At 41.1% G+C, this 650,463-nt stretch carries 591 protein-coding genes, 4 tRNA genes, 1 other RNA gene, 1 pseudogene and 1 riboswitch; of the genes and pseudogenes, 262 read left to right on the top strand and 335 right to left on the bottom strand.

From position 1 onward, the window contains the following. The 3 genes from HZA77_08235 to typA form a co-directional block, all read right to left on the bottom strand. Positions 1-531, bottom strand: a 531-nt coding sequence (locus HZA77_08235; protein ID MBI5375409.1) for a hypothetical protein, incomplete at its 3' end; no start/stop codon positions are given. A 79-nt stretch (positions 532-610) separates the two neighbouring features. Then, positions 611-2,299: a S8 family serine peptidase gene (locus HZA77_08230; protein MBI5375408.1), complete on the bottom strand. Its 1,689-nt coding sequence runs from the start codon at positions 2,297-2,299 to the stop codon at positions 611-613. A gap of 153 nt (positions 2,300-2,452) precedes the next feature. Continuing rightward, a complete protein-coding gene (gene typA / locus HZA77_08225) occupies positions 2,453-4,249 on the bottom strand; it encodes a translational GTPase TypA (protein ID MBI5375407.1) in 1,797 nt (598 codons plus the stop codon). A 310-nt stretch (positions 4,250-4,559) separates the two neighbouring features. On the opposite strand from typA, the gene HZA77_08220 reads away from it, so the two are divergent. Then, positions 4,560-4,745 (top strand): hypothetical protein, encoded by a 186-nt coding sequence (locus HZA77_08220; GenBank protein MBI5375406.1) that lies wholly within the window; start codon positions 4,560-4,562, stop codon positions 4,743-4,745. Positions 4,746-4,940: 195 nt separating this feature from the next. Here the strand turns inward: HZA77_08220 and HZA77_08215 are convergent, their stop codons facing one another. The 4 genes from HZA77_08215 to HZA77_08200 all read right to left on the bottom strand — a co-directional run bounded on the left by HZA77_08215 (position 4,941) and on the right by HZA77_08200 (position 6,856). Further along, entirely contained in the window at positions 4,941-6,005 is a 1,065-nt protein-coding gene (locus tag HZA77_08215) for a Fic family protein (protein ID MBI5375405.1), read from the bottom strand. A 32-nt stretch (positions 6,006-6,037) separates the two neighbouring features. After that, positions 6,038-6,208: a hypothetical protein gene (locus HZA77_08210; protein MBI5375404.1), complete on the bottom strand. Its 171-nt coding sequence runs from the start codon at positions 6,206-6,208 to the stop codon at positions 6,038-6,040. Positions 6,209-6,287: 79 nt separating this feature from the next. Further along, positions 6,288-6,611 (bottom strand): nucleotidyltransferase domain-containing protein, encoded by a 324-nt coding sequence (locus HZA77_08205; protein ID MBI5375403.1) that lies wholly within the window; start codon positions 6,609-6,611, stop codon positions 6,288-6,290. Next, on the bottom strand, positions 6,584-6,856 hold the full coding sequence (locus tag HZA77_08200; GenBank protein MBI5375402.1) for a hypothetical protein: 273 nt from the start codon (positions 6,854-6,856) through the stop codon (positions 6,584-6,586). Before HZA77_08200 ends, HZA77_08205 begins: the two co-directional genes overlap by 28 nt. A gap of 240 nt (positions 6,857-7,096) precedes the next feature. Between HZA77_08200 and HZA77_08195 the strand changes: the two genes are divergently transcribed. After that, on the top strand, positions 7,097-8,587 hold the full coding sequence (locus HZA77_08195; protein MBI5375401.1) for a DUF4062 domain-containing protein: 1,491 nt from the start codon (positions 7,097-7,099) through the stop codon (positions 8,585-8,587). Positions 8,588-8,648: 61 nt separating this feature from the next. Here the strand turns inward: HZA77_08195 and HZA77_08190 are convergent, their stop codons facing one another. The 4 genes from HZA77_08190 to HZA77_08175 form a co-directional block, all read right to left on the bottom strand. Then, on the bottom strand, positions 8,649-8,846 hold the full coding sequence (locus tag HZA77_08190) for a hypothetical protein (GenBank protein MBI5375400.1): 198 nt from the start codon (positions 8,844-8,846) through the stop codon (positions 8,649-8,651). A gap of 72 nt (positions 8,847-8,918) precedes the next feature. Beyond that, positions 8,919-9,185 carry a hypothetical protein gene (locus HZA77_08185; GenBank protein MBI5375399.1) on the bottom strand — a complete coding sequence of 89 codons (267 nt, stop codon included), beginning with the start codon at positions 9,183-9,185 and terminating at the stop codon, positions 8,919-8,921. A 145-nt stretch (positions 9,186-9,330) separates the two neighbouring features. Then, on the bottom strand, positions 9,331-10,623 hold the full coding sequence (locus tag HZA77_08180; protein MBI5375398.1) for a TIGR04013 family B12-binding domain/radical SAM domain-containing protein: 1,293 nt from the start codon (positions 10,621-10,623) through the stop codon (positions 9,331-9,333). A 19-nt stretch (positions 10,624-10,642) separates the two neighbouring features. After that, positions 10,643-12,199, bottom strand: a complete 1,557-nt coding sequence (locus tag HZA77_08175; GenBank protein ID MBI5375397.1) for a glycosyltransferase family 39 protein — start codon at positions 12,197-12,199, stop codon at positions 10,643-10,645. 69 nt (positions 12,200-12,268) lie between these two features. On the opposite strand from HZA77_08175, the gene HZA77_08170 reads away from it, so the two are divergent. After that, positions 12,269-13,441 carry a class I SAM-dependent RNA methyltransferase gene (locus HZA77_08170; GenBank protein MBI5375396.1) on the top strand — a complete coding sequence of 391 codons (1,173 nt, stop codon included), beginning with the start codon at positions 12,269-12,271 and terminating at the stop codon, positions 13,439-13,441. A gap of 2 nt (positions 13,442-13,443) precedes the next feature. On the opposite strand, the gene HZA77_08165 is transcribed toward HZA77_08170, so the two are convergent. The 3 genes from HZA77_08165 to HZA77_08155 form a co-directional block, all read right to left on the bottom strand. Beyond that, positions 13,444-13,743, bottom strand: coding sequence for a 4Fe-4S binding protein (locus tag HZA77_08165; GenBank protein ID MBI5375395.1), 300 nt, complete (start codon positions 13,741-13,743; stop codon positions 13,444-13,446). Then, positions 13,740-14,825: an acetyl-CoA synthase subunit gamma gene (locus HZA77_08160; GenBank protein MBI5375394.1), complete on the bottom strand. Its 1,086-nt coding sequence runs from the start codon at positions 14,823-14,825 to the stop codon at positions 13,740-13,742. Before HZA77_08160 ends, HZA77_08165 begins: the two co-directional genes overlap by 4 nt. Positions 14,826-15,006: 181 nt before the next feature. Continuing rightward, the gene (locus HZA77_08155) at positions 15,007-18,384 is read right to left on the bottom strand and encodes a PAS domain S-box protein (GenBank protein ID MBI5375393.1); all 3,378 of its coding nucleotides are present in this window, start codon (positions 18,382-18,384) and stop codon (positions 15,007-15,009) included. A 288-nt stretch (positions 18,385-18,672) separates the two neighbouring features. Here HZA77_08155 and HZA77_08150 point away from each other — a divergent pair, with 288 nt between their 5' ends. Further along, entirely contained in the window at positions 18,673-20,913 is a 2,241-nt protein-coding gene (locus HZA77_08150; GenBank protein MBI5375392.1) for a sodium-translocating pyrophosphatase, read from the top strand. A 50-nt stretch (positions 20,914-20,963) separates the two neighbouring features. Here HZA77_08150 and HZA77_08145 read toward each other — a convergent pair whose 3' ends face one another. From HZA77_08145 to glgB, 4 genes are read right to left on the bottom strand one after another with little or no spacing between them, the layout of a single operon-like run. Then, positions 20,964-22,361, bottom strand: coding sequence for a virulence factor family protein (locus tag HZA77_08145; GenBank protein ID MBI5375391.1), 1,398 nt, complete (start codon positions 22,359-22,361; stop codon positions 20,964-20,966). Next, positions 22,358-24,931, bottom strand: a complete 2,574-nt coding sequence (mprF, locus tag HZA77_08140) for a bifunctional lysylphosphatidylglycerol flippase/synthetase MprF (protein ID MBI5375390.1) — start codon at positions 24,929-24,931, stop codon at positions 22,358-22,360. Before mprF ends, HZA77_08145 begins: the two co-directional genes overlap by 4 nt. Before the next feature lie 13 nt (positions 24,932-24,944). After that, on the bottom strand, positions 24,945-27,371 hold the full coding sequence (locus HZA77_08135; GenBank protein ID MBI5375389.1) for a DUF3536 domain-containing protein: 2,427 nt from the start codon (positions 27,369-27,371) through the stop codon (positions 24,945-24,947). A gap of 3 nt (positions 27,372-27,374) precedes the next feature. Then, positions 27,375-29,285 carry a 1,4-alpha-glucan branching protein GlgB gene (glgB, locus tag HZA77_08130; GenBank protein ID MBI5375388.1) on the bottom strand — a complete coding sequence of 637 codons (1,911 nt, stop codon included), beginning with the start codon at positions 29,283-29,285 and terminating at the stop codon, positions 27,375-27,377. Positions 29,286-29,517: 232 nt separating this feature from the next. On the opposite strand from glgB, the gene HZA77_08125 reads away from it, so the two are divergent. From HZA77_08125 to HZA77_08115, 3 genes are all read left to right on the top strand, one after another. After that, positions 29,518-32,022 (top strand): hypothetical protein, encoded by a 2,505-nt coding sequence (locus HZA77_08125; GenBank protein MBI5375387.1) that lies wholly within the window; start codon positions 29,518-29,520, stop codon positions 32,020-32,022. Positions 32,023-32,337: 315 nt separating this feature from the next. Then, entirely contained in the window at positions 32,338-33,711 is a 1,374-nt protein-coding gene (locus HZA77_08120) for a cytochrome ubiquinol oxidase subunit I (GenBank protein ID MBI5375386.1), read from the top strand. 10 nt (positions 33,712-33,721) lie between these two features. Beyond that, a complete protein-coding gene (locus HZA77_08115; protein ID MBI5375385.1) occupies positions 33,722-34,846 on the top strand; it encodes a hypothetical protein in 1,125 nt (374 codons plus the stop codon). 12 nt (positions 34,847-34,858) lie between these two features. On the opposite strand, the gene HZA77_08110 is transcribed toward HZA77_08115, so the two are convergent. The 11 genes from HZA77_08110 to HZA77_08060 all read right to left on the bottom strand — a co-directional run bounded on the left by HZA77_08110 (position 34,859) and on the right by HZA77_08060 (position 55,855). Then, positions 34,859-35,278 carry a CoA-binding protein gene (locus HZA77_08110; GenBank protein ID MBI5375384.1) on the bottom strand — a complete coding sequence of 140 codons (420 nt, stop codon included), beginning with the start codon at positions 35,276-35,278 and terminating at the stop codon, positions 34,859-34,861. 54 nt (positions 35,279-35,332) lie between these two features. Continuing rightward, positions 35,333-44,911 carry a S8 family serine peptidase gene (locus HZA77_08105; protein MBI5375383.1) on the bottom strand — a complete coding sequence of 3,193 codons (9,579 nt, stop codon included), beginning with the start codon at positions 44,909-44,911 and terminating at the stop codon, positions 35,333-35,335. 283 nt (positions 44,912-45,194) lie between these two features. Continuing rightward, positions 45,195-45,593 (bottom strand): putative toxin-antitoxin system toxin component, PIN family, encoded by a 399-nt coding sequence (locus tag HZA77_08100; GenBank protein MBI5375382.1) that lies wholly within the window; start codon positions 45,591-45,593, stop codon positions 45,195-45,197. A 7-nt stretch (positions 45,594-45,600) separates the two neighbouring features. Further along, a complete protein-coding gene (locus HZA77_08095) occupies positions 45,601-45,783 on the bottom strand; it encodes a hypothetical protein (GenBank protein ID MBI5375381.1) in 183 nt (60 codons plus the stop codon). 151 nt (positions 45,784-45,934) lie between these two features. Then, a complete protein-coding gene (hisD, locus tag HZA77_08090) occupies positions 45,935-47,227 on the bottom strand; it encodes a histidinol dehydrogenase (protein ID MBI5375380.1) in 1,293 nt (430 codons plus the stop codon). A 10-nt stretch (positions 47,228-47,237) separates the two neighbouring features. Beyond that, positions 47,238-48,491 (bottom strand): UDP-N-acetylglucosamine 1-carboxyvinyltransferase, encoded by a 1,254-nt coding sequence (gene murA / locus HZA77_08085; GenBank protein ID MBI5375379.1) that lies wholly within the window; start codon positions 48,489-48,491, stop codon positions 47,238-47,240. Then, positions 48,476-49,405, bottom strand: coding sequence for a peptide chain release factor N(5)-glutamine methyltransferase (gene prmC, locus HZA77_08080; protein ID MBI5375378.1), 930 nt, complete (start codon positions 49,403-49,405; stop codon positions 48,476-48,478). The genes murA and prmC overlap by 16 nt, the downstream gene beginning before the upstream one ends. Before the next feature lie 48 nt (positions 49,406-49,453). Continuing rightward, positions 49,454-50,524, bottom strand: coding sequence for a peptide chain release factor 1 (gene prfA / locus HZA77_08075; protein MBI5375377.1), 1,071 nt, complete (start codon positions 50,522-50,524; stop codon positions 49,454-49,456). 149 nt (positions 50,525-50,673) lie between these two features. Then, positions 50,674-50,883 carry a 50S ribosomal protein L31 gene (gene rpmE / locus HZA77_08070; GenBank protein MBI5375376.1) on the bottom strand — a complete coding sequence of 70 codons (210 nt, stop codon included), beginning with the start codon at positions 50,881-50,883 and terminating at the stop codon, positions 50,674-50,676. Positions 50,884-50,986: 103 nt separating this feature from the next. After that, positions 50,987-52,243 carry a transcription termination factor Rho gene (gene rho, locus HZA77_08065; protein ID MBI5375375.1) on the bottom strand — a complete coding sequence of 419 codons (1,257 nt, stop codon included), beginning with the start codon at positions 52,241-52,243 and terminating at the stop codon, positions 50,987-50,989. 714 nt (positions 52,244-52,957) lie between these two features. After that, positions 52,958-55,855, bottom strand: a complete 2,898-nt coding sequence (locus HZA77_08060) for a hypothetical protein (GenBank protein ID MBI5375374.1) — start codon at positions 55,853-55,855, stop codon at positions 52,958-52,960. Positions 55,856-56,103: 248 nt separating this feature from the next. On the opposite strand from HZA77_08060, the gene HZA77_08055 reads away from it, so the two are divergent. The 3 genes from HZA77_08055 to HZA77_08045 all read left to right on the top strand — a co-directional run bounded on the left by HZA77_08055 (position 56,104) and on the right by HZA77_08045 (position 59,558). Continuing rightward, on the top strand, positions 56,104-57,252 hold the full coding sequence (locus tag HZA77_08055; protein MBI5375373.1) for a hypothetical protein: 1,149 nt from the start codon (positions 56,104-56,106) through the stop codon (positions 57,250-57,252). Between the two features lie 180 nt (positions 57,253-57,432). Further along, on the top strand, positions 57,433-58,137 hold the full coding sequence (locus tag HZA77_08050; protein ID MBI5375372.1) for a response regulator transcription factor: 705 nt from the start codon (positions 57,433-57,435) through the stop codon (positions 58,135-58,137). Next, a complete protein-coding gene (locus tag HZA77_08045) occupies positions 58,134-59,558 on the top strand; it encodes a HAMP domain-containing histidine kinase (GenBank protein MBI5375371.1) in 1,425 nt (474 codons plus the stop codon). The genes HZA77_08050 and HZA77_08045 overlap by 4 nt, the downstream gene beginning before the upstream one ends. A gap of 171 nt (positions 59,559-59,729) precedes the next feature. Here the strand turns inward: HZA77_08045 and HZA77_08040 are convergent, their stop codons facing one another. Continuing rightward, positions 59,730-61,157 (bottom strand): nitrogenase component 1, encoded by a 1,428-nt coding sequence (locus HZA77_08040; protein ID MBI5375370.1) that lies wholly within the window; start codon positions 61,155-61,157, stop codon positions 59,730-59,732. A gap of 171 nt (positions 61,158-61,328) precedes the next feature. Between HZA77_08040 and alaS the strand changes: the two genes are divergently transcribed. The 4 genes from alaS (at position 61,329) to HZA77_08020 (ending at position 65,338) form a co-directional block, all read left to right on the top strand. Then, positions 61,329-63,974 carry an alanine--tRNA ligase gene (gene alaS / locus HZA77_08035; GenBank protein MBI5375369.1) on the top strand — a complete coding sequence of 882 codons (2,646 nt, stop codon included), beginning with the start codon at positions 61,329-61,331 and terminating at the stop codon, positions 63,972-63,974. Continuing rightward, the gene (locus tag HZA77_08030) at positions 63,971-64,954 is read left to right on the top strand and encodes a SurA N-terminal domain-containing protein (protein MBI5375368.1); all 984 of its coding nucleotides are present in this window, start codon (positions 63,971-63,973) and stop codon (positions 64,952-64,954) included. The genes alaS and HZA77_08030 overlap by 4 nt, the downstream gene beginning before the upstream one ends. A 92-nt stretch (positions 64,955-65,046) precedes the next feature. Next, positions 65,047-65,208, top strand: coding sequence for a hypothetical protein (locus HZA77_08025; GenBank protein ID MBI5375367.1), 162 nt, complete (start codon positions 65,047-65,049; stop codon positions 65,206-65,208). Beyond that, positions 65,195-65,338, top strand: coding sequence for a hypothetical protein (locus HZA77_08020; protein ID MBI5375366.1), 144 nt, complete (start codon positions 65,195-65,197; stop codon positions 65,336-65,338). The genes HZA77_08025 and HZA77_08020 overlap by 14 nt, the downstream gene beginning before the upstream one ends. Before the next feature lie 7 nt (positions 65,339-65,345). Here the strand turns inward: HZA77_08020 and ybgF are convergent, their stop codons facing one another. From ybgF to tolQ, 6 genes are read right to left on the bottom strand one after another with little or no spacing between them, the layout of a single operon-like run. Continuing rightward, entirely contained in the window at positions 65,346-66,164 is an 819-nt protein-coding gene (gene ybgF / locus HZA77_08015; GenBank protein MBI5375365.1) for a tol-pal system protein YbgF, read from the bottom strand. Positions 66,165-66,213: 49 nt separating this feature from the next. After that, positions 66,214-66,777 (bottom strand): peptidoglycan-associated lipoprotein Pal, encoded by a 564-nt coding sequence (gene pal / locus HZA77_08010; GenBank protein ID MBI5375364.1) that lies wholly within the window; start codon positions 66,775-66,777, stop codon positions 66,214-66,216. Positions 66,778-66,801: 24 nt separating this feature from the next. Further along, a complete protein-coding gene (gene tolB / locus HZA77_08005) occupies positions 66,802-68,136 on the bottom strand; it encodes a Tol-Pal system beta propeller repeat protein TolB (GenBank protein ID MBI5375363.1) in 1,335 nt (444 codons plus the stop codon). Next, positions 68,133-68,987 (bottom strand): TonB family protein, encoded by an 855-nt coding sequence (locus HZA77_08000; GenBank protein MBI5375362.1) that lies wholly within the window; start codon positions 68,985-68,987, stop codon positions 68,133-68,135. The genes tolB and HZA77_08000 overlap by 4 nt, the downstream gene beginning before the upstream one ends. Beyond that, the gene (tolR, locus tag HZA77_07995) at positions 68,988-69,401 is read right to left on the bottom strand and encodes a protein TolR (GenBank protein ID MBI5375361.1); all 414 of its coding nucleotides are present in this window, start codon (positions 69,399-69,401) and stop codon (positions 68,988-68,990) included. After that, positions 69,398-70,123 carry a protein TolQ gene (tolQ, locus tag HZA77_07990; GenBank protein MBI5375360.1) on the bottom strand — a complete coding sequence of 242 codons (726 nt, stop codon included), beginning with the start codon at positions 70,121-70,123 and terminating at the stop codon, positions 69,398-69,400. Before tolQ ends, tolR begins: the two co-directional genes overlap by 4 nt. A 229-nt stretch (positions 70,124-70,352) precedes the next feature. On the opposite strand from tolQ, the gene HZA77_07985 reads away from it, so the two are divergent. Then, positions 70,353-71,327 carry an ROK family protein gene (locus tag HZA77_07985; GenBank protein ID MBI5375359.1) on the top strand — a complete coding sequence of 325 codons (975 nt, stop codon included), beginning with the start codon at positions 70,353-70,355 and terminating at the stop codon, positions 71,325-71,327. A gap of 116 nt (positions 71,328-71,443) precedes the next feature. Here HZA77_07985 and HZA77_07980 read toward each other — a convergent pair whose 3' ends face one another. From HZA77_07980 to HZA77_07960, 5 genes are all read right to left on the bottom strand, one after another. Then, positions 71,444-72,292 (bottom strand): PocR ligand-binding domain-containing protein, encoded by an 849-nt coding sequence (locus HZA77_07980; protein ID MBI5375358.1) that lies wholly within the window; start codon positions 72,290-72,292, stop codon positions 71,444-71,446. Positions 72,293-72,300: 8 nt separating this feature from the next. Continuing rightward, positions 72,301-72,489 (bottom strand): ferredoxin, encoded by a 189-nt coding sequence (locus tag HZA77_07975; protein ID MBI5375357.1) that lies wholly within the window; start codon positions 72,487-72,489, stop codon positions 72,301-72,303. Then, the gene (locus tag HZA77_07970) at positions 72,486-73,844 is read right to left on the bottom strand and encodes an FAD-dependent monooxygenase (protein ID MBI5375356.1); all 1,359 of its coding nucleotides are present in this window, start codon (positions 73,842-73,844) and stop codon (positions 72,486-72,488) included. Before HZA77_07970 ends, HZA77_07975 begins: the two co-directional genes overlap by 4 nt. A 162-nt stretch (positions 73,845-74,006) precedes the next feature. Next, positions 74,007-74,387 carry a hypothetical protein gene (locus HZA77_07965; GenBank protein MBI5375355.1) on the bottom strand — a complete coding sequence of 127 codons (381 nt, stop codon included), beginning with the start codon at positions 74,385-74,387 and terminating at the stop codon, positions 74,007-74,009. 144 nt (positions 74,388-74,531) lie between these two features. Next, complete coding sequence (locus tag HZA77_07960; GenBank protein MBI5375354.1) at positions 74,532-75,239, bottom strand: OmpA family protein; 708 nt, start codon at positions 75,237-75,239, stop codon at positions 74,532-74,534. Between the two features lie 199 nt (positions 75,240-75,438). Here HZA77_07960 and HZA77_07955 point away from each other — a divergent pair, with 199 nt between their 5' ends. After that, positions 75,439-76,257 carry a coproporphyrinogen III oxidase gene (locus tag HZA77_07955; protein ID MBI5375353.1) on the top strand — a complete coding sequence of 273 codons (819 nt, stop codon included), beginning with the start codon at positions 75,439-75,441 and terminating at the stop codon, positions 76,255-76,257. Between the two features lie 20 nt (positions 76,258-76,277). Here the strand turns inward: HZA77_07955 and HZA77_07950 are convergent, their stop codons facing one another. Beyond that, positions 76,278-77,177, bottom strand: coding sequence for a universal stress protein (locus HZA77_07950; protein ID MBI5375352.1), 900 nt, complete (start codon positions 77,175-77,177; stop codon positions 76,278-76,280). Positions 77,178-77,566: 389 nt separating this feature from the next. Between HZA77_07950 and HZA77_07945 the strand changes: the two genes are divergently transcribed. Further along, positions 77,567-80,488, top strand: coding sequence for a PAS domain S-box protein (locus HZA77_07945; GenBank protein MBI5375351.1), 2,922 nt, complete (start codon positions 77,567-77,569; stop codon positions 80,486-80,488). 14 nt (positions 80,489-80,502) lie between these two features. Here HZA77_07945 and HZA77_07940 read toward each other — a convergent pair whose 3' ends face one another. Continuing rightward, entirely contained in the window at positions 80,503-81,609 is a 1,107-nt protein-coding gene (locus tag HZA77_07940; protein ID MBI5375350.1) for a 6-phosphofructokinase, read from the bottom strand. 156 nt (positions 81,610-81,765) lie between these two features. Here HZA77_07940 and HZA77_07935 point away from each other — a divergent pair, with 156 nt between their 5' ends. The 3 genes from HZA77_07935 to HZA77_07925 all read left to right on the top strand — a co-directional run bounded on the left by HZA77_07935 (position 81,766) and on the right by HZA77_07925 (position 83,770). Beyond that, positions 81,766-82,290 (top strand): pyridoxamine 5'-phosphate oxidase family protein, encoded by a 525-nt coding sequence (locus HZA77_07935; GenBank protein MBI5375349.1) that lies wholly within the window; start codon positions 81,766-81,768, stop codon positions 82,288-82,290. Between the two features lie 5 nt (positions 82,291-82,295). After that, entirely contained in the window at positions 82,296-83,327 is a 1,032-nt protein-coding gene (locus HZA77_07930; GenBank protein ID MBI5375348.1) for a zinc-binding dehydrogenase, read from the top strand. A 98-nt stretch (positions 83,328-83,425) separates the two neighbouring features. Continuing rightward, on the top strand, positions 83,426-83,770 hold the full coding sequence (locus HZA77_07925; GenBank protein MBI5375347.1) for a hypothetical protein: 345 nt from the start codon (positions 83,426-83,428) through the stop codon (positions 83,768-83,770). Positions 83,771-83,827: 57 nt separating this feature from the next. Here the strand turns inward: HZA77_07925 and HZA77_07920 are convergent, their stop codons facing one another. From HZA77_07920 to HZA77_07880, 9 genes are all read right to left on the bottom strand, one after another. Next, the gene (locus HZA77_07920) at positions 83,828-84,646 is read right to left on the bottom strand and encodes a hypothetical protein (protein ID MBI5375346.1); all 819 of its coding nucleotides are present in this window, start codon (positions 84,644-84,646) and stop codon (positions 83,828-83,830) included. Between the two features lie 73 nt (positions 84,647-84,719). Then, on the bottom strand, positions 84,720-86,021 hold the full coding sequence (locus HZA77_07915) for a right-handed parallel beta-helix repeat-containing protein (protein MBI5375345.1): 1,302 nt from the start codon (positions 86,019-86,021) through the stop codon (positions 84,720-84,722). A 107-nt stretch (positions 86,022-86,128) separates the two neighbouring features. Beyond that, positions 86,129-86,212, bottom strand: a tRNA-Leu gene (locus HZA77_07910). 49 nt (positions 86,213-86,261) lie between these two features. After that, the gene (locus tag HZA77_07905) at positions 86,262-87,488 is read right to left on the bottom strand and encodes an ABC transporter permease (protein ID MBI5375344.1); all 1,227 of its coding nucleotides are present in this window, start codon (positions 87,486-87,488) and stop codon (positions 86,262-86,264) included. 24 nt (positions 87,489-87,512) lie between these two features. Next, positions 87,513-88,238: an ABC transporter ATP-binding protein gene (locus HZA77_07900; protein ID MBI5375343.1), complete on the bottom strand. Its 726-nt coding sequence runs from the start codon at positions 88,236-88,238 to the stop codon at positions 87,513-87,515. Between the two features lie 9 nt (positions 88,239-88,247). Further along, a complete protein-coding gene (locus HZA77_07895) occupies positions 88,248-89,399 on the bottom strand; it encodes an efflux RND transporter periplasmic adaptor subunit (GenBank protein ID MBI5375342.1) in 1,152 nt (383 codons plus the stop codon). A 121-nt stretch (positions 89,400-89,520) separates the two neighbouring features. Then, entirely contained in the window at positions 89,521-91,644 is a 2,124-nt protein-coding gene (locus HZA77_07890; protein MBI5375341.1) for a hypothetical protein, read from the bottom strand. Positions 91,645-91,680: 36 nt separating this feature from the next. Next, on the bottom strand, positions 91,681-93,804 hold the full coding sequence (locus HZA77_07885) for a hypothetical protein (GenBank protein MBI5375340.1): 2,124 nt from the start codon (positions 93,802-93,804) through the stop codon (positions 91,681-91,683). A 10-nt stretch (positions 93,805-93,814) separates the two neighbouring features. Further along, positions 93,815-94,639: a sugar phosphate isomerase/epimerase gene (locus HZA77_07880; protein MBI5375339.1), complete on the bottom strand. Its 825-nt coding sequence runs from the start codon at positions 94,637-94,639 to the stop codon at positions 93,815-93,817. A gap of 117 nt (positions 94,640-94,756) precedes the next feature. Here HZA77_07880 and HZA77_07875 point away from each other — a divergent pair, with 117 nt between their 5' ends. Both HZA77_07875 and rpsU read left to right on the top strand, forming a co-directional pair. Then, positions 94,757-96,940: an LUD domain-containing protein gene (locus HZA77_07875; protein MBI5375338.1), complete on the top strand. Its 2,184-nt coding sequence runs from the start codon at positions 94,757-94,759 to the stop codon at positions 96,938-96,940. A 241-nt stretch (positions 96,941-97,181) separates the two neighbouring features. After that, complete coding sequence (rpsU, locus tag HZA77_07870; GenBank protein MBI5375337.1) at positions 97,182-97,385, top strand: 30S ribosomal protein S21; 204 nt, start codon at positions 97,182-97,184, stop codon at positions 97,383-97,385. A gap of 81 nt (positions 97,386-97,466) precedes the next feature. On the opposite strand, the gene HZA77_07865 is transcribed toward rpsU, so the two are convergent. From HZA77_07865 to HZA77_07850, 4 genes are all read right to left on the bottom strand, one after another. Continuing rightward, positions 97,467-98,453: a phosphotransferase gene (locus HZA77_07865; protein ID MBI5375336.1), complete on the bottom strand. Its 987-nt coding sequence runs from the start codon at positions 98,451-98,453 to the stop codon at positions 97,467-97,469. A gap of 8 nt (positions 98,454-98,461) precedes the next feature. Then, positions 98,462-99,217, bottom strand: a complete 756-nt coding sequence (locus tag HZA77_07860; protein ID MBI5375335.1) for an MBL fold metallo-hydrolase — start codon at positions 99,215-99,217, stop codon at positions 98,462-98,464. A gap of 125 nt (positions 99,218-99,342) precedes the next feature. Next, complete coding sequence (locus HZA77_07855; protein MBI5375334.1) at positions 99,343-99,579, bottom strand: hypothetical protein; 237 nt, start codon at positions 99,577-99,579, stop codon at positions 99,343-99,345. 160 nt (positions 99,580-99,739) lie between these two features. Continuing rightward, a complete protein-coding gene (locus tag HZA77_07850) occupies positions 99,740-100,120 on the bottom strand; it encodes a MerR family transcriptional regulator (protein ID MBI5375333.1) in 381 nt (126 codons plus the stop codon). A 212-nt stretch (positions 100,121-100,332) separates the two neighbouring features. Here HZA77_07850 and HZA77_07845 point away from each other — a divergent pair, with 212 nt between their 5' ends. Both HZA77_07845 and HZA77_07840 read left to right on the top strand, forming a co-directional pair. Continuing rightward, positions 100,333-101,472, top strand: coding sequence for a PIG-L family deacetylase (locus tag HZA77_07845; GenBank protein MBI5375332.1), 1,140 nt, complete (start codon positions 100,333-100,335; stop codon positions 101,470-101,472). 21 nt (positions 101,473-101,493) lie between these two features. Continuing rightward, positions 101,494-102,846 (top strand): NCS2 family permease, encoded by a 1,353-nt coding sequence (locus tag HZA77_07840; GenBank protein ID MBI5375331.1) that lies wholly within the window; start codon positions 101,494-101,496, stop codon positions 102,844-102,846. Between the two features lie 22 nt (positions 102,847-102,868). Here HZA77_07840 and HZA77_07835 read toward each other — a convergent pair whose 3' ends face one another. Both HZA77_07835 and HZA77_07830 read right to left on the bottom strand, forming a co-directional pair. Beyond that, complete coding sequence (locus HZA77_07835) at positions 102,869-103,966, bottom strand: extracellular solute-binding protein (GenBank protein MBI5375330.1); 1,098 nt, start codon at positions 103,964-103,966, stop codon at positions 102,869-102,871. A 75-nt stretch (positions 103,967-104,041) separates the two neighbouring features. Continuing rightward, on the bottom strand, positions 104,042-104,524 hold the full coding sequence (locus HZA77_07830; GenBank protein MBI5375329.1) for a hypothetical protein: 483 nt from the start codon (positions 104,522-104,524) through the stop codon (positions 104,042-104,044). 480 nt (positions 104,525-105,004) lie between these two features. Between HZA77_07830 and HZA77_07825 the strand changes: the two genes are divergently transcribed. The 12 genes from HZA77_07825 (at position 105,005) to HZA77_07770 (ending at position 118,437) form a co-directional block, all read left to right on the top strand. Beyond that, the gene (locus tag HZA77_07825; protein MBI5375328.1) at positions 105,005-105,799 is read left to right on the top strand and encodes a hypothetical protein; all 795 of its coding nucleotides are present in this window, start codon (positions 105,005-105,007) and stop codon (positions 105,797-105,799) included. Between the two features lie 47 nt (positions 105,800-105,846). Then, entirely contained in the window at positions 105,847-108,111 is a 2,265-nt protein-coding gene (locus HZA77_07820) for an ethanolamine ammonia-lyase (GenBank protein MBI5375327.1), read from the top strand. A 151-nt stretch (positions 108,112-108,262) separates the two neighbouring features. Next, complete coding sequence (locus HZA77_07815; protein MBI5375326.1) at positions 108,263-109,045, top strand: hypothetical protein; 783 nt, start codon at positions 108,263-108,265, stop codon at positions 109,043-109,045. A gap of 28 nt (positions 109,046-109,073) precedes the next feature. Next, complete coding sequence (locus HZA77_07810; GenBank protein ID MBI5375325.1) at positions 109,074-109,868, top strand: ABC transporter ATP-binding protein; 795 nt, start codon at positions 109,074-109,076, stop codon at positions 109,866-109,868. After that, the gene (locus HZA77_07805; protein MBI5375324.1) at positions 109,858-110,886 is read left to right on the top strand and encodes an ABC transporter substrate-binding protein; all 1,029 of its coding nucleotides are present in this window, start codon (positions 109,858-109,860) and stop codon (positions 110,884-110,886) included. Before HZA77_07810 ends, HZA77_07805 begins: the two co-directional genes overlap by 11 nt. A 10-nt stretch (positions 110,887-110,896) precedes the next feature. Then, on the top strand, positions 110,897-111,925 hold the full coding sequence (locus HZA77_07800; protein ID MBI5375323.1) for an iron ABC transporter permease: 1,029 nt from the start codon (positions 110,897-110,899) through the stop codon (positions 111,923-111,925). Between the two features lie 51 nt (positions 111,926-111,976). Further along, positions 111,977-112,984: a MoxR family ATPase gene (locus HZA77_07795; protein MBI5375322.1), complete on the top strand. Its 1,008-nt coding sequence runs from the start codon at positions 111,977-111,979 to the stop codon at positions 112,982-112,984. A 1-nt stretch (position 112,985) separates the two neighbouring features. Then, a complete protein-coding gene (locus HZA77_07790) occupies positions 112,986-113,861 on the top strand; it encodes a DUF58 domain-containing protein (GenBank protein MBI5375321.1) in 876 nt (291 codons plus the stop codon). A gap of 51 nt (positions 113,862-113,912) precedes the next feature. Then, the gene (locus tag HZA77_07785; protein ID MBI5375320.1) at positions 113,913-115,478 is read left to right on the top strand and encodes a hypothetical protein; all 1,566 of its coding nucleotides are present in this window, start codon (positions 113,913-113,915) and stop codon (positions 115,476-115,478) included. 23 nt (positions 115,479-115,501) lie between these two features. After that, positions 115,502-116,617 (top strand): VWA domain-containing protein, encoded by a 1,116-nt coding sequence (locus tag HZA77_07780; GenBank protein ID MBI5375319.1) that lies wholly within the window; start codon positions 115,502-115,504, stop codon positions 116,615-116,617. A 29-nt stretch (positions 116,618-116,646) separates the two neighbouring features. Next, positions 116,647-117,402: a hypothetical protein gene (locus tag HZA77_07775; GenBank protein ID MBI5375318.1), complete on the top strand. Its 756-nt coding sequence runs from the start codon at positions 116,647-116,649 to the stop codon at positions 117,400-117,402. Between the two features lie 15 nt (positions 117,403-117,417). Then, the gene (locus tag HZA77_07770) at positions 117,418-118,437 is read left to right on the top strand and encodes a VWA domain-containing protein (GenBank protein ID MBI5375317.1); all 1,020 of its coding nucleotides are present in this window, start codon (positions 117,418-117,420) and stop codon (positions 118,435-118,437) included. A 31-nt stretch (positions 118,438-118,468) separates the two neighbouring features. On the opposite strand, the gene HZA77_07765 is transcribed toward HZA77_07770, so the two are convergent. Genes HZA77_07765 through HZA77_07755 form a run of 3 tightly spaced genes read right to left on the bottom strand, consistent with a single transcriptional unit; the run spans position 118,469 to position 121,594 of the window. Further along, positions 118,469-119,350 carry a hypothetical protein gene (locus tag HZA77_07765; protein MBI5375316.1) on the bottom strand — a complete coding sequence of 294 codons (882 nt, stop codon included), beginning with the start codon at positions 119,348-119,350 and terminating at the stop codon, positions 118,469-118,471. Between the two features lie 33 nt (positions 119,351-119,383). Beyond that, positions 119,384-119,956, bottom strand: coding sequence for a DUF2284 domain-containing protein (locus HZA77_07760; GenBank protein MBI5375315.1), 573 nt, complete (start codon positions 119,954-119,956; stop codon positions 119,384-119,386). 3 nt (positions 119,957-119,959) lie between these two features. Next, complete coding sequence (locus tag HZA77_07755; protein MBI5375314.1) at positions 119,960-121,594, bottom strand: glycosyltransferase family 39 protein; 1,635 nt, start codon at positions 121,592-121,594, stop codon at positions 119,960-119,962. 182 nt (positions 121,595-121,776) lie between these two features. Between HZA77_07755 and HZA77_07750 the strand changes: the two genes are divergently transcribed. Genes HZA77_07750 through HZA77_07730 form a run of 5 tightly spaced genes read left to right on the top strand, consistent with a single transcriptional unit; the run spans position 121,777 to position 125,032 of the window. Further along, on the top strand, positions 121,777-122,817 hold the full coding sequence (locus HZA77_07750) for a type IV pilus twitching motility protein PilT (protein ID MBI5375313.1): 1,041 nt from the start codon (positions 121,777-121,779) through the stop codon (positions 122,815-122,817). Positions 122,818-122,841: 24 nt separating this feature from the next. After that, a complete protein-coding gene (locus HZA77_07745) occupies positions 122,842-123,996 on the top strand; it encodes a PilT/PilU family type 4a pilus ATPase (GenBank protein ID MBI5375312.1) in 1,155 nt (384 codons plus the stop codon). 54 nt (positions 123,997-124,050) lie between these two features. Next, a complete protein-coding gene (locus HZA77_07740) occupies positions 124,051-124,368 on the top strand; it encodes a hypothetical protein (GenBank protein MBI5375311.1) in 318 nt (105 codons plus the stop codon). Then, positions 124,361-124,618 carry a hypothetical protein gene (locus tag HZA77_07735; protein ID MBI5375310.1) on the top strand — a complete coding sequence of 86 codons (258 nt, stop codon included), beginning with the start codon at positions 124,361-124,363 and terminating at the stop codon, positions 124,616-124,618. Before HZA77_07740 ends, HZA77_07735 begins: the two co-directional genes overlap by 8 nt. Positions 124,619-124,633: 15 nt before the next feature. After that, the gene (locus HZA77_07730; protein MBI5375309.1) at positions 124,634-125,032 is read left to right on the top strand and encodes a YjbQ family protein; all 399 of its coding nucleotides are present in this window, start codon (positions 124,634-124,636) and stop codon (positions 125,030-125,032) included. Between the two features lie 361 nt (positions 125,033-125,393). On the opposite strand, the gene HZA77_07725 is transcribed toward HZA77_07730, so the two are convergent. The 5 genes from HZA77_07725 to HZA77_07705 form a co-directional block, all read right to left on the bottom strand. Beyond that, positions 125,394-126,068: a thioredoxin domain-containing protein gene (locus HZA77_07725; GenBank protein ID MBI5375308.1), complete on the bottom strand. Its 675-nt coding sequence runs from the start codon at positions 126,066-126,068 to the stop codon at positions 125,394-125,396. Positions 126,069-126,105: 37 nt separating this feature from the next. Then, complete coding sequence (locus HZA77_07720; GenBank protein MBI5375307.1) at positions 126,106-126,657, bottom strand: hypothetical protein; 552 nt, start codon at positions 126,655-126,657, stop codon at positions 126,106-126,108. A 6-nt stretch (positions 126,658-126,663) separates the two neighbouring features. Beyond that, entirely contained in the window at positions 126,664-126,918 is a 255-nt protein-coding gene (locus tag HZA77_07715) for a hypothetical protein (GenBank protein MBI5375306.1), read from the bottom strand. Between the two features lie 137 nt (positions 126,919-127,055). Further along, positions 127,056-127,832, bottom strand: coding sequence for an enoyl-CoA hydratase/isomerase family protein (locus HZA77_07710; GenBank protein ID MBI5375305.1), 777 nt, complete (start codon positions 127,830-127,832; stop codon positions 127,056-127,058). Between the two features lie 35 nt (positions 127,833-127,867). Then, positions 127,868-128,482, bottom strand: coding sequence for a DUF799 family lipoprotein (locus tag HZA77_07705; protein ID MBI5375304.1), 615 nt, complete (start codon positions 128,480-128,482; stop codon positions 127,868-127,870). A gap of 129 nt (positions 128,483-128,611) precedes the next feature. Between HZA77_07705 and HZA77_07700 the strand changes: the two genes are divergently transcribed. Continuing rightward, the gene (locus tag HZA77_07700) at positions 128,612-131,266 is read left to right on the top strand and encodes an FAD-binding oxidoreductase (GenBank protein MBI5375303.1); all 2,655 of its coding nucleotides are present in this window, start codon (positions 128,612-128,614) and stop codon (positions 131,264-131,266) included. 171 nt (positions 131,267-131,437) lie between these two features. Here the strand turns inward: HZA77_07700 and HZA77_07695 are convergent, their stop codons facing one another. The 3 genes from HZA77_07695 to HZA77_07685 all read right to left on the bottom strand — a co-directional run bounded on the left by HZA77_07695 (position 131,438) and on the right by HZA77_07685 (position 133,497). Continuing rightward, positions 131,438-131,680: a DUF2442 domain-containing protein gene (locus HZA77_07695; protein MBI5375302.1), complete on the bottom strand. Its 243-nt coding sequence runs from the start codon at positions 131,678-131,680 to the stop codon at positions 131,438-131,440. 115 nt (positions 131,681-131,795) lie between these two features. Next, positions 131,796-133,118 (bottom strand): hypothetical protein, encoded by a 1,323-nt coding sequence (locus HZA77_07690; GenBank protein MBI5375301.1) that lies wholly within the window; start codon positions 133,116-133,118, stop codon positions 131,796-131,798. Between the two features lie 31 nt (positions 133,119-133,149). Continuing rightward, positions 133,150-133,497 carry a hypothetical protein gene (locus tag HZA77_07685; GenBank protein ID MBI5375300.1) on the bottom strand — a complete coding sequence of 116 codons (348 nt, stop codon included), beginning with the start codon at positions 133,495-133,497 and terminating at the stop codon, positions 133,150-133,152. Positions 133,498-133,635: 138 nt separating this feature from the next. Here HZA77_07685 and HZA77_07680 point away from each other — a divergent pair, with 138 nt between their 5' ends. Together HZA77_07680 and HZA77_07675 are read left to right on the top strand one after the other, a co-directional pair. Next, complete coding sequence (locus HZA77_07680) at positions 133,636-134,064, top strand: hypothetical protein (GenBank protein ID MBI5375299.1); 429 nt, start codon at positions 133,636-133,638, stop codon at positions 134,062-134,064. Between the two features lie 115 nt (positions 134,065-134,179). Further along, positions 134,180-135,613: an Ig-like domain-containing protein gene (locus HZA77_07675; protein ID MBI5375298.1), complete on the top strand. Its 1,434-nt coding sequence runs from the start codon at positions 134,180-134,182 to the stop codon at positions 135,611-135,613. Between the two features lies 1 nt (position 135,614). On the opposite strand, the gene HZA77_07670 is transcribed toward HZA77_07675, so the two are convergent. The 10 genes from HZA77_07670 to HZA77_07625 all read right to left on the bottom strand — a co-directional run bounded on the left by HZA77_07670 (position 135,615) and on the right by HZA77_07625 (position 145,501). Then, positions 135,615-136,421, bottom strand: coding sequence for an alpha/beta hydrolase (locus HZA77_07670; protein ID MBI5375297.1), 807 nt, complete (start codon positions 136,419-136,421; stop codon positions 135,615-135,617). An 18-nt stretch (positions 136,422-136,439) separates the two neighbouring features. Continuing rightward, positions 136,440-139,523, bottom strand: a complete 3,084-nt coding sequence (locus HZA77_07665; GenBank protein MBI5375296.1) for an efflux RND transporter permease subunit — start codon at positions 139,521-139,523, stop codon at positions 136,440-136,442. Then, positions 139,523-140,695, bottom strand: coding sequence for an efflux RND transporter periplasmic adaptor subunit (locus HZA77_07660; GenBank protein ID MBI5375295.1), 1,173 nt, complete (start codon positions 140,693-140,695; stop codon positions 139,523-139,525). Before HZA77_07660 ends, HZA77_07665 begins: the two co-directional genes overlap by 1 nt. After that, positions 140,692-141,171 carry a MarR family transcriptional regulator gene (locus HZA77_07655; protein MBI5375294.1) on the bottom strand — a complete coding sequence of 160 codons (480 nt, stop codon included), beginning with the start codon at positions 141,169-141,171 and terminating at the stop codon, positions 140,692-140,694. Before HZA77_07655 ends, HZA77_07660 begins: the two co-directional genes overlap by 4 nt. A gap of 288 nt (positions 141,172-141,459) precedes the next feature. Beyond that, a complete protein-coding gene (locus HZA77_07650; GenBank protein ID MBI5375293.1) occupies positions 141,460-142,458 on the bottom strand; it encodes an inorganic phosphate transporter in 999 nt (332 codons plus the stop codon). A gap of 48 nt (positions 142,459-142,506) precedes the next feature. Beyond that, a complete protein-coding gene (locus HZA77_07645; GenBank protein MBI5375292.1) occupies positions 142,507-143,127 on the bottom strand; it encodes a DUF47 domain-containing protein in 621 nt (206 codons plus the stop codon). A 31-nt stretch (positions 143,128-143,158) separates the two neighbouring features. After that, entirely contained in the window at positions 143,159-143,572 is a 414-nt protein-coding gene (locus HZA77_07640; protein ID MBI5375291.1) for a biopolymer transporter ExbD, read from the bottom strand. A gap of 44 nt (positions 143,573-143,616) precedes the next feature. Further along, positions 143,617-144,024 (bottom strand): biopolymer transporter ExbD, encoded by a 408-nt coding sequence (locus tag HZA77_07635; protein MBI5375290.1) that lies wholly within the window; start codon positions 144,022-144,024, stop codon positions 143,617-143,619. Then, positions 144,024-144,710 (bottom strand): MotA/TolQ/ExbB proton channel family protein, encoded by a 687-nt coding sequence (locus tag HZA77_07630; GenBank protein MBI5375289.1) that lies wholly within the window; start codon positions 144,708-144,710, stop codon positions 144,024-144,026. The genes HZA77_07635 and HZA77_07630 overlap by 1 nt, the downstream gene beginning before the upstream one ends. 59 nt (positions 144,711-144,769) lie before the next feature. Beyond that, complete coding sequence (locus HZA77_07625; protein MBI5375288.1) at positions 144,770-145,501, bottom strand: energy transducer TonB; 732 nt, start codon at positions 145,499-145,501, stop codon at positions 144,770-144,772. Between the two features lie 355 nt (positions 145,502-145,856). On the opposite strand from HZA77_07625, the gene HZA77_07620 reads away from it, so the two are divergent. Further along, complete coding sequence (locus HZA77_07620; GenBank protein MBI5375287.1) at positions 145,857-147,089, top strand: tetratricopeptide repeat protein; 1,233 nt, start codon at positions 145,857-145,859, stop codon at positions 147,087-147,089. Between the two features lie 96 nt (positions 147,090-147,185). Further along, positions 147,186-147,545, top strand: a complete 360-nt coding sequence (locus HZA77_07615) for a hypothetical protein (protein MBI5375286.1) — start codon at positions 147,186-147,188, stop codon at positions 147,543-147,545. A gap of 389 nt (positions 147,546-147,934) precedes the next feature. Here the strand turns inward: HZA77_07615 and HZA77_07610 are convergent, their stop codons facing one another. The 11 genes from HZA77_07610 to HZA77_07560 all read right to left on the bottom strand — a co-directional run bounded on the left by HZA77_07610 (position 147,935) and on the right by HZA77_07560 (position 161,982). Beyond that, the gene (locus HZA77_07610) at positions 147,935-148,330 is read right to left on the bottom strand and encodes a M67 family metallopeptidase (protein ID MBI5375285.1); all 396 of its coding nucleotides are present in this window, start codon (positions 148,328-148,330) and stop codon (positions 147,935-147,937) included. Between the two features lie 3 nt (positions 148,331-148,333). Next, a complete protein-coding gene (locus tag HZA77_07605; GenBank protein ID MBI5375284.1) occupies positions 148,334-148,573 on the bottom strand; it encodes an NIL domain-containing protein in 240 nt (79 codons plus the stop codon). 28 nt (positions 148,574-148,601) lie between these two features. Then, positions 148,602-148,877 (bottom strand): MoaD/ThiS family protein, encoded by a 276-nt coding sequence (locus tag HZA77_07600; protein ID MBI5375283.1) that lies wholly within the window; start codon positions 148,875-148,877, stop codon positions 148,602-148,604. A gap of 21 nt (positions 148,878-148,898) precedes the next feature. Beyond that, positions 148,899-150,125 carry a threonine synthase gene (locus tag HZA77_07595; protein ID MBI5375282.1) on the bottom strand — a complete coding sequence of 409 codons (1,227 nt, stop codon included), beginning with the start codon at positions 150,123-150,125 and terminating at the stop codon, positions 148,899-148,901. Between the two features lie 199 nt (positions 150,126-150,324). Further along, on the bottom strand, positions 150,325-151,800 hold the full coding sequence (locus tag HZA77_07590; GenBank protein ID MBI5375281.1) for a glycosyltransferase family 39 protein: 1,476 nt from the start codon (positions 151,798-151,800) through the stop codon (positions 150,325-150,327). 181 nt (positions 151,801-151,981) lie between these two features. Continuing rightward, positions 151,982-154,648 carry a response regulator gene (locus HZA77_07585; protein ID MBI5375280.1) on the bottom strand — a complete coding sequence of 889 codons (2,667 nt, stop codon included), beginning with the start codon at positions 154,646-154,648 and terminating at the stop codon, positions 151,982-151,984. Positions 154,649-154,650: 2 nt separating this feature from the next. Further along, on the bottom strand, positions 154,651-155,748 hold the full coding sequence (gene cheB, locus HZA77_07580; protein ID MBI5375279.1) for a chemotaxis-specific protein-glutamate methyltransferase CheB: 1,098 nt from the start codon (positions 155,746-155,748) through the stop codon (positions 154,651-154,653). 29 nt (positions 155,749-155,777) lie between these two features. Then, a complete protein-coding gene (locus HZA77_07575; protein ID MBI5375278.1) occupies positions 155,778-157,931 on the bottom strand; it encodes a hybrid sensor histidine kinase/response regulator in 2,154 nt (717 codons plus the stop codon). A gap of 64 nt (positions 157,932-157,995) precedes the next feature. Further along, complete coding sequence (locus HZA77_07570; protein MBI5375277.1) at positions 157,996-159,441, bottom strand: CHASE3 domain-containing protein; 1,446 nt, start codon at positions 159,439-159,441, stop codon at positions 157,996-157,998. 20 nt (positions 159,442-159,461) lie between these two features. Further along, on the bottom strand, positions 159,462-160,487 hold the full coding sequence (locus HZA77_07565) for a chemotaxis protein CheW (protein MBI5375276.1): 1,026 nt from the start codon (positions 160,485-160,487) through the stop codon (positions 159,462-159,464). 10 nt (positions 160,488-160,497) lie between these two features. After that, positions 160,498-161,982, bottom strand: a complete 1,485-nt coding sequence (locus HZA77_07560) for a hypothetical protein (GenBank protein ID MBI5375275.1) — start codon at positions 161,980-161,982, stop codon at positions 160,498-160,500. A gap of 326 nt (positions 161,983-162,308) precedes the next feature. On the opposite strand from HZA77_07560, the gene HZA77_07555 reads away from it, so the two are divergent. The 5 genes from HZA77_07555 (at position 162,309) to HZA77_07535 (ending at position 169,804) form a co-directional block, all read left to right on the top strand. Then, positions 162,309-162,860, top strand: coding sequence for a hypothetical protein (locus tag HZA77_07555; GenBank protein ID MBI5375274.1), 552 nt, complete (start codon positions 162,309-162,311; stop codon positions 162,858-162,860). A gap of 112 nt (positions 162,861-162,972) precedes the next feature. Then, positions 162,973-164,841, top strand: coding sequence for an asparagine synthase (glutamine-hydrolyzing) (asnB, locus tag HZA77_07550; GenBank protein ID MBI5375273.1), 1,869 nt, complete (start codon positions 162,973-162,975; stop codon positions 164,839-164,841). Beyond that, positions 164,838-166,727 carry a hypothetical protein gene (locus tag HZA77_07545; protein MBI5375272.1) on the top strand — a complete coding sequence of 630 codons (1,890 nt, stop codon included), beginning with the start codon at positions 164,838-164,840 and terminating at the stop codon, positions 166,725-166,727. Before asnB ends, HZA77_07545 begins: the two co-directional genes overlap by 4 nt. Positions 166,728-166,834: 107 nt before the next feature. Continuing rightward, positions 166,835-169,138: a vitamin B12-dependent ribonucleotide reductase gene (locus HZA77_07540; protein MBI5375271.1), complete on the top strand. Its 2,304-nt coding sequence runs from the start codon at positions 166,835-166,837 to the stop codon at positions 169,136-169,138. 9 nt (positions 169,139-169,147) lie between these two features. Continuing rightward, positions 169,148-169,804, top strand: coding sequence for an N-glycosylase/DNA lyase (locus tag HZA77_07535; protein ID MBI5375270.1), 657 nt, complete (start codon positions 169,148-169,150; stop codon positions 169,802-169,804). Positions 169,805-169,886: 82 nt separating this feature from the next. On the opposite strand, the gene rnpB is transcribed toward HZA77_07535, so the two are convergent. The 12 genes from rnpB to HZA77_07475 all read right to left on the bottom strand — a co-directional run bounded on the left by rnpB (position 169,887) and on the right by HZA77_07475 (position 186,686). Beyond that, positions 169,887-170,263: RNase P RNA component class A (rnpB, locus tag HZA77_07530), an RNA gene on the bottom strand. Positions 170,264-170,409: 146 nt separating this feature from the next. After that, positions 170,410-170,928, bottom strand: a complete 519-nt coding sequence (locus HZA77_07525; GenBank protein MBI5375269.1) for an NYN domain-containing protein — start codon at positions 170,926-170,928, stop codon at positions 170,410-170,412. A 9-nt stretch (positions 170,929-170,937) separates the two neighbouring features. Further along, on the bottom strand, positions 170,938-173,820 hold the full coding sequence (locus tag HZA77_07520; protein ID MBI5375268.1) for an NTP transferase domain-containing protein: 2,883 nt from the start codon (positions 173,818-173,820) through the stop codon (positions 170,938-170,940). A 99-nt stretch (positions 173,821-173,919) separates the two neighbouring features. Continuing rightward, complete coding sequence (locus HZA77_07515) at positions 173,920-174,768, bottom strand: ABC transporter permease (protein MBI5375267.1); 849 nt, start codon at positions 174,766-174,768, stop codon at positions 173,920-173,922. A gap of 4 nt (positions 174,769-174,772) precedes the next feature. After that, positions 174,773-175,744, bottom strand: a complete 972-nt coding sequence (locus tag HZA77_07510; protein ID MBI5375266.1) for an ABC transporter permease — start codon at positions 175,742-175,744, stop codon at positions 174,773-174,775. Between the two features lie 19 nt (positions 175,745-175,763). Further along, positions 175,764-177,410: a peptide-binding protein gene (locus HZA77_07505; protein MBI5375265.1), complete on the bottom strand. Its 1,647-nt coding sequence runs from the start codon at positions 177,408-177,410 to the stop codon at positions 175,764-175,766. Beyond that, positions 177,410-177,736, bottom strand: a complete 327-nt coding sequence (locus tag HZA77_07500; protein ID MBI5375264.1) for a septum formation initiator family protein — start codon at positions 177,734-177,736, stop codon at positions 177,410-177,412. Before HZA77_07500 ends, HZA77_07505 begins: the two co-directional genes overlap by 1 nt. A gap of 173 nt (positions 177,737-177,909) precedes the next feature. Continuing rightward, complete coding sequence (gene hcp, locus HZA77_07495) at positions 177,910-179,196, bottom strand: hydroxylamine reductase (GenBank protein MBI5375263.1); 1,287 nt, start codon at positions 179,194-179,196, stop codon at positions 177,910-177,912. A gap of 113 nt (positions 179,197-179,309) precedes the next feature. Beyond that, on the bottom strand, positions 179,310-181,178 hold the full coding sequence (locus tag HZA77_07490; protein ID MBI5375262.1) for a PAS domain S-box protein: 1,869 nt from the start codon (positions 181,176-181,178) through the stop codon (positions 179,310-179,312). Positions 181,179-181,423: 245 nt separating this feature from the next. After that, the gene (locus HZA77_07485; GenBank protein ID MBI5375261.1) at positions 181,424-182,917 is read right to left on the bottom strand and encodes a hypothetical protein; all 1,494 of its coding nucleotides are present in this window, start codon (positions 182,915-182,917) and stop codon (positions 181,424-181,426) included. A 166-nt stretch (positions 182,918-183,083) separates the two neighbouring features. Beyond that, entirely contained in the window at positions 183,084-184,898 is a 1,815-nt protein-coding gene (locus tag HZA77_07480) for an ABC transporter ATP-binding protein (GenBank protein MBI5375260.1), read from the bottom strand. Then, positions 184,899-186,686 (bottom strand): ABC transporter ATP-binding protein, encoded by a 1,788-nt coding sequence (locus tag HZA77_07475; GenBank protein MBI5375259.1) that lies wholly within the window; start codon positions 186,684-186,686, stop codon positions 184,899-184,901. Between the two features lie 188 nt (positions 186,687-186,874). Between HZA77_07475 and HZA77_07470 the strand changes: the two genes are divergently transcribed. Then, complete coding sequence (locus HZA77_07470) at positions 186,875-189,097, top strand: PAS domain S-box protein (protein MBI5375258.1); 2,223 nt, start codon at positions 186,875-186,877, stop codon at positions 189,095-189,097. Here HZA77_07470 and HZA77_07465 read toward each other — a convergent pair. Both HZA77_07465 and HZA77_07460 read right to left on the bottom strand, forming a co-directional pair. Beyond that, the gene (locus HZA77_07465; protein ID MBI5375257.1) at positions 189,094-189,912 is read right to left on the bottom strand and encodes a tryptophan synthase subunit alpha; all 819 of its coding nucleotides are present in this window, start codon (positions 189,910-189,912) and stop codon (positions 189,094-189,096) included. The genes HZA77_07470 and HZA77_07465 overlap by 4 nt on opposite strands. Before the next feature lie 279 nt (positions 189,913-190,191). Then, positions 190,192-190,770, bottom strand: coding sequence for a tetratricopeptide repeat protein (locus HZA77_07460; protein ID MBI5375256.1), 579 nt, complete (start codon positions 190,768-190,770; stop codon positions 190,192-190,194). A 188-nt stretch (positions 190,771-190,958) separates the two neighbouring features. On the opposite strand from HZA77_07460, the gene rplM reads away from it, so the two are divergent. From rplM to HZA77_07445, 3 genes are all read left to right on the top strand, one after another. Beyond that, positions 190,959-191,399 carry a 50S ribosomal protein L13 gene (gene rplM / locus HZA77_07455; protein MBI5375255.1) on the top strand — a complete coding sequence of 147 codons (441 nt, stop codon included), beginning with the start codon at positions 190,959-190,961 and terminating at the stop codon, positions 191,397-191,399. A gap of 20 nt (positions 191,400-191,419) precedes the next feature. Then, positions 191,420-191,815 (top strand): 30S ribosomal protein S9, encoded by a 396-nt coding sequence (rpsI, locus tag HZA77_07450; GenBank protein MBI5375254.1) that lies wholly within the window; start codon positions 191,420-191,422, stop codon positions 191,813-191,815. A 306-nt stretch (positions 191,816-192,121) separates the two neighbouring features. After that, positions 192,122-192,877: a hypothetical protein gene (locus HZA77_07445; GenBank protein ID MBI5375253.1), complete on the top strand. Its 756-nt coding sequence runs from the start codon at positions 192,122-192,124 to the stop codon at positions 192,875-192,877. A gap of 45 nt (positions 192,878-192,922) precedes the next feature. On the opposite strand, the gene HZA77_07440 is transcribed toward HZA77_07445, so the two are convergent. The 5 genes from HZA77_07440 to HZA77_07420 form a co-directional block, all read right to left on the bottom strand. Then, positions 192,923-193,198 carry a helix-turn-helix transcriptional regulator gene (locus HZA77_07440; GenBank protein MBI5375252.1) on the bottom strand — a complete coding sequence of 92 codons (276 nt, stop codon included), beginning with the start codon at positions 193,196-193,198 and terminating at the stop codon, positions 192,923-192,925. Continuing rightward, positions 193,195-193,551 (bottom strand): type II toxin-antitoxin system RelE/ParE family toxin, encoded by a 357-nt coding sequence (locus HZA77_07435; GenBank protein ID MBI5375251.1) that lies wholly within the window; start codon positions 193,549-193,551, stop codon positions 193,195-193,197. The genes HZA77_07440 and HZA77_07435 overlap by 4 nt, the downstream gene beginning before the upstream one ends. 403 nt (positions 193,552-193,954) lie before the next feature. After that, positions 193,955-195,070 (bottom strand): rod shape-determining protein RodA, encoded by a 1,116-nt coding sequence (gene rodA / locus HZA77_07430; GenBank protein MBI5375250.1) that lies wholly within the window; start codon positions 195,068-195,070, stop codon positions 193,955-193,957. 16 nt (positions 195,071-195,086) lie between these two features. Continuing rightward, positions 195,087-196,082: a signal recognition particle-docking protein FtsY gene (ftsY, locus tag HZA77_07425; GenBank protein ID MBI5375249.1), complete on the bottom strand. Its 996-nt coding sequence runs from the start codon at positions 196,080-196,082 to the stop codon at positions 195,087-195,089. 25 nt (positions 196,083-196,107) lie between these two features. After that, positions 196,108-197,250, bottom strand: coding sequence for a pyridoxal phosphate-dependent aminotransferase (locus HZA77_07420; GenBank protein MBI5375248.1), 1,143 nt, complete (start codon positions 197,248-197,250; stop codon positions 196,108-196,110). Positions 197,251-197,580: 330 nt separating this feature from the next. Between HZA77_07420 and speD the strand changes: the two genes are divergently transcribed. Continuing rightward, the gene (gene speD, locus HZA77_07415) at positions 197,581-198,054 is read left to right on the top strand and encodes an adenosylmethionine decarboxylase (GenBank protein ID MBI5375247.1); all 474 of its coding nucleotides are present in this window, start codon (positions 197,581-197,583) and stop codon (positions 198,052-198,054) included. 61 nt (positions 198,055-198,115) lie between these two features. Here the strand turns inward: speD and HZA77_07410 are convergent, their stop codons facing one another. Then, positions 198,116-198,613, bottom strand: a complete 498-nt coding sequence (locus HZA77_07410; protein ID MBI5375246.1) for a hypothetical protein — start codon at positions 198,611-198,613, stop codon at positions 198,116-198,118. Continuing rightward, complete coding sequence (locus HZA77_07405) at positions 198,606-198,917, bottom strand: UPF0175 family protein (protein MBI5375245.1); 312 nt, start codon at positions 198,915-198,917, stop codon at positions 198,606-198,608. Before HZA77_07405 ends, HZA77_07410 begins: the two co-directional genes overlap by 8 nt. 113 nt (positions 198,918-199,030) lie before the next feature. On the opposite strand from HZA77_07405, the gene HZA77_07400 reads away from it, so the two are divergent. After that, the gene (locus tag HZA77_07400) at positions 199,031-199,234 is read left to right on the top strand and encodes a hypothetical protein (GenBank protein MBI5375244.1); all 204 of its coding nucleotides are present in this window, start codon (positions 199,031-199,033) and stop codon (positions 199,232-199,234) included. Between the two features lie 55 nt (positions 199,235-199,289). Here the strand turns inward: HZA77_07400 and elbB are convergent, their stop codons facing one another. From elbB to HZA77_07365, 7 genes and pseudogenes are all read right to left on the bottom strand, one after another. Beyond that, positions 199,290-199,955: an isoprenoid biosynthesis glyoxalase ElbB gene (gene elbB / locus HZA77_07395; protein ID MBI5375243.1), complete on the bottom strand. Its 666-nt coding sequence runs from the start codon at positions 199,953-199,955 to the stop codon at positions 199,290-199,292. Positions 199,956-200,010: 55 nt separating this feature from the next. Next, the gene (gene gatB, locus HZA77_07390; GenBank protein MBI5375242.1) at positions 200,011-201,453 is read right to left on the bottom strand and encodes an Asp-tRNA(Asn)/Glu-tRNA(Gln) amidotransferase subunit GatB; all 1,443 of its coding nucleotides are present in this window, start codon (positions 201,451-201,453) and stop codon (positions 200,011-200,013) included. A gap of 6 nt (positions 201,454-201,459) precedes the next feature. Continuing rightward, on the bottom strand, positions 201,460-202,899 hold the full coding sequence (gene gatA / locus HZA77_07385) for an Asp-tRNA(Asn)/Glu-tRNA(Gln) amidotransferase subunit GatA (GenBank protein MBI5375241.1): 1,440 nt from the start codon (positions 202,897-202,899) through the stop codon (positions 201,460-201,462). A 74-nt stretch (positions 202,900-202,973) separates the two neighbouring features. Then, a complete protein-coding gene (gene gatC, locus HZA77_07380; GenBank protein MBI5375240.1) occupies positions 202,974-203,261 on the bottom strand; it encodes an Asp-tRNA(Asn)/Glu-tRNA(Gln) amidotransferase subunit GatC in 288 nt (95 codons plus the stop codon). A gap of 250 nt (positions 203,262-203,511) precedes the next feature. Beyond that, positions 203,512-204,021, bottom strand: a pseudogene (locus HZA77_07375) (ORF6N domain-containing protein). Positions 204,022-204,176: 155 nt separating this feature from the next. Then, positions 204,177-204,851, bottom strand: a complete 675-nt coding sequence (locus HZA77_07370; GenBank protein MBI5375239.1) for a methyltransferase domain-containing protein — start codon at positions 204,849-204,851, stop codon at positions 204,177-204,179. A gap of 1 nt (position 204,852) precedes the next feature. Then, positions 204,853-207,366, bottom strand: a complete 2,514-nt coding sequence (locus tag HZA77_07365) for an AAA family ATPase (protein MBI5375238.1) — start codon at positions 207,364-207,366, stop codon at positions 204,853-204,855. Positions 207,367-207,559: 193 nt separating this feature from the next. On the opposite strand from HZA77_07365, the gene HZA77_07360 reads away from it, so the two are divergent. From HZA77_07360 to HZA77_07320, 9 genes are all read left to right on the top strand, one after another. Beyond that, positions 207,560-208,429, top strand: coding sequence for a phosphate/phosphite/phosphonate ABC transporter substrate-binding protein (locus HZA77_07360; GenBank protein MBI5375237.1), 870 nt, complete (start codon positions 207,560-207,562; stop codon positions 208,427-208,429). Then, complete coding sequence (locus HZA77_07355; protein ID MBI5375236.1) at positions 208,426-210,717, top strand: response regulator; 2,292 nt, start codon at positions 208,426-208,428, stop codon at positions 210,715-210,717. The genes HZA77_07360 and HZA77_07355 overlap by 4 nt, the downstream gene beginning before the upstream one ends. A 58-nt stretch (positions 210,718-210,775) precedes the next feature. Next, a complete protein-coding gene (locus HZA77_07350) occupies positions 210,776-212,068 on the top strand; it encodes a 3-deoxy-D-manno-octulosonic acid transferase (protein ID MBI5375235.1) in 1,293 nt (430 codons plus the stop codon). Beyond that, a complete protein-coding gene (lpxK, locus tag HZA77_07345) occupies positions 212,065-213,174 on the top strand; it encodes a tetraacyldisaccharide 4'-kinase (GenBank protein ID MBI5375234.1) in 1,110 nt (369 codons plus the stop codon). The genes HZA77_07350 and lpxK overlap by 4 nt, the downstream gene beginning before the upstream one ends. A 97-nt stretch (positions 213,175-213,271) precedes the next feature. After that, entirely contained in the window at positions 213,272-213,610 is a 339-nt protein-coding gene (locus tag HZA77_07340) for an acyl carrier protein (GenBank protein ID MBI5375233.1), read from the top strand. Then, the gene (locus tag HZA77_07335; protein MBI5375232.1) at positions 213,603-214,304 is read left to right on the top strand and encodes an SDR family oxidoreductase; all 702 of its coding nucleotides are present in this window, start codon (positions 213,603-213,605) and stop codon (positions 214,302-214,304) included. The genes HZA77_07340 and HZA77_07335 overlap by 8 nt, the downstream gene beginning before the upstream one ends. Beyond that, positions 214,304-215,653, top strand: a complete 1,350-nt coding sequence (locus HZA77_07330) for an AMP-binding protein (protein ID MBI5375231.1) — start codon at positions 214,304-214,306, stop codon at positions 215,651-215,653. The genes HZA77_07335 and HZA77_07330 overlap by 1 nt, the downstream gene beginning before the upstream one ends. Then, entirely contained in the window at positions 215,650-216,699 is a 1,050-nt protein-coding gene (locus HZA77_07325; protein ID MBI5375230.1) for a hypothetical protein, read from the top strand. Before HZA77_07330 ends, HZA77_07325 begins: the two co-directional genes overlap by 4 nt. Then, the gene (locus HZA77_07320) at positions 216,696-217,649 is read left to right on the top strand and encodes a polysaccharide deacetylase family protein (GenBank protein ID MBI5375229.1); all 954 of its coding nucleotides are present in this window, start codon (positions 216,696-216,698) and stop codon (positions 217,647-217,649) included. The genes HZA77_07325 and HZA77_07320 overlap by 4 nt, the downstream gene beginning before the upstream one ends. Positions 217,650-217,729: 80 nt before the next feature. On the opposite strand, the gene HZA77_07315 is transcribed toward HZA77_07320, so the two are convergent. From HZA77_07315 to HZA77_07305, 3 genes are all read right to left on the bottom strand, one after another. After that, positions 217,730-217,969 carry a type II toxin-antitoxin system HicA family toxin gene (locus tag HZA77_07315; protein MBI5375228.1) on the bottom strand — a complete coding sequence of 80 codons (240 nt, stop codon included), beginning with the start codon at positions 217,967-217,969 and terminating at the stop codon, positions 217,730-217,732. Further along, positions 217,966-218,193, bottom strand: a complete 228-nt coding sequence (locus HZA77_07310; protein MBI5375227.1) for a type II toxin-antitoxin system HicB family antitoxin — start codon at positions 218,191-218,193, stop codon at positions 217,966-217,968. The genes HZA77_07315 and HZA77_07310 overlap by 4 nt, the downstream gene beginning before the upstream one ends. A 132-nt stretch (positions 218,194-218,325) precedes the next feature. Further along, a complete protein-coding gene (locus HZA77_07305; GenBank protein ID MBI5375226.1) occupies positions 218,326-219,891 on the bottom strand; it encodes a hypothetical protein in 1,566 nt (521 codons plus the stop codon). A 244-nt stretch (positions 219,892-220,135) separates the two neighbouring features. Between HZA77_07305 and HZA77_07300 the strand changes: the two genes are divergently transcribed. From HZA77_07300 to HZA77_07250, 11 genes are all read left to right on the top strand, one after another. Further along, the gene (locus tag HZA77_07300) at positions 220,136-221,029 is read left to right on the top strand and encodes a lysophospholipid acyltransferase family protein (GenBank protein MBI5375225.1); all 894 of its coding nucleotides are present in this window, start codon (positions 220,136-220,138) and stop codon (positions 221,027-221,029) included. A gap of 1 nt (position 221,030) precedes the next feature. Continuing rightward, entirely contained in the window at positions 221,031-222,116 is a 1,086-nt protein-coding gene (locus HZA77_07295) for a glycosyltransferase family 9 protein (protein MBI5375224.1), read from the top strand. Further along, complete coding sequence (locus tag HZA77_07290; GenBank protein ID MBI5375223.1) at positions 222,113-222,697, top strand: HAD family hydrolase; 585 nt, start codon at positions 222,113-222,115, stop codon at positions 222,695-222,697. The genes HZA77_07295 and HZA77_07290 overlap by 4 nt, the downstream gene beginning before the upstream one ends. A 1-nt stretch (position 222,698) precedes the next feature. Continuing rightward, positions 222,699-223,736: a hypothetical protein gene (locus HZA77_07285; protein ID MBI5375222.1), complete on the top strand. Its 1,038-nt coding sequence runs from the start codon at positions 222,699-222,701 to the stop codon at positions 223,734-223,736. Beyond that, positions 223,718-224,215, top strand: coding sequence for an adenylyltransferase/cytidyltransferase family protein (locus tag HZA77_07280; GenBank protein ID MBI5375221.1), 498 nt, complete (start codon positions 223,718-223,720; stop codon positions 224,213-224,215). Before HZA77_07285 ends, HZA77_07280 begins: the two co-directional genes overlap by 19 nt. Positions 224,216-224,249: 34 nt before the next feature. Continuing rightward, a complete protein-coding gene (locus HZA77_07275) occupies positions 224,250-224,420 on the top strand; it encodes a Trm112 family protein (GenBank protein ID MBI5375220.1) in 171 nt (56 codons plus the stop codon). Between the two features lie 22 nt (positions 224,421-224,442). Then, positions 224,443-225,243, top strand: coding sequence for a glycosyltransferase family 2 protein (locus HZA77_07270; GenBank protein ID MBI5375219.1), 801 nt, complete (start codon positions 224,443-224,445; stop codon positions 225,241-225,243). Beyond that, positions 225,194-226,285: a glycosyltransferase family 4 protein gene (locus HZA77_07265; protein MBI5375218.1), complete on the top strand. Its 1,092-nt coding sequence runs from the start codon at positions 225,194-225,196 to the stop codon at positions 226,283-226,285. Before HZA77_07270 ends, HZA77_07265 begins: the two co-directional genes overlap by 50 nt. Next, positions 226,282-227,457, top strand: coding sequence for a glycosyltransferase family 4 protein (locus HZA77_07260; protein MBI5375217.1), 1,176 nt, complete (start codon positions 226,282-226,284; stop codon positions 227,455-227,457). Before HZA77_07265 ends, HZA77_07260 begins: the two co-directional genes overlap by 4 nt. Continuing rightward, positions 227,454-228,524 carry a polysaccharide deacetylase family protein gene (locus HZA77_07255; protein MBI5375216.1) on the top strand — a complete coding sequence of 357 codons (1,071 nt, stop codon included), beginning with the start codon at positions 227,454-227,456 and terminating at the stop codon, positions 228,522-228,524. The genes HZA77_07260 and HZA77_07255 overlap by 4 nt, the downstream gene beginning before the upstream one ends. Before the next feature lie 114 nt (positions 228,525-228,638). After that, positions 228,639-229,523 carry a hypothetical protein gene (locus HZA77_07250; protein ID MBI5375215.1) on the top strand — a complete coding sequence of 295 codons (885 nt, stop codon included), beginning with the start codon at positions 228,639-228,641 and terminating at the stop codon, positions 229,521-229,523. Here HZA77_07250 and HZA77_07245 read toward each other — a convergent pair. Together HZA77_07245 and lptF are read right to left on the bottom strand one after the other, a co-directional pair. Continuing rightward, positions 229,520-230,659: a glycosyltransferase family 4 protein gene (locus HZA77_07245; GenBank protein ID MBI5375214.1), complete on the bottom strand. Its 1,140-nt coding sequence runs from the start codon at positions 230,657-230,659 to the stop codon at positions 229,520-229,522. The genes HZA77_07250 and HZA77_07245 overlap by 4 nt on opposite strands. A 7-nt stretch (positions 230,660-230,666) precedes the next feature. Further along, positions 230,667-231,863: an LPS export ABC transporter permease LptF gene (gene lptF / locus HZA77_07240; protein ID MBI5375213.1), complete on the bottom strand. Its 1,197-nt coding sequence runs from the start codon at positions 231,861-231,863 to the stop codon at positions 230,667-230,669. A gap of 318 nt (positions 231,864-232,181) precedes the next feature. On the opposite strand from lptF, the gene HZA77_07235 reads away from it, so the two are divergent. From HZA77_07235 to HZA77_07205, 7 genes are all read left to right on the top strand, one after another. Continuing rightward, the gene (locus tag HZA77_07235; GenBank protein ID MBI5375212.1) at positions 232,182-232,625 is read left to right on the top strand and encodes a hypothetical protein; all 444 of its coding nucleotides are present in this window, start codon (positions 232,182-232,184) and stop codon (positions 232,623-232,625) included. A 104-nt stretch (positions 232,626-232,729) separates the two neighbouring features. Next, the gene (locus tag HZA77_07230) at positions 232,730-232,969 is read left to right on the top strand and encodes a type II toxin-antitoxin system Phd/YefM family antitoxin (GenBank protein ID MBI5375211.1); all 240 of its coding nucleotides are present in this window, start codon (positions 232,730-232,732) and stop codon (positions 232,967-232,969) included. Then, positions 232,953-233,366: a type II toxin-antitoxin system VapC family toxin gene (locus tag HZA77_07225; GenBank protein MBI5375210.1), complete on the top strand. Its 414-nt coding sequence runs from the start codon at positions 232,953-232,955 to the stop codon at positions 233,364-233,366. The genes HZA77_07230 and HZA77_07225 overlap by 17 nt, the downstream gene beginning before the upstream one ends. A gap of 51 nt (positions 233,367-233,417) precedes the next feature. After that, complete coding sequence (locus HZA77_07220) at positions 233,418-234,746, top strand: alpha-amylase (GenBank protein ID MBI5375209.1); 1,329 nt, start codon at positions 233,418-233,420, stop codon at positions 234,744-234,746. A gap of 105 nt (positions 234,747-234,851) precedes the next feature. Beyond that, positions 234,852-235,181: a nucleotidyltransferase domain-containing protein gene (locus HZA77_07215; GenBank protein MBI5375208.1), complete on the top strand. Its 330-nt coding sequence runs from the start codon at positions 234,852-234,854 to the stop codon at positions 235,179-235,181. Beyond that, positions 235,178-235,336, top strand: coding sequence for a hypothetical protein (locus HZA77_07210; protein ID MBI5375207.1), 159 nt, complete (start codon positions 235,178-235,180; stop codon positions 235,334-235,336). Before HZA77_07215 ends, HZA77_07210 begins: the two co-directional genes overlap by 4 nt. Positions 235,337-235,403: 67 nt before the next feature. Next, a complete protein-coding gene (locus HZA77_07205; protein ID MBI5375206.1) occupies positions 235,404-236,138 on the top strand; it encodes a hypothetical protein in 735 nt (244 codons plus the stop codon). 628 nt (positions 236,139-236,766) lie between these two features. On the opposite strand, the gene fdhF is transcribed toward HZA77_07205, so the two are convergent. From fdhF to HZA77_07175, 6 genes are all read right to left on the bottom strand, one after another. Beyond that, a complete protein-coding gene (gene fdhF / locus HZA77_07200) occupies positions 236,767-238,806 on the bottom strand; it encodes a formate dehydrogenase subunit alpha (protein ID MBI5375205.1) in 2,040 nt (679 codons plus the stop codon). Continuing rightward, positions 238,806-239,603: a 4Fe-4S binding protein gene (locus tag HZA77_07195; GenBank protein MBI5375204.1), complete on the bottom strand. Its 798-nt coding sequence runs from the start codon at positions 239,601-239,603 to the stop codon at positions 238,806-238,808. The genes fdhF and HZA77_07195 overlap by 1 nt, the downstream gene beginning before the upstream one ends. Before the next feature lie 224 nt (positions 239,604-239,827). Then, on the bottom strand, positions 239,828-240,247 hold the full coding sequence (locus HZA77_07190) for a hydrogenase iron-sulfur subunit (GenBank protein MBI5375203.1): 420 nt from the start codon (positions 240,245-240,247) through the stop codon (positions 239,828-239,830). Further along, the gene (locus HZA77_07185; protein ID MBI5375202.1) at positions 240,237-243,224 is read right to left on the bottom strand and encodes a CoB--CoM heterodisulfide reductase iron-sulfur subunit A family protein; all 2,988 of its coding nucleotides are present in this window, start codon (positions 243,222-243,224) and stop codon (positions 240,237-240,239) included. Before HZA77_07185 ends, HZA77_07190 begins: the two co-directional genes overlap by 11 nt. Positions 243,225-243,242: 18 nt before the next feature. Further along, the gene (locus tag HZA77_07180; protein MBI5375201.1) at positions 243,243-246,188 is read right to left on the bottom strand and encodes a tetratricopeptide repeat protein; all 2,946 of its coding nucleotides are present in this window, start codon (positions 246,186-246,188) and stop codon (positions 243,243-243,245) included. A gap of 100 nt (positions 246,189-246,288) precedes the next feature. After that, on the bottom strand, positions 246,289-246,966 hold the full coding sequence (locus HZA77_07175) for a hypothetical protein (protein MBI5375200.1): 678 nt from the start codon (positions 246,964-246,966) through the stop codon (positions 246,289-246,291). Positions 246,967-247,122: 156 nt separating this feature from the next. Between HZA77_07175 and HZA77_07170 the strand changes: the two genes are divergently transcribed. Continuing rightward, complete coding sequence (locus HZA77_07170) at positions 247,123-247,395, top strand: hypothetical protein (protein ID MBI5375199.1); 273 nt, start codon at positions 247,123-247,125, stop codon at positions 247,393-247,395. Between the two features lie 206 nt (positions 247,396-247,601). On the opposite strand, the gene HZA77_07165 is transcribed toward HZA77_07170, so the two are convergent. The 4 genes from HZA77_07165 to HZA77_07150 all read right to left on the bottom strand — a co-directional run bounded on the left by HZA77_07165 (position 247,602) and on the right by HZA77_07150 (position 251,201). Then, positions 247,602-247,772: a 4Fe-4S binding protein gene (locus tag HZA77_07165; GenBank protein ID MBI5375198.1), complete on the bottom strand. Its 171-nt coding sequence runs from the start codon at positions 247,770-247,772 to the stop codon at positions 247,602-247,604. Further along, on the bottom strand, positions 247,756-249,099 hold the full coding sequence (locus HZA77_07160; protein MBI5375197.1) for an NAD(P)/FAD-dependent oxidoreductase: 1,344 nt from the start codon (positions 249,097-249,099) through the stop codon (positions 247,756-247,758). The genes HZA77_07165 and HZA77_07160 overlap by 17 nt, the downstream gene beginning before the upstream one ends. Before the next feature lie 103 nt (positions 249,100-249,202). Further along, positions 249,203-249,760 (bottom strand): L-2-amino-thiazoline-4-carboxylic acid hydrolase, encoded by a 558-nt coding sequence (locus tag HZA77_07155; GenBank protein ID MBI5375196.1) that lies wholly within the window; start codon positions 249,758-249,760, stop codon positions 249,203-249,205. Positions 249,761-249,875: 115 nt separating this feature from the next. After that, positions 249,876-251,201 (bottom strand): NAD(P)/FAD-dependent oxidoreductase, encoded by a 1,326-nt coding sequence (locus HZA77_07150; GenBank protein ID MBI5375195.1) that lies wholly within the window; start codon positions 251,199-251,201, stop codon positions 249,876-249,878. A 244-nt stretch (positions 251,202-251,445) separates the two neighbouring features. On the opposite strand from HZA77_07150, the gene HZA77_07145 reads away from it, so the two are divergent. The 5 genes from HZA77_07145 to HZA77_07125 all read left to right on the top strand — a co-directional run bounded on the left by HZA77_07145 (position 251,446) and on the right by HZA77_07125 (position 257,407). Further along, positions 251,446-252,261: an MBL fold metallo-hydrolase gene (locus HZA77_07145; GenBank protein ID MBI5375194.1), complete on the top strand. Its 816-nt coding sequence runs from the start codon at positions 251,446-251,448 to the stop codon at positions 252,259-252,261. 38 nt (positions 252,262-252,299) lie between these two features. Further along, positions 252,300-253,724, top strand: a complete 1,425-nt coding sequence (locus HZA77_07140) for an aldehyde dehydrogenase family protein (protein MBI5375193.1) — start codon at positions 252,300-252,302, stop codon at positions 253,722-253,724. Position 253,725: 1 nt separating this feature from the next. Continuing rightward, positions 253,726-254,322: a CDP-alcohol phosphatidyltransferase family protein gene (locus HZA77_07135; protein MBI5375192.1), complete on the top strand. Its 597-nt coding sequence runs from the start codon at positions 253,726-253,728 to the stop codon at positions 254,320-254,322. Positions 254,323-254,396: 74 nt separating this feature from the next. Continuing rightward, on the top strand, positions 254,397-255,791 hold the full coding sequence (locus HZA77_07130; GenBank protein ID MBI5375191.1) for a magnesium chelatase: 1,395 nt from the start codon (positions 254,397-254,399) through the stop codon (positions 255,789-255,791). Beyond that, entirely contained in the window at positions 255,788-257,407 is a 1,620-nt protein-coding gene (locus HZA77_07125; GenBank protein MBI5375190.1) for a VWA domain-containing protein, read from the top strand. Before HZA77_07130 ends, HZA77_07125 begins: the two co-directional genes overlap by 4 nt. A gap of 64 nt (positions 257,408-257,471) precedes the next feature. Here HZA77_07125 and HZA77_07120 read toward each other — a convergent pair whose 3' ends face one another. Continuing rightward, entirely contained in the window at positions 257,472-258,353 is an 882-nt protein-coding gene (locus HZA77_07120; GenBank protein MBI5375189.1) for a 4Fe-4S binding protein, read from the bottom strand. A 194-nt stretch (positions 258,354-258,547) separates the two neighbouring features. On the opposite strand from HZA77_07120, the gene HZA77_07115 reads away from it, so the two are divergent. Then, on the top strand, positions 258,548-259,615 hold the full coding sequence (locus HZA77_07115; GenBank protein ID MBI5375188.1) for a bifunctional phosphoglucose/phosphomannose isomerase: 1,068 nt from the start codon (positions 258,548-258,550) through the stop codon (positions 259,613-259,615). A 70-nt stretch (positions 259,616-259,685) separates the two neighbouring features. Here HZA77_07115 and HZA77_07110 read toward each other — a convergent pair whose 3' ends face one another. The 7 genes from HZA77_07110 to HZA77_07080 all read right to left on the bottom strand — a co-directional run bounded on the left by HZA77_07110 (position 259,686) and on the right by HZA77_07080 (position 267,110). Next, positions 259,686-260,111, bottom strand: coding sequence for a hypothetical protein (locus tag HZA77_07110; protein ID MBI5375187.1), 426 nt, complete (start codon positions 260,109-260,111; stop codon positions 259,686-259,688). 24 nt (positions 260,112-260,135) lie between these two features. After that, positions 260,136-261,443, bottom strand: coding sequence for an outer membrane protein transport protein (locus tag HZA77_07105; protein ID MBI5375186.1), 1,308 nt, complete (start codon positions 261,441-261,443; stop codon positions 260,136-260,138). 298 nt (positions 261,444-261,741) lie between these two features. After that, the gene (locus HZA77_07100) at positions 261,742-262,056 is read right to left on the bottom strand and encodes a 4Fe-4S dicluster domain-containing protein (GenBank protein MBI5375185.1); all 315 of its coding nucleotides are present in this window, start codon (positions 262,054-262,056) and stop codon (positions 261,742-261,744) included. Then, the gene (locus HZA77_07095) at positions 262,053-263,369 is read right to left on the bottom strand and encodes an NAD(P)-binding protein (protein ID MBI5375184.1); all 1,317 of its coding nucleotides are present in this window, start codon (positions 263,367-263,369) and stop codon (positions 262,053-262,055) included. The genes HZA77_07100 and HZA77_07095 overlap by 4 nt, the downstream gene beginning before the upstream one ends. 47 nt (positions 263,370-263,416) lie before the next feature. Continuing rightward, positions 263,417-264,403, bottom strand: a complete 987-nt coding sequence (locus HZA77_07090) for an electron transfer flavoprotein subunit alpha/FixB family protein (GenBank protein MBI5375183.1) — start codon at positions 264,401-264,403, stop codon at positions 263,417-263,419. Positions 264,404-264,425: 22 nt separating this feature from the next. Next, entirely contained in the window at positions 264,426-265,175 is a 750-nt protein-coding gene (locus HZA77_07085; GenBank protein ID MBI5375182.1) for an electron transfer flavoprotein subunit beta/FixA family protein, read from the bottom strand. 108 nt (positions 265,176-265,283) lie between these two features. After that, entirely contained in the window at positions 265,284-267,110 is a 1,827-nt protein-coding gene (locus HZA77_07080) for a long-chain fatty acid--CoA ligase (protein MBI5375181.1), read from the bottom strand. 132 nt (positions 267,111-267,242) lie between these two features. Between HZA77_07080 and HZA77_07075 the strand changes: the two genes are divergently transcribed. Next, complete coding sequence (locus HZA77_07075) at positions 267,243-267,596, top strand: PilZ domain-containing protein (GenBank protein MBI5375180.1); 354 nt, start codon at positions 267,243-267,245, stop codon at positions 267,594-267,596. Between the two features lie 126 nt (positions 267,597-267,722). On the opposite strand, the gene HZA77_07070 is transcribed toward HZA77_07075, so the two are convergent. From HZA77_07070 to HZA77_07045, 6 genes are all read right to left on the bottom strand, one after another. Beyond that, complete coding sequence (locus HZA77_07070; protein ID MBI5375179.1) at positions 267,723-270,119, bottom strand: PKD domain-containing protein; 2,397 nt, start codon at positions 270,117-270,119, stop codon at positions 267,723-267,725. A gap of 404 nt (positions 270,120-270,523) precedes the next feature. Beyond that, positions 270,524-271,396 carry a helix-turn-helix transcriptional regulator gene (locus HZA77_07065; GenBank protein ID MBI5375178.1) on the bottom strand — a complete coding sequence of 291 codons (873 nt, stop codon included), beginning with the start codon at positions 271,394-271,396 and terminating at the stop codon, positions 270,524-270,526. Positions 271,397-271,742: 346 nt separating this feature from the next. Then, on the bottom strand, positions 271,743-272,216 hold the full coding sequence (gene greA / locus HZA77_07060) for a transcription elongation factor GreA (protein ID MBI5375177.1): 474 nt from the start codon (positions 272,214-272,216) through the stop codon (positions 271,743-271,745). A gap of 28 nt (positions 272,217-272,244) precedes the next feature. Further along, positions 272,245-272,994, bottom strand: coding sequence for an ABC transporter ATP-binding protein (locus tag HZA77_07055; protein ID MBI5375176.1), 750 nt, complete (start codon positions 272,992-272,994; stop codon positions 272,245-272,247). Positions 272,995-273,004: 10 nt separating this feature from the next. Then, a complete protein-coding gene (locus HZA77_07050; protein ID MBI5375175.1) occupies positions 273,005-273,787 on the bottom strand; it encodes an ABC transporter permease in 783 nt (260 codons plus the stop codon). Between the two features lie 108 nt (positions 273,788-273,895). Next, the gene (locus HZA77_07045; protein MBI5375174.1) at positions 273,896-276,007 is read right to left on the bottom strand and encodes a sulfatase-like hydrolase/transferase; all 2,112 of its coding nucleotides are present in this window, start codon (positions 276,005-276,007) and stop codon (positions 273,896-273,898) included. Between the two features lie 229 nt (positions 276,008-276,236). Between HZA77_07045 and HZA77_07040 the strand changes: the two genes are divergently transcribed. From HZA77_07040 to HZA77_07030, 3 genes are read left to right on the top strand one after another with little or no spacing between them, the layout of a single operon-like run. Then, complete coding sequence (locus tag HZA77_07040; protein MBI5375173.1) at positions 276,237-277,664, top strand: sulfatase; 1,428 nt, start codon at positions 276,237-276,239, stop codon at positions 277,662-277,664. Further along, positions 277,664-278,476: a CDP-alcohol phosphatidyltransferase family protein gene (locus tag HZA77_07035; protein ID MBI5375172.1), complete on the top strand. Its 813-nt coding sequence runs from the start codon at positions 277,664-277,666 to the stop codon at positions 278,474-278,476. The genes HZA77_07040 and HZA77_07035 overlap by 1 nt, the downstream gene beginning before the upstream one ends. 25 nt (positions 278,477-278,501) lie before the next feature. Continuing rightward, positions 278,502-279,479, top strand: a complete 978-nt coding sequence (locus tag HZA77_07030) for a glycosyltransferase family 2 protein (GenBank protein ID MBI5375171.1) — start codon at positions 278,502-278,504, stop codon at positions 279,477-279,479. A 65-nt stretch (positions 279,480-279,544) separates the two neighbouring features. Here the strand turns inward: HZA77_07030 and HZA77_07025 are convergent, their stop codons facing one another. The 5 genes from HZA77_07025 to HZA77_07005 form a co-directional block, all read right to left on the bottom strand. Then, a complete protein-coding gene (locus HZA77_07025) occupies positions 279,545-280,576 on the bottom strand; it encodes an Ig-like domain-containing protein (GenBank protein MBI5375170.1) in 1,032 nt (343 codons plus the stop codon). Between the two features lie 5 nt (positions 280,577-280,581). After that, the gene (locus HZA77_07020; GenBank protein MBI5375169.1) at positions 280,582-281,127 is read right to left on the bottom strand and encodes a pyridoxamine 5'-phosphate oxidase family protein; all 546 of its coding nucleotides are present in this window, start codon (positions 281,125-281,127) and stop codon (positions 280,582-280,584) included. A gap of 222 nt (positions 281,128-281,349) precedes the next feature. Beyond that, on the bottom strand, positions 281,350-281,610 hold the full coding sequence (locus HZA77_07015; protein ID MBI5375168.1) for a sulfurtransferase TusA family protein: 261 nt from the start codon (positions 281,608-281,610) through the stop codon (positions 281,350-281,352). Positions 281,611-281,770: 160 nt separating this feature from the next. Then, positions 281,771-282,583 (bottom strand): molybdopterin-synthase adenylyltransferase MoeB, encoded by an 813-nt coding sequence (gene moeB / locus HZA77_07010; GenBank protein MBI5375167.1) that lies wholly within the window; start codon positions 282,581-282,583, stop codon positions 281,771-281,773. A 107-nt stretch (positions 282,584-282,690) separates the two neighbouring features. Next, complete coding sequence (locus tag HZA77_07005; protein MBI5375166.1) at positions 282,691-283,260, bottom strand: rubrerythrin family protein; 570 nt, start codon at positions 283,258-283,260, stop codon at positions 282,691-282,693. A gap of 505 nt (positions 283,261-283,765) precedes the next feature. Between HZA77_07005 and HZA77_07000 the strand changes: the two genes are divergently transcribed. The 4 genes from HZA77_07000 (at position 283,766) to HZA77_06985 (ending at position 287,482) form a co-directional block, all read left to right on the top strand. After that, positions 283,766-284,491, top strand: coding sequence for a hypothetical protein (locus tag HZA77_07000; GenBank protein ID MBI5375165.1), 726 nt, complete (start codon positions 283,766-283,768; stop codon positions 284,489-284,491). A gap of 82 nt (positions 284,492-284,573) precedes the next feature. After that, positions 284,574-285,341 (top strand): 4Fe-4S dicluster domain-containing protein, encoded by a 768-nt coding sequence (locus HZA77_06995; GenBank protein ID MBI5375164.1) that lies wholly within the window; start codon positions 284,574-284,576, stop codon positions 285,339-285,341. Positions 285,342-285,362: 21 nt separating this feature from the next. Continuing rightward, a complete protein-coding gene (gene hybB, locus HZA77_06990; GenBank protein ID MBI5375163.1) occupies positions 285,363-286,577 on the top strand; it encodes a Ni/Fe-hydrogenase cytochrome b subunit in 1,215 nt (404 codons plus the stop codon). Between the two features lie 35 nt (positions 286,578-286,612). Next, positions 286,613-287,482 (top strand): hypothetical protein, encoded by an 870-nt coding sequence (locus tag HZA77_06985; protein ID MBI5375162.1) that lies wholly within the window; start codon positions 286,613-286,615, stop codon positions 287,480-287,482. Positions 287,483-287,509: 27 nt separating this feature from the next. Here the strand turns inward: HZA77_06985 and HZA77_06980 are convergent, their stop codons facing one another. The 3 genes from HZA77_06980 to HZA77_06970 are packed head-to-tail and all read right to left on the bottom strand — an operon-like array spanning position 287,510 to position 291,088. Next, positions 287,510-288,094, bottom strand: coding sequence for an archaemetzincin family Zn-dependent metalloprotease (locus HZA77_06980; protein MBI5375161.1), 585 nt, complete (start codon positions 288,092-288,094; stop codon positions 287,510-287,512). Continuing rightward, positions 288,078-289,436 carry a sigma-54-dependent Fis family transcriptional regulator gene (locus HZA77_06975; GenBank protein MBI5375160.1) on the bottom strand — a complete coding sequence of 453 codons (1,359 nt, stop codon included), beginning with the start codon at positions 289,434-289,436 and terminating at the stop codon, positions 288,078-288,080. Before HZA77_06975 ends, HZA77_06980 begins: the two co-directional genes overlap by 17 nt. Before the next feature lie 23 nt (positions 289,437-289,459). Beyond that, entirely contained in the window at positions 289,460-291,088 is a 1,629-nt protein-coding gene (locus tag HZA77_06970) for a HAMP domain-containing histidine kinase (GenBank protein MBI5375159.1), read from the bottom strand. Between the two features lie 192 nt (positions 291,089-291,280). Between HZA77_06970 and HZA77_06965 the strand changes: the two genes are divergently transcribed. From HZA77_06965 to HZA77_06955, 3 genes are all read left to right on the top strand, one after another. Further along, positions 291,281-292,894, top strand: coding sequence for a hypothetical protein (locus HZA77_06965; protein ID MBI5375158.1), 1,614 nt, complete (start codon positions 291,281-291,283; stop codon positions 292,892-292,894). A gap of 72 nt (positions 292,895-292,966) precedes the next feature. Beyond that, positions 292,967-293,037: transfer RNA gene (locus HZA77_06960), tRNA-Gln, on the top strand. 28 nt (positions 293,038-293,065) lie between these two features. Beyond that, on the top strand, positions 293,066-293,593 hold the full coding sequence (locus HZA77_06955) for a pyridoxamine 5'-phosphate oxidase family protein (GenBank protein ID MBI5375157.1): 528 nt from the start codon (positions 293,066-293,068) through the stop codon (positions 293,591-293,593). On the opposite strand, the gene HZA77_06950 is transcribed toward HZA77_06955, so the two are convergent. Continuing rightward, entirely contained in the window at positions 293,590-295,377 is a 1,788-nt protein-coding gene (locus tag HZA77_06950; protein ID MBI5375156.1) for a tetratricopeptide repeat protein, read from the bottom strand. The genes HZA77_06955 and HZA77_06950 overlap by 4 nt on opposite strands. A gap of 208 nt (positions 295,378-295,585) precedes the next feature. Between HZA77_06950 and HZA77_06945 the strand changes: the two genes are divergently transcribed. The 5 genes from HZA77_06945 to HZA77_06925 are packed head-to-tail and all read left to right on the top strand — an operon-like array spanning position 295,586 to position 300,517. After that, positions 295,586-297,238, top strand: a complete 1,653-nt coding sequence (locus tag HZA77_06945; protein ID MBI5375155.1) for a methylmalonyl-CoA mutase family protein — start codon at positions 295,586-295,588, stop codon at positions 297,236-297,238. A gap of 43 nt (positions 297,239-297,281) precedes the next feature. After that, the gene (mce, locus tag HZA77_06940; protein MBI5375154.1) at positions 297,282-297,683 is read left to right on the top strand and encodes a methylmalonyl-CoA epimerase; all 402 of its coding nucleotides are present in this window, start codon (positions 297,282-297,284) and stop codon (positions 297,681-297,683) included. Then, complete coding sequence (locus HZA77_06935) at positions 297,683-298,762, top strand: mannose-1-phosphate guanylyltransferase (protein MBI5375153.1); 1,080 nt, start codon at positions 297,683-297,685, stop codon at positions 298,760-298,762. Before mce ends, HZA77_06935 begins: the two co-directional genes overlap by 1 nt. Positions 298,763-298,789: 27 nt before the next feature. Beyond that, positions 298,790-299,035 carry a hypothetical protein gene (locus HZA77_06930; GenBank protein ID MBI5375152.1) on the top strand — a complete coding sequence of 82 codons (246 nt, stop codon included), beginning with the start codon at positions 298,790-298,792 and terminating at the stop codon, positions 299,033-299,035. A gap of 27 nt (positions 299,036-299,062) precedes the next feature. Next, positions 299,063-300,517, top strand: a complete 1,455-nt coding sequence (locus HZA77_06925; protein ID MBI5375151.1) for a hypothetical protein — start codon at positions 299,063-299,065, stop codon at positions 300,515-300,517. Positions 300,518-300,520: 3 nt separating this feature from the next. Here the strand turns inward: HZA77_06925 and efp are convergent, their stop codons facing one another. Further along, the gene (gene efp / locus HZA77_06920) at positions 300,521-301,078 is read right to left on the bottom strand and encodes an elongation factor P (GenBank protein ID MBI5375150.1); all 558 of its coding nucleotides are present in this window, start codon (positions 301,076-301,078) and stop codon (positions 300,521-300,523) included. A gap of 285 nt (positions 301,079-301,363) precedes the next feature. Between efp and HZA77_06915 the strand changes: the two genes are divergently transcribed. From HZA77_06915 to rny, 12 genes are all read left to right on the top strand, one after another. Next, positions 301,364-302,356, top strand: coding sequence for a hypothetical protein (locus tag HZA77_06915; GenBank protein MBI5375149.1), 993 nt, complete (start codon positions 301,364-301,366; stop codon positions 302,354-302,356). A gap of 57 nt (positions 302,357-302,413) precedes the next feature. Then, a tRNA-Val gene (locus HZA77_06910) sits at positions 302,414-302,485 on the top strand. Between the two features lie 88 nt (positions 302,486-302,573). After that, on the top strand, positions 302,574-304,493 hold the full coding sequence (gene thrS / locus HZA77_06905; protein MBI5375148.1) for a threonine--tRNA ligase: 1,920 nt from the start codon (positions 302,574-302,576) through the stop codon (positions 304,491-304,493). Positions 304,494-304,555: 62 nt separating this feature from the next. Continuing rightward, positions 304,556-305,038: a translation initiation factor IF-3 gene (locus tag HZA77_06900; protein ID MBI5375147.1), complete on the top strand. Its 483-nt coding sequence runs from the start codon at positions 304,556-304,558 to the stop codon at positions 305,036-305,038. 152 nt (positions 305,039-305,190) lie between these two features. Next, positions 305,191-305,388 (top strand): 50S ribosomal protein L35, encoded by a 198-nt coding sequence (gene rpmI / locus HZA77_06895; protein MBI5375146.1) that lies wholly within the window; start codon positions 305,191-305,193, stop codon positions 305,386-305,388. Between the two features lie 21 nt (positions 305,389-305,409). Further along, the gene (gene rplT, locus HZA77_06890) at positions 305,410-305,769 is read left to right on the top strand and encodes a 50S ribosomal protein L20 (protein MBI5375145.1); all 360 of its coding nucleotides are present in this window, start codon (positions 305,410-305,412) and stop codon (positions 305,767-305,769) included. Between the two features lie 115 nt (positions 305,770-305,884). After that, on the top strand, positions 305,885-306,916 hold the full coding sequence (gene pheS, locus HZA77_06885; protein ID MBI5375144.1) for a phenylalanine--tRNA ligase subunit alpha: 1,032 nt from the start codon (positions 305,885-305,887) through the stop codon (positions 306,914-306,916). Next, positions 306,913-309,315, top strand: a complete 2,403-nt coding sequence (locus tag HZA77_06880) for a phenylalanine--tRNA ligase subunit beta (GenBank protein ID MBI5375143.1) — start codon at positions 306,913-306,915, stop codon at positions 309,313-309,315. Before pheS ends, HZA77_06880 begins: the two co-directional genes overlap by 4 nt. Before the next feature lie 289 nt (positions 309,316-309,604). Further along, on the top strand, positions 309,605-309,871 hold the full coding sequence (locus tag HZA77_06875; GenBank protein ID MBI5375142.1) for a hypothetical protein: 267 nt from the start codon (positions 309,605-309,607) through the stop codon (positions 309,869-309,871). Between the two features lie 9 nt (positions 309,872-309,880). After that, entirely contained in the window at positions 309,881-310,189 is a 309-nt protein-coding gene (locus HZA77_06870) for a cell division protein ZapA (GenBank protein MBI5375141.1), read from the top strand. Positions 310,190-310,556: 367 nt separating this feature from the next. Continuing rightward, positions 310,557-311,123 carry a 5-formyltetrahydrofolate cyclo-ligase gene (locus HZA77_06865; GenBank protein ID MBI5375140.1) on the top strand — a complete coding sequence of 189 codons (567 nt, stop codon included), beginning with the start codon at positions 310,557-310,559 and terminating at the stop codon, positions 311,121-311,123. 19 nt (positions 311,124-311,142) lie between these two features. Continuing rightward, a complete protein-coding gene (gene rny, locus HZA77_06860; protein ID MBI5375139.1) occupies positions 311,143-312,714 on the top strand; it encodes a ribonuclease Y in 1,572 nt (523 codons plus the stop codon). Positions 312,715-312,721: 7 nt separating this feature from the next. Here rny and HZA77_06855 read toward each other — a convergent pair whose 3' ends face one another. Continuing rightward, positions 312,722-313,531 (bottom strand): GTPase domain-containing protein, encoded by an 810-nt coding sequence (locus HZA77_06855; protein MBI5375138.1) that lies wholly within the window; start codon positions 313,529-313,531, stop codon positions 312,722-312,724. A 180-nt stretch (positions 313,532-313,711) separates the two neighbouring features. On the opposite strand from HZA77_06855, the gene HZA77_06850 reads away from it, so the two are divergent. The 18 genes from HZA77_06850 to HZA77_06765 all read left to right on the top strand — a co-directional run bounded on the left by HZA77_06850 (position 313,712) and on the right by HZA77_06765 (position 328,513). Further along, entirely contained in the window at positions 313,712-314,491 is a 780-nt protein-coding gene (locus tag HZA77_06850) for a biotin--[acetyl-CoA-carboxylase] ligase (GenBank protein MBI5375137.1), read from the top strand. 130 nt (positions 314,492-314,621) lie between these two features. After that, entirely contained in the window at positions 314,622-315,581 is a 960-nt protein-coding gene (locus HZA77_06845) for a KpsF/GutQ family sugar-phosphate isomerase (GenBank protein MBI5375136.1), read from the top strand. Positions 315,582-315,604: 23 nt separating this feature from the next. Beyond that, entirely contained in the window at positions 315,605-316,120 is a 516-nt protein-coding gene (locus tag HZA77_06840) for an HAD-IIIA family hydrolase (GenBank protein ID MBI5375135.1), read from the top strand. A 14-nt stretch (positions 316,121-316,134) separates the two neighbouring features. Further along, positions 316,135-316,773 (top strand): LPS export ABC transporter periplasmic protein LptC, encoded by a 639-nt coding sequence (lptC, locus tag HZA77_06835; GenBank protein ID MBI5375134.1) that lies wholly within the window; start codon positions 316,135-316,137, stop codon positions 316,771-316,773. 48 nt (positions 316,774-316,821) lie between these two features. Beyond that, on the top strand, positions 316,822-317,400 hold the full coding sequence (lptA, locus tag HZA77_06830; protein ID MBI5375133.1) for a lipopolysaccharide transport periplasmic protein LptA: 579 nt from the start codon (positions 316,822-316,824) through the stop codon (positions 317,398-317,400). Positions 317,401-317,420: 20 nt separating this feature from the next. Continuing rightward, complete coding sequence (gene lptB / locus HZA77_06825; protein MBI5375132.1) at positions 317,421-318,134, top strand: LPS export ABC transporter ATP-binding protein; 714 nt, start codon at positions 317,421-317,423, stop codon at positions 318,132-318,134. Between the two features lie 8 nt (positions 318,135-318,142). Then, positions 318,143-319,588: an RNA polymerase factor sigma-54 gene (gene rpoN / locus HZA77_06820; protein ID MBI5375131.1), complete on the top strand. Its 1,446-nt coding sequence runs from the start codon at positions 318,143-318,145 to the stop codon at positions 319,586-319,588. An 18-nt stretch (positions 319,589-319,606) separates the two neighbouring features. After that, the gene (gene raiA, locus HZA77_06815; GenBank protein MBI5375130.1) at positions 319,607-319,948 is read left to right on the top strand and encodes a ribosome-associated translation inhibitor RaiA; all 342 of its coding nucleotides are present in this window, start codon (positions 319,607-319,609) and stop codon (positions 319,946-319,948) included. A 12-nt stretch (positions 319,949-319,960) separates the two neighbouring features. Then, on the top strand, positions 319,961-320,428 hold the full coding sequence (locus tag HZA77_06810; GenBank protein ID MBI5375129.1) for a PTS sugar transporter subunit IIA: 468 nt from the start codon (positions 319,961-319,963) through the stop codon (positions 320,426-320,428). A gap of 6 nt (positions 320,429-320,434) precedes the next feature. Beyond that, entirely contained in the window at positions 320,435-321,427 is a 993-nt protein-coding gene (hprK, locus tag HZA77_06805; protein ID MBI5375128.1) for an HPr(Ser) kinase/phosphatase, read from the top strand. 1 nt (position 321,428) lies between these two features. Beyond that, entirely contained in the window at positions 321,429-321,848 is a 420-nt protein-coding gene (locus HZA77_06800; GenBank protein ID MBI5375127.1) for a PTS sugar transporter subunit IIA, read from the top strand. Between the two features lie 15 nt (positions 321,849-321,863). After that, positions 321,864-322,358, top strand: coding sequence for a PTS sugar transporter subunit IIB (locus HZA77_06795; GenBank protein MBI5375126.1), 495 nt, complete (start codon positions 321,864-321,866; stop codon positions 322,356-322,358). Positions 322,359-322,397: 39 nt separating this feature from the next. Next, positions 322,398-323,108, top strand: a complete 711-nt coding sequence (locus HZA77_06790) for a PTS sugar transporter subunit IIC (GenBank protein MBI5375125.1) — start codon at positions 322,398-322,400, stop codon at positions 323,106-323,108. Then, positions 323,101-323,874, top strand: coding sequence for a PTS system mannose/fructose/sorbose family transporter subunit IID (locus HZA77_06785; protein MBI5375124.1), 774 nt, complete (start codon positions 323,101-323,103; stop codon positions 323,872-323,874). Before HZA77_06790 ends, HZA77_06785 begins: the two co-directional genes overlap by 8 nt. A gap of 10 nt (positions 323,875-323,884) precedes the next feature. Continuing rightward, positions 323,885-324,157, top strand: coding sequence for an HPr family phosphocarrier protein (locus HZA77_06780; protein ID MBI5375123.1), 273 nt, complete (start codon positions 323,885-323,887; stop codon positions 324,155-324,157). Between the two features lie 78 nt (positions 324,158-324,235). Further along, positions 324,236-325,990 (top strand): phosphoenolpyruvate--protein phosphotransferase, encoded by a 1,755-nt coding sequence (gene ptsP, locus HZA77_06775; protein MBI5375122.1) that lies wholly within the window; start codon positions 324,236-324,238, stop codon positions 325,988-325,990. Between the two features lie 56 nt (positions 325,991-326,046). Beyond that, positions 326,047-327,201, top strand: a complete 1,155-nt coding sequence (locus HZA77_06770; GenBank protein MBI5375121.1) for a methionine adenosyltransferase — start codon at positions 326,047-326,049, stop codon at positions 327,199-327,201. A gap of 55 nt (positions 327,202-327,256) precedes the next feature. Further along, a complete protein-coding gene (locus HZA77_06765; GenBank protein MBI5375120.1) occupies positions 327,257-328,513 on the top strand; it encodes an adenosylhomocysteinase in 1,257 nt (418 codons plus the stop codon). A gap of 58 nt (positions 328,514-328,571) precedes the next feature. Here the strand turns inward: HZA77_06765 and trxA are convergent, their stop codons facing one another. After that, entirely contained in the window at positions 328,572-328,895 is a 324-nt protein-coding gene (gene trxA / locus HZA77_06760; protein ID MBI5375119.1) for a thioredoxin, read from the bottom strand. 101 nt (positions 328,896-328,996) lie between these two features. Here trxA and HZA77_06755 point away from each other — a divergent pair, with 101 nt between their 5' ends. From HZA77_06755 to HZA77_06745, 3 genes are read left to right on the top strand one after another with little or no spacing between them, the layout of a single operon-like run. Further along, the gene (locus HZA77_06755; GenBank protein ID MBI5375118.1) at positions 328,997-329,932 is read left to right on the top strand and encodes an AAA family ATPase; all 936 of its coding nucleotides are present in this window, start codon (positions 328,997-328,999) and stop codon (positions 329,930-329,932) included. 5 nt (positions 329,933-329,937) lie between these two features. After that, positions 329,938-331,080: a DUF58 domain-containing protein gene (locus tag HZA77_06750; protein MBI5375117.1), complete on the top strand. Its 1,143-nt coding sequence runs from the start codon at positions 329,938-329,940 to the stop codon at positions 331,078-331,080. Positions 331,081-331,082: 2 nt separating this feature from the next. Beyond that, positions 331,083-333,236, top strand: coding sequence for a DUF3488 domain-containing protein (locus HZA77_06745; protein ID MBI5375116.1), 2,154 nt, complete (start codon positions 331,083-331,085; stop codon positions 333,234-333,236). Positions 333,237-333,246: 10 nt separating this feature from the next. Here the strand turns inward: HZA77_06745 and HZA77_06740 are convergent, their stop codons facing one another. Next, complete coding sequence (locus HZA77_06740) at positions 333,247-334,290, bottom strand: GDP-mannose 4,6-dehydratase (protein ID MBI5375115.1); 1,044 nt, start codon at positions 334,288-334,290, stop codon at positions 333,247-333,249. A gap of 190 nt (positions 334,291-334,480) precedes the next feature. Here HZA77_06740 and HZA77_06735 point away from each other — a divergent pair, with 190 nt between their 5' ends. The 5 genes from HZA77_06735 (at position 334,481) to HZA77_06715 (ending at position 339,260) form a co-directional block, all read left to right on the top strand. Continuing rightward, positions 334,481-335,380 (top strand): hypothetical protein, encoded by a 900-nt coding sequence (locus tag HZA77_06735; protein ID MBI5375114.1) that lies wholly within the window; start codon positions 334,481-334,483, stop codon positions 335,378-335,380. 30 nt (positions 335,381-335,410) lie between these two features. Then, the gene (locus HZA77_06730) at positions 335,411-335,902 is read left to right on the top strand and encodes a hypothetical protein (GenBank protein ID MBI5375113.1); all 492 of its coding nucleotides are present in this window, start codon (positions 335,411-335,413) and stop codon (positions 335,900-335,902) included. A 139-nt stretch (positions 335,903-336,041) separates the two neighbouring features. Further along, the gene (locus HZA77_06725; protein MBI5375112.1) at positions 336,042-337,157 is read left to right on the top strand and encodes an MSMEG_0568 family radical SAM protein; all 1,116 of its coding nucleotides are present in this window, start codon (positions 336,042-336,044) and stop codon (positions 337,155-337,157) included. Further along, a complete protein-coding gene (locus HZA77_06720) occupies positions 337,154-337,852 on the top strand; it encodes a response regulator transcription factor (protein MBI5375111.1) in 699 nt (232 codons plus the stop codon). Before HZA77_06725 ends, HZA77_06720 begins: the two co-directional genes overlap by 4 nt. After that, the gene (locus tag HZA77_06715; protein ID MBI5375110.1) at positions 337,845-339,260 is read left to right on the top strand and encodes a HAMP domain-containing protein; all 1,416 of its coding nucleotides are present in this window, start codon (positions 337,845-337,847) and stop codon (positions 339,258-339,260) included. Before HZA77_06720 ends, HZA77_06715 begins: the two co-directional genes overlap by 8 nt. 77 nt (positions 339,261-339,337) lie before the next feature. Here HZA77_06715 and HZA77_06710 read toward each other — a convergent pair whose 3' ends face one another. Genes HZA77_06710 through HZA77_06695 form a run of 4 tightly spaced genes read right to left on the bottom strand, consistent with a single transcriptional unit; the run spans position 339,338 to position 345,010 of the window. After that, positions 339,338-340,897, bottom strand: a complete 1,560-nt coding sequence (locus HZA77_06710) for an NAD(P)H-hydrate dehydratase (protein MBI5375109.1) — start codon at positions 340,895-340,897, stop codon at positions 339,338-339,340. A 10-nt stretch (positions 340,898-340,907) separates the two neighbouring features. Further along, positions 340,908-341,294, bottom strand: coding sequence for a RidA family protein (locus HZA77_06705; GenBank protein ID MBI5375108.1), 387 nt, complete (start codon positions 341,292-341,294; stop codon positions 340,908-340,910). Next, positions 341,287-343,494 (bottom strand): bifunctional (p)ppGpp synthetase/guanosine-3',5'-bis(diphosphate) 3'-pyrophosphohydrolase, encoded by a 2,208-nt coding sequence (locus HZA77_06700; GenBank protein ID MBI5375107.1) that lies wholly within the window; start codon positions 343,492-343,494, stop codon positions 341,287-341,289. The genes HZA77_06705 and HZA77_06700 overlap by 8 nt, the downstream gene beginning before the upstream one ends. Beyond that, positions 343,487-345,010, bottom strand: a complete 1,524-nt coding sequence (locus HZA77_06695) for a transglutaminase domain-containing protein (protein ID MBI5375106.1) — start codon at positions 345,008-345,010, stop codon at positions 343,487-343,489. The genes HZA77_06700 and HZA77_06695 overlap by 8 nt, the downstream gene beginning before the upstream one ends. Before the next feature lie 111 nt (positions 345,011-345,121). Between HZA77_06695 and HZA77_06690 the strand changes: the two genes are divergently transcribed. The 3 genes from HZA77_06690 to HZA77_06680 all read left to right on the top strand — a co-directional run bounded on the left by HZA77_06690 (position 345,122) and on the right by HZA77_06680 (position 346,204). After that, entirely contained in the window at positions 345,122-345,370 is a 249-nt protein-coding gene (locus HZA77_06690; protein ID MBI5375105.1) for a DUF2007 domain-containing protein, read from the top strand. A gap of 102 nt (positions 345,371-345,472) precedes the next feature. Then, complete coding sequence (dksA, locus tag HZA77_06685) at positions 345,473-345,901, top strand: RNA polymerase-binding protein DksA (GenBank protein ID MBI5375104.1); 429 nt, start codon at positions 345,473-345,475, stop codon at positions 345,899-345,901. A gap of 30 nt (positions 345,902-345,931) precedes the next feature. Further along, a complete protein-coding gene (locus tag HZA77_06680) occupies positions 345,932-346,204 on the top strand; it encodes a hypothetical protein (protein ID MBI5375103.1) in 273 nt (90 codons plus the stop codon). Positions 346,205-346,236: 32 nt separating this feature from the next. Here HZA77_06680 and HZA77_06675 read toward each other — a convergent pair whose 3' ends face one another. Continuing rightward, the gene (locus tag HZA77_06675; protein MBI5375102.1) at positions 346,237-346,977 is read right to left on the bottom strand and encodes a hypothetical protein; all 741 of its coding nucleotides are present in this window, start codon (positions 346,975-346,977) and stop codon (positions 346,237-346,239) included. Between the two features lie 117 nt (positions 346,978-347,094). On the opposite strand from HZA77_06675, the gene HZA77_06670 reads away from it, so the two are divergent. The 17 genes from HZA77_06670 to HZA77_06590 all read left to right on the top strand — a co-directional run bounded on the left by HZA77_06670 (position 347,095) and on the right by HZA77_06590 (position 365,088). Beyond that, positions 347,095-348,600, top strand: coding sequence for a HAMP domain-containing protein (locus tag HZA77_06670; protein ID MBI5375101.1), 1,506 nt, complete (start codon positions 347,095-347,097; stop codon positions 348,598-348,600). Between the two features lie 11 nt (positions 348,601-348,611). Next, on the top strand, positions 348,612-350,969 hold the full coding sequence (locus HZA77_06665) for a sigma 54-interacting transcriptional regulator (GenBank protein MBI5375100.1): 2,358 nt from the start codon (positions 348,612-348,614) through the stop codon (positions 350,967-350,969). A gap of 13 nt (positions 350,970-350,982) precedes the next feature. Continuing rightward, complete coding sequence (locus tag HZA77_06660) at positions 350,983-352,161, top strand: hypothetical protein (GenBank protein ID MBI5375099.1); 1,179 nt, start codon at positions 350,983-350,985, stop codon at positions 352,159-352,161. Between the two features lie 255 nt (positions 352,162-352,416). Then, positions 352,417-352,854, top strand: coding sequence for a hypothetical protein (locus HZA77_06655; GenBank protein MBI5375098.1), 438 nt, complete (start codon positions 352,417-352,419; stop codon positions 352,852-352,854). Positions 352,855-353,250: 396 nt separating this feature from the next. Next, entirely contained in the window at positions 353,251-353,904 is a 654-nt protein-coding gene (locus tag HZA77_06650) for a c-type cytochrome (GenBank protein MBI5375097.1), read from the top strand. 110 nt (positions 353,905-354,014) lie between these two features. Then, on the top strand, positions 354,015-355,202 hold the full coding sequence (locus HZA77_06645; protein MBI5375096.1) for a U32 family peptidase: 1,188 nt from the start codon (positions 354,015-354,017) through the stop codon (positions 355,200-355,202). Positions 355,203-355,208: 6 nt separating this feature from the next. Next, positions 355,209-356,696 carry an SDR family oxidoreductase gene (locus tag HZA77_06640; GenBank protein ID MBI5375095.1) on the top strand — a complete coding sequence of 496 codons (1,488 nt, stop codon included), beginning with the start codon at positions 355,209-355,211 and terminating at the stop codon, positions 356,694-356,696. After that, on the top strand, positions 356,686-357,774 hold the full coding sequence (locus HZA77_06635; protein MBI5375094.1) for a hypothetical protein: 1,089 nt from the start codon (positions 356,686-356,688) through the stop codon (positions 357,772-357,774). The genes HZA77_06640 and HZA77_06635 overlap by 11 nt, the downstream gene beginning before the upstream one ends. 2 nt (positions 357,775-357,776) lie before the next feature. Then, positions 357,777-358,373: a YceI family protein gene (locus HZA77_06630; GenBank protein ID MBI5375093.1), complete on the top strand. Its 597-nt coding sequence runs from the start codon at positions 357,777-357,779 to the stop codon at positions 358,371-358,373. After that, the gene (locus tag HZA77_06625; protein ID MBI5375092.1) at positions 358,373-359,050 is read left to right on the top strand and encodes an alpha/beta fold hydrolase; all 678 of its coding nucleotides are present in this window, start codon (positions 358,373-358,375) and stop codon (positions 359,048-359,050) included. Before HZA77_06630 ends, HZA77_06625 begins: the two co-directional genes overlap by 1 nt. Beyond that, positions 359,019-359,801 (top strand): ABC transporter ATP-binding protein, encoded by a 783-nt coding sequence (locus HZA77_06620; GenBank protein ID MBI5375091.1) that lies wholly within the window; start codon positions 359,019-359,021, stop codon positions 359,799-359,801. The genes HZA77_06625 and HZA77_06620 overlap by 32 nt, the downstream gene beginning before the upstream one ends. Further along, on the top strand, positions 359,801-361,021 hold the full coding sequence (locus HZA77_06615) for an ABC transporter permease (protein MBI5375090.1): 1,221 nt from the start codon (positions 359,801-359,803) through the stop codon (positions 361,019-361,021). Before HZA77_06620 ends, HZA77_06615 begins: the two co-directional genes overlap by 1 nt. Before the next feature lie 71 nt (positions 361,022-361,092). Continuing rightward, complete coding sequence (locus HZA77_06610) at positions 361,093-362,061, top strand: glycosyltransferase family 2 protein (protein ID MBI5375089.1); 969 nt, start codon at positions 361,093-361,095, stop codon at positions 362,059-362,061. Positions 362,062-362,151: 90 nt separating this feature from the next. After that, a complete protein-coding gene (locus tag HZA77_06605) occupies positions 362,152-363,453 on the top strand; it encodes a nodulation protein NfeD (protein MBI5375088.1) in 1,302 nt (433 codons plus the stop codon). 16 nt (positions 363,454-363,469) lie between these two features. Then, a complete protein-coding gene (locus tag HZA77_06600) occupies positions 363,470-364,225 on the top strand; it encodes a slipin family protein (protein MBI5375087.1) in 756 nt (251 codons plus the stop codon). A 168-nt stretch (positions 364,226-364,393) separates the two neighbouring features. After that, positions 364,394-364,774 carry a HEPN domain-containing protein gene (locus HZA77_06595; GenBank protein ID MBI5375086.1) on the top strand — a complete coding sequence of 127 codons (381 nt, stop codon included), beginning with the start codon at positions 364,394-364,396 and terminating at the stop codon, positions 364,772-364,774. Beyond that, entirely contained in the window at positions 364,753-365,088 is a 336-nt protein-coding gene (locus HZA77_06590; protein MBI5375085.1) for a nucleotidyltransferase domain-containing protein, read from the top strand. Before HZA77_06595 ends, HZA77_06590 begins: the two co-directional genes overlap by 22 nt. Positions 365,089-365,110: 22 nt before the next feature. Here the strand turns inward: HZA77_06590 and HZA77_06585 are convergent, their stop codons facing one another. The 6 genes from HZA77_06585 to HZA77_06560 form a co-directional block, all read right to left on the bottom strand. Further along, positions 365,111-366,361: a hypothetical protein gene (locus HZA77_06585; GenBank protein ID MBI5375084.1), complete on the bottom strand. Its 1,251-nt coding sequence runs from the start codon at positions 366,359-366,361 to the stop codon at positions 365,111-365,113. A 168-nt stretch (positions 366,362-366,529) separates the two neighbouring features. Continuing rightward, complete coding sequence (locus tag HZA77_06580) at positions 366,530-367,822, bottom strand: hypothetical protein (protein ID MBI5375083.1); 1,293 nt, start codon at positions 367,820-367,822, stop codon at positions 366,530-366,532. A 31-nt stretch (positions 367,823-367,853) separates the two neighbouring features. After that, positions 367,854-368,225 (bottom strand): DUF5615 family PIN-like protein, encoded by a 372-nt coding sequence (locus HZA77_06575; GenBank protein MBI5375082.1) that lies wholly within the window; start codon positions 368,223-368,225, stop codon positions 367,854-367,856. 12 nt (positions 368,226-368,237) lie between these two features. Further along, entirely contained in the window at positions 368,238-368,474 is a 237-nt protein-coding gene (locus HZA77_06570; GenBank protein MBI5375081.1) for a DUF433 domain-containing protein, read from the bottom strand. A 165-nt stretch (positions 368,475-368,639) separates the two neighbouring features. Continuing rightward, positions 368,640-369,020 (bottom strand): hypothetical protein, encoded by a 381-nt coding sequence (locus HZA77_06565; protein MBI5375080.1) that lies wholly within the window; start codon positions 369,018-369,020, stop codon positions 368,640-368,642. After that, positions 368,998-369,786, bottom strand: a complete 789-nt coding sequence (locus HZA77_06560) for a DUF4065 domain-containing protein (protein ID MBI5375079.1) — start codon at positions 369,784-369,786, stop codon at positions 368,998-369,000. The genes HZA77_06565 and HZA77_06560 overlap by 23 nt, the downstream gene beginning before the upstream one ends. Positions 369,787-370,337: 551 nt before the next feature. Here HZA77_06560 and HZA77_06555 point away from each other — a divergent pair. After that, positions 370,338-374,351, top strand: a complete 4,014-nt coding sequence (locus tag HZA77_06555) for a beta-propeller domain-containing protein (GenBank protein ID MBI5375078.1) — start codon at positions 370,338-370,340, stop codon at positions 374,349-374,351. A 464-nt stretch (positions 374,352-374,815) separates the two neighbouring features. Next, a complete protein-coding gene (locus tag HZA77_06550) occupies positions 374,816-376,018 on the top strand; it encodes a thrombospondin type 3 repeat-containing protein (protein MBI5375077.1) in 1,203 nt (400 codons plus the stop codon). A gap of 65 nt (positions 376,019-376,083) precedes the next feature. Here HZA77_06550 and HZA77_06545 read toward each other — a convergent pair whose 3' ends face one another. The 6 genes from HZA77_06545 to HZA77_06520 all read right to left on the bottom strand — a co-directional run bounded on the left by HZA77_06545 (position 376,084) and on the right by HZA77_06520 (position 381,794). Then, the gene (locus HZA77_06545) at positions 376,084-377,214 is read right to left on the bottom strand and encodes an ATP-binding protein (protein ID MBI5375076.1); all 1,131 of its coding nucleotides are present in this window, start codon (positions 377,212-377,214) and stop codon (positions 376,084-376,086) included. An 81-nt stretch (positions 377,215-377,295) separates the two neighbouring features. Further along, on the bottom strand, positions 377,296-378,036 hold the full coding sequence (locus HZA77_06540; protein MBI5375075.1) for an NAD-dependent deacylase: 741 nt from the start codon (positions 378,034-378,036) through the stop codon (positions 377,296-377,298). Position 378,037: 1 nt separating this feature from the next. After that, positions 378,038-378,265, bottom strand: a complete 228-nt coding sequence (locus tag HZA77_06535; protein MBI5375074.1) for a type II toxin-antitoxin system HicA family toxin — start codon at positions 378,263-378,265, stop codon at positions 378,038-378,040. Then, positions 378,262-378,465 (bottom strand): type II toxin-antitoxin system HicB family antitoxin, encoded by a 204-nt coding sequence (locus HZA77_06530; protein MBI5375073.1) that lies wholly within the window; start codon positions 378,463-378,465, stop codon positions 378,262-378,264. The genes HZA77_06535 and HZA77_06530 overlap by 4 nt, the downstream gene beginning before the upstream one ends. An 83-nt stretch (positions 378,466-378,548) precedes the next feature. Then, a complete protein-coding gene (locus HZA77_06525; GenBank protein MBI5375072.1) occupies positions 378,549-379,391 on the bottom strand; it encodes an MBL fold metallo-hydrolase in 843 nt (280 codons plus the stop codon). Between the two features lie 6 nt (positions 379,392-379,397). Next, the gene (locus HZA77_06520; protein ID MBI5375071.1) at positions 379,398-381,794 is read right to left on the bottom strand and encodes a DNA internalization-related competence protein ComEC/Rec2; all 2,397 of its coding nucleotides are present in this window, start codon (positions 381,792-381,794) and stop codon (positions 379,398-379,400) included. Positions 381,795-381,953: 159 nt separating this feature from the next. On the opposite strand from HZA77_06520, the gene HZA77_06515 reads away from it, so the two are divergent. Together HZA77_06515 and HZA77_06510 are read left to right on the top strand one after the other, a co-directional pair. Beyond that, positions 381,954-382,634, top strand: coding sequence for a response regulator transcription factor (locus tag HZA77_06515; protein MBI5375070.1), 681 nt, complete (start codon positions 381,954-381,956; stop codon positions 382,632-382,634). Next, positions 382,631-384,355 carry a HAMP domain-containing protein gene (locus HZA77_06510; protein MBI5375069.1) on the top strand — a complete coding sequence of 575 codons (1,725 nt, stop codon included), beginning with the start codon at positions 382,631-382,633 and terminating at the stop codon, positions 384,353-384,355. Before HZA77_06515 ends, HZA77_06510 begins: the two co-directional genes overlap by 4 nt. A gap of 15 nt (positions 384,356-384,370) precedes the next feature. On the opposite strand, the gene HZA77_06505 is transcribed toward HZA77_06510, so the two are convergent. Together HZA77_06505 and HZA77_06500 are read right to left on the bottom strand one after the other, a co-directional pair. Then, the gene (locus HZA77_06505; protein ID MBI5375068.1) at positions 384,371-384,433 is read right to left on the bottom strand and encodes a hypothetical protein; all 63 of its coding nucleotides are present in this window, start codon (positions 384,431-384,433) and stop codon (positions 384,371-384,373) included. Positions 384,434-384,551: 118 nt separating this feature from the next. Beyond that, positions 384,552-385,142 (bottom strand): isochorismatase family protein, encoded by a 591-nt coding sequence (locus HZA77_06500; protein MBI5375067.1) that lies wholly within the window; start codon positions 385,140-385,142, stop codon positions 384,552-384,554. Between the two features lie 459 nt (positions 385,143-385,601). Between HZA77_06500 and HZA77_06495 the strand changes: the two genes are divergently transcribed. The 9 genes from HZA77_06495 to HZA77_06455 all read left to right on the top strand — a co-directional run bounded on the left by HZA77_06495 (position 385,602) and on the right by HZA77_06455 (position 393,539). Continuing rightward, positions 385,602-385,811: a hypothetical protein gene (locus HZA77_06495; protein ID MBI5375066.1), complete on the top strand. Its 210-nt coding sequence runs from the start codon at positions 385,602-385,604 to the stop codon at positions 385,809-385,811. Further along, the gene (locus HZA77_06490) at positions 385,798-387,135 is read left to right on the top strand and encodes a putative porin (GenBank protein MBI5375065.1); all 1,338 of its coding nucleotides are present in this window, start codon (positions 385,798-385,800) and stop codon (positions 387,133-387,135) included. The genes HZA77_06495 and HZA77_06490 overlap by 14 nt, the downstream gene beginning before the upstream one ends. A gap of 22 nt (positions 387,136-387,157) precedes the next feature. Next, positions 387,158-388,207: a phosphate ABC transporter substrate-binding protein PstS gene (gene pstS, locus HZA77_06485; GenBank protein MBI5375064.1), complete on the top strand. Its 1,050-nt coding sequence runs from the start codon at positions 387,158-387,160 to the stop codon at positions 388,205-388,207. Positions 388,208-388,241: 34 nt separating this feature from the next. After that, positions 388,242-389,147, top strand: a complete 906-nt coding sequence (locus HZA77_06480; protein ID MBI5375063.1) for a hypothetical protein — start codon at positions 388,242-388,244, stop codon at positions 389,145-389,147. A gap of 166 nt (positions 389,148-389,313) precedes the next feature. Further along, positions 389,314-390,210, top strand: coding sequence for a phosphate ABC transporter permease subunit PstC (gene pstC, locus HZA77_06475; GenBank protein ID MBI5375062.1), 897 nt, complete (start codon positions 389,314-389,316; stop codon positions 390,208-390,210). Positions 390,211-390,217: 7 nt separating this feature from the next. Next, positions 390,218-391,066: a phosphate ABC transporter permease PstA gene (gene pstA, locus HZA77_06470; protein ID MBI5375061.1), complete on the top strand. Its 849-nt coding sequence runs from the start codon at positions 390,218-390,220 to the stop codon at positions 391,064-391,066. After that, the gene (pstB, locus tag HZA77_06465; GenBank protein MBI5375060.1) at positions 391,048-391,806 is read left to right on the top strand and encodes a phosphate ABC transporter ATP-binding protein; all 759 of its coding nucleotides are present in this window, start codon (positions 391,048-391,050) and stop codon (positions 391,804-391,806) included. The genes pstA and pstB overlap by 19 nt, the downstream gene beginning before the upstream one ends. A gap of 13 nt (positions 391,807-391,819) precedes the next feature. Continuing rightward, on the top strand, positions 391,820-392,485 hold the full coding sequence (gene phoU / locus HZA77_06460) for a phosphate signaling complex protein PhoU (protein ID MBI5375059.1): 666 nt from the start codon (positions 391,820-391,822) through the stop codon (positions 392,483-392,485). A 193-nt stretch (positions 392,486-392,678) separates the two neighbouring features. Further along, positions 392,679-393,539: an N-carbamoylputrescine amidase gene (locus tag HZA77_06455; GenBank protein MBI5375058.1), complete on the top strand. Its 861-nt coding sequence runs from the start codon at positions 392,679-392,681 to the stop codon at positions 393,537-393,539. A 23-nt stretch (positions 393,540-393,562) separates the two neighbouring features. Here HZA77_06455 and HZA77_06450 read toward each other — a convergent pair whose 3' ends face one another. The 3 genes from HZA77_06450 to HZA77_06440 are packed head-to-tail and all read right to left on the bottom strand — an operon-like array spanning position 393,563 to position 394,945. After that, complete coding sequence (locus HZA77_06450; protein ID MBI5375057.1) at positions 393,563-393,937, bottom strand: hypothetical protein; 375 nt, start codon at positions 393,935-393,937, stop codon at positions 393,563-393,565. Continuing rightward, a complete protein-coding gene (locus tag HZA77_06445) occupies positions 393,930-394,601 on the bottom strand; it encodes an MtnX-like HAD-IB family phosphatase (GenBank protein ID MBI5375056.1) in 672 nt (223 codons plus the stop codon). The genes HZA77_06450 and HZA77_06445 overlap by 8 nt, the downstream gene beginning before the upstream one ends. Further along, positions 394,580-394,945, bottom strand: coding sequence for a helix-hairpin-helix domain-containing protein (locus HZA77_06440; protein ID MBI5375055.1), 366 nt, complete (start codon positions 394,943-394,945; stop codon positions 394,580-394,582). Before HZA77_06440 ends, HZA77_06445 begins: the two co-directional genes overlap by 22 nt. Before the next feature lie 155 nt (positions 394,946-395,100). On the opposite strand from HZA77_06440, the gene HZA77_06435 reads away from it, so the two are divergent. Further along, positions 395,101-395,367 carry a hypothetical protein gene (locus HZA77_06435; protein MBI5375054.1) on the top strand — a complete coding sequence of 89 codons (267 nt, stop codon included), beginning with the start codon at positions 395,101-395,103 and terminating at the stop codon, positions 395,365-395,367. Between the two features lie 16 nt (positions 395,368-395,383). Here HZA77_06435 and secF read toward each other — a convergent pair whose 3' ends face one another. The 8 genes from secF to HZA77_06395 all read right to left on the bottom strand — a co-directional run bounded on the left by secF (position 395,384) and on the right by HZA77_06395 (position 402,389). Next, positions 395,384-396,427 carry a protein translocase subunit SecF gene (gene secF / locus HZA77_06430; GenBank protein MBI5375053.1) on the bottom strand — a complete coding sequence of 348 codons (1,044 nt, stop codon included), beginning with the start codon at positions 396,425-396,427 and terminating at the stop codon, positions 395,384-395,386. Between the two features lie 21 nt (positions 396,428-396,448). Continuing rightward, the gene (secD, locus tag HZA77_06425; GenBank protein MBI5375052.1) at positions 396,449-397,999 is read right to left on the bottom strand and encodes a protein translocase subunit SecD; all 1,551 of its coding nucleotides are present in this window, start codon (positions 397,997-397,999) and stop codon (positions 396,449-396,451) included. A gap of 74 nt (positions 398,000-398,073) precedes the next feature. Further along, positions 398,074-398,418, bottom strand: a complete 345-nt coding sequence (yajC, locus tag HZA77_06420) for a preprotein translocase subunit YajC (GenBank protein ID MBI5375051.1) — start codon at positions 398,416-398,418, stop codon at positions 398,074-398,076. A 1-nt stretch (position 398,419) separates the two neighbouring features. Further along, complete coding sequence (tgt, locus tag HZA77_06415) at positions 398,420-399,535, bottom strand: tRNA guanosine(34) transglycosylase Tgt (GenBank protein ID MBI5375050.1); 1,116 nt, start codon at positions 399,533-399,535, stop codon at positions 398,420-398,422. Continuing rightward, positions 399,516-400,574: a tRNA preQ1(34) S-adenosylmethionine ribosyltransferase-isomerase QueA gene (queA, locus tag HZA77_06410; GenBank protein MBI5375049.1), complete on the bottom strand. Its 1,059-nt coding sequence runs from the start codon at positions 400,572-400,574 to the stop codon at positions 399,516-399,518. Before queA ends, tgt begins: the two co-directional genes overlap by 20 nt. 86 nt (positions 400,575-400,660) lie before the next feature. Continuing rightward, positions 400,661-400,888: a DUF2905 domain-containing protein gene (locus HZA77_06405; GenBank protein ID MBI5375048.1), complete on the bottom strand. Its 228-nt coding sequence runs from the start codon at positions 400,886-400,888 to the stop codon at positions 400,661-400,663. Next, positions 400,888-401,487 (bottom strand): epoxyqueuosine reductase QueH, encoded by a 600-nt coding sequence (locus HZA77_06400; GenBank protein ID MBI5375047.1) that lies wholly within the window; start codon positions 401,485-401,487, stop codon positions 400,888-400,890. Before HZA77_06400 ends, HZA77_06405 begins: the two co-directional genes overlap by 1 nt. Further along, on the bottom strand, positions 401,484-402,389 hold the full coding sequence (locus HZA77_06395; protein ID MBI5375046.1) for a radical SAM protein: 906 nt from the start codon (positions 402,387-402,389) through the stop codon (positions 401,484-401,486). Before HZA77_06395 ends, HZA77_06400 begins: the two co-directional genes overlap by 4 nt. Before the next feature lie 151 nt (positions 402,390-402,540). On the opposite strand from HZA77_06395, the gene HZA77_06390 reads away from it, so the two are divergent. Beyond that, on the top strand, positions 402,541-404,127 hold the full coding sequence (locus HZA77_06390) for an amino acid permease (GenBank protein ID MBI5375045.1): 1,587 nt from the start codon (positions 402,541-402,543) through the stop codon (positions 404,125-404,127). A gap of 40 nt (positions 404,128-404,167) precedes the next feature. On the opposite strand, the gene HZA77_06385 is transcribed toward HZA77_06390, so the two are convergent. Further along, the gene (locus HZA77_06385; GenBank protein ID MBI5375044.1) at positions 404,168-405,409 is read right to left on the bottom strand and encodes an anion transporter; all 1,242 of its coding nucleotides are present in this window, start codon (positions 405,407-405,409) and stop codon (positions 404,168-404,170) included. A gap of 279 nt (positions 405,410-405,688) precedes the next feature. Between HZA77_06385 and HZA77_06380 the strand changes: the two genes are divergently transcribed. The 6 genes from HZA77_06380 to HZA77_06355 all read left to right on the top strand — a co-directional run bounded on the left by HZA77_06380 (position 405,689) and on the right by HZA77_06355 (position 411,031). Further along, the gene (locus HZA77_06380; protein MBI5375043.1) at positions 405,689-406,090 is read left to right on the top strand and encodes a hypothetical protein; all 402 of its coding nucleotides are present in this window, start codon (positions 405,689-405,691) and stop codon (positions 406,088-406,090) included. Positions 406,091-406,169: 79 nt separating this feature from the next. Then, positions 406,170-406,367, top strand: coding sequence for a hypothetical protein (locus HZA77_06375; protein ID MBI5375042.1), 198 nt, complete (start codon positions 406,170-406,172; stop codon positions 406,365-406,367). A 236-nt stretch (positions 406,368-406,603) separates the two neighbouring features. Continuing rightward, positions 406,604-409,018, top strand: coding sequence for a GAF domain-containing protein (locus tag HZA77_06370; protein ID MBI5375041.1), 2,415 nt, complete (start codon positions 406,604-406,606; stop codon positions 409,016-409,018). Between the two features lie 48 nt (positions 409,019-409,066). Next, positions 409,067-409,807: an NAD-dependent deacylase gene (locus HZA77_06365; protein MBI5375040.1), complete on the top strand. Its 741-nt coding sequence runs from the start codon at positions 409,067-409,069 to the stop codon at positions 409,805-409,807. 5 nt (positions 409,808-409,812) lie between these two features. Next, positions 409,813-410,553 carry a class I SAM-dependent methyltransferase gene (locus HZA77_06360; GenBank protein MBI5375039.1) on the top strand — a complete coding sequence of 247 codons (741 nt, stop codon included), beginning with the start codon at positions 409,813-409,815 and terminating at the stop codon, positions 410,551-410,553. Between the two features lie 88 nt (positions 410,554-410,641). After that, a complete protein-coding gene (locus HZA77_06355) occupies positions 410,642-411,031 on the top strand; it encodes a sulfite exporter TauE/SafE family protein (protein ID MBI5375038.1) in 390 nt (129 codons plus the stop codon). 96 nt (positions 411,032-411,127) lie between these two features. On the opposite strand, the gene HZA77_06350 is transcribed toward HZA77_06355, so the two are convergent. The 4 genes from HZA77_06350 to HZA77_06335 all read right to left on the bottom strand — a co-directional run bounded on the left by HZA77_06350 (position 411,128) and on the right by HZA77_06335 (position 415,456). Then, positions 411,128-412,294, bottom strand: coding sequence for an ATP-binding protein (locus HZA77_06350; GenBank protein MBI5375037.1), 1,167 nt, complete (start codon positions 412,292-412,294; stop codon positions 411,128-411,130). Positions 412,295-412,372: 78 nt separating this feature from the next. Continuing rightward, the gene (locus HZA77_06345; GenBank protein ID MBI5375036.1) at positions 412,373-412,873 is read right to left on the bottom strand and encodes an HIT family protein; all 501 of its coding nucleotides are present in this window, start codon (positions 412,871-412,873) and stop codon (positions 412,373-412,375) included. 153 nt (positions 412,874-413,026) lie between these two features. After that, a complete protein-coding gene (locus tag HZA77_06340; protein MBI5375035.1) occupies positions 413,027-414,787 on the bottom strand; it encodes a 3-hydroxyacyl-CoA dehydrogenase family protein in 1,761 nt (586 codons plus the stop codon). A 99-nt stretch (positions 414,788-414,886) separates the two neighbouring features. Then, positions 414,887-415,456, bottom strand: coding sequence for a nitroreductase family protein (locus tag HZA77_06335; protein ID MBI5375034.1), 570 nt, complete (start codon positions 415,454-415,456; stop codon positions 414,887-414,889). A 162-nt stretch (positions 415,457-415,618) separates the two neighbouring features. Here HZA77_06335 and HZA77_06330 point away from each other — a divergent pair, with 162 nt between their 5' ends. From HZA77_06330 to HZA77_06310, 5 genes are all read left to right on the top strand, one after another. Then, a complete protein-coding gene (locus HZA77_06330) occupies positions 415,619-416,674 on the top strand; it encodes a methylenetetrahydrofolate reductase (GenBank protein ID MBI5375033.1) in 1,056 nt (351 codons plus the stop codon). Between the two features lie 4 nt (positions 416,675-416,678). Next, positions 416,679-417,764: a GAF domain-containing protein gene (locus tag HZA77_06325; protein MBI5375032.1), complete on the top strand. Its 1,086-nt coding sequence runs from the start codon at positions 416,679-416,681 to the stop codon at positions 417,762-417,764. Positions 417,765-417,901: 137 nt separating this feature from the next. Then, positions 417,902-418,825 carry an ABC transporter ATP-binding protein gene (locus tag HZA77_06320; protein MBI5375031.1) on the top strand — a complete coding sequence of 308 codons (924 nt, stop codon included), beginning with the start codon at positions 417,902-417,904 and terminating at the stop codon, positions 418,823-418,825. Next, on the top strand, positions 418,822-419,610 hold the full coding sequence (locus tag HZA77_06315) for an ABC transporter permease (protein ID MBI5375030.1): 789 nt from the start codon (positions 418,822-418,824) through the stop codon (positions 419,608-419,610). The genes HZA77_06320 and HZA77_06315 overlap by 4 nt, the downstream gene beginning before the upstream one ends. Before the next feature lie 15 nt (positions 419,611-419,625). Continuing rightward, positions 419,626-420,825 (top strand): FAD-dependent monooxygenase, encoded by a 1,200-nt coding sequence (locus HZA77_06310; GenBank protein ID MBI5375029.1) that lies wholly within the window; start codon positions 419,626-419,628, stop codon positions 420,823-420,825. 20 nt (positions 420,826-420,845) lie between these two features. Here the strand turns inward: HZA77_06310 and HZA77_06305 are convergent, their stop codons facing one another. The 15 genes from HZA77_06305 to HZA77_06235 all read right to left on the bottom strand — a co-directional run bounded on the left by HZA77_06305 (position 420,846) and on the right by HZA77_06235 (position 440,022). Beyond that, positions 420,846-422,258: an FAD-dependent oxidoreductase gene (locus HZA77_06305; GenBank protein ID MBI5375028.1), complete on the bottom strand. Its 1,413-nt coding sequence runs from the start codon at positions 422,256-422,258 to the stop codon at positions 420,846-420,848. After that, positions 422,258-423,436: a DegT/DnrJ/EryC1/StrS family aminotransferase gene (locus HZA77_06300; protein ID MBI5375027.1), complete on the bottom strand. Its 1,179-nt coding sequence runs from the start codon at positions 423,434-423,436 to the stop codon at positions 422,258-422,260. The genes HZA77_06305 and HZA77_06300 overlap by 1 nt, the downstream gene beginning before the upstream one ends. An 11-nt stretch (positions 423,437-423,447) precedes the next feature. Beyond that, positions 423,448-424,113: an acetyltransferase gene (locus HZA77_06295; GenBank protein ID MBI5375026.1), complete on the bottom strand. Its 666-nt coding sequence runs from the start codon at positions 424,111-424,113 to the stop codon at positions 423,448-423,450. 11 nt (positions 424,114-424,124) lie between these two features. Then, positions 424,125-425,459, bottom strand: coding sequence for an FAD-dependent oxidoreductase (locus tag HZA77_06290; protein ID MBI5375025.1), 1,335 nt, complete (start codon positions 425,457-425,459; stop codon positions 424,125-424,127). A 9-nt stretch (positions 425,460-425,468) separates the two neighbouring features. Further along, positions 425,469-427,370 carry an alkaline phosphatase family protein gene (locus HZA77_06285; GenBank protein MBI5375024.1) on the bottom strand — a complete coding sequence of 634 codons (1,902 nt, stop codon included), beginning with the start codon at positions 427,368-427,370 and terminating at the stop codon, positions 425,469-425,471. Then, the gene (locus HZA77_06280; protein ID MBI5375023.1) at positions 427,363-428,379 is read right to left on the bottom strand and encodes a radical SAM protein; all 1,017 of its coding nucleotides are present in this window, start codon (positions 428,377-428,379) and stop codon (positions 427,363-427,365) included. Before HZA77_06280 ends, HZA77_06285 begins: the two co-directional genes overlap by 8 nt. A 73-nt stretch (positions 428,380-428,452) precedes the next feature. Then, positions 428,453-429,619, bottom strand: a complete 1,167-nt coding sequence (locus HZA77_06275) for a glycosyltransferase (GenBank protein MBI5375022.1) — start codon at positions 429,617-429,619, stop codon at positions 428,453-428,455. 2 nt (positions 429,620-429,621) lie between these two features. Beyond that, positions 429,622-430,758, bottom strand: a complete 1,137-nt coding sequence (locus HZA77_06270; GenBank protein MBI5375021.1) for a VanZ family protein — start codon at positions 430,756-430,758, stop codon at positions 429,622-429,624. Positions 430,759-430,773: 15 nt separating this feature from the next. Further along, positions 430,774-431,304 (bottom strand): S24/S26 family peptidase, encoded by a 531-nt coding sequence (locus HZA77_06265; GenBank protein ID MBI5375020.1) that lies wholly within the window; start codon positions 431,302-431,304, stop codon positions 430,774-430,776. A gap of 2 nt (positions 431,305-431,306) precedes the next feature. Next, positions 431,307-435,167: a PKD domain-containing protein gene (locus tag HZA77_06260; GenBank protein ID MBI5375019.1), complete on the bottom strand. Its 3,861-nt coding sequence runs from the start codon at positions 435,165-435,167 to the stop codon at positions 431,307-431,309. Next, entirely contained in the window at positions 435,155-436,252 is a 1,098-nt protein-coding gene (locus HZA77_06255; GenBank protein ID MBI5375018.1) for a hypothetical protein, read from the bottom strand. Before HZA77_06255 ends, HZA77_06260 begins: the two co-directional genes overlap by 13 nt. Before the next feature lie 11 nt (positions 436,253-436,263). Beyond that, on the bottom strand, positions 436,264-437,625 hold the full coding sequence (locus HZA77_06250; protein ID MBI5375017.1) for a radical SAM protein: 1,362 nt from the start codon (positions 437,623-437,625) through the stop codon (positions 436,264-436,266). A gap of 132 nt (positions 437,626-437,757) precedes the next feature. Then, positions 437,758-439,479: a hypothetical protein gene (locus HZA77_06245; GenBank protein MBI5375016.1), complete on the bottom strand. Its 1,722-nt coding sequence runs from the start codon at positions 439,477-439,479 to the stop codon at positions 437,758-437,760. A gap of 73 nt (positions 439,480-439,552) precedes the next feature. Beyond that, entirely contained in the window at positions 439,553-439,723 is a 171-nt protein-coding gene (locus HZA77_06240) for a hypothetical protein (GenBank protein MBI5375015.1), read from the bottom strand. Between the two features lie 53 nt (positions 439,724-439,776). Continuing rightward, complete coding sequence (locus tag HZA77_06235; GenBank protein ID MBI5375014.1) at positions 439,777-440,022, bottom strand: PqqD family protein; 246 nt, start codon at positions 440,020-440,022, stop codon at positions 439,777-439,779. A gap of 173 nt (positions 440,023-440,195) precedes the next feature. Between HZA77_06235 and HZA77_06230 the strand changes: the two genes are divergently transcribed. From HZA77_06230 to HZA77_06195, 8 genes are all read left to right on the top strand, one after another. After that, positions 440,196-441,302 carry a glycosyltransferase family 9 protein gene (locus HZA77_06230; protein MBI5375013.1) on the top strand — a complete coding sequence of 369 codons (1,107 nt, stop codon included), beginning with the start codon at positions 440,196-440,198 and terminating at the stop codon, positions 441,300-441,302. Next, the gene (rsmA, locus tag HZA77_06225; GenBank protein MBI5375012.1) at positions 441,289-442,158 is read left to right on the top strand and encodes a ribosomal RNA small subunit methyltransferase A; all 870 of its coding nucleotides are present in this window, start codon (positions 441,289-441,291) and stop codon (positions 442,156-442,158) included. Before HZA77_06230 ends, rsmA begins: the two co-directional genes overlap by 14 nt. A 2-nt stretch (positions 442,159-442,160) precedes the next feature. Beyond that, a complete protein-coding gene (gene kdsB, locus HZA77_06220) occupies positions 442,161-442,892 on the top strand; it encodes a 3-deoxy-manno-octulosonate cytidylyltransferase (protein ID MBI5375011.1) in 732 nt (243 codons plus the stop codon). Continuing rightward, positions 442,889-444,502 carry a CTP synthase gene (locus tag HZA77_06215; protein MBI5375010.1) on the top strand — a complete coding sequence of 538 codons (1,614 nt, stop codon included), beginning with the start codon at positions 442,889-442,891 and terminating at the stop codon, positions 444,500-444,502. Before kdsB ends, HZA77_06215 begins: the two co-directional genes overlap by 4 nt. Positions 444,503-444,612: 110 nt before the next feature. Further along, positions 444,613-446,880, top strand: a complete 2,268-nt coding sequence (locus HZA77_06210) for an NADP-dependent malic enzyme (protein ID MBI5375009.1) — start codon at positions 444,613-444,615, stop codon at positions 446,878-446,880. A gap of 146 nt (positions 446,881-447,026) precedes the next feature. Continuing rightward, on the top strand, positions 447,027-448,391 hold the full coding sequence (locus HZA77_06205) for a DEAD/DEAH box helicase (protein MBI5375008.1): 1,365 nt from the start codon (positions 447,027-447,029) through the stop codon (positions 448,389-448,391). A gap of 195 nt (positions 448,392-448,586) precedes the next feature. Beyond that, positions 448,587-451,157 carry a cation-translocating P-type ATPase gene (locus HZA77_06200; protein ID MBI5375007.1) on the top strand — a complete coding sequence of 857 codons (2,571 nt, stop codon included), beginning with the start codon at positions 448,587-448,589 and terminating at the stop codon, positions 451,155-451,157. 83 nt (positions 451,158-451,240) lie between these two features. After that, on the top strand, positions 451,241-452,557 hold the full coding sequence (locus HZA77_06195; GenBank protein ID MBI5375006.1) for a DEAD/DEAH box helicase: 1,317 nt from the start codon (positions 451,241-451,243) through the stop codon (positions 452,555-452,557). A gap of 309 nt (positions 452,558-452,866) precedes the next feature. Here HZA77_06195 and HZA77_06190 read toward each other — a convergent pair whose 3' ends face one another. From HZA77_06190 to HZA77_06180, 3 genes are all read right to left on the bottom strand, one after another. Beyond that, complete coding sequence (locus HZA77_06190) at positions 452,867-453,409, bottom strand: arginine decarboxylase, pyruvoyl-dependent (GenBank protein ID MBI5375005.1); 543 nt, start codon at positions 453,407-453,409, stop codon at positions 452,867-452,869. Between the two features lie 140 nt (positions 453,410-453,549). Beyond that, a complete protein-coding gene (locus tag HZA77_06185; protein ID MBI5375004.1) occupies positions 453,550-455,067 on the bottom strand; it encodes a radical SAM protein in 1,518 nt (505 codons plus the stop codon). An 89-nt stretch (positions 455,068-455,156) separates the two neighbouring features. Then, a complete protein-coding gene (locus HZA77_06180) occupies positions 455,157-455,447 on the bottom strand; it encodes a GIY-YIG nuclease family protein (GenBank protein ID MBI5375003.1) in 291 nt (96 codons plus the stop codon). Positions 455,448-455,561: 114 nt separating this feature from the next. Here HZA77_06180 and HZA77_06175 point away from each other — a divergent pair, with 114 nt between their 5' ends. Further along, positions 455,562-456,011: a VOC family protein gene (locus HZA77_06175; protein MBI5375002.1), complete on the top strand. Its 450-nt coding sequence runs from the start codon at positions 455,562-455,564 to the stop codon at positions 456,009-456,011. Between the two features lie 16 nt (positions 456,012-456,027). On the opposite strand, the gene HZA77_06170 is transcribed toward HZA77_06175, so the two are convergent. The 5 genes from HZA77_06170 to HZA77_06150 form a co-directional block, all read right to left on the bottom strand. Next, positions 456,028-456,381 carry a cupin domain-containing protein gene (locus HZA77_06170; protein ID MBI5375001.1) on the bottom strand — a complete coding sequence of 118 codons (354 nt, stop codon included), beginning with the start codon at positions 456,379-456,381 and terminating at the stop codon, positions 456,028-456,030. Between the two features lie 174 nt (positions 456,382-456,555). Further along, positions 456,556-456,924 carry a VOC family protein gene (locus HZA77_06165; GenBank protein MBI5375000.1) on the bottom strand — a complete coding sequence of 123 codons (369 nt, stop codon included), beginning with the start codon at positions 456,922-456,924 and terminating at the stop codon, positions 456,556-456,558. A 13-nt stretch (positions 456,925-456,937) separates the two neighbouring features. Then, entirely contained in the window at positions 456,938-458,152 is a 1,215-nt protein-coding gene (locus HZA77_06160; protein MBI5374999.1) for a hypothetical protein, read from the bottom strand. 101 nt (positions 458,153-458,253) lie between these two features. Then, on the bottom strand, positions 458,254-459,939 hold the full coding sequence (gene ettA / locus HZA77_06155; protein MBI5374998.1) for an energy-dependent translational throttle protein EttA: 1,686 nt from the start codon (positions 459,937-459,939) through the stop codon (positions 458,254-458,256). Positions 459,940-460,069: 130 nt separating this feature from the next. Beyond that, a complete protein-coding gene (locus HZA77_06150; GenBank protein ID MBI5374997.1) occupies positions 460,070-460,579 on the bottom strand; it encodes an RNA-binding protein in 510 nt (169 codons plus the stop codon). Between the two features lie 506 nt (positions 460,580-461,085). Here HZA77_06150 and HZA77_06145 point away from each other — a divergent pair. The 3 genes from HZA77_06145 to HZA77_06135 all read left to right on the top strand — a co-directional run bounded on the left by HZA77_06145 (position 461,086) and on the right by HZA77_06135 (position 462,282). After that, the gene (locus tag HZA77_06145) at positions 461,086-461,289 is read left to right on the top strand and encodes a cold-shock protein (GenBank protein ID MBI5374996.1); all 204 of its coding nucleotides are present in this window, start codon (positions 461,086-461,088) and stop codon (positions 461,287-461,289) included. Positions 461,290-461,423: 134 nt separating this feature from the next. Further along, on the top strand, positions 461,424-461,591 hold the full coding sequence (locus HZA77_06140; GenBank protein MBI5374995.1) for a hypothetical protein: 168 nt from the start codon (positions 461,424-461,426) through the stop codon (positions 461,589-461,591). A 247-nt stretch (positions 461,592-461,838) separates the two neighbouring features. Then, entirely contained in the window at positions 461,839-462,282 is a 444-nt protein-coding gene (locus tag HZA77_06135; GenBank protein ID MBI5374994.1) for a DNA-binding protein, read from the top strand. A 76-nt stretch (positions 462,283-462,358) separates the two neighbouring features. On the opposite strand, the gene HZA77_06130 is transcribed toward HZA77_06135, so the two are convergent. From HZA77_06130 to HZA77_06090, 9 genes are all read right to left on the bottom strand, one after another. Continuing rightward, the gene (locus HZA77_06130; protein MBI5374993.1) at positions 462,359-463,390 is read right to left on the bottom strand and encodes a radical SAM protein; all 1,032 of its coding nucleotides are present in this window, start codon (positions 463,388-463,390) and stop codon (positions 462,359-462,361) included. Positions 463,391-463,546: 156 nt separating this feature from the next. Next, on the bottom strand, positions 463,547-463,804 hold the full coding sequence (locus HZA77_06125; protein ID MBI5374992.1) for a hypothetical protein: 258 nt from the start codon (positions 463,802-463,804) through the stop codon (positions 463,547-463,549). A 261-nt stretch (positions 463,805-464,065) separates the two neighbouring features. After that, complete coding sequence (locus HZA77_06120; GenBank protein ID MBI5374991.1) at positions 464,066-466,720, bottom strand: CBS domain-containing protein; 2,655 nt, start codon at positions 466,718-466,720, stop codon at positions 464,066-464,068. Beyond that, complete coding sequence (tsaE, locus tag HZA77_06115) at positions 466,717-467,199, bottom strand: tRNA (adenosine(37)-N6)-threonylcarbamoyltransferase complex ATPase subunit type 1 TsaE (protein ID MBI5374990.1); 483 nt, start codon at positions 467,197-467,199, stop codon at positions 466,717-466,719. Before tsaE ends, HZA77_06120 begins: the two co-directional genes overlap by 4 nt. Positions 467,200-467,201: 2 nt before the next feature. After that, the gene (locus HZA77_06110) at positions 467,202-468,467 is read right to left on the bottom strand and encodes a competence/damage-inducible protein A (protein MBI5374989.1); all 1,266 of its coding nucleotides are present in this window, start codon (positions 468,465-468,467) and stop codon (positions 467,202-467,204) included. A 43-nt stretch (positions 468,468-468,510) separates the two neighbouring features. Continuing rightward, positions 468,511-469,497: an energy transducer TonB gene (locus tag HZA77_06105; protein ID MBI5374988.1), complete on the bottom strand. Its 987-nt coding sequence runs from the start codon at positions 469,495-469,497 to the stop codon at positions 468,511-468,513. A gap of 6 nt (positions 469,498-469,503) precedes the next feature. Then, positions 469,504-470,262 (bottom strand): ABC transporter ATP-binding protein, encoded by a 759-nt coding sequence (locus HZA77_06100; GenBank protein MBI5374987.1) that lies wholly within the window; start codon positions 470,260-470,262, stop codon positions 469,504-469,506. After that, entirely contained in the window at positions 470,240-471,055 is an 816-nt protein-coding gene (locus HZA77_06095; GenBank protein MBI5374986.1) for an ABC transporter permease, read from the bottom strand. The genes HZA77_06100 and HZA77_06095 overlap by 23 nt, the downstream gene beginning before the upstream one ends. Then, complete coding sequence (locus HZA77_06090) at positions 471,030-472,016, bottom strand: ABC transporter substrate-binding protein (protein MBI5374985.1); 987 nt, start codon at positions 472,014-472,016, stop codon at positions 471,030-471,032. Before HZA77_06090 ends, HZA77_06095 begins: the two co-directional genes overlap by 26 nt. A 117-nt stretch (positions 472,017-472,133) precedes the next feature. Here HZA77_06090 and HZA77_06085 point away from each other — a divergent pair, with 117 nt between their 5' ends. Then, positions 472,134-473,087 carry a hypothetical protein gene (locus tag HZA77_06085; protein ID MBI5374984.1) on the top strand — a complete coding sequence of 318 codons (954 nt, stop codon included), beginning with the start codon at positions 472,134-472,136 and terminating at the stop codon, positions 473,085-473,087. 205 nt (positions 473,088-473,292) lie between these two features. After that, on the top strand, positions 473,293-474,807 hold the full coding sequence (locus HZA77_06080; protein ID MBI5374983.1) for a DUF1566 domain-containing protein: 1,515 nt from the start codon (positions 473,293-473,295) through the stop codon (positions 474,805-474,807). Here HZA77_06080 and coxB read toward each other — a convergent pair. From coxB to HZA77_06020, 12 genes are all read right to left on the bottom strand, one after another. After that, a complete protein-coding gene (gene coxB / locus HZA77_06075; protein ID MBI5374982.1) occupies positions 474,755-475,657 on the bottom strand; it encodes a cytochrome c oxidase subunit II in 903 nt (300 codons plus the stop codon). The genes HZA77_06080 and coxB overlap by 53 nt on opposite strands. 9 nt (positions 475,658-475,666) lie before the next feature. Then, complete coding sequence (locus tag HZA77_06070) at positions 475,667-475,996, bottom strand: cytochrome C oxidase subunit IV family protein (GenBank protein MBI5374981.1); 330 nt, start codon at positions 475,994-475,996, stop codon at positions 475,667-475,669. A gap of 8 nt (positions 475,997-476,004) precedes the next feature. Further along, positions 476,005-476,628: a cytochrome c oxidase subunit 3 gene (locus tag HZA77_06065; GenBank protein MBI5374980.1), complete on the bottom strand. Its 624-nt coding sequence runs from the start codon at positions 476,626-476,628 to the stop codon at positions 476,005-476,007. Beyond that, positions 476,588-478,210, bottom strand: coding sequence for a cytochrome c oxidase subunit I (ctaD, locus tag HZA77_06060; GenBank protein MBI5374979.1), 1,623 nt, complete (start codon positions 478,208-478,210; stop codon positions 476,588-476,590). The genes HZA77_06065 and ctaD overlap by 41 nt, the downstream gene beginning before the upstream one ends. Then, positions 478,203-478,979, bottom strand: a complete 777-nt coding sequence (locus tag HZA77_06055; protein MBI5374978.1) for an SCO family protein — start codon at positions 478,977-478,979, stop codon at positions 478,203-478,205. Before HZA77_06055 ends, ctaD begins: the two co-directional genes overlap by 8 nt. A 1-nt stretch (position 478,980) precedes the next feature. Continuing rightward, entirely contained in the window at positions 478,981-479,760 is a 780-nt protein-coding gene (locus tag HZA77_06050; GenBank protein ID MBI5374977.1) for a tetratricopeptide repeat protein, read from the bottom strand. A 7-nt stretch (positions 479,761-479,767) separates the two neighbouring features. Continuing rightward, the gene (gene secA, locus HZA77_06045) at positions 479,768-482,362 is read right to left on the bottom strand and encodes a preprotein translocase subunit SecA (protein MBI5374976.1); all 2,595 of its coding nucleotides are present in this window, start codon (positions 482,360-482,362) and stop codon (positions 479,768-479,770) included. A 126-nt stretch (positions 482,363-482,488) separates the two neighbouring features. Continuing rightward, positions 482,489-483,106: a class I SAM-dependent methyltransferase gene (locus tag HZA77_06040; protein MBI5374975.1), complete on the bottom strand. Its 618-nt coding sequence runs from the start codon at positions 483,104-483,106 to the stop codon at positions 482,489-482,491. A 1-nt stretch (position 483,107) separates the two neighbouring features. Continuing rightward, positions 483,108-483,434, bottom strand: a complete 327-nt coding sequence (locus tag HZA77_06035; GenBank protein MBI5374974.1) for a nucleotidyltransferase domain-containing protein — start codon at positions 483,432-483,434, stop codon at positions 483,108-483,110. Positions 483,435-483,642: 208 nt separating this feature from the next. Beyond that, positions 483,643-485,448, bottom strand: coding sequence for a tetratricopeptide repeat protein (locus HZA77_06030; GenBank protein MBI5374973.1), 1,806 nt, complete (start codon positions 485,446-485,448; stop codon positions 483,643-483,645). Between the two features lie 245 nt (positions 485,449-485,693). Then, a complete protein-coding gene (locus tag HZA77_06025) occupies positions 485,694-486,011 on the bottom strand; it encodes a TRL-like protein family (GenBank protein MBI5374972.1) in 318 nt (105 codons plus the stop codon). 183 nt (positions 486,012-486,194) lie between these two features. Then, the gene (locus HZA77_06020; GenBank protein ID MBI5374971.1) at positions 486,195-488,012 is read right to left on the bottom strand and encodes a diguanylate cyclase; all 1,818 of its coding nucleotides are present in this window, start codon (positions 488,010-488,012) and stop codon (positions 486,195-486,197) included. Between the two features lie 152 nt (positions 488,013-488,164). Between HZA77_06020 and HZA77_06015 the strand changes: the two genes are divergently transcribed. Further along, positions 488,165-489,154, top strand: coding sequence for an ABC transporter ATP-binding protein (locus HZA77_06015; GenBank protein ID MBI5374970.1), 990 nt, complete (start codon positions 488,165-488,167; stop codon positions 489,152-489,154). Positions 489,155-489,165: 11 nt separating this feature from the next. On the opposite strand, the gene HZA77_06010 is transcribed toward HZA77_06015, so the two are convergent. Continuing rightward, the gene (locus HZA77_06010; GenBank protein ID MBI5374969.1) at positions 489,166-490,374 is read right to left on the bottom strand and encodes a threonine ammonia-lyase; all 1,209 of its coding nucleotides are present in this window, start codon (positions 490,372-490,374) and stop codon (positions 489,166-489,168) included. A 101-nt stretch (positions 490,375-490,475) separates the two neighbouring features. Here HZA77_06010 and mutL point away from each other — a divergent pair, with 101 nt between their 5' ends. After that, a complete protein-coding gene (gene mutL, locus HZA77_06005) occupies positions 490,476-492,236 on the top strand; it encodes a DNA mismatch repair endonuclease MutL (protein ID MBI5374968.1) in 1,761 nt (586 codons plus the stop codon). Between the two features lie 42 nt (positions 492,237-492,278). Next, positions 492,279-493,574: an alpha/beta fold hydrolase gene (locus tag HZA77_06000; protein MBI5374967.1), complete on the top strand. Its 1,296-nt coding sequence runs from the start codon at positions 492,279-492,281 to the stop codon at positions 493,572-493,574. Positions 493,575-493,594: 20 nt separating this feature from the next. Here HZA77_06000 and HZA77_05995 read toward each other — a convergent pair whose 3' ends face one another. Genes HZA77_05995 through corA form a run of 4 tightly spaced genes read right to left on the bottom strand, consistent with a single transcriptional unit; the run spans position 493,595 to position 499,005 of the window. Then, a complete protein-coding gene (locus HZA77_05995) occupies positions 493,595-495,286 on the bottom strand; it encodes an ABC transporter substrate-binding protein (GenBank protein ID MBI5374966.1) in 1,692 nt (563 codons plus the stop codon). A gap of 5 nt (positions 495,287-495,291) precedes the next feature. Beyond that, entirely contained in the window at positions 495,292-495,945 is a 654-nt protein-coding gene (locus HZA77_05990) for an SCO family protein (GenBank protein ID MBI5374965.1), read from the bottom strand. 31 nt (positions 495,946-495,976) lie between these two features. Then, positions 495,977-497,941, bottom strand: a complete 1,965-nt coding sequence (locus tag HZA77_05985) for a hypothetical protein (protein MBI5374964.1) — start codon at positions 497,939-497,941, stop codon at positions 495,977-495,979. Beyond that, entirely contained in the window at positions 497,938-499,005 is a 1,068-nt protein-coding gene (corA, locus tag HZA77_05980) for a magnesium/cobalt transporter CorA (protein ID MBI5374963.1), read from the bottom strand. Before corA ends, HZA77_05985 begins: the two co-directional genes overlap by 4 nt. 112 nt (positions 499,006-499,117) lie before the next feature. On the opposite strand from corA, the gene HZA77_05975 reads away from it, so the two are divergent. From HZA77_05975 to miaA, 6 genes are read left to right on the top strand one after another with little or no spacing between them, the layout of a single operon-like run. Further along, complete coding sequence (locus tag HZA77_05975) at positions 499,118-499,339, top strand: DUF433 domain-containing protein (GenBank protein ID MBI5374962.1); 222 nt, start codon at positions 499,118-499,120, stop codon at positions 499,337-499,339. A 56-nt stretch (positions 499,340-499,395) separates the two neighbouring features. Then, positions 499,396-499,674, top strand: coding sequence for a hypothetical protein (locus tag HZA77_05970; GenBank protein ID MBI5374961.1), 279 nt, complete (start codon positions 499,396-499,398; stop codon positions 499,672-499,674). Continuing rightward, positions 499,671-499,895 carry a DUF2283 domain-containing protein gene (locus HZA77_05965; GenBank protein MBI5374960.1) on the top strand — a complete coding sequence of 75 codons (225 nt, stop codon included), beginning with the start codon at positions 499,671-499,673 and terminating at the stop codon, positions 499,893-499,895. The genes HZA77_05970 and HZA77_05965 overlap by 4 nt, the downstream gene beginning before the upstream one ends. A gap of 30 nt (positions 499,896-499,925) precedes the next feature. Further along, a complete protein-coding gene (locus tag HZA77_05960) occupies positions 499,926-500,441 on the top strand; it encodes a MogA/MoaB family molybdenum cofactor biosynthesis protein (GenBank protein ID MBI5374959.1) in 516 nt (171 codons plus the stop codon). Further along, positions 500,441-501,631 (top strand): MFS transporter, encoded by a 1,191-nt coding sequence (locus HZA77_05955; GenBank protein MBI5374958.1) that lies wholly within the window; start codon positions 500,441-500,443, stop codon positions 501,629-501,631. The genes HZA77_05960 and HZA77_05955 overlap by 1 nt, the downstream gene beginning before the upstream one ends. Next, on the top strand, positions 501,576-502,529 hold the full coding sequence (gene miaA, locus HZA77_05950; GenBank protein ID MBI5374957.1) for a tRNA (adenosine(37)-N6)-dimethylallyltransferase MiaA: 954 nt from the start codon (positions 501,576-501,578) through the stop codon (positions 502,527-502,529). Before HZA77_05955 ends, miaA begins: the two co-directional genes overlap by 56 nt. Here the strand turns inward: miaA and lon are convergent, their stop codons facing one another. The 11 genes from lon to HZA77_05895 form a co-directional block, all read right to left on the bottom strand. Beyond that, entirely contained in the window at positions 502,530-504,926 is a 2,397-nt protein-coding gene (gene lon, locus HZA77_05945; protein ID MBI5374956.1) for an endopeptidase La, read from the bottom strand. It lies immediately after the preceding gene. Positions 504,927-504,988: 62 nt separating this feature from the next. Beyond that, positions 504,989-505,423 carry an Hsp20/alpha crystallin family protein gene (locus tag HZA77_05940; protein ID MBI5374955.1) on the bottom strand — a complete coding sequence of 145 codons (435 nt, stop codon included), beginning with the start codon at positions 505,421-505,423 and terminating at the stop codon, positions 504,989-504,991. A gap of 63 nt (positions 505,424-505,486) precedes the next feature. Then, the gene (locus HZA77_05935) at positions 505,487-506,656 is read right to left on the bottom strand and encodes a nicotinate phosphoribosyltransferase (GenBank protein MBI5374954.1); all 1,170 of its coding nucleotides are present in this window, start codon (positions 506,654-506,656) and stop codon (positions 505,487-505,489) included. Further along, positions 506,656-507,168 (bottom strand): ATPase, encoded by a 513-nt coding sequence (locus tag HZA77_05930; protein ID MBI5374953.1) that lies wholly within the window; start codon positions 507,166-507,168, stop codon positions 506,656-506,658. The genes HZA77_05935 and HZA77_05930 overlap by 1 nt, the downstream gene beginning before the upstream one ends. A gap of 20 nt (positions 507,169-507,188) precedes the next feature. Continuing rightward, positions 507,189-508,643: an RtcB family protein gene (locus tag HZA77_05925; GenBank protein MBI5374952.1), complete on the bottom strand. Its 1,455-nt coding sequence runs from the start codon at positions 508,641-508,643 to the stop codon at positions 507,189-507,191. 25 nt (positions 508,644-508,668) lie between these two features. Then, positions 508,669-509,094, bottom strand: a complete 426-nt coding sequence (locus HZA77_05920; protein ID MBI5374951.1) for an archease — start codon at positions 509,092-509,094, stop codon at positions 508,669-508,671. Between the two features lie 151 nt (positions 509,095-509,245). Next, positions 509,246-510,226, bottom strand: coding sequence for a DUF4921 family protein (locus HZA77_05915; GenBank protein ID MBI5374950.1), 981 nt, complete (start codon positions 510,224-510,226; stop codon positions 509,246-509,248). 9 nt (positions 510,227-510,235) lie between these two features. Continuing rightward, entirely contained in the window at positions 510,236-510,976 is a 741-nt protein-coding gene (gene pyrF, locus HZA77_05910; protein MBI5374949.1) for an orotidine-5'-phosphate decarboxylase, read from the bottom strand. Between the two features lie 201 nt (positions 510,977-511,177). Beyond that, positions 511,178-511,768, bottom strand: coding sequence for a hypothetical protein (locus HZA77_05905; protein ID MBI5374948.1), 591 nt, complete (start codon positions 511,766-511,768; stop codon positions 511,178-511,180). 41 nt (positions 511,769-511,809) lie between these two features. Beyond that, a complete protein-coding gene (locus tag HZA77_05900; protein ID MBI5374947.1) occupies positions 511,810-512,115 on the bottom strand; it encodes a hypothetical protein in 306 nt (101 codons plus the stop codon). Beyond that, positions 512,096-512,380, bottom strand: a complete 285-nt coding sequence (locus HZA77_05895) for a BrnT family toxin (protein ID MBI5374946.1) — start codon at positions 512,378-512,380, stop codon at positions 512,096-512,098. The genes HZA77_05900 and HZA77_05895 overlap by 20 nt, the downstream gene beginning before the upstream one ends. Before the next feature lie 299 nt (positions 512,381-512,679). On the opposite strand from HZA77_05895, the gene accC reads away from it, so the two are divergent. The 3 genes from accC to coaBC are packed head-to-tail and all read left to right on the top strand — an operon-like array spanning position 512,680 to position 515,910. Then, the gene (gene accC / locus HZA77_05890; protein MBI5374945.1) at positions 512,680-514,182 is read left to right on the top strand and encodes an acetyl-CoA carboxylase biotin carboxylase subunit; all 1,503 of its coding nucleotides are present in this window, start codon (positions 512,680-512,682) and stop codon (positions 514,180-514,182) included. Between the two features lie 16 nt (positions 514,183-514,198). Next, positions 514,199-514,699: a biotin/lipoyl-binding protein gene (locus tag HZA77_05885; GenBank protein ID MBI5374944.1), complete on the top strand. Its 501-nt coding sequence runs from the start codon at positions 514,199-514,201 to the stop codon at positions 514,697-514,699. A gap of 2 nt (positions 514,700-514,701) precedes the next feature. After that, entirely contained in the window at positions 514,702-515,910 is a 1,209-nt protein-coding gene (gene coaBC / locus HZA77_05880; GenBank protein MBI5374943.1) for a bifunctional phosphopantothenoylcysteine decarboxylase/phosphopantothenate--cysteine ligase CoaBC, read from the top strand. A 427-nt stretch (positions 515,911-516,337) separates the two neighbouring features. Here coaBC and HZA77_05875 read toward each other — a convergent pair whose 3' ends face one another. From HZA77_05875 to HZA77_05855, 5 genes are read right to left on the bottom strand one after another with little or no spacing between them, the layout of a single operon-like run. After that, positions 516,338-516,811, bottom strand: coding sequence for a signal peptidase I (locus HZA77_05875; GenBank protein MBI5374942.1), 474 nt, complete (start codon positions 516,809-516,811; stop codon positions 516,338-516,340). After that, positions 516,792-517,712 carry a hypothetical protein gene (locus HZA77_05870; protein ID MBI5374941.1) on the bottom strand — a complete coding sequence of 307 codons (921 nt, stop codon included), beginning with the start codon at positions 517,710-517,712 and terminating at the stop codon, positions 516,792-516,794. The genes HZA77_05875 and HZA77_05870 overlap by 20 nt, the downstream gene beginning before the upstream one ends. Continuing rightward, positions 517,709-518,002 (bottom strand): PqqD family protein, encoded by a 294-nt coding sequence (locus HZA77_05865; GenBank protein ID MBI5374940.1) that lies wholly within the window; start codon positions 518,000-518,002, stop codon positions 517,709-517,711. Before HZA77_05865 ends, HZA77_05870 begins: the two co-directional genes overlap by 4 nt. Positions 518,003-518,039: 37 nt before the next feature. Continuing rightward, the gene (locus HZA77_05860; GenBank protein ID MBI5374939.1) at positions 518,040-519,119 is read right to left on the bottom strand and encodes a radical SAM protein; all 1,080 of its coding nucleotides are present in this window, start codon (positions 519,117-519,119) and stop codon (positions 518,040-518,042) included. Positions 519,120-519,179: 60 nt separating this feature from the next. After that, positions 519,180-522,209 (bottom strand): S8 family serine peptidase, encoded by a 3,030-nt coding sequence (locus HZA77_05855; GenBank protein MBI5374938.1) that lies wholly within the window; start codon positions 522,207-522,209, stop codon positions 519,180-519,182. 364 nt (positions 522,210-522,573) lie between these two features. On the opposite strand from HZA77_05855, the gene HZA77_05850 reads away from it, so the two are divergent. The 6 genes from HZA77_05850 to HZA77_05825 all read left to right on the top strand — a co-directional run bounded on the left by HZA77_05850 (position 522,574) and on the right by HZA77_05825 (position 529,591). Further along, positions 522,574-523,806, top strand: a complete 1,233-nt coding sequence (locus HZA77_05850; GenBank protein ID MBI5374937.1) for a TIGR00300 family protein — start codon at positions 522,574-522,576, stop codon at positions 523,804-523,806. A 32-nt stretch (positions 523,807-523,838) separates the two neighbouring features. Beyond that, positions 523,839-524,636 carry an amidinotransferase gene (locus tag HZA77_05845; GenBank protein MBI5374936.1) on the top strand — a complete coding sequence of 266 codons (798 nt, stop codon included), beginning with the start codon at positions 523,839-523,841 and terminating at the stop codon, positions 524,634-524,636. A gap of 23 nt (positions 524,637-524,659) precedes the next feature. Beyond that, entirely contained in the window at positions 524,660-525,814 is a 1,155-nt protein-coding gene (locus HZA77_05840) for an acyl-CoA dehydrogenase family protein (GenBank protein ID MBI5374935.1), read from the top strand. A gap of 17 nt (positions 525,815-525,831) precedes the next feature. Next, positions 525,832-527,166: an acetyl ornithine aminotransferase family protein gene (locus HZA77_05835; protein ID MBI5374934.1), complete on the top strand. Its 1,335-nt coding sequence runs from the start codon at positions 525,832-525,834 to the stop codon at positions 527,164-527,166. Positions 527,167-527,181: 15 nt separating this feature from the next. Beyond that, positions 527,182-528,669 (top strand): aldehyde dehydrogenase family protein, encoded by a 1,488-nt coding sequence (locus HZA77_05830; protein ID MBI5374933.1) that lies wholly within the window; start codon positions 527,182-527,184, stop codon positions 528,667-528,669. A gap of 205 nt (positions 528,670-528,874) precedes the next feature. After that, complete coding sequence (locus HZA77_05825; protein MBI5374932.1) at positions 528,875-529,591, top strand: response regulator; 717 nt, start codon at positions 528,875-528,877, stop codon at positions 529,589-529,591. A 23-nt stretch (positions 529,592-529,614) separates the two neighbouring features. On the opposite strand, the gene HZA77_05820 is transcribed toward HZA77_05825, so the two are convergent. Both HZA77_05820 and HZA77_05815 read right to left on the bottom strand, forming a co-directional pair. Continuing rightward, positions 529,615-530,913, bottom strand: a complete 1,299-nt coding sequence (locus HZA77_05820; GenBank protein MBI5374931.1) for a CCA tRNA nucleotidyltransferase — start codon at positions 530,911-530,913, stop codon at positions 529,615-529,617. Between the two features lie 107 nt (positions 530,914-531,020). Further along, positions 531,021-531,890 carry an RNA polymerase sigma factor RpoD/SigA gene (locus HZA77_05815; protein ID MBI5374930.1) on the bottom strand — a complete coding sequence of 290 codons (870 nt, stop codon included), beginning with the start codon at positions 531,888-531,890 and terminating at the stop codon, positions 531,021-531,023. Between the two features lie 89 nt (positions 531,891-531,979). Here HZA77_05815 and HZA77_05810 point away from each other — a divergent pair, with 89 nt between their 5' ends. Next, positions 531,980-532,312, top strand: a complete 333-nt coding sequence (locus tag HZA77_05810) for a divalent-cation tolerance protein CutA (GenBank protein MBI5374929.1) — start codon at positions 531,980-531,982, stop codon at positions 532,310-532,312. 2 nt (positions 532,313-532,314) lie between these two features. Here the strand turns inward: HZA77_05810 and hslU are convergent, their stop codons facing one another. From hslU to topA, 5 genes are all read right to left on the bottom strand, one after another. Further along, entirely contained in the window at positions 532,315-533,682 is a 1,368-nt protein-coding gene (hslU, locus tag HZA77_05805) for an ATP-dependent protease ATPase subunit HslU (protein ID MBI5374928.1), read from the bottom strand. Between the two features lie 14 nt (positions 533,683-533,696). Further along, entirely contained in the window at positions 533,697-534,236 is a 540-nt protein-coding gene (gene hslV / locus HZA77_05800; GenBank protein ID MBI5374927.1) for an ATP-dependent protease subunit HslV, read from the bottom strand. A gap of 23 nt (positions 534,237-534,259) precedes the next feature. Beyond that, positions 534,260-535,159, bottom strand: a complete 900-nt coding sequence (gene xerC, locus HZA77_05795) for a tyrosine recombinase XerC (GenBank protein MBI5374926.1) — start codon at positions 535,157-535,159, stop codon at positions 534,260-534,262. Positions 535,160-535,248: 89 nt separating this feature from the next. Further along, complete coding sequence (gene trmFO, locus HZA77_05790) at positions 535,249-536,598, bottom strand: methylenetetrahydrofolate--tRNA-(uracil(54)-C(5))-methyltransferase (FADH(2)-oxidizing) TrmFO (GenBank protein MBI5374925.1); 1,350 nt, start codon at positions 536,596-536,598, stop codon at positions 535,249-535,251. After that, complete coding sequence (topA, locus tag HZA77_05785; protein ID MBI5374924.1) at positions 536,564-538,990, bottom strand: type I DNA topoisomerase; 2,427 nt, start codon at positions 538,988-538,990, stop codon at positions 536,564-536,566. The genes trmFO and topA overlap by 35 nt, the downstream gene beginning before the upstream one ends. 222 nt (positions 538,991-539,212) lie before the next feature. On the opposite strand from topA, the gene HZA77_05780 reads away from it, so the two are divergent. From HZA77_05780 to HZA77_05750, 7 genes are all read left to right on the top strand, one after another. After that, the gene (locus HZA77_05780) at positions 539,213-540,211 is read left to right on the top strand and encodes a PASTA domain-containing protein (protein ID MBI5374923.1); all 999 of its coding nucleotides are present in this window, start codon (positions 539,213-539,215) and stop codon (positions 540,209-540,211) included. A gap of 17 nt (positions 540,212-540,228) precedes the next feature. Beyond that, complete coding sequence (locus tag HZA77_05775) at positions 540,229-540,882, top strand: ribulose-phosphate 3-epimerase (protein ID MBI5374922.1); 654 nt, start codon at positions 540,229-540,231, stop codon at positions 540,880-540,882. Further along, positions 540,883-541,518 carry a hypothetical protein gene (locus tag HZA77_05770; protein MBI5374921.1) on the top strand — a complete coding sequence of 212 codons (636 nt, stop codon included), beginning with the start codon at positions 540,883-540,885 and terminating at the stop codon, positions 541,516-541,518. Next, complete coding sequence (locus tag HZA77_05765; GenBank protein ID MBI5374920.1) at positions 541,518-542,180, top strand: hypothetical protein; 663 nt, start codon at positions 541,518-541,520, stop codon at positions 542,178-542,180. The genes HZA77_05770 and HZA77_05765 overlap by 1 nt, the downstream gene beginning before the upstream one ends. Positions 542,181-542,447: 267 nt before the next feature. Then, positions 542,448-542,834 (top strand): hypothetical protein, encoded by a 387-nt coding sequence (locus HZA77_05760; GenBank protein ID MBI5374919.1) that lies wholly within the window; start codon positions 542,448-542,450, stop codon positions 542,832-542,834. A gap of 258 nt (positions 542,835-543,092) precedes the next feature. Further along, positions 543,093-543,494, top strand: coding sequence for a carboxypeptidase regulatory-like domain-containing protein (locus tag HZA77_05755; GenBank protein MBI5374918.1), 402 nt, complete (start codon positions 543,093-543,095; stop codon positions 543,492-543,494). 193 nt (positions 543,495-543,687) lie between these two features. Continuing rightward, on the top strand, positions 543,688-544,089 hold the full coding sequence (locus HZA77_05750) for a hypothetical protein (protein ID MBI5374917.1): 402 nt from the start codon (positions 543,688-543,690) through the stop codon (positions 544,087-544,089). 31 nt (positions 544,090-544,120) lie between these two features. Here HZA77_05750 and HZA77_05745 read toward each other — a convergent pair whose 3' ends face one another. Genes HZA77_05745 through HZA77_05710 form a run of 8 tightly spaced genes read right to left on the bottom strand, consistent with a single transcriptional unit; the run spans position 544,121 to position 550,385 of the window. Beyond that, positions 544,121-544,534 carry a F0F1 ATP synthase subunit epsilon gene (locus HZA77_05745; GenBank protein MBI5374916.1) on the bottom strand — a complete coding sequence of 138 codons (414 nt, stop codon included), beginning with the start codon at positions 544,532-544,534 and terminating at the stop codon, positions 544,121-544,123. A gap of 6 nt (positions 544,535-544,540) precedes the next feature. Beyond that, positions 544,541-545,959: a F0F1 ATP synthase subunit beta gene (gene atpD / locus HZA77_05740; GenBank protein ID MBI5374915.1), complete on the bottom strand. Its 1,419-nt coding sequence runs from the start codon at positions 545,957-545,959 to the stop codon at positions 544,541-544,543. Between the two features lie 38 nt (positions 545,960-545,997). Continuing rightward, positions 545,998-546,861 carry an ATP synthase F1 subunit gamma gene (gene atpG / locus HZA77_05735; protein MBI5374914.1) on the bottom strand — a complete coding sequence of 288 codons (864 nt, stop codon included), beginning with the start codon at positions 546,859-546,861 and terminating at the stop codon, positions 545,998-546,000. Positions 546,862-546,879: 18 nt separating this feature from the next. After that, on the bottom strand, positions 546,880-548,400 hold the full coding sequence (locus tag HZA77_05730; protein MBI5374913.1) for a F0F1 ATP synthase subunit alpha: 1,521 nt from the start codon (positions 548,398-548,400) through the stop codon (positions 546,880-546,882). Positions 548,401-548,439: 39 nt separating this feature from the next. After that, positions 548,440-548,979: an ATP synthase F1 subunit delta gene (gene atpH / locus HZA77_05725; protein MBI5374912.1), complete on the bottom strand. Its 540-nt coding sequence runs from the start codon at positions 548,977-548,979 to the stop codon at positions 548,440-548,442. Further along, positions 548,976-549,566, bottom strand: a complete 591-nt coding sequence (locus HZA77_05720; GenBank protein ID MBI5374911.1) for an ATP synthase F0 subunit B — start codon at positions 549,564-549,566, stop codon at positions 548,976-548,978. The genes atpH and HZA77_05720 overlap by 4 nt, the downstream gene beginning before the upstream one ends. Before the next feature lie 9 nt (positions 549,567-549,575). Next, positions 549,576-549,995, bottom strand: coding sequence for an ATP synthase F0 subunit B (locus HZA77_05715; GenBank protein ID MBI5374910.1), 420 nt, complete (start codon positions 549,993-549,995; stop codon positions 549,576-549,578). A gap of 6 nt (positions 549,996-550,001) precedes the next feature. Then, complete coding sequence (locus HZA77_05710; protein MBI5374909.1) at positions 550,002-550,385, bottom strand: hypothetical protein; 384 nt, start codon at positions 550,383-550,385, stop codon at positions 550,002-550,004. Between the two features lie 228 nt (positions 550,386-550,613). On the opposite strand from HZA77_05710, the gene HZA77_05705 reads away from it, so the two are divergent. Genes HZA77_05705 through HZA77_05695 form a run of 3 tightly spaced genes read left to right on the top strand, consistent with a single transcriptional unit; the run spans position 550,614 to position 554,659 of the window. Next, positions 550,614-551,756: an alanine--glyoxylate aminotransferase family protein gene (locus HZA77_05705; GenBank protein ID MBI5374908.1), complete on the top strand. Its 1,143-nt coding sequence runs from the start codon at positions 550,614-550,616 to the stop codon at positions 551,754-551,756. A 17-nt stretch (positions 551,757-551,773) separates the two neighbouring features. Continuing rightward, a complete protein-coding gene (locus HZA77_05700) occupies positions 551,774-553,351 on the top strand; it encodes a phosphoglycerate dehydrogenase (protein ID MBI5374907.1) in 1,578 nt (525 codons plus the stop codon). 15 nt (positions 553,352-553,366) lie between these two features. Further along, positions 553,367-554,659 carry an adenylosuccinate synthase gene (locus HZA77_05695; GenBank protein MBI5374906.1) on the top strand — a complete coding sequence of 431 codons (1,293 nt, stop codon included), beginning with the start codon at positions 553,367-553,369 and terminating at the stop codon, positions 554,657-554,659. Positions 554,660-554,773: 114 nt separating this feature from the next. Here HZA77_05695 and HZA77_05690 read toward each other — a convergent pair whose 3' ends face one another. The 15 genes from HZA77_05690 to HZA77_05620 all read right to left on the bottom strand — a co-directional run bounded on the left by HZA77_05690 (position 554,774) and on the right by HZA77_05620 (position 567,820). Beyond that, the gene (locus tag HZA77_05690; GenBank protein MBI5374905.1) at positions 554,774-555,469 is read right to left on the bottom strand and encodes a YggS family pyridoxal phosphate-dependent enzyme; all 696 of its coding nucleotides are present in this window, start codon (positions 555,467-555,469) and stop codon (positions 554,774-554,776) included. Between the two features lie 15 nt (positions 555,470-555,484). Next, entirely contained in the window at positions 555,485-556,150 is a 666-nt protein-coding gene (locus tag HZA77_05685; protein ID MBI5374904.1) for a septal ring lytic transglycosylase RlpA family protein, read from the bottom strand. Beyond that, a complete protein-coding gene (locus tag HZA77_05680) occupies positions 556,113-556,559 on the bottom strand; it encodes a hypothetical protein (GenBank protein MBI5374903.1) in 447 nt (148 codons plus the stop codon). Before HZA77_05680 ends, HZA77_05685 begins: the two co-directional genes overlap by 38 nt. A gap of 330 nt (positions 556,560-556,889) precedes the next feature. Next, positions 556,890-557,357 carry a ribonuclease H-like domain-containing protein gene (locus tag HZA77_05675; GenBank protein ID MBI5374902.1) on the bottom strand — a complete coding sequence of 156 codons (468 nt, stop codon included), beginning with the start codon at positions 557,355-557,357 and terminating at the stop codon, positions 556,890-556,892. Between the two features lie 33 nt (positions 557,358-557,390). Next, positions 557,391-558,890 (bottom strand): NADH-quinone oxidoreductase subunit N, encoded by a 1,500-nt coding sequence (locus HZA77_05670; protein ID MBI5374901.1) that lies wholly within the window; start codon positions 558,888-558,890, stop codon positions 557,391-557,393. Further along, positions 558,891-560,642: an NADH-quinone oxidoreductase subunit M gene (locus tag HZA77_05665; GenBank protein MBI5374900.1), complete on the bottom strand. Its 1,752-nt coding sequence runs from the start codon at positions 560,640-560,642 to the stop codon at positions 558,891-558,893. 23 nt (positions 560,643-560,665) lie between these two features. Beyond that, positions 560,666-562,747, bottom strand: coding sequence for an NADH-quinone oxidoreductase subunit L (gene nuoL, locus HZA77_05660; protein ID MBI5374899.1), 2,082 nt, complete (start codon positions 562,745-562,747; stop codon positions 560,666-560,668). A gap of 5 nt (positions 562,748-562,752) precedes the next feature. After that, positions 562,753-563,055, bottom strand: coding sequence for an NADH-quinone oxidoreductase subunit NuoK (gene nuoK / locus HZA77_05655; GenBank protein MBI5374898.1), 303 nt, complete (start codon positions 563,053-563,055; stop codon positions 562,753-562,755). A gap of 13 nt (positions 563,056-563,068) precedes the next feature. Then, positions 563,069-563,590, bottom strand: a complete 522-nt coding sequence (locus HZA77_05650; GenBank protein MBI5374897.1) for an NADH-quinone oxidoreductase subunit J — start codon at positions 563,588-563,590, stop codon at positions 563,069-563,071. A 5-nt stretch (positions 563,591-563,595) separates the two neighbouring features. After that, positions 563,596-564,159 carry an NADH-quinone oxidoreductase subunit I gene (locus HZA77_05645; GenBank protein ID MBI5374896.1) on the bottom strand — a complete coding sequence of 188 codons (564 nt, stop codon included), beginning with the start codon at positions 564,157-564,159 and terminating at the stop codon, positions 563,596-563,598. Between the two features lie 13 nt (positions 564,160-564,172). Continuing rightward, complete coding sequence (gene nuoH / locus HZA77_05640) at positions 564,173-565,330, bottom strand: NADH-quinone oxidoreductase subunit NuoH (GenBank protein MBI5374895.1); 1,158 nt, start codon at positions 565,328-565,330, stop codon at positions 564,173-564,175. Beyond that, positions 565,327-566,454, bottom strand: coding sequence for an NADH-quinone oxidoreductase subunit D (locus HZA77_05635; GenBank protein MBI5374894.1), 1,128 nt, complete (start codon positions 566,452-566,454; stop codon positions 565,327-565,329). Before HZA77_05635 ends, nuoH begins: the two co-directional genes overlap by 4 nt. 36 nt (positions 566,455-566,490) lie before the next feature. Then, positions 566,491-566,946, bottom strand: a complete 456-nt coding sequence (locus tag HZA77_05630) for an NADH-quinone oxidoreductase subunit C (protein MBI5374893.1) — start codon at positions 566,944-566,946, stop codon at positions 566,491-566,493. A 2-nt stretch (positions 566,947-566,948) separates the two neighbouring features. Further along, entirely contained in the window at positions 566,949-567,437 is a 489-nt protein-coding gene (locus HZA77_05625) for an NADH-quinone oxidoreductase subunit B (protein ID MBI5374892.1), read from the bottom strand. Then, on the bottom strand, positions 567,428-567,820 hold the full coding sequence (locus HZA77_05620; protein MBI5374891.1) for an NADH-quinone oxidoreductase subunit A: 393 nt from the start codon (positions 567,818-567,820) through the stop codon (positions 567,428-567,430). Before HZA77_05620 ends, HZA77_05625 begins: the two co-directional genes overlap by 10 nt. Before the next feature lie 235 nt (positions 567,821-568,055). On the opposite strand from HZA77_05620, the gene HZA77_05615 reads away from it, so the two are divergent. Then, positions 568,056-570,278, top strand: a complete 2,223-nt coding sequence (locus HZA77_05615; protein MBI5374890.1) for a PAS domain S-box protein — start codon at positions 568,056-568,058, stop codon at positions 570,276-570,278. 3 nt (positions 570,279-570,281) lie between these two features. Here HZA77_05615 and HZA77_05610 read toward each other — a convergent pair whose 3' ends face one another. Continuing rightward, positions 570,282-571,268 (bottom strand): NAD(P)H-quinone oxidoreductase, encoded by a 987-nt coding sequence (locus HZA77_05610; GenBank protein MBI5374889.1) that lies wholly within the window; start codon positions 571,266-571,268, stop codon positions 570,282-570,284. Positions 571,269-571,397: 129 nt separating this feature from the next. On the opposite strand from HZA77_05610, the gene HZA77_05605 reads away from it, so the two are divergent. From HZA77_05605 to HZA77_05585, 5 genes are all read left to right on the top strand, one after another. Beyond that, complete coding sequence (locus tag HZA77_05605; protein MBI5374888.1) at positions 571,398-571,646, top strand: ribbon-helix-helix protein, CopG family; 249 nt, start codon at positions 571,398-571,400, stop codon at positions 571,644-571,646. Then, on the top strand, positions 571,643-572,050 hold the full coding sequence (locus HZA77_05600) for a putative toxin-antitoxin system toxin component, PIN family (protein ID MBI5374887.1): 408 nt from the start codon (positions 571,643-571,645) through the stop codon (positions 572,048-572,050). The genes HZA77_05605 and HZA77_05600 overlap by 4 nt, the downstream gene beginning before the upstream one ends. A 588-nt stretch (positions 572,051-572,638) precedes the next feature. Continuing rightward, complete coding sequence (gene rdgC, locus HZA77_05595) at positions 572,639-573,808, top strand: recombination-associated protein RdgC (GenBank protein MBI5374886.1); 1,170 nt, start codon at positions 572,639-572,641, stop codon at positions 573,806-573,808. Positions 573,809-573,817: 9 nt separating this feature from the next. Then, on the top strand, positions 573,818-576,091 hold the full coding sequence (locus tag HZA77_05590) for an RNA-binding transcriptional accessory protein (protein ID MBI5374885.1): 2,274 nt from the start codon (positions 573,818-573,820) through the stop codon (positions 576,089-576,091). Positions 576,092-576,188: 97 nt separating this feature from the next. Further along, positions 576,189-576,860: a DedA family protein gene (locus HZA77_05585; protein MBI5374884.1), complete on the top strand. Its 672-nt coding sequence runs from the start codon at positions 576,189-576,191 to the stop codon at positions 576,858-576,860. 58 nt (positions 576,861-576,918) lie between these two features. On the opposite strand, the gene HZA77_05580 is transcribed toward HZA77_05585, so the two are convergent. The 4 genes from HZA77_05580 to HZA77_05565 form a co-directional block, all read right to left on the bottom strand. Further along, positions 576,919-577,320, bottom strand: coding sequence for a hypothetical protein (locus HZA77_05580; protein ID MBI5374883.1), 402 nt, complete (start codon positions 577,318-577,320; stop codon positions 576,919-576,921). A 106-nt stretch (positions 577,321-577,426) separates the two neighbouring features. Continuing rightward, positions 577,427-578,527 (bottom strand): redox-regulated ATPase YchF, encoded by a 1,101-nt coding sequence (gene ychF, locus HZA77_05575; protein MBI5374882.1) that lies wholly within the window; start codon positions 578,525-578,527, stop codon positions 577,427-577,429. A 64-nt stretch (positions 578,528-578,591) separates the two neighbouring features. Next, complete coding sequence (locus tag HZA77_05570; GenBank protein MBI5374881.1) at positions 578,592-579,047, bottom strand: transcriptional regulator; 456 nt, start codon at positions 579,045-579,047, stop codon at positions 578,592-578,594. Between the two features lie 59 nt (positions 579,048-579,106). Next, a complete protein-coding gene (locus tag HZA77_05565; GenBank protein ID MBI5374880.1) occupies positions 579,107-582,205 on the bottom strand; it encodes a diguanylate cyclase in 3,099 nt (1,032 codons plus the stop codon). Between the two features lie 146 nt (positions 582,206-582,351). On the opposite strand from HZA77_05565, the gene mnmA reads away from it, so the two are divergent. Further along, complete coding sequence (gene mnmA / locus HZA77_05560; protein ID MBI5374879.1) at positions 582,352-583,452, top strand: tRNA 2-thiouridine(34) synthase MnmA; 1,101 nt, start codon at positions 582,352-582,354, stop codon at positions 583,450-583,452. A gap of 110 nt (positions 583,453-583,562) precedes the next feature. After that, on the top strand, positions 583,563-584,894 hold the full coding sequence (gene rimO, locus HZA77_05555) for a 30S ribosomal protein S12 methylthiotransferase RimO (protein ID MBI5374878.1): 1,332 nt from the start codon (positions 583,563-583,565) through the stop codon (positions 584,892-584,894). An 88-nt stretch (positions 584,895-584,982) separates the two neighbouring features. On the opposite strand, the gene HZA77_05550 is transcribed toward rimO, so the two are convergent. From HZA77_05550 to HZA77_05540, 3 genes are all read right to left on the bottom strand, one after another. Beyond that, a complete protein-coding gene (locus tag HZA77_05550; GenBank protein MBI5374877.1) occupies positions 584,983-586,695 on the bottom strand; it encodes a right-handed parallel beta-helix repeat-containing protein in 1,713 nt (570 codons plus the stop codon). A 141-nt stretch (positions 586,696-586,836) separates the two neighbouring features. After that, positions 586,837-587,223, bottom strand: a complete 387-nt coding sequence (locus tag HZA77_05545) for a prepilin-type N-terminal cleavage/methylation domain-containing protein (GenBank protein MBI5374876.1) — start codon at positions 587,221-587,223, stop codon at positions 586,837-586,839. Positions 587,224-587,229: 6 nt separating this feature from the next. Next, positions 587,230-587,832 carry a methyl-accepting chemotaxis protein gene (locus HZA77_05540; protein MBI5374875.1) on the bottom strand — a complete coding sequence of 201 codons (603 nt, stop codon included), beginning with the start codon at positions 587,830-587,832 and terminating at the stop codon, positions 587,230-587,232. A gap of 201 nt (positions 587,833-588,033) precedes the next feature. On the opposite strand from HZA77_05540, the gene ald reads away from it, so the two are divergent. The 4 genes from ald to dusB all read left to right on the top strand — a co-directional run bounded on the left by ald (position 588,034) and on the right by dusB (position 591,962). After that, entirely contained in the window at positions 588,034-589,146 is a 1,113-nt protein-coding gene (gene ald / locus HZA77_05535; protein ID MBI5374874.1) for an alanine dehydrogenase, read from the top strand. Between the two features lie 141 nt (positions 589,147-589,287). Further along, positions 589,288-589,818 carry an HNH endonuclease gene (locus HZA77_05530; GenBank protein MBI5374873.1) on the top strand — a complete coding sequence of 177 codons (531 nt, stop codon included), beginning with the start codon at positions 589,288-589,290 and terminating at the stop codon, positions 589,816-589,818. Next, positions 589,819-590,982 carry an 8-amino-7-oxononanoate synthase gene (bioF, locus tag HZA77_05525; GenBank protein ID MBI5374872.1) on the top strand — a complete coding sequence of 388 codons (1,164 nt, stop codon included), beginning with the start codon at positions 589,819-589,821 and terminating at the stop codon, positions 590,980-590,982. It begins immediately after the preceding gene. Beyond that, positions 590,979-591,962 carry a tRNA dihydrouridine synthase DusB gene (dusB, locus tag HZA77_05520; GenBank protein ID MBI5374871.1) on the top strand — a complete coding sequence of 328 codons (984 nt, stop codon included), beginning with the start codon at positions 590,979-590,981 and terminating at the stop codon, positions 591,960-591,962. Before bioF ends, dusB begins: the two co-directional genes overlap by 4 nt. Positions 591,963-592,039: 77 nt before the next feature. Here the strand turns inward: dusB and HZA77_05515 are convergent, their stop codons facing one another. The 4 genes from HZA77_05515 to era all read right to left on the bottom strand — a co-directional run bounded on the left by HZA77_05515 (position 592,040) and on the right by era (position 596,552). Next, positions 592,040-592,714, bottom strand: coding sequence for a hypothetical protein (locus HZA77_05515; GenBank protein ID MBI5374870.1), 675 nt, complete (start codon positions 592,712-592,714; stop codon positions 592,040-592,042). Between the two features lie 306 nt (positions 592,715-593,020). Next, positions 593,021-594,307 carry an Nramp family divalent metal transporter gene (locus HZA77_05510; protein MBI5374869.1) on the bottom strand — a complete coding sequence of 429 codons (1,287 nt, stop codon included), beginning with the start codon at positions 594,305-594,307 and terminating at the stop codon, positions 593,021-593,023. 7 nt (positions 594,308-594,314) lie between these two features. Further along, positions 594,315-595,580 carry a CBS domain-containing protein gene (locus tag HZA77_05505; protein MBI5374868.1) on the bottom strand — a complete coding sequence of 422 codons (1,266 nt, stop codon included), beginning with the start codon at positions 595,578-595,580 and terminating at the stop codon, positions 594,315-594,317. Between the two features lie 39 nt (positions 595,581-595,619). Further along, positions 595,620-596,552, bottom strand: a complete 933-nt coding sequence (gene era, locus HZA77_05500) for a GTPase Era (protein ID MBI5374867.1) — start codon at positions 596,550-596,552, stop codon at positions 595,620-595,622. Positions 596,553-596,632: 80 nt separating this feature from the next. On the opposite strand from era, the gene HZA77_05495 reads away from it, so the two are divergent. Beyond that, positions 596,633-597,484, top strand: coding sequence for a carotenoid biosynthesis protein (locus tag HZA77_05495; GenBank protein MBI5374866.1), 852 nt, complete (start codon positions 596,633-596,635; stop codon positions 597,482-597,484). Positions 597,485-597,487: 3 nt separating this feature from the next. Here HZA77_05495 and HZA77_05490 read toward each other — a convergent pair whose 3' ends face one another. Continuing rightward, on the bottom strand, positions 597,488-597,847 hold the full coding sequence (locus HZA77_05490; protein ID MBI5374865.1) for a cupin domain-containing protein: 360 nt from the start codon (positions 597,845-597,847) through the stop codon (positions 597,488-597,490). Between the two features lie 110 nt (positions 597,848-597,957). Further along, positions 597,958-598,653, bottom strand: a complete 696-nt coding sequence (locus HZA77_05485; GenBank protein ID MBI5374864.1) for a ComF family protein — start codon at positions 598,651-598,653, stop codon at positions 597,958-597,960. A gap of 106 nt (positions 598,654-598,759) precedes the next feature. Between HZA77_05485 and HZA77_05480 the strand changes: the two genes are divergently transcribed. Then, positions 598,760-599,968 carry a 2,3-bisphosphoglycerate-independent phosphoglycerate mutase gene (locus tag HZA77_05480; protein MBI5374863.1) on the top strand — a complete coding sequence of 403 codons (1,209 nt, stop codon included), beginning with the start codon at positions 598,760-598,762 and terminating at the stop codon, positions 599,966-599,968. A gap of 11 nt (positions 599,969-599,979) precedes the next feature. Here HZA77_05480 and HZA77_05475 read toward each other — a convergent pair whose 3' ends face one another. From HZA77_05475 to gap, 13 genes are all read right to left on the bottom strand, one after another. Then, the gene (locus HZA77_05475; protein ID MBI5374862.1) at positions 599,980-600,897 is read right to left on the bottom strand and encodes a peptidoglycan DD-metalloendopeptidase family protein; all 918 of its coding nucleotides are present in this window, start codon (positions 600,895-600,897) and stop codon (positions 599,980-599,982) included. 155 nt (positions 600,898-601,052) lie between these two features. Continuing rightward, the gene (locus tag HZA77_05470; protein MBI5374861.1) at positions 601,053-602,855 is read right to left on the bottom strand and encodes a tetratricopeptide repeat protein; all 1,803 of its coding nucleotides are present in this window, start codon (positions 602,853-602,855) and stop codon (positions 601,053-601,055) included. An 8-nt stretch (positions 602,856-602,863) separates the two neighbouring features. Further along, positions 602,864-603,703 (bottom strand): lipoate--protein ligase family protein, encoded by an 840-nt coding sequence (locus HZA77_05465; GenBank protein ID MBI5374860.1) that lies wholly within the window; start codon positions 603,701-603,703, stop codon positions 602,864-602,866. Between the two features lie 183 nt (positions 603,704-603,886). After that, positions 603,887-605,368 (bottom strand): aminomethyl-transferring glycine dehydrogenase subunit GcvPB, encoded by a 1,482-nt coding sequence (gcvPB, locus tag HZA77_05460; protein ID MBI5374859.1) that lies wholly within the window; start codon positions 605,366-605,368, stop codon positions 603,887-603,889. A gap of 3 nt (positions 605,369-605,371) precedes the next feature. Continuing rightward, the gene (gene gcvPA, locus HZA77_05455; protein ID MBI5374858.1) at positions 605,372-606,724 is read right to left on the bottom strand and encodes an aminomethyl-transferring glycine dehydrogenase subunit GcvPA; all 1,353 of its coding nucleotides are present in this window, start codon (positions 606,722-606,724) and stop codon (positions 605,372-605,374) included. Next, positions 606,721-607,116, bottom strand: a complete 396-nt coding sequence (gcvH, locus tag HZA77_05450) for a glycine cleavage system protein GcvH (protein MBI5374857.1) — start codon at positions 607,114-607,116, stop codon at positions 606,721-606,723. Before gcvH ends, gcvPA begins: the two co-directional genes overlap by 4 nt. An 88-nt stretch (positions 607,117-607,204) precedes the next feature. Next, on the bottom strand, positions 607,205-608,311 hold the full coding sequence (gene gcvT / locus HZA77_05445) for a glycine cleavage system aminomethyltransferase GcvT (GenBank protein ID MBI5374856.1): 1,107 nt from the start codon (positions 608,309-608,311) through the stop codon (positions 607,205-607,207). Between the two features lie 23 nt (positions 608,312-608,334). Next, positions 608,335-608,691, bottom strand: a complete 357-nt coding sequence (secG, locus tag HZA77_05440; GenBank protein ID MBI5374855.1) for a preprotein translocase subunit SecG — start codon at positions 608,689-608,691, stop codon at positions 608,335-608,337. Position 608,692: 1 nt separating this feature from the next. Then, positions 608,693-609,460: a triose-phosphate isomerase gene (locus HZA77_05435; GenBank protein MBI5374854.1), complete on the bottom strand. Its 768-nt coding sequence runs from the start codon at positions 609,458-609,460 to the stop codon at positions 608,693-608,695. Between the two features lie 3 nt (positions 609,461-609,463). Next, entirely contained in the window at positions 609,464-610,648 is a 1,185-nt protein-coding gene (locus HZA77_05430; protein MBI5374853.1) for a phosphoglycerate kinase, read from the bottom strand. 105 nt (positions 610,649-610,753) lie between these two features. After that, positions 610,754-611,470, bottom strand: a complete 717-nt coding sequence (locus tag HZA77_05425) for a DNA alkylation repair protein (protein ID MBI5374852.1) — start codon at positions 611,468-611,470, stop codon at positions 610,754-610,756. A 21-nt stretch (positions 611,471-611,491) separates the two neighbouring features. Beyond that, positions 611,492-611,959 (bottom strand): hypothetical protein, encoded by a 468-nt coding sequence (locus tag HZA77_05420; GenBank protein ID MBI5374851.1) that lies wholly within the window; start codon positions 611,957-611,959, stop codon positions 611,492-611,494. Between the two features lie 269 nt (positions 611,960-612,228). Continuing rightward, complete coding sequence (gene gap / locus HZA77_05415) at positions 612,229-613,227, bottom strand: type I glyceraldehyde-3-phosphate dehydrogenase (GenBank protein ID MBI5374850.1); 999 nt, start codon at positions 613,225-613,227, stop codon at positions 612,229-612,231. Between the two features lie 111 nt (positions 613,228-613,338). Between gap and HZA77_05410 the strand changes: the two genes are divergently transcribed. The 6 genes from HZA77_05410 to ccoS are packed head-to-tail and all read left to right on the top strand — an operon-like array spanning position 613,339 to position 618,665. Further along, positions 613,339-614,742, top strand: coding sequence for a cbb3-type cytochrome c oxidase subunit I (locus HZA77_05410; GenBank protein ID MBI5374849.1), 1,404 nt, complete (start codon positions 613,339-613,341; stop codon positions 614,740-614,742). Further along, the gene (locus HZA77_05405) at positions 614,742-615,980 is read left to right on the top strand and encodes a cbb3-type cytochrome c oxidase subunit II (protein ID MBI5374848.1); all 1,239 of its coding nucleotides are present in this window, start codon (positions 614,742-614,744) and stop codon (positions 615,978-615,980) included. The genes HZA77_05410 and HZA77_05405 overlap by 1 nt, the downstream gene beginning before the upstream one ends. Positions 615,981-615,989: 9 nt before the next feature. Continuing rightward, on the top strand, positions 615,990-616,154 hold the full coding sequence (locus tag HZA77_05400) for a cbb3-type cytochrome c oxidase subunit 3 (GenBank protein ID MBI5374847.1): 165 nt from the start codon (positions 615,990-615,992) through the stop codon (positions 616,152-616,154). Next, positions 616,120-616,314, top strand: a complete 195-nt coding sequence (locus HZA77_05395) for a hypothetical protein (GenBank protein ID MBI5374846.1) — start codon at positions 616,120-616,122, stop codon at positions 616,312-616,314. Before HZA77_05400 ends, HZA77_05395 begins: the two co-directional genes overlap by 35 nt. A 25-nt stretch (positions 616,315-616,339) precedes the next feature. Continuing rightward, positions 616,340-618,514: a cation-translocating P-type ATPase gene (locus HZA77_05390; protein MBI5374845.1), complete on the top strand. Its 2,175-nt coding sequence runs from the start codon at positions 616,340-616,342 to the stop codon at positions 618,512-618,514. 1 nt (position 618,515) lies between these two features. Continuing rightward, positions 618,516-618,665: a cbb3-type cytochrome oxidase assembly protein CcoS gene (gene ccoS / locus HZA77_05385; GenBank protein MBI5374844.1), complete on the top strand. Its 150-nt coding sequence runs from the start codon at positions 618,516-618,518 to the stop codon at positions 618,663-618,665. 166 nt (positions 618,666-618,831) lie between these two features. On the opposite strand, the gene HZA77_05380 is transcribed toward ccoS, so the two are convergent. Then, entirely contained in the window at positions 618,832-620,994 is a 2,163-nt protein-coding gene (locus HZA77_05380; GenBank protein ID MBI5374843.1) for an IPT/TIG domain-containing protein, read from the bottom strand. Between the two features lie 164 nt (positions 620,995-621,158). Between HZA77_05380 and HZA77_05375 the strand changes: the two genes are divergently transcribed. Together HZA77_05375 and HZA77_05370 are read left to right on the top strand one after the other, a co-directional pair. Further along, positions 621,159-622,190: an aldo/keto reductase gene (locus HZA77_05375; GenBank protein MBI5374842.1), complete on the top strand. Its 1,032-nt coding sequence runs from the start codon at positions 621,159-621,161 to the stop codon at positions 622,188-622,190. After that, on the top strand, positions 622,187-622,927 hold the full coding sequence (locus HZA77_05370; protein ID MBI5374841.1) for a rhomboid family intramembrane serine protease: 741 nt from the start codon (positions 622,187-622,189) through the stop codon (positions 622,925-622,927). The genes HZA77_05375 and HZA77_05370 overlap by 4 nt, the downstream gene beginning before the upstream one ends. A gap of 119 nt (positions 622,928-623,046) precedes the next feature. Here HZA77_05370 and HZA77_05365 read toward each other — a convergent pair whose 3' ends face one another. Beyond that, positions 623,047-623,814, bottom strand: coding sequence for a hypothetical protein (locus HZA77_05365; protein MBI5374840.1), 768 nt, complete (start codon positions 623,812-623,814; stop codon positions 623,047-623,049). A gap of 21 nt (positions 623,815-623,835) precedes the next feature. After that, positions 623,836-625,137 (bottom strand): DNA recombination protein RmuC, encoded by a 1,302-nt coding sequence (rmuC, locus tag HZA77_05360; GenBank protein ID MBI5374839.1) that lies wholly within the window; start codon positions 625,135-625,137, stop codon positions 623,836-623,838. Between the two features lie 364 nt (positions 625,138-625,501). On the opposite strand from rmuC, the gene HZA77_05355 reads away from it, so the two are divergent. The 3 genes from HZA77_05355 to HZA77_05345 are packed head-to-tail and all read left to right on the top strand — an operon-like array spanning position 625,502 to position 626,534. Further along, positions 625,502-626,095, top strand: a complete 594-nt coding sequence (locus HZA77_05355) for an HNH endonuclease (GenBank protein ID MBI5374838.1) — start codon at positions 625,502-625,504, stop codon at positions 626,093-626,095. Then, positions 626,092-626,283 carry a hypothetical protein gene (locus tag HZA77_05350; protein ID MBI5374837.1) on the top strand — a complete coding sequence of 64 codons (192 nt, stop codon included), beginning with the start codon at positions 626,092-626,094 and terminating at the stop codon, positions 626,281-626,283. The genes HZA77_05355 and HZA77_05350 overlap by 4 nt, the downstream gene beginning before the upstream one ends. After that, positions 626,280-626,534 carry a hypothetical protein gene (locus tag HZA77_05345; GenBank protein ID MBI5374836.1) on the top strand — a complete coding sequence of 85 codons (255 nt, stop codon included), beginning with the start codon at positions 626,280-626,282 and terminating at the stop codon, positions 626,532-626,534. Before HZA77_05350 ends, HZA77_05345 begins: the two co-directional genes overlap by 4 nt. An 8-nt stretch (positions 626,535-626,542) precedes the next feature. Here the strand turns inward: HZA77_05345 and HZA77_05340 are convergent, their stop codons facing one another. The 3 genes from HZA77_05340 to HZA77_05330 all read right to left on the bottom strand — a co-directional run bounded on the left by HZA77_05340 (position 626,543) and on the right by HZA77_05330 (position 635,608). Then, positions 626,543-627,598, bottom strand: a complete 1,056-nt coding sequence (locus tag HZA77_05340) for a hypothetical protein (protein ID MBI5374835.1) — start codon at positions 627,596-627,598, stop codon at positions 626,543-626,545. Beyond that, entirely contained in the window at positions 627,595-632,709 is a 5,115-nt protein-coding gene (locus HZA77_05335; GenBank protein ID MBI5374834.1) for an RHS domain-containing protein, read from the bottom strand. The genes HZA77_05340 and HZA77_05335 overlap by 4 nt, the downstream gene beginning before the upstream one ends. 310 nt (positions 632,710-633,019) lie before the next feature. Then, entirely contained in the window at positions 633,020-635,608 is a 2,589-nt protein-coding gene (locus HZA77_05330) for a PAS domain S-box protein (GenBank protein ID MBI5374833.1), read from the bottom strand. Between the two features lie 230 nt (positions 635,609-635,838). On the opposite strand from HZA77_05330, the gene HZA77_05325 reads away from it, so the two are divergent. Beyond that, positions 635,839-635,911 (top strand) — tRNA-Phe (locus HZA77_05325). Between the two features lie 221 nt (positions 635,912-636,132). Here HZA77_05325 and HZA77_05320 read toward each other — a convergent pair. The 4 genes from HZA77_05320 to HZA77_05305 are packed head-to-tail and all read right to left on the bottom strand — an operon-like array spanning position 636,133 to position 639,425. Beyond that, positions 636,133-636,366 (bottom strand): hypothetical protein, encoded by a 234-nt coding sequence (locus HZA77_05320; protein ID MBI5374832.1) that lies wholly within the window; start codon positions 636,364-636,366, stop codon positions 636,133-636,135. Positions 636,367-636,422: 56 nt separating this feature from the next. Beyond that, positions 636,423-638,090 (bottom strand): DUF4900 domain-containing protein, encoded by a 1,668-nt coding sequence (locus HZA77_05315; protein ID MBI5374831.1) that lies wholly within the window; start codon positions 638,088-638,090, stop codon positions 636,423-636,425. Positions 638,091-638,125: 35 nt separating this feature from the next. After that, positions 638,126-639,028, bottom strand: coding sequence for a prepilin-type N-terminal cleavage/methylation domain-containing protein (locus HZA77_05310; GenBank protein ID MBI5374830.1), 903 nt, complete (start codon positions 639,026-639,028; stop codon positions 638,126-638,128). Positions 639,029-639,032: 4 nt separating this feature from the next. After that, positions 639,033-639,425 (bottom strand): prepilin-type N-terminal cleavage/methylation domain-containing protein, encoded by a 393-nt coding sequence (locus tag HZA77_05305; protein ID MBI5374829.1) that lies wholly within the window; start codon positions 639,423-639,425, stop codon positions 639,033-639,035. An 84-nt stretch (positions 639,426-639,509) separates the two neighbouring features. Continuing rightward, positions 639,510-639,585, bottom strand: a riboswitch (cyclic di-GMP riboswitch). Between the two features lie 495 nt (positions 639,586-640,080). On the opposite strand from HZA77_05305, the gene HZA77_05300 reads away from it, so the two are divergent. Next, complete coding sequence (locus tag HZA77_05300) at positions 640,081-641,565, top strand: hypothetical protein (protein MBI5374828.1); 1,485 nt, start codon at positions 640,081-640,083, stop codon at positions 641,563-641,565. A gap of 10 nt (positions 641,566-641,575) precedes the next feature. Here the strand turns inward: HZA77_05300 and HZA77_05295 are convergent, their stop codons facing one another. After that, positions 641,576-642,562, bottom strand: coding sequence for an aldo/keto reductase (locus tag HZA77_05295; protein MBI5374827.1), 987 nt, complete (start codon positions 642,560-642,562; stop codon positions 641,576-641,578). Positions 642,563-642,598: 36 nt separating this feature from the next. After that, a complete protein-coding gene (locus tag HZA77_05290; GenBank protein MBI5374826.1) occupies positions 642,599-644,518 on the bottom strand; it encodes a hypothetical protein in 1,920 nt (639 codons plus the stop codon). 141 nt (positions 644,519-644,659) lie between these two features. Between HZA77_05290 and HZA77_05285 the strand changes: the two genes are divergently transcribed. Continuing rightward, on the top strand, positions 644,660-645,493 hold the full coding sequence (locus HZA77_05285) for a coproporphyrinogen III oxidase (protein ID MBI5374825.1): 834 nt from the start codon (positions 644,660-644,662) through the stop codon (positions 645,491-645,493). Positions 645,494-645,528: 35 nt separating this feature from the next. Here the strand turns inward: HZA77_05285 and HZA77_05280 are convergent, their stop codons facing one another. From HZA77_05280 to obgE, 6 genes are all read right to left on the bottom strand, one after another. Continuing rightward, a complete protein-coding gene (locus tag HZA77_05280; GenBank protein ID MBI5374824.1) occupies positions 645,529-645,993 on the bottom strand; it encodes a 23S rRNA (pseudouridine(1915)-N(3))-methyltransferase RlmH in 465 nt (154 codons plus the stop codon). A 13-nt stretch (positions 645,994-646,006) separates the two neighbouring features. Next, the gene (gene rsfS / locus HZA77_05275; protein ID MBI5374823.1) at positions 646,007-646,423 is read right to left on the bottom strand and encodes a ribosome silencing factor; all 417 of its coding nucleotides are present in this window, start codon (positions 646,421-646,423) and stop codon (positions 646,007-646,009) included. Between the two features lie 32 nt (positions 646,424-646,455). Continuing rightward, positions 646,456-647,142: a nicotinate-nucleotide adenylyltransferase gene (locus tag HZA77_05270; GenBank protein MBI5374822.1), complete on the bottom strand. Its 687-nt coding sequence runs from the start codon at positions 647,140-647,142 to the stop codon at positions 646,456-646,458. Positions 647,143-647,150: 8 nt separating this feature from the next. Next, entirely contained in the window at positions 647,151-648,407 is a 1,257-nt protein-coding gene (locus HZA77_05265) for a glutamate-5-semialdehyde dehydrogenase (GenBank protein ID MBI5374821.1), read from the bottom strand. An 11-nt stretch (positions 648,408-648,418) separates the two neighbouring features. After that, on the bottom strand, positions 648,419-649,558 hold the full coding sequence (gene proB, locus HZA77_05260) for a glutamate 5-kinase (protein MBI5374820.1): 1,140 nt from the start codon (positions 649,556-649,558) through the stop codon (positions 648,419-648,421). Beyond that, positions 649,545-650,463, bottom strand: a 919-nt coding sequence (gene obgE, locus HZA77_05255) for a GTPase ObgE (GenBank protein MBI5374819.1), incomplete at its 5' end; no start/stop codon positions are given. The genes proB and obgE, both read right to left, overlap by 14 nt.

The raw sequence follows: 650,463 nt of genomic DNA, 5'->3' as shown, positions 1-650,463 counted from the left end.
TTCGCCAAGAAGTTTTTCAATCTCTCTTTTGAGCTTAATCATAATGACGCTGTGCCAGCCCGGTATCTGGTCACTCTTGATAAAATCCTTTGACTGCATGGCAATGAATATGTCCGCTTTGTCGAGCTTAGGTCTTATCTCGCGAGGTCCCGGCGAAAACATGGGACACCCCGACATCTTCTCAAGCCCGGGGCAAGGTCCGAAACGAAGTCCTGTTTTTTTCACATAGTCGTCGGAATAAGTGAACATGTTCCTGCACATCTCGCGAATCCTCTGGTCTGTTATTACGAGCTCGGGCGGAAGCCAGTCAACTTTGCCGACAAATTTCCCTCTTGCTTTATCAAGGGAACTTACAAACTCCGGGCTTATCATTTCTTTTAGCTCAGGATACTTATCGAGGATCTTTTTCTTTTCCCTGTAGATTGAAATCTTTTTTGCATTACTACTGTATTTCCTGAATATGTCCGTGTCCGTGACTATAGAGTCATGTATTGCTTCTATCCCATAAGCTATCTGCGGCTCTCCTCTCATATACAGACCTCCAAAATTTATTTTTAAGTTAATTAACTGTAATAAAAAAATCAGAAAGTTGAAAGCAGATTTTGCGGATTTATGGTTTTACTTTGATAGAAAGCTCTTTGGTGATCTCTTTTCCTGGGACACCGCTGTCAGATGCTTTAACAGTAAATGTGTAAATCTGACCGGAAGTTATCTTTGCAGGCTTGCCGCTGATAACTCCGCTCTTGCTCATGGTAAGACCTGAGGGGAGTAACCCGCTTCCGTCAACTATGCTCCAAATCAGCTTATCGCTCTTGCCGGAAGCATTTAATTTAGCGATGTATTTTCTATCCGCCTTTGCCGCTGGAAGTTTTTCCGTTGTAATGGACAGGGCATATTTAAGAGCTGATACGCCGTTGGGAATTCCGTAGCCAAAAGAATTGTCAGGCGAGCTGCTTCTGTCTGATGTGTTTAATATTGCTTCTCGTATCTTGTCCTGAGTCCAGTCAGGGTGGGCTTCAAGCAGAAGTGCTGCAAGCCCTGCGACAAGCGGCGTTGCAAATGATGTGCCGGTTTTATAAAGATATTTATTGTTGTTATTCGGGTCAGCGCAGTATGTTTCAAAACCTCTTGCGACTACGTCCGGTTTTACTCTTCCATCATAAGTAGGACCGCTTCCGCTGTCTTGCCACAAATCCCCGTTTACTTCCACTGCACCTACGGCAATAAGATGTTTTCCATCCGCCGGCGGCATAAGATTTCCGTTTCCCGCAGAATTCACAACGAGAATCCCTTTTTCTGCTGCAATGTTTGCGGCTTTGGTAACAGTTGCTGTCTCGCCGTCAAGGTCCTCAAATGTATAAGATGAACCATCTTCAAAATCATAATAACCAAGGGAACTGCTGATTATCTCCGCTCCCTTCTCATCAGCCCATTCAACTGCCTCAAGCCAGTAGTCCTCTTCAACAGGAAATTCGCTCGCCATATCCTCTGTCTTGGCAAGAAGATATTTAGCGTTATAGGCTGGACCTATCAAATTTCCCTTTTTAAACCCGCCTATCACTGAAAGGACTTCAGTGCCATGAGCATCCTGACCTCCATAGTCTCCCGCTTCATCCGCAGTTTCCCCGTCATCATTTACAAAATCATGTTCATCTATTACTTTAACTGATTTTAATGCTTCATGCGTTGTTTTGAACCCGGAATCAATGACGCAGATTATAACGCCTTTGCCTGAGTATCCCATGTTCTGAAGCGCTGTCACATTTATCTGTTTGAGCTGGCTCTTTGACGAACCGTAAGGAAGCCTGCCTTGTAGGGTGTTTTCGCCTGAGTCTATTAAATTTAGCTGTTTCTTTGGGGGATTGATTATCTTAACTTCTTTGACAAAGGGGAGCTGCTCTATCGCATCAATAATCTCATCTGTAGCTTCTATACTTATTCCATTAAGCCATCTCGTGGTTGCTCTATGCCTTGCGCCTAAAGCAATGACCTTATCAACATAATATTTATTTACGGGGAGATCCCGCTCATCGGCAATATTTGATGGATTTACCTTTGCACGCCTAGCGCGCACATTTTGAGGAAGGCTTTTTACATAGCTTTCTATATCACTTGCAGAAACATTGCCTTTGTCTTTGAAGAACACCCATGTGACAACTGTATTTCTTTTTATTTCAATGTGTTGAGCTGATGTTACAAATGTAATACAATAGCCTAAAAAAAATACCAATAAGCAGATTTTAATTAGATTAATTAAAGAAATATTTCGATGCGTTGCATGGGGGTGAATTGTGATCATTTTTTTCATCCCAATTTTTTACTTCGTCATCCTCGCTTCTTATTTCTGAATCCCAACTTCTTACTTTGTCATCCCCGCGAAAGCGGGGATCCAGAAATTAATAAAAAGAACTGGATTCCGCATCATGTGCGGAATGACATAAAAATAATTTTATTAATTTTTCCTGTTTGCTTCAAGCACCTTTTTTCTAAGTCTCACTGCAAGAGGCGTTACCTCTACAAGTTCATCTTCTTTTATGAACTCTATTGCCTGCTCAAGGCTCATGAGCTTTGGCGGCACTAAAAGTAGATTTTCATCAGAGCCGGATGCCCGCAAGTTAGTAAGCTTTTTCTCTTTTGTAACGTTAACATAGAGGTCGTTGTCCCTTGAGTTCTCACCGACAATCATCCCCTCGTAGACCTGCGTGTTCTCTTTTATGAAAAGATTGCCGCGGGGCTGAAGGTGGAAAAGCGCATAAGTGGTGCTTCTCCCCGGTCTGTCCGCTACAAGTGCACCAGTGTAGCGTTTTGTGATATCCCCCTGCACAGGCTCATATCCGTCAAAAAGATGGTTAAGAAGACCGGTGCCTCTGGTATCAGTTAAGAATTGCGAACGGAAACCTATCAATCCCCTTGAAGGTATCCTGTATTCAAGCCTTACTCTTCCATGTCCGTTGTTCTGCATCTTCAGCATCTTGCCGCGCCTTATTCCAATCTGCTGTGTCACAACCCCTATAAAATCTTCAGGCACATCTATGACAAGAAGCTCCATTGGTTCGTTGACTACTCCTTTTATTTCCTTTGTGATTGTCACCGGCATTGATACTGAAAGAACGTAACCTTCCCTTCTCATCATCTCAACAAGGATTGCAAGCTGAAGCTCACCTCTCCCCATTACATTGAAAGAGTCGGTGTTGCTGAAATCAACCCTTATTGACACATTATATAAAAGTTCTTTTTCAAGCCGTTCACGCAGATTCCTTGATGTGACATATTTTCCTTCCTTACTGGCAAATGGAGATGTGTTAATGGAAAAGACCATTGATATGGTAGGCTCATCAACTTTTATCCTCGACAGAGGCTTCGGGTTTTCAGCATCCGTAATGGTGTCACCTATATTTATCCCTTCAATCCCTGAAAGCGCCACAATATCACCGACAGATGCTGAAGTGAGAGCAACTCTCTCAAGCCCCTGGAACCCATAAAGTGATGTTATCTTTGTCTTAGCTGCTTGCTGCTCATGGCCTGAAGTAAAGGCGACATTGTCACCTACCTTAATAGTGCCTGAAAAAATCCTTCCAATAGCAAGCCTTCCGACATAATCATTATAATCAATATTGGTGACAAGAAGCTGAAGCACAGCGCTATCATCCCCTTCAGGCGCAGGTATTGTTTTGATGATCAGTTCGAACAATACTTTGAAATCATTTGAGCTGTCATCAAGCGAAAGCTTGGAAATCCCAAGCCTTGCATTTGTATAAATTACAGGGAACTCAAGCTGTTCTTCAGTTGCATCAAGGTCAATGAAAAGATCATATATCTCGTTTAAGACTTCCTGTATCCTTGCATCAGGCCTGTCTATTTTATTGACTACGACTATAGGCTTAAGATTGAGCTCAAGGGCTTTTTTAAGGACAAACCTTGTCTGAGGCAGAGGTCCCTCCGAGGCATCCACAAGAAGGAGAACTCCGTCAACCATCTTAAGGGTGCGCTCCACTTCGCCGCCGAAGTCTGCATGTCCCGGTGTGTCGACTATATTTATTTTGACACCGCAATAGTTAATAGCAGTGTTCTTTGCCATTATGGTAATGCCTCTTTCGCGCTCAAGGTCGATGTTGTCCATCACGCGCTCTTTCACTACTTCATGGGAGTTGAATATCCCGGATTGACGAAGCATTACATCCACAAGTGTTGTCTTCCCATGGTCAACATGGGCAATAATAGCTATGTTCCTTAAATCTTCACGTTTCACATTAATTCCTCTTGTATTAAATTAAACCTGCAATTGGCATCAGCATTCAATTATGCCGTGCATCAAAGGAGCAGACTTTTGGGTTTTATCTGAGGGTCTTTAATTCTGGCCGTAGAGAATCACATCTATTTCAAAAAAGCAACACTTCTCTTGGCTATAAAGAAAATTTGACAAAAAAGAGCGCTCCTTGCCACGATAAGACTAGACGGTGTACACATGAAACAGTTAAAATGCTATAATGTAATAAGCGGAGGCTAAAATTCATCTGGAGCAAGGGAACTCTAATCAATCAATAAAAGGAGAAATTCCAATGGCGATGAAAGTTGAAATCAAGGACAACAAGCTTTATATAGAAATTGACATGGACACCCCTCCGAAACCCTCAGCATCCGGAAAAACCCTTGTTGTTGCAAGTACGAGGGGAAATACTGTCACCACTGCAAAAGTAAACGAGAAGCCTGTCATAATCGGATTGAATGCCTATATCAAACCTTAAGAAGAAGATGCTTATCCCCCCTGTTTTCCGTAGGGGCTGTTCCCTAAACATACCTGATATCTTTCCATTTTCTCTGTAGGGACTGTTCCCCAAACAGTCCGTTTATTCTTTTTCTTCCTATGTCAAATCTTTCTCAATTCCTCTTTCCGTAGGAATCGTTTACATCCTCACTGTAAAACACAGAAAACATGTTTATTAAACAATCTTCCTGTATCTCGTGCTTCTTCCCTGCCCAATCTGCTCAATTTTTTTAAGCTGAAGTAATTTTGTCAGCACTTGATTTATGGTTGGTCGAGCGATATTTGTATGATTTGCAATCTCTCTTGGGGTTGCTTCTTCTACTGATAATAAGTAATTCCATACAGCCAATTGCTTTGGTGAAAACAATTTTTCGATATTTTCCCTGGACAGCAAAGCCACAGCCATTTCTGATTGCTTTAGAATGATGTCCAGAAAAAAATGCAGCCACGGAGTAATGTCTTCCGAGCCTGACTTAAACGTCTTTTGACTTTGACGAAGCGATAAATAATAATCAGGTTTGTTGTCCTCAATCAATTTTTCATGGGATACATACGGCATATATAAATAACCTTCCTTTAGCATCAAAAGATTGGTCAAGACTCTTGAGAGCCTTCCATTGCCGTCCTGAAACGGATGGATATTTAAGAACTCCACACTAAAATTGGCAACTATTAAAAGCGGATGGTGTTTTTTCTCAGCGACTGCATTTTGCATCCACTCTACCAACTCCTGCATTTCTTTAGGAGTCAGATATGCTGAAGTGGTATCGAAAAGCACACCAACGGATTTTCCGTCAGCGTCGATCATCTCTACTTTATTTTCAATCTTTTTGTAATCGCCCCTGTGGCGTTCATCTTTTTCAACGTGTTTGAGCAATTCATTATGAAAATGCTTAACAGTGCTTTCTGTAAATTTAATATTTTTCCATGAATTGAAAACATTTTCCAACAATTCATAGTATCCTCGTACTTCCTGCTTGTCCCGGTCAGTAAACTTTTGTACTGAAATACCACGCATTAATTTTTCAACATCTTCATCAGATAATCTGGCGCCTTCAATGCGGGTAGAAGCACCGGTTGAAGTAATCAAAACAGAACGCTTAAGACGTCCCAATATTTGCGGGCTTAACCGCGCTCCAGCTATCCACTGACCTTTTAACTGGTCAATTTGAGTGATTTTCGACCATATTTCAGATGGAATATTGGTTAATCTGGCGTCTAATTTATTGGTTTTATTCATGATATATAATCTTCTATTTTAACTATATAAGATTATATAAGATTAATTGGAGAAGTCAATTTATTGGAACGTATGGGTGCTTTTCCTTTTCCCATCCCTTTTTCTTCTTTGCCATCCCCGCTTCTTATTTTGTCATCCCCGCGAAAGCGGGGATCCAGTATTCTCTCTCTTCCCGTAGGGTGCGTTCCCTGAACGCACCGCATATTTTCCCGTGTTTCCTGTAGGGACTGTTCCCCGAACAGCCCGCTTCTTCTTTTTCAATCCCTTGTTCATCAGCAATATTTATTTTTTCAGTATCTTCTTCCCTGTTCGCTTTATTTCCTCAGCCATCATTCCGCCATTATAAAAGTCTTCAGGCCTGAAAGGCAGAGGCTCAATGCGGGTGTCTATTTTTCTTCTTAGCGGGACAATCCTACGACGGTCATCAAACCTGTTGCCACTGAACGATTCAGAAACCAAAGCAATATCTATATCGCTTTCTGCCTTTGCTGTTCCCTTTGCATATGATCCGAATATTATTGCTTCAGTAATTCTGATATTGTTTTTCTCAAGCTCTTTGATATATCTCTTCGCTATCTTTATGATTGAATCTGTTTCAAAAGCCATTGTTTTAGATACTCTATTTCAGCAATATATTTTGCTGTAAATTTTTTTGTGCATTTTTTCTTAAATAAAAATCTCTCATCCGGATATCTTGCCTCAAGATTGAAATCCGTAATTGTCTCAAGAAGTGCTATCTGTCCGAAAAATAATGCATATGTATAGTCTCTTTTTTCAAAAAGGTGGTTAACTACCTGCCAGTCAGCTTCAGCAGATTTTATCCAATAATTGATTGCTTGTTTGTTATCCATCTTCAATTTTTAAATATAGCACAAAAAATCAAAATTAGGAAAGCTGTTTTCAAAAGGTATCAATGAGTTGTCTGTCCCCCGAACAGCCCGCCCCTCTCATTCTTTTAATTCCGTTCCTTTGGTATTGATAAATTTTCTTTTTGCATGTTAAAGTATTTTAGGTTTTTAAATGGAAGAGTATCAGCTAAAAATTTCATACTTCAAACTTCAAATTGGCTTGTGGTACTTAGGACAAATGACATGAATCCCATTCGCATCTTTATCAGCAGTGTGCAAAAAGAGTTTGCCGAGGAGCGCAAGGCGTTGCGGGAATTTCTCCGGGGAGATCCTCTTTTGCGGCGCTTCTATGATGTTTTTCTTTTTGAAGATATGCCTGCTATTGATAGACGGGCAGACGAGGTCTATCTCCAGGAAGTTGAACGATGCGACATTTACGTAGGACTCTTCGGGATGGAATACGGAAAGGAAGACGACAAAGGTTATTCTCCTACCCATAGGGAATTCGACCTTGCAACGAAGAGCGGGAAACACCGCCTTATTTTTGTCAAAGGCGCTGACGATGGCGGCAAAGCCCCAAAAATGCAAAGCCTTATCAAGGCGGCGGGAACCCAGGTGGTAAGGCGTCGCTTTGTCAGCGCTGCAGAGCTAGTCACCGCAATATACGGAAGCCTTGTTCAATACCTTGATGAACACGAATTGATTCGTTCAGCTCCCTTTGATGCCTCTTTCTGCAGAAATGCCACCATGGCCGACCTGGATGAAGAGAAGATACATACATTTCTGAGTCAAGCCCGACAGGCCAGAGGCTTCCCGCTGTCCGAAGAATCCACATCCATGGAAGTCCTTACTCATTTGAATCTCCTTGATAAAGAAAGGCCGAGCAATGCAGCAGTCTTGCTCTTTGGAATACAGCCGCAGCGCTTCCTTATTTCTTCCGAAATCAAGTGCGCCCATTTTCATGGTGTTGAGGTAACCAAGCCTATTCCCTTTTACCGTATTTACAAAGGAACAGTCTTTGACCTGGTAGATCAGGCTGTTGATTTTGTGCTCTCCAAAATCAATCTTGCTGTCGGAACCCGCGCCCAGAGCGTTCAAGCTCCCGTGGCTTACGAGATACCTCCTGAAGTGATTCGCGAAGCCATTGTCAATGCTGTGGCACATCGGGACTATACAAGCAACGGAAGTGTGCAGGTGATGCTCTTTGCGAATCGGTTGGAGGTCTGGAATCCCGGTACCCTTTCACCGCCTTTGACTCTTGCAAAACTGCGAAAGCCCCACGGCTCCGTTCCCTGTAATCCCTTATTGGCCGAGCCGCTCTATCTTACCAAATACATTGAACGTATGGGCACTGGAACAGGTGATATGATCAAGCGCTGTCGTGATGTCGGCCTTGACGAACCGGAGTTTGCCCTTACAGACGGCTTTGTGGTTACTATCCGAAGAAAGCCTGAACTCGCCTTCAAAGCTGTCGGCGGGATTACCGGGGAAGTCACCGGGGAAGTCACCGGGGAAGTTCAGCGGCTCCTGGCGGTATTGGTTGGAGAGATGAAACGTAAAGACATCCAGGAGGCTTTGGCTCTCCGGCATGAAGATTACTTTAGAGAGGCTTATCTTATTCCGGCGCTGACTGCCGGTATGATCGAGATGACAATTCCCGGCAAACCCACAAGCAGCAAACAGAAATACCGCCTCACCGAAAAAGGGAAACGAATCTTGAAGGAGAAGGAGTGAAGTTTAATGGGAAAAGCAGTGAATTAGACACAAGTAAGCTTTTGATTTTTCAAGACGGTACTTAATCTTCATTGTCATCCCCACTTCTTATTTTGTCATCCCCGCGAAAGCGGGGATCCAGTATTCTCTCTTCCCGTAGGGTGCGTTCCCTGAACGCACCGCATATTTTTCCATTTTTCTTGTAGGGACTGTTCCCCGAACAGTCCGCTTCTTCTTTTCCAATCCCTTGTTCATCAGGTCTTATCCTCACACTTTCCATCAGGATCATGTGAAAAGGTAATAGATCATGCGCATCGCAATCCCCTTTACTCAGGGTCTCTCATTCCTACACCTATAAACAGGTCGGAATCAGAAAAGAAGATTCGCTTAATGGCGTTTCAGGCAAACTGTATTCGTCTTCTAACTTTTTTAATATTCCTTTGGCAAGCAATGAGGACTTTACAATATTTCTGCCTGTTTCAGTCGTAATTATGAATATTTCATCAGGTGTGATATGTGGGTTGTTTACAACGCCTAGATAATAAATTGTTTCAGTTATTATCTGTGGAGTTGTGCCAATAATAAATATGAATGTTTCTTTATATCCTGTCTTTTTCATGCGCCTAATATACTGTTAAGCAATCTACATGATAAGAAAAACAATATTTCCGCAATATTTTTAATTAGCGTCATAAAATATAAGAAATGTTGCTTGTTTGGAATCAAAGACAAAAAATAGAATAAAATGCAATATATTTTTTTACTTAGCTCTGCTTTATCTGAGTATTTTGGAGATATTCTGCAATCTTGCCTGCCATTTGCTCCTGTGCCTGCCAGTCGCCGAAAGCTCTGCCTGATGGCATGAAGCTGTTTACTGCGGCGATGACTTCAGGGCTCACCTTCCCTGCTGGTTCGTTGGCAAACGGGGTTGCGGGGAGAGGTGTGAATGTGTGGGCATGGATGGTTGCATCCATATCTACAAGGTCGCGCATGACTTTTATGGTATCTTGTATGTCATGCGCTGTTTCTCCGGGCATTCCAAAGATGAAATCAACTATCACCATCTTTCCCGCTCCTTTTATTATTCTCGCTGCATTATAGATGTCATCAACAGTATGTCCGCGCCTGCATCGCTCCAGCATTCTTTCACTTCCTGACTGCGCGCCTATAGCAAACCTGTTGTTGTGAGTAAATCGCGTTATCAGTTCCATGCTTTCAGTTGTCACATGCTCTGGTCTTATCTCTGATGGAAAAAAGCCAAAGATTATGCGCCCTGATTTGCCTGATATTTTTCTCACACCTGAGAGAAGCTCATAAATCTTCGCCAAATTGACCTTCCGTCCGTCGGGAGAGCCGTATGAAAGAGCATCGGGCGAGATGAACCTGAATGTTTTCCTCTTCAATTTTTTCATAATCTCAACATACTCAAAAATTGTTTCAACACTCCGGTGACGCGGTTTGCCGGGGAAAATATTCGGCGTCTGACAGTATGAGCAGGAAAACCTGCATCCTCTTGTGATTTCGATTGGTCCGATCTTATTGTATTTCACTGAAAAGGGGGTGAAGCTGTCGAGCTCGAGCGGCGGACGGTGGGCATTGTAACAGACATTTTTTTTATCATCTATATATGCGATCCCTTTTACATCACTTAAGTTCCCATCATTTTTAATTGCGCTAACAATGTCCCGGAGAGTCCCCTCACCTTCCCCCAGCGCTACGACGTCAAACCCCATTGCAAGTGTTCCGGCTGGAGCTCCAGTGGGATGCGGTCCCCCTGCAATACAGTGAATATGCTTTCCATGATCTTTTCTGAGCTTATTAAGCATTCTCTTAATATCCCAGAGCTGGGTTGTGAAAAAAGAAAAACATAGAATGATTTTTTCATGGGATTTAACAAGTTTCTCTGTTGTTTTATAAAGCACATCTTCATCATAGGGGAATACAATATCTATATCCTGCAGCAAGTCTTCACAGCACTCAATGCTACCTGCAAGGGCGTTTATTCCATATCTGTTTTCTTTATTGTAATAAAAAAGAAGTGCAGTATTTTTTTTCACGTCTGTTGATGTTTATATTTCAGGTGGCTTTGTGATCTGCCGGGAAGAGATTTCTGGTTTCTATTGGCAATGCTTCCGGCTTGCATATTATGACCCAGCGGTCAAATGAGAGTTTTGATTGTTTAAACCCTACGCCTGCAAGACGAAGCTCATTGCAAACATAGGCAACAGACTTTACACCCTCGCATATTATCACATGCTGGCGATTTGAAAGAGCGATTTCTTTAATCTCGCTCTTAAGATTTTCAGGCATTACAAAACATGGATAAGGCTTCTTTTTCTTTGTGACCATTTCAAGATTTTCCAGTCCATAGAAGCTCAGCCCTTCATAGTATTCATCGAGAACAATAAACTCATAATTATTAGAACCCGGTAATGATACTGCAATATCACGCCAGAAAGACCTCATGTCCCTCTCTGATGGATAATAAGCCGCTGCCAACTTAAACCCAATCAAAAGGATTACCCATGTTCCAACAAGAACAACATGCTTCGGGAATAATCCGGGACTTCTTTCCTTTTGAGTCTCTAAAGTAACAAGGCTTAGTTTCCTTGCAGTTGCCAGAGAAATAGCAGGGAACAATGGGAGCAAGTAAAGCGGAAGCCTTGAGTTTGCTGCGAGGAGTATAATGAATGGTACAACAAACCATGACATGATAAAAAGGTTCACCGGATTTTTCCTGAAGTCCAGCCACCATGATTTTGGATTTATAAAACACCTCCGGCGCAGAGCGTCTGAATACCATATAAACGACCAGGGAAGAGTACCAAAGAGAAGAACCGGAAGATAAATAAAGGCACCTCTGACGCCCGGGTTCCTGTTATATTTTTCTGAAATAGTTCTCCCTACAACCTGATTGTCAAAGAAATAAGCGATTGCACCGGCCTCTTCCTTGCCTACCATGAAATACCACGAAAGACCGAGGACGCTGAAGATTGCAAAACCTGCCAAGGCCCAGGTGGTTATAAAATATTCGCGCAACTTCCCCCGGAAGAGAAGAAAGGCGAACATACCGGCGGCAGGTATTATGGCTGCAGGCCCCTTGCTGATAAAACCCAGACCAAAAGACGCGCACATAAGGAGTTTCCACATAGATATCTTCGAGGCACCCGGCTTTACGCTTTGCCAGAAAAAGAAAAAGGCAAGAGTTGTCCAGAGAACAAGCGGTGTGTCAGGAGTCACGATGTTTGAAGCAGCAAAGGGAATTATGGTTGTACAATATATTACGCCCGCTATAGTCCCTTCCCTCTTCCCCCACATAGATTTTCCAAGCAGGAAAACAATCACCGTAGTAAGCACAAAGCAAAGTGCTGTGAATGCCCTTGCTCCCAATTCATTTTCACCTAATGCGAACATTCCCGCTGCAATGCCCCAGTAAAGAAGAGGCGGCTTTTCAAGCCATGTCTCGTCATTTAATTTTGGGATAAGGAAATCCCCGGAGCTAAGCATTGTTTTTGCAATTGGGATATAGAACCCCTCGTCAGGGGACCATATTCCTCTGGTCCCCTGAAAAGAGAATGCCAGCACTATCACCACTAAAATCAGTGCAACAATATGTTTTCCTTCTATCACCATTGTAATTTTCCGCCTCTTATGTTCTTATAATTTTTAAATCTTATATAACTATGAGCCTTTTGTCCATATATGCAAAAAAACAAAATCATAATCACATGCGCAAGGAACATTGAGACCTTCCTGAAATCGGAGCTCGCCGTTCTTGGCTTTCCTGTAATCAACACAGCCATAGCTCATGTTGAGACAGAAGGAACAATGGACGACACAATGACGTTCAATTTCCATTTGAGGACAGCCCATCGCGTACTTTTCCTCATATCGGAATTCACAGCCGAGGACCCGGATGAGCTTTACAGAAAATTATTCAAGCTCGATTGGGAAAAATATATTTTCGAGGACGGTTATATAAGCATCACATCTTCAGTTGATAACCCCTATATCAAAGACTCAAGGTTTGCGAATCTTAAATGCAAAGACGCCATCGTTGACCGCATTAACAGGAAATCAGGACAGCGTCCGGATTCAGGTCCTCTGAGAGACCGGGCTGTCATCCATTTATACTGGAAGGAAAATGAGTGTGCTGTTTATCTCGATACCTCGGGCGAATCTCTTTCAAAACGGGGATACAGAAAAATCCCATTAAAAGCTCCGATGCAGGAAACCCTTGCATCAGCCGTTCTTATGGCAGCCGGTTGGAAGGGAGACGGGAATTTTGTAAATCCAATGTGCGGCAGCGGAACACTTGCAATCGAGGCGGCTCTGATTGCGCTTAACAGGGCGCCGGGACTTTTACGGAACAATTACGGGTTCATGCACATTAAAGGCTTCAATGAAAAACTCTGGAATGAGCTTCGCAAAAAAGGAAAAGCCGGCTCGTTAAAAACCCTCAAAGGAAAGATAATCGCAACTGATAAAGACAGGCAAGCCGTCAATGCAGCAAAAAATAATGCTGAAACTGCGGGAGTAGCCCATCTCATAGATTTTGATGTCTGCGATTACGCTGACACTCATCTGCCTGAAGTATCTAAAGATAGTCGAGGAATGGTCATCTTCAACCCTGAATATGGAGAGCGTCTCGGTGACATCAATAAGCTTGAGGCAGTTTATGAGGGGATGGGGGATTTTCTCAAACAGAAATGTAAAGGATACATGGGATATATTTTTACGGGAAACATGGAACTTGCGAAAAAAATTGGATTAAGGGCAAAAAGACGAATCCCGTTTTTTAACAGCACGATTGAGTGCAGACTTCTTGAATATGAATTGTATGAAGGAAGCAGGGACACAAAAAAGGTCAAATGATTTTAGTTCTCAGCCTTTTCCCCGCAACTGCATCCACATCCGCAGGAAGGCTCCCCTCCGCTTATCATGCCGTTTATGATTGCAGCCGCACAGCCAACACCGGCTTTTACAGAAATTGCCCCAAAGGCACAGTTCATTTCGCAGGCGCCGCACTCCATACATAAATCAATGTCAGTGATAGAGGCTTTTTTATTTCCATTTATCATAAAAACCCCGTGAGGACATACCTCCGCACAAATGCCGCACCCTTTGCACAATTCAGGAGAATACTTAAGCGTTGATACATTTGAGATATATTTCATAAAATCTCCATCTGTTCGAGTTTAACCGCGGCGAGCAGGATTATGGATACTACTGCCACAGAAATATATACAGGCATTGCATATTTAATTTCCTTTTTTACTCCTGAGATGTTTGTAAATGTAGTTGCGCCTGTAAACTGTAAAAATATGTAGGAACTTGCTGCCGGATAAAAAATGTATGCAAGCATGTCAGCAGCTATTCCCATATTGGCCGGAACAAAGAATTCAGATTTCACATAAATAGCAGTCATTATAATTCCTAATATCCATCCTTTGACTGCAAATGACCTTGAAGGGATTAATGGAAGAAGAAGCGGCGTTACAAAGCCTCCCGATAAAACTGAAATCAGGCCAAGCATAATAAAGGGCATGCCGAAGGTCATAGCATTCGTTATAGAAAAGCCTGCTCTTCCTACTCCGAACAAAACAACTATTGCCGCAACATATATAAGATATTTTTGAAAGACGAGGCTCAGCTCCATAGGAGTAAGAACCAATCTGTCAGTGAATCCAAATCTCACTGTCCGCATTTCTCTTGTAGCTTTGTAACCTGCTTCAACATAAGAGATAATATCAGTTGCACGCACAGGGCCGTAATAAACATTAAATCCGGTCTTCTCCTTGATGACATGCGCACTTATGCCCGGCGCTCCAAGCTGAGGAACAATTATTCTTCTATGCGATACTACTTTATCAAGCTTATGCTCTGTTATCCTCTTTATCAGTTCTTCGGTTCCGAATGTCCCCTCCCCTGCCGCGCACCAGACATTGATACCTTTTGTGTCTATGACAAGGATCCATCCATTCATGCCATTAAGTGCACTGCGGAGTTTGTTGAAGCTCAATTTATAATTGGCGCTTACAAACACATCTGATTCTGCATCAGGAGAGCCGACGGCGTAAATTCCCGGTTCAATTTTATAATTCATCCTGAATGAATTGAACCTGCACGAGATTTCTCCAAGATAATCCTTATAAGAGAGTTTTGTAGTGACTCTCGGTATATTACCGGCTGGTGATTGGAGATTCCCGCAAGTACAGTCCGGCAGTCTTTTTATCTTATCTGTTAGCGCTGTATTCATGATTTTGTTATATACATCATTCTATTACAATAATCCATTGCCTTTACTTTTTATTTCTGTTTTTAAAATGTAAATTGAGATTGCTGAAAAAATGGTCTTTGCGAGCAAAGCAATCTCGCTCTAGGGAACATGGATGGAAAGAGATTCTGGAGAAAAGCTGAAAAAATATAGCAGATAATTGTTAAGGGCTATCTATCAATTCTCTGACTCTTTCGTATAATAAAAATGGCTTCAATGGCTTTGAAATAAAATTTAACTTTTCTTCATCAATTCCTTTTCTTTCCAGAATATCGCTTGTGTAGCCGCTAAGAAAAAGAACTTTGACTTTTGGCGTTATTTTCCTGATTTCATCAAGTGCTTCCTTCCCGTTCTTCTTAGGCATTATTACGTCTAGAATTACAAATTGTATCTGTTCCTTATTGTTTCTGAACTTTTCAACTGCATCCTCTCCGTTAACTGCCGGAATAACTCTATAGCCTGCTTCCTCCAAAACTGTCTTAGTCATATTTCTTACTTCTTCATCATCTTCTGCCAGGAGTATTGTTTCTGTCCCTTTTTTTAATGGTTCTTCTGCTGGCTTGATGACTCCATTACCGTTTATGTGATTTGATAAAGGGAAATATATTGTAAATGTCGTTCCTCTGCCTGGTAAACTGTTAACTTCTATAAAGCCATTATGCTGTTTTACAATTCCATAGACTATAGAAAGTCCCAGCCCGGTACCCTTTCCTACTTCTTTTGTTGTAAAGAAAGGATCAAATATGTTTTGCTGATTCTCTTCATCAATTCCTGCTCCTGTGTCTGCAAAGCACAAAAATGCATACTCACCCGGTTTCCCGTTTCCGCGACTTCTCATAAAACTTCCATCTAATTCTGTATATCCTGTTTTTATTGTTATACTCCCCCCTTCCGGCATTGCATCACGGGAATTGGTGCTAAAATTCATTAATATCTGCCATATCTGATTTCTATCAGCATCAATAAATAAATCGTTTTTATTGCTCTCAAATACCAATTCAACATCCTCACCAATTATTCTTCTCAGAAATTTTTCATTACTTTTTACTATTTCATTCAGGCTAACTGTTTCCAGAGATATTATCTGTTTCCTGCTGAAGGCGAGAAGACCGTTAATGAGACTTGCTGCCTTCTGGCATAGATTAAGTATCAACTCAGTGTAACTTTTTGTAAGTTCATCTTCTCTTCTTTTTCTGGATAGAAGATCTGCATATCCTATAATCGCAGTAAGAACATTATTAAAATCATGGGCAATACCCCCTGAAAGCCTTCCTATTGCTTCCATTTTCTGAGAATGACGAAGTTGATCCTCAAGTTGTTTACGCTCAGATATATTTTGTATAATACAGTCAACATAGGTACCACCTTCAATGTTTTTCCTTGCAATAGCCGAGAATGAAGCCCAGAATTTTTTTCCTTTCAGTGTCATAAGCTCCACTTCTTCACAGTTGATTAAGCCATTTTTCTTGAAATTACTATCCATTGATTTCTGCTGTTCTTTATTAACAAGTATAAAATCTCCTTTTCTGTGTTTTAGAAGTTCCTCTTTTGAACCTGCCTCAAGCATCTTAACGAGAAAAGGATTCGCTTCTGAAAAGTATCCGTCCAAAATACGGCAGATCCCGACGGGGAGATTGTTAATGAGGTCTTCGTATTTTTTCTGAAGTTCAATCTGAATTTGTTCTGCACGCTTTCGTTCAGTAATATCCTGAATAGTTCCCGCTATCCTGATCGGATTCCTGTCTCTGTCAAAGGTCGCTTCAGCCTGTCTGTTGATATATTTTAAAGTACCATCCGGTAGAACTATTCTGTAATCTATAGAATAAGTGTTCGTTTTTGTTAGACTATCACCAATAGTGTCATGAACATGCTCAACATCATCAGGATGCATGTATCTTGTGAAAAGATCATAAGTGAATTCAGCTTCATGGGGAGATAAATTAAAAATTGAATATACTTCTTCAGAGCAGGCAATTATATCGGTTTCGCTGTTCCATTCCCAGTTTCCGATCTTGCTAATACGCTGAGCTTCCTTCAGGCTTTCTTCAGTTTTCTTAAGGTTCGTAATATCTGTTGATATGCCGCATACACCGTATGGCGTTCCTGAAGTGCTGCAGACAGGGACTTTAATTGATATATAATTGTGAAGTCCGTCATCCTCCTGTATAGTTTCTTCAAATTCTATCGGGCTATTAACCTCTAATACACGACGGTCATTTTCTATGAGCTTTACAGCTATATTCTCAGGGAAAAAATCATAGTCACTTTTACCTATTATCTCCTCTTTTGAATGTTTATATAATTTTTCTATTTTGCGGTTTGCAAGAAGGTATTTCCCATTTATATCTTTCATATAAATAGCAGCAGTCGTGTTATCAATAATTGCATTAAGCCTGACTTCACTCTCTGTGAGCAGGGTTGTCCGCTTATTGATTTCACTTGTCATCTTGTTAAAAGAGCTGGAAAGCTCTCCTATCTCATCACTTGTTTTAACTGGAATAGTAACATCATAATTTCCTTGGGTTAAGCTTTCTGCAGCCATCGAAATTCTCTTCAACGGGACAACCATAAATCTGTAAAAGATGAAAAGAAGAGCTATAACAAGTCCGGAAACAATAGAACCTGATACTATCGCAGCATGTCGCAACGCAAGCACAGGTTTTAATATTTCTTCCGCATCTATCTCAACAAGGAGTACCCATTTCATTGATGGCAGCAGCATAGCAGAGCCTGCAACTTCAACCCCACGGTAATCTTTGTAAAATCCGGTGAACTCTTTTCCGAATTTCAGTGCCTGCTCCACAGGTATCGTATCAACCCGTTGCTTCAGGATGGCATCCTTAACGAATATGGAATCAGTAAGCATCAATTTATCATTATTAACGATATACACTTCCATAGATTTCATTCTTTTCTCAGAAGTAATTGCACCTAAATCTTTTGACAGTGCTCCACTTAGCAGACTATTAAGTACGTTCAAATCTATGCGGTTTGCAATTACACCAACTTGCCTGCCATTAGTCTTGTTTATAACAGGAACAGCAGCAATAAGCTCATATCTATTAGATTTTTCATAAGTGCATACAGAATTACTACCTGTTTTTATTTTGTTAAAAAAACTCTTTTCTGTTACATCCTTCCCTATATCCGCACTGTCGCTTGATGCCACTATACGTCCATCCAGAGAAATAAAGTCGATTGCCTTAATAGTTCTCTCTGCATCAATATCATTCTTTGAAAGATACTTATTTAGAATCGCTGAATCTGCTGGTTTTCCGTTACTTATTTTATCAAACTCCGCTATGATCGAATTATCATCTGAAAAACGTTCTACTCTGCTTTTCACTCGTTGCATAAATTGGTAAACTTGGGTTTCGTAAGCTTCAGCCAGCATAGAAACATTATCAAGTATTTGATTTTTTATATATTTTTTATTTGTGTAATAAGTAATAAAGTAAATAACAATGATTGGGATAATAATGACTAAAACAGCCAGAATTGCTTTATGAAGAAGTTTTAGTTTAATCCATTTTTTTGTCATCAGATATTTCCTAACAAATATTATAAACTCTTATCGATGTTAAAACCTTACCATTTTAATCTTTTTTTTGATGTGCGAATTGTTACACGTCATTATTCTTTAAGCAGTTAATAAAGAGACTGAAAATTCCCACATTTTTGTTTTGACTTTTTCTCTTCAGGATATTATACAGCATCCTCTTTTACAGATTGTTTTAGGGTAGAAAATCACATCGTGAGATTCTAAGTTAATCCATTAATATGGGAGATATGAGATATGATTGATTTAGTACCACAGGCAGCAAACTTAATGATTCAGGCGACGAAATCAGGGAGCGAGAATTCACTTCTTTTTATCGCGATCGTACTGATCTTCAGCGCCATCGGACTCGGTTTTTCAGCATATCTTGCAAGCTGGGTCATGAAAAAGGACACTGGAAAACCTGAAATGATGAAAATCAGCGATGCCATCAAACAGGGCGCTGAGGCGTTCCTCCGCAGGCAGAACGCGACTATCATCTACCTCGCAATAGCGGTTACCGTACTGATTTTTGTTCTTTACGGGTTTGTTCGCAGCCATCATGATTTTGATCCGGTACCCACTGCCCTTGAACTTGCGTTCTGGGTTTCCCTATCTTTTATATTCGGTGCAGGATGTTCGCTCATAGCCGGCTATATAGGAATGTGGATATCAATCAGGGCAAACATAAGGACAGCTTCAGCGGCATTGAAGAGCCTTAACGACGCACTTCAGACAGCACTAAGGGCTGGAGCAGTATCTGGACTTTTAGTTGTTGCAATGAGTCTTCTCGGTGTCGGCGGTCTTTACGCAATACTCCTTTCTCTCGGCAAAGATCCAATCCATATACCATTAATGATAGTGGGCTACGGATTCGGTGCATCATTCGTTGCTCTTTTTGCACAGCTTGGAGGCGGAATTTATACTAAGGCTGCAGACGTAGGAGCAGATCTTGTAGGAAAAGTAGAAGCAGGAATCCCGGAAGACGATCCCCGCAACCCCGCAGTTATCGCAGACCTTGTTGGCGACAACGTAGGCGATTGCGCAGGCAGGGGCGCCGACCTCTTCGAATCAACAGCGGCTGAAAACATCGGCGCAATGATATTGGGAGCAACTCTGGCAACAAGGGCTGAAGCAGGCGGATTTCCATTCGCCCTCGGTTCAATAGCAGTCATGATGTTCCCTCTTATTTCCCGCGCCTTCGGAATAATCGCATCAATTATTGGCATAATGGCAGTAAAGATGGATAAGGAAGAAAAACTTGACCCTATGCAGGCGTTGAACCGCGGTTATTATATAGCCGTCGTTATAGCAATGGCATTGTTCGGACTTTCATCACGCTGGCTGCTTTACAGCAATGAAGCGCCTGATGCATGGTGGCACTTCTTCCTCTGCGGAGTAATCGGGGTTTTGACATCCGTTGCCTTCGTATTCATCACACAGTATTACACAGAGCATAAATACAGGCCTGTACAGGAAATTGCAAAGGCATCGCAGACAGGCGCTGCAACAAATATAATAACAGGAATATCAGTCGGGCTTGAATGTACCGCTCTTCCGACGATTGCAATCTCGGCAGCGATACTTTCATCATACTATATCGGGTTGAATGCTTTCCCTGTAGATGCAGCCGGACATGGAGTAAATGCAGGACTTTTCGGAACAGCAGTCGCAACAATGGGTATGCTTGCAACAGCAGCATTCATCCTTGCAATGGACACCTTCGGACCTATCACTGACAATGCAGGCGGAATAGTAGAGATGAGCCGCCAGCCTGAAGCAATCAGGAAAAAAACTGACAGGCTCGATGCAGTAGGCAATACTACAAAGGCTCTTACAAAAGGTTATGCCATAGGTTCAGCGGCTCTTGCTGCATTCCTTCTCTTCTCTGCATACATGGACGAAGTAAAGCTTTATTCCGGCAAGGAAGAATCATTCCCCTTTAAAGTTGATATAAGCAAACCTGAAGTTTTTGTAGGCGGTCTTTTGGGGGCAATGCTTGTGTTTCTCTTCTCGTCTCTTGCCATCCGTGCGGTTGGACGTGCAGCATACGCTGTCATAGGCGACGTCAGGGCACAGTTCAAGGAAAAACCGGGCATAATGAATTTCACGCAGGAACCTGATTATGGAAGATGCGTTGACATAGTCACAAAGGCAGCGCTTAGAGAAATGGTTCTCCCTGGATTGCTTGCAGTGTTCATGCCTATTACTGTAGGGTTGATATTCAGGATGTTTATCACCAGCGTTGATCCGCTCATTGCCGCAGAAGCCGTTGCAGCGCTTCTTATGGTAGGCACCATAGTAGGAATACTAATGGCTACATTCCTGAACAACGGTGGAGGCGCATGGGACAATGCAAAGAAATTCATCGAAGACGGCCATTATGGCGGAAAAAAATCAGATGCTCACAAGGCAGCAGTAGTCGGCGATACAGTTGGCGACCCATTCAAGGATACAGCGGGACCTTCACTTCACGTCCTGATAAAGCTCCTTTCAACAATAACACTGGTTCTGGCACCGCTGTTTATTTAAATAATTAACAGACCTTACAAAGGGCAGGAGTATAATTATCCTGCCCTTTTTTATTTTAATTCATTTAGTATTGAATCAGCGATGAATTGGTAGTTGCCGCCGAAATGATGTCCACCTTCAAGGCGCATCGGTTTTGCTATAGCTATGTCTATATCTCTGCAAAGAGAATCTTTCTCTTCATCTCCGTAAAAGCAAAGTATTTTTATATTCTTTATTTTCTTAAGCTCTGGAAGAAGGGGGTGCAAATTTAACTGCGGAGATAACCCTATCCAGTCAGTGATATGAAACTCAAAATCAGCAGTATGCTCCGGACCAAGAAGAGCTATCAGCTCTATCTTCTCCGACACTTCAGAGGAAAGCCTTGTTATCATAAATGGAATGACATCAGCTCCAAGCGAGTAGCCGACAATCACTATCCGCTCTTTTCCCCATAAATTAAGATAATGCTTTATTATCCTTTCAAGATCATTGGCAGCAATCTCCGGATTCTTTGGCTTCCAGAAATACTGAAGGGAATCAACTCCTGCGACAGGGATACCTTTTGCAGCAAGTGCACCGGCAAGCTCACGGTCAATCCCGGCCCAACCGCCGTCGCCTGAAACCATTATAGCCATTCTTTTTCCTGATTCCGGGATTGACGGCATAACTTCAACAACAGGAAGATCGCTTATGTCTCCGGATTCTGATTTTTCAACCATCTGTTTAGGTTTATTGAATAAACCTGTAAACGCCTCCTTAAACTGCGGCATCCAGTTTTTGGGTACAGAAAAACCATGCCCTACATTAGGAAGTGATATTAATTTCCCCTCTCCAACCTGCTTTACAAATAGCTCGGTAGCTTTAGCATCGCAAACCATGTCAATTTCTCCCTGAAGAGCAATCCATGGTGTTTTAAGTTCATGGAAAGGAAGAAATGAATAGCCTTTCCCCTTTGGACCAGACTTCCATTCAAGTCCGCTTCCGCGGCACAATGGCCTGTCAAGAGGGAGATCAGGACAGAAGCCGAGGCTTATGGCACCCTGGAATGTACCTGTTGGGGCCTGAACAAGGACAGCATAAACAAGGGTAGCACCCGATGAATAACCGACAAGGACTGGCGGTTCATATTTAGGAAAATCATAATGTTTTTGAATGAATTTACTCAGCAATTCAAAATCAGCGGCAGGATAAGAACATTTTTCATCTGTGTTCCTAAGCTCTTTCATGTAATGCGTGATGTCTATTCCCACAACAATAGCGTCAAGTGCTGAAAGCGACTTCGCCATATCTATAACACCAAGATTCCATCCCCCATCACCCGAGACAAAAAGAACAACATGTGATGGCTTCAGGGAATTGCGGTAAATCATTACATTCCCAAAGCGCCCGAATTTCAATGTTTCTTCACCCGCATAGGCTGTCGCTGAAAGAATGAAGAAGCTAATTAAAAAATAAATCAACCGTCTCATTTTGAAATAACCCCCTTTATCCCCCCTGAAACCAGTGCAGCAATATTAGCAAGAACCCTCGGAAATGCAAGACCACCTGGCGATGCAAGATATCGCGGTGACCATTCTGGATGAAATTTTTCCTTATACTGGCGAAGACCCTGGAAATTGTAAAAGTGTTCTCCATGTACGAATATCAGTGCTCCCAGGCGGTTCCATAACGGCGAAAGCTTTCTGTTATTGAAACCTGAAAGAGGCGCCATGCCAAGGTTAAACCATGCATAACCTTCTTTTTTCCCCCAGAGCATGAGAGACACGAAAAGATAATCCATTACGCCGGGAGGAGCATTTGAATCATATCTCATAAGGTCTATGGTTAGTTCTTCTTTGCCAGCGCTTTCAAAAACATTTGCAAAGGCAACAACCTGTTCTTCTTTTTTTACTATGACTGCCGGGAATTCCATTATGTATGACTCATTAAAATAACCGAGGGAAAATCTTTTTTCCCGGGTATTTTTTTCAGCAAGCCATGAGCTGGATATTTCCCGAAAGCGCGGCATTATCTGGATTACGTTTTCAATGCCTAAAATCTCAAATGACCATCCCTCCTTCTCCAGTTTATTATGGGTGTGCCTCAGTCCCTTAAAATCTTTTCCTTCAAGAGAAAACTCCGTCAGATTAACCCTCCCCTCTTCTCCAAGCTTATAAAACGTTAGCCCAAGCTCAATATATAAATAAAGATTCTCATCGCTTATCTGGTAAAAGACCGGCCATGCATTGAAATAATCAGACTTTTCACGGAATCTCCAGACAAGCTCAGCTTTTTCCTCTTCATCTCCTACAGGATCACCTAACGCAATCCAACTGTTTCCTTCTACAGCGTACATAATAAAAGCTCTGCCGCTTTCGCTAAATAGAAAAGACTTATCACCAAGAAGTGCTAGATTTGCGGATGCGTTTTTTGCATTTTTAACAATGGCGCGTACACTGCTCATCTTTTCCTGTTCAGGAAGTTCAGGTAGAGGTTTTGATGAACGGAACAAACTCGCAGCACCGAAAAAAAACGCAAGTCCGATAACACCGGCGATTGCACGAAGCGAGCGCGGCGCATCACCGGACAAGCTGAACTGCCACCAAAGTTCATTGGAATATTCAACATGCTTATGTGAAAAAAGCAGCAGCCAAACAGATGCTATAAGAACTACTATTATAGAGGCCGTCCAGGCAAAGGTAAAACGCTGGCGTAATAGTGAAGTCTTGCGGTAAAAATTTCTGCGGCAGGGGATAAGCGCTGCCAATACAAGCGTCAGCAGAATCGCTTCTTCATAGTCGAATCCTTTAACAAGTGAAAAAATAACACCTGCGGAAAGGAGCACTGCGGTGATTAAATAGGCAGCATCAAGCCTGTGAAAAATACCCCATGCGATAATAAGCAGAAGCAACCCGGCAATACTCCCAAGAAAATGAGATATCTCAAGTAGGGGGAGCGGTACTAAATCCTTAATCCATGTTAACCGCCAGTCAACAGATGGTATCGCTCCGGAAAAGAGAAGAACTGCTCCCGATACAAACGTTGCGACAGCAAGTAAATGTGGAACGAAACCCGGCAGGATATTACCCATGACACCGGAAAACCGTTTTACCTCCTCTTTTCTCTGATATAATTCATAAGCTCCAAGCATAAAAGCTGCCGCTGCAAATGGCATAAGATAATAAATCGCCCTGTATGCCATAAGAGCTCCAAACACTGTTGAAGCATCAGCATAGCTTGTAAAGAAATAAAGCATTATTGATTCGAACACTCCGATTCCTCCGGGGACTTGGCTTACAAGTCCTGCAATCTGGGCTAACATGAATATGGCAAGAAACTTCTGAAATGTCATGCCGGTGCCTGAAGGAAGAAGGATATAGAGTGTCCCTCCTGCGATCATCCAGTCCAGAGATGAAACTGCAAACTGTGCAATTGCAAACCTGACTGACGGGATTGGGAAATCCCATTCTTTTATCCTGATAGGGGCTCTTCTTATTATGAGACATACGAGAAAATAACAAATAACAACCGACAGGAAAAACAGGCCAAGAAGTTTAATTGAATTAAATGGAAGAGATGCAATTGATGGCGGCAGTTGGATCGGCTCCGTAAGAAATACCGTACCACCCACAATAAGGAATCCAAGCCAGAAGGTTATAGTGTTAAATGCAACGATGTTAGCGATTTCTATGGCTGTCAATCCCCACCCCGAGTAAAGTCTGTAGCGGACAGAACCTCCTGTAAGCGCAGCAAGCCCTATATTATTACTGAATGCATATCCTATAAACGATGCTGCTGATATCTTTGGATAAGGAAGGCTGTTCCTGATGTATCTGAAAGAAAGAGTATCGTAAAACGTCAAAACAAAATAGCTTACAGCAGTAAGGCCGATGGCAGATAGAATAATCATGCCCGGAAGTTCCTTGAAGCTTTTCAATATCTCGCTATAGTGGTATTTTTGAAGCTCGCCGTGAATAACAAAAAGTGCTGCAGTAAATAATATTATACCTGCCAATGGGGCAACAGTACGCGCAATATTTTTTCGTACATTTAATTCCATGATTTTTTATTTTCTATTCTATATTTACATCAAGGTAATCTCCGAGGCTTTTAAAACGCGTTATCCAGACAGTTGCTTTCCTGTCATTCTTTTCCGCCCTGTTTTTCATCTCTCCTGATTTCTGTCTCCATATCTTAAAGCAAATGTTCTGCGCTTTCCAGAGATCAAGTATAAGCGGAAGTCCATTCAGCAATTTTATTACTTCTTCTATATTCTCCATTAAGCTGATATTTTCTGCGTCCTTTGATAATTTTCCCATGAGTTCGCTTATTTTCATGTTTGCAGCGAAACTTAATGTTGTGCCCTCAATCTCAAGATCAAGCTGCTCTATTTCTGAGATAGCGTTTTTAAGATCTTCAATGTCCGGCATTTTGCTCTCAAGAACTTTCTTCAGCTTACAGTTTAAAACATGTTCTACTGCAGTATAGATACCTTTTGGCAGTTCCATCCTGCTTTTTCTCAGATAGTGGACTATGGGAGAATAATATTCAAATATCTGATGGTAATAATCATCAATCTCTTCTTCAGTGTCTTCCATTATCTGCTGCAAGACAGCCTGCTGTTTGTCTTTAAAGAGATGCTTCAGCGAATAGGTTTGCAGGCCAAAATTGCTGTCAATGAGATTCAGGACTTTTATTATGTTCCCGCTGTCAAAAGCAGCTCTTACCTTACTGCAGATTTCGATATACTCATTTGCTGTCATATCCGTGCTTATTCCGCAAAGAAGATTATGGTCTCCGGGATGCACAACAGCAAAACTTATCTCGCTCTTATCCCAGGTGATTTCACATTGCAGCAGAGCCTGTCCGGCTGCATATTTCAGCTTGCCTTTATTAAGTTTATCATTTGTCTTCGATGTAACATTGTAGCAGTATATTTTTGCTTCTTCAGGATAGTCCTCAAATAGTGACGTTATTGTATAGTGTGCAGCTACCCTTAAAAGATCGACGCGAGCTGTCTTTACGAAATTTCCATAAACATGTTTTGCATTCCCGTATTTGACTATATTGCTCGGGACATGCGAAAGTTTCTTCGCGAAAAGTGATTCCAATGATGCGCCTGAAATGCTCTCGGCAAGCTGCATAGCGCGGTCTGCATATTGGATGATCTGGACGGTTTCAATCCCTGACACTTCATCAAAAAACCACCCGCAGCTTGTGTACATGAGCATGGAATGTCTTTCCATCTCAAGCAGTTTGAGAACTATTGATTTTTCATTATCTTTGAGTTTTTTTCTTGCATGCCTTTTGAAAAAATTCTCCACATTGTCTTCACTGCGATTCAATATTACCCAGATATAGTCATCACGGGCAGCAGATGCGGACTCAAGGTATTTGGAAATTCCTGTTTCGTATACCGGTATTATCTTGTTTCTCAGCCAGTCGAGAGATTCCCTGAGAGGCGCCCGCCATGCCTGGTTCCATTTGCTGTGCATCCCCGTGTTACATCCGCAGTTGCTTTTCCAGCGTTCAACACCATGAGCACAGCTCCACGAAGAATTCTCGTATATCTCGACCTCATGGTTAGGAGGGTTTATTTCCAAAAATTCCCCGTAGACAGTAATCTTAGCCAGATTGTGCGACTCAATGTAACGAAGACAATAAGCTAGAGCCATATCCCCGAAACGGTGATGATGACCATATGATTCCCCATCAGTAGCAACATGTGACATCTCAGGTGTATGGTTATGTTCAGAAAATACGGAGCAAAGCCTTTTTGCAAACCCTTCACCATTATTAAGCAGTCCCCCGAAGGCAACTTCCTGTGCTATTTGTCCACTGTAGAAAAAGATATTCATGTTTCTTCCCGAAGGGAGCCTGCATACATAAGGCATCCTGGGGTCGATGCTTCCCCCGCTTACATCACGCCATTTTTCATCTCCAATCCTTCTGACCTGCTTTGCCTGACGCGGGGACAATATGGTGAATATAATCCCCTGCTCAGCCATAATATCGAGGCTTTCAAGATCTACTGCTGTTTCTGCCAGCCACATCCCCTCAGGTTTTCTTCCAAAACGGTATTCAAAATCCCTGATACCCCAAATAACCTGCGTCCGTTTATCCCTGGTGTTTGCAAGAGGCAGAATCATATGGTTATAGGTCTGTGCTATGGCTGAGCCATGTCCTGAATAGAAGGTCCTGCTAAGGATGTCAGCTTCAATTATCGCACTGTAAATCTCAGGATTATTTCTTTCCATCCATGTAAGAAGAGTCGGTCCGAAGTTAAAGCTGATTTTCGCATAGTTGTTCACCATGTCTATTATCTTCTCTTTTTCATTAACTATGCGGGAGGCTGTGTTTGGAGCATAGCACTCGGCTGTTATTCTTGCGTTCCAGTCATGGAATGGATGAGCGGACTCCTGTTTCTCCACTTCGTCAAGCCAGGGATTTTCCCTTGGAGGCTGATAAAAATGGCCATGTATGCAGATATAGCGGTTCATGTTTTATCCGGAATGTTTCATGAAAATCACAGCAAGCGGCGGAATCGTCAAAGAGACCGAAAAACCATGCCCGTATGAACTATCTTTACCGGCATTGACACCGCCTGAATTCCCGTTATTGCTTCCTCCGTACTCCGAGCTGTCGCTGTTAAGTACCTCTTTCCAAAACCCTTCCCTTGGAACTCCGATTTTATATCCTGTCCGTGTTACAGGAGTAAAATTACAGATCACAAGCACCAGGTCATTTACAGTCCTGCCCTTCCTGATGAAACTTATTATGCTCCCTTCCCAGTCGCTGAAATCCACCCATTCAAAACCCTCCCGATCTGCATCAAGTTCATACATCGCAGGTTCAGCCCTGTATAAACGGTTTAAATCCTGCACCCATCTTTGTATCTGCTGATGTTTTTCATATTCAAGAAGATTCCAGTCCAGGCTTGTCTCATGATACCACTCGCTCCACTGGGCAAACTCACCGCCCATAAAGAGAAGCTTTTTCCCTGAGTGGCCGTACATATAGCCAAAGAGGAGGCGGAGGTTTGCAAACTTCTGCCAGTAATCACCCGGCATTTTTCCTATGAGAGAGCCCTTCCCGAAAACAACCTCATCATGAGAAAGGGGTAAAAGAAAATTTTCAAAGAATGCATACCAAATGCTGAAAGTAAGCTGATTATGATGGTGCTTTCTGTGGATTGGGTCTTTTGTAAAATACTCGAGCGTATCGTGCATCCATCCCATATTCCATTTCATGCCAAACCCAAGACCCCCGACATATGTAGGTCTTGACACCATAGGCCATGCGCTGGATTCTTCAGCTATCATCTGGACATCAGGGTAATCGGAGTAAACAGCTTCATTCAACCGGCGTAAAAAATAAATTGCCCCGAGGTTTTCCCTTCCGCCATAATGGTTAGGCACCCATTCCCCATTTTCTCTCGAATAATCTAGATAAAGCATTGAGGCAACCGCATCCACTCTGAGCCCGTCAATATGGAATTTATCAAACCAGAAAATAGCACTGCTCACAAGAAATGCGCGAACCTCGTATCTATCATGGTTGAATATGTAACTTTTCCAGTCAGGATGAAAACCCTGTTTTGGGTCGGAATGTTCATAAAGATGAGTCCCGTCAAAATAAGAAAGCCCATGTTCATCTCCGGGGAAATGCGAAGGCACCCAGTCAAAGATAACTCCAATGTTATGTTTGTGAAGAGAGTCGATAAGATACATAAAATCCTGAGGGGTCCCGTATCTGCTTGTTGGTGCAAAATAGCCTAAAGACTGATAACCCCATGAGCCGTAAAACGGATGCTCTGTTACGGGAAGAAATTCAACATGTGTGAATCCCATAGAGCTGACGTAATCGGGAAGATAATCCGCCATTTCACGATATGTGAGAGGACGGTTTCCATCTTCTGGCACCTTGCGCCATGAGCCGATGTGAATTTCATAAATAGACATGGGAGCATGGATTGAATTGGCAGCATGCCTTTTTCCCATCCATTCTGCATCATCCCATTTATAATTTAAGTCCCATATTACTGAAGCGGTTTTAGGAGGAGTTTCATAAAGTAATGCAAAAGGGTCTGCCTTACTGACTCTGTAATTATGGTAATGGGATTTTATGTGATACTTGTAAATATCGCCTTTACCGATACCCGGAATAAAACCTTCCCATATACCGGAGCTGTCAGACCTTGAATAAAGCCTGTGCGATTTGTTATTCCATCCATTGAAATCTCCGGTTACAGAAACTGTAGATGCATTTGGCGCCCAGACTGCAAAATAAGTCCCGGGAGTCCCGTCATCTATGCAAATGCGTGCACCAAGCTTTTCATAAAGTTTGAAATGATTGCCTTCCTTAAAAAGGTAAACATCATCATCTGTTATAAAAGAAATTTTCCTGACATTCACCTTTTTATTCTCCTTAGTTTAAACTGGCTTGCATGGTTAAACTTTATAACAGTAATTACGCTCTCCGTTTTGTGCATATAAAATTATTATTATTTTATTCTATTAGTTTATCACTATTCAAGGTTTAAAGCCTCAACACAATAGCAGAGCTTTAAGTTTAATTAACATTTAAAAATTCATATGACGACAAAGAGTCCGCCTATAAGCCAACCTTAACCCGGGAGGTAATCCTATGCTTATACTTCAGCAGAGAATTCAAAGATTTTCCTTATTGTTTTCCATTTTATTTATTTTTATCTCATTATGCATTTCATCAACAGTTCATGGCAGCGGACTGACATCTCCCGTTACACAGAAGGTATATGGTGGAAGGATAAACTGGATTGATGCAGCACCAATAAGCTCTACAACTACAAGAATTTTCATTTCTACAGAAAGCGCAAATTCTATGTTCTATGCCGATGTCGACCATTCAGTGATAACACCTACGTACAGTGCATTTCAGCCTGTGCCTGACATGGACAGTGATGACGGTTATGGGAAAAGTATTACTTCCTTCGCAGCCGATGGAAACTCGGGATATCTTTTTTCAATCAATGATGGGAAGCTTCTAAGCTGTTCAACCACAGCAGGGACAATCAATACGATAGTTGACAGCAATGCCCAGTCTGTAACTGTTTACAACAGCATGCTTTTCTATCTCGTAATGGAGGGAAACATCAAGCTCCATTTCGGGTCCATAGCAGGAAACGGGACCTTCACCGAAAGCGTTTCAAGTCCCATTGATGTCGGCAGCGGCGGCGCCCCTGCAGGTGTGCGGTTGCTCGTAAATCCGGCCACCAGTTTAGTCTATATATTTCAGCCCGGCACATCCCCCAAAATATATGAGTCATCAGAAACGTATAGCTCGTTGACTTCAGGGAGTACATTTTCAATGCTGCCGGTTGTTGATCTTGGGAGTGAAAGGGATTACAGGGCATTCGGCATAGGTCCTGACGGGAGGATATTTGTCGGTGCACAGGAATCTGTCGAGCCCGCACAGACAAAATTCATTGCTTACACAGATGATCATGGTGCTACATGGCATTCTGTCTTTACAGGTATTGGCGGAACATCCGGAAGTAATATTGCCGCGGGCGGAACGGCTGATGCTTATTACGTGTATTTCGGCTCAGCCGTGAACACAAACAAAGGAGAAGACGGAAGCTGGCATGCAATGCCTAACGGTGGAACAAGTGAGACGCATTCAAATGACGGTGCTGTTTTTGCTGACCCTAATAACAGTAATGTAATCTATCTTACCACTGACCTGGGAATCGGTGCTTCAATTAACAGTGGCGTTGATCTCATCGAAATAGATGATGGCGTTGAAGCAGTTCAGGTAAATGATTTTGATATGAATAGCGACAAGACCATCGGATGGCTTGCTTCAAAAGCAGGAATCAGACAGGTCAAAGATTATAATGCTTCTTCTCCGACATGGACGACCTTTTTTCCCAACAATGACGGCTCGCCATATTATTCCATTGCAATGGATAAAAGTGACACGTCGGGAGGAACAGCATATGCCGGTAATGTGCGGCTTTATAGAACTTCTGATGCCGGCTCTACCTGGAGCATGATCTTTTCTACTGAAGAAACGGCTTACAGCGGAACATTTAATTACAACAGCCGCGTCGCAAGTGTTGCCATTCATCCTGACAATCCGGATGTTGTCGTTGTAGGCATCAATTCTTCTTCAAGCGGAGTAAAGGGAGGCATACTTATAACTCAGGATGCAAGCTCGGTGGATCCTTCATGGGCGATGGTTGACACAGGAGTATATAACGCTGAAGTCAAAGATCTGCTCATTGTCAGTGACAGCGGTATCACCACAACCATATATGCAGGGTGCGAATATGTGAACGACGGTGTCACTTCCTCTTATGGAGTAAAGACTATTAACTACGATGTCCCAAGCGGGATTTCAACCTTCAGTAATGATATGGTTTCATCTGAAACAGAAACAAACATCACAAACTTCGGAGCCAACAGCCTTGCAATAAATTCGAACGGCGATGTCTATGCAGCCGGAGGCAACAGCACCAATGAACCACGGATTTATGTCATGGCAGTAGGAACAACAACATGGAAGATGATGAACACTGACGGACTGCCGCTCAACAGGAGCGCAACTGCTGTAACAATAGGAAAAGACTCATCTGACAATGAAACTCCTTATATTGCTGTCGGAGAAGATATTTACTATTATGACGGGGCATCATGGGTGCTAGGCTATGAATATCCTGTTGGCACTGACATTAACGTCCTTTACTGGGACGACCTGCTGGTAGGAACAGGGACAGGTCTTTATGCGCAGACTACTGAGCAGACAGATCTGCCTGACCTAAAAGCCGGCTCCATCAAGGTATCATCAAAAGTGAAACGTAAAATAACCTCAAAAGTTCGTGCTGTTGTAAAGAACATCGGGACTGCCGCAGCAGCATCAAAAGTAAGCTTCTACCTTTCTTCCAATAATTCTGATGCGGATATGGATAATGATACTCTGCTTGCAACCAAATCAATTGGAAGCATATCAGCAAACAAAAGCAAGACCGTTGTTTTGAAATGGAAACCGGCGAAGAATCTGAAACCCGGAAAATACTATCTGAAAGCTGTCTGCGACAGCGCTTCTTCAATTGAAGAGATGTCTGAGAATAACAACACAGTCGTATCGAATAAAATTACTGTAAAATAGCTATAACGCACCATCCCTAAAAAAGTTCCCTGCACCTCTGTACAGGGAACTTTTTTTTGTGTTCCTATCATTATCTATTTGTCATCTTATCTTATTTAATGTTTCTTATTTTTAACAATATTTTCTTAAATGAAACAAAAAAACTGGCTCCCAATACCCCTTCCTCCTAACTATCTGTTTTAAAATACAAATATTCATGGTTCAAATTGGCAACAAATTTGCAAGGGCTGTATAGAATATTCCTATCTATAATATTCGCATGGCATTATTGAGAAGTATGTTAATCAATTAAATTATAAACTGGAGGAAGAGAAAATGCATTATCCCTGGTGGTATGTTCCCTTTCTAACATCCCCGATGCTGATTGCAGGTGTTTCTGTGTTTCATGTTTTTGTTTCCATGTATGCGGTAGGAGGAGGTTTGTTTCTTGCAGCCGAGACTCAATACGCCTACAAAACCGGGAACCGGGCTTATTTAAGTTATTTAAAAGATCATGCATGGTTCTTCATTCTTATAACAGCTGTTTACGGCTCCATAACCGGTGTAGGAATATGGTGGACAATCGGCCTTGCTTCTCCCCTTGCTACGGAAGCATTGATTCACATATTCGTATTCGGCTGGGCAATGGAATATGTTTTCTTTGTTCTTGAGATCGCTTCGGCATTCATCTTTTATTATTACTGGGACAGACTTAGCTCAAAAACCCACCAGACAATCGGGTGGATTTATGGAATCTCTGCATGGATAAGCCTTGTTCTTATAACAGGTATCACAGCCTTTATGCTTCACCCGGGAAACTGGCCGGCAGACCAGTCCTTCTGGTCTGCGTTCCTTAATCCGCAGTTTCTGCCGCAGACAATTGCACGAACCGGAGGTTCACTTCTTCTGGCATCGCTTTATGTCTACATGCATGCTGCATTTCGCCTAAAGGATAAGAGTCTGCAGGGGCTAATAAGCACGCGCTCCACAAAGCCGGGTCTTCTTGGCGCCATACTTGTAACAGTTGGAGGACTCTGGTGGTTTGCTGCACTTCCTGAATCAGCTAAGGCAGCGCTTGCAGCAGCAAGCGTTTTAAATGTGCTCATGGTACTCATATTCCTCCTGACCATAGTTGTGTTCATTATGCTTTATCTGGGGCCATTCAGAAACCCGGGGTGGATAACACCCGGATTTGCTATCTTGCTTTTCACTTTCGGTCTCGCTGCAACAGGAACAGGAGAGTTCATAAGGGAAGCAGTACGCAAACCTTTTGTTGTCTATGATGTCGTTCTCAGCAATCAGATTCTTCCATCTGAGATACCGAGCTTGAAGAAGAATGGCTATCTCGAAGGAGGAGTATGGACAAAAGCTTTTATTGCAAGCTATTACCCTTCTGCGCTCAATCCTGAAGGACAAATAAACGAAGCAGAGCTTTTGAATCTTCCCCAAAGCGAAAGGATAAAAATCGGAGAAGTCCTTTTCCAGTACCACTGTAACGACTGCCATGCAGCAGGCGATGGTTATTCTGCTGTTGGACAAGTTACACGCGGCTGGACACCTGAAATGACATTAACCCTTTTAAGGCATCTTGATCAGGCGCACTTTTTCATGCCTCCCTTTGCCGGTACAGATGAAGAAGCAATGTTGCTTACAGATTACATTCAATCAATTGCAAAACCATTTCCTCAGGGCTTGCCCCGTGAGAATTAGGAGATAGACGATGATGACTATGACACTTCTTGCACCTGACAATGCACTTGGGTTTCCCGCACCTTACTGGTTTATTGTTTTCTTCAAGGTACTCGGTTTCACACTCCACATGGTACCGATGAATATATGGTATGCAGGGATTATAACCATGCTCCTCCTTAGAAAGTTTGGAGGAGAAAACGGTAAACGACTAAGTGACCGCGTTCTTAATGCAATGCCGGTTATAATTTCAATTGGCGTAAATTTCGGTATAGTCCCGCTTCTCTTCACACAGGTCGCTTATTACAAGGTCTTCTACCCTGCTACAATACTTATGGCATGGCCCTGGTTCAGTATTTTTATACTGCTCACAGCGGCATATTACGGAGTCTATTATTATGTTGTGGGGCTTCGAAGCGGAACCATGACCGGAATAAAATATGCGGTAGGCTGGGTTTCCGCAATTTCCTTCATGCTCATCGGGTTTCTTTTTGCAAACAGCTTCAGTCTAATGACAAACATCGGGGCATGGGAAGCGCTGTGGAAAGCTAACAGCATTGGCGGGGCATCTCTTGGAACTGCTCTAAACATCGGTGACCCTGTCCTTATACCACGCTGGCTCATGATGTTCGGACTTGCCATTACGACAACGGCAGCCTACGTAATAATTGATAGCGGCTTTTTCGCGGGAAGCGAAAAAGATAATTACAAAAAATGGACATCTGATTTTGCGCTTAAAATGTATCTTGTCGGGATTTTATGGTTTGCCGCAGCAGGCTCATGGTATTTTTTCGGCGCCATTAATCCGGCTGTCAGAGCTCACCAGCTTGGAGGTAACTTTTTTATACTCACAGCTTTAACTGCCGTTGCACCCGGAATACCTTTCATTTTGATTTTACTATTCCGCAAATCACTGACAAAGGGGAAGGCATTGGCAATCGGTCTTGCACAGTTTATTGTGCTCGCCTTAAATGCCATAAGCCGCCAGATTGTTCAGAACAAGGAATTATCAGCATATCTTGATGTAACTGGAGAAAAGGTGAACATTCAATGGAGCCCGCTTATAATTTTCCTTATTCTTTTTGTGATAGGTGTAGGAATTGTCGTGTGGATGGTAATGCAGGTTGCAAAGAGTCCAAAGAAGGCAGAGGCATAATTGATTGCCTGATTAATCTCTTTCGGGGAAGACCTTTACGTATTCTTTGTACAGGCATTTGTCCTGTATAAAGATAATGCCTTCTTTTTCTGCGAGTTCGCGGGCGGTATCGCTTACGATGCCTTCCTGCAGCCAGATGACGTCTATGTCGCCTTTTATCTTTCTTCTTTCTATAGCTTCTTTCACAACTTCAACTGCTTCCTCAGAGGGACGGAAAACATCAAGGATGTCTATCCGCTCAGATATGTCACTTAGGTTCTTATGGCATTTAATGCCAATGATCTCATCTGCTGAAGGATTGATTGGAACCACATTGTAGTCCTGCGATACGAAATAAGCAGGGACAAGCTGCGCCGGTTTGTCAGGGTTCTTAGACATCCCGTAAACTGCTATGGTCTTTGACTTCTCAAATATTTTGCGAAGGTTTTTCATTTGATTGTTTCTATCCTGCTCAAGCTCATAAGCAATAACATAAAAACAATCAAGCTATTTTTTCTTCAAAATATTTATCTTCTTACTGTTGCTCGTTCCGTAAATTGTCTTAATGTAAATATCTTTCTTGCCTATTGATGTTCCAGTGGGGACTTTAAATGTAATCACGTCATTGTTCCAGGATTTCCAGACAATCTTTTTTCCGCCAAGATAGAGTGAACGTTTGCTGTCGGCATCTTCATCTCTGCCAAAGTTCTGTCCGCTTATTGAAACAACCTGTCCTTGTTTAGCCTTGCTTGGAACTGTTGTAATCTTTGATAAGCTCTTCTTGATGTAATATTTTATTGTTTCAACAGACGGGTTCCCACTTTCATCTTCTACAGAAACATTATAATTTCCATACTTTAACCATGGCACCTCAATTGATATTTCTGTGTCAGTCCAGTTCAATACATTACATTCAGAAGATTTTCCGCTCTTGGTGAAATAGACCTTCCCCTGTTCAGACCCAAAACACTGCCCGCTTATTACAACTTCCTCGTATGCGTATCCCTGAGTTTTATCAATTGAACTTATCTGCGGCCGTTCACATCCCCCTACGATTAATTGCTTCTCAATAGTGGCACCACCGCAATCATTAAAAGCAGTCATAGTAACCGTATAAACTCCATGACTCGCATATTCGTGAGAAGGATTCATATCTTCGCTCGGTTCACTATAATCACCAAAATCCCACAGGCAGGAATCATGCTCCGGAACAGAATTATCCCAGAAGTTAACAGTCATAGTTTCAGTAATAACCTCATGATCAAAATCTGGATTGATAATATCTGCCAAAGCCTCCATATCAACATTCCATACATCATTAGCGGAAGTCCATTTTGTAGTTGTCTCTCCGCTATCTAAACAATACTCATTATTCTCACTCTTATCCCAGTAAACAAATGACAGCATATCGCCCTGCTCTGCCCCTTCATCAACAGAAAGCGTACTTGGATTGTCACCATAAACTTTGACAGAATATTTTCCCTCAGAACAAACCGTGCCAGCACCCAACAATAATAGGGGATTCTTCTCATCAAACACCGCCATCTCATCCCCAATTTCTGCGTAATCACTGCTGTATGACCTCAAATCCCCCCAGAATGTAACAAAACTGCCTGACGTTGTTGGTATAGTAAAGTGCTCAAGCTGCGGATTAGATATTGTTAACGGGATAACTTCTAGATTGTTATCTTCATCACATTCGATAATTGCACTGCCGCTGTCGGCAAAAACGATAAGATAATGATATTCACCAGATGGGATTATTGCCTGGTCTGACAGGAATTTGCTTGAGCCAGCTGAAAGGGCGGTCACGTGAAATACTTTAAGAGTATAGTCGGTTAAATCTTTCTTGTTGTCCTTTGATAGATATACCGTAACATCAAAAGATGCTGCATCTGCAACGCAGTTTGTTTTGTCATTTAGCACAGTGATGGATATGTTCTCAAAGCTTCCCATACAAGTTGAATTATTAAAGCTGATATTTAATATCTGTAAATCAGGCCGTTCATCAGTATTCTTCTCAAACACGGCATCAATAGTATGCTCTAATGTGACATAATTGAAGGTATATTTGTTATTAGCTAATTCAACTGGGCCGCCATCTACCTTCACTTCTTTTACATGATAACCTTCAAGTGAGGTAATCGTAAATTCCTTATTATTTCCGTAATCTATCGGAATCTCCCCTGAAGGAGATATTGAACCGCCGACTCCGGCAGTTGCCTTAATAATATGTTTATCTATTTCAAATATAGCATCTATCGTATGCGGTGCGGTGACATAACTGACGGTATACTTGTTATCAATTAATTCAACCGGTCCACCATCTACCTTCACTTCTTTTACATGATAACCTTCAAGAGTGTTAATTGTGAATTCCAGATCATTACCGTAATCTACAGAAATCTCTCCTAACGGAGATATTGAACCTCCTGTACCAGCAGTCGCAGTAATGATATTCTGAATAGATTCAAAACTTGCATCTATTGAGTAATTCGCGGAAACGTCATTAAATGTGTATTTGTTATTTGTTAATTGCACAGGGTTGCCGCCAACTCTTACTTCTTTTATTTTGTAGCCGGTTAAGGGTGAAATTGCGTATTCCTGCGATTCACCTTTCTCAATAATTGTATCCCCGGATGGTGATATAGAGCCACCTTCACCTACAGTCGCATTTATGGTAAATGTTTCTGTCTTATAAATGTAGTTCCCATTGAAATTTATAATGCCACTTATTGGCGCAGAATAATTATTATAATCGTATTCTCCTGCATATCCGCCTAATTTAAAAATATATCCATTGCTTTCAACAACCGCTGCGTTTGCAAATCCTGAGGGGAATTCACTGGTTAAAGTTTTCCACTCACTCAATGTTCCATCTAAATTAACCTTGGCAGCAAAAACATTTTTATTATACATACTCCCTGTCCAGCCGCCCATGACAAAAATATATCCATTGTTCGCCACTGCCTTATGTGCTGTTAAAGGGGAAGGTAATGAAGGAATGTTAACTGTGTCCCAGTCACCTAACGTGCCATTGTTGTTAATTTTAGCTGAATAAACTTTTGATTGATAACTATCTGATTCACCACCTATTACAAATACATATCCGTTGCTCACTACAGCCGCATGGCTACTTAATGGTTTTGGTAAAGGAGGAATATTTTTGTTTGTCCAATCGCCAATTGTACCATTGGAATAAATTGGGGCCGAGTAGACAGCAGTGTCATTTTGGGTGCCGTCTGAATATCCTCCTATCAGAAAAATATATCCGTCATTCACTATTACTACGTGATTACGCACCCCTTTAGGTAGAGATGTTGTAGGATTCCAACCCTCTATTATATTTGATGTGTTTACTTTTGCAGAATAAACATAGTCACAGGTACTTGCCCCGCCATAAGTTCCACCTAAAACAAAAATATATCCATCGTTCATTACAGCTGCATGCGCTTGTGGTGCATACGGTAAAACAGAATCACTTAAAGACGTCCAGTCTCCTAATGTTCCATCGGCATTAACTGTTGCGGTGGAAATTTCATTATTATATTTGCCATCATTAGAATATCCACCTAAAACAAAGATATAGCTGTTGTAAGCGACAGCTGCATGACCATACAGATAATGTGATGTTATATTCTTAGTTATGCTCCACTCACCAAGAGATCCACTTTTTGTAAGAGTTTTTGTTTGAGGTGAAGGCTTAGTATATCCAGAAACTTTGTTGTAAGTTATAGTATAGTCACCTACAGTAACATCAGAAACAGACCATGAAGTTCCTTTGCCGGTAAATGGGCCATCAGGTCCGTCGATAGTAAATGATGCCTTATCAATATTATTCGTAACATTTATTGCCCCAGCGTCATCAGAAACTGAATAACCTTTTTGAGTTATAGTGACAACCTTCCCTTCAACATTTATATGGCCGGTTCGTCCAGTCGTATTGGTGTTAGTAACTACCTCATAATTTATATTTCCATTTCCACTTCCGGCTTTATTGTCCAAACTTATAGTTATCCATTCTGCATCGCTCACTACAGACCAATCACAACCATAAGTCGCCGTTACAACAATTGTCCCTGTTTCTTTCTTGTACTTAAACGCTTGGCTATCCGGAGAGATCGTAATCAAAGCTTTGCATGGGTTAACAGCGGTAGTAAAAGTCCACACGCTTCCGCTAAACTGCTCACTCTTTGCAGATTTAACCCCTGAAGTAACATTAACTGAATAAGAAGTGTCGTATGAGAAGTCTTTGTTTGGGTTAATAACAGCAACTCTTGTTGAACTTGTATAAGTCACAGCAGACTCGACTCCTGCAATAAAGAGATTTAATTTTGTTATTGTCGAAGCATTCATATCTTCAGAAAAAGTTATCTCAACATTCCTTGATATATCAACTTCGGCTTCACCTGAAGCGGGCGACTTATTTATTATTCTTGGACCGGACGGTATAAAGCTTACAGAAATTGTTGCAGTTGAAACATTCCCTGCTATGTCTTCTGCTGTTACTGTAATATTATTTGAGTCTTCCTGTAAATCAGCGGAGAATGTCCAATTTGATAATGACCCTGTATTTGACGCACCAGTGTTTATACTAATTGATTTTAACCCTGAACCTCCGCTATCAGAAGCAGTCCCGGAAATGGTGATAGGAGTTTTAGAACTTTCATACCCTGATTTTGGGGAAGATATGTTGATTGCAGGAGCAACATTATCTATTTTTATAGAATCTGTACATGTATCTGATATGTTGCCTGCGAGATCTCTAAACCATACATATACATTCTTTGTCGTGCCATCTCCACTTAATGAGTAATTGCTTATTGTATCATTAAAAGATTTTGATGAAGTGACTGTATTCCATCCCGGATTATCTAAACTCGGAACAGATGAAGCATTAGAGATAAAATAACCTGTAATCCCTATATTATCATAGGCTGATAATTTTACTTTAACCGAAGAACTGTTCGTATATTCATCATTATCATTTAGGCTAACGTAGCCTGATGGTTTGCTTGTTTCTTGGGTAATATTTAATGTGACAGTAACAGATATTTGTGCAGGACTGCCATTTACTGTAGCAGATATATTGACTGTATCATTATATGGACTACCCTGTTGAGTTAATCCAGTAATATCAACAGTCATCTGGATTGATCCTGAACCGGTACTTTCTTGAGGTTTAATAGTTAGCCATGGACTGGGGCTGTTGCCGGTTGTGGATGCGGTCCAGTGTATGGAATCATCCCCCGTAACTGTTACAGTCAAATATTGTGACCCCGGATTTTTTGAACCCTCTGCCGCAGAAAAAGATACGTTTTGCTGGTCAGCTTTTATTGAGGCAAGCGCTTTGACTTCAAAAGGCCCATAGTAACTAACATTATTGTCTCTTGCTTCATGAGATTCACTAACACTGTCAACTTTAGCAATGAAATACTTAGTTTTCCCAATGTCTTCTTTAATAAATGTGTAATCATAAGATTTTGAAGTCGCCTTCCCGGTGCCCAGAATTATTAGCCCTTTTTCGCCAAGCTTCTTACTAAAATCTGCTGAATCGTTTCCTATATAAAATGCTATCTTGTTATCATCTGCACAACCAGCACCAATATTATTAATTCGTGTTTTCCATTTTGCATTCTGCCCTTCATAAAAAGGAGGTGCAGAATTATTATCAGTATTTAAGGAAGGTGAATCAGGCTTTAAATCAGGATTGCCATCACAGAATTGGATCTGCAAGTATGGTGCATAACTTCCTTCTTCACTTGAAAAAAGCACATAATTAGCATTTAAATTATATTGCTGTAATGCTATTCCACAGTCATAGCTATATTGTTTCCAATCCTCCATTTTAGAAGTAACATCAAATGAAATCCACGCCCCCTCATCAGAAGACGACAAAGGTTTATTACAAATACTGTGCGTTGAAGGCTTATTATCATAAGTTATAGTATCTTCTTTCCATCCTTGATCAGCTGATCTCGCTTCTATTTCTATTGTACTGCTACTACTAATATTGCTTACAACAAATGTCTTCAGGTAAACCTTCAATTCAGCTTTAAGAATAGATTTCCCAGCTATTTTTTTATTAAGGTCATCAAATTGAATAAAAGCAATGCAATCTCTATACTCTCCAACTTTTAACGTCGTATCTGTACCATGATTCTGTGTAGTCCCTCCAGCTGTAACCCATGCATCGCCTTTCGTATTTATTATAGTATCAGATGTTGTATTATCCTTACCAACAATCAAAGTAACTGGAATAGGTTTTGATGAACCATTCGCACCTATTTCTTTTATTGTTATATTTCCGTTATGTGTTCCAATTGATTGGCCTGATGCATCAATATCAACCTGTAATGTATATGGCGCGGTTCCAGATGCTTTTGATAATATAATCCAACTTTGATCTTTCGTTGCAGTCCAAGATAAACTTCCTGCTCCGTCGTTCGTAATTGATATGAATTGTGGATCTGGATTTTCCATATTATAGGTCGCAGTAACAGATATATTCTCTGGCGAAACTTTTAAAACAGGAACATGGGATGATGTGGTAGTGTTGTCAACGTAAACATAAATTTCTTTTTCGTCACTAAAGCCTTCTGCATTTTCCCCTTTAACCTTAAGCCATATTTGCTGTTTGTTAGTTAATCCCAATCCATAGCTCTTGGTATCAAATTTTGTACTCCAATTATTAGTGCCGTCATTAGTTCCATTACCTATAAAATCATAATTGCCATTAGAAGGATTTCTATAATAAAACTTAACGCTGTCAGCTATTCCTGTTGTAGAAGCAGTTAAAGTGTATTGACTTGAAATAGTACTTCCTTCAGATGGTGCTGAAAAATATGGGATAATATGAGTCGTATCCCAGAAGAGTTTGTAAAGTGCGCCTATATGGCTAATTGCCTTTGGTATTACCTTGTGATAGTTTTCTTTTACATCGGAATCAGATATATCACCCCAATTATGTGTTATTTGTACCTCATAAATGTCCTCTGATTTAGGAGAATCCAATTGGCTTTTGTATTCTACTCTGAAAAAGTATCCTTCTTTCATTTGGTTAATTATAGAAGAACTAAATAATATTTTACATCTCGATGGGCTTGTTGCATAATCACTACCCAAATTTAATTTTATTCCTGTTTTGTCATATGATCCTTTATAAAGAGTTACAGTCTCAGATTTAAAACCAACATTTTTTAGTTTTATATATCCCGCCCATCTTTTTGAACCATTTTGAGATGAAATCTCAAATGAAAAACTACCATCTAAATTATTTCCGTTTATGTCTGTATTATTGCCGCTTACGTCATCGCTATCAAAATACTGACTATATTGTGCTAACTCGTAAAATAAATTTTTTAAATAACGTTCGTCTTTTTTATATGCATCAGTTCCAGGTGCACTAAGGCGATTTTTATAGTCTGCGATTGTTTGATTTGTTAAACTTTCAATATAATTTTGAATATTGTCAGAACTATTTTTGAAATACTCCTCATAACTATCATCACCAACTAAAGTCTCAGAACTATTATGCCCATCGTTGTGTGTATGAGCTGGCACACTCATATCTGCCAAAAGATGAACCATTCTTCCAAGATAATAATATGCAAAATCTGGTTCGTTGTTTTTATAATATTTTACCACGTAATCTTTCCAGTATTTTAATGCTTTATGTCCTGCATTTTTGTGATTGTCATATCCTGTATCATCTCCATTTTTATCAACTTCCCAAAAATGATTATAAAATATGTCTGCATGCCACCAATCTGGACCAGAATTAATTACATACGTCCCACTATAGTATCCAGTTCCATCTACGGGATTATAAAGGTCCTCTTCTTGGGCACCTTCTAATAAATAGTTACCAATTTCAGGGTGTGCCCCATCTTTAAGGTTATCTGAATCATCATAATCAGTATACTTGTGCTTATAGTCGGTGCCATTCTTCTTTAAGAATTTGTCAAATTCGGTTTTCATTTCCTGACTAAAGTTAACATCTTTAAATTTATTGTATGCTTCATAAGCAAGCAGTTCGTGCATAGGCGAATTATCTAATGGACCGATTGAATATTTTATTGAAACCTTATTATCTTCAATTAATATATTGCTCCGAATTGTTCGGGAGTTATTTGAAATATTCTGCTCACTTTCAACCTGACTCACTTGGCAAAGTATTTTGTAAAATGCCCCTTGAGATGAAGTATCAGGTATCCATTCGGTCTTAAAGGTGATGCTTTCGTTAGGATTCAACTGTGCTATTTTTTTCTCTTCTCCTAAGGGTTTTCCGTTCTGGGAGATATTGACATTCAGATTCTTCTCAATGAAATTACCCAAGTTTTTTACTGTTAAAACTATATATGCTTGCTCACCAACGTTAATGACTGCCGGTTCAATGATTGCTTGTATTATCGCTACATCATGTACTTCAATACTTGCAGCAGTCATCGCTTTTTCAATATCAAGGCGACCTGAACCATAGATATCGTCATAGCCCTTTTCACCAAGGTCCATAGAGCTGTCACTAAGAATCTCCGCAACCTGAACATTCGATAAATTAATATTCTTCGATAATGTTAACGCAGCGGTTCCTGAAACAATTGCAGATGATAGAGATGTACCATTGAAACTCCCGTAAGATTGTTCTTCATTTGTACTGAAAATATCAACACCGGGGGCTGAAAGCTTAATATAGTCGCCATGATTAGATAAACTCCAAGCTTTGTCTGATTGGTCTGTTGCCGCAACTCCTATGACATTCGGATATGCTGCCGGATACAGTGGTTCATCTGTCCCTTCATTTCCCGCCGCAGCAATGAGAACACAATTACTGGAATAAGCATAATCTACTGCGTCATTAAGCAGCTGGGAATATCCGTAGCCTCCGAGAGAGAGATTAATCACTCTTGCCTTGTTATCCGCAGCATAAATTATTGCCTCGGCAGTATCTGAATATGTCCCCTCGCCGGAAGCGCTTATAACCTTAAGAGGCATAAGACTGCTGTTCCAGGATACTCCAGACACTCCTTCCTTATTATTACCTACTGCTCCTATTATGCCTGCAACAGCAGTGCCGTGACCGTTATCATCTGAAGGGTCTTTGTCATCATTTGCAAAATCATACCCTGCAATGAGATTGGCTTTTAAGTCAGGATGTGTAAGCTCAACTCCTGTGTCTATAACTGCAACAATAACATCAGGCCTTCCCGTTGTAATATCCCAGGCTTTTTCTGCCCCAATCTTCTGCAACGCCCACTGTTTTGGATAATATGTGTCATTGGGAACTGCCATTATCCTGGCAATATAGTTAGGCTCAGAAACTTCTATGATATTATGCTTTTTAAAGTTCTCAGATACTACAAGAGGGTCTTCACCGTCGGCAAGCTTAAGGATATAGTAATTAAGTTTCTTGATGCTTTTAATTACAGATGCACCTCTATCTTTTATGAAAGAATCTATCTCTTTCTGTGGAACATCTTTTTTGAACCTGAGAAGAAGCTGATCTGAAACATATTTTATTTCCCTTCCAGTTGAAAGGTTTTTATATGTCCTCGCTTCAAGCTTTGAAGAATCTTGTACTTTTGAGATATTGGAAGAAGGTTTACTTGCAGAGATATCTCTTCGTTTTGCCTCTTGGACGGGTGGCTGTTTATTCTGCTCGTCTGAACGTGCACTTCCTCCGCCGTTCTTCTTGACAAAAACACTTACCTTCTTAATTACAAAATTATCCTTATCATCCTTTGCAAACGCAATCACCCAGTTCCCGGCAATCTTCTGAATCCCCTCTTCAAGGGAAAGCCCTTCAAACTTTATAGTAATCTTATCCGTAATACTCTCATCAACCTCGATATCAATCCCTGATTTTGCTGAGATAGACTTGAGCAGGTCTTTTACATAGGCATCCTTGGCATCAACGGATAGCTTGTTATCTTTTAAATCAAGCTGAGAAACACCCAAAGATAGTGTGGGTTGTTCTACTGCAAAGGAAAGTTGCGAAGTCAGAAAAAGAGATGACAGAAGAAGAAAAAACAGAAGGGGGATTATAAAATTATATTTCGAATGTTTATTATTCTGAAATACCCCCAACCCATTACCCCCGGTAACAAGGTTTATTAAAGACTACGTCAGGTAAAAGTAAATATATTATTTTGTCAACTAAAAAGAGTTTTCTAATTAATGCAATATAAATGCCATTTTACAGAACAGTAAATAACTTATTGATTATCAGCAAGATATAGAGATGTTAAGAATGTTGGTTTTTGCAATTATGTCTAAAAATACGACACTTTTATAGTTCTAAGCAAAAAAGTGTTTAGATTTTCGACAGAATTTATGCTCTTAGATTTCTCAAATATTTTGCGAAGGTTTTTCATTTGGTTTTGATAAACTCCCCAGGAGTGACTATCCCAAAATCAAATACTAATCCGGCTATATCAAGCAAATCATTATCCCCTGTAATTAAATAATCAGCACCAGCAGTTTTACAACATTCAAGCAACATATTATCTTCCGGATCTCTGCATATAGAAATCCTTTTAACCGGGTGGACAATTTTAGCTTTCGAAACAATTGCAGCAATTCCAGAAATAAGCGCTCGAAACTGTTTACGATCAATCTTCCCTTCTGCTTCAAGAGACAAGGGAACTCCTCGATATTCTATTAACAACTCAGGAGACACATAAATCTCAGAACTATTCAATATTTTTTTAACTGCCTTTTCAGGTACACCGCCAAAGGCAAATGCAGAAATGAGAACACAAGTATCTATAACGACTTTACTTCTTTGCGTAAATTTTTCTCCGTATTACTTTTACCGACTGTTCTATATCTTTCATGGTAAGTTTAGTTTTCTTAAATGCCTCTTTGGCAATGTTAAAAGCTGCATCGAGTCTTTCTTCAGGCGAAAGAACAGACAATAGATAATCTTCAGGGTTTATTTTTTTAATAGAAGTTCTCATTATTTCAAACCCTCCTTAACTTTTTGATCTATTCAAAAAAAATCCACTTAATATTTTATAATAATATTTTTACTCTATTATGAAAAGAAAAAAAGTTTGACTGTTTGCAAATTAATATTATTTCTCAAAACATCTTATAAAGATAATCGTTTCATTTATCAATCCTCACCTTCACCGACATTGCATGGCCTACAAGACCTTCGGTCTCCGCGATAGCGATGGCTGTGCCTGAAAGGTTATCGAATGCTTTTTTCCCGAGATAGATGATGCTTGTCTTTTTTGTAAAATCATCAACTGAAAGCGGTGATGAAAAACGCGCTGTGCCGCCGGTTGGAAGGACATGATTTGGACCAGCCACATAATCCCCTATAGGCTCTGGAGAATAGGACCCGAGAAACATTGCCCCCGCATTCTCGACCATTGAGGAAACTTTTACAGGGTCTTTCACCATAAGTTCAAGATGCTCAGGAGCGATTGTATTTGCAACTTTCAGAGCTTCCTCAATTGATGGAACTGTAATAACTGCGCCAAATCTTTCGAGTGATTTCGATGCAATCTCCCGCCTTGCAAATCCCTTTAATCTTTTCTCCAATGATTTATGAACTTCCTTTGCAATCCTTGAAGATGTTGTTATGCAGGTCGCCGAAGCATTCTCGTCATGCTCAGCCTGCGATATCATGTCCCAGGCGATAAAATCTGAGTCCGCACTTTCATCAGCGACAATCACAATCTCTGTCGGGCCTGCAATCATGTCTATTCCCACAGCCCCGAAGACCTGTTTCTTTGCAGTGGCAACAAAGATATTTCCCGGACCCACAATTTTATCCACTGCCGGAATCATATCAGTACCATAAGCCATAGCAGCTACAGCCTGCGCTCCTCCTGCCCTGTAAATCTCGTCAACACCGGCAATGTCTGCCGCTGCAAGCACATAAGGATTCATTCCGTCTTTTGACGGAGGAGTACACATTATAATTTTTTCAACGCCCGCAACCTTTGCAGGTATTGCATTCATAAGAACTGATGAAGGATAGGCTGCCTTTCCTCCCGGAACATATATTCCAACAACAGCAAGAGATGTGATTTTTTGTCCCGTAATAGTGCCGTCTTTTTCTTCATAAATCCATCCGGAACGAAGTTCTCTCATGTGGAAAGCCTTTATACGCACTGCCGCTCGTTTAAAGTTTCTTATATCATCAGCAGGAATTCTGCTTACAGCTTCTTTTATCTCATCTTTAGTTACGAGAAGGTCTGAAGATTTTTTGATTATGACTTTATCAAAAGCCCGCGTATATTTGATCACAGCCTTGTCGCCGTTTTTCCTCACATCAGCAATAATCCGGCTCACGCTCTGTTCAATCTTTTTATCCTCTTTGTATTTCCTGGATTTCAATGCTTTTATAAATGCGTCGAATTCCCTTGAACCTGATCTGATTGTCTTCACCGGAATCCCCTTATGATATTCTTTTTATACGGGCACCAAGACCCTCAAACTTTTTTTCTATTTTCTCATAACCGCGGTCAATATGATAAATACGTTGAACAAGCGTGTCTCCTTTTGCTGCAAGCCCGGCTATTATGAGGCTTGCACTTGCTCTTAAATCTGTCGCCATTACCGGAGCACCTTTAAGGCTTTTCACTCCCCTTACAACAGCAGTATTCCCGTTAATAGTTATATCAGCACCCATGCGGAGAAGCTCGCCGACATGCATGAACCTGTTCTCAAAGACTGTCTCTGTAATAACGCTTACACCCTCTGCCAATGACATCAACGCCATGAATTGCGCCTGCATGTCCGTTGCAAATCCCGGATATGGTGAAGTTTTAATGTCAACAGATTTTAACCCTCCGCCATTCTTGAGAGTTATCCAATCTTCTCCTTCTGTAACATTTGCACCTGATTCCCTGAGTTTATTGAGAAGAGCCGTGATATGATTCGGTACGCATTTTCTGACAGTGACTTCACCGCCTGTTATAGCTGCGGCAACAAGAAATGTCCCTGTCTCAATCCTGTCCGGGATCACATCCCATTCCAGGGGTTTTAATTTCGCTCTTCCGGTCACTTCAATTCTCTCGGTCCCTTCCCCGCTTATTTTCGCTCCCATTTGCCTCAGCATTCCTGCAAGGTCACCTATCTCCGGCTCGCATGCTGCATTTTCTATGACTGTCTTCCCCTTAGCAAGAGCGGAAGCCATAAGCACATTTTCTGTCCCCGTAACAGTCGGCATGTCAAAGGCGATATGGGCGCCGGCAAGTCGTCCTGCTGTCGCATCAACATACCCGTTCTCAAGTTTGATTTTCCCTCCAAGCTGTTCCATGCCATGAAGGTGAAAATTGATGGGCCTTGCTCCTATCGCGCACCCTCCCGGAAGCGATACTTTGGTTTTCCCGTATTTTGCAAGCAGAGGACCGAGGACCAGAACTGATGCCCTCATAGTCCTTACAAGATCATAAGGCGCATCAAAGCAGTTTACAGCAGATGTATCAATCTCGATGGTGTTTGTATCAGTCCATTTTACCTTTGCGCCAAGATGCTGAAGCAAAAGCCTGAATGTTTCAATGTCCCTAAGATGTGGAACGTTTCTTATGACTGATTTGCCTCTGGTAAGCAATGAGGCTGCCATAGCAGGAAGGGCTGAGTTCTTTGCCCCGCTTATAAGCACTTCACCGTTCAACTTCTTGCCGCCGGTCACTACGATTTTTTCCACGTCTCCAATGCCCTTTCTTTGCCGGAATAATCATTAATAAATTTTGTTGAAATATACTTTCCGCAGGAATCTATTATTTTAATAAGCTCTTCTTTCTGGCTCTCACCTGTTTCAATCAGAAGCATCCCGCCGGGCATTAAATATTCCCACGCAGACCTGATTATCTTCTCAATTATCTCCGTTCCTCCATCTCCTCCATCAAGAGCAACCCTCGGTTCCCATTCAGATACTTCCGGTTCAAGCCTGTCAATCTCAACGGAAGATATATATGGAGGATTGGCAACGATTATATCAAATGCCTTCCTCTTTTCAACAAGACTGTCGCTGAAAGCCTGGAAAATATCCGCTTCAACAAAGAGGATATTACCGTAAAGATTATCTCTTTGCACATTAATTGATGAATTGAGTTTTGCAATTTTCAATGCGCCATAGGAAATATCGGTGGCAACTACGTGAGCAGACCTCAGTATATTCTTAATGGTAATTGCTATTATCCCTGAACCGGTTCCCACATCAAGGATTCGCAAAGACCGCCCTTCGCTCTCTGCGTTTAAGAAAAGTTTTTCAGCATCAACGACTATGGTTTCTATCAGGATTTCTGTCTCGGGCCTGGGAACAAGGACTTCATCATTTAAAACAAAGTCTCTTGACCAGAATTCCTGCTTGCCCGTAATGTATTGGATGGGTTTTCTCTGCAGCCTTTGAACAAGAAGTGATTGGAACTCTTCCAGCTCTTTTTCAGAAAGTATTTTCTCAGGGTTGCTGTATAAATAAATCCTTTCTGCATGAAGAACCTTGCAAAGGATAAGTTCGCTGTCGAGTCTTGCTGAACTTATCCCTGCAGATTGGAGCTTTGCTGATGCATTTTTAAGGACTTCAGAGATGTTAAAAAGCATATTAGTAATAATGGTCAAAAAAACAAGATTGCTTCGCTCTCGCTCGCAATGACTTCATTGGCAGATTTACACAGCTGTCTGCTGTAACAGTTCAGTCTGATATGAAGAGATAAGTGCGTTCACTATTTCATCGATCTCTCCATCAAGTACAGCATTCAATTTATGAAGAGTAAGCCCGATTCTATGGTCAGTAACACGTCCCTGAGGGTAATTATATGTCCTTATCCTCTCGCTTCTGTCACCTGTGCCGACCTGGCTTTTTCTCGTCTTTGCAATCTCGTCCTGCTGTTCCTGTTGCATCCTCTCAAGGAGCCTTGCACGCAGAATCTTTAATGCCTTTGCCTTGTTCTTATGCTGTGATTTTTCATCCTGGCAGCATACAACCGTATTGGTCGGTATATGTGTAACCCTTACTGCAGAATCAGTGGTATTGACGCTCTGCCCTCCAGGGCCTGATGAACGGTAAACGTCAATTTTTAACTCTGTCGGGTCTATGTTGATTTCGACATCTTCAGCTTCAGGAAGCACTGCAACCGTTACTGTTGATGTATGTATTCTCCCGCCTGCTTCAGTTAAGGGAATTCTCTGCACCCTGTGAACGCCGCTTTCAAACTTCAGAAAGCTGTAAACTTTTTCGCCTTCAATAAGCGCTATTATTTCCTTAAACCCTCCTATCCCGGTTGGATTGGAGGTTAATATCTCTACTTTCCATTTTTTCTTTTCAGCAAACATGGTGTACATCCTGAAAAGATTCGCCACAAAGAGCGCTGCTTCATCTCCGCCTGCCCCTGCTCTTATTTCAAGCAGTATGTTTTTCTCATCATTGGAGTCCTTGGGAAGCAACAAAATCTTAAGTCGTTCGGTTATTTCATTGACTGACTGTTCGAGGATGGATATCTCATCCTTTGCCATATTTCTAAGCTCTTCATCATTCTCGGTACGAAGAAGTTCTTTATTGTCATCAAGCTGTTTCTTTATTTTCTTATATTCCCTGTAAACATCTACTATCTTGGATAATGCTGCCCGCTCTTTTGAATACTGGGTAAAAGCATTCCTGTCCTGATGAACAGACGGATCGGAAAGCAGATTCCCCAATTCTTCGTAGCGTTCTTCTGTTTTGTCTAATCTATCAAACATTTATATAATATTGTATAATGTGATTGTTTATAGGAATAACCTGTTTATCTATAATAAAAAAAAGGAATAAGGGAGCTAACCTTTTCCTTTTGTTTGAGGAGCTGTTACAGCTTTTAAGACGTGAATGAGGATAGGATTTATCTCTACTGTCAATCCTGTTTATCCTTCTTATATTTCCTCTTAAACTTTTCTACCCTTCCGGCTGTATCAACAAGCTTTTGCTTGCCCGTATAGAAAGGATGGCATCTTGAGCATACTTCTATGTGTATGTCCTCACGCGTTGACCTTGTTTGTAGGATTTCACCGCATGCACACTGAATTCCGGTTTCCGCGTATTTTGGATGAATATCTTTTTTCACTTAAATTTCCTCCTATCCAGCTTTTTACCCCTACTAACTGGCTGATTGTTTTGTTTTGACTGTTTTATTTATACTAATAAAATTCTCTTTTCAAGAAAAAAAATCAGGTGTTCATAGAATTAAGGAATTCCTTATTGCTTTTCGTTGCCTTCATTTTTTCACACAGAAATTCCATTGCATCAACAACTCCCATTGGATTGAGGAACTTCCTCAATATCCATATCTTGTTAAGTTCTTCTGCTTCAATAAGGAGCTCTTCTTTTCTCGTTCCGGATTTAGTCATGTCAATTGCAGGATAAACACGTTTATCAACAAGTCTCCTGTCGAGGTTTACTTCCATGTTGCCCGTGCCCTTAAATTCTTCAAATATGACATCGTCCATCCTGCTGCCTGTATCTATAAGGGCAGTAGCTATGATGGTAAGACTTCCTCCCTCTTCAATATTACGTGCAGCTCCAAAAAACCTTTTTGGCCTTTGAAGCGCATTGGAGTCAATACCTCCGGAAAGTATCTTTCCGCTTGGCGGCTGAATGGCATTATGTGCCCTTGCTAATCTTGTAATACTATCAAGAAGAATAACAACATCCCTCTTATGCTCAACAAGCCTCTTTGCCTTCTCTATTACCATGTCAGCTACCTGCACATGTCTTGTCGGAGGTTCATCGAATGTTGAGCTCACAACCTCTCCCCTGACTGAACGCTCCATGTCGGTAACTTCCTCCGGACGCTCATCTATAAGAAGCACTATCAGAACGACCTCCGGATGATTATTCGTGATGCTGTTGGCAATAGCCTGAAGAAGCATTGTTTTCCCTGTTCTCGGTGGAGCAACTATAAGTCCCCTCTGTCCCTTGCCTATCGGAGTCAGAAGATCCATTATCCTCATTGACATGTTGTCTTTTACTCCCTCAATCTCAAGCTTTATCCTTTCCTGAGGATAGAATGGAGTCAGGTTGTCAAAAAGTATCTTATCCTTTGTTGCTTCGGGCGGTTCATAGTTGATTGCTTCAACCTTTAAAAGCGCAAAATAACGTTCCCCTTCTTTCGGAGGTCTTATTTGTCCTGCTACAGTATCACCTGTACGGAGGTCAAATTTCCTTATCTGCGACGGAGACACATAGATGTCGTCAGGACCGGGCAGATAGTTATAGTTAGGGGAGCGGAGAAACCCGAACCCATCAGGAAGTATCTCAAGGACTCCCTCACCATAAAGCAGACCATTCTTTTCTATCTGGGCACGCAGAATTTCAAAAATAAGTTCCTGTTTTCTAAGCGTGCTTACACCGTTAATTCCAAGCTTTCTGGCAGTTGAGCTTAACCCAGCTATAGTCATTTGCTTTAATTTACGGATATCGAGCATGGCATTTTCGTCGGTTCCTACGAACATGACTTCATCTGTCTTCGTACCGTTGTTCTTCGCTCCGTTGCTCTTCACTTCGTTGTTTTTCGCTTCGTTGCTCTTCAGCCCGTTTTCTCCATTATCTTCTTTGCTCTTTTTTACATCCTTGTTGTCAACCCTTGCCATAAACTTGATCCTTTCGTAATTACAAATTATTACCTTTTTTCTTTCCTGAATTGAAACACCCTGCCAGCATACAATAGCTTCGCCTCATCGTTTTAAAACAACTACTTTCCCGCCAATCATCATTTATCTTTCAGCATGATATGTAATGGCCACACTTTCAATAATCCGGAACATTATCAACTCTCCAGGTTAATTGCCGGGATATTATTCACAGATTGGTAATGTTTTAACCATGATGGCAGGCAACTTGCCTTTAAGTGCTTCGCAATGTTTAAAGGAATTTTTTAACTTCAAATCACTAACTCTTAATATTATTCCCGAATATTTTGGTGGGCTTCTGAATTGTTTTTTTTAAATTTGCCTAATTTTTAAATTACTTTTTTTTATTTGTTAATTTTCTGGGATCTAAATAGAAGGTTTTCCAAGAACATTATTTATACTAATCGCTTATGATTTTTTTGTCAATCAGATTTTTTTAAATTTTTTAAAACGCTCCCCTATTCGGTCAATTACATGTCAGATAATAATAAATTTTTTTTACCAGAAATATCACAGTAAATCAAGACGGTCTATAAGATCGTTAAGCCTCATTATGTATTCCTCGACAGATTCATTCTTAACAGGCAGTTTCCTGTTCTTATTAGCAATCTCAATTTCATGCTGTTTCAACAACTCGCCTGCCTCAATAATCCTTTTCTTTGCTTCAGTCGTATCTTCTTTCCCTGAATAAAGCCCGTCAACAGAAGAGTTAATCAGCTCTGTTATATCTTGTTTCCTGTAAAAGTCGCTTATCTTATTGTTTATTTCATCTATTGTTTTCATTTCATATTCTACGCTCGATGAAAGTCCTGCCGGATACACTCTTACATCATTTATATATATACGGCTGAATTCTCCCTCTAACCCAAAAACAAGAGTAAGGTTAGCAGTTCCTGCTGGAGCAAAAAACCTTTTTTCTATTACCCTTGAAGCTTTCGAAGGTTGCAGCTCTGATTTTTCATAAACCAGCAGTTTTCCTTCTTTGTTTAAAAACGCAGCTGATAGGGTTACGTCCGGAAGCTGATCTCCTGATAAAAACTTTGCCACAGAATAAAGAAGACTGTTAAAGATGCTGAAAATGCCCTTATTCCCGGTAGTAGAAGGCTCAGTACGGTAATCTACCCTGCAAATATAATCGGTGTTTCCCTTTTCTATCTTCCATGGAAGGCGCAGAACTGTATTTGTACTGGTCTTTTTGTTTTCCATCTTCAGAGAGTCAATGTCAGGAATTTTTCCGGAATAAATAAACTCCTTACCTGGCCCTGGCGCCAGTTTATGGAGAGTCCTTAACATGTTTTCGCTTAGTTCCTCTGATGTCCTGTGTTTTTCAAGAGACTCAATTGAAGAAGTTTCAAGTTTCAGTTTAGAAGCAAGAAACTGCTGTTCCGCACCAATCTGTACAATAAGTGTTCCATATCTCTCGATATGCATAGGGATATAAGCTCTTTGGGCTGTGAAAACAATTTTCGCAGAGCTATCATTCAAGACGTCAAGAGCATATATACCCATAGAGCTATCTATGCCGAGGCTTTTCATATCAACATCAAGAGTGAAATCAATAACTGAATCGGATGTATTTAAGATTGTAAAAAACAAGTTCTTCTTTATTGTACCAAACCTTTCTACGTTAAGAGCAGTATGAGATGCTGAAGCATATGTTACCGGCTCCCATCCGGCATCAGAAACAAGCCGGGTAAGCGGTATATATTTTTTGTAGAAATGTCTTAGCCTTTCATATTTTCCCGGATCCCTGAAAGGGTAAGTCCCGGGGAATACCCCGAAGGCAAGGCATTTATTAAATCTTTTTTCGATTTCCTGTTCATTCAGGTTCCCTTCAACAAGACCCGGGTCTATAAATGACAAAGTCTTGTGGAAGGAAAGACCGCGCAGGTAATGGAAATGCTCTGCCGGCTGGTCGGTAGTGTATTCACCTGCACCGATTATATCAAAGAGATGTGCGCAGAAAGTCTGCACCGGAGCCCATGTATTCCCAAGCATAAGTCCGCCGTAATCATGAGTTCGCCTTGAAATCTCTGAAAAAAGCTCATAGACTTCCAGTATGCCAAGCCTTACCGGTCGTCCTGTCTTATAGCTGAATACAAGTGGAACATCAGCCGTCCTGAAATGTTCCCTCTTGTAGTCTTCCTTAAGTGACCACCACCATGGAACTATGGAATCTAAATATTCTCCGTAAAACTGTCTCGCTGCCTGAGGAGTTGTCTCCTCCCAAAAATGTGCGCGGTCAAGCGCAAACCTGCCTAGAGAAAGCTCCGGATCAGGATTTGAAAAAAAATACGGTTTATAACGTCCTATGGACAACAAGCCGTTTTCATCCTCAATTGCAGATTTAAGAGCTGTATCCACATAATTCACATTTCCCCTTAGTGTGGGATATTCTTTTTCCTTTGCCAAAGAATCATCCTTGATTTTCTTTATTATGACATCATAGGAAATGTTTTCAGGGATACTGCTCTTAGAATTTCTATCACCCCATCCAATGCCTGAACCATATGGTTCCTGATAATAAAAGAAATTGATCCCATAATAAGCATCAAAGAAGATAGTCTCATCACATGTAGAATCAAACATAAGCCCGAAATCCAGCGGCCATTTCATAAGATTCCGCTCATTCCACGCAAACCATATTCCTTCTCTTGTATTGCGTTTCCTGAATAATTCTGGAAAAAAAGAAAAATATTTGTTTGCAGCAGCGCGTAAACCCCATTCCGTATTGGTTGAAAAAATAATAAAACTGAATGAAGCGGATGAAGGAAACTTCTCCGTATCTTCGCTCATACCAAGATCGAATTCAATAAAATAACCGTCTTTCTCAGAACAGCCGATCCTGAATATTCTTGGAGAGTTAAGAGGTATAGCATAGGAAACACTGTTACTCCCAAAAGCCAGCGACGAATAAGGATACTGCGAAAAGAACCGCTCATCTCCGAGTTTAAACCAGTTTGAATATACTTCATCTGTGTCAACAACTCTTGATTTTGAAAGGCTGTCATACCAGCGTGCATTGACCACTTGAAAAGGGAGTGAAAACCTCAATATTGCCGCCCGATCTTTTCTGTCAACAGACGTTAAAGTCCCTGAAACAGAAATATACCCTTCTTCTGATATTAAATTGCAATCAATCCTGAAGTTGTTACTTATGCCTTTTAACGACAGTCCTTTTTCAGAGGAATCATCTATGCTCATCTCCACAGGAGTGAACTTTTCTTCAGGAAGACCGGAACTCCTACCTCTCCCCATATCCCTGAGATAAACTAAAGACCTGTCATGCTCAATGGGGATGTTATCTCCATTTGTTCGGACAATGCCGAGGTTACCGCTTTCGGAAAGATATAACTCCAGGTTCCCGCCTGTCAGACAGATTTCTTCAGGGAATGCATTATTAGTCAATATATTCAGAATCAGACAAAGTAAGATATTGACTAAGAAAAAATGCTTTTTGAAATATTTATTCATTTATATACTTATTAGATCAAAGAAAAATATAGGTTATAAAAACATAGAATCTCTAAGTAAGAGCTGCACAATTTTTACAAAGATTCTATATTATTTTACAAAATCTTCATAGCTCATATAGAAATAATAGTATAACATTCATACATTAAAGAATAAAATTTAAACTAAGGAGATTAATCAGTATGAAGACGGCATTAAGACTTAAAGTACGGTTCTGTTTTCTATCATGCTTCACAATGTTATTAGCATCGTTCCTTTTTTGCATTCCGTTGGTTTATTCTGAAGAAGGCAAACCCGCAGGCGGAACCGGAGCAATGGAGATGAAGGATATGGACATGTCCGGTGCCCAGCAGACTAAAACTATGGAAGGCATGCCCGGAATGGCAGGTATGTCGCACGGCGAAGGCGACATGATAATGGATGACAAAATGGTTGAAGAGATGAGACAGGCAATCCCGCAATTAAAAGGTAAGACAGATGCAGAAATACGCGCAGGCATGGCAATGATGCCCAAAGATTATGAGGCATATATCAGCGACAAGAGCCTTAAGGGAGATATAGGAGTCCTCGTAGTAGCGCACGGTGGAGGTAAAGTATGGGACGAAACACTTATTAATGCAGTAAAGCCGATTGCCAGCGCATTTCCGACTGTAATCGGTTTTGGAATGTGCATGCACAACTCAACTCACATGCAGGCAAGCGTTAACGACCTTGTTGCAGCAGGCGCAAAGAAGATAATAGTAGTTCCCACAGCTCTTAATGAGAATACATCACTTGACAGGCAGTGGGCATATATATTCGGAAAAAGCAACAAAGCCTCCTATGCAACTGTCCCGCAGATAAAGACCGAAGCAAAGATAGTAATTGCATCGGAAATGAACGACAACCCCCTTGTCTCTGAAATCATGATTGACTTTGCAAAGAAGATAAGCACAGATCCCAAAAATGAAGTTGTCTATATCGTCGGTCATGGCCCTGAAGATCCTGCTGACAATGCAAAAGTACTCGAAGTAATGGGCAGAATTGCTAAAGAAGTTAAAAAAGACGGCAACTACAATGATGTCAAATGCATTAATCTCCAGGATGACGCCCCAAAGGAAATAAGGGCTGGAAACGTGCAAAAGCTCAGAAAGATGATAGAAGAAACAAACAGCAAGAAACTTCAGCCGCTGATCATTGCACTTCTTATGTCATCCCGCGGGATTCAGCACAAAATAAAATCTGACCTTGCCGGACTTGAATACAAGTCCTATCTTGAAGGAATGTCAACACATGAGAATTTCACAAGATGGGTTCATGAAGTAATACAGGATGAAATAAAGAAGAATTAAACAGCTTAGAAAGTCAATCTGCTTTAAAGGCGGGGAAAGACATCAATCTCTCCCCGCCTTTTTATTATAAATATTTCAGTTTCCATTCGCAGTTCTTTGATTTAAAATATGCTTCATATATGATATGTGAAGATTCTACTTGCTGTAGTATGAAAAACCATGAGGGGAGAGATATCTACTATGACAGATAAAAAAGTCCTGATAATCGATGATGATAAAAAACTTTTCTCCATGGTAAAGAATTATCTTGAAAGAGATGGTTATATTATCTCAGGGGCTTTTGACGGTGAGACAGGTCTTGACCTTTCTCAGAAAGATAACCCTGACCTCATCATCCTCGATCTTATGCTACCGAAGATCGATGGCCTTGAAGTCTGCAGAGAAATAAGAAAGAAATCAAACGTCCCTATACTGATCCTATCTGCCCGGGGGGAAGAAACTGACGTAGTTGTAGGTCTTGAAGTAGGAGCAGATGATTATATAAGCAAACCTTTCAGCCTAAGGGAGCTTTCTGCACGCGTAAGGGCGCTGCTCAGGAGATCAGGCAAGACAATTCAGAAAGAAAAGAGCAGAAATGATATTTTAAAGTTTAAAACTTTTTCAATTAATCTCAAAAAACATGAGGTGATAGTTGATGAAGAAAAGATTGAACTTACGGCGACTGAGTTTGCACTTTTAACTTTACTTGCCTCAAACCCGGGACGCGTTTTTACACGAGACCAGCTTCTCGATGAGATCCGCGGCAGAGAACTCACTCCATTTGACCGCTCCGTTGACATACACATAAGTCATCTAAGACAAAAGATAAACGACACTGCCAAAGAACCGGTTTACATTATTACTGTCTGGGGAGTAGGTTACAAATTCTCGGAGCCGGAGGAATGATCAGAGTCAGCATCTTCTGGAAAGTGCTGATTGCATTCTTAATGTACATAGTACTTTCCAGCGGCGTAATACTTCTTATATATCGCTTTGCAGAAACTCCCGAATCCATATCCAGAGAAATCCGTACATCACTTCAAAATGATGCTATTATCCTTGCGGCGAAAGCAGCGGAAATCATATCTATATCCGGTGAAACTTACCATAATGCACTACAAAATAATATTGTACTTAAGAAACTTATTTATGATTGCGGCAAGCCCGCACGCATAATAGACATGGATGGACAGACAGTTATAAATGAAATGCCTGACAATAAAATTATTTCGCAATATCTCAGCGTCGAAAAAATCTCATCTATCATTTCTAAAGGAATAATGATTGAAGGAGGTCATAGTGGCTGGTTCAGAAGCACCGTAGATATATCTGTCCCTATATCAATAGGCAGGCAGCCGGTGGCAATACTTCAGGTATCGTATCCCAAAACCAACCCCCAAAGACTTCGCGGCAATCTTCTTTTTGGAATTCTTGTAGAAACTATCACAATATGTATCCTTGCTTACTTTATGTCAAAGCTTCTGACAACTCCGGTAACAAAGTTAAGGGAGGGAACTAAAAAAATGGCTGAGGGAGCGCTTGGCTACCAGGTTGATATAAAAAGCATGGATGAACTTGGTGAACTTGGAAGAAATTTCAACGAGATGTCAATAAGGATTTCAAATATGGCGAAAGCAAGGATGGAGCTCACAGCAGATATTTCTCATGAACTTCGTTCACCACTTGCAAGGATCAAAACCGCATCTGAAATGCTTATGGCAGATGCCACCGATGAGGATGACCGCAAGAATTATCTGAAACTAATAAATGATGAAGTAGATGAACTTAATCTTCTCATAGGAGACCTGCTTGAACTTTCAAAGCTTGAATTAGGAAAAACCAAGCTTGATCTGTGGCAGGTAAAGATAGATGACCTTGTACGTGAAGTTGTTGCAAAAGCAATGCCCACGGCATTAACGAATGGATTAAAGATTAATCTGCAATGCGATGAGAATATTCCCCTGGTTTTAATTGATGGAAGAAGAATCGGAAGGGCTATTAGCAATATCATTGACAATTCCATGAAGTTCGTAAACTCCTATGGAGTCATTGATATAACTGTGTTGAAAAAAGAAGACAGTGTAGAAATAAGTATTGCTGACAATGGTACCGGAGTTTCAGATAACGAGATGGGCGAGATATTTGAAAGATTCTACCGCACAGACAAATCAAGAAACCGCGAGACAGGAGGAAGCGGATTAGGTCTTGCCATAGCAAAACAGATAGTGGAAATCCACGGCGGTAAGATATGGGCAAAAAGGGCTGAACCTGGCGGTCTAAAAGTTATCTTCTCCATTCCATACAACATCTCACTTCCTAATGTTTAGAGGCAATTTTTAATCATTCCTGTTTCTTTTTTTGTGTCATCCTTATTTTTTTATGTCATCCCCGCGAAAGCGGGGATCCAGAAATAATGACAAAAACTGGATTCCGCATCAAGTGCGGAATGACAACGGTGTATTAGTGTTTGGATACCTTACAGCTTGCTTCGGGATTGTTCATTCATTTAAATACTCTGCAAGCTTATCAAGAATCAGGGCCCTTGGAGACATTACCGCCTTTGCCATCTGGCTCGCAAATGATAGAGCTCCTTTAAAACCGAGGTGCGGACCTGTTGAGCCATAATTATTAAGAGGCATAGAGGGGATGTTCAAAGCCATTATCCTGTTATTCACCATCCTGTTGCCAAGAAACAGATCGACTTTTGTTTCCTTTAAAAACTTTTCCTGTTCGTGTAGATTCTGTCCCGCAAAGATCTGAAAATCTTCGCCGTACCCATCAGTAATTTCCTTTAACCTGAAAGCGGTATTTTTATCAAAGTGATATAATGAAATACCTATTGGTTTCATACCTGTTTCAATACACAAATTAAGAACTGCAAGTGCTCTTTCTGAACCTCCTGCGATGAAAGCTCGTTTTCCATTTAAGAGCTCTTTGTATTTTTCAATCTCTCTATTTGCTGAATCTGCTTCATCGTTTACAACTTTCTCCCCCTTCCCCGCCATCTCTGCTATCGAACCAAACCATTTCCTGCTTTCACCTATTCCCAATGGCTGGAGGCCTGAGACATAATCCATTTTAAATTTTTCTTTCATCATCCCGGCAAAGAAATTCCCACCTGACCCACAAATCACCGCATTAAAAGATGATTCTGCCGCTTTCTCGATCTCATCAATCGAAGAATAATATGGCATATAGGAAGGAACTATATCCATCCGCGAAAAAACTCTGTTGAACTCGTTCATGTCAGCGCGGGTTACTGATGCCATGTTTATGATGTTAACTGCGTCGTTTTTTACTTCAGGCACTCTAAGCATCTCTATAAGTTTCTCATAGGCAAGACTATATCCCTTTCGCCAGTCTGCGCTTTTAAGCCCTTCACAGTTAATCCCTTTAACAGTGCATCCGGTTTTCTTTTCAGCCCGCGCTGCCACTGAAGCGACATCATCTCCGGTTATTGAAGTGGGGCAGGTCCTGAAAACCCATATCACCCTCGGGGAAATCCGATTCGTGATTTCAACTATGGCATCGAAGAGCTTCTCTTCTCCCCCGAATATAATGTCCTGCTCGTTTATGTTTGTAGTGTACGCCTTGTGCTCAGAAGGATCTGAGATTTCAGGGGCGAGATATTGGATCTCTCCACCAAGGAATGAAACTATGTTCCTGTTCATAGAGCATCCTATCGGACCATGGACAAGACAGATGCTTCCCTTTATCCTGTAAAGAAGCGTATATGCCGCATACATGGGGCAAAGACTCATGATCGGAGTGTTTAACGACTGACAGGATTTCCTGTTTACGTAAGTCACGTCCTCGGAAAGCATCAAGCGGAGAAAATCACTCACCTTCCCCGAAAACGTTCCCGTCCGCGCATCACCCGCAATTCCACAGTGATGCCTTCCTTTTTCATTGTCATAATCATGCATTTTTATTCATCATCCAAACAAATACCATTTTTTGATTTTTCTAATAGTTATATGAAAGAAAGGCTTTATTCAAGAGCAAGGTTTCCCCTTGACTCGGGGGTGTTTTTCCATTACAGCATTCTCCGTTCAAATGAATATAAAGATAGGGACTGAATTTAAGGATATAGAATGTTGACAGGCAAAGATGTAAGGCAAAGTTTTCTGACATATTTCGAGGAACGTGGACACAAAGTGCTCTCTTCATCCTCTCTCGTTCCCCAGAAAGACCCTACCCTGCTTTTTACCAATGCCGGAATGGTACAGTTCAAGAGCATATTTCTCGGCGAAGAAGTAAGGGATTACAAGCGGGCAACGACAGTGCAGAAATGCGTCCGCGCAGGGGGAAAGCACAATGACCTTGAAGTCGTAGGCAAAACAAACCGCCACCATACGTTCTTTGAAATGCTCGGAAATTTCTCATTCGGAGATTACTTCAAAGAACAAGCGATAGAGTTCGGCTGGGAACTGCTGACTGATGTTTTAAAACTCCCCAAAGACAGGCTCTGGGTTACAGTCTATAAAGATGACGATGAAGCGCATAAACTCTGGGCGACGAAGATGGGAGTCCCGGAGAGCAGGATTGTCGGAATGGGAGAAAAAGACAACTTCTGGCAGATGGGGGACACAGGGCCATGCGGTCCATGCTCGGAAATAATAATAGACCAGGGTCCGGGAACAGGATGCGGAAAACCTGAGTGCGCATTGGGCTGTGACTGCGACAGATACCTTGAACTCTGGAACCTTGTTTTCATGCAATTTAACCGAAGTCAGGAAGGCATACTCACACCTCTTCCCAAACCAAGCATCGACACAGGAATGGGGCTTGAAAGAGCTACAGCTATACTTCAGGGAGTGGGCTCTAACTTCGACACCGACCTATTTAAACCACTTATAGAAACAGTATGCAGTATCGCAGGGTGCAAATATGCTGTTGACCCGGTAAATGATGTTTCAATCAGGGTCATCATTGATCATGCAAGGGCAGCGACCTTTCTTATATCAGATGGAGTGCTCCCGTCCAATGAAGGGCGCGGATATGTCCTGAGGAGGATACTTCGGAGAGCACTTCGTCACGGGAAGATGCTCGGTATCGAAAGGCAGTTTTTCAGCGAACTCTGCCTCGGCGTAATTGATTTCATGTCAGAACCCTATTCAGAACTGCTCGGGGCAAAAAGTTCAATCACAGGTATCGTACAGAACGAGGAAAAGAAATTTGCTGCAACTCTGACACAGGGTTTGGAAATGCTTCATTCATTAATAGAGGAGCTTAGAGGGAAAAGCAGAGATATAAACAGATTCCCCGGAGAAATGGCTTTCAAACTTTATGATACTTACGGATTCCCAATTGATCTCACAGCAGAGATACTGAAAGATTTCCAGATTGACATTGATTATGAGGATTTTGCCCATCACATGGAAGCACAAAAGTCAATGGCGCGGAAATCACGTGACGCCAAAATGGGGGAATCCTCTCAGGAAGCAGTACGCAAACTCCTTGAGGGAGTAAAAGAGACACTTTTCCTCGGATATGAAAAAAATATAGCTGACGCATCAGTGGTTAAAATAATAAAGGATGGCAAAACTGTAAAATCAGTCAATAAAGGCGAGAAGGCTGACATTATTCTGGATGCCACCACTTTTTACGGCGAATCAGGTGGTCAGGTTGGCGACACCGGGACAATCTTTTCAAACGGAACTCTCTTTACTGTAACGAGTGCAATAAAACCATTCGGAGGAATAATAATACATCAGGGTACTGTAACAGAAGGTTCACTCACCGAAGGGATGAAGGTAACATGCAATATAGATGAAGAAAGACGCGGGAGCATCAGACTCAATCACACTTCTACACACATACTCCATTCGGCGCTGAAACAGATAATCGGCTCACATGTAAATCAGGCAGGTTCCCTTGTAGCGCCGGACAGGTTCAGATTCGACTTTACGCATTTCTCAAGACTTGAGGATGATGAGCTTGAGCAGATTGAAGAGCTTGTTAACAAGGTAATAAGAGAAAACCTTCCTGTCAAAACAGACATAATGAAGATAGAAGATGCTATAAAAGAAGGGGCGACAGCGCTCTTTGATGAGAAATATTCTGACACAGTGCGTGTGGTAAAGGTCAACACTTTCAGCCGCGAACTATGCGGAGGCACCCACATAAACGCTACAGGGGATATTGGATTCTTTAAGATAATCTCTGAAAAAGCGGTAGCAAGCGGAGTACGCAGGATTGAGGGCTGTACAGGGAAAGAAGCATATGCTCTGGTTAAAGGCCTGGAAAAGAAAATAGATAATATCGCGGGCCTTCTTAAAACAGGAAGGGAGAATGTCTTAGAAAAAATAAGCAAGCTTCTTGAGACGCAAAAGAAACTTGAAAAAGAAATCGAATTCCTGAGGGCATCAGGGTCAAAACAGAGTGTTGCAGGTTTTGCAGATATGAAAAGAGAGATAAACGGCATACAGGTAATTACAGGGAAAATCCCCTGCTCATCAATACAGGAGCAGCGCACATTAACTGAAGAAGCTTTAAGGAAGATTGCCTCAGGTATAGTTGTAAGCGGTGCTGATTTTGATGGAAAGGTCTCGATCATTGGAGCTGTATCAAAGGACCTTACAAACAGATTCAGCGCATCAGATATGGTAAAAACAATCGCTCCAATAATTGACGGAAGCGGAGGGGGAAGAGCAGATTTTGCACAGGCTGGAGGTAAAAATGCCGCAGCACTTGACGCTGCGCTAAATAAAATATACGAAATCATTGAAAATAAAAAATGATTAAAAAACCAAAATACCATTTTTTCCTATTCTGCTGTCCCATACTTCTATTCCTGTCGCTATTCGTTTCTTTCAATGCAAGCGGCGCAGAGGTTATTGACAGAGTAGTGGCAGTGGTAAATGACGAACCTATAACCCTGATTGAGCTAAAGAGGGAAAGTATCCCGCTCCTTGCTGCCATTAAAGATGACCCTGAAGGAGATGCAAAAAAAGAAAAGATTAAAAAAATAGAAGAGAAAGTTCTAGATGAACTGATAGATCAAAAACTCCAGCTGCAGGAAGCAAAAAGCATGGGAATTTCAGTTGGAGATGAGACAGTTAATCTCGCTATGGAAGACCAGAAAAAATCATACGGTCTTGATGATGATCAGTTTATTCAATCCTTGAAGCAGGAAAATGTAACTTTGGAAGATTTCAAGGAACGCATAAGACAGCAGCTCACCATTATGTCGCTTCTCAATGCTAATATAAAACCAAAGGTAGTAATTACTTCAAGCGAAATAAAAGATTATTATGATAAAAACATCGATTTATTCACAACCGAAGGAAGTGTTACTCTTGATCAGCTCGTCATCATTCACGACAAAGAGGAAGTGCAGAGCAATGATGTTTTTGAAAACAAGATAAAGGAAATCCTGGTAAAATCAGAAAATGGAGCTCCCCTTGAAAATTTTGAAAAGGAATATGAAACACAGTTTTCCCTTATAAGATTCCAGCACCTCGGGGAGTTCAAGAAAAATGAGTTGTCTGAGGATTTCAAGGACGCATTTAATCTTAAATCAGGCGAGACTATGCTGATAAGAACTGAAAAAGCGTACCATATCGTCAAGCTTATAAGCCGGAAAGGGGCATCAGTAAAGCCTTTCACGGTAGCAAGCGAGGAAATAAAAGACATCATATTCAGCAAAAAAAGTGAAAAAATCCTCAAAAACTATATAGAGTCTTTACGCAACAAAGCATATATTGAAAAACGTCTCTAAACATAATCAGCAAGCATTCGCCTTAGATGATTTAAATACCTGTTGCATTAAAGTTTTTGTATATCGTATAATGAAACAAACGGAGAGATGAATTGGTAGACTGGATCGGAAAAACTCTTATCTGCAAGATATGCGGTATGGTAGTACGGGTTACCAAGGTAAATGACCCCAAATGGGGTTCAGGACCGAGCCTTGTATGCTGCGGAACAGAAATGACAGTTAAAACAATACTTGACGAAAATGCAGAAAGCTAAAGAAGCAGATTACGTTTATTCAGAGGGAATGCGCCTCAAATGCGAGGTCTGCCAGAGAGAGATTGTTATTCTAAAGGTAGGGAAAGGCCCTGTTTATTGCTGCGGCAGGCCAATGCAGCCTGTAGAGTGAAATTAATTTACTTTCCACCCCCAGCCTTAAGCTCTTCACCTGCAGTCCTGGCTTCTTCAGTTTTTGGGAACTTATCAATAACTACCTGAAAAGCATCTTTTGCAGCGTTCTTGTCCCCTTTCGCCATAAAGGAATATCCAATTTTAAGATATGCTGCCGGAACTTTTGGTGAATCGGAATAGTTTTTAAGGAGTTTCCCGAACTCTGTTATCGCTTCATCATACTTGCCTGAAGAAAAATAACATTCCCCAAGCCAGTACTGGGCATTTGCAGAGTTTTCACCGCCAGGATTTTCTTTTAAATACTTTAAAAAATCATCAATAGCTGCCGGGTATTGTGAATTCAAATAATTATTATAGGCATCCTCATAAACCTGTTCTTTAACAGATAGATTGCCGCTATCATCTTCGTTTGCAGACATCCCCTGTGTTCCAGAGCGATTCTCCTCGCCTTGCTGATGCGAGAGCAGCTCTATTGCAGAAATCCTTGCGTTTAAATCATTTACCTGAACTTTGATGTCTTTCATCTCCTGGCTAATCTTTTCGTTCATTTCATTCATACTGCCGGGTTTGCTTATCTCTCCCTGCAAATTTGAAATTTCGCTGAAAAGCTTGTCCATGTCAGCTTCAATTCTGGCATGCTGCTTTCTTATAAAATCCGACATTTCATTAAAATCTTTTTTCAAAGCCTCAACATCAACCCTTGAGGCCTTCTCCTCGACTCTCTTAAGCCGTGAATCAATAGATCCAACATTCTGCCCCATAACATCAACATCCTGCTTCAAGGCGCACGAAGTAAGCAGAAAAACCGGGACAGACAGAAGCAACAGGGAAACCCTTTTATTATTTTTTGTCTTCACAGAATCAATTGAGTTTTTATTTCACTACAAAATGTGCACGCCTGTTTTTTGCCCATGCTATTTCGCTATGACCGGAATCAAAAGGTCTCTCTCTGCCATAGCTGATTGCATCTATTCTTGAAGAGTCTATGCCTAAGGTAACAAGATAATTTTTCGCAGTATTTGCCCTCTTGTCACCGAGCACCAGATTGTATTCAACTGTGCCGCGCTCGTCGCAGTGCCCTTCAATGATCAGTGAGGCTGATGGATTAGATTTCATTACTGCCGCATTAGCTTCAAGTTTCTTCATTGATGAGTCTGTGAGATCATATCTGTCATAGTCAAAAAAAACATCCTGGAGTTTGCTTTCTATTTGACGCTTAAGATCGCTTTTCAATGACTCTTCATCAATCGCAGCTTCCTTTTCTTCAACCTGTGTCTCAGCAGGCTGCTCTTTTGCTTCTTCTTTTACAGCCTGTTCAACGGGTGCAGCCTCCTCCTTTACAACCTGTTTTTTTGTACATGACGACATGAATAAAAGCGGCAAAAAGGCTGATATAAATAGAACGATTAAAAGGCGATCAGGCTTCCTGTATAGCATATAAATTACCTCCCTTTAAGAGTTTCAATGTGAATAGCGATATGGCGACCAATGTGGTGTTATCTCTTTCCCGCCGCTTGTTCCGATCTTGCGTTGGTTTCCGCCATCGGCAGTCATTACAAATATTTTATACTCTCCTTCCCTGCTTGATGTAAAGACAATATATCTTCCATCAGGCGACCATGATGGAGACTCATTATCCCCTGAATTACTGGTCAGATATTTTATCCCGTTTCCTGCAGGGCTTATCATAGCAATATCGAATTTATCACCTGTTTTTGCTGTAAAAACTATTTTGTCGCCATTCGGCGACCAGTCCGGTGAAGTATTATAATTTCCGCTATAAGTTATCCTTTTAACATCGCTGCTGCTCAAATCTATAACAAAGATCTGCGGTGTTCCGTGACGGTTCGAATTGAAGGCAATCTTTTTCCCATCCGGAGACCATGTCGGCGAAACTTCGATATATCTGCTTTTTGTAATGTTTGAAACCTTTCCTGTTGCAACATCAAGCAGATATATGTCTGAATTCCCGTCAATACTCAATGTAATGGCAACCTTACTGCCGTCAGGCGACCAGTCTCCCGGCAGGCAAAGACTCCCAGGCACATTGACCTTTTTCTCAGTTCCTGAGACGAGGTCAACAATATATAGCGCCGATTTCCCGTTCCTGTATGCATTATAAATAACCTTTGATCCATCGCTGGACCATATCGGGGTTGTCATTATGCTTTTACAGTTCGTTACAACTTTTGGATTTTTCCCATTATAATCAGAAATAATAAGATTTCTTATTCCTTTTTTCTCCGACACATAGGCTATCCTTGTTTCAAATGGACCCCTGATACCGCTTATCTGGTCAAGTATCTCATCGCAGAAACGATGCGCCATCCTCTCATAGTCTTCTTCTCTTCCATTATATCTTCTCCCCACAATAAAACGTTCTTCAACTACATCATAGAGCCTGAACTCAACTGCCATTTTACCGGAAGAATTTAAGACTTTGCTTGCCACAAACAACGACACACCTTCTTTCTTCCATTTTAAGATGTTTTGTTCAATCGTAAAAGCATTATCTTTGGTATTTTCATTTTTCCTTACTATGAAGAATCCGGAAAAGTCAAGGTCGTCATTCATAACTATTCTCATCTTTTCCGGAAGGTCTGGCCTTGCCGGAGTTCCTTCCATTTCAACCCGTCCTATAACAACAGGAATTTTTCTTGAATATGGAGATGTAATATCAATATATACCTTCTCAGTATATCCATCAATTGCGGGATAAAGGCAGAGAACAATTAATATACAAAAATATAAGAACTGTTTTTTTCTGGTCATTTTGTTCAATTTATTTTTTATCATTCCGGAGTAAACCTCACCCCTATATCCAATGTATCAACTTTAAATCCTTCCGGGAGAGGAGGCAGAGGATTGGCCTTTAAAATTGCCCTCATCGCAGACTCATCAAACAATGTACTTCCCGATTTTTTTTCAAAGGACTTTTCTATTATCTCTCCATTTTTGCTTATCTTTACTGAAATTACCACGGACATTGATTTAACATCCATTCCCGGGATATCCGGAAGTATCCATGACTCTTTTATCTTTGACCATATCCTGTCATAATAAAGTTTATACCTTATATCATCCAGAGTAACATCGCCTCCAGACATTCCAGTTCCTCCACCGCCTGCATTACCCGCAGCCCTTCCCTTTTCTACCTGCTGGCTCACCTTGTCGATCTTGCTCATTATTCGGTCCATATCATCTTCAGTCCTTGCCACTTGTTCTGCAGCACTTTCCTTTTTCTCCTGAGATTTTTGTTTTACGGACTCTGACTTCTTAAGGTCTTCTTTTTTTTTCTTTGCCAGCAATGAAACAGCGGACTTTTTCGGTTCCTCCTTTTGAGGCAGGATTTTTTTAACCTCTTTTATCTTTATATTCTTCTCTTCGTTGGCTTTTGGAGGTGCTTTCTTTTCAGATTCAGGCATGCCGCCAGTCTGTACGGCAATTTTTTCCGGCCCTCCCGGCGCGGCTCGCTCCTTCACACCCGCCATGTTTATTATGTTTACAGAAATGGATTTGAAGGGCTGGTAATATCTGTTTTCAAAACCTGACGAATATATTAGCAGAATGAGGAAAACTGAATGCAGAAGTATAGATGCGATAAGACCTTTTTTTTCTGTTGTCAATGCCGGCCATTTTTTTCTCATTCATTTTCTCTGACCTTCCTGTTCTTCTTCTGTCACCATTCCGAGCCTCGTTATCCCTGCACTTCTTGCCATAGCCATTATTCTGACTACAAAGCCATAAGGGACATCTTTGTCAGAACGGAGGAAAAGGTTCTCTCCTTTCCTGTCGGAAGCAAGCTTTTCAAGTTTTCCAGGAAGCTCATCAATAGTTACGGGAACCTTGTTAAGGAATATTTTCCTGTCCTTGGTTACGCTCAATACAAGTTCTTCCTTGCTGAGCTCTATATTGTTTTTTGCATTTGCCTCTGGAAGGTCCACATCAACTCCCTGAAAAAGCATAGGCGCCGTGACCATGAATATTATAAGAAGAACAAGCATGACATCAACGAAAGGCGTTACGTTTATTTCCGACAGCGTTGTCATGTCAGATTTCATTGGTTCCATATCTCAGGTCTCCTTGAGTCTTCCATGAGGTAACGCTTAATAATATTCAAAAAATCCGAAGAAAAGCTGTCCATCTCATTTGAGATGACTTTAACTTTTCGCAGGAGGTAATTGTATGCCACAACCGCAGGTATAGCTGCTCCCAATCCGACAGCAGTCGCGATGAGTGCCTCCGATATACCCGGAGCAACAACCGCAAGCGATGCCGAACCTTTCAGCCCGATTCCGTGGAAGGAAGTCATAATGCCCCATACAGTTCCAAAGAGTCCGATAAAAGGCGCTGTACTTCCTGTCGTGGCAAGGAAAGTCAGCGAGCCTTCAAGCTTGGTTATCTCTGAGACACAGGCGCGTCGAAGGGACCTGCCGATATTATCTATTCCGTCAACCCGGCTTGCAACTGCAGCCGGTGAAACCATGCTCTCAAGATTCCCTTCGTGTTTTCCCAGGGAAGCTGTGTTAATCCTCTTGAACTCCTGATATCCTGTATGGAATACATGCGCTATAGGTGAGTGTTTGAACTGGAAGATATTGTCATCAACTACATTGAGGTCCTTGCTCTTCCAGAAAAGTTCAAGAAATTTCTCACTGTCTTTTGACGCCCTTCTGTACGTAATGCTCTTGGAAAAAATTATTGCCCATGAAATTATTGAAAATGCTAAAAGCGCAAGCAGGACTATTTTAACAACCGGACCTGCTTTCAAGACAAGTCCTATAACGCTTCCTTCTGCGCCAAAACCAGTATCAAGTCCGAACATATTATTCCCTTTCGTTTTCTTGTTCATTATATTTGTAACTGAAACAACTCTTCAAGTCAATTGTGAAGATGGATTAGTGATGAAGATGAATAAAACACAGTTCCTTGACATCGCAAACACCCTCTGTTAATGATTCATTAATGATTCAAGCAACAATTTAATCATCTCCGGAAAAATTATTTGCTTTATGATAACTCAAAATAAAAAAAAGAAACACCTTGTCGCAGCCATTGATTACGGCGGCACGAAGATACTTGCCGGAATAATCGACGACAAAGGAAAAATCATTTCAAGCAGGAAAGTCCTGACTCCGGACAATGTAAGCAAAGAAATAATAATAAAAACATCTGCGAATCTTCTAGAAGAAGTCTGCCGCGAGTCTGAAATATCAGTACAGGACACACTCGGCATAGGAATTGCCGCTCCGGGAATAGTAAGCTCAAAGAGTGAAATGCTCCTCTATGCTCCTAACTGGAAAATAAGAAACTTTGACTTTAAAAAGATATTTGAAAAACGCTTTGGAGTAAAAGTCCGTGTTGCAAATGACATTAACGCCGCCGCTGTTGCAGAACTTAATCTTGGACATGGAAAGCGGGAGAAAAGTTTTTTCTGGATTACCATAAGCACCGGCATAGGAGGTGCTCTTGTGCTGGATGGAAAACTTATAACCGGAAAACGCGGACTTGCCGGCGAGATAGGTCACATTAATATAAAAGAGAACGGACCTCTGTGTAAATGCGGAAAACGCGGATGCCTTGAGGCAATTTCAAGCGGACCGGCCATCCTTAACACTGCCATTGAAAGAATCGGTACACATGGGAAAAAGAAAAACACAAGGCTTGAATTAGCCGGGTTAACCACCCAGAAAATTGTGGAAGCCGCAAACAAAGGTGATAAACTGGCCTACGAAATAATTAATGAAACTTCCCGCGAGATAGCGAGAGGGATTTCATATATCGTAAATCTCGCTGATATAGATCTTATGGTGCTTGGAGGGGGTGTGATTCTGAAAAACCCGCTAATGTTCAGACTGATCAAAAAGCATATCAGAGGATTTATCTACGAAGCAGATAAAAGGGATTTTCGCCTTACCCTTCCAAAATTCGGCTACGACTCATGCCTGATAGGAGCTGCATCACTGATATTGTTTGACGGAAAGTAATACCTTTAGATAATCTATTATGGTTTTAATTTAGTATTCTGTAAGTTAGTTAAAGCTGGGGCAGTCTGCAGGAGAGCGCCTGAAGTTTGAAGCGAAACGCAGACTGCCACAGCTTTCTAACTCTTGGATTCCAGTTCCTTTATTCTATCCTTCAATTCTATCATCCTGAGTTCCCTGCCAACGAACAATTTATTTATTCTTTCAAGCTCAGTGTTTTTCTCCTCCAGTTCTGCTGTACGTTCCCTGACCAATGTTTCGAGGTGATCGCGATATTTTTTCAGTTCTTCCTCCGCCCGTTTGCGCTCGGCAATCTCCTCAAGCAACTTCTCATTCGCAATCTCCAAAGCATTCTTAGCTTCAACTGCTTCTTTCATCAAGGTTATAGCGGCAATGCGGGATGCAGCCAATTCCTCATTGGTTTTATTTAATTCTGCTCTTGCTTCAATCTCTTTTAAATTCTTTAATCCGACATTTGCTATCAGCTCAATAAATCCTTTTATGAAATCAAGATATTGATTGAGTTTCTCTTTTGTCCAGATTGGGACTTTCTCGACTGCCTCCAAATATGTTTTTTCATCAAAACCAAATGCTTTTGCTTGCTTTTTATAGAAATCAAGATCCGGTTTTTCCAGAAAGAACTGGCCTGTAAAGAAATTCCCTAAATGCTTGCCATCAATGATTATTGGAGCTGCGTTATCAATCATACCATGTGGACATTGATAGCTGACTGCAGGGTTTGCTTCATGAAGATGTGCAATAATGTATTTGTCGCTTTTAAGGCATTCTTTTTCAGATTGGGGATTTACCCTGTGAAATTTAGTGCATATATCCTGCCAGGCAACAGCTGTAAGGATTTTACCGTCATTATCAATAATTGCTGAAGGAAATGAATAAATTAAATTTAGCTTTTCCTGCAGTTCCTGGAATAAAATAACATCGATTATATCTTCTAATTTGTAATCCATAGTGCCTCTTATCTTACAGAAATTGCATCGCAGGGGCAGACATCCGGGCAGACAAGGCATCTTGTGCAAAGGTCAGTTGACCATTCTATCTTTTCATTCACAAGACGCAGGGCATTGTAATCACACATATCAACACAACTTAGACAAACAACACACTTTCCTTTATCTATACATATCTTTCTGTTATCTGTGCTCATTTTTTATTCATCTCCTCTGATCTTTTCTTAAGCATTTCAACTAGCATCCGCACCTTTGGAGATTTTAATTCTGAAGGATTTACTTCAAGGAGTTTCTTATCCATGTTCTTTATAAATTCATTTGGTGTACCAAACTCATCGTCGCAGCCTTCAAGATGAGGAATGACCATTTCTTCGTTAAAAATGGAGAACAACTCGTTCAGCTCCTCCTCTTCAAGAGCATGCATGAAAGTTGAGAAATCATACTGCCTTTTTGCATTCTTTACAAACCTTCCCCACCATGCATGATAAGCATTAATTGCTTCAGCGCTGCCATTGCCATTTAGAATAATCGCTATTGCACCTGCTGCTTTTGCCGCAACCGCCATCGCCCCTGTCCACTGCGTTTCTATTGTAAATGCCGTATCTCCGAGAAAACTCATTCCTTTTACCTCATCAAAAGGATTTGCAATCGGAGAGTCAACGGGGAGGAAATAGGCGAATTTTGTCGATCTCTTTGCCTCATTAAATGGTTTAGCACATGCATCATAACTCTTTAAAAAATCTAAGAAATTATCAAATATTTTCTGCGGGCTTCCAGAGGCATGATCCTGCAATCCGCTATCCTGTATAACTGCAATAACATACATTTCCCCGTCACCGAGATAAGCTGTTATGGCAAGCGTGTTTGGACCTGAAAACTTTTTATTGAGATACATGTTATGGAATACCGGGTTAAAAAGCTCTCCCTTCGAAGTCTTGCTGATGTCAAATTCCTTTACGCGGGCCCCTACTATCCTGTGCACTCCCCAATGCTCTTTTCTTACCCCTGCAAGCCTTGAAATTTTAGACCTGATACCGTCTGCCGCAACAAGATGTTTGAATTTAACCGTTCTCCTGTTCTTATAGCTGTCCTCAACAACTATCGCTTCTGCCCTGCCTGTATTTTTGATTATTTCAACTATTTCCTGGCTATAAAATATGCTTACTCCAGCATCTATTGTTTCTCTTTCAAGTTTTTCTATCCAGTAAACATAGTCGATGCGGTAATTGGTTGGGAAGATCGAACGGAGAGTAAGAGCGTGTTTCCCGGGCGAATAAGTGGCAAACCCGTATATCTCATTCTTTACGCTATGCTTATCAAGTGAGAATCCACTTTCAGTAAAATAAATTTTCTTCTCGTCTACTTTTATTTTATTGGGCTGAAGGGAAAGCATCTCCATTATGCCGGGATTAATGAATTTTGCCTCAGGCTTCCTGTCAAAGACAGCTACTTTAATCCCCTGCTCAGCAAGCTTCTTTGCAGTCATTAAACCGCAGGGACCTGCCCCTGCGATGCAGACATCATATTGAAGATTTATATTTTTCTGATTCATATCCATTTCACAATTCACATTATATTTCAAAAAATGATTACCGGAAATAAACTTATTAGGCAACTGATTTTAGTGTTCGCCAAAGAGAAGACGTTAAAGACAAAAACAAAAAGCTGATGTCTTATAATACAGGCATCAGCTTTTTGTTTTTTTTGAACTAACCTACATCATCCCCTTGCTCAAATCGACTTTCTTCCAGGTGTCCCCTTCTTTCACTTCGACTGACGAAGGAACAATGATGCCGGTGGCATCATTAAGCTCACCGGTTACTTTAACTGTCTTTGACATATAAGCTGACAGCGCAGGTGCAGGTGCTGCAAGGACATGAAGCTTCTTTGTGGAGTCATCCATAACTGCAACAGGTACACCTGATTTTGCACAGGTTACCGCACAAGAGGCATGTCCTTCCCCTTTTGCTCCCATTTTCGAGAAGCATTTGGTGTCAACGAGCTCGCCAGTGATTGTAACTTCTGCCGCATAAATCAACGCTGTAAATAACACGAACATCACAGCAACGAATAATGAAAATAATTTTATATTCATTTCCTTTCACCTCCTCTGTCAAAAAAAATAGTATATATATCCACTCTGTCAATAGGAATCGAAGATGTAAAATAGGAATACCGGGGATATGAATAAAAAGGCAGGGTGTTTGCCCTGCCTTTCAACTGATTCAATAAACTGAGACTATGATTGATTTGCTTCTTCCTTCGGAACAACCACTATCTCCACACGCCTGTTCATCTGTCTTCCTTCAGGAGTATCGTTGCTTGCCACAGGGAAGCTCTTGCCATAGCCGATTGTAGTAATGCGTTCAGAAGCAACGCCTTCACCGAGAAGGACGTTCTTCACTGAATTTGCCCTGTTTTCAGAAAGTTTTTGATTATAATCATCTGTTCCTACACTGTCTGTGTACCCTTTTATAACAACCTTAGTATCAGGGTATTTTTTCAAGATACCTGCAATTTCTCTCAGATTATTGAAGGCGCCTGCCTGAAGTGATGAGGAATCAGTTGCAAAAAGGGCATCTCCCTTCATATTCACTATTAAGTTATTCCCCTCGCTTTTAACAGAAGCCTGCTCTGTTTTCATCTGGTCTATCTGTGACTGCTGATCATTCATTTTTGCTGTAACAGTCTGAAGCTCCTCTTTCTGATTCTGCATCATACGCCCTATCAGACCGCCTCCAAGGGCACCAACTCCCGCACCTATTGCAGTCCCTACACCTGTATGTCCTGTGGCAGCACCAATAATCGCTCCTGCACCTGCACCGACTCCCGCACCTATTGTTGCTCCTTTAACTTCATCCCGCTCCCATGCCGCTTTCATGCTCTCGCACGCTGTAAGTGCAAACGCAACAAGAAGAACACACACAATCTTTTTCATAGCCTTCATACAATTTCCTCCTTATTTTTCACTACCCCTAAAATTTATTTTAATATTAAGCGTCTAAAAAAACAATATGTCATCACAAATATATTTTAGAATTGATATTTATACAAGACACATTGACTTCTTTATCAGCAGAATGCTAATTTTATACAGTGATACTATTAGTATTTACAGAAGTAATAATTTTTCAGGAGTAGTCTTTATGAACTCAAATAGCTTCCATGACAATGCGGCAAATTACAAATTACTTTTTGACGGTCTGAGGGAAAAAGCACTTTCAAGAGTTTTTGCAATCGAAGATTCAGACAAATATGAAAAAAAGATTTTTGAGAGCACCGGCGGAGCCACCACTCTTTCAATAATAAGGGGAAAAGTATTTGAAAAAATAAGCATATGCAGGGGAGAAAAAGAGCGCGAGATTCCTAAGGATGCAGAAATTCCTGACAACATGAAGGATGTAAAAAATTTACCCGGTGGAAAAGTCTATATGCAGGTTTTTGAAATCTGTTCGCACATGATGAATCCTAAAGTTCCCGTAGGTACATTGAGCTTGCGTTATAGATCAAGTTCAAACGGACGTACCGGCGGTGGCACTGACCTTTCTCCTTATATTCCGTTCAAAGAGGATATAGAACTCTTCTCCGGTAATTTCAAGAAGGTGTGCGCAAACTTCTCCAAAGATTATGACAACCTTAGAGAAAACCTGAAAAAGACTTTCTGGCTTAAATACCGGAATGAACCAAGAGGAGGCCTTGCAGGCATTGCATTTGATCTGCCGGCACAGGAGTTTGATTTTATCCAAACTGTGGGGAACACATTTATAGACACTTATTTCAACATAGTTGAAAAAAGAAAAACAGAACATTATACGGAAGAAGAAAGGAATTATTTGCTTTTCAGGCGGGGCAGATGGGTAGAATTCAATCTCATTGAAGATGAAGGCTTCAAATACGGGCTTGAAATAGGTGTAAACCCGGAAGTTATGATTCTACAAACCTTACCGCCTTCAGTAAAGTTCTAACCATCTTATTTTGTTTAGCATCAGCCCCTGACTGTCATTACAGGAATGTGAGAAGTACGCACAACACGCTCAGCTACACTCCCCATGACCATGTGGGCCAATCCTTTTCTCCCGTGAGTACCCATAATTATCATGTTGCTTCCTGTTTCATCAGCAACCTCGTTTATTTTCTGATGGGGATCACCCCTCTTAATAACAGTATTTATATTTCTGTAACCCGCCCCTCTGCCTTTCACAAGCACAGCAAGCTTTGTCACAACCTGTTCATCTATTTTCTCAATCAAACTTTCTTCGGAATAATAGTCGCTGAGATAGTAAGGATAATAGGAAACAGGTTGGTTCACAAAAAGAACTGTTATTTCGGAATTAAAGAAACTGCCTATTTTCAACGCCACATCAAATGCCTTCTCCGACATTTCTGAAAAGTCAACAGGAACCAGGATATTGTTTATATTGTAAGATTCAACAGCGATCTTGTGGTCAAGTTTTACAGTTAATACCGGAACTTTTGACTCCCGTATCACCTTTTCAGCCACACTTCCAAGAAGCATATGACTGAATCCATGTCTCCCGTGAGTACCCATAACTACCAAGTCTATATCTAATTTTTCAGCAAGCAATGCTATCTCTGATGAAGGGTACCCCTGTGTGACTATGACATCAATTTCACCGACTCCATCTATTCTCGGAGCATACATGCTTCTTATCTTCTCTTCCAGTTCGCGCTTGATATCATCGAAATAAATTTTGGGATAAATATTGGCTGTATACAATGGATCCGTAATCTGTGGATCTGATATTATATGGGTCAGATAAATTTTAGCACCCTTTCCTTTACCGAAAAAAAGGGCAAGCTTAAAAGCACTTTCCGAACCTTCTGAAAAATCAACAGGGACCAGAACATTTTTGAATATTTCCATGGCTATCTCCTTATTAATTTATCAACATTTAACTTCTTTAGGCTCGACATTCCTCTCTTTTACAGTTTCCATATTTTTTTTAGTTTTTTTGTTCTCTATTATGAATTTAAAGAACTTTGCAGCAGATTTCAACCTTAATAAACGGTCAGCAAAAAGAGATTTCAGAAGACTCAATTTTATATTCCTATTTCATAATACAAAGAAGACAGATTTTGTCATCTATGAGAATAAAATGTCATTATAATACCAGATAAAATTCAAAACGTCTTTCCATTTTAATAACTAATTACACATACTTATCTTTTTATGACATCTCAGGGTTGGCAGCTATTTTGCAATAGCAGTTCAAAGGTGGAGCTGTTTTTATTTTTTATAAATTTAATTATCTGATGAAACATAAAGAGAATTACATAATATATGCTGTAACCATAGCCATAATTATCATATCGCTATTCTCTTCATTCAATATATACAGGCAAACAAGATCAGAATCACTGAGGCAGTTTCAAGTTTCACAGAAGTTAAAAGCAATTTATGTTTCAAGTACGGTCAAAAACGCTTTTACTTATTTGACCCGGGATCTATCTCATTTTGCAGTACATCTGTCAGAGGAACCTCCAGAGGGACCAGAACGCTTTAAAAGAGATATAGATACATTTATTAATAACAATAGACGGGCCATTGGACCTGACAGAATAATAATAACAACCATCATAAGGAATGAAAACGGGCATGTTATATACCCTGCTAGTATCACACAAACTATAACAGAACACCTGCCTAAGATTTCTTCATTAAAAAACAATGCAGGGCTGAATGCTGTTCCAGTTATAAGCACTTTTTTCTATGATTCCTCAACTGGTCCAGAAAAAAAAGACATACCAAAAACAGAGTTCCTGATCACATCGCCAATGCAGAAAAAAATAAATGGGAAGTGGCAGTGCATTGGCAGTATCTCTTTTTTAATTGATGTAAAAAACTTTATAGAGTCCTACATGCCTCCATCAGGAATTGTATCAAAAAATGATGATTTCTTTATTCTGGATGATGAAGGGAGTCTTATATACAGCTCTGCCAATCAAACAATGGTAGCAAGGAATGTACTTCACACTGAAGAAAAATGTTTCAGATGCCATACGTCATTCAATACTTTCAAAGATGCTTTTTTTCTTAAAGAAGGATCAGGCAAATATGAGATGAAAGACCATTCAACGAAGTTTGCCGCCTTTATTCGAAGCGATATTCCTTCATCCCATCTTCATATAGTCATAAAAGGGGACCAGGAAAAAACGACAGCTTTTATTTCCAAGAATTTCAGAGATATCACAGGACTTGCTTTATTCGTAATCATTGGCGTCATAGGAGGATCGATAGCAGTTTCAAAACTCAATTCCAGAAGACTGTGTCTTAAAGCGGATGCCGTACGCATGAATGAAATGAGAAAAGCAAAAAAAGAATGGGAGGACACTTTTGATTCCATCAAGGATTATATAATAATTGTTGATGAAGATAATATGATTTCAAGGGCAAACCGCTCATCTCTTGATAAATTCGGATTTAATATCATAGGCAAGAACATCAGCAATATAATACCGAATTCAAAGGATAACCATTTAGAGACTTCTCATATCCTATCCCGCAAAAGAGCGGGAATAACTGCTGATGAGGCTGAAAACGAAATAGCAATATCCGAAGGGACATATAGCGTTTCATCATATCCGATTTATGAAAACGACAAAAAAGTAAACAGAGTAGTTCACATAATGAAAGACATAACAGAGAAAAAGAGACTTAAAAATCAGATTGTCGAATCTGAAGAAAAATATAGAAACCTGTTTGAACACGCCATGGACGGGATTGTCATAATCAACAGCAATGACTCTGATATAATAGACTGCAATGGTATGTTCGAGACAATTACCGGGTACAGAAAAGATGAACTGCTCGGAAAAAACATGAGCTTACTTTTAACCGAAGTCCCGGATGCATATGAAAACTATCTGAGATGTATAAACGAAAGTTCAGAAGGATGTGCATGCGATATAACGCTGAAGAATAAAAATGGCAATGATGTGATTGTCGAGGTCAATGCAAGTACTTTGAAATACAGCGGGCATGAAGCAATAATAATCATCATCAAGGACATTACCGAGAAAAAAGAACTTGAAGAATTATTACTCCAGGCAGAAAAAATGTCTGTACTTGGAGAAATGATATCTGGAATTGCCCACGAACTCAACAATCCATTGACAGGGGTTATGGGATACTCGGAACTGCTGCTCAGCTATAATCTTGACTCAAAGATAAAGAATAAAATTGAAAAAATTCATAATGAATCCTTAAGGTGCCGGAAGATCGTTCAGAACCTTCTGACATTTGCAAGAAAGCATAAACCTGAAAGGAATTACGTTGATATAAACCGGCTGTTAAGAAACTCTATTGATCTTAAATCATACGATCTGAGAGTAAGCGGCATAAACGTAAATACAGAGTTTGACGAAACCCTGCCAAAGACTATGGCTGACCCGCACCAGCTCCAGCAGGTATTTCTCAACATCATCAATAATGCCCAATATGCCATGCTTGATTGTGAAATCGAACGGGTGAAGACACTAAGGCTCAGGACATCTCTGCATAACGGACAGATATTGATTTCAATATCAGACAATGGCCCCGGCATATCAAAGCAAAATCTCAGAAACATATTCACTCCTTTTTTTACGACAAAGGAACCCGGCAAGGGAACCGGACTTGGCCTTAGCGTTTGCTACGGGATAATAAAAGAACATGATGGAGAAATATCTGCCAGCAGTACTGACCATGAGGGAGCCACATTCACTATGACTCTGCCTGTCATATCTAAAGACACTTCTCTGGAATACGACAGCTCCGGAAATGAGAATAACCAATTACTTGCAGCCCATAAAAACATCCTTGTAATCGATGATGACGAAATAGTGTCTTCATTATTATACGATCTTCTCAAAATGCAGGGTCACGAAGTTGAAGTAGCGAGAAATGGAAAGTCCGGCATTGATATGATTATGAAATCAGAGTATGACCTTATACTCTGTGATATAAAAATGCCGGTTATGAACGGACAGAAAGTCTATAATGCTCTGGTTGATATACGACCTGACCTTCTTTCAAAGTTTCTGATAGTAACAGGCGACACGATAAATCCGAACGTAAATCAGTTCATCCTTAACAACAACATCCCAAATATTGAAAAACCATTTGATCAAAAAGAGCTGCTTGATAAAATCAATGGCATATTAGCGCAGTCGTGCCATCCTATCCTGCTCTCATAGTCTGACTCCAGCCTTTAGTCTCCCATGCATGTTCCAACTGACCTTGCTGTCTTTATAAGCACAGATTTTGGATCAACAAGCTTGAGTCTTTTAACAGCTTTTGAAATCGGCACAGACACGATGTCGTCACCTTTTATAGCAACCATATTACCGAAAGATTTCTTCATCAGAAGATCCACTGCATAAGACCCGAACCTGGTGGCGAGTATTCTGTCATATGCTGAAGGGACACCTCCTCTTTGAAGATGACCCAGCACAGCAACCCTTGTTTCAAGTCCTGTGAGTCTTTCAATTTCATCTCCGACCCTGTTACCAATTCCGCCAAGCCTTACCGGATCAGGGCTGTCCTTTATAACTTTTTTAACCACCATGATTCCGCCTTTTGGTTTGGCCCCTTCAGCTACAACTACAAGGCTGAATTTCTTCCCGGTTTTTGACCTGTAAGTCACCCATTCACAAATGCTTTCTATGCTGAATGGGATCTCAGGTATCAGAATGATATCTCCTCCGCCTGCAAGTCCTGAATGAAGCGCTATCCATCCCGCATATCTTCCCATGACTTCAACCAGCATTACGCGATGATGCGACTGCGCCGTCGAATGTATCTTATCTATAGCCTCAGTTGCTGTTTCAAGGGCAGTGTTAAATCCGAAGGTATAGTCTGTCTCGCAAAGGTCATTATCAATGGTCTTTGGTATTCCTACGATCGGAATCCCCTTTTTAAAAAGTTTCAGTGCTATCTGAAGAGTCCCGTCTCCGCCTATACACAAAAGCGCATCAAGCTGAAGCTTCTTAAAGTTGCATACAGCATCATCGGATTTGTCCATAAAAACCAGCTTGTCACCTCTTCTGACTGGATGGCTGAAAGGATTCGCCTTATTGGAAGTCCCAAGGATCGTACCTCCTTCAGTAAGTATGCCCGAGACATTCATGAAAGTTAAATCCCGGGTCCTCATTTCCATTAGCCCCTGATATCCATCTTCGATACCAACGACTTCTATTCCAAAATCATTGATAGCCTTCTTGGCTACAACCCTTATAACAGCATTAAGACCCGGACAATCTCCGCCACCGGTAAGCACGCCGACTCGTTTAATTCCTCCATTATTTTTCACGTCCATCTCCTTTCAAATAATCATAAAGAAAAAGATAAAATATTTTACCACACTCTGTCGGGGGAAACAAAATCTTTCGGTATACATTAGCGGTTTAACTTGACAGACACCTGTAATTGTTGCCATTCTAAACTATCGTAAAAAGTTCACGGAGGGGTTTAAATGGAAAAATTACATGTTCCAAGAATTGACGGAAGCCTCAGAAAAGCAATGGAGTCCAGAGGAATAAAAATTAACGATAAAATGACTCCTGTATCAGTTAAAAAAGCAATAATAAAATATATGGATGAACATACGGTGATACATCTCGGAACATGCAGTAATAATATTCCGAGGGTGACTCCCATAGAGTTCAGAAACAAGGGGCTTAGAATATACCTCTTCTCCGAAGGTGGAGTAAAAATCAACAACATAAAAAAGAACCCCAAAGTTTCTGCGTCTATTGCAAACCACTATGACCGGAAATCAGATTATTTCAGTTCCCGCGGAATTCAGCTCTGGGGAAAAGCAAAGGTTTACGGCAAGGACGAAAACAGGAAAATCTTCCTTGAATGTATAAAATTAATGGGGATAAAGGAAAAGAGTCTTCCCCCGCTTTATCCTTACAAAATCATAGTGATAGAGCCGGAAAAAATCAGATACCAGGATGCAAGGAACGGATACTGGTTTGTAACGTGGGAAAAATAACTACTATGAAAGCTGCTTATATAAATAATCATGGAACATCAGAGTGTATAAAGTACGGAGAACTTGATAAGCCAATAACCGGAAAAGATGAAGTCCTGATAAAGGTAAGCCATGCAGCACTTAATCACCTTGACATATGGGTGAGGTCAGGCATTCCCGGAATAAGTGTATCATTCCCGCATATACTTGGCTCTGACGGCTCAGGTACAGTAGAGGAATGCGGTGCGGAAGTGACAGGGATCAATCAGGGAGACAAGGTTGTTATTGACCCCGGGATATCATGCGGAAAATGCGCGTACTGCAGAGCCGGAGAACACAGCGAATGCTCATCTTTCCACCTCATAGGCGAGCATATCGACGGAACCTTCGCAGAGTATGTGAAAGCGCCTTCAGTCAATGTTCATCCTGCCCCGCGCCATCTCACCATGGCAGAAGCGGCAGCATTTCCGCTTACATTTCTTACAGCGTGGAGAATGCTCATAACAAAAGCAAAGCTCATTCCGGGTGAAAGCATACTTATAATGGGGATCGGTGGTGGAGTTGCGACTGCGGCTCTTCAGATTTCAAAAGCAATCGGTGTAAATGTTATTGTAACCTCCGGAGATGATGAAAAAATTAAAAAAGCCCTGGGATTGGGCGCTGCTCACGGAATAAATTACAGGAAAGAAGATGTCTTCAAACGGATAAGAGAGATAACTCTAAAAGAATGTGTTGATGTTGTCCTTGATAACGTTGCAGGCGATACATGGGAAATATCCCTGAAGTGCCTTAAAAAAGGAGGCAGACTTGTAACCTGCGGCGCAACTACAGGAGGAATAGCCAAGACAGATGTCCAGCGCATTTTCTGGAATCAGCTCACAATCTACGGCTCTACAATGGGAACAAGAGGAGAGTTCAGCAGCCTGCTTCAATTTATGAATGCCACGGGGACTAAACCCATAGTCGACAGGGTGTTCCCGCTAAAAGACGCAGCCATTGCCCAGAAGCACATGGAAGAGGCAAAACAATTCGGGAAAATAGTACTTCAGACAGAGTAAGAATAAAGATAAAAAATAATTTAATCTGCTTTTTAGCTTGACTGAGTCGACGCTTCTTATATAATTTTAAAAGTAATCTAAATAATGGAGGAAATGCTGTGAGATTGAAAGCTCTGATAGTTTTTACATTAGCGTGTGCGTTTCTTGTTCAGCCTTTGATTTTTTCGCTTGCAGAAGCAAAGACATATTCTGAAACACAGGGTCTGGAAAAAGTTTACTGGACAACAGGAAGTGTTCTGATGACTCCGGTTTGGTTCGGCGTAAAAACACTCTACACAGGATTAGGAGTAGCAGCAGGTGGAGTCGAAATGATTGGAACATTGGGTATAGCACACAAAGATGCTACAAGGCTTCTTAAGAACTCGGTAACAGGCGACTGGTATGTCCCGGCAGATTATCTGATGGGGAATAAGAAGACTCTTGATATTTACGGTCACGAATAAGTTTATTTTCATTACAAACAGAAATCCCCAATCTCATAAGAGTTTGGGGATTTTTTTTTAACCAGATTCGGCTTCGATAAGTTTTTTTTCCCAGAGTTCACATAATTCATTGTATTCTTTATTTGCCAGAGTCTTAAGCCCCTTGAGATGATCCGGCACCTTTTCAGATAAAAGTACTTTCCTTTGATAGGGTTTGGGACCGTGGAAGTGTACTATCTTTGCCGACGAGTAGTCACCCCAGTAGGGCTTCCAGTTGTATTCAACGCCAAGTTTATCCCATTCCGGTCTCTTCCACCACTTTTTATAAAACATATGATATGCGGTCTGGTCCCATACCTTTCCTGCGAGACGTTCTATGTTCTTTACGGTAAAATCCCTGAATTCGTTGTCGCACTCCCTGAGATTTTTCAGATTCATCAACATAACGCCTGTATTCATCTTCCTGTAATTTTTAATATCAAATTCAGGTGCAACGGCAAAAAACCTTGGAGTCAGTCTTTCCAGGTAATCTTCAACTTTATTTAAAAACATCACATCCACATCAGTATATAAAACATATTCATCTTCAATCCCCATTTGAAGTGTAAGTCCGGGAATCTCAATCCGCAAAAATGCTCCTGCTCCCACAGTAAGATAATTCATGTCTTTCTTCTTTTTACCAATCCCGCTTAACTGATCATATAGAGATGTCCGGCAAGGTATGATTGTAACATCTTTCTTTCGCAGCCATTCTGTCAGGGAATTCTCATCACCATCATAGAGAAAATAAGGGGAAAGCTTTGTACATTTTGAAGCAGTGTGAACTGCCACTTTCAGCATCTCTGAATAATGGGCAAACTCATGCGATGCCTGATTAAGAGCAAAGAACCATTTCATTTAAGTTTCGTCTCTCTCCTGCTAATCCTTATTAGCGATGTGTATTTTCAAGTTTTGTTGAAACCATTGAGTTTTATCTTTTATCATTTTTTAAAAGTCTGTGGATGGGATTTAATCCCTTAGAAATTGCAATCGGGCCCACACCTAACCTGAAATCAGAACGGGCAAAATCACAACTTACTCCAGTTGCCTGTTTGAAAGTCCCACCTTCATAAATACCGTTCTCTCTGCCGTCAGTAGCAGTATTCCCATAGATTTCAGAGTTTGTAACAGTTACCCTGTTGTAGCTGTCTTTGTTGCTATAGAAGTAAATAGCGCCGCCGCTGCCAGCAGCAATATTTCCGGAGAGGGTGGAGTTAGTAACACTCACGTAGCTTTCGTCATTGCTGTCGCTGTCGCTATAGCAGTAAATGCCACCGCCATTTTTGAAAGCATAATTTTCTAAGATGGTTGAACTGGCAACTTTTATAACGCCAGCGCAGTAAATACCCCCGCCATTTTCTCTGCCGACAGTATTCTCGGATATGGCAGATTTTGTAACAGTCACGTTTCCGAAGCTGCAAATCCCGCCTCCGCCGCTGTAGCCGCCTGCATAATTTCCAGAGATGGTTGAGTTTGTAATAATTACATTGCCTGAGCAGTAAATCCCTCCTCCCCTGCCTTCAGCAGAGCTGTTCCCATAGATGGTGGAATTTGCAACAGTTACACTGCTGACATAACAGTAAATCCCTCCGCCGCTTACAGCAGCAGTGTTCCCGTAGATTGTTGAGTTTGTAACAGTTACCCTGGTGGCATCGCAGTAAATAGCTCCGCCGTCAGTTGCACTATTATCAAAGATGCTGGAACCCGCAACAGTTACTCTGCTGGCATTGCAATAAAAACCGCCGCCGTCAGTTGCACTATTCCCGTAGATAGCAGAGTTTGTAACAGTTACCCTGCTGTCTATGTAGTTTTCCTTGTCGCTATAGCAGTAAACCCCTCCGCCAATTTCAGCTTTTCCATTTTTTATAGTAATGCCGTCAAGCACCAAAGCAGCACCTTTAGTGTTTGTATAGTCGAACACACCATTTTTATAATCTCCATCCAGAATAACGTCATTATGCGTCAATCCTTTTTTTGCTTTAATGATTAAGTCATGTTTTTCTTTGTCAAAGAATTTAAAAGTTCCTCCACCGTCATCTGTAGTCTTATAAGTTCCGGCATCCAAAATAATAGTGTCATCCTGACCGTTCAGAGCTGCGCTCTCCAAAGCAATTCTAAACTGAGCGGCATTACTTACATTAAATGTTTTAGCTGAAACATATGAGGGGGATAGTGATAAAAGAATGAATAAAATTGAAAAAGTGAATGAGATTTTTGTTTTCTTTAAAACCATTTAGTCTCTATCAACAAAAGGAATCGCTAATGAACTAACCAACAATATAATAAATTATTCTAAAAGGAAAGCCTGTTAGGATTTGCTGACTCATTGTTTTACTTCAATGCCGAAGGCGGGACTCGAACCCGCAAGGGATTGCTCCCACTAGACCCTGAACCTAGCGTGTTTGCCAGTTTCACCACTTCGGCTTATTGCTTGAGCGTGTATTTAACGGCTTTTCGTGAGTTTGTCAATCTTCTACTCGTATCTCAGCGCTTCGATGGGATTTAGCTGCGAGGCACGCTTTGCCGGATAGAATCCAAAAAAGATTCCTACTCCTGCAGAGAAGGTAAAAGCAAGCACTATGGCATTTGCAGAAATTATAAGCGGCCACTTGAGATAGCCTGAAACAATTGCAGATATGCTTACCCCGAAAACAGTGCCTATAAAACCGCCTACAAGCGAGAGCACTACCGCTTCCGTGAGAAACTGAAAAAGTATATCCACATCCTTGGCACCAATCGCCATACGTATCCCTATCTCCCTGGTGCGCTCTGTCACGGAAACAAGCATTATATTCATTATGCCTATGCCTCCCACGAGCAATGATATAGAGGCTATGGCGCCCAGCAGCAATGACATGGTTGCAGCCATCTTTGTTGCGACACCTGCCATTTCCGCAAGATTCACTACAATAAAATCCTGCTCTTTACCACCACCGATGTGGTGTCTTTGAATTAAAAGATCATTTATCTGCTGTTCAGCTGCCTTGAGCTCTTTGCCGGAAACAGCCTGAACCATTATTATACCGATAACATTTGGAAACTGTGAAACCACTATCCTTTTCTGTGCAGTAGAAAGAGGGATATATATTAAATCATCCTGATCCTCTCCCATGAGATTCTGCCCCTTTGGCTCAAGAACACCTATGATCGTAAATAGCGTCTTGTTTATCCTGATAATCTTCCCAATCGGGTCCTCGCCGACAAACAGGTTGTCAACAACCGTCTTGCCAAGTATGCAGACTTTTGCCGAACCATCAATGTCGGACTGAAGTAACTTTCGTCCTTCAGATATTTCCCATGTCCGCAAATCAAGCATGTCAGGTGTAATACCCATTACGACTGTGTTCCAGTTAAGATTTGAATAAACTACCTGAGTTGCCGCCCTTACCTGCGGTGCGACACCGGAAACCGCAGAACACTCATCTCTAATTGCTTTTGCATCGTCAAGTGTAAGTGTTGGTGTAGAACCCATTCCCATCCTCGCTCCGCCGCTCGTAACAGAACCGGGACGCACGATAAGGATATTCGTCCCAAGACTTTCTACTGTCTGGGCAAGCTTTGTCTTTGCACCGTTGCCTATAATAACAAGCGCTATAACAGCGCCGACTCCGATTATTATCCCAAGCATAGTCAGGAATGACCGCAATTTGTTAATCCTTAACGCGCTTAATGCCAGCCTTATATTTATCAAGAAATACATCTGCTATTCTCCCTGACTGCTCCCCTACTCGTCTTCCCACAAAACAGTATTCTCTGCTCTGGTATATGTTCCTTCATCATTTATTATCATGCCGTCCATGAAGCTTATCCTTCTCTTGGAATAGGCAGCGATATCAGCCTCATGGGTTACCATTATTATGGTTATCCCCTTTTCTGTGTTAAGCTTTGTGAAAATATCCATAATCTCGCGGCTGGTTTTCGTATCGAGATTGCCCGTTGGTTCATCAGCAAGTATGAGCGACGGTCTGTTAACGAGAGCCCGCGCAATAGCAACCCTTTGCTGCTGACCTCCTGAAAGCTGGTTAGGGAAATGTTTTGCCCTATCCTCAATACCAACCGCCTGCAATGCTTCAAGTCCTCTTTCCTTTATCTCCTTAGCACTTGTATGGTTATACACCAGAGGAAGTCCTACGTTTTCAATTGCCGTAGTGCGTGAAAGAAGATTGAATCCCTGGAATACAAAACCAACTTTTTCATTTCTAAGCTTGGAGAGAGCATTTCTTGAAAAAGAACTTACATCTATTCCCTCAAAGTAGTATTTCCCTTCTGTCGGAACGTCAAGGCACCCAAGGATGTTCATAAACGTAGATTTGCCGGAGCCCGATGCGCCTGTGATTGACACAAATTCTCCTTTTTCTATGGAAGTATTTACTCCTTTTAAGGCTTCCACAGAGTATTCTCCTATGCGGTAGATTTTTGTGAGATTTACTACTTTTATCAATTCATCCATGACAATATTTTATTCCTTGTAGGTCGCATCTACGATTACTTTGTCATCCTCTTTTAGATCACCGCTTATAATCTGCGTATAAACATCATCAGTAACACCGGGTTTAACATCAACAGAAAATGGATTGCCCTCTTTTCCCATCTTCCACACCTTGTAGCCATATTTTTTCTTTATCTCCAGATTTTTTGCCATTTGCTCCCGCAACTCCTTTGGGATAAAACGTAGGGCTGAATTTGGAACTCTCAGTACATTGTCTTCGATGCTCGTGGTGATGTTCACGCTAGTAGTCATGCCTGGTTTTAAAATCAAATCCGGGTTGCTTACATCAATCACTACATCATAGGTAACGACGTTCTGTACAGTAAGCGGAGAGTTCCTTATCTGTGATACCTTCCCGTTGAATGTCCTCTCCGGATATGCATCTACGGTAAATTCAACATCCTGTCCGACAGAGATTTTCCCAATATCTGCTTCATCAACATTGGTATTAATCTTCATTCTTGTAAGATCTTTTGCTGCCACGAACAATGTAGGCGTCTGCATACTGGCGACTACTGTCTGTCCCACATCAACATTTCTCGTCACTATTATCCCGTCAACAGGAGAAATTATATTTGTATATTTAAGGTTTGTCTTTGATTCATCAAGCGCCGCCTTCAATTGATCTATCTGAGCCTTTGACACTCCTATCTGGGCTGCTGCTGAATCATAAGCTGTGCGTGCATCATCAAGCTCCTTGTCTGAAGCAAAGCCGGTTTTGTTGAGAGCTTCCATCCGCTTAAGAGTCTTTTCCGCATCTTTAAGCGTAATCTCATTTTTTTTCAGATTTTCTCCTGCAAGGTTAAGATTAAATTTCGCCTGATCAACGCGTGCCTGATAAATAAGGGGGTCTATCTTTGCGAGCAGTTGTCCCTGTTTAATCTGGCTGTTAAAATCAGCAAAGAGCTCGCTTATTTTCCCTGACACCTGGCTCCCTATAAGAACCTGCACTTCGGGATTCACGGTACCTGTAGCAGAAACTTTCTGTACTATCCTGCCTTTAGTTGCAGAAGCGAAGGAATACTGCACATTTTCCTTCTTCTTCCTGCCAAACATCAGGAAACCTCCGCCTGCTAAAACTGCAATTACAATTACTGCGATAATCATTCTGCTCTTCTTCATTTCATTTTCCTTTTAATATTGATCTTTGATTTTCTTGAATCATACTCCAATTTAAAAAATAGCAATAAAATAAATTGTAAAGTTTATGAAGACAAACCATGACAAAAGATATCATAGGTATTTACATGAACTTACTATCAAGATATTCTTTAATTTCCTGTGAGCTAAAAAAAATTTCATTTGTTTTGTCCTTTACCCCTTCATATATTTTTGTTCTATCAGAAATGCCATATCTCTTATTTGAAGCCCACCCTTTAACATCATTAATATAATTGTCCAGCCTCCTATAGTAGAGTGCCCTGTATTCAGGCCTGTCTTCTGATATATCATATAAAGAGTTCTTTATTCCCATAAAGGAAGTACCCAATCCTCTGCCTAAACCATAATAATAATCTCCTATATATTCCTGCGGGAATGAAACCCATTTATGTCCGTTATCAATTTTAGCTATAAAACAATAAAACATCGTAACATTGACCATCGCCTCCCCGTATCCTTCGGCAAAGCTCGATGCATATTTTTCCGGAAGAAGCAGAATAATTTCACCTGCCTTCTTTTTAAAACTTTCATAGCTTGCGGAGACAAAACCAAGCTCTCTGAAGCATATACGCTGATAATCCTCATTGGCAAGAGAGTCAGCCATACGTACATATTCTTCAATATCCCGGCCTTCCTTCAGGAATCTGTAACCTTTATTCTCAAAATAACCTTCAATAATCCTTTTATACCTATTCCCCTGATTCTTCGAGACAGAACCAACAACATCTTCAAGCCTGTAATCCCTCACACCGGCATAAAACCCAAGAAGCTGATAAACATTATATTTTTCTTCATCACTATATTTCTCAAACCTTCGTATGGCATCATCAAATGATGAAGATCCATCAAGTGCATAGTTAACAGCCCGCTTCTCATAGCCATACATTGTGTATCCCTTGGTAATAAAAGAAGTTCCAAGAGATGAATAATCCATAAGCCGTACATTCGAGGTCAGACAATAAAGGAGATTTAGAACAAGAAGGATAAGAGCTATCATCTTCACCGACCGTTTCCCTGACCTCCACAACCTCTGGAAGACCATAGCAATAAAAGCAAACATGAACGGAAAGAAAGGAATGAAATAACGGTAGAAGTTGAGCTTGTTATATAGAACATTACTACCCGGAATAAAATCCGGAACATCAAATGCGCTGAGAAGAACCATCATGATAAATGATAAAGAGCTCATCAAAATCAGAAGTTCAGGTGTAAGCTGTTTTTTATCAAGCCTGAATCTTTCTCCCGGAACAAGGGCCCTGCATGCAGAGTAAATGTTTTTACGCTCTAAAAAAAGGACTGCCATAAAGGCTGCAAGAAACACTAAAGTATATTCATAAGACATTATGCCTGGTTTTATGGAGGATTGGTCCCAAAACTTGAAATAGAAGGAATGGGGAATAGAAATTACAAGATCTTTAAATTTCTGCAGATATCTTCCCATTTCAGGAGAAGGTATAAAAGGCTGTTCATGAACAAGGACGATATATTTTTTTACTATAAATATTTTATAGAGAAGAACTCCGAGACCTGCCGGGAAAAGAATGAAAAAAAGAACAAGAAACTTCACTATGTGATAGCTTCTTTTTATAAGATAAACGGAAAGAAGCGACACCGCAAGGACTGCTGCAAATGAATAGCCGTAAAACAGTGATAATCCGCCTATAAAACCGCATAGTAAAGTTTGAAGCGGCTTGAAATTCGCTCTCCCCTCTTCATCAGAGTCATAAATGAGATTTCCTATGAGAAAAAGAAATAGGATATAAAAAAAACTCATCTCCGTGTGAAGCCCCCATCCTATAATATTGTTAAGAGAGAAATATGGAGGTGACATGATGTATAGCAGTGAAAAGACAACGGCAGATTCAGTCCCGCAATATTTCTTAAGAAACAGGTACCAGAGGGCCAGGGCCGGAAGGGAGAAAAGGATAAGGTCAAGCAGTTTAAGCGCAAATAACGAGTCGCCGAGCAGAATGAAAAAAGGGGCATAGAGTAGCGCATTGACAATATGACCTCCATGACCTCCGGTATAGTAGTAAAACATAAGAGGCAATCTGATATTTCCGTCTTTTACATCATGGGCAAGGAGGGAGAGAGGCCTCTCCTCATACATGTCAGAATAATCTGTTGCAAAAAGTATGAGAGAAATGCGAAGGACAAGGAATAAAAGGAGCATGATTAACAACAGCCTGTTGTTTGTTTTTCTCATTTATACACCTTTATTTTTAAAATATATCACAGGCATTTACATGAACTCTTTCTCAATATACTCTTTAATTTCCTGTGAGTTAAAAAAAATTTCATTTGCCTTGTCCTTTACCCCTTCATATATTTTTGTTTTATCAGAAACGCCGTATCCCTTATTTGAAACCCACTTTTTTACGTCATTAACATAATTGTCCAGCCTTTTATAGTAGAGAGCCCTGTATTCGGGTCTGTCTTCCGATATATCATATAAGGAGTTCTTTATTCCCATAAAGGAAGTCCCCAACCCTCTGCCTAAACCATAATAATAATCTCCTATATATTCCTGCGGGAATGAAACCCATTCCTGACCGTTATAAACTTCAGTTATAATACAATGAAACATCGTTTCATTGATCATCGACTCCCCGTATCCTTCGGCAAAACTCGATGCGTATTTTGCCGGCAGAAGCAGAATTATTTCACCTGCCTTCTTCTTTAACTTTTCATAGCTTCCGGACACAAAACCGAGCTTTCTGAAGCATATACGCTGATAATCCTCATTGGCAAGAGAGTCAGCCATACGTACATATTCTTCAATATCCCGGCCTTCCTTCAGGAATCTGTAACCTTTATCCTCAAAAAACCCCTCAATAACCCCTGTAAGCTTCTCCCCATGATTTTTCGAAACAGCGCCAATAACCTCTTCAAGACTGTAATTTCTCATACCGACAGTTTTCCCGAGAAAATTATAAACATTGTATTTTTCACCATCGCTGTATCTGTCAAACCCTCTTAAAGCATCATCAAATGATGAAGATTTATTCAGGGTCGATACAACAGCTCGTGACTCATAACCATGCAATGTGTATCCCCTGTTAATAAAAGAAGTCCCAAGTGATGAATAATCCATAAGCCGTACATTCGAGGTCAGGCAATAAAGGAGATTTAGAACAAGAAGGATAAGAGCCATCATTTTTACTGACCTTTTTCCGGACTTCCATAATCTCTGAAAAATCACAGCCATCAATGCAAACATGAACGGATAGAAAGGAAGGAGATAACGATAGAAGTTGAGCTTGTTATACAGGATGTTACTCCCCGGAATAAAATCAGGGATATAAAATGCGCTGAGAAGAACCATCATGATAAATGATAAAGAGCTCATCAAAATCAGAAGTTCAGGTGTAAGTTGTTTTTTATCAAGCCTGAATTTTTCTGCCGGAACAAGGGCCCTGCATGCAGAGTAAATATTTTTACGCTCCAAAAAAAGACCTGCCATAAAGGCTGCAAGAAACACTAAAGCATATTCATAAGACATTGTGTTTGAATCTATGGAGGCTTCGTCCCAAAACCTGAAATAGAACGAATGCGGAATTGAAATTACAAGATCCTTAAATTTCTGCAGATATCTTCCCATTTCAGGAGAAGGTATGAAAGGCTGGTCCTGAACATGGACTATGTATCTTTTCACAATGAATATCTTGTAGAGAAGAACTCCAAGACCTGCCGGGAAAAGAATGAAAAAAAGAACAAGAAACTTAACGATGTGATAGCTTCTTTTTATAAGATAGACGGAAAGAAGCGACACAGCAAGGACTGCTGCAAATGAATAGCCATAAAACAGTGATAACCCCGCGATGAAACCGCATACTAAAGTTTGAAGCGGCTTGAGATTAGCTCTCCCCTCTTCATCAGAGTCATAAATGAGATTTCCTATGAGGAAAAGAAAGAGGATGTAGAAAAAACTCATCTCCGTGTGAAGCCCCCATCCTATAATATTGTTAAGAGAGAAATATGGGGGCGACATGATGTATAGGAGTGAAAAGACAACGGCAGATTCAGCCCCGCAATATTTATTAAGAAACAGGTACCAGAGTGCCAGGGCTGGAAGGGAGAAAAGAATAAGGACAGTCAGTTTAAGGACAAATAAAGAGTCTCCAAACAGAATGAAAAAAGGGACATAGAGCAGTGCATTGACTACGTGGCCGCCATGTCCTCCGGTATAGTAATAAGCCATAAGCGGCAGTCTGATATTTCCGTCTTTTACATCGTGGGCAAGAAGGGAGAGAGGCCTCTCCTCATACATATTAGAATAATCTGTTGCGAAAAGTATGAGAGAAATTCGAAGGACAAGGAATAAAAGGAGCATGATTAATAAAAGTCTGTTGTTTGTTTTTGTCATCTATGAGCCATCATTCAGAAAGTGAGAACATTTTTCTGATATCTTCGTATGCTATGCCATCAAGACCGTTTGAGCGCTTCACTTCCAGTGTAAGAGCTCCCCTGTAGCCAGTCTCATTCAGTGTGTCTGCGATTTCTTTCCAACTTATGTTTCCTGTCCCCGGATGCATGTGTATATCCTTGTCTCCAAAATTATCGGACACATGAGTGTTAATAAGGTAATCCCCTGCTATCTTGATGCTTTCAACAGGTTTCTCATAAAGGTTGGCATGTCCGAAATCAATGCACAGCCTTAAAAATGGAGAGGAAAACTCATTAACCAGATTAACGATATCTTTTACAAGTACCGTCCTCTGGGTGTTTTCAAGAGCTAAAGTAGTCTTGTTTGCTTCTGCCTCTGGAATAAGTTCCGTAAGACTTTTCCGCAACCCATCCAATTCTGATTCCCTGTTTTCGCCTTCGCGCAGATCAGCATGAAGAACAGCAATCCCTGCTCCTGTGGCAGTCATTGTCCGCATGGTTTCCTTTAACATTCTTACTGCCTCAATTCTTTTTTCCTCTCTGGTATCCGTAAGATACAACCATTCTCGAACCGGCATATTGGCATCAGCATTAAAATGATAAGTAAATATAGGCACGTGATAAGAATTGATTCTCAATCCTCCGGCAGCTATCTCCCCGAAAACTTTTTTTACATTCCCCTTATCAGAGATATCGAAATGCGGTTTCATGCACCAGAGTTCGATGTCCCTGTAGCCTAAAGAAGCTATCTCTCTGATATGCGACTCAATCAAAGGCTCTGATACATAAAAATGTGTGGAGAAGCATATTTTCAACGGGAATTCCTCTTTCATCATAATTAAAAATTACACAAACCAACTTAATCTTGCAAGGAGGCGAACTATTTATTAACATCACCCCTGAAGTTCACATTTTAAAAACATATAAAACTTATGCATGGAAAAACAAAGAAGCACAAAGAATATAATAAAAAATGCCGCGCTGCAATATCTAATCCGGTATTGAGGGAAGCGATTGAAAGGACTGCTGCGAGGTTTTCGGAAAACAGGGAGAAAGCCCTTGCAGGGATGACTGATTATGAACAGGTGCGTGACAAAGCAAGGGAAATAAAAGAGCGCTGCATAGCCAACCTTGATGAGAACATCCGGCTATTCGAACAAAAGGTGAGAGAAGCCGGAGGAACTTTCTTTTTTGCCGCGGACAGTTCTTCTGCATGTGGTTATATAATCAGCCTGCTTCACGAGCGCAATGTAAAGTCAGTTGTCAAATCCAAATCACTTGTCACTGAAGAAATCGGGCTTAACAGCGCCATCGCCAAAGCAGGAATGAGGGTAGTAGAAACTGACCTCGGAGAATGGATTGTCCAGCTCCGGGGAGAAAAGCCTTCACACCTTATAGCTCCTGCCATACACCTTACGGCGGAAGAGATAGCTAAAACATTCGGAGAAGTTGAAGGAAGGCAATTAAGCTCAGACCCGAAGGAGCTTGTCAATGTTGCAAGAAAAAGGTTGAGAGAAGAGTTTATAAATGCAGGAGCCGGAATCACAGGCGCTAACTTCCTTCTATCCGACACGGGAACGGTTGTAATAATATCAAACGAAGGAAATGCAAGACTTGTATCAAGCCTGCCACCATTGCACATAGCCGTAGTCGGAATGGAAAAAGTCATAGAGAATATGGAGGAAGCTGTTCCTCTCATAAAACTTCTGACAAAGAGCGCAACCGGACAGGCTCTTACAAGTTATGTGTCATTCATTACAGGACCAAGCCGGACCGCTGACATAGAACTAAACCTTACACTTGGTGCCCACGGCCCTGAAGAAGTGCATGTCGTGCTTCTTGACAATGGCCGGAGTAAATTGGCAAAAGACAAAGAATTTTCCGAAGCCCTTTGCTGCCTCCGGTGCGGCGCATGCCTCAATGTATGTCCTGTGTTCAAAGCCATAGGGGGACATGTTTTCGGAAGCACCTACATGGGAGGCATAGGTGCAATCCTCACATATTTTCTTGAGGCACCCCGCGAGGCAAGGGAACTTATATTCTCATGTACCGGGTGCAGTGCATGTGCAGATGTGTGTCCGGTAAAAATCAACATACCGGAGCTTCTCCTTAAGCTCAGAGAAAAGCTTGCAGATGGCGGAGATTTAGGCTGGTTCAAGAAGCTTTTTTTCAGGGAAATAATGACTGACAGGAACCGTTTCGAAAATGCTATGAGACTTGCCGCATTATCGTCTTCACCATTCAAAGACAATGAAAACACCATCAGGCACCTCCCACTCTTTTTTTCAGGGATGACGCAATTCCGGACTCTTCCTGCAATAGCATCAGTCCCTTTCAGAAAGCGTTTTGAAAAAATCAGGCAGGAAGGAGATGCCGGAGAGGTCCTGTTTTTTCCCGGATGCCTGATAGAGTTTGTTTATCCGCATATTGGCGAAAAAATCATAAAACTTCTTAACAGCAGAGGAATACGAGTTGTTTTCCCCGATGGGTTACTCTGCTGCGGTTATCCGCTTATAGCATCGGGCGACATATCAACAGCCCGGCAGATTGCCATTAATAACATAAACTTACTGTCCCAAAGTTCAGGGAAAATAATAACTGCCTGTCCAACCTGCCTTGAAGCATTAAGTAAAAAATATGCAGAACTGTTTTCATCTGAAAAAGGTCCTGAAAAGGAAATAGAGAAAAAAGCCATAGAGATGATAGCTCAAAGAGGTATTGATATAACGCAGTATCTTGTAAATGATTTAGGATTTAAAACAGATGCAAAGTTAAACCATACAATTACTTATCATGACCCTTGCCATATGAGCAGAAAGCTCAATATAACCGATGAACCTCGTCAAATCATAAAAAGTTTTAACAGCACTGATTTCATTGAAATGGACAACCCCTGCGAATGCTGCGGTGCCGCAGGTTCTTTTGCGCTTGAATATCCTGCCGCCGCAGAAGCAATCCTTGATAAAAAGCTAAAGACCATCGAAGCAACCGGTGCTGAGCTTGTAATTACAACATGCCCGGGTTGCATAATGCAGATTCAGGGAGGGTTAAAAAAGGCAGGAAAAGATACAAAAGTAATGCATCTTATTGAATTAATTGACCAGTTTATAATCTAAAATATTTTTCTTGAATTATTTTTTGTTTATATATAGAGTGCATTTAGGGGTATAAAAGAGCGGGATTTACCAATTCTTATCTTTATACAATATTAATTAATCCTCCGTACCAGAGAGGGGGGAGACTGCTAATATAAAAAAATATTGGGTTGTCAGCTATAAAAGGCAATGATTTGTTCGCATTTTAGTGTAACAGATTTTAAAACTAATTTAAAAATCAAATAAAAAGGGGTGAGTATTTTTGGGTAATGTTCTTTTTAAAATTGAAGTGAATGGCAATCTTGAAAAAGCCCTCGGAAAGATGAAAAGGGAATTCAAGAAAGGCAACATTTTAAATGAGATAAAAAAGAAAAGTTTTTACGAAAAACCCAGTGAGCGCAGACGCAGGAAAGCAAGAGAAGCAAAAAGAAAAATGAGCAAGAAGTATGGCGAAATCACCGGGTAAAGTTTAACCTTTAGTCAATTCATTAAAAGAAAAAGGCAGATGCTGATTAAGGCATTTGCCTTTTTTATTTACCATTTTTATTTACCATAGAGAGTATTTATCAAAGATTTCTCCAATCTCTGACATTTGAGAGTTGATGACGGGATTTTGCCTCACATATGAGAAAGTCGTTGGAATATATTTTACATACCTGTCATTGCCCTTTTCCACTTTCTGAAAAGCAAATGTGCCTATCGCCTTGATGTTTCTCTGTATTGATGCAAGATGAAAATAGTAAATGAAGGATTTGAGATCGTTAACAGGCCAGCCTGATTTTTCCCTCCGCTCCACATAATAATTTGTCATAGACTCTACGAATTCTTTATCAAGCTCCATATATGAATCCCTTAAAAGTGAAGCAAGATCATACTGGGGAAGTCCTATTCTCGCATCCTGAAAATCAACCATGAACAGTCCGGCTGATGTTACCATCAGATTTCTTGAGTGATAATCCCTGTGGCAAAAGACCTTTTCAGGGTAAGCAGCAAGCTCTGTGCTCAGTCTTATAAAGCTGTCGTTTAATACCTTACTATCTGCACCGCTTATTTCTCTTCCGCAGAATTTCTCAATATAGTTATGCCTGAAGAAATTAAGCTCATACATAAACTTCTCAACATCAAACTGAAGAGTAAAGGCTACGCATCGCTCATTCTTTCCAAGCTTCGCCTTCGTTTGCATCTTAATGATGATATCCACAGCCTCACTGTAAAGCTTCTTCTTCGCCGACGGTTCAGCCGTGAGCTTCATCTCCATTGTGACATCACCCAGATCTTCGAGCACAACAATCCCCTTCTCTTCGATTATGCGTGAAATTTCCGGAACAGGAAGGCCTTTCTTTTTCAGGAATTTCTGGACTTCGATGAAGTTTAGCGATGAAGAGCTAAACTCTCCGGGATAAATCATCAGAATATAAGTTTTGCGTCTTCCATCTTCATCAAAGGACATGCGCACAAACTTCCTGTCTGATGCGTCTCCCTTGAGTTCGACAAATTCAGGCGAGCTTACATTCCCGGGCAGAATGCCTTTCATACTCTTTCTTATATCTTTAGTTCTTCGACAAGCTTCTGAACTATCTTTTTCCCGTCTCTTTTCACTGACATTCCATGGCTTGGAAGGACTGAGTCAAACTGGTAATTTAGCAGTTTACCGATATTTTTAACAGCCATATCCCAATCCATACATGCCTGTTTGCCGGGAGAATTAAGTTCCTTGTGGGAATTTGACCCTAATGCGCCCTTCCCTGACATTGTATCACCGGCTATAAGAGCTATCCCTTTGACAAGGAGACATATGTTCCCTCTTGTATGTCCTTCGATATGTATTATCTCTATTTCCTCATTGAATTGCTGCCTGTCCTCAAGGGCTATATCAACCTTGCATGGCTCAACATTAAAATACTGATAAAGATGCTCCGGGACAAACTCCGGTTTTGGGAGAGATTCTCTTCCTTCAATTATCGCAATATCATTTTTATGGGCAGCCACTTTGACGTTCAACTCATTCTTGAGAACTGCAAGATTGCCTATATGATCGCCATGGCAATGAGTGCAGATAATAGAATCAACCTTATAGTTGTTTTTTCTTAAAAATTTTACTATTGCAGACCGTGAGCCTTTCCTCAGGAACTCAAGCTGCTCTTTAGAAAAATTTATCCCTGTCTTTACAAAATAATCTATCACCTCTGTAGGGAGGGGTTTCATTCCGGTATCTACGAGAACTTTCTCTGTTGCACCATCTATATAAAACACCTTCGTTGTTCCGAGCTCTATTTCAAATATTCCATGTATGCTCATAAACCCCGCCATAGAAAAAAAGCAGGGAACTTCTAAAAAGCCCCCTGCTTCAAGTTTATATTAATTTTTTCTCATTAGTTGAAGAAATTTGCTCCAACAAATTCCCCTGATTTATTTCTCTTGAGTTACTTTGTTTTTAAACCTTCAAGAGCTTTTAATGCCATCTGAAGGAATGGTTTAGGAGTAATTTCTTTCACAGCTTCGAGGAACATATCTTCTGTAACAGCACCACCGTCGCCGGCTTTCTTTGTAAGTGTTTCAAGAAGGCGCTTCCTTGTCATTTCCTGAAATGGTTTTGGTGAACCTTCAATAGATTTATCAAACATCGCTTTGCTGTTCTGCTGCCAGTTAAAATCTGCCATCTCTCATCTCCTTATGTTAGATTCCACTTAAATAAAATATTTAGTTTAATATTTTAGAATTTCTCCATTTTGTCAAGAAAAACAAAATGTGAATATAAATTATTATACCATACACAATTAACGGAATGTCACTTTATAAAAAATGAGTCTCAAAATTGAGTTAGTCTATAATATCTCCATCAGGGATCACGCTTTTGGGTTTGATCATTTCTATTCTTTTCATGTAATCATCAATCTGATCAATAAATCTGTTGAGCTCCTGCATTTTACTTAAAGCATTCTTCTTTTGTTCTGCAAGTTTTTCCAGCATCTTCTGTTTTGGTTTTTCCCTGCTCGGGTCAGTCTGAAAAAGAAAACGTATCTCCCGTATTTCTTCAAGCGTCAATCCCATGCACTGCAAATCTTTTATTGTCTTTACGAGAAATGCTGTTTTGTTGTTATAATAACGGACTTTGCCATCAACGCGGGACAGGGCGTCAAGAAGGCCAATCTGCTCATAATAACGGAGAGTTCTTGGGCTTATTCCTAAAAGGTCCGCCATCTCCCCGATTTTATATAATTTTTTTTCTGCACTACACATATTCTCAGTCCTGAAAATTAATTATAGTATACTTCGATAAGCTTACCTTTAGAAAAGATTCTGTCAAGATACCCTTAAACAGAACTTCTTGACATAAAAAAGAGCCTCGCCTAATAATAATGCACTATATGCGGCATTTAAATAAAATAACCTTTTTAACGTTACTCCTCCTTTTGATTAACACAGATGTTTCGTCCGCAGATCCTAAAATACTTTTTGATGAATCACAGGAAAAACGTGAACAAAGAAGGATACTGGTTATCGCACCTCATCCTGACGACGAGACCATCAGCTCTTCAACGGTAATATCTTATGCAGTAAAAAACAATCTGCCGTTAAAAATAGTGATAATGACTAACGGAGATCTTTTCCTTTGGGGGAAGAGAGCTTTAATAAAAGACGTGGATGGCAACGGCTCGGTGACTTTCATCGACTATGGATATACAAGGCAGAGAGAAGTTATAACTGCGCTTTCTAACTACGGCGTCAACAAAAACGACATTATTTTTCTGGGCTATCCTGATTCCTTTCTCTGGGAGATATTAAACAGAGACTTCAATGATTTCTATTTAGATTTCAAAAGCGGGATTATTTTTGAAAAAATATTAAGTGTCAACCTTCTCAAATACTCACCATATAATAACACCTACCATGAAAAGAGATTTCCTTCTGAAAAAACTCTTTACAATGCAGATTACATAACAAGGGATTTGAGTTCAATAATAGAAGAATTCGCTCCAACAGATATCTTCGTCACCCATGAACTTGACACCCACTCAGACCACAGAGCAACACCAATTTTTGTAAGGAAAGCCATCAGCCATCTGACCGAAAGCGGGAATGCTTCTGCCGCAAAGATAGCTGTTCACCGCTTTCTCGTGCATTTCAATTACCATGACAACGTAGAAGACATGGGAGAATATCCCGATCCAGATTCTCCTGAACTTATGACAAGGGATATCTTGAATAAATGTCTGCCTGTTGACTGGGACAAAACTGCAATGGGTTCAGCTCCTACTTCAAAGATGCCTTTGAGCCGCGAGTTTAAGAATCTGAAGCTGAAAGCAATAGATACTTGTTATTCCCAGATGACCGGCATCAGCATACAGACTGAGTGCGACAGGGAGAAATATCTGTTCCTGCACCAGTTCGTAAAGGAAAACGAAGAATGGTGGGACTGGCCTGTTGATTATCCCCTCCCCTTCGATTATTATGATTCGTGGGGGATAATAAAAAAGGGTAAAGTTTATTACCACGGATTTTATAATTTCTTCAAATATTATCTCTATGACCGCTTCAAGATAACGCAGTAACAGGTACTAATAAAACGGAGGATGCCTGTGTTAGAAAATCTTTTCAGAATAAGCGAAGCAGGCTCTACCATAAAAAAAGAAATCACAGCCGGAACAGTTACATTCATGGCTCTCTCCTATATCATATTCGTTCAGCCAGCTATTTTGAGCAATCCCAATGGACCGGGAATGGACTTTGGCTCAGTAATGGTTGCAACCTGCATAGCCAGCGGCATCGCAACCCTTCTCATGGGGTTCATGGCAAATTATCCTATAGCGCTCGCACCTGCAATGGGGCATAATTTTTTCTTCGCCTTCACGGTCTGCGGAGCGGCAGCCTACGGAGGTATGGGATATCCCTGGCAGGCCGCCCTTGGAGCGAATTTTCTTGCCGGCGCTATCTTCATAATCATATCAAGATGGGGAGTACGTGAAAAACTGCTTATAGCAATTCCTGGCTCTCTGAAGCATTCCATTGCCGTAGGAATAGGACTTCTCATAGCATTCATTGGATTCCAGTGGGGCGGAATAGTAGTCGCAACACCCGGAACAATGGTCGGTATCGGAAACCTTAAAGCCCCACATGTCCTTCTTACCATAGGAGGAACAATTCTTATCGCGATGCTGATGGCACTTCGCATTAACGGCGCCATCTTCTGGGGGATACTTGCCTCTGCGGTTGCCGGTATCCCTTTGGGTATAGTGAAATATGGAGGGATAGTAAGTCTTCCGCCATCGATCTCCCCCACATTGTTCAGACTCGATATTATTGGTGCCTTTGCGCAAAAAGGTTTTTTAACCGTAATATTTGTCCTTCTTCTCCTCGCCATGTTTGATACTGTGGGCACTCTTGTTGGCGTAGCAGAAAGAGCAGGACTCATGAAAAATGGAAATCTTCCGCGGGCGCAGCAGGCATTGCTTGCAGATGCGATAGGGACAACGAGCGGGACACTGCTGGGGACTTCAACTGTAACCTGCTACATAGAAAGCGCTGCCGGAGTTTCAGAGGGGGGACGCACCGGTTTTTCAAATATGATAACCGGGTTACTTATGTTCCTGTCACTCTTTTTTTACCCGCTTGTAAAAATGATCGGAGGCGGGTACGAAGTTTCACAGGGAAAGATTATTTACCCGGTACTTGCTCCTGCACTCATTATCGTTGGAGTCCTTATGTTCCAGAGTGTGACAAAGATAAACTGGAACGACATAACAGAAGCCTTCCCATCTTTTCTGACTATGACAGTCATGCAGTATGCTTTCAGCATAACCGAGGGGATATCCTTCGGCTTCATCTCCTATTGCATACTTAAGCTCGCTTCCGGCAAAGGGAAAGACGTCCACTGGATGATTTATCTCTTCTCAGCCCTGTTCCTTATGAAATATACATTTTTATAATATATTTTTTGTCCCTTCACATTTACTTGGTTCTTAGTTTTTTCGCATCTTCCCACATCTCGCCGAAAGCTTTTTCAGTCTCCTCGCTCATAACACGCCAAATGGCAACTGTTTTAAAATATTCATTATCGCCGACATGGAAAAGCGTCTTCTCAGTTGGTGTTACAAGCGTATCAGCATTATTTACAACCGGCGAGACACCAAGCGACTTTACGACATTGGCCTGATTCTTTGGTGACAACTCAAAATTTATCCATTCCTCGCACAGTTTCTTTTTCATCCCGGTAGCAGCTTTTGTAATACACCAGTAGTCAATCCAGGCTGTCCCCCCCTCTTTTGGGCTTGCAATCAGCCAGTGTCCGCCTTTCATATTTGCCTGCTGCGCCGCAAATCCCCATGTCGTGGCAAGAGAGAGCTGCGGGAATTCATCCGGGTTTGCTTCACCATCCCAAAGGCTTTTTGCATTTTTTGCAAGGATGTTTAATTTATCCTGAATCTTCTTACGGTCAAGTTTAGCAATATCAAATATCTGGTCATAGTTATAACCAAGGGAAAGTGCTGTAATCCAGATATTGCATTTATGGAAATTATTGTTTATTGTATATTTGCCTGCATACTCAGGTTCCCAAAAAATATTCCAGCTCTCCGGCGCTTTTTTTACAACATTGGTATTGTATGCAAGTCCGTAGGGACCACAATTGTAAGGAACCCCATACCGCTTACCATTATGTATCAGGGACTGATCTTTAGCAAAGAATAGCAGTAGATTTTTAAGGTTCGGAATATTCTTCTCATCTATTGGAGAAAGCAGATAATCACCGTCTTTAAAGCAATAGAACCTTGGTGTTTTTGCTAAATCTGCCGGTGGAGAGATCAGATCAGCAGTCCCATTCTTTGCTGCTTTGTAAAATTCATCCTGATCAGTAGGATTGTATATCTCAACGGTAAGCGCTGTATTATATTTCTTTTTAACCAATTCCTTAAACTCATTAACATATGGTTCTGCATAGCCGGCCCAACACGTTATCCTTAATGTCTCAGCACATAGATTTGAACTGACAGGTTGAAGAGTGAAAAAGAGAGCAATAAATACAACCAGCAAATAGAATATTTTTTTCATATTTCCCTCCCCCGTTTTATTCTGCATCCCATATTTACAACACTTTTTATCAAATGCCGTAATCTATGTAATTACTCATCTCTGGGGCGACAAAGGGAAAGTAGGTTTGTTTCGATACTCAAGATACTTTTCTACTTTTTTCTTTTCATCCTCTGATATATTCGCACCGTCTTTTTTGCTCATCTTCTCAGTAACCTCTTTGGCTTTTCCATCTGTTTCATGGTACGAACTTATTCTGTCGAGCGGATGACATTTACTGCATTTATCCTCGAAAACTTTGCGATCAGGATCTGCCAGCATTTTTACAATTGCATCAGATTCTTCACTGGAAACCTTTACTCCATGTTCCATCGTCATTCTTCTGACTACATCTATCCAATACGTTTTTGATTCATGTCTTTTCAGTGCCTGTTCCTTGTCATGGCATTTAGTACATTTGGTTAAAAAAATTTCATAAGGAGAACTTTGGACTGCTTTTTCTTCAGCATAGCCAATCAAAAAACAAACAAAAAGAAATGCCATTAATGTACCTAACAAACAAATCTTCTTCATTTCCATCTTCCCCCTCCTCCTGGTTAATAAAACTATTCCATCAAACAGCTTCTTCTCGAGCTCACATTGCTTTGATTTTTAAAAATCTTAATTTGACAATTAATCAACAATATATTTCCCAACTTTTTAATTTCAATTGTAACAGGTCATTATTATTAATCACGATGATGTAATTTGGATGGTTTACATAACAAACATCTTTTAATCTGACAAAAATGGTCTTCATTTTTACGGAAGATTACTCATCCTCATATTAATAAATTGAAATATCCATTGACGATTCAAATGGACAGGTTTAAATTGTAGCCTAGAAGAGAAAAATAACCGGGGGGTTGTTTTTGATTCTAATCAAATTTATCCAATTTATTTTCCATCAGGGAAATCCACAAAAAAACAAACTAACTCAATCTAACTATACCCTTAAAAGTTAATAAAGATTTTTATTTTCTAATTGCTGATGTAACCATCAAACTGAGGAGGGGTGATATGATCCGATCGTTGAAAAAAATCTTTATCTGCTTGTCTGTTTTCCTGTTGTTTTTCTCCATAACGCCTGTTGCTATCGCTGAAGAAGAAGCCGCAGAAGAAGACAGGCCAACAGCTAAGATGTCCTTAGGGTTCTATTCAGATTACATATGGAGAGGTTATGCACTGGGGCATGACAGCCTGGTCATCTTCCCTACCATCACGATATCTTATAAAGGTTTTTCCATGAATATGTGGGGCGACATGGATACAAACTACGAAGGTACGGGAGAGAAAGAATGGTGGGAAACAGACTGGGTATGGACATACAGCAACAACTTCGACATGTTGAACTATACATTGGGATATATTTATTATGATACAGACGCAGGCAATACACAGGAGCTTTATCTTACGCTTGGACTTAGCACTCTGCTAAATCCTACTATCAGCGTATACAGAGACATAGAGCTTGGAGAAGCTTATTATTGGAACTTTGCGGTATATCAGAATATACCTTTCCCGGTAAAAACCAGCCTGACTGAAGACTGGTCCTTTGATGTCGGCGGTTGGGTCAGCTATATGCACAGACCTGGAAATTTCGGAACATCCAACTATGAAGCAATGCATGACGGAAATGTATGGGCTGCTCTTAATATCCCAATTAACAAGTATGTGACCGTGGTGCCAAGCATGAACTACTCTTTCCCGCTCAGCGATAAAGCAAAAAATGAAATCAAAGCTGGAAGTGTTACCGGACAAAAAGGACATGATGAATTCGTCTATGGAGGTGCGGCTATAAACATAGCTTTTTAACTCTGTTAGGTATTCTATTGGGGGAGGCATATGTCATGAAAAAACTGATGCGAAATATATTGATAGCAAGCCTCGCTTGCTTCTTTTTTCTCTCACTGAGTACTCTCTGTAGTGCAGTATCAATAACAGATGTCAAATCCGGAGAAGATATATTCAAATATATTGAAAGGATTAAAGGGAAATTCGACCAGACGCTTTACAGGCAGATAATAGGCGCTGCAAACGCATTTAAAGAGGGGGATGAAGCAATCGGTGTTGCCGCTGATAATGAAAAAAGCAGGGGTAATGCAAGAAAGCTTCTAGCTAATACAAAAATAAAAGATCTTCACGAACATCCGCTGCTTGCTGACACGTTACAGAAATTCATTTGGGATACCACTGATAATGCTGCCTATGAAAAGATCAATGGCTGGACTATGGGGGAACTCAAGAATTTCATACTCACAAAATCCGAGTCCGAGATCAAAGGAATCATGGGAGGATTGAACAGCGAAATCATAGGTTGCGTTCCAAAGCTTATGAGCAACAAGGAACTGATATCAGTAGGCCAAAAAATATTTAACCCTCTGCCGGGAAGCAAGATAGGCGCCAAGGGTTATATGGGAGCAAGGATACAACCCAATTCACCGACAGATGATCCTGATGATATTCAGTGGCAGACTTTTAATGCGTTTTCTTTCGCCGTCGGAGATGTAGTTCTTGGAACCAACCCGGTGGACGGTTCAAAAGAAGCCTGTGCAAAGATTCAGAAAGCTCTAAAGGATGTAATTGTTACCTTCAAGCTTGAAGACACTCTTCCATGGTGCGTTCTTTCGCATGTTGATGTCCAGAGCGCAGTCCGCAAAGACAACCCTGAGCTTGTTGATTTCTTGTTCCAGAGCCTTGCAGGTACAGATGATGCCAACAAGACTTTTGATGTTTCAGTTGAAAAGATGATAGGCCATGCTAAATCGCGTGCCGGCCAAAAATACGGGCTATATTATGAGACAGGCCAGGGATCTGATTTTACAAACGGAGCTGCCAACGGTGTGGATATGGCTGTTCTTGAATCAAGAAAATATGGATTCGCACGCGGGCTGAAACAGGAGCTTGCAAAGGTACAGCCCAATGGAGCCTGGACACATTTTAACGATGTGGCTGGATTCATCGGCCCTGAAGTATTCAGGACACGCGAGCAGCTTGTCAGATGCTGTCTTGAAGATATAACTATGGGAAAACTGCATGGGCTGGCGGCAGGTCTTGATATTTGCTCAACCCTGCACATGCCTGTCACTCTTGATGACCTTGACTGGTGCATCGACCAAATCATGCCGGCTAATCCCGCATATCTGATGGCCCTTCCGACAAAGAACGATCCTATGTTAAGCTACCTCACAACGGGTTATCAGGACCATGTCCGTCTTCGTAACAAGTTCGGTTACAAAGTAAACGACGCGATGTGGGACTTCTTCAAGAAAATACAGATAATTGACAAAAACGGGAAATATACCGAACACGCCGGAGATCCGCTTTGGGTATATTACCAGTTCTGCCTTGCAAAGGGCGACACAAGGTCAAAAGACGAAATCTATGCTGAAGGACAGAAGAAGATAAATGAGGTTCAGGGCTGCGCAGTTGATTTAGCAATCGGACATGGTAAGAATGTCGCGGACATGAACCCGGTATTGAAGAAGAGACTCTATGGTCTTTATGAAGATGCCAAAAAATGCCTCTGGTCCGAGTTTACTCCTGATTTTATAAAGACCATTCCCAACCCGATTCAGATTGCAACAATGTCCAAGGACAGAGAGGATTATGTTGCACATCCTCCAACCGGCGAAAAACTGAATGAGCAGGCTGTTGCAAGCCTTGAAAAGCTTAGAGATTCATGGGGTGGAAAAGATCCTGATGTGCAGATAGTGATTTCTGACGGTTTAAGCGGAAATGCCGTCATGGATCCGGGACATATTGCACCTTATCTAAAGGAATTGAAAAAAGAATTAAAAGATGCCGGGTACACTGTTGATGAAAAAACCGTAGTAGTTATAAACGGCCGAGTCAGAGCCGGTTATGAAATAGGCAATGTACTTTTCGGAAAGTCAGATCCCGCTAAACCCAAAGCAGTTCTTAACATCATCGGGGAAAGGCCGGGGACAGAGCATCACAGCTTCTCAGTCTATATTGCTGCGCCAAAAGCTGATGTTTGGGCAGAAAAGAAATGTGACCACGACATAGTCAAGGTAGTCTGCAACATTGCTGATACTGCATTAAAACCGGAATTAGCTGCCAAAGAAACAGTTAGGCTGCTAAAAGGAATGACAGAAAAGATTTGATACGGTTTTTTGTGGTTCAGTAATTTAATCTTGAACTCAAAGGGCAGAAATAAAACCTGCCCTTTGAGTTGTCTTTTACAAATCAATAAGAAAGAAAATATCCGGCTAACAGAATAACGGCATGCTGAGTGTGTTTTCACCGGGCATAATTATGGAAATCAAACAGCCTTTTGATATCAATGGACATAAGACTCCGCCCTTAAATGAAAAGATCAAACTTTATATATCATCTCTCTTAAGGGTACCATTCTACCGCTACGGTGAAATAGGAAACCTGCTTTATACAATAGGAAAAAATATCCTCGACGGAGTCATACTATATACAATGTTCACAATGGCTGAAGAAGACCTTAAAGTCGCAGCGATTTTAGGAGTCGTTGTTAAATACGCTTATCCCGGTATAACCATGATAAGCAGCACATATACGTCCGGGTTCATTGACCGGCTCGAGGCTTTTAAAGAAATAAAAACACAGATAAGTAAACTGATAAAGGTTCATTTTGGAATAGCTTTTGGACAGGCTCTTGGTGCCGTATTCTTGCTGTCATGCTTCCCTCCCGTATTTAAATATCTTTTTAATGACATCACATTCAAGAGTCATCTGCTCATTGTTATTTATTTTCTTCATCATGTCTGTGACGGCTCTGCACAAATCATTGAAGGGAGAACATGGTTTAAGATTATAGAGATAAAAATAAGGAAATGCGAACTTACAGACCTTTCCCAGCACTTCTGGGTTATTTATACCACATCACAGAATTTTCAGCTTCTGCTGGGTCAATTATTCTTATGGAGTGCATTATGGGTGACAAGTTCTTTTACCGGTCATCTTTCATCTCACATAATGTCGGTTATAGTTTTCCTGGGTTTTATACTTGTAGCTATATCGAAGTTCATTCTTCCAATAACATATAAATTAAAAATATGTTCCTGACTTTAATAAATTATTTTGCCCATACTTTATGATTAAATTAGAAAACATACATTTCTCAATTGAAGAAAAGAAAATACTAAAAGGAATCTCAGCTACCTTCGAACCCTGCATGATTCATGGCATAATTGGTCCAAACGGCTCAGGAAAGTCAACCTTGCTGAAGAATATCTGCAGAATATGGGAGCCTGAATCAGGCGCTGTTTTTATCAGCGACAGGGACTATCGAGCGTTATCAAGAAAAGAACTGAGCAAGCTGATTACTCTTGTCCCGCAGAATACCAGCATAAGCTTTCCGATCACTGTCTATGACATAGTCAGCATGGGACGGAATCCGCACCTCGGGCGATTTGAAGGACTAAAGAAAAAAGACCGTGAGATCATAGAAAAGGCCCTGCGTGAAACCGACACTTATGAACTAAAAGACCGGAACAGCAATGAGTTGTCTGGTGGTGAGTGCCAGCTCTCGGTTATCGCCCGTGCTCTTGCCACAGAAGCATCAGTAATCCTACTTGATGAACCTACTTCCGACCTTGATATCAAACACACGCTGGCAATCATGGAATTGCTTGGCACTATAAAGAAGATAAATAAAACGATCCTTCTATGTGTCCATGATCTGAATCTAGCCAGACGGTATTGCGATACTATTACGATTATCAATAATGGGCTTATTTATTATCATGGACACCCATCTGAGGCATTTTCAAAAGAAAACATCGTAGAGGTCTTCGGAGTTGATGTTGATGAGATCAGAAGCAGCTCAGGATGTTTTCTTAATTTTTATTCTTATAAAACTAAAAAGACAACTACTGATGACAATTAAAAAAATGGCTGTTTGTGCCTGCATGATTCTATTAATCGCGGCATGCCGTCCTCAGGAGAGCCAGGATAATAAGGGGACTCTCTCCCCTCCTGCCCCGCTCGAAATGAGCAGCCTTAAAGAAGCTTTAAGTTATGCGAGAGGAGTAGTTCAGGATAATGAATGGCCCAGAACAATAAAGTACAGCTATGAAATGTATGACTTTAAAACTGACACTTTCAGCCTTGAAGATAAAACTTTCAATATGAAGCGTAAACCTCTGAGAATAGTACCTCATGCTGTCGGTGTGGCAGATATTTTGTGGGCCATATGTCCCCGTGAAAGAATATTGTCCTTTAACGAATATTCAGCAGACCCGGATTTCTCATTTATCTCAGATGAAGTGAGAAAAAGCGGCAATATCTTCCGCTCAAAACAAACTGAACTTATTATAGGCCTCAATCCTGATATAGTTTTCACGGTATTCTATTCTGACTCATCTTTTAAAGATAAATTGAAACAGGCAAATGTTCCCTTCTTTGACCTCGGTTATTTCGGGACTATTAGCTCCATAGAATCCCAGATTCTCCTTTTAGGCAGGATTATAGGAGAGGAAGGAAATGCAGAAGCACTCATAAAAACAATGAATGAAAAGATAGCGGATCTTAAAACAAAATTGCCGCAGATGAAAAGCCGGTTGAGGGTCTTATATTATGATGAAGGAGGATATATCCCGGGAAAGTCTTCTAATTTCACTTCTATATGCGAGTTAATAAATGTCATTAATGTTGGAGAGGAAAAGGGAATCAAATCATGGTCACAGATAGATTTTGAAACCCTCCTTAAATGGGACCCTGATATTATAATTGTCCCTGAGGGAAGCAGGCTCAAGGAACAGCTAACGGCAAACAAGATTCTCTCTCATGCAAAGGCGGTAAAGGAAAATAAAATCTATTATGTCCCCGGTGTCTATTTAAGGGTTGATTCACAATTTATAATTCTGAGCGCAAATCTTCTTGCAGGGATTGTTTATGAAAGATGATTTCAGGATTTTGCCAAATAAAGAATTTGTTCTGTTAATAATCCTTGCCGGGATTCTGCTGCTTGGTTTTTTTCTGGAGATTTCCTCAGGAGACTGGAAGATCGGTCTCGATAATTTATTTAAAATAATCTTTACCAAACTTGGACTTCTCTCATCCGACATAGATCAGGTAGAGGCAACAATCGTCTGGGACGGACGGATGCCGCGCGTTCTTGTAGCCTTCTTGGTTGGATTCTCTCTTGGCGTTGCGGGAACAATTACGCAGGGTATATTCAAAAACCCTATGGCAAGCCCCGGCGTTATTGGCATTGATTCAGGCGCAGCATTAGGTGCGGTAATAGCCATCTATCTGGGGTTTTCAGCGTTCTCTGTATTAGCGCTTCCTTTATGCGCCATACTCTTTTCCTTAATAACGCTGATTTGCGTTTATCTCATTGCGACATCGAATGGGCATACTTCAGTTTCAACTCTGCTGCTTGCAGGAATCGCACTTAATCTGATCTTTGGCGCCCTTACTTCTTTCGTTATTTCATTAAGCACGAGGGAATTTGATGTAGGCAGGGTGATCATCACATGGCTTATGGGAGATATGAATAACCGTTCATGGGAGCATGTACAGATTGTTTTTCCAAGCACAGCCTTGGCACTTTTAGGAACAACTTTTTTCATCAAGGACCTTAACATATTAATGATAGATGAGGAAACCGCTGCCAATCTTGGCGTAAACACAAAGCTTTCACGCAACGCTCTTCTTCTTTTTTCATCAATACAGACAGGCGGGGCTATCGCTGTTTCGGGGACGATAGGTTTTGTCGGTCTTATAGCACCGCATATAATGAGAAGTATCGTTGGGCCGGACAATAAAAAACTTATTTTCTTTGCAGGTCTGTTAGGCGCGGTTTTTATCATTTATGCTGACCTTTTTGTCAGATTGATAGTGAAAGTGGATCTGAAAATCGGCATACTTACCTCTTTGATGGGAGGGCCGTTTTTTCTCTATCTGCTCGTAAAATACAGAAAGAGGTTTGAATACATGTAATATAACTGATATCTTTATAATCATAGTATAATCAAAGGGAACGGAAAAAATATGACTGGGCCCGATAAAGAAAAACGCTTCAATAATTATGCAGCGAAGATCAGTGCAATCAAGGCTGAAATCGGCAAGGTAATTATCGGGCAGGAAGAAATGGTGGATTTAATGATCCATACTCTCCTGTCCAAAGGCCATATACTGCTGGAAGGTGTTCCGGGTCTTGCGAAAAGCCTTGCAGTTGAAACATTCGCAAAAGTGGCTGGTATGAATTTTATAAGGTTTCAGTTCACTCCAGACAAGATGCCAAGCGATATAACAGGCACAATGGTTTACAATGAAAAAGAACAGAAATTCAACTATTACTTCGGTCCCATATTCTGCAACATATTCCTGGCTGACGAAATAAACCGGGCTTCGCCAAAAGTACAATCTGCTCTTTTACAGGCAATGCAGGAAAAGGAAGTAACCGTGGAGTGCATGAAATACCCTATACCCACTCCATTTATGGTCCTGGCAACACAGAATCCCATAGAGCAGATAGGCACATATCCGCTGGCTGAAGCCCAGGTAGACCGTTTCATGATTAAATACGATGTAGATTATCCGGAAATAAATGATGAAAGGAAACTGATTGTCAGAAAGAATTCAAATTTTGAAGAATTGAAAGCTGATGTAAAGCCTGTTACATCGCCGGCAGAAATCATCGATATCCAGAAAATAATCCATGATGAGATAAGTGTCTCTCAGAACATCATGGATTACATGCTTAACATATGCACTGTCACACGTCCTCCTGAAACATACAAAGGACAGAAGATCAAAAATGATATTTATAATTACATAAGGCTTGGCGCCTCGCCGCGCGCGACTGAGTTTCTGCTGGCTGTCTCAAAGTCATTAGCTTTTTGCCAGGGACGTGATTTCGTAAATTTCGAAGACGTCAACAAGTATGCTGTACATGTTTTAAGACACCGTATTTTGCTCAACAGCAATGCGGTCTCAAAAGGTATAACGGCTGAATTCATTGTCAACGAGGTTCTTAAAATGACAAGGCCTTACTGAAATGGAAACCATAAAGTCTGAACAGCAGCTTTTCTCCAAAAAAGAACTTCTGGAGATATTTCTAAATCACAGGGTGAATTCACCATTCCCGGGAGACTGGGAAAGCATATTCAGAGGTTCAGGTTATGAATTCTGGTCATTGAGAGAACTTGAACATGGAGATTCATTTAGGAACATAGACTGGAAGGCAACTGCCAAAAGCGGCAAATACTATGTCAGGGAATATCTTGCCGAGAGCTATTTCACTTTAATGATCCTTTATGACATCAGCAAATCTGTATCATTTGGAAGAAAGGAATTGCTTCAGGCCAATATAGCCGTATCTCTCGCCTACAGCGCGATAAAAGGGAATAATGGATGCGGGTTAATAATGTTCGCTGATGACTTGATAACCTATATCCCACCCCGAATGGGAATGCCTCATTTCATGGACATTCTAAATGTTATATCACGTACAGAGCCGGTTGATTGCCCTATTACCAACATAGACCGTGCATTGACAAAACTTATAAATGAAGTCCCTGAAAGCCTGTCATTCATTCTTTCAGACTTTATGTATCCGGTTAATTGCAAATATAATTTCCATAGAACAACTCATGGTACCAGCAAGCATGAGGTTAAAGCCCTTCAGATAGTCGAGGATTTCGAGACAGAACTCCCCTCAGATTCCTGCGGGATTATAGCATTTAAAGATTATGAAAGCGGGCATACCATGCTTCTTGATCTCAACAAGTGGGAATCTTTTAATGAAAAGATGAGACTGCATATTGAAGAAACGAAATACAACCTTGATACTTCCGGAATTGACTCAATAGTAATCAGGCCAAAAGATAATTTCAGGCAAAGAATCGATAGCTTCATGAGAAAAGCCATCTAATTTTTTTATGTAAATGATATGAAATATTATAAATGTAATAAAAGAGATAGCGTGAACCTGATTGTTATCTTTGCTTCCATCCTTTTTATTTTTATAAACATCAGTTTATCTGAAGCTGTTTCCCATTTTAGCTCTGACATAAAAGCAAAGAGATTTCCTGCTCAGATAGAATTCAATGATATATGGTTTTATAGCTCTGATGGTTCCAAAGTCATACCTGATATCGATACTGAATGGATCACAGTTGTCTTTCGTTCCCGGTCAGGAGGCGCTGATTATACGGAAGACATAGATGAAAGGAAGAATCAGGTCATAAACAGGGCTAAACCCCTCATAAAGGAATATAATGAACTCAAAGACTTCTTTTATGACATCAATATAGCTGAAGATGCCTGTTTTTTCAGGATAGAGAAGAATACATCAAAAAATTCACTAAAATCCCTTATCCAAAAGCTTAACGAAAATTCCGACGTAGATTATGTGCATCCCGCAATCAGATTAAATGACACAACCTATGGATTCTTTAACGCCATTAATTTGAAATGGAAAACCGGAGCCGGCAAGAATAGCCAGGACCTTCTAGCAAGCAAACTTCATTCTCTATATGAAGAGAAGAACAATATCTACAGGGTAAATATTTTTGAGATTCCCTTCTTTAAAGCGGTCAACTTTTTCGCAGAAGACATAAATGTTGCGGAAGCTTCGCCCTACCTGGTCAAGCTTGAGCCATCTCTCAGATTAAAACTCTCTCTTGGCATTAATGGGGGCAATTTAGGAGATGCAATACCATTTACTCTGACTGTAGCTTTCTCTGATTTTATAAAGATCGATCCAAGCTCGATTGCAAATATCAATTTAAAACCGAATGAGATTCAAAAAGAACTTTTTGACATAGAGTTTGACACTTATGATTATGCCAAAGCTGCCTTAAAAAGCCCCATTGTTATCACAGGCAGGATGAGATTTTATGCTCCGGGCGAATTCGTAATACCACCGGTAAATATAACTTATACCTGCACAACCTGTTCAGACACACAGGTTAGGACTTCCATGACAGAAGCCATAATATTCAAGACAGCGTCTATAGTCTCAACCAAAGAGCCTGAAAGAAAGCTGATAATACCCACTAATGATTTACCTCAGAATTTTGACATTGAAGACTATGTCCTGAAGGCAAGAACAAGCTTATTGATTTTTGCAGTCTCCATATTAGCAGTTTTTTTATTGATTGGATGGATTTGGAAAAGACAGAAAGACATAAGGGCAGAAGATATTCTGTTAAAAAAACTAAAACCTGATGCTCTGATTTTAGAAAGGCTAAAAACACTTCTTAATATCACACCGCCAAAGCCTCACTGGCTCTATATAAAAGAGATCATCAATCTTTTAAGAGAATATCTTGTTGCCAGATACAATATACCGCAGGAACCTTTTGGCGGAAGCGGAAGCACCTTCTTTGAATCAGTAAGGCATATGATTCCGGGGAATAAGATTAAAAACGTAAAAACAGTCCTGTACGAAACAGACAACATAATTGCCGCTGAACTTAAGGAATACGGTGAAATAGATAAATTCAAATCAGATATGGCTGAGATTATAAATATAAATGAAAGCTAATTACTATAAACCTGTAAAAGCCTATGACAGATTTAGATATCCAGTATCCATTGGCGCTTCTGCTTTTACCGGTTATTCCGGCAGTTATTTATTTTAAAAGAAGTAAGACATCAAAAACCGGCTTTGCCGGAGTCTATCTCTTAGATAAAAGCCTCGCCCCCGGTTTTATAAAAAGGAACCTTGAGGACTTTCTGTTATCTCTTTTAATGATTGTGTCTGTGTTTTCCATAGCTAATATCCAATATTCCAGTTTCTGGCAGGAGGCATATCTTGAGTCAAAATGGATAATGATAGTTCAGGACCTCTCTGGCTCGATGAACAGGACCGGCGGCGTATCAGGGGAAGAGACTCTTGGAGATATAGCTATTAACGGCGCAGAGGACTTTATTGAGCTAAGACAGAAAGACGACCTTATCGGATTAATCGCATTTTCGAGCTATGCCAAATTAATCGCACCTCCCACGTCTGACAAAGAAATCCTGAAAAAGAAACTGGCCCTCCTGACAAGAGGTTCAGATTCAATCGTATTCAGGGAACTTTCTGCAGGAGGAGCCACGAACGCATCTTACGCAGCCTGGCTCGCTTTGTCAGTTTTCTTCATGCTCCTTCCAGAAGACAGCCAGCCCAGCTTCGAAGAAATAGACGGGTTCAGATATACCCTGCTTGGTGAAACATTGAGAAAAGTGAAAGTTCCTGACAGATTACGAAAAATAAATTTCGGGCAGGGAATGGCCATAATACTTTTCACTGACGGACGGATTGAAGCAAACAAGAGTGATGAAGATATCAAAAAAGGACTTCCCAACTTTGCCAATGTCGTGAAATTAACTAAAAGTCTCGGGGTCAGACTATATATTATAGCAGTAGAGGGAGATGTTAATGAAGAGGTTAAAAATGCCATGTATGACGCTGAATCAGGGAGCGATCCGGGTGGACGTATATTCTATATGCCCAGGATAGTGAGCACAGAAAAGATAAGGCTGATCTACAATGAGATAAATGAAATGGAGAAGAACAGGTTATTGGTAAAAATAATCAAAAAGAAAAAAGAGACAAGATGGGCATTAATATTTACAGGAATGATAATAGTGATTTCATATTCTTTCATGCGGTTGACACCATGGTTTAAGAAGTTTTAACCTTTAAAATAATTTATGGTGGAATGCATATGAAGATAAATTCAAAACTCTGGCTGCCGGTAGCTTCCGCTTCACTGTTCGTGATTTTAGGCATTTATGAATTTATCCAGTACCGGAGTTTCAGCAATCTTGAAGCACAGTATATTGAACTGGGCAAAGGGATAAGAAAGGCTGACAATATCAGAGATGATAAAGAGGCAATAACTATTTACAGCAACCTCAAACCATCTATACATGAAGTCCAATTAAGGATTCTGCAGAGACAGTGGGCAATTGCGCAGGATATGCTCCATCAGATTAAGATGGCCAAGGACAATCCCATCCTTGAAAAGAGTGTGCCTGACATGATTAATTCATTGAAAAACCATCTTGATATTATGAAAGACGGATGCAGCTCTCTGCTTGGTAAAGAAAAGGATTCCCCTCAAAGCCGCATCTCATGGCAGGTCTATAATCTTTATGGCGCTGTAAAACTGTTAAACGCATTTATAGTTTTAGAAACTGAAAGGAACACTGAAAAGGCGCAGGGTATGATGAAAGACGCAATTGCTGATTTAAAGTCAGCCATTGCAAGCGTTGACATGTCGGACGGTCCGTCTGTTGAGAAAAACATTCCCCGCTGGAATCTCGAACTTCTATATGCAAACCAGTACGTCAAACAATATGAAATGCTCAAAAGTGATAACGAAGGACGTCTTGAGCTTAAGGATAATCTTGAAGCTTTGATCCCTGAAAGAGGCGGATATGCGCCGGGCGAACCACTGGAACTTCGAATCGAAAAATAGAATTCTCAAATAAAAATGAGACTCGGAAATATCTATTATCTTCTGTTCCTTTTGATCATCCCGTTATTCCTGTTTTTTTCCATAATGAACTACAGGAGCTCAAATAAATGGCTCCTTTCTTTTTCCGGCGAGAAAAAAAACATCAGGTTCTTCATTCTTCAGACCATACTCATCAGCCTGCTCATTGCAAGTTTCAGCCTATCACTTGCAGAACCGGAGTTTCAGTACCCTAAAACTTATTTTAATCGAAGCAATCTGGAAATAGTACTTGGTATAGATGTTTCAAAATCAATGCTTGCCGAGGATGTATATTTCCCGGCTCAGGCCAAGAAGCTTTTTACTATTCCCAACAGGCTCAACTCTTCAAGGTATTTTGCACTTGATATATTATCCAGCCTGCATGGAGAGAAGATAGGCGCCTATATGTTCGCCAGCAAAGGGATTGAGATTATCCCGTTCACAACTGATTATTCGTACTGCATGTATATTTTAAAACACATCAAGGATTCAGATATCACTATCCCGGGAAGTGATATCGGTGAAGCAATAAAAACCGGCATATCCATGATTGGCAACTCTGATTTTCATGGTGTGAAGGTCATGATTCTCATATCTGACGGAGAGGACATAAGCATGGATAAATCTTCCCTTTATGAATCTGCGAGGCTTGCTGCAAGCCATGGGATAAGGATATACACAGCAGGCATTGGAAGCGGAAATGATGTTTTAATACCAATAAGAAATGAAGGGATGGAAGGGATCAGCAGCTATTATATAAACGAAGACGGCTCATATATTAAAACATCATTAACAGAGGAAACACTTAAAAACATCTCGAATATAACAGGCGGGGAATATGTCCGGGTAGACAATGAAAAAGCACTGGATGAATTAATGAACTATATTTTACATGAAGCTAAGAAGATGGAAGAAACCAAAAGCATTGAACTTGAATGGATTGGATTATCTCCATTCCTGATTCTTGCCGGGTTGTTTTTTCTTATTGCCTCAATATGCACAGAACGTTTCTTGTAATTTACATCTTATAATTTACAGACGAGCAATACTATTTCACCTGACCTTCTTCCGGTATAAGCATCACTACTTCTGCCGTTGCACTCAGATAGGTTTTTGGGTCCCCCGGAGGGCTTATCTGTCTTGTTTTTTTATAGTAAAACACTTTCGCCTCTTTTATGAATTTGAGATTAGTCAGTCCGTCAGCCCGGTCCCCATATAATCTGAAAGCCTCCATTTTCAATGCCCTTATTGCTTCATCCTTAGTGACAAAGTTTTGAGGATATTCATTATCTAAAATGATCTTTCCCAGGATTCTGAAATTCTTATTGAACAATTCTTCAGAAGAAATGACAGGAATATCAATAAAGGATTTTTCAGCAATGCTGCTCACTGCCGTATTTTGACCTGAAGCAGGCGATATCTGCCCGGAACCCGCATCAACTGTCTTGCCTGTTTTTCTGGATTGTGTCAGCACATCTGCTGAGGCTTTTTCATACAGGTCATTATCACTTGAAAACAACCTTGTCTTCTTGCTATATTCTACATTCGCAATACCCTGAGCCATACTCCCATAGCGCTTAAAAGCCTCTAATTTCAGATACTGCTCTGCTTTTTCTTTTGAAATCCCTTCTTCCGCAGGGCTCTTGATGCTTACTTCTCCCAGAAAAACCATGCCTTTATTTACTACATCCTCATCTGAAAGCAGAGGAACAGTTTCCGGTGAAGTGATCTTTGTTACCTTTCCCTCCCCGATTAATTCTTCCTTGCTGACATATGGTATATGCGCCTGGACAGGTTCCTGTTGTTTAGCATCATCAAATATCAGGGGCGAACGGAATACTATGGGAGAACGAAACTCTTTTATTGAACAGCCAGAAACCATCAACAGAGGAAACAATATCAGCACTGATCTGACAAGTGACTTTTTCATAATATCCTCCATTTAGCATAGTCTAAAATTTCGTCATGAAATTTCACCTCTGACTAATACAGCACCGGTCCAGTTTACCTTATCTTTATGAAATGCACTATCAAGATTTAAACTTTTAAGTATGGCAATGACATCTATACCAATTGCTTCCATTGAGGTTCGCGCTTTATCAGGATACCTGCATTCTTCACCTGTAAATCCCGCACACTCTTCGCACAGGCTGCAATTACCTCCTATCACCCCCCATAAGTCTTCTGCCTTAAAAAAGCCTTCGAGGTATTTTTCCGTTTTAAGTATAATATCATGGAGCTTCAATTTAGTTCTTATGAGCCCCGATTTATCATTCTGCACATCTATATTTTCTGAATACTGAATAAGGATGACATTGTTAAAACCCACAAGCTTTTCTTTTACTTCTGCAATAGTACCAGTATTTGGCGGACAAGTTAAATGTTTATTGTAACAGCCGCACACATTCTCATAACAATACTTTCTTATCTTTTCATCAGGGACAAGAAGGTTAGATGTGATGAACCGGCAGTTTGTAGCTCCCAGGGCTTTAATATAGGAAATGATATTTTCACCGGTAAATGATACTTTTCCCATAAACTACATATTCCTCTTCCATATGCTGTGTTCGCCAAATAGTCCGGTACATGAGAAGTTGCTCCGGATATAATCATCAAGGATTTTGCTTCCGCTCTGCTGAGAGCTGGTTTCACCTGATTCATTGTTCCATAAAACAATATATTTAACTTTTTGCATTTCAATGTCTCTTATTATCATCTGCTGAACCGGCTCTGTAGTTACAATCCCGGGGTGCAGGTCATGGAATTTTGTAGCGCTGTCGCGGTTCGAAAGGAAATAAACCATAATATCGCTGATAAACGATTTGTCATGCCTGTAGTTTCCTACAAATATCTTTTCACCCTCAGGGACATTACTCTGGATGAATTTTATCATATCCTGATAATCCGACTCGTTTTTATCACGTAAATATATCCCTTTGGCTCTTTCAAGTTCAAACGAGCCATTTTGATTTGTAAACACGGCTCTTCGTATTTGAATAGATTTTTTGTATAAGGGATTAATGATAATCAAAAGAGCTATAAGACTTGCCAGGATAGAGAATAATATTTTATTTCTCTTACTCTCTTTTATAAGGAAGATTAAGACACAGAGGATTATTATTGCAGGCATCATGGTTGAAAAGACATGCGCTTCATCAGACCTTACTACAGCATGATTTAAAAGCAATATACCAAGAAGCAACAATATTATCACCCTCCATGTATTGCTTTTTCCCAGAATATCTTTTTTTCCCCGCACCATTGATATGAGTATAAATGCCGCGAGGACATATTCCAAAAATGGGAAATAAAATGGCACTCTGCTTATGGTTTCGAAGATAAATTGCCATGGCAATGATATTCCGCTGCTGAAATATCTTGAAGGGTCAGGAATCGGGAATGGATACTGCAAAGCTCTTGACTGGGGATAAATACTAAATGGGAAAACGACAAAATCATAGACAAGGTCATGAATAGGGACAACCCTGAAAAAGTATACCAATGGGATAAGCGCGATCATCATGCCTGCCGGCATAAAAGAAACAATCTTTAATGTGTTTGATACTCCACTTGCCATATTGCCATTTAATTTTTCAGCCTCATTATGAATAAAGGCAAAGATTGCGAGGAATTCCGCTATAAAAGCATAACCCCCGATATCATAACGAAACAAGATTGCCATCCCCAGCATTGCTCCGCTAACCAGCAAGCATCCCCGTTGTTTGCCATCGATGTATAAGAACAGACACAGCACACTTAACATGACAAAAAGCAGAGCAGACGGAACAGCATTGCCATAGAATCCGTATGCGCCTATGTGTATTAGAGAAATAAACCAGGCAAGTAAAGCAAACCGGCGTGGGAGGATTTTATCTGCTATCAGATAAACTGTCAGCGACAGAAATGATAATATAATCACGGAAGCAATGCGTTCAACTATTACGGTTACGCTGAATATTTTGAATAGCAATGCAACAAGATAAAGTTGTCCGGGGGGGAAATTAGAAAAGAAATCCTTATAGGGAATATCTCCATTCATTATTCTTGCAGACGTATATACCATCAAACCTTCATCATAATGTCCCAGATCCAGGTCTATCCCGATTGACAGGTACACAAGAGAGATTGCGAATAACAGAAATAACAGGAAATATTTTCTTTTAAAGTTCATCATAATGACTCTATTTTTACTTAGTTCCGGATGTATAACCTTACTTCCCACTCCGTGTTTAAGTCAAGGCTTGTTAAATTAAGTGATGAATTAATAAAAAGCCTTCTGAATTTAATTGACAACTACTCTTTCAATTCTTTAAAAATTTATGATATTCTAATAAAAATACCTGGAGGAAACATATTATGGATATATCGGAACTCCTTATTTTCGCAAATCAGCAGGGAGCATCAGACCTTCACTTAAGTTCCGGTGAAGTCCCTATGCTGAGAATACACGGCGATATTGAAAAACTCGAGATGCCTCCCCTTGCCCAGGAAGATGTTCATAACCTCCTCTATGATATATTCAATGACCATCAGAGAAAAACCTTCGAGGAGCTGCACGAAATAGATTTTTCAATCACAATGAAAGATATAGCCCGCTTCAGGGTCAATGCCTTTGTTCAGAATAGAGGAGAGGCGGCGGTATTCAGAACAATCCCTACTAAGATTCTTTCCCTTGAAGATCTCGGACTTCCAAAGGTTTTAGCAGAACTCTCAAGAAAAGAGAAAGGGCTTATCCTTGTTACAGGCCCCACCGGAAGCGGCAAATCAACTACGCTGGCAGCTATGATAGACCTTATAAACACAGAGCTTAAAGGACATATCCTTACAATAGAAGACCCGATAGAGTTCGTTCATCAAAGCAGAAACTGCCTTGTAAACCAGCGTGAACTCGGACCCCACACCCACAGCTTTGCAAATGCATTAAGGTCTGCGCTCCGTGAAGATCCGGACATCATCCTCGTCGGCGAAATGCGCGACCTCGAGACAATTCAGCTTGCGCTTACGGCTGCAGAGACAGGGCATCTTGTCTTCGGCACCCTGCACACATCAAGTGCTCCTAAGACAGTTGACCGCGTTATTGACGTCTTCCCCGCAGCGCAACAGGCGCAGATACGTTCCATGTTCTCAGAATCAATCCAGGCAGTTATAACCCAGACACTCCTTAAAAGAAGAGATGGAAAGGGACGCGTAGGCGCGTTCGAGATAATGACAGGAACACCTGCCGTACGTAACCTCATAAGAGAAGGCAAACTTTCCCAGATTCCTTCAATTATACAGACAAGCCAGAAATACGGTATGCAGACTATGGAAATGGCGATGAAGGAGCTGCTTGCACGAAACCTGGTCTCAAAAGCTGAGGTTGAGCCTTTTCTTAATAATAATATGACGCCAAGTTGATCATTATCCTTCCGGAGGACTATCATGAAAATACAAGAACTGCTTGAGGAAATGATAAGACGGGATTCCTCTGATATCTACATAACTGCTGAACTTCCTCCAATGTACAGGACTGAGGGCATCACTGAGCGATGGGGAGACAAAGAGTTAACATTTGATGATACTAAGGCTCTTGCATATGAAGCAATGAGCGACAGGCAGATAGCGGAGTTTGAAGTTTCAAAAGAAATGAATCTCGCCCTTTTTTACCCGGAGCTTGGAAGATTCAGGGTAAATATCTTTTACCAGCGCGGCAACGTAGGAATGGTCATAAGGCAGATCAAACTTGAGATTAAAACAATAGACGACCTCAAACTCCCCTCCATACTTAAAGACATTATCATGACTAAACGCGGCCTCGTATTGGTGGTTGGCGCAACCGGTTCAGGTAAATCCACGACCCTTGCCGCAATGATTGAACACCGTAATGCCAATTCGCCGGGACATATAATATCTATAGAGGACCCGATAGAGTTTGTCCATCCGCACAAGAAATCTGTTATCACTCAGAGGGAAGTCGGCTTTGATACGCATTCTTTCGGAGATGCGCTCAGAAACACTCTAAGGCAGGCACCAGACGTAATACTTATTGGTGAAATAAGGGACGTTGAGACAATGGAAGCAGCCATAACATTTGCGGAAACAGGGCATCTCTGTCTTGGAACGCTCCACGCAAACAATGCGAATCAGGCAATTGAAAGGGTAATCAATTTCTTCCCAATAGAGAGACATCCACAGGTTTATCTCCTGCTTTCACTTAACATCAGAGCCATAGTATCACAGCGGCTTATTCCAACCATAGACGGCAAACGGGCAGCAGCAATGGAAGTATTGCTCGATACATCGCGGGTAAAAGACCTGATCCTTAAGGAAGATATAGGGACATTGAAAGATGCAATGGCAGGTGGCAACCAGGAAGGCATGCAGACATTTGATCAGTCGATCTTCAACCTCTATAAAGATGGAAAGATATCTTATGAAAATGCGATCGCCTATGCCGACAGTGCAAATGACCTGAGGCTCCGCATAAAGATGGATTCCATCCAGGATGAACAGCAGCAGGAGCAAGCTCAGGGTAAACCGGGTGAGAAGAAAGAGCCGGCATTCAGGATAAAGAAGGACGACCCCTACTCAAGATAATGTATACAAAACTACAAACAGGTTGGGAAAAACCTGACAAGACAGGAAAGATAAATGTCAAGAATAGTTGACTTTGTTGTTATCCTTGATGACGGGGTGCGAAAAAGACATTATCATGAAACCAAAGAAGGTAGAATTGCTTATTTTACTGTCCAACTGGAAATTAAAGTCAAAAATGAATGGGAACCAGTTATTAGATATGACTGTTCTCATCAGTTTTCCCATATGGACAAATATGATATAAAGGGTAATAAAATAAAAGTAATATTAAATCTTAGCTTTGAAAGTGCTTTAACCTATGGAGACTGGGATATTAATGAGAATTGGGTTAGATATAAAGAGGAGTTTTTGAAAGGAGTTTTAAATGAATAATTATAAAGAATTTATAACAATGCTTTCTTCAGAATTTAACAGATATCTAATGGAAAATGAGAAGCTAGCAAAGAAAATTCCTGTCAATGCTATGATAATATTTCAGGTTGATGGTGAAGAGGAATTTAATAAATGGCATAAAGATGTATCCTTAAAAAATAAGGAATCAGGTCAGCCAGTTATATTTCTTAATGTAAAAAAGTGGAGAACACATTCGTCCATTGAAGAACTAAGTATGGCAAATCCTTAAATTCATAGTTGGAAATTGCTAAAAAAAATAACTGTCAGGAGCAAGCAACGGAACGAGTTAATCGACATAACAAAGGAAGTTATGTCGGCGGTCAAAGAATCAAAAGTAAGGAGCGGCATCTGCTCTGTTTATATCCCTCACACAACAGCAGGGGTCACTATAAATGAAAATGCAGACCCATCCGTAAAAGCAGATATCATAAGTGAGCTTAACAGACTCATCCCATTATCAGGCAGATTCACCCATTCCGAGGGAAACTCGGATGCCCATGTAAAAGCATCTCTTGTTGGCTCATCAGTAAACGTAATAATCGAAGATGGCAGTCTCCTCCTCGGAACATGGCAGGGTATTTACTTCTGCGAATTCGACGGAAGCAGAACACGGACAGTGTATATAAAAATCATCAGCGGATAAATAACAGCTTCAGAGATTAACACTTCATATTCAGGTAAATCATTTATACGTACTACGAGGCTTGGCAGTCCTGCTTAGGCTTCAAACTTCAGGCGCCTGCCGCAGAACTGCCAAGCCTGTTATTCCCGGTTAAAATGATCTTTGATGATTTTGAAATGAACAATCCCGCCAAATAACTGCAAAGCATCAAAATGTTAATACAATGCTGTCATCCCGCACTTGATGCGGGATCCAGTTTTACTCATTATTTCTGGATCCCCTCTTTCGAGGGGATGACAAAAAAGAAAAGGGGATGACAAAATATAAAGATATAAAGAACTGATAACAGAATAAGAAAAACGGATAACAAATAACATTTAAATCACTTCGCTACGTCCAGCTTCTGGACTGACTGCTCGGCCTTAGTCTCGATCTTATTCTCAACCTTATTAGCTTTTGCAAGGGCTTCGTCAATGGCTGCCTTGAATACTTCGTATGGTTTTGCGCCGAGGATGCTGGTTTCGCCAATGATGAAATTCGGTGTTGCGAGGACTCCAAGCTTTTTTCCTTCTTCTATCTCTGCATTAATCATGTCCAATACTTCCTTGCTGTTCATGTCTTTTTTGAATTGCTCCATGTCGAGATTAAGCTCTCCTGCATACGCCAGAAGATCTTCCATCTTAAGTTTTCTCTGGTCTTTGAACAGCAAGTCATGCATCTCCCAGAACTTCCCCTGCTTCAGAGCAGCCACCGATGCCTTTGACGCATTCATTGCATCTTTATGAACAAAAACCGGCAGTGGAAACTGCTTATAAACAAACTTTATCCTGTCCCCGTACTCAGACAGTATCTTATTCACTGTCGGCTGAACCTTTGCACAATAGCCGCACTGAAAATCTGAATACTCATAAATCGTAAGCTGTGTGCCGGAACACTTTGACGGAGATGTCAAAGAACAGAAGCTTTCTTCTGCAAAGCAGGTTGACATAACATTAACTAAAACAAAAAATATCAGGCAGCCTAAAATATTTAGTGCAAACTTTGCTCTTGATCTCACTTTACAGACCCTCCATTTGTTAGATTATTCTGATAAATTATTCTGATAGATTATTTTGAATATTTGTAAAAAGTTCTTTTTCAAGCTCTCCCGTGGATTCACATTTTTTCATAAAGCCCATTCCCTGTTCATCAGGATCTCGAATAGCCAGAGATATGCACGGGGTGTATGAAGCATATGTCGCATAGTTTGCCGAAATCACCAATGCCATGCCTTCCTGCCGTTCATCTGCCAGTATTGCGACCTTCGTCTTCATCCTGTCGTATGTCCAATTCAGATCAGGACGTCCGCAATCACAATAATCTTTTATTCCGCGCCTTTCAAATGTTCCATAATAATAAGATTTATCTATTTCAAGCCAGTTAGTCTCGATTTTTCCCGGAACACCTGAGTCACTTATAATTTCAAAACCTCTTTCCTGCAAGGCTTTTAACACCGCATTATGTAACAGTGCCTTATCATTTTTATATACCCTTGAAAACTCAAACTGATGTTTTTCAGGAGGTCTGCCTACAGGAATGCAGGCTGCTAATAGAAAATGCGCGACAATTATTACAACTGCCACTAATTTCGCTTTTGTTTTAAACACAGACTGTTACCAGATTACTCTGAATAAAAGAGATATCAATACAACAGTTATGAGAGCCGTATTTAAAAGAAAGAATGGCATAAAGATGATATTTTTTTCCTTTATTCCAACAAGCACCGGTATTTTCCAGGAAACAAGGACCACAGCAGCCGTAATGACAATAGCCAGAAAAATCGCCACAGTTAACAAGGCATAAAAAGCAACGAAGAAGATTATAACAATCCCGGCAACAGACATTAATGCAAGTTTTATCCAGCTCATAATTCTCTCATATTAGTTTTATTCAATTAGTTTTATCTAATTATTAGTTTGGCAGTTCCCGCAGCAGGCGCATGAAGTTTTAAGCCTAAGCGGGGACTGCCAAACCTTTTGTTAGGTCATCATTAAACTGTATTATATCAGCGGTAAAATTTCTTCTTGTCCGCTTTCTCTTTTTTCTCGAATGCACGACGCAGTTCTTTTGATTCTTTTGTATCAAGATAATACTGGAGAAGCATGTCATGTGACATTCGAGCCATTCCAGCTACGCCGTTGTGCATGGCAAAGAATGATGTCTTTATTGCAGCGAGAGCCTGCGGTCCCCTTTTTATAAGCTCCCCACACCATTCATTTACACGCTCATCAAGCTTTTTGTATGGCACAACGTCGTTTACCAAACCCATTGTAAAAGCTTCCTGTGCACTGTACTTGCGGTTTAGCATCCACATTTCCTTTGCCTTTTTTCTTCCCACAACTTGCTCAAGATACCATATGCCAAAACCCGCATCATAGCTTCCCATAGCAGGGCCAACCTGCCTGAATATGGCTTTATCTGATGCTATTGATAAATCACATATAGCCTGAAGCACATTGCCGCCGCCCACAGCATAGCCGTTAACCGCCGCAATCACAGGCTTTTGAATCTTGTCTATAAGCTCATGAAGATCGACTATTGGCATTGTCGCCCCATAGTGATAGCCGATTTTTTCAGCTTTTTCTCCGCCTATACAGAAAAACTTATCACCTGCCCCGCGAAGCACTGCTGCTCGAACTGTCTTATCTTTCCTTACATCTGAAAAAGCATCAATCATCTCCTCAACAGTTTTCACCCTGAACATGTTCCCTTTTTCAGGTCTGTTGATTATTATTTTGGCTATGCCCCCAGACTTCTCATATTTTATGTCTTCATATTCCATTATCTTATTACCTCCACAAAATGCCTATGCGTGCTCTATTTTATACCGTCTGTCATCTCGCCGGCTATTGAAGAGCAGAGTTCCCATGACGTAAGTTCAAAAGACTTTTTACTCAGGCTTATAAGCGATGTAATGGGCGATGGGAAAAGACTTGCCCACTCAAAAGGTACAGTCGGGAAAGTCCCTCCAATATTTTTGAGACTTCTTGCGCTTTTCCAAACCGTATTGCCTGTCGCCGCATCTACGATGTTGATCTCTACCTCAACAGTTACAACTGAATAAAGTACCATGTACAATGCATCCTGCCTTTTTACAGCGCCAAAGAGAATCAAATCTGCGCCAAGCATTTTCCCAAGTTCCTGAGGAGTAAGCTTTTTTATGTCATCAGTAGTAAATATCCCCTTAGAGTCAAGAATGGAATCAATTTTCCAAAGCTCAATATCTTCGAGCTTTGCAGTTGATAATGCTCTGTAAAAATTATTCCTTATCATTGCTGCCGCATCAGGATGGGAAGAATAGTTTTCAAAAGGGAGTATAGCCATTTTAACCTGTTGTCCGCCTTCACAGTATGGCAAAAGCGGAGAAGCCGTCTTTTTCCCCGCCGTCGTGCAGGAGGAGGCTAAAATTGCAAAGGCTATTGTAATCAGCATTAAGCGTTTCATAGTTTTTTATTATACCACAAAAAAAGACTTTTTAAACTATTGTCTCTCTATTTGACAAAAGACATCCTTGAATATAAAAGTTATATGTTCATAAGTGATAAGAAAAGGAGACTGCTGATGTTTGAAGAGCTTAAGAATATCGTAGGTGAAGATGACGCTGCATTCGACTCAAATGAGTTAAAGCAGTACAGCCATGACATGGCTTCAATACCCCGTGTTTTCAGGAAACTCGCAACTTCAATGGCTGACGCTGTCGTGCGCCCTCAGTCAACAGAGGAAGTAAGCGCCATCATGAAGTTCGCCGCTGAACGGAAAGTCTCTGTTATTCCGCGCGGCATGGCATCATCTGCCCTTGGAGGTGTAATACCCACCAAAGGCGGCATAATAATAGACATGACCAAGATGAACAGGCTCATAAAGGTGGACAATGCGAATGAAACTGCCGCAGTTGAGGCAGGCATTGCATGGCAGAAACTTGATCTTGAGCTCAAAAAACATGGCCTCTGCGTAAAATCCTATCCTACCAGCGCCCCATCAAGCACTGTCGCAGGTTGGATATCGACCGGAGGTTTTGGCGTAGGCTCTCTTCAATACGGGCACATTCGAGAGCATATAAAGGGGATGACCATAGTAACACCTGACGGAAAGATAAAAGAACTTACTGTACCCGCTGACAATGAATTGATAAATGCGCTTGTTGCAACTGAGGGAGAAATTGCCATAATCACGGAAGTAATATTAAGCCTAAGAAAGCTTCCTGAAACAACGGCAACACTACTGCTCGAATTCAAAGACGATTCGTCACCTTTAAAATTCATGAATGAAGTCACAGCTTCCGGCATAGCGCCTTACTTTATGAAGTTTGAAAACAGCGCTTCATCAAAAGCAAGGGGAGAGCTTGAGTCCGAAGCCGGTCATAAAATAGAAAACTCAACTGTTATAGTCCGTTTCGAGGGAAACAACTGCGAAGATGTTCTGGCAAAAACAAAATCCATCGCCGGCAAATACGACACAATTGAGCATGATGCAGATACAGCATCGCACCACTGGGATGAACGTTTCTATCCAATGAGAGTAAAAAAGAAAGGTCCGTCTCTTCTTGCCGCAGAATTTATCGTATCATATGATTCACTTGAAAAAGTAATTAATGAGACAAACTCGTTATTCAAAAAGCGCGGCATAGAAGTAATGACCGAGGTTCATATCATTGCCCCCAAGAAGGCGCTTGTGATGGCAACCTATCTCACAGATGAACGAAAAACAGAAAAATACATAGAGCATCTGTTGATTATAGACTCTGCCCTCAAGATTGCTTTTAAACACGGCGGCATGCCTTACGGCACCGGAATATGGAATGCGATATATATCAATAAGAGATTCAGCTCAAAAGAGCTTGAATCTTTAAAGTCACTAAAGAAAAAATTAGATCCTAGCTCTATCTTAAATCCGGGGAAGTTTTTCGAGTTCAGGACAAAGTTCGGTCCTGTCCTGCCATTTCTCCATTCCCTTGGAATGATGGGAGGAGGAAAGCTTGCAAGTTTAGGCCTTAAAATAATGGGACCATCAATTGAAGGAAAACTTGAAGGTGATGCGCCTAGCGGTTTGAAAGATATAGAAAAACATGCGCAGGATTTATGGAGCTGTGCCAAGTGCGGATTCTGCGTTGCAGTGTGCCCCACATTTGAAGAAATAGGATGGGAGGGTTTGACTGCTCGCGGAAAGATTCACACTGTAACTGAAGCGCTTAAAGGTGAAAACCCTGAGTTTTCCAAAGAGTTTGTTGAGAGGGCATATCAGTGCACCACATGCGGAGCATGCAGAGAAGTATGCCAGACCGGTATCGAAACCATCGAGCTCTGGGAAAGTATGAGGAAGATGTTCTGGGATATGAAACTAGGTCCCCTTGAACAGCATGAGGCATTGATAAAGAGTATCAAGAACTATGACAACCCATTACAGCAGCCCCGCACAGGCCGCGACAGATGGATGCGCATGGCAACAAAAGAAGGCAGAGTAAAAGAGAAGATAAAAGACATCTCAAAAGACAAAGCTTCTATGCTTTACCACGTTGGGTGCATAGGGTCATTTGATGCCAATGTAAAGGAAGTCGCATACAACACCGCCTTCATACTTCAGTCAGCAGGGGTTGATTTCGCAGCCCTCGGAAAAAAAGAGCTTTGTTGTGCCAGCACATTGAAAAGAGTGGGCGACGGCGAGTTTGACAATGTAGCAAGGAAGACCCTTGACCTTTATAACAGCTTAGGTGTGGAAACAGTCGTTACATCATGCTCAGGCTGTTACAAGACATTCAAAGATGACTACCCTCTTCTTGGAGATGTGAACTTCAAGGTGAAACATATAATCGAAGTCCTTGAAGAACTTATCAACGAAGGCAAACTCAAATTCAAGAAAGACCTCAACATGAAGGTCACCTATCATGACCCTTGCCACCTCGGACGCCACACTAAACTTTTCGAACCACCGCGCAATGTCATAAAAGCGATTCCCGGCATCGAGCTTGTCGAGATGGAAAGGAATAGGGAGAACTCCCGCTGCTGCGGAGCAGGCGGTGGATTCAGGATCGCCTACCCTGACGTGCAGGCAAAGATCGCTGTAAAGAGGGTACAGGATGCGGAAGAAACCGGCGCAAGTGCAATCGTCTCAGGCTGCCCATTCTGCTATGCAGGAATCCAGACAGCCATAGGTGCAACAGGCTCGTCTTTAAAGATGATGGACATCACCGAGATAGTCGCAATGGCACTGGAAGAGTGATCTGTTGTTGGCAGATTGAAAGTTCAACTTTCAATTTGCCAATAGTTGAAATTAAATAGGCGCTGTCCATATTTTTTTTCTCCAATAGAAATGCAATATCTGTGGTTGTTAGCCCTGCACGCTGAATGATTCATAGAAAAGGGGACGCAACCCTATTTTCTGTTTTCTCTGTTATGCCTGCACAGAGCGAGACCATAGAGTATCGGGTGCAATATCAATATTCCCCGGCCATACCACAGTACCATATTGGACAGACGCCTTGAAGAATAGCGGAGAGTTAAGGAGTTTGACAAAAGGCTTTTTATCTAAAAAAGGTTTCATATCAAATAATCGTTTCTCGCCATTTTCAAAAACAAGTTCTAAAGTATAATCATCACGAGTTTTTACACTGATGACATCAAGTAGTGCTTCCACAATATTCTCCGCTAATTAAACGGGCGCTGTCCCTATTTTCTTAATAGTATGTAATTTCTTCATCCAATACTTTTTACAAAAAAGGGTTGCGTCCCCTTTTTAAAATGTATTTTTTTCATCCAATACTTTTAATTATCTCTTTTATCTCGTCTGCTGATTTTTCAATGCCGGCGCCGAGGCTTAGAAGCTCTGAGACCTTATCAAGCGTTATCTCTGAAGCCATCAGCATAAAGAGAGGGCAGACGCCAAGAGTATAAGCAAGGGCGTTAAGCTCCTCGCGGCTTGCATCACTTGTTGAAAAGACTTTTTTATTTGGAGCCCAGGCACTAAAAGACGACGCGGCTTTCTCACCCCATGCATCGCTATATGGCTCGACATTGTCAGCTCCGCTCTGAGAAAGGGATGTCACTGCATCTTCAACCTCTGCGAATGTTTTCCCCTTCCCTGCTATCGCCTTTGCAACCTGCACTGGTTCAAGCCCAAGCTTTGCGGAAAGCTCTAAAACTCTTCCTGCATCAGCAGAAGAAAAGCCAGCAGCTTTAAGCTTTATCGCTGAAGCTAAATCTGTAAGTAAAAATCCCGGTGCATCCACTCCGTCAAGTGCGCATGCCTGCGGGGATTCATTGTATTTTAAAAATGTATTGCAGTTATAGGGACACGCAAAGCAGCCTATCATGCGGTGGATTGATGGCGCTGCCCATGATGCGGTCTCTCCTGCCCCGATTGCTTCCGAACAGGCAAGTATCCCATACTTTCCTTTAATGCTTCCGCTTATTATCTCTTTCTTTAAGCCTGCGCAGCCATCAATAAAATCCTGCGACGATTCTATCTCGATCAGACCAAGACCTCTGAATGCAACCGCCTTCAAATTCTTTGCGCCGAAAACTCCTGCTATATTCCATTTGTCCGCAGTGCCCCAATAGTTATGGCAAAGCTGTGCTGCCTTTGAACCGTTCTCCCCTGCAACGCCGATTGAAATAACCTGCACAAGGTCCTCTGCCATGTCTTTGCGCAGAGCTTCGGTGATCTCCCAAGTTGATTTTCCCCAGTACTGGCCGGCATCATTCAGGTCACCGATCTCATCATGGAGCCAGAGATAAACAGGCTCTTCAGACTTTCCTTTTATAACGACAAAATCAAAGCCTGAGAGTTTAAACTCCATACCGCCATTAAGCAGTATTGGGAAATGCACAACCTCGCCATTCAAAGGACTCTTGCATGTAACTATCGCAGCCGCTCCTCCGGGAAAGAGCGTGCCTGTGAATGGTCCACAGCCAATTACTATTGGGTCATCACTTTCATATTCTTTATAAAGAGCGAGATTTGCCTTAGCTCCGCCAATATGGCTATTAAAGAAATCAGCTCCGCATCCTTTCTCGTTCACTTCTCCTTCACTCAAATCTACTATCAGGATCCTGTCATTATATAAGCCGGGCATTTGAATCCTCCGTTTTTTTATTAATTAATGTTTATTCCTTAAGCAGTGCGCCTGTGGGGCAGAATCTCACGCAATTGTATTCTTCGGCGTTAGCGCATAGATCGCATGTAGGCCTGATAAGTATAGGCTTTGCTGAAGCGCTCTCCGAGCCGCCTGATGAACCGCTTCCCGGTTTCTTGCTTTCAATCCCCTCGGGCTTTCCAATCAGTATGTCATCTTTCCTTTTCACCATTATGCCAAAGTAGTTCTTCTTCTCAGCACCCCTGTAAATCATAATACTTGATGAAAGCGTAGTGAAAGCATCATCATGGTAGTACCCGCAAGCCATCTCGCAAGAAAGACAGGCAATGCATTTTCCCGGATCAACTTTAAGTGCCATCTTAGTCCCCTTGTCTTTATAAATTTAACACCCTGAAGATAGCCGTTTTATATTAAAAGACTTAAACCATAGTCAATACGAAATATTGGAAATTTAAGGTAAATTGTAATATGCTATAAGAAAATATTAAGAGGATTTATGCCTGAGACAATCTTGAAAGCTTGTGTAGTTGATGACGACGACTTAATGCAGATGGTTATAAGGGATTATCTGATTTCAGAGGGATTCTCGTCTGTAAATGCTAAAAGCGACATTACACACCAGTGTTCTTTCTTCAAAAACAGGGAAACAACTTGCCCAAAGAATGAGCCATGCAAAAACCTTCTAATACTTGATAACAGACAGGTCTTTTCAGAAGGTATTCAATTTCTCGAATACATTGACAACATAAAATGCTCTTGCTCCAGGACCTTCAAGATACTATATACCTCAGATACTATTTCGAGAGACAGCCAGAAAATGTTGGATGAACTTGGAGTAAGACTTGTAAAGAAAACCATGAACCACAAAGAAGATCTTTTTCCGGTAGTAACTGCTTACAGAAAATGGCTGAAACAGAATCATTGATGTTTTAAATTAAATGGACTATCTTGTACTTAACTAAAAAAAATGATTTAAACTTTTTGAACTTTATTCTAAAAGATATTTAAGTAACTAAAATCTCTTCTAAGGAGAAGTACTAATGATAAAAAAGCAAACTCTCTTGTCAATTATTATGGCACTGGCTTTTTCACTGATTCTTTTTTTGCCAAACGTATATTCAATGCAGGGTACCGGAAGCGGTGGTATGGGCGGTGGCATGTCAAATGGATCCGGCAATGGGGATATGAGTGGTGGAATGGGACAGGGGTCTGGTGGTGGAGATATGGGAAGTGGTATGGGTCAAGGATCTGGCGGTGGAGATATGGGTGGCGGCATGAGCGCTAAAAAGAAACCGATGGTCATGAGTGTAAATATTTCTCCAAAGAAAACAATTGTACCTGCCGGAGAAACAGCTATTTTTACCGTGACAGTTAAAATTAAAAACAAAGCAAGCAAGAAAGTCATATGGTCTGTTACAGGGGGCAGTGCCAATGGAACCATAGCTGCCAATGACCTGACTTCTGCCACTTACACGGCACCGGCGGAAGTTACCGAACCGAGGACAATTAAAATAGTTGCCAAAAGTAAAATGAGTAAAATGAAGAAATCAATAGCTATGGTCACACTTATTCCGGCAGTATCGAGCGGAGACACCATCACCATTTCCAATTTTGCTTTCAGCCCTGTCAACCTGGGCGCAGTTCCCGGAGCAGTAATCACAGTGACTAATGAAGATGAATTTACTCATACCGTGACAAGTGCTTCAAAGCCGCTTAATTATACGAAAGGTTCTGTAAAAGGGATTTCATTTGACACAGGCTCGTTCATCAACACAGATGGAAGCAAAACAATAGAAATTCCTGTCACCGCTACCGTTGGCACTGTAATTCCTTATTTCTGTACTGAACATACGAACACAATGACAACCAAAAATGGGTTTATCACAATAGTCAATCCCGCAGAAATAACTATTTCTGTATCTCCTGAAAATGCCACAATAGAGTCAGAAGGTACTGCTCAATTTACAGCAACCATAACAGGAACGCTTGACGAGGTTGTTACATGGACCGTTGACGGAGGAGATGCCAATGGAACAATCGATACAAGCGGACTTTATACTGCGCCTGTTCTGACAACAACAATGAAATCAGCCGTTGTAAGGGCAACGAGCAATGCTGATCCAGCGCAATCCTCAACAGCCTCAGTTACCCTTGTCCCAACTATAACTAACGGGGATACGATAACAATCTCCGGATTGACGTTCAGCCCTGTAAACCTCGGAGTATCACCAGGAGCAGTAATCACAGTTACTAATACTGTTGGTTTTGACCACTCTGTGACAAGCGCATCTGAACCGGAGGTTTATACCAATGGAGCCGTTAACGGTATTTCATTTGATACAGGACTTTTCTTAAGCTCAAGCGTTACAATTGAGATACCTGTTACAGCAACAGTCGGCACTGTTATCCCGTATTACTGCTCACAACATATGAGCTTAATGACACCTAAGAATGGTTTTATCACTATAAAGTAAATTATAACAACTTATAAACTGTATTTAAAACAGACGGGGAAAATACCAGGGCAATATGCCCGATATAATCGAAGGATATCTCTTTAGAGTCCGGAGCAATCGAATTTTCCGGCGGCAGTATTATGTTGTCAAAGGTACTCCAAATCGAGAACATCTTTATATTGCCGGGGAGTCTCTTTTCATTTAAATCTTTTAAAAATGAACTTCCTGTCTTCATTTCACCACAGCACTTACCAATATGGAGTCCGGCCAATGCAGTGCCAAGGTGCGGGCTTCCGATCGTTATGAGCTTTCCTATCACACCTGCATCCGGTGAATTTACAGCATAATATCTCGCTGCTATTCCTCCCATACTGTGGCAGACCATATCTATTTCTTCGATGCCGCAGGATTTTATTTCCTTGACCTTTGCTGAGATGAGTCCGGCAAAATGCTCTATGGATGCAAATGGGGGACTTAGTGTGATATCAAAAATATTTTCAATACCTCTTCTTCGTAAATAATATTTCATAGGAATAAGCATGGAGCGGTTATGAATATAGCCGTGTATCAGCAATACTCCCTTTCGCTTTTTATTTAGTTTAGCCTGCGGTTTTACGCTGGAGTCGAATATCCCGAATGGGTAAAGAAGTATGGCAGCCGTTACCGAGACAAACTCACCAAAGATTCCCAGAATGATTTTGAGAGGATGAAAGGCATGATGCTTATTTTTTTTAATCGCAAGTCTGGAGCAGATTATAATTTTTACGACAAAAGAAAGACATGTCCAGATGAAACAGCCAATTATAAAAAAGAGCAAAACTCTCATTTATTTCTCAGGTATTCTTCAGGATAAAGTTTTTTTCCGGGAAAAGAACCTTTCTGTAACTGTATCAAGGACTGAATAAACAGCAGGCACAACAACGAGTGTAAGCATCATCGATGTCAACAGCCCGCCTATTATTGAAAGAGCCATGGGCGCCCTGAATTCAGAACCCGGAGCATTGCTGAGAGCAACCGGCAGCATACCCAGTATCATGGCAAGTGTTGTCATAAGAATAGGACGAAGCCTTGCCGGACCTGCCTGAAGTATTGCATCTTCCTTTTTAAGCCCTCTGCTCCGAAGTGTATTAGTATAATCAACAAGAAGTATGGCGTTCTTCGTAACAAGCCCGAGGAGCATTATTATGGCAAACATCGTCGACATGGCAAAATGCATACCAAATAAAAAGAGGGTAATGACCGCACCGACTATAGCAAGCGGAAGTGAGAGCATTATGGTGAAGGGATGAACGAATGAATTAAACTGGGATGCCAGCACCATGTATATGAATAAAATTGCAAGGATAAAAGCCTGGCCCAATGTTGAAAAAGCCTCTCCCATTCTTTCGGCCTGCCCTCCAAAACCCATCTGGTATCCTGGTGGAAGCTTGATGTCGGTGATCTTCCCCTTTATGTCCTTTACCACAGCACTCAAAGGGATGTCTCTCAGCCATGACTGAACCAGCACTTCCCTTTGCCTGTTTTTCCTTCTTATCTCCGTAGGTCCTTCTTTCTGGTCTATGGAGGCAATCTCTCCCAGCGCAATATCACGGCCGCCTTTAAACTGCTGCCTGAAAGAAATATTTTCAATGTCCGCAGTGCTGTCACGGTCAAGCTTAGCAAGCCTTACTCGTATGTCATACTCCCTGTCGCCTTCCCTGTACTTAGACGGGACTATCCCTTCGATCATGGACCTTAAATTAGTTGCCACCATTCCGGTGCCAAGACTCATGTCGCTTGCCATATCCCTGTCAATGCTGACTTCAAGCTCGGGACGTCCTTTTTCAAATGATGACGACACGTCAACAGTGCCGTTCACGCCTCTGACGATGGGGAGAAGTTTCTGTGAGACATCAGAAAGGACATTAAAATCCTCCCCCCGCACATAAATGCTTACAGGGGCTTCCTGGCCTTCATCCATAGTCCTGCTGTTTACCATTATCTTGTCTGCCGGAAGGTCCGAGAGGGCAACTCTTATCTGTTCTTTGATCGCTTCCTGGGTAAGTCCGGACTTTCTCTCTCCCTTCTTTGTGCAATATACATCAAGGTGCGCATTGGTGACGTCATTAAGCTGGCCGATGGCCGTGAATATCGTTATCACATCCGGGTTTTTCTTTATAAGTTTTTCAGCAGCCGTTGCAATACCGTTAGTCCTTTCAAGTGATGTTCCGGGGGGCATTTTGATGGTAACGCTTATTTCTCCCCTGTCCTCGGCAGAAAAGAACTCCACTCCAATGAAGGGAAGAAGGACAAGGGAGCCTATAAAAATCCCCATTGCGCCGAGTATGACTGTTTTTTTATTAGCCAGTGTCCATTTAAGGATTTCCCTGTATTCATTGTCGAGGGCTGAATAAAATTTTTCAAGCTTGTTTGAAATCCTGGTAAAGAATGTGTCCTTCTCTTTTTCCTCTTTTGAAAGAGGACGCATGAAATAAGCCGAAAGCATTGGATCAAGAGTGAAGGAGACAAAGAGCGAGACCATGACCGCAAAAGCCGCTGTCAACCCGAAGGATTTGAACCATTTCCCGATCATGCCGGTCATAAAAGCTATCGGAAAGAAAACCGCGACGATACTGAAGGTGGTAGCCATGACCGCAAGGCCTATCTCGGCAGTCCCGAATGAAGCTGCCTCCTTGGGCGACATCCCCTCCTCCATGTGACGGAAGATATTTTCCCTCACCACTATGGCGTCATCTATGAGAACACCCACGATAAGGGACAATGCCATGAGCGTCATTATATTTATTGAAAAGCCCATCACATACATGAAAAAGAAAGTCGTGATAAGCGAGGTTGGCAGCGAAAGAGCACATATCACAGTGCTTCTCCAATCATGCATAAACAGAAAAACAATAAAGACCGCCATTATGACGCCTACAATGATAGATTCCCTTACATTTGCCACATCCTGTTTTACAAGCAGGGAATCATCCCTGATGACAAAAACATTATAGTCCTCGGGAAGCAGTTTCTTAATGTCGCTGATCTTGCTGACAATGTTGTCGCAAAGAGCAACCGTGTTTGAACCGCTTTGTTTTTTTATTGCCATTGAAACCGCATCAACACCATTTATCCTTGCTATTCCCCGCAGATCCTTGAAACCGTCAACAACCTCGGCAATGTCTCTCATATAAACCGGAACATTGTTGTTCTCGGTGATTATTATGTTCCCGATCTGATCTATGTTCGTAAATTCACCCTGAGTCCGGACGACTATCTCTCTTGATTCATTGTCGATTCTTCCTGCAGGGACATTCACGTTCTCGCTTTTAAGGGTTGAGATGACCTGCTGTATCGGAATGCCGTAAGCCTTCAGTCTGCCCTGCCTCAGGTTGACCTGCACTTCACGTTCAAGTCCTCCAACCATCTCAATGGATGCAACATTCTCGATCTGTTCGATTGCAGGTTTTATGACGTTTTCTACACTGTCTCTTATCTCAGATGACGGGCGCGGTGCAGAAACACCAAGCCACATGACTGGCCTTGATGCCGGGTCTAATCTTTCGATTACAGGCTCTTTGACCTCTTCCGGAAGCTGGGCTTTCTTTTGGAATACCTTTTCCCTGACTTCAATGCTTGCCAGCTTTATTGGGATCTCAAATTCGAATTCGAGGACTATCCTTGACATTCCTTCAGTTGTTATGGAGCTTATGTTTTTTATGCCGTTAACCGCACTCACCGCTTCTTCAAGAGGCTTGGTAACGGTTGTTTCCACTTCCTCCGGGCTGGCACCCGGGTATAATGTGGTCACAGTAACGAATGGCGGCGAGATATCAGGAGTTTGCTCAACATTAATATAGGCTATTGAAACAACTCCAAGCACCATGAGTGCAACGATCATCATCGCCGCGAAAACCGGGCGGTTTATCGATATATCAGAAAGGACCATCAGACAGAACCTTTTCTGATGCTTGCCTGATCGTAGAGGCTTGCCTTGTTTGACGTGACAACTTCTTCACCTGACTTAATCCCTTCAATTACCTGTATCATGTCACCATAACTCACCCCGGTCTTTAACTGCCTCATGTTTGCCTTCCCGCCGTTAAAGACAAAGGAATACTCCTTACCTTCTCTTTTCATGACCGCATCGCGAGGTATCATGACTGTGTTCTTTATGGTGCCCATATCGATCTCAATTTCAGCAAACGAACCTGACCTTAGCCTCATACCGCTGTTTTCAACTTCTACTTCGCAAACAGCTGACCTTGAAAGCTGGTCAAGACCGGGAGAAATCCTTTTCACCTCGCCGGCAAACTTTTCATTTCCCATGGAAGACACCGAAACCAAAGCAGGCATCCCCTCCTTAAGAACCTTTACGTACTTTGCAGGGACATTGATCCGTACTTTTACGACGCTAAGGTCTTCAACCCTGAACAGCGGTACTGAACTGCCTCCGTTTGAAGAATAGACCATGGCACCCATATCATAATTTTTCCTTGTTACAACGCCGGCTATTGGAGACCTTATCCAGCAATTTGAGAGATCCTGCTTGGCAATATCAAGCTGCGCCTTGCGGGAGTCATTTGCCTGCGCCTCAGAAAGCGAAAGGGAAGCCAACGATGACCTGTAATTATCGAGGGACTTTTCAAATTCCTGGTCTGAAAGCATTCCATTTTTTTTCAGGGTCTCTGCTCTCTGATATTCATTCCTTGTCCTTTCTATGCTTGCCTTTGCCTTCTCAAGGTCTGCCTGTGCGACCTTAAGCGCTGCTTCAGCCTCTTTAACCTTCAAGTCAAGCTCCTCATGCTCTATTATCGCAAGGACCTGGCCCTTCCCGACTGCGTCCCCAATATCAACATTCACCTTTTCAATTTTTCCTGAAGCTTTTGTATATATGTCAACGCCAGCATTTGGACAAACATCTCCCGATATTGTGATTACGTTTCTTATATCACCGTTTACTGCGCTTACAGTCCCGACTACAATCCTTGAGTCTTTTGATGTTGCGGCCATTCCCTGTCCTTCTATAACCGACTTATAAACCCTGAAACCCAAAAATAGAAATGCGATAACAGAAACCGTAATTATGATTTTTTTTCTTCTGCTACCAGCGATTGTCATTGTTTAGCCTCCGTTGTTTTCTGGTATTTCTGTTTTATGTTGGTGCTTAAACGTTCAAAAGTATCTATGAGAAGCATCTGGTCGTCTTCGTTAAGCATGCGAAGCATGGTTTCAATCCTTTCCCTGCGGACCTTCCAGAGCAATGATGATGTTGAGGAGCCCTTCTTGGTCAGGCTTACATTCACTATCCTCCTGTCAGTATTGTCCTTTCCTCTTTTGACGAATCCGTCGCGCACCATGCGGTCAATTATCCCGGTAAGCGTACTCATATGAATTCCCATCCAGACCTTCAGCTCGCTCATGGTTGCTATTTTCTTCTCTCTCAAAAACATCATTGCTATGAACTGAGCCTCTGTGACCTTGAAATCGGAAAAACGATACCGGTCCTTTTCGCGGATTATGGAAAAAAAGTCCCTGAAGGCTTTTTCAAAGCGCTCAGTCTTCCCGCGGAAACCATTGTTATTATTTTTTTTCATGAATTCAAAATTATTATTTTAGTTGAGTTTATAGCCGTGCTTGGCAATACAAATATTATTCATCACAAATAGTTTGTCAAGCAAAATACTTTTCGCAAAATGTAAAAGTTATGGAGCTGCCTTTTAATTCTGATTTTTTGGTTTGTCATTCCGCACTTGATGCGGAATCCAGATTTAGTCATTATTTCTGGATCCCCTCTTTCGAGGGGATGACATAAAAAAGAGGTGATGACATAACAAGAACAGAAGATGACAAGAAAAAGATGCGTGAATTACAGGGAGAATGTCTTACGGAAGGACTGCATTCAGGAACAAGTAAATCAATGCGGCAAAGACTGCTGATGCGGGCAATGTAAATACCCATGCATATATTATCTTCTTTCCGATGCCCCATCTTACGGCTGAAAACCGGCGTGCCGAACCTACGCCCAAAACACTTCCTGTTATTACATGCGTTGTGCTTACTGGAAGCCCGAGAAATGCTGCAAAGAAAAGAAGACCCGAAGCTGATGTTTCTGCCGCAAACCCGTGTACTGGCTGAAGCTTTATCAGGTTCATACCAAGCGTCTGTATGACCTTCCATCCTCCAAGCGCGGTTCCCAAAGCTATGGTAAGAGCACAAAGCAGAATTACCCATACCGGCACATCAAGCGTTGTCTGGACGCCTGCAGAAACAAGAGCCATCGTTATCACTCCCATTACCTTCTGTGCATCGTTTGTACCATGGCTTAATGCCATAAAACTCACGGAAATAAGTTGAAGTTTTCCAAATATGCTGTTAACTTTTCGCGGGGCCCAGTTTGCAAACATCTTATTAAGTACGCGCATTAAGATAAGTCCGAATAGCATTCCAAGGACAGGCGAAATAAGAAGTGCAAGGAATATCGGGGTAAGACCCTTGATATTTAAAACTCCCATGCCATGACCTATTACTGCCGACCCCATAATCCCTCCTATGAGAGCGTGCGAGCATGAAATCGGCAAGCCAAATTTTGTTAGTGCGATAGTCCATATTGCCGCGCCTATCATAGATGCGAGGATTACTTTTGCATCAAGGATAGAAGGGTCAACTATCTTGCCTGCAATACTTTTTGCCACCTTAGTGCTTACAAAGGCTCCAACGAAGTTCAATGTGGCAGAAAGGACTATGGCTTGTATTGGAGAAAGAACACGCGTTGAAACGACAGTGGCAATCGCATTGGCAGAATCGTTCCATCCATTTGAAAAATCGAAAACAAGGGCTGCTAATATTGTTAAGGCGAGAAGGAATAAAGTATAGTCAATCACAACGCGTATAATATTGAAGGTCTGATAATTTTATTTGCCGCCTGCAAATTATGCATTTTTAAGAACGATTCCTTCGACAACATTTGCGACATCTTCACACTTGTCAATTGCAGTCTCAAGATTCTCATAAAGTTCCTTCCACTTTATAACTTCAAGCGGCGGAAGATTATCAGAAAAAAGCTTGGCAACAGATTCACGAAGAAGAGCATCCCCCTCGTTCTCAAGGCGATTTATCTCAATGCAGGAATTAAGAATCTGTTCCGGTTTTTTGATGTTTTTAAGTTCAGTTATTGCCTTTGCTACTTCATTGACAGATTTCACAAGGACATTTACAAGCGCTTTTGCTTCCTCTGTAGGCACTTGCACATTGTATAATACCATCCTTGAAGCTACTGCATCAATGTAATCCAGAATATCGTCGAGGCTTTTGATAAGGGAGTAAATATCCTCTCTGTCAAGAGGAGTGATAAAAGTGAGGTTTAACTTTTCTATGGTGCTGTGGGTTATTATATCCCCTTCATGCTCAATTTCCTTGATATGACTCGACTTTGAGACAATATCCGTATAATCATGTATAAGCTGTTTTAGCAAATCAGCGCCAACTACAACGTTCTTGGCGCCTTTTTCAAAAAGATCGAAAAATTTCTGTTCTTTGGGGAAGAGCTTCAATTATGGGAAATCTGCCTGTTTTAAGAACGTGTTATTTCTTTTCAGTTATAATGGCTATGGTCTTTACACCTGCTGCCTTACATATATCCATAACCTCTATTATACTGCCGTATATAAGTGAACCAGCCGCCTTAATGAATACTGTCTTGTCATCCCTTGTTGAAAGCATCTCGCGGAGCTTTCCTTCGAGTTCCGCACGAGCAACGCCTTCCGAGTTAACGTCAATTGATGAATCAGGTCTTATACTTACAACCAGGGTTTTCTTTTTGTCCTCTTTGTCCGGTTTCTTCTGGCTTGTACTTTTTTCCGGAATATTGATGTCTATCCCCTTTTGCATCAAAGGGGTCACCACCATAAAGATAACAAGCAAAACAAGAACTATATCAATAAGGGGAACAACGTTGATTTCGTTTTTTACCCCTTTGCCGCCTACATCCATACTCATTTTACATTCCTCCGCACAGCACTATGTTTAAAAAAAAGGGATTACTACCCTTTCTTTTCAGTCATCAGACCAACTTCCTTAATGCCCGCATTTTTACAAATATCCATTACTTCCATAATCTTGTCGAATGTCAAAGTCTCATCCGCTTTGATATAGAGGGATTTTTCCTCTCTGTTGCTGAACAGCCCTGTAAGCTTCTCTTCAAGTCTGTCAGTTGAGGCGATTTTGTCAGATTCAAGGTACATCTGACCATCCCTCTTTACCGTTAGAGTAACCTTGACCGCTTCCTTTTTAGTGGCTGAAGCCGCCTTTGGAAGCCTTACATCCACTCCCTTCTGAAGAAGAGGAGTTACAACCATGAATATAACAAGAAGCACAAGGCATACGTCAATTAGCGGTACAACATTTATATCGGACTTGACATTCTTTGTCCCGCCGGCTTCCATTCCCATTATTTAGTCGCCTCCTTGAGAAGATAATCAACGAGTTCAGATGAAGAGTTATCAATCTCAACAACATAGTTTTCTGTCTTGGTAATGAAGAAATTGAAGAAAACAACCGCAGGAATTGCAACACCAATACCGAGCGCTGTTGTAACAAGAGCTTCAGCTATACCTGCTGATACGGTAGCAAGTCCGCCAGAGCCGCTCGTTGCCATAGCCTGGAATGAATTGATGATTCCAAATATAGTTCCAAAAAGTCCGACAAATGGAGAAATACTGCCTACTGTTGCAAGTCCGCCTGTTCCTTTTTTAAGCCTTGCTACTTCTACTGCTGTTTCCCTCTGGATAGCCCTAGATGCAGCCTCAATCTTATCTTCAGAGGTCAATATCTGCTGAAGATTGGAAGATCCGCCCTCATTCAGCTTAAGTTCTTTCAAACCTGCGGCAACAACTCTTGCAACATGGCTTTTAGAAGCTTCTTCAGCCATAGGAAGAACTTCTTTTAGCTTGCCGGACTTGAAAGAGCTTGCAGATTGTGCAATAAAAGTTTTTGTCTGTTTCTTAGCCTGGTAGAATGTCCACCATCTTTCTGCAATAATGGTAAATGCATAGATTGAGCTACCGGCTAAGATAAAAACAACCGTCTTGGCAATAAGCCCCATACTTGTCCACATTTCAAGAAACGAAAACTGCATTTTAAAACCTCCTTTTAACTATATTTATTTATTTTATCCCTTAGCCCTTGGAGACAGTTCTAATTGAGCTTGAAAATTATCGGCGCATTATAATATACGCGGACCGCTTTCCCGCCAGCTATGGCAGGTGTAAACTTCCACTGGAGAATCGCCTGTACAGCAGCTTCCTCAAGGCCTATTCCCCTTGCTTTCGGCGGAACTACGGTCAATACTTTCGCACTTTCAACATTTCCTTTGGGCCCTATGACAATCTGGAGAATTACCGTTCCCTCAACACCTGCTTTAAGAGCAAGCTGAGGATAAACAGGATTTACTTTATCTTTTGGCTCAGGCTTTGTCATATCTGCCGTTATTATTCTTGGAGGCTCGATATCAAGCTCTGATTTAGCTTCAGGTGCTATATTACCCATAAATGCTGATCCTGCCGCACCTCCTCCTCCTCCAGTTGCTCCGCCTATTACCCCAAAACCACTACCACCTGCCTGTACCGGCTCAGAAGGTCCTGATGAAGGTGCATCAATGACAGGTCCCTGATCAACCCTTGCTGCCTCGACTTTAGGAGCAGCAACCTGCTGCGGAGCTGAGGCTGCAGGGGGGGGGGGAGGCGGGGGTGGAGCTGAAGGCGCCACCAGAGTTACCTTTACTTCTTTCTCTATCATCTGTGGAAACAATATTGGTATAGCTATTATAGTTCCAATTACAATGCCGTGGATAAGAAGCGAAACAGGAGCCATATACCATCTTTTACCATCCTGGCCGCCTTCTCCCGACTCTACAAGAGTGTCGAACACTAATTCGCCCTCCTTTCATATCTATTCTTTTTATTAATATTTATAGGATGTTTTGGAAAGAGTTTTTTTCGAAAATTGACATACATATCTTTTTCAAGATCAAGACATTCTTTTTCAATATCTTCCATATATGATATCTTCAATATAGTTATCTCCCTGAGCGGAATTCCTTATGAGAGTCGAGTGTCTTGTATATGTTTTTTATTCTTTGTCAATAAAAAAAACTACAGTATGCGTGACATATAAATGAGATATCTTATAGGTACTCCGGCAATACAAAAATCTTGACAGTACACCTCATGAAATATACAAACACCACATATTTTAGCAAGAAACTTTATTAAGGAGAGATACCATGTTGATAAAGAAATTCTCATCGCTCACTGTTGTTCTGTCTGTTCTGATTATTACAATTGCTATAGCAGGATGTGGAGACAAAAAAAAGAAAGAATTTGACGCACACATGAAACAGGGTGAAAGCTTCTATGCCCAGGGAGATTTTGAAAAAGCCATCGACGAATTCAAAAAATCTGCGGAGCTTATGCCGGCATCAGCAGATGCGAACCAGAACATAGCAGTATGTTATTCCAACCAGTTCCTTGCCATGAAAAGCCCGACAGAACATGAAAAGTGCGTAAATCTCGCTGAGAATGCTATCGCTTATTATAAGAAGACTCTCGAGCTTGATCCTGCAAGGGCAGAATCGCAGTTCAATATATCAAATGAATATGCAAAGATAGCATCGATGTTCATGGATGACGGAGACCTCGCTGAGGCACGGACATATTTTAAAAAGAAGATCGAGGTAGATCCTGCCGGTGCAGATGCTTATTATACGCTGGGTGTAATAGACTGGGGTCTTTGCTTTGCAGTACAAAAGCCTGAAGGACTTTATGGAATTGATGAATATGTAGATAAACTTGCAGCAAACGATACAGCGATTTCGGCAATTTCGAAAAGCGCAAAAATAGACAAGGTCAAGGCTGCTGAACTTGCAAAAGCTCTCAAGGCACCTGAGACAGATGTTGTAAAATCAATAAGCAAAGATTCTCTCATTAAACAGCTTAAAGAGATAAAGGACATAAAAGATGATCAGGTAAACAAGGTACTGGAATGTATCGGGACTTCACCAATCAATATGCTGAAATGCATAACAGAGAAGGCGCCTGATTTAAAATTTTCTCTGGCGAAACAGGCAAGAGCTATTCTGTCGAAAAATGTACGCAATATGTCAGACTATATCTCGTCAACTGTCGGGATATCAAAGGATCAGGCTGGCAAAGGTATTGAAGAGGCCGTCAATCATCTAAAGCTTACTGCCATAGATGACGGGTTTACATCAATTAAAAAAGCTCTCGAGATCAATCAGGAATCTCCTGACTACTACCAGTATATGACAATGCTCTATGTTGAAAAAATAAAAATAGAGGACAACAAGAGTGCCATTGATGAGGACTCAAAGAACGCGGAAATCAATTTCCAGAAGGCAAGCAGGCTCCGCGACAAGAAAAAAACCGATGCTGACGTGGAAAAAGAAGTCAAAATGTTCCGCGAGCAGTTAAAACAGCTTCTTGCTAAAAAGAAGTAAAACGCAAAAAAAATATTCCCCCTTTATTCCATTCTTCACAAAGGAGTAAAGGGGGATTGCTTTTTATAGCGATTTTGTAGTAATATGTTCACTCAAATGAAAAAATCACTGCTTATAATAATAAGTTTGCTCTCTCTCTCGTTTGTTTCCTGTTCAAATAGTGTTCCCTATATAAAAAATGACAATTTTGTTAAGCCTAATATCTGGGATGCACCGGAAATTAAAGTCAAGAAGCTTTCAGAGGAACAAAAGAAAATCTATTCAGAGCTAGGTGCCCCTTCCTATATCCTTGTCTATAAAGAAGCTGTTTCCGGAAGAGAAGAACCAAGAGCAGTACACGAATGGATTTATGAAAAAAACGATAATCTTCTCTGGTTCGTTGACGGAATACTTACAGACAAGATAGCAGTTGAAGTGCCCGGATTGAGAAAGGGCATATTCTCCTGGCAGCAGTAGCTTAGCAATAGGGGACGAGCAATAGGGGACGCAACCCTTTTTCTTGCACAGCAGTAACTTCGATAATAATCGGTTTGACAGATTCTCCATCAGGAGTAGTTTAGCTTGGCAGTTCCCCTCTGGCACTAAACAGCAGGTGCCTGCCGGGGAATCTGCCAAGCTAAAAAAAATCTAACCAATAATATAGCATGTCTGTTTTTTAGGTAATTCGTCTCTTATTTAGCGGTGGCTGCCTGCATAGGAGCGCATGAAGTTTTAAGCGAAATGCAGGCTGCCGCCGCTCAAAGATTGCATACAGTTTTATAAATAACTTTTTAAAAGACAGATAATCAAAAACTCATACTGTTTCAAACTTCTCTTCCCTGATCAAGAAAAAGGGTTGCGTCCCCTTATTTGGTTTCAAACTTCTCTTCATTGTATGCTCCGTTCTCTATTGTAAAAAGCCTGATCTGCGGCGCATCCTGGTTTGCCAGACAGACTATCATGTAATGGCAGTTAAAATATGCAAGGGCGATATCTTTTGAGGATGGCACTGGTTCTCCTTCCGGATGGGAGTGATAAATGCAGAGTAATTCAAGATGTTCATCATCGAGCCGTTTTAAAAGGCTGTATTGCTCAAGAGGGTCAGACTGGTATGAAACTTCGCTTTTATCTTTATTGGTAAGCCTTACAGATTCTGAAACTTCTCTTCCCTTCCCTATCAGGACTCCGCATCCTTCAAGGGGATATTCTTCTTTAAGATGTGATATTACTTCATCAATGATACTGCGGGGTATTACAAGCATACTCTATTCAACTACATCTCCCTCTATGGGATATACGTCTACACCCCAGCTTTTAAGGGCATCTATGGCTTTTTCTATCTCATCCATGGCGCCGGATATCTCAATATCCACCCATCCGGTATTCTCTTCAAACAGGGCTTTTCGCAGATTTGGGACAACCTCAAAATCCTTTACAAGACGGTAGATGATCGGTTCCTTTATTATCTCCCCTTTAAATACCAATCTCGCCTTGAAGACAGACATAGATTTTCTCCTTCCGGGTTGAACGTTATCAGCCTCCGGCTATTGCCGGTACTATTGATAACTCATCACCTTCTTTAACAGCAGTCTCGGTTCCATTCAGGAAGCGGATATCTTCCTCGTTGACAAAGATATTTACAAATCTCCTTATCTTCCCGTCATCATCGCAAAGTCTTCCCTTAATGCCGCTGTATTTTTTCTCAAGGTCGTCAATCACTTCCGCAACGTTCTTCCCTTCAGCATCAACGATCGCCTGCTGTGAGGTAAGTTTCCTCAGCGGCGTAGGTATTCTTACTTTTACTGCCATTTCAAGCTCCTTATAAAAAACTTATTTTTTTATCGCTGCTTCAAAATCGCGCAGATGCGGGTCTATCCTTATGGGTTTATGGAGAGCTCCTTCTACTGCCTCCTGTGTCTTAAGGCCGTTTCCCGTGATATACGCAACCGTTACTTCATCTTTTTTTATCTTACCATTTTCCGCAAGTTTTTTCAGCACTGCAATCGTGACTCCTCCTGCTGTCTCAGTAAAAATACCTTCCGTGGACGCAAGAAGTTTCATGCTATCTACTATCTCACTGTCATTTACAGTTTCGAAAACACCGCCGCTTTCTTTTACAGCTTTCAATGAATAATATCCGTCAGCGGGATTCCCTATGGCAATTGACTTTGCTATTGTATTAGGTTTTACTGGTTTTATGAATTCAGTGTTATTCTTATAAGCCGTCGCAACAGGCGAGCATCCTTCAGCCTGCGCTCCGTTCACTTTTATATCTGCACTGTCAATCAGACCCAGTTTCAGGAACTCATTGAACCCCTTACGTATCTTTGTAAGAAGCGAGCCTGATGCAACAGGAACAACGACCTGGTCAGGCGCCTTCCATCCTAACTGCTCTGCTGTTTCATAGGCAAGAGTCTTCGAGCCTTCTGCATAGTAGGGTCTGATGTTTATATTCACAAAGGCCCAGTTATATTCTCCTGCAACCTCAGTGCAAAGACGGTTCACATCGTCGTAATTGCCGTTGACAGCCACCAGAGTGGGGTTATAGATGAGGCTTCCGATTATTTTTCCTGCCTCAAGGTCACCGGGTATGAACACAAAGCACTTTAGCCCTGCTGCCGCTGCATTTGCAGCAACTGAATTTGCAAGGTTTCCAGTCGATGCGCAGGCGACCGTGTCGTAGCCGAATTCCTTTGCCTTTGAAAGAGCTACGGCAACTACCCTGTCTTTAAAAGACAAGGTCGGATGGTTGACAGCATCATTCTTTATATATAGCTCGTTAAGTCCAAGAAGCTTTCCGAGGTTGTTGGCTTTTATCAGCGGAGTAAATCCTGAGTTAGCTCCGACAACATCTTTCCCGCTTACAGGGAGAAGGTCGAGGTACCGCCAGAGGCTATTAGGTCCTTCAGTTATGCTTTGGCGGGATATTTTACTCCCGATATATTCGTAATCATAGTTGACTTCCAAAGGACCAAAACAGAACTCGCAAACATGTATTGCTTCGGCAGGGTATTCATTTTTGCATTCCCTGCATATAAGCCCTTTAATCTTACTCATTCCCGCTCCTTAAAAAAAATCATATCTTTACTTTATAAACCAATTTTTATCCGGATACCCAGAATGGCGAATTGAGGTATTCTTGAATATTTAATATAGCCTGCGTTGTCAATATAAATCTTTTATCATGTGCCAGCAAACAGACTATGTCCCTGATGGATGCGGAAGATAAGAGATGTATCAGAATAAAGTAAATGTTTTAACTGTAAGTATTAAATAATAATTCAAGCAATATTGTTTGAATAAAATTAAAAGCTAATAATTGGAGCGGCAGGATAGAAGATAGACAGTCTGCTGACAGGGATAATATGGCCTCTGAAACAGGTATTAAAAAAAGAGGAGAAAGGAAAATCCATATTCTCTGGGTTTCGTACCAATACACTCCACCTAAAGTAATTACCAGGAGTGTCAATACAGAGATGAATACAGTGTAACCCATATATTCATTTCCGGGATGTGATTTTCTGAACTTTTTTGAAATATAGACAAAGAATATGCCTGTTGAAGCAAACCCCATAAAAGTGAAATAAGCTGCGAAATCAGATATCCTGGTGACAACAAGACTCTCAAAATATTTCCAGCCAACAAAAGGGACTTTCATGAATCGCATATTGTTTACCACTGCTGTTGTTAAACATTCTCTGATATTGAATCCGGTCAGATAATATATGAAAAAATAAATTGTCATGAACGTCATGGATACTATCAAAAGATCAAGGAAGAGCATCCCGGCTTTCCGTATGTCCCTGCGTAAATAAAAAAGTGAAATGAAAAAGAAGAACAACACAAGATATATGCCAGAAAAAGTCATGAATAAGGATATTGCAAGGAAAATCCCTGTCAGAATAGATGAGAGGAAGAAATGTTTTTCCTTAACAAGATAATAAAGGAAAAAATAAAAGGTCCATATTGAAAAAAACATAAAAACCCCATCCATACAAGTGGCGCTGTATATGACTATCGAAGGGGTAAATGCCCATAAGAGAATACCAAATCTGCTTGCTGCTTCTGAAAGAACAAGCTTGAATATCAGGTAAACAGGTATCACGCTGAGTGCGCTTATAATAATCGCTATTAAAGAAGCTGATAACGCACTCCAATTCAGGTACTTTAATATTGCATACATAAAAATATCAGGACCCGGAGGATGTGTGCACCCATGGATTGAGAGCTGAGGCATCAGCGATACATAATCATGCAAAAAACTTTTTATATCATTTATTTTAACTATATCGCGGCAATATCCTGTCGGCGTTGAACGTTCTTCCGCTGTTTCTGAAAAAGGATGGGGGATTGCATGCCAGAATCCACCGCGCGTTGAAGCAAGCGATACATTGAATATAAGAATCACAATAAATAAAAAAGCAATAAACCCGGTTTTTTTTAATGTATTAAGATAATTTCTCTGCCATAAAAATGTAGTTGCCATGAAAATAGCAGTGCATAAACTTATATACCTTAATATAAAGTGCCATTGGTTATCCGGCTCAAAACGCATATCAAAGACAAGGATGTAGTGGAAATTCACTCCGAATATCAAAGGGATTAGATACAGGTATAAGAAAGTTGCAGAGCCGATTATCAGAAAAGACTTCAAGACTACGGATTGTCTTGCAATCGGGCAGTCATTATTCCGGGTAAGTGGTTTTTCTATATTACCAAAGTCAGAATTCATTATCTATTAACTGGATAATGTTAAACAGAATAATTTTTCAGTAAATCTTCTGTCAACCGGGCTGGGGAATGGTAAGATCAATCAATTGAGCGTATCTAAATTCATCATTACCCTACAGAGTGATATAATGTCAATAGGTAAATTGCATCTTTTGAAACATCGCAAGAAATCTTAATTTCTGTCACGTTCTCTTGGAGTAAACATTGAGGAAAGAGGTGACTACGACGGGATCGAACTGTGTTTCGGAACATCTCTTAAGTTCGCTATAAACCTCTTCCATTGCTTTGCCTTTCCTGTAGGGTCTATCAGAACTCATTGCATCTACAGAATCTGCGACAGCAAGAATCCTTGCAAAAAGTGGAATATCTTCACCTTTCAGACCCTCTGGGTAGCCTTTACCGTCATATGATTCATGATGGTGTTTCACTGCAGGAATTATATTTTTAAGCTGTTTGAGCGACGAAAGTATGTCAGCACCCTTCCCAGGATGTTGTTTAATCATATTCATCTCTTCATCAGTCAGTTTTGTCGGCTTGTCGAGAATAGATTCATAAGTACCGATCTTTCCAACATCATGGAGAATTGCTGCCAGCTCGAGATCCTTAAGCTCGGCCTCGGAAAGTCCCATATCTTTCCCGACATCAATAGAATACTTTGTGACCCTTTCTGAATGACCTGATGTCCAAGAAGACTTTGCGTCAATGGCATATGAAAGAGATTTTACGGTTCCAATGAAAAGCTCTTCCATGTCGGTTATAAGCCTCGCATTTTCCAGCGCAACACTTATCTGTGAGGCAAGTTTTTCCAGAGTTTGAAGATGCGGTGTCGTAAACGCTGCCGGTCTTTTTGCACCAACTGATAGAATCCCTATCACAACACCTTTAACTGTGAGTGGAATTCTCACATGCGACATGAATCCTTCCTGTATAAGGGTTTTTTCAAGAAAAAGAGGTTCTTTATTCTCCATTAAATTTGCAATGTACTGCGGTTTTCGTGTATCAATGATTTCCGATGCATTCGTTGCCCCGAACGGCACCAATGACCCTTTTTTTAGGGAAAACAATCCGAATCCCGAAGCAAAAACAAAACTCTTCTTTTCCTTGTCAATAAGAAAAATAGTGGTTTTATCACAGGGGATTATTTTTCCTATTATTCGCGTGGAAGTTTCAAGAATCTCTTCCGGTGAAAGTGTGGAGAGTATACTTTTGTCTATATCATGCATAACCTGTATGGTTTCTATCTTGTGGGAAAGCTCCATCGTCTTATGCATGGTATCGCTGAACAGCCTAGTCTGTTCAAGTGATTGTGACACCTCATCTGATATAGTCTGAATAAGCTTGCCGCCTCTTTCTGTAATTTCCCTGTGCTCCCGGTAAACATTTATCAACAAACCAAGCCGCTGTTTACTGATATTCAGAAGCGGGATTATTTCGATCTCCTTTGCATCATTCAGCCATTCCATCTTTTCCGGATCCCATAATTTTTTCTTTGCACTGGAAGATTTCTGAAAATTCACATCAAGTAATTCCGGTTTCCCGGTTCCCAGTGCCTTTTTTAATAATTCTTCGTCTTCTGAAAGGTTCTCACTTCTGAATATAGGAAGCATGCTTTTTATCAGTCCCTCTGAGGATTGCGGACGAAATTTTCCTGCCACAGCATCCCATAAATAGAAAAGTGAAACATCGCATTTTACTATGTCACAGCAGCATTTAACTACAGATTTAGAAAGTTCATCAATATCAACAGTGTTTGCAGTGGCTTCAGAAAGAGCGAGTAAACTCGCTGTTGTCTCAATTTCATTCTTTAATTTTTTTTCAGCCTTCTTCCTTTCCGTTATATCCCTGATGAGACTAATAGAATTCCATGTGCCGTTTACATTTATTCCCGCAGTTGAAACCTCGACAGGAAACTCCGAACCATCCTTGCGGCAGGCAAATCCTTCTATGGCTTTGTCGGCACCGCGTCCGATTCCAGTCTTGAAGAAAACATCAAAATACCTTTGTATTGAATCCTTGTTTCTTTCAGGGATAATAAGTTGAGTAATATGTTTTCCAATAGCTTCAGATGCTGAATAATTGAAGTACTCCTCTGCTTTTGTGTTCCATAAATAAACCATCCCGGGAGCTTCCAGGCAGATTACTGCATCATTTGCAGATTCAACTGCACCACGAAACCTTGCTTCGCTTGCTCTTAATTCATTTTCAATCCGTCTTCGTTCTGCAATCTCTACAGTCAATGAAGCAGTCCTCTTTTTAACTTTCTCCTCAAGTACATCGTTGAGAAGCTTAAGTTCTTCCTGCATCTTATTAAGTTCCCTGTTCTGTATTATAGCATTCTCATATGTCGCAAGAAGGAGGTTCATAGTCTGACTCCTTCCGGCACGTACAGTATAGTGTTTTCCCTTGTATGTAACTTCAACACATTGTTCCGCAGGATTGTTGCGGAACTGGTCCGGGCTTCTTAGCAGCGAACAGATTTTTGAAAGGAGATACTCCGTGTCGTACGGCTTGGTCACATAGTTGTCAGCTCCTGAATTAAGCCCTCTGATTATGTCTTCAGGTTCCGTAAGCTGTGTAAGAAGTATGACAGGCATGTCTTTTAACGTTTTATTCTGTCTTATCTGCCTGCACATCTCATAACCGTTCATTAGAGGCATCAGGATGTCTGCAATAACAATGTCTGATTTGTGTTGATTTAGCATACCGAGTCCTTCAGCCCCATTTCCGGCAACCTTTACAACGAATCCCTGTTCCTCAAGCATATTTTTTAATACTGCAGATTGAAGCTCACTGTCTTCAACTAAGAGAATTTCCTTCCCCTTAATCTCCTTCTCTTCAAATTTCTGCATAATTATAGACTCCTATCATTTTTTTTGTTAACAAGAGTTAAAATCGCTCTTGCGATCTCATCAACCGGTAAAACATACTGTGCAGCGTCAAGCTCTATAGCATGTTTAGGCATGCTGAACACGATGCTAGTCTTCTCATCCTGTGCAATGGTAATCCCTCCAGCATCCCTTATTGCCTTCATGCCATCAGCACCATCCCGTCCCATCCCGGTAAGAAGGACTCCTATTGCGGAACTCCCGAATTGCTGTGCCATTGAATGAAACATAACTGTCGCTGAAGGACGGTGCCCGTCAACCGGGGATTGAGAGGAATATCTGAACTTCCCTTCTGAATCTATGATAAGATGAAAATTCTCCGGAGGAAAATAAACGTGCCCGGGCAACGGGAGCTCCCCCTGCCTTGCAATTTCAATCTTGACTTTACTCATTCCCTGAAGCCATTCCACAAAACCAAGCAGAAACCCTTCGCTAATATGCTGCACACACATAACAGGAAGAGGAAAATCCGATGGAAGTCTTAAAAGAATACGTTGCAGAGCATTTGGGCCGCCAGTTGACGTTCCAATGCCGAGAATCTTAGGAACAGTATATCCGGGAACAGCGATTATGGGTTCTGTTGTTTCAAGTCTCTTTAAAGGTTTCTCTCTTTTTTTTCTGAATACCTTAACACCTGAGAGTATTCTGATTCTGCTGATAAACTCTGCTGTCTGCTTCATATAATCTTCCTCGAGCCCGCTGCTCGGCTTCGGAAATACATCTACTGCACCTGCTTCTATAAGTTTAAAAACATTCTCAGATTCCTTTTGAACTGATATACTTATAACCAGTATTGGGCGGGGATATTCCTCCATCACTTCTTTTGTAAGCGCAAGTCCGTCGATTATCGGCATATGAAGGTCAGTGCAGATAACATCAGGGTCAACAATCGGAATAAGTTTTAGCGCCTCTTTTCCGTTCCTTGCAGTCCCAACAACCCTTATGTCAGGTGCTGCATAAAGCATTCTTTTCATGATAACGAGTGCCAGGGGGGAATCATCCACCAGGAGAACTTTTATTACCCGTATCTGTTCTTTTCCTCTCACATCATCCCATTCATTCATTATTTGGTCACCTCAATTTGTCTCCTCTTCTAAATAAGCCTCTTCAGCGTATCCAGGAGGATTTTTTGCTCAAATGCCGGTTTTGCTATATAGGCATTTGCTCCTGCCTCGAGCCCTCTTTTCTTGTCCTCATCTGACGCAAGCGTTGTAACGAGTATAACCGGCATCTCACTGCATTTCGTGTCACGGCGTATTTTTTCAGTAAGCGTCAGACCATCCATATTGGGCATCATGACGTCTGAAACTACAGCATCGAACCTGCGGAAAGCAAGTTTGCTCAGAGCATCCATCCCGTCAACAGCCGTGACAACCTCATATCCTGCGCTTTCAAGTATCCGTTTTTCCTGTGTCAGCGTTGTAATAGAATCCTCAACAAGCAGGACAACATGTTTTTTCAGCTCTTCTGCCATCTCTCCGGACTCCGGTTTTTTTGTCATCATAAAACCCCTTCTATTTCTGAAGACTTTTCTCATATCATGCGGATTCAGCACCATACACAACTCTCCGCTCCCAAGCATTGTAGTCCCTGAAATATTGGGAACATGCTTTAAAAGCGGATTATGAGGTTTAAGAACAATTTCCCGTTCATCTAAAATAGAATCAACTATGACGCAGAACTGATCATCAACTACTGAAATAATAATACAATCCAGACGCTCATCAATTTTTGCACTTTTACTGCCATTGATTTCAAGTATATCTGACAACCTTGCAGCGGAAACAGAATGACCGTCAATACTGACAGTTTCGCTCCCTTCTATTGAAAAAAAATTCTTCCCGGAAATCAGCCGGCAGTACCGGATAAACTCAACCGGAACAGCGAAAAGCATTTCATTCGCAGTAACAATGATTGCCCTTACAGTGGCAAGAGTTATTGGAAGTTTAATCTTTATGGTGCAGCCGGAGCCCTGCTTGCTCAATACTTCAATAGTTCCCTTAAGCTGTTCAACGTTGGTACGTACAACATCGAGTCCAACTCCGCGTCCCGATATTTCGGTTACGAATGAGCTTGTTGAAAAGCCCGAAGCAAATATTATTGACTTTATCTCTTCAGGCGTCATTTTTTCGACCTCATCTGCGGTATACAGTTTCTGCTTAAGGGAATTGTGTTTTATCTTCTCAATATCAAGTCCACTGCCATCATCTTGAATCTCAATAAAAATGCTGTTATCCGTACGAAATCCCCTGAGCGCTATCGTACCCTTTCTGTTTTTACCCATTTTTTCGCGTACATCCGGAGATTCGATACCATGATCCACTGCGTTACGAAGTATATGCATGACGGGATCCTTCATATCCTCGATCACTTTTTTGTCAGCCATTGTCTCACCACCTGTTATTTCAAACTTAATCTCTTTCCCGTACTCCCTCTCCATATCCCGCACCATTCTCGGGAAAAGGTTAAAAAGAGAGTTTAATGGAATAAGTCTGATATTACGTATGCCTTCTTCGAGTTCAGCCGAGACAAGCTCAAGCTTCGCATCATTCTCATATGCCGCATCTCTAAGCTTTTTTAAAGTTAATAGCACTCCGCCTGTCATTTCGTTTATACCCTGCAGCCAGCCTCCTTCCTTTCTCAGAACAAGACTTGAAATATCATCCAGCATCTCTAATGCGTGATTAATTTCAGCAAGGAAATGAGCCATTCTTGTCTTTAATACTGTGAGTTCCTCTGAATATGTCATGAGTCTGTCTAATCTTTTTGTCTCAACCCGAACGGTATCAACACGGTATCTATCAATACGGTATCCTCCCTCCTCATTTGACACTGTCAGCTCTTCAATATGCGGAGCATTGGTTTCTTTTTCAGCTCCACTTTTTAAAAGTTCTATTACCCCTGAAAGATCAACGCCTGAAGGCTCACCTGTAACCGCTTCATTAACTATCTTTCTAACTGCATCTATCCCGCGAAATATGATGTCAACAACAGACTGATCAAACTTCGTCTCCCCGTTTCTTACAGAGCCTAAGATATCCTCGAATCGGTTGGTTATCAGCTCTACATCTTTGACACCCACCATTCTAGCAGCCCCTTTGATGCTGTGCGCTTCACGGAATATAACTTCGAGAGTTTCCTTGTCATCAGGGTTAGTCTCAAGCTGAATGAGTCCCTTTTCTATCCCCTGTATATGCTCCTCTGATTCAACCCTGAAAAGCTCGCGAAGTTCTTTGTCTTTGATCATATCTGCCTATTCGCTATATTCAAAATTTCCAATCGCAGCTTTATCTTCCGATCTCCCGTCCGATTTAAACAAGTCTAAGCAGTTCCGATGACGACTCGTTAATCCTTTCTAATCCGATCTTTGTCTGTGTTAATCCAGCCGCAGTTTCTTTAGCTCCTGCATTCAGGCTGTTCATTGATTCCACCACCTGTCTTATTGCTGCTGCCTGCTGAGTTATGTTCAGAGTAATTTGTTTGAAATTTTCAAAGTTGCTGTTAATTGATTCCTTTACCCCTTTAAACATCTCAGTCGTTCTTTCAGCAACCCTTGTACCTTCATCAATTGTTTTTGTACCGTCCTCCATTGCCATGATAGTAGAATTCGTTGCCTTCTGAATATCAGCAACAATGTCATTCACTTTTTCAGCCGCTTTTTTCCCCTGGTCTGCCAGCTTTCTTACCTCCTGTGCAATGACATTGAATCCCTTTCCATGCTCCCCTGCACGGACTGCCTCCACTGCTGCATTGATGGCAAGCATGTTTATCTGCCCTGCTATATCAGTCACAAGTGTGGCAATACCGCCTATCTGTGCAGTCTGCTCACTTAGTTTCAATACCTGTTTCGAAACCTCGTCTGCTTTATCTCTTATGGAACTCAACCCTTTAACTGTCTCTTCAACAGTATTAAGACCATCCTCTGCAAGCTTTATCACATATTTTGTCGCTTCTGCCGCAGTCTCAGCCTGCTCTGATACTTTGCGTGACGATGTATCAAGCTCCTCCATTGTAATAGCAGTTTCGCTCACAGATGCTGCCTGAGCAGATGCAGTTTTTTCATGCTCAGTCGCGGTAACCGCTATTTCTTCAGCGGCAGAGTTAACATTGCTCAGGGACTCCTTTACACTTCTTGATATCCAGCCGGAAACAACGACAGCACAAATGATGGCAACAACTATTGAAAAGAGTAGTCCTGCAACAACAATAATATTATGAAGACTGATGGCAGAGTTTGCCTCTTCTTCCTCCCTGTTAAGGGTTTTATTTTTTTCTTCCCTGAACTCACGGACAATAGGCTTTATTTTGTCAAATATAGTCTTAGTATGGGCTTTATTAGCTTCAGCAGCTTCGTTGTATTTCCCATCATTTACAAGGGCAATAATCTCTTTTGCCTTTACATCAAATTCCCTGCATAAATTAACAGCATTGGCAAATTTTTCTTTCTGCTCGGGTTCTTTTATCTCGCCTGCCCTTTGCGAAATTGCTTTAATTTCTTCGAAAGCCTCATTATAGGTATCAATATTGCTCTTCTCATGGAAAAGAATGTATCCACGAAGTGTTCTTGCCATCTCTGAAGAGTAAATTTCCAGATCGCTTGCAAGAGTGGCATCGTTCGCAGAACTGATAAGAGCTGTCAGAGAATCCGACACTGTGACAACGCTCGAATAAATGAACATCGCAGATACAGCAAATACAAGTATCATAAGAATGTTGCCTAAAAATATCCTTTGGCTAAGTTTCATCTTACGAAACATTATTAATATCCTCCTTGTTTTTAAACGTTCCCGTTCACTATAAGCTCTCCATTTGAAATTATCCGGTCAAAGTCTATTAAACTTATAGTCCTTCCATTTAACTCCACAGTACCTGTTATATATTCGTTATCCATGTATTTCACAGCCAAAGGGGGAGATGTGATATCCGAGCTCTGAATTGATATTACCTCTGATACTTCATCTATTAAAATTCCAATATTGAGACCATTGTTTTCAACAACCATAACCTTAGTAATAACAGCAGATGGAGATGCCGGAATATTCATTTTCCCCTTCATATCTACAACGGTCAACACTTCGCCGCGAAGGTTAATATTTCCTGCAATATGAGAAGGACAGCAGGGTACAGGTGTTATGCTTTTAACCTCAGTAAACTCGCGAACTAAATTAAGATTCACAGCAAAGAACTCGTTCCCAAGACGGATGATGGCAAACGCTGTTGCTTCTGATACGTCCGTGTCTTCCATCTGTTGCAGAAGATTCTGGGTTCTCTTGTGAAGCAGCTTCAATTCATCAGGCGTTGCTTCCGGAAAAAAATGAGGATGGTCAGTCTGAAGTTCTTCAAGTTCTTCCACAGAGATTTCATAAGGCAGTTCGGTGTGATTTATCAGATTATTCAAATCAAGCAGCATTATGATCTCATCTTCAACCTTCGCCCCTCCTTCCAAAAAATGGGGGCTCGGTTTCCCTTCAGACATAAGCTGCGGGAGCCCCTCGATATCAGCAGAACTAATATCCTGCACCTGCAAAACATCATTAGCGACAATGCCAAGCATTATGTCCCTTATTTCAATCACTACAACAAAGTCAGTAATATAATAGCGGCGGGGTGTATGACCGAACCTTATCGCAAGGTCTATTACAGGAACTATTCTTCCGCGCAGATTGAAAACACCTATCATGCAGGTGGGCACTTCTTCTATGTATGTGATAGCTGGAAGGTTTACGATTTCGCAGACGAATTCACTTTTCACACCGTATAATGAACCGCCATAACGGAAAATAAGATATGAAATTTGCGTCATGCTTTGATCACTACTCCTTCGATTGAGACAAAATGCGTCGTACGTAATCAATAAGCTCTTTTGCTGTCATATGCTCATAAGGTTCAATAGTTGAATTTTCTGGAAGAAGCATAAGTGTTTTAAGCGCTGTTTCACGGAGTCTTCTTGCCCTCTCAATATACCTTTGAATTTCATAAATATCCGCAAGTTCAAGGTAAGCTGGTATATGTGCCTGATTAAGATATATTACTTTTTTAAGCTCATTCTTCGACTCTTCAAGTTTCCCTCTCTGCCGGGCTATATTCGACATCATGTAATGAGGTTCTGCTGCAAGTCTGTCAGACTCAATAGCCTTTCTTAGGAAAAAAAGGGCTCTGTCATAATCCCCCATATTTGCCCTGGCCGATCCAATAAGATAAAGGGCATAATAATTGTTGGGCTCTTCGATAAGCACTGATTCAGCTTTTTCGATTGCATCCTTGTAATTCATTTCCCTGTAAAGCAGAGATGCCTGCGATAAGAAGTCAGGAATAAATGATTGAAGTTTTTTCTTTTCTTTGAACTCAACGATTTTGCTTGAACTTGTCTTCGGATCTTCATGCATCAATACTTTTTGAGGAAATACTTTAGGTAATTCTGCGGATGCCGCTTTAGTCCGGCTTTCTGCAGCCTTCTCATATACGACAGATTCATCGAAAACCCTTGTTTTCAGGGGATCCATATTAACCGAGAAAAGCTCACCATGCCCTGTGATAAGATACCCGCTTTCATTTAAACTATTAGCCAGTTTTTCAGTTATTGTAGTAATTGCCTTTTTGTTATAATAAATAAATACATTGCGGCAAAGTATTAGGTCCATATCGTGAATACCGTTTTCGATGCTCGGAAATTTATCCCTGAGTAGGTCGCAGAAAGAGAAAGTTACCATCTGTCTAATGCCATCATTAATCTGGAACGTATTCTTCTTCTTAGAAAAACACTTCTTCTCCATATTCTCCGGCATAACCCGAAATGACCACCAGCCGTAACTGCCTGATATCGCTTTGGCAAGAAACTCTTTTTTTATGTCAGTCCCAAGAATCGTGATTTCCCAACCATTAAGACTTTGCTTCATCTCATTGAGAAGAATCGCCAAAGAATATGCTTCCTCACCTGTCGCACAGCCGGCGCTCCATATGCGCAATTCTCTGACCTTTTTTCTTCGCTCTATCAAAGCCGGCAGGATCTTCCCTGATAAAAGTGAAAACTGTCTTTTATCGCGGAAGAAATAACTCTCCCCTACAGTAAGCAGCACTGTCAGTTCACGCCATTCATCACTTCTGCTATTTGAAATTTCATTCTTCAGTAAAAGATAGTACTCTTCCGGAGTGACTAATTTATAGAATTCAATTCTAGACTTTATGACTTTTGAGAATTTTTCATGGTCGTGGTCTCTAAATTCCAGACCCGTATTTTTGGTTATCAGTTCTTTAATATTACTAAGTAGCTCTGCATCTAACACTTCATATTTGCTCATCAACTTCATCTTTTGCCAACTCTATCAGTTATATTTAAGTATTATGCATATTATTATTCTATTCCTCTTTTATTAATTAATTTAGATAAATAATAGCTCCAATATGTAACTTGTCAACACCTTTAGCATCTTTAGTTAAATTATTACATGTTATTTCTCAGTATTTCATTTTCATATATATTCATGATTTTTTAACAATTAGTTTGCACATTGACTACTTGGCGTATCAGGGTTTGAGGAATATATTCTCTATCTATTTTCTATACCTTGACATATAAATGGAAAGCCTTTATGAGTAATTTAAAATTTATATTTTTTTGAAAGAAATGCGCACATCTATAAAATACGCTGTACTTAGCCTGACAATATGCCTTATTGCCTGCGGATGTTCTCTGTTCAAAGGGAATGATGCAGGGGTTGAAAAACCTGATGGATTAGCAACGATTGCTATACTCCCTGCGGGCATAGAAATAAACAAATTTGTAATGGATAAAGACTATTCAAACTGCCAGGATGTTGTTTGTCTTGCCTCGCTTATAGATGGGGCAGCGCCGTACTATATCAACAGCGGAGCAAACGATATTCTTTTCTGCGACTTTAAGAGCAAGGCTTCCTCTCAATCGTTCAGCGTTGAAATTTACAAGACTAACTTCATATCAGATGCAAGGACGTTCTTTGACAATGCAACCAGTGTAAATGCAAGTCCCCTTGACGGGATTGGCAAAGCGGCAAGGCTAGACGAAGGACTCATTGGCACTTACCGCATCGAAGCATACAAAAAAAACTATTTTGTACGAATAACCACCTCATCAAAAGATGAAACCATGAAAGATGAGATAGTGAAGTTTGCAAAAGAAGTAGTCAGCAAATTTCCTTAAATATCTTTTCAGATTTCCGCTTTCTCGTGAATTGCTTCAGTCGCTTTAAAATTTGTACTTTTCCAAAAAAAACCTGCTAAACTAAATCAATATATTTTTATCTTAAATTACTATGTGCGGAATATCAGGCCTATACTATTTTAGTAAAACAGCCAAAGCTGACAAAAATATTGCTCTCTCTATGTCGGCAATGCTTCGCCACCGCGGGCCTGACGAGGAAACAAATCACACAAGCGGCAACATTTCACTTTCAAGCAACAGGCTTGCAATAATCGACCCTGCAAACGGAAGACAGCCCTGTTTCAATGAATCAAAGAAAATCATCTCTGTTTTTAACGGCGAGATATACAACTTCAGTGAAATCCGCTCATTGCTTATGTCCAAAGGGCATGTATTTCATTCAAATTCTGATTCCGAAATCATCCCCCATCTCTACGAGGAACATGGTGAGGAATTCGTAACTAAATTGAGGGGAATGTTTGCCATCGCCCTTTTTGATGAAAGTACAAACAGGTTCATCCTTGCGCGGGACAGGATAGGAATCAAACCTCTCTACTATACAGCTTCAAATGAGCATGTAGTTTTCGCATCAGAAATAAAAGCTTTGGAAAAATTTCCGGGTTTTAACCGGGACATTAACCATTCTTCAATCATTGACTATTTCTCTGCCGGATACATTTTGAACCCAAAAACAATCTATGCATCAGTTAATTCAGTCCGTCCCGGCCATATCATAATCGCTGATAACGGAAAGCTTATAGAAAAAAAATACTGGGAACTCTCACCTTCAGAGTCACCGCTATTAAAAGACGATATGATTGAAAACGAGCTTTTAAGAATATTGGATGGTTCTGTGGCAAGTCATATGCAGAGCGATGTACCTCTCGGTGCTTTTTTAAGCGGAGGCCTTGACTCAAGCATGGTCGTCTCCCTTATGCACAACAAATCAGATGAGCCGGTAAACACTTTCACAGCCAACCTCTGGTATCTGAATAGAAGCGAGACAGATGCAGCAATACAAATGAGCAGGCTCTGCAAAACAAACCAACAGGAATTAAAAATAGACAAGTCCGTGATACCCGAAATCATTTCCATTGTAGCTCACATGGATGAGCCTTTTGCAGATTCATCAATCGTACCGGCATACCTCATCTCCCGCGAAGCCGCAAAAAAAGTGAAAGTTGCACTCTCAGGCGACGGAGGCGATGAAAACTTTGCCGGCTATCCCAGCTACAAGGCTGACAAGATAAGAAGCTACCTCGCCATGATTCCTCTCATAACACCTATGAGCGGGGCGGCCGGCGAAATCATAAGCTACGTCAATGCTGATAGAAGGATAAATAACTTTTTTTCCGGAATCCGGATGGAGACTGCAAGAGCGCACTGCCACTGGAGGACTGTATTCCCCGCTCATGAACTTGATATACTTTTAAACAGCGATTTAAAGAATATCTCCAAAGGCTATGCTGCTGAACAGTCCTTTATCAAACATTACCGGCAACTTGACCCTAAAAATGATGATGAAGACATATTGAATAATCTTATGGCATTGGATATAAAAACATGGCTCGTTGATGACATACTCAAGAAAGTCGACATGGCGAGCATGGCAAATTCACTTGAGGTGAGAGTGCCCTTCCTTGACAGCGAATTCGTTGAGTTTGCGGCAAGTGTTCCTTCAAGGCTTAAGCTTCACGGATTCAAAAGCAAATATATTCTGAAGAAAGCTGCAAAACGTTTTATACCGGTCAATATAATCAACATGAAAAAAAGCGGTTTCAACATGCCGCTAAAAAGACTCATAAGGGAAGATTTGAAGAGATTAATCACAGATGTAGTCCTCGATGAAAGCTCAAAAAAAGACCCGCTGATTGATTTTAAATTCACAGAAAAGCTCTTAAGCGAGCACCTGAAAGGACATAAAGACAACAGCCAGAAGATCTGGACCATTTTCTCTTATCATATATGGAGGGCGCATTGAAATCAAAAGCCCTCATATTCCTCACAATAGCGTCAGTCTTCATAATTTTCAGACTATCAATACTTCTTACATCCCTTGACGTTATATATGATTCAGAAGAGCTTTACCGCGGAGCAATAGCAAAGGAATTAATTACCGGAAGGATACTTCCTCTTTTTGATTATCTTTATACTGATTACGAAGGGGGCTCGCTTATCATGGGAATGGCTGCTGTTCCCTTTTTCCAGCTCTTTGGCGAATCATATTTTGCACTCAAGCTTGTGACGTTCATAATCTCGCTTGTTATTTTCACGCTCTGGTATTTTCTGCTTTTGAGATATTTCGGCAAAATTTGCGCCTTATGTTTTTCAGCCATCGCTATATTTCCGGCGCCGGGACTGCTCAAAATCTCACTTACATCATGGGGAAATCATTTTGAAAGCCTCCTCTTTACAACTGCGGCACTTTCCCTTTTACTTGCGGCATATGAAAAAGAAAAAAAACGTGCAGACTTTTCTTTGATTATCTTTTTCGCAGGACTCATAATTGGCACAGGGATATTTTTTTCCTACTCCATTGCGCCTCAATTGGCGGCTCTTTTTTTCTCTATTCTTGTCATTAATTGGGGGGATTGGAGGTTCTTAAAGAAAAGTATTTTACCTTTGCTGTCGGGCGCTATCTTTGGTTTCCTGCCGGGCATTTATTTTAATCTTACGCACGACTTTGCAGGATTCAGGATCAAAGGAAAGTCCATCTCCCAGCTATTGGCAGAGAGCAGTGAGAGCACATCGTCACTAGCGCGCTTAAAGGATTTTTTTATAAATATCATCCCCTCTTCCCCCTGCTACAACAGCGACAGCATAATAGACATACATTCTCCACAGCTATTGACCGCTTTTTTTTATTTCATATCAATCCTGATACTAGTAAAGGTAGTAAAGGGGACGCAACCCTTTTATAAACTCCTTAAAGAGAAAAAGAGTGAAAGCAGAGGAGCTATTATTGCGCTCTTTCTGATATTCTACATTGCTTTTTTCGCGCTCACCTACTCTTTGACATCATTTCAAATAGGCCAGGGATATAAGGACTACTTCGGATTCAGATACATGGCGCCAATCATGTATGTCTTCAGCATTGCCATGGCAATCTCAGCTTCGAGCCTCATAGCAAACAGATTAAAATGGAAAAAATGGGCAGGGATAATGCTGGTGGCACTTTCTGTATTGCTCAACATTAATTATGACTTCAGATTTTTAAATTTTAAATCTCCTACAAGCGCTCTTTCATATAAAGGATATAACTATTTCTGGCTTGGGCAGGTAGTTACATTCAGATATGGATTTAATGACCTTTCCCATTTAATAAAACTTTCTGAAAATCTAAATCTGGGAGCAAGAGAGGAGTACACAGAAGGACTCGGGTTCAATTATGGATGGGTATTCTTGTCCCGGGTTTCCGAGGAAACTCCAAAGCTTGCAGCGGCACCTTCTGAACTTAGAAATTATTTCTACAAAGGGCTGGGGGAGAGTTTTTCATATTATACAGGTGAAAAAAGCAATATGAACACACTTCTAAAATTCGCAACGGAAACAATACCTGAAATGAACAGACCGTATTTTTACAATGGATTTGGGAAGATTTTTTCATTCAACGTCAGAGAAAATTATGAAAAGTTCTTCAGCGGTTTTACTGAGCATAATGCCGCCGTCTCATTTTTTGAAGGAGTCGGTGAAGGGATTGCTGAAAATAACGGCTTTAACAGGGAGACCATCAATGAAAATATTCTAAGCTTCTCCCCTGACAGTATCAGCCCTGACCTTATCAGTGCAGCAAATAAAGGGGCTTTATCAAGACTTCAAAACGCCCTTATGGTACCTAAAAATAATCTCATAGCGGATACCAACTAATTAATTGACAGCCGACATATTGTGCTGTATATAATTTGTAGACACTATATATTGTAGTTATCCAATTTTATTTCATATTTAAACCGGCAGTGGGGGAGGGAAACAGTATGTTCTCAGAGAATGCCTTGACAGTACTCAAGCGCCGTTATCTCAGGAAAAACGCAGACGGGGAGGTAATCGAAGAACCTGATGACATGTTCCGCAGGGTCGCCAATACCATAGCCGCGGCTGAGAAACTTTACGGCAAGAGCAAGAAGGAAGTGGAGAAGACTGCGGAGAGTTTTTACAACATGATGATCAACAAAGAGTTCATGCCCAACAGCCCTACCCTCATGAATGCAGGAAGGGAGCTTGGACAGCTTTCAGCCTGCTTTGTTCTTCCTATTGATGATTCAATGGAAGGAATATTCGAGACAATAAAGAATACTGCAATCATTCATAAGACCGGCGGCGGAACGGGATTCTCTTTTTCAAGATTGAGACCTGCAAATGATGTTGTTGCCTCAACCAGCGGGATATCAAGCGGTCCGATATCATTCATGGAAGTATTCAATGTTGCAACTGAGACAATAAAACAGGGGGGCACGAGGCGGGGAGCCAACATGGCGATACTGCGAGTTGACCATCCTGATATTCTCGATTTCATTTCATGCAAGAAAGATAATAACAGGCTTAATAACTTTAATATATCAGTTGCAGTCACAGAGAGGTTTATGGAAGCAGTAGAGATGGATGAGGAGTACGACATTATAAATCCACGTTCCAGAAAACCTGTCAAAACGCTTAACGCCAGAAAAGTCTTTCAGATGATAGTGAACCTTGCCTGGAGGAATGGAGAGCCGGGGATAATATTCATAGACAGGATCAACAGGGACAACCCGACACCTGAACTCGGCGAGATAGAGAGCACAAACCCATGCGGTGAACAGCCTCTTCTCCCATTCGAGTCATGTAACCTGGGCTCAATAAATCTTTCCAGATTCGTGACCGACGCCAAAGGCGAGCCGTCAATAGATTACGGCAGGCTCAGTGAGACAGTGCAGACAGCCGTACGGTTCCTTGACAATGTCATAGATGTAAACAAATACCCTCTTTCAGTAATAGAGGAGATAACAAAGGGGAACAGGAAGATAGGGCTTGGAGTCATGGGATTTGCCGACATGCTCATTCAGCTTGGAATATCCTACAGTTCCGATGCAGGGATAAAAACCGGCAGAGATGTAATGAAGTTCATAAAAGATGAAAGCTTGAAGGCATCAACAAGGCTTGCCGTTGAGCGGGGCTCATTCCCAAATTATGACAAGAGCAAATTCAAGGAATCAGGAATACCGTTGAGGAACGCCACCCTGACCACCATCGCTCCCACAGGAACGATAAGCATAATAGCTGAATGTTCAAGCGGGATAGAACCTCTATTTGCCATTTGCTATTACAGAAACGTCATGGACAATGATAAACTTGTTGAAGTGAATCCCACGTTCTTAGAAGCTGCAAAGAAGATGGGATTTTACTCCAAAGAACTGATCGAGCAGATTGCAAAGGAAGGAACTCTCAGGAACATAAAAGACATACCTGATGAGATAAGAAAGATATATGTGACAGCACATGATATCACGCCTGAGTGGCATATAAAGATGCAGGCCGGATTCCAGAAATACACAGACAATGCTGTTTCAAAAACTGTAAACTTCCCGAAGGCAGCAACACAGCAGGACATTGAAAAAGCCTACCTCACAGCTTACAAGTTAGGCTGTAAGGGCGTTACAGTTTACCGCGACGAAAGCCGCGACGCCCAGGTGCTGAACATTGGCGAAAAATTAGCAAATAAAAAAGAACTTGCACCAAGACCGCGCCCCCATATGACATCAGGGTTTACAGTAAAAAACAAGATAGGCTGCGGCAATCTCTACGTCACTGTGAATGCCGACGAGAATGGTATATGCGAAGTCTTCACCAACACAGGCAGAGCCGGCGGATGCCCGAGCCAGTCCGAAGCCACAAGCAGGCTCATCTCCCTTGCGTTGAGGTCCAACATCGACATTGATGAGATTATCGAACAGATGAAAGGGATAAGATGTCTTTCCTGCATAAGGAGCGACAACAGGGAAGCCAACGGAGGAAAGAAAATCCTCTCTTGCCCTGATGCAATAGCCTGGGCAATACACCAATCAATTTCAAACGGCAGAAAGCCGGCCAAAGAGCAGGAAGAAACGCAAAAGGGAAAAGAAAAACAAGTAGAGGCGGAATTGGTTACAGGACCTCAGGCAGCTCAGATGGCTGAGGCTGTTATAGTATCAGATTCGACATCAATGCAGATGAGTTATGTCCCCTGCCCTGACTGCGGAAGCTCCCTTGAGATGGAAAGCGGCTGCGTTGTATGCAGGTCATGCGGATATTCAAAATGTCATTAAATAAATAAAATGATTAAAACCCATAGCGCTGTGCATCAAAGCCTTTTGGAAGATTACAGCCAAAAGAAGCTTGAAATAAAGGGGAGGCTTGCAGAGTTTAAAAAACGGGGAGAATCCTCTAACAAGGAAATCTTCGAAGAGCTTGCCTTCTGCATATTGACAGCAAATGCAAGTGCAAAGATGGGGCTGCGCTCAATAGAAGCGATAAAGCCGGTTCTTTATAACGGAAGCTCTGAAGATATAAGTCAGCACATCAAAGGGAAACACCGCTTCTGGAGGGTCCGTCCGAAATTTATTTTCGAGACGCGAGAATATCTTAAAGAAGAATTCAGTTTTAACCTCAAAGAGATATTAAAATCATCAAAAGACAGGGAAGACCTGCGGGATTTTTTTGCCGCAAATAAAAGAATAAAGGGAATCGGTTACAAGGAGGCAAGCCATTTTTTAAGAAACATCGGTTACAGCGGATATGCCATTCTGGATAAGCATATACTTAACTGTCTTAGGGAATTCGGCGTGATCAATGGTGAGAAGAAGCCTGCCAATAAACCCTCTTATCTTGAGATAGAAAAGAAGATGCGCCACTTCGCGGAAGAAATTGACATAGATATGGATGAGCTTGATCTTCTCCTCTGGAGCAGGCAGACCGGCGAGATATTAAAATAAAGGGGACGCAACCCTTTTTCTGGCTTAAGTGCAAAGCAGGGATTGCCAAAATGCCCCATAAAATATAAGCAGAATTTTCAAAAAAATGGAGAGGGCAATAAGCCGGGTTCTGTAATACCAGTCGCCTGATATTGCAGCCATCTATCTTGGCTCAATGTCGCCATTGAGCTCTAGCGGCCTACCCGAAACAGTAAGCATAAAGCTTAAGGACGGGCGATCCTTGCTGTTTCTTATTTGGCCTTTCTCCGGGTGGGGTTTGCCATGCTGTTCCAGTCACCTGAAACACGGTGAGCTCTTACCTCGCCATTTCACCCTTACCGTGCTTACGCCCGGTGGTATATTTTCTGTGGCACTTTCCTCGGGGTCGCCCCCACTTCGCGTTACGAAGCACCCTGCCCTTTGGAGCCCGGACTTTCCTCCACCGGTTTTAACACCAGCAGCGGCTGCTTGCCCTCTCCACGTATACTAAATATCCATTTACTCTTTTATGTCAACAGATTAAATAAAATAGGAACAGCGCCCATTTTTAACTTATGTAAAATTGCAAAATTAATGGGCGCTGTCCCTATTTTACCCCTAAAATTTTAAAAGGGTTGCGTCCCCTTTTAAAATTTTTCCAGCTTCGCCTTCCTCTGCCTCTCCTTCTTGGGAAGTTTATTTCCATTCCCTTTTTTCTTTGTTATTCTCTTTGTATCATAGATGTTTCCATCATCATAATCCTCAAACTCATCATCGAGTGCCGCGGCAAGCTCCATCCTGTCTATGAATTCCCCTGAAGTTATGGCAGTGCATCCTAAAGAGGAACAACGGGAAATAAGATCATTATCACTGGTGACAATTACATATTTCCCCTTCCCTGAAGCTGCCATACGGACTATGACATCATCTGCTTTTTCACCATGCCTTGAATACAGGAGATCTATTCCGCTTATCCGGTCCCTGCTCTCTGAGTCGGCTCCGGAATTCTCTCCGTCAAAAACAACCACTACATTTGAACCTTTTACTTTCTTGTATGATGCCAGCTTTTTTATAATGTCATTTCTCAGATTTTCTAAACTATCCCTGTCAAGCGAACCGAAGGCTCCAATCAGATTGTAGCCGTCAATAAGCAATATAGCAGTCATGACCTTTCTTTACTCCTTGCTTAATTTTTCTATCCTTTTAAGTTCTTCCACTGAATTTATACCGGCTATTTCAAAAGCATTTTTTGTTTTTACAACGTTTACATTTTTCCCTCCCTTTTTTAAAAGCCCGGCTATGTCCGTGAGATAGTATTCATGCTGTGAATTATTATCATTAAGTTTTTTAAGCAGATGGAACAGTGTGTCCGCCCTGACGCAATATATGCCGCTGTTTATCTCCTTTATTTTTTTCTGTGAAGACGTTGTGTCCTTCTCTTCCACAATCCTGCTGAAATCACCTTTACTGTCCCTCACAATCCTTCCGTAACCAAATGGGTTTAGAAGATCAGCAGTCAATATGGAGAGCTCTGTTCCTGAACTAAGGTGCGAATTCAAAAAACTAATTATTGTTTTTTTACTAAGAAGCGGAACATCCCCGTAGAGAATCAGTACATTCCCATCAAACTTTTTTAGAGCCTTTTCTGACTGCATGACCGCATGGCCTGTGCCAAGCTGTTCCCTTTGCATGGCGTAGCTAATCCCATTCGAGCCAATCTCTTTTTTAACCATATTCGCCTTGTAACCAACAACCACTACAACAGGGTCTATGCCGCAATCTTTTGCAAGCTTTATGGAATATGAAAGCAATGGTTTTCTATTCAGCTTATGAAGTACCTTGGGCAGAGGGGATTTCATCCGTGTTCCCTTCCCTGCAGCCAGTATTACACAGGCTGTTCTTGTTTTTAGCTTAGACTCTTCAATGAACCTTCTTCCTTTTTCTGTAAGCTTAGCGGAACCATCTGCACCCATTGAAATAAATCCTTCTTTTTTTACCGAATCATCAATGACCCGTGAAAAATATCTGATCTCATCGGGACTCATAGAGTTTTTAAGTTCCTTTTCAGAAAGCCCACCATAATAAAGAATATTAAGAATCTTCCCCTGTATAATGGCATTCGGTTGAGTCAATGACTTAAGTAAAATCCCTGCAATATGTGATATGTTCTCTCCTGCACTGCACATCTTCCCGGAAATTGATTTACTGCATTTAACGGTAATCTGGGTTTTTTCTTCGGTACCTGAATTCCTTATATAAAGAGCGCCGCAATTCCTCCCTTTCTCATCTGACAGGCTGTAATAAATAAGATCCGGTTCCTCAGCTTTTCTTTCTTCCGAAATGCGGTTCAAGAAAAGGGTTGCGTCCCCTTTTAACACTGCTTTCGCTGCTTGTTTGAGCTTCATTCTTAAGCCGCTATCGTGAGTAAACTTTTTGCGGTCCGAGTAATAAACATAAAATGTTTTTTTATAGCTCTCTTCAAATGGGTGCCTGAGCATTGACAATCTTTTTTCCTGAGATTTTCCGGCAGTTGCTGCGACATCTGCGGCAAATGAATTCAATGCCGCTTTTATCCCGTTTCCGGTAAAGACAGGAAGAACCGCTGAATCTAAAGTCTTAAGGAGTCCCATTGTTATGGCGTGGCCGCTCTCTTCGTAAGCCAATCCGAATCTTATCTTCTTCCCATAAAGAAGACCGGCAAATCTCTTATTTCTCTCGCCAGAAAATAAAACCCCGCTTTTATTTAAAACATCTGAAAGGTGAAAAGCGCTCATTCCTTTACCGTTCTTTACATTGACAAGATAATCAGAAATATATTTTTTCTCTTTTTCCGAAAGACCAAGTGTTTTCCAATTATCTAATATTTCTTTTATAAAATGACAAATGCTGTAAAATAAAATCCATTTATCGCCTATCCCTGTAACTGTATTTTTAAATCCCAATGCCTCCGCATAGGATGTGATTTTGACATCAGACTCTATAGTGTTCAAAACCGGAAGCACGTCCCGCTTATCTTTAGCACCTCTGAAATATCTGCCGCTAAGATACCTGCAAAGCAGAGCTGCGTTTTTATCACCGCTCATCAAATAAATTGAATCACTGGCAGGATTGTAATCAAGACGCATGAAGCGATCGCCATCGCCATCAAAAACCACGCCGGAGAGGATAGTCTTACCACTTTTTATCTCTTTCTTGAATTTGTAAGCTTCGCTGTAAATACTGTGGACAATCTCAGGCGCGTCATTGATATTATCTTTGATATTCTCTTTCATCCATTCTTTTTTTCTTTCAATCTCAGTTACACCGCACCCTTCGTTTACAGGTTTAGTTAGGTCTCCGGCAGTTTCTGTAACTCTGCCAAACCCCGCGCTTTTAAATATCTCTTCTGATATTCCGGAATAAGCGCCATTCGATGAATCTATGGAAATGGAATATTTTGAAACTAATGACGGCGATTCAATCCAACTGTTCTGAGGCGAAAGTAAAAAACCCTTAAAGCAGGCAATCGCTTCCCTGCTCATGTCTGTTACCGAAGCTAAAGCTTTTATCCTCTTCACCTTAGAATAATCTGTTTTATAGATAAGCCTGCTGAACTCAGCTTCATCAGAGGGGAGAAGCTTCATTCCAAGAGGAGCAAGAAAAATTTTTATGCCGTTCTGCTCCGGAGGATTGTGCGATGCAGTTAAAACAACAGAAGCTTTTGCTCCACTGTATTGCATAAAAATAACCGCAGCAGGAGTAGGGACTATTCCTATGGTGATTATTTTTTTTATAGCGCGGGAAAGCCCTCTGATAAATGGATTTACAACCATTCCTTCTTTATCGCGCGGATCCCAGCCAACCACTATGGAATCGCTGCTTAAAAGGAATTTCCTGTTTAAAAGAAATTTGCCAAGGCAATATCCATAAAGCTCGGCGAACTCCTCTGTGATTACACCATGCTCAACGTAAGCTTCAACTGGAGATAAATTTTTTACCCGAGCTGAATCTGATCTAAGAACCAGACCTCTTACACCATCCGTACCCTGAAGTCTTTCAGGCAGTTTTATTTTTTTCATATATCCTTTGCTATTCTCTATTTTACTGGCTTGGCTGCTCCTGCGGCAGGCACCTGCTGTTCAGTGCCGGAGCGGGGACTGCCAAGCCACAAATCACTATTAAATATTAAGTCTCGGGTCAAGCGAATCGCGTATTCCCTCGCCAAGAAGATTGTACGACAAAACCGTTATAAGTATTGCAAAGCCCGGAAACAGTGAAAGCCACCAGGCAATCTCGATATTATCTTTTCCTTCGGTGAGTATGTTCCCCCAGCTTGGAGTAGGAGGTTGTACACCGATGCCAAGGAAGCTTAAGGCAGACTCTGTCAGCACTGCCGCAGCAACTCCAAGCGTCGCAGACACAAGCACCGGAGCCATTGCATTTGGCAGGACATGGTTGAACATGACCTTAAGATTGCTTGCCCCAATCGCCCTTGCAGCCACGACAAAGTCCCTTTCCTTGAGACTCAAAAACTCGGCCCTCACAAGCCTTGCCACACCCATCCACCCTGTAACTCCGATGACTATCATTATGTTGTATATGCTCGGTTCAAGGATTGATATCACTGCAAGTATGAGGAAAAAAGACGGAAAACAGAGCATGATGTCAACAACTCTCATCACAAGCGAGTCAACCCATTTTCCGTAGAATCCCGATATACTTCCAAGTATAACGCCTATCAATGTCGCAATGCCTACAGCCACAAAACCGACTTTAAGTGATATCCTTGAGCCGTAAAGGATTCTCGTAAAAACATCCCTTCCAAGTTCGTCTGTACCGAATATGTGGGCCCTGCTCGGAGGATTCAATATCTGCGTCACATCAATATCATCAGGAGAATAGGATGAGAGATAGGAGGCAAAGATAGAAACTACAAACAGGACTATCACAACTCCTGCACCAAGCAGTGCAAGCCTGTTCTTAGTAAAGTTACGCCAGAATATTTTTCCGAAACTCTCGCCGCCCATTTTTTTAAAGCCTTATTCTCGGGTCTGCCAATGCATAGCTTATATCAGCTATGAGATTCCCCACAAGCGTGAGGAATGCCCCGATCACCAGCTCTCCCATTATCACAGGGTAATCCCTCGACATAACTGCCATATAAAAAAGCTGTCCCATACCGGGAATAGCAAATATCGTCTCGAATATAACGCTCCCTCCTATCAATCCGGGAAGTGAGAAACCAAGTATTGTGATTACAGGAAGAAGTGCATTTCGTAAAGCATGTTTCCCGATGACAGTTCTTTCCTCAAGACCTTTTGAACGGGCTGTTGTGATGTAATCCTGCCTTATGACTTCGAGCATGTTTGAACGCGAATATCTTGAAAGTCCTGCAAACCCTCCAAAAACTGAAACAAAAAGAGGAAGGACGATATGCCTGCCAAGGTCCAGCATTTTTCCTATAAAAGTCATGTTATCGTAATCAATCGATTTTAATCCGGAAATCGGAAGCCACCCAAGATTCACCCCGAATAAAATCATCAGAAGGAGCGCCAGCCAGAATGTAGGCACTGCAAAACCAAGAAACACGATTACAGTGGAGATTTTATCAAACAGCGAATACTGATAGGTTGCGGAAAAGACTCCCAGCGGTATGGCTATGAGGACAATTATAAAAAGAGAAATGGTGTTTATTCCTATCGTTATCCATATCCTCTCGTTTATCTTGTCAATGACAAGCCTCCTGTCAGGGGAGAATGACCTTCCGAAATCAAATTTGACTATCCGTTGCAGCCAGTCAAAGTATTGCAGATGAAGCGGCTTGTTAAGTCCGTATAGCTCCCTTAACTGCTGCTTTGCCTGTACAGAGGCCTTGGGATTAAACTCTGTGGCAAGGTCTGTGGGTTCTCCCGGAGCAAGATGAATCACTATGAAAGAGATGAGTGTGATCCCGAACAGCAAAGGAATCATGGCGCCAAATCTTTTTATTAGATATGTTCCCATTTGTGGATGAGAGGATAAGTCAGGGAGTCATTTCAGTAAATTTCTGAAGTTCTTTAGGGACGAACCATTTAATAAAATTATAATTGATACCGGCTGGTTCCGGTTTAATATTCTTGAACCGCGCACTTATTGCAGGGAGAGAGTCGGGTACGAATAAAAAAACATAAGGCTGCTCATCGGCAAGGATTTCCTGTATCCGTCCGTAAGCTTTTTTCCTTTCATCCAGATTGAAAGTTGATCTTCCTGCTTCAAGGAGCTTATCAACCTCAGGATTGCTGAAAGAAATAAAATTCAGTTCATCAGGTCCTGTTTTGCTCGAATGCCATACATCGTAAAGGTCAGGCTCTATGGGTATGGACCAGCCGAGGATAATAGCCTCAAAATTCTTCTTGTGTATGAAATCTTTAAGGAATGCCGCCCACTCCACTATTCTTATCTTCACATTGATTCCTACATCCTTAAGATTTTTTTGTATGATTTCTGCTGTGCGGGCCCTCATTGAGTTTCCCTGATTTGTTATGATTGTAAATTCAAATTTTTCCCCATTCTTTTCAAGCAGACCATCGCCGTCAATATCCTTCCATCCGGCTTCAGCGAACAGTAATTTTGATTTTTGCGGATTATATGGATATTTGTTAACATTTGGATTGTTAGCCCACATATCTGAGCGGTACGGACCTACAGCTTCAGTTGCCAAGCTCAGATTTACCCCGTCTATTATCTCTTTTTTATTCACGGCATAACTTATTGCCTGCCTTACCTTCTTATCCTTGAACTTTTCATCCTTCAGGTTAAAACCCAGAAAAGTATATCCAAAAGAAGGATAACGGAATTTTTGAAAGTTATTTTTAAACACCGGGGAGTCGGTCTGCCTTGAATACTGAAGCGGTGTTAATCCCATCTCATCAACACCTCCTGCCTGAAGTTCCAGAAACATTGTCTGGTTGTCAGGGATTATCCTGTAAATCACACGGTTTATATAAGGTCTTCCTTCAAAGTAATCATTGTTTGAAACAATGACTATCTTCTCGCCTGTTTTCCATTCTTTAAATTTGTATGGTCCCGTTCCTACGGGATTACGTCCGAATTCAACGTTGCTTATATCTTTTCCTTCAAGTAGGTGTGCCGGCAGTATCCACGTTGACCAGGTTATAAGGGCAGGAGCAAATGGTTTGTCATAGGTAACTTTAAAGGTATAGTCATCCGGAGCTTCTGCTTTTTTGACACGGAGAAAATCACCGCTGTAGGCAGTAGGTGTTTTCGGATCAATCATCAGCTTATAGGTGAACATCACGTCTTTTGAAGTGAAAGGAACTCCGTCATGCCACTTGACATTCTTTCTGAGATTGAATGTGATAGTAAGGCCGTCTTCAGAAACTTTCCATGAGTCCGCAAGTGCGCCTTCAATAATGAGGTCCTTATTGTATCTGACAAGTCCGTTATATATCAGGTCGGCAATCTCGTGGGATGCGCTGTCCGAGGCAATGTGAGGAAGCAGTGTAGAGGCATCTCCTATTGAGCCTTCGATTATTGTATCTCCATATGCAGGCTCATAGACCTTTCCTTCCTGTGATGGAGAAAGTGCGGATTTGTTTTCCTTACGGCAGGCACCAAAACCTATCAATAGAATCAAAACCGCAAATGCGGCCACAAGTCTATGCTTCATCATTTCCCTGTACTCTTCATTTTAATGACTATCTCGCCGTCTTTTACCAAATCAAGTTCCTCTCTTACTACTTTTTCAGTCCAGAACGGATCCTTTTTTGCATTGTCAATTTTCTTCGCAAGAATGGTATTTTCATTTCTGAGCTGATCTATCTTTGACTGAAGCTCAACCCGTTTTGTTTCCAATTCTTTGATTTTGAGATAACCGTTGTCACCTGCAAAAAAGAGGACGGCTATTATTACAACATACGCAAGCAGCACACATACTACCACGCGTGATTGTGCGCGCCTTACAGCACTTCTTAGTTTTTTTACTTTACGGGCCACTTTATAAGTTCATATAAAATTATTTGTTTATTTTAGATGGTTATTAAAAGAACTGTCAAGGTAAAGAAAAAACAAAAAAAACCGGCGTCGTTATATATTCACGACGCCGGCATGTTCACCCTCAGATACTCCCTTTTTTGGGTACAAATGAGGGCCGGGGGTCCCCATATTTTTTACTTTTTGAGTATTGCCTTTAAATCTTCCTCCGGAGTCGTAATAAGCTTTAAGTCAAATTTGTCCTGAAGAACCTTAACTACGTTAGGCGTCAGGAATGCAGGAGGCGTAGGTCCGAGTCTCATACCCTTGATGTTAAGTGAAAGGAGTGTAAGAAGAATTGCAACAGCCTTCTGCTCATACCATGACAGTATCAGTGACAGAGGAAGGTCGTTGACACCGCAGTTGAAAGCGCCGGCAAGTGCCACGGCAACCTGAATCGCGCTGTACGCGTTGTTGCATTGTCCGATATCGAGAAGCCTCGGTATCCCGTCTATTGTCCCAAAATCCTGTTTGTTGAAACGGTATTTCCCGCAGGCAAGCGTAAGTATCACGCAGTCCTTGGGAACCTGTTCCGCAAATTTCGTGTAATAATTTCTTCCAGGTTTTGCACCGTCGCATCCTCCGATCAGGAAGAAATGCTTAATCTTCCCTGCCTTAACAGCTCCGATTACCTTGTCCGCAATGCCGAGGATCGCAGTGTGATGGAAACCTGTCATTATCTTTTTGCCCGGCGCTTCAGCGAGAGGCTGTGTCTTCAGAGTTCTTTCAATTAATTTTGAGAAATCATGCCCCTGAATATGGCCTTCTTTTGATGCGGATGTAACTCCCATTGTGAAAAATCTGTCTTTGTAAGATTCTTTTGGAACCTGGATACAGTTGGTTGTTGCAAGTATCGTACCCGGAAAAGCGTCGAATTCTTTAAGCTGGTCCTGCCATGCTCCGCCGTAGTTGCCGACAAGATGTTTGTACTTGCGGATCTCAGGATAAGCGTGAGCCGGAAGCATCTCTGTGTGAGTGTATATATTGATTCCCTTCCCTTCTGTCTGCTTTAACAGCTCCTGGATATCAAGCAGATCATGACCGGTGACAAGTATTCCGCGTCCAGCTTTTGTACCTGTATCAACTTCAACCGGAGTCGGATTGCCAAAACGCTCGCAGTGGGCTTTATCAAGCATCTCCATAGTTTTCAGGTTCATCTGCCCGCATTTGAGTACCATATTGAGATGGTCTTCAAGGTCGAAGTTCACATTAGTGAGGGTTGTGAATAAGGCTTCGTGCATGAATGCATCCACCTCAGGGTCAGTCTTCCCAAGTTTCTTTGCGTGCCATGCATATGCCGCAATACCTTTCAAACCGAAAATAAGAGTTTCCTGCAATGATTGAATATCGGGATCTTTCCCGCACACACCGGCGACAGTGCAACCTGTCCCTTTTGCCGCTTGTTCGCACTGGTTACAGAACATAATATTTCTCCTCTTTAAGAGTATGGTTTTTTATTCAGCGTTTATCCGCCACTGTGGTTGAATATATAATTAAGAGATAAAGTCCGGTATGACCTAAGTCATAAACCTTTTTTTTATTTTTTAACGTAGCCGTAAAGCTTTTCAGCGCATTCAGGACAGATGCTGTGAGTAAATTCAGCCTCGCTATGTTCTGAGATATATGATTCAACCATGTTCCAGTATCCACTGTCATCGCGAATCTTCTTGCAGGAAGCGCAGATTGGAATCAGCCCGCTAAGTGTTTTAATGTTTGCAATGGCACCCTGCAGGTCTGTTATCAGTTTCTCGCGAACTTGAGTTTCTTTTTTCTGCTTTGTAATATCCTGCGCCACGCAGATTATAGCAAGAGCTTTTCCGTCATCATCGCGCATTATGGAAGCGGAAAATGAAACAGGTATACTATTCCCTTCTTTAGTACGGTACTCAGTTTCCTTGTTCTGGATAATCCAGTATGTGTCATCATCTTTTGTCTCAGTTCCGTTAAAAGGCAGTTTTACAGGAAAAATTGTGCTGAGTTTTTTCCCTATAAGTTCACCTTCCTCATATCCAAGCATTCTGTATAGTGCCGGATTGGCATTTGTAATGAATCCGGTAGTTGATATTACAACAAGGCTTTCAGCCATAGAGCTGATTATATTCTCAACATATTCCTTTGAAACAGTTTTTTCAGAAATAGATGCAGCCATCTGGTTAAATGCATCCGCCAGTTCTCCGATCTCATCATTTCTTTCAATATTCACGCGGGATGAAAGATTCCCTTTTCCCATTAATATTGCCGCTTCCTTAAGTTTTAATACCGGCCCGATAATCTGTTTCACTAAAAAAATAAAGACAGAAATAACTATTGTTATTATGATAACTACTAAAACACCTATCCCTGTTTCTATTCTGCTGATACTGCTGCTCATGCTGATGATTTCACCCTCAATCTCCTTTTCCTCATTTGTAATATGAATATCCATTTTCTTAGAGAAGGCAGAGGAAAGAGGTTCTATATTGTTTTTGAGATACTCCAGCGCTTCACCGGTTTTTCCTTCCCTGGCAAGGGAGAGTACTATCACTTTCCTCTCTGTTAAAATGCCGTACTCTTCATTAAGTTCTGAAAGAAGCTCGACCTGCCGGCGGCAAAGTACCTCATTTTTATCTTTCAAATCATCTGCAATTTTCTTCCATCTTGCAATAATCGAGCTGCACCTCCCGGAAAATTCATTAAGCTCAAGTTTATCTTCAGTTGATCCAGTGGCAATAAAATCAAAAAGACTCTTTACCTCTCCGTTGACCTCACGCTGAAATCTTTCTGCGAGTATGGTCATCAATAAATCAGGATACATATTTTTTATTTCCAGCCGCAAAGCAGGTGAAAGGAGTATGCCATAGTTACCTGCAAGGGTTTCAAGATTCATTAGCCGTTCAAGAGAGACTGTTTCGCGCACAGAAACGAGCATCTTCATTTTAGAAGAAAGAACATCATAAATGGGTGCTGTTTCCATGTAGAAGGCTTTTATAGCATCATCCTTTTTTGCCTGTTCAAAGAGTGCAATGGATTTATCCCCTGCCTGTTCAACGGAAGAGTACATTTTTTCAATATCATCTAGCGGCATATATGGATTGTTGAAATAATCATAATCCTCTTCTTTTCTGTGAGTATCGATTCGTTGTTTCCATAAATTCATTATTCTTCCAGCTTCACTTCGCAGTTGTTCCATCTCCTGTCTGTGTTCTTGATTACCTGTTAATATAAAATGAGAATATTCTGAGATGTAGAGTTCAAAAATAACTGCGCATCTTTCGGCATGTATAAGTTCCTCTGCTGACTGGTGAAATTCTCTGACTTCGCCTCCAATGCTTCTGTAAAAGGAAACAGCAAACAGAAGGAGGATAGCTATTAGTATAACCAGAGGAAAGAATATAAGATAACTTCGAGTTTTCAGCGACAGTCTCATCTTCTACATCCGGAATATTTTTTTGTCATCTATATCAACATTATATCAGCGATGAACTGAAATAAATAATTATTTCTTATTCAAATAAGAACATTTTAATACAGAAAATCAAGTTATATTTTAAAATTGACGCCAGTTAACAAAAATAGTCATCTTAGAAATGTAGAATAAGTTTATTTAGGAATGATAAATAAAAAAAGCCGGAGCAATCTGCTCCGGCTTCAGAAATCTGCAGCTTGGATAAATCAGTTCTTCCTCTTAGCTATCGCCGAATCAAGAGCCATATAGAGAGCTTCAATTATATGGTGCTGATATTTTCCAACCGGCACACCATTATATATTACTTTTGTCTTCCCCTGCTCCATGACTCTCACATAGGGAACCGACCAGTCGGGGTAGTCAATGGGATCATCTATATTATACTGGTCGAAGTTTTCATAGTTCTTCATTGCATGATGCATCAGCGTATCCGAGTTTTCTGCATGGAATTCTATAGGAAGTCCTATGGCAAAATCATAACCTTCTTTGATCGCATCCCAATAAGCCATGTTCGTTCCATAAATGTATCCGGCTTTAACTGATCCCCAGAAATCCAGCTCTGTACCGGTATATTTTCCTTTCGGGTTCCAGTAGGGGTCAGCAAATTCATCCTGGCATCTGATGACTTTCGATTTACTGAATTTATACTTGGACACCATCTCCTTAACAGAGTCAAAAAGCGGATCAGAATATATTGGAGCGTTCTCAAGCCATGCTTCCCATTGAAATTTACCCCACGGCATCCCATGGAATGTAACTGCAACCATTACGCTTGAGCCTTCAGGTATGGCATCAAGCCTGTCCTTCAGCATATCAAGGAATGCCTGACGCGCCGGCTGGAAATTACCCATCTGCGGCGCAATTATAATTTTTACTTTCTTGTTATGCTCTTTTTCCCATTCCTCTATATATTCGAAAGCATGGTAGAAGGTGGAATTAAAATCTTCGAAATGCGAGTAAATCGCGAGAGGTGAAGCAAGTATTATAGTTTCGCACCCTTTATCAAGAAGATCGTGCAGAGTTTTTTTCATATCCCAGTGGAGCAGACTGCAGGCTGCACCGACTTCAACATTTTTATATTTGGCTTTTATCTTGTCAAAGGCTCCGTTGATTATCTTAAAGGATGCCTCCCAGTGAGGGAGCCTTCCGTTTCCCTGTTTTATGCCATGTCCGTAATAATAAAGACGCGACTTGTTTGCAACTTTACCGCATGCTGAAGGCTCTCCGCTTAAGCGGCCTGTGAAAAGAAAATAGCCGTGATCAAGATATATCTGCCCTGAAGGCGGCACCCATACGCATTTACCTGCTTTATAGAGTTCAATGTAGGGAGTACCATCAACATCGCGGTCATTTCCAAAGGCATCTTCAAGATGTGTCGGAACGAATTCCTTCCTTGCATGCACATGATGGGGATCAAGAAGAGCAACCCCTTTGTCCTTTAATGCAAGAAGGTTAAAAGGCCATGGAACAACTACTTTGAATATCTTGATTATTATATTGTGGAAAAAAGCATGGCTGTGTTTATCAGGCATTATAAGACCGCCGACAAATACGCCTACTTTACCCACAGGGGTCGTATCCTGTTTCTTGTAATATTGGAAATAATCAGGCTCAAGCCGCCTGTTTTTATACTTGAACATTCCAAAAAGGAACCCTACAAGAACGATCAAACATCCCAAAATACTCAGTACAATAATCATCCTCCAAACCTCCATATTGTTTTCACTGGTTGTATCCTTAGCGTCCGGAACAGTTCAAAATTTCGTTCAATATAACAAAACAAAGAAACATGACAAGATAAAACAAATGACAATTTGTAAAATTCTTGTAGACGATGTCTCAGTCGATACATCGTGCCTTTATCTATCAGGCACCTTCGGCAACCTGGCTGTCTGCAACGCCTCCCTGAAGCCTGTAAAGCCTGTAATAGATCCCTTTCTTAATAAGCAGTTCCTCATGCGTTCCTAATTCCCTCAATTTTCCCTTGTGCATGACTGCAATCCTGTCCGCATCGCGTATAGTCGAAAGACGATGTGCGATTATAATAGATGTCCTGCCCCGCAAGAGCTCTTTTAATCCCTGCTGTATGAGATGTTCTGTTTCAACGTCTACATTCGATGTTGCTTCATCGAGGATAAGTATCTTTGGATTAAATGCAAGGACTCTTGCAAATGAAAGAAGCTGTTTTTCTCCGCTTGAAAAATTATTTCCTCTTTCAGAGACGTGTTCTTTCAGTTTTGCAGGGAGCTTCTCTATCACCCTATCTGCTTTAACTGTTCTGACGCACTCTTGAAGTCTTTCAGTAGTTATGTCATCGTTCGCAAGCCTGAGATTCCCTTCAATGTCTCCTGAAAAGAGGAAAATATCCTGAGGGACTATCCCTATGTTCCGCCTCAACCAGTCTTTTTTAATTTCCCTTATATCCACTCCGTCTACATATACATTCCCTTGCTCGCATTCGTAAAAACGGAGAAGGAGTTTCAGGAGTGTTGATTTACCTGCCCCGGTTGCACCGACAATTGCTACTTTCTCTCCCGGAGATATATTGAGGCTGAAATCCCGTATAACAGGGTCTCCTCCATTATATGCGAAAGTCACGTTTCTGAATTCAATCTCTCCCTTCAAACCTTCCACTACTCCTACGCTTTCATCTGTTTTTTCTTCCTCTTCATCAAGTAGTGAAAGAACACGTTCTGAAGAAGCCATGGCCTGCTGCATGATCGCATACTTCTGTGAAAGGTCACGTATAGGGACAAAGAATTTCTGGACATATTCTATAAAAGCCACGAGCACGCCAAAACTTATTGCATTCCTTAAAATCTCACCTCCGCCATACCAGATGATGAGAGCCACAGAAACTGACCCTATAAGTTCCACAAACGCATAGAGGAGCGCATCATAGATAACAGACTGCATGTTTCCTTTGCGGAGCTCATTATTATAGTTCTGGAATTCTTCGAAATTTCTCTTCTCTCTGCGAAAGAGTTTCACTATTTCAATTCCTGAAAGGTTTTCTTCGAGATAAGAATTTACAAGGGCTGTTTTCGTTCTAATCACCCTGTAGGCCTTTCTTCCTTTCACCCTGAAAAAAGCTGCAAGAACCGCAAGGAATGGAAGAACCGTGAACATCACAAAAGCAAGTCGCATATTGAGCATGAGCATTGCCACCATGATACCGGCAAGCATTATAAAATCACCGGCAAATGAAGCTATCCCGGCGGTGAACATCTCATTTAGATTCTCCACATCGCCTGTAAGTCTTGTTACGAGTCTTCCCACCGGGTTTTTATCAAAGAATTTCAGAGGCAGGCGCTGGACATGCGTGAATAGAACTGTACGAAGGTCCAATATTATTTTCTGTCCGGCAATCTGGAGCAGATATTGCTGAATGAAAGTAACTATATATTGCAAAATGAGTATGCTGAAGAAGAGCACCGCAAGTACATTAAGTCCCTTCAGTTCCCCCCTGGCTATATTATTATCAATGGCTGTTTTTATAATATAAGGCTGTAAGAGCTGTAATACTGCGACAACAGGAAGGATGCACAGCGATATAATAATAAGCCACTTATGGGGCGCTACATATACCCAAAGCCTCTTCATCAAATTAGAGTCGTAAGCTTTTCCAAGCTCATGTTCCTCTAATATTGATCCCCCTTCTCCTCCGTGCACTCCAGACATCTACAGCTCCTCCATTTCCTCAGTGAGAGCCTGACGGGTATAAAGTTTGAAATAAGTACCCCGCTTTTGCATCAGCTCTCCATGTGTTCCAAGTTCAGCAAGCTTACCATTGTCAATGACCGCTATCCTGTCAGCATATTTTAAAGGTGATATTCTGTGCGTTATCACGATCGAAGTTTTCTTCTTCAGGATGTCGCGAAGATTCTCCATTATATTCCTCTCCGTATGCGTATCAACGCTTGAAAGAGAATCATCAAGTATCAGAATATTTGGATCGCATACCAGCATTCTCGCAAGTGTGAGCCTTTGCCTTTGTCCTCCTGAAAGGGTAACACCTCTTTCTCCGACTCTTGTTTCCATGCCATCAGGAAACCCTTCTATGTCCTTCAGGAAGTCAGCGATCTCAGCGGCCTTAGCAAGCATATCAGGGTTCATTCCTCCATTCCCGTTATCAAGACCATACCCGATATTCTCCCGGATACTGTTGTGAAAAATAAAACCCTCCTGAGGAATGTACCCTATTGATTTCCTTAAAGACGCAACCGGAACTTTTGTAATATCTTTGCCATCTATATAAACTGCCCCTTCAGGCACCTCGATAAGCCTTGTTATCAGTTTTGCAAGCGTCGTCTTTCCTGATCCGGTAGGACCTACAATGACAAGTGTTTCTCCTTCCTTTATTGTAAGAGATACACCGTCTATCACATTCCTGCCCGGCTCATTGCCGCTGTCGTCTGACGGTGAACCATAAGAAAAAGTGAGGTCTTTTATCTCAATGTCTCCTGACAGGATTGCGCTATCATTTTCACTTTCATCATCAGTAATAGTGGGGATTTCATCAAACACCTCGCAAACCCTTGCGAATGAAGCCAATCCTCTCTGAATCAAAGTGAATATCCAGCCAAGCGCTATGGAAGGCCATATAAGCATTCCAAGATATGTGTTAAACGCAACGAAATCCCCGAGAGTTATCTCTTTGTTTATCACCATGGCTCCCCCCTGCCACAAAACTATAAGGGTTCCGACACCGCTTAACATGCCCATAAGAGGAAAAATAAGCCCCATATATTTAACGAGCTTAAGCCTCATACTGTAATATGACTTGTTATAATCTATAAACCTTCTGTAATTCTTTTCCTCCTGAACAAATGCTTTTATTGTCTGAATACCGCTAACTGTTTCCTGAGATATATTACTGATTTCACCAAGCATGTCCTGCGTTTCCCTTGATATGGAATACATTTTGGGAGTAACTTTCTTGACAACAAGCACAATGAGCGGAAGCGGTATAAGGGAAAGGAGTGTTAGCCTTGGGCTTAGACTAAACATCGCGCAAAGAGCAACAATATATGTAAAGCACGTACTTATTATGGTGAGAATGCCAAATCCTATAAACATCTTTATAGTGTTCAGATCATTAGACGCCCGCGATATGAGATCGCCTATTCTGAATTTGGAAAATCCCTTAGGTGACAATCTTAAAAGATGTCCGAATATATCCCTTCTCAGGTCATATTCCATATAACGGCTTGCACCAAAAAGGAAATATCTCGAGATGAGCCTGAACAGAAAACCTGAGCACGCAAGAATAACTATAATAAAAGCATAGTAGGACACACCATGAGCTGACGATGTTGGATTCTTCAAACTTTCAATGGCAATTTTTAAAGCCCACGGGATTGCAAGGTTAGAGGAATCGAATATAAGGACGGCAATTATACCGCAAACAAACCACCACCGGTATATATAGAGACTATCCTTCAGCTTTGAGTAATACTCTTTTTTCATAACCCCTTCTTAAATCATAGAAATAAACAAGATTATCCAAAATTGGAATTCGAAAAACTTTGTATAGATAGATTACTTTTTAAGTTTATTCAAGAGAATCAACAGAAAAAAACTGAAGTAACTAAGCGGAGTGTCGAAACACCAAACCTCGGGTTGGTCAGTATATTAATTAAGAGCAAGTTAAACTTATGAATGAATTTACTTTTATCTTATTTTTAGCATTCCAGGTTTTCTTGGGGACCTATGTTTATATTTCAAATCCTGAAGCTAAAGAAAATAAACTTTTCAGTTTCTGGGTTGTTTCAAATATCATTGTTTCTATTATAAGATTATATTGGCAGACCATTCCTTTCCAGAACACCAACTCCATTCTTGTCCCTATATATATTTCAATATTAATGATTTCAAACAGCCTGATAAGTTTTCTGGTTTTCGTAAGTTTATTCTGCAAAAGATATGTCCATAATAATAGATATATATATCCCCTGGCCATATCATCCGGATTAATATCAGCACTGATATTCCTCGACTATTTCAATGGATGGGGATTGATATCCAACGGCATAACAAAGGACGACTTTTCCTATCCAATAATGAACGGGAAAATGTTCTTTATTGTCCCGGTTGTAATGTGCCTTGCCTATGCCATGATTTTACTGGTAGGTATAAAAGCAGTCTGCGAGAAGGACAGGAAGGATAGAGGTAAAATAGCTATAGTACTGATGGGGATTTTTACAGTTTTCATCGCAAATACTTTATCTTCTTTTCCCTATAAACTTACAACGCGCTGGGTAGCTCATCTTTGTGAATTGCTGCTTATTATAATATTTTCCTATTACCTTGAAAAAAACGAGCTGTTTTCTTTTACCCAGTTTGCCCTTGATAAGACTTTCAACAGCCTCGATGACCTTTTTATCATAACTGACAAAGATGGTAAAATCGTCAAAATAAATCAAAGTGCTCTGGCATTGTTTAATAACGGTTATTCAAATATGCACAGTTTGAACATTTCTGATTTTTTTTCTGCTATTAAAAACACCCATAATGAAAAAATCATTCATGAGATTGAATGTTGCTTGAAAAACCAGAAATGCGACTCCTGCTCATATGAACTCCAGACAGGAAATAAGCATTATTATCTTTCTGCATCAAGGATAAAAGATGATAAGAAATTTTATGGTTTTAATATATTTGGAAAAGACATTACCCCTATAATCGAATCAGAAAAGCAAACGGAGAAATCAAAGAATTATCTTGAAAATATAATAGAAGCTTCAGTTGACTGCATAATGATTACTGACAGCAAGGGAATTATCGCAAAATGTAACGAAACTGCACAAAAACTTTCCGGATACAGTAAAGATGAGATTTTAGGAATGCGCCCAATGGATTTTATCCCGGCCGATGAAAAATATTATATAGAAGGAGCACAAATAATCGAGAAGCTCCTCAATAACAAAGAGCCGGCAATATGGGAATCTGCAATTCAGACAAAAAATGGAGATATAATCCCGGTAGAATGGAGTTTGAACTATTTTTATGATGAAAATGGGATTATAATGGGAAGCATAGGGATTTGCAGAGACCTTAGAGAAAGAAAGATGCTGGAATCACAGCTTATGCAGAATTCCAAGCTTGCCGCCCTGGGGCAGTTATCTGCAGGCATTGCCCATGAGATAAACAACCCTCTTGCCGGTATTCTTGGTTACAGCCAGTACCTTCATAAAAAAATAAGTGAAAATACAGAATCCGGTCTAACTAAAGAAGAACTGGAAAAAATCGCTGAAAGAATGAAAGGCCTGGAAAAGGAATCACAGAAATGCAAACAAATCATTGAAAACCTCTTGAAATTCTCAAGACCTGCTGACAAAGGAGATAAGGGAGTTCTTTACCTTAATGATGTCATTAATGAGACTTTAGAAGTAATTGAGCACAACCTCTTCATAAAAAGAATAACGGTAGAAAAACACTATACAAATGATATCAAAAAAATATACGGCAACAATTTTGAGCTGCAGCAGGTTTTTACAAATCTGTTTATGAATGCATTGCAGGCAATGCCTGATGGAGGAACAATTACAGTTTCTACCGGTAATGTCCCTCATACCAATCAAAATGAAGAAATGGTTTATGCATGCATCAATGACACCGGAGAAGGTATTGATAAAGAACATCTTCAAAAGATATTCGATCCATTTTTTACTACTAAACGTCCAGGCAACGGGACAGGCCTTGGGCTTTCAGTTAGCTATGGTATAATTAAGAAGCATGAAGGCAATATTGATGTAGTTAGCGTAAAAGGAACAGGCACGGTTTTTACTGTTACTTTCCCGGCTTCTGAAAAAAATGAATTTAATACACTAATCCATTCCGGCTCTTCAGATTTACATGTCGTAAATCAAAGATTCTAAACAGACTCCTTCTTTGCTTCCAGATATATCCCGGAAACTAATTGTTTCGTAAATTCACCGACTCTCTTAACAAGCGAAGGATTATCCAGGTTATTCTCAATTACCTTTATAATGGCACTACCCACTATGACGCCTTCCGCCATTGAAGCAACCTGGTTTACCTGTTCAGGAGTAGAAATTCCAAAGCCCACGCAAACAGGAGTTTTTGTAACTTTTTTAATGTCTTTAATGTTTTTACTTAATTTAAAACTTAAGCTTGCCCTTGCCCCTGTAACACCTAAAACGGAAACATAATATATGTAGCCGTGACTTGCCTTGCTTACCCTTTTTATTCTTCCATGATTGCTTGTAGGAGCAAGAAGAAATATTGTGTCAAAAAAATACCTCTCTGCTATTCCGATAAAATCATCTGCCTCATCAGGAGGAAGATCAGGTACAATTATCCCATCTACTCCTGCTTCCTTAAAATCACGAATGAAACGTTCAATGCCATATTTAAGGACTGGATTAAAGTAAGTCATTATTACAAGAGGAGTAACCATTTCTTTTTTGATAGATTTCAGCATTTCGTAAATCTTCTTAACAGTCGTTCCGCTGTTAAGCGCCCTTACCCCTGCCTTCTGGATTGTCGGACCATCAGCGATTGGGTCTGAAAATGGAATCCCAAGCTCTATAATATCAGAACCACTTGACTGTAACTCAAGCAGCAGTTCTTTTGTGATATCCAGGTTTGGATCGCCTGCTGCTATATATGGAATAAAGGCAGCTCTTCCTTCTACTTTAAGATCGTTAAACTTTTCAGTTAGTCTGCTCAACTTGTATAATCCTCCGGATGTAATGCAACTTGTAATAAAACATCTAAGATTTTATGGAAAAAGTGTTGCCTTGCACTAATATGTGGCAAATCGTATCTAACTCTGAAATTACATGAAACTTAGGCATGAATTCCACCAGATAATCACAGGATTTACACAGGTTCTGGGGATAGTTAAATCTATTTTTTAAGAGCATATCATCCATTTAATATCAATACGTTAATAGCATCAACATAATCCATTAGTTTTAACCTGCGAATAGAGGGAATCTATAATTGATTATTTACCGATCTTTCCGGCAATATCCATAAGCAGCTTCTGTATCTCTCCAGCCCTCTGATCATTTGGAGCAATCTTTAAATATGACTCCCAAACTTCTTTTGCTTTGGGATAATTCTTAAGGTCATAATAATAAACAACTCCAGCATTATACCGTGAATTTACATGCATTGGATTTGACGCAGCAGCCTTTTCAAATTCCTGTACCGCTTTGTCATAGTTGCCCATATTTCTGTAACAGATGGCAAAGTCTGTCCTTACATCAGCATCGTTAGGTATCTTCTCAAGTGCCTTCTCGTACTCAGTAATAGCTTTATCAAACTGACCGTTGTCAAAATAAGCGTTCCCAAGCTGAACCCTTAACTGCGAATTCTCAGGATCAGTCTTAATAAGTGATTGAATATGGTCTATCACCTGTGCAATCTCCTGTGAAGGAACTGAAGGGCCTGAAGGATTAGCAGGTGCTTCCATATTGGTTATATCTGTTTCCGTGCTTTTAAAGTATCGTGGGATAGTTACAGCTGCCAGTATTCCCATGACAAATGCCAATATACCTACTACTATTGTTTCTGTTTTCATTAAAAGCTCCTTAAAAATGGACTTATGTCAAAAAAATCCGCGAGAACAATAAATTGTTAACTACCTCAAAAAAAGTTATAAGTCGAGATGAATTTGATATCTTAAGAGCATTAACCCCTTGACAAATATCTATTACAGATATAAATAGCGTCAAACAAATTAGAAACTTATTTTAGGAATTACTTATCATGACTAAGGCATATAGAACAATTCTGGCAAAAAAAGAAGAAGTTGAAAGAAAGTGGTATGTTATAGATGCTCAGGACAAGGTATTAGGCAGGCTGGCAGCAAAGATTGCAGTAATACTGATGGGGAAAAACAAACCAATTTATACACCTAGCGTTGATACAGGGGACTTTGTAGTGGTAATCAATGCAGAAAAGATAAAGCTTACAGGCACTAAATGGGATGATAAGATGTATTATCATCATTCTGGATGGATAGGCGGACTTAAGGAGTTGACAGCAAAAGAGATGCTTGTAAGACACCCTGAAGATATCATAACTCTAGCTGTTAAAAGAATGCTGCCAAAGAACAAGCTCGCAAGCGTTATGCTAAAGAAACTCAAGGTTCATGTTGGTCCGGAACATTCTCATCAGGCACAATCACCTGAACAACTTGAAGTCTGATAACAATTAAGAGGAGCAGAATTTTGGAGACACTTTCTTTTTACGCAACAGGCAAAAGAAAAACCGCAATTGCAAGGGTGTGGTTAAGACAGGGTAATGGAATAATAAAAGTAAACAGGAAAAAGTTTGAAGATTATTTCCCAACAGAAAGCTTAAGGTCAATGGCTTTAAGTCCCTTCAAATCATTTCCAGAAAAAGATAATTATAATCTTCTTATAACAGTTCGCGGCGGCGGCGTTTCCGGTCAGGCAGCAGCAGTAAGACACGGGCTTGCCAGAGCGCTTGTAAACTTCGATGCAGCTTTGAGGGGCCCTCTTAAAAAAGAAGGGATGCTGACACGTGATCCCCGTGAAGTTGAACGTAAAAAATACGGCCGTCCGAAGGCTAGGAAGAGGTTTCAGTTCTCGAAACGTTAAGTTTCAATTTATCAATTCAGAAAGCAGCACTGTATTATTTCAGTGCTGCTTTTTTTATTTCATGCGGATGCAATATTTGGTGTGATGCTTTGTCAGCGTCCGGTTAGCAATCCTCACATACAGAAAGTATGCTCCGGTATGCTAATCCTCCGCTTCCTCGCCTGCCACTCAAATCTCGCATCCTTAAAAAATGTTATTCCATGTTTGCTTCAGATAATCCAAGTATTTTGGAACAAACAATGAAAACTAACAAATTGAAATGAATGTCAATTTTTGTTAGCATCAAAAAATTGATTTTAGAGTATTATGGATAACGAATATATCAAACCACTGAGAGAAGTTAACTCTGCATGTATCTTACCGGATAACCTTGATACTACAGTTTGGCGTTATATGGATTTTTATAAGTTTGCTTCGCTGATAAAAGATTCTGCACTCTACATGAGAAGGGCTGACCTATTAGAGGATAAATTTGAGGGAACTTATTCAAGACAACAATTGCTTGACGATAACGATTGGCTTAAGTCTCGTGGCTATCCAGATCTTATTAATACAGAGGAAAAATCTAGGACTAAGAGGAGAAAGAGTGTTTATATCAGTTCTTGGTGTGTCAATGACATTGACTTAGACCTTATGTGGAAAGCGTATGCAAGAAATCCACCAGGAATAGCAATCAAAAGTACAGTTAGAGCTTTACAGCGGGCATGTGACAATGACAAAGCAATTGAGTTTTGGCCACTGGATATATCAAGTGTAAAATATGTAAATCATGCAGGAGGTCAATATCTCAATTATCCTGGAATCCCAGAGATTTTTTTTACCAAAGATATTCATTTTCGTCTCGATAAAGAATTGCGAATTGTCTGTTGGCAACCCCGTAGTGAACCAACTCCAGAGTATATTTTATTGCCTGTTGTGCTTTCTGATTTAATTAATTGTATTGTTGTAGGTTCGAAAACTAGCGAGAAACAGATTTTAAACATTAAAGAAATTTTAGACAACGCTGGACTCAATACAACGCCTATTGAGTTCTCTCGATATGACAGAGAGCTAATGGAATAGCGATTCAGAATTCCTTATAGACAAGCTTAAGGTAATTCTATTTTCTCATGCAATCTTTACCTGCAGGTGTTTGCCTAAGGCTTCAGCGACACGCTCTAATGTTGAGAGTTTAATGTCTTCTGCGTGATTCTCAATCCTTGAAATTGCAGTTTTTTTAGTTTTAAGCCTGCGTGCAAGCTCTTCCTGCGTAAGTCCTGCTGCTTCCCGAGCCTGACGGAGAATAACACCAACCTTAAACTGCTCATACCCCTCATCAAATCCTTTGGCAAACTTCTTATCCTTCTTTTTTCTTTCAATTATATATTTTTTCAAATCACTCATGTTTTTGATCTCCTTTTTAAATAATCTTTTCTATACGATTCTGCCCTGTCAATTTCAGACCTTGGAGTCTTCTGTGTCTTCTTCATAAATCCATGTGTCAAAACAACCACAGAGTTTCCATCAAAAAAACAAAATACACGGCAGGCATTTGAGCCGAATTGTGTCCGGCATTCCCAAATTTCTTCAGTGCCAACCAGTTTCTTAAAATAAACAGAAGGCACAACATCCAGGTCTTCCATCAAACTGAGAACCCATGCTACCTTTTGCGCAGATTTACCAGGCAAAGAATCAAGAAAATCCTGAACCGGGCATTTCCCGTTAGGTGTTTTGTAAAAAACAATATTCCGTTTCACAAAACATGGTTAACATACACGTTAACTTATTTCAACAATTTTCTGGATCCCGGGTCAAGCCCGGAATGACAGAATTTTTCAGTCCGTTCGGGGAACGGACCCTACATTTTTTTCTATCAAAGGCGGCAAGGAAGAATCTGTATATTTGTTATTGGCGAATTCGGAATTTGGATGGCAGACGCGAAAGTGGACGGCGAGCATACCGGAGTGTACTTTTCTGTACATGAGGATTTGCGAGCTGGTCACTTACAAAGCATCACGCCAAAGCCCGCATTCGCTATCCGAGCCCGCAGTCAAAAGTAGACCGATGCGGCAAGAAGAAAGCGACGCAGTCGTACTTTTCTGTACGTCGAGGAGCTGACGACGAAGCCAACGAAGGTATACGAATGAATGAGGGCTCGGCCTATCGCATGTAGCGGTGAGAACGTATGCTGAGAATAAGCCCCACCGCCCCCATAGTCGTAATCATCGCCGACCCCCCATAGCTAAAGAACGGGAGCGGAATCCCCACAATTGGCATAAGCCCAATAATCATTGAAATATTAACTATTATCTGGAATGTAAGCATTGCCGCAACCCCAAAAGAAAGAAGTGCGGCACTCTTGTCACGCGATTCGCACGATGTCTTGAGAAAAAGGAAAATCAGAGATGAGAAGAGTAAAATTACTGCAGCTACTCCGACAAAACCCCACTCTTCAGCAAAAACGGAAAATATGAAATCAGTGTGGCTTTCAGGGAGAAATCTCAACTGTCCCTGGCTCCCATGCAGATAACCTTTCCCCCAAATTCCGCCTGAGCCGACTGCAATTTTTGATTGTATTATGTTATAACCGCTTCCGCGCGCATCGCTTTCAGACCCTAGAAGCATGAGAATTCTCTGTTTCTGATAATCCTGAAGGAAAAACCACATCACGACTGCACTCGCCGCAAGAGCAAATAAACCGCTTATAAACACTCTTTTTTTCAAACCTACTAAGAGAAGATAGGCAAAAAATATTGCCAATACAGAGATCGCAGTTCCAAGGTCCGGCTGAAGGAGTATGAAAAGAAAAGGTATTCCGGTGAAAATGCCCGGCATTAGAATATCTCTGAATGAAAGGGCTTCATTCTTTTTAATATCCGAGAAATATCTCGTAAGCACAATAACAAGAGCAAGCTTTACTGCTTCAGAAGGCTGAAGACTGAAACCTCCTATTTCAAGCCAGCGTCTTGACCCTGACCTAACTGCCCCGAATATGAAAACCATAATTACCATAAGAACCACGACGCCGTAAATTATATACGCCAATTTAACTACAACGTGATAATCAAGAAGGGCAAGACAGAAAGCAAGAGCTAACCCGAACCCGAACCATATGAGCTGCTTTTCCCAGTAATTATCTGCTGAAGGAAACAGTTTTATCCCGGCAAGCTCGGGCATATAAGAAGAGCTGTATATGGTAGAGATCCCGGCAGCAGCAAGTATGACTACAACAAGAAGGATCTTCCACTCAAGATGTGAGATTAACTCTTTAAACAATTTTAACCACTCTTAATCAGTCAAAAAGTGCTTCTGCAAATAAACGGCCATCGAAGGGCTGTAAGCTGTCGATATCCTCGCCTACGCCTATGAATTTGACAGACACACCCATCTCTCTCACAAGCGGCACAATCACTCCTCCCTTGGCAGTCCCGTCAAGCTTGGTCATGATAACTCCAGTCAGCCCGATTTCATCCTTAAACATCCGTGCCTGTGAGATTACATTCTGCCCTGTCGTGGCGTCAACAACCATTATTATTTCGTGCGGTGCATCAGGCATGGCTTTTCCGATGACCCGTTTCATTTTTTTTAGTTCTTCCATTAGATTTTTCTTAACGTGCATTCTCCCTGCCGTGTCAACTATCAGAACATCCACACCGCGCGAAACTGCAGATGCCACGGAATCAAATGCCACAGAAGAGGGGTCTGCACCTTCTTTGCCTTTAACCACTTCAACCCCTGCCCTCTCCCCCCATATTTCAAGCTGTTTGTCGGCAGCAGCTCTGAACGTATCTCCGGCAGCAAGCATCACCTTCTTGCCGTCATTGAGGAACCGCTGTGCCAGCTTTCCTATGGTAGTTGTCTTTCCCACTCCGTTGACACCGACAATCATTATGACATAAGGCTTTGAGCCGGTAACATCTATATGTCCTTCATAGGAAGAAAGCATTTCTCCAAGTTTTTGTTTTAAATAAGATTTGACCTTGTCCGCATCTTTTACATTTTCCATCACCACATATTTTCTAAGCTCTGACACAAGCTGGTTTGCTGTGACTGCGCCGATGTCGGAAAGCACCAATATCTCCTCAAGCTCCTCATAAAACTCATCATCCAGCACTCTGCCCGGAAAGATCACCTTCTCTATCTTTGATGCTATCTCCCTGCGTGTTTTCTTAAGACCTTCCTTTATCCTTCCAAAGAAACCGTTTGCGGCAGGCTCATCATTTTCAAGAATCCCGTTCTGCTTTACCTCATCATCTTTATCTTTTCTTCCAAAAATCTTATTAAACATCTCTCTGTTCAACCTCCTCTTTTGCTCAGATTGCGCTCAGATACTTTTTAATTCTTTCCATCCCCTCTCCTATATTTTCAATGGAATTTGAATAGGAGAACCTTATATATCCTTCGCCGTTAGAACCAAAATCAATTCCCGGAGTGACCGCAACACCTGCTTTGTCCAGAATATCAAAAGCAAACCTGTAGGAATCACTCGTAAATTTTTTTGCGTTTGCAAAGACATAAAATGCGCCTGTTGGCTCTACTGTGATTCCAAAGCCAAGCTCTCTCAGCTTACTTATCATAAATTTTCTTCGGGTATTAAGCGTCTCTACCATTTTTTTAACATCCTCACCAGCATCGCGAAGCGCCGCGATTCCCGCCCATTGCGCAAAGGCAGAAGCAGATATGAAAAGGTTCTGCTGGAGCTTTTGCATGGGGCGCAAAAATCGTTCCGGTGCAATCACATAACCTAGCCTCCATCCCGTCATAGCATATAGTTTTGAAAACCCGTTCACGACAAAGGCATTGTCAGTGACTTCAAGTATGCTGTGTTCCTTCCCTTCATAAACAAGTCCGTGATAGATTTCATCAGAAATAATTAACCTTCCCATCGCCGCCACATCTTCCATCTCCTTAATCCCGATTATACATCCGGTTGGGTTGGAAGGAGAATTCAGCATTATTGCCTTTGTTGCCTGGCTCAGCTTCTTTTTTATTTCCTGAGGTCTGTAAGTGAAACCATCATCTTCATAAATATTCACACAGACCGGAACACCGCCTACAAATTTAACGAAATTCGGGTAACAGGAATAATACGGATTGGGAAGTATGACTTCCTCCCCGGTTTCAAGCATGGCTCCGAAGATAAGAAGCATTGCGGGAGATGTTCCTGAAGTGATTATCACTCTTGCCGGGTTAACGGAAACACCATACTTTGAATGATAATCTTCTGCAACGGCTTCCCTGAGCTCGATCAATCCCTGACTATGCGTGTAATGGGTCTCCCCGCGGCGGATCGCACTTATACCAGCTTCTGTTGCAACTCGCGGAGTATCAAAATCAGGTTCTCCAACTTCAAGATGGATTATGTTTTTTCCCTGCCGTTCCAGTTCTTTGGCACGTTCTAAAACATCCATCACGATAAACGGAGTAATTTCTTCAGCTCTTTTGGAAATAGACATGCTATTAACTCTTCCCTTTAACTTAAGCTTATCTCAGGCTGATTAGCAGCTATCATGAACAGATTTTCAAGTCAATGGACATGAACCTGAACAAGAGTTTTTTTGGCGCCAAAAAACTTTTTTTGCTCAAAATCATTTTTTACTTCACATCCTGAAAACACTTTCTGTTATAATTATAAAAATTATGGGGAAAGTGATGAATTTTTTATTGACATTGAGAGAGAATCATTTAAACAGCACTTCTCTTTTCTCATTTTTTTTGTATGGACCCGGAGAACTTGGTTCTCCGCTTTTAACCAATTCACAATTTTTCTAAGGAGGGGTGAATAGATGGTAGGATTCGGACCGCATCTTACCCTTGATGGTTACGGCTGCAGCAGGAGAAAGCTCGAAGATCTGGAGCTGATATATTCTATCCTGGAAGAGTTTCCGTCAAGTATCGGTATGACTAAAATCATGCCACCCTATGTGTTTAAGTACAATGGATTGAAAGCTGAAGACTGGGGTATTTCTGGGTTTGTGCTAATCGCCGAAAGCCACATCAGCATCCACACTTTTCCATGTAAAGATTATCTTAGTCTCGATATCTTCTCATGCAAGCTCTTTGATGTGGAAGGGGCAGTAAGCTACATCACCAATGTTTTTGACATCAAGAAATTCGACAAGAATGTCTTTGAGAGAGGTCTTGAGTTCCCAAAGGACATCGGATTATCAACAAAGGTTGTGAACGAACAGAGAAGAAGGATTCTGCCTTTCAGCGAATTCCAGAGTCAAAAGAAAAGCGTAAAAGACAAAAAGGGTTAGCTGGGAAAAAACTTTCAGCAAAAGGAAAACCCCTTCCTGCGCAAGGAGGAAGGGGCTTTTTTTATGGAATGTCTTTTATGGAATTAACCGGCGAATAAAACCCGCAACCAATCATTCTGTTTAATATTGAATCTGCCTCTTTTAGAGTAATATTTTTTACATTCACAGCCTTTTTAAGAATACCAAGTGTGCCAGTAAGTTTCACTTTCAAGTAATTTGCTTCATATCTTGCAGCCTTGTCATCACAGGCAAATACAAGCTCTCTCGTCTTTGCAACGGCAATGCTCGATGCTTCACCAAGACCAAGCGAAATGGAAAGTGATTCAAAAAGATTTTTTTCTTCTTTTCCACTTAAAGCTATCTCCTTAATCCATCCATCTCTTACAGCATTTCTTATTTCTGCAAGTTCCGTATAGCCTTTTTGAAACCCCTTCAAAATTTCTACTGAAACAAAATCTGTAATATAAGAAGTATTTGCATAGATGCTTTTAACAATATTAAATGAGTCTGAAAGTGCAAAATTGGAAAGCACACAGCAGTCAAATATAACTTCAGGCATTTGCAAAATCCCGGGATATTTCTTTCATGTCCTGTACATTAAGAGATATACCTTGTTCTTTTAAATAGGTTCTTGCACTGATTGGATCAATACCTAAAACCTCAGAAAGTTTTCCAAGACTGATAAATCCTTCAGCATATGACTTAACTGCAACTTCTCTTCTCTCTCTCAATGCATCCGTCTTCATGTAAGAAATATCAACCGCTTTTCTCACAAGCTCGCCGAGAGTGCTCCTGTTTTTTTTAGCATGGAGCGTCAATTTCTTATGCTGCTCATCACTAAGTATAATATTAGTCCTCTTCATAGCTTCCTCCTATATGTGTAGCTATATACACATATTATATTTATGTTTTTCAGATAGTCAATATATTTGCGGAGCACAATAAAAAAGGCAAAAGAATTGAAAAGGGATATGTTATGCAGGAACATGAAATGGCTTGGCAGTTCCGCTTTGGCACTGAACAGCAGGTGCCTGCCGCGGAACTGCCAAGCCATCAAGTTACCTCAGATATTTTCTTCGTGAATACGAGATGCAGTATATTATCTGGCAAATTTAAGTTTTGGATGGAAGACAAGGAAGTAGACAGTGAGCAATACCGGAGTGTACTTTTCTGTACATGAGGATTTGCGAGCTGGCTACTGACGAAGTATACCGCCAAAAATTAAATTTGCCCAACTAGCAGAGGGCGAGGACTTCGTTAACGAGCTTCTCCACCCCCTCATAAACCTGCGATATTCTCGTCGCCATCATATAAGCCGGTGTTGAAACTATCTTGTTCACCCTGTCAACGTGGAATCCGGTCACAGGACATTCGAAGTTGATACTGCCCATCTTCTCGATATTAGCACCCGTAGCCTTGTCTGTCCCTATTGTGAGTTCCGGTTTTTCTTTTTCCCCTTCGAATGCTTTTGCAACGATGACAGGTGTTATGCAGATTGCTCCAAGAGGTTTCTTAGCGCGGACAACTTCCCTTATGAGCCTTGCTACGTCAGGATTAAGTTTGCACTTCTCCCCGTCAAAGGCATAAGTCGAAAAATTCTTGGCAGAGCCGAACCCGCCGGGAATGACAAGTGCATCTATGTCAGAGACTTTCACATCTTTTATATTCTTAATATTGCCGCGGGCAATGCGCGCTGCCTCAACAAGGACATTACGCGTCTCGCCTTTCGCTTCCTGTCCTGCAAGATGATTTATAACATGATGCTGCGGAATATCGGGAGCCATGCAGATTATCTCTGCACCCGCCTTGTCAAGGGCAAGCATGGCGGAAACAGATTCATGTATTTCAGCCCCGTCATAAACTCCGCATCCTGAAAGAAGCAAACCAACTCTCTTTGCCATTGTCAGTTCCTCCTTAATTTAAAAATGAATTTAAAAAAGAGTTTTAAAAAGGCTTCTATTTGTTTTTTAAAGCCTCAAGCTTCTGCTTCATTATGGTGTTCACCATCGCAGGGTTTGCCTTTCCCCCTGTCTGTTTCATCACCTGTCCCACAAGGAAGCCCATAACCTTGTCCTTGCCGCTTAAATACTGTTCAACCTGAACGCTGTTGCCTGCAATCACCTTTTCAACGGCAGACTCAATGGCAGAGCTGTCGCTTACCTGCTCAAGCCCCTTTTCTTTTATCACATCTGCCGGGGATTTTCCGCTTCTGTACATCTCTTCGAAGACTGTTTTCGCAGCAGTGCCGCTTATCACACCTTTGTCAATTGAAGTCAGCATTGCCGCAAAATCCTGCGGTGTCACCTTCAGGTCTTTTATGTCTTTTCCTTCTTCATTCAGCAATCTCAGCAGTTCCCCCATTACCCAGTTGCTCGCTTTTTTACTGTCAACATAAATGGAAACTACTTTCTCATAATAATCAGCAAGCTGTTTTGATGAAGTAAGGACTCCGGCATCATATTCCGGCAAATTATATTTTGAGATGAACCGCACCCTTTTTTCAGCCGGCAGTTCCGGCAGAGATGCCTTAGCCTGAGACAGCCACTCATCGCCGATCTCCATGGGAACAAGATCAGGCTCGGGGAAATATCTGTAGTCATGGGCCTCTTCCTTGCTCCTCATTGACAAAGTTATCCCCTTCCCTGCATCCCAAAGGCGCGTCTCCTGAACTATCCTTCCTCCATCATCAAGGACATCTATCTGCCTTGTAATCTCATACTCAAGCGCCTTCTGGAGGTTCCTGAAGGAGTTCATATTCTTAAGTTCAGTTTTCGTACCGAGTTCTTTTTGTCCCACAGGTCTTACAGATATGTTTGCATCGCACCTAAGACTTCCCTCTTCCATGTTGCAATCGCATACCTCAAGATATAAGAGTACGATCTTTAGCTCCGTAAGATATGCCTTAGCTTCTTCAGGCGAGCTTATATCAGGCTCGCTTACAATCTCCATTAGCGGAACACCCGTCCTGTTAAGGTCCACATAGCTTCCGCCAACAACGCCCTCATGGATGTTCTTGCCGGCATCCTCTTCCATGTGAACCCTTGTTATCCCAATTCTTTTTTGTTTACCGTCAACGGATATATCAAGATAGCCATGCTCTGAAAGAGGTTCCTCGAATTGCGAGACCTGATAATTCTTAGGAAGGTCCGGATAGAAATAGTTCTTCCGCGCAAACCTGCTTCTGTTATTGACCTTGCAATTTAGGGCAATAGAAGTCTTTAATGCCATGTTAACCACTTCCTTGTTTGTGACAGGGAGCACTCCGGGCATTCCGATGCATACCGGACAGGTCTGCGAATTAGGCTCTGATCCGAATTGGGTAGAGCATTTGCAGAAAATCTTTGAGCGCGTCAGCAACTGCGCATGAACTTCAAGTCCTATTACTGTTTCGTATTGCATAATTGTCTATATCTCCGGCTTCCTGTCTTTTATTCCTAATGCCTGCTCTGCGGCATAGGCAGTGCGAAGCACGTTAACTTCATCAAAATGTTTTCCAATAATCTGAAATCCCACAGGAAGGCTCTTCCCATCAAACCCGCAGGGCATTGACAGCGCAGGCACTCCTCCAAGATTCGCTGAAATGGTGAATATATCTGAGAGATACATCTGCAATGGATCGCTTGCCTTCTCGCCGATTTTAAATGCAGTAGTCGGCGCAGTCGGAGTCGCAATCACATCAACGGTTTTAAAGGCATTGTCAAAATCCTGCTTTATAAGCGTCCTTACCTTCTGCGCCTTCCTGTAATATGCATCATAATAGCCTGAGCTTAATGCGTACGTGCCAAGCATTATCCTTCTTTTCACCTCTGCGCCAAAACCCTCTGCCCTTGTCTTTGAATACATGTCTATCAGGTCTTCTGCTTTCTCAGTCCTGTAACCATATTTTACTCCGTCATAACGGGCAAGGTTCGACGATGCCTCGGCAGTGGCAAGTATGTAGTATGTGCTTATGGCATAATCAGTATGCGGAAGAGAGATTTCAATTAGTTCGGCTCCCCGTTCTTCCAGCTTCTTTATGGCAAGCCTGACGTTTGCCTCCACCTCAGCGTCTAGCCCTTTTATAAAATATTCTTTCGGAACCCCCACTTTCATTCCCTTCATGTCGCCTGTAAGTCCTGCGGTATAATCAGGTCTTTCAAAGGGAACAGAAGTTGAATCAGATGGATCGTAAGCTGAAATGACATTCATCATTATTGCGCAGTCGCGGACATCCTTTGTCATGGGACCTATCTGGTCAAGTGATGATGCAAACGCCACAAGCCCGTATCTTGATACAGCGCCGTAAGTAGGCTTTAGTCCAACTATTCCGCAGAATGACGCAGGCTGTCTTATTGAGCCTCCTGTGTCAGAGCCTAAAGCTGCTATACATTCGTCTGCCGAGACACTTGCCGCAGATCCACCGCTTGAGCCGCCTGGTGCGCGTTCAATATCCCATGGATTTCTTGTGGTATGAAAGGCTGAATTTTCCGTTGAAGAACCCATGGCGAACTCGTCGAGGTTAGTCTTTCCGCAGATAACTGCACCTGCGCCAATGAGTTTCTTTGTAATAGTTGCATCATATGGAGGATAGAAGTTTGACAATATCTTAGACGAGCAGGTCGTCCGCTCCCCTTTTACGCACATATTGTCTTTAAGTGCGATTGGTATCCCTGAAAGAATCCCCTGCGGAACGCCATTCTTTATCTGCCTTCTGGCATATTCTTCAAGGACTGTGACATAGGCTTTTATCTTGCCGTCAACTGATGAGATTCTCTCCATGACTGAGCTTAAAAGTTCCGACGGAGATATTTCCTTTTTGTCGAGAAGTGTCCTTAGCTCCCAGATTGTCTTATTGTATAATGCCATAATAATTAGATCCTTTTAAACCACAGAGGTCGCAGAGTAATATTTTTTCTCTGTGCTCTTAGTGGTTCATTTTCTCACTCGATTATTTTTGGTACTTTGAAAAATCCATTTTCCTGCACCGGAGCATTTTTGAGTGTGTCCTCTCTTGGAAGCGACACTCCAACCTCGTCGGGTCTGAACACATTCTTCATGTCAATGACGTGCGATGTAGGTTCAACTTGCGAGGTATCAAGCTCGTTCATCTTCTCAATGTAGCTGATAATGGAATCAAGCTGGCTTGTAAGTTCTTCAATCTCTTTACCGTCGAACTTCAGCCTTGCAAGCTTTGCAACATGTTCAACATCTTTAATAGTTAATTTCATCAAATGCCCTTAAATATAAATAATAATGAAGTCAGTTTTATAACCGTCATCGGTTATGATTTCAAGGGATTTTTATCATTTCCAAACGAGTGTACCAAGTGTTGCCTTGCTTAATTTCTTTTCCGCTTACTCTGTTTTGGTTTTTCCGGCGCAGTGGGAAAGAGGCATTAATAAGCATCTCCCTTACACCGCCAATGGTCAACTCCAGACAGATAAATATGTTTCTTCTTTACCATATACTTTATAAGTTTCACTTTTCTCTCAAAAAGCCTATTTTCCTTTTGGGTCTTTCCGGCGGAGACATCAATTGACGAATAGCATCGAAAACTACCTTAAATTGTGTATCATACTTCTTCTCAAGCGTCTCTATCTTTCGTGCAAGTTCTTTATGAGTGGACAACATCTCCCGCAATTTAACAAAAGCTCTCATAACTGCTATATTTACCTGGACCGCTCTTTTACTGCGAAGGACACTTGAGAGCATTGCCACCCCTTGCTCTGTAAAAGCATATGGAGTTGCACGACGAATACCACCCCAACTTGAAGTCACAAATTGTGACTTCAAGTTTATAAACTCCTGATTCGTAAGTTGAAACATAAAGTCTTCTGGGAATCGCTCAATGTTACGTTTAACAGCCTGTATTAAAACTTTCGGTTCAACATCTTAAAGCTCAGCAAGGTCTATGCTCAACAAAACCCTATGCCCTCGAATAGTATGTATTTTGCCTTCTATTACTTCTTGCTGCACAATAAGCTCCATAATTTATCTCTCCATTTATTTTCTTGCTGTCAGCCACCTACAAGTCAGCTTTCCGATATGCATTTTAAGTGTAAATAAATCTAAAATTATTCAAATTGGCAAGAAAATATTTGCAGGAAAGTATTAGATTGAATCTTTATTTGTTTGGATTGTCGTTACTTCGCAAACACCAGAAAATACTGGTAGGGCAGGAAATAGAAGTCTGCGTAAAGTTTGAATCCTGCATCGGTTATCTCTTTTACAATATCTTCACGCGCAATCCTCATCGAAACCGGAGGACCCTCCGGAGTTTCCCTCTTCTGGAAATCCACTATGACAAGCCTTCCGCCAGGCTTAAGGTATTTCATCAGGAGACTAATATAGGCATCTCTATTCCCAATATGATGGTATGTATCGCAAATAAAGATTAGATCAACCGACGCTTCAGGGAGCATCGGGTCATCAGGTTTGCAGAGGACAGGGGAAACATTATCAAGTTTTTCTTTTATCACTCTTTCACCGAGATAATCTATCATTCCCTTCTCAATGTCGCAGGCGTAAACCTTACCATTTTTACCAACTGCCTTTGAAAAAAATCCTGTAAAATATCCCGAACCTGCCCCTATATCTGCAACAACATCTCCATCCTTTATCACGAGTGATTCAACAACCCTTTGAGGCATCTGCCATGTCCCGCGGTCAGAGCTTTCGAGCATCTTTATATAACCATCCAGAGAGCGAGGCGGGTGTTCAGTATTGTGAATTGACTGCTGGGCAAAAAGTGGACATGTCAACAATGTAAAAAAGCTTACTGTGATTACTGCAAACCATAGCGCATATCTTTTTCTCATTTCAGCCCTTTCTTTTTTTGTTTTGGGTGCCTCCTCTAACCGGCTCATCATCCTTATCATTCTTTTCTGCATCACGCGGTTTCACACTCTTTGCAAACTTCTTAAGTTTCTCGTATATAAAATAATTTATTGTATCTTTCTCAAATGTCCCATCTTTCTTTTTTCTCCCTGCTTTAACGCCTGTGAGTATCTCAATCCCCTGCTCTATGTTATCAACCGCATAAATGTTAAACTTCCCTTCTTCAACTGCTTTTACAACATCATGCCTTAACATCAGGTCATTGACATTGCGCCTCGGGATCATCACTCCCTGCTTGCCGTTAAGCCCTTCCTTCCCTCCAAAAGATACACAGACATCGAAAAAACCTTCTATCTTCTCATTCACGCCGCCTATGGGCTGGACATCGCCTTTCTGGTCAACCGAGCCGGTCACGGCTATGCTCTGTTTTATGGGAACATCTGAAAGGCTTGAAAGCAGAGCATATAATTCAGTGCTTGATGCGCTGTCTCCGTCAATTCCGCTGTATGACTGCTCGAAGCAGATGCTTGCATATAGATTCAACGGCATATCCTGTGAGTATTTCTCTCTCAGATAACCGGTAAGGATCAAAACTCCCTTGTCATGCGTGCTTCCGCTTAGTTTAACTTCTCTCTCGATATTGACTATCCCTCCCTGCCCCACCGAGACTGCTGCGCTTATGCGGGAAGGCTTGCCGAAGGAATAAGCCCCCATTGAATAGACAGCAAGGCCATTCACCTGCCCCACTTTCTCACCTTCGCAATCTATGATGATTATCCCTTTATCTATCATCTCCTGTATCTTGGTCTGCATGAGGTTGTGTCTCTCTATGGTGTTGTCTATCGCCTCATCAATATGGACTGCCGTTATTATCTTGTCCCCTTTCTGTTTTCTCCAGTAATCTGCCTGAAGGAGAAGGTCTTCTATCTCGCTGAACCGCGTTATCAGCTTTCCTCTTGCCCCTGCCCTTCTCACCCCGTATTCGATTATCCGTTCAAGGGCATCAGTCTTTAAACCTGCAAGGTTTTTGTTACTGCACATCTTTGCAACGACAGAAAGGAAAAGAGTGATGTTCTTATTGTTAAGATCCATCTGCGTGTCAAACTCAGCCTTTATCTTGAACACCTTCCGGAAATCCTCCTCGTAGCTGTACAGGAGTTCATATATCTCGCTGTCGCCGATCATGATGACTTTTATGTTAACTTCGATTGGCTGAGGTTTTATGGCAAGCGACTCCATCTGGAAAATCGAGGGAGTTGACTGGATATCGAGCTTTCCTGTCTTAAGCACTCTTTTTAAAATAGGCCAGACCATCGGGTTCATAAATACATCATTCGCATTCAGTACAAGATATCCTCCGTCCGCCCTTAAAAGCGAGCCAGCCTTTATATTCATGAAACTGCTGAACCACATCCCTGAACGGGAAACATCTCGCTCGATAGTACCAAAAAGGGTCGCGACTGTCGGAGACGGCTCTATTATTATTGGACAGCCTGCGTCTTTAGAATTGGTGAGAAGAAGGTTGATATCATATTTAAGAAAAGGGTTTATAGGAACCTCTTCCGACATCGATATGGGCATTGCTGCTTCCTGCTGCTGGCGAGTCTCCTGCGCAGATTTAAAGAGCTCTATGTCGTTCAATATGCTTTCTTTCAATTCATGAAGATACTCATTGACGCAGTATTCATGTCTTGTCTCCCTGACCTCCTCAAGCATACCGTCAATAACATGGACACAGCTTTCTCTTTCTATTTCTTTTAACCTCTCACCCAGCTCCATGTTGAGTTTTGTTATTTTATTAAATATCTTTCTCAGCCCCTCTTTTAACTCAATGTATCTGCCTTCCATTTTTTCAAACTTCGCGCTTTCAATTTTCCCTTCATCAGCCATGGCCTCTACATGGGAAATGGGATAAGGCTTGCCGTCTATCATAAACAAAAGGTCCGGGACCGTCATCTGGCCTAGCTGCACCTGTCCGATAACAAATCCTTCACTCTTAATGTCACTATCAAACTGGTTAAAAATCTTTTTGTTTTCCTCTTCAAATTGTTTTGCAACCTGCTGTTTCCTTTTTACTATGCTTTCGCCCTCGAATATCTGTGAAAGGTTTTTCCTTAAAAACGAGATGATGTCCTTCATAGATTTCGCGAATTTCGCGCCTTCACCGGCAGGCAATGTGATGAGCCTTGGATGGTCATTGTCCTTGAAATTATTCACATAAAGGCGGTCAAAAAGAGGTCCGCATTTTGGACGCATCTTTTCAAGGATTTTTCTGACAGTTGTCCTGCGGCCGGTACCGGTAAGTCCGGTCACAAAAATATTATATCCGGAGCTGTAAAGCTCAAGTCCGATTTTAAGCGCCTTAAGGGCGCGATCCTGCCCGATTGTTCCTTCAGCCGGCTCAAGTTTTTCAAGCCCCTCGAAGTTGCCCCCTTTAAGATTACATTTCCAGTAAAGCTTGTCTTTCGAAAGCCTGTATTTTGCGGGAATTGTCATTAATCATCCCTCCTTGTCTTTTTTTATACAATGGAAGCCTCGAAATGTCATCCATAAATGATTTTTGATAGCATTAAGACCATTAAAATATTTTATATGTGACATCTATAAGCAGAGAGGATATTTTTGTTTTTTTTATAATTTGGTTATGTATAATAATTTTCATTTTTTCATAAAAATAAAAGGAGTTCAGATGTACCGGATAATTGCAGTTATAATGATTTTTCTTTTTTCTGGCGTATCATATGCAGCCGAACTCAGGATCGGACTCATACCAGAGCAGAATGTTTTTAAACAGAGCGAAAGATACAAACCTATCGGAGATTACATAGAAAAGAAAACAGGTATAAAAGTGCAATTCACCATTATTTCCCGCTACGGCAACATAATAGACAGGTTTAAGAGCGAGAAGATGGACGGCGTTTTTTTCGGGAGCTTCACAGGAGCCATGGCAATCAGCATGCTAGGTGTTGAACCTCTTGCAAGACCAGTGAATCTTGACGGCACGTCAACCTACCGCGGCTATATAATTGTAAGGAAAGACAGCGGAATAAAATCAGCACCCGACATGAAGGGGAAAAGACTGGCATTCGTAGAAAAAGCAACAACCGCCGGATATGTATTCCCCATGGCATACTTCAAGGAGCACGGCATAAATAACATTGGAACCTACTTTAAGGAATATTATTTCGCCGGAAGCCATGATGCTGCAATAGATGCAGTTTTAGACGGTAAGGCTGATATCGGCTGTGTAAAACATTCAATGTTCGACCGTGTATCCCGTGCTAATCCAAGGGTTGCAACTGAGCTTATCATCATTGCCGAATCACCTGATGTGCCTTCAAACGGTCTTTGTGTGAGAGGAGACCTTGATGAGAGCATAAAGAAGAAGCTTCATGACACATTAATCGGAATGGACAATGACCCTGAAGGGAAGAATGTGCTTGGCAAATTTGAAGCCATAAAATTCATATCTACGACTAAAGATGACTATGCTCCTGTTTTTGATATTGCGCTGAAAGCAGGGATTGATATAAAAAATTACAACTACAACAACGAATGAAAAAAAAGATTTTTTTATCTCTCTTTGCCGTTTTTTTGATTTTTTCAGCCGGAGCGGTTATTGTAACTCTTTATATCAAGAACACTACTGCATCGCTCAGCTCTCTTTTAAAACTCCATGAAATAGAACACTTAAGGCAGGACCTCGTGATAAACATACAGACTGTTCAGTCGGACCTTTATACTGTTCGCACCCCGCTTGCGCAGAACCTTGATTCCATCATAAAAAACGTTACTTCTCTTGATAATGCTATTAACAACTGCAGTTCATGTCATCATTCGACTGAGATAACAAATAAGATTGAACAGATACAATCGCTCTGTGATGAATATAAGAATGAGCTGAGTTTTTATATCACCGCCTCTGCCAACATGGAACGGATAGACAAGCTGAAAATGGATGCCGCTGAAGTTGGCAACAGGCTTCTTTCCCTCACTCAGGAAATGACATTTAATGCAAGCAACAGGCTCCAGCAGATGACATCAGAGGCATTGATAAAAATCGAGGATGCAAAAATAATTCTTTTTGCAACTCTTATATTATCATCACTGCTTATCATATCAGTATCAGCATACCTTATCAGGTTTATCACGCGTCCGGTGTCTGAACTGCTGAATGCTACCAGGATGATCGCGTCAGGGAAACTTGGGTTTACCATCGATTATCAGGACAGCACCGAGTTCGGCGAGCTTGCCAGGAACTTCAACACCATGAGTGTCGCGCTTAAGGAGAGCTATGACAGCCTGCATGAACAGCAGCAGCAGATTGCAGAGAGTGAACGAAAATTCAGGACACTTTCCGAATTCGCCTATGACTGGGAATACTGGATAAATGAGAAAAAGGAAATAATCTTCATGTCCCCTTCCAGTGAAAGAATAACCGGATACAAGCCGGAGGAATTCATCGAGAATCCCAGACTCATAAATGAGATACTCCATATAGAGGATGCAGATACCTACAGAAAGCACCTTGCGAGCTTTGACGGTCCCCAGCATGAGACAATGGAATTCCGCATAATTACAAAAGACAGCGGGACCAAATGGATTTCCCATATCTGCAGCCCCATATTCACCGGCGATAAATTCCTTGGAAGGCGCGTAAGCAACAGGGACATTACCGACACTAAAAGGCTTGAGGAGCAGCTTATCCAGTCGCAAAAAATGGAGTCTCTTGGGCTTCTGGCAGGAGGTATCTCTCATGGGTTTAACAACCTTCTGACTGTTATAATCGGCTATACGAATTTACTGGAAAAAGAGCTTGAAGGCGGCAACGAAAGGATAAAACGCTTTATCGGCGAAGTGCTAAGTGCCTCAGAAAGGGCGCAAAACCTGACATCAAGCCTGCTGGCATTCAGCCATAAACAGATAATAAGACCACAGAGGATAAACCCAAATGATGTAATAAAGAACATATCAAAGCTCCTTGAGAACATAATAGGCACTGATATCGAACTAATAGTGAACTGTTCAGATTCGGATTTCCTTATATTTGCAGACCCTCATCAGCTTGAGCAGGTCATAATAAATCTCGTGACAAATGCCAGGGATGCAATGCCAAACGGAGGAAGACTTGCAATCGGGACAACACCAGTTATACTCAATGCCGAATATACATCCAAGTTTAATTCAAAACCCGGATTATATGTAATGCTGTTTGCAAGCGATGCAGGGTCAGGAATAGAAAGCAAAGCCCTTCCGCATATTTTCGAGCCTTTTTTCACGACCAAAGAGGATAAGGGAACAGGGCTGGGGCTTGCCATTGTTTACGGCACGGTAAAACAGCATGGAGGATTTATAGATGTGTATACTGAAAAAGGATGGGGAACAACCTTTAAGATATATTTGCCTGTGCTTGAAGAATTCAAAGGCAAAGCCTATGACGAACCCGGGCTTTCGAAATTCCAGGCTGATTTCAAGGGGAATGAAACAATACTCATAACAGAAGATGAAAGTTCTGTGAAAGGTTTTTTAAAAGACGTCCTCGAAGTTTACGGTTATAAGGTCATTCTCGCCAATGACGGACTTGAGGCTGTCAAAAAATATAATGACAATAAGGGCTCAATTGATATGGTTATCCTGGATGTGGTTTTGCCAAGGAAAAACGGCAAAGAGGTTTATGATGATATAAAGTCCGTTGACCCTGAAGCAAAAATTCTTTTTGTGAGCGGCTACACACAGGACATTCTCACTTCAAAGGGGATATATGAAGAGGGTCTTGATTTCATACCAAAGCCGCTCCATATGCGAAACCTCATGCTGAAGATAAGGTCTATTCTTGACCGGCAATAATTATAACCAATAGTCATAAAATGATCATTTAATGACCGGAAAACTTAATCTCTGAACTATGTACATAATATACGAAATACTGACATGGCTTTTTTTTATCATTTCCCTCCCATATTTTGCCTTTAAATATGTGACAACGGAAAAATACCGGGCAGGGCTAAAGCAGAGGCTCGGATTCATTCCACCGCAAAAACCTAAAAAACCGGGTGCAAAACGTGTCTGGATACATGCTGTCTCTGTCGGGGAAACAATGGCAGCAATGTCGCTTGTAAAAAACCTAAAAGAAAAACATACCAATATTGAAATAATATTTTCCACTACGACCCTGACAGGGAACAAAACGGCGAAACAGAAACTCCCGGAAGCCGACAGCATAATTTATTTCCCGCTTGATTTCTCATGGGCTGTAAAAAGGGCCTTAAAAAAAGTAGCTCCAGACATTTGCGTTCTCATCGAAACCGAGATATGGCCTAATTTTCTGCGTCTCTCCCGCAAAGCCAATATACCTGTAATCATATCAAACGGCAGACTTTCTGAGAATTCCTGCCACGGATATATGAAACTTGGAGCTATAATAAAAAGGATTTTGCAGGACATCTCGGTTTTCAGTATGCAGTCTGAGTCTGATGCAAAAAGGATAAAAGAGATTGGCGCACCGGCAGACAGAGTCGTTGTTACAGGAAATCTCAAATTCGATCAGGCAGTAATATCTGCCCGCAAGGTTGACAGCATATCAGTATCTCAGACTTTCAGGATACCGCCGGAAAAATTCAAGCTCGTCTTCGCAAGCACACATAAAGGGGAACATGATATCTTAATCGAAGTTTTCTTGCGCCTTCAAAAAGAGTTCAAGGATATATTTCTTGTCATTGCGCCCCGCCATCCTGAAAGATTTTCTGAGGTTGACGCATTACTCAAATCAAAAGGGCTGAATTATGTACGCCGTTCATGGCTTGTTGATGCGCATCAAAATAAGCATGATGTACTGCTCATTGATTCCGTCGGCGAACTATATATGATATTTGCCGCCTGCGATCTCGTCTTTATGGGAGGAAGCCTTGTCTCCACCGGAGGGCATAACCTTCTTGAGGCTGCTGTTTTCAACAAACCTGTAATCTTTGGACCATACATGCACAATTTCAGGGACATCGCGGGAATAATTCTTGAAAGCGAAGCAGGCATTCAGGTTAAAGATAAAGATGAACTCATGAAAAAATTAAAATCTCTTTTAAGCGGACGAAGCGAAGTTATAAGAATGGGAGAAAATTGCCACAGGGTATTTGAAAAGAATCTTGGAGCAACTGAGCGTAATGTGGATATTATAGAAAAACTTTTAGGGATAGCGAAATGAGTTTCATCAATTTTTACAATAGAGCCGCCTCCGGAAAGGATAAAAGCCTGTCTGCAAAGGCTTTGACAAATATACTGGCGCCGGCAGGTTTTGTGTATGCCTCTGTGCCTGCTATAAAGGAATTCCTTTACGGCAGGGACATACTCAAAAGCAAAAAAATGCCTGTCCCTGTTATTTCTATCGGGAACATCTCATGGGGGGGCACCGGCAAGACTCCTGCAGTTATTTCCATATCAGAATTGTTTAAGAAGAACTCTATTCCCCATGCAATCTTAAGCAGGGGGTATGGAAGCAGCGGAAGTTCTGATGAAACAGTTGTCATTTCAGACGGAAACAAGATCCTTCAACATCCTCCCATTGCCTCAGATGAAAACTATCTGATTGCAAAAAACCTGCCAGGTGTTCCGGTCATACAGGGAAGGGACAGATGCGCAAGCGGGAAAATAGCAATCGAACGGTTTAACAGCGAATGCCTCATACTGGACGACGGTTACCAGTACCTTAAGATGAAACGCGATTTAGACATCATGCTCTGGGACAGCAGGATTTTTCCTTCTGATGTACGCCCAATACCTGCCGGGAACCTGAGGGAATTTATTTCTGCTTCCTGCAGGTCTGATATAATCATCCTTACGAAAACAAACCAGATGGGGAAACAAGCGATGGCATGCGACTTGTTCTTCACAAGGATGACGCAGGGGAAACCAATCTATCATGCTCTGCACGAGACTACCGGTGTCGTTGAATATGGGAATGAAAACCGCACCATAAAAAGCAGCGAGCTTGCCGGTAAAAAAACAGTGGCCTTCTGCGCCATTGCCGACCCTGATTCTTTTTTTTCCACTGCATCAGAAACAGGAATCTCAATAACTGAAAGCATTGCATTCAGGGATCACCACAATTACACCGAAGACGACGTCGCAATGCTAAAAAAAGCCGTTGAAAAATCCGGAGCGGAATTACTGATAACAACTGAAAAAGACATCTGCCGAAACAGTGAATTGCTTAAAAAAGCAGGCACGCTTCTTTATCCTAAAATAAGATTCCGCGCTGTGGAGAATAAGTTTTTTGAAGACAGTATTCTCAGAGCCGCAGGGAAATACTAAGCAAGATATGACCGGAATTAATTGCGGATTTCTTGCTTTGAAATAAGCTATAGAATATGATTAAAAAAATATATGATTGCAATGAAGGGGAAACGCAATGGTTAACAAAGAAAAAATAATTGAAACAATTTTCAATGTCATTGATGAAATTAATCTGGAATTTCCTGAAGATAACCGTCTGGAAAAATCGGTTGATACGGTTTTGTTTGGCAAATCAGGAAAATTAGATTCATTAGGTCTTGTCAATTTTATTGTAGCAACTGAGCAGCACATAGAAGAAAATTTCAATGTTCTGATATCATTGACAGATGAGAAAGCCATGTCTCAGAAAAACAGCCCTTTTAAAACCATTGGAACGCTCGCCGATTACATAGCCCTGCTCATTAATGAGTCATCAAATGAGGAGCCATCACTTGGGGAGCCATCAAATGAATGACAAACAGGTAATGGTCATCACAGGCACGCGAAAAGGGATAGGAAAGTATCTGGCGCAATATTATGTCAAAAAAGGTTTTATAGTTTTTGGATGCAGCCGCGGACCGGTTGACTATGAATTGGAGAACTATCATCATTTTTGCCTGGATGTGTGCGATGAAGTGAAGGTAAAGAAGATGTTCTCAGAAATACGCAAGTCCTGCGGGTCGATCGATGTTCTGATAAACAATGCGGGCATCGCTTCAATGAACCATATCCTTTTGACGCCGCTTAAAACAGCAGAGAACATTCTTAAGACGAATGTATTGGGGACTTTTCTGTTTTCCCGTGAAGCGGCAAAACTGATGCAGAAAAAAAAGCGCGGCAGGATAATCAACTTTGTGACATTCGCTATCCCGTTTAAACTGGAAGGCGAGGCGATTTATGCCGCTTCCAAAGCAGCCGTTGCAACGCTGACAGAAGTGCTCGGCAGAGAGTTTGCCGACTTTGGCATCACGGTAAATGCCGTAGCGCCCCCGGCAGTCAAAACAGATTTGATCCGCGGTGTACCGGAGGAAAAACTGGACAAACTGCTAAGCAGACAGGCAATACACAGATACGGCGAATGTTCTGAAGTGGCAAATGTCATAGATTTTTTTATCAAACCTGAAAGCGATATGGTTACCGGGCAGATTGTTTATCTCGGGGGCGTTTAATGTTCATAGATTTCCTGATAGACGCCTTCAATTCCAATAAGCAAAAGAATGCTTTAGTGTGGCAGGATAAGACCTTTAGCTATGAATATCTTCTTGACCGTGTAACATATTGGCAGAATTTCATCAAAGATGCAGGGATAAGGCCGGGAACAATAACAGCCATAGTGTCAGATTTCACTCCAAACACTATCGCCCTTCTCCTCGCCATGATCGAACACCGCCTGATAATAGTCCCGCTGACAGAAACCGTCATAACAAAGAACCCGGATCTTTTAGGAATCGCACAAGCCGAGATATTATTTTCAGTATCAAAAAGCGACAGCGTAGAAACCAAAGCCCTTTCTCATGTTCCGGATCATGATTTCTTCACTAAAATAAGGCAATCGGAGCATCCTGGATTGATACTTTTTTCATCAGGCTCAACGGGAAAAAGTAAGGGCGCTGTCCATGATTTTTCTAAACTTCTTTATAAATTCAAAATCAAGAGAGCTCCTCTCGTATTAATCAATTTCCTGCTCTTCGATCACTGGGGTGGACTGAATACGATGTTATATGCACTCTCAAACGGCGGAACGCTCGTCACGGTTCAAAACCGTAACCCTGAAGAAGTGTGCAGGCTAGTGGACAAGTATAAAGTTGAACTTCTACCTACATCGCCGACTTTTCTAAACCTGCTTCTTTTAAGCGAGGCTTATAAGAGGCATGACATGAGCAGCTTAAAAACAATTTCTTACGGCACGGAACCGATGCTCCCAAGCACCCTGAAAAAAGTGAAAGAAGTTTTTCCAAAGACAAAATTGCTTCAAACTTACGGGTTAATAGAACTGGGAGTGTTACGCTCTCAGTCTAAGAGCGATGAATCGCTTTGGGTAAAGGTCGGAGGAGAAGGTTACGACACCCGTGTAGTGAACGGGATACTCCAGATCAAGGCGGATTCTGCGATGCTTGGTTATCTCAATGCGCCAAGCCCTTTTACAGATGACGGATGGTTTGATACTGGAGACTCTGTAGAAGTTGACGGTGAGTACATAAAGATCCTTGGAAGAAAATCTGAAATGATCAATGTAGGCGGAGAAAAGGTGTTTCCTGCAGAAGTGGAAAGCATTATTCAGGAAATGGACAATATCTCTGATGTAATAATTTATGGCGAGAAAAATCCAATAACCGGAAACATCGTATGCGCCAAGGTCAGTCTTATAAAAGATGAAGACCAGAAGGAAGTAATCCGCAGGATAAAGAAACATTGCAGGGAAAAGCTACAGAGCTTTAAAGTCCCGGTCAAAATCCAGATTATCAAAGATACACAGCACAGCGAAAGGTTTAAAAAATCAAGAAATGTCATAGTATGAAAATTGCTAAAATAGAGCCCGCCAGAATAGATAATTTTTTGGATTTCAATAAAAAGAGTTTCCCGGAACGAAAAAACACCAGCGAAAGATTTAAATATCAGTTCATCGAAAATCCTCTTCTTCAGGACAAGGAACACCCGCATGGATATCTTTGTTACAATGATAATGATGAAATAGCAGGCCAATTCATGGCAAGCCCTTTTGAGTTCCATTTATCAGGAAGAGATTACAAAGGTTATTTTGGCTGCGATTATTACGTATCAGAAAATAGCAGAGGCATCTCCGGCGCTGTTTTAGCATGTAAAGCCATCAGGAGTTACCGCCCTTATTTCGCAATTGGACTTACAGAAACTGCCAAAAAAATACACCTGTCTCTTGGGACCAAAGTGTTAGGGAATTTAAGGAAATTCATCTGGGTAAGAAATCTCATCAATCCATTGTTAATTACAGCAAAGCTCTATTCAAAAGAAGGGGCAAAAGAGGGATATTATAAAAACCGCAGATCACCGGAAAAAATATCATCCTATGGTGAAGAATTTGTATTGGCGGATAATTCAGATGGTTGGAATAATTATCATTGGACTGACACATTGGAGTTTTCCCGCTCGCCGGAATTTTTGAAATGGCGTTTTTTCGGGACTCTGAAGGGTTACTATTTTTATCTCTCAAAGAAATCTAAAAACCAGTCTTATTTTGTTGTCAGAAAATCAATGTGGAGAGGGATGCAATTTCTCCTGCTCCTTGATTATAAAGTCCCATATCAGGATGAGAAAGCATTCCTCGCAATCTTAAAAGCTTCTAAGTTATTGGCAAAAGAGCTTGGCTGCGACGGGGTCATTACATTCAGCTCGCACATGTTTTTCGATCAAGGTCTGAAAAAGAGTTTCTTCTTTAAAATAGGAAATCAAAATCTGATTCTTACCAATGCTGATATAGATTCGCGCGAAAGCTCTATAAACAAACGAGAATTCGTATACGCCACTATTGCTGATTCTGACATAGATTTCGATTTTGATGAAGGATTATGCGAATACGGTTTTAAATGAAAAAGATCATAAAAAAGATTTTAAGGGAGTCTTTCAGTTGTCTTGTCTTCTACTCCGGTATTTATTTATTGCGGCTTTTTTTCAGCAGAAAAAAAATAACCATATTAAATTATCATGACATCAGCTCTAAGGATTTTGAACGCCATGTAAAATATCTGACAAAGCGCTTCAACATAATCACTCTAAAGCAATGCATTGATAATCTTAAATCTGAAAGAATCCTGAAAAATGGTCTGGCCATTACGTTCGATGACGGGTATCAGTCTTTTTATCACGACATATTTCCTATCTTGAAAAAGTATTCTGTTCCGGCTGCGGTCTTTTTAACCACGGGTCATATAGATTCCAAACAGCTTTTCTGGTTTGATGCGCTGAAGATTCATTTTCAGGAAAATGGTCCAAAGATATTTGAAGACATATTAGGTATTAAGGAAAATAGTTTCGATCCCATAATCAGCTACATCAACAGATTAGATGAAAATGAAAAGACGAGAAAAATCGAAGCGATGTTAAAAGAGATAAAGATAGACCGTTCTGACAAATCGCGGGACTACCAGATCTTAACATGGAAACAGATAGATGAGATGAGAGGAAATCTTGTCTCTTTTGGGGCGCATACAGTGACACATCCGGTCTTAAGCAGGATTCCGGCAGAGAAAGCGGAAACAGAAATTCTACAATCAAAAAAACTATTGGAAGAACGTCTTGCCGCGTCTATTGAATTTTTCGCCTACCCTTTTGGCAGCGAATCAGACTTTAATGACAAAACAGCAGAGCTTGTCAGGAAAGCAGGGTTTATCTCAGCCCTTACTACTGTTAACGGAGATTGCAACACCGGCGATGACCTCTTTCGATTAAACAGAAAGGTAGTTGACGGAGGATTCAGTATCCCCAGCCTTGCAGCCAAGATTGCAGGACTATGGATCCCCTTGACACGAAAAGGTATATAAGCGGTCTGCTAAAGATAATGTTTATTTAGAATTAACAATGGTTCTTGGCACTGCCGGAAATACTGACCATACTATTAAAGCTACTTCTTGTTAAAAGCATTTAGAAAATCTTCTCTTGAAATCGCGGCTTGATTGCAGATTGTTCTTAGCGTAGAAGATTTTATCTTTGGATGATTAGGCATTGTTAAGGGGGTCTTAGTTCCATCTGAATTCTGGCGTATCATAGAAATATGTTCTTTTTCACGAACAATAATGAAACCTAATGCCTCCAAAGCTTTAACTACCTGCCTTTTGGGAGCATCTATAGGAAACTTTGTCATCTGATAGGAATGCCTGTCTCAGCTATAAAAGCTTCAAGGACCGGTGGGTCTACATCAAGGACATCTGCGCCAAAACTTTCGATATGAAAACGGATTGCAGATTTTATGTCATTAAGCGCTTCATCGTAAGTATCACCTTCTCCAACGATAACACCCTTCATTCCTAAAGGATAAGCAATGTAACCGTCAGGATGTTTTTCTACAATAATCTTTAACTGCTTCATAATGTTCAAACCCTCCTGGAGTTTTGTTTATAATTTACATAATAAAAAATAATTCTGTCTTTTTCAATTCTTATATTATATTTTCATCAACTTCCTACCAGAATGGTTGCTGAATCAATTTGGTTCCGGTTCTCATTTGCCTGTTTTTACTTCAGTCGTTCTCAGGATATGTTGTTGGTTATTTTCGTCTACGTAATATAGTTCGTATTGATAGTGATTATTCTTCTTAACCTTCTTGTCTGTAAATTCATAGGTTGAGCCATGTGTAATACTTCCGGCTGGTTTTATCTTCTTGCTTAGAAGTGTCTTTCCCGTAGATGATTGATTTTTATTTGTAGAGCTGCCATTAGTTTTAAAAGATTTTTTAACAACCAGAAAGTTTGTTACTTTATCTTCGCGCAAAGTATCCCATTTTATTTTTACAGACTTTTTGTTGGCTGAAGTTTTAAATCCAAGCAGCTCAACCTGAGCAGGCTCCCCAAGATCTAAATTGACTTTAGAAAGTCCAGAAAGTGATTCGACAGTACAGTAAGCTTGAAAAGGTGAACCATAACATTCTACATGAAGACCTGTATTCAAAATATAATCTTTATATATATTTGTAATGCGAGGGCTTCCCCATGAGACACCTAAAACTTTAATATCTGCTGTTGAGGAAATATCCAGAAAATAAAGCATGGTTGCATTTGAAGTATAATAACCAGTACTAAAATATTCATTTGATTGAACCATTAAAGCAACATTGTCACTTAGAAAATCAATTGAGTTACTGTAACCGTTAGTATTGTCAGGAAAATCAGTAAATTCATTAATCTTTTTAATTTTAGATGGATCAGATACATCGAGGGCAACTAACACAGGACTATGAATGTTCTTTGTGCCGGCTAGATAGGCATAACCATTTTTAATTTGTAGATCAACAAGGTATAGTGAGTCGTCAAAATCATATTCCCCAAGAAAATTTATATGAGTTCCATTGTTAATTTTAAAAACTGAAAGAACATACGGATAATTTTCAACCTTCTTCACCCACAACACATACATTCTGTCTCCGATTAGCCTAAAAACTGTGATACTAGCCATCGCATCATCAACTGTCTTGCTAGCAACTTCAACCGGTTCAGCAGGATCGCTTATGTCATAGACATTTATTTTTTCTCCATCTGATTTATAGAAATATTTCCCACCAATTGCAGAGGTAGCATGTATATCATTATAGTCATCCGTAACTTTAATTAATGAACTATCCCAGCTATTAATTTCAGTAAGCGCAGGAAGAGAGGAAAGATTAAATATCCTCATATTGAATGGAGAATAGTTATATAAAAGAAATAGATAGTCTCCATATACACTCATATAATCAGGCTCGCCGTAATCCGATGATTCATAGATTTTCTCTGCCTTCTGTCCATCATTAAGCTTGTAAATTGTAAGTTTTACATTCTCAGGCCAAGGAGATTCAATCATTTCTCCTTCCCATGCAATCAAATAATCTTTATAAAAGCCCGATTCTGAAACCCATGAATGATCTGACGAGGGGTAAAGAAAATCTGAAAGAAGACTATCATCATAATATGCCGTACTATATACTGCTACACTGTCCTTTAAATCTGTCTTCGAGCCTAATTCAATATTGCCGGCATAACAAAGGGAGGAGATTGAACAGACTAAAACAACAAGTAATATTTTTTTAATCATGTTTTTAAATATTGAAGTGAAGTTTTAAATTACTTTATCTTTAATTAACTTTATTGCCTCTTTTTAACACTGTCAATCCAAAAGTGAAATTATTATATAACAAAACTGTTTTTTATCTGGTGAGACACTAGCCTTTGCGGCAACTTTCTCAACCACTGCTCTTTAATTAACAATAATTAACAATTGATTAACTTCCCTTCCTGAAATATAAAAGCCTTTTAATAATCTCTGGGTTTTTCTCTATATGTTAAACAAAATACTTTTAAATTTTGGCATATTGGTAATAAGGACAATTGGATTGCTTCCTTACAGGTTGACGTATTGTCTTTTCCCATTCATTTCCCGTATCACCTATTTACTTGCATCAAGGCACCGGAAAATAGCGATTAAAAATATTAAAGCTTGCTTCCCGGACTCAATGTCAGATGAAAAAGCAGATGAGATTGCAAAAGCATGTTTTAAAAACCTCACTCTCATGTTCCTTGACCTATGCAGGATGCCGCGCATAACAAAAGATAATTTCAGAGAGTATATTCATTTTGAGGGACTGGAAAATATCCATGAGGCTGAAAAGCGCGGGAAAGGAATTCTTGTCTGTACAGGGCATTTCGGAAGCTGGGAGCTGCTGCCTCATGCATGGTCATTATATCATGGGCGTCCCGCCCATGTCGTAGTCCGCCCCCTTGACAGCAAGGTTGCTGACAAGGTCTTGTCTTATTTCAGGACATTTACAGGCAACAGGCTTATTGCCAAGAAAAAGGCCCTCATGCCAATAATGAAAGCCCTTGCAACAAATGACGTAGTGGGCACTCTCCATGACCAGAACGTGAAAAAGCGTGAAGGGATATTCGTTGATTTTTTCGGCATGAAAGCTTGCACGACTTTTGCCCCTGCACTCATAGGCTTAAGAACCGGCGGCGCCGTTATACCGGCTTACATAGTGAGAGAAGGAATAAACAGCTATAGAATCATCTTTGAAAAAGAAGTCACCGCTCCACGGGGAATGGAAAAAGAAGAAGCGATATTTTATATTACACAAACCATTACAAAGAGCCTTGAAAACATGATAAGGAAATATCCTGAGCAGTGGTTCTGGGTACACAGGCGCTGGAAAACAAAGCCTGCTAAAAGTGATTAAGATGATTGATAAAAACAAAATAAAAAACATCTACATCAGGGAATCTAACTGGGTCGGCGACGCGGTGATGACGCTCCCTTCCCTTCGCGCAATCCGCAGGCATTTTAAAAATGCAAAAATAACAATAGGTGCAAAAAGCACCATAACACTTCTTCTTGGTTCAAGCGGCTTTGCAGATGACTTTGTCCAGATTCCACATCCTGTAGAAAATGGGAAGAAGCTTAAAAAATGGAAAACTGTTTTTGCGGAAAGAAAAAGGAAATATGACTATGGGATCCTTTTTACAAACTCATTTGAATCTGCCCTCGAGCTTAAACTAATGGGAATACCGGTGCGCGCAGGATATGACACCGACGGACGAGGATTCCTCCTGAACGAGACTGTCTCAGCAAGCGACAAAATAAAAAGCCTCCATGAGGTGGATTATTTTATAAATCTCACTCAAAGCCTTGGAATACCTGTTGAGGACAAGACCGTAAGCTTAACGCTTAGCGACAATGATATAAAGTTTGCCGATGATTTTTTCAGCTCGAACGGTCTTAACGGAAAGCTGGTAATAATACTTCATCCGGGAACATCCACGTTTCAGCGCTCATGGCACTCTGAGAGGTATTCAACTCTATGCAACAATCTAATAGATAAATACGGTGCATCGGTCCTTATAATCGGTGCACCCGAAGACAGCCGCACCGCATATGACATTGCATCAGGGATAAAGAGTCCCGTAATAGACACGACCGGAAAATTCAACATTTGCCAGTCTTCGGCCCTGATAAAAAAGGCAGGCCTTTTCATAGGCAATGACAGCGGGCCGATGCACATTGCCGCTTCACTTAATACCCCGGTTGTTATAATATTCGGACCTGGAAATCCTGAAAAGACAAAGCCGTATACATCTGCCGAGCTTTACATACAGGTAAAAAGGGAATATCCTTGCAGGCCATGCAGGCAAAGATTTTTTGAGGAATGCAAGCCAGCTTCTTCGGGAAGACCTGAGTGCATCGAGTCAATAACTGTGGAAGACGTGATGGAAGCATGCGATACAATGATAAATAAAATGTCAGAAAGCATTAAAGGGAGAAAATGAAGACAAAGACCAATAATATCGCGGTGTTCATTGACCGTGACGGGACACTTACAGTCGAGGGAGGATATATCAATGACCCCAACAGGCTCACCCTTCTGCCGCGAAGCGCAAGGGCTATCAGGCTGCTCAATAAAAACGGGATAAAGGCAATACTTGCAACAAACCAGGCAGGGATTGCACGCGGGTATTTCGATGAACCTACACTGAAAAAGACGCTTGAAAGACTCAATCTTCTTCTCGCCGTTGAAGGGGCATACCTTGACGGGATATATTACTGCCCCCATCATCCTACGGCAGGCAAACCTCCTTTCAGGAAAAAGTGTTCCTGCAGGAAACCTCTGCCTGGAATGCTCACAAAAGCTAAAAAGGATTTCAACCTTGACTTGTCTCGCTGTTTCGTAATAGGTGATAAGGGGTCTGACGTATCCCTTGCAAGAGTGGTAAATGCAAAGGCAATAATAGTCAAAACAGGATATGGCGAAGGGGAAATAGAGTTGAACGGCAGCAAGAAAATAAGCGCCGATTTCATAGCCGACGATCTCCTTGATGCAGTTGAATGGATAATTAACGGAATAAAATAATATGATACCAACAAGCAGACTTAAACAGATATTATCAGGATTCAGCAAAAAGAAAATCGCGGCAGTAGGCGATTTTATCGCAGATGAATATATCTACGGCAACACAAGCCGTGTTTCAAGAGAAGCGCCTGTATTGATCCTCAAATTTGACCAGAGGGATGTGTTTCCCGGAGGATGCGGCAATGCCTGTTTCAATCTTCATGCCCTCGGAAGCAGGGCCATCCCATTCGGCGTGATCGGGAAAGACACCCCCGGTAAAAGGCTTTTAAAACTCCTTGAGTCAAATGAGATAAATACTGACGGAATGATTGAAGACCTATCAAGGATGACTACAAGGAAAGCGCGGATACTTGCCGGCAGTCATCATACTACAAAACAGCAGGTCATCAGGATCGATTATGAGACTGAAAAGGATATAAATCCAGGTGTTGAAAAGAAACTTATCCGTTCATTAGAAATGATTATCCCCAACATTGACGCCCTCCTTGTGTCAGATTACGGACTCGGGACAATCACAGATGGAGTGAGGGAATTCATAAACTCCGCCGCGGCAAAGAAGAAAATAATAGTGACTGTAGATTCCCGTTTCAGCCTCCATAAATTCACCAATGTGACAGCGCTCACACCAAATGAATCCGAGGCATCTGAAGCTTCCGGGACGGAGATCGGAGATGACACAAAGTCCCTTCTCGAAAGCGGGGCCAAGCTTATGGAAAAAACAGATGCCGATTCCCTGCTTATCACAAGGGGAAGAAAGGGGATGTCGCTCTTCAAAAAAGACGGAAGCGTCTTCGACATACCCGTTTACGGCACAGATGAGATAGCTGATGTCACAGGAGCTGGAGATACGGTTATAAGCACATTTACCCTTGCCCTTGCATGTAATGCATCTTTTGAGGAAGCGATGCTTCTCGCAGACCTTGCAGGCGGGATAGTTGTAATGAAGAGAGGGACTGCCACTGTATCAGCAGACGAACTTATTGAGGCAGTTGACGACACAGACAGAAGGCCGGTAATTCGATGTCTAAAGAAAAAATAAAAACACTTTCAGAGCTGGAGCAGATTGTCGCATCGATTCGTAAAGACAATAAGGGCTCGAAGAATGAAAGAAAGACGATCGTCCTTGCCAATGGATGTTTTGATATCCTTCATGTAGGTCATGTGAGATACCTTGAAGGGGCAAAACATGAAGGGGATGTGCTTATCGTTGCATTAAACAGCGACTCTTCATCGCGGGCTTTAAAAGGTGAAGGGCGTCCGACGACTACACTTTCCGAGAGAATGGAGATAATAGCTGCATTTGAGTGCGTTGACTATGTCACATGTTTCGAGGAGACCAACGTAGTTTGCGTCCTTCTTTCACTGAAGCCCGATGTTCATGCAAAGGGGACAGACTACACGGTTGATACGGTCCCTGAAAGGGAAACCGTGAAACAATACGGCGGAAGGATCGCCATAGTAGGAGATGAAAAGAACCATTCATCAACAGACATATTGAACACCATGAGGAATTTATAAATTCTAATTTAATTTTTTTAACTGGAGGTATTGCATGGCAATAGATAAAGAATTGCTCGACATTTTAGCCTGTCCTCAGTGTAAGGGGGATATATACCTCAATAAAACCGGAGACGGACTTATATGCGACAAATGTAAGCTTATGTACGAGATAAGAGATGATATTCCCATTATGCTTCCCGAAGAAGCAAAGAAGATTGACTAACCATTTTTACAAACCCTGACAAGTGATTCCGCTTTCTCCAAAACTCAGTGTTACTATCATTACATTTAACGAGGAAAAGAATATAGAAAGATGCCTTGAAAGCGTCAAATGGGCAGATGAAATAGTAGTAGTTGACTCATATAGCACAGACCTTACCGTTGAAATATGCCGCAGATTCACAGACAGGATCTATCTTCATAAATTCGAAGGCCACATAGAGCAGAAAAACATCTCCCTTTCCTGCGCCGCAGGAGAATGGGTCCTTGCAGTTGATGCAGATGAAATAATCAGCGACTCATTACGTGCAGAGATTAAAAAAGTACTTTCTTCGCCTGATTCATTTGACGGTTATCATATAAATCGCGAGAATTACTATCTCGGCAAAAGAATAAGGCACAGCGGCTGGAGCCCTGATTACAAGATAAGGCTTTTCAGAAAAGACAAAGGAATATGGAGCGGCGTAAATCCTCATGACAGCATCATGCTAAAAGGAAAATCGGGCAGGCTTGAATCCCCTATCCTCCATTATTCATATCCTGATCTTTCTCGTCATTTTGCGACAATCGATTTCTTTACAAGCATAACTGCCCGTGAATATTTCAAATCAGGCAAGTGCTGTAAGTTGTCCGACCTTCTGTTAAGGCCCAAGCTGGCATTTTTGAAAAAATATTTTCTGAAGTGCGGCTTTCTTGACGGCATAAGAGGCATCATGATTGCTTTGACGACTTTTTTCTATGTCTTTTTAAAGTATGCAAAACTATGGGAGCTTGGGATTGCTAAAAATACTTCACATAAACGCGGAGATGGAACTTCGCGGAGGTGAGCTCCAGACTATTCTTCTCGCAGATAAGCTTGAGAGGAAAGGCCATTCCTCTCTAATCCTTTGTCAGCCGGGAAGCGGAACTGAAAAAGAATCAGAAAAAAGAGGCGTTAAATTTAAAACAATTTTAATGCGCTCTGACATGGATTTCCCTGCTGCCCTCAAGATTTCCAAAATTGCAGGATTTTATTCAGCCGACATAATCCACTCCCACAACCCGAGGGCTCTGGGCATTTCTTTTCTTGCAAGGATTGCCGGATGCGGCATAAAGCATGTCCATACAAGGAGGGTAGATTTCCCGTTGAAAAGCAGATTTTTTTCAAGGCTCAAATATAGCAGGTGCCCCGAGATGATAATAGCTGTCTCCGAATCAGTGAAAAAAGTCCTTATGAACTCCGGAATAAATGGAGAAAAAATCAGAGTAATCCCAGGAGGAATAGACAAGAACAGGTTCCAGCCGGGTCGTTCCGGAGCGTCCCTTCGCAGTGAGTTCGGAATACCTGATTCTTCATTCATAATTGGAAGCACCAGTCATTTCTCAGCTCACAAGGGGCACATATTCTTAATCGATGCCATGCCTGAAGTAATAAATGTCCATCCTGATACATTTCTATTTCTTGTTGGCAACGGTGAGCTTGAAGATGATTTAAAAAGCCATGCATCATCACTCGGGATAGGAAGACATGTCATATTCACGGGATTCAGGGATGATATAGAGCAATTCCTGCCGCAGATGGACATTTTCGTATTTCCCTCTTTCGAAGGGGAAGGCTCTCCCTCTGCTTTAAAGGAGGCCATTCTCTCCGGAATACCTGTAATAGCTTCAGACATTACACCGGTAAGGGAAATAATATCTCACAATGTAAACGGCATACTTGTTGAGCCCAGCAATCCTTCAGCCATATCTTTTGCAATAAAAAAGCTCATGACAGATGAGAATCTCAGAAAAGAGCTTGTTAAAAATGGATTGGAGCTATCATGCGGTAGCTTCGGCCAAGAGCAAATGGTAAGTGCAGTAGAAAATCTATACTACGAAATTTTATGAAAATTGCATTTGTCCAACCAAAATATTCAAGAATAGGCGGCAGTGAAAGATATCTTTATAATTTAACAAAAGGCCTTTTAACATTAGGAATGGACATACATATCTTTGCCTCACGATTCGAGGAATCCCCTCCTCTGGGAATCACATGCCACACTGTGGAAACAATCAATGCTACGAGAACCACATTTCTCCTTTCCTTTCTTAGAAACAGCGCGTCTATGATTGAAGATATCAACTTTGACATTGTCCAGTCTGCCGGAAAAACAATGCCCGCCGACATATACAGGCTTGGAGGAGGTTTACATGACGATTTTTTACAGCATAAACCAACCGGCAGTAAATTAGACTGGCTTTCCCCGTTTCACATTGCTGTACGCAGAATAGAGAAGAAAATATTCAGGGAAAAGAATTTCAGTAAAATAATCGCCATATCCCGCAGAGTAAAGTCCCTTCTTATGGTTAAATATGAAGTCCCGGGATGTGATATTAAAAAGATATATAACCCTGTAATGATCTCAACTCTGAATCAGGAGAAAAAAGAAGAGGCGAGAATGTCATTCCGCAGAAATAACAGAATTCCAGAAGACAGTCTCTGCTTTCTGTTTATTGCCGAAAATTTCAAACTGAAGGGGCTAAAGGAACTCATAGAGTCCTTCTCGCACCTCCCCGAAGAAAAAAGAAAGAAAGCATTTGTTATTGTTTCAGGAGGAGGAAGAGCAAATCATTACGAGAAGTTGCTTTGTAACATGGGATGCAGAGATTCCTTCCTTTTCACAGGAAGGATAAAATATGGGATTGAAGATATATATTCAGCAGCAGATGCACTTGTACACCCCACTTATTACGATCCTTTTTCCAATGTCTGCCTTGAGGCAATGGCATCCGGACTTCCTGTAATCACTACAAAGATAAACGGATTCTCTGAGATTATAGAAAGCGGCCGCGAAGGTTTTATTGTAAACTGTGCCCGCGACACAGGAGAAATCAGTTCAGCAATGTCATTGCTTTTTAACAGAGAGAAAAGAGCTGAGTTGTCTAACACCGCTGCTCAGCGGGCAAAAGAATTTACTATGGAAAAGCATATAAAAAGTCTGATACCTATATATGAAGATACGGTCCGGAAGAAAGACAAACTAAAAAGGGTAAAGGTAAAACGCCGGCATACGCTATGATACCGATACTGACTTATCACTCAGTACGCCATAAGGATGTTATCACTCCTGACGCATTTGCTGACCAAATGTACTTCCTATCAAAAGGCGGATATCATTTTTTATCCGCAGATGAACTCTACCATGGACTTCTGGATTCGAATCTCCCTTCCAAAAGCATAATGATAACTTTAGATGACGGCTATTTTGATCTATACAGCAGTGTATTTCCGATCTTAAAAAAATACGACATTAAAGCGACTGTATTTGTCATAACTTCAAGGATAAGAACAGGTGAAAACGAGTCAGTTACGGCACGAGAATCGCATATCCGATATTTGCTATACAGTGAGAAGAAAAGCGGGTTTCTGTCGCCGGAAAACATATTGGAGATGCAGAGCTCAGGTCTTGTGGACTTTCAATCTCACTCCCACAATCATGTGATGCACTTTGGTTCAGACAAGATACATTCTTTTTACAACCCTGATAAATACCATCACTGGAGTATTCATTATGCATGCGAAGGAAAGATAAAACTGGGCACACCTCTTTATCGCCTCTCCCCATCCCTTGCATCTCCACGGTATATACCTGACATAAGATTATCCGACGAGATTGTCAGATATACCGCTACTTTGCCAAATAAATATTTTTATGAAAAAGAATGGAAACAAACTGAAAAAATGCTTGATTCAAAGATGGAGTTCCTGCTGGAATCAGAGAATTTTGAGGAAGGAAAGTTCGAAACAGATGAAGATGCATATAAAAGAGCATTGGATGACCTCTCTCTCTCAAGGAATGCTATCAGGGAGATTACGTCTAAGGATATGGAATATCTCGCCTGGCCATGGGGGATATATTCTCCGTTCGGGTACAAGGCATCTCTGGACGCAGGATTCAAGCTTACATTCAGCCTTGATAGGAAAGGACTCCTCGAAAAAAATGAGATTACGAGATTCACAGTGAAAAAAAGAGATGTTGAATGGCTTGAAAAGAAATTAGCAAGTTTATCCGGCGGATTCATGCCCAAGATGCTCTCACTTATAAAAAAGAAAAAAGAAAAGAGACTCTGGAACCCGCAAAGATAAAATGATTTTTACTTAATCTACACAATATTAACATTTTCTATCTTGACGTACAGGATTGCGTTGATTATCTCATTTCTCATCATCAGTTAATAATCATTATTTGGAGGAATTCAAATGGAAGCTAAATGCGTTACATGCAGCAAGGATATCCCAATCCATGAAGCAATGGAGTTAAACGAAAAGTATTTCTGCTCTTCCACATGCCTCGGCAAATACAGAGAGCAGATAGGAGAGAGACAGTTCGACAAGGAGAGCCTCGCCACTTTCGAAAAGAAGCAGGCAACCGGGTGGATACCTGAAAGGGCTTTAAAGTACATTCATATGTGCCAGAGCTGTAATAAAAAACTGCGGGAAACATGCAAGAGCCTTGAAGCAGTATCGGGTGTCAATCGTTTCAAAATTGCAGAATCAGAAGGAATGCCATGGTGCTGCCATGCCCGCTTCAATATCAGTTCTTCCATGGCAGACGGCACAGTCCCCCTTTCATCTGTCATAAAAGTGCAGAAGCTTGCAGAAGAGCTGGCAAAGAATCCGGAAAAGGTAAAGACAATGGTAAAGCACGATACGCTTAAAAAGAAGCTTCTTAAAGAAGACAAGCTTCACGGCATAACAACCGTGCTCTATGACCTTGCTTTCGGAGAATTGGCGAAGAACACCGATTATAAGAATCCCGGCGGAACACCTCCTAAAGTCGAGGGAGAGCACATGTTCCATTATGCCGCATGCCTTGAATGCGACCCGATATTCGGCGCTGAATGCGAGGAGCAGGCTATTGAAAAAGAGCTTAACGAGTGCGTTGAAAAGGTAGAGGCTATGACCAAATCCCTCTGGTGCAAGCATGCGCTTCATTCAATGTCTGCTCTTAACCTGAATAAAAACGTAGATGATAACAGGCTTCAGGGCTTAATCAGATTCGCCGAGAAAGTCGCAGAAGAAAAAGGACATCCCGGAGTCACTACCAGCGATATGTTCATAGCAATGGGAAGGGCTGTTTCTTAAATCAGCTTTTTGTAAAGCTCAATATGCTCGTCGGCTTCACGCCCGGGTGAAAATAATTTCATAGCCCTTATACGGGCTTTTTCTCCCATTTGTCTGCTAAGCGATTGAGCTTTGAGGACTTCCGCAATGCGATTTTCCATTTGCCCAATGTCATCTGCCACATATCCGCTCACACCGTTTTCTATTATCTCACTGGCTGCGCCTGTATTCAATGCAATGACAGGTGTACCGCAAGCCATTGCCTCAAGCACAGTCCTCATGCTTCCGTCGTTTCCTTCGGCAAGCACTACGGCTGCTGACATCACCTTGTATGCAGAGGGAAGCTCTTCTTTCAGATAACCGGTAAATATCACAGAACGTCCCATCAAAGTTCTTTTTACAAGACTTTTTATTTCCTGAAGCAATTCTCCCTTCCCTACCAGCATAAGCTTTGAATCGGGTACTGACTCTTTTATTTTCCTGAATGCTTCCACGATTTCAGTGTGCCCGCGCCCTTTTTTAAATCTTGCCACAAACCCTATTATTCTGTCGTCTTCTGAGATTAAAAATTTGTTTCTGAAGTTTTCTATTTCTTCCGCATTTTTTTCAGGATTGAACCTGTTAAGCTCTACTGAAGAACGGATTACACCAACATTCCCCGGCTCAATATTGAAATTCCCGATGACGGCATTTCTATGTTTTTCTGATATGCAGATTATTTTTTTTGCCATTTTCCCATAGAGCAGGCGATAGTCAAAGCGCTTAGCTGTAAGCCTTGTGTTATGAATCGTTCTCACAATCCGGGGTTTCCTTTTCGAGATGGCAGACGCAATAAAGCTTACCCAGTGGTCATGGGAAAGATGGCAATGTACTATATCGATTTTCTCGGCATCGATAATCCTGGAGAGTTTTATTGCCTGCAAAAGCGAAATAGGAAAAACGCCTCTTGGCGACAGGTCTATTTCCTGAATAACTTTGAGACCTTCATCATTAAAACGCATAAAGATATTCCCATGCGATACTGGCGAAGCAACAGAGAGTCTTATCTCATTCCTAAGGGACAGAGCCTTAGCAAGGACAAGTACCGGCTGAGCAGCCCCGGTAAGGTTGCTTACACTTATCGTATGTAGAACATGTATCTTGGTGTTATCCTTCACCGCAAATTTAAAAATCCTTCTGTCCGATAATTTTCTCGTTAAACCTCTCAATAGCAGCGCTCATCTTTTGCGATATTTCAAGAATCCATGAACTGCGGTCACGTGCGACTCTCATGAAGAGATAGATACCTATGGAAAAGAAAAGGACATTCGGGAACCACGAGCTTACAGCAGGATCTATAATCCCCTCCTCCCCCATTCTCTTGCCGCCCATAAACACAATGAAAAAAACCATCATTAGCAGTATGCAAATAAGGTAGCTAGGCTCCTTGCCGCTCCTCTGGAAAAGGATCCCGAAAGGAACTCCAAGGATTCCAAATACAATACACATGAAAGGGATTGCAAACTTCTGGTTAAGGCTCACAAGAATACTATTGTATTCTCTGGTTGATGGTTTATATTTTGCCAATTCATCCAAAAGCTGTGAAACGTACATCATCCTGTAGGAGCCGGTCTTTTCGCTTCCCAGTTGTTTTGTAAGGTCAAGCCTGAAATCAAAATCATCAAATTTAACCATTCTGTATTCCTGCCCTACATCACCTCTTATGTGGATAGAGCCGTCCTGAAGTTTAAAAACAACCTCTGATTCTTTGGTACCGGGAACAACCCAGCCTTTTTTCGAGAAGATCACCTTTTTGTGCTGATCATCCCTGCTGTCAGAGAGTAGGACGCCTCTCATTTTTCCATCTGACTCGACTCTTTCCGCATAAATGACAAGCCCTTCGCTAACTTCATTAAATGACATCGGCTTGATTCCTATAGTCGCGTTCGAATGCAAAACATCAAGCGACAAGGCCTTGAACCCGTCATAAGCGCGTGGCGATACCTCAACCATAATCAGCGTTGAAAGCACCCAGCATATGAGTGAGAAAATAAATACCGGCCTCGCAATCCTGTACAGGCTTATGCCTGATGCTTTAAGCGCCTCTATTTCACGGTCTGATGAAAGGCGGACCATAGTGGCAATGACGCTGAAAAAAAGCGCTATGGGGATTATAAACCCGAGAAACTGAGGTATGAGATACGAGATAAGAAAAAGCATATTGAAGAACCCGGCTCCCCTGTTAATCAGAAGCTCCATGAGATTTGCAAGGTTGCCAAGTATAATGAGCATTGTAAAAATCATAAGGATGGACAAAAAAGGAACAGCAAGCTCGCTCATTATGTAGCGGTCAATGACTTTCATTTGGAATTTCAATCTCATGCAAGTAAAATCCTAGTTTAATTTAAGTGTGTTAATAAACCATTATTTTCCGTTTTATACAATGCAAAAGTCAATTGATAAGATGACAAAGCTTATTGAAAGGATTTGCAAAAACAGTGAACTTCTTTATTTGTCAATTTCGCTTGCCGGATTTATTATCAGGAAGGTATAATCACAAGATACTATCGTATTAAATAAAATTATATAGCATTAAGGAAACACCTGAAAGAAGTGACAATAAAATAGTTGCAATAATCAGATTTGATTAAAAAATACAGGTTATTTTTTTGCAATCAGTAATTTAAAAAAGGAGCATATATGTTAAAAAAAATCATGGTAGTTTTGCCTGCTTTATTTATTGCCGCCTTTTCATCATTTTTTCTTTTGCCAGCTGAAGGGCAGGATGTTTCGGTAAATGCTTCAGATATTAAATTTACTCCACCGGATTCTGTTGTCGCTGGAACACAGGTAGTCATATCTATACCTGTCTATAATCTCAAAAAAGATGACACAGACGAGAGTAAAGACGCAACTGCCGACATCAAAATATATTTAGACAATAAGGAAACTAAGCTTGGCTCGTGGACCGGCACTATCCCGGCTCAGAGCGGCATGGATCTCGGTATTGATTGGGACACTACAGCAGTCAATCCCGGTTATCATGCAGTGATAGTTGACATAATCAATATCAAACCCAAAGATTCTAATCCGGACAATAACCAGGCCATAACCAACAACTATCTTATTTATTGGAGAAGATAGGGAAAGAGAAATAACTATTTTCCATGATATGATTATTTGAAACTCTTGACACACTGTACAGAATAGCGTACATTACTGTACAGATACAATCAGGAGAGAAAAATATGAAAACTGTAAATTTTACTGAGTTCCGCAAAAATGCGTCGGAATTGTTATCCGTTGTTGAAGGAGGAGAAAACTTGTTGGTACTGCGACATGGTAAACCCATAGCTGAAATATTACCGGTCGCACCATCCGCAGAAGGTACGCCATCATGGAAACGGCGAGGCTTGCGGCTCGTTGCCAAGGGGGCTGCTTTGGCTGCTGCTATCATAGAGGAACGAAGAGGTGAAAACGTTCTTTGACTCATCTGCATTCGCCAAGCGTTATGTTGAAGAGAGTGGAAGTCCAACAGTGGATTTGCTCTGCCAGAATTCTACAGAATTAGCACTCAGCGTGCTCTGCATCCCTGAGATAATTTCAGCATTAATGCGGCGATCCCGGGAAGGAAACCTTTCGCATCGGGAATATGCAGACGCAAAACAGTACTTTTCTCAAGACATCCGTGACGCAATTATCATTAATATAGTTCCGCAAGTGTTATCCAAATGCACTAAGATTCTGGAAGATAACCCAGTTCGCGCTGCAGATGCGCTGCACATCGCGTGCGCCCTTGAATGGAAAGCAGAATTGTTTGTTTCCGCAGATAAAAGACAGATTTCTGCAGCTAAGAAATCTGGATTGCATACAAAGCTTGTATGAATTCATTAGAAATCAGAGAATTCTCTCATTATTAATTAGAAAAGAGTAATCATGTCGGATGTAATCCTGCACGCCTTTGACTGGCATTATGGAGATATAGAAAAAAACGCACCAAAGATCGCGCAATACGGATATGGAGCGGTCCTCATTCCACCGCCCCTATACAGCGACGAGAATGGCAAAGAATGGTGGCAGCGATATCAACCTAAAGATTACCGGATTCTTCGCTCAGCTCTTGGAAATAAGAATAACCTTAAAAAAGCCATAGATGCTTTGCATGAAGCCGGGGTGCGAATTTACGCTGACATTGTCTTTAATCACATGGCTAATGAGAAAGGAAGCAGACCTGATCCCTTCAACTTTCCCGGCGAGCAAGCACTTAAGCGATATACGAGTAAAGAGGAGAAGGAATCCTTTGAGGCAGACCGTCTCTATGGAAAACTCTATGAAGGGCTGTTTTCACCGCAGGATTTTAATCCTGATGGAGACATTAGCAACTGGAGCAACCCTGATGAGGTTATGGAAGGCAGACTTGGAGGTCTTCCGGATCTCGACCTTAATGACTGGATCGTACTTCAGCAGCGGACATGCCTGAAATCATTAAATGACCTTGGATTTGACGGCTATCGTGTAGATGCCATGAAACATATGCCCATCGAGCATCTGGAGCGCGTATTCAACACAGAGGACATGCGGGGAAAATTTATCTTTGGAGAGACTCTCACTTCTAATGACCAGGAAGAAGCACTGTTTCTTAATCCCCTTCTAAAAGTAACATCATTCCCTTGTTACGATTTTCCGCTTCAGGAAACATTGCGTAGAGTTTTCTCACAATCAGGTTCACTTCGTGAGCTTTCTGATCCGGCAGCTTTTGGTCAGGCCCTCCCCTGGTACAGGGCAGTTACCGTTGCCATTACCCATGACATTCCGAATAACGATGGATTTCGCGGACTTGCTTTACAAGCGCAGGATGAGTATCTTGCCAATGTCTATCTGCTTGGACGCGATGGCGGCGTTCCGCTTATCTACTCAGACAATAATCAAAGCGCACAAAAATATCGTGAAGACCGAGACCGCTGGGCTAATGCGTGGATGCGTCAGGATATTACATCAATGATCCGTTTTCATAATGCTGTTCATGGAACTCCCCAGCGGTCTCTTTTCGAAGCAGATGGTTTTTTTGTCTTTTGCCGCGGTGACCGCGGGATTGTTGCAATCAACAAAACAGATGAGTGGCAGCACCCTACCATCTGGACATGGGGTCTTCGCCATGGAACCTATTCATCCCAGATACACGAATACCAGATGGAACTAAGCGGCGATACATTTACTTTCGCCATCCCCCCGCGCCAGGCCCAGATGTGGCTTTATAGGGGTTAGCAAGAAAAACAGTAGTGAATTCCACGCTCAAAAGGTATAATTGTCGCATATAAAGGTATTGAGGACATGGCTAAGAGAAATGATAAATAATAATGTTTGAATGCTATGAATGAAAAAGACAAATTAATAATCTCAGAATTTAAAAATAGGCTTTCTCCGGATTTGCAATGCCGCGTAAAACGTCTAATTGTTTTTGGTTCCAGAGTTCGCGGTGATGCAGAGGAAGATTCAGACCTTGATGTAATTGCATTAGTTGATGAAAGGGCTACAGATATAGAAAAAAAACTTGAAGATACTGCATATCAGGTTATGTGGGACTTTGATTTCAAACCATTTATATCTTTAAAAGTATTCTCTGAAGAACAGTTTTATGATGCTCTGAAAAAAGGATTCTCTTTTTATCAGCATGTAGAAAGAGAAGGAATTTCTCTATGACTGAGGAAGTAGAAAAACTTATTAAGAAAGCAGAGCATGCGATTGAAGTAGCTGAGGATGTTAAACGCAGACTCGCTGAGTTACGTTCAGGCGCTGTGAAGGCCATATTAGACGATGCTGTGTTTGCAGAGATACGTGAACGTTTCGAAAAATGAATGGAAATAAAAAAACTGATAATTCGAGACTTGACTCTTTTTCTTTCTCTCAGACATTGGAGGCATCATGGGTAGAGATGAAGGAATAGAATTCACCCTCCCCACCATTCCTTACTTCTATCATGATATCGTCGCAAGGATTATTCCCGGTATGATTCAGCTTGGGCTTATTACCTATCTCTGCATCTACCATTCAGCAGAATGGGTGCAGAAACTTAACCTGAAGATCTTGCTTGATACCTCTCAGTTCGCGGTTGCAGTGATCTTAATAGCTAGCGCATACTTTATTGGCGTATTCTTCGAGGGTTGGATGTTGATTGGTAACATAATGGTACGCGGACATATCTTGAGACTTTATCATTTTGCTTTTTCGAGCGCTCTCAAAAGCACACGCCGGAATTTTAATGTCGCTGGTAATATGGACATAAATGAAGTGGCCATACTAACCGAGGAAACATCCTCGATTCTTGAAAGCTACGAACCGCTTGCACCGCATTTCTTTGCGCGGGCAACACGTTTTCTTGCCGAAGCCAAGATGATGCTCTATTCCGCCCTTGCCATGCCAACTGCTATAATCGTTGTTGGCATCACGACTGGACACTGGCAACCGCCTGGTGGTGACGCCGGTATTGCTCGCGGCATTGTGTTATTTCTACTCTTCGTAGCCGCTGCATTTGCTCGGCAGAGGAGACGTGCGGTCGAAATTCTACGATGCGTCCAGTATTTAGCCCTGCGTCCAGAGCCAGCTGAAGTGGGACAACGGGCACGCACAACGTGGACAAGAATTGTGAGGAATCTCTGAATTATAGTTCAGATGATGTTGAGAAAACAGCTCCAATGACGTCAGTCCATTTATGATTGATTGACGATTTCAAAATTCATTGCGAATGTTAGATATTTTTGTTCCTTGCTGATAAAAAAGAAATGGAGGAATAGGGTCTTTAATTTCATTGTTTCACTTATTTCCCTTCACATCAAATGCTTTTTTAGCATTTGAGCGGCAAGCACTACAAAGATACCCTTCTAAAACACCCCATTAATTTTTAAGAGATTCTTCTCCTTCTCTTCGTTCAAGGATCACAATGACACCACGATATTTAAAATCAGTCAAATATTTTCGATTGAAAAAAACTGGATTCCCTCTTTCGAGGGAATGACAATAAAAAACTTGAGATGACAAAGTGCTTTTCAGCAAATTCAAGTTTTGTGTGGAAGACGAGGAAGTGGACATCCTTTTTTTTGCAAATGCGGGATTTGAGCGTCAGGCGAGGAAGCGGAGGATTAGCATACCGGAGCATACTTCTGAGTATGTGAGGATTGCTAACCGGACGCTGACAAAGCATCACGCCAAAGCCTGAATTTGCAAAAGTGAGGATTTGCGAGCCGGTCACTGACAAAGTATAACACCAAAAATTGAATTTGCCACCCTGTCAGGATTTTTTAATCCTGACAGCAGAAACCTTAAACTCCGGTATCTTCGCGATTGGATCCAAATGTCTTCCCGTCAACACATTCGCCGCTTCCTTCGCAAAATGAAATGGCATGAAAACCACTCCCTCTCTAATCCCTTCAGTTACCTTTGCCTTAACCTTAACCGAGCCGCGCCTTGATTCAACTTCAACATATTCACTGTTTTTTATTCCAAGCTTTTCTGCGTCCGCGGGATTTATTTCAAGGAATGCCCTGTTTACTTCAGCATTAAGTGATGGAGACCTGCCGGTCATGGTGTTTGAATGAAAAAGAAAATAGAGTCTTCCAGTAGTTAAAATAAATGGGAAATCATCATCAGCCCGCTCTGCAGCTTCTTTAAATTTTATATCAAATATCTTCCCCTTCCCTCTTGTAAATTGCGTCAAGTGGAGAACAGGTGTTCCCTTATGGGTCTCTGAAGTGCATGGCCATTGTAAGCTCTCGCGTTCAAGACGTTCATAGGTTATCCCTGCATACTGAGGAGTAAGAGAGCGCATCTCATCGAATATTTCTTCTGCTGTTTTAAAATCAAACCCCTTTGCTTTAAATGCTGATGCAAGCAGATTGATAGCCTCCCAATCCGCCTTTGCCTCACCCGGCGGATTAACTGCTTTTCTCACTCTCTGCACTCTTCTGTCTGTGTTTGTAAATGTCCCTTCTTTCTCTGCAAAGCATGCGGCAGGAAGCACAACATCTGCAAATTCCGCAGTCTCTGTCATGAATATGTCCTGCACTGCAAGGAAATCAAGGGATTTAAGGGCGTGCGCCACGTGGGTTGAGTCAGGATCCGTAACTACCGGATTCTCTCCCATTATGAACATGGATTTTATTTTCCCCTCCCCTGCTTCCCCCATCATCTCAGTCAAAGTTATTCCATTCTGCGCCGGTATTTTACACTGCCAGACAGACTCAAACTTTCCGCGCAATGAGCTATCTGTCACTGCCTGGTAACCTGGGAGGAGATTAGGAAGCGCCCCCATGTCGCAGGAGCCTTGAACATTCTGGTGTCCTCTTAATGGATTCACGCCTGTACCTGGCTTTCCAATATTCCCTGTAACCATAGCGAGATTTGCAAGTGCGCGTACATTATCAGTGCCTGTTATATGCTGGGTTATTCCCATAGAATAGATGATGGCAGATGGTTTGTTTTTGGAATAAAGAATCGCAGCATTGACAATATCTTCTTTTTTAAGACCTGTTATCTTTTGAGCCTCTTCCGGTGTATAATCTGCAACCGATGCCTTTAACTCATCAAATCCTTCAGTCCTCGCATCTATAAACTCCTTGTCCATCAACCCCCCTGAGAGAATAACATGTATCATGCTATTTATCAGCGCGATGTCGCTGCCGGGCTTATGCTTTAAATGAAGCGAGGCAAAGCGTGAAATGGGGATATTGCGGGGGTCAGCTACTATTATTTTGCACCCATTTTTTAATGCCCGGTATAACCTTGTGGCAACCAATGGATGCTGTTCAGTTGTGTTGGAGCCAATGATAAAGAGGCATTTTGACTGCTCAAGGTCGGGTATTGAATTGGTCATGGCGCCGCTTCCAAAAGAGCCGGCAAGACCTGCAACTGTCGACGCATGGCAAAGCCTTGCGCAGTGGTCTACGTTATTAGTACCAATCACTGAGCGGACGAATTTCTGGAAGAGATAATTTTCCTCATTGGTGCATTTTGCAGAACTTAAAAAACCGGTTGAATCAGCTCCATACGCTTTGATTGTACTTCCTATCTTTTCTGCAATCAAAGAGACCGCCTCATTCCAATCAGCTTCAACAAAGCTCCCATTCTTTTTTATGAGAGGTTTTTTAAGGCGCTTTTCATTATGGATGAACTGGTGGATATTCCACCCCTTTATGCAAAGCCTTGCATCGCTCACAGGATGGGCGGGCTGTGGAAGTGCTTTTGTGATTTTGCCTCCGGCTGCCTCGAGAAGAAGTCCGCAGCCGCAGCCGCAATAGACACACGTTGTTGGAACCCATTTTACCAGAGCCATCAGTCGCCCTCCTCTTTTATGCTTTCAATAAAATCAAGAGGGCATTTTTCATCAATTGACGCGCCGGGGATATATTTAAAGTCACGGATAAAATCCCTGAATACTTTTTTATGGATCAATCTCAACGGTATATCTACCGGGCATGCCTCTTCGCACTTTCCGCAGTCTATGCATCTGCCTGCAACGTCAACTGCCCGTGCAAGATGGAAAATGGGAAACTCAGGAGGCAGTTCACCTTTCTCGACAACATCCGCTTCCTCAAGACAGCAAGCCTTGCATATACAGACAGGACAGACATTCCTACACCCATAACATTTTATGCACCTTGCGAAATGCTTTGACCAGAATTCCCATCTTTCCCTGCTGGTACTGGATTCAAGCGTATCAAGGGTTTCATCTTTTAAAAATCCCTTCCCTTCCTTAACTTTAACAACAAGATCATCTTTCCAGTCGCAGGCGCATTTATCACGAAGCTCTTTAGAGCAATCAATATCAATGAGAATTACGTCATCCATATTGATATGTTGAAGTTTATGTAGCTCAATTACCGCGGCTTTTTCGCAAGGACGGAGAACTACACCGACCGGAGAGCTGTCATCGCGCGCATCAATGACCGATGCAAGCATCTTTTCTATCGGGTACCTCCGTTCGTCGAGGCAGATATTTGAAACTTCATCAAGGTTCTGAGCCGTGATCTGAACGGGAATGACATTAATGCCATTTTTTACTATGGCAAGCACAGAGCCTGCCTTTCCGTCTTTTATCAGCGAAGTTATTTTTTCTCTTATCTCATCCATGTTTTTGAGTTTCTATTTTATCATCTCATTTTTTTTCTTGTCATCCTCGCGAAAGCGGGGATCCAGAAATAAAAACAACTAATCTGGATTCCGGATCAAGTCCGGAATGACAACTTAAATTCTTATCTCATCCATACTAGATATTTTCAATTTGCGTTATATAAGGCTTGGCATGTCCCTCGTCAGGCACCTGCTGTTTAGTGCCAGAGAGGGACTGACAAGACTTATTCTTTCTTATTTCCTTGCTTTATCTCTTTCACCTTATCTGAAATCTTTTGTATCACCTCTGCAAATTTTATCCCTTCTGAGGCTGATATCCATTCGAGATGTAAAGCTCCGTCAGGCAAACCAATAAATCCCAACACTCCTTTAAGGACTTTCATCCTTTTTTCAGCCATCAGGTTTCCAGCGTTGTAATGGCACTCTCCCGGATGGCATCCTGCAACAAGCACTGCCTTTGCTCCCTTTTGGAAAGCTTTCAATATATAATGCGGCGAGATTGAACCTGTACACATGACCCTTATGAGAAGAACATCTGCCGGATACTGTATCCTGCTCACACCGGCAAGGTCAGCCCCTGCGTAACTGCACCAGTTACAGGTAAAGGCTATTATTGAAGGAGTTTTTTTATCTTCAGATTTCAAAGGCGCCCTCTATCTGTCTCATAATCTGTGATAACTTAAAATTTTTAAGCAGGTTCGCACCGGACGGACAGCATGCCGCGCATGTGCCGCACCCCTTGCATTTATTTTCATCTACGCGGCAGACCTTCATCCTATCATCGAAATATACCGCCTCGTAGGGGCAAGTCTTAAGACATTTGAGGCATCCTATACATATATTCTCATCAATGAAAGAAATCACGCCTCCACGGATTACTTTTTCCTTTGAAAGAATGGTCATTGCCCTTGATGCACATGCGAGCCCCTGAAGCATTGATTCTGTTGAGCTCTTGGGGGCATGGGCAAGTCCGCATATAAATACCCCGTCAACCGAAGTGTCAACCGGTTTAAGTTTTGCGTGCGCTTCTAAAAGAAACGAATCTTCGTTGACCGGGATCTTGAAAACCCTGCTTAACTCCTTGCATCCTTCGCTCCCTTCGATGCCTGTTGAAAGTACGAGAAGGTCTGCGGTTAACGACACATCAGCCATAAAAGTAGTATCAAAAATATCAATATGAAGTTTTTCCTCTGCTCTTACCTGAGGCTCATTTTCCTCTTCAAATCTCATGAATCTCACGCCAAGCTCCCTTGCCCTTGTGTAAAGTTCTTCTTTCTTTCCATAGGTGCGCATATCCCTGTAAAGGACATAGATGTCTGTCTCCGGCATAAGGCTTTTAGCCATGATCGCGTTTTCAACTGCCTGCGTACAGCACACCCTGCTGCAATAGGGCTTATCCTTTGAGCGGGAACCAACGCACTGCACCATCACAATATTTTTAAATTTCCTGTGGGCAAGTCCATTGGAAAGAAGGACCTGTTCAAAATCACTTTGCGTTAAAACCCTTTCATCTTCACCAAGCATATATTTCTTTGGGCGGCATTCCCTTCCGCCAATTGCTATCACTGCGGCACCATGAGAGAGAGCTATCTCTTTTCCATCCTGCGTTTCTATGACAGAATGAAAATTCCCAATTGAGCCTGAGAATTCTTTGATACCGGCTTCGGTCAGGACTTCTATGTTCCTGCAATTCCGGAGCTTATCTATAAGCGCTGTCACCATATCAGCGGGGTTTCTTACATTTGATGAGATTTTCCGTTTAAGCGAATTCCCGCCAAGCTCTTTTTCTCTTTCAATGAGGACAACGTCAACACCCTGCTCAGCCATAGCTATGGCAGCACTCATTCCGGCAATGCCTCCTCCGACGACAAGGCACCTCTTTTCAACGTCTGCGCTTGTCTCGTTCAAAGGCTCAAGACGCATTGATTTATTTACAGCCATGTTGATAAGTCGCATCGCCTTGTTTGTTGCTTCTTCAGGGTTCTCGCGATGTACCCATGAGCAGTGGTCCCTTATGTTTGCCATCTCAAGCAGATACTTGTTAAGGCCTGCCTCCCTTATCACTTCCTGAAAAAGAGGCTCATGCGTACGCGGACTGCATGAAGCGACCACAATCCTGTTTATCATGTTCTCAGCAATAAGCTCCTTCATTCTTCTTTGCCCGTCCTCGGAACAGAGATAAACATTCCTCTCAACTACTTTCACAAATGGATGCTTTGCCACTTCAGTCTCAAGTTTTACAACATCAATTACGCCGGCTATATTGCTTCCGCAGTGGCATATAAGAACCGCTACTCTCGGCTCATTATAAATTTCTCCGCTTTCAGGTGGATAATTTTTCTGGTCAGTCAGAATGCTGTCTGCGCCGGATAGCAATGCTCCTGCAAGTGCGGATGCAGCGCCTGCCTCTATTACGGTCTCAGGGATATCCATTGGCTCCCGTGCTGTCCCGCAAAGATAAATGCCATCCCCAAATCCCCATAAGCTGTCTTTTGACGAAGAGTTAGACAATTCAGCCGGATAATCTGCCGACGATTCTATCCCTGTTGAAAGGACTACCATGTCAAATTCTTCTTCGCTTACCGAACCATCAGGGAGACAATATTGCAAAAGCAGGTTCTTGCTGGAAGGTACCTCCCGTATCTTAGATATGTTCCCTCGCCTGAATGATATTCCGTATTGGTCCCGTGCACGGTTATAGTATCTTTCGAATCCCTTTCCATATGTTCTAAGGTCAGTATAAAAAACAGAACATTCAACTTTCCCCAGTTTTTCTTTTAAGAGGATAGATTCTTTTATGGCATACATGCAGCAAACGGATGAGCAGTGGGGAAAGCCATTATTCTTGTCCCTTGAACCTACGCACTGTATAAACGCAACCTTCTCCGGGTATTTTTTATCTGAAGGTCTAAGGACTTTTCCTTTAGAGAATCCGCTGGCGCTAAGCATCCTCTCGATATGTCTGCCTGTTACGACATTCTCGTAAATACCGAATCCAAGCTCTTTTCTAAGATGAGGGTCAAACAGACGGTAGCCGCTGCTTACGATCACAGCACCGGCATTGATCTCGATCTCTTCTTCTTTTTCGTTTAGATATATGGCTCTCGCCTTGCAGGCTTTGGCACACTTGCCGCAACGCGTGCAGGCGGCTGAGTCTATGGCATAACAGTTCGGAGTTGACTGCGGGAAAGGGATATAAATCGCTTTCCTTTTTGACAGCCCCATCTCATATTCATTGTCAACCTCAACAGGACAGGCTTCAACGCAGTCTGCACAGGCAGTGCATTTCTCCTGCCTTACAAAGCGGGGCTTTTTTAAAACTTTTACGCAGAAATTCCCCGGCTCACCGGTGATTTCCCTTATCTCGGAAAGAGGCAATATTGTAATCTTAGGATGACGGGCGCACTCTGAAATCTTCGGGCCAAGTATGCACATTGAGCAGTCATTTGTCGGAAAGGTCTTGTCGAGCGATGCCATGTTGCCGCCGATGGATGAGGATTTTTCTAAAAGGTAAACCTTATAACCCATCTCGGCCAGATCAAGGGATGCTTGTATTCCCCCAATTCCTGCACCGGAAACAACGACTGAGCCGACAGGTTTCTTGCCACCTATGCCTGACATTGGAAAGTCCCGGGAAAGTTATCTTCCTTCCTGAACAAGATTGGACCAGAAATAGGGATGTGAAAACGATATCGAGTGCGGCCCTGTATTATCATTGTAGTTTGAATCGCGTACTTTCTTTTTAGCAAGCCGTAATGCCTCACCTTTATTTAACTGGTATTTTGTATCTTTTAATGTCTTGTAAAATTCCTTTAAAAGTTCAAGGGAAGAGAATTTGTTTCCTTTCCAGTATGGATAGATAACACTCTTAATCCCCGAGCTTAGGACAGAAGATACAAGTCCCAAATAATTATATCTCTCACTTTTGCTGCTACTCTTAAATTCTGAATCCGTAAAAAGGGCAACCGCTGAGTTCCCCTTCATAATGCTTATCTCATCTCCGTTTAATATTTCCTTGCTGTTCTCTTCATCGAGGATAAGTCCTGTCTCAAAATTAGTGTCTACGCTGATATTGGCTGGAATCTGAAACTGTAATATCCTGCATCCGGAAACCGCATCTGCGATTGCTGACTTCGAAGGAATTTCTATGTTTTGACTTCCCCCTTCGGGAGCAAATATTTCTGAGAAAGCCTTAAATCTGGCATCTTTATCTTCGCCAACCATACAGAAGTCGCTTGTAAACTTTATATCCTGCTCAGGCTTTTCTGAGAAATAAACACCAAGAGGCGCATATATTACCGAGAAACCATCAAGCAGATAAACAGAGTCAGAATATTCTGCAAGTATGCTGCTGTCGCTTCTTTCCATATTTCCTGCCTTTTTTACGAGAAGCTCGAAGGGAAGATTGATGAGCGAGCCGGTAGGTTCGATGAGCAGTACCTTTTTGTCGAGGATGTAATTTTCAACAGGAGTTATAAGAGCGCCATAAAGTTCCCCGGCTTTTTTCAAATCAAATTCTCTCAATGTCCTGTTTATCCAGTCTGATTCGCCGAGTACTGAAACTTTTTTGAGAGGCGCGAGGACTTCATCTACAAGGTTGTCTATTTTTTCTTTCGAAGACGCCAGTTTTATAAGTCTTAGATCTTCTTTTGTAATTATGAAAACAAAACAGGAATTCCCCTTAAATATATATTTAATGAGTATTTCGTCATTTGCATTGATCGCATTTTTTCTGATGTTGAAAGAAGAGAATTTTTCAAAATTCTCACCTGCCAGCGTACTGATGGCTTTTGAAGATATTTCTGTCATATCCTGATAGGACTCAACTTCACTGTATAGATAAGCTGCTTCTGCATATTTTTTCTCTGCCTTGCTATCATAAAGTCTCAAAAGCAATTCAACAATATCTGACACAATCTGATTTCTTTTCCTGTCAGGTAGATAAGTTGAAGAAATCCCATGCGATGAATCCTCCATGGAATTTACTGCCGACAGCATGTTAACAAGCGCCTCTTCATTCCTGTTTTTAGTCCACAGACACATAGCGATTCCATATTTCGCTCTCCAGATGATCTGTCCGTTCAATGCTTTATTCCCTGTGTCCAAAGCTGACTTATACATCCTTTCAGCATCTCCATACATTCCGGAAGCAAAATAGCAATCTCCCATATCGATCTTGGCCATTGCTTCTCCCGACGAATCATTCATTTCCTTGAATATGGCTTCCCCTCTCATAAAGAAGTTCAACGATTCAGGCAGGCTTTTTCGTGCAAGATAATACCTTCCCAATGCACAGAGAGCGTTTGCTTCTCCCGATGAATTTTTCTCTTCTATTGCTATTTTGTCCGCAGCCTTCAGCATATCTTCTGATTCTGAAATGCCATCTATGGCAAGAAGGTTTCCAAGCCTTATCATTGCCTCAGATTGCATATGCTTATTTTCAGTTCCTTCAAGTTTTTTAAGTACATCCCTGTACACAGACACCGCTTCATCAAGACGGCCTTCACTTTCGAGTGAAAGACCATTTTGCAGAATGGATTCATCAATTACTGAGGGTACTGATGGCACTGAGGGTACTATGAATGCTTGTGTTACTTCTTCCTTTTTTTCTTCAACAGGTGCTGGTTGCGGTACTTCTATCTTCTTTTTTTCCTCTATTATCTCTTCAGATATTTTAGCTTCCAGAGGTACGGTGATTGGGGGAGCCATTGCTTCCGGCGCTGCAGATTTCTCCTTTTGCGGTGCGGGCACTTCTATTGTTTTCGTTAATTCTACAACAGCCTCAAGGAGATCCTCCATTCCACTTTTATCGCCTGCCTTATCTTTTAAGCTTATGATCTCAAGAAATTTCTCCTTTGCCTCCTTTGTGCGCCCCATTTCTTTATAAAGGTAGGCGATATCAGTCAAAACATCCATCTTAGAGCTATTGTCTTTTTCTTTTGTATAGATAGAAAGCGAATCATTATAAGCTTTGAGAGCCTTGTCATAATCTTTTAGCTTCTTATGGGCTTTAGCCAGATTGTAAAGGTTAAACGCCTCGTTCCCAATCCTTCCTGATTTTTTCTCAAGCAGGGCCGCTTTCTCAAAATTATCAGCCGATTTTTTATAATCGCCTGATTTCCACAAACTTACGCCTATGTTTGTCAGCATGTCTCCTTCTGTTCCGGTATCATGGAGTTCCTCCGAGATTTTCAATGCTGAACTGTAATTTTCAATTGCTTTTGCGTAGTCTCCGGATTCGTCGTAGGCATTGCCGATATTTCCAAGTACAACAGCTTCAAAATCACGATTGTTATTTTTGCGGTAAACTTCAAGCGCCTTTTGCCATGATTTAATTGCGCTCTCATAGTCTTTTTCCCTGAAATATTTTGCCCCATCACTGAAGCTTTCATCAGCATTTGACTGCTTGAAAGCACTCAGTGCATCTTCGAATTTACCCTGCTCTATAAGGGTCTTAACACTTCCTTTAAGTACTGGACTTTCTTTAGTTGCTTTATTTGCAGACTCCTTCTGCGCAAAGGACAAAGCCGGAAGCAAAATAAAAGAAACAACTGCTGCGATTAAAAAAACCTTATATGTTTTCATATCCTTATTTTCTTAAACCATCTTTCAAATTAAGATTGAGTAATAGACGCGAAAATTGCACTTTTCATACCTTTTACTAAGCTTGCTTGTCAAGTGCGGTTTATAAGGCCTTTATAAGACCTGCAAGGCCGAACACAGTTGATACCAAACTTCCGGTACTTAAAGCAGAAAATATCGGAGCCGCTTCTTTCCTGACAACAAAGAGCCTTGTAAGTGAGATCAGAAATATTGATGCAAATATCAGCACAATCAGATATGCCCCCGGTCCTCTGTGTTCGAATATTGCCCTGTTAGCCCGCGCAAGGCCAGTCAATATCCAACCTGTCATAATAAATGGAAATGCAACCTGCAGATGAAGCGGGATCTTGTCAGTGACCTTGAATTCGAAATCGAGAATTATAAGGTAGAGAAACGTTATTATAAAAGCGAATGGCAAATCCTCAAACCTGACCCAGAATAAAGGGTGTTCAGCATTAAACGGGCAAAACATTGTGTCAGGCGCAGGCAGAACTATCCTTTCAAGTGTTTCCTCCACTGACCAGCAGGAAAGCCCTAAGAACATACCGAGGTATCCCTGTTTCAGGGTTGTGAGCCTGCATCCGTACCATCCCAGAAAAATCGCCATAGAAAAGAAAAACAAAAGGACAAAGGATGTGAGCATATTGTTTATTGCAGTGACCTTTGTAAATATTGGTTCTATTAAAAACTGAACAATAAAGAGGCTGAAAAAGCAGGTAAAATTATATCTCCTGACGCTCATATTATCGAAGTCAAACATATAACCCTCCTGAATCTCAATTTGTTTACAAAACTATATGATAAAAGGCATGCATCTGCAACTTCGAATCCGATAACAATGCGTCCCTCGCATAATAATAAATTGAAAAGGACTCAATATATGTTAAAATATAAATATCAATTAAGGAGGTAAATTATGAAAAAAATATTGATAAGCTTTATGGCATTAACATTCGTGCTGTCTTTCTGCCTGCCTGCCATTGCGGATGAGTATTCTGAAAGAAGCGACGAAACTCTTCATCCCTTCAAGGTTGCAGCTTATGCAATCTATCCGGCAGGCTATCTTCTTGAGAATCTGGTAGTAAAACCAATGCATTGGATTGGTCACCTGCCATTTATAAAAGATATTTCAGGGCATGAAGCCTTCTCAAACGAAGGCTTATGGAGCAATGTTGAAGACGAGGAGTAAGAAAAGTCACAGATTTTTATTTTAGTTTAAATTATTGTGTACTCATTCCGATGAAACGAGCACTTTTCAACGTGAGAAAAATAAGAGTACACAATGAAAACATTTTTTATTAAATACAGGAAAAAGGATTTTTCAGATCTTCTTATCTATACAGCAGAACTGCTTACCCTCATCTGCCTGATATCGATCTTTATCCTTACCTTCTTCTAGAGTTCTAAGGCGCCCGTAACACAGATAGCAACACAATCACCGCATAGAGTACAATCTTCTTCCCTGACTATAACAATCTCTCCTTCAAGAAGAAGCGCCCCGAACTTACACTCGTCAACGCATGTACCGCATCCAATACAGGATTCTGTCTTAACTTTTACTGCCATGTTCTTTCCCTCCCGTTGCCTGCTCCCTCATTTTTTCGACTATTGCCCTTATATGGTGCATATTAAGTTCTCTGTACATTTTTATCTTCTGAAGTATCTCCGGCTTTACCCCGTCAACGCTGTTCATGAAATTCATGAAATTAATAGGACTCTTATAAGGGTTAAGCTCGCCCACAAAATGCATATCAGTAGTAAACTTCAGCATGTAATCCAGTTCCTCATCGTTGAAGAATGGATACATGAACGCAGTCTTTGCATAGTCAGCCTGCCACTGAGGGTCTTTAAGCCAGAGGAATGAATTGTTCCAGAAGCGTTCATATTCCTCAAAACCCTTCTTTCCGCTGAGCTCATCGCACACCGCATTTCCGCCTCTGTAACCGCAGACAAGCGCTCCCTGTACAAGAGTTTCAGCAAATCCTATGGTTTCCCCAAGCATCAGTATATTGCCTTTATAGGGTACCTTTACCGGCTCATACATTGCAACGCTGCACCCGCGTCTGTCGAGAACGCTTGAGTTTTTAAACCACTTGGCAAAGCGGCTTTGAGTCATAAAATGTTTTACAACCTCATCCGAAAGTTTTCCGGGCATTCCGGCTCCTCCGCCGACCTTCCACTGGTTCTCACCGAATGCACTTGGAACCATGTAGATCATTCCGGGAACTTTTGTATAATCTGCGCCATGAAAACGAATCCATGCAGGAGGAAGTGGAATATCAACATTGGAGACCGTATATTCAATGGACGGCCCCTTTGCATAAAAATAGCGCCCTTCGTTGAATCCAAGGGACCTGCCGATTTTTGACTGTAAGCCGTCTGCACCTATGAGTTTCCTGCCGCTGATACAGAATTCTTTGTCTTTTGTCTTTACTCTTACTTCTGCTCCTTCTTTCGTGTTCTTAGCTTCCATTGCGAGAGTGGAAGTCATGAAACTCACACCGCAGTCCGCAGCTTCTTTTAAGAGATCTGCAAGGAGCGTATCCATGTCAAAACAAACACCAAGGGGTTTTTCAAGGCGGTGCATGTGAAGCCTGTGGCCTGAGGGTGAAAAGACAAAATAATCATAAAAGTCTATTTTGCCGCCAGTATATTTCACTTCAAAGTCTGCTTCCTTGAAATGCCAGTACGATGCTCCCATCCTGTTTCTGAAAGTAACGGTCTCACCGTTCATCCCTTCCGAGTTATGGAACATCCCTGATGAGGCACGGCAATAATCAGAAATCCTGGGGCGTTTTTCGATTACAAGCACAGACAGGCCTCTTTCAGCCGCTGTTTTCGCTGCCATCAAACCGCATGGTCCGGCACCGACAATCAGCAAATCATAATCCATGCATTTCCTCCCCATAGGTATAAAGAAATGATGTAAAAAGAAAGAAAGATTCCGGCAGGTTTAGCTCCCTGCCGGAATCCGGATATTTAACGAAATATGATTTTTACTTCTTTTTTAAAACCAGGCACATCTTGCAGTATTTTGCTCCGCGTGCAAGACCTTCCTGAACTGTGCCGTCAGGATTCTTTTTCTCTGCATGGTGCGTCCATTCGAGCTTTGGATTAAGTCCTCTCATGAATCCTTCATCATGTGCTTTGGAGATAATTTCGCACATATACTTTGAACCTTCAGGCCATACTGATTTCCATGAATCATGGATAAAGCAGAAAGGAACATGTGATTCACTTTCGTTCTCAGAGAATTTAATTCTCTCAATATCCATTCCTGCTGCGCCAACATGGCTGTGAACATTGGCATATATATCCCTTAAGGCAACTGCCACGTTTATTTCATCTTCCCTGCCTGCCCATCCGAGTTCCTTCTTGTATCTTTCACCTTCCTCTTGTCCGAATTTGGAAAAAGCCTGGCAAAGTACATCAATTGCCTCTCTTCCATACTTTTCGAACATTGCCTTCACGATGATTGCCATCCATCTTCCATCTTTCCAAACTGCTTCTTTTGCAAATGCCTGGATCTCCGGGGAAACTTCAAAGTCTGCCACGTTAAACCTCCTTTAATTAATGGTTATTTCTTTACACGTTTTAACAAGGGCAACTGGCATCATGTTTCTTCTCACCACATTCCCTTTTGTTAACACTCTTTTTTATATACAAATACTATTCTTTTTTTGCAAACTGTCTTTTTTGCTCTATGAGCTTTGCTATGTCCTGCATGGTAATCTTCCTGAACATAGATGCTTTTTCTGCCATCTCAGGTTTTATATTCTCAGAAGTAAGAATTAACTCGAACAGCTTATTTACCTGCTGGTAGGGGTCATGAATACCTTCGAATGTCCTTCCATCAACAAGTCCGAAGAGATAATCAAGTTCAGCATCAGAGAAGAATGGGTAAAAGAATCCTATTTTCAGGTAATCTGCCATGCTCTGGGGATTCTTGTTCCAAAGAAATGAATTCTTCCAGAAATCCCTGTAGCTGTCACATCCCTTTTTGCCGTCAAGCTCATCAGCAGCAGCAGAGGCAGCCCTGTAACCGCACATCATCGCCCCCTGGTACATTGTTTCCGCAAAGCCTGCGCTGTCACCGGCAAACATGAATCTTCCCTTGATGGGATCAGCCATTGGAGTGATCAGATGCACTACGGCGCCCGTATAATCCACTATTCTGGCATCCCTGAACCAATCGGCAACAAGGTCTTTCCCGAAAAACTCATCAAGGAATATCTTGCAATACTTGCCTGGATTAACCCCGCTTATGCCAACGTAATACCTGTCGTTGCCGCCGCTGCAAGGTGCAACATAGAGCACTCCGCCGCCGCGTGAATAAGTTGAGCCATAGAATGTTACAAACGCCCGGTTCTCAAATGGGAATTTAACATTTTCCATAGTGTACTGAAGAGAAGGACCTCTCCCGAAAACGACTCTTTCCTTCATTGCTCCTGTACTTTTCGCAAGAGAAGATTTCAATCCTTCAGCAACCACAGCCATGCTTCCTTCCAGAATCGTTTCACCTGAATCATGTTTTACCTTTACACTGACTCCTGTTTCTGTATTTTCTCCGGATACGGCAAGAGATTCATCCATTACAGAAACACCCGCCCTCAAGGCTCTTTCCGCAAGGGTATCAAGAATTATCTGATTGTCAAAAAGATGATAAAGGGATTTTTTTGTATTATGAACATGGATTTTCTTTCCATTCGGTGAATAGCTTATGGAGTCGTATATCTTTTCAAAGGTACCGGGAACTGAAATATCAAAGCTATTTTTTTCGAAAACAATCTTTGTGTTTCCGCGCGTCTCCTGAAGTGAAACATTCTCTCCGTTAAATCCCGGAGTATCAACGAGCATGCAGGTGTTAGCACGCTTTAGCTTTGAGCCAAGTTTTCTCCGCTCTATAAGGGCAACATTAAGCCCCCTGTTTTTTGCTGTGATTGCAGCAATAGTGCCTGCTGGCCCGGCTCCGACTACTATAAGGTCATATTTCATTCAACAAATACTTGCCATAGTTAAATTTTAAATATAATAAAAAGGCATTAACAAAGCTTCAGTCGATTCGAACAAATCGATTTTTTAAACAGCCCGTATATAGGGACAAATTTTTAAAAAGTCAAACAATTAACATGGATGAAAAACCATATAAAAAAACTTTACCGCAGAGTTCACAGAGAAATAATACTCGGTGTTCTCTGAGGTTCAATCATTTTGTAGAATCTTAAAAAGATAGGAAATCATGTCATACATAAAAACAGCAAATATCGATGAAGTCCTAAAAATAGAAATGCAGAGCACAGTTTTTGGAATACCTTCAAAAATCCTGCGCGTATCTGCTTATTACATTGACGGACTCCTTGTAGATACCGGGTTCCAAAAGATAGACAAAAAATTAAAAGAGCTTTTTTCCGACAGGCCATTGCACACAATAGTGAACACCCACAATCATGAAGATCATTTCGGCGGTAATCATCTCCTTACTTCCGTATATAGAGCAAAAGCTTTTGCACACCGAGATGCAATGGAACGGATAAGGACTGCACCTCGTGAATTTCCTGTTTCAAACGGCCTCTGCTGGGGATTGCCGAAACCTTCTCCTATAAGCGAAATAGGGAAGATTGTGGAGACTGATAAGTTCAAGATAGATGTGATAGAGACTTTCGGGCATTCCAGGGGACACATCTCTTTATACATAAGAAAACGCGGCTGGATAATAGGCGGAGATATATTCTTAACAAAGAGGCCTCGTTTTTTAAGGATAAGCGAGAGCGTGGCAGGAACCATAGATTCACTTGAAAAGCTCATCAAACTGAATCCTGAAAAATTCTTCTGTGCGAGCGGCAAGGTGCTTGAAAACCCGATGGCAGATATCAAAGCCAAGATTGACTATCTTAATGATTGCAGAGAAAAAATCCTGGCTTTTCATAAACAGGGAGTACAACCAGAAGAAATAAGGGACAGGGTATTGGGCAAGGAAGAATCTTTTGCAAAAATATCGCGCGGTTATTTCTCAAAAATAAATTTTGTGAATGATATATTAAAAGACAGTATTTGATAGCCTAATCTATTTTTTGAAAATATGGAGGCTTGCTGATGGTATTCAAAAACAAGATGCTCATAGGAAAGAATTGGATATCAAAGAAAAAGACTTTTAACGTAACAAATCCTTATAACAATGCTCTTCTTGCAAAGGTACCGGCAGGCGATGGAGAGGATGTTTCAAATGCAGTTGATACTGCTGAGAAAGCCTTTAAATCATTCTCAAACTTTCCCGCGCACAAAAGAGCCGCCATACTTGAAAATACTGCAATCCTTCTCACAAAGCATCAGGAAGAGATTGCCAAGACAATAGCCCTTGAATCAGGAAAAGCAATCACTTACGCAAGGGCAGAAGCAGCAAGAGGGATTGAGACCTTTAAGTTTGCATCAGAGGAAGCCAAAAGGATCCACGGTGAAATCATCCCTATGGATGCGTCGCCTGTAGGCGAAGGCAGATTTGGATTTTATGTCCGAGTCCCCAAAGGGGTAATAGCCGCCATATCGCCTTTTAACTTTCCGCTAAACCTTGTAGCCCATAAAGTTGCCCCTGCAATCGCCGCAGGAAACTGCGTTGTACTCAAACCTTCCTCTGCGACTCCATTAACCGCTTTAAAGCTTGGCGAACTCATGCTTAAAGCCGGACTTCCTGCAGGTGTGCTGAATATTGTTACAGGAGGCGGTGGAAGTGTCGGAGATGCTCTTGTAAAGCATGATGGGATTTCAATGGTCACATTCACGGGGAGCATGCCTGTCGGAAAAAGGATAAAGGAGATTTCAGGGCTCAAGTTTGTAACCTTAGAGCTTGGTTCAAACTCCGCTGTGATAATTGACAGGGATGTTGATTATGCAAAAGCCATACCGCGCATAATAGTGGGAGCATACTATAACTCAGGACAAACCTGCATTTCCGTCCAGCGAATCTATGTACACAAAAGCCTATATAAAAAATTTACTGAAGATTTCAGGGAAGCAGTGAAAAAAATAAAGGTCGGAAACCCAATGGATGACAAGGTGTTGTTCGGACCAATGATAGAGGAGAAAGAGGCCGTAAGAACCGAGGAGTGGATTTCAGAGGCTGTACGGTCTGGTGCAAAACTTCAGACGGGTGGAAGGAGAAAAGGAGCTGTTATTGATGCGACTTTTCTGTCTGATACAACACATTCCATGAAGGTCATAAAAGACGAAGTATTTGCACCTGTGGCATCTGTGATGAAATTCGATGAATTTGATGAGGCGATGACAATGGCAAATGATTCCATATACGGACTTAACGGCGGCATATACACAAACAGCATAAGCAGAGCAATTCAGGCCATTAAAGAATATAAAGTTGGAAGCCTTATGATAAATGATATTCCCACATACAGAGTTGACCATATGCCTTACGGGGGAGTGAAGGCAAGCGGCCTTGGAAGAGAAGGCCCTCGCTTTGCAATAGAAGAAATGACAGATATAAAAATGGTCAGCATCTCATATTAATGTGTTTACAAAGATTCCTTCAAGTCTGCCAAATTTAATAACTGCCGGAAGGATGCTGCTTACCCCGCTGGCAGTTATTTTCTGCGCAAGAGCGGTGATATTGAAAGAAGCTTTCTCAGCATTAGCAGGGTTGTTTGTTTTTATTATTATCGTCGGTTCTGATATTGCAGATGGCGTAATTGCCAGGAAGCTCTCTCTTACAACAACTGAAGGAGCGCACTTTGACATATTAGCGGACTTCTTTTACAGATTCTCGCTTCTCCTTCTTTTTTGCCTTACAGGGAAAACAAGCTTCTTTCTTCTAACATCTTTTTCTTTGTTATTTGTTTTTTTTATAACCGGATACTGCCCCTTCAGGCTGTTAACCTCAGAAAAACTTCTTCTCTATTCCGGAAAATCAGTGCCTGTGCTTATAACAGTTCTTCTTGGTCTCTTGATTACAGATGACTGTTTCCAGTTTCCATTGTTTTTGAATACAATTATAAAAAAACTTGAAGCGGTTATTTTAGGTATGACAATCATTTCAATCATGATTAAACTTTTCTGCCGCGGGAATAGAGATTCAGTACCCCTTTTGCGTTTGACAAAACAATATTAAAATAATTAGTATTTTATAACTTTACAGCTTTATATGAAATTATTTTTCAAACAAACTCTGGAGAAATCATATTAATGAAAAATGTAAAAACAATAGGTGAACTAAAAGCATCCGGGTACGTTTCTAAACCTATCCGCGAGGAAATGCGTTTTAATCTTATAAGAGCTCTCAAGAGCAAAGAGAGACTTTTCCCCGGAATTATAGGCTATGATGAGACTGTAATCCCTCATCTCGAAAATGCGATATTGTCGGGGCATCACATGATTTTCCTCGGCGAGCGCGGACAGGGAAAAACCCGCATGATAAGGTCTCTCACAAATCTTTTGGATCCTTTCATTCCGGTCATTGCAGGCTGCGAGATAGGAGATGACCCTTTAAGGCCAATATGTGCCGAGTGCTGCGAGAAAGTAAAAAAAGATGGTGACAATGTTAAGATAACATGGCTGTCACGCGAGAGCAGGTACTCGGAAAAACTTGCTACCCCTGACGTCTCCATAGCAGATTTAATCGGAGAGATAGACCCTATAAAAGTGGCCGAAGGAAGATATCTTTCAGATGAACTCACTATCCATTTTGGACTCATCCCCCGCACGAACAGGGGAATCTTCGCGATAAACGAACTCCCTGACCTTCAGGAGAAAGTCCAGGTTGGACTCTTCAACATAATGGAGGAGGGAGATGTCCAGATAAAAGGCTATAAAATAAGACTCCCCCTTGACATCTGTATCGTGGCAAGCGCAAATCCAGAAGACTACACTAGCCGTGGAAGGATAATAACTCCCCTTAAAGACCGCTTTGAGTCACAGATAAGAACTCATTACCCGAAGGATCTCGAAACAGAAATATCTATAATGGAGCAGGAAAAAACCACGTTCGCAGACAGGCCCAAGGATAATGTTCCGCAATTCATAAAGGATATCATCGGAGAATTGACATTCACAGCCCGTCATAGCCCTGAAGTAAGCCAGAGATCCGGGGTAAGCGTTCGTCTTACTATTACTAACTATGAAAACATCTTAAGCAATGCTGAGAAAAGAGCAATATTAAACGGTGAAAATGAAATCGTTCCCCGTATAAGCGATTTTCATGCCCTTTATGCATCCACAAACGGGAAACTCGAGTTTGAATATATGGGTGAAGACAAGAAAGACAGTGACATTATCCAAAAAATAATAACAAAGGCGGTAAGGAAGGTCTTTGACAGGCACTTTACTCCTGAAAAACTTTCAAAAGTTGTCGACTGCTTCAAAAACGGATGGGTTGTTGAAGTATCGGACACTATGCCATCCTCAGAATATCTTGAGTGCCTTTCAAAGATCGACGGGCTCAAAGAAAATGTATCGCAACTTGTAAATGGTTCAGCAAGCAATGGCATAATCGCATCAAGCGTTGAATTTATCTTCGAAGGCCTGCATCTTTATAATAAACTTAACAAGAACGAAGCCGGAGGCAAAATAATCTACAAATGAAAAAATTCCATTACTCAGAGTGGGACGGAACTCAGGCTGAGACCGACTTTAATGAAGATGCCCTGTTCAACGAGTTCGCAGAGTTCCTTCTCAAAGAAGGCGACATAAATGCAGCTCTCCAATGGATGATAATCCAGTATCTGAATGAACATCCTGATATCAATCTTATGTCCATGGATGAGTACACAGACTATCTGTCATCCCTCAAAGAGGAATACTTCAAGCAGTTCAACATGGACTATGCTTTAGATGACATAGAAAAGGAAATCAGCGATATCTTAGGGGAAGAAATCAAGGATCTTGAGAAAAAGCATAAAGGCTCACAGCGAGAACTGGCTGAGCAAAAGTTCTGGATTGAAAACCTGCCTAAGCCTCTGAGTAAATCAATTGAATCGCTTAAATCACATGAGTTTAAAAGCGCAAAAGCAAAATCATCATTTGAAAAACTCCTGAGAAAGCATGAAGATCTGCGTCAGCTTGAGGATTTTCTCGACCAGCACAAAGATGATTTTTATGGCGAGAATCCGGTCAACTTTGATGAAGCTGTAGAGATAATGAAAGAATTTAAACGCCTTGAAAAACTTCAGGCTGATATGAAAAAAGGAGATTTTCTGCAGATAAACATTGAAGATATGAAGTTCTTTCTTGACCCTGCTCTTGCAGAGATATTCGAGTATCTTCAGTCAACGGTGAATAAGCTTGAGAAAGCGGGCTACCTTAGCACAGAGGGAGGAATCAGCCTTACTCCCAAGGGAATAAGAAAAATAGGACAGACTGCACTTGAAAGCATTTACTCAAATCTCAAGAAAGACCAGTTCGGCATCCATGAAACCACAATCTCAGGAGTGGGGACAATAAAACCGGATTCTATTAAGAAATACGAATTTGGGGATCCTTTTAATATACATATAGGCGCAACCCTCATGAACTCCATAAAGAGAGAGGGCTCGGGTAAATCATTAAGAATAAGCGACCGTGACTTTGAGGTTTACGATGTTGACTATACTACACATTCAACCACTGTTCTTCTTATAGACATGAGTTTTTCCATGGCATGGAGTGGAAGGTTTACTGGTGCCAAGAGGGTTGCGATTGCACTTGACCATCTCATAAGCACCAAATTCCCGAAAGACAATTTTTACATAGTCGGCTTTTCCTCAAGGGCAAGGCTCATAACAAAAAAAGAATTGCCCCATCTTATGCTCGTTGACGGAAGCCGCGATATGGGGAATGCCTTCACGAATCTCCAGGATGGTTTAAAGCTCGGCTCAGAGCTTATTGCAAGACACCGTTCAATAAACAAGCAGATAATTCTCATAACAGACGGACAGCCTACTGCGTATTATCATAACAGCCAGCTTCACTTTGAGTGGCCGATGGGATTTGGAGGAGTCAGCCCGCGGGCATGCAGGGAAACTTTAAAGGAAGTCAACCGCTGTACAAAAAGCGATATAGTTATAAACACCTTCATGTTGGACAGCACTCCTTCCCTTCAGGCATTCATTCAGGAAATGACAAGAATCAATAAAGGACGGGCTTTTTACACATCTCCATCAGACCTTGGAAAATTCATATTAGTTGATTATGTGGAGAAAAAGAGGAAAAAAGTAAGTTAAAAAAAGGAAACGGCAGGAAATTTAATTCTTCCTGCCGTTCTTTTTTCAAAAGAATTTGCTATTCTTACATAATCTTGTCGTGCAACGGCTTAATCCCAAGTCTGTTTATAAGATGATACAGATGTTCATGGGGGCCTGCCTCTGTTTTGATAAGGTCAACTGATGCTTCAATAGCTTTCATAGCTGTCTCAAGAGGCTCATTCTTGAAAAGTTCTTTGCCGTCTGTATGCCACCTTCCAAACCTTCCCCCGACAAGCACCCTTACTCCCTGACGTTTATTCTTGATTGCTCCAACAGGACAAGCCTCTACACATGCTCCGCAGATAACGCAGGAACGCCTGTTTATCTTAAGCTTATCATGCTTGATAAGAATCGCATCATCAGGACATGCCTCTATGCATTTACCGCACCTTGTACATGCTTCCTGGTCAACTTCCGGTTCAATTACTCCGTACATTCCGAAATCTTTTGTCTCGGCGGCTGAACAGTTGTTGGGACATGAAGAAATTGAAACAGTAAAAAAATTGTGCGGCATGAACGGCTCATCTGTCTTATCAGCAATTATTTCGGTCAGTTTTATCTCTTCAAGTTTGTCTTTGACCATTTTGCCGACTTTTTTGACATCTATTACCTGACGGGGACATCCAAAGAATCTCTGGTGGCACATCTCTACACGATAAAGCACCGGACCTTTGTTAAGTGTTATCTCCGGATCAACATCATCATCGGTTTTCCCTTCCTCGCGGGCACAGCATATTTTTTTCTTATAGCTGTCGCCAAGCATCTCAAAATAAGCATCCCTTGTCTCGTTGACCTCATCCATAGTTACTTTTTTACTTTTCTTTGCCCGTGCCAGTTTTTCTGCATAAAGAATCGTCATATTCTTTATGACTTCCGGTACAGGGATCATGTCCACAACTTCTTTTGCCTCTGTTTCCCATTCCATAACTTAATCCTCCTTTAATATTTTGTTTATTTAAAAATTAGCAATATAGAACAATCAATAGAAAATTATGGTTAATATGTAAAATTGTTTTTACAATTATTTAATAATATTTTCTTAAACTGCTTACTTGACGCAATGTATTCCCCCTGCTATTTTCAAATCACAAATAATAGTTTTCCAATGGGAGGCGAAAAATGCCGGAGAAATTGTTAAATAATCTTAAGGGAATACATAATATTGACATTGACAGCATGTATAAAGAACTTGATGGTCTGCCCCAAAACTTTACGGACGAGCTACAATGTACGGTCCCGGTTGAATACGGAAAAGCTAGAAATATTCTTATCGGAGGAATGGGGGGCTCAGGTATAAGCGGAGATATCATTGAAACAATAACAGCGAATTCTCTAAATATACCATTAAGGGTAGTAAAGGATTTCTATATTCCTTCCTTTGTTGACAGTTCAACACTGGCAGTTATAATCAGCTACTCCGGCAACACTGAAGAGACCCTTGCATTATTAGATGAATGCATAAAAAGAAAATCCAAAATCGTGGCGCTGTCAAACGGCGGCGAGTTAAAAGAAAAAGCATCAAAGCTTTCGATTCCCTATATCAAAATAAACGACAGTCTAATGCCACGTACTGCCATAGGGAATCTTCTCAACCCCCTACTCCATCTATTTGCTTCTCTTTTTCCGGGATGTATCAATACAGAAGACATTAAGGCAACAAGGAACACTCTAAAAAAACTTCGTGAAATGTACACCCTCTCATCTCCATGCCCTGAAAACAGGGCAAAGAAATATGCAGTGAGCATTATGGACAAGAGAATATTTGTTCTAGGTTCCGAGAAACACACGCGGGCAGCTGCGCTGCGCTGGAAAACCCAGATAAATGAGAATGCAAAGCTCAATATTTTCTTCAATACATTCCCGGAACTTTGCCACAATGAGATAATAGGCATAGCTGATGATCCTGAAAAAAACAGAGCTAATGTAATATTTGCCCTTCGTTCAAAAGCTGAAAGTCCTTCACTTAGAAGGTCAATAGATGTAGCGCTTGAGATAATGAGGAACTCCGGGTCTGCAATAATTGAAATATCCAATGACGAGGAGTCAGTTCTCTCTTCGATTATGTCTCTCTGTTACCTCGGTGACTGGACAAGTTATTATCTCTCAATATTACGAGGCGTTAATCCCACGCCTGTCACATGTATAAATATGTATAAAAAATTGAACAAGGAAAGAAGCGGCAAATAGCTAATTAAGATAAAAAAAGCAGGGCAGACTATGCGGCGAGCCTGCCCTGCCGGGGTGGGGGGTTGCTGCTCTATTTTACACGTTTGTATTTAACATAGTCTCCTATCGGATCACCTGTATCATCATCTCTATACTGCATCTTGATAAATTTCTTTCCCTTTTCAATCAATTTAATTTTTACCGTGTCGCTTGTAGTAAGGCTCTGTGTGCCTATTAGATTTATATCAGCTGTCTTACCACTCACGCCAATCGTACCTGTAAAAGTCAATGGCAGTACATTCGTTCCATCAAGTAAAGTCTGTATCGAACCTGAAATATCACTACCTTTCTGTGTTATTGTGTAAACAATGGTGTACGGATCAATTGTTCCTTTAAATTTCCCTGCAAATGGTTTTGCCGGTTTATACCTGTATGAAGGATCCGCAGCATGTATACCTGCAGAGGTCAAACAGAAGACAACTAATAATACTGCAACAACCAAACTTCTATGCTTCATAAAAACCCTCCCGTTAGTTTCCAGTTAAAATTTATAACTCACACTCATTGATGCCAGATTTGCAAACGATTTATACTTTGCTTTGAAATCGAACATATTGTTGAATCCTGCTTTTGCTGTATGCGTTGACGCAGTGTTAAAAAATAAAGCCATATCAGCGATGTCAAATTTCCAGTTTCCCATTTTATAACCTACCCCAAGAGTGACAGCATGCTTATCGGAATCCGGGACAAGAGGGTCAAGTCTATTATTCCTTATCGCAGTCGGATCATAAGCGTAGCCTGCACGCAAAGCTACAGAATCATTCAGTTTGTATTCCATCCCTGCCCTGTAAGTTATTGTGTCTTTCCAGTGCGAGCCAAGACTGATCCTGTTGTCTGCCTTTTCGGCAAACCGTATTCGCAGAGTGTCAAACTGCGACCAGCCGCGCCAGTCAAGATCAAATTCTAAAGTTAAATCTTTAAATCCGCTGTAAGATACACCTGCAAGTAATTGCGGAGGCATGGTAATCTTGGTCTGCACCTCTGAATTTGCTGTTGTTGCATTTATAATTGCCACCAGCGGATGAATCGTGCTGTCTGAATGCTTGAAATCAGCTTCACCAAAATATCTTACCCTCACAGGAGACCTGTAGGAAACTCCTATTTTCCAATCATCATTCACCTTGTAAAGAAGACCTAAATTTACTCCTGCTCCTCCCCCGTCTCCCTTAAGTTTTGAATGTCCTTCGACTCCATCTAATGCACCTTTCGGGACAATAGGGGAACCGTTAGCCTCAGCAAGATTCTTATAAACAAGCCTGCTGTTAAGCGTGACATCTGAATAGACTCCTATAGCCCCTGCAGCGACGGAAAGATTTTTATTGACCTGCCAGGCAATGACAGGGTTGAAGTAAAATGTCCTCAGCATTGCATAAGTAACTATATGTCTTCCAGGCCAGTCGCTTTGCCAGTCTGAAGCAAGTCCATAGGGCTGATAAAAACCAAAACCTGCTGAGATTTTGTCATTTATTTTTTTGGTAATATAAAAATATCCGGGAGTATCAACCCTGTCCTTATTGGAACTCTTTATTCCGGTTCCCGGCTTATGGTAAGTTGTTTTTACAGTTACAAGGGTTGTCCCAAGGGTCGCATTCGTTCCGTCAAGCTGGGTAATGCCGGCTGGGTTATAAAAGATGGCTGATGGATTGTCAGCACGTGCAGCAAACGCGCTTGCTCCCCCCATCGCTTCTGCATCCTGCTCCCCTATAATAAAACCATTGGCATATGAATTTGTTGAATAGGAACAGAAAACGAAAAAAATAATTAATGGAATAAGATATTTTTTTGACATATATTGCCTGCATACGCAAAATCCATGCCACTAGAAATAACGCCTCATGCCATCTAAGATTAGCTGATTATACATGATATTATGATGTTTATTTAAACTTATTTTTCAAAACATGCTATGAGGGAATACAATTTGTTGACGAAATAGTACGGTTTTTGACGCACCAAACTTATCAGGATAATATTTCTTAAACAATTTAAACGTATATTTGAGGTATACTTTTCAATGGCTTGGTTGCTCCAGCGGAAAGCACCTGCTTTTCAGTGCTGGAGCTGGACAGCCAAGCCATTAGGATTTATCAACCAAATCTGTAACAAACCCCCATGCCACCCTGAGGGCAACGCCAGTCAATTGCATTATCTGTGCAGGCAACGCGGCATGTCCCGCATTCAAGACAATTCTCAAAGGACACATGCACTTCAGTATGTCCTTCTTCAAGTTCGTAAACCTTTGCCGGGCATATTGTAAGGCATATGCGGTTAGTAGTACATTTTTTGCAAATCTCGTTGTCTACCTTTATATGGCTCTCCTTCGCAGGATTATACTTTACCGTAAAAAGCTTATCTTCCAGAGTAAGTTTTTTGGGTTCTTTTAAGGCTTCTTCTATATTCATAGCAGTACCTTTCTCGCTTTATTCATATCCCACATCATCTTAATAAATTTCACATCCATAATCAAGCCGCCTATAACATCCTTTCTTATTTCCACCTTCGAACGTTCGCTTATGGTGAAGTAGTCAACCATACTCTGGACCATTGTTGTGGGATAATCATTCAGTACCTGCGGATTAGCATGGAGGAATTTCGCTGCACGTCTGAAATTTTTCATATCTTTCATCACAAAACTGTCATTAAGCTTTTCTTTATAAAGAGAAAGAGTTTCAGCAGAAAAATCACCTTTCTGTTTTGCAATTATCGCAGTCTCTCCTGCCATCACACCAGATGCCATGGCAAGATTTGAGCCTTCATGATAGTGAGAGGTATTGACAAATCCGGCACTATCGCCAACCAGCATTATTCCATGCGAAACAAGGTCAGGCAGTTTGTCATATCCGAATTCTGGTATCATGTGGGCTGAATATTCTATTGTCTCACCGCCGCGCAGCAGATTTTTAACAGAAGGATGTTCTTTGAACTTATCAAGCACTTCATTAGGATTAATATTCTTGTGGGTAAAATCTACAATCGAACAGGAAATCCCGACTGAAAGGCTTTCCTTGTTAGTGTATATAAACGCACCGCCTACCATTCCCTCAACTGCCTTACCGAAGAATTCAATTGCTACCCCCTCATTCCCGGCAAGCGCAAATCTGTCATTGATTATTTCAGAAGGAAGAGCTATTACCTCTTTAACCCCTGTCACCATATCATGCGGCTCAGGCTTTTTCTTTAGCCCTGCTTTTTCTGCAAGAAGAGAGTTTGCTCCTTCTGCGCAGATAATAACATCGGCATACATGGGACCTTCCTTGTCCGTCACTACACCTATTATCTTATGCCCCTCTTTAATGACATCAATCACTGTAAATCCGCTGAAGACAAAGGAATTCTCATTGAATATCGATTCAGTTTTTTCTGAAAACCACCTGTCAAACTTGGATCTAAGAACAGTGAATGTATTATTATAAGGAGGCTTGTTATATTGCTCTGTTTTAAGCTCCACTGCGAGCTGACTGTCCTCTGTGAGGTATGAAAACTTCCTGCTTATTACATTCCGCTCAACAGGAGCCTCTTCCCAGAAATTCGGTATCAGCTTGTTGAGAATGGTGGTAAATAGAATACCTCCGAAAAGGTTTTTTGAACCGGGATATTCCCCGCGCTCGATCACTGCAACATCCATCCCTGCCTTTGCCATCGTATACGCAGCGCACATTCCTGAAGGCCCGCCTCCAACGACTATGGCATCGAATTTCAAAGTTTCTTCATCCATCTCGCTCTCCTATTTTTTCAACCCTTCCAGGTATTCCTGCTAAAGTATCAGCCTCCGACAGCTTTCTTGATTTCAGCCTTCAGGGCAGGGACAACTTCAAACAGGTCTCCTACTATGCCGAAATCTGCAATCTGAAAAATCGGCGCTTCCGGATCCTTGTTTATTGCTACAATGCACTTTGAAGATGACATTCCTGCCAGATGCTGTATTGCACCTGAAATACCGCAGGCAATATAAAGGGTAGGTGAAACAACCTTTCCCGTCTGCCCGACCTGGTCAGCCTGGCTTATCCATCCGGCATCAACAGCAGACCTTGACGCACCGACTACTCCTCCGATTGCATCAGCGAGTTCCTCAAGCACTTTAAATCCTTCAGGACCCTTCATTCCTCTTCCGCCTGCTACTATTATAGAAGCTTCTGTAAGGTCAAGCTTTCCGGCAGCTCCGGCAACAACTTCTTTTACCTTTGCCTTGATGCTGTCTGCGCTTATATGGGCATCTATCTTTTCAATTGCTGCACTTTTGGATTCATCTTTCTGAGGTACAGGAAAAACATTAGGCCGCAATGTCACTATAAAAGGAGCCTTCTTAGACTTTACCTTTACAAGGCTCTTGCCGCCATAAACCGGCCTTGTAGCAACGACAGCTCCATCAGCCACCTCAATCCCGATTGCATCAGTTGCAGATGCTGTTCCCAGCGCTGCAGCAACAGCAGGGGCCAAATCTTTTCCCATGAATGATGCCGGCATTAGAACGCAACCCGCATCGTTCTTTTTCACTGCTTCAACAACAGCGGCTGAATATCCGGCCGTAGAATAAAGCTTAAGGACTTCATTGTCAGCTACTACTATCTTGTCTGCACCGTATCCTGCAAGCTCTCCTGCGATTCCTTCAATTCCAGAACCAACCACAAGAGCAACCACCTGCCCGCCAATCTGTGATGCTATATTCTTAGCAGCACCGATAACTTCATAGGCGCTTTTTTTGAATTTTCCGTCTCTCTGTTCTGCAAATACAAGTATATTAGCCATCAGATTCTCCTCCGATCTCTTTTAATCATAGTACTTTAGCTTCAAACTGGAGTAATTTTACAAGCTCAGGAACTGCATCAATGCCCTGCCCTACTATTCTGCCGCCTTTTCTTGCAGGAGGTATTTCCATCTTTAAAACTTCAATACACTCCTCTGCAGACTGTGCATCTTTTTCAACAAGGCTCTTTTTCTTTGCTGCCATTATACCTTTAAGTGAAGCATATCTTGGTTCATTCAATCCCTTTTGCGCTGTGAATATAGCAGGCAATGTTGTCTCAACGACTTCTTCGCCTCCCTCAATCTGGCGTCTTGCAACTGCTTTGCCGTCAGCTATCTCAAGTTTTGTTATTACACTCACACAAGGAATTCCTAAAAGCTGGCCCACCATAGGTCCTACCTGCAGGTTATCATAATCAACAGCCTGCTTTCCCATAAGGATAATATCTGCATTAAGCTCCTTAAGACCTGCCGCTAGAGCCTGCGCAGTGGCAAGTGAATCAACCGGCTTTGCTGCGCACTTGAGCAGAACGGCACGGTCTGCTCCCATGGCAAGTGCATTCCTTACTACAGGCTGTGCATCGCTTGAATCAAGGGTAAGGATTATAACCTCTCCGCCTGATTTTTCCTTTATACGCAATGCTTCTTCTATTGCATACTCGTCATATGGATTGATTACATACTCAATTCCGCTCTCATCAATAGTTTTTCCGTTAGAACTCACACGGATTTTCGCCGCTGTGTCCGGCACGCGTTTCATACAAACAACAATGTTCACGGGCGTCCTCCTCTCTTGGTGAAATCACATTTTTTTCTTATAAAGCAAACAGTTGTAAAAGTTCCGCACGCTAATTATAATAAGGGTATTTAAATGTCAATCCTAAACTCAATCAAACCCTTCATAGATACTTTCTATAAGATATCCGTACTTTTCAGATATGATTTTTCTTCTTAGTTTAAGTGTAGGTGTAAGCTCTCCCCCTTCCACAGAGAAATCATTTTCTAACAGTCTGAAGCTTTTTATTTTCTCATGGCTTTCAAGATTACGGTTAATATCTGATATAAGAGATTTGTATAGTGCCGTAACAGACTGGTTATTTAAAAACTCATTATTATTGAGAGCACTGAGTCCAAGCTGCTGCGCCTTCCCGGATATAAATTTTTTCTCGGGTACTATAAGAGCAGAAATGAATTTCCTTCCGTCTCCAATTATTGCAGCATTTGCAATCATGCTGTTTTCTGTCAGCAAATGTTCCAATTTTTGTGGAGCTACGTACTTGCCGCTCGATGTCTTTATAAGCTCCTTAATCCTGTCATTTATTGTAATGTAGCCGTCTGTGTCTATAAAACCAGCATCCCCTGTATGAAGCCATCCTTCTTTGTCTATAACCTCTGATGTTGCAGTTTCATTCCTGTAGTAACCTTTCATTATCATGGGCCCGCGGATAAGGATCTCATTGTTCTCAGCGATTTTAATTTCTGCGCCTTCAACCGCCTCCCCCACTGTTCCTATCTTTATTCTATCCTTTCTGTTCAGAGTTACTGCACAGCAAGTTTCAGTAAGGCCATATCCTTCCTGTATTACAAGCCCAAGGTTCCTGAAGAAAGTTGCAACATCCCTGCGCAGCGGTGCACCTCCGGATATCAGTATCCTGATATTCCCGCCCAGTTTTTCCCTGATCCTTGAGTAGATAAGTCTGTCAGCTATGAAGTGTAATACCCTCAGCAAAAGTGCAGGAACTTCACCTCTATCAGCTGCGCTGTTCCATCGCTCTCCGATCCTAATTCCCCATTCAAGAAGTGCCTTTGCATACCCATCTTTAGCAGCATCACGAATCGCAGAATAAAGTTTGTCATAAACCCTTGGCACACCTACGAGAAGAGTCGGTTTTATTTCAACAAGGTTTTTTGCCAATGCCTCCATTGTTTCAGAATAGGCAATAGTTCTTCCGCTAAATATTATGAAGTAGTCAACAAGACGTGCAAGGACATGGCTTAATGGAAGAAAGGATATTATGCTGTCATTCTCTTTGGTTTCTATCGCCTTATAAAGACCATCTATTTCTGAAACTATATTTCTGTTTGTTATAACGACACCCTTTGGCTGTCCTGTCGTGCCTGATGTATATATTATCGTTGCATCATCATCTGCACTTATTAGCAAGGCTGCTTCATCGATTGAGAACTCACCTTTCTCAACTTCAGCAAGTCCCATCCTGTAAACGGAGTCGTAAAAAAACAAATTAGGTATTTCCTTTCCAATATCATTAGGCTTCTCTGCAATAATAAATTTAGTTTCTTTTAATACCTCTGAGTTTGTCTCCATTATCTTCCTGTATGACCTGTAATTCGAGAGAAGGAAGAATTTAGGAGCGCATTGATTGATTATGTAGGTCAGCTGTTCATTGGTAATGCTCTTATAAAGAGGAATATCAACAACCCCCAATGCCAGACATGCCAGATCACAGATTATCCACTCAGGTGAGTTAGCATGAATGATAGCAAGCCTGTCTCCTTTTGAAGCGCCGATTTTTTTAAGACCTGCCGCAAAAGCAGAAACACGAAGCAGGAATTCATTATAGCTGATAGAATGATATTTATTAACATGTTCATAAAGAAGCGCCGATTGCACTGCATGTTTTTTGGCAATGTTTATAAACCGTTTTATTGGAATGTCATTTAGAATCTGTGAATCGTTAATGTTTTTTTCCATATTATATACAGGGAAAGTTAATTATCAGAATTGGCAGGTAATATAGATGATAAGAAGGTTTCTGAAAAGAAGTTTTTTAAAATTGCTCGATATTGTTGACAAAACTTGGATATGACAAGTAAAATAACTATTATGGATTTTCCAAAAACAGAATCGCATGACCGCAGAAGATATCCGCGTATTAAATCAATCAACCTGTTGTACTATAATTTCTTTGACCAGAAGGAATTTGACAAACGTCAGGGAATAGCAAAGACGGTAGATATAAGTGAATGCGGAATGCTTATTGAATGCGGTTATCCATTCCCTCTTCACTCGATTTTGGAAATCTCTGTAGCCCTTGGAGAAAAGCTTATCTCAGTCAAAGGGGAAGTTGTAAGGGCTATGATTACTGAAGAAAAAACATACCTCCTCGGACTTGAGCTCACACCGCTCTCAGAGGCGGATAAAGAGGAAATGATAAAGTATATCAAGGGAAATCTTTAAAATCCTTCAGTTCTACAGAATTGACAGGCTTTTTCTAAAATAAACCCAAATAAAATAAAAAAGAGCCGGTATTTTTTTATACCGGCTCTCTTGTTTATATATTCTTGTTACTTTAAATCAGACCTCTTAATCGCAGTAGTTTGGATCAAGCGGATCAAGACTGTCAATCCAAGCGCCTATTCTTGCCACAGCGTCAGCTGGTACTCTGGCACCTGACGGAGGCATATCGCCGCTTGCAATCTCCTGATAGAGAAGGCTTGCCGCAGCGTCGCCGGGGACTATGTTTGGACCGTTAGGACCGGGTGTCGCTGTTGTTGCACAACTAGTAAGAGTCACACCGCCAAATGAGCCGTGACAGCCAACACAGTAGTGGTCAAAAACCGGCTGTACATCGCAGTTATAGGTCAAAGTTGAGCTCGCAGGATCAACTGTTATTGTCACAGATGCCTGAGCTGAACCGCCTGCATTGTCCGTTACGCGGAGCGTTGCAATGTAAGTCCCGTCACATGAATAGGTATGTGTCGGGTTTGCTATGTTGCTGGTCTTGCCGTCGCCGAACTGCCAGTAGTAAGCATCTATTGTCCCGTCTGTGTCGCTCGCTGTTGATGTAAATGCAACTGCTAACGGCTCTAAACCTGATGTTGGCGTGGCAGTAACTGAAACTGTTGGAATCTGGTTAGGTGTCAGTATTTTCTGAATGCTCCCTCTCAATACGTTCAGAACACCACCGACATATTTCTGCTGTGTACAATCAACAATCAGATCATCTGTTTGCACTTTGCCTGAGCAACCATCCATCCTTGAAAGGAGTTTGTTAGCCTGGTCGAGGGCTTTGTTATAATCAACAGGAGTAGTTTTGGCAACCCATTTAGGTCCGTGGCAGGTGTAACAAGAAGGTCCGATATCACCCCTCAGATTCTCTCCGTGGCAACCTGCACAGTTTACTTCAGGATACCTAAAGCCCGGCCTGTGATATACGCCATTATTGTTTACAACATGCTTTGTGTCATAACCACCTGGGTTTTCTCCTATATCTTTACCATCATACTCACTTTTATTTTGAGCCCAGAGGTCCATATCTTCAAAACTTACGCCAAGGTATTTCCCTACATCTTTTACGTTTGTAAGAAGAGCACCGCGGCTTCCAGTACCTGATTTCAACGCTGAATCTGGAAGGTCATTGATTACATTAATTAGTCCTCTAATCTGGCTAATTAACCCGGGGGTGTAAATTTCAGTTGTATCCAGAACAGCTGATGGGAGTGTTCCTACTTTCGTGAATCCGCCGCTTACAAATATCCGTCCGTCATCAAACTGGATTCCGCTGAACTCGTCCCTGCCGTCCCTCATAAGACCGGAAAGAAGCCATATCCCTGTTTTGGGGTCATAGACTTCCGAGCTTGTCTGGAACATAGTTGGCCATCTTCTTTGCAGGTCTGTTGATACGCCGCCTGATATAAGGACATTGCCGTCAAGGAGAAGCTGTCCGCCAACATCTACTCTCTTTTTGTACATCGAACCTGTTGCAGAGAAAGTCCTTGTTGCAGGATCATAGATTTCGCACTCAGGACTAATGTTTCCCCTTTCCGTGTTATGTTGATCATTATAGTAGCTTCCCGGAATCAGTACCCTGCCATCCCTCATTTTAACGCCAACCTGTGCAAGATGTGGGAATAATGAAGGACCAACTGCTGTGAAACTGTTGTCTGCAGGATTGAATATCTCTGCCAGAGTTGTGGGCCATACAGTGCTGATACCGACTGTTCCGCCGGTAATTAAAACTGTTCCATCATTAAGAAGAGTTGCGCTATGGGCATTTCTCGGTGTTGTCATGTTGCCGACAACTGAGAATGTCCCTGTTGCAGGGTCATAAATTTCCGCAATTGACAACGGCAGTGTTACCGTTGAACTTGCACGGTCGCCGCCGCCTGCTACAAGCACCCTGCCGTCATTAAGGAGAGTTATTGTCGGGCTTCTGCGGGCAACGCTGATTGAACCTGTAAAGGTCCACGTGTTTGTTGCCGGGTCATAAAGCTCTGCACTTTTAAGAACATGAGAACCCACAGTCGTACCTGTTACCGCATCCCTTCCGCCTACTACGAGGACCTTGCCGTTATTCAATGTAACCTGGGCATGGGACCATCTCTTTATGTTCATAGGAGCCGCAGGCGTAATCGTGTTTGTTGCCGGGTCATAGATATCAACCGTTGCAGTAAAATCATAAAGCTTCCAGGCGCCGCCAGTGAGTAAAATTCTTCCATCCTGAAGCTTTGCAGTCCTGTGTATGAAACGACCCATACTCATGTTCGGACCTACTGTGAAATCGCCGCGGTCACAGGTTCCCGGCGCTTCTCTCACTATGTAAGTCGTATTTCCAATAAAATCATGACATCCAACACAGCCGTCAGGAGCACGACATACTGCGTTGCTTGTGTCACTGCTTAAAAGAAAAGCAGCAGATATCAAGGCAACGCCGAAACAAAAATAGATCATAATACTTTTAATCTTAATCCCCTTTATCATTTGTATCCCTTTCTCCTTAATGTGGAGTTAAAGTTACATTTTCGAAAAACTACGGTCAGTCAGTTTAAATTGAACCAACACTAGAAATCACGATGTTTCTGGAAAAGTCAGTTTTACTGTTTCTCACCCCCTTTCCAATAGCTCGTTGATATGAAAAAAGATATGCAACTTAAAAGTCTCTCAGAATTCTATGCTCTGCCTTCCATTAGAATCCAGACCAGTACCCATATATAGATGCTATAAACAAAGCACTTATTCAACCAGCGGATTGCTCTTCTCTTGCTCTAAATTGCTATAATGCAATAATGAGCAAAATCGCAAAACCAGCTTCAATACGCAAAACTATCACTGTGTTAAGTAGAGCCATGTCATAACTTGCAGAATATGCTCTTTAGGATCAGTCTTTATGGGCAGATTGATAAAAGGATTTGCTCTATGTTCTCGCAGAACAATGCTACAGCCAGTATTTTAAACGCTATGCGCCTAAAGTTCCCGGGAGAAACATTCAGATGGTCTTTGAAAAGACTTGTAAAATGAGACAATGAGTGAAACCCTACCTCAAAGGCAACTTCTGCGATTGAAAACTTTTTATCTTTTAACAGCTCTTTGGCTTTCTCTATCCTTACATTGTTTAGATAGTCCTTAAAACAAATCCCTTCACTCTTCTTAAAGATTCGGCAGAAATGAAATTTGCTTATGCAGGCAATACCTGCAATATCAGCCAATGCAAGAGGATCGCTGTAATTGTCTTCAATATAAGCTTTTGCCCGCTCTATTCTATTATCATCATTTAGATTTAGGTTATCTGTATTGTCTGTGTTATTATTATTTATTGATATCTCTTTAAGATGGCGCAGAGAAGAATAGTTATATCTCCTCTCTCTGTTTTTGGGAGTGTTACAGAAAAGAGCGCTGATTTTGTTGATAGCCCTTTCAAGGGCTATGGATTTTTCAAAAGGCTGCTCTAAAACATCTCTTACCCCATGTCTGAAAAGATTTAACAATGTTTCCTTGGGGATTTCTTCACATAGTGTAACAATTACTGTCTGAGGAATAATGCTTTTAATCTTTTTAATACATTCAACACAATGGTCAGATATAACGCGCTTTTGAAAAACTATCATAGACAGATTGCTTACAGAAAGAGCGCCTTCAAGACAGAGACCGCTTTCCTCAACAAAAAATTCATGCTGGTCATTCAAGGCATTTATCTGGGGATAAAATCTCTTAAGCTCATCTCCCACAAAGATAACCCGCAGTTTTCTGTTGCTTTTCATCCCCTCACCTCTTTTCTCTGTAGAAAGGACATGACTAGTACAGCGCAAAACACGCATTATTTTTAAGCAATAGAGTAAGAGCAGGAATATGATCTAATAAAACATCATGAATATGGATTCAACGAACGCTCATTTAGGATATAAGCAAAGAATGTGCCATTCGAAATGATTTAAATAAAAAGCAATGTTTCAATAAGTTATAAACCTGCAAGAATAGAAAAAGATAAAAAGTGTCAGCTTTTCAGAACACTTTTTTGATGATTCACTTAACCATTTGATTTGTAAAGAAAATTTTTGTTCAAATTCCCGACAGTTTTTAACTGTTCAGGATTGATCAGTTTTAAACTTATTCACCAAAATATATATTTTTAATCTCATATTCAAAAATGCCCCCCGGAGCATTGACTTTTACAACTTCTCCTATTTCCCGTTTAAGTAATGCTCTGGCTATTGGGGAATTAATGGATATTAGTCCTCTCTCAATGTCGGTTTCATATTCACCTACAAGTGTATAAACACGTTTCTCTCCGCTATCAACATTTATGAGATCCACAGTCGCACCAAATATAACAGACTCCGAATCGAGCCCTTTCGTATCTATTATCTGAGAACTGCTTAATGCTCCTCGAAGTTCATTTATTCTTCCTTCGATAAAAGACTGTTTTTCTTTTGCCGAATGGTATTCCGCATTTTCTTTTATATCTCCATGAGCTCTTGCTTCAACGATATCCTGAACAATCTTCGGACGATCAACTTTTTCCAGCAGTTCAAGCCTTTTTTGAAGTTCCTCGTACCCTTTTTTTGTTATAGGTTTCCTCATTCATTGTCTCCTGACATTCAGTTAAGTTTTAAACCGTGCATCTTAAATATTCTTCAATTATTTTGTTGGCATCTCCGGATGCCTTAATAAATCCATTCTCTATCCACAAAGCGCTTGTAGAAAATTTTGTGACCATGGACATATCATGGCTTACGATTACTATTGTTTTTCCCATCGATATGAATTCACTTATCTTGATCTTGCATTTCTCGCGGAACGCAGCATCACCCACTGCAAGAACTTCATCAATAATGAGTATATCCGCGTCAACATGGGCAGCTATGGAAAATCCAAGCCTTGCGCGCATCCCGGATGAATAGTTTTTTACCTGCAAATCCAGGAATTTCTGAAGCTCTGCGAATTCTACAATACTGTCAAATCGCTCCCTGATTGTTGAAAGCTTGAGCCCAAGAATTGCACCGTTAAGAAATATGTTCTCCCTGCCGGTAAGCTCCGACCTGAATCCTGCACCAAGTTCTAAAAGCGCTGATATGACACCTTCAGTTCTTATGCTCCCCTCATCAGGGATAAGAGTTCCTGCAATCATCTTAAGCAGAGTACTTTTACCTGCACCATTCTTCCCAATGATGGAAATTATCTCTCCCTTTTTAATAGTAAGGTTTACATCGCGAAGGGCCCAGAAATCTTCTTTTTTATCATTTGACCTCAGCATATTGAGAACTAAGGTTCGTACAGTACCTGATCTTTGTTTTATCTTGTGGTTTAGAGTGAACTTAATCCCCAATCCCTTTGCTTCTACAGCAATATTATTGTTCATAGCGTTACGCTCATATAAATTTAAGCATTATTCTTTCATTTCTTAAGAAGAAAGCCATGCCGCTGAAATATATCAGGAGGGTCACAACTCCGGTAAAAATCATATATTGCATTTCAGGAGGTGGTGTACCGAGAAATACCGTCCTGTAAAGACTCACAAAGACGGCCATTGGATTGAGCATATAATAATGGTATATTTTTGCAGGTACTTTAGAGTATGGATAAATAACCGGGGTGAGATAAAACCATAACCTCATAATAACACCTTGCAACCTCTGCACATCAGTAAATAGAACGTTTAGATGCGAAATAAATAAACATACACCGTAAATAAAAAGAAACTGGAAAAAAAGGATAAGCGGAAAAAGGAATATATTTGCCGTAAATGAAACTTGATAGTACATGATGAAAAGAAGGAGAAAGATAAGACTTAGCAAAAGTTCAATCATTCTCGCAATCACATCTGCAAGAGGGAATAGTTCCCGCGGCATTTTTACTTTTCTTATGAGATTAAAATTCCTCGTCAGCGAAGTAACTCCTGTAGTTGTGGATATTTGAAGGAAATTCCATGAAAGTATCCCTGTAAGAAGAAAAACCGAATAATTCTCAACTTTAAATTTCACGATCACAGAGAACACAAACAAATAAATCAACATGCTCAAAAGAGGCTCAAGCAGTGACCAGAAATAACCAAGAACTGACCCCAGATACTTTTCCTTGAGGTTTGCAGTAACTATGATCCTCAGAAGGTCATTATATTTGATGAGCATCTTTATTCTTGAAAACACATTCATATTTTAATTAAATCTCCGCCAGATTAGTTAGCATAAGGGAAATTTATAACAGCAAATATCCGCTTAGTCAAAAAGGATTTGAACACTGCAATTGAAACAGGCAAGACATTACTGAACATATCCAAGCGATTTGAGCACCTTTGCCTTTTCGTCTGAAACTTTTTTGCCGGGTTTTACTTGTGCAGGTTTATATTTATTTTTCCATTCCTCAAGTTTGCCGGTAAGATTCGCTACAACATCAGAATGTTTATCAGCTACATTGTTCACTTCGTACCTGTCAGTCTTTGCATCAAAAAGTTCAATACCGCGTATTTCATTTATTAAAAGCCTCCAATCTTTTGTCGTAACTGAATATTCAGGAACTTTTAAAAACTGGACTTTCTGTTTTTCGTCAAAGTCACGTCTCTGGCCAAAAAGCGCTTCCTTTGGCAAATACTGTTCTCCACGAAGAAGAGGAGCAAAGCTTTTTCCATCACATTTGAATTCGCCGCGCCCGCCAAACAAATCAGTAATAGTTGGAGCAATATCAACACTTTCAACAAGCTCATCGACAACTCTTCCCCCCTTAAGCATACCATCCCATTTTATGATAAGAGGGATATACATATTCCCTGAATTCAGAGTTTCACCATGGTCATAAACATAATTGAATTTATCCAGCAGTTCATTAAGGGCCTCTCCATGGTCAGCAGTAATTATTATTAATGGCGCTCCGGATTCTTGCGGGATTTTCTTTTCAATATACCTTACAAGCCTGCTGACATATAAATCAGTATAGTTTATTTCCCCGTCGTAGAGAGAGCTCATATAATCAGTTCGCTCAATCGAGAATTTTTTCTTGTCGTTTATGAAGCCGTGGTCTTTATTTTTTTTAATATAACCCTTAAAACCGGAATTGAATTTTGAATTGTATTTCTTTGGAGGAACATATGGCCAGTGAGGATCCCAGAAATGAACCCACATAAAAAAATCCTTGTCATAATTTCTGTCTATCCATACCTTTGCACGGTTGTAAGCATTGTGTGCGTTAAATTCCTCATGCTTCATTTTGGTTTTATCCTTCATGCTGTTGAAAGGATAGTTTTCATAATCAAATGCAGGCCAGCCGAGAGCCTCCGGATAAAGCAATACCCTGCTCGTAATCGCCGCAGTTGCAACTCCGTTCTTTCTAAACCAATCCTGCAGGTAACTAAGAGAAGGGTTTGAAACATCCATCCCATTTTTCAAAAGACCGTGCGTCCTCGGATATGCCCCTGTCATAATGGATGTATGGGCTGGATCGGTTGTAGGCATATCTGTATAAGCCTTAGCAAATATTATACCCTCACTTGCTATTTTTTTAAGTTCCGGAGTTGTTTCTTTATTGTAATTATATCCGGGGATGCTTAGATGATCACCTCTTGTTGTATCCATTGTAATAAGAATAATGCGTTTGTGAGGTTTCTTTGCCTCTTCTTCTAAATGAATTCTGCCAACATAAGAAGCAGCAATATATGCACAGGGAATCAATACAATTGCGAGCACTGCTAAAATAACTTTTAGCTTATTATGGCTAAAAATAAATTTAGCCAGAAAAAACATCATTGCGAAGGAAAAAATTATATATATGGCTATAGCGGCAAAAGACAGCGGGCCATAGGGTTCAAGACTGATTAGTGAAAATTTAGGTAATGCAGAAACAAAGGCAAAAGTTAAAAAAGAAAGATGAAATACAATATTTATTTCTTTCCCATTTTTAATTTTAAACGCCAGGAGCCACGACAGAACCGCTCCTACTATAAAAAACGATATAGAATAACAGAGAAAAAGAAAAAGGATCCTTGTTATTATTATATCCCAGTCAGGTGTGATAGCTGTGAAATGGACCATCTGGAAGATTTGCGGGTCATAGAGAGCGTCATAGACTCCCAACATAATCCCGCCGATAAGGAAAAGAAGTCCTCCTGTAAAAATATTGATATATATGTTATTTAATCCAGCAACGAATGGCTCGCATGTCTTTCTTATTACATTGTAAAGCCATAAACCATTACCTGAGATCAATTGTCTAATCAGTAAAACAACTGCAACTACCCTGATTATGTTTGCGTAAGATAAACTAATCTTAATTCCCAATAGCTTTAAATTGTCACCATTACTGAAAATACTATAGATTAGGGCAATAATTAAAACAGCACTAACGATGTTTAAAATTCTACCTACAACTTTTTTGACATTCATTCTCTTAATTACCTTTTGTTAAATTGCGCAGAATATTTTTTCCATTGAACTCTTTGATTATATTCAATTCTAATTTTCTTATACAACCCAACTAAGATTACTATTAAAATAAAACTGCTTTTGACTCAACCGCAGATTGTTGGTATAAGAAATGATTACAGTTTTTCTACTGGTATTCGCAGCACAAACTGATGCCATACCATTAACTTTAAAATAAGGTTTTCATAAAATGAAGCGGAATGTCAAATTGTTATTTATATTTTTTCCCATACTGTTCTCCATAGTTCAATGTTCTCCCCCAAAAACCAATGAGCTAAACGTTATAATAATATCAATTGATGCTCTCAGGAGTGATCATATATCAGGGTATGGATATAGCCGTCAAACTACCCCTAACATAGACGCTTTTCTCAAAAAATCAACAATATTCACTGAAGCTGTTACTACTTATCCCAAAACAGCAGCAAGCATGGCGTCAATGCTGACAGGTCTTTATCCTTATCATCATGGTGTAAGAAAGAATGCCGGCGACAAGCTGAGTAAAAGCATTAATACTCTTCCTCAATTATTAAAAGATTATGGATACACAACAGCCGCATTTGTAAGCAATGTTGTCCTCAGGGCGAAGTTGTGCGGATATAATAAAGGGTTTGATCTTTATGATGACACTTTAACTTCCAAGGAACTGAACAGAGATTTTTTTGAAAGAAAGGCTGATGATATGTTTGCAACCACATCATCCTGGCTTAAAAAAAACAAAGACAAGAAATTTTTCCTCTGGGCACATTTTATAGATCCCCATGGCCCCTATACTCCACCAGCGCCATATGACACGCTCTTTAAAGCTTCTGATAAAAAGCCGGTTGATATGAATCTTATACCTGCATATCAGAGAATTGGGAATAACAACGATGCAAATAGTTATATTGATCTTTACGATGGTGAAATAGCATATATGGACTATAACGTGGGACAGTTGTTGAAAACTATTGATGACCTTGGGTTGAAGAACAAGACTATCATAATATTCACTGCAGACCATGGAGAAAGCCTCGGCGAGCATAATGATTACTTCGAACATGGCAGGCGTGTTTATGAATCATGTGTCAGAATTCCATTGGCTATCAATCTCCAGGCAATTATTCCTGAAGGAAGGAAAATTGATAGCGAGGTGCAGATTATTGATATCTTCCCAACCATCCTTGATATGCTTAATATCAGAAAAGCTGATGACATTGACGGGAAAAGTCTGCTGCCGGTTATTAGAGAAAAGAATCCGGTTAGAGAATATGCTTTTCTGGAATCATTTAACCAGTACAAGCCGCCTACTGTTCCAAAAAACATCGCGTTTTATAAAGCCATCAGGACACCAGATTGGAAATTTACTGTCTCGATAGACAAGTCAGGTAAAATTGTAAACGAAGAATTATTTAATCTGAAAAATGACCCTGATGAAACTAAGAATATTGCTGAAAAAAACAATAATGAAAAAACTACGATGAGAAAAGAATATGACAAAATGATTGATTCACAGAAAAAAAATCTGTTAGAAAGAATGCTTCTTTTATTTGGTTTTGGAAAAGAAAAGAAAGAAACTGTTAAATCCATAGAGAAGAACGATATAAAAGCTCTGAAGAGCCTTGGGTATGTTCAATAATGACAAGCAACACTAAGCAAAAATATACATATAAAGATATTAAAGCGACATATAAAACCGCAGATGCTGTGTGGACCGTCTTTGCAGTGGATCCTTTGGTAACTCCAATAATATATCTTGTTTCCAATTTTACAAAGCTTTCTCCAACTTTTTTCACATTCCTGGGTTTGTTTCTTTCAGCAATATCATCATCCTGCTTTATACAGGGAACAAAACCATATCTTATTGCAGGCGCTATTTTATTTGAACTCGCATTCTGGAGCGACTGCATAGATGGAAAATTAGCAAGACTAACCGGGAATTCCTCAGCAGGAGGAGCATTTTTCGAACTTCTTTTTGACCAGTTCCGGCTGCTGTTGATTGTTTTAGGAATCGCATATGGACAGTTCAGGATTACAGGGGATTATGTTATAATAATAATGAGCCTTGTATATATCATATTTCATTTCTTCTGGATGTCTTTATGGTATATTTATACAAAAGCAAACAAGATACGGCTGCTAAAATATAACCCCAGTTATACTGAAGATCCCACATTGTCTTTCAAAAAGAAGCTTATAATGAAAAATATCAAGCCAAAAGGATTAAGAAATATTATTGGCTTCTATGCTCTGAAGCACAGAGTCCTCTCAAGATATAGCTCTGTAGAGATAGACACTATTGTATTTATATTCGCACCTATATTCCTTGAACCAAAAACAGGATTTATCATTGGCATAATTTTATGGACTGCTTTAACTATTTTCAAAGTACTGGATTTCAGCTTAACCATAAACAAACCGCCTAAGTTCATGGATGAATCTGAAACCTGAAACAAACATAAAATCTTTTAATATAATGAATAAAAAAATCTTGGTAAGCGTCATTGTCTGCACATATAACCGCGCACAGCTTTTCAAAAACTTCCTTGAATCTTTTTTCTCTCAGGAAGGGGATTTCCCTGACTGCGAACTTATTATAGTTGATAACAATTCAAGAGATGAGACCAAAAAAGTCTGTGAGGAATACGAGACGAACAAGAAGATAAATGTGAAATACCTGTTTGAAACAAAGCAGGGTCTCTCCTATGCAAGGAACCTGGCGGTACAAAATGCCTCAGGTGATGTATTGGCTTTTATAGATGATGATGTATCGGTTGACAGTAAGTGGCTTAATATGGTGAAAAAACTTTCGGATTCCTACATGCAATATGCTGCTTTCGGAGGCAAAATAGTTCCTCTATGGGAAAATATGAAACCAAAATGGGTCAGCTTTGAAGGGAAATATCCGGTAATCCAGAGTGTCTTTCCTTCCCATGATTACGGAGATGAGATATGTGAATACCCTATAAAAACCCAGAAAAATCCAATAGGTGCCAATATGATATTCAGGAAGTTTGTATTTGAAAAATACGGATATTTCAGAGAAGATCTTGGCGTTTACGGCACTCAGAATAAAAGTTGCGGATTATGTGAAGATACTGAATTTGTATGGAGGATCTTGGGTAAAGGAGAAAAAGCCCTTTATTATCCTCCTGCAGTTATTTATCACTATGTACCTTCAGAGCGCTCATCCAAAACATATATAAAGAACTGGTATTACCGTTTGGGTGGTTCATTAACGCGGATAAAGCACAACTACTATGACAAGGAAAACTATGTAAGGCTTTGGGGAACGCCGCTTTGGGCTTTTAGAAAACTTGTTAAGCCGGCTTTTTTACTTATATTTTCCGGAAACTCTGAAAAAAGATTTTTCTACAAGCTATATTTCTATAGAATGCTTGGGAGTATATCAGAGTTTTCTTACCATTTCATGAATAAAGAAAAAAGAACATAAAGCATAATCTGAAAAAAGTAAAAACGCATTATAACCTCTCGCAGATATTCTGCTTAATCTTAAATCTAAGGTTCCGTCGGCAAAACTGCATTTATAATGACTTGCAACTTTGCAGACCTCACTCCTTTCTTCGTACTCTTAAAAACTATCTCCCCTATGTTTTGTCCTGGTTGAAGTGTCCCCGTATCGATGATAGAAAGAGTCACATTGGATGATGGTGTCGTATCGCTGATAGGATCAATGTTTATCCATGAAGGAATCTTTGAAACCTGCCATCCTATTCCATCTCCTGAACTAGACAGTACAGAAAACTGACGGTTATAATTTAAATCCTGACCGATTGTAACAGTTCCAAGATTAACGAGAGGTTCTATTCCAGAAAGTATTAGTTTATCAATTACCTTAACCGTTGAAACACCTTCCCTGGTTTTATCAAACTCACTTCTCGCAACGATAGTAATATCACCTTTAGGTTTTGAAGAAGGAGCTGTATAAGTTACTTTTTTCCCAGACGATGGTTTTATCTTACCTGCTTTATCACCATCTGGTTCTTCTCCATTTAAAAGGAGATGCCACGTAACATCAGAGCTAGCACTTCCTTTCTTAGTAACTGAAGCCGTTAATGTCTGTTTCTTATTAAACAAGATGTTAAAACTAGATGGCTTAACAGACACATTAAGCACAGCCGGAAAATTATATACTGTCACCTTCTTTGAAGCAGTCTTAGAGTTGTTAGCAACACTTGTAGCCTTGATCTTAACATCAATTGCTTGTACTTCAACAGTAGAAGTAACACCAAGCTCTTCAGCTATAACTTTTGTGTAAGTAATTGCTGACGGAGCTGTATACAGTCCTGTTTCATCTATAGTTCCATTATCTATGCCATCAATGCCGCTTATTGACCATGTAACGTCTTTGGAAGTTTTTCCTGTTCTCTTTACAACAGCGTTAAATTGCAAAGTATTCCCAATTTGAACGCTTGAAGGTCCTGCTTTAATAGAAACTGATTTAACCTTTGATTCTGCATTATAAACAAAAAGAGAATTTACACATAAGAGCAAACCCAAAGTAAAAATAATCTTCCATGATTTATTCATTTATTTTACTCCCTATACCATGTGACATACCTGTAACCAGCTCTGAGATGCTGGTAAGTAGCTTTATCAGGTACGATTTTTATAAGTTTGTAATTAAAACTCTTGGGCAATTCCGTAATACCTAACTGCTTTAAAACATTTTCCGGTTTTATAACTCTTAAACCCTCTTCGAATACAGAAGGGTTTGAATCTCTGGTGCAAACTTCCGCAGTACCCCATACCTGAAGTCCTCTTGCACTAAAAAAATCTTCAAGAGGTTTATAAACTGAAGCAATGGAATATGAAACCTTTGGATTATCCTTCAGATTTGCAAATTTCCCGCCTCCCTCAGAGATTATATAAACATTCATCCCTTCGCTATGATATTCAAGAGGCGTCGAACGTGGAATATTATCCTTGCAGGTTGCAAGATGAAGTACATTATTTGCTGCAAGATAATGTTTAATTACCTTTTCTACCTCTTCAGCCGTAGGATTTTTAAGTTCAATTCCGCTTTTTTGAAATGCCGCAATTTCAAATTCAGTAGCTTTTGCAACAGTAACACGGGCCATAAACTACTCCTCCTATGATATTAAAGAGCTACTTCTTTTAGATTATAGCCAAAACAACTTTTTTCTCAATAGCAAATGAAAGAAAATTTACCATCTAAATATATTATTTTTGAAATATCAGAAATTTAGAAATAAGGAAGGGGCTTAAAGCTGCGAAGTTCCTTTAAGCCCCTTGAGTCACTCTCTAATGAGAGAGAATAGCCATTGTTATGTAAAGCCGTATTACTGTTTTTGTATTACAAGGCGGTATATATCGCCATTATGAGGTTCCAATGTTAAAACCTTATGCCCTTCTTCCTGAACGCTCCGTGGTACATTCTTTACCGGCTCACCTTCTTTGAGGAAGACTTCTAACACATCGCCTTCGCTAAGGCTTTCCAGTTTGAGCTTCGTTTTCACAAAAGTAATCGGACATGTATCTTTTGTAATATCTATTGTGTCTGTTATTAACAAGTCCTTTTTACCTTTCCTTTTTGGATTCATCCAGTAGCTTATTATTTATACCGAGGTATTGACTCTGTCAACCATAAATTTATTTTATTTTATTATACTTTATATATCAAAGAGTTAAACTACATTACTTCGTGTCTTTAAGTATTGCCGCTAGCTAATGAAATGCATATATGACACTAACTCCTTGAGTTCACGATTCATTTCTTATGCCGCAAAACTGGACATAGTCAACTAAGGCTTTGATAGTTGGTTTTTCTCCGCACAAAGGACAATCCGGATCTTTTCTTATCCTGACCTCACGAAACTCCATTGTAAGTGCGTCATACATTAAAAGTCTGCCTATAAGAGGTGAACCAATATCAAGCAAAACTTTTATTGTTTCAATAGCTTGAATAACACCAATTATCCCTGGTAACACTCCAAGCACTCCTGCTTCCTGACAACTTGGAACAGCACCTGGAGGAGGAGGCTCAGGATAAAGACATCTGTAGCATGGTCCGGCATCAGGCTTAAAAACTGTAGCCTGACCTTCAAAACGGAATATACTCCCATGAATATTTGTCTTTCGTGTAAGATAGCAGGCATCATTTATAAGATATCTCGTAGGGAAATTATCAGTCCCATCGAGAACAATATCATAATCTTTTATTATTCCCATTATATTAGATGAGTCCAGGCGCTCTTTGTAAGTTATCACATTTACATCATCATTTAACCCTAAAACAGTTTCCTTAGCGGATTCTACCTTAAGTTTACCAAGGTCATGGGTAGAATGAATAATCTGTCTCTGAAGGTTACTTAACTCCACTATGTCAGCATCTATAATACCTATTGTTCCAATGCCGGCTGCTGCAAGATAGTATATGGAAGGCGAACCAAGACCTCCGGCACCTACAACGAGAACTTTCGATTCAAGAAGTTTTTTTTGCCCTTTACCGCCAACTTCCGGCAATATTATATGCCTGCTGTAACGTTCAATCTGTTTTTCTGAAAAACCTGCCATAGATAACCCGGTTATTAGAGTTTGTTATAACTTAAGGAAACGGCTACAAACCACAATCTTTTATTTTTGTCAAGAGTGAGGCACTAAAACATATAACCTTATAGTAATCAATAATTCTCACTATGAATCTCAAAATAAGCCTTCGGATGTGAACATGCCGGGCATTTATCAGGTGCACTTGCAGAAGATTGAACGTAACCGCAGTTTCTGCATTTCCATGAGGTTTCGGTATTCTTTCTAAAAACCATGTCAGAGGCAATATTCTCTAGAAGTTTATTATAGCGTTTCTCGTGTTCTATCTCAACCCTTGCTATCATCAAGAATGCCTTTTTAACCTCCTGAAACCCTTCCTCGCCGGCAACTCTCGCAAACTCAGGGTAAAGCGTAGACCACTCCATCTTCTCTCCTTCGGCAGCAGCTTTCAGATTTGCCAGTGTATTTCCAAGTGAAACAGGATAAGAAGCATTTACAACAGCCTCCCCTTCTTCAAGTAGTCTAAAGAAAACCTTAGCATGTTCCTTCTCATTATCAGCTGTTTCCAAAAATATTGCTGATATCTGCTCATATCCTTCTTTCTTTGCAAGACTCGCATAATAAGTATAACGGTTTCGCGCCTGCGATTCTCCGGCAAACGCTGCAATCAGATTTTTTTCAGTCAATGACCCCTTAATTCCCATTTCTCAAATCCTCCTACGCATTTTCTATTAACAGTAAGTAATTAACCCGTATACAGTGGCCATTAAATTAATAGCGTTACTGAAGATAAACTGTCAAATCTTATTTTAGATGTTATTTGAAAAAATATACCAGAATATTTTCGTCATATCATATCTTCTGTCACTGTTTAAAATTTTCAAAGCCGATGGTGTTGAATTATTCAACTATCACTATATACAAATTCAACAGCAACTAACAATTTGAAATATCAAGTCATTAACGTACTTATTAAATTGTTGCTAAAATCATATGTAGAATTACTCAACACTTCTTCCTATTGAAAAAATCCATTCTCAGCAACACGACAATTCGTTTAATTTCTTAACACTTTGAATATCCATGGAAAAAAATGCTTTTGTATTCAACTTCTTTTCAGCAAACAGATTAGGCATGTTATTTGCACTATGTAAAAGCAGAAGCAGAAACAAATAACAACTTAAAATGGAGAGAAAGGAGGGGATTACAATGGTAGTATTACTCGTAGTAGCAACCATCATTATGTTTGTGCTGGTCGATCTTGCAATTCAGTCATATGAAGCAAAAAAACAGGGAAAACTTGTTTATGCAGGTGAGAAAAAAGCATTTGTCTCTGAAGAAATTCAACTGACAGGGTCAACAAGGGGAATAAGGGGATTCAGCGAGAACAGTTACAGAATCCCGATGGGAGTTTTTTTCCACAAGGGACATACATGGGCAAATATTCTTATTTCCGGATACGTTAAGGTTGGAATAGATGACTTTGCTCAGCGCAGTTTAGGGAGAATTAATGAAGTCGATCTTCCGCCTATTGGAAGAGAAGTAAAACAGGGTGAAAAGGTCTTTTCAATCAAACAGGGAAACAGAAAAGCGGTTTTTCAGTCACCTATAGACGGAGTTGTATGCAGTGTTAACCATATGTTGCTGGATCAGCCGGATGCAATTAAAAAGGATCCTTATACTTACGGTTGGCTCTGTGCCATAAAACCCAGCAACCTGAGTGAAAATATCAGGAGCATGAAAGTAGCTAAGGAAGCAGCTCTCTGGCTAAAGGGCGAAGTTCAGAGATTCAAAGAAACAATGATGGCAAGAAGCTTAGGACTTTGTCCTGACTTTGCTACGATTCAGGATGGCGGAGAGATTATTGACGGGCTTCTTGAATATCTCGATGACGAAAGCTGGGCTATTTTCGAGAAAAACTTTTTAAAGAGCTGAGCAGAATGAAAGACAGTGTTAATTGATGACCGGGCTTTTAGGAAACTGAGGAATATGCTGATAGGTGAAAGGAGGTGGCAAGATGAAGTCACTGTTGATTGACACCACAAAGTGTGTAGGATGCCTTGAGTGCGTTGGAGCATGCAAGAGGGCAAATAATCTCCCCGAAGGAGACACTGAAGAACTTTCATGGAAGACATATACAGTTGTAAAGGAATTCAAGGGGATCTATGTAAGAAAGTTGTGTATGCATTGCAGCAATCCAAGCTGTGCATCAGTATGTCCTGTCGGAGCTTTGCATAAGACAAGCGCTGGACCTGTTGTTTATGACGAGGATAAATGTATAGGCTGCAGATACTGCATGGTGGCCTGCCCCTTTAGTGTTCCAAAATATGAGTGGAGTAATCCTCTTCCGAGAATAAGAAAATGCATATTCTGTGCAGAAAGGCTTGCTAAGGGATTGCAGACTGCATGTGCTGAAGCCTGCCAGTATGGAGCGACAACATTCGGTGACAGGGAAGCGCTTCTTGAAGAAGGAAGATCAAGGATTGAAGCAGAGCCGGATAAATATATCAATCAAATATACGGAGAAAATGAAGTAGGAGGTACTTCTACGATGTTTCTCGCCGGAGTTTCTTTCAGCGAACTCGGGTTCAGGACAGACCTGGCAAAAGATCCTATGCCCATGCTTACATGGAAAGTATTATCCATGATTCCAGATATAGTAATCATGGGAGGAGTCATTATGGGCGGGATTGCCTGGTTAACAAACAGGAAAAACGAGGTGAGCTTACATGAATTGATGGAGAAAGATAAAGAAAAATCACTGAACAAAAAGGATAGCAAGTAGCAATAAACCATCTGGAGGTTGATGACCATGAAAACAATACAATTTCCCAAGCTTACATTCTGGAGGGGTGTTATAGCTGTCATCATGCTTCTTGGCATCTACTCTACGGGATACAGGTTCATAAAAGGGCTTGGAGCTTCTACAGCTCTGAGTGACCAGTTCCCGTGGGGCCTGTGGATAGGGTTTGATGTGCTTTGCGGTGTAGGCCTGGCTGCAGGCGGATTTACAATAACGGCTGCGGTCTACATATTTAACATGAAAAAATACAAACCCATAATAAGGCCCACTGTTCTGACTGCATTTCTTGGCTACATCCTTGTATCCACAGCCCTTCTTTATGACCTGGGGAAACCATACAATATCTGGCATCCTCTGGTTATGTGGAATCCGCATTCCGTAATGTTTGAGGTAGCATGGTGCGTAATGCTTTATTCCACTGTGCTTGCTCTTGAGTTTCTCCCCATAGTTTTTGAGAAGTTCAACATGGAACGTCCATCGCGTATACTGAGGAAGATTTCCATACCGCTCGTAATTACCGGGTTTCTTCTTTCCACTCTTCACCAGTCATCGCTTGGAACATTGTTCCTCATAGTTCCGGAAAAGCTTAACGGGCTCTGGTATTCACCGATTTTGCCGCTCTTTTTCTTTGTTTCAGCAATTGCGGCAGGATTGTCCATGGTAATATTTGAATCGTTCCTGAGTAACCGTTTTTTCAGGAAGGAACTTGAAATTGACCTTCTTGAAGGAATAAGCAGGGTAATAGTGGTAGTCCTTGGCTGCTATTTCGTATTAAAGATTCTGGATATCACCCATAGAGGGGTGCTACCTCTTCTTCTCGTCCCAGGAATGGAACGCTCGCTTTTCCTTGCAGAAATATTTATAGGCGTAATCATTCCTTTTATCCTGTTTGCAATGCCAAAGGTCAGGATTAACAAAAAAGGACTGTTTATATCAGCGTTCATGGTAGTAATAGGTTTTGTCATGAACAGAATGAATGTCAGTATCACCGGTATGGCTGCATCATCAGGGGTTGATTACTTCCCTACATGGATGGAGATATCAATAACAGCTTTCATCGTAGCAATAGGGTTTGTCGTATTTGCACTTGCAGTTAAGTATCTCACGATCTTTCAACCTGCAAAAAGTGAAGAGTCCACGGAAAAGTTTGAGGAATATACGACTGAATTTTTACAGGACGAAACTGCGGGGACAATCGCGTCCTATCCAAAAGTATAAAGCTAATCTGGTCTCAGGAACCGTGAGTAATGTTTATGAAAAACATCAAGGAATATGATGATATAAAAGCTCAACATGGCGGACAGATAATTCCTGACGGCGAATTGAAGTGTATCTGGATGTCCGCGGGGCAGATAGCATACAAACTGTGCGATTATGATTACAATTGCAAGTTCTGCCCATTCAATATCGCTTTTAGTGATGCAGCCGAATACTCAACGCTTGGGGATATTATTGCAGAATCTGAGAATAAATACATCGAGGTCGATACTCTGGAACATATAAAAAACAGCAAGACTCATTATTACACAGACGACGAAAAAAAATATTTTGGAGAACTCTTCAGATTTAAGATTGTGAATGACTTCTACTACTATAAGATCCACTCCTGGGCTGACTTAAGTGACAATAAGCTAGTCATAACAGGAGTGGACAGTTTCATCTGTAAATTTCTATACCATATAAAAGATGTAATTTTGCCTCATAAAGGAAGTGTTGTTCTTCAAGGACAGCCATTCTGCTGGATATTCGACGAGTATGGAACGATTACTGCTCTTTCACCGGTCAGCGGGTTAGTACACATTGTAAATGAGAATCTCATCAATAATTTTTCTGCTATTCATAACGATCCTTACGGCTCCGGATGGATTATGAAAATAAAGCCTTTCGAAATAGAAAAAGACATAAATAATCTTTTTCCGGGCAAAGAGGCTGCGCCACTATTTGTCTCCCATGGAAAGCAGATAATAGATCATTTACTGGCCGGGCATAAAAAGCAAATAGTTAGAAACCTCAGCAGAAAGACTACTAACAACAGAGGACCTCAGCACAATAACGTATTGACTGAGGAAATATTCAAAAGTTTCCTGCACGTATTTAACAGTCTAAGGATGGAAGTTAACTGAACTGAAGTTCCATGTCAGTTGTCAGGTTTAAATGTGTGGAGCTTCACAGGCTGACATCGTGTTTTCTAACAGTTCTTTGCATGAACTGCACAATTCCATATTTTTAATATCGATATCTTCCACATAGGTGGATGACTTCATTACACACATATAGTCATCGCAGTGCAGAAGGCCGAAGTTATGAGCTATTTCATGTATCGCCTCTTTGCAGATTCTTTCATTCAACAACACATTGTTCTCAGGCAATCCGTAAAACTCATTCCTCAGCCTAAAACTTGAGATAACCGAAGCAGGTCCGTCTAATTGTGCCTCTCCGAAAACAAATGTCAGTATTGGCATAAACAGATCAAGCTCTGTTATTCCTAAAATCTTTGTCCCTGTTCCTGTTGTTCCTGCCGTTTCATCGAGTTTTGCAAGCATTACAGAAGACCTATACTGATTGCGCCTGTCGTCATAGGCATCCGAAACATCAATTTTGAGATCTGATACGATAGTGTCAATTCTGAACGTGTCATTAACAACCTCAGCAACATAATCGATATCGAGATGAACAGGAAGGTTTATAGGTACAATCTTGATAAGGGACATTTGCCTATTACTGTTCTGAAACATTCTCTCTGGTCAATTCGTATTTTTTGATTTTATTGTAAAGTGTCACCCTGTCGATTTGTAATGTTTCAGCCGCGTGAGTTATATTCCAGTCTGTACGGTTGAGTATTTTCAATATGTGGTTTTTTTCAATGTCCTCAAGCGTGTCTGTACAGAGTGCAGAAGCACCTGGAATGATTTGGAATGGTAAATCTTCACTTCTTATTAATGGGCCTTTACCTACGACCATTGCTCTTTCTACTGCATTTTCTAACTCCCTGACATTCCCCGGCCAGTTATAACGTACAAGGATATCCATTGCATCAGGCGTAATTCCGGTTATATTCTTATGCATTGATATAGCAAACTTTTTAATGAAGTGCTGGGTGAGAACAGGAATGTCGTTTATTCTTTCCCTCAATGGAGGAAGGAATATTGAAAACACGTTAAGCCTGTAATAGAGATCTTCTCTGAAAGTACCATCCTTTATTGCCTTCTCCAGATCACTATTTGTTGCTGCTATGATTCTGAAGTCCACATTTATTGTTTCGTTTCCCCCCAGTCGCGCAAACTGTTTTGTCTCTATGACCCTGAGAAGGTCTACCTGTGTCTTTAAACTGATATTCCCGATTTCATCAAAGAATATAGTCCCTCCATGTGCCAGCTCTAATTTCCCTTTTCTTCTGTATTGCGCACCTGTAAACGCCCCTTTTTCATGACCGAATAGTTCGCTCTCAAGCAGAGTATCCGGAAAAGCAGCGCAATTTATAGTAATAATAGGGAAATAACGTCTTGAGCTTTTGCTGTGGATTGCCTTAGCCACAAGCTCCTTTCCTGTACCGCTTTCCCCTCGGATCATTACAGTAGAATCAGTTTTTACAACCATATCCACAAGGCCGAATATTTTTTGCATCGCCGGACTTTCGCCGATTATTTCATCATAATTGGACAACTCCTCGATTTTTTCCCGGAGTTGTATGTTCTCAGCTATGAGCTCTTTTTGTTTTATCGCATTGCGGATTATGTGGTTCAAATCATCAGGATCTATTGGCTTTGTAACATAGTCAAATGCACCTGATTTTAAAGCCTGCACTGCCGTTTCTATTGACGCATAAGCGGTCATAAAAATAATAGTAATACTCTTGTCTATTTCGTTTATGCGCTTTTGCAATTCCATTCCATCCATACCCGGCATTTTAATGTCGAGAAGGATTATATCCCATGGGTTTTCCTGGAGTTTTTTCAGTACTTCTACGCCATTTTCAGCAGCTTCAACTCTGTAGCCGTCTTCCTTAAACCAGTTGTAAAGGGAATTTCGTACGGAAAATTCATCATCAACTATCAGTATCCCAATATTTTTAGTCATATATTTTTCAGCTCCTGTTTTTTTCAGACAACATGGTCAATTATGTCATGTTCTCCGACAGATAAATTTGTCGGAAGAACAATAGTAAAAGTTGTCTCTTCATTGATTTTTGAATAAACGTTTATATCTCCATTGTGTTTTTTAATTATTCCATAAACCACAGACAGCCCAAGTCCAACGCCTGAACCATCCTTTTTTGTTGTAAAAAAAGGCTCAAAAATATTTGGGATTATCTCTTCAGGAATTCCCACTCCCGTATCAGTTATATTTATCCTGACCTGATTTTCTTCTTTAAAAGGCAATACTTCTATTGTGATTGTACCTCCTACAGGCATCGCTTCAACAGAGTTTATCAACAAAGCTATAAATGCCTGCTGGATCTGGTTTGAATCGCATGCCAAATAGTAATCTGAATCAGGTAATTTTTTCACGACTTTTATATTTTTTATCTCTAGATGATGATTTACGAGAGCAATGCTTTTCTCTATTATGCTTTTTATATTTTCCCTGGAAAAGTTGACTGAAGAAGACTTTGCGAAAACCAGAAGATCTTTTACTATTTTACCGCAACGTTTGGACTCGCTTTCAATTATTTTCAGAAATTCGAGTATGGAGGGGTCATGTGACCCAATATTGACCTTTTCAAGCTTTCTCATAAGCAGTTTTGTATACGTTAAAATGCCGCCCAGCGGATTATTTATTTCATGTGCAACGGTAGCTGAAAGCTTCCCAAGAGACGCCATCTTCTCCATTTGGACTATATGTGACTGAGTTTTCTCAAGCTCTTCGGTTTTTTCCTTCACTCTTAATTCAAGGCTTTTTGACCAGTTTGTAATTTCGTTATAAGCCTTCTTCAGTTCCGTCATCATAAAATTAAAGGAATTGGCCAGTTCACCTATTTCATCATCAGACTTCACATCAATCCTATAATCAAAATTTCTTTTAGATATTTCCTGTGTACCTATGGTAAGTTTCTTTACGGGGTTATGGACCATTATCCAGATGAACACACCGGATGCCATTGCTACCGACAGGATAAAAAGAAGCGCAAAATATATCATCTTGGTCTGGCTTTCGCTGATATTTTTATCAACCTGTTCAAGTGACATTTTAATGTCCAGGACTCCGAGAATTTTTGTTTCCGGGGGATGGGCATGGCACGGGGCATTTGAACAGTCAGGAGCATTTTCAATCGGGTTTATAAGTCCTAACACCCTATGTCCGTTTGAAGAATTAAATATCCTGGTACGGTTTGTTGATGAAAGGGCTGCTTTAGGTATTTTCTCGCTATGACAGATGTTGCAGGCCTCTGCCTTCATATCAACAGCGCGTCCGTTCTCATCTTTATTGCCTGAAAACATTACAATCCCTTTTTTATTGTATATCCTTATCCCATCCATTCCAGAAAGACTGCTCAGTGTTGTTATTATCTGATCAACATCCTCTTTCTGATTCTTAAGCATGCTGTATCTTGTGGAATTTTTTATAAGATCACTTGATCTGTTCGCACTTGCGATTATTGCGGACATGAGATGATCGGTGTTAAGTTTAAGGTTGATGTACATGTACAAGGAAAACAATACGACAAGGAGAAGCATAAGCAGGAAGAACAGCTTGAAGCTTAAAAGTCTCGTAAATCTTGTAGAGAGCATTTTCTCTACCTTCAGCAATAGTTAGAATTTCATCATAATTACAAAATATTATAACTTATAGTTTATATGATAACACTATGAATTTCCAATGCAAGCAGTCTGTCATTTTTTTTAATGTGTAAACAATTCTATTGCCCCATCGAAAAGAGTAAGGATATAATTCCCTGACTTTTAAGAGCTGTCAAAACACTAATGACTATTCCCCTGAAAGATAACAAGGCATTTTTAATACTGGCATCAGTCACACTGGCTGTACGTCTGCTATTCTCATGGCTCGATATGTCTTTCCTGCTCAGCAGGGTTGTTGATGATGCATTCTATTATTTTAAGACTGCCCATTACATAGTAACAGAAGGCATATCAACTTTCGACGGGATAAACCTGACCAATGGCTATCATCCGCTCTGGATGTTATGCATACTCCCTGTTTTCTTCTTCACAAAGGGAAGCGCGGAACTTTCAATTCACCTTGTCATGACATTGCAGGTAATATTGCTCGGAGGAATTCTTTTTCTTTTTGGAAAAATCCTATACAGCAGGTTCGGTTCGCCTTTCCCTCTTATAGGTCTCTCTGTTCTCCTGTGGCCACGTTTCCTAAGCCAGACAGAATACGGACTAGAAGCTGGTCTTCTGATATTGTTCCTCCTTATCTCTTCATCTTATGCCCTGAATAACAGGATATTCACTTCTCAGCAGGATAATGGAAAATTTATTTGGTTTGGAATCATTCTTGCCTTAGTTTTTCTCGCAAGGCTTGATTCTGTCTTTTATCTGTTATCTGCTGCCATTTATATTCTGTCAGGCATATTTGTAAGAAGCATGGGAACCCACTCTCAATTAATTAAACCCGGTCTGTTTAAGAAAATTCTGCTCATATTCATCCCGGCTTCATTAATTCCGCTTCCTTATCTGGCATGGAACTATTTTACATTCGGACATCTTACCCCAATAAGCGGAAGCCTTAAACATTCATTTCCTGTTCCAACATTTAACCCGGATTACGTCATACAGTTCTCTGAATTTTTCATTATCGTTATAATAGCATTTGCTTTTCTGGCAGCACTTTTCTTCAATAAGAACAGTATTTCTAAGTTTATCCCTGACGAAGATTACCGCGCTGTCCTGACAGTACTCGCCCTTTATGTGGTTATCCATTTCTTTGATACGATTTTCTTCATGAAATGGGCTGTATTCAGGTGGCATTTTGCAGGATATACAGTATTTCTCATCCTTGTCCTGCCTGTGCTGACAGGCATTGCCGAAAGTTTTCTCAAGAATTCTTTTAAGATAAGCTTGCCACAGAGTGCCAAAACATCATTATTATACGTGATCGTAGTGTCAGCCTTAGTATTTCAGGTCTTCTCAATAAGAAGGTCAATCGATAACCAATTACAGTATGAATGCTATAAGGAAGCCCTGTGGATGAAGGAAAATACGGGTAAAGATGATATCTTCATGCTGGAAGATGCAGGTATAATTGCCTATTTTTCCGAGAGAAAGGTTATTAATATCGATGGTGTTATAAATAATTTCGAGTTGCAGGACTATTTAAAAAGAAGGGAATTTCAAAAATACATACATGATAAAAAAATAAAATATTTTGTGCACCATGCATTCTGGAACAATCCGGAAATAAGAAGCGGCAAATATGACAATTACATATTTACAAGTTTCAGCCATCTTTACAATGTCCCGGGCGGGACAATCAAATTTAAACGGTCAGATGAAATCTACCGTTCTCCTGAGTATGACCATTTTGGAGAGAAAACCGTATTAATCATCTGGAAGATACCGGAAACAACTTAATAGAACATATATTAGAGTGATTGACAAAAAGGCTTTGCTATCTTATAAACTGCCCACAATTTTTAATGCCTTTGGGGGATCGTCTAATGGTAGGACTGCAGACTCTGAATCTGTCTATCTAGGTTCAAATCCTAGTCCCCCAGTATTAACCTTTTCCAAAAGGATGAGATTATGCCAAAGATAAATGTCCCGAAATTCTCAGAAAAACTCCGAGATATACTCAAAAAAAATGGAATCACATTAAAGGAAAAAATCACTACGGAAGATTTTGAGAAAGAGGTTGTCCGCTATCTGGATAAAAATAACGTTCTTCATCTTGGTACAACTTACCGTGATGTCCCTAGAGTCACTCCCATAGAGTATAAGCATGACGGTCTCATAATTTATATGTTTTCAGAGGGAGGCGGAAAATTCGTAAACCTCAGCAAAAATAAAAAAGTCGCAGCATCAATAGCCTCACCGTATGCCCCTAAGAAAGATTTTTTTGGAGCAAAGGGCCTGCAAATATGGGGAAAGGCAACAGTTTATTCCAGAAAGTCAACACCTGCAAAATTCCGTGAATGCCTGAAGATAATGAAAATAGATGAATCCAGACTTTCCCCGGATTTTAATTACAGGGTAATTAAAATTGAGCCGGAAACGCTTCGCTACAGAAATACCCGTTCAGGTTACCGGGGAATAACATGGAGTAAAGATTAATCAGGTTTAACGGACTTTACCTTTTTCAATATCTCTGCAGCTTCATCATTTCGTCCTTCTTTTATATACACGTCGGCAAGGTTATAATACGCCATTGCATATTTGGGGTCTCTGTTTAGAGCCATCAGGAAATTAAGTTCAGCCTTTTCCATGTCCCCCATGTTCATAAAGACTATCCCGAGATTATTGAATGCCTGCGGATACCGGTTGTCCAGCTTAATTGCATTTGAAAATAATTCCATGGCTTTTTGCTTGTCACCATTCTTAAAAGAGATAACACCCATGTTTATCATAGAGTTATAATAAACAGAATAAGCCGGGTCATCGTAATATGTCATGTACTTTAAGGCATTCCCGTACTCCGCATAGGCTAATTCATCTTTGCCTAAATTGCTGTATACCTGGGCCAGATCATAATGTACTTCCGCATATTCCTTGTTTATATTGATAGCCTTTAGAAGCTCTTTCTCAGCTTCAGGGAACTTTTCTTCTCTTAAGAATACATGCCCCAGATTTGCATGAACACGAAATTTTCCCGGGGATTTTTTTACCGTATCAGTCCATATCAGATCAGCGCTCTGCCACACTTCCAGACGGCTTAAAGTCAAAGCGGAGAAAATGACAATAACTACAAAGATAATAGCCGCAGGGGAATATTTAACAAAACCTCTGGCCTGGTTCTTTCCTGACGTTGTTGCCAATATGCCGGCAATTAAAAATGAAACAGAAATGAGAGGGAAATAAAGCCAGCGTTCTGACATGTAGTCACGCAGACGTATAAAAAGATGCGGCGAAAAAGAGATCAAAAAAAATAAAATTGAAAACACAATAAAAGGATTTTTCTTTCTCACATAAAACACTGCTGCAATCATGAAAGTTAAAACAATGAGTCCAATAAAAAATCCCGAATCAATGGGCGTTGTGATGTCTGAATAATCAGGATCGAAATTAAGATTAACAGGGAATAACACCTTGAAAACAGATTCAGCCAATACGTATATTTCTGTCATAAGCTGAACTATTATATTTCTTGAAGTTCCATCAGGGCTGGCCCCGCTTAAAAGTGAAGCCTTCCTTAAAAGGACAGTCGCGATTGGAATAAAAAAGAACGGAAGTATTGGAATAAGATTTAACTTCTTATTATCTCTCAAAAGAAAAAAGAAAATAACCGCAATGAGTATCAAAGGACATATGGCCGCTATCTCCTTGCTTGCCAGAGAAGCAACATATGCCAACAAAGAGAAACCATAGAAGAACCATTTCCATTCACCTTTGTTTTCTTCAAATGAAATGTAAAGCAGCACTGACAAAAGGAGAAACATGGTATAAAGGAGTGACGACCTGCCGGAAACATAGGTTACAGATTCCGTGGCGAGTGGATGTACAAGAAAAAACAAAGCCCCTGAAAAAGACACGATGTTCTTATTAAGAATCGTAAGTTCACCATATGTTGTTCTTAACAGTTTCTTCAGAACAAAAAATATCAGCGAACAGTTTATAGAATGAATGATCAGATTGCCTATATGAAAGCCTGCCGGTGAATTCCTGGATATCTCATAATTCGCGGCAAAGCTTAATCCAAGCAATGGCCTGGAAATAAATATCCCCATATTATGAAAAAAAACACTTATACCCCAGTTACTGCTGCTATTAGAGGAAATGAAAAGCAGATCATCGAAAAGAAAGGGAACCTTAAGGGACGTCCTGTAAAGGATAAAACATGCAGTAAACAAAAGTATAACCGCAGCAATCGTACTTGTAGCATTTAACCTTTTATCAGTCATCAGACCTGCAATTATTTTTAAATTTTTACAATGAAGTCCCCCGGAATAAACCGGGAGATTTTTCATATATAAGTTTTTTAGGACTATTGGGTTTGCACCCGCAAATCATATTCATCCCTTGACTGGGCTTTTTCTTTAATATACAAAATTTAATGATTTGCAATAACATAAAGACGCAGAAAGGAGAAATAATAAAGTGCCTGATGATATAGATGAGATAAAAAAACGACTTGATAAATGGGAAGGTAAAATAAATAAAAGCAAGCAGAAAGATCTTCTTACGCCGCGCAATACAACGTCCCATATACCCATAAAACTTCTTTATACCCCCATTGATTCAGAAGCCATAGATTATGACCAAAATATCGGAGAACCCGGAAGCTTTCCATTCACCAGAGGGATACAGGAGACAATGTACCGCGGGCGTCTCTGGACAATGAGGCAGTATGCAGGGTTCGGTGACGCGGAGGAATCCAACAAAAGGTACCGCTACCTGCTTGACCACGGGCAGACAGGGCTTAGCATTGCTTTCGATCTGCCTACCCAGATGGGTTATGATTCCGACCACCAAATGTCCAAAGGAGAGGTAGGGAAAGTCGGGGTTGCCATTGATTCGCTGGAAGACATGGAAATACTTTTCAATGAGATCCCTCTTGATAAAGTAAGCACATCAATGACTATAAATGCCACTGCAAGCATCCTTCTTGCCATGTACATGGCTGTTGCTGAAAAACAGGGAGTAAGCGCAGGCAATATTTCAGGGACCATCCAGAATGACATATTGAAAGAATACGTTGCCCGCGGGACTTATATATTCCCGCCAGCACAATCGATGAGGATCATTACCGACATTTTTTCCTTTTGCAAGGACACCCTGCCAAAGTTCAATACCATCAGCATCAGCGGATACCATATAAGGGAGGCAGGCTCGTCTGCGGTCCAGGAGGTTGCATTCACGCTTGCAGACGGAATTGCTTATGTTGATGCCGCGATTAAAGCAGGTCTTGATGTAGATATATTTGCACCGCGTCTATCCTTCTTTTTCAACGTGCACAACAATTTCATTGAAGAAATAGCCAAGTTCCGCGCAGCCCGCAGGCTTTGGGCAAAAATAATGAAAGAGCGTTTCGGGGCAAAAGATGCCCGCTCCTGCATGCTGAGGTTCCATACCCAGACAGCCGGATGCACCCTTACTGCCCAGCAGCCATACACGAATATAGTGCGTGTAACAATCCAGGCGCTTGCAGCAGTGCTGGGCGGGACTCAATCCCTTCATACTAATTCCATGGACGAAGCACTTGCACTTCCTACCGAGGAAGCTGTCCGTATTGCCCTTCGCACCCAGCAGATAATCGCCTACGAATCAGGTGTCACCAACACGGTTGATCCTGCCGGCGGGTCATATGCAGTTGAATCCATTACGAGCGAAATTGAATCCAGGGCAATGGATTACATCAAAAAAATAGACGATATGGGCGGTGTGTTGAGAGCCATTGAAGCAGGATTTATTCAGAAAGAGATTCAGGACAGCGCCTATAATTATCAGAAAAGCATAGAAAATAAAAAGCAGATCATAGTAGGTGTAAACGAATTTACCATAAAGGAAGAGCCTAAGGTAAATATACTCAAAGTAAACCCTCAGATAGAAGAAAAACAGAGGGCCCGTCTTTCAGCGTTAAGAAGCAGGAGAGATAACAAGAAAGTTGAATCCGCACTTACAGAGATAGAAAGATGCGCTAAAGGAAGCTCCAACCTTATGCCAGCAATATTAAATGCCGTAAGAAATTACTCAACTCTTGGGGAAATCTCCGGATGCCTGAAAAAGGTTTTTGGAGAATACAAAGAAGTTTTAACAATATGAAGCAAAGGCAGCCTTTAATCTGCGACTTAACCTGGAGTTTGGCGTGAAACTTAACCGGATAGATCACATTGGTATAGCAGTAAACAGTATCGAAAGCGCAGGGAATTTCTTTTCGGAAATACTAAGCCTCAAACCCTACGACGTTGAAATAATAGAATCGCAAAAAGTAAGAGTCATGGCATTCCAGATAGGCGAATCAAAAATAGAAGTATTAGAAGCAATCAGCGATGAAAGCCCTATTAAGAAGTTCATTGAAAAAAAGGGGGAAGGTATTCATCACATAGCTTATGAGGTTGATGATATCAGGGCTGCCCTTGCAGATCTTGAGAATCAGGGTGTTTCTCTTATAGATAAAACACCGCGAAACGGGCTTCACGGCACTAAGATCGCATTCATACACCCTAAAAGCTCGGCTGGAATACTTACCGAACTGGTAGAGAGATAATGAGTGATGCTTATGCAGTTATAATGGCAGGCGGCAAAGGAACCCGTTTCTGGCCGTTAAGCACCGGAGATACACCCAAGCAGTTCTTAACCCTGATTGGAGAAGAGAGCCTTCTCCAGACAACTGTAAAAAGAGTAGAACCGCTTTTTGACAGGAAAAATATCTTAGTTATAACCAACAGAAATCATCAGGCTATTGCCAGAAAGCAGCTTCCGCAACTTCCGGCAGAAAATATAATCTGCGAGCCTGAGGGGAAGAATACTGCTCCCTGCATAGGTCTTGCAGCAATCCACATTCTGTCACGTTCCGGCGACGCAGATTGTACGATTATCCCTTCTGACCATATTATCAGGGAACCACATATATTGCGCTCGACCTTAAAAGCCATGCTAGGCACGATGAAAAGAATTGACGGGTTATATACAATCGGATTCAAACCTCTTTACCCGGAAACAGGTTACGGTTATATCAGGGCAGGAGCAGTAATAAAAAAAGTCCGAAGCTATGACGTACATAAAGTTAAGGAATTCACCGAAAAACCATCTGTCCAAAAGGCACGTAAATTCATCAAATCCGGAAATTATTTCTGGAACAGCGGTATCTTTGGATGGAGAGCCTCAACAATAATGATGGAATTTGCCGAGCATTGCCCTGATCTTTTCATCTCTCTTGAGAAAATCAAGAAATCCATAGGAACCGTAAAGTACAATGAAGTGATTTCAAGAGAATACAAAAAAATCGAGAACATTTCGATCGATTATGCCATACTTGAGAAATCTCAAAAAACAATGGTTATCCCGTCAGCGATGAACTGGACAGATATTGGAAGCTGGGATGCTCTTGAAAATATTTATCCTAAAGACAAGTCACGCAATGTTTCACGCGGAAAAAATCATTTCATCAATTCTGAAAACTGTATTGTATTCAGTTCCGAAGGATCCATCGTACTGCTTGGCGTAAAGGACCTTATTGTTGTAAAATCAGAAAACAAGGTGTTTGTCTGCGGCAGAGGCAAATCGCAGGATGCAAAACAGGCTGTAGAACATCTAAAAAAAACTGGAATGAAAGAAATACTGTAAGCCCAATAAATAAAGGCTGGATTAATTTTGAGAAGTTCAAAAGGTTTTCTTATTATACTTCTTGCACTTGATTTTATTTCATCCCTTATGGCAGGTGCCGGTTATCTATATATTAAAGATGAAACCTTAAACGATGTTGGGAACTACCTGACCTATTACTGGAGCCAAATATATACATTTCTTCTTGGGTACCCTCTTCAGGTATTGATATTAATCTCCGCCACTGCAATAGTAGCATATTTACTGGAGTTCTTCGGATTCAAGGTTAGATAACCTCTAACTCTAAACCCAAACCTCTATATGAACAGGAAACGTCATCCTATTAAAATAAAAAATCTCGCAGGAAATATAACCATAAGCATCATAGTTATAATAATAATGGTTTATTTCTGGTATAATCCATTTGCAATTAGAAAATCCCGCAATGCCGGCGCACCATCCTCACCTACCCTCACATCTCCAAATCTCCCTTCTGTCCCATCAATCAAAAGGGAGACAAATACCCAACAGTTGCCGGGAGTATCTCCGGAAGGGTCAGCAACAGAAAACAAAGATGGGAGCTTTGCTTTCGATGAGCGCTATGAACTCGAATACAGGAAGGGTCTTCTTCTTTTTCAGAACGGGAACCTTGAAGACGCAGTATCTTCTATACAGAAAGCCCTTGAAATCAGAAAAACAGAAGAAGCTGAAGAAAGTCTTCAGCAGGTATATATACTCATGGGACTTAAAATGACCAACAACAGAAACTTCATTGAAGCTCATAAGTATTATGATCTTGCAATCAATATAGCTCCAAAAAAAGATATTATCCTGGCCAAGGCTAATACCTATCTTCTCGAGGGAAAATCTGAAGAAGCCATTTCATTCCTTGAAAATTATATGTCTGTCTTTGAAAATGATCCTGATTTCCTCGTTGTCATCGGAAGCACTGCTCTTGAGAACGGAAATATCGAAAAAGCTTACGATCTTATGGAAAAGGCTTTTTTGCTCAATCCTGTTAATCCTAATTTAGATAGCCTCAGAAAAAGAATTGAAAATGCCACAGGTATCGGCAGTTCAATGCTTGAATACGGAAAAACGATAGCTTCTATAAAATCAGATAAAGAGACAAATAAGCTTACAGAGGACTTTATCTACTCTACATGTGGGGAGACCGTTAATCAGCTTAAATTCTACTATCAGTTCACAGTAAACAATAAGGTTTTGCTTTATTTAACTTCCTCGCCAGATGCTATAAACCTTAACAGCGATAATATATATGATGCTCCGGGTTATGCGAATCAGATCATCTTGTCCGGAGATTCGATAGATATTCATAACAGTGTACTAAAATCCAGGCTTAAATACCTTGTAGCTAAAAATATTTTTTCTAATTATTCTGATTTGCCTGCCGGGAATCTGCTCTATGAAGGAACAGCTTTAAAAATTTCCGGTTCATTAGATCTGTCAAATGAAGGAGTATCCCTGCAACGAATAGCGGAAATCTCCAGACTTTCGGAAGTATTATCTCTTTACTCTCTTCCACAGGACAAAGAAAAGAAACGTATTTACAGACTGCTGGCCCTTTCCTTCGTTGATTACATCGAATCCAATTATACTCCGGCAGCCCTTGGGCAGATAGCTGCATCCTTTAAAAGCGGAGTAACATTTCAGTTCGCTGTAAGTTCAGTCATTAAAAAAGGACAAGACGCTATGCTGCAAGAATGGCTGAGGTTTATTAAAATGTATACCGGTGCAACGATTAAAAGATTTTAATAACTACTCTCTACTAATATATTCTTTAGACCTCGTATCAATTTTCAGTTTGTCTCCCTCTTTTATAAACAGGGGAACCTTTACTACCAAACCTGATTCAAGTGTTGCACTTTTGGTAACATTACTTACAGTATCGCCTTTTATGGCAGGTTCTGTTTCTACTACTTTCATTACAACATTAAGAGGAATATCGAGACTTATAGGATTCCCTTCGAAGAAAAGAACACTGCACTGGTCACCCTCCTTCAGAAACCATTTGTTCTCTCCTACTTCATTTTCTGAAAGGTGAAACTGATCATAATTTTCAATAACCATAAAATGGTATTGTCCAGAATCAGTATAAAGATATTGGACAGGCTTCTGTTCAAAATCCGGGACATCAAATTTTTCGCCTGAGTTGTAAACCCTTTCAATTACGGCTCCGGTTCTTATGTTCTTCAGTTTAGCTCTTATCGTTGCACCTCTTCGCGCCATCTTGGTGTGCTGAATATCGACAATCTCAAATAGCCCTTCATCAAGCTTGAGCTTCATCCCTTTTCTGAAATCTGCAGTTGAAATCATTTAAAGCCTCCTAAACTCCATAGATATGTTCACTGTTTACTGAATAGCGTGGGTTTCTTTAGCAAATTTACAATCAATGTCAAGAAGAACTGATACTGAACATATTGAATTGAATATATATGAGGAACCGATTGAGACAAATGATACAGATTTTTATCCATATAAGAACTATGGTAAACCGATATTAGGATAAAGCACTCAAAAATGGTATATTACCTCGATTTATTTTTAAGAATGTTCTATTTTATTGGTACCAAATCAATACTTCAAAAAAGGACGAGCGACATGAAATTTCTTAGTGTGGCAATTTTGATTACTGCCATACTGTTCTCAAATCAAGCCTCAGCAGATAAAAATAGTCTCAGAAACAAATCCGACAGCTATATTACATACTCTCTTTCCAATGGGCAAGTTTACAGGATTAAAGCAAAAAAAGGTGCAAAACCCAAAAACATAAGCAAGGCACTTGACAGTATAGCTGAAGGAAACAATGATAACAGACTTAATGTATCACCCAATGGCAAGTGGCTAGTATTAAATTCTGAACGCTTTGAGCCTGACTGTATTGGATGGGCTTGCCTTTCTATTGTTGACAGTAAAGTGAAATCTGGAAATGCTGTTAAGGTCAATGGAGATGTTATACACACTGACGGATTCAATGTTGTTGCCTCGTCAGGCAATCTTATAATCTACTCTGGTGACAGCGGGCCACACACGCGTGATTTATGGGCGGTTTCCCGTAAATCCAGTAAGAGCAGATGGAAAACCCCTGTCCTTCTCACAGAAGATTCCCCATATGATTTCAATACGCAGCCTGCTATTTCGAATGATGGGGAAAAAGTAGTCTTCGACGGCGGCGACGGGCCTTACGGAGCACCCGGAACCTCAATATGCGAAGTCTCAACTGATGGTTCTGACTTCAAAGTAGTTATCACACCTGACGATATCCCTGCAGGGTACGTAGACTCAGGTGATAATGCCCTTCACCATCCGGACTATGTATCAGACGGAAGTATTATATTTGAATCAAGCTGGAATGGACAGCAAATCTGGAAACTTTCTCCCGGATCTGAAGAACCGGTACTTATCAGCGTGGATTTTCCTAACGACAACTCTCCATGTGTATTGAACGATGGGAGAATAACATCATTATGGGTCGATAGGAATGGAGGTTATAGTTTCCATGAGATAAAGGTAATGAATCCTGATGGCAGCCACTATAAAATGGTTCTTAAAAACATTGATATCTTTGACATAGGAATTGGCTGCGGGAAATAACTTCAAAAAATCTTATAGACATTTACACTCGTCTTTAGTATAAAAATGTCGATTTTCAGGCGCGTAGCTCAGCGGGAGAGCGCTGCCTTGACACGGCAGAGGTCAGGGGTTCGAAACCCCTCGTGCCTAAAAGCAAACAGATCATAACAGAAATTTTACATATAAGGTGATTAGATCAGAGGGGATCCATGGAGGAAATGGAAGAGATAAGCAGTTTATGATGGAAATCGAAATATCTTTGCTTGACGGGAAAAAGGTCAGGGCTCCTCAGGGAAAATCAATTCTGGAAATACTTACCACACAGAATCCCAAGCTTTTAAAAAATGTAGTTGCCTGTCGGATTGAGGGCAACCTATATGATCTTTCATATATTCCCGAAGGAAATTCTGAAATTTCCCTTATTACAGCAGACTCTGAGGAAGGAATAGAGATTCTACGTCACAGTACATCTCATGTAATGGCACAGGCTGTAACGGAGTTGTTTCCTGGCACAAAGGTTGCTATAGGCCCTGCAATAGAAACCGGTTTTTATTATGACTTTGAGAAGGATGAAGCTTTTACGCCCGAAGATATTGCAAAAATAGAGTCAAAAATGTCGGAAATTATAAAGAGTAACATTCCTTTTGCAAAAAATATCAGTAAAAAAGAAGATGCCTTACAGCACTTCAGAGGCAAAGGAGAAAATTACAAAGTTGAAATCATTAATGAAATCGAAGACGACACAGTATCTCTCTATCAGCAGGGAAGCTTTATAGACCTTTGCCGTGGTCCGCATATTCCGGCTACTTCATCAGTAAAATTCTTTAAACTTCTGAGTTCTGCCGGAGCGTACTGGCGCGGGGATGAAAAAAATAAGATGCTCCAGCGTATTTACGGAACCGTGTTCCCCACAAAAGAAGCCCTTGAAAAATATCTGAACTTCCTTGAAGAAGCAAAAAAGCGGGACCACAGAAAACTAGGAAAAGAGCTTGATCTTTTTACAATAAGCGATGATGTAGGGGCAGGCTTGGTAATCTACCTTCCCAATGGAGCTTTACTGAGACACGTCCTTGAAGACTTCGAAAAGAGAGAACATTTGAAGCGTGGATACCAGCTGGTAATAGGCCCGCAGATATTAAAGCTCGACATGTGGAAGAAATCCGGCCACTACGACAACTACCGGGAAATGATGTATTTCACAAAAATAGACGAGCAGGAATATGGCATTAAGCCAATGAACTGCCTTGCCCACATGCTTGTTTATAAGTCTAAGCTAAGAAGCTACCGTGACCTCCCTCTTAGACTTTTCGAACTAGGGACTGTCCATCGGCATGAACGTTCAGGCGTACTTCATGGCCTTATGAGAGTGAGAGGATTCACACAGGACGATGCACATATACTTTGCATGCCGGAACAGCTTGAAAGTGAAATAGTTGCAATACTTGATTTTGTAGACGACGTAATGAAAATATTCGGATTCGAGTACCATCTCGAAATAAGCACAAGACCGGGAAAATCCATAGGATCAGATGAAACATGGGAGAAAGCTACCTCTGCCCTCAAAGGGGCATTGAAGGCGAAGAATCTTTCCTATGAAATATGTGAAGGTGAAGGTGCTTTCTATGGTCCGAAAATAGATATTAAGCTCAAAGATGCACTCGGCAGGTCATGGCAGTGCGCCACAATACAATGCGACTTCACATTACCAGAGAGATTCGACCTTACCTATGTGGCGAGCGATGGCACCTACAAAAGGCCGGCAATGCTCCACAGGGTAATTCTAGGTGCGATGGAAAGATTCATGGGGGTTCTCATCGAGCATTTTGCCGGAGCTTTTCCAGTATGGCTTTCCCCTACGCAGGTTAAAATCATGACAGTGACCGATGCTGTAGATGAATATGCTGTAAAAATAGAGCAGATGCTTAAAACCAACGAAATACGCTGTCAGCTCGATCTCAGAAATGAAAAGATTTCCTTTAAGATAAGAGAGGCGCAGTTAGCTAAAGTCCCCTATATGCTTATAATCGGGAAAAAAGAGATGGAAGAGGGAAATGTTTCTCTAAGACTTAGAGGAGGTGCAACACCGGGAACAATGTCAATTGATGACTTTATAGAAAAAGTTAAAGATAATATTAAAAAGAAAATGATTAACCCTTAATTAAGGAGGTGTATAACATCAAAAAATATTCCAGAGAAGTTGATAAAGTAAGAATTAACCAGATGATAACTGCAAAGGAAGTGAGGTTGATTTCTTCAAGCGGAGAACAAATGGGAATTTTTTCTCCCAGCGTTGCAATCAAAATGGCTGAAGACGAAGGATTGGACCTTGTCGAGATATCGCCTGATGCAGTTCCACCCGTATGTAAGATAGTTGATTATGGAAAACACAAATTCAGGCAGAAAAAGAAACAGCACGAAGCAAAGAAAAAGCAGAAGGTAATCCTTGTAAAGGAAATAAAGCTTAAGCTTAAAACAGAAAAACATGACATCGAGTTCAAGGAAAAACATATCGAAAGGTTTCTTGCCGACGGGAATAAAGCAAAAGTGAGGTTGTCGCTTTATGGACGCGAAATGGTACTCCTGGACAGGGGTATTGAAATATTGAATAAAATAGCGGAAGAGCTGCAGGATATTGCGGCAGTCGAACAACCTCCGGTTGTAGAAGGAAAACAAATAATAATGGTACTCGCTCCGAAAAAATAATATCCATCATTTAATATAGAAGCTTTTCAGAATAAAGTCATAGTAAGAAAATAAATATCTTTCCAGGCAAAAAGCATATAATAAAAACTTTTCCGCTTGACTTTTATGAGTATTTTCTTCTATATAGACCGTCTTTCAGGAGATAAATAATAATGCCTAAACTGAAAACTAAAAAATCAGCGGCGAAAAGGTTTAAATTGACAGCATCAGGCAAGGTGAAAAGACACACTGCCTATGGAAGTCATATACTTACAAGCAAAACAAGGAAAAGAAAAAGAGGCTTGAGAAAAAACAATTTAGTGTCATCAACTGAAGCAAAAAATGTTAAGATGATGATACCTTACAACTAAAAGAGTTGGAGAGGGCATAAGATGCCGAGAGCAAAAGGTGGTTTTAAAACAAGACGTAGAAGAAACAAGCTGTTAAAGCTTGCCAAGGGGTACTGGAACACTAAAAGCAGTGCTTATGCAAAGGCAGCAGAACAGCTTTTAAAAAGCTTAACATACTCTTACCGCGACAGAAAAGTGCGGAAAAGGGATTTCAGACAACTCTGGATAACCAGAATTAATGCTGCCGCAAGAATAAACGGGATAAGCTACAGCAAACTGATGAACGGGCTTAAAAAAACAAATGTAGAAATAGACCGGAAGATGCTTGCAGAGATAGCGATAAAAGACCCGTCAGCATTTACAAAAATTGTTGAAACTGCCAAAACAGCATCAGGAAACTGATTTTTCATTTTTTTTATTTGGCTTTTCAGCATCATTTCGGATAAAATATTTTCCCAATTTCAAGATGAAGGCTAATTGTTTTAGCCTTTGTTTACCTTCCGCGGGACTTTAAAATATGGAAAAACTTGTAAAGCAGCTTTCAGAGGAATTTGACAAAGAATTAAAGCAGGTAGGCTCTGAAGAAGAGATTGAAAAACTTCGGGTAAAGTACCTGGGAAGAAAAGGCAGAATAACCGAGCTTTTAAAATCACTTAAGAATCTTTCTGATGACGAAAAGCGGACTATAGGAAGTCTTGTCAACCAGCTTAAAAACAGTGCATCAGAACAAATCGACAAACTAAGTTCCGAAATCAGAAAACGTCAGATAGAAGAATCTGAAAAGAAATCTGCAATAGATATTACACTCCCCGGCAGAACACTCCCTTCAGGAAGCCTTCACCCCATATCTATTGTAATGGAAGAGATCGTGAATATTTTCGGTGATATTGGATTTGTAACAGAAGAAGGACCCGAGGTTGAGCTTGATTACTACAATTTCGAGGCTCTTAACATGCCGGCAGATCATCCTGCCAGAGATATGCAGGATACTTTTTACATAAAAAATGACGTTCTTTTAAGAACACATACTTCGCCTGTCCAGATAAGGACCTATTTGAAAAAGAAACCTCCAATAAGGATTCTTGCGCCGGGAAAGGTTTTCAGAAGGGATGCCGATATATCGCACACGCCTATGTTTCATCAGGTAGAGGGATTCTATGTAGACAATAATGTTTCATTTGCAGATCTAAAAGGAACTCTTGAATTCTTTTTTCGCAGGATTTTCGGCAAAGGGACTAAAATAAGGTTCAGACCAAGCTTTTTCCCTTTCACTGAACCCAGTGCAGAAGTTGATGTTTCATGCGTAATATGCGGCGGTTCCGGATGCAGGGTATGTAAGAATTCAGGGTGGATTGAAATTTTAGGCTGCGGGATGGTACATCCAAATATTTTTGATATCGTTGGTTACGATAAAAACAAATACACCGGTTTTGCATTTGGTATGGGCGTAGAGAGAATCACGATGCTTAAATATGGAATCGACGACATAAGGTTGTTCTATGAAAACGATATAAGATTCTTAAAACAGTTTCAGGCTGGGATAAAATGAAAGTATCATGCAAGTGGTTAAGAGAGTTTGTTGATATTCCTTTTGACAATAATGAACTGGCAAAGCGGATAACCATGGCCGGCCTTGAAGTGGAAGAGATTGCATGGCAGGCGCAGAATATCAGCAGGAATATTCTCGTAGCAGAGATAGTTTCAATAGAACCGCATCCATCATCAGAAAAACTTAAAATATGCAAAATAAACACAGGGAACGAAACCGTTACAGTTGTATCTGGGGCACCTAACATATCAATGCATGCAAAAGTTGCCTTTGTATCTCCGGGAACGCAATTAGGCAGCAAGAAAAAAGTCGAAAAGATAACCATATTGGGAGTAGATTCCTGCGGCATGTTCTGCTCTGAGGAAGACCTTGGGCTAGTAGATGAATCATCGGGGATAATTATTCTTTCTGACTCCATTAAACCAGGAGAAAAAGCATCGGAACATATTGAGACTGAAGATGCCATAATGGAAGTCGCAGTTACTCCAAACAGGCCTGACTGCCTCAGCATAATCGGTATAGCAAGGGAAGTAGCTGCCCTGACAGGAAACAGTCTGAAACTCAACAAAATCAAGCTTCCCGAAATCGGGTTAAGGTCATCTGAATTCATATCTATCACTATAGAAGCACCGGATCTTTGCACTTCGTATACAGGCAGGGTAATAAAAAATATTAAAGTTGAAAAATCTCCTTCATGGATGCAGCGCCGGCTTAAAGCATCAGGGATAAGGAGTATTAACAACATAGTTGATACCACAAACTACGTGCTGATAGAAACAGGCCATCCTTTGCACGCCTTTGACTGTAATACCATAAAAGGCAAAAAGATAATTGTTCGAAGATCAAGAGAAGGCGAAACGATTGTTACCCTTGACGGTACTGAAAGAAAACTCAGCGAAGGAATGCTTTTAATAGCCGACGAAAAAGGGGGTATTGCCATAGCAGGAGTAATGGGAGGAAAAGATACTGAAGTTACGGATAGAACCTCTGACATACTTATAGAAAGCGCATATTTCATCCCTTCCAGCATACGAAGAACATCAAAAGCTCTTTCACTCTCAACAGAAGCATCATACCGGTTTGAAAGAGGAGCAGATCCTGAAATTCTTGAATTCGCATCTGACCGGGTATCCCAAATGGCCGCTATGCTTGCAGGGGGGAAAATCTGCTCAGGAATAGTGGGGGAAACTATAAAAAAACATCAGAGCAAATTTATCCACCTTCGTGATGAAAGATTAAGCAGCATTCTCGGTATTAAGATACAGCGGGAAAAAATCATGAGCATTCTTCAAAATCTTGGAATGCAGGTAAAAACTCAAAACGAAGGCGGATTGAGTGTCTCTCCTTCTTCCTACAGACATGACATAGAAAATGAAACTGACATAATAGAAGAAGTAGCAAGGATAAACGGCTATGAAAAGATACCATCCCTTAGCCCGGTTATAACATCAGAACTAATTGGAAAAGAAGATAACCGGCGGACAGCAGCCAGAAAACTAAAATCAGAGCTCGTTAGAATGGGATTTAATGAAGTCATAAACTTCAGCTTTATCAATCCTTCAGATGCCGCAAAACTTGGGATTGATAGTGAAAAAGCAGTTTCAATAAAAAATCCGCTTTCTGAAGAGCAGAGCATCATGCGTACATCACTTTTAGCAGGATTAATTTTAACCGCCTCATTAAATACAAAAAGATATAATCCTGACCTCAGGATTTTTGAAACAGGAAAAGTCTATCTCCCTGACAGTGCAGCTGATCTTCCGAATGAGCGTCTTTATCTTTCAGCTCTAATAAGCGGTAAAGCATCTTCTGCAAGCTGGCTGGAAAAGCCACGGGATGCAGATTTTTTTGACCTTAAAGGGGCTATTGAAACATTAGCAGATGCCAGAGGAATACATATAAAATTTGAGCCATTCACTCACAACATACAGTTTCTCTCCATTGCTGAATCTGCAGACATAATCGTTAACGGGACTAAATGCGGATTTGCAGGGAAAATAAGCAAAGATTTAATTGAGTTGTTTGAATTGAAAGCACCCGCATATATTTTTGAAATAGATCTTGACTCTATTGAGTTTCCCGACAGGAGCTTAATAAAGTTCTCTCCCCTTTCCAAAATTCCTCCCTCCTACAGGGATATCGCAGTTGTTGTTCCAGATAACATCTCATCCAAAAAGATTATGCAGTGTATAGCGGATGCAGGGGGTAAAATTCTCGAGGCAGTTACTCTGTTTGACCTTTATAAAGGCAAACCGGTTGCAGATGGTAAAAAAAGCCTGGCCTTTTCTCTTACATTCCGAGGAAAAGAAAATACTCTGACTGATCAGGAAATATCAGAAACCATGAAATCAATACTGAATTCCCTTGAGAAAGATTTAAAAGCTGAAATCAGAAGCTGATCCTAGCCTGGCATTCCGCAAGAATACACAAATCTCAGACCAAACAATTTCATATTTGTTTAAATTTCTTCTATATACGAACATAGCACGCTTCCAGATGGTTGTCGTACATATGTTCAGCTGCATCTTGACTTTTGATTCCCCTCCTATATTATTGCCTCAATAATTTAAGGTTAACTTATTGAAGTTAAGAGAACAGAAACATTTTTGTATCTCTGTTCTCGCTTGTCAGATTTATTTTTTTATGATTAAAACAATCAAACACTTACATGAAGGAGTTTCCTGAAAAATGCAACAAATAGAACTTTTAGAAGAAAAGGTAAAAAAATTAATCGATGTTGCAAATAATTACAAAGAGGAAACAGTGAGGTTGAAGGAAGAGATAGAAAGTCTTAAAAGAGTAATAGCCAAACATGAAAACGATATCTCCAGCAATAACGGATTTAAGGAAAAGCTGCTTGCCGTTGAAAAAGAAAAAGAAATTTTGCTAAATGAAAAAAATATGGTAAAATCAAATATAGAAAAAATACTGCAGGATATTGAAAACATAATTTAAATAGCGCAGATGGAAAACAGTATTTTAAACAAAAAAGAAATACAGGTAGATATTTTTGGCAAAACATACACATTGATGTATGAAGGAGACCATAAATATCTTATGGATGTTGCATCCTATGTTGATGAAAAAATGAAGGGTATTTCAAGCGGAGCAAATATAATAGACTCTTTCAAGGTTGCTGTACTTGCATCGCTTCAAATTGCCGAAGAACTTTTCAATGCAAGAAAAGAACTTAACCAGAAAGCACAAGCAGGTGATGAAAGGACTGCCGCTCTTCTGGACTTGATTAACAAGAATATTAAGGAATTTGAATGACAATTACAGGGATAATCCAAAAAAAACAGAAACAATTTTTAAGAAGAGGATAAGATAAAATCCCTGCAGGTGAAGAAAGACGTGAAATAGATTTGAAGAAAATTATTATTAAAAAAAGGTGATAAAAAAGTTGGAGATTTTAATCAATATAAACAGTGATTTGACTTTGCGAACAGAATTGAAGAAATTTCGCAAAGGACTAATTTCTCTCACCTTTATTTGCATACCAGATTTAACACAAAACTGGTCTGCTTAATTTTCTTCCTACTTTTTCTACCTGCTGTTTATTACATCTTATCATCCAGAGTAAAATAGTTTATTGGGAATATTTAATTTGCAATCTGGCAAAAAAAACATACGGACTGCAATGAAGCAGCTGAGATTAGACTTAGACTATGGGGAACGAGTAAAGCTTTCAGATGAAATATGTAATAAAGTCCTCAAACTCAGCATACTGAAGAAAGCTGATATTATAGCTTGTTACATTGCAAAACCGGAAGAAGTTCAAACTGAAAAACTTATATTAAAGCTTTTGGATATGGGGAAAAAAGTGGTAATTCCTAAAGTCAATCCGGGAAACAAAGGGATTGAGTTCTATTATTTAAAATCCTTTCATAGCGAATTGGAGAAGGGATATCATGGAATAATGGAACCAAAAACTTTGCTGAAAAAACTCGGGGTAAAGAGTCATATAGATTTTGCCATAGTACCATCCCTGGCCCTTGATATAACAGGAACAAGGATAGGGTTCGGTGGCGGGTATTTTGATCGTTTTTTTTCTCCCGCCCCGGAGAGAACTACAATATGCGGCATAGCCTTCGATTTTCAGATATTGGACACACTCCCGTCAGATCCTCACGACATCAATGTGGATCTGATAGTAACTGAAAAAAGGACTATTAATTGCAGTCTCAAACACAAATCAATCAATTAAAGCTGATAGGAGGAAATTAGTGGACCAGTATATTCAGTATATATTTCTTGCAATCGGAGTAATCGCCGGGATTGCAGTTTCCTGCCTGTTTTATTTTACAAACAGGAAAAAATTGGAAAGCAGTCTCGAAGCATCAAAACAAGAAACTGAAAAAATAATAAAGGAAGCAAAGAGAGAAGCAGAATCAGTCGTCAAAGAAAGCAAGATTGAAGCAAAAGAGATAGCCATAAAGGCAAGGAGTGACTTTGAGAAAGAAACAAGGGAGCAGAAGAAAGAGCTCCAGATACTTGAAAAAAGATTGATACAGAAAGAAGAGAATATTGACAGGAAGATAGATTTCCTCGCGAAGAAAGATCTTGATATTCAATCCAAGGAAAAAGAGATCCTGTCAAAGAAAGACGAACTGAAAAAAGCTGAGGAAAATCTTAATACAGTGACTTTCGAATGTAAAAGAAGGCTTGAAAAGATCTCCGGGTTAAGCGCCTCAGATGCAAAAAAGATGCTTATAGACAGCATAAAGGAAGAGGCTGAGCATGAAGCAATGAAATTCGTAAGGAAAATTGACGACGACGCAAAGGAAAATGCGGCAAGAAAAGCAAGGGAAATAATAGCGACGGTTATCCAGAGAACAGCGTCAGAGTATGTTGCCGAAACAACAGTGTCGGTAGTTGACCTGCCATCTGATGAAATGAAGGGAAGAATAATAGGAAGAGAGGGACGCAATATTAGGGCCTTCGAAATAGCAACAGGGGTTGATCTTATAATCGACGACACTCCTGAAGCAGTAATCCTTTCTGCCCATGATCCGGTAAAAAGAGAGGTTGCAAAGAGGACTCTTGAGAAACTTATAAGTGACGGAAGGATTCATCCGGGAAAAATCGAAGAAATCATCAAGAAGGTACAGGATGAAGTAAATGAAGATATAAAAAAGGAAGGAGAACAGGCATGTTTTCTCCTTGGGATACACGGACTAAACAATGAGCTTGTAAAGCAGCTCGGCAGGCTGAAATATAGGACAAGCTACGCACAGAATGTTCTCGAACATTCTAAGGAAGTTGCTTCACTTTGCAGTATGATGGCGTCAGAGCTGGGACTGGACTCAACACTCGCAAAGAGGGTTGGTCTTCTTCATGATATAGGCAAGGCTATTGACCATGAGATAGAGGGTTCGCACGCTATTATTGGAGCAGAAATGGCTCAGAAGTTTGGTGAGTCATCAATCGTCGTTAATGCCATTCAGGCCCATCATGAAGAAGCCTCACCTCAAAGCCTTGAAGCTATCCTTGTACAGGCAGGAGATGCACTTTCTGCTGCAAGACCCGGAGCAAGGAGAGAGATGCTGGAATCTTATATCAAACGCCTGGAGAAGCTGGAAGAAATAGCCTACTCCTTTAAAGGTGTTGAAAAATCATTCGCTATACAGGCAGGACGTGAGATCAGGATAATAGTTAATAATTCTGACCTCTCCGATGATGAAACTTACATGCTGGCCAGGAATATAGCTAAGAAGATAGAAAAGGAGCTTTCTTATCCCGGACAGATTAAGGTTACTGCTATAAGAGAAACAAGGGCAATTGAGTATGCAAGATAAAATCAGTTTACTGGCCTGATTTCATTATCTTCCATTCAATATCGATCAGGACCTTGACAAGCTGATTTAAAGTACGGCGGGCATCAAAGATCTTTTCTTCAAGATCTATTATGTCCTTTTGCAAATCGATACCCGGGGTTTTTGCTGCTTCAGTATTAAGCTTTGGTATCTCTGGTTCTTTTTTATCAGATATATTTTCAATTATCATCGGAGGCTGCTGTACCGGAGTTGGTCTCAATGTTTGGGCTTTATCAATAGCAGATTTAGATATTGACTTCAATGTATCAAAAACACCTTCCCCATTTATGGCCGATGCCTGTATAAAAGGGAATCCCATAGGATTAAGAATAGCATTCATTTCCTCAATTGAAGTTACATTTTCAATATCCCTCTTGTTGAATTGGAATACAATCGGAATGCTATTATAATCAAGGCCTATGTCACTTAAATTTAATTTTAAATTTTCAAGGCTTTCAAGGTTAGACTCTATCTGATTCTTTTGTGAATCTCCTACAAAGACCAGTGCATCTACTCCCTTTAAGACAAGCTTTCTTGTAGAATTTAGCTGCACCTGACCCGGAGTAGTATAAAGCTGTATTTTTACGTTAAGGCCTCTTATCTGCCCCAAATCCATCGGCAACAAGTCAAAAAACAATGTCCTGTCGCTTTCTGTCATCAGAGAAATTAGTTTTCCCCTTGTTGAGGGATCGCTGTGGTTATATATATATTCAAGATTAGTTGTCTTTCCTCCTCTTGCTGTTCCATAATAAACAATCTTCAGTATAACCTCATCAGAAGAATAATTATAGATTGCCATAAAATCTCACAATAGAATTCCTGTTATATTTTTTAAATGCTATTTTCTTTTAAATTATGAATTATGCAAAGTCAAATCCTTGATATTAATGAACGCGAAGTAATTTCGGTATGTATCGTGGTTGAAAAAGTTATTTATTACTTATAATATACATATACTTTAAATGATAAACAATACTCGATGGACATACAATACATTAAAGAACGAATAGCATTAAATCCCTTTGCAAGCAGCTTCCATCATTTTGCTTCAATAGATTCTACAAATAATAAGGCAAAAGAGCTGGCCGAGTCAGGTTTTCCGGACTGTACTGTAGTCATTGCAGATTCACAGACTTCCGGGCGTGGAAGGATGAAAAGGCAATGGTATTCACCTAAAGGTGAAGGTATATATATATCATTAATTCTAAGACCTTCCCTTCCCTCTTCCAAATATTATTTCTTCACAATGCTCCCATGTATCAGCGCTGTAGAGGCAATCTCAGAATGCACAGGGTTAAAATGCGGAGTGAAGTGGCCAAATGACATATTTATAGCCGGCAAAAAAACAGGCGGGATACTGACTGAAGCATCTTTAAAATATGATAAAATAGATTTTATAATCTGCGGGATAGGCATAAATGTTAACATTGAACACTTTGAGGGGCAATTTCTGCATCCACCAACTTCTCTTTTCCTTGAAACAAAAGAGAAAACAGCCATTGAAGCCCTTATCGCATCATTTATTAATTCATTCTACAATCATTATAAATTGCTCCTTTCAAAGAACGGAGAAGATGAGGTCAGATCCATCTATAGAACTTATTCGCTCTGCCTGGGCAAAAAAGTCAGGTTAATTGACGGAGAAAAAATTATCGAAGGGAAAGCAGTCGATATCGATGAACAAGGATATCTTCTTGTAAAGTGCCAGGATGAGAACATACTGAAATTTTCCACTGGTGATCTGTTTATTCTGGATTAAATAAAACCATAAATTATCCCTCAAACCTTGTAAAAGCTCGTTTTGCACTCCCCTAAATAGCTTGACATAAACAAAAAAATATTATTAAATTTCAACGAATTTAACCACCTTACCAATATCTAGTTAAATCATGAGTATAGGAAAAGCAAAAGAAGTTTTAAAAATTGAAGCTGAAGCAATTCTCAATCTTATTGATAAACTTGATGAGTCATTCAATAAGGCTGTCGAAGCGTTATATAACTGTAAAGGGCGTGTTGTAGTTACAGGCATGGGAAAATCCGGTTTGATAGGCGGCAAAATTGCGGCAACCTTTGCAAGTACCGGAACTCCGGCATTCTTTTTGCATCCTGCCGACGGTTCTCATGGCGATATTGGAATGGTAGTTAAAAATGATGTAATGCTCGCCTTATCTAACAGCGGTGAAACCCGGGAAATTAATGAGATAATCCCTGTAATAAAAAGACTTGGGATAAAGCTTATTTCCCTTACAAGCAATCCATTATCTGCTTTAGGAAAACAGAGCGATATTGTTCTGAATATCCATGTAAATAAAGAAGCATGCCCTCTCGGTCTTGCTCCAACAGCAAGTACAACTGCCGCGCTGGCAATGGGTGATGCACTTGCAGTAGCCCTCCTTGAAAGAAGAGGATTCAAGAAAGACAACTTTGCTTTTCTCCATCCTGGCGGCACATTGGGAAAGAAACTCATTTTAAAAGTGAATGACATCATGCATTCTGACGGAGAAATACCATTTGTACTAGCTGATTCTTCTGTTAAGAATGCAATTTATGAAATAACATCGAAAAAACTTGGTCTGACAATTGTAACAGACGGCAAGAAAAAAATTAAGGGCCTGATCACAGACGGCGACCTTCGTCGCGCCATGGAAAAGCATCCAGATATAATGAGAAAAAAAGCGTGTGAAATTATGACGATGAACCCAAAAACCATCAAACCTGACGCTCTTGCTGTTGAAGCCCTGCAAGTCATGGAAAAATACTCTATCACCTCACTCATAGTATCCCTCAATGGTAAACAAGCTGAAGGAATAATTCATCTGCATGATATATTAAAGTCAGGAGTTGTCTGAAATTGGCCATTAAACTTCCTGAACTGAAAAAAAAGGCTAAAAAAATCAAACTGTTGATTGTTGATGTTGACGGCGTTTTAACAGACGGGAAAATAATATTTGACAGCACCCAGCGAGAGATAAAAGCATTTGACGTAAAAGACGGACATGGAATAAAAGCTGCACATCGATTTGGATTGGAAGTAGCTATAATAACCGGCAGAAGTTCTTCTATTGTTGACCAGCGTGCTTCTGAACTTGGAATTAAGACAGTAATACAGAAAGCTCTCGATAAGAAGTCGGCTTTTAACAAAATCCTTGAATCAACTAAATTAAGCACAGAAGAAATAGCATACATTGGAGACGATCTGCCAGACCTGCCGGTATTGCGCAGAGTCGGTTTATCAGTAGCTGTTTCTGATGCAGTACAGGAGGTTTTAGAATCAGCTGACATGGTGACTAAACGCTATGGCGGAAGCGGAGCTGTGCGGGAAGTAATAGATTTTATTCTTAAAGCTCAGGGGAAATGGGATACTTTGATGGAAAGGTATTATGCGTAATATCCAGGTGAAACATGCAGGGATCTTATATAAAAAAATTTAAGTACCATTTTCTCACTGTTTTCACTTTACTGTTAATTGCCACACTATTCAGTGTGTTCATACCGGGAAGAGTTAGTGAAAAGAAGGTAACTGTTCCTGCCACACTTCCACAAACTGAAGTTCCTTCTATAAGCATAAAACCGCTCAAATTTTCCCAGGCAACGACAGAATATCCAAGATTTTCCTTATCAGCTGAAAAAGCTGATTTCTATCAGGACAAAAACAACGGGGTTCTTAATAATTTCAAGATTGTTTACACATATGAAAAGGGGAAAAAGATTACCATTTCAGGGTTAAAGGCAAGAATAAATGCTAAAATCAATGATGACATGACAATGGGGCTTGGCAATTCCGACATATACTGCGATGCACCAATTACTGCTGTGTCAACAAGCGGTTTGAATTTTACAACTGAAAATCTGAAATGGAGCGGTGGTGAAGGGATTGTGACAACAGACGGACGAGTATCTCTTTATGGAGAAAATTTCAGAATTGACGGGAAAGGAATGAAGGCAGTTTTGAAGGATGAAAAAATAGAACTTTTATCGGATGTCGAACTGACTGTCTCTCCGAGTGCAGTTAAGAAATTCAGCAAGAATGGTTTAATTTAAATTTTTTTTGTATTATAATAGTATCACAAATATAAAATGGATGAGGACATGACAAATTTAAAAAGAATTTCTATCGCGGGCTTTACGGTTCTAATCATGCTTTTTACATTAACCGGAAGAACAGAAGAAAAAAACTCCATAATGGATATGCTGGGGAAAGGTTCAGACAAAGATATCCCAATAAAAATAACATCAGATAGAATGGAAGCATATAACAAAAAAGACCTTATAATATTCTACGACAATGTTAAGGCAATTAGAAGTGACACGACCCTTCTTGCAGACAGAATGGACATTTATTTAAATCAAAAAGATAAAAAAATCGAAAAAATCGTTGCGCTCGGAAATGTAAGAATTAATCAGGAAGATAAGAATGCAACAGCTGAAAAGGCGACATATTTTGATAACACGCAGGAAATTCTTTTAGAGGGAAGCCCCCAAGTATGGCAGAAAGGTAATGTGCTTAAAGGCAACAGCATAAGCATGCATCTCAATGAAGATAGAATAATAGTGAACTCCGCAGATGTTCAAATTAAGCCTAAAAGCATGAAGAATGCGCCTGGCATGGGGAAATCCAAGAAAGAGACAGGGAATAAAGAATCAGACTCAGAGGAAGGTGCATTGTGAGCCAGGTTAAAACGCTTAATATAAAATCTTTAAATAAAACATACGGCAACAGGAGAGTAGTTGACGATGTTTCGATGGAAATAAGAAACGGTGAAGTAGTGGGACTTTTGGGGCCAAATGGAGCGGGAAAGACTACGACATTTTACATGGTGGTAGGCCTTATAAAGCCTGATGGCGGAGAGATACTCCTAAATGGCGATGATATCGCATCACTTCCGATGTATATGAGAGCAAGACGCGGCATAGGTTATCTGCCGCAGGAGTCTTCAATATTTAAAAAGCTTACTGTAGAAGAGAATTTCTCTGCTATACTGGAGATGCTTCTGATACCCGAAGACGAGAAGGAAGAACGATTAAAAATGCTGCTAGAGGAATTAAGCCTTTCTCATCTGGCAAAAAGTAAGGCATACACATTGTCTGGGGGCGAAAGAAGAAGAGTTGAGATAACAAGAAGTCTTATAACAAATCCACATTTCATTCTCCTAGATGAGCCATTTGCAGGAATAGAACCCAAAGCAGTGGATGAAATACAACAGATAATCTGCAACCTAAAAAATAAAGGCATTGGCATAATAATAACCGATCACAATGTAAGAGAAACACTAAAAATAACTGATAGGGCTTACATAATCAGTGACGGTAAAGTAATAGAGCATGGTATCCCGGATGCAATAGCAAAAAGCGAGAATGTTAAAAGAATTTATCTTGGAAATAATTTTGAACTTTTTAACTGATAAAAACAATGGCTCTTGAAGTAAAGCTTCAGCTAAAGCAAACTCAGAAGCTTGTGATGACAACAGAGCTGAGACAGGCCATCGAGCTTCTGACACTCTCGAGGCTTGAACTGCAGCAGATTATAAAGGAAAAACTTCTTGAGAATCCTGTTCTCGAGGAAACGACTGAACCTGTATCTGAAGAGGAAGCTCTTCCAATCAGTGAAGAAGAGATTTTTCTTCCGGCTGATAAAGTTCACAAGGATGATCCCACATCTGACAAACCTCTTAACGAGGTAGACTGGGAATATTTTCTTCAGTCATATCATGAAAATTATGGAACAAATCTGAGCTGTGATTTTTCTGAAGACAGTCCCAATCTAGAAAATATAATTGCTTCCAAGGAAACATTAAGCGAACATTTACATAAGCAACTCGCCCTTGTAGTATCTGATGATGAAGAAAGCAAAATAGGAAGCTTAATAATCGGGAATTTAGATGAAAACGGATTTCTTTCAATGACTCTCGATGAAATGGCTCAGCGCTATACCCTGGACAGGGATAAGCTTCAACATGTCCATTCCTTGTTCAGAAACTTCGATCCTGACGGTATTGCGGCTGAAAATATCCAGCAATGTCTCATAATACAATTAGAAAACAGGGAAGATTACAACCCCCTTGCCATGGAAATATTGACGAATCACATGGAAGATCTAAAGTCCCTTAATCTCAAGAAATTGGCCGATATCTGCGGAGCAACGGAAGAAGATATACGAACCGCTCTTTATGTCATTAAAAGCCTTGATCCAAGACCTGCCAGGAATTTTGGAGGGGAAGAAACCCGTTACATACAGCCTGATGTATTTGTTGTAAAAGTTGACAACGAATATGTTGTCCATTTGAATGATGATGGATTTAACAACCTTAAAATAAGCCAATCATATAAAGAAATGATTCATAAACTTAACTCTCATAACAAGGAGGCAAAAGATTATCTTGAACAAAAAATGCGCTCTGCGGTATGGCTTTTAAAGACAATACAACAGAGACAAAGGACTATTTATAAAGTTGCAAAAAGCATAGTAAGGAAACAAAGAGATTTTTTCGAACAGGGAATTTCATATCTTAAACCTATGGTATTAAGGGAAGTAGCAGAGGATATTTCTCTCCATGAATGCACTGTAAGCCGTGTTACAAACAATAAATATATGCACACTCCTCATGGTATATTTGAACTTAAATTTTTCTTTACAAGCGGCATTACAGCTGGAGACGGAGATAGTGTTTCTTCAAAATCCATAAAAAACATGATTAAAGATATAATCCAGAATGAAGATAAATCAAAACCTCTGAGCGATGAAAAAATAGCGCAGATTCTTGCCAGTCAAAAATTATATATAGCAAGGAGAACAATAGCAAAATACAGAGAAGAACTTAACTTTTTGCCTTCGAGCAAGAGAAAGAAAATTATCTGACAACGACATGGAGGATTTATGCAAATAACAATCAAGGGAAGACATATAGAATTGACCCCGGCCTTAAAAAATCATGTCACAAAAAGGGTAGAAAAACTAAAAAAATACACTGATAATATTCTAACAGTATCAGTAATTTTAAGTGTAGAGAAATACCGGCACATATCGGAAATAAACATACATGTAGATGATCAGCTTTTTGTCAGCAAAGCAGAGACTGATGACCTTTATGCTTCTGTAGACCAGTGTATTGAGAAATTAGACACACAGTTGAATAAGCGTAAGGCACGTTACTCATCATCAAGAAAGAAAGAACGCTCCGATGAAGCTGAAGGTGAGGAAACAGCTGACACTGAATAAAAAAGAGACATTATGAAAATTTCTAATGTGCTGAAAGAGGAAGCAATCTTGCCAACAATGGCTTCCAGGAACAAAGCAGAAATTCTCAAAGAGCTTTCTTCTCATCTCGTCTCAATTTTCAAGATAAAGGAAACAACAGATACTCTTTTTAAGATTCTTGAGTCCAGAGAAGAACTTGGCAGTACCGGTATTGGAGATGGGATTGCTATCCCGCATGGGAAAGTCCCGAGTATCGACGAAGAACTTCTTATAGTTGGAAGGTCAAAGGATGGTATAGATTTTAATGCGATGGACAGTAAACCTGTACATCTCTTTTTCTTACTTGTTGGACCTGAAAATGCAGCGAGCATGCACCTTAAGGCTTTAGCTAAACTTTCAAGGATTCTCAGTAACCCTACACTAAGAAACAAACTGTTGAATGCAGAAAGCAAAAATGAAATGTTCACTCTTCTTGCCGACGAAGATTCAAAATATAGCTGACCATTCATGAAGAAATTTATTACAGTAAAACAGTTTTTTAATGAAACAAAAGAAGATCTTAATCTCAGTATCCTATGTGCAAAAAACAGTCTAAGAAATAAGATCAGCAATTACCACATTCAAAAGCCTGGACTTGCTCTTGCAGGATATCTTGAAAATATAAAAAGTGAGACAGTAAGCATTTTAGGCAACACAGAAACATCTTACTTAAAGACGCTGCCGGCAGGTAAATGCAATGATTCTCTAAGAAAGCTTCTTAAACTTCGCCTTGCCTGCATAATAATATCTAACAGCAATCCTCCTCCCTGCGATCTTCTGGGCATAGCTTCAAAAACCAACACCCCTGTTATGTGTTCAACTATCAACTCCACAATTCTTATCTCCAGGCTTCTCAATTTTCTCGAGGAAAAACTGGCAGAATCAATTACCCTGCATGGAGTGCTTGTAGATGTTTTTGGAGTTGGAGTTCTTTTACTCGGGAAAAGCGGCGTCGGCAAAAGTGAGATCGTTCTCGACCTGGTGGAAAAAGGCCACCGTCTTGTATCTGATGACGTAGTTGTAATCAAGAAAACAGGAGAAATGACGCTTCTCGGTTCCAGTCCGGAAAGCATCCGTCACCACATGGAGATAAGAGGACTTGGTATAATAAACATAAAAGACCTTTTCGGAGTTACATCTATACGTGACAGCAAGAGAATAGAGATCGTAATTGAACTTGAAGAATGGGAGTTGGAAAGTCAGTACGAAAGACTCGGGCTTGATACGCTTTATGCTGACATACTCGGGATAAAAATACCAAAAATTCTTATGCCTGTTGCTCCAGGAAGAAACATGTCAATGATAATTGAAATTGCTGCAAGAAACTATCTTTTGAAGAAAATGGGTTATAATCCGGCTGAAGAATTGAACAGAAAGCTGCTAAACAAAATCATCGAAGAAGAAAAGAGTCTTACAGCTGATTCAAAGCGCAGAAACAGTAAGCAAAATAAGGAGAATTAACTTGGTTGGAGCAATAATAGTTACACACGGAAACCTAGCTGCTGAGCTTATTAAATCCGCTGAAATGATACTTGGAAGGCAAAAACACTTGCTGTCTGTTTGTATCAAGCTAAACAACGGGGAAGAAGATATAGTACACGCCATCAAAAAAGCTATCTCTGATGTTAAATCAGAAGAAGGTATTCTCATATTTACTGATATGTTTGGCGGTACACCTACTAATCTGAGTCTTTCTTTCATGGATGAAGGGAAAATTGAAGTGGTTACTGGCGTCAATCTCCCAATGCTTATTAAATTCCTGACCGAGAGGGAACATAACCCGCTTCAGAAGCTCGTTTCTTTCTGTAAACAATACGGGAAAAAACATATCATGGTTGCCTCTGAAATACTTGGTCAGCAAAAAGAAGAACATAACAACTGATCTGATTCTTTCAAAATGCATTTCTCTTTATTCAGAGTTGATGACCGTCTCATTCACGGTCAGGTAGTGGAAGGCTGGGCAAGGCCTCTTTCGGTTACTACGATAATTGTAGTAAATGACCGTATAGCTAGTGATGCGTCTCAAAAGCTAATATTTGAATTTGCAGTTCCTCCAGAAATAAAAACAATTTTTTCAACCATTGACAACATGGTTAATGAGTTGCCACTGATCGAAAATGAGAACTCTCGAACTATAATTCTTTTCTCCACTATAGATGACGTATACAGACTTGTGGATAATGGCTTTAAACTTGACAAGCTAAACCTGGGAGGGATGAGATCTGTTGAAAATAAAATGAAGCTTTCTCAAACGGTTTTTGTAAGCGCTACAGAAATTAAAACACTTAATATGCTTCTCAAAATGGGAATAGACATAAACATACAGTCAGTTCCTGGAGAGAAACAAAAAAACCTTAAAGAACTTTTTGCCAAGAAGCACCTTCTGGAATAGTTTTCTGCATGAAATAGTTTTTATAACCATTAGTAGACTATGATAAATGAAATAATTGTTGCTGTTATATTGGGAAGCATAATAGCTCTTGACCGCACAGCCGTTCTCCAGCTGATGATTTCACAGCCAATAGTTGCGTCACCAATAATCGGCTATTTTCTCGGTAATCCCATTCTCGGTCTGCATGTTGGAGCTGCAACTCAGCTCATATGGTTGCCATCACTGCAGATAGGTGCAGCCATAGTCCCCAATGCCTCTGTAGCTGCAATACTTATCACTTCTGCATCAATAATAATTATGCAATTCCCTGAAATGAGCGGCATTACAAGCATGTCTATATGCGGAGCTGTTTTTTTATGCGTAATCCCTTTGCTTTCCATCGAAGAAAAAGCTGATATGCTCGTAAGGAAGAATAACTACATCTGGGTTGAAGCAGCAATCAAAGCTATCAAAAGAGACGACCTGTCTTTAATAGGGGTATACAACCTTGGCGGAATACTTTTCTTCTTTTTAAAAAACATGGTGTTCTTGGCAGTCTCATTGTCATTTCTGATCTTATTGTTGCCAAATATTTTAACTCATCTTCCAAAGGAAATCATTTCCTCTTTTTCGCACCTATTCAGGCTCCTCCCGGTAATAGGAGTAGCAGTCATACTGAAAAACCTTCTGATAAAGAAGTTTTATTATTATTTTATAGCCGGTGCCTGTGTTCAGATAATAATAATTTTATTGATGCTCAGATATGGATAATAAAAGAAATATAACATTTTTTGATATTTCATTAATTGCTTTGCGGTCCCTTTTCATTCAGGCAAGCTGGAATTTCAATAAAATGCAGTCTCTTGGTTTTCTCTATACCATTTCAGGAGCCCTGAAAAAAATAGCTTCAAGCCCAAGCACATTGAACAAAATGTTTTTAAAACATATAGATTTTTTCAATACAAACCCATATTTTTCTTCTGCTATTGCAGGAGCAGTCGTTAAATGCGAAGAAGATCTTTCCCTTAATAATGTATCTAAAGACGACCCTGATTCTATCAAAGCTTCCCTCATGGGGCCGTTTGGCGCTATAGGTGATTCGGTTTTTTGGGCAACTCTCAGACCTCTTGTCTCGGTTATAGCCCTTATAGTTGCACTTCGCGAATCAATCCTCTCAGCATTCTTATTCCTGATACTATACAACATCTTCAGCCTGGGATTTAGATTCTATGGCGCATTTGCAGGTTATAAATCAGGGAAGGACATTATTTTTGATGTTAGAAGAATGAATTTATATCATGTGCTCAATGAGGCAAAAATGCTTATGGCAATCCTTCTTGGAGTCTGTATTCCGTTGATATGCAGGAGTACAACGTTTAAATTTATTGATTCAGGATTTCTATTTAACATGTTAATAGTGCTTTCAGCGTTTCATCTTATTTATTTTTTACTCTCAAAAAACATCTCAGCCAAAGCAGTAATATATATAATCTTACTCTTGTGTTTAATCTGGGAATATATTTTTCCTTTATTATAAGGGGGGGAACTTGGAAAAAAAAGTGGTTAAGCTTATTATCAGGAACAAACTTGGTTTGCATGCAAGAGCCGCAGCTACCTTGGTGAAACTTACCAACAAGTTTTCATCAAAAATAGAGATTGAAAAGGATGGCCAATCAATTAATGGTAAGAGTATTATGGGAGTGATGATGCTTGCAGCAGCCAAAGGGAATTCGGTAACAGTAACAGCAACCGGTACGGACAGTGAATCAGCAATTAGTGCCATACAGGAGCTTGTGCATAATAAATTCGGAGAAGAATAGATTGCCCTTGCAATTTTCTCTAAAACGTATGAGAAATATATTTTTTTGGGTCAATACAGTATTTAACCATCAGAAAACATGGATGACTTTATAAAAGGGATTGCTGTTACATCTGGGATCGTAATTGGCGAGGCATTTATCCTCGACCAGACGATTAATCATGTACCCAAACATAATATCAGTGGAAATGATATAGAGAAGGAAATTGCGCGCCTTGATACAGCTGTGGAAGTTTCCGTACATCAGCTTGAAGAGATCAAATCCCGCGTTGAGGAAAAACTTGGATATCAGCATGCACTTATCTTCGAAGCTAAGATCCTGATGCTTAAAGATGAAACTGTTCGAGATAAAACTATAAAAAGAATAAAAGGACAGAAAATCAACTGCGAATGGGCTCTTGATGAGGCAATAAGCGAATTGATAGAGATATTCTCCGGTTTTGATGATGAATACCTGAAGGAAAGAAAAACCGACATAGGAAATATCAGGAGCAGGATACTTTCCAACCTTGCCGGTGTTTCACATATAGGTATTAGCGATATAAAAAAGCCTGTCATAGTAATCGCTCATGATCTGGCGCCTGCGGATACTGCGTTAATGCACAAAGAAACCATACTTGGTTTTGCAACCGATGTAGGAGGGAAAACCAGTCATACAGCCATAATGGCAAGAAGCCTTGAGATACCTGCTGTTGTTGGGTTAAAAAATGCAACAACTAAAATCCAGAGCGGCGATCGTCTCATTATTGATGCAAATTCAGGGGATGTAATAATCAATCCGGATGAACTCACACTTCAGAAATATGAAGAAAAGAAAAGAAAATTTGATGAACTCCAAAAGACTTTTTTATCGCTTCATGATCTTCCTGCAGAAACCGCTGACGGGTTTAAACTTAAGATATTTGCCAATATTGAACTCCCTGAAGAAGCTATAGCCGTTGATAGTTACGGAGCTGACGGAATCGGCCTTTACCGGACCGAATTCCTATATCTCAACAGATTGACAACCCCTGATGAAGAGGAACAGTTCAACAACTACAGAAAACTGGCTGAAACGATGTATCCAAAGCCTGTCACCATCAGGACATTTGATCTTGGCGGAGACAAGTATTTATCCCAAATGCAGATGGCGGAGGAACTTAACCCTGCAATGGGGCTTCGTGCTATACGCTTCTGTCTTGAGCAACCGGAACTTTTTAAAACCCAGCTCCGTGCTATTCTGAGGGCAAGCCATTTTGGCAATCTAAGAATTCTATTCCCGATGATATCAGGAATTGGAGAACTTAGAAGCGCAAAAAGTATCCTTAATGAATGCAGAAAAGAACTGCAAAGTGAGGGAAAACAATTCAATGACAACATTGAAGTTGGAATAATGATAGAAGTTCCCACGGCCGCAATTATTGCAGACATTCTTGCCAGAGAAGTAAATTTTTTCAGCATTGGAACAAATGACCTTATACAGTATTGCCTTGCCATAGACAGAGTAAATGAGAAGGTCGCCTACCTCTATGAACCGCTTCATCCTGCAATTCTTCGCCTCATAAGCAACATAGTATCATCAGCCCACAGGATGAACATACCTGTCTGTCTCTGCGGTGAAATGGCTGCCGAACCGATATATGCTTTTCTGCTGCTCGGGTTAGAGATTGATGAACTGAGCACAAACCCTATCTCAATACCAAATATAAAAAGAATACTGCGCAATTCCAAGCTTGAAGATGCAAAAAATGTAGTTTCCAGAATCCTTACTATGAGCAATGCAGAAGAAATCAGAAGTCATATTAATACTTTTCTATGTGAAAAATTTCCCGAAGATTTTTTTCTAATTGACTAACAACTTTAACTTATACTATGAGCTAAAACCTTTAACCAGAAAGCAGGAGAATAAACGTGAGCAAGAATAATTATCTTTTTACCTCAGAGTCAGTAACAGAGGGACATCCAGACAAGATAGCAGACCAGATATCAGACGCTGTTCTTGACAGCTACTTGAAAAACGACCCTAATTCAAGGGTTGCCTGTGAAACTTTAGTAACAACAGGCATAGTCTTTGTGGCAGGAGAAATCACTTCAAATTCCATCGTGGACGTACCTGCTGTTGTAAGGGAAACAGTGAGGGAAATAGGTTATGACAGAGCGAAATACGGGTTTGATTGCGACACATGCTCTGTAATAACGTCGATAGACAAACAGTCTCCAGATATTGCGATGGGTGTGGATGAAAAGCCGGGGCATCTTCAGGGCGCAGGAGACCAGGGAATGATGTTCGGGTATGCATGCAATGAAACCCCTGAACTTATGCCAATGCCTATATTAATGGCACAGAAACTTGCAATGCAGCTTTCAAAAGTAAGAAAAACCGGTGAACTTAATTTCTTGAGACCGGACGGGAAAACTCAGGTCACAGTCGAATATGAAAATGGCATTCCCAAGAGGATAGATACAATCGTTATCTCATCCCAGCACAGTGCTGATATTTCCCCCAAAGAAATGCGTCCATACATCATAGAAAAGGTGATAAAGCCTATTATACCGGCAAACCTCATTAACCTGAATGACTGCACTATTCATGTTAATCCGACAGGGAGGTTTGTAACAGGCGGACCAATGGGGGATTGCGGACTTACGGGAAGGAAAATAATCGTAGATACCTACGGCGGGAAAGGTCATCATGGCGGTGGTGCATTTTCAGGAAAAGACCCATCGAAGGTTGACCGTTCAGCAGCATACATGGCAAGACATATTGCAAAAAACATTGTTGCTTCCGGTCTTGCTTCACATTGTGAAGTCCAGGTCGCTTATGCGATCGGCGTTGCCGAACCGGTTTCAATAATGGTGGAAACATTCGGAACAGGAAAGATTTCTCAGGATAAGCTGATCGAACTCGTAAGGAAACATTTCGACCTTACCCCGTCTGGTATAATAAAATATCTCGACCTGAAACGTCCAATATACAAAAAGACTGCGGCATACGGGCATTTCGGTAGGTTAGATCCGGAGTTCACCTGGGAACGGACTGATGCAGCTTCGAAATTAAAACCATAGACATAAGACATAACTAAATAGAGTTCTGAGTTTCTAAAAAGACAGGAGGAATATGTTGAAATACCACGTAAAAGACTTGAAGCTTTCAAAACTTGGTGACTGCAGGATGGAATGGGCTTTCCAGAATATGCCTGTGCTTGACCAGATAACCAAAAGGTTTGCAAAGGAAAAACCATTAAAAGGCCTGAACATAGCGGCTTGCCTTCACGTAACCACTGAAACAGCAGCATTGATGGTTGCCCTAAAAGCAGGAGGTGCAAAAACATTTCTCTGTGCATCAAATCCCTTAAGCACGCAGGATGATGTCGCGGCAGCTTTGGTAAAATCACATGGCATTCCGGTGTTTGCCATAAAGGGAGAGGACAAGAAAACTTATTACAGCCACATTAACAGCGTACTTGATTCGAACCCGGTTATTACAATGGATGACGGCGCAGACCTTGTGTCTGAAATACTCTCTAAAAGGAAAAATCTCCTTCCAAAAATTCTTGGAGGGACTGAAGAAACAACAACAGGAGTCATCAGGCTCCGCAGTATGGCAGCAAAGGGCGTTCTCCAGTATCCGATATTCTCTGTGAACGACGCCCAGACAAAGCACTTATTCGACAACCGCTACGGCACCGGACAAAGCTCGATAGACGGCATGCTGAGAGCCACCAACAGGCTGATGGCTGGATCTCGCTTTGTAGTGGCAGGTTATGGATGGTGCGGCAGAGGAGTTGCAATGAGAGCAAGAGGCATGGGTGCAAGAGTAATAGTCACTGAAATCGATCCAATTAAGGCGATTGAGGCTGTTATGGACGGATTTGATGTTATGACTATGAATGAGGCGGCAAAAATAGGAGATATGTTCATAACCCTTACCGGCGATATCCATGTAATAGATGTACATCATTTCAATGCAATGAAGGACGGAGCAATTGTTGCAAATTCAGGGCATTTCAATGTAGAGATAAATCTTGAAGCTCTTGAGAAAATGAAGAAGAAGAAAAGAAACATAAGGCCCTTCGTCGAAGAATACACCCTTAAAAATGGCAGGAAGATAAACATACTGGGAGAAGGAAGGCTTATTAATCTTGCTGCTGCTGAAGGACATCCGTCAAGCGTCATGGATATGAGTTTTGCCAATCAATCCCTAGGTGTTGAATACCTTGTCAAGAATGCGTCAAAGCTTGAGAAAAAAGTCTATCCTATGCCTGAATCGATTGATAAAGAGATAGCAAGACTCAAACTCATTTCAATGGGAATAAAAATTGATAAGCTCACACCTCAGCAGGAAAAATACCTTAATTCATGGGAAATGGGAACCTGATATAAGAAAATAAGAATACAAGAAAGGGGCACATTAAAAATGTGCCCCTTTCTTTTTATTACAGATGCTTATCTATCATAACTGAAAGCGCTGTCTTAGGTTGCGCTCCTATAATCTGGTCTACAACCTGTCCACCCTTGAAGAGGAGTAATGAAGGGATGCTTCTGATACCGTACTTCATTGCTAATGACTGGTTATCATCAACATTAACTTTCGCAACTTTTATCTTTCCGTCATATTCGTTTGCGATTTCAGATACTATGGGAGCAACCATCTTGCAGGGTCCACACCATGTTGCCCAGAAATCCACCAGCACAGGAACAGCAGATTTTAAAACCTCAACTTCAAAATTGCCTTCGTTTGCTTCTATCTCTTTCCCCATCACCTATCTCCTTTTTCTTAAATAAGACATATCATTTTTTTGAAAACTTGCTTTAATAGTTTAATTTATATAATTAATAACCCATTATTAATATTCAAGCAATGGATAGTAATATAAAAATTGAAGCTCTCATTGACAACATTGAGAGAGTCCTCATCGGAAAGCGTGAATGCGTTAAGCTCGTAATTGTCGGGCTTATTGCACGGGGACATGTGTTAATTGAAGATGTTCCCGGTGTAGGGAAAACAACGCTTGCAAGGGCACTTGCAAAATCCATAGACTGCAGTTTCCAGAGAATACAGTTTACGCCCGACCTCCTCCCCGGGGATATTATTGGTATCTCTATATTCCAACAGCAAAGTGGACAGTTACTCTTTAAACCTGGACCAATATTTGCCAGCGTCATTCTTGCCGACGAAATAAACAGAGCAACTCCAAGGACTCAAAGCAGTCTACTTGAAGCAATGAACGACTTCCAGGTGTCAGTGGATGGAACGACTCACAATCTCCCCAATCCTTTCATAGTTCTTGCCACACAGAACCCAACAGAATTTGAAGGAACCTACCCTCTTCCTGAATCACAGCTTGACCGTTTTCTTATGCGGGTAAAAATAGGATATCCTGATTTAGAACAGGAGATGAAGATACTTTCATCCCACAGTTCATCCTCCCCGCTTGATGATTTAACTCCTGTTCTTGATGCTGAGGATATTCTCGGTCTTCAGAAGGCTGCTGAAAAAGTGCATATTGACAAAAGCCTTATGGAATACATTCTTAAGATTGCTGCAAAAACAAGGGAATCTAAGTTCCTCGAACTTGGGATAAGCCCCAGGGGCTGTTTGAACCTTTTCAGGGCCTCAAAAGCTCTTGCACTTGTTGAGAAGCGCAACTTCTGTATCCCGGACGATATTAAAAAACTCACTTTGCCGGTTCTCCTGCACCGCCTCATAACAAAAAACGGCAGAAACCTCGGTGTTACGCAGGATGCTCAGGAGATACTACTGGACATACTTGAAGAGCTGCCAATACCCGAATAGAGAAAATGCATTTATCTGTTCAATCAAGAAGGCTCACATTCACAAAGGAAGGTAAAATATATTCTTCACTTTGTATTGCTGTAGGAATAGCTGCAATAAATACCGGGTCAAACTTATTGTTCCTTGTGCTCGGAATGATGCTGAGCATCATAGTTACTTCCGGGATTATGTCAGAAACAGGGTTCAGGCAAATCTCCATAAGACGAAATCTTCCGAATCACATCAAATGCATGGAAACAATACCTCTAAGATATGAAATAAGAAATGGGAAAAAGTTGTTCCCTTCATTCTGCATTTTCCTAAGAGACTCTGTACCCGGAAAACCAGAAATGTTTATTCCCAAGATAGGTCCTGGAGAAAGAATATCTGCGATAAGCGAAGTTTCATTCCCAAGAAGAGGACGGATAAACATAACTTCCTTTACCATTGGGACATCCTACCCTTTTGGTTTTTTTGAAAAAGAAAAAAAAGCAATTCAAGAATCTGCTGCAATAGTATTGCCGGTTATAAAAAAAGTTTCCAGCAAAAACCTCAATATTGCAGAGTATGGTTCTTTCTCATCACCTAGAATTAATAATTTAAGAAATGAGGCTGAACTATTTAGGGGGCTCAGAGAATACAGAACAGGCGAAAACCCTAAGTTGATACACTGGAAAAGCGCAGCAAAATATCAGGTACCCATGTTAAAGGAATACGAATCTCTTCCTTCTTCAAGAGTAATTGTCATACTCGACACCCTGTTGCCGTCAGGAATGAAAGAAACTGAAGAAAGCGGGATAGCCTTTGAATCTGCTGTCTGTCTTTGCGCATCATTAGTAGCAGATTTGTTTCAAAGGAAAATAGATGTGTCACTTAGTTTATTAAAACGTTCTGAAACTGCTTTTAATGTTAACTCAAGCTTAGATAAAACCATTTCAGGTATCCTTGAAGATCTTGCGCTTGCAGAGCCTGATTATTACGATACAGATCCGCAAGGCTCAAACTATTCTTTCGAAAACTCTATATCTAACTTTTCAAGTTTATATATCATCTGCCTTACTTCGCATTCAGAAAATATACTTAGGAAAAAGCTCACCGGACGAAATGTCTCTGCCCTTTTTTTCAATATGGGAAACACTGACCTCCGTACTCATTTTTACCCGTATTAAATATGGGACTTAACAAAAGCCTGAATATTACAACTTATTTAATGGTATTATGTTCATTATCCGCACTTGCCATTGCTGAAAAATCATGGTTGCTTTTTATCGTATCAGTTGGGATTTTAATTCTTTCATTGTTTAGACCCGTTAACAAAGCAACGGCATCCATACACAATGCTAACCCTATTGTTTTAATAATTGTATGCCTGATTATGGCATCAACAGATTACGCAGTTATTTCAGGATCGATTCTTCTTTCATTATCACATTTTTTGCTTCTATACCTGCTTTTGCTTTTATTTAAGCCGGAAATCGGAAGACAATATTGGAGCATATGCCTTATAAGTTTCATGAATCTTCTTGTAGCTGCATCAGTTTCAGACAATTTTTATTTTTCCATCTGTTTCATACTTTATCTTCTCGCAGCTGTATTCACACTTATACAATTCAAAATACTATCTGATATAAGGATAAACTTTAAGTTTATCCCGTCCTCCATTAAATCCAGATTTAATCTATATGATTTGACTCCGGAGATCCTGGTTAAAACCAATCCACGGAGGCTCAGGATCATAGACCGATTTTTTCTGGCGAGCACACTTTTTGTTCTCACTTTTACATTCATATTCACAATCTCATTCTTTCTCATTTTCCCCAGGATTGGTTTAGGTTTCATGATGAGTAAATTCGGAACAGCCGAAAAAATATCAGGCTTTTCAGAACAAACTCAGATTGGAGACATAGGTAAAATACTTGAAAACCCTAAGATAGTCTTAAGAGCCATAATAAGCCCGCGGATTCCTGCTTCCCAATTGCGATGGAGAGGTCTTGCATATGATCTATATAAGGATAACAGATGGCACAGAAGCAGTATTTTAAACAGAAGTTACAGGCCTATTGTTTACAACAATACTGTTTTCAAGCCCAATCTAACTTCGAATAAAGGAGAAATAATACAACAAACCATTTCTCTTGAAGCAATAGACTCAGAAGTAATATTCGCATTGTATCCTGTGATTTCATTATCAAACTTATCCGGAAACATAAAAGGCATTTTTAACGACAGCTCTTTATCATTGTTCACTCCATGGCCCCACTATTATTTTCTTAGTTATAAGGCTGAAAGCTCATCTGACGGGGTAATGCATGTCACTCTTTCAAAGCAGGAACGCGCGGCATATACAGACACAAAGCATATTGACAGCCGCATCAAGGAACTGGCAATAAATATTACTTCCGGGATCAATGATGATTATTCAAAGGTAAAGAGCATAGAAGACTACTTAAGAAAAAAAATGAGATATACGCGTGATCTTCATAGAATTTCAAATTCAACTGACCCGCTTTATGAATTCATCTTTTTAAGCAAGGAAGGACATTGTGAATATTTCGCAACAGCCCTTACTCTCATGTTGAGATCTGTTGGCATTCCTGCGCGTTACGTAAATGGATTTTACGGAGGAGAATGGAATGACTATGGTGAATATTACATTGTAAGACAGGAAGATGCCCATTCATGGGTTGAAGCTTATATTGAAAATCAGGGATGGGCAGTTTTTGATGCAACACCATCCTTGCCGGATTCAAACCCATCATCTTACTTTCTATCATCCTTATTAATGTTTCTCGACAGTATTAAAATGGCATGGAGTAATTATGTCGTTGATTATGACCTTAAGATGCAAATTAATGCTGCTACAGGAATGAGTATCAAAATGAATGAATCATATAAAAACATAAGGTCCTATCTGAACGACTTTCTTGGACAGGCAGTTAGTACGATAAAAAGTTTGTTTTATATTCTTGATACATCATACGCTACACCATTTAAACTTCTCATATTTATTGTGTCACTTTTAATCATCATATTATTCCTTTATTTCATCGCTGCGTCAGTAAGGAAAAATAAAACAACCGTATCAGACGTCTCTTTTTACAACAAACTGGTCTCTATTTTTGAGAAGCAGGGTTACAAGAAAAAACCATATATGACCGGATACGATTTTTTTGAATCACTTGAAGGAATAAACCCTCATGTCAAAGAGAAAGCAAGGATCATCATCAATTGGTTCTATAAGTTAAAATATGGACAGGTGCAAATTTCAAAAACAGAAATAGCGGAAATAGAAGGATTACTGAAAGAAATATCTAAATCCGTATAAAAGAACTTTTTCAAAAAACAGATATATTTCCTTTCACCCAACTGATTATTCTTTTCACGCCTTCTTCAGGTGAAATTGCAGGCTTCCATTTAAGAGTCTTTTTGATCTTGGTTATATCAGAGATATACACTTTCTGGTCACTTGGACGCCAGTCGCTGTAAGAGATTTTACTTCTCATCCCGGTTTCTTTTTCCAGAATTCCAAGAAGTTCAATAAGAGACATGGTATTTTCCGGTCCACCGCCGGTATTAAAAACCGCATGAGGAATACTGCTTTCAATAAACGCATCATATGCCTTAACAACATCGGTAACAAAAAGAACATCTCTCACCTGCTTCCCGTCGCCATAGATAGTAATCGGAGCACCCTTAAGTGTGGCAATACTAAACCATGCAACCCATCCCTGGTCTTCAACTCCAAACTGCCTTGTCCCGTAAATACAGGACATCCTGAATACTCCGGTACGGATTCCATACTGATAGGCATAATCCTGTACGTAGAGATCGCCGGTAAGTTTTGAACAGCCATAGGGCGTGTGTTCGCAAAGATCTATCGAAAAGGTTTCAGTTATTCCCCTTATCTTCTTTTCATTAAAGGCATATCTTGTCTTTAGTTCCTTAACATTTATTTCATTCACATTATGACCGTAAACCTTATTTGTCGAGCAGTATACAACTGTCGGCTTTCTGCGGCTCTTTCTGGCCGCTTCCAGCACAGTAAAAGTCCCCGTAGCATTTACAGAAAAATCCGGAGCAGGATTAACAACAGATGTCGTAACAGCAGTTTGAGCAGCAGCATGGAGGATTACAGACGCATCTTTTGCAAGTTTTTCAACAAGAGATGAGTCACGGGCATCTCCCTTTATTAACTTAACTCCTTTTATTTTTTTAAGATAGTTCCAGTTATATGAAGCATTTTTATCGCTTTTTCCCAATAACTCAGCTCTGGATAAATTGTCGAGAACCACAACATCTTGACCTTTTCCTGCAAAATACTCAGCCGCATGGCTGCCAATGAATCCGGCACCTCCTGTCACCAATGTATATCCACCCATAATAAGCTCCTTTTTTTCTTTCTTTTAACGGCAAAGGCTGATTTGCGACTTAATTCTTTTTGTAAAGTTTCTTAATTTTACCAATGAATTACTAAATTTACAAAATATAAATATTTAATATACATTTCATTTCTATATATACCCTCAAAGCACCCTATACAATTACTTTAATGATGGAGGTTATAGGCTAATGGCTACTATCAAACAGATGCGTGAAAGGCCAATTAAATTAAAGGCTATTTTCGTAACAGCAGTATCTCTTGTCTGGATATTCGGAACGATAGCTTTAGGACACATAATAATGGTCATAATCAATAAGGACTATCCGGATTTCAAGTGGACTTTCGGACAGATAATGGCTGTGACCGGCTTTCTCTGCATAGCAGCGACAAAATGGATGAAGCAAGACGGATGGCAAAGTTTTTTTGGAGTAATAGGCGGCACATTCATGTGGACAGCATTTGAATACGGCCTTATCTACGGCTCCGAAAGGCTCGGTGTATCCTATGCCTACAACGGAAGTTACCCTGAATACAGACTCATGGAGTGGACAGTAGGTCTGCTTGTAATGGTCTGTATGTACCTCATGTATCAGGAAAGCGTAAGGTGCAATTTATTTTGTTATCTCAGAAAGAAACTACATCTTATGAGAGGAGTACTTGCAACCGGCAAAATAGATAACTACGGTCCCCGTACTGCATTCGAATATATATGCACAACATGGTTCTTCTATGTTCTTCTGATGCTTGCCTATGACGAGCAGATATTCGGAGCACATGGTAAATTCACGTATATGTGCTTTTACTGCTCCTTTGCAGTTGCGTTTTATCTTGTATACAAAATCTTAAACTACGACAAATTCGGGCCAAACATCCGCTATGCAATCCCAACAGTTATGATATTCTGGAATGACATTGAGATACTGGCAAAATGGGGAATGCTTAAGGAACCCTGGGTCCATATAAACTGGCCTATAATGTTCGCTATCTTCTCTGGTTTTTGTATTTCAACATATCTTATTTACAAGGACCTTAAGGCGCGCAGAGCGGCGGCAGAGGTTATTGTTCAGGAAGATATGACAACAATATAATCTCATTGATATTGAAGCGGGAGGAAAAAAGTGAAAGCGAAAAATATAACAACCGTATTTGGTTTAATGCTGTTAATAACAATATGCCTGTCAGCTTCGAATATCAGGGCTGAGGTTTTAACCGGTGTAGTTATTGAAGGAGACAGCATGTTTAACGGGACTACGTCACCGCAGACAAAACCATATAATCAGCCCTACACGGATGAAGAACTGAAGAAGGTAAAATTCAGTGCTGAGCGCGGAAGCAAGCTGTTAATTCTTACAAAAGAAGGCCAGCTATACTACCCTACGCCAAAACAGGGTGTAATGCCTGCACAGACTCCAAATGCACCGAGAATAACGAGAGTTTTTGGAGCAACTGTCAATACTAAAGGACTTTTTAAGTGGCTTACTCTTGTCCATGTAGTGGGTCATGAAGTCGAAGTAACGGGAGAAACCTATCCCGGTTATGCAGGCATCAAGGGCTTCCACATAGAAACAATCAAATGTGACGGAGCAGAGAAGTATTTTCAATTGAAATAGTTTATCCGGATCCGGCAATATACGGTGTTTATAAGTTATTGCCGGATTTTTTTGTTTATTATTATCACCGTAAATATCTAAAACAACACTTCTCATTTATTCCTTGACAAACCCTCTGTAATTCAGATTTTTAAAGACCATGAACAGCAATATTGATAAATATCCTGAAATGGATATCAGAAAATTAAAAATTGATCTTCAATCGTATGGAGTGCACTGCGGTGAAGGAACATCAGGAGGAAGAGCCAGTGGCGCAGGCCCTGCAGGGAGCATGACTTTTCTAATTGGCCGCACCCAGATAAATGCTCCTTTTGCCGAGCACACCGGAAGACAGAGTTCCTATAAATTAGAAAAAGATGGAAATGGTGCTTTTCTTAAAAATGGAGATTCAATTGTCTCAGAAGTTAATCTTATCTCCCCTCCCCTTTTCTACGGAATGAAAACTGAATCAGGAACTTCATACAAAAAAATCGCCCTGCTTCATGGAATGGATTGTCTTGCTACAACATTAATCCAGAAATGTGATTTCTGGGCACAGGGGGAAAAGTGCAGGTTCTGTGCCATAGAATTTTCACTTGCATGCGGAACTACAATAGCTGAGAAAACTCCTCAGGACATCGCAGAAGTCGCTGCATATGCCAAACTGCATGACGAAGTCAGCCATATAACTCTTACATCAGGTTCCTTAAATGATCATTCTTCGCATATTAATTATCTTGCAGAATCTATCCGTATGATTAAAGATTCATCATATTTACCTGTACATGTTCAGATAATTCCTAACAATGACTTAAGCTCATCTCTTCAAAAGCTTAAACAAGCCGGTGCAGACACCATTGGCATACATATAGAAAGCTTCGATGACAGAGTGAGAGAGAAAATGACTCCTGCAAAAAGTTTAATATCAGTTGCAACATTTAAAGATGCATGGAAAGAATCGGTTTCACTTTTTGGGAAAAATCAGGTAAGCTCTTTTATAATAACCGGTATTGGTGAATCCTTTCAGTCAGTCATTGATGGAAGCGAGATGCTTGCTGAAATTGGGGTATATCCTTTTGTTTTGCCACTTCATCCAATCCCGGGGACAGAAGCTTTTGAATTGGGAACGCCTGATCCAGATTATCAGGATAAGGTTTATAGAAAAGTATCTGCTATTACAAAAAAATACGGCCTTTCTTCTGAGCGTTCAAAAGCGGGCTGCGTTAGATGTTCTGCCTGCTCAGCAATGAAAGAGTATGAGGAAACATTGTCATGAAAAACAAAATACTTATAATTGAAGACGATGAAAAACTTGTAAGGAATATCAAAGAATACCTTGCAGACGAGGAATTCGACATATCTTCAGCACCAAACGGTGAAAAAGGGATAGAACTTTTCAGGCAAATATCTCCTGAACTCATCATACTTGACCTTATGATGCCAAAAATGGGAGGGCTTGATGTCTGCCGTGAAATAAGAAAGACAAGCTCTGTCCCAATAATCATACTCACTGCAAAAGGAGACGAGACCGACATTGTTGTCGGGCTTGAAGTCGGTGCCGACGATTACCTTACAAAACCATTCAGCATGAGAGAACTTCTTGCAAGGATCAAGGCTGCCCTGCGCCGTGCAAACCGGATGAACAACGCTGACAGCAAACCTGAAATTATCAGGTTCTCATCTTTCTCCATTAACATCCCAAAGTGTGAAGTAATTAAAGACGGGAAACCAATAGTCTTGACCCTTACAGAATTTAACCTGCTTAGGCTTTTCTGCTCGAACCCGGGGAAAGTTTTCACTAGAGACCAGCTTCTTGACATAGTCCGAGGAAAAGAGCTTACACCATTTGATCGGGCCATCGATTCCCACATAAGTCATCTAAGACAAAAAATAGAGAATGACCACAGACATCCCTCTTACATAAAAACCATATGGGGAATCGGTTACAAGTTCGAATCTGAAAATGATTAAGCTCAATACTATTTACAGTAAAATTGTCCTCGCTATTTTTATATATATTATAATCATTTCAACCATAATTTTATCTTTCACCGCATTGCTGAGGAAAGCTACCGATGACCCTTCTTTTTATAAAAAAGAGACAAGCCGTGAGATTCAACTTATTGGCCATCTTCTTCAGAAAAAAATCAGAGTTGAAAACGGATCCATAACAAACAGGGATGAGATAGAATCATTTCTTGAAAATATAGCAACAAGAACAAGTTCCGATTTCAGGATCCTTTTATCGAATGGGAATGTTCTTCTCACAGTATTTGCCGACAAATCGCACTCCATACCTTTCTCTGAAGAAAACATCACCACACTCATTGATGAGATAAACAGCTCAGGCTCTGCACGCAGATATTTAATGAAACCAAAAGGAGAAATACTCTTTTCTACTATTTTAACATCGCAGAATGAAAATATAATTTTACTCCAGGGAAAACATCAGGCCTATTATCCTGAGGAAAGAAAATATTTTGTCTGGGCAATGCTGATAACATCCATATTGGTATTGACCCTCATGGCATTTCCCATATCCAGGAATATAACCAATCCAATAAAAGAAATAATAGGGGCATCGCAAAAAATTGCAGACGGCGAATTCGGTTATACTGTCAATGTTAAATCGGGAGATGAAATAGGAGTGCTTGCCAGTAATTTCAATGTAATGTCGGAAAAACTTGCAAAACTCTACCAGCACAGACGAGAGCTTGTCGCAGATATCTCTCATGAACTCCGTTCCCCTCTTACCAGGATACAGACTGAAGCAGAGATCCTGATCGATAAAAAACTTGACCGCGAAAAGACCGAAAAATACTTAAACGACATCTCTGAAGAAGTGAAAAGCATGGATAATCTTATTCGTGATCTGCTTGATTTTTCAAAAATGGACCTGGGACAGTGTGAATTCGATTTCCAGACAATCGACCTTGCATCTGTAATAGAGGCATCAACTGATAAATTCGAAACTATAGCAAAGCAGAAGGACATCAGGATTGGATTCAGCCAAAAACCATCAACATCACTCTATATAAAAGCGGATGAACCAAAAATCAGACAGGTATTGTCGAACATTATTTCAAATGCCATACGTCACACCGAACAGAACGGGAATATTTTCATCAGTGTTGAAACAGATGGAGCTAATGCAAAAGTTACAGTAAAAGATACAGGGCATGGAATTCCTGCTGAAGACCTGCCGAGAATATTTGAACGTTTCTACAGAGTTGACAAGTCAAGAAGCAGAGACTCCGGAGGAAGCGGACTGGGCCTTGCAATCTCAAAAAAAATAATAGAATTTCATAAAGGCAGAATATGGGCAGAAAGTTCTCTCGTTAATGGAACATCAATTATTTTTACCATACCATTGATATAACTTACAGCGGAATAAAACAACACGGGACACAGCGCTTTTCTCTGAGTTCTCTGTGGTTAATTTTTATTCAAAGAAAATCATTTAAGGCATTCCTTAATAGCTTCCGGTATATACTCTATTATATCCCGTGCAATCAAAGAAATCTCCCCTGTTGCAGAAGCAGCCATATCACCCGCAAGTCCGTGGATATATGTACCGGCATATGCTGCATCTCCAGGCTCTATCTTCTGTGAAATGAGACCGGCTATAACACCAGTAAGCACATCTCCGCTCCCTCCTGAAGCCATGCCGGGATTTCCGGTTGGATTAATATAAGCAAACCTTCCGCATTTTGAGATAATGGAATTTTTCCCCTTTAGCACCACAGTAACATTATATTTGGAAGCTACTTCATTGCAGATTTCTAATCTTCTTGCCTGAACCTCTGATGACTGGATACCGGCCAGACGAGCCATCTCTCCGGGATGTGGCGTAATGACAATCTCTGCCTTTGTGTTTTTTAATATTTCAGGATTTTTTGCAACAAGGTTAATCGCATCTGCATCTAACACAACCGGAATATCTACTGATGAAAGTATAGAGGATAGAAATTCCAGCGTCTCATTATTAGTTCCTATCCCAGGGCCTATCGCTATAACGCTTTTGTTTTTTGCAAATTGCAGAAACTGTTTAACACCTTTGGGAGATAAGGTTCCATCTTCGGTTTCAGGAAGCGAAAGTGACATAGCTTCAAGAAGTCCGCATTCCATTACCATGTCAAGACTCTGTGGTACAACAACCGTTACCAGCCCGGCACCGCTCCGAAGTGCTGCATTGGCCGCCATGATCACTGCACCGCTCTTTCCCGGTGAGCCGCCCACTATTAGCAGATGGCCAAAATCCCCCTTATGTGCATCTCTTTGTCTTACGGGAATGAGTGATGCCACATCTTCCTTTTCAATAAGATTTATATTAAAGCTAGTACCCTTTACAACTTCATCAGGTATACCTATATCTGCAATCTCAAGATGTCCGTAAAGTGAGGCCGCCGGATAAACAATGGAAGATACTTTGGGCAAACCTAAGGTCACTGTCATAAAAGCATGTACAGCCGGTTCGAAAACCTCACCTGAATCGGATGACAGCCCTGAAGGAACATCAATTGATACAACCTTTGCGGAAGTTCTATTAATAAGCTCTATGACTTCACCATAAAATCCCTTTACCGGCCCGTTTATGCCTGTCCCGAATATGGCATCAATTATAATATCCGCTTCCTCTAAATTGCCGAGGCTCTTTCCAATCAGGTCTTTCGAATTCTTTAACTCGGCAACCCTGATTTCTTCAGTTCTTGCTCGTCTATAATTTTCAAGTGCATCGCCTTTAAGTTCTTTTTCATCTGCAAGGAGAAAAATCTGGAGAGAAGGGCATTCTTTGGAAAGTAAACGGGCGACTACCATGCCATCACCGCCATTATTACCTTTGCCGCATACAACAACAATATTCTTATCGTGTAGTGGTCCCAGATACTTCCTGACAGCATGTGCAACTCCCTGCCCTGCATTTTCCATCAATGTAATCCCGGGAATTCCTCTCTCATCGATAGTGATCCTGTCAATCTCACGCATCTGACTGCCTGTGGCAACCGGCATAGTCATAAGCCTCTCCTCATTTAATTACAGCTATTGCATCTATCTCTACAAGGCTTCCTTTGGGAAGATTAGAAACCTCTACGGTAGCTCTTGCCGGAGGGTCTATTTCAAAGAATTTTCCATAGACCCCGTTGAATTTCTCGAAATTTTTAAGATCATTCAAATAGACAGTTGTCTTTACAACATCAAAAAGGCCAAGGCCTGAATAAATGAGGATATTCTCTATATTTTTTAGGACTCTTTCAGTCTGCTCCTCTATTCCACCGGAGACTATCGATCCTGTGCCTGGATCAATCGGTATCTGGCCTGAGATAAAAAGGAATCCGCCCGCTGTTACAGCCTGCGAATATGGTCCTATTGCTGCCGGAGCATCCTGACATTTAATAATTCTTAATTTACTCACTTTTTAAACCCTCCGTATTGATTGAACTCTCAGAAATCCCTGCCCTTTCAACATCAACAACACCATCCAAATCTTTTATTGTCAGCAATGCCTTGTTCAATTGTTTCACATTCTTTACTTCGATCACAAAAGTCATTACAGCATTGCCATGTTCAATGGTAGTAACATTTGCGGAAACTATATTTATATTATTTCCTGAAATTATTGCAGTTACCTTTGCCAGTAACCCTTTTTTGTTCTGAGAAGTTACACAAACCTTGACCGGACGTGTAGTTTCAATCTTAAGGTCCCACTCTACATTTATTCTCCGAGCTGGATCTATATCTATTTTGTTTAACAGGGCACAGTCATCTTTGTGTACTGTCACTCCTCTTCCTCTTGTAATGAAACCCTTTATATTATCACCCGGAACCGGACTGCAGCACTTTGCAAATCTTATTAGAATATTGTCAATTTCCTTGATCTTTATTCCTGCAGAGTCATCCTTCCTGATAATTTTTTTTATCTTGTCCTTGAACTTTTCGTAGCTGGATTCTTCATCGCCTGCCGCCTTATCAATTTTCGCATCAGGAAGAAGCTTCTGCACAAAGGCATTAGGAGATATTTTTCCATAGCCGGCCGCAATGAACAAATTTTCAGGTTTTGTATATCCTACGCTGCTGCAGGCCTTTTTGAAATCATCAGTATCAACTGCTTTGGAGAGACTGACATCATACTTCTTCAATTCCTTTTCAATAAGCGTCCTGCCAAGGTTCAAGCTCCTTCCTGACTCTTCCTCTCTCAGGAAAACCTTGATCTTGTTCTGCGCCCTCGATGTAATGACAAAATTGAGCCAGTCTTTGCTTGGATAGCGGTTTTGTGCAGTAAGTATTTCGACTGTGTCTCCGCTCTTCATCTGGTATTTTAAGGGAACAATCTTTCCATTCACCCTTGCACCGGTACATCTATGGCCTACATCGGTATGGATGGAATAAGCGAAATCAACCACTGTCGCTCCTCTTGGAAAACATTTAACCTCTCCCTTAGGAGTGAACACATAGACCTCTTCCGTAAAAAGCTCCTGTTTCAGGCTTTCCATAAATTCCTTCGGATCTTTAAGATCCCTTTGCCAGTTCAGGATCTGCTGAAGCCAGTTGAATTCGTCTCCTTTAACTTCTGCAATGTTTTTCCCTTCCTTGTATCCCCAGTGAGCCGCAATTCCTCTTTCAGCCACTTCATGCATCTGATCAGTCCGGATCTGTATCTCTATTCTGTTTCCGCTCGGTCCCATGACTGTAGTGTGAAGCGACTGATACATATTCGGTTTTGGCATGGCTATGTAATCTTTGAACCTTCCCGGGATCGGGGTCCAGAGGGAGTGAACTACTCCGAGTGCTGCATAACAATCCTTGATTGATTTGGTAATTACCCTGAACGCCATGAGGTCATAAACTTCATCAAAGCTTATGTGTCTGCGCTGCATTTTCTGGTAAATGCTGTAGAGATGCTTGGGTCTTCCTTCAACCCGCAGGATAAGGCCGGCATTGCTGAGATGATTATAAATAATATCTCTTACTTCTTCTATATACTTTAACCGTTCCCTTCTTTTCTTCCTTACATTTTTGGCAAGTTCATAATAAAGATCAGGCTTAAGGTATCTAAGCGATTCATCTTCAAGTTCCCATTTCATCCATCCTATACCAAGCCTGTTGGCAATCGGTGCGTATATCTCAAGAGTTTCCTGTGCAATAAGCTTTCGTTTTGTTTCAGAGAGGTACTGCAATGTTCTGATGTTGTGCAGTCTGTCTGCAAGTTTAATCAAAACAACACGAATATCCTTCGCCATGGCAATAATCATCTTCCTGAAATTCTCACTCTGCCGCTCCTCAAAGGACTTGTATTCAATCTGTCCTATCTTGGTAACTCCATCAACGAGCAGCGCAACTGTCTGGTTAAACATTGCCGTTATCTCTTCGAGTGTAACCGGTGTATTTTCTATGGTATCGTGGAGAATGCCTGCCGCAACCGTATCCATATCCATTCTGAGATCGGTAAGTATTGATGCTACTTCAAGAGGGTGAGAAAGATAGGGCTCTCCAGAGGCACGCAACTGGTCTCTGTGTGCTTTAGCTGCAAACACATATGCCTTCCGTACTATGGTTTCATCCATTTCCGGTATATATGTGTTCATCTTCTCTATAAGGTCTTCACATCTAATCATAACTAACCTTTAAAACTTTTATCCCTGAGTTATCAATAAAATTAATTATCCCTATCTGGGAGAAAATGTCACCATCTGCGAGAATAACATGAGTCGCGTCAGCAGGGAACTGTTTAAATGTAGGATCAACCGCAATCCATTTACCGATATAAACCTCACACCATGCATGATACATAAATCCGCTTCCCTCTTCAGGATAAACAATCCCGGTAACAATCCTGCATGGAACAGATCCTGCACGCATTATTGCAGAAAATAGATTTGCATTTGACTGACATTCACCCTCTCCGCTCTTTAAGGTATCAAGTGCCGTAAAATTTTCAGTCATGCTCGTTCCTATGTTGTCCTTTTGCCATTCAAGACCAGACCGGATAAATCTTACTGAATCATTGCCGGATTTTCCTAAAATGTCAGCTGCTATTTTTTTTATTTTTTCATTGTCGCTTTGGATGAACTGGGTCGGTTTCAAATACTGCTGATAAAAAGTTATTGGAAGCACAAGAGTCTTAAAAGTTCCAACTTTAGGTTTCACTATTTCAACTGTTACTGATTTTTTACCCCCTGATCCTGATTCATATTCTTCGGAAGAAACGGTCTGATAATCCCTTTCCGGAATCTTTGCTTTGTTTCCGAGACCGCAGAATTGGATTTTAATGGTATTTGTCCTTGAAGGTTCCTCTATTTCCTTATCTGTCTTGACCTGGGCAAGCTTAAGAAACTGACCGGCATGCATTGTTGAGTCAAGTCGTTTGGCGTTATTTTCATTGTCAGCTATAAGCTCGAATCCTTCAAAAGACTCTTCCTTGATTATATCTCCATTTGCGCTAACCCATGATGTTGATTTAAATCCACCTATCTCTTCATATACCGGAAAGACCTTCAGTTTCTTTCCGGAAATCTCAATTTCACCTTCATCACCAACGCGGACACTCATGGCAGCTATCTTTTTCATTGGCTGGAAATAGACATTCCCATCATATTTTGTCCCCGGTTTTATTCCTTCCCTGATAGACTTAATTTTAAAAGAAACAGAGGAGAAAAGCGGTCCACTGATATCTTCTCTGCTAACTTCAGTTTTGCCGCCGGTTTCAATGACGGTCTGCATTGTTTTTCCGTCAACACTCCCTGTCAATGAAATGCGATTTGCACCGGCATTTAAAACATACGTAAAACCGGTAAGATTATAATTATTATCCATATATACTTGTTCGCTTATTGATGTCTGCTGTGAAATCCCGGGCTCAGTCTGCATACTCACTACTCCATAAGATTTACACATATAACCTCCTGACATCCGGGCTCCAATGCTGTGAAGATACCCTAGTTTATTCCCCTTGAAATAAAATCCAAACCACTGATCTGAAAAGATTTTTAGATCTGACGATTGTTCATTATGTTCTGACTTGGTTTGAATTGGCTCTACACTTTCATTGTTGCTTCCTTTGCTGCATGAAAGAATAAAAACGCATGTCACCATTAAAAGAAGAATCTTTTTATATATCAGCAAGTTTTTCATTTCAGCCTATTTTAAATTCTAATTTAAAAAGAGGTATTTTCAAGATAAACATGCTTTGGCTCATATTGACAAGTGGTAACTTTTAATTGTACTTTTAAATCAGGAGACATTATGGACCATCATTATAAAGATATGGTTGAAATATTTAATACGACTGAAGAGAGTGAATTTTTAGTACTAAAGTCCTTGCTCGAAAGTGAAGGGATAAGTCTCGAATGTCAGTCAAACAAGGTCCCTCAATTCCCTGTAAATATTGACGGGCTGGGGTTAATAAGGATTTTTGTAAAAAAAGAAGATGCCGTACGTGCCAGGAATATACTGAAAGCAGAATTCAATAAGAAACTCAGCAAGAACGATTGAAACATCAAAATAATGGAGAATTTCTGAAAAATTTATTTATTGACAGACCATATGCTATACAATACTATTGTGTTACTTTATTATTAAGAGCGGAGAGTTAGAATGCCTGTAAAAAAGAAGAAAAAAGTAGTGAAAAAACCAAAGGTGATTGTAAAAGAAAAGAAACAATCCCTTGATAAGTACTCTGAAATAAAGAAGATACTCGAATTGAGAAAGTCTGAAATTTTGAAAGATGTAGAAGGAGCATTCAGTTCAAGTCTTCATTCTGAAACAGAGGCATACCCTGATTTAACAGACCTCGCTAGCGCAGAATCAGACCGGAATTTTACAATCAGGATAAGAGAGAGAGAAAGAAATCTTCTCAAAAAAATAGACCAGGCATTGGAACAAATAAGAAATGGAAATTTCGGGATCTGTGAAGGCTGCGGTGAGGAAATTGGTATAAAACGTCTTATGGCAAGGCCTGTAGCAACGCTCTGTATTAAGTGTAAGACAGAAGCTGAAAGAGAAGAAAAGGCAAGAAACCTCTGATAACTAACTTTCGTTCGCCGGTAATAGTATATGGATACAGAAATCCTTAAAACCATTCAAATTACCATTCCGCTCTGGCAAATATCTCTTTTTCTTCTTTTAGCCGCTATTTTAATGCTCATGGGGCACAAAAAAATAGCTCTTGCGGCATGCTATGCCTTTTCACTTTACTGGATATTCGGACTGAACAGACCGGAACTTCTGAAGCAATTTTCCAACTCGACCTTACTCATGGGAATTTATCTTGCAGCAGGAATAATTGTCGTATTCCTGTTGCTTATAACTTTCCTTATTAAAGAGTAAGAAGTATAAAATCCATTAGTTTTCCTGAAATATCAGACAACATCTCTTAGGTTAACTAATTCCTCTCGGGCCGGGAACTTCAAAATATTTGATAGTTGACTGGCATTGCCTATGACGATCTTTTTTCTGACGACCAGGTTCATGCACCCGTAAGGTGCAAAATAATCATTGAGCTTTTCCATAAACCGCTTACCTTCATCCTCCTCAAAAAGCCAGAAGATGAGATTAATAAAATTAGTTATCTTTTTCTTTTTTATAACAGCATACTCTACAAGCGGATTCCTGTCGTCCTCGTATGTGTCTGTGATTTCATTATACTTCAATTTACCGGCAATTTTTTTAAACTGCGATATTATCTGATCACGTTTTTCAAGTTGAAGATCAGGAAAGTCAAACGTTAGTTGTCTTGCTATTTCTTCTTCCTGAACAGATATGGAAACTACACTCATCATTACAAACTCGCCGGCTACCTCATATTTACTAAGCGCTGTGATATTTCCATGCGAACGTTTAATTGCAAAAGAGTTCTGATTATCCCTTGCATTGAAAAAAACTGTTTTAACCGGTTCACTCAAAGGAACCTCAGAAGCTAACGTTTCATGCTGTATATAAAGCTCGACCACATTGTGATTTGAATGCATATTAATTATAGAAGTCCTGTCGTTCTGGCAAATTTCAATATATTGACCTGATTGGAGCGCAGTCTCATACTGGGGGCAGGAATCAAATGGCGTAAATGCGAATATTTCATTACAATCAGCACATCGGAACAAGCGTATCATCTGGTATAAATTTTTATTGTTATATTTTTTATAATTTTATGTCATTATTTTACCCGTAGTCAACAAAAACAGTTTTAAAATTTAAAACTAGAAAAACTTGGTTTGAAAATGGCCATAAAATTCCGCAAAGGATATCAGCAGAAACTTGCTACGAGAACGATATTAGTTTTTGTAGTAAGTGTAATAATTATATACTTCATAGCCGGATATCTCTTTTATTACATAAATCTTAATGAGCTTGATAAGGACTTCGGTAAAAAACTTATAAGAGTTGCTGATGCAGCATCAGAGGAGATAACCCCGTACAGCATTAAATTATTAAGTCAGGCTTCACTTTCTGAAGCTGACAACAACAGGCTTGTTAAGAGACTGACACCAGTCATGAAATCCGGCGATATTGAAGACATCACAATATTAAATATAAAGCAGGTAACAGTTTTTGACCTTATACATCCTGAAATGTCTGGCGCGAGAAATCCCAATACTTATGCATACAGGGAAGAGATAGAAAAAGCATTTAAAGGCATAGCTTCCTATTCCCCATTGTACAGAGGACAGGATGGACATCTTTATAAATCAGCTTTCCATCCTTTAACAAGCGAAAAGGGGGAAGTAGAATTCGTTATAGCTGTTGATGCCAACCCGCAGTTTCTGCAGCTTATTGATGATATTCTTAAATGGATAGCCATTTCAGGTGCTGCAAGTTTATGTGTAACAGTGTTCCTGAGCCTGCTGTTTGCCAACACTGTTGTAAAAAAAGTCAGGAAACTTGAGCAGGTTGCTACTCAGATTAAAGACGGCAATTTTAATGTCTCAATAGACTCGAAAGGCGACGACGAAATAGACCAGCTTGCTGAAACATTTAACCACATGATTAGTTCAATAAGTAAAAAGATTGAACATAATGCAAGGCTTGCAGCTATTGGTGAAATGTCTGCGGGTATTGCGCATGAAATCAGAAACCCGCTCGGGAGCATCCAGATTTACATGGATATCCTGAGAAAAAAGCTCGAAAGCAACAAATCTGATTCTGAAATTTGTGACAGGGTTTCAAAAGAAATAGAGACGCTAAACAATTTCATAACAGAGTTTCTTGTTTTTTCCAGACCTCCTTCTCTGGATTTGAGGAAACATCCGGTACACTCACTTATAGACGAAGTAACATCGCAGCTGCCAATTTCTCCTGAAAAAGACAAAATAGAAATCATAAAAGAATATACTGAAGAGGAAGCGATTATAAACATTGATAGAGATCAGATAAAAAGAGCATTGTTTAACGTATTCATAAATTCCATTCAGGCAATGAAGGGTAAAGGAACAATAACAATTCAGACGGGACGTTTAAATGGAGCTTTGGAACCATTTAATGAGGCTGATGGTAATGGTCAGGAAGAGGATAGCAACTTTTTTTGTATTAAAATAAGAGATAACGGCCCGGGCATTGATGAAAAAAACATAAATAAAGTCTTTGATCCTTTTTTCAGCACAAAGAATGGAGGAACCGGGCTTGGTCTTTCAATTACTCAAAAGATAATTAAAGAACATAACGGAGAAATAAAAATATTCTCCGCAGGTACTGGCACGGAAATTGCTATGTATTTGCCTATATGGTAGATAATTAAATTATGAGCTTACAAAATACAATACTTTTGGTCGACGATAATAAAAGCTTCAGGGAAGGACTGTCCATCTCACTGAAAGATGAGGGATATTCAATTCAGGAAGCTGAAAGCGGCACGTCTGCACTAGAGATACTTAAAAACAAGCGGCCGGATATTGTAGTAGCTGATATCAGAATGCCTGAAATGGATGGCATCGAACTGCTCAAAAAGATGAAGGAACTTGAAGTTGACTCTCCCGTGATAATAATGACTGCCCATGCCTCAATTGATGTTGCAGTAGAGGCAATGAGGCAGGGAGCATTTGATTTTATAGAAAAACCTTTCCGTGCAAAAGACCTTGAGCTAAAGATTAAAAAAGGGCTGGAAAAGCTCTCCCTGCTGAAGGAAGTCAAGAGACTCTCAAGGGAAAATGAGTACCTCAAGATGGAGGCAAAAAGCCGTTACAATACTGATGAGATAATAGGGAATAGCGAGAAAATGCAGGTTGTTTATGCTCTCCTGGAAAAAGTCTCATCCAGCAACTCGAACGTGCTTATATTAGGGGAAAGCGGAACTGGAAAGGAACTTGCGGCAAGAGCTATTCATTACAAGAGCAGCCGCAGTACAAAACCTTTTATAAAAATAAACTGCAGCGTCTATCCTGAAGGCCTTCTTGAAAGCGAACTTTTTGGACATGAGAAAGGATCATTTTCCGGGGCATTGAAATCAAGGATAGGAAGATTCGAGATGGCGGACGGAGGAACAATCTTTATCGACGAGATAGGAGATGTAACACCACAGGTTCAGATTAAGCTTCTTCGTGTTCTTCAGGAAAAAGAGTTTGAAAGGATAGGAGACAATAAAACCCGCCATGTTGATGTTAGGATAATAGCTGCTACAAATAAAAACATCGAAGAATTAATAAAAAAGGGGGAATTTCGTGAGGATCTTTATTACAGGCTTAACGTTATTTCAATTCATCTGCCGCCGTTGAGGGAAAGGAGGGAGGATATCCCTCTTCTCGTAAATCATTTTATTGAAAAATGTCAGGGAGAAAACGGACCGGCAAGAAAAAATAAAATCATCTCTATTTCTCCGGAAGCTCTAGAAGAATTAAAAAAATATAGCTGGCCCGGCAATATCAGAGAGCTTGAAAATGTTATTGAAAGAGCAATTGTCATGGCTGAAGGGTCAGTTATCGAAATCCACGACCTGCCTCTGGGAATTAAGTTATCTTCTTTAACAGCACCTCCATATAGCAAAACAGATGACTCCAGCCTTACAGACGCCATAGAAGGTTATGAAAAAGAGCTGATAGGAAAAGCATTCAGCAGCTGTAATGGGGGAATTTCCAAAACTGCAGATGTGCTTGGTGTGGAGCGTAATGCGCTCCGGTATAAACTGAAAAAATATGGATTCATCATGCTCTTCATTGCCGCACTTACCTTCTTATTCCCTGTAAAAGTTCTATATGCCGGCAACGTTGATATTAAAAATAAATTAGATATCCTGTGGAGTAAAATATCAGAAGCAAAGGTGAATATTGGTAATATTGAAAAAACACAAATCGGAATAGAGAACAAGTCAGTTGCAATCTCTGAAAATATAGAAATAATCAAAAGAAACTCCCCTGGAATAAAGTTTACAGCGGGAAGCAAACTCGATCCTCTTTTAAATGAAATAAACTCATTGTCAAAGGAATACTCATCCCTCCAGAAAAGGAAATCTACAGTCAGGAAAAATATTATCTCCTATGCCCATGAATTTCAAAGTCTTGGGAATATTCGTTTGAAGGAACTGACTGTAGAATTTGAGAATCTAGAAAACCTGGAGGACCCAAATATCAGAAAGAAAACTCTCATCGAAATTCTGACACTTGAAAAGCAGATAAGTGAAACAGGTAGTCTTATCGCAGACAAAGTTGCCAAAAAAGACTCTGAAGACATTAATATAAGCATAAAAATGTCAGATGATGAAAACGACATTGATGAAATCACTGAAGATCTGGAATATCTTGATGATAACATCAATGTTCTGTTAAAATCCTTACAAAATCTTCATAATGAACTTGATTATTTATACACAGCCAAAGACGCCAAGATAAGGATGCTGGGAATAATAAAAAAATTACAGGCTGGTGACCGTTTCAGCCCGACTGAATCGATAAATGCATCTAATATACAGAATGACATCGATGAAATTGACATGCATATAAACGGAATAAAAAAAAGTATTTCAGGTTATGAGCATCAGTTAGCTGAATTGAAAACAATATCGATCAAATTGAATTCGCGTATCACGAACCTTACGGGACCAAAGACTGAAACCCATAGCGAGAGCGACTTTACTAACAACCCTCATAACAAGCAGAATGTCCGCTAAATAAGACAATAATATGGCCAAAAATCATTTAATAATCCTGTCCCTATTTTTGCTTTTTCCTATTTTCGCTTATGCAGATGAAGCTGATAATTTCAGATTTTATGGGGATGCATCTTTAGAATTTGCATATGACTCCAATATTGAAGGAGCAACGGATCATTCGATACCCGGAGAAACAAATAATAACCTTGAAGATTTTCTGACAGTTACTGATTTAAACTTTGGAATCATTAAAAGTTTCAGCAGCAAAATAAACTTAAATGCATCATTTTCTGAAATAGAAAAATTTTATTCTGATGAATATCTAGAAAATTCAAACCGTCATATAGGCGAAATAGATTTGAATATCCCTATCTCGAAATCCCTGAAACTTACACTCAATGACCGCGCCATGTTTCACAGTCAACCCAAGGAAGATCTTCACGATTTTTTCGCGAATTTTGCAACATCTTCCCTTAGTTATGACATAAACAGGGAGATTACCGTGTCTGCCGGTTATCTGAACCGCTTTAAGAAATATCCAAACAATAAAAAATGGAATTTTACGCGCGACTCCTTTTTTCTGCAGACAAGATACCAGTTTTCCCAGTCCTTCTGGGTCACCGGGACATACGAAGGCTCTCTTTACCGCGGCAACAACAATCTTTTCTTTGAACGCGAGGAACAAAATGAGCTTGAAAAAGAGGAAATATCACTGTTCAAGGGGAAAACCTCAAAAGGACATGAACATCAGATCATCTTAACTGTAAACAAAATATTAGAGAAGGGAAGTCTTGTTAACTTTAAATATCGTTTCGTTTCAAATTCCGTTAATGACATTACCAATGTGCTTGAAGACAGGGAGCTTGCTGAATTCGAAGGCATATTAGCGTATGAAAACGATGAACAGGATTTCAATTATACACTTAACGAAGCAACACTTATTCTTTCTATCCCTCTTCCGGAAAAGCTGACCCTTGACGTCATTATGCTTTATCAGTTCCAGAATTTCGACGGCGATGCTTTTGGAGAAGAAGTTAGTCGTACAAGAAGGCTTGACAGACTTGCCGTAGCCGACATATCTCTTTCCTATAATCTGATGGATAACCTGGCCATTGCACTCCGTCAGGCATTTATTAATAACGAGTCCAATTATCCAGAGAAAGAGTATTCCAGAAACTACACTTCAGTGAATTTCAAATATTCGTTCTGAAAAAGTTTTTTCATTTAGAAAATAATTTTTCTTCAATAAGTTTCTCCTGATTTTCTCAGTCAAAATTATCAGCTTAATTAATCCCTTTATTTTCATGCCATTATGGCATCACTTTATAAATCCTCACAGGTGGTATGGTTCTTGCTCTAATGCAACTTAATAAAATCTTAAAGATTATTAGAAAGATTTAAAACTGGTACGCAGGAATGAAACAAGGATGTTTAAGAAGTGACCTTTAACAGAAAGGGCAAAATTATGAAAAGAAAATTAGTAGAATGTGTTGTGTTTGCATTTATACAATTGGTATTGACCACAGGGTTTTCAGTCATCCTTACAAATTTATGGAAAGCCTATTATCCCAAAAATAATGTGCAACACCAGCGTGTTGAGAAAAGGCATCCAAAAGAATCTAATACTTTCGCATCCGGAAGCAATGAAACTGTTATTTCAAGTACTGGTCTTAAGAAACCAACAAGATTAAGCAAAACCAAAGAGGATTTCCCATTAATTAAATATGTAGCAGGGCTGTTTTCGCAAAAAAAAGTTCCCACATCTCACGAGAGTATAGTTGCACTTTCCTTTTATTGCACTGATTGCCACAGGAAATCATCAGATAACGCAACATCACAATTAAATACTTATTATTATGATGTTTCATCTTCAGAGGAAAACTCAATTGATAACAATGGCTAGAAAATGCCTTCAGATTATATAATGAATGAAAAAAATTTTTCATATGAAAATTTTTTTTCACACATGAAACACCCCGATAAATGTATCCTTATTAGTCAATGAATAAATATTAAATTATTTCAAATAGATCTCATAACCTACTCTTAAATCTTAAGCTGGCATGATAATTGCTAATGATGACTATATAGGTAAACTTTCATGATAACTAAAAAAAATAAACTCGGGATTGGCAACTTCCTAAATATTAAAATAAAGGATCACTACCCCCCAACCGGTGATCAGGTAGTTGCCTTCCCGAGTGTTGTTACTGACAACAGAAATCTGAAACACAAATTTGGGGTAAATAAGTCGCATGGGGGTAGAGAGAAACAATAACCTTTATTTTGGAGATTGGAAATGGACACTAAGAAAAGAAACATTTTGGGAGCTTTAGCGGTCGTTCTATTATTAGTAGCAGCAATTACTCTTACGCCACTTATCATGAACAAAGTATCAGCTAAATGCGACAAAGGGATCACTACCGGTAAAACTCTTTTTCAGGCAAACTGCTCTAGCTGCCATACAAGTTTGAAGCAAATCAGAGGTGAAAGCAAAGGGGAATTCACTAAAACCGTACTCAATGGTTCAACTGAAGGAGCCGGTGAGAGTTCCGGTGAAGCTGGAGAAGCAGGAGAAAGTGCAGGTGCAGATATAAGCGGCTCAATGCCTTCTTTTAAAGGAGTGCTTACCAGACAGCAGATAGCGAAGATATGGATGTATGTCAAAAATCCTAAAAAGGCATGTTCTGGCGGTGGCGGCGGCGGACCGGTCGCAAATCCAACTTATGACGCCGACATAAAGTCTATTCTTTCTTCTTACTGCATATCCTGTCACAAAGGTGCATCGCCATCAGCAGGAGTGAAACTCGACACTTATGCAGATGCAGTTGCAAATGCAAGTGCCATGAAAACCGCTGTTGACGCAGGCACAATGCCGCCAAGCGGATCTTTAGCAGCTGATCTTGTAACAACTATAGATAACTGGGTAAACAACGGGACACCGCAGAACTAAGCATCATAATTTAAAATAAACACTAACAGGGGGGAGAAACAATCTTCTCCCCCCATTCTTCTTTCTTACAATTTGAAATACTAAAATTTATTTTGTAGATGAAAGAAAAAATGAGAATAACGCTACCAACTACGTTTGAGAAAAGCTATGCTGACAGCATAGCAGAGATAAACAGCAAACGTGACAGGGAAGACAACCAAATAGCCGAATTTTACGGCAGCATGCAGACATCTGTATTAGGCTCAGCAAGACCTTCCAAGTACCTTCCCTCCCCTTCATACATAGAGCTGAAAAAACATATAGAGTATATTGAAAGCCTTGGGATTGAGTTCAGCTATCTTGCAAACGCTCCATGTCTGGGAAATATAGAATACTCCGGTAATGGACGTCTTGAGATAGAAAGCTTTCTTTCAAGACTTTCTGATGCCGGCGTAAAACAAATGGTCATCACCATTCCATATCTTATGGAGATAGTCAGGGAAAAGTTTCCCCACATAAAAATTGCTGCATCATCCATCTGCTACATATCCAATTTAAAAATTGCAAAACGTTTCGAAGAGCTTGGGATTGAAAGGATAGTCATAGACCCAGATAAGAACAGAGATTTTAAAACACTAAATAAAATCTGCTCATCCGTATCATCTGAAATTGAGGTCATAGCGAACCATACCTGTATTCACCATTGCTCATACGAATATTATCATTACAGTAACACCGGACATGGGAGTCAGAAGTTCAATGGTGAAGCAGAAAAACCATACAACCAGTATAATCTATTAGCATGCACGCTGAAAAAACTTGAATCACCCTGGGAATTCCTTGCATCTCCGTGGATAAGGCCTGAAGATACTGATTTTCTTGCAGACGCAGGTGTTAAATGGATCAAACTTGCGGGGAGGGGTTCATCACCGGAAGCTCTTCTTGAATTAGCCGGAGCTTATGTAAAAAAGGCTTACAAAGGAAATCTCATCCCATTTCTTGGCTGGTGCCACTGGAACAGTTTCAGAAAAACAGAAGAAGGAAATACACTTCCGTCACTTGAGATTAAGCTTGATCCCTTGAAACTTAACGGCTTCATGGACAAATTCCGGAACGGCTACTGCTGCGACGATGGGTGCGATACCTGCGACTATTGTAAAAAAACGGCATTGGAAGCCATAACATATGACTCTGAACTGATAAAGCTGTATGGAGCTGAACTGGCATCAAGGATTGCAACAATCACAAAATCCGTATTTGCAACCGACGCCCATTATAATCAGGAAGAAAGAATTCCAAAGCTAAAGGTAATCAAATAAAACGGCATGGCAAAAACATTTTTCATAACAGGGGCAACAGGACTTCTTGGCAGCAGCATAGCACAAAGGCTGCTCAGGGATTCCAACCGCATCATATTCCTTGCAAGAAGCAAAGATAAAATAAGCGCATATGACAGGATAATTGATGCTATCAGTTTCTGGGGGAATAAACCTGATATATCAAGGAACCACAGAATCGATGTCATTGAAGGTGATGTAGATGCAAAAAACTTCGGCCTGAGTAAAAGCGATATCTCATTAGTCAAAGACTCCTCCCCTGCATTGATACACTGCTCGGCATGCACATCCTTTGACGAAAGAAACCGTGAAGCCACTTTTAAAACCAATCTCGAAGGCACTCATAATCTTCTTGAGCTGGCCATTGAGACAAACTGCAGAGAATTAAACTATGTAAGCACTGCATATGTTGCAGGAGATACGGACAGGAGATTTTTTGAGGATGACCTGGACATGTCTCAAAAGTTCAACAATTCATACGAGGAATCAAAATTCGAAGCCGAGAAACTTTTGCGGCATTTTCATAATAAGACAAACATCAGTTTAAACGTCTTCAGACCATCTATAATAATGGGTGACTCTGTTTGCGGAAAAACTTTCAATTTCAACGGACTTTATACTTACATCAGAGCAATATCTGCAATAGGGAAAAAATATTCCTGCAAAGACGGCAAGATCCCTTTGCGTCTTGAATGTAATAAGAATACCGTCAAGAACATCGTTCCCGTAGATTTTGTCTCCAGAGCAGTGTCAGAAATTGTAAAATCAGAAAGCGAAAGAGGATTGCGGACATACCATCTTACGAACCCGAATCCTCCAACACTAGAGCGGCTTAACAGCACACTCCATGAGATACTTGGATTGGCAAAGCTTGACCTGATCTCAGAATCAGGCAATGGGGAAAAATGTCTTTCAAAACGGGAAATGCTCTTAAAGAATTCAATCAGCGCTTACAGACCTTATCTCTTCAACGAACCGGAGCTTGATCTATCGCAGACGAGTTTTATTCTTAAAGAAAAAGGAGTGTTATTCCCTTCCACAGATAAAAAATACTTTTTTCTGATCATAAACTATTTCATGAACACTCTCGGAAAGGAGCTTAATTTGTGCACATCGCTTATAAATAACTTTGAAATAATGATGAACGCTTATATCGGCAAAGAGGTAATCCCCGGGTTATCCTCTCTCACACAGGAATTTGTTCTTACTCTGAAAGATACGTGTAAAAGTTACCGGATAAAGATTGAAAATGGCAGGCTTAAAGCATTTGATTTTAACATACCGGAGAGAACATGTTTCAGGTTCATCACTTCCAGCGCAACATTTGAAAACCTTCTGGAAACAAAAATCCGCCCGCAAGATGCTTTCTTCAAAAAAAAGATAGAGATAGAAGGCTCAGTAATTGAAGCTTTATCGCTTTCCACTGTATTTGAAAAGTTCTTCCAGATATTCAGGGAACAAATGAATGCTGCTTAACTGGCGAAACTGCGAAAAAGATGAATGGTTAAGACACATAATTTCCATCCACTTTAACCATTCTTTCGGCACACCCTACTGGATTAAGAAAGAATCCGAGCTAGGAATAAATGCCGTAAAGGAAATACAATCTGTCGAAGACCTCTACATCCTTGGACAGACACCTGAAGAGGACCTTGCAATCACACCAGTTGAAGAATTCATGCCGAAATATTTTGCGGACAATAAACCCGCTTTTTTCACTGCTGAAAGCGGCGGGACCACAGGCATAATAAAAACCACAGCATACAGAGTTGATGAATTCAGGGCTGCGTTTTCAGATTTTTTCAGGGTTATCGCATTAAGCCGGAATTTCCCCGGCCACCTCAACTGGCTTTTCGCCGGGCCATCGGGTCCGCATATAATATACAGATCTGCGATAGACATGGCTGTAAGTTTTGGATCCATGCAGCCTTTTGCAATTGACTTTGACCCGAGATGGGCAAAAAAACTGCCTCACGGTTCCATGCCATTTGAAAGATACCGGGCGCACATACTGGAACAGGCTCTTCGTGTTATACACATTCAGAACATAGGCATACTCTTCAGCACTCCCGATCTTGCAATAGCCATTGGAGAAGCTATGCATCCCCTCAAGCGAAACCGCATACGGGGAATCCATATCGGAGGACTTCCACTTACTCCGGAATCTTACGAAAAAATAGAAGCTCTATTCCACAATGCTGTTATAATACCTGGTTATGGTAATACACTCTTCGGTCTTACCCTTGAGATAGAACCACATGACAAAGATTACAATGTAGTGTATTATCCTCCCGGACCACGGCTTATAATAGATATATGCGATTTAACAGATAGCCGGAGGATGAAGAAAACAGATTATGGCAAGCGAGGAAGAGTAGTGGCACACAGACTGGATGAAGCTTTTTTCATTCCAAATCTTATTGAAAGAGATTCGGCAGTGCGCATGGACCAGAAAGCAGTATGTACATCGCCGTTGGATGTGCAGGATGGAATACAAAATCCTATGCCTGCAGCTGACTACAGGGAAAACTATATACAGGAAGGATTGTATTAATAATGAAAATCCCGGAAAAAGTATTTAATACTCTTTTTTTTCTGCCAATTGTTATTTTTCTGGCATCGCAGGCTTATGCCGGCGAACCAGTAAAATTCACCTTCACGTCACCGGAAAGCAAAGTAGTATTCGAGGGAAGCTCGACATTTCATGACTTTGACGGCAAAGCATCTGAAATCTCCGGTTTTGCTGAAGGCGACATAGAAAATCTTGAGGATACCTCAAAAGGGACTTTTGAAGTCAAGGTCGTATCAATGACAACAAACCATGAAAAACGCGACAGTAACATGATGGAAGACATGGCGGAGAAATTATTCCCTGTAATTTCATTTAATCTTACGAGGATAGCAATTCTTAAAAAACCTGCTTCCGAAAGCGACCATTATCTTGTGAAAATAAGCGGAGAGCTGGCTATGCATGGAGTAAAAAAAGACATTGCATTTCCTGCGACAATGTCACTCTCCGATAAAGCAATAAACCTTAAAGCCTCCGTACCTCTTTCGCTCAAAGATTTTGACATCAAGCCAAGAACTTTTCTTTTCATGAGTGTGAAAGACCAGATCAAAGTTGATTTTGACCTGACAGGTGTCAGAATCTGATGTTCGATGAAAGAGTAAGCCTGAAAAAAGACTCTCTTGATATTGCCCTTAATATTGATGGAATAATCTCCTACCCGGAAAATGGCAAATGCACCAAATCAGCGTGCATCTTTCCACCTCATCCGAAACTTGGCGGAGATATTGACAACAATGTCGTTAAAGCGATATCAGAATTGCTAGTTTCAAATTCATTTTTCACAGGCCGTTTTAACTACAGGGGAGTTGGCAAGAGCGACATGGAAGTCTCAGGCATCTCATTATACGATTACTGGAGCGCTCTTGATGCACGGGGAGATTTTAGCAGCATAATATCCGATTCACAGTTTACTACCCGTGAAATCATGCGCCTCTCCGGAACTGAATCAGTAGCCATTGCCGGCTACTCCTTTGGCACCATGATTGCAGCAGAGCTTTGCCGGCAGGAATATGTATCTTCATGCGTTCTCATATCCCCTCCTGTTTCCATTTATGATTATTCTTGTCTTTCAGGTTTTAATGGTAAAATTCTTTTTATAGTTGCAGAAAATGACCTTGGTGTCACGAAAGAGGAAACTTTAGCTCTCATGGAAAAACTCGGGCTTAATGGCACATTGGAATTAATCCCCGGTGAAGATCATTTTTACAGAGGGTCTGAGGAAAAAATCTGTGAATTCATCTCAAAGTTCATCTGCTCCTGATATAAGCATAAAAATAGAGCTTGTAAAAAAAACATATGACAGCATAGTTGCACTTGATTCCCTTTCTCTTGATATTCACACCGGAGAGATAATCGGATTACTCGGGCCGAATGGAGCCGGAAAAACCACTCTACTCTCAATCCTTTCAGCCGCGATAAAACCATCAGATGGTTCGGTTCATATTTCAGGAATAGATATACTAAAAAATCCCCGGCAGATTAAATCGCTCATTGGGATAGTACCGCAGGACATATCCCTTTATAATGAACTCACTCCCGATGAAAATATTTATTTCTTCTCACGTATGTACGGAGTAAGTGGAAAGAGCCTCATAGAAAACGCACAGAGGCTGCTCAGATTTGCCGGGTTAGAATCAAGAAAAGATGACCGTATAAAAACCCTTTCAGGCGGGATGAAGAGACGTATCAACTTTGCCTGCGGACTTGTAAATTCTCCAAAGATCCTCCTTCTCGATGAACCCACAGTAGGCATTGACCCGCAGTCAAGGGAGCACATATACGCAATGATAAAAGAGCTTAAAACAAGCGGTGTGACAATATTGCTCGCAACCCATTATATAAGCGAAGCTGAGGCATTGTGCGACCGCATTGCCATAATAGACAAGGGAAAGATATTGATGGTTCACACCATCAATGATTATTTTGAAATGTTCAGAGAAAAACTGGAACTAACGCGAATCGATATGGAAAAAATATTCCTCTATGTAACGGGGAAGGAACTTCGCGACTAATGAAAATCTTTTTCATAATGCTGAAAGAATTCAAACTCCTTTTGCGCGACCGCATGTCAATACTGCTTATGACGGCAGTCCCGATAGTTGTAATATCAGTTGCGGGAATCGCTTTAAGCGGCATTTACGGGAAAACCGGCTCCGGATTTAAAATCTATCTTCCTGTTGTTGACCTTGATAAACGCAAGCTTTCCGGAATGCTTCCTGAGATCCTGAGAAAAAGCGGGATATTCACAGTTGAAATGGTCTCAGAAGATGAAGCATACAGGCTTGTACGTGATACCAATAAAGCTGCTGCCGCCCTCATAATTCCGAAAGATTTTACAAAAAACTGCCTCATGGGAGAAAAGCAGAAGCTCATTCTTCTCACCGACCCTGCCAAGGCAATCGAGATAAGCGCAGTCAAAAGCGCATTAAAAGAATTCGAATCAAGAATTTCACTGACACTTCAGTCAATGAAAAACATAAAATTATCAACGCTTCCTCTTTTGTTTTCTCTTAATCCAGAGCTCACTGCATCAAAATTCAAATCCATGATGGAGAAGGAATATTCAGGTTCACTGGTACTTGAAGAGGAAAACCTGACAGGGATAAAAAAGAACCTCACATCTTTTGATCAAAATGTCCCGGGCTTCAGCATCATGTTCGCCATGTTCGGAATGCTTTATGGCTTCTCGGAAAGCGTATTTAAGGAACGTGATGAAGACAGGACTTTGAGAAGATTTCTTTCGGCTCCGGTAGGAATAACTTCCCTTCTTGCCGGAAAACTTATTGCAAAGATAACAACCGGTTTTTTCCAGATGATGATATTGTTTGCCTTCGGGTACTATGCCTTTGACATGTCGCTCGGCAATTCCCTTGCAGGGATCGTTATAACTGCGCTCGGCATTTCATTCAGCGCAGCATCTATCGGGCTATTTGTTTCCAGCATATCAAATACAAGGGAGCAGGCGCGCTCCATGGGAACACTTGTTATCCTCACCCTTTCAGGTCTCGGCGGATGCTGGTGGCCTCTGTTTATAGAGCCGTCATGGATGCAGAAGCTTTCATATATTGCCATGCCTGCCTGGGGGATGAACTGCTTTTACAACTTCATGCTGCGCGGCAAAGATATAGCCGGCTCTGTTTATTATCTTGCCGGGCTTTATGCATACGGCGCAGTTATTTTGATAGCAGGGCTCGTCATTTTTTCAAGATGGGACGAAAGACGCCTGCTTTAAGTTCTGGACTTTTTGTACCTTTCAAATATATCCTATTTTCCACAATTAATTTCTTTTAAAAGAAAACATTAATGAACACAGAGCAAAAAACTTATGACCTTTCTCTGGTTATCCCTGTCTATAATGAAAGCGATAACATTGAGCCACTTGCAGGCATGATTGATGCAAGCCTTAAAAACACTCCCCTAAACTATGAGGTCATCTTCATTGATGATGGCTCTGATGACGGAAGCTGTGAGATACTGAAGAAGATCTGCAATAGCCGCACTAATTACAAGCTTATAAGATTCAGGAAAAACTTCGGACAGACTGCCGCCATTGCAGCGGGCTTTGATTATGCAACCGGTAAAATAATCATAACTTTAGACAGCGACCTCCAGAACGACCCTAAAGACATCCCGGCGCTTCTTAAAAAAATGGATGAAGGATATGATGTTGTGAGCGGTTGGCGAAGCAAAAGACAGGACAACCCGATTACGCGCAACTTTCCTTCTGCCATTGCAAACTGGATAATAGGGATTGCAACTGGGGTAAAACTCCATGACTACGGATGTACGCTGAAAGCATACAGGCGTGAAATAATAAAAGATGTTTGCCTCTATGGAGAACTTCACCGTTTCATCCCTGCCCTTGCCTCTTTTGAAGGAGCAAGTATCGGAGAGATGCCTGTAAAACACCATGCGCGCATTCATGGAAAAAGTAAATATAACCTGTCGAAGACGTGGCGCGTGCTCCTTGACCTTCTCACAGTGAGTTTCCTGAGGCGCTACCAGACAAGACCTCTTCATATATTCGGAAGGATCGGCTTAACTTCGTTCTTCATAGGTTTTGTGATTTCAGCCTATCTCACGTTCCAGAAACTTATATACCACATACAGCTTGCAAACCGCCCCTTGCTTATTCTTGGCGTCCTGCTTCTGCTTACAGGCATCCAGTTAATAAGCCTTGGCATAGTGGCTGAAATGCAGACAAGGACATACTTTGAATCGCAAAAAAGACCCATCTACAGAATAAAAGAAATAATCGGAAATCAGGATTAACTCTAATCCCTGCTGTTGACTATCATTTACTATTATTGACTATCTCTGCTTCTTCTCTTACTATATTTAAAGATATTAAATTTATAAAATATGAAAACAAATATAAACAGAGCTTATTTTATAATATTTCTTTTTCTCACCACCCTGCTTCCGCAGATAACATATGGAAGCACTGTTGATGTCATAAAAATTGACGGCATAATAAATCCGGTAGCAGCAGATTTCATCGGACAGGCAATAAAGCAGGCATCAAATGACAGCGCAGAATGTCTTGTAATAGAGCTTGATACGCCGGGTGGACTTGTAGAGTCAACAAGGCTCATAATCAAAGACATGATCGCATCGGATGTGCCTGTGGTTGTCTATGTCATGCCGGGAGGTGCAAGGGCAGCCTCAGCCGGCACATTCATAACCATCGCAAGCCATATTGCAGCAATGACCCCGGGAACGCACATCGGCGCCGCACATCCTGTAAACATGCAGGGAGGCGAAGATGAGAAATCCACGATGTTTAAAAAAATAGAAAATGACATGGCAGCTTATATAAAGAGCATGGCAACTCAGAGAGGCAGGAATGCGGAATGGGCTGAAAAGGCCGTAAGGGAAAGCGTTTCAATAACCGCAGAAGAAGCTCTTAAGAACAACATAATTGACCTGATATGCAAGGACACCAAAGAATTACTTGAAAAGATAAACGGCAGAAAAGTTATAATCAAAGAAAAGGAAAGGATACTAAATACAACCGGAGCTTCAATCACTCGTATTGAGATGAGCTTCCAGCAGAAATTCTTCAACGTAATATCAGACCCGAATATCGCATACATTCTTTTTCTTGTAGGTCTTGTGGGAATATACTTCGAGCTTCAAAGTCCGGGGCTGATATTCCCGGGAATAGCCGGGGTCATATCTCTTATCCTCGCATTCTTTGGTATGCAGACACTTCCCATTAATTACGCAGGGCTTGCGCTAATCATATTTGGAATTTTTCTTTTTATTATAGAACTATATGTCCCAAGCTACGGGCTTCTTACAACAGGAGGCGTGATCTCATTTGTCCTCGGCTCTATGATGCTTATTGACACCCCCTATCCATTCCTCAGGATATCATTAGGTGTTATAATTCCTGTAGCCCTTGCCATAGCGGCGATATTCTTTTTTGTGGTCGGTGCCGTTATAAGAGCGCACAGGGCTCCTGTAAAGACAGGCTACGAAGGGCTTATCGGAGAACATGGAACAGCAGATACTGACATACTGGAACATGGCAAGATATTAGTTCATGGCGAGATATGGGATGCGGAAAGTGATGAGCCAATAAAAAAAGGAGACGAGATCGAGGTTACCGGAAGTGCCGGAAGTGAAAGAATGGTCCTTAAAGTAAGGAAAAAATCATAACTCAGGAGGTGTCGTTATGTTGGCTAATATACCGGGCATAGGCATATTTTTTATAATCGTAATTCTCTACTTTCTCATGGCAATCAAGGTATTGAAGGAATATGAGAGGGCTGTCATATTCAGGCTTGGCAGGATAATAGGCGGGAAAGGCCCGGGTGTTATTTTTGTTTTCCCTGTAATAGACACAATGGTAAAGATAGGACTGCGTGTAGTTACAATGGATGTTCCTCCGCAGGATGTAATCACGAAAGATAATGTCTCCATCAAAGTCAATGCCGTAGTTTATTTCAGGGTAATGGATCCTAACAAGGCGGTTGTCGAAGTTGAAAATTATCTTTATGCAACCTCACAGCTTGCACAGACAACATTACGTAGTGTGCTTGGCCAGTCAGAGCTTGACGAGCTTTTATCCCACCGCGATAAGATAAACCATGAACTTCAGGAGATCCTCGATAAACGCACCGATAGCTGGGGTATCAAAGTCTCCGGCGTAGAAGTAAAACACATAGACCTTCCGCAGGAAATGCAAAGAGCAATGGCAAAGCAGGCAGAGGCGGAAAGGGAAAGACGCGCCAAGATAATCAACTCCGAAGGCGAATTCCAGGCAGCGGAAAAACTCTGTGATGCAGCGAGAATGATTCAGGAACAACCTGCCGCGCTTCAGTTGAGATATCTCCAAACCCTTGTAGAGCTTTCATCATCGCACAACAACACTACCACAATAATGCCAATACCGGTTGATCTCTTAAAAGGTCTGCTGGAGAAAAAATAATAACCGGTTTATTTTTATTATATGCGAGCGGTGACAGCCTGCATTTCGCTTCAACCTTCAGGCGCTCATTGCAGACCGCCACCGCTTGCAAATATATCCTATCAGTAAGTAGAATTTGAGATATTTATCTTGCATAATTTCTAAGTAAATTTAGAATTAAATAAAATTATGGTAAATATTAAAAAACAAATCGATTTATGGAAAGCTGGCGCAGCAGAGGATTTGGCCGCTGCAAAACAGCTTGTCGAAAATAATAAAGTACGTCATGGTTTGTTTTTTGCTCATCTTGCCACTGAAAAACTTTTAAAAGCCAATATCAGCAATAAGACAAATGATCTTGCACCAAGAATTCATAATCTTGCCCGGTTAGCTGAATTGGGAGGTATTTCCTTAAATTCAGATCAACAGGATTTTTTTGCAGAACTTAACATCTTCCAAATAGAGGGCAGATATCCTGAGTTATTAGCACAACCACCATCAACCAAAGAAGCATATAAATATATTGAAAGAACTGAGGAGCTTTTTCAATGGTTAATGAATCTGTTGTAAAAATAATCATAAAATATCTTCAGGCAGTTGAAAACAGCGGAATAAATGTTTCCTTTGGTGTTGTTTTTGGTTCACAGGTAAAAGGAAATAATGATGAATGGAGTGATATTGATCTTATCGTAGTTTCGCCAAAGTTTGACGGCACTCGCAATCGTCAGGATGTGACACTACTTTGGAAGATAGCTGCAAGAATCGACAACCGCATTGAACCAATTCCATGCGGCGAGAAACAATGGCAGGAAGATGATGTAAGCATTATTATAGAAATTGCTCGCCGCGAGGGTGAACATATTGATATTCCCGAAGCAGCATAACACTCATTACTGAGATAAATACTCAAACTTCCTTTTTCAAGAAATCTACAAATTCACTATTAAAGCCACCTAACCAGGGCTTTATTTCTCTTGCTCTAAAAATACTTTCAAATTTTGGCAACAATAAATCTCCGCCCGATTCGCGTTTATCACAGACAATTAACTTTTTTATTTGCTCCTCTCTGTTACTCAATATGTTTAGTATAATATCCTGTTGATACCTATCTGTTAGCGGCATACTCCAACCTACTATAACGACAGCATCTGCATGTAATAAAGCATTAGAAACATCTTTATCCGTTTTCCGGAAAAGCGGATGGCTTCTGATTTTGTTTGGAGCAGGTGGTACAATAAGAGGGATCAAGTTTATTTCTGTATTTTTTGGAAAATGAAGCGGAGGATAATTCCAAGTCTTGTTATAAGCAACAATAGAATTTTCACCATTTTCCAAAATTATAATACCATTCTCATGATTCTTACCAAATCGCCAAGATAAGGAACCATGAGGTTTAAGCACGTTAACTTTGCTTTTTTGAGGTTTTTCAGTAAATTTATTTGCAATATTAACATTTCCAGAACCGCATTCAATATCCTCTTCAGGTCGTGAATAGTACTCAAAATTGTAGCTCCCATAACCATCTCTCGGCAACCATAACTTCTTTTGATAAAGTGCTTTTTCAAGCCAGAGATCATAATTAAAAGAAATAAAGGTATGCTCCACATTGTCAGTGCTTGCAACAAACTCGCTGAGTGTATGGTGCGCCGCATTAGAAAAACTTTTCTGCAAATCCTTATCCAAATCCAAATGATAGAATAATCCGTTTATCATATATTGAAGACGAGCATGCGTTTGGTCAGCTGCCGTGTTTTTTCCCTTTTTTTCCATGTATGCTTCTACTTTGCTAAAAACATCTTCAAGATTTGCCATTCTCCTTTTAGAGTCACTCTTAAATGCTGCCTTATAATTATTTATGATTTCTATGAGTTCTTTATTTAGGAGACTGCTTTGCTGCTCTGTCATTTCTGGATTGTTCCTAGGATTCACAAATTGTTCATTTAGTCTCTCTATGGCACCCATTTTTATGCCAAGATTTTCAACTTCGAAATTCTGGGGAAAAGCTCTTGCTTCCTCTGTAAAAGCAAAAGCAAGTAAAAAGCTTTTATTACTTTCATCAAGCAAATCAATGGCCTTCTCAAAAAAATTAGCCATAACAGGCACCCTTTCATTAATGCTTGCTGAAGCCCCCGCTCCAAATATGTATACTATTTTCAAAGACGTATCTTTCTTTCCAATTTTTCTTACCCTGTTACATGAATATTCAATACGCTCTATTATTTATTGCACTCATGCTAAGTCAGACGGTCTAAACTGTTTAAATTACAACCCTTTAAAAGTAGCTTCTCTATTTGTTACACATTCAAGGTTGCATTCCGGATATTATTATTTAGAAGCTTTTTTTGAATTATACTCATAGGGACCTAAATCAATTGCCTTGCCTATGATTCGCTTGTTACCGTCCTTATCTATTTTCAATGCTTTTAATATTGATTTATCTTTGATTAATTTTTTAAATGTCTGTGAGGTAGGACTTAAGCCCTTATTAATTGCAATGGAGCCTTTCCCTAACCGGAAATCAGAATCTGTGAAGTTAAGGTCACCTTCATTAGGCTGGATGTTGTTCTTCTTGATAATTATATAAGATGATTCATGTCTAAGTTTTTCATAATCAACATAATTGTTTTGTACTAAACTATCTCCCTTAAAATAAATATCTGATGAATTATCAGAAAAAATATTATTTATGAATATACCATAGCCATAAATTCCACCGCCACGTTCATAGCTGTCATCGTAATCAGCATTATTACCAGAAATAGTTGAGTTTGTAATGATTACATTTCCTTTTGAGTAAATTCCACCACCATAGGTGGAGTAGTAGACTTCGTCGCCGTAGTAATCTTCATCGTCGACATAGTAGGCATTATTTTCAGATATAGTTGAATTTGTAACAGTTACATTACCCTTAGCGTAAATCCCCCCACCGTAACCTTTCGATTGATAGTCATCACCGATCGCATTATTTTCAGATATAGTTGAATTTGTAACGGTTACATTACCATTAGCATAAATCCCTCCACCATAGGCAGAGTCGAAGATATCATAATGAAAACCAACAGCATCATTCTTAGATATAGTTGAGTTTGTAACGGTTACATTACCCTTAGCGTAAATTCCACCGCCATAGGAGTTGCCGTAGCCACGGTCAGCAACATTTCCTGTTAAAATCAAATTTTTTATGATTACGCTATTTTCAACATATATGCCACCACCGCAAGCAGAGTTATCACTATTTCCATTTTTAACAGTCACACTTTGTATTGTTAAAGTTGATTCCATGCTATTTTTATACCAAAACACGCGATTTGTATTATCACCGTCCATAATTACATCATCTGCAGTCAACCCATTCTTAGCTTTGATAGTGAGACTATATATTTCATTATCAACAAATTTAAAAGTTCCCTGTCCGTCATCTGTTGTCCTATAAGTTCCGGCAGCCAAAATGAGTGTGTCATCTTCTCCATTTAAAGCGGCATCTTCAAGTGCTTTGCGAAACTGAGTTGTGTTACTGACATTAAATGTTTTGGCTGAGACATAACTGGAAATAAACAATAAGATAATGAGGAATAGAAATGAGACGGCATGTTCAGTCTTTATTTTGCGTGAGTTCACTTTTTACCTCCGCTGACAACAAATTTAAACTTCAAGATCTTTTTACTTTATGATGATGCAAACGATAACGACCTTCAGACAGCACAACAATCAATCCGGGATCATCTATAAAGTCTTTTTCAACTTCTTTCAATACAGATTGCACATCTTTGGCAATAAGGGGGATATTTAACAGCTTGTAGCGAAGTAAAACAATGCGTCCTTTTCCAGCTAACCGTCCATGCTCAATAATACCGCCAAAATCTTTATCCGCAGTAATCAGAATTCTTTTTTCAGAATTGGCTTTAGCAAGTATAACCTCATCCGGCTTTCCATCTAATTTTATTTCTTTGACAGTTGCAACATCATAGCCTGATTTTTTCAGAGCTTTGATTATATCTACATGGATATTTTCATCTGCCAATAAACAAAGCACTTATTTTGCTCCGGCAGATATTGAATGAATTTCTTCACCTTCGAAATTTCTGGCAGCATAATCGAGGGCTGAAAGAATACCTTCGCGAGTAAGCGTTGGATAACCATGAAGGATGTCTTCAATTGACATACCTGATGCAAGACACTGGAGAATAAATGCGACAGAAATCCTTGTTCCCTTAACTACAGGTTTGCCTGAAAGAATTTTCGGGTCACAGATTATCGTTTCTTTCTTCATATTTTCATTCCTTCCTGATGAAGGTTATATATTCTCACTAAATCTACTACTATGTTATCAATTGAATTTTAACTGTCCACAAATATATTTAAAACAGTCACAACCCCCTCACAATCTCCGGAAGTATCTCACCTGATTTGCCAATTGAAGAATCCTAGGCGAAGGTTAACGACTTTTTAAATATTCCTTTATTCTTTCACGGTCTTCGTTTTTCTGATCAGCCTTGAAATATATTTCAATAAATTCAACTTTTAGTGCATCAGCGTAAAATGCATAAATAACCCTTATCCCGCTTTTTGCCCCTCTTCCCTTCAAAGCTTTGCAGGCGAATTTCTTGATTTTGCAGATTAATATTTTGTTTGTACAAAATCCATGAATTGGAAAGATACTCTGGTTATCAATTTTCTTAAGGTGGAAAAGTTCAATGGCATCGCGTTTTACAACTTGTAAATCAGATTCGAGGGTTTTGAATCTTTTTAGCAACTTCTTCAAATCTCTTTTGAAGGAGTCGGTCTCATAATATTCAAGCCTCGTCGTCTTTTCCATAGTCACGTACTGAAGTCTCAGCGGTACGGTAAAAAACCGACTCGTAATCTAATGTCTTCCCATTCTCCACGCTTATCCACGGGACATCTTTATGGGAAAGATTGGATAATTCAGTTGCAGTAAGGTCTGAAAGCCGTTGCAATTCCCAATCAATATGTTCCATTTCCTGACCATTAAGAATGCTTAAATCCGGCTCTATCTCAGGGTTTATCAGATATTTGACCTGCATATGCTGATAAAATTTACTTTTTATTTTTTCTACTTCACCTCTCTTCATCATATCTTCAATGAATCTCTCAAACAAAAGAGGTGTTGGACCATGATGGTTTTTTAAATACACCAAACCCATTAATTGTTCTTCATATTTTTCATAATAGTCAAAGTCAATGAAGTAAAGCAGCTTGTATAAAACCGTCATTCCAACATTTGGCTTTCCGCCCACCTTCCTGAGAATATAGAGCAATACCTGTTTAAATTTATCTGCTTTTTCCTGTGGCACGCTTATTCTTATTTCTTTTATATCTTCCTTTGTCTGCTTTTTGCCTTTTTTAATTTTCACAACAACAGAAGATTCCTTTTCATTTATAAAATCGCCTGATGTAATACCAAAGAGGTCTGCCAGTTTTTTTGCTTCGGAAACAGTTAACTCCCTGTCTCCTCGCTCTATTTGAATATAGGTAGGTCGAGAGATGCCTAACAAAGATGCTAAATTTTCCTGTGTCAGATTGCGTTTCTTGCGTAACTGCTGAATAAACTTTGAAGACATAATTTTTTTACCATCCCAAGCTTTATTGACACATCCTTAAGTTTCTTGCCTGTTGTTATAATAATTAATGTCCAATTACTTGTCAATATTAATGTAAAGAATACTTTACAACACCCTCACAATCTCCGACAGTATCTCACCAGATTTGCCTCGAAGGGAAAGATCAACGGTGTCGGAGATCGGTGTTTCATCGTAATTGATTTCGACTACATAGGCGCCATGCTCTTTAGCCATCATGGCAAAGGATGCCGCAGGCTGGACAAGCGCCGAAGTCCCGACTGAGAAAAAAACATCGCAGGCTTCTGTTATTGAAATACCTCAGGAGTTGCAAGCTCCGCTATCTTCAGACACTTGTCGAGCTCTCAGCATCGCACAACAACTCCACAACCATAATGCCAATACCTATAGACTTGTTCAAAGGCTTGCTGGAAAGGAAGAAGTAATTTCTAATAGCTTTTTGATTAAAAGAATAAAAAAAAGCTTAAAAAATAATTGACTGTTATAGTCGTAGCCATTAACATGTTTTTACTGTCACTCCAACAGTACAAAATATGAAAAAAATATTTCTATTCTTTCTTTTGTTGTCTTTATCTCCATTATTTACTGCATCGGCAATAGACTTCCTTCCTCTCGGTTATTATGGGGGCAATCCCTTTGACATGAAATTAGACGGGAATTATGCATACCTCGCAACAGCAAACGGTCTTACTATAATAGATATTTCGAATCCTTCGGTGCCGGAATTACGCTCGGCAACAACTGTTTATAAAACCGCTCTTTATCATCTCGATGTGAAAGACGCCATCGCATATCTTACTGGAGACGATTCAAAACTGACAATTATTGATGCTTCTGACTCTTTAAAGCCAATAGTTAAAGGTTCACTTGACACCACGGAAAAGCCAAACAGTGTTTTCGTATCCCAATCTACTGCCTATTTAGCCGAGGGGGCTTCTGGTCTTGCAATAATAAATGTGAAAAATCCATCATCTCCAAAATTGCTGTCTCAATATGACACGGGTGGAGGTGTAGCAGATGTTTTTATAGAAAATTCCTTTGCTTATATCGCAGACGCGCAAAAGGGATTAGTTATAGTGGATGTCAGCGACCCATCGTCGCCAAAACATCTATCAACATTCGCAGTAATCGACGACTATTCACAACAAGTTTCTTTGACAAAGATTTTTGTGTCAGACAATAAAGCCTTCGTTACGGGTTCGAGCACGCTGTTCATTATTGACGTCAGCAACCCTGAATCACCTGCAATGCTTGGCAGTTATAGATATGATTACAGTTCTTATGATTTTTGTGTGTCAGGCAACAGAGCTTATATCTTATCAAACGGGTTAGACATTGTAGATATAACAAACCCTGCTTCTCCTCAGCATGTTTATACTTACTCTACCTATTCCTCACAGTGGTCAAATATTGAAATTGCGGGCTCAAAGGCTTATATCACCAACGATAGTTCTCTTTCTATTGTTGACATTTCAAATGTTTCTATAATTGATCCTAAAGGACTTGTTAAAATAGACACTTCTGGGGGAGTGAGAGATATTAAGGTTTCAGATAATATTGCATATATTGCTCAGGGAAGTTATGGTCTCACTACTTTCGACCTCAGCAATCCATCCTCCCCTGTCCAACTCGGTCAATATGATACATCAGGCTATTCATCCAGTATAGATCTAGCAGGGAAAACCGCTTATCTTGCCGACTATTATGATGGAGTAAAGATTTTCGACGTAACAGACCCATCCATTCCAGAACTTCGTGGAGCTATTGATGTCTTTGGCTATGCTTATGACATCCATGTATCCGGCGGAAAAGCGTATGTGGCAGATCTTCAAAATGGACTTAAAATAATTGATGTCAGCAACTCATCATCTCCGGCTCTATTAGGCTCACTCCAATTAACAGGTAACTCCGAGGCCGTTTATGTTTCAGGCAATATTGCCTATTTTGCCAACGGAAGTGACGGGCTTAAAATAATAGACATAAGCAATCCTGCTTATCCTCAATTAATATCCTCATACGATACTACCGGGTATGTTTATGCTGTAGAAGTGTCAGGGAATATCGCTTATGCAGCTTGCGGCTATGCAGGATTAAGGATATTGGATGTAAGCAATCCTTCTTCTCCTGTCCTTCTAGGTTCATATATTCCGTCAGGACAGATAAGAGAAGTTTCAATCATAGGGAATATGGCCTGCCTCTCTGAAGATTTTATACATTTTCTGGTATTGGACATAAGCAATCCTTCTTCACCGGTATTGCTTGGAAGCAATTCACCTTTGATTGAAAACGGTAAATACTACGCTGGCATAAGAAGTGTTTATGCCATGAATAACTCGCTTTGCGTTGCCGCAATTGCAGGTGGACTTGCCATAATGGATATCTCTACCCCTGCAGCACCTTCACCTTTAGCTTTATATCGTTGTTCAGGCCTGGCTCAGGATATAGTTGTTTCGGAAAGCAAAGCCTATGTCGCTGTCGGGCAAGGAGGATTGAATATATTTGACACTAAAGACCTGTCTAATCCAAAATTTGTCGGTTCCTATAACATATCAAGCTTTGAATATGATTACAACGAAGCAGACAACCTGGATATCTCAGGAAATACTGTCTATCTTCAGACAACAGACTATGGCATCCTTATAATTGATGTCAGCAATCCTTCATTACCATCGTTAATAAGTTCTTTTAATAATGATGGATGGACATTTAACGATGTGACCGTATCAGGCAATACACTCTATGCAACCTACTCCGACAATGGCGGAACAAACGGGCTTGCAGTTATTGATGTAAGCAACCAGTCATCTCCACAGCTTTTAGTAACATATCAAATACCATCGACGCCTGGCCAGGTCCAAGTCAGAGGCACAACTGCTTATGTTGTCTATGATAAGAGCTTTGCAATTCTCGATGTCAGCAACCCTTCATCACCTTCATTAATAGCCTCATACAGTACAAGCAGTCCAATTTATGATATCTTTGTTTCCGGCTCATTTGCATATATTGCATGCGGCTCAAAATATCCTAATGGTTCTGAATACTCTCATGGGGGATTGGAAATAATAGACATCAGCAATCCTCTTTCACCAGCACTCACTGGCTATTATCATTCACCGGCCTATAATCATGGATTATACGTTTCAGGAAATACCGTCAATCTTGTCAAAGAAGACGGCACTCTTTTATTAATAGATGTATCGAATCCCGCATCTCCAGAACTCACCAGTAGCTATACATCCCACATCGGCATGACTAAATTATATGTTTCCGCCTCAATTGCTTACATAGCAGAAAAATCCTGGGGAGTAGAAATAGTCGACCTGTACCATAACTATTCATATCCAACACTAACTGGTTCTTTCAATTATTCAACTGATGTTTTGGATGTAGATATTTCAGGGAATATTGCCTATGTTGTAGACAATAAAGGGCTCAATGTACTCGACATCAGTGAAGAAACTTCGCCACAGCTTCTTGGTTCCTATGAAAGCTATTACAACATACGGGCTGTCTATAAGTCAGGTAAATATGCTTATTTAGCAGGGGGATTAAAAATAATAGATGTAGAAAATCCCGCCACTCCTACGCTAACAGGAGAATATTCTTCTCCCTATGCATATGATGTTTTTGTCTCAGAAAACACAGCATACATTATTGATGAACATAAGGGATTGCTCATAATTGATATAAGCGACCCAGAATCCCCGCAGCTATTGGGGCAATATATGAGTTGGGGGATGAGAGGAGGAATCATAGTCAAAGACAACATAGCTTACATAGCTAACAATAATTACGGACTTCAGATTATAGATGTAAGCGACCCTTCATCACCTGAACTGTTATCTTCATTTAAGTTAAGCGGCAGCACCAAATCACTTTATGTTTCCGGCAAAACTACATATATAGGTTGGACTAAATATCAGGGAGTAGGACAGTGGACTGTTGGCATTTCGGTAATAGACATAAGCAATCCCGGCAGTCCTGAACTGATTAGCAACTTAGATTTAGCTGTTGGCAGCGTAGATGGGATGTATGAATCGGATAATATACTCTATCTAGCCTGCGGCGCTGATGGTTTATTGGCAATAGATGTTTCGAATCAACTACAGCCATCGATTATTGGTTCTTATGATACTTATGGTTACGCACAGCGCGTTGTTGTAAAAAATAAAATCGTCTATATTGCCGACGGCAGCGGAGGTCTTCAGATAATAAAAATCACTGATGATGGCGGATTTTTTTCATCATTCAGGGCAAGACAAGTAAAGAACAAAGTAACCATTAATTGGGAAACTGTGTCAGAGACAGATTGCAAAGGGTTCGACATACTTAGAAGCACTTCAGAAAATGGCAAGTTTAAGAAAATTAATAAACATCTAATTCATGCCAAGAAAAAAACATCCTCAGGCGCAAACTATAAATTTACAGATAAAAATGTAAAATCAGGAAAGTCTTACTGGTATAAGATCAGGACAAAATTCAATAATAGAACTTCTGAATTATCTGCCCCTGTTTCAGTTGAAGTAGTAAAATCCCAGACAAAATAACAAAGATTTTCTTACAGCGTTTTAACAATCTCCGGAAGTATCTCACCTGATTTGCCGCGAAGGGAAATGTCAACAGAGTCTGAGATTGGCGTTTCATCGTAATTGATCTCGACTACATAGGCGCCATGCTCTTTAGCCATCATGGCAAAGGATGCAGCAGGCTGGACAAGTGCAGAAGTCCCGATAGAGAAGAAAACATCGCAGGTCTCTGTTATTGAAATACCTCAGGAGTTGCAAGCTCCGCTATCTCCAGACCCTTGTAGAGCTTTCAGCATCTCACAATAACACAACCACCATAATGCCCATACCGGTTGATCTCTTAAAAGGTCTGCTGGACAGGAAAGAATAAATATTTGCCGGAACATTACTGAGCAAAATTAGCAAAAGAGTTGCAATCTGTATTTATTACTCATAATATTCTTATAAAGCTGATGTTTTAGCATTCATTCCACAATAGGAGTTTTATGAGTAATAGTAAGTCATTATTACTGTTCTTGATTGCTATAGCGATATTTTTACTACCATCCTCTTCTTATTCAAACAATAACGCAATCACGGCGATGTCTGAGGTTAATAATAATGATAAAGACAATGACAGCATAAAAAACGATTCTGACAATTGCCCCGATATTCCAAATCCCACTCAGGCAGATCAGGACAATGACGGCATTGGTGACCCATGTGATCCGGATATTACTACAATTACTCTTGCTCCTGTTGCTGAAGGAACTTTATATTCAGGTCGTGTTGCCTATGGCTCTTCCTCTACCAGCTCAATGAGTGGTTGTGAGGATGTCCATGTTGGTACTGTAATAAGAGAAGGCATTGAACTCTTTCAATCTAATTGCTGGGATGCATGTGTAATTAATAACAGTTATGGGATAATTGAATTTGATATTTCAAGTCTAAGCTCATTGGTTACCGGAACATTTACCGCAGAATTAATGTTATATGGTACTTCTGGAAACGGCGGTATTTATGTTACTAGTTTAACCGAAGATTCAGAAAAGCAAACGTTATCTATAAGTATGCGTATGTACGAAGGTGAATACATTGGGAATTTATCTGTAGTTCCTGTTGATTATACACCAAAACTCCACTATATAGATGTTACTGACGCCTTAAATGATGACCTGTTACTGCTATCTTCCAACTCTTATTCTGGCTTTTACCTTAGTCCTCAGAGAGACACTGTTTATGTACCAGGAGTTGGTCATCCATGTTATTACGGAGCCAATGCTAATTTTTATACATCTTCTGATGGTTCCACAAAGGCGCCAAAATTGAGAATCTCCACAACAAATGCAATTAAACTCCCTGACCTGTTGGCAAAATCTGTAAAATGTCCAAACACATTTAAAAATGGGAAAAGTGCGATTGTAAATACCGTAATCAAAAACATAGGCAAGGCAAACAGCACTCACTCAAAAGTTAGTTTCTATTTATCAGGCAATGACAATAAATCAGTTGATGGTGATGAATTGCTTGGTAAAAGAAATATCAAAACCATTAAAAAGAATAAGAGCACAACTATACACTTCAAATGGAAAGTAAATGAAACCCCCGGCACATACTATATAAAAACAGTCTGCGACAGCGAGAATAACGTAATCGAATCAAATGAAGAGAACAACATCAGCGTATCAAAGCAGATAACGATTAACTAGCTACAACCCTCTCACAATCTCCGGCAGTACCACACCTGATTTACTAAGCAAAAATTAGTTCTGTACTATGTAATGAAATCCAGATAATTCTCCCGGTTCACAACCATATATGACGCCTCAGGATAAGCTTTGAGCCATTCTTTAGGCGGACGAGGCTTTGCCTTCCCCCATTTCATCTCATAGCCGTAGAGTCTTCCTTCCCGTTCTTCAACAAAGTCCATCTCCTGCTTCGTATATGTGCGCCAAAAATAGTTGTTGGCGGCTGCACACAGATATTCTTGCCTCTTCAACCGCTCAATGACGAGATAGTTTTCCCAGAGCTCTCCTGTATCATTACGCAACTCCAGAGGGTTAAAGTTGTTGATAAGCGCGTTACGAATCCCATTGTCTATGAAGTAATAGCGGCAGTTCTTGGTGATTTCATTTCGCAGGTTGCGGCTAAAACCGGAAAGTTTTGTAAGGACAAAAGTCTTTTCAAGAAGATCAAGATAGCGCTCCGCAGTATTCTTGCTCATCCCCAGGCTATTGGCTAACTCGGTATAGGAAACTTCCTTGCCAATCTGAAAAGCGACGAGTTGTAAAAGACGGCTTATCTTTGCAGAATGACGGATACCATCCAGTTCCAAAATATCCTTGTATAGATAGGATGAGACTATCCCCTTGAGGTACTGCTCCCGCACGCGGTTATCCTGCATAAGCACAATTTCCGGATAAGACCCATATATAAGCCGGCTTTCCAGATTGGCATCCGTCTGATTTCGCTGTTCTATCTGTCCAATCTCAATTTGAGCAAGAGGAAAAAGTTTAAGAGTATATTTCCTGCCGGTAAGCGGCTCTCCAATGCTCCGTGCAAGGTCAAATGATGATGAGCCTGTAGCGATAATCCTTATCCCGGAGAGATGGTCAATAATCAGTTTAAGGTTAAGCCCAATATTTGGTACTTTTTGCGCTTCATCTACAACAAGCAGACGATTAGCACCAACGAAGGCTTTAAGCTTTTCCAGTGACTGACTTGAAAGATATCCCTGTACGGTAATGTCCTCACCATTTACCAGCAGATAAGGCTTCTTTTCTCGCTTTAAAAACTCAGTTAACAGCGTAGTCTTGCCGGTGCGCCGCGGACCGTAAATTACAATAACCTTACCCGGAGCCAGCAACCGCCTTAGATTTTCCATTTGTTTTTGAACTATATACATTTTTTCAAAATCGGTCAGTTAATTGACTGAATTATATAGAATTGGGTCTGAAATACAAGCTTTATATAAGCCTCAACTTTTCTAACTAACAATTATCTCCCTCAGAATCTCCGGAAGTATCTCACCTGATTTGCCGCGAAGGGAAAGGTCAACCGTGTCGGAGATCGGCGTTTCATCGTAATTGATTTCGACTACATAGGCGCCATGCTCTTTAGCCATCATGGCAAATGATGCCGCAGGCTGGACAAGCGCCGAAGTCCCCACAGAGAAGAAAACATCGCAGGCTTCTGTCACAGAGATTGCCTTATCAAGTATCTGCCTGTCCAATGACTCGCCAAACCATACAATGTGGGGACGAAGCAAGGCACCGCAGGCGCATTTGGGCGGGATTTCTTTTAGCGGCACATCAAGACATTCTTTAACCGTTCCTTCTTTTGTACACCTCACATTCCAGATATTACCGTGGATCTCAAGCATCTTAGAACTCCCCGCCTTACGGTGAAGTCCGTCAACATTCTGCGTGACAAGAAGGAAATTCTCAAACTTCTTTTCCATTTCAGCAACTGCTCTGTGGCCATCGTTTGGTGAGAGAGGCACAATCAACTGCCTTCTCCAGTCATACCATTCCCAGACAAGTGCTGGATTGCGGTAGAATGCCTCCGGTGTTGCAAGTTCCTCTGCACGGTAGGTTTTCCATAGTCCGTCTTTTCCCCTGAATGTGGGCACCCCGCTTTCAGCGGAGATTCCCGCACCGGTAAGGACAACTACGGATTTTGCTCTTTTTAAAACCTCTTTCAATGCGTCAGGGATAATTGAATACATATTATAAGAGCTTTTCAAAATCTTCTACAGACAGATACGCTTCTTTTAAAATATGGGAAAGAGTAGAACGCTTAATAGGGCGATGTGCTGGAACGGTTATTTTAAGAACTTCTGTTTTTGTATTTTTCTGCAGTCTTATATGACTGCCCTTTTGACGAACTACAACCCAGCCATCACGCTGAAGTGCTTTAATGACCTTCTCGTAATTTAAGCTTGGAACCTTCGTCATAGAGCAATTTCAACAACCTCTGCGTTCGGAAATGTTTGAAGATCATCATCGAGCGGTTCAAGATAAAGCTCTATAGCCTCTTTTATATTGGTCAAAGCTTCCTCTTTGGAGTTGCCTTCGCTAATACAGCCAGGGAGACTAGGAACTATTGCAGTGTATCCCCCCTCCTCACTCTGTTCTAATATGACTTTCAGTTTCATTGAAAGCACCTCTTGTCAGTATTTAATTATTAGTATCCTTAAAATAATTCGTAGTTGTCAAATATATTTACAACATAAAGGATTTAACTGACTATCTCCGGCACAAAGATGAACTTCCCCTTCTCGATCCTTAACCTCCCGAACTCCTGCACCGGATCATGCTCTAATGCAATGAGCCAGTTCTCATCGATTGCCCTTTCAATGAGTTTTTTGCGGGTGTTTACAGATTCGATTGGCGCCATGTCGTAAGCCATTACCCATGGAAGATGGACATGCATTGAAGTTGGCATTATATCGCCCGGATAAAAAAGCTTCATCCCCTCAGATTCGATAAGTACCGATTGATGAAACGTTGTGTGACCTGTTGACATAATCACACTCACTCCTTCACAAATTCTCGCATCTCCTTCAATAAGATCAACCTGAACAAACTCCTCCATCAATGGAAGATAATTTTCCTTCAAATAACTCCCCGCAGACCTGTCATCAGGATTAAGGGCATACTCCCATTCACCCTTTTGTATGACATAACGGGCTTTCGGAAAGGCAGGCTTTATCTTACCATCAGCAATTATGGTATTGCCTCCACTATGATCAAAATGAAGGTGTGTATTTATAACAATATCAATCGCTTCTGGCTCAATATTTAATTTTTTCAGCGAAGCCAAAAGCGATGGTTCATTTTCAATACTGTACATCTTCATTCCCTTCTCATCCCATTTATTCCCCATGCCTGTATCAATAAGAATATTCTTCTTCCCTGTCTGAATAAGAAGAGGCCTTGACGAAACCCTGATCCTGTTTTGCTCGTCAGGAGGACAAACTTTCTGCCAAATCGCCTTTGGTATTATCCCGAAGCTTGCTCCGCCGTCGAGTCTGAAAAATCCTGCAATAAGAAGCTCAGTTTTAAATTTTCCGATTTGCATATTCTCTTATCTCCCTTCCACTGCTTTCTTAACTTCTATTCCATCTTTTCTCAACATTATTTTTACCGCCCCGTCAATGTCAGTCCTGTATAATTTAATATTGCTCTCTTGTAAATTATTAAGAACCTCTTTCGAGGGATGCCCGAAATTGTTCCCCTTCCCTGCCGACACGACAGCTATGCCTGCACCAGTTCTTTCTATCAGTTTTTTCGATGCTGATGTCCTTCCTCCATGATGGGGAATCTTAAGAACATCGCACTTTACATCAATTCCTCGCTCAAGTATCTTCTCAATGGCAGGCTCTTCAATATCTCCGGTAAAGAGCATTGCTTTGCCTCCAAAACTTACCTTCAACAAAAGTGAAAGATTGTTTATATTGCCGAAAGCCTCATTACAGTCTGTCTCGGCAGGATACTCTGCAAGGACTTCAACAGTATCATCAATGAGAATCTTATCACCTGCGACGACCTGCTTTATCTCGATTCCTTTTTTAGAAAGCTCCTGATTCACATATCTATAAACAGAATTGTTCTCCGGAGAAAAGCACTTTGAAATGTAAACGCAACCAACATTAAAGCTCTTCGCAATCGAGGCAAGTCCATACATATGGTCAGGATGAGGATGTGTTATGATGACTCCGTCAATAGATGATATGCCGCTTTTCAACAAATATGGAACCACCACACTTTCGCCAATATCGAATTTGTTGTCATAGGTTCCCCCTGTGTCTATCAAAAATATTTTTCCGCCCGCTCCTTGAAGCACAATTGCCTCACCCTCTCCGACATCAAGGACAGTGACCGTAAGACATTCAGGCGGTCTTAAGAATCCTTCTGCCCTTGCAGTAAAAAGCGAGATAAGAAGAAGGGCAGCAATATGAGGAATATATGTCTTCCTGTTTTTTGCAGGGATTAAAAATATATATGCAGTGATTAAATAATAAAGGACTACTTCAGGATATCCCGGCGAAATAATTCTTAGATAGGAAAGTGGAAGCGTTGAAAAAAAATTCACGCACTCAAAGAGAATATATAAAATCACCTCTTCTACTCCGCAGAAAAATGAAGCAGATGATGTGATTATCTGGGATACTATCAGACTTACAATCCCCCAGATAAATGCAGCCGAGGCAATAGGCACAGCAACAATATTCGCAAACACGCTCATCAATGAGATATAATTAAAAAAGCAGGCAAGCACAGGGATCACTCCTATCTGTGCAGCTATTGACGCGGAGATAAGACCTCTTAGATATACACCCGGTATGAAGGCGAGCTTTTCATAAATAAATGGCGTACAGGTGATGAGAAAGAACGACGCTGCGAAGGTGAGCAGGAACCCTGCATCATCAATGCTCGATGGATAGAGAACAAGGATAATAAGTAATGAAACAAAGAGGGAGTTTAAAACATCTCTTTCCCTTTCAAGTATTATAGCGGCAAAATATGTAAGAGCCATTATCATAGCCCTTTTTACAGAATCTCCCATCCCGGACATCAGAGAATAAATAACCACAACAACAGCAGCCGGGATTGCTGCAGTTTTGCGGCTCAGTCCAAGCCCGCGGAAAAATGCAAAACATGCAAGGCTCATAATCCCTATATTGAACCCTGAAATGGCAAAAAGATGATACGTGCCTGACAGTTTAAAATAATTTTCTATTTCATCTGGGATTGTGCTTCTCTCACCAAAGATGATACCTGCCCCAAGTGGGGCAAGCGGAAAAACTATCTCTCTGTTTAATGTATCGATTGCCCGCTCTCTCATCGCATATATGAATGAAAGGATCTGGGCTCCTCTGCCTTCTTCTATGACCTTAAAGAATAGATGGCTTTTTACAGAAAGAATAAGAGATATGTCTTTTTCTCTCATATACTCACCGTAATCAAAGCCTTCAAAGTTTCTGTAACTGCCCGGTACATGCAATGTGCCTGATGCCTGTATTAACTCTCCATAGCGGGGCATCTCATCTGTTTCATATGGAGCCTTTAAAGAAACAAGGAGGTGCCCGGGGAATGAATGAAGTTTTTCCCCTATCAATATTTTTTCCGGCTCAATCTCAAACTCCACACCGTTTTGAGTTCTCTGGGGGATAGAGACAATTATCCCTCTTACCACCGCCGGCATACGATCAAACTCTATGACCTCATCTTGCATTTTCAAATCTCTTTCTGCATGAATGCGCCAGACAGTAAAACCGGATAAAAAAGAAATTGAGATTACAACTATCAAGAGGGAGAGCTTTCTTCCGCCGAGATATAATGAAAGAAGAAGAAACAAAGCAGATATGACAGTAGCTGTAATGTATATGTAAAATGATGAAGACGGGAATCCTTTTCCAAAAAGAATCCCTGAAATAAAGGGGATCAGAACTAAGAGAAGAGGATATTTTTTAACCGGCACTGTATATGCTTTAACCCCGCAATTTTAGATTTAAAAAAAATATTATAAAATATAACATAGTGTAAATTTATTGAAAACCACGGAGCGATAGAATTATTAATAAAATAAAGTTTCTTGACATGAGGCGCTATTTAATTGTGAAATGTGTTTATGACAATAATGAATGAATTAATTGCAGTGGTTGAAGATGAACCGGATATTTCTGAGCTTATATCCATTAACCTAAAAAAAGCGGGCTTCAGCACCAAAGAGTTTTCCGACGGAAAAAGCTTTCTATCTTTTCTTAAATCAAACAGCCCTGACCTTGTCATTCTTGATCTTATGCTTCCTGATACTGACGGCCTTGAAATCTGTAAATTTCTGAGGAACAACGAAAAGCATAGCAGGTGCCGTATTATTATTCTCACGGCAAAGAGTGAAGAAATAGACAAAGTCTTAGGATTAGAACTCGGCGCAGATGACTATGTCACAAAGCCTTTCTCTCCAAAAGAACTTGTTGCAAGAGTAAAAGCAGTTTTGCGCAGAGGAAATGATAAACTGGAAACAACGAAAATCACAATCAGCAGCATCCTTGTCATAGATCCGGAAAAATATGAGGCATTCGTTGATAAGAATAAAATAGAGCTCACTTCAACTGAGTTCAGGATACTTCAGATACTGACATCACACATTGGCAAGGTATTCACCCGCGACGAGATACTCACAAAATTGTGGGGAGATGAGAAAACAGTCGTGGACAGAACAATCGATGTTCATATAAAAAACCTCAGGGACAAACTTGGCAAAGCGGCAGAGCTCATAAAAAACATCAGAGGCGTGGGGTATAAATTAGAAGTATGAAGCGAACCATATTCACAAAAATATTAAGCGGCTATCTTGTTATCATTTTTTCGTTGTGCTCCCTAATCCTGATATTTTCATTCAACACGATAAAGTCGCATTACATCCAGCTTCTTGAGCAGGATTTGACACGTCTTGCCTTATCTGTGAAAGTTACGATAGCCCCGATGCTTGAAGAAAAAAAGTATAATGATATTGATGCGCTTATAAAAACCACGGGGCCTGAGCTTAATACGCGCATAACAATAATACTAAGTGACGGCACTGTTGTGGCAGATTCAGAAAAAGATCCGCACACCATGGAAAACCACAAGGCACGTCCCGAGATCATCGAGGCATCAAATGGGAATCCCGGCAGTTCTCTTCGCTTCAGTGCGACTATTAACGAGGAAATGCTTTATTTGGCACTTCCTCTAAAAAAAGGAAATGAGATTGAAGGCTATGTAAGATTAAGTCTTCATCTCAAAGACATCAATCCGCTTCTCACAAAATTAGAAATAAGCATTGCAGGAATAGCCGCTGTTATCCTTATCATATCAGTCATCGGTGCTGTATTTCTCGCAAGAAACCTTGCAAGGCCAATAAAGGATCTTAGCGCTGCATCAAAAAAATTTGCAGAAGGCGATTTTGATGTAAGGGTTTTTCTAAACAACAAAGATGAGATGCGGGACCTTGCTGACAATTTCAATTATATGACAGGAGAAATACGAAATCTTTTCGGGGAACTTTCATCCCAGAAGGACGAGTTACATGGAATAATATCATCTTTTCAGGCAGGGGTAATCCTCATTGACAAAAGCGGGACAATAATCCTTTGCAATGAAAAGGCAAAACAAATCGCAGGAAATGAAATGATATCAGGAAAATCATTCTGGGAAGGTTTGCGGAATCCTGACTTCAATGAGATTGTTGATAATGTTCGTATGAATAGGATTAACAAGGAAGGAGAAATCGAAATCTGCTCACGAATTTATCATTGCAGTGCCTCATATATCCCAGCTAAAGATGAAATAATAGTCCTGTTACACGACATAACAGAGCTCAAGAATATTGAAAAAGTAAAAAAGGACTTCGTAGTAAATGTCTCCCATGAGCTCCGGACACCTCTTACAGCAATCAAAGGTTATGTAGAAACCATAGAAGATGAGATTGATGATAAGAACAGGAACTATATTGAAATCATAAAAAGAAACACCGACCGTCTTGTAAATATCGTAAATGACCTTCTTCTCCTCTCAGAGCTTGAAGAAAAAGGAACAAGGCTCACGATTGAAAAAGTCAACCTGAAAGGGATAATAGAGAACTCCATCAAAGCACTTGAGCACAAGGCAAGAGAAAAGAATATTGAAATGAAAGTTGAAGCAGATGAAAAAGTTCCATTAGTCAGAGGAGACCCTTTTAAGCTCGAGCAGTTATTTATAAACCTAATAGACAATGCAATAAAATATACAGACCAGGGAAAAGTGACAGTTACACTCCGCTGCGAAGCTTCAAATGTCATAGCAAAAGTAACAGACACAGGAATCGGAATACCGAAAGAAGACTTGTCCCGTGTATTTGAAAGGTTCTATGTTGTTGACAAATCCCGCTCAAAAAAATCCGGAGGCACCGGGCTTGGTCTTTCGATCGTGAAGCATATCGTTATGCTCCACAATGGCAGGATAGACATTGAAAGCACACCAGGGGAAGGCAGCAAGTTTACTGTCACACTGCCTTGTTGAATTGATTACTAGCCACTATCCTTTCAACAATGATTCTATTGAAACATCCTCGTCGATTTCTTCCCAGTGGATACCAATTCCTCTAAAAAATCTGCATTTCCTATCACTATTTTTCTTATCTCATTTATTTCTCTTGCGCTATATCCCGCTAAAAAAATAAAACCGTATTGTAACCGCTCTCCGGTTGAGCGCCATGTTAGGCGATTGGCGGAAGTACTTCTTGAAACAGTATGCCAAGCAACTGGCCGCCTTCTGGCCGACTCCAGTCCTGAGCAAGTTCAGCCATGAGCGTGTTTGTCGCAGTAAGCACCACTCCCTCGCGTTCCATGCGCCGCCGCGACATATCTTCGGAAAGTTCGTAAGGCGACCCTGAAGCATCTATAACTGCTTGCACATGGTAGCCCTCGCGGCAGGCACTGATTGCCGGAAACACCAAACACACGTCGGTGGTCACACCAGCCATGATGAGATTCCTGCGACCTGTCGCTTCGACAGCTTTCTTGAAGTTCAGATCATTCCATGCGTTAACAATGCCAGCACGCTGGATTCTGGCAGCGAAAGCCTCTGGAAGAATATGTTCAAGCTCCGGCAACAATGGTCCCTGGACGTTCCGTTCCTGTGAACTCGTGAGGACGACGGGAATGTTTAGTATCTTGGCTGTCTTAGCGAGAGCCAGCGTGTTTCGCTTGACCAAATCAATGGGGATATTCTTGATGAGCTTCATCGTCCCCAGTTGATGGTCGATGAGCAAGAGCACACTGTCAGCGGGTGAAAATGTATCGATCATTTTGCGATCCTCCTTTTAAGGTGAAAGTATAGCCTAACACTCAGCTTGAGCTGCATGCGCTCATATCTCAACGATGGCAACAGCTCCAAGCTGTAGTTAGGTAGCAACCTATTTTTTAACTTCTCATATTCAGATATCAGTTTCTTCTCATGAGCATTAGTCAATTCACAAAATTCTATAACAGCCGCGGCAAACTCATTTATTTTTTCGGGTCTAAAATTATAAGTGCCTGTTTGTATAATAAATAGTTCTTTGAACTTAGAGTCAATATGATTGTTTAGTGGATAGCAGATTGTTATGCCCTTCTTAATGCACCGGATACAACACGAATCAGCGCAGACTAAAACTTTTCATTCTTAACCAAAAATTAACACTCCCCTTATTTTCACTTTATAAAGAAACACTATTTTAATCCTTGAAAAAGGAAACATTTAAACATTTGAAGGGAGGTGAAAATAAATGGAAACAACAGAAACAACTCGAAAGAAAACTCCAATTCTCAATGTAAACGTTCTTATCTGGAAGCTTGAGGAGGTGAAAAACTCCATTGATTTTGCCTCCACAGTAATAGACCAGAACGTGGAAAAGCAACTGAAGGAAATTGAATCAACAATCCGCAATATTAAAAACTACCTTAATAAAAGGAGACTAAATTTTGAACAAGCTTAAATTGTTTATTATGTCATTAGCATTTATTCTCTGCACTTCGCTCTCTTTCGCAGGTGAAGTTGATATCCTTGTTAAAAAGCTCGTTGAAAAAGGCTTGATAACCCAGCAGGAAGCCAATGATATGCTTTCAGAAACAAAGGCTGAAGAGAATAAAGACTATGAAGAAAAAAAACAGGCAGTGGTGGCAGAAGTAAAAGATGAGATCGCCAAGTCACAGGATAAGCTGAAAGACACAATCCTTCCATCATGGATCAAGAACACAACATTCTCCGGTGATATGAGATTGAGATACGCATTTGATAAAATGGAAGACTTCGACCCTTCAACCAGAGCAGAAATCAATTCTCCTGACAGGCACAGGGGAAGATTCAGGCTCCGCTATGGATTTGAAACAACAGTAAATGACAAAGTGAAAGTCGGCTTCAGGCTTGCATCAGGCACAGGAGAACAGGTATCAACAAACCAGACCATGCAGGACACGTTTTCACAGAAGAATATCTGGATTGACCGTGCATATCTTGAAGTAAAGCCGATTCCTGAACTTAGATTTGCAGGCGGAAAAATCGAGAATCCATTTTACACAACAGACCTTTTATGGGATCCTGATATCACTCCCGAGGGTGTAGTTGTACAGGCAAAAAAGACCTTCGGAGAAAAGGATTTTAATATAGAGCCCTTTGTTACCGCAGGCTTCTTCCCAATTGATGAATCATCAACTGATTCAAATGATGTCTCTCTATATGGATTGCAGGGAGGAATATCTGCCGCACTTTTTGGGACAAAACTTAAATTCGCAGGCGGCTACTATGATTTCCATAACATAAAAGGCGCAGCCTTAGAAGATGTCAGCCCCACAGTTGTAAAAAAGACCAACACAGTTATAACAGACGCTGATGGCAAAAATCGGTTTGCCTATGACTATAGACTTTTCACGCTGACAGGCGAGTTTACACCAATAGAGTTCAGTATCGGTGAAATGAAAATCCCGGTCACTTTCTACGGCGACTACGTAACTAATACCGTCAGCAACGTAAAAAATGAAACCGGCTCTCTTGGCGGAATAAGAATAGGCTCTATAAAAAATTCCGGTGACTTTCAGATATCCTATGATTACAGAAGGCTTGAGAAAGATGCGATTTATGAACCTATAGCTGATTCAGATTTCCACGGCGGCGGCACGAATTCAAAAGGGAGCAAGTATCAGGCAAATTATGCGCTGTTCAAAAACACGACTCTCGGTGTAACATTCTTCGATGCTGATGGTGCAAATCAAAGCTATAAGAAAGTCAAGACGCTGTTTGTTGATATGGTAGTAAAGTTCTAAATTAAAAATGGAGACACTAACTATGAAAAGAATTACAACAAGCTTCATTGTAATGCTTATCCTGACTGTCTGTATATTCCCATTGCAGGCGCAGGCTGATGATGGAACGATTTTGGGCGCCGGGGCAACCTTCCCCTACCCTCTCTACTCAAAGATGTTCGATGTATATAACAAAAAGTACGGGACAAGGATCAATTACCAGTCAATAGGTTCCGGAGGCGGGGTTAAACAAATCCTCAGCAGGACAGTTGACTTCGGTGCGTCAGACGCATTTATGTCAGATGATGAGCTTAAACAGGCACCGGATAAATTAGTTCATATCCCCACATGCCTTGGCGCTGTTGTTATTACATATAACCTCAGCGGAAGCCCGGTGCTTAACATGACTCCTGATATAATCGCAGATATTTTCCTTGGCAAGTTAAGCAAATGGAACGACGCCAGAATAGCTGCAATAAATCCCGGCGTTAAGCTTCCTCCGACAAATATAGTTGTCATCCACCGTTCAGACGGAAGCGGAACAAGCGCCATCTTTACCGACTATCTCTCCAAAGTAAGCAAAGAATGGAAAGATAAAGTGGGAGCAGGCAAATCCGTAAACTGGCCTACTGGGATGGGAGCCAAAGGGAATGAAGGGGTTGCTGGACTTATTAAGCAGATACCTGGCAGCTTAGGTTATGCCGAACTCATCTACACCCGTCAGAACAAAATGCCGGCAGCCAATGTAAAAAACAAGGTAGGTGTTTTCATCACACCTTCTCTTGAAAGCACAAGCGCAGCAGCAAACGTCACGATCCCTGACGATACACGGGTCTCAATAACAGATACCGATGCAAAGGACGGCTATCCTATAAGCGGGTTTACATGGATTCTTGTCTACAGGGAACAAAACTACAGCTCAAGACAGTTAAAAAAAGCGGATGATGTGGCAAAGCTTCTCTGGTGGATAGCTCATGAAGGGCAGAATTATACAAAGCCTCTTGATTATTCTCCATTGCCCAAAGCTGCGGCTGAAAAAGCTGAAAAAGCTATAAAAGGAATAACATACAATGGAAACTCCTTAATTAAATAATGTGCCGTTCATTGAAGGAAATACAGAAACCTGCATGCTAAAAAACCTCACATATGAAGAATCCTCCAACTCATACGGGGGAAACTTCAATATTAAAGAATACATGAGCAAGCCCGGATTTCTCGAGCCCTATGTCGCTAAACTCTATCATTCTGAAATGATGTCCGCGCTTGCTGTTCTCGCCGGCGGGCTTGCTCATGAAATAAATAGTCCCTTAACCGGCGTTCTGACAAACCTTGGTCTGATAGCATCTCTTGAGAACGGGAGCAGGAAAGAATGTGCAAAGATCATGAGAATCTGCCTTGAATCAATAAAAGATGAAGAAAAGATAAAGGAAATAAAATGCAGATTCAGGAAGCTTATAAAATCTGAAAAGAAAAGATCTCAATGGGTTTCGACTGCTAAAAAAGGAGGTTCAAGATGCAAGTTAATCGTAGAAGAAATGCTGAGATTTTCTGTACATTCCCGTCCCGGCCCCCATGTTCATTTTGACTTAAATGAAGTCATAGAAGAATTATTGAAATTGCTGGAAGCACAGTTATCATTCATGAACATAATTATAAAAAGAAACCTCTTATTCTCACTCCCTAAATTTTATGGGAACAAGGGTGAGATAGCCCACTGTGTTCTGAATCTCCTGATAAACGCAATGCAGGCGATTGAAGACAAGGGAGGCACAATAGAGGTTTCTACATGCACTTATAATAATAAAGTTATAATCTTCAAAGTCTCAGATACAGGTAACGGGATCAGCCCGGAAATAGGAAATAGAGTTTTCCAGCCTTTCTTCACAACAAAAGGAGTAGGGAAAGGTAAAGGGCTGGGGCTTTCCGTTGCTTACACAATAATTGAAAAATACGGGGGCGTGATTGATGTTAAATCTGGCCCCGGGAATGGCACTATTTTTACCCTGCTTTTACCAATAGACAGAGCAGGATAATCCATATCAAAGTAATTAACGAAGTCCGGCCCTACCTCCTCCTTAACGCAGAGAGTTATCACCACTTTGGGCATGGTCTATCTTTAATTTAAGAGCTATGGCAAAAAATAATTTGAAGAATTACAGTGAAATGATATATGTTCCAAAAACTTTGGGAACACATTTAATGAGTAAAGTCTTTGATAAAATCAGAAAACGCTTCAGCGCAGAATTTGTGTTCAATAAAGCGCTTTTCTTTTCAGCAATTTGTACAATGTTCTTACTCATTGCGACATTTGTGACGCTGCTGATTGAATCTCTTCCTTCAATAAAAAAATTCGGTTTAAAATTCATTTCAGGCAAAACATGGGACCCTGTTGCCAATGAGTTCGGGGCACTTCCATTTATAGCAGGGACACTGCTTACGTCTTTTATTGCAGTAATCATTGCTATGGTTTTTTCTATCGCAATAGCAATTTTCCTGGGAGAGTATTTCAGGAAAGGCATTTTTTCAACATTCATCAGCAGTATGATAGAGCTTCTTGCCGGTATCCCTTCTGTTATTTATGGTTTCTGGGGACTATTCATTCTCGTACCTGTTGTAAGGGAGATTGAAATTAAATTTAACATAGCTCCGTTCGGTATTGGCATCGCGACTGCCTCTATCATACTTTCAATTATGATAATCCCTTATTCAGCCTCAGTGGCAAGAGAGGTTATAACCCTTGTACCCACTGACATAAAGGAAGCTGCCTATTCCCTGGGTGCTACGAGGTATGAGGTGATAAGGAAAATAATCGTACCATATGTCAGGTCCGGGATATTTGCAGGTATTCTTCTTGCGCTTGGCAGGGCTCTCGGCGAAACGATGGCTGTTACAATGGTTATTGGAAATTCCAATTTTCTGCCAAAAGATATCTTTGGTCCCGGCAACACAATGGCAAGCATAATAGCAAATGAATTTGCAGAAGCGTCAGGGAACCTTTATGTCTCATCGCTGGTTGAAATAGCGCTTCTTCTTTTAATTATAACCATCATAATAAACATGGCCGGAAAATATATAATAAACAGAATGAGTATCTGAACACAAAATGAATGACGCAAAACCAACTATAAGAATATTAAAAGATCATATCTTCAAGAGTTTCATAATAGCACTTTCTCTTGTCGCGATATTACCGCTGCTTTTCATACTTTTTTATATAATCAGAAACGGGATTTCATTCATAAGCTGGCAGTTCATCACGAATCTGCCCCGTCCTGTCGGAGAAACCGGCGGAGGGATTTCAAATGCAATCATCGGGACATTTATCCTTATATCAATTGCCTGTATTTTATCCATTCCGTTTGGAATACTTACCGGAATATATCTTGCTGAGAACAAAAAAGGAAAGTTCTCATATTTTATAAGTTTATCCGTAGATGCACTGCAGGGGATTCCTTCTATTGTAATTGGCATACTGGCATATATCTGGATCGTAAAACCTATCGGGCGTTTTTCTGCATTATCAGGAGGAGTTGCGCTCGGAATAATGATGCTTCCTGTAATAGTAAAAACAACAGAAGAGACTCTTATTTTAATCCCTGACTCATTAAAGGAAGCATCACTTGCACTCGGCGTTCCCTATTACAAGACAATACTCAAAATAATCCTCCCTTCGGGGTTAAGCGGGATAACGACAGGCATACTGCTTTCTGTTTCAAGAATCGCAGGAGAGACTGCACCTCTTCTTTTTACAGCTTTTGGGAATCCATTTATGAGTTGTAATATATTTCAACCAATACATTCTCTTCCCCTTTTAATATTCACTTATGCGATAAGCCCCTATGAAGAATGGCATGCACTTGCATGGGGCGCCTCGCTGATACTTATAGGCATAGTTCTCACGCTGAACATAATCTCAAAAATAGTGATAAAAAAATGGAAAGTACAGTTTTAAGGACAGAAAATTTCAACGCCTACTTCGGGGATTCTCACATTGTAAAAAATGTTAATCTCTCAATCCCAAAAAATAAAGTCACTGCAATCATGGGGCCATCCGGATGCGGCAAAACAACATTAATCCGCTGCATAAACCGTATGCATGAACTATTTCCCAATGCCGCAGTGTCCGGAAAAATATATCTTTACGATGAAGACATCTATGAAATGAATCCCATAATCCTCAGAAGAAAGATAGGAATGGTATTTCAGCGTCCCAACCCATTCCCTACCATGAGCATCTATGACAATGTGATTGCAGGTTACAAATTAAACGGTTTTAAATCTTCAAGAAGGGAACTTGACATCATTGTAGAAGAGTCTCTCAAAAAAGCAGCTCTCTGGGCTGAAGTTAAGGACAACATCCACAGGAAGGGGACATTCTTGTCAGGAGGACAGCAGCAGAGGCTTTGTATAGCAAGGGCGCTTGCCATGAATCCTGAAGCCATTCTTCTTGATGAGCCGACATCAGCGCTCGACCCAAAAGCCACTCTCCACATAGAAGAACTTATTGTCGAACTTAAGAAGAGTGTAACTATCATAATGGTCACACACAATATCGCGCAGGCAGCAAGGGTTTCTGATTTCACTGCTTTCATGTATCTTGGGGAGCTTATCGAGTTTGGCACTTCAGAAAAAGTATTCACTGTTCCTACGGACAAGCGCACAGAGGAATATCTTACCGGGAAATTCGGATAAAGGAGACATATAAATGCTTGAAGAAAAAATCTCATCATTGAAAAAAGAAATCATCGAGTATGGAAGCCTTGCTGAGAAGATGATTGAAAAGAGTATTAAGGGAATATTAAAAAGAGATAATAACATTCTGACTGAAGTAATCGAAAATGATGAGCCCAAGGCAAACAGGCTCGAAATTGAAATAGATGAGCATTGCACGACCTGTATTGCCCAGTATGAACCCAAAGCAAGAAATCTCAGGACTATTTTGATGATTTTGAAGATTAGCAATGATCTTGAAAGGATTGCTGACCATGCTGTGAACATAGCAGAAAGCGGACTATTTCTTGTAGAAAATCTTCCTGTAAAACCCCTGATAGATATCCCCCGCATGGCAGACCTTACAACAACTATGCTGAAAGACAGCATAACTTCACTTATAAATGAAGACAGCTTATTGGCACGGGATATTTGTGAAAGGGATAACACTGTTGACGCATTGAAAGATCAGATATTAAGGGAACTCATTACCTTCATGAGCTCAGACTCAAGCACCATTGCGCGCGCCATGCAATTGATCAGGATTTCATCGAACCTTGAGCGTATTGCAGACCTTTCCACAAATATTGGCGAGGACGTCATATTCATGGTTGAAGGGAAGAACATAAAGCACCATCAGCAGGACGGTCCAGCCAGATAAATTTATCTACCCGGTATGTAGGCATTTACGCTACGGCAGTCTGCACAGGAGCACCTGCTGTTTAGTGCAGAGTGCAGGCTGACGCAGCGTTGACATTCTTTATCACTCTTCAATTTCTTTCATCTTTAAATTGCCTTAGCAGACCCCATGCTGTAAAATTAAAATAAAAATTTTAATACATGGGGATTTACAGATGCTGAAAGTTGCCGGAATACAGTTTGCATGTTCAAAAGACAAAGAGAAGAACACGGAGCTTGCGCTTTCCCTTGCAGAGATGGCAGTAGGCAAAGAGGCGCAGATATTGTGTTTCCAGGAACTCTTCAATCTTCGATGGTTCCCAAGCGACACGATATCCGCAGAAGCCTTCGCATTTGCCGAGACTGCTGAAGGGAAAACTGTTTCCTTGATGAAAGACTTCGCAAAGAAGAACAAGGTCGTAGTAGTATGCCCTTTTTTTGAAAAAGCAAATGACGGCGTATATTATAACTCCGCCGCTGTTATAGATGCCGACGGCATGCTGCTTGGTCTTTACCGGAAGACGCATATACCTGAGATACCCTACTGGCATGAGAAACATTTCTTCAAGCCAGGCAACCTCGGCTTCCCTGTGTTCAAGACATGCTATGCGAAAATAGGAATACAGATCTGCTGGGACATATTCTTCCCAGAGGTCTCAAGGATACTCGCATATAAAGGAGCGCAGATAATATTTGCGCCTACCGCATCTGATGCTGTTCCTTCAATGCCAAAATGGGAAAAAACATTAGCTGCAAATGCGATCACCAATGGAGTCTTCATGTTCCGCGTAAACCGCGTAGGCAAAGAGGAATTTCACGAGTTCTACGGCAACAGCTTCTGCCTGAACCCTGACGGAGAAATAATCTGCGGGCCAAGCGGAATGAACGACGGCATACTTGTGGCTGAAACCGACCTTACTCAAATCTCGGAAACAAGGCGCATCTGGCCCTTCCTGCGTGACCGGAGAGAAGAGATATACGGAGAGCTTACCGGCTTCAGCTGGATAAATAATTCCGATATGCCCGAAGAGGAATAAGCTGCATAGCGGAATTTGTAAGTTTAAAACGTCTCGAATGAAGAAACCTTTATTGCCCGCGATTTTTCAATTATTCTGCCTGTTATGGTAACAGCTTTATTATGATAATTCTCTGACTCGATAAGTTCCTTTGACTTGCCATCCCTGACAATAGTAAAAAGTCTTTCATCTACAGCCCTCAAAACATGCTGATGCCCGTTTGCAGCGCAAAATGCCCTTGCCTCATCAGTCTGGTCAAAAAAACAGTTAAGGCATATGAGAGTGCCGGACATTGTCACATCCCCCTTTTCATCAGGCGGAGTGTCGTTATATACCCAGCGTTTTACTGAAATTGGTCCATTGCACGAAGCTGCAAGAAATAAAATGATTACACAGGTCAACGCAATTTTTTTATTCATATAAAATCTCCTTCAGCGTATTTTTTATATCTTCAAAACTTTTAAATTCCCTATGTATAATATTATTGTCACGGCAGTAATTAGCAAGATAACCTTTAGCGAACAGGTAATCTGATACCGTGGCAGGACATCTGTCAGAAGCCCCGTCTCCAATATAAACCGTTATAAAACCATCATTTTTTTTCTTTAATACAGGCTCAATCTTACAGAATCCGCATGGGTTGTTTTTTTTCGGACAAAGTTTAGCCGCTGTATTGTTAAACTGTAAAACCCATGTTTCACCGTCAAATTCAAGATGGTTTGTATGGATGCTGATATCTGTAATCCCATATTTCCCAAGTATTCTCTTTATATAATAATCCAGCCCGTCGCTTACAATCTCAATCTCTATGCTGTTTGACCTGCAAAATTCATAGAAGATTACGAAACTCTCATCTATCTTCACATTGTCTATAAACCTGTCAAACTCGGATTTTTTTAAATCTATCTTCCCAAGCATTGTCCTGTAAGCTTCTTCCGTACTAAGCTCCCCGTCTATCCATTTTTTATCGATTTCCTGCCAGTTAAAGTCCGCATATTTTTCAAGCAAGAGATAGCATACATCCTTCTCGCTAATTGTCCCGTCAAAATCGCTGAAAACTGCTATTTTTTTCCTGACTTCCATATCCCTGTAAATTTCCTTATTGTCTCCATCCTCTTATCCCCTATTCCTTTTACTGATTTAAGCTCTGTAATGCTCGTAAAACCATTCCTCCTGGAACGTTCCACGATGATTCGCGCTGCATAAACTTCTCCTATGCCGGGGATAAGCTCAAGTTCTGACGGCTTTGCCTCATTTATATTAATAAGTCTATATGGTCCTTCATTCAGAAACTCATCTTTTGCTTTATCTAAAATCCCGGAAGGTCTTTCCCTAAGCTCAGTTGCATGCCGTGCTAAAACAGATAAAAGAACTAATACGGAAAGAAAGATAAGAGCAAACACCTTTTTCTTCTCACAAGCAGTCACTAGCTCCTCCTGTTAAAAACTGATTAAAATTTTAATCGACTTTCCCGCACCATGCAACCACTAATCCCATCCAAAAAATTACATTTGAAACTTTCATAAAAAAGATTCTTTCGAAAAACTTGACAGCGGAAATGCCGGAGGGTTATAAGAATTTCATGGATAAAAAATTGAAGATGAGAGTTTTTTCATGCATTGAAACAGTGCTTGGAGTTCATGAGCTTTTTGAAAACACGGCATTCAACAATGAGCTTATGAATGAAATAAAATCAGCAAAGGATAAACTTCTTAATCTATCCAGCTTCGAAGTAAACGAAGAACAGGTAACAAATATAGAAATCGCCACCAACCATCTGCTCGGGATGATTTCAAACATCGCAGAAGAAAAAAAAATCAACAAGATTTACGGTGGAGTTCTCCACTAAATCTGATATCAGGCTTTTACTTCTTCTTATTCTTTTTGCTGCTGCCGGCTATTCTGTCCCATATCACCAGTGTCGAGCTTGCAACATAAATTGATGAATATGTACCGGTAACTATACCTACCAGAAGCGCAAAAGAAAAATCATTGATAACAGGTCCGCCATAAATATAGAGCGCTACTATGGTAAGAAGAGTTAGTCCTGAGGTCAATATGGTCCTGCTCAGTGTCTCATTTATTGAGCGGTTGATAAGCTCACCAAGAGGAATATCCTTCCTCTTATTCAGGTTCTCTCTTATCCTGTCATAAACAACTATCGTGTCATTCATAGAATAACCAATGATGGTCAGTATGGCCGCCAATGTTGTGAGTGAGAATTCTCTTCCTGTAAGTGATAAGGCTCCAACCGCGACAATAACATCATGGATAAGCGCAATTATGGAGCCGAACGCCTGCCTCAGATCAAACCAGATACATGCTGCAAGAGTAGCGACAAGAGAAATAATACATAATGTTGTTACAGGAATCCAGTTTACCGTAGAAAGAAACCATGTAACAAGAGCGACCGATATAATTGGGATAGTTATACGGTTCTGGAAACGATAGGAAATATAAATAATCATCCCAATTATTGAAAACAGTAAAGCAGTCTGGGCTTTCAATCTTAGGTCAGCGCCTGTCGCAGGGCCTACCATTTCAACACGTTCTATTCTAAAAGAGCCTTTGCCGAACTTATCATTGAGCGCGGACTTTATCCTGTCACTTATCTTTCCGGACTCGCTTAGTTCAGTCTTAATCAGAACGTTCCCTTCTCCTGACTGCTGAATACCACTGGTGGCTAAACCTACTGCACTTATAGCATCTCTTACATCATTAATACTTGCATTATTGTTGTTAAAATGGACTTCAACAAGAGTTCCTCCCGCAAAGTCTATGCCTGGGTTAAGTCCCTTGTGATACACGAGAGAAGATATGCTTATAATTACTGTCACAATTGAGATTCCAATCCAGAGATTTATCCGGCCTACAAAATTTATATTTATATTAGGTTTAAATATTTCCATTTGTCTCTTCCCAGCTCCTCTCTAAATGCTCAAAGATTTTACTTTACCGCTCGTTATCCTCAGATCAAATATGATCCTGGAAACAAACACAGCGGTAAACATGCTTATCAGCAGACCAATGCTTAGCGTAACGGCAAACCCTTTGACCGGGCCTGTACCAAACTGAAACATTACAAGTGCCGCAATAAGTGTTGTCACATTGGAATCAACGATGGTAGACATTGCTCTTGAAAAACCCATATCAACGGCTGAGCGCACTGTCCTTCCAAGCCTCAACTCCTCCCTTATCCTTTCATATATAAGGACATTGGCATCCACAGCCATACCGAGGGTAAGGGCAATACCAGCTATACCAGGAAGAGTAAGAGTGAAGCCGAAGTATGCCATAGCACCTACAAGTAAAATTCCATTCAAAAGGAGAGCAAAGTTTGCAACAAGACCTGACCATTTGTAATACACAGCCATGAAAATAACTATGAGGATAAATCCGACTATTGATGCCGTAACACCTGCCTTGATCGAGTCAGCTCCGAGCGAAGGACCTACGGTCCTTTCCTCGAGGTATTCAAGCTCCGCCGGAAGAGCGCCTGCCCTCAATATGACGACGAGATCCTGCGCTTCCTGAGCTGAGAAGTTGCCTGTTATCTGTCCCCTGTCCGTTATTTTGGATTTAATGACTGGCGCTGATTGAACTTTTCCGTCAAGGACTATGGCAAGCTGTTTGCCGATATTACTCTCTGTTATCTTTCCAAACATTGTAGCGCCTTCAGGGTTGAACTCGAAACTTACCGCTGAAAGTCCATAATCATCCTGGCTTACGCGTGCATCTTTTAGATAATTCCCGGTGATCTCAGCTTCCTTTTTCACAAGGAGATAACCCCTGAGCCCTTTGGTGTCCGCTGTGCCAACTTCATAAGGGAGAATCTCAAGGTTTTCCGGAAGAGTACCTCCTAATTTCTTAATTATCTCATCAGGTGCTGCTCCTTCTCCCCCGACTATCTTAAACTCCAGCACTCCGCCAGTCTGAATTAGTTTTTTTGCCCTCTCCGGATCATCAAGTCCCGGAAGCTGTATTACTATTTTGTCATTACCTTGTTTCTGTATAACCGGCTCAGAAACACCGAATTTATCAACACGGTTTCGCAGTATCTCAATTGCCTGCTGGACTGTGAGATTCACGTAATTTGTGAGCATATTTTCGCTCATTGAGATTATAAGGGAATTCCCGCTTCCATCTTTAACATCAGTCTCTTTATAATCGCTTGAAAGGAGACCTTTTGCTTTATCCCTGTCCTGCGCCGAAGAGAATTCAAGTGAGAAACTTCTCCCTTCTCCTACCTGTGATGCGTTAACCTTTAGACCCTTTTCAGTCAGACCGCGAAGAATATAATTCTTCATATGCACAGTTTCACTGATTATGGCTTTTTCTGTGTTTACCCCCATTAGCAGATGGACTCCCCCTTGAAGGTCTAGACCAAGCTTTATCTTCTCCTTCAGAGGATAAGCGCCCCAGATAGCTGCAACCATCAGACCTAACACAAACAATATCTTCCACTTCAATGTATTATTCATAAAAGGCAACTCCCTTTAGAACTTAAAAAATCAAATTGCCGAGCTTATAAACATTAATAAAAGCTTATGCAACATTAACTTTTACTTTGACTTTCACTTTCAGCTTTTTCAGTTAATACACTTACTACAGCATTCCTTGCAATTTCAACTTTAACATTGTCTGCTATTTTAACAAGAAGTATGTCATCCTTGGTCTGTATAACCGATCCATATATCCCGCCTTTTGTGAGAATCCGGTCCCCCTTCTGGACATTGTTCAGCATTTCCTGAGCTTTTTTCTGCTCCTTCTGCTGGGGCCTTAAGATGAGAAGGTAGAAAAGACCGAAAATCACGGCCATCATTATAATAAATGCATAACCTGAGCCCCCCTGAGCCTGCCCGCCTCCCTGTGGTGCCATTGCATAAGCTAAACCTAACATATCAGTTCCACCTCCCTTTCATATTCTGTTTAAATTCTGAGAAACTCCCCATTTCAATATGACTTCTTATCTCTTTCATAAGCTCTAAATAAAAATGCAGGTTATGTATCGTGTTAAGCCTCAGGCTCAATGTCTCCCCTGACTGATAAAGATGCCTCAGATATGCCCTTGAATATGTGCGGCATGTAAAGCAACTGCATCCGCTGTCAATCGGGTTTTCATCTCTTGCAAATTTTGCGTTCTTTATAATCATTCTCCCATTCCATGTAAAGAGGGCTCCGTTTCGAGCCTGACGTGTCGGGATTATGCAGTCAAACATGTCTATTCCGGCAGATACCGACTCTATAATGTCATCAGGCATACCCACACCCATCAAATATCTAGGCTTCCATCTGTCCATCATGGGAGCAATTTTATGGACTATATCATACATCATCTCTTTTGGCTCGCCTACGCTTAATCCTCCTATCGCCATTCCGTCAAATCCTATCTCCTCGAGCTGATGCAGACAGTCTTCACGTATATCTGGATAAATCCCTCCCTGTACTATCCCGAAGAGCGCCTGTTTATTACTGGCAAGGGACTGTTTGGAGCGCAGTGCCCATTCAACTGTTTTTTTGACCGAGCTTATGCAATATTCCCTTTCAGCAGGATAAGGGATGCACTCGTCAAAAGCCATCACAATATCAGCCCCAAGCTTCCCCTGTATCTCCATTACTACCTCAGGTGTAAAGAAGAATAGACTCCCATCTATGTGAGAGCGAAACTCTACGCCGTCCTTTTTTATCTTGTTAAGCTTTGCCAGGCTGAATACCTGGAATCCTCCGCTGTCCGTGAGTATCGGCTTCTGCCAGCTCGCAAATCCATGAAGCCCGCCCATCTCTTCTACAATATCAGCACCCGGACGCAAAAAAAGATGGTATGTGTTGCAGAGCATTATCTCCGCTCCAATTTCTTCCAGCTCATGCGAAGTAAGGGTCTTTACAACACCGCGGGTACCTACAGGCATGAAGAATGGAGTTTGGATCTCCCCATGCGGAGTCTTTACGACACCCCGCCTTGCCTCAGTTCCGGTGTCTGTTTTGAGCAATGTGAAATTAAACGATGAACATTGCATCGCCGTAGCTGTAGAACCTGTATCCATTTTGTTTTGCAACCTCATATGCAGATAGAATCCTCTCCCTTCCGCAGAAAGCAGAAACCAGCGCAAGCAGGGTTGTCCGCGGAAGGTGGAAATTAGTTATAATCCCTGATATTGCTTTAAACGCAAATCTCGGTTTTATGAATATGCCTGTGCTTTTGTTTCCGGTTGTAAACTTTCCGAAATTAAGCATCTCGCTTTCAAGCGTTCTTGTTGTTGTAGTGCCGACTGCGATTATACGTTTCCTTTCACTAAGAGCAGTGTTTAGTTCACCTGCTGCTGCTTCTGTTATGCTGTACTCCTCTTCATCCATAACATGCTCGTCTATATTGTCGCAAGAAACGGGTTTGAATGTTCCTGTCCCGACATGAAGGGTAATCTTTACTATCTTTACTCCTTTTTTTTCTAATTCAGTTAACAGCGTCTCAGTAAAATGAAGGCCAGCAGTCGGGGCAGCTATAGAGCCTGAGTGCTCGGCATAAACTGTCTGGTATCTTTTGCTGTCAGAAAGTCCATTGCCTGCGGTGATTCCATTATTACCGGTCCTCTTTATATAAGGCGGAAGCGGCATTGCTCCGTATTCTTCGAAATATTGAAGGGGATCAGTACCATTGGTCGCAAACAAAATCCGTCCCGTTCCCTTCGCTCCTCTGCCTGTCAGCCTGCCTCTGAATCTCCCGCTGCAAAAATCTATCTCCTCACCTTCTCTAATGTTATGGCCTTTCTCGATGATGGCTTCCCATTCATGGCTATTTATTCTCTTTGTTACAAGAAACCTCACACCTCCGCCTGTTGATTTTTTCTGTCCCTCAATACGCGCAGGAAAAACACGGGTATCATTGACAACGAGTACATCACCGGAATTAAAATAACCGGCAATGTCTTTAAACAGGAGATGCCTTATTTCCCCGCTTTCTCTTCCCATGAACATGAGCTTCGACTCATCTCTTTTGAGAGATGGATGCTGGGCAATAAACTCTTTCCCAAGTTCATAGTCGAGGAGATTTATATCCATAAATACCTCACAATAAAGCTTTTTTGCTAACATCAAAGGCTTTTAAAATCAAGGTAATAATAGGAGGGTCATCCCTGACACATACATTATTTTTTGAAGAAAAAACGCAATATCAGGGAGAGGATGATACTTATTATTATGCAGGTAGTTATTGGAAAATAGAAACTGAAGTTCTTCTTTTCTATGCGGATATCTCCCGGCAGTTTGCCAAGGTTTTCAAAAAATGGAAACTTCCCGGAAATAATGAGTACCGCGCCTATGACAGCAAGTATTATTCCCATTATCAGAAGTGTTTTGCCAAGTTCCGGAAGCATTACTTTCCTCCTTGTCCGGATTTCTTTTGTTCTTTCATCTTTAATCTCTCTGCTCTGTCTTCCAGGCTGTAAATGCATCCGCAGTAGTTTTGTCTGTACATTCCCATCTCTTTAGAAGAGCTGACTCCTTTTCTCCACCCTTCTCTGAAATCAGAATAATAAAAATCAACTCCGTGAAGCTCTCCTAAAGACTCGCCTATGCTTTTAACTTTTTGATGGTCCATATATATGCTGTAAAGAAGCGTTGTACTGTAATAATCATACCCTTCCATAGCTGCCTTTTGCGCTGTCATATCAAGCCTTATCATATAACATATCTCACACCGCTTTGCTTTATTCTCACTAATAGCAAAGATGAAATCATTAAAATTATCCCCTGCCTTATTATATTCCAGTTTTATTCCCGCATAGTCCGCATAAATTTTCATTGTCTCAAATCTTCGACGGTATTCAGATTCCGGATATATGTTGGGATTATAAAAATAGCATGTGGTTTTAAACCTTAGATTCAAAAGCTCGAGAGGATAGATTGAGCATGGTCCGCAGCACACATGCAGGAGCAGTTTATCATTTGATTTTCCGGTTGATCTTCCAGTCAATTTTCCAGTCCTCTTACAAGTCCAAAACTTTTGGCTATTTTCAGAGCCTCCTGATATTCATAATAATCCAAAGATTTTGAAATTCTTCCTATATTCTCCGCTTCAAAGCAAGGACGGTACTGTCCCATCACATTGACATATGTTTCAGGTGAAATATTTTTTGCAATGAATTCCAAAATCCTCCTTGTGTCCTGAAGCATGCCGGGCATGACAAGATGCCTGATGAGCAGTCCTCTTTCTGCAATACCGCTCTCATTTATTTGTAATACTCCAACCTGCCTGTGCATTTCAAGGAGCACAGGCTTTAAAATTTCAAAATAGTCTGCAACTCCGCAAAGTTCTTTTGCAATCTTGGGCTCTGCAAACTTCGCATCAGGCATATAGATATCTACAATGCCGTCAAGAAGTCTGATGACATCAAGAGATTCATACCCTCCGCAGTTGTACACTATGGGAAGATTGAGACCACGGGCGGCGGCGATTTCGAGAGCCTCTATTATCTGCGGGACAAAGTGCGTCGGCGTAACAAGGTTTATATTGTGACAACCTTCCTTTTGAAGGTTAAGCATATGCGATGAAAGTACATCTGCTTTAACATCAGTCCCATTATCAAGATGGCTTATGTCGTAGTTCTGGCAGAAAATGCAGTGGAGGTTACAGCAGGTAAAAAAAATCGTCCCGGAGCCATGAATACCTACCAATGGAGGCTCCTCTCCGAAATGTGGTCCAACGCTTGAGATGGTAGCACTAATCGCCGCCCTGCATTTTCCCCTATCTCCTCTTGTCCTGTCAACGCGGCATTTATGCGGACAAAGGGTGCATGACTTAAGCAGTGATTTAAGCATTTCTGCCCTCTCACCAAGTTCACCGGATTCATAGAGTTTCTGGTAGCAGGCGGCCATTATTTTAACCTATATTCAAATACCTTACTTATTATTCTTTACTATAATATAAACAATCTTCAATTATGACAAAGCTAAAAAACTATGGACATACGCTGCAAATGTTGTTTATATTACGCACTCTTTTTATTATTAACCGGAGACATAATAAATGGGCAGTCAGCTTTTTATAAAAAAACCTATTAAGCTACTTCTTGAAGAGATGGCCGGAGAACATCAGCTCAGGCGCATTTTAGGTCCGGTGCAGCTCACAAGTCTTGGCGTAGGGGCGATCATCGGCACCGGAATCTTCGTACTCACCGGAGTTGCAGCCCATGACATTACAGGCCCGGCTCTTATGCTATCCTTCGTTGTATCAGGGCTTGCCTGCATCTTTGCCGCCCTCTGCTACGCCGAGTTTGCCTCGATGGTCCCTGTCGCAGGTTCTGCATACACTTATACATACGCCACAATGGGGGAGTTATTCGCATGGATAATAGGATGGGACCTTGTACTTGAATATGCCGTCGCATCATCCACAGTGGCGCATGGATGGTCTAAGTATTTTCAGGATTTATTAAGCGTATTCGGCCTTAAGCTTCCCCGTTTTATTGCCAATGCCCCATTTGATTATAACCCCCAGACAGGAACTTTTATAGCTACCGGGAACGGGTTTGACTTGCCAGCCATTGTAATCGTTGCCATAATCACCATGGTTCTCATTAAAGGGATCAAAGAAAGCGCAAGCTTCAATGCCGCTATGGTCATTCTTAAAGTTCTCATAGTTTTCTTTGTGATTGGCGTTGGTGCGTTCTACGTTAACCCCGATAACTGGCACCCCTTCGCCCCATTCGGACTTACCGGAATAAGTTTCTTCGGAAAAACAGTTGCCGGTCAGACAGGGAAAGGGGGCGAACCCCTCGGTATGATGGCAGGCGCTGCAATAATATTCTTTGCCTACATAGGATTCGACTCGATATCAACTCACGCCGAGGAAGCGAAAAATCCGAAGCGCGACATTCCGATAAGCATCATATCATCATTAATCCTCTGTACCTTCCTCTACATAGCAGTATCTGCTGTGCTCACTGGAATGGTACGTTACGACGAGATCAACATCAACGCCCCTGTATCAAACGCATTCGGCAAAGTCGGTCTTCCCTGGGCACAGTTTTTAATATCCATAGGTGCAATCACTGGAATCACATCCGTACTTCTTGTAATGATGTTAAGTCAGCCGCGCGTGCTTTTAGCAATGGCACGAGATGGGCTTCTCCCTTCGAAATTTTTTGGTGCTGTGCATAAACGTTTCCGCACCCCGTGGAAATCAACGATACTCACTGGCATATTTGTAGGATTGCTTGCGGCTTTTGTCCCGCTCAGGATTCTGGCCGAGCTCGTAAATATCGGGACACTGCTGGCATTCGTCATCGTCTGCGGTGCCGTGTTGATAATGAGGAAGACAAACCCTGACGCAGAGCGTCCTTTCCGTGCTCCTTTTGTTCCGCTTGTCCCCATACTTGGCATATTAATATGCCTGATGCTGATGTTCTCGCTTCCTGCGGAAAACTGGTTACGTCTTTTTGTATGGCTCGCAATTGGTCTAGTAATTTACTTCTGCTATGGAAGAAAACACAGTGTAATGGCACGTTATCTTGCCTCAGAAATAAGCAAGCATGGCGTCTCTCCGGCAGGCACTCTTCTTCCAACTCATGAAGATAATATCAATGGTAAAAAAAGAACCAAAAAAAGAAAGTAGATTAATATCAATTTGATTAATCAGGCTGACAGAATATCCTCTATACAAGCAAATTCACAATCTTCATCCATAGCAGTGCTGTAATTACAGAAACAATAGTGACAGGAATGCCTGTCCTCGCATGCTCCTTAAATCCGATTTTCACATCATAAATCCTTGCAAGCTCAACTGTTATGATATTGGCGATGCTTCCAATAATCACAAGGTTCCCCGCAAAGGTGCTCTGAAGTGCAAGGAGGTAGAGATTCTGAACATTACTAAGGTCTATGTTCTTCAGAAGAAGCATCACTGCCGGCACATTGCTCACAAGGCTGCTTAGAAGAACAGTGAGAGCAGAGAGGAACTCCGGTTTATTGATGTTTATGCCATGTGACAAAAGAAAAGCCACTGTATCCTGCGGAACGTTAAATTTCACAATCCCTGCTATAACTATGAAAAGCGCGCAAAACAGGGTTATGAGATGCCAGTCAATCAGACCGAGAAGTGAGCGCGTAGATATTTTCCTGCTGCAAAGCAGAATGCCCGCCGCCGCCACAGCAGCGAGCTCTCTTGGTATTGGCGTAAAGAAAAGAATTATGAGTACGGTTATGAGGATCAGAGCCTTTGTTGTCTGTCGGCTGTTGTATTCATTCCATATCTCTCTTGAGTTTTCACTTACAGAGCCGCAGTTGCTTTGCCACTTTCCTTTGTAAATCATCACTATTATGAAATAGGCAGCCACCAGAGATAATGCTGAAGGCGGAAGACACCAGAAAATGAATTTGCCAAAATCAAGATGGCATGCCTGCCCGATAAGCATATTCTGGGGATTACCTATTATCGTCGAGGCAGAGCCTATATTGCTTGCACAGGCAAGCCCGATAAGAAATGGCACAGGGTTTAAAGACCCCCTGATAAGTGACACGCAGAGTATAGGAGTGAAAGCAAGGCAAACAATGTCGTTTGCAAGAAGCGCTGAAAGGATGGCAGATGTCGCCATTAATATCAGAAGAAAGGTCTCAGGCTTCTTCATGTATTTTACAATTGAAAAAGCGATCTTTGTATAAAAACCTGCAAGCCTGAACTGAGCCGATACAACCATCAACGCATATAGAAGAAGCATCGTTGCCGTGTCAACAGACCTTATGGCCTCATCAGTGTCAAGTGCGCCTGTGACTATCATCCCTATGGCACCAAGCACGGCAATGCCTGTTCTGTCTAAGGCAAGTCCCGGAATATTACCTGCGGCGACCCCTGCGTATGTGAGGAGGAATATTATTGTGGAAGCAGTTTTAATATCCATAACAAATGCCCCATTTATCATCTCATTTATTAAACATCAGATTATCTTATCTCAGATTTTTATAATATTGAAAAATAAACAGCATGATAAAATGAAATTTGTTTTATTGCTATTCCTATAAATCCTTGACTTACAAAATACCCGTAGTTTATAAACGAGTTCATATCGCAGTTATTTTGAGCATTCAATATGCTGTTCTATTACAGCACAAAATAATTTTATCATTAGGTTATTACATTAGTTTAGAATCTGAGAATTTTTCTAAGGAGGGTAATTAATATGTCAAGGAAACTGGTGGTAGCCGCAATTGCTGTTGTTTTTATAACCGGAATATGTGGAACCGCAATAGCGGCAGATCAGGTCTCACCGTCAAAGAATACTCCGTCATCCTCGGCGAGTAAACCAACAGCCCCGGCTGAAAACAAATCTTCCGGCAAAAAAGAAGAAAAAACAAAGGCATTGTCGGCAAATGTAAAATCTGTTGATGCAGCGGCAAAAACATTGACGGTTGAAAAGAAAACAAAAAAAGGAATAAAAACAATTGTAATAAATATAAATGAAAAAACCAAATTTCAGAACGCAAAGAGCTTGAGTGAAATTACTGCTGGTAATAAAGTTGAAATAAAATATACTAAGGCCAGCAAAAAGAAAGTTGCATTGGAAATAGTAAAGGGTAAATAATAGAATTTATAGTTGATCTACTTGTGCAATGCGTATGCTGACTAAGAGATAACCTTAAAAAAGGGAGATGTCAAAAACAATGAAACGTATTATTTCAATCGCATTGAGCTTATTATTCGTTGTATCACTTTTTTCATTTACAGCTTGCGGTAAAAAAGAAGAACCAACTAATCCTCCGGCTATGACCGAACAAGCTCCTCAGCAGGGTGAAGAGCAAGGTACACAGGCAGAAGAGGAGGCACCATCAGCTGACGAAGAAGCACCAGCCGAAGAATAAGCAACAGGGTTACTATCATGGGAAGCCTTTAGCAATGGGCTTCCCTTTTTTTATCTTGTTTTCAATCACAGCTTTTCTACTATTTGACAAAGAAGCCCGTCTATCTTAATATCTCTCAATAATAAAGTGATAGAAATGAAGTAACACTCCGGCTGGAGGCAGATATTTTAATCCATCAATATTGCTCTGAGAAATTACCGCGCATCGCGCAGGATACAACGAAAGGCTGACAAATAATGGAAAAATCACCGTCATTAAACGGTGTAATTGAATTTTCTCCCTATGAGGTCGTGTTTAAAGAGAATAACCGCATCCTCTTAATCGGCGATTATCAGGACCAGTGGAAAGAAGACCTTCAAAATCTGGCTGGCGAATACGCCCTTGATATCTACTTTTCCATTAACGCCACTGAAGGGCTGAAACTCGTAGAAGAGCATGGCCCCTTTGCTGTAAACGTCATTCCCTATGCAATGCCCGATATCAGCTCAAAGGAATTTTACTCAATCATAAGAAAAAGATTCAGTGAATCCTACATAGTCATAATTACAGACATAGTGAATGCTGATGAAGCGCGTTCCTTTTTCAAGATAGACAGCTTTGCTGCCTGCATGATCAAGCCCATCAGGATTGAGAATTTCAGCATGATGATAAAAAAACTCATGACCAAATACAATCTTGTAAAGCGTGAGCATCTCACAATAAAGAGGCTTAAAGAAAAAGAGATCGATATGGAGATAATATCGGTAATCACGAAGAATATTGTCTCAAGCCTCAACTTCTCAAAGATAATCCGCATCGTACTTGATGAGATACAGAACAAGCTTCCTGTGGACAAATGCATTTATTTTGCAATCACTCCTGAAAATCTCCTCGTTCACATTGAAAGCAGGGGGATACCAGAGCACCTGCTAAAAAAAATCCCGACAATGAACATAGATGATTATGATGTCCTGAAATACATATGCAGTGAAAAAAAAGAGATATACATCGGGGATCTCAACAATTATCCGGATGAGACCATAAAACGCATAGCAAGTTCTGCGGGAATAAATTCAATAGCCATATTCCCGGTAATACTTGAAGGAAGAGTTGCGGGACTCCTTTCCATATCAACTGAAAACAGGGAAGAAGAACGACGGATCACACCCAGGGTGTTCACCGTGCTTAAGCGCATCACGGAACTCCTTTCAATAAGCCTCTGGAATGCGACCAAATATAAAAACGTGTCAGATTTCAACAGAGAGCTTCTCAATGAACTCAAAAAAACAAGCCAGCTCGGCAACAAGATATGCTCCACTCTCGAGTTGAATGAACTTCTGAAAGTCTCGATTGAGGGAATAAATGAGATTCTCCCCTGCGAGGCACATACATTACTCATAATGGACAGGGAAACCGGAAAATTAAACCTTCGTTTCGGTACCGGCGGAGGCATAAACAAACTCCTCGAATACAAAGACCATGAAGATATAGAAATCGCAGACTTTGTATTAAGCCAGAAGCAGCCTCTTATAAAAAACGGGATGAAGGCAAGCGAAGACGTTCCTGTAAATGTCAACATCAGGGAAGAGTTAATGAAATACTTCCCTCCTGTATCGAATATAATGATAGTTCCAGTCATATCAAAGGGAGAATCAATTGGTCTTATAATCAGCATGGACAAGAAAGACGGAACGGACTTTGATGAGACAGATGCAGAGCACATATCTATCATTGCAAGCCAGATAGGAATAGCAACTGAAAACGCAATTCTTTCACAGGAAAAGACCAGGAACCTTGAACGAACATTCATTAAGCTCGAGCAGACCGAGGCGCAACTCTTTCAATCTGAAAAAATGGCTGCCCTTGGACATCTTGCCGGAGGCGTAGCCCATGAAATAAACAATCCATTGACCGGGATTGTGACAAACCTCGAACATATAAACGAACTTTATCATCTTGATGAAGCGGCTTATGGACAATTCATGGAGCTCTGCTCCGCTTCAGCGGCTAATGCAAACTCTCTGGATGAACTGAAAGCCAAGCTCACAAAGCTTTTCGAATCAGAGAAAAAAAGGACAAGATGGCTTTCAACTGCCGTAAAGGGGGGGCTAAGATGCAAGCATATAGTAGAAAACCTCCTCACATTCTCACGTCAGTCACGCATAGAGGATTATAATTATTTTGACCTCAATGAGTGCATAACCCAGACCATAGAGCTTGTTCACCACCAGTTCGAAGTTAAAGGAGTGACTATAGAAAAGAATATGCCGTCCTCGGAGTTGAATGTTTATGGGAATATGGGGGAAATAAGCCAGGTTTTCCTCAATATGCTGATAAATGCTTTTCAGGCAATTAAAGGAGGAGGCAAGATAACAGTCACGACTAATGAACCTGTAGATGGTTTTGTAGAACTTTTAATATCTGACACAGGTTCAGGAATCAGTGAAGAAATCAGGGACAGGATATTTGATCCATTCTTCACAACCAAGGAAGTTGGAGTAGGCACAGGGCTTGGACTTTCTATCGCCCACGGCATAATCGAGAAACATGGAGGGCTCATCGATTTTAGATCAAACTCCGGCAAAGGAACTACATTCAGCATAAAACTCCCAACAGACGAAAACGGGAATAAGGCAAAAAAAGAAACTGACACCGCTTTTAAAGCCGGATGATATAATTGCATATAAGAATTTCCCGCCTTAATTTTTCATATTACGCAAATGGACAAAAAAATAACTGATACCGCGAGAATAATAAAGAACTCAAAAAAAATGTGCGCACTCACAGGCGCAGGAATATCAGCGGAAAGCGGGATAGATCCTTTCCGCGGCAAAAACGGGATATGGAACAGGTATGACCCTGAGGTATATGCACATATAGATTCTTTTATGAGAAATCCCGGGAAAGTATGGGTAATGCTGAAAGAACTATTGGCAGTTATAAACAGTGCAGAGCCGAACTTAGGACACAAAAGCCTCGCAAGGCTTGAAGAGATGGGTTTCTTAAAATCAATCATAACTCAGAATGTCGACGGTCTTCATCAGGCCGGAGGGAGCAAAAAGGTCATAGAATTCCACGGGACCAATGCATTTGTTTTGTGTATGGAATGCAGGGGAAAATATAATTCAAAAGAAATATCCTGCGAAACACTTCCGCCAAAGTGCGCCTGCGGAGGTATATTAAGACCTGACGTAGTATTTTTCGGAGAACAGATACCTCAAAAAGCCCTGTCGGAATCTTTCTCTGAGGCAAGGTCATGCGATGTCATGCTTGTCATCGGGACATCAGCACTTGTAACCCCTGCGGCTGACATACCTGTTGCGGCAAAGGAGAACGGAGCAAAGATAATAGAGATAAATCCTGAAAGAACACCGCTTTCTCTTGAGATTGCGGACATCACAATTGAAGCTTCTGCCGGTGCAGCCCTTCCGGCAATTATCGAAGCAATCGAAAGGACTTGAATCCGTTGGAATACAATGACCGGAAGCCTGATAAGAAAACAGATAAGAAAGAGGAAGATACTTGGAATAATGCATTTGAAAGCGGCTCTTATTCGCTCGCTTCACCTGATAACTATGTTTTAAATTTCGTAAAAACTCTTCCCAATGGAAAAACTGCGCTGGACCTGGGATGCGGACTTGGAAGACACATCCCTGTTCTCAGGAACAAGTTCGGATTAACTATTGGAATCGATATATCAGACAAGGCAATCCTTTCTTCACGGAATATTATTTCCCATTCATCTCCGAATTCTTCTTTTCATTCATCTTCTTATTCTTCGGGGGCATCACTCGTAAAGGGGAATATGCTGACAGTCCCGTTCAGGGACAACACTTTTGATCTTATACTTGCATGGAGAGTGATTCACATCGGGAAGTCTTCAGAATGCAGGCAGACAATCGATGAGCTATACAGGCTCATAAAGCCCGGAGGCAAGCTGCTTGCAAGCATAAGGTCTGTAAAAAACACCTTATGTTATCTCGGAGAAAAGAACGGAGAAAAACTCGAAGAAAGAACATTCAGACTTACCGAAGAAGGGATAGCAGGAGCAGTGTATCATTTCTTTGACGAAAAAGATGTGACCGACTACTTTTCACGCTTTAAGATAAATCTCTTAAAAGAAACTGAACTCGAACATACATCTTATACCGAAAGCGCAACGGAATTTAAGAACATGTTTTTTATAATCGAGGCAGAGAAGAAATGATTGAAAGTGAAACCTCAAGGAACAAATACTAAATTTCAACAAATAAATGGCATTGGAGCATAATGTATGAAAAAATAGGAGATATTGAATGAACAGTCCTTCAACCTTCCTTTTGTTAGCAATTGGTCTTGTTTCAGGGGTTGCGTCAGGTTTCTTTGGTATAGGCGGCGGTATACTCATCATTCCCGCACTTATCTATCTCGTCGGTTTCTCACAGCATACAGCTACAGGGACAAGCCTTGCCATCATGCTTCCTCCCGTGGGAATTGCGGCCGTGATCGAGTATTACCGCCATGGCAATGTTGATTTCAAAACAGCATTATTCATTGCCGCAGGCTTGGTCGTGGGAGGCTGGATTGGCGCATTTTTTGCCAATAATATTAAAGGCCCATATCTTAGATTGGCATTTTCAATCTTTGTCATATTCATGGGCTTTTACTTATTACTGGGAGCCTTGCAAAGGTTGAAGTGGATTTAGAGTTTTATTAAAGAACTCTAAGACTTGATACAGCACGGCATCTTGTTGCGTGTAATTTATATAGGGTGACAATATTAATAAGCAAATCAACCTGCTTTATGACAATAAAAGGGATGTGGCAGATTTTACCGTTATACACCGGTCAAGCTTGAAATCTTCCTCGCCAAAATAGACTACCGTCCCTTTTTTTAAACCCAACTGTTCAAGGCTTTTTGAAAAACCTTTCAGATCCTCTGTGTCAACAGTGGTAGATGTCTTGATTTCATAAGCATGAAGACCCTTCGCATCTTGAACCAGAAAATCTATTTCATCTCCCTGAGATGTCCTGTAAAAAAAGAATCGTGCGCTGTCTGATGGGTTTTGCAGATACCTCCGTTTTAGTTGCTCGATTACTAAACCTTCAAAACTGAAGCCCCTGTATGGCGACGTCCTCAATGTCTCAAGAGATGATATATTCAACAAATAATGAAGCAGTCCGGTATCACGGAAATACAACTTGGAACTTTTTACAAGACGTTTCCCGACATTTTGATAATATGGAAGAAGTCTGTCCACGAGAAAGAAAGTTTCCATCAATTCGACGTACCGATTGATAGTGTGATAGCTTGTCCCAAATGCCGAAGCGGTCTGTGAAGCATTCCAAAGCTTGGCATGCATGTGCGCCGTCATAGTCAGCAGTTTCATCTGCTGTTGAGGAGAAAAGGAAGTGCCTAACAAGGTAAAAACATCCCTTTCAACGAATGTTCGTACATAATGTTCCATCCACGTTATACGGTCTTTATCATTCCACATGAACGGTTCCGGATAACCACCGGAAAGCCAGAATGACTCAAGCTCAGTTTTTCTGAGCGCATTCGCTTCAGCATAACTGAACGGTTGAATTTCAATAAATCCCACTCTACCGGCAAGTGTCTCTGAAATGCTTTTAATCAAAAGAGGATTGACCGAGCCAAGCAATACTATACGACCCTTCTTTCCCCTGCTGCCATCAATATGGTTTCTAAGAGCTGGAAACAGTTCCGGAAGAGTCTGCGCCTCATCTATTATGCAATGCTCACCATACTGATTAAGGAAAAAAGCGATATCTGATGATATTCTGCTGTGATCTGCCGGCTTCTCCATATCGAAATATTTCCAATCCGGCAGTTCCATTTTTGCAAATGTGGTTTTTCCTGCCTGTCTCGGGCCTACGATAACCACGATTGGAAACAATCTCAGATATTTTGACAGTTTTGATGAAATTGACCGTTTTATAAGCATCATGCTTGCATTATAGAAATCGTATTTCTATTTTGCAAGATATTTTGTTAAAGAAAATATTTTTCTTTGCGTTTCGCCCTATCATATTGCAGCAAGAGCCTCTATTATCAGCCTCGCCCTTTCATTGTATTCTGGATCTGTAAGATAAAGCGGATTGTCACCCGGGTAAATCGGTGCCCCCGGAGCAGCATCGCCATAGTAACGGGGCTTAATATGACAGTGCAGATGCGGAACAAGGTTGCCAAGTATTTCATAATTCATCTTAGCAGGAGCAAAGAGCCGTTCAAGCACTCTGGAAACACGCATAATGTCGTTGAAATATAGCTGCTGCTCTTCGCTATTTAGATGATAAATTTCACGAACATGCTTTTTTGAGATAAGCACGCAATAGCCGGCGATTGACTGGTCAATGGAAAGCCGCAAACAGCTCATGCTGAGTTCTGCAATTATTCCATTTTTATTTCTTGTTCTTTCATCCAAAGATATCTCGGAACACAATGGGCAGGTTTCTCCCCGCACCAGTGCATCCCATTTTTCCCGCGGCATCCATTTTTTGTCCTGAGGCACCTTCCAAATCACCACTTAATTTTTTTGCTGCACTTTTCAACGGGTGTTTTGAGTCCTTTGCGGATAGACTCTCTCATTCCGGGAATAGACAGCAAATAAATTGTTTCCTGAAACGCTGTTATTGTTATCATTATTTTTATCTCCAATACATAACGTACACATTGTCAATCAATACTCGTAAAACCCTCTTCCGCTCTTTCTGCCGAGATAGCCGGCGGCTATCATCCTGCGCAATACTGGAGGAGGGGCAAAGTCACGGTCGGCAGTTTCAAGGTACATGGACTCACCGATATGGAAAAGCACATCAAGACCGATCAAATCTGAAATCATGAATGGTCCCATCGGGAATCCGGCTCCAAGTTCCATAGAGCGGTCTATGTCGTAAACAGAGGCAAGCCCTTCATCAAATTTCCTGTAAGCCTGAAAAAGATATGGGATAAGAAGCCTGTTAGATATAAAGCCCGGCATATCCTTGCAGAATACAGGTGCTCTCCCTATTGCCTTTGCAAACTCCGTCACCCTTTTAAGAGTTGTTTCCGAAGTCTGCATGGCGCGTACTATTTCCACTATATTCATCAGCGGCACAGGATTAAAGAAATGGAGACCGCACGCTCTTGCCGGTTTTTTAAGCGCTGCCGCAATTTCTGTAAGCGGTATGCAGGAAGTGTTGGAAGCTATAACCGTCTCATCCCTGACAGACTCTTCTATCTGCCTGAAGACATCCTGCTTAACCTCTAGCTTTTCAAATACAGCTTCTACAACCAGATCGCATGCAGCCAGAGCAAAATAATCCGTCGAGGTCTTGATACATCCCCTTGCATCGTTTGCCTGCTGCTGTGTCAGGACCCCCTTGGCTACCCTCCTTGCGAGGAATTTTTCTATCTGATGGATGCCGTTTTTCAATAAAGACTCATCAGTGTCAATGGCGACCACATCAATGCCGTATTCAGACACAGTCTGCGCAATCCCCATCCCCATCGTGCCAAAACCAACAACTCCCAGTTTTTTAACATCTGTTTTACCGCCTGTATCCATTTCTTTCTGCTCATCATCATCGGTAGTCCCGAATGCGCCTTTGCTCTTATATTTATAAAAACCAGTCCCTGATTTTCTGCCTGTCATGCCGGCTGAAGCCATCTTTTCCAGGATTCTCGGACAGCGCTGACGCTTTTCTCCTGTCTCCTCATAAAGGTTCTTGAGTACTGTTGCGGTTATGGAAGTGCCTGCTATATCTATCATCTCAAGAGGGCCCTTGGGGTGCCCGAACCCTATCCTGCATACAGTATCAATGTCTTCGGCGGTTGCGATCTTCTGTTCATAAAGCCTGACAGCATCAGCCCAGAGAGGCATGAGCAGGACATTTACGATATGCCCAGGAGCATCTTCATTTACTACACACACTTTCCCCAACCTTTCTGCAAGCTCTTTCGCAAATGCTAAAGTACTTTTCGAGGTATGGGGTGTTACCGCGATTTCCACAAGCTCCATGAGAGGTGCAGGGTTGCAGAAATGTATTCCTATAACGCGGTCGGACCTTCCAGATGCAGATGCTATCTTTGTGACTGAAAGCGTCGAGGTATTTGTAATAAATATGCATGCATCGGAGGCCACATCATTAAGCCTTTTAAAAAGGCGGCTTTTTAAACTCAAATCCTCATTTACAGCTTCAATAATGGCATCAGAATCAGCCATATCCCTTAGATCTGTTGTCCAGCTTACTCTTGAAAGAACTTCAGTGCGCTCTGCCACAGACATCTTCCCTCTTTTCACGCTTTGAGCAAAATAATCTTCTACACTTTGTTTCCCGTTTGCCAGAGCCTCCTCCGTTACCTCAAGAGCGATTACTTTGAGTCCTGCTCTCACCGCTGTCACAGTTATCCCGGAACCCATAATACCAAGCCCCGCAACACCGATTTTTTTTATTTCCATTTTTAATCCTTTGAAACTCTAACAGAGCTCTTTCCAAACGCACATAAAATTTATCATAGTCTCAATAGAGAAAACAACAACGATAACGCAGGTGTTGCCTCACTCGTCAAACCCCAGATATTCAACATTTCCTCCCCTCCTTGGCGGCACCGGCGGAGTCTGGTCAGGATAGCCGGCAGGAATCACGGCAACAAGTTCCATCCCATCAACCCCAAAATACGAATTGATATCATCGCTTACATGGATCGGACCTGTCATCCAGCATCCAGCAAGCCCTTCTGCATGAAGAAGGAGCAAAAGGTTTTGAATCAATGCGGCTGTCCCCTGAAGATCTCCGGTGCTCTCCTCGCCTGACGGTATATAATATATAACTAAAACTATTGGAGCACCGCCAAAATCCTCAAAGAATTTTTTTGTCCACTCAACTACTGATGGCTTAAAAAGTTTTTCAAGACGGGGTCTGATAAATTCATAAGACTTACTGCAAAGACTTATAAGTTCATTTTTTCTTTTCCCTGTAAGGACGAATATTTTCCAGTTCTGCCTGTTCATAGGGGAAGGCGCCCAAAGCGCATCATTTATTATTGCCTCAATCTTATCTTTAGATACGGCCTTTTCTCTGAATTTCCGTATGCTCCGACGTCCTTTTACTGCATCCTTCAGTTCCATCTGCCCTCCTCCATTCTTCAGAATAAATAACACATTAAATATCCTATGAATTATATTTTATAAATATTGATGAATAAATCAAAAAATCTATTGACACTACTGTTGTAAAATTTATTATGCAGAAAGTGTAACCTCTTAATATTAAGACTTCCGGATACTTATATGTCATTAGAAGAAGAGCTCAAGAAGGATAATTTTGTCATCACAACTCAGATCAACCTCAACCAGTTTAAATCGCCGGGCGATGTTTTAAAATACGCAGAATCTGTCAGTCCATTTGTTGACGCTATCATAATAAATGAGAATCTTACCACTGACATGGGAATGTCCTCGCTTGCCATTTCGCATATATTAAAAGATACCGGAGTGGATATAATATTTAATTTTTGCGGCAATTCTCACAGCAAAAGGAAGATGTCTTCTCTTGTTACGACAAGCTGGTTTCTTGGCATACGCAATCTTTGCATCTCAGAAAACAACACGCACTTATTCAATTATAAGGGAGATTCTGAAGGCAAAAAAGGAATATCTGTGGATGAGATGCATTCTGTAATAAACAGCATGTCAGCCGGGAAGGCTCACGATAAAATGGAATTTCTTATTGGCTCGATAATAGATTTCGAGGAAAAGCCTTTTGAAGCAACCATAAGGCACTTTGAAAGAGATATTAAGATTGGCGCAACATTTTTCCTCACATCACCTGTTTACAGTTCAAAGATAATCAATTCCCTTACTGCAACAGGTCTGGCAAAAAAGGTGAAAGTCATTGCGAACATCAATCCGTCGCGGACAGTTCATGAGCTTGAAGCGCTCAGGAAACATGATGAGAGGATAGTAAGCGATAAATTGCTTAAAGAAATAAAGAAGATCCGCAACAATGAAGAGAAGATGCTGAAATGCCTTGCATTGATGATGAGAAACATCAAATCATCTGTTGCAGGTTTTAACATTGTAGGAACAAAAAATCAGATCATAAAACTGTTCAAACTCGCAGGGCTGAAATCAAGATTAAAGAAGAACGTCTCTTCTGTTTCCTTTAATCCGCAGCGGCTTAATCAGGTGCTTGAGGCGAGGCTGACATTAAGAGAATTTGAGAAGGCATACATCATGAGAGTACTAAAGACCACCAGCGGCAACAGGTGCAAGGCGGCAGAACTTCTTGGTATCCACAGGAATACTCTTATGAGAAAATGCGATGAATACAATATAAAATTATAGGTCTATGGGAAAACTAAAAGAATTCTTAGAAAACATAGGAGCAACGAGAAGTGATTCACCGTTAAAGGCTATTTCAGCCCATGAGCGGGATTACTTTTATCACTCCCATACGACAATGCTTCTCGAAATAGGCAAGGCGATGAAAAGCACTTTTACCGAGCCTGAGAAGACATTACACCTCATTACAAGCTCAATAACCCTTATCCTGAACACCGAACGTTCTATTCTCTTCCTTCTTGATAAAACAAGCGGAGGTCTGAGAATCGCCTCGTATAACGGACTTATGAATCAGAGAATCGTTGAGACGACAAACATCAATGTTGGAGAAGGATTTGTCGGCGATATAGCAAAGCATAAAGAACCTGCTATGAACAACAGGGAATGTACAATTATTACCGGGTTAGACGTTAAAAACGTAATTGGAGCACCAATAATATATCAGGACGAAGTGTTCGGCGTTATAACTGCTGATTCAAAAAGGGATGGGAGTAACTTTACTGAAAATGAACTAAAGCTTCTGAGCATTCTCGCAAATCTCGCGGCCATAGATATACAAAGTTCAAACACCCACAGGAAGATGAAACAGAAAAATGAGAGGCTCACAGCACTTTGCGAAATAAGCAAGGCAATGACAAGCACGCTTGAACTTCAAAAGCTTCTCGACCTCATAGTTGACAAGGCAATCGCCCTTACAAACGGGACAAGCGGCTCTATCATGCTGATTGAGGAAGGAAGCGACATACTGCAGATCATGTCATCAAGGGGGCTTCAGTCTGACGTATCTGAACGGATCAAGCTGCACATCGGCGAGGGGATAACCGGCTCTGTAGCACAAACCGGAAAACCTATCATTGAAAATGATGTAAGTAAAAATCCCAAGTATGTCGTAGCCGCAAGGGAAGTCCGTTCAGAGCTGGCTGTACCGATGCTCCTTGAAGATAAAATCATAGGCGTTATCAACGTTGACAGCACTCGTCTCAATGCATTCACAACAGATGACGAGGAACTGCTTGCAACGCTTTCCGCACAGGCTACTGTTGCGATAAACAATGCGAAGACTTTCGCGAAGCTGTCAGGGAAATCCCGCTAATCTAGATCCATCATTGACTAGTAGTAAATTCTGCAGATAAAATATCTACTGTTTACTTATCAACCTTGTTTTTCTATCTATATTCTTTTAAAAAGTTAGTATGGATATGATTTTGAAAACATAACTCACATAAATAAATGACTGATAAAATAATAACTATAAATAATCTTAAGAAACGCTACGGCGGTGATGAGGCGCTGAAAGGGATATCATTTGATGTTCGGAGGGGGGAGATATTCGGCCTTCTCGGTCCCAACGGCGCCGGCAAATCAACAACTATAAACATCCTCCTCGGGCTGATTAATTTTGACAGCGGAAAGATAAGCATCCTTGGACGCGAGTTCCCGAAAGAGCGCGAATACATAAGCCAGAGGATGAACATAGTGGCAGCCCGCACTTCACTTACAGGGATACTCACTGTCATGGAAAATCTCAAAATCTATGCAAAGATTTACAATGTAAGAAACCATGACAAAAAAATCGCTGAACTTCTCGAGATATTCGAGATATCCGACCTCAAAAATAAAAAGCTCCAGACACTGAGCGCCGGGCAGCACACACGGGTGACACTGTGCAAAGGGCTTATAAATGACCCAGAGGTTCTTCTTCTTGATGAGTGCACCATGGGCCTTGACCCTGACATTGCAGAGAAGACGCGCAGAGTCATAAAATTCATCCAGCAAGAGAAAAACACTACAATGATTTTCACATCCCACAACATGGCTGAGGTTGAAGAGCTATGCCACAGGATAGCTTTCGTGAACAAAGGGGAGATAATTAAAACCGGCACGGCAGATGAACTCAAAAAAATAATAAGACGCCAGACCATAACAATCAGGGCAGCGGATGCACAGCATATCGGGAAAGTCTTTGAAATTAATGGTATTGAAACTGCGGAGTATAACGGAGAAACGATATCTATCGAAATTGAAAACAGCGACGGCAGCATGCAGATGATCCTTGACTTGCTTGCGCGCAACGGAATAAAGGTGAAGGACATAACATCAAGAGGAGCAAGCCTTGAGGATATATTCATAAAAATATCGCGGGGTGAGATATGAAGTGGCACAGGATATGGGCACTGCTTTATAAATACTGGTGTCTCTCATACAGGAGTCTTGACAGGATATTCGACATCTTCTACTGGCCTGTAGTCGGTCTTCTCATATGGGGATTCACAAGCAGCTATATAAAGAATTTCCCTAATGCTGGAATGGTTGTTAACTTTTTCATGGGAGGCGCGATTCTCTTCACATTCTTCTGGAGAGCGCAGACCGATATAGGGACTTTCATCCTGGAAGACTTCTGGAGCAGGAACCTTTACAATATCTTTTCAACTCCGTTAAAACCTATTGAGCTTTTAGTATCCATATCATTGATTGGCATAATAAGGTCTATCATAAGTTTCGCGCTCCTCGCTTTCCTTGCATCACTCATATACTCCTTTGACATACTTAACATAGGTATCTATGCGATACTCCTCTTTGCATCTAATCTGATGTTCTTCGGATGGGTAGTCGGGATATTTGTCTCTGCCCTTATCTTCATATTCGGGCTTAGGATACAGGTCTTTGCATGGAGCCTCGGATTCCTGATCGAACCATTCAGCTGCGTATATTACCCGTTAGACAGCCTGCCGCAGTGGATGCAGATAATCTCAAAGTGTCTTCCCACGACATACATATTCGAAGGTATGCGCTATGCCTATCTTAACAATTCCCTTTCGATGGAACTCCTTTTCAAGTCTTACGGGATTACCATTATTCTCCTCTTTACATCATATTACTTCTTTATATATTCTCTCAATCAGGCTAAGAAAATAGGTGTTCTTGTGCGCGAAGAATGATTATCTAAATACCTTATGGCAAAAAAGTCGTATGAAATAATCATAGCCGGCGCAGGACCGGCAGGTATATCGACAGCGCTTTTTCTTGAGAAGATAGCTCCGGGTATATCGGGCGAAGTGCTCATTCTCGAAAAAGAGATATTCCCAAGGGAAAAGCCCTGTGCCGGAGCAATAACATATCCGGGGCTTAATATCTTAGACGAGCTTAATCTGCCGGCAGGCAACAGCTTTAAAAGTGTAAGTTCAGTATTATTCACATATGGTAATCTTAAGATTAAATTCCCACAGAAGAATCCATCCATTGTCGTAAATCGCTCACAGTTCGATTCATGGTTAGCAGGAGAGGCTGTAAGTAGAGGTTTCAAGATAAATTTTGGAGAAAAGTTCTGCATTGCAGAAAAGAAGAATGGGAGATTCTTCGTTAAATCTGATAAGGATGAGTATGCCTGCTCAGTCCTTGTTGGAGCTGACGGGGCAAAAAGTTCCGTGCGTAGAACCTTTTTAAAAAATGGCAATAATCTTTCTCCGCTCCTTATTTCAAAATGCAGGACAGAGGGGAATAGTCATGATGATATTAATTCTTTGATTATTGATTTTACCTGTCTTCATTATGGGACAGCAGGCTACATCTGGAATTTTCCGTCAAATGAAAATGGAAAAAGGCATACAGGGATTTTTATATGGATGGGAAAGCAGGCAAAGGAAGTGACTGCAAGGTCAATTTTAAAAGATTATCACCAGAGGATGGGATTGCTCCCAGATGAAGAAATATATTCAGGATATGTGGAAAAATTGTATGACCCTGCCTCAGCGCTATCAGCAGAAAATATAATATTGACCGGTGAAGCTGCAGGGATAGATGCTCTCATGGGAGAAGGGATTTCCGAAAGCCTCCAGTACGGCCGTTTTACAGCAGAAGAAATCATAAGGGCCATTAGGAAGAAAGACTTCTCATTTAAAGATTATTCAGTGCGATTTAAGAAATCATCACTCTCAAAGGAGCTTTCAGAATGTTTCAAATACTCGGAATATTTCTATGACGGGAACTTCAGGTTTTGGCTTAGTCTTCTTTACAACAGTGAACGGTTCAGGAAATTCCTTTTTAATGATTTTTCAGGCTATGGGAACCTGAGCCGACATACATTGAGTCTTGCATCTATAGTTGCCGAGCACAAACTCAGAGGAAAGAAGGATCTTTCTGAAAGCGGGCTGTAATAATTCTCCAAAAACTAATACTAATAGAGTACGTAGTCCTGATATACACCGAGATATGAATAACCGCGGTCAAGGAGATTAAGCGCTGCAAGGTCAGCAGCCTTGAACCCCATTCTTATTGCTTCATCGACATTGGCATATGAAAACATGCCGAGGCGGCCAAAAGAAAGAACATTCTTGAAATCCTGCATTTTATTGAAAATGGCAGAAATATTCTTTTCATAATCAACTGAATAAACCGGATAAGCATGTTCTACACGTTCAGAGAAATGACCGATTATATCTTGAGCCTCAAGTAACCCGGAGCCTTCCAGATGTGGAAGAGCCAATTGAAGAAGTTTCTCAGAGCTGGCATTCCACAAATCATCCCCCTTCCAGCATGTAAACTCGAGGCACAATCCGGTCTTTCCTTCAGGAACCATCTTCGATGAAAAGATTCCTGTCTCATACATTCTCGTAAATGGTACATCCGGGGAAGAAAAATACACCCACGGATTTGGGAGTACCTTCTTCTTGTTTATCTTAATGAAAAGCAGATGCTCAGCCCTATATTTAAGGTTTTTTGAAATTTCGATTAAGCTGTCGTCAACTGACCCCTTAAAAAGCCTTGTCAATTCATATATCGGACCTGTCCAGAAGAAAAGGTCGCATGGAATCTCAGTTGCGGAGCCTGTAACAATTACATCAGATACCCTGTCGCCATTTACATTTATTTTTTCAATCTTACTATTTAATAAAATCACTCCCCCCTGCTCTTCTATCTCTTTCCTGAACTGGTCGCAGACCGTTCCTATCCCATGTGCCGGATAATAATGATTCAGAGTGGAAGGATCTTCCGGATGATTGCTTTTTACAATGCCAAAAACCTGAAGTGCAAGTTTCCAAAGACTAAGGGCAGGCACCCTCTTTTCTCCGACATCCTTTGAAAGCTCATCCATATCAATTCCCCATACTTTGCTTGCATAGGGTTTGAAATATATATTGAAAAGTTTTCTTCCGAAATTCTGAACAACCCAGTCTTCAAAGGATCTCACTTCCTTATGGAGTGACAAATGTTTTCTGAACCTCGATATAAGAAAATCAAAGAAGCATGCAATCGCTACATGAATAGGTATTGATGTAAATACCTTGAAACCAGTCAATGGATACGGAACCCACTTATTGCGGAAATATATCGAAGACTTTATCTGGTGCTGGAGAAAGGTATTGCCAATAATTATTTTCAGGTATTCAAGAATATCGAGATAAGGAGTATGGAAATTGTGCGGACCAAGATCAAATCCGAAACCGTTATCCCATATAGTGCGGGAATTCCCGCCTGTTTCAGAACCCTTTTCTATGACAGTAACATTATGTCCGAGCTTTGAAAGCTTCCATGCAGCACTCAAACCCGCCGGACCGGCTCCGACTATAACGCAATTCATCTTCCCCATTATTTTTCTACCTGTTTAACCTTTCCCTTTATATCCTTTGAGTGATGCTGACACGACTTGATGCACTCAGTTATTTTCATGACATCATCATCACTTAAATCACCGTACAAAGGAACAGATAAAATACTCTCAGCAAGTCCGTTAGCCTCCGGAAGGTTATCCCTTGAAGCCGATGGGAGAGCGTGATAGCAGGAATAGTTGCTGCAAAGAGGAAAAAAATATTTTCTTGTAACTATATTCTCCTGCCTTAATGCCGTGTGAAGTTCATCCCGTGAAATCCCGAATTTTGTATGGTCTATCCTTATGGTAAAATACTGGTAGTTTCTTTCAACAGCGGGATCAAAGAGCTGAAAACCCAGACCATCAATATTCCTGAGCGAATCCTCATAAACTTTTGTAAGTCTCTTTCTTTTCTCATTCTCATTTTTTATCTTTTTGAGATTTAAAAGACCGAAGGCCGCCTGGAACTCATTCATCTTACCGTTTATTCCCGGACCTATAACATGCTCTTCATCCATAATCCCAAAATTTTTATAATATGAAATTCTGTGATTAAAGGAGGCATCAGAGGATGTGACAGCTCCGCCTTCAAGAGTATTGAACGATTTTGTTGCATGGAAACTGAACATTGAAGCATTGCCGTACTTACCTATAGCCTTGCCGTTATATTTCACTCCAAATGCGTGTGCCGCATCATAGATGACGCTAATACCGTAATTCTTTGCGATCTGATCCAGTTTCTCAACATCACAGGGATTGCCAAAGACATGCACAGGAACTATGGCAGTCGTGTTTGGAGTAATCAATGACTCTATCTTAGCAACATCTATATTGTAAGTAAGCGGATCGATATCACAGAATACAGGCTTCGTGTTGTTCCAGTAAAGTGAATGTATGGTGGCAGGGAAAGTAAAGGGCGTAGTGATTGCCTCTCCCGCAATCCTTAAAGCCTGTATCGCCAATTGAAGGGCAATCGTTCCATTGCAGAAAACACTGCAATAATCGACTTCAAGGAATTTCGTAAGTTCCGTTTCAAAGTCCTGAAGATATTTTCCGTTGTTTGTAAGCCATCTCGAAGATAGTATCTTTTCAAGTTCCGAAAAAAGTTCATCTTTGTCAGGGATCATTGGTCTGCTTATAAATACAGGATTGCTGAAAGCCGGTGTACCTCCCAACATGGCTGGTTTTTTCATAAATAATTATCTCCTGCTTTTCTCCCTCTTATTACCTTAGCCGGCGAGCCGTAGGTCACTGCATAAGGAGGGATATCCTTTAAAACAGTTGCGCCTGCACCTACAACAGTGTGCTCCCCTATTTTTACCTTATGAACAATATTTGCCCCGATGGAAATTGCCGAAAAAGCACCGATCGTAACCGTACCTCCTATAGCAGCTCCGGGCGCAATACTGGAATAATCCTCCATAATGCAATCATGATCAACAGACGCATTTGTGTTTATTATACAAAACCTGCCTATTTTAGTCGCGGTATTTATAACGGTCCCAGCCATAATAACAGTTCCATCTCCAATAGTCACATCTCGTGCAATCTGTGCTGATGGATGGACAGCAGATACAAATCTGAAACCAGGGGCTACTTTCATTATTGCCTTAGCCACATTGGCTCTGTTCCAATTATCACCAATTGCGACTATTCCTCCAGAAACTTTAAGTTCTTTCATTATGACAGGGATTCTTTCTTCGGTACCGATAATTTCGTGTCCGCAGCATTTTAAACCAGGCTTTTTAAATGTATTTTCAATCAGACCAGCTATCCTGAAACGATTTTCCCTCTCCACTATGTCTATTATGACTTTGGCATGTCCCGATGCGCCTATAATTAAGATATTTTCCATTTGATAAGACTTTATCCCATCAATATTTTTTCAGCCATTTTTTTTCCGCTGATTATGGCATCTGACATTGTTGAATATTCCCAGCCCCCATATCTGCCTTCAGAATATATGCCGTTATTATTAAGGTAGTCTTTAATCGTCCCAACGCACTGCTCTCTATTTGAATCAAAGATTACATACCCATAATCTACAAATACGCTTTGACAGCTAAGTATGTCCTTCTTCCCTTTTATGAATTTCATTTTTTTCAGACATTCAATGGCTTTTTTCTCCAGCCCTTTTATATCTGTCTTCTCTTTTCCCCGATTGACAGAGAATTCAACATAAGCTGATGTCATGCCCTTCGGAGCCATTGAGCCGGCAACCTCTGAATAAAAACCGATCCTGTAACATTCATATTCTTCCTCAGGCAGGTATATCCAGTGCATTTTGCCGGCAGGCTTCCCCCTGAAACCGACATTTACAATGAGCAGAGAATTGCATCTGAGATTATTCCCTGCTTTTTTTACAATCTCCGGTGCATCAGAAATGCATTTAACAAGCTCCGAGAGAGGCATAGTTGATACAAGGTTATCATAACTTATCTCAGGACCGGTATTTAATTTAAGATTTTTTTTCTTTGAATTTATTTTAATCACTTCTGCAGAAGTGATTATATTCTTTAACCCTGCCTTAAATGAATTCACAAAACTCTGAATCCCGTTTTTTGCAGGATAATAAAATTCATGGTTATATCCGAATGCCTTTCTGCTTTTACAGAGCGCTCCGCTAACTATTTCATTCATATCAGGAACAGGGATATATCTTTTCATCGCCTCTGCACTTATTTCTTCAAGAGAGACCTTCAGGAGCTTTCTGTTAAAAGGCTCCATAAAATATTTTGCAATTCCATCTCCGAAATTGCTTCTCATCCATTCCCTAAAGTTTTTGCCATTTGCAGCTTTGTCGTTGTTATTTGACACATAAGCTTTGATATATTCTGAAAGGCATTCAACTTTCATTTCATCAGGCAGGTAATAAAGATTTCCCTGAAATGGATAAGGGATAAATCTGTCTTTAATAAATATTTTTGAATTTCTTTTTACAAGCTTACTGTTCCCTTTGAGCAGTTTCTCTACAAGGCTCTTTACATAATTATCTTCTGTGTGCAGAAAATGGCCGCCTGTATCAAAGGTAAATCCTTTATGATAGAAACTGCGGCATAGCCCTCCAGCTGTTGCTTCTTTCTCTATTACAAAACATTTACGAGAGTAATTGTTACCGGAAGCAGCATATTTACTCTCCATGTGATAGGCAGTGCTAAGTCCTGTTAATCCCGCTCCTATTACTACCGTTATTTCTTTCATATGGGATAGTTAATTTATATATCCGAGTGCCTTCAATTTATTCATAAGTCCTTCATCTTTCATCATCTCTTTATTTCCTTTTTCTATTCCAGCTTGTGATATATCGCCCATATCATAAGAAGATATTGATGCCGGAGGATTTGCTGACAAAGAATTTCTGTCAATTATCTCAGTCAATACTCTTCCATCCATGTCAGATCCCGCAGGTAATCCAAGAAGATAAAGGATAGTCGGTGTTATATCGTATAACGTTGGCTTATGGATTGTAAATCCTCCAGAGATGTTTTTCCCAGAGGCGATAAATATAGCGTCAGGTCCATTACCATGTGCTCCATATTGAGCGGCATAATCATTAAAATAGTTGAAGACAGGCTTATGCCCGTGATCTGATATAACTATTACCGTCGTATTCTCATCAGCCTTCTCCAATATCTTTCCAATGTATTTATCAACTTGTGCATAATAATCATTAATTACATTCCCGAATTGTTGCCTTTCCTCATCAGTAACCCACGGAAATTTTTCTTTATCAATATACTTCCAGTATTTATGCTCAAGATCATCCGTTCCGCGGAAATATACAGTAAAAAAATTTGTATCAGGAGATTCCTCAAGCAGTTTCATTGAAATATTAAAATAAATATTTTCTGATTCATAAGTATATCTGACAAAGTCTGTAAGATTCTTTTTCTTATAAAATTTCGGAGTATCATAATTTTTCATATTCGCATCTATTTCTTTGCAAAGAGTGCTTGGATAAACCAGATACTTAGCATATTCAGAAGGATTAGGACCTCTTTCGTACTTAATAGCTCTCAACAATTTGTCAGAAACCATAGAACCATTTACCTGCTCAACCGGATATGAAGGAAACCAGTTAACAACTATTACTTTCTTTCCATATTTGCTCAATATATTCCAGATGGCATTAGTTCTCCTGTAATAAGTGGTAATAGGAAATTCAAATGAAAGCCCAGTAAACGCCATGAATTTAAGCCTATCAAACATACCCCTTTGCAGGAAATTCTGTATCGGCTGACTTACTCCATCAAAAGACACAAGTATAAAAGATTGTATCCCATGCTTCTCCGGCTTTTTACCTGTCGCAATGGATGTCCAGAGTATCGGAGATTCAGTGGGAATGAATGTTTTCATATCTCCCCTTACACCGTTGTCAATAAGTTGTTTGAAGTTTTTAAGCTCCCCTCGCTTTATCATCGGATCAATTATATCCCATGTCGCTCCGTCAACTCCTATGAGGAACACCTTATTCCCTTCAGCATAGTTCCCGGCTTTTACTGTCTGTTTAGATGCAAGATTCATAACAAGCTTCGACTTGTTATAAATTACCGGAAACAACCACGATGACACATATATAATGAGCATGACTGCTGCAATAAACAAAGGCTTTTTCAGCCGGCTAACCCTGTCATAAGAATAGAGATAAATCTTTGCTGTTAGCCATCCAATGAGAAAAGCTCCAGCCACCATTATTAGTACGGATCCCCACATTAGCATTGCCATTTTTGTATAGCTGTCTACAAAAGGATAGATGTAATAAAACATATAAGTACTAACAAACCTGTTAATAAAAAACTGAAAGATAAATACAGAGAAGAAGATTATGAATGTATAGCGGTCAAGAACTCCGTCATTGATGATTGAGTGCTTAAAGCGTGATGCAATAAAATATGCGACTGTAAATATAACTGAACCCACTGCTACAACAGCTACCATACAGGGTATCATAAGATAAAAAGAAAGGACAAGTCCGTCCAGCGCATTTGATATCAGATCATTAATTAGTATAGTCCCTACAAGGACCACAATCCCGTCAATAAAGCCAAGTAAAAAAAGTTTTTTTACAAAATTTTTCAACTCTATACGATAATTTTTAACGGAATTATTCATCCCACAGACCTCCTGCCTTCATTTTTGTTATTAGCCACTTTTCCGAATCAATTCCTAATGTATCCCTTACCCACAGCCCCCTGCATTTAAAGCATATTCCTGTTTTTTCATATTGCCCAAGAAGATGTCCTCTCCTGAGTTTTTGCAGTGGCGCCCCCCTCCATATCTTTTCAAGGGTAGTTTTTTTAATGTCTCCGATTAACTCCTTATGGTAATAGTCAATACAGCAGGCGGAAACACTTCCATCCCAATTTATTACCATTGAAAGCCATAAACTTATACATGGGTACCTGTCAATAGAACTAGTAGTCCCATCTGCTGTATCTGTTTTTCCTCCAGGCCACAGAAATTCACTGCTTACGACAACTTCGTCAGCTACACTTTTCCATTTTCTTCTGAAATCCGGTATTTCATCTCTGTTTTCCTCAACAGATATTATTTTAACCCTGATCATCGGCTTGGCTTTACCGGATTTGTTCCTCTGTTTTATAAGGTATTTAACATTTTTTTCAACCTCAGAAAGCCCGTTCTTCCCTTTTATAAGCCTGTAGGTATCCTCTTTGCTGGCATCTATGTTTATAATTACACTGTCAATTCCTGAAAGGACAAGTTTCTCTGATTTCTCTTCATCAAGTATCTGCGCATTAGTGCTGAGATGTGTCCTATAGGAAGCTTTCTTTTCAGTTGCATAGCTTATCATATCGAACAATTGAGGATGTATCAGAGGTTCACCGTCCTTATGAAAAAAAATTGACATCCTCCTTCCATGAGTCACGCTTTCATCAATGACTTTTTTAAAAATAGGAAAATCCATTAATCCCCTTTTGACGTCAGAAGGTTCTGCCTGCGGACACATCCTGCATTTCAGATTGCAGATGTTTGTGGGTTCAATAAAAAGATGAGCAGGGAAATCCATGGAAATCTGTGAACGTTCAATTAAATTTCTTATTTTTTTATTTCCTGTGGCAATTAAGGTTGCCTTCCTGAGTAATCTGTTTTTCAGCTGCAATGTCTGATTCAACTCCTTAGAGATTTTTACTCATCCACACATTCTTTCTCATTTTTCTATCTCATTTTTCTATCTATCGATGAGAATTAATGCTCGTGGGGTTTTCATAAATATCAATTCTCGGCTTTTTGCCGGAAAGTACATCTTCATAGAGAGCCGCAATTGAATCAGCCACCCTGTCCCAGCTATACATTGTTTGGATTCTATCCAGAGCCTTTTGCCTATATTCATCCACAATTAGTTTATTATCCAGTAAATATTGAAGCCTCTCTCTAAGTGAATCTGCGCTGTTACACTCATAATTAAGGCCGGACTCTCCAACAGTTTCAAGATTTTCCTTTATTGAGTTTACAACAACGCAGTTCCCTGTTCCCATAGCCGTGAGAAGTGCAGGAGAAGTACCATCCACCTCAGAGGGCTGCACATAGAGATATGCTCCGGAATATACAGCCCTGCACTCATCGCCATAGACAAACCCAAGAAACCTGACATTACTCCCCGCAGCTTTCTGTTTAAGCGTTTCGATGTATTCAGTCGTAAACCAGTCTCCCCCGATTATGACGAGTTCCTTTTTAGTATCCAATTTTACATAGGAGTCAATAAGCCTGTGTACCCCTTTTTCAGGAATAAGCCTGCCGACAAACAGTATGTAATTGTCCTTTGTCAGTCCGTATTTTTTCAACACACCTTCATCAGCATTTCTTCCCATATCCGCCCCGTATGGTATATATACTGTTTCTGTCTTGAAAACCCTCTTATAATATTCCTGCACAGACTTTGAATCGACTATGACAGCGTCAGAGAATGTTACAGCTATTTTTGCTGAGTTAAAGAGAAACCATTTAGCAAACTTCCCCCACTTCTCCCTTTCCCAGTCAAGGGAATCAACTGACGTCACTACCTTCTGTCCAAGTATCTTCAGGAAAGGAATAAAAATTGAATTACCGACGCCATAGACGTGGATAATGTCCTTTCTCTGAAAAAGCATATGGAGCAGAGATAAAAAAGTATGGCTGATAGTCTCAAGGCTTTTGTGTCCGATTGATTGAAGCTTAATCAGTTTGATCCCGCAATAGTATTTATCGCTTAATGACACATTCCTGCTTCTGCAGTAGACTGTAACCTGAAGCCCGGCAGATGAGTGTCTTGTAGCCACATTATCCACACATGTTTCAAATCCGCCGTGCCTTGCCGGTATCCCATTGATCCCCACTACTGATATGCGAAGTTTTTTTCTCAAATTTAAAGCTGCCTTCTGAGATAGACATTTGCCATGAATAAAAAAACAATCAAGCAAGCTGAACCAACATAAAAATGCTTTTTTGTAATCTGGTAGATTAAATCGCTCTTGACAGGGCTTTTATAAATTTCACTGTCCGAGGCTCCCGAAATCGGCATGGGCTTTTCCATTCTTAATCTTGATTTCACAACTGCATAGACAGGATAATAATATTTGTCAATTATTGCGCTTTCATTTATCGCTTTATCATATCTCTTTTTTTCTACTGCGTTATCCCTTTCATAAATATGGAATGAAGCTTCCCTGACAAACTTATAAAGTTGCTTTTGTCCCCCATTCATATTATCAGATTTCTCCCCTCTTAAAGCTTTAAGGATATCCAGGTTGCTGAAATCCTTTTTGTTATCCTTAACATACACGGCAAGTTCCTGGAGCTTCTCAGATGGGAAAGAAGAGTAAAAATAATAATTCCTGTCTCTGATCTCATACCCAAACTCGTGAACTAGCGTAATAAAAGCAGTTATGAATAATATAAGAACTACAAAATAATATGTAAGCTCTACAATGTCTTTTCTGGCAGGCCTTTTCCTGAGTTTATTAACAGGCATAATCAAGGCTATTCCTGCAAGTGCCAGCAGGGAGCTTTTTATGTTTACTATTATATCCTCTATTGTGCCGACTCTGTTCGGACTGATCCATTGTGCAAATTCGTCCCCTATACTTATACATGATACGAGAGAAAGGCTTTTTAAGAATGCCATCTGGGTATTCTGGGTATTAGATTTGATTTCAAAATAACGGTATGCAAGAAACGTGAGTATCCCATATTCGATAAGGTGAAATTTTTCAGCTGGAAACTGGCTTAATGATGTAAACATCAGTGCATAAAAATATGAAAGAAATGCGAGCATTAAGAGACGCAGATATTTTTGTTCACCTAGCCTAAATATGCAATAAATCAAGTATAAGCCCGTTCCACCGGCGCCGGAATAAAGAAAATTAACGGCTAGGTGCTGCTGTGAAGCTGTAAGAGATTTCCATAAAACAGGAAAGTAGGGAATGGTTATAAAGATTATAAGGGAAAAACCTGCAAGCTGCCAAAAACTATAAAAAGTCGCTTTTCTTATTTTATCTTTCACTTTATTGTCTGTTTTTTAATTACTTTCTTTTATGGTAAGCAATGTCATCGTCCTGAAAACTGCCATGACAGTCCGCGTAAATACATTTATTATAAAGCGCTGCAGTCTGTTTTGTTCTCCATCTGTAATGTTGATAATTATCTTGTTAAGCATATATACAATTTTCCAGTACAATCCATACGTTCTGTTTAAATATCTATTTAAAGGATTGTCAAATCTGATATTGCATCCCTGATTGCTCACTGAAGTTACAATCCCAACCAGATCGCATGACTCCCTCAATGTAAAATTAAGGCTTGCATCCCCTTTTTCAATAATCTCCCCAGATCCATCTCTTCTTCCAAATATCCTGATGGCCCTATGGACAACATATCCTTCGGAATTCTTGAAAAGACATATTTCACCTGAAACCGGAAACATCTTCGCCGATATATCTGCAAAGACGATTGATTTATTCTGAATTAAAGGTGTCATACTCGTACCTTCCACCCTTATCTGTAACTCTTTGCCAATTTGTTGATAGGCGGAGATAATCTTATCTTTCATATTTAATCTATTTTTAATTTCTTCTTATTGCTCTTCCCATACATTGTTTTCACCTGCACTACCGATTCGCCGGAAATTTTTTTCGGTACTTTAAATGTAATTGACTTGTCTGACCATGCAGAAGAACTGATCTTTGAACCATTTATAAATAATTTTCCCCCGGATGGGCCGAAATGATTTCCATAAATAATTATCTTGCCTCCTGCCTGGACATTCCTCTTTGAAAGTCTCGATATTGCCGGCTTTTGTTTCTTAAAAGGAAGCAGCGGATTCCCTTCAGACCTTATACCGCCGCTATTTTCCGCAGTAATCTCATACTTATTATATTTCAGGCCCCATGGGACTTTGAATGTTATTGCGCTATTTTCCCATTTTATTATATCAGCCTCCATAGTCTGGTCTTTTCTGATAAGAAGAATTTTCCCTCCTGTACTTCCGAAATTATTTCCTCCAACAAAGACATTTTTGTCATAATATAACACGCTCTTATCAACACTGGTTATGCTGACAGTTTTGTCAACAAGTTCTGAAACAATGATAGTAACTCCCGCTGTGCTGCTCTGGTCATCATTATCAACAACCTCAAGTGTTGCATTGTAGCTTCCCGCTCCGAAAGAATGGGTAACAACCTCTTCTTCGCTGATTTGAATATCATCTACTTTCCAGATATATGTTATTATTGTCCCGTCCGTATCAAAGCTTCTTGAGGCAGTAAACGTTACCACCTCTTCCTCCCCGGCAGGAACCGTAATGTTCAATTCTCCCCCTTCATAAACAGTCTGTTCATCCGTGCTCGCTGTAATTCCAGCAGTAGGCAGAATATCCGAAGTCTCATTCAGGGCTATATTGAAATAGGCATTTGTTACTACGCTTTCTTTGCTGTTGTCCTCAACTTCAAGTGTTATCGTATAAACACCAATTCCGAAATCACCGGCATAATCATTCTCTTCGCTGATCTTATCACCATTTACGTACCAATAATATTTTACTATGCTTCCATCAGAGTCGTAGCTTCTCGACGCAGAGAAGCTTACGGGAACGGTCGCTTCGCTAACACCCACATAAAGGTTCATAGTCGAGCCATCATAGATTATCTGCTCTCCTGATGTGATTGTTATGCCTGCAACAGGAGGCTGATTTGAGGCCTTCTCTGTTTTAAGTTTAAGTGCCGGATCACCGAGCAGGACAAATGTATTTATAAGGTAATCAGGGATCCCATTCTGATACGCATCAAATCTGGAGTCGTCTGCAAGTTTCCCAATCCTTGTTATATTGTTATCAAGAAACTCTGAAAAAAAACTTTGGGCAACAACCTTGTGATCTGACGAGTACCCAAGTCCTGAAGGACTGAAAGTTGATACTGCTCCCTTCCCATCTGTGAGCAGGAACTTCTCAGAAAGAGAAAGCAAAGTAGAAGAATGCGGAGGAGGTACCAGTGCAAAAAAACCGTTAAGGCAGTCCAATGTCAGAATGAGGGATAATTTATCATTAGCAGCAAGAGAATCAACATCATCATTATTAAACAGGATATCCCCTCCTCCCCATATATCAAGAGCACCATGCCCCGTATAATTAGCTATAACCGCACCATTATTAAGCTTATTTATAATGCTGTCTGTTGCCCCGCCCGCACTTTCAAAGGCAGACTGATAAATTTTATATACTGTGTACCCTTCACTGTTAAACTGTTCTGCGTAGTCATCTGAATGGCTTTCAAATTCCTGTGAATCATCAGCTACAAAAACAACTTTTTTCCACCACGAATGGTCAGTGTTTGCCTCATAAGCTTTAATCTTATTAACTACCGACTGGACCTCACCAACGGAAGATGCCGGGATTCTTCCTATGTTTATATCAGGGACAGGATCATCGCCATCTACGCAGACAAACCAGTTGTCAGTTACAGCCTCGCCAAAGGGGGTATTTGCCGGATATGTTGGTACATCGTTCTTCTTCCCCGTATTGAAATAGTCCTTGTAATCAATATTTGCATCACCAACGATAAGGACATACTCAGGCTTAAGCTTCCAGCTCTGATAAGCCGTCTTCAGGAAATCCTTGATTGCCACCGGAGTAAAACGGCCGTAGCTGAACTGATTATATATCTCTTCAACATCGACAAATTTGCTTTTAAGCCCCCCTGCCTCTCTATCATCGATAAGCGGTGTTATCGCTTCCTCAAACTCCTTGGGGGCTATGACTACATAGTCAGCCTCTGTTTCAACCGAAGAAAGGTCCCCCATCTGTTCATATTTTACAACACTTAATGGAGATTTAACCGCATCTGAATCTGCAGATATAAATGACAGAGTACCTGAAATCTCCTTTTCAAATTCGAGGTTGTAATTTCCTTCACTCCCTGACTCTGCATGAGTTATACTGACAGGGTTCTCAGGGTCGGTAACCTCAAGTAAAAGGATATTCCCATACCGGAAATCAGAAACAGCGATTTTTTTTACAGCCGTACTTTCAGATTTTATATCAAACTTCAACATTCCTTCCAACGCCACGAATTCCCTTGGATATTTTACTGTAAAATAGTCCAGAGCTATACTGTCAACCAGAGAACCGGTATCTCCCACGGTATTTACAGAAACTGAATTGTTAAAGTCCGTCGCTGAAAGCAATGTTGTAGAGATAATAGCTTCCTGTACATAAGGGATATCACCATCCCATGTGGAATCGTTAGCCAGCGTGTCATTGACAAATATCTGTGTATGATGATCGGGATCCACTTCAGTCGAAGTTCTTCCCTGAAGATAAAACCTCATTTCAGTGTCAGGCTGACTGGCACCCGTATACGGATTGGGAATAGTAATAGTCCCTAAAGACTGGTTTTTCGGAGCATAAATTCTTCCCCAGAACCAGTGGTCCTTTTCCTCTCCGAAAGGGAAAAGCATTTCGTATACATTGTTCTTCTCAAATCTCAATTCACTATAATAAAATGGTTCATCTAACCCTCCGGAAACGGGTTCATAATTTATAGCCTCAATCCTTTTTCCGGGTGAGTCTGAAAACTCAACGAAGTACGCGTTTTTTTCTGTAAATATATCTCTGTAAGGTGCGGCATAAAAAAGTATTTCATCTCCATCATCAAATATTCCATCACCTTCTCCGTTAACTATAATCGCCGTCTCAACACCATTATTCATAAGCCTCATATTTGCAGGATTAATAGCAGAAGGGTCAATCCCGGCGGCTAAAATATCCGAATAAGTTATTCTGTAAATCCCTTCATCTTTTATCTCTATCTTAAGGTTTGCATTCCCGCTGGCAGACGAACTGGTTTTATTTGCAGACTGTCTGTTTTTTATAAAAAACCTTACTTCCACTTTTACAGATTTGTTGATCACTGCTTCAGATAAGGAAGGATTATACTGGAGCGGATAGAATTTTATAATGAGATAGTTTTTGCCGCGCTTTGTCACCACTTCGTAATCTACAGGGGAAGAAGGGAATAGGCCTTTACCACTATAAATTTCCCTCTTTTTCGGTGATGGCACGGAAAAAGTTTTTCCATTCCGGATTTCAAGAGAGTCTGACGGAGGGATACTTATATCTTTTATAACATCTGTGCTTACACTTGTTATTTTAAGACTTGCCTCATTGTATTCATTTATATCGTATGTATGGATTTCGAATGGTATAGCAGGTTCTCCGGGAATACTGGTTTCCGTACATCCTTTAAATACCGGTTTTTTATAGTTTGTGCCTGAGTTGTCTGAACTCTTAATCTTGAATTCTGGTGCTTTAAAATGAAGAGACAATTCACCGGGTTGTGATGTTTGAACTCCTGCATGAGACAGACAGGTTTGAATTAATAATATGGCAAGAGTCAAATAAATATTTTTTAAGCATCGCATATAATATTCTTAATCTCATTTACAGTTTTATCAAGGATACCGGGTTTAAAACTATAGGTATCAACCCCTTCAAGAATAGTGCCCAGCCTCAACATAAGCTCGGGATATCTGTTCCCTGTGGTGTCCCGTAAGATTCTTGGGTTTCTCATATTTTTAATAAGGGCAAGAACTGCGTCCCTTTTTGATATTTTTTTTATGAGAGGAGGATTTGCAAAGTCATTTACACCTGCATTCACAGCCTCTGTGTAAAAGATATGGTTCTCGTTATCCTTGCACACCACCTGAAATTCGTTAGATGCATCAGCCATTACAGAAAGCCTGCACACAGGAACTCCATTTTTTGTATATTTATCTATAAACTTAACCCCGGGTATTTCAGTAATCTTTTCAATAAAAGCATCATTCCATGATTTGAGGAACAGGTCAGCGACATGCCTGCCTTCATCTTCAAAAACATTGCTGAAAATAAAAAGAGTTTTAAGAATGATATCAGCATCATGATTAATAAGCTCACGCTCAACATTCAAAAAAGCCTTTGTATCATCTTTAAAAGGATATTTACTGTTGCACTCCTCCTCATCTATCCCGAAGAATTTGAGACTTCCCCTCCTCAGGCCAATCGATTCTCTCAAAATGATAATATTCATCTCATTGATATCAAGAAGAAGAAGATCGTCGGCGACAAGGCTAAAACCCTCTCTTGATAAAGCATATAGGAGAGTGCTCTTTCCGGAATTCGAAGGGCCCACAAAAGCATATGCATTACCATCCTTGTAAACAGCTCCTCCATGAATCATGAGATAACGTCTGTTCCGGTTTATAACCTCTTCCATAAGAAGTATATATGCATTGTAATGTCTTGTTTCCGGTATCAGGTCGAACACCTTTTCTCCAACCCTGATTCTCGAAGGGATAGATGAAATAGATGAAAAATCAATCTCTGCCGATATATCTGCCTCACCATTGCTGCGGTTCTCCTTTTCAACCCAGGGCTGGACCTCAAGCATGTCGAAAAATCCCGGCTCATTGCATTCAACCGAAAAGGTCACATCCATCATCCTGTATTTTTTTATTATTTTTTCCATAGCTTCATTATTTATTTTCTGCTGTCCGACGCCCTGTCTACCATTTCATTAAAAACATGGTCATACAATCTCTTTCTCACACTGCAAAAATTATCTGTTTCCCATATTGTGTCATGGCATTCATACGCGAGCCCTGCGCAAGCCGACTGACAGAAGTTGTTCCATGTACAGGCTCTGCATTTATTCACCCTCTTTTTCCTCTCAGCGCATTTTGTCCTTATTTTTGATACCTCCCGCCTTTTGCATATATCTTCTAAAGTGTCCTTACTCAAATCTCCCATAAGAAATTCCTCCTGCATCAAAAGCACGCATGGATAGACTTTCCCGTCAAGATCAACAGCAGGTGAATTCCCGACCGGACAAAGAAGCGGATTCATGGCTTCATCATTTGAAAAACTGACATTGAATCCGCTAAGACCTCCCTCAATGCTCACACTCCCGTTATTATTGCCGCCCAGATAAAAAAGTTTTTTAAAGACTTCCTCATATTCCTCTGTGGTAATTCCGCTTCCAATCCTTTCCCAGTTATTTACTGCACAGCCTTCCTTCCTTAGAACAAGAAAACGTACAGATGGGATGCCAAAACTTTCTGTCATCTCAATTATTTTTTCTATCTCTCCGGCATTATGCTTCATAATTGTAAATGACAGGTTGCATCTTTTGATCGCCCCTGCTTTCCTTAAGCGTTCCAGACCCTTCATGACCTTTTTATAGGAACCTTTGCCTCTGACCTCATCATTTGTTCTCTCTGATGCGCCATCAAGGCTTACCTGTATGAATGCGCGGGTATCAGCTATAAGATGCGCAATTTTATCATCTATGAGAGTCCCGTTTGACAGCACCTTTACATTCTTTATTCTCCCTGCCGCATACTCTAAAATGCCGTTAAACCCTTTGTAAAGCAATGGTTCTCCACCGCTTAAGACAAGCGTTGAACCTTCTATTTGAGAAAGCTCGTTTATGGCATTATCTACTATTTTACTGGAAAGCTCTGTCCTTTTTCCCGGCTTTCCCCTGTAACAATGGGGACAGGTAAGATTACAACGTGATGTGAGGTGAAGAAAAAGCCCGTCTATCTTTTCATTATCAGGGAAAGGTCTGATATCTTGCCCCTTCATAATGCCTAATGAACCGACTCTTTCTATTACCTTGCTGATATCATCTCTTACAGTCTTTTGTGAAACTTCATATTTTGATGAAATAATGGAAATAGAATCTCTGTATGATTTACATGATTTGTAATTCTTCAGAAATTCTTCAAAGACAGCACCACTTATAAAAAAATATGGTTTATCAGGATGAAGGAAAAGTGAGGCTTTTTTTAGTTTCTTCCTTTTCCAGCAGAGAAGATTATTTATAATATTTTTATCCATAACAAAATACCCGGAAATATATCAGGTTAGTTTTACACTTACTTTTACTTAAAAAACAATTGTCTTACAACCTATAAAATAAAAAAGCCTCCCCCCGAATTCGAGGAGAGGCTGAAAAATACCGTTTCTAACTTACTTCTTGGCTTTCTTGTATTTGACCTTCAGCGTGGCAAGATCACTTGTGTTGCTTGATAAATCTATTTCCTGGAGTTTGTAGTTATATGTTTTGCCGCGCGTTACATCGCTGTCAGAGAGGTTATATTTTGCTCCTGAACCTCCCTGCCCCTTGGCATCAACTGAACCAACCGTCACATCATAAGTTGCCCCATTGTCTTCAGAACGGAGTACTGTAAAAGATGCTGAGTCAGTCTCAGAAGCTGTGGTCCATCTGAGGGCTATTTTCTTCGCCTTTTTCTCTGCCTTGAATGACTTGGCTTTAAGAGTTGCATTTGTCGTACCTGCATCGTTCCTCCATACTCTTATTTCCTGACCTACATCGCCATCGCTTGTGTAGCCGGCTATGAAGTCTATTTTTCCATTCCCGCTAACAGCCTCTTCGACAAAGCCAGTTGCAACGGTCTTACATGATACAGCATTCAAGCCGCCCGGTGTAAAGGCATTACCATAAGCTGATGCTGATGTTGATTCTTCCGCCTCAGTAATTGCCAGTGCATCTCCATTGGCATCAACTCCCCAAACTACATCAGGATACTTGTTTGAGTCAGGAGTAAAATCACCAAGAGCGACTTCATTGTACAAATAAGCATTTGTTGAAGTTGTTGAAACAATAGTTTCAGTTGTCCATGTTCCGGCGGTAAATGGGTCGCTGCCGTGCGGATTCTTTCTGACTTTTACTGCTTTTTCCTGACTGGCTGTATCCGCCTGACCTCTTGTGGTAAATATATCGCCATCACCCGGATCTGTATCTCCGCTTCCTTCACGGTTGGCAATAACCAGGCTTGTATATCTTGTACTTGTATCGCCTACGCCGGCAAAGGTCTTAGCTGTTGTCCAGTTTCCACTATACGCACCGGTAGTAGGATTCTTATAAGCTACCAGATTGGCAGTGGTTGCGACTGAATTATAAGCTATCACAACATCCTTGTAACTGTCATTTGTACCGTTAATATGGCCTATCGCAACAGCCGTTACATTGTTTTTAGAACCTGTAAGAGTACTTGATGTTGTCCAGTTCCCTGCAGAATAGGGGTCAGCAGCCGAGTCAGACGGATTCTGTCTTGCAATAACAGAAGCACCATTTGCTGAAACAAGATCAACATAATTATCACCGCTGTCGCCATCCAGTTCGCCAGCCGCAATATCATTAATATTAGAAGTCACGCCTCCAAACATTGCATTAGGTGAACCAGTGTTCCAGCTATCGGCAAAAACAGTACCGGCATCTTTGCCAGGGTTTTTCCAAATCAATATCTGCTGGTTTGAAGTTGCGCCATCATAATTCGCACATACGATAATGTCATTCTGGGTGTTAGCATTTGTCGCGCTGTTGAGGTTTGCAAGGAGTATCTTGTTAAGCACTCTGCTTGCTGACGAATATACCACATTTGAAGCAGCGAAACTAGCGTTGCCGGCTGATGATGTGTTCTCCCATATTCTTACTTTATATGTACTGCCGGTTTTTACTATAGCTGCCACATCATTGAGACCGTCAGCATCAAGGTCACCCATAGCTACATCAAGCACATCTTCATCAATATCAAAATCTGCATCTGTCTGTTCTGTAAATGATAATGCTGCATGCCCCTGCGGGACTGAAATAATAAAACACATAGCTAATAACATTGCAAAGATAGAAATAAAACCCATCAATTTGTCTTTAATTTTCCCACGCATACAATCCCCTCCACCTTTGAATTATAAAATTAAATCTCTCGATTAATAAAATTTTCCATTATGCTTGTAACAATTAGAATCCGCTTCCGCTCGGGCTGACTGTGCAAGGTGTCGTGGAGCATGCCTGTGCAGGACCAAGATGCTTGATTACATCATCATTGGTATAAGTAATAACCTCTGGCTGTACATACTTTGGTTTCCTGTCTGTTTTCTTTTCACGATTTTCGCTGTTCTTCTTTTCCATAATCATCTCCTCTCATTAGTCCGTTGTTTCTTATCATTAATACAATTGTTTTCTTAAATACTTTTATTTTTAAATAGGTTTAAAGTATCAACTATATGCTTTCTTATGTCAACACTTTCGCAGGTATCAAATTGTTTTCTGATAAGCTCTTCAATTTCACCCACCCCCTTACCTGCTTGAAAAGCTTCCCAAATAAGTTTTGCAGAATTGTTTAAAAAATGTATTTCCCCCGTTGATTCATTGTATAACATTAATTCCTCATCAACAGGTTTACAAATAATTTTTTTATTGTTTTCCATTTATATATATGTTCCGTTCTGAGTCAACTATTGTTTTTCAACCTTTTAGTAGCAGCTTATTATTTACTATTCTCTTGTCAAGAAAATACTTGATAATAATATACTTTATTTTTTCGCATTTGACATGCTAAATCAATTAAATCAAACTGCTCAAAAAAATCCAATAAAAAAACATGACTAAAACAGGAAACAATTATTCTGCTAAAAGCCGTATCCTTATAGTAAGGCTCGGATCATTGGGTGACATCATCCATACCCTGCCAAGTTTGCATGCAATCAGAAAAGCCATGCCTAGCTCTCAAATATTCTGGGTAGTTGAATCCAGGTCATCAGCAATACTTAAAGACTGTCCTCTTATTAATGGAATTATAGAGATAGACACCAAAAAGTGGAGGAATAAATTCATCATCCCAACGCAGGCAATCCCAACTATCCTGGAAATTATTTCAGCGATAAGAGAATTAAGGAATAAAAAATTTGATTGGGCCATAGATTTTCAGGGGTTGATAAAGAGCGGATTAATCACATTCCTGTCAGGTGCGAAGGATTCTGTTGGTTTCACGAAAGAGAACCTACGTGAGCCTTTAAGCTCCATCTTTGTTAAAAGACACATTTCACCTTCTGCCAATGACAGGCATGTAATTCAAAAAAATTTAGCCCTGCTTTCAGGACTCGGCATAAAGCCTGACGCAGACGGTTTCAGATTAAAGCTTGAAGACATAGGCGCTGAAAGCAATAAAAAAAACATTCTCAGTAAATTCAATATGGCTGAGAAAGGAAAAACCATAGCAGGGATATACCCCGGAGCCGGCTGGGCAACAAAACTCTGGGGAGCAGAAAACTATTCATCCTTAGCAAACATGATAAATGAGAAACTGGGGATGAAAGTTGCCATTATAGGAGGAAAGGGAGAGGAACACCTTGTAGAATCTGTTGCAAGGAAAATCAGCCCGGCCCCTCTTTGCATCACGGGAACTTCAATAAAAGAGCTTGCCATCATATTAAATAATCTTGGCATATTCATTGGAGGAGATACAGGCCCGCTTCATCTTGCTGATGCGCTTGGAACTCCCACGGTGGGAATATTCGGTCCAAGCAGTCCGTCAAGAAACGGCCCATTCTGGGGAACATCCAGGACAGTACAGGCTGATATCCCATGCAAAGACTGCTACAAACGCTCATGCGATCACTTGACATGCATCAGGAAGATCAGTGTTGAGCTCGTATTCAAAGCAGTTGAAGAAGTGGTAAAAGAAACAGGAACAAATGGAAAATCATAAATCAAAGAACCAGAGTCACCGGATAACAGCAAAAAAATCCCTCGGTCAGCACTTCATTAAAAACCCGAGGATATTGGGGAAAATAGTCTCTCTTATCAATCCGTCAAAGGATGATACCATTCTCGAAATCGGGTGCGGACAGGCTGACCTGACTCTGCTCATAGCAAAAAAAGCAGGCTCGGTGATAGCGGTCGAAACTGACAGGGTCCTCGCAGACATGGCATCAAGGAAACTGAGGGAATGTGAGAATTGTGAGGTCATTGAAGGGGATTTCCTTAAAATTGATATTGCCGCGCTTATTAATGAAGCAGGGAAAAAGATCAGAGCAGCAGGTAATATTCCATACAACATATCATCTCAGATAATTTTCAGGCTTTTTGAGCATCGGGATAAAATCAGGGACATTACGTTCCTCCTCCAGAAGGAGATGGCAGACCGGATTACCGCTACCCCCGGGAGCAGGAAATGCGGTTATCTTACCATAGCGCTCGACATGTTCTTTGAAAGCAAAAGGCTTTACAATATATCGGGGGGAAGTTTCATCCCGCCGGCAAAAGTGGATTCAACACTGATCAGGCTCACCTCAAGATCTGCCCCTAAAGTAAATGTGGGCAATGAAGAAGATTTTCTGGCCATGATAAAAACCTGTTTTTTACACCGGAGGAAAACATTAAAGAACAATCTGAAATATTATTTCCATTATTTCAAAGATTGCCCGGACCGCTCAATATCAGAGGAAGAGTTCGATGAGATAGCAGATGTATCAGGGATAAGCCTTGCTTCCAGACCTGAAGAACTGGACATCTTCCAATTCAAAAAGATTTATGATATTTTAAAAAAAATTCAGAAAGGATGATGATGAAAGCTTGCATCGTAATACCGGCAAGGTTCGGTTCGACAAGATTCCCGGGAAAACCTCTTGCAAAACTGAGAGGAAAAGAAATAATACTTCACGTTGCAGAGAGAGCATCTCTTTCAAAAGAGGCTTCTTCAGTCATCATAGCCACAGATGACGACAGGATAGCCTCCACCGTAAAAGATGCCGGTTACTCTGTAGTAATGACATCCCCTTTGCACCAGTCAGGAACCGACCGTGTTGCTGAAGCGGTAAAATCTGTTGATGCTATGATTGTAGTAAACCTCCAGGGAGATGAACCTCTCATTGATCCTGCGCTTATAGATGAATCAATAATATACATGAAAAAAGAAAAAGATACCCCAGTATGCACTTTCAAAAGGGCAATCACATCTGAAGAAGAGCTTTTAAATCCAAACATTGTCAAGGTCGTAACTGATAAAAATAATTTTGCTTTGTATTTTTCAAGATTTCCTATACCATACGAACGAAAAAAAGAGAGAAACTTTGGTTCGTATTACAAGCATATTGGAATTTACACGTTCAATAAAAACTTTCTACAGGATTTTACAGCTATCGCCCCAACGCGGCTTGAGATTGCAGAAGGGCTTGAACAGCTGAGGATACTTGAGAACGGATACAGGATAAAAGTGCTCGAAACTACATACAGCCCTTTAAGCATAGACACACCTGAAGAGCTTGATTACGTTGAAAGGATATTAAGCCTCAAATGAAAACAAAATTTATATTCGTAACAGGCGGAGTTGTTTCTTCTCTCGGAAAAGGACTTGCAGCAGCATCAATCGGGGCACTGCTTGAAAGCAGGGGGCTGAAGGTAACGCTTTTAAAGCTTGACCCTTATCTCAATGTTGATCCCGGCACCATGAATCCATATCAGCACGGAGAGGTATACGTAACGGAAGACGGTGCGGAGACCGACCTCGACCTTGGCCATTATGAGCGTTTCATATCATCCACCATGGGGAAGGAGAACAATCTCACGGCAGGACAGATTTACAACACTGTCCTAAAAAAAGAAAGGCGCGGAGACTATCTGGGCGGTACTGTTCAGGTAATCCCCCATGTGACAGATGAGATAAAAAGAAATGTCCTGAAGCTTAACGGAGCCTATGATGTCGTGATTGTGGAAATAGGCGGCACAGTGGGAGATATAGAAGGACAGCCTTTCCTTGAAGCAATAAGACAACTGGGGCTTGAGCTTGGCCGCGACAATGCCATATTCATACACCTTACTCTCATCCCATATATAGGAACTGCCGGAGAGCTTAAGACAAAACCCACCCAGCACAGCGTAAAAGAGCTCAGGGCTCTCGGTATCCAGCCAAACATAATACTGTGCAGGACAAGCAAGCCGCTCCCGCAGGAAATAAAATCAAAGATCAGCCTCTTCTGTAATGTTGACAAGAATGCCGTTATAACAGCCATAGATGTTGAAACGATATATGAGGTGCCTCTTGTCTTCCATAAGGAGATGATAGACGACATAATAGTCCAGATGTTAAGGATCGAAGCTCCTCCTCCAAACCTCTCTAAGTGGGAAGAGATAGTCCAGAAGATAAAGCATCCGACGTATGCTGTGACAATAGCAATTGTGGGAAAATACATTGAGCTTACGGAATCATATAAAAGTCTTATCGAATCACTGACGCACAGCGGGATCAGCAATGACACAAAAGTAGAGATTAAATGGATAGACTCGGAACGGCTTATCAATGAACCTGTTGAAAAATTCCTTACAGGAGTTGACGGCATACTTGTCCCCGGCGGATTCGGCGAAAGAGGCATAGAAGGAAAGGTAAACGCCGTAACCTATGCAAGGCTTAACCGTATTCCATTTTTAGGGCTCTGCCTTGGAATGCAGGTGGCAAGCATAGACATAGCAAGAAATGTGTGCAATCTCAACAATGCAAACAGTTCAGAATTCGATTCTGAAACCCAATATCCGGTGATACACATAATGTCTGCTCAGAAAGACGTACATGAGAAGGGCGGGACTATGCGGCTTGGGGCATTTGATTGTACACTCAAAAGGGATACAAAAACATTTGAGGCATACGGTGAGGACAATATAAGCGAACGTCACAGGCACAGGTATGAATTCAACAACACTTATAGAAAACTTTTTGAAGAGCATGGCGTTATATTCTCAGGACTATCACCTGATGACAAATATGTAGAACTCATAGAATTCAGTGAACATCCATGGTTCATCGCATCCCAGTTTCATCCTGAGTTTAAATCCAAACCTCTTAAACCTCATCCGCTCTTCAGGGATTTTGTCAAAGCTGCCCTGAAGTACACTGACCTCTACGCAGGGAAATAAAAAGAAGAATAAGAGTGATTGACAACAAAGTTCTTCAGGTATAAGTTTTCACTCTCTGTAAGTGGTTGGTAAAAAATGTTCATGATCAATTATTCTAATGGAGATATAAAATGGTAAGCAAAAATGACGCGCTCGAGTATCATTCCAGTGGAAGAAAAGGAAAGATTGAAGTAATCCCGACAAAACCCTGCCAGACACAGCATGACTTATCTCTCGCCTACACTCCTGGTGTTGCAGATCCATGCCTTGAGATACAGAAGGACCCTGAGAAAGCCTATGAATACACTGCCAAAGGCAACCTCGTCGCAGTTGTGTCAAACGGTACGGCAGTGCTTGGGCTTGGGAATATCGGTGCCCTTGCAGGTAAACCCGTCATGGAAGGGAAAGGGGTTTTATTCAAAAGATTTGCTGATATAGATGTATTCGATCTTGAAATAAACGCGAAGACCCCCCAGGAAGTTATAAATTTCGTAAGAATGCTTGAACCCACATTTGGCGGAATAAATTTAGAAGACATCAAAGCTCCTGACTGTTTTGAGATAGAAGAAACACTTAAGAAAGAACTGAATATCCCTGTTTTCCATGATGACCAGCATGGAACCGCTATAATCTCTGCCGCTGCGATGTTAAATGCCCTTGAAATCACCGGGAAAGATATAAGCAAGATAAAGGTAGTTTTCAACGGCGCAGGAGCCGCAGGAATAGCCTGTGCAGAGCTTTACCTCCAGTTCGGGGTCAAGCTTGAAAACGTTATCATGTGCGACACAAAGGGGGTTATTTACAAAGGGCGCACGGATGGGATGAACAAATACAAGGATCGATTTGCTGTTAACACTAAATTACGCACTCTTGAAGAGGCCTTTGCTGGAGCAGACGCTTTCGTCGGTGTTTCCGTAAAGGGCTGCGTAACGCAAAAGATGCTCCGTTCCATGAATGACAAGCCTATAGTTTTTGCCATGGCAAATCCTGATCCTGAAATCGCACATGAGGAAGCACTCGCAGCGCGCAGTGATATAATATTCGCGACAGGAAGGTCAGACTATCCCAATCAGGTCAACAATGTCCTCGGCTTCCCGTTCATATTCAGGGGGGCTCTTGATGTAAGGGCAAAGGCGATAAATATGGAAATGAAGGTTGCAGCTTCGAAGGCACTCGCCGAGCTTGCAAAGCAGGATGTTCCTGAAGCAGTCTGCAGGGCCTATGACATAACTGATCTGAAATTCGGTCCAAGCTATATAATTCCCAAACCATTCGATCCCAGAGTTCTCCTTTGGGAATCACCGGCAGTCGCAATGGCAGCGATCAAAACAGGAGTGGCAAGGTTAAATATAGACATGGATGAATATAAAGCGCAGCTTGAGGCGCGCTTTGGGAAATCAAGGGAGATAGTAAGGAGCATAATAAACAGGGCAAGATCAAAACCAAAACGCATAGTATTCCCTGAAGGAGAAAACGATAAAATACTGCGTGCAAGCCAGATTCTTATAGATGAGAAGATCGCTCAGCCTGTACTCATTGGCAGAAAAGAAAATATAATGGCAAAGGCAAAAGAGCATAATCTCTCTCTGAAAGGAGCTGAGATCATAACACCCGGGGAACACAAAAGGTTCGATGAGTATGTAAATGAGCTTCACTTCCTTAGAAGAAGACAGGGTGTCACCTTCGTCGAAGCCAAGTACCAGATGAAGAACACAAACTTTTTCGGCTCCATGATGTTACACATGGGAGATGCGGACGGACTTGTCTCAGGAATAACACAGCACTATCCTGCAACTATCCGCCCTGCCCTTCAGATAGTTAAAAGAAGAAACAATCTCAACAAAGTCTGCGGCCTCTACATGATTATAATAAAGAAAAAGGTATATATCTTCGCAGACACTACTGTAAACATTGAGCCGACATCAGAAGACCTTGCAGAGATAGCAATACTTGCGGCAGAATTCGCAAAACGGTATGAGATTGTTCCAAAGATAGCTATGCTCTCATTCTCGAATTTCGGCAGCACAAAGCACAGCGCCTCTGAAAAGGTAAAGCGGGCTGTTGATATTGTGATTTCAAAGCGCCCTGATATCCTGATTGACGGAGAGATGCAGGCAGATACAGCTGTTATGCCTGAGATAATGGACAAGACATATCCCTTCTGCAGGATAAAGGGAGGGGCGAACATCCTTATCTTCCCTGACCTTGCATCAGGGAACATTGCCTACAAGCTTCTCCACAGGCTTGGAGGCGCAGATGTGATAGGTCCTATTCTTGTCGGCATGAAGAAACCTGTTCATGTCCTTCAGAGAGACTGCGAAGTAAATGATATTGTCAATATAAGTGCAATTGCAGTCGTTGATGCACAGGCGCTTGACAGCGGATTAACAGCTGACTGATTAACTTATACTTGACAGGATTAATTAAAGCTGTTAATAAATAAAGCAATAACTGCTGTACCCGGATCAAAACCTACGTAATTGTAAGCCCCGGAATACACCGGGGCTTTTCTTTTGTGTGCCCCGAACATTGAAAGAAGGAATCTATGGAATTTCACACATTTAATTTTCACCCCCATGTTGCGGACGGAATCGCAAATGCCGGCTATGTTACGCCAACTCCTATACAGATGCAGGCAATGCCGCCTGTCATTAGTGGACAGGATGTCATGGGTCTTGCACAGACAGGAACAGGTAAAACTGCAGCTTTCGTTCTCCCCATTCTTGACCGCCTTATAAAAGGACCAAGGGGAGGTATCCGTGCACTCATTATAGCTCCTACCCGCGAACTGGCGGAACAGATACACGATGCTATAGTACAGCTTGGCAGTAAGACCCGCCTTAAGAGTGTCACCATATATGGCGGCGTAAGCTATGAACCGCAGAAGCAGAAACTGAAAGCAGGCGTTGATATAGTCGTCGCCTGCCCGGGACGCCTGCTGGATCACGTTAGTCAGGGGACCATCAGACTTTCTAACTTAGAAGTACTTGTCCTCGATGAGGCAGACCGCATGTTCGACATGGGATTCATGCCTGATATCAGGAAAATAATAAAGAGTTTGCCTGTAAAACGGCAGACACTTTTGTTCTCGGCAACCATGCCGGATGATATCCGACGTCTTGCCCATGAGATACTGCAATCTCCGGTAACAGTGCAGGTCAATCACTCAGCGCCGGCATGCACAGTTTCTCATGCACTTTATCCTGTAGACCAGCATCTTAAAACCGCACTCCTTCTTGAGCTTCTGCGCAATACCGACACTGAATCGGTGCTGGTCTTTACACGCACCAAACACCGTGCCAAACGTGTAGGAGAACAACTGGGTAAGGCAGGCTTTCGTGCTGCATCCCTTCAGGGTAACCTGTCACAGAACAAACGGCAGGAGGCGCTCGATGGATTTCGCCGCGGTTTATATCAGGTCCTTGTTGCGACTGATATTGCAGCGCGCGGCATCGATGTCACAAGAATATCACACGTAATAAACTACGATATGCCTGATACAGCAGACGCTTACACCCACCGGATAGGACGTACAGGGCGCGCTGAGAAGACCGGCGATGCATTCACATTCATTACACGTGAAGACGAGGGAATGGTGCGAAGCATTGAACTGGTGCTCAAAGAAAAAGTTGAGCGCAGGAAACTTGAAAATTTCGATTATAAGAAACAGGCACCTGCCCGCAATACAGAGTTTGCCAGAGAGCCGCGTAGTAAAACTTCTTATCACAGTAATAATAGAAAACCGGCATCATATGGAAGCAGTAAACCTGCATCTTCAGCACAGAAATGGCAGAAGGCCAAACCTGCTGCTCGCGGAACCGCGAATCGCAGTGCTAGTTCTAATCCTCGGCGCTCATCTGCTTCAACAATGTCACGGAGCTCATCATACAAAATTTCAAGCAGCCGCTGACAAGTGATGATATAATAGATAAAATGCCTGCCTGGTCACTGATGTTTTTTACAGTAAATTTACATCAGCTAACAAGCTAACCATAATCTAAATACATCTTGGCTTTTTTCTAAATCTATGCATTCGCAGTGGAATTTATTAAAAAATAAACCATAGAATAAGCATAAATTGATTAATAGATTGATTGGCTGACAAATGGCAAAGGCTCTTCCAAAAACTCATTTTGACATAGAGAGCATAACCGGACTTTCAGAGAAAGAAGCCGCAGACAGGCTCAAGTCTGAAGGCTATAACGAACTCCCTTCCAGTAAAAAGAGAAGCATATTTTCCATTGCCTACGATGTCGTAAAGGAACCTATGTTTCTTCTCCTGATTGCCGGCGGCGGGATTTACCTTTTTTTAGGAGATGTTCAGGAAGCCCTCATGCTCCTTGGCTTTGTATTTATCGTCATGGGAATCACCCTCTACCAGGAGCGAAAAACAGAGCGTGCACTTGAGGCATTGCGCGATCTTGCAAGCCCCCGCGCACTTGTAATAAGGGACGGCTCGCAAAGAAGAATTCCGGGCAGAGCAGTGGTGTGCGGAGATATAATGATCCTGTCAGAAGGAGATCGAGTCCCTGCGGATGCAGTTTTACTTTCATGTTTAAACCTTTCCGTTGACGAATCATTGCTTACCGGAGAATCCGTTCCTGTCCGCAAATCAGCAACAGGTGAAATTTCAGAGATGTCCCGTCCCGGAGGAGACGACCTTCCCTTTGTATTCTCAAGCACATTAGTCGTACAGGGTTTCGGAATAGCTGAAACCCGTAAAACAGGGATCAATACTGAGATAGGCAAAATCGGCACAGCTCTAAAAACAATCGAAGAGGAAGAAACTCTCCTGCAGATTGAGACAGGAAAAATAGTACGCAACCTTGCCATTCTTGGACTATCTCTCTGCGTGATAATTATTGTGGCATACGGATTAACCCGCGGGAATTGGCTCAATGGTTTTCTTGCCGGAATAACTCTTGCCATGGCTATGCTTCCTGAGGAGTTTCCAGTTGTTCTCACGATATTCCTTGCTGTCGGGGCATGGAGGATCTCACAAAAACGTGTTTTGACAAGACGGGTACCGGCAGTGGAAACACTGGGCTCGGCATCTGTCCTCTGCGTTGATAAAACCGGCACTCTTACCATGAATCAGATGGCAGTAAAAAAAATCTGTACAGACGGGACTTTTTTTGACATCACGGACAGCAAAGAAATACTTCCTGATAATCTTCACGAAACCGTGGAATTCAGCATACTTGCAAGCCAGACAGACCCTTTTGATCCCATGGAAAAAGCATTGAGAAGCCTTGGTGAACGAACACTTTCAAACACAGAACATCTGCATTACGACTGGACTCTTATAGAAGAGTACCCTCTTTCTCCTCATCTGCTGGCGATGTCGCGCGTCTGGAAATCACCGGAGAATGACAGCTACATAATTGCTTCCAAGGGATCACCGGAGGCTATCGCAGATATATGCCATCTCGATGAAAAAACAAGGCAGAGCATTTCGGAAAAAATAAATATCATGGCAAGGGATGGTTTGAGGGTCATTGGCGTAGCCAAATCAGCATTCTCGAAGAAATCTCTTCCCGAAGGTCAGCACGATTTCACATTTAATTTTATCGGACTTATCGGGTTAGCTGATCCTGTGCGGCCAAGCGTATCTTGCGCCATAAAAGAGTGCTACACTGCCGGGATCCGGGTTGTAATGATAACCGGCGATTATCCAGTAACGGCACAGAATATAGCTTCTGAAATAGGGCTAAGTAACTGCAAAGATGTTATTACCGGCCCTGAGCTTGAAAAGATGGACATGAAAGAATTACAGGAAAGGATAAAGTCAGTCAATATCTTTGCAAGGGTAGTCCCGGAACAAAAGCTCCTGATTGTCAATGCGCTCAAAGCTAACGGAAAGATTGTTGCAATGACAGGAGACGGAGTGAATGATGCCGCTGCATTAAAGGCATCACATATCGGCATAGCTATGGGAGGCAGAGGCACTGACGTTGCCAGAGAGGCTTCGGCAATAGTGCTTCTTGATGATGATTTTTCATCCATCGTGCAGGCAGTAAGGATGGGCAGAAGAATATTTGATAACCTTAAAAAGGCAATGGCATATATATTTGCAGTACATGTACCCATTGCCGGCATGTCCCTTTTCCCTGTCCTTTTCAACTGGCCGCTCGTACTCCTGCCGGTACATATTGTTTTTCTGGAGCTCATCATTGATCCGGCATGTTCCGTAGTTTTTGAGGCGGAAGCGGAGGAAACGGATATCATGGGACGTCCGCCCCGCAAGCTTGGAGTTCCTCTGTTTGACAGAAAAATGATTACCTACAGCATTCTGCAGGGCGCAATCGTCCTTATGGTAGTAATGGCCGTATATGTCATTGCCCTTTATCGCGGGCAGGGAGAGCTTGACGCACGCACGCTCTGTTTTACAACACTGATAGTCGCCAACATCGGATTGATTCTTACAAACCGCTCTTGGTCAAGAAGCATACTAAGCACTTTCCGCAATCCAAACTCAGCCCTCTGGTGGGTTCTGGGAGGTGCAATCCTGTTTCTTGGGATAGTGCTTTATGTTCCCTTTTTTAAAGAGTTGTTCCGCTTCAGCACATTACACGGAATTGATATCATAATTTGCGTTTCAGCAGGAATTATGAGCATTCTCTGGTTTGAAGTATTAAAAGCTTTCCGTTCTTCTTCCCGTGTATATCCCACATAGCATGAATGATTTTTCTGCTTTTCTTCACTTTTGCGTTTTAGCTCCTTTACTGTAGGCCTTTTCTTAGTGTATACTATAAAGAAATGAGATTTGACGAACTGAACATTCCGGACAAGGTCCTTGAAGGAATAAAAGCCGCTGGTTTCACTGAGTGCACTCCTGTTCAGGCACAGACGCTGCCGTCGGCATTACAGGGCAAGGATATAGCTGCGCAGGCACAGACCGGCACGGGGAAGACTGCGGCATTTCTGATAGCAGTATTTTCGAGAATGCTTGCCATTCCAGCGCCAGAGCGACATTCCTCTCCACGTGTACTCATCATCGCTCCCACAAGGGAGCTTGTTGTTCAGATAGATGTGGAAGCAAAATTATTGGGACAAGCTTGCGGTTTCAAAATTGTTCCGGTCTACGGCGGCATAGATTACCGCAAACAACGGGACCAGATTGCTCATGGAGTTGATGTGCTTATAGGAACTCCGGGGCGTCTCATAGATTATCTCAAGCAGGATGTTTATAACCTGAAACATACTCAGTTCCTTGTTATTGATGAAGCTGACCGTATGTTTGACATGGGCTTTATAAGCGATCTCCGGTTCATGCTAAGAAGAATGTCTCCATATGATAAACGCCAGTCCATGCTCTTTTCAGCGACCCTTTCCCACCGCGTGATGGAACTCTGCTACGAACACATGAATATGCCGGTGCCTTTCTCAGTAACACCTGAAAAGGTAACGGTTGAACTGATTGAACAGGTAGTCTACCACGTCGGCAAGTCGGAAAAGAAAGGGCTGCTTCTGGGAATCCTTAAAAACAATCCCGGCGGACGCTTTCTTATTTTCTGTAACACTAAGGCTGTTGTAGAGCGCCTTGACAGCCTGCTTAATGCGAATGGATTCCCGACAGCTTCAATCACAGGAGATCTTGATCAGAAAAAGAGAATGAAAGTGCTCTCCGGATTCAAGGACGGCAAGCTGCCTATACTGATAGCCACAGATGTGGCAAGCAGGGGGCTTCATATTGACGGAGTGACACATGTCATCAACTACGACCTTCCTTCTGATTCCGAAGACTATGTGCACAGGATCGGAAGAACCGCCCGGGCAGGCGCCTCTGGAAAGGCAATAAGCCTTGCCTGTGAGGAATACGTCCACTCTCTCGAAGAGATAGAAAACTTCATAAAGATCAAAATACCGGTTACTCATATCACAGACGATATGATAGTCACTGAGTATATCAGGCCCGCACCTCTTTATATTAAGAAAAGTGCTCATGCGCAGAGAAAAGACACCCGCTCTTTTTCAGCACATAAGGGAAAAAGGACTAACGTGCATGGCCGCCCCCATCATACCGGGAAACCGCACAAAAAGAAATTCTCATCTGGTAAGCCAGAGCATTCTTAGAGACTACCTGGGAAAAGTCCGGAAATTTTTTCAAATGCAAGATTTGGATGTTAGACGAGGAAGCTGACGGTGAGAAAAGCGGAGCATATTCAAAATGCAGTTGCATTTGCTTCTTGTCATTTCACCCCCCTTGAAAATTTCAGGTGAGCGAGGGAAGTCCTGAAGGTTAAAAATTTTTTCTTGTTTGAGCACAGGACGTGCGAGTTGAAAAAATTTACTGAAGGACAACCGAGCGAACCGCCTGGAAATTTTCCGGGGTGTCCTTTTCTTGGTTACTTCTTTTGGGCACGCAAAAGAAGTAACGAAATATTACGCTATCAGAACAGCCGCCGCCACAACCGTAGTCCACATGCCGCTCTTGCCAACACTCGTCTGCGTAACGTTGCGGGTCTTTACTATCTGATCGCTCAACTTCCACTGGTCAAGCCTCTTGTTATAACTTTCATTAACATCGAACTCTACGCCAAGAATCGTGGCGAGCATCTGCGCTGCGATGTCTTCCGCATAATCGCCTGTCGCTTTGTCATCATCGCCGAAGCTGTGGTGCTCTGAAAGATAACCAAAGCGGTCTCTGTCCCTTGGTATGGCAACTCCTATGGAAGACCCTATGAGACGGTGCCGTTCATTGGTCGATGCCTCGGAAATAACAGCATGGACAATCTGTCCAGGATTAAGCCGTTCAAGGCCTTTCTCAGCCGTAACTATTTCGCAGTGAGGGGGGAATATGCTCGATACCCTTACAAGATTGAAAGAAGCAATCCTTGCATGCCGAAGCGCAAGCTCGAAACTTACAAGCTTCTCCTTATTTTGCCCAACCCCTTTTGTGAAAAAAATTTTTGTAGGTACATACATTTTATAAGTCTCCTTTTCTGGAAATCTACCACTTCACCAGCAAATAAAAATAATATGTGAAAAGCGATTAAGCACAATAGTGGAAAAAGTGCAATAGAACAGAATCAAAAAAAGTATACTAGACAGAAGTCAATTTTGCACTATATAAAAAAAGAGGCGTGGTTTGAGGTAAAAACAGGTGGATCTTTTTTCAGTATCTCCGACACAGCATTTTGTCTTTTGAATTCATTCTCTATAAACAGCCTCACATCTTTCCTGTTCCACCCTTCCGGATGCGTAAAATCAGTATAAAGGGAGAGGTCTCCCTCATAGAAACTCCTTGTCTCAAATTGCAGAGTTTGCGCAGAGCAGACAGGCATGTTAAATATCGCGACATTCAGAAAACCGATTTCATTCTTATGGTTAACCACGAATTCAAGTGTTTTTCTGGCTGATGGAAGAGCTTCAGCAGGTGTACCAAAAATCAGATAGACATAGGTTGCCACCCCTGCCCTTTTCAATGTCTTTAATGCCAGTGAAGCGGTTTCAATATCAATCCCCTTGTTCATCTTATCAAGTACGTTCTGGTCACCAGACTCAATGCCAAGTTTCAGCATCACGCATCCTGATTTTTTAAGCGCAATGCAAAAGTCAATATCTGCAAGCAGAGGCGTTATACGCGCAAAGCCATACCAGTTAATACCGGACGAATTTTGAGCCATCTTTTTTAGCATAGACTCGCTGATCGCATTATCAAGCATATGGATAAGCACTGGTTTTGTTTTTAAGGAAAGCTCGTTGATATCATCTATCGCTGTATCAGCCGGCACCGGCATATATGAATTTCCTTCAGCCTTTTCCGGGCAGAAAGAACATTTATGCCAGTAGCATCCGCTTGAGGCGCTGTAAGGCAGGATTCGTCCCGGGGAAAGATAATCATCCAATGGAAGCAAGCTGTAATCCGGCTTGTAATACCCCTCCTTAAAATCATTTACACCCAGAATATTGATAAGTTTTTCTTCTCCCGGCCCCGCAACAATATGAGCCACCAGCCCCGCAAATGGATTTTTCCAGCGGGGATTCCTCATCCATGAAGTCACAAGTCCTCCGCCAAGTATAATAGACAAATCCGGAAAGCGCTGTTTGAGAAAACCTATCATTGCAAAGGTGCATAATGCCTGGCTTAAATAATTAAGAGAAAACCCTGCGAATTTTGAATCACTTTTTTCAATGAGAGCGGGAAGGCGCTTGCTAAAATATGGATAATATGGATTCTCTTCAGGTCTTTTAGCAGAAAGTAAAAGGTCATCGCTTTTCACAGGTGAAAGATATTCATGGCTGTAATTTGAAATTCCGGGAGTCGCACCGTTCTTTCCCATTTGTTCAATCGCATGGTTTAGATCAATTACTCCCCGTTTGTAGCGGTCAATATTCTGATAAGTGCGCAGGTTTTTAAGCGCCTCATGATTTGCCGAGAGATTTCGCAATGCGCGCGCAGTCCATTTGTCATATTGTCCAGATGTAAGATGTCTGGCGTTATCTATGTTGTAAATAAGCGCCTCAAGATTGGCATCGAGGATTGTATGTTTGATCCCATGAGCATAAAGAGCCCCCGAAAGCCTTGCGATGCCAGACGGCGGCTCACAAGGCTTTGCTACAGGCGGATGGATTAGAAGCATACTCTTATTTAATTGCCTTTTTTATTGTCATTTCTTTTCTGTTGTCATTCTTTTTTTTGTTGTCATTCCCGCGAAAGCGGGAATCCAGTCTACTCACATATCTGCTCATATAAGTCTTTCCATTCTTTATTGAAACTCTCAATTAATTCCAGCTTCCATTTACGGTTCCACTTCTTGATTTGCTTTTCCCTCTTAATAGCTTCCTCTACTGATGTATGCACTTCGTACCATACCAAAAAATGAACACCATATTTCTTTGTAAAACCATCAACCAGATTATTTTTGTGTTCGTAAACACGTTTAATTAAATCTGATGTCACACCAGCATATAAAGTACCATTACGTTTATTGCTCAGAATATAAACATAATAGTTTTTCATTTATACATCCTCTGGATTCCCGCTTACGCGGGAATGACAAAAATAAAAAACATGTTTTAATATTTACTACATATTGAATTGATTCTGCAAAACTGTCATGATATTTTTATTAAAATGAACGCAAAATACAAGCATACCAATATCATCGCTAAAGACTGGCAGTTGCTTGCCAAGTTTTACCAGGACGTTTTTGGCTGTGAAATTGTGCCGCCTGCACGCGATCTTGAGGGTGAATGGCTGGCAAAAGGAACCGGCGTCCCTAATGCTCATTTCACCGGCGCACATTTGAGACTGCCGGGACATGGCGATAGCGGTCCGACATTAGAAATTTATCAATATAAAGAGAACAAGCCACGGTCGTCCATTGCAGCAAATCGGGAAGGTATAATGCATCTTGCTTTCGAAGTTGATGATATCAGCCAGAGCATAACTGACGTTCTAAAACACGGCGGTACCAAAGTCGGTGATATCACCTCATCGGAAGTGAGCGGAGTAGGAATATTGACCTTTATTTACCTTGCTGATCCGGAAGGCAATATCATCGAACTGCAAACATGGAGATAATAGGTACCACCTACTTTCACTTTGCGTAATCTGCCATCCCCTGGAAATCGACAACAACCGCTTCCACATCTCCAACTACCCAGGCGTCATGTCCGGATGGGAGCAGAGAAACATCGCCAGGTTTACACTCAAACTCAGTTCCGTCGTCCATTTGAACTTTAAGCACCCCGGACACATGATACTGCAAGTGCGGTGCCTCACAGCTTTTAGTCTTGGCAATAGGTTGGACCGATGTTGCCCATCTCCAGCCAGGTTCAAATACAGCACGCCCAATGGTCGCACCATCTATCTTAATGAGTTCCAACCGCCCCTTTGGGAACTTGCGAACCTCATCTGGCTTCCAGAAACTTTTTAGTTCAGCCTTTTTCATGGCGCACCTCCTTTTTATTAATCAGTGCTACTCTTTGTAAAAAATTTACGATAAATTCTGGGAAAATACAAATTCAAATGGCCGCAAGTGTCAGGTGTGAGCACAGAATGTGCGGATTGAAAAAGTTTACCGAAGTGCCAGTTTAATGCAGGCGTTGTCAGGTAATTGAGCCTATCACATTGAATGTAAGCCTATAATATTCCCTTCGGTATCGTACACCAAAGAGATGTATCCATACTGGCCTATTGAGGTTTTCCGCTTCTCTATCTTTCCGCCAAACTTTTCAGCACGGCTCTCTTCAACTGCACAGTCATCACAAGCAAAGTATACGATAGTGCTGTTGCCACCGGACTCGATCCCCTTCATTTTTACCAATGCTCCAGCGGTCCCCATTTGATCCTCCTGCCAGGGAAAACTCCAGATCTCGATGTCCGGGGTATCAAGTCTTTCGAGCTTCACATTGAAGACGGCCTCGTAGAACTTTTTGGCCCGATTCATGTCCTGAACATAAATCTCAAACCACCTCACCGGATTTTGTGCCATTTTATTTCTCCCGTTATTCCCCGAGATCCCCTAAATCAATGAGGGTTGCATTTATGACTTCGGTCGGTCTGCTGCCGATTTTTGCAATCGCGCTATCAGATGGCTTGGAATCAAGACGTATTGTACAGCAGGCTGTTTTTTCACCTTCAAAGATAACATTCTCCACTTCCTCAATATTTATCCCGTCAGATTTTAGTTCATTTAAAACATTGGCAAGCACTCCGGGCTTATCATAATGACGGACGACAAGCTGCCACATTGCCTTTGTCTTTTTGCATCTGTTGACCCAGTTATCAACTATCCCCTGCGAGATATAATTCTTAAGGATTCTTACAGTTTCTGACGCCACCGCATCCTGCGCTTGCTCTGTTGAAGCACCGATATGATGGGTTACATAAACATCAGGAAGTTTCCCGATAGCCCCTGTAAATTCCCCTTCTTTTGCCTCAGGCTCGTCTTTGATTACATCAAGACCGGCGCGGATTTTGCCTGCCTTTACAGCCTCGAGAATAGCCGCCTCATCTGCGATTTCTGCCCTTGCAGTATTGATAAATAATGTCCCCGGCTTCATAGCTGCAATGAGTTCTTTGCTTATAAGCCCTCTGGTTTCCGGTTTCAAAGCAAGATGAACTGAGATGATATCGCACTGAGGGATAAGCTCTTTTACGGATGGATAATAAGTTGCTCCAAGCTCTGCAGATGCCTCAGGTGTGAGAGACCTTGACCATGCTACTACTTTAAGACCAAATGGTATTGCCCTTTTAATTACTTCTTTTCCAATCTGTCCTACACCTATGACTCCAAGCGTTTTTCCGAAGATACCATCAGCCTTCGAGTATTTTCCTTTATTCCATTTCCCGGCCCTCAGATCCATGACATTATCAGGAATACTGCGGTCAAGGGAGAGGATAAGCCCCATAGCTAATTCTGCCACTGCTATGCTGTTTTTCCCCGGGCAGTTGGCAACATAGATTCCCCGCTCGCTTGCGGCTTTCATATCTATGTTATTTACTCCTGCACCTGCGCGGATTATGAGACTTAATTTGCTGCTCTTTTCAATGCAGTCAGCATGGACTTCTGTTGACCTGACAATTAATATATCAGCTTCTTTGGCTGCTTCAGGGAGTTCTTCTGATTTTAATTTTGGAGCATATTCAAGCACAACTTTCATTTTCTTGATTTCATCAATCTGTTTATCAGGGAATTTGTCAGCAATCAGAATCTTCATCATTATCTCCTTTGCTCGTTAAGATCATCTGCGTTTTTTGTCTTTTAGACCTGCCAAAGGAATTGGTCAATAGGGAAAAAATGGGAACGCCGCAATACCTATTATATTCTTGTGAGATGCCTATACTTAATCCTATGCGGTTGATCTGCCTCGACACCGAGACGTGCTTTTCTGTCAGCCTCGTACTCTGAATAATTCCCGTCAAACCAGACCACTTTGCTCTCACCTTCAAAGGCAAGTATATGTGTGGCGATGCGGTCTAAGAACCAGCGGTCATGGCTTATGACAACTGCACAGCCCGCAAAATTCTCAAGCGCCTCTTCAAGGGCACGCATGGTGTTGACATCAAGATCATTCGTAGGCTCGTCAAGGAGAAGGACATTTGCCTCTTCTTTCAGCATCCTTGCGAGATGAACGCGGTTTCTTTCTCCTCCCGACAGCATTGAAACTTTTTTCTGCTGGTCAGGGCCTGAGAAATTAAAACGTGCAACATAGGCGCGTGAATTCACTTCCCGCTTTCCGATCTGGATTACATCCTTTCCATCCGAGATCACATGCCAGATAGATTTTTCAGGATCAAGGTCATCGCGGCTTTGGTCAACATAGGCAAGCTTAACTGTCCCGCCTATTTTAAATACCCCTGAATCAGGATTTTCCTTTTGTGTTATCATCCGGAAAAGCGTTGTCTTTCCTGCTCCGTTAGGTCCGATGACTCCGACGATACCGCCCGGGGGAAGCATGAATGTCATATCTTCCATAAGGATATTTTCACCGTATGCCTTGCCCACATTGTTGGCTTCGATTACTACATCGCCGAGGCGCGGTCCTGGCGGGATGTAGATTTCAAGCTCCCTTGATTTTTTTTCATTATCCTGACTTAAGAGTTCTTCATAGGAATTGATACGCGCCTTTGCCTTTGCATGGCGCCCCTTTGGAGACATGCTTATCCATTCAAGCTCTCGCTGAAGTGTCTTCTGTCTTTCGCTCTCTGATTTTTCTTCCAGCGCAAGCCGGTTCTTTTTCTGTTCAAGCCATGAAGAATAATTCCCCTTCCATGGTATTCCCTCTCCGCGGTCAAGCTCCAATATCCATCCCGCCACATTATCAAGGAAATAGCGGTCATGGGTGACTGCAATGACTGTGCCTGCATAGCTTTGAAGATGATGTTCAAGCCATGCGACAGTTTCCGCATCAAGGTGGTTGGTCGGCTCGTCAAGGAGTAAGATGTCCGGTTTCTGAAGGAGAAGCCTGCAAAGAGCGACACGGCGTTTCTCACCTCCTGAAAGAATTTTTACAGGAGTATCCGCCGGAGGACAGCGAAGGGCATCCATTGCCATATCAAGACGCGAATCAAGGTCCCATGCATCGAGGGCATCAAGTCTCTCCTGCACCACACCTTGTTTTTCGATAAGTTTATTCATCTCATCATCAGACATGGGCTCTGCAAATTTCTCATTTATGCGGTTATACTCATTAAGGGCATCAACTACCTCCTGGACGCCCTCTTGCACAATCTCTCTCACTGTCTTGTCATTATCCAGTTCCGGTTCCTGTTCAAGAGAACCTATAGTGTGCCCGGGTGAAAGAACTGTCTCTCCGTTAAATGCTTTATCTTTTCCTGCAAGTATGCGGAGAAGAGAGCTTTTCCCTGAACCGTTAAGACCTATGACACCGATTTTTGCCCCGTAGAAATAAGAGAGATAGATATCTTTCAGGACCGGTTTTTTGTCATAAAATTTGCTCACACCGATCATTGAATAGATAACTTTGTTTGGTTCATTGCTCATTGCTTTTTAAATCCTTTCTTTACATAGATAAAACAGCACATAAATAAAACAGCCTCAGGACTTTATTTCCCCTGAGGCTATAAAGTGAATCAATTTAGTTAAATCTTATTGTATTACAAGTCCTGATTAATTATCTGTTAAATCCTCTTCCGCCGCCACTGCCGCTGGAACCCCTGTCACCGCCTGAACCACTGCGCCCGCCGCCTCCGCGATTGCCGCCTGCACCACCGCGTCCACCGCCATAACCGCCGCTTCCGCCGCCGCGACTTCCGCCTGCACCACCGCGTCCGCCACCTCCGCCGCCATAACCACCACTGCCGCCACCGCGATTGCCAAAACCGCCTCCGCCTCCGCGATTGCCGCCGAAACCACCTCTACGCTCTCCTCCTGACTCCTTTGGACGCGCTTCATTTACAATAATTGTTCTTTCCATGAATGACGTTCCATTGATTTCTGAGATAGCTTTCTTTGCATCCTCATCTGATCCCATTTCAACGAAACCAAATCCTTTTGACCGCCCAGAGTATGTGTCGGTTATTATCTTTACAGATTCAACCTTCCCAACTTTTGAGAAGAGACTATTCAGATCATCTTCTGTTGCATTAAAAGGAAGACTTCCTACGAACAATTTGTTTCCCATAACCTTGTACCCCTTTCAGTGTTTAATAAAATAGCCCCGCAGCTTTTTAAAACCGGGAAGCTCTACCAGTCTTTTATTGATAATAGGTTAAACTGTAACAATTTAGAAGTTAAAATCCGGTTAACTCTATATTTGAAGTCAGACTCATTAATATTCACGACTTACAGTTTACAGTAACCATATAACAAATAACAGATAAAATAGCCAACTATGTTTCTCATTATATCCCAGAAAAAATAATTTTCAATTGAAGCTCAAAAGAGAGGTGTTTTGCCTCATCACACCATTAAATCTCACAATGTGATATTTCTTATAGTATTGTTCTTTTTTTAACAGGATAACATTATTATTTGACTTTTCAAAATAAATGTTGCCAATATACCACAAGTATCTTGAGTTTTTGTAACAGCGAGTCCACAAAGACTTTATACTTTGTGGACTTTTTTTGTTGGGAGCCGTATTTTTACGGCAGTTTAGTGGTTCAATATTTATGGAGGTTATTTAGCATGGCAAACGGAACAGTAAAGTGGTTCAATGAATCCAAGGGATTTGGCTTCATAACTCAGAGTGATGGTGGCCCAGATGTGTTCGCACATTATTCTGAAATCCAGGGAGATGGATTCAAAAATCTCTCCGAAGGTGATTCAGTGAGCTTTGATGTTGCAAAAGGTGACAAAGGCCCAAAGGCAGTAAACATCGTAAAACTGTAAACCTGTGAAGGAGGCTCCCCTATAAGGAGCCTCCCTTTTCAATATTTCCTGAAATTATTGCTTCTCGCTTTTTAATGTACTTCAGCAGTCAGTTTGTAAATTATCACTATAAAACTATTATATGGGGGGCAGCTATGGCTTCGCGTTCCGGCAATTATAAAAGCAACAAAAGGCAAAAAGAAATCAAACGGAAAAAGAAACAGGAAGAGAAAATATCAAGACGCCAGCATGACGCTAACACTCCTGCTGAAGACTCCGGTTCGACTGACCAACCTAAGATAGAGCCGGATCCCTCAAACTAAATAAACGGCAGGTTATTTGCCCGTGATTTCATGGAGTTTCATGAAATTTGTCTTTCCTTTGGCGGGAAGGGGCGAACTTGCTATCACAACAATCCTGTCAGCTTGACTTATAAAAAAGACATATTATTTTTAGAATAAATCCCATTTAATATATCATAGCGTTATAATTATAACATTGAAGATAAATAAAATTTTCTTAACTTAGATAAAACTGGGTGGGCTAAAAATGAAAATGGAGGTTAAGATTATGAGAAAAATTTTTATTTTAATCGCATTAATTTCAGCCTTGACGCTTATTACTTCTACAGCATCTTTTGCTCAGCATAAACCAGGAAGTGTTGGTTGGAGTCCATTGTCCAATTATGGAAAAATTTACAATCCTAAAACTGTCGAAACCATTAGCGGAGTAGTGGAGAAAGTTGAAAAAATTACCCCCATGGAAGGAATGACACTTGGAATACAGATACTCCTAAAAACTGACAAAGAAATAGTGCCAGTTCATTTAGGTCCCGCATGGTATATTGAAAATCAGGACTATGCGATTGAACCAGGAGATAAGATTGAAGTAAAAGGATCAAAATGCACATTTCAAGGGAAACCATCAATCATGGCCGCTGAAGTAAAGAAAGGCGATAAAATCATGAAGGTTAGGGATGAGAAAGGATTTCCATTCTGGTGTTGTTGGCAATAAATTTAGGCTTCATGTTCTAAAGCCCACCCAGCTTTATTACTGAACGATATAAGAATATTTTAATCAAAGAAATAAGTTAAACATTAGTATCTGGACAAGACCCGATTATAAATGAGCTCCTCCTGCCGCGAATGTCTGAAAACAACTCTGAACGCAAAATATCTTTTAAACTTTTTTCTCTTATACTATCAGCAGTAATATTCAGCAATGGGCAGGGAGTAACATAGCCTTGCGAGTTTATGTGCAAAATCTCGTTCCCACCGCAACAACCTCCGCCAAGCTCTTCCATATATCTTGTATCTATTAAAAAAATCTTTTTCTCTTCATTAGCTTTCTTAACGCAGGATTTAAGTGATTCCCTCTCTTTCTGATCGCAGGAATAAACATCAGGTACATTTGCAGAATGATTATAGTGTGAGAATATCCCTATTGTGCATCCCCTCTTAATCATTTTATCCAGGAATTCTCCTCCTGTCAGAGCATCGAGATTGAGTTTTGTGGGTGTTACTGAAAATCCAAATGGGATACCTTCTCCTCTTGCATATTCCATAGCCTTTGCCACTTTTTTATAAGTTCCTTTTCCCCTCCAGGAATCAGTCTCATCTTCGAATCCCTCAAGACTAAAAATCAGAAATCCGGTAAACTTTTCTTTAACCTCCGCAGCTAATTCTTTATTAAACAATGTGCCATTGCTGAAAATCCAGAAGAATGAACTTCTGTGATTTTTTAAAACATCAAACAACCCTTCTTTTATAAATGGTTCTCCTCCGCTGATTATAAAAAAAAATACTCCAAGTCTTTCAGACTCGGTAATCACTCTGTCCAGCTCCTCTAAAGCAAGCTCATCTTCACGAGAGTATTTCTTTGAGTAACAACCGACACAGCTTAGATTACATCTCATCGTCGGGCTTATTATCATAACTTTCGGAACCGCTATACCTTCATTCCTAAGCCTTTCTGAAATCTCACTGGTCTTGAAATAACTGTTAAACAAATCCAGAGCAATGCTTTCATCTTTGTCCGTATAAGATTCAATAAGGCTTAAAATTTCCGGGAAGAATGTCCTGAATTCTTCAACTTTATCAATATCTATTGGCAGGCAATTCATTCACAAAACTCCATTTCATTAATAAAAAAACAAAAGTCTCACAATTGAAGGCTCCCCCGGCAGGAGCTGGGGGAGCTTTAGTATTTAACCTTATCTTACCTAAATCTTATCTTATCTAAATTCTATCAAATGACTAATTGATTCTGTTACAGATTGCTAATTTGCTTTGCAAGGTCCGGACGTCTCATTACTCCCACTTCCTTGTTTTGATGTGCAAGAGCAGGATTTTGCTAATTGTTTCTCTGCCGTACCGCCAGAGTTGCTATCAGCAGTTTTGCTGATTTTCATCTGTTGAGACCTGACTGGCGGTTTCCAGCCAACGCTTCCCGGCTTATTTATATCTGCAAAAGAGATAGTAGAAACGAATAGGGTCATAAAAACCATTGATACTGCTGCCGTTAGAATCTTTTTCATGTTACTTCCTCCTGTTTTAGCCTGACTATTTGGCTTAGTTGTTATATCCAATGTTGCATCCTGCTATAGATATAGCAATTCCAATGCCAAGAATAGTTTTCAACCTCAAAGTCGCTGCAACCTATTGATAATCCCAGATTATTTATTTTGACATGGTTTACTGATTCGAAATTAGATAATTAGCTTTGGGGGAAATAGCATGAAATGATACAGTGAACTGTATCAATAGATGATAAATGATGATGATATTTTGATATTCTGTTATCTGTACTTTTCAAAGAGCTTCCTGGCGAGCGCAATTTCACCGTCGCGGTCCTTTACCACCCCGTCTATCCGTGCATTCTTCACTTCATCGAGTATCTTTGTATAGAGAGGTCCCGGAGGGATTCCTATTTTTTTAAGGTCGTGACCGCTTATCTCCCTTGTTGCCTGCGGGCGGTTCACAAGAAAAGTAGAAACAGATTTTCTTACATGCTCATTCTTTGTAAGAGCCATGAGAAAAATAATCATCTCTCTGCCTGCACTGCCAAGAACTGAATGTATAAGGCTAGGCTTCGGCTTCTCTTTGATATCAAGTTTCTTGAGGATACTCTCGGCAGCTATGGACGCGCGTAATTGATTTCTAACAGTAGTCGGCACCGAAAGTCTGTCGCATATCGTTTCAAGCTCATTAATATTGTACCGGTGGCACAAGGCCATGAAATATACAAGCCATGAATCAAGATGCTTGTCAGGAAAAGATACCTCGTACCAGTCAAGAATCTTCTCTATGCTTTTAAACAGGCTCTCGCTTTCACCCTTAAATGAAAGCTCCGGGTTTACAGCCGAAAGCAACTCAAGCTCCTCCATCCTTTTAAGCGCTCCTATGCAGTTCTTGTCCTTAAGTATTAGTATGAGTTCAGCCAGTATTCTTTTGCCTGAAACTTTGTGAAAGACTCCTCTTGCCACAGCATCTTTGATCAGTAATTCTGTCTGCTTGCCAAGCCGGAAATCCAGACGTGCCTCGAAGCGGAGTGCTCTGAATGCGCGTGTCGGATCTTCAACAAAACTTAAACTGTGCAGTACGCGAAGCACCCTTTCCTTTATGTCGCGCTGTCCTCCGAAATAATCAATAAGCATGTTAGGCGGGGAACCGTTAAGCCTTATGGCAAGGGCATTGGCGGTAAAGTCTCTACGGTAAAGATCCCTTTTAAGGGACCCCGGGATTACAATAGGAAGTTTGGCGGGAGATTCATAAAATTCCGCCCTTGCAGTTGCAATATCTATCCTCAGTCCTTCGGGAAAGAACACGGAAGAGGTACCGAACCTTCCGTGGCTTTTGCTCTTTCCTCCGACCCTTGATGCGAACTCTTTGGTAAAAAGGATCCCTGCATGGTCAACTACAATGTCTATATCATAATTACTTTCAAAGTTTCCCTCAGCCAGCAGAAGGTCCCGCACCGTCCCTCCAACCAGATAAGCATTGATATGTTTTTTATCAGCGATATCCCGTATTATATCAAGATACTTCATTATTGAAGCAGGCATCCTTTCCTCGATCATCTTTCCAACGTTTTTTTCCTTGAAGAATCCCTCCCCTTTCAGTTTCCACTCAGGTTCTCCTGTCCCTGATATTTCTTCGAGCATCGTGCTGTCACCGATATGCTTTATCAGGTCGCTCCTCGTAATAACTCCCTTTAAGCTGTTTCCATGAAGGACAGAGAGGAAAGGGATTTTTTCAGTGATCATTATCCTTATGACCAACTCCACTGGAGCGTCTGTCGAGACAGACCAGAGTTCTTCATTCATATATTTTTCGACCTTTTCATTTCCCATGCCGTGCGAGACGGCCTTCTCAAGAATCTTCCTGTTCATTGTCCCAACAACAGTGTTCTTTTGGGAAATCACCGGCACAATGTTGAAGTGGAACCTGTTTATTTTTTTTAATGCATCAGATATCTTTGATGTTGATTTTACCGTAAGCGGCGTACGCGTCATTATATCTTCAGCTACAACTTTATCGGGGACTATCTTTTCAAAAAAGGATTTTACCTCTTCAATCGCCTCATAAAGAGTCAAATCTTTAATCACTGCTGAGGCTGCGTCGCTATGCCCTCCGCCGCCAAACATGGATGCAAGTTTCGACGCATCAACCATGTCCGAAGAACTTCTTGCGATCAGATATATCTTGTCATCCATCCTGAGAAGCGCAGCTATTGCGTTCAATCCCCGCATATCCATGACGCGGTTTACGACAAGGGATGCGTCATCAATGAATTCTTCCGCAGTAGCAACTGCGATCCCTGCCTTTTTATCTCCTGCCGGAAAAGTCTTAATGGAAGAAAGAAGCTGGTTTAAGATATTAAGCTGTTTCTCGTCGATATCATGCTTGAAATATTCCCTTACCATTCCTATGTCAGCACCGTTCTTTACGAGATATGCCGCCGCCTCGAGGTCCTGATTGGTAGTGGAATGGAAAGTGAGAAACCCTGTCTCCTCATAAATCCCCATAATCAGTAAAGTCGCTTCATCTGGCGTTATCTTTTTTCTTTTTCTGCGGAGTATTTCAACCATAATTGTTGTCGTAGCGCCGCGCTTCACGATTACTTCCTTGTCTCCCTTAATGTCAGATGATGCGGCAGGATGGTGGTCATAGATGTGAATCTTAACTTCCTTTTTGACAGCAATTTCCTTAAAGGGTCCGATTTTGTCAGGTTTTCTGACATCTACCAGGACAAGTTCTTTTATCTTCGAAATGTCAATATCACTGCAGTTCAGATATTTGAATTTCATCCCCTGTCTTTTTAAGAAGTCCCTCAAAACCTTTTCCTGCGAGCCTGCAAAAACAACCTTTGCAGCCGGATAGAGCTTTCCTGCGGCTATCATTGAGGCAAATGCATCAAAATCCGCATTTATATGGGAAGTTATTATTTTCATTTTATGTTTTTAGAAAGATCAATTATTTTTTTTATGATTTCAGAATGCCTGTCATCAAATGCAGAGATTATTATCTCCCTTTTTTCTTCACTGATACTTACAATCTGCACATCAAGCCTCTCCTCAGGGAGAATGTCTTTGAATTTATCTGCCCACTCGACTATTACAACTCCGCTCTCATCATCAAGATACTCCCAGATGCCCGTTGATTCGACGTCAGATGAAGAGATTATCCTGTAAAAATCAGCATGGTATATCTTAAGCTTGCCGGGATATTCATTTATTAGAGTAAATGTAGGACTTACCACTTCTTCCGGGTCAGCGCCCAGACCTTTAACAATCCCTTTCGTAAAATAAGTCTTGCCTGCCCCAAGTTCTCCTGAAAGAGCTATGAACTCTCCGCCCGAGAGCAGTTCTCCTATTTTAATACCAAGCCCGAAAGTTTCATTTTCAGAATCAGATGTGAATAAATAATTCATATTCAGATTCCATTTATCTTATTCTCTAAATATCCCATCAGATATTTTCTCAAAAGATCAAGCGTCATCAGCGCCGCAAAATGCTTGTTTCTCTTCCTGTCCCACGGGAAGCGGAAATGCCTTACGCAGGAATATTTTTCTGTAGCCAATGCGATATAGACAAGTCCTACAGGTTTCTCTTCTGTCCCGCCCCCCGGGCCTGCAATCCCCGTGACCCCTATCCCTATATCCGTGTCAGCGATTTTCCTTACCCCTTCAGCCATGGCAAGCGCCACTTCCTCAGACACTGCTCCATGAGTCACTATCGTATCACCCGGAACGCCGAGCTCCAGAGCCTTTGAAGAATTGCTGTAAGTCACGTAACCTCTCTCAAAATATTCTGAGCTTCCGGGCACATCAGTTATCCTGTTTGCGATGAGACCTCCAGTGCATGACTCTGCAATTGCAAGCTTTAATCCCTTATCTCTCATAAGATTCCCTATGACCTCTTCCAATGTCATATCATCTGTGCCGTAAATGATTTTTTTAAGACGCTCTCTCACCTTCGCTTCAAGCTCGGCTATCATGGCATCGGCAGTCCCGGCATTTTCAGCCATTGCCGTTATCCTTATACTTATCCCTGAATCCCCGGCAAGGTAGGCAATTGTAGGGTTCGTATATTCCATAAAAAGGTCCTTCAATATCTCCGCTATCTTCGACTCTGACATTCCGATTGTCTTTATGACTCTTGATTTGATGGTCTTTCTTTCACCTGATAATTCAAGAAGCATGGGGATAACCAAATCATCTGTCATCCCTTTGAACTCACCCGGCACTCCCGGAAGGGCAAAGATGAATTTGCCGTCCTTTTCAACCATAAAGCCGGGTGCTGTCCCCCGCGGGTTTACAATTATTTTCGCACTCTCCGGGAAGTATCCCTGAACCTCGTTGTTCTTTGGCATATCTATGCCGCGCATTGAAAAGTAACCGCGGAGTTTTTCAATAGTCCCGCTGTCAGGCTGAAGAGGCTTTCCCATAAACTCCGCAACTGCCTGCCTTGTGCAGTCATCCTCAGTGGGCCCAAGCCCTCCTGATATGATAATAACGTCCGCTCTCATCAATGCATTTTTCATGACCTCCTTCATCCGCTCCACATTGTCGCCTACTGTCTGCTTGAAATAAACGGAAACTCCTATCTCCGCAAGCTTCTGAGATAGATAAGAAGTGTTCGTATCAACTATCTGGCCGAGAAGAAATTCTGTGCCAACCGAAAGAAGTTCTGCAATCATAAAAGTTTTCCTGTTAAGAATGTTAAATCCTGCAATATTATCCCTATCTCATTTTATTATACAAATAGTATGTGAAGTTCCCTGAGATTGTAAGCTCCTTTTTCTCCCAGCGTTTTGGCAAAGGAGGGAATGGCGATGCATCGGAAAGCGCACGTTTTGCAGCTTCATCGAGAAATGGATAACCGGACGAGCTTAAAATTTTAGCCGATGCAAGAGTCCCATCCTCTTTTATCGTGAACTCCATTATAAGCTGGCCGTCAATGCCGCGTTCCCTTGCAATCTTGGGATAAACCCATACACCTTCTATAAGTTCTTTCAGATGTCTGAAATAGGAAAAATATTTTAGATCCGTTGTATCAAGACTTACCACATGCCCGGAGCTTCCCTTATTCCCTGTCCCCCCTTCCCCTTCTTCATCACTTCCTCCAAGCCCGACCTCACCTGCAAACTTGGAAAGAAGATCCGGATTAGGAGCCATAGGCGAGAACGCGCCTTTACTCCCAGGAGTGCCGCTTCCCCTGCGGACCGCATCCATTGTTTCCTCAAGCTCCCTCTTCTCTGGCTGGCTTAAAGTTTTTTTAGATTCAACATTATCAGTCTGTTGAGGCTCGCTCGCTTTGTTATATGTAAGATTGGGTTGCTTAGACTGCTCGCGGGGAGGTGTTGATGCCTGCGGACGCTTTGCCGGATATCCATCTCCCGGCCGGGGCATTGAAAACTGGGGCGGAGGCATAGGAATCGGTTGCGGCACGGCTCTGGTATCAGGACCTTTCTTAAGCCCTTTCAATGGTTCTTCAATACTTTCAGGAGCAAGCTTTGAAGCACCCTGCGACCGCTGTTCTGATTTGAGATTTGTCCTGCTCTGTGAGTCAGGCGGAGCCTTTACCGGAGGATTCAGATTATAGACAAGGACATTGAACTTGTCTTTTACATCATTGACAGGAAATTTAACTGCCAGTGCAAGAGCTACTATAAGCAGTGCGTGGAAGAATATGGAAATAATTATTGTAGTGATACGGTTTTCTTCCATGTTCTGTTATCTTCCCTCTCTTACCATGTTCTCAACTTCATCCCTGAAATCTGCAAACTCCTTCCCCCACCTGTCGCGGGGAAATTTCAAAGGAATATTAATCTCCTGCTTTATAGATACAGGTCTCCTGGTGAATATTATAAGCCTCTCTCCAAGGTATAGAGCCTCATCAATGCTGTGGCTTACGAAAACCATGGTAAATTTTAAATCAATCCATGCAGTCTGGAGAAATTTCTGAAGTTCGAAGCTGTGCTCCCTGTCGAGAAAAACAAAAGGCTCGTCCATCAATATGACTTCAGGGCGCAATACCATCACCCTTAAAAAAGAAACCTTTCTCATCATTCCTCCGGAAAGCTTCGAAGGATAAAAGTCCTTGAAGCTTTCGAGTCCGAAGGAACAAATAAGCTCCATTGCCTTCTCCCTCCGCTCCTTTGCATTTACTTTTCTCAACTCAAGACCAAACTCGATATTTTGAAGCACAGTCCTCCATGGGAGAAGGTCATTCTTCTGCGAAACGAGAACAGTCCCCTTCCCCGGGCCTTCAATCGCTTTTCCATCAATAGTCACTCTGCCGGAATCTGGTTTTTCAAGCCCTGCAAGAATTCTTAACAATGTTGATTTTCCGCATCCGCTGGGACCCATTATGGAAAGGAATTCCCCTTTCTTTATATCTACTGAAACTCCTGACAAAACTTCAAGCGGTTCAGCCAAGGCTCCATTATTTCTGAATCTCTTGGTTATGTTATCTATCTTCAGCAGTGTCATCAACTCTCCATGCAAGGACCTTTTTTTCAAGCAAGCTTATGCCGGAATCCATTAGATACCCTGATAAACCTATTATAACCATTCCTGCAAAAATCAAATCAATGCGCTGTAAATCGCGGGCGGTCATTATCATGTAGCCGAGACCATATCCGCTCTTCACACCGGTAAGCTCTGCCGCCACAAGGGTCATCCAGCCGATGCCAAGCCCCACTCTCATTCCCGTGAACACAGAAGGCATTGATGCGGGGACTATAACCTTTAACAGCAGAGAGCGTCTTTCTGCCCCCAGAGTAAGACTTCCGTCAATTATAGCCCTGTCAACAGACATAACGCCGAGGACTGTGTTTGAAAGGATAGGGAAAAAAGCGCCGAGAAAAATAAGAAAACTTTTTGAGATTATTCCAAGCCCGAACCAGAGAACTGATATTGGAAGCCATGCCAGCGGCGGTATGGGACGAATCATCTCTATCAATGGATTAATCAGTTTTTTTATTTTTTCAGACCGCCCGATTATAATCCCAAGAGGGAAAGCCGCGAGAAGGGCTGACGTAAAGCCGAAGAAGACCCGTACCAGGCTTGACGTAAAATGGCCAAAAAGCAGATAGCCCGGAGGCATCCCGTAGGAGGCAAGTTCCCATATTCCTTTTGCAATCCGGGAAGGCGCCGGGAATATTCTTGCCGGTATAATGGAAAGAAAAGAGAGAGCCTCGAAAAATAGAAATAATACGACCAGCGGCTTTAAACCGGAGAGTTTGCCGCCAATGAGCCTAAAAGCCTTTCCATAGCTTTTCATCAAAAAACCTTTTCAAGAAGCTTTCAGGGTCTGTCTGTTTTATATAACCGAACTTAATCAGGAAACTTAGAAAATCTTTATAGCCTTCAGGTTCCGGATAATAGACATACTTTATCTTCCCTATCGCTTTTCTAACTGTACTCTCGTCAAGCCCTGTATAACTCATTCCAATGATAACAGCCCTGTCAGGGTTCTGCTTTATAAATTCAGTCGCTTCAACATGGGCTTTTATAATGCGTGCCGCCCTGTCATAATCATCTTCAATGAATTTCCTGTTTCCCACAAGCACACAGCATGGATGGTTTTCCCATATCTCTCCGGAGTTTATAATAACCTTCCCTCTGCCGTCCTTTTCAGCCATCGTAGGATATGGCTCCCAGGAAATGAATGCATCTACATCTCCATTAACGAGCGTAGGAAGCATCTCAGGCGGCTTTATCACTATGTCCGATGGCGCTGGCTCAGGTTTCCATTTCTCAATAGCGCGCTTTATAAGAAAGTCCTGCATTGTTCCCTTACCCGGTATGGCAATCTTTTTTCCCGCAAGCTGTAAAAATTTCTTGTCCGCTGAATCTAAAGATGAAGCAGTGAGCGAGCTTTCCGACGGAACTACAATTGACGAGCCTTCGTTGTTTACCTGAGCAAGCAGCATTACATCTGCAACACCATTGACGGTTGCTATTACCGCAGGGGCAAGCCCCACATAACCAGCATCAATCTCCCCTGCTGAAAAAGCGGACATCTCCTCAGGTCCTGCCTTGAATATCCCCGCCACCTCTACCTGAAGTCCCTGTTTCGTATAATAGCCGTTGTTAAGAGCCACATAAGCGGCAAGCTGGTGAAGGTCGTTATTGAGGAATGCAATCCTTACACGCTGAAGAGGTTCAGCATTCTCCTCTTTTGAACAGGAGAATGTGAGCAGGAAGAGCGGCAATAAAATGATTATAAATATTTTTTTCATAACATTTTTTTATATAGCAAACAGAAGAAATATGAAAGCTCAAAAAGTCCGGTAGTTCAAGTATTAGACAATAGTAAATTGTTATAATATAAAAAAATAAATTCTACTTTTAAACTTATGAATGCTGACTTAAAAAAGATTTTTATAAACTCAATAAAGGCAAGTCTTGACCTCTTCAAGGTCATAATCGTTGTTTCCATTGCAGTTAAAATCCTAAAAGAACTTGGGGCAATCGATTATCTGGCGCAGGCTTTAAATCCTTTCATGAACATCGTGGGACTTCCAGGCAGCATGGGGCTTGTCTGGGCAACCGCTATGTCAACCAATCTCTATGCGGGTATGACTGTTTACGCATCATTTGTGCATGATGTACAACTCACAACCGCACAGATCACAGTGCTTACTTCCATGATGCTAATAGCACACTCATTGCCAATAGAATTAAGTTTTGCGCGGACTGCCGGAGTACGCTTAAGATTCACTACTGCCATGAGGATATTTGGAGCGCTTTTTTACGGATGGTCTTTAAATCTTATTTTTCAACTTACCAATACGCTTCAGCACAGGGCAGTATTGTCATGGTTTCCGAAGATGCAAGATGAAACGATTTTAAGCTGGGCTTTAAGCGAAGTAAAAAGGCTTGGTCTTATATTTATTATTATTCTTTCTTTGAATATCATCCTTAAACTTTTCGAGATAACGGGTATTACAGACATTATCGTAAAATTACTGCGACCATTTCTCAATGTCCTCAAGATTCCTGAGTCTGCAAGCTCCATCATAATTGTGGGAATGCTCCTTGGAATGGTCTACGGCAGCGGTCTCATAATAATAGAAGCAAAAAAAGAAATACTTAACGCGAAAGACATCTTCTCCGTAATCGTATTGCTGAGCCTCTGCCACGGAATTATAGAAGATACGATTTTAATGATGCTTCTGGGAGGACATATCTCCGGTGTTTTAATTGGCCGGATAATTTTATCGCTAGGTTTTGTATTCACACTTTCAAGGATAATCGCATTTATCCCTGAGGATACATTCAACAAGCTCTTATTCAGGCAGGCTCAATAGACTCTGTTTTCAAATTAATGTGCTGATTTTAAATTATTTTAGATTTCATAGTTGCTTAAGGATAATGTAATTAGGTATATTTAAATAAATATTAATTATAATCTTATCTTTAATAATCTAAATGTTTAAGAACATTTTATATTTTTTTAGTATATTGGTTATTCCGTTTATAACTACAATAACTGCTTCAGCTGAACTCGCACGTTTGCCCCAAACCGGACAGGAGACGTGCTACTATTCTTCTGGAAAAAAGTTGTTTCCCTGTTATGAAACCGGACAAGATGGAGACATACGTGCAGGAGTTACTCTTCCTCAAGATAGGTTTATTGCTGATAAAAATGAAACTATTACTGACAAGCTAACAGGTCTAATGTGGGTGCAAAAAGGTAATACTCCCAATGTAACTCTGTGTAATGGCGGGGCACAAACATGGCAAAGCTCACTGGAATATGTACAATGCCTTAACAACAACACATATCTTGGCTACAGCGATTGGCGGATGCCAAACATCCGTGAAATTGAAAGTCTTAAGAATTTAGGGAAACCAAAGATTTCAAAATGGCTTAATAAAAATGGTTTTTTTAAAGTAAAGTCTGAATGGTACTGGTCATCAACAAGCTATCCTGACAATAAAAGTAGTGCATTGATTTTTGACATGCAGACAGGTGAGATTGACAGTGGAGATAAAAACAACGACATACATTACATCTTACCAGTCCGAAGTGTGGATAAATCAAAAAAATTCTCTGAACCTATTATTCAACTTCCTCAAACAGGACAGATCAAGTGCTATGATTCATCGGGACTTGAAATACCCTGTAATAAGACCGGTCAAGATGGAAATACCAAAACTGGTGCTGATTTACCAAAGCATAGGTTCGTTGATAACGGAAATGGGAGTATAAACGATAAATCTACAGGACTTTCATGGGCAAAAGAATTAAATTCATCTTTAGAAGAATCATGTTCCGGTGAAGCACAAACATGGTCGAATGCTCTTGGTTATATAGAATGCTTAAATAATGCCCGCTATCTTGGGCATAAAGACTGGCGCCTTCCGAACAGGAATGAGCTATTAAGTCTTATTGATTACTCAAACAATAACCCAGCACTACCTAAAGATAATCCTTTTGTTAATATAGAATCAGACTATCTCTGGTCTTCATCTACTGATTCCAGCAAAAAATCTAATGCATGGCTTGTCAGAATGTCAGACGGTGATGTTGCCAGTAGTGACAAGGATAATAATTTTCATGTATTGCCAGTGCGTGCCGGAAAGCCCGGCCCAGCACTTACATCAGATTTAAAAGTCATTAGTTCTAAAGTGAAATATAATAACCACACGAACATCAAATACGACAAATATGAGATAACAGTAACTATAAAAAATATTGGTGATGCTAAGTCTTCTTCTTTTAACGTTGGACTATTGATGTCATCTTATCCACTTACATCTTATCAATCTGTACGTGAAAGGTTAGCTATTGGGTATGGTCCTATTGCCAAAAAGCGTTGTGAAGGCCTTAAAAAAGGCGAAACAAAAACTATAACTTTTACGAGCCGGACATATTCTTATACTTCAACATATAGAGGAGTGTTCTTAGACTATGATTTTGAAACACTGGAAACTAACTACAACAATAATTTAAGTGATCCAATAGACATAATTACTCCACGGTCTCCAGATACTCCACTATCTCTTCCATTTCTGCATCAGTGAGATTTCCTTTCTGCGGCGGCATGATGGGCTGGAAGCCTTTTACAATATCTGCGTTAGGTTCAAGGATGGATTTTATCAAGTACTCTTTATCAGCGGCAACTTCTCTTTCCTTCCCTGCTGTGACAACAACAACTTTGCTGTTATACAATCCCTTGAATGACGGGCCGACTATCACAGAGCCGTCTATGCTGTGGCATCCGGTGCAGCCTTTAGTATTAACAATGTCTTTACCCATCTGCGCTCCTTTTGATTCCCCCTCATTCCATTCTTCAAATTCCTTCTGAGACATGACATTCACTTTTGACATCATATAGGAGTGCCTCTGCCCGCAGTATTCCGCGCACATTATGCTGTACGTTCCCTGTCTATCAGGCTGAAACCAGACATAAGTCTGCATCCCCGGAACAGCGTCCTCCTTTACCCTGAATGCAGGAACATAGAAACTGTGTATAACGTCCTCTGAAGAGAGGAGAAGTTTTACAGGCTTCCCGACCGGGACATTTAGCTCATCACTCTGCTTGCCGTTCTCATAAGTAAATTGCCATGACCACATCCTTGCACTTACTTTTACAGGCATTGCATCGGGGGGGACAAGCCTGATAGCTTTAAACTCCATCCATCCGTAAAAGAACATTGAAAGGACAAGCACCAATGGAATCACAGTCCATACAACTTCAAGGGTAGGATTGTCAGCGACATCTGAGGCTACGGGATTCCGCTTCCGGTTGTATCTTATGACAAAATAAATCATCACAACTGTGACTGCAAAGAGGAGAAGAAAATCTATCCCCAGAATATACATAAATACATTATCAACTTTTACTGCTGATGAAGAAGGTTCAGACCACACTTTATCAACCTACCTGAATGAGATATCAAAAAAAGTAAATGCTATTATGAGAAAAAGGACAATGACAGAAACTGAAAGCATAATCCTGAAAAGCCTTTCCTCGTTTCTTAGATTCATGAATACAAAAAGTACAAGAACAGATTTAACCGCAGCGATGGCAAGTGCTGTGACAATGCTAAGTCTCCCTAAATTCATTTTCGCTACGACAACGGTCAATCCGGCAAGAACAAGGAGCGCAAGCCATGTATAAATGTAAACACCATAATTTACAGAATGATGGCTGCTGCCATTTGAGCTTGTAGTCCTGTTCTTCATCTTGTCATTAATATTGTTAAGCATGTTATTAATCATGTAATTAAATAGAACAAAGGGAAAAGGAATATCCAGATAATATCAACGAAATGCCAGTAAAGCCCTGTGTTTTCAAGCTTCACATAGTCATCTCCGTTGATTGTCCCGTTCTCTAAAAAAATAAACATTATTGAAAGCACGAACACCCCTCCAATCACATGGAGGCTGTGAAGGCCTGTCATCACATAGTAAAGGCCGTAAAAAAGAGTCTCCCCGGCTCCTCGTTGAAGGAGTTCCGGCGAATTCGGATAAATGCCGTGCCCTATCTTTTCACTCCATTCAAAAAACTTGTTAACAAGAAATGCGAAGCCAAGAATGATTGTGACTATGAGAAAAATTTTAGAAGCCCTCTTGTCTTTTTTTTGGAGCGCCGTAATTGAAAGCACCATAGTAAGACTGCTCGTAAGAAGTATTATTACATTGGAAAAACCATGAGTTATACTAAGGTCATGTGCAGCCCTGTGGAATTCCTCGGGATGCGTGGCACGGAATACCGCATAAAGAAGAAAAAGTCCGCCGAAGAACAAAAGCTCCGTAAAAAGGAAAAGCCACATCCCTACTCTGGAGCCTGTAAAATCGCTATTTTTTTCCACCGCCACCTGCACCTCTCCTGAACTCATAAGGTCCATGCTCTATTACAGGAATCTTCTCGAAATTGTGGTGAGGCGGAGGTGATGATATCGTCCATTCCAGAGTGGTTCCATCCCAGGGGTTCATCTCAGCCTTCTCTCCTTTTATCAATGCACTCACCAAGTTACTCAGCATCAGTATAAGCCCGCTGACAAGTATCCATGAGCCCACGGTGGATATTACATTGCCTGTCTGGAATTCAGGAAGATAATCGTAGTATCTTCGCGGCATCCCTTCCCAGCCCAGAACCAGCATGGGAAAATAAAGTAAGTTGAAACCTATGAAAAGAACCACCCATGCAATCACAGCCCGCCTTTCATTGTAATTCTTTCCGAACATCTTGGGGAACCAGTAATGAAGGCCTCCAAAAAAAGCTATGGCAGTCCCGCCGAACATGACGTAATGGAAATGACCGACTATGAAGTAGGTGTCATGGATATGAATGTTTGTGGCAAGAGCACCGTTTACAAGCCCCAGAAGACCGCCAAGCGAAAATAGAAATATAAATGAAAGCGTGTAGAGGAAGGGCGATACTAATTCAATAGAGCCTTTATAAAGCGTTGCCACCCAGTTGAAAACCTTGAGCCCGCTCGGCACTGCCACAATGAAAGTGATGACTGAAAAAAACACGCGTGATGTATCGCTTATCCCGCTTGTGAACATATGATGCCCCCAGACAAAGAACCCTATGAACGCGATAGCTAGGCTTGAATATGCTATGGTTTTGTATCCGAAAACATTCTTCTGCGAAAAGACAGGAATAATCTCGCTTACCACTCCCATTGCAGGGATTATCATTACATAGACCGCAGGATGAGAATAAATCCAGAAGAGATGCTGGAAGAGGAGCGGGTCTCCTCCCTTTAACGGGTCAAAAAAACCAACGCCAAAAAACCTCTCGCATATAACAAGAAGAAGTGTGATGCCTATTACCGGTGTTGCAAGAATCTGTATCCATCCTGTCGCATAAAGGGACCACGAGAAAAGGGGCATCCTGAAAAAATCCATCCCCGGTGCCCTCAGTCTGTGAATGGTTGTGATAAAGTTCACCCCTGTTAGTATTGATGAACAACCGATGACGAACGCTGCAAACACGGCAAGGGAAACGTCTGTGCCTGTCCTTATGCTGTATGGGGCATAAAATGTCCATCCTGTATCAACCGGTCCGCCGCCTGCAAAGAGGGAAACAACGGCAAGTACTCCTCCGGTGATAAAAAGCCACCATGAAAGAAGATTAAGTCTCGGAAAAAAAACATCCTTTGCACCAATATGGATAGGAAGGAAAAAATTCCCGAACACGGCAGGAATACCGGGGATTATAAAAAGGAAAATCATTATTACGCCGTGAACCGTAAAGGCCGCATTGTAGGTTTGGGCAGACATGATGGTGGGGCCAGGCGCTATCAACTCAAGCCTCATAAGAAGTCCAAGAACAACTCCGGTGAGGAAGAATGTCATCATGGATATGAGATAAAGGATTCCTATCCGTTTATGGTCAGTGGAAAATATCCATCCCCTGATGCCGGTGTATTTTCCGCTTGCATCAAGGAAACTTGGTTGAGTGTTATCCATATTTATTTTTCCTTTTCCTTGTCAGAAAATATATAAATACAACAAGGAACACTATCATTACAACACCGTAAACACGCAGGATGTTAAAAACATATCTTTTCCCCTGAGGGTCATATTTAAAACAAAGGGGCAAAACCCTGTTCATCGATGAGCCTATTCTCCCTTGCGCCGCTTCCGTTAAAGACATCTTTAAATCAAAGGGAAGGAATGTCTTTCCGTAGAGATAGCGGACTATCTTGCCGTCTGAAGAAATTATTATTAGCGCCACAGGATGAAGGAATTCATCTCCATCCTTCTTGTATCTGAAACCTACGGAATCTGTAAGCCTCTTTATGTTGTCAGTTGTTCCAGTTAAAAATCGCCAGCCATTTTCAGGAAACTTTTGGTTAAGCCTTTTGAAGCAGTCATTCTTCTTTTCCATCGCCATCTGCGGAGTATCGCTTCCGTCAATGCTAATGGTAAGGAGCGAATAGTCTTTTTCAGGCTCAAGCTTCATCACATTGATTGTTTCTGAAATACCTTCAAGGAGCGGCATACATACATTTCCGCACCTGTAATAAATAAGGGCAATGGCAGTGGGTTTTGTTATGAGATTTTTGAGCGTCGCGCTGCTTCCCTTCTCATCTTTAAATGCGATGTCGAGCGGCAGATATGAACCCAGTTTTTCGTCTATTCCTATTCCTGTAATTTCATCATTGGCAGCAGAGTGAAAAGATAGGCTAAAAAAAAACAGGGTAATCAACAGACAAAGAGAAGGAAATTTTTTCATCCTATGGAGCTAAAACTTTTTTGATCTTTTCTCTATACTCTCTTGCTTTTGCCGCCAATGTCAGTTCATCTCCTGCATCAATGACCTTTCCGAATTCCTTTAACGCATCACTATAAGATTTCTGGATAAAAAGAATTTCTCCAAGGTAGTAATGTGCCGGAGTAAAGCTCTGGTCATTCTCAACAGCTCTCCTGTAAAAAGAAGCCGCCTCGTCTATTCTTCCGAGCTTATGATTTATCTGCCCAAGAGAATAAAGGCTTTTCTCATGGGATGGATTGAATTTAAGCGCCAGCTGAAAATGCGTTTCCGCATTCCCCATATCATTAAGGTTCAAATACGCTTTCCCAAGATTGTAATGGACTATGCCGGGTGACTTGTACAATGGATCGGTTATTACTTTCTCCCATTCGATTATAGCCCCGGGCATGTCTCCCTGGAGAGCCATAATAGTTGCAAGTCCGTTCCTTGCTTCTGAAAGTCCCGGGTTAATCCTGAGGGCTTCCTTGTAGTATTTTGATGCAGACGTCATATCGCCAAGCTCTGCGCATGAAAGAGCAAGGTCATTAAAATAATAAGAATTTTGTCTGTCGAGACTTGCCGCATTTTCAAAGTTTTTTCTTGCTTCCTTATATTTCCCGTCAGCAAAAAAATTAATACCTGCGGAATGATAAATTGCGGCTGTCCTTATCGCTTCTTCTCTCTTTGAGTTCACACATGACGTGGTTAAAAGAGTGATAAGGGCACATAGAAAGATTAACGCACTATAGTGAAATCTTCTCACAGCCCCGCTACCTTGACGCTGCCTGTGAAATACCGCAGCATTTCTTATATTTTTTCCCGCTTCCGCATGGGCATGGATCGTTTCTTCCGACCTTCTCCGTTGTCCTCTGCACCGGCTTCTTAGCTACTTCCCCGTCTCCGCGGTTCATGGATATTTTATCAAGCTGTCTTTTCTGCTTTTCCTGCCTTTCGTACATCTCCTCCTGGCTTACAACTTCAACCTTGTAGAGATGGTCGAGTGCATCCTCTTTAGCTCTCTCCATCATGGCGGTAAACATCGCATACCCCTCTTTCTTGTATTCAACGAGAGGGTCAAGCTGAGCATAACCACGAAGTCCTATTCCTTCTTTAAGATGGTCCATGGCAAGGAGGTGATCTTTCCAGTGGGTGTCAACAGCCTGAAGAACTATCATCCGCTCAAGCTTGTCTGCCTCATCGCCAATCTTGGTTATTCTTTCTTCATGTTTTGCGCGGTACGCATCAGTCAAAAGCTTTATAACTGACTCGCGGGCTTCATCCATCTCAACACCCAGAAGCTTTACACCGCTCTCGATTATGTTAACCCTAAACTCGCGATAAATGGCATCAACTATCTGTTTATGCTGGACTTCAAGGTCTTCTTCATCCATATAGGTTTCGAATATTCCATCTATTACTTCGCCTATCATCTCAACTACGACTTCCTCTATCTTTTCCTCTTCAAGGAGCTGTTTCCTCAACTCATATATTACTTCTCTCTGCTGGTTCATGACATCGTCATATTCAAGGAGCTGTTTTCTTATGCTGAAGTTATGGGTCTCAACATTCTTTTGCGCCCTCTCAATTGACTTCGTGATCCATGAATGTTCGATGGGCTGGTCTTTCTCCATCCCGATCTTTTCCATTAGGTTTGATGTCCTATCCATCCCGAATATACGGAGAAGATCATCTTCCATGGAAAGATAGAAACGTGATGAACCGGGATCCCCTTGACGGCCTGAACGCCCGCGAAGCTGGTTGTCTATTCGCCTGCTTTCATGTCTCTCTGTGCCTATTATATGGAGACCGCCAAGAGAAACGACTTCTTTCTCTCTTTCAGGATCCTTTTCCTTTGTTTCCGGGTCAATTCCGCCCAGCACAATATCAGTTCCTCTGCCTGCCATGTTGGTTGCAATTGTGATTGTCCCTTTTCTTCCTGCCTGCGCAACTATCTCAGCCTCTTTTTCATGGTATTTGGCATTTAAGACATTGTGTTTGACTCCGCGTTTTTTAAGCAAAGTGCTAAGAAGCTCGGATTTTTCAATGGAGATTGTGCCGACCAGAACGGGCTGCCCCTTCTTGTAGCATTCTTCTATCTCATTACCTACTGCCCTGAATTTCTCGTCAACAGTCCTGTAAATACAGTCCGGATATTCAAGACGCCGGAGCGGCTTATTCGGGGGGATCACTATTACTTCAAGTTTATATATTTTCTGAAACTCTTCAGCCTCTGTATCAGCCGTACCGGTCATGCCGGCAAGCTTCTTGTACATCCTGAAGTAGTTCTGGAATGTTACTGTGGCAAGTGTCTGATTTTCATTTTCAATCTTAACGCCTTCTTTTGCTTCAAGTGCCTGATGCAGACCATCGCTGTAACGCCTTCCGGGCATGAGCCTTCCGGTGAATTCATCAACGATTAACACCTCTCCATCCTTTACAACATAGTCAACATCGAGCTTAAAAATCGTGTGCGCTTTAAGTGCCTGGTTCACATGATGGATGAGTTCGATATTTCGAGGATCATAGAGATTTTCAACATTCAGGAGTTTTTCAGCATGAAGCACACCTTCTTCGGTGAGTGCAACCGTCCGCGTCTTTTCTTCTATTGTATAGTCAGTCTCTGCTTTAAGGCGCGGGACTATTTTGTCAATGACGCCGTACTTGCCGATAGATTCCTCGGTCGGTCCGGATATGATGAGAGGCGTTCTTGCCTCGTCTATAAGAATGCTGTCAACTTCGTCAACGATGGCATAGTTAAGCTCCCTCTGGCAGAGGTCTTCTACGCTGTACTTCATGTTGTCGCGGAGATAATCGAAACCAAACTCATTGTTTGTTCCATAGGTGACATCAGACCCGTAGGAAGCCTTTCTCTCTGCATCGTTTAAACCATGAAGGATGACTCCGACGGAAAGTCCGAGAAACCTGTAAATCTGCCCCATCCACTCTGAGTCTCGTCTTGCAAGGTAATCGTTTACCGTTACGACATGGACACCCAAGCCTGAAAGCGCATTAAGATAGACGGGGAGAGTTGCCACAAGGGTTTTTCCTTCTCCGGTCTTCATTTCAGCAATCTTCCCCATGTGGAGAATGATGCCGCCGATTATCTGCACATCGAAATGCCGCATGCCGAGGGTACGGCGCGCCGTTTCCCTCACTACACCAAAAGCCTCTGGAAGGATATCATCGAGCGATGCACCCTGCGCGAGCTTTTCCTTGAAATAAGGGGTCTTGTTGCGAAGCTCTTCATCTCCCAGCTTGCTAAGCTGCGGCTCAAAGGAATTTACCTGTTCCAGCATGGGGTTTAGAGAATTGAGGACGCGTTCATTCCTTGTCCCCACTATTTTTTTCACAATATACTTAAACATTCTTTTTCACTCCTGTTCTGGATTCCCATTTTCACGGGTAATGATAACCTTTATAACTACCACATTTAATGGTGATATTACAACCAAACAGGCAGGGATGTCAAAGAGGATTGAGGGTGGCGCAATTCACTTCCGGCAGTTCATGATAAACAAAGAGAATTTATTCAATTTACCTTCAGTTTCTTTTTCCGCAACACAGCAATCTTTAAAAGATATATCGCTGAACCCCGCCTTTTCCAGCTTCACTTTAAACTCATCACGGTCAAAGCCATTATGCCCGTCAAAGCCCGCGCCATGAAATGAGCCGTCTTCACTGTCAAGGTCAACGACACAAAACAAGCCGCCGTCTGCGACAAGCGAATTGAGTATCTTAAGAATCCTGTCAGTGTCAATGATGTGGTGCAATGTGAGCGATGTGTAAACAAAATCAAATTGTGTCTTCGGCGCCTCATCTTTCATAAGGTCGATATATACAGGCGTCATGTTCTTTGCGTCTGATGTGCGGATCTTTTCCTGCAATACTTCGAGCATTCCGGTCGAGCTGTCCGCCAGAGTGATATGCTTAAGATGAGGGGACAAAAATAAGGCGACAGTGCCTGTTCCGCAGCCATATTCAAACGCGGTCATATTTTTTGTGAAAGGCACGTTGCGTTTTATGGACTTTGCGATTTCCATTATCCGCGCATTGCGCCGCTCATCGCTGTCCCATATCTTCGCTTTTTCGTCGAAGGTAAGCATTGTCATCCTAGACTAGCACTTCTCCTGATCTTGCATAACCTGCGACAATGGACGAATCGCTGCAAAATTCTTCAGGAGTCATTAAAATAACATCTAAAGGCACCATGAACTTTTTTATCGTGGCTACTTCAGCATCTTTGATAAGCATCAACCTGTTGACAAGACTTTTACGCCTGAAATCAGAGGAAACCAATACAATGTCAATATCGCTTTCATTTACTGCATTTCCCCTTTGCTGTGAGCCAAATAATACTATTTTCGTAACATCAATTTCTTTCTCTTCCAAACAATTTCTAAAAAATTTTACCGCCTTCAGCACTTCTCTTTTAACCATTTCAATGTCCTCTTCGCTGCGTATACTTATTTCCCTGCTTTCAACATTACTTCAGCAGAGCTTAAATCATAATCTGCCTGGCTGAACCATTCATCTACACTTTTTACATTCTTCATAACCCAATAATATCTTTACATCATCATTTATGTAAAGAGGATAATATTGAGGGCAGACATTCCGTAGGAGCAGGTTTTAAAATCTGTCCCTACTATTTAGACTGACCGGCTAATTCTGCTTCGAGGGCTTTTATTCTTTCCTGCGTATAGACACCTTCAACAAGACTTGACATATCAGACGTTGGTGCAAAAAGAAGGAATTCCCTGAAATCCTTTAAAGCATCTTCTTTCTTCCCTGCTTTTTCATATGCAATAGCACGTTCGTAGTGCGCATAGGCAAATGCAGGATCGCTTAGGATCGCTGAAGTAAAATCTGAAATCGCGCTCCCATATTCCCCTTTTTCGCGATATATCTTTCCACGGTTGTAATAGGCATTTTTAGAGTTCGGGTTTATCTCAAGTGCTTTTGTGCTGTCTGCTATAGCCTTCGCAAATTCTTTCTTCATCATATAGCAATGCCCTCTGTTGATAAGGGCTGTTTCATTTTGAGGATTAAGTTCAATAGTTTTATTAAAGTCATCAAGAGCCTTGTCATATTCTTTACTATAAATGTAAATGCTTCCCCTGGTATTGTAAGCTAAAGCTGATGAAGGATTGTTTTCGATTGCCTTTGTTAAATCTTCTAAAGCTTTATCTAATTTATTGAACTTTGTATAAAGCGACCCTCTTGCAAGATATGCTTCCTTCGATGCAGGGTTAACCTCAATTGCTTTTGTTAATACGTCCATGGACTTATAGAAGTCTTCTTTCAAGAAATACATATTAGCACGTCCCAAATAACCTCTTTCGTCATCAGGTTTTATTTTGATTGCAGTCTCGTAATCTGAACTTGCCTTGTTAAAATTCCCTATGGCAAGATATGTATCACCACGTTTTATATAAGCTTCCAGATAACCTGGATTGATTTTGATTGCTTGTGAAAAGTCTTCAATGGCATTATATGCAAATCCGTTTTCTGCCTCTGTTTTCCCAACTTCCAATAATGACTCTGCTTCCTCAAAAGAAGTTTTTTTGACTTCGCTGACTCCTGCTGATTCTAGTTCTTCTATTTTAGCTTTTGCCTTTTTCTTGTTTTCTGCGTCGCCCTCATTAGCATTTCGAACAAATATTTTATAATTAGTTAAGGCTTCACTTTTTCGTCCCGTCTTTTCAAGCAGCTCGCCTTTCTTGTAATATACATCTGGCCTGCGCCTATACTTACTTTCCTTTTCAATCTTTATCACCTGTTCGCAATCTGCCAATGCTTTTGGATAGTTTCCCATTAAAGAATAGGCATCTGCACGATCCAAATAAGTTACAAAAAATGTCGGCTCTATCTCGATCGATTTGCTGAAATCAGATACAGCTAAATCATATTTTTTGGTCTTCAAATATAATTTACCTCTTTCATTATAAAAACCGGAACCCTCAGGCATTAATGAAATTGCTTTTGACAAACAGAGAATTGCTTTCTCATCTTCCTCTAATTTTGAATAACTATCAGCAAGAATCACATATATAGCAGGTTTAAGCGTATTCATATTATTGGCTTTATCAACTTCAATAGCTTTATTGAGATCAGAGATAGCGCTCTGATATTCTTTTTTTTCATGATAAGCTATTCCTCTTTTGCTCAGTATAAGCGGATTAACAGGGTTTATATGCAAGGAGTTCGTAAAATCTTTTATTGCCTCGTCATATTTTTTCAGGGATAAATAAAGTGCTCCTCTGGCAATGTAGGCATCATAACTGGAAGGGTCTTTCTCTAATGCCTTGTCGTAATATGAAAGAGCGTTATACCAATCCCATGTACCTGTATCATTTCCTTTTTTTACGTAGTAATCCGCAGTTCTCTCTTCTGTAATACATGCTGAAAGAAAGAGAACTATGAATAAATAAATTGCCGTTTTTTTCTTCATAATTTTTTTTAGTAAGATGTCAGTTTTAAATTATTCTTCCTAAAAAATTCTTATCATTGACACTACAATAGGGTCAAGTTCATTTTCTGCTATTTTAATTAAAATAAAACATAAGTTTTAGATACAGTAGATATGGAAAAGCAAGTGAGTGATAGATAACCAAAGATGCGGCAAGAAATAAAAAAAGCAGGGTCCGTTTTAACAGACCCTGCTTCTCTCAACTCTAAGCAATTATTCCGTAAGAATTAATCTCCGTAAACGGTTACTGTATATTCGCCGTAAATACCGAGGATATTCCTGCTGGAATAATCAACATATTTTATCTTGGTAATCTTGCCATTTTCTACCGCAGCTTTCGTGCTTGCATCGCCTGTAGCAACTATTCCCAAAACTGATGTAGCCTTGGCTGTGCCTACTTTGGTATAAGCAACATCTCCTGCTCCAGCTGCCATCGGTGTCTTCACTTCTGTGTAAATTACTCCCATAGGAATATGACTTGCACAACCCGATATTAATAAAACTGAAAATACAACTGCCAACAAAACGCCTCTGGATAATTTCATCCTCTTCCTCCTTTTATAAAGGTTACTCAATAAGCAAATCACCATGCAAAAACATCATCCAAACCGATGCTTTACTTGCAGTTAAAACCTTTTTTATGATATTCATATTTATAATATAACATGAAAAATTACATTTGAAAGCAAATAATGACTGAGCCATATCTCACAATAATTAGCTGACGACTACACTGAAACCCTGTTCCTTCCTTCTTCCTTTGCGCGGTACAAGGCATTATCAACACGCTTTACAAGATCCTCCCATGATTTATCCTGTTCTTCAAAGAATGTTGCAACACCAATGCTTACTGTAACTTTCCCACCCGGCTGTGTTTCAGCACCATCAAATTCAGTCGCCTCTATTGTTTTCCTCAGCCTTTCTGCCATAGCATAAGCCATTTCCTCTCCAGTCTCAGGAAGCATTATAACAAACTCTTCACCGCCGTATCTTGCAACCGTTTCCGCCTTTCTCACTATGTTCTTAAAGATGCCTGCCATCTTCACAAGCAGTTTGTCTCCCATAGGATGGCCATTGGCATCGTTATACTTTTTAAAAAAATCCACATCTATCATTATCAATGAAAGGGGACGTTTATATCTCTTAGCTCTTTCAACTTCTGTGTTTAAACAAGCAGTCAGGTAGCGGTAATTATATAATTCCGTCATTCCGTCAGTTATGGAGAGAAATTTTGTTTTTTCAAACAACATCACATTTTCCAATGCTATCCCTACCTGGCTTGAAACAGTCGTAAGCAGTTCAAAATCATCTTTTCCAAATGTCTCACCTTCAATTCTATATGCATTGATTATCCCTATAACCTGATTCCTTGATTTGAAAGGGACACAGATCATTGAACTCACATTGTCGTCAAGTCCTGCTATTGAAACATATCTTGGATGCTTAGAAACATCGTTGATAATTTCAGCCTGTCCTGTCTCAACAATAAAACCATAAATACATTCGCTGACTCTAAGAGACATATTTTTTGTTTCTTCAGGAATACCCATTCCTGCTACAATATTTATCTCGTTTTTATCATCACTTAGAAGCATGATGCTGATCCTGTTAAGCCTGAGCGCCTGGCTTACTTTCTCAACAACCTGATGCAAAAGCTGGTCAATACCAAGAGTCGCGGTCATTATCTTGCTTATACTATAGAGGGTGTAAATCTGGAGTATGTTCTGATCAAGCTGACGGTTAGTTTTTTCAAGTTTCTTCGAATAGTCTTCTATCTGATCCATCTTTTCTTTAAGCGAATCTGACATCTTATTAAACTCTGAAGAAAGTATTTCAAATTCGTCTTTCGTATAAATTTCTATTTTATGGCTCAGATTCCCTTGTCCAATAATTTTAGCCGAATTCGTCAGTGTTATAACCGGTTTGACGACACTCCGATAAGCTATTAATATCATAAGGCCAACACCCAGAATTGAAACCAATATTAGAGCAATTAAAATGTTATAAACCCATCTCGTAAGAGATGAAATCCTCATGCTATAAGTATCTATTTCGCCTCTTATAAGATCATGAAACTTCTCTATATCTTCAGATACTGATTCACCAAAAGCATCCATTTCTTTCATCAGCACTGCAGCTTCCTTATTTCCAACCGGGTTTTCTGTTGAAAGAAGGACCATGGCTTTCTGCTGAAGTTCAATAAAACCTTTTTCCACTTTATTCTCAATTGCAGCCTCCTCATCTGTTTTGTCAGCAGTAATCTTATATTTTGCAAACAAAGAGGCAGCTTCACTAACTATTTCTGCAAAATCAGCCCGCTCTTTTATATCCCCCGTTATAAGATAATCGTTAGGAGGCATAAGGATTTTGTGCATGAGTATCTGAAGGTCAGCAGCAACCTCTATTTTAACAGCAAGTTCTGAATTTTTCTTATGGATTGATATAAAAGAATTGATGCTGGTATAACTGAATATTGCGAAAATAAAAAAAACAGAGAAACCAATCAAACCAGTACCTATTATTTTTTTCGCAATTCCTAATTTCAAGTTATTCCTCCTGATTGATTTATGCCGTTTATTGAAACAATGACTAATTTAGTCTACAATTATATTACTCATAGCTGACTAAAATAAAGTAATTTTTTTGCGTTTCATGCTTCACTTGCAGTCAGTGCCCTTCCCGTGTTAATTTACAATTTATGGAGCCACTTTTAAAAATCGAGAACCTTAAAACCTACTTCTACAAAGGTTCGACTGTAATCAAAGCCGCAGACGGCGTAAACATCTCCGTAAACAAAGGAGAAGTACACGGAGTCGTCGGCGAATCAGGGTGCGGCAAGAGTGTTACAGCAATGTCGATCCTCCGCCTTGTACCAACGCCGCCGGGAAAAATAATCGACGGTAAGATAATCTTTGATGGTCAGGACCTCCTTCAACTCCCTGAAAAAGAGATGCGCAATATTCGCGGCAACCGCATATCAATAGTCTTTCAGGAGCCTATGACCTATCTCAATCCTGTTTTCACAATCGGAAACCAGATATCTGAAACACTCCTTGTTCACAGAAAGATAACAAAGCATGACGCGATAGATGCCACAGTTGAGATACTTAAAAAAATCGGAATGCCTGCACCTGAACAACGGATAAAAGAATACCCGCATCAGTTAAGCGGCGGCATGAGACAGAGAGTGCTTATAGCAATGGCGCTTATCTGCGGACCTGACCTTCTAATCGCTGATGAACCGACTACGGCCCTTGATGTCACCATACAGGCGCAGATAATAGACCTTATCATGAACCTCCAGAAAGACAGCGGAATGTCTGTGATGCTGATTACCCATGACTTTGGCGTTGTGGCTGAAAGCTGTCAGAAGGTTTCGGTCATGTACGGCGGGAAGGTCGTTGAATCAACAGATGTGTTCACAATCTTTGAAAAACCTCTTCATCCATATACGGCAGGTCTTCTTCGCTCCGTAAGGTCAGGTGACGCAGATGCAGGGACAAGAAGGCTCACCGCAATATCAGGGATAGTGCCAAACCCAGCATATTTGCCGGAAGGATGTAAATTCAATCCGCGCTGTCCGCTCGCTGACGAAAGATGCAGGGAAACCGACCCTGACTTTATAGAAAAAGACCCGGGGCATTTTGTAAGGTGCTGGAAATCAGACAAAGCGCCATTCACTTTCTAGTCACTTTCTGATCAGTTTCTTAGAAGCGGCTTGAAGCCATTGCTTCTGATACATTCGACAATCTGATTGATGTGGTCATAGCCACGCGTTTCAACTGTGAATTCTATCCTTGTCATCCCCACAGGGAGCCCCCATTCCGTACGCCCGTGAGTTATCTGAAGGATGTTGCCGCCGCAGTCAGCAATGCTTCCCGCCATTATCGCCATGATCCCCGGAACATCATCAACATCAACGACAACCTTCATGATCCTTCCTATGCGGAGAAGTCCTGTCTCTATTATCCTCTCTATGAGGTTGACATCAATGTTTCCGCCGCTGACTAAAAGCACTACCTCTCCGGCAATTCCTTTGATCTTATCTGAAAGTAAAGCAGCCAGCGGGACTGCCCCGGCCCCTTCAACGATTATCTTGGCAAGCTCCATGTACATCAAGACCGCCCGTGCAATTTCCTCTTCCTCAACTATCACCACATCATCAACATAATATTGGATAATCGGGAATGTTTTTTCTCCTACTGATTTTACGGCAATGCCGTCTGCAATTGTTTTAGGGGCATGTGTCTCGGCTATCTTCCCCTGATGGAAAGAATTGTATGCAGAATCAGCCTCGCGCGTCTGGACCCCTATGATCTTTATCTTCGGGTTCCTGCTTTTTAACGCATAAGCTATGCCGGCAATCAGTCCGCCGCCGCCTATAGGGACAATCACATAGTCGGGCTGTCTAATATTCTCGAATATCTCAAGCCCGATTGTCCCCTGTCCTTCAATAACATCGTAGTCATCGAAGGCATTTACAAAAAGCTTTCCTGTTTCATCTGCCTGTTTCTTTGCAAGTGTAAGCGCATCATTATAATTTTTCCCTTCAAGATGAACCTCAGCTCCCAGCCGTTTGCATGATTCCGCTTTCACGAGCGGAGCGTTCTTCGGCATGAAAAGTTCAGCGTCTATCTTATAGTGACTTGATGCGCATGCCACCGCAAGGGCATGGTTTCCGGCAGAGGCTGTAATCACTCCGTTCTTTTTTGCTTCATCAAGATGGCGGGTTATGAAATTGTACGCTCCTCTTATCTTGAATGAGCCAGTCTTTTGCATGTTCTCAAGCTTAAGAAAAATCTCCATGCCAAGCTCATCAGAAAGCGCATTCGAACGCATGAAATTGTTAGAGTTCACAATACCCGAAATATTTTTCGCAGCAGTCTCAATACCTGTAATGCTGATCATAGAATTTTCCTCCTGATTTTTATTATATTAGCAAAAAGCCTGAAGATGCAAAAAACATTTTTCTTGCCCTACCGCTCTTTTGTATTTTAATAAGAAACATTATGATAAAAATTCTTCCTGACAGCGTGATAAATAAGATCGCAGCAGGCGAAGTCGTTGAACGCCCGGCATCAGTCATAAAAGAGCTTGTAGAAAATTCCATAGATGCCGGCAGCCGCGCTATCACAGTGTCGGTAGCAGATGGCGGTAAATCCCTGATAAAAGTCATGGATGACGGGTGCGGGATGAGCGAAGAGGAAGTACTCCTTGCCATACAGCGCCATTCGACGAGCAAGATAGAGAGCGAAACAGACCTTGAACGCATCAGCACTTTCGGCTTCAGGGGGGAGGCTCTCCCAAGCATCGCGGCAGTCTCCCAGCTTACGATAGAAACAAACTCCTCTCAAGGCGACATGGGATGTATCGTAGAGATCGAGGGCGGCAACGTGATCCGCCGGGGAAAATCAGGAATGCCGCGCGGCACATCAATCGAAGTGAGGAATCTCTTCTTCAATATGCCTGCACGGAAGAAGTTTTTAAAATCAACTCAGACAGAGCAGAATCACATAGATGAATGGATGACAAAACTTGCCCTTGCAAGGAACGGGATAGAGTTCAGGTACATATCAAACGGTAAAGAAGTTTTCAGGATTCCTTCATCAGCAGATCTTATTGAGAAGACAAATATCATATTCGGAAATGAGTTGGCTGACAAACTTATCGAGATAGAGCATTCCGGGGAGGTATCCATAAAAGGCTTAATCTCAGTTCCCCATTACAGCAAACCTACACGGAACTTCCAATATCTCTTCGTAAATAAAAGGAGTGTCCGCGACAGCGGGATCTATCATGCCATATCGCGCGGTTACGCTGAAGCGCTTCAGGCAGGGAAACACGCCATTGTATTCCTTTTTATAGAAACAGATCCGGCAAGCGTTGACGCAAACATCCATCCTTCCAAACAGGAAGTGAGATTCTCCGATTCCGGGAAAGTCGTGGGCACAGTAATCAATGCCATCAGGAACACAATCGGGAAAAACAGGAACGTTAGGATGGTAAAGCTCGAGCATCAACCGCAGACAGGTGACAGCGACAAGGCTGTAGACCTTTTTGAAAGTTACAGTTTTAAAACAGAAACAGAGCTTGAACAGTTTCTTGTAAAAAAAGAATCCGCATTTGCACAAGAAGACAATGAGGTTTTTTCAGTGCGAGAGGTGGATAGTTTTACGCCACGCAGTTTTAAGTTCAGCAGCCTTGAAGTTGTAGGACAGATAAGGAACTCCTACATAGTTGCTCAATCAGGAGAGTCTGTTTATTTCATTGATCAGCACGCCGCACATGAACGGGCTCTTTTTGAAAAGATAAAAGAGAGTTACTTCAGCAAGAAAGCTTCAGTTCAAAACCTGCTCATACCGGTAGTTGTGAATCTTACAAGGCGAGAAAAATCAATATGGGAAGATAACCTTGAGAGCCTTGAAAAGTTAGGACTTGAATCTCAGGACTTCGGAGAAGAGAGTATCAGGATTACAGGAGTCCCGGCAGTGCTTGGCACAAAGAACCCTGAAAATTTCCTGCGAAGCTTAATTGAGAAGATTGAGTCTGGAAGCGAAAAAGAAAATCCGGCTTTTGCCTTAAACTCCATGTTCCAGTCCCTTGCCTGCCACTCGGCAGTGAGGGCAAATGACAAGCTTGAACCTGCCGAGCTACAAAATCTCCTTAAGCTCATGGATGAAACTGAATTCTCCACCTACTGCCCCCACGGTCGCAACGCAGTCTTCAAAATGGACATCTCAAAGATTGAAAAGCTCTTTGACAGGAGATAGAATAAAAAAAATAAGTCAGCATCCTTTTAAAGGAGGTTGAACATGGCAGAAGAAAAAGGGCTTGATGAGATAATAAAGTATATCAGGAACAACAGGGGATGCGTCATCTCGACGTGGCAGAAAGACATGGCGCGCGGAACGCCGGTCTATTATTTTGCCAATGGAACCACAATCTACATAATGAGCGAGGGAGGAGGGAAACTCCCCAATATACGGAAAAATCCAAATGTAACCGTAGGGATTTATACAAGCAGACCTCTTTTTGGTATCCAGCTTTTTGGCACAGCACAGATACTTGCACAGGACAGCTCCAATTTTGTTGAAGAAGTGCAAAAGTCAGGGTTTTTAAGAGAAAGGCAATTCCCCGGAGAAAGGCCTCCATTCTTTCTTAAGGTAATTAAGGTTGAGGCACATAAAATAGTTTACTGGCACACGAAGAAAGGCTCTGCATCTAAAATCATCTGGGACAACACCCTGCCTGCCGGAAAAGAAAAGACGATTTATGACAAACTTCTTTATCTTGACGCTATCGCAGTCAAGCATTTCCATCCTGAAAACATAAGCAGGAAACCTCCATTGATCTTTGTCCATGATGCATTCCAGGGAAGTTTTGCTTTTAAGAATTTTCAGGAATATTTTGCGCGCAATGGATGGAATAATTATGCCATAAACCTTCGCGGACATTATGTGAGCCAGTTTACAAGACGCGACAAACTCCCCGCAGGCAAGGTAACAGGAAATGAGGGGATAACAGATTATGTTGAAGACCTCGATTTTCTCGCATCGCAAATAGAGGACGACCCTATAATAATTGGACACGGGATGGGCGCGCTTGTAGCGCTTAAATATGCTGAAAGGAAAAAGACAAAGGGAGTAGTGCTTCTTAACAGCCTGCCGCCAAAAGATGTATTCGAATCCCTTTCATTGGGAAAGAAGCTTAAAAAAGAAATGATTGGCAGGGAATTTTCTTCAGGGAATCTTTTCACCTTCTCCGTTGACAGGAAGAAGGGAGAGAAACTTCTTTTTAAAAACAGGCTTTGCGGCAAAGACGAGATGTTTGAATGCTGTACGCAGCTTTGCGAAGAATCTGCAAAAGCCTTTTATGAATCACATCTTGGAGAGATAGAAATAGATAAGGGAAAAATAAACGCACTAATATTTGTAATTGGAGCTGAGAAAGACCAAAGAACAGGAGCAAAGATTAACAGTCAGATTGCAAAGAAATATGGAGCCAGCAACTGCAAACTTTTCCCGAAAATAGACCATAACTTCATGCTTGCCAAGGACTGGAAAAAGCACGCAGAAACAATTGAGAAATTCTTAAACACTATTAAATGACAATTCCGGCAACGCCATTCTCAGTGTATGACCCAGTCGCTCTTTTTTACCAGTTCAAGGGTGGGGCCTTTTGTGAGCTGGACTATATAGCATCCCTTTGAGGCATAGCGTTGTCCCGGGCCGAAGCTTAAACGTTCATATAGGCGAACCTTCTGATCCATCATCATGCTGATTACATCAAGAAAGTTGTCACGGTAATAATTCCCTCTCATCTCCATCATAGACTGGCTCAATGCCAGGAGCACCGGAAAAACCCGCTTCAATATCATTTGTGAGTTGCTGTCGTTGAACTTCGGCTCTCTTAATAACGGGACGTAAACTTTAGATTTTGCTTCATCCTGAGGCAATATAAAAGGATATGCAATATAAGTTATGTCGCGAATATCTTCATTCAAAGTCCAAATACTTTCTTTAAGATAACCTGAAGAAACGAGAATCATCTCAGGCTTGTTAGAGCCGGAAGCTAAACCTTCAAGCGCAGGCAGTGCCTCTGGTCCGACCCAGAGGACAATGGAAGCAGGCTTTTCTTTATCCAATACCTGCTGCAATAATTTTTTGCTTAATGCTTCTCCTTTTTTCAGCATGACTGTCACAGGCGGCTGATGCTCAAAATCCCGCCACGTCTGCTCAAAGCCGGATGCGAGGGCTGCACCTTCACGTGAGCTACTGACAATCTGGACAACCGTTTTTCCTTTTAACGATTCATCCAACGATTCATAATTGCTGTTTAAATAGCGGGCGGCGGCTTCTCCTTCCTGATAGTATCCCTTCGAAAGATATAATGTGTACCAGTCGGTTTCTGAAACAACGGGAAAGTCAGTTACCGGAAAAATACAGGGTATCTTATTTGACTCGCAAAAATCGTGGATAGGCTGCCATTCACCTGATGTGATTCCTCCGATCAGGGCGAATACAGGATCTTTGCTATTGTATTCCTCTAACTGCCTGCGCCATGTTTCCGGAGGACCTTTTAACACCCAGACCGAAAGCGACAGTCTTTTGTACATCGATTCCTGTGAGCCTAACATTGATTCTGTCATACGGGCCTGCCTGCGGTCACTCTCTGAGGCAAGTGCTGAGTTATTCTTAGCCTTAACGTAATAGTCCAAAAGACCCATCATTGCGTCACGATCTTTAGTGGGGACATCTTCAGAAACGACTGTTGCAAAATGAATTGTTGTATCTGAAACTCCGGGGGAGAACTCAGATGACAGATTCTTCAGATAGAAAATCAGGATCTCCATGTCCTTTTCATTGAGATTATAACGGGGCATGACTCCATTCAGTATTCGCCCGGAGGGAGAAATCCCACCCTCAATTACTTCAGCCAATGATTCGTCAGTATATGCCGGACGGAGAAGAGGAGCTGAAATGACTTCGTAACCTTTATAAAAGCGTTTGAGCGGCTGGAAGAGAGTCTTTCCATTAATAGGGGTCGTGACAACACCGCCTTCAATCGAGCCAAGACCGCTCCGCAGATGACAGCTTACGCAGGCGAATGTTTTCCCTTCAACAGGTATATCCCCTTTTACAAAAGCCTTCATCTTCTCTCCTGACGAGAGAATCCCCTGCCGGTAGATGCGCTCTCCAAGGCGCATGGCTTCAGTCTGAGATACTCCTGCAATAGTCGGAGGCTGTGTTTCTTCAGCCTTCACCTGCCAGATAAAGAAAAATGCCAGGAACAAAAATATTATTCTATCTCTTTTCTTCATGATCTTCATTTCCCGTGCAGCTTTTCGTATTCAGTGAGAAAGTCTGAAGTTCCCACAAGACCGAAGATCCGGACCCACTTATCATCAGCCGGAGTATGGAGTAAAACCAATTGTATGTGGCTCATTTTGTTCGGAATAAGTGCCTTGAAAGCTGTCAACACCTTATCAATGTCCTCTCTGCTTCCTGTGAGGAAGTCCCATCCGGGCTTTGCATCATATTGTTTGAGATATTCATTCATTTTTTTCGGGATGTCATTCTCAGGATCTATCGAGATTGAGACAAGCCGCACATCGGCGGTGTTAGTATCAACCTTTCTTTGGAAATTCACATAACCGGCTGAGAGCACCGGACAAATCGTTGTGCATGTTGTGAAGATGAAATCCACTATGACAATCTTTTTTGAATTGAGGATTTCCCTGAGTTTGACCTTCTTTCCGTTTTGATCAACCAGAGTGACATCCGGCACGGCATACTTTTCAATTGTCCTTTTATACTTTTCATTAGTTCCAAACTGGTCTTCTTTCACACCCTTCATATTCATATCATTCATATCCATGTTCTTCATGCTGCGCTCAGTTTCTGCATTGGCTTTAAGAGGGAGGAATAAAACTGTGCAGACACACGATATAAGCACCGCATCAATCAATCTTTTCATCATATCTTCTTCCCTCCGCAGGACATGGATATTGCTATTTTAAAATCCCCATCTTCTCAAGTTCACTGCTTATATCGCTTAGACCAAGCTCCGTAAGTTTTTCTTTCTTCTGCAATCCGCTCTTCACATCCCAGCTGCGAAGCAAATAGTATTCGTCCTTCATCCTCTCGAATTCTGCACGGTCAACGGTCTTTCCCTTACGGCTTACAATCTGGTCTCCGGGTCCCGGAAACTCGATATCAGGATTAAACATTGCAAGAACCCCTTCAACGGTTTCTACAGGTTCGGTAAAGTTGAATTCAGGGATCGTGTCGCTTTCTCTTCCCGATTTTCCTTCCCTGCCGTGGATCGCTCTTTGCATATTAAATGAACGCTCGCCGAGGAGGTAGAATTCGTCTTCACTCATTTCTTTTCCGGTCACAGCAGAAAAAAGATTTGGCACAAAAGCAGGGTCACCCATGCTGTCCTCAACCTGGTCGGTGTCAAGTAACGGGAAATATCTGTCGCAGGCAACCATTGTTTCCTTGGCATGCTCTGCGTTCTGGATCCTGAATGCCGCAAGGGCTTTCCCGTCATAGGTTGAAAAATCAACAGACTCCTCGCTCCCCCAGACCCGCTTTGCTATCTTTCTTAAAACATCGGCATTGACCGGAGACATTGCGCCGTTCGTCGTGTACCAGAATATCCACTTGAGGAGAAGGTAGTGGACTTCATGAAGCTGTATTATTGGATTCCTTATCTCTGTGGCATAAAAGAGAGTATTCATCAAAAATATCCTTCCGCCATAGGAATCATTGACATAGCCTGAAGGCATTACGCGTTTAAGAGCAAGCTCTTCTGCCTTTTTCCCCTTTTCAATGGAAGCCCTGCGCGTGCCTTCAGCAAGCAGGTCTCCGAATCCTTTTCTATATGCAATTGAATAAACAAGTGTCTGTATGAACTCAAGGCTTCCAATCTTTGAGATGGGAATGCCCATCTCTTCTTCGCTAATAATCCCTTCTTTAAAGGCAGCGTCAAGCCACCACATTATATTGCTAAGCTCACCTGTGCAAAGACCGTAGCGGTCGGCAAGGGATGTGGCAAAAAAAGGAGCATCCGTTGACTGGCCATTATGCAACACATCCCACGGAGCATAATAAAATGCGGCAGCACATGTTTTCCTGACTTCCTCCAGCCCTGAAGTATGTTTGAACGTTGCCCTCATGCATCCTGCAGGGCATCCAAAGCAGGGAGTGTTTTTGTTCTTTTCAATATCCGTGATGGCAACGCTCGGCTCTGTCATATAGGGCATTTCATTCAGGCCTTTGCGCAGGAAACGGATCCGGTTATTCAGTTCTTTTAATCTCTCTGGATTTGCAACTGCAATACTGTTGTTACCTTTTACAACTATGGCTTTAAGATTCTTAGAGCCCAGAACAGCGCCCATGCCATTTGAGATAGTGCCCCCCTGATCAGTTATTGCAAGCGCAAACCTGATTTTGTTTTCGCCGGCGGGACCAATGCATACTGCCCGTGCAAGATTGCCGTGGGCTTCCTTAAGTTTTTTTAAGGTTTCATCAGACGTAAGCCTCCAGAGTCCGCTTGCATCTTTTATTTCAACCTTATCATTTTCAATGAAAATATAACTCGGCTTCTCTGCTTTTCCATTTATCAGGAGACCATCGTAGCCTGCAAGTTTTAGCGCAGCGCCCACAAATCCGCCGGCATTGCCAAAGCCGAACTGGTCAGGATAATTGAAAGGTGACTTTGCACTTATGACCCAGCGTGAACAGGCTGTAGCATGGCTCCCTGTGAGCGGTCCTGGCAATATCATGAGAAGATTGTCAGGCGAAAATGCAGAAATACCCTTTGGAACCTCATCCCAGTATATCCTCGATGCCAATGCCCTTCCGCCAATGAATTTATTTTTATAATCGGGAGTCTTGTGTTTGCTCACTGCACCCGAAGACAGGTCAGCCCGGATTATCGTCCCTGTCCATCCATAATTTTTTTCATTCATAACCACTTTTTCTTTCTGAAACAAAAAAGCATGAAAACACCTATGACAATCATCACTCCCCAAATGGCGGGATAGCCCCACTCCCATTCAAGCTCAGGCATGTACTTGAAATTCATCCCGTAAACACCAGCTATGAAAGTAAGGGGGATAAAAATGGTGGCTATTATGGTGAGGACTTTCATAACTTCATTCATCCGGTTGCTGATGCTTGAAAGATAGATGTCCAGCATTCCGGCAAGTATATCCCTGTACGTTTCTATGGTGTCTATTATCTGTATTACATGGTCATAGACATCTCTGAGATATAACTCTGTTGATTCCTGGATAAGCGGTGACTCTTCCCTTTCAAGTCCACTGATTACCTCCCTTAAAGGCCAGACTGATTTACGAAGAAATATGATTTCTCTTTTAAGGGTATGTAATGTCCTCAATGTCTCTGTGGTGGGATTTGATACAAGCTTCTCTTCTGTATCTTCTATTGCCCCTTCGAGATTTTCAAGGACTATGAAATAATTGTCAATGATCGCATCAATCATAGAGTAGGCAAGATAGTCGGCGCCCCGTTTCCTTATGCGTCCCTTCCCTGTCCTTATCCGTTCCCGGAGCGGATCGAAAACATCACCGTCGATCCCTTCCTGAAAGGAGATAATGAAATTTGAACCACAGATTATGCTTACCTGCTCACTTTTAATCTCACTATCCTCTTTGCCAGGATAAAGCATATTTAGAACGATGTAGATATAATTATCAAAAAACTCTGCCTTGGGGCGCTGCACGGTATTTACGACGTCTTCTAAGGTAAGCGGATGCAGTCCAAAATGCTCTCCCATCTTTTCTATTAGATGCAGATCATGGACACCTTCTATGTCTATCCATGAGACAGTGGAAGAATCTTTGCATGAAAGACAATCATCAATATTTGTTATTTCCCTCTCATCAACACCTGTTTCATTGTAATCAATTATTTTTATTTTGATGGCGCCAGTTTTCTTCTCGCCGATGTGGACAAGGGTGCCGGGAGGAAGACCTGATTTTATGGAACGTTTTATATTTGTCTTTATCATATTTTTAGCTATATACTATTATTTCAATCCAGCATTTACAGAGAAACAATATCATATTTTTGTTGTATTTTAGAAATAAGATTTGTAAATTTATAACAAAAAGGAATGATAAATGACATTAAAATTTATTGAGTCAAAGGCAGGAGTTTGTGGGGGGAAACCTTGTTTTAAAAAAACAAGAATTCCTGTTCATGCAATTCTTGAGATGATGGGCGCCGGAAACTCAATTGTTGAGATTATAAAAGAATATCCTCAATTAAAAAGAGAGCACATTCTTGAAGCAATAAGTTTTGCAGCAGAACTTGTAAATTATGAAGAAATCAGCCTTCCGTAATGAATCTTCTTCTCGATGAAAATCTTCCGCAAAGAGTTAGAAATAGAGATTAATGCATGAAACCCATCAGGCTTTCAAATCATTCAAAATTGCAAATGTTATTAAGATGTGCGACAGAGGAAGAAGTTAAGTTATCTATTCATGAAAGCACATGGGCAAAAGCAAAAATGGGAAAGTTTCAGACAAAGAAACAATTTTCTTTTAACAAAATGTCCCCAACTAATAATCAATTTTATAAATACAAAACCGTGGAACCTATATTTGCAGACGAACAAAATGAGATTGTAGTAATAACAGTTAAAGTATATTATTCAAATCAGGAGGTAAAATCATGAAAATACAATACGACGCAGAAGTTGATGCTCTTTACATTGAATTTCGTCCTATTGCAGCCGGAACAGCTGAAAACAGAGAACTAAGTGAAGATGTAACAGCTAACTATGGTCCGGATGGCAAACTCTCAGGCTTAGAAATCTTGAATGCAAGCGCTGTTCTTGGTGAAAAGTTGAACAAGGTAATTGTTGAAGTAAGCCCTGTTGAACACACTGTTGCTTGAGAAATATAAATTGTTCAGCAAGGTTTTACTATGGGACATAAAGACCACAAAGAAGAGGCAAAAGCAAAGGCACGGTGTTTTATAATAACCGTAAGCGACACACGCACGCCTGAAACCGACACGAGCGGAAAGCTTATAGGAGAGAAACTGCGGGAAGCCGGCCACGTTGTGGTGTCAATTGTGATACTTCCTGATGAGCCCACGGTTGTAAAAGAAAAAGTCTTGATCGAATCGCAGCGTACTGACATTGATGCCATAATATTAAACGGCGGCACCGGAATATCGGAGCGGGACTCAACATTTGAGGCAATCGAAATCCTGCTTAAAAAGAAACTCCCCGGCTTTGGCGAACTTTTCAGATATCTTAGTTACAATGACATCGGCTCTGCTGCCATGATGTCGCGCGCAACGGCAGGCGTAAGAAACGGAAAGCTTATATTCTCAATCCCCGGCTCGACAGGAGCCGTATCTTTAGCCCTTGAAAAACTGATCATCCCGGAACTCTCCCATATGTTGTGGGAGCTTAGAAAGCATATTAAAGCCTGATGAAGTTTGACAAGGGTCTTATACCGATTCTTTTTGCCGTAACCCTCACAGGCTTCGGGATGAGCTTTGTCACTCCACTGATTCCGCTGGTTTTGAAAGATGCAGGGATAAACCTTTTTGCCATAGGCCAGATAGCATCAACATTTTTTTTCTGCTTCACAGTGGCAACCCTTTTCGTAGGAAAAATAGTTGATCGGATAGGATGCAAAAAGATGATCCTCTTCGGACTTTTCCTTTACGGCGGACCTGCCCTGTTTTTCCCTTTGATAAAAACACCCGCTCTTTTTTACTTTCTCCGAGGTGTGCAGGGACTAGGCAATGCCGGGCTTTTTGTATCAACGGAAGCTGCTATAAACCTTCTTTCATCACCGGAAAACCGCTCAAAGAACATGGCATACTATACGCTTGTTTTCGGTCTTGGCTTTTCTTTGGGACCGATTATAGGCGCAACACTTTTCAGCTATTCACGAGTCCTCCCTTTTTATTTTTGCACAACGCTTTTTATGCTATCGCTGGCAACAATGCTTTTCTTCTTCAGCGATTACAAGGTGCATGAAAAGAAAAGTGACTACAATATGCTGGATCTTATAAAAACTCTCAAGATACCCATATTCGCATCCTGCTCATATGCATTTATCGAAGTCAGCATCGGAGCCTTTCTTTCACTCTACCTTGACTCTATTGAAATCAGAGGGGCAGCACTTGGCACAATATTCATGGTATTTGCAATAGGAGGGATTGTCTCGCCGGTTCCGGCAGGGAGAATTGCAGACCGGATAGGGAAAAACAGAAGCCTCTGCATACTGGCGGGACTGCTGGCTTTGCTCACAGTCATATTTAATTTTTCTCCGCACTTTTACATGATGCTGTTCCTTGTCTTCGGTGTAGGTTTCGTGGCTGGAGGGATCTATCCGATAGCGCTTTCATTGATTGCCGACCTTGTGCCGCGCGACAGGATGGGGGCTGCAAACTCCACTTTCTCATTTGCATTCGGATTTGGCAGTATCATTGGTCCGATTGTAACAGGCTATTTCACTAACCTTGCAGGTATCAAATATCTTTTTTACCCCATGTGCGCGGTCGGGTTAATATTCTTTTTTGCAATGCTCTGGGGTTCCGGAAGAAATCAGAAAAATGTCACAAAATCTGGCGAAGCTGCTTATAATAGCGGGACCGACAGCATCGGGTAAGACAGCAATCTCGGTCGAGGTCGCAAAAAAAATACACGGCGAGATTATTGTTGCAGACTCCATGCAGGTCTATCGCAAGCTCAACATCGGCACTGCAAAACCTTCGTTGGAAGAAATGGCAGGTATTCCGCACCACCTTATAGACATCATTTGCTCGGATGAAACTTTTTCTGCCGGCGCTTTTGCTAAAGAAGCTTCAAAAGTTATTGAGGCGGCAACTGCCCGCGGGAATGTTCCCATCATATCAGGAGGGACAGGTCTTTACATAAAAGCCCTTATCCATGGACTGGCACAGGGACTGCCGTCAGATACTGCGATAAAGGAAGACATAAAATCAAGACTCGTAACTGACGGATTGCCAAAGCTTTACCATGAATTAAAATCAGTTGATCCGAAAACTGCTGCAAGACTTTCTCCGCAAGATAAGCAGAGGGTAACGCGGGCTCTTGAAGTTTACTATGCGGCAGGCACACCTATCTCAGAGCTTCAAAAAAAACATAAATTCAAAGCAGAGAAATACAATTATCTTTTCTTCGCCTTGAGGCGCGACAGAAAAGAATTGATTGAGCGGATCGAGAAACGCGTTGATGAGATGTTTGAAAAAGGGTTAGTTGATGAAACCAGGATGCTCATTAATAGATTCAAAAATAAATTCGAGGAAAAAGATATAAGTGCGTTACGGGCGATCGGTTACAGGGAAACCGTTTTATATCTCGATGGAAAACTTAATCTCGAAGAGACAAAAGCGCTTGTCAAAAAATCAACCCGCGATTACGCCAAGCGCCAGATGACGTGGCTCCGCCATCAGCACAATGTTAACTGGGTGGATATCACTGAGAACAGCGAACCACAAGCCGAAGATTTTATAACCAGCAAAGCCCTCAATTTCTTTACATAATCACTTCACTTCTTTTATTTTCGAGCGGGAGTTGTTCTTTTTCAGGGCAACCTCTATAACGTCATCAATCTTATCAACAAAGATAAAGTTCATTTTGTTCCGTATTGCTTCAGAAATGTCTTCAAGGTCTTTCTCATTCTTTTCCGGAAGAATTATTGTTTTGATCCCTGCCCTGTTGGCAGCAAGAACCTTATCCTTTATTCCGCCTACAGGAAGGACTTTACCCCTAAGCGTGATCTCACCAGTCATTGCAACATCATCCCTCACTGTCCTGCCTGTAAGAAGCGAAACAAGCGACATGGCAAGAGTTATCCCTGCTGAAGGACCATCCTTTGGAATGGCGCCTGCCGGAATATGGATATGCAGATCCATATTTTCAAAAAAATCATCATCGATTCCCAGGCTTGCCGCACGCGCTCTCACACAGCTTAAAGCTGCCTGTGCCGATTCCTTCATTACGTCACCTAAAGAACCTGTAAGGGTAAGTGATTTTTTGCCCTTCATCTTCGTAGATTCTATAAAAAGTATTTCTCCTCCCACCGGCGTCCATGCAAGACCTACTGCCACTCCCGGTTCCTTTATCCTGTCCGCAATCTCGGAATAGAACTTCATGGGACCAAGATATGATGAGATGTCGTTAGGACCGATCGTAGATTTTCCTTCCTTCCCCTCTGTAACAGCTCTTGCAACCTTGCGGCATATGGAAGCAATCTCGCGCTCAAGATTCCTGAGCCCTGCCTCGCGCGTGTAGTCGCGGATGATCTTTACAACTGCTCCGTCATTTATCTGAATATTATTATCCTTAAGCCCGTTCTCTGTTATCTGTCTGGGAATGAGATATTTTCTGGCAATCTTAACCTTGTCTTCCTCTGTGTATCCTGCAAGTTCCAGCACTTCCATCCGGTCACGAAGAGGAGCCGGTATAGAAAAAAGGACGTTTCCGGTTGTTATGAACATCACACGGGAAAGGTCGAAGGGAACATCGAGATAGTGGTCTGAAAATGTATTGTTCTGCTCAGGGTCAAGGACTTCAAGGAGCGCTGATGATGGATCACCCCTGAAATCAGAACCAAGCTTGTCAACTTCATCAAGCATGAAAACAGGATTGTTCGTCCCTGCATTTCTTATACTCTGCAATATCCGCCCCGGAAGAGCTCCTACGTATGTCCTCCGGTGCCCTCTGATCTCAGCCTCGTCGCGGACTCCCCCCAATGATAAACGTATAAACTTCCTTCCCATTGCCCTTGCGATGGATTTCCCAAGAGAAGTCTTCCCTGTACCGGGAGGACCTATAAAGCAGAGTATTGATCCCTTTGAATCCGGTTTCAGCTTTCTTACAGCAAGGAATTCAAGTACCCTCTCTTTCACCTTGTCGAGGTCAAAATGATCCTCGTCCAGAACTTTTCTCGCCGCTAGAATATCGAGGTTATCTTCTGTTGACTTTGCCCATGGAAGATTTACAAGCCAGTCAAGGTAGGTGAGTGCCACAGTATATTCGGCCGATTCAATCGGAATGACCTTCAACCTGTCCATTTCCCTCGTTGCTTCTTTCAGTGCAGTCTCAGGCATTCCCGACTCTGCTATCTTTTTTTCAAGCTCTTCAATCTCGCGGGTCTTCTCATCCTTTTCGCCAAGCTCCTTTTGTATGGCTTTGAGCTGCTGCCTTAAGATAAAGTCCCTCTGACCTTTATCTATCTCAGTTTTCACCTCACCCTGTATCTTTGCGCCAAGCTCGACTAACTCAAGATTTTTCTCCACAATGGCTGTTACAGACATAAGTCTTTTATGGACATCCAGTATATCAAGGATGGTTTGTTTCTCAGCTGCCGGTATATTGAGACTGGAAGCAATAAGGTCTGCTATCCTTGCCGGGTCACTCAGATTCGTTATCATTATCTGGAGTTCATCAGGGATATAAGGAATTTTTGAAATAAGGGCTGAGAATTTGCTCACAAGGTTGGTCTTGAGCGCGTCTACTTCCTTCCCTTCGCTATTATAAGCTCTTAGTGGTTCAACTGATGCCTTCACATAGGGAGTTACCTGCGTTACTTTTTTCAGTCCGATTCTCCCCATCCCCTGAACAAGGATACGCACGCTGTCATCAGGGAACCTCAGCATTTTAACTATGAAGCATGCAGTTCCCATTTCGAAAAGTTGAGGCATGCCTGTTCCTTCTTTATTATCTCTTTCAAGGAACAATCCTATTATTTTATTGCTTACCAGTGAATCATCTACAAGCTTTATGGAATTAGCGCCGGTAATAACGAGCGGCATGACTGTTCCCGGGAAAACAACCATATCCTTCATAGGCAGTACGGGCAGCTCTCCTGGTATTTTTCTGAAAAAGTCTTCTTCCCTGTCATTGTTTACATCTTTGTCGCTTATCTCTTCTTCCATAGATCTTCCATCCATTGCAATGTACTCCCTTCAATGAACTTCCGGCGAAACTTTAGTTTCCCTCATTCAGTAGTTATTTTAATCGTTTTGCTGACAGTCTTAAGAGGCAGATTTATTTTCAATATCCCATTGACTAAAGCAACCTTTATCTTGTCAACGTCTGCCTTATATCCCAGCTTTATCATCCTTTCAAACTTCCCATACTCGATTTCAAGCTGGCCTATGCGATTTACTTTTTTTACTTCTTCATTTTTCCTTAATCCTGATATTTTTAAAATCCCATTTTCGCAACTTAAGTTGATGTCTTCTATTTTTACACCAGCTATTTCAACAAGAATGATTATTTCTCCGTCAGCCTCAAAAATATCCATAGCCGGTTTCCATACCGGATCAGCATTATACCTTGGATAACTCATAAAATTCTGAAGCTTATAGAAAAAATCTTCCATATCATCATCAAAACCGCAGCCGCACCATTTTTTGAAATCATCAGCCATATAAATTATCCATGTATTGTTATTATATTTTACAGCATATCAGGATTTACTTCGAGCATCATCTTATTTTATTTGCCCGAGGTTCATATCCTTCACCTGCTGAAAAAGCCTTCCCCTGATTTCTTCTATTCCCGGAAAATCAAAAAGATTTCGACCTGCATTTAACGCAGGATTGAGTCTCTCTTCCATAATGCCGCCGCAATCGCATGAGATTGCCTCATTCACCTTTGGAGTCACTTTAGCCGAGCCGCAGGAACTGCATGCGAGTACGGATTTTTTACCTGACAGTTTTCCTCTTTTTGAAAACGGTTTTCCCTCAATATCAACTATATCCATTGCAAAATCAATGACGGGCGCATTGCTTATAAATGTCCCAACGCCAAATCCATCCGCATCATCCCGCAATTCTTCTATATCATGCTCTGTAATCCCGCCGCTTACAAATATTTTTATTCTTCCAAACCCAATCCGGTCAAGCTCCCATCTGACTTCTCTTACTATCTCTTTAATGTTCCCCCGTCTGCTTGCCGGCGTATCTATTCTTATGGCTTTAAATTTTTCGCCCAGAGCTTTTGCAAGTCTTATTGCCTCAGCGCGTTCATCATTGAACGTATCAATGAGTATAATTCTTTGAACAGCCGGGTCAATAACCTCATCAAAAGCCTGTGCAGCCTCTATTGTATCTCCGACTATAAGGATTAAGGCATGCGGCATTGTGCCTGACGGGTTTATCCCTATCTCCTGCGCTGACTTTACGACTGCAACACCATCACATCCACCAAGATATGCATTTCTTTCTATCATTGGAGCAATCGCAGGATGCATCCTCCTTGCGCCAAAACTCAGCACTGTTTTGTCACCGGCAGCAGCTTTGCACCGGCATGCACGCGTCGCAATTCCGGATGCCTGACATAACAGGCCGAGTATGGCAGTTTCATACTTGCAAAAATAGCTGTACATCCCTTCAATCTCAAGTACCGGTTCATTCACCCTGAAGATCCTTCCTTCATCCAAAGCCCTCACCCTGATGTCAAGCTTTTGGAGCATTGCAAGGCATTCATCAAGACCTGCAAGCACCGCCCATTTCCAGCCGTCAGGGAAACTTTTGCAGATTATCTCTGCCGTTACAGGTTTATCAATCCCCTTTTTCTTCAGGACTTCTAAAGTCCTTTCAAAATACACATCAGTGATCTTACCATCCATTATTTCTTTTTCTGTAGCTATGTGAAACATCATCTCTCCCATGTAACTCTTGCGATTTTGTTTCCCGGCGACCATGAATATTTGACACTACCGTTATAAGCGTTATTTATGGCCCTTCCGATTCTTTGCGCAAGCTTTTCAGTAGTTGTAGTTATTCTCGCTGACACATCTTCGTTCTTAATCTCTATTATTCTTTCCATGGGATTAAATCCCATAGCCCTTTTTTCCTCATTAGAAACAATCCTCATTATCTCATCCCTGTGCGAGCTGAAAAACTCCCCTTTCAGACTTACATACCCTTGCGGATAATTGTCTTTTATTTTCATGCAGGCAGGACATTTCGCATGGCTTACATCAGGATCTTTTAAAAGCTTTTTGAGGCGTTCCGCATCTATATGCCAAACCTTATTAAGGTAAAAAGAGTTACAGCTTTTGCAAACCGTCTTTTCAGAAATGTTCAAGGAATTTGAATATGAATCTCCCCCTAAATGGATACTTTTACGATGTCCTTTCGAAATACTTGTCTGAATAGTCCTTTGCATAACAAGCACCTCCTTTTAAATTACCCCTTTACAACAGCAAGCGGCCTAAGTTTCGCAACCTTCCTGCTTATACCGCATTCATGCACGACATTTACAACCGCTGATACGTCTTTATAAGCTTCAGGCATCTCTTCAAGAAGCGTTTCCCTTCCTGCCGCTTTAACAAATATCCCTTTATCTTCAAGCTCCCTGACTATGGCTCGTCCTCTGCCTCTTCTCTTCGCCTCGCTTCTGCTCATCAGACGGCCCGCGCCATGACATGCGCTTCCAAAGGTCTCGGTCATGGAAACTGCGTTTCCTGCAAGGACATAGGAACATCTCCCCATGTCGCCGGGAATAAGAACAGGCTGTCCCACATCTCTGTACATTGATGGTATTGCAGGATGACCCGGAGGGAATGCTCTTGTTGCTCCTTTTCTGTGGACACAAAGTCTCTTATTTACCCCTTTGACAATATGCTCTTCTATTTTTGCTATGTTATGTGCAACATCGTAAACAAGCTTCATGGAAAGGGTTGATGGAGAGATATTAAAATATTTCATAAAAACTTCTCTTGCCCAGTGAGACATTATCTGTCTGTTTGCAAAGGCATAGTTTGCCGCAGCTGCCATCGCCGACAAATATTCCCTTCCTTCTTTTGAATTAATCGGTGCTGCACACAACTGTCTGTCAGGTATGTCAATACCGTATTTGTTTACTGCCCTGTTCATTACCTTTATATAATCATCGCATATCTGGTAACCCAGCCCGCGGGATCCGGAATGGATGAAGACCGTTATCCCATCTTTAAAAAGTCCAAACACCTTAGCTGCTTCTTCATCATATATCTCTTCTACAAAACCTACCTCTACAAAGTGGTTGCCTGAGCCCAAAGTGCCGAGCTGGTCATTTCCCCGCTCAAGCGCCCTGTCGCTCACAAACTCGAAGTTTGCATCTTTAATACATCCTCTGTCTTCTATGAATTCAAGATCCTCCTGAAAGCCAAATCCATTTTCAACAGCCCAGCGTGCACCTTTATGGAGTACCTTCTTTTCTTCTTCACGTGTAAGCCTTAAATCCTTCCGATGTGAACCGACCCCTGAAGGTATTGCCGCATATAGAACTGCGACAAGCTCCTTCAGGCTCTTTTCCACCTCATCCTTTGTAAGATCAGTCCTTAAAAGCCTTACGCCGCAGTTAATGTCGTATCCTACTCCACCGGGGGAAACCACCCCGCTGTCAATGTCAAAGGCGGCAACACCTCCGATAGGAAAACCATATCCCCAATGGATGTCAGGCATCCCAAAAGAGGCACCTACAATACCTGGAAGCGTTGCGACATTGGCAACCTGAACAAGAGACTGATCGTTCTTTATTATCTCCATCATCCTGCTGCTTGCGTAAACAACACCATCAACCCTCATGCTCCCGGTTCGGTTAAGCTTCCATTTATTATCGTTGACCCTTTCAATACTTTCTTTATCCACTGTTTCCATTAGAGCCGCCTTTTATAATAATTACTCACACATCAAGGATTATACGCGCCACCCATTCTTCGCCTGCTTTTTTAACTTCAAGTGCATGATAGGTAGCCGCTTTAATGCTGGATTTTAACAAATGTTTTGAGCTATCAAACCGCTCGCCATGGCAGACTGCTTTCAAAAAACCATCTGCGAAATTGCAGTTTTCTATACTCCCTATGAGATATTTATCTGTTTCAAACTGGAAGATGATCTCATTCAACCAGTCCACTAGCAATGATTCCCTGTTCCCGTCATCAGGGACTATGATTGTCTTTTCAATCTCTTTATCAACCTCGTCAACATTGACCATAAGGTCAGTCACCGCCATGCCGGCCAGACGGAATAATTCTCTTAAATCCAATGCAGATACTTCAATTCCTATATCTGCCGTATGCTCAATAATCCTGTAAAAGTCTTGTTCCATAATAATTTAACCTTGAGTTTTTCATCCTCTATTAAATTATATTATTGCAATTAAATATTATATCAACCTGACTGGTAAATCAGATAAAAAGGGCATTGCAAAGAGGATATTCCTGAAGTGCAGTTGGTTCCTAAAGATTCTTATTAATTTCTTAAAGCATTACTTCCTTCAGCCGCTTAATAGCTTCTTCCGGGGTTATGGAGTTTATGTAGAGACCGGTCCCCCACTCGAAACCCGCCATGTCGTCTGTCTGAGGTTTTATCTCCCAGTGCCAGTGATACTCTTCCCTGTAAGTCTTAAAAAACGGAGAAGAATGCAGTACAATACTGAATGAAGGATTCTTAAGTGCTGCTTTTAATCTTTTAAAAGTAAAAAGGAAGGCTTCTGCAAGACATTCTATTTCAGAGTCTTTTATGGTTGTATAATCCGCTTCATGACTTTTTGGTATAATGCAAAGCTCATAGGGAAACCTTGAGGCAAAAGGCGCAAAAACAATCACAGAATCATTTTCAAAAAGAATACGCTCACCTACACCCAGCTCTTCAACAATAATATCACAATAGATGCATCTCTCTTTCATTTGAAAATATTCAATAACGCTCCGCATCTCATCATCAACCCTTTTAATAATAAATGGAAGCGAAAGAATGTGTGAATGGGAATGGCTGTAATTGCTTGTGTGCACTCCGTGATTTTTAACAATTATGACGTGTTTGGCAGAACTGTCATTCTTGAAACCGGCGCTTACGTCCCTGTAAATACCGAAGAGTTTTTTCATCCTGCTCATATCAAAATCCCACCATGTTTTATCATGGTCAGGAGTTTCCACAACTATCTGGTGAGCCCCTTTGGGATTCATGACATCGTACATACCCTTACCATATTTTCCCATACTGATTGCTTCTTTAAGAAGAGCGTTCTTATCAGGTACTATCCTTATGTCCCATTCACCTGCTTTTCCCGCAGAAGAATCAATTCTCGATATCTCATCCGGCGTCAGATGCTCATTGCCTTTGCAAAAAGGACATATCTGCTTCTCTGCAGAGGATAATGTTTCTTCATGCTCCATTCTTCTTTCAGGGGCAGCTATCACCCATCTCCTGCTGATAGGTTCCTTTCGTAGCTCTGACATATCTTTCTCCTACTTGAGTTTTTCTGCTGACTCTATTTCTTCAGCAAGAGCTTTTACAACACTGAGAGGATCGGGAGAATCTTTTATTGGTCTTCCGACAACAAGGAAATCTGCTCCAGCCGATATTGCATCACCTGCACACATCACTCTTTTCTGATCATCAGATTTTCTTCCCTCGGAAGGTCTGATTCCTGGTGTTATTATTTTGAAGTTCCCTCCAAGTGATTTTCTAAGAGGAGATATCTCGAGCGGAGAACATACTATGGCGCCTGCACCTGCGCTTACGGCCAAACCGGCAAGCCTCAGTACCTCTTCTTCCGGGCTTGCCATCACGCCGATATCTTCAAGGTCTTTCGCTGAAAGACTTGTCAAAACAGTCACAGCCGCAACGAGTGGCGGTACTTTGCCGTTTTGTTCGCAGTAGCTCCGGACTTTTGAGCATGTTTCCTCAACCATTGCCCGCCCGCCTGATGCATGAAGGGTAAAGATTGATACTCCAAGCTTTGCCGCCTCTATTGCAGCAGAAGATACTGTATTGGGAATATCATGATATTTAAGATCCAGAAATACTTTGCACCCTGAGTTTATTATATCTTTTACTATTTTTGGACCGCATGCTGTAAAAAGCTGTTTTCCTATTTTATAAAACAATACACTACCACGAAGTTTGCTCACCCATTTCATCGCTTCATCGTAACCATCAACATCAAGCGCAAATATCAACCTCTTGCTACCTCTGATTTCTTCCATGTTCTTTCCCAATATTGTTAAAATTAAAATGACATTATACGCCACTGTGTTTGAACAAAAAAGGATTTTCTGAGTTGATAAGTTTTAAAAGTATTTGCGAGGCATCCTGACTATACATCAAAGCTTACAAAGAGGGTAATTGAGGGAATCTTTTTCAGAAAACACTGGATAACGATATGATGGGATTTGTAATCATCTAAATTACTTTTTTAATTTTTGATACCATTGTTTCTGGGCTTTAGACGCATCTGGCAAAGCAATAACATCTTTCATACTCGCAACTTCATTTCTATAATAATTAACAATTGCCTCATATGATATTCGCGGCTCTGGCGGGTCGAAAACTTTCCAATTTCCATCTTTAAAAACCATCTGAAATTTCACAACATCATTTTCCATATAATTCTCAATAAGTTTTCTATTGTATCCGTAGCTCTCAGTATTAGCTAATCTTGTATACGATACTTCAACAACAGCCCTTTCACCTTTTACCTCTATGTTTTTTATCTTGTATGAATCAACGACAACTAAAGGATCCCAATCCCAAGTTTTATCAACAGCTCCTACAGGTGGATTTATTTTATCATCTCGTGCAGCTTGATCAGGGCTAAAAGTCACATAAAAAACACGTGCATCTCTAATTCCATTAAATTCACTACTGCAAAACTCCTGTAACGTTTTTTTTGCATCTACTTCCTGTTTGCTTTCAAATGCACACACGTGTGATGAAATTAACATCAAGAAAACAAATACCACAAGATTGAAAGCACTTTTGTTTTTTAAAAATCTCATAAAGTTATCTTATATCTGGACTAATGGTTAGATTTTCTTTTTTATTTGGTGTGAGCAGGTATCCGCCTCTTTGATGGAATAATTTTAATAAGAGATCGAAGTGCTTTATTTACTGATTTTGAATTTGGAAAATATTTTTTAACATCAGGCTCTAACATAACTGCCCCTTCCTCAAGTTTAAAATATTGGACTGAAACAGAGCCATCAGCTTTGAGAATCTCTACTTTATGTCCTGCCCTATATGCTTTGTAATATTTCCCCTGCACTGCTCCTTTTAAAATGGAAAAATCATATTCCGGCTTCATATCTTCTTTTTTATTTATGTCTTTAGAAACTGCCCTTTTCATAAAATCTCCTTTCGCTATCTGTTGCTTTCCTGCAACTTATAATACGTATTCTATCCTTTCGCTCAGTATGAATCAAAATCAAAATACGCCCTTTTGAAGAAATGCCAATGTTTATATAACGATCCTCGTTTATGGAATGTTCATTATCAGGAAACGTAAATAGGAAAGGGTCATTGAAAATAGTTTTACCTTCATCAAAGCTCACCTTGTGCTTCTTGTAATTGAATTTCGCCTTAACTTCATCCCATTCAAATGTGAGTTTCATGTATCCCCACTGAAAACAGAGTGTCTGCTATAAAATAAAAATAGTCCGCGTTATGAATACAAAGGTTGCCCCATTTTTTAACTTGCATCATTAATATGACTGATTCATTACATTGTCAACGGAATAGCTGGACAAAGAGTCACATCAAATTTACTTTTTTGCAAAGCTGCATATTTGATTCTTTGTTTCTGCGGATTACTTAAGTTTTAAGTTGATAAAGATGATGCTTTGCTATAGACTTCCGTCTCCTAAGCTAGTCCTGTTTACGTTGTTTAATTTCAAAAGGATTAAGAAAAAAAATGTTTAAAAAGATTTTGATAGCAAACAGAGGCGAGATAGCAATACGTGTAATCCGCGGATGCCAGGAGTTAGGAATAAAAACTGTGGCAGTTTTTTCCGAGGCTGACAGAACATCTCTTCATGTAGGTTTTGCAGACGAGGCATATTGTATCGGACCTGCAGCATCGAGGGAGAGCTATCTCAAGATAGACAACATAATCAAAGTTGCAAAAGAAAGCGGAGCTGAAGCAATACATCCCGGATACGGCTTCCTTTCCGAGAACAGCCTTTTTGCCAAAAGCTGCGCAGAAGCAGGAATAAAGTTCATAGGCCCTTCTCCTGATGTGATAGAAAAAATGGGGAATAAAATCATTGCCAGAAAATATATGTCCGATGCCGGAATTCCGGTGATTCCCGGGGCAAAAGGGAATGTAAGCGATGAAGATGCAATGTCCGTAGTTAAGGATATAGGGTTCCCTGTGATGGTTAAGGCAGCGGCAGGCGGAGGCGGGAAAGGAATGCGCATAGTCCACAGTGAGGCAGATATGGTTAGCGCACTCAGAGCTGCAAGGTCAGAAGCCAATTCCGCGTTCGGTGACTCAGCAATATACATAGAAAAATATATTGAGAACCCGCGCCATATAGAGATACAGGTTCTTGCCGACGAGCATGGCAATTCAGTCCATCTCTTTGAGAGGGAATGTTCTATACAGCGCCGTCACCAGAAGATAATAGAAGAGACACCTTCTCCATTCGTTGACGATGAACTCAGGATGAGGATGGGAGCGACAGCGCTCAAAGCTGTAAATACCGTTGGCTATACAAATGCCGGAACGGTTGAATTCCTCGTAGATGAAAAGAAGAACTTCTACTTTCTCGAGGTGAACACAAGGTTACAGGTTGAACATGCAATAACGGAAATTGTGACTGGCATTGACCTGGTCCAGCAGCAGATAAAGATTGCGGCAGGAGAGAAACTGCCATTTGAGCAGAAAGATTTAAGCCAGCACGGTTCATCAATGGAATGCCGTGTCTATGCGGAGGATCCGGACACTAATTTTCTTCCATCGCCCGGCCAGATTAACAGCCAGAGGGTTCCGGCTGGTTGCGGCGTAAGACTCGATTCTTTTGCATATTCAGGATACACCATATCAGTTCATTATGACCCCCTCATATCAAAGCTCGTCGTATGGGGGAAAGACAGGGAAGAAGCGAGGCTTAGAATGCTTAGGGCGTTAAATGAATACACCATAACTGGGATAAAAACTACGATTCCATTTTTAAAAAAGATATTGAGCAATGAAAATTTCGTGAAGGGGAATACTTATACGAACTTCATCGAAAAATACATTGAAAGAGAAACAGGATACTCTGAAGAAGGGACGAAAGTCGCTCTTATCTCTGCAGTCATACATGCTTTTTCAAAATTTGATTCAGAATCAATGTTTCACAGTGCGGACAGGAAAGACAAAAGTCCATGGAAGATGGCCGGCAAATGGCAAATGTGGGGAAGCAGGCTCTAACGCATAAGGTAAAAAAATGCACTTTGATATAGTTCTTGGAGAAAAAGAATATACATTAGAAATTGAAAAAAATGAAAACCGTTTTGATGTTACAATTAACGGCGAAGAACAATTCAGTGTTGATGCTGTCAATCTCAAGCAGGACCTGCTTTCACTGTTGATCGGGAACAAATCATACCTTGTAAATATAAAGGATGACAACAGGAAATATATGGTCGATGTCAATGGCGAAACCTTCAATATCGAGGTTTATGAAGAAGGCTCACCGAGACGCCTTCAGAGAGGTTCTTCAGGAGTTCAGGGAAAACAGGTAATAAAAGCACCGATGCCGGGCAAAGTAATAAAAATCCTGGTAAAGGAAGGCGATGAAGTAGAAAAAGGAAAAGGGGTTGCTGTTATAGAAGCCATGAAAATGGAAAATGAGCTTAAAGCTTCTGCCAACGGGACAATAAAAGAAATAAATGTTGAAGAAGGAAAGGCAGTGAACGCAGGCGACACTCTAATTGTAATAGAATAAATATGCTTGCCGGGAAAAAAATCACGATTGGAATCACAGGAGGAATTGCAGCTTACAAATCCTGTGAGATAGTACGAGAACTGAAAAAAAAGAATGCATCGGTAACTGTAATAATGACTGCCAATGCGCAGCAATTTGTCACCCCTCTGACATTCAGATATTTATCCGGCGAAAAGGTAATAACCGGGATGTTCGATGAGCCTTCGGATATTGACATAAAACACATCTCTCTTTCGAAAGAAACTGACCTGCTTCTTGTCGCACCGGCAACTGCAAATATTATCGCTAAATTCTCTGGCGGAATATGTGATGACTTTCTCTCGACATTTTTTATCTCATATACCGGAAAAGTATTGATCGCACCTGCAATGAACACAGCCATGTTCAACCATAACATTACTCAGTCAAATATTAAAAAACTCTCGTTGCTGGGAGTTCGCTTTATAGATCCGGCATCAGGTTCACTTGCATGCGGCGACGAAGGGATAGGCAGGCTTGCAGATGTAGAGCAGATAATTAGCGCTGCATGCAACGAACTTCTAAAAAAAAAAGACCTCACAGATGAAAAAATACTTGTAACAGCCGGACCTACAAGAGAATATCTTGACCCCTTCAGATTCATAAGTAACCCGTCATCAGGTAAAATGGGATATGCCATCGCTGCTGCTGCCGAGAGGAGAGGTGCAGATGTTACATTGATTACCGGTCCCACAAACCTTCAGGATCCTTCTGGTATTAAAACCATTCATGTCGGTTCTGCTGAAGAAATGCGAAAAGAAGTCCTGAAAAAATTCAAATCATCAACAATCACGATCAAAGCCGCTGCGGTTTCAGATTTTTCACCTGAAGAAAAAGTGCCTGAAAAAATAAAAAAAGACGGAAACTCTAATTTCAACCTCAAGCTTAAACTGAATCCTGACATTTTAAAAGAGATCTGCAAGTCCAAGAGCAAAGATCAGATTGTCGTTGGCTTTTCCGCAGAAAGCAGCAATCTTATTAAGAACTCCATGAAAAAAATGAAAGACAAGGGATGTGACCTCATAGTTGCAAATGACATCACTAAAAAAGGTTCCGGATTTGAGACAGCTACTAACATTGTTACAATCATAGATAGTAAAGGCGCAATAACTCAACTCCCTGAATTGCCTAAAGAGGAAGTAGCTGATTTGATACTAGATAAAGTAATTCAAAGAAAAAAATGTCATCAATGACTATTGTCTTATTTATGACACAAAACAAGCGTTTTTCACCGTATTCATCATAACACATAATATCTTAAATATCAGATAGTTAATCTCAGCAAATCTCATTATTTTTTCTGGCATGCTTTGTGCATATTCAAATGACAGCAAGCAGTGTGACAGATCAAGATAAAAAGTCACGAGACTGTTGAAAAGATCCAGATGAGAGCGTAAATCGAGAGATAAGAGTCCAGATGATGATGAAATTGAAACGCTCATAAAAATCTGTCTTCGGCTTGCTTGGGGCAGGGGGAAAAGAACCAGTTCTTGTACTAATTATGTTACTGACCGCAGTACCCGAGAATATCCTGCCAGTTGGGGACGCTGAATTTCAGCGTCCCCGTCTATTTTATAGCAGAGCTTCCAAAACAACATTCAAAAAAATATCATAGTTTTGTCACAGGAAAATCTTCTTTATTTTTTTGACAACCGGATAGATTACAAAACTCAAAGGCGAGAGTAACGCCAGAGCCAAACCGTTGGCACGCATCTTTAATGAATTATACTCAACTGTTACTCCATTTCTTTCAACACTGAGCATTTTACCGTATATATTCTCTTCTCTCACAGTACCATCAGTAAACTCAAGTGCATCTCCTTTTACTATGAAGCTCTCGTCTTTTTTCTTTCTTATAACTCTGTGAAGCCTCATCCTCCCTGAACGGTCCTGAAAAAGCACTATATCCCCTACCCTGCAACCTTCACTCTTCAAAGGCTCTATTACCACTATGTCTCCATGTTTTACAAAAGGATGCATGCTCGAACCAAATGCTTTGAAACGCAGAGGAAGACCTTTTTGAAGGATAGACCTGCTTAAATCTGCAAAATCATTTCCATCGAAATTGATTACTTCAGTAAAGTGACCTGACATAATCTATGACCTTCCCGTCAGGTAAAAAACCAAGTTCATAAGATGGGACAGAAGAGATTATATTTGAAATCAGAGAAAGTGTGCACTCCATTCCGGTGCTGCTCCAGAATGTAGGGAACGAACGAACTACAAGTCTTGAAAAGCTGTCACTGCTTCCAATAAGCTCAGCCTTGTTTTCAGAAGCATGTTTTAAAAAAAAGATTTTATCGATTGATGATGATTCCGGAAGGTCTATGCCGGCTGTCCCGTGCCATGGCGTACCATAAGCTATAAGAGCCCCATCCGCTTGCTCACGTATTATGACCCGCTCATCTGTGAATATTGTTCCGCAGTTATTTTCTTTCCATATCGTAGCCATAGTGCTTTTACCTGCCCCTGAGGTTCCCGAAAAAAGTAGCCCCTTGCCAGAGTCATTTAGAAAACAACCATGAATAATTATTCCTTTACGAATCGAAAGGTGATTAACCATCATTAACTCATCCAAAGGATAATCGAATGGATTTACAACTTCCACGTTATTAACAATCTTTCCGTTCACATTCTTCCTCAAAACCACTTTGCCTAAGCTGAAGTCACCATTAAAATAAGCCACTTTATAAGGCTCATTGCCAAACATTGGAGAATTGAATGAAATCAAATATCCGTGACTCCCGTTTTCATAGAGTGACCATACGCCGCCTGATTCGAAAAGTTTTTTCATGGCGGAAAGAGCGGGCATCTCGCCTGTCATATATTCAAGTGATATATCTTCCTTCACTTCATTTATTAAATACTTTGAATGAACATTAGTCAGAGAAAAACTGAGATCCTTTTGGAGAGTTGATACCTTGATTCGTACCCCGCCGATAGAGACACGTAAATCTTTATACATATTCTTCTGAAGTTCAGGAATGGAGTTCATGCTATCTCTTTTATACCGCCAAGTTTTTCGAGCTGGTTGATAAATCCGCAGACATCCTCTTCAATCTGTTTCTCATCGCTTGCATATTCATCAAGAAGGACATTTTTTATATCCTCAATGCTGCGCTGCCCGTCAATCAGTTCCCACACCCTTGCTCCAACCTCATCCAATACATAGGCGCTTTCAAGGTCATAGACCTTGTTTGTCACAGGCACAAGAATCATCTCATCAATCACCTTGCGTGCAACCAAATTTGAATCTTTTTCAAATCTCTTTTTCAATAATTCCATTAAATAATCTCCCCGGCAATTCCTGATATTTTTTTTCCTAAATAAATTCCAAACCCTTTACCCTGAGATTTGCTATTTTACACAGATATTCGCTGGGCTCTTCTTTATTCCCAAACTCAAGATTAGACCACCCAGGACACTGACCGCATAGTGCAATAAATCTGCACTCTCTGCATTTTGTCCTTCCTTCAACTTTTTTGTTTATTATATCAGGAAAGAATTTATAGTAACCTTCTTTGAATGTCCCATTTCTCAGGGAATAATCTAAAAATCTTGCCAGTACACATACATTGAGATAACCGAAAGAATCAATGTAAAAAGAATTTCTTCCGGCAGAGCACACAAAGAGATTGTCATTTACAGGTGCTCCGATAAAATCCTTAGAGAATCTCTTCCATTCAGCCACCCTTTGCGGATCGGCAAAATCAAGCCTTGCAACTTCTTCAGGTGAAAGTCTGAGCCCTTCCGGCCCCTTTTTTCCGTCAAGTCGCGGATTAAGGACAGGATCAAAGCGAAACTTCTTCCCCTTTGACTCAACCCATTTTTTCATCTCATCTATTTCTTTATAGTTTAACCTCATTATTACTGACTTTATCTTGAGTGGTAGTTTGTTGCTTATTATGAGATCAACTCCATTCATGAATCTGTCAAATGAACCCTTAACACCTGTAACACCCTCATATGTTTCAGGTGTAATGCCATAAAGAGTAGTCTCTATTGAAAGGGGAGGATATTCTTTAAAAACTTCTATTATCTTTTCATCAATAAGCGTTGCATTTGTAAATACCGTTACAAAAAAACCTCTTTTCTTTGCATAGACATATATCTCCGCAAAGTCTTTTCTTAAAAGCGGTTCGCCGCCTGTAAAAAGAAGCCAGAGGCATCCTTCCACAGAAACTTCACTGAGAATTTTTTTTAGTTCCTCAGTAGTCAGCTCTTTTTCAGAATTTGCATCATTTGCAGGAAGATTTATATAGCAGTGTGCACATCTCAAATTACATCTTGCAGTAAGCTCAATAGTGCCGGAAAGTGGCGTCCTTTCTTTTTGAGCCTTCGCAAGAAGTTCTTTGCCAAACTCATCATACCCGAGAGAAGATATTTCAGGACAATCAGCCATAATGTCTTTTATATGTCATAGTTAGTTCATTGGCAATATGGCAATAGCAATTATTTTCCTCTATGGGTTTATAGTAATAGCTTTATATTTTGTGTTATTGCTCTCGTTGGTTTCAGAGATAGCACTATCTGCATCAGCCTTTGCAATTATATAGTAGCTTCCTGAAATACCTGTAGGAATAGTTACTGAGGTACTTACAATACCACTCTGCCCAGCCGGGGCAAGCGCCGGAACAGCCCTGCTGCCAATCTCAGTGTCTCCTGCGTCAAGAGTCGTGTTTGCTGAAATATAAAACCTTGTAATTGAAGAAGAGGCATCTCCGCCGCCATTGTTCTTTGTCGTATCCTTAAACAAAATAGTTGCTCCTGCTGTTGCAGATGAAGGCCCGTAAATATAGGAAACAACAAGGTCAGGTCCAATATTTATTGCCTTGGTCCTTACATTATTAGTTTCGCTTGACTCGGCAATGCTTCCAGAATTGTCGGCTTTTGCAATAATATAATACTTACCTGAAGGCGTATCAGAAGGAATTGTCAAAGTTGCAGAGCCTGTGTTTAATTCACAAGGCGCAAGTACTGACACGGGCCTGCTGTCAAGAAATGTATCTCCTGTATCAAGAGTTGAATTGACAGATAAATAGAAGCCGGTGGCAGAAGAACCAGAGCTGATAATTCCTCCATTCTTCGTTGTATCATTAATTGAAACACTGATTCCTGCGCCTGAACTTGCCGGCCCGGTAAGTGAAGAGATGCTGAGATCAGGTTTTAATGGTTTTGTAGTGTACTTTGTATTGTTAGTCTCAATCGTCTCAGCGATTACATTTAAGTCATCGGCTTTTGCTATTATGTAGTAGCTCCCTGCTGTTGTTCCAGAAGGAAGTGTTGCAGTGATAGAACCAGCGCTGCTCATTCCCGCGTTAATTGCAGGCACAGCTCTGCTGGCAAAGAGCGTATCCCCTGCATCAAGCTTATTGTTAGTTGAAAGATAGAAGTTTGTAGTTGATGCACCCGCATTACCGGTCCCATTGTTCTTTGTCGTGCTATTGATAGTGATTCCTGAACATGTCACAGTCGCTGATAGAGCAGACACAATAAGGTCAGTCTGTGAACAGGCATCGCCAATCCCGTCATTGTTTGCATCTGCCTGATCAGGGTTATAGACATCAGGACAGTTATCAAGCAGACATGTATTGTTCGGATATCCGGGATTTCCAAAACCGTCGCCGTCGGTATCAGTGCAGGTATCGCAGGCATCACCAATCCCGTCATTATCATTGTCTGTCTGGTCAGTGTTATAAATATTTGGGCAATTGTCAGTGGGACAGGTGTTGGCAAAGTATCCGGCATTTCCATATCCATCACTATCTGTATCAGTACAGGTGTCACAACTGTCAACCGTGCCGTCATTGTCCGCATCCTGAAAAACAATGGCTGTGAGGTTAAGCCTTCCTGCACCATAAATATTATCTTTGCCGGAACTGCCCATATCAATGGCATTTGTTTCCAAATAATTCTTCACATCCGCAGAAGTATAAGACGGAAATTTTTCAAAAACCAGCGCCGCTGCCCCTGCCACATGAGGCGAAGAAGCAGAAGTGCCGTACCAATGACCATAAGTAAAACTGTCAACATCGTCAGGTCCTGCTATATCAGGCTTTATCATAGGAGCAGCACTGCACCAGTTTGTAGTCGGCCCCTGAGAGCTGAAACTTTCCTGTGGTCCTGTTGTCCATTTGGTTGAGTCTATTGCCCCTGCTGTCAATACTCCCTCCGCATCAGCAGGAGCCATCAGGCTTCCTACTGCAGTCCTGTTTCCTGATTCAAGGTTTTGATTAAAGCTGTAAATCTTAAGATCACATGCTCTTGTCGTTGAATAATTTTTTACTAATACCCCATAACTGCCTGCTGTTGGAGCTGTATATCCGATCGCCTCAGTTGGAGATGCTCCTGTGGTACCGTTTTGCCAGTTTTCTGATGATGAAACAACATTCAGGCCGGAATCTACAAGGTAAAGATCGTAATCCTGCGTTGATGCAGGATTATTTGGATCCGGACACCAGTCATCCCAGCTTAGAAAAACATAAATGTCCTGACCCGCTGAGGCAGACATCCAGTTTACCTCATCAACAGGACTTGTTTTAAATTCGTGCCAGCCATCAGCATCAGTATCAGCAAAAATACCTTCAGAATGTTTTTGCGCTTCGTTGCCGGCAGCATTTACCCATACTATGCCGTTTGCATCAGCATCATTGGCAATATCGCATATCATACCTGTCCCGTTATAGGGGCCTGTATTAACCCATCCAACAGAATGGTTGATAACGTTAATCCCGTAAAGAGTCTTACAGTCATTGACCGCATCGAAAAGGTCAACCTCGTCTGCAATCTTTAAAAGGTAAAGCTCTGCATCGGGAGCCATGTCATGGACAGCCTCGGCAACCGCAGTGCCGTGAACAGTGCCTGTCTCAAGCCCTGTCCCCGAATAATCATGTGTTACAACTGTTGATGGCAGGTCTCCATTTGCGATTGTTGCAGTGAGATTGTTAAAGCCAAGGTCAATAATCGCAACCTTCACACCTTTGCCTGTAAAACACATGTCCTGCCAATTTGCTGCATTGGTAAGAGCTACTCCTTCACTTGTCGCAAGCTCCAGCGGCGTAAAAGGCTGTCTTATGCGAGTGATATCTGGGAAATCTTTTTCAATTGATTTTAGACGACTAACAGGAATGAACGCCCTGATAAGGTTCTTTGCTTTCCTGTCAATATCAACACCATATGAAGCCAACCCCTGTTCATCAATCAAAGTATTTTCATCTACGACAAGTATAACTTTGACCTTGCCATTTTCTAACTTAACACCCTGCTCTGCTGCAAATTGATTTGCCTCAGTCAAACCCTTCATATTGTACTTATCTATGAGTTTCCCGACAATGCTGTCTATCTTTCCATATGATTTTTTTGAACTTACATCAGACTGCATATCATCAGAAGCCTGCAAAAAAAGCGGACAGCAAAGAAATAATAGGGAAAAAATAATTGATAAGATATTTTTGATGTTTGAATATTGATAACTTAATTTTCTTATTTCCATTTCAGAACTCCTTGATTATCCCAACTGGGGATTTTCCTGAACTAATTAAAATTCCAATATAAATACAAAACATAGTTATTTTGCAAATTTAATGCCAGATTTTTTTGTAAGTGTAATCACATTGAATTATTGCAGTAAATTATGAAAATAAGGAAGAAGCTTGAAAAGAATTATCCTATAACATGTCCAGAAAAACGTACAGTTTTTTAGAAGAAATCTTATCTTGTTGATTTTCAAGACAATAAAGTGTTTGAAAACCCGACAGCTTTTGTTGCGTTTGGCTACAATGCATAGATACACTGGACTTCCCCCCTGCAGAATTTTTTCACTTTCATAATCAGAGCCTATTGGTTAAAATTATAATATGAAAAAATTTCAAACAAAGGTCAGGCTCAGCGGACACATAATAGACTCGCTCACTCTCCCCAAAACCCTTGACGAAATCCTCGAGCATGGATGCAATTATGAGATAGAAGAAATAAAAGTCGGGAAAAACAGGAATGACACAAGTTCAGCGCTAATAAAAATATCGTCAGGTTCCCAAAAAGCGCTTAGCTCAACACTTCAAAGGATACTGAAACTCGGAGCCTCGCAGATAGAAGAAAAAGAGGCGGCACTGCGGACAGCAACTTCATATGGAGTCTTTCCCGATGATTTTTATATCACTACAAATCTTCCAACGCGCATAATGATAAAAGAGAAATGGCTTACCGTAAAAAACATCTGCATGGACAGCGGGATAAAAATCACCGATGATTTCAATCATGCCCTGTGCATCAAAATGGGCGACGTGAAAAAAGGGGACATGATAGTTACCGGACATAATGGAATTCATCTTACACCCATGAGCAGGATGAGGCATTCAGGGATATTCGAATTCATGGGAAGCACTGTGTCTCCTGAAAAATCCAAATGGCTTGCAATAAAACATATTGCAGAAGACCTGAAGGAAGTACGCTCTGCAAAAAATGGAAAAATACTCTTTGTCTGCGGACCTGCCATTATCCATACAGGTGCGCGAGGCTATCTCGAATCGCTCATTCTTAATGGATATGTTGATATAATCTTTGCCGGTAACGGTTTTGCAACGCATGACATAGAGGCATGCCTTTACGGCACTTCGCTGGGAATTTCGCTCAAAGAGGGAATTATTACGAAAAAAGGACATGAACATCATCTCCGCGCAATAAACACGATCAGAAAAACAGGCGGCATCAGACAGGCAGTTAAAAAAGGGATTATAAAAGAAGGCATAATGCACGCCTGTGTTAAAACCAATACTGATTTCATACTTACAGGTTCGATACGAGATGACGGCCCGCTCCCAGAGGTCGTATCAGACATGAAAGAAGCACAGCGGCTTTTGAGAGAAAAATTCAAAGACGTAAAACTTTGCATTATGATTGCATCAATGCTCCATTCAATTGCGGCAGGCAATCTTTTGCCGGCAAGTGTTAAGACAATCTGTGTTGATATAAATCCTGAGGTGGTTACAAAGCTTTCTGACCGGGGCACATGTCAGGCTGTCGGACTTGTAACAGATGCAGAGCTTTTCTTAAGGGAACTTACAATCCATTTGATTAAAAAAGCTGACTAGAACCATTAATTAAAAAATAATAGACTCTTTATATGACTTCCATACTGATGTGCCCTCCTGATTATTATGCCATAGACTATGAGATCAATCCATGGATGCATGTAAGAAATAAAGCTGACCAGAAAAAAGCAAAAAAACAGTGGGAAAATCTTCATGACATAATAAATAATCTCGGAGTAAAAATAGAGATTATCAAACCTATAAAAGGCCTTCCTGACATGGTTTTCACTGCAAATGCAGGACTTGCCTTTGGCAGAAAATTCATCAAGAGCAATTTCAGGTACAAAGAGAGGAAGGGAGAAGAAAAGCATTTTGCCGGGTGGTTTGATAAAAAAGGTTATGAAGTCTTTACAATCCCGAGGGCCATTCACTTTGAAGGCGAAGGAGACATACTTAAAATTGACGACTCTTTTTTCGCAGGCTATGTCATCCGCTCAGACATCAGGGCGCACGAAATAATCTCCAAAATCACAGGGAAACGCGTGCTTTCGCTGGAGCTTGTGAATAAAAGATTCTACCACCTTGATACCTGTTTTGCACCGCTTTCGGATAAAGCCATCATTTATTATCCGCGAGCATTTGATGCTTTTGGAAGAAAAGTCATAACAAAAAATATAAAAACAAGAATACCTGTAAATGCCAAAGACGCGGCAAGATTCTGCTGTAATGCAGTGACAATCGGGGAAACTGCTATAATCAACAGCAGATGCAAAGATGCAAAAGATAATCTTAAAAATCATGGCATGAAAGTGATTGAAACGGATCTTTCGGAATTCATTAAAGCAGGTGGAAGCGCCAAATGTCTGGTATTGTTTATTGATAATTGTTAATAAATAAGTAGGAGGTGATATTTATGAACTTTGAATTCACTGAAGAACAACTAATGATAAAAAACACAGCAAAGAAATTTGCTGATGAAGAGATAATACCGGTAGCAAGGAAAAACGACACAGAGAAACATTTCCCGCGTGAGATAATAAACAAGATGGCAGAGCTTGGGCTGCTCGGCGCATCTATGCCGTCAGAATACGGCGGCTCCGGGCTTGATTATATAAGCTATGCCCTGATTGCAGAAGAAATAGGAAGGGGAGACTCATCGGTTAGGACGACCGTATCGGTTCAGGTTTCCCTCGTAGAGCACACAATCCTTAAATACGGGACAGAGGAACAAAAAAGGAAATATCTGCCACGCCTGATGAGCGCTGAAATGATAGGATGCTTTGCCTTAACCGAAGCTGAGGCCGGAAGCGATGCATCGAACATCAGCACAATGGCAGCATATAAAAATGGTAAATGGATAATTAATGGAAACAAGATGTGGATCTCAAACGGCGGTGTTTCCGATATTGCCATACTATTTGCACAGGCTGACAAATCAAAAAAACATAAGGGGATCACTGCATTCCTCGTTGATACTAAATCCAAAGGTTTTTCCAGCTACACTATCGAAGGAAAACTGGGGCTGCGCGCAAGCAACACTGCTGCCCTTGTCCTTGAAGATGTGGAAGTTCCTGAAGACTCTGTCCTCGGCAAAGTGGGAGATGGTTTCAGTATTGCCATGAATTCACTTAATACTGGACGCTACAGCGTTGCTGCAGGCTGTGTTGGGATAAGCTCTGGATGCATCGATGCCTGCGTAAAGTACGCAAAGGAAAGGAAGACCTTCGGGAAACCTATAGGCTCCTACCAGCTCGTGCAGGAGATGATAGCCAAAATGGTTATCGAGCGGGATGCTGCAAGACTTCTTGTTTACAGGGCAGGCGACCTTAAAAACAGGGGGAAGAAAAGCATACTGGAAACATCGATTGCAAAGTATTACGCAAGCGAGGCAGCTTTTCGCGCTGCAAATGATGCAATCCAGATCCACGGAGGCTATGGTTATTGCGATGATTTCCCTGTAGAAAGATATTTAAGGGATGCCAAGGTGGCAACAATTTATGAAGGAACCTCGCAGATACAGACGCTCATAATCGGAGAGCATGTGCTCGGTCTTCGTGCTTATTATTAAAAAGGAGACTTGTCCTGATGAAAAAGAAAAAAAACAAAGAGAAAATACCGGGTCCAAAAGCCAGCGCATTTGTAAAGGAAGATACCCATTACATATCCCCTTCTTATACGCGTTGTTATCCTCTTGTCGCCGTAAGAGGGCGCGGCGCAATTATCACAGATATTGACGGAAACAGGTTCCTTGATTTTTCTTCCGGCATAGGAGTGACTGTTACAGGGCACTGTCATCCTGAAGTAATCGCCTCCATATCAAGGCAAGCCAATGAACTCATACATATGTCAGGAACGGATTTCTACTATCCGTCACAGATGAGGCTTGCAAAAAAACTAAACACACTTGTTCCGGGAAATTACAGGAAGCGGGTATTTTTCGGCAACTCCGGAGCTGAATCAGTGGAGGCGGCGCTTAAATTATCAAGGCACCATACGGGAAGGCAGCTTGTAATCGGTTTTCTCGGGGCTTTCCATGGAAGGACATTGGGCGCTTTGTCACTATCAGCAAGCAAGACTATTCAGAAAAAAAAGTTTTCCCCGCTCGTTCCGGGAGTCTTCCATGTCCCTTACGCTTACTGCTATCGGTGCCCGCAGGGACTTAAGTATCCAGGCTGCTGCCTTGCCTGTGTTTCATGGATAGAAGAAGAGCTTTTTCAGCATACTGTTCCCTCTGACGAGGTGGCAGCGATATTTGTGGAACCCATCCTGGGAGAAGGAGGATATGTTGTACCGCCCCCCGGTTTTTTGCCTGCTTTAAAAAAAATATGCAGAAAATACGGGATACTTCTCGTTGCCGATGAAGTTCAGTCGGGCTGCGGAAGGACCGGAAAATTCCTTGCGATTGAAAATTTCGACACTATACCCGATATCGTGACTCTGGCTAAAGGGATCGCATCGGGACTTCCGCTTTCGGCAACTGTTGCGTCAGAAAAAATAATGGATTGGCCCCCGGGAAGTCATGCAAGTACATTCGGAGGAAATCCTGTTGCATGCGAAGCTTCTCTGGCAACTATAAAGCTGCTTGAAGAAAACCTGATGGAAAATGCAAAAGCAGTGGGAGATTACATGAAGCAATGTCTCCTTGATATGCAGAAGAACCACAGGCTCATCGGCGATGTCCGCGGAATAGGTTTGATGCTTGGTGTGGAGCTTGTAAAAGACAGGGAAACAAAGTCCCGGGCCACTGAAGAAAGAGCTCAAATACTTAATCTTTGTTTTCAGAAGGGGCTTATAATACTGGGCTGCGGCACAAATTCCATCCGCTTCCTTCCTCCTTTGATAATAAGCCGCTCACAGGCGGATAAAGCTCTTTCGATTTTTGATGATGCTTTGAGCCATGTGGAAGAAAAGGGAAAGTAACTAGGAGGGAGAGTCATGAAAAAACATAATAACATTATTGGCGGTAAATACTGTCCTCCGGCATCTGGAAAATATTTTAAGAATATAAACCCTGCGAATACAGATGATGTCATCGGTCTATATGCACAGTCTGAACTGAGTGACGTAGATAAGGCAGTTAAATCCGCAAAGAAATGCTTTAAAGGATGGAGCAGTCTCCCGGCCCAAAAGAGAGGAGAGATTATCCTTAATGCTCACAATCTCCTTATAAAACGTAAGGAAGAAATTGCGAAAATAGAAACCCGGGAAATGGGAAAAACAATTCTTGAAACGCGCGGAGACGTTCAGGAAGCAATCGATACTGCTTTTTACATGGCAGGAGAAGGGAGAAGGCTTTTCGGTTTTACGACTCCTTCGGAGCTTACAAATAAAATCGCTTATACTATGAGGTCTCCGGTCGGAGTGGCAGGGATAATCACACCATGGAATTTTCCTGCTGCCATACCTGCATGGAAGATTTTTCCGGCACTGATATGCGGGAACACCGTTGTTTTCAAGCCAGCAACTGATACACCTGAGACTGCACGGGTTTTTGTTGAGCTTCTTATGGAAGCAGGCCTCCCCGAAGGAGTAGTAAACTTAGTATATGGGTTAGGCAAAGAGGCAGGAGAAGCTATCGTAAGGCATCCTGATGTAAGTCTTGTATCTTTTACCGGCTCGTCTCAAACAGGAAAGCTCATAGCATCGCTTTGCGGTGAATCCCATAAGAGATGTTCCCTCGAGATGGGAGGAAAGAACGGACAGATAGTTTTAAGCGATGCAGATATTGATCTTGCAGTAGATGGAGCATTATGGGGAGCCTTTGCCACATCCGGACAGCGCTGCACTGCTACGAGCAGGTTGATTATAGACAGAAAAGTCATAAAAGAGTTCGCAGACAAACTTCTCAAAAGAACCATGAAACTTAATGTCGGCAACGGCATGGATGCTTCAGTTGATCTTGGACCAATAATAAATCAGCAGCAGCTTGAAAAGATAGAACACTATGTGCAGATAGGGAAAGATATAGACAGGGCGAAACTCCTGTGCGGAGGGGAAATATTAAATTCAGGAAAACATAAAAAAGGTTTTTTTTACGAGCCTACTATTTTTGCTGACGGCAAGAGCTGTATGACCATAGCGAGAGAAGAAATATTCGGTCCTGTCGTACTGATAATACCTGTTAACGGAATAAACGAGGCGATCAATGCATTAAACAGCACTTCATATGGGCTGTCTTCATCGGTTTATACGAAAAATGTGAACCATGCTTTGAGGGTTGTAAACGAAGCAGAATCCGGAATAGTCTATGTAAACAGCCCGACCATAGGCGCTGAATGTCATCTTCCCTTCGGCGGCTTTAAGAATACAGGCAATGGACACAGAGAATCAGGTGCATCTGCACTTGAATTTTTCAGCGAGATCAAGACAGTGTACATTGATTATAGCGGCAGACTTCAACGAGCCCAGATTGACACCAAATAATTTCAGTATTGGTCTGCAATATATAATAAATTGGATCAATGCTGCCTGATAAATAGTCTAGTTAATATCTTAAAACTAATATATTTTTCTAAAAATTAGACTAAAAACTCTTAACCTTGACAACATCGTTAGGTGGGTTTATATTCAAGTGGCCAGTTAATATCTAAATTCATAGGTTTTTATGATTAAGCATGTCAGAAATATAATGATTGTTGATGAAGAAGGTGATGATGGTGGTGTTACCCTAGCAAACCAGCTGGAAAAAAAAGGTTATAATGTAAAATTATCAAATAATGGTGAAAAAGCTTGGAAGGAATTAAAAAAAGGTAACATTGAAATATTGATCAGCGGTATTAAGGCAACATATTTAGGTGGCGTTGAACTTCTCAGAATGATCCATGAAAACAACATAAATACCGATGTCATAATTTGCACCTCTTACGGAGACGTTGAGAGCTATATAAGATCATCAAAGCTCGGCGCATCTGAATATCTTAATAAACCAGTTAGTGCAGATGAACTCGAAAAAATAATCAAAATAACTTCACAGAGACATTTAGCTACTTTATCTACAAGGGTTGAAACTGAAGACAGACGCAAGCATCCGCGATTCACAATTTCGGAACCGGCTTTTATAATAAACAGAGAAAAAGAGAAGATTAGAAAAATAAAGGGGTTGGTAATAGATATAAGTCTTTCCGGGTTGCTGCTTGAATCTTCATGCAATCTTATGAAAGATGAAATGGTTGAAATCCACCCGATACTTGCCGGAAAAAGAATAGAAGCTTCTGCGGTTATAAGACGCGTTAAGAAAAAAACCGAATCCGCTGAAGGAGCAGACCTAAACCATGCCGGACTGGAATTTGTGAGACTACCAAATTCTGATCATGACTACATCAAGGTATATTTAAACTCGATATAACATGAATAATACGGTCGTTTCTGTCAGTTATTACTTCTTCCCATTTCTTGAATAAATGAAAGTGCCTCTTCCCTTGTTTTAATAACTCCCTGAAACTGTAAATCCCGGATACGACTGAGCATTTCACCTATCTCAGCTGGGGCATTGACCTGATAATTCTTCTTTATATCATCTCCTGATATAAGCTTTTCAGGGTTTAGAAGAACCCGACCTTCATTTGTTATAAGGCGCAAAAAACTCTCTTCAATTCGTTTCAGTCGTGCTGATTCTAAACCTGCAATAGCGCAACAAGCTGATAAAATCACAAAACTCAAATATGAATCTTCGCCATGTCTTCCTATAAACAATCTTAGCTCGTCATCATCACATCCTCTTTCTGCAAGCGCTTTAAGTTCCATAGCCCAGGAGCAGATACTAACAATCCTCTTATGATAGTGATTAGAGAAACGCATTTTCTTTATTATGTTTCCAAGCTCCTTTTCAGAGATATCGAAAACAGACTTGTAGAGGAAAAAAAGAGAAGAAATTATAATTATTTTTTCTGTATCAGCATCTTTGTCTGTTTCACCGCAAAATAGCAATCGATAAACCGCAGAACTGCGGGACTCCACTAAACTTCTTATGCTCTCTGACAGATAAAACCTTTTAGCTTCTTCTAAAGAGGATGTATGCTCTGTTTTGTCTTTCATATAGCTGGAGATAAGATGCTCGAATGCTTTTATTTCAAAAAGCAGACTGATTCCCTTCCCGACATATCTGCCTGCACACATTTTTTTGAGCTCGTCAATTACCCGCTCAGGTGCAGAGCTAGAAAGCCCGGCAGAATATTCTTTCATATGACAAATTGTTCCGTCTTCTATCTTCGCGCCATCCATTACAGATATATAACGAGCTCCCCTCATTATCCTGACAGGATCATTGCGCAGACTTGACGGAGATATTTCTCTTATAATTTTAGCCTTTATATCCTTAATGCCTGAGAAGATATCATGTAGTTCCCATGATGTGAGATTGAGAGCAAGTGCATTCATCGTAAAATCTCTTTTTGAAAGGTCTATATGAATATCATGTCCCGCAGCTTCTACAAAATCCAGGATAGACCCCCTGTGTACAAGTCTGTAGTTCACCAATGGCTCTTTCCCAAGAACTATGAGTTTCCCCTGAATCCTTTTAAAAACACCTTCAACAAAACCCTTTGCATCACTCTCAACTGCAAAATCTATATCAACAGACCTGTTCTCAAGAATTAAATCCCTTATAAACCCGCCTACAACATAAACATTTGATTTTTTAGAAAGAGCGACCTCTCTGACAATATTCACCAGGGGATTCTTGCTGACAAAATTAATTATTTTATTTTTATCAATGAGTCCGGACATAGAACGATTTGTTATAAAGAAGGCTGTTAAACAGAATGAGACATTCGGTTCTATCTAAGAAAATCCTTGAGAAGATGGCTCCTTCCCATTTTTTTAATAGTTTTTTTGGCTTTCTCTTCTATCTGACGTATACGCTCCCGGGAGAGGTTCATGCTGTTTCCTATTTCCTCAAGGGTTTCTGACTCACTCCCGTCAAGGCCAAATCGTCTCCTCAAAACTTCAGCCTCCTTGGGTTTCAGCGAATTAAGCAGCTCTTGCAGATCCTGTTCCATTTTTGCTTTATCTATCTCTTCATCGACAGATGGAAGGTTGTCCGCTTCGAGAAAATCCAGAAAAGTAGCGTCATTATCATCAGATATTGGGTTCTCTAGTGAAACAGAGTTCCTCGATAACAGGAGTAAATACTCCACTTCCTTGTTTGTACGGTTTATGGCTTTTGCAAGTTCATTGACATTAGGTTCGCGTCCAAGCTTTTGGATCAGTTCGTCAAATTGCTCTCCGATTTTGTTGAGATCAGCAATTTGCCTGACAGGGATCTTAACAGCTCCAGTTTGATCTGCGAGAGCTTGTATGATGCTTTGTTTAATCCACCATACAGCATAGGAAACAAATTTTACCCCTCTGTCAGGATCAAATTTACGTGCTGCCTGCATCAATCCTATATTGCCTTCATTAATAAGATCAGAGAAACTAAGACCGCACCCCTTAAATTTTGAAGCAATATTTACAACGAACCTCAAATTAGATTCAACTAACAGCTTGAATGCCTTTTCCCCTTCTTTCACTTTACAGGCTAAATCAATCTCTTCTTCCCTTTTAAGAAGCGAGATCTTTCCTATCTTGTTAAGATAGGACATTAAACTATCATCTGTTACCTTCAAATTTGCCGGAATTTTTGAAGCGGAATATTTTTTCTTCATCGTTTTATTCACTCTTTATGAGTTTATTTGACAATTCACATTTATCAACTGTAATAATTTTTGCAAATTAAAACTTTTTGGAGGAAATCATGCAAGCTAATTCTTTAACAATTATACTAACTTCAGTTGATTCGAAGGAAAATGCTCTTTCCATAGCTGAAATACTTCTCAGAAAAAAACTTGCCGCATGTGTAAATATTTTGCCAGGAATTAATTCAGTCTATTTTTGGGAAGGAAAGCTGTGCAATGAAAACGAAATAATCATGCTGATAAAAACAAGAACTGAACTTTTTAATTCAGTTAAGAAAGAACTCCTTAAAATTCATCCCTATAAACTTCCGGAAATTATTTCCCTGTCAGTACCAAATGCCCTGGAAGCATACTCCAATTGGGTTTTCGACGAAACAACCATAAAAAAATAAGATCACAAAATATATCTGCTTAAATCCTCATCTTTAATGATCTCAGATAATTTACTTACAACATAATCTGCAGTTATCGAAATTTTCTTATCTTCCATAGTCGGTGCATTGAACGATATCTCATCAAGAAGTTTTTCCATAACAGTGTGAAGTCTCCTGGCTCCGATATTTTCCGTTTTTTCATTCACAATCGAAGCTATATCTGCTATTTTTTCGATAGCGTCCTCCTTGAAATCCATATGTACCCCCTCTGTCTCAAGAAGAGCAATATACTGGCGTATAAGAGCATTCCTGGGCTCAGTAAGAATCCTCACAAAATCATCTTTGTTAAGCGATTGCAAGCTTACCCTTATCGGGAATCTTCCCTGCATCTCAGGAATAAGATCAGAAGGCTTTGAAACATGAAATGCTCCTGCTGCAATAAACAGGATGTGGTCTGTTCGTATGAGTCCATATTTAGTGGCAACGCTTGTCCCTTCAACTATTGGAAGAAGGTCTCTCTGTACCCCTTCCCTTGATACATCGGGACCTGTCCCGGTCTCCCTTCCTGCTATTTTGTCGAGCTCGTCAAGGAATATTATGCCGGCTTGTTCTACTCTCTCTTTTGCCAGTGAACGTACCTTGTCCATGTCAATTAATTTTTGCGCTTCCTCTTCCACCAGTATCTTTTTCGCATCGGAGACTTTTACTTTCCTTTTTTTGTTTTTTTTGGGAAAAAGCCCGCCAACCATGTCTTTTATATTAAAATCTATTTCCTCAAATCCACCCGAGCTGGATATCACTTCTATTATAGATGGGAGCCCTTTATCCTGAACATCAAGTTCAACATATCTATCGTCAAGTTTTCCTGACTTCAAACGTACCCTGAATACCTCTCTTGTCTTTTTGAAATCATCATTTTCTTTTTCAATATTTTGAATTTCCTCGGTAGATGCCCCACGCTCTTTTCTTTTTAATGGAGGCAAAATCATATCAAGAAGTCTTTCCTCGGCAATCTGTTCCGCTTTTTCCTTTACCTTGTTTTCCTCCTCATCTTTCACCATCTTGACTCCAAGTTCGACCAGATCCCTTATCATCGATTCTACATCGCGGCCCACATATCCAACCTCTGTAAACTTTGAGGCTTCAATTTTAAGGAAAGGTGCTTCTGCCAACTTTGCAAGACGACGGGCAATTTCTGTTTTTCCTACACCAGTAGGTCCTATCATTATTATATTTTTAGGCGCTACTTCCTCTCTCAGCTCCAGCGGGAGCTGCTGCCTGCGCCAGCGGTTACGCATTGCTATTGCAACCGCTCTCTTTGCTTCGTTCTGACCGACTATATATTTATCAAGTTCTTCAACTATTTCATTAGGGGTCAATGCATCCATTTTTTCCTTACCTTTCATATTTCCTCAAGAGTGATCTGGTCATTTGTGTATATACATATAGACGAAGCTATAGCCATTGCTTCCTTTACTATCTCTGCCGCAGAAAGATCTGTCTTAAGCATAAGCGCCTTTGCCGCAGCCAGCGCATATGCTCCCCCGGAACCGATAGCAATAAAATCATCATCCGGCTCAATCACATCACCTGTTCCTGAGATAACAAACGTACTGTTCTGATCAGAAACTATAATCAACGCTTCAAGCTTAGTCAGTATCTTGTCTTTACGCCAATCGCGTGCAAGCTCAACTGCTGCTCTGGACAGATTACCTCTGTGCTCCTCAAGCTTTTCCTCGAATTTGGTAAGCAAGGTAAGGGCATCTGCGGAAGATCCTGAAAAACCGGCCAGTATTTTTTCCTTAAAAAGCCTTCTCACCTTTTTTGCCGATCTTTTCATAATCATGGAATTGGCAAATGTAACCTGACCATCACCTGCCATTGCGACTTTGCCATTCCTTCTTACACACAGAATCGTCGTACCTCTGAATCTTTTTTTCATAGCTTATTCCCTTCTCTGTTATCTCAGTTCTTTGCTTTTGCTCTGGGGTGAAATTTATCGTACGTCTCGACCAATTTTTCAATTCCTACATGAGTATATTTCTGAGTAGTTGAAAGATTAGAATGTCCAAGCAGTTCCTGTATAGTACGTAAATCAGCCCCTGCATTGAGAAGATGGGTTGCAAATGTATGCCTTAGTTTGTGGGGGCTTATTTTTTTACTTATGCCGCAAAGCTTAACATATTTTTCAACTATCCTGCCGACTGACCTCGCTGTCAACCTTCCCCCTCTCCTGTTTACGAAAAGTGCATCTGAACTTACCTGCAAACCCATCCCATCTTTTAATGCCATATAATTAGTTAATGCCTGAGCGGCTTTATCGCCAAATACGACTATCCTCTCTTTTTTTCCTTTTCCCAGAATCTTTACAGTCATGCTGTTAAAATCAATCTGTCTATTATCGATTGAAACAAGCTCTCCTACCCTAATCCCTGTTCCATAAAGAAATTCAAGTATTGCAATATCACGAATATTGGTGAAACTCTCATCATTTTTTTGGTCAAGCATTCTGAAAACCTCATCGACATTAAGAAACAGGGGAAGTCTCTTAGGCATTTTTGGAATGCTGAGTTCCGCTGCAGGATTCTTCTCAATTATTCCTTCTTTGTGCAGAAAATTGAAGAAACTCCGTAACGCTGAAAGTTTTCTAGCCACTGAAGTCCTTCTATCGCCTTTCTTCATAACCGAACTAAGGAATTCCCTTACATCCGATGGAGTTATTTCAGAAACAGATTTATTTTTCTTCAAGTCTTCAAAAAAAGACTGGAACTGCAGAATATCACTGCAATAATTTCTTACAGTATGCTCTGAAAGACCTCTTTCAGATTCTATATACGTTAGAAATATTTTTATCTCTTCATTCATAGCGTTAAGTATGCCAAACTGAGTTATTAAAGTATGTTTTAAATTATTATATTATATCACTTATATTGCAAATTTGATTAAAAATTAATTTAGCCCTGATGAACTGCAGAAATTCTCCGGGAAAAATCTTTGATAGAAACAAGAGAAATGTTTGATTTAAGTTCAGCACGCTTTTTTTTGCTATGTCTTCCGTCAAGGCTTGGGAGAAGACCAAAATTAAAATTCATTGGTTGAAATGACTCGCCATTTATCGGATCAGTTAAATAATTGCAGAGGGCTCCTATGGCGGTTTCCCTAGGAAACAAAACCTGATCTTCATCAATCAGCTGATAATAAATATTAATACCACAAAAAAGACCTGTAGCTATGGCTTCGACATATCCCTCTGAACCGGTAATTTGCCCTGCGAAATAAATAAGCGGATTGCTATTAAGCCTCATATAGTGATCAAGGACCAAAGGAGAGTTTATGAACGTATTCCTGTGCATACTGCCATAACGTAGTATCCTTACATTTTCAAGTCCGGGGATCAAAGACAATACCTTTTCCTGTTCCTTGTGACGGAGTCTTGTCTGAAATCCCACCATATTAAAACTGCTGCTTGCCATGTTTTCCTTCCGAAGTTGAACTACAGCATAATACTTCTCTCCTGCAGGCCCCAATATCCCTACAGGTTTCATGGGGCCAAATCTCAGTGCATCATGACCTCTTGCTGCGATTTCCTCTACAGGGAGACAACCCTCAAAATAGCGTACTTTATCAAATTCGTGAATTTCAGTTCTCTCCCCGTTGACCAGGGCATCATAAAAAATGTCAAATTCCTCTTTGCTCATCGGGCAGTTCAGATAGTCTCCGGTACCTTTTCCATAACGGTCCGCATAAAAACATTTGCCCATATCAATCGAATCAGCGTCAACTATTGGAGAAATTGCATCGTAGAAGTAGAGTGATTCTTTCATGACATGTCCTGCAATATTATTTGAGAGCGCTGATGAAGTTAATGGACCGGAAGCTATAAGTATGATTGATCCGCTATTATTAATGTCAATGCCTGCAAACTCTTCCCTTTTTACTCTGATGCGCGGATGCGATTCGATAAGATTCGTTACTGCCAGTGAAAACTTATTCCTGTCAACAACGAGAGCTTTTCCTCCCGGGATACGGCAGTCATCTGCGACTCTAATCAGAAAAGAACCGCACTCTCTTAATTCAGCTTTAAGAAGTCCTGACGAATTTTCAACATGATCTGATTTTAAAGAATTACTGCATACGAGTTCTGCAAAATAAGAAGTCTTATGCGCAGGTGTTAAAACATGAGGACGCATTTCGAAGAGTTCTACATCAATGCCGCGCTCTGCTAAATACCATGCTGCTTCACATCCCGCAAGGCCGGCACCGACAACGCTAACCTTCCTGAGGAGACTTCTGTTCTTCTTCATAGCCGCATTCTTGATTGGGACAGGCTACTTTTGAAGAATCTTTTACGCCGTTCCTCTTCTCAAGCATAAATTGACTGCCGCAGTTAGGACACTTCCTGTCAATGGGCTTGTCCCAAACTGCATAATCACATTCCGGATAATTACTGCACCCGTAGAATATTCCTTTTCTGCTTTTCTTCTGGATAAGCACACCGGTACAATTCTCCTTCTGGCATTTCACACCTGTGCTTGTTGGCTTAATATAGCGGCATTTCGGATATCCCGAGCAGGCTTCAAATCTTCCGAAGCGGCCTATCCTTACTGTAAGCTGTTTTTCACATTTCGGGCATTTTTCATCGAGGAGTTTGCCGTTTTCCTCATTTTGCGGCTCAGACGTGCCATTGATTTTCTTGGTATTCTTACATTCAGGGTAACCCGAACAGGCAAGAAACTTTCCGAAACGTCCTGCCTTTACCTTCATGGGCTTCCCGCACTTCTCACAAACCTCAGACGATATTTCCGCTTCTACAGGTATAGTTTTTCCGCTTTCGTCAGTCTTAAAATCCTTTGTTGTTTTACATTCAGGATATTTTGAGCAGGCAAGGAACATTCCGTTTCTTCCCCACTTTTTAACCATCATAGAGCCGCATTTTTCGCAATTAAGCTCAGTTGGTTCCTCTTTTACCTCCATCTCTACCGATGCCTTTTCTATATCCTTTTCAAAAGGGGAATAGAAACTCTTCAGCACATCGATCCGTTTAGCCTTTCCCTCTTCAATCTCATCAAGCATTGTTTCCATTGATGCAGTAAAATCAACATTAAATATATCAGGGAAATTTTTCACCAGCAGAGTCGTAACAATCTGACCAAGTTCTGATGGCTTAAATCTTTTATTTTCTTTAGTGATGTAATTGCGGTCTTCTATCTTATCCATGATGTTAGCATATGTACTTGGTCTTCCTATGCCAAGTTTCTCAAGCTCCTTGACAAGAGTCGCTTCAGTATATCTTGGAGGCGGTTCTGTAAAATGCTGTTTGGGCAGAAGTTCAAGAAGATTCACACTCTCCCCTTCAGCCACTTCAGGAAGGTAAACATTCTCACCATTTTCTCCGTTTCCATTTTCTTCGTCATCCTTCCCCTCTAGATAGACCCTTCTAAAACCATCAAACTTTAAGATCGAACCGTTAGCACGGAATGTATAATCTCCGGCGGCAACATCTATCGTGGTTAAATCCATTACAGCCGGAGACATCTGACTGCTTATAAACCTTTGCCATATCAGCTTGTAAATCTTTAACTGGTCGACAGAAAGAAAGGATGAAATACTATCAGGTTCTATAGTTATCACTGTCGGCCTTATTGCTTCGTGCGCATCCTGTGCTGATTTTCCTACTGAGTATTCCGGAGAAGATGGAGGAAGATAGGATAAGCCATATTTTTCACCTATATATTCTCTGGCCGCCTTTTTAGCCTCGTCTGCAATCCTCACTGAGTCAGTTCTCATATAAGTTATAAGTCCTATTGTTCCTTCCCCGTTTATTTCGAGTCCCTCATAGAGCTGTTGGGCAATAGCCATAGTACGCTTGGAAGAAAATCCATAATGTCTGTAGGCTTCCTGCTGAAGTGTGCTGGTTATGAACGGAGGAGATGGATTTCTCTTCCTTTCCTTCTTTTCAATACGATTTACAATATACTTCTGTTTATTGAGATAATCCAAAATTCCCGATGATTCGGATTCATTGGAAATTTTAATTTTCTGCTGCATATGCTCTATTAGCCTCGCATTAAACTCTGGTGGATTCGAAGCTGAAAGCTTTGCCGTGATGGACCAGTACTCCTCGCTTACAAACTTGTTTATGCTCTCTTCCCGCTCACAAATAAGCCTTAATGCGACCGACTGTACACGGCCTGCGCTTAACCCATACATTAATTTTTTCCAGAGAAGAGGACTGATCTTATAACCAACAAGCCTATCAAGCACCCTGCGCGCCTGCTGGGCTTCAACTTTCTGTATATCTATCTCTCCGGGATTCGAAACAGCCTTTTTGACTGCATCTTTCGTGATTTCATTAAACAGAACACGGTATATTTTTGCAGGTTTTTTCCTTGATTTGGATTGTATTTCTGACGCAACATGCCATGCAATTATCTCTCCCTCACGATCAGGGTCAGGAGCCAGATAAATCTCATCAGCCTTTTCCGCCTCTTTTTTTAAATCTTTTATGACCTGGCTTTTGCTCTTTATTGTAACGTAATCAGGCTCAAACCCTGCTTCTATGTTAATTCCTAGCTTGCTTTTGGGAAGGTCCTTTATATGGCCTACTGTTGCCATAACAACAAAATCTTTTCCCACTATCTTATTTATCGTTTTCGCTTTAGCCGGCGATTCAACGATTAAAAGCTTCTTTGCCATAGTCTGGAAAACTCCTTTTTCTTATTGTGATCGTGGTACCAAAGCCTATAAGGGGATATCAATATAAATATGTAACTCATCAAGTCAAGCCTTTTCGAGACCAGGACAGTTTCAACTTAGTCTTTTATTCACTGTTTTTATCTTGCAATCGTTGACAGATCAGCCTTTTTTCAGTTATACAATGCAGATAATTATTCTTTTTTTATCCGGGAGTTAGACAACTTGGTCCCAAATTATGTGAAAATAGTTGGAAAATACGGGCTTCTGTTTTTTATTTTCATTGCCATAGGTGCAATAACAGGGGTTATGGTAATGAACTTCATTACAAAACCAGAAGAGATAACAGTCCCAGATATAAAAGGAAAATCAATTGACAATGCTTTGGCAGAATGCGGAGAAGCAGGAATAAACATAAGGATCGCAGGCAAGGCGTTTGACACCAAAATACCTCTTTACCATGTTATTTCGCAATCTCCGGAGCCAGGGAAAAAAGTAAAAAAAGGAAGGGAAATTGATATAATAATAAGCAAAGGTACCATAAAGGCATATGTTCCTGATGTCATCGGAAAAAATCTCCAGGACGCAGAAATGCTCATTTCAGAGGCACGTCTTAATTTAGGCAGAGTGCTGAAGGTTCACTCCGAAACTTATCCTGATAATGTGGCAATTGCCACATATCCTGCGCCGGGCAGGGACGCTCCGAGAGGAGTCAAGATATCCCTGCTAATAAGCGCCGGACAATTTGAAAAAACATATATCATGCCCAATTTATCGGGATTAACAGAAAACCAGGCATATAATCTTCTCGATGAAATGGGGGTAAAGCTGGGTGAATTAAGAAGAGAATACGATTCGGGAAAGCCGGCCGGGACAATCGTTTCCCAGCAACCCCCGTATGGATATAATATAAGATCAGGAGAAGAAGTGAGCCTTGCAATATCAACTGGCGGGAAGGGAACATCTGTTGGTAAAGCAGTATCTGGAGCGAAAAACGTCACGAAAACAGCAGTTAAAACTTACAGGTCATACACATTCACCGTGCCTGATGCACCTAAAAACAGGAATGTGAGGGTTATTCTGATAAGCGGGAACACAACAAGGGAAATATATAATAAAGTGACTCCACCAGGAAAGCTGATAAATCTATTCTTTGAAGTTTCCGGGAAAACAATCATGAAGGTATTTGTAGACGGCGAAGTTATCGCAGAAAACAATTATTAAATTATAACGGAGAACAAATGATAAAAATATCTCCTTCAATCCTTTCAGCAGATTTTGCCAAACTCGAAGAAGAAATAAAAAAAGTCGAACCTGTATCAGATTTTATACATATAGATGTAATGGATGGAATTTTTGTCCCCAACATAACCATAGGACCACTGATTGTTTCTGCAATAAAAAAAATGACATCAATCCCTCTTGATGTACATCTCATGATTGCACAGCCTGATAGATATATAAATGATTTTGCAAACGCAGGCAGCGATTGGATTACAGTACATCAGGAAGCATGTATACATTTAAACCGCACAGTTTCAGCGATAAAAGAACTTGGCAAAAAAGCCGGAGTATCAATAAATCCTTCAACACCTGCCAATACTTTAGAATCAATCATTGAAGATGTTGACCTTGTTCTCGTCATGTCTGTAAATCCAGGTTTTGGAGGACAGAAATTCATTGAAAGCTCAACGAATAAAATAAAGATTATCAGGGGAATGATTGACAGTTGCAAAAGTAAAGCAGAACTCTCCGTTGATGGTGGAATCAAAGTAAATAACGTAAAAAAAGTTGCAATGGCAGGAGCAACAATGTTCGTTGCGGGAAGCGAAATATTTCACAGTAAGAACCCGCTAAAGACAGCCGAGATTTTGAAAAAGGAAGGGAATATATAAATGCATGGAGCGAATAAATTTCGTAACCTTCTGAAGTTCTTTATTATCTTTTTTTTAATCGCATCTCCGCTGCTTAGTTCCTGTAATGTAATTAACAAACATGAAGTGGAGCAACCTTTTCTGCAGAATACGCGAATCCTTCTTCTTTATTATTCCCTCTATGGAAGCACTAAACAGGTATCGGAATGGGTCGCCTCAGGAATTGACGGCAAAACCGATATTCTGCCGATTAATGATTTTTCAAAAGTTAATATAAATGATTACAGCATAATAGTATTAGGAAGTGCAGTCTACATGGAAAATATTGCCCTGCCTATGAAAGATTTTTTAAAAGAGAACAGGGAAAAATTCAAAGATAAGAAAGTGGCACTTTTTATTGTTTCCGGAAGTTATCTCATTAGCGGTGAAAGATATTTGAGTCTATTTGAACGCGAGTTAGAAAAGAAACCATTTACGACAGCCTTTTTCGGCGGACGCATGGTACCTGATAAACTTAGCGAATTTCACTATAAAATAATGGAAAAATACTGGGCTGACAGAGGGCAGAAAGTCCAGTTTTTTGATTTCATGGATAAAGGTGAAGCAATGGATTTTGGAAAAAAAATAAGAGACTTTATAATTAAGGATCCATCGTAATGGAAAAAAGAAAAATAGCAGGAGTTATTTGCTTTTCTATACTTATGATGTTTTCTACAGGTTGTTCTACAACATCATCACTAATAAAAGACAAAGAGGCAGCCCTTGAAGCTAAAAAAAAGGCTTATACCAATAACTCTCAGGTTAATACGAGTTTCACCCTGACAATGGGAGAAAGAGAATTCATTCTTGGCGAAAGAGAAGAAAAAAAAGTTCATCTGGATGAAGCAACTGTGCATTATAAAAAGGCAAAGGACTTTTACGACGAAGCTTTTGTGTCATCATACCTGTTTCAAAGAAATTGGACACTCGAAAACTACCAGCGCATCATACAGATAAAAGACATGAGGCTAAAAATAAACAGGCTCCTGCGTGGAGCTTATAAGAAAATTTTAATGCAGTCACTTGACAACAAGGTATCTGACGATTTAAAGTCGAATTATGAGGCAGTTAAAGATGTTGAAGAAAAAATAAGTCCTGTTATCGTGGAGTCAGATGCTTTGCTAACAAAAGCCATTGAACTTTCAAACCAGTATGACATGTTTCAGACAAAATATATATCCCTTGATGCTATGAAGAAACTTAATGATGCTGCGACTGTAGTTAAAGAAGTTATAGATAAGATTTTTCCGGGAAATAGCTTCGATACTGGTGATATTTAAGGTTGTCGGGTTTTTAGACATTTTTTTGTTTAACAATTCAATTAGTTATGAAAAGCTGGGAAAAAGTGTCGAAAAATTGAACAAATAAAGAGGCTCAAGTTTGAATTCTTGTTAAGAAAAATGCAAAGTATGCTCAAAAAAAAATATTTTAGTATTATTAATCAATACATTATTTAAACAATATAAAAGTGGCACAGTATTTGCTTATTTTTCAACCTGATAGAAGAGAATTTTATAAATAGTCATTAATTTCGTGGGAGGACTGGAATGAACATAAGAAATATCTTAGTTATTGTAGCAGGGGTATTGGTTCTCATGGTATTACCGTCGACATCATTTGCACTTACAATCAGCGGGATTGTGTTTAATGATGTAAATTGTAATGGAGCAAGAAGTGCCGGAGATAGCGGAATTGCAGGTGTCACTCTGATATTAAGTCCCGGTGCAATAGTAGCTTCCACAAGTGCTACAGGACAATATACTTTCTCAGGATTAGTACCAGGAACATATATAGTAACAGAAACTGATCCTTCAGGTTATTGCAGTACAACACCTAATTCACGTAAAATTAAGCTGAAAAATGCTGATGTAAGCGGACAGCACTTTGGGGATAGCAAGAAATTCGTAAGTCCTCCAGGTGGTTGCTGCCCTTAGAAATAAATATGTTTTATATAATTCAATAAAAAAAAGACTGACATAAATTTTATGTCAGTCTTTTTTTTGAATAATAATTTGAAAATATATCTATATAGATTTGAAGATTCTTGACAAATCTAATTATTAAAAATAACTTTATGTTTAATTTTATAGCAATTATGGGAATAGCTAAAAGCATTCATTTTATCTATGAGTTGCAAGTGAAAAGGAATAAGTAAAGATATATAATTTTATGTTTTTAAGGGGAGATATTAAATGAAGATAAAAAATGCTTTAATATTGAAGTTATTCTTTGTTTTTTGCCTGGCTATACCATCCTTCTCTTTTGCATTTATCATAGGTGGATTTGTATATAATGACACGAATTGCAACGGTGTTCGAAATGCAGGAGACTCAGGGATCCCCGGAGTTACTATAACATTAACCCCGAGTGGGATTACAACAACAACAAACAGTTTAGGACACTACATGTTTACAGGTGTTCTACCCGGAACTTATACTATAACAGAAACTGACCCAGCAGGTTATTGCAGTACTTCACCAAATATCCGTACCGTAAAAGTAAAAGGTAAGGATATTCTGCTGCAGAATTTTGGAGACAGCAATCAGTTTGTCAGCCCTCCAAACAGCAGTTGTTGCCCACAGGAAGTGTATTAATAAGTCAAATTACATTACCTGAAAAAAGCCCTCATTTAAATTTGAGGGCTTTTTTATTTGTTTTACCTCTAACACGCCCACACTCATCATATTAAATCAGTATTTGAGCGTCCTTGACAATTTTAGAATCCTAAATAAAGAGAGATTGTAGAAGGACCAATGGACTGAATTACAACTTAGCAGGAGAAGACAAGTGAAAATAAAAGTAGTTTGTTCGTTAATATTTTGTTTATTTTTTCTTATGGCCATACCATACCATTCATTCTCAAAGGATAAGGATTTTCAAATTGAAGGTATAGTATTTAATGATAAAAACTGTAATGGGAATAGGAATGGCAGTGATCCAGGTATCCAGGGAGTTACTGTTACTTTGGAACCAGGGGGATTAGTAACGGCAACCAACAGTTCAGGTAAATATAAATTTAAAAACTTAAAACCAAAGACTTATACAGTAACTGAAACTGATCCTGCGGGTTATTGCAGTACTACTCCGAACGTACGAGTTATCAAGATAAAAAACAAAGATGTAGACGGTCAACATTTTGGTGACAGTAAAAAATTTATAAGTCCCCCGGGTGGATGCTGTCACGAATAAAGCGGCAAAGACTAATTAATAGAAGCTTGAATCACTTTATATATTTTGAGGCAATATCTATTCTTGCAAGTGCACGAGCCAGAGCCAATTGAGCTCTCTCTACATCAATATCCTCAGAACCCTTACTTAGTCTGTCTTCAGCGCGCTTTTTCGCTGACATTGCACGATCAAGATCAATCTCTTCAGGTCGTTCAGCAGCCTCAGCTAAAATGATAACCCTATCGCTCCTTACCTCAGCGTAGCCCCAGCTAACATTCAAATATTTTACTTCATTTTGCGGGGTCTTAAAGCTTATAAGGCCGGATTTTAAAATTGAAAGGAATGGCGTGTGTTCAGGCAAAACACCAAATTCCCCCTCTATTCCCGGAGCGCAAATATCCTTTACCTCTTCGCTTACAAGCATCCTGTCAGGTGTTACTATTTCAAGAAAAATTGTATCTGCCATATCACATTACTCTTTCATCTTTTCTGCTTTTTCCAGGGCTTCTTCTATTGTACCAACCATATAAAATGCCTGCTCAGGTATTTCGTCGTGCTTTCCTTCAACAACTTCCTTAAAACCTCTGATTGTATCTTCAAGCTTCACATACCTTCCTGGCATGCCGGTAAACTGTTCAGCTACGAAAAATGGCTGTGACAGAAACTTTTGTATTTTTCTAGCTCTTGATACTGCAAGTTTATCTTCTTCTGAGAGCTCATCCATACCAAGTATTGCTATAATATCCTGAAGTTCTTTGTATTTCTGGAGAACTCCCTGGACGCTTCTTGCAACTGCGTAATGCTCCTCCCCGATAATGCGCGGGTCAAGAATCCTTGATGTTGAGTCAAGCGGATCAACTGCCGGATAAATTCCGAGTTCTGCAATCTGCCTTGAAAGAACTGTTGTAGCGTCAAGATGGGCAAAAGTCGTTGCAGGTGCCGGGTCAGTAAGGTCATCAGCAGGAACATATATTGCCTGTACTGATGTGATTGATCCTCTTTTGGTCGAGGTGATTCTTTCCTGCAGTTCTCCCATCTCCGTAGCAAGTGTAGGCTGATAACCAACCGCTGATGGCATCCTGCCTAACAGTGCAGAAACTTCTGAGCCTGCCTGAGTGAAACGGAATATATTATCAATAAATAGGAGAACGTCCTGTCCTTCCTCATCCCTGAAATACTCTGCAACTGTGAGTCCTGTGAGACCTACCCTCAGCCTTGCTCCAGGAGGCTCAGTCATCTGTCCATATATTAAGGCAGTTTTGTCTATAACGCCGGATTCTTTCATTTCAAGCCAAAGGTCATTTCCTTCCCTCGTCCTTTCGCCAACTCCTGAGAACACTGAAACACCGCCATGTTCCATTGCGATATTTCTTATAAGTTCCATGATAAGAACTGTCTTACCGACTCCCGCACCTCCGAAGAGTCCTGTCTTTCCACCCCTTGAATAAGGTTCAAGAAGGTCAATAACCTTAAGCCCTGTCTCGAACATTTTTATCGACGTATCCTGCTCGTCAAATGCAGGGGGTTCCCTGTGAATAGGGTACTTCTTCTTGGCTTTAACATCACCAAGCTTGTCAACAGGTTCACCAAGCACGTTTATAACTCTTCCAAGCGTCTCTTTCCCGACCGGAATGCTGATAGGAGCACCAAGGTCTTCTGCATCGGCTCCCCTCATAAGTCCTTCTGTCGGCTCCATGGCAACCGTACGTACCACATTTTCTCCGAGATGAGATGCCACTTCTACTATAATGGAAGGCTTTGCTCCGGACTCGGAAGGCATGTTGACCCTGAGAGCGTTAAAGATTTCCGGGAGATGTCCTCCCTCAAACCTTACGTCAACAACAGGTCCAATGACCTGAACGACTTTCCCAATCATTTTAGCTTCTGTCATATCCTGATCCCTCTTCCTTATATATTAAATGTTTATATTTATCCTTTAAGTGCCTCAGCTCCGGCAACAATCTCAAGGAGTTCTTTAGTTATGGCAGCCTGTCTTGCCTTATTATATTTAAGAGTAAGACTCGATATCATATCGCCCGCGTTTTGCGATGCATTTTCCATGGCAGCCATCCTTGCAGCTTGTTCGGCAGCAAGAGATTCAAGGAGCGCATTATAGATGATAACCTCAATTGACCGGGGAAGTAACTGGTCGAATATCTTTTCCCTCGACGGCTCATATATGAAATCAATCCCGTCTTCAGCTTTCCCTGTCTCTGCCGGTTCAATGGGAAGAATCTGTTTCACCAAAACATTCTGCGTCATAGCAGATTTAAATTCATTATATATCATCACAACTTTTTCTATCTCATCTTCCGAATAATTCTTAATAACCTCTCTGGCAATCCTCACTGCATGCTCATATCCCAAAGTGTTAAAAAAATCAGAGTAAATATTTCTTACAGAAAGTTTCCTCTTCGAGAAGAACTCTTTGCATTTTTTGCCCACAAGAGTCATGTTTATGTTGCTTTCGGGATTCTCTTTAATGAACGCGTTCGCTGCTTTGATAACATTGTTATTAAAACCGCCGCAAAGCCCTTTGTCTCCAGTTATCACAATAAGCTCGATAGTACCGGGCTCACCGCGGCGAAGAAGCGGATGGACATCCTCACCGCCCGCCCTCATCACAAGGCTCTGCAAAACCTTTTCAATGCTTCTGCCATAGGGGCGTGCTGCTATTATCCGCTCCTGTGCGCGTCTGAACTTGGCGGCAGAAACCATTTTCATGGCTTTTGTTATCTGTTCAGTTTTCTTTACACTTACTATTCTTCTTTTTATATCTCTTAGGCTTGGCATTTAAAGCTCTCTTGATTTTTATTTACGAACAGTCTGAACAAAGCTGTCCTTAAATTCCTTGATGATCCCGCGAAGCTTTTCATCTGTTTCTTTAGTAATCTCTTTTTTCGTCTCGATTTCCTCAATAATTCCCGGGTGGTTACCATCTATGAATTGCAACATCTCAGATTCAAATCTCTTGCACTCTTCAATAGGAATATCATCAAGGAAGGCATTGATACCTGAGAAAAGAACTATTATCTGTTTTCCAACTGAAACCGGAACATATTGTCCCTGTTTCAGAAGTTCAACCATTCTTCCTCCTTTTGCGAGCTGCGCCTGAGTTGCTTTGTCGAGCTCGCTTCCAAACTGGGCAAAAGCCGCCATTTCTCTATACTGTGCAAGATCCAGCCTCAGCCTTCCGGCAACCTGTTTCATTGCTTTTGTCTGCGCACTTCCACCGACTCGGGATACTGAGAGTCCTACGTTGATTGCCGGTCTGATACCTGAATAGAAAAGGTCTGTCTCGAGGTATATCTGCCCGTCTGTGATGGAAATAACATTTGTCGGTATGTAAGCGGAAACGTCTCCTGCCTGAGTCTCAATGATCGGAAGAGCAGTAAGGGAGCCTCCTCCGAGAGAATTATTAAGTTTTGCTGCCCTTTCAAGAAGCCTTGAGTGGAGATAAAAAACATCGCCCGGATATGCTTCACGTCCAGGAGGTCTTCTGAGGAGGAGAGAGAGCTGACGGTAAGCTGCTGCCTGTTTTGAGAGATCATCGTATATTACCAGCGCATGGCCTCCCTTATCCCTGAAATATTCTCCCATAGCACAGCCTGCATATGGAGATATATACTGCATCGGCGCAGGCTCGGAAGCTGATGCTACTACAATTATTGTAAACTCCATTGCGCCGTATTCTTCAAGTGTCTTAACAACCTGAGCTATGGTTGATTTCTTCTGTCCTGTCGCAACATAAATACAGATAACATTCTTGCCCTTCTGGTTTATTATTGTATCGAGCGCAACAGCAGTCTTTCCCGTCTGTCTGTCACCTATTATAAGTTCCCTCTGCCCTCTTCCTATGGGAATCATGGAGTCTATGGCTTTAATACCTGTCTGTAGAGGTTCTTTAACCGGCTGCCTGTCAACAACTCCGGGAGCAATTCTTTCAAGGGGACTAAACTCTTTTGAGTCTATCGGTCCTTTCCCGTCAATAGGCTGGCCAAGAGCATTTACAACCCTTCCTATGAGACTCTCTCCGACCGGCACTTCTATGATTCTCTTCGTTCGCTTTACGGTATCCCCTTCCTTTATATGTTCGCCTGCTCCGAATATGACAGCTCCGACGTTATCTTCTTCAAGGTTAAGAGCCATCCCGAAAACTCCGTGAGGGAATTCAAGAAGCTCGCCGTACATGACCTTTTCAAGGCCATATATGCGGGCAATCCCGTCTCCAACCATCATCACAGAGCCAACCTCATTAACCTCCAGAGAACTCTCATAGCCGGAAATCTGCTTCTTAATTATTTCGCTTATTTCTGCCGGTCTGATTTGCATCTTTGTATCTCTCCTTTCCTGAACTTATATGAGCCTGAATCAGTTTAATAATTTTTCCTGAACAAGCTTTATCTGGTTCTTTATGCTGCCGTCTATTACAAGGCTGCCGATCTTTGTTATGACACCTCCTATGATCGAAGGGTCAACATCAACGCTTACAACGACTTCCTTGCGTGTTATTTCTGAAAGTTTTTTCTGAAGGAGCGCATATTCCCCGCTGTCAAGCGGCTCTGCCACAGTTACGCTTCCCCTCACCCGGTTTTTCACGTCATCAATGGACAACAGAAACTGCACAGTTATTTCTTTGAGAAGCCCTATGCATCTCTTCTTTAAGAGTACAAACATAAAGCTCTTAGTCACAGCAGAGCATCCCATCTTTCCTGTTATCTCTGTCATTGCAAATTCTTTTCTTTCAGCCGGAACACCCGGATTTGAAAAGAAATTCAATGCCTCCGAAGAACCGAGCAACAGATCAGAAAGAGCAACAAGCTCACTGTAAATCGTTTCAAGGTCAGCCTCTTTCTCGATAACTTCGATTAAGCTTCTTGCAAATTTCCTTGCTGTGGCGGTCTTTATCAATTTATCCCTCCAAGCATAGAGAGATATTTATTAAAAACGCGTTTTCTCTCTTCAGTTGAAACTTTCTCCGTAAGTATCGCTTCAGCCATTTTTGCGGCATTTTTTACCATCTCGCTTTTAAGTTCTTTAAGAGAATTCTCATACTCATACCGTATGTTTTTCTCATTCTGCGCTATTATCCGCTGTGCCTTGTCGCCGGACTCTTTTATTATCCTGTTCTTCTCATCTTCAATAAGCTTTGCCGTATTTCTCTTTATCTGTTCAATCTCTGAAGATAACGCTGAAAGTTTTCTTTCTGCATCCTTTAATTTGACTGATGCCTCTTCTTCAGCCTTCCTGCTCTCATCAAGCGATTTCTTTATATTCTCTATGCGCATCTCAAAAAATTCTTTTACAGTTTTCTTCAGGATAAAAAAAAGAGCTCCCGCAAGTATAAGAAAATTAATCCATTTAAAGACTTCCTTAGATATGTCTATCCCGGCATGCTCTCCCTCTTCAGCCGCATAAGCAATACTGAAGGAAAAACACAGGAACACTGCAAATGCAATTACAGCCGCCAAGTTCCTTCGTCCGGATAATGAACTCATACTCATCCCCTAAGATTTAAGTATTTTATCAGCAATATCCTTTGCCAATGCTTCGGTCTGCAAGGCAAGATCTCTGGATGCACGCTCCTTCTCCTGCCTGAGATTATCCCTTACACTGGAAAGTTTATCTTCAGCCTCTTTCTGTGCAGCTTTTACTATTTCTGTTGCTGAAACAGAGGCGAGCTTTCGGTTTTCCCCCTGTTGCTGTATGCTATTTCTCTTTTCAGCCGCTACTGAATTCGCAAAAGACTCATTTTTCCCGGCTGCTTCATCATTAAATTTCGCCGCCTTGCTAAAAGCCCCTTTAATGTCGCTGTCCCGCTCATCCATAATCCTCACAAGTGGAAGGAAAAGTTTCTTGTTGAGTATTATCATGAGTATTACAAAGTTGATGGCCAGAATAAAAAGAGTGAAATCTATTTTTAACATAACTTTTTACCTTCCTTCGCAAACTTCTGCCGCTGCCTCAATGCTACCAAGCGGGAAAAGTATCATGACAAAAGTCGGGAAAAGATACCCGACAAATCCGGTAATAATACACCATTTTGATATACCTGCTGCCGCAAAAAGAAATAGTCCTGCCAGCACAAACCTTAAAGCAGAAACAACGAAAACACGGGCTTTACCTTTTCCCGGAATATTATTTCCTGTTATGTTTCCTATACACCTTGTCAGCAGGTTAATATTCAGAATTCCTATGAATCCGCCAATTAATAATACAATTCCTTCAATAGCAGTATTAAAAACAACAAATACTGTAAAAAGTAATAGCAGACCGGCTAAAGACACATATAAAGCTTTGCTTTTAAAAAAAGACATTGTTCCCCCGAGACAGCTTAAAAATGGCGTGTTTCTTAACAAATGAAAATTTCTTTGTCAAGCTCTATCTGCCAGAAAAAACAATATCTTTTAAAGTCAAAAAAAACCTGTTTTCCCTTGACACAAAGCTACCCCTTTGCTAATTTCCAACCACATTTTGGGGGAGAAACCGACCCCGGTAATTTATATTTGTTCTAAACTCACTAATCGATGGAGGTAAAAGGCGTTATGGTTATCAAAGATTATCTGCTGGCTCCCGGACCTACTCAAGTTCCGCCAGATGTCCTTTTGAAAATGGCAGAGCCAATAATACATCACAGGGCACCTGCCTTTGTTGAGCTTTTTAGTCAGGTTCGCGAAGGCCTTAAATATATTTTTCAGACAAAGAACGAAGTCTTATGTCTCGCATCTTCCGGAACAGGTGCAATGGAATCTGCAATAGTGAACACACTTTCAGCAGGCGACAAAGCACTTATAATAAATGGAGGAAAGTTCGGTGAAAGGTGGGGGAACATTTGCAAAGCCTACGGCGTAAACACCACCATTATAAATGTTGAATGGGGAAAAGCAGTTGATCCTAAGGTAGTCGAAGAACATCTTCAGAAAGAACCTGACATAAAGGCGGTCTGCGTCCAGGCTTCGGAAACTTCAACGGGCGTAAGACATGATGTTGAGACAATAGGAAAGATTGTTGCAAAAAAGCTCAATACAATCTGCATAGTTGACGCAATCACAGGGCTCGGCGTTTTTGATATTAAAACAGATGAGTGGGGTCTTGATATCGTTGTTTCCGGTTCACAGAAGGCATTCATGCTTCCTCCGGGACTTGCTTTCATAACAATGAGCGACAAAGCATGGAAATTAAATGAAACTTCGAAACTTCCTAAATTTTACTTTGACATGAAGAAGGAACGGAAGAATCATCTTGAGAACCAGACAGCATATACACCTGCAGTATCCCTTATAATGGGATTGCATACAGTGATTGAGAAGATAAAGAAAGAAGGGCTGCAAAATGTATTCGCAAGACATGCTAAGCTTGCCCATGCAACGCGTGAGGCAATGAAAGCATTGGGGCTTAAACTCCTTGCACCTGAAAGCCCAAGCGATGCCTTAACAGCAGTCTATGCTCCGGAAGGTGTAAGTGGAGGAGACATAGTAAAAACATTACGTAACCAGCACAGGATGACAATCGCAGGCGGACAGGACAGCCTTAAGGGAAAGATATTTAGAATCGCCCATCTTGGATATGCAGACCAGTTTGATGTAATAAATGCTGTGAGTGCAGTGGAAATGACGCTGAAGAAGCTCGGATACCCTGTTGAATTGGGCAAAGGGGTAAAAAGAGCATTAGAAATACTGGGAAACTGAAGAGGAAGGAACATACGATGAAAGTCTTAATCAGCGATAAAATCTCAAAAGAGGCTTTAGAGATATTCAATGCGGCAAAGGGAGTTGAAGTAGTATTTGATCCGGAGATATCCCCTGAAAACCTGATAAAGGAAATCGGCAAATATAGTGCCCTTGCGATAAGAAGCCGCACAAGGGTTACAAAGGAAGTAATAGAAAAAGCTGACAACCTGAAGGTCATCGGTCGCGCAGGTATCGGTGTAGATAATGTGGACATCGAAGCAGCCACTTCAAAGGGAATACTTGTAATGAACACTCCCGGCGGAAACACTGTGACCACAGCAGAGCATGCGCTTTCAATGATGATGTCCCTCGCAAGAGACATCCCGGCTGCATGCCAGTCTATGAAAGAGGGGAAATGGGAAAAATCCAAGTTCATGGGAGTCGAACTATACAACAAGACATTGGGCATCATAGGGATGGGAAGAATAGGTTCGATAGTGGCTTCAAGGGCAAACGGCCTTGAAATGAGGGTTGTCGTTTACGACCCTTACCTCTCAGAGGAATCAGCCAAGAAACTTAATGTCAGGCTTGTAAGCGTTGATGAACTATTGAAAGAAGCTGATTTCATAACAATCCACACACCGCTTACAGAGGCTACAAAACATATCATAGGAAAAGAATCTCTTAAGAAGGTAAAAAAAGGAGTTCGCATAATTAACTGTGCCCGCGGCGGAATAGTTGATGAGGCAGCCCTCCTTAATGCAATCAATGAAGGAATAGTCGCGGGAGCTGCCTTTGATGTTTTCGAAAAGGAACCGCCTGCAGACTGGAACATCGTAAATCATCCGAAAGTAATCTGCACACCTCACCTTGGTGCGTCAACTGTCGAAGCGCAGACCAATGTTGCACTCGACATAGCACACCAGATAGTTGATTACCTTGTAAGCGGGACCATAAGGAATGCAGTTAACTTCCCGTCAATCGAGCCGCAGTTCGCGGCAAAGACTAATGTATTCATCGACCTTGGAGAAAAGATCGGCTTGATGGCATCGCAGTTGTCAACCGGCAGGTTCGAGGAGGTCACGGTTGAATACAGCGGGGATGTGACAGAGATAAACACTAACCCTGTGACAGCAAGCATCGTACAGGGGGTTTTAAAACCAATACATGAGAGTGCTAATCCTGTAAATTCCCTGCTTCTTGCAAAAGAAAGAGGCATAAAGATAGTTACAAGCACACTCAGCCATTCTGATGACTTCTCAAACCTCATTACTGTTAAGCTCAAAACAGATAAAAAGGAATATGCGGTAGGAGGTTCCATTTTTAACGGGAAAATACCGCGCATTGTAAAAATTGACTCCTATTACCTTGAAGCACCCGCTTCAGGGACAATGCTTATCTTTTCAAACTACGACACACCAGGTGTCATAGGAAAGATAGGTACAATAATGGGTGATGCCGGGATCAATATCGCCGGAATGATATTAGGAAGAAGCGCTCCAAGGGAAAAAGCATTATCAATAGTTAATGTTGACAACGACATTCCCAAGGACATCGTTGAAAAAATAGAGAAACTTCCAAACATTCTCAGTGCCACAGTTGTTAAACTATAACCTACGGGGTAAGCCATGCATAACACTCTTGTAATAGGCACCCAGTGGGGTGACGAAGGAAAAGGCAAAGTTGTTGACCTCCTAAGTGAACGGACTGACATAATCTGCAGATATCAGGGTGGTCCGAATGCAGGACACACTGTAGTATTGGGAACAAAAAAGTTCGTTTTCCATCTTCTCCCCTCAGGGATACTCCATTCTGACAAGATGTGCATCATCGGGAATGGCGTAGTAATCGATCCGCAGATAATGGAAAAAGAAATAAAGATGCTCGCAGAGGGGGGAATTCCCGTAGAAGAAAATCTAAAGATAAGCGGTCTTGCTCATCTTATCATGCCCTATCACAAACTGCTGGACCAGCAGAAAGAAATGAAAAAAGGAAGCGGCAAGATCGGCACTACCATGAAAGGTGTCGGTCCATCTTATACTGATAAAATCGGCAGGATGGGAATAAGGGTGTGGGATCTTATAGATGAACATGTTTTCATGGAAAAACTGAAGGCTAACTTAGATGAGAAGAACTTCATACTTGAGAAGTATTATGGACTGGAACCGCTATCTGCAGAAAAGATATTCGACGAATATATCGTTTACCGCGACAACATGAAGAAATACGTTGCAAACACAACAAAGATATTAAAGGACTCCCGCGAAAAATCGCTTTCCATCATCTTCGAAGGAGCTCAGGGCACAATGCTAGACATAGATCACGGCACTTATCCCTTTGTGACTTCATCCAACACGACCATTGGCGGAGTTCTTACAGGTCTCGGTGTTCCTGCCACTTACATAGACAATGTTCTTGGTGTTGCGAAAGCCTATACAACAAGGGTTGGCTCGGGATATTTTCCGACAGAGCTCATTGATGAGACAGGAAACATGCTGCGTGATGTCGGAGCAGAGTTCGGATCAACAACGGGACGGGCAAGAAGATGCGGATGGCTTGACCTCGTAGTATTAAAATATGCGGTTTGGATTAACGGAGTAAATTCTCTCGCTATCACCAAGCTTGACGTACTCGACGCATTCCCAGAGATAAAGATCTGCATTGCCTATGACATAGATGGTGAAAGGACCTCAGAGTTCCCTCTTGATCCATCAATCACAGGGAAAATCAAACCCATCTACAAAACATTCAAAGGTTGGCAGCAGCAGACATCAGAGGCAAGAGAGTTTGGCGACCTTCCGCAGGCATGCAGGGAATATCTTAAGTTCGTTGAAGATGTTACCAACTGCCGCATATCTCTTATTTCAACGGGTGTTGAAAGAAATCAGATAATCACATCCGGACTGAAAGAGATAGACTGAAAAGATAATAACTTATTATATTCGCGCGCTAACCCCATAGAAATTTATGGGGTTTTTTCGTATGTGAGGATTTGCGAGGTGGCCACTGACGAAGTATAACACCAAAAATTGAGTTTACCGCCCGCCGAAGATTGCTGAACCGACACGGATGATCGTCGCCCCCTCTTCGATTGCTACCTCAAAATCACCCGACATCCCCATGGAGAGATGCTGAAAGTTTATTCCCTGAATTTTCTTTGCGTTAATTCGCTCCATCAACTCATGTAGACGTACAAAATATCTACGTGAGTCCTCCTGGTTTGAACTGTATGGAGGCATTGTCATCAATCCCAGAGGTATTACGTTCCTGCAGCCAGAAATCTCTTCAAGGCTTGTTTCCAGAGCCTCAGGGCTAAACCCGAATTTGCTCTCCTCCCCTGAGACATTAACTTCAAATAAAACTTTTTCGGTTATGCCTGCCGACAGCGCCTTTTTGTTTATCTCGCTTAAAAGCTTAATCGAATCCACTGACTCAATCATGGAAAACTTGCCGGATGCATATTTCACCTTGTTGGTCTGCAAGTGTCCTATGAAATGCCATTCAATTACTCCTGACATTCCACGTACTGTTTCAATCTTATCCACTGCTTCCTGAATATAGTTTTCACCGAATATCCTCGCACCTGCCTCAATTGCCTCAAGAACTTTCTCAAAAGGAAATGTTTTAGATACTGCCACAAGCATGACATCTGCCGGATCCCTCTTTGCCCTCAAGGCAGCATCGTTGATTTTTTCCAATATCCGCTTATAGTTGTCAGCTATAGATGTCATATTTTTTTAAAAAGGTCAGTCACGGGCGACTATAAAAGGCGTTGAATCTTTAATCTTTACCTGATCAATGAATTTTCCTGCATCTTCAACATTCTTGAAACTTCCTACTCTTACCCTGTAAAACGTATCTGAGCCATTATCATATTTAACGACAGAGGCATTGCCGTACTTTTCTGAAAGATAATGCTGGAGATTAAGTGCATTCTTTTCATTCTTAAAAGATGCTACCTGGACTGCGAAACTTTGAACGACCGCCGGCAATGATATTACTTCGATAAGAACTTCTGTCGTTCCTTCTACTGCAAATCCAAGTGACTTTGCAGCGGCATAACTTAAGTCAAGGATCCTGTTTTTCACAAATGGCCCGCGATCATTTATCCTCACCTGGATGTTTTTCCCATTCTTTAAATTGGAAACCTTACAGACTGTACCAAGAGGTAGTGTCCTGTGCGCCGCGCTGATTCCGTACATGTCATAGACTTCCCCTGACGCTGTTTTCCTTCCATGATAGGGGACTCCGTACCAGGAAGAAATTCCTCTTTCCTTATATTCTCCCTGTTTTATTTCTATTTTACTGCCGGAGGAAAAAGAGCATGAGGAAATATTAAAAAAGAGTGGAATGAGAAAAAAGAAAATAAATTTATTATGTATTCGGATATTTTCTGAAGTGAAGTTCTTCATCAATAAATTTCTCTTTACTGAATCCGGTAGCCAGTCTGAAAGATAAAAAATACCCATACCAGTAAACAGGGTTAAAAATCATGTCAAACACCATATGGATAGTATAACCAAGCATAGCTCCGTATGCTACAACATTATTTACTTTAAGACAGATCAGCCACAACACAATTATCAGTTCATAGGAATGAAACAAAACAAACGCTTTCTTGTAATGAAGGCTCATGAAAAAACTCATGAAGTTCTTAACAGAGAATCTCTGTTTTGAGAACATAAAGAACTCCAGAAGATGATCAACGTCAATAAAGACTCCTGCTATTATACAGCCGAGAGACGCCATGAGCGAGCCGGTAAGCGGATAAACAACGGCAGCAGTAGCTATAGAAGTATATAAATGATGTGTTGGTTTCATAATATCAAAATAGTATGTTTAGAAATTTATTTCAAGCTGTAGAGAAGGGAGCTTAAAAACAACTGGGAGCGTTTAATGTTTCAAACGCTCCCAGTTTTAAATCTCTTATGTCTCTGTTACTTCTTCTTTGCAGCTTTCTTCGCAGGTTTCTTCGCAGCTTTTTTCTTCGCAGCTGGTTTCTTTTTGGTTGCCATTCTCTCTCACCCCTCCTTTCGGTTGTGTGTTTACAGCTAACTTCTAACTGCTTTTACAACTCGTTATATGTAATTTTATTTAAAATTTCTTCAGTGTCAATCTTTTTTTATCCAACAGCATCATCTGGATTTTTTTTCAGAAAATATTTTCGAGTTTTTTTCTAAGCTGAATTAGATTTTCAACATCCTCTTTATTGTAGCGAAGAAGTTTTTCCAATGCATCTGCATCATTCTCATTTTTATATGACTTCCATAACATCATTGCTGCACGCCCATCTACATCGCATGTCATTCTTTCGATGCCAAAATATTTTTCAACTTTTTTAAGTCCGCCGTAAATATTTTTTTTCCAGCAAACATTTTTTAAATCAACACTTCTGATATTTTCCAGAATATTTATTCCGATTTTTTTTCTTATCACAGGGATATCAAATGAATTTCCATTGTATGAAAAAATCACAGAAATACTTTCTAGAATTTTATATATGCGAAGATCATCGTATGATGGTTCGAGAATTTGAACAGTCCCATCGCGTGAAGTGTGAATTCCAATGATCGTTATGTCTCCATCGAACGAAGTTTCGATATCAAGATAAGCGTCCATGCAGAACAGAATATTGCAGATAAAAAAATATTGCTACATGAAAATCAGAAATGAATTTCTTGCAAAATTTATGAATGGTCCGGGGAATATACCAATGAGAAGAGTCATGAATGCAGAGGCATATAATGCAATTTTCATCGAGCCTGATTCCATGACTTCAAAATCTGCGGGAGGTGCATCGACGTACATAGTCTTTATTATTTTAAAGTAATAGAACGCTGACACTGCGCTCGTCAAAATACCTATAACGCAGAGTCCGTAAAGTTCGGATTTTATCGCTGCCGCGAATATATAGAACTTGCCGACAAATCCGCAAAGCGGAGGAATCCCCATCAATGAAAGAAGGAAGATTGTCATAATCGCACCATACATTGGTTTTACCCTTGCAAGGCCTGCAAAATCTTCTATCCTGTCGCCACGAAGGCTGTTGTTGCGCATGAATATCACCATTGTAAAGGCACCGATGTTCATGAACATATAGGCAAGCATATAAAAAAGAACTGCATATATGCTCATCCTTCCTCCTTCAGTGAACACAAGCTTCCCGTCCGTTATCTCAATGAGCCTTCCTGCAGATACTACACCCATAAGACCGTAACCTGCATGGGCAATGCTCGAATAGGCAAGAAGTCTTTTCACATTATCCTGCGATACGGCAAGCACGTTGCCAAGTATCATTGTAAATGCAGAGAGAAGCCATAGCAGTATATACCATTCATTTTTCGCAGGCATCACTGCAACAACAAAGAATCTCAGGAATGCCGCAAACCCCGCTGCTTTTGGAGCAACTGACATGAATGCAGTAATTGCGGTTGGCGCTCCGTCATAAGCATCAGGACACCAGAGATGAAACGGAACAGCAGCAATCTTGAATGCAAGACCTACGATTATAAGTATTATCCCCAGCATAGCCATCTTAGAATAGCCATGGAGGATAAGTGTATTCTGTATATCTATCAGATTAGTAGTTGATGTTTCACCGTATAAGAGAGAAGTCCCATAGAGAAGAATACCTGATGAAAACGAACCCAGAACAAAATATTTTAGCGCCGCCTCGTTCGACCTGACATCATGTTTCATAAATCCCACAAGCGCATATATGGACAACGCCATGAGCTCTATACCTATGTATATGACCATGATGTCGTTGGCACTGGCGATAACAAACATTCCGATTATGGAAAAATAGAGAAGGACGTAATACTCTCCGCGAAAAATCTTTTCCATCCGGTTATACTTGCCGGATATGAGTATAGTAAGTATTCCTGATATCAGAAAAACAAACTTGAAAAAGGTTGAGAACCCGTCAACTGCATAGCTTCCTGAAAACGTTATCCCTTTATTCCCCATACCTGCAACACAGAATAAAGAGACAACAACTAACCCTATAAGTGCAAGGCCTGACATCACTGATCCTTCTTTTTCTTTCGAGACGAATATCCCCGCCACAAGAAGGAAGAGAGCCCAAACCGTGAGCACGAACTCCGGGTACAATAAATCTATCTGTGGAATGTATTGTTGTAGTTCTAACATCTATTCATCGCCTGCAATATTATTTTGTGAACGTTCCTCTCCAGCCAGAACAGGCATAGCTGCCGGCTGAGCTTTCACCGTATTTTCATTTTCTCCGCTTTCATTTACTGCAACAGCAGGAGCAGGTACAGCTTCCGTTTTCTTTGTTCCTTCATTTGCAGATGCTGTCATACCGGGAACTGCCGTATTGTCTGAGTTTGCCCTTACAACAAGCTGTTCAACAGATTTCTCCATTATCTTTATAAAAGGCTTAGGATAAATCCCGATCCAGAAGACAAATACAATAAGAGGTACAAGCGTTGCCATCTCGCGGAAATTAAGATCCTTGAGTTTCATGTTCTTTGGATTCCACAGCTTGCCGAAGAATACGCGCTGGTAGAGCCAGAGAAGATATGCGGCGCCCAGTATTATGCCGACTGATGCAAATGCAGCCCATCCCCACCCCATATATGGAGATTTGAAAACACCAAGAAGAATGAGGAACTCACCGATGAAACCGTTCATTCCCGGCAATCCCATCGATGAAAGGAAAATAATAAGGGTAAACATCGCATATACGGGAATAACGCTTGATAGTCCGCCGTATTCTGCAATGTCCCTGTTATGACGTCTCTCATATATAAGTCCTACGATAAGGAAGAGTCCCCCTGTGCTTATACCGTGGTTAATCATCTGAAGCACGCTTCCAAGCATTCCCTGAGCATTAAGCGCAAACAAGCCGATCATGCAAAATCCCAGATGGCTCACGCTTGAATAAGCGACAAGTTTCTTCATGTCAGTCTGCACAAGTGCAACCATGGCACCATAGATTATTCCTATGATTGAAAGTGCACCTATCAAAGGAACATATTCCCTGCTTGCATACGGAAAGAGTGGAATGCTGAACCGCAAAAATCCGTATGTCCCCATTTTGAGGAGGACTCCTGCGAGGATAACACTGCCGGCAGTCGGTGCATCAACATGCGCATCCGGCAGCCATGTATGGAACGGGAACATGGGGACCTTGATGGCAAAACCAAGAAAGAATGCACCGAAGAGCCACATCTCCCATGTATGCGGTAGCTGGTCATTCATTAGTTTAAGCAGATCGAACGTATACTCATCCGGATGCGTGGAATGATAATGGAAGAAGAGCGCAAGAATACCAAGCAGCATGAATAGACTGCCAAAAAGCGTATACAGGAAGAACTTTATGGCAGAGTAAAGCTTGCGCGGTCCTCCGCCCCAGACTGCGATGAGAAAATACATCGGAACCAGCATCACTTCCCAGAAAACATAGAAGAGGAAGAAGTCGAGCGATGCGAAAACTCCAAGCATCCCTGTCTGAAGAAGGAGAATGAATATGTAGTATTCCTTAACCCGCTCCTGAATCGCACTCCATGATGAAAGTATAGCGATGAAACCAAGTATTGTAGTAAGCAGGAACAACAGCACGCTTATCCCGTCTACACCCAGAAAATAATTTATGACGAGGTTTATTGAAGGGACCTCTATCCATGCCACCCTTTCCACGAACTGCATTTTATATGTGGAAGAGTCATAGTATGGAAGCAGCCAGAAAGAAAGGAGCATGTCCGCTGCCGCCACGACATTTGCAACTATCCTCACTGAATTATCCTTCCCCTTCGGGATAAACATCAATATCAATGCTCCAAGCAAAGGAAGAAAGGTAATATATGTGAGTATTGGGAATCCTATTTGGTTAACATATGAATAAGCATTATCCAGATAGGATGAAAAATTTAGGTCCATCTATAATCCTCCACTCAAATTAGTCACAGCATTACTATGTAAAAACTCACAAGAATAAAAATGCCAACAAGCATTATCATGGCATAGGTATTAAGAAATCCTGACTGAAGCTTCCTCCCTGTACTGCTGAAATACTTGATTACATTGGCTACTCCATTTACAAGCCCGTCAACCACATAAGTATCCCAAAGATATGAAAGATGACTTGTTATAAGGGTGAAGTAGCCTGTGAAATTTACCACTCCGTCAACGCGCTTCGCATCAAACCTCCAGAGGCCTCTTGAAACACTTTTTATTGGGTTAACCACCGATGCATCGTAAATTTCATCAACATAGTATTTGTTAAGGAGCACTGTATACATCTTCTTGAATTTCTCCGTAAGTTTGTCAGGCAATTCAGGGCTTGTTATGTAAAGCTTCTTTGCAAGCATCATACCTGCCAATGCTATTCCGACAGACACTATCATAAGTGTAATTTCAAGCCCCATCGATTCATGGGCACCTTCCGCAACAGCCTCTGCTGCACCGGCAACGGCTTCATGCGCGCTGCCTCCGAATATGGGGCTTAGGAATTCATGGAATCTGTTCGCTCCGGGGATCAATGGAATGCCTACAAGACCTCCTACTAGAGAGAGGACTCCCAACACCATAAGCGGCAGAGTTATATTAATGGGTGATTCATGGAGATGGTGCGCAGCTTCATGGCTTACGCGCGATTCACCTTTGAATGTGAGATTTACAAGCCTGAACATATAGAATGATGTCATGAATGCCGCACATGCACCAAGGAACCATATGACATATCTGAAATCGCCAAGAACAGGGTTTTCCGTAGTGAAAGCCTTAAAAAGAATCTCGTCCTTGCTGAAGAATCCTGCAAAAGGAGGAATCCCGGCAATAGCAAATGTCGCAAAAAGAAAAGTCCAGTAGGTGCGCGGCATGTGTCCTTTCAAGTCTCCCATCTTTCTTATGTCCTGCTCTCCGCTCATAGCGTGTATAACGCTTCCTGAACCAAGAAAGAGACATGCCTTGAAGAAAGCATGTGTCATGAGATGGAAAATACCCGCGGCGTATGCACCAACCCCGCAGCCTATGAACATGAAGCCAAGCTGGCTCACCGTGGAATAGGCAAGAACTTTCTTTATGTCATTCTGCACAAGTCCTATAGATGCAGAGAATATCGCCGTAATGGCTCCGACAGTCGCAACAACTGCAAGTGAAAGAGGGGCAAGCTCGAATAGATGATTGCAGCGCGCAACCATGTATACACCCGCGGTCACCATTGTTGCAGCATGGATGAGTGCGCTTACCGGAGTGGGACCTTCCATAGCATCCGGAAGCCACACATATAAAGGAAGCTGTGCTGACTTTCCGGTTGCGCCTACAAAAAGGGAAAGTGTCAGTACCGTAACAAGTGAAAGCCCGAACAGCGGTGTCGCATGGAGGAGCGTTTCCTTATGTGCCTCAACATTTGAAAACACCGTTGTGAAATCAAGGGTACCGAACACTGAATATATGCAGAATATGCCGAGTATGAATCCGAAATCGCCTATCCTGTTTACGACGAAAGCCTTTTTTCCTGCATCGCCAGCAGATTTTTTATAGATATAGAAACCTATCAGAAGATATGAGCAGAGTCCCACTCCCTCCCAGCCAACGAACATAAGGAGAAAACTGTTTCCAAGGATAAGAAGAAGCATGGCAAACATGAAGAGGTTTAGATATGCAAAGAACCTGTAGTAGCCGTCGTCTCCGTGCATATATCCTGTTGAATAAATATGTATGAGCATTCCGACGAATGTGACGACAAAAAGCATCACAGCCGAAAGCTGGTCAAGCTGGAACCCTATGTTCACATTGAAATCCCCGGCAGGTATCCATGTGAAAAGATCCTGTTCAAATGTGCCGCTTGCCGGATGATTAAAAAACATATAGTCAGCAAGTGCTCCAAGCGCTATGGCGCAGGAGATAATCGCTGCTCCGCAACCAACATAATGGATGATGTCCTCGCGCTTCCTGTACTTTTCAGAAAATAATCCGCAAACGCCGTTTATGAAAGCGCCCAGCGCAGGAAGAAGCGGTATTAGAAACAAATATTGCAGCATCTCAATTATCCTTTCAACAGCTTGTAATCATCAAGGTTAACGCTTCCCTTGTTCCTGAACATTGCTATGATAATGCCAAGTCCGACTGCAGCCTCTGCTGCTGCCACAGTGATTATCATTATTACGAAAATCTGCCCGGTAACTTCCTTGAGATAGCTTGAAAAGGCTATGAAGTTTATGGCAGCTGAATTAAGCATAAGCTCAATGGACATTAATATAATAAGGGCATTCTTCCTTGTAAGCACACCGACCGCACCTATTATGAAAAGAATGGCGCTTAAAGTCAGATACCAGCTTAATGGAATCATTATTTATATTCTCCTATGATTTCCTGCTTAATATTATTGCGCCGACCATTGCCGCAAGAAGCACAAGCGAAACAAGTTCAAACTGGAACAGATACTTCGTATAAAGCTGAATGCCAATATTCTCAACAGTCCCCTGAAGGTAGCTTCCGGAAAAAACCGAGGAAATGACCTTCCCTGACCGGACAAAGATATAGAAAAATTCAAAGAGCAGAGTCACGCCAACTATAGAAGAGAGGAATTTGAATGCTGTATGGGGCTTTGCTGTTTCCGTGACCCTCTTGTTTACAAGGAGTATTACAAAGAGATAAAGCACCATGATACCCCCTGCATAAACAAGTATCTGAACAGCAGCGATAAACTGAGCTCTAAGCTGTATATAAATTCCAGCTACACCAAAAAATCCCAATACAAGATAAAGTGCGCTGTGCACTATCTCTTCCCTTGTTATCACCATTATCGCTGAAGCAACGGTAATAAATGCAAGGGTTAAGAAAATCACATAGTGAAATACAGTTGCTATTGATGAAATTTCCATCTTATTTATTCCTTTACTACCGGAGCCGGTGCTGTTGCCGCAGGCTCTGCCGCCGGTGTCTCGGCTGGTTTTACAACTTTGCTCTTCTTGCTCCTCTTCCAGTTTTCTACAAGTTTATCTATTGGATAAACGAATTCTTCTTTTGACTCGCAGGAAATCTCATATTCCTCTGTTGGGACTATGGCATCTACAGGGCATATCTGGAAACACATTCCGCAGAAAGAACATCTTGAAAGATCGACTGTGAATTCCTTGATGACTCTGTCCTTCCCCTTCCCTTCAACCACCATTGATATGCAAGAATCAGGACATGTCTTTATACAAAGACTGCATGCGATACAGCGGTAAGAGCCGTCTTCCTTCAGCGCGTATGCGTGAAGACCTCTCCATCTCTCAGGTATCTCCCAGTCTTTCGTGGATTTCTCATAGGGATACTGCATGGTAACCTTTTTCCTGAACATATATTCAAGGGTGACGGCAAGTCCAGCTTTCAAGTCCTGCATGAAATCATACCAGATCTCCTGCTTCCTTTCCGCACATTCTCTCGATATTACGATATAGTCTTCCATCAAATAATTCCTTTTACTCCTGCGGCCTTCCATCAGCCATACAGAATGAATCAAAACTCTTTATAAACCTGAAACATAAAACAACAAGTATTGCCGTGATAAACCAAGTAGCCGGGAAAAAGACATACCATTTGAGTTTTTCGTAGAAGAAGAACATAACTCCGGCAAACACAAGATTAACAAGCGTAAATGGAATCAGGACTTTCCAGCCTATTCTCATAAGCTGGTCATATCTGTAGCGCGGGAAAGTCCACCTTATCCAGATAAAAACAAAAAGCATAAATACTATCTTAAGACAGAACCAGAACACCGGCATCAGTGCATCAAGGACTGTCTTTATAATTCCAAGACCCTCAGGGAACTCTATCTTTAGAAAACTGAAAGGACTTCCCCATCCGCCAAGGAAAAGAGTGACCCCGATTGCCGAGACAACGATCATGTTCATATATTCGGCAAGATAGAAGAAGGCAAACTTCATACCGCTGTATTCAGTATGGAATCCTGCAACAAGCTCTGTCTCAGCTTCAGGCAAATCAAAAGGAAGCCTGTTAGTCTCTGCAAGCCCGCATATAAAATAGAGGATAAACCCGAGAGGTTGTAACAATATGAACCAGATACCGCTGTCAGTCTGCATTTTTATTATGTTCACCATGCTCAGACTCTCTGCGAATATAATCACTCCGATTATTGAGAGACCGAGAGAAACTTCATAGCTGACCATCTGTGCAGCAGAGCGGAGTCCTCCAAGTAGAGGATATTTGCTGTTTGACGACCAGCCTGCCATTACGATACCGAAAATACCAAGCGATGCAACTGCGAATATATAAAGGAGACCGATATTTATATCAGTTATATAGAACTGCGGACTCCAGGGTATTACAGCAAGGACTGTAAATGCGGGAACAAGACATATCACAGGCGCAAGGTAAAACACTATCTTGTCTGCCGGCGTAGGTATGATATCTTCCTTAAGGAAAAGCTTCAGTCCGTCGGCAATCGGCTGAAGTATGCCATGATAGCCGACACGCATCGGCCCTACCCTTGATTGAATCCAGCCGCAGACCTTTCTTTCAAGGTAAGCCGTGTAAGCAACGCCAAGAGCGCAAACCCCCATTACAACCGCTATCTTTATTATGGCGATAACAATGTCGCGGATAAGGTCAGCTATCATCTGTCCACCTCGCCCAGAACAACATCAAGTGTTCCTATGACCGCTATAACATCCGCCACAAGATGCCCCATGATCATTTTCTTGAAAGATTCGAGGTTAACAAACGACGGTGGTCTTATCTTCACCCTGTAAGGCTTTTCTCCTCCATCGCTTACAATGTAGAAACCAAGTTCCCCCTTGGGTGCTTCAATGGAATGATATACCTCACCGGCAGGCGGCTTTATAACACGGGGAACCTTTGCCATTATCTCCCCGTCCGGCAGCTGAGCTACAGCCTGTTTAACAATCTTTACGCACTGCCTCAACTCTTCCATCCTTACAAGATACCTGTCGTATGTATCACCCTTTGTACCTATTGGAACCTGAAAATCAAAACGGTCATATATGCAGTATGGCTCTGCTTTCCTTATATCCCACCTCACCCCTGAACCTCTGAGGCTCGGTCCGCTAAGACCAAGGTCTATCGCATCTTTGGCTGAAATAGTACCCACATTGACTGTCCTGTCGAGCCATATACGGTTCTTGGTAAGGAGGGTTTCATACTCATCAATATGTCCGGGAAAAGACTCAAGAAAGCGTATTACCCTCTCTTTGAATCCATCCGGGATGTCCTGTGCAACACCGCCAATGCGCATGTAGTTGTAAGTAAGCCTTGCGCCGCTTAACATCTCGAAGATATCGAGTATATCCTCCCTTTCGCGGAAACAGTAGAGGAAGACAGTAAGCGCTCCTATATCCATCGCATGTGTTCCAAGCCAGAGAAGATGGCTTGCTATCCTTTGAAGCTCCGAGCAGATTATCCTTATATATTGTGCCCTATCCGGGACATCTACCCCCATCAGCTTTTCAACGGCACCAACGTAAGCCAGATTGTTTGTCATTGACGCAACGTAATCAAGCCTGTCCGTATATACTATGTTCTGGCTGTATGTTTTGTTTTCACAGAGTTTCTCGATACCGCGGTGGAGATAGCCGACCACAACCTCGCAGTCCGTTACCACCTCGCCGTCAAGTTTAAGGAGTATCCGAAGCACACCATGAGTGCTTGGATGCTGAGGCCCCATGTTTATAATGACCTCTTCAGTCCTTAAAAAATTCGTACCCTCTGTTTTTTCCTCAGACATCTTTTCCATTAATTTCACTCATTTAACTTAACTAACTTAACGCCCACTTAGTGGATAATCTTTCCTCAAAGGGTGACCTTCCCAGTCATCCGGTAAAAGTATCCTCTTCAGATTCGGGTGACCGGAAAATTCAATTCCCAAAAGGTCAAAGCATTCTCTTTCGTGCCAGTCTGCCGTACCCCAGACACCTGTGACACTGGGAACCTTTTCACCTGTGCCGACAGCGACCTTGAGCCTTAGCCTCTGTTTATTTTCAATTGAAAAAATGTGATAGACAACCTCGAACTTTTTGTCTTTGTCCGGATAATGGACTCCGCAAAGGTCAGATAGAAAATTAAATTTTTCATCGTTTTTAAGGTAGTTGCAGACATCAACAATCCGGCCCATGCTTACCCTGTATGTACGCTCGCTTGGAAGATCCCTGTGAGGAGGGAGCACTTCTATAGCGCCGGGGAATTTTTCGAGCAGTCTCTTTTCCAAATCATCAGCCATTATTATTTAATCTCTTTCTTAGCCATCGTTTCTTTCATTATCTTTTCCTGCAGCATCATAAGCCCGTGGCACAAAGCTTCAGGCCTTGGAGGACATCCTGGAATATAAACATCAACAGGGATTATCTTATCTACACCCTGTATTACGCTGTATGTGGGGAATATCCCGCCTGTGTTTGCGCAGGCTCCCATTGAAACCACCCATTTGGGATCAGGCATCTGTGCATAAAGCTTTTCGATGATTGGTGCCATCTTTTTCGTAACGGTTCCTGCTATTATCATCATGTCCGCCTGTCTCGGCGACCCCCTGAAAACCATCCCTGAACGCTCAAAGAAATCATATCGGGCTGCACCCGTTGCCATCATTTCTATAGCGCAGCATGCGAGCCCGAATGTCATTCCCCAGAGCGCGGACTTTCTTGACCAGTTGAATATGTAATCTGCGCTGGTAATCAGGATGTTTGGACTAAACCTGTTTTCTATCAAACCCATTCAAGCGCTCCTTTTTTCCAGGCATAAAAATAACCTACAAGAAGTATGACTATAAAGAGCATCATCTCTATGAAACCGAAAAACGCGATCTTCTTATAGACCACAGCCCAGGGGAAAAGAAATATTGTTTCAACATCAAATATTATGAAAAGAACTGCTATCAGAAAATATCTTACGTTATATGCACCGCGCGCATCAGGGGTTGCAGGTTCAAGCCCGCACTCATAAGGGCTCAACTTTTCCTGACTGGGGTTATTCGGTCTTACAATGAGGGCAACTATCAGTGTTCCGATAGCAAATATGATAGCTGCTGCAAAAAGCAGCGCTATAGGAATGTACTCACCTATTTCACGGTACTCATTAAAGTTAGCAAAAAAATCCATCAGGCAATCAGTACCTTAACATCAAGGTTCATTAAAAATTGAGCGCCTTTTAACATAAGGGTTTAAGGGACGCAAGAGGTTTTTATCACTTAAAATATATGCATGGTAATGTTTCTTAAACAAATAATTTTATAATAATTTAAAATAATATTCTTTTACATGTTTAAGAAATCATGTAAAATTTAAAATTATGAATAATAAAGATAAAATAAATGAATCTACTGAAGTGTTCAAAATGATTCTTGATAACATCGATGCACTTGTGTATGTCGCAGACATCAAGACCCATGAAATTCTATTTGTAAACCATTATGCCAGAAATATTTTCGGGGAAATAAAGGGGAAGGTCTGCTGGCAGGCACTGCAAAAAAACCAATCCGGTCCATGCAGCTTCTGTTCAAACAGCAAAATTGTTGATGCAGATGGCAATCCTACAGGAACTTATGAATGGGAAAATCAGAACACATTAACAGGGCAATGGTTTAAAAACATCGACCGTGCTATCACATGGACGAACAGCGAAGTTGTAAGGCTCGAAATAGCAACAGATATTACAGAGCGGAAGTATTCTGAGTCTCTCTTGCAGGAAACAACCAGATTTTACGAGACAGTAATTTCAAGTGCCAAAGAGGGTATCATTGTTTATGGCAAAGATTTACACTATCTTATATGGAACCATTTTATGGAGGAAATGACAGGCTTTTCAATGTCAGAAGTAATTGGAAAAAATCCTTTCGATGTATTCCCTCGTCATAAAGAACGTGGCATTGACCGCTTATTGCAAAGAGCATTAACCGGAGAAACGGTTGTTTCAGAGGATGTTCAATTTAACATTCCACAAACCGGAAAATCAGGATCGTTTTACGAAATTTATGGACCATACTACTCTTCTGCAGGAGAGATCGCCGGTGTAATTGGAATTGTAAATGATATCACTGAAAGAAAGAACGCAGAAAGACAATTAGCTGAGGCAAACGATTTCAATGAAAAGCTTATAACAAAATCATCCGTAGGGATTTATGCTTATCGCAGTGACGGACAATGTGTTCTTGCAAATGACGCTGCTGCAAAAATTGTCGGGGCTTCAAAGGAACAACTACTTCAACAGAACTTCCGGGTTATTGATTCATGGAAGAGTTCCGGCATTCTGCAGAGTGCCGAAAAAACTCTTGAGACCGGAACCGACTCGCGCAGTGAATTTCATTTTGTAACAACATTTGGCAAAGAAGCTTGGTTTAACTGCCACTTCTCAAGATTCATCTTGAACAATGAGCCATATTTACTTCTCATCATAGACGACCTGACAGAAAAAAAGAAGATGGAAGAAGAAATTCAAAAAGCAGCTAAGTTAGAGTCTCTTGGCTTGCTTGCAGGAGGCATTGCCCATGATTTCAACAATCTGCTCACCGGAATTCTTGGAAACATCAATATAGTAAAAATGCTGACTAATGCTGAAAAAAAGGAATTTAAAAGACTGGAAGAAGCAGAAAAGGCATCTATCAGGGCAATGGCACTGACCAAGCAGCTGCTTACTTTCTCAAAAGGGGGTGCTCCTGTAAAGGAAGTAACCTCAATAAAGGAAGTGATCAATGACTCCGCTTTATTTGCAATAAGAGGATCAAATGTAAAATGCGAGTTTTCCATTCCAGAGGATATTAAACCTGTTGAAGCTGATAAAGAGCTATTATGGCAGGTAATGAATAATATTGTCTTAAATGCCTGCCAGGCAATGCCTGAAGGTGGCATTATCAATATACGAACAAGGAATTTAAACACTGCAGATGACAATAAACATCCAGTTAAAGATGGCAGCTATGTAATGATAATTATAGAGGACCATGGGACAGGGATACCAAAAGAAAATCTTGAAAAAATCTTTGATCCCTATTTTACAACAAAAAAGAGTGGGAGTGGGCTTGGCCTTGCCTCGGCATACTCAATAATAAAAAACCACGGCGGCAACATTTCAGTAGCATCGGAACCCGGCAAGGGAACGACTTTTACAATCTATATCCCGGCATCTCTTAAAAAACCTGAAAAAAAAGTAAATCTCAAAGAAGAAAAATCTGCGCCGGAGAAAGCAAAGATACTTGTAATGGATGATGAGGAACTAATAAGAAATGTCACAGGTGATATGCTGAATCTCATAGGTTATGAATCCTTCTTTGCAAATGATGGGGTTGAAGCAGTAAAACTTTATAAAGAAGCGAAAGACGCAGGAGCTCCCTTTGATGCCGTTATAATGGATTTAACTATTCCCGGCGGAATGGGTGGGAAAGAGGCAATAAAAAAACTTCTCGAAATTGATTCAGGTGTTAAGGCAATAGTTTCAAGCGGATATTCGGATGACCATGTAATGGCTGATTATAGCAAACATGGGTTTCTAGGGGTAGTAAGAAAGCCATACAAGCTTAATGATCTGCAGAATGAAATAATCAGGGTGCTGTCAGAGAAATAAACCTTATTGCAATTTCAATATAATCTTGCCTGTGTTTTCATTATTCTCCATACGCAGTGTCGCCTCATGGAGTTTTTCAAACTGAAAAACTGAATCAATAACAGATTTTAGCTTCCCATCTGTAAAGTGAGGTACAACTTCATGAGCGAATTTTCTTGTTACAATTATCTTCTCTTCGAGAGGCCGGGCGCGAAGAACTGTGCCTGTGATATGAAGTCTTTTAGTCAGGATAAGGGAAAGATTCGTCTCGGCATTGGCGCCACCAAGCAATCCCACGATGACAATAAAACCGCAATTCTTCAGTATTTTTAAATTCTGCTGCCAGTAATTTCCACCTACTGTATCGATTACAATATCAACTGACTGCTTTCCGAATTTTTTCTCGATGTTCTTAAAGATATCTTCTTCCCTGTAATTAATCGCATGGAACAAAGCAGTTTCCGCAATTTTTAAAAGCTTATCTCCGCTTCCTGCAATGCCAATCGCCTTTCCCCCTAAAAGATTTACAAGCTGGACTGCCGCGCTCCCCACTCCTCCTGCAACTGAATAAATAAGCACAAGGTCGCCGGATTTGAAATTCCCCTGTGTTACAAGAGCATCATGGGCAGTAATGAATGCTTCAGGGATTGCCGCTGCTTCGATGTCGCTTAAATTATCCGGCACTGGCACAACCGTCCTCTGATGAGTTATTAATTTCTCAGCATAGGAACCTCCTGCAACAACACCAAAAACACGCTCGCCCCCCTTCCACTCCGTAACCTGTTCTCCGAGGCTGTCTATCACTCCTACGAATTCAAGCCCGGGAATATCGGGTACAACGCCCGACGGAGCATTGTAAAGCCCGCGCCTTTGAAGGAGATCTGCCCTGTTTAAGGCAGTTGCCAAGACTTTTACCCGTATGTTTTCACCCGTTGCAGCAGGCTCCGCCCGCTCTTCAATGACGAGGTTTTCAATCTCATTTCCGAATTTCTTAATTACCCAGCATTTCATATGAATTGAAGTTTATCAGTTTTCAAGGTAGCGTTCAATACATTGACCATTATAAACGAAAAAAAACGTAATTGACAATAGTATATCTATTATATACATTATATACGAAATATATCAGGGAGGAAAACCATGACAACTCAGATGATTATAAGGATAGACAATGAGATTAAGGACAGGCTCAGCAGGCTTGCCAGGATTGAAGGGAAAACCACAAGCGAAATGGTAAGAAGGCTTATCGAAGATTATATCAGGGATCGTGATATAGGAACCTATATTGATGATTTATGGGATAGAACAGGCAGGAAACTTAAATCAAAAGGCGTAACTCCTGAAGCAATCAACAAGGCTGTAAAAGCATCCCGCAAGGAAAAAAGATGAAGGTCGTTATTGATACCAATGTTTTTGTTTCATCTTTTTTCGGGGGCAACCCGCGGAAGGTCATAGATATGTGGAAAAATGAAAAAATAGCCCTCTGCCTTTCAAGCACCATTCTTGATGAATATATTGATGTTCTTCAAAGAATCGGACTAAAAGACGAGCAGGAACTCGGAGAATTATTAGCTCTTTTTTCCAAAGGCTTCAACATACTGTTTACCATGAAAACGCCAAAGTTAAAGATTGTAAAGAATGATCCTACTGATGATAAGTTTATAGAATGTGCCGTTGCTCTAAAAGCAGATGCTGTAGTAACAGGGGACAAGGAAATTCTTGCTGTAAAAAAACATGAGGGAATCAGCATATTAACACCGCAAAAGTTTCTTAAACTCCATTGTGATTATTGAAAATGACTTGGGAGTTTTTTTAGAAGCTTTTCAGACTAAATTCATTTTACAGGTTAATCACCGAGCATTTCATTATTCAATTCATCCAAAGGCAATATTCTTGTTTTTCAGCTCATATAATATTCCCTGGAAAATGGGGACGCAACCCTTTTTCTTTTGAAAATGAAAATGGGGACGCAACCCTTTTTCTTTTAAGGAAAATGCGTGCGTATCGAAAGGAAAATGGGGACGCAACCCTTTTTCTTTTAAGGAAAATGCGTGAAGGAAAATGGAAAAGGGAAAATGGGGACGTAACCTTTTTTCTTTTGCGCTATTGAACTAATAATAAAAAAGGGTTGCGTCCCCATTTCTCTCCATTTTTCTTTTGCGCTATTGAACTAATAATAAAAAAGGGTTGCGTCCCCATTTCTCTAATTATTTCTTCCCCATAAAAAAGGGGTGCGTCCCCATTTCTTCCTACATTTCTTCCCCGCAAAGCCTGAAGATAAGATCTCGTAGTTGAAAACAAAAACCCTGTTGCAACAGTTGTTCAAAAAGTGTATCTCCTACCCTTCCTATTTCATTATACCTTGAAGGAGACAAGAGAAGATGGGGATACTTTATAATACGGTGAGCATTTGCCATTATAATGCAAAGGGCAAAGTGCCGGCAAAAAATATTTTCGAATGGGCGTCGGAAGCACTCGCCAATAATGCTTTTAAAGCCATAGACAACACATCTGATGAGATGTCGACAGGCTGGGTACATATAGACGACTACAGGGAGGCAAGCTTCGATGTGCCCCGCGTATTACTGCGCGACCATTACCTTGCTTTTTCCCTGCGCCATGACAGAAGGAGGCTCCCTTCCGCAGTCCTAAAAGCACACATCGAAAGAGCCTATGATGAGTACCTCTCGGAAAATCCAAGATACAAGTTTGTCCCCAAGAAGATGAAAGAGGAAATCCGGGAGACAGTAAAAGACGCACTTTTTACAAGAGTGATCCCATCGCCCTCAGTCTATGACATTGTATGGGATACGCGAACAGGGATTATCACATTCGCAAGCCTTGGTGGAAAAACCATAGAGCTCTTTGAAGGGCTGTTCAGCAAGACTTTTGAAGAAGTCCAGATCTCAATGATACATCCCATAGCGCGCGCTGAGAGCATAGTAGCAGATGAAAAATTAAAACAGTCTGTTGCACGCGCAAACAAGTCAAGCAGGGATTCTTATATTGAAGCTGTTAACGGCAACCTGTGGCTCGGCAGGGATTTTTTTCGCTGGCTCATATATCAAACAATGAATGACTCTTCAAAATATGAAGTAAACCAGCCGGGGCATTTTAGCGAGGGAGAGTATTTCGTCTCCTACCTTGACGACAGGATGGTGCTCATGAATGAAAGCGAAGAGAAATCTCAGAGGATAACCGTGGCAGGACCTCAGGACAATTTCAGCGAGGTCATTGCAGCGCTTAAAAAAGATAAGAATATCATCGAGGCAACGCTTTACCTTGAAAAACAGGACAATCAGTGGAAGACCACCCTTAAGGGAGATAAGTTTCATTTCTCTTCATTCAAATCTCCGTCGGTAACAATAGAGAAAGACAACATCACTGACCGGGCGGCTGAAAGGGAGGCCGTATTCTATGAGAGGATGCTTCTCCTTGAACAGGGAATGCAATTATTTGACAGCCTTTACGCGAACTTTTTAAAAGAACGATTGGGACAGGGGTGGACAACAACTGAAGGAAAGATTAGTAAGTGGCTGGAAAGAGGATAAATTATAGTTATGGCAATCACGGCTGACCAGCAAACGCGCATTATAAACATACTTGTTGAAGAAACAGGATTAAGAGCTTCGCAGGTATTAAACACTGTCGCTCTTTTGCAGGAAGGCTCTACTGTTCCGTTCATAGCAAGATACAGGAAAGAGAAGACTGGCGAGCTTGACGAGGTAGAGATCCGGAATATCTCCGACCGCCTCGTCTATTTCTCAGAGCTTGAGGAAAGAAAAGAGGCTATCCTAAAATCAATCGAGGAACAGGGAAAGCTTACCCCTGAGCTTAAAACCCGCATAGAGACAACAAGACTTAAGAACGAACTTGAAGATCTTTATCTTCCCTATAAACCAAAGCGCAGGACAAAGGCAACAATCGCAAAGGAACGCGGACTTGAACCTCTGGCAGAAATAATATTTGCGCAGGAATTAAAGGAAGGTTCGCTTGATGAAATAGCTTCACCTTTCATAGACCCTTCAAAAGATGTGCCCGACGCTGCCTCGGCACTTGCCGGTGCAGGACACATAATCGCAGAAATGATAAGCGAGGATGCGGATATCAGGGCTATGGTAAGAAGACTTACATGGGAGAAGGGTATATTTACTTCAAAGGTCATACAGGACAAGTCTGAAGGTGTAAGCAAGTATGAGATGTATTATGATTACAAAGAGCCTCTTAAAGAGATTCCTTCCCACAGGATGCTCGCCATGCGCCGTGGTGAGAAAGAGGAATTCCTGAGGATTTCAATACTTGCACCTGAAGAAGAGATACTCCAGCTCTTAAGAAATAAAATCATAATCAAGGAAAGTATTTTTTCAGGGATACTTTCTGGCATAACCGAGGACTCCTACCGCAGGCTTATAGCAGTATCAATTGAAGCTGAGCTTCGCGCAGAAGCGAAGAAAAAAGCGGATGAGTCGGCAATAAAAGTATTCGCAGGGAATCTCAACAATCTGCTTTTACTCCCTCCGGCAGGGAGCAGGCGCGTACTGGGGATAGATCCCGGATTCCGCACAGGCTCAAAAATCGCTGCAGTTGACGGCACAGGGAAATTCCTAGAACATTGCACGATTTACCCTCACAAGGGTGATGGAGGAAACATAGAGAGGGCGAAAAGCGATCTCCTCCGCATGATTGAAAAACATTCCATCGATATAATTGCCATCGGGAACGGCACTGCGGGCCGCGAGATGGACCTCTTCGTAAAACAAACGCTTCGCGAAGGGGCGCTCCAGATACAGGTAGTGATTGTAAACGAGGCAGGGGCAAGCGTTTATTCAGCATCGGAAGTGGCAAGAGAAGAATTTCCTGACCTTGATCTTACCATACGCGGGGCAATCTCGATTGCGCGGCGCTTGCAGGACCCGCTTGCCGAGCTCGTAAAGATTGATCCCAAAAGCATAGGTGTTGGACAGTACCAGCATGATGTTAACCAGCCTGCGCTAAAGAAATCCCTTGATGCAGTGGTTGAATCATGCGTTAACTTTGTAGGAGTCGACCTTAACACTGCCTCTACTTCCCTTCTCTCTTATATATCGGGAATCGGCAATACGCTTGCCCGCGCCATAACGGATTGCAGGAACAACACAGGACCATTCGCATCACGGAAAGACCTTCTCAAGGTTGCACGTTTCGGAGCAAAGGCTTTTGAACAGTCAGCAGGATTTTTGCGCATCCGCAATGGAGCCGACCCTCTTGACAATACTGCCGTGCATCCTGAGCATTATGAGATAGTAAAGAAAATGGCATCAGACCTCAAAGTGTCTTTAAAGGATCTAATGTCTGACTCTACTCTTGTAAAAAATATAGACCTCAGCCGCTATACAACAGAAGATGTTGGAATGCCTACACTCAGAGATATCACTGAAGAACTTAAAAAGCCCGGCCGGGACCCGCGCGCTGAATTTAAAACCGCTGAACTCCGCGATGATATCACGGAGATAAAGGACCTTTCTGAAGGAATGATACTTCAGGGAACTATTACAAATGTAACTGATTTTGGCGCCTTCGTTGATATCGGCGTTCATCAGGACGGATTGGTTCACATAAGCCACCTTGCACAGAGTTATGTCAAAGACCCGCACAAGGTTGTAAAAGTCGGACAGATAGTCAAAGTAAAAGTCCTTTCAGCTGATGTTGAGAGAAAAAGGATATCTCTTTCTATAAAAGAAGCTGAACCGGGAAAAAACAAAACAGAAAAAAAACCTCTAAGCAGCGGAGAGAATAAGAGCGATACTCTCACTAACCGGAACGCATGGGAAAAAGCAGGGTTCAGGGTGAAATAACATTCATCTAATTGGTTTGACCAATTCTTTTGACCTTGTGAGGTTTCGAATATTCTGTTAATAGTGTAACCATCACTTGCTGGGAGTAATATAAAATATGGAAATAATCACTTTTTTTTATGATTTCATAATGCATCTTGACAAGCATCTTGCAGTTATTGTCAGCGATTACGGCACATGGACTTACGTCATTCTTTTTACAATCATATTCTGTGAGACAGGACTTGTAGTGGCACCAATCCTTCCCGGTGACTCGCTTTTATTCGCAGCAGGCGCTATAGCTTCACTTGGGACTCTCGATAGCAAAATGCTTTTCATCCTGCTTGTCATTGCCGCCATAGCAGGTGATACCGTCAACTACTGGGTCGGAAAAATAATGGGGCCAAGTGTTTTCAAGAGGGAAAACTCGCGGATCTTTAAAAAAGAATACCTTGATAAAACCCACAACTTCTATGAGAAATACGGAGCCAAGACAATTATCCTTGCGCGCTTTGTTCCAATCGTCCGCACTTTTGCGCCATTTGTAGCAGGCATAGGATCCATGACATACAGCCGCTTTATTACCTATAATGTGGTGGGCGGGATTGCGTGGATAACCTTATTTTTCTGGGGCGGTTTTTATTTCGGGAACATCCCGGTCATTAAAAACAATTTCACAATAGTCATCATAGCTATAATCATACTTTCCATTATGCCCGGAGTGATCGAATACTTGCGGCATAAGTACAATAATAAAAGTGCTGAGCCGGAAGCGGAAATTACTGATTAAACGGAAAACTAATAAACCACAAAGGACACGGAGATAACTACTCTGTGTCCTCTGTGGTTCATTTTATCTTTGAACCCTGCGGCAAATATATTTTCAACGATTCATCAAGAAACATTTCAGCGATAGGTGCATCTGCTGCAATCCATATTACTTTGTCAGCTATCCTGAAAAAGAAATGCCTCTGCCCCATACCGGTCACTGAATAGAAGATGAAAGAACCTCTTCTCTCCTCTTTCAAACCCTGAAAATATTTATTTCCTTCGCCTATTCTTTTAACCATGAACTCTATGAGCCTTGCAGAGATATCTTCGTTCTTTGCCACTGAATAATACACTGTCGCACTCCCCATATCCCCTCTGTATTCTCCGACATATCCATTAGCAAGCCCCATTCTTTTGCCATGAAGTCTGAAGAGTTCTTTTAAAGCTTCACTCCCAGTCTTGCTTTCTTTGAGTTTCATGGGTCCTATTGAGCTAGGTGGATATATGATTTGCGAAGGCTCTTCAGCATACCAGCAGGATGTGAGAGAAAGTAAAACAATAGTGACTAATGAATATTTTATTAATTTATACATTGAATTTGAAATTGATTATATCCCCGTCCTTTACAATATATTCCTTGCCTTCCAGACGGAATGTCCCTTTGCCTCTGGCATTGGCTATTGAGCCTGCCTCAATAAAATCATTGTAGGATACCACCTCAGCTTTTATAAAACCTCTTTCAATATCTGAATGGATTGCACCTGCGGCACGGACTGCCGTGTTTCCTCTTTTGATAGTCCACGCGCGCACCTCATCTTCACCGACAGTAAGAAATGATATAAGCCCTAGAAGATCGTAGCAGGTGTGAATAAGCCTGTCCATGGCAGATTCCTTTAGCCCAAGGTCATCCATGAAAATCTGCGCTTCTTCAGGAGGAAGTTCTCCTATCTCCATTTCAATCTTTGAGCACATTATCTCAACACGTGCTTTCTCTCCGGGAAACTTTGAGCTTATTTTTGATGCGAGTTCTGCGGAATCATCGGCGCCTATCTTACTCTCACCGATATTCAACATTATTATAAGGGGCTGCAAAGTGAGAAACCTGTAACCGCGGACAATCCTTTCCTCATCAGGCGTGACTGAAAGATCCCGGAGCGGTTTCTCGGATTCGAGAGCTTCGCGAAATTTTACAAGTATAGCTTTTTCAATCTCATTCTTCTCGCGCGAAAGACCTTTCTTCAACTCCGCCTCAATCCTCTCAAGCCTTTTTTCTATGATCCCGAGATCGCTCAGCATGATTTCAAGCTCAAGGTCCTGAACATCGCGCAAAGGATCCACTGAGCCGGCCGGATGCGGTACTGATGAATCTTCGAAGGCTCTGACAACATGGACAAGGGCGTCAACTTCGCGGGCACGCTTTAAAAAGTCAGTTACTTTTCCCCCTTCTGCAACGCTCCCGCGGGGAAGCCCGGGAAGGTCAACATACTCGACAACGGCATAGGTTATTTTCTTGGGCTTGAATATGGCGCTAAGACTGTCAATCCGCGCATCAGGAACCTTTGCGATTCCGACATTCGGTTCGACGCCGGTCTGTGCGTAAGGTGTGACTTCAGCCTTCCCATGTGTAATAGCATTAAAAAGCGTTGTTTTCCCGCAATTGGGAAGACCGACAATACCAATGATCATAAAGGTAACCCTCTAAGAAGAATTTAGATAATCTTAAGTAAACTTAAAAATGGCTTGGCAGATTCTACTTCGCCTTCCTCTCATACTTGAATATGCAGACAGCAGAGCCTTCGGCCTTTGCGCTGAGTCTAGCGCCATGCATTCCCGGGAAGGCTGCCTTTGTCGCTTCAATATCCATATCGCAGATTATATGACATGGTTTCTCAAACCCGTATTCTTTTGACATCCCAAGAACAGGACATACTTTTTGGATCTCAAGCACCGCATCCATTCCTGCATTTGAAATGTCTATGACTTCCATCTCCATCCCTATCTGCTTGTATTTTTCAATGCCTGTTGAAAATCCCTTTGCAAGAGATACTCCTTCAATCATAGGCCCCATGTTCTTTTTTTGTCTCTCAGGGTAACCGGCAAAAAGAGTATCCCATGCCTTCTGTTCCCCTTCTGCATCCATTACCTTCCTGTAAGTGTCAAACTTCTTCCTGAACATCTCAAGCGCAGGATTTTTGTTATCTGCCATTTTCTTCTCCTTTAAATATCAGTCTTAATAAACTTCCTTATCTTTTTAAAATAGCTTTTTCAACTTATTTCCGCCAGACAAACCCGGTCGCGGCCTTCAGTCTTTGCCTTATACAGGGCTTTATCAGCAGACTGCAAAACTATTTCTGAGGTTGATCCATGCACAGGATATATGGCAACCCCTAAGGAAAGCGTAATAAATGCTGTAATATTTTCGCTGCACTGTATCTGAAGTTCTTTTACAGCAATGCGCAGGAATTCTGCTCTCTCCCGTGTAATCTCAAGTGATGCCTCGGGGAGAATAATCAGAAATTCCTCTCCGCCGTACCTGCAGGCAATGTCGCTCCCCCTTATATTCTTCTTAAGGAATTCTCCCATCTTGCGTAGCATCATGTCACCCGCATCATGTCCGTATGTGTCATTAAAAAATTTAAAATTATCTATATCCAGCATTATAATCCCCAGCATTGAGCCTTTTCTTTCTGTCCGGAATATTTCCCTTGAGAATGATTCTTCCATATAGCGCCTGTTAAATAAGCCGGTCAGAGGATCACGAATGGCAAGGTTCCTTAAAGTTTCCCGAAGCTTAAGATTTGCCAATGCCATGCTGATGCGTTCCGATCCATTAAGAAGAAGCTGATCTTTCTCTTCTATGTAAGCTTCATTCGCATATTCACTGTCTTTCCCTTCACCTTTTCCATCGTCTTTTCCATTAATGATAAGTTGTAAAATCCCAAGTGTCTCTCCATGTGCGATGAGAGGGATACAGATGTAGCTTCTCTCTTTATTCCCCATATGTTTGCATCTTAAAGAGAGAGCGCCGCCTCCAATACATTTGTGAGTCCTGCCGCGTCTTAGCGCCCAGCAATCATCGGGCACTACAAACAAGTCGTCAGGCATCTCTTCTCCCCATGTAGCCTCTGCTTTTAAAATGTTCCGGGAAGCATTAAATATATAGAGGGCACCGCTATTCTCTGTAAACAATTCATCGAGTGACTGGGAGATTATGACAAATGCTTCTTCAAGCGTGCTGGCTGACTGGAGCAGGTCCGTCATTTGGCTTAATATGCCTATCTCCCGATTTTGTTCTGCAAGCCTGTCAGTTGAGTCCTTGAGCTTTACATAAGCGTTATTAAGAGCAGCGGTGCGCTCCATGACCTTTTTCTCAAGTTCTGTCGTTGCCTGCTTAAGAGCTTCTTCATTTTTTTTACGCTCGGTAATGTCAATCCCTACTCCAAGAATATATGGCTCTGAGCCATCTTCAGGATTTATCAAACGTAAAGAATCCAAAAACCACCTATATTTTCCATTATATATACGCATCCTGTATTCAAGATCCTCATAACCTTTCTCCATCAAATCAGTAAAACCTCTAATCGTGCGGTTAACATCGTCAGGATGCACGCATTGAACCCAGAATTCAGGGTCAGCCATGAACTGTTCGGGACGGTATCCGGTAATGGATATTACGTTGCTGCTCATATATGTAATGCCGAAATCCTCCTTCGCTTTAAGAGCATACACAACCACAGGCATTGATTCGAATATGAGAGCCATCTGCTTATTGCTTCTTCCAAGCAGTTTCTCGGCTTCAATGCGTTTAGTCATATCCACCGCCATACCGCCCACATATATCTCTCCTGATGCATCTTTAAGCGGAAACTTTAAAACCTGCCACTGGCAAACCATCCCCTCAGGAGTTGATACTTCTTCTATCGCATCAATAGCCTCCCATTTTTCCAAAACCTCGGCATCATTATCGCGAAGTTCTTTAGCTTGTTCTTCAGGCCAGAAATCGAAATCAGTTTTCCCTATCCAATCCGCAAGACTTCTGTTGAAGGCCTTCTCCATAGGCGCATTTACATAGAGATAGGAAAACTCCTTGCTTTTTATCCATGCCAAAGCAGGGCTGTTGTTCATAAAAGTCTTGAAGCGATCTTCGCTTTCCCGCAATGTTTTTTCCACAATCTCCCTGCTTGAAAGCTCTTCATTCATTTTGGTATTGATATTTTCAAGCTCTGCAGTCCTAGCAGCGATTTTATCTTCAAGCTCTTTATTCTGCCTTAAGTCCCAATCCTGTGATTCCTTAAGCTTCTCTACCATTCTGCTAAAAGAAACTGCCAGTGTTCCTATTTCATCCCTTGACCTGATATCAAGAGCTATATCGAGGTTCCCGCCGGCAACAGTTTGTGCAGCAGTATTAAGTTTTTCCAATGGGCTTGTAATGGTGCGGGAAAAGAAGATTATTACCATTATTGAAATAAAAATAACCCCCGCAAGAGCAAAAAGCATTTTGTTTCTTAATTCTATAGAAGAGTTGAAAGCTAGTTTAGCAGGTATTTCTATTACCAGTGTATAGTCAGAAACCAGAGGATTAATAGCGTTATGCTTATGAGTAAAGGCATAAATCTCATCTTCTTCATCTTTTTCTGTATGATGCTGGCCGCTGTATATTAACTTCCCATCATCTATTTCTTTTTTTATAAAATCCCAATCTTCAAATTTTTCTTTTAGAATAGATTTGGGGTCGAAGTTGGAATAAACAACAACCCCATCCTTATTAACCAGTGTTATTTTATAATCCTCTTTTATTACATGCGATGAGACCTCTTTCGTGATTTCACCTATCTTTTCAGACGGCATTCTTGAAACAACAACACCTAACGGGACTCCATTTTTATCTTTTACAACAGCCGCAAAATGAAATGTCGGCTTTTTAAGGCTTTCAGCCACATGAAGGGAAAAGGCTACATCCTCCTTCTTCTCGATATCTTTCCAGTAACCTATCAGAGCATGTTTTTCCCCTATATTCTGCCCGTCAGAGTCAGCAATCCTCACCCTGTCCATACCAAAAAAAGAAAGAGATGAATAAAAAGTATAATCATTCTTGTATTGGATAAGCCTTTCCGTGATCTGCTCAGGTGTTGCCTTGCCTGATACCAGCAATGGTTCAGATGCGAGAATTTTTATATCTGCGAAACATTCACTGAAGTTATTGTCAATCTTGCCCATAGAGTTGGAAGCAAGGTTTTCAAGCTGGTTTTTTATCCGCAGTTCCAGAATCTCAATACTTTTGTTGTAAAAAAAATACCCGGTAACTGTAATAATGGAAAACAATATTGCAGAGAAAAAGAGCGCCAGCTTCGTTGATAATTTCATTAGGAACTTTTCTTTAAATTGTCTATAGGTCCAACAAGCTGTTATAAGTATAATTTCCTTTACCATTCAGTGTAAACAGTTTTATTGCCATTCTTGCTTTTATTTCAAAATAATATATTAGAGTAGCTTTCAAACGGAGCTTATTAATGTGTGCATCAAACCATAAAACAGTTATTGTAGCAATGAGCGGAGGGGTTGACAGCTCGGTCGCCGCCTTTCTTCTTAAAGAGCAGGGATATAATGTGATAGGCATTTCTCTTCAGCTCTATGATCAGAGTTCTTACAGCGAGACACTTTTCGGCTCCTGCTGTTCGCTCAAGGATATCCATGACGCAAGGCGTGTGGCGGAAAAACTCGCTATTCCTTTCTATGTCATAAATCTTGAGAAGGAATTCAGGGAAGAGGTAATAGACAACTTTCTTTCCAGGTACTCGAATGGGAAAACCCCGAACCCCTGTATCCTTTGCAATCAGAAGATAAAGTTCAGACACCTTCTTAACAGGGCATTCGGAATCGGGGCGGACTTTCTCGCTACGGGACATTATGCAAGTATAGAAAAGGACAGTGCAAGTGGCGAATTTATCCTTAAAAAAGGGATTGATGCAAACAAGGACCAGTCCTACTTTCTTGCAGGGATGACGCAGGCGCAGATGCAAAATATACTTTTCCCGGTGGGCAGCTTAAAGAAAATAGAGGTAAGGGAAATAGCCCGCGAGAACGGGCTTCCGGTCTGGGAGAAGAAAGAAAGCCAGGAGATATGTTTTGTCCCTTCAAATAACTACCGTGATTTTTTGAAGAGAGAAATCCCATCATTTAGAGAGACACCCGGAGAAATCATGACCTCCGATGGAACAGTGGTTGGCAAACACAATGGAATTGAGAATTTCACAATCGGACAGAGAAAAGGAATCGGTCTGGCGTTCGGAAAGCCTTTCTATGTCACAGCCCTGATTCCGGAGAAAAAACAGGTTGTAATAGGCGACGAAAATGAATTGTTTAAAACAGGGATGAAAGTGACAGGAATTATCTGGCATTCGGAAAGAGCTGTTCCTGCAAGCGGCATGCGGTTGGAAGTAAAATACAGGTATCGCAGCAAATACGCCGCAGCAGAGATTATTGCAATAGATGGAGAGAATGCGACTGTAAAGTTTCTTGAACCTCAAAAAGCAATAACACCGGGACAGGCTGCAGTTTTTTACAATGATGATTCTGTTTTGGGCGGTGGCTGGATTGAAGAGAGCCAATAATTATATTATGCTACGGCTTGTCGGTCCCACTCTGGCACTAAACCGCAGGTGCCTGCCGTGGAACCTGCCAAGCCGATTAACAATACAAAGTAATATTGAATGGCTTACAAATGAGCAAAACTGAAAAAATAAAAATCGTCTGCCTCGGGTGCGCAAAGAACAACGTAGATGCCGAAGTCATGGCCGGGATACTTGAGGAAAACGGAATCGAGATTGTGGATGGTGATGCACCGGCAGACACTGTCCTCATAAACACATGCTCTTTTATAGATAAAGCCAAGCAGGAGTCCATTGAAACCATACTCAATGCTTCACGCTTAAAAGAAAAAGGTGAGATAAAGAAAATAATAGTCACAGGTTGTCTTCCGCAGAGATATGGCGGTGAACTTCAAAAAGAGATGCCTGAAATAGACTCCATCGCCGGCATAAATGACATACCGAGAATAATGGATTATGTTTCTTCCGGAAGAGAATCTTCCGCACGGAAAAAAGATTCGCCGACTTTCATTTATGACCATAAACTCCCTCGGAAGAGATTTACGCCGCATGGAGTGTCTTATATAAAAATTGCCGATGGCTGCTCCAACAGATGCTCATACTGTTCCATTCCTGCAATCAGAGGAGACTTAAGGTGCAGAGAAATAAAATCAATAGTAAATGAAGCGAAAAAGCTGGCTCGCGATGGAACGGTCGAAATAAATCTCATAGCGCAGGATCTTACAGCATTCGGAAACAGTGATAATAACGGGAATGACCTTAAAACCCTACTTGTTGAACTTGAAAAAATCAAAGGGATTAAATGGATAAGACCTCTCTACCTTTATCCTTCAAAAATAGACAATGAGCTTATAGACATAATTTCCTCGTCAGAAAAAATCTGCAAATATTTTGACATTCCCATACAGCACTCTGAGGACAGGATATTGAAAAAGATGGGGAGGAAATACAGAAGACAGGATATTGAAGAGCTTATGACACGCATAAGAGAAAGAGCGCCTGATGCAGTATTGCGCACATCCCTGATAACAGGTTTCCCGGGAGAAAGCAAAGAAGATTTCAACTCACTCCTTGAGTTTATAAAAAAAGTAAGATTCGATACTCTTGGAACATTCACCTATTCAAGGGAAATAGGAACACCGGCTTATAGCTTTAAAGGACATGTCAGTAAAAAAGAAGCAATGCAGAGGGCGCTGGAAATAGAAAACGCACAGAGAGAAATATCAGCCGCAAGAAATAAGAATCTCATAGGCACTCTTAATGAGGCAATAGTAGAACGCAAGTCTGAAGAGACCGGGTTTTATGAAGGAAGAATAAAGTCGCAGGCTCCTGATGTTGACGGCATCACATTCATACAGGGGAAAAAACTTGTGCCCGGGAAAATTTATAAAGTCGAGATTGTTAGCTCAGTTGATTTTGACCTCACCGCAGAAGTAGTGAAATAACAAAAACCTTACATCATTTATTGTAGGGCACGTTCCCCGAACGTGCCGTCGTCTCTGTCATTGCGAACAAAGTGAAGCAATCTCATCATCACTTCTTCTTAAATGTTGCGCTTATGGAATGGTTTTTTGTTATGTTCGTAAAAGTATAAGTCTTCACTGCGCCAACGGAAACCCCATCTACTTTTACTTTTGCGATTTTGTAGCCCTTTTTTGGTGTGATGGTAAATGTCCTGTCTGTACCGTAAGTAACTTTCATATTACCTTTGGGAGTGATGCTTCCTCCCACGCCTGCTGATGCTGTGATTGTAAAAGCCAAGTATTCATAGGCTCCCAGGTCAATTGCTTTACCCCTGATACGCTTGTTTCCGTCCTTATCTGTTTTCAATGCTTTTAAAATTGATTTATCATTTATTAACTTCTTAAATAATTTTGAGCTAGGATTTAATCCCTTATTAATAGCAATCGAACCCGCGCCTAACCTGAAATCAGAGTCAGCAAAGTTAAGACTCTCCGAATCATAACTCGTTTTATATACATGGGCACCTAACCTGAGATCAGAATCTGGAAAGTAGTTACGTTTTACTTCCTCTGGCTCAACGTTGTTCTCCTTTGTAATGACAAAAGACAACTCATTTTCCAGTTTTGTATTGTCAATAAAGTTATTGTAAAGATTACTGTCCCCGCTAAAATAAATGTCAGACGAATTGTTTGTGAAAATATTGTTTATAAAATTCCCTTTGCCACAGATGCCTCCTCCTGCGGTAGATGAATTATCAGAAATGGTAGAGTTTATTGCAGTTACAGAATCCCCTGCATAAATTCCACCGCCCCGCTCACATGTTGAGTAGCAAAAACCGCTTATATTTTCCGAGATTGTAGAGTTAGTTACGTTTACAGTATTGGCATAGATACCTCCACCATCATTCCCGGATATAGTTGAATTTCTTATGGTTACAGCATTGGCATAGATACCACCACCAACTATCAGAGCTCTATTATTGGATATAGTTGAATTTGTTACGGTTACAGCACTGGCATAGATACCAGCACCATAGCCAGTACCGGAAAAGAGTAATGGATCTATATTATCTATTATGACTACTTTTTTTATTGTTTCATTACCATTAGTATTAAATTTCTTATTGTAGTCACTACAAACAAAATTATAAGGAATAATATTTGTAACTGAATTATTAGAAATAATGGAATTTGTAATAGTTATAGTTGCACCACTTTCGCCATAGATACCGCCACCATATTTGTTAGCACTATTATTTGAAATAGTTGAATTTATCACGGTCGCCTCTTTACCCGCATGTATTCCACCACCGTTATAAGCTACATTATTCGAGATGGTTGTGTTTGTAATTATTATGTCACTTGAGCTACTAATCCCGCCACCTGTGTTGCCGCTGCCGTGAGTGTAACAGTTTTGAACAGTGATAGTATCAACTGTCAAAACTGAATCTGTTTCAGTGTTTTCATAGTCGAGAACCTGATCAGTATTATCACCGTCCAGAATAACGTCATTCCTTGTCAATCCATCCTTAGCTTTTATTGTGAGATTGTGAGCTTCACTGTCGGAAAACGTAAAAGTTCCCAGCCCGTCATCTGTGGTCTTATAAGTCCCGGCATTTAAAATAATTGTATCATCTTCCCCGTTTCCAGCGGCATCTAAAAGTGCCTGACGGAACTCGCTCGTTGTGCTTACCTTGAATGTTGCGGCTGAAATACTATTGGAAAGAAAAAGAAAACTTAGAACTAAAAAGAATAAAGCAGTGATTTGAAGTTTTGATTTCATTAAATCCACTTTTATCCGCATTAGTTGAGCAATTAGATTTTAAATTAACAGAGATATACTAAACATAATACATGCTTAATCATATGTCAAAAAATTAGAATGGAGTATGGAAAGCGATTGCCTGATCAGGTTGCTGCCACTTTAATCTATCGATGTATGGACGATCGCCTGGCTGTCATTAACAGTCCAGACATCTTCGTCAGGATCATTGTCAATATTACCGCGAGCCTCGGCAGTAAATGAAAGCTGAGTCGCAACTATGGAATAAGTATAATAGGGATTCGATTTTGCTTCAAAGGAGAGAAGGTTCATGCTGTCCGTAAAGGTATTCTTTTCTGCAAAATATTGCATTTCAAATTTATAGATATTTATCAGGTTTGTTGTCGCCTCTACGCTTATGGCTTTTTTCCTGTAATTCAAATATGTCGGTATTGCAATAGCTGCAACTACACCGATGATAAGAATGACTACGACGAGTTCAATGATGCTGAATCCACCCTGCTTTGATTTGGGTTTTTTCATAGTCATAACTTATTATTCTTTTTTATTATTTACACTGCTTCCCGTAAGCCGCTCAACTATCTCAAGCTGCTCCTTGATATTCTGCAGTTTTTCGTTCATCTGCTCTTTTGAGATCGTTCCTTTATCAGCACCCTGCATGATTTCAGCAATTATGAGACGGCATTTAAGGTTAGATGTAAAGACATCTCTGAACCTGGCAGAAAGCGTATCAAGCATTCCGTTAAAAACAGATTCCACATCTTTCAGATAGTCATTTTTCCTGAGTCTGACCCTGATGTCCAGATTTCCCCCTGCTATTTCTTTTATTGTTTCCTTGAATCTGTAAATTGGGCCAAAAAACCTGTGCGTTATCCTGAAGCTGTGCAGAGACATCACCACCATTACAAGCACGGCAATAGGCAGATACCTGCTTTCAAGGAAAAAAAATTCCTTGGATGCGGCAATCCTGCTTTCTAATGGCAGGTTCTCATTCTCGAGGACAGAAACTGTAGGCAGGTAAACAAGGACATTTACTATCAGTGAATAAATCATCAGGTAGGCAAACACCATTATCGCATATTTCGACTGGGAGCTCATATCTACTATTATCTTTTTTCGCTTATCTTTATGTTTCATCTCGCCTCCTTATCTGTTAATCTTCTTTGATAGAAAATTAAGATAGATTACACTACATATTGGAATAGATAGGGCATGGTGAAGTCAACAGATTTTTGCTTAACAGCAATTTTAGTTATTGCCCGCATTAGATTGTTAAAGTAATATTTTTTCATACTTGTTGCTAGATATTGTTGATAGATAAACGAGGAGGGCATTGCGATGATCATTGGAATCCCTAAGGAAATAAAGAACCACGAATACAGGGTAGGCGTTGTCCCGTCCGGAGTACGCGCCCTTGTTGAGGCAGGCGCAAAGGTAGTAGTCGAAAAATCAGCAGGGATTGGAAGCAATATAGCTGACAGGGAATATGAAGAAGCAGGCGCAAAGATCCTCCAATCAGCAAAAGAGGTTTACAATAGTTCAGAAATGGTAATCAAGGTAAAGGAACCTCTTCCTGCAGAATATCCTTTTTTAAGGAAAGATCTTATCCTCTATACTTTTCTCCATCTTGCATCAAACAGAGAACTTACGGAAGAATTGATTAAACGCAAAGTCTCCGCCATAGGCTATGAGACAATACAGCTTGAAAACGGAAGTCTTCCTCTTCTTGTCCCTATGAGTGAAATAGCGGGAAAACTTTCGATACAGGTTGGCGCTTCATTCCTTGAGAAGGAACATGGCGGCAGAGGGATTCTTCTCGGAGGTGTCCCGGGGGTCCTGCCCGGCAAAGTCACCATTATAGGAGGCGGGACTGCGGGGATAAATGCTGCGAAGGTAGCCTGCGGCATGGGAGCTGACGTTACAATCCTTGATATCAGGCAGGAAAAAATGGCTTATATAGATGACATATTCGGAGCAAGGATAAAAACCCTCATGTCGAACTCCCACAACATAGAGATATCGCTTTCTGAAGCCGATCTCGTCATAGGTGCAATCCTCATCCCGGGAAAGAAAGCACCGGTCGTGATACCAAAAAAGCTAATAAGTTCCATGAAGAAAGGCTCCGTCTTTGTAGATATTGCCGTTGACCAGGGAGGCTGTGCTGAAACTACAAGACCTACAACCCACTCAAATCCGGTATTTGTAGAAGAAGGTGTCATACATTATTGCGTGACAAACATGCCTGCCGCAGTTGCATGCACGTCAACCTATGCACTTACAAATGTGACCATCCCCTATGCAGTAAAGATAGCAGTGATGGGATTCAAAGAGGCTGTAAAGAGTGATTCTGCATTGGGTCTTGGAGTCAACACCTTCGCAGGGAATATTACATGCAGAGGAGTTGCCGAGTCATTTTCAATGAATTATACAGCGGTTGAAAATATCTTGTAATATTCTTTTCCAATTTTTCTGTTTCGTAAATTGTAGGGACAGGTTTTAAACCTCCCCCCTACAATGCAAGGTCTTCGTTTAGAAAAATTCTTGTCAACCTGATGATTTTTTGCTATTTCAATCAGCAATGCAGGAGGTTATATGCACAGGTATTTAACTAAAACATCGGTTCTTGTCTTAAGCTCGACCTATGAGGTAATAAATATTTGTGATACAAAAAGGGCTATAATCCTGGTCCTAAAAGGTGTGGCTGTAGCTGAGGAACTGTCAGACCGCTACTATCGCTCTCCTACATTCAGCATGCCTGTACCGTCAGTAATAAGGCTGCACCGTTATGTTAAGATAACATATAAACTGGTATCATTTACGAGGAAGAACATATTCTTGCGCGACAACTTCACATGCTACTATTGCAACGACCAGTTAAGACCCAAGGAACTCACCCTTGACCATGTGCTTCCAAAATCCAAGGGTGGATGGAATAACTGGGACAACATCGTTACCGCCTGCATCCCCTGCAACAAGAAAAAGGGGAACCGTACACCCGAAGAGGCTAATATGAAACTCAGACGTCCTCCAAAGTCGCCATCTGTGCCGATTTATCTTCAGATAATCCGCAACATCGGAAACACGAAAAAACAATGGCACAAATATCTTTTCATGGACGCATGAATGGATTTTATTGATGAGGAGCTTAAGAGGCTTAAAGATAAAAATCTTTACAGAGTCCTAAGACCAGTTTCAACCCCGCAGGATCACCGCATTAAAATCGCCGGGAAATCATTCATACTCCTTTCTTCAAATAATTATCTTGGTCTTGCCAACCACAAGCTTATAAAAAAGAAATCAGCAGAGGCTCTCATTAAATATGGCACAGGAGCAGGAGCATCGAGGTTGATATCAGGGAACATTGAGCTATATGATGAACTTGAAAAGACCATTTCACGTTTCAAACGAACGGAAAGCGCTCTTGTTTTCTCATCAGGATATGCCGCAAATGTCGGGACAATATCTGCACTGGCATCAGAAAAGGACACCATTTTTTCAGATGAGCTAAACCATGCAAGCATAATAGACGGATGCAGGCTGAGCGGAGCGGACATAAAAGTCTATCCCCATAGCAACGCAGACAAGCTGGAATGGATGGTTAAAAAATACAGAGGCAGGGGAAAGAAATTTATAATCACAGACTCCATATTCAGCATGGACGGCGACATCGCGCCGCTTGGAGAAATAAAGAATATAGCATCAAAGCACGGCTGCATATTGTTTGTCGATGATGCCCATGCCACAGGTGTGCTTGGAAAAACCGGACGCGGTTCTTCGGAACTCTTCAGGATTGACGGCAGGATAGACATTTACATGGGAACCCTCAGCAAGGCGCTTGGAAGCGCCGGAGGTTTTATCTGCGGAAAAAAAGAATTAATAGATTTTCTTATAAACAAAAGCAGGAGCTTTATCTATTCAACCGGACTTCCTCCTTCAGCGCTTGCCGCGGGAACGGCAGCAATAGAACTAATCGAAAAAGATAGAAGCTTGAGGGATAAGCTTTTAAAGAACGTAGAAATACTGAAAGCCGGGCTCGACAGCCTCGGCTATGATACGATGAAAAGCGAGACGCAGATAATCCCGGTATTAATGAAAAGCGAAGAGCTTGCAATCAGGGCATTTAACTTTCTTTACGAAAACGGCATATTCGTTCCAGCCATCAGACCGCCTACAGTTCCGCCAAATATGTCAAGGTTGAGGATTACCGTAATGGCAACCCATACAATGAAAGAGATGGAGTTTGTGCTTGATGTCTTTTCAAAGATGAGACGGGCAATCAGAATTTGAAGCTTTCTCCACTTATCATAGGCAATATCGAGATTTCTCCTCCTCTGCTTTTAGCTCCAATGGCAGGGGTTGCGAACCTTCCATTCCGGATAATCGCTTCTGAATATGGGGCAGGGTTTGTTTACACTGAGTTGATAAGCGCAGAAGCGCTTTCAAGAAGGAACGAAAAAACTGAGGTTTTACTTAAAACCGACAGCCGGGAAAAACCTGTAGGTGTTCAGCTCTTTGGCGCAAATACGGAAACAATGGTAATGGCTGCGGAAAAAGTTGCCAAAACCGGGGCAAGGCTCATAGACATCAATATGGGGTGTCCGGTAAAGAAGGTTGTAAAATCGCGCTCCGGTGCAGCACTTTTGAAAGATCCGGGCAAAATCAAAGAAATGCTTAAAGCAGTTGTTAACTGCGTAGATATTCCTGTCACCGTTAAGATCCGCATTGGCTGGGACAATAAAAACATAAATGCAGTTGAGATTGCAAAGATTGCTGAGGAATGCGGAGTAAAGGCAATTACCGTGCATGGGAGGACTGCCCTGCAAGGATTTACCGGAAAGGCAGACTGGAACATAATCGCAAATGTAAAAAGCAATGTTTCAATCCCTGTAATTGGAAACGGAGATGTAACTACCGTTCAATCCGCTAAAGAGATGTTTGAAGTGACCCGCTGCGACGCCATAATGTTAGGCAGAGGTACTCTTGGCAGGCCATGGCTTTTCAGGGAAACCATTGCATTTATTGAAACTGGAGAAATCATTCCCCATCCTTCGCAGACTGAGATAAAATCTGTCATGCTCGAACATCTAAACCTCAACATCTGTTATTTTGGAGAAAGACGCGGTATAAATCTTTTCAAGAATCACGCTGCCTGGTATGCAAAAGGGATACGGGGCGCCATCGGCTTCAGACAAAAGGTAAACAAGATATCTTCCTGCGCAGATATGAGAAAGGCGATTGAAGAACTGTTTGATGCGCCTAAACAGTAATCATCGCCCTTCCCTTTTAAGCATTGTTAATGTAACTATGTTCATCCTCCTTTCTATTGGTTATAGGAAACCAACTCTTACCTTCTGCCGCGAAACCCTCCCATAAAACCTCTGCCTTCAAAGGAATGGGAACCTGAATATCCTCTCTCAGACCTTGCATTGCTTTCAAAGTTATGCATCTGGTGACTGACACCACTCTCTGCATGACTAACAATTCTCGCGCTTCTATGCTCCGTATTAAACTCGCTATGTGTTCGTTCGGAAGAGTTATTGTTTCTTTCAACCATAGGCTTTGACCATATTTCCCTTGCCCGGTCATTGTCATGGCGTGAATCTACCTTTCTCCCATGTTCTTCAAATTCTCTAAACCTTCTTCCGCTGTCTCTATCTCTGTCCATGTCTCTGTCTCTATCTCGGTCTCTATGTCTGTCTAAATCGCCTACCACAAAGCCAGGAAACCAGAAGTCATCCCACCAGAATGGATAAGGGCTCCACGAATACATGCCGTAGCCATAGTCCCATCCAGATCGATAATAACCATAATCCGGCATCCAGTGACCGTAGTAATAGTCATACGTCCCTCCCGGAGTACTTTGGCTGCTGCTGTAATCTGAAGTTGAATTATTTCCTTCATTTACCAGAGGCTGTCCAGTGGAAGAAGTATTTACTGAACCTTGATTTTCCTGCGCATTAACAAGCGAAATAAGCAGGAAAAAAAGGAGAGTGAATAATGTCGTTGTTATCTTTTTCATTGTAAACCACCTTCCTTTTCCCCACCTTAAAACCACTATCTTGCTTCTTAATCTACACTTCAATATCTAGTCTTTTTACATAAAAAAACAACCCTGAGGACCTATAAAATAATGCAATTGACCTACCGGTTCATGCCGCTAATTTTTGCAAAATTTGAGAAAAACAGAGCAGTAGAAAACTATAATAATGGGGAAGCTTGAACATCAAACTTATATTTATTGCCTTGGCAGTTCCCGCGGCAGGCGCCTGAAGTTTGAAGCCTAAGCGGGGCTGCCAAGGCAATCGAACGCAATGAACAACAAAAATTAAATCCTTTTCACCATCTCCGTAATGTAATCAAGCGACCTCGGATATATCATTCCGGCAAGGAGCAGTGCCGTAAGAATGATGAGCATCACGGACGTTCCCCAGGCAAGAACATTCTGGTATAAAGTGTTGACCTTGTCCCCCATTATCCGTTTGTTGTTTATAAGCTTCAGCATGAGGATAAGGATGATAGGCAGGAGTATCCCGTTTATTGTCTGCGAAAAAATCATCACGAATATGAGGTGAATCCCTGGTATCAGGACAAACGCAGCGCCAGCTAAAAGCACTATGGTATAAAACCAGAAGAAACGGGGTGCATCGCCGAATTTTTTCCCGAGCCCCGATTCCCATCCGAAGGCTTCGCTCACTGCATAGGCAGTTGAAAGAGGAAGTATGATTGCGCCAAGCACGGATGCATTGAGAAGACCGATGGCAAAGAGTATGAAAGCATAATTTCCAGCAAGAGGTTTTAAAGCAATGGCAGCTTCCTCGGCAGAATCAACATTGATGCCGTTCACATAGAGAGTAGCTGCCGCCGCTATTATGATGAACATGGCGACAAAATCTGTGACGAATGTGCCCAGATAAATATCCCATTTCAGATAATTGTATTTTTCGCGCTTTACCCCCTTGTCAACTACGGAAGCCTGAAGATAAAACTGCATCCACGGGGTTATCGTTGTTCCTACGAGGGCTATAAAGATGTTGATGTAATCTGTCTCGAACTTGAAAGTAGGGACCATAAAGCCCTTAAGGACATGGTCCCATTTGGGCCCGGCCATGAACCCTGAGATAACATAAGTAAAATAAATTACGCAGAAGAAAAGCATGACGCGCTCCACTGCCCTGTAACTGCCCTTTATGACTATGATCCAGATAAGGAATGCCGCAATCGGAACGGAAACATACTTGCTTACGCCAAAAAGCTCGAAGCCTGCTGCGATACCTGCAAACTCTGCAATAGTCACAGTAAGATTTCCGATTATGAGGAGAATCATTGTTATAAAGGTTGTCTTTATGCTGAAGTTTTCCCTTACAAGATCTGCAAGCCCCTTGCCGGTATAAACCCCCATGCGGCCCGCCATCTCCTGGATAACTATGAGGGCAATAGTTATAAGGAAAAGGGCCCACAGCATGCTGTACCCTTCCCTTGCGCCGGCAATCGTATAGGTGGCGATGCCGCCGGCGTCATTGTCGGCGTTTGCGGTAATTATTCCCGGCCCTATCATGGCAAGGAATATCCAGAGCCTGTTGGAAGGCTTTTTTTCATTTTTTCTGAAAATCATGGGAAACTCAGATCCTCTGCGTTTTCCTTCTTGATGCCGGAGGGATTAAAAGGTCAACTATATCATCAACTGTTATAATACCCATTATTATACCATCATCATTCACAACAGGGATGGCATAAAAATTATATTTCGATATCATATCTGCCACATCCTCAGGGTCTGCGTCAGGAGAGACAGACTTTACCTGATCCTGCATTATTTCTGAAAGCATACTGTTGTCGTGCGACACAAGAAGGTCTTTTATTGATAATACTCCGAGGAGTTTGTCGTTATCATCAACTACATAGACGTAATAAATCATCTCAACATCCGGAGCCACAAGTCTCAGGTTCTTGAAAGTCTCTGCCACAGTGACATTTGGAGGAAAAGAGAGAAAGTCAGTAGTCATAAGACCACCGGCCGTATCGTCTTCATGCTCAAGGAGTTCCTGCACATCCTCTGCCTCGTCGGCCTCCATGAGATTTAAGAGCTCCTGCGCTTTATCCTCAGGCAGGTCGCCGAGCAGATCCGCCGCTTCATCAGGAGGCATTAATTCTAGAAGCTCAGAAGCCTGTTCCTTGTCCATGTTGTGGATAATCGAAACCTGCGCATCAGGCTCAAGTTCATGCAAAGCCTCTGCGGCAGTTTCAAGGTCAAGGGTATCGAAAAGGGCTGCCCTTTCACGATGAGGTATCTGGCTCATGATAGATGCGATATCTGAAGGATGAAGCTCTGACAGCTTCGAGCGCTGGACATTAAGAGTAAGGCTGCTCTCGGTAGTCTGGAGAGGTTGAAGGTAATTCCAGCCGATCAGGTCCGGGGCTTTTTTGTAGCCGAACAGCTTCATTATGTCCTGCGATACATTTTCCATCCCAAGCCTTCTCATTATTCCGCTGAAACTGACATCGGCTGCGATGAGACAGAGGTTGCCTTTCACATCGCCAAGCTTTACATCATTTACCCGCACAACCTTTGCGCCCGTAATATCGACAATCTGCTTATCAAGAAGGTCCCTGCAGATTAGCATCTCGTTTTCAAGTATCTGTCTGCCGTTGACCTCTCCCTTAAGGATGACGGTTGTTATGGTACTGCGGTTGAAAAGTTCAAGGTTCTCAAAGGGAATCACAGTGGTCTCATTTTTTGCTGTCTCGGCTGCAAGCGCCACAACGCGCGGGAACACGTCTCCAAGTCTTATCACGAGGTCGGTAAGTTTTCCTATAGACTCACCTTCCCTGTCATAAATCTTCTTCCCTATTACCTCGCTTAAAAATATCTCTCCTACAAGGTACATAATCTCTGTCCTAATGTCCTTAATGAGGATTTACTTTTATCAGTTTTCTTCAGTTGTGTAGCCGTGCTTATGCAGGGTATCTATATCTTCTGTCCAGCGCGGTTTCACGCGCACGTGCAAATCAAGGAAGACCTTACAGCCCGTGAATTCTTCAATATCTTCCCTTGCCGAAGTTCCTATTTTCTTTATCATCTCTCCATTTTTGCCAACAATAATACCCTTCTGCGATTCTTTTTCAACAAATATATTGGCTGATACAACAAGAACTTCATTCTTGCCTTCTTTTATCTCATTTACTTCAACAAGCGCTGAATAAGGGACCTCCTGCTTTAGCAACCTGTATATCTTTTCTCTTATGAATTCGGAAAAAACAAACTCCTCAGGACGGTCTGTTATCAGATCATCTTCAAAGTACCGGTGAGCAACAGGAAGATCATTGCTGACACATGCTATAAGCCTTTCCAGATTCGTACCTTTCTTGGCTGAGACAGGAATAAATTCTTTTATATGCTTATACTTCTTCATGCTTTCGATCATGAGAAGGATGTTCTGTTTTCCAATAAGGTCGATTTTATTTATCACGAGATACACTATGGCGCCTGTGTCAGTGGTGCGGCTAAGAATCTTTTCATCTTCACGGGTAATACCGGCCAAGGCATCTATGATTACGAGGATTATATCTGCACTGTTCAGCGAGCCGTACGCAATACGGACAAGATTGCTTCCCATTACCCCCTTCGCCGCGCCTATCCCGGGAGTATCGATGAATACTATCTGGTAACCGTCTCCGTTCAATATACCCGTGATCTTGTTCCTGGTTGTCTGAGGCTTGTTTGAAGTTATTGAAAGCTTGTTCCCCAGTATGCTGTTGAGCAGGGTTGATTTGCCTGTGTTTGCCCTTCCAAATATCGTCACGAAACCGCAGCGGAAATTATCATTCTCATTAGCCGCCTTATTGTTTTTTTTATTCATCGCAATGTCCGTTCTTTGATTGTTTTCTTTATCTTAGCACAGTATGATTAATTCTTGGTAAAAATAAAGACAGAACTCATATGAAATCGTTTATTTTTTTTGAGCTTTCAGTGCTTGCCATATTTCTTGCGACCTTATGGCATTCTGCAAGGAGACAATCATATCATAAGTCAGAATTCTGGGTTGCCTTTTGTTATGCCCTGCTTTTTGAAGAGCTGGACATAAGATTCTTTAAAACCTATCACTACGGTGACGGATATTCTCTGGTTATAGGGAATGTCCCCGTAGTCATTGCCCTTGCCTGGGCAATAATCATCTACACAAGCATGCAAATCTCAGACTGCTATCCGCTCGATGATTATGCAAGGCCCTTCTTCGATGCCCTCACGGCGGTACTTATAGATCTTTCTGTTGATATGATTGCAATAAGGCTCGGTTACTGGCAGTGGAATATACCTATGAACCAGGGGTGGTTCGGGGTCCCGGCAGGAAACCTCTACGCATGGATGTTTGTCGTATTCTTCTTCTCTCTGTTCTGCAGGGTGACAAGAGTACTCTATAATAAAAACAAGAAGTATCTTCTTCTGATCGGGATAGTCCCGATTCTCTCGTATGCCGCGCTGTTCATAAGCATTGTTGTAACAGGAACAGTAAATGTTTATCTGGGACTGGATGAAAACATGAAGCTTCTCACTTTTCTGGCTATAGTGATCTTATTCGCATCTCCCTGCATTATAAGTTTTATAAAAATGAGAGGTCATTTCCCGGCATCCATCCATCCTGTGATATATTTCATCCGGCTTTGCCTTCACGGTTTTTTTCTCATTGAGCTTGTAATAAACTGGTTCTTCGTCAGCATGCCTGTTCTGCTTGTCATTTCCCTCTCTGCGCTCTCAATCGAAGTGCTTATACACAGAGAAATAAGGATTTAATTTTTATTTCGCCCTCAGCATTGTAAGCAGCATCTTAAACTTTTTAATTGCCTTAAGAGCATGCGGAATATTGGCAGGCATTAGTACCATCTCTCCTTCGGAGGCTTTTACAGGTTTGCCGCCTATTCTAATTTCAACTTCTCCATCAATGACCTGAACTACTGCATCAAAGGGGGCCGAATGCTCGCTCAACCCCTGCCCTTTATCGAATGAAAAAAGGGTAAGAGTGCCTGCACTGTTATCAACAAGAGTCTTGCTCACGACCGAGCCTTTCGCATATTCAACAAATTTCCCGACATTCACGGCAGTTGAAGCAGGAAGCAGCCCTTCATCGAACTCTTCATCATTGTCTCGTTTTTTCATCTCAATTCCTCCATTTCAGTTATCAACATTATTTGGTTTGGCAGTTCCCGCGGCAGGCGCATGAAGTTTTAAGCCTAAGCGGGGACTGCCAAACCAAGCAAATTTTAAACTCATCTCCTCGCCATTGCAAAAACTGCGACTTCATTTGCTCTCCCTTCTCTTATAAGAACATTGGCACATTCGCTTACCGTGGCACCAGTTGTTATCACGTCATCAACCAGCAAGATCTTTTTCCCCGCAATCAACTTATCCGCTCTTCTCCTGACTGCAAAGGCACCCTTAACATTCCGCTCCCGTTCAACCTTGCCAAGCCCCACCTGCTGCCTCGTATACTTTCGACGGCGCAAAATATCTAAAGAGGGAGTTGCAAGCACCTTCGAAAGTTCTGATGCGATTATACGTGACTGGTTAAAACCTCTTTCCCATTCCCTCAAGGGATGCAGAGGAACATATAGGATAGCATCAGGGCAGAATGTTGATATACCGCTTTTCCCGGATGAGAAAAACACCCGCATTATCTCCCGTCCAAGTGAAATCCTGTGTTTATATTTGAATGAATGCACTGCTTCGCGGAGAATTCCATCATACTTTCCAATCACAAAGACATTCGATACAGAGCTGCTAAATCCATGTCCTCTTTCAGCCAGATGGATTGGATCATCTATTATCTTTTGAAAACATGAAGCGCATATATTTTTTTCCGGAAAACCAAAAAGCTCCGTCCCGCAATAAAAACAGGATGGGGGAAAAAGAAGATCAATAAAACCATCAGCAAGATTCCTAAAAGAATTAAAAGTGACTGGCATATTGACATTAGACCATATCTTTATATAAATCCAAATAATATTTAAATAACATTTTCCATTCCGGAAGCTTTAATGTTTAACATGTTATTAAATTTAGGAGACATTGATGGTACCATTCAACATAATTAAATCTCTTGCAACAAAAACGGATTCGAAAATCCTGTTTCTCATTCTTGACGGATTGGGAGGGCTTCCTGATCCTGCAACCGGAAAATCAGAGCTGGAATCTGCAAATATTCCGAATATAAATTCGCTGACATCGCGTGCGGCATGCGGGCTTTCAGTGCCTGTCTCCCACGGGATAACCCCCGGCAGCGGTCCCGCGCATTTGTCGCTCTTTGGCTACGATCCATTCACATATGAAGTAGGGCGCGGTGTGCTTGAAGCCTTAGGAGTGAACTTTCCGCTTAAAAAAGGCGACGTTGCTTTCAGGATAAATTTTGCCACAGTTGATTCGAACGGTATCATCACCGACAGGAGAGCGGGCAGGGTAAAAACAGAAATTTCAGCTAAACTCTGCGAAGAACTGAACAGCAAAATCAAATTGCCCGGAGTTGAAGTCTTCGTAAGGGCAGTAAAGGAACATCGTGCTGCTATGGTTTTAAGAGGAACAGACCTTGGTGGAAACATAGCTGACACAGATCCGCAGAAGGAAGGTTTGAAACCTAAAAAGGCGGTTGCACTCGATGAAAAAAGCAGACATGCCGCAGAACTCGCAAATCAGTTCATAGAAAAGGCAGGAGAAATCCTTAAAGGAAAAACCCCAGCAAACTATCTTATGCTCCGCGGAATCTCAGGTTACCATGGTCTCCCGCAGATGCAGGATGTCTATAATCTTACACCGGCTGCCATAGCCACTTACCCGATGTACAAGGGCATAGTGCGGCTCCTTGGCATGGAAGTTCTTGATACAGGAGACACATTAGACGGGGAAATCAAAGCTCTTCATGAAAACTACAACCGCTTTGACTTCTTCTATTTCCATATTAAAAAGACTGACGCAATGGGGGAAGACGGAAACTTCAAAGGAAAGATAGCGGCAGCTGAAGAGTTCGACAAAAGGCTTCCGGAAATACTGAATCTTAAGTTCGATACCATTGTGCTCACAGGCGACCATTCCACTCCGGCAATAATGAAATCACACGGCTGGCACCCGGTACCTGTAATAATCTGGGGCAACTATTGCAGACCTGACAGTGTTAAAATCTTCAATGAAAACGAATGTCTGAGAGGAAGCCTTGGGATAATCCAGGCAGTTGATATCATGCCGCTTGCTCTTGCTAATGCAGGCAAGCTTCTAAAATACGGGGCTTAGAGAAGGGAGAATCACCCGCGCTTATAATAATAATTAAGCGGGTTAAATGACCTTCCGTTATATCTGACTTCAAAGTGTAAATGAGGTCCTGTGCTTCTGCCTGTATTTCCCACGTAAGCTATTACTTCTCCCTTTTTTACAACCTCATTAGGTTTCACAATCGTCGTGCAGTTATGGCCGTACACTGTCGAATAGCCTCTTCCGTGATCTATGATCACCATCTTGCCGTAGCCTGAAGAGTCCCACCCCGATAAAGTCACCTTCCCGGATGAAACCGCTCTCACAGGTGTCCAGTAATTCGCTGATATGTCTATCCCCTCGTGAAAAGCCACTTCTTCAGTCAAAGGGTCCATCCTTGTACCGTAATTGGAGTTTATTTTACCGTTAGCAGGCATGAGAGTATAAACAAACATCGGGTTCTTAAAATTCGTTTTCTTAGTGTTTATATAATCGTTTATCTCTGAAAAAACCTCTTCTTTGCGCAATATGTTAAAATAAAGTTTAGCCGCATCCTTGTGATAAAAACTTTTCTCTGTAAGTAATTCATTGCGGAACATGACTTCAGTCCTCTGTGATACTTCCGGTCCGCCGACTCCATTTTTTTTAGCTGTTTTAGCCGAGGGTTTAGCTGCAGATTTAGCCGCAGGTTTACGCGTAGCGTCTGTATTCTTTAAACCGAATATATCAATGAGTTTGTCTTCAAGAGATTTCAGCTTAGTGAGGTGCAGTCTGATCTCAGAAAGCTCCTGGCGGTATTGTTCGTTCTCAGTCTTTAACAGCTCTTTTGTTTTTACAACTGTCTCAAATTTCTCTTCTGCAATCTTCTTCTGATAGTAAGAACCTGCGAGAAATGCTCCGCCGCTTGCAATAAGCAATAACACTGCAAATCCAAACCGCACGTATATTTTCTTTCTATGATGTATATGCATATAACTCTTCCTTCTCATTAATTATCAACATTGTTTAAAAAAAAGATTTATTTATGCGGGTGCTATCCAGTCACACATGAAATAAAAAAAGTCAACCCAAAATTAAAATCTTGATTTGTATTCAGGACACAATCAGAAAAAATATTTCAGACAGTTTAGTTTCGTCGCGTAACAGAAAACGAACCTGTTGTTTTCTGCAAAAAGGCAATTCGCTGTTTGACATCCTTATAACCCGGATTTGAATTACTGACATCAAGGTAAAGGTCCATAGCACGATCGAACATCTTAATCTCCTCAAGGAATTTTGCAGCGGTATATTTTAACGGTATGATTCGCTCCTGCTCTCCCACATAATTGTTTATGACAGACATCAGCATTTCAATAGCTGATTCGCTTCTTCCAAGCTTATGCTCGCACTCTGCCATAAATGTAATGCAATCCAACATATATGTCTTATCATTCTTTGCCTTTTTAAACTCCGATATTGCATCTTCAAAAAGTTCCATCTGCATATAAGCCATCCCAAGATTAAAATGCGTTGCTGTGTCCTTGACATCTATCTTGCTGTCAACTTCCTTCTTGAATTCAGAAAGTGTAGCTTCAGAAACTGCAGAAGAAACATCATTTACCGGTAAAACCTTTTCATCCTTACTATTATTATTCCGCTCATTCATTTCTTTTTTAAGCTCGGAAGAAAGATCAAAGATCACACCTCTGGGGACTTTTCTTTCGTTTGTAACTCTCAGACTTGAATCAGCAGGCGAAAGTGATTCGCCCCTGTCAACTCTTGTCCCGCGCTTTGTTTTTATGATTTCTATCTGCTTTCTTATCTCTGCATTTTCGGGTGAAAGTTTTAGAGCCTTTTCAGCAAGAGCAATGGCTTCCTTGCAATTATCATCCTTTATGAGTTCCTCGACCATTGCACTATAATCGCTGACTGCACTATTGATGTCTCCCACGATCTCGCTGATTTCAGCCCTTTTCTTCCGGGCTGACGTATCAAACATTCCTTTCTTTTCCAGATCTTCACATATTACAAAAAATTCATCATAGTTCTGCTGAGATATTAATAATGACAATACATTTTGCGAGCATTCCACCGCTTCTTTCATCTTTCCGAGCTTTGCGTATACACGTAAAAGCAGTTTGTTGTATTCAAGGTTCTGCGGCTCTTTTTCAACTATTTTGATTATCATAGCTAAAGCTTCCGCATATCTTTCTTCCATATAATAAACCCGGCTCAGCTGCTTAAGAACATTTATGTTCTCATTGTCACGTTTCAACGCATTCTCAAAATACTCTAAAGCCTCATTCTGCCTGCCAAGTTTAAGCAGACAATCCCCGCCCAATAAAAGCGCTTCTAAATTTTCAGGGTAGATTCTTATCGAGTCCTCAAAATAAGCAAATGCTTCTTCATATTGTTGAGCGTCATAAGATTTTTTGCCGGAAAAGAGATGCTGGTTGGAAGCCTCTTCTACGGAGCCTGAATCTACAAGTTTATTTATAAGTTCTTTTTTTGCAGATTCATCATTGGGAGCAAGGGAAACAAGCTTCTTCATCACTGTTATCTCGTCATTCCTCATCCCGGCTGACCTGAAATACTTAAGCAACCAGTTGTAACAAGCTCTCGCCTCATTGCTTAGTTTAAGAAGCCTGTAAAGCTCCGCCATCTCCTGGTAAATCGATGGATTTTCAGGAGCAATCCTCAGGGATTTTTTATGTATGGCAATGGCTTTATGATAAAAGCCCTTCCTCGCTATCTCTTTGGCAACCTGGATATAATATTTTACCGCTTCATCTAATTTTCCGAGCCTTACACAAATATCTCCAAGCGTATTGCGCGTCTGAAGGTCATCGGGCTCAGAGTCGGAAACTTCCTTATACAATGAAAGTGCCTTTGTGAGCTCTCCTTTCTGAAGCGCCCTTTGGGCTGATTCTCTTAAGAATTTTCTATCCATAAATTCAGTTAATACCGTCCTTCCCGGTTCCAGCTTGCAATCCTGTATTTTCTTTTTGCAATCTCATCAATTTCAGATAACTCATTGGCAGAAAAAGCCTTTTCCTCATAAGAAATTCCGAACTCCTCTATCGTCTTTAATATCAACGTCTTTATTTCTTCAGGTTCAACCTTCTTCTTTGCAATCTCATTGACACCGCAAAGTCTTTTTTTCAATTCATTTTCGCCTTTAACTATATAGTCATTTCTCATAAATACTCTGTCAAGGCATTTGTAATCAACATCAAGCATGATAGCACCATGTTGTAACAGGATGCCATTGCTTCTCCGCTGGGCACTGCCGACTATTTTTTTCCCTTCAAAGGAAACTTCATAGTTGGATTTTGAAACAAAGCAGTTGAAATTTTTTGTTCTTCCTGATGGGAGTAGCTCCAGGTTATCTGTTAATACACCAAGCTTTCTGATGGCACCGGAAATCGCATAGCTTAACAGTAAGTAAAAATTCCGTGGTGACCTGCGAGGAATGATATTTTCAGGAACAGATGAAGAATATGTAAGGTCCCCCTTGTGAAGCACCGCTTCTCCGCCCGTTATTCTCCTTACCCAGTCCATACCCTGTGAAGCAATAAAATCAATATCAAGAAACTCGTTAATATTCTGAGCGTAACCTATTGTTATAGCGGATGGTTCCCATTGATAAAAACGAAGAACCGGGATCGACGTACGCCTCACAAACCCCATTAGATATTCATCTGCCGCCATATTAAAAAAGGCATCAGCAAAACCGCTGTCAATAATGCGCCACTTTACTTTTTTGACCAGATCCCAATTTTCATTAAAATTTTCCATACTATTCATCATGTTACACTTTGCAGGAGAAAATCAGATATAAAAGATAACCACAGAGAACACAGAGTCGAAAGAATTTTTCTTTATGACCTCTGTAATTTAAAAGTTCTCAAAACATTTTTCTGTGAACTCTTTTTCAAAACTCGGAGGACTCTGCGTTTATTTTTATACAGAGGATACAGATTATTGCTTTCTTGAAAAATAATTAATATCAAGCTCTTTTGCCGCCTTTACTTCATCAAGCCTTGAAATGGAAAGAGTATATGGGGCATGCCTTACCTTTTCAGGTGCATTTTCAGCCTCAATTGCAATCGCTTTCATTGCTTCAATGAATTTGTCCATAGTCTCGACGCTTTCAGTCTCAGTAGGCTCTATCATCATTGACTCGCTGACGATGAGCGGGAAATATATCGTTGGAGGATGAAATCCGTAATCCATCAGCCTCTTTGCTATATCCAGAACCCTGACCTCTTTCTTCTTCTGCCTGATACCGGAAAGAACAAACTCGTGCATGCAGTCCCTGTCATAGGGAATGTCATAGAACTCCTTAAGGCTGTGCATTATGTAATTGGCATTAAGTATTGCATTTTCGCTGATTTCCCTAAGTCCGGAATTACCTACTGTGAGTAAATACGTGTAGGCCCTGACCAGAACAAGAAAATTTCCATAAAAGGCGTGGAGACTGCCTATTGTTTTTGGCACATCATAGTCAAAATAGTATCTCTCCCCATCGAGTCCGACAAGCGGAACCGGCAGATATTTTTCAAGTCCTTTTCTTACTCCAACTGGACCGGCCCCTGGCCCCCCGCATCCATGAGGCGTGGAAAAACTTTTATGGAGGTTAAAATGAACTATGTCAAAACCCATGTCGCCCGGCTTCATAAGCCCTAGCATGGCATTGAGGTTTGCTCCGTCAAGATAAAGAAGGCTTCCGTTGGAATGCATTACTGAAGCTATTTCCAAAACCTTTGATTCGAATAGCCCCAAAGTATTGGGATTTGTAATCATAAGGGCGGCTGTATTCTTATTCACGGCTTGCTTCAATGTATCAAGGTCAAGCTCTCCTCTTGCGCAGGATTTGACGGTTTTCACAGTCATTCCTGCAAGAGCTGCGCTTGCAGGATTTGTCCCATGCGCTGAATCCGGGATTATTATCTCTTTTCTTTCTTCTCCTCTGTCCTTAAAATAAGCCCTCATCATGAGTGTGCCGCAAAGCTCGCCCTGCGCCCCGGCAGAAGGCTGGAGAGTGGCCCTTCCCATCCCGCTTATAGCGCACAGCATCTTCTCAAGCTCGAACATCAATCTCAATGCGCCCTGACACAGCTCTTCGGGTACAAGGGGATGAAGAAGACTGAATCCTGAAAGTGAAGACATCTTCTCATTTATCTTTGGATTATATTTCATTGTACAGGAGCCAAGAGGATAAAAACCTGTATCCACAGAATAGTTCTTTTTCGAGAGATTCACATAATGCCTCACTATCTCAGGCTCCGACACTTCGGGAAGTCTTGCAGGTTCACTGCGTACAAGATGCTTGGGCAGAACCTTTGCCGGAGAAATTTCCGGTACATCGAGTTTAGAAAGAGAATACCCGCGTTTACCTTTTTTGCTTTGTTCGAATATCAGCTTTTCGCTTACGCTGTTTTTATCAATGTTCTCTTTCATAATCTACAACACCTGTTTTAAAACCTTGTTTAATCCGCTTACAAGAGAGGATATTTCATTCTTGTTTCTTTTTTCTGTTACAGCCACAAGAAGTACGTTCGCATATTCGTCACCCAGCAGTTCAAGATGCACACCAGGAAGAATTCCTGCAAGGCTCATCCTGTCAATGACAACTTTTCCCTGTACAGGGAGACGTACAGCAAATTCTTTAAAGAACGGCATATCATTCAAGAGTTCAATTTCAGAATTTTTGCAAAGCTCATTTGCAGCGTAATGAGATTTCGAAAGACACTGAAGCGCGACCTCGCGAAGGCCTTCTTTCCCAAGGCTCACAAAGTATATGGTAGAGGCAAGCGCCATAAGTGCCTGATTGGAGCATATATTGGAAGTTGCCTTCTCGCGCCTTATGTGCTGTTCCCTTGTCTGAAGCGTAAGAACATAGCCGCGGTGTCCGGCAGAGTCAACTGTAGCTCCGACTATCCTGCCCGGAATCTGACGCATATGTTCTCTCCTGCATGCAAAAAAACCAAGATAAGGACCGCCAAAAGAAACTGGAATCCCGGCAGACTGCCCCTCGCCGGTTATTATATCAGCACCGAATTTAGCCGGACTTTCAAGGATTCCAAGCGAGATTGGATCAACTGAAAAGATAAGGACTGCTCCTTTTGATTTTACAAGCTCCGACAACTCCTTAGCGTCTTCGATGTTCCCGAAGAAATTCGGATACTGGAATACCGCTGCTATGACATCATCGGAAATTAGGCTCTTTAAATGGTCAAGATCCAGCACGCCATTATCCGTCTTCACATAAACCACTTCAATCCCCAGTCCCTGCACGTATGTTTCAATCACTCTGCAATAAAGGGGGTTCACAGTCCCGGCCACCACTACTTTGTTCCCTTTTTTGATGCGGGCAGCCATTATGACGGCCTCAGCAAGAGCTGAACTCCCGTCATACATTGAGGCATTTGCCACATCAAGCCCCGTAAGCTCGCAGATAATACTCTGGTATTCGTATATGCTCTGAAGAGTACCCTGGCTTATCTCGGGTTGGTATGGAGTGTAGGCTGTGAGGAACTCAGACCTTGATGTAATTGAATCAATATGCGCAGGGATATAATGATCGTATGAGCCTGCGCCTGCAAAGCTTAGGATCTGGTGGTTATGGCTGTTCCTTTCAGAGAGTCCTTCAAGAGATCTTTCAACATCTATTTCTCCAACCGGAGCCGGTATATCAATATTCTCTTTGAGTACGATATTCCCGGGGATATCTCCCAAAAGCTCTGAAAAATTCGATTTGCCCAGGGTTTTTAATATATTTGCCCTGTCTTCAGCAGTATTGGGGATATACTTCAACCCTTTTTAACCTCTTCAACATAAGCCGTATAAGCTGCCGTATCCATCAAACTGTTAAGCTGAGAACTGTCGCTCATCTCTACTGAGAGCATCCATCCTTCGCCATAAGGATCATTGTTGACAAGTTCAGGCGCATCCTGCAATTTTTCATTAACACTGCTTATCTTGCCGGTCACCGGCGAATAGAGGTCAGACACTGCTTTTACAGATTCAATTACACCGAAGGCATTCCCCTGTTCAACTTCAGTTCCGGCTGATGGGATATCGATGAACACTATATCGCCAAGCTCTTTCTGGGCATAATCAGTAATCCCTATACGCACCTCGTTGCCGTTCATTACTCTGGCCCACTCATGCTCTTTGGTATATTTCAGTTCATCAGGAAATCCCATGTTATTCCTCCATGTAAAATTTTTTCAATAAATATGACAATTAAAAATATTATTAATTCTCTCTTTGAAAATGAAAGAGAGAAAGAGATTATTTTTTTCTTTTATAAAACGGAGTCTCCACCACTTCAGCTTTGAGTTCTTTGCCGCGAACAGAAACAAAAAACTGTGTACCTACAACCGAATGTCTCGTATCAACAAGAGCCATTCCTATATTGTTTTCAGTGGAGAAAGAATGTCCCCCGCTTGTGACATACCCGATGACCATTCCATCGATCATTATTTCAAAGCCCTGCCTCGGTATCCCTAAATCAATCATCCTGAATCCTGCAAGACGCCTTTTAGAGCCAGACTCTTTTTCCTTGAGCAGTGCATCACGTCCTATGAAATCCCCCTTATCAAAGCTGATATACCTTTCAAGACATGCTTCAATAGGTGAGACACTATCGCCAATGTCATTGCCGTAAAGGGTGTATTTCATCTCAAGACGGAGAGTATCCCGCGCTCCAAGGCCGGCAGGCTTTAGCCCCATACCGACTCCTGCCTTGAATATCTCCTCCCAGATAAGAAGAGCCTTTTCCCGTTCAAAGAAAAATTCAAATCCTCTTTCGCCGGTATAACCTGTTCTTGAGATAATGGCGTTTACTCCGGCAACCCTGCCATAATCAAATTTAAAAGTTTTTATGGATTTCAGATCAACTCCTTCGCTCACGCCGGAAAGTATATCATCTGCAAGAGGCCCCTGCAGGGCGATTATCCCACCCGTCTCACTCTCATTTATAGCTTCAGCATCGTTTCCTATGACATTTTTAATCCAATCATAATCCTTGCTGACATTAGAGGCATTGACACAAAAAAAATAATTTTCTTCAGAAACCTTGAATAGCGTCACATCATCAATTATCCCGCCGTTTTCATTGCAGAGAAGACCGTAATGAATGTCCCCTTCCCTCATCGGGGAAGCATCCCCGGTATAAACTTTCTGCACCATCTTAAGTGCGTTCTTCCCTTTTATACCGACAGTCCCCATGTGGCAGACATCAAAGATCCCGGCTTTTTCCCTGACAGCAAAATGTTCTTCCCTGATACCGCTGTATTGCACAGGCATTTCCCAACCATGAAAATCTATAATCCTTGCACCCAGCTTTACGTGAATCGGATAAAGAGGCGTCCTGCGAGGGTTTCCGTTAGTAGTCATTATTTATAATAAAGTTAGAGTATTTATTTTGTTTCTGGAACCTGAACCGGTGCATTTTCCGGAGTCTTCTCTCCCTGCTGTAACGGCGACACAGGCGCTGTCTTACTGCTCTGAGATGATACAGGCATATCAGGGATAGCCGATGTCGCGCTTGATTTCGATGACATGGAAGAAAGCATAAGGGAAGTTATCATAAATATAGTTGCTGCAGCCGTTGTAAGTTTTCCTAAAAAACCTGAAGAGCCGTAGCTTCCAAATAGAGTCTGGCTTGATCCTCCGAATGCAGCCCCCATCTCGCTTCCTTTTCCCCGTTGAAGCAGAACAACAAGTATAAGGAAAAGACTAACGATTATGTGTATCACGAGCAAAAATGTATGCATCTTACTTTCCTTCCTCTTTAAATTTTACGATCCTTGAAAAACTTTCCGGCTTGAGGCTTGCGCCTCCGACAAGAGCACCGTCTATGTCAGCTTCACTCATTATAGCCTTAACATTGTCAGGTGTCACGCTCCCTCCATATAAAATAGAAGTATTTTCTGCGACTTCGTCGCCTTTTTCCCTCTGTAACAAACTCCTGATAAAAGAATGGACTTCTTCTGCCTGCGCCGGTGTTGCCGTCTTTCCTGTCCCTATAGCCCATACAGGCTCATAAGCAACCACGATCTTCTGAAAATCTGATTTTAAAATTTCTTTAAATCCCCCTGTTATCTGCTGTTCGATTACTTCAAACGTCTTGCCTCCATCCCGTTCAGAAAGCGTCTCGCCGACACAGACAATGGGCTTTAACCCGAATCTTAATGCTGCTGCTATCTTACGATTCACAGTCTCATCAGTCTCACCGAAAAACTGTCTCCTCTCGGAGTGGCCGATTATGACATATGTACAGCCGGCATCTATGAGCATGGCCGGTGAGATTTCCCCGGTAAAAGCGCCTTTCTCTTCCCAGAAACAGTTCTGTCCTGAAAGCCTTATTCTCCTGTGCATCTTTATTTTTTCCCATACAGGGACAAGAGCAGTAAAAGGCGGGGCTATCACTATTTCTACATCCTGCACATGCAGGCATTCACACAAGATACCGGAAGCCAGCGCTTCTGCCTCAGGCAAATTCATGTTCATCTTCCAGTTTCCGGCTATTATTGTCTTTCGCATTTTTTAATTTTTATCCGTTAGCGCTACTATTCCCGGAAGCTCTTTCCCCTCAAGGAATTCAAGAGAGGCTCCACCGCCGGTTGAGATATGCGCAAATTTACTTTCCATCCCGCTTCTTTTCACAGCGGCTATCGAATCACCGCCGCCTACTATGCTCGTTGCTCCTGATTCTGCGATCGCCTTTGCGATGGAAAACGTACCTTTTGAGAACTCATCTATTTCAAAGACCCCCATCGGACCATTCCATACTATTGTTTTCGCGCCCATTATGATTTTCGAATAAGCGTCAACAGTAGCAGGACCAATATCAACGCCCTTCATCCCTGCCGGTATGTCTTTTTCAGATATACTGTACCCTGCACCAGATTTTAGTTCAGCAGTGATAACATGGTCGCAAGGTAAAAGAAGCTCCTTCCTGTTTTCCGATGCAATTGAAATAATTCTTTTGGCAAGTTCAACCTTGTCCTCCTCGACAAGGGAATTCCCGATATTTATCCCCTTAGCCTTGAGCAAAGTGTAAGCCATAGCCCCGCCAATGAGCAGGGAATCAACCATTGTAAGTAGATTTTGTATCACTCCTATCTTATCAGAAACCTTAGCGCCTCCCAATATTGCGACAAAAGGCCTGGCAGGAGATGTAACTGCATTACCTAAAAACTCTATCTCCTTTTCCATGAGGAACCCTGCCGCAGCAGGGGACATGAATTTCGTTATCCCTTCAACGGAGCTGTGCGCTCTGTGAGATGTCCCGAAAGCATCATTGACATATAGATCTGCAAGGGAAGCAAGCTGGCGTGAAAACACCGGTTCGTTGGCTTCCTCATCCTTATAAAACCGAAGGTTCTCAAGGAGCATCACATCTCCAGGTTTCATGCTGCCGGCAAGCCTTTTTACCTCATCACCAATGCAGTCCGGAGCCATTATCACATTCTTTCCTAAAAGCTCACCAAGCCTTACCTCCACAGGGCGAAGACTCATTTCAGGGACAACCTTCCCCTTTGGCCTTCCAAGGTGAGAAGCTAAAATAATAGCCGCCCCATTGTCCAGGGCATATTTTATTGTAGGCAGTGATTCGCGGATACGCGTATCATCAGTGATCTTCCCGTCTTTTAACGGCACGTTAAAATCAACGCGTATGAAGACCTTCTTTCCTGCAAGTTTCAAATCTCTTATGCTTATTTTATTCAGTGCCACACCAAAACACCTTTATAAATACACAATAGAAAAAGCCATTTTTTTAGGCGTTTACATATCCAAGGGGGGACGAAAAGTCAATTTTTTTATATGTTTTACTTATATTATTATATTCCCATCAAGATAGATTTTTCTCTTTTGCTGAGGGAACCTTTCTATCGCATATCTGAGCATGGTCCGTGGCATTTTTTTGCAGTGCTCTTTCAAAAACTCTTCCTCGCTTCGCATATCCTTTTTTCCGACTTCGCGCAACATCCACCCCGCTGCTTTATGTATCAAGTCTTCCTTATCTCTGAGCAGCAATTTTGCAATCTTCAAAGTATCTGAAATCTGGCGATATTTGATAAAATGAAACGTCGCTATCATAGAAATTCGGCGCTCCCAAAGGCTATCTGATTTTGCCAGTTGATAAAGAGGCTTCCTGTTCCTGTCAAAAAGATAAGCCCCTACGATCATAGGGGCAGAGCTGTCAACGAGATCCCAGTTATTTATGTACTTTGTGTTATTCAGATACATCCCGTAAATGTGCTTTCTCACAGGTTCATCTCCTTTTGAATAGGAGTAAACAAGTATGAGAAGAGCAAACAATCTTTCCTCGTGTATGGGAGACCTAAGGAGAGGCAGTATTTCCTCTGCAGTAAGTGTCTTGTATTCATTTACCAGCTTCCTGATATCAGGAACGCTAATGCCAAGAAAAATGTCACCTTCGGCATATTCACCCGGTCCTGTTTTGAAGAACCCCTGCAGGAACTTCGCTTTTTCCTTGCTCCCGAGCTTCTGCAAACGGATATGGATTTCTTTTATGGTAGATTTCAAAGCTAATAACCTATTTTATTTTTATTTTTTCGTTCCCAATTCAATGATAGACGCTATGGTGAATGCTTCTGCAACAGCTATTATTGTCCAAAATATCAGTTCCAAACCAATAAGGAGAAGCGGCTCGCCAAACTGGTTAAATGGAGTAAAAAACTCCCAGAAGAAAAAAGAAAGGAATAAAAGAAGCGCAGCAAACCTAACTCCCCTTGCTGCCACGCCTGAAGGCCATGCATTAGAAAGCCATCGGTATATAAACGCATGCCCGATTCCAAACAATATGAACCCGAAGACAACCGGCGCCGGATTAGAAACAACTAATGGCAATGGCCTGATCTTTGTCCATACTGCAATAAGTTTCTCGTTTTGTATTGACGGATCAAGGAGTATTCCTCCGCCATTCCAGCCAAATCCTATAAGACGAAAGGTCAGCAGCATAGCGACATTCAAGGCCAGGCCTCCTGCCAAGCCAGCGACAATAGTTCTTAGGATAGGATTTTTCACTGTGACTTCCCACGCATACAATATTTATTATAGATTTATGAAATTATATGAGGTTGTTAAGAATGATGTCAAACTTGATTAATTAAAAATTTCTTTAAAGAATTTTTAACGACAAGGCTGTATTTTCTGAACGCAAGATTTGAGTGGCAGACGCGAAAGCGGGTAATGAGAAACGCGGAGCGTACTTTTCTGTACGTGAGCATTTTCGAATTGCCCGCTGACAAAGTATGCCGCCAAATATTACGTTCAGACCAAGTTTACTTTGCGATGTACTGTATGAGGTCGCGTATACGACACGAATACCCCCACTCATTATCATACCACGACAGCACCTTCAGCATGCTGCCATCAATGATTGATGTGCATTTTCCGTCAACAATGGAAGAATTGGAATTGCCGTTGAAATCTATTGAAACCAGCGGCTCATCGCTGAATGCAAGGATACCTTTTAGTTCCCCTTCGGCTGCTTTTTTGAGTGCGCCGTTAACAGCTTCCACTGTTGCTGGCTTTTCAAGCTCAACCACAAGGTCAACGACAGAAACATTCGGTGTAGGAACTCTCATTGCCATGCCGTCGAATTTTCCCTTAAGCTCAGGGATTACAAGGGCAACAGCGCGGGCTGCGCCTGTTGTTGTCGGTATCATGGATAATGCAGCAGCACGGGCACGCCTCAGATCTTTATGAGGAAGATCAAGGATGCGCTGATCGTTTGTATAAGAGTGAATAGTCGTCATAAGCCCTCTTTTTATGCCAAAGTTCTGGAGAAGGACTTTTGCAACTGGGGCAAGACAGTTTGTCGTACATGATGCATTTGATATTATGTTATGCTTTGAAGCATCATAGGACTTCTCGTTTACTCCCATCACTATAGTGATATCCGGCTCTGTCGCAGGAGCTGATATAATTACTTTTTTTGCACCAGCCTCAATGTGCTTTGCCGCATCAGCCCTTTTGGTGAAAAGCCCGGTTGACTCAACAACCACTTCAACGCCAAGGTCTTTCCACGGAAGCTTCGCTGGGTCTTTTTCAGAAAGGACTTTTATCTTCTTTCCGTTAACAATGATGGAATCCTCAGTGGAGCTTACCTCAGCTTTAATATTCCCGTGAACCGAATCATACTTCAACAGATGAGCCAGTATGTCAGCCTTAGTTATATCGTTTACGGCTACAATCTCGACTTTATCATTGCCGAGTGCAGCGCGAACAAGGTTTCTCCCTATCCTTCCAAAGCCATTTATTCCAACCTTTACAGCCATTACGCCATCCTCCTGATTATTAGTTTCATCTTCTGATTGAACTGTATCATAAATTGTGTAATAAATTAAACTAATTTTTTTACTGAGTTCTGCCAATTTCCGGAGGGTAAGGTGAAAGACAGTCCGACTTACGATTTTTCATCTGCACGCGGTTTTATCCTCTCATCGCTTTTCTGGGCAGCCGCCGGATTGGTTATTGGCTTTTACCTTGCCATGGAATTCCTGCACCCACAGCTCAACTTCGCTCCATGGATAACTTACGGCAGACTTCGTGCCGCCCATGTAAATGGCCTTGCAATCGGATTCGGAGCAGGCACGATAATAGGGCTTTCCTATTACATGGTCCAGAGGCTTTCAAAAGCCACACTCTTTGCACCGCGCCTTGCAAGATTCAACCTTTATTTCTTCAATGTTACCGCACTTCTGGGAGTTGTCTCTCTTCTTGCAGGTATGACATCTTCAAAGGAATATGCCGAACTTGAATGGCCGCTTGATATAATGGTTGTCGCAGTCTGGGTCATGTTCGCTGTCAGCTTTTTCGGAACTCTATACAGACGCAAAGAAAAGCAGATGTATGTCGCGCTCTGGTACATGATAGGGACGATCGTAACGGTAGCCGTAATATATATCGTTAACAATCTTGAAGTCCCAATCTCCTTATTCAAATCATACTCGGTATTCAGCGGAGCCAATGACGCCAATGTGCAGTGGTGGTATGGTCACAATATGGTGGCCTTTCTTTTTACCACTCCTGTCATAGGATTCTTCTATTATTTCTTTCCGCTTTCTGTAAAACTCCCCATTTACAGCCACAGGATATCCATAATAGGGTTCTGGTCTTTAGTGTTTGCCTACCTCTGGACAGGAGCGCATCATCTTATATATACGCCGCTTCCCGACTGGATAGAAACGGTCGCAATAGCCTTCAGCATATTTCTTATTGCCCCCTCATGGGCAACAGTGATCAACGCCTTCTATACCATGAACGGCAACTGGGGGAAAATGAAGAGCAATTACCTGACGAAATTTTTCGTAATAGGTATGCTTTTTTACGGCTTACAGACCATTCAGGGACCGGCACAGGCCCTGAGGGCATGGAGCAGGATAGTCCATTACACAGATTATATAATAGGCCATGTCCACATGGGAACTATGGGCTGGGTAACACTTACAACCTGCGGAAGCATCTACTATGTTGCTTCAAAGCTTGGGAGCAAGGGGATATACAGCGAAAAGCTCGCAAACATACACTTCTGGCTGGTACTCGTAGGACAGCTAATCTATACGATAAGCATGTGGATTGCAGGGATAGTACAGGGCTTCAGATGGAAGGAAATCAGTGCTGATGGAAGCCTGGTTTATAACTTCAATGACCTTTTACAGTTCAACATGCCATTCTGGGGAGCAAGGTCGGCGGGAGGACTGCTTTATCTCATTGGTTTCATGATATTCATTTACAATGTTTGGATGACCCTCAAAGTATCGCCTGAATCAGATGTAAGGAGGGGAGGCTAATGAGCAAACTTATGAGCAGATTTATGATCAAATTAATGAGCATATATGAAAAGCCTGCGCTTCTCACAATCATGGCTGTAATAGTGATAGCAGTGGGAACTATCGTAACTATGGTCGTCCCTCTTTTTATGAAGGACATGACCCCTCACAATGAGAATAACCATCCATACACACCCCTTGAGCTTGAAGGACGGGACATCTATATCCGGGAAGGATGCAATAGCTGCCATACACAGACTGTAAGACCCTTTCCGGATGAGCAAACCCGCTATGGGAAGGTTTCAGAAACATGGGAATTTGAATATGACAGGCCTTTCCTATGGGGGTCGAAGCGGACAGGACCTGATCTTGCCAGGATCGGAGGAAAATATCCTGACAAATGGCACTACGAACACATGAGAAACCCGAGGAGCATAGTGCTTGCTTCGATAATGCCTTCGTACGCGTTTCTGGAGAAAACACCGCTTGATACGACATACACATTAAAAAAGATGGAGGTACTTGATTATCCATATACCCAGAATGAACTGATAGCGCTTGAAGGAAAGACTGAGATGGATGCAATGGTCGCATACTTGCAAAGAATCGGGAATACACAGAAGCCCGAAGCAGGAGCGAAAGCCGAGCTAATCATACCTGCCGATGCTAAAAATCCTTACAGTGCTGACAAAGCTGCCATAGAAAAGGGAGAACATATATATATGGAAAAATGCGGCGCCTGCCATGGAAAAGACTTGAAGGGAAGCATCGGGCCAAATCTAATTGATGCAGAATGGCTCTTTGGCGGAACTGAAAGAGACATATTCATTTCCATATATGATGGAAGGCCCAAAGGAATGCCATCATGGGGAAATAAAATATCAAATGATGATATATGGAAAGTCGCTGCTTTCATAGAGTCGATACCAACAGAAGAGAAAGAAGAAAAAGCAGCACCTGCATTTAAACTTCCTGACAATACTAAGAACCCCTTTGAAGGAAAAGCAGACGCTATAAAAACAGGTAAAGAGGTCTTTCTTAAAAACTGTTCCGTCTGCCACAAAGAGGATGCTACGGGAAATATCGGACCAGATCTTACAGATGAAGTATGGGAATACGGGAACCGCGACAATCAGATCTTTGAAACAATCTATAACGGTGTTGAGGCAGAGGGAATGCCGAAATGGGGAAAGAATATATCCGATGACGATATCTGGAAGGTGATCTCATTCATAAGGTCAGTAGCAAGGAAAAAGTGAGCGGCCATCATGGAACTTAACCAATGGGTTTATCTTGGAATCATTGCGGTTTTTGGAGTCGTGTTCATTGCATTGATAATTTTTTATTTCAATAAAAAGCGGTATGACGAGGTCGAAAGGCCCAAATACAGGATGCTCGATGACAATGACAACATCAATGATGACGAACAATGACATGAATAATAACATAAATAATAAAATGAACAATAATAAAAACAATGGAGAGCTTCGCCTCGAAAAAGAAGAAACTGGCAAAAAAATCCCGGTTATAATTTATTTCCTCTATGCTGTCGTGACAGTTTTCCTTTTTGTCTATATCGTGCTTTATCATTGATTGATGTGAGCACTGTGAGTGATGTGTGACAACAATAAGCTTTTTAATCGAAGGGATAGACTGCTCATCCTGCATCTCATCAATAGTAGAAACAGTAAAAAAAATCAGCGGTGTTCGAAATCTCACCATATCAGCTGAAACCGGCCTTGCCGACATAGTTGTTGATAATGGCAAAGTAAATTCATCAGATATTATCAGAGTCATAGAATCTTTAGGCTACAGGGCAAAAGAAGCCGCGATTGACGACCTCGCCGCAGACTTCAGCAGACAGAAAAAGGACCTACTTTACAGGCTCGGCACAGCAGCCTTCCTCTCAATGCAGATAATGGCTGCAAGCGTCGCTCTTTACTCAGGATATTTTGACGGGATGGATGTACTCTCAAAAAAGTTCTTCGAGATAGCCTCATTCGTTCTTTCAACTCCGGTCGTATTTTACTGCGGATGGGGTTTCCATGTTAAAGCGATAAAAGGCATCATACACAGGACAGTGACCATGGACACGCTGATAAGCGCCGGAACCCTTGCGGCGTATGTCTACAGCACGGCAGGATTATTCTCAGGGGGAGAAGTATATTTTGATACAGCGGCAATGATAATAACATTCATACTTGCCGGAAGAACCATTGAAGCCTATGCAAAGGAAAAAACCTCATCAGTCTTTGATAAGTTCCGGGAGTTTCTTAAAATAAAAACTTTTGTCATTGATGCAGCGACAGGTGAAGAAAAAGAGATCTCTGCATCAGACATCAGCACAGGGAATATTTTCATCGTCCATCCCTTTGAGAGAATCCCCTGTGATGCCGAGGTATTGAAAGGCGCTACCGAAGTTGATGAAAGCATAATGACCGGAGAGTCCTTGCCGGTAAAAAAAGAGATGGGTACAACTGTGGTAGGCGGCACTTCGAATCTCTGGGGGAAGATTGAATGCAAAGCGCTGACTAGCTCCGAAAACTCCTATGCAGCAAAAATAATGGCGCTTCTCAGGAACTCATTTCTATCAAAAGCTCCTGTCCAGAGACTTGCAGACAGGGTAGTTTCATTTTTTGTCCCCGCTATCATAGTGATAGCCATAATCACTTTTTTATCACACTATCTTTCAGGTAAAAATGCAGCCACAGCCCTGATGTCAACAGTATCCGTACTTATCGTTGCCTGCCCCTGTGCGCTTGGACTTGCAACCCCGCTTGCCTTAAACAGCGCAATAACCTCGGCATTGAAAAGAGGGATACTTTTCAGGAACCCGGAAACCATAGAGGTCTTAAGCATGGTTGACAGAGTTGTATTTGACAAAACAGGGACGCTTACTGAAGGAAGCTTTGCAGTATCAGATGTTATATGCGCTGATGGAGTTGCAGGCACCGGCTCTATCATTGAATCTATCATTGCAAAAGCATCTGCCCTTGAACAGAATATTCAGCATCCGCTGGCTTTATCGTTAAGCAGGTATAAAAATCAGGAAGTAACATTAAAAGCGGAAGATATAAAATATCATCCGGGCAAAGGGGTTGAAGGTAAAATAGACGGCAATAATATTTTGCTTGGGAACAGAATACTAATGGAAGAAAAAGGAATAGGAGTCAGTGATTCTATTAATGACCAGTCCATTAATCTTTTATCTTCAGGAAAAATAATAATCTATTACGCGGAAAACTTTGAGGTGAAAGCTCTCATTTCATTCGATGATAGATTAAGAAGCGAAGCAGAAGATGTTTGCTCTTTCATCAGGACGCTTAATCTGAAGACAGACATGCTGACCGGCGATTCAGCAGAGACAGCAAAGCGCATAGCTGACAAACTCGGATTAAGCTCATATGAGGCATGTCTGCTGCCGGAAATGAAGCTTGATATAATCAGAAAATTCAAAAGCAATGGAGAACATGTGCTGTTCGTAGGCGATGGCATCAACGACACTCCTTCAATAATGGAAGCCGACATAGGAGTTGCCATGAATGAGCCTTCACAGCTTGCCCCATTATCAGCGGACGTCGTACTTATGAACAATAACCTCAATGGTGTTAAAGATGCGATCATGACCGGCAGAAAGACAATGAAAATAATAAAGAGCAATCTTTTCTGGGCATTCATATACAACATAATCGCCATACCATTTGCGGCGGCAGGATTCTTTCCGCCTGTGCTTTCGGCTGCGCTGATGAGCATCAGCTCTGTGTCAGTCTGTTTAAACTCATTGAGGGCATGACATGGAGATATGGACTATATTCCTGCTCTTTTTTTTATGCCTTGCGCTTGGCTTTGGAGGATGGCTTATATTTTTGTGGGCTGTGAAGACTGACCAGTTCGAAGACCTTGAAAACCAGAAATACAGGATTTTCGATGATGAGGAAGATTAAAACTACTTCACAGCAAGCTACGAGATATTCAAATACTAATACAACGCTGTCATTCCGCACTTGATGCGGAATCCAGGTTTATTTATTATTTCTGGATCCCCGCTTTCGCGGGGATGACAATTCACCACGATATAGAGCATGAGAAATTCTTTTGATTAAAACAGTTTCACTTTTTCAGATACGTAAAGGCAAGACCTGTCTTAGCTCTTCTGCCATGGGAATTTTCAACGAATATCTTTTTCTTCCCGGCTGTTACTCCCGAGGGAAGAGTCACTTTAATTTCCGTGTCGGTCCATGATGTGACAGTGCAGGACTTTTCTTTTTTGCCTTTCACAATCAGCACCTTCCCTTCAATGCTTCCAAAACCGCTTCCCGTAATAGTAATCTCTGCTCCTGCCTTTCCTTTATTGCTGCTGAGCGCTGATGGTAAAACAGGTGGAGAGGCATCGACTATAATCAGACCGTTCAATCCATGTGCGACATATACTGTCGAGCTGGAGACAGTGAGTTGCAGCGGATCAGCGCCAAGTTCATATATGGTTTCAAGTGCTGCCTCTGCGGGATTTGTCACATCAACAACAGCGACCCCGTTTTTTTTGGATTTATTTGATTCATCAGTCCATTTTTTACCAAAGAAATAAGCCTTATTATCTGAGACAATAACAGGACCGCTGTCATCGCATATTTCCACATCCTTTAAAAGCTGCGGAGAGGATTTGTCTGTGATGTCTAAAATTTCAAGCGCACCGCCTGTAACTGTCAAATACGCAGTAGAGCCTGAAACAGCGGACCCGTTAAACCTTCCGGAATACTGTGATAAAAGGTCGGCTTCGGCGGGATTCAGGACATCTATCATATAAAACCCCTTAAGACTTGTATAAGCCTTATTGGAAAGATAGACCACATCATCAGAAACGAAGAGACCTGTAATATTGTTTCCCACACTGTAAGCATTGATCAATTCAGGAGAAGACGGATCTGAAACATCTAAAAGGTATAATGCAGCGGCGGTGCTGTCTGCAACATAGGCAGTATTCCCTGAAACACAAACCCATTCAGCACTAGGAGTCTCGTATGTCCCGAGGATGACAGGGTTTGTAAGGTCAGTCACATCTGCTATAACAAGCCCGTTATAGCTGTCTGCTATATATGCTTTATTTTCCGCTACAAAAACTTTGTTTGTATAACCTTTCGTATCCAGCACCCCAATAAGCGATGGTGATGATGGCTCACTGGCATCAAGTATCACAAGCCCGCCGTAACCGTTTGCGACAAACGCCCTATAGCCGTCAATGAAAACACCTGTGGCATAACTTACAGTGTTGTAGGAACCAAGGATTGCAGGGGATGATGGATTGGCAACATTCACCACAAAAAATCCGGCATACCCTGTAAGATATGCCTTACCGCCAGTGACATAAACTTTAACAAGAGAGTTCCCATCATATTTTCCAAGCAAGACCGGATTTGCAAGATCGAAAAGATCGACTATTGAAAGCCCTGAATCAGAATCACAGATGTAGGCCAGCGAGCCATAAACAAATATGTCAGTAGGCTGCTGAGTAGCATAGCTTCCAAGGAAAAGAGGAGTTGATGGATCTGAAATATTCAGGATGGTTATATTATCACTTTCTCCAATGATATAAGCCTTGCCTCCGTAAACAAAGATCTTGTTTATATAATAACCTACATTATATTCACCGCGCAGATACGGGGCCGAAGGCTTGGAAACATCTACTATCCGAAGTGTGTTGACATTACTTTCAGTGTTCTCAAAGTTATTATAACCGAGATATGCCAGATTGCCGGACACACACACATAAGTCAGTTTTTCCTTATCATAGTTTGAAAGCTTGTATGAGCCTGAGAGTTTAGGAATCTCAGGTTTGCTTACATTATATATTTTAAGATCATCCTGGATGAGGTAAACCTTTTTTCCGGACACAGACATTCCGCCAAATCCTCTGGCATCAAGGCCTCCGAGGAGTTTTATCTTTGACGGCTTAGTCACATCCAGAATTAAAAAGTCTCCGTTTTCATATGTCAGATATGCCTTTCCTCCCGACACATAGAGGTTGTCAACAAGACCCGAAAACTCATACTTGCCTGCAAGGGATGGAGATGAAGGATCTGATATATTAAAAACCTTAAGACCTTTCTGAGTCCCAACATAGGCATACTTCCCTGATAATGCTTCCACATTGAAATATTCGCCGTAAGAACCTCGAGCTTCAAGTTCAAGACTGCCGCTGTCAGCCGCAAATGATTGGTAATTTGGGAATGCAAGGAAATAAAGCGTTATTCCGATTATGAGAGTTCTCTTAAACATATAAGTATCCTTATTACTTAAATTAAACAATTTTCAATTAAAAAATGCTGTCTGTGCTGTGATTTTTTTATTTTAAATATCCTTGAATTCCAATTTAAAAATCTGTAACCATCAAAAACATAATTGTAATTTATTGATTTGAATTAATCCTGCGGAGGTCTTTCATGAAAAAAGTCGCACTTGGCAGCACAGGCTTAACCGCAACAAAACTTGCCTTCGGTGCAATGCATATCCCGCGCCTCACACCGGCTGAATCTGACAAACTCATAAACACAGCGATTGATATGGGTATAAATTACATAGACACCGCAAGGGCATATCAGGACAGTGAAGAAAAACTCTCAAGAGTAATACCAAAGATAAGGGACAAGGTGATACTCACGAGCCGCGCATTCTCATGGAAGATGGGCCCAGAGAAATTCATAGAGGACCTCGACGTCAGCCTTAAATCAGCAAAGGTTGATTACTTCGACTTCTACGGGTTCCATAGCGTGAATAAAATGGATGAACTCGAATCCGTGATGGGAAAGCCGCTGGAACTCCTCCAGAAAGCAAAAGAGCGGGGGAAAGTGAGGCATCTTCTTATCACAGGGCATAACCATCTTGTAATGGCAGAAGCAGCGAGAAAGAATATCTTCGAGATGATCTTCTTCCCCTTCAATGTGATCGAGCAGGAGCCTCTTGACGGACTCATCGCCGAGACAAGGAAGCACAACATAGCATCGTCAATCATGAAACCCCTTGCAGGAGGAGTGATAGAGAAATCTTCTCTGGCTTTGAGGTTCTTCTTTTCACATCCGGTGGATATCATAGTTGTAGGAATGGCAAAGATAAAAGAGCTGGAGCATAACTTCAAAGCAGTGAGTGAAGAGAAGAAACTCTCATTTGATGAACTTGCAGAGCTTAAAAAATCTGTCGAAGTATTCGGGAAGGATTTTTGCAGAAGATGCTCATACTGCCAGCCCTGTCCGTCGAATATCATGATCCCTTTTGTCCATGGAGTCTATCAGAGATGTTATGGAAGGGAAATGAATGATGATGTCCAATATACACTGCAGCTAGGGAAAAGGCTGCTGCCAAGCCTTAAGGCATGTTCAGAGTGCGGACAGTGCGAGGACAAATGTCCTTACGAGCTTCCGACAAGGAACAGGATAAAAGCAATAATAGAGATGGTGGAAGGAACAGCTTCAAAATGAACACATACTACAGAGGAGGTTACCGTTACTCGTTCGGAGGCTCGCTTACTCCGGCGGTTAAGTCATTAATTTATATTAATGCCGGTTTCTTCCTCCTCCAGACCTTCACAAAAGACAAGATTCTTTTTATCTTTGGTCTCATACCTAAGCTCGTAATCGGCGAGCTTTATGTGTGGCAGCTATTCACTTACCAGTTCCTCCACGGAGGACTCTTCCATATATTGTTCAACATGCTTGCCCTCTGGATGTTTGGAAGCGACCTTGAAAGAAGATGGGGGAGCGGGTTTTTCATGAAATATTATTTCCTCTGCGCAATCTGGGCCGGCATATCGTCAACTGCTTTTACGCCATCATCGATGGTTCCTATCATCGGCGCATCAGGAGCAGTTTACGGGATACTCCTTGCGTATGGCTTGCTCTATCCTGACAGGACGATTCTTATGTATTTCGTTTTCCCGATGAAGATGCGCTATTTCCTGATACTTATTGGAGGCATCGAGTTCTTCTCAACTATTTCAGCCACCAATGCCGGAGTAGCCCATATTGCACACCTGGGCGGGATGATATTCGGATACATCTATCTCACATACTTTGGGAAAGGCGGAGGAAATGGAATATTCAGGAATATGTATCTTAAAATCAGATACTGGTGGATTAGAAGGAAACTTAAAGTCATGGTCGGCGGCAAAGCAGATGATATTGATGACTCCGACGACAGACCGACCTATTATCACTGAAGTCATGAGCGTTTTTTATCTTATTCTAAAATAAGTGTTTTTATATTTTTTTTATAATGGAACCCATCTGCTATAAAGTACTATTCTGGATTCCCTCTTTCGAGGGAATGACATGCTGCTTAAAACCTCACCGTTGGCGGGAATATCATTGACGCCAGAATATCAAGCGGCACTCCCTTCTCAAAACAAAACTTTGTACTCGGATCTTTCATAAATACGAATTCTGCAAGCTTGTAGCGGAAAGAGAACATTACGTCGCCGTCTTCTTTGTTAAAGTCAATATCCTTGAGCGTTGATATGCAGTCTAAATATTCCTTTAATACTGACATAACCATATCCCTGACAAACGGGACTTCATTCTCCTCAGCATTTATCTTCATCCCTATCCCATTCTCGCCCTTGTAAGGCCAGTCAAGCCACTGCCAGAGTTCAGCGTAGTCTTTAAGCAATTTTGCGGAAGCTTTGCCATGGCTTTTGATTTTTGAGAAAAAAAGTTTCTTGATGCTGCCGGTGATTGCTTCTTCATCCTTCATTGGGAATATGCTGAAATAACCGCCAAGCTTGTCAGCACCTTTAATTCCCATCCTGTTCTCAACATTGAACAATCCCACAGGCAGGAGCGGGTTTGACGGGAATATGTTTAGCTGAAGGCTGTTAAGGTTCATTGGGCTCACTTTATCGCCGGGACCCTGTATTGTCTTTTCTACTTTGAGTTTTATTCTCCCGATTGACGCTTTCTCAATCCAATTGCCTCTGAATGAAGTGATCTCAAATGAGCCTGAACTCATCTTGAACTGTTTCTGCTCCCAGGCTTTCTTTCCGTCTATTGCTTCAACGCCATTAGCCATTGCATCTGTAAATTCAGAAAACAGTTTTTCAACATCCATAATGGCACCTCCGCTATCTAATTATAGATTTTCAGATTCTTCATTATCTGTTAAATCACTCTCATCTCCTGCCCCGAGGAATTTTGCAGACTCTCCTGCCGGAAGTTCCTGCACATCGCGAAGTTTACGTTCTATGGTGCGAGATTTCCTGCTTGCATCGCTTATTTTGTTTGCTGCCGTTTCAAGGTTTTTCCTGACACCGTCCAGCATATCGCCGAATTTTCCGAACTCGGTTTTGACAGCGCCAAGCAGGCTCCATACCTCGCTTGAACGGCTTTCAATAGCAAGCGTCCTGAATCCCATCCGCAGGCTGTTAAGGAATGCCGCGAGTGTTGTAGGACCTGTTATTGTCACCTTATATTCCCTTTGCAATGTGTCAAAAAGATCTGTGCGTCTTACAACCTCAGCGTACAATCCTTCTACAGGGAGGAACATTATCGCAAAATCCGTTGTATCAGGAGGGCTCAGATACTTGTCCCTTATATCTTTCGCTGAAATCCTTATCGCTTTTTCAAGCTCCTTGTTTGTCTGCTCAATCATGTCGATGCTGCCGCTTTCATAGGCGTCGAGGAGCATATGATATTTTTCAAGCGGGAATTTGGAATCAACAGGAAGCCATACAATATCTTCAATCTTATCCCTGCCGGGAAGCTTGATGGCAAACTCCACCCTCTCACTGCTCCCCTTTATTGTTGCCACATTTTTTGCATACTGGTCTGCTGTTAAAAGCTGTTCAAGGATATTCTCAAGCTGGTATTCGCCGAGCGTTCCTCTTGTCTTTACATTGGAGAGGACTTTCTTTAAATCCCCGACACCTGCCGCCAATGTCTGCATCTCACCTAGTCCTTTATGGACAAGCTCAAGCCTTTCGCTTACGAGCTTGAACGATTCCCCAAGTCTTTCCTCAAGTGTCTTGTGGAGTTTCTCATCAACGGTCTGGCGCATCTTCTCAAGTTTTTCGTTATTGTCATCCTGAATAGATTTTAGTTTCACCTCTATTGTGTCTGTCATTTTGCCGAGTTTATCGTCGTTGCTTTTTGTTAGCACATCAAGCCTGTTCAGCATGGAATCGCTCAAAGACTTGAATGAGCCGCCCACTTCCTCACGCAGGTCTTTTGAATTTTTTCCGGTCTCCTCGCGGTTTCTGGCAAACTCATCTTTTACGGAGTTTTCAAATTTGGAAAGGCTTTTGTCTATCGCGTCAATCGAGGTCTCGATTGCCACAAACTTTTTTTCATCTTTCTTTCTGCCTGCCTGATAGGCGAAATATAAATTGATAAAGAGCAGGATAATTATAACGACCAGCAGGAGGGTTTGAATCATATTGGCACTATTCTCCGTTCCACATTATGAAGAAATAACAAATTTTATTGGAGTTTAAGAGAACAGTTTCTAAAGGTCAATAGGAATGGGAGGGGGAAGCTTATGTGTTCTCTTAGAATGCAGGCATTTTTACTATTGTATTATTTTTTACGATTTACGTTTCCTAAACGTATATCGTAAATTTTTTTACAATACCTATAAGCCCATTGTTAAACATTATATTTGATTACTCTCCATTTTTTATACAATTGACAGGGGATTTACTATAAGTCAGTTTTAATTGATAGTTATGCTAAATCTGTGTAAGATGTATTTTTACGATGATGAATAGGAATGTCATGCAGCAATTGGCTGGAGATACAGAATGATGAAATGGAAAGATTTTGTCTATAAACAAGTGATAGAGCATTGCAACAAGCAAGGGTCTAGAACATTCTCTCTCCAAGATATTTTAAAAGAAAGATTAGATATTTTCAGACAATTTCGCCCTGAGAATAAGCATGTGGAAGCCAAAATAAGACAGCAGCTTCAATATCTTCGCGACGAGAAATTAATTAGCTTTTTGGATAATTCCGGTCATTACACTTTAAGAGGTATAGATTTACTTGAAGCAGAAAGAGATGAAACAAAGACTATTGATTTGACTAAAGAGGAACCTGAAAAAAGAGAATATCTTGTTGAGACATATGTAAGAAATGTGTCGTGGGCTAAACAAGCCAAAAAGAATTTTGGAGATTTATGTCTCTATTACAATTGCAGTAACACATTCTTGAGGGAAGATGGCACTCGCTATATTGAGGTCCATCACATTATACCTTTATATAAAGGCGGTGAAGATGGATTGTGGAATTTGTCTGTATTATGCGCACATCATCATCGGATGGCACATTATAGCGATACAAAAACACGAATTGATATTGAAAAGTTCTTGTTAAGGGAGGTAGAATCGAGACTATGATAGATTCAAAGTGGACAGACGCTATTGCTGAAAGAATATCTGATGAATGGAGCGGGAAGAGTGAATTTCCAGAAGATGCTGAGCTTTTGAAAACTATACTGAGAGATTTATTCTTGAAATCACCTGAAAGCTGTACACAATTGATTGGCACAGGTATTATTGAAGAAAATTACTTCGAAAATATATGAAATCATTTATATTCATTACAAATGAAGGGATTACTTTTCAGCCAAATTCTGAAGCTCAAGAACCTGACATGGAAAACTGTCAAGTAATTGGTTTTGGAACAGGAGCAACCATTAAAGAAGCTTTTGAAAAAATGATAACAGAAGAAGAATATTTATTGAAAACTGACTTTAATGAAGTAATAGGGCTAGAATTATCACATGAACAGAAGGAATATTTTTTCTTAAATGACTATAAAGTTCGTTACAGTTAAACTATCTACTATTTCTTGATAACTTTATATTCCTGCTGCTTCCACGTTTTTCCACCATCAACTGTTTTATAAAGCAATCCATCAAAACTAATAAGCCAGCCAATATTTACATCAACCATTGAAACAGACCAGAAGTCTTTCTCAGATTTGCTACCATCAAGGTTTGTAATTACCGCCTTTTGCCAACTCTTCCCGCCATCATGAGTATAAAGAAGATCCCCACCTTCACCTGGGATAAAAATTCTATTTTGATCTGAAATTAAAGCTGACCTATGAAGTGTTTCATCTTTAGGATTTGGATGTCTGACAATCTTCCAAGTTAAGCCATTATCTTCAGTCTTTGACACACCGCCAACATAATTTATTGTATAACCGACACCTGACGGAAATATTTTTAAAGTATGAATAACCCAACAATCAGGAGGCGCATTAACTATTTTCTTCCCATTCACAATCTGACCTTCTGATATATTCATCCCAACCTTCTTCCATGTAATTCCTTTATCTAAACTCTTATAAATAAAACCCTTATCTGTGCCTGCCACCAAATAGGAATTTCCCCCATATAGGATAGACACATTTTCATTATTTTTTTGCCATCTTATAGAGTTCCATGTATCCCCATTATTAGAAGATACATATATATTGTTTGAGACTGAAGCATATACGAGTTCCATAGAATTCAAATTAATTATACCTATAGAAAATAAGTTCTTTAAATTAATTTGTTTTTGGATTCCAATTTTTTCCCATGTTTTTCCACCATCATCAGTTTTTAAAATTCCGGTTCCTATTGCATAAATTCTACCTTGATTACCAATATAAAAATTATTAATAACTATATCTAAATCATTCCCTATGGGATTATAAACAACATGCCATGTTTTCCCCGCATCATCAGTTTTCCATATTTTATTGTCAGCATCAACTGCAAAGCCAATTTTGTATGAAGAAAACAAAACAGATACTGCAGTATCAAACTCATTTGAGTTTGCAACAAAACACAATGGCAAAGTGCCAACTAAAATAATGATGATTACAAAAAAAATATTTTGTAACTTCATCTGCTACACCTCATTTTCATCTGTTGGTATTTTAAGTAGTAGTCTCTTACTATTCTTGATGTTTGTTGCAATTCATTATAGGAGATATTTCTTTCTCCTCTAGTGTGCTTTAAATCCTCACGCCATATTGATGGCGGCCACATCCCGCCCCACACCTGAAAACCCTTATGAGTTGGTGATGTGCTATCCATCAAGGCATGCATGCCCTTACCAAGTTCATAAATTGCTTCTTTTCTGTTAGGTGCATTAATGGCATTTTGAAGTTGTTGCTCTATAAATAAGTTCCATAATCTTTCAGCTTCCTGCGGCGTTTGACAGGGTGAACACATTGCATGCTGATAAGATGAATCCTTACCTTGATTTAAAGGATTATCTATATCTTTGCTTGCCTTCTCAAGAGTTTTAATTTCATTTGGGAGCAGTATATCACTTAATCCACGACCAATTATTTTGTTATGAATATCCTCCGGCCAAATCCCCTCCGGGTCGGTCAGAGCCAACGGATTGTTCGTCACATACACATAGGGGTTCAGGGTTTGCGGGAGGTATTGGTCGCCGAGGACTGGATCGGGGCTTATGTAGCGGCCTGTTGATGGGTCGTAATAGCGGGCGCCGTTATAGAACAAACCGCTCTCTTCATCTTCCCATTGTCCCGGAAAACGGAAGTTATTCTTTATCGTGCCTTCAGATTGATAAAGTTTCCCGAATGGATAATAGTTTCCCTTCCATGCAACGCTGCCATCCTCATCTGTCATGATTACAGGTCTGCCAAGATGGTCGTTGTGGTAATAGTAAATCTTCTGTCCGTCTGGATTGTACGAACCCATCACAGTGACGCTGAAAGTAAAAGACACGATATCAGGATCTGAGAACTCCCAATGAACGATGTTTTCATCACCTGCCGCTATCTTCCCATAATACCAGTAAGGTTTATCATCTGAAGTCGTGCCATCCCGATTTCTAACTTTCACGGAAGCAACGCTGGTATAAGTGAGTCTGGCATCTACATCATATAAGGTCTTTGCGCTGTCTTTATTCTTCAAGGTAACATTTGCAGACACTATCTTTTTTATGCTGTCCCATGATGCAGAACCATATACATCAACATCAGATTCAACCTTTGACTTAAAGCTCTTCCCTTTTCTCTTTTTTATACGCTTCTTTATCTTCAGCTTTGGATTTCCTCCGCCAACATCAACTGTAACAGTGTATTTTCCAATAACCTTAATCCCTGTTTTTTTCTTAATTCCCTTTCCCCTGTAACTTTGAGGCGCTGTGTCAGCATCAGGCATTACAGCGGCAATCCTTCTTTCCCCTGCATAAACAAAATCAGAGACCTGATTCCCGTTCCTGTCAGTTATACTGATCAGTCTGCCGTCAAGATCATAAAAATAGTTTTGCCAATTGCCATGCTTTATTTTTCTGTCACGCATCCCCATATAATCATATCTGTATTGCCCTGCCTTATCACCGTTCTTAACAACCGACTCCAGCATGCTATTTTTATCATAATTATAAATGTGCTCTCCGTCAGATACAAGCATTCCTGCATCGTTATAAGAAAAAGTTCCCGACGTGTCGCCGGAAACGCCCATAAGGCGGTTCCCAGAATAGGTATAATTTTTTTCTCCTCCATTAAGAATTGAAGTGACTCTGTTTCCCACATTGTCATATGCAAAGCTCATTTCACCAAATGGACCTGAGGCAGATATTAGACGATTAAAAGAATCGTACAAATATGAATAGCCATCCGATGAATCAATTCCATCTGCTATCTCAAGGATATTCCCGTTCCAGTCTCGCGAAATATCAAGTTCAAGGAAACTACTGCCTGAGCCTTTGCCGGCTGTGATCCCTGTGACGCGGAACTGAGAATCATAAGCAATGTTTTCTCTCACGCCATTTGAATATGTAATTACCTTTTCGCTTCCAAATGCACCCCGTTCGAAATCAACCTCGGCAACAGAGCCATTTTCTTTTTTTATTTTTATCCTGTCAGGATAATCACCGCCCCACGGATACTCATAGGAAACTTCCAAGCCCGAAGGATAGATATTCTTAGCCACCCTTCCGTTTTTATCATACGCATAAGTCATATTATAATTTTTACCATCCATGCTTTTGACTTCGCTTGTTACATTACCAGTTTCATCATAGTTATAGCGTATGACCGATTTTCCATCATCAACTGAAGTGAGCCTTCCTTTGCCATAGCTTGATTCCGCTTCATCATAAATAAGGCTTATATCATCACCGTTCTCATATGCAATGCCTGTCACTCTTCCTTCGGAGTCATATGAAATCTGCTTTGTCCTGCCATTTCCATCTATAATTGTCGCAGGCTCTGACATCTCATCATAAGAGAAAATGCTTTCACCTCTTTCCTCTGAATTAACGTAAAGAAGCCTTCCCATGTCATCGTACTCAAAATTGGTGGTATTTCCTGCTGAGTCTGTCATGGACTTAATGCTTCCGAAGTTGTCGTATGTGTATTGCGTAATAAGATTCAGAGAATTTGGAAACTCGGCAACCTTTATCAGGCGTAGCATATGGTCATAATAATAAAACCATCCGGGTGTGCCTACAGGAGTGACAGGCTCTCTTGCTCCTTCAAACTTGAGGTGCTGACCAATTCCATAACTTATGCTATTATTTCCCGCTTCAGGATAAATAGTCTTCAATTTATTCCAGGCTGCATACACATACTCTTCCCTGAGCGCGCGTACACCGTTTTCATCTCCTTCTTTAACTTCATAGGCAGTGAGGTTTCTTTCGCGGTCATATTCATAGAGCGATGTTTCAATCACAGATGATGTCTTTCCTGGTCCTCGCCTCAGCTTCACCTTGCTCACATCCCCAAGCTCATTGTAAATGTACTCGACGATATTCCCTTCAGGCAGGATCTCGTAATGCACCTTCCCTCCCTGATAATATTCATAGCTACGAACTGACTCACCATTCTTAATCTCAATGAGGTTGCCGCTCAAATCATAATCAAGTTCATAAACAGCACCGGCCGGATAAGTGATCTTCCCCGGATTTCCGTAAATATCGTACAAGTCATAAACATAGACATTGCCGGCAGTATCGGTGATCTTTTTAAGCCTGCCGCGATTCATGCCATTTGAGATATCAAATGAATAATATTCAAAATATGCTGTATCAGATACATCTCCCCGCGGGCCATCGGCGGAAATAAGTCTTGAATATTCATCATAAGAAAAAGTTGATACATAGTTATAGGGGATGATCTGCCGGGAGGCATCCTTTGTATAACCTTTCTGAATAAGCTTTTGCGGCAAAGCTTCTGGGCTTTCATTAGGTGTTCCATCTCCATCATTATCATAATCAACAACGATTTCTCTGTCACCGCTGCTGCTGCCGAACACACTTGGCGTCGTCAATGACACAGGGATATCAAGTGACGGATGATAAGTGTAGGTCATCACAACTTCGTCTATCGTACCGCTGCCGTATATTATTCTTTCCGGCTTCCCTTCAGAATCAAAAAGCTCGTAAAGAGTTATATTCCCGTAATAATCTGTTACCGCTGTTGTCCTCCCCATGCTGTCATTGGTGTAAGAATAATATGGGGAAGTACAGGTTGAGCATGTTGAACCGCCTGTTGAGTTTTTTAGAAATCCGGAACGGTTTTTTACATCATAATAAAAGTTTGTAGAATAGCCGCGCGTATTAGTTAGAGTCGTGTACCAGCTATTCGGATTATATGTGAGTGTCGAATTGGATTGCCCGTTATCTTCAGAAAAGCTCGAAACCCTGTCCTGCGAATCGTAAATATATGTATGAACTCTTCCATCACGCCCGGTTATCTTCGTAATATTGACATTATCATTTGCATCTCCGTATTCATACGTAGTTGACGAGCCGTCAGGATAAATTACCTTCTGAAGACGCCCATAGCTTGCATACTGATATTCAGCAAGTTTGCCTGTCAGGTTTTTTGCAGTTTGCGGACCATAGACGGCAGTCATCCGCCCGGAAGAGTCATAACTGATAGTAAATGCATTTCCTATGGTATCGTATAGCTCTGTAAGCTGTCCGCTGGAATTATATGAAAGCTCGATGCTGTTGCCGGCAGGATGAGTAACTGAAAGAAGTCTTCCGTCGCTGCCGAATAAGAGCGTTTTGCCGCCCGGATAAATAAGCGTATATGTATCGTTGCCATTGTCGGTAAATTCATATGCAGATGGCTCGAGCGAAGGAAGATAGACTCCATCTTTTTTATAGAAATAAGAGCTTCTTCCCTTTTCATCAAAAAATCTTATGGCATTACCAGACTGAAGAAAATCAATGTGCACATTGAAATTGTGGGTCCAGCCATACCCCATAGGAATCCCATCCCTCTCAAGCGTTAAAGTCCTTGAAGGAGACGCTGACGAAACCCCGTCATAGCCCATTTCAGAAAGTTCGCTAAACACGATAGAACCATTGGATTTGCTGACAGGCGTTGATACACCTGAAGAAGAAGCTGGGATCTGAAGCCTGTTTGAATAGGAACGTTTGAATTCTAGATCCATATTGATACCACTGACTTTGAAATCAATTTCTTCATTTGTCATCTCGCCGTTTAAAACACTTACCGGCTCACCAACGCTTAACTTCTGCGTCTGACACACATCTTGTTCAGCAGGAGGCACAGAGATTGGAGTATTACAAAGTTCTGTCGGCGTTATAAAAAATGTGGCAGCGGGAGTAAGGCGATCTCCTTCGGTACCGCATCTAAAACAACCAAATCTTAAACGCGCATAAACATAAACCTGCACCGAATTAGTATCTGCCCAAAGCAATGTGGAGTAGGAATTATCCATTCCAATTTCAAAATGGGTACTCATTCCATCGTGCATGCATGCTCTTTGAACACCAAGTGTTATCTCATAACCCGCAAGCGCTTTTATATTGTAGTCACAGCAGCTGATACTTATGTCATCATAGGGCGTCCATGAAACCATGAGCCTTTTTTGCGCATTGCCATAAAGGTCATAATCGGGAACAAGCACTGCTGAAAGACCCTGCGGAGGAGAATCTTCAGCATAGAGCCGTAAAGGAATAAAAGCAAATAAGCAGAGGAAGAATAACAATCTGTATTTCACCAAATCTCTCCCAGGCTTTTAATATAAGAGATAGAATTCTCACCAACGGCACCTTAAATACCATTAACGTTTAAATTGTCAATATAAATATATTATTAACAAGTTATATTTAATTATAGCAATATAAAGCAACTGAAAATTTCGCTCGTCGTTGCCACGGTAAGTGCTGGGGGGATTCAATTATTATCATTCTTTTTTGTCATTCCCTCGAAAGAGGGAATCCAGAAATAATGAGAAAACTGGATTTCGCATCAAGTGCGGAATGACAGGCATTGTAGCTTTAAAGAAATAAAATCAGAAGAACACTTCGTTATGAATCAAGGACAGAACGAATTGCTTTCAGAAATGCATTTGGAGAAATCGGTTTTGGTATGAATTTTGCGTTTTCATCGATAAGGCCTTTTTGGGTTATTATATCCCCTCCATAGCCGCTTACAAAAATAGCCTTGATATTAGGAACTATTTTCTTAATCTCAGAATAAGCGTCTTTACCGCTTTTCTTTGGCATTATTACATCAAAGATAAGAAGATTTATTTCATCCTTATGTTCCTTGAATTTTGATACCGCATCTTCACCGTCAACTGCTGCTATTACCTTGTAGCCAAACTCATCAAGGAGAGCACTTATCAAATTCCTTATTTCACTCTCATCCTCTGCAATCAATATCATTTCACCTTTTCCGGATGGGATTAACTCTTTTTCAACTTTTTCTTCTACACTCCTCTTTTTTTCAAGAGGTATATATATCTTAAATATTGTACCTTTGCCAGGCTCACTGTATAAATTAATATATCCGTTATGCTGTTTAATTATACCGTAAACCATTGATAGCCCCAATCCGGTACCTTTGCCGATTTCTTTGGTAGTAAAAAATGGTTCAAAGACTTTTAGTCTTGTTTTCTCATCCATGCCAATACCTGTATCACTAACAGAAAAAACAACGTATTCCCCTTGCTTGCCATATCCATGTGTCCTTATAAAGACATTATCCAAAAATTCAGAATCAGTGTTAATAGTCAAAACCCCTCCATCAGGCATGGCGTCTCTCGCATTGGCAACAAGATTCATAAGGACCTGCTCTATCTGTCCTTTGTCTGCAAATATTGTCAGATGTTCACTTGAGAGAGATATCTTCAGTTCAATCTCTTCGCTAATCAGTCTTGACATCAGCTTCTGTAGTCCGCTTATTATTGAATTCAGGTCGATTGGTCTTGGATTCATTACCTGTTTTCTGCTGAATGTAAGCAGGCTCTGCGTCAGGTTTGCAGCTTTCTCAGCTGATGCCAGCAGAGGGTCAACATAAGCGTATAGCGGATCATCCGCGTCCAGCTTCCTCTGGATGATGCTTCCATATCCTATTATTGCAGTCATAATATTATTAAAGTCATGAGCTATGCCGCCTGCAAGCTGGCCGATAGCTTCCATCTTTTGTGCATGGAGCAATTGTTGTTCCAGCTTTTTCTGCTCCGTAATGTCCCTTATTATCCCCCGATACATAACTGTTTTTCCTGTATCATCTCGAACGTTTGTAGATGTTAAGAGCACATTGATAAGGTCTCCGTTTTTCTTAATAAAAACTGTCTCAAAGTCCTTTACAAATCCATAGTTTTCAAGGGCATCAGCCAATTTTTTTCTATTAATGGGGTTTAAATAAAGGGATGTTGTAATGTCAATCTGCATTGCCTCTTCTTTTGACGAGTATCCGAGCAGTTCTACTCCAGCCTGATTAATATCTATGAAATAGCCTTCAGGTACGCTCATATAAACCATGTCTTTTGACTCTTCAAAAAGAGCGCGGAAACGTCTTTCAGACTGATCAAGCACAGACAGCATCTGTTTTATTTCAGTAATATCCCTTGCTATGCATGAAAAATATCTCAATGTGCCATCATTTTCCTTATGAGCAATAATCACCTGGGAGACAGGTATTTCGTATCCAGTCCTGTTTAAAATCGATGTCTCGCCTGACCATATGCCATCCTGTTCAGCAACAGGCAGCCATTCATTTTTTATTCTCTCTCTCTCACTTTCAGGATAATAGTCATAGATAGCAGTGGTAGACGATACATACTCTCCCTCAGGGACACCTGCCATTCTCCTGCCCGCCCTGTTCAGATAAAGAATATTCCCTTCACGGTCAAAAAGAGATATAAAATCTGGTGATGCATTGAGAATCGAGACAAGACGCTCCTCGAACTCTTCTGCTTTCTTCTGGTCTGTAATATCAATGCCGAATGAGATAGTCCCTGTAATTTTTCCATCTTCTTTTACTACGCTGTTTCGCCAGGCTATAATGCGGTTATCTCCTGATTTTGTAACTAAAGGGTATTGCGAATTCCTCACATAATCCTGATTACTCATAGCCCATTCCATAAACCTTTGCTGTATAAAAGCGGCAATTTCTTTGGGCGCGAAAATTTCGAAAAAATTTCTTCCTATGACTTCTTCTTTTTTATAACCAGTGATATTCTCTGCTTCCTTGTTAAATATTCGTACTATACCCTTGAGGTCTCCACCGATAATAATTGTATTAGCAGACTCTATAATGTTCTCTGCATACTTTTTGTCGCTTTCACGAAACTGAAGTGATTCTTCAAGCTTTTTAACCATTTCATTAAATGCTGTTGCGAGCCGTAAAATTTCTCCTTTTTTGTTCTCAACTTTCACACGCTCGTTAAAATTCCCCTTTGAAATTTTCTCTGCCGTGTTCGCAATATCAGCGAGTTGAGCTGCAATCTTTTTTGAATAAATAGCAGATATTATTGTAATCAAACTGATTGAAACCGTAAGAAGAATGGCAATATGTATATACAAACCCAATGAACTGATTTTAATCTCTTCATCATTAAAAAGAAAAGTCATAATGACAATTGGGAGAATAACTACTAACAGTAGCAAAATTACAAATCGTTTTCCTATATGACTTAAAATATTAAATCCTCCTGGAAACTTTTATAAACTGTCCAAACAAAGCGAATAGTATTTAAATATTTACTCGGAAACGGGTTCGCGGTCTTCGTCAAAGTTTAATTAATAATAAGCCCTTATGAAGGAAAATCAATCCTTGACTTTTGTCTAATGCTCTTTTAAATAAAAGCACAATTTTATTTTTCCTGCTGATTATTGGTGCCGGGATAGCTCAGTCGGTAGAGCAGAGGACTGAAAATCCTCGTGTGGGCGGTTCGATTCCGTCTCCCGGCACTTTTTTATTTTAAATACTACCATTATTTCTAACATTTATAAATTTATCTATCTGACAAAATCAATGTTTAAATTATTAGGGAATATTAGTTTCAAAAAAAAGTGTCATACGAATTGCATCAGAAAGGGAAATTAGAAGAAAAGGTTAGAGGGGTATATACTTTTCAACTCATATGAAAATAATATACCCCTCTTAATTACAAACAAATTTCAAAGAATGCCTACTGAGTCAATATGTCTCCTCCGTCAGGCGTCGGGTTTGGCTCTGGGCTTGGAGTGGTTGGATCATCTCCTTCCCCGGAAGCTATATAAATTGAGACAGTATCTTGTGTTATTCCCAGCATCACTTTAGTTTCTGAAAATTTCGCCAAACCGGAAGAGAAAAAGGGAGTGAGGAATAAAATCAAAAACATACAAATCGTGATTTTTCTTAACGCAGTTTTGTTCATACTCATATAAATCTCCTCCTTATGTTGTATTCTGTTTAAGCGATACAAAAAATAATTTTAGTTTAACCACCTCCTTTCCAAACAGGCAGATTATCGAGACCACTTTGTTGGCTTGTAAAACTGCTCGTTGTAGGAAAAAATGGGGGACTCATACCTTCACCCATTCTTTGATCATAAACAAAATTCCTTCCGTAACCGCTAACCGGTGTTGTCCCGCTGAATGTCCCGAATGCACCATAAGTGTTTTCTATGACACCGCCAAGAACTGTCGCTGTTCCTCGTGGGCTTCCTGTGTTATAATTAGTCACATTAAACTCGCCGTTTACGGACATAACAGTGGCATGAACATTAATGTTATTAGGAGCTGTTGCCCCTATTTTTACGTTTCCATTCCAGGAAACAATTCCTAAAACATTTGTTTTTCCGGAAGCATTTACCGGAGGCCCTGAATTAACATCTTCATAAGTAACATTATTAGTAATGGTTATATTGTTTGATGAAGCAACAGTGATCTGAGAATCTTTCTGAACTGTTCCGGAAAAACTTGTAATATCCCCACCATCGTTGAATATCATGCCATTCAATATGCCATTATATGTATTTGTGGTACTTCCAGTGGTAACCATAGTTTGATTAGTTGTCCTGTTAACGGTTATGGTTGAAGTTGTTGAACCTTGAACAATGGTATGTTTTTCATTTCCAGATGCATCTTTCCCCAATGTTATGGATGATGCTCCTTTTATATAAATTCCTCCTTTAACATTGCCGGAAGCTGTTTCAACATAAACTCCGGTAGATTTAGCAGGAATTGAGTCTGCATCAGACAAACCTAAAGCTCTTTTCTTTTGAGTGTCAGCATCTGTTAAAGTTGGTAGATTTATTGGGTTGACACCACGGTTAAAACCAGCAGTAAATGTCGGAACATCCTTCGTACCATTGTGGTTATCATCAAGGGTTTTCATAGAACCATTATTATAATAATTAGCCATACTGCTTGGAGCACATGTAGGGCAGTCTCTTCCTGCACTTGTAACCAATCCGCTGAAACTTCCGCTTGGGTTATTCGCGAAATTAAATCTGCCATTAGTATGCACTGGTCCTTTAAAATTTGTGTTTCCCGTAAACCAGACCCTGGTACCAACAGCATTTCTTTGGTCATTAGTAAAAAGGGCGTAACGTGCAAAACTGGATCTCATTACAGTAACTTCAAATGTACCGTTAGCTATAATACTTTTTGACGAGTTGTTAAGTCCGGATCCATTAGAGAGAATAGTGTATTTAAAGGGAAACACGTAAATATTGGTGCTTGGGCTTGAGGGATTGCCATCGGATTCTACGGTAATAGTCGCTGTATAATTCCCCTGTCCCAGTGATCCGGAAACAGATGTAAGAGTCGCTTTCTGATTGTTGATCTTGCTAAAACCACCATAAGCTGCCATGAATCCAGCCGGATCATTGTTTACCACATACTGATTAATCAAAGAACCATCCGTTACTGAATTCAGATTGCCTGGTAAAATTGTTTTAACCTGAGCTCTAAGATTTAAAATACTATGATTTACTCCTCCATCAGCAGCATACAAAGCCTGACTTGAAGTCTGCTGTTTGCTGTTCATCTTATTCTCAGTAGTTGAGATGGTCATTGCTACTGTACCCAGAATGGTTAGAACAGCACTAATAAGCAGAATGATAATGAGCGCCGCGCCTTTATTGTTTTTGCTTCTATTCATAGTTGAGCATCCTTCAACAATGTATTTAAGTTATGTTAAATATTCCGTGGTTTGATTATTGCGCTCAAAAGCATTCTTCTGTATCCATCTCTTTCATTCAGTGCAGTAAAAGGGCTATCTCCCTGATTGTAATTTGAATCAGAATGTTCTGTCCTCGCCACGAAAGTTATTTTCACAGCCCGGATATCACTGGGATTAGCGGGATTTTGAGTAGAAGTTCCATTAGCCAGAATATAAACCAACTGCATTGCTTCAACATCTTTAGCGACAATCTTTCTTCCGGAACTAGCGCCTAAACTGAGCGTATTGTCCCAAGATAATATTTCTTTAGTAAGTGAAGGATGCGAGGGATCAGAATTATCTATGGAGTAAATCATCTCCTTCCCTTTGAAAAGTAACAGTTGCGTACCAGCAGCATATTGATGTGCCGCTGGATAATCGCTATTGTGTTGAATTGTTTTAGTATCCTCCTGAACCAGATTAATGTTGAATCTCTGATAATTAACACCATCGCAGATTATTCCCTTACCGTTCACCCAACCTACAAATCCTGATACATCGGTGACCTGAAACTGATCAGATGAATCCGCCATATCAATACTTAGAGTAGTTAGAACAGGATCAGCTGTCGGAGAATATACTGATATGGAATCAGAGTTAGCACCGCCTCCTCCATAAGCAGGTTTTATTGATCCAACATTACCCTGCGAACAGAATACATTAGAACCCATTCCTGCAAACAAAATATCCCTCTGAATCATTTCAACTGCTGTCCTTGCGCTCTGCTGCATATGAAGTTTTTCGTCCTCAACCGTGTAAGCCTTTTCATTAAAGCTCATAAACGTATATGCTATAGATGCAGTCGCTAATGAAATAAACAATGCAACCAATAACTCAATCAAGGTAAAACCATTTTTATTTTTTATCTTTATAGCCATAGAGCTATTGAATAACCTTTGCTGTAAGAGATACATTATGCTTACCAGAATCCCAGCTGACTGTGACAGTAACGTTTTTCATGCTGCTTGCCTCAACAACATTCCAATTCCTGGTAAATATTCCTCCGTTTGTTCCTATTTCATTAATTGGATTATTTGAATCCGAATGGGAACCAGAAGATAAATCAGAACTTGTGTATCCTTTGCTTTTTAAATCCTCGATTTTGTCTCTAACAAGGGCTGTTGCTGTGGTAATTTTTTTATTTAAGAAATTGTTTTTTATGACGGTTGTTAAAAGAGCATTGAAACCTATCATTACAATTGAAAATATAAGTAAGGCAACGAGCGACTCAACAAAAGTAAATCCTTTATTCTGTTTTAAAATGTTCCCCTTCACAATCACTCTCTTCCAAAAAAAAAGCCTGTTTCTTCAATACCGAAGAAACAGGCCTCTTAAATCTGCCTTAGTTTCATTTGTCTCTTCGGTAGCCCGACCATCCCTTGAAGGATTCGAAGCTTTGTGCCCCCTGCTCTCACAGGGTTTACCTTTTCGGAGACCCGCTAAATTACAATTTAAAGTTTAATATTTTTCTTATTCTCCAAATTTATTAAGTTGCTTTGGCGAACATGCAATTACTGTGCCTATGTAACAGCAAACTCATTACAAGCTATTTCAACAAGGCATGCCCCTGATAACGTTAATTATTTATTTTTCCATGTTAAAGTTATGAAAAAAAATTTACACCATAAATGATTCTTCATTCCGTCAACAACGTGACAACGATGTACAAGTTTTGACATTTTTCGTTGTAGAGAGAGCTCTAATTTTTTAAATCCCAAAATAAAGATTCAAATATTATCAGTCAATACACGTGAATTTTTATTTTACTTTCTTTACAAAATCAAGGCGCTACTAAAAGTTTTCTCTTTGAAAACTCTCGACTTTAGCGAAGTCATAACATCTTTAAACTAAAAGGCATTATAAAAAATTCGAGAGCCTAATTAAAATTAACATTGCCTTTTTTCATTCCTTTCATTAATTTATTAATTATATGTCAAGCAAATTGCTAATCATTTTCCTTTTTGTATCCATTTTATTACTGCCAGTCACTTCAAAGGCATTTGATGTCGGCACAACTCCCCCTGAACTCCGAACTGCGGGCACCATTTACAGGGACACGTACAGCATAAGTCTGTCAGACAATAAAGCTTATGTTTCCAATGGAAATTATGGAATCAGTATAATAGATGTGAAAAAACCTACCCACCCTAAACTGCTTGGGGTTTATAATGGAGAAGTCTCTGATTTTGCCCTTTCAGGAAAAACACTTTTTGTTGCCTCTGGAAGCACGCTTACCTCAGTAAATGTCAGCAAGCCCTCTTCACCTAAGGTCTTAAATATTTATGAAGCAAAAGGGGAAATCAACAAATTCAAGATAATCAATGGGAAAGCCTATATAGTGAGCAGTGCCGGTGATTATTATGAAGGGTTTAGCACATTTTTGGAAATTGTTGATGTTAATGATAGCACTATGCCAAGCCTTGAAGCATGGACATATTTAAAAGAAGAGGGCACCGGGTGGGCCAGTTATTATTCACTAAGCAGATTTGAGAATATCTTCATATCCGGCACTTCTGCCTGGCTAATATGGTATACAGAATATTGCGCTGGCTGGAAGGGTTGTGGTAATCGCACCTACTATATTGTATTTGATATTGGCAAATTTAATTTATTTGGGGAAGACCTTTCTGGGTATTTAAACAGTAAAGAATACGATGTTTCTGGCTGTATAAACGGAGGCATAATGAATTTATATGACAACAGAGCCATCTATTCAGTAGGAAACTGCATTCAATCTTTCATATACACAGGTTATGATAGTAAAACAAAAAATCACATTGAGAAACATGCGGCAGATACAGTTACAGCGATGACCGCGGCAGGAAATAAATTATATGTTGCCGAAGGAGCATCGGGAGTTGAAATATTCGATAAAAGCGATGATTCTTCTCTTGAATTACTGGGCTCCATTGATACGCCAGTCTATGCCAGCGACATCAAAGTATCAGGCAGATACGCCTATGTGGCAGACGGAAAAGGATTGATAATAATTGATATTAATGAACCATCTTCCCCAAAAATAATCTCGAAGTACGGAATAAAGGATAAATTAAAACAACCTGACCTTGTCGTTAAAGAAGTTTCAGTGCAAAAAACAATGGAAGAAAACGCAATAACACTGACAGTAAAGTGTAAAATACAGAACATCGGGGAAATGACAGCTTCACCATCAAGGGTTGTATTATCATTGTATCCAAATAATGACAATTCATATTATTATGTGATTGGGAATATGGCAGTTGACAAGATTGCGAAAAAAGCATTTAAAAATATTACTTTTAAATGGAATGATCCGGAATCAGTTCCTGCCGGAACATATTATATCAAAGTGTTGTGTGACTACGACAAACAGATCATCGAACGGAGTGAGAACAACAACATATCGATTGCAGAAAAAACGGTAGAAATTAAATAGTATCGCAAGGTCAGGAATCCAGCATCTTCATTATCTTTTCGGAATATCTCGTTCCTCGCACCGCTTCCAGCGGAATTATTTTAGAGATATAATCAAGTTCAGATTTTGAAAGCGTCACATCAAATGCGGATATATTCTCCTTAAGGTATTTGCGTCTCTTTGTGCCGGGTATGGAGAATATGTCTTCTCCCTGTCCATGCACCCAGGCAAGGGCTAACTGTGCAGGCGTAATTCCTTTTGATTTGGAAATCTCTTTTATTTTATCCACGAGTTCAAGATTTTTTTTGAAGTTCTCTCCCTGAAATCTCGGTAAACTCCTGCGGAAGTCGCCCGGCTCAAAATCTTCAGGGCTTTTAATTGCTCCAGTGAGGAAACCACGCCCGAGAGGGCTGTATGCAATAAACCCTATCCCAAGTTCCCTGACGGTTATCAATATCTCTGCCTCTACTTCTCTGCTCCAGAGAGAATATTCAGATTGCAACGCTGTTATAGGATGAACTGCATGGGCTCGTCTGATAGTTTCCGGAGAAGCTTCAGATAATCCAATATAGCGGACCTTCCCTGCCTTTACCAATTCAGACATTGCTCCTACAGTTTCCTCGACAGGAACGTTGGGGTCTATGCGATGCTGATAATAGAGGTCGATATAATCCACTCCCAACCGCTTCAAGGAACCGTCGCACGATGAGCGAACATATTCAGGTCTGCCGTTTATTGCACGGAACTTCGGATCACTGCTACGCACTATGCCAAACTTGGTTGCAAGTATGACTTCAGCGCGTCTGCCGCGAATAGCCTTGCCGACTAACTCCTCATTTGTAAAAGGGCCATACATGTCTGCCGTATCAATTAAATTAATACCAAGCTCAAGCGCAAGTTGAATTGTCGCTATGGATTCCTCATCATCGCGAATTCCATAGAAATCTGTCATCCCCATGCAACCCAAACCCTGTCCTGAAACCATGAGCCCCTGACTTCCAAGTTTTCGTTTTTCCATTTTTGTTTTCCCCTTAATAGGAAATTAACGGGATTCTTACACGATAAGCTTTTTTTCCTCCATGACTTGGGCAATATCTCCAAGATCAAGGTCTATGAGCTTTTGCTTTGTCTGCAAACCGCTGTTTTTATCCCAACCCCTGACTTCGTAGTACTCACTTAGCATCTTTGTAAATTTTGCCGTGTCAACCATAGTGCCTTTTTTAATTATCGGCTCACCGTCCTTCCCCGGAACAAGAGCTTCGGGATTGTTGGTTTCACCGTTATAAGGTATCGTAAAGTTAAACTCCGGAATCTCATCCACCTTTTTTCCCCGAGGATCTTCACGAGTAAGTATTGCCCTTTGCAAATTAAAGACCCTCTCACCTATTTTATTTAACCCATCCTCATCCGTCTCTTTTCCGGTAACTGCCGAGTAAAGCCTGCTCTCAATAGAAGGGTCTCCCTTATGTGACTCGCTGGAATCGCAAGACCTTAAAGGGTAGAAAAAGGCGCAAAGTATAAGGCACTCTTCTGTATGTATTTTGTCCTGGATTTTCTTGGCAGCTATGGCCTTGCCTTCATATGTTGAGCAATCAAAAGCAAGCTCACTTCCCCAGAATCTTTTGCCAATATCACAAAGCATTTCATAGGACATGTAAGAGCCTTCTGCTCCTTTAACCCATTGGATCCATTTCGACAATGGTATGGTCATTTCATGCAATATCGGAAGCGACATCCTGGGTTCCGTGGCGTAAAAGATTCCGCTTATATTGTAGAGGCGTGGACCATACGCCATGTTTTGCCCATTCTTATCAAGATAGCCGGCAACTAATTCCCTGGCTTTTGGACCTTGAACTTCAGCAGCATGATGCAACCCTTGAGCCAGCAGATCACCAAATCCTTCCCGCAGTGATATCTTTTTCACCAGTGATTCTATAAACTCCCAGCTGCCAAACTTTGAAAGAGGAAGCCCAGTATCTTCCTCAGTGAAAACACCTGTTTTGTATCCCTCTTTAAGCCATTTCAGCAAAGCCGAGATGACATGGGTATCTAGCCCGTAATCAAAGCAAAGCCTTGCGGCGTGCAGTGGCACATTAGTCGGTTTGCCATAATAGCTGTCTGCAGCTGCTCTATAGACGCCAGCAGCCTGACAGCAAACCTTCACCTTGATGCCTTCCGTTGTTTCAAGGGTAGAACGGACACAGCCGTTTACGCAACCGTAGCAAACCTGCTGCTTTATATTGCGTCTTGGTATGTGAGATAACTTTGCACCATATCCGGCTCCGCGCCACAACCCACGAAGATATTTCGACAATTCTTTAAGTTTTTCCGGATGAGCCGCAGGGGGGCGCACACCTTTTCCTCTTACCACTATCGCCTTAAGATTTTTTGAACCCATAACTGCTGCACCCCAGGCAGCGGCATCTTCATCTGATAGAGTAGTGGCGAATATTACCTGGTTCTCGCCAGCAGGTCCTATAGCCAATACCCTTGCCGAGCTTCCAAGTTCAGCCTTGAGCAGCCTTTGTGTCTCACCTGCATCTTTCCCCCATAAGCCTGATGCATCTTTTAATTCCGCACTCCCATCCTGCACCAGAAGATAGACAGGCTCCTCAGATTTGCCATGAATAACAACTCCATCATAACCTGCAAATTTGAGATAAGCCCCCCAGCTCCCTCCCATACTGCTGTAAAAGAATTGCTCAGGATTAGTGGCCGGGGATTTTCCGCAAATTTGACTTATGGAACCGGACACTCCAGGATAACCTGCCATGGGACCGGTCATGAATATCAGCCTGTTTTCCGGGTCTAAGGCTCTTGTTTCCGGTGCAACTTCATCCCAATAGATTTTGGCGGCTATGCCTCTTCCTCCAATGAATCTATCAGCATAATCAGACGTTGGTACATCTCTCATTCTTGCCGAGGAAAGATCTACCTTAAGGATTTTCCCGGCATATCCAAATTCAGCAGACATTTTATTTTCCTTTTATCTATAAAAACGTTTATTAGAATTTAGTATTGAAAAATATTGTCTGTGAGTCAAACAAAAGATTATATGATAGAAGTTCAATTAGTCACTTATGTGAAACAATCCCTTTAGAGGAGAGAGAATATTATGCCTGAAAAAACTAACTCGGAAGCGGAAAATTTTATCGCCGGGCTAAAAAAGAAAGCGATAGATGCCATTACAAGCCTGAATGGCTCAGCCTGGCGGTCAAGGACATGGGATCATAAGGGCCCTGCTCCGAAAGACACGGAAAAGATAGAATACACCTACCGTCACGAAGTGAATGCATCAAGGGGAGAGGTCTTCGAAAAAGCTACGGTGTCTGAAATCTTCATAGACTGGCCAAAAGCGGCAAAGACCCTTGTGGATATGAAACTTGCATCACCTTCCGAGCCGGTTAGCGTACGCGTACTTCAAATTGAGATCTTCCCGACTTCTTCCATCCTGCCAATGGGACATTTCAATCTCGAACGTTTCTATGCGGGAAAAAATATGATGATGGCAAACATGGATGTTTTCCCAGCTGCCACTCCCAAAGAAGATGTGGATGCTTTAAGAAATAAAATGGCTGAGGTGGCAAAAAAATACGGAAAAGACCAGTGGGAGCTGAGCAAGGGGCTTGCGGAACAATACAACATGGAAGGATGGCAGTATCCGCTTGCAGCAAGAGCCGGTTTCCAGTTTAAGATGCTCCCTCTTGAGGAAAATTTCCCAGTTGTAAGGGATGGAGCAGAGACATTTTTCAACGGCTATATTGAAATAGTAAAAAAATTAAAGGACCTCCGGTACAGCACAGATGATGATGTTCTTAAGAATGAGATGCGCACACACTGGCTTGAATATTCATTAATGAAAGACGGCGCAGTAAAGATGGGAAGGGAAAGGGGACATCCCTTTGAAGCCTTGCGCTGGATGGGACTGCCGCCGACCGTGCATTATTAAAATTTCCTCCTGTTACTATGAGAGTGAGATTATATTCATTTCGCATACGGCAGACCATCCATTATGCAGAATCCTCTGTAAACCTGTTCAAAGAGGAATATCCGCACAAGGTAATGGTTTAACGTCATCTGCGAAATTGAAAGTTTGAGGTTCGAAGCTTTAATGAGCCGGGGGGCTATGCCGTATCTGCCGCCTACGACAATGACAACCGGCTTTGCCTGCACCTTCAGAACATCTTTCATTAATTCAGCAAATTTATGGGAAGATATTTCTTTGCCTGAAGGAGTTGTTGCTATAAAAAATGAATCTTTGAGAAGATGTTTTTCAATGTCTCTTGCTTCCTCTTCCATGGCAGATTCCGGATTTTCCTGCCTCGCTGAGGATTTAATCTCTATTACTTCAACATCTGCAAATCTTTTAATGCGGGATGCATAATCATCAATTATATCTTTTTCCGGACCAGCTTTTGTTTTATCTATCCAGATAAAGCGGATCTTCATCAGGTTCTCTTTATCAGCTTACCTTTGCCTTAACTACCGGCGCATCGCCCCAGATTCCTTCGAGATTATAATAGTCCCTTGCATCTTTCTGGAAAACATGGACTACGATATCTGCAAAATCTACTACTATCCACTGGCAGGTAGAAAAGCCTTCTGATGCAAGCGGAATGTGCCCGTTCTTTTTGAATTGCTCGATTATATCTTCAGCAATCGTCTTTGCATGCCTGTCAGAAGTACCATGACATATACAGAAAAAATCTGTGACTGTAGTAAGCTTCCTGACATCGAAAATAATTATATCAAGCGCCTTCTTGTCATCAGCAAACTCTGCAGCTTTCAAAGCCATCTGGCGCGGTGTAAGCTTCTTGGGAGATATTGCCTTAACTTCTTTTTTACTTTCTGATTTCTTTTTTTCTTTAACTTCCCTCACTCTTTCCTCCAATCTGAATACGGTCTTTGTCGTTATCTGTACAATCCATTCTTCTCAATGTATTCTTCCACTGCCTCAGGGACAAGGTATTTAACAGACTTTCCCGTTTTAAGGCATTTTCTGATTTCTGTGGAAGATATTTCAAGAAGAGTTGATTCAAGACAGTACAATTTGAAATCGCTCGTAGTTATTGTATAAATCGATATCTTTCCAGCATCCTTTTCCAATACAAATCTTATCTCCGGGAAAGCCATGGTAATGGTGTTCTCAAGGACTGTCATAAGTTTTGCCCTGCTGTATCCCGGTCTTGACGTCACAACAAAATGGCATGAACGCAGGATAGTATCGACTTTGCGCCAGGTAGAAAATTCCTCAAAAGTATCTATCCCTGATATAAGGTAAATCTTATCATCATAGACCTTTCTGAAATAATCTATCGTGTCCACAGTATAAGACTTTCCTCCCCTTTCAATTTCTATGGTTGAAAGCTCGAATTGTGGATTTCCCTTTATAGCGAGGCTCACCATTTTCTGGCGGTGGCTGCATTCCGCGATTCCTTCGCCGCTCTTGTGCGGTGGAAGATAGGACGGGATAAAATAGATTTTTTCAAGCCCGAGGGTTTCCCGGACCTCTTCAGCAATTCTCAGATGCCCGAAATGAACAGGATTAAATGTTCCGCCAAGCATTCCAATACTTCCCTTTGCGACATTTATGCTCATCTGTTTTATTATTCCCTCAATTGCCCTTTACCATAAACTATGAATTTAGTCGTAGTAAGTTCCTCAAGACCCATAGGACCGCGGCAATGAAGCTTTTGCGTGCTTATCCCCATCTCAGCGCCAAGCCCGTATTCACCTCCGTCTGCAAGCCTTGTCGAGGCATTGACAAACACAGAAGACGAATCAACTTCTCTCAGAAATCTCTGGGAGTTGTTATAATCATTGGTCACAATTGCATCAGAGTGATGTGAGCCATAGCGGTCTATATGCTCCATCGCCTCATCAATGGAGCCAACAACCTTCACCGAAAGAGTGAGGTTCAAGAATTCCGTATTGAAATCATCTTCCGTAGCGTCCTTCGCCCAGGGGAGAATCTTTCTGGTCGCAGGACATCCCCGAAGTTCAACTCCGGCTTTCTTATATTCCTCGCCAATGATGGGAAGAAATTTTTCTGCTATATCCCTGTGGACGAGCAAAGTTTCCATTGCATTGCATACACCGGGGCGCTGCACTTTCGCATTAAAGCAGACATTAACCGCCATATCAATGTCAGCGCTCGAATCAACGAAGGTAAGACACAATCCTTTGTCATGGCAGATAACAGGTATGCGGGAATTTTCTTTCACAAAATTGATAAGTCCCTCACCTCCCCGCGGGATTATCATGTCTATAAAGCGGTCAAGCTTCAACATCTCAAGGACCGCCTGCCTGTCGGTTGACGGGATTATCTCAATCGAACCTCTGGGAACTCCGCATTTCAAAGCAGCCTCAGAGAGCACTTCAGCAATTATGCAGTTTGAGTTTATCGCCTCGCTCCCGCCGCGCAGTATTATGGCATTCCCTGATTTAAGACATAGAGCTGCTGCATCAGCAGTAACGCCGGGACGGGATTCATAAATTATCCCGATAACACCCACAGGCACTCTCATCCGCCCTATGAGCATCCCGTTGGGGCGTTTCCACATCTTTATTATTTCTCCGCACGGATCAGAAAGCTCTGAAACTTCCCTTACTCCCTTTGCAAGCTTTTTTATGCGCCCTTCATCGAGCATCAATCTATCTATCATGGCATCACTCAGATTGTTTTTGCGGGCATTATCAATATCTATCTTATTTGCCTTTAGTATCTCCGCAGTTTTTTTCTCAAGCCCCTCTGCCATCATGAGAAGCGCTTTATTCTTATCTGCCGTGGAAAGATTAGAAAGCTTTCCCCCTGCTTTTTTTGCCCTTTCCGCTATGGCAATGACTTCATCTTTTATTGACATTATTATTCCCCCTACTCACTGATTATCACCAGGTTATCTCTGTGTATAGCCTCGTCGTAATCCTTTTTCCCGAGGATATGAATTATGTCTGCTGTTTTCTTTCCCTTTATTTTTGCAAGCTCAATTGAATTGTAATTTACAAGCCCCTTTGCAAAACTGTTTCCGTTTCCATCTACAAGGAGTACTGAATCTCCAACCGAGAACGAACCCTCTATTGCTATGATCCCTGACGGAAGAAGACTTTTACCCTTGTCCGTTAACGCTTCTCTGGCACCGCTATCCACAATTATCTTACCCCTGGATTTAACTGTGAATCCTATCCAGTGTTTGCGCCGTTTCAGGCGTTCAATTTTCGGGAGAAAAACAGTCCCTATTTCTTCGCCTGCAAGGAAATCGGTTATAGCGTTTTTTCTCTTGCCGTTCGCAATCAATGTGGCGACACCGGAGTGCGCAGCTTTCCTTGCAGCCTGCACCTTTGATATCATTCCTCCTGTGCCAAGCGAGCCTGTCGTAGAATCAATCATCTGGTAAATTGCTGGATTTGCAGCATCAGCAACCCTTATTATATTTCTCTCAGCAGGCTGCCTTCTGTCCTCGATCCCGTCAACATCTGTAAGAAGTACAAGGAGGTCAGTCTCTATCATGCTTGAAACTGCAGCTGCCAGAAAATCATTGTCCCCGAATTTTATCTCATCAACAGAAACCGTATCGTTTTCGTTTATGACCGGCACAGCGCCGCAATTAAGAAGCGCGTGTATGGTGTTTATGGCGTTAAGGTATCTTTTGCGGGAGCTTAAATCATCGTGTGTCAGCAATATCTGCCCTACCACGATACCAGCCTGCTCGAATACACGCTCGTAAGTTCTTATCAATGTACACTGCCCCACGGCAGCAGCAGCCTGTTTTTCCTGAAGACTAAAAGGTCTTCCGCCAAGCTGGAGCTTTGCTTTACCAGCAGCTATTGCACCTGACGTAACAAGGACAAACTCATATTTTTTTTCCTTTAATTTAATGATTTCCTCAACCAGGGCTAATATTCTTCTTGAGTTAAGCCCTTTGTCTGCATCAGCAATAACAGCACTGCCTATTTTAACAACAATACGCTTTATATTTTCAACAAAGGTTTTTTTATCGAATTCACCGCTTTTCATTTTTTTGCCCGCTCACAACCATTTTTGCAATCTCTCTGATTAGTTCTTTTAATCCCTTTTGCGCTACAGCGGATATATCCATCACTTTAAGACCGCCGCTCTCTTCTTTAAGTTTCTTTTTAAGGGCTGCGATTTTTTTCTGGTCCGGTTCAAGATCAGTTTTATTTATCACAATCATCTGTTTCTTATCAAGGAGCTCAAGGTTGTACTGGCTCAGTTCCTCCCGCAAAATCCTGAATATCTCAACAGGGGACTTCCCATCATATCCCATGATATCTACAAGATACAAAAGAGCTCTTGTTCTTTCAATATGTTTTAAGAAACGCAGCCCAAGCCCTGTGCCATCGTGAGCCCCCTCTATAAGGCCCGGTATGTCGGCTATGACAAAACTTCTTTCATCGCCAGCATCAACAACGCCAAGCGAAGGCGAAAGGGTTGTAAAAGGATAGTCAGCGATCTTTGGGTGTGCATGGGAAACAACAGAGATAAAAGTAGATTTGCCTGCATTGGGGAATCCTACAAGCCCGACATCAGCCATTAATTTAAGTTCAAGCTTAAGCTCTTTTTCCTCCCCGGGTTCTCCCTTCTCTGCATTGCGGGGAGCCTGATTAGTTGATGACTTGAAATGTGTGTTTCCTCTCCCTCCCTTGCCGCCGCGGGCAACTGCAAATTCCTTCCCCTCAGAGTCGAGGTCGCATACAAGGGATGAGTCTTCGATATCATAGATGAGTGTCCCGATCGGAACCATGAGAACCTTGTCTTCGCCGTTTTTCCCGTGAAGGTCGGAACCCTTTCCATGCATACCCTTTCCTGCACGGATATGAGGCTGATACCGGAAATCTATGAGTGTGGATTTACTTGAGGTCGCCCTGAATATTACGCTTCCGCCGTCACCGCCATCCCCT

This window comes from Candidatus Schekmanbacteria bacterium, assembly GCA_016219965.1.
Taxonomy (GTDB): Bacteria; Schekmanbacteria; GWA2-38-11; order GWA2-38-11; family J061; genus JACRJM01.
This window is presented reverse-complemented; position numbering and strand designations above follow the sequence as displayed.

Bases quoted from the DNA above. Each gene is read 5' to 3' on its own strand.
- HZA77_08230 (MBI5375408.1), bottom strand. From the start codon at position 2,299: ATGATCACAATTCACCCCCATGCAACGCATCGAAATATTTCTTTAATT.
- HZA77_08220 (MBI5375406.1), top strand. From the start codon at position 4,560: ATGGCGATGAAAGTTGAAATCAAGGACAACAAGCTTTATATAGAAATT.
- HZA77_08215 (MBI5375405.1), bottom strand. From the start codon at position 6,005: ATGAATAAAACCAATAAATTAGACGCCAGATTAACCAATATTCCATCT.
- HZA77_08210 (MBI5375404.1), bottom strand. From the start codon at position 6,208: ATGCGGTGCGTTCAGGGAACGCACCCTACGGGAAGAGAGAGAATACTG.
- HZA77_08205 (MBI5375403.1), bottom strand. From the start codon at position 6,611: ATGGCTTTTGAAACAGATTCAATCATAAAGATAGCGAAGAGATATATC.
- HZA77_08200 (MBI5375402.1), bottom strand. From the start codon at position 6,856: ATGGATAACAAACAAGCAATCAATTATTGGATAAAATCTGCTGAAGCT.
- HZA77_08195 (MBI5375401.1), top strand. From the start codon at position 7,097: ATGAATCCCATTCGCATCTTTATCAGCAGTGTGCAAAAAGAGTTTGCC.
- HZA77_08190 (MBI5375400.1), bottom strand. From the start codon at position 8,846: ATGGAAAGTGTGAGGATAAGACCTGATGAACAAGGGATTGGAAAAGAA.
- HZA77_08185 (MBI5375399.1), bottom strand. From the start codon at position 9,185: ATGAAAAAGACAGGATATAAAGAAACATTCATATTTATTATTGGCACA.
- HZA77_08175 (MBI5375397.1), bottom strand. From the start codon at position 12,199: ATGGTGATAGAAGGAAAACATATTGTTGCACTGATTTTAGTGGTGATA.
- HZA77_08170 (MBI5375396.1), top strand. From the start codon at position 12,269: ATGCAAAAAAACAAAATCATAATCACATGCGCAAGGAACATTGAGACC.
- HZA77_08165 (MBI5375395.1), bottom strand. From the start codon at position 13,743: ATGAAATATATCTCAAATGTATCAACGCTTAAGTATTCTCCTGAATTG.
- HZA77_08160 (MBI5375394.1), bottom strand. From the start codon at position 14,825: ATGAATACAGCGCTAACAGATAAGATAAAAAGACTGCCGGACTGTACT.
- HZA77_08155 (MBI5375393.1), bottom strand. From the start codon at position 18,384: ATGACAAAAAAATGGATTAAACTAAAACTTCTTCATAAAGCAATTCTG.
- HZA77_08150 (MBI5375392.1), top strand. From the start codon at position 18,673: ATGATTCAGGCGACGAAATCAGGGAGCGAGAATTCACTTCTTTTTATC.
- HZA77_08145 (MBI5375391.1), bottom strand. From the start codon at position 22,361: ATGAGACGGTTGATTTATTTTTTAATTAGCTTCTTCATTCTTTCAGCG.
- mprF (MBI5375390.1), bottom strand. From the start codon at position 24,931: ATGGAATTAAATGTACGAAAAAATATTGCGCGTACTGTTGCCCCATTG.
- HZA77_08135 (MBI5375389.1), bottom strand. From the start codon at position 27,371: ATGAACCGCTATATCTGCATACATGGCCATTTTTATCAGCCTCCAAGG.
- HZA77_08125 (MBI5375387.1), top strand. From the start codon at position 29,518: ATGCTTATACTTCAGCAGAGAATTCAAAGATTTTCCTTATTGTTTTCC.
- HZA77_08120 (MBI5375386.1), top strand. From the start codon at position 32,338: ATGCATTATCCCTGGTGGTATGTTCCCTTTCTAACATCCCCGATGCTG.
- HZA77_08115 (MBI5375385.1), top strand. From the start codon at position 33,722: ATGATGACTATGACACTTCTTGCACCTGACAATGCACTTGGGTTTCCC.
- HZA77_08110 (MBI5375384.1), bottom strand. From the start codon at position 35,278: ATGAAAAACCTTCGCAAAATATTTGAGAAGTCAAAGACCATAGCAGTT.
- HZA77_08095 (MBI5375381.1), bottom strand. From the start codon at position 45,783: ATGAGAACTTCTATTAAAAAAATAAACCCTGAAGATTATCTATTGTCT.
- prfA (MBI5375377.1), bottom strand. From the start codon at position 50,524: ATGTTTGATAGATTAGACAAAACAGAAGAACGCTACGAAGAATTGGGG.
- rho (MBI5375375.1), bottom strand. From the start codon at position 52,243: ATGCTCGATATCCGTAAATTAAAGCAAATGACTATAGCTGGGTTAAGC.
- HZA77_08055 (MBI5375373.1), top strand. From the start codon at position 56,104: ATGAAGACGGCATTAAGACTTAAAGTACGGTTCTGTTTTCTATCATGC.
- HZA77_08050 (MBI5375372.1), top strand. From the start codon at position 57,433: ATGACAGATAAAAAAGTCCTGATAATCGATGATGATAAAAAACTTTTC.
- HZA77_08045 (MBI5375371.1), top strand. From the start codon at position 58,134: ATGATCAGAGTCAGCATCTTCTGGAAAGTGCTGATTGCATTCTTAATG.
- HZA77_08040 (MBI5375370.1), bottom strand. From the start codon at position 61,157: ATGCATGATTATGACAATGAAAAAGGAAGGCATCACTGTGGAATTGCG.
- HZA77_08030 (MBI5375368.1), top strand. From the start codon at position 63,971: ATGATTAAAAAACCAAAATACCATTTTTTCCTATTCTGCTGTCCCATA.
- HZA77_08020 (MBI5375366.1), top strand. From the start codon at position 65,195: ATGCAGAAAGCTAAAGAAGCAGATTACGTTTATTCAGAGGGAATGCGC.
- pal (MBI5375364.1), bottom strand. From the start codon at position 66,777: ATGCTATACAGGAAGCCTGATCGCCTTTTAATCGTTCTATTTATATCA.
- tolB (MBI5375363.1), bottom strand. From the start codon at position 68,136: ATGATAAAAAATAAATTGAACAAAATGACCAGAAAAAAACAGTTCTTA.
- HZA77_08000 (MBI5375362.1), bottom strand. From the start codon at position 68,987: ATGAGAAAAAAATGGCCGGCATTGACAACAGAAAAAAAAGGTCTTATC.
- tolR (MBI5375361.1), bottom strand. From the start codon at position 69,401: ATGAAATCTGACATGACAACGCTGTCGGAAATAAACGTAACGCCTTTC.
- HZA77_07985 (MBI5375359.1), top strand. From the start codon at position 70,353: ATGATAACTCAAAATAAAAAAAAGAAACACCTTGTCGCAGCCATTGAT.
- HZA77_07980 (MBI5375358.1), bottom strand. From the start codon at position 72,292: ATGGATTACAAATTAGAAGATATAATCGATGTTATTTTATTCCAGGAA.
- HZA77_07975 (MBI5375357.1), bottom strand. From the start codon at position 72,489: ATGAGCACAGATAACAGAAAGATATGTATAGATAAAGGAAAGTGTGTT.
- HZA77_07970 (MBI5375356.1), bottom strand. From the start codon at position 73,844: ATGAATCAGAAAAATATAAATCTTCAATATGATGTCTGCATCGCAGGG.
- HZA77_07965 (MBI5375355.1), bottom strand. From the start codon at position 74,387: ATGAATATAAAATTATTTTCATTATTCGTTGCTGTGATGTTCGTGTTA.
- HZA77_07960 (MBI5375354.1), bottom strand. From the start codon at position 75,239: ATGAAGGCTATGAAAAAGATTGTGTGTGTTCTTCTTGTTGCGTTTGCA.
- HZA77_07955 (MBI5375353.1), top strand. From the start codon at position 75,439: ATGAACTCAAATAGCTTCCATGACAATGCGGCAAATTACAAATTACTT.
- HZA77_07950 (MBI5375352.1), bottom strand. From the start codon at position 77,177: ATGGAAATATTCAAAAATGTTCTGGTCCCTGTTGATTTTTCAGAAGGT.
- HZA77_07945 (MBI5375351.1), top strand. From the start codon at position 77,567: ATGAAACATAAAGAGAATTACATAATATATGCTGTAACCATAGCCATA.
- HZA77_07940 (MBI5375350.1), bottom strand. From the start codon at position 81,609: ATGGACGTGAAAAATAATGGAGGAATTAAACGAGTCGGCGTGCTTACC.
- HZA77_07935 (MBI5375349.1), top strand. From the start codon at position 81,766: ATGGAAAAATTACATGTTCCAAGAATTGACGGAAGCCTCAGAAAAGCA.
- HZA77_07930 (MBI5375348.1), top strand. From the start codon at position 82,296: ATGAAAGCTGCTTATATAAATAATCATGGAACATCAGAGTGTATAAAG.
- HZA77_07920 (MBI5375346.1), bottom strand. From the start codon at position 84,646: ATGAAATGGTTCTTTGCTCTTAATCAGGCATCGCATGAGTTTGCCCAT.
- HZA77_07915 (MBI5375345.1), bottom strand. From the start codon at position 86,021: ATGGTTTTAAAGAAAACAAAAATCTCATTCACTTTTTCAATTTTATTC.
- HZA77_07905 (MBI5375344.1), bottom strand. From the start codon at position 87,488: ATGTATTTCTTGATAAATATAAGGCTGGCATTAAGCGCGTTAAGGATT.
- HZA77_07900 (MBI5375343.1), bottom strand. From the start codon at position 88,238: ATGGATGAATTGATAAAAGTAGTAAATCTCACAAAAATCTACCGCATA.
- HZA77_07895 (MBI5375342.1), bottom strand. From the start codon at position 89,399: ATGAAGAAGAGCAGAATGATTATCGCAGTAATTGTAATTGCAGTTTTA.
- HZA77_07890 (MBI5375341.1), bottom strand. From the start codon at position 91,644: ATGAGAAAAACAAACAACAGGCTGTTGTTAATCATGCTCCTTTTATTC.
- HZA77_07885 (MBI5375340.1), bottom strand. From the start codon at position 93,804: ATGACAAAAACAAACAACAGACTTTTATTAATCATGCTCCTTTTATTC.
- HZA77_07875 (MBI5375338.1), top strand. From the start codon at position 94,757: ATGCATGGAAAAACAAAGAAGCACAAAGAATATAATAAAAAATGCCGC.
- HZA77_07865 (MBI5375336.1), bottom strand. From the start codon at position 98,453: ATGAAAGGCATTCTGCCCGGGAATGTAAGCTCGCCTGAATTTGTCGAA.
- HZA77_07860 (MBI5375335.1), bottom strand. From the start codon at position 99,217: ATGAGCATACATGGAATATTTGAAATAGAGCTCGGAACAACGAAGGTG.
- HZA77_07855 (MBI5375334.1), bottom strand. From the start codon at position 99,579: ATGGCAGATTTTAACTGGCAGCAGAACAGCAAAGCGATGTTTGATAAA.
- HZA77_07850 (MBI5375333.1), bottom strand. From the start codon at position 100,120: ATGGCGGACCTTTTAGGAATAAGCCCAAGAACTCTCCGTTATTATGAG.
- HZA77_07840 (MBI5375331.1), top strand. From the start codon at position 101,494: ATGCCTGTGTTAGAAAATCTTTTCAGAATAAGCGAAGCAGGCTCTACC.
- HZA77_07835 (MBI5375330.1), bottom strand. From the start codon at position 103,966: ATGAAAAAAATATTCTATTTGCTGGTTGTATTTATTGCTCTCTTTTTC.
- HZA77_07830 (MBI5375329.1), bottom strand. From the start codon at position 104,524: ATGGAAATGAAGAAGATTTGTTTGTTAGGTACATTAATGGCATTTCTT.
- HZA77_07825 (MBI5375328.1), top strand. From the start codon at position 105,005: ATGATCCGATCGTTGAAAAAAATCTTTATCTGCTTGTCTGTTTTCCTG.
- HZA77_07820 (MBI5375327.1), top strand. From the start codon at position 105,847: ATGCGAAATATATTGATAGCAAGCCTCGCTTGCTTCTTTTTTCTCTCA.
- HZA77_07815 (MBI5375326.1), top strand. From the start codon at position 108,263: ATGGAAATCAAACAGCCTTTTGATATCAATGGACATAAGACTCCGCCC.
- HZA77_07810 (MBI5375325.1), top strand. From the start codon at position 109,074: ATGATTAAATTAGAAAACATACATTTCTCAATTGAAGAAAAGAAAATA.
- HZA77_07805 (MBI5375324.1), top strand. From the start codon at position 109,858: ATGACAATTAAAAAAATGGCTGTTTGTGCCTGCATGATTCTATTAATC.
- HZA77_07795 (MBI5375322.1), top strand. From the start codon at position 111,977: ATGACTGGGCCCGATAAAGAAAAACGCTTCAATAATTATGCAGCGAAG.
- HZA77_07790 (MBI5375321.1), top strand. From the start codon at position 112,986: ATGGAAACCATAAAGTCTGAACAGCAGCTTTTCTCCAAAAAAGAACTT.
- HZA77_07780 (MBI5375319.1), top strand. From the start codon at position 115,502: ATGACAGATTTAGATATCCAGTATCCATTGGCGCTTCTGCTTTTACCG.
- HZA77_07775 (MBI5375318.1), top strand. From the start codon at position 116,647: ATGAAGATAAATTCAAAACTCTGGCTGCCGGTAGCTTCCGCTTCACTG.
- HZA77_07770 (MBI5375317.1), top strand. From the start codon at position 117,418: ATGAGACTCGGAAATATCTATTATCTTCTGTTCCTTTTGATCATCCCG.
- HZA77_07765 (MBI5375316.1), bottom strand. From the start codon at position 119,350: ATGAAAAAGTCACTTGTCAGATCAGTGCTGATATTGTTTCCTCTGTTG.
- HZA77_07760 (MBI5375315.1), bottom strand. From the start codon at position 119,956: ATGGGAAAAGTATCATTTACCGGTGAAAATATCATTTCCTATATTAAA.
- HZA77_07755 (MBI5375314.1), bottom strand. From the start codon at position 121,594: ATGATGAACTTTAAAAGAAAATATTTCCTGTTATTTCTGTTATTCGCA.
- HZA77_07750 (MBI5375313.1), top strand. From the start codon at position 121,777: ATGGATATATCGGAACTCCTTATTTTCGCAAATCAGCAGGGAGCATCA.
- HZA77_07745 (MBI5375312.1), top strand. From the start codon at position 122,842: ATGAAAATACAAGAACTGCTTGAGGAAATGATAAGACGGGATTCCTCT.
- HZA77_07740 (MBI5375311.1), top strand. From the start codon at position 124,051: ATGTCAAGAATAGTTGACTTTGTTGTTATCCTTGATGACGGGGTGCGA.
- HZA77_07735 (MBI5375310.1), top strand. From the start codon at position 124,361: ATGAATAATTATAAAGAATTTATAACAATGCTTTCTTCAGAATTTAAC.
- HZA77_07715 (MBI5375306.1), bottom strand. From the start codon at position 126,918: ATGAGCTGGATAAAACTTGCATTAATGTCTGTTGCCGGGATTGTTATA.
- HZA77_07710 (MBI5375305.1), bottom strand. From the start codon at position 127,832: ATGGAATATGAAGACATAAAATATGAGAAGTCTGGGGGCATAGCCAAA.
- HZA77_07705 (MBI5375304.1), bottom strand. From the start codon at position 128,482: ATGCTGATTACAATAGCCTTTGCAATTTTAGCCTCCTCCTGCACGACG.
- HZA77_07700 (MBI5375303.1), top strand. From the start codon at position 128,612: ATGTTTGAAGAGCTTAAGAATATCGTAGGTGAAGATGACGCTGCATTC.
- HZA77_07690 (MBI5375301.1), bottom strand. From the start codon at position 133,118: ATGCCCGGCTTATATAATGACAGGATCCTGATAGTAGATTTGAGTGAA.
- HZA77_07685 (MBI5375300.1), bottom strand. From the start codon at position 133,497: ATGGCACTTAAAGTTGATCCGGGAAAATGCATTGCCTGTCTTTCTTGC.
- HZA77_07680 (MBI5375299.1), top strand. From the start codon at position 133,636: ATGCCTGAGACAATCTTGAAAGCTTGTGTAGTTGATGACGACGACTTA.
- HZA77_07675 (MBI5375298.1), top strand. From the start codon at position 134,180: ATGATAAAAAAGCAAACTCTCTTGTCAATTATTATGGCACTGGCTTTT.
- HZA77_07670 (MBI5375297.1), bottom strand. From the start codon at position 136,421: ATGAGAGTTTTGCTCTTTTTTATAATTGGCTGTTTCATCTGGACATGT.
- HZA77_07665 (MBI5375296.1), bottom strand. From the start codon at position 139,523: ATGGTCCTTTCTGATATATCGATAAACCGCCCGGTTTTCGCGGCGATG.
- HZA77_07660 (MBI5375295.1), bottom strand. From the start codon at position 140,695: ATGACAATCGCTGGTAGCAGAAGAAAAAAAATCATAATTACGGTTTCT.
- HZA77_07655 (MBI5375294.1), bottom strand. From the start codon at position 141,171: ATGAAAAAAAATAATAACAATGGTTTCCGCGGGAAGACTGAGCGCTTT.
- HZA77_07640 (MBI5375291.1), bottom strand. From the start codon at position 143,572: ATGAGTATGGATGTAGGCGGCAAAGGGGTAAAAAACGAAATCAACGTT.
- HZA77_07635 (MBI5375290.1), bottom strand. From the start codon at position 144,024: ATGGGAATGGAAGCCGGCGGGACAAAGAATGTCAAGTCCGATATAAAT.
- HZA77_07630 (MBI5375289.1), bottom strand. From the start codon at position 144,710: ATGCAGTTTTCGTTTCTTGAAATGTGGACAAGTATGGGGCTTATTGCC.
- HZA77_07620 (MBI5375287.1), top strand. From the start codon at position 145,857: ATGTTGATAAAGAAATTCTCATCGCTCACTGTTGTTCTGTCTGTTCTG.
- HZA77_07615 (MBI5375286.1), top strand. From the start codon at position 147,186: ATGAAAAAATCACTGCTTATAATAATAAGTTTGCTCTCTCTCTCGTTT.
- HZA77_07610 (MBI5375285.1), bottom strand. From the start codon at position 148,330: ATGCTTGTAATACCCCGCAGTATCATTGATGAAGTAATATCACATCTT.
- HZA77_07605 (MBI5375284.1), bottom strand. From the start codon at position 148,573: ATGTCTGTCTTCAAGGCGAGATTGGTATTTAAAGGGGAGATAATAAAG.
- HZA77_07600 (MBI5375283.1), bottom strand. From the start codon at position 148,877: ATGGCAGTAAAAGTAAGAATACCTACGCCGCTGAGGAAACTTACCTCA.
- HZA77_07595 (MBI5375282.1), bottom strand. From the start codon at position 150,125: ATGAGTAAGATTAAAGGGCTTATATGCAGGGAATGCAAAAATGAATAC.
- HZA77_07590 (MBI5375281.1), bottom strand. From the start codon at position 151,800: ATGAATTCTGACTTTGGTAATATAGAAAAACCACTTACCCGGAATAAT.
- HZA77_07585 (MBI5375280.1), bottom strand. From the start codon at position 154,648: ATGCAGAAATTTGAAGAGAAGGAGATTAAGGGGAAGGAAATTCTCTTA.
- cheB (MBI5375279.1), bottom strand. From the start codon at position 155,748: ATGAATGAATGGGATGATGTGAGAGGAAAAGAACAGATACGGGTAATA.
- HZA77_07575 (MBI5375278.1), bottom strand. From the start codon at position 157,931: ATGATCAAAGACAAAGAACTTCGCGAGCTTTTCAGGGTTGAATCAGAG.
- HZA77_07570 (MBI5375277.1), bottom strand. From the start codon at position 159,441: ATGTTTCGTAAGATGAAACTTAGCCAAAGGATATTTTTAGGCAACATT.
- HZA77_07565 (MBI5375276.1), bottom strand. From the start codon at position 160,487: ATGACGCAAATTTCATATCTTATTTTCCGTTATGGCGGTTCATTATAC.
- HZA77_07560 (MBI5375275.1), bottom strand. From the start codon at position 161,982: ATGAGCAAATATGAAGTGTTAGATGCAGAGCTACTTAGTAATATTAAA.
- HZA77_07555 (MBI5375274.1), top strand. From the start codon at position 162,309: ATGCGCACATCTATAAAATACGCTGTACTTAGCCTGACAATATGCCTT.
- asnB (MBI5375273.1), top strand. From the start codon at position 162,973: ATGTGCGGAATATCAGGCCTATACTATTTTAGTAAAACAGCCAAAGCT.
- HZA77_07540 (MBI5375271.1), top strand. From the start codon at position 166,835: ATGTTCTCAGAGAATGCCTTGACAGTACTCAAGCGCCGTTATCTCAGG.
- HZA77_07535 (MBI5375270.1), top strand. From the start codon at position 169,148: ATGATTAAAACCCATAGCGCTGTGCATCAAAGCCTTTTGGAAGATTAC.
- HZA77_07525 (MBI5375269.1), bottom strand. From the start codon at position 170,928: ATGACTGCTATATTGCTTATTGACGGCTACAATCTGATTGGAGCCTTC.
- HZA77_07520 (MBI5375268.1), bottom strand. From the start codon at position 173,820: ATGAAAAAAATAAAACTGCCTGAAAGACTTCAGGGTACGGATGGTGTA.
- HZA77_07515 (MBI5375267.1), bottom strand. From the start codon at position 174,768: ATGGGCGGCGAGAGTTTCGGAAAAATATTCTGGCGTAACTTTACTAAG.
- HZA77_07510 (MBI5375266.1), bottom strand. From the start codon at position 175,744: ATGGGAACATATCTAATAAAAAGATTTGGCGCCATGATTCCTTTGCTG.
- HZA77_07505 (MBI5375265.1), bottom strand. From the start codon at position 177,410: ATGAAGCATAGACTTGTGGCCGCATTTGCGGTTTTGATTCTATTGATA.
- hcp (MBI5375263.1), bottom strand. From the start codon at position 179,196: ATGTTCTGTAACCAGTGCGAACAAGCGGCAAAAGGGACAGGTTGCACT.
- HZA77_07490 (MBI5375262.1), bottom strand. From the start codon at position 181,178: ATGAGACTGTCGCTGAAAACTCGAAGTTATCTTATATTCTTTCCTCTG.
- HZA77_07485 (MBI5375261.1), bottom strand. From the start codon at position 182,917: ATGATTATTGTACTGAGTATTTTGGGATGTTTGATCGTTCTTGTAGGG.
- HZA77_07480 (MBI5375260.1), bottom strand. From the start codon at position 184,898: ATGTCTGGAGTGCACGGAGGAGAAGGGGGATCAATATTAGAGGAACAT.
- HZA77_07475 (MBI5375259.1), bottom strand. From the start codon at position 186,686: ATGAAAAAAGAGTATTACTCAAAGCTGAAGGATAGTCTCTATATATAC.
- HZA77_07470 (MBI5375258.1), top strand. From the start codon at position 186,875: ATGAATGAATTTACTTTTATCTTATTTTTAGCATTCCAGGTTTTCTTG.
- HZA77_07460 (MBI5375256.1), bottom strand. From the start codon at position 190,770: ATGAAAACAGAAACAATAGTAGTAGGTATATTGGCATTTGTCATGGGA.
- rplM (MBI5375255.1), top strand. From the start codon at position 190,959: ATGACTAAGGCATATAGAACAATTCTGGCAAAAAAAGAAGAAGTTGAA.
- HZA77_07445 (MBI5375253.1), top strand. From the start codon at position 192,122: ATGGATAACGAATATATCAAACCACTGAGAGAAGTTAACTCTGCATGT.
- HZA77_07440 (MBI5375252.1), bottom strand. From the start codon at position 193,198: ATGAGTGATTTGAAAAAATATATAATTGAAAGAAAAAAGAAGGATAAG.
- ftsY (MBI5375249.1), bottom strand. From the start codon at position 196,082: ATGTTTAATAAGATTTTTGGAAGAAAAGATAAAGATGATGAGGTAAAG.
- HZA77_07420 (MBI5375248.1), bottom strand. From the start codon at position 197,250: ATGTCTATTTCCAAAAGAGCTGAAGAAATTACTCCGTTTATCGTGATG.
- speD (MBI5375247.1), top strand. From the start codon at position 197,581: ATGGTAGGATTCGGACCGCATCTTACCCTTGATGGTTACGGCTGCAGC.
- HZA77_07410 (MBI5375246.1), bottom strand. From the start codon at position 198,613: ATGCCTGAAGTTATATTTGACTGCTGTGTGCTTTCCAATTTTGCACTT.
- HZA77_07405 (MBI5375245.1), bottom strand. From the start codon at position 198,917: ATGAAGAGGACTAATATTATACTTAGTGATGAGCAGCATAAGAAATTG.
- HZA77_07400 (MBI5375244.1), top strand. From the start codon at position 199,031: ATGCAGGAACATGAAATGGCTTGGCAGTTCCGCTTTGGCACTGAACAG.
- elbB (MBI5375243.1), bottom strand. From the start codon at position 199,955: ATGGCAAAGAGAGTTGGTTTGCTTCTTTCAGGATGCGGAGTTTATGAC.
- gatB (MBI5375242.1), bottom strand. From the start codon at position 201,453: ATGCAATACGAAACAGTAATAGGACTTGAAGTTCATGCGCAGTTGCTG.
- gatA (MBI5375241.1), bottom strand. From the start codon at position 202,899: ATGGCATTATACAATAAGACAATCTGGGAGCTAAGGACACTTCTCGAC.
- gatC (MBI5375240.1), bottom strand. From the start codon at position 203,261: ATGAAATTAACTATTAAAGATGTTGAACATGTTGCAAAGCTTGCAAGG.
- HZA77_07370 (MBI5375239.1), bottom strand. From the start codon at position 204,851: ATGAGAAAAAGATATGCGCTATGGTTTGCAGTAATCACAGTAAGCTTT.
- HZA77_07365 (MBI5375238.1), bottom strand. From the start codon at position 207,366: ATGACAATTCCCGCAAAATACAGGCTTTCGAAAGACAAGCTTTACTGG.
- HZA77_07360 (MBI5375237.1), top strand. From the start codon at position 207,560: ATGTACCGGATAATTGCAGTTATAATGATTTTTCTTTTTTCTGGCGTA.
- HZA77_07355 (MBI5375236.1), top strand. From the start codon at position 208,426: ATGAAAAAAAAGATTTTTTTATCTCTCTTTGCCGTTTTTTTGATTTTT.
- HZA77_07350 (MBI5375235.1), top strand. From the start codon at position 210,776: ATGTACATAATATACGAAATACTGACATGGCTTTTTTTTATCATTTCC.
- lpxK (MBI5375234.1), top strand. From the start codon at position 212,065: ATGAGTTTCATCAATTTTTACAATAGAGCCGCCTCCGGAAAGGATAAA.
- HZA77_07340 (MBI5375233.1), top strand. From the start codon at position 213,272: ATGGTTAACAAAGAAAAAATAATTGAAACAATTTTCAATGTCATTGAT.
- HZA77_07335 (MBI5375232.1), top strand. From the start codon at position 213,603: ATGAATGACAAACAGGTAATGGTCATCACAGGCACGCGAAAAGGGATA.
- HZA77_07330 (MBI5375231.1), top strand. From the start codon at position 214,304: ATGTTCATAGATTTCCTGATAGACGCCTTCAATTCCAATAAGCAAAAG.
- HZA77_07325 (MBI5375230.1), top strand. From the start codon at position 215,650: ATGAAAATTGCTAAAATAGAGCCCGCCAGAATAGATAATTTTTTGGAT.
- HZA77_07320 (MBI5375229.1), top strand. From the start codon at position 216,696: ATGAAAAAGATCATAAAAAAGATTTTAAGGGAGTCTTTCAGTTGTCTT.
- HZA77_07315 (MBI5375228.1), bottom strand. From the start codon at position 217,969: ATGACAAAGTTTCCTATAGATGCTCCCAAAAGGCAGGTAGTTAAAGCT.
- HZA77_07310 (MBI5375227.1), bottom strand. From the start codon at position 218,193: ATGAAGCAGTTAAAGATTATTGTAGAAAAACATCCTGACGGTTACATT.
- HZA77_07305 (MBI5375226.1), bottom strand. From the start codon at position 219,891: ATGATTAAAAAAATATTACTTGTTGTTTTAGTCTGTTCAATCTCCTCC.
- HZA77_07300 (MBI5375225.1), top strand. From the start codon at position 220,136: ATGTTAAACAAAATACTTTTAAATTTTGGCATATTGGTAATAAGGACA.
- HZA77_07295 (MBI5375224.1), top strand. From the start codon at position 221,031: ATGATTGATAAAAACAAAATAAAAAACATCTACATCAGGGAATCTAAC.
- HZA77_07290 (MBI5375223.1), top strand. From the start codon at position 222,113: ATGAAGACAAAGACCAATAATATCGCGGTGTTCATTGACCGTGACGGG.
- HZA77_07285 (MBI5375222.1), top strand. From the start codon at position 222,699: ATGATACCAACAAGCAGACTTAAACAGATATTATCAGGATTCAGCAAA.
- HZA77_07280 (MBI5375221.1), top strand. From the start codon at position 223,718: ATGTCTAAAGAAAAAATAAAAACACTTTCAGAGCTGGAGCAGATTGTC.
- HZA77_07275 (MBI5375220.1), top strand. From the start codon at position 224,250: ATGGCAATAGATAAAGAATTGCTCGACATTTTAGCCTGTCCTCAGTGT.
- HZA77_07260 (MBI5375217.1), top strand. From the start codon at position 226,282: ATGAAAATTGCATTTGTCCAACCAAAATATTCAAGAATAGGCGGCAGT.
- HZA77_07255 (MBI5375216.1), top strand. From the start codon at position 227,454: ATGATACCGATACTGACTTATCACTCAGTACGCCATAAGGATGTTATC.
- HZA77_07250 (MBI5375215.1), top strand. From the start codon at position 228,639: ATGGAAGCTAAATGCGTTACATGCAGCAAGGATATCCCAATCCATGAA.
- lptF (MBI5375213.1), bottom strand. From the start codon at position 231,863: ATGAGATTGAAATTCCAAATGAAAGTCATTGACCGCTACATAATGAGC.
- HZA77_07235 (MBI5375212.1), top strand. From the start codon at position 232,182: ATGTTAAAAAAAATCATGGTAGTTTTGCCTGCTTTATTTATTGCCGCC.
- HZA77_07230 (MBI5375211.1), top strand. From the start codon at position 232,730: ATGAAAACTGTAAATTTTACTGAGTTCCGCAAAAATGCGTCGGAATTG.
- HZA77_07220 (MBI5375209.1), top strand. From the start codon at position 233,418: ATGTCGGATGTAATCCTGCACGCCTTTGACTGGCATTATGGAGATATA.
- HZA77_07215 (MBI5375208.1), top strand. From the start codon at position 234,852: ATGAATGAAAAAGACAAATTAATAATCTCAGAATTTAAAAATAGGCTT.
- HZA77_07210 (MBI5375207.1), top strand. From the start codon at position 235,178: ATGACTGAGGAAGTAGAAAAACTTATTAAGAAAGCAGAGCATGCGATT.
- HZA77_07205 (MBI5375206.1), top strand. From the start codon at position 235,404: ATGGGTAGAGATGAAGGAATAGAATTCACCCTCCCCACCATTCCTTAC.
- fdhF (MBI5375205.1), bottom strand. From the start codon at position 238,806: ATGGCTCTGGTAAAATGGGTTCCAACAACGTGTGTCTATTGCGGCTGC.
- HZA77_07195 (MBI5375204.1), bottom strand. From the start codon at position 239,603: ATGGATGAGATAAGAGAAAAAATAACTTCGCTGATAAAAGACGGAAAG.
- HZA77_07185 (MBI5375202.1), bottom strand. From the start codon at position 243,224: ATGTCAGGCATAGGTGGCAAGAAACCTGTCGGCTCAGTCGTTGTTTCC.
- HZA77_07180 (MBI5375201.1), bottom strand. From the start codon at position 246,188: ATGAAAACATATAAGGTTTTTTTAATCGCAGCAGTTGTTTCTTTTATT.
- HZA77_07175 (MBI5375200.1), bottom strand. From the start codon at position 246,966: ATGTTTGACTTCGATAATATGAGCGTCAGGAGATATAATTTTACCTGC.
- HZA77_07170 (MBI5375199.1), top strand. From the start codon at position 247,123: ATGAAAAAAATATTGATAAGCTTTATGGCATTAACATTCGTGCTGTCT.
- HZA77_07165 (MBI5375198.1), bottom strand. From the start codon at position 247,772: ATGGCAGTAAAAGTTAAGACAGAATCCTGTATTGGATGCGGTACATGC.
- HZA77_07160 (MBI5375197.1), bottom strand. From the start codon at position 249,099: ATGGATTATGATTTGCTGATTGTCGGTGCCGGACCATGCGGTTTGATG.
- HZA77_07150 (MBI5375195.1), bottom strand. From the start codon at position 251,201: ATGAAATATGACCTTATAGTAGTCGGAGCCGGGCCAGCAGGCACTATT.
- HZA77_07145 (MBI5375194.1), top strand. From the start codon at position 251,446: ATGTCATACATAAAAACAGCAAATATCGATGAAGTCCTAAAAATAGAA.
- HZA77_07140 (MBI5375193.1), top strand. From the start codon at position 252,300: ATGGTATTCAAAAACAAGATGCTCATAGGAAAGAATTGGATATCAAAG.
- HZA77_07130 (MBI5375191.1), top strand. From the start codon at position 254,397: ATGAAAAATGTAAAAACAATAGGTGAACTAAAAGCATCCGGGTACGTT.
- HZA77_07125 (MBI5375190.1), top strand. From the start codon at position 255,788: ATGAAAAAATTCCATTACTCAGAGTGGGACGGAACTCAGGCTGAGACC.
- HZA77_07120 (MBI5375189.1), bottom strand. From the start codon at position 258,353: ATGGAATGGGAAACAGAGGCAAAAGAAGTTGTGGACATGATCCCTGTA.
- HZA77_07115 (MBI5375188.1), top strand. From the start codon at position 258,548: ATGCCGGAGAAATTGTTAAATAATCTTAAGGGAATACATAATATTGAC.
- HZA77_07110 (MBI5375187.1), bottom strand. From the start codon at position 260,111: ATGAAGCATAGAAGTTTGGTTGTTGCAGTATTATTAGTTGTCTTCTGT.
- HZA77_07105 (MBI5375186.1), bottom strand. From the start codon at position 261,443: ATGTCAAAAAAATATCTTATTCCATTAATTATTTTTTTCGTTTTCTGT.
- HZA77_07100 (MBI5375185.1), bottom strand. From the start codon at position 262,056: ATGAATATAGAAGAAGCCTTAAAAGAACCCAAAAAACTTACTCTGGAA.
- HZA77_07095 (MBI5375184.1), bottom strand. From the start codon at position 263,369: ATGGATGAAGAAACTTTGAAATTCGATGCCATAGTCGTTGGAGGCGGG.
- HZA77_07080 (MBI5375181.1), bottom strand. From the start codon at position 267,110: ATGGAAAAAAACATTAACGATTCACAGATTCTAAATGACATTCCAATA.
- HZA77_07075 (MBI5375180.1), top strand. From the start codon at position 267,243: ATGGATTTTCCAAAAACAGAATCGCATGACCGCAGAAGATATCCGCGT.
- HZA77_07070 (MBI5375179.1), bottom strand. From the start codon at position 270,119: ATGATAAAGGGGATTAAGATTAAAAGTATTATGATCTATTTTTGTTTC.
- HZA77_07065 (MBI5375178.1), bottom strand. From the start codon at position 271,396: ATGAAAAGCAACAGAAAACTGCGGGTTATCTTTGTGGGAGATGAGCTT.
- greA (MBI5375177.1), bottom strand. From the start codon at position 272,216: ATGAGGAAACCTATAACAAAAAAAGGGTACGAGGAACTTCAAAAAAGG.
- HZA77_07055 (MBI5375176.1), bottom strand. From the start codon at position 272,994: ATGAACAATAATATTGCTGTAGAAGCAAAGGGATTGGGGATTAAGTTC.
- HZA77_07050 (MBI5375175.1), bottom strand. From the start codon at position 273,787: ATGAATGTGTTTTCAAGAATAAAGATGCTCATCAAATATAATGACCTT.
- HZA77_07045 (MBI5375174.1), bottom strand. From the start codon at position 276,007: ATGAATGTCAAAAAAGTTGTAGGTAGAATTTTAAACATCGTTAGTGCT.
- HZA77_07040 (MBI5375173.1), top strand. From the start codon at position 276,237: ATGAAGCGGAATGTCAAATTGTTATTTATATTTTTTCCCATACTGTTC.
- HZA77_07035 (MBI5375172.1), top strand. From the start codon at position 277,664: ATGACAAGCAACACTAAGCAAAAATATACATATAAAGATATTAAAGCG.
- HZA77_07030 (MBI5375171.1), top strand. From the start codon at position 278,502: ATGAATAAAAAAATCTTGGTAAGCGTCATTGTCTGCACATATAACCGC.
- HZA77_07025 (MBI5375170.1), bottom strand. From the start codon at position 280,576: ATGAATAAATCATGGAAGATTATTTTTACTTTGGGTTTGCTCTTATGT.
- HZA77_07020 (MBI5375169.1), bottom strand. From the start codon at position 281,127: ATGGCCCGTGTTACTGTTGCAAAAGCTACTGAATTTGAAATTGCGGCA.
- HZA77_07015 (MBI5375168.1), bottom strand. From the start codon at position 281,610: ATGAATCCAAAAAGGAAAGGTAAAAAGGACTTGTTAATAACAGACACA.
- moeB (MBI5375167.1), bottom strand. From the start codon at position 282,583: ATGGCAGGTTTTTCAGAAAAACAGATTGAACGTTACAGCAGGCATATA.
- HZA77_07005 (MBI5375166.1), bottom strand. From the start codon at position 283,260: ATGGGAATTAAGGGGTCATTGACTGAAAAAAATCTGATTGCAGCGTTT.
- HZA77_07000 (MBI5375165.1), top strand. From the start codon at position 283,766: ATGGTAGTATTACTCGTAGTAGCAACCATCATTATGTTTGTGCTGGTC.
- HZA77_06995 (MBI5375164.1), top strand. From the start codon at position 284,574: ATGAAGTCACTGTTGATTGACACCACAAAGTGTGTAGGATGCCTTGAG.
- hybB (MBI5375163.1), top strand. From the start codon at position 285,363: ATGACCATGAAAACAATACAATTTCCCAAGCTTACATTCTGGAGGGGT.
- HZA77_06985 (MBI5375162.1), top strand. From the start codon at position 286,613: ATGAAAAACATCAAGGAATATGATGATATAAAAGCTCAACATGGCGGA.
- HZA77_06980 (MBI5375161.1), bottom strand. From the start codon at position 288,094: ATGTTTCAGAACAGTAATAGGCAAATGTCCCTTATCAAGATTGTACCT.
- HZA77_06975 (MBI5375160.1), bottom strand. From the start codon at position 289,436: ATGACTAAAAATATTGGGATACTGATAGTTGATGATGAATTTTCCGTA.
- HZA77_06970 (MBI5375159.1), bottom strand. From the start codon at position 291,088: ATGCTCTCTACAAGATTTACGAGACTTTTAAGCTTCAAGCTGTTCTTC.
- HZA77_06965 (MBI5375158.1), top strand. From the start codon at position 291,281: ATGACTATTCCCCTGAAAGATAACAAGGCATTTTTAATACTGGCATCA.
- HZA77_06955 (MBI5375157.1), top strand. From the start codon at position 293,066: ATGCCAAAGATAAATGTCCCGAAATTCTCAGAAAAACTCCGAGATATA.
- HZA77_06950 (MBI5375156.1), bottom strand. From the start codon at position 295,377: ATGACTGATAAAAGGTTAAATGCTACAAGTACGATTGCTGCGGTTATA.
- HZA77_06935 (MBI5375153.1), top strand. From the start codon at position 297,683: ATGAGTGATGCTTATGCAGTTATAATGGCAGGCGGCAAAGGAACCCGT.
- HZA77_06925 (MBI5375151.1), top strand. From the start codon at position 299,063: ATGAACAGGAAACGTCATCCTATTAAAATAAAAAATCTCGCAGGAAAT.
- efp (MBI5375150.1), bottom strand. From the start codon at position 301,078: ATGATTTCAACTGCAGATTTCAGAAAAGGGATGAAGCTCAAGCTTGAT.
- HZA77_06915 (MBI5375149.1), top strand. From the start codon at position 301,364: ATGAAATTTCTTAGTGTGGCAATTTTGATTACTGCCATACTGTTCTCA.
- thrS (MBI5375148.1), top strand. From the start codon at position 302,574: ATGATGGAAATCGAAATATCTTTGCTTGACGGGAAAAAGGTCAGGGCT.
- HZA77_06900 (MBI5375147.1), top strand. From the start codon at position 304,556: ATGATAACTGCAAAGGAAGTGAGGTTGATTTCTTCAAGCGGAGAACAA.
- rpmI (MBI5375146.1), top strand. From the start codon at position 305,191: ATGCCTAAACTGAAAACTAAAAAATCAGCGGCGAAAAGGTTTAAATTG.
- rplT (MBI5375145.1), top strand. From the start codon at position 305,410: ATGCCGAGAGCAAAAGGTGGTTTTAAAACAAGACGTAGAAGAAACAAG.
- pheS (MBI5375144.1), top strand. From the start codon at position 305,885: ATGGAAAAACTTGTAAAGCAGCTTTCAGAGGAATTTGACAAAGAATTA.
- HZA77_06880 (MBI5375143.1), top strand. From the start codon at position 306,913: ATGAAAGTATCATGCAAGTGGTTAAGAGAGTTTGTTGATATTCCTTTT.
- HZA77_06875 (MBI5375142.1), top strand. From the start codon at position 309,605: ATGCAACAAATAGAACTTTTAGAAGAAAAGGTAAAAAAATTAATCGAT.
- HZA77_06870 (MBI5375141.1), top strand. From the start codon at position 309,881: ATGGAAAACAGTATTTTAAACAAAAAAGAAATACAGGTAGATATTTTT.
- HZA77_06865 (MBI5375140.1), top strand. From the start codon at position 310,557: ATGAAGCAGCTGAGATTAGACTTAGACTATGGGGAACGAGTAAAGCTT.
- HZA77_06855 (MBI5375138.1), bottom strand. From the start codon at position 313,531: ATGGCAATCTATAATTATTCTTCTGATGAGGTTATACTGAAGATTGTT.
- HZA77_06850 (MBI5375137.1), top strand. From the start codon at position 313,712: ATGGACATACAATACATTAAAGAACGAATAGCATTAAATCCCTTTGCA.
- HZA77_06845 (MBI5375136.1), top strand. From the start codon at position 314,622: ATGAGTATAGGAAAAGCAAAAGAAGTTTTAAAAATTGAAGCTGAAGCA.
- lptC (MBI5375134.1), top strand. From the start codon at position 316,135: ATGCAGGGATCTTATATAAAAAAATTTAAGTACCATTTTCTCACTGTT.
- lptA (MBI5375133.1), top strand. From the start codon at position 316,822: ATGACAAATTTAAAAAGAATTTCTATCGCGGGCTTTACGGTTCTAATC.
- rpoN (MBI5375131.1), top strand. From the start codon at position 318,143: ATGGCTCTTGAAGTAAAGCTTCAGCTAAAGCAAACTCAGAAGCTTGTG.
- raiA (MBI5375130.1), top strand. From the start codon at position 319,607: ATGCAAATAACAATCAAGGGAAGACATATAGAATTGACCCCGGCCTTA.
- HZA77_06810 (MBI5375129.1), top strand. From the start codon at position 319,961: ATGAAAATTTCTAATGTGCTGAAAGAGGAAGCAATCTTGCCAACAATG.
- hprK (MBI5375128.1), top strand. From the start codon at position 320,435: ATGAAGAAATTTATTACAGTAAAACAGTTTTTTAATGAAACAAAAGAA.
- HZA77_06795 (MBI5375126.1), top strand. From the start codon at position 321,864: ATGCATTTCTCTTTATTCAGAGTTGATGACCGTCTCATTCACGGTCAG.
- HZA77_06790 (MBI5375125.1), top strand. From the start codon at position 322,398: ATGATAAATGAAATAATTGTTGCTGTTATATTGGGAAGCATAATAGCT.
- HZA77_06785 (MBI5375124.1), top strand. From the start codon at position 323,101: ATGGATAATAAAAGAAATATAACATTTTTTGATATTTCATTAATTGCT.
- ptsP (MBI5375122.1), top strand. From the start codon at position 324,236: ATGGATGACTTTATAAAAGGGATTGCTGTTACATCTGGGATCGTAATT.
- trxA (MBI5375119.1), bottom strand. From the start codon at position 328,895: ATGGGGAAAGAGATAGAAGCAAACGAAGGCAATTTTGAAGTTGAGGTT.
- HZA77_06755 (MBI5375118.1), top strand. From the start codon at position 328,997: ATGGATAGTAATATAAAAATTGAAGCTCTCATTGACAACATTGAGAGA.
- HZA77_06750 (MBI5375117.1), top strand. From the start codon at position 329,938: ATGCATTTATCTGTTCAATCAAGAAGGCTCACATTCACAAAGGAAGGT.
- HZA77_06745 (MBI5375116.1), top strand. From the start codon at position 331,083: ATGGGACTTAACAAAAGCCTGAATATTACAACTTATTTAATGGTATTA.
- HZA77_06740 (MBI5375115.1), bottom strand. From the start codon at position 334,290: ATGGGTGGATATACATTGGTGACAGGAGGTGCCGGATTCATTGGCAGC.
- HZA77_06735 (MBI5375114.1), top strand. From the start codon at position 334,481: ATGGCTACTATCAAACAGATGCGTGAAAGGCCAATTAAATTAAAGGCT.
- HZA77_06725 (MBI5375112.1), top strand. From the start codon at position 336,042: ATGAACAGCAATATTGATAAATATCCTGAAATGGATATCAGAAAATTA.
- HZA77_06720 (MBI5375111.1), top strand. From the start codon at position 337,154: ATGAAAAACAAAATACTTATAATTGAAGACGATGAAAAACTTGTAAGG.
- HZA77_06715 (MBI5375110.1), top strand. From the start codon at position 337,845: ATGATTAAGCTCAATACTATTTACAGTAAAATTGTCCTCGCTATTTTT.
- HZA77_06710 (MBI5375109.1), bottom strand. From the start codon at position 340,897: ATGACTATGCCGGTTGCCACAGGCAGTCAGATGCGTGAGATTGACAGG.
- HZA77_06700 (MBI5375107.1), bottom strand. From the start codon at position 343,494: ATGATTAGATGTGAAGACCTTATAGAGAAGATGAACACATATATACCG.
- HZA77_06695 (MBI5375106.1), bottom strand. From the start codon at position 345,010: ATGAAAAACTTGCTGATATATAAAAAGATTCTTCTTTTAATGGTGACA.
- HZA77_06690 (MBI5375105.1), top strand. From the start codon at position 345,122: ATGGACCATCATTATAAAGATATGGTTGAAATATTTAATACGACTGAA.
- dksA (MBI5375104.1), top strand. From the start codon at position 345,473: ATGCCTGTAAAAAAGAAGAAAAAAGTAGTGAAAAAACCAAAGGTGATT.
- HZA77_06680 (MBI5375103.1), top strand. From the start codon at position 345,932: ATGGATACAGAAATCCTTAAAACCATTCAAATTACCATTCCGCTCTGG.
- HZA77_06670 (MBI5375101.1), top strand. From the start codon at position 347,095: ATGGCCATAAAATTCCGCAAAGGATATCAGCAGAAACTTGCTACGAGA.
- HZA77_06665 (MBI5375100.1), top strand. From the start codon at position 348,612: ATGAGCTTACAAAATACAATACTTTTGGTCGACGATAATAAAAGCTTC.
- HZA77_06660 (MBI5375099.1), top strand. From the start codon at position 350,983: ATGGCCAAAAATCATTTAATAATCCTGTCCCTATTTTTGCTTTTTCCT.
- HZA77_06655 (MBI5375098.1), top strand. From the start codon at position 352,417: ATGAAAAGAAAATTAGTAGAATGTGTTGTGTTTGCATTTATACAATTG.
- HZA77_06650 (MBI5375097.1), top strand. From the start codon at position 353,251: ATGGACACTAAGAAAAGAAACATTTTGGGAGCTTTAGCGGTCGTTCTA.
- HZA77_06645 (MBI5375096.1), top strand. From the start codon at position 354,015: ATGAGAATAACGCTACCAACTACGTTTGAGAAAAGCTATGCTGACAGC.
- HZA77_06640 (MBI5375095.1), top strand. From the start codon at position 355,209: ATGGCAAAAACATTTTTCATAACAGGGGCAACAGGACTTCTTGGCAGC.
- HZA77_06635 (MBI5375094.1), top strand. From the start codon at position 356,686: ATGCTGCTTAACTGGCGAAACTGCGAAAAAGATGAATGGTTAAGACAC.
- HZA77_06630 (MBI5375093.1), top strand. From the start codon at position 357,777: ATGAAAATCCCGGAAAAAGTATTTAATACTCTTTTTTTTCTGCCAATT.
- HZA77_06625 (MBI5375092.1), top strand. From the start codon at position 358,373: ATGTTCGATGAAAGAGTAAGCCTGAAAAAAGACTCTCTTGATATTGCC.
- HZA77_06615 (MBI5375090.1), top strand. From the start codon at position 359,801: ATGAAAATCTTTTTCATAATGCTGAAAGAATTCAAACTCCTTTTGCGC.
- HZA77_06610 (MBI5375089.1), top strand. From the start codon at position 361,093: ATGAACACAGAGCAAAAAACTTATGACCTTTCTCTGGTTATCCCTGTC.
- HZA77_06605 (MBI5375088.1), top strand. From the start codon at position 362,152: ATGAAAACAAATATAAACAGAGCTTATTTTATAATATTTCTTTTTCTC.
- HZA77_06600 (MBI5375087.1), top strand. From the start codon at position 363,470: ATGTTGGCTAATATACCGGGCATAGGCATATTTTTTATAATCGTAATT.
- HZA77_06595 (MBI5375086.1), top strand. From the start codon at position 364,394: ATGGTAAATATTAAAAAACAAATCGATTTATGGAAAGCTGGCGCAGCA.
- HZA77_06590 (MBI5375085.1), top strand. From the start codon at position 364,753: ATGGTTAATGAATCTGTTGTAAAAATAATCATAAAATATCTTCAGGCA.
- HZA77_06570 (MBI5375081.1), bottom strand. From the start codon at position 368,474: ATGAAGAAAGAAACGATAATCTGTGACCCGAAAATTCTTTCAGGCAAA.
- HZA77_06565 (MBI5375080.1), bottom strand. From the start codon at position 369,020: ATGGAAAAGACGACGAGGCTTGAATATTATGAGACCGACTCCTTCAAA.
- HZA77_06560 (MBI5375079.1), bottom strand. From the start codon at position 369,786: ATGTCTTCAAAGTTTATTCAGCAGTTACGCAAGAAACGCAATCTGACA.
- HZA77_06555 (MBI5375078.1), top strand. From the start codon at position 370,338: ATGAAAAAAATATTTCTATTCTTTCTTTTGTTGTCTTTATCTCCATTA.
- HZA77_06550 (MBI5375077.1), top strand. From the start codon at position 374,816: ATGAGTAATAGTAAGTCATTATTACTGTTCTTGATTGCTATAGCGATA.
- HZA77_06545 (MBI5375076.1), bottom strand. From the start codon at position 377,214: ATGTATATAGTTCAAAAACAAATGGAAAATCTAAGGCGGTTGCTGGCT.
- HZA77_06540 (MBI5375075.1), bottom strand. From the start codon at position 378,036: ATGTATTCAATTATCCCTGACGCATTGAAAGAGGTTTTAAAAAGAGCA.
- HZA77_06535 (MBI5375074.1), bottom strand. From the start codon at position 378,265: ATGACGAAGGTTCCAAGCTTAAATTACGAGAAGGTCATTAAAGCACTT.
- HZA77_06530 (MBI5375073.1), bottom strand. From the start codon at position 378,465: ATGAAACTGAAAGTCATATTAGAACAGAGTGAGGAGGGGGGATACACT.
- HZA77_06525 (MBI5375072.1), bottom strand. From the start codon at position 379,391: ATGCAAATCGGAAAATTTAAAACTGAGCTTCTTATTGCAGGATTTTTC.
- HZA77_06515 (MBI5375070.1), top strand. From the start codon at position 381,954: ATGAATGAATTAATTGCAGTGGTTGAAGATGAACCGGATATTTCTGAG.
- HZA77_06510 (MBI5375069.1), top strand. From the start codon at position 382,631: ATGAAGCGAACCATATTCACAAAAATATTAAGCGGCTATCTTGTTATC.
- HZA77_06500 (MBI5375067.1), bottom strand. From the start codon at position 385,142: ATGATCGATACATTTTCACCCGCTGACAGTGTGCTCTTGCTCATCGAC.
- HZA77_06495 (MBI5375066.1), top strand. From the start codon at position 385,602: ATGGAAACAACAGAAACAACTCGAAAGAAAACTCCAATTCTCAATGTA.
- pstS (MBI5375064.1), top strand. From the start codon at position 387,158: ATGAAAAGAATTACAACAAGCTTCATTGTAATGCTTATCCTGACTGTC.
- HZA77_06480 (MBI5375063.1), top strand. From the start codon at position 388,242: ATGCTAAAAAACCTCACATATGAAGAATCCTCCAACTCATACGGGGGA.
- pstC (MBI5375062.1), top strand. From the start codon at position 389,314: ATGAGTAAAGTCTTTGATAAAATCAGAAAACGCTTCAGCGCAGAATTT.
- pstA (MBI5375061.1), top strand. From the start codon at position 390,218: ATGAATGACGCAAAACCAACTATAAGAATATTAAAAGATCATATCTTC.
- pstB (MBI5375060.1), top strand. From the start codon at position 391,048: ATGGAAAGTACAGTTTTAAGGACAGAAAATTTCAACGCCTACTTCGGG.
- phoU (MBI5375059.1), top strand. From the start codon at position 391,820: ATGCTTGAAGAAAAAATCTCATCATTGAAAAAAGAAATCATCGAGTAT.
- HZA77_06455 (MBI5375058.1), top strand. From the start codon at position 392,679: ATGCTGAAAGTTGCCGGAATACAGTTTGCATGTTCAAAAGACAAAGAG.
- HZA77_06450 (MBI5375057.1), bottom strand. From the start codon at position 393,937: ATGAATAAAAAAATTGCGTTGACCTGTGTAATCATTTTATTTCTTGCA.
- HZA77_06445 (MBI5375056.1), bottom strand. From the start codon at position 394,601: ATGGAAGTCAGGAAAAAAATAGCAGTTTTCAGCGATTTTGACGGGACA.
- HZA77_06435 (MBI5375054.1), top strand. From the start codon at position 395,101: ATGGATAAAAAATTGAAGATGAGAGTTTTTTCATGCATTGAAACAGTG.
- secF (MBI5375053.1), bottom strand. From the start codon at position 396,427: ATGGAAATATTTAAACCTAATATAAATATAAATTTTGTAGGCCGGATA.
- secD (MBI5375052.1), bottom strand. From the start codon at position 397,999: ATGAATAATACATTGAAGTGGAAGATATTGTTTGTGTTAGGTCTGATG.
- yajC (MBI5375051.1), bottom strand. From the start codon at position 398,418: ATGTTAGGTTTAGCTTATGCAATGGCACCACAGGGAGGCGGGCAGGCT.
- tgt (MBI5375050.1), bottom strand. From the start codon at position 399,535: ATGCAATGTTCATCGTTTAATTTCACATTGCTCAAAACAGACACCGGA.
- queA (MBI5375049.1), bottom strand. From the start codon at position 400,574: ATGGATATAAATCTCCTCGACTATGAACTTGGGAAAGAGTTTATTGCC.
- HZA77_06405 (MBI5375048.1), bottom strand. From the start codon at position 400,888: ATGCTTCCGGAACTTGGCAAAACACTTCTGATAATGGGAATAATACTT.
- HZA77_06395 (MBI5375046.1), bottom strand. From the start codon at position 402,389: ATGGCCGCCTGCTACCAGAAACTCTATGAATCCGGTGAACTTGGTGAG.
- HZA77_06390 (MBI5375045.1), top strand. From the start codon at position 402,541: ATGGGCAGTCAGCTTTTTATAAAAAAACCTATTAAGCTACTTCTTGAA.
- HZA77_06385 (MBI5375044.1), bottom strand. From the start codon at position 405,409: ATGGATATTAAAACTGCTTCCACAATAATATTCCTCCTCACATACGCA.
- HZA77_06380 (MBI5375043.1), top strand. From the start codon at position 405,689: ATGTCAAGGAAACTGGTGGTAGCCGCAATTGCTGTTGTTTTTATAACC.
- HZA77_06375 (MBI5375042.1), top strand. From the start codon at position 406,170: ATGAAACGTATTATTTCAATCGCATTGAGCTTATTATTCGTTGTATCA.
- HZA77_06370 (MBI5375041.1), top strand. From the start codon at position 406,604: ATGGAAAAATCACCGTCATTAAACGGTGTAATTGAATTTTCTCCCTAT.
- HZA77_06365 (MBI5375040.1), top strand. From the start codon at position 409,067: ATGGACAAAAAAATAACTGATACCGCGAGAATAATAAAGAACTCAAAA.
- HZA77_06355 (MBI5375038.1), top strand. From the start codon at position 410,642: ATGAACAGTCCTTCAACCTTCCTTTTGTTAGCAATTGGTCTTGTTTCA.
- HZA77_06350 (MBI5375037.1), bottom strand. From the start codon at position 412,294: ATGATGCTTATAAAACGGTCAATTTCATCAAAACTGTCAAAATATCTG.
- HZA77_06340 (MBI5375035.1), bottom strand. From the start codon at position 414,787: ATGGAAATAAAAAAAATCGGTGTTGCGGGGCTTGGTATTATGGGTTCC.
- HZA77_06335 (MBI5375034.1), bottom strand. From the start codon at position 415,456: ATGGAACTGAAGGATGCAGTAAAAGGACGTCGGAGCATACGGAAATTC.
- HZA77_06330 (MBI5375033.1), top strand. From the start codon at position 415,619: ATGTCATTAGAAGAAGAGCTCAAGAAGGATAATTTTGTCATCACAACT.
- HZA77_06325 (MBI5375032.1), top strand. From the start codon at position 416,679: ATGGGAAAACTAAAAGAATTCTTAGAAAACATAGGAGCAACGAGAAGT.
- HZA77_06320 (MBI5375031.1), top strand. From the start codon at position 417,902: ATGACTGATAAAATAATAACTATAAATAATCTTAAGAAACGCTACGGC.
- HZA77_06315 (MBI5375030.1), top strand. From the start codon at position 418,822: ATGAAGTGGCACAGGATATGGGCACTGCTTTATAAATACTGGTGTCTC.
- HZA77_06310 (MBI5375029.1), top strand. From the start codon at position 419,626: ATGGCAAAAAAGTCGTATGAAATAATCATAGCCGGCGCAGGACCGGCA.
- HZA77_06305 (MBI5375028.1), bottom strand. From the start codon at position 422,258: ATGGGGAAGATGAATTGCGTTATAGTCGGAGCCGGTCCGGCGGGTTTG.
- HZA77_06300 (MBI5375027.1), bottom strand. From the start codon at position 423,436: ATGTTGGGAGGTACACCGGCTTTCAGCAATCCTGTATTTATAAGCAGA.
- HZA77_06295 (MBI5375026.1), bottom strand. From the start codon at position 424,113: ATGGAAAATATCTTAATTATAGGCGCATCGGGACATGCCAAAGTCATA.
- HZA77_06290 (MBI5375025.1), bottom strand. From the start codon at position 425,459: ATGAAAGAAATAACGGTAGTAATAGGAGCGGGATTAACAGGACTTAGC.
- HZA77_06285 (MBI5375024.1), bottom strand. From the start codon at position 427,370: ATGAATAATTCCGTTAAAAATTATCGTATAGAGTTGAAAAATTTTGTA.
- HZA77_06265 (MBI5375020.1), bottom strand. From the start codon at position 431,304: ATGAAAGATAAGATTATCTCCGCCTATCAACAAATTGGCAAAGAGTTA.
- HZA77_06260 (MBI5375019.1), bottom strand. From the start codon at position 435,167: ATGCGATGCTTAAAAAATATTTATTTGACTCTTGCCATATTATTAATT.
- HZA77_06255 (MBI5375018.1), bottom strand. From the start codon at position 436,252: ATGGAAAAAATAATAAAAAAATACAGGATGATGGATGTGACCTTTTCG.
- HZA77_06250 (MBI5375017.1), bottom strand. From the start codon at position 437,625: ATGGATAAAAATATTATAAATAATCTTCTCTGCTGGAAAAGGAAGAAA.
- HZA77_06245 (MBI5375016.1), bottom strand. From the start codon at position 439,479: ATGCGTGGGAAAATTAAAGACAAATTGATGGGTTTTATTTCTATCTTT.
- HZA77_06240 (MBI5375015.1), bottom strand. From the start codon at position 439,723: ATGGAAAAGAAGAACAGCGAAAATCGTGAAAAGAAAACAGACAGGAAA.
- HZA77_06235 (MBI5375014.1), bottom strand. From the start codon at position 440,022: ATGGAAAACAATAAAAAAATTATTTGTAAACCTGTTGATGAGGAATTA.
- HZA77_06230 (MBI5375013.1), top strand. From the start codon at position 440,196: ATGACTAAAACAGGAAACAATTATTCTGCTAAAAGCCGTATCCTTATA.
- rsmA (MBI5375012.1), top strand. From the start codon at position 441,289: ATGGAAAATCATAAATCAAAGAACCAGAGTCACCGGATAACAGCAAAA.
- kdsB (MBI5375011.1), top strand. From the start codon at position 442,161: ATGAAAGCTTGCATCGTAATACCGGCAAGGTTCGGTTCGACAAGATTC.
- HZA77_06215 (MBI5375010.1), top strand. From the start codon at position 442,889: ATGAAAACAAAATTTATATTCGTAACAGGCGGAGTTGTTTCTTCTCTC.
- HZA77_06210 (MBI5375009.1), top strand. From the start codon at position 444,613: ATGGTAAGCAAAAATGACGCGCTCGAGTATCATTCCAGTGGAAGAAAA.
- HZA77_06205 (MBI5375008.1), top strand. From the start codon at position 447,027: ATGGAATTTCACACATTTAATTTTCACCCCCATGTTGCGGACGGAATC.
- HZA77_06200 (MBI5375007.1), top strand. From the start codon at position 448,587: ATGGCAAAGGCTCTTCCAAAAACTCATTTTGACATAGAGAGCATAACC.
- HZA77_06195 (MBI5375006.1), top strand. From the start codon at position 451,241: ATGAGATTTGACGAACTGAACATTCCGGACAAGGTCCTTGAAGGAATA.
- HZA77_06190 (MBI5375005.1), bottom strand. From the start codon at position 453,409: ATGTATGTACCTACAAAAATTTTTTTCACAAAAGGGGTTGGGCAAAAT.
- HZA77_06185 (MBI5375004.1), bottom strand. From the start codon at position 455,067: ATGCTTCTAATCCATCCGCCTGTAGCAAAGCCTTGTGAGCCGCCGTCT.
- HZA77_06180 (MBI5375003.1), bottom strand. From the start codon at position 455,447: ATGAAAAACTATTATGTTTATATTCTGAGCAATAAACGTAATGGTACT.
- HZA77_06175 (MBI5375002.1), top strand. From the start codon at position 455,562: ATGAACGCAAAATACAAGCATACCAATATCATCGCTAAAGACTGGCAG.
- HZA77_06170 (MBI5375001.1), bottom strand. From the start codon at position 456,381: ATGAAAAAGGCTGAACTAAAAAGTTTCTGGAAGCCAGATGAGGTTCGC.
- HZA77_06165 (MBI5375000.1), bottom strand. From the start codon at position 456,924: ATGGCACAAAATCCGGTGAGGTGGTTTGAGATTTATGTTCAGGACATG.
- HZA77_06160 (MBI5374999.1), bottom strand. From the start codon at position 458,152: ATGAAGATTCTGATTGCTGACAAATTCCCTGATAAACAGATTGATGAA.
- ettA (MBI5374998.1), bottom strand. From the start codon at position 459,939: ATGAGCAATGAACCAAACAAAGTTATCTATTCAATGATCGGTGTGAGC.
- HZA77_06150 (MBI5374997.1), bottom strand. From the start codon at position 460,579: ATGGGAAACAAATTGTTCGTAGGAAGTCTTCCTTTTAATGCAACAGAA.
- HZA77_06145 (MBI5374996.1), top strand. From the start codon at position 461,086: ATGGCAAACGGAACAGTAAAGTGGTTCAATGAATCCAAGGGATTTGGC.
- HZA77_06140 (MBI5374995.1), top strand. From the start codon at position 461,424: ATGGCTTCGCGTTCCGGCAATTATAAAAGCAACAAAAGGCAAAAAGAA.
- HZA77_06135 (MBI5374994.1), top strand. From the start codon at position 461,839: ATGAGAAAAATTTTTATTTTAATCGCATTAATTTCAGCCTTGACGCTT.
- HZA77_06130 (MBI5374993.1), bottom strand. From the start codon at position 463,390: ATGAATTGCCTGCCAATAGATATTGATAAAGTTGAAGAATTCAGGACA.
- HZA77_06125 (MBI5374992.1), bottom strand. From the start codon at position 463,804: ATGAAAAAGATTCTAACGGCAGCAGTATCAATGGTTTTTATGACCCTA.
- HZA77_06120 (MBI5374991.1), bottom strand. From the start codon at position 466,720: ATGAAAATAATAACTTCCCATATAAATGCGGATTTTGATGCATTTGCC.
- tsaE (MBI5374990.1), bottom strand. From the start codon at position 467,199: ATGAATTATTTATTCACATCTGATTCTGAAAATGAAACTTTCGGGCTT.
- HZA77_06110 (MBI5374989.1), bottom strand. From the start codon at position 468,467: ATGATTGCAGAACTTCTTTCGGTTGGCACAGAATTTCTTCTCGGCCAG.
- HZA77_06105 (MBI5374988.1), bottom strand. From the start codon at position 469,497: ATGGAAGAAAACCGTATCACTACAATAATTATTTCCATATTCTTCCAC.
- HZA77_06100 (MBI5374987.1), bottom strand. From the start codon at position 470,262: ATGACACTGCTGAAGATAGATAACATAACCAAGAGATTCAGAAATAAT.
- HZA77_06095 (MBI5374986.1), bottom strand. From the start codon at position 471,055: ATGAAAAGCTATGGAAAGGCTTTTAGGCTCATTGGCGGCAAACTCTCC.
- HZA77_06090 (MBI5374985.1), bottom strand. From the start codon at position 472,016: ATGAAAAAAATATTTATAATCATTTTATTGCCGCTCTTCCTGCTCACA.
- HZA77_06085 (MBI5374984.1), top strand. From the start codon at position 472,134: ATGAATGCTGACTTAAAAAAGATTTTTATAAACTCAATAAAGGCAAGT.
- HZA77_06070 (MBI5374981.1), bottom strand. From the start codon at position 475,996: ATGCTTAACAATATTAATGACAAGATGAAGAACAGGACTACAAGCTCA.
- HZA77_06065 (MBI5374980.1), bottom strand. From the start codon at position 476,628: ATGAGTTCAGGAGAGGTGCAGGTGGCGGTGGAAAAAAATAGCGATTTT.
- ctaD (MBI5374979.1), bottom strand. From the start codon at position 478,210: ATGGATAACACTCAACCAAGTTTCCTTGATGCAAGCGGAAAATACACC.
- HZA77_06055 (MBI5374978.1), bottom strand. From the start codon at position 478,979: ATGAAAAAATTTCCTTCTCTTTGTCTGTTGATTACCCTGTTTTTTTTT.
- secA (MBI5374976.1), bottom strand. From the start codon at position 482,362: ATGTTTAAGTATATTGTGAAAAAAATAGTGGGGACAAGGAATGAACGC.
- HZA77_06040 (MBI5374975.1), bottom strand. From the start codon at position 483,106: ATGACAATGCTTACCTTCGACGAAAAAGCGAAGATATGGGACAGCGAT.
- HZA77_06035 (MBI5374974.1), bottom strand. From the start codon at position 483,434: ATGGTTAAAAGAGAAGTGCTGAAGGCGGTAAAATTTTTTAGAAATTGT.
- HZA77_06030 (MBI5374973.1), bottom strand. From the start codon at position 485,448: ATGAAGAAAAAAACGGCAATTTATTTATTCATAGTTCTCTTTCTTTCA.
- HZA77_06025 (MBI5374972.1), bottom strand. From the start codon at position 486,011: ATGAAATTATCCAGAGGCGTTTTGTTGGCAGTTGTATTTTCAGTTTTA.
- HZA77_06015 (MBI5374970.1), top strand. From the start codon at position 488,165: ATGGAGCCACTTTTAAAAATCGAGAACCTTAAAACCTACTTCTACAAA.
- HZA77_06010 (MBI5374969.1), bottom strand. From the start codon at position 490,374: ATGATCAGCATTACAGGTATTGAGACTGCTGCGAAAAATATTTCGGGT.
- mutL (MBI5374968.1), top strand. From the start codon at position 490,476: ATGATAAAAATTCTTCCTGACAGCGTGATAAATAAGATCGCAGCAGGC.
- HZA77_06000 (MBI5374967.1), top strand. From the start codon at position 492,279: ATGGCAGAAGAAAAAGGGCTTGATGAGATAATAAAGTATATCAGGAAC.
- HZA77_05995 (MBI5374966.1), bottom strand. From the start codon at position 495,286: ATGAAGAAAAGAGATAGAATAATATTTTTGTTCCTGGCATTTTTCTTT.
- HZA77_05990 (MBI5374965.1), bottom strand. From the start codon at position 495,945: ATGATGAAAAGATTGATTGATGCGGTGCTTATATCGTGTGTCTGCACA.
- HZA77_05985 (MBI5374964.1), bottom strand. From the start codon at position 497,941: ATGAATGAAAAAAATTATGGATGGACAGGGACGATAATCCGGGCTGAC.
- corA (MBI5374963.1), bottom strand. From the start codon at position 499,005: ATGATAAAGACAAATATAAAACGTTCCATAAAATCAGGTCTTCCTCCC.
- HZA77_05975 (MBI5374962.1), top strand. From the start codon at position 499,118: ATGACATTAAAATTTATTGAGTCAAAGGCAGGAGTTTGTGGGGGGAAA.
- HZA77_05970 (MBI5374961.1), top strand. From the start codon at position 499,396: ATGAAACCCATCAGGCTTTCAAATCATTCAAAATTGCAAATGTTATTA.
- HZA77_05965 (MBI5374960.1), top strand. From the start codon at position 499,671: ATGAAAATACAATACGACGCAGAAGTTGATGCTCTTTACATTGAATTT.
- HZA77_05960 (MBI5374959.1), top strand. From the start codon at position 499,926: ATGGGACATAAAGACCACAAAGAAGAGGCAAAAGCAAAGGCACGGTGT.
- HZA77_05955 (MBI5374958.1), top strand. From the start codon at position 500,441: ATGAAGTTTGACAAGGGTCTTATACCGATTCTTTTTGCCGTAACCCTC.
- miaA (MBI5374957.1), top strand. From the start codon at position 501,576: ATGTCACAAAATCTGGCGAAGCTGCTTATAATAGCGGGACCGACAGCA.
- lon (MBI5374956.1), bottom strand. From the start codon at position 504,926: ATGGAAGAAGAGATAAGCGACAAAGATGTAAACAATGACAGGGAAGAA.
- HZA77_05940 (MBI5374955.1), bottom strand. From the start codon at position 505,423: ATGGCTGATGATTTCAAAAAATGGTGCGGCTGCGGTTTTGATGATGAT.
- HZA77_05935 (MBI5374954.1), bottom strand. From the start codon at position 506,656: ATGTTTCACATAGCTACAGAAAAAGAAATAATGGATGGTAAGATCACT.
- HZA77_05930 (MBI5374953.1), bottom strand. From the start codon at position 507,168: ATGCAAAGGACTATTCAGACAAGTATTTCGAAAGGACATCGTAAAAGT.
- HZA77_05925 (MBI5374952.1), bottom strand. From the start codon at position 508,643: ATGGAAACAGTGGATAAAGAAAGTATTGAAAGGGTCAACGATAATAAA.
- HZA77_05920 (MBI5374951.1), bottom strand. From the start codon at position 509,094: ATGGAACAAGACTTTTACAGGATTATTGAGCATACGGCAGATATAGGA.
- HZA77_05915 (MBI5374950.1), bottom strand. From the start codon at position 510,226: ATGTCAGAGCTACGAAAGGAACCTATCAGCAGGAGATGGGTGATAGCT.
- pyrF (MBI5374949.1), bottom strand. From the start codon at position 510,976: ATGGAAGAAATCAGAGGTAGCAAGAGGTTGATATTTGCGCTTGATGTT.
- HZA77_05905 (MBI5374948.1), bottom strand. From the start codon at position 511,768: ATGAGATTTTTAAAAAACAAAAGTGCTTTCAATCTTGTGGTATTTGTT.
- HZA77_05900 (MBI5374947.1), bottom strand. From the start codon at position 512,115: ATGAAAAGGGCAGTTTCTAAAGACATAAATAAAAAAGAAGATATGAAG.
- HZA77_05895 (MBI5374946.1), bottom strand. From the start codon at position 512,380: ATGAAACTCACATTTGAATGGGATGAAGTTAAGGCGAAATTCAATTAC.
- accC (MBI5374945.1), top strand. From the start codon at position 512,680: ATGTTTAAAAAGATTTTGATAGCAAACAGAGGCGAGATAGCAATACGT.
- HZA77_05885 (MBI5374944.1), top strand. From the start codon at position 514,199: ATGCACTTTGATATAGTTCTTGGAGAAAAAGAATATACATTAGAAATT.
- coaBC (MBI5374943.1), top strand. From the start codon at position 514,702: ATGCTTGCCGGGAAAAAAATCACGATTGGAATCACAGGAGGAATTGCA.
- HZA77_05875 (MBI5374942.1), bottom strand. From the start codon at position 516,811: ATGTCAGGTCACTTTACTGAAGTAATCAATTTCGATGGAAATGATTTT.
- HZA77_05870 (MBI5374941.1), bottom strand. From the start codon at position 517,712: ATGAACTCCATTCCTGAACTTCAGAAGAATATGTATAAAGATTTACGT.
- HZA77_05865 (MBI5374940.1), bottom strand. From the start codon at position 518,002: ATGGAATTATTGAAAAAGAGATTTGAAAAAGATTCAAATTTGGTTGCA.
- HZA77_05860 (MBI5374939.1), bottom strand. From the start codon at position 519,119: ATGGCTGATTGTCCTGAAATATCTTCTCTCGGGTATGATGAGTTTGGC.
- HZA77_05855 (MBI5374938.1), bottom strand. From the start codon at position 522,209: ATGGAAATAAGAAAATTAAGTTATCAATATTCAAACATCAAAAATATC.
- HZA77_05850 (MBI5374937.1), top strand. From the start codon at position 522,574: ATGAAAAAATTTCAAACAAAGGTCAGGCTCAGCGGACACATAATAGAC.
- HZA77_05845 (MBI5374936.1), top strand. From the start codon at position 523,839: ATGACTTCCATACTGATGTGCCCTCCTGATTATTATGCCATAGACTAT.
- HZA77_05840 (MBI5374935.1), top strand. From the start codon at position 524,660: ATGAACTTTGAATTCACTGAAGAACAACTAATGATAAAAAACACAGCA.
- HZA77_05835 (MBI5374934.1), top strand. From the start codon at position 525,832: ATGAAAAAGAAAAAAAACAAAGAGAAAATACCGGGTCCAAAAGCCAGC.
- HZA77_05830 (MBI5374933.1), top strand. From the start codon at position 527,182: ATGAAAAAACATAATAACATTATTGGCGGTAAATACTGTCCTCCGGCA.
- HZA77_05825 (MBI5374932.1), top strand. From the start codon at position 528,875: ATGATTGTTGATGAAGAAGGTGATGATGGTGGTGTTACCCTAGCAAAC.
- HZA77_05815 (MBI5374930.1), bottom strand. From the start codon at position 531,890: ATGAAGAAAAAATATTCCGCTTCAAAAATTCCGGCAAATTTGAAGGTA.
- HZA77_05810 (MBI5374929.1), top strand. From the start codon at position 531,980: ATGCAAGCTAATTCTTTAACAATTATACTAACTTCAGTTGATTCGAAG.
- hslU (MBI5374928.1), bottom strand. From the start codon at position 533,682: ATGGATGCATTGACCCCTAATGAAATAGTTGAAGAACTTGATAAATAT.
- hslV (MBI5374927.1), bottom strand. From the start codon at position 534,236: ATGAAAAAAAGATTCAGAGGTACGACGATTCTGTGTGTAAGAAGGAAT.
- xerC (MBI5374926.1), bottom strand. From the start codon at position 535,159: ATGAATGAAGAGATAAAAATATTTCTAACGTATATAGAATCTGAAAGA.
- trmFO (MBI5374925.1), bottom strand. From the start codon at position 536,598: ATGAAGAAGAACAGAAGTCTCCTCAGGAAGGTTAGCGTTGTCGGTGCC.
- topA (MBI5374924.1), bottom strand. From the start codon at position 538,990: ATGGCAAAGAAGCTTTTAATCGTTGAATCGCCGGCTAAAGCGAAAACG.
- HZA77_05775 (MBI5374922.1), top strand. From the start codon at position 540,229: ATGATAAAAATATCTCCTTCAATCCTTTCAGCAGATTTTGCCAAACTC.
- HZA77_05770 (MBI5374921.1), top strand. From the start codon at position 540,883: ATGCATGGAGCGAATAAATTTCGTAACCTTCTGAAGTTCTTTATTATC.
- HZA77_05765 (MBI5374920.1), top strand. From the start codon at position 541,518: ATGGAAAAAAGAAAAATAGCAGGAGTTATTTGCTTTTCTATACTTATG.
- HZA77_05760 (MBI5374919.1), top strand. From the start codon at position 542,448: ATGAACATAAGAAATATCTTAGTTATTGTAGCAGGGGTATTGGTTCTC.
- HZA77_05755 (MBI5374918.1), top strand. From the start codon at position 543,093: ATGAAGATAAAAAATGCTTTAATATTGAAGTTATTCTTTGTTTTTTGC.
- HZA77_05745 (MBI5374916.1), bottom strand. From the start codon at position 544,534: ATGGCAGATACAATTTTTCTTGAAATAGTAACACCTGACAGGATGCTT.
- atpD (MBI5374915.1), bottom strand. From the start codon at position 545,959: ATGACAGAAGCTAAAATGATTGGGAAAGTCGTTCAGGTCATTGGACCT.
- atpG (MBI5374914.1), bottom strand. From the start codon at position 546,861: ATGCCAAGCCTAAGAGATATAAAAAGAAGAATAGTAAGTGTAAAGAAA.
- HZA77_05730 (MBI5374913.1), bottom strand. From the start codon at position 548,400: ATGCAAATCAGACCGGCAGAAATAAGCGAAATAATTAAGAAGCAGATT.
- HZA77_05720 (MBI5374911.1), bottom strand. From the start codon at position 549,566: ATGAGTTCATTATCCGGACGAAGGAACTTGGCGGCTGTAATTGCATTT.
- HZA77_05715 (MBI5374910.1), bottom strand. From the start codon at position 549,995: ATGTTAAAAATAGATTTCACTCTTTTTATTCTGGCCATCAACTTTGTA.
- HZA77_05710 (MBI5374909.1), bottom strand. From the start codon at position 550,385: ATGTCTTTTTTTAAAAGCAAAGCTTTATATGTGTCTTTAGCCGGTCTG.
- HZA77_05705 (MBI5374908.1), top strand. From the start codon at position 550,614: ATGGTTATCAAAGATTATCTGCTGGCTCCCGGACCTACTCAAGTTCCG.
- HZA77_05700 (MBI5374907.1), top strand. From the start codon at position 551,774: ATGAAAGTCTTAATCAGCGATAAAATCTCAAAAGAGGCTTTAGAGATA.
- HZA77_05695 (MBI5374906.1), top strand. From the start codon at position 553,367: ATGCATAACACTCTTGTAATAGGCACCCAGTGGGGTGACGAAGGAAAA.
- HZA77_05690 (MBI5374905.1), bottom strand. From the start codon at position 555,469: ATGACATCTATAGCTGACAACTATAAGCGGATATTGGAAAAAATCAAC.
- HZA77_05685 (MBI5374904.1), bottom strand. From the start codon at position 556,150: ATGAAGAACTTCACTTCAGAAAATATCCGAATACATAATAAATTTATT.
- HZA77_05680 (MBI5374903.1), bottom strand. From the start codon at position 556,559: ATGAAACCAACACATCATTTATATACTTCTATAGCTACTGCTGCCGTT.
- HZA77_05675 (MBI5374902.1), bottom strand. From the start codon at position 557,357: ATGGACGCTTATCTTGATATCGAAACTTCGTTCGATGGAGACATAACG.
- HZA77_05670 (MBI5374901.1), bottom strand. From the start codon at position 558,890: ATGTTAGAACTACAACAATACATTCCACAGATAGATTTATTGTACCCG.
- HZA77_05665 (MBI5374900.1), bottom strand. From the start codon at position 560,642: ATGGACCTAAATTTTTCATCCTATCTGGATAATGCTTATTCATATGTT.
- nuoL (MBI5374899.1), bottom strand. From the start codon at position 562,747: ATGCTGCAATATTTGTTTCTAATACCGCTTCTTCCTGCGCTGGGCGCT.
- nuoK (MBI5374898.1), bottom strand. From the start codon at position 563,055: ATGATTCCATTAAGCTGGTATCTGACTTTAAGCGCCATTCTTTTCATA.
- HZA77_05650 (MBI5374897.1), bottom strand. From the start codon at position 563,590: ATGGAAATTTCATCAATAGCAACTGTATTTCACTATGTGATTTTCTTA.
- HZA77_05645 (MBI5374896.1), bottom strand. From the start codon at position 564,159: ATGGAAGACTATATCGTAATATCGAGAGAATGTGCGGAAAGGAAGCAG.
- nuoH (MBI5374895.1), bottom strand. From the start codon at position 565,330: ATGATAGCTGACCTTATCCGCGACATTGTTATCGCCATAATAAAGATA.
- HZA77_05635 (MBI5374894.1), bottom strand. From the start codon at position 566,454: ATGTCTGAGGAAAAAACAGAGGGTACGAATTTTTTAAGGACTGAAGAG.
- HZA77_05630 (MBI5374893.1), bottom strand. From the start codon at position 566,946: ATGGCTGATGATTTGGAAAAGAGACTGCTCGAAAAATTCCCCGGCGCT.
- HZA77_05625 (MBI5374892.1), bottom strand. From the start codon at position 567,437: ATGGGTTTGATAGAAAACAGGTTTAGTCCAAACATCCTGATTACCAGC.
- HZA77_05620 (MBI5374891.1), bottom strand. From the start codon at position 567,820: ATGGATTTTTTTGCTAACTTTAATGAGTACCGTGAAATAGGTGAGTAC.
- HZA77_05615 (MBI5374890.1), top strand. From the start codon at position 568,056: ATGATTCTTGATAACATCGATGCACTTGTGTATGTCGCAGACATCAAG.
- HZA77_05610 (MBI5374889.1), bottom strand. From the start codon at position 571,268: ATGAAATGCTGGGTAATTAAGAAATTCGGAAATGAGATTGAAAACCTC.
- HZA77_05605 (MBI5374888.1), top strand. From the start codon at position 571,398: ATGACAACTCAGATGATTATAAGGATAGACAATGAGATTAAGGACAGG.
- HZA77_05600 (MBI5374887.1), top strand. From the start codon at position 571,643: ATGAAGGTCGTTATTGATACCAATGTTTTTGTTTCATCTTTTTTCGGG.
- rdgC (MBI5374886.1), top strand. From the start codon at position 572,639: ATGGGGATACTTTATAATACGGTGAGCATTTGCCATTATAATGCAAAG.
- HZA77_05590 (MBI5374885.1), top strand. From the start codon at position 573,818: ATGGCAATCACGGCTGACCAGCAAACGCGCATTATAAACATACTTGTT.
- HZA77_05585 (MBI5374884.1), top strand. From the start codon at position 576,189: ATGGAAATAATCACTTTTTTTTATGATTTCATAATGCATCTTGACAAG.
- HZA77_05580 (MBI5374883.1), bottom strand. From the start codon at position 577,320: ATGAAACTCAAAGAAAGCAAGACTGGGAGTGAAGCTTTAAAAGAACTC.
- ychF (MBI5374882.1), bottom strand. From the start codon at position 578,527: ATGATCATTGGTATTGTCGGTCTTCCCAATTGCGGGAAAACAACGCTT.
- HZA77_05570 (MBI5374881.1), bottom strand. From the start codon at position 579,047: ATGGCAGATAACAAAAATCCTGCGCTTGAGATGTTCAGGAAGAAGTTT.
- HZA77_05565 (MBI5374880.1), bottom strand. From the start codon at position 582,205: ATGAAATTATCAACGAAGCTGGCGCTCTTTTTCTCTGCAATATTGTTT.
- mnmA (MBI5374879.1), top strand. From the start codon at position 582,352: ATGTGTGCATCAAACCATAAAACAGTTATTGTAGCAATGAGCGGAGGG.
- rimO (MBI5374878.1), top strand. From the start codon at position 583,563: ATGAGCAAAACTGAAAAAATAAAAATCGTCTGCCTCGGGTGCGCAAAG.
- HZA77_05550 (MBI5374877.1), bottom strand. From the start codon at position 586,695: ATGAAATCAAAACTTCAAATCACTGCTTTATTCTTTTTAGTTCTAAGT.
- HZA77_05545 (MBI5374876.1), bottom strand. From the start codon at position 587,223: ATGACTATGAAAAAACCCAAATCAAAGCAGGGTGGATTCAGCATCATT.
- HZA77_05540 (MBI5374875.1), bottom strand. From the start codon at position 587,832: ATGAAACATAAAGATAAGCGAAAAAAGATAATAGTAGATATGAGCTCC.
- ald (MBI5374874.1), top strand. From the start codon at position 588,034: ATGATCATTGGAATCCCTAAGGAAATAAAGAACCACGAATACAGGGTA.
- HZA77_05530 (MBI5374873.1), top strand. From the start codon at position 589,288: ATGCACAGGTATTTAACTAAAACATCGGTTCTTGTCTTAAGCTCGACC.
- bioF (MBI5374872.1), top strand. From the start codon at position 589,819: ATGGATTTTATTGATGAGGAGCTTAAGAGGCTTAAAGATAAAAATCTT.
- HZA77_05515 (MBI5374870.1), bottom strand. From the start codon at position 592,714: ATGAAAAAGATAACAACGACATTATTCACTCTCCTTTTTTTCCTGCTT.
- HZA77_05510 (MBI5374869.1), bottom strand. From the start codon at position 594,307: ATGATTTTCAGAAAAAATGAAAAAAAGCCTTCCAACAGGCTCTGGATA.
- HZA77_05505 (MBI5374868.1), bottom strand. From the start codon at position 595,580: ATGTACCTTGTAGGAGAGATATTTTTAAGCGAGGTAATAGGGAAGAAG.
- era (MBI5374867.1), bottom strand. From the start codon at position 596,552: ATGAATAAAAAAAACAATAAGGCGGCTAATGAGAATGATAATTTCCGC.
- HZA77_05495 (MBI5374866.1), top strand. From the start codon at position 596,633: ATGAAATCGTTTATTTTTTTTGAGCTTTCAGTGCTTGCCATATTTCTT.
- HZA77_05490 (MBI5374865.1), bottom strand. From the start codon at position 597,847: ATGAAAAAACGAGACAATGATGAAGAGTTCGATGAAGGGCTGCTTCCT.
- HZA77_05485 (MBI5374864.1), bottom strand. From the start codon at position 598,653: ATGCCAGTCACTTTTAATTCTTTTAGGAATCTTGCTGATGGTTTTATT.
- HZA77_05480 (MBI5374863.1), top strand. From the start codon at position 598,760: ATGGTACCATTCAACATAATTAAATCTCTTGCAACAAAAACGGATTCG.
- HZA77_05475 (MBI5374862.1), bottom strand. From the start codon at position 600,897: ATGCATATACATCATAGAAAGAAAATATACGTGCGGTTTGGATTTGCA.
- HZA77_05470 (MBI5374861.1), bottom strand. From the start codon at position 602,855: ATGGATAGAAAATTCTTAAGAGAATCAGCCCAAAGGGCGCTTCAGAAA.
- HZA77_05465 (MBI5374860.1), bottom strand. From the start codon at position 603,703: ATGGAAAATTTTAATGAAAATTGGGATCTGGTCAAAAAAGTAAAGTGG.
- gcvPB (MBI5374859.1), bottom strand. From the start codon at position 605,368: ATGAAAGAGAACATTGATAAAAACAGCGTAAGCGAAAAGCTGATATTC.
- gcvH (MBI5374857.1), bottom strand. From the start codon at position 607,116: ATGGGATTTCCTGATGAACTGAAATATACCAAAGAGCATGAGTGGGCC.
- gcvT (MBI5374856.1), bottom strand. From the start codon at position 608,311: ATGACTACTAACGGAAACCCTCGCAGGACGCCTCTTTATCCGATTCAC.
- secG (MBI5374855.1), bottom strand. From the start codon at position 608,691: ATGCATACATTTTTGCTCGTGATACACATAATCGTTAGTCTTTTCCTT.
- HZA77_05435 (MBI5374854.1), bottom strand. From the start codon at position 609,460: ATGCGAAAGACAATAATAGCCGGAAACTGGAAGATGAACATGAATTTG.
- gap (MBI5374850.1), bottom strand. From the start codon at position 613,227: ATGGCTGTAAAGGTTGGAATAAATGGCTTTGGAAGGATAGGGAGAAAC.
- HZA77_05405 (MBI5374848.1), top strand. From the start codon at position 614,742: ATGAGCAAACTTATGAGCAGATTTATGATCAAATTAATGAGCATATAT.
- HZA77_05400 (MBI5374847.1), top strand. From the start codon at position 615,990: ATGGAACTTAACCAATGGGTTTATCTTGGAATCATTGCGGTTTTTGGA.
- HZA77_05395 (MBI5374846.1), top strand. From the start codon at position 616,120: ATGACAATGACAACATCAATGATGACGAACAATGACATGAATAATAAC.
- ccoS (MBI5374844.1), top strand. From the start codon at position 618,516: ATGGAGATATGGACTATATTCCTGCTCTTTTTTTTATGCCTTGCGCTT.
- HZA77_05380 (MBI5374843.1), bottom strand. From the start codon at position 620,994: ATGTTTAAGAGAACTCTCATAATCGGAATAACGCTTTATTTCCTTGCA.
- HZA77_05375 (MBI5374842.1), top strand. From the start codon at position 621,159: ATGAAAAAAGTCGCACTTGGCAGCACAGGCTTAACCGCAACAAAACTT.
- HZA77_05370 (MBI5374841.1), top strand. From the start codon at position 622,187: ATGAACACATACTACAGAGGAGGTTACCGTTACTCGTTCGGAGGCTCG.
- HZA77_05365 (MBI5374840.1), bottom strand. From the start codon at position 623,814: ATGGATGTTGAAAAACTGTTTTCTGAATTTACAGATGCAATGGCTAAT.
- rmuC (MBI5374839.1), bottom strand. From the start codon at position 625,137: ATGATTCAAACCCTCCTGCTGGTCGTTATAATTATCCTGCTCTTTATC.
- HZA77_05355 (MBI5374838.1), top strand. From the start codon at position 625,502: ATGATGAAATGGAAAGATTTTGTCTATAAACAAGTGATAGAGCATTGC.
- HZA77_05350 (MBI5374837.1), top strand. From the start codon at position 626,092: ATGATAGATTCAAAGTGGACAGACGCTATTGCTGAAAGAATATCTGAT.
- HZA77_05345 (MBI5374836.1), top strand. From the start codon at position 626,280: ATGAAATCATTTATATTCATTACAAATGAAGGGATTACTTTTCAGCCA.
- HZA77_05340 (MBI5374835.1), bottom strand. From the start codon at position 627,598: ATGAAGTTACAAAATATTTTTTTTGTAATCATCATTATTTTAGTTGGC.
- HZA77_05320 (MBI5374832.1), bottom strand. From the start codon at position 636,366: ATGAGTATGAACAAAACTGCGTTAAGAAAAATCACGATTTGTATGTTT.
- HZA77_05315 (MBI5374831.1), bottom strand. From the start codon at position 638,090: ATGAATAGAAGCAAAAACAATAAAGGCGCGGCGCTCATTATCATTCTG.
- HZA77_05310 (MBI5374830.1), bottom strand. From the start codon at position 639,028: ATGGCTATAAAGATAAAAAATAAAAATGGTTTTACCTTGATTGAGTTA.
- HZA77_05300 (MBI5374828.1), top strand. From the start codon at position 640,081: ATGTCAAGCAAATTGCTAATCATTTTCCTTTTTGTATCCATTTTATTA.
- HZA77_05295 (MBI5374827.1), bottom strand. From the start codon at position 642,562: ATGGAAAAACGAAAACTTGGAAGTCAGGGGCTCATGGTTTCAGGACAG.
- HZA77_05290 (MBI5374826.1), bottom strand. From the start codon at position 644,518: ATGTCTGCTGAATTTGGATATGCCGGGAAAATCCTTAAGGTAGATCTT.
- HZA77_05285 (MBI5374825.1), top strand. From the start codon at position 644,660: ATGCCTGAAAAAACTAACTCGGAAGCGGAAAATTTTATCGCCGGGCTA.
- HZA77_05280 (MBI5374824.1), bottom strand. From the start codon at position 645,993: ATGAAGATCCGCTTTATCTGGATAGATAAAACAAAAGCTGGTCCGGAA.
- HZA77_05270 (MBI5374822.1), bottom strand. From the start codon at position 647,142: ATGAGCATAAATGTCGCAAAGGGAAGTATTGGAATGCTTGGCGGAACA.
- HZA77_05265 (MBI5374821.1), bottom strand. From the start codon at position 648,407: ATGTCAATAAAAGATGAAGTCATTGCCATAGCGGAAAGGGCAAAAAAA.
- proB (MBI5374820.1), bottom strand. From the start codon at position 649,558: ATGAAAAGCGGTGAATTCGATAAAAAAACCTTTGTTGAAAATATAAAG.